Source organism: Aggregatibacter actinomycetemcomitans (genome assembly GCF_023518055.1).
GTDB classification, from domain to species: domain Bacteria; phylum Pseudomonadota; class Gammaproteobacteria; order Enterobacterales; family Pasteurellaceae; genus Aggregatibacter; species Aggregatibacter actinomycetemcomitans.
This window is the reverse complement of the sequence record NZ_CP085096.1, coordinates 461,373-1,384,118: the sequence shown is the minus strand read 5'-3', so window position 1 is coordinate 1,384,118 and position 922,746 is coordinate 461,373. Positions and strand designations below refer to the sequence as shown.

Annotated in this window: 835 protein-coding genes, 22 tRNA genes, 10 rRNA genes, 2 other RNA genes, 56 pseudogenes and 2 riboswitches (2 of these 927 running past the window's edge); of the genes and pseudogenes, 460 read left to right on the top strand and 465 right to left on the bottom strand. The window is 44.4% G+C overall.

The genetic code is table 11. The features are described from left to right. Window positions 1-461, top strand: partial view of a polynucleotide adenylyltransferase PcnB gene (pcnB, locus tag LIN98_RS06950; RefSeq protein ID WP_005567184.1) — the final stretch only. It extends 838 nt beyond the left edge of the window; the window shows 461 of its 1,299 coding nt (coding positions 839-1,299); its start codon lies beyond the left edge, outside the window; its stop codon occupies window positions 459-461. Next, entirely contained in the window at window positions 454-954 is a 501-nt protein-coding gene (gene folK / locus LIN98_RS06945; protein ID WP_005570294.1) for a 2-amino-4-hydroxy-6-hydroxymethyldihydropteridine diphosphokinase, read from the top strand. The genes pcnB and folK overlap by 8 nt, the downstream gene beginning before the upstream one ends. Window positions 955-1,024: 70 nt before the next feature. On the opposite strand, the gene LIN98_RS06940 is transcribed toward folK, so the two are convergent. From LIN98_RS06940 to LIN98_RS06930, 4 genes are all read right to left on the bottom strand, one after another. After that, window positions 1,025-1,171, bottom strand: a complete 147-nt coding sequence (locus tag LIN98_RS06940; protein ID WP_005567188.1) for a hypothetical protein — start codon at window positions 1,169-1,171, stop codon at window positions 1,025-1,027. A gap of 80 nt (window positions 1,172-1,251) precedes the next feature. Further along, entirely contained in the window at window positions 1,252-1,386 is a 135-nt protein-coding gene (locus LIN98_RS10390; RefSeq protein WP_005567190.1) for a hypothetical protein, read from the bottom strand. Between the two features lie 346 nt (window positions 1,387-1,732). Further along, window positions 1,733-3,868, bottom strand: a complete 2,136-nt coding sequence (pta, locus tag LIN98_RS06935; RefSeq protein WP_005589933.1) for a phosphate acetyltransferase — start codon at window positions 3,866-3,868, stop codon at window positions 1,733-1,735. A gap of 69 nt (window positions 3,869-3,937) precedes the next feature. After that, complete coding sequence (locus LIN98_RS06930) at window positions 3,938-5,140, bottom strand: acetate kinase (RefSeq protein ID WP_005542371.1); 1,203 nt, start codon at window positions 5,138-5,140, stop codon at window positions 3,938-3,940. Between the two features lie 267 nt (window positions 5,141-5,407). Between LIN98_RS06930 and yfbV the strand changes: the two genes are divergently transcribed. Both yfbV and LIN98_RS06920 read left to right on the top strand, forming a co-directional pair. Beyond that, window positions 5,408-5,851 carry a terminus macrodomain insulation protein YfbV gene (yfbV, locus tag LIN98_RS06925; RefSeq protein WP_005567195.1) on the top strand — a complete coding sequence of 148 codons (444 nt, stop codon included), beginning with the start codon at window positions 5,408-5,410 and terminating at the stop codon, window positions 5,849-5,851. A 178-nt stretch (window positions 5,852-6,029) separates the two neighbouring features. After that, the gene (locus LIN98_RS06920; protein ID WP_005542375.1) at window positions 6,030-6,572 is read left to right on the top strand and encodes a CvpA family protein; all 543 of its coding nucleotides are present in this window, start codon (window positions 6,030-6,032) and stop codon (window positions 6,570-6,572) included. A gap of 143 nt (window positions 6,573-6,715) precedes the next feature. Here the strand turns inward: LIN98_RS06920 and malQ are convergent, their stop codons facing one another. Beyond that, a complete protein-coding gene (gene malQ, locus LIN98_RS06915; RefSeq protein ID WP_148322030.1) occupies window positions 6,716-8,791 on the bottom strand; it encodes a 4-alpha-glucanotransferase in 2,076 nt (691 codons plus the stop codon). Window positions 8,792-8,900: 109 nt separating this feature from the next. Continuing rightward, on the bottom strand, window positions 8,901-11,291 hold the full coding sequence (malP, locus tag LIN98_RS06910; protein ID WP_014167757.1) for a maltodextrin phosphorylase: 2,391 nt from the start codon (window positions 11,289-11,291) through the stop codon (window positions 8,901-8,903). A 172-nt stretch (window positions 11,292-11,463) separates the two neighbouring features. Between malP and malT the strand changes: the two genes are divergently transcribed. After that, on the top strand, window positions 11,464-14,178 hold the full coding sequence (gene malT / locus LIN98_RS06905; RefSeq protein ID WP_014167758.1) for an HTH-type transcriptional regulator MalT: 2,715 nt from the start codon (window positions 11,464-11,466) through the stop codon (window positions 14,176-14,178). Between the two features lie 152 nt (window positions 14,179-14,330). Here malT and tehB read toward each other — a convergent pair whose 3' ends face one another. Beyond that, on the bottom strand, window positions 14,331-15,191 hold the full coding sequence (tehB, locus tag LIN98_RS06900; RefSeq protein ID WP_025298364.1) for an SAM-dependent methyltransferase TehB: 861 nt from the start codon (window positions 15,189-15,191) through the stop codon (window positions 14,331-14,333). 392 nt (window positions 15,192-15,583) lie between these two features. Between tehB and aceE the strand changes: the two genes are divergently transcribed. The 3 genes from aceE (at window position 15,584) to lpdA (ending at window position 21,458) form a co-directional block, all read left to right on the top strand. Continuing rightward, on the top strand, window positions 15,584-18,241 hold the full coding sequence (gene aceE, locus LIN98_RS06895; RefSeq protein ID WP_005567205.1) for a pyruvate dehydrogenase (acetyl-transferring), homodimeric type: 2,658 nt from the start codon (window positions 15,584-15,586) through the stop codon (window positions 18,239-18,241). 85 nt (window positions 18,242-18,326) lie between these two features. Further along, window positions 18,327-19,940, top strand: coding sequence for a pyruvate dehydrogenase complex dihydrolipoyllysine-residue acetyltransferase (gene aceF / locus LIN98_RS06890; protein WP_005589918.1), 1,614 nt, complete (start codon window positions 18,327-18,329; stop codon window positions 19,938-19,940). A gap of 93 nt (window positions 19,941-20,033) precedes the next feature. Beyond that, complete coding sequence (gene lpdA / locus LIN98_RS06885; RefSeq protein WP_033000536.1) at window positions 20,034-21,458, top strand: dihydrolipoyl dehydrogenase; 1,425 nt, start codon at window positions 20,034-20,036, stop codon at window positions 21,456-21,458. A gap of 427 nt (window positions 21,459-21,885) precedes the next feature. On the opposite strand, the gene LIN98_RS06880 is transcribed toward lpdA, so the two are convergent. Next, window positions 21,886-22,440 (bottom strand): NAD(P)H nitroreductase, encoded by a 555-nt coding sequence (locus tag LIN98_RS06880; protein ID WP_005567208.1) that lies wholly within the window; start codon window positions 22,438-22,440, stop codon window positions 21,886-21,888. Window positions 22,441-22,563: 123 nt separating this feature from the next. Between LIN98_RS06880 and sppA the strand changes: the two genes are divergently transcribed. The 7 genes and pseudogenes from sppA to dapD all read left to right on the top strand — a co-directional run bounded on the left by sppA (window position 22,564) and on the right by dapD (window position 29,241). Further along, window positions 22,564-24,444, top strand: coding sequence for a signal peptide peptidase SppA (gene sppA, locus LIN98_RS06875; RefSeq protein WP_005590045.1), 1,881 nt, complete (start codon window positions 22,564-22,566; stop codon window positions 24,442-24,444). Between the two features lie 31 nt (window positions 24,445-24,475). After that, window positions 24,476-24,834 (top strand): annotated as a pseudogene (tyrA, locus tag LIN98_RS10510) (chorismate mutase). Next, window positions 24,789-25,607, top strand: coding sequence for a bifunctional chorismate mutase/prephenate dehydrogenase (gene tyrA, locus LIN98_RS06870; protein ID WP_005567216.1), 819 nt, complete (start codon window positions 24,789-24,791; stop codon window positions 25,605-25,607). The pseudogene tyrA (LIN98_RS10510) and the gene tyrA (LIN98_RS06870) overlap by 46 nt, the downstream one beginning before the upstream one ends. A 73-nt stretch (window positions 25,608-25,680) precedes the next feature. After that, window positions 25,681-26,304: an L-threonylcarbamoyladenylate synthase gene (locus LIN98_RS06865; RefSeq protein ID WP_005569592.1), complete on the top strand. Its 624-nt coding sequence runs from the start codon at window positions 25,681-25,683 to the stop codon at window positions 26,302-26,304. 54 nt (window positions 26,305-26,358) lie between these two features. Further along, entirely contained in the window at window positions 26,359-27,327 is a 969-nt protein-coding gene (gene rluB / locus LIN98_RS06860) for a 23S rRNA pseudouridine(2605) synthase RluB (RefSeq protein WP_005567219.1), read from the top strand. A gap of 30 nt (window positions 27,328-27,357) precedes the next feature. Continuing rightward, a complete protein-coding gene (gene cysB, locus LIN98_RS06855; protein ID WP_014167762.1) occupies window positions 27,358-28,320 on the top strand; it encodes an HTH-type transcriptional regulator CysB in 963 nt (320 codons plus the stop codon). A 93-nt stretch (window positions 28,321-28,413) separates the two neighbouring features. Continuing rightward, window positions 28,414-29,241, top strand: a complete 828-nt coding sequence (dapD, locus tag LIN98_RS06850) for a 2,3,4,5-tetrahydropyridine-2,6-dicarboxylate N-succinyltransferase (RefSeq protein WP_005546477.1) — start codon at window positions 28,414-28,416, stop codon at window positions 29,239-29,241. 114 nt (window positions 29,242-29,355) lie between these two features. Here the strand turns inward: dapD and LIN98_RS06845 are convergent, their stop codons facing one another. The 3 genes from LIN98_RS06845 to metX all read right to left on the bottom strand — a co-directional run bounded on the left by LIN98_RS06845 (window position 29,356) and on the right by metX (window position 32,554). Beyond that, the gene (locus tag LIN98_RS06845) at window positions 29,356-29,676 is read right to left on the bottom strand and encodes an HI1450 family dsDNA-mimic protein (RefSeq protein ID WP_005567220.1); all 321 of its coding nucleotides are present in this window, start codon (window positions 29,674-29,676) and stop codon (window positions 29,356-29,358) included. 470 nt (window positions 29,677-30,146) lie between these two features. Next, on the bottom strand, window positions 30,147-31,145 hold the full coding sequence (purR, locus tag LIN98_RS06840) for an HTH-type transcriptional repressor PurR (protein ID WP_005567221.1): 999 nt from the start codon (window positions 31,143-31,145) through the stop codon (window positions 30,147-30,149). Between the two features lie 305 nt (window positions 31,146-31,450). Further along, window positions 31,451-32,554, bottom strand: coding sequence for a homoserine O-acetyltransferase MetX (metX, locus tag LIN98_RS06835; protein ID WP_005567222.1), 1,104 nt, complete (start codon window positions 32,552-32,554; stop codon window positions 31,451-31,453). Window positions 32,555-32,746: 192 nt separating this feature from the next. Here metX and LIN98_RS06830 point away from each other — a divergent pair, with 192 nt between their 5' ends. Continuing rightward, on the top strand, window positions 32,747-33,460 hold the full coding sequence (locus LIN98_RS06830) for a SanA/YdcF family protein (protein WP_005542400.1): 714 nt from the start codon (window positions 32,747-32,749) through the stop codon (window positions 33,458-33,460). Here LIN98_RS06830 and cra read toward each other — a convergent pair. Continuing rightward, entirely contained in the window at window positions 33,444-34,430 is a 987-nt protein-coding gene (cra, locus tag LIN98_RS06825; RefSeq protein WP_005546465.1) for a catabolite repressor/activator, read from the bottom strand. The genes LIN98_RS06830 and cra overlap by 17 nt on opposite strands. Before the next feature lie 834 nt (window positions 34,431-35,264). Here cra and LIN98_RS06820 point away from each other — a divergent pair. Next, a complete protein-coding gene (locus tag LIN98_RS06820) occupies window positions 35,265-35,522 on the top strand; it encodes a hypothetical protein (RefSeq protein ID WP_005575249.1) in 258 nt (85 codons plus the stop codon). Window positions 35,523-35,557: 35 nt separating this feature from the next. Here the strand turns inward: LIN98_RS06820 and LIN98_RS06815 are convergent. The 4 genes and pseudogenes from LIN98_RS06815 to msrB all read right to left on the bottom strand — a co-directional run. Then, window positions 35,558-36,067 (bottom strand): annotated as a pseudogene (locus tag LIN98_RS06815) (hypothetical protein); the annotation flags it as partial. A gap of 626 nt (window positions 36,068-36,693) precedes the next feature. Beyond that, a complete protein-coding gene (locus LIN98_RS06810; protein WP_005546459.1) occupies window positions 36,694-37,176 on the bottom strand; it encodes a redoxin family protein in 483 nt (160 codons plus the stop codon). 14 nt (window positions 37,177-37,190) lie between these two features. Beyond that, window positions 37,191-37,832 carry a cytochrome c biogenesis protein CcdA gene (locus LIN98_RS06805; protein WP_005546457.1) on the bottom strand — a complete coding sequence of 214 codons (642 nt, stop codon included), beginning with the start codon at window positions 37,830-37,832 and terminating at the stop codon, window positions 37,191-37,193. Between the two features lie 3 nt (window positions 37,833-37,835). Beyond that, entirely contained in the window at window positions 37,836-38,906 is a 1,071-nt protein-coding gene (gene msrB / locus LIN98_RS06800) for a peptide-methionine (R)-S-oxide reductase MsrB (protein ID WP_005546455.1), read from the bottom strand. A 215-nt stretch (window positions 38,907-39,121) separates the two neighbouring features. Here msrB and can point away from each other — a divergent pair, with 215 nt between their 5' ends. Next, window positions 39,122-39,814 (top strand): carbonate dehydratase, encoded by a 693-nt coding sequence (gene can / locus LIN98_RS06795; protein WP_005567500.1) that lies wholly within the window; start codon window positions 39,122-39,124, stop codon window positions 39,812-39,814. A gap of 105 nt (window positions 39,815-39,919) precedes the next feature. Here the strand turns inward: can and dolP are convergent, their stop codons facing one another. The 4 genes and pseudogenes from dolP to LIN98_RS06775 form a co-directional block, all read right to left on the bottom strand. After that, a complete protein-coding gene (gene dolP, locus LIN98_RS06790) occupies window positions 39,920-40,507 on the bottom strand; it encodes a division/outer membrane stress-associated lipid-binding lipoprotein (protein WP_014167765.1) in 588 nt (195 codons plus the stop codon). Between the two features lie 64 nt (window positions 40,508-40,571). Continuing rightward, complete coding sequence (locus LIN98_RS06785) at window positions 40,572-41,156, bottom strand: D-sedoheptulose-7-phosphate isomerase (protein WP_005546449.1); 585 nt, start codon at window positions 41,154-41,156, stop codon at window positions 40,572-40,574. Window positions 41,157-41,168: 12 nt separating this feature from the next. Next, window positions 41,169-41,528, bottom strand: a pseudogene (locus tag LIN98_RS06780) (YraN family protein). A 9-nt stretch (window positions 41,529-41,537) separates the two neighbouring features. After that, window positions 41,538-43,256, bottom strand: coding sequence for a penicillin-binding protein activator (locus LIN98_RS06775; protein ID WP_014167766.1), 1,719 nt, complete (start codon window positions 43,254-43,256; stop codon window positions 41,538-41,540). A gap of 76 nt (window positions 43,257-43,332) precedes the next feature. On the opposite strand from LIN98_RS06775, the gene rsmI reads away from it, so the two are divergent. From rsmI to LIN98_RS06760, 3 genes are all read left to right on the top strand, one after another. Next, complete coding sequence (gene rsmI, locus LIN98_RS06770; RefSeq protein ID WP_005546443.1) at window positions 43,333-44,181, top strand: 16S rRNA (cytidine(1402)-2'-O)-methyltransferase; 849 nt, start codon at window positions 43,333-43,335, stop codon at window positions 44,179-44,181. 269 nt (window positions 44,182-44,450) lie between these two features. Next, a complete protein-coding gene (locus tag LIN98_RS06765; RefSeq protein WP_005589337.1) occupies window positions 44,451-46,040 on the top strand; it encodes a glycerol-3-phosphate dehydrogenase/oxidase in 1,590 nt (529 codons plus the stop codon). Window positions 46,041-46,216: 176 nt separating this feature from the next. Next, window positions 46,217-47,554: an NAD(P)/FAD-dependent oxidoreductase gene (locus LIN98_RS06760; RefSeq protein ID WP_005546438.1), complete on the top strand. Its 1,338-nt coding sequence runs from the start codon at window positions 46,217-46,219 to the stop codon at window positions 47,552-47,554. 102 nt (window positions 47,555-47,656) lie between these two features. On the opposite strand, the gene LIN98_RS06755 is transcribed toward LIN98_RS06760, so the two are convergent. Continuing rightward, window positions 47,657-48,247 carry an NAD(P)H-dependent oxidoreductase gene (locus LIN98_RS06755; protein ID WP_005546436.1) on the bottom strand — a complete coding sequence of 197 codons (591 nt, stop codon included), beginning with the start codon at window positions 48,245-48,247 and terminating at the stop codon, window positions 47,657-47,659. 192 nt (window positions 48,248-48,439) lie between these two features. On the opposite strand from LIN98_RS06755, the gene sohB reads away from it, so the two are divergent. Next, on the top strand, window positions 48,440-49,498 hold the full coding sequence (gene sohB / locus LIN98_RS06750; RefSeq protein ID WP_005546434.1) for a protease SohB: 1,059 nt from the start codon (window positions 48,440-48,442) through the stop codon (window positions 49,496-49,498). Between the two features lie 189 nt (window positions 49,499-49,687). Beyond that, window positions 49,688-50,512 (top strand): OmpA family protein, encoded by an 825-nt coding sequence (locus LIN98_RS06745; protein ID WP_249856096.1) that lies wholly within the window; start codon window positions 49,688-49,690, stop codon window positions 50,510-50,512. A 58-nt stretch (window positions 50,513-50,570) separates the two neighbouring features. Here the strand turns inward: LIN98_RS06745 and LIN98_RS06740 are convergent, their stop codons facing one another. After that, window positions 50,571-51,446, bottom strand: coding sequence for a fructosamine kinase family protein (locus tag LIN98_RS06740; RefSeq protein WP_249856095.1), 876 nt, complete (start codon window positions 51,444-51,446; stop codon window positions 50,571-50,573). A 240-nt stretch (window positions 51,447-51,686) separates the two neighbouring features. On the opposite strand from LIN98_RS06740, the gene thrS reads away from it, so the two are divergent. The 3 genes from thrS (at window position 51,687) to LIN98_RS06725 (ending at window position 55,445) form a co-directional block, all read left to right on the top strand. Beyond that, window positions 51,687-53,618 (top strand): threonine--tRNA ligase, encoded by a 1,932-nt coding sequence (gene thrS / locus LIN98_RS06735; RefSeq protein ID WP_005546427.1) that lies wholly within the window; start codon window positions 51,687-51,689, stop codon window positions 53,616-53,618. Between the two features lie 260 nt (window positions 53,619-53,878). Then, window positions 53,879-54,232 (top strand): hypothetical protein, encoded by a 354-nt coding sequence (locus LIN98_RS06730; RefSeq protein ID WP_005593394.1) that lies wholly within the window; start codon window positions 53,879-53,881, stop codon window positions 54,230-54,232. Beyond that, window positions 54,210-55,445 carry a restriction endonuclease gene (locus tag LIN98_RS06725; RefSeq protein WP_187370359.1) on the top strand — a complete coding sequence of 412 codons (1,236 nt, stop codon included), beginning with the start codon at window positions 54,210-54,212 and terminating at the stop codon, window positions 55,443-55,445. Before LIN98_RS06730 ends, LIN98_RS06725 begins: the two co-directional genes overlap by 23 nt. 116 nt (window positions 55,446-55,561) lie before the next feature. Here LIN98_RS06725 and LIN98_RS06720 read toward each other — a convergent pair whose 3' ends face one another. Continuing rightward, window positions 55,562-56,341 carry a ferredoxin--NADP reductase gene (locus LIN98_RS06720; protein ID WP_005546417.1) on the bottom strand — a complete coding sequence of 260 codons (780 nt, stop codon included), beginning with the start codon at window positions 56,339-56,341 and terminating at the stop codon, window positions 55,562-55,564. A 374-nt stretch (window positions 56,342-56,715) separates the two neighbouring features. Here LIN98_RS06720 and infC point away from each other — a divergent pair, with 374 nt between their 5' ends. The 3 genes from infC to rplT all read left to right on the top strand — a co-directional run bounded on the left by infC (window position 56,716) and on the right by rplT (window position 58,023). After that, the gene (gene infC, locus LIN98_RS06715) at window positions 56,716-57,195 is read left to right on the top strand and encodes a translation initiation factor IF-3 (RefSeq protein ID WP_005546414.1); all 480 of its coding nucleotides are present in this window, start codon (window positions 56,716-56,718) and stop codon (window positions 57,193-57,195) included. A 223-nt stretch (window positions 57,196-57,418) separates the two neighbouring features. Further along, on the top strand, window positions 57,419-57,616 hold the full coding sequence (gene rpmI / locus LIN98_RS06710; RefSeq protein ID WP_249856094.1) for a 50S ribosomal protein L35: 198 nt from the start codon (window positions 57,419-57,421) through the stop codon (window positions 57,614-57,616). A gap of 53 nt (window positions 57,617-57,669) precedes the next feature. Further along, on the top strand, window positions 57,670-58,023 hold the full coding sequence (gene rplT / locus LIN98_RS06705; RefSeq protein ID WP_005546410.1) for a 50S ribosomal protein L20: 354 nt from the start codon (window positions 57,670-57,672) through the stop codon (window positions 58,021-58,023). A gap of 48 nt (window positions 58,024-58,071) precedes the next feature. Here the strand turns inward: rplT and LIN98_RS06700 are convergent, their stop codons facing one another. Continuing rightward, complete coding sequence (locus LIN98_RS06700) at window positions 58,072-58,332, bottom strand: hypothetical protein (protein ID WP_080996231.1); 261 nt, start codon at window positions 58,330-58,332, stop codon at window positions 58,072-58,074. Between the two features lie 67 nt (window positions 58,333-58,399). On the opposite strand from LIN98_RS06700, the pseudogene LIN98_RS06695 reads away from it, so the two are divergent. The 6 genes and pseudogenes from LIN98_RS06695 to LIN98_RS06670 all read left to right on the top strand — a co-directional run. Then, window positions 58,400-58,480, top strand: a pseudogene (locus LIN98_RS06695) (IS200/IS605 family transposase); the annotation flags it as partial. An 844-nt stretch (window positions 58,481-59,324) separates the two neighbouring features. Beyond that, complete coding sequence (locus LIN98_RS06690; RefSeq protein ID WP_014167770.1) at window positions 59,325-60,275, top strand: tagatose 1,6-diphosphate aldolase; 951 nt, start codon at window positions 59,325-59,327, stop codon at window positions 60,273-60,275. A 17-nt stretch (window positions 60,276-60,292) separates the two neighbouring features. Continuing rightward, a pseudogene (locus LIN98_RS06685) lies at window positions 60,293-60,433 on the top strand (class II D-tagatose-bisphosphate aldolase non-catalytic subunit); the annotation flags it as partial. Between the two features lie 17 nt (window positions 60,434-60,450). Then, window positions 60,451-61,077, top strand: a complete 627-nt coding sequence (locus tag LIN98_RS06680) for a PTS transporter subunit IIC (RefSeq protein ID WP_233443970.1) — start codon at window positions 60,451-60,453, stop codon at window positions 61,075-61,077. Between the two features lie 22 nt (window positions 61,078-61,099). Then, a complete protein-coding gene (gatD, locus tag LIN98_RS06675; RefSeq protein ID WP_014167772.1) occupies window positions 61,100-62,143 on the top strand; it encodes a galactitol-1-phosphate 5-dehydrogenase in 1,044 nt (347 codons plus the stop codon). Window positions 62,144-62,210: 67 nt separating this feature from the next. Next, window positions 62,211-62,969 carry a DeoR/GlpR family DNA-binding transcription regulator gene (locus LIN98_RS06670; protein WP_005546397.1) on the top strand — a complete coding sequence of 253 codons (759 nt, stop codon included), beginning with the start codon at window positions 62,211-62,213 and terminating at the stop codon, window positions 62,967-62,969. A gap of 119 nt (window positions 62,970-63,088) precedes the next feature. On the opposite strand, the gene dxs is transcribed toward LIN98_RS06670, so the two are convergent. The 3 genes from dxs to xseB form a co-directional block, all read right to left on the bottom strand. Beyond that, a complete protein-coding gene (gene dxs / locus LIN98_RS06665; protein WP_005546395.1) occupies window positions 63,089-64,939 on the bottom strand; it encodes a 1-deoxy-D-xylulose-5-phosphate synthase in 1,851 nt (616 codons plus the stop codon). 84 nt (window positions 64,940-65,023) lie between these two features. After that, window positions 65,024-65,914 carry a (2E,6E)-farnesyl diphosphate synthase gene (gene ispA, locus LIN98_RS06660; protein ID WP_005568332.1) on the bottom strand — a complete coding sequence of 297 codons (891 nt, stop codon included), beginning with the start codon at window positions 65,912-65,914 and terminating at the stop codon, window positions 65,024-65,026. A gap of 10 nt (window positions 65,915-65,924) precedes the next feature. Beyond that, a complete protein-coding gene (xseB, locus tag LIN98_RS06655) occupies window positions 65,925-66,170 on the bottom strand; it encodes an exodeoxyribonuclease VII small subunit (RefSeq protein ID WP_005546390.1) in 246 nt (81 codons plus the stop codon). Window positions 66,171-66,394: 224 nt separating this feature from the next. Between xseB and accD the strand changes: the two genes are divergently transcribed. Continuing rightward, on the top strand, window positions 66,395-67,291 hold the full coding sequence (accD, locus tag LIN98_RS06650; RefSeq protein ID WP_005588913.1) for an acetyl-CoA carboxylase, carboxyltransferase subunit beta: 897 nt from the start codon (window positions 66,395-66,397) through the stop codon (window positions 67,289-67,291). A gap of 22 nt (window positions 67,292-67,313) precedes the next feature. Next, window positions 67,314-68,660: a bifunctional tetrahydrofolate synthase/dihydrofolate synthase gene (folC, locus tag LIN98_RS06645; RefSeq protein ID WP_005568334.1), complete on the top strand. Its 1,347-nt coding sequence runs from the start codon at window positions 67,314-67,316 to the stop codon at window positions 68,658-68,660. 56 nt (window positions 68,661-68,716) lie between these two features. Here folC and LIN98_RS06640 read toward each other — a convergent pair whose 3' ends face one another. The 3 genes from LIN98_RS06640 to LIN98_RS06630 form a co-directional block, all read right to left on the bottom strand. Next, a complete protein-coding gene (locus tag LIN98_RS06640; RefSeq protein ID WP_005546384.1) occupies window positions 68,717-69,358 on the bottom strand; it encodes a histidine phosphatase family protein in 642 nt (213 codons plus the stop codon). 61 nt (window positions 69,359-69,419) lie between these two features. Continuing rightward, window positions 69,420-70,877, bottom strand: coding sequence for a cardiolipin synthase (cls, locus tag LIN98_RS06635; RefSeq protein WP_148326253.1), 1,458 nt, complete (start codon window positions 70,875-70,877; stop codon window positions 69,420-69,422). Window positions 70,878-70,890: 13 nt separating this feature from the next. Next, window positions 70,891-71,799: a LysO family transporter gene (locus tag LIN98_RS06630; RefSeq protein WP_014167775.1), complete on the bottom strand. Its 909-nt coding sequence runs from the start codon at window positions 71,797-71,799 to the stop codon at window positions 70,891-70,893. A 130-nt stretch (window positions 71,800-71,929) separates the two neighbouring features. Here LIN98_RS06630 and LIN98_RS06625 point away from each other — a divergent pair, with 130 nt between their 5' ends. The 3 genes from LIN98_RS06625 to LIN98_RS06615 all read left to right on the top strand — a co-directional run bounded on the left by LIN98_RS06625 (window position 71,930) and on the right by LIN98_RS06615 (window position 73,921). Next, window positions 71,930-72,607, top strand: coding sequence for a TIGR01621 family pseudouridine synthase (locus LIN98_RS06625; RefSeq protein ID WP_050846374.1), 678 nt, complete (start codon window positions 71,930-71,932; stop codon window positions 72,605-72,607). 44 nt (window positions 72,608-72,651) lie between these two features. Continuing rightward, complete coding sequence (locus tag LIN98_RS06620) at window positions 72,652-73,515, top strand: DMT family transporter (RefSeq protein WP_005559623.1); 864 nt, start codon at window positions 72,652-72,654, stop codon at window positions 73,513-73,515. 82 nt (window positions 73,516-73,597) lie between these two features. After that, entirely contained in the window at window positions 73,598-73,921 is a 324-nt protein-coding gene (locus LIN98_RS06615) for a zinc ribbon domain-containing protein YjdM (protein ID WP_005568342.1), read from the top strand. A gap of 50 nt (window positions 73,922-73,971) precedes the next feature. Here the strand turns inward: LIN98_RS06615 and LIN98_RS06610 are convergent, their stop codons facing one another. Both LIN98_RS06610 and LIN98_RS06605 read right to left on the bottom strand, forming a co-directional pair. Continuing rightward, window positions 73,972-75,669, bottom strand: coding sequence for a P-loop NTPase fold protein (locus LIN98_RS06610; protein ID WP_231098022.1), 1,698 nt, complete (start codon window positions 75,667-75,669; stop codon window positions 73,972-73,974). A gap of 11 nt (window positions 75,670-75,680) precedes the next feature. Beyond that, window positions 75,681-75,836, bottom strand: coding sequence for a helix-turn-helix domain-containing protein (locus LIN98_RS06605; RefSeq protein ID WP_080630345.1), 156 nt, complete (start codon window positions 75,834-75,836; stop codon window positions 75,681-75,683). A gap of 243 nt (window positions 75,837-76,079) precedes the next feature. On the opposite strand from LIN98_RS06605, the gene LIN98_RS06600 reads away from it, so the two are divergent. Then, entirely contained in the window at window positions 76,080-76,505 is a 426-nt protein-coding gene (locus LIN98_RS06600; RefSeq protein ID WP_005590791.1) for a DNA-binding protein, read from the top strand. 629 nt (window positions 76,506-77,134) lie between these two features. Further along, window positions 77,135-78,513, top strand: a pseudogene (locus LIN98_RS06595) (subtype B tannase). A 272-nt stretch (window positions 78,514-78,785) separates the two neighbouring features. Here the strand turns inward: LIN98_RS06595 and tdeA are convergent. The 3 genes from tdeA to LIN98_RS06580 form a co-directional block, all read right to left on the bottom strand. Next, a complete protein-coding gene (tdeA, locus tag LIN98_RS06590) occupies window positions 78,786-80,159 on the bottom strand; it encodes a toxin/drug exporter TdeA (protein ID WP_005545419.1) in 1,374 nt (457 codons plus the stop codon). 76 nt (window positions 80,160-80,235) lie between these two features. Next, window positions 80,236-82,170 (bottom strand): MacB family efflux pump subunit, encoded by a 1,935-nt coding sequence (locus LIN98_RS06585; RefSeq protein WP_005545422.1) that lies wholly within the window; start codon window positions 82,168-82,170, stop codon window positions 80,236-80,238. Between the two features lie 19 nt (window positions 82,171-82,189). Continuing rightward, complete coding sequence (locus tag LIN98_RS06580) at window positions 82,190-83,374, bottom strand: efflux RND transporter periplasmic adaptor subunit (RefSeq protein WP_005545424.1); 1,185 nt, start codon at window positions 83,372-83,374, stop codon at window positions 82,190-82,192. Between the two features lie 200 nt (window positions 83,375-83,574). Here LIN98_RS06580 and glnS point away from each other — a divergent pair, with 200 nt between their 5' ends. From glnS to LIN98_RS06540, 8 genes are all read left to right on the top strand, one after another. Continuing rightward, the gene (glnS, locus tag LIN98_RS06575; protein ID WP_014167782.1) at window positions 83,575-85,266 is read left to right on the top strand and encodes a glutamine--tRNA ligase; all 1,692 of its coding nucleotides are present in this window, start codon (window positions 83,575-83,577) and stop codon (window positions 85,264-85,266) included. A gap of 71 nt (window positions 85,267-85,337) precedes the next feature. Further along, window positions 85,338-85,772: a YcgN family cysteine cluster protein gene (locus LIN98_RS06570; RefSeq protein WP_005545427.1), complete on the top strand. Its 435-nt coding sequence runs from the start codon at window positions 85,338-85,340 to the stop codon at window positions 85,770-85,772. A 99-nt stretch (window positions 85,773-85,871) separates the two neighbouring features. Beyond that, the gene (locus tag LIN98_RS06565) at window positions 85,872-86,432 is read left to right on the top strand and encodes a hypothetical protein (RefSeq protein ID WP_005545429.1); all 561 of its coding nucleotides are present in this window, start codon (window positions 85,872-85,874) and stop codon (window positions 86,430-86,432) included. After that, on the top strand, window positions 86,429-88,624 hold the full coding sequence (gene glgB / locus LIN98_RS06560) for a 1,4-alpha-glucan branching protein GlgB (RefSeq protein WP_005569481.1): 2,196 nt from the start codon (window positions 86,429-86,431) through the stop codon (window positions 88,622-88,624). The genes LIN98_RS06565 and glgB overlap by 4 nt, the downstream gene beginning before the upstream one ends. After that, the gene (glgX, locus tag LIN98_RS06555; RefSeq protein ID WP_014167783.1) at window positions 88,621-90,630 is read left to right on the top strand and encodes a glycogen debranching protein GlgX; all 2,010 of its coding nucleotides are present in this window, start codon (window positions 88,621-88,623) and stop codon (window positions 90,628-90,630) included. Before glgB ends, glgX begins: the two co-directional genes overlap by 4 nt. 26 nt (window positions 90,631-90,656) lie before the next feature. Then, on the top strand, window positions 90,657-91,967 hold the full coding sequence (gene glgC, locus LIN98_RS06550; RefSeq protein WP_005568925.1) for a glucose-1-phosphate adenylyltransferase: 1,311 nt from the start codon (window positions 90,657-90,659) through the stop codon (window positions 91,965-91,967). A gap of 201 nt (window positions 91,968-92,168) precedes the next feature. Beyond that, window positions 92,169-93,608: a glycogen synthase GlgA gene (gene glgA, locus LIN98_RS06545; RefSeq protein WP_053330323.1), complete on the top strand. Its 1,440-nt coding sequence runs from the start codon at window positions 92,169-92,171 to the stop codon at window positions 93,606-93,608. Between the two features lie 123 nt (window positions 93,609-93,731). Next, window positions 93,732-96,197 carry a glycogen/starch/alpha-glucan phosphorylase gene (locus tag LIN98_RS06540; protein WP_014167785.1) on the top strand — a complete coding sequence of 822 codons (2,466 nt, stop codon included), beginning with the start codon at window positions 93,732-93,734 and terminating at the stop codon, window positions 96,195-96,197. 118 nt (window positions 96,198-96,315) lie between these two features. Here LIN98_RS06540 and LIN98_RS06535 read toward each other — a convergent pair whose 3' ends face one another. Further along, window positions 96,316-96,921 (bottom strand): DedA family protein, encoded by a 606-nt coding sequence (locus tag LIN98_RS06535; protein ID WP_005538859.1) that lies wholly within the window; start codon window positions 96,919-96,921, stop codon window positions 96,316-96,318. 213 nt (window positions 96,922-97,134) lie between these two features. Between LIN98_RS06535 and rplY the strand changes: the two genes are divergently transcribed. The 16 genes and pseudogenes from rplY (at window position 97,135) to ftnA (LIN98_RS06460) (ending at window position 116,389) form a co-directional block, all read left to right on the top strand. After that, window positions 97,135-97,422, top strand: a complete 288-nt coding sequence (gene rplY, locus LIN98_RS06530) for a 50S ribosomal protein L25 (RefSeq protein ID WP_005538860.1) — start codon at window positions 97,135-97,137, stop codon at window positions 97,420-97,422. A gap of 147 nt (window positions 97,423-97,569) precedes the next feature. Continuing rightward, on the top strand, window positions 97,570-98,178 hold the full coding sequence (locus LIN98_RS06525) for a hypothetical protein (RefSeq protein ID WP_005538861.1): 609 nt from the start codon (window positions 97,570-97,572) through the stop codon (window positions 98,176-98,178). Window positions 98,179-98,325: 147 nt separating this feature from the next. After that, window positions 98,326-99,168, top strand: coding sequence for a D-alanyl-D-alanine carboxypeptidase family protein (locus LIN98_RS06520; protein WP_249856093.1), 843 nt, complete (start codon window positions 98,326-98,328; stop codon window positions 99,166-99,168). A 216-nt stretch (window positions 99,169-99,384) separates the two neighbouring features. Continuing rightward, window positions 99,385-100,713, top strand: a complete 1,329-nt coding sequence (gene mukF, locus LIN98_RS06515; RefSeq protein WP_005566302.1) for a chromosome partition protein MukF — start codon at window positions 99,385-99,387, stop codon at window positions 100,711-100,713. 27 nt (window positions 100,714-100,740) lie between these two features. Continuing rightward, complete coding sequence (locus tag LIN98_RS06510; protein ID WP_005538864.1) at window positions 100,741-100,878, top strand: hypothetical protein; 138 nt, start codon at window positions 100,741-100,743, stop codon at window positions 100,876-100,878. Window positions 100,879-100,892: 14 nt separating this feature from the next. After that, window positions 100,893-104,354 carry an acyl-[ACP]--phospholipid O-acyltransferase gene (locus tag LIN98_RS06505; protein WP_053330322.1) on the top strand — a complete coding sequence of 1,154 codons (3,462 nt, stop codon included), beginning with the start codon at window positions 100,893-100,895 and terminating at the stop codon, window positions 104,352-104,354. 20 nt (window positions 104,355-104,374) lie between these two features. Then, entirely contained in the window at window positions 104,375-105,115 is a 741-nt protein-coding gene (gene mukE / locus LIN98_RS06500) for a chromosome partition protein MukE (RefSeq protein WP_005538866.1), read from the top strand. Continuing rightward, window positions 105,115-109,605, top strand: coding sequence for a chromosome partition protein MukB (gene mukB / locus LIN98_RS06495; RefSeq protein WP_148326019.1), 4,491 nt, complete (start codon window positions 105,115-105,117; stop codon window positions 109,603-109,605). The genes mukE and mukB overlap by 1 nt, the downstream gene beginning before the upstream one ends. Window positions 109,606-109,680: 75 nt before the next feature. Then, window positions 109,681-110,552 (top strand): annotated as a pseudogene (locus LIN98_RS06490) (EamA family transporter). A gap of 14 nt (window positions 110,553-110,566) precedes the next feature. Continuing rightward, window positions 110,567-111,991: an exodeoxyribonuclease I gene (gene sbcB, locus LIN98_RS06485; RefSeq protein ID WP_187370360.1), complete on the top strand. Its 1,425-nt coding sequence runs from the start codon at window positions 110,567-110,569 to the stop codon at window positions 111,989-111,991. A gap of 81 nt (window positions 111,992-112,072) precedes the next feature. Beyond that, window positions 112,073-112,412 (top strand): annotated as a pseudogene (locus LIN98_RS06480) (transposase). After that, window positions 112,409-113,215, top strand: a complete 807-nt coding sequence (locus LIN98_RS06475) for an IS3 family transposase (protein WP_249847582.1) — start codon at window positions 112,409-112,411, stop codon at window positions 113,213-113,215. Before LIN98_RS06480 ends, LIN98_RS06475 begins: the two are co-directional and overlap by 4 nt. 622 nt (window positions 113,216-113,837) lie before the next feature. Then, window positions 113,838-114,152: a phage/plasmid replication domain-containing protein gene (locus LIN98_RS10505; protein ID WP_411675045.1), complete on the top strand. Its 315-nt coding sequence runs from the start codon at window positions 113,838-113,840 to the stop codon at window positions 114,150-114,152. Then, a pseudogene (locus tag LIN98_RS06470) lies at window positions 114,115-114,570 on the top strand (type II secretion system protein GspD); the annotation flags it as partial. The gene LIN98_RS10505 and the pseudogene LIN98_RS06470, both read left to right, overlap by 38 nt. An 820-nt stretch (window positions 114,571-115,390) precedes the next feature. Beyond that, complete coding sequence (gene ftnA, locus LIN98_RS06465; RefSeq protein WP_005544704.1) at window positions 115,391-115,876, top strand: non-heme ferritin; 486 nt, start codon at window positions 115,391-115,393, stop codon at window positions 115,874-115,876. A 15-nt stretch (window positions 115,877-115,891) separates the two neighbouring features. Continuing rightward, on the top strand, window positions 115,892-116,389 hold the full coding sequence (gene ftnA / locus LIN98_RS06460; protein ID WP_005544705.1) for a non-heme ferritin: 498 nt from the start codon (window positions 115,892-115,894) through the stop codon (window positions 116,387-116,389). Window positions 116,390-116,450: 61 nt separating this feature from the next. On the opposite strand, the gene LIN98_RS06455 is transcribed toward ftnA (LIN98_RS06460), so the two are convergent. Further along, entirely contained in the window at window positions 116,451-116,621 is a 171-nt protein-coding gene (locus LIN98_RS06455; protein ID WP_005544707.1) for a hypothetical protein, read from the bottom strand. A gap of 108 nt (window positions 116,622-116,729) precedes the next feature. On the opposite strand from LIN98_RS06455, the gene LIN98_RS06450 reads away from it, so the two are divergent. The 3 genes from LIN98_RS06450 (at window position 116,730) to LIN98_RS06440 (ending at window position 119,517) form a co-directional block, all read left to right on the top strand. After that, window positions 116,730-117,503 carry a fumarate/nitrate reduction transcriptional regulator Fnr gene (locus LIN98_RS06450; RefSeq protein WP_005544709.1) on the top strand — a complete coding sequence of 258 codons (774 nt, stop codon included), beginning with the start codon at window positions 116,730-116,732 and terminating at the stop codon, window positions 117,501-117,503. Window positions 117,504-117,621: 118 nt separating this feature from the next. Beyond that, window positions 117,622-118,554 carry a universal stress protein UspE gene (gene uspE, locus LIN98_RS06445; RefSeq protein ID WP_005568754.1) on the top strand — a complete coding sequence of 311 codons (933 nt, stop codon included), beginning with the start codon at window positions 117,622-117,624 and terminating at the stop codon, window positions 118,552-118,554. 126 nt (window positions 118,555-118,680) lie between these two features. Then, window positions 118,681-119,517, top strand: a complete 837-nt coding sequence (locus tag LIN98_RS06440; RefSeq protein ID WP_005568752.1) for a DUF4198 domain-containing protein — start codon at window positions 118,681-118,683, stop codon at window positions 119,515-119,517. A gap of 84 nt (window positions 119,518-119,601) precedes the next feature. On the opposite strand, the gene topA is transcribed toward LIN98_RS06440, so the two are convergent. The 4 genes from topA to pepN all read right to left on the bottom strand — a co-directional run bounded on the left by topA (window position 119,602) and on the right by pepN (window position 126,997). Then, the gene (gene topA, locus LIN98_RS06435) at window positions 119,602-122,208 is read right to left on the bottom strand and encodes a type I DNA topoisomerase (RefSeq protein WP_005544715.1); all 2,607 of its coding nucleotides are present in this window, start codon (window positions 122,206-122,208) and stop codon (window positions 119,602-119,604) included. 237 nt (window positions 122,209-122,445) lie between these two features. Then, on the bottom strand, window positions 122,446-123,282 hold the full coding sequence (locus tag LIN98_RS06430; protein WP_005570367.1) for a PHP domain-containing protein: 837 nt from the start codon (window positions 123,280-123,282) through the stop codon (window positions 122,446-122,448). A 13-nt stretch (window positions 123,283-123,295) separates the two neighbouring features. Further along, window positions 123,296-124,315, bottom strand: a complete 1,020-nt coding sequence (gene pyrD, locus LIN98_RS06425) for a quinone-dependent dihydroorotate dehydrogenase (RefSeq protein WP_005574487.1) — start codon at window positions 124,313-124,315, stop codon at window positions 123,296-123,298. Window positions 124,316-124,387: 72 nt separating this feature from the next. Then, window positions 124,388-126,997 carry an aminopeptidase N gene (gene pepN, locus LIN98_RS06420; protein ID WP_249856092.1) on the bottom strand — a complete coding sequence of 870 codons (2,610 nt, stop codon included), beginning with the start codon at window positions 126,995-126,997 and terminating at the stop codon, window positions 124,388-124,390. Window positions 126,998-127,418: 421 nt separating this feature from the next. On the opposite strand from pepN, the gene LIN98_RS06415 reads away from it, so the two are divergent. Next, window positions 127,419-128,609, top strand: a complete 1,191-nt coding sequence (locus tag LIN98_RS06415; RefSeq protein WP_014167794.1) for an amino acid aminotransferase — start codon at window positions 127,419-127,421, stop codon at window positions 128,607-128,609. A 50-nt stretch (window positions 128,610-128,659) separates the two neighbouring features. Here the strand turns inward: LIN98_RS06415 and LIN98_RS06410 are convergent, their stop codons facing one another. Beyond that, the gene (locus LIN98_RS06410) at window positions 128,660-129,223 is read right to left on the bottom strand and encodes a TetR/AcrR family transcriptional regulator (protein ID WP_005568741.1); all 564 of its coding nucleotides are present in this window, start codon (window positions 129,221-129,223) and stop codon (window positions 128,660-128,662) included. Between the two features lie 147 nt (window positions 129,224-129,370). On the opposite strand from LIN98_RS06410, the gene LIN98_RS06405 reads away from it, so the two are divergent. From LIN98_RS06405 to LIN98_RS06370, 8 genes are all read left to right on the top strand, one after another. Further along, the gene (locus LIN98_RS06405; RefSeq protein ID WP_005590683.1) at window positions 129,371-130,351 is read left to right on the top strand and encodes an HlyD family secretion protein; all 981 of its coding nucleotides are present in this window, start codon (window positions 129,371-129,373) and stop codon (window positions 130,349-130,351) included. 2 nt (window positions 130,352-130,353) lie between these two features. Next, window positions 130,354-133,098 (top strand): ribosome-associated ATPase/putative transporter RbbA, encoded by a 2,745-nt coding sequence (gene rbbA, locus LIN98_RS06400; protein ID WP_005544729.1) that lies wholly within the window; start codon window positions 130,354-130,356, stop codon window positions 133,096-133,098. A gap of 1 nt (window position 133,099) precedes the next feature. Continuing rightward, window positions 133,100-134,227 carry an ABC transporter permease gene (locus LIN98_RS06395; protein ID WP_249856091.1) on the top strand — a complete coding sequence of 376 codons (1,128 nt, stop codon included), beginning with the start codon at window positions 133,100-133,102 and terminating at the stop codon, window positions 134,225-134,227. Window positions 134,228-134,246: 19 nt separating this feature from the next. Next, window positions 134,247-135,665, top strand: coding sequence for an efflux transporter outer membrane subunit (locus tag LIN98_RS06390; protein WP_148326203.1), 1,419 nt, complete (start codon window positions 134,247-134,249; stop codon window positions 135,663-135,665). 127 nt (window positions 135,666-135,792) lie between these two features. Next, window positions 135,793-136,812: a FecCD family ABC transporter permease gene (locus LIN98_RS06385; RefSeq protein ID WP_033000355.1), complete on the top strand. Its 1,020-nt coding sequence runs from the start codon at window positions 135,793-135,795 to the stop codon at window positions 136,810-136,812. A gap of 5 nt (window positions 136,813-136,817) precedes the next feature. Beyond that, window positions 136,818-137,606: an ABC transporter ATP-binding protein gene (locus LIN98_RS06380; RefSeq protein WP_005544738.1), complete on the top strand. Its 789-nt coding sequence runs from the start codon at window positions 136,818-136,820 to the stop codon at window positions 137,604-137,606. Between the two features lie 12 nt (window positions 137,607-137,618). Continuing rightward, window positions 137,619-138,653, top strand: coding sequence for an ABC transporter substrate-binding protein (locus LIN98_RS06375; RefSeq protein WP_005568729.1), 1,035 nt, complete (start codon window positions 137,619-137,621; stop codon window positions 138,651-138,653). Between the two features lie 81 nt (window positions 138,654-138,734). Further along, window positions 138,735-138,944 carry a TOBE domain-containing protein gene (locus LIN98_RS06370; protein ID WP_005543485.1) on the top strand — a complete coding sequence of 70 codons (210 nt, stop codon included), beginning with the start codon at window positions 138,735-138,737 and terminating at the stop codon, window positions 138,942-138,944. A gap of 118 nt (window positions 138,945-139,062) precedes the next feature. Here the strand turns inward: LIN98_RS06370 and LIN98_RS10445 are convergent. The 4 genes and pseudogenes from LIN98_RS10445 to LIN98_RS06345 form a co-directional block, all read right to left on the bottom strand. Then, window positions 139,063-141,459 (bottom strand): annotated as a pseudogene (locus LIN98_RS10445) (FepA family TonB-dependent siderophore receptor). Between the two features lie 94 nt (window positions 141,460-141,553). Further along, entirely contained in the window at window positions 141,554-142,303 is a 750-nt protein-coding gene (locus LIN98_RS06355; RefSeq protein WP_005544746.1) for an ABC transporter ATP-binding protein, read from the bottom strand. Further along, window positions 142,300-143,313 carry a FecCD family ABC transporter permease gene (locus LIN98_RS06350; RefSeq protein WP_005544748.1) on the bottom strand — a complete coding sequence of 338 codons (1,014 nt, stop codon included), beginning with the start codon at window positions 143,311-143,313 and terminating at the stop codon, window positions 142,300-142,302. Before LIN98_RS06350 ends, LIN98_RS06355 begins: the two co-directional genes overlap by 4 nt. After that, window positions 143,313-144,314, bottom strand: a complete 1,002-nt coding sequence (locus LIN98_RS06345) for an iron ABC transporter substrate-binding protein (RefSeq protein WP_005544749.1) — start codon at window positions 144,312-144,314, stop codon at window positions 143,313-143,315. Before LIN98_RS06345 ends, LIN98_RS06350 begins: the two co-directional genes overlap by 1 nt. A 210-nt stretch (window positions 144,315-144,524) precedes the next feature. On the opposite strand from LIN98_RS06345, the gene LIN98_RS06340 reads away from it, so the two are divergent. Together LIN98_RS06340 and LIN98_RS06335 are read left to right on the top strand one after the other, a co-directional pair. After that, on the top strand, window positions 144,525-145,022 hold the full coding sequence (locus LIN98_RS06340; RefSeq protein ID WP_025298397.1) for a hypothetical protein: 498 nt from the start codon (window positions 144,525-144,527) through the stop codon (window positions 145,020-145,022). Window position 145,023: 1 nt separating this feature from the next. Further along, window positions 145,024-146,286, top strand: coding sequence for a TonB-dependent receptor plug domain-containing protein (locus tag LIN98_RS06335; RefSeq protein ID WP_148326205.1), 1,263 nt, complete (start codon window positions 145,024-145,026; stop codon window positions 146,284-146,286). An 89-nt stretch (window positions 146,287-146,375) separates the two neighbouring features. Here the strand turns inward: LIN98_RS06335 and LIN98_RS06330 are convergent, their stop codons facing one another. After that, the gene (locus tag LIN98_RS06330) at window positions 146,376-146,792 is read right to left on the bottom strand and encodes a DoxX family protein (protein WP_005544757.1); all 417 of its coding nucleotides are present in this window, start codon (window positions 146,790-146,792) and stop codon (window positions 146,376-146,378) included. A 140-nt stretch (window positions 146,793-146,932) separates the two neighbouring features. Between LIN98_RS06330 and ttcA the strand changes: the two genes are divergently transcribed. After that, entirely contained in the window at window positions 146,933-147,898 is a 966-nt protein-coding gene (gene ttcA, locus LIN98_RS06325; RefSeq protein WP_005568715.1) for a tRNA 2-thiocytidine(32) synthetase TtcA, read from the top strand. Between the two features lie 94 nt (window positions 147,899-147,992). Here ttcA and LIN98_RS06320 read toward each other — a convergent pair whose 3' ends face one another. From LIN98_RS06320 to pheS, 4 genes are read right to left on the bottom strand one after another with little or no spacing between them, the layout of a single operon-like run. Further along, on the bottom strand, window positions 147,993-148,481 hold the full coding sequence (locus LIN98_RS06320; protein WP_005572361.1) for an NlpC/P60 family protein: 489 nt from the start codon (window positions 148,479-148,481) through the stop codon (window positions 147,993-147,995). A gap of 51 nt (window positions 148,482-148,532) precedes the next feature. Next, on the bottom strand, window positions 148,533-148,829 hold the full coding sequence (locus LIN98_RS06315) for an integration host factor subunit alpha (protein ID WP_005543400.1): 297 nt from the start codon (window positions 148,827-148,829) through the stop codon (window positions 148,533-148,535). Window positions 148,830-148,832: 3 nt separating this feature from the next. Then, window positions 148,833-151,223 carry a phenylalanine--tRNA ligase subunit beta gene (gene pheT / locus LIN98_RS06310; RefSeq protein ID WP_005589978.1) on the bottom strand — a complete coding sequence of 797 codons (2,391 nt, stop codon included), beginning with the start codon at window positions 151,221-151,223 and terminating at the stop codon, window positions 148,833-148,835. Between the two features lie 19 nt (window positions 151,224-151,242). Beyond that, complete coding sequence (gene pheS, locus LIN98_RS06305) at window positions 151,243-152,232, bottom strand: phenylalanine--tRNA ligase subunit alpha (RefSeq protein ID WP_005543396.1); 990 nt, start codon at window positions 152,230-152,232, stop codon at window positions 151,243-151,245. A 140-nt stretch (window positions 152,233-152,372) separates the two neighbouring features. On the opposite strand from pheS, the pseudogene LIN98_RS10500 reads away from it, so the two are divergent. Then, window positions 152,373-152,494: pseudogene (locus tag LIN98_RS10500) on the top strand (autoinducer 2 ABC transporter substrate-binding protein LsrB); the annotation flags it as partial. Between the two features lie 77 nt (window positions 152,495-152,571). Here LIN98_RS10500 and htpX read toward each other — a convergent pair. Together htpX and rnpB are read right to left on the bottom strand one after the other, a co-directional pair. After that, entirely contained in the window at window positions 152,572-153,447 is an 876-nt protein-coding gene (htpX, locus tag LIN98_RS06300; RefSeq protein ID WP_005548951.1) for a protease HtpX, read from the bottom strand. A 167-nt stretch (window positions 153,448-153,614) separates the two neighbouring features. Further along, window positions 153,615-154,003, bottom strand: an RNA gene (gene rnpB / locus LIN98_RS06295) — RNase P RNA component class A. Window positions 154,004-154,129: 126 nt separating this feature from the next. Between rnpB and LIN98_RS06290 the strand changes: the two genes are divergently transcribed. From LIN98_RS06290 to hybG, 11 genes and pseudogenes are all read left to right on the top strand, one after another. Next, a complete protein-coding gene (locus tag LIN98_RS06290) occupies window positions 154,130-155,065 on the top strand; it encodes a KpsF/GutQ family sugar isomerase (RefSeq protein ID WP_005543430.1) in 936 nt (311 codons plus the stop codon). Next, window positions 155,065-155,619 carry a KdsC family phosphatase gene (locus LIN98_RS06285; protein ID WP_005543432.1) on the top strand — a complete coding sequence of 185 codons (555 nt, stop codon included), beginning with the start codon at window positions 155,065-155,067 and terminating at the stop codon, window positions 155,617-155,619. The genes LIN98_RS06290 and LIN98_RS06285 overlap by 1 nt, the downstream gene beginning before the upstream one ends. Window positions 155,620-155,786: 167 nt before the next feature. Continuing rightward, complete coding sequence (locus LIN98_RS06280; protein WP_005572118.1) at window positions 155,787-157,334, top strand: anthranilate synthase component 1; 1,548 nt, start codon at window positions 155,787-155,789, stop codon at window positions 157,332-157,334. Window positions 157,335-157,344: 10 nt separating this feature from the next. Continuing rightward, window positions 157,345-157,935, top strand: a complete 591-nt coding sequence (locus tag LIN98_RS06275; protein ID WP_005572120.1) for an aminodeoxychorismate/anthranilate synthase component II — start codon at window positions 157,345-157,347, stop codon at window positions 157,933-157,935. 73 nt (window positions 157,936-158,008) lie between these two features. Further along, window positions 158,009-158,401, top strand: a complete 393-nt coding sequence (locus LIN98_RS06270) for a tautomerase family protein (protein ID WP_005543439.1) — start codon at window positions 158,009-158,011, stop codon at window positions 158,399-158,401. Window positions 158,402-158,412: 11 nt separating this feature from the next. Continuing rightward, window positions 158,413-159,414: an anthranilate phosphoribosyltransferase gene (trpD, locus tag LIN98_RS06265; RefSeq protein ID WP_014167798.1), complete on the top strand. Its 1,002-nt coding sequence runs from the start codon at window positions 158,413-158,415 to the stop codon at window positions 159,412-159,414. A 94-nt stretch (window positions 159,415-159,508) separates the two neighbouring features. Next, window positions 159,509-159,787, top strand: coding sequence for a type II toxin-antitoxin system RelE/ParE family toxin (locus LIN98_RS06260; RefSeq protein ID WP_005543444.1), 279 nt, complete (start codon window positions 159,509-159,511; stop codon window positions 159,785-159,787). Between the two features lie 15 nt (window positions 159,788-159,802). Next, window positions 159,803-160,075 (top strand): HigA family addiction module antitoxin, encoded by a 273-nt coding sequence (locus LIN98_RS06255; protein ID WP_005543446.1) that lies wholly within the window; start codon window positions 159,803-159,805, stop codon window positions 160,073-160,075. A gap of 8 nt (window positions 160,076-160,083) precedes the next feature. Continuing rightward, window positions 160,084-161,514: a bifunctional indole-3-glycerol-phosphate synthase TrpC/phosphoribosylanthranilate isomerase TrpF gene (gene trpCF / locus LIN98_RS06250; RefSeq protein ID WP_005566276.1), complete on the top strand. Its 1,431-nt coding sequence runs from the start codon at window positions 160,084-160,086 to the stop codon at window positions 161,512-161,514. 278 nt (window positions 161,515-161,792) lie between these two features. Beyond that, window positions 161,793-161,939, top strand: a pseudogene (gene hybE, locus LIN98_RS10440) ([NiFe]-hydrogenase assembly chaperone HybE); the annotation flags it as partial. 29 nt (window positions 161,940-161,968) lie between these two features. After that, window positions 161,969-162,244 (top strand): hydrogenase maturation factor HybG, encoded by a 276-nt coding sequence (gene hybG / locus LIN98_RS06245; protein ID WP_005561117.1) that lies wholly within the window; start codon window positions 161,969-161,971, stop codon window positions 162,242-162,244. A 120-nt stretch (window positions 162,245-162,364) separates the two neighbouring features. Here the strand turns inward: hybG and LIN98_RS06240 are convergent, their stop codons facing one another. Then, a complete protein-coding gene (locus LIN98_RS06240; RefSeq protein ID WP_005543455.1) occupies window positions 162,365-162,742 on the bottom strand; it encodes a hypothetical protein in 378 nt (125 codons plus the stop codon). Then, window positions 162,717-162,908 (bottom strand): hypothetical protein, encoded by a 192-nt coding sequence (locus tag LIN98_RS06235; protein ID WP_005553960.1) that lies wholly within the window; start codon window positions 162,906-162,908, stop codon window positions 162,717-162,719. The genes LIN98_RS06240 and LIN98_RS06235 overlap by 26 nt, the downstream gene beginning before the upstream one ends. A gap of 361 nt (window positions 162,909-163,269) precedes the next feature. Here LIN98_RS06235 and LIN98_RS06230 point away from each other — a divergent pair, with 361 nt between their 5' ends. From LIN98_RS06230 to LIN98_RS06220, 3 genes are read left to right on the top strand one after another with little or no spacing between them, the layout of a single operon-like run. Further along, window positions 163,270-163,536, top strand: a complete 267-nt coding sequence (locus LIN98_RS06230; protein ID WP_005543457.1) for an oxaloacetate decarboxylase subunit gamma — start codon at window positions 163,270-163,272, stop codon at window positions 163,534-163,536. A gap of 15 nt (window positions 163,537-163,551) precedes the next feature. Continuing rightward, complete coding sequence (gene oadA / locus LIN98_RS06225; RefSeq protein ID WP_005567376.1) at window positions 163,552-165,348, top strand: sodium-extruding oxaloacetate decarboxylase subunit alpha; 1,797 nt, start codon at window positions 163,552-163,554, stop codon at window positions 165,346-165,348. A 10-nt stretch (window positions 165,349-165,358) separates the two neighbouring features. Continuing rightward, the gene (locus LIN98_RS06220; protein ID WP_005567375.1) at window positions 165,359-166,663 is read left to right on the top strand and encodes a sodium ion-translocating decarboxylase subunit beta; all 1,305 of its coding nucleotides are present in this window, start codon (window positions 165,359-165,361) and stop codon (window positions 166,661-166,663) included. 403 nt (window positions 166,664-167,066) lie between these two features. On the opposite strand, the gene LIN98_RS06215 is transcribed toward LIN98_RS06220, so the two are convergent. Beyond that, entirely contained in the window at window positions 167,067-169,511 is a 2,445-nt protein-coding gene (locus LIN98_RS06215) for a lactoferrin/transferrin family TonB-dependent receptor (protein ID WP_347814260.1), read from the bottom strand. 666 nt (window positions 169,512-170,177) lie between these two features. On the opposite strand from LIN98_RS06215, the gene LIN98_RS06210 reads away from it, so the two are divergent. The 6 genes from LIN98_RS06210 to pyk all read left to right on the top strand — a co-directional run bounded on the left by LIN98_RS06210 (window position 170,178) and on the right by pyk (window position 177,728). Then, window positions 170,178-170,942, top strand: a complete 765-nt coding sequence (locus tag LIN98_RS06210) for an SDR family oxidoreductase (RefSeq protein WP_005592955.1) — start codon at window positions 170,178-170,180, stop codon at window positions 170,940-170,942. 9 nt (window positions 170,943-170,951) lie between these two features. After that, window positions 170,952-172,145: a tryptophan synthase subunit beta gene (gene trpB, locus LIN98_RS06205; RefSeq protein WP_005567646.1), complete on the top strand. Its 1,194-nt coding sequence runs from the start codon at window positions 170,952-170,954 to the stop codon at window positions 172,143-172,145. A gap of 2 nt (window positions 172,146-172,147) precedes the next feature. Beyond that, window positions 172,148-172,954, top strand: coding sequence for a tryptophan synthase subunit alpha (gene trpA, locus LIN98_RS06200; protein ID WP_014167805.1), 807 nt, complete (start codon window positions 172,148-172,150; stop codon window positions 172,952-172,954). Window positions 172,955-173,228: 274 nt separating this feature from the next. Next, window positions 173,229-174,914, top strand: coding sequence for a ribonucleoside-diphosphate reductase subunit alpha (locus LIN98_RS06195; protein ID WP_005567649.1), 1,686 nt, complete (start codon window positions 173,229-173,231; stop codon window positions 174,912-174,914). A gap of 132 nt (window positions 174,915-175,046) precedes the next feature. Beyond that, window positions 175,047-176,036, top strand: coding sequence for a ribonucleotide-diphosphate reductase subunit beta (locus LIN98_RS06190; RefSeq protein WP_014167806.1), 990 nt, complete (start codon window positions 175,047-175,049; stop codon window positions 176,034-176,036). Between the two features lie 246 nt (window positions 176,037-176,282). Continuing rightward, entirely contained in the window at window positions 176,283-177,728 is a 1,446-nt protein-coding gene (gene pyk, locus LIN98_RS06185) for a pyruvate kinase (protein WP_249856090.1), read from the top strand. 103 nt (window positions 177,729-177,831) lie between these two features. Here pyk and lsrG read toward each other — a convergent pair whose 3' ends face one another. From lsrG to LIN98_RS06125, 12 genes and pseudogenes are all read right to left on the bottom strand, one after another. Then, the gene (gene lsrG, locus LIN98_RS06180; protein ID WP_005567651.1) at window positions 177,832-178,134 is read right to left on the bottom strand and encodes a (4S)-4-hydroxy-5-phosphonooxypentane-2,3-dione isomerase; all 303 of its coding nucleotides are present in this window, start codon (window positions 178,132-178,134) and stop codon (window positions 177,832-177,834) included. Between the two features lie 32 nt (window positions 178,135-178,166). Beyond that, window positions 178,167-178,544 (bottom strand): annotated as a pseudogene (locus LIN98_RS06175) (3-hydroxy-5-phosphonooxypentane-2,4-dione thiolase LsrF); the annotation flags it as partial. After that, window positions 178,513-180,162, bottom strand: coding sequence for a type IV secretory system conjugative DNA transfer family protein (locus LIN98_RS06170; RefSeq protein WP_249856089.1), 1,650 nt, complete (start codon window positions 180,160-180,162; stop codon window positions 178,513-178,515). The pseudogene LIN98_RS06175 and the gene LIN98_RS06170, both read right to left, overlap by 32 nt. Continuing rightward, complete coding sequence (gene virB11, locus LIN98_RS06165; protein WP_249856088.1) at window positions 180,162-181,193, bottom strand: P-type DNA transfer ATPase VirB11; 1,032 nt, start codon at window positions 181,191-181,193, stop codon at window positions 180,162-180,164. Before virB11 ends, LIN98_RS06170 begins: the two co-directional genes overlap by 1 nt. Before the next feature lie 12 nt (window positions 181,194-181,205). After that, complete coding sequence (gene virB10, locus LIN98_RS06160) at window positions 181,206-182,315, bottom strand: type IV secretion system protein VirB10 (RefSeq protein WP_249856087.1); 1,110 nt, start codon at window positions 182,313-182,315, stop codon at window positions 181,206-181,208. Between the two features lie 9 nt (window positions 182,316-182,324). Next, window positions 182,325-183,182: a P-type conjugative transfer protein VirB9 gene (virB9, locus tag LIN98_RS06155; protein WP_249856086.1), complete on the bottom strand. Its 858-nt coding sequence runs from the start codon at window positions 183,180-183,182 to the stop codon at window positions 182,325-182,327. A gap of 1 nt (window position 183,183) precedes the next feature. After that, on the bottom strand, window positions 183,184-183,870 hold the full coding sequence (locus tag LIN98_RS06150; protein WP_249856085.1) for a VirB8 family type IV secretion system protein: 687 nt from the start codon (window positions 183,868-183,870) through the stop codon (window positions 183,184-183,186). Window positions 183,871-184,121: 251 nt separating this feature from the next. Continuing rightward, on the bottom strand, window positions 184,122-185,123 hold the full coding sequence (locus LIN98_RS06145; protein ID WP_148345092.1) for a TrbL/VirB6 family protein: 1,002 nt from the start codon (window positions 185,121-185,123) through the stop codon (window positions 184,122-184,124). A 9-nt stretch (window positions 185,124-185,132) separates the two neighbouring features. Beyond that, window positions 185,133-185,360 (bottom strand): EexN family lipoprotein, encoded by a 228-nt coding sequence (locus LIN98_RS06140; RefSeq protein WP_061870015.1) that lies wholly within the window; start codon window positions 185,358-185,360, stop codon window positions 185,133-185,135. A 13-nt stretch (window positions 185,361-185,373) separates the two neighbouring features. Continuing rightward, window positions 185,374-186,105: a type IV secretion system protein gene (locus tag LIN98_RS06135; protein ID WP_249856084.1), complete on the bottom strand. Its 732-nt coding sequence runs from the start codon at window positions 186,103-186,105 to the stop codon at window positions 185,374-185,376. A gap of 10 nt (window positions 186,106-186,115) precedes the next feature. Further along, complete coding sequence (locus LIN98_RS06130) at window positions 186,116-186,478, bottom strand: ATPase (RefSeq protein ID WP_249856083.1); 363 nt, start codon at window positions 186,476-186,478, stop codon at window positions 186,116-186,118. Window positions 186,479-187,033: 555 nt separating this feature from the next. Then, window positions 187,034-187,288 carry a ProQ/FINO family protein gene (locus LIN98_RS06125; protein WP_148322206.1) on the bottom strand — a complete coding sequence of 85 codons (255 nt, stop codon included), beginning with the start codon at window positions 187,286-187,288 and terminating at the stop codon, window positions 187,034-187,036. Between the two features lie 148 nt (window positions 187,289-187,436). Between LIN98_RS06125 and LIN98_RS06120 the strand changes: the two genes are divergently transcribed. Beyond that, window positions 187,437-187,610 carry a type II toxin-antitoxin system RelB/DinJ family antitoxin gene (locus tag LIN98_RS06120; RefSeq protein WP_081107556.1) on the top strand — a complete coding sequence of 58 codons (174 nt, stop codon included), beginning with the start codon at window positions 187,437-187,439 and terminating at the stop codon, window positions 187,608-187,610. 398 nt (window positions 187,611-188,008) lie between these two features. Here the strand turns inward: LIN98_RS06120 and LIN98_RS06115 are convergent, their stop codons facing one another. The 5 genes and pseudogenes from LIN98_RS06115 to lsrA form a co-directional block, all read right to left on the bottom strand. Continuing rightward, window positions 188,009-188,611: a beta/alpha barrel domain-containing protein gene (locus tag LIN98_RS06115; RefSeq protein WP_233443960.1), complete on the bottom strand. Its 603-nt coding sequence runs from the start codon at window positions 188,609-188,611 to the stop codon at window positions 188,009-188,011. 23 nt (window positions 188,612-188,634) lie between these two features. Further along, a complete protein-coding gene (lsrB, locus tag LIN98_RS06110) occupies window positions 188,635-189,732 on the bottom strand; it encodes an autoinducer 2 ABC transporter substrate-binding protein LsrB (protein WP_005567654.1) in 1,098 nt (365 codons plus the stop codon). Window positions 189,733-189,756: 24 nt separating this feature from the next. Further along, window positions 189,757-190,761 (bottom strand): annotated as a pseudogene (lsrD, locus tag LIN98_RS06105) (autoinducer 2 ABC transporter permease LsrD). A 13-nt stretch (window positions 190,762-190,774) separates the two neighbouring features. Beyond that, window positions 190,775-191,791 (bottom strand): autoinducer 2 ABC transporter permease LsrC, encoded by a 1,017-nt coding sequence (gene lsrC / locus LIN98_RS06100; RefSeq protein ID WP_041915518.1) that lies wholly within the window; start codon window positions 191,789-191,791, stop codon window positions 190,775-190,777. Between the two features lie 24 nt (window positions 191,792-191,815). Next, window positions 191,816-193,331 (bottom strand): annotated as a pseudogene (gene lsrA / locus LIN98_RS06095) (autoinducer 2 ABC transporter ATP-binding protein LsrA). Between the two features lie 243 nt (window positions 193,332-193,574). Between lsrA and lsrR the strand changes: the two are divergent. Both lsrR and lsrK read left to right on the top strand, forming a co-directional pair. After that, on the top strand, window positions 193,575-194,540 hold the full coding sequence (gene lsrR / locus LIN98_RS06090) for a transcriptional regulator LsrR (RefSeq protein ID WP_005570782.1): 966 nt from the start codon (window positions 193,575-193,577) through the stop codon (window positions 194,538-194,540). A gap of 49 nt (window positions 194,541-194,589) precedes the next feature. Further along, window positions 194,590-196,164: an autoinducer-2 kinase gene (lsrK, locus tag LIN98_RS06085; RefSeq protein ID WP_148322208.1), complete on the top strand. Its 1,575-nt coding sequence runs from the start codon at window positions 194,590-194,592 to the stop codon at window positions 196,162-196,164. A gap of 88 nt (window positions 196,165-196,252) precedes the next feature. Here lsrK and bioD read toward each other — a convergent pair whose 3' ends face one another. Both bioD and LIN98_RS06075 read right to left on the bottom strand, forming a co-directional pair. Continuing rightward, complete coding sequence (gene bioD, locus LIN98_RS06080) at window positions 196,253-196,981, bottom strand: dethiobiotin synthase (RefSeq protein ID WP_005567663.1); 729 nt, start codon at window positions 196,979-196,981, stop codon at window positions 196,253-196,255. A gap of 76 nt (window positions 196,982-197,057) precedes the next feature. Then, window positions 197,058-198,287 (bottom strand): ROK family protein, encoded by a 1,230-nt coding sequence (locus LIN98_RS06075; RefSeq protein WP_014167808.1) that lies wholly within the window; start codon window positions 198,285-198,287, stop codon window positions 197,058-197,060. Between the two features lie 195 nt (window positions 198,288-198,482). Between LIN98_RS06075 and asnS the strand changes: the two genes are divergently transcribed. Next, window positions 198,483-199,886, top strand: coding sequence for an asparagine--tRNA ligase (gene asnS, locus LIN98_RS06070; protein ID WP_005546085.1), 1,404 nt, complete (start codon window positions 198,483-198,485; stop codon window positions 199,884-199,886). Window positions 199,887-200,048: 162 nt separating this feature from the next. Here the strand turns inward: asnS and LIN98_RS06065 are convergent, their stop codons facing one another. The 6 genes from LIN98_RS06065 to moaA all read right to left on the bottom strand — a co-directional run bounded on the left by LIN98_RS06065 (window position 200,049) and on the right by moaA (window position 203,614). After that, window positions 200,049-200,510, bottom strand: a complete 462-nt coding sequence (locus tag LIN98_RS06065) for a ClpXP protease specificity-enhancing factor (RefSeq protein WP_005546088.1) — start codon at window positions 200,508-200,510, stop codon at window positions 200,049-200,051. A gap of 11 nt (window positions 200,511-200,521) precedes the next feature. After that, entirely contained in the window at window positions 200,522-201,163 is a 642-nt protein-coding gene (gene sspA / locus LIN98_RS06060) for a stringent starvation protein SspA (protein ID WP_005546091.1), read from the bottom strand. A gap of 199 nt (window positions 201,164-201,362) precedes the next feature. After that, entirely contained in the window at window positions 201,363-201,818 is a 456-nt protein-coding gene (gene moaE, locus LIN98_RS06055) for a molybdopterin synthase catalytic subunit MoaE (RefSeq protein WP_005546093.1), read from the bottom strand. Continuing rightward, window positions 201,819-202,067, bottom strand: coding sequence for a molybdopterin synthase sulfur carrier subunit (moaD, locus tag LIN98_RS06050; RefSeq protein WP_005546096.1), 249 nt, complete (start codon window positions 202,065-202,067; stop codon window positions 201,819-201,821). Further along, window positions 202,067-202,549, bottom strand: coding sequence for a cyclic pyranopterin monophosphate synthase MoaC (moaC, locus tag LIN98_RS06045; protein ID WP_033000664.1), 483 nt, complete (start codon window positions 202,547-202,549; stop codon window positions 202,067-202,069). Before moaC ends, moaD begins: the two co-directional genes overlap by 1 nt. A gap of 51 nt (window positions 202,550-202,600) precedes the next feature. Further along, window positions 202,601-203,614, bottom strand: a complete 1,014-nt coding sequence (gene moaA, locus LIN98_RS06040) for a GTP 3',8-cyclase MoaA (RefSeq protein WP_005546100.1) — start codon at window positions 203,612-203,614, stop codon at window positions 202,601-202,603. Next, a riboswitch (molybdenum cofactor riboswitch) is annotated at window positions 203,603-203,751 on the bottom strand. Its footprint overlaps the gene before it by 12 nt. A gap of 220 nt (window positions 203,752-203,971) precedes the next feature. Here moaA and LIN98_RS06035 point away from each other — a divergent pair. Continuing rightward, entirely contained in the window at window positions 203,972-204,940 is a 969-nt protein-coding gene (locus LIN98_RS06035; protein WP_005568127.1) for a gluconeogenesis factor YvcK family protein, read from the top strand. Window positions 204,941-205,004: 64 nt separating this feature from the next. Here the strand turns inward: LIN98_RS06035 and rhuM are convergent. Continuing rightward, window positions 205,005-205,996 (bottom strand): annotated as a pseudogene (gene rhuM / locus LIN98_RS06030) (RhuM family protein). 182 nt (window positions 205,997-206,178) lie between these two features. Here rhuM and pepE point away from each other — a divergent pair. After that, complete coding sequence (gene pepE, locus LIN98_RS06025) at window positions 206,179-206,883, top strand: dipeptidase PepE (protein WP_005542137.1); 705 nt, start codon at window positions 206,179-206,181, stop codon at window positions 206,881-206,883. Window positions 206,884-206,966: 83 nt separating this feature from the next. Here the strand turns inward: pepE and thiI are convergent, their stop codons facing one another. Further along, a complete protein-coding gene (gene thiI / locus LIN98_RS06020; protein ID WP_005568119.1) occupies window positions 206,967-208,424 on the bottom strand; it encodes a tRNA uracil 4-sulfurtransferase ThiI in 1,458 nt (485 codons plus the stop codon). A gap of 305 nt (window positions 208,425-208,729) precedes the next feature. Here thiI and LIN98_RS06015 point away from each other — a divergent pair, with 305 nt between their 5' ends. After that, window positions 208,730-209,830 (top strand): NapC/NirT family cytochrome c, encoded by a 1,101-nt coding sequence (locus tag LIN98_RS06015; RefSeq protein WP_025298411.1) that lies wholly within the window; start codon window positions 208,730-208,732, stop codon window positions 209,828-209,830. A 60-nt stretch (window positions 209,831-209,890) separates the two neighbouring features. Next, entirely contained in the window at window positions 209,891-212,371 is a 2,481-nt protein-coding gene (torA, locus tag LIN98_RS06010) for a trimethylamine-N-oxide reductase TorA (protein ID WP_005568115.1), read from the top strand. A 70-nt stretch (window positions 212,372-212,441) separates the two neighbouring features. Here the strand turns inward: torA and LIN98_RS06005 are convergent, their stop codons facing one another. Next, on the bottom strand, window positions 212,442-213,221 hold the full coding sequence (locus tag LIN98_RS06005) for an MmcQ/YjbR family DNA-binding protein (RefSeq protein ID WP_005565228.1): 780 nt from the start codon (window positions 213,219-213,221) through the stop codon (window positions 212,442-212,444). 229 nt (window positions 213,222-213,450) lie between these two features. On the opposite strand from LIN98_RS06005, the gene LIN98_RS06000 reads away from it, so the two are divergent. The 3 genes from LIN98_RS06000 to LIN98_RS05990 all read left to right on the top strand — a co-directional run bounded on the left by LIN98_RS06000 (window position 213,451) and on the right by LIN98_RS05990 (window position 215,656). Then, the gene (locus LIN98_RS06000; protein ID WP_005570474.1) at window positions 213,451-214,908 is read left to right on the top strand and encodes a DASS family sodium-coupled anion symporter; all 1,458 of its coding nucleotides are present in this window, start codon (window positions 213,451-213,453) and stop codon (window positions 214,906-214,908) included. A gap of 214 nt (window positions 214,909-215,122) precedes the next feature. Beyond that, window positions 215,123-215,377: a type II toxin-antitoxin system Phd/YefM family antitoxin gene (locus LIN98_RS05995; RefSeq protein ID WP_005542149.1), complete on the top strand. Its 255-nt coding sequence runs from the start codon at window positions 215,123-215,125 to the stop codon at window positions 215,375-215,377. A 93-nt stretch (window positions 215,378-215,470) separates the two neighbouring features. Then, window positions 215,471-215,656, top strand: coding sequence for a type II toxin-antitoxin system RelE family toxin (locus tag LIN98_RS05990; RefSeq protein ID WP_431831734.1), 186 nt, complete (start codon window positions 215,471-215,473; stop codon window positions 215,654-215,656). Between the two features lie 12 nt (window positions 215,657-215,668). Here LIN98_RS05990 and truA read toward each other — a convergent pair whose 3' ends face one another. From truA to LIN98_RS05940, 10 genes are all read right to left on the bottom strand, one after another. Next, a complete protein-coding gene (gene truA, locus LIN98_RS05985; RefSeq protein WP_005565224.1) occupies window positions 215,669-216,454 on the bottom strand; it encodes a tRNA pseudouridine(38-40) synthase TruA in 786 nt (261 codons plus the stop codon). A gap of 160 nt (window positions 216,455-216,614) precedes the next feature. Beyond that, window positions 216,615-217,007, bottom strand: a complete 393-nt coding sequence (gene rpsI / locus LIN98_RS05980; protein ID WP_005542159.1) for a 30S ribosomal protein S9 — start codon at window positions 217,005-217,007, stop codon at window positions 216,615-216,617. 16 nt (window positions 217,008-217,023) lie between these two features. After that, window positions 217,024-217,452 carry a 50S ribosomal protein L13 gene (gene rplM, locus LIN98_RS05975; protein WP_005542161.1) on the bottom strand — a complete coding sequence of 143 codons (429 nt, stop codon included), beginning with the start codon at window positions 217,450-217,452 and terminating at the stop codon, window positions 217,024-217,026. 241 nt (window positions 217,453-217,693) lie between these two features. Next, window positions 217,694-218,290 (bottom strand): class I SAM-dependent methyltransferase, encoded by a 597-nt coding sequence (locus tag LIN98_RS05970; protein ID WP_005551622.1) that lies wholly within the window; start codon window positions 218,288-218,290, stop codon window positions 217,694-217,696. 12 nt (window positions 218,291-218,302) lie between these two features. After that, window positions 218,303-220,282 (bottom strand): exodeoxyribonuclease V subunit alpha, encoded by a 1,980-nt coding sequence (recD, locus tag LIN98_RS05965; RefSeq protein WP_014167814.1) that lies wholly within the window; start codon window positions 220,280-220,282, stop codon window positions 218,303-218,305. After that, entirely contained in the window at window positions 220,282-223,947 is a 3,666-nt protein-coding gene (gene recB, locus LIN98_RS05960) for an exodeoxyribonuclease V subunit beta (RefSeq protein WP_148322212.1), read from the bottom strand. The genes recD and recB overlap by 1 nt, the downstream gene beginning before the upstream one ends. Before the next feature lie 70 nt (window positions 223,948-224,017). After that, window positions 224,018-224,374: a DsrE/DsrF/TusD sulfur relay family protein gene (locus LIN98_RS05955; RefSeq protein WP_005568104.1), complete on the bottom strand. Its 357-nt coding sequence runs from the start codon at window positions 224,372-224,374 to the stop codon at window positions 224,018-224,020. A 164-nt stretch (window positions 224,375-224,538) separates the two neighbouring features. Beyond that, a tRNA-Val gene (locus LIN98_RS05950) sits at window positions 224,539-224,615 on the bottom strand. Between the two features lie 183 nt (window positions 224,616-224,798). Continuing rightward, window positions 224,799-225,329, bottom strand: a complete 531-nt coding sequence (fabA, locus tag LIN98_RS05945) for a bifunctional 3-hydroxydecanoyl-ACP dehydratase/trans-2-decenoyl-ACP isomerase (RefSeq protein WP_005548745.1) — start codon at window positions 225,327-225,329, stop codon at window positions 224,799-224,801. A gap of 142 nt (window positions 225,330-225,471) precedes the next feature. Beyond that, window positions 225,472-227,256, bottom strand: a complete 1,785-nt coding sequence (locus tag LIN98_RS05940; RefSeq protein ID WP_148322214.1) for an AAA family ATPase — start codon at window positions 227,254-227,256, stop codon at window positions 225,472-225,474. A gap of 146 nt (window positions 227,257-227,402) precedes the next feature. Here LIN98_RS05940 and matP point away from each other — a divergent pair, with 146 nt between their 5' ends. Further along, the gene (gene matP / locus LIN98_RS05935; protein WP_005548741.1) at window positions 227,403-227,849 is read left to right on the top strand and encodes a macrodomain Ter protein MatP; all 447 of its coding nucleotides are present in this window, start codon (window positions 227,403-227,405) and stop codon (window positions 227,847-227,849) included. 65 nt (window positions 227,850-227,914) lie between these two features. Here matP and cspD read toward each other — a convergent pair whose 3' ends face one another. The 4 genes from cspD to LIN98_RS05915 form a co-directional block, all read right to left on the bottom strand. Beyond that, window positions 227,915-228,124, bottom strand: coding sequence for a cold shock domain-containing protein CspD (gene cspD, locus LIN98_RS05930; RefSeq protein ID WP_005551608.1), 210 nt, complete (start codon window positions 228,122-228,124; stop codon window positions 227,915-227,917). Window positions 228,125-228,314: 190 nt separating this feature from the next. Next, the gene (locus tag LIN98_RS05925; RefSeq protein WP_005548737.1) at window positions 228,315-228,479 is read right to left on the bottom strand and encodes a YoaH family protein; all 165 of its coding nucleotides are present in this window, start codon (window positions 228,477-228,479) and stop codon (window positions 228,315-228,317) included. Between the two features lie 53 nt (window positions 228,480-228,532). Continuing rightward, window positions 228,533-229,246: a tRNA pseudouridine(65) synthase TruC gene (gene truC / locus LIN98_RS05920; RefSeq protein ID WP_005568099.1), complete on the bottom strand. Its 714-nt coding sequence runs from the start codon at window positions 229,244-229,246 to the stop codon at window positions 228,533-228,535. Further along, window positions 229,243-229,557, bottom strand: coding sequence for a YqcC family protein (locus LIN98_RS05915; protein ID WP_005585732.1), 315 nt, complete (start codon window positions 229,555-229,557; stop codon window positions 229,243-229,245). The genes truC and LIN98_RS05915 overlap by 4 nt, the downstream gene beginning before the upstream one ends. Before the next feature lie 106 nt (window positions 229,558-229,663). On the opposite strand from LIN98_RS05915, the gene LIN98_RS05910 reads away from it, so the two are divergent. Then, complete coding sequence (locus LIN98_RS05910; RefSeq protein ID WP_005568095.1) at window positions 229,664-230,446, top strand: Zn-ribbon-containing protein; 783 nt, start codon at window positions 229,664-229,666, stop codon at window positions 230,444-230,446. Window positions 230,447-230,454: 8 nt separating this feature from the next. Beyond that, window positions 230,455-231,294 (top strand): NADPH-dependent 7-cyano-7-deazaguanine reductase QueF, encoded by an 840-nt coding sequence (queF, locus tag LIN98_RS05905; protein WP_005548728.1) that lies wholly within the window; start codon window positions 230,455-230,457, stop codon window positions 231,292-231,294. Window positions 231,295-231,341: 47 nt separating this feature from the next. On the opposite strand, the pseudogene LIN98_RS10370 reads toward queF, so the two are convergent. The 3 genes and pseudogenes from LIN98_RS10370 to LIN98_RS05885 all read right to left on the bottom strand — a co-directional run bounded on the left by LIN98_RS10370 (window position 231,342) and on the right by LIN98_RS05885 (window position 235,813). Further along, window positions 231,342-232,591 (bottom strand): annotated as a pseudogene (locus LIN98_RS10370) (sigma-54-dependent transcriptional regulator). After that, entirely contained in the window at window positions 232,584-234,566 is a 1,983-nt protein-coding gene (locus LIN98_RS05890; protein WP_026161180.1) for an ATP-binding protein, read from the bottom strand. Before LIN98_RS05890 ends, LIN98_RS10370 begins: the two are co-directional and overlap by 8 nt. Continuing rightward, window positions 234,563-235,813, bottom strand: coding sequence for an ABC transporter substrate-binding protein (locus LIN98_RS05885; protein WP_005548722.1), 1,251 nt, complete (start codon window positions 235,811-235,813; stop codon window positions 234,563-234,565). Before LIN98_RS05885 ends, LIN98_RS05890 begins: the two co-directional genes overlap by 4 nt. A 373-nt stretch (window positions 235,814-236,186) precedes the next feature. On the opposite strand from LIN98_RS05885, the gene LIN98_RS05880 reads away from it, so the two are divergent. The 4 genes and pseudogenes from LIN98_RS05880 to LIN98_RS05865 form a co-directional block, all read left to right on the top strand. Continuing rightward, complete coding sequence (locus LIN98_RS05880) at window positions 236,187-237,185, top strand: ABC transporter substrate-binding protein (protein ID WP_014167821.1); 999 nt, start codon at window positions 236,187-236,189, stop codon at window positions 237,183-237,185. A gap of 21 nt (window positions 237,186-237,206) precedes the next feature. Further along, window positions 237,207-237,969: pseudogene (locus LIN98_RS05875) on the top strand (ABC transporter ATP-binding protein); the annotation flags it as partial. 2 nt (window positions 237,970-237,971) lie between these two features. Beyond that, window positions 237,972-239,180: pseudogene (locus LIN98_RS05870) on the top strand (ABC transporter permease); the annotation flags it as partial. A 21-nt stretch (window positions 239,181-239,201) separates the two neighbouring features. Continuing rightward, a pseudogene (locus LIN98_RS05865) lies at window positions 239,202-239,831 on the top strand (ABC transporter ATP-binding protein); the annotation flags it as partial. On the opposite strand, the pseudogene LIN98_RS05860 reads toward LIN98_RS05865, so the two are convergent. The 5 genes and pseudogenes from LIN98_RS05860 to LIN98_RS05840 form a co-directional block, all read right to left on the bottom strand. Next, window positions 239,832-240,263: pseudogene (locus LIN98_RS05860) on the bottom strand (elongation factor P hydroxylase); the annotation flags it as partial. A gap of 96 nt (window positions 240,264-240,359) precedes the next feature. Further along, on the bottom strand, window positions 240,360-242,303 hold the full coding sequence (gene ftsH, locus LIN98_RS05855) for an ATP-dependent zinc metalloprotease FtsH (RefSeq protein ID WP_025298421.1): 1,944 nt from the start codon (window positions 242,301-242,303) through the stop codon (window positions 240,360-240,362). Window positions 242,304-242,418: 115 nt separating this feature from the next. Next, window positions 242,419-243,048 carry a 23S rRNA (uridine(2552)-2'-O)-methyltransferase RlmE gene (rlmE, locus tag LIN98_RS05850; RefSeq protein WP_005568080.1) on the bottom strand — a complete coding sequence of 210 codons (630 nt, stop codon included), beginning with the start codon at window positions 243,046-243,048 and terminating at the stop codon, window positions 242,419-242,421. 134 nt (window positions 243,049-243,182) lie between these two features. After that, on the bottom strand, window positions 243,183-244,019 hold the full coding sequence (purU, locus tag LIN98_RS05845; protein ID WP_026161179.1) for a formyltetrahydrofolate deformylase: 837 nt from the start codon (window positions 244,017-244,019) through the stop codon (window positions 243,183-243,185). Between the two features lie 84 nt (window positions 244,020-244,103). Next, window positions 244,104-244,502 carry an H-NS family histone-like protein gene (locus LIN98_RS05840; RefSeq protein ID WP_041915497.1) on the bottom strand — a complete coding sequence of 133 codons (399 nt, stop codon included), beginning with the start codon at window positions 244,500-244,502 and terminating at the stop codon, window positions 244,104-244,106. Between the two features lie 172 nt (window positions 244,503-244,674). Continuing rightward, window positions 244,675-244,849: riboswitch (Lysine riboswitch) on the top strand. A gap of 93 nt (window positions 244,850-244,942) precedes the next feature. On the opposite strand from LIN98_RS05840, the gene LIN98_RS05835 reads away from it, so the two are divergent. Beyond that, window positions 244,943-246,475, top strand: coding sequence for a Na+/H+ antiporter NhaC family protein (locus LIN98_RS05835; RefSeq protein ID WP_148326209.1), 1,533 nt, complete (start codon window positions 244,943-244,945; stop codon window positions 246,473-246,475). Between the two features lie 197 nt (window positions 246,476-246,672). Here the strand turns inward: LIN98_RS05835 and rrf (LIN98_RS05830) are convergent. From rrf (LIN98_RS05830) to gmk, 10 genes are all read right to left on the bottom strand, one after another. Continuing rightward, window positions 246,673-246,788, bottom strand: a 5S ribosomal RNA gene (gene rrf / locus LIN98_RS05830). Between the two features lie 281 nt (window positions 246,789-247,069). Further along, window positions 247,070-250,092, bottom strand: a 23S ribosomal RNA gene (locus LIN98_RS05825). A 206-nt stretch (window positions 250,093-250,298) separates the two neighbouring features. Continuing rightward, window positions 250,299-250,374: transfer RNA gene (locus LIN98_RS05820), tRNA-Glu, on the bottom strand. A 99-nt stretch (window positions 250,375-250,473) separates the two neighbouring features. Then, window positions 250,474-252,013, bottom strand: a 16S ribosomal RNA gene (locus LIN98_RS05815). Together the 16S, 23S and 5S rRNA genes with 1 tRNA gene alongside form the textbook arrangement of a ribosomal RNA operon. A gap of 285 nt (window positions 252,014-252,298) precedes the next feature. Continuing rightward, entirely contained in the window at window positions 252,299-253,126 is an 828-nt protein-coding gene (gene murI, locus LIN98_RS05810) for a glutamate racemase (RefSeq protein ID WP_005548345.1), read from the bottom strand. A gap of 30 nt (window positions 253,127-253,156) precedes the next feature. Further along, entirely contained in the window at window positions 253,157-253,654 is a 498-nt protein-coding gene (locus tag LIN98_RS05805) for a chorismate--pyruvate lyase family protein (RefSeq protein WP_249856082.1), read from the bottom strand. Then, window positions 253,647-255,728: an ATP-dependent DNA helicase RecG gene (gene recG / locus LIN98_RS05800; RefSeq protein WP_249856081.1), complete on the bottom strand. Its 2,082-nt coding sequence runs from the start codon at window positions 255,726-255,728 to the stop codon at window positions 253,647-253,649. Before recG ends, LIN98_RS05805 begins: the two co-directional genes overlap by 8 nt. Next, window positions 255,729-257,852: a bifunctional GTP diphosphokinase/guanosine-3',5'-bis pyrophosphate 3'-pyrophosphohydrolase gene (gene spoT / locus LIN98_RS05795; protein ID WP_005590232.1), complete on the bottom strand. Its 2,124-nt coding sequence runs from the start codon at window positions 257,850-257,852 to the stop codon at window positions 255,729-255,731. A 45-nt stretch (window positions 257,853-257,897) separates the two neighbouring features. Continuing rightward, window positions 257,898-258,164 carry a DNA-directed RNA polymerase subunit omega gene (gene rpoZ, locus LIN98_RS05790; protein ID WP_005538631.1) on the bottom strand — a complete coding sequence of 89 codons (267 nt, stop codon included), beginning with the start codon at window positions 258,162-258,164 and terminating at the stop codon, window positions 257,898-257,900. A gap of 57 nt (window positions 258,165-258,221) precedes the next feature. Further along, window positions 258,222-258,860 (bottom strand): guanylate kinase, encoded by a 639-nt coding sequence (gene gmk / locus LIN98_RS05785; protein WP_005548354.1) that lies wholly within the window; start codon window positions 258,858-258,860, stop codon window positions 258,222-258,224. A 241-nt stretch (window positions 258,861-259,101) separates the two neighbouring features. On the opposite strand from gmk, the gene gap reads away from it, so the two are divergent. Next, entirely contained in the window at window positions 259,102-260,106 is a 1,005-nt protein-coding gene (gene gap / locus LIN98_RS05780) for a type I glyceraldehyde-3-phosphate dehydrogenase (protein ID WP_014167827.1), read from the top strand. Between the two features lie 93 nt (window positions 260,107-260,199). On the opposite strand, the gene LIN98_RS05775 is transcribed toward gap, so the two are convergent. After that, window positions 260,200-260,616, bottom strand: a complete 417-nt coding sequence (locus tag LIN98_RS05775) for an EamA family transporter (protein WP_005541059.1) — start codon at window positions 260,614-260,616, stop codon at window positions 260,200-260,202. Between the two features lie 72 nt (window positions 260,617-260,688). On the opposite strand from LIN98_RS05775, the gene LIN98_RS05770 reads away from it, so the two are divergent. From LIN98_RS05770 to xseA, 4 genes are read left to right on the top strand one after another with little or no spacing between them, the layout of a single operon-like run. Next, window positions 260,689-261,117, top strand: a complete 429-nt coding sequence (locus tag LIN98_RS05770) for a type II toxin-antitoxin system RatA family toxin (protein WP_005548358.1) — start codon at window positions 260,689-260,691, stop codon at window positions 261,115-261,117. Next, window positions 261,110-261,403 carry an RnfH family protein gene (locus LIN98_RS05765; RefSeq protein ID WP_005568472.1) on the top strand — a complete coding sequence of 98 codons (294 nt, stop codon included), beginning with the start codon at window positions 261,110-261,112 and terminating at the stop codon, window positions 261,401-261,403. The genes LIN98_RS05770 and LIN98_RS05765 overlap by 8 nt, the downstream gene beginning before the upstream one ends. A 32-nt stretch (window positions 261,404-261,435) precedes the next feature. Continuing rightward, the gene (locus LIN98_RS05760; protein WP_050846412.1) at window positions 261,436-262,629 is read left to right on the top strand and encodes a ribosomal protein uL16 3-hydroxylase; all 1,194 of its coding nucleotides are present in this window, start codon (window positions 261,436-261,438) and stop codon (window positions 262,627-262,629) included. A 6-nt stretch (window positions 262,630-262,635) separates the two neighbouring features. Further along, the gene (gene xseA, locus LIN98_RS05755; RefSeq protein ID WP_014167831.1) at window positions 262,636-263,970 is read left to right on the top strand and encodes an exodeoxyribonuclease VII large subunit; all 1,335 of its coding nucleotides are present in this window, start codon (window positions 262,636-262,638) and stop codon (window positions 263,968-263,970) included. Between the two features lie 5 nt (window positions 263,971-263,975). On the opposite strand, the gene rapZ is transcribed toward xseA, so the two are convergent. Genes rapZ through lptC form a run of 5 tightly spaced genes read right to left on the bottom strand, consistent with a single transcriptional unit; the run spans window position 263,976 to window position 267,188 of the window. Further along, window positions 263,976-264,830, bottom strand: coding sequence for an RNase adapter RapZ (gene rapZ, locus LIN98_RS05750; RefSeq protein WP_005548367.1), 855 nt, complete (start codon window positions 264,828-264,830; stop codon window positions 263,976-263,978). 27 nt (window positions 264,831-264,857) lie between these two features. Further along, window positions 264,858-265,379, bottom strand: coding sequence for a PTS IIA-like nitrogen regulatory protein PtsN (gene ptsN, locus LIN98_RS05745; RefSeq protein WP_005548368.1), 522 nt, complete (start codon window positions 265,377-265,379; stop codon window positions 264,858-264,860). 3 nt (window positions 265,380-265,382) lie between these two features. Then, entirely contained in the window at window positions 265,383-266,108 is a 726-nt protein-coding gene (lptB, locus tag LIN98_RS05740) for an LPS export ABC transporter ATP-binding protein (RefSeq protein ID WP_005568465.1), read from the bottom strand. Window positions 266,109-266,113: 5 nt separating this feature from the next. Further along, window positions 266,114-266,632, bottom strand: a complete 519-nt coding sequence (gene lptA / locus LIN98_RS05735) for a lipopolysaccharide transport periplasmic protein LptA (RefSeq protein WP_005568463.1) — start codon at window positions 266,630-266,632, stop codon at window positions 266,114-266,116. Next, complete coding sequence (lptC, locus tag LIN98_RS05730) at window positions 266,613-267,188, bottom strand: LPS export ABC transporter periplasmic protein LptC (protein ID WP_005548373.1); 576 nt, start codon at window positions 267,186-267,188, stop codon at window positions 266,613-266,615. Before lptC ends, lptA begins: the two co-directional genes overlap by 20 nt. A gap of 283 nt (window positions 267,189-267,471) precedes the next feature. On the opposite strand from lptC, the gene mlaF reads away from it, so the two are divergent. The 9 genes from mlaF to LIN98_RS05685 all read left to right on the top strand — a co-directional run bounded on the left by mlaF (window position 267,472) and on the right by LIN98_RS05685 (window position 273,856). Further along, window positions 267,472-268,269 carry a phospholipid ABC transporter ATP-binding protein MlaF gene (mlaF, locus tag LIN98_RS05725; RefSeq protein WP_005568461.1) on the top strand — a complete coding sequence of 266 codons (798 nt, stop codon included), beginning with the start codon at window positions 267,472-267,474 and terminating at the stop codon, window positions 268,267-268,269. Next, complete coding sequence (gene mlaE, locus LIN98_RS05720) at window positions 268,263-269,048, top strand: lipid asymmetry maintenance ABC transporter permease subunit MlaE (protein ID WP_005548377.1); 786 nt, start codon at window positions 268,263-268,265, stop codon at window positions 269,046-269,048. The genes mlaF and mlaE overlap by 7 nt, the downstream gene beginning before the upstream one ends. 22 nt (window positions 269,049-269,070) lie before the next feature. After that, window positions 269,071-269,580 carry an outer membrane lipid asymmetry maintenance protein MlaD gene (gene mlaD / locus LIN98_RS05715; RefSeq protein WP_005548379.1) on the top strand — a complete coding sequence of 170 codons (510 nt, stop codon included), beginning with the start codon at window positions 269,071-269,073 and terminating at the stop codon, window positions 269,578-269,580. 28 nt (window positions 269,581-269,608) lie between these two features. After that, the gene (gene mlaC, locus LIN98_RS05710) at window positions 269,609-270,250 is read left to right on the top strand and encodes a phospholipid-binding protein MlaC (RefSeq protein WP_005541032.1); all 642 of its coding nucleotides are present in this window, start codon (window positions 269,609-269,611) and stop codon (window positions 270,248-270,250) included. 3 nt (window positions 270,251-270,253) lie between these two features. Then, on the top strand, window positions 270,254-270,613 hold the full coding sequence (locus LIN98_RS05705; protein WP_061869891.1) for an STAS domain-containing protein: 360 nt from the start codon (window positions 270,254-270,256) through the stop codon (window positions 270,611-270,613). Next, the gene (locus LIN98_RS05700) at window positions 270,613-270,870 is read left to right on the top strand and encodes a BolA family protein (RefSeq protein ID WP_005569303.1); all 258 of its coding nucleotides are present in this window, start codon (window positions 270,613-270,615) and stop codon (window positions 270,868-270,870) included. The genes LIN98_RS05705 and LIN98_RS05700 overlap by 1 nt, the downstream gene beginning before the upstream one ends. Window positions 270,871-270,886: 16 nt before the next feature. After that, on the top strand, window positions 270,887-272,158 hold the full coding sequence (gene murA / locus LIN98_RS05695; protein WP_025298431.1) for a UDP-N-acetylglucosamine 1-carboxyvinyltransferase: 1,272 nt from the start codon (window positions 270,887-270,889) through the stop codon (window positions 272,156-272,158). A gap of 229 nt (window positions 272,159-272,387) precedes the next feature. Then, window positions 272,388-272,624, top strand: a complete 237-nt coding sequence (locus tag LIN98_RS05690; RefSeq protein WP_313777718.1) for a cysteine peptidase family C39 domain-containing protein — start codon at window positions 272,388-272,390, stop codon at window positions 272,622-272,624. A 284-nt stretch (window positions 272,625-272,908) separates the two neighbouring features. Then, on the top strand, window positions 272,909-273,856 hold the full coding sequence (locus LIN98_RS05685) for a peptidase domain-containing ABC transporter (RefSeq protein ID WP_005568456.1): 948 nt from the start codon (window positions 272,909-272,911) through the stop codon (window positions 273,854-273,856). Window positions 273,857-274,201: 345 nt separating this feature from the next. Here the strand turns inward: LIN98_RS05685 and LIN98_RS05680 are convergent, their stop codons facing one another. The 3 genes from LIN98_RS05680 to LIN98_RS05670 form a co-directional block, all read right to left on the bottom strand. Continuing rightward, window positions 274,202-275,266, bottom strand: coding sequence for a glycosyltransferase family 2 protein (locus tag LIN98_RS05680; protein WP_148326268.1), 1,065 nt, complete (start codon window positions 275,264-275,266; stop codon window positions 274,202-274,204). Window positions 275,267-275,273: 7 nt separating this feature from the next. Then, window positions 275,274-275,534 carry a hypothetical protein gene (locus LIN98_RS05675; protein WP_142952078.1) on the bottom strand — a complete coding sequence of 87 codons (261 nt, stop codon included), beginning with the start codon at window positions 275,532-275,534 and terminating at the stop codon, window positions 275,274-275,276. Window positions 275,535-275,767: 233 nt separating this feature from the next. Continuing rightward, on the bottom strand, window positions 275,768-276,058 hold the full coding sequence (locus tag LIN98_RS05670) for a YfcZ/YiiS family protein (RefSeq protein WP_005572021.1): 291 nt from the start codon (window positions 276,056-276,058) through the stop codon (window positions 275,768-275,770). Between the two features lie 202 nt (window positions 276,059-276,260). Here LIN98_RS05670 and LIN98_RS05665 point away from each other — a divergent pair, with 202 nt between their 5' ends. The 6 genes and pseudogenes from LIN98_RS05665 to LIN98_RS05640 all read left to right on the top strand — a co-directional run bounded on the left by LIN98_RS05665 (window position 276,261) and on the right by LIN98_RS05640 (window position 281,030). After that, on the top strand, window positions 276,261-277,691 hold the full coding sequence (locus LIN98_RS05665) for an outer membrane protein transport protein (RefSeq protein WP_005572017.1): 1,431 nt from the start codon (window positions 276,261-276,263) through the stop codon (window positions 277,689-277,691). A 76-nt stretch (window positions 277,692-277,767) separates the two neighbouring features. Continuing rightward, the gene (locus LIN98_RS05660) at window positions 277,768-278,307 is read left to right on the top strand and encodes a methylated-DNA--[protein]-cysteine S-methyltransferase (protein WP_005568806.1); all 540 of its coding nucleotides are present in this window, start codon (window positions 277,768-277,770) and stop codon (window positions 278,305-278,307) included. Beyond that, on the top strand, window positions 278,304-278,972 hold the full coding sequence (gene mutH, locus LIN98_RS05655; protein WP_005568804.1) for a DNA mismatch repair endonuclease MutH: 669 nt from the start codon (window positions 278,304-278,306) through the stop codon (window positions 278,970-278,972). Before LIN98_RS05660 ends, mutH begins: the two co-directional genes overlap by 4 nt. 64 nt (window positions 278,973-279,036) lie before the next feature. Further along, window positions 279,037-279,762, top strand: coding sequence for a TerC family protein (locus LIN98_RS05650; RefSeq protein ID WP_148326269.1), 726 nt, complete (start codon window positions 279,037-279,039; stop codon window positions 279,760-279,762). Window positions 279,763-279,887: 125 nt separating this feature from the next. Next, a pseudogene (locus LIN98_RS05645) lies at window positions 279,888-280,227 on the top strand (transposase). Continuing rightward, window positions 280,224-281,030, top strand: a complete 807-nt coding sequence (locus LIN98_RS05640) for an IS3 family transposase (RefSeq protein WP_249847582.1) — start codon at window positions 280,224-280,226, stop codon at window positions 281,028-281,030. Before LIN98_RS05645 ends, LIN98_RS05640 begins: the two are co-directional and overlap by 4 nt. A gap of 95 nt (window positions 281,031-281,125) precedes the next feature. Here the strand turns inward: LIN98_RS05640 and glnA are convergent, their stop codons facing one another. After that, window positions 281,126-282,535: a type I glutamate--ammonia ligase gene (gene glnA / locus LIN98_RS05635; protein ID WP_249856080.1), complete on the bottom strand. Its 1,410-nt coding sequence runs from the start codon at window positions 282,533-282,535 to the stop codon at window positions 281,126-281,128. A 386-nt stretch (window positions 282,536-282,921) separates the two neighbouring features. On the opposite strand from glnA, the gene typA reads away from it, so the two are divergent. Further along, the gene (gene typA / locus LIN98_RS05630; protein WP_014167841.1) at window positions 282,922-284,775 is read left to right on the top strand and encodes a translational GTPase TypA; all 1,854 of its coding nucleotides are present in this window, start codon (window positions 282,922-282,924) and stop codon (window positions 284,773-284,775) included. Window positions 284,776-285,000: 225 nt separating this feature from the next. Next, complete coding sequence (locus LIN98_RS05625) at window positions 285,001-287,796, top strand: autotransporter outer membrane beta-barrel domain-containing protein (protein WP_249856079.1); 2,796 nt, start codon at window positions 285,001-285,003, stop codon at window positions 287,794-287,796. A 63-nt stretch (window positions 287,797-287,859) separates the two neighbouring features. Here LIN98_RS05625 and bcp read toward each other — a convergent pair whose 3' ends face one another. Next, entirely contained in the window at window positions 287,860-288,324 is a 465-nt protein-coding gene (gene bcp, locus LIN98_RS05620) for a thioredoxin-dependent thiol peroxidase (protein ID WP_005568446.1), read from the bottom strand. Window positions 288,325-288,481: 157 nt separating this feature from the next. Between bcp and dapA the strand changes: the two genes are divergently transcribed. The 4 genes and pseudogenes from dapA (at window position 288,482) to LIN98_RS05600 (ending at window position 293,279) form a co-directional block, all read left to right on the top strand. Next, complete coding sequence (dapA, locus tag LIN98_RS05615) at window positions 288,482-289,375, top strand: 4-hydroxy-tetrahydrodipicolinate synthase (protein WP_005568444.1); 894 nt, start codon at window positions 288,482-288,484, stop codon at window positions 289,373-289,375. Between the two features lie 113 nt (window positions 289,376-289,488). Further along, a pseudogene (bamC, locus tag LIN98_RS05610) lies at window positions 289,489-290,482 on the top strand (outer membrane protein assembly factor BamC). Between the two features lie 134 nt (window positions 290,483-290,616). After that, window positions 290,617-292,128: an ABC transporter permease/substrate-binding protein gene (locus tag LIN98_RS05605; protein WP_014167845.1), complete on the top strand. Its 1,512-nt coding sequence runs from the start codon at window positions 290,617-290,619 to the stop codon at window positions 292,126-292,128. A 314-nt stretch (window positions 292,129-292,442) separates the two neighbouring features. Continuing rightward, complete coding sequence (locus LIN98_RS05600) at window positions 292,443-293,279, top strand: ABC transporter ATP-binding protein (protein ID WP_005568437.1); 837 nt, start codon at window positions 292,443-292,445, stop codon at window positions 293,277-293,279. A gap of 52 nt (window positions 293,280-293,331) precedes the next feature. Here the strand turns inward: LIN98_RS05600 and LIN98_RS05595 are convergent, their stop codons facing one another. Further along, window positions 293,332-294,027 carry a YggS family pyridoxal phosphate-dependent enzyme gene (locus tag LIN98_RS05595; protein WP_005568436.1) on the bottom strand — a complete coding sequence of 232 codons (696 nt, stop codon included), beginning with the start codon at window positions 294,025-294,027 and terminating at the stop codon, window positions 293,332-293,334. Next, entirely contained in the window at window positions 294,020-295,408 is a 1,389-nt protein-coding gene (locus tag LIN98_RS05590) for a nicotinate phosphoribosyltransferase (protein ID WP_005568434.1), read from the bottom strand. The genes LIN98_RS05595 and LIN98_RS05590 overlap by 8 nt, the downstream gene beginning before the upstream one ends. Window positions 295,409-295,766: 358 nt before the next feature. Between LIN98_RS05590 and thrA the strand changes: the two genes are divergently transcribed. The 14 genes from thrA (at window position 295,767) to LIN98_RS05520 (ending at window position 310,201) form a co-directional block, all read left to right on the top strand. Next, entirely contained in the window at window positions 295,767-298,214 is a 2,448-nt protein-coding gene (gene thrA, locus LIN98_RS05585) for a bifunctional aspartate kinase/homoserine dehydrogenase I (protein WP_005568432.1), read from the top strand. A gap of 12 nt (window positions 298,215-298,226) precedes the next feature. Continuing rightward, entirely contained in the window at window positions 298,227-299,171 is a 945-nt protein-coding gene (gene thrB, locus LIN98_RS05580) for a homoserine kinase (RefSeq protein WP_005568430.1), read from the top strand. Between the two features lie 27 nt (window positions 299,172-299,198). Then, on the top strand, window positions 299,199-299,639 hold the full coding sequence (locus LIN98_RS05575; RefSeq protein WP_005568428.1) for a hypothetical protein: 441 nt from the start codon (window positions 299,199-299,201) through the stop codon (window positions 299,637-299,639). Window positions 299,640-299,694: 55 nt separating this feature from the next. Next, entirely contained in the window at window positions 299,695-300,969 is a 1,275-nt protein-coding gene (gene thrC / locus LIN98_RS05570; RefSeq protein ID WP_005568426.1) for a threonine synthase, read from the top strand. 58 nt (window positions 300,970-301,027) lie between these two features. Then, window positions 301,028-301,747 carry a 4'-phosphopantetheinyl transferase family protein gene (locus LIN98_RS05565; protein WP_025298444.1) on the top strand — a complete coding sequence of 240 codons (720 nt, stop codon included), beginning with the start codon at window positions 301,028-301,030 and terminating at the stop codon, window positions 301,745-301,747. Between the two features lie 95 nt (window positions 301,748-301,842). Beyond that, a complete protein-coding gene (hflK, locus tag LIN98_RS05560) occupies window positions 301,843-303,096 on the top strand; it encodes an FtsH protease activity modulator HflK (RefSeq protein WP_005589874.1) in 1,254 nt (417 codons plus the stop codon). After that, the gene (hflC, locus tag LIN98_RS05555) at window positions 303,096-303,983 is read left to right on the top strand and encodes a protease modulator HflC (protein ID WP_005548417.1); all 888 of its coding nucleotides are present in this window, start codon (window positions 303,096-303,098) and stop codon (window positions 303,981-303,983) included. The genes hflK and hflC overlap by 1 nt, the downstream gene beginning before the upstream one ends. Before the next feature lie 289 nt (window positions 303,984-304,272). Continuing rightward, the gene (locus tag LIN98_RS05550; RefSeq protein WP_005548420.1) at window positions 304,273-304,602 is read left to right on the top strand and encodes a ComEA family DNA-binding protein; all 330 of its coding nucleotides are present in this window, start codon (window positions 304,273-304,275) and stop codon (window positions 304,600-304,602) included. 112 nt (window positions 304,603-304,714) lie between these two features. Continuing rightward, window positions 304,715-305,308 carry an XTP/dITP diphosphatase gene (locus LIN98_RS05545; RefSeq protein WP_005571888.1) on the top strand — a complete coding sequence of 198 codons (594 nt, stop codon included), beginning with the start codon at window positions 304,715-304,717 and terminating at the stop codon, window positions 305,306-305,308. 38 nt (window positions 305,309-305,346) lie between these two features. Beyond that, on the top strand, window positions 305,347-305,670 hold the full coding sequence (locus tag LIN98_RS05540; protein ID WP_005589878.1) for a YbjQ family protein: 324 nt from the start codon (window positions 305,347-305,349) through the stop codon (window positions 305,668-305,670). Further along, window positions 305,670-306,839: a radical SAM family heme chaperone HemW gene (hemW, locus tag LIN98_RS05535; RefSeq protein ID WP_014167851.1), complete on the top strand. Its 1,170-nt coding sequence runs from the start codon at window positions 305,670-305,672 to the stop codon at window positions 306,837-306,839. Before LIN98_RS05540 ends, hemW begins: the two co-directional genes overlap by 1 nt. A 98-nt stretch (window positions 306,840-306,937) precedes the next feature. Further along, a complete protein-coding gene (gene rpiA, locus LIN98_RS05530; RefSeq protein ID WP_005539288.1) occupies window positions 306,938-307,594 on the top strand; it encodes a ribose-5-phosphate isomerase RpiA in 657 nt (218 codons plus the stop codon). A gap of 18 nt (window positions 307,595-307,612) precedes the next feature. Then, window positions 307,613-308,845 (top strand): phosphoglycerate dehydrogenase, encoded by a 1,233-nt coding sequence (gene serA, locus LIN98_RS05525; protein WP_249856078.1) that lies wholly within the window; start codon window positions 307,613-307,615, stop codon window positions 308,843-308,845. Window positions 308,846-309,154: 309 nt separating this feature from the next. After that, window positions 309,155-310,201 (top strand): ABC transporter substrate-binding protein, encoded by a 1,047-nt coding sequence (locus LIN98_RS05520; protein WP_005568412.1) that lies wholly within the window; start codon window positions 309,155-309,157, stop codon window positions 310,199-310,201. An 85-nt stretch (window positions 310,202-310,286) separates the two neighbouring features. Here LIN98_RS05520 and LIN98_RS05515 read toward each other — a convergent pair whose 3' ends face one another. From LIN98_RS05515 to LIN98_RS05495, 5 genes are read right to left on the bottom strand one after another with little or no spacing between them, the layout of a single operon-like run. Further along, window positions 310,287-310,928: a bifunctional 4-hydroxy-2-oxoglutarate aldolase/2-dehydro-3-deoxy-phosphogluconate aldolase gene (locus LIN98_RS05515; protein ID WP_005568411.1), complete on the bottom strand. Its 642-nt coding sequence runs from the start codon at window positions 310,926-310,928 to the stop codon at window positions 310,287-310,289. A gap of 8 nt (window positions 310,929-310,936) precedes the next feature. Next, a complete protein-coding gene (gene uxaC, locus LIN98_RS05510; protein WP_005568410.1) occupies window positions 310,937-312,340 on the bottom strand; it encodes a glucuronate isomerase in 1,404 nt (467 codons plus the stop codon). Window positions 312,341-312,349: 9 nt separating this feature from the next. Continuing rightward, complete coding sequence (locus LIN98_RS05505; protein ID WP_005568408.1) at window positions 312,350-313,195, bottom strand: SDR family oxidoreductase; 846 nt, start codon at window positions 313,193-313,195, stop codon at window positions 312,350-312,352. Between the two features lie 11 nt (window positions 313,196-313,206). Further along, a complete protein-coding gene (locus tag LIN98_RS05500) occupies window positions 313,207-314,151 on the bottom strand; it encodes a sugar kinase (RefSeq protein ID WP_005589886.1) in 945 nt (314 codons plus the stop codon). A gap of 54 nt (window positions 314,152-314,205) precedes the next feature. Beyond that, complete coding sequence (locus tag LIN98_RS05495; RefSeq protein ID WP_005568404.1) at window positions 314,206-315,198, bottom strand: TRAP transporter substrate-binding protein; 993 nt, start codon at window positions 315,196-315,198, stop codon at window positions 314,206-314,208. A gap of 210 nt (window positions 315,199-315,408) precedes the next feature. On the opposite strand from LIN98_RS05495, the gene LIN98_RS05490 reads away from it, so the two are divergent. The 7 genes and pseudogenes from LIN98_RS05490 (at window position 315,409) to LIN98_RS05460 (ending at window position 322,631) form a co-directional block, all read left to right on the top strand. Continuing rightward, window positions 315,409-315,909, top strand: a complete 501-nt coding sequence (locus tag LIN98_RS05490; protein ID WP_005572192.1) for a TRAP transporter small permease — start codon at window positions 315,409-315,411, stop codon at window positions 315,907-315,909. A 119-nt stretch (window positions 315,910-316,028) separates the two neighbouring features. Then, a pseudogene (locus LIN98_RS05485) lies at window positions 316,029-316,343 on the top strand (TRAP transporter large permease subunit); the annotation flags it as partial. 23 nt (window positions 316,344-316,366) lie between these two features. After that, window positions 316,367-318,742 carry a glycoside hydrolase family 31 protein gene (locus LIN98_RS05480; RefSeq protein ID WP_053330331.1) on the top strand — a complete coding sequence of 792 codons (2,376 nt, stop codon included), beginning with the start codon at window positions 316,367-316,369 and terminating at the stop codon, window positions 318,740-318,742. Window positions 318,743-318,756: 14 nt separating this feature from the next. Continuing rightward, a complete protein-coding gene (locus LIN98_RS05475; RefSeq protein WP_005539311.1) occupies window positions 318,757-319,512 on the top strand; it encodes an FCD domain-containing protein in 756 nt (251 codons plus the stop codon). Between the two features lie 19 nt (window positions 319,513-319,531). Beyond that, window positions 319,532-320,716 (top strand): mannonate dehydratase, encoded by a 1,185-nt coding sequence (gene uxuA / locus LIN98_RS05470; RefSeq protein WP_249856077.1) that lies wholly within the window; start codon window positions 319,532-319,534, stop codon window positions 320,714-320,716. 37 nt (window positions 320,717-320,753) lie between these two features. Continuing rightward, complete coding sequence (locus LIN98_RS05465; RefSeq protein ID WP_005568396.1) at window positions 320,754-321,311, top strand: hypothetical protein; 558 nt, start codon at window positions 320,754-320,756, stop codon at window positions 321,309-321,311. Window positions 321,312-321,740: 429 nt separating this feature from the next. Next, the gene (locus LIN98_RS05460) at window positions 321,741-322,631 is read left to right on the top strand and encodes a DMT family transporter (RefSeq protein ID WP_005568395.1); all 891 of its coding nucleotides are present in this window, start codon (window positions 321,741-321,743) and stop codon (window positions 322,629-322,631) included. Window positions 322,632-322,656: 25 nt separating this feature from the next. Here LIN98_RS05460 and dauA read toward each other — a convergent pair whose 3' ends face one another. Continuing rightward, window positions 322,657-324,411, bottom strand: a complete 1,755-nt coding sequence (gene dauA, locus LIN98_RS05455; RefSeq protein WP_005548445.1) for a C4-dicarboxylic acid transporter DauA — start codon at window positions 324,409-324,411, stop codon at window positions 322,657-322,659. A 154-nt stretch (window positions 324,412-324,565) separates the two neighbouring features. On the opposite strand from dauA, the gene LIN98_RS05450 reads away from it, so the two are divergent. Then, window positions 324,566-324,655 (top strand) — tRNA-Ser (locus tag LIN98_RS05450). A 189-nt stretch (window positions 324,656-324,844) separates the two neighbouring features. Further along, the gene (gene lon, locus LIN98_RS05445) at window positions 324,845-327,259 is read left to right on the top strand and encodes an endopeptidase La (RefSeq protein ID WP_041915520.1); all 2,415 of its coding nucleotides are present in this window, start codon (window positions 324,845-324,847) and stop codon (window positions 327,257-327,259) included. A 61-nt stretch (window positions 327,260-327,320) separates the two neighbouring features. Here lon and rpoD read toward each other — a convergent pair whose 3' ends face one another. The 3 genes from rpoD to rpsU form a co-directional block, all read right to left on the bottom strand. Further along, entirely contained in the window at window positions 327,321-329,171 is a 1,851-nt protein-coding gene (rpoD, locus tag LIN98_RS05440) for an RNA polymerase sigma factor RpoD (RefSeq protein WP_005569269.1), read from the bottom strand. Window positions 329,172-329,246: 75 nt separating this feature from the next. After that, a complete protein-coding gene (gene dnaG, locus LIN98_RS05435; protein ID WP_005588315.1) occupies window positions 329,247-331,004 on the bottom strand; it encodes a DNA primase in 1,758 nt (585 codons plus the stop codon). A gap of 121 nt (window positions 331,005-331,125) precedes the next feature. Next, window positions 331,126-331,341, bottom strand: a complete 216-nt coding sequence (gene rpsU, locus LIN98_RS05430) for a 30S ribosomal protein S21 (protein WP_005537983.1) — start codon at window positions 331,339-331,341, stop codon at window positions 331,126-331,128. Window positions 331,342-331,565: 224 nt separating this feature from the next. Between rpsU and tsaD the strand changes: the two genes are divergently transcribed. The 3 genes from tsaD (at window position 331,566) to LIN98_RS05415 (ending at window position 333,473) form a co-directional block, all read left to right on the top strand. Then, a complete protein-coding gene (gene tsaD, locus LIN98_RS05425) occupies window positions 331,566-332,594 on the top strand; it encodes a tRNA (adenosine(37)-N6)-threonylcarbamoyltransferase complex transferase subunit TsaD (RefSeq protein WP_005568391.1) in 1,029 nt (342 codons plus the stop codon). 64 nt (window positions 332,595-332,658) lie between these two features. Next, the gene (locus LIN98_RS05420; protein ID WP_005548460.1) at window positions 332,659-332,892 is read left to right on the top strand and encodes a hypothetical protein; all 234 of its coding nucleotides are present in this window, start codon (window positions 332,659-332,661) and stop codon (window positions 332,890-332,892) included. A gap of 2 nt (window positions 332,893-332,894) precedes the next feature. Beyond that, window positions 332,895-333,473, top strand: coding sequence for a thymidine kinase (locus LIN98_RS05415; protein ID WP_005548462.1), 579 nt, complete (start codon window positions 332,895-332,897; stop codon window positions 333,471-333,473). 67 nt (window positions 333,474-333,540) lie between these two features. On the opposite strand, the gene ligA is transcribed toward LIN98_RS05415, so the two are convergent. Together ligA and zipA are read right to left on the bottom strand one after the other, a co-directional pair. Continuing rightward, entirely contained in the window at window positions 333,541-335,553 is a 2,013-nt protein-coding gene (gene ligA, locus LIN98_RS05410) for an NAD-dependent DNA ligase LigA (protein ID WP_005548464.1), read from the bottom strand. A 101-nt stretch (window positions 335,554-335,654) separates the two neighbouring features. Further along, window positions 335,655-336,692, bottom strand: coding sequence for a cell division protein ZipA (gene zipA / locus LIN98_RS05405; RefSeq protein ID WP_005568387.1), 1,038 nt, complete (start codon window positions 336,690-336,692; stop codon window positions 335,655-335,657). A gap of 139 nt (window positions 336,693-336,831) precedes the next feature. Here zipA and cysZ point away from each other — a divergent pair, with 139 nt between their 5' ends. Both cysZ and cysK read left to right on the top strand, forming a co-directional pair. Next, window positions 336,832-337,656: a sulfate transporter CysZ gene (gene cysZ / locus LIN98_RS05400; RefSeq protein ID WP_005548469.1), complete on the top strand. Its 825-nt coding sequence runs from the start codon at window positions 336,832-336,834 to the stop codon at window positions 337,654-337,656. 100 nt (window positions 337,657-337,756) lie between these two features. Further along, entirely contained in the window at window positions 337,757-338,704 is a 948-nt protein-coding gene (cysK, locus tag LIN98_RS05395) for a cysteine synthase A (protein WP_005538010.1), read from the top strand. A gap of 441 nt (window positions 338,705-339,145) precedes the next feature. Here the strand turns inward: cysK and LIN98_RS05390 are convergent, their stop codons facing one another. From LIN98_RS05390 to pth, 3 genes are all read right to left on the bottom strand, one after another. Then, entirely contained in the window at window positions 339,146-339,727 is a 582-nt protein-coding gene (locus LIN98_RS05390) for a uracil-DNA glycosylase family protein (protein WP_005548476.1), read from the bottom strand. A gap of 308 nt (window positions 339,728-340,035) precedes the next feature. After that, window positions 340,036-341,127 (bottom strand): redox-regulated ATPase YchF, encoded by a 1,092-nt coding sequence (gene ychF, locus LIN98_RS05385; protein WP_005548478.1) that lies wholly within the window; start codon window positions 341,125-341,127, stop codon window positions 340,036-340,038. Between the two features lie 188 nt (window positions 341,128-341,315). Continuing rightward, entirely contained in the window at window positions 341,316-341,900 is a 585-nt protein-coding gene (gene pth / locus LIN98_RS05380; protein ID WP_005548480.1) for an aminoacyl-tRNA hydrolase, read from the bottom strand. A 392-nt stretch (window positions 341,901-342,292) separates the two neighbouring features. Here pth and LIN98_RS05375 point away from each other — a divergent pair, with 392 nt between their 5' ends. Next, window positions 342,293-342,907, top strand: coding sequence for a DDE-type integrase/transposase/recombinase (locus LIN98_RS05375; RefSeq protein ID WP_005592914.1), 615 nt, complete (start codon window positions 342,293-342,295; stop codon window positions 342,905-342,907). Between the two features lie 288 nt (window positions 342,908-343,195). Here LIN98_RS05375 and LIN98_RS05370 read toward each other — a convergent pair. The 9 genes from LIN98_RS05370 to birA form a co-directional block, all read right to left on the bottom strand. Continuing rightward, window positions 343,196-343,271, bottom strand: a tRNA-Trp gene (locus LIN98_RS05370). Between the two features lie 34 nt (window positions 343,272-343,305). Further along, window positions 343,306-343,382, bottom strand: a tRNA-Asp gene (locus LIN98_RS05365). Between the two features lie 8 nt (window positions 343,383-343,390). Then, a 5S ribosomal RNA gene (rrf, locus tag LIN98_RS05360) occupies window positions 343,391-343,506 on the bottom strand. Between the two features lie 50 nt (window positions 343,507-343,556). Next, window positions 343,557-343,672: ribosomal RNA gene (rrf, locus tag LIN98_RS05355) — 5S ribosomal RNA — on the bottom strand. A gap of 281 nt (window positions 343,673-343,953) precedes the next feature. Further along, window positions 343,954-346,976, bottom strand: a 23S ribosomal RNA gene (locus LIN98_RS05350). Window positions 346,977-347,182: 206 nt separating this feature from the next. Then, window positions 347,183-347,258 (bottom strand) — tRNA-Glu (locus LIN98_RS05345). A gap of 99 nt (window positions 347,259-347,357) precedes the next feature. Continuing rightward, window positions 347,358-348,897: ribosomal RNA gene (locus tag LIN98_RS05340) — 16S ribosomal RNA — on the bottom strand. Between the two features lie 398 nt (window positions 348,898-349,295). Next, entirely contained in the window at window positions 349,296-349,499 is a 204-nt protein-coding gene (locus LIN98_RS05335; RefSeq protein ID WP_005548595.1) for a YMGG-like glycine zipper-containing protein, read from the bottom strand. An 86-nt stretch (window positions 349,500-349,585) separates the two neighbouring features. Continuing rightward, window positions 349,586-350,518 carry a bifunctional biotin--[acetyl-CoA-carboxylase] ligase/biotin operon repressor BirA gene (gene birA, locus LIN98_RS05330; protein ID WP_005567768.1) on the bottom strand — a complete coding sequence of 311 codons (933 nt, stop codon included), beginning with the start codon at window positions 350,516-350,518 and terminating at the stop codon, window positions 349,586-349,588. A 141-nt stretch (window positions 350,519-350,659) separates the two neighbouring features. On the opposite strand from birA, the gene guaB reads away from it, so the two are divergent. Then, window positions 350,660-352,126: an IMP dehydrogenase gene (guaB, locus tag LIN98_RS05325; protein WP_005548590.1), complete on the top strand. Its 1,467-nt coding sequence runs from the start codon at window positions 350,660-350,662 to the stop codon at window positions 352,124-352,126. A gap of 220 nt (window positions 352,127-352,346) precedes the next feature. On the opposite strand, the pseudogene LIN98_RS05320 reads toward guaB, so the two are convergent. The 6 genes and pseudogenes from LIN98_RS05320 to LIN98_RS05300 all read right to left on the bottom strand — a co-directional run. Next, a pseudogene (locus LIN98_RS05320) lies at window positions 352,347-352,586 on the bottom strand (helix-turn-helix domain-containing protein); the annotation flags it as partial. A 93-nt stretch (window positions 352,587-352,679) separates the two neighbouring features. Continuing rightward, window positions 352,680-352,865 (bottom strand): resolvase/integrase-like protein, encoded by a 186-nt coding sequence (locus tag LIN98_RS05315; protein ID WP_014167683.1) that lies wholly within the window; start codon window positions 352,863-352,865, stop codon window positions 352,680-352,682. 3 nt (window positions 352,866-352,868) lie between these two features. After that, on the bottom strand, window positions 352,869-353,084 hold the full coding sequence (locus tag LIN98_RS05310; RefSeq protein WP_231098033.1) for a recombinase family protein: 216 nt from the start codon (window positions 353,082-353,084) through the stop codon (window positions 352,869-352,871). Continuing rightward, a complete protein-coding gene (locus LIN98_RS10430) occupies window positions 353,081-353,191 on the bottom strand; it encodes a hypothetical protein (protein WP_325058662.1) in 111 nt (36 codons plus the stop codon). Before LIN98_RS10430 ends, LIN98_RS05310 begins: the two co-directional genes overlap by 4 nt. A gap of 169 nt (window positions 353,192-353,360) precedes the next feature. Then, entirely contained in the window at window positions 353,361-354,098 is a 738-nt protein-coding gene (locus LIN98_RS05305) for a zeta toxin family protein (protein WP_014167682.1), read from the bottom strand. Between the two features lies 1 nt (window position 354,099). Continuing rightward, window positions 354,100-354,393: a hypothetical protein gene (locus LIN98_RS05300; protein ID WP_041915480.1), complete on the bottom strand. Its 294-nt coding sequence runs from the start codon at window positions 354,391-354,393 to the stop codon at window positions 354,100-354,102. Between the two features lie 208 nt (window positions 354,394-354,601). On the opposite strand from LIN98_RS05300, the pseudogene LIN98_RS05295 reads away from it, so the two are divergent. From LIN98_RS05295 to LIN98_RS05270, 6 genes and pseudogenes are all read left to right on the top strand, one after another. Continuing rightward, a pseudogene (locus LIN98_RS05295) lies at window positions 354,602-355,144 on the top strand (IS3 family transposase); the annotation flags it as partial. Window positions 355,145-355,176: 32 nt separating this feature from the next. Beyond that, window positions 355,177-356,211: a DNA polymerase IV gene (gene dinB / locus LIN98_RS05290; protein WP_012820934.1), complete on the top strand. Its 1,035-nt coding sequence runs from the start codon at window positions 355,177-355,179 to the stop codon at window positions 356,209-356,211. A 169-nt stretch (window positions 356,212-356,380) separates the two neighbouring features. After that, a complete protein-coding gene (gene folP, locus LIN98_RS05285; protein ID WP_005567771.1) occupies window positions 356,381-357,208 on the top strand; it encodes a dihydropteroate synthase in 828 nt (275 codons plus the stop codon). A 28-nt stretch (window positions 357,209-357,236) separates the two neighbouring features. Further along, on the top strand, window positions 357,237-358,574 hold the full coding sequence (gene glmM / locus LIN98_RS05280) for a phosphoglucosamine mutase (protein ID WP_005544668.1): 1,338 nt from the start codon (window positions 357,237-357,239) through the stop codon (window positions 358,572-358,574). A 12-nt stretch (window positions 358,575-358,586) separates the two neighbouring features. Continuing rightward, window positions 358,587-359,054 (top strand): phosphohistidine phosphatase SixA, encoded by a 468-nt coding sequence (sixA, locus tag LIN98_RS05275; RefSeq protein WP_005544669.1) that lies wholly within the window; start codon window positions 358,587-358,589, stop codon window positions 359,052-359,054. 223 nt (window positions 359,055-359,277) lie between these two features. After that, window positions 359,278-359,823 (top strand): hypothetical protein, encoded by a 546-nt coding sequence (locus LIN98_RS05270; RefSeq protein WP_005544672.1) that lies wholly within the window; start codon window positions 359,278-359,280, stop codon window positions 359,821-359,823. 21 nt (window positions 359,824-359,844) lie between these two features. Here LIN98_RS05270 and minC read toward each other — a convergent pair whose 3' ends face one another. Further along, window positions 359,845-360,507: a septum site-determining protein MinC gene (minC, locus tag LIN98_RS05265; RefSeq protein ID WP_005567773.1), complete on the bottom strand. Its 663-nt coding sequence runs from the start codon at window positions 360,505-360,507 to the stop codon at window positions 359,845-359,847. 83 nt (window positions 360,508-360,590) lie between these two features. Between minC and LIN98_RS05260 the strand changes: the two genes are divergently transcribed. Beyond that, window positions 360,591-360,842 (top strand): YcgL domain-containing protein, encoded by a 252-nt coding sequence (locus LIN98_RS05260; RefSeq protein ID WP_005544676.1) that lies wholly within the window; start codon window positions 360,591-360,593, stop codon window positions 360,840-360,842. A gap of 396 nt (window positions 360,843-361,238) precedes the next feature. Here the strand turns inward: LIN98_RS05260 and LIN98_RS05255 are convergent, their stop codons facing one another. The 6 genes from LIN98_RS05255 to LIN98_RS05230 all read right to left on the bottom strand — a co-directional run bounded on the left by LIN98_RS05255 (window position 361,239) and on the right by LIN98_RS05230 (window position 366,037). Further along, window positions 361,239-361,748: an NlpC/P60 family protein gene (locus LIN98_RS05255; protein WP_005567774.1), complete on the bottom strand. Its 510-nt coding sequence runs from the start codon at window positions 361,746-361,748 to the stop codon at window positions 361,239-361,241. 179 nt (window positions 361,749-361,927) lie between these two features. Then, a complete protein-coding gene (gene kdsA / locus LIN98_RS05250) occupies window positions 361,928-362,782 on the bottom strand; it encodes a 3-deoxy-8-phosphooctulonate synthase (protein WP_005544680.1) in 855 nt (284 codons plus the stop codon). A 9-nt stretch (window positions 362,783-362,791) separates the two neighbouring features. Further along, on the bottom strand, window positions 362,792-363,691 hold the full coding sequence (gene prmC / locus LIN98_RS05245) for a peptide chain release factor N(5)-glutamine methyltransferase (RefSeq protein ID WP_005544681.1): 900 nt from the start codon (window positions 363,689-363,691) through the stop codon (window positions 362,792-362,794). 39 nt (window positions 363,692-363,730) lie between these two features. After that, the gene (prfA, locus tag LIN98_RS05240) at window positions 363,731-364,813 is read right to left on the bottom strand and encodes a peptide chain release factor 1 (RefSeq protein WP_005544683.1); all 1,083 of its coding nucleotides are present in this window, start codon (window positions 364,811-364,813) and stop codon (window positions 363,731-363,733) included. A 139-nt stretch (window positions 364,814-364,952) separates the two neighbouring features. Then, a complete protein-coding gene (locus tag LIN98_RS05235; protein ID WP_005542443.1) occupies window positions 364,953-365,408 on the bottom strand; it encodes an outer membrane lipoprotein in 456 nt (151 codons plus the stop codon). Between the two features lie 41 nt (window positions 365,409-365,449). Continuing rightward, window positions 365,450-366,037 (bottom strand): VOC family protein, encoded by a 588-nt coding sequence (locus LIN98_RS05230; protein ID WP_005567779.1) that lies wholly within the window; start codon window positions 366,035-366,037, stop codon window positions 365,450-365,452. Window positions 366,038-366,133: 96 nt separating this feature from the next. Here LIN98_RS05230 and argS point away from each other — a divergent pair, with 96 nt between their 5' ends. Beyond that, entirely contained in the window at window positions 366,134-367,867 is a 1,734-nt protein-coding gene (argS, locus tag LIN98_RS05225; RefSeq protein WP_005567781.1) for an arginine--tRNA ligase, read from the top strand. Window positions 367,868-368,226: 359 nt separating this feature from the next. Here the strand turns inward: argS and LIN98_RS05220 are convergent, their stop codons facing one another. Continuing rightward, the gene (locus LIN98_RS05220; protein WP_014167677.1) at window positions 368,227-369,660 is read right to left on the bottom strand and encodes a YdgA family protein; all 1,434 of its coding nucleotides are present in this window, start codon (window positions 369,658-369,660) and stop codon (window positions 368,227-368,229) included. 285 nt (window positions 369,661-369,945) lie between these two features. Between LIN98_RS05220 and dnaK the strand changes: the two genes are divergently transcribed. Together dnaK and dnaJ are read left to right on the top strand one after the other, a co-directional pair. Then, window positions 369,946-371,847 carry a molecular chaperone DnaK gene (gene dnaK, locus LIN98_RS05215; protein ID WP_025298155.1) on the top strand — a complete coding sequence of 634 codons (1,902 nt, stop codon included), beginning with the start codon at window positions 369,946-369,948 and terminating at the stop codon, window positions 371,845-371,847. Window positions 371,848-372,280: 433 nt separating this feature from the next. Continuing rightward, a complete protein-coding gene (gene dnaJ / locus LIN98_RS05210; protein WP_005546699.1) occupies window positions 372,281-373,408 on the top strand; it encodes a molecular chaperone DnaJ in 1,128 nt (375 codons plus the stop codon). Between the two features lie 77 nt (window positions 373,409-373,485). Here the strand turns inward: dnaJ and LIN98_RS05205 are convergent, their stop codons facing one another. The 4 genes from LIN98_RS05205 to metC all read right to left on the bottom strand — a co-directional run bounded on the left by LIN98_RS05205 (window position 373,486) and on the right by metC (window position 376,690). Further along, window positions 373,486-373,833 carry a type II toxin-antitoxin system PemK/MazF family toxin gene (locus tag LIN98_RS05205; protein WP_005546697.1) on the bottom strand — a complete coding sequence of 116 codons (348 nt, stop codon included), beginning with the start codon at window positions 373,831-373,833 and terminating at the stop codon, window positions 373,486-373,488. Next, window positions 373,833-374,090, bottom strand: a complete 258-nt coding sequence (locus LIN98_RS05200) for an AbrB/MazE/SpoVT family DNA-binding domain-containing protein (RefSeq protein WP_005541121.1) — start codon at window positions 374,088-374,090, stop codon at window positions 373,833-373,835. Before LIN98_RS05200 ends, LIN98_RS05205 begins: the two co-directional genes overlap by 1 nt. A 143-nt stretch (window positions 374,091-374,233) precedes the next feature. Then, window positions 374,234-375,286, bottom strand: coding sequence for a porin (locus LIN98_RS05195; RefSeq protein WP_005541120.1), 1,053 nt, complete (start codon window positions 375,284-375,286; stop codon window positions 374,234-374,236). Window positions 375,287-375,499: 213 nt separating this feature from the next. Then, on the bottom strand, window positions 375,500-376,690 hold the full coding sequence (metC, locus tag LIN98_RS05190; RefSeq protein ID WP_005546694.1) for a cystathionine beta-lyase: 1,191 nt from the start codon (window positions 376,688-376,690) through the stop codon (window positions 375,500-375,502). 254 nt (window positions 376,691-376,944) lie between these two features. Between metC and pgsA the strand changes: the two genes are divergently transcribed. The 5 genes and pseudogenes from pgsA to LIN98_RS05165 all read left to right on the top strand — a co-directional run. Then, entirely contained in the window at window positions 376,945-377,502 is a 558-nt protein-coding gene (gene pgsA / locus LIN98_RS05185; protein WP_005541115.1) for a CDP-diacylglycerol--glycerol-3-phosphate 3-phosphatidyltransferase, read from the top strand. Between the two features lie 160 nt (window positions 377,503-377,662). Then, window positions 377,663-377,738, top strand: a tRNA-Gly gene (locus LIN98_RS05180). A gap of 1 nt (window position 377,739) precedes the next feature. Continuing rightward, window positions 377,740-377,826, top strand: a tRNA-Leu gene (locus LIN98_RS05175). A 52-nt stretch (window positions 377,827-377,878) separates the two neighbouring features. After that, window positions 377,879-377,954, top strand: a tRNA-Lys gene (locus LIN98_RS05170). 74 nt (window positions 377,955-378,028) lie between these two features. Next, window positions 378,029-378,175 (top strand): annotated as a pseudogene (locus LIN98_RS05165) (ParA family protein); the annotation flags it as partial. Between the two features lie 1,146 nt (window positions 378,176-379,321). Here LIN98_RS05165 and cdtC read toward each other — a convergent pair. The 9 genes from cdtC to LIN98_RS05115 form a co-directional block, all read right to left on the bottom strand. Then, entirely contained in the window at window positions 379,322-379,882 is a 561-nt protein-coding gene (gene cdtC, locus LIN98_RS05155; RefSeq protein ID WP_005540933.1) for a cytolethal distending toxin subunit Aa-CdtC, read from the bottom strand. Between the two features lie 10 nt (window positions 379,883-379,892). Next, on the bottom strand, window positions 379,893-380,744 hold the full coding sequence (gene cdtB, locus LIN98_RS05150; RefSeq protein ID WP_005589325.1) for a cytolethal distending toxin nuclease subunit Aa-CdtB: 852 nt from the start codon (window positions 380,742-380,744) through the stop codon (window positions 379,893-379,895). A 14-nt stretch (window positions 380,745-380,758) separates the two neighbouring features. Then, the gene (gene cdtA / locus LIN98_RS05145; RefSeq protein ID WP_005540930.1) at window positions 380,759-381,427 is read right to left on the bottom strand and encodes a cytolethal distending toxin subunit Aa-CdtA; all 669 of its coding nucleotides are present in this window, start codon (window positions 381,425-381,427) and stop codon (window positions 380,759-380,761) included. A gap of 218 nt (window positions 381,428-381,645) precedes the next feature. Beyond that, window positions 381,646-381,912 (bottom strand): antitoxin, encoded by a 267-nt coding sequence (locus tag LIN98_RS05140; protein ID WP_005540929.1) that lies wholly within the window; start codon window positions 381,910-381,912, stop codon window positions 381,646-381,648. An 83-nt stretch (window positions 381,913-381,995) separates the two neighbouring features. Continuing rightward, entirely contained in the window at window positions 381,996-382,340 is a 345-nt protein-coding gene (locus LIN98_RS05135) for a type II toxin-antitoxin system PemK/MazF family toxin (RefSeq protein WP_005546678.1), read from the bottom strand. Between the two features lie 2 nt (window positions 382,341-382,342). Further along, a complete protein-coding gene (locus LIN98_RS05130) occupies window positions 382,343-382,597 on the bottom strand; it encodes an AbrB/MazE/SpoVT family DNA-binding domain-containing protein (RefSeq protein WP_005540922.1) in 255 nt (84 codons plus the stop codon). 570 nt (window positions 382,598-383,167) lie between these two features. Continuing rightward, window positions 383,168-383,347: a hypothetical protein gene (locus LIN98_RS05125; protein WP_005540917.1), complete on the bottom strand. Its 180-nt coding sequence runs from the start codon at window positions 383,345-383,347 to the stop codon at window positions 383,168-383,170. Between the two features lie 38 nt (window positions 383,348-383,385). Next, entirely contained in the window at window positions 383,386-383,664 is a 279-nt protein-coding gene (locus LIN98_RS05120; protein ID WP_005540916.1) for a hypothetical protein, read from the bottom strand. After that, entirely contained in the window at window positions 383,661-383,840 is a 180-nt protein-coding gene (locus LIN98_RS05115; RefSeq protein WP_005540915.1) for a hypothetical protein, read from the bottom strand. Before LIN98_RS05115 ends, LIN98_RS05120 begins: the two co-directional genes overlap by 4 nt. Before the next feature lie 293 nt (window positions 383,841-384,133). Between LIN98_RS05115 and LIN98_RS05110 the strand changes: the two are divergent. After that, window positions 384,134-384,430, top strand: a pseudogene (locus LIN98_RS05110) (TraI domain-containing protein); the annotation flags it as partial. Window positions 384,431-384,958: 528 nt separating this feature from the next. Here LIN98_RS05110 and LIN98_RS05105 read toward each other — a convergent pair. The 4 genes from LIN98_RS05105 to rng form a co-directional block, all read right to left on the bottom strand. Next, window positions 384,959-385,333, bottom strand: coding sequence for a helix-turn-helix domain-containing protein (locus LIN98_RS05105; RefSeq protein WP_014167668.1), 375 nt, complete (start codon window positions 385,331-385,333; stop codon window positions 384,959-384,961). A gap of 72 nt (window positions 385,334-385,405) precedes the next feature. After that, window positions 385,406-386,104 (bottom strand): SIR2 family NAD-dependent protein deacylase, encoded by a 699-nt coding sequence (locus LIN98_RS05100; protein WP_005569681.1) that lies wholly within the window; start codon window positions 386,102-386,104, stop codon window positions 385,406-385,408. 15 nt (window positions 386,105-386,119) lie between these two features. After that, window positions 386,120-386,767 (bottom strand): glutaredoxin 2, encoded by a 648-nt coding sequence (gene grxB, locus LIN98_RS05095; RefSeq protein ID WP_249856180.1) that lies wholly within the window; start codon window positions 386,765-386,767, stop codon window positions 386,120-386,122. A gap of 116 nt (window positions 386,768-386,883) precedes the next feature. After that, window positions 386,884-388,359 carry a ribonuclease G gene (gene rng / locus LIN98_RS05090; RefSeq protein ID WP_005541111.1) on the bottom strand — a complete coding sequence of 492 codons (1,476 nt, stop codon included), beginning with the start codon at window positions 388,357-388,359 and terminating at the stop codon, window positions 386,884-386,886. Between the two features lie 138 nt (window positions 388,360-388,497). Here rng and putP point away from each other — a divergent pair, with 138 nt between their 5' ends. The 3 genes from putP to purA all read left to right on the top strand — a co-directional run bounded on the left by putP (window position 388,498) and on the right by purA (window position 392,383). After that, window positions 388,498-390,018, top strand: a complete 1,521-nt coding sequence (putP, locus tag LIN98_RS05085; RefSeq protein ID WP_014167666.1) for a sodium/proline symporter PutP — start codon at window positions 388,498-388,500, stop codon at window positions 390,016-390,018. 13 nt (window positions 390,019-390,031) lie between these two features. Further along, window positions 390,032-390,997 (top strand): tRNA 5-methoxyuridine(34)/uridine 5-oxyacetic acid(34) synthase CmoB, encoded by a 966-nt coding sequence (gene cmoB / locus LIN98_RS05080; RefSeq protein WP_005567800.1) that lies wholly within the window; start codon window positions 390,032-390,034, stop codon window positions 390,995-390,997. Window positions 390,998-391,084: 87 nt separating this feature from the next. Beyond that, window positions 391,085-392,383: an adenylosuccinate synthase gene (gene purA / locus LIN98_RS05075; RefSeq protein ID WP_014167665.1), complete on the top strand. Its 1,299-nt coding sequence runs from the start codon at window positions 391,085-391,087 to the stop codon at window positions 392,381-392,383. A gap of 64 nt (window positions 392,384-392,447) precedes the next feature. Here purA and LIN98_RS05070 read toward each other — a convergent pair whose 3' ends face one another. Both LIN98_RS05070 and LIN98_RS05065 read right to left on the bottom strand, forming a co-directional pair. Next, entirely contained in the window at window positions 392,448-392,738 is a 291-nt protein-coding gene (locus tag LIN98_RS05070) for a chaperone modulator CbpM (RefSeq protein WP_005546655.1), read from the bottom strand. Between the two features lie 22 nt (window positions 392,739-392,760). Next, window positions 392,761-393,744, bottom strand: a complete 984-nt coding sequence (locus tag LIN98_RS05065) for a DnaJ C-terminal domain-containing protein (RefSeq protein WP_005546653.1) — start codon at window positions 393,742-393,744, stop codon at window positions 392,761-392,763. Between the two features lie 287 nt (window positions 393,745-394,031). On the opposite strand from LIN98_RS05065, the gene der reads away from it, so the two are divergent. Continuing rightward, window positions 394,032-395,564 (top strand): ribosome biogenesis GTPase Der, encoded by a 1,533-nt coding sequence (gene der / locus LIN98_RS05060; protein WP_005546651.1) that lies wholly within the window; start codon window positions 394,032-394,034, stop codon window positions 395,562-395,564. A 69-nt stretch (window positions 395,565-395,633) separates the two neighbouring features. Here der and LIN98_RS05055 read toward each other — a convergent pair whose 3' ends face one another. Genes LIN98_RS05055 through udk form a run of 4 tightly spaced genes read right to left on the bottom strand, consistent with a single transcriptional unit; the run spans window position 395,634 to window position 399,279 of the window. Next, window positions 395,634-396,830, bottom strand: coding sequence for a sugar transporter (locus tag LIN98_RS05055; RefSeq protein ID WP_148326140.1), 1,197 nt, complete (start codon window positions 396,828-396,830; stop codon window positions 395,634-395,636). A 1-nt stretch (window position 396,831) separates the two neighbouring features. Then, complete coding sequence (locus tag LIN98_RS05050; RefSeq protein WP_005589822.1) at window positions 396,832-398,034, bottom strand: AsmA family protein; 1,203 nt, start codon at window positions 398,032-398,034, stop codon at window positions 396,832-396,834. Further along, window positions 398,035-398,619, bottom strand: a complete 585-nt coding sequence (dcd, locus tag LIN98_RS05045; protein ID WP_005546646.1) for a dCTP deaminase — start codon at window positions 398,617-398,619, stop codon at window positions 398,035-398,037. It lies immediately after the preceding gene. Between the two features lie 9 nt (window positions 398,620-398,628). Then, window positions 398,629-399,279, bottom strand: a complete 651-nt coding sequence (udk, locus tag LIN98_RS05040; protein ID WP_005546644.1) for a uridine kinase — start codon at window positions 399,277-399,279, stop codon at window positions 398,629-398,631. A 308-nt stretch (window positions 399,280-399,587) separates the two neighbouring features. On the opposite strand from udk, the gene LIN98_RS05035 reads away from it, so the two are divergent. The 5 genes from LIN98_RS05035 to LIN98_RS05015 all read left to right on the top strand — a co-directional run bounded on the left by LIN98_RS05035 (window position 399,588) and on the right by LIN98_RS05015 (window position 407,370). After that, window positions 399,588-400,628 carry an ABC transporter substrate-binding protein gene (locus LIN98_RS05035; protein ID WP_005546642.1) on the top strand — a complete coding sequence of 347 codons (1,041 nt, stop codon included), beginning with the start codon at window positions 399,588-399,590 and terminating at the stop codon, window positions 400,626-400,628. Window positions 400,629-400,789: 161 nt separating this feature from the next. Next, window positions 400,790-401,833 (top strand): ABC transporter substrate-binding protein, encoded by a 1,044-nt coding sequence (locus LIN98_RS05030; protein ID WP_005567805.1) that lies wholly within the window; start codon window positions 400,790-400,792, stop codon window positions 401,831-401,833. Window positions 401,834-401,860: 27 nt separating this feature from the next. Then, window positions 401,861-403,918: an ABC transporter permease gene (locus LIN98_RS05025; RefSeq protein ID WP_249856179.1), complete on the top strand. Its 2,058-nt coding sequence runs from the start codon at window positions 401,861-401,863 to the stop codon at window positions 403,916-403,918. Window positions 403,919-403,933: 15 nt separating this feature from the next. After that, window positions 403,934-404,980 (top strand): ferric ABC transporter ATP-binding protein, encoded by a 1,047-nt coding sequence (gene fbpC, locus LIN98_RS05020; protein WP_005567806.1) that lies wholly within the window; start codon window positions 403,934-403,936, stop codon window positions 404,978-404,980. A 278-nt stretch (window positions 404,981-405,258) separates the two neighbouring features. Then, window positions 405,259-407,370, top strand: a complete 2,112-nt coding sequence (locus tag LIN98_RS05015) for a hypothetical protein (RefSeq protein ID WP_005567808.1) — start codon at window positions 405,259-405,261, stop codon at window positions 407,368-407,370. Window positions 407,371-407,422: 52 nt separating this feature from the next. Here LIN98_RS05015 and suhB read toward each other — a convergent pair whose 3' ends face one another. Further along, window positions 407,423-408,223 carry an inositol-1-monophosphatase gene (gene suhB, locus LIN98_RS05010; protein ID WP_005546635.1) on the bottom strand — a complete coding sequence of 267 codons (801 nt, stop codon included), beginning with the start codon at window positions 408,221-408,223 and terminating at the stop codon, window positions 407,423-407,425. Between the two features lie 150 nt (window positions 408,224-408,373). Between suhB and trmJ the strand changes: the two genes are divergently transcribed. From trmJ to iscX, 9 genes are all read left to right on the top strand, one after another. Then, entirely contained in the window at window positions 408,374-409,114 is a 741-nt protein-coding gene (gene trmJ / locus LIN98_RS05005; protein WP_014167662.1) for a tRNA (cytosine(32)/uridine(32)-2'-O)-methyltransferase TrmJ, read from the top strand. A gap of 61 nt (window positions 409,115-409,175) precedes the next feature. Next, on the top strand, window positions 409,176-409,649 hold the full coding sequence (gene iscR, locus LIN98_RS05000) for a Fe-S cluster assembly transcriptional regulator IscR (RefSeq protein ID WP_005542255.1): 474 nt from the start codon (window positions 409,176-409,178) through the stop codon (window positions 409,647-409,649). A gap of 53 nt (window positions 409,650-409,702) precedes the next feature. Further along, window positions 409,703-410,917 carry an IscS subfamily cysteine desulfurase gene (locus LIN98_RS04995; RefSeq protein WP_005546631.1) on the top strand — a complete coding sequence of 405 codons (1,215 nt, stop codon included), beginning with the start codon at window positions 409,703-409,705 and terminating at the stop codon, window positions 410,915-410,917. Between the two features lie 59 nt (window positions 410,918-410,976). Continuing rightward, window positions 410,977-411,360 (top strand): Fe-S cluster assembly scaffold IscU, encoded by a 384-nt coding sequence (gene iscU, locus LIN98_RS04990; protein ID WP_005542252.1) that lies wholly within the window; start codon window positions 410,977-410,979, stop codon window positions 411,358-411,360. A gap of 131 nt (window positions 411,361-411,491) precedes the next feature. Continuing rightward, a complete protein-coding gene (gene iscA, locus LIN98_RS04985; RefSeq protein WP_005546629.1) occupies window positions 411,492-411,815 on the top strand; it encodes an iron-sulfur cluster assembly protein IscA in 324 nt (107 codons plus the stop codon). An 11-nt stretch (window positions 411,816-411,826) separates the two neighbouring features. After that, window positions 411,827-412,348, top strand: coding sequence for a Fe-S protein assembly co-chaperone HscB (gene hscB / locus LIN98_RS04980; protein ID WP_005567814.1), 522 nt, complete (start codon window positions 411,827-411,829; stop codon window positions 412,346-412,348). 20 nt (window positions 412,349-412,368) lie between these two features. Then, on the top strand, window positions 412,369-414,219 hold the full coding sequence (gene hscA, locus LIN98_RS04975) for a Fe-S protein assembly chaperone HscA (RefSeq protein ID WP_025298163.1): 1,851 nt from the start codon (window positions 412,369-412,371) through the stop codon (window positions 414,217-414,219). Between the two features lie 11 nt (window positions 414,220-414,230). Continuing rightward, window positions 414,231-414,572: an ISC system 2Fe-2S type ferredoxin gene (gene fdx, locus LIN98_RS04970; RefSeq protein WP_005542241.1), complete on the top strand. Its 342-nt coding sequence runs from the start codon at window positions 414,231-414,233 to the stop codon at window positions 414,570-414,572. Further along, window positions 414,572-414,766 carry a Fe-S cluster assembly protein IscX gene (gene iscX, locus LIN98_RS04965; protein ID WP_005546623.1) on the top strand — a complete coding sequence of 65 codons (195 nt, stop codon included), beginning with the start codon at window positions 414,572-414,574 and terminating at the stop codon, window positions 414,764-414,766. Before fdx ends, iscX begins: the two co-directional genes overlap by 1 nt. A gap of 133 nt (window positions 414,767-414,899) precedes the next feature. Here iscX and metG read toward each other — a convergent pair whose 3' ends face one another. Further along, window positions 414,900-416,960 (bottom strand): methionine--tRNA ligase, encoded by a 2,061-nt coding sequence (metG, locus tag LIN98_RS04960; RefSeq protein ID WP_249856178.1) that lies wholly within the window; start codon window positions 416,958-416,960, stop codon window positions 414,900-414,902. Window positions 416,961-417,132: 172 nt separating this feature from the next. Here metG and apbC point away from each other — a divergent pair, with 172 nt between their 5' ends. Further along, window positions 417,133-418,245 (top strand): iron-sulfur cluster carrier protein ApbC, encoded by a 1,113-nt coding sequence (gene apbC / locus LIN98_RS04955; protein ID WP_005574220.1) that lies wholly within the window; start codon window positions 417,133-417,135, stop codon window positions 418,243-418,245. Window positions 418,246-418,334: 89 nt separating this feature from the next. Here apbC and dspB read toward each other — a convergent pair whose 3' ends face one another. The 3 genes from dspB to pepB form a co-directional block, all read right to left on the bottom strand. Beyond that, entirely contained in the window at window positions 418,335-419,480 is a 1,146-nt protein-coding gene (dspB, locus tag LIN98_RS04950; RefSeq protein ID WP_041915477.1) for a glycoside hydrolase dispersin B, read from the bottom strand. Window positions 419,481-419,615: 135 nt separating this feature from the next. After that, window positions 419,616-420,041: a nucleoside-diphosphate kinase gene (gene ndk / locus LIN98_RS04945; protein ID WP_005567819.1), complete on the bottom strand. Its 426-nt coding sequence runs from the start codon at window positions 420,039-420,041 to the stop codon at window positions 419,616-419,618. 11 nt (window positions 420,042-420,052) lie between these two features. Further along, complete coding sequence (gene pepB / locus LIN98_RS04940; RefSeq protein WP_005567820.1) at window positions 420,053-421,360, bottom strand: aminopeptidase PepB; 1,308 nt, start codon at window positions 421,358-421,360, stop codon at window positions 420,053-420,055. Window positions 421,361-421,579: 219 nt separating this feature from the next. On the opposite strand from pepB, the gene infA reads away from it, so the two are divergent. Further along, on the top strand, window positions 421,580-421,798 hold the full coding sequence (gene infA / locus LIN98_RS04935; RefSeq protein WP_005541870.1) for a translation initiation factor IF-1: 219 nt from the start codon (window positions 421,580-421,582) through the stop codon (window positions 421,796-421,798). 62 nt (window positions 421,799-421,860) lie between these two features. Here infA and lnt read toward each other — a convergent pair whose 3' ends face one another. Together lnt and corC are read right to left on the bottom strand one after the other, a co-directional pair. Continuing rightward, window positions 421,861-423,405, bottom strand: coding sequence for an apolipoprotein N-acyltransferase (gene lnt / locus LIN98_RS04930; protein ID WP_005567823.1), 1,545 nt, complete (start codon window positions 423,403-423,405; stop codon window positions 421,861-421,863). 391 nt (window positions 423,406-423,796) lie between these two features. Beyond that, complete coding sequence (corC, locus tag LIN98_RS04925; RefSeq protein WP_249856177.1) at window positions 423,797-424,693, bottom strand: CNNM family magnesium/cobalt transport protein CorC; 897 nt, start codon at window positions 424,691-424,693, stop codon at window positions 423,797-423,799. A 245-nt stretch (window positions 424,694-424,938) separates the two neighbouring features. Between corC and citC the strand changes: the two genes are divergently transcribed. The 8 genes from citC to LIN98_RS04885 all read left to right on the top strand — a co-directional run bounded on the left by citC (window position 424,939) and on the right by LIN98_RS04885 (window position 433,466). Continuing rightward, window positions 424,939-425,946: a [citrate (pro-3S)-lyase] ligase gene (gene citC, locus LIN98_RS04920; RefSeq protein ID WP_005572311.1), complete on the top strand. Its 1,008-nt coding sequence runs from the start codon at window positions 424,939-424,941 to the stop codon at window positions 425,944-425,946. A 39-nt stretch (window positions 425,947-425,985) separates the two neighbouring features. Continuing rightward, window positions 425,986-426,273: a citrate lyase acyl carrier protein gene (gene citD / locus LIN98_RS04915; protein ID WP_005541883.1), complete on the top strand. Its 288-nt coding sequence runs from the start codon at window positions 425,986-425,988 to the stop codon at window positions 426,271-426,273. After that, entirely contained in the window at window positions 426,270-427,145 is an 876-nt protein-coding gene (gene citE, locus LIN98_RS04910; RefSeq protein ID WP_005567832.1) for a citrate (pro-3S)-lyase subunit beta, read from the top strand. The genes citD and citE overlap by 4 nt, the downstream gene beginning before the upstream one ends. A 14-nt stretch (window positions 427,146-427,159) precedes the next feature. Beyond that, window positions 427,160-428,662: a citrate lyase subunit alpha gene (citF, locus tag LIN98_RS04905; RefSeq protein ID WP_005567834.1), complete on the top strand. Its 1,503-nt coding sequence runs from the start codon at window positions 427,160-427,162 to the stop codon at window positions 428,660-428,662. Window positions 428,663-428,855: 193 nt separating this feature from the next. Then, complete coding sequence (citG, locus tag LIN98_RS04900; protein ID WP_249856176.1) at window positions 428,856-430,268, top strand: triphosphoribosyl-dephospho-CoA synthase CitG; 1,413 nt, start codon at window positions 428,856-428,858, stop codon at window positions 430,266-430,268. Further along, entirely contained in the window at window positions 430,255-431,688 is a 1,434-nt protein-coding gene (locus LIN98_RS04895) for an anion permease (RefSeq protein WP_005567839.1), read from the top strand. The genes citG and LIN98_RS04895 overlap by 14 nt, the downstream gene beginning before the upstream one ends. A 92-nt stretch (window positions 431,689-431,780) precedes the next feature. After that, window positions 431,781-431,948 carry a hypothetical protein gene (locus tag LIN98_RS04890; protein WP_187372717.1) on the top strand — a complete coding sequence of 56 codons (168 nt, stop codon included), beginning with the start codon at window positions 431,781-431,783 and terminating at the stop codon, window positions 431,946-431,948. Window positions 431,949-431,966: 18 nt separating this feature from the next. Then, the gene (locus LIN98_RS04885; RefSeq protein WP_005542626.1) at window positions 431,967-433,466 is read left to right on the top strand and encodes a disulfide bond formation protein B; all 1,500 of its coding nucleotides are present in this window, start codon (window positions 431,967-431,969) and stop codon (window positions 433,464-433,466) included. Window positions 433,467-433,544: 78 nt separating this feature from the next. Here LIN98_RS04885 and LIN98_RS04880 read toward each other — a convergent pair. From LIN98_RS04880 to galT, 4 genes are all read right to left on the bottom strand, one after another. Then, window positions 433,545-433,631, bottom strand: a tRNA-Leu gene (locus LIN98_RS04880). A 99-nt stretch (window positions 433,632-433,730) separates the two neighbouring features. Next, window positions 433,731-434,762: a galactose-1-epimerase gene (gene galM, locus LIN98_RS04875; protein ID WP_005567842.1), complete on the bottom strand. Its 1,032-nt coding sequence runs from the start codon at window positions 434,760-434,762 to the stop codon at window positions 433,731-433,733. Continuing rightward, window positions 434,756-435,910 (bottom strand): galactokinase, encoded by a 1,155-nt coding sequence (galK, locus tag LIN98_RS04870; RefSeq protein ID WP_014167654.1) that lies wholly within the window; start codon window positions 435,908-435,910, stop codon window positions 434,756-434,758. Before galK ends, galM begins: the two co-directional genes overlap by 7 nt. 66 nt (window positions 435,911-435,976) lie before the next feature. After that, a complete protein-coding gene (gene galT / locus LIN98_RS04865; protein WP_005591999.1) occupies window positions 435,977-437,020 on the bottom strand; it encodes a galactose-1-phosphate uridylyltransferase in 1,044 nt (347 codons plus the stop codon). A gap of 251 nt (window positions 437,021-437,271) precedes the next feature. Between galT and LIN98_RS04860 the strand changes: the two genes are divergently transcribed. The 4 genes and pseudogenes from LIN98_RS04860 (at window position 437,272) to mglC (ending at window position 442,134) form a co-directional block, all read left to right on the top strand. Beyond that, entirely contained in the window at window positions 437,272-438,285 is a 1,014-nt protein-coding gene (locus LIN98_RS04860; RefSeq protein WP_005567849.1) for a substrate-binding domain-containing protein, read from the top strand. A 214-nt stretch (window positions 438,286-438,499) separates the two neighbouring features. Beyond that, window positions 438,500-439,492 carry a galactose/glucose ABC transporter substrate-binding protein MglB gene (gene mglB / locus LIN98_RS04855; protein ID WP_005587985.1) on the top strand — a complete coding sequence of 331 codons (993 nt, stop codon included), beginning with the start codon at window positions 438,500-438,502 and terminating at the stop codon, window positions 439,490-439,492. Between the two features lie 74 nt (window positions 439,493-439,566). Beyond that, window positions 439,567-441,105 (top strand): annotated as a pseudogene (gene mglA / locus LIN98_RS04850) (galactose/methyl galactoside ABC transporter ATP-binding protein MglA). Window positions 441,106-441,123: 18 nt separating this feature from the next. Continuing rightward, window positions 441,124-442,134: a galactose/methyl galactoside ABC transporter permease MglC gene (mglC, locus tag LIN98_RS04845; RefSeq protein WP_050846211.1), complete on the top strand. Its 1,011-nt coding sequence runs from the start codon at window positions 441,124-441,126 to the stop codon at window positions 442,132-442,134. A 73-nt stretch (window positions 442,135-442,207) separates the two neighbouring features. Here mglC and LIN98_RS04840 read toward each other — a convergent pair whose 3' ends face one another. Together LIN98_RS04840 and fabB are read right to left on the bottom strand one after the other, a co-directional pair. Continuing rightward, window positions 442,208-444,055, bottom strand: coding sequence for an ATP-binding protein (locus LIN98_RS04840; protein WP_014167652.1), 1,848 nt, complete (start codon window positions 444,053-444,055; stop codon window positions 442,208-442,210). A 140-nt stretch (window positions 444,056-444,195) separates the two neighbouring features. Further along, window positions 444,196-445,416 carry a beta-ketoacyl-ACP synthase I gene (gene fabB, locus LIN98_RS04835; protein ID WP_005551205.1) on the bottom strand — a complete coding sequence of 407 codons (1,221 nt, stop codon included), beginning with the start codon at window positions 445,414-445,416 and terminating at the stop codon, window positions 444,196-444,198. 169 nt (window positions 445,417-445,585) lie between these two features. Between fabB and mnmC the strand changes: the two genes are divergently transcribed. Together mnmC and LIN98_RS04825 are read left to right on the top strand one after the other, a co-directional pair. Continuing rightward, window positions 445,586-447,604, top strand: a complete 2,019-nt coding sequence (mnmC, locus tag LIN98_RS04830) for a bifunctional tRNA (5-methylaminomethyl-2-thiouridine)(34)-methyltransferase MnmC2/FAD-dependent 5-carboxymethylaminomethyl-2-thiouridine(34) oxidoreductase MnmC1 (RefSeq protein WP_014167651.1) — start codon at window positions 445,586-445,588, stop codon at window positions 447,602-447,604. A gap of 189 nt (window positions 447,605-447,793) precedes the next feature. Next, entirely contained in the window at window positions 447,794-450,865 is a 3,072-nt protein-coding gene (locus LIN98_RS04825; RefSeq protein WP_050846213.1) for a TonB-dependent hemoglobin/transferrin/lactoferrin family receptor, read from the top strand. Between the two features lie 110 nt (window positions 450,866-450,975). Here the strand turns inward: LIN98_RS04825 and grpE are convergent, their stop codons facing one another. Next, entirely contained in the window at window positions 450,976-451,554 is a 579-nt protein-coding gene (grpE, locus tag LIN98_RS04820; protein WP_014167649.1) for a nucleotide exchange factor GrpE, read from the bottom strand. A 140-nt stretch (window positions 451,555-451,694) separates the two neighbouring features. Here grpE and LIN98_RS04815 point away from each other — a divergent pair, with 140 nt between their 5' ends. Further along, entirely contained in the window at window positions 451,695-452,612 is a 918-nt protein-coding gene (locus LIN98_RS04815) for an NAD(+) kinase (RefSeq protein ID WP_005567872.1), read from the top strand. Window positions 452,613-452,685: 73 nt separating this feature from the next. After that, on the top strand, window positions 452,686-454,362 hold the full coding sequence (gene recN, locus LIN98_RS04810) for a DNA repair protein RecN (protein ID WP_014167648.1): 1,677 nt from the start codon (window positions 452,686-452,688) through the stop codon (window positions 454,360-454,362). Between the two features lie 17 nt (window positions 454,363-454,379). On the opposite strand, the gene LIN98_RS04805 is transcribed toward recN, so the two are convergent. Beyond that, window positions 454,380-455,027, bottom strand: a complete 648-nt coding sequence (locus tag LIN98_RS04805; RefSeq protein WP_005564066.1) for an OmpW/AlkL family protein — start codon at window positions 455,025-455,027, stop codon at window positions 454,380-454,382. 271 nt (window positions 455,028-455,298) lie between these two features. Here LIN98_RS04805 and LIN98_RS04800 point away from each other — a divergent pair, with 271 nt between their 5' ends. The 7 genes from LIN98_RS04800 to mtgA all read left to right on the top strand — a co-directional run bounded on the left by LIN98_RS04800 (window position 455,299) and on the right by mtgA (window position 461,222). Continuing rightward, entirely contained in the window at window positions 455,299-456,057 is a 759-nt protein-coding gene (locus LIN98_RS04800) for a hypothetical protein (RefSeq protein WP_005542670.1), read from the top strand. Window positions 456,058-456,062: 5 nt separating this feature from the next. After that, window positions 456,063-456,614 (top strand): septation protein A, encoded by a 552-nt coding sequence (locus LIN98_RS04795; RefSeq protein ID WP_005564069.1) that lies wholly within the window; start codon window positions 456,063-456,065, stop codon window positions 456,612-456,614. Between the two features lie 3 nt (window positions 456,615-456,617). Beyond that, the gene (yciA, locus tag LIN98_RS04790; protein WP_005564070.1) at window positions 456,618-457,088 is read left to right on the top strand and encodes an acyl-CoA thioester hydrolase YciA; all 471 of its coding nucleotides are present in this window, start codon (window positions 456,618-456,620) and stop codon (window positions 457,086-457,088) included. Between the two features lie 2 nt (window positions 457,089-457,090). Beyond that, a complete protein-coding gene (locus LIN98_RS04785; protein WP_005542676.1) occupies window positions 457,091-457,387 on the top strand; it encodes a YciI family protein in 297 nt (98 codons plus the stop codon). 526 nt (window positions 457,388-457,913) lie between these two features. After that, on the top strand, window positions 457,914-460,130 hold the full coding sequence (locus LIN98_RS04780; protein WP_148322058.1) for a transglycosylase SLT domain-containing protein: 2,217 nt from the start codon (window positions 457,914-457,916) through the stop codon (window positions 460,128-460,130). Window positions 460,131-460,162: 32 nt separating this feature from the next. Continuing rightward, window positions 460,163-460,471, top strand: a complete 309-nt coding sequence (gene trpR, locus LIN98_RS04775; protein WP_005546559.1) for a trp operon repressor — start codon at window positions 460,163-460,165, stop codon at window positions 460,469-460,471. Then, a complete protein-coding gene (mtgA, locus tag LIN98_RS04770; protein WP_014167644.1) occupies window positions 460,449-461,222 on the top strand; it encodes a monofunctional biosynthetic peptidoglycan transglycosylase in 774 nt (257 codons plus the stop codon). Before trpR ends, mtgA begins: the two co-directional genes overlap by 23 nt. A 256-nt stretch (window positions 461,223-461,478) precedes the next feature. Here mtgA and LIN98_RS04765 read toward each other — a convergent pair whose 3' ends face one another. The 6 genes from LIN98_RS04765 to LIN98_RS04740 all read right to left on the bottom strand — a co-directional run bounded on the left by LIN98_RS04765 (window position 461,479) and on the right by LIN98_RS04740 (window position 465,413). Beyond that, window positions 461,479-461,733 carry an EexN family lipoprotein gene (locus LIN98_RS04765; protein ID WP_005567878.1) on the bottom strand — a complete coding sequence of 85 codons (255 nt, stop codon included), beginning with the start codon at window positions 461,731-461,733 and terminating at the stop codon, window positions 461,479-461,481. Between the two features lie 82 nt (window positions 461,734-461,815). Next, window positions 461,816-461,901 (bottom strand) — tRNA-Leu (locus tag LIN98_RS04760). A gap of 15 nt (window positions 461,902-461,916) precedes the next feature. Continuing rightward, window positions 461,917-462,267, bottom strand: a complete 351-nt coding sequence (gene secG / locus LIN98_RS04755) for a preprotein translocase subunit SecG (RefSeq protein ID WP_005567879.1) — start codon at window positions 462,265-462,267, stop codon at window positions 461,917-461,919. Window positions 462,268-462,427: 160 nt separating this feature from the next. Next, on the bottom strand, window positions 462,428-464,365 hold the full coding sequence (locus LIN98_RS04750) for a DNA topoisomerase III (protein ID WP_014167642.1): 1,938 nt from the start codon (window positions 464,363-464,365) through the stop codon (window positions 462,428-462,430). A 31-nt stretch (window positions 464,366-464,396) separates the two neighbouring features. Then, entirely contained in the window at window positions 464,397-464,999 is a 603-nt protein-coding gene (gene recR / locus LIN98_RS04745; RefSeq protein WP_005567882.1) for a recombination mediator RecR, read from the bottom strand. Window positions 465,000-465,083: 84 nt separating this feature from the next. Further along, on the bottom strand, window positions 465,084-465,413 hold the full coding sequence (locus LIN98_RS04740) for a YbaB/EbfC family nucleoid-associated protein (RefSeq protein WP_005546714.1): 330 nt from the start codon (window positions 465,411-465,413) through the stop codon (window positions 465,084-465,086). 184 nt (window positions 465,414-465,597) lie between these two features. Here LIN98_RS04740 and LIN98_RS04735 point away from each other — a divergent pair, with 184 nt between their 5' ends. The 5 genes from LIN98_RS04735 to fecE all read left to right on the top strand — a co-directional run bounded on the left by LIN98_RS04735 (window position 465,598) and on the right by fecE (window position 470,371). Further along, complete coding sequence (locus LIN98_RS04735; RefSeq protein ID WP_014167641.1) at window positions 465,598-466,668, top strand: metallophosphoesterase; 1,071 nt, start codon at window positions 465,598-465,600, stop codon at window positions 466,666-466,668. Between the two features lie 70 nt (window positions 466,669-466,738). After that, the gene (locus LIN98_RS04730) at window positions 466,739-467,632 is read left to right on the top strand and encodes a Fe(3+) dicitrate ABC transporter substrate-binding protein FecB (protein WP_249856175.1); all 894 of its coding nucleotides are present in this window, start codon (window positions 466,739-466,741) and stop codon (window positions 467,630-467,632) included. After that, a complete protein-coding gene (fecC, locus tag LIN98_RS04725; protein WP_005571284.1) occupies window positions 467,632-468,621 on the top strand; it encodes an iron-dicitrate ABC transporter permease FecC in 990 nt (329 codons plus the stop codon). Before LIN98_RS04730 ends, fecC begins: the two co-directional genes overlap by 1 nt. Further along, the gene (gene fecD / locus LIN98_RS04720; RefSeq protein WP_005590448.1) at window positions 468,621-469,604 is read left to right on the top strand and encodes a Fe(3+) dicitrate ABC transporter permease subunit FecD; all 984 of its coding nucleotides are present in this window, start codon (window positions 468,621-468,623) and stop codon (window positions 469,602-469,604) included. The genes fecC and fecD overlap by 1 nt, the downstream gene beginning before the upstream one ends. Beyond that, a complete protein-coding gene (gene fecE, locus LIN98_RS04715) occupies window positions 469,604-470,371 on the top strand; it encodes a Fe(3+) dicitrate ABC transporter ATP-binding protein FecE (protein WP_005546725.1) in 768 nt (255 codons plus the stop codon). The genes fecD and fecE overlap by 1 nt, the downstream gene beginning before the upstream one ends. 65 nt (window positions 470,372-470,436) lie before the next feature. On the opposite strand, the gene epmA is transcribed toward fecE, so the two are convergent. Then, a complete protein-coding gene (gene epmA / locus LIN98_RS04710; RefSeq protein ID WP_005546728.1) occupies window positions 470,437-471,408 on the bottom strand; it encodes an elongation factor P--(R)-beta-lysine ligase in 972 nt (323 codons plus the stop codon). 307 nt (window positions 471,409-471,715) lie between these two features. Here epmA and frdA point away from each other — a divergent pair, with 307 nt between their 5' ends. The 4 genes from frdA to frdD are packed head-to-tail and all read left to right on the top strand — an operon-like array spanning window position 471,716 to window position 475,057. Continuing rightward, a complete protein-coding gene (gene frdA / locus LIN98_RS04705) occupies window positions 471,716-473,524 on the top strand; it encodes a fumarate reductase (quinol) flavoprotein subunit (RefSeq protein ID WP_005570863.1) in 1,809 nt (602 codons plus the stop codon). A gap of 4 nt (window positions 473,525-473,528) precedes the next feature. After that, a complete protein-coding gene (locus tag LIN98_RS04700; protein WP_005546732.1) occupies window positions 473,529-474,299 on the top strand; it encodes a succinate dehydrogenase/fumarate reductase iron-sulfur subunit in 771 nt (256 codons plus the stop codon). Window positions 474,300-474,310: 11 nt separating this feature from the next. Further along, window positions 474,311-474,703: a fumarate reductase subunit FrdC gene (gene frdC / locus LIN98_RS04695; protein ID WP_005570869.1), complete on the top strand. Its 393-nt coding sequence runs from the start codon at window positions 474,311-474,313 to the stop codon at window positions 474,701-474,703. 9 nt (window positions 474,704-474,712) lie between these two features. Beyond that, window positions 474,713-475,057, top strand: coding sequence for a fumarate reductase subunit FrdD (frdD, locus tag LIN98_RS04690; protein ID WP_005542720.1), 345 nt, complete (start codon window positions 474,713-474,715; stop codon window positions 475,055-475,057). A gap of 96 nt (window positions 475,058-475,153) precedes the next feature. On the opposite strand, the gene rlmKL is transcribed toward frdD, so the two are convergent. Next, window positions 475,154-477,301 carry a bifunctional 23S rRNA (guanine(2069)-N(7))-methyltransferase RlmK/23S rRNA (guanine(2445)-N(2))-methyltransferase RlmL gene (gene rlmKL, locus LIN98_RS04685; protein ID WP_005546739.1) on the bottom strand — a complete coding sequence of 716 codons (2,148 nt, stop codon included), beginning with the start codon at window positions 477,299-477,301 and terminating at the stop codon, window positions 475,154-475,156. Window positions 477,302-477,571: 270 nt separating this feature from the next. On the opposite strand from rlmKL, the gene LIN98_RS04680 reads away from it, so the two are divergent. Then, entirely contained in the window at window positions 477,572-478,600 is a 1,029-nt protein-coding gene (locus tag LIN98_RS04680) for an alcohol dehydrogenase (RefSeq protein WP_005546742.1), read from the top strand. Window positions 478,601-478,678: 78 nt separating this feature from the next. On the opposite strand, the gene LIN98_RS04675 is transcribed toward LIN98_RS04680, so the two are convergent. After that, window positions 478,679-479,893 carry an ATP-binding protein gene (locus LIN98_RS04675; protein ID WP_005546745.1) on the bottom strand — a complete coding sequence of 405 codons (1,215 nt, stop codon included), beginning with the start codon at window positions 479,891-479,893 and terminating at the stop codon, window positions 478,679-478,681. Between the two features lie 124 nt (window positions 479,894-480,017). Further along, entirely contained in the window at window positions 480,018-480,716 is a 699-nt protein-coding gene (queC, locus tag LIN98_RS04670) for a 7-cyano-7-deazaguanine synthase QueC (RefSeq protein ID WP_014167637.1), read from the bottom strand. A gap of 145 nt (window positions 480,717-480,861) precedes the next feature. On the opposite strand from queC, the pseudogene LIN98_RS04665 reads away from it, so the two are divergent. The 3 genes and pseudogenes from LIN98_RS04665 to LIN98_RS04655 all read left to right on the top strand — a co-directional run. Beyond that, a pseudogene (locus LIN98_RS04665) lies at window positions 480,862-481,039 on the top strand (DNA repair protein); the annotation flags it as partial. 31 nt (window positions 481,040-481,070) lie between these two features. Next, the gene (locus tag LIN98_RS04660) at window positions 481,071-481,535 is read left to right on the top strand and encodes a hypothetical protein (protein WP_005546748.1); all 465 of its coding nucleotides are present in this window, start codon (window positions 481,071-481,073) and stop codon (window positions 481,533-481,535) included. Beyond that, complete coding sequence (locus tag LIN98_RS04655; protein ID WP_005571304.1) at window positions 481,508-482,332, top strand: nucleotidyl transferase AbiEii/AbiGii toxin family protein; 825 nt, start codon at window positions 481,508-481,510, stop codon at window positions 482,330-482,332. The genes LIN98_RS04660 and LIN98_RS04655 overlap by 28 nt, the downstream gene beginning before the upstream one ends. Before the next feature lie 231 nt (window positions 482,333-482,563). Here LIN98_RS04655 and LIN98_RS04650 read toward each other — a convergent pair whose 3' ends face one another. The 35 genes from LIN98_RS04650 to ybeY form a co-directional block, all read right to left on the bottom strand. Beyond that, on the bottom strand, window positions 482,564-482,743 hold the full coding sequence (locus tag LIN98_RS04650; RefSeq protein ID WP_005571306.1) for a hypothetical protein: 180 nt from the start codon (window positions 482,741-482,743) through the stop codon (window positions 482,564-482,566). 99 nt (window positions 482,744-482,842) lie between these two features. Beyond that, complete coding sequence (gene cpdA / locus LIN98_RS04645; protein WP_005567898.1) at window positions 482,843-483,667, bottom strand: 3',5'-cyclic-AMP phosphodiesterase; 825 nt, start codon at window positions 483,665-483,667, stop codon at window positions 482,843-482,845. Between the two features lie 50 nt (window positions 483,668-483,717). Next, entirely contained in the window at window positions 483,718-484,341 is a 624-nt protein-coding gene (nudF, locus tag LIN98_RS04640) for an ADP-ribose diphosphatase (protein WP_005592875.1), read from the bottom strand. 245 nt (window positions 484,342-484,586) lie between these two features. Continuing rightward, complete coding sequence (locus LIN98_RS04635) at window positions 484,587-485,267, bottom strand: M15 family metallopeptidase (RefSeq protein ID WP_005568841.1); 681 nt, start codon at window positions 485,265-485,267, stop codon at window positions 484,587-484,589. 1 nt (window position 485,268) lies between these two features. After that, window positions 485,269-486,402, bottom strand: a complete 1,134-nt coding sequence (dapE, locus tag LIN98_RS04630; protein WP_249856174.1) for a succinyl-diaminopimelate desuccinylase — start codon at window positions 486,400-486,402, stop codon at window positions 485,269-485,271. 136 nt (window positions 486,403-486,538) lie between these two features. Continuing rightward, window positions 486,539-486,883, bottom strand: coding sequence for an ArsC family reductase (locus LIN98_RS04625; RefSeq protein ID WP_033000918.1), 345 nt, complete (start codon window positions 486,881-486,883; stop codon window positions 486,539-486,541). A gap of 65 nt (window positions 486,884-486,948) precedes the next feature. After that, complete coding sequence (gene htpG, locus LIN98_RS04620; protein ID WP_014167635.1) at window positions 486,949-488,829, bottom strand: molecular chaperone HtpG; 1,881 nt, start codon at window positions 488,827-488,829, stop codon at window positions 486,949-486,951. A gap of 133 nt (window positions 488,830-488,962) precedes the next feature. Continuing rightward, the gene (locus LIN98_RS04615; protein ID WP_005566028.1) at window positions 488,963-490,123 is read right to left on the bottom strand and encodes a chorismate mutase; all 1,161 of its coding nucleotides are present in this window, start codon (window positions 490,121-490,123) and stop codon (window positions 488,963-488,965) included. Window positions 490,124-490,320: 197 nt separating this feature from the next. Next, complete coding sequence (lpxC, locus tag LIN98_RS04610) at window positions 490,321-491,238, bottom strand: UDP-3-O-acyl-N-acetylglucosamine deacetylase (RefSeq protein ID WP_005539072.1); 918 nt, start codon at window positions 491,236-491,238, stop codon at window positions 490,321-490,323. A gap of 37 nt (window positions 491,239-491,275) precedes the next feature. Further along, the gene (gene ftsZ / locus LIN98_RS04605; protein ID WP_005570039.1) at window positions 491,276-492,559 is read right to left on the bottom strand and encodes a cell division protein FtsZ; all 1,284 of its coding nucleotides are present in this window, start codon (window positions 492,557-492,559) and stop codon (window positions 491,276-491,278) included. An 83-nt stretch (window positions 492,560-492,642) separates the two neighbouring features. After that, on the bottom strand, window positions 492,643-493,923 hold the full coding sequence (gene ftsA / locus LIN98_RS04600; RefSeq protein WP_005546770.1) for a cell division protein FtsA: 1,281 nt from the start codon (window positions 493,921-493,923) through the stop codon (window positions 492,643-492,645). A gap of 24 nt (window positions 493,924-493,947) precedes the next feature. Continuing rightward, the gene (locus tag LIN98_RS04595; RefSeq protein WP_005546773.1) at window positions 493,948-494,715 is read right to left on the bottom strand and encodes a cell division protein FtsQ/DivIB; all 768 of its coding nucleotides are present in this window, start codon (window positions 494,713-494,715) and stop codon (window positions 493,948-493,950) included. Further along, window positions 494,712-495,641 (bottom strand): D-alanine--D-alanine ligase, encoded by a 930-nt coding sequence (locus LIN98_RS04590; RefSeq protein ID WP_005588014.1) that lies wholly within the window; start codon window positions 495,639-495,641, stop codon window positions 494,712-494,714. Before LIN98_RS04590 ends, LIN98_RS04595 begins: the two co-directional genes overlap by 4 nt. 12 nt (window positions 495,642-495,653) lie before the next feature. After that, window positions 495,654-497,084 (bottom strand): UDP-N-acetylmuramate--L-alanine ligase, encoded by a 1,431-nt coding sequence (gene murC / locus LIN98_RS04585; RefSeq protein WP_005546777.1) that lies wholly within the window; start codon window positions 497,082-497,084, stop codon window positions 495,654-495,656. A gap of 70 nt (window positions 497,085-497,154) precedes the next feature. Then, on the bottom strand, window positions 497,155-498,219 hold the full coding sequence (gene murG / locus LIN98_RS04580; RefSeq protein WP_005566714.1) for an undecaprenyldiphospho-muramoylpentapeptide beta-N-acetylglucosaminyltransferase: 1,065 nt from the start codon (window positions 498,217-498,219) through the stop codon (window positions 497,155-497,157). Window positions 498,220-498,259: 40 nt separating this feature from the next. Further along, window positions 498,260-499,450, bottom strand: a complete 1,191-nt coding sequence (ftsW, locus tag LIN98_RS04575) for a putative lipid II flippase FtsW (RefSeq protein ID WP_005570029.1) — start codon at window positions 499,448-499,450, stop codon at window positions 498,260-498,262. A gap of 14 nt (window positions 499,451-499,464) precedes the next feature. Beyond that, entirely contained in the window at window positions 499,465-500,769 is a 1,305-nt protein-coding gene (gene murD / locus LIN98_RS04570; RefSeq protein ID WP_005546781.1) for a UDP-N-acetylmuramoyl-L-alanine--D-glutamate ligase, read from the bottom strand. Between the two features lie 26 nt (window positions 500,770-500,795). Continuing rightward, complete coding sequence (gene mraY, locus LIN98_RS04565) at window positions 500,796-501,881, bottom strand: phospho-N-acetylmuramoyl-pentapeptide-transferase (protein WP_005539053.1); 1,086 nt, start codon at window positions 501,879-501,881, stop codon at window positions 500,796-500,798. Beyond that, complete coding sequence (gene murF, locus LIN98_RS04560; RefSeq protein WP_005566710.1) at window positions 501,875-503,254, bottom strand: UDP-N-acetylmuramoyl-tripeptide--D-alanyl-D-alanine ligase; 1,380 nt, start codon at window positions 503,252-503,254, stop codon at window positions 501,875-501,877. Before murF ends, mraY begins: the two co-directional genes overlap by 7 nt. Window positions 503,255-503,260: 6 nt before the next feature. Next, a complete protein-coding gene (gene murE / locus LIN98_RS04555; RefSeq protein ID WP_005546788.1) occupies window positions 503,261-504,727 on the bottom strand; it encodes a UDP-N-acetylmuramoyl-L-alanyl-D-glutamate--2,6-diaminopimelate ligase in 1,467 nt (488 codons plus the stop codon). A 17-nt stretch (window positions 504,728-504,744) separates the two neighbouring features. Next, complete coding sequence (ftsI, locus tag LIN98_RS04550; protein WP_005566708.1) at window positions 504,745-506,568, bottom strand: peptidoglycan glycosyltransferase FtsI; 1,824 nt, start codon at window positions 506,566-506,568, stop codon at window positions 504,745-504,747. Window positions 506,569-506,585: 17 nt separating this feature from the next. After that, window positions 506,586-506,903, bottom strand: a complete 318-nt coding sequence (gene ftsL / locus LIN98_RS04545; protein ID WP_005546793.1) for a cell division protein FtsL — start codon at window positions 506,901-506,903, stop codon at window positions 506,586-506,588. After that, window positions 506,903-507,871: a 16S rRNA (cytosine(1402)-N(4))-methyltransferase RsmH gene (gene rsmH / locus LIN98_RS04540; RefSeq protein ID WP_005546795.1), complete on the bottom strand. Its 969-nt coding sequence runs from the start codon at window positions 507,869-507,871 to the stop codon at window positions 506,903-506,905. Before rsmH ends, ftsL begins: the two co-directional genes overlap by 1 nt. 109 nt (window positions 507,872-507,980) lie before the next feature. After that, entirely contained in the window at window positions 507,981-508,439 is a 459-nt protein-coding gene (gene mraZ / locus LIN98_RS04535; RefSeq protein WP_005589475.1) for a division/cell wall cluster transcriptional repressor MraZ, read from the bottom strand. Between the two features lie 262 nt (window positions 508,440-508,701). Continuing rightward, window positions 508,702-510,300, bottom strand: coding sequence for a carbon starvation CstA family protein (locus LIN98_RS04530; RefSeq protein ID WP_005566702.1), 1,599 nt, complete (start codon window positions 510,298-510,300; stop codon window positions 508,702-508,704). A gap of 539 nt (window positions 510,301-510,839) precedes the next feature. Beyond that, window positions 510,840-511,523 (bottom strand): arginine ABC transporter permease ArtM, encoded by a 684-nt coding sequence (artM, locus tag LIN98_RS04525; RefSeq protein ID WP_005571490.1) that lies wholly within the window; start codon window positions 511,521-511,523, stop codon window positions 510,840-510,842. Between the two features lie 2 nt (window positions 511,524-511,525). Further along, complete coding sequence (artQ, locus tag LIN98_RS04520) at window positions 511,526-512,188, bottom strand: arginine ABC transporter permease ArtQ (protein WP_249856173.1); 663 nt, start codon at window positions 512,186-512,188, stop codon at window positions 511,526-511,528. Window positions 512,189-512,192: 4 nt separating this feature from the next. Beyond that, entirely contained in the window at window positions 512,193-512,912 is a 720-nt protein-coding gene (locus LIN98_RS04515; protein WP_005571494.1) for a lysine/arginine/ornithine ABC transporter substrate-binding protein, read from the bottom strand. A gap of 20 nt (window positions 512,913-512,932) precedes the next feature. Beyond that, entirely contained in the window at window positions 512,933-513,667 is a 735-nt protein-coding gene (artP, locus tag LIN98_RS04510) for an arginine ABC transporter ATP-binding protein ArtP (protein ID WP_005566692.1), read from the bottom strand. Between the two features lie 140 nt (window positions 513,668-513,807). Then, on the bottom strand, window positions 513,808-514,392 hold the full coding sequence (gene lpcA / locus LIN98_RS04505; protein ID WP_005538945.1) for a D-sedoheptulose 7-phosphate isomerase: 585 nt from the start codon (window positions 514,390-514,392) through the stop codon (window positions 513,808-513,810). Window positions 514,393-514,493: 101 nt separating this feature from the next. Further along, complete coding sequence (gene mfd, locus LIN98_RS04500; protein WP_014167632.1) at window positions 514,494-517,952, bottom strand: transcription-repair coupling factor; 3,459 nt, start codon at window positions 517,950-517,952, stop codon at window positions 514,494-514,496. Between the two features lie 454 nt (window positions 517,953-518,406). Beyond that, the gene (locus LIN98_RS04495) at window positions 518,407-518,580 is read right to left on the bottom strand and encodes a DUF5363 domain-containing protein (RefSeq protein ID WP_005538949.1); all 174 of its coding nucleotides are present in this window, start codon (window positions 518,578-518,580) and stop codon (window positions 518,407-518,409) included. 40 nt (window positions 518,581-518,620) lie between these two features. Next, on the bottom strand, window positions 518,621-520,543 hold the full coding sequence (locus LIN98_RS04490) for a tRNA(Met) cytidine acetyltransferase TmcA (protein ID WP_148326131.1): 1,923 nt from the start codon (window positions 520,541-520,543) through the stop codon (window positions 518,621-518,623). A gap of 3 nt (window positions 520,544-520,546) precedes the next feature. Beyond that, window positions 520,547-521,248: a DUF5358 family protein gene (locus LIN98_RS04485; protein ID WP_005589953.1), complete on the bottom strand. Its 702-nt coding sequence runs from the start codon at window positions 521,246-521,248 to the stop codon at window positions 520,547-520,549. Between the two features lie 169 nt (window positions 521,249-521,417). Beyond that, entirely contained in the window at window positions 521,418-521,882 is a 465-nt protein-coding gene (ybeY, locus tag LIN98_RS04480; RefSeq protein WP_005571506.1) for an rRNA maturation RNase YbeY, read from the bottom strand. Window positions 521,883-522,629: 747 nt separating this feature from the next. On the opposite strand from ybeY, the gene LIN98_RS04475 reads away from it, so the two are divergent. The 15 genes from LIN98_RS04475 (at window position 522,630) to LIN98_RS04405 (ending at window position 534,538) form a co-directional block, all read left to right on the top strand. Continuing rightward, the gene (locus LIN98_RS04475) at window positions 522,630-522,857 is read left to right on the top strand and encodes a Flp family type IVb pilin (RefSeq protein WP_053330353.1); all 228 of its coding nucleotides are present in this window, start codon (window positions 522,630-522,632) and stop codon (window positions 522,855-522,857) included. Between the two features lie 70 nt (window positions 522,858-522,927). Then, window positions 522,928-523,158 (top strand): Flp family type IVb pilin, encoded by a 231-nt coding sequence (locus LIN98_RS04470; RefSeq protein WP_041915475.1) that lies wholly within the window; start codon window positions 522,928-522,930, stop codon window positions 523,156-523,158. A gap of 16 nt (window positions 523,159-523,174) precedes the next feature. Further along, window positions 523,175-523,603, top strand: coding sequence for an A24 family peptidase (locus LIN98_RS04465; RefSeq protein WP_041915474.1), 429 nt, complete (start codon window positions 523,175-523,177; stop codon window positions 523,601-523,603). A gap of 51 nt (window positions 523,604-523,654) precedes the next feature. Continuing rightward, window positions 523,655-524,479, top strand: coding sequence for a flp operon protein C (locus LIN98_RS04460; RefSeq protein ID WP_148322048.1), 825 nt, complete (start codon window positions 523,655-523,657; stop codon window positions 524,477-524,479). 1 nt (window position 524,480) lies between these two features. Continuing rightward, complete coding sequence (locus LIN98_RS04455; protein ID WP_014167629.1) at window positions 524,481-525,863, top strand: type II and III secretion system protein family protein; 1,383 nt, start codon at window positions 524,481-524,483, stop codon at window positions 525,861-525,863. Next, the gene (locus LIN98_RS04450) at window positions 525,860-526,363 is read left to right on the top strand and encodes an RcpB protein (protein ID WP_005572885.1); all 504 of its coding nucleotides are present in this window, start codon (window positions 525,860-525,862) and stop codon (window positions 526,361-526,363) included. Before LIN98_RS04455 ends, LIN98_RS04450 begins: the two co-directional genes overlap by 4 nt. A 15-nt stretch (window positions 526,364-526,378) precedes the next feature. After that, window positions 526,379-527,503: a CpaE/TadZ family protein gene (locus tag LIN98_RS04445; RefSeq protein ID WP_014167628.1), complete on the top strand. Its 1,125-nt coding sequence runs from the start codon at window positions 526,379-526,381 to the stop codon at window positions 527,501-527,503. 13 nt (window positions 527,504-527,516) lie between these two features. Continuing rightward, window positions 527,517-528,797 carry a TadA family conjugal transfer-associated ATPase gene (locus LIN98_RS04440; protein WP_014167627.1) on the top strand — a complete coding sequence of 427 codons (1,281 nt, stop codon included), beginning with the start codon at window positions 527,517-527,519 and terminating at the stop codon, window positions 528,795-528,797. Further along, window positions 528,797-529,684 carry a type II secretion system F family protein gene (locus LIN98_RS04435; protein ID WP_005566009.1) on the top strand — a complete coding sequence of 296 codons (888 nt, stop codon included), beginning with the start codon at window positions 528,797-528,799 and terminating at the stop codon, window positions 529,682-529,684. The genes LIN98_RS04440 and LIN98_RS04435 overlap by 1 nt, the downstream gene beginning before the upstream one ends. Next, entirely contained in the window at window positions 529,681-530,547 is an 867-nt protein-coding gene (locus LIN98_RS04430; RefSeq protein ID WP_005566008.1) for a type II secretion system F family protein, read from the top strand. Before LIN98_RS04435 ends, LIN98_RS04430 begins: the two co-directional genes overlap by 4 nt. Then, window positions 530,537-531,298: a tetratricopeptide repeat protein gene (locus tag LIN98_RS04425; RefSeq protein WP_005566006.1), complete on the top strand. Its 762-nt coding sequence runs from the start codon at window positions 530,537-530,539 to the stop codon at window positions 531,296-531,298. Before LIN98_RS04430 ends, LIN98_RS04425 begins: the two co-directional genes overlap by 11 nt. A 14-nt stretch (window positions 531,299-531,312) precedes the next feature. After that, window positions 531,313-531,888 (top strand): TadE/TadG family type IV pilus assembly protein, encoded by a 576-nt coding sequence (locus tag LIN98_RS04420; protein ID WP_249856172.1) that lies wholly within the window; start codon window positions 531,313-531,315, stop codon window positions 531,886-531,888. A 69-nt stretch (window positions 531,889-531,957) separates the two neighbouring features. Beyond that, the gene (gene tadF, locus LIN98_RS04415) at window positions 531,958-532,536 is read left to right on the top strand and encodes a tight adherence pilus pseudopilin TadF (protein ID WP_033002214.1); all 579 of its coding nucleotides are present in this window, start codon (window positions 531,958-531,960) and stop codon (window positions 532,534-532,536) included. Between the two features lie 15 nt (window positions 532,537-532,551). Then, complete coding sequence (locus LIN98_RS04410; RefSeq protein WP_014167624.1) at window positions 532,552-534,192, top strand: pilus assembly protein TadG-related protein; 1,641 nt, start codon at window positions 532,552-532,554, stop codon at window positions 534,190-534,192. 269 nt (window positions 534,193-534,461) lie between these two features. Next, a tRNA-Ile gene (locus LIN98_RS04405) sits at window positions 534,462-534,538 on the top strand. A 629-nt stretch (window positions 534,539-535,167) separates the two neighbouring features. Here the strand turns inward: LIN98_RS04405 and LIN98_RS04400 are convergent. From LIN98_RS04400 to LIN98_RS04390, 3 genes are all read right to left on the bottom strand, one after another. Further along, window positions 535,168-535,404, bottom strand: a complete 237-nt coding sequence (locus LIN98_RS04400; RefSeq protein ID WP_249856171.1) for a transposase — start codon at window positions 535,402-535,404, stop codon at window positions 535,168-535,170. Between the two features lie 889 nt (window positions 535,405-536,293). After that, entirely contained in the window at window positions 536,294-536,386 is a 93-nt protein-coding gene (locus tag LIN98_RS04395; protein ID WP_005577959.1) for a methionine/alanine import family NSS transporter small subunit, read from the bottom strand. Window position 536,387: 1 nt separating this feature from the next. Beyond that, window positions 536,388-537,890 carry a sodium-dependent transporter gene (locus LIN98_RS04390; protein ID WP_249856170.1) on the bottom strand — a complete coding sequence of 501 codons (1,503 nt, stop codon included), beginning with the start codon at window positions 537,888-537,890 and terminating at the stop codon, window positions 536,388-536,390. A 409-nt stretch (window positions 537,891-538,299) separates the two neighbouring features. On the opposite strand from LIN98_RS04390, the pseudogene LIN98_RS04385 reads away from it, so the two are divergent. Both LIN98_RS04385 and LIN98_RS04380 read left to right on the top strand, forming a co-directional pair. Continuing rightward, window positions 538,300-538,581, top strand: a pseudogene (locus tag LIN98_RS04385) (pseudouridine synthase); the annotation flags it as partial. A 140-nt stretch (window positions 538,582-538,721) separates the two neighbouring features. Next, window positions 538,722-539,033, top strand: a complete 312-nt coding sequence (locus tag LIN98_RS04380) for a hypothetical protein (RefSeq protein ID WP_005546842.1) — start codon at window positions 538,722-538,724, stop codon at window positions 539,031-539,033. A gap of 38 nt (window positions 539,034-539,071) precedes the next feature. Here the strand turns inward: LIN98_RS04380 and LIN98_RS04375 are convergent, their stop codons facing one another. The 3 genes from LIN98_RS04375 to selA are packed head-to-tail and all read right to left on the bottom strand — an operon-like array spanning window position 539,072 to window position 543,270. Next, window positions 539,072-539,974: a DUF3298 and DUF4163 domain-containing protein gene (locus tag LIN98_RS04375; protein ID WP_014167622.1), complete on the bottom strand. Its 903-nt coding sequence runs from the start codon at window positions 539,972-539,974 to the stop codon at window positions 539,072-539,074. 45 nt (window positions 539,975-540,019) lie between these two features. After that, window positions 540,020-541,879: a selenocysteine-specific translation elongation factor gene (selB, locus tag LIN98_RS04370; protein WP_005543542.1), complete on the bottom strand. Its 1,860-nt coding sequence runs from the start codon at window positions 541,877-541,879 to the stop codon at window positions 540,020-540,022. Then, entirely contained in the window at window positions 541,876-543,270 is a 1,395-nt protein-coding gene (gene selA, locus LIN98_RS04365; protein ID WP_005546847.1) for an L-seryl-tRNA(Sec) selenium transferase, read from the bottom strand. Before selA ends, selB begins: the two co-directional genes overlap by 4 nt. A gap of 143 nt (window positions 543,271-543,413) precedes the next feature. On the opposite strand from selA, the gene proS reads away from it, so the two are divergent. The 9 genes and pseudogenes from proS (at window position 543,414) to LIN98_RS04320 (ending at window position 549,955) form a co-directional block, all read left to right on the top strand. Then, entirely contained in the window at window positions 543,414-545,129 is a 1,716-nt protein-coding gene (gene proS, locus LIN98_RS04360; RefSeq protein ID WP_005566900.1) for a proline--tRNA ligase, read from the top strand. A 78-nt stretch (window positions 545,130-545,207) separates the two neighbouring features. Next, window positions 545,208-545,387 (top strand): annotated as a pseudogene (locus LIN98_RS04355) (DMT family transporter); the annotation flags it as partial. 54 nt (window positions 545,388-545,441) lie between these two features. Next, window positions 545,442-545,696, top strand: coding sequence for an FAD assembly factor SdhE (locus LIN98_RS04350; RefSeq protein WP_005546853.1), 255 nt, complete (start codon window positions 545,442-545,444; stop codon window positions 545,694-545,696). A gap of 132 nt (window positions 545,697-545,828) precedes the next feature. Next, complete coding sequence (gene rpoE, locus LIN98_RS04345) at window positions 545,829-546,404, top strand: RNA polymerase sigma factor RpoE (protein ID WP_005543553.1); 576 nt, start codon at window positions 545,829-545,831, stop codon at window positions 546,402-546,404. A 38-nt stretch (window positions 546,405-546,442) separates the two neighbouring features. After that, window positions 546,443-547,027 carry a sigma-E factor negative regulatory protein gene (locus tag LIN98_RS04340; RefSeq protein ID WP_005546855.1) on the top strand — a complete coding sequence of 195 codons (585 nt, stop codon included), beginning with the start codon at window positions 546,443-546,445 and terminating at the stop codon, window positions 547,025-547,027. A gap of 82 nt (window positions 547,028-547,109) precedes the next feature. After that, complete coding sequence (rseB, locus tag LIN98_RS04335; RefSeq protein ID WP_005546857.1) at window positions 547,110-548,066, top strand: sigma-E factor regulatory protein RseB; 957 nt, start codon at window positions 547,110-547,112, stop codon at window positions 548,064-548,066. Between the two features lie 9 nt (window positions 548,067-548,075). Beyond that, on the top strand, window positions 548,076-548,513 hold the full coding sequence (locus tag LIN98_RS04330; protein ID WP_005546859.1) for a SoxR reducing system RseC family protein: 438 nt from the start codon (window positions 548,076-548,078) through the stop codon (window positions 548,511-548,513). 80 nt (window positions 548,514-548,593) lie between these two features. Continuing rightward, the gene (gene mobB, locus LIN98_RS04325) at window positions 548,594-549,106 is read left to right on the top strand and encodes a molybdopterin-guanine dinucleotide biosynthesis protein MobB (protein WP_005546861.1); all 513 of its coding nucleotides are present in this window, start codon (window positions 548,594-548,596) and stop codon (window positions 549,104-549,106) included. Between the two features lie 93 nt (window positions 549,107-549,199). Then, window positions 549,200-549,955 (top strand): SDR family NAD(P)-dependent oxidoreductase, encoded by a 756-nt coding sequence (locus LIN98_RS04320; RefSeq protein ID WP_005546863.1) that lies wholly within the window; start codon window positions 549,200-549,202, stop codon window positions 549,953-549,955. A 79-nt stretch (window positions 549,956-550,034) separates the two neighbouring features. Here the strand turns inward: LIN98_RS04320 and LIN98_RS04315 are convergent, their stop codons facing one another. Then, window positions 550,035-551,495: an aminoacyl-histidine dipeptidase gene (locus LIN98_RS04315; RefSeq protein ID WP_005572179.1), complete on the bottom strand. Its 1,461-nt coding sequence runs from the start codon at window positions 551,493-551,495 to the stop codon at window positions 550,035-550,037. Window positions 551,496-551,609: 114 nt separating this feature from the next. Here LIN98_RS04315 and gpt point away from each other — a divergent pair, with 114 nt between their 5' ends. After that, window positions 551,610-552,074: a xanthine phosphoribosyltransferase gene (gene gpt, locus LIN98_RS04310; protein ID WP_005546869.1), complete on the top strand. Its 465-nt coding sequence runs from the start codon at window positions 551,610-551,612 to the stop codon at window positions 552,072-552,074. Between the two features lie 90 nt (window positions 552,075-552,164). Here gpt and lptD read toward each other — a convergent pair whose 3' ends face one another. Further along, the gene (lptD, locus tag LIN98_RS04305; RefSeq protein ID WP_222859855.1) at window positions 552,165-554,507 is read right to left on the bottom strand and encodes an LPS assembly protein LptD; all 2,343 of its coding nucleotides are present in this window, start codon (window positions 554,505-554,507) and stop codon (window positions 552,165-552,167) included. A 65-nt stretch (window positions 554,508-554,572) separates the two neighbouring features. After that, complete coding sequence (locus tag LIN98_RS04300; RefSeq protein ID WP_005546873.1) at window positions 554,573-555,133, bottom strand: DNA-3-methyladenine glycosylase I; 561 nt, start codon at window positions 555,131-555,133, stop codon at window positions 554,573-554,575. Between the two features lie 198 nt (window positions 555,134-555,331). Here LIN98_RS04300 and LIN98_RS04295 point away from each other — a divergent pair, with 198 nt between their 5' ends. Continuing rightward, entirely contained in the window at window positions 555,332-555,937 is a 606-nt protein-coding gene (locus LIN98_RS04295; protein WP_005540687.1) for a YagU family protein, read from the top strand. A gap of 52 nt (window positions 555,938-555,989) precedes the next feature. On the opposite strand, the gene lysA is transcribed toward LIN98_RS04295, so the two are convergent. Then, window positions 555,990-557,240 carry a diaminopimelate decarboxylase gene (gene lysA / locus LIN98_RS04290; RefSeq protein ID WP_005546877.1) on the bottom strand — a complete coding sequence of 417 codons (1,251 nt, stop codon included), beginning with the start codon at window positions 557,238-557,240 and terminating at the stop codon, window positions 555,990-555,992. 17 nt (window positions 557,241-557,257) lie between these two features. After that, window positions 557,258-557,377, bottom strand: coding sequence for an LPS translocon maturation chaperone LptM (lptM, locus tag LIN98_RS04285; protein WP_148322040.1), 120 nt, complete (start codon window positions 557,375-557,377; stop codon window positions 557,258-557,260). A gap of 122 nt (window positions 557,378-557,499) precedes the next feature. On the opposite strand from lptM, the gene cyaY reads away from it, so the two are divergent. The 3 genes from cyaY (at window position 557,500) to gyrB (ending at window position 562,217) form a co-directional block, all read left to right on the top strand. Next, on the top strand, window positions 557,500-557,814 hold the full coding sequence (gene cyaY / locus LIN98_RS04280; protein WP_005540693.1) for an iron donor protein CyaY: 315 nt from the start codon (window positions 557,500-557,502) through the stop codon (window positions 557,812-557,814). After that, a complete protein-coding gene (gene recQ, locus LIN98_RS04275; protein ID WP_005566895.1) occupies window positions 557,811-559,700 on the top strand; it encodes a DNA helicase RecQ in 1,890 nt (629 codons plus the stop codon). The genes cyaY and recQ overlap by 4 nt, the downstream gene beginning before the upstream one ends. A 96-nt stretch (window positions 559,701-559,796) precedes the next feature. Continuing rightward, window positions 559,797-562,217 (top strand): DNA topoisomerase (ATP-hydrolyzing) subunit B, encoded by a 2,421-nt coding sequence (gene gyrB, locus LIN98_RS04270; RefSeq protein WP_033000526.1) that lies wholly within the window; start codon window positions 559,797-559,799, stop codon window positions 562,215-562,217. 54 nt (window positions 562,218-562,271) lie between these two features. On the opposite strand, the gene coaA is transcribed toward gyrB, so the two are convergent. Continuing rightward, on the bottom strand, window positions 562,272-563,186 hold the full coding sequence (gene coaA / locus LIN98_RS04265; RefSeq protein ID WP_005546885.1) for a type I pantothenate kinase: 915 nt from the start codon (window positions 563,184-563,186) through the stop codon (window positions 562,272-562,274). Window positions 563,187-563,441: 255 nt separating this feature from the next. Between coaA and LIN98_RS04260 the strand changes: the two genes are divergently transcribed. The 5 genes from LIN98_RS04260 to tuf all read left to right on the top strand — a co-directional run bounded on the left by LIN98_RS04260 (window position 563,442) and on the right by tuf (window position 565,104). Continuing rightward, window positions 563,442-563,517: transfer RNA gene (locus tag LIN98_RS04260), tRNA-Thr, on the top strand. Between the two features lie 30 nt (window positions 563,518-563,547). Continuing rightward, window positions 563,548-563,632 (top strand) — tRNA-Tyr (locus LIN98_RS04255). A gap of 40 nt (window positions 563,633-563,672) precedes the next feature. Further along, a tRNA-Gly gene (locus LIN98_RS04250) sits at window positions 563,673-563,747 on the top strand. A 3-nt stretch (window positions 563,748-563,750) separates the two neighbouring features. Next, window positions 563,751-563,826 (top strand) — tRNA-Thr (locus LIN98_RS04245). Between the two features lie 93 nt (window positions 563,827-563,919). Then, window positions 563,920-565,104, top strand: a complete 1,185-nt coding sequence (tuf, locus tag LIN98_RS04240; RefSeq protein WP_014167500.1) for an elongation factor Tu — start codon at window positions 563,920-563,922, stop codon at window positions 565,102-565,104. Between the two features lie 69 nt (window positions 565,105-565,173). Here the strand turns inward: tuf and LIN98_RS04235 are convergent, their stop codons facing one another. After that, a complete protein-coding gene (locus tag LIN98_RS04235; RefSeq protein ID WP_005594082.1) occupies window positions 565,174-566,115 on the bottom strand; it encodes a sugar ABC transporter substrate-binding protein in 942 nt (313 codons plus the stop codon). Between the two features lie 162 nt (window positions 566,116-566,277). Here LIN98_RS04235 and LIN98_RS04230 point away from each other — a divergent pair, with 162 nt between their 5' ends. From LIN98_RS04230 to LIN98_RS04220, 3 genes are read left to right on the top strand one after another with little or no spacing between them, the layout of a single operon-like run. Continuing rightward, window positions 566,278-567,765: a sugar ABC transporter ATP-binding protein gene (locus LIN98_RS04230; protein ID WP_014167617.1), complete on the top strand. Its 1,488-nt coding sequence runs from the start codon at window positions 566,278-566,280 to the stop codon at window positions 567,763-567,765. 15 nt (window positions 567,766-567,780) lie between these two features. Beyond that, window positions 567,781-568,809 (top strand): ABC transporter permease, encoded by a 1,029-nt coding sequence (locus LIN98_RS04225; protein ID WP_005566936.1) that lies wholly within the window; start codon window positions 567,781-567,783, stop codon window positions 568,807-568,809. A gap of 5 nt (window positions 568,810-568,814) precedes the next feature. Then, window positions 568,815-570,272, top strand: coding sequence for an FGGY-family carbohydrate kinase (locus tag LIN98_RS04220; protein WP_005546994.1), 1,458 nt, complete (start codon window positions 568,815-568,817; stop codon window positions 570,270-570,272). Window positions 570,273-570,319: 47 nt separating this feature from the next. Here the strand turns inward: LIN98_RS04220 and LIN98_RS04215 are convergent, their stop codons facing one another. Beyond that, the gene (locus LIN98_RS04215) at window positions 570,320-572,635 is read right to left on the bottom strand and encodes a Tex family protein (protein WP_005566933.1); all 2,316 of its coding nucleotides are present in this window, start codon (window positions 572,633-572,635) and stop codon (window positions 570,320-570,322) included. A 216-nt stretch (window positions 572,636-572,851) separates the two neighbouring features. After that, entirely contained in the window at window positions 572,852-573,739 is an 888-nt protein-coding gene (locus LIN98_RS04210) for a LysR family transcriptional regulator (RefSeq protein ID WP_005546989.1), read from the bottom strand. Window positions 573,740-573,848: 109 nt separating this feature from the next. Here LIN98_RS04210 and LIN98_RS04205 point away from each other — a divergent pair. Further along, a pseudogene (locus tag LIN98_RS04205) lies at window positions 573,849-575,317 on the top strand (SLC13 family permease). A gap of 11 nt (window positions 575,318-575,328) precedes the next feature. Continuing rightward, window positions 575,329-575,928, top strand: a complete 600-nt coding sequence (locus tag LIN98_RS04200) for a histidine phosphatase family protein (protein WP_005546983.1) — start codon at window positions 575,329-575,331, stop codon at window positions 575,926-575,928. 333 nt (window positions 575,929-576,261) lie between these two features. Here the strand turns inward: LIN98_RS04200 and LIN98_RS04195 are convergent. Continuing rightward, a pseudogene (locus LIN98_RS04195) lies at window positions 576,262-576,545 on the bottom strand (S1 RNA-binding domain-containing protein); the annotation flags it as partial. A gap of 117 nt (window positions 576,546-576,662) precedes the next feature. On the opposite strand from LIN98_RS04195, the gene greB reads away from it, so the two are divergent. Continuing rightward, window positions 576,663-577,145, top strand: a complete 483-nt coding sequence (greB, locus tag LIN98_RS04190) for a transcription elongation factor GreB (RefSeq protein WP_148326221.1) — start codon at window positions 576,663-576,665, stop codon at window positions 577,143-577,145. An 82-nt stretch (window positions 577,146-577,227) separates the two neighbouring features. Here the strand turns inward: greB and LIN98_RS04185 are convergent, their stop codons facing one another. The 3 genes from LIN98_RS04185 to LIN98_RS04175 all read right to left on the bottom strand — a co-directional run bounded on the left by LIN98_RS04185 (window position 577,228) and on the right by LIN98_RS04175 (window position 578,488). Then, window positions 577,228-577,419, bottom strand: a complete 192-nt coding sequence (locus LIN98_RS04185) for a zf-HC2 domain-containing protein (RefSeq protein WP_005546977.1) — start codon at window positions 577,417-577,419, stop codon at window positions 577,228-577,230. A 14-nt stretch (window positions 577,420-577,433) separates the two neighbouring features. After that, window positions 577,434-578,021, bottom strand: a complete 588-nt coding sequence (locus LIN98_RS04180; protein WP_005540532.1) for a sigma-70 family RNA polymerase sigma factor — start codon at window positions 578,019-578,021, stop codon at window positions 577,434-577,436. A 185-nt stretch (window positions 578,022-578,206) separates the two neighbouring features. Then, window positions 578,207-578,488: a hypothetical protein gene (locus LIN98_RS04175; RefSeq protein WP_005540529.1), complete on the bottom strand. Its 282-nt coding sequence runs from the start codon at window positions 578,486-578,488 to the stop codon at window positions 578,207-578,209. A 261-nt stretch (window positions 578,489-578,749) separates the two neighbouring features. Between LIN98_RS04175 and LIN98_RS04170 the strand changes: the two genes are divergently transcribed. Next, a complete protein-coding gene (locus tag LIN98_RS04170; protein ID WP_005566927.1) occupies window positions 578,750-579,487 on the top strand; it encodes a 7-cyano-7-deazaguanine/7-aminomethyl-7-deazaguanine transporter in 738 nt (245 codons plus the stop codon). 40 nt (window positions 579,488-579,527) lie between these two features. Here LIN98_RS04170 and LIN98_RS04165 read toward each other — a convergent pair whose 3' ends face one another. From LIN98_RS04165 to hemC, 4 genes are read right to left on the bottom strand one after another with little or no spacing between them, the layout of a single operon-like run. After that, window positions 579,528-580,805 carry a heme biosynthesis protein HemY gene (locus LIN98_RS04165; protein ID WP_005566925.1) on the bottom strand — a complete coding sequence of 426 codons (1,278 nt, stop codon included), beginning with the start codon at window positions 580,803-580,805 and terminating at the stop codon, window positions 579,528-579,530. A gap of 12 nt (window positions 580,806-580,817) precedes the next feature. Beyond that, window positions 580,818-582,203 carry a uroporphyrinogen-III C-methyltransferase gene (locus LIN98_RS04160; RefSeq protein WP_014167612.1) on the bottom strand — a complete coding sequence of 462 codons (1,386 nt, stop codon included), beginning with the start codon at window positions 582,201-582,203 and terminating at the stop codon, window positions 580,818-580,820. Between the two features lie 30 nt (window positions 582,204-582,233). Continuing rightward, window positions 582,234-582,980, bottom strand: coding sequence for a uroporphyrinogen-III synthase (locus LIN98_RS04155; protein WP_005566921.1), 747 nt, complete (start codon window positions 582,978-582,980; stop codon window positions 582,234-582,236). 12 nt (window positions 582,981-582,992) lie between these two features. After that, entirely contained in the window at window positions 582,993-583,919 is a 927-nt protein-coding gene (hemC, locus tag LIN98_RS04150) for a hydroxymethylbilane synthase (protein ID WP_005589373.1), read from the bottom strand. Between the two features lie 155 nt (window positions 583,920-584,074). Here hemC and LIN98_RS04145 point away from each other — a divergent pair, with 155 nt between their 5' ends. The 5 genes from LIN98_RS04145 to ppx all read left to right on the top strand — a co-directional run bounded on the left by LIN98_RS04145 (window position 584,075) and on the right by ppx (window position 594,597). Then, entirely contained in the window at window positions 584,075-586,576 is a 2,502-nt protein-coding gene (locus LIN98_RS04145) for a class I adenylate cyclase (protein ID WP_005572438.1), read from the top strand. A gap of 9 nt (window positions 586,577-586,585) precedes the next feature. Beyond that, window positions 586,586-587,215: a two-component system response regulator NarL gene (gene narL, locus LIN98_RS04140; protein ID WP_005549976.1), complete on the top strand. Its 630-nt coding sequence runs from the start codon at window positions 586,586-586,588 to the stop codon at window positions 587,213-587,215. 66 nt (window positions 587,216-587,281) lie between these two features. Next, on the top strand, window positions 587,282-589,141 hold the full coding sequence (tamA, locus tag LIN98_RS04135) for an autotransporter assembly complex protein TamA (RefSeq protein WP_014167611.1): 1,860 nt from the start codon (window positions 587,282-587,284) through the stop codon (window positions 589,139-589,141). A 27-nt stretch (window positions 589,142-589,168) separates the two neighbouring features. Continuing rightward, a complete protein-coding gene (gene tamB / locus LIN98_RS04130; protein WP_249856169.1) occupies window positions 589,169-593,047 on the top strand; it encodes an autotransporter assembly complex protein TamB in 3,879 nt (1,292 codons plus the stop codon). Between the two features lie 2 nt (window positions 593,048-593,049). After that, window positions 593,050-594,597 carry an exopolyphosphatase gene (gene ppx, locus LIN98_RS04125; RefSeq protein ID WP_005589368.1) on the top strand — a complete coding sequence of 516 codons (1,548 nt, stop codon included), beginning with the start codon at window positions 593,050-593,052 and terminating at the stop codon, window positions 594,595-594,597. Between the two features lie 64 nt (window positions 594,598-594,661). Here ppx and pckA read toward each other — a convergent pair whose 3' ends face one another. Next, window positions 594,662-596,278 carry a phosphoenolpyruvate carboxykinase (ATP) gene (gene pckA, locus LIN98_RS04120; protein WP_249856168.1) on the bottom strand — a complete coding sequence of 539 codons (1,617 nt, stop codon included), beginning with the start codon at window positions 596,276-596,278 and terminating at the stop codon, window positions 594,662-594,664. Window positions 596,279-596,535: 257 nt separating this feature from the next. Between pckA and LIN98_RS04115 the strand changes: the two genes are divergently transcribed. The 7 genes from LIN98_RS04115 (at window position 596,536) to glmS (ending at window position 603,040) form a co-directional block, all read left to right on the top strand. After that, window positions 596,536-597,180 carry a hypothetical protein gene (locus LIN98_RS04115; protein WP_005566909.1) on the top strand — a complete coding sequence of 215 codons (645 nt, stop codon included), beginning with the start codon at window positions 596,536-596,538 and terminating at the stop codon, window positions 597,178-597,180. Between the two features lie 138 nt (window positions 597,181-597,318). Next, entirely contained in the window at window positions 597,319-598,119 is an 801-nt protein-coding gene (gene nudC / locus LIN98_RS04110) for an NAD(+) diphosphatase (protein WP_014167609.1), read from the top strand. Further along, window positions 598,116-599,180, top strand: coding sequence for a uroporphyrinogen decarboxylase (hemE, locus tag LIN98_RS04105; protein ID WP_005566644.1), 1,065 nt, complete (start codon window positions 598,116-598,118; stop codon window positions 599,178-599,180). Before nudC ends, hemE begins: the two co-directional genes overlap by 4 nt. 17 nt (window positions 599,181-599,197) lie before the next feature. Continuing rightward, a complete protein-coding gene (locus LIN98_RS04100) occupies window positions 599,198-599,788 on the top strand; it encodes a YjaG family protein (RefSeq protein ID WP_032999899.1) in 591 nt (196 codons plus the stop codon). Window positions 599,789-599,954: 166 nt separating this feature from the next. Next, the gene (locus LIN98_RS04095; RefSeq protein ID WP_005541993.1) at window positions 599,955-600,227 is read left to right on the top strand and encodes an HU family DNA-binding protein; all 273 of its coding nucleotides are present in this window, start codon (window positions 599,955-599,957) and stop codon (window positions 600,225-600,227) included. Between the two features lie 146 nt (window positions 600,228-600,373). Continuing rightward, a complete protein-coding gene (locus tag LIN98_RS04090) occupies window positions 600,374-601,150 on the top strand; it encodes a DeoR/GlpR family DNA-binding transcription regulator (protein ID WP_005562331.1) in 777 nt (258 codons plus the stop codon). A 54-nt stretch (window positions 601,151-601,204) separates the two neighbouring features. After that, on the top strand, window positions 601,205-603,040 hold the full coding sequence (gene glmS, locus LIN98_RS04085) for a glutamine--fructose-6-phosphate transaminase (isomerizing) (RefSeq protein ID WP_005586860.1): 1,836 nt from the start codon (window positions 601,205-601,207) through the stop codon (window positions 603,038-603,040). Window positions 603,041-603,192: 152 nt separating this feature from the next. Here the strand turns inward: glmS and LIN98_RS04080 are convergent, their stop codons facing one another. Beyond that, the gene (locus LIN98_RS04080) at window positions 603,193-604,257 is read right to left on the bottom strand and encodes an alpha/beta hydrolase (RefSeq protein ID WP_014167606.1); all 1,065 of its coding nucleotides are present in this window, start codon (window positions 604,255-604,257) and stop codon (window positions 603,193-603,195) included. A gap of 99 nt (window positions 604,258-604,356) precedes the next feature. Here LIN98_RS04080 and LIN98_RS04075 point away from each other — a divergent pair, with 99 nt between their 5' ends. Next, window positions 604,357-605,247, top strand: a complete 891-nt coding sequence (locus LIN98_RS04075) for a LysR family transcriptional regulator (protein WP_014167605.1) — start codon at window positions 604,357-604,359, stop codon at window positions 605,245-605,247. A gap of 138 nt (window positions 605,248-605,385) precedes the next feature. Here the strand turns inward: LIN98_RS04075 and LIN98_RS04070 are convergent. The 4 genes and pseudogenes from LIN98_RS04070 to LIN98_RS04045 form a co-directional block, all read right to left on the bottom strand. After that, window positions 605,386-606,495: pseudogene (locus LIN98_RS04070) on the bottom strand (alpha/beta hydrolase). A 135-nt stretch (window positions 606,496-606,630) separates the two neighbouring features. Continuing rightward, window positions 606,631-608,286, bottom strand: a pseudogene (locus LIN98_RS10385) (carboxylesterase/lipase family protein). Window positions 608,287-608,511: 225 nt separating this feature from the next. Then, window positions 608,512-609,492: an aldo/keto reductase gene (locus LIN98_RS04050; RefSeq protein WP_148326219.1), complete on the bottom strand. Its 981-nt coding sequence runs from the start codon at window positions 609,490-609,492 to the stop codon at window positions 608,512-608,514. 63 nt (window positions 609,493-609,555) lie between these two features. Then, window positions 609,556-610,401, bottom strand: a complete 846-nt coding sequence (locus LIN98_RS04045; protein WP_005546924.1) for an aldo/keto reductase — start codon at window positions 610,399-610,401, stop codon at window positions 609,556-609,558. 358 nt (window positions 610,402-610,759) lie between these two features. On the opposite strand from LIN98_RS04045, the gene LIN98_RS04040 reads away from it, so the two are divergent. Continuing rightward, complete coding sequence (locus tag LIN98_RS04040; RefSeq protein ID WP_005546922.1) at window positions 610,760-611,653, top strand: LysR family transcriptional regulator; 894 nt, start codon at window positions 610,760-610,762, stop codon at window positions 611,651-611,653. 77 nt (window positions 611,654-611,730) lie between these two features. Here the strand turns inward: LIN98_RS04040 and LIN98_RS04035 are convergent, their stop codons facing one another. Further along, entirely contained in the window at window positions 611,731-612,495 is a 765-nt protein-coding gene (locus tag LIN98_RS04035; RefSeq protein WP_005570752.1) for a class I SAM-dependent methyltransferase, read from the bottom strand. A 388-nt stretch (window positions 612,496-612,883) separates the two neighbouring features. Beyond that, entirely contained in the window at window positions 612,884-614,383 is a 1,500-nt protein-coding gene (locus tag LIN98_RS04030) for a helicase HerA-like C-terminal domain-containing protein (RefSeq protein ID WP_249856167.1), read from the bottom strand. A gap of 125 nt (window positions 614,384-614,508) precedes the next feature. On the opposite strand from LIN98_RS04030, the gene LIN98_RS04025 reads away from it, so the two are divergent. The 5 genes and pseudogenes from LIN98_RS04025 (at window position 614,509) to gltS (ending at window position 618,284) form a co-directional block, all read left to right on the top strand. Next, entirely contained in the window at window positions 614,509-615,177 is a 669-nt protein-coding gene (locus LIN98_RS04025) for an MOSC domain-containing protein (RefSeq protein ID WP_005546916.1), read from the top strand. 2 nt (window positions 615,178-615,179) lie between these two features. Further along, window positions 615,180-615,652: pseudogene (locus LIN98_RS04020) on the top strand (YchJ family protein). Then, window positions 615,649-616,479, top strand: a complete 831-nt coding sequence (locus LIN98_RS04015) for a virulence factor BrkB family protein (protein WP_005566601.1) — start codon at window positions 615,649-615,651, stop codon at window positions 616,477-616,479. Before LIN98_RS04020 ends, LIN98_RS04015 begins: the two are co-directional and overlap by 4 nt. After that, window positions 616,476-616,910, top strand: a complete 435-nt coding sequence (gene dtd / locus LIN98_RS04010) for a D-aminoacyl-tRNA deacylase (protein WP_005566600.1) — start codon at window positions 616,476-616,478, stop codon at window positions 616,908-616,910. The genes LIN98_RS04015 and dtd overlap by 4 nt, the downstream gene beginning before the upstream one ends. 165 nt (window positions 616,911-617,075) lie before the next feature. Next, window positions 617,076-618,284, top strand: a complete 1,209-nt coding sequence (gltS, locus tag LIN98_RS04005; protein ID WP_005564776.1) for a sodium/glutamate symporter — start codon at window positions 617,076-617,078, stop codon at window positions 618,282-618,284. Window positions 618,285-618,339: 55 nt separating this feature from the next. On the opposite strand, the gene cpxA is transcribed toward gltS, so the two are convergent. From cpxA to yejK, 4 genes are all read right to left on the bottom strand, one after another. Further along, window positions 618,340-619,728 carry an envelope stress sensor histidine kinase CpxA gene (cpxA, locus tag LIN98_RS04000; RefSeq protein WP_005567558.1) on the bottom strand — a complete coding sequence of 463 codons (1,389 nt, stop codon included), beginning with the start codon at window positions 619,726-619,728 and terminating at the stop codon, window positions 618,340-618,342. 44 nt (window positions 619,729-619,772) lie between these two features. Next, window positions 619,773-620,468 (bottom strand): response regulator, encoded by a 696-nt coding sequence (locus tag LIN98_RS03995; RefSeq protein ID WP_005542017.1) that lies wholly within the window; start codon window positions 620,466-620,468, stop codon window positions 619,773-619,775. Window positions 620,469-620,509: 41 nt separating this feature from the next. Next, window positions 620,510-620,923 carry an outer membrane protein assembly factor BamE gene (gene bamE / locus LIN98_RS03990; RefSeq protein WP_005567556.1) on the bottom strand — a complete coding sequence of 138 codons (414 nt, stop codon included), beginning with the start codon at window positions 620,921-620,923 and terminating at the stop codon, window positions 620,510-620,512. Between the two features lie 65 nt (window positions 620,924-620,988). Further along, window positions 620,989-622,014, bottom strand: coding sequence for a nucleoid-associated protein YejK (gene yejK, locus LIN98_RS03985; RefSeq protein ID WP_014167601.1), 1,026 nt, complete (start codon window positions 622,012-622,014; stop codon window positions 620,989-620,991). Window positions 622,015-622,140: 126 nt separating this feature from the next. Here yejK and LIN98_RS03980 point away from each other — a divergent pair, with 126 nt between their 5' ends. The 3 genes from LIN98_RS03980 (at window position 622,141) to LIN98_RS03970 (ending at window position 625,357) form a co-directional block, all read left to right on the top strand. Further along, on the top strand, window positions 622,141-622,365 hold the full coding sequence (locus LIN98_RS03980; RefSeq protein WP_005546151.1) for a YejL family protein: 225 nt from the start codon (window positions 622,141-622,143) through the stop codon (window positions 622,363-622,365). Between the two features lie 4 nt (window positions 622,366-622,369). Beyond that, entirely contained in the window at window positions 622,370-624,109 is a 1,740-nt protein-coding gene (locus LIN98_RS03975) for a DUF3413 domain-containing protein (protein WP_005567552.1), read from the top strand. Between the two features lie 258 nt (window positions 624,110-624,367). Further along, window positions 624,368-625,357, top strand: coding sequence for an amidohydrolase family protein (locus LIN98_RS03970; RefSeq protein WP_005546155.1), 990 nt, complete (start codon window positions 624,368-624,370; stop codon window positions 625,355-625,357). A 97-nt stretch (window positions 625,358-625,454) separates the two neighbouring features. On the opposite strand, the gene mazG is transcribed toward LIN98_RS03970, so the two are convergent. After that, entirely contained in the window at window positions 625,455-626,249 is a 795-nt protein-coding gene (mazG, locus tag LIN98_RS03965) for a nucleoside triphosphate pyrophosphohydrolase (protein WP_005567549.1), read from the bottom strand. Between the two features lie 181 nt (window positions 626,250-626,430). On the opposite strand from mazG, the gene uspA reads away from it, so the two are divergent. The 9 genes from uspA (at window position 626,431) to ruvX (ending at window position 634,630) form a co-directional block, all read left to right on the top strand. Then, complete coding sequence (uspA, locus tag LIN98_RS03960) at window positions 626,431-626,856, top strand: universal stress protein UspA (RefSeq protein WP_005542026.1); 426 nt, start codon at window positions 626,431-626,433, stop codon at window positions 626,854-626,856. A gap of 199 nt (window positions 626,857-627,055) precedes the next feature. After that, window positions 627,056-629,680, top strand: a complete 2,625-nt coding sequence (gene alaS, locus LIN98_RS03955; RefSeq protein ID WP_249856166.1) for an alanine--tRNA ligase — start codon at window positions 627,056-627,058, stop codon at window positions 629,678-629,680. Window positions 629,681-629,802: 122 nt separating this feature from the next. After that, complete coding sequence (gene csrA / locus LIN98_RS03950) at window positions 629,803-629,985, top strand: carbon storage regulator CsrA (RefSeq protein WP_005542029.1); 183 nt, start codon at window positions 629,803-629,805, stop codon at window positions 629,983-629,985. A 31-nt stretch (window positions 629,986-630,016) separates the two neighbouring features. Further along, window positions 630,017-631,381, top strand: coding sequence for a phosphohexomutase domain-containing protein (locus LIN98_RS03945; RefSeq protein WP_249856165.1), 1,365 nt, complete (start codon window positions 630,017-630,019; stop codon window positions 631,379-631,381). Between the two features lie 75 nt (window positions 631,382-631,456). Then, window positions 631,457-632,344, top strand: a complete 888-nt coding sequence (gene galU, locus LIN98_RS03940) for a UTP--glucose-1-phosphate uridylyltransferase GalU (protein WP_005546163.1) — start codon at window positions 631,457-631,459, stop codon at window positions 632,342-632,344. A 154-nt stretch (window positions 632,345-632,498) separates the two neighbouring features. After that, window positions 632,499-632,816 carry a met regulon transcriptional regulator MetJ gene (gene metJ / locus LIN98_RS03935; RefSeq protein ID WP_005546165.1) on the top strand — a complete coding sequence of 106 codons (318 nt, stop codon included), beginning with the start codon at window positions 632,499-632,501 and terminating at the stop codon, window positions 632,814-632,816. Between the two features lie 86 nt (window positions 632,817-632,902). After that, on the top strand, window positions 632,903-633,637 hold the full coding sequence (gene rsmE, locus LIN98_RS03930; RefSeq protein ID WP_005546167.1) for a 16S rRNA (uracil(1498)-N(3))-methyltransferase: 735 nt from the start codon (window positions 632,903-632,905) through the stop codon (window positions 633,635-633,637). A gap of 16 nt (window positions 633,638-633,653) precedes the next feature. Continuing rightward, window positions 633,654-634,211, top strand: a complete 558-nt coding sequence (locus LIN98_RS03925) for a YqgE/AlgH family protein (protein WP_005571957.1) — start codon at window positions 633,654-633,656, stop codon at window positions 634,209-634,211. Continuing rightward, window positions 634,211-634,630, top strand: coding sequence for a Holliday junction resolvase RuvX (ruvX, locus tag LIN98_RS03920; RefSeq protein WP_005568231.1), 420 nt, complete (start codon window positions 634,211-634,213; stop codon window positions 634,628-634,630). Before LIN98_RS03925 ends, ruvX begins: the two co-directional genes overlap by 1 nt. A 95-nt stretch (window positions 634,631-634,725) precedes the next feature. Here ruvX and eno read toward each other — a convergent pair whose 3' ends face one another. The 11 genes from eno to LIN98_RS03865 all read right to left on the bottom strand — a co-directional run bounded on the left by eno (window position 634,726) and on the right by LIN98_RS03865 (window position 646,160). Beyond that, entirely contained in the window at window positions 634,726-636,036 is a 1,311-nt protein-coding gene (gene eno, locus LIN98_RS03915; RefSeq protein WP_005546172.1) for a phosphopyruvate hydratase, read from the bottom strand. 637 nt (window positions 636,037-636,673) lie between these two features. Beyond that, window positions 636,674-637,825: a tRNA 2-thiouridine(34) synthase MnmA gene (gene mnmA / locus LIN98_RS03910; RefSeq protein WP_005546178.1), complete on the bottom strand. Its 1,152-nt coding sequence runs from the start codon at window positions 637,823-637,825 to the stop codon at window positions 636,674-636,676. Between the two features lie 260 nt (window positions 637,826-638,085). Next, window positions 638,086-638,343 carry a (Na+)-NQR maturation NqrM gene (gene nqrM / locus LIN98_RS03905; protein WP_005542966.1) on the bottom strand — a complete coding sequence of 86 codons (258 nt, stop codon included), beginning with the start codon at window positions 638,341-638,343 and terminating at the stop codon, window positions 638,086-638,088. A gap of 78 nt (window positions 638,344-638,421) precedes the next feature. Then, the gene (locus LIN98_RS03900; RefSeq protein ID WP_249856164.1) at window positions 638,422-639,510 is read right to left on the bottom strand and encodes an FAD:protein FMN transferase; all 1,089 of its coding nucleotides are present in this window, start codon (window positions 639,508-639,510) and stop codon (window positions 638,422-638,424) included. A gap of 150 nt (window positions 639,511-639,660) precedes the next feature. Then, window positions 639,661-640,896 carry an NADH:ubiquinone reductase (Na(+)-transporting) subunit F gene (gene nqrF / locus LIN98_RS03895; RefSeq protein ID WP_005546182.1) on the bottom strand — a complete coding sequence of 412 codons (1,236 nt, stop codon included), beginning with the start codon at window positions 640,894-640,896 and terminating at the stop codon, window positions 639,661-639,663. 11 nt (window positions 640,897-640,907) lie between these two features. Next, window positions 640,908-641,504 (bottom strand): NADH:ubiquinone reductase (Na(+)-transporting) subunit E, encoded by a 597-nt coding sequence (nqrE, locus tag LIN98_RS03890; protein WP_005542957.1) that lies wholly within the window; start codon window positions 641,502-641,504, stop codon window positions 640,908-640,910. A gap of 3 nt (window positions 641,505-641,507) precedes the next feature. Continuing rightward, window positions 641,508-642,137, bottom strand: coding sequence for an NADH:ubiquinone reductase (Na(+)-transporting) subunit D (locus LIN98_RS03885; RefSeq protein ID WP_005542950.1), 630 nt, complete (start codon window positions 642,135-642,137; stop codon window positions 641,508-641,510). Then, window positions 642,137-642,922, bottom strand: a complete 786-nt coding sequence (locus LIN98_RS03880) for a Na(+)-translocating NADH-quinone reductase subunit C (RefSeq protein ID WP_005542948.1) — start codon at window positions 642,920-642,922, stop codon at window positions 642,137-642,139. The genes LIN98_RS03885 and LIN98_RS03880 overlap by 1 nt, the downstream gene beginning before the upstream one ends. Beyond that, a complete protein-coding gene (locus LIN98_RS03875) occupies window positions 642,915-644,150 on the bottom strand; it encodes an NADH:ubiquinone reductase (Na(+)-transporting) subunit B (protein WP_005568237.1) in 1,236 nt (411 codons plus the stop codon). The genes LIN98_RS03880 and LIN98_RS03875 overlap by 8 nt, the downstream gene beginning before the upstream one ends. Before the next feature lie 2 nt (window positions 644,151-644,152). Next, on the bottom strand, window positions 644,153-645,493 hold the full coding sequence (locus LIN98_RS03870; protein ID WP_005546187.1) for a Na(+)-translocating NADH-quinone reductase subunit A: 1,341 nt from the start codon (window positions 645,491-645,493) through the stop codon (window positions 644,153-644,155). A gap of 355 nt (window positions 645,494-645,848) precedes the next feature. After that, window positions 645,849-646,160, bottom strand: a complete 312-nt coding sequence (locus LIN98_RS03865; protein WP_005546193.1) for a BolA family protein — start codon at window positions 646,158-646,160, stop codon at window positions 645,849-645,851. A 103-nt stretch (window positions 646,161-646,263) separates the two neighbouring features. Here LIN98_RS03865 and LIN98_RS03860 point away from each other — a divergent pair, with 103 nt between their 5' ends. Beyond that, window positions 646,264-646,857, top strand: coding sequence for a YajG family lipoprotein (locus tag LIN98_RS03860; protein WP_005590416.1), 594 nt, complete (start codon window positions 646,264-646,266; stop codon window positions 646,855-646,857). A 139-nt stretch (window positions 646,858-646,996) separates the two neighbouring features. Here the strand turns inward: LIN98_RS03860 and LIN98_RS03855 are convergent. The 5 genes from LIN98_RS03855 to mutY all read right to left on the bottom strand — a co-directional run bounded on the left by LIN98_RS03855 (window position 646,997) and on the right by mutY (window position 649,835). Next, window positions 646,997-647,072, bottom strand: a tRNA-Asn gene (locus LIN98_RS03855). A gap of 4 nt (window positions 647,073-647,076) precedes the next feature. Further along, window positions 647,077-647,152, bottom strand: a tRNA-Phe gene (locus tag LIN98_RS03850). A 205-nt stretch (window positions 647,153-647,357) separates the two neighbouring features. Continuing rightward, the gene (mltC, locus tag LIN98_RS03845) at window positions 647,358-648,437 is read right to left on the bottom strand and encodes a membrane-bound lytic murein transglycosylase MltC (protein ID WP_005546197.1); all 1,080 of its coding nucleotides are present in this window, start codon (window positions 648,435-648,437) and stop codon (window positions 647,358-647,360) included. A gap of 2 nt (window positions 648,438-648,439) precedes the next feature. After that, window positions 648,440-648,718: an oxidative damage protection protein gene (locus LIN98_RS03840; protein ID WP_005542927.1), complete on the bottom strand. Its 279-nt coding sequence runs from the start codon at window positions 648,716-648,718 to the stop codon at window positions 648,440-648,442. After that, entirely contained in the window at window positions 648,696-649,835 is a 1,140-nt protein-coding gene (gene mutY, locus LIN98_RS03835; protein ID WP_005546199.1) for an A/G-specific adenine glycosylase, read from the bottom strand. The genes LIN98_RS03840 and mutY overlap by 23 nt, the downstream gene beginning before the upstream one ends. Window positions 649,836-650,051: 216 nt before the next feature. Here mutY and trmB point away from each other — a divergent pair, with 216 nt between their 5' ends. From trmB to LIN98_RS03810, 5 genes are all read left to right on the top strand, one after another. Further along, the gene (trmB, locus tag LIN98_RS03830) at window positions 650,052-650,819 is read left to right on the top strand and encodes a tRNA (guanosine(46)-N7)-methyltransferase TrmB (RefSeq protein WP_005546201.1); all 768 of its coding nucleotides are present in this window, start codon (window positions 650,052-650,054) and stop codon (window positions 650,817-650,819) included. A gap of 30 nt (window positions 650,820-650,849) precedes the next feature. Further along, window positions 650,850-651,191, top strand: a complete 342-nt coding sequence (locus LIN98_RS03825) for a YggL family protein (protein WP_005546203.1) — start codon at window positions 650,850-650,852, stop codon at window positions 651,189-651,191. Window positions 651,192-651,409: 218 nt separating this feature from the next. Further along, window positions 651,410-652,408, top strand: a complete 999-nt coding sequence (locus LIN98_RS03820; protein WP_249856163.1) for an iron ABC transporter substrate-binding protein — start codon at window positions 651,410-651,412, stop codon at window positions 652,406-652,408. An 80-nt stretch (window positions 652,409-652,488) separates the two neighbouring features. Next, window positions 652,489-654,009: an ABC transporter permease gene (locus LIN98_RS03815; protein WP_005546207.1), complete on the top strand. Its 1,521-nt coding sequence runs from the start codon at window positions 652,489-652,491 to the stop codon at window positions 654,007-654,009. A 15-nt stretch (window positions 654,010-654,024) separates the two neighbouring features. Further along, on the top strand, window positions 654,025-655,083 hold the full coding sequence (locus tag LIN98_RS03810) for an ABC transporter ATP-binding protein (protein ID WP_005569034.1): 1,059 nt from the start codon (window positions 654,025-654,027) through the stop codon (window positions 655,081-655,083). Window positions 655,084-655,103: 20 nt separating this feature from the next. Here the strand turns inward: LIN98_RS03810 and dusC are convergent. The 4 genes and pseudogenes from dusC to rph all read right to left on the bottom strand — a co-directional run bounded on the left by dusC (window position 655,104) and on the right by rph (window position 658,402). Next, window positions 655,104-656,071: pseudogene (dusC, locus tag LIN98_RS03805) on the bottom strand (tRNA dihydrouridine(16) synthase DusC). Window positions 656,072-656,074: 3 nt separating this feature from the next. Beyond that, a complete protein-coding gene (gene djlA / locus LIN98_RS03800; protein WP_005542908.1) occupies window positions 656,075-656,950 on the bottom strand; it encodes a co-chaperone DjlA in 876 nt (291 codons plus the stop codon). Between the two features lie 81 nt (window positions 656,951-657,031). Continuing rightward, window positions 657,032-657,676 carry an orotate phosphoribosyltransferase gene (gene pyrE / locus LIN98_RS03795; RefSeq protein WP_005542906.1) on the bottom strand — a complete coding sequence of 215 codons (645 nt, stop codon included), beginning with the start codon at window positions 657,674-657,676 and terminating at the stop codon, window positions 657,032-657,034. A gap of 9 nt (window positions 657,677-657,685) precedes the next feature. Continuing rightward, window positions 657,686-658,402 carry a ribonuclease PH gene (gene rph / locus LIN98_RS03790; protein WP_005568249.1) on the bottom strand — a complete coding sequence of 239 codons (717 nt, stop codon included), beginning with the start codon at window positions 658,400-658,402 and terminating at the stop codon, window positions 657,686-657,688. A gap of 117 nt (window positions 658,403-658,519) precedes the next feature. Between rph and LIN98_RS03785 the strand changes: the two genes are divergently transcribed. From LIN98_RS03785 to LIN98_RS03735, 11 genes and pseudogenes are all read left to right on the top strand, one after another. After that, window positions 658,520-659,383 (top strand): YicC/YloC family endoribonuclease, encoded by an 864-nt coding sequence (locus LIN98_RS03785; protein WP_005546220.1) that lies wholly within the window; start codon window positions 658,520-658,522, stop codon window positions 659,381-659,383. A 27-nt stretch (window positions 659,384-659,410) separates the two neighbouring features. After that, window positions 659,411-660,298: a CAF17-like 4Fe-4S cluster assembly/insertion protein YgfZ gene (locus LIN98_RS03780; protein ID WP_005546222.1), complete on the top strand. Its 888-nt coding sequence runs from the start codon at window positions 659,411-659,413 to the stop codon at window positions 660,296-660,298. Next, a pseudogene (locus tag LIN98_RS10425) lies at window positions 660,299-660,617 on the top strand (patatin family protein); the annotation flags it as partial. A 263-nt stretch (window positions 660,618-660,880) separates the two neighbouring features. Continuing rightward, a complete protein-coding gene (rpsB, locus tag LIN98_RS03770) occupies window positions 660,881-661,603 on the top strand; it encodes a 30S ribosomal protein S2 (RefSeq protein ID WP_005542886.1) in 723 nt (240 codons plus the stop codon). A gap of 154 nt (window positions 661,604-661,757) precedes the next feature. Beyond that, a complete protein-coding gene (gene tsf, locus LIN98_RS03765) occupies window positions 661,758-662,606 on the top strand; it encodes a translation elongation factor Ts (RefSeq protein WP_005568255.1) in 849 nt (282 codons plus the stop codon). 296 nt (window positions 662,607-662,902) lie between these two features. After that, window positions 662,903-663,589 (top strand): DNA repair protein RecO, encoded by a 687-nt coding sequence (gene recO, locus LIN98_RS03760; protein ID WP_005589897.1) that lies wholly within the window; start codon window positions 662,903-662,905, stop codon window positions 663,587-663,589. Between the two features lies 1 nt (window position 663,590). After that, on the top strand, window positions 663,591-664,907 hold the full coding sequence (gene rlmD, locus LIN98_RS03755) for a 23S rRNA (uracil(1939)-C(5))-methyltransferase RlmD (RefSeq protein ID WP_005568259.1): 1,317 nt from the start codon (window positions 663,591-663,593) through the stop codon (window positions 664,905-664,907). 9 nt (window positions 664,908-664,916) lie between these two features. Further along, on the top strand, window positions 664,917-667,148 hold the full coding sequence (gene relA, locus LIN98_RS03750; RefSeq protein WP_005546233.1) for a GTP diphosphokinase: 2,232 nt from the start codon (window positions 664,917-664,919) through the stop codon (window positions 667,146-667,148). A gap of 24 nt (window positions 667,149-667,172) precedes the next feature. After that, window positions 667,173-667,529, top strand: coding sequence for a diacylglycerol kinase (locus LIN98_RS03745; RefSeq protein WP_005542871.1), 357 nt, complete (start codon window positions 667,173-667,175; stop codon window positions 667,527-667,529). Window positions 667,530-667,634: 105 nt separating this feature from the next. After that, a pseudogene (locus LIN98_RS03740) lies at window positions 667,635-667,974 on the top strand (transposase). Beyond that, window positions 667,971-668,777 (top strand): IS3 family transposase, encoded by an 807-nt coding sequence (locus LIN98_RS03735; protein ID WP_249847582.1) that lies wholly within the window; start codon window positions 667,971-667,973, stop codon window positions 668,775-668,777. The pseudogene LIN98_RS03740 and the gene LIN98_RS03735 overlap by 4 nt, the downstream one beginning before the upstream one ends. Window positions 668,778-668,850: 73 nt before the next feature. On the opposite strand, the gene LIN98_RS03730 is transcribed toward LIN98_RS03735, so the two are convergent. Together LIN98_RS03730 and LIN98_RS03725 are read right to left on the bottom strand one after the other, a co-directional pair. Beyond that, window positions 668,851-668,927: transfer RNA gene (locus tag LIN98_RS03730), tRNA-Arg, on the bottom strand. Window positions 668,928-668,960: 33 nt separating this feature from the next. Further along, window positions 668,961-669,037, bottom strand: a tRNA-Pro gene (locus LIN98_RS03725). 156 nt (window positions 669,038-669,193) lie between these two features. On the opposite strand from LIN98_RS03725, the gene folD reads away from it, so the two are divergent. After that, window positions 669,194-670,051 carry a bifunctional methylenetetrahydrofolate dehydrogenase/methenyltetrahydrofolate cyclohydrolase FolD gene (folD, locus tag LIN98_RS03720; RefSeq protein ID WP_005547874.1) on the top strand — a complete coding sequence of 286 codons (858 nt, stop codon included), beginning with the start codon at window positions 669,194-669,196 and terminating at the stop codon, window positions 670,049-670,051. An 88-nt stretch (window positions 670,052-670,139) separates the two neighbouring features. Here folD and groL read toward each other — a convergent pair whose 3' ends face one another. The 3 genes from groL to LIN98_RS03705 all read right to left on the bottom strand — a co-directional run bounded on the left by groL (window position 670,140) and on the right by LIN98_RS03705 (window position 672,763). Beyond that, on the bottom strand, window positions 670,140-671,783 hold the full coding sequence (groL, locus tag LIN98_RS03715; RefSeq protein ID WP_249856162.1) for a chaperonin GroEL: 1,644 nt from the start codon (window positions 671,781-671,783) through the stop codon (window positions 670,140-670,142). 120 nt (window positions 671,784-671,903) lie between these two features. Further along, window positions 671,904-672,194, bottom strand: coding sequence for a co-chaperone GroES (locus LIN98_RS03710; protein WP_005544374.1), 291 nt, complete (start codon window positions 672,192-672,194; stop codon window positions 671,904-671,906). 86 nt (window positions 672,195-672,280) lie between these two features. Then, on the bottom strand, window positions 672,281-672,763 hold the full coding sequence (locus tag LIN98_RS03705) for an FxsA family protein (protein ID WP_005547879.1): 483 nt from the start codon (window positions 672,761-672,763) through the stop codon (window positions 672,281-672,283). A 229-nt stretch (window positions 672,764-672,992) separates the two neighbouring features. On the opposite strand from LIN98_RS03705, the gene aspA reads away from it, so the two are divergent. Both aspA and LIN98_RS03695 read left to right on the top strand, forming a co-directional pair. Beyond that, complete coding sequence (aspA, locus tag LIN98_RS03700; protein ID WP_005547881.1) at window positions 672,993-674,411, top strand: aspartate ammonia-lyase; 1,419 nt, start codon at window positions 672,993-672,995, stop codon at window positions 674,409-674,411. A gap of 181 nt (window positions 674,412-674,592) precedes the next feature. After that, a complete protein-coding gene (locus LIN98_RS03695) occupies window positions 674,593-675,630 on the top strand; it encodes a glycosyltransferase family 9 protein (protein ID WP_005547882.1) in 1,038 nt (345 codons plus the stop codon). On the opposite strand, the gene LIN98_RS10495 is transcribed toward LIN98_RS03695, so the two are convergent. The 5 genes and pseudogenes from LIN98_RS10495 to LIN98_RS03670 form a co-directional block, all read right to left on the bottom strand. Next, window positions 675,602-675,799, bottom strand: a complete 198-nt coding sequence (locus LIN98_RS10495) for a hypothetical protein (protein WP_012820883.1) — start codon at window positions 675,797-675,799, stop codon at window positions 675,602-675,604. The two genes, LIN98_RS03695 and LIN98_RS10495, sit on opposite strands and share 29 nt — an antisense overlap. A gap of 46 nt (window positions 675,800-675,845) precedes the next feature. Beyond that, complete coding sequence (locus LIN98_RS10490; protein ID WP_012820882.1) at window positions 675,846-675,995, bottom strand: hypothetical protein; 150 nt, start codon at window positions 675,993-675,995, stop codon at window positions 675,846-675,848. A gap of 541 nt (window positions 675,996-676,536) precedes the next feature. Then, complete coding sequence (locus LIN98_RS03680; protein ID WP_233443972.1) at window positions 676,537-677,112, bottom strand: HAD family hydrolase; 576 nt, start codon at window positions 677,110-677,112, stop codon at window positions 676,537-676,539. Window positions 677,113-677,216: 104 nt separating this feature from the next. Next, window positions 677,217-677,834, bottom strand: coding sequence for an IS3 family transposase (locus tag LIN98_RS03675; protein WP_196242653.1), 618 nt, complete (start codon window positions 677,832-677,834; stop codon window positions 677,217-677,219). A 19-nt stretch (window positions 677,835-677,853) separates the two neighbouring features. Further along, a pseudogene (locus tag LIN98_RS03670) lies at window positions 677,854-678,090 on the bottom strand (transposase); the annotation flags it as partial. A 150-nt stretch (window positions 678,091-678,240) separates the two neighbouring features. Here LIN98_RS03670 and LIN98_RS10485 point away from each other — a divergent pair. Both LIN98_RS10485 and LIN98_RS03660 read left to right on the top strand, forming a co-directional pair. After that, a pseudogene (locus tag LIN98_RS10485) lies at window positions 678,241-678,497 on the top strand (YtfJ family protein). Between the two features lie 98 nt (window positions 678,498-678,595). Next, window positions 678,596-678,667, top strand: coding sequence for a hypothetical protein (locus tag LIN98_RS03660; protein WP_230583192.1), 72 nt, complete (start codon window positions 678,596-678,598; stop codon window positions 678,665-678,667). A gap of 765 nt (window positions 678,668-679,432) precedes the next feature. Here the strand turns inward: LIN98_RS03660 and rrf (LIN98_RS03655) are convergent. The 7 genes and pseudogenes from rrf (LIN98_RS03655) to LIN98_RS03625 form a co-directional block, all read right to left on the bottom strand. Then, window positions 679,433-679,548: ribosomal RNA gene (rrf, locus tag LIN98_RS03655) — 5S ribosomal RNA — on the bottom strand. A 281-nt stretch (window positions 679,549-679,829) separates the two neighbouring features. Further along, a 23S ribosomal RNA gene (locus tag LIN98_RS03650) occupies window positions 679,830-682,852 on the bottom strand. A gap of 206 nt (window positions 682,853-683,058) precedes the next feature. After that, window positions 683,059-683,134, bottom strand: a tRNA-Glu gene (locus LIN98_RS03645). 99 nt (window positions 683,135-683,233) lie between these two features. Continuing rightward, a 16S ribosomal RNA gene (locus LIN98_RS03640) occupies window positions 683,234-684,773 on the bottom strand. A gap of 335 nt (window positions 684,774-685,108) precedes the next feature. Next, window positions 685,109-685,621, bottom strand: coding sequence for a menaquinone-dependent protoporphyrinogen IX dehydrogenase (gene hemG, locus LIN98_RS03635; RefSeq protein ID WP_148326270.1), 513 nt, complete (start codon window positions 685,619-685,621; stop codon window positions 685,109-685,111). Beyond that, window positions 685,621-687,084 carry a TrkH family potassium uptake protein gene (locus LIN98_RS03630; protein WP_005586977.1) on the bottom strand — a complete coding sequence of 488 codons (1,464 nt, stop codon included), beginning with the start codon at window positions 687,082-687,084 and terminating at the stop codon, window positions 685,621-685,623. The genes hemG and LIN98_RS03630 overlap by 1 nt, the downstream gene beginning before the upstream one ends. Window positions 687,085-687,102: 18 nt before the next feature. Next, window positions 687,103-687,622 (bottom strand): annotated as a pseudogene (locus LIN98_RS03625) (YigZ family protein). Window positions 687,623-687,709: 87 nt separating this feature from the next. Between LIN98_RS03625 and tusA the strand changes: the two are divergent. The 5 genes and pseudogenes from tusA to LIN98_RS03600 all read left to right on the top strand — a co-directional run bounded on the left by tusA (window position 687,710) and on the right by LIN98_RS03600 (window position 691,604). Next, window positions 687,710-687,955, top strand: coding sequence for a sulfurtransferase TusA (tusA, locus tag LIN98_RS03620; RefSeq protein ID WP_005575711.1), 246 nt, complete (start codon window positions 687,710-687,712; stop codon window positions 687,953-687,955). A gap of 18 nt (window positions 687,956-687,973) precedes the next feature. Continuing rightward, a pseudogene (locus LIN98_RS03615) lies at window positions 687,974-688,224 on the top strand (accessory factor UbiK family protein). Window positions 688,225-688,274: 50 nt separating this feature from the next. Beyond that, window positions 688,275-689,546: a multifunctional transcriptional regulator/nicotinamide-nucleotide adenylyltransferase/ribosylnicotinamide kinase NadR gene (gene nadR / locus LIN98_RS03610; protein ID WP_005545495.1), complete on the top strand. Its 1,272-nt coding sequence runs from the start codon at window positions 688,275-688,277 to the stop codon at window positions 689,544-689,546. 15 nt (window positions 689,547-689,561) lie between these two features. Further along, window positions 689,562-690,245 (top strand): metallophosphoesterase family protein, encoded by a 684-nt coding sequence (locus LIN98_RS03605; protein WP_005545496.1) that lies wholly within the window; start codon window positions 689,562-689,564, stop codon window positions 690,243-690,245. Between the two features lie 129 nt (window positions 690,246-690,374). Then, entirely contained in the window at window positions 690,375-691,604 is a 1,230-nt protein-coding gene (locus tag LIN98_RS03600) for an aromatic amino acid transport family protein (RefSeq protein WP_005545497.1), read from the top strand. A gap of 299 nt (window positions 691,605-691,903) precedes the next feature. On the opposite strand, the pseudogene tnpA (LIN98_RS03595) reads toward LIN98_RS03600, so the two are convergent. The 20 genes and pseudogenes from tnpA (LIN98_RS03595) to pyrG all read right to left on the bottom strand — a co-directional run bounded on the left by tnpA (LIN98_RS03595) (window position 691,904) and on the right by pyrG (window position 703,798). Continuing rightward, a pseudogene (tnpA, locus tag LIN98_RS03595) lies at window positions 691,904-692,425 on the bottom strand (IS200/IS605 family transposase). A gap of 200 nt (window positions 692,426-692,625) precedes the next feature. Beyond that, window positions 692,626-693,015 (bottom strand): 50S ribosomal protein L17, encoded by a 390-nt coding sequence (rplQ, locus tag LIN98_RS03590; RefSeq protein ID WP_005548750.1) that lies wholly within the window; start codon window positions 693,013-693,015, stop codon window positions 692,626-692,628. Between the two features lie 41 nt (window positions 693,016-693,056). Next, window positions 693,057-694,046 (bottom strand): DNA-directed RNA polymerase subunit alpha, encoded by a 990-nt coding sequence (locus tag LIN98_RS03585; RefSeq protein ID WP_005568953.1) that lies wholly within the window; start codon window positions 694,044-694,046, stop codon window positions 693,057-693,059. 28 nt (window positions 694,047-694,074) lie between these two features. Beyond that, entirely contained in the window at window positions 694,075-694,695 is a 621-nt protein-coding gene (gene rpsD, locus LIN98_RS03580) for a 30S ribosomal protein S4 (RefSeq protein ID WP_005548754.1), read from the bottom strand. Between the two features lie 29 nt (window positions 694,696-694,724). Next, window positions 694,725-695,114 carry a 30S ribosomal protein S11 gene (rpsK, locus tag LIN98_RS03575; RefSeq protein WP_005543603.1) on the bottom strand — a complete coding sequence of 130 codons (390 nt, stop codon included), beginning with the start codon at window positions 695,112-695,114 and terminating at the stop codon, window positions 694,725-694,727. Window positions 695,115-695,129: 15 nt separating this feature from the next. Further along, window positions 695,130-695,486 carry a 30S ribosomal protein S13 gene (gene rpsM, locus LIN98_RS03570; protein ID WP_005548758.1) on the bottom strand — a complete coding sequence of 119 codons (357 nt, stop codon included), beginning with the start codon at window positions 695,484-695,486 and terminating at the stop codon, window positions 695,130-695,132. 141 nt (window positions 695,487-695,627) lie between these two features. Then, the gene (rpmJ, locus tag LIN98_RS03565; protein WP_005548767.1) at window positions 695,628-695,741 is read right to left on the bottom strand and encodes a 50S ribosomal protein L36; all 114 of its coding nucleotides are present in this window, start codon (window positions 695,739-695,741) and stop codon (window positions 695,628-695,630) included. Window positions 695,742-695,766: 25 nt separating this feature from the next. Further along, window positions 695,767-697,092, bottom strand: coding sequence for a preprotein translocase subunit SecY (secY, locus tag LIN98_RS03560; protein ID WP_014167558.1), 1,326 nt, complete (start codon window positions 697,090-697,092; stop codon window positions 695,767-695,769). 3 nt (window positions 697,093-697,095) lie between these two features. Beyond that, complete coding sequence (gene rplO / locus LIN98_RS03555) at window positions 697,096-697,530, bottom strand: 50S ribosomal protein L15 (protein ID WP_005548772.1); 435 nt, start codon at window positions 697,528-697,530, stop codon at window positions 697,096-697,098. A gap of 3 nt (window positions 697,531-697,533) precedes the next feature. Continuing rightward, a complete protein-coding gene (gene rpmD / locus LIN98_RS03550) occupies window positions 697,534-697,713 on the bottom strand; it encodes a 50S ribosomal protein L30 (RefSeq protein ID WP_005548774.1) in 180 nt (59 codons plus the stop codon). Between the two features lie 6 nt (window positions 697,714-697,719). Then, window positions 697,720-698,220, bottom strand: a complete 501-nt coding sequence (gene rpsE, locus LIN98_RS03545; protein ID WP_005548776.1) for a 30S ribosomal protein S5 — start codon at window positions 698,218-698,220, stop codon at window positions 697,720-697,722. A 15-nt stretch (window positions 698,221-698,235) separates the two neighbouring features. Continuing rightward, window positions 698,236-698,589 (bottom strand): 50S ribosomal protein L18, encoded by a 354-nt coding sequence (rplR, locus tag LIN98_RS03540; protein WP_005548777.1) that lies wholly within the window; start codon window positions 698,587-698,589, stop codon window positions 698,236-698,238. A 13-nt stretch (window positions 698,590-698,602) separates the two neighbouring features. Continuing rightward, window positions 698,603-699,136: a 50S ribosomal protein L6 gene (rplF, locus tag LIN98_RS03535; protein WP_005548778.1), complete on the bottom strand. Its 534-nt coding sequence runs from the start codon at window positions 699,134-699,136 to the stop codon at window positions 698,603-698,605. A gap of 15 nt (window positions 699,137-699,151) precedes the next feature. Then, window positions 699,152-699,544, bottom strand: a complete 393-nt coding sequence (gene rpsH, locus LIN98_RS03530) for a 30S ribosomal protein S8 (RefSeq protein ID WP_005568950.1) — start codon at window positions 699,542-699,544, stop codon at window positions 699,152-699,154. Window positions 699,545-699,580: 36 nt separating this feature from the next. After that, window positions 699,581-699,886: a 30S ribosomal protein S14 gene (gene rpsN, locus LIN98_RS03525; protein ID WP_005548782.1), complete on the bottom strand. Its 306-nt coding sequence runs from the start codon at window positions 699,884-699,886 to the stop codon at window positions 699,581-699,583. Between the two features lie 12 nt (window positions 699,887-699,898). After that, complete coding sequence (gene rplE, locus LIN98_RS03520) at window positions 699,899-700,438, bottom strand: 50S ribosomal protein L5 (protein ID WP_005548784.1); 540 nt, start codon at window positions 700,436-700,438, stop codon at window positions 699,899-699,901. A 17-nt stretch (window positions 700,439-700,455) separates the two neighbouring features. Further along, window positions 700,456-700,767, bottom strand: a complete 312-nt coding sequence (gene rplX / locus LIN98_RS03515; RefSeq protein ID WP_005569565.1) for a 50S ribosomal protein L24 — start codon at window positions 700,765-700,767, stop codon at window positions 700,456-700,458. 10 nt (window positions 700,768-700,777) lie between these two features. Beyond that, a complete protein-coding gene (gene rplN / locus LIN98_RS03510) occupies window positions 700,778-701,149 on the bottom strand; it encodes a 50S ribosomal protein L14 (protein WP_005548786.1) in 372 nt (123 codons plus the stop codon). A gap of 321 nt (window positions 701,150-701,470) precedes the next feature. Further along, a pseudogene (gene tnpA / locus LIN98_RS03505) lies at window positions 701,471-701,923 on the bottom strand (IS200/IS605-like element ISAac1 family transposase). A 240-nt stretch (window positions 701,924-702,163) separates the two neighbouring features. Further along, entirely contained in the window at window positions 702,164-703,798 is a 1,635-nt protein-coding gene (gene pyrG / locus LIN98_RS03500; protein ID WP_005568681.1) for a glutamine hydrolyzing CTP synthase, read from the bottom strand. Window positions 703,799-703,824: 26 nt separating this feature from the next. On the opposite strand from pyrG, the gene brnQ reads away from it, so the two are divergent. Together brnQ and LIN98_RS03490 are read left to right on the top strand one after the other, a co-directional pair. After that, a complete protein-coding gene (gene brnQ / locus LIN98_RS03495; RefSeq protein WP_390884528.1) occupies window positions 703,825-705,327 on the top strand; it encodes a branched-chain amino acid transport system II carrier protein in 1,503 nt (500 codons plus the stop codon). 16 nt (window positions 705,328-705,343) lie between these two features. Then, window positions 705,344-705,778 (top strand): annotated as a pseudogene (locus LIN98_RS03490) (phosphoribosyl-AMP cyclohydrolase). 45 nt (window positions 705,779-705,823) lie between these two features. Here LIN98_RS03490 and nfuA read toward each other — a convergent pair. Continuing rightward, entirely contained in the window at window positions 705,824-706,408 is a 585-nt protein-coding gene (gene nfuA, locus LIN98_RS03485; protein ID WP_005589244.1) for a Fe-S biogenesis protein NfuA, read from the bottom strand. Window positions 706,409-706,524: 116 nt separating this feature from the next. Then, on the bottom strand, window positions 706,525-707,211 hold the full coding sequence (locus LIN98_RS03480; RefSeq protein WP_005568674.1) for a DNA utilization protein GntX: 687 nt from the start codon (window positions 707,209-707,211) through the stop codon (window positions 706,525-706,527). A 145-nt stretch (window positions 707,212-707,356) separates the two neighbouring features. On the opposite strand from LIN98_RS03480, the gene LIN98_RS03475 reads away from it, so the two are divergent. Together LIN98_RS03475 and asd are read left to right on the top strand one after the other, a co-directional pair. After that, complete coding sequence (locus LIN98_RS03475; protein WP_005568673.1) at window positions 707,357-708,169, top strand: Cof-type HAD-IIB family hydrolase; 813 nt, start codon at window positions 707,357-707,359, stop codon at window positions 708,167-708,169. A gap of 183 nt (window positions 708,170-708,352) precedes the next feature. Further along, window positions 708,353-709,465, top strand: a complete 1,113-nt coding sequence (asd, locus tag LIN98_RS03470; protein WP_005569603.1) for an aspartate-semialdehyde dehydrogenase — start codon at window positions 708,353-708,355, stop codon at window positions 709,463-709,465. Window positions 709,466-709,537: 72 nt separating this feature from the next. On the opposite strand, the gene LIN98_RS03465 is transcribed toward asd, so the two are convergent. Continuing rightward, a complete protein-coding gene (locus tag LIN98_RS03465) occupies window positions 709,538-710,119 on the bottom strand; it encodes a ComEA family DNA-binding protein (RefSeq protein WP_041915469.1) in 582 nt (193 codons plus the stop codon). Between the two features lie 264 nt (window positions 710,120-710,383). Between LIN98_RS03465 and clpB the strand changes: the two genes are divergently transcribed. After that, window positions 710,384-712,954 carry an ATP-dependent chaperone ClpB gene (gene clpB, locus LIN98_RS03460; RefSeq protein WP_014167565.1) on the top strand — a complete coding sequence of 857 codons (2,571 nt, stop codon included), beginning with the start codon at window positions 710,384-710,386 and terminating at the stop codon, window positions 712,952-712,954. Window positions 712,955-713,055: 101 nt separating this feature from the next. On the opposite strand, the gene LIN98_RS03455 is transcribed toward clpB, so the two are convergent. Continuing rightward, on the bottom strand, window positions 713,056-713,556 hold the full coding sequence (locus LIN98_RS03455) for a surface-adhesin E family protein (protein WP_005545169.1): 501 nt from the start codon (window positions 713,554-713,556) through the stop codon (window positions 713,056-713,058). 182 nt (window positions 713,557-713,738) lie between these two features. On the opposite strand from LIN98_RS03455, the gene purM reads away from it, so the two are divergent. The 5 genes from purM to LIN98_RS03430 all read left to right on the top strand — a co-directional run bounded on the left by purM (window position 713,739) and on the right by LIN98_RS03430 (window position 717,476). Further along, window positions 713,739-714,767, top strand: coding sequence for a phosphoribosylformylglycinamidine cyclo-ligase (purM, locus tag LIN98_RS03450; RefSeq protein WP_012820874.1), 1,029 nt, complete (start codon window positions 713,739-713,741; stop codon window positions 714,765-714,767). Next, complete coding sequence (locus tag LIN98_RS03445) at window positions 714,767-714,946, top strand: formyl transferase (RefSeq protein WP_005544245.1); 180 nt, start codon at window positions 714,767-714,769, stop codon at window positions 714,944-714,946. Before purM ends, LIN98_RS03445 begins: the two co-directional genes overlap by 1 nt. A 78-nt stretch (window positions 714,947-715,024) precedes the next feature. Next, window positions 715,025-715,849 (top strand): diaminopimelate epimerase, encoded by an 825-nt coding sequence (dapF, locus tag LIN98_RS03440; protein WP_005545164.1) that lies wholly within the window; start codon window positions 715,025-715,027, stop codon window positions 715,847-715,849. 9 nt (window positions 715,850-715,858) lie between these two features. Beyond that, window positions 715,859-716,749 (top strand): tyrosine recombinase XerC, encoded by an 891-nt coding sequence (xerC, locus tag LIN98_RS03435; RefSeq protein ID WP_005544248.1) that lies wholly within the window; start codon window positions 715,859-715,861, stop codon window positions 716,747-716,749. A gap of 13 nt (window positions 716,750-716,762) precedes the next feature. Further along, complete coding sequence (locus LIN98_RS03430) at window positions 716,763-717,476, top strand: HAD-IA family hydrolase (RefSeq protein ID WP_005545162.1); 714 nt, start codon at window positions 716,763-716,765, stop codon at window positions 717,474-717,476. A 100-nt stretch (window positions 717,477-717,576) separates the two neighbouring features. Here the strand turns inward: LIN98_RS03430 and LIN98_RS03425 are convergent, their stop codons facing one another. Next, on the bottom strand, window positions 717,577-718,002 hold the full coding sequence (locus LIN98_RS03425; RefSeq protein ID WP_005544252.1) for a hypothetical protein: 426 nt from the start codon (window positions 718,000-718,002) through the stop codon (window positions 717,577-717,579). A 27-nt stretch (window positions 718,003-718,029) separates the two neighbouring features. Here LIN98_RS03425 and LIN98_RS03420 point away from each other — a divergent pair, with 27 nt between their 5' ends. The 18 genes from LIN98_RS03420 to LIN98_RS03335 all read left to right on the top strand — a co-directional run bounded on the left by LIN98_RS03420 (window position 718,030) and on the right by LIN98_RS03335 (window position 733,257). Continuing rightward, window positions 718,030-718,353: a hypothetical protein gene (locus LIN98_RS03420; RefSeq protein ID WP_005568661.1), complete on the top strand. Its 324-nt coding sequence runs from the start codon at window positions 718,030-718,032 to the stop codon at window positions 718,351-718,353. Between the two features lie 29 nt (window positions 718,354-718,382). Then, entirely contained in the window at window positions 718,383-719,126 is a 744-nt protein-coding gene (locus LIN98_RS03415; protein ID WP_005545155.1) for a beta-ketoacyl synthase chain length factor, read from the top strand. Next, a complete protein-coding gene (locus LIN98_RS03410; RefSeq protein WP_005545153.1) occupies window positions 719,111-719,899 on the top strand; it encodes a lysophospholipid acyltransferase family protein in 789 nt (262 codons plus the stop codon). The genes LIN98_RS03415 and LIN98_RS03410 overlap by 16 nt, the downstream gene beginning before the upstream one ends. Next, the gene (locus LIN98_RS03405; protein ID WP_005568660.1) at window positions 719,877-720,140 is read left to right on the top strand and encodes a phosphopantetheine-binding protein; all 264 of its coding nucleotides are present in this window, start codon (window positions 719,877-719,879) and stop codon (window positions 720,138-720,140) included. The genes LIN98_RS03410 and LIN98_RS03405 overlap by 23 nt, the downstream gene beginning before the upstream one ends. Window positions 720,141-720,142: 2 nt before the next feature. Then, window positions 720,143-720,394 carry an acyl carrier protein gene (locus LIN98_RS03400; RefSeq protein WP_005545149.1) on the top strand — a complete coding sequence of 84 codons (252 nt, stop codon included), beginning with the start codon at window positions 720,143-720,145 and terminating at the stop codon, window positions 720,392-720,394. Beyond that, window positions 720,394-722,061 (top strand): ApeI family dehydratase, encoded by a 1,668-nt coding sequence (locus LIN98_RS03395; RefSeq protein ID WP_005568659.1) that lies wholly within the window; start codon window positions 720,394-720,396, stop codon window positions 722,059-722,061. The genes LIN98_RS03400 and LIN98_RS03395 overlap by 1 nt, the downstream gene beginning before the upstream one ends. A 24-nt stretch (window positions 722,062-722,085) precedes the next feature. Further along, a complete protein-coding gene (locus LIN98_RS03390) occupies window positions 722,086-722,631 on the top strand; it encodes a COG4648 family protein (RefSeq protein ID WP_005585796.1) in 546 nt (181 codons plus the stop codon). Continuing rightward, window positions 722,628-723,989: an AMP-binding protein gene (locus LIN98_RS03385; protein ID WP_005589397.1), complete on the top strand. Its 1,362-nt coding sequence runs from the start codon at window positions 722,628-722,630 to the stop codon at window positions 723,987-723,989. The genes LIN98_RS03390 and LIN98_RS03385 overlap by 4 nt, the downstream gene beginning before the upstream one ends. Beyond that, window positions 723,989-724,711 (top strand): glycosyltransferase family 2 protein, encoded by a 723-nt coding sequence (locus LIN98_RS03380; RefSeq protein WP_005568655.1) that lies wholly within the window; start codon window positions 723,989-723,991, stop codon window positions 724,709-724,711. The genes LIN98_RS03385 and LIN98_RS03380 overlap by 1 nt, the downstream gene beginning before the upstream one ends. After that, the gene (locus LIN98_RS03375) at window positions 724,708-725,634 is read left to right on the top strand and encodes a lysophospholipid acyltransferase family protein (RefSeq protein ID WP_005568653.1); all 927 of its coding nucleotides are present in this window, start codon (window positions 724,708-724,710) and stop codon (window positions 725,632-725,634) included. The genes LIN98_RS03380 and LIN98_RS03375 overlap by 4 nt, the downstream gene beginning before the upstream one ends. Further along, window positions 725,631-726,077: an acyl-CoA thioesterase gene (locus LIN98_RS03370; protein ID WP_005568651.1), complete on the top strand. Its 447-nt coding sequence runs from the start codon at window positions 725,631-725,633 to the stop codon at window positions 726,075-726,077. Before LIN98_RS03375 ends, LIN98_RS03370 begins: the two co-directional genes overlap by 4 nt. Continuing rightward, window positions 726,074-726,658: a LolA family protein gene (locus LIN98_RS03365; RefSeq protein WP_148326232.1), complete on the top strand. Its 585-nt coding sequence runs from the start codon at window positions 726,074-726,076 to the stop codon at window positions 726,656-726,658. Before LIN98_RS03370 ends, LIN98_RS03365 begins: the two co-directional genes overlap by 4 nt. Before the next feature lie 6 nt (window positions 726,659-726,664). Beyond that, window positions 726,665-728,938, top strand: coding sequence for an MMPL family transporter (locus tag LIN98_RS03360; RefSeq protein ID WP_233113360.1), 2,274 nt, complete (start codon window positions 726,665-726,667; stop codon window positions 728,936-728,938). A 129-nt stretch (window positions 728,939-729,067) separates the two neighbouring features. After that, window positions 729,068-729,547, top strand: coding sequence for a hypothetical protein (locus LIN98_RS03355; RefSeq protein WP_249856161.1), 480 nt, complete (start codon window positions 729,068-729,070; stop codon window positions 729,545-729,547). An 8-nt stretch (window positions 729,548-729,555) separates the two neighbouring features. Beyond that, entirely contained in the window at window positions 729,556-730,779 is a 1,224-nt protein-coding gene (locus LIN98_RS03350; RefSeq protein ID WP_005568642.1) for a beta-ketoacyl-ACP synthase, read from the top strand. Next, window positions 730,772-731,215 carry a hotdog family protein gene (locus tag LIN98_RS03345; protein WP_005545126.1) on the top strand — a complete coding sequence of 148 codons (444 nt, stop codon included), beginning with the start codon at window positions 730,772-730,774 and terminating at the stop codon, window positions 731,213-731,215. Before LIN98_RS03350 ends, LIN98_RS03345 begins: the two co-directional genes overlap by 8 nt. 49 nt (window positions 731,216-731,264) lie before the next feature. Next, window positions 731,265-731,993 carry a 3-oxoacyl-ACP reductase FabG gene (gene fabG / locus LIN98_RS03340; RefSeq protein WP_005545124.1) on the top strand — a complete coding sequence of 243 codons (729 nt, stop codon included), beginning with the start codon at window positions 731,265-731,267 and terminating at the stop codon, window positions 731,991-731,993. 19 nt (window positions 731,994-732,012) lie between these two features. After that, entirely contained in the window at window positions 732,013-733,257 is a 1,245-nt protein-coding gene (locus LIN98_RS03335; protein ID WP_249856160.1) for a beta-ketoacyl-ACP synthase, read from the top strand. A 410-nt stretch (window positions 733,258-733,667) separates the two neighbouring features. Here the strand turns inward: LIN98_RS03335 and gnd are convergent, their stop codons facing one another. The 10 genes from gnd to LIN98_RS03285 form a co-directional block, all read right to left on the bottom strand. Further along, window positions 733,668-735,122, bottom strand: a complete 1,455-nt coding sequence (gnd, locus tag LIN98_RS03330) for a decarboxylating NADP(+)-dependent phosphogluconate dehydrogenase (RefSeq protein ID WP_005569647.1) — start codon at window positions 735,120-735,122, stop codon at window positions 733,668-733,670. A 555-nt stretch (window positions 735,123-735,677) separates the two neighbouring features. Then, window positions 735,678-736,136 carry a virulence factor gene (locus LIN98_RS03325; protein WP_005541228.1) on the bottom strand — a complete coding sequence of 153 codons (459 nt, stop codon included), beginning with the start codon at window positions 736,134-736,136 and terminating at the stop codon, window positions 735,678-735,680. 79 nt (window positions 736,137-736,215) lie between these two features. Then, complete coding sequence (locus LIN98_RS03320) at window positions 736,216-736,470, bottom strand: hypothetical protein (RefSeq protein ID WP_005545114.1); 255 nt, start codon at window positions 736,468-736,470, stop codon at window positions 736,216-736,218. A 12-nt stretch (window positions 736,471-736,482) separates the two neighbouring features. Beyond that, window positions 736,483-737,175 carry an aspartate/glutamate racemase family protein gene (locus LIN98_RS03315; RefSeq protein ID WP_014167573.1) on the bottom strand — a complete coding sequence of 231 codons (693 nt, stop codon included), beginning with the start codon at window positions 737,173-737,175 and terminating at the stop codon, window positions 736,483-736,485. 114 nt (window positions 737,176-737,289) lie between these two features. Next, a complete protein-coding gene (locus tag LIN98_RS03310) occupies window positions 737,290-737,718 on the bottom strand; it encodes a hypothetical protein (RefSeq protein ID WP_014167574.1) in 429 nt (142 codons plus the stop codon). A gap of 326 nt (window positions 737,719-738,044) precedes the next feature. Further along, a complete protein-coding gene (gene pgl, locus LIN98_RS03305; protein ID WP_005545111.1) occupies window positions 738,045-738,743 on the bottom strand; it encodes a 6-phosphogluconolactonase in 699 nt (232 codons plus the stop codon). Between the two features lie 252 nt (window positions 738,744-738,995). After that, on the bottom strand, window positions 738,996-740,480 hold the full coding sequence (gene zwf / locus LIN98_RS03300) for a glucose-6-phosphate dehydrogenase (protein ID WP_005569968.1): 1,485 nt from the start codon (window positions 740,478-740,480) through the stop codon (window positions 738,996-738,998). Between the two features lie 81 nt (window positions 740,481-740,561). After that, complete coding sequence (cysQ, locus tag LIN98_RS03295) at window positions 740,562-741,371, bottom strand: 3'(2'),5'-bisphosphate nucleotidase CysQ (RefSeq protein WP_005569970.1); 810 nt, start codon at window positions 741,369-741,371, stop codon at window positions 740,562-740,564. A 37-nt stretch (window positions 741,372-741,408) separates the two neighbouring features. Continuing rightward, complete coding sequence (locus LIN98_RS03290; protein WP_005569972.1) at window positions 741,409-741,837, bottom strand: hypothetical protein; 429 nt, start codon at window positions 741,835-741,837, stop codon at window positions 741,409-741,411. 61 nt (window positions 741,838-741,898) lie between these two features. After that, the gene (locus LIN98_RS03285; RefSeq protein ID WP_005553334.1) at window positions 741,899-743,905 is read right to left on the bottom strand and encodes an OPT family oligopeptide transporter; all 2,007 of its coding nucleotides are present in this window, start codon (window positions 743,903-743,905) and stop codon (window positions 741,899-741,901) included. 368 nt (window positions 743,906-744,273) lie between these two features. On the opposite strand from LIN98_RS03285, the gene LIN98_RS03280 reads away from it, so the two are divergent. Both LIN98_RS03280 and LIN98_RS10410 read left to right on the top strand, forming a co-directional pair. Continuing rightward, window positions 744,274-744,900, top strand: coding sequence for a YkgB family protein (locus tag LIN98_RS03280; protein ID WP_014167575.1), 627 nt, complete (start codon window positions 744,274-744,276; stop codon window positions 744,898-744,900). A gap of 69 nt (window positions 744,901-744,969) precedes the next feature. After that, window positions 744,970-745,851, top strand: coding sequence for a cupin domain-containing protein (locus tag LIN98_RS10410; protein WP_005590616.1), 882 nt, complete (start codon window positions 744,970-744,972; stop codon window positions 745,849-745,851). Window positions 745,852-745,855: 4 nt separating this feature from the next. Here LIN98_RS10410 and nudE read toward each other — a convergent pair whose 3' ends face one another. Continuing rightward, complete coding sequence (nudE, locus tag LIN98_RS03260) at window positions 745,856-746,404, bottom strand: ADP compounds hydrolase NudE (RefSeq protein WP_005569988.1); 549 nt, start codon at window positions 746,402-746,404, stop codon at window positions 745,856-745,858. 80 nt (window positions 746,405-746,484) lie between these two features. Here nudE and yrfG point away from each other — a divergent pair, with 80 nt between their 5' ends. The 7 genes from yrfG to hemB all read left to right on the top strand — a co-directional run bounded on the left by yrfG (window position 746,485) and on the right by hemB (window position 751,649). Beyond that, complete coding sequence (yrfG, locus tag LIN98_RS03255) at window positions 746,485-747,144, top strand: GMP/IMP nucleotidase (RefSeq protein WP_005569990.1); 660 nt, start codon at window positions 746,485-746,487, stop codon at window positions 747,142-747,144. A 12-nt stretch (window positions 747,145-747,156) separates the two neighbouring features. Further along, window positions 747,157-747,573 (top strand): ribosome-associated heat shock protein Hsp15, encoded by a 417-nt coding sequence (hslR, locus tag LIN98_RS03250; protein ID WP_005569991.1) that lies wholly within the window; start codon window positions 747,157-747,159, stop codon window positions 747,571-747,573. Window positions 747,574-747,640: 67 nt separating this feature from the next. After that, a complete protein-coding gene (gene hslO / locus LIN98_RS03245) occupies window positions 747,641-748,513 on the top strand; it encodes an Hsp33 family molecular chaperone HslO (protein ID WP_005569993.1) in 873 nt (290 codons plus the stop codon). Between the two features lie 402 nt (window positions 748,514-748,915). Further along, window positions 748,916-749,140: a Sec-independent protein translocase subunit TatA gene (tatA, locus tag LIN98_RS03240; RefSeq protein ID WP_005545087.1), complete on the top strand. Its 225-nt coding sequence runs from the start codon at window positions 748,916-748,918 to the stop codon at window positions 749,138-749,140. 3 nt (window positions 749,141-749,143) lie between these two features. After that, window positions 749,144-749,806, top strand: a complete 663-nt coding sequence (tatB, locus tag LIN98_RS03235; protein WP_005590620.1) for a Sec-independent protein translocase protein TatB — start codon at window positions 749,144-749,146, stop codon at window positions 749,804-749,806. A 37-nt stretch (window positions 749,807-749,843) separates the two neighbouring features. Further along, entirely contained in the window at window positions 749,844-750,608 is a 765-nt protein-coding gene (gene tatC, locus LIN98_RS03230; RefSeq protein WP_005545082.1) for a twin-arginine translocase subunit TatC, read from the top strand. Between the two features lie 18 nt (window positions 750,609-750,626). Beyond that, on the top strand, window positions 750,627-751,649 hold the full coding sequence (hemB, locus tag LIN98_RS03225) for a porphobilinogen synthase (protein WP_005545080.1): 1,023 nt from the start codon (window positions 750,627-750,629) through the stop codon (window positions 751,647-751,649). 211 nt (window positions 751,650-751,860) lie between these two features. On the opposite strand, the gene glyS is transcribed toward hemB, so the two are convergent. The 10 genes from glyS to LIN98_RS03175 form a co-directional block, all read right to left on the bottom strand. Beyond that, window positions 751,861-753,942: a glycine--tRNA ligase subunit beta gene (glyS, locus tag LIN98_RS03220; RefSeq protein ID WP_249856159.1), complete on the bottom strand. Its 2,082-nt coding sequence runs from the start codon at window positions 753,940-753,942 to the stop codon at window positions 751,861-751,863. A gap of 81 nt (window positions 753,943-754,023) precedes the next feature. Further along, complete coding sequence (locus tag LIN98_RS03215) at window positions 754,024-754,728, bottom strand: hypothetical protein (protein WP_005545076.1); 705 nt, start codon at window positions 754,726-754,728, stop codon at window positions 754,024-754,026. 90 nt (window positions 754,729-754,818) lie between these two features. Continuing rightward, window positions 754,819-755,109 carry a nucleotidyltransferase family protein gene (locus LIN98_RS03210; protein WP_005568623.1) on the bottom strand — a complete coding sequence of 97 codons (291 nt, stop codon included), beginning with the start codon at window positions 755,107-755,109 and terminating at the stop codon, window positions 754,819-754,821. A gap of 167 nt (window positions 755,110-755,276) precedes the next feature. After that, entirely contained in the window at window positions 755,277-755,537 is a 261-nt protein-coding gene (locus LIN98_RS03205; protein ID WP_014167580.1) for a hypothetical protein, read from the bottom strand. A gap of 49 nt (window positions 755,538-755,586) precedes the next feature. Then, window positions 755,587-756,492: a glycine--tRNA ligase subunit alpha gene (gene glyQ, locus LIN98_RS03200; RefSeq protein WP_005569909.1), complete on the bottom strand. Its 906-nt coding sequence runs from the start codon at window positions 756,490-756,492 to the stop codon at window positions 755,587-755,589. A 191-nt stretch (window positions 756,493-756,683) separates the two neighbouring features. Next, complete coding sequence (locus tag LIN98_RS03195) at window positions 756,684-756,845, bottom strand: ferredoxin (RefSeq protein WP_005545066.1); 162 nt, start codon at window positions 756,843-756,845, stop codon at window positions 756,684-756,686. 13 nt (window positions 756,846-756,858) lie between these two features. Beyond that, window positions 756,859-757,473 (bottom strand): Tat proofreading chaperone DmsD, encoded by a 615-nt coding sequence (gene dmsD / locus LIN98_RS03190; RefSeq protein WP_148326235.1) that lies wholly within the window; start codon window positions 757,471-757,473, stop codon window positions 756,859-756,861. Between the two features lie 47 nt (window positions 757,474-757,520). After that, on the bottom strand, window positions 757,521-758,360 hold the full coding sequence (locus LIN98_RS03185) for a DmsC/YnfH family molybdoenzyme membrane anchor subunit (RefSeq protein WP_005589356.1): 840 nt from the start codon (window positions 758,358-758,360) through the stop codon (window positions 757,521-757,523). Between the two features lies 1 nt (window position 758,361). Continuing rightward, window positions 758,362-758,979 carry a DMSO/selenate family reductase complex B subunit gene (locus LIN98_RS03180; RefSeq protein ID WP_249856158.1) on the bottom strand — a complete coding sequence of 206 codons (618 nt, stop codon included), beginning with the start codon at window positions 758,977-758,979 and terminating at the stop codon, window positions 758,362-758,364. A gap of 10 nt (window positions 758,980-758,989) precedes the next feature. Then, window positions 758,990-761,410: a DMSO/selenate family reductase complex A subunit gene (locus LIN98_RS03175; RefSeq protein ID WP_249856157.1), complete on the bottom strand. Its 2,421-nt coding sequence runs from the start codon at window positions 761,408-761,410 to the stop codon at window positions 758,990-758,992. Between the two features lie 611 nt (window positions 761,411-762,021). Between LIN98_RS03175 and LIN98_RS03170 the strand changes: the two genes are divergently transcribed. Then, complete coding sequence (locus LIN98_RS03170; protein WP_148326237.1) at window positions 762,022-762,252, top strand: recombinase family protein; 231 nt, start codon at window positions 762,022-762,024, stop codon at window positions 762,250-762,252. A gap of 544 nt (window positions 762,253-762,796) precedes the next feature. On the opposite strand, the gene LIN98_RS03165 is transcribed toward LIN98_RS03170, so the two are convergent. From LIN98_RS03165 to LIN98_RS03145, 5 genes are all read right to left on the bottom strand, one after another. After that, entirely contained in the window at window positions 762,797-763,555 is a 759-nt protein-coding gene (locus tag LIN98_RS03165) for an energy transducer TonB (RefSeq protein ID WP_005566966.1), read from the bottom strand. Between the two features lie 9 nt (window positions 763,556-763,564). After that, window positions 763,565-764,011, bottom strand: a complete 447-nt coding sequence (exbD, locus tag LIN98_RS03160; protein ID WP_005550148.1) for a TonB system transport protein ExbD — start codon at window positions 764,009-764,011, stop codon at window positions 763,565-763,567. 3 nt (window positions 764,012-764,014) lie between these two features. Further along, window positions 764,015-764,485, bottom strand: a complete 471-nt coding sequence (gene exbB / locus LIN98_RS03155) for a TonB-system energizer ExbB (protein ID WP_005538526.1) — start codon at window positions 764,483-764,485, stop codon at window positions 764,015-764,017. Window positions 764,486-764,659: 174 nt separating this feature from the next. Next, complete coding sequence (locus LIN98_RS03150; protein WP_014167584.1) at window positions 764,660-765,922, bottom strand: HlyC/CorC family transporter; 1,263 nt, start codon at window positions 765,920-765,922, stop codon at window positions 764,660-764,662. A 74-nt stretch (window positions 765,923-765,996) separates the two neighbouring features. Beyond that, on the bottom strand, window positions 765,997-766,794 hold the full coding sequence (locus LIN98_RS03145) for a cytochrome C assembly family protein (RefSeq protein WP_249856156.1): 798 nt from the start codon (window positions 766,792-766,794) through the stop codon (window positions 765,997-765,999). Window positions 766,795-766,947: 153 nt separating this feature from the next. Here LIN98_RS03145 and ffh point away from each other — a divergent pair, with 153 nt between their 5' ends. Beyond that, window positions 766,948-768,327, top strand: a complete 1,380-nt coding sequence (gene ffh, locus LIN98_RS03140; RefSeq protein ID WP_005539967.1) for a signal recognition particle protein — start codon at window positions 766,948-766,950, stop codon at window positions 768,325-768,327. Window positions 768,328-768,479: 152 nt separating this feature from the next. On the opposite strand, the gene LIN98_RS10380 is transcribed toward ffh, so the two are convergent. The 3 genes from LIN98_RS10380 to LIN98_RS03130 form a co-directional block, all read right to left on the bottom strand. Beyond that, window positions 768,480-768,614, bottom strand: a complete 135-nt coding sequence (locus tag LIN98_RS10380) for a hypothetical protein (protein WP_005565105.1) — start codon at window positions 768,612-768,614, stop codon at window positions 768,480-768,482. Window positions 768,615-768,966: 352 nt separating this feature from the next. Next, window positions 768,967-769,797 carry an S-formylglutathione hydrolase gene (fghA, locus tag LIN98_RS03135; protein WP_005555172.1) on the bottom strand — a complete coding sequence of 277 codons (831 nt, stop codon included), beginning with the start codon at window positions 769,795-769,797 and terminating at the stop codon, window positions 768,967-768,969. 14 nt (window positions 769,798-769,811) lie between these two features. Next, window positions 769,812-770,936, bottom strand: a complete 1,125-nt coding sequence (locus LIN98_RS03130) for an S-(hydroxymethyl)glutathione dehydrogenase/class III alcohol dehydrogenase (protein WP_005561289.1) — start codon at window positions 770,934-770,936, stop codon at window positions 769,812-769,814. 137 nt (window positions 770,937-771,073) lie between these two features. Here LIN98_RS03130 and LIN98_RS03125 point away from each other — a divergent pair. Continuing rightward, window positions 771,074-771,481 (top strand): annotated as a pseudogene (locus LIN98_RS03125) (MerR family transcriptional regulator). Window positions 771,482-771,594: 113 nt separating this feature from the next. Here LIN98_RS03125 and LIN98_RS03120 read toward each other — a convergent pair. Genes LIN98_RS03120 through hflD form a run of 4 tightly spaced genes read right to left on the bottom strand, consistent with a single transcriptional unit; the run spans window position 771,595 to window position 774,568 of the window. After that, complete coding sequence (locus tag LIN98_RS03120) at window positions 771,595-772,344, bottom strand: SDR family oxidoreductase (protein ID WP_249856155.1); 750 nt, start codon at window positions 772,342-772,344, stop codon at window positions 771,595-771,597. Continuing rightward, window positions 772,337-772,597 carry a hypothetical protein gene (locus LIN98_RS03115; RefSeq protein WP_005572367.1) on the bottom strand — a complete coding sequence of 87 codons (261 nt, stop codon included), beginning with the start codon at window positions 772,595-772,597 and terminating at the stop codon, window positions 772,337-772,339. Before LIN98_RS03115 ends, LIN98_RS03120 begins: the two co-directional genes overlap by 8 nt. Beyond that, a complete protein-coding gene (gene purB / locus LIN98_RS03110; RefSeq protein WP_014167588.1) occupies window positions 772,566-773,933 on the bottom strand; it encodes an adenylosuccinate lyase in 1,368 nt (455 codons plus the stop codon). The genes LIN98_RS03115 and purB overlap by 32 nt, the downstream gene beginning before the upstream one ends. A gap of 23 nt (window positions 773,934-773,956) precedes the next feature. Next, a complete protein-coding gene (gene hflD / locus LIN98_RS03105; RefSeq protein ID WP_005539980.1) occupies window positions 773,957-774,568 on the bottom strand; it encodes a high frequency lysogenization protein HflD in 612 nt (203 codons plus the stop codon). Window positions 774,569-774,680: 112 nt separating this feature from the next. On the opposite strand from hflD, the gene LIN98_RS03100 reads away from it, so the two are divergent. The 11 genes and pseudogenes from LIN98_RS03100 (at window position 774,681) to holA (ending at window position 784,377) form a co-directional block, all read left to right on the top strand. Further along, window positions 774,681-775,091, top strand: coding sequence for a copper chaperone PCu(A)C (locus LIN98_RS03100; protein ID WP_005539982.1), 411 nt, complete (start codon window positions 774,681-774,683; stop codon window positions 775,089-775,091). A 138-nt stretch (window positions 775,092-775,229) separates the two neighbouring features. Next, window positions 775,230-775,766, top strand: coding sequence for a bifunctional pyr operon transcriptional regulator/uracil phosphoribosyltransferase PyrR (pyrR, locus tag LIN98_RS03095; protein WP_005565099.1), 537 nt, complete (start codon window positions 775,230-775,232; stop codon window positions 775,764-775,766). A 70-nt stretch (window positions 775,767-775,836) separates the two neighbouring features. Then, window positions 775,837-776,763 carry a peptidylprolyl isomerase gene (locus LIN98_RS03090; RefSeq protein ID WP_005561276.1) on the top strand — a complete coding sequence of 309 codons (927 nt, stop codon included), beginning with the start codon at window positions 775,837-775,839 and terminating at the stop codon, window positions 776,761-776,763. A 77-nt stretch (window positions 776,764-776,840) separates the two neighbouring features. Beyond that, the gene (gene rsmA, locus LIN98_RS03085) at window positions 776,841-777,704 is read left to right on the top strand and encodes a 16S rRNA (adenine(1518)-N(6)/adenine(1519)-N(6))-dimethyltransferase RsmA (protein WP_005539993.1); all 864 of its coding nucleotides are present in this window, start codon (window positions 776,841-776,843) and stop codon (window positions 777,702-777,704) included. A 15-nt stretch (window positions 777,705-777,719) separates the two neighbouring features. Next, complete coding sequence (apaH, locus tag LIN98_RS03080; protein ID WP_005545015.1) at window positions 777,720-778,547, top strand: bis(5'-nucleosyl)-tetraphosphatase (symmetrical) ApaH; 828 nt, start codon at window positions 777,720-777,722, stop codon at window positions 778,545-778,547. Between the two features lie 90 nt (window positions 778,548-778,637). Beyond that, window positions 778,638-779,057, top strand: a complete 420-nt coding sequence (locus tag LIN98_RS03075) for a nucleotidyltransferase substrate binding protein (RefSeq protein WP_005555177.1) — start codon at window positions 778,638-778,640, stop codon at window positions 779,055-779,057. Continuing rightward, on the top strand, window positions 779,041-779,334 hold the full coding sequence (locus tag LIN98_RS03070; protein ID WP_005539999.1) for a nucleotidyltransferase family protein: 294 nt from the start codon (window positions 779,041-779,043) through the stop codon (window positions 779,332-779,334). Before LIN98_RS03075 ends, LIN98_RS03070 begins: the two co-directional genes overlap by 17 nt. 18 nt (window positions 779,335-779,352) lie before the next feature. Next, a pseudogene (locus LIN98_RS03065) lies at window positions 779,353-779,990 on the top strand (HI_0552 family protein). A 119-nt stretch (window positions 779,991-780,109) separates the two neighbouring features. Then, the gene (gene leuS, locus LIN98_RS03060; RefSeq protein ID WP_005566944.1) at window positions 780,110-782,698 is read left to right on the top strand and encodes a leucine--tRNA ligase; all 2,589 of its coding nucleotides are present in this window, start codon (window positions 780,110-780,112) and stop codon (window positions 782,696-782,698) included. Between the two features lie 141 nt (window positions 782,699-782,839). Next, window positions 782,840-783,343 (top strand): LPS assembly lipoprotein LptE, encoded by a 504-nt coding sequence (gene lptE / locus LIN98_RS03055; RefSeq protein ID WP_005565096.1) that lies wholly within the window; start codon window positions 782,840-782,842, stop codon window positions 783,341-783,343. Then, the gene (gene holA, locus LIN98_RS03050) at window positions 783,343-784,377 is read left to right on the top strand and encodes a DNA polymerase III subunit delta (protein ID WP_005544582.1); all 1,035 of its coding nucleotides are present in this window, start codon (window positions 783,343-783,345) and stop codon (window positions 784,375-784,377) included. Before lptE ends, holA begins: the two co-directional genes overlap by 1 nt. A 491-nt stretch (window positions 784,378-784,868) precedes the next feature. Here the strand turns inward: holA and mutT are convergent, their stop codons facing one another. From mutT to secM, 3 genes are all read right to left on the bottom strand, one after another. Further along, a complete protein-coding gene (gene mutT / locus LIN98_RS03045) occupies window positions 784,869-785,273 on the bottom strand; it encodes an 8-oxo-dGTP diphosphatase MutT (RefSeq protein ID WP_005544584.1) in 405 nt (134 codons plus the stop codon). 76 nt (window positions 785,274-785,349) lie between these two features. Next, entirely contained in the window at window positions 785,350-788,049 is a 2,700-nt protein-coding gene (gene secA, locus LIN98_RS03040) for a preprotein translocase subunit SecA (protein ID WP_014167592.1), read from the bottom strand. Between the two features lie 72 nt (window positions 788,050-788,121). Beyond that, window positions 788,122-788,439 (bottom strand): secA translation cis-regulator SecM, encoded by a 318-nt coding sequence (secM, locus tag LIN98_RS03035; protein ID WP_005544588.1) that lies wholly within the window; start codon window positions 788,437-788,439, stop codon window positions 788,122-788,124. Window positions 788,440-788,530: 91 nt separating this feature from the next. Between secM and LIN98_RS03030 the strand changes: the two genes are divergently transcribed. Then, window positions 788,531-788,842, top strand: a complete 312-nt coding sequence (locus LIN98_RS03030) for a DciA family protein (RefSeq protein ID WP_005544590.1) — start codon at window positions 788,531-788,533, stop codon at window positions 788,840-788,842. A 120-nt stretch (window positions 788,843-788,962) separates the two neighbouring features. Further along, a complete protein-coding gene (locus tag LIN98_RS03025; RefSeq protein ID WP_005589530.1) occupies window positions 788,963-789,373 on the top strand; it encodes a MerR family transcriptional regulator in 411 nt (136 codons plus the stop codon). Between the two features lie 76 nt (window positions 789,374-789,449). Here LIN98_RS03025 and LIN98_RS03020 read toward each other — a convergent pair whose 3' ends face one another. The 3 genes and pseudogenes from LIN98_RS03020 to uvrA all read right to left on the bottom strand — a co-directional run bounded on the left by LIN98_RS03020 (window position 789,450) and on the right by uvrA (window position 793,528). Next, complete coding sequence (locus LIN98_RS03020) at window positions 789,450-790,256, bottom strand: IS3 family transposase (RefSeq protein WP_249847582.1); 807 nt, start codon at window positions 790,254-790,256, stop codon at window positions 789,450-789,452. Beyond that, a pseudogene (locus tag LIN98_RS03015) lies at window positions 790,253-790,625 on the bottom strand (transposase). Before LIN98_RS03015 ends, LIN98_RS03020 begins: the two are co-directional and overlap by 4 nt. A 71-nt stretch (window positions 790,626-790,696) precedes the next feature. After that, window positions 790,697-793,528, bottom strand: coding sequence for an excinuclease ABC subunit UvrA (gene uvrA / locus LIN98_RS03010; protein WP_005543937.1), 2,832 nt, complete (start codon window positions 793,526-793,528; stop codon window positions 790,697-790,699). Between the two features lie 169 nt (window positions 793,529-793,697). On the opposite strand from uvrA, the gene LIN98_RS03005 reads away from it, so the two are divergent. Continuing rightward, window positions 793,698-794,177, top strand: coding sequence for a single-stranded DNA-binding protein (locus tag LIN98_RS03005; RefSeq protein ID WP_014167545.1), 480 nt, complete (start codon window positions 793,698-793,700; stop codon window positions 794,175-794,177). A gap of 105 nt (window positions 794,178-794,282) precedes the next feature. Here the strand turns inward: LIN98_RS03005 and LIN98_RS03000 are convergent, their stop codons facing one another. From LIN98_RS03000 to LIN98_RS02965, 8 genes are all read right to left on the bottom strand, one after another. Further along, entirely contained in the window at window positions 794,283-795,137 is an 855-nt protein-coding gene (locus LIN98_RS03000; protein ID WP_005544984.1) for a Dam family site-specific DNA-(adenine-N6)-methyltransferase, read from the bottom strand. 2 nt (window positions 795,138-795,139) lie between these two features. Continuing rightward, on the bottom strand, window positions 795,140-796,228 hold the full coding sequence (gene aroB / locus LIN98_RS02995) for a 3-dehydroquinate synthase (protein ID WP_005569125.1): 1,089 nt from the start codon (window positions 796,226-796,228) through the stop codon (window positions 795,140-795,142). A 23-nt stretch (window positions 796,229-796,251) separates the two neighbouring features. Beyond that, window positions 796,252-796,779, bottom strand: a complete 528-nt coding sequence (gene aroK / locus LIN98_RS02990; protein ID WP_005555432.1) for a shikimate kinase AroK — start codon at window positions 796,777-796,779, stop codon at window positions 796,252-796,254. A 213-nt stretch (window positions 796,780-796,992) separates the two neighbouring features. Next, window positions 796,993-798,402, bottom strand: a complete 1,410-nt coding sequence (locus LIN98_RS02985) for a type IV pilus secretin PilQ (RefSeq protein ID WP_050846294.1) — start codon at window positions 798,400-798,402, stop codon at window positions 796,993-796,995. A 19-nt stretch (window positions 798,403-798,421) separates the two neighbouring features. Then, window positions 798,422-798,814, bottom strand: a complete 393-nt coding sequence (locus LIN98_RS02980; RefSeq protein WP_005544975.1) for a hypothetical protein — start codon at window positions 798,812-798,814, stop codon at window positions 798,422-798,424. Next, window positions 798,814-799,338 (bottom strand): type II secretion system protein M, encoded by a 525-nt coding sequence (locus tag LIN98_RS02975; protein WP_005543969.1) that lies wholly within the window; start codon window positions 799,336-799,338, stop codon window positions 798,814-798,816. The genes LIN98_RS02980 and LIN98_RS02975 overlap by 1 nt, the downstream gene beginning before the upstream one ends. Then, on the bottom strand, window positions 799,335-799,853 hold the full coding sequence (locus LIN98_RS02970; RefSeq protein ID WP_005544973.1) for a PilN domain-containing protein: 519 nt from the start codon (window positions 799,851-799,853) through the stop codon (window positions 799,335-799,337). Before LIN98_RS02970 ends, LIN98_RS02975 begins: the two co-directional genes overlap by 4 nt. Window positions 799,854-799,863: 10 nt before the next feature. Further along, window positions 799,864-800,673 (bottom strand): type IV pilus biogenesis protein PilM, encoded by an 810-nt coding sequence (locus tag LIN98_RS02965; RefSeq protein ID WP_005544971.1) that lies wholly within the window; start codon window positions 800,671-800,673, stop codon window positions 799,864-799,866. A gap of 133 nt (window positions 800,674-800,806) precedes the next feature. Between LIN98_RS02965 and LIN98_RS02960 the strand changes: the two genes are divergently transcribed. The 3 genes from LIN98_RS02960 (at window position 800,807) to gorA (ending at window position 805,779) form a co-directional block, all read left to right on the top strand. Next, window positions 800,807-803,374, top strand: coding sequence for a penicillin-binding protein 1A (locus tag LIN98_RS02960; protein WP_005566815.1), 2,568 nt, complete (start codon window positions 800,807-800,809; stop codon window positions 803,372-803,374). Between the two features lie 94 nt (window positions 803,375-803,468). Next, window positions 803,469-804,314, top strand: coding sequence for a 23S rRNA (adenine(2030)-N(6))-methyltransferase RlmJ (locus LIN98_RS02955; protein WP_005544967.1), 846 nt, complete (start codon window positions 803,469-803,471; stop codon window positions 804,312-804,314). A 94-nt stretch (window positions 804,315-804,408) separates the two neighbouring features. Further along, the gene (gorA, locus tag LIN98_RS02950) at window positions 804,409-805,779 is read left to right on the top strand and encodes a glutathione-disulfide reductase (RefSeq protein ID WP_148326223.1); all 1,371 of its coding nucleotides are present in this window, start codon (window positions 804,409-804,411) and stop codon (window positions 805,777-805,779) included. A 132-nt stretch (window positions 805,780-805,911) separates the two neighbouring features. Here gorA and crp read toward each other — a convergent pair whose 3' ends face one another. The 5 genes from crp to coaBC all read right to left on the bottom strand — a co-directional run bounded on the left by crp (window position 805,912) and on the right by coaBC (window position 809,158). Further along, the gene (crp, locus tag LIN98_RS02945) at window positions 805,912-806,523 is read right to left on the bottom strand and encodes a cAMP-activated global transcriptional regulator CRP (RefSeq protein WP_230583193.1); all 612 of its coding nucleotides are present in this window, start codon (window positions 806,521-806,523) and stop codon (window positions 805,912-805,914) included. A gap of 70 nt (window positions 806,524-806,593) precedes the next feature. Then, entirely contained in the window at window positions 806,594-806,812 is a 219-nt protein-coding gene (locus LIN98_RS02940; RefSeq protein ID WP_005540236.1) for a YheU family protein, read from the bottom strand. Between the two features lie 23 nt (window positions 806,813-806,835). Continuing rightward, entirely contained in the window at window positions 806,836-807,435 is a 600-nt protein-coding gene (gene slmA, locus LIN98_RS02935) for a nucleoid occlusion factor SlmA (RefSeq protein ID WP_005540234.1), read from the bottom strand. Then, window positions 807,435-807,890, bottom strand: coding sequence for a dUTP diphosphatase (gene dut, locus LIN98_RS02930; RefSeq protein WP_005569502.1), 456 nt, complete (start codon window positions 807,888-807,890; stop codon window positions 807,435-807,437). Before dut ends, slmA begins: the two co-directional genes overlap by 1 nt. A gap of 68 nt (window positions 807,891-807,958) precedes the next feature. After that, on the bottom strand, window positions 807,959-809,158 hold the full coding sequence (gene coaBC / locus LIN98_RS02925) for a bifunctional phosphopantothenoylcysteine decarboxylase/phosphopantothenate--cysteine ligase CoaBC (RefSeq protein WP_148326224.1): 1,200 nt from the start codon (window positions 809,156-809,158) through the stop codon (window positions 807,959-807,961). A 177-nt stretch (window positions 809,159-809,335) separates the two neighbouring features. Here coaBC and radC point away from each other — a divergent pair, with 177 nt between their 5' ends. From radC to mutM, 4 genes are all read left to right on the top strand, one after another. Continuing rightward, window positions 809,336-809,995 carry a RadC family protein gene (gene radC, locus LIN98_RS02920; protein ID WP_005544952.1) on the top strand — a complete coding sequence of 220 codons (660 nt, stop codon included), beginning with the start codon at window positions 809,336-809,338 and terminating at the stop codon, window positions 809,993-809,995. A 208-nt stretch (window positions 809,996-810,203) separates the two neighbouring features. Then, window positions 810,204-810,440, top strand: coding sequence for a 50S ribosomal protein L28 (rpmB, locus tag LIN98_RS02915; RefSeq protein ID WP_005542826.1), 237 nt, complete (start codon window positions 810,204-810,206; stop codon window positions 810,438-810,440). An 11-nt stretch (window positions 810,441-810,451) separates the two neighbouring features. Further along, window positions 810,452-810,622: a 50S ribosomal protein L33 gene (gene rpmG, locus LIN98_RS02910; protein ID WP_005544948.1), complete on the top strand. Its 171-nt coding sequence runs from the start codon at window positions 810,452-810,454 to the stop codon at window positions 810,620-810,622. A gap of 81 nt (window positions 810,623-810,703) precedes the next feature. Continuing rightward, window positions 810,704-811,519 carry a bifunctional DNA-formamidopyrimidine glycosylase/DNA-(apurinic or apyrimidinic site) lyase gene (mutM, locus tag LIN98_RS02905; RefSeq protein ID WP_005544946.1) on the top strand — a complete coding sequence of 272 codons (816 nt, stop codon included), beginning with the start codon at window positions 810,704-810,706 and terminating at the stop codon, window positions 811,517-811,519. A gap of 2 nt (window positions 811,520-811,521) precedes the next feature. Here mutM and LIN98_RS02900 read toward each other — a convergent pair whose 3' ends face one another. The 4 genes from LIN98_RS02900 to rpmE all read right to left on the bottom strand — a co-directional run bounded on the left by LIN98_RS02900 (window position 811,522) and on the right by rpmE (window position 814,574). Further along, on the bottom strand, window positions 811,522-812,574 hold the full coding sequence (locus LIN98_RS02900; protein WP_050846296.1) for a glycosyltransferase family 9 protein: 1,053 nt from the start codon (window positions 812,572-812,574) through the stop codon (window positions 811,522-811,524). Window positions 812,575-812,583: 9 nt separating this feature from the next. Further along, on the bottom strand, window positions 812,584-813,606 hold the full coding sequence (locus tag LIN98_RS02895; protein ID WP_005566800.1) for a glycosyltransferase family 9 protein: 1,023 nt from the start codon (window positions 813,604-813,606) through the stop codon (window positions 812,584-812,586). Next, complete coding sequence (locus tag LIN98_RS02890; RefSeq protein WP_005542843.1) at window positions 813,607-814,299, bottom strand: glycosyltransferase family 25 protein; 693 nt, start codon at window positions 814,297-814,299, stop codon at window positions 813,607-813,609. Window positions 814,300-814,361: 62 nt separating this feature from the next. After that, entirely contained in the window at window positions 814,362-814,574 is a 213-nt protein-coding gene (gene rpmE, locus LIN98_RS02885; protein ID WP_005542845.1) for a 50S ribosomal protein L31, read from the bottom strand. 257 nt (window positions 814,575-814,831) lie between these two features. Here rpmE and LIN98_RS02880 point away from each other — a divergent pair, with 257 nt between their 5' ends. Continuing rightward, window positions 814,832-815,680, top strand: a complete 849-nt coding sequence (locus LIN98_RS02880; protein WP_005566799.1) for a glycosyltransferase family 25 protein — start codon at window positions 814,832-814,834, stop codon at window positions 815,678-815,680. A gap of 8 nt (window positions 815,681-815,688) precedes the next feature. Further along, complete coding sequence (locus LIN98_RS02875; protein WP_025298246.1) at window positions 815,689-816,693, top strand: capsular polysaccharide synthesis protein; 1,005 nt, start codon at window positions 815,689-815,691, stop codon at window positions 816,691-816,693. A gap of 6 nt (window positions 816,694-816,699) precedes the next feature. Here the strand turns inward: LIN98_RS02875 and yibB are convergent, their stop codons facing one another. After that, window positions 816,700-817,563 carry a protein YibB gene (gene yibB / locus LIN98_RS02870; protein ID WP_025298247.1) on the bottom strand — a complete coding sequence of 288 codons (864 nt, stop codon included), beginning with the start codon at window positions 817,561-817,563 and terminating at the stop codon, window positions 816,700-816,702. Window positions 817,564-817,790: 227 nt separating this feature from the next. On the opposite strand from yibB, the gene priA reads away from it, so the two are divergent. The 11 genes and pseudogenes from priA (at window position 817,791) to LIN98_RS02815 (ending at window position 832,273) form a co-directional block, all read left to right on the top strand. After that, the gene (gene priA / locus LIN98_RS02865; RefSeq protein WP_148322111.1) at window positions 817,791-819,989 is read left to right on the top strand and encodes a primosomal protein N'; all 2,199 of its coding nucleotides are present in this window, start codon (window positions 817,791-817,793) and stop codon (window positions 819,987-819,989) included. Between the two features lie 109 nt (window positions 819,990-820,098). Continuing rightward, a complete protein-coding gene (gene ftsN / locus LIN98_RS02860) occupies window positions 820,099-820,911 on the top strand; it encodes a cell division protein FtsN (protein ID WP_005544930.1) in 813 nt (270 codons plus the stop codon). Window positions 820,912-821,110: 199 nt separating this feature from the next. Continuing rightward, window positions 821,111-821,677: a TetR/AcrR family transcriptional regulator gene (locus LIN98_RS02855; RefSeq protein ID WP_005544928.1), complete on the top strand. Its 567-nt coding sequence runs from the start codon at window positions 821,111-821,113 to the stop codon at window positions 821,675-821,677. Window positions 821,678-821,702: 25 nt separating this feature from the next. Beyond that, window positions 821,703-822,899 (top strand): multidrug efflux RND transporter periplasmic adaptor subunit AcrA, encoded by a 1,197-nt coding sequence (gene acrA, locus LIN98_RS02850; RefSeq protein WP_025298248.1) that lies wholly within the window; start codon window positions 821,703-821,705, stop codon window positions 822,897-822,899. A 13-nt stretch (window positions 822,900-822,912) separates the two neighbouring features. After that, on the top strand, window positions 822,913-826,011 hold the full coding sequence (gene acrB, locus LIN98_RS02845) for a multidrug efflux RND transporter permease subunit AcrB (protein WP_005571608.1): 3,099 nt from the start codon (window positions 822,913-822,915) through the stop codon (window positions 826,009-826,011). 152 nt (window positions 826,012-826,163) lie between these two features. After that, the gene (locus LIN98_RS02840; RefSeq protein WP_005544922.1) at window positions 826,164-826,964 is read left to right on the top strand and encodes a class I SAM-dependent methyltransferase; all 801 of its coding nucleotides are present in this window, start codon (window positions 826,164-826,166) and stop codon (window positions 826,962-826,964) included. Between the two features lie 652 nt (window positions 826,965-827,616). Then, a complete protein-coding gene (gene corA, locus LIN98_RS02835) occupies window positions 827,617-828,564 on the top strand; it encodes a magnesium/cobalt transporter CorA (protein WP_005567086.1) in 948 nt (315 codons plus the stop codon). A gap of 15 nt (window positions 828,565-828,579) precedes the next feature. Then, entirely contained in the window at window positions 828,580-829,140 is a 561-nt protein-coding gene (locus tag LIN98_RS02830) for a YggT family protein (RefSeq protein ID WP_005567087.1), read from the top strand. A 24-nt stretch (window positions 829,141-829,164) separates the two neighbouring features. Beyond that, window positions 829,165-829,458 (top strand): DUF167 family protein YggU, encoded by a 294-nt coding sequence (yggU, locus tag LIN98_RS02825; RefSeq protein WP_005567089.1) that lies wholly within the window; start codon window positions 829,165-829,167, stop codon window positions 829,456-829,458. A gap of 116 nt (window positions 829,459-829,574) precedes the next feature. Beyond that, a complete protein-coding gene (locus tag LIN98_RS02820) occupies window positions 829,575-830,234 on the top strand; it encodes an NAD(P)H-dependent oxidoreductase (protein WP_005567091.1) in 660 nt (219 codons plus the stop codon). A gap of 64 nt (window positions 830,235-830,298) precedes the next feature. Further along, window positions 830,299-832,273 (top strand): annotated as a pseudogene (locus tag LIN98_RS02815) (LTA synthase family protein). A gap of 169 nt (window positions 832,274-832,442) precedes the next feature. Here LIN98_RS02815 and pgeF read toward each other — a convergent pair. Then, on the bottom strand, window positions 832,443-833,180 hold the full coding sequence (gene pgeF, locus LIN98_RS02810; protein WP_005544912.1) for a peptidoglycan editing factor PgeF: 738 nt from the start codon (window positions 833,178-833,180) through the stop codon (window positions 832,443-832,445). 1 nt (window position 833,181) lies between these two features. After that, entirely contained in the window at window positions 833,182-834,156 is a 975-nt protein-coding gene (gene rluD, locus LIN98_RS02805) for a 23S rRNA pseudouridine(1911/1915/1917) synthase RluD (protein ID WP_005544910.1), read from the bottom strand. A 106-nt stretch (window positions 834,157-834,262) separates the two neighbouring features. Here rluD and LIN98_RS02800 point away from each other — a divergent pair, with 106 nt between their 5' ends. Then, window positions 834,263-835,051: an outer membrane protein assembly factor BamD gene (locus LIN98_RS02800; RefSeq protein WP_005544908.1), complete on the top strand. Its 789-nt coding sequence runs from the start codon at window positions 834,263-834,265 to the stop codon at window positions 835,049-835,051. A gap of 35 nt (window positions 835,052-835,086) precedes the next feature. Here LIN98_RS02800 and LIN98_RS02795 read toward each other — a convergent pair whose 3' ends face one another. The 3 genes from LIN98_RS02795 to LIN98_RS02785 all read right to left on the bottom strand — a co-directional run bounded on the left by LIN98_RS02795 (window position 835,087) and on the right by LIN98_RS02785 (window position 836,264). After that, window positions 835,087-835,662: a 5-formyltetrahydrofolate cyclo-ligase gene (locus LIN98_RS02795; RefSeq protein ID WP_005544906.1), complete on the bottom strand. Its 576-nt coding sequence runs from the start codon at window positions 835,660-835,662 to the stop codon at window positions 835,087-835,089. 15 nt (window positions 835,663-835,677) lie between these two features. Beyond that, window positions 835,678-835,861: non-coding RNA, 6S RNA (ssrS, locus tag LIN98_RS02790), on the bottom strand. A 94-nt stretch (window positions 835,862-835,955) separates the two neighbouring features. After that, entirely contained in the window at window positions 835,956-836,264 is a 309-nt protein-coding gene (locus LIN98_RS02785) for a cell division protein ZapA (protein WP_005589964.1), read from the bottom strand. A gap of 176 nt (window positions 836,265-836,440) precedes the next feature. On the opposite strand from LIN98_RS02785, the gene LIN98_RS02780 reads away from it, so the two are divergent. From LIN98_RS02780 to rplS, 6 genes are all read left to right on the top strand, one after another. Then, on the top strand, window positions 836,441-836,989 hold the full coding sequence (locus tag LIN98_RS02780; protein ID WP_249856154.1) for a YecA/YgfB family protein: 549 nt from the start codon (window positions 836,441-836,443) through the stop codon (window positions 836,987-836,989). Between the two features lie 14 nt (window positions 836,990-837,003). Next, a complete protein-coding gene (pepP, locus tag LIN98_RS02775; protein WP_005570227.1) occupies window positions 837,004-838,305 on the top strand; it encodes a Xaa-Pro aminopeptidase in 1,302 nt (433 codons plus the stop codon). A 495-nt stretch (window positions 838,306-838,800) separates the two neighbouring features. Further along, entirely contained in the window at window positions 838,801-839,049 is a 249-nt protein-coding gene (rpsP, locus tag LIN98_RS02770) for a 30S ribosomal protein S16 (RefSeq protein ID WP_005540791.1), read from the top strand. 25 nt (window positions 839,050-839,074) lie between these two features. Then, a complete protein-coding gene (gene rimM / locus LIN98_RS02765) occupies window positions 839,075-839,602 on the top strand; it encodes a ribosome maturation factor RimM (RefSeq protein ID WP_005544897.1) in 528 nt (175 codons plus the stop codon). Window positions 839,603-839,667: 65 nt separating this feature from the next. Continuing rightward, window positions 839,668-840,417, top strand: coding sequence for a tRNA (guanosine(37)-N1)-methyltransferase TrmD (gene trmD, locus LIN98_RS02760; protein WP_005544895.1), 750 nt, complete (start codon window positions 839,668-839,670; stop codon window positions 840,415-840,417). 25 nt (window positions 840,418-840,442) lie between these two features. Then, entirely contained in the window at window positions 840,443-840,793 is a 351-nt protein-coding gene (gene rplS, locus LIN98_RS02755; protein ID WP_005540794.1) for a 50S ribosomal protein L19, read from the top strand. Window positions 840,794-840,902: 109 nt separating this feature from the next. Here rplS and mreD read toward each other — a convergent pair whose 3' ends face one another. From mreD to LIN98_RS02740, 3 genes are all read right to left on the bottom strand, one after another. Beyond that, on the bottom strand, window positions 840,903-841,391 hold the full coding sequence (mreD, locus tag LIN98_RS02750; RefSeq protein ID WP_005544893.1) for a rod shape-determining protein MreD: 489 nt from the start codon (window positions 841,389-841,391) through the stop codon (window positions 840,903-840,905). After that, window positions 841,391-842,464, bottom strand: a complete 1,074-nt coding sequence (gene mreC / locus LIN98_RS02745) for a rod shape-determining protein MreC (RefSeq protein WP_005540796.1) — start codon at window positions 842,462-842,464, stop codon at window positions 841,391-841,393. The genes mreD and mreC overlap by 1 nt, the downstream gene beginning before the upstream one ends. 69 nt (window positions 842,465-842,533) lie before the next feature. After that, window positions 842,534-843,589 carry a rod shape-determining protein gene (locus LIN98_RS02740; RefSeq protein ID WP_005540797.1) on the bottom strand — a complete coding sequence of 352 codons (1,056 nt, stop codon included), beginning with the start codon at window positions 843,587-843,589 and terminating at the stop codon, window positions 842,534-842,536. Between the two features lie 249 nt (window positions 843,590-843,838). On the opposite strand from LIN98_RS02740, the gene rnr reads away from it, so the two are divergent. From rnr to glpQ, 4 genes are all read left to right on the top strand, one after another. Further along, the gene (gene rnr, locus LIN98_RS02735) at window positions 843,839-846,244 is read left to right on the top strand and encodes a ribonuclease R (RefSeq protein WP_050846304.1); all 2,406 of its coding nucleotides are present in this window, start codon (window positions 843,839-843,841) and stop codon (window positions 846,242-846,244) included. Further along, window positions 846,241-846,978 (top strand): 23S rRNA (guanosine(2251)-2'-O)-methyltransferase RlmB, encoded by a 738-nt coding sequence (gene rlmB / locus LIN98_RS02730; protein ID WP_005570218.1) that lies wholly within the window; start codon window positions 846,241-846,243, stop codon window positions 846,976-846,978. Before rnr ends, rlmB begins: the two co-directional genes overlap by 4 nt. A 332-nt stretch (window positions 846,979-847,310) precedes the next feature. Continuing rightward, window positions 847,311-848,753 (top strand): glycerol-3-phosphate transporter, encoded by a 1,443-nt coding sequence (gene glpT / locus LIN98_RS02725; protein ID WP_005570215.1) that lies wholly within the window; start codon window positions 847,311-847,313, stop codon window positions 848,751-848,753. A 233-nt stretch (window positions 848,754-848,986) separates the two neighbouring features. Next, window positions 848,987-850,084, top strand: a complete 1,098-nt coding sequence (gene glpQ / locus LIN98_RS02720; RefSeq protein WP_148326225.1) for a glycerophosphodiester phosphodiesterase — start codon at window positions 848,987-848,989, stop codon at window positions 850,082-850,084. A 40-nt stretch (window positions 850,085-850,124) separates the two neighbouring features. Here glpQ and dprA read toward each other — a convergent pair whose 3' ends face one another. The 6 genes from dprA to lexA all read right to left on the bottom strand — a co-directional run bounded on the left by dprA (window position 850,125) and on the right by lexA (window position 853,636). Next, window positions 850,125-851,243: a DNA-processing protein DprA gene (gene dprA, locus LIN98_RS02715; protein WP_005567106.1), complete on the bottom strand. Its 1,119-nt coding sequence runs from the start codon at window positions 851,241-851,243 to the stop codon at window positions 850,125-850,127. Between the two features lie 219 nt (window positions 851,244-851,462). Then, window positions 851,463-851,912 (bottom strand): 50S ribosomal protein L9, encoded by a 450-nt coding sequence (gene rplI, locus LIN98_RS02710; RefSeq protein WP_005544876.1) that lies wholly within the window; start codon window positions 851,910-851,912, stop codon window positions 851,463-851,465. A 15-nt stretch (window positions 851,913-851,927) separates the two neighbouring features. Next, window positions 851,928-852,158 (bottom strand): 30S ribosomal protein S18, encoded by a 231-nt coding sequence (rpsR, locus tag LIN98_RS02705; protein WP_005541294.1) that lies wholly within the window; start codon window positions 852,156-852,158, stop codon window positions 851,928-851,930. A 12-nt stretch (window positions 852,159-852,170) separates the two neighbouring features. After that, entirely contained in the window at window positions 852,171-852,497 is a 327-nt protein-coding gene (gene priB, locus LIN98_RS02700) for a primosomal replication protein N (protein WP_005567107.1), read from the bottom strand. After that, window positions 852,484-852,861, bottom strand: a complete 378-nt coding sequence (gene rpsF / locus LIN98_RS02695; protein ID WP_005541284.1) for a 30S ribosomal protein S6 — start codon at window positions 852,859-852,861, stop codon at window positions 852,484-852,486. Before rpsF ends, priB begins: the two co-directional genes overlap by 14 nt. Window positions 852,862-853,012: 151 nt before the next feature. After that, entirely contained in the window at window positions 853,013-853,636 is a 624-nt protein-coding gene (gene lexA, locus LIN98_RS02690; protein WP_005544873.1) for a transcriptional repressor LexA, read from the bottom strand. A gap of 207 nt (window positions 853,637-853,843) precedes the next feature. On the opposite strand from lexA, the gene plsB reads away from it, so the two are divergent. Continuing rightward, the gene (plsB, locus tag LIN98_RS02685; RefSeq protein ID WP_005567108.1) at window positions 853,844-856,282 is read left to right on the top strand and encodes a glycerol-3-phosphate 1-O-acyltransferase PlsB; all 2,439 of its coding nucleotides are present in this window, start codon (window positions 853,844-853,846) and stop codon (window positions 856,280-856,282) included. 40 nt (window positions 856,283-856,322) lie between these two features. Here the strand turns inward: plsB and LIN98_RS02680 are convergent, their stop codons facing one another. Both LIN98_RS02680 and LIN98_RS02675 read right to left on the bottom strand, forming a co-directional pair. After that, the gene (locus LIN98_RS02680; RefSeq protein WP_005592166.1) at window positions 856,323-858,167 is read right to left on the bottom strand and encodes an ABC transporter ATP-binding protein; all 1,845 of its coding nucleotides are present in this window, start codon (window positions 858,165-858,167) and stop codon (window positions 856,323-856,325) included. A gap of 87 nt (window positions 858,168-858,254) precedes the next feature. After that, window positions 858,255-859,172, bottom strand: a complete 918-nt coding sequence (locus LIN98_RS02675) for a cupin domain-containing protein (RefSeq protein ID WP_005541277.1) — start codon at window positions 859,170-859,172, stop codon at window positions 858,255-858,257. A 103-nt stretch (window positions 859,173-859,275) separates the two neighbouring features. Between LIN98_RS02675 and LIN98_RS02670 the strand changes: the two genes are divergently transcribed. Continuing rightward, window positions 859,276-859,617 carry a carboxymuconolactone decarboxylase family protein gene (locus LIN98_RS02670; RefSeq protein ID WP_005567111.1) on the top strand — a complete coding sequence of 114 codons (342 nt, stop codon included), beginning with the start codon at window positions 859,276-859,278 and terminating at the stop codon, window positions 859,615-859,617. A gap of 96 nt (window positions 859,618-859,713) precedes the next feature. Here the strand turns inward: LIN98_RS02670 and LIN98_RS02665 are convergent, their stop codons facing one another. Further along, window positions 859,714-860,757 (bottom strand): glycosyltransferase family 9 protein, encoded by a 1,044-nt coding sequence (locus LIN98_RS02665; RefSeq protein ID WP_005567113.1) that lies wholly within the window; start codon window positions 860,755-860,757, stop codon window positions 859,714-859,716. A gap of 88 nt (window positions 860,758-860,845) precedes the next feature. Here LIN98_RS02665 and LIN98_RS02660 point away from each other — a divergent pair, with 88 nt between their 5' ends. Further along, on the top strand, window positions 860,846-861,571 hold the full coding sequence (locus LIN98_RS02660) for a 3-deoxy-D-manno-octulosonic acid kinase (RefSeq protein WP_005567115.1): 726 nt from the start codon (window positions 860,846-860,848) through the stop codon (window positions 861,569-861,571). A 61-nt stretch (window positions 861,572-861,632) separates the two neighbouring features. On the opposite strand, the gene coaD is transcribed toward LIN98_RS02660, so the two are convergent. Both coaD and waaA read right to left on the bottom strand, forming a co-directional pair. Beyond that, window positions 861,633-862,118 (bottom strand): pantetheine-phosphate adenylyltransferase, encoded by a 486-nt coding sequence (coaD, locus tag LIN98_RS02655; RefSeq protein ID WP_005567117.1) that lies wholly within the window; start codon window positions 862,116-862,118, stop codon window positions 861,633-861,635. Next, the gene (waaA, locus tag LIN98_RS02650; protein WP_005567118.1) at window positions 862,119-863,402 is read right to left on the bottom strand and encodes a lipid IV(A) 3-deoxy-D-manno-octulosonic acid transferase; all 1,284 of its coding nucleotides are present in this window, start codon (window positions 863,400-863,402) and stop codon (window positions 862,119-862,121) included. Window positions 863,403-863,500: 98 nt separating this feature from the next. Here waaA and LIN98_RS02645 point away from each other — a divergent pair, with 98 nt between their 5' ends. Then, window positions 863,501-864,262, top strand: a complete 762-nt coding sequence (locus tag LIN98_RS02645) for a glycosyltransferase family 2 protein (RefSeq protein ID WP_005567120.1) — start codon at window positions 863,501-863,503, stop codon at window positions 864,260-864,262. A 55-nt stretch (window positions 864,263-864,317) separates the two neighbouring features. Next, window positions 864,318-864,714 (top strand): annotated as a pseudogene (locus LIN98_RS02640) (transposase). Between the two features lie 244 nt (window positions 864,715-864,958). On the opposite strand, the gene nlpD reads toward LIN98_RS02640, so the two are convergent. The 8 genes from nlpD to ftsB are packed head-to-tail and all read right to left on the bottom strand — an operon-like array spanning window position 864,959 to window position 870,183. Continuing rightward, complete coding sequence (gene nlpD, locus LIN98_RS02635; RefSeq protein ID WP_005544855.1) at window positions 864,959-866,128, bottom strand: murein hydrolase activator NlpD; 1,170 nt, start codon at window positions 866,126-866,128, stop codon at window positions 864,959-864,961. Window positions 866,129-866,144: 16 nt separating this feature from the next. Beyond that, a complete protein-coding gene (locus LIN98_RS02630) occupies window positions 866,145-866,336 on the bottom strand; it encodes a membrane protein (protein ID WP_005544854.1) in 192 nt (63 codons plus the stop codon). A 14-nt stretch (window positions 866,337-866,350) separates the two neighbouring features. Further along, window positions 866,351-866,926, bottom strand: coding sequence for a YqaA family protein (locus LIN98_RS02625; protein WP_005570139.1), 576 nt, complete (start codon window positions 866,924-866,926; stop codon window positions 866,351-866,353). 27 nt (window positions 866,927-866,953) lie between these two features. Then, a complete protein-coding gene (gene surE, locus LIN98_RS02620; protein ID WP_005570137.1) occupies window positions 866,954-867,694 on the bottom strand; it encodes a 5'/3'-nucleotidase SurE in 741 nt (246 codons plus the stop codon). Window positions 867,695-867,726: 32 nt separating this feature from the next. Continuing rightward, window positions 867,727-868,737 (bottom strand): tRNA pseudouridine(13) synthase TruD, encoded by a 1,011-nt coding sequence (gene truD, locus LIN98_RS02615; RefSeq protein ID WP_249856153.1) that lies wholly within the window; start codon window positions 868,735-868,737, stop codon window positions 867,727-867,729. Beyond that, entirely contained in the window at window positions 868,734-869,213 is a 480-nt protein-coding gene (gene ispF, locus LIN98_RS02610; protein WP_005570135.1) for a 2-C-methyl-D-erythritol 2,4-cyclodiphosphate synthase, read from the bottom strand. The genes truD and ispF overlap by 4 nt, the downstream gene beginning before the upstream one ends. Continuing rightward, entirely contained in the window at window positions 869,210-869,905 is a 696-nt protein-coding gene (ispD, locus tag LIN98_RS02605; RefSeq protein ID WP_005544843.1) for a 2-C-methyl-D-erythritol 4-phosphate cytidylyltransferase, read from the bottom strand. The genes ispF and ispD overlap by 4 nt, the downstream gene beginning before the upstream one ends. Beyond that, window positions 869,905-870,183 (bottom strand): cell division protein FtsB, encoded by a 279-nt coding sequence (gene ftsB, locus LIN98_RS02600; protein ID WP_005550726.1) that lies wholly within the window; start codon window positions 870,181-870,183, stop codon window positions 869,905-869,907. Before ftsB ends, ispD begins: the two co-directional genes overlap by 1 nt. 151 nt (window positions 870,184-870,334) lie before the next feature. Between ftsB and rpe the strand changes: the two genes are divergently transcribed. From rpe to ftsX, 4 genes are all read left to right on the top strand, one after another. Beyond that, entirely contained in the window at window positions 870,335-871,009 is a 675-nt protein-coding gene (gene rpe, locus LIN98_RS02595; RefSeq protein WP_005544839.1) for a ribulose-phosphate 3-epimerase, read from the top strand. A gap of 2 nt (window positions 871,010-871,011) precedes the next feature. Beyond that, the gene (locus LIN98_RS02590) at window positions 871,012-871,686 is read left to right on the top strand and encodes a phosphoglycolate phosphatase (RefSeq protein ID WP_005544838.1); all 675 of its coding nucleotides are present in this window, start codon (window positions 871,012-871,014) and stop codon (window positions 871,684-871,686) included. A 279-nt stretch (window positions 871,687-871,965) separates the two neighbouring features. Then, window positions 871,966-872,616 (top strand): cell division ATP-binding protein FtsE, encoded by a 651-nt coding sequence (gene ftsE / locus LIN98_RS02585; RefSeq protein ID WP_005544836.1) that lies wholly within the window; start codon window positions 871,966-871,968, stop codon window positions 872,614-872,616. An 8-nt stretch (window positions 872,617-872,624) separates the two neighbouring features. Continuing rightward, complete coding sequence (ftsX, locus tag LIN98_RS02580; protein WP_005567124.1) at window positions 872,625-873,560, top strand: permease-like cell division protein FtsX; 936 nt, start codon at window positions 872,625-872,627, stop codon at window positions 873,558-873,560. A gap of 34 nt (window positions 873,561-873,594) precedes the next feature. On the opposite strand, the pseudogene LIN98_RS02575 reads toward ftsX, so the two are convergent. The 3 pseudogenes from LIN98_RS02575 to LIN98_RS10475 form a co-directional block, all read right to left on the bottom strand. Continuing rightward, window positions 873,595-874,782, bottom strand: a pseudogene (locus LIN98_RS02575) (pyridoxal-phosphate dependent enzyme); the annotation flags it as partial. A 45-nt stretch (window positions 874,783-874,827) separates the two neighbouring features. Beyond that, window positions 874,828-875,055: pseudogene (locus LIN98_RS10480) on the bottom strand (thiamine pyrophosphate-binding protein); the annotation flags it as partial. Window positions 875,056-875,162: 107 nt separating this feature from the next. After that, window positions 875,163-875,669, bottom strand: a pseudogene (locus LIN98_RS10475) (thiamine pyrophosphate-binding protein); the annotation flags it as partial. A gap of 143 nt (window positions 875,670-875,812) precedes the next feature. Here LIN98_RS10475 and LIN98_RS02565 point away from each other — a divergent pair. Then, window positions 875,813-876,631, top strand: a complete 819-nt coding sequence (locus LIN98_RS02565) for a Cof-type HAD-IIB family hydrolase (protein ID WP_005544828.1) — start codon at window positions 875,813-875,815, stop codon at window positions 876,629-876,631. 37 nt (window positions 876,632-876,668) lie between these two features. Here the strand turns inward: LIN98_RS02565 and LIN98_RS02560 are convergent, their stop codons facing one another. The 5 genes from LIN98_RS02560 to LIN98_RS02540 all read right to left on the bottom strand — a co-directional run bounded on the left by LIN98_RS02560 (window position 876,669) and on the right by LIN98_RS02540 (window position 882,050). Next, window positions 876,669-877,592 (bottom strand): alpha/beta fold hydrolase, encoded by a 924-nt coding sequence (locus tag LIN98_RS02560; protein ID WP_005570122.1) that lies wholly within the window; start codon window positions 877,590-877,592, stop codon window positions 876,669-876,671. Next, window positions 877,585-878,727, bottom strand: coding sequence for an O-antigen ligase family protein (locus LIN98_RS02555; RefSeq protein ID WP_005567133.1), 1,143 nt, complete (start codon window positions 878,725-878,727; stop codon window positions 877,585-877,587). Before LIN98_RS02555 ends, LIN98_RS02560 begins: the two co-directional genes overlap by 8 nt. A gap of 207 nt (window positions 878,728-878,934) precedes the next feature. Beyond that, window positions 878,935-880,014 (bottom strand): class II fructose-bisphosphate aldolase, encoded by a 1,080-nt coding sequence (gene fbaA / locus LIN98_RS02550; RefSeq protein ID WP_148322121.1) that lies wholly within the window; start codon window positions 880,012-880,014, stop codon window positions 878,935-878,937. Window positions 880,015-880,078: 64 nt separating this feature from the next. Further along, complete coding sequence (gene pgk, locus LIN98_RS02545) at window positions 880,079-881,242, bottom strand: phosphoglycerate kinase (protein WP_005589266.1); 1,164 nt, start codon at window positions 881,240-881,242, stop codon at window positions 880,079-880,081. A 112-nt stretch (window positions 881,243-881,354) separates the two neighbouring features. After that, on the bottom strand, window positions 881,355-882,050 hold the full coding sequence (locus LIN98_RS02540) for a ribonuclease T2 family protein (RefSeq protein ID WP_005589265.1): 696 nt from the start codon (window positions 882,048-882,050) through the stop codon (window positions 881,355-881,357). A gap of 67 nt (window positions 882,051-882,117) precedes the next feature. On the opposite strand from LIN98_RS02540, the gene LIN98_RS02535 reads away from it, so the two are divergent. Then, window positions 882,118-882,378, top strand: a complete 261-nt coding sequence (locus LIN98_RS02535) for a YfhL family 4Fe-4S dicluster ferredoxin (RefSeq protein ID WP_026161206.1) — start codon at window positions 882,118-882,120, stop codon at window positions 882,376-882,378. 65 nt (window positions 882,379-882,443) lie between these two features. On the opposite strand, the gene LIN98_RS02530 is transcribed toward LIN98_RS02535, so the two are convergent. Beyond that, window positions 882,444-883,520, bottom strand: coding sequence for a tRNA/rRNA methyltransferase (locus LIN98_RS02530; protein ID WP_005589264.1), 1,077 nt, complete (start codon window positions 883,518-883,520; stop codon window positions 882,444-882,446). Between the two features lie 185 nt (window positions 883,521-883,705). Here LIN98_RS02530 and pssA point away from each other — a divergent pair, with 185 nt between their 5' ends. Beyond that, window positions 883,706-885,073 carry a CDP-diacylglycerol--serine O-phosphatidyltransferase gene (gene pssA / locus LIN98_RS02525; RefSeq protein WP_148326228.1) on the top strand — a complete coding sequence of 456 codons (1,368 nt, stop codon included), beginning with the start codon at window positions 883,706-883,708 and terminating at the stop codon, window positions 885,071-885,073. A gap of 39 nt (window positions 885,074-885,112) precedes the next feature. Here the strand turns inward: pssA and LIN98_RS02520 are convergent, their stop codons facing one another. From LIN98_RS02520 to xylA, 5 genes and pseudogenes are all read right to left on the bottom strand, one after another. Further along, complete coding sequence (locus LIN98_RS02520; protein WP_249847582.1) at window positions 885,113-885,919, bottom strand: IS3 family transposase; 807 nt, start codon at window positions 885,917-885,919, stop codon at window positions 885,113-885,115. Next, a pseudogene (locus LIN98_RS02515) lies at window positions 885,916-886,288 on the bottom strand (transposase). Before LIN98_RS02515 ends, LIN98_RS02520 begins: the two are co-directional and overlap by 4 nt. Window positions 886,289-886,561: 273 nt before the next feature. Next, window positions 886,562-886,656, bottom strand: a tRNA-Sec gene (locus LIN98_RS02505). Window positions 886,657-886,730: 74 nt separating this feature from the next. After that, window positions 886,731-888,203, bottom strand: a complete 1,473-nt coding sequence (gene xylB, locus LIN98_RS02500) for a xylulokinase (RefSeq protein ID WP_005568573.1) — start codon at window positions 888,201-888,203, stop codon at window positions 886,731-886,733. Between the two features lie 49 nt (window positions 888,204-888,252). Further along, complete coding sequence (xylA, locus tag LIN98_RS02495; RefSeq protein ID WP_005568571.1) at window positions 888,253-889,572, bottom strand: xylose isomerase; 1,320 nt, start codon at window positions 889,570-889,572, stop codon at window positions 888,253-888,255. A 257-nt stretch (window positions 889,573-889,829) separates the two neighbouring features. Here xylA and xylF point away from each other — a divergent pair, with 257 nt between their 5' ends. The 6 genes from xylF to LIN98_RS02465 all read left to right on the top strand — a co-directional run bounded on the left by xylF (window position 889,830) and on the right by LIN98_RS02465 (window position 897,501). Beyond that, window positions 889,830-890,828 (top strand): D-xylose ABC transporter substrate-binding protein, encoded by a 999-nt coding sequence (gene xylF / locus LIN98_RS02490; protein ID WP_025298261.1) that lies wholly within the window; start codon window positions 889,830-889,832, stop codon window positions 890,826-890,828. Between the two features lie 56 nt (window positions 890,829-890,884). Continuing rightward, window positions 890,885-892,399 carry a D-xylose ABC transporter ATP-binding protein gene (gene xylG, locus LIN98_RS02485; RefSeq protein ID WP_187370358.1) on the top strand — a complete coding sequence of 505 codons (1,515 nt, stop codon included), beginning with the start codon at window positions 890,885-890,887 and terminating at the stop codon, window positions 892,397-892,399. Between the two features lie 3 nt (window positions 892,400-892,402). Next, window positions 892,403-893,530, top strand: coding sequence for a sugar ABC transporter permease (locus LIN98_RS02480; protein ID WP_014167524.1), 1,128 nt, complete (start codon window positions 892,403-892,405; stop codon window positions 893,528-893,530). An 88-nt stretch (window positions 893,531-893,618) separates the two neighbouring features. After that, entirely contained in the window at window positions 893,619-894,815 is a 1,197-nt protein-coding gene (locus tag LIN98_RS02475) for a MalY/PatB family protein (protein ID WP_005546250.1), read from the top strand. Further along, window positions 894,802-896,214, top strand: a complete 1,413-nt coding sequence (gene nhaC, locus LIN98_RS02470) for a Na+/H+ antiporter NhaC (protein ID WP_005568563.1) — start codon at window positions 894,802-894,804, stop codon at window positions 896,212-896,214. Before LIN98_RS02475 ends, nhaC begins: the two co-directional genes overlap by 14 nt. Before the next feature lie 114 nt (window positions 896,215-896,328). Beyond that, complete coding sequence (locus LIN98_RS02465; protein ID WP_005568562.1) at window positions 896,329-897,501, top strand: XylR family transcriptional regulator; 1,173 nt, start codon at window positions 896,329-896,331, stop codon at window positions 897,499-897,501. A gap of 26 nt (window positions 897,502-897,527) precedes the next feature. On the opposite strand, the gene LIN98_RS02460 is transcribed toward LIN98_RS02465, so the two are convergent. Next, on the bottom strand, window positions 897,528-898,919 hold the full coding sequence (locus tag LIN98_RS02460) for a DHA2 family efflux MFS transporter permease subunit (protein WP_025298264.1): 1,392 nt from the start codon (window positions 898,917-898,919) through the stop codon (window positions 897,528-897,530). Window positions 898,920-899,270: 351 nt separating this feature from the next. Here LIN98_RS02460 and manX point away from each other — a divergent pair, with 351 nt between their 5' ends. The 3 genes from manX to LIN98_RS02445 are packed head-to-tail and all read left to right on the top strand — an operon-like array spanning window position 899,271 to window position 901,936. After that, on the top strand, window positions 899,271-900,269 hold the full coding sequence (manX, locus tag LIN98_RS02455) for a PTS mannose transporter subunit IIAB (RefSeq protein ID WP_005573041.1): 999 nt from the start codon (window positions 899,271-899,273) through the stop codon (window positions 900,267-900,269). A gap of 11 nt (window positions 900,270-900,280) precedes the next feature. After that, entirely contained in the window at window positions 900,281-901,084 is an 804-nt protein-coding gene (locus tag LIN98_RS02450) for a PTS mannose/fructose/sorbose transporter subunit IIC (RefSeq protein ID WP_005573042.1), read from the top strand. 15 nt (window positions 901,085-901,099) lie between these two features. Next, the gene (locus LIN98_RS02445) at window positions 901,100-901,936 is read left to right on the top strand and encodes a PTS mannose transporter subunit IID (RefSeq protein ID WP_005546267.1); all 837 of its coding nucleotides are present in this window, start codon (window positions 901,100-901,102) and stop codon (window positions 901,934-901,936) included. 180 nt (window positions 901,937-902,116) lie between these two features. Here the strand turns inward: LIN98_RS02445 and LIN98_RS02440 are convergent, their stop codons facing one another. Continuing rightward, a complete protein-coding gene (locus LIN98_RS02440) occupies window positions 902,117-902,629 on the bottom strand; it encodes an N-6 DNA methylase (RefSeq protein WP_233443969.1) in 513 nt (170 codons plus the stop codon). Between the two features lie 305 nt (window positions 902,630-902,934). Between LIN98_RS02440 and LIN98_RS02435 the strand changes: the two genes are divergently transcribed. After that, on the top strand, window positions 902,935-903,981 hold the full coding sequence (locus tag LIN98_RS02435) for an extracellular solute-binding protein (protein WP_005546279.1): 1,047 nt from the start codon (window positions 902,935-902,937) through the stop codon (window positions 903,979-903,981). 60 nt (window positions 903,982-904,041) lie between these two features. On the opposite strand, the gene LIN98_RS02430 is transcribed toward LIN98_RS02435, so the two are convergent. The 11 genes from LIN98_RS02430 to LIN98_RS02380 all read right to left on the bottom strand — a co-directional run bounded on the left by LIN98_RS02430 (window position 904,042) and on the right by LIN98_RS02380 (window position 912,071). Beyond that, window positions 904,042-904,470 carry a F0F1 ATP synthase subunit epsilon gene (locus tag LIN98_RS02430; RefSeq protein WP_005539557.1) on the bottom strand — a complete coding sequence of 143 codons (429 nt, stop codon included), beginning with the start codon at window positions 904,468-904,470 and terminating at the stop codon, window positions 904,042-904,044. A gap of 41 nt (window positions 904,471-904,511) precedes the next feature. Further along, on the bottom strand, window positions 904,512-905,885 hold the full coding sequence (atpD, locus tag LIN98_RS02425; protein WP_249856152.1) for a F0F1 ATP synthase subunit beta: 1,374 nt from the start codon (window positions 905,883-905,885) through the stop codon (window positions 904,512-904,514). A gap of 16 nt (window positions 905,886-905,901) precedes the next feature. Further along, window positions 905,902-906,771, bottom strand: coding sequence for a F0F1 ATP synthase subunit gamma (atpG, locus tag LIN98_RS02420; protein WP_148322144.1), 870 nt, complete (start codon window positions 906,769-906,771; stop codon window positions 905,902-905,904). A 15-nt stretch (window positions 906,772-906,786) separates the two neighbouring features. Continuing rightward, window positions 906,787-908,328 (bottom strand): F0F1 ATP synthase subunit alpha, encoded by a 1,542-nt coding sequence (atpA, locus tag LIN98_RS02415; RefSeq protein ID WP_249856151.1) that lies wholly within the window; start codon window positions 908,326-908,328, stop codon window positions 906,787-906,789. 12 nt (window positions 908,329-908,340) lie between these two features. After that, window positions 908,341-908,889: a F0F1 ATP synthase subunit delta gene (atpH, locus tag LIN98_RS02410; protein ID WP_005546289.1), complete on the bottom strand. Its 549-nt coding sequence runs from the start codon at window positions 908,887-908,889 to the stop codon at window positions 908,341-908,343. A gap of 13 nt (window positions 908,890-908,902) precedes the next feature. After that, entirely contained in the window at window positions 908,903-909,373 is a 471-nt protein-coding gene (gene atpF, locus LIN98_RS02405) for a F0F1 ATP synthase subunit B (protein WP_005555006.1), read from the bottom strand. A 49-nt stretch (window positions 909,374-909,422) separates the two neighbouring features. After that, a complete protein-coding gene (gene atpE, locus LIN98_RS02400; protein WP_005539567.1) occupies window positions 909,423-909,677 on the bottom strand; it encodes a F0F1 ATP synthase subunit C in 255 nt (84 codons plus the stop codon). Between the two features lie 53 nt (window positions 909,678-909,730). Then, window positions 909,731-910,519 carry a F0F1 ATP synthase subunit A gene (gene atpB / locus LIN98_RS02395; RefSeq protein WP_005546295.1) on the bottom strand — a complete coding sequence of 263 codons (789 nt, stop codon included), beginning with the start codon at window positions 910,517-910,519 and terminating at the stop codon, window positions 909,731-909,733. Window positions 910,520-910,543: 24 nt separating this feature from the next. Further along, window positions 910,544-910,921 (bottom strand): ATP synthase subunit I, encoded by a 378-nt coding sequence (locus tag LIN98_RS02390; RefSeq protein WP_005590293.1) that lies wholly within the window; start codon window positions 910,919-910,921, stop codon window positions 910,544-910,546. A 111-nt stretch (window positions 910,922-911,032) separates the two neighbouring features. Beyond that, entirely contained in the window at window positions 911,033-911,650 is a 618-nt protein-coding gene (rsmG, locus tag LIN98_RS02385) for a 16S rRNA (guanine(527)-N(7))-methyltransferase RsmG (protein ID WP_005546299.1), read from the bottom strand. A gap of 58 nt (window positions 911,651-911,708) precedes the next feature. Continuing rightward, the gene (locus LIN98_RS02380; protein ID WP_005546302.1) at window positions 911,709-912,071 is read right to left on the bottom strand and encodes a winged helix-turn-helix transcriptional regulator; all 363 of its coding nucleotides are present in this window, start codon (window positions 912,069-912,071) and stop codon (window positions 911,709-911,711) included. A 307-nt stretch (window positions 912,072-912,378) separates the two neighbouring features. Here LIN98_RS02380 and LIN98_RS02375 point away from each other — a divergent pair, with 307 nt between their 5' ends. Beyond that, window positions 912,379-913,080, top strand: a complete 702-nt coding sequence (locus LIN98_RS02375; protein WP_249856150.1) for an NAD(P)H-binding protein — start codon at window positions 912,379-912,381, stop codon at window positions 913,078-913,080. A 271-nt stretch (window positions 913,081-913,351) separates the two neighbouring features. On the opposite strand, the gene mnmG is transcribed toward LIN98_RS02375, so the two are convergent. The 3 genes from mnmG to zapB form a co-directional block, all read right to left on the bottom strand. Further along, the gene (gene mnmG / locus LIN98_RS02370) at window positions 913,352-915,241 is read right to left on the bottom strand and encodes a tRNA uridine-5-carboxymethylaminomethyl(34) synthesis enzyme MnmG (RefSeq protein ID WP_005546306.1); all 1,890 of its coding nucleotides are present in this window, start codon (window positions 915,239-915,241) and stop codon (window positions 913,352-913,354) included. A 442-nt stretch (window positions 915,242-915,683) separates the two neighbouring features. Next, entirely contained in the window at window positions 915,684-916,127 is a 444-nt protein-coding gene (gene mioC, locus LIN98_RS02365) for an FMN-binding protein MioC (RefSeq protein ID WP_005568538.1), read from the bottom strand. Between the two features lie 56 nt (window positions 916,128-916,183). Beyond that, on the bottom strand, window positions 916,184-916,402 hold the full coding sequence (gene zapB / locus LIN98_RS02360; RefSeq protein ID WP_005539576.1) for a cell division protein ZapB: 219 nt from the start codon (window positions 916,400-916,402) through the stop codon (window positions 916,184-916,186). A gap of 195 nt (window positions 916,403-916,597) precedes the next feature. Here zapB and glpX point away from each other — a divergent pair, with 195 nt between their 5' ends. Continuing rightward, the gene (glpX, locus tag LIN98_RS02355; protein ID WP_005568536.1) at window positions 916,598-917,611 is read left to right on the top strand and encodes a class II fructose-bisphosphatase; all 1,014 of its coding nucleotides are present in this window, start codon (window positions 916,598-916,600) and stop codon (window positions 917,609-917,611) included. Between the two features lie 640 nt (window positions 917,612-918,251). On the opposite strand, the gene cysE is transcribed toward glpX, so the two are convergent. From cysE to LIN98_RS02335, 4 genes are all read right to left on the bottom strand, one after another. Beyond that, window positions 918,252-919,049: a serine O-acetyltransferase gene (gene cysE, locus LIN98_RS02350; protein ID WP_005546312.1), complete on the bottom strand. Its 798-nt coding sequence runs from the start codon at window positions 919,047-919,049 to the stop codon at window positions 918,252-918,254. A 2-nt stretch (window positions 919,050-919,051) separates the two neighbouring features. Continuing rightward, on the bottom strand, window positions 919,052-920,065 hold the full coding sequence (gene gpsA, locus LIN98_RS02345) for an NAD(P)H-dependent glycerol-3-phosphate dehydrogenase (RefSeq protein WP_005568533.1): 1,014 nt from the start codon (window positions 920,063-920,065) through the stop codon (window positions 919,052-919,054). A 77-nt stretch (window positions 920,066-920,142) separates the two neighbouring features. After that, on the bottom strand, window positions 920,143-920,655 hold the full coding sequence (secB, locus tag LIN98_RS02340) for a protein-export chaperone SecB (protein ID WP_061869997.1): 513 nt from the start codon (window positions 920,653-920,655) through the stop codon (window positions 920,143-920,145). Between the two features lie 15 nt (window positions 920,656-920,670). Further along, entirely contained in the window at window positions 920,671-921,111 is a 441-nt protein-coding gene (locus LIN98_RS02335; RefSeq protein WP_005539582.1) for a rhodanese-like domain-containing protein, read from the bottom strand. Window positions 921,112-921,438: 327 nt separating this feature from the next. Here LIN98_RS02335 and LIN98_RS02330 point away from each other — a divergent pair, with 327 nt between their 5' ends. Beyond that, window positions 921,439-922,746, top strand: partial view of an anaerobic C4-dicarboxylate transporter gene (locus LIN98_RS02330; protein WP_249856149.1) — the 5' portion only. The gene runs 15 nt beyond the window's last position; 1,308 of the gene's 1,323 nt are visible here — the first part of the coding sequence; its start codon is at window positions 921,439-921,441; the stop codon falls past the right edge of the window.

Below are 922,746 nucleotides of genomic sequence, written 5' to 3'. Positions count from 1 at the left end.
CGTTTTTATTTGCTGCATTTTTTTGGTATCCGTTACGTGAACGGGTGGAAATGCTAAAAAATGAAGGCGGTTTGAATAATTACGATGCCTATGCGTTGGCGTCTAATGATTTGTTGGATGTGTTGTGCAATGCCTTAGCCATTCCGCGCCGTCATACCGCAGTGATTCGCGACATTTGGTCGTTGCAGCTGCAATTTTTAAAACGTACCCCAAAATCCGTGCAACGTGTTATGGAGCAATCGAAATTCCGCGCAGGGTTTGATTTATTGGTGATGCGTGCGGAAATTGAGGGCGGGGAAGCTGTGGAATTATCCGCGTGGTGGCACGAATACCAATTCAGCAACGATAGCCAACGGCAGGATCTGGTTAAAGAATTACCAAGCCAGCCGAAAAAACGCAAATATCATTGTCGTAAACGTAGCTCCGCTACGAAAAACACGAATAAGGCTGCCCATGAATAAGGTGTATGTCGCTTTAGGCAGTAATTTAGCGGATCCGCAAGCACAACTGGTCGCCGCATTACGGGCGATGAATCAATTGCCTGGCAGCCGTCTGATTAGCGTCAGTTCTTTTTATCAAAGCAAACCTCTCGGTCCGCAAGATCAGCCTGATTATGTCAACGCCGTCGCTTGCCTGGAAACGGCGCTTTCTCCCCTCGCATTGCTTGATGAATTACAACGTATTGAACAGGAACAAGGGCGTGTCCGTCTTCGTCGTTGGGGTGAGCGCACATTAGATCTGGATATTTTGCTTTACGCCGATCAAACCATTCAGTCGGAACGTCTGACTGTTCCCCATTATGATATGCACAATCGTGAATTTGTAATTATCCCGTTGGCGGAAATCGCACCTTCGTTTTCCTTGCCGAACGGGCAATCCATCAGGGAGTTAATGCAAAATTTTACCCATCATAAAATGGTGATTGTGAAAGAGAAGGGCGAGGTTGTGTTTTAAAAAAGTGCGGTCAGCTTAAAAAACGTTTTTTAAATCCACCGCACTTTACTCTTTGCATGGATTGGGTTTCTTACTTGTGCTTATGTTCGTGATGTTCGCCGACTAAGGTGACTAAAATCACCGTATCTTCCATCGCTTCCCCTTGAATAAAATGCTTGCCGCCAAAATTCAACACTTGACCCACGCTGATGTCATGTTTTTCCGTGTCGTCAAGCAATACGCTAATTTTTCCGTTAAGAACGGTAAAAATGACGCTTTCGCCCTCATGGTTATGGCGTTTTAATTGATCACCTTTTTTTAATACTTTTTTACCACGGTAAACTGATCGCCTTGCAAAATTTTGCCGGAGCCTTCTTTTACCGTACCGATGTCCGCATTGGCGTTAAGTGTGATACCGAGACCTAATGCCATGCCCAGCATGAATTTTTTCATAAGCCATCCTTTTGCTAATTGATAAATTGCCTATTCTTTGCTCAAAGCTTGTTTATTCTGAAAGGTTAATAGTAGGTTTGTCAATGAGAATAGTTATCATATTTTAATATAAAGTGCGGTCGTTTTTTTCCGCGTTTTACATTTATTGACAGGTCGGGTGCAGCAACTCCGGGCGATCTTTAAAATATACGGAATCGTAATGGTACTATTTTCCACTCCAAATAAAGCCGATAATTAAAAATTGTTTTTTCATATTGTGAGTTCAATAAAATAAAGGCTTCCAAATGAAAGCCTTTATTTTTGCACTTAAAGTGCGGTCATTTTTTCAAACGTTTTTAATGACGTTTTATTGTGTCGCTTGGATTGCGGTTAAGGCAATGGTGTACACAATGTCGTCAACTAGCGCGCCACGGGATAAATCGTTCACCGGTTTGCGCATACCCTGTAGCATCGGACCGATGGAAACGAGGTCGGCGGAACGTTGAACCGCTTTGTAGGTGGTGTTACCGGTATTCAAATCCGGGAAGATGAAGACGGTGGCTTGACCGGCAACCGGTGAGTTAGGCGCTTTAGAGCGAGCCACGTCTTCCATCACCGCAGCGTCATATTGTAACGGACCGTCGATGAGTAAATCAGGGCGTTTTTCCTTCGCAATGCGGGTGGCTTCTTTCACTTTTTCTACGTCAGCACCGCTGCCTGATGTACCGGTGGAGTAGGAAATCATTGCCACTTTCGGATCGATACCGAAGGATTTTGCCGATTCGGCAGATTGAATGGCGATTTCCGCCAATTGTTCTGCCGTCGGATCCGGGTTCACTGCGCAATCGCCATAGACCAATACTTGATCCGGTAGCAACATGAAGAAGATGGAAGAAATAATGGAGCTGCCCGGTGCGGTTTTGATGATTTGCATTGGCGGGCGAATGGTGTTGGCGGTGGTGTGTACGGCGCCGGATACCAAACCGTCTACTTGGTTGGCTTCCAACATCATGGTACCGAGCACAACATTGTCTTCCAATTGTTCACGCGCCATGGTTTCGGTCATGCCTTTGGCTTTGCGTAGCTCAACCAAACGTGCCACATAGTTTTCACGCACGCTCGCCGGGTCGATAACGGTAATGCCGTTTACCAACTTAACGCCTTGGGATTCCGCCACGCGTTGTACGTCTTCCGGTTTGGCTAACAGCACACATTCTGCGATACCGCGTTCGGCACATAAAATCGCCGCTTTAATGGTGCGCGGTTCGTCGCCTTCCGGTAAGACGATGCGTTTTTGGGCGGCGCGGGCTAATTCGGTTAATTGGAAACGGAATGCCGGCGGGGATAAGCGACGTAAACGGCTCGAGGCTTCCACTAATCCGTTGACAAACGCCGTATCTAATTTTTCACCGGTGTAACGTTTGATGTTTTCGATACGTTCTTTATCATCAACCGGCACTTCAAGGTTGAAACTTTGCAGGCTTAATGCGGTTTGCCAGGTGTTACCCTCAATGCGGAATACCGGCAATTTTTTGCTTTCAAACACGTGTTGGCAAAGCTTTTTGATTTGCGGATCTAATTTGTAACCGCCGGTTAATAGTAAACCGCCGATTTCAATGTCATTAGACACGGCAAGCGCCGCCGCAACGATGACATCAGGCCGGTCTGCGGAAACCACTAATAAGCTGCCTGCGCGGAAATGTTCCACCATGTTCGGCAGACTTCTGGCGCAGAAGGTAATGCCGCGAATCCGACGATTAACATCGCCTTCATTCATAATCGCTGCGCCTAAATGCTTGATTAAATCAATAGCGCGGGTGGCGATCAGATCGGCGGACCAAGGAATGCAGGCTAATAGTTTAATCGTGCTTTGGGCGAAAAGTCTGATAAGTTCGGACTCGCTGTTGTGACTGTGTTGGAAGGAATCGAAAATTTCGCTTAAATCAGGGCGTGTTCTGCCGGATTCGTCAACCGGTGCGTTGAATTTGTTGGCGATCACACCAAGGAGATTCTTATTGCTTTTACCGCCGAATAATGAAGCAGCCGCTTCGACGCGCTCTTTTAATTGTGTCGGAGTTTCCGTTGATGGGGCGGCGACCAATACGATTTCTGCATCAAGAGCTTGGGCTATTTCGTAGTTAATGCTGTTGGCAAAGGTATGTTTACGGGTTGGAATCAAGCCTTCCACGATCACGATTTCGTTGTTTTTCGCCAGCTTTTGGTGATTCTCAACAATTTTTTCTAATAACACATCGGATTGATTTTGACCGATTAAGGATTCCGCCACGCTTAACATAAACGGTTCGGCAGTTTCTAAAGCGGTGCTGGTACGCACGATGGAGGTGGTGCGGTCGATAACATCCTCACCGGTGTTCGGTTGGGAAATTGGTTTCATAAAGCCGACTTTGGCGCCTTTTTGTTCAAGGGCATTGATTAAACCGAGGCTTACACTGGTTAAACCTACGCCGGTGCTAATCGGAATGAGAATAATAGTACGGGACATAATTTACCTTTATTTTGTGTGAGTAAAAAAGAAACTGCCGATTTAATCGGCAGTTTGTTTGATTAATGTTCAAATACAAAGACGTGCAGTATCTTGTGCGATAACGAGCTCTTCGTTGGTTGGAATTACTATAGCGATAGGAGTGTTATCGGCCGTGATGATACCTTCTTTACCGAAACGGGCGGCAAGATTTTTCTCTTGATCCAGTTTGTAACCGAATAATTTTAAGTGATCCAAGGTGATTTCACGCACATGGGCGGAGTTTTCACCGATACCGCCGGTAAACACGATAGCATCCAGACGTTCACCGATTACCGCCATATAAGAACCGATGTATTTGGCTAAACGATAGCAATAGACACCTAATGCGCGTTTTGCCGGGATTTCTTTCTCATAATTATCTTCTGCATAACGACAGTCACTGGTCACTTCCGTTAAGCCTAATAAACCGGATTTCTTAGTTAACGTATCGTTAATTTCTTTCACGGACATACCCAAAGTATCGTGCATATAGAAAATAATAGCAGGGTCGATGTCGCCGGAACGGGTACCCATCACTAAACCTTCCAATGGCGTTAAACCCATTGAGGTGTCGATACATTTGCCGTGACGGATTGCCGATACGGAACCGCCGTTACCTAAATGACAAGTGATCACGTTGATTTTATCTTCCGGCACACCTAACCGTTTTGCTGCTTCACGGCTGACATAATAGTGGCTGGTACCATGCGCGCCATAGCGACGAACGCCATGTTCACGGTATAAAGAGTATGGTAATGCGTATAGGAATGCTTCTTCCGGCATGGTTTGATGGAAGGCGGTATCGAACACCACGACATTTTTATCTTTCAGGTGCGGGAATAATTTGAAAGCCTCTCTGATCCCGATTAAATGTGCCGGGTTGTGCAGCGGTGCGAATTGAATTGCTTCTTCAATGCCTTTGACCACTTCATCGGTCACAATAACGGAAGAAGTGAATTTTTCGCCGCCGTGTACGATACGATGACCGATGGCTACAACGCCTTTTTGTAATTCAGGATCAAGAGAGAAAATGTTATTAACAATGAAATTTAATGCTTCGGCGTGAGCGGCACCGGCACCTAAATCTGCCTGCCCTTTTTCACCGTGCAATTTCCATTTAATACGGGCTTCAGGTAAATAAAACGCTTCGGCTAAGCCGGATAATTTTTCTTCGCCTGTTGCAGGATTAAGAATTGAGAATTTTAATGAGGAACTACCACAATTGAGAATTAGGACTAATTTTTCAGACATAAACGACCTATACTGGTTTGAGTTAAACAAAATCCGTTCAAATAACGAACGGGTAATAGAAGGTTAAACCGCCATAGGATACACCTTTCACCATACAAAATAAATTCTCAACAGCAAAAAACACGACATTAATCGAAAAATTTGGTGATTTTGGTGAACGTTAAATTTCGTGATTCACGTTCTGAGCTAAGATACCGGGGGGATTATAAAAAATAGCGGCTTTATGTTATGGTGAGCGTCAAGTTAAAAAGAAGGATAAGGTAGTACATGAGCTTTTTCAGCACTCTAAAAAGCGGTCAGCAATATTTGAAAACCTGGCCGTTAGAACCTAAACTCGGTGCGATTTTTCCGGAAAATCGTGTCATCAAAACCACATTATTTGCCCAAAAATTCATGCCGTTCTTGGCAGTGTTTTCTATTGTATGGCAACAATTTTATGCGCAAAGTGACGGGATTGCATTGGCGGTAGCGGTTCTGACAGCGTTATTTACGTTATTTTTACCTATGCAAGGCATTTACTGGTTGGGTAAGCGCGCCAAAACACCGTTACCACCAAAAAGTGCGGTCGGTTTTCAGCGCGTTTATGAGGCACTGAAAGAAAAACAGATGGCGTTGCCGATATGTCCCGAAAAGCCGACTTACTTTGATTTAGCGGTGTTGTTAAGACAGGCGCAACAAAAATTAGGACGGGATTTCTGGCAGGATCTTTAAGCCTCGAATTTTCCATATTTATAAATATAACAATGGGATAGTAACGTCCTTTGGATCATTTGATCAAAAGGGCGCTTTTTTGAGCGCATAATTTTTTTGCGCAAATGTTTTCGTTTTTTGCTAGAATAGCGCCCATTGCAAATGAAAATATCTTTTTTCAACGCACAGAGATGATTTAATGATTGATTACATTATTATCGGCATTATTGTTTTTTCCATTATTGTCAGTTTATTACGCGGTTTTGTCCGCGAAGTCATGTCACTAGCCAGCTGGATCGTGGCATTTTTAATTGCAAGCAATTTTTATATGTATCTTGCCGGACTCTTAACATCAATTGAGTCCGTTTATATTCGTAACGGCACGGCTATCGGTATTTTATTTATCGCTTCACTCATTGTCGGCGCCATTGTCAATTATGTCTTAGGGCAACTGGTAGATCGTACCGGGTTAAGCGGCACGGATCGTGTGCTCGGCGCCTGTTTCGGCTTATTACGCGGGGTTTTGATTGTTGCCGCTATGTTGTTTTTCTTAGATACATTTACCAGTTCAAATCAAACCGATTGGTGGAAAGAATCCAAATTAATACCGCACTTTCGTTTCGTGGTGGATTGGTTCTTCCAACAATTACAAGCCAATTCCGGTTTTTTAAATTCAACCCTGAACTTGGAGCAGATTGCCAATCCGGCAACAAATGCGGTTCCGGTTTCAACTACAAACTAGTCTATTTGGTTGGGATCAGATGAATACCCCTTGGAACGGGATTTATTTGAACGTTGGCGGGGGTAGGTGTTTAAAGTGCGGTGGGTTTTAAAAACGTTTTTAAAACCCACCGCACTTTTCATTTATATTGGTTACATCGGGGCTTACCCTTTACGTTTAGCGTTCACTTCTTTCAGCAATTTCTGAATGTCTTGATCGGCAAAAATTGCGTCGGTGTTTTGCGTTAAACGGCGGCGCCAGTTGGCGTATTGCATACTGGTGCCCGGGATGTTGACCGGTTCGGTCATACCCAGCCAGTCTTCCGGTTGGAAGCCGAACAGGGCGCTGTTGACCTCGGCGACGTAAGATTGTAGCTGATGGACGAATTTTTTGTTCACATCGGAAGACAAGGTTTCGTCGATGCCGGCGTCCACGTCAATATCATGCTCTTTTAAGCGTTGCAGAATGCCCGCTTTTGCTTTTACGCGATCTTTTTTCAGGATTTCCAGAATTTGCGGGTTCGGATACACACCGTATTTTTGCCCCAATTCAAAATCATAACCGCGCCAATAACCGTTAATGGTCGGCAGATCGTGGGTGCTTAGGGTGGTCATCGCTTGGTACGGATAGTCCCGCAGGTCACGACTTTGTCCTTGTTTATCAAATTCAAAATAGAAGATTTTGTAAGACAAAATGCCGGCATTTTTGAGTTTGCTGACGATTTCTTTCGGCACGGTGCCTAAATCTTCGCCGATAATCACGCAGCGACGACGTTGGCTTTCAAGGGCGAGAATGGCGATTAAATCATCGACCGGATAACGCACATAGGCGCCGTTGACCGAGCTGTCGCCTTTCGGGATCCACCATAAACGCAATAACGACATAATGTGATCGATACGCAATGCACCGCAATGATTCATATTGGCGCGCACCAAGTCGATAAACGGCTGATAAGCGCGTTGTTTCAGAATGTGCGGGTTCATCGGCGTTAAGCCCCAGTTTTGTCCTTGCGGACCTAACACATCCGGCGGCGCACCCACGGACGCCCGCAGACAGTACAATTCCTTATCGCTCCAGGTTTCCGAACCGCTGCCGGTGACGCCTACCGCCAAGTCGCGGTACATGCCGATGGTCATTTGTTGCGCTTTACATAAGGCATCGCATTCGGCAAGTTGTTGGTCGGCGCAGAATTGCAACCAGGCATAAAATTCGATTTCCTCACCATATTGACGGCGGAATTGCGCGACGACCTCGGAATGATAATCTTGGAATTCCGGCGCCCAGAAATCCCAACCCCATTGCTCGCGATATCGGGCGCTTAAATGGGCATGCAGCGCATCAAAAGTGGCTTGCACCTGTAAACTTTCGCCACCGTTGCGCACGAAATCGGCAAAAGCTTGTTGGGAAAGTGCGGTCGGATTTTCTTTAAATTCGGCAAAGGCAAAATGCAGCCCCTTCAATTTCAACGCCATCACCTCGGCGTAATCAATCCATTCGGCGGCGCGTAAGGCGTTCAATTTTTCCTGTACTTCCGCCGAATTAAACCAGCGTTGCGCCTCTGCGCTTTGTTGAAATTCCGGCAGTTGATCTATGTTGATGTAAATGATGTTCAGCCATTTGCGCGATGACGGGCTATACGGGCTGGCACCATCGGGATTGCCCGGAAAGAGGGCATGAATCGGGTTTAAGCCTAAAAAATCTGCCTGATACGGCGCAAGCCCGCGAATAAATTCTTGCAAATCACCGAAATCGCCCACGCCCCAGTTGCGCTCGGATTTCAGGGTATAAAGCTGAATAAAACTGCCCCAGAGTTTTTTCTGTTCGGCGAATGCTTCCGGTTCATAACAACGCTGCGGCGCAACGATAAGGCGGCAATGTACTTCTTCTTTTCCACCGTGCAACACCAGATCGTGATAACCCAACGGTAAATCGCGTGGCAGGGTTATGCTATTTTTTTTCACTTTGCCTTCAAGGATGCCGGCATTGTCTTCCAGGTGAAGCTGCCATTTGCCTTGCCATGAACGGCTGGCATCGGAAACATTTAACGATAAAAAGTGCGGTTGATTTTGGCGGAGAATTTTCACCGGCGGTAGCGGGTGAGTACGGCTGTTTATATGACCTTCAAAAGTGGAAAGCAAGGCTTTTTTGATGGCGAGCGGCGCACGAATTTTCTGCCCGCGTTCGTCAAAAAAGTAGGGCATGATACCCGCTTGGTCGAAGCGTTTTTCTTTAATAGACATAGCGATTCCTTAAAGGATTGTCTGATTTCGGTTGTGTGTTGGTTAGTTGATGGCACGCGTTAGGAAACGTGCGCCATCAGAGTTTTTTATCGTTCGCTAAAAAGTGCGGTCATTTTTTCAGCCAGATTCGTTGTTGATAATCGCGGATGGAACGATCGGAGCTGAACATGCCTAAACGTGCGGTATTTAAAATGGCGCTGCGTAACCAGGTATCCTGATCCAAATAGGCTTCGCCGATTTTTTGTTGCGCGTTGACATAGCTGTCGAAATCCGCAAGTACAAGGAACGGGTCATGCTTCAACAGGCTGTCCAGCATCAGTTTAAACATCTGTTTGTCGCCATGGCAGACTTTGCCTTTGGTTAAGAAATCCATAGCGCTTTTTAACACCGGATTGCGTTTGTAGTAATCGCGCGGTTTGTAGCCTTTCGCTAATAACTCGCGCACGCTTTCTACGGTGTGGCCGAAAATAAACACGTTTTCTTCACCCACCATTTTGGCGATTTCCACATTCGCGCCGTCCAATGTGCCTAAGGTCAATGCGCCGTTGAGCGCCAGCTTCATGTTGCCGGTGCCGGAGGCTTCTTTACCCGCCATGGAAATCTGCTCGGACACGTCCGCCGCCGGAATGATTTTTTCCGCCAGGCTGACGCGATAATCCGGCAGGAACGCCACTTGCAGGCGATCTTTCATGGCTTTGTCGTTATTGATGACCTCCGCCACATTGTTAATGGCGTGAATAATATTTTTCGCCAGATAATAGCCCGGCGCCGCTTTACCGGCAAACACGAACACGCGCGGGGTGTAATCCTGATTCGGATTGGCTTTCAGCGATTGGTATGTAGCGATAATGTTTAACAGATTCAGATGCTGGCGTTTATATTCGTGGAAACGCTTAATTTGAATATCGAAAATCGCATCGGTATTCACGGTGAAGCCTAAAGTGCGTTGAATTTCATCGGCTAACACCACTTTATTGTGATGTTTAATGGCGCGATATTCTTCACGGAACGCCGCATCGTCCACAAATTTTTCCACGCCTTTGAGCAACTCCAGATCTTTCGCCCAGTCTTTTTTCAGGGTTTTATCCAACAGCGCGCTTAATTTCGGGTTGGCTTGTTGGATCCAGCGACGCGGTGTAATGCCGTTGGTGACGTTGCAGAATTTGGTCGGGAACAGTTTGTGGTATTCCGGGAACAAATCACTGACCACCAAATCCGAGTGAATTTGCGCTACGCCGTTGACTTTGAAACAGGTCACTACGCACAGATTCGCCATACGCACGCGGTAGTCGAACAGAATCGCCAATTTTTCCCACACTTTCGGATCCGCACCGAATTTCGACCGCACTTTTTCGTGGAAGAGGTTATTGATTTTTTCCACAATTTGGAAATGGCGCGGCAGTAATTGTTTGAATAAACGTTGATCCCATTGTTCCAGGGCCTCCGGCAATAAGGTGTGGTTGGTGTAAGCAAAGGTGTGGGAACAGATTTTCCAGGCGTCGTCCCAGCTGAGATCATGCTCATCCAACAACACGCGCATTAATTCCGGAATGGCAAGGGTCGGGTGGGTGTCGTTCAGTTGAATCACTTGATATTTGGCGAAGTCTTTCAACGCATGACCTTCGGCAAAATGGCGCGCCAGAATATCGGCGACGGAACAGGCGCAGTGGAAATATTGCTGCATTAAGCGCAATTTTTGTCCCGCTTTGTGGTTGTCGTTCGGGTAGAGCACTTGAGTAAGTGCGGTGGCATTGACGATCGTTTTATCCGCGTTAAGGAATTTACCGTCGTTGAACAACGCCAAATCGAATGATTGTTCGCTGTCCGCCTGCCATAAACGCAGCGGTTGGAGGACATCATTCTTATAGCCGACAATCGGCAAATCAAAGGCTTTGCCTTGAATGATGAGTTTCGGCTCCCAAGCGTATTTGTCGCCTTTAATCGGCGTGATTTTACCGCCGAAGCCGATATTTTGCGTTTTGGACGGGTTATAACGGTGCCATGGGTAGCTGTTGCGCGACCACAGATCAGCGTTTTCTTTTTGCATACCGTCTTCAAAAGATTGTTTAAATAAACCGTATTGGTAATGCAAGCCGTAGCCGGTGGCGTTTTGTCCGAGCGCCGCCATGGAATCCAAAAAGCACGCCGCCAAACGACCTAAACCGCCGTTACCTAATGCGGGATCCCGCTCCTGTTCCAACACATCTACCAGTTCCACATCGTATTTTGCCAAATAGGCTTTAATGTCGTCGTAGTAACCGAGATTCATCAAATTATTGCCGGTGATTCGACCGATTAAAAATTCCATGGAAAGATAATTCACATGGCGACCGCTTTTTTTCGCTGCAGGTTTGCCATAAGCCAGTTCGAGAGTGCCTTCGGCAATCACGCGATACCATTGGTCGAGGGCGAATTGTTTGGCTGATTGCACATCAAAATAACGGCAATATTTTTTGACAATCGCATCAAATGCGTTGTCATAGGTTCGTTGTTTAGGCATAAAAGGGGCTCCTGATTAATCAATTTATTTCGTGGTTTTATTATGTTTAATCAAAGTAAAACGAAATCCTCCCTGCTATAATCTTGCCGGTATGACAACAAGGAAGTAATTCGTTAGACTAGGTAGGAGAAATCCTCCTTCTTTCGTTATAGTTCAATTCACGATTAAAATTATGTTAATTCCATCAAAGTTAATTTGTTCTTATCGCCTGCAAAACAGTATTCAACGGGATCGTTTAACCCGCTTGCTGGACAAGGCGCATCTTTATCCGCTGGTGCTGATTCATGCGCCGGCAGGCTATGGCAAAACCACCTTAATTTCCCAATGGGTCGCCGGGCAGAAAAATGTCGGTTGGTATTCTTTAGATGAAAGCGATAATGAGGCGGAACGTTTCGCCACCTATTTCAGCGCGGCGTTGTATCGTGCTATCGGCGCGAAATCACCGATGGTTGAAGAAGGGTTTAATCAGGCGAATTTACTTTCTTCGTTAAATCAGTTGCTGATGAAGGTCTTGGATTTCAAGGAACATTTCTATTTGATTATCGATGACTACCACTTGATCGATAATGACGAAATTCATGACGCATTAAAGTATTGGATTCGCCATCAGCCGGAAAACATGACGCTGATTCTCATTTCCCGCGCCGTACCGCCGTTTGGCATTGCCGGCTTGCGGGTGCAGGAACAATTGCTGGAAATTGATATGCATCAGCTTTCTTTTAATCATCAGGAATCCCTCGCCTTTTTCCAATCCCGTTTAGGAAATGGACTGCCGGAACAGGAAATCATTGCGTTATGTAACGAAGTGGAAGGCTGGCCGACCGCACTTCAGCTGATTAGCTTATCCGCCAAACAGGCAATGGATAAATCCGGTGGCGTGTTGCCGTTGCAGGAAATGGAAAAACGGCTGGCAAAATTAAATAATTTCCACATTAACGAATATCTAAGCGATGAAGTGCTGAATCATGTGGATAACGAGACCCGCACCTTCGTGTTGCAATGTTCCATTTTGCGTTCCATGAATGAGAATCTGGTAAAAGAAGTCACAGGTTTGACCAATAGCCGCCGCAAACTGGAAGAATTGGAAAAGCAGGGTCTGTTTATTCAGCAAATGGATTCTGACGACAACTGGTGGCGTTTCCACCCGCTGTTTGCCTCTTTCTTGGCGCATTGTTGCGAACTGGAATTAACGGAACAACTGGAAGAATTGCACCGCCGCGCCGCCCAAGCCTGGTTAAAACTGGGCTATTTTACCGAAGCGCTTTATCACGCCATGCAGTTAAGCGATGTGTCCACATTATTGGTGATTTTACAACAGCACGCCTGGTATTTGTTTCATCAAGGTGAATTGAAGTTACTGGAAGAAAGTTTGAATCGCGTTGATTATGCAGTATTGATTCAACACCCGAATTTGGTATTACTGAAGGCGTGGTTGGTACAAAGTCAACACCGTCATGTAGAAGTGTCCGGTATTTTTGCTCATTTTCAGGATGCCTTGGCTGAACATAACGTACAAATGAGCAAAGAAAATCAGGCAGAATTTGACGTGCTGAAAGCACAGGTGGCGATTAACAGCGGAGATGAGAATACTGCCTTCTCTTTGGCTTCTAAAGCGCTAGCCGATTTATCAGAGAATTATTATTATGCACGTATTGTGGCAACTTCCATTATCGGCGAAGCTTACCATTGTTACGGCAACCTTAACGAAGCGTTAATTATGTTGCAAGGTGCGGAAAAAATGGCACGTCAACATCACGCTTATCACAATATTTTGTGGTCGCTGTTGCAACAATCGGAAATTCTCATGGCGCAAGGTTTCCTGCAAGCTGCTTACGATATGCTGGACAAAGCCGGTTTATTCGTGAAAGAAAATCATCTGCAAAAAGTGCCGATGTACGAGTTTTTACTCCGACTGAAAGGGCGTATTCTGTGGGAGTGGTACAATCTGGATAAAGCGGAAGCCATGGCAAATGCGGGTATCGCCGTGCTGAATGAACCGAAAGATAAATTACAGTGCATTGCTTTGTTGAGCAAAATTTCCCTAGTGCGCGGCGACTTGGACAATGCCACCCGTTTATTGCGGGAAGCGGAGCAGTTGCAAAATGCCTATAACCATCATCATGACTGGCTGGCAAATGTGGATCAGGTGAAATTATTTTTATGGCAAATGACTAATGACGAAGAAGCAGCACACAATTGGCTGATTCAAAATCAGCCGCCGGCAACTGATCGTAATCATTTTACTCAGGTTCAATGGCGCAATATCGTGCGTGCGCAAATGTTGGTGGGGCAGTTTGAAGAAGCCAAACAGATTCTGGATAAACTCATCGCCACGGCGGAAGAATATCATCTCACCAGCGATTTAAACCGTGCCTTGATATTGCGTAACCGTTGGTATTTCCTGCAGAACGAAAAACATTTAGCGCAAAAGGATTTAATCGAGGCGTTGCGTTTGGCGCGTCAAACCAATTTCATCAGCGCCTTTGTGATTGAAGGGGAGATGATGGCGCAACAAATTCGCCATTTGCTGCAATTAAACGTATTGGACGAACTTGCTTTGCATAAAGCGCAATTTATTTTGCGAAACATTAATCAATATTACCGTCATAAATTCGCTCATTTCGATGAACAGTTCGTCGCCAAGCTGCTTGCCAATCCGCAAGTGCCCGAGTTGCTCAAAATCAGCCCGCTCACGCAACGGGAGTGGCAGGTACTGGGGCTGATTTATTCCGGTTACAGCAATGAACAAATCTCCGATGAACTGCAAGTGGCAACCACCACTATCAAAACCCACATCCGTAATCTCTACCAAAAAATCGGCGTGGCAAACCGTAGTGAAGCCATTTCTTATACGAAAGATTTGTTGAAGCTGATGGGGTATATATAGTTAGAAGGAAAGTGCGGTGGCTTTAGAAAACTTAATGACATAGCAGACAAACAAGGCTGTTTTTATCAATTTTTGCTCATAAATTCAAAGAAGTGGGTGAACCCCATACCAGTATTATCAGGTTTTAACTCACTTTTTCTAACCTATTGAGCTTATTTCTTTCTTGCCAACATTGTCACAAATTTCATTTTAATTCGATTGCCGTTTTCATCGGTTTTGTGCAATTCGCCCATGTCTTCGTTGTACTCAAGAAATTCCCAGTCTTTGTAGTATTGTTTTAATTCTTCTTCGGCGAAGGTGAAAGAAAACGGCAGTGGACAAGGGACTTCCGCTGTAGACATGGCGGCAACGATTAAATTATAACCATTCGGGTTGGTGCGGTCTTGTATATTTTCGATAATTACCGGCATGCGGTCGCGATCCAGGAACATGAAGACCACCGTGGAAACGATGAAATCATAGTTTTCTTGAATATTGGCATCGTTGATGTTGTAAAGTGCGGTCTGAATATTCAGATTTTCTTTTTCTTTGATCTCATTTAAAAACATGAGACTGCTTTCATTGTGATCCCAAGAGGTCACATCATAACCGAGCAAACTTAAATAAAGGGAATTACGTCCTTGTCCGCAGCCTAAATCCAACACCTTGCACGGTTTGATGATTTTGGCAGCATCCACCACATCGCCGTGGGTGGCAGTCATGTTGTATTTTTTGCTGAAATAGTCTTCTTTTGTACAATAGAATTCAAGGAAACATTCTAAATCGTCTGATAGTGCTTCTACACGGTGCCAAAGTTGCGGTTCCACAAAAGGCGTTTCATCTTGTGGGGTGAAAATATGCTCGCTGAGCAAATCGCCGTCTTCGGTCAGTACATAAAATTTTAATTTTCCTTTTAAGACAGTGATTTTTCCCCAAGTGCCGGTTTTGGTGTTGTGTTTTTCCCGAAACATTTTGGGCAATGTGTGTTTAGTCCAAACAGGCATTTTTTTATAAGAAATCAGCTCGCTTTGCATTTTCTTTTCCAACATAAAATAGTTGAGTGTAATAGTAGGTTAATTTGCTTTGCTATGCAATATTTTATGCGCATTATGTGACGGGTAAATAAAATCGATAAAGTGCGGTCATTTTTTTGATTACTTTGGCAAATTATACCAATTTGTGATTATTTAAAAATGAACGGCAAATAGGATATTTTCTGGCTTAGCGTGAAAAACCGCTATCATTTTTTCAAAAAATCTAATAAGATTCGTATTATTTGTTAAAAATTTGTAATGTCTGTTTTTTGTACAGAAATTGTATAAGAATTTTTGACAGATTAAACATATTTTAGTTATCAATTCGTTGTTTAATTTCTACAAAAGTAGGTTAAACGTACTTCTAACTTAACAAAGATAAGGAAAAAGCTATGTCAGAATTGTTAAAAAATGACGTAGATCCGATCGAAACTAACGATTGGTTGGCAGCAATTGATTCGTTAATTCGTGAAGAAGGTGTTGAGCGTGCGCAGTTCATTATTGATCAAGTGATGCAGCAAGCTCGTATTGGTGGCGTTTCTTTGCCGACAGGGATTACTACAGATTACGTGAATACGATCCCGGTTTCTGAACAGCCCGAGTATCCGGGAAATTTAGACATTGAGCGTCGTATTCGTTCTTATGTCCGCTGGAATGCTGTGATGATGGTGTTGCGCGGTCAGAAAAAAGACCTTGATTTAGGCGGTCACTTATCTACTTTCCAATCTGCTGCAACGGTTTATGAAGTTTGTTTTAATCATTTCTTCAAAGCCGCAACCGAGAAAAATGGCGGCGATTTGGTCTTCTTCCAAGGTCACGCTGCACCAGGTATGTATGCGCGCGCATTCCTAGAAGGTCGTTTGACCGAAGACCAATTAGACAATTTCCGTCAAGAAGTGCACGGCAAAGGTTTGTCTTCTTATCCGCATCCGAAATTAATGCCTGATTTTTGGCAATTCTCAACAGTATCTATGGGTTTAGGTCCGGTCAATGCGATTTATCAAGCCCGTTTCTTAAAATACTTGGAAAATCGCGGTTTGAAAGATACGGCTGATCAAAAAGTGTATGCTTTCCTGGGCGATGGCGAAATGGATGAAATTGAATCTAAAGGTGCATTGACATTTGCCGCCCGTGAACATTTGGATAACTTAATTTTTGTGATTTCCTGTAACTTACAACGCTTAGACGGACCGGTAAACGGTAACGGTAAAATCGTTCAAGAATTAGAAGGTTTATTCGTCGGCGCAGGTTGGGAAGTGATTAAAGTCATGTGGGGTAGCGGTTGGGATAAATTATTCGCCAAAGACACCACAGGCAAATTAACCCAATTAATGATGGAAGTGGTTGACGGGGACTACCTGACTTTCAAATCAAAAGATGGTGCCTATGTGCGCGAGCATTTCTTCGGTCGTTACCCTGAAACTGCCGCTTTAGTTGCCGACATGACAGATGATGAAATCTGGGCGTTAAGACGCGGTGGTCATGATTCGAAGAAAGTTTTTGCCGCATTCAAGAAAGCGCAAACAGCGGGCAAACCGGTGGTGATTTTAGTGCATTCCGTGAAAGGGTATAAAATTTCCGAAGCAGAAAGTAAAAACACTGCGCACCAATCCAAAAAAATGTCTATGGATAGCCTTAAAGCCTACCGTGATTACTTCCATATTCCGGTGAAAGACGAAGATTTGGAAAAACTGCCTTACATGACCTTCCCTGAAGGTTCGGACGAGTACAATTACTTGCACCAACATCGTAAAGCATTACAAGGATATTTACCGGCGCGTCAACCGAAATTTGACGTTGAATTTAAGGTGCCTGAGCTTAGCGAATTCGCACCGTTGTTAGGCGCACAACCACGTCCGATTTCAACTACAATGGCATTCGTCCGTTTCCTAAATACCTTATTGAAAGACAAAAATATCGGTAAAAACATTGTTCCGATCGTTGCGGATGAAGCCCGTACTTTTGGTATGGAAGGCTTGTTCCGTCAAGTGGGTATTTATAACCCGCACGGTCAAAACTATGTTCCTTCAGACCGCGACCTCGTGGCGTACTATCGTGAAGCGAAAGACGGTCAGGTATTGCAAGAAGGTATCAACGAATTAGGCGCGACATCTTCCTGGTTGGCTGCGGCAACCTCTTATTCCATCAGTAATGTGCCGATGATTCCGTTCTTTATTTATTACTCTATGTTCGGCTTCCAACGTGTGGGCGACTTATTGTGGGCAGCGGGCGACCAATTGGCGCGCGGCTTCATGATCGGCGGTACATCAGGTCGTACGACATTAAACGGTGAAGGTTTACAACACGAAGATGGTCACAGCCATATTCAATCCTTAATCATTCCGAACTGCGTGTCTTATGATCCGGCATTCGCTTATGAAGTGGCGGTAATAATGCAGGATGGTATCCACCGTATGTACGGCGAAAAACAAGAAGATGTGTTCTATTACATCACCACCTTAAACGAAATTTATGACCAACCGGCAATGCCTGCCGGTGCGGAAGACGGTATCCGTAAAGGTCTATATAAATTTGAAAGCGTTGAGGGCAAAGGTAAAGGCGCCGTACAATTATTAGGTTCCGGCGCGATTTTACGTCATGTTCGCGAAGCGGCTCAAATCTTAGCGAAAGATTACGGCGTCAGTTCTGATGTTTATAGCGCGCCGTCTTTCACTGAAGCGGCTCGCGAAGGTGCCGACGCGGTACGTTGGAATATGTTACACCCAACCGAAACGCCACGTGTGCCATACGTTGCGCAAGTGATGAACGACAAACCGGCAGTGGCGGCAACGGATTACATGAAGCTGTTTGCCGAGCAAATTCGTGCCTATGTGCCGTCTAAACACTACCATGTGTTAGGTACCGACGGTTTCGGTCGTTCCGATAGCCGTGAAAACTTACGCGATCACTTTGAAGTCGATGCGCACCACGTCGTTGTTGCGGCATTAAACGTGTTGGTGCAAGAAGGCTCGGTTGATAAGAAAGTTGTTGCCGAAGCAATCGCTAAATACGGTATCGATCCTGAAAGATTGAACCCGCTATACGCATAAAAATACACGAAAAGACCACCGCACTTTAGTGCTCGGCATGAAAAGTGCGGTCGGTTTTAAAAACATTTTTAAAGGTAAAAAAGAAATGGCTAAACAAATTCAAATCCCGGATATCGGTAGTGATGAAGTTACCGTAACCGAAGTGATGGTAAACGTTGGAGATAGCATCACTGCGGATCAATCCATTATTAATGTTGAAGGTGACAAGGCTTCTATGGAAGTGCCGGCACCGGAAGCGGGCGTGGTAAAAGAAATTTTAGTAAAAGTGGGCGACAAAGTGACTACCGGCACGCCGATGTTGGTGTTAGATAGTGCCGATGCCGCACCGGCTCAAGCGCCTCAAGCTGAGGCACCTGCACCGCAAGCCGCGCCTGCCGCCGCACAAGTGGTGGATGTTAATGTACCTGACATCGGCGGTGACGAAGTGAACGTGACCGATGTGATGGTGAACGTGGGTGATCGTGTTGAAGTGGATCAATCCATTATTAATGTTGAAGGTGATAAGGCTTCTATGGAAGTACCGGCACCGGTGGCGGGTATCGTTAAAGAAATTATTATCAAAGCCGGCGATAAAGTGTCCACAGGTACGTTAATCATGCGTTTTGAAACGGCGGGCAGTGCGCCTGCAGCTGCTCCGGTAGCTTCTTCGCCTGCTGCAGCGCCGGCACCGACTGAGCAAGCAGTACCACAAGCTGTACCTGCACCGACAGCACAGGCTTCCGCGCCGGCAGCCGCATCTTCTTCCCAAGCGGATGTTGAAAGTGCGAAAAGCTATGCGCACGCCACACCGGTGATTCGTCGTTTAGCGCGCGAATTCGGTGTGAACCTGGATAAAGTAAAAGGCACAGGTCGTAAGGGTCGTATTTTAAAAGAAGATATTCAAGCCTATGTGAAAGCCGCCGTGAAAGCTTTGGAAAGCGGTGCTGCGGCAACAGGCGCGGCGAATGGTGCCGGTTTAGGCTTGTTACCGTGGCCGAAAGTGGATTTCAGAAAATTCGGCGAAATCGAAGAAGTGGAATTAAGTCGTATCAACAAGATTTCGGGTGCGAATTTACATCGTAACTGGGTCATGATTCCGCATGTTACCCATTTCGATAAAGCGGACATCACCGAGTTGGAAGCATTCCGTAAAGAGCAAAACGCCTTGTCTGAAAAACAAAAACTGGGCGTGAAAATCACCCCTGTGGTCTTCATTATGAAAGCCGTTGCCAAAGCGTTGGAAGCCTTCCCGCGTTTCAACAGCTCCATTACCGAAGATGCCCAACGTTTGATCCTGAAAAAATACATCAATGTGGGCGTGGCGGTAGATACGCCGAACGGTTTAGTTGTACCGGTCTTTAAAGATGTCAACAAAAAAGGCATTATCGAGCTTTCCCGTGAATTGATGGAAGTGTCCAAAAAAGCCCGTGACGGTAAATTAACCGCAGCGGATATGCAAGGCGGTTGTTTCACCATTTCCAGCCTTGGCGGCATTGGTACAACACATTTTGCACCAATCGTGAATGCACCTGAAGTGGCGATTTTGGGTGTCTCCAAATCCGCTATGGAACCGGTTTGGAACGGTAAAGAATTTGTGCCGCACTTGATCCTGCCGATTTCCTTATCCTTCGACCACCGTGTTATTGACGGTGCGGACGGTGCACGCTTCATCAGCTACATCGGTTCCGTATTAGCCGACTTACGTCGTTTAATTATGTAATTTGCTACGCCTCTCGCATTGAGGGGCGTTGTTACATTGACACTGATCGCCGAAAAGTGCGGTCAGAAATTTCAACGTTTTTACGAGGTAAAAATGAGTAAAGAAATTAAAACCCAAGTGGTTGTACTTGGTGCAGGCCCTGCCGGTTATTCCGCCGCCTTCCGTTGTGCCGACTTAGGCTTAGAAACCGTCATTGTAGAACGTTATTCCACCCTTGGCGGTGTGTGCTTAAACGTCGGTTGTATTCCGTCTAAAGCCTTATTGCACGTTGCGAAAATTATTGAAGAAGCGAGACACGTTGAACATCACGGTGTGGTATTTGCCGAGCCAACAATCGATTTAGACAAAATCCGTGCCGGTAAAGAAGGCGTGGTTTCCCGCTTAACCGGCGGTTTGGCGAACATGGCGAAAATGCGTAAAGTGCAAGTGGTGCAAGGCGAAGCCAAATTTGCCGATTTCCACACTTTAGCGGTGACCGACAAAGACGGTAACGTCACCAGCGTGAAATTCGACAACGCCATTATTGCGGCGGGTTCACGTCCGATTGAACTTCCATTCATCCCTCATCACGATCCGCGTGTTTGGGATTCCACCGATGCCCTTGCTTTGCGTGAAGTGCCGAATGATTTGTTAATCATGGGTGGCGGTATCATCGGTTTGGAAATGGGTACTGTATATGAAGCCTTGGGTTCAAAAGTTGACGTGGTAGAAATGTTCGACCAGGTAATTCCGGCGGCGGACAAAGACATCGTCAAAATCTTCACCAAACGTATCGAGAAAAAATTCAACTTAATGCTTGAAACCAAAGTGACTGCAGTAGAAGCCAAACAAGACGGTATTTACGTTTCTATGGAAGGCAAAGCGGGCAACATCACTAACCGTTATGATGCAGTGTTGGTGGCGATTGGTCGTACCCCGAACGGCAAATTAATCGATGCGGAAAAAGCCGGCGTAAACGTTGATGAACGCGGTTTTATCCGTACTGACAAACAAATGCGTACCAACGTTTCCCACATTTTTGCTATCGGTGACATCGTAGGTCAACCGATGTTGGCACATAAAGGGGTACACGAAGGTCACGTTGCCGCCGAAGTGATTGCGGGCAAAAAACACTATTTCGACCCGAAAGTGATCCCGTCAATCGCTTACACCGAGCCGGAAGTAGCGTGGGTAGGTAAAACCGAGAAAGAATGTAAAGCCGAAGGCGTAAACTACGAAATCGCAAACTTCCCATGGGCAGCTTCCGGTCGTGCAATCGCTTCCGACTGCGCCGACGGTATGACCAAACTGATTTTCGATAAAGACACGCATCGCGTACTTGGCGGCGCCATCGTCGGCACCAATGCCGGTGAATTGTTAGGCGAAATTGGTATTGCCATCGAAATGGGTTGTGACGCGGAAGACATCGCATTGACTATCCACGCCCACCCGACTTTACACGAATCTGTCGGTCTTGCGGCCGAAGTGTTTGAGGGGTCGGTCACCGACTTACCTAATCCAAAAGCGAAGAAAAAATAATTTGCTTCATTAAAAATAAAAGCCTTTCCGTTGGGAAGGCTTTTATTGTAAGTATAATTCAGTTAACCGATGAAAATCACTTTATCAAACAAATAAAGTGCGGTCGGAATTGAGTGAAAAATCTGCAGTTTGTTTGCTGCGATTGGCAATGGTCAGCTGTGATGGGTTAATGGGTGATTTATCTCAATACTTGGGTTTACCACGTGGGGCAACGTTTGATTAAATCGTCATGCTAGGTAACGACCTGTTGTGTATAGTTCTCAATACGTTGAGAGTCACTAATTATGGGGTATTTCTATATGATAAGAATAAATCCCTTATGAAAATAAGGGGATATAAAACGCCAATAAAAATGACCGCACTTTTGGAACAGGGGCGAAAAAGAAAACAGCCCGGAAGGGCTGTATTGTGCGTGAATAAAAACGATTTAGAAATAACTGACCAACTCACTGCAATTAACGGCTTTTTTCTCCCGTTCCGTTTTTTCTTCGGCGGAACCGATCATGACGAAACCGATAATTTTGTCCTGTGCCGAACAGTGGAAAGCTTCACGCAATGCGGCACCGTCCAGCCACGGACCGCTGATCCAAACATTTTTAAAGCCTAAGGCGTTGGAGGCCAGTTGAATGGCGTAAGTGGCGCAACCTGCGCAGAGTAACTGCTCCCATTTCGGCACTTTTTTAATGCTCGGATCCAATTTCGCCACCACGCCGATAATCATTGGTGCTCGGGTAGCCAGATTTTCCGCTTTTTTCAAGCGTTCTTCGCCAAGGTCGAATTCCTGCACGGCATCTTTTAGTAACTCGCTGAAGTTATTCATTTTGGCTTGTTCAATGACGATAAAACGATAAGGTTGCAGTTTGCCGTGATCCGGCGCGCGTAATGCTGCCTGAAAGATCAGATCCAATTGTTGAGGCGTCGGGGCGGGGGCGTTGAGTTTTTTTTCCGAACTGCGTTCGGTGAGTAATTGTAATGCGTCCATTTGCTTTATCCTTTTAATGTGAAAAGTGCGGTGGATTATAACATAGTTTCTTGAATTCAGCGGTTTATTGTACCGGCGGATTGTGGTATTTTAGACGCCATTTTATTGATTTCCCGAGGTTATATGAAAGTTATTTTTTCGATTATTAAATTTGCCTGGCGCACATTAAATTTTATTCGTGATTTGGTCATGAATATTGTGTTTCTGGTTTTCGTTTTATTATTGCTGACTGCGCTGCCTTTCGTGGTTGGGCTGGATAAACAAACTGTGGCGTTAAAAGGCGATCAGGGGGCGTTGTATTTAAACCTGGATGGCTATTTGGCGGACAATCGCGATAATCAAGGTGGCGTAAAAACGCTTTTAAAAGAACTGGATAATCAACATATTCCACAACAATATTCCACTTTTGATGTAGTTTACGCTATTGATTCGGCCGCACTGGACGACAAGGTTCGCGGTTTGGTGCTGGATTTGAATTATTTTCAAGGTGGCGATTTACCTTCATTGGAATTTGTGGGTGCTTCCATTGAAAACTTCAAGAAAAACGGCAAGCAGGTTATTGCGTATTCCGATAATTACAATCGGGCGCAATATTTTTTGGCCAGCTATGCCGATGAAGTTTATATGAATCCGGTAGGAACGGTATCTATTGATGGCTTGGTGCAGGAAAATCTGTATTACAAAGATCTGCTGGATAGCTTGGAGGTGAACCCGCACGTTTTCCGCGTAGGCACTTACAAATCCGCCGTCGAACCGTTTTTGCGCAACGATATGTCCGACGAAGCCAAAACCAATTTGCGTCGTTGGTTGGGTATCATGTGGAACAATTATAAACAGCGTGTGGCGGAGAATCGTAACATCAAAGAAGAGTCTGTTGCACCGAATGCGCACACCTATTTAACCGAATTAAAAGCCTTGCAAGGCGACATGACGGCTTATGTGAAACAACGTAAGTTGATTAACGGCGTATTGGACCGCTTTAATTTAGATAAAAAACTGACCGCACTTTTCGGTGATAATGAAGATAAGCAACCGAAAATGGTAGATTACGACACTTACCTGGCTTCTTTGCCGGATCGTATGTCGGGCGACACCAAGAATAAAATTGCTGTAGTGAACGTGGAAGGGGCGATCATTGATGGCGAAACCGATGAAGAAAACGTTGGTGGCGACACTATCGCAAACTTGTTACGCAAGGCTTATGATGATAAGGACGTGAAAGCTGTCGTTCTGCGCGTTAACAGCCCGGGCGGTAGTGCTTTTGCATCGGAAATCATTCGTCAGGAGCTCAGTCACTTACAACAAGCAGGCAAACCGGTGGTGGTTTCCATGGGTGGCATGGCGGCTTCCGGCGGGTATTGGATTTCTTCCACCGCTGATTATATTGTGGCGGATAAAAACACCATCACCGGTTCTATCGGGATTTTTGCCGTATTACCGACATTCGAGAAAACCATCAAGAAAATCGGTGTGTCCGCCGACGGGGTGAAAACCTCCGATTTAGCACTGGGATCCGCGTTCTCGCCGTTATCTTCCGAATTAAATGATGTATTACAGCTAGAAATTGAACATGGCTACGACGAATTCCTGACTAAAGTCAGTCAAGGTCGTCACTTAAGCAAAGCGCAAGTGGATAAAATCGCCCAAGGTCAGGTTTGGCTGGGTTCCGAAGCGATTGAACATAAATTGGTGGATGAGCTGGGCGATTTGAATACTGCTTTAGGCAAAGCCATGGAATTGGTGAACGAAAAACTGGACGAAAATAGCAAAATTCAGGAAGAAGGTTTTTCCGTAGAATGGCTGGATGACGACAGCGGTTCGTTCTTCAAAAAATTCATGCGTGATTTCAAAGGCGATAGTAAAGCATGGGTAACGGGGTTGGTGACTGAAGCCGTCGGTTTACCGAAAGAATTTACGCAGGTGAAACAACTTGGTTTGTTGAACACCTTTAACGATCCGAAAGGGCAGTATTTATATTGCTTAACCTGCGGCAAAGTGCAATAAAAGTGCGGTTGTTTTTTTAAACGTTTTTTAGATGGGATACATGGAACGCTTGGCGGAATTAAGAGAGCAGATTGATTCATTGGATCATGAACTGTTGCAACTGCTGGCGAAACGGCAACAGGTGGTGCACAAAGTGGGGGAAGTGAAACAGCAACACGGGTTGCCCATTATGCACCACAGCGTGAGGCGGAAATGTTGCAACGCAAGCGTGAGGCCGCCGAGCAAATGGGGTTATCTCCTAATCTGATTGAAGATGTGCTACGCCGCATTATGCGTGAATCCTATGTCAGCGAAAATCAATTCGGCTTTAAAACCGTAATCCGCAAATTCGGAAAATCGTTATCGTGGGCGGACGAGGCAAACTCGGCAGCTTATTTTGTCGTTATTTGAAGGGTTCCGGCTATCAGGTGAAATGTCTGGAGCGGGACGATTGGGCGCGCGCCGACCAAATTTTGCAGCATGCCGATGTGGTAATTGTGTCTGTGCCCATTGCCAACACGTTGGCGGTGATCGAACGGCTCAAACCTTATTTGACGGAAAATATGCTGCTGGCGGATTTCACTTCCGTGAAACGCACGCCTTTAGAGAAAATGCTGGAAGTGCACAAAGGTGCGGTGGTCGGTTTACACCCCATGTTCGGACCTGATGTGGCAAGTATGGCGAAGCAGGTCGTGGTGTGCTGCGACGGACGTTTTAGCGAGCGTTACCAATGGTTGTTGCAACAAATCCAAATCTGGGGCGCGAAAATTTATCAGGTTGATGCCACCGAACATGATCATCACATGACTTATATTCAGGCGTTGCGCCATTTTTCCACCTTTGTTTATGGCTTGTATTTGTCACAACAGCCGGTGGATTTGGAAAAATTACTGGCGCTTTCTTCGCCGATTTATCGTCTGGAACTTGCCATGGTCGGGCGTTTATTTGCGCAAGATGCGGCATTGTATGCGGACATTATCGCCCACAAGCCGGAAAACCTGGCGGTTATCGAGCATTTCAAAGACAGCTACGAAACGGGTCTCGCCTTTTTCAAACACCATGATCGGCAAGGCTTTATTGAACAATTTAATCAGATTCGTGACTGGTTCGGTGGTTATTCCGAGCAATTTTTACAGGAAAGCCGCCAGTTACTTCAGCAAGCCAATGACTCTCGAAATGTTTAGGAAACCTGAAAAAGTTATCTGAGGCGAAATGAAGTGTGTATAATAACGCGTCTATTTACTCGAGAGTAAGCCAATGAGTCAATTTTTTTATATTCATCCGGAAAACCCGCAAGTTCGCCTGATTAATCAAGCGGTCGAAATTTTGCGCAACGGCGGGGTGGTTGTGTATCCTACCGATTCCGGCTACGCCTTGGGGTGCATGATTGGCGATAAGCACGCAATGGACAGAATCGTGCACATTCGTCAATTACCCGAGGGACACAATTTTACGTTGGTGTGCAGCGATTTGTCGGAATTATCCACCTATTCTTTGGTAACTAATTCCGCTTACCGTTTGATTAAAAATAACACGCCGGGGCGTTACACATTTATTTTAACGGCAACCAAAGAATTGCCGCGTCGCTTAATGACGTCCAAGCGCAAAACCATCGGCATTCGCGTGCCGGATAACCAAATTGCGTTGGATTTACTAAAAGCCCTTGGTGAACCGATTTTATCCTGCTCGTTGATGCTACCGAATGAAGAACATTTGACGCAATCGGGTCCGGAAGAGATCCGTGATCGTTTGGAACATCAGGTGGATTTAATTATTCACGGCGGTTATTTGGGACAAGAACCGACAACGGTGGTGGATTTAACCGGAGACACGCCGGTAATCTTGCGTGAAGGCAGCGGCGCGGTTACGCCATTTATTTAGATTAGATACTTAGTTAAATTAACACAGACGCTTGGGAAAGCGACACGAGGATTTATGAAACCCACAACAAAACGCACTCAAAATCGACCGCACTTTTCGTCGAACAAAGATAAAAATGCGACGGCGAAGCCGCGTCCGATCAGCAGCGCAAGCAAAACCTCCGCGGCAGAAGGCGAAAAATTACAAAAAGTGTTAGCCCGTGCAGGACAAGGTTCGCGCCGTGAAATCGAAGCTATTATTGCGGAAAACCGGGTCAGTGTGGATGGTAAAATTGCCACTTTAGGCGATCGGATTAATGTGTATGCCGGCGTGAAAGTGCGTATCGACGGACATCTGATTAATTTAACCCAAGCGCAGAAGGAAGTGTGCCGTGTGTTGATGTATTACAAAGCGGAGGGTGAGCTATGCACCCGCCACGATCCGGAAGGGCGCGCCACCGTCTTTGATCGTCTGCCGCGTTTAACCGGCGCCCGCTGGATTGCCGTAGGGCGTTTGGATATTAATACCTCAGGTTTATTGTTATTTACGACAGATGGCGAATTAGCCAACCGCTTAATGCACCCGAGCCGTGAAGTGGAGCGCGAATATTCCGTGCGTGTGTTCGGGCAAGTGGATGATGCCATGTTGAACCGTTTGAAAAAAGGCGTGCAACTGGAAGACGGTCCGGCAAATTTCAAAGAAATTAAAGTCGTTGGCGGCGTAGGCATGAACCAATGGTTTGACGTGACCTTAATGGAAGGGCGCAACCGTGAAGTGCGTCGTTTATGGGAATCGCAAGGTATTCAGGTCAGTCGTTTGATTCGCATTCGTTACGGCAACATTAAACTGATGAAAACTTTGCCGCGCGGTGGCTGGCAGGAAATGGAACTGGCGGATGTGAATTATTTGCGTGAACTTGTCGGTTTGCCGCCGGAAACGGAAACCAAATTGGGTGCCAATAAAACCCGTCATAAACCGAAATTCAGTCAAATCCGTAAAGCAGTAAAACGTTACTCAGAATTAAATAAACGTTATAAAAAATAGCAAGAATAGCTATAGATAAAAGAGGAAGTTATGAAATTTCAGCAACTTCGTTACGTGGTTGAGATTGTGAACCAAAATTATAATGTCACGGAAGCTGCACATGCGTTATACACCTCCCAACCGGGAATTAGTAAACAGGTTCGTTTATTGGAAAATGAGCTTGGTTTGGAAATTTTTGATCGTCACGGTAAACATATTAAAGGGCTTACGCCCGCCGGTAAAAAAATCGTGGGTATTTCCCGGGAATTAATGGTGAAAATGCAAGCGATTCGTTCCGTGTCCGACGAATATACTAAACCGGATCACGGTGTGTTGCGCATTGCCACCACAAACACCCAGGCACGTTATATGTTGCCTCATGTGGTAGAACGTTTTGCCAAACGTTATCCTGATGTGAGTTTACACATTCATCAGGGTTCTCCAATGCAGATTTATGATGTGCTATTGTCCGGTGAAGTGGACTTGGCAATTACCACGGAAGCTCAATATTTATTTGATGGCGTGGTGTTGCTGCCATGTTATATGTGGAATCGCTCGGTCATTGTGAAGTCAGATCATCCGTTAGCCAAATGTGAGCTACTGACTATCGAAGAATTAGGCAAATATCCTTTAATTACTTATACTTTCGGCTTTACCGGCGTTTCCGATTTGGATTATGCCTTTAATGGTGCCGGTATCCTGCCGAATATTGTATTTACCGCTACCGATGCGGATGTTATCAAAACCTATGTCCGTTTAGGCTTAGGTGTGGGCATTATGGCGTCCATGGCGCATACGCCGGCGGATGTTGATTTGGTGGCACTTAAAGCGGATCATTTATTCCGCGCCAGCATGACGCAAATCGCCTTTAAACACGGCGCTTTCCTGCGTAATTATATGTATGATTTTATCAACTATTTTTCACCGCACTTAACCCGTGAAAACGTGGAACGGGCAGAGCGTATGCACGACAATAATGTGGTGAAAAGATTATTTGATGACGTCAGATTGTAAACTTTGTAATTGAAAAGTTGGCTTTTCGCACATTGAATTTGCAACGACGAACACCCGCCCCCCCTTTTTACTAACATTGATATAGGAAGCAAAATGTCAAATTTACAACAACTTATTGAAAACGCTTTTGAAAAACGCACTGAAATTACACCAAAAACCATTGACGTACAAACCCGTGCGGCGGTTGAAGAGGTGATTGAAGGCTTGGACAGCGGCAAGTATCGTGTTGCCGAAAAAATCGACGGCGAATGGGTGACTCACCAATGGTTGAAAAAAGCGGTCTTGTTATCTTTCCGTATTAACGACAATCAACTTGTTGACGGTGCAGAAACCAAATACTACGACAAAGTCCCATTGAAATTTGCCGATTACACCGAAGAACGTTTCCAACAAGAAGGCTTCCGTGTAGTGCCGTCTGCTACCGTACGTAAAGGCGCATATATTGCTAAAAACTGCGTGTTAATGCCGTCTTATGTGAATATCGGCGCTCACGTGGGCGAAGGCACCATGGTAGATACTTGGGCAACCGTAGGTTCCTGTGCGCAAATCGGTAAAAACGTGCACTTATCCGGCGGCGTGGGTATCGGCGGTGTGTTAGAACCGTTACAAGCCAACCCGACTATTATCGGCGATAACTGTTTCATTGGTGCCCGTTCCGAAGTGGTAGAAGGCGTTATCGTGGAAGACGGCTGCGTGATTTCCATGGGCGTATTCATTGGCCAATCCACCAAAATCTACGATCGTGAAACCGGCGAAGTGTATTATGGCCGCGTACCGGCAGGTTCCGTGGTGGTTTCCGGCAGCCTTCCGAGCAAAGATGGCAGATACAGCCTCTACTGCGCGGTTATCGTGAAAAAAGTAGATGCGAAAACCTTAGGCAAAGTGGGTATCAACGAGTTATTACGTTCTATTGAAGAATAACAATTAAGACCGACCGCACTTGAAAAACATTTTCCTGTTCAAGTGCGGTTTTATTTTATCTCTACTTTTTTAAATTCAATTTTTCGGCATAGTAGATAAAATATCTCATTTCACTTACGCCTTCCAAATAATATGATATTGCCGATCGTCTTCGCGGTGGGAAATGAGGAATTTAGCGAAGATGTTGTCCATTTCATCTTGTTTGTTTACCAGCCCGATCCAGACTTCTGCGTATTCTTGCGGGTCGATAAGTATGCCGATTTGTTCTTCCCAGTTGTCAGCGGTTTCCACAAATTCTACTGCGCCGTGTTCTTCAAACTGGAGGTTGAACAGCATAATATCTGCCGGGTCTAAGTTTTCCGGTGCCATTTCAAGAAAAATATCGTAGGCAATGTCGATGGCTTTATCAGGATCAAGCCGGGTTAATTCTGTCATTTTAGGTTTCCGGTAAGTTAAATTCGGCGCACATCATAACATAAGCCAGTAAGAAGTGCGGTCGAAAAAAATGATGTTTTTTCCAACCGCACTTTTGGGGCCTTCGTTCCGATAACCTTCTATCGCTTTACTAAAAATCATTGCCGGCAATGGACCGATTGGTGACAATGTGTATACCGTACACTATTAAGGGTTAATAGCAATCGTATAATGGTTCGCAACGTTTGTTGTTGCAGGCGATGATGTCTTTTTTGTCCGCATGCGGAGTTGTCAGTGAATCGTAATAGTAGAAGGGACGGAGAGTTTACTGTGAAGTTATTTTTCTACTATGCAAAGGATAATAGCCATATTTAGTGCGGTCATTTTTATATGTGTTTTTAAATAATTATAAAATGTTTAATAACTATTAAAAATGATGATGTGTGAATATAGAAAAAAGGCATGTGAATGACGCCCTCATGCGGTTTGTCTTAAAGTTTTTTTACCGATTTACGCATTACTAATTCAGGGTGAATTTCAATAGTTTTTCGTTGATCGGATTTGTGATTAATGCGTTCAAACAACAAATTTACCGCCTGTACCCCCAAACGGGATTTGGATTGGTGAATGGTGGTCAACGGCGGCGAATAAAAACGGGAGGCGTGAATATTGTCGTAGCCGATAATGGAAATGTCGTCCGGCACACATAAGCCTTTTTCGCCGATAGCAGAAATTGCCCCTAACGCCATAACGTCGTTGCAACAGAATACGGCGGTGGGTAGGGTTTCTTGACGCAGAATTTTGTTCATACATTCATAGCCGTCTTCCGGTTCAAAAAAACCTTCCATGACCCAGTTCGGGTTAATTGCCAGCCCGGCTTCCTGCATGGCGTGTACGAAGCCTTCATAGCGGGTTTTCGCTGTGGTTTTGTTCAGTTCACCGGCGATAATACCGATATTTTTATGTCCGTTTTCAATCAGATGTTTAGTCGCCAGATAGCCGCCGTCGAAACTGTTATCCTGAATAATATTCGTATGGGCATTCGGGCCCCAATCCATCACCACCATTGGAATAGAAGAAAATACCGTAAGTAAATCCTGCGGATCCTGCAAATATTCGGAACACATCACCAAAATTCCATCAACACGTTTTTTTGCCAGCATTTCCAAGTGATTTTTGATCTTTTCCGCATTATTTTGCGTATTACATAAAAACAGAGAATAGCCTTGGCGATAGCAATGTTCTTCCACCGCATGAATGATTTCGGCGAAATAAGGGGCTTCGCTGGTGGTGACGATCATGCCGATGGATTTGGTAGTGTTGACTTTTAAACTGCGCGCCACCGCACTGGGTGAATAATTCAGATCTTTTATTGCTTGCAAAACCTGTTGTTTGGTTTCAGCGGCAACAAAACGGGTTTTATTGATAACGTGGGATACTGTGGTGGTCGATACGCCTGCCATTTTTGCGACATCTTTGATGGTAGCCATAATTTTCTCCGTAAATATTTTGGCTATTATAAAGATTGAATAGGTTTTGGTTAAGGAGAATCGCGGGAAATCCGATGAAAAATTACACTTTTTTACATTTGGCTGGTTTTTTCTGTGAATTTTTTGTTAGAATGCACCGCGGGTTACTATAAACAGGAAAAATGAGGTAAAAAAATGGGTACGTTTGGTTATGCAATGATGATGGTTGTGCTTTCTCTCGGCTTAATCCTGGTGTTGGCGTTTGCGATTTTCTAATTGAAAAATAACTTGAAATCGAACCGCACTTTAATCACCTAAAGTGCGGTTTACTTTTTTGTTAAATCTTGATTGCCTCCCGCCAGTCCGTTACGGATTTTATTTTCAAAAAACGCATAGTCCACTAAAAACGCATCATGTCCGTAATCGGAGTTGAATTCGTAATAATTCAAATTGACGCCGTATTGCTCCAGTAATTGTTTACTTTTGCGTAATTCCGGCAGTTTGAACAGCTGATCGTTATCCACCGAGACCAGTGTATAACGGGCTTTGATTCGAGAAAGAGCGGTTTTTAAATCGGCATAGCCGATGCTCGAATCGTATAAATCCAACGCGCGTAATAAATGCAAATAACTGTTGGCATCGAAGCGCGCCAGAAATTTTTGTCCTTGATAGCTTAAATAGGATTCCACTTGAAAATAGTCGCCCTGCAAATGACCTTCCGCTTTGGTGGCGCGTCCGAAGGCTTTGCTGAGTTGGACATCGGTGCGATACGTGAGCATACCGAGCATACGGGCGATGGCTAAACCTTTGTCCGGGCGCTCGCCGTCATAATAATCGCCGTTATTGAAATTTGGATCGTTCATCACCGCTTGGCGCATGACGTGATTAAAACCGATGGCTTCCGCGCTCAAGGAAAGGGAAGAGCATAGATTAACCACATTGGAGACGAAATCGGGATAATCAATCGCCCATTGGGTTGCCTGCATACCGCCAAAGGAACCGCCGATAATGGCGTGTAAATGCGGAATTTCAAGAAAATCCAGCAGCGCTTTTTGCACTTTGATGATGTCTTGCACGATAACCGCGGGAAATTGGCTGCCGTAAGGGCGATTGGTTTGCGGATTAATTGAGGACGGACCGGTCGTGCCTTTGCAGCCGCCAAGTACGTTGGAACAAATAAAAAAATAGCGGGAAGTGTCCAATGCTAAGCCATCGCCCATAAAATTTTGCCACCAGCCTTCTTGGTTTGTGCTTTTATCAAAATAAGGTTCGGCGTCGCCGGTAAGCGCGTGGCAGATTAACACCGCATTGCTTTTATCCGCATTCAATTCACCATAGGTTTGATAAGCCACGTCAATTTGTTGAAGTTGACCGCCTAAAACGAGGTGTAAAGGTTGATGGGTAAAAATAGTGGTTTTTTTTATTGTCATTGCCGAGTCCGACGCAATTCTTATTGTTATGGCTAGTGGGGCATAACGTTACATCTTGCCTTATACCTTGTCAAGAAATTTTAGCCGTCTAAACATCTGGAAGTTTTGAAGTCTATAAATAAAGAGATTGGACTTGAATTCTGTGTTTTTTTTCTTTATGTTGAGCACCAGTATTTTTTGACAATAATGCTAATGAAATTGAATTTAAAAGAAAAGTTACAAGCTTATTTAACTGCGACGCAAATTAAACGGATTGGCCGTTATTTTGCCTTGTTTTTTGCGGGTTTTGCTTTGTTATTGATCGTTGTGGATCAAATTATTGGTTATTATGTGCGCAAAGATATTTATTATGACATCGACAAAGTGCCGAACCGCCCGTATGGTTTAGTGCTTGGTACCTCAAAATATTTCTCCAATAACACACTAAATCTGTTCTATTATAATCGTTTACTTGCTGCGCAACGTTTATTTGAAGCAAGAAAAGTGGACTATCTGTTGTTAAGCGGTGATAACCGCACATTGCAATACAACGAACCGCGTACCATGTTGCAGGATTTGAAGAAAATGGGTGTGCCGCAAGAGTTTATTTATCTGGATTTTGCGGGCTTTCGCACATTGGATTCGGTGATTCGTGCCGATCAGGTATTTAAAGCCCATTCCCTGACGATTATTTCGCAGAAATTTCATTGTGAACGCGCTTTATTCATCGCTAAATTCCACAATATTGACGCCATTTGTTTTGCGGCGGATTATCCGCAGGTGTATTCTTTCGTGCGTGTACGGGAATTTTTTGCCCGTTTGCAGGCTGTGTGGGATTTATTGGTAGAAAGGGAACCGCACTTTTTGGGGGCGCCGGAACCTTTGCCCCCGCCGGTGACGATTCCCGATGTTAACAGTGATATTTAATAATACTGCGGGTTAACGGCGTTGTATTGACGCTGTTTTTGTGTTTCTTCGACATGGCATCAAAGGTCAATGTCAGCAAAGATTGCGACACTTTGTCATAATCCTGCACGCTGCACAGTACTCTGTTTTCCAGTAGCTCTAACATCTCAACATGCCCGAAGGTGGCAATCACTAAGTCTTTCGGCACCTGTCCCAGTTTTTGCAACAAGACCAATAACACTCCTTCCAACAAGGTAAAAGACGTGGTGAAAATTGCCGTTGGTAACGGATTATTTTCTAACCATTGGGCAAAACATTGCGCCGCTTCGTTTTTACGGAACATATCGCCGTAAAGATATTTGGCGGAAGCCTTCCGATACCTTAATGCCGAGCGAAATCCTTCTTCCCGTTCCCGGCTTGTCGGCAAATCCGGTAATGCACCGAAGAACAAAATTCTTTTTTGATGAGGGATTTTCAACAATTCCTTCGTTAAACGATATGCATCGCCTTCGTCGTCGGTCAGGGCATTCACCACTTTCGGGGAGCTAATACGGCGATCAAAACCGATAATCGGCACGCTGGCGTTTTGGTAAAAATCTGTGTTCGGTGGCAGTGCTGAGGAAACCAACAATGCATCAACCTGACGTTGTAATAAATGTTTCACGCAATCTTGCTCATTTTCCACTTTGTCGTTAGAACAGGCGATGAGTAGTTGATAGCCTTTTTCCCGTAAACGATTTTCCAGATTATTGGCGATTTTCGCATAACTGATATTTTCAAAATCGGGAATCACTAAACCGATGGTTTTACTTTTCCCCACGCGCAGGCTTGCCGCCATGGCGTTAGGTTTAAAGTCATACTGTTTAATCAAGGCTTGGACTTTTTCGATAGTGCTATCGCTTACACGATACTGTTTGGCTTTTCCGTTCACAACGTAGCTCACCGTGGTGCAGGAAACGCCCGCAAGCTTGGCTATTTCATCTAATTTCACATTAACTCCTTAAAATGTCAGAAATAGATAGTTGATTGATTCCGAATTAACTAAATATTGGTTGTTAAAATGAGAGTATAAATCCATGCGGATTATAACACTTTAGTGTGATAAAAATTGAATAAATGTCCACAAAATTATTAAATAATAGAAGAAATTGCATAATTTGATTTATGTACAATGTATATTCATAAATAATCATTGATCACAATGAATCTTTACTAGTCGGAAAGAAAATGGGCTTTTAGAATAGACATGCTTGTTACAATAGTAAAAGGCAGAAAATTTACAGAGGTAAATAGCTAGCAGTACAAGCTGGGATGCATGTACCATAAAAGTGAACTAAAGAGAATTCTATAAAAAAAGAATAGAAAGTTTTTCACCTGAAATGTGTAAAGAATTAGAGTTTTATGTTTATCGTTTAATTGATCCAAGAAATGGTTAAACTTTTATACTGGTAAATGAAAGGATCACCGTGTTTTTTAACATGTAAACACCTCTGTTTAGTATGATAAAAAAATTGATGATTACTAGGGGAAAGATGAAATTTCCCTCAACTATTTGAGAATTAGAGAAATTCATAATGCAGGTTTAAAGGTTATTCATATTATTGACCGTTATAAAATGACACATAAGATTGCTCATGAAGTTGAGGGTGCATTAATTTAGGCTTATCCAGGATTTTCAAATATTCAAAGTGGGGCGGGAATAATGAATATAGTGTAATAAATGCTTCTCATCTTGAAATAAAGTATTATAATGATGCCGCGCGCGATAAATTAACCACTTTCAGCGCGATAAATCAAATTTAATTTTATTTCACATAGTAAAATATTGTTACAAAAAGAAGTTTGTTTATTACAGAGAAATTCCTTTTTAGTCGGTTTAACTTCGGGTATTTTAAGAAAAAATCTCTGTAATTTTTACAGAATCAAAATTGATAACGCTACGCCAATTTTGCACACCGAATTTTTAAATATTAGATTTGTTGAAGACGGACGCAAAGATAGCGTAGTAAAATTTGTCTCTACCCTTGCACCATCCACTCCGCCGTTTTATTGCTTATTATCTGAATTGAATGAAGAAGAATGATTAGTAAGGCTTAGCGAAAAAACTAAACCTTTATTCTATATAAAATTATACACTAAATTATCTTCATATTGCCCTTGATAGTTGAGGTTTGTCTTAATCGTAATTCTTTGGGCGCCATCAAATGCCTGCCAGTTATTGACTTTATCTTCACACATATACTCAATAAACCGCACGAACTCGCTTTTTGTCGATGAGAAGAAGATATACGGTGGTCGTGTAATGTTAATTAAGCGTAGGAAGTCGATAAGATCGAAATAATGCGCTTGCTTATAGCTCTCTTGTTTCGTACACAAATATGGCGGGTCTAACATAAATACCGCCCTTTCGTCATTGATAAAACGCGGAAGTAACGTGTGGAATGATTCATTGGTAATCTCTATACCATCCAAATAACCATGGGCATTTGGATAATCTGATTTTCTAATACAATTCCAAAAATCTTTATGATAAAGATCACTAAGTGTTGCGACTTGCTGACCGCTAAATAATAGCCAACTGGCTAAGCAGTTTAAATCCTTATAACTATCAAATAGTTCGATTTCTTTGGATGGTTTTCAAGGCACTATAACCATATGTACAATTACTGTCAAAAATGATTTTAAGGTTATCGGCACAAGTGCACTGGTAAGTAAGTAAAACTACAATACAGAGATCTGTAAACAGATCGCTTATCAAAATTTGATAAATTGTGATAGCTAGAGGAGCATTTATTAAAACAGCGTATTTATGAACAATGTGACTAAAAAGTTATTCTACGCAAGGTTGGTTTATTTACTTAAGCCGATTTTGCAAAATATTAACTGTTGAAGATAATATGATAATGAGTTATCTAACTATATGATGATATACCAAAATGGTTTATTTTATTTTGATGTAGAAATTGAATTTGATATAGTGCGTAGATAACAAATAAAAGTTCTTTATCAAATAAAAAATTAGTATAACTATACCTTATTTCAAAATGAAGGAGGTATAGTACCATCTCAATATTTGCATGAATCTAAAGACGAAAATTATGTAAATAAAACCACGACTTTACAATATTGTGGATTACTTATCATGTTGCCTGCTTAGATATATTAACACTCTAAAAAATGTTATTTTGGGGTGCAGATCAAAGTGCGGTCAAAAAGCACAATGGATTTTGACCGCACTTTTTCGTATTAAGGAATTAATTTCCTGCCAGCTGTTTAATTTGCGCCGTGCCTAAATGTCCCGGTACGGTTTTTTGGATATTCAAATCCGTATCAAGCAATACGCTGGAAGGGTAGCCACGCACTTTGGCACGTTTGAGGGTTTCGCCATTTTCATCTAATAATACAATGATATTTTTATAATCTAATCCTTTGTACCAGTCGATGAAATCTTGCGTTTCTTTTTCCCCTTTTTTGCCCGGTGAAACTATGGTAATTACATCGAAGTTTTTGTTCGGCTCTCCACTTAATTCGTTGATTTCCGCTAATCCGGCCAAGCAGATCGGACACCAAGATGCCCACATTTTGACATAAACCGGTTTGCCTTTGCTGGTTACCTGATCCAGTGTAACCGTGGCGTTGTTAAGATCTTTAAACTGCACATCTTTCAATGAATTTTCTCCTTCTGCGAAGCTGTTCAAGCTAACTGCCATCAGAATTAATGCGATAAATTTTTTCATAATCATGTATCCTTTTATTGTAATTTATTAGTGATGAGTAGAATCCCCATGACGATAATGAGTAAACCACCGATAATTTTAAATTTGTCTAAGTGTTTGTTTAGTGCTTTGGTGCGTTTTAGTAACTCTTGTGAGAATAAAGAGAAGAGTACAAACGGCGTTGCCAAACCTAATACATAAACCAACATCATAGAAGCACCGTATAGAGCGGAACCTTCATCGCCGGACAACGCCAGAACAGATGCTAAAATCGGTCCAATACAAGGTGTCCAGCCAAGGCTGAAGGTAAGCCCTAGGAAAAAGGCTTCAAAAGAGGCACTTTTGCCTTCAGTTTTTACTTCAACTACTTTGGTTCTTTCTAGGAAATTCAATTTGATAATACCTAATTGATGGATTCCCAGAATAATCACGATAATGCCGGCAATAATGCGCACGTTATCGTTAAAGAATAAATTGCCTAAAAATCCGAAGCTGAAGCCTAGGCTGACGAAGGTTAAAGATAAACCTGCAATGAACAAAAAGGTGTTCATAATTTTTCTACCGCCTTTCGCCAAGATGCCGAAATAAATCGGGATAATGGGGAAAATGCAAGGCGACAAAAAGGAGGCTAAACCCGCTAAGAATACGGTGCCGATTAATAATTGTTGATCAAACATTCTTTACTCCTTTACAGCATTGGTTAGATAACCATAGTTTTCTTTTACCATGTCTTCTAACGGAATAAATTTAACTGCGGCACTATTAATGCAATAGCGCAAACCGCCTTTGTCTTTTGGACCGTCATCAAAAACATGTCCTAAATGAGCTTTACCACTGCGGCTTATTACTTCCGTTCTGAGCATGTTGAAACTGTGATCGTCCTGATAGGTGACGACCTCTTTTGTAATCGGTTTGGTGAAACTTGGCCAGCCACAACCGGATTCAAATTTATCTTTAGAAGAGAAAAGTGGTTCACCGGTGGTGACATCCACATAAATACCCGGTTTAAAGTTATCCCAGTATTCGTTGCTGAAAGAATGCTCGGTATTTTTGTTTTGCGTGACGCTATATTGCAGCGGGGTCAATTTAGCTTTCAGTTCCGCATCGCTCGGTTTCGGATAATCTTTTTCGTCAATAATAACATAATTGGCCTGTTCCAAATCAATATGGCAATAGCCGTTTGGGTTTTTCTTCAAATAATCCTGATGGTATTCTTCTGCTACGATATAGTTATGTAGCGGTTCCACTTCAATCTGAATTTTATTTTTATACTTTCCTTGCAAAGCAGTAATTTCTTTTTCAATTATAGACTTATCAGCAGTATCTTGATAATAAATACCGGTACGATATTGTCTACCGCGATCATTACCTTGTTTGTTCACGCTGGTCGGATCAATAACTTGGAAATAGTATTTTAACAATTTATCCAAGGAAACTTTATTGCGGTCATAAGTTACTTTGACCGTTTCTGCATGATCGGTAATGCCGATCTTTTGGTAATTGGTTTTGTCACTTTTACCATTAGCGTATCCTGAAATCGCATCTTCCACGCCGTAAATGCGCTCCATATAAGCCTCTATGCCCCAGAAGCAGCCACCAGCCAAATAAATTTCGTGAAGATCTTTTTTAGCTTCGGACATATTGCTTTTCTCCATAGTTTGTTGAACGTTACTTTCTGCCATAACGGTTGTCGGGATTGCTGCACAAGATAAAATTGCGGCTAACGCCACAACTAATTTTGATTTTTTCATAATAACTCCTTCATAATTTAGCATAATGAAAATGGTACCTTTTCATATACGTTAGACGGAGTAGGGCGCAAATGCTTACAGATTATTTTTATTATTTTTCGGTTAACCTAAAAATTATTATTGTAAATAATAGGTTATGCTAAAAATAAATTTTATCAAGTTACGTTCCAAGCTATACTATGTTCCTTTTTGATTTATTGCGGGAATAGGACCGTATGAAAAAAATAGAACAACTTTTTGCCAATAATTACCGCTGGGCAACTCGTATGAAAGAGGAAAATTCCACCTATTTTCAGGAATTGGCGGAGCACCAGCAGCCCCATTATTTGTGGATCGGTTGTTCGGACAGTCGTGTGCCTGCGGAGAAATTAACCAACCTGGAACCGGGAGAATTATTTGTGCATCGTAATGTTGCAAATCAGGTGATTCACACCGATTTAAACTGCCTTTCCGTAGTGCAATATGCGGTGGATGTGTTGAATATTGAGCATATTATCATCTGCGGACATACGAATTGCGGCGGTATTCATGCGGCAACGAACGATCAGGATTTAGGGTTGATAAATAACTGGTTGTTACATATTCGCGATATTTGGTTTAAGCACAGTCACTTGCTTGGTAATCTTTCCCCGGAGCGCCGTGCCGATATGCTGACAAAATTAAACGTTGCGGAACAGGTATATAACCTGGGACGTTCGTCTATTGTGAAAAATGCCTGGAAGAATGGGAAAAAATTGTCGTTGCACGGTTGGGTATATGATGTAAAAGACGGCTTTTTAATCGACCAGGGCGTGATGGCGACCAGTCGTGAAAGCCTGGAAATTTCTTATCGCAATGCTATTTCCCGTTTGTTGAAATTAAATGAAGAAGAAATGTTGAAAAAGGCGCACGAGCTGGATGCGGAATAATCGCTGTTTAGCGTAATCTTATACAGAAAAGGGCGGGTATAGCCCGCCTTTATGATAAAAAAACATCTTTAAAAGCAACCGCACTTTTGGTGGGTTATCTTAGGATTAGTTTAAATAATTGAACACCTTAATCACTTTCGCTACCCCCGCCACGTTACGCGCGATTTTTGCGGCGGCGTTGGCTTGATCCTGAGTAACGTTACCCATCAGGAATACTTCGTTATTTTCGGTGACGACTTTGATGTCGCTGGTTTTTACTTTGGAATCAATCAACATCTTGGATTTGATTTGGCTGGTGATCCAACTGTCTTTGCTGATTTGAGCGAAATTCACTTTGGGGCCGACGCGCACTTCGTTGTACACATCATTGACGTTTGGTACGCCTTTCGCCAAACTGGTGGCGACTTCGCGCAAACTTTCGTTTGGAACCTGACCGGTCAATAACACACGACCGCTGTAAGAGGTGACGCTGATACGCGCTTCGGATTTAAGTTGTTGGTCTTTTCTGATTGCCGAATCCACGCGGGTTTCAAGGGTTTCGTCATCAATTTGTGTACCGAAGGTTCTTGGGTCGGTTGCCACTTTGGTTGCTCCGGCAACTGCGGCGCCTCCGATGGCGGCAGCAACGCAACCTTGTAATAACATTGCGCTACCGAAAATTAATACCAGTTTTTTTAATGGACTTGTTAACATGGTCATCTCCTTTATGTGTAACAACCGGGCGCTAGTGTGGCGTGAAACGTCCGATTTTGTCAAGTTACGAATGTGAAAATAATTGAAAATCAATGAGTTCACACATACTGTTAATAATGAATAAATGGTTCTCCAGTATGCGACTTTCCTTACTGCTCGGCACGGCGATTTGTAAATCTTTGTCTGTCAAAATTCCCTGAATATGATCGTTACTGTTACCCGTTAAGACAATCACATTAATCTCTTTGTTCACGGCATGTGTAATTGTATTGAGCACATTTTTTTCATTTCCTAAAGGTGCGAATGCCACCAAAATATCGCCGGACCGCGCGATGGCGCTGAATTGGTGTTGATACAGTTTTTCCAGCGTATTGTCGGAAACGAAAGTGGAACCGACCGCACTATCCAGGCTCAATAACACGGAAGGAAAACTCGGACGTTTTAGATCATAACGGTTAAGCAAATTCGCCACCAGACATTGCGCATTAATGTAAGAACGACCGTCACCGCAGACAATGACTTTATTACCACGCAACAGGCAGGCAATCAGGTGTTGCGTCGCTTCGACGATTTGTGCGCTGAGCAGGCTTTTTGAATAAATATGAGTTTTAATATTTTCCTCATATAAATCATTGAGTTTGTTTTGCATAGTGAAAGAATATTAATCAAGAAAGTTGGAGATCCATTGAATGTCTTGATCGGTTTTACCAAACGCGACCAAATCGAAACGGCAATCGGTGTCTTCTAAACTTTGTTCCCGTTATGCCAGCCAAAGTGCTGCCGCATTCAGCCAGCGTTGTTGCTTTTGCCAATCTACGCTTTCCACGGCAGAGCCAAAATGATCATTTTTACGTTGGCGCACTTCCACAAATACGATGGTATTTTGTTCCAACATAATTAAATCCAGTTCGCCGCACTTGAAATTTTGGTTGGCGGCGAGAAATTTCATGCCTTTAGATTCTAAAAAGAGGCGAGCTTTTTGTTCAAATCTCGCCCCTTGTTGACGTTTTGGTGATAACATCGGTTCCACTTAATTCAATACCTGAATACCGCCGTTTTGGTATTGGAACCAGGTCATATCACGTTCGATATTGCAATTCGGACCGGCGCTTAATTTACCGGTTAAACCGTCAATGTTATAGCCCGGCACTTGGCGAAGTTCATTGAAGTGGTTGATTAATAACCAGGAATCAGCACCCATCGCATATAAACGCATTAAGGAATAATCGTTATTGGTTTCGGTCGCCACTTTTTGATATTGCGCGGAATCCGTATCTTTAAAGAATGGAATATCGCTGAATTGCAGTCCGTTCATCAATAAACGGTATTCCGGACCGTTATTGGAAGAGTTGCTGCGTGAGCTGGCGTACAATTTAATGTTGTTGCCGCTGTTATCAATCACGCCTTTCAAGTCGGATAATTCTTCACTTTTCGCAACGATATAAAGCCCTTGTACGCTTTGTCCTTGGAGCGCAACGCCGACATCACCGGCTTGGTTGTAATATTTGATATTTGCATCGGTGCCGGCTAATTGTTGCCAACGCACATTAAATGCGGTTGCGGTGCGTTGTCCTAAATCATTTTGCGGCACCGCGACCATCGGTTCGCGAATGCCGTCACGCCACATTTTGTTGGCGGCGGATTCCGCTTCGTCTTCAGGCGATAAACCATAGTAACAAACCTGACCGATAGCGCGGGCATTCGGGGTAGAATTCAATGCAAGCACATCTAAACCCTGAATAGCGGACGGATTGTTCAAAATAACATCTACGTTTTGTTTCAATAACGGACCGATAAGGGCGCGTACGCCTGCTTGTCTGGCTTGTTCGATGATTTCGTTCATCGGGGTGGCTACGGTGTCGTACACCTGCACCTGAATGGTGGTATCTTCGCCTTTTGCCGCATCAAAACCGGATTTGATGGTATTGCCCAAAACCTGACCGTTACCGCTTAACGGTAAAAGCAAACCGATTTGTGAAAGGGCAGTTTGTTGGAAGTTAAATAAACCTTGTAACTCGGTTGGGAATAAATAGGCGGCGGAGTGGTTCGGATAGGATGACTTCCAGCTTTGTAATGCCTGACTTAATTGAGTCGCTTGATTTAAGTTATCGTTATAGGCGCGGGCTAGTGCCAACCAACCGGCTAACGCCAAATTGCCTTCATCGGACGTATTGTGGATTAAACCACGATTAGTACGACGTAATAACGCCCAAGTGCGGTCATTATTTTCCTGTTTTCTTTGTATGTCGCTCAACACATGATCCATTTCAATGCGCGCTTTCACCGCATCAATAATGGCATTTTGGTTTTCTGCAACACGGGCTTTCACTGCGTAATAACGCCCGACCTGAGAGGAGCTTAATTGGGTTAAATCAATGCCTTTGAGTAAGTTTTCCGCTTCGTTATTTTGACCTTTCACTGCCGCAATATCGGCATCAATCAACGTTTTATCCAATAATTGTTCCGGATTTAACTCGGTCAATTCATTTAATAAAGATTGCGCTTGCGCCACTTTATTTTCGGTAACTAAAACGCGTGCAGCTAAAAGTTTATAGGTTTGCTGATCTTCAATATCTTGTGTTTGTCCGATTTTGTTCATGTAAAATTCGGAGCTCGCATTCGCATCTTTTTTTAGCTCGCCGGTGAAGCTGCTGCCGAAGAAATTCGTCGTACAACCGGCTAAAAAGAGCGTAAATAAAAAGGGCATTAATCGATTTTTTAAATTAATGCGTTGTAATAGAATAGGCATAATTACTCCATTGGTTTAAATAATCGGAGCGATCTTACTTATCTCACCAACTAAAAGCAAATAAAAGAAGCACGAAATGAGCAATTCAAAAGGAATTTTATACATCGTCGCCACCCCTATCGGCAATTTGCAGGACATCACCCAACGGGCGTTAGACACCTTCCAAAAGGTGGATTTAATTGCGGCGGAAGACACCCGTCACAGCGGATTATTATTAAGCCATTATGGCATTAAAAGGCCATTTTTTGCCTTACATGATCATAACGAACAACAAAAAGCGGGTGCCCTGGTGGAAAAGTTGTCACAAGGCATCAACATCGCGTTAATTTCCGACGCGGGGACACCGCTTATCAGCGATCCTGGATTTCACTTAGTGCGTCAATGTCGTCAGGCGGACATTCAGGTTGTGCCGCTGCCCGGCGCTTGCGCGGCAATTACCGCTTTATGCGCTTCCGGCATTGCTTCCGATCGTTTTTGCTTTGAAGGTTTTTTACCGGCGAAAAGTAAAGCCCGTTTGGACAAACTGAAAAACGTCGCCGAAGAAGACCGCACTTTAATCTTCTACGAATCCACCCACCGCATTTTAGACAGCCTTACGGATATGCAAACGGTGTTCGGTGGCGAGCGTTATGTGGTTTTAGCGCGCGAAATTACCAAAACCTGGGAAACCATTCATGGCGATCATTTGGCGGATTTGCTGGCTTGGCTGCAAGAAGAACCCAATCGTACCAAAGGCGAAATGGTGGTAATTGTCGAAGGCAAAACTAAAGAAGAAAACGCCGAAGAAATCTCACCGCAAGCCATCAAAGCCCTTGAACTCATCAGTCGCGAATTGCCGTTAAAAAAAGCCGCCGCCATTGTGGCGGAGCTTTACGGCTATAAGAAAAATCAGTTGTATCAGTTCGGATTGGAGTTTTTGAGTTAAAAGTGCGGTGGTTTTCCTCAGTGTTTCTTATTCTCCCTAGGCGTGTTTAGTCAATACGTTGGCATGCTATTCTCTCCCAAATTTTTCATTAAACTGAAAACTAAATCCACTATCTGAATTGTGCATAGTGTTAAGCGTGATCATGATCACAATATTCGAAAATTGTCCGCGTCTTTGTTTCCTTTGATTTCGTTTGCTATGATAAAATGAGCATAAACGAACATTTAGATTTAAAAATGAACAGATTTATATCAAATTCGAGGTGGAAAATGCAAAGAAATATTGAACTTGAGAAAGTAACGAGTACGGATAAATGGGATTTTATTGTCATCGGTGGTGGCGCCAGCGGTTTAGGGATTGCTTTAGATGCCGCATCTCGTGGCTATAAAACCTTGTTGTTGGAAGGTTATGACTTTGCAAAAGGGACTTCAAGCCGTAGTACCAAATTAGTTCACGGCGGCGTGCGTTATTTGGCGGCCGGCGATGTGGCGTTAGTGAAAGAGGCGTTGCGTGAACGTGGTCGTTTAGCAAAAAACGCGTCCCACCTGTTCAAAAATCAGAATTTTATTATTCCTAACTATAATTTTATCGACAGCGTGAAATACCGTGTCGGGTTGGGGTTGTATGATTATTTGTCCGGCGATTTAAGTTTGGGTAAAACCATCGCGATTAATAAAGACACCACGATGCAGCGTTTATCAACCTTAAACGGAACGGACTTGAAAAACGGCGTGGTATATAAAGACGGTCAGTTTGACGATTCCCGCTTGGCGATAAATATCGCGCAAACCGTGGTTGAACAAGGCGGTACCGTGCTTAATTATGCGAAAGTGACTGAGTTGTTAAAGGACGGGCAAGGTAAAATCAACGGCGTTAAATTTACCGATGAATTAAACGGCGAACAATATAGCGTGCATGGTACGGCAGTGATTAACGCCACCGGTGTATTCATGAATGAGGTGTTATCCATGGATCACGGTACCGATAAAAAATTCGTGGTGCCAAGCCAAGGGGTGCATTTGGTGTTGGATAAATCCTTCTTACCGAGCGATGACGCGTTAATGATTCCGAAAACTTCCGACGGTCGTGTTTTATTCGCGGTGCCATGGCATGAAAGATTGGTAGTAGGAACAACGGATACGCTGGTGAAAGAACCGTCTTACGAACCTGTTGCGTTGGAACAGGAAATTCAATTTATTTTGGATACGGCAGGTCAATACCTCACCAAGAAACCGACCCGTGATGATGTGTTGAGTATTTTTGCCGGTTTACGTCCGTTAGCGGCGCCGGAAAAAGCCGGTCAAAGCACGAAAGAAGTGTCCCGTAGCCACAAAGTTGTGGTCAGCGATAGCGGTTTGGTTACTATTACCGGCGGTAAATGGACGACCTATCGTCAAATGTCGGAAGATACGGTGGATGAAGCTTTGAAAGTGCATCCGCAATTAGCGAAAAAAGCCTGTGTCACCACGAAGTTAGCGATTCACGGTAAAATTCCGGCGGAACAGGTAGATTTGAAAAATCACTTATACATTTACGGTGCCGACATCCCGGCAATTAAAGCCTTGGAAGCGGAAAATCCGGCAATGACAGAAAAAATTCATCCGCGTCATCCGAATACCATTGCCGAAGTGGTTTGGGCGGCACGTCAGGAAATGGCGCAATCTGTGGAAGATGTCCTTGCCCGCCGTGTGCGTTTGTTGTTCCTTGATGCCCGTGCGGCGATGGACAGTGCTGCGAAAGTGGCAAATATTCTGGCGAAAGAATTAGGCAAAGATGCGCAATGGGAAAAAGAACAAACAGAAAAATTCTTAAACATTGCGAAACACTGTTTGCTTGTGGATTATATGCCGCAAGTCTAGTCAAGAATATTCAATGAGCTCTTAAAGGCAATTTTATGTTGCCTTTTTTTGTATTTACATAACGGTAACGAAGTATTTTCCTTTTTTACAAATCAACCCTAAGCAAAAATAATAAATTGGTGTTAAAATATTGTTAATTAAATTTTGCAATTTTTTTATTTAGTTTAGAGGTAGTTATGAAAAACATCGTTATTGTCGGTGGTGGCGCCGGCGGGTTAGAACTTGCCACCCACTTAGGCAACAAACTTGGACGCAAAAAACGCGCCAATGTCACTTTAATTGATCGCAACCAAACCCATTTATGGAAACCGTTATTGCATGAATTGGCAACAGGCGCATTAGATGACGGCGTAGAAGCTTTGAGTTATCGTGCCCATGCCTGCAATCATCATTTCAATTTTGAGCAAGGCTCCATGGTTGGCTTAAATCGTCAGCATAAATATGTAGAACTTGCCCCGGTTTACGGTGAAGACGGCGATATGATCGTGGTTTCCCGTCGCATTCCTTATGATTATTTAGTCATTGCCATCGGCAGTAAATCCAACGATTTCAATACTAAAGGTGTGGCAGAAAACTGTATTTTCTTAGATAACCCGTCACAAGCCATGCGCTTCCAACACAAAATGTTGGAGCTGTTCCTTAAATTCCGTGAAAATCAAGCCCTGGACGATATTGGTGAGGAAGAGAGTAAACAACAATTAGTAGAAGACGGGCATATTAATATTGCCATTGTTGGCGCGGGTGCAACGGGCGTGGAGCTTTCCGCCGAACTTTATAATGCGGCAGAGCATTTGTCTTCTTATGGATACGGTCAAATTGACAGTAGCCGTTTAAAAGTCACCTTGGTAGAAGCCGGTCCGCGTATTCTGCCAGCCTTGCCGGAGCGTATTTCTAATGATGCCACGGAAGAATTACGTAAACTCGGCGTGGATGTAAAGACTAATACGATGATTGTTGAAGCTAAGAAAAAACAATTGGTGACAAAAGATGGTCAGTTAATTCCTGCAGATTTAATCGTGTGGTCGGCAGGCATTCGCACGTCAGCTATTACAAAAAATTTCGATGGTTTGGAAATTAACCGCATCAATCAACTCGTTGTGAAGAAGACATTACAAACTACAAACGATAGTACGATTTTTGCTATGGGGGACTGTTGTTTCTTGATGCAAGACGATGGAAAACCGGTTCCGCCTAAGGCGCAGGCAGCCCATCAAATGGCAAGTTTATGTGCGAAAAATATGGTTGCTTTATTTGATAATAAGCCGTTAAAAGACTTTGAATATAATGATAAAGGATCGTTGGTTTCCTTATCGGAATTCACCGCTTTTGGTGCCTTAAGCGGTAAAATCACGGGTGGTTCTTCGATGACCATTGAAGGGAAAATCGCGCAATGGGTATATGTTTCGCTTTATCGTATGCACCAGGCGGCGCTACACGGTTGTTTTAAAACCGGTTTGATTATTGTGGTAGGGCATTTGAATCGTTTCCTACGCCCATCATTAAAGTTGCATTAATAAAAAATGTTGTTTTTTATGACCGCACTTTATTTGTAACTGCACTTTAAATGAAAAAAGCACCTTAGAGGTGCTTTTTTGTTTCTTATGAGATTTATGAGATTAAAGTGCGGCCACAATTTTATCTATTTCTGCTTTCGCTTGCGCTTGTGCTTTTTCAACCGCTTCAGGACCAAAACCAATGCCTTCTGCATACACGAATTGCACATCGGTAATACCTACGAAACCTAAAATCATTTTTAAGTATGCCGTGACGATATCGGAAGATTGATTTTGGTGGAACCCGCCGAATACAGCTAATACCACGGCTTTTTTGCCTGTTAATAATCCTTCAGGGCCTTCCTCCGTATATTGAAATGTTACGCGAGGGCGTGCAATGAAATCAAAATAGCTTTTTAATTGGGTAGGGATATTAAAATTATACATCGGTGCATTGATGATAATGGTGTTTGCGTTTTTAATTTCGGCGACTAATTCATCAGATAACGCCAATAATGCGTTTTCTTCCGCTGTCGTCGGTTGACCGCGTAGGGCGGTTGTGGCAGTGGCACCAAAGTGGGGAAGTTGATTTACTGCAAGATCGCGCACGGCGATATTTTTGCCTGTAAGCTTGCTTTCCAAATAATCAGATAATTGATTGGTTTGTGAACTGTCTGCCAGAATACTGGATTTTAATACAAGAACGTTGTTCATTTTGTTCCTTCCTAAATGAATGAGTGAAAAGTGCGGTCATTTTAACGAATGTTTTTTTTAAATAAAGGCTTTTCTTTTGAAAAGCACTATTAACGATGGGTTAATAATCCGATTTATTTGAGAGATAAAGTAGCTTTAAGGAAAGGCTTCTCCTATAATCTGGTCTCTTGTTAATAATATGAAGGAAAAATTATGTGGTCGGAAATTTTTATTGGTTATGGTGTATTTCTTTTGGAAGTTATCACGCTATTACTTGTGATCGCCGCCGTGGTCGCGATGATTATTGCAATTAAACAGAAAAAAGCGCATTTGCACGGTGAATTGGTGATTACCGATTTATCCAAGGAATTTGAGGAAAATGGTAAAAAATTAAGCGATTTTCATCTCACCGAAGACGAATTAAAAGCGGCGGAAAAAGCCGAGAAAAAAGCGGAAAAAGCGAAAGCAAAAGCATTAAAAGCGCAACGTAAAAAAGGCGAAAATCCGGCAGAAGAACGTAAGCCAACTCTTTATGTTTTACATTTTAAAGGGGATATTTCTGCTTCGGAAACAGCAGCGTTAAGAGAGGAAATCAGCGCTATTATTCAAGTTGCCAAACCCACTGATGAAGTTTTGGTATGTTTGGAAAGCCCGGGCGGTGTTGTACATGGCTATGGGCTCGCTGCCTCTCAATTAATGCGTTTGAAACAACGCAACATTAGATTAACCGTTGCCGTGGATAAAGTAGCAGCAAGCGGCGGTTATATGATGGCCTGTGTTGCCGATAAAATTGTATCCGCACCGTTTGCTATTATCGGTTCTATCGGTGTGGTAGCGCAGATTCCAAATGTTCATCGCCTACTAAAAAAACATGATGTGGATGTGGACGTGATGACGGCAGGCGAATATAAACGCACTATGACGATTTTTGGTGAAAATACCGAAAAAGGAAAGCAAAAATTCCAACAGGAATTAGAAGAAACTCATCAGTTATTCAAGCAATTTGTCGCACAGAATCGACCGCACTTGGATCTGGATAAAGTAGCAACAGGGGAACATTGGTTCGGTCAGCAGGCATTAAATTTAAATTTAGTGGATGAGATTATGACCAGCGATGATTTGCTATTACAGGCGATGAAAGAGAAATCGGTTATCGGCGTAAAATATGCGGTGAAGAAATCGTTATTACAAAAAGTCGGTAAACAGGCGGAAGAAAGTGCCGATAATATTGCTTTACGTTGGCTTAAGAAAAATGAAAGAACATTGATATAACATCCTATTTTTTTCGATTCTATTTATACAGATTGATTAAAAATAGAAAATTCGGATTTACTTTAATCCGTTTTGTAATTACCATACGGAGCTGAAATTGAAGTTGCACTATTGCTTTTTGAGCCTTCTTTTTATTATATCTATGGTTCCTTTGGATTGTTCTACTCACCTAAAAATAAGGTAAAACAGATGAAATTATCACATTTCTTATTATCTGCAATCGCAGCGGTAACTCTTGTTGCTTGTGGTAACTTAAGTAAAGTATCTAAAGAAGGTACTCCTGCCGAAGGTTCTGAATTAGTATGGCCTCAAATTGAAAAATCTACATTTAATCATAACGGTAGCCAATTCGGTTCCTGGCCGAACTGGGACAATGTTCGTATGATTGAAAAAGGCATGAATAAAGATCAGCTTTATAACTTGATTGGTCGTCCGCACTTCGCTGAAGGTTTATTCGGTATTCGCGAATGGGACTATGTGTTTAACTATCGTGAAAACGGCGAGCACAAAGTGTGCCAATATAAAATCTTATTCAATTCCAACATGAACGCACAAAACTTTTATTGGTATCCGAATGGCTGTAACGGTAACTCTTCTTATTCTTTAACCGCCGATTTCTTATTTGATTTCGATAAAGATACGTTAACGGTGAAAGGCAGAGAAGTGGTTGATAAAGTGGCGGCACAATTAAAAGAATCCAAAGCGCAGGAAGTGAAAGTTGCCGGTTATACCGACCGTTTAGGTTCCAAAGTGTATAACATGGATCTTTCCCAGCGTCGTGCAGATCGTGTTAAAAACCGTTTAATTGAACAAGGTATTGATGTTCAAATTAATGCAGTTGGTTACGGTGAAGCTCACCAAGTTCAAGCCTGTAACAATGTTAAATCCAGCCAATTAATCAGCTGCTTGCGTCCAAACCGTCGTGTTGAAATTTCCTCTTCCGGTATCACACCAAAAGATGAAAGTAAACAAGTTGGCGGCGAAATAGGACCAACTCCGTTATATCAAAAATAATGGTTAAATCAGAGATATAAAGAAAGGGCTAAATGCCCTTTCTTTTTTTGTGTTGTGCTTATAGATTTTCATAGCGTTGCAACACATCATGCACCCATTTATTGGCAAGTGCCACATAATTGCCGTGGAAGCGGCTGCTGAAGTTAAGCAAATGATAAAGCTGATACACGATTTTTCGATCCTGATAGCCTTCTTCTAACGGAAAAGTGCGGTCATAATTTTCATAGAATTCACGCGGGAACGGTTCAAATAATTCGGTAAACGCCAAATCGCATTCCCGATCCCCCCAATAACACGCCGGATCATAAGTAACCGTATGTCCGTCAATATTGGCACAATTTTCAATCCACAAATTACCATGTAGCAAAGACGGCTGCGGCTGATGTTTTGCCAACAGCGTTGCCACGGCTTTGATGATGGTTTCCGTATCACCGAAATGCAGTTGTTTTTCCGCGCAAAGCTGTAATTGCCAGCCAATCCGCTGTTCGCTGAAAAACTTCGCCCAGTGGTTGCTCCATTCGTTCGGTTGATATTGCGGACCAAGCCAAGTATCAAAAGACAAACCGTAGTTTTCTGAGCCGTGATATTGGTGCAAACGGGCGAGTTGCTCACCGAATTCCGCCATATTTTGCGGCGTATTCGGTTGCATATTTAAGCCTTCCAATAACAAAAAACTATGATTTTGCGAGCATCCCACACCATACACTTCAGGCACGCGTACGGTGTTGGTTTTGCTTAAAAGGATCAATTGATCCGCTTCGGCGCGGAACATGGAACGGTAGGACTTTTCATTCAGTTTTACGAAGACGGGTTGAATGCCGTCATTAATGAGCCAAGATTCATGCATTTCGCCCGTATGAATTTTGGTTTTATTTTTGATGGAATAATACGCCCCGAATTGATCAGCTAAAACTTGAGAAATCGATTTCCACATACCATGTTCCTTTTTTTCAGTTAATCATGTTTATAGTGTAAAAGATTGAGAAAAAATTACTGTGACTCAAGTCAAAATTTAGACATTTGGTTGTCATTGTAAAATATGCTAAAATTGCGCGCCGCACTTGGTTTGTCCGCTTGTAAGGATGATAAAAGTGCGGTGGTTTTTTTAAGCGTTTTTTAAATGAAATGAAACAAGTCACCTTGCGTATGGGTGACCACTGTAGAAGGATTTATTATGCCGATTATTACTTTACCTGACGGTTCACAACGTCAATTTGATAAACCCGTTACCGTATTAGAAGTTGCTCAAGATATTGGCGTAGGACTTGCAAAAGCGACCATTGCCGGTCGTGTCAACGGCGAACGCAAAGATGCCTGCGACCTGATTACCGAAGACAGCCGTGTTGCAATTATTACTGCCAAAGAGGAAGACGGTCTGGAAATTATCCGTCACTCTACCGCACACTTGCTTGGTCACGCCATTAAACAATTATTTCCAAACGTCAAAATGGCCATCGGGCCTACCATCGACAACGGTTTCTATTATGACGTGGACTTAGACCGCTCTTTAACCCAAGAGGATTTAGACGCCCTTGAAAAACGGATGTTGGAGTTGGCAAAAACCAATTATGACGTCATCAAAACGCCGGTGAGTTGGCAAGAAGCAAGGGATACTTTTGGGAAACGCGGCGAACCTTACAAAATGGCGATCTTAGATGAAAACATTGAACGCACCGCAACGCCTGCACTTTATCATCACCAAGAATATATCGATATGTGCCGTGGTCCTCATGTGCCGAATATGCGTTTCTGTCATCATTTCAAATTGCAAAAAATTGCCGGCGCATACTGGCGTGGGGACAGCAAAAATAAAATGCTGCAACGGATTTACGGTACCGCCTGGGCGGATAAAAAACAACTTGAAGCCTATTTGCATCGTCTGGAAGAAGCGGCAAAACGGGATCATCGTAAAATCGGTAAAGCATTGGATTTATATCACATGCAGGAAGAAGCGCCGGGTATGGTGTTCTGGCACAATGACGGCTGGACGATTTTCCGTGAACTGGAAACTTTCGTGCGCACTAAATTGAAACAATATGACTATCAGGAAGTGAAAGGTCCGTTCATGATGGATCGCGTGTTGTGGGAAAAAACCGGTCACTGGCAAAACTACGGCGATTTGATGTTCACCACCTCTTCTGAAAACCGCGAATATGCCATCAAACCGATGAACTGCCCGGGACACGTTCAGATCTTCAATCAAGGTTTAAAATCTTATCGCGATTTACCGCTACGTATGGCGGAATTCGGTTCCTGCCACCGTAACGAACCGTCCGGTTCATTGCACGGTTTAATGCGCGTGCGCGGTTTTACTCAAGATGACGCTCACATTTTCTGTATGCCGGATCAAGTGGAAAGCGAAGTGACTTCCTGCATTAAAATGGTGTATGACATTTACAGCACCTTCGGTTTCGAAAACATCAAAGTGAAACTTTCCACCCGCCCGGAAAAACGCATCGGGTCCGATGAGATGTGGGATAAAGCGGAGGCGGACTTAGCGAAAGCGTTGGAACATAACGGCTTGTCTTACGAAATTCAGGAAGGCGAGGGCGCATTCTACGGTCCTAAACTGGAATTTGCTTTAACCGATAGCTTAGATCGCGAATGGCAGTGCGGCACGATTCAGTTAGACTTCTTCCTGCCGGAACGTTTAAATGCCTCTTATGTGGGAGAAGATAACGAACGTAAAGTGCCTGTTATGATTCACCGTGCAATTTTGGGCTCCATTGAACGTTTCATCGGCATTATCACCGAAGAATACGCTGGTTTCTTCCCGGCTTGGTTGGCGCCGACCCAAGTGGTCGTGATGAACATTACCGACTCTCAATCGGAATATGTGCAAAAAGTCGCGAAACAGCTTTCCGATGCGGGCTTGCGCGTGAAAACCGATTTGCGTAACGAAAAAGTCGGTTTCAAAATCCGCGAACACACCTTGCGTCGCGTGCCTTACATGCTGGTCTGCGGCGACAAAGAAATCGAAGCCGGCAAAGTGGCAGTACGCACCCGTAAAGGTCAAGATCTCGGCACCTTCACCGTGGAAGAATTTTTAGACATTCTGAAAAAACAAGTGAGAAATCGCGAATTGAAATTATTGGGTGAGGCGTAGTTCTGACAATTAAATGAGCTGAAATTACGCTAGCAGGAATCATCATTCAATAGATTTATTGATTTTTCCGACCGGCGTAGTTTCAGCTTTTTAACACTCGATATTGTATAAAACAAAGTACACTTTGTACTTGACAACCAGTAATAGGAGTAAAAAATATGCTTGCCTTGCCTTGCCTTGCCTTGCCTTGCCTTGCCTAAACTAAACGTTAATTGCAAGCAAAATCTATCACTTTTCTTAAAAATTTATTCGGAGGATAAATGATCTCCGAAGAACTTTTCTCTCGTGACGGCGTTTCCGCTAACTCTGCACAACTTACCCAACTTAAAGCTCTTTTCCCGAATTGTTTCGATGTAAGCGGTCAATTTTTATTAGAAAAATTCCAATCTGAAATTGCAGAACAAGCCGACATCAGCCGTGAATTTTACGAAATGAACTGGTTGGGTAAATCCTATGCCAAATTGCTGCGTAATCTTCCGCCTGAAACTTTACTTTGCGAAGACAAAAACCACAACGCTAAACCTGAAAATGCCAACAGCCAAAATCTGTTAATCCAAGGGGATAATTTGGACGTGTTAAAGCACCTAAAAAATGCTTATCCAAAAATTGGATAGCGACACGGATTTTAATCCAAACCGCGTGATTGTGTTTGGTGAAAATATGCCAAGCCATCTGCAACAAGAGTTAAATCAAGCGATTGAGACTTATAGCAATAAGAAAAATATCGCATTGCGTTTGATTAATCAGCTGATTGATGATAACGATCATTTCGTCAGCAGTGCCGCTTATCAACAGGTGAAACAGCTGTTCCCGAATGCCTTTGCCGCAGTCTTGCATAAAGGCAAAATCACTGATGCGAAAACCAAAGGCGATGTTATTCCTATGCGTGAAGGCAAATATGAAGAGTTAAAAGCCTTGTGGGAGCTGATTCATCACAAAGCGATTTTGCAGTATAAAATTGATTCCGAAGCCGACTTTTTAGCCTTATTTGTCGTTTATTTGCAGGAAAATGCAGATAAATTCAAACAAGCAGGCATTCGCACAAAAGTGTCGGAAACCTACATAAAAAATAACGTGATGCTGACCCGAGACAAGGAAAATCTAGACGATACGCCGATTCGTTTTAACACTATGACATATCGTGAGTTTTTGGAAAACTTGTCAGCAGCGGCAAAAATCAAAATGACCACGCTGCATCAAGCCTTTTATCAAATGCGAGAAACGTTGGATATTAGCCAATTTTTGAATATGCAGACCATTTCGCAAATCAAAAGCGGGTTTAATCAATTTTTGCTAAATCATTCGTTTAGTAAGTTTGAACTGGGGTATCAGCTGGTGAATAATGCCATTCACCCGACGCAATTTACCGATAAAAACGGCAAAGCAAAAGCGGTGCGCGTGGCTGATTTGGGACGAATGGCAGATGAAATCCATGAACCAGCGGCAAGTTATTTGTTTGGCGAAATTTTTTATGATTCAGAAATTGAACATCAAAACATCGCCAGCGAAGAAATTGAAGGTGTAACCGTGTTTACTAAAATCCCGAAAAATTCTATCAAAATCCCCGTGGCAGGAGGCGGGACTTATTCCCCTGATTTTGCCTATATCGTCAAAACCAAAACAGGCGAGATTTTGAATTTTGTGATTGAAGCAAAAGGCGTGGATGGTTCGGATAACTTACGAAAAGGCGAAGAACGCAAAATCAAACACGCCGAACGTTTATTTACCCAAATCTCAAAAGAGGTGAAAGTCGTGTTTAAAACTCAGTTTGAGGGGGACAGGGTGGCTGAGTTGATTATGAAAACGATAACCTCTTTATCCGGGTAGTTTGGAGGGATTTACCACTATTTTTTCCATCAAACCGCCGCCGACATGCAACAAATGTGCCGACAAATTCGCGGCGGCAGAACCGTTTAAAAAACGCATCAAAAATCAACCGCACTTTAAAACGCGTTTTCCATCATAATCTCGCCGTTTTTATGTACGCGATGAAGGGCGTATCCTTTGGCTTTTAAATGCTCATAGCTTGCTTTTACCATATTCGGATTGCCGCAAATCAGAAAACGCGTATCGGTTTTGCTAAAACGGATATTTAAGGCGTGTTCTAATTCGCCGTTTTCCAGCAATTGGGGAATGCGTTGATGTAATGTGCTGTTGACTTTTTCTCGGGTAATGACCGGTTGATAAATTAGTTTATCGGCATATTGGCCGATAAGGGAATGACCTTTTAAATCAGCCAAGTATTGCTCAAAAACTAAATCGTCGGCATAAGACACGGAATGCACCAGCACAATTTTGTCCGTTTTTTGCCAGAATTCTTCGCTTTGCAGCATGGATAAAAAAGGTGCAATGCCTGAACCGGTGGCAAGCAAAATTAATTCCTTACCCTGTGGAATTCGGTTGACGGTAAAAAAGCCGACGGGCTTTTTCTCAAGTAGTAACGTATCGCCCGCCTGCATTTGCTTAAAGTAGGCGGACATGATGCCGCCTTCGATTAAAATGGCGTAAAAATCCAAATATTCCGCCGTTTCGGAAGAGATCATGGAATAGGCGCGGGAAACGTAATTATCTCCATTCATAAAACCTAATTTGGCAAATTGACCGGCAATAAAATCAAAATCGGCAGGTCGGGTGATGCTGAAAGAGAGGAGTTTCGGCGTATGTTTTTTCACCCAACGGACTTTTTGTTCGGTGAAAGTATATTCTTTTACGGATGTGTTCATAAATAGCTCCTGATTTTCCTAAATAATAAATAATTAAAAGTAAAAAGCGGCTAAACCGCCAATCGTTAGTGTGGTGATATTTTATACTACTTCGCATTGAATTACCGATTTTCTTTCTATAATTATTTTATTGCTATAAAAGGTTTTAAAATCAATTTTTATGGACGGTTTCGCTATTGCTTAACGGTGCAAAATTCTGTAAAATGCACCCCGTTTTTTGCTCATTATCAGAGCACGCAAAATGAATTTAACTTCTGTTCTTAATAGATAAAACAGCAGTTTTGTGACTTAATTAATAGAGGAATGTCATTATTAAAACCGTAAAAAAAGCACCCGCAGTAAATCGCCCTAATCGTATTAACGATGAAATTAGAGTGAAAGAAGTCCGCTTGATTGACCAGGACGGTGAGCAAGTTGGGATTGTTCCGATTCAACAGGCATTGGAGATGGCGGAAAACGCCGCTTTAGATCTTGTGGAAATTAGCCCGAATGCGGAACCTCCGGTATGTCGCATTATGAACTACGGTAAATTCCTTTACGAGAAAAGCAAAACGGCCAAAGAGCAGAAGAAAAAGCAGAAAGTTGTGCAGGTGAAAGAAATTAAATTCCGTCCCGGCACAGACGAAGGCGACTACCAGGTAAAACTACGCAGCCTGGTTCGCTTTTTGGAAGATGGGGATAAAGCCAAAGTCACCGTTCGTTTCCGCGGACGTGAAATGGCTCACCAAGATATCGGTTTGGACGTGTTAGAGCGTGTTAAAAATGATTTAGCCGAAATTGCCGTGGTGGAATCTGCACCGGGTAAATTGGAAGGTCGCCAAGCCATTATGGTGCTTGCTCCGAAAAAGAAATAATCAGTGCATTTCAAGTAACAAAAGTGCGGTGAAAATTCCAAGTGTTTTTTCAACCGCACTTTTATTCGCCTGATTATTTGTGATAGAGCCTTTTAGATTTAAAGTGAGTACAAGGCAGACCGCTGAAGACAGTGCAATTTGCACGGTGAAGCGGTTTAACGTAGTAATCGCTTTAAAGATAAAGGCGTGATTAGTGTTAAAAACAATGCGGAGTTATTAGACAATGCCTAAAATTAAAACAGCACGCGGTGCTGCTAAGCGTTTCAAAAAAACTGCTTCCGGTGGTTTCAAGCGTAAACAATCTCACTTACGTCATATTTTGACTAAGAAAGCAACAAAACGTAAACGTCACCTACGCCATAAATCTATGGTTGCTAAGTCCGACTTAGTATTAGTAGTCGCGTGCTTGCCATACGCATAAGCACAACGTACGTCAGTTCATTTTAGTTAAAATATTACATAGGAGATTAAATAATGGCTCGTGTAAAACGTGGTGTTATTGCAAGAGCACGCCATAAGAAAATTCTTAAGGCTGCTAAAGGTTATTATGGTGCACGTTCACGCGTGTATCGCGTTGCTTTCCAAGCGGTGATCAAAGCCGGTCAATATGCATATCGTGACCGTCGTCAACGTAAACGTCAATTCCGTCAATTATGGATTGCGCGTATTAACGCAGCGGCTCGTCAAAACGGTTTGTCTTACAGCAAATTCATCAATGGCTTGAAAAAAGCCTCTGTTGAAATCGACCGTAAGATCCTTGCTGATATCGCCGTATTCGACAAAGTGGCTTTCGCTGCATTAGTTGAAAAAGCAAAATCTGCACTTTAATTTTAAAGTTTAGATAAAAAATAAGGGCGCTCATGAGCGTCCTTTTTATTATTGTTGATTTTCTGATTGATTGGCTATTTTTTCTTGTTTTGAATAATAGAAATAGAGCCAAATGAGTCCGATTGGTGAGATAAATAAAGCAAAAAAGTAACAGATAGCCATTGTTATCAGTTTTACTGTCATCATAAATAATGCATCTGTGATGAATATATTATCTCCCACAATGCATTCAACAATACCTTCATAAGTAAAGCGTGAATAAGGGTATAAAATTAAAGAAACTAAACCATAAACAATATTTGTTGCCAAAATATAATAGTTTCCACTTCTGTTGTAAGGTTGACAACCAAAATTCAAGATACAGGAGGATAAGTCAATGGTAAGTAAATCCAATGACGGTTCAAGCCTATCACACACCAAATGGAGCTGTAAGTATCACATCGTCTTCACACCGAAATAGAGAGGAAAAACCATTTACGGAAAGTTTAGAACGGATAAGAGAATTATTACTTAATCGTCGAAATAAATTAGGTCTACAGTGCGCATTTTATGAAAAATTGGGTGTTGTGTATTCTTTTATTGATAAAGTCGAGACCATAGATCGTCGTTTGGATATTTTTGAATTTATTGAATACTATAAGGGGGTGGGAGCTAGGTCCTGTTAGGGTTTTACAGGAAAATTGAAAAGCGTTTTGGTACGAAATCTACTTTCTAAAATAGACTACATTTTTCTCTGTTCTCGAAAAAGAAAAAACCGCTACCCAATTCTGGATAGCGGGGAGGTCTTAAATATAAGAAAACTTTAAAGACAACTGCATTTGCAGTGCACTAGCAATTATTAAGACTAGAAACAGAAAAAATAGTTCGTAAAAATGAAAAAAAAACTTGTAATTTACAAAAGCTTACATTCTATTTTTTCGAAGACCTGTAACTCATTAATAAATAGTAAGAAAACTTTTTAAATAAGATTAAATAACTTGTTTTGTAAATTTTTGTATGAGGTTTTTTTGTTCTTAACCATCTCTTTTCAGCTATTGTCGGTTGTAACCGACAGATTTCTATGGTGCCTGTCCTAGCCTACCACTTCTACTTTAAAAAATACTAAAATTTTTGACCGCACTTTTTTCTCTCTCGAATCCCGGCAAAGCATCGCCTATTAATTTTAGAAAATACGATTTGTAATGTTTTGTGATATTGATCACAACTTTCATAAGTTTTCATATTCAAAATTATTTTATTATGTATTATTAATTCAAAACATATCGAAAGTTTTAAGTGAATATCGAAAGTAGGAGAAAAAGATGACAATATTAAAACAAAAACGGTTGGAAAAATTATACGGTAAAGAGCGAATTTTTCGCGCTTTAGCAATTGATCAGCGCGGCGCGTTAAAGCGGATGCTGGGTGAAGAGGTAACGGATGAGCAGCTTCAGATTTTTAAAAGGTTAGTGTCCGAGAACTTGACGACACGGGCTTCAGCCATTTTGTTGGATCCGGAATTTGGCTGGCAGGCAGCGGGATTAAAAGAGCAGCATTGCGGTTTAATTATGGCTTACGAAAAAACCGGCTATGACAAAACCAAAATCGGACGTTTTCCCGATTTGATTGACGGCGTATCGGTTAAGGGGTTGAAAGAGAAAGGCGCAGATGCGGTGAAATTGCTGTTGTACTTTGATGTAGATGAGGGTGACGCGATTAATCGGGTGAAAACCGCTTTTGTAGAACGCGTCGGTTCCGAATGTATCGCAGAGGAAATGCCGTTCTTTTTGGAGATTTTGACGTATGACTCTAATGTTTCGTATAAGAAAGAATTCGCAAAAATGAAACCTGGAAAAGTGATTGAAGCGATGAAAGTGTTTTCGAATAAACGTTTTGCGGTGGATGTCTTAAAAGTGGAAGTTCCGGTAGATATGAATTATGTGCAAGGATTTACAAATGGTGAGGACTATGTCTATACGCAAAAAAGCGCACAGGCATTTTTTAAAGAGCAAAGCGATTGCAGTGATATTCCGTTTATCTTCCTAAGCGCAGGTGTTTCGCCGAAATTGTTTCAAGACACGCTTGAATTTGCCAAATCGGCTGGTTCTACCTTTAATGGCGTATTGTGCGGACGCGCTACCTGGGCGGGCAGTGCCGAGGCATTTAAAACTCAAGGCGTGGCACAAGCGGCTGAATGGTTACGTACACAAGGTGTAAAAAATATCAATGAACTCAATGAGGTATTAATGAAATCCGCAACACCGGTTAAGTAATAAAGGAGAATGCAACAATGCAAGAATTAGTGAAAAAACATAAAGCAGGGCAACAAGTGGGAATTTGCTCGGTTTGTTCGGCGCATCCGCCGGTGGTTGAAGCAGCGTTGCGGTTTGATTTGGAGACGGATAATGATGTATTAATTGAAGCGACGTCTATCCGTTAAAAGACATTTTGCAGTTAGCGGTAAAAACCGCTGCAGTGATGTTGTTAATGCCACGCGTCATTAAACCAATCATGGACGGTTTAACACCCATTGCCAAGCAAGCACGTAAAAAATTACAGGCGCGTTTCGGCGGCGAAGAATTTCTTATCGGCTTGGATCCGGCGCTCTTGCTTGGACACACCTCAGTGGTGTCCGCCAGTTTGATTTTTATTCCGCTGACTATTTTGGTTGCCGTTATCTTACCGGGAAATCAGGTGCTGCCTTTCGGCGATTTGGCCACTATCGGTTTCTTTGTCGCCATGGCGGTAGCGGTGCATCAGGGCAATTTATTCAGAACGCTGATTTCGGGTGTGATCATCATGTCCATCACTCTTCGGATTGCGACCCAAACCATTGCATTGAATACCCAATTAGCCGCCAATGCAGGCACATTGAAAGCGGGTGAACAGGTGGCGTCGATGGATCAGGGCGGTTCGCCGATCACCTATTTACTTGTACAACTCTGTACTGTTGAAAATCTTATCGGATTGTTGGTTATCGGCTGTATCTATGCGCTGGGCGTGTTTTTAACTTGGCGTCGCGCAAAAGGGTTTGAAAAGGCGGAGCGAGTAGTTGAAAGTGCGGTTAAAAATTAAGGTGTTTTTGGGGAGTTAAAAAATGAAAGCGGTTGTTGTTGAAGAAAACAGAAAATTGGTGCTGGCGGACATTGCGATGCCGAAAATCGAAGATGGGGAAGACGTGCTGGTAAAAGTACTGTATTCGGGGGTATGCGGTTCCGATATTCCGCGCATATTTCACCATGGCACGCATTTTTACCCCATCGTACTAGGGCACGAATTTTGTGGTACGGTAGTGGAAATAGGGAAAAGCGCGACGGAATTCCGCAAAGGGGATTTGGTAGTTTGCGCACCATTACAGCCTTGTTTTGATTGCGAAGAATGTCACAAAGGATATTATTCATTATGTAAAAACTACAATTTCATCGGTTCCCGTCGCTTCGGCGCCAATGCGGAATATATTTGCGTCAACAAGAAAAATTTGGTGAAAGTATCACCAGATTCCAACCCTTTGCATGATGCTTTTATCGAACCTATTACGGTGGGTCTGCACGCCATTAATCTGGCGCAGGGGTGTAGCGATAAAAATGTGATTGTGGTAGGAGCCGGTACTATTGGCTTGCTTGCCGCCCAGTGTGCCGAAGCGCTGGGTGCCAAAAGTGTAACCGTCATCGATATTAACGATGAAAAATTGATGTTGGCGAAAGCGTTGGGTGCTACGCAAACCTTCAATTCCCGTGAATTAGCCGCAGAAGAAATTGAAAAAAGATTACTTGACAGCCGTTTTGACCAACTCGTATTGGAAACCGCCGGCGTTCCGCAATCAGTTGAATTAGCAATAAAAATTGCAGGTCCGCGTGCGCAAGTGGCATTGATCGGCACCCTACATAATGATTTAACCCTGAATCAGAAAGTGTTCGGTTTGATTTTGCGCAAAGAATTGAGCATTCTCGGTTCTTGGATGAATTATTCCGCGCCGTGGCCGGGTGGTGAATGGACGAAGGCAATCGAATTGGTTAAACAAGGTAAAATTCAATTCGACAAGCTGATTGCGTCGGTAAATTTCATTGAAGATTATATTACCGAAGTTAAAAAGCTTGACGGCACACCGATGAATGGAAAAATAGTCTTAAAATTTCAGTAAAACGTAATATAATAAAAGCGTATGAAACTTTCGTACGCTTTTATTTTTGCTGTAATAAGGAATATTTATGAATGCTTTTGATCGACGAAATCTGATTATCGACTTATTAAAAGAAAACGGTAGCGTATTAGTCAGCGATCTTGCCAAACGCTTTAATGTATCGGAAGTTTCCATTCGTACCGATTTGCGTTTGTTGGAAGCGCAAAATTTACTGACCCGTTTTCACGGCGGTGCGGGATTACTGCAATCACAGGATAACGAAACCTTTCTGGATGACCGCTATTTATTATCGCCTGATCCGAAAATCCGTATCGCCAAAGCAGCGGCCGGACTCATTAAAGAAGGGGATACAATTATTCTGGACAGTGGTAGCACGACGATGATGATTGCCAATGAGTTATTGAAAATTAAGAATATCACCGTTATCACCAACAACCTTCCCGCCGCTTTTGTGTTGTCCGATTCCGTAGATATTACATTGGTGATTTGCGGCGGTTATGTGCGTCACAAAACCCGCTCCATGCACGGCACTATTGCGGAACACACACTTAACGGCATTCGTGCGGATATTATGTTCGTCGGGGCGGATGGCATTGATCCGATTAATGGACTTACCACTTTTAACGAAGGCTATCACATCAGCTCCATCATGGCGAAAGCATCGTCAAAAGTGGTATGTGTTGCCGATTCGACGAAATTCAATCGTAACGGTTTTAATCAGGTGTTACCAATGAGTGTAGTAAATTTAATTATTACCGACAGCAATATTACGGAAAAAAATAAAGCGGAATTGGCGGGGTTAAATATGCCGTTGCAGGTGGTTTAGCCTGCCTACAGAGCGAGCAGGCATTGAAGAGGATTTATAAAAACATCGTTTTTTGTGACCGCACTTTTGAGAACAAGAAACCGTTCCAACATCGGAACGGTTTTTTATGCGGCTAATTTTTACTTCTCACCTAAATAATTCAAAATCTGCCATTCAATCCCTGCAGCATCCAACTTAAGTTCGGTGAGCATTTCCGATTGGGTGCCTTGCGGGATAAAGAAATCCGGTAAGCCTAATTGCAGCAATTTTACCTGATGTTGTTGATGATTCAACACTTCGGCTACCGCGCTGCCTGCGCCCCCTTGAAGAGCATTTTCTTCCAATGTAACGATAAGTTCATGTTTAGCGACCGCATTAATACGAGCAGCATCCAGCGGTTTAACGAAACGCATATCGATAACTGTGGCATTGAGTTTTTCCGCCACTTGCAGAGCGTTTGGTAATAGCGTACCGAAATTTAAAATGGCGATTTTTTTGCCTTCGCGAATCAGTTTGGATTTTCCCAATTCCAATGGTTGCAACGGTTCCAATTCAACACCAACCGCATTGCCGCGAGGATAACGCACGGCGGCGGGCTTGCCGCAATGATAGCCGGTGTAAAGCATTTGACGGCATTCATTTTCATCGCTTGGTGTCATGATCACGAGATTCGGAATGCAGCGCATGAAACTGATATCGAAAGCCCCTTGGTGGGTTTGTCCGTCGGCACCGACAATGCCGGCGCGGTCAATGGCAAATAAGACGGGGAGATTCTGAATCGCCACATCATGAATTAACTGGTCGTAAGCCCGTTGCAGGAATGTGGAATAGATGGCGACCACCGGTTTATACCCGCCGATTGCCAAACCGGCGGCAAAAGTCACGGCGTGTTGTTCGGCGATGGCAACATCAAAATATTGTTGCGGAAAGCGTTGAGAAAATTCCACCATGCCGGAACCTTCGCGCATTGCCGGGGTAATGCCAATGAGTTTCGGATCCTGTTCCGCTATTTCACATAGCCAATCACCGAAAATTTTAGAATAGGTCGGGGTGGCGTTGGATTTCGGCAATTCACCACTTAAATGGTTAAATTTCGGTACCCCGTGGAAGCCGATAGGGTCTTTTTCCGCCGGTGTGTAGCCTTTGCCTTTTTTAGTGACGATATGTAAAAATTGCGGACCTTTGAGTGAGCTCATATTTTGCAAGGTGCTAATCAGTTCTTCCACGTTGTGTCCATCAATTGGTCCGATGTAGTTAAACCCGAGTTCTTCAAACATAGTACTGCCTGGTGAGACAAAACCTTTGACGTGTTCTTCGGTTTTTTTCACAAATTCTTTAATGGGCGGCACACCGGAAAGGATTTTTTTGCCGCCTTCGCGAAGGCTGGAATAGAAGGAACCGGACAGCAAACGCGCTAAATGGTTATTCAGCGCACCTACATTTTCAGAAATGGACATTTCGTTGTCATTGAGAATCACCAGCATATCCGTATGCAATGAACCGGCATGGTTCAGCGCTTCAAATGCCATGCCTGCGGTAATCGCACCGTCGCCGATGACACAAACAGTTTTGCGTCCTGCATTTTCACGCTCGGCGGCAATGGCAATTCCTAATCCGGCACTGATAGAAGTAGAGGAGTGTCCCACACTTAATACATCGAATTCACTTTCACCGCGCCACGGGAAAGGATGTAGTCCGCCTTTTTGGCGGATGGTCGGCATTTGGTCGCGGCGACCGGTCAGAATTTTATGGGGATATGCCTGATGTCCTACATCCCAAATTAGCTGATCGAAAGGGGTTTTAAATACATAATGCAAGGCAACGGTAAGTTCCACCGTGCCTAAGCCTGAGGCTAAATGCCCGCTGCTTTGACTAACCGATTCCAACAGATATTCACGCAATTCCTGACACACTTGAGGAAGTTGCTCTTTGTTCAACAAACGCAAATCTTCAGGCGAATTAATTAATGATAAAAGGGGATAATTTTGCATAATGGTTAGTCAATTCCGACGTTAAAATTTATATATCGACACATTAAAAACACGATTAATTTTTACCGCACTTTGGGAGAAAAATTAGCTTTTTCGTTTAACGATAAATTCCGCCAACGCATAAAGTGCGGTGGTATTAAAAGGTAAATTTTTTAGCTCGGTTAATGCTCTTTCGTATAGTTCCAGTGCTTTTTGTTTGGCGCCTTCAAGCCCCAATAATTTCGGGTAAGTGCTTTTGTCCGCGGTTAAATCGGAACCGGTGGTTTTGCCGAGGGTCGCACTGTCGCCCTCGATGTCTAAAATATCATCCTGCACTTGGAAGGCTAAACCGATGGCCGTAGCATAGCGTTCCAATTGTTGCGCTAACGCTGCATCGGCAAAGTGCGGTGAGCAAATAAAGCCCATTTTTAAGGCAGCGGTCAGTAATGCGCCGGTTTTGTTTAAATGAATCTGTTCCAGTTTTTGTAAGCTGATGATTTTTTGTTCTGAAATTAAATCCAGACTTTGCCCCAAACACATCCCTTTTACGCCTGCTGCCGCACTTAACGTTTTAATTAACATCAGTTTTTGTTCTGCCGATAAATGAGGAATATCCGTTAAGATCTCAAAAGCCAATGTCTGCAGCGCATCGCCAGCTAAAATAGCGGTGGCTTCATCAAATGCAATGTGGCAGGTTTGGTGTCCGCGACGCAATTCATCGTCGTCCATAGCGGGCAAATCATCGTGAATTAACGAGTAAGCGTGAATGGCTTCAATAGCGGCGGCGGCGTAATCCAGGTGCGCCATGTCAGCGCCTAGCATTTTGCCGGTGGCGTACACCAAAAAAGGACGAATGCGTTTGCCACCCAATAGCAATCCGTATTTCATGGCTTCAGCCAGTGGCGCGGGGGCGCTGTCAATGTGCGCAAATTGCTTGGCTAAAAATTGATTAATCCGTTGCTGAACGTGCTGTAAATCTTGCGAAAAATGATACATTGCCGACCCGTTATTCTTCCGGTTGATAATCGCTGAGTTTTGCGCTTTCGCTTTTTTGCAACAAAATTTGGATGCGTTGTTCCGCTTGTTGTAAACGTTCCTGACCCAATTGAGCCAATTTGATCCCTTGTTCAAAATCTTTTAAAGCGTCTTCAAGGGAAAGTTCGTTATTTTCCAAACGGGAAACGATTTCCTCCAACTGTTTTAGCGTATTTTCAAAATCAGGTTCGTTTTTTTCAGCCGGCTTACGTGCCATGATATTGTCCTTTGCGCAAAATAGAATTGGCGTATTGTACTTGATTTTTAGTGATTTTGTTAGGGCGAATTTGAGGTATTTCCGCTGAAAAATGCCGGTGAAAAACGCCGCAAAAAAGTACCGCACTTGATGGCTAATCAGAGCTATATAAATTGCTATAAAAATTTTAAAAATTATGGTCTAATAGCCCACAATTTTTTGTTAATCAAGAGAAAAGGTTAAATATGAGCTGGATTGATAGAATTTTTAGTAAAAATACATCTTCTTCCTCACGCAAAGCCAATGTGCCGGAAGGCGTTTGGACAAAATGTACCTCATGCGAACAAGTATTATATCGCGAGGAATTAAAACGCCATTTGGAAGTGTGTCCGAAGTGTGGTCACCACATGCGTATTGATGCCCGTGTTCGTTTATTGACCTTATTGGATCAAGACAGTGCGCAAGAATTGGCGGCGGATTTAGAACCGAAAGACATTTTAAAATTCAAAGATTTGAAAAAATATAAAGATCGTATTACCGCCGCACAAAAAGACACCAGTGAAAAAGACGCGTTAATTGCCTTTTACGGCACCTTATACAATATGCCGCTTGTGGCTGCTGCATCTAACTTTAGCTTTATGGGCGGTTCTATGGGTTCCGTGGTGGGGGCGAAATTCGTGAAAGCAGCGGAAAAAGCCATGGAAGAAAATTGCCCGTTCGTGTGTTTTTCCGCCAGTGGTGGCGCACGTATGCAGGAAGCTTTATTCTCCTTAATGCAAATGGCGAAAACCAGTGCGGTATTGGCGCAAATGCGTGAAAAAGGCGTGCCGTTCATTTCCGTGTTGACCGATCCGACGTTAGGCGGTGTGTCCGCCAGTTTCGCTATGTTGGGCGACATTAATATTGCCGAACCGAAAGCGTTAATCGGCTTCGCCGGGCCGCGCGTCATTGAACAAACCGTGCGTGAAAAACTGCCGGAAGGATTCCAACGCAGTGAATTTTTATTGGAAAAGGGCGCCATCGACATGATCGTAAAACGTGCCGATATGCGTAATACTTTGGCGAGTTTATTGAGCAAACTCATGAACAAACCTTCACCTTTCGTAGAAAGCGAATTGGTTATTGAAGAAACCGCCGCATAAAATCTCATTTAAGGCATTTATAATGCAAACAGAATTAAAAGCCACTTCGCCACTCAACGAGTGGCTTTCTTATTTGGAAAACAGTCATTTTAAAGCTATCGATTTAGGGCTGGAACGGGTGAAATCCGTCGCTCAGGCACTGGATTTATTAACGCCGGCACCTTTTGTGATTACGGTGGGCGGCACCAACGGCAAAGGCACCACCTGTCGTTTACTGGAAACGATTTTACTGAGCGCCGGTTACCGCGTGGGCGTGTATTCTTCACCGCATTTGTTACGTTATAACGAACGCGTGCGTATTCAGAATCAGGAGCTGGAAGATATGCTGCATACGGCTTCCTTCGCTTATATTGAGCAGCACAAAACCCAATCCTTAACGTATTTTGAATTCAGCACCTTGTCGGCGTTGCATTTATTTAAACAGGCAAATTTGGATGTGGTGATTTTGGAAGTAGGGCTGGGCGGTCGGCTGGATGCCACCAATATTGTGGATAACCACATGGCGGTGATTACCAGCATCGATATTGATCACACGGATTTTCTCGGTTCCACCCGTGAACAAATCGGCTTTGAAAAAGCGGGGATTTTCCGCGCTCATAAACCGGTGATTATCGGCGAGCCGAACATTCCGCAAACCATGCTGAATCACGCGAATACGCTTGGTAGCCAATTGTTTTGTCGCCATCTTGATTGGACGTTTAACCAACAAGAACAACATTGGACATGGCAAACCGTGCAACCGGAACAAAAAGTGCGGTGGGATTTTTTAGCGGATTTACCGCTTTGCCAAATTCCGTTAGCCAATGCGGCAACGGCGATCGCGGCGGTGCAAAAACTGCCTTTTGACATTTCTCTTGAAACCGTTAAAAAATCCTTAGCTGAGGTGGAACTCACCGGGCGTTTTCAAACCATCAAACCGGCACAGTTAACCCATTTGGCGCAGAAATTGCAGCGTGAAGTGACAACGTTACCGCGTATCATTATTGACGTGGGGCATAACCCGCACGCGGCGCGTTATTTAGCGGAAAAACTGACCGCACTTAAGGCACAATCTCATGGCAAACTTATTGCCGTTTGCGGCATTTTGAAAGATAAAGACGCGGTGGGGGTGTTGACGCCGTTGCTGTCCTTAATAGATGAATGGCGTTGCGTGACATTGGATGGTTATCGCGGTCAACGCGGGGCGGATTTATTTGTGACGTTGCAACAGGTTGCCGCTCAACATCGCTTAAATGTTAAAGGCGGTTATGCCGATTCTGTTGCAGAAGGCGTAAAAAGTGCGGTAGAAATTTCCGATGAAAATGATACCATACTGGTGTTTGGTTCATTTCATACGGTGGGTGAGTTTTTAACCTTTAGCCAAGCCTAACATTCAATAAGCATCATAAAAAAGCGCCGCAGGCTAATCACCTTGGCGCTTTTTCTTTAACTTAAATGTCCCGTTTCATTGATCACTTCAAGGGTAAACTTACCGTCGTCGGCGTTGGTTTGTCGGTAACGCACGATATTAATCGAGGTATTCAGCAAGGTCTGGCTTTTTCCCTCGTTACGGTGTTCCTGCCAGGTTACCCCGTTGAAAAGAGATAAAAGCAAGCGGAGCGTGTGCCCGTGGGAAATAATCAGAATATTTCCCTGATCATGCACCTGAATAATATCCTGTATGGCTTTCATTGCCCGTTCGGCTAATTGCTCAAAGGTCTCGCCGTTATTGCTTTGCGCTTTGTAATTTGCCGCGTCGCTGCGCATTTGTTGGAATTCTTCCAAATGGCGTAGTTCGTCAACGGGCAAGCCTTCCCAGGTGCCGAAATATTGTTCATTTAAACCATAATGTTGAAATAGCGGCACATTTCGCTCGCCCAAGATATGTTGCGCCGTGTCGATAGTGCGTTGTAGGCAGCTGGTATAAGCCGCTACGAAAGGTGTGTCTTTTAATGCCATGCCGGTAAGCTGTGCGCCTTTGACGCCGCTTTCCGTTAATGCGGAATTGCCGAAGCCTTGCAATAAACCCTGTTCGTTCCAAAGGGTACGACCGTGGCGGATTAAATAAAAAGTCAGATTTTTGTTCATTATTATCCTTGATTAAATGTTATCGAGATAAAAACACCGAGAAAATCAACCGCACTTTTTACTACAACAGCGGGCTGAAGAGGAAAAACAATTTTTCGATAATGCGTTGATAAACGGAACGATTTGCCCACTTGGCATGATCAGGTAATTCTGAATTGTTGATGTAACCTTCGTGGAGCAAGGAAATTTCATTGGCGAACGCCGTATCTTCCACCACCATAGTCACTTCAAAATTCAATAAAAAGCTGCGCATATCCATGTTAACGGTGCCGACCAAAGCGAGCTTGTTATCAATGAGCATACTTTTAGTGTGCAATAACCCTTTCTTGAAATTATAAATTTTTACGCCGGCGGCAAGTAAATCATCAAAAAAGGTACGACTTGCCCAGCGTACCATCATGGAATCGTTTTCTTTCGGCAGAATAATGGACACCTCCACGCCACGCAGAGCCGCAATGCGTAAGGCTTCGGCAATGTTGTGGCTCGGCACGAAATAAGGCGAGGTGATCACAATGCTTTTACGCGCGGAGAAAATCGCAATGGCAAGAGATTGCGCCATTAAATCATCGGGGAAACTCGGACCGGTGGCGAGAATTTGCACGGCGTGCGAGTTATTTTGTTCCAGCGGTAACAACGGGCTGTCAGGAATATGCAGCGGGACGGATTGCCCGGTTTCAATCTCCCAATCCCAAGCATGTAGGCCGTTAAGCACTGCCGACACAGGGCCGTTAATACGCACCATAATGTCAATCCATTCGCCCACATTGCTGTCTTTTTTGAAGAACTTCGGATCCACCATGTTCATGCTGCCGGTGTAGGCAATTTGGTTATCGATCACGATAATTTTACGGTGTTGGCGCAAGTCTATGCGGCTGAAGAACATACGGAACAAATTCACATGCAGGGTTTCGGTGATTTCAATGCCTTGTTCCTGCATGAGACGGCAATCTTGGCTTTTTAAGAACGGACGGCTGCCCACGGAATCCAGCAAAATACGAATTTCCACACCGCGTTGACGGGCGGCGATAAGGGCTTCCATCACCTCATCAACCAAGCCTTTCGCAGACCAAATATAGAACACCATATTGATGGATTTTTCAGCGCCTTTGATGTCCTCGATAATGCTGCGCATGATACTTTCCGGCGTATCCAAAATATGCAGTTCGTTGCCCAGCACGCAAGGAATGCCGAGGCGTTGTTTGGCTAAATCGAAAATCGGACGATAGAGTAGATTGGTTTGGGTATTCACCAAATTATCGCACTGCGACAGCTTCTCAAACCATGCCATAAACTTCGGTTTCTGTTGATTAAACAGTGCGGCCCGGCGCTTCCCGAGATTGATTTCACCGAAAATCAAATACGCCACAATGCCTACGATGGGAAACACATAAATCACCATCAACCAAGACAGCATAGCAGACACCGATTGCTTTTTGATCACCAGACGAATGGTAATGGCAATGGTCAGAATCCAGATCAATACCGGGATAATATAGGCGGTAATTTGTTCAATATTCATAAAAAATGACTGTTTATAAAGGGGCCGAGGTAAATAACATCAATAAAATCGGGGGCGTAATGTTGGCAATAAAGCCAAAACTAAACGCCAGCGGTAACACTTCCATGCCGCCCGCTTTTTGGATAATCGGCAGGGTGACATCCAGTGCCGTGGCGCCGGCAAAGCCTACCGCCGTAGAACGATAGTTTTGCATAAATAATGGGATAATAAATAAGCTAATCAGTTCACGGGATAAATCATTAAAAAACGCAATACTGCCCCAAACCGGTCCCCAGGCATTGCTTAGGGTCACGCTGGATAAAGAATACCAGCCGAAGCCGGAAGACACCGCTAAACCTTGTACCATCGGCATGGACAATACCTGCGCACCGACAATGCCACCCAGCAAAGAGGTCAGGATAAAAATGCCGCCCATTGCCAAGCCCCGTTTGTTGAAAAACACCGCCCGCATGGAAATCCCGTTATTGCGCAGTTGTACGCCCACACAGAAAATCATCACAACCAGCACATAAGTCGTCGTGTTGTGGGAGAGGGCAAAATGTCCTTTCGCCAACCAACCGGCGACAAAACCGATTGCCACAACGGCACATAATTTCAAGGAATCCGGCAAAATATGCCAGCGGGAAGGCATTTTTTCCGCATTGTGTTTTAGGGGTTGCGGGTGAAGTTTGTCGTAAACCAACAAGCCGATAAAATTAAACCCTTGCGTCAATAAAATAAAGGTTAGGGCATAAACGCCGATTTGCGGTAATTGTTGTGCCAAATCATTCAGTTGACCGAGAGAAAAGCCCATGGAGAACAAGATCATGTAAAGCAGAACCATGGTTAATCGCCTCAATGCGTGCAAAATCGTCTGATTTTTCGTTTTAACCATGTAGCCGACAAACATCGGCACTAAAATAATGAGCAAACCTTCGTACACCGTGAAAATACCTTAGAGTTATTGTTAAGCGCGAAGTATAGCACTTTTCTGTCACCCCGCCTAATCGCGCGCCGATAAAGCGATTGTTGTATGTTATAATGCCACCCGTTTTTTCTTATTGATTTTCTCCATGACGTTTCAAATTGTATTTCAACATCCTGATTTTATCGTGATTAACAAACCGAACGGTATCAGCGTACACAAAGACGATGCCGACATCGGCTTAACCCGACTGGTGGCGCAACAGCTTGGCGTGCCGCAGGTTTGGCTGGTTCATCGGCTGGATAAAGTGACCTCGGGGTTATTAATGTTAGCATTAAATGAACAGGCTTCCATGACGTTGTCACAAAAGTTTGCATATCATCAAATTCAGAAAACTTACCTCGCACTGGCAGCTCACAAACCAAAGAAAAAGCAGGGGAAAATCAGCGGTGATATGCAAAAAGCGCGCCGAGGTGCTTGGAAACTGACCCAAAGCAAAGAAAATCCTGCCGTGACAGATTTTGTGTCCCATAGTCTCGCACCAAATTTGCGCTTATTTATTCTGCAACCGAAAACCGACAAAACCCATCAGCTCCGTGTCGCTATGAAAAGTTTAGGCAGTCCGATTTTAGGCGATGCTTTGTATGGCGGCGATAGCGCCGATCGCACCTATCTGCACGCTTATCAATTATCGTTTGACTATTTCGGACAGGCGGTTCAAATTAAAGGGGAACCGCTCAAAGACGAAAAGTGCGGTGATTTTTTTCAGCGTTTTTGGGCAGACATCGAAAAACACGTCAATGCCGACGCCGAAAAAACACCTTAAAATCTGACCGCACTTTTCGGCGATAAAACCCAAGGAAGCCCGTTATGCAGACGAAAATCAAAACAACGTCATACCAAAAAGCCATTATTTGCATGATCTTTGCCTACATTAGCATTGCCTTGATGGGCGTGTTCGTCAAATACGCTTCCGACGAATTGCCTTCCAGTGAAATCCTATTTTCTCGCTTTCTTATCGGCTTCATTTTTTTATTGCCCTTTATGATTCGCGACGGCGATTTCAAAGTGGAACTGAGTCAATGGCCGTTTCTCGTCATGCGTAATCTTGCCGGCATCGCCAGTATGTTGCTGACTTTTTACGCCATCAAATATTTGCCGATTTCCATCGCCGTTTTATTGATGAACACCTCGGCGTTATTCGTGCCGTTATTATTGTTTGTGTTACGCACCCGAACTCCGCTGAAAGTATTGGCGTGCAGTTTCCTTGGTTTTGCGGGCGTTTCCATTATCATGTTGACGGATTCCTCCAAACATTTTGAACTCTTACATATCGGCTATGCACTGGGCGCGGCATTCTTAGCCGCCATGGCGTTTATCAGCTTGCAGGAGCTCAACAAACACAACTCACCGAAAAACATCGTGTTCTACTTCCATTTATTAGGCTCCCTGTTGCTGCCGTTATTTTTCGCCGCACAATGGGAAATTCCTACGGCTCACGGCTTTCTTTTATTGCTCTTAGTGGGCGGTTTCGGCTTAATCTTCCAATTATTGCTCACCCGCGCCTTTAAATACGCCCCGGCGAACGTCATCACCCCGTTTGCTTTCACCGGCGTGATTTTTTCCAGCATTTGCGACTGGCTGTTCTGGCACAACGTGCCGACGCTCAATTTCTGGATCGGCTCATTCGTTATTATCCTGTCCGTCAGTTTATTGGCGAAAATGCGCCGTTAAATGTATAAATTATTTCCCCGAAACCCACGGCTTTTCGTTACAATAGCGCGCTTTTAACATTTCATACCCAGGGAGAAAACACATGGAATACCCAAGTTGCCTATCTTGCAAAGGCGAAAACACCTACCACGATTCAATCCAATTCGTCTGCCCCGATTGCGGATACGAATGGACTGGCAACGAAACCGAAGAACAGGATGATGATCAGCTTATCGTTAAGGACAGCAACGGCAACTTACTCGCCGACGGTGACGACGTGCTGCTCATCAAAGACTTAAAACTCAAAGGCTCTTCCGAGGTGTTAAAGAAAGGCACCAAATTCAAAAACATCCGCCTCACCCACGGCGACCACAATGTCGATTGTGGCAAAATTATGTTGAAATCGGAGTTTTTGAAGAAGGCGTAGATGGATGAGAAAGCCATCTGTTAGTCGGATGGCTTTTGTAATTTGATTTATTACAGATATTTTTTTAAATCTTTTAGTTCATTAGTGTCATTTAACCACATTTCAATAACTGCTTTACTATCAGGATTATCAGTAGCTTCTTCTCGGAGAATATCTACGGTCCATTGACGAATTTCTTCTCGCTTATTTTCAGAAAATGCAGGATGGTGTACTACGGAAGCTATAAACTGTCTTCGATATTGTTTGTCATTAATATCTATCCAAATTATCTCTTTTAATTGTTCCTTTGAAATAGAATCTAAGTTTAGGTTTTCATACAGATAACTCCTATCTTCAAAATATCTAAGAAATGGGGTTAAGATATCTTGAGACTTGGGCGTTTTTTTGTATTCTTCAATTTTCTCTTCAAGAAATTTTGCAAAAATATCATCACTTTCTCCAAAAGGGAAAAAATTACGTAACTTTAAATCATAAGTAAAATTATTTTTTAAGAAAGAATCAATTATCTCTTTGACTTCTTTCTCTAAATTATTAGCTAATTCAGCGTCTTCATAGTTAATTATTTTGTAAGAAAAGTATATATTTCCTAACCTCATTCTTTTGGCTTGCTTTATAGTTATATCATATAGTCTATTAATGAAATCAGGTTTTGTTTTTAAGCTGTGAAACTCAGTTAATATATCATCGAATTCTTTTTCTTCTTTAAGTTTTTCATCTGATATTAAATCTTTTTTTATTAGCCCTTCTAATGTGTCATTATTTATCTTATATTCAGTGAAATGCTGTAAAATTACTTTACCCCATTCATTTAAACCATAAAAAAAAGTAAAGTTATTTAAGTAGCTGTTAAATGCTCTCGCCTTATAATAATCATCTTCAGAATCAAAATTTAAAAGAAAGTTTACGTCAACAGAAAAAGTTTCACCTTTCTCTGTAGTTAATTCAAACACTCCTTTTTCAAAAATCATTCTAATAACAAAAATATTTTCTAGTATATATCTTTTGCTTGTTAGGCTTAAATTTTTATTTAAAGAAGTTATGTTTCTGTAATCCTTATCTACTTTTATATAAAATCTTAAATTTTTATATTTTAAAATATTGTAGAAATTTTCATATATATCAAAATTTTCGTTGTTATTAATTAGTTTTCTGATGATTGATATGTTTTCATCTAATATTAAGACATCATCAAATACTTTTTCTTTATATTCCCTGAATACTTCTAGATCCTTAGATTTATCTTCATGTAAAATCATTATAATTTTACATTTCTTTTCCTCTTTTAGAAAATTAATGAGACCCATGATTTCTCTTGTGTCTAATTTATCTGATTTTCTCTCAAAATCATCAATACAAATGACAGTATCTTCAATAAAGTTTGATATTATGCTGTTTATCATACTTTGAGTAACTGAAAGACTAAAACCTTTGGCTTCTAGTTTTGGGAAGTCAATGTTACTTATAATAGATGAAAATGCTTTCTTTATATGTAATAAATAATCTTTTTTCTGCTTTGTATCATGAGTGTTTATAGCAATTTGATATTTAAATGATTCTAAGGAATCAATACCAAATAACGAAACATAAGAATACTTATTCATTTTGAAATTATTATGATTTTTTTCATAGAAATTCTTCCAGAAATGCGTTTTACCAATTCCCCATTCACCTGTAAGTGCAATAGCAAAAGAGTCTGCTTGATTGATAAGGTTTAATAATTTTTCTTCAATTTTTTCAGTAGTTGCCATAATTGGTTACTCTAAATGATCCATTCTCCCTTCGGATAACTAACTCGCAATGCATTTTTTAATGTGGAGGGAGCCAATCCAGACTTAACTGAAAGCGAATGCAATGTAATGTTTCGCTCATGTAACTCGTAAACAATCCGCTTTCTACTCCAATCCTTTTTTTTCATAGTTCCTCGCTTTTGCATTTGAATAATTTAAAGATTAGGTTAAACTTGGGTGTAAATCTTTAGTCTTACCCCTTAGCGTTAAACTTAGTTTAAACTAAGTTTAAAACCAAAGTCAACAATAGTTTAAATAAAAATTTTGTAAAACTTATGTAAAGAAATTTATTTTTGTTTAAATCAATACGTTAAGAGGTATTGTAAATTAAACTTAGTTTTAATCCTTGGTTTAAAACTAGGAGGTTAGATATGATCCGAGAGTGGCTAGAACTGAAAGACCTTTTGGGAGTAGCTGGACTACCAGAAACTGTTCAAGGGGTAACTAAAAAAGCCAAATTAGAAAACTGGGAAAGACGACTTATAAAAGGAAGAAAAGGGAAAACATACGAATACCATTATTTATCCATGCCTTACGAGGTGCAGCGCGCCCTAGGCTTTAAACGCAATATAATAGAAGAGCCTACCGCACAATATAACGCATCAAAAGAAGACTTAACGGAAGTAAGCAAGGCGCGCTTTTTAACGGCGATCAGCACACTTGAAGAAATCTTAGCAATGACACGCAAAACCATGGAGCCCGAAGCCAAGGCGCAAATGGTATGGATGATTTATGAATTACTAAGCGAAGAAAGCGCTAACGAGAAGATTATTAATTTAGTTAAATTGGTTGCATAAACTAAGGAGAGTTATGGACAAGCAGTCAATTCTTAAATTCTTTAATGATAATACTAAGGACGCGCCACAAGGCAGCATATACATTCAATATGGCAACAACTATACAACAAATGACATCTGTATAGCAGACAACATAAACATCACTTGCGCGGAAAAGTGTCAGATTTACGCACTGATAAAACAATTAGAAAATAAGAACAAAAAACCGCTTTAAATGACATTTAAACGATTTTTAAACGCTTTTTTATTTTCGCATTTTGTTTCGTTTTTTTTTTTGCGATTTTTAAAACTTTTCGCATTTTTTATTCTTGTCTATTCTTCAATAAAAAAGGACGCCGTTTTTTCTTGCGCCCTTGTTTTCATTGGTTTTGTTCCACTTATTCCCGCTTGATTCAACATTCTCCCTAGTTTATTCCTTTTTCTCATTTTGTTCGGTGTTTTACATCCATAAAATGAAAATAATACGTAAATTTTAGTAAAACGAGTTACATTTTCAAGTGATATTGACTTGATGTTTATATGATTTTTAAGTGCGGTGAAAATCAACCGCACTTTTTTGTTACACCTACCGAACTCATAGACGATACGCTCATCTAATCAACAGTATATCTTTTAAACAGGAAAATCTTATGCACACAAAAACATGGTTGGCTTCTTTGGTGGGGTTGGTGATTTCAGGAACGGTGTGGGCGAATCCGCCGCAGGCGCAGGATCCGTTGGCGGAGGCACCTTATTTTAATAAAACGGGTAACGGCTATGATTTGCAATTCTCGCCGAAAACCTACCGCACTTTGGAGGCGAAGGTGAACGGGGAAACCGTGAAATTCCGTGCTTTTGAGAAGATTGTGTATGTGCAGCAGCCGCTTGAACCGGATTATCAAACGCTGATTTGACCGCACTTTCTAAAGGCTATGTGGTGGCGAGTGTGGGCGCACGCGGGCGGACGCTGGAGAAAGACGGAAAATATACCGGCAAGGCGCCAGCGGCGATTATCGATTTGAAATCGGCGGTGCGTTATTTGCATTTTAATGATGAGGTGATGCCGGGCGATGCCAATAAAATTATTTCTAATGGCACCAGTGCCGGCGGGGCGTTGTCCGCCTTGTTAGGGGCGAGCGGCGATAATCCGGATTATGCCCATTATTTAAAACACGCGGGCGCGGCAGAAGCGAGTGATGCAATTTTTGCGGTTTCTGCCTATTGTCCGATTACCAATTTGGAGCACGCCGATAGCGCTTATGAATGGGAGTTTAACGGTTTAAACGAATATCGCCGTATGGATATGAGTCGTTTAAATGCGGACAGTTATAACGATCGTTCTCAAGCAGCGGCAAAAGCGACCATTGACGGCACGTTGACGGCGCAGGAAATTACGCTGTCCGATCAGCTAAAAGCCGAATTTCCCGCCTATTTAAATAGTTTGAAATTGAAAGACGAAAAAGGCAATGGGTTAACGTTAGACGCGCAAGGCAACGGTTCTTTTAAGGATTATGTGAAATCGGTGATTATACGGGCAGCGGATAAGGCGCATAAAAACGGCACCTCTTTTGCCGATCAGCCTTGGGTGAACGTCAGCAAAGAAGGTGTTACCGACATTGATTGGGACGGTTATATTCACGCGGAAAAACGAATGAAATCGCCACCGGCATTTGATGCGCTGAATTTGAGTTCGGGCGAAAATAATTTATTTGGTACGGAAACCGTGAATAATCAGCATTTCACCGTTTTTTCTTGGCAACACAGCACGGAAAAGGGAAAGATGGCGGATAAAAATGTGGTGTGCTTAATGAACGCCATGAATTATGTGGATCAAAGTAAAACGCAGCATTGGCGCATTCGGGTCGGCACCTCCGACCGTGATACTTCGCACGCTATCGGTGCTATGTTAGCTATAAAATTGCGTATGGCGGGTAAGCAGGTGGATTATGAAACGCCATGGGGCGTGCCGCATGCGGGGGATTATGATTTGGATGAGTTGTTTCAGTGGGTGGATAGTATTAGCAAATAGTTTACGGGAATGGTAAAAGTGCGGTGGTGTTTTACATAAAGCATCGGCACTCACTACTGTAGAGGACGATCGTTGAGCTTGAGTCAGAGCTTGTCGAGCTTCTGGCTATCAAAACATTGGGCCTGTTCCACTGGGACATGAAATAGCAATGTAATACCTAAGGGTGGTTGAAAAATAATCACCCTATAACTTAGGGGGACATATAAAAGCAAAAACGGCACTTTTCATAAAGCACCGTTGTATGCTAAACACATAAGCGCGGTTGTTTCACATTATTTTTTTACGGAATAATAACCCGCCATAGAACTGTAAACCGCATTTTCGGCCTGAATTACGTTATATTTGGCTTGTAAAATAGAGAGTTGGGAATTTTTTTCGGTATTTGCAGCGGTTAACCATTCACGTAATTCGGATACACCTGCATTATACCGGTTGCGGTAGTACTGCGTAATACGCTGATTGTAAATGTAGGTTTTTTGGGCATTAGTAAAGCGTTTTTTGGCTTGTGTAAATGAGAAATAATTAGTATCCACATCATTTAATGCGACAGTGATACTTTTTTCATAATTCAAACGCGCTGTTTCATAATCTGCTTCGGAAATTTTTACATTCCATTTAACCGTATTCCAGTTTAAGAACGGCAGACTAATACCTAATGCACCTCCACCGATAAGTGTATTTGTTGCGCTATTCAATTTTTTACCGCTCGAATTTAAGCTACCGCCTAAGGTAATTTCCGGGAACCAGCTTTTTTCAGTCGCTTTGACATTTTTAAATGCACTACTTAAGCGTGCTTGATAGCCTTTTATATCAGGACGATTGGCGATGACGGAAACCGGTACGTTCAAATTTACACCTACGGATTTAACTTTCAAAATATGCGGGAAGGTAATTTTTAATGTTTCGTCCGGTTTTAAGTTAAGTAAATTGCGGAGTGTTTGTTCTGCAGTTTTACGATTGAGTTGATAAGTGATTAAATTATTACGTGCCGTTAACACTGCCTGTTGTGCTTGATCTACACTGATGCTATCTGCTACACCCTGTGCCAGGCGGTTGCGCATGATATTACTAATATCGGTGTAATATTTAATACTTTCCTTTGTCGTGCTAATGGCATCGTTTAAATAGGCGATTTGGTAATAGGTGGTAACCACAGAATTAATTAAGGAAAGCTTAGTGGATTCCATATCCTGGACCGTAGCTTTATGTGCCCATTCTGCCGCGTCTGCGGTATCTGCTAAGCGGAACCATAAATCTAAGGTATAGCTGACATTTAAAGAACCTGTATGGCTGATCGTTGAGTTGCCGCCGGTTTTTATATTCTTTTGTGCTGTGGAGCGGGTGGAACCGCTGAATGCAGGAACTAAATTCGCACCGGCAAGGTTCGCACTATAAAGGGCGCGATTAACGGAAATTGTGGCTTTAGCTAAATCTTTATTATTCAATAGGGCTTTTTCGACCACACGATTTAACTGGGCATCTTTATAAAGCTTCCACCAATCATTCTTAATATTGTATTGTTTGGTGATTTCTTCATATTGTTTGTAGTTCTTAAGGCTGGCCCGATAAGAATCGCCAATATTGGCACAGCCCGTGAGGGTTGTTGCCACCACTATAGTTAAGGTTAATTTTTTTATTGTGAACATTGTTTTTTCCCTTTTTTATAAAAGTGCGGTCAAAAATTATAGAGAATTCTAACCCCTCTTTTGTATTTTACAAAATTTATTCTTGCGCCAACGCTGTAATCGGATTTAATTCTGCTGCTTTCTTTGCCGGCATATAGCCGAATAACACGCCGATTAGGGTGGAGAATAATACGGCGGTAACAATGGATGCAGTGGAAAAATCCATGCTGAAATCCGTTATAAAGCTATTAAACAACACGCCGATGAGGACAGATAACAAAATTCCGGCCACGCCACCGATTAAACAAATTAACACCGCTTCAATTAAAAACTGCTGCAAAATATTAATCTGACGGGCGCCGATTGCCATGCGTACACCAATTTCTTTTGTGCGTTCCGTCACTGACACTAACATAATGTTCATCACGCCGATACCGCCTACAATTAAGGAAATAAAAGCAATAGAAGAGATGAGTAATTTCATCGTGCCGGTAGTATTTTCAATGGTCTGCTTAATAGTGTCACTGTTCATGATAAAAAAGTCTTTTTTGCCATGCAGAGATTTCAATAATTCCGTTAGGCTTTTCTCCGCCACGGTAGAATTTACGTCATCACTAATTTTTACTGTGATGGAACCAATTCGACTGCCACCGGTAATTTTATTTAATACAGTACTATAAGGAGAATATAGATTTAACGAATTACCGGGAAATCCGCCCAGCTGTTGATCTGACACCACGCCAATGACACGAAATGGTCGCTTATTAAAAATCACCGTTTTGCCAAGGGGATTTTCGTTGGCAAAAATGGCTTTTTTTGCACTTTCGTCCAGCACGACCACCTGGTTGCTTTGATCCACATCGTCCTCGGTTAATAAACGGCCCTGTTTTAACTTCAAGCCTTCTACATCAAAATATTGTTCACCGATACCATATAAATTGGCGGATGTGAAGGATTTGTTACCGACCACTAAAATGCCGCTGGAAGAGGTATTTGGAGTAACGCTTTGAATATAACTTTGTTTCGATAACGTATTGGCATCGCTGATTTTTAGGTTTTGAATGTGCCGTGAACGACGGTCACCGAAACCATTACCGTTAAAAATCGTCATTGTGTTTGTGCCGATACCGCGAATATTTTCCAAAATCTTTTGTTGTGAACCATTTCCTAACGCCACCACGGAAACGACGGAAGTGATCCCGATGATAATTCCCAGCATGGTCAGCAATGAGCGCATTTTGTGCGCTACAATGGCACTGACGGACATACGGAAGGCTTCCATAAGTTGATCTTTGCTGAAACCGAAACGACCTTTAAAAACACTTGGATTTTTAACCGCACTTTTTACCTGACGTTTTTGCGTATCACTGATAATTTCACCATCTTTGATTTCAATGATCCGATTGGCACTGGCAGCAATGTGCTTGTCGTGGGTCACCATAATAATGGTGTGGCCTTCCTCGTGCAGTTGACGGAGGATTTCCATCACATTTTCACCGCTGTGCGAATCCAGCGCACCTGTGGGTTCGTCGGCAAGGATAATTTCTCCGCCGTTCATCAATGCACGGGCAATACTCACTCTCTGTTGTTGACCGCCTGAAAGCTGGTTCGGCTTGTTTTGCCATTTATCGCCCAATCCCAGTTTTTCCAATAATTGTTTGGCACGTTCCAAGCGTTGGCTTTGTGGCATTCCCGCATAAATTGCAGGTAAGGCGACGTTTTCTGCGGCGGTTAAGCTGCTTAATAGGTTATAGCGTTGGAAAATAAAACCGAATTTTTGGCTGCGTAAATCGGAAAGCTGATCGTTGGTTAATTCAATGGTTTCTTTTCCATCAATTTTGTATGAACCACCGGTTGCCGTGTCCAAACAACCAATGATATTCATCAGTGTGGATTTGCCTGAACCAGATTGTCCCATAATGGCGACAAAATCACCTCTTTCGATGGAAAGGGAAATGTCTTTTAAAACATGAACGCGGTTTTCACCTTCGCCAAAATAACGGTTGAGCTGCTTGATTTCAATTATATTCATCGTCGAAACCCACCGCACTTTAGAAGATAATCGGGGCATCAGGATCGCCGAAGGTTTCACCGGCAGCAACTTGTGAAATCACTACTTTTTCGCCTTCCGTTAAACCGGATTTGACTTCCGTTTGGAAATCATTTTGCACGCCGATTTCGATTTCCCGTTCTTGTGTTGTATTGCCGTTTAGTACATTGACTACATATTTGTCTTGCTGCTTTTGCACTGCCAAATTCGGAATAAACAACACATTTTGCACATCGGCAATTTTAATGTTATTTTCCGTGGTCATACCAATACGCAAAACATGTTCGGGATTTTCAACGATAATGTTGGCGTAATAATATACTGCGCTGCTGCTTGAACCGGAGGAGGAACTGGAACCTGAGCTTGAACTGTTTGAGCTTGAATTGTCGCTGATGGTGGTTGTTGCCGGGTCTACGGAATCAATTTTGGCGTGATAAACGGTTTTATTGTCGGATAAAATAGTGAAGGTCACATCTTGCCCCGCTTTGACTTTGGTAATGTCGCCTTCGGAAATTTCCGGCTTAATGCGCATTTTGCTTAAATCCGCCACTTTAATGATAGTCGGCGTGGTCTGATTGGAGTTTACCGTTTGCCCTTCGGATACCGGTGTGGAAATGACCGTGCCGTCAATCGGGGAGGTGATTTTGGTGTAGCCCACGTTGGTTTCGGCGGTGTTCACTTCAATTTCCGCCTGTTTAATATTTTCCTGTACCACGTCCATTTCCGCTTTGGCATTATTCAAGGTGGCTTTAGCAGTATTTAATGTGTCCAATGAAGTGGCTTTTTGCCCGTATAATTTGGACAAGCGATTGTAATTGGAAAGTGCCACATCGTAAGCGGTTTTGCGTGCAACTAATTGGGCTTGATAACTCGCCAAGGCGGCTTTGCGGGTGTTTAACGTATTAATTTGGGTGGTGGAATCAATCTCGGCAATTAAATCGCCTTTTTTCACCTGTTGTCCCAGTTTGACATAAAGTTTGGTGACTTTCCCTGACACCTGCGCGCCCACATCAACAGTATTGATACTTTCGATGGAACCGGTAGCAACCACGTTCTTTTCAATATTGCCGCGTTTGACCTCTTCCGTTAAGTAAGTGGTTTGTGCGCCGGAATCGCGTACAAAAAAATAACCGCCGGTAATCACAGCAGCTGCAATAGCAGTAATAATAAGAGGTTTTTTCTTCATCTTTTTCTCTCATAAGTCCACAATGAATCGCCACACTATACAACAAAACTTAAGAAATTATTAAAATTTTTAGCGTGTTGCCATTATTCTCCCAATGATACTCAATTAAAAATAAGGGTAGTTTGCACATTTATTTCAACAATAAGCCGCATTCCTCGCTTTTTATGCTGAAGCGTGTAGAATAGTGCGGTTATTTTTTTATGCGTTTTAATGAGAAAACTATGAGCACAGAAACTGTATTAGAAACGGCGGAAAATAGCCGTCCGCACAATTTTATTACTCAAATTATTAATGAAGATTTAAAAAGCGGTAAACACAATAACGTTTATACGCGTTTCCCGCCTGAACCAAACGGTTATTTACACATCGGTCATGCTAAATCCATTTGCTTGAATTTTGGTATTGCAAAAGATTACCAAGGGCTATGTAATTTGCGTTTTGACGACACCAACCCGGTGAAAGAAGATGTGGAATATGTGGATTCTATTAAAGCTGATGTAGAATGGTTAGGTTTCCATTGGGCGGGCGAAGTGCATTATGCGTCCGATTATTTTGACGCGCTTTATGGTTATGCCATTGAGCTTATCAAAAAAGGTTTGGCGTATGTGGATGAACTTTCGCCGGAAGAAATGCGCGAATATCGCGGCACCTTAACCGAACCGGGTAAAAACAGCCCATATCGTGATCGCAGCGTGGAAGAAAACCTGGCTTTATTTGAAAAAATGAAAAACGGCGAATTTGCCGAAGGTAAAGCGAGCTTGCGGGCAAAAATTGATATGGCGTCGCCGTTTATGGTGATGCGCGATCCGGTGCTTTATCGCATAAAATTCGCCAGCCATCACCAAACAGGCGACAAATGGTGCATTTATCCGATGTACGATTTCACTCATTGTATTTCCGATGCTATTGAGCGTATCACGCACTCCTTATGTACCCTTGAATTCCAAGATAACCGTCGTTTGTATGATTGGGTGTTGGAAAATATCAGCATTGAACGCCCGCTGCCGCACCAATATGAATTTTCCCGTTTAAATTTAGAAGGCACCTTAACCTCTAAACGCAAACTCTTAAAATTGGTGAATGATGAAATCGTGGACGGCTGGAACGATCCGCGTATGCCAACCATTTCAGGCTTGCGCCGTCGTGGTTATACACCGGCGTCCATTCGTGAATTTTGCCGTCGTATTGGCGTGACTAAACAAGATAACGTGGTGGAATACAGTGCATTAGAAGCCTGCATTCGTGATGATTTAAACCAAAATGCACCACGCGCCATGGCGGTGATCGATCCGGTGAAAGTGGTGATTGAAAACTTTGACGGTGAAGAAATATTGACTGCGCCAAATCACCCGAATCGTCCAGAACTAGGAGAACGCCAATTACCGTTCACAAAAGAAATCTATATTGATTGTGCCGATTTCCGCGAAGAAGCGAATAAACAATATAAACGCTTAGTGCTGGGCAAGGAAGTGCGTTTGCGCAATGCTTATGTGATCAAAGCGAAACGCGTAGAAAAAGATGTGAACGGTGAAATTACCACGATTTACTGCACTTATGATCCGGAAACCTTGGGTAAAAATCCGGCAGATGGTCGCAAAGTAAAAGGCGTGATTCACTGGGTGTCTGCGGTGCATAATCACCCGGCAGAGTTCCGTTTATACGATCGTTTATTCACCGTGCCGAATCCGGGCGCGGAAGAAGATATCGAAAGCGTATTAAACCCAACTTCTTTAGTGGTGAAACAGGGTTTTGTGGAGCAAAGCCTTGGCAACGCGGAAGCGGAGAAGGGCTATCAATTCGAACGTGAAGGTTATTTCTGTGCCGACAGCAAAGACAGCCGCTCCGAACATTTGGTATTCAACCTGACAGTGAGTTTGAAAGAAGGATTTTAAACTCAATCGCATAAAGTGCGGTCGTTTTTCACGATGAATTTTGACCGCACTTTTCTTTATCATTTTTCGCTATGCAATTAGAACCCGATTTTTGGCTACACAAAACCTTACTTGACATGAACGATGCCGAGTGGGAGGCGTTATGTGACGGGTGTGGGAAATGTTGCTATCGTAAATATATTGACGGCTATGGCAAATATGAACATTTGTATTACACGCGCATTGCCTGCAATCTGTTGGAGTTGGAAACGGGAAAGTGCGGTCAATATTCACGGCGTTTTGAATTGGAAGAAGACTGCACCAAGCTCACCAAAGAAAACTTGTCGGATTTCGATTGGTTACCCGCCACCTGTGCTTATCGTTTATTACATGAAGGAAAACCGTTGCCCTCATGGCATCCGCTTATCAGCGGCGATCCCGATAGCGTGAAAAAAGCCGATATTTTGATTAAATACGGCATTCATGAACGGGATGTTATTGATTGGTTCGATTTTATTCTTGATTGAGATCACTAATTTGCACTAAAAGTGTTGTTTTTGTGTTAACCTCTACTACAATACTTAATAATTGTTATTTTTCTTGTCGTATGTTGTTGTAGGTTTTATATGCAAATTCCAGACTCCATCAAGCAATCCACAGAAAAATTAGAACTTGCTTTAGCTCATTATGATAGTGGCAGGCATTTAATTTATGCCAGTACGCAAACGTTATCGTATTTTATCAAATTACCACAGCCGCCTAATAAATCAGAGTGTTCTAAAGGGGAATTTGATGATGTGATTACGATGTTTAATAATGACATGATCTATTATGATTTGACCCGTTTATCTCTTCCTTCTTGTTCATTACATTACCAACTCTTTGATGAACAGGGCAATAAGTGTGCAGAACACTCCCTTTTCGATTTTCCATCTATTCAACTTTCTCAGCAGCCTTTCAGATACTACCAATTAAGGCATTTGATGCATTTAAAAAAGCATAGGGCGGGGCATTGTTGTATTAATGTCTTGGACATCTTCGAATACCAAGATCAGCAGGCGGAAGAAAATACTGTCGGTTGGCGTAAGAAATTAAGCAAATCATTCGATCTTATTTTCAATGATGAATACATTGCTTCGTTTTTCTGTTTAATCAAGCACGCAACGCTTAGCGAGGATTCATTATGACTCAATTAGTAGCGCAATCAGTTATCAATCAATTTTTTGACGGCACACATGGTGATCCGTTTTCCGTATTGGGTATGCACGAAACCGAAAAGGGTATTGAAATTCGTGCGTTGTTGCCGGATGCAAGTCGTGTTTTGGTCATTGAAAAAGAAAATCAGGAAACGTTGTGTGAATTAACCCATTTAGATGACAGAGGCTTTTTTGCCGGCGTGGTGCCGGATACGCGGAATTTCTTTGCTTATCAACTACAGGTGTATTGGGGTAAAGAGTCACAAATTATTGAAGACCCGTACCGTTATCACCCGATGATTAATGATTTGGATGAATGGTTGTTGGCGGAAGGTTCGTTTTTACGTCCGTATGAAGTATTAGGCGCGCATTTCATTGAATGTGACGGTGTCTCAGGCGTGAATTTCCGTTTGTGGGCGCCAAATGCCAAACGGGTTTCTGTGGTAGGCGATTTTAACTATTGGGACGGTCGTCGCCATCCAATGCGCTTACACCCGGCAAGCGGCGTGTGGGAATTGTTCCTGCCGAAAGTCTCTTTGGGGCAACTGTATAAATTTGAATTAATCGATTGCCATGGCAACCTCCGCTTAAAAGCCGACCCTTATGCCTTCAGTTCTCAGTTACGTCCCGATACCGCGTCACAAATCAGTCCGTTGCCGAGTGTCGTGCCGATGACGGAAGCCCGTCGTAAAGCTAACCAATGGGATCAGCCGATTTCCATTTATGAGGTGCATTTAGGCTCTTGGCGACGTAACTTGGAAAACAATTTCTGGCTGGATTACGATCAAATCGCCGACGAATTGATTCCTTACGTGCAGGAAATGGGCTTCACCCATATTGAATTTTTACCGTTGTCCGAGTTTCCGTTTGACGGTTCTTGGGGTTATCAACCGCTTGGCTTGTATTCGCCGACCAGCCGTTTTGGTACGCCGGAAGGCTTTAAACGCTTGGTAGAGCGGGCGCATGATGCCGGTATTAATGTGATTCTCGACTGGGTGCCGGGGCATTTCCCGAGCGATACCCACGGTTTGGTGGCATTTGGCGGTACGGCATTGTATGAGCACGCCGATCCGCGCGAAGGCTATCACCAAGATTGGAATACGCTGATTTACAACTACGGACGCAACGAAGTTAAGAATTTCTTATCCAGTAATGCGTTGTATTGGCTTGAACGCTTCGGTATCGACGGCATTCGGGTCGATGCGGTGGCGTCTATGATTTATCGTGATTACAGTCGCGCCGAAGGGCAGTGGATTCCGAATCAATACGGCGGGCGGGAAAACTTAGAAGCCATTGAATTTTTGAAACATACCAACTGGAAAATCCATAGCGAAGTACCGGGTTCTATCGCCATTGCGGAAGAATCCACCGCCTTTACCGGCGTGACCCATCCGAGCGAACAGGGCGGTTTAGGTTTTAATTTCAAGTGGAACATGGGTTGGATGAACGACACCTTATCCTACATGGAAAAAGACCCCGTTTATCGCCAATATCACCACAACCAAATGACTTTCGGCATGATGTATCAATACAGCGAAAACTTCGTGTTGCCGCTTTCTCATGACGAAGTGGTGCATGGCAAATGTTCTCTTATCGGCAAAATGCCGGGCGATGCGTGGCAAAAATTTGCCAATTTGCGTGCCTATTATGGCTATATGTGGGGTTATCCGGGCAAAAAATTGCTATTTATGGGCAATGAATTCGCCCAAGGTCGCGAATGGAATTACCGTGAAAGTCTGGATTGGTTCCTGCTAGATGAAGGCATCGGCGGTCAATGGCATATCGGCGTACAACAGCTGGTGAAAGATCTCAATAAAATTTACCGCGAAAACGCACCGCTCTTTGAGCTGGATTCCGATCCGCAGGGCTTTGATTGGTTGGTGGCAGATGACGCACAAAATTCCGTTTTCGCTTTTGAACGCCGCAGCCGTGATGGCGGACGTATTCTTGTAATCAGCAACTTCACGCCGGTGCCGCGTCATGATTATCGTCTCGGTGTGAATGTTGCCGGCGAATATCACGAAATTTTAAATACCGACTCCGCCTATTACGCCGGTTCAAATGTGGGTAATTTAGGCGCTGTACACAGCGAAGACATCGCCAGCCATAATCGGGCGAACTCCATTTCCGTCTCTATTCCGCCATTGGCAACCATTTATTTGAAATATCAGGGTAAAGCATGATTGCAGTAAAAAATAACGGTAAACCTTATCCTTTCGGCTACAGCCGATACGAAGAAAGCGACGAACAGATCACGAACTTCGCCCTGTATTCTTCGGCGGCGCAACAGGTGGAACTTTGTCTGTTTGAAGAGGAGCGGGAATCCCGTTTCAACATGGTTAATTCCGACAACGTGTGGCATTTGGCGTTAAGCGGGGTGGCAAACGGAACCCAATATGGCTTCAGAATCACATCAAAAAATGACCGCACTTTGACGGCAAATCCGCAGAAATTGATGCTGGACCCTTATGCCAAGGCCGTGGTGGGCAAACCGGGTTTAAGCTCGCCTGAAACGCAAGCGTGGTTTTTGTTGAGCGACGAGCGGGATAACGCCCGCTATGCACCGAAAGCGGTGGTGGTTGATCGTGCATTTGACTGGCAGAGTGACAAAGCGCCGAATACGCCCTGGACCGAAACCATTGTGTATGAGTTGAGTGTGAAAGGTTTTACCAAATTACAAACGGAATTACCAGAGACAATACGCGGCACCTATGCCGGTTTGGCACATGCGCAAACGATTGCGTATTTGAAAAAGTTAGGTATAACGGCAGTCGAGTTGTTGCCCGTAAATTACGCGATAAGCGAACCGCACTTACAACAAAGAGGGTTATCCAATTATTGGGGTTACAACCCGTTAGCCATGTTTGCCGTGGAACCGAAATATTGCTCGCAAGCCAATATGGCGAACCCGTTAAATGAATTTAAACACATGGTGAAAGCCTTGCATGAGGCAGGCATTGAAGTGATTTTAGACGTGGTGTTCAACCATACGGCGGAATCGGAAAAATACTTCCCAACCTTTAGTCAACGTGGCATTGATGACGAAACCTATTATTGGCAAACCCCGCAAGACGAATATTTAAACTGGACCGGTTGCGGCAATATGCTGAATTTGTCCAATCACATTACCCGTCGCTGGGTAGTGGATTGCCTGCGTTATTGGGTGGAAGAATGCCATGTAGACGGTTTCCGTTTCGATTTGGCGACTGCGTTAGGGCGCGAAACACCGGATTTTAATCACCATGCGGCGTTGTTTAACGACATTGCGCAAACGTCGAGTTTGCAGCGGGTGAAATTAATCAGTGAACCTTGGGACATCGGACATTATGGCTATCAATTAGGCAATTTTCCCCATTATTTCGCTGAATGGAACGACCGTTTTCGTGATGATATGTGCCGTTTCTGGTTGTGGAAAAGTGGGGAAGTGGGCGCCTTTGCCGAACGTCTGGCGGGCTCCGGCGACATTTTTAAACAGGAACGGCGCCTGCCGCATACGTCGCTGAATTTTATTACCGCTCATGATGGCTTCACCTTGCGCGATTTAACCAGTTATAACCAAAAACACAATGAAGCCAATGGCGAAGAAAACCGTGACGGGCGCAATGAAAATTACAGTTATAACCATGGCTTTGAAGGCAGCGAATTGGATTTAACCGATCCGCACCAAAGTGCGGTAGAAAATCAGCGAGTTTTAACGGCAGGCAGTTTGCTCATGAGCTTATTGCTTTCCAACGGCACGCCGATGCTGTTGGCGGGCGACGAGTTCGGCAACAGTCAATTCGGCAATAACAATGCCTATTGTCAGGATAACGAAATCACCTGGTTAAAATGGCAGTCATTTAATCAGGATTTATTTAACCTAACCAGCCAAACGATCGCGTTACGAAAAAAAATTGCAAGTTTACTGAGTGATCATTGGTGGTCACAAGAAAATGTGTCTTGGCTTAATGCTCATGGGGAACTGATGAGCCTTGATGATTGGCACAATCGAGAAAATAAAACGCTACAAGTAGTATTAGATGAGCAATGGATTTTCTTAATCAATGCCAAAGCGGAAAAACAACATTTTACATTGCCTATGCAAGCGGTAAGTCAATGGAAACATGTATGCGGGACAACACACTTAACGTTGCACGAAAATCAGGTGGAAGTCGATGGGGTGGCATTTTGTGTGTTGCGGAAATATTAACCACATAACAAAGAATGGAGTTCGCTATGAAAAGTAGTCTTTCCCAATTACCCAACAAATACGATCTTGTTAAAGATACGCTTGTTCTTATTTTAGCCGGCGGTCGCGGTTCACGTCTTCATGAGCTGACAGATAAACGTGCGAAACCGGCACTTTACTTCGGGGGGAATCGTCGTATCATTGACTTCGCACTTTCCAACTGTATTAATTCCGGCTTAAACCGTATCGGTGTGGTTACGCAATATGCCGCCCATTCTTTGTTGCGCCATTTGCAAAAAGGCTGGTCGTTCTTACCGCAGGAACGCGGCGAATTTATCGATATGTTGCCGGCGCGTCAGCAAATTGACGATTCCACCTGGTATCGCGGCACGGCGGACGCGGTGTATCAAAATATGGCGATTATCCGCAATCACTATAAACCGAAATACATCCTGATCTTAGCCGGTGACCATATTTACAAACAGGATTACAGCCAAATGCTGTTAGACCATGTGACCAGCGGGGCGAAATGTACCGTCGGCTGTATTGAAGTGCCGCGTTCCGAAGCCAGTGAATTCGGCGTTATGGCGGTAAATGAAAATCTGAAAGTCAAAGCCTTCGTGGAAAAACCGAAAGATCCGCCGGCAATGGCAGGCAGACCGGATACCTCATTGGCATCCATGGGGATTTATGTGTTTAACGCCGATTATCTCTATGAAATGCTGAATCGGGAAGTCAACACGCCTTGCACCTCTCACGACTTTGGTAAAGACGTATTGCCGAAATGTCTGGAAGAAGGCGCGTTATACGCTCACCCGTTCAGCCGCTCCTGCATGGGACGTAATACCGAAGGCGATATTTACTGGCGTGACGTAGGTACATTGGACAGCTTCTGGCAATCCAATATCGATTTGGTTTCCGAAAGTCCGCAATTGGATATTTACGACCAAACCTGGCCGATTCGTGGTAATCCGGTGCAAGCCTATCCATCTAAATTCTTTTATAAAAACACCAATATCAAACCGGTGGATAACTCTCTTATCGGTGGCGGCTGCGTGATTACCGATGCATCAATCAGTTATTCCGTGTTGTTTGACCGCATCAAAATTAACGAAGGCTCGCAAATAGATCATTCCGTGGTGTTACCGCAAGTGGAAATCGGGAAAAACTGCGTGTTAACACATTGTATTATCGATCGCCACTGTATTATCCCGGACGGTATGCATATCGATGTGGATAAAGAATTAGATCGCCAACGTTTCCGTGTCAGTTCCAGCGGTAAAGTGGTGTTGGTTACCCCTTCTATGTTGAAAAAATTAGAAGGGCGTGAAGTTGTCGATGAAGAGCACCTGGATTAAAGTGCGGTCGTTTTTCACGATGATTTTTATTATGATGGTGTATGTTTTATTGTATGTGTCTAAAATAAAAGCGTTTATTATAGGCACACATCGAAAGACGCACCACTATCATTATTAATAAAAAACACTTGAATTTTTAACCGCACTTTTTAGAGTAGAGCGTATAAATGCGCCATCAATCAAGCATCATTAGGAAATTAAATGAAAGTATTACACGTTTGCTCGGAGTTATATCCTTTACTGAAAACCGGCGGGTTAGCCGATGTGATGGGCGCCTTGCCTTTTGCGCAGAAAGAAATCGGCATTGATACGCGAATTGTATTACCGGCATATCCTGCTATTGCAGCCGGTATTCCGCATACTTCCGTCGTGGCAGAATTTGATAATTTCGCCGGACACATTATTTTACGTTATGGTGAATACAACGGCATCGGCGTTTATTTGATTGACGCGCCGTATTTGTACGCACGCGAAGGTAATCCTTATCACGATGCCAATTACAACGATTACGGCGACAATTATAAACGCTTCGCCCTGTTGGGTTGGGTCGGTGCAGAACTGGCGATCGGTTTGGACAGCTGGTGGCGCGCAGAAGTGGTGCATGCCCACGACTGGCACGCCGGATTGACCGCCGCGTATTTATATCATAAAGGTCGCCCTGCCAAGTCGGTGTTCACCATTCATAATCTGGCGTATCAAGGTCTGTTTGATTATCGCCATTTATTTGAAATCGGTTTGCCGGCAGAAATGTTCCATGTGAACGGTTTGGAATTCTTCGGACAAATTTCTTATTTGAAAGCCGGTTTATATTATTCCGATGTGGTCACGGCGGTGAGCCCGACCTATGCGAAAGAAATTACCACGCCGGAATTTGCGTACGGTTTACAAGGTTTATTGTCCACTCTCGATCAAGAGGGTCGCTTGGTGGGTATCTTAAACGGGGTCGATGAAAAAATCTGGCACCCGAATTGCGATCAATACATTCAGCACGCGTATAAATTGAAATACATGGGCGGAAAAGGGAAAAATAAAGCGGATCTACAGGCTTATTTCAACTTACCGCAGCAATCTGATGCGCTGTTGTTTGTGATGGTCACCCGCTTAACGGAACAAAAAGGCGTGGATTTACTGTTGGAAAGCGCCGATGAAATCGTTAAACAAGGCGGGCAACTTGTGATTCTTGGCTCAGGCGCACCGCACTTGGAAGTGGGAATTCGCAAATTAGCGAAAGATTATCCGCAGAACGTTGCCGTGAAAATCGGCTACGATGAAGCGTTATCCCATTTAATGCTTGCCGGCGGGGATGTGATTTTAGTCCCAAGTCGTTTTGAGCCTTGCGGTTTAACCCAATTATACGGACTGAAATACGGCACATTACCATTAGTCCGCGCAACCGGTGGTTTGGCGGATACAGTGGTTAACGCTTCCGTCGAAAATATTCAAACGCGAACAGCAACAGGTTTTGTCTTTACACACGCAACAGCTGATGACTTACGTCATGCGTTGCAAGCGGCATTTGCTTTATGGAAAAAACAACGCTTATGGGCAAGTGTTCGCGTTATTGCAATGGAACAAGATTTCAGTTGGCAAATCTCTGCAACCCACTACCAATATTTATATCAACGAATTTTATCTAAGTAATGAAATAGTTAATCTTTCGTTCAAGTAAAAATACGGCTTGAACGGAAGATTATTATTGTTTTTTTATCTCGAATGATTAAAATTTCACCTGTTTTTTTGATTGTTAACTGAGGACTATTTTATATGATAATGGATAACTTCGATTCTCCATTCTTGTACGATCATCCTGAAATCAATGTGGCATCATTGAAGAAGGCGATCGTCTATAAACTGATTTTTCTTATCGGGCGCTCGCCTAAAGAGGCAAGTCAGCGCGATTGGTTAAACGCGACCTTATATGCAGTGCGTGATTTTGTGACGGAAGGTTGGATCACCACAGCCCGCCGAGCCAGAACGGAAGGTTCACGTCGCGTTTATTATTTATCCATGGAGTTTTTGATCGGTCGCACTTTGTCTAACGCCATGATTGCCGAAGGGCTTTATGAAGTCACCCGCGATGCGCTTTCCGAGCTTAATGTTGATTTGGAAGAAATTATTCAAAAGGAAGTGGACCCGGGTTTGGGGAACGGCGGTTTAGGTCGTTTGGCGGCTTGTTTTATGGATTCTATTGCAACGTTGGGCTTACCGGGCATGGGGTATGGTATTCGTTACGAATATGGAATGTTCCGGCAAAAAATTGAAGACGGTCAACAGGTAGAACGCCCGGATGCGTGGTTGGAAAAAGGTGCACCGTGGGAGTTTATTCGCCCGTCTAAACGTTTCACTATTCCTTTCGGCGGCAGCATTCACTTTGAAGACAAAAAATGTATTTGGGACATCGGTGAGCGCGTCGTAGCGTTGGCCTATGACCAAGTTATCCCGGGCTATCAAAATGATTCTGCAGCAACCTTACGTTTATGGGCGGCACACGCCGGTGAAATGTTCAATTTAGAAGATTTCAACCGTGGTCAACATATTGTGGCGATGGAAAGCCGTGCATCAATTAAAAACCTTTCCCGTGTGTTATATCCGGACGATTCCACCTGGAACGGTCGTGAATTGCGTTTACGTCAGGAATATTTCCTGGTTTCCGCGTCATTGCAAGACATTATTCGTCGTCATAAACGTACCCATAACACCATTGAAAATCTGGCGGAAAAAGTGGCGATTCACTTAAATGACACCCACCCGGCATTGGCGATTCCTGAATTAATGCGCATCTTAATCGATGAAGAAGGTTTCGCATGGCAAAAAGCCTGGGATATGACCCGTCGTATTTTCTCTTACACCTGCCACACCTTAATGTCCGAAGCATTGGAAACCTGGCCGGTAGAAATGATGGCGAAAATCCTGCCACGTCATTTACAAATGATTTTTGAAATTAACGATCACTTCCTCGAATATGTGAAAACCTACATCACTACCGATATGGATTTCATCCGTCGCGTATCTTTGGTGGAAGAAGGTGACCAACGTAAAGTGCGCATGGGCTGGTTGTCCGTAGTCGGTTCTCACAAAGTCAACGGTGTGGCGGCAATTCACTCCGATTTAATGGTAACCTCAACCTTTGCCGATTTTGCCCGTATTTATCCGGAACGATTCACTAACGTCACCAACGGTATTACTCCACGTCGTTGGTTAGCCGTAGCGAACCCGAAATTGGCATCGCTTTTTGATCAATATATCGGCAGCGATTGGCGTTGCGATTTAAGCCAAATTGCATTGCTGAAAGAACACGCCAATGAAGCCGAATTTAAACGTGCGATTGCCGACATTAAATTCGATAACAAAGTGCGTCTTGCCAATTACGTCAAAAAAGAATTGGGTATTGAACTTGACCCGCACGCCTTGTTTGATGTTCAGGTGAAACGTATTCACGAATATAAACGCCAAATTCTCAACGTGTTGCACATCATCGCACGTTACAACGAGATGTTGACGCACCCGGAAAAAGACTGGCAGCCGCGCGTCTTTATCTTAGCCGGTAAAGCCGCTTCCGCTTACTACGCGGCAAAACAAACTATTCATTTGATTAATGACGTTGCCAACGTGATTAATAACGATGTGCGTTTGCGCGGTCGCTTAAAAGTGGTATTCATTCCGAACTACAGCGTCAGTCTGGCGCAGTTAATCATTCCGGCGGCGGATATTTCCGAGCAAATTTCTCTGGCGGGTACGGAAGCCTCCGGTACCGGTAACATGAAGTTTGCCCTTAACGGCGCCTTAATATTAGGTACGTTGGACGGCGCAAACGTGGAAATTCTGGAAAATGTCGGTAAAGACAACATCTTCATTTTCGGTAACACCGTTGAGCAAGTAGCGCAGTTACGCCGTGACGGTTATCGTCCGTTTGATTATTATCAAAATGACGCGGAATTAAGAACGGTGGTTGATCAAATCATCAACGGCGCGTTCTCACCGAATGACCCGAATCGCTATCTGCAATTGTTACAGGGTCTCCAATATCACGACTATTATCAGGCATTCGCCGATTTCCGCAGTTATGTGGATATGCAAAAAGTGGTGGACGAGAAGTATAAAAATCGAGATGCGTGGATTGAAAGCACCATTCAAAACATCGTCAACATGGGCTATTTCTCCTCGGACCGGACGATTAAGGAATATGCGGAAAATATCTGGAATATTGAACCGCTAAAACCGGCAAAATAATCGGTCATCAAAAATCAACCCCGTTCATATTTGAGCGGGGTTTTGTTTATTTATGAAAAGTGCGGTTGAAATTTTCAGTGTTTTTGAAGTGAAAAGTGCATCAAAGACGACCGCACTTTTAGTTGGCGGGTTTTGTTTTGCGTGCTTTATACCATTTCCAGGCAACGAATATGACTAAAACGGCAACCAGAATATAAATCACCGACTGTCCTTTTTTTATTTGTTCGTGCAACCAATCCAGATTACTGGCACCGAAATCGCCTAAATATACCCAAATCGGAACGGAAATAATGGAAGCGAATAAATCCAACAAAAGAAAGCGGATAAAACTGACACGACGGGTAATGCCTGCAACCATGTAAATCGGTGCGCGTAATCCCGGCAGAAAGCGGGCGATAAATAATACACGGTTGCCGTACTGATCAAATTTATTGCGAACCAAACGTAAGCGTTCTACTGTTAGGAAGCGGCGAATCGGGCGAAAGCGTAAGATTTTCACGCCATAAATACGCCCCAACCAATACATGGTGCTGTCGCCCAACAACACGCCGAAGAAGCTGACCAGCAACATAACGTGCACATTGGCGTAGCCCAAACCTGAAATGACACCGCCGGAAACTAAAGTAATATCTTCCGGAATCGGCACGCCAAAGCCACAAATAATCAACACGAATAAAACGGCGAAATAACCGTAATCGGTAAAAAAGCTAATTAAAAATTCCATTACATACTCTTAAAATCGATAAAAAAGAACGTGTTATTTTAGCCTGTTTTTTGTTGTAATATCTAGGGAAATTATGGGATTTTAATTTGCTTTACATTTGCGAATTCATTATAATGCACCACCTCAAAGTTCAGGCTTTGAGCAAATTTTGTGAACTCGCTGGGTCGCCTGCGATTTTTTATTTAAATCTTTTTACATTAAGAGAATATTAAAATGGCATTTAAATTTAACGCTGAAGTTCGTACGGCGCAAGGTAAGGGTGCGAGCCGCCGCCTGCGTCATAACGGTCAAATTCCTGCTATCGTTTACGGTGGTAGTGAAGCGCCGGTTTCCATCATTTTAAATCATGATGATGTAAACAATGCACAAGTGCACGATACTTTCTATTCCGACGTGATTACGCTAGTGATTGATGAAAAAGAAGTGGCCGTAAAAGTGCAGGCAATGCAACGTCACCCGTTCAAACCAAAATTGGTTCACATTGACTTCAAACGTGTTTAATGATTGATAAAACTCCGGTTATTGCCGGAGTTTTTTCTTTAGGCGGAAATAAGGTTAGGAACAAATAATTTAATTTTCTGTCTAAGACCCATGTTTTGTCCGTTTATCGGATCAATACTTATCCATAAACTCATAAAGGATTTTAATATGAACAAATTTACTAAAATCAGTGCAACTGCTTTATTTGCTCTTTTCTTGACTGCTTGTGATAAACCGGCAGACAAAGCGCCGGATGCAAAACCGGAAGCGGCAGCCCAAACACAATCAGCACCGGCGACTGCCGAAGCGGCAAAAGCCGATGAGACGGCTGATTATAAAAAATTAGTAGATTGGAACAAATCTCAAGAACAAACCCAGCTTCAAGCACAACAAAAATTCCAGCAGGATTTAGTTGCTGCAGTGCAAGCGAAAGATGATAAGAAAGTTCAAGAAGCTATTGATGTTTTCAATAAATCCGTACAAGACACCATCGCCAGTTTAGATGCGTTGAATATCAGTTCCGATTCTGTGAAGGCGGTGAAAGAACAAACCAAAAACGTACTTGGTTTAGCCAGCAACTTATTGGTTGAACAAGCAAATGTAAGTTTAGCGAACCCGACACCGGAACAACAGAAAACTTACATGGAAAAAGCAGAAAAATTAAGAGATGCGATGTTAGAGCTACAAAAACAAAGCGTCGCTTTAGAACAAAAATTTAATCCTGCTCCGGCTGCACCTACAGCAGAACCTGCAGCGCCGGCTCAAGAATCTAAATAATTCCGACTGAAATAAAATCGCCTTATTGTTGAGCAGTAAGGCGATTTTTTTATCCCTCCAAAGTGCGGTTGTAAAAGATAATGTTTTTTAACCCTGTCGAAAGAAACCTGCTAAAATAGCAACAGTTTTAGTTTCCCTGAATGCCCTATGTTAAAAAATGTTTTTCCTTTGTTGATTCTGTTGCCTGCTGTTGCCATAGCGCAGTCTTATGTGGTGTATGATTTTACCCATAATAAAGTATTGGAAAGCGGTGCACCGAATACCGTGCGTCCTATCGCTTCCGTCACCAAACTGATGACAGCAAACGTATTTCTGGAACACAACAAAAACCCCCGCTATACTGCTTCCATTACTGATGATGATTTTGACTACATTAAAGGCACGCACACCAAATTGCCTAAATATACGCCGATTTCTTGCCGTGAATTGCTGAAAATGATGTTGGTGCATTCCGATAATTATGCCGCTCACGCCTTGTCCCGCTCCGCCGGTATGACACGCTTACAATTTATCGGCAAAATGAATGAAAAAGCCAGACAATTGGGGATGAAATCCACCCGTTTTAGCGACAGTTCGGGTTTGTCTAACCATAACGTATCCAGCGTGATGGACTTGGTGAAACTTACCAAATATTCCATGAAAAAAACGGAAATCAAGGCATTTTCCAACATTTCCTCCACGTATGTGAAAGCCGGGAAACGCAATGTGTTTGTGAAAAATACCAACAAATTGGTGCGTGATGAAATGTTCAGTGCGGCAATCAATAAAACCGGCTACATTCGCGAATCGGGCTACAATCTGGTGTTCGTCAATAAAGTGCCTTGCAATAATCGTGCCACCATCGGCGTGATTAGCCTGAATAACAGTTCTTCGGCATATCGCTCCAGTTTCACCAAAAATAAATTGGAAAAATATGGTTGTACCGCGTTAAACAGCAAGGTGCTGCGAGACTTTGTGGATGATATGCAGTATGAAGAGGGCTATGATTAAGCCGGAATGGACGAATTAATCCGAAAAGTGGCGGGCTAGAAGGGATCTTGTGCCCCTTTTTTCGCCGATTTTTATAGAATCGTTATCTTGAAAAGAAAACCGTTATAAATTCTTCAAATTTTCACCACACTTGCTATTTTCAAGCTGTTAGAACGATCAAAATCCTGTATAATCTAGGCAATTTTTTGTTTAAATAATGCATTGTGAGATCCCTTAATGCTTGAAACATCACAAACAATCCCCGAACTGGTTTCATGGGCGAAAGAACGCGAATTTTCGCTGAATTTACCCACCGATCGTCTGGCGTTTTTATTGGCAATTGCCATTTATAATAACGAACGTTTTGACGGTGAAATGATCGAATCGGATCTGGTGGACATTTTTCGCCACGTTTCCGGCGCCTTTGACCAATCCCAGGAAACCATTGCTACCCGCGCCAATAACGCCATTAACGAATTGGTAAAACAACGCTTTCTTAACCGCTTCAGCAGTGAATTTACCGAAGGTTTGGCGATTTATCGCTTAACCCCGCTGGGTGTCGGCGTCTCCGATTACTACATTCGTCAACGCGAATTTTCCGCCTTGCGCCTTTCCGTTCAGCTTTCCATTGTCGCCGATGAAATTCAACGTGCCTCTGACGCCGCCGAAGAAGATGGCGACGAACATTATTGGCGTCGTAACGTCTTTGCGCCGTTAAAATATTCCGTGGCAGAAATTTTCGACAGCATCGACTTATCGCAACGTATTATGGACGAAAACCAGCAGAGCATTAAGGACGAAATTGCCGGTTTATTAACCAAAGATTGGCAGGCGGCGATTTCCAGTTGTGAACAATTATTAGACGAAACCTCAGGCAATTTACGGGAACTACAAGATACCCTTAACGCCGCCGGCGACAAATTGCAGGCGCAATTATTGCGGATTCAGGACTGCGTTATCGGGCGCGGTGAACTGTATTTTATTGATGAGCTGATCACCAATTTACAAACAAAACTAGACCGCATTATCAGTTGGGGACAACAAGCCATTGATTTGTGGATCGGCTATGACCGCCATGTGCACAAGTTTATCCGTACCGCCATTGATATGGATAAAAATCGGGTTTTCTCCCAGCGTTTACGCAATTCCATTCACAATTATTTCGATCACCCATGGTTCTTATGGGCGGCTCAGGCAGAGCGTTTGGTCGATTTACGCGACGAGGAATTAACCCTACGTGAAGAAGATGCGCTGGGTGAATTACCGAAAGAGTTGCAATACGAATCTTTGGCAGATATTCGCGAGCAAATTGTGGAACATATGCAAACCTTGCTCATTGACTATCGTGAACATCAACGTCCGATTAATTTGAGTATGGTATTAAAACAACAACTGGAAAGCTATCCGCTGTCACAACATTTTGATGTGGCGCGAATTATCGTGGATCAGGCGGTACGTCTGGGTATGGCAAGCGATGATTTAAGCGGTATTTATCCGATTTGGGAAAGCATTAACAAACGCGGCGCAGAAGTCCAGGCGAACGTCATTGATGAATATAAAAGCTAAAGTGCGGTCGTTTTTTCAGGTGTTTTTATGAACGACAAAACACTTAAAATTTTATTCACAATCTCACTTGTTCGCTTGTGCACCCCTTACGGGGCCGTCGGCAAAGCCGACGTTCAAAATCCGCTGGATTTTGTCACCACACTTTTGGCAGCAAGAACAAATTAATATAAAGGAGAAATATGAAAGAATTACTTAAAATCCGCGGCTTTTTACCTTATCTCGCCATCGCGTTTTTAAATGCGGGCGTGGATTTGGCGCATAAAATTAATATTCAAAACGTGCTGTTAAAAAGTTTCGACGGCGATACGCTAGTAGTGCTGACGGCTTTAGTCAACGCCATGATTTTGTTGCCTTTCGTGTTTTTATTTTCGCCCGCCGGTTTTATTAACGATAAATATTCCCAAACAAAAGTCATTCGCTATGCCGCTACTGCCAGCGTGTTAATTTCCTTTGCGATTTTCCTCAGCTACTTTTTCGGTGCATTTGAGCTTGCTTTCCTGTTGACCTTGATTCTGGCGGCGCAAAGTGCGGTCTATTCTCCCGCCAAATATGGGATTATCAAATCTATTGTGGGTACGGAAAATCTGGGCGCCGCCAACGGTATTATCCAAGCCTTAACCATCGTGGCGATTTTATTCAGTTCCTTTGTCTTCTCTTATCTTTTTGAAGCCATTTATGTGGCAAGCAACAACCCGGCGGATATACTTTCCAGTATTTATGTGATCGGTTTCTTAATGTTGATTTTCAGCGCATTTGAAGTCATTTTCGCCTTTAGATTGCCTTATTTTCCACCGGCAGAAAGTGAAGAAAAAACACATTTCAGCAGCAAAAAATATTTTTCTTTAAGCTACTTAAGAGAAAACATGAAATTAGTTCGCGCCGATAAGAATATTTTGCTCAGCATTGTCGGATTAAGCATTTTCTGGGGCGTATCACAGGTGATTGTGGCGGCATTTCCGGCACATTACAAAATGCTGTTTAACGATGATAACGCGTTAATCATTCAGATGATTTTAGCCGTCAGCGGCATCGGTTTAATTGTCGGCTCCTACATTGCGGGCGCCATGTCCAAACACCACATTGAATTAGGCATTGTTCCCCTCGGTGCGCTAGGTTTGTTTGTTTCCTTATTTTTCTTAGCGTCATCTACGAATGTAACATTGATTAGCTTCTGTTCTTTCTGTTTCGGTTTATTCGGCGGATTATTTATCGTGCCGTTAAACGCTACCATTCAGTTCTTCGCACCGGAAGCCAAAATGGGGAAAATTATCGCCGGCAATAACTTCATCCAAAACATCGCCATGATCGGCTTTTTGTTGTTAAGTATCGCCTTTGTTTACGCGGATATTTCCACCACAGGCTTATTTATTTTTGTTTCTGTGGTCTGTTTTGTCGGTTCCTTATATGCCATTTTGCAATTGCCGCATTTATTCACCCGCTTATTTTTATTACTTTTCCTAAAAACCGGCTACCGCTTCCATGTGGAAGGCTTAAAAAATTTACCGCAACGTGGCGGTGTATTGTTATTAGGCAATCATATCAGCTGGATCGACTGGTTAGTACTACAAGCCGCCAGCCCGCGCGCCATTAAATTCGTGATGTATCGCGGTATTTACAACAAATGGTATCTCACCTGGATTTTCAAATTCTTCAAGGTAATTCCTATCGGTGTAGGTTCCAGCAAAGAAAGTATCGAAGCCATTCGTCAATATTTGGAAAATGGCGAAGTGGTGGCGCTTTTCCCGGAAGGGCATATCAGCTATAACGGACAAATTAACGAATTTCAACGTGGCTACGAATTAAGTATTAAAGAGTGGCAAGACGTGTGCGTTGTGCCGTTTTATTTGCGTGGTTTATGGGGTTCCAGCTTCTCCCGTGCGGACGAGCATTATAAAGAACTCACCAAGCAACGCGGTAAACGTGACATTATCGTGGCATTCGGCAAACTGATTCGTGAGTTTATCGATCATGTTGCCATGAAACAAAAAGTGGTGGAGTTATCTTTCTCTTCTTGGGAAAGCTTTATTTCCCGTCAACAGCCGTTGACCTATTCTTGGCTGGAAATGGCAAAAAGCAATTTATTCCGCGAATGTGTTGCCGACAGCATGGGGACGGAATTAACCAATGCAAAATTTATCAGTGCTGTGTTGGTTTTCAGCAAACTGTTTAAACAAACCCTGAACAACGAGAAAAATATCGGTGTGTTACTGCCAAGCTCCGCCATGGGTGCCATTGTCAATATGGCGTTATTTGTGAACGGTAAAGTGCCGGTGAATCTGAATTACACCTTAAGCGAACAAAGTATGGCGTTGGCGCTGAAAAAAGCCAATATTCAACAGGTGATTACGTCCGAAAAATTCCTCGCGAAATTAAGCGGTAAAGGTTTTGATTATCAGGCGTTGTTAGCCGACAAAGCCGTGATGATGGAAACATTGGGTAAGTCTGTGAGCAAAACACAAAAAACGCTGGCATTTTTGACCGCACTTTTTGTCCCGGCAGGCTGGATTAAATTACTGAATTTTGCCGATGTAAGTTTAGACGACACCGCAACCATCTTATTCAGTAGCGGCAGTGAAGGGGAGCCGAAAGGTATTGAATTAACCAATAAAAATCTATTAACCAACATTCGCCAAATCAGCGATTTGTTGAATTTCAGAAAAGACGATGTGATTTTAAACTCGTTACCGATTTTCCATTCTTTCGGTTTAACCGTGACAACGTTACTTCCGTTATGTGAAGGGGTAAAAATGGTGAGCGTACCGGACCCGACAGACGGTGCTGCAGTAGGGAAAATGGCAGCGCGCCATAATGCCAGCATTTTGTTCGGCACTTCAACCTTCTTCCGTCTATACAATCGAAATAAAAAATTGCATCCGTTAATGTTCCAGAATATCCGCATGGTGGTTGCCGGCGCGGAAAAACTGAAAGCCGATGTGAAAGAAGCGTTCCGCTTGAAATTCGGTTTAGACATTTACGAAGGCTACGGCACTACGGAAACCGCGCCGGTTGCAGCGGTGAATATGCCGAATATTTTGGAAAAAGAAACGTTAAAAGAGCTGACGTTTAACAAACAGGGCTCTGTCGGGATGCCGTTGCCGGGGACGATTATTAAAATTGTGGATCCGGAAACCTTGCAGGAATTAGCAACGGGAGAAGACGGGCTAATTTTAATCGGCGGCGGACAAGTGATGAAAGGCTACTTAAACGATGCCGAAAAAACCGCTGACGTCATTGCCGAAATTGACGACGTGCGTTATTACAAAACGGGTGATAAAGGGCATATTGATGAGAACGGTTTTATTACTATCGTTGACCGTTATTCCCGCTTTGCGAAAGTCGGTGGCGAAATGATTAGTTTAGGCAGTGTAGAAGAACAAATTGCACAGGTTTTGAATGACGATGTGCAATTTACCGCTGCAAATGTGCCGGATGATAAAAAAGGTGAAGCGGTGGTGCTTTTAGTGAAAACCGAATCGGATATTAATGAGGTCGTCAATATGTTGAAAAATTCAGCCATACCACCGTTAATGCAGCCGTCTTTTGTCTTTAAAGTAGATGAAATTCCGACCTTGGCAAGTGGTAAAGTCGATTTCAAAGGGGCGAAAAAACTCGCCGTCGCATTAGTGCAAAATAACGAATAAACACAAAACAGAGAAACAACATGACAGAAAATAACCTAGATGTAATTTCCCCGAAATTGGCAGCCGCCATTGCCAATCCGTTATTTCCGGCGGTGGATAGCCAATTGCGTTCCGGTAAACATATCGGCACGGAGCATTTAGATAACCACGCCTTTTTACTTGATTTTCAATCGGAGCTGGATTTGTTTTATCGTCGTTATAACGTGGAACTTATCCGTGCGCCGGAAGGTTTTTTCTATTTACGCCCGAAAGCGACGACGTTAATCGCGCGTTCCGTGTTAACGGAATTGGAAATGTTAGTGGGCAAAGTGTTGTGTTATTTGTATTTAAGCCCGGAACGCCTGGCACAGCAGGGGATTTTCAGCACCCAGGAAGTGTATGACGAACTGTTGAATTTAGCCGATGAAAGTAAATTGCTGAAGGCGGTGAATCAGCGTTCCAGCGGTTCCGATTTGGATAAACAAAAATTGGCGGAAAAAGTGCGTGCGGCGATCGGTCGTTTGCGTCGTTTAGGCATGATTTATACGGTGGGTGAACCGAACAGTGGTAAATTTACCATTTCCGAATCCGTGTTCCGCTTTGGTGCCGAAGTGCGCGCCGGCGATGATCCGATTGAAGCGCAATTACGTTTAATTCGTGATGGTGAAGCGGCAACCCCGCAATCCTTACAGGCAGAAAAACTGGCGTTACAAAATGATGCCGAAAACAGCGAAAACGATGCGGAAGTGGAAGAAGAAGTCGTAGAAGAGGAACAAGAATAATGACTGAAGAATTATCCCTGGAAAATGACGTAATGTATACGACGGCTGAAGCCGCACCTGTTATCTTTAGCCAAAACAGTGGGGTAGAACGCGGTAAATTTCGTTCTTTAACGCTTATCAACTGGAACGGATTTTTCGCTCGTACCTTTGATTTGGACGAATTGGTCACCACCTTATCGGGCGGTAACGGTGCCGGTAAATCCACCACTATGGCGGGATTTGTGACGGCGCTTATTCCCGATTTAACCTTATTGCATTTCCGTAACACCACGGAAGCCGGTGCAACAAGCGGCTCGCGCGACAAAGGTTTGCACGGAAAATTGCGTCCGGGAGTTTGTTACGCGGCGCTGGATACCATTAATTCTCGCCATCAACGGATTATTGTCGGCGTGCGTCTACAACAGGTGGCAGGACGCGATAAAAAAGTAGATTTAAAAACCTTTTCTATTCAAGGCGTAGAATTATCCGTAAATCCGACCGCACTTTTCACCGAAACCCTCAATGAACGCCAAGCCCGCGTGCTTACGTTGAACGAATTAAAAGACAAAGTGGAGCAAAGCGGCGCGCAATTTAAGCAATACCATTCCATCACCGACTATCACGGCATGATGTTCGATTTGGGAATTATCCCGAAACGTTTACGTTCTTCTTCCGACCGCAGTAAATTCTACAAACTCATCGAAGCCTCTTTATACGGTGGTATTTCCAGCGCCATTACCCGTTCTTTACGTGATTATTTATTGCCGGAAAATCTTGGGGTGAAAAAAGCATTCCAAGATATGGAAAGTGCTTTGCGCGAAAACCGCATGACTTTGGAAGCGATTAAAGTGACTCAAGCGGATCGCGATTTATTCAAGCATTTAATCACCGAATCCACTAATTATGTGGCGGCGGATTATATGCGCAATGCCAATGAACGCCGTGGCAATATCGAAAGCGCGTTAAATTTCCGTCAGGAATGGTATAAAGCCAAATCCGAACAGGATTTATCTCAACATCGCTTAGTGGATTTAAGCCGCGAAGCTGCCGAATTGGCAGAAAATGAAAAAACGTTGGAAGTAGATCACCAAAGCGCGTTAGATCATTTGAATTTAGTGCTGAATGCGTTACGTCATCAGGAAAAAATTTCCCGCTATCAAGAAAATGTCGGCGAGCTGACAGAGCGGTTAGAAGAACAAAAAATGGTGGTAGAAACCGCCAACGAGCAGTTAGAAGAAAGCCAAGCGCAATTTGAACAAACGGAACAGGAAGTTGACAACCTACGTTCGCAATTGGCGGATTATCAACAGGCGTTGGATGCGCAACAAACCCGCGCATTGCAATATCAACAAGCCATTCAAGCCTTAGAAAAAGCCAAAACGTTGTGCGGTTTGGCGGATTTAGCCGTGAAAAATGTGGATGTTTACCACGAAGAATTTGAAGCGCAAGCGGAAGTGCTAACGGATAAAGTGCTTGAACTTGAACAAAAAATGTCTATTTCCGAAGCGGCAAAAACGCAATTCGACAAAGCCTATCAGTTGGTTTGCAAAATTGCCGGCGATGTACCTCGTTCTGCTGCGTGGGAAAGTGCGAAAGAATTGTTGCGTGAATATCCGACACAAAAACTGCAAGCACAGCAAACACCGCAACTACGCGCCAAGTTACATGAATTGGAACAACGTCTGAATCAACAACAAAGTGCGGTCAGATTATTAAACGATTTTAATCAACGCGCCAATTTGTCTTTAGAAACCGCAGATGAATTAGAAGAATTTTATGGTGAACAGGAAGCTTTAATTGAGGATTTGTCGGCTGAACTTTCGGACTTGGTAGTGCAGCGTTCAACCCTTCGCCAAAAACGTGAAAATTTGACCGCACTTTATGAGGAAAACGCCCGTAAAGCACCGGCATGGCTCACGGCACAAGCGGCGTTGGAACGATTGCAGGATCAAAGCGGTGAGCAATTTGCCGACAGCCAAGGCGTGATGAATTTCATGCAGGCACAGTTGGTTAAAGAGCGTGAATTCACCATGGAGCGCGATCAGCTTGAGTTACAACGTCAGCAATTAGATGAGCAAATCAGCCGATTAAGTCAGCCCGACGGATCCGAAGATGCCCGTTTGAACGTACTTGCGGAACGTTTCGGCGGCGTGTTGCTTTCCGAGTTGTATGATGATGTGCCGATTGAAGACGCGCCTTATTTCTCCGCGCTATACGGTCCGGCGCGTCATGCTATTGTCGTGCGTGATCTGAATGCGGTAAAAGAACAACTTGCCAATCTGGAAGATTGCCCGGAGGATTTATATTTAATTGAAGGCGATCCGGCGGCGTTTGATGATAGCGTACTTTCCGCACAGGAATTGGAACTGGGCGTTGTGGTGCAAGTGTCCGATCGTGAATTGCGTTATTCTAAATTCCCGGAAATTCCGTTGTTTGGTCGTGCCGCTCGTGAAAAACATTTGGAAGAATTACAGGCAAAACGTGAGGAAGTGGCGGAACATTACGCTCAACGCGCTTTTGACGTGCAAAAATGCCAGCGTTTACACGAACATTTCAGCCAATTTGTCGGTTTATATTTAGCATTAGCGTTCCAAGATAATCCAGAACAGGTCATGGCTCGGACCAATCAGCAGCGCAATGAAATTGAACGCGAACTAAACCAATTCCTGACCGGCGAACAACAAATTCGCATTCGTTTGGATGATGCGAAAGAACGTATGCAGTTGTTGAATAAATTAATTCCGCAATTGCCATTATTGGCGGATGACAGTTTAACCGATCGCATTGAAGAATGCCGCGAACAGCTGGATTTAGCCGAACAGGATGAGTTATTTATTCGTCAATACGGCGTCACGTTGTCACAATTAGAGCCGATTGCCAATACTTTGCAAAGCGATCCGGAAAATTATGAACACTTAAAAGCCGACTATGAGCAAGCCATTCAGTTGCAAAAACAGGTGCAACAAAAAGTGTTTGCTTTGGCGGATGTGGTGCAACGTAAAGCCCATTTCAACTACGCAGAAAGCGTGCAAACGGAAACCTCCGAATTAAACGAACAATTGCGCGCCCGTTTGGAGCAAATGCAACAACAACGCGAAACACAGCGCGAGCAATTGCGTCAGGTTCAAGCGCAATATGCACAATACAATCAAGTGTTGATTCAATTGCAAAGTTCTTTCAACAGTAAAAACCAAATGTTGCAGGAATTAATGCAGGAAATCGGCGAATTGGGTGTACGTGCCGACGAAGGCGCGGAAGAACGTGCAAAAATCCGTCGGGATGAGTTGTATCAACAACTTTCCACTAATCGTCAGTGCCGTTCTTACATTGAAAAACAACTCACCCTCATTGAAAGCGAAGCGGAAAATCTTACCCGCCGCATTCGTAAAGCGGAACGGGACTACAAAACCCAGCGCGAATTGGTAACGGCGGCTAAAATGAGCTGGTGCGTGGTGCTGCGTTTATCTCGCAATTCTGATGTGGAAAAACGCTTAAATCGTCGTGAATTGGCATATTTATCCGCCGATGAGCTACGTTCCATGTCGGACAAAGCCCTTGGTGCGTTGCGTACGGCGGTTGCCGATAACGAATATCTGCGCGATGCCTTACGTTTATCGGAAGACAGTCGCAAACCGGAAAATAAAGTGCGGTTCTTTATTGCGGTATACCAACATCTACGCGAACGTATCCGTCAGGATATTCTGAAAACCGACGACCCGATTGATGCCATCGAGCAAATGGAAATCGAGCTTTCCCGCTTAACGGAAGAGTTAACCGGTCGTGAACAGAAACTGGCGATCAGCTCTGAAAGCGTGGTAAACATTATGCGTAAAACCATTCAACGTGAACAAAATCGTATTCGTATGCTGAATCAAGGCTTGCAAAATATCGCCTTCGGTCAGGTGAAATCAGTGCGTTTGGTGGTGAATATTCGTGATACGCACGCCATGTTGTTGGATGCGCTTTCCGGCAACCAATCGGATTATCAGGATTTATTTACCGACAATCGTATGACTTTTTCCGAGGCTATTGCGAAATTATATCAACGCCTGAATCCGCATATTGATGTAGGACAACGCACGGCACAAACCATCGGTGAAGAATTACTGGATTACCGTAATTACCTTGATTTGGAAGTAGAGGTGTACCGTGGCGCAGACGGTTGGTTACGCGCGGAAAGCGGTGCATTATCCACCGGTGAAGCCATCGGTACCGGTATGTCCATCCTCTTAATGGTGGTGCAAAGCTGGGAAGAAGAAAGCCGCCGTATTCGTGGCAAAGATATTGTGCCGTGCCGCTTATTGTTCTTGGACGAAGCGGCGCGTTTGGATGCCAAATCTATTTCCACTTTATTCGAGCTGTGCGAACGGCTAGATATGCAATTGCTCATCGCCGCCCCGGAAAATATCAGCCCGGAAAAAGGCACAACCTACAAACTGGTGCGGAAAATTTCCGGTAATCACGAACACGTTCATGTAGTCGGCTTACGCGGATTCGGCGCAACAGAGTAGTTTGTAAAAGAAAAAGTGCGGTTAAAAAATAAAGTGTTTTTTGACCGCACTTTATTTCATTAAAAGGAATAAAAAATGCACAATCTCATTATCGCCGTCCTCTGTAGCGTAGCGGTTTCCGTACTATTGAAAGTTGCCCGCAAGCGTAATATCGTTATTCAACAAGCTATTGCATTTAACTATACTGTTGCGTTGTCACTTTCTTGGTTTTTGTTAAAACCGGATTTCAAAGGGCTTGAATTTACGGATTTCATCGCACAAAGTGAAAATATGCCGATTTTCTTGGCATTAGGTATTTTGTTACCAAGCGTATTTATTATTATGTCCAAAGCGGTGGAATTCGCCGGTATTGTACGTTCCGATGCGGCACAGCGTTTATCCTTATTCTTACCGATTCTCGCCGCATTTTTAATCTTTCATGAAACCTTAAGCCAACCAAAGCTTGTCGGAATTGTGTTGGCGTTTATCGGGTTATTTTGTCTATTAAGCAAACCGAATCCACAAAGTGCGGTCGATCTTCGTGGTATTTTGGGATTGGTTGGCGTATGGTTCGGCTACGGTATTATTGATATTTTATTCAAACAAGTAGCGAAAAGCGGCGGCGCATTCCCAACAACCTTGTTTATCGCGTTCTCATTGGCAGCCTGCATTATGTTCATTTATTTGCTGTTTAAACAAACCAAATGGAATATAGAGAGCTTTGTAGGCGGCATTATTTTAGGTGTGCTGAATTTCTTTAATATTTTGTTTTACATTAAAGCGCATCAAAGTTTTGGCTCTAATCCAACGTTGGTTTTTGCCGGTATGAATATCGGTGTAATTTGTTTAGGCACCTTCACCGGCGCATTAATTTTTAAAGAGAAAATAACCAAAATTAATTGGTTAGGTATTGTATTTAGCTTAACGGCAATCTTTTGTTTGTATTATTAGATAAAATTTTGGCTTAGATTTGAGAAAAATGATGGCAAAAAACGACTTTAGTTTTTTTATTTATGATTATGAAAGTTTTGGGGTCAATCCCGCAACGGATCGCCCGGCACAATTCGGTGGCATTCGCACTGACGAGGATTTTAATATTATCGGTGAGCCGATTGTTCTTTATTGCAAGCAAACTAACGATTATTTGCCTGCACCAGAAGCGGTTTTAGTCACCGGAATTACACCACAGGAATGCAACGAAAAAGGGCTGTCGGAACCCGAATTTGCCGCCAAAATTTTACAGGAATTCAGCCGTCCGAATACTTGCGTGATGGGCTTTAATAACATTCGTTATGACGATGAAATGACCCGTTATACGTTTTACCGTAATTTTATCGATCCTTATGAATACAGCTGGAAAAACGGCAATTCCCGTTGGGATTTACTGGATTTGGTGCGTGCTTGCTATGCGTTGCGCCCGGACGGTATTGAATGGCCTTTAGATGATGAAGGTATGCCGAGTTTCCGCCTGGAAAAACTGACAGAGGCCAATGGAATAGCGCACGATAGTGCGCATGATGCCATGTCAGATGTGTATGCCACTATTGAAATGGCAAAGCTCATCAAGCGGAAACAGCCTAAATTATTCCAATATTTCTTTGAAAATCGGGGTAAAAAGGAGGTTGAAAAGCTCATCGATACCGCAGAAATGATGCCATTGGTACATGTGTCGGGAATGTTGGGGAATTATCGCGGAAATACCACGTTAATTGCACCTTTAGCCTGGCATCCGACGAATAAAAATGCCGTTATTGTCTGTGATTTAACTGCCGATATTGATGATTTATTAACAAAATCGGTAGGGGAGTTGCGTGAAAATCTTTACACCAAAAAAGAGACCTTATTGGCTGCCGGTGCATTGCCTGTGCCATTGAAGCTCATTCATATCAATAAATGTCCGATTGTTGCGCCGGCTAAAACTTTGTTGCCACAAAACTCCGAACGTTTAGGTATTGATCAGGAGTTATGTGCGCAAAACCGACAACGTTTGCAGGAAGCAAAAGATATTCGCCAAAAAGTAATGGATATTTTTCATCAGGAACGTGAATTTGACGCTTCCGATAATGTTGAAACCGAACTGTATAACGGCTTTTTTAGTGACGCCGATAAAAACAATATGGCGATTTTACGCAGTTTGGAACCCGAAAAATTGGCTAAACATAATCTTAGTTTTCAAGATCCACGAATTCCTGAATTGCTGTTCCATTATCGTGCCAGACATTTCTATCGTACATTGAACCGTGCGGAACAAATTAAATGGCAAAAATACTGCCGTAAAAAATTAGATGCCGAGGCTTTGCAATTTGAACAACGTCTTCAAGAATTAGCCGAACAATATTCCAACAATGAAGAAAATCTTATGTTATTGCAAAAGGTCTATGAATATGGAACGAAAATAATCGGTTAAAAGTGCTCTGCACCCCAAAACCTGGACACCTAATTTGAGGTGCAGATTATGTCTTACTCTTATCAATTTCGTTAAAAAACTATCAAACAGGTCACCGAGCAGAATTTTGGTATCCGTGAGGTGGCTAAATTTCATCAGATTTCTCGTTCTCAAGTCATTTATTGGAAAAGCCTTTCGTGAAAGAGGGCTTAATGGCGTAAAATCCCCTTATATAAACCCTCAACGCCCTAAAATAGTGAAGCCAAAGATGAAAAAGAAAGCGATTGAAATCCCGGAACAAACAGACTTTTCCCCAAAAGCGTTTAAAAAGCTGCAACGAGAGCTGGCATTAGCACGTGCACAGATTGCTTACCTAAAGGAGTTGGAGGCACTCGACCGTCAAAAACAGCGACAGAAAAAAGAAAAATCATTGAAAGATTGAAGCCAAATCACGCGTTAAATGACTTACTTCGTGTGGCTAAAATGCCTCGTTCTACCTTTTATTATCAGCAAGTTAAACACGATTATCGTGAGATAAAAGAAACTATCTTGTTGCGGTATAAAAAGAACAGAAAACGAGATGGCTATCGCCCAATGACACTCAAATTACGTCAAATGGGTTTCCATTTGAATCATAAAACGGTGTTAAAACTGATGAATGCGTTAGGTATTCATTCTATTTTACGCAAGAAAAGACATGGAAAACGAGGCAAAACATCGCATATTGCCCCGAATGTGCTAAATCGTGATTTTACAGCGACGGCGCTCAATCAAAAATGGGTAACCGATGTCACTGAGTTTCGAGTTGGGGAAGAAAAGCTCTATTTTTCACCGTTGATGGATTTAGCGAACCGGGAAATTATTGCCTATAATTTTGCGAAACGCCCTAAGTTCTCATTGGTAAAAAGAATGCCGGAAGAAGGACTTGGCAAACTAAAACCGAGCGAATGCCCGATTATTCACAGCGACCAAGGGGTATTGTACGGCTCAGCAGAATGGGTAAAGATGTTGGAAGGCAAGGCGATACAAAGTATGAGTCGCCGAGGGAATTGCTATGATAATGCGGTGATTGAAAGCTTTTTTGCGATATTAAAATCTGAGTGTTTTTACTCACGCACTTATACTTCGATTGCCGAATTACAGGCGGAAATTGAAGAATATTTGGTGTATTACAACCAAGAACGAATTAAACTTGATTTAAAAGGATTAAGCCCGGTGCAATACCGAGCTCAATATTTAAGTTAACTAACCTGTCCAACTTTTGGGGGGCAGATCAAAGTGCGGTCAAAATTTTTAGTGATTTTACATCACGAGACACTGTCACGAATATAGCTTAAAACACGCTGAAGAAATTTAGCGTGTTTTTTATAATTATGTATTTTAAAAATTCAGCATATGAACCTGATAATTATCTCAGAATTCACGTAGCGCAATTTATTCTAAAGATAAGGAAAATTTTGTAGTAAAAATATAGCGTTAAAATAAGGTTATAACTTCCTTATAAGGCTTATTTCTATTGTCTTAGTATTGTTGAATACACACAAACGGAGAAACGGTTGATTGGTTGAGTAAGCAAGGTAATGCAAATTTAATTTATCCTAGTGTTTACAATAAAGCATACGAATTAGAGTTACATAGCTTGGTAAAAATTAAAAATAAATTTGGTGAACAATCTCAAGAATATAAAAACCTTTTAAAAGTAATTGATTTTTGCAAAGAACAAGGTGTAGCAAGATTCGAACAGAAGTTAAAATCAAGATATTTACAGAAAGAAAATTTAAATTTTTATGGTTTAAGTGATTATTCAAAGTTAAAGAAATTAAGTGATGAATTTATAAATATTGATGAAAAATTAAAGGTAACAGCTATGGATTTTGAAACTATCTCGGAAACACTTTTAAATTCAGGCGTAGTTGACACGGTAAGAAGCGCTAATACTACAGCAATGTATGCGCTTCAGTGGTCGCATGGTCAGGTTTTTGACCTATCTAAGTCTCAGGTAAAAGTTATGCGTGGTCGTCTTCGTAAAATTGGCATTGATATAGCCCGCAAGTGTGATTTATCAAAATTTAGCCCTGTTAAGGTGGTTTCAACCCGTGAAATTACAGTATCGAATTTAATTGTTCCGGATTGGTATAAATTACCGAATTCACGTTGTAAGCTCTCCGACAATTCGCGTTAAATCAGGCTCAAAGGGCAATTTTAGCGTTGGCTCTGATGTACCTATTCTTGGCTCGGTTACTTATGATAGAAATGGTCGTCCGGTGCAGTCCATTGAATACCGCTCAAGCGGTGTAATTTTTGACATATTGCCGACGATTAAAGCCGATAATATTGATATAAAAATTCAGCAACAACTATCTAATTTTGTTAAGACGGATACAGGTGTTAATCAATCTCCGACACTTATAAAACGCGACATTGTCACAGATGTAAGTGTAAAAAATGGCGATGTGATTGTTCTTGGTGGTCTGGCTGAAAATAAAATAACGGAAGGTGAAACAGGTTTTTCATTTCTTCCTAAAGGTTTTTTAACGGGAAAATCCAAAAATGATACTAAGACAGATATAGTGATTTTACTCCAAGTGAAACTTGTCTAACTATTTTCCGCTTGCGGAAAATGCAGGGCGAAGGCTTGCAGCCCGGTAAATAATGCTCGATGTTATTCGGGCATTTTTATTTGTTGCGCGCTGATGATTTTAATCGAGAAATGAAAATTTCCCGCCCCTGCAAATACCCCTAAAGGCACGTAATAACTGCTGATTAGATAATGCGATACGTGCTTGAATTTATGCTTACACTTCTAAATAAGTCTTGATAAATCAATATTTATTGATGTTACAAGGCTTTATTTCTTCAGTTTTCATAACGTTTAACTAGTAAGAGTGACCTGTGAATAACTCTGTGTTTTCATTAAATCGTAGTGTTCATTTACTTTGTCACTAATTTCGCATAACTTATATTATGTTAAATAAAATAAATGGTAAGTCACTTCTGGGAATTTGAGGTTTGCTCTCTTTAAAAATGACTGGGTAAAAAAATTTATTTCTTGAAGATTTGATTTTTTGAGCGTTTATGATGATGAGATATTCGTGAGTTTTTAGAGGTAGGTGAAAATACTTCTCTAGCTGAATCTAGGTTTATAAAAATCGACTGATATTCATAGAGGGTTTTTATCGTTATGTACATCCTTCCGTTTCCATTAAATAATCTCTTAACAATTTAGTTACAATTGAGAATTTATTTCAGTAACACTACTTAAATGAGAATTGTTGTTATTATAAAATTCATTTTAAATTAAACACTTACTAAGATATTTTATGAGAATTTGATTGACTATTCTCAATAAGGTGAATAAAATGCGCACAACAAATTAAGTTGTATTGCGATCTATTAACAAATTAAGGAAAGGAGTTGGTTATGCTTAGTAAAGTGATTACAGCAAAATTAAATGAGCAAATTAATCTGGAGTTTTACTCATCAAATGTTTATTTGCAAATGAGTGCGTGGTGTTATAAGCAAGGTTATGAAGGTGCTGCGGCATTTTTACTTCGCCATGCAGATGAAGAGTTGGAGCATATGCAAAAGTTATTCACTTATGTGAGCGAAACCAGCGGTATGCCATTATTAGGTAAAATTAAAGCCCCTAAACATGACTATGCGTCATTAAAAGAAGTTTTCGAGATTACCCTTGAGCATGAAAAGTTAGTTACGTCTAAAATTAATGAATTAGTGGAATGTACCTTTGCCGAAAAAGATTACTCTAGTTTTAACTTTTTACAATGGTATGTTGCGGAACAACATGAAGAAGAAAAATTGTTCAATAGCATTGTGGACAAATTTAAACTTCTTGGCGAAAGCGGCACTGCCCTTTACTACATTGATCGTGATTTAAAAACGTTATAAAAGAGGAGAAATAAAATGTTATCAAATGATGTGGTTAAACTATTAAACGACCAAATGAATTTAGAGTTTTATTCTTCTAATTTATATTTACAAATGAGCGCCTGGTGTGAACAACAAGGCTTAGAAGGCGCGGCAAAATTCTTATCTGCACACGCAGCTGAAGAAATGCAACATATGCGTAAACTGTTCACTTATTTAAATGAAACCGGCGCATTGGCTGTCATTACTGCAATTGATGAACCGCCACACCAATTCGCTTCGTTAAAACAAGTACTTGAATTAACATACGAACATGAAAAATTGATTACTGCCAAAATCAATGAATTGGTTGGTAGAACATTTGAAGAGAAGGACTACTCTGCTTTTAACTTCTTACAATGGTACGTTGAAGAACAGCACGAAGAAGAAAAATTATTCAGCGGAATTTTGGATAAACTGAATCTTCTTGGCGAAGATGGAAAAGGTTTATTCCTTGTTGATAAAGATTTAGGCGCTTTAGCAGAAAGCAACTAGTCCGGTTTAAATAAAAGGCTAAGTCACATTGATTTAGCCTTTCTTTTTCTCATTCCAAAACTTAATTTTTATTCTCAGAAAGTGCGGTGTTTTTTTCAAGTGTTTTTGCCGGTGGTTGACCTGTTCCACTGGCTTCATAATAAAACGTGCGATAAAAAAATGCGGTAAGCAGGACTATCAGCATAATGAGAATTTGAATTAAGCGTTTCTTAGTCAGTTTTTCAGCAGCCATATATCCTCACTTATGTTTATACTTCTTAAATTAATGAATTAGTGGTACTATTGAGCTAGATCAATTTTACACGATTTTTTTTCAATTTTTCTGTAATTTGGGGCATAAATGAAAATTTTAGCGACAGAAACAAAATTAGGACGTCGAGTTCAATCCGGGGGGTGTGCCATTCATTGCCAAAATTGTAGCATTAGCCAGCTATGTATTCCTTTTACTTTGAATGAACACGAATTAGATCAGTTAGATAATATTATTGAACGTAAAAAACCTATACAGAAATCCCAAGTACTTTTTAAAGCGGGCGATGAGCTGACCTCACTCTACGCTATCCGTTCCGGCACAATCAAATCTTATACCATTAGCGAAACAGGCGAAGAACAAATTACCTCTTTTCATTTACCGGGCGATTTGGTGGGGTTCGATGCCATTATGAATATGCAACATCCGAGTTTTGCTCAAGCGTTAGAAACGGCAATGGTATGTGAAATTCCGTTCGATATTTTGGATGATTTATCCGGCAAAATGCCTAAACTGCGCCAGCAAATTATGCGTTTAATGAGTAATGAAATTAAAAGTGATCAGGAAATGATTTTATTACTCTCTAAAATGAATGCAGAAGAACGTCTTGCCGCATTTATTTATAACTTATCTCAACGCTACTCCGCCCGAGGTTTTTCTGCCAGGGAATTCCGCTTAACCATGACTCGTGGTGATATCGGCAATTATCTCGGTTTAACCGTTGAAACTATCAGTCGTTTACTCGGTCGCTTCCAAAAACTTGGTGTATTATCGGTTCAAGGAAAATACATTACGATTAATAATATGGCGGAATTAATCGAACTATCCGGTACCAACAAAAACAAAATTCAACTGATTATTTAGTCCGTTCATTCTTCCGGTGTAATATAAAATATTGCATCGGATCACCTTTTTAAACTGCCTGCCTTGTTATTTATTCAATAATGTTCTACCCTATTATACCAATAAATGGAGGTTGTATATGAAATTCAATAAGATACTGGTGGTTTTAAACCCCGAAAATGACAAACAATATGCCCTTGCCAGAGCAGTTCGTCTGGCGCAAGAACAAAAAAGCCCATCTCCTGTCAAAATTACCCTTTTCCTCGCAATTTACGATTTATCTTATGAAATGTCGGCGTTACTTTCTTCGGAAGAACGCTCCGAAATGCATAACAACGTTATTGAACAGCGTAAATTAGCTATCCGGCCTTATATTGAAAAATATGCTTCTGATGGCATTGAATTTGCTACTACCGTTGTTTGGAAAAGCAATGAAGCGGAAGCCATCACAACGGAAGTTGAAACGCAAGGCTATGATTTGGTCGTGAAATATACGAAAGCTGAAGAAAGCTTGAAATCGCTTATTGTTACACCTGTAGATTGGCAATTATTACGCAAATGCCCGGTACCGATTTTAGTAGTAAAAGACGGTGACTGGAAACATCAGCGTCGGATTTTAGTTGCCGTGAACGTATCTGATGATGAAAATGAAGCCCATAGTTCTTTTAATGATGAACTGGTTTCATTAAGTATGGATTTAGCTGATTCTTTAGATCGTGGCAATATTCATCTTGTCACAGCCTATCCACCGACACCGATTAATATGGTAATTGATTTGCCGGAATTCAGTTCAGGTGAATATAGCACCGGTTTGCGTGGACAATATTTAATCAATATGAAGGCGCTGCGTCAGAAATATGGCATCAGTGAGGATCACACTCATGTACTTGAAGGCTTCCCGGAAGATGTCATCCCTCAGGTCGCAGAGAGAATTGAAGCCGAATTAGTGATTTTGGGTACTATTGGTAGAACCGGGCTTTCAGCTGCCTTTTTAGGCAATACGGCAGAACATGTAATTAGTAAGCTTAACTCCAATTTGCTGGCGATTAAGCCGTCAAAGAACAATGATTAATTTAAAAATTTAGGCGTAGCGGGCATTTTTGTATTGACTATGCCCTCTTTTTGCTTTACTTTTTTTCCTTCAAAAAATTACTTTCTATTAATTCAACATAACTTATTTAACTCAGAAGGAAAAACAATGAAAAAATCATTACTAATTACACTATTAGGATTAAGTAGTTTAACACAAGCGCATGATCTATGGGTGACCGCACCGTCCCATATTAGTGCGGAAGATATATTAAAAGCAGATTTAGGATACGGACATCATTTCCCATATGCAGAAAAAATTGCTGATGATCGACTGCATTTTTTTGCACCACTTGAATTAACCGATAAAAACGGAAATACCACCGAATTGAAGCAACAAGGTGAAAATTATCAATACACCGCTGAAAAACCGTTGGCAGAGGGTTCTTATTGGGTCTCAGCTACCTATAAACCGATTTTCTGGTCACAAAATGCTAAAGGCTGGAAACAAGAAAATATGCAACAAATGAAAGATGCTACCTACTGTGAGCAAACTCAAATGTTTGGTAAAAGTTTGGTTACTGTCGGTGGCAAAATAGATTCGACAATTTATAAAGAAAAATTAGGGCAAGAGTTAGAAATTGTACCACTAAAAAGTCCCGCAGAACTCAAAGCTGGTGAAGTTTTCCCGTTACAAATTTTTTATAAAGGTAAGCCATTAGCCGGCGAGGTTGTTATCGCAACAGCTGACACCGTGCTAGTTAAAGATATTGAATCAGCGGAAGACCACCGTGAAGTACAAGGTTTTTCGAGTAAAACGGACAAAGATGGCAAAGTTAATTTCTTACCGTTAGTTGAAGGTTTATGGAAAGTAAAAGTTATACACAAGATTCCGTTTGGTGACCCTAAAGTGTGTCAACATTCGGCAAATTACGCGACGCTGGTATTGCCGGTGGGAGAAAAACGCGCGGAATATAAACCTCACGAACATCACCACCATCACTAATTTCTTTTATCAATAAAAAGTGCGGTTAAAAATTTAATTGTTTTTTTAATCGCACTTTTTAAGAAGCATGAACGAAAATCTGTTTTATTTCTTTCGCTCTACCCACTTCCCATCAACAAAATCCACTATCCATTTTGTCGCCTTGCCATTCTTTTCGGAGGTGACATATTGACGTTTTTCTTTACGACTAAAGCGAATGATGGCTTCACTGCCTTCCGGATCCGTTTGTGGTGCGTCAGCCAGATAGCTTAATTTTTCCGGCAGCCGCTCACGATATAACGCCAATTCCGCCACTTTAGGTGCACGGGTTTCACGGGATTTCGGGAAATTATGCGCGGACATAAACACCCCGCCCGCACCATCTCGCAAGACGAAATAAGCATCGGATTTTTCGCATTTTAATTCCGGGAAATGAATCGGTTCTTCTTTCGGTGGCGCCACTTCGCCGTTTTTCAGAATTTTGCGCGTATTATCGCATTGTGTACACGCCATATACTTACCGAAGCGCCCCAGTTTAAGGTGCATATCACCGCCGCATTTATCGCATTCAACGATTGGGCCGTCATAACCTTTAATCTTAAACTTACCTTCTTCGACTAAATAGCCGTCACAATTCGGGTTATTGCCGCAAATATGTAGTTTTCGATGAGGATCGATAATATAACTGTCCATCGCCGTACCGCATTTCGGGCAGCGTTTACGTTCCATTAGCGCTTTGGTTTCCGACGCGTCGTCCAACACATTTAATAGTTCCGCTTCAGGAACCAGGTTAATGGTGGTTTTGCAACGTGCTTTCGGTGGTAAGGCATAGCCGGTGCAGCCTAAGAATACGCCTGTACTGGCGGTTCTGATCGCCATATTGCGACCGCAAGTCGGGCAACAAATATCCGTCTCAACCAAATTATTCGGGCGCATACCGCCCTCCAATTCATCTAATTCCGCTTTGGTCAATTGGGTCGAGAAGTCTTTGAAGAATTGGTTTAATTCGGTTTTCCAGTTTTTATCCCCGGAAGCAATTTGGTCCAGCACGTCTTCCATATTAGCGGTGAAATCGTAGTTCATTAAATCGGCGAAAGACTGATTCAACCGATCCGTTACGATTTCCCCCATTTTTTCCGCATAGAAACGACGATTTTCGGTGCGTACATAACCGCGTTCCTGAATTGTAGAGATAATCGCTGCATAAGTGGAAGGACGGCCGATACCACGTTTTTCCAATTCTTTTACCAACGCTGCTTCAGAGAAACGTGCCGGCGGTTTGGTGAAATATTGCTGCGGTTGCACTTCCGACAAGTTAAGTTTATCGTTAACGGAAACCGCCGGTAACGCCTGATCTTCTGCAGATTTACTTTGTTGCAGTAACACTTTGGTCCAACCGTCAAAACGTAAAATGCGCCCTTTCGCGGTTAAACTGTAATCCCCCGCTGTTACGGTTAATGTTGTGCTGTCATATTGTGCCGCAGGCATTTGACATGCCACAAATTGACGCCAGATTAAATCATATAAACGCACCGCGTCTTTTTCCATGCCCGCTAAGTCATCCAAGCCCACATTGATATCGGACGGACGAATAGCTTCATGGGCTTCCTGCGCATTTTCTTTGCTGGAATAAAAATTCGGTTTTGCCGGCAAATAGGTTTGACCGTACTGTTTTTCAATGTAGCCGCGTACCATATTCAGCGCATCCTGGCTTAAATTGGTGGAGTCGGTACGCATATAAGTGATGTAACCGGCTTCATACAAACGTTGCGCCAACATCATGGTTTTTTTCACACCGAAGCCTAAACGGGTGCTAGCGGTTTGTTGTAAGGTTGAGGTAATAAACGGCGCTCTTGGGCGGGAACTGGTCGGCTTGGTTTCCAAATCGGAAATCACATAGTCGGATTTACTTAAAAAATCCACCGCACTTTGCGCCTGCTCGGCATTTTTCGGCTCGAATTTCTTACCTTTAAATTGAACCACATCCAAGCGAATTTCATCGCCTTTCGGTGTATTGGTGAGCACGGAGACTTCCCAATATTCCTGTGGCACGAAAGCCTTAATTTCACGTTCACGCTCAACGATTAACTTCACCGCCACCGATTGCACACGACCGGCAGATAAACCGCGCGCCACTTTTTTCCAAAGTAACGGTGAGACCATAAAGCCTACCACGCGGTCCAAAAAGCGGCGGGTTTGCTGTGCGTTAACGCGATCCATATTCAAATGTTCGGGGTGTTCAAAGGCTTGTTTAATGGCGTTTTTGGTAATTTCATTAAACACCACGCGGCTATAACGTTCATCATCGCCGCCGATGACTTCACGCAAATGCCAGGCAATCGCCTCTCCTTCTCTATCCAAATCGGTGGCGAGGTAAATATGATCAACTTTTTTTGCGAGAGATTTCAGTTCGGCAACCACTTTTTCTTTGCCGGGGAGAATCTGATAGTTGGCTTTCCAACTGTGATAAGGGTCAATGCCCATGCGTTTGACTAAAGCTTCCTGTTCTTTTTTGTGTTTTATCGCCTGTTTTTCTTCCGCACTGAGCCCTTTGGTGGAAATGGCTTTGGCTTTTTCTCCAGTGGAGGAACCCACGGTTGGCAAATCGCGAATATGCCCCACGCTGGATTTCACTACATAATTGTTTCCTAAATATTTATTAATGGTTTTCGCCTTTGCCGGCGACTCCACAATAACTAAGGATTTACTCATTATTATTACCTAATTTCAATTAATCTGTGTAAAATTGCCCGCTATATTGCTGACTATCTTTAAGCAGGTCAACTACTTTTTTCCAAACGGCGCAATAAATGGACAAACTCAACGCAATTTAGATAAAATTTGGTGGCGAAGGTCAAAGCCTTTATTGACTCATCAGCCAGCTGGATTTGTGCAGGGTAACACCTTAAAGTGCGGTCGTTTTACAAGGTATTTTTAATGGACTGCTGTTCAGGCAAGGTCATTTTTTATATTTAAGACAAAAGGAATGTGTTCCGGCAGCGGTTTTAGTTTTCCTAGTTCCACCCACGCGCAAGGAAAGTGAAAATCCGATCCCATCGAACCCGCCAATTGGTGTTCCTCAGCCAGTTTTACCAGCAATTGAAATTGATCGGGACGTTGCCCGCAACCGGAAATTTCCATGGCATCACCGCCCCAACTTTTAAAATTCTCCGCTAGTTTTCGCACCCATTTCATAGTCATGGTGTAACGCAACGGATGCGCCAACACGGCAGCGCCACCGGCTTGGTGAATAATGTCAATGGTGGTTGGAATGTCCGCCCATTGCGGCTTCACATAAGCAGACTTGCCCTGTCCCAAATAACGTTTAAAGGCTTGCCCGTCGTTAGAGACTTTGCCGATTTGCACTAAATGACGCGCATAATGCGCTCTGGTGACTTCGCCTTCACCGGCTAGTTTTCTGGCTTCTGCGTAAGCATTTTCCACACCGATTTTTTCCAGTTTTGCCCCGATTTCCTGCGCCCGAATATCACGCAAACGCGCTTGCTCCGCTAAAAGTGCGGTCAATTTTTCATGTGAAATATCAAACCCTAAGCCCACAATATGAATGGAGCGGTTTTCCCATAAGGTTGAAATCTCCACGCCGTTAATAAGCCGAATACCCGATTTTTCCGCTTGTTGACGCGCTTCCGACACGCCGGCAACGGTATCATGATCGGTCAACGCCAGCACATTTACGCCCTTTTCATGTGCCCGCAACACCACCTCCGTTGGTGACAACACCCCATCGGACGCCGTACTGTGGCAGTGTAAATCGTATTTTGTCATGTTGATATGCCCCCTATTTAATCGCCTCAACTAATGTTTTCACCAATTTCGGTCCGTGGTAAATCAATCCTGAATACACTTGCAAAAGCTCGGCGCCCGCCCGGATTTTTTCTTGTGCGTTTTGTACACCGTCAATGCCGCCACTGCCGATAATTGGGATTTGTCCTTTTAGTTCCTGATGTAATCGGGCGATAATTACCGTGCTTTTATGTTGTAGCGGTTTTCCGCTTAATCCGCCCTGCTGTTCGGCATTTTTTAAATTTGTGACGTTGTCGCGAGAAATTGTCGTATTGGTGGCAATCACGCCGTCCATTTTATGACGTAATAACGTATCGGCAATTTGAACCAGCTCCGCTTCCGTTAAATCCGGGGCGATTTTCACCGCAATAGGTACATATTTTTGATATTGTTCCGCCAGCGCTTGTTGGCGTCTTTTAATGCTTTGCAGCAAATCATCAAAATAATCGCCGTATTGTAATTGACGTAAATCCGGCGTATTCGGCGAAGAAATATTTACGGTGATGTAGCCCGCATAGTTATAGGCTTTATTGAGGCAAATGATGTAATCATCCTTGCCTTGTTCTAATGGCGTTAGCTTATTTTTACCGATATTAATGCCAAGCACACCGTCGTATTTGGCTTTTTTCACGTTTTCAATGAGATGATCGATACCATAATTATTGAAACCGTTGCGATTAATAATACCCTCCGCTTCAATTAAACGGAATTGACGCGGCTTTGCATTGCCCTCTTGCGCTAAAGGCGTGACGGTGCCCACTTCAATAAAACCGAATCCCATGGCGCCGAAACCATCAATGGCTTCGCCGTTTTTATCTGCGCCCGCCGCCAAGCCGATAGGGTTTTTAAACGTAATACCCATGACGGTTTTCGGCGTACCCGACGGGCAATTTAAAAGCTGTTTTAACAGAAAATGTAACGGCGGATAGGCTGCCAAAGCAAGGGTTTTTATGGCTAGGTTATGGGCATTTTCGGCATCAAGGGCGAAAATCCCTTTACGAATCAAAGAATACATACTCGTTTATCTCTCCGGATAGTTAACTGTGGAATGAAAAAGTGCGGTCAAAATTAACCGCACTTTTTGATATTACTGTAATGCTTTTTCGATTTTCTCGTACAAATCGCGGGATAAATCTTCCGTTTCGCTGATACGTTCTAAGGCGCGTTTCATCAACGTTTGGCGTTGCGCATCATAACGGACAAAACGAATTAACGGTTCAATTAAGCGAGAAGCTACTTGCGGGTTGCTTTTATTCAGTTTAATCAAAATATCCGTTAAGAAACGATAGCCGGAACCGTCAATGACATGGAAGGCTTTTAAATTTTGCCCTGCGAATGTGCCGACTAACGAACGTACACGATTCGGATTATTGAAATTGAAGCTCGGGTGCTCCATTAACTGCATCACATTGTTCAACACATTTTCTTCCGGGCGGCTGGCTTGCAAAGCAAACCATTTGTCCATCACCAAGCCGTCTTGTTGCCATTTTTGTTCAAAATCCGCCAACAGATTATCGCGGCAAGGCAATTTGGCTTGCGTTGCAGCGGTTAACGCCGCAAGCGTGTCGGTCATATTGTTGGAATAGGAATAATGTTTATTCACCAGGTTATTGCCCATATTGGTGTAAGCCAGATAGCTCAAACAAACGTTGCGCAGTTTGCGTAAAGCAATGTCCTGACGCTCAATTTTATATTCATCCAAGCGAATTTGATTGTAGGTTTTAAACAATAATTCCTGCAGATTTTCGGCAATGGCACGCGCCATGAATTCACGCACGGCGCTGATGGTATCCGGGTCAATGGTTTTAAATAATTCGGCGAACTCGGTTGCTTTCGGCAAGGTTAAAATCAAACTGGTTAACTCAATATCTTTTTGATAATTCGTCAGAATTTGCTGTAGCACCGCAATCGTTTCGGCAGATAAATCTAACTCAATGCCCTGCTGATAGTTACTTACGTTACGTCGTAACTCTGCGTTAAGTAACATTTGCACCGCATCCCAGCGAATAAACCCGTTTTCAGCAAATTTTACCAAAGTAATCAGCTGGCTGGTTTTGTAATCATAATCCAATTTCACCGGTGCGGAGAAATCAGACAACAAGGCAGGCACCGGTTTGGTGTAAATATTGTGGAATTCAAACGTTTGGTCTTTTTGGGTAATGTTCAACACATTATCCACCACACCTTCGGAATCATATAAGGTTTGCGCGACGCCGTTTTCGTCATACAACGCAATTTTCAACGGAATATGTAAATTCACTTTTTCCATTTGGTCGGCGGTCGGTGGAGTTAATTGAGAAACCTGCAATTGATACACATGATTTTTCTCGTCATAACGATCGCTGATGGTCAATTCAGGCGTACCGGATTGGCTGTACCAACGGCGAAATTGGGTTAAATCCAACTCATTGGCACGTTCCATCGCAGAAACAAAATCTTCACAGGTCGCCGCTTTGCCGTCATTTTCCGCGATGTATAACTTCATGCCTTTTTGAAAGCCTTTTTCGCCCAATAAGGTGTGCAACATACGAATGACTTCTGCGCCTTTTTCATACACGGTCACCGTATAGAAATTATTCATTTCAATCACTTTTTCCGGACGAATCGGATGTGCCATCGGGCCGGCATCCTCGGCGAATTGCACGGTGCGTAAGAATTTCACGTTATTAATGCGATTTACCGGGCGTGAGCCGGTGTCGGAGGAAAATTCCTGATCGCGAAAAACCGTCAAGCCTTCTTTTAAACTTAATTGGAACCAGTCACGACAAGTCACGCGGTTGCCCGTCCAGTTATGGAAATATTCGTGTGCGATGACGCTTTCAATGGCTAAATAATCATCATCTGTTGCGGTTTGCGGATTGGCAAGCACATATTTGTCATTAAAGATATTTAACCCTTTATTTTCCATTGCGCCCATGTTGAAGAAATCCACGGCGACAATCATGTAAATATCCAGGTCGTATTCCAAACCAAAACGGTCTTCATCCCATTTCATGGCGCGTTTCAGGCTTTGCATCGCCCAATCGGCACGGTCTAAATTGCCGCGATTGACATACAATTCCAATGCCACTTCCCGCCCACTTTTGGTCACGAATTTGTCTTGCAGAACATCAAAACCCCCTGCCACTAAGGCAAATAAATAACTCGGTTTCGGGAAGGGATCATTCCACTCCACCCAATGACGTCCATCATCCAAGTCACCACCGGCAATGCGATTGCCGTTAGAAAGCAAATACGGATATTTGGCTTTGTCCGCCGTGATTTTAGTGGTGTAACGCGCCAACACATCGGGGCGGTCTAACATATAAGTAATCTGACGAAATCCTTCCGCTTCGCATTGGGTACAAAATGCGTCGCCGGATTGATACAAGCCCTGTAAAGACGTATTGGCGGCAGGATTTAAAACGGTGGTAATTTCCAGTTCAAATTGCTCTGCAGCCACTTGAACCAAGTCCAAAGTTAAACTTTCGTGATCCTGCTGATATTGTGAAAACGGTTTGCCGTTTAATTTGATGGAGGAAAATTGAAAATCATGTCCGTCTAAACGCAATGTGGTGCTTTTTTCGTTAAGACGTTGATATTTACTTGTGGCAACAACGATGGTTTTTTCCGGTTCTAATTGAAAATCAAGATAAATATCGGTGACGGTGAAATCGGGGGTTTGGTAATCTTTTCTGTATTTGGCTTTAGCGTACATAAAACGACCTAATTCTAAGGGCTAAAAATTGCCGTTAAGGATATGATTTTTAGCGCTAAGTTGCAAATAGATTTTCTTCCGCAACCTTATCCAAACGTTTGTGTAAATATTATTTCCTAAAACCGGCAAAGCCTCTGAAATCCCTGTGTTTAAATAACCTAAATACGCTGTGTAAAACACCGAAAAGACTGACCGCACTTTAGCTGATGCGATCAAAGTGCGGTTTATTTCTAAGGTATTTTATAACCTCGCTACCTTCTTCAACTATCAGATAAATTATTCCTTGAATTGCCCAAAATTATCAACCCGGTTTGCAATGGGCAAAAATAAATTGAGTTAAATGGCTGACGACAGCTTGTCAAAACCCTGCCGTGGCAGTATAAATAAGCAGATTTTTACACAACATCTCGAGGATTATTCTATGTTTGAAAATATTGTTGCCGCTCCGGCAGATCCGATTTTAGGTTTAGGCGAAGCATTCAAAGCGGAGACCCGCGCTAACAAAATCAATTTAGGCATTGGCGTATATAAAGACGCAAAAGGCAATACGCCTATCGTAAAAGCGGTAAAAGAAGCGGAAAAACGCTTGTTAGAACAAGAAAATACCAAAAACTACCTGCCGATTGACGGCGTTGCCGATTTCAACGCACGCACCAAAGAACTCTTATTCGGCGCCGATTCCGACATCGTGAAAAATAACCGTGCCAGAACCGTGCAAAGTTTAGGCGGAACCGGCGCATTACGCATTGCAGCGGAATTTATTAAACGTCAAACTAAAGCACAAAATGTTTGGATCAGCACGCCGACCTGGCCGAATCACAACGCCATTTTTAATGCCGTGGGCATGACCATTCGCGAATACCGTTATTACAACCCGCAAACCAAAGCCTTGGATTGGGATAATTTAATCGCCGATTTAAGCCAGGCCGGTGAAGGCGATGTGGTGTTATTCCACGGTTGCTGCCACAACCCGACCGGTATCGACCCGACCCCCGAACAATGGAATAAATTGGCGGAAATGTCGGAGAAAAAAGGCTGGCTACCTTTATTCGATTTTGCTTATCAAGGTTTCGCTAACGGCTTGCAGGAAGATGCTTACGGCCTACGCGCCTTTGCAAAAAATCACAAAGAACTCTTGGTAGCAAGCTCTTTCTCGAAAAACTTCGGGTTATATAATGAGCGTGTAGGGGCTTTCACCGTCGTAGCGGAAAACGCCGACATCGCCGCAACGGCATTGACCCAAGTGAAAATCATCGTCCGCACCCTCTACTCCAACCCGTCGGCACACGGTGCCACCGCCGTCGCCTTGGTGTTAAACGACGCGCAATTACGCCGCGATTGGGAAAATGAATTAACCGAAATGCGCAATCGCATTAAACAAATGCGTCACCTTTTCGTGCAGTTATTGAAAGAATACGGCGCGCAACAAGATTTTGGTTTTATCATCAATCAAAACGGTATGTTCTCTTTCAGCGGCTTAACCGCTGAACAGGTTGACCGTCTGAAAAACGAATTCGCCATTTACGCCGTGCGTTCCGGACGCATTAACGTTGCCGGCATTACCGAAGGTAACATTCGTTACCTCTGCGAAAGCATTGTAAAAGTGTTGTAATTTTTAACCGCACTTTTATGAGAGAAGTGCGGTCGTCTTTTAAAGTGTTTTTACACCTCTTGAACCATAAACATATCAAACACCGAATTCACATTTTCTATCAGTGCCTCCACCTGTGGCATTTCGCCCTTTTCAATAATATATTTCATTATGCCTAGCGTCATGGTAGCGAACAGGTGACCTTGAAAATCCAAATCTGCATTTTGGGAGATTTGTGCCTTTTCAGTTTTCAAATGTTCAACATATTTTTCTTTAACCATTTTATGAATGTCGTTATATAAATGAATTTTCGGTGTTTCGATTTGACCGATCAGGTAAATCAGTTGGTGATGTTGTTCAAAAAGCGGTTGGACGCTATGAATAAATTCCTTTGTCGGCACGGAAAAACGCTGTTTTAATCGTTCCGCCACCAAGGCTTTGAGCTCTTCCACCAGCATTTTCGCCACGGCGTTTTTATTGGCGAAATGCTTATAAAAGGTAGAACGGTTAATTTTCGTCAGATCCAAAATATCCTGTACCGTCATGGCTTCAAAGCCTTTTTCTGCCAACAATGTCAAAAACGCATCACGAATAAGTCTATCGGTTCGAAGCACCCGAACATCCTGATTATTCATCATCTCTCCTTAAATTTACCGAATTAAGCAACAAATTACGCCTTTTTGTAGGGTTAAGCAACAAAACGTTGCCTCTTGGTGGTTGAGTGGTTTTTACCCGATCTCTATAATCATTCGCATAAACCGCGTTAAAGTAAGGATACAGAGATGAAAGCAAAATATTTCGTGTTCGGTTTCATTATTATCGGTGCCGTCGGTTTCGCCATTTGGAAAAACAGGCAATTACAGGCCAGTGAACTGAACGGCATTGCGGCAGTTAACGGACGTTTGGAATTAAAACGGCTGGACATTGCCACCCTTTATCCCGGCCGTGTAGAAGAAATTTTGGTGCAGGAAGGTAATGAAGTAAAACGCAATCAACCACTGGCACGGCTTTCTTCCAGCATTTCGCAAGCGCAGGTTTCCGCCGCACAGGCACAAAAGAAACGGGCGGAAGAATCCGTTGCCCGCGCCCTATCAGAAATTGATGCCCGCCAACAACAAGTCAACGTAACGAAATTGGAATTGAATAACGCACAAAAATTGCGCCTCGATAATCTGATTTCAAGCAGCGAATTAGAACACCGTCAAGCCGCTTATAAGGCGTCACTCGCTGCCGTGAACACCACGCAAGCCGCCAAAGCCGAAGCACAAGCCGCCGTCGCACAGGCGCAAGCGCAGTTAGAACAAGCGCAATCGCAAAATACCGATATGCTGATTAAAGCGCCGAAAGACGGACGGGTGGAATATCAAATTGCGGAAGTAGGCAATGTTCTCGGTGCCGGTGGCAAAGTGGTCAGTTTGCTCGATCCGACGGATACCTATATCAATGTTTTCCTCACTGCGCCACAAATGAATCAACTAAAATTGGGGGATGAGGCCCGCATCGTGATTGATGGCATGGATGCCGTTTTCCCCGCCAACATTACGTTCATCGCCAATAACGCGCAATTCACCCCCAAATCCGTGGAAACCACGGAAGAACGCGCCAAATTGATGTTTAAGGTGAAATTGCAGCTTCCCGTGGATATTGCACTGAAATATAAGCTTTTATTAAAAGGCGGCATGACGGGGCTGGGCTATGTGAAATACGATCAGCAGGCGCAATGGCCGGCACAGTTAAACGTGAGACTTCCGCAGGGTGAATAGCCATGACAGCCATTCGACCTGCCGTTGCGGTGGAACATCTCTCACATTCATACGGAAAAACCACCGCACTTTATGATGTCAGCCTGCGCATTCCCCGTGGCGCGACCGTCGGGCTAATCGGACCGGACGGCGTGGGCAAATCCACGCTGCTTTCCCTCATCGCGGGTGTCAAAATAATTCAGACCGGCAGCGTGCAGGTGTTTGATTTAAATGTCGCGGAGAAAAAAGCGCGGGATGCCCTTTCTCATAAAATCGCCTTTATGCCGCAAGGGCTGGGCAAAAATCTGTATCTCACCCTGTCCATTTATGAAAATATTGATTTTCACGCCCGCCTGTTCGGATTAAACAAACCACAACGGCAAGCCCGCATTCAGCGCTTATTGAATGCCACGGGGTTAGCTCCTTTTGCCGATCGGGCGGCAGGCAAATTATCGGGCGGGATGAAGCAAAAACTCAGCCTTTGTTGCGCCTTGGTGCACAGCCCCGATTTATTAATTTTAGATGAACCCACTACCGGCGTGGATCCGCTCTCCCGCCGTCAATTCTGGCAATTGGTGGAGGATTTACGCCGTGAAGAAAACGGCATGACGGTGATTGTGGCGACGGCATACATTGACGAAGCGGAACGTTTTGAACATATTCTTGCCATGGATGACGGCAAGCTCATCGCCAATGCGCCCACTAAGCAGGTGATTGCCGACACGCAAAGTCACAATCTGGAAGAAGCCTATGTCAAATTGCTGCCGGCAGAAAAACGCGGTGCGGAAAACGGCTTGCATATTCAGCCCTTTAAACCCAATGCCGAGAAACCGCCGGTTATCGTTGCCAAAGGTTTAACCAAGAAATTCGGTGATTTCGTTTCGGTGGATAACGTCAGTTTTACCATTCCGAAAGGAGAAATTTTCGGCTTTTTAGGCTCCAACGGTTGCGGCAAATCCACCACCATGAAAATGCTTACCGGCTTGCTGGATCCGACGGAAGGCTCTGCCACGCTGCTCGGTCAGCCTATTGATGCGGGCAATATCGACACGCGAAAACGGGTGGGTTATATGTCCCAAGCGTTTTCCTTATATGAAGAACTCAGCGTTTATCAAAATCTGGAATTGCACGCCAAGCTCTATCAAACTCCCCGCGCGCAATGGGCACACTATGTGCAATCCGTCATGCAGCAATTCGATTTAATTCAACTTGCCGATGAATACCCTTCCGCGCTGCCTCTTGGCATTCGGCAACGTTTGCAGCTTGCCGCCGCCTGTTTGCATAAACCCGAAGTGCTGATTCTGGACGAACCTACTTCAGGGGTTGACCCCGCCGCGCGGGATATGTTCTGGGAATATCTGATTAAACTGTCGCGCGAAGATAAAATCACCATTTTCGTCACCACCCATTTTATGAACGAAGCGGCGCGTTGTGATCGCATTTCCTTTATGCACCGTGGGCGTGTGTTGGCGGTAGGCACGCCGGAATCGCTACGTCTTGAGAAAAAAGCCCCGACGCTGGAAGAAGCCTTTATCGCTTATCTGGAAGAACAGGCGGATGACATTACCGCGCCTAAAATGGATAAACGCGATCAAAGTGCGGTCAATATTTCAGGTGTTTCTGCCGATTCGCCGGAAAAAGGCATACTGGCGTGGTGGTCGTTGGTGTGGACGTTTGCGGTACGGGAAGGAAAAGAATTATTACGGGATCGCATTCGTTTATTTTTCGCCTTGCTCGGTCCGGTGATTATGTTGTTCGCCATGGCATCCAGTATTTCTTTTGACGTACATCCGTCGAATTTTACCGTGCTGGATTATGACAACAGCTCGGAAAGCCGCCGTTTTATCGAATATTTCGACGGATCCCGCTATTTCGTGCGCCAACCGGATATTCATTCTCCGCAGGAAATTAATCAGGTGTTGCAATCTTCAAAAGTGAAACTGGTGATTGAAATCCCCCCTGATTTCGGCAAAAAAGTGTTGCAACGACAAATGCCGGAAGTGGGCTTTTTTATCGACGGCGCCTTTCCTTCCACCGCTGAAAATCTGCGCGGCTCCGTGGTGGGTGCAATCAACCAATATGTGCAGGAAACCTTAACGCAACAAGGCGTTAACGTGCCGAACAATACCGTGCTGGAACCCCGCTTTGTGTACAACCCGGATTTTAAAAGCATTTTCGCCATGACACCAGGCGTGATCATGCTTGCCATGATGTTGATTCCGTCCATGATGACGGCGTTAGGCGTGGTGCGTGAAAAAGAAATCGGCTCCATTATGAATCTGTACGGCTCCCCTGCCGGTGCGGTGCAATTTTTGCTCGGTAAACAACTGCCTTACATTTTGCTGGCGTTTATCAGTTATCTGATTATGGTGTGGATGTCGGTGATGGTCTTTAACGTGCCGGTCAAAGGCTCTATGTGGGCAATGACCTTGGGGGCACTTTTTATTATCACCGCCTCAACGGCGTTCGGGCTGTTCGTTTCCAGCTTTGTAAAATCGCAAATTGCGGCGATTTTCGCCACGGCAATTATCGTGATTATCCCGACCATGAACTTCTCCGGCATGCTTTATCCGACATCCACCCTGCCGCCTCATGTTTATATGGTCGCACAACTCTTCCCCGGTTATTGGTTTCTGATTATCAGCTTAGGCGGTTTCACGAAAGGATTGGGTTTTATGGATTTTCTCAGTAGCTACGGCGCGTTGTTGGCGATTTACGCCGTGTATTTCTGCGGGGCGGTCGCCCTGTTGAAGAAACAGGAGAAATAATATGTTCAGATGGATAAAAAATGTGTTTTATTTATCGGGCAAAGAACTGCGCAGTTTATTTTCCGATCCGGTTCTGGTGGTGTTAATTATTTATATGTTCACCGTCGCTATTTACACCGTTGCCAATTCGATTACCTTGGAAGTGAAAAATGCCTCCGTTGCCATTGTGGATAACGATCACTCGGCGTTGTCTTATCGCCTGCAACAAAGCCTGATTCCGCCGAACTTCCGTAAAGTGCATACAATTCATGCACAACAGGCGGATCGCCTGATGGACACAGGAGAATATACGTTCATTTTAGATATTCCGCCGAATTATGAACGTGATGTACTTGCGGGGCGTAACCCGCTGATTCAGTTATTATCCGACGCCACGGCAATGACGCAAGCCGCCATCGGTTCCGCTTATATTTCACAAATTTTTCACGGTGAAATTAACGATTTTCCGCACCTTCAAAGCAATAACGGCATACTCATTCAACCCACCATTAATGTGCTTTATAACCCGAATTTTTCCGGTAACTGGTTTATGGGCGGCATGAACATTGTGGGCTATTTGAATTTATTAACCATGTTGCTGGTGGGCGCCGCTGTCATTCGGGAACGGGAGCGCGGCACGCTGGAACATATTTTGGTGATGCCCGTACGCTCCAGCGAAATTGCTATGGCGAAAATCGTGGCGAACGAACTGGTGTTGCTCACCGTCGTGATGTTTTCACTCTATTTTGTGGTGCATAAAATCATCGGCACGCCCCTGCCGCAAGGTGCCTTTTCGCTTTATATTTTAGGCGCGGCAGTGTTTATTTTTTCTATTGCCTCCCTTGGCATTATGCTGGCGATTTTTGCCCCGACCATGCCTCAATTCGGTTTGTTGGTTCTGCCGGTGTATATCACGATGTATCTGCTTTCCGGCACCATGTCGCCGTTGGAAAATATGCCGGAATTCGTACAAAAACTGATCCAATTCTCCCCCACCGCCATTTTCGGGGCTTATGCGCAAGATGTGCTGTTCCGTGGCACAGGGCTTGATGTGGTGTGGGATAAACTGCTCCAAATTGCGGCGTTGGGCGCATTATTCTTAGGTATCGCACTTGCCCAGTTTAAATCCATGTTGTCGCGCCAAGGCTAAGATTCAGAAGGAAAACGTTATGGCAAATAAATTCGCTTTTAAATTCACATTCATCGCGGCGTTTATCACCCTCAGCGCTTGCACGACCAATGTCGATTTATCTTCTCAAGTGGAAATGCCTGCACAATTTGAGCAAACACAAAATGCGGCGACCTCTAAAAACATACAGGAAATCGCCCGTTGGTGGCAAAACTGGCGGGATCCGCAATTGACCCGATTAATCGAACTGGGACTACAAAATAACCTTGATATTGAAATCGCCAAAGCCCGTTTGCAGGAAGCGCAGGCGAACAGTCAATATACGCAGGCGGATCTGGGCCCTAAAGTCGGCGCGCAAGGTTCGGCGGGCATGATTCATTCTCATGGGGAAAATCCGTTGACACAGCGTACTTATGATCGGTCAGGAAATGTGCAACATGCGGGAATCACGGCAAGCTGGGAGTTGGATTTCTTCGGTAAAAAACGTAGCGATCGCGATGCGGCACAAGCTGCCTTCCTAGCCGCACAACAACAGGTTTATGCCGCCCAAATGTTGGTTGCCGGGCAAATCGCCGAAAGTTATGCCAATATTGCCGCCTTACATCAGCAAAATGCGCTGTTACAACAAAACGAAACATACTTACGCCGATTGAAAGGTTATGCGGAAGGTCGCTTCCGCGCCGGACAAGCGAACGCCAACGATGTGTTGCAGGTGGAAAGCCGAATCAGCGCCGTGCAGGCGCAACAAGCCACGCTGAACGCACAAATCGCCGGTAACGAACGCACCATTGCTATTCTTATCGGCAAACCGCCGCAAGACTTCCGTCTTAACAAAAGTGCGGTGGATTTTCTCGGTGTTTTACCAGCCGCCCCGCATGGTGTAATGCCCGGCAATGTATTGGAACGCCGCCCCGATTTACGCACTTATCGCGCCCAAGTACAAGCGCTGGCGGCAAAACTGGCTTCTGCCAAAGCGGATTTATACCCGCGCTTTGAGATTCAATTTTTAGGACAAATAGGGCGCATTGACATCAACACGGACATTCCCGATTTAAAAGGTTGGGGCAATTTGTTGAGCCTCGACATTAGCCTGCCGATTTTCACTAACGGACGCATTCAAGCCAACATTGACGCCGCCGACGCCCGCCTGAAAGCTGCCTTACTTCAATACGACAAAGGCTTGCTGCAAGCCCTTGCCGATGTAGATAACAGCTATCAGGCACAAGCCGCATTAAATCGCCAAACCCAATTGCTACAAACCGCCTGCCAACAGGCGCAAAAGCAGGCAGGCAATACGGAGAAATTATTTAACTACGGCGAAAAAACCTTAGACAACGCCCTCACCGCCCGCCTCACCGCACTGGATTACCAAAACCAACTCATCCAAAGCCGTTTAGCGGGGGCGAAGAATTTGATTAGTTTGTATAAAGCACTAGGTGGCGGTTGGTCCGAGCGATGAAAAAAACGTTTGCGAAATCGACCGCACTTTTGCGTTTTGTAAAAGTGCGGTGGTTTTCCCGATGTTTTTCACTGCGCCCGCCTTACCCCAAACTCGCTATATAAAATAAAGCATAAAGATGTGTATAATGGGCACTTTTAAAACTCACCGCACTTTTCTGATGAATAAAAACAGATTTATTTTTATATTACTTGCCTTATTACTTGTCGGGCTGGCGTTGTTTTCGTTGTCTTGGGGGCGATTTGCCATTCCTGTTGAGAATGTGGTGCAAACGCTGACGGGGAATAACCCGAACGAGGTGCAGAACAACATTATTTTTAACCTGCGTTTACCGCGCATTCTTGCGTCGCTCTTGGTCGGGGCGGCGCTGGCGCTTGCCGGGGCGACTTTTCAGGGGATTTTCCGTAATCCGTTAGTTTCGCCCGATTTGCTCGGTGTGTCCGGCGGCGCCTGTATCGGCGCGGCGGTGGCGATTTTGCTGGGACTTGGCTTGTTTGCCATTCAGGGTTTTGCATTCGTGGGCGGTTTGCTGGCAGTGCTAATGACCATGAGCCTGCCGAAACTGGTGCGACGGGATTCGACGATTATTTTGGTGCTGTCGGGTATTATCATATCCGGTTTTATGATGGCGTGTTTGGGGTTGGTGAAATATCTTGCCGACCCGGAAACCCAGCTCGCAGACATTGTTTATTGGCAAATGGGCAGCCTGACTAAAGCGGATTATCAAAATTTGCGTCTGCTTGCACCGATGATTCTGTTCACCACCGCGGCGTTATTGATGATGCGTTGGCGCATTAATGTGCTGTCTTTGGGTGATCGGGAAGCAAAACTCATCGGCGCCAATATTCGTTTTGAACGCAATCTGATGGTGATGTTCGCCACGTTGCTCACCGCCTCCGCCGTGTGCTTAAGCGGCACCATCGGTTGGATCGGCTTGATTATTCCCCATTTGGCGCGTATGTTTATCGGCGACAACAATTTACGCACCCTTCCCCTTTCAGCCCTTATCGGCGCGATTTTCCTGTTGATTATCGACACTTTGGCACGCAATTTATACACGCAGGAAATTCCTCTCGGTATTCTCACGGGCTTTATAAGCGCGCCGTTCTTTGCTTGGGTGTTAGTGAAACAAAAGGTGGCGGACTGATGACAATGTTAAAAATTAATCAACTTTACTTTCAGCATCAACGTAATATTCCGTTGCTTAATGGCATTGATTTGGAACTGAAGGCGGGCGAGCTGCTCACTATTCTCGGCGCCAACGGCACGGGGAAATCCACCCTGTTAAATTGCATTGCCGGCTTACTGAAACCAAAGTGCGGTGAAATTTTTCTGCAAAATAAGGAAATCAAACAACTTTCCGCCAAACAAATTGCCCGCCAAGTGGCTTATGTTTCGCAGCATTCGCCGCAGACGTATCAATACAAGGTGCTGGATTACGTGGTACTGGGGCGAGCCGCCCATCTAGGCTTGTTCGGCAAACCGCGCGAAGAAGATTATCATTTGGCGGAACGGGCGCTGGCACAACTGAGCATTCGCCATTTTGCAGACAAAATCTATATGCAAATGAGCGGCGGCGAAAAGCAGCTGGTGAATTTAGCCAAAATTCTGGTGCAACAGCCGCAACTGATTTTGTTTGATGAACCCACCTCCGCGTTAGATTACGGCAATGTATTTAAGACATTAAGCCTGATTAAAGGGTTATCACATCAGCAATTTTCTATTATTATGACAACACATAACCCCGATCATCCGATGTTGCTTAATGAAGTCATTCCGAACAGCAAAGTAGCGATTTTAACGAAATCGGGAAAATTGCATTGCGGTTTCACCGAGGCTATTCTCACGGAAGACAATCTGCGAGAACTTTACCAAACGGATTTGCGGTTAATTGATGTACCTGAATTACAACGTAAAATCTGTGCCATTACGCATATTTAAGAGGACGTACTTATGACCATGAAAAAAACATTGTTAAAACACACCGCACTTTTTGCGGCTACCCTGCTGGCATTTTCCGTGCAGGCGAAAATCATCACCGATGTGGATGGCAATCAAGTGGATATTCCTGATCGCGTAGAACGTGTGGCAGATTTGTGGCACGCCAATAATCAAATCGTGTTGTTATTGGGCGGCGCAGACAAACTGGTGGCAACCACGACTTCGATCAGCGCGAATCCTTGGTATAAGGAAGTGTATCCGAGAATTAAAGAAGTACCTGTCTTGACCAACGGCGAAACGATTCAAATTGAAGAATTATTGGCGCAAAAACCCGATGCCGTATTGCTTTCTAAAAAATCCATGTTGAAGGAAGTGAACCAAGCAGGCTTAAAAGGCGTACACGTGAGTTTTCAGGATTTTGACGGATTAAAGAAAACCGTGCGCATTACCGCAGACGTGTTGGGTGGCGACGCGCCTAAAGTGGCGAAAAAATACATTAAAGAATTGAACGACAACATCAATTTTGTCCATTCACGCGTTAAAGATGTCAAAGACAGCCAAAAACCACGGGTGTTACACATCACTAGTGGCTCGGATTTGCTCAAAATTGACGGCGGAAAATCCATGATCGGGGATTGGATTCGCATGGCGGGCGGCAGAAATGTGCTACCGGATGAAGCCAATATGGTGAATGTCACCATGGAAGCCATTGTGCAAGCCAACCCGGATGTGATTATCATCGGCAGCAGCGGCAACAAAGCCCAAGCGGCAATTGAGAAAATCAAAGCGGATCCGACCTGGCAATCCATAAGTGCGGTCAAAAATAATCGGATTTATGCCAACCCGACAGGCACCTTCCCTTGGGATCGTTACAGCGCGGAAGAAGCCTTACAAATTCTCTGGGCGGCACAATTATTCCATCCTGAACGTTTCGGCGATTTGGATATAGTGCTGAAAACGCAGGATTTTTATCAAAGATACTACAATTACAGTTTGAGCAAAGAAAATGCACAACAAATCTTAAAAGGGCTACCCCCGCTTAAGTAGTGTTGGCATTCGATTGAATTTCTTGTAGAATGCGCGCTGTTTTTTACCTGCCTAGTTAGGCTTTATCATAAGGAAATATCTATGAAAATCAGTGCGAGAAACCAATTAAAAGGCAAAGTCGTTTCAATCGAAACCGGTTCCGTAAACGCTATCGTTCAAATTGACATCGGCGGCGGAAACGTGATTTCTTCCACCATCTCCATTGAAGCGGTAAAAGAGTTAGGCTTAGCTGTCGGCAAAGACGCTTATGCGATTATCAAAGCCACCTCCGTGATGGTCGGTGTAGAATAATTTCTACCGATTTTTAGACGATAAAACAACTGCATTTGAAAAGTGCGGTTGTTTTTTTATGTGTTTTTCTTCCATAAAAAATGCGGTGAAAAATCACCGCACTTTCTTATATCATTCATTAGAAACTGTATTTCAGATTAGCAAAGTAAGAGCGACCACGTTCATTATAAGTGCGTGCCGTCCCTGCATTACGATAAATACGTTTATCTAAAATATTATTCACACCCATGCGTAGGCTTAAATTGTCGTTAAATTTATACCCGACATTAGCGCCCCAACTACCATAACTACCAAGATGATATTGGTTAACAAGGCTTTCACCGGTGGTATAAATCACCTGCATAAAGTTTTCAGCATTTTCAACGGTTTTTTGTCTGCCATAACGGGTGTAAGACGTATTAATGTCCCAATGATCATTAATTTTCCAATTAAGATTACTGTTCACCGTATATTTCGGTACAAGGGAAATCGGATTGCCGGTTTGCTTGTTTTCATTTTTGAGCATATAAGTGAAATTGGTGCTAAATAAAATGGCATCATCCAAGAATGGCAAGGTAATATTGCCTTCCAGCCCTTCGATAATCGCGCGTGGCGTATTGCCCCAACGATAAACGTTGGTTGCCGTGTAGTTACGATAAATCGCGCTTCCGTTCGGGGTGTTGCTTGCACGAATTTCGCGATCGTAACCACCTGCAGGCGCGTCAATGGTGGTTAAGAATTCCCCGTTAGAGACGATCTTGTTACGGTAATCATTATGGAAATACGCCAAGGAGAACAACTTGCCTTCGTTTTCATATTCAAAGCCAATTTCTTTATTCCAGCTGGTTTCCGGTTTGATGTTTTCATTGCCCAGGAAATAGCAGGCACGACCCCAGTCAAACCCTTTGGCATTGCTGTTTGTATAAGGGTTATTTCGAGTGCCGTTACCACCGGTCGGATTTAACGCATTCGGATTATTCCAGTTATTTGCGCTATCAATCGGGCAACCGTTACTTGCATTCACCAATAAATAATTTGGCGAAGATTGATAAAGATTCGGTGCTTTATAGGCTCTTGCCACGCCACCTTTAATTTTCCAGTTTTCGCTGACTTGGTGGGAGAAGTTGAATGATGGGCTCCAGTTGGATTTAGAATTCGTGCTGGAATCAAAACGAATGCCCGGCGTTAAAATGGTTTTGTTATTTGGCAACATAATGTTGTCTTCCAAGAATGCCGCCCATTCATTTTGTGCCACTTTACCACTACGCCCTTTATCCGCTAACCAAGGCACAATCGCGTAAACCTGCATAGTTTGTGTCATAGACGCGGCATCGTTTAATTCTGAACGGGAAGCTTCCGCACCAATGGTAACCATATGGCCGGTACTGCCCAAGGTAAACGGAATATAAAGTTCGTTACTGAAACGGTAATTTCTGAGAAAGCCAACAGATTTATTTAACCCGTTGTAAGCCCCTTCCGTACTGCCCAACAAACCTTCCGGATAATGGTAGTTACGGGTTTGATCGAAAGTGAAATAAGTGCGGTTGTCAAATGAACCCCATTTACCTTCGTGCGTTAAGCTATAACTTTGACGATAAAGCGTTGAGGTTTCCGCTTTTTGTAACGCCAGTTGACGGCTTGTTTGCATGGCTTGGCTGACTAAAACGGAGCTATTTTACGTATCGCCGTTATAAATATTACCTTGACGGCTGTATGTGGCATCAAGGGTTAATTTTTGATCCGGCGTGATGTTCCAAACTAACTGGGCTGCCACATCACGATTACGCACGCCTTCACGACCGGCATAGCGGGTGTTGTCTTGTGTCGCCGCATTATTATTGGTCCCGGCATCTTCAGCGGAATTAATATCCAATGCATCGGCTTTTGTTTTAGCAATGTTGCCGTATAAACGGAAGCCTAAAACATCTTTAATCAACGGACCGCTGAAATTAAAACCCAGACGGTTGGTATGGCCTTCTTTGCTGTCTTCCGGTTGCTCGGTAAATAGATTTAAACTGCCGTGATATTCTGCGGTTGGTGCTTTGGTTTTAATGTTCACCACCCCGCCCATGGCGCCTGAACCATAACGTGCTGCTGCCGGACCTCGCAAGACTTCAATGGACTCAATAGCATCTGCCGGCACCCAGTTGGTGTCGCCGCGGGTATTCCGCATGCCGTTTCTGCCATAGCGTTCGGAATTACGGGATTTTACCGGTTTGCCGTTCACCAGAATCAAGGTGTTTTCCGGCCCCATAGCACGAATATCCACTTGGCGTTTATTGCCGCGTGCGCCGCCCGGTGCATTGGTACTTAAAGTGACACCCGGTTGTTTGGCGATGATTTCAGACGCATCATTTTCAATGGGATTTCGTTCCAGATCTTTTTCCGTGATGACGGACACGCCCAGTGACTGTTTCACTTGCTGTTCGGCGGTCACTTGAATTTCATCTAAATTTTGCGTGTCTTCTGCGTGTGCGTGGGTAAAGGTTGAAATGACAGCCAAACTAATCAGACTGAACGGCAGGAGTTTTTTCATGGTACGTCCTTGGGGTTGAGTAAAAACCGAGCAATAATACGATCGCTATATAAAATAATAAATAATCATAAATGGGTAGGTGCAAATAAATCTTCTAAAAACACAAATGCCGGCGTAATTGCTGTTCTGAAGTGCGGTAGATTTTTGCCAAGTTTTCCAAGGTCAACAGCGCTTCTCTTGAGCCTTGCTGAAAACCGTATTCTTGATCGAGCAACAGAATGTTTTCCGCCAAATACATCGCTTGCTGCGGGTTATGTGTGGTGATCAATAAGGCGATATTTTGCGTTTGCAGGTGTTTTATTTTTTCCAACACACGAATTTGATTGCCGAAATCCAGGCTCGCGGTGGGTTCGTCCATGATCAATAATGTTGCCTGTTGCGCAATGGCGCGGGCAATCAGCACCAACTGTTTCTCTCCCCCACTCAGTTGGTGATAATAACGCTTGGCGAGATGTTCGATTTGTAAACCGGCAAGGGCGGAAAGCGCCAAATCACGATCTTCGGCTTTCGGTGATTGATACCATTTGAGATACGCCGAACGTCCCATCAGCACCATATCCTGCACCAAAAAAGGGAATAAATGCTGATGAGCTTGCGGCACATAAGCAATGTTGCACGCCAATTCCCCTTGGCTGTAATCCGATAAAGGACGTTGCCGCCAATACACTTCCCCCTGTAGCGGAGCTTGTAGCCCTAACAAGGTTTTCAGAAAGGTGCTTTTGCCCGCGCCGTTTGCCCCCAATAAACAACAAATTTGCTTTTCCTGTAAACGGAAATTGATGTTGTTCACCAGTATTTTATCGCCGTAGCCAATGGCTAAATCACGGGTTTCCACTAAATTCATCGTCTGCCCCGCAATAATAAATAAAGGAAAAACGGTGCGCCGCAGGCAGATGTCAAAATGCCAAGAGGCAGCTCAATGTCGGCAACGGTGCGCGCTAAAGTGTCCGTTAATAACAGAAAAGCGGCGCCGAGAAGCAAAGATGTCGGAAGCAACAGGATAAAATTGGCGCCCACCAATAAACGGGCAATATGCGGCACCAATAAGCCGACCCAACCGATAATGCCTGTAATAGACACCGCACTTGCCGTGCAAAGGGTGGTAAAAATAATCAAAATGTAGCGGGTCATTTTTATCGGTACGCCAAGGCTGCGCGCTTCTTCTTCCTCTAAAGAAAGCAAATTTAAACGCCAACGAAGTAAAAATAGCGGCGCCATACCGAGCAATAAAATCGGCGCCAGTTGCAACACATCTTGCGGACTAATGGCGGTTAAGCTTCCTAGTAGCCAAAAAGTAATGGAAGGCAGTTGGGTAAAAGGATCGGCGAGAATTTTCAACAACGAAATCCCCGCGCCAAGCAACGAACCGATGGCAATTCCCGATAATACGAGAACGAGAATCGGGTCTTGGTCTTTGCTACGGGTTGCGATAAGGGAAACGCAAAATACCGTGGCAATGCCGCCAAGAAAGGCAAAAAGCTGAATATAAAACATCGGTAAATTGTAGAAAATTGCCAGTGACGCCCCAAACCCGGCGCCGGCGGATACGCCCAAAATATCCGGCGAAACCAATGGATTTTTAAACATCCCCTGATAGGTCGCCCCCGCGCAGGCTAAAGCGGCACCGACCAAACAAGCCACCGCAATGCGAGGCAAGCGAATTTGCCATAACACGGTGTGAATCGGTGAGTTTGTGTCACATTGTGAATTCACGGAACAAACGAGCGTTTGCCATAATTGACTTGGTGAAACGGGAAATTTCCCCACGTTCAGGGCAAGTAAAATACTGCCGACTAAAATTCCCGTCAGCAATAAAAAGAACAGGCGTGGCGCACGTTGGATAAGATTTTGCATTATTGTCCCTGTAGCAACTGCTCAGCTTGCGCTTTTGATAAATCAATGTGGTAGAACAATTTATAAAACCGTTGCACTTCGGGTGCAAAATCGTCCATCGGTTTATTGCTTAATAAATGTTGTAACCACCGCACACCGAGCAAGCGATTCAATCCCGGCGGGGAATCCAGCCAACCGAAAGGCTGATTGGGAATGAAAAAAACGCGCTGATTTTTGACCGCACTTAATTGCTGCCATTGGGGATTGTCTTTGATGGTTTGAAAAAATTCGGCGTATTGGGTCAAAATAATGTCGGGATTCCACAGCAGAAGCTGCTCCATAGAAACCTGTGTTAACCCTTTATGCTCGCCTTCCACCACATTGCGCAAGCCGACCAACTCCATAGCCTCCGTATGAATGGATCCCTTTTGCCCTGTTTGTAAACCGTCGGCACTGCGCGCCAAATAGGCGGTTTGTTGTAAAACGCCGGCAAAATCCCCCGCACTTTTAAGAGTTTCTTCCGCGTATTGCGCCTGTGGCTCCGTGAAGGTTTCCGCACCTAGCAATTTGCCCAACTCACGCAAGGTTTTCGGCGTTTCGGCGAGTCTGCCGTCCAGCAATAAATAAGGCACACCGGTTTGCGCAAAGGTGCGTTTTGCCTGATCGATGTAATTCGGCGCCACATTGCCCACATCAATAATCAAATTCGGTTGAAGCGCCACGATTTTTTCGGCGGAAAACGTACTGCCCTTTCCGGCAATTTTGCCGATGGTCGGCAACGCTTGTTGTTGCACAGGAAATAATTTGCCGCCTTTGGATGCCATCTTAAAGCCCGCCAGTCCGACCATTTTTTGCGGCGCGGCGGCCAGCAATAACGCATCACTCGGATTACCGGCGCTTAAGACTTTTTCGATTTTTTGCGCTGCCGGTAATTCCCCGGCAAGAAAGGGGGAAGGCGCTTCCTGCGCCCAAAGGCTGCCGATAAATGTCAGCGGAAGTAACAGCATAAACCATTTTTTCATGGGAATTTCCTTAAAGTGCGGTCATAAAATCCAACGAATTTGAAATTTTCTTTGCCACGTTCAACTTGTGTAAACGGCATGAATTTTACTAAAACGCTATATATTTTTAAATATACTGGCGAACTTTTCGCGATTTTTATTTATAATGAAGACGCTATGTTTTTAAATATACATCGTTATATTTTTCTCACATTCTGTTGGGGTAACATCATGAAATTTGAAGTCATTTACAAATTCCTGTTGTTGTGTGTGCTGATTATCAGTTTGTTGTGTGTTGTGATAAGCGGCGCCGGATTATTCTACGGTTGGCAATTGAGCATGCTGTTCAATATTCATGTGAGCTTTGCCGTTTTGCTGGTCGCCGCGTTGTTACTGCATATTCTGAACCGCAAAAATAAATTGGCGAAAATCAATACCCAATTTGCCGATTTGGTCTTACACAATAAATACCCGAGTTATTGCAATTTAGACCGCTTGATCATGACGTTCGAGCATTTTTCCGTTGTGCAAATTGCCGAACAGTTAAACCTGGATTTGGATGCGCTGCTAAAAGAACTCGCCGAAGGAAAAATAAACGTCAAAAATTCCCACAGCACTTTACGGGAGAATTTTCCCCATAATGATGAAAAGATTTTTGCTGCGATCACCATCGTGCTGCAACTTCGTTTAATTAATCCTATCCCTGCTTTTAACTTAAAAGGACATTAAAATGAAAAAGACACTGCTTTATACCGCCATCGCTATGGCTTGCTTACCGGCGTATGCCGAAGAAGTTTTTACCCTTGGGCAAATTGAGGTGATTGCCGATAGATCAACGGATTTAAGCACCACACGCATTGAACAGGCTGACTTACAGAAAAACAATCAAACCAATGTCGCCGAGGTGGCGAAAACCACACCGGGCGTATTTTTGGATCGTAGCGGCGCACGCAATGAACATAATTTGTTGGTACGCGGATTTAAAGCCAATCGCGTGCCAGTGTTTATTGACGGCATTCCGGTGTATGTGCCCTATGACGGCAATATGGACATTGGTCGCTTCACCACCTTCGATTTATCCCGCATTGATATTTCCAAGGGCGCAAGTTCCGTGCTTTATGGCGCCAACACGCTGGGCGGTGCGGTAAATCTCATTACGCAAAAACCGACCAAACCGTTTGAAGGCACTATCGGCTACGGATTTGCTCACGGTAGAAGCGGCAGCACGGGCACCAATCAAACCTACTTTAATTTAGGTTCAAAACAAGACTATTTTTATGCCCAATTAAGCGGTTCATTTTTAGAAAAACAAGGGCTTCAACTGTCGCGTCATTATCATCGGGTTTTACCAAGCGGTGATGATGGCGCACGGGCGGAAAATTCCGTACAACGGGATAAAAAACTCAGTTTGAAAGTGGCGTTTACCCCAAACGCAACGGATGAATATACGCGCACCTTCGGCAATTGGTTAAGACTGGACGGCGCGTTGTTCTATTCCGAAGTGCGTGATGCCATTGAACTTGTGGCGCATCCGACAATTTCCAATAAAGAACAAAATCAAAACTACGGCAAAGAAGTGTTTAAGGGTGTGGAACTTGCCGCCGCAATTTTTGCGACGGATAACCTGACATTGGGTGCCAACTACACTTATACCCGCGCAAAAAATAAAACCTACACGAACTTTATTGTGCGCGATATTCCGCAACATAAATTCTTCGCTTATGTGGATTGGAAAATTGTGCCTAACCTTTCCCTTTATGTCAGTCAAGAAGCGGAACACGGTCGTTATAGCAGAGATGGTTTCGGCAGCCGGGCGCCGACGGTTAGACTTTCCGGCTTCGGCAATACCAATGCCAAACTCACTTACAACGTTACCGAACAATTCATCGTGGAAGCCGGCGTATTCAACCTGTTTGATAAAAACTACTATTATGAAGCCGGTTATCCGGAAGCGGGACGAGTGTATTTTTCTAACTTGAAATATCGTTTTTAATATTCTGCTTAGCGATAAAAATTGAGCCTTGCAATGACAAAGCTCAATTTATTTTAAGGAATAAAGTGCGGTTGCTTTTCTCAGCGTTTTTAATCTGCTTTTAACGCATATTTGCCGGAACCTAAAAGCATAACGGCAACAAACGCAAACAAGAAAGTCGCAATGCCTTCTGCAGTCCATGAACCAACTTTAGTTAACGTGAAGAGATCGGCGGAATACATTAAAATCATGATGACCACCGAACCACTCGCAGCAATAAACGCGGCGATACGGGTATAAACCCCTAAAATCATTAGAACCGGTGCAACGACTTCCGCCAAATAAGCAAGATATGCAAATGATGCCGGTAAACCGAATTCCATAAACTTCATAGCGACGAAATCTACACCGGTTTTTAATTTATGCACGCCGTGTAGTAAAAATAACACTGAAAAACCAACACGTAAAATAAGCTTAGCCAGTTCAGGTAAATCAACAAGTTGATTAAATTTTTTCACAATAGACATTTAAATCTCCTCAAAAATATAAAAAATGCTGTTTTATTGTAACAAAATTGCTACATATTTATCAATATAGCTTGGAAAAAAGCTGTCTTTCCGAATCTTCAATAATTGGATTACACAACCCCCGTCGGTTCATATATAATATGCCGCCTTTTACGCAATCCGATACAGACAACCCTATGACAATAACGCAAACCGAGAAGAAAAAAAGCTATAATTTCAATAAATTGCAAAAACGTCTACGCCGAAATGTGGGAAACGCCATTGCAGATTTTAATATGATCGAAGAAGGCGACAAGGTGATGGTGTGTTTATCCGGCGGGAAGGACAGCTATACGCTGTTAGATATTTTGTTGAATTTACAGCAAAATGCGCCGATAAAATTCCGGATTGTGGCGGTTAATTTAGACCAAAAACAACCGGGCTTTCCGGAACATATTTTGCCTGGGTATCTGCAAGGTATCGGGGTGGGTTACAAAATCGTGGAAGAAAACACCTATGGCATCGTGAAAGAAAAAATTCCCGAAGGCAAAACCACTTGCTCCCTCTGCTCCCGTTTACGCCGCGGGATTTTATATCGTACCGCAACGGAACTCGGTGCCACCAAAATTGCCTTAGGACACCACCGCGACGATATGTTGGCGACCCTCTTTTTAAATATGTTTTACGGCGGAAAATTAAAATCCATGCCGCCGAAGCTGATTTCCGACGACGGCAAACAAATCGTGATTCGCCCGTTGGCGTACTGCAAAGAAAAAGACATTGAAAAATATGCCGTCGCGAAGGCTTTTCCGATTATTCCTTGCAATCTGTGCGGTTCGCAACCGAATCTGCAACGTCAAGTGGTAAAAGAAATGCTGAATACCTGGGATCGCCAATATCCGGGACGCTTGGAAACCATGTTCAGCGCCATGCAAAACATTACGTTGTCTCACCTGTGTGATCCAAAACTTTTTGATTTCAAAGGCATTAAACACGGTCAATTGATTGAAGGAGTGGAAGGCGATACGGCATTTGATGAAGAAAACATCACGCCGATGCAATTTGATGATGAAGATCAGGCGGATTTCAGCGAGCATGAAATGATCGCCTTTAAGGAAGTGCGGTAGGAAAACATCGGAAAAAATGACCGCACTTTTACGGCGATATGCAAACAAAAAATCGCGGTTTTTACGCAACGATTTTTCTAGAAATTGTATGTGATTAAATTCGTCTTGCCTGCCAATATGCCTTACGCCAATAATCGCTGTTCAACGAGGAATAAATCACGCCACCCTTAGTAGACGCGTGCAGAAATTTGTCTTCCTTCACATAAATGCCCACATGATAGCCATGAGGACCGCGACCGGTTTTAAAGAACACCAAATCACCGGTTTGAATATCGCCTTTTTCAATATACTGACCGTAATTTGCCTGATCTTTGGTTTGTCGCGGCAATTTTATGCCGAAGCGATCGAAAAAGGTGGTTTGCACGAAACCGGAGCAATCCACGCCACTGCGACTTTGTCCGCCGATACGATAAGGCGTTCCCGCCCATTCGTATTGCTGTTCGCTTAAAAGCGCAATCGCTATAATAGGATCGTTTATCTGCCCTTTGTAATTAATCCGCGAGGATTTTGACGGTCCTCCGGAACAGGCGGCTAACGCCAGGACAGAACAACAAATAAGTAGAGATTTAAAAGAAATACGCATAAATCATCCATAACAAAAAGCTACCGACAATCGCTTGCGGTAGCCAATTTATTAAGCTTTCGGTTTGACCTTTTCAACCCGGTTGCGCAATTTTTGTCCCGGTTTGAACACCACCACACGACGGGCAGAAACCGGTACGCTTTCACCGGTTTTCGGGTTTCTACCCGGACGGGAAGCTTTATCACGTAATTCAAAATTACCAAAACCAGATAATTTCACGTCATTTCCTGTTTCCAAAGCCACACGGATTTCTTCAAAAAAGCTTTCGACCAAATCCTTTGCCTCACGTTTACTGAGATGGAATTTCTCAATAAGATTTTCGGCGAGTTCTACTTTAGTTAATGTCATAGTTTAATCTCTCAAATAAGCATTAAAACATTGTTTTAACTCAGATAATACCGTTGAAATTACCGCGTTAATTTCATCTTCTTCAAGGGTTTTTTCATTATCTTGAATTACTAAGCTGATAGCTAAGCTCTTATGCCCTGCAGCAACACCGGTTCCGTGGTAAACATCAAATAAATTGATTTGGGTTAATTTATCTCCGCCTGCTGTACGACACACTTCCAGCACGTCATTTGCAGGGATATTATCCGCAACCACAACCGCCAAATCACGACGATTAGCAGGGAAACGGGAAATTTCTTTGGCACGGGCGACTTCTCGTCGAGAAATGTGTGCGACCGAAATTTCACAAACAAATGCTTTTCCGGTAAGACCAATTTTTTGCGCGATAGTCGGGTGAAGTTGACCAATAAATCCGATTTCTTCACCATCCAGCATAATGGCCGCAGATTGACCCGGATGCAATGCTGTGTATGATTTTGCTACAAATTTTGCCCGATTTCCAGCAGAACTTAACGAAAGTAAGTTTTCAATGTAGCCTTTTAAGTCGTAAAAATCTGCCGGTACGGCTTTTTCGCTCCACTGTTCGTTTGATTTTAACCCTGTCATCACCGCGGCAAAAACCGGCTCTTGGTGCACGCCGAATTCGGCCTTTTCGTCCGGAATAAAACGTAAACCGTGCTCAAACAAACGCACGCGACTTTGTTGGCGGTTTTGATTATAAATCACTGCGCCCAATAAACCGGTCAATAATGAAACACGCATGGCGGACATTTCAACGGAAATCGGGTTCGGTAAAACCATCGGTTTAACATCAGGATGCAGCAAACTTTGGATTTTCGGATCAACGAAGCTATAAGTAATGGCTTCATAAAAATCACAACTGGTTAGAGCGGCTTTAATGCGAGATAGTTCAATATCCGCTTCTTTATGTTCACGCATACACAAATGTGCTAACGGCGCATTATTCGGAATGCTGTTATAACCGTAAATGCGGGCGATTTCTTCAATTAAATCCTCGGCAATTTCAATATCAAAACGCCAAGATGGTGCAATTGCCGTCCAAGTGTCAGCGGCATAAGAAACCTGTAAACCAAGGCGTTGAAGAATCTCCGTAATGGTTTCGGTAGCAATATGGTGTCCAAGTAACGCATCTAATTTGTGACGTTGTAATGTGACTTGTTGGCGTTTCGGTAAATATTGCGCATTAACCACCTCGCAAATTTCACCGGCTTCACCACCGCAGATGTCAAGTAAAAGTGCGGTCGCTCTTTCCATCGCTTTGCGTGGCAATTCAAAATCTACGCCACGTTCAAAACGGTGGGAAGAATCGGTATGCAAGCCATACTGACGGGCGCGACCGGTAATTGCTAACGGTGCAAAGAATGCCGCTTCTAAAATCACATCTTTTGTGCTTTCCGCATTCACCCCACTGGCTTCACCGCCGAAAATCCCCGCCATTGCCAAAGCGCCATTTTGGTCGGCGATAACCAGCGTATTCGGTTGTAACTTCGCGGTCGTGCCGTCCAGTAACACCAACTCTTCGTTTTCTTTCGCCATGCGTACCTGAACCGGTTGCGCCACTTTTGCCATATCAAAAGCGTGCATCGGTTGACCTAATTCCAGTAAAACATAATTAGTGATGTCCACAATCGGATCAATAGAACGAATGCCGCAACGACGTAATTTTTCCTGCATCCACATCGGTGATTGGGCTTTTACGTTAACATTTCGCACCACACGCAATAAATAACGCGGACAGGCTTCCGGCGCCAGCACATCAATTTGTACTTTATCGTCGATAGTAGGCTGAACCGCTTTAAAGTGCGGTGGATTTTCGTGGAGTTTATTAACCACCGCCAATTCACGCGCAACCCCGGCAATGCTTAAACAGTCGGCACGGTTTGGCGTTAAACTGATTTCAATGGCGTTATCATCTAATTTCAAATAATCACGTAAATTCGTGCCAATCGGCGCGTCTTGCAGCAATTCGATAATGCCGTTAGCGTCGGATTCAATACCGAGTTCGCTGAATGAACAGAGCATACCTTCGGAAGGTTGACCGCGTAATTTGGTTTTCTTGATTTTGAAATTGCCCGGCAATTTTGCGCCTTCTACCGCACAAGCCACTTTCAACCCTTGACGGCAATTCGGTGCGCCGCACACAATATCCAATAAACGTTCGCCGCTCACATTTACTTTGGTCACGCGTAATTTATCCGCATCCGGGTGTTGCGCGCATTCCACCACTTCGCCTACAACAACGCCAGTGAAATCGCCGGCAACCTTTTCCACACCGTCAACTTCCAAACCCAACATGGTAATTTGATCGCAAAGTTGCTCCGTGGAAATTACCGGATTAACCCATTCACGTACCCATTGTTCACTAAATTTCATACTTATCTCTCACTCAAAATTATTTAAACTGTTTCAAAAAGCGTAAGTCATTCTCAAAGAATGAACGTAAATCCGTGACGTTGTAGCGTAACATGGTCAAACGTTCTACACCCATGCCCACCGCAAAACCGGAATATTCGTTCGGGTCAATGCCGACATTGCGCAATACGTTCGGATGCACCATGCCGCAACCCAACACTTCCAGCCATTTACCGTTTTTCCCCATCACATCCACTTCAGCGGAAGGTTCGGTGAACGGGAAATAAGACGGACGGAAACGCACCTGCAAATCTTCCTCAAAAAAGGCGCGTAAGAAATCATGTAACAAGCCTTTTAATTCGGTGAAATTGGCGTGTTTGTCCACATACAATAATTCGATTTGATGGAACATCGGTGTGTGGGTTTGGTCGTAATCGTTACGATACACACGCCCTGGCGCCATAATGCGAATCGGCGGCTGTTGTTTTTGCATGGTACGAATTTGTACACCGGAGGTTTGGGTTCTTAACAATAATTCAGGATTAAACCAGAAGGTATCGTGATCAGCGCGTGCCGGGTGATGTTTCGGGATATTTAAGGCATCAAAGTTATAGTAATCGCTTTCGATTTCAGGGCCGGATTCCACGGAGAAACCCAATTCGGAGAAAAATTTGGTGACGCGTTCAATAGTGATGGAAACCGGATGTAAACCGCCCATTTCCACTTTACGCCCCGGCAGGCTCACATCAATGCGTTCATTTTCCAGTTTGGCGTCTAATAAGGCTTGTTCCCACTCTGCTTTTTTCGCGTTTAAAAAATCCAACGCCGCTTGTTTGGCTTCGTTAATTTTTGCACCCACCGCCGGACGCTCTTCCGCCGCCACATTGCGTAGTTCTTGCATTAATTGGGTAAAATGCCCTTTTTTACCAAAATATTCCACCCGAATTTCATCAAGTGCCGCCAGGCTTTTATTTTCAATACTGTCTATAGCATTTCTTGCTTTCTCCACAAGATCTTTAAGATGCTGCATATATATCCTCTGTCATGTTCGATTTATCTAAAAAAATGCCTGCAATGATAATATTAACTGCTTAGAAAATCACGCAATTTATCACGTTTTACGCAAATTATTCGTGAGTAGAAAAGGATACCGATAAAAAACGCCCGAAAAAATTATTTACAAACTCGCTCTCTCGTTTCTTCACCCCTAACGGGCGGTTGGAAAAGCCAACGTTCAAAAAACGTTGTTTTTTGTGACCGCACTTTTTGTCCTGCAGGAAATTTTAGTGCTGAATCTATTAAGCTATTTTTCATAGACAAAAAAATAGAGGCTTCAAAAGCCTCTATTCCGTATCGGTAAAATGAAATTTTATAACTGACGCAACTGTTGCAACGCTTCAATACGTTTTTCCAACGGCGGGTGGCTTAAAAGTAACTCTTTCAAACCGCCACCACGTTTACCGTTAATGGCAAATGCCGCTAAGGCGGAGCCTTCTAATTCTTGCGGTTCATGCAAACTTTGCAGACGTTTTAACGCATCAATCATTTTTTGTTTGCCCACCAAATCCGCCGAACCGGCATCCGCTCTGAATTCACGTTGACGGGAGAACCACATGGCGATCATGCTTGCCAAGAAACCGAACACCACTTCCAGCACCATGGACACCAAGAAATAAATACCGGAATTGCTTGAACTTTCACTGCCCTGATTACGAGAATTGGCGACCACATTCGCGATTAAGCGCGATAAGAAAATGACGAAGGTATTCAGCACGCCTTGCAGTAATGCCATCGTGACCATGTCACCGTTTTTAATATGGCTCACTTCATGCGCCAATACCGCTTCCGCTTCACCGCGCGTCATTTTGTTTAACAGCCCCGTACTTACGGCAACCAGCGAATTATTTTTGCTCGCACCGGTGGCAAAGGCGTTGACATCAGCGGAATGATAAATAGCCACTTCAGGGCGCGGTAAACCGGCACGTTCTGCTTGCGAATACACGGTATCCACCAACCAACGTTCCGTTTCATTACGCGGTTGTTGAATCACTTCCGCACCGACGGCGCGAATCGCCATAGTTTTAGACATAAATAAGGAAATGATGGAACCGGCAAAACCGAACAGTGCCGCGAAAATCATTAACCCGGACGCGTCACGGGCTTGAATGCCGGTTAAAGATAAAATGATGTTGAAAACCAGTAAAACCGCCATGTTCGTGGCTAAGAAAAGTAAAATGCGCATCATAGATAAAAACTCCCTAAATAAAATAATAATGAAAATATGCTTGGCTATAATGGCGATAAAAACAGGAAAATCAAGTGTACCGATGAATTTTCTACGGAAGAGTGGCAATTTAATGGGAAAACATACAAAAAAGTGCAGTCGGTTTTAAGGACGTTTTTTGAAAAGAAAAATGGAGTTGGTCGATAAGCCGGGTTCTGTCGTGGGCAATCATTCATCTAGGCGCACATTTACACATACGCTCAAGCAACCTACCCGAATCCTGAACGGGCCATTCATTGGATTCCTATTTGGTCTTGCTACGAGTGGAGTTTACCCTGCTGCCAACCGTTACCGGCGGCACGGTGCGCTCTTACCGCACCCTTTCACCCTTACCTGATCTCTTGCGAGCCATCGGCGGTTTGCTCTCTGCTGCACTTGTCGTAGGCTCTCGCCCCCCGGACGTTATCCGGCACTCTGCCCTGTGTAGCCCGGACTTTCCTCCCGCCTACTTGTCCCCCGGTTTACGCTTGCGCGACGTTAGGGGCTTCAATAGACCGGCGATTGCCTGACCAACTCAGGCGCGCAGTATAGCCTAAATTCTTGGCGAAATATAGTGTTAAGTAAAAAGTTAGGCTAGAATGAGCGCCACAAAAAACGTTCCGAAAACAAACCGCACTTTCCCCGCGCTAATAAGGAAACCGCAATGGACTATTTACACATCGCTCAGGAAACCCTGGGTGTGGAAGAAAACGCCCTCGGGCAACTTAAACAAAGATTAGACGGCACTTTCGCCGACGTCGTAAATTTGATTCTGAACTGCAAAGGTCGTTTGGTTATCGGCGGCATCGGCAAGTCCGGATTGGTAGGCAAAAAAATGGTTGCCACTTTCGCTTCCACCGGCACGCCAAGTTTCTTCTTACACCCGACGGAAGCTTTCCACGGTGATTTAGGGATGCTTAAACCCATTGATGTGGTTATGCTCATATCTTATAGCGGCGAAACCGACGATGTGAACAAACTCATTCCAAGCCTGAAAAACTTCGGTAATAAAATCATCGCTTTAACCTCGAATAAAAATTCTACGCTGGCGCGCCATGCGGATTATGTGTTGGACATCACCGTAGAACGCGAAGTCTGCCCGAATAATCTGGCACCGACCACCTCCGTTATTGTCACCATGGCATTGGGCGACGCATTAGCCGTCTGTTTAATGCGCGCCCGCGATTTCCAACCAGAAGATTTCGCCAAATTCCACCCTGGCGGCAGTTTGGGACGCCGTTTGTTATGCCGCGTGAAAGATCAAATGCAAACCCACTTGCCGATCGCCGCATTAACCACTACCTTCACCGATTGTTTAAGCATCATGAACGAAGGCAGAATGGGCGTGGCGTTGGTGATGGAACAACAGCAACTGCGCGGCATTATTACCGATGGCGATATTCGACGCGCGCTCACCGCAAACGGTGCAGAAACCTTGAATAAAACTGCGCAGGAGCTCATGACGTCTCATCCGAAGACCATTCACCAAGACACCTATATTTCGGAAGCGGAAAATTACATGAAAGCGCATAAAATTCATTCTTTGGTTGTAGTGGATGATGCGCAACACGTGGTCGGTTTAGTGGAGTTTTCAAGTTAATGACAGCAGAATTACAGGAAAAATTGAAACGGGTGAAGTTCGTCATCACCGATGTGGACGGCGTATTAACGGACGGTTTATTGCACTACGATGCCAACGGCGAAGCGATCAAAAGTTTTCATGTACGCGACGGTTTAGGCATCCGAATGTTGATGGAAGCCGGCGTGCAGATCGCCGTCTTATCCGGGCGTGATTCGGCGATTTTACGCAAACGCATTGCCGATTTAGGCATTAAACGCTTCTTTTTGGGTAAATTGGAAAAAGAAAGCGCCTGTTTGGAATTATGCCGCCAAGCCGGCGTTGTGCCCGAACAAACCGCCTACATCGGCGACGACAGTGTTGACCTCCCCGCCTTTGCCGTTTGTGGCATATCTTTTGCCGTTGCCGACGCCCCCGAATATGTCAAAGATTGTGCCGATTACGTCTTGGGTTTAGGCGGTGGCAAAGGGGCGTTTCGTGAAATGTCCGACATGATCTTAAACGCCCAAGGCAAAAGCGACATTTACAGCTCCGCACAAGGATTTTTGAAAACAGCGAAGAAGATGGCACAGTAAAAACGCTTGAAAAAAGAACCGCACTTTACGGGCGCAGATAACGCGCCCTACTTTTCCCCTCAACTATTTCCATAAACCTTAAACAAAATTTTTATTTCCCTTGACTTTTACCCCTTGTACTAGTTTAATAGTGCAAAATTTATTTCATGCTTTATAAGGAAATGAGAATGTCCTCCGCTTTTATTCAAACGTTTACGCAAAATGTCCCTTATCACAGCGATCCTACCGCAATTTTCGCCACATTATGTGAAAACAAACCGAACACCCTGCTTTTAGAATCCGCCGAAATTTCCAGCAAAAACAGTTTAAAAAGTTTATTACTCGTCAATGCCGCCATCAAAATTTCCTGTTTGGGGCAACGGGTGAGGTTTCACGCATTAACCCAGAACGGCGCGGCGGTATTGCCGTTAATCGAGCAAAAATTAGCGGCGCACGTCAGTGTAAAATCCCGCACAAGCGAGCAATTGGACGTGGAGTTTTCCCCGGCCGATAACAATGCCGATGAAGACAGCAAATTGCTGGCGGCAAGCATTTTCGACGGCTTACGCTGCTTCACCGAACTCTACAAGGCAAGCCCGTTACCGGTATTTTTAGGCGGTTTGTTCGCTTACGATTTGGTGGCGAATTTTATTCCGATGAAAAACATTCAGTTGCAAGATGATGGCATTACCTGTCCGGATTATTGCTTTTATTTAGCTGAACAATTACTGGTGATCGACCGTCAATTACAACAGGCGGAATTACAAACTTTCTGCTTTGCACAACATCAAGAAAATGCGTTGCAACAGGGAGCGCAGGACATTGCCAAAAAACTCTTGGAAATTCGACCGCACTTACCACTCAAACCTGCCTCAACGGAGGTTTCCGTTAATCTGAACGATGATAAATTCAAGAAAATTATTGAGCGTTTGAAACAGCATATTTATTGCGGCGATGTGTTCCAAATCGTGCCTTCCCGCCGTTTTTCTCTAGAATGCCCGAACACCCTGGCAACATATCGTCAACTCAAACAAAACAACCCGAGCCCTTATATGTTCTTCATTCAGGATGCGGATTTCACCCTGTTCGGCGCCTCGCCGGAAAGTGCCTTGAAATATTCGCAAGCCACCCGCCAACTGGAAATTTACCCGATTGCCGGTTCCCGTCCGCGCGGTTTTGATGCTGATGGCAATATCGATCCGGAATTGGATTCCCGCCTGGAATTGGAATTACGTTTAGATCACAAAGAACAGGCGGAACATTTGATGTTGGTGGATTTGGCGCGTAACGACATCGCCCGCGTATGTGAAAGCAAAACCCGTCATGTGAAGGATTTGATGCAGGTAGATCGCTATTCGCACATTATGCATTTGGTTTCCCGCGTAGTGGGTAAACTCCGTCCTGAACTGGATGCGTTGCACGCTTATCAAGCCTGTATGAACATGGGCACACTAACCGGCTCGCCGAAAATTAAAGCCATGCAGCTGATTTATCAATTTGAACAGGAAAAACGCCACAGTTACGGCGGTGCGGTGGGGTATCTGCAATCCGACGGCAATTTTGACACCTGTATCGTGATTCGTTCCGCTTTCGTGCAAAACGGCATTGCCCACGTACAAGCCGGCTGTGGCACGGTGTTGGATTCCGACCTGCAAATGGAAGCCGACGAAACCCGCCACAAAGCCCGCGCGGTAATTAACGCCATCGTACAAACCAACAACAAAGCGAATCAATAGGAGTTAACTCATGGCAACCATTTTATTTTTAGATAACTTTGATTCCTTTACTTACAATTTGGTGGATCAGTTTCGCGGTTTAGGGCATCAGGTGAACATTTACCGCAATGATTGCGACTTAGATCTGTTGGAAAAAACCGCATTGGCGCAACCCGATACCATTCTCGCCCTTTCCCCGGGGCCGGGCGCACCCGACGAAGCAGGAAACATGATTCCGTTGATTAAACGCTTAATCGGCAAAGTCCCGATGTTGGGCATTTGTTTGGGACATCAGGCGTTAATTGAAGCGTTCGGTGGCAAAGTAGTTCATGCAGGTGAAATTCTGCACGGAAAAGTATCCGGAATCGAACACGATAACGAAGCCATGTTCAAAGGCTTAAGCAACCCTATGCCGGTGGCGCGCTACCATTCGTTAATGGGCATCAATCTCCCCGACGACCTGATTCCGAACGCCGCCTACAACGGCATAAACATGGCAATTCGCCACCGCACGTTGCCAATTTGCAGCTTCCAGTTCCATCCCGAATCCATTTTAACGGTACAAGGCGCGCAATTATTGGCACAATCGGTGAACTGGTTGTTGGCGCGAAAAACGCCGTAAATTCTGACCGCACTTTAGTATTCAACAGCTATAGTTAGAAAACGCTCCATTAACAAAGAACAAAGGAAATACAATGATCACAGTATATGGCTTAAAACGCACCCTTTCCCCGCGCAAATCCGCCGTGGCGGAAGTGATTTATAACTGCCTGGAACTCGGTTTAGATGTGGCAAAAGGCAAGCACGCACTCCGTTTTATTTGCTTGGAAGATGATGATTTTTACTATCCGCACACCGCCAACCGTAGCGATAACTACATGGTGATTGAAATCAATTTAATGCAAGGACGCCTGGAGCAAACCAAAAAGCGCCTGATAAAAATGCTGTTCAGCGAATTTGAATATAAATTAGGTATCAGCCCGTTTGACGTGGAAATCACTATCAAGGAGCAACCCGCACATTGCTGGGGCTTCCGTGGCATGACCGGCGATGAAGCGCGTGATTTGGATTACGATATTAATAAATAAGGGTAACGACGATGGAAAGCCAAGCCCTGTTAGAAAAACTGTATGGCGGACACGCCTTAACCGCAGCGGAAAGTGAAATTCTATTTAACGCCATTATGTCGGGCGCGTTAAGCAACGAACAAATCGCCGCCATGTTAATTGCCTTAAAAGTACGCGGCGAAACCATTGATGAGGTGAACGGCGCCGTGTTAGCCGCGGTAAAAAACGCCAAGCTGTTCCCTACACCCGCCTACCCTTTTGCCGACATCGTAGGTACGGGCGGTGACGGAACCAACACCATTAACATTTCCACCGCATCCGCCATTGTCGCGGCAAGTTGCGGCGCGAAAGTGGCAAAACACGGCAACCGCAGCGTTTCCGGCAAAACCGGTTCAAGCGATTTATTAACCGCACTTGGTGTCAACATCGCCATGTCACCGGAACAAGCCCGCAAAGCATTGGACGACATCGGCATCTGTTTTTTATTCGCCCAACAATATCACCCGGGCTTCAAATACGTAGTTCCCGTGCGCCAAGCCTTAAAAACCCGTACGCTATTTAATATCCTCGGTCCGCTGATTAATCCCGCCCGCCCGAAACGCCAGCTACTCGGCGTGTATTCCCCCGAACTCATTGACGTTTATGCCAAAACCGTCGCCCAATTAGGACATGAACACACCATTATCGTACATGGCAGCGGTTTGGACGAAGTGGCAATCCACGGCATCACACAAGTGGCAGAAGTGCGCAACGGCAATATCGAACGTTACACCCTAACGCCGCAGGATTTCGGCTTCCAAGCAAAACCTTTAGAGACTTTGCGCGGTGGCGAACCGGCTGAAAATGCACAAATGATCACCGCACTGTTACAAGGCAACGGCAAAGCGGAACACAACCAAGCCGTCGCCATGAACACCGCCTTATTGCTAAAACTGTTCGGACAAGATGACCTTAAACACAATGCACAACAGGTGTTAGATGTCATTGCTCAAGGTAAACCGTTTGAAACGTTGCAGAAATTGACGGCGTATTGATCAAAAGGAGGGATTGCCTCCTTTTTCCGTAAAGAGGAACTTTACACTGTAAAATATTAATTGTATAGTTTAGCGATACAAATAGGCGCAAATAATGATTTTATCTTTCAAACATAAGGGACTTGAACAATTTTTTAAAACCGGTTCGACCGCAGGAATTCAAGCCAAACACGCCAAGAAATTAAATCTGCAATTGGCCACATTAAATAATGCGGAAACGCCTCTTGCTATGAGTGTTCCCAGCTGGAATTTGCACAAACTTAAAGGTGATTTGCAAGAGCATTGGGCAGTTACCGTAAACGGAAATTGGCGCTTAACATTTAAATTTGAAAATGGTCATGCTGAAGTTGTTGATTATCAGGATTATCATTAAGGAGAAAAAATGAGAATGCACAATCCTCCACACCCGGGAGAACTGTTAAAAGAATATATTGATGGCGTGAGTGTCACGAAGGTTGCCCAAAAATTAGGTGTTTCGCGTGTTACGCTTTCCCGCATTCTTAATGGGAAAGCAAGTATAACGCCTGAAATGGCTGTGCGATTAAGCGAATTATTGAATACCACAACACCGAAATTATGGCTGGGTATGCAAGCAGACTACGATTTATGGCAAATTGAACAACAACACGCCGTATTCAACATCCAACCATTATTTAATTAACTGATAATATGATCACACAAGACTTCTCCAAACCACTCGAAGCTGCGACGGTGCTACAAAAAATCGTTCTCGACAAAGCTCAATGGGTGAAAGCCAAAGCGGCAGAATTTCCGTTGAGTGCCTTTGAAAAAAACATCGAAAAATCCGACCGCACTTTTTATGGTGCGTTGGCGCAAGGTTCGCATGAAAAGCCGGCATATATTCTGGAATGTAAAAAAGCCTCGCCTTCCAAAGGATTGATTCGCAGTGAATTTAAACCGACAGAGATTGCACAGGTGTATAAAAATTACGCGAGCGTGATTTCCGTGCTAACCGATGAAAAATATTTCCAAGGGGATTTTGCCTATATTCAGCAAGTTCGCGACGTTGTCACGCAACCGGTGTTGTGCAAAGACTTTATAATCAACGAATATCAGGTTTATTTGGCACGTTTTCATCAAGCCGACGCCATTTTACTGATGCTTTCCGTGGTGAACGACGAAACCTATCGCATTTTGGCGGATTTGGCCCATTCCCTCGGCATGGGCGTGCTGACCGAAACCAGCAACGAGGAAGAATTTGAACGCGCCTTGGCGTTAGGCGCAAAAATTATCGGCGTGAACAATCGTAACCTGCATGATTTAACGGTAGATTTAAATCGCGTGGTGGAACTCACCGCCAAATATGCGGATAAAATCCCTGAGGATGTGCGAATCATCAGCGAATCGGGCATCTATAATCATCAACAAGTGCGTGAATTACAACACGTTGCCCATGGCTTTTTAATCGGCAGCAGCTTAATGGGCAGCGCGGATTTAAATAACACCGTGCGCGAAGTGATTTTCGGTGAAAACAAAGTGTGTGGCTTAACCCGTGCGCAGGATGTGAAAACTGCTTACGACAACGGCGCTTTATACGGTGGGCTAATTTTCGCCGAACAGTCTAAACGCTGCGTCAGTTTACGTCAGGCGCAGGAATTGGTGACCGCCGCCCCACTGCGTTTTGTGGGCGTGTTCCAAAATCAGAACATTGATTTTATTGTGAAAATCGCCCAACAGCTACAACTCCACGCCGTTCAGCTACACGGTGACGAAACGCCGGCATTTATCACCGCACTTCGTGCTCAATTGCCGCAACATATTCGTATTTGGAAAGCCATTTCTGTAGATGTGAAGCATAAAAGTGCGGTTAATTTTGACGACGTTTCTGAGGTGGATCGTTTTGTTTTCGACAGCAAATCAGGTACACAACAAGGCGGCACGGGGGCGACTTTTGATTGGTCACTGATTCCGCAGGAATTGAAATATAAAATTATTCTGGCGGGCGGCATTAGCCCGAGTAATATTGAAGACGCATTGGCACAACATTGTGTGGGTGTTGATCTCAATTCCGGCGTAGAAAGCGCCCCGGGCGTGAAAAATGCCGAAAAAGTGCGGTCGGTTTTTGCGAAGATTTTGTAAAATCGTCAAACCATAATACGCACGATGGCACGCATCAGGAGACCACTGCTGGTAGAAGCATTGTAATATATTGATATTTCAAAAGTATTGTACAACCCAACGAAATGTAAACGATGTCCTTAGGGAAAAATGTAGACGATGTTTTGGTTGTACATCTTTAAGGTTCTGCTATTCTTTAATTTTATTAATATTGATAAACAACCATATACCGACACGAAAAAACACCACAAAAAAACCACCGCACTTTTTACCCCGCTTACCAGTGTTGAAGCCCCCCCCTGCATTCTCCTATCGACCCGAATTTAACTCAAGCTCAAGCGGTGCAGCTCACGCAGGATTGCCTGCGCATGATTTTATCTATGCCAACAAAACAACCGAAATTTGATCCGGATCGCCGAAACCTGTTTAACGCCATGATAAAATAAACGCAATTTGCAAATGGAGTGAATGAATTATGTGTTTAGGTGTGCCGGGACAAATCGTTAAAATCGGCGATAGCGCGTTACAACTCGCCACCGTGGACGTGTGTGGCGTTCAACGCGACATCAATATTTCATTAATCTGCAACGACGACCCCAAACTGCTCCTTGGCAAATGGGTCCTCGTCCACGTTGGCTTCGCCATGAGCATCATCGACGAAGAAGAAGCCAAACAAACCCAAGAAGCTTTGATCGCCATGAGTCAGTTGGAACATGAAGTGGGCGATTTTTTGGGGTTGAATCAGGGGTAGGTTGAGGAAAAGTGCGGTTGGTTTTTACGAATAAATTATAATTTCAAATAATAAATGGAAGACAAATTTATACACTTACATCTTCCATTACTTCAGAAATAAAAATTACGTATCATATTTTTATCTATTTCTTTTTAGAAAAGCGATCGCCAATGAACCAATACACGTACTCGCAATGATCCAAGAAAGCTTTTCATATCCATTTGCAGCAGCATAAATGGAACCGAATATACCACCTGTTGCTATACCTGCTGCAAGAAGCAACGCCCCCATTCTTTCAATAAAAGTAAACCAATCAATTTTAACTTCACGTCTACGGCGATTTTTAGCTTCTTCTCCAGTTTCTTTAATAACAAAATCAACCAAATCAGGTCGAAATGTATTTAAGCGTTCAAGAGAATTTACATCAAGAATAGGACTATCTGTTTGGCTATGAGATAAGCTAATTTCATTCCCTACAGAATTTTTTGCTTTAACCTGTGTATTTTTCGTTGCCATATTTTCTAGTGTTACGATTTAAATTTGATACTGTGGTATTAAAATCCCCACGTAATTTAGCCCGATCTTTAACAAATCCATTATGTATATCGGAATACTCTGTTGGATTTTGCAATACACGAGAGACAATACTTAAATCAACTAAACGTTTCAGTGTAGCCATCATATATAACCTCCAAGTCTTTAGTACAACCGTTGAGATACATCATATTACATTGAACAAAAAGTACAGTCAAAATTATAGAACAGTTTTTTATTAATATATTTTTATGTAATTAGGAAATTTCCCATAGCCCCCCCCTGCTGACGCAAGCGTTTTTCACTTGTACTTTTTTATTTCTACAAATATATATTTTCAGCACAAGTGTGGACGCTTGTGCGCTATCGTTTAAAATTCATCGTAAAAAAACACCGCACTTTCCACGCCCAGCCGTACCATCGGCGTAAATTATGATCTCAATCACGGTTTTGATGGAGTGAATCCGCTAGAATGAAACTCCCATTTCAAAAATATGAGGAAACGACTGATGACTTCGGCAGAACTTTTCGGTGAAGGAATTAATCTGATGTTTTCAGGGATGGGTTTTGTGTTGGTCTTTTTGCTCATTTTGATTTGGGCAATCGGGCTGATGTCGAAACTTATCAATAAATATTTTCCCGAGCCTCAACCCTCGCCAAAAACTCCGCTAAATCCCACCGCACTTTCTGCGGCTTCCAGTGACGATTTTGAGCGTTTGCGCCCTGTGATTACAGCGGCTATCGCGCACCATCGCCGTACCCAACAGTTCAAATAAAACAAGGATTTTGCTATGACTAAAAAAATTAAAGTGACCGAACTGGTGCTTCGTGATGCCCACCAATCGCTTTTTGCAACCCGTTTGCGTCTTGATGACATGTTGCCGATTGCCCATGAACTGGACGACATCGGTTATTGGTCGCTGGAAGCTTGGGGCGGTGCGACATTTGACAGCTGTATTCGTTTTTTGGGTGAAGATCCGTGGGTGCGTTTGCGTGAGTTGAAAAAAGCCTGCCCGAAAACCCCGCTACAAATGCTGTTGCGCGGTCAAAATCTGCTGGGTTATCGCCACTATGCCGATGACGTGGTGGAGCGTTTTGTGGAACGCTGCGTGGCGAACGGTATGGATGTGTTCCGTGTGTTCGATGCCCTTAATGACCCGCGTAATATGAAAGCGGCGTTGCAAGCGGTGCGTAAATTCGGCGGCCATGCGCAAGGGACGTTAAGTTACACCACCAGCCCCGTTCACACCATGCAAACCTGGCTCGACACCACCGAACAATTGCTTGAAATCGGGATCGACAGCCTCGTGATTAAAGATATGTCGGGCATTTTGAATCCGATGGCGGCGGCAGAACTAGTACGCGAAATCAAAAAACGTTTCGACGTGGAATTGCATTTACACTGCCACTCCACCACCGGCATGGCGGAAATGGCCCTGTTAAAAGCCATTGAAGCGGGTGTGGACGGTGTGGATACAGCGATTTCCTCCATGTCCGCCACCTACGGTCACCCTGCTACAGAATCCATCGTGGCGACCTTGCAAGGCACTGAATACGACACCGGCTTGGATATTCCACGCCTGGAAAAAATCGCAGCGTATTTTCGCAATGTACGTAAAAAATATGCAAAATTTGAAGGTCAGCTTCGCGGCGTGGACAGCCGAATTTTGGTGGCGCAAGTGCCGGGCGGTATGCTCACCAACCTGGAAAACCAATTAAAACAACAAAACGCCTCCGATAAATTGGATCTGGTGTTGGAAGAAATTCCGCGTGTACGCAAAGATTTGGGTTACATTCCGTTGGTGACTCCGACATCACAAATCGTCGGTACCCAATCCGTAATTAATGTGCTCACAGGCGAACGCTACAAAACCATCGCCAAAGAAACCGCCGGTATCTTAAAAGGCGAATACGGCAAAACACCGGCGCCGGTGGATAGCGCGCTACAAGCCCGCGTATTGGAAGGCGCTGCGCCGATGACCGACCGCCCTGCCGATCACATTGCCCCTGAAATGGCAAAAATTGAAGCGGAAGTCGCCGAACAAGCCAAAGCGAAAGGGGTGAAATTGTCCGAAAATGCCGTAGATGATGCCTTAATCGTCGCCCTTTTCCCGCAAATCGCGTGGAAATTCCTGGAAAATCGCAACAATCCTGCCGCCTTTGAACCGGCACCGACGAGTAATGAAAGTGCGGTCGAAAATAAACCTGTTTCGAAAGCCGCACCGGCGGCATCAGGATCTGCCGTTTACACCGTGGAATTGGAAGGCAAAGCCTTTGTGGTGAAAGTGAGCGAAGGCGGTGACATTTCTCATATGGCAACTACCACACCACAAGCAGCGCCGCAAGCCGCACCGGCACCTGCGCCAACCAGCGGCGGCACACCGGTCACTGCGCCGATGGCGGGTAACATCTGGAAAGTGGTGGCAACAGAAGGACAAACCGTTGTCGCAGGTGATGTGTTATTCATTCTTGAAGCCATGAAAATGGAAACCGAAATAAAGGCGGCGAAAGGCGGCACAGTGCGTGGCATTGTGGTGAAAGCCGGCGACGCCGTGGCGGTGGGTGATACCGTAATGACCCTCGTGTAAGGAGTTCCCTATGGATAGCATTATTGCATTAATTCAAGGCATGGGGATATTTCACCTGCAATGGGGGCAGGCGGTAATGATTGGTATCAGCCTGCTCCTGCTGTGGCTTGCCATTGCCCGCAAGTTTGAGCCGTTGCTGCTTTTGCCTATCGGTTTCGGCGGTTTGCTGTCAAACATTCCGGAAGCCGGGCTTGCCATGAGCGCATTGGAAAACCTGCTCCATCTGGGATCGCCGGAACAAATCGCCGTGATCGCCGCACAATTAGGCGTTGCGCCTGATCCGGCGATCATCAAAACAGCCATTGCTTCTGCGCCGACTTCCATGATTAACCAGCTGGAAACCTTGGCAGTGGATATGGGTTACAGCGCAGGCATTCTGGCGTTGTTCTATAAAGTTGCTATCGGCTACGGCATTGCGCCGCTGGTGATTTTCATGGGCGTGGGCGCCATGACGGATTTTGGTCCGTTACTGGCAAATCCGAAAACCCTACTCCTCGGTGCGGCGGCACAGTTCGGTATTTTCGCCACCGTGCTTGGCGCGTTAGGATTAAATTATTTCGGCATTATTGAATTTACGCTGCCGCAAGCCGCTTCCATCGGCATTATCGGCGGAGCGGACGGTCCGACGGCGATTTATCTCACCAGTAAACTCGCGCCGGAATTGCTCGGCGCCATTGCCGTCGCGGCGTATTCTTACATGGCGTTAGTGCCGTTGATCCAACCGCCGATCATGAAAGCCCTCACCACAGAAGAAGAACGCAAAATTCGCATGACGCAATTACGCCATGTGAGCAATCGGGAAAAAATCCTGTTTCCGGTGATTTTGCTGTTGCTTGTTGGCTTATTATTGCCGGATGCCGCGCCATTGCTCGGTATGTTCTGTTTCGGCAATCTGATGCGCGTGAGCGGCGTGGTAGAACGTTTAAGCGACACCACCCAAAACGCGTTAATTAACATCGTCACCATCGTGCTTGGCTTGTCCGTGGGTTCCAAACTCATTGCCGATAAATTCCTGCAACCGCAAACCCTGGGCATTTTAATTCTCGGCGTGGTTGCTTTCTGCATTGGTACAGGCAGCGGCGTGTTAATGGCGAAAACAATGAACAAATTCAGCAAAACCAAAATTAATCCGCTTATCGGCTCCGCCGGAGTGTCCGCCGTGCCAATGGCAGCGCGCGTCTCCAACAAGGTGGGATTGGAAGCGGATAACCAAAACTTCCTGCTCATGCACGCCATGGGTCCGAATGTTGCCGGTGTTATCGGCTCCGCCATTGCCGCCGGGGTGATGCTGAAATATGTGGGCGCAATGTTGTAACGGTAAAAACGTTGCGAAAACCGACCGCACTTTTTAATGAATATAAGATGGTGCACGTTTCACCGGCGTGTACCTTTTCTTTCGCGAGAATCTATTTAAAAACCCACCGCACTTTTACTTCCCACCGGTATGCTTTAATTCTTCTTTTACCCGACATACAAACCAAAAGTTGGCACTCATGCCGCAAGCGAAGGATTGATGTTGGTTAGCAATAAGTTAAGAGAATTTGAACGAATTGAAGGGTCGCGTTTAGAAAATTGAATTGGTTAAGAAAAATGCACAATCACTAAAAATTAAAAAGTGCGGTAGCGTTTTTCAATGCCTAAAAACACCTAGAACACCCACCGCACTTTTTTGTATGCTAAAACACACTTACGCGTGTGCAACAATCAAAACAAAATTTTTAAAACTTCATTTCTATTGTTATTGCATAATTTCGCCCCGGTGCAACATAGCGGTTATAGTTACCTACCCTGGTGTGCTGGTTTATTGCACCTGTAGCGCTTTGTCGGACAGACTCCCATGTTGAATAACGGGAATTGAACAAATTATATACACCAAAACGTGCCGTCATAAAGTCGGCCAATGTGACATAACCCGATAAATCCACCGTATGCCAAGATGAGGTTGTTACTTTTGCCGCTTTAACTTTCCGTGATTGTTGAATATGTTTACGAGTACCTGTCAGTTCATCTTCGGACTTAGCCTGAGAATGTGTATAAATAGCATTCATGCCCCATTTACCGGTCGGCGCATCATAGCCCAAGCCTATAACGTAACGTGCCGGTTGAATGGCATCAAATAAATGGTTAGTAACAGTAACTAAATTCGGTCTGACTCGATTATCTTTTACTTTAATACGATTGTAGGCAAAAGTAGAGTATAAGCCATAAGGCAAGGCTTTCCATACACTATGCCATTCCAATTGTGCAAGAATATTAATACCCACTAATTTTGCATCTTGTGCATTGCGGAAACCATAATCGCCTCTACCGATTAGTCCTAATCTTCCGCCTTTTCGCACACTTTCGCCAAATGCTATCAACCCTTTGTAGGAATTACGGAAATGACTTATTTCAAAGCTACCCAAATCGCCTTTTAAGACAATACCGAACTCTTGGTTAAGGGATTTTTCAGGTTCAAATTTGGCCACATAAACTTTTTTGCTTCCCGATCTCCAGCCATACAGTTCGTCGAAACTCGGCACACGGAAACCGGTTGAAATACGGTAAGAAAAATCCAGCCATTCGGTTGGTTTTAGTACGACACCCGCATTCCATGAGAAATTACGATAATCAGCCCGGCTGATTAATGGATCGTCGCTATGGGCACGATAAATGTCATACCGTCCTCCTATACCGAAATCAACATATTTACCCAGCGACATGTTGTCACGTATGGCGACATAGTAATTCTTACCTCTAATTTTGCGTGTAATACAAGATAGTTCGGTTAAAGTACTTTTATAATCACAAAAATCCGTGGTTTTCAGAACCGGAGGATGAATTTTATAAAAGTGCGGTGATTCTTTCGTTCCCCTCCCTTTTAAATGTTCTTGTTTCTGATCCACTCGCTGTTCCACAAAATCACCGTGCTGTAGTTTAGAAGTAAAATAATCTAAACCCAGATTAGCCGAAACCTGATGATCGCCCCATTTGGTTTCAAGTTTTTTATCCGCATCCAGTCGAAGTAAATTATGTTCTTCGGTATAAATATTGCGCTCTGTTTGGTGATATGAAAACGGCTTGGATAAATCTGCACGACAAGACTTACTGACTGACGGATATTTTGCGCAATGCGTGAACGGAATAAAGCTATCAAGTTCAATCTTTTGCTGATCAAAACTTAAACGCAACTGATCAATCCAGCTTTTTTGCGCATTTTTATAAATATACTCAATACCTATACGTTTTTTTCTGTGGTGTTCATCATAGAACCTACCCCGCCCATAACTGAAGCCCAGCTGGTTATGTCTCGTACGTTGGAATTGCCCGTAATTTTGTCCTTGATAGATCCCTTGGGAACCACCAATATGAGGCTTTTCACGAGAATAAGGCAAGATATATGCAGGTAATGTCATATCGCGAATATCAAAGCGCTGTTTAGTATATTCCATAACCGCCCCGAGATAATGTTGCTCGGAAAAGTGATAACCCGGGCGGAAAAACCAAGATTGACTACGAGATTTCATCGGGTTCGGCGCAACACGATTCTCACCGGTATACTCTCCCTGACTAGCCGTCTCTTCTTGCTCAGGAATAACTCTTGCCAGTGGCTTTATGTAACCTTTGCATAAATCAACATTACCGGACGGACAATCCTCTTGCAAAAGAAAATAGTTATATGTACCGCCCGTACCCGGTACGGCAACCTGGCGGGAATAACGCTGTCTTCCCCTGCGTGCATCACGATGAATTTGTGCTTCTTTGCCTCGACGATCCGTGTAGATGAATAGACCCTCAAACCCATCGTTTTTTCCCGCTATTGCAATGGAATGTGTGGAAGCACGATTTTTACTGGCATAGGCGTTCTTAGTCTGTAACCCCCAGTTTTTACCGGGCTGGATAATGTCATCCGCTGTTTTAGTACGAAACGCTACAGCACCGGCCAATGCACCATTACCATATTCTGAAGAACTGGAACCTTTACTGATTTCAATGGATTTTATGTTTTCATATTCAACTTCGTTAATTGCACCTGTACCGGCATAACCGTTGCCGGCCGCCGGTGGACCTTGAACCACATAAGACTGACTTTGAGGTAGACCATCTACACTTAATGAAATTCTATTACGATCCATTCCGCGAATGGAATAACCGGAAGAGGTGCCCCGACCTTGCTCGACCACCGAAATTCCCGGATCATACGGGTTAAATCCCGAATATTTAAAACTTGCTCACGATTTATCGTTTCAGTTGTTTTTACAACTTTTCCTAATCCGGTCACTTCATTGTCTTTCCGGTCTTTGATTTTTTCTGTAACGACATCGATGGTTTCAAGTTCTTCTTTTTTTGTATCGGCTGTAGCGGCATAGCCGACGTAGCTATAACAAGAAACGAAAAGGTAGGTTATGAGGTTAACACAAAATTTTGTGTTGCTTTTTCATCAATTTTCCCTTTAGTAATGAGCAATAAAAACGGCGCTGTACTGTTTATCAAAAAACGAAATCAACGACGATTTTCATACTCAGCATCTTAAGCAGTATTTGTGTTGTTGATTTGATACCAACAACGAAGAAGCTCAACGCATTTTTAATCTATAAGTATTAATCAGCGAAAGCTATTATCAATAACACCGAATGATAATAGTTATCATTATATATCATTAAAGATACTTATCAAGTAACGTTATGCTTCACCGCACTTTTCCTTCCCCGCCTTCAAGTTTCTTAATAAAAGTTCTATATTTTTCTGTACTAGTGGAGTAGTATGTTTCGCATTCAAGCAAAAGTGCGGTGATTTTTCCACATGAATTTTCATCACGTACAAATTCCACAAGATAAGGAGAAATAATGATGACAAGAATCGCATTGGTTACCGGCGCCACCGCCGGATTTGGTAACGCCATTTGCCGAACCTTATTGAATGCCGGTTATTCGGTGATCGGCACCGGCAGAAGAAGCGAACGTTTAGCGCAGCTTCAACAAGAATACGGCAAACATTTCTTCCCTCTCACCTTTGATATTTCTGACCGTCACGCCGCTGAAAATGCGTTGAAAACCCTACCGCCGCAATGGCAGGCAATCGATTTGTTAGTCAACAATGCAGGGCTGGCATTAGGCTTGGAATCCGCCGATAAGGTGAATTTAGACGATTGGAACAAAATGATTGATACCAATGTGAAAGGCTTAGTCACTATGACCCGCTTAGTGTTGCCGCAAATGGTGGCGCGTAATCAGGGGCACATTATCAACTTCGGTTCTATCACCGGCACCTATCCTTACCCTGGCGGCAATGTTTATGGCGGTACCAAAGCCTTTGTAAAACAATTTAGCTTAAACCTACGTGCCGATCTTGCCGGAACCAATATTCGCGTTTCCAATGTGGAACCGGGACTGTGCGGCGGCACGGAATTTTCTAACGTACGTTTTAAAGGCGATAACGCCCGCGCGGAAAAACTCTACGAAAACGTACAATATGTTACGCCACAAGATATTGCCAATATCGTGTTGTGGCTCAATCAACAACCGGAACACGTCAACATTAACCGCATTGAAGTGATGCCGACGGCGCAAACCTTCGCCCCGCTTAATGTAGCAAGGAATTTAAATTTAGATTAAGGAAGCAAGATGGCGGAAACGATTTTAAACCCGTATTTCGGGGAATTCGGCGGAATGTATGTGCCGGAAATTCTAGTGCCGGTGTTGCAACAGTTGGAAAAAGCGTTTGTAGAAGCCAAGGCGGATCCTGCATTTCAGCGCGAATTTCAGGATTTATTGAAAAATTATGCCGGCAGACCCACCGCACTTACCCTTTGTCGCAATCTCACCAAAGGCACCAACGCCAAAATCTATTTAAAACGGGAAGATTTATTACACGGCGGCGCACATAAAACCAACCAGGTATTAGGTCAGATTTTGCTTGCCAAACGCATGGGCAAAACCCGCATTATTGCCGAAACCGGCGCGGGACAGCACGGTGTCGCCACTGCTCTCGCCTGCGCCATGTTGGATATGCCGTGCCGTGTTTATATGGGCGCGAAAGATGTGGAACGCCAATCGCCGAATGTGTTTCGTATGCGTTTAATGGGCACGGAAGTGGTACCGGTGCAAAAAGGTTCCTGTTCTTTGAAAGACGCTTGCTGCGAAGCCATGCGTGACTGGTCGGCAAATTATGAAAATACGCACTATTTGCTCGGCACAGCGGCAGGTCCGCACCCTTTTCCGACTATCGTGCGTGAATTCCAGAAAATGATCGGGGAAGAAACCAAACGCCAAATGCTGGAAAAAGAAGGTCGTTTACCGGACGCGGTAATTGCGGCAGTCGGCGGTGGCTCAAATGCGATCGGAATGTTTACCGATTTTATTGACGAAAAAGAGGTGCGTTTAATCGGCGTGGAACCTGCCGGCAAAGGCATTGAAACGGGCAAACACGGCGCGCCGTTAGGTCATGCCAAAGTGGGAATTTATTTCGGTATGAAATCACCGTTGATGCAAACGGAAGACGGTCAAGTGGAAGAATCCTATTCCATTTCGGCGGGCTTGGATTTCCCTTCCGTGGGGCCGCAACACGCCTATTTACAAAGCATCGGTCGTGCGGAATACCCAAGTATTACCGATAATGAAGCCCTTGACGCGTTCCAAGCATTGGCAAAACACGAAGGCATTATTCCTGCGTTAGAAAGCTCCCACGCCCTCGCCCAAGCCTTAAAAATGATCCGTCAGGAACCAAATAAAGCGCAAATTTTGGTGGTGAATTTGTCCGGTCGCGGCGATAAAGATATTTTCACCGTAGATAAAATTTTAAATGAAAAAGGAATGTAATCATGAGCCGTTTTGAAACCACATTTGCCCAATTACACGCGCAAAATGAAGGCGCATTCGTTCCTTTCGTGACCTTATGCGACCCGACTTTCGACCGTTCTTTTGACATTATTTGCACCCTGGTGGATAACGAGGCGGACGCATTGGAACTGGGTTTTCCGTTCTCCGATCCCTTATTGGACGGACCGGTGATTCAAGCCGCCAACAATCGTGCGTTAAACGCCGGTCACAGCACGGAAAACAGCTTTAAATTGCTGGAAAAAGTGCGGTCAAAATATCCGGAGATTCCGATGAGTTTGCTGCTTTGCGCCAATTTAATTTTTGCCAAAGGCTTGGATAATTTTTATCAGCGTTGCGCCGACGTGGGCGTGGACGCCGTGTTGGTTGCCGATATTCCGTTGTTGGCGAAAGACGATTATGTCGCCGCCGCGAAAAGACACGGTATTCAACCCGTTTTTATTTGCCCGCCGAATGCAGACGAAAAAACCATTCAAGATGTGGCGCAAAATAGTGAAGGTTACACGTATTTGGTTTCCCGCGCGGGCGTGACCGGTGCAGAAAATCAAAGCCATACGGCGAATCTGGACAGCTTAGTAGAACGACTCAAAGCCCACCACGCCGCGCCAATTCTGCAAGGCTTCGGCATCGCCCAACCGGCGCAGGTAAAAGAAGCACTGCAACTGGGCGCGGCAGGGGCGATTTCCGGTTCCGCTACGGTGAAAATCATTGCGCGAAATTTGGATAACCACGCCCAATGTTTAACTGAACTCGGCGAATTCGTACGCAATATGAAAGCGGCGACGAAATAACCAAAAAAACAACCGCACTTTTGAAATGTCACGAAAGTGCGGTTAAAATCCTTTCCGTTTTTCTGAATTTTCCGCCTTTTTACAAACCCTGTCACTGGTCTACTCTCTTTTCTATAGTTTTCGCTATTTAGGGTTAATGAATTCAATAACCACTAGATGTTGTGGTTATTTTTATTTTTCACCACTATTCAAAGAGAATAAAAATCCTGATTTTCATCACAATTAAATCCTGTTAGCATAAACGGGATTATTCTTACTAATTTACAAGGTTATTATGTCTCACACCCAATTTCTTCCAATTACCGATCCGAATCGACCGGATTTTGCCTGGCTTAATGAAGACAGCAAATTGTTTTTACAACGTGGTTATCTGTTAGAAGGCACCTCCGCCTTAGAGCGCATTCGTTTCATCGCCGATTACGCCGAACAAAAACTCGGCATTGAAGGCTATGCGGATAAATTTTATCACTACATGGCGCGCGGCTATTATTCCCTTTCCTCACCGATTTGGTCGAACTTCGGCTTAAGCCGCGGTTTAAGCATCAGCTGCTTCGGTTCCTATATCGGTGATTCCATCAACAGCATTATGTCCACCGTGGCGGAAATCGGCGTGATGAGCAAACTCGGCGGCGGCACCTCAGGCTATTTCGGCGATATTCGCCCGCGCGGTTCCAACATCACCAATAACGGTAAATCCAACGGTTCTTTCGCCTTCACTAAACTGTTTGAAGCTACTATTGACACCATCAGCCAAGGCACCAGCCGTAAAGGGATGTTCGCCGGTTATATCGACATCGACCACGGCGACATTGAAGAATGGCTGGATATTCACACCGAAGGCAACCCGATTCAGTTAATGTATTACGGCGTGTGCGTCAGCCACGAATGGTTAGAAGCAATGAAAGCCGGCGATCCGTACAAGCGCCAAATCTGGGCAAAATTGTTACAACGTAAGACGGAAACGGGCATTCCCTATTTGTTCTTCAAGGATAACGCCAATGCCGGTCGCCCGGACGTGTATAAAGATCGCAACATGATGATTCACGCCTCCAATTTATGTAGTGAAATCGCCTTGCCGTCCAGCGAAGACGAAAGTTTCGTGTGTTGTTTATCTTCTATGAATTTGCTCTATTTTGATGAATGGAAAGACACCGACGCACCGGAAGTGCTGACCTATTTCCTGGATACGGTGATGAGCGAGTTCATTGCACAAAGCGCCAATATTCAATACATGGAAAAAGCCAATAAATTCGCCCGTCGTCATCGTGCGCTGGGCTTAGGTGTGCTGGGCTGGCACAGCTATTTGCAATCGAAAAATATCGCTTTCGACAGCTTTGAAGCCATGCAATATAACAATATGATTTTCAAATTGTTACAGGAAAAAACCTTAAAAGCCTCGAAAGAGCTGGCCCATCGTTTCGGTGAACCGGAAATTCTGAAAGGTTATGGTCGCCGTAATACCACCTTAATGAGCGTGGCGCCGACCAAATCCAGCAGCTTTATTTTAGGCAGCGTATCGCCATCTATCGAACCGTTTAAATCCAATTACTACGTGAAAGATTTGTCCAAAATTAAAGTGGTCTATAAAAACCCGTTTTTGGAAGCGTTGCTCAAACAAAAAGGCCTGGATCGCGAAGATATTTGGGAAAGCATTCTGTTCAATGACGGTTCCGTACAGCATTTAAACGAGCTGACCGAACAGGAAAAAGAGGTGTTTAAAACCTTCTCGGAAATCAGTCAACTTTCCGTGATTCAACAGGCGGCACAACGTCAAAAATACATCGACCAAGGGCAAAGCGTTAATATCATGGTGCATCCGGCAACCCCGGCACGTGATTTAAACCAGCTTTACCTCACCGCCGAAGAACTGGGTTTGAAATCCATTTATTACCAATACAGCATGAGTGCGGCGCAAGTGTTTAACCGTAACCTGCTTAATTGCAGCAGTTGTGAAGGTTAAAAAAACACGAGAAAAAACCACCGCACTTTTTACAACAAAACAGATGATAGCGCGCGTTTTTTAACGCGTGCCAAATTTTACGGCACACACCGGCAAATCAAGCCTTATTCCATGAATCACGAGGATCGCACAATGAACGCCACCGCAAAACGCAGCTTATTTACCCCACGCTTTGAAATTAAACCTTACGAATATCCCGAACTGCTTGAATTTAAAGACGCTATCCGCCATTCTTACTGGCTTCACACGGAATTTAATTTCACCGGCGACATTCAGGATTTTCGCACCCATATCAGCGATGTTGAACGTGCCGTTATCACCAAAACCATGCTTGCCATTTCGCAAATTGAAGTAAGCGTCAAACGCTTCTGGGGCAATCTCTATAATTATTTCCCGAAACCGGAAATTGAAGATGTGGGCGGCAGTTTTCTGGAATCGGAAATTCGCCACAAAGATGCCTATTCTTTCCTGCTGGAAAAACTCGGGTTGAATGAAATGTTCCGCAACGTGCGTCAATACAAAGCCATCATGGCGCGCATTGAGTACATGGAAGCCTTCATGCGTAAAAAAGACGTGAGCCAACAGGATTTTGTGCTTTCACTGGTGATGTTTTCACTGTTCGTGGAACACATTTCGCTGTTCAGCCAGTTTGTTATCATGATGAGCTTCAACAAACATAAAAACCTGTTCAAAGGCATTTCTAATGCGGTAGAAGCCACATCCAAAGAAGAAGAAATTCACGGGCGTTTTGGTATTAGCCTTTATCATCTTTTACGCGAAGAACAGCCGGAATTATTTACCGACGAGTTCTATGCGGAATTAAAAGAACTCTCCGAGCAAGCTTTCAACGCAGAAAAAGCGATTTTGGACTGGATTTTCGAAGACGGCGAATTGAGTTTCTTAAGCAAAGCCACCGTCGAAAATTACATTGCCAACCGTTACAACAACTCTCTTGTGACGTTAGGTTTGGAACCGATTTACAACATCAATCCGGCGCAATTGAAGGAAACGGAATGGTTTGACATTGAAATTCTCTCCACCAAGGAAACGGATTTCTTCAACAAGCGCTCCACCGATTACAGTAAAAAAATGAAACAAATCACGGCAGACGATTTATTTTAGCTTCAAAAAGTGCGGTAGAAAATTAATGTGTTTTTTCACCGCACTTTTTTCATGGGGAAACCGTAACCGATTATGTCTAAACACCTTTATAAAATCGGCTAAAATTGCAACGGTTTTTCCTGAAATGTGATCTCGATCTAACTTTATTTTCGGCGTATAATACCGCCCGGTTCTTGTGGGTAATTGTTGAAACCTGCGCCCGCAATAAAAAGTTTTTACAATACAACCAATTACGGAGAAATCTTAATGTCCAGAAGACTAAGAAGAACGAAAATTGTATGTACTATGGGACCTTCAACAGACCGTGGTAACAATTTAGAAAAAATCATTGCTGCCGGTGCCAACGTAGTACGTATGAATTTCTCACATGGCTCACCAGAAGATCATATCGCCCGCGCAGAATATGTACGTGAAATTGCCAAAAAATTAGGTAAAACCGTGGCGATTTTAGGTGACTTACAAGGCCCTAAAATTCGCGTATCCACCTTTAAAGACGGCAAAATCTTCTTAAACGTCGGCGATAAATTCGTATTAGACGCAGAATTACCGAAAGGTGAAGGTACACAAGAAGTTGTCGGCTTAGACTACAAAACCCTTCCACAAGACGTTGTACCGGGCGATATTCTGTTATTAGACGATGGTCGCGTACAATTAAAAGTATTATCCACCGAAGGCGCGAAAGTCTTCACCGAAGTGACTGTAGGCGGCCCGTTATCCAACAACAAAGGGATTAACAAATTAGGCGGCGGCTTATCTGCCAATGCCTTAACCGAAAAAGACAAAGCGGACATCATTACCGCCGCGCGTATCGGCGTTGACTACCTTGCCGTCTCCTTCCCGCGCTCCAGCGCAGATTTAAACTACGCCCGTCAATTAGCCCAAGAAGCCGGCTTAAATGCCAAAATCGTTGCCAAAGTTGAACGTGCCGAAACCGTTGTTGACGATGCTTCGATGGACGACATCATTCTGGCTTCCGACATCATAATGGTTGCCCGTGGTGACTTAGGGGTGGAAATCGGTGATCCGGAATTGGTCGGCGTACAGAAAAAATTAATCCGCCGCTCCCGTAAATTAAATCGCGTGGTAATCACCGCGACACAAATGATGGAATCTATGATCAGCAACCCAATGCCAACCCGTGCGGAAGTCATGGACGTGGCGAACGCGGTATTGGACGGCACCGACGCAGTAATGCTTTCTGCCGAAACCGCCGCCGGTCAATACCCCGCCGAAACCGTTGCCGCCATGGCGAAAGTATGTTTAGGTGCGGAAAAAATGCCTAGCGTAAATACTTCTCATCATCGTATGGATATGGAATTCGACAATCCTGAAGAAACCATTGCCATGTCCGCCATGTTCGCTGCCAATCACATGAAAGGCGTGACTGCAATTATCGCTATGACCAGTTCCGGTCGCACCCCGCTGTTAATGTCTCGCATTAGCTCCGGTCTGCCAATTTTTGCCTTATCCCGTAATCAAAATACCTTAAACCTGTGTGCGTTGTATCGCGGTGTAACTCCGATTTATTACGATGATGTCAGCCGCACCATCGAAGGCGCGCAAAAAGCCATTAATCTGTTAAAAGAAAAAGGCTTCTTAATGTCCGGCGACACCGTGTTATTAACCCAAGGTGCAGAATTCGCCAACAGCGGTTCCAACACCAACACCTGTCGTATCCTTACCGTTGAATAATTAACGTAACGATAAACAGATAAAAAAGGCTTAGAGAATTCTAAGCCTTTTTTGTGTGAAGAAAAAACACCGAAAATTTCAACCGCACTTCATGCGTTGCTTATCAATTAACGGTTTCAGGAAACACCCATTCAAAGATTTTTTTACTTCGACTGCCGGTCATTATGGGTTCCAACTCGGCAACACAGCGATGATAATGCGTCGTTTTGCGATGCTCTTCCAAAGCAGCTTCGTTCACATAAACTTCATAAGCGTAAAAACGGGTACGAATTTCCGGATCACGTAACACATCAAAACGCAAATTGCCCGGCTCCTGTCGGGTACCGATATGATTACGCTCAAAGACGTCGAGAAATTCCAGCTCTTTACCTTCCTTGATATTAATTTCTACCAACATTGCAAACATAACAGACTCCTTATTGCAAAAAATGAGAAATACTACGCATTTTTTTCATGCAGATATAATTGATAGGCTTTTTCTGCATTTTCACCGCCGTGAACGATGGCATGTACCGCTTTTAACATGGCAATCGGCGCGTCGGATTGGAAGATATTACGCCCCATATCCACACCGGAAGCCCCTTGAACAATGGCTTTGTAGCACATATCCAGCGCCTCTTGTTCCGGGAGTTTTTTACCGCCGGCAATGACAATCGGTACCGGGCAACCGGCAGTTACACGTTCAAAGCCTTTATCCACATAATAGGTTTTGATGATATGCGCACCCATTTCCGCCGCGATACGGGTTGCCAAGGAAAAATAGCGCTGATCCCGCGCCATATCTTTACCTACGCCCGTTACCGCCATGGTCGGCATAAGGATCGTTGTAGTACACCGCCTTATTACACAGTATCGGTTTACTGTTGTTTAACATCACCACTTCTTTAAATTCTCCGATTAGTCTAAATTCCTGTGGTAAAAGCAACGGTCGCCCATGGTCGGTAATACTGTGACTGGACGTTTTTCCGCGACTATGGCTTAATTTATCTACAGTACGATTGCCCAGCACTTTTGAATATTCTTCCGCGTCCTCCTGATTGTCGGGGGCATATAGAATTTTACAGGCGATATTATCCAGGATAGCTTTAGCACCATCTTTACCGTAACCATTAGGCTTATCGGCACGAAGTTGCCCTTGTGATTGATAAATAATCAATAGGCGTAAACCATAACCGGCGATAAACCCTACCGATTTATTGATAATGCTCAACATACCGACGGCAGTAAACTCATCCATGAGTAGTAATAACTGATATTTTAATGTTGGGTTGGTTTCCGGTAGTTCGTCAATATTGTTGGCAATAACCATGCTCATAAACAGATTAGCGACTTGCGGAGCCAGGATTAAATCATTTGCCGAAATGTGGAAATAAATCGTGATTTTTTCCCGGCGCAAGGCGCGTAAATCAAAATCACTGGCAGAGGTAGCGTGTTCAACAATTTCATTTTGAAAAATGGTTAACGGACTGATAAAGGTTGAATCGATACTGCTTTTTGTTTTACCGGATTCACACGCCATTAAATAAATATTGAGTTTATCGGCAGTAGTCTGGTGAGCAATGCCGGATTGAACGCATAAGCGCGCATGTTGTGCAAAATCGATATGTTCTATCGAACCGTCTTCTTGAGTTTCATCAAAACCGGCATGTAAGCGTAATAGATTGGCATAGGTCAGTATCATATCGGTAAGGCTTTTTTGGCGCATATCCCACAGTAAAAAAGTGGTTGCTACAAAAAGATTCTGTGCCTGGTGCTGCCAAAAGTCTTTATCCGGGTCGCCGGTGAGCGGATATAAGCCCATAGCCTGATTTTTTAAATCGAGTTCGGCGCGTGCTCGGTCGCGCATATCAATACAATCCAATGGATTAAATCGGTGCGTGTTACGGTCAAACGGGGCAAAGCGATAGACTTTTTGCCCCAATATTTTTTGACGGTATTTACTGGTGATACGATAGCATTCGTTTTTAATGTCCTTCACAACCACAGATTGTTCCCATGCCAGCAAATTTGGAATAACAATCCCTACGCTTTTACCTCCCCGTGTCGGCGCTGCCAGTGAAACGAATTGCGCACCGATAAAGCGTAAAAGTTTTTTGCCGAGCTTGCCGACGATAATGCCGTTTTCTTCTTCCATCAAGCCCATTTCCCGCGCTTCCGAGGCAGTCGCAAATTCGGCGTTACCATAAAGATTCTTTTTAGGCTGATAGAAGAGTTTCAGCATAATCAGTAGGCAGACGACAAAACTAATCAATAAGGATTGCCAGATTTTCGGATAATTTCCCAGGATGGCATCCAGCGTAAGAGTAGGGTAGTAACGCTTGAACGCTTCAATCAGACGAATTTTATTTGCCAGTAGAAGTAAAAGCCCACTTAGAAAATACGTCGGAAGCAAAGTGACAAACAGAAATAATGCAATATTGGCTTTTTTCATCATTAACCTACCTTGAGCGAATTCAGTTTAGCTTGCGGATCAAAATAGATTTCCGTCATGTGTCTGCCGTGTTCATGACTGTTGGTAACATGAACAATAATATCTATCGTTTGTTGTAATAAACGGCGAATTACATCATAGGAAAGCGTGCGCCCTTGGTCGTTTTGCAACGTCATTAAAATAAGCCGTTCCCAGGTTTCAGCAACCGAACCGGCATGACAAGAGGTAATCGACCCGTTATGCCCGGAAGAAACCACATTGATAAAGTCATAAGTTTCCCCACCGCGTAATTCCGCCAGTAAAATACGATCCGGTTTCATTCGTAGGCAAGATTTCAGCAAAGAGGCAGCCGTGATTAAATCACCATTTTTTGCTTCGCTTGGATAGAATAAGTGGAAATAATTCTTATGTTGGCGTAAGAATAATTCCGGAGTATCTTCGATGGTGCCTAGGCGTTCATGCAACGGAATATAATCGACCAGGGCTTTCATTAAAGTGGTTTTCCCGGAGCCGGTTTCCCCGGCAATCACAATATTCTTCCCGCAGATAACCGCTTGTTTAAGAAATTCCGCATAATCGCCCTTATGATAAATTTCCAGTAGTGTCCGGTCATCATCTGACAAACGATTTTCCGTCTTGATAACACGACTAAAAAAGCCGTTGTTGATGTAATAATCCAGGTCAAAAAAAGACTTATTCGGTTTTCGCACCGTAATACTGATGGTTTCCCGTTCACTGGCGGGCGGAAGAATAATCTGTGTCCGCTCGCCGTTCGGTAATACCGCAGATAAAATTGGTTTGGTATCACTGATATAATCCCCGCGATACTTGGCTAACGCCCGAGCAAAAGAATCACATAAATCATAAGTAATATGCGGAGCGTCTTGATAATGCCATACGCCTTTTTTTTCAAAGAAAATTTCACCGGGGCGATTAATCGCAATTTTTGTAATGGCTTCGTCTTCGAGCAATTCTCCGAATAATTTATTGGCATGAAGTAAAATTGATACATCGCCGGAAGAGTTTATGACCATTATTTATACCTCCTATTTCTGTTTCAATTCGTACACATCGCCAAAATCAATATCCCGCGCAACAAAAATCCCCACTAAATCCCCTTGGTTCTTATAAAGCGTAGGGGGAATATTAATGGTTTTCTCTAAGATACTTTGTGCAATTTCCGAGCCGGCTTGTACCGTATCCGTTGGTTGGAAAGTTCCGCGTTTTGCTAATTGGGTAGATAGTGCACTGGTTGAATCGGTGATCATGCTTAACATGATGGCATTACCGAAACGTTCCCAGAAATGATTATCTACATAGCCCGGAATACCGGTTCCGCCTAATTCATCGGTTGCGCCGGAATTAATGTTGATGATGATATTTTTCGGTGTACGGATTTCACTCCAGACTACAAATAAACGTTCTTCGCCTTGCTGAATCTGACCGCTACGGAACTCACCGAACACGGTAGAGCCTTTTTCAATCAGTAGTACCGTGCCGTTTGCACTATATACATCGTTTGCCACAACGCAGCCGAGATTGCCGGCCACGGTGGAAACAAGTTTTGTGCGTAAGGAACACTGAATAAAAGTGCCTTTTGCCAACAGTAAATTGGCATTGACCGGGAGTTTATGCGCTTTACCCGCTTTAAACGTACTGACGTTATCTTCAAACATATCGCCTTTTGCCGGTTCCGGTGGTTGATTAGTTACCGTGTCAGTTGTATCTGTATTCTGAACATTTGAAACGGCTTGTAACGTTTCGCCATCGATAGTACCCGGAGACAATCCTTTGATTAAACGGGGGGCGGATGGAATATCTAACGCCTCTGTCGTACTATGATTTTCTACTGGAGCGGTTGCGGTAGGAATTGGTTGTGGCTCCGGATTTAAAATCGCCGGGATTTCTGCCGGTGGTGCCGTAAATGTTTTTGAACGCACCGTCGTACCGAATTCTTCTTTTTCCTTAACCTGTGCCGGTTGCGTATCCTTTTTATTCAAAAAGGAATAACCCAAAAACGCCACGGCAAGCAGTGCAATAATCAGAAAAATAAATAGATTTTGGTTTTTACCGCGTTTGGCAATTTTGCTGACTTCCGGTTGATAATCGGTTTCCGTTTTGTCATCCGTCGGCTGAATGGTTTTGTTATCGTTCATCTCTGCCTCCTATCGTTCGTCTCTTGCCACATTTGGTGAAATGGTCGTGTTATAAGTTACCGGTGTTTTTCCGTAACTTTGATTGTAAATGCCGACCACTTTTTCACCGCTACGTAATACCAATTTTTCTGCTGTTTTTTGGATGACTAATACCTGATAATTACCGTCTTGTTTAACATTAGTATTTAACAGACTTTCCGTGGAGCCTTCTAACAAGAAGGCTGCAGGAAAGGTTTTATTTGGGGCAAATCCAAGATAAGTAAAAATACCGTCATCATAAGCATAGTTTGGTGTGATGGTTTCACTGCCGGCCTTAACTTTCATTACGTAATCCCAATTTTTCGGTGTTTTGGTACTTTGCAAAGATTTTTCAATCGCTTGTTGTTCACGTTCGCGTTTATTCTTTTGACGTTGTGCGGCTAACTGTTTTTGTTTCTCCGTCGGATAGGAAAAATTTACCTGATATGATGACGTTGAGTTTTCCGGTACGAGTATTAAATCAAAGGAGTACGTGCGTTTATTAGTATTAATAAACAAGTTCGTATTCCATTGCCCCGGAGTCGGTTCAAAGTAGTTTTCGCCCTCACTGCTTTGTTGTTTTACCGCCATTGGTTTAATCAATACAAAATTATCATTATCGGTAATATCCCAGCCGTCTTTAAAACCGGTGTGTTTGTATAGAATACGCTCATCATCGGCAAAAATGATTACGGTAGAAAATCCATCTTTTGCATAAACCTTTGTGACATCTAAAGCGTTATAAACTTGTGACTGAATACGGTCATCATATTTTGATTTTATAGGTGTGCTGGCTGCATAAGTTTCTGTACCAAACACGATAAGTAATAAACAGATTAAAATTCGCATATTAAGCCTCATTATCTACCCGGTAATGTGTCACGATAAATCCTAATGGATTATCCATACGGAACCCTTCAATCATATTTTTTACCGGTAAATATTCGTATGTTAAAGAAACTACGATATTTTTTGCCGTTTCTTCGCCACTTGAAAGGTTGCGTTGAATTAAGCGAACGCGGGCAGTGGCAATATTATTAGCCTGACCATCCGTACCGACATCCGTTTTAGATAGCACGATGGAAATGACTTCAGGTTTAACTGTATTGCTGTTACCTAAAAGCTGATCACGCGCATTTTTACCTTCGTAAATATTGCGGTAGTCTTTGGCAACGTCGTCACTACTCATCATTTGCGTAAGTTCATATTCCTGTTGTAAGGTATTGAAATAATAACCTTCACGTGCCTTGATATACTGGCTGATAAAATGTTTATCCATCGCGTCATCTGTGGTTAGTGTTTCCACATCTAAGCGGGTTATCACATCCGGAATCCCCGTACCGTTATCACGGATCAGGAACGGTATAACTTCACGCAACGGTAAAATACTGACAATGACCGCACCGAGAACGAAGCTAATCAGCCAGGATACTCTGGCCACTTTCCAGGCGCGGGCTTCCGATTTTTCGATGTTCTCCTGGTTTTTGGCTTCCAAATCCCGATTTTGGTCAAGAATTTCTTGTTCGATATTGGTCATTTTTTATGTTCTCCTTGCGGTTGCATTGTTTTATTAACAGGTTCAAAGGATGTGCCTTTTAAATCATCCGGCCAACTTGACGAACAACCGACCAGATTAAAAAGTACAAAAAATAAGCATAATTTGTATATTTTTTGCATAAAAACCTCTCTTTTAAGTGTAAAAACCTCTCTTTTAAGTGTAAAAACCTCTCTTTTAAGTGTAAAAACCTCTACAAAGTAAATTGCATAATAAAAAATTAATGGAAAAAATTAAGACTTGTTGGCGCGATTCCTTACTGAATTGGCGACTGCCCGCGCCGTTCGATGTATTGCACTACCGACCTTGTAAGCGGTCGGTGCGCGACTGTATCCGGCACCGCTTGCGCCCATGCCAAAACGGGCGGCATTTTGTACGGAATTTTTAGCCCCGCTAAAGATTCCGCCTATTCCGCGTAATCCGGCGGAATAAGCGACACCCTCGACCGAGACAGAGGCTAATTGAGACGCATAATTTAATGAAAGATAAGCTAGATACCCCATGAAAAGACCAAATAGTAAGACGTAAAAACCTATCAATATTAAATTAAATTCTTTAGCTTGAGTTATAAGTCCACTTATATTTTTGCCAAAAAATGACATCCCCATGCGAAGTGAAATACCAATAAATACAACAGTAAGTATATTTGCCAAAATAAGCTGTAACCACTGATTAAAGGTATTGCGTAAGAAATTGTATAATAGACAAAAGATGAAAATAGGGGCAGTTACAGTCAATAGTTTTAATGTGATAGTTGTAGTAATAAAAATAATAAATGGCACAAATAAAGATACTGCTACACCAATCCAGGCAAGAAATGAAGCAATTCCACCTTCTAAGGGGACATATTTAGATTTATCTAGATCAAAGAGTTGACCAGCAATATCCGATCCTAATTCCAATTGGTCATCCATTAAACCGGCTATACCGTTTCCGGTAAAGCCGGTTAAGCTAGTTTTGAGATCATCAATTATCGCTAAAGAGTTATCCAGATACCCTCCATAATTCATCATAAATGCTACAATGATCATTTTTGTGGCAAAATCATAAATTAATGCTGTTGCTGGAGCTTCAATCTTGCCAGATATTACGGCAAATCCTTTTCCTAAAAAGTAAATTGTCAGTGTTACGCCAATAATTGTAAAAAGTGAGTTAGCAAAATTGCTACTCATAGATTGACTAACTGAATCCAATAACTGAATAACGAAAGAATCGATACTCTCAAAGAATCTCATAATGATAACCTAATTAGAAAAATTAACACCTCGAGTATTCATACGTCGAATACTTGCTTGTGCTTTATTTGCGTTTCGACAATTAGAATTTGCCATCAGCGGTTCGGCTTTTTTCTCACATTCTTCTAACATTTTTTGACGTTCAGTCGTATGTTCTTTGTAATACTCCACACTTTTAACTTCTTCTGAACAAGCACTTAAAGTTAATATAAATAATGCGATAAAAAGTTTTTTCATCTTTTACTCCGTATTAATTGAATATAACGCCCTTAACGTTTGAGCGACGTTGAGACGCTAACTGTTTTTGTTGCTCATTCATTAAGCGTCGGTATTCCGTTTGCCGTGCGTTGAATAAATCCAACTGGACTTTTTGTGATTGCAATGCGGCCAACTGCACGTCCATTGCATTTTTTAAGTCCTGGCTTTCTTTTACATCGTTTGATTTCGCCATACGATTAGCTAACTTATCAATTGCTTTAAGTTTGCTATTGACATTACTTTCAAACGAATCTAAGAAGCTCATACTTTCCACGGTGGAAACAATATTTGCTTCACAGGAAGTAATTTCACCTTGACGTAAATTCTTACAACGGTCAAAAAGGTTGTATTTTTCAAACAGGCTTTTAGCATTCGCGCTTAATGCGTTTTTCCCACCGGAAACTAAATCGATTACCGGGGTAAACTCCGATTTTAAGCCATTTATTTCACCATACAAACTATGCGCTTCACCAATAAAGGCTTGTACATCACGAATTCCTGTCTGTGAGGCTAATTGGTCGGCATACGCTTTCAGCTCATTTTTATAATGCGAAACTGTATCCGTCCACTGTTTAGCCTCTTTTGCCCATTGTTGCACCGTTTGAAGCATGCTCATTTGACGTTGACCGGCAGCTGCGGCATCAACAACCGGAATACCGCTGGCTTGTACCAATACCGGCATAGATAAAACAGCAATTAAAGTGAGTTTTTTAAACATTTTCATCACGTTCTCCTTATACACAACGTTGTTTATAAATCGGAATCCAGTCATTAGCGGCTTCGCCGACTTCTTCGATAATTTGATGTAGGATTTCTGCGTTATCCTTACTGGTTGACAGAATTTTTAAGTTTTCACGCCCTAAACCGCTTAAATCTAACTTAGCTAAGGCGGTTTCGAGCCCTTTACGCACTAAGAAAGTACGGGAATCCGGTTGTAATTCACGGATAATTTCAAATTGTTTTTCGCTGATTCCGAAACCATCCACATAATCTACTTTGCGTGCAATCGGGTTAGGTAAACAAATGGTTGTTTCACATTCCTCAACTACCGCGCGAGAAATTGGGCTTTTCAACACTTCATCCATACTTTGGGTCATCGGTATTTGGTTGTTTCTCAAAATTTGCTATTAAAATAAGGATTTTTTTGATTGCGCCCTGTCCTCATTTTGATTACGTCGCTACACCAGGCTAAATAGGAAACTTTCTTTTAATATGAATTAAAAAGAGTATGCCAAAGAAGAACTGATTGCTGAAATTTCATCAATGCTACTTTTCAGGAAGTATCAAATTGCCGTGCAAAATCCTAAACGAGATTTTTCTGATGAAAAAAATTCATTGGCATATTTGCGCGGGTGGATTATGGCGGACAAACTGACAAATGATGATTTTAAAGACGCCATAAAAACAGCTGTAAAAGTATCAAATTACATTACATGACAAGAATTAACCTTGGATAAATCTTTTGATGAATCCATGAAGTTAAATCCAGTGGAAGCATATCATAAATTGAAGGCGCAGCTCGCCTTTTAAAAAGAACCTATCAAAGAACAAGAGAAGGAAAGATAATATTTATGTAAAAACATAAATATTACTAAACATATAAGAGTAAAAGTGCGGTAGAAATTTACCGCACTTTTTGTTTATATCGTGCTTTAGCACAAATGAGGGGGTAACAGTATGCTAATACGCATTGTATATTCTTTGATAGATTTCCTAAAAAATGTTTTAGTAAATGGCAAATTAAGTCTTTTAGCCTCATTTGCTATATCATCAAGGAAACCTATCTTTAGTGGTTTAGGGTTTTCATAATCAATAACCTTACCAAAAAAACCTTCTAATAACGCCCTGTTTTCTTTTCTTGCTTGAGCTAACGCTTCTGCATTTTTGTATTGACTAAACTTTTTCATTATTTCCTAATCCTAACTTAATTCATCATTAACTATACTTTAGTCTCAAAAGTATTCAAGAATTCCATGACAAATAAAAATATTTCTGTGGTAACATTTCTATTGACTTTAAATTTTATGTGTGTACAATGAGAGAACAAGAGGGGTTATGAAAAACAATAAAGATGTTTCAATTAAAATCCGACTCAATAATGAGTTAAAGGAACAGGCAGCTAAAGAGTTAAATTCCATGGGAGTAACTATGTCAGACGCTGTCCGCCTTTATCTAAGTTATATAATTAAGAAGAAAAGGATTCCGCCAGAATTTACCGACAATTCATAATTTTTCTAAAAAAGTTCATTAAGAAGTTTTTTAGAGGAGTTTTTGAAAAGGTGATTATCTAGTTATAAAAACGGATCCGTTTTTGGAATTTTAGAGTTCAAATTTAGGTGAGAGTTTAGTTGTTACATCCTCTTAATCATGTGTTATCTCTTCCGCGTTGCCTAATAGTTTAGATGAATATCGTTTTTCTATAATGTATCCATAGCCATAAAAACCAAAATCAAGCACTCGAAGCACAACAGGAAATAATCCAAGCCATACTAACCAGAAGTATGCCGTGTTTAGCATTGAACTAAAGATTTCTTTGTCTACAAAAAGATTAGGCGTTAATAAAAACGCTAACCGACCTGAAATAAGTAACTATACAATAACCTGAAATGTAAGTAATAGAAGTTTCATCAGTTTTCTCTCTCCTGTTCTCTATTTAAGTTAATATCAAACTTTTTTTCAGCAATCTCCTTTTGTTTTATGACTTCATAGGCAAGTTTAGGATGTTCTTTTTGCCACTGCGGATAAATTACCTGCAATTCACGTTGTATTGAGCGTTGTACGGAATCTTTGAGTAACCGGGTATACACCTGTGCCGCCATGGCGGATACATTCAGGCGCAAAGCATCTTCCACACACACCGCCACCGCTTCGTTGGATAATTCAGTCAAAATCGAATTGGCACCGGATGAACGCAACACAACAGGTTTGCGGGTGGAGGGCGGCACGACGCTACGCAAAATACCGCGGGTGCACATTAATACGTCGGTATATTCAAATAACGGGGCGATGTGCAGATCAATACGTTCCAGCCCCGTAGTCGGCCCTTGGAAGTAACCATGGTCGAACGCCAGCATAATAGTTCTGCCGGTTTTCGGATTAAAAATATTCGCCAAACGGGATTGCATTCCCCAATCCAACGCGCCGGCACCTTTTAAATAAAACGCCTGATTGGTTTGCGGTCGATCCAAACCGAAATCTTTACCGTCTCTGATGTCATCTAAATCTGCCATTGAAATACTCCTCTCTTCGCTAATCAGAAATTGTAGTTGTCGATATTGTCTTTGGTGAATACCACGCGTTCAGGCAATAAAATAATGCCGTTGCCGTCCGCTTCATATTCGTAGCCTTGTACTTTGTTCGGCGAGACTTCAATCGTGCCGATACCTTGCACGTTCAATTTATCGCCCACATTTAATTTTTCACCTTTCAATAAGGCATTGGCGGCAGCCACAGAAATTTTGCCTTGTTGCACTACATCCCATAAACCGAATTGTTTCACCGTGCCGCGTTTCACATAAGGGCGCATCACATTCGGGGTACTAAACCCAACAATAACCACGGAATTGACTTTCAGATTTTCCGCCGCCTGTGCAGCCGCCGGTAATGCGTTGGCATCCGGTGCGATAATGGCATCTAAATCAGGGTAGGCTTTCAAAATGCTTTCGGCGGTTTGCAGGGATTTAATAGCGTCGTTATAACCAAATTGAGTGATTACAATTTCCCATTCCGGATGATCTTTGGCAATTTTCGCTTTAGCTTCTTTCACCCATTGATTTTGGTCGGTGACCGTCGGGCTGGAATAGAAAAACGCCACTTTGGCTTTCGGTTTGCTGATTTGGTTTGCCGCCATATCTACCAACATAGAACCTAACTGTTCCGGTGTGCCTTGGTTGATATAGTGACTACGGCATTCCGGTTTGGTGTCGGAGTCCCAAGTCAATACTTTTACACCGCGTTTCATGGCGCGTTGCAAAGTAGAACATAAACCGTCCGGGGAAACCGCCGACACTACAATCGCGTTGTAGCCTTGGTTCACGAAGTTATTGATCAGTTGCACCTGATTGGGCACGCTCGGTTCTGTCGGACCATCATAAGTGACATCTACGCTCAAGGTTTTTCCCATTTCGGTAGCACCTTGCCCGCCACTGGTAAAGAAGCCGACGCCTACCAGTTTAGGAATAAAGGCGATACGGTCAGCTGACTGTGCCGTCGCCACAACGGATAAACCGAGTAACACGGAAAGTGCGGTCACAAAAAACGGCGTTTTTTGAACGTTGGCTTTGCCAACGGCCCCGTTAGGGGTGAACAAACGAGAGATCGAGTTTGTGAATAATTTTACACGCGTTTTCATATTCATTCTCCTCTTGAGTTGAATTTAATCTACTGCTGCCTGACGTTCGGTTCGCCGACGAACCCATTGCACAATAGCACCATAATGCAAACTGACGGACTTGCCGCTTTACACGATAATAAGTAAGGCGCCGGATAAAGCACCGGAAATTTCATTGGGAATACCGATCATTTGCAATCCTTGTTGCAAATAACCGATGAGCATGGCGGCAATCGCCGTGCCGATAATGGAACCGGCTCCGCCATAGATATTGGCACCGCCCAACACCACGGCGGTCAATACCGGCATCAGCAGGGAACTGCCTAAGTCGGAGCGGGCGGAACCGAAATAAGACACCAGCAACACCGCCACAAACGCAGCAATAACGCCAATAAAGGAATAAATCAATAATAATGTGCGACGAATCGGCACGGCGCTGTAACGGGAAGTGCGTTCACTTTGCCCGATTAAAAACGTGCTTCTGCCGATGGTGGTTTTGTGTATTAATAACCAAAAGATCAGCGTCATTAACAGAAAATACAGGATCGGCGTCGGAATGCCGAATAAGGTTTGATTGGCGAAGTCCAGCAACGCATCAGGAAAGCCACCGATGCCTTCATAACCTGTCGCGCCGGCAAAACCGGACAGCAACAACGCACCACCGCCGAATAGGTACATAGTGCCTAAGGTGATCACCAATGGATTCACTTTGGTGTAGAGAATCAATCCGGCATTAATCAAACCGCATAATATGCCAGCAACAAAAGTTAACGGAATCGCCAATATCAACGGCACATCGGCTTTAAACAACACACCCAAGGTAATAGCACATAAGCCGACGGTGGAGCCGAAGGAAATATCCATGCCGCCGCTGACGATAATCATGGTCAACGGCAAGGCAAGCATACCGATATAAATAAAATCGCTGGTGCTGTAAAGCAGCACGTTTAAATCCAGCATACGCGGATTGAAAGCGCCGAAACCGAGAATTTCAATGATGACCAAACAGAATAACGTCAATTCCCAGCCGTATCTTTTCAACGTCAACATAATTATTCCCTCCTTATTTCGACCGCACTTTTATATCAACGCCCGTGCTATTTTCATCTTTCAGAAAACGGGCATAACGTTGTAATTTCAAATTATTGGCGATCATCACGCGAATCCGTCCGTCAAACACCAATACGGCGAGCAGTACGATACCGGCAACAAAATTGTTCCAATAGGCAGGCACTTTAAGCAGCACCAAAATCGTATCGATTTGAATCAGGAAATAGGCGCCCAACACCGCGCCGATTAAATTCCCCGTGCCGCCGAGCAAGCTGATCCCGCCCAGTACGCAGGCAGCGATCGCCTTCATTTCCAAGCCGTTGCCGGTAGAATTCGGCACAAAACCGATTTGCGAGGCAAAAACAATCCCGGCAATTGCCGCCATCATGCCGTTTATGGCGAAAGCCACGATTCTCACCTGATCAATACGCACGCCTAGTTGCAGCGCCCCTTGCAGATTATCCCCCACGGCATAAAAATTACGTCCGGCGGGGAGTTTCGTTAAGAAATAATACGTAGCGAGAATCAGGATAAGCAAGATCCAACCGATAGGCGAAATATGTAAAAAAACCGGTTCGGAGAGCATTTTCAATTCTTGCGGCAAGCCTTCAATCCATTTCCCACCGGTAATCAACAACATAATGCCTTTATATAACCCCAGCGTTCCCAAGGTGGTGACAATGGCGGGAATGCGTAACGTGGTTACCAATACGCCGTTTAATAATCCCGCCGCCAAGCCACAGCATAAAGTAATAAGAAAAGCGGAGACTAAACCATAACCGGCGTTTAACAAGCTGCCGACAATGACCGCACAAAGCCCCATGGTAGAACCGACGGACACGTCGATGTTGCGGGTTAAAATGACGAAAGTGGCGCCAATCGCCAGCAAAATCACGATTTGCGCGGAATTAAACACCATGCTTAACGTTTGCAGATGAAAGCCGTTTCCGACAAAACCTAACAGTAAAAATAACAAGCCAATGGCAATAAGAATGGTCAGTTCACGATTATCCTGAATCAGTTTCAGCATCAATTTTCCCATCATCGTCTCTCCTTACCCGTGCGTACTGCCGAACGCCATTTGCATGATATTGTTGGTATTAATCGCCTCACCGACCAAAGAATGGCTAATTTGCCCGTCATGCATGACCAATACTCTATCGGACATATGTTCAATTTCTTCTAAATCGGAAGAAATAAACAGCACCGCCACATTTTGCTTGGAGATATTTTTGATGAGCTGATAAATATCCGCACGCGCCCCCACATCCACACCGCGTGTCGGCTCGTCCACAATCAATAACGCCGGATCCGCTTCCAGACACTTGGCAATCAACACTTTTTGCTGATTCCCGCCGGACAGCGTTCTGACCGCCTATCGCTCGTCACTGAACTTAGTGCCGATAGCGCGATAATAGCGCTCCAGAATAGCGCTTTCCTTCGTCGTGTCCAGCCAGAATCCCATATCGTTATAGGTCAACCCGCAGACATTCCAGGTTAACGGCGAATCCAGATATAATCCGGAAGCCTGACGATCTTCCGGTAAGTAAACAATGCCTTGGTGTAGGCGATCTTTAATATCGTACCCGCTGATTTCCTGATTATCGAAGAAAATCTGACCGCACTTTTGTTTACGTGAGCCATATAAGGTTTCCGCCAATTCGGTTCGCCCTGCGCCAACCACGCCCGCCAAGCCTAAAATTTCACCGGGATAAATATCAAAAGTGACATTTTTAAATCCTTCGCCCGTCAAATCCTGCACCTGCAAAATCGGCTTATCGGTAGCTTTCACACGGTTATGTCCCGGCAACGCCAGCCATAATTTTTGGCTTTCCGTTAATTGGGCATTTTTCGCCTTCGGCGTGATGGCGGTAATCACATCGTCTTTATTCAACTCGGCAGTACTGCCGGTTAGTGCAATATAGCCGTCGCGCATGACGCTAATACGATGAGAAATCTGCCACACTTCGGGCAGTTTGTGAGAAATGAAGACAATGCCCACACCCTTTTCCAATAACGAACGAATTTTATTAAACAGGTTCTCCGTTTCAATTGGCGTTAAAGAGGCGGTGGGTTCGTCCAGAATCAGAATAGACGCATTACGCATAAGGCCACGCATGATTTCCACCAGCTGTTGATCGGCAACTTCCAACGAACCCGCGGGCATATCCAGCTTTAAATGGGAGTTCAGTTCAGCTAAAAGTGCGGTCAGTTTTTCCGATGTTTTTTCATGACGGGCTAAGCCGAATAAAATATTTTCCTTCACCGTTAAGTTCGGAAATAACAGCGGTTCCTGCGGCACCAAATAAATACCTAGCTGATGGGCTTTATTCGGAGAAAGCTTATTTTGTCGCACCCCGAACCTCCAGTTCTCCGCTATCTTGCGGCTGAATGCCGGCGATAATTTTCATCAGCGTGGATTTCCCCGCCCCGTTACCGCCGAGCAGTGCGTGCACTTCACCGGCATATAAGGAAAAATCAATGGCTTTCAGCACTTCCACGCCGGAAAACGACTTACCGATGTTTCGGGCGGATATTAAGCATTTTGGCTCTGAAATGTGAGTTTGCATCTTTTACCTGCCGCATAGAATGAACAAATGTATTTAAAAAAAACATTTTTTCAAAATACTAGTCAGGAATGCACAAAATTTCTGAGAACTAGATCACAAATCTGGATAAGATTATCTAAAAATCGCCTTTAATTTTTAAAAAAGTGATCTCCATCATGCTTTTACAAAAAAACGGTAAGAACAATTGATAATAATAAAAAACAAATGAATAATACCCAAAATCAATAAAAACAAATAAATCATATGAACGAATTAATGACGGATAATCAAGAAACGATCCAAAGTTTCGGCGAAGAAGAATTGTTGGCACGAATTGCCTGGTTTTATTATCACGATAACCTGACACAAAGCGAAATCGGCGACAGACTAAAACTGCCGCGTTTAAAAGTATCCAGGCTACTGGAAAAAGGGCGTCAGTCCGGCATTATTAAAGTGCAAATCAACTCCCGCTTTACCGGTTGTCTGGAACTGGAAGAAGTGCTACAACAACACTTCCGATTAAAGCATATACGTATTCTGCCAACGCTGGAACAACATGAAATCAATGAGCGATTAGGCGTCGGCGCGGCACAAATGCTGATGTCGTTGCTTAAACCGAATCAGATGCTGGCAATCGGTTTCGGCGACACCATTATGAAAACGCTGAAATACGCCAATGAATTCATCACACACAATGCAATTAAATTAATCACCTTATCGGGCGGTGTCGGAACTTATATGAAAGGTATCGGACAATTAGACGGTTCCTGCTCGGTAAGTATCATTCCCGCACCTTTGCGGGCGTCTTCAATTGAAGCGGCAAAACTATTCAAACGGGAAGCCTGTGTGCGCGATATTATGCTGGCGGCTTGTAGTGCCAATGCGGCAATCGTCGGTATCGGCGCCACCCGCCAAAAAGGACAGGCGACACTGCTCCGCTCCGGTTATATCACCGAAGAAAAACAACAAATTATTCGGAATCAGGGCGCAGTGGGCGATATTCTCGGTTATTTCATGCGTAAAGACGGCAGTTTACAACCGGATATGCCGTTACATGAGGAATTAATCAGCGTTTCGTTAGAAAATTTGAAAAAAATTCCGCATGTTATCGGTGTCGCCGGTGGTGAAGACAAAGTCGAAGCGATTTTAAGCGCATTACAGGGTAATCATATTAATTCATTGGTTACGGAAGAAAACACGGCTCGAATGATGTTGGCGCAGTTGGTTTAGTAAGCGGTGTAGCGGGCTTATTTTCTTCCCAAACAAAGAGGAGAAAATAATGAACAATCAAGCTGTTTACCTGATGGCATTAGATGCCGGCACAGGAAGTGTTCGGGCGGTTATTTTTGATTTAGACGGTAATCAAATCGCCGCCGCTCAACGGGAATGGACGCACTTATCCGATCCCGATATTCCCGGTTCAATGGAATTTGATTTAGCCAATAATTGGCAGTTAACCTGCGATTGTATTCGTCAAGTATTGAATAAATCTCAAGTTCAGCCACAGCAAATTGCCGCCATTTCCACCTGTTCCATGAGTGAAGGAATCGTACTTTACGATGAGCATAAAACACCGATTTGGGCGTGTGGTAACGTAGATGCCCGTGCGGTGGAAGAAGTCAAAGAGCTAAAAACGCTACATAACTATACGTTTGAACAACAGCTGTATTCCGTCTCCGGTCAAACGTTGGCACTGAGCGCCGTTCCCCGCCTACTATGGCTGGCACATCATCGCCCCGATATTTATCGCCACACTAAAGCCATTTCCATGATCAGCGATTGGCTGGCATTTATGTTAAGCGGCGAACTGGCGGTGGAACCTTCCAATGCGGGCACGACCGGCATGTTGAACCTGACAACACGTCAATGGTCGCCGGAATTACTGGATATGGCGGGGTTAAATTCAAATATTCTGACGCCGATAAAAGAAACCGGTACGCGTTTAGGTGAAGTGACTTCAGAAGTTGCACAACAAACCGGTTTAATACAGGGCACACCGGTTGTGGTCGGCGGCGGGGACGTGCAGTTAGGTTGTATTGGTTTAGGCGTCACCGAGCCCGCTCAAGCGGCAGTTATCGGCGGTACGTTCTGGCAACAAGTGGTGAATTTACCGCAGGCGGTGACCGACCCGGAAATGAATGTACGTATTAACCCGCACGTTATCCCGCCGTTAGTACAGGCGGAATCCATTAGCTTTTTCACCGGATTAACCATGCGCTGGTTCCGTGATGCATTTTGCGAAGAAGAAAAGAGACTGGCGGAAAAACTGGGTACCGATGCTTATGCGTTGCTGGAACAAATGGCGGAACGCGTGCCCGTCGGCGCCAATGACGTGATCCCGATTTTCTCCGATGCCATGCATTTTAAAGCCTGGTATCACGCCGCACCGTCTTTTATTAATCTCTCTATCGATCCCGACAAATGCAACAAAGCCGTATTATTCCGCGCCTTGGAAGAAAATGCTGCTATCGTTTCTTCCTGCAATTTGGATCAGGTGCAAAAATTCTCAGGAGTTAAATTAACCTCCATTGTCTTTGCCGGCGGCGGGTCTAAAGGCAAATTATGGAGCCAGATCTTAGCCGATGTCACCGGATTAACGGTAAACATTCCGATTGTCAAAGAAGCTACAGCGCTGGGTTGTGCCATTGCCGCAGGCGTCGGAGTCGGCATTTATTCGACCTTAGCCGAGGTGGGGGAAAAACTGGTTAAATTTGAACGGCAACATCAACCGAATCCCGATAACTATGCTTTATACCAAGCTCACAAAGCACAATGGGCAGATACTTATAAAAAACAATTACAACTGGTTGATAGCGGATTAACTACTTCTTTGTGGAAGGCACCAGGGTTGTAGCGAACGATAAAAAAATCGTAGGGGGGACAACTCTCTACGATTTTTTGTTGATATACCGTAAAAAACATCGGTAAAACCCACCGCACTTTTATGCCACCGGTTCCGTTTGCATATACGTCAAGCGGTCGATGTCGGTGATGAAACGGCTGAGATCTTGTTCTTCCGGTTTGTGAATATAAGAAACCTCACCCAGCAGTGGCGCATCGACTTTTTGTTTTAGGGTTTCGATCACTTCGGCATAATGTCCTAAACCCGGGTTTATTCGGTTTGCGACCCAGCCGAGCAGCGGTAAACCACGTTCAAGAATCGATTGCACGGTTAATAATGTGTGATTAATGCACCCCTCTTTAAAACCCACTACTAAAACAACAGGCATTTTTTGCTCACCGGCCCAATCGGCAAAACTGTAATCCTTATTGATCGGTGTTAGCCAACCGAAGGCGCCTTCTACTAAAACAGATTGGTAACGGGAACACAAACGTGCTAAATCCACATTTAGCTTATTAATTTGAACACGTTTGCAACTTTCATTCAAAATGGGCATGGAATGCCGGAAGGTATAGCTGTTGACGTCTTCGTAATGCACTTTTTCTTTAGTACTGTTTATTAACGTTAATACGTCGGGATTGTCTTTCCTGTCATAATCGCCGGCAGTTTGCTTTTGGCTGTCGGGATAAATCACGTCTTCTTGACCGAATGCAATTGGCTTATAACCGACGACCTGTATGCCGATTTTCTGTAAAGCCTGCATAATCGCGCGACTAACAACAGTTTTACCTACATCGGTGTCCGTACCGGTAACAAAAAAACTACTCATTGTATCCCCCTTCTCATACTAGTAAGATAGATTCTAAAGGAAATTACAATGCGTAATATTGAGCTAAAACAAAGTTTTAGAAATTTATGATGTTTTCTTCTTGTTTTACCAACGAAGTCAGCAAACTTCCGTCATATATGCCCTGCTTAATCGCAGAAGCAGCGACGATCGGGCTATTCCATTCATATTTGCCGGCAATCACCGAAACTGTGCTGATGTTATCGACTAAATAGGATTTTAATTTACGATTAAGCTGTTCGAGCAGGAAATCTTTCAGTTGCAGCAAGCTGGAGTTCAGCATCACCCGCCGCGCGGAAAAAATATGAACCAGATTCATTAAGATATAAGCCAGGCAATCGGTAATATGTTCAATAATCCGCAACGCGTTTTTATCTTTTAATTGAATCTGTTCACACAGGAAATTCATTTTCTCGGAATTGTTGCTGAAAACACGATTCGGATAAAGGGCATCAATAAACTGTGCAATCGCCCGATGGGTGACTTGATGTTGTACCTGGTAACGCTCAACTTCCGGTAAATCGTGATTAATGAGCGCTTGAAGCTCGTTTAAGCGCGGCACAATCAAATGATTAATATTGATTTTGTCCTGTTCCCTGCTAAATAACAGCTCCCCTTCTGATAACACGCTGAGGTTAATTTCATCGTCCAACTGTAAAAACAGTACATCATCACAGTTGATCACATTACCCAAGGTGGATTCCGCCAATAACCAGGTTTTGAAATATTCGGCAATTAAAATCGGAATATTGAAATACGGTGTAAACAAGGATTTCAGATCCAAATGGGCGAATTTCGTACATCCCAGTTTAATTAAATAACCATTTTTATCCAATTCACCGCCCACGGTAACGGAAAAGGTTATCGGGCGGGCAAGTGAGTGGGTTTCAGCCAGAAATTGTTTGACGCTTTTTACCAGAAATTTATCCAGACATTCTAAATCATCTTTTTGCAAGGGGAAAATGCTTTGTTCAATAATTACGCCGTCCAATTCACTCAAAATAATTTCAAACCGATCCTCCATTAACGTGGCACATAAAGCTTGCCAATAAAACGGCGAAACACACAGGGCAATGGCAGGACGTCCGCGGTTGTCGGTATTTCTTGAGGTTTTTTCCATAATCAATCGTTTTTCAATGAGGGAACGGCTCAACGATGTAATGGATGCCGGCGCTAAACCGGAAAGTTTTGATAATTCAATACGTGAGATTTCTTCAAACTGCTCTATTAAACGGTAAATTTTACCAAGCTGAATTAAACGAGATGGGGTTTTGTCTTCCTTTTTCATTAAATAATTCCGTATTTTTTATAATAATTTATTTAGTGAAATTATTTATACCAGTTCATTGCTTTTATTCAAGAAATTTAAGTCAAATCTGTGTTCCCTGTCACAAAAATAAAAAATTCCGATAGATTTTGGTAATTTTTCCAACTTGAGGTAAACTAACCCGGTTTTCAAAAATGTATTAATTTTGAGGTATATATGACAAAAATTGCATCAATTGTAAATGTGCTGCAAGGCAAAATTGCAATTGGCGAAAAAGTGACTGTGCGCGGCTGGGTGCGCACCCGTCGCGACTCCAAAGCAGGCCTATCCTTTCTTGCCGTTTATGACGGTTCTTGCTTCGCACCCATTCAAGCTATTGTAAATAATGACATTGCCAATTATGAATCTGAAGTTTTACGCTTAACGGCGGGTTGTTCCGTGGTTGTCACCGGCACCGTAGTCGAATCGCCGGCAGAAGGTCAGGCAGTAGAATTACAAGCGGAAAAAGTGGAAGTCACCGGTTGGGTAGAAGATCCGGAAACTTACCCGATGGCGGCAAAACGTCACTCTATCGAATATTTACGCGAAGTGGCGCACCTACGCCCGCGCACCAATATTATCGGTGCAGTTGCCCGTGTTCGTCATTGCTTGGCACAAGCCATTCATCGTTTCTTTCATGAACAAGGTTTCTACTGGGTTGCCACCCCACTAATCACCGCTTCCGATACCGAAGGTGCGGGTGAAATGTTCCGCGTTTCCACCTTAGATTTAGAAAATTTGCCACGTACCGACAAAGGTGCGGTGGATTTTAGCCAGGATTTCTTCGGTAAAGAATCTTTCCTCACAGTGTCCGGTCAGTTAAACGGTGAAACCTATGCTTGCGCATTAAGTAAAATTTACACCTTCGGGCCAACCTTCCGCGCTGAAAACTCCAACACAACCCGTCACTTAGCGGAATTCTGGATGATTGAACCGGAAGTGGCATTCGCCACGCTTGCCGATAATGCCAAACTTGCCGAAGATATGTTGAAATACGTCTTCCGTGCCGTATTGGCAGAACGTCGCGATGATTTGGAATTCTTTGCCAAACACGTTGACGGCGATGTGATTAATCGTTTGGAACGTTTCATTAACTCCGATTTCGCACAAGTGGATTACACCGACGCCATTGAGATTTTACTGAAATCCGGTAAAACCTTTGAATTCCCGGTTTCTTGGGGCATTGACCTTTCCTCCGAACATGAGCGCTATTTGGCAGAAGATTATTTCAAATCCCCTGTTGTGGTGAAAAACTATCCGAAAGAAATTAAAGCCTTCTATATGCGCTTAAATGACGATGGACAAACCGTTGCGGCAATGGATGTTTTAGCGCCGGGCATTGGTGAAATTATCGGCGGCTCGCAACGTGAAGAACGTTTAGACGTATTAGACAAACGCATGGCGGAAATGGGGCTAAATCCGGAAGATTATTGGTGGTATCGTGATTTGCGTCGTTACGGCACGGTTCCGCATTCCGGCTTTGGCTTGGGCTTTGAACGTTTAATTGTTTATGTGACAGGGTTGCAAAATATTCGTGATGTGATCCCGTTCCCACGTGCTCCGCGTAACGCAAATTTCTAATTCATCATAAACGTAAAAATCGCCTTGTTTATATAGCAAGGCGATTTTTTTATACTTTCAAAACTGCCGGAAAAAACGACCACACTTTTGTTTCCCCGATAACAAAAAAGATACCAAAGTGCGGTATCTTTTTTCAGTGTTTTTTATTTGATGATCGAACAACTATTTTACAATGCGTAAATGGGAGGTGGATTTTTTCTCGCCTGATTTTGGTTTATCCGATTTATCCTTTTGATCCGCTTTATCTACGGCATTTTCAAAACCTGTCGGTTGTTCTTCTGCCTGCTCAGGGTGTTCATAAGCGGCTTCAGGTTCAAACATCACACCGTCACCATTTTCACGGGCATAAATCGCTAATGCAGCGCCAAGCGGAATATAAATATCCTGAGACACACCACGAAAACGCGCGTTAAATTGAATAAAATCATTAGTCAATTGTAAATTACCGGTGGCATTGGCAGACAAATTCAAAACGATTTGTCCGTCTTTGACATACTCCACCGGCACTTTTACGCCCCAATACGTGGCATCTACCACTAAATACGGCGTGAAGTCGTTATCAATTAACCAATCGTAATAAGCCCTTAATAAATAGGGGCGTTTCGGTGAGGATTTATATTCCATGAGATGACCTATTATTTTTCATCCATCAGATTTTTCGGCGCTAATTCGCCCACGGATTGCAGGAAAGAATCCCGTTCAAACACGCGGGTCATATAGGCTTTAATCGCTTTGCTGCCGGCACCGCTGAATTCTACGCCTAATTCCTGCATACGCCATAACAACGGTGCCATATAGCAGTCGATTAAGCTAAATTCGTCACTCATAAAATAGGTGTTCTGATTAAAAATCGGCGCAACAGCCAGAATTTCTTCTTTCAATTGCTTCAATGCAGCGGCGCGCTCTGTGTCGGATAAGTCGCATTGTGCTTTTTCTAAGGTTGGATACCAATCCTGTTCAATGCGTAACATTAATAAACGACTTTTGCCGCGCGCAACAGGATAAACCGGCATTAACGGCGGATGTGGAAAACGTTCATCCAGGTATTCCATAATAATACGGGAATTAAATAAGACGAGATCACGATCAACTAAAGTCGGCAAGGTACCATACGGATTAAGTTCCATTAAATCTTCTGATAATGCTTGCTGATCTACAATTTCCGTTTCATAAGCTACGCCTTTCTCTGCTAACACGATGCGCACTTGGTGGCAATAAACATCGGTTTTGTTTGAAAATAGCGTCATTACAGAACGTTTATTTGCAGAGCTTGTCATCTATTCCTCCGACGACTCAAAATAATTTTAAAATATTCAATTGGTATCACCCGATACCAAGAAAAACGGTCGCTTATTCTAGCATAAAGCGACCGTTCTTTTCCAAGAAAACCACGAGATTTTACGCTCAGCCCGAAAAAAATCCCTGTTTCATGAAGAAATCAAGGATTTTTCCGTTAGGGATAAAATAGGTTCAGCCTTATTTCCATTTATCGGCAGCGACATAATCACTATCTCGCTCTTCAATCCAACGCTCGCCTTTTTCTATTTGTTCCTTTTTCCAAAAAGGCGCTTTGGTTTTTAAATAATCCATAATGAATTCATTGGCGTGATAAGCATCGCCACGGTGTGCCGAAGCCGTTCCCACCAGCACGATTTCATCGCCCGTATGCAATAATCCGACCCTATGGATAATGGAAATCTTCTGTAAATTCCACCGCACTTTCGCCTGTTGCGCAATATCCAGCAAGGCTTTATGGGTCATGGCGGGGTAATGCTCCAAATATAAACTGCTGACTTCCTCGCCCAAATTCATATCACGCACTTTACCTACAAAAATCACCACAGCGCCCACGGAATGTTGCCCGCTTAACCAATGGTAAACCGCATTTTGATCAAAAGGCTGCTCCTGTACGGAAATTTGAATATCGTCCATTTAGCCCCCGGTGACCGGCGGGAAAAACGCAATTTCATCGCCATTTTTGACCGCACTTTCCAGCGGCATCAGAGTTTGATTTATAGCAACCAATAATTTATCCGATTGCAATGCCAGCGCCCATTTATCGCCTTTCTCAGCTACTAAGTATTGGCGCACATCTTCTGCCGTTGTGAAATCGCTTTCCACTTCAATAAAATCCAAGCCGATTAATTCTCGGGTTTGCGCAAAAAATAAAACGCGTAACATTATTTTTCCTCCGCGATAAAATGCCCGGATTTTCCACCGCACTTTTCCAGCAAGCGTACGGATTCAATCACCATATCTTTTTGCACCGCTTTGCACATATCATAAATCGTCAAGGCGGCAACACTCGCCGCAGTTAAGGCTTCCATTTCCACGCCTGTTTTACCGGTTAATTTACACAGGCTTTCAATACGCACCTGATTGGTTTCAGGAAGTGCCGTTAAGCTCACTTCAACTTTCGAAAGCAATAACGGATGGCACAAGGGAATCAATTCCCACGTGCGTTTTGCCGCCTGAATGCCGGCAATGCGGGCGGTGGCGAACACATCGCCTTTGTGATGCTGACCGGACAGGATCATTTGTAAGGTTTCGGGCGCCATACAAACATAAGCCTCAGCGCGGGCTTCACGGACGGTTTCGGCTTTGGCGGAAACGTCCACCATATTGGCTTCCCCATGGGAATTAATGTGAGTAAATGTGGCCATGATAATTAAAGTGCGGTTGATTTTCTTGCTGTTTTTCAAAATCGGCGTGCATTAACCGCCGATACTTGCCAAATGACTACGTACGCCACTATCGCCGATGTGCAGATAATGATGTTCACGCTTACCTTGTAACGCAGAAAAAATTCTTGATTGCAAAATGAGTTGCTGCTTATCGTATTGTAACAAATCGCGTAATTCAATGCCTTCCTCGCCGAATAAACAAAGGTGCAATTTCCCTTTGGCGGAAACCCGTAAACGGTTACAGCTGGCGCAGAAATTTTTCTCATAAGGCATGATTAAGCCAATTTCGCCTACGTAATCCGGATGGCGAAACACTTTTGCTGGACCATCAGAGCGATTTTTCATCTGCAGCTGCCAACCTGAACGCAGTAATTTTTGTTCCAGTACCTGCCCGGATAAATGATGTCTTTGGAAGAAAGCATTCATCTCGCCGGTTTGCATTAATTCGATAAAACGCATCTGAATGGGCTTATCTTTAATCCACGCCAGAAAACCAGAAAAATCCTTGTCATTTAAGTCTTTCATCAGCACGGAATTTACTTTGATTTTTTGATAGCCGCATTCAAAAGCGCGATCAATGCCACGCATAATGTCATCAAATTTATCTACGCCGGTAATCCGTTGGAACATTCTGACATCCAAGCTGTCAACACTTACGTTAATGGATGTAATGCCGGCATTTTTCCAGTGCTCAACGTCTTTTAATAAACGAAATCCATTGGTGGTTAAGGCAATTTGTTTAATACCTTCAATTTGGCTGATCGTTTCAGCAATAGCGAGAAAATCCTTGCGGAGCGTAGGTTCGCCGCCGGTGAGGCGTACTTTTTCCGTTCCCATAATGCTGAAACTATTCACCAAACGACGAATTTCATCTAAGGTCAAAAAGCTCGGCTTATTGGGTTCCGGTTGATAACCGTCAGGCAGACAATAATTGCAACGGAAATTACACACATCGGTAATTGACAGTCGCAAATAGTAATACGCACGTTGGAACGAATCAACTAGTTGAGTCGCCCCAACATTTTTGATTGGAATGGTTTGCATTTGACACCTTTCTAAAAACGGAGAGGATAAATCGTTTCCAACGTATCCCTGAATAATACGAACTGCGTATTATTGGCATTACCACCCTATTTTGAGACCAAAACGTAGGTTAAGTAAGCTCGGAGTTATATGCGTTAAATTAAGTTTTTCGTATTGTAAAAGATTAAATTCGGCAATTGCAATCAATTAATTTGATCTAGATTATAAAATAACAAAATTCTTTAAAATCAATTATATAATAAATTACATAACGATAAAAAATAACAATAAAAGGTATTTATCTACCTCATAATAATTATAAACTTACGATTTAAAATCATCGTTACTATTGCCGAAAACAAAATAAAGGAAAATAAAATGGCGGACTTTAACGGCTATCAACAACACGAAAATCTGAGCAAAATAAAAAAAATCGTGGCGATTGGCGGAGGACACGGATTAGGTCGGGTCATGTCAGCCTTAAGTTTTATGAACGAACGCCTCACCGCCATTGTCACCACCACCGATAACGGCGGTTCCACCGGACGCATTCGTAGCGCTCAAGGCGGCATAGCCTGGGGCGATTTACGCAATTGTTTAAATCAAATCATTACGCAGCCGAGCACTGCCTCCGCCTTATTTGAATATCGCTTCAGCGGCAACGGCGAACTGGCGGGACACAATCTCGGCAATCTGATGCTAAAAGCATTGGAAGATTTACATATTCGCCCGATGGAAGCGGTTAATCTGATTCGTGATTTGCTTGATGTCAAATCCTTCATCATCCCAATGTCGGAGCAGCCCGTGCATCTCGCCGCTATTTCAGGCAGCGGCGCCAGCGTGGTAGGCGAAGTGAGCGTGGACAGCTTAACCGAACTACCAAAATCCATTTTTCTTGTTCCCTATGTGCAAGCCACGCCGGAAGCCATTAGCGCATTAAAAGAAGCTGAAGTGATTTTATTCGGTCCCGGCAGTTTTTTAACCAGCATTCTACCGCCGATTCTCTTGTCTGAAGTCATTGAACAACTGCAACAAAGCCAAGCCAAGAAAATTTTTATTGATAATCTCGGTATCGAACGCAGCCCCGCAGCAAGGCTTTCCCTTGCTGATCGCATCCGTTGGATTAACGACACCATCGGCAAACCGATCATTGATGCCGCCATTGTTCCTTTTGACAACGCACCGGAAAATCTGCACGACATCAAAATCCTCGCCGGTCGCCTCAACGCCGACGACATCACCTACCGCCACGACCGCGCCCTCCTCTGCTCCGCCATTGACGAGCTATTGGGCGAACTGCTGGAATCGCACGACGACGAAGAACATTTGGAAGCCATTAATATCTAAAAAAGTGCGGTGAAAAAACACAAAGAATTTTCACCGCACTTTTATTTATTCTAAAGTTTGAATGCTAGTTTTTTAGCAAAATAAAATGCTCAATCAACTTAATCATGAGTTCTTTCTGTTCAGGCAAACTTTCCGCCACAAGCAATGCTAATGCCACTAAAGTATTGTCATTAATCAATTGTTCTACCGGCCTTGCCAATAAGTGTTGATTCAACCGCAAATACCATAAAAACAGGAAAGATCCCGTGCGTTTATTGCCATCGGTCAACGGATGATTTTTGATAATAAAATACAATAAATTCGCCGCTCGGCTGGCAACATTCGGATAAAAAAGCGTGTCACCGAATCCTTGTTCAATCGTGGTAATGGCAGAGGCTAAACCGGAATTTCGTTGTTGTCCAAACAACGCCGTCGCTTCCCCTTTTTCCACTAACGCCTGTTTTAATTGAGAAATTGCCTGTAATACGTCATCTAACACCAACAGAACCATATTATTTTGCTTATGCTGATTAGCCGTTAGACTTTGCTCATCGTAAGCCTGTAACAAACTCCAACTCCTAGCATAATCCTGCACAACAGACAATACGGCTTTGCCTTCGTCAGATAACAAAGATTGATTACTCAAGGTCTGCCCAAGCAAACCTATCACTTGTTCAAATTCAATCCCTCGTTCTTGTAAGCGTCGATCATTTAATGCGTAACCCTGTACAAATATTGCTTCAAGGTTTGTGTAGCCCATTGACGGAATTGCGTTGCCCGCTTAGAACTAATTCGATATCCGACGGAAATGATAGCATCGAGATTGTAATATTTAATTGTACGCTTAACCTTACGTTTACCTTCTTGTCGAACTACCGAGAAATCCTCGGTAGTTAAAATTTCATCAAGCTCATGCTCCAAATATATATTTTTAAGGTGCAGGCTAATATTATCTATACTTGTACTAAATAATTTCGCCATTTCAGACTGGCTAAGCCAAACCGTCTCCTTCTCAAAAGACACGGTTAACGAAACCTTCCCGTCCTGACTAGTGTAAATTTGTATTTGGTTATTCATTGAATTAATCCTTATGCCATAAACCGACTCAATATAATCAGCAATAGATTATCAGAAAAGCAAAACACCGAAAAAGATGACCGCACTTAAATCGCTACGCAGATCACAAAATTCACATTTTTTGCTTAATAAAAATAACCAAGTCAGCATAATGGTAAGGTTATTTCACCGGAGGATTCATTATGCAAAAAATGTTACTGCTTAGCGGTTCACGATATGGCAATACGGGGTATTTGGAACACACGATTCCGTGGCTACAAGATTTTTTAGCAGCGTATCAAGGCAAGAAAATCGCCTTTGTACCTTACGCGGGTGTGCGCCAAAACAACGATCAATATGAGCAAAAAGTACAACAAATTCTGGCGCCGTTGAACATGGAAATTCAGTCGGTACACCACGGCAAGCCACATCGTGCCATTATTGAACAGGCGGATGTGATCGCTATCGGCGGCGGCAATACGTTCTGTTTGTTAAAGCAAATGTATGAGCATGATTTATTGAGCATTATTCGTGAAAAAGTCAAAAGCGGCACGCCTTATTTCGGTTGGAGTGCCGGCGCCAATGTAGCGAGCAAATCCATTATGACTACAAACGATATGCCCATTACGTACCCGCCGTCATTTGATGCGCTTAATCTGTTCCCTTATCAAATTAATCCGCATTTCATTTCCGGCAAAGTCCCGGGACATAACGGCGAAAGCCGAGAAGAACGATTTGAGGAATTTTTACTGGTCAATCCGACAGCGCAGATTTACGCCCTTCCGGAAGGCACGGCGTTGTTAATTAACGGCAACCAGGTGAAAACCCTCGGCGATCATAACATTTTGCGTTTTAGTGAAAATATGCAACGACATGAAATCCCTGCCGGTTCCGTGTTTGAAATGTAATGATTGAAATAAAAAAGTGCGGTCGGTTTTCCCAACGTTTTTTCATCGTGAAAACCCACCGCACTTTTGATTCGAGGAAGGCATTAGGAAAGTATCTTTTTGAACACCTTCACATTATTAAATCCACTCTCTTTCAAATACAGCGCCTGCAATTTGCTCATCACGCCGCGTTCGCAATACAGCACATAGTTTTTGCTTTGATCCAGTTCGGCAAATTGATTGGACAGTTTGTAAAACGGCAACAAAATCATCGTTTGCTTTTCAATATGTAGCGGTTTTTCGTCGATTTCCTCCGGGCTGCGGATGTCGATGATCACGTCATTGGTGCCCAGCACGGAAATGGTATCGACGGAAACCACCTCTTTCTCCGTCTGCTCGGCGATTTGACGAATATCCAAATATTGCGCATTTTCCACCGCACTTTCCAACACGGCAAAATTGAAATTGCCTTCTTCCTGCTCGATTTTCGCTTTGATGGCTTTTACCGTCGGATTTTTGGAAATCACGCCGCAAAATTCCGGCATAGATTTGGCAATATCATCAGTGCCAATGTGTTTCGCCATGGCGATGATTTGTTCTTTGTCGTGCGTGATTAACGGGCGTAGAACCAATCCCTCGGCGGCTTCATCTATTAAACGTAAATTGGTTAAGGTTTGGCTGGAAACCTGTCCTAACGCCTCACCGGTGACGATCGCCTGAATGTCGAAACGTTGGGCAATTTTAGACGCGGCACGTACCATCATGCGTTTAAGCACCACGCCCATTTGTCCGTTATCCACGTTTTCCAGAATCTCGCCCACCACGCCTTCAAAATTAATCGCCACAAAACGCACTTTGTGCGAGCTGCCGTAACGTTGCCAAATGTGATACGCCATTTGTTTCACGCCGATTTCATGCGCCGCGCCGCCTAAATTAAAGAAGCAATAATGTACGCGCGAACCGCGACGCAACAGCATATAGCTGGACACACCTGAATCAAACCCGCCGGAAATCAACGACAGCACGTCTTCCTGCGTGCCAATTGGGTAGCCGCCGATGCCTTCATAACGGGCGCGTACCAGCATCATTTTGTCGTCTTCAATTTCAATGCGTACCGTCACGTCAGGATTTTTCAGCTGCACTTTGGCACTGGCGATATGTTGATTCAGCCCGCCGCCGATATAGCGTTCCGCATCCAGCGAATTAAATTCATGTTTGCCTTTACGTTTCACCCGCACGCAAAAACTCTTGTTTTCCAGTTGCGGAGCCACATCAGACAGGGTTTGTTCAAAAATATCATGGAGGCTGCTAAAGGGTTTTTCTTCCACTTGTAGAAAATGATGAATCCCCGGGATGCGTTGCAACTGCTCAATGAGCATCGGTAAATTCTCTTCGATTTTTGACCGCACTTCGATGTAATCCCAATGTTTCACCACGGCGATGGTGTCATCGTGCTTTGCCAATACGTTACGAATATTGCCGGTCAGAATTTTCACGAACCGTTTCCGCACGGATTCGCTTTTAATCATAATTTCAGGAAATAATTTGACGATAAATTTCATGTTAATTCACTTTTTAACCCATAGAAAAATGGGGCGTATTTTAGCAGATAGCACAAAAATTACCATTGGCTCAAACTCCTTTTAAACCCTCTTAATATAAAAATATATATAACTATTGATTATATCGTAATTGTTATCACAGAAATGAAATTAATTTACTGATTTATAAGGAAATAAAGGAATTAATTTATTTTACTTGACTGAAATCAAAGTATTTATATTTAGATACACTAGAATCAACACTAACTCGTTGTAGTTATAAATTCCTTTTAGTTATTAAAACGCTCAAACATCGGAGTGATTCCATGTCAAAAACAAAAAAAATTATAACCGCACTTTGCCTGATGGGGCTGGGTGCCGGTGCGTTGTGGGGAACGCAGGTTGTCATGCACGAAACCGGCACGCCGGAATTTTGTGTCAGCTGCCATTCCATGAGCCATCCGCAGCAGGAATGGGAAGGTTCCAGCCATTTTGCCAACGCCAAAGGCATCCGCGCCGAATGTGCGGATTGTCACGTACCGCAAGAAGGCTGGCATTATGTCAAAGCCAAATTCATTGCGTTGAAAGATATTTGGTACGAAATGCAGGGCAAATTGGACAGCAAAGAAAAATACGAAGAACACCGTGCGGAAATGGCGCAGCGCGTGTGGAACGATATGAAAGCCACCGATTCGGAAACCTGTCGCAGCTGTCACAGCTTCGATGCTATGGAGCTTTCCGCCCAAACAAAATTAGCCAAACAAACCCATATTGACGCCAAAGCCAACGGACAAACCTGTATCGATTGCCACAAAGGCATCGTGCATTTTTTGCCTGAAGTTCACGCCGATCAAACGACGGCAAAATCCGGCGCACCGAAGGGCAGAATGATAACCGAAAACACCACTTTATACGCCACCGAAATGGTGAAAGCCCAAGGGGCGAAAGGCGGTGAAGTTCGCTTAATGCCCTTTGCCGAAGTGACGGAATGGCAGGCGCAGGGAGATCAAATCCACGGCACGTTACACGGCTGGCAACAAGTGGGCGCGGAATCCGTGGTGTATTTGGATTTAGGCAAACGGATTACAGTGGCGTTGGTGGATGAAGACGCTCGCAGTAACGCACAAGTGTTGCAAACCAAACATGACGATGTGACCGATTCCGAATGGAAAGAAGTGACTTTTGCCGTAAATGTGGCGAAAGAAAAAATGTCTTCAGATTTGACCGCACTTAATCAATACGGCAACCATTTGAATCAAACCAACTGTAGCGGTTGCCATGCTGCAATCGGTGCCGATCACTATACGGCGAACCAATGGATCGGCGTGGTGAATTCCATGAAAGATCGCACGTCCATGACCAAAGACGAAGTACGCGCCGTGACGATTTATTTACAACGCAACGCCAAAGATATGAAAGCAAAATAATAGGGATCGATTAAATCCCAAATCTTGGCATGAGTTTAATGACGACAAAACGAGGCTTAAATGAAAAACAGCAACATTAATCATACCCGCCGTGAGTTTTTGAAAAAAACCTCTCTCGGTGTAGCAGGGGCATCGCTTTCCGGCGGTGTGGTCGGTTCCGTTGTATCACCGAAGGCGGCGGCTGCCGAAAAAAGCATGCAAACCGTGGTCACCGCGGCCCACTGGGGGCCTATCGGCGTGGTGGTACAAGACGGCAAAGCGGTGAAATCCGGCCCGGCAATTGAGCCTGCTGCACCGAACGAATTGCAATCGGTCGTGCCGGATCAGCTTTACAGCGAAACCCGCGTGAAATACCCGATGGTGCGTAAAGGCTTCTTAGACAAGCCGGGCAAAAGCGACACCACCATGCGCGGACGTGACGAATGGGTGCGCGTGTCTTGGGATGAAGCGCTGGATTTGGTGCACGAACAATTAAAACGCGTGCGTGATGAACACGGCCCGACAGGCATTTTCGCCGGTTCTTACGGCTGGTTTAGCTGTGGCGCATTACACGCTTCCCGCACCTTATTACAACGTTATATGAACGCCACTGGCGGTTTTGTCGGACATAAAGGCGACTACTCCACCGGCGCGGCGCAAGTGATTATGCCGCACGTGCTTGGCACCATCGAAGTGTATGAGCAACAAACCAGTTGGGAATCCGTGCTGGAACACAGCGATATTATCGTACTTTGGTCGGCAAACCCGCTCACCACCATGCGTATTGCGTGGATGTCCACCGATCAACACGGCATTGACTATTTCAAAAAATTCCAAGCCACCGGCAAACGCATTATTTGTATCGATCCGCAAAAAAGTGAAACCTGCCAGATGCTGAACGCAGAATGGTTGCCGATCAATACCGCAACAGACGTGCCGTTAATGCTCGGCATTGCGCATACCTTAGTCAGCGAAAATAAACACGATAAAGACTTCCTGAAAAAATACACCGCCGGTTATGGCAAATTTGAAGATTACCTGTTGGGCAAAACCGACCAGCAACCGAAAGATGCGGAGTGGGCGAGCAAAATCTGCGGTATTCCGGCAGACACCATAAAACAATTGGCGAAAGATTTCTCAAGCAACCGCACCATGTTAATGGGCGGTTGGGGCATGCAACGCCAACGCCACGGCGAACAAAGCCACTGGATGCTCGTCACCCTCGCTGCCATGCTCGGACAAATCGGCTTGCCGGGTGGCGGATTCGGTTTGAGCTACCATTATTCCAACGGCGGCGTGCCAAGCGCAACCGGCGGGATTATCGGTTCCATCACCGCCAGCCCATCCGCCAAGGCCGGCGCGAAAACCTGGTTGGACGACACCTCTAAGTCTGCATTCCCGTTGGCACGGATTGCCGATGTGTTGCTCAATCCGGGCAAAACCATTCACTATAATGGCACGGAAATCACCTATCCGGACATCAAAGCCGTCTATTGGGCGGGTGGCAATCCGTTTGTACACCATCAAGACACCAACACCTTGGTGAAAGCCTTCCAACGACCCGATGTGGTCATTGTGAACGAAGTGAACTGGACGCCGACTGCACGCATGGCGGACATTGTGTTGCCGGCAACCACCAGTTACGAACGTAACGACCTCACCATGGCGGGCGATTATTCCATGATGAGCGTTTACCCAATGAAACAGGTGGTGCCGCCACAATTTGAAGCGAAAAATGACTACGACATTTTCGTCGAACTGGCAAAACGTGCGGGCGTGGAAGAACAATACACTGAAGGCAAAACGGAAATGGAATGGCTGGAAGAATTCTATAAAGCCGCCTTCACCGCAGCGCGGGCTAACCGCGTTGCCATGCCGCGCTTTGAAAAATTCTGGGTGGAAAATAAACCGTTACGTTTTGAAGCCAATGACGCGGCGAAAAAATGGGTACGCTACGGCGAATTCCGTGAAGATCCGTTGTTAAATCCGCTCGGCACGCCGTCCGGTAAAATTGAAATTTATTCCGACGTGGTCGCCAAAATGAATTACGACGATTGCAAAGGTCACCCAAGTTGGATGGAACCGGAAGAATTTGCCGGCAATGTGACGGAAGAATATCCGCTTGCCTTAGTGACACCGCACCCGTATTACCGACTGCACAGCCAATTGGCGCACACTTCATTGCGTCAAAAATATGCGGTGAATGATCGTGAACCGGTGATGATCCACCCGGAAGATGCCGCCCCGCGTGGTATCAAAGACGGTGACATCGTGCGCATTCACAGCAAACGCGGACAAGTGCTTGCCGGCGCCGTGGTCACCGAAAACATCATCAAGGGCACCATTGCCTTGCATGAAGGCGCGTGGTACGACCCGATGGATTTAGGCGAAAGCGAAAAACCATTGTGTAAAAACGGCTGCCCGAACGTGCTCACCCGCGACGAAGGCACTTCCAAACTGGCACAAGGTAACTCACCGAATACCTGTATCGTGCAGGTAGAAAAATTTGTCGGTCAAGCCCCTGAAGTCACTGTGTTTAAACAACCGAAACACGCCGCGTAAAAACGCGATAAAAAAACAACCGCACTTTGATTAATGAGATCAAAGTGCGGTTTGTTTTTGGGGTGTTTTTTTAACGCTCCCCTTCCCCACTCAATAACGCAATTTCCTGCTTTAACGCATAGGGCATGTGCCGAGGTCCGCGCACGGCGGTCACGCCGAATTGTGCCATTTTAGCGCGGGGAATGAGGGTTTTGTCGTATTCTTTCAGACAGCGGATTTTCATCACCCGTTTCACCTGCAAATTGTCCGTTCGTTTTTTACGATAAGGAATGTTCACTTCCAGCACCAAACATTTATAGCGAATCGCACCGGTGGGTTCGGTGACATACATATAAACAATGTCATCCACCGCAATGTTATTACTCTGTTTCCAATGAAGCTCGCCACCTTCGCGCAAGTCTTTTTCCACATCGTAATATTTCGGATTAGCGGGCACGATCCATTCCGTATAACGGGCGATACCCAGTTGCTTTTTCGCCTGTCGGCTAGCGGTGAGATCAAAACTGGCATTCAACAAAAACAGAATTGTCTCCTTGTCCACCGAACCGTCCAGCAACACCGTCAACCAGTGATTTTTATTCATGTGATACGCCGGCAAAAATCCCGCTTGCGGCAAAAATAAACTGAGCATCTCCGGGGAACATTTCACATTCATGATCGGCATCTTCCCCGCACCGCTTAACCCCAATGCGTTTTTTTCCACGTTCATCACTATGGCATACCATTTGCGATTATCTCCATGGCGCAACACCGCATAATCAGGATGGCTTTTCCACAAGTATTCCGGCTGCGTACCGTATTGTTTTAAAACGTAATCCAGGAGTTGTTGGGTTAAAGGTTGTTTTGCCATATTTGGACCTCGCTTCAGATTGTTTATCGTTCTATTCTACGCCAAAACGGCTGGATTGTGGCGGTCTTGATCGCCCTTAAAAAACACCGCTGAAAACGACCGCACTTTATTTGGCTTTTCATCTTAACATCTTGCGAAGATAGACATATGATGGACAAAAGGATTACAAAGCGTAAGGGATTATTCGCACGCACTTAACATTCCGTCTATCAACCCGGGAGGTTTCAAAATGGAAGGTAAAACAATAACGCCGGTAGAAGTAAAACTCGGCTTCAAATGGCAAGGATTATTGCTTTCGGTTTTGGTCAGTTTGGCGATTTGGTTTATACCGATACCGGAAGGGCTATCAACCAAAGCCTGGGGCATGCTTGCCTTATTCGTCGCCACCATTGTCGCCATTATCGCCAAAGCCATGCCGATGGGTGCAGCGACCTTAGTGGCATTAGTTATCAGTGGGCTGACAGGTCTCACACCGCTTTCGCCAAAACAAGGCGAAGTCGGTATGTTATCGGGCTTTGCTAACGGAACAATTTGGCTAATCGCCATTGCCATGTTTTTATCCCGCGCAGTGATCAAAACAGGGCTTGGGAAACGCATCGCCCTCTACTTCGTCGCGCGCCTTGGTAAAAAAATGATGGGCGTGGCTTACGGCATGGCGTTAGCCGATGTGGTTATCGGTCCGGGCATTCCCTCCGCCTCGGCGCGTGGTGGCGGTATTATGTACCCGATTATGCAATCTATCGCCGATGCTTATGATTCCAAACCAGGTCCGACCGCAAGACGTGCCGGCGCATTTTTGGCGATCGCCGTCTCACAAATCGACACCATCGTGTGTACCATGTTTCTCACCGCCATGGCAGGTAACCCGTTAATCACCGAATTGGCGAAAGGTCAAGGTGTTGAAATCACTTGGATGACCTGGTTTTTGGGCGCCATCGTACCGGGTGTGATTAGCCTCATTGTGTTGCCGTATTTCGTCTATTTAATCTATCCGCCGGAACTCAAAGATACGCCGAAAATGGCAGAAATGGCGCGGGAAGAATTGCGTAACACGGGACCAATGAACAAAGCGGAATGGATCTTAGCGCTGGATTTCATCTTATTGTTGTTCTTATGGACAGTGGGCGATTTGATTTTCCATATTCCCGCAACCGTTTCCGCCTTTATCGGCTTAGTGATATTGCTGCTCACCAATATCATGAGTTGGAAAAACATCGTTGCAGAAACCACCGCGTGGGACACTATGTTTTGGTTTGCGGTTTTAGTGATGATGGCGAATGCACTCAATAAATACGGCGCTATTGCGTGGATTTCCAGCCACATTTCCTCTTCCGTTGGCGCGTTCAGTTGGCCGGTTGCCTTTACGATTTTAGTCTTGGTGTATTTTTACACCCGCTATTTCTTCGCTTCCGCCGTGGCGCATATTTCTGCTATGTATTTGGCTTTCGTCGCTGCCGCCATCTCTGTCGGCACACCGCCGATTATCGCCGCACTCGGCTTAGGTTACACCTCCACATTATCCATGAGCTTAACCCAATATGCCGGCGGCCCCGGTCCGGCACTTTACGGATCCGGCTATAACTCAACCAGTCAATGGTGGGGCGTGAGTTTCGTCACCTCCATCATTTCCCTCATTATCTGGTTCGGTGCAGGCGGGTTATGGATGAAATTATTGGGTTGGTGGTAAAAGAAGCGCAGCTTTACTCATAGCATAAAATTCGCACAATAAAACGACCGCACATTATTCTTTCAAATTAAAGTGCGGTCATTTCTTCCGGTGTTTTTCAATCAATCCGCCAGAAATACCCGTAAAACCTACCGCACTTTTTCTCTAACATTTGAGAAAACCCATAGAAAAGCGCTATTATCAGCGCCAAGAAGCAGTCTTTCAAAGGAGTTTTATGACAAGCCTTGTTTTAACCGATGTTGTCGCCAGCATCACCGAATTAAAAACCAATCCCATGGCGGTACTTCGTGAAGCCGGTGGAAAACCGCTGGCAATTTTAAACCGTAATGAACCCGCATTTTATTGCGTCCCACCGGCAATTTATGAATATCTGATGGAATTAGTCGATGATGCCGAATTAGCAAAAATTGTGGAAGAACGTCAACATGAAAAAAGTTATCCTGTTGATTTAGAGGATTTACTACAATGAGTTACATCATTGAGTTTATCCCATCATCTGAAAAAGAATTCCGCAAACTCGATATTAATCTGCGTAAACAATTCATTGAAAAATTAAAAGAACGTGCCGAAAATCCGAGTGCCATCCGCCAAATTACACGGCATGAAAGATTGCTATAAAATCAAATTACGCAATGTAGGGTATCATTTGGTGTATCAGGTTATTGATGAACGCATTGTGGTCAAAATCATCGCCGTAGGAAAACGCGATCGAAATTTTGTTTATACCAAAGCCAAAAGCAGGCTTTAATCTATTCAATCATCAATCCGCCAGAAACAACGGTCCCATTGGCATTTTCGGCAGATTAAAGTTGTCGGGGTAAATGACATTCACCAGATACAACCCTTCCGGTTTCGCGGTGGGCGCGGCGAGGGCGCGGTCTTTTTGCTCCAACAACCATTTCATCCACTCAACGGGTTGATTGCAACAGCCCACTTCAATAAGGCTGCCGACGATATTACGCACCATGTGATGCACAAAAGCGTTAGCTTGAATATCCACGATAATGTACTGCCCCTGACGAGTGACGTTTAAATGATGGACGTTGCGCCATGGGGTGTTGGATTGGCATTGAGCGGCGCGGAAGGAGCTGAAATCATTTTCGCCGAGCAGCGCCTGTCCCGCGTCGTGCATTAATTGATGATCGAGTTCTAAATGGCAATGGGTTACGCCTTGCGGCAAAATCGCCGAGCGCAGTTTATTACAATATAAAATGTAACGATAACGCCGCGCAGTAGCGCTAAAGCGGGCATGAAAATCGTCCTCCACGACTTTCGCCCAACGCACGGCGATATCATCGGGCAAATTGGCGTTCACACCGAAACTCCAGGCTTTTTCAGGGCGTTGTGCCGTGGTTTCAAAATGGATCACTTGCCCTGTGGCGTGCACGCCGGAATCGGTGCGACCGGCGCAGAAAATGCCGATGTCCTCATTGGCAATTACGGAAATCGCCCGTTCTAATTCCGCCTGTATGCTGGCAACTTTTTCTTGTCGTTGCCAGCCAAAGTAATGTTTTCCGTCGTATTCCACACCTAATGCGATTTTCATGTTTTGCCTTAATCTTGTTGAAATGGCGTGCATTATAGCAAGGCTTGGCGAATCGCAGAAACGTTCTCAAAAACATTCTGAAAACCGACCGCACTTTTTGCCGAATGTTGCGGATAAAAAAAGCAGAGATCGCTCTCTGCTTTTTGAAAAACGTATAAAATTAACGTTTGGAGTATTGTGGACGACGACGTGCTTTGTGCAAACCCACTTTTTTACGTTCAACGCGACGTGCGTCACGAGTAACGAAGCCTGCTGCACGAAGTACAGGGCGTAGGGTTTCATCGTATTCCATCAATGCACGGGTAATACCATGACGAATTGCACCCGCTTGACCGGAAATACCACCACCTTTAACAGTGATGTATAGGTCTAATTTATCAGTTAATTCAACCAATTCTAACGGTTGACGAACTACCATGCGTGCAGTTTCGCGACCGAAGTAAACGTCTAATTCACGTTGGTTGATAGTGATCTTACCATTGCCCGGTTTGATAAATACACGAGCTGAAGAGCTTTTGCGGCGACCTGTGCCGTAGTTTTGATTCTCTGCCATATCCTAAACCTCGTGATTAAATGTCTAATACTTGTGGTTGTTGTGCAGCGTGTTGGTGTTCAGCACCTGCGTACACTTTTAATTTGCGGAACATTGCGCGGCCCAATGGACCTTTTGGCAACATACCTTTAACCGCAATTTCAATCACTGCTTCAGGACGGCGCGCGATCATTTCTTTGAAAGTCGCTTGTTTGATACCACCTACATAGCCTGTGTGCCAGTAGTAAATTTTATCGCTTTCTTTGTTACCGGTTACAGCAACTTTGTCCGCGTTAATCACGATGATGTAATCACCTGTATCAACGTGCGGCGTATATTCAGCTTTATGTTTACCACGAAGACGACGTGCCAATTCAGTCGCCAAACGACCTAAAGTTTTACCTGTCGCATCAACTACATACCAGTCGTGTTTAACCGTTTCCGGTTTTGCTACAAAAGTTTTCATTAATTAATTACCAATATAATAATATTAATACCCAGTGCTTAAAAAAGCACAACCAGTTATCTTAATCTTCACCCCTTCGAGTGCGATCTCGACAAAATAATACGCGGTGGGAATCCGCAGCATTCACAGGGTCGCGCGATTATACAAAAAGTTTCAATGAAAAGCTAACGGTTTATCCGGAAAACATGATAAATTTTAGCCGCACTTTTTCTCTTTTCATTCACCATAATGCCAAAAATACTTAAGGCTTACGTCCCAACAGACAAATTACCGAACTGGTGCCGATATGGCGATTTCCTTCATTCATCTCGCGCACGCTATGCTCTGCAATAAGCCATTCCAAGCCTGCTAACGCCTGCTGCATCTGTGCCAATGTACCCAACATTTCAACCTGACCGGGTCCACCGGTGCCATAATGAATTTGGTCCGGATGATAAAACACGCCGGCAAATAACCCACCCGGTTGCAATGCATTCACAATACGTTGCATCACTTGCGTTCTTTGCGGTTCCATAAAATGACAAAAAACGGAAGTAATTACGGCATAATATGCTGTCGGCATATCCATCTCTGCAATATTGGCCAATCTTGTAGTAAACGAAACATTTTGCTTACGCGCCAACGCTTGCGCTTTGAGCAAACCCACTTTAGACATATCAACCCCTTCCGTTTCCAATCCATGCAAAGCTAAAAAGACACCATTACGCCCTTCTCCGGTAGCCAGATCCAATGCTCGCCCGGAAGTGGGCAGATAAGATTGAATTCTGGCGATAAATTCATTGGGTTCCGTACCAAAAATATAGTCTTCCGTTTGATAACGCTCATCCCATTTTGTCATAGTTTCTCCTTTTTAGATTTCCAGTAATTGACCCAATCCGCTTTGCCGTTGCACCGGATTTTTCACCGCACTTTCCCATACGCTTTGTAGCGCGAACACCGTTAAAAAATCCTTGGTGCGGGTGATGCCGGTGTAAACCAGTTCTTTGGATAACACGGGGCTGTTTTCCAATGGCAAAATCAGGAAAGTATGCGGAAATTCCGAACCTTGGGATTTGTGTACCGTCATGACGAAGGCGGTTTCATGATTCGGCACGCGGCTTGCCAGCACAGTTTTATAACTGTTTTGTCCCTGCTCGAACCATACCCGTCCGTTTCCCAAATACATGCCGATGTCACCGTTATACAAGCCCACATTGCCATCATTTTGCGTCACCATAATCGGTTTGCCGATGTACCATTCCCGTTCCTGATGAAATTGCAACAGGCGTTTTTGGCGTAATTTTTCTGCGATGGCGAGATTTAATTGCTCCACGCCGAATTCGCCCACACGCAACGCCGCTAAAAAACGAATGCCGTTAAACGCCGCGAAAATCGACCGCACTTTTTCTTCATCCATCTGCCCTTCTTGTAAAATCAACTGCAAATAACGGCGATATTCCTCTGCCGCACGTTCCACGATGAGCTTCACGCAGGTTTTACGTTGCTGAATATCTTCTTTGTTATTTAAATAATGAGCAAAATCCGTTAAATATACGCCGCATTTTTTTGCTTGATATTGCTGATATTGCTGCAATAACTGCCAGCTTTTCACCGCGTCGCCTGAATTCACCGCAGCCGCCAACGCACCCACTTCCGGATTTGCCCCGAAACGGCGGCTGACCTGCAAATAACAAATGCTATCACCGATAGGATTGACGCTATCCGACGCAGCAAGAGAACTGCCCGTGGTCGCCTGTAAATATCGTGTCATTACGAGGCTATACGTCGGCGCCGACGCATTCACGAAACGCCCTAATTCACCCAAAATCCCCCCGGCTTCTACAGAAGCCAGCTGATCTTTATCACCCAATAAAATCAATTTGGTTTCCGGTTTAAGGGCATTGAGCAGCTTCGCCATCAAGGTTAAATCGATCATGGATGCTTCGTCCACCACCAACACATCCACGGGCAAAGGATTGTCGACATGATAGCGGGTTTCCTCACTGAAAAAACGCACGCCGAGCAAGCGATGAATGGTTTCCGCATTCATGGGAATGCGCAGATTTTCGATGATTTCTCGCTCGTGTTTTTCCGTGGAAAAAGTCTGTTTCAGGCGATCTACCGCGTCCACAATGGATTCCGTAAGCCGCGCCGCCGCTTTCCCTGTCGGGGCGACAAGTTTAATGCGCAAGCCGTTTTGATGAAGCTCCTGCAAGGTCAATAGGAGTTTGGTGACGGTAGTGGTTTTGCCCGTGCCCGGCCCGCCGGTAATGAGGCAAAATCGTTGACGCAATGCCATCGCCACCGCGATTTTTTGCCAGTCGATGCCCTGTTCTTCATAAAAATAGCGGTTCAAAATCGGGGCGATTTGCGCCGTCTGTTCGGCTGAAAAAACGTGTTGAAAACGGACCGCACTTTTAAAGTAATCGGCGATACGAAACTCATCCTGCCAGATGCGATAAAAATACAAGCGCTCAAACTGCAACACCAGGGGCGCGATCTGTTGCAAAGGCGCGGCGGTGAAAGCGATATGTTGCGCCGCCAGCAAGGCTGCCTGCCAGCGTTCAATGGGCAAATAATCAATTTTTTGCTGAATATCCGTTAAATAAACGCGTTCGTTAAAATAATCCTGTAAACCGAACAAATCCTGCTCCGTGGCGTGATTCAGTAAAATACAGGTGTTGCCCTGCCGATAACTGAAGTTGCACAACGCCGCCATAAGCACCGCCAGGTTCTGGATAGACGATGCATAGTGAAAAGGCTGTTGTTTGCGGTGAATAAACTCGGCGAAATAATAGTCAGCGGCGTTGATGATGCCCTTTTCTTTGAGTTGGGATAATAAAGCTAACATTAGAACAAATTCTCCAAAGCCTGAATTAACACGTAATCCGGTTTATCAAAAAACACGCCGTTTTGATTTTCGCCGTTCATGCCACGTAAGAAACAATAAAACACACCGCCGAAATGGGTGTCATAGTCATAGTTTGCGTCACGTTGTTGTAAATAACGGTGCAATGCCAGCGTGTAAAATAAATATTGCCAGTCGTAATGATTAGTTAGCATGGCTTGCTGAAGGCTTGTGCCGACGTAGTTTTGCGCTTCCACGCCAAGAAAATTGGATTTGTAATCCGCCAAATAATATTTTCCGTTATGATAAAACACCAAATCCATGAAACCGCGTAACATTCCTTTAATCGCTTCAAATTGCAGGGGTTCTGAGGGTAAGTGGTGATGCTGTTGTAACGCTTGATTAAACACCGCCACGTCAAATGTTTGATTTAACTTCAAATAAAACTGCATTTCTTTCACGCAATATTGGCGGGTTAAATTCACCAGTTGCAAAGTAGAATCCTGCGTGCTTAACGGCGTATGCAAAATGGCGTTTATCCATTGCTGTAAAGACGGTAGCCAGGTTTCCTCTAACTGTAACCATTGGCAGAGTTTTTGGATTTTGTCTTCGTTTAACGGGCGATCAAAATCCGTTTTTTCCAGAAAACGGTGTAATGCCGTGCCGATGTTAATACCGTGCGGGAAATCAAAAGGCGAATAGCCGAAAGGATAGGCGGATTCGTCGGCAACCGTTTCCTGAATACTCTCGGTTGATTTCCCTTGTTCGTTAAAATCATAGTCTTTCCCTAAGTCAAAAACACTTGGAAAATCGACCGCACTTTCCGCCATCTGTTGCGCTTTGAAATAGGCTTTATTCTGATGAATGGCTTCTATGGCGCTGAAACTGGTGACCGTCCAGTTTTGTTCGATGTTACCGGTGAATTTTGCCGCATGTAACGGTATCTGTGCTTCGGCGTGGGCTTGCAATGCCAGCGGTGTCAGATCTGCCGTGTTGGCAATTTGTACACTGCCCTGCGGCGCACGCGCCACAAGTTTTTCCAATAAAGAGAGGCTGTCGTAAGCATTCGGTTTTTCGCGCGTTTGGATCGCTCCGTGGGTCAGCACATATAACAAACTGCTCCATTTCGTCTCAAAGGTTTGCGGCACGCCGATCACCAACTGGTATTTGGCGCGGGTCAACGCTACATAAAGCAGGCGTAGCTGTTCGGCAAAATCTTCCTGTTGCACCAACGCTTCATGGGATTTATCGTAATCCCACAGCACCGCGCCTTGTGTTTCGTCATAATAAGTAGTGATGCGATCGCCTCGGAAGGTGGAAGCATAGCCGATAAACGGCAACCAAACCAGATCGTATTCCAACCCCTTGGATTTATGAATAGTGACGATTTTCACCAACTGCAATTCGCTCTCCAACCTAACCTGTTGCTCTTTTTGGCGATTTTCCCCTTGAATTTGTTTCTCAAACCAACGTAACAATGCCGCTTCGCTTTCGTTCAGGGTAGCCGCTTCCTGCAGCAATTCCGCCAAATGCAGCAAGTCCGTCACCAAGCGTTTGCCGTCCACCGTGGGGTAAAGTTTTTCCGTGATTTTTTCCTGCTGGAACAACTGATGTAACATCACCAACACGCCTTGTTTTTGCCAGGTTCTTTGGTAATGAATAAACTTCTCCACCCAATGCTCCCAGCGGGTTTCATCCATACGAATGCGCTGAATGTCGGCGCTGGTTTGGGCAAAAATTGCTGTGGCAATGGCGTTTAAAATATGGCGTTCGGAAAACGGATTGAGGCACGCCGTGAGAATCATTAACAAATCTTTTGCCGCGCTGCTGTCGAACACATTGCTGTCTTCAGACAAATACACGGAGGCAATGCCCAAGTGACGCAATTCATTTTTCACCAACTCGGCTTCTTTACGGCTACGCACCAACACGGCGATACTTTCCGGTTTCAGCGTTTTTTTGTCACCATCATCAAGGCGAAAAACGGCAGAGTTTTCCACCGCACTTTGTAGCCAATATTGGATAGAAACGGCGCAAGCTTTTGCCATGTTTTCTTTAACGGAGGCTTCATCCACATAAAAACGCACCGCAGGTTCCGGCTGCCCGCTTAACCAAAATTGCGGGTGATCCGTTCTTGCGCCGACCGGCATAAATTGAATGTCTTTATAGAGAAACGGCGGTTGTTCGCTAAAATCAAACAACCGATTCACACAGTCCACCACGTGTTGATGGGAGCGGTAATTTTTCGTTAAATTAAAACGATGTTGCGCTTGGCGGGTGGCTTGGAAATAAGTAAAAATGTCGGCGCCACGGAATTTATAAATCGCCTGTTTCGGGTCGCCAATCATAATAAAGCCGCTATCAGATTGAGCGTCTGTCTGAGGTTGTTCCACATAAATTTTAGAAAAAATCTGATACTGCACCGCATCCGTGTCCTGAAATTCATCAATCATGGCAAAAGGAAATTGATAACGAATCAGGCGGGCAAATTCCGTGTTATCCGGGTGATACAAGGCTTCTTTCAGCAAGCGTAGCAAATCGTTAAAACTTTTTTCGCTGTGGTTAAGTTTATATTCCACCAGCTGCGCATTCAGCATTTGTAAATAATGGAACCACAAGGCTTGGGATAATAACGCCTTTTGCTCGGACAGTGCCAACAAGGCATTAATTTGCACAAAAAGCGAATGGGTTAAGGCGTCTTTCGCCTCCTCGCCCTTTTGAGCATTTATCGCCGTTTGCCCGAAACGGGAAAAACAATCCGGAAAATCCGCTTTATCGCTTTCAGCCCAAGCTTTCATCATGGCAAGCCATTTCGGGCGGGTTGCGGAGGTAAAACTGCGTCGGTTTAATTTTTGTTCTTTTGCGCTTTTATACTTGGTATTCACTTCCGTTTCGATTAACTGCGTAATCTCCTCTTCATTTTTTAGCCAATTCTCTTTCACTTCCGCAATTTGTGCGGAAAGTTGTTGCGAATAATCGGCAAGTTTAGCGAGAAAATCCGGCAATGCGCCGTCAAAAAAGTGCGGTCGATTTTGCGGGAGTTTTAATTCCGTGCCGGCAAACTTTTTAATATTATGAATGACGTTTGCCGGTGAAATCAGGTGTTTTTGAATAAACTCGGCAACGGCATAAGGCTGCGAATAGAAATGTGCCCGCCACAGTTTTTGCGCCAAATGTAGCAACAATTCGTCTTCTTCACCGCTTAATTCCAAGTTGAAATGAATGCCCGAATTAAACGCATATTGCATGAGCATTCGACGGCAAAATCCATGAATGGTATAAATCGCCGCCAAATCCATGTTTTGTTCCGCCAAAGTCAGGCGCTGAATGGCAAGAGGGAAATCCGTGATGGTATCGGCTAATTGGCGTAAAAAGTCATCTTGTTCAAACACCGTCGGATCCTGCGTTTGTTGATACGCCGTCAATTTTTGTTTGGCGTCATAAATCCGCTCGCGAATTTTACGTTTCAGTTCCTCCGTTGCCATTTCGGTAAAGGTCACCGCTAAAATTTGCTCCACATTTAACACATGAGGAAAGGCATTTTCCCCCGCCTGCAACAACAGACGCAAATAAAGAGAACCCATGGTGTAGGTTTTGCCCGTCCCTGCAGAGGCTTCAATAAGACTGATGGCGTTTAACGGAATGGAAATCGGATTGAGTGCTTGCATGGTTACCGGTGAATAAAAATAAAATATTGAATAAAACAAGGGCGGAAACCCGCTCCGCCCAATATCCTCATTAGAGACTGATGACTTTATCAGCCCATAAGGTCCAGTCTGATACATCAGCCAAGGTGCCGAGGGTGACGCCGTCAATTAATTTGGCATCCAATAACCCGCGTGCTTTTACGCAACTGGTGCAAAGTTTCACTTCTGCGCCCTGTGCAATCAAAATATCCATTAATTGTTGCACATTGGATCCCTCGTTCGGATTTTGACCGGCAAGACCGCTTAAAATCGAATCGGAGAAACAGAACACTTTAATGTCCACTTCTTTGCCGTGATCTTCCTGCAAGTTAATGGCAAAACGTAATCCATTAAAAGTTTTTTCACCGCCGTATGGCGAGTCATTTAAGATAAAAAGAATTTTTTGCATAATGATTAACCTATTTAATTTAATCAAAAACAGTAGAAAATATTAATTTTCCATTGTGATTTCCAACCTGAAAAAATAAAGACGATAAAAAGTTAAGAAAGGCATTTTCGGCTGATTTTAGCAAAAAACTGGTGGCGTTGCGACGGATTTGGGGAAATAAACAATGGTGCGACCGGCTGGACTCGAACCAGTGACCCCCACCATGTCAAGGTGGTGCTCTAACCAACTGAGCTACGGTCGCAGTGAAAAGTGCGCTAATGATAGCTAGCTTTTCGGGCTAAAACAAGTTTTTTATTTGATTGGGCTGATGATTGCAAAAAAATTAACCAGTTCATTATGAAGATAAAAACACCGAAAAAACAAACCGCACTTTCTTTCAGAAAAAAGTACGGTGAAAAATTTCAGTGTTTTTTAAGACTGCGAATTAGAAACTTGAGGTATCTTGAAACAAGCCGACTTTCAAGTCCGTTGCGGTGTAAATAACACGACCGTCCACTTCCACTTCGCCGTCTGCCATGCCCATGACTAATTTGCGGTTAATCACGCGTTTCATGTTAATGCGATAAACGACTTTTTTTGCCGTCGGGAGAATTTGTCCGGTAAATTTCACTTCGCCAACACCTAAGGCTCTGCCTTTGCCCTTGCCGCCGACCCAGCCTAAGAAGAAGCCGACTAATTGCCACATGGCATCTAAACCCAAACACCCCGGCATGACAGGGTCGCCGATAAAGTGGCAGGCAAAGAACGGTAGATCAGGATGAATATCCAACTCGGCTTCAATGTAGCCTTTGCCAAATGTACCGCCGTCTTCAGTCATTTTTACGATACGATCCATCATAAGCATGGTCGGTGCCGGCAATTGCGGGCCTTCTTTGCCAAACAATTCACCACGTCCTGAAGCCAATAAATCTTCGTAAGTGTAACTGTCTTTGATATTTGGAGTACAAGTGTTCATTATTAATCATCCTATAAAATTTGTTTAAGCGATTCAAAATTGAATGCGGGTGGGATTCTAACAGAGCATTCCGGCATTTAGAATAGCTAACACTTGTACGCCTAACTTGTCCGATCAGTTATTTTTTCATGGAAATAGCGATTTAACGATTTTTTCTGCCGAAGAATAAATCCCAAAGACCGTGCTTGTGAGATTGTTGCTCGGAATATTGCTCAATACGCTGATTGATCAAACGGGACAATGGCAGTGTGCTGAAATCGTACTTTTTATTCTCCTGCTCCACCAAATCCCGTTGTAATAAAATCTCACAAGCTTGATCCACGGTTTCCACCGGATAAATAAAAAATTCCTGATTTTTAACCGCACTTACCACCGCTTCGGACAAGCTTAGCTGATTAAGCACCGCACTCGGAATCATCACGCCTTGTTTGCCCGTTAAGCCACGACGTTGGCAAAGGGTGAAAAACCCTTCGATTTTGTCATTCACGCCCCCCACGGAATGCACCAAGCCGAATTGGTCAATAGCGCCCGTAATGGCGATAGATTGCGGCAGAGGCAAAGCGGACAATGCGCTCAATAATACACAAAAACCGGCGAGTGAGGCACTGTCACCGTCAATTTCACCGTAAGATTGCTCAAACACCAAAGAAGCGGAAAACGGTAGTTGTGACGGAAATTCGAGAATATTCGCCAAACAGGCTTCGGCAATCATAATGCCTTTGCTGTGAATGTTGCCCGCCAGTTCATTTTTGCTTTCCACATCGACGATTTCGCCGTCGCCGAATTGCACAATACAACTGATTCGAGAGGGTTCTCCGAAAGATAAAGGCGTGCCCGGATATTCAATCACCGATAAGCCGTTAATTTGCCCAACCATTTCACCTTCGGTCGCTACATAAATTTGTTCCTGCAAAATAGCGTCATAGGTTTGTTCACGCAAAAAGCCATATTGTGCCGTTTTATGTAAAAAATACCGTTCAAAATCCACCGCACTTAGTGAATCGGATTCGCTTAAAAGTGCGGTCTCTGTGAGCAACGTTTTTAATTTCAACGGCGACACATTAATCAAATGATGATTTTCACTGTCACGCACCAACAATTGATACAGTTTATTAAAACCGCTTAAATCTAACGGCGGTAAGTGATTTTGCTGTGCAACGGTTTGCACATAATTCATCCATTGTTGCTGCTGTTCCGCCGTTTCCACACTGCAATAACTTTCAATTTCCGCGTAATCCGCCAGATGATAAAGCCCTTCTTCCAATTCTTCCAACATGCCTAATTCCGTGCGATTGCCCAGCACGATGACTTTCAATTGCAACGGATAGCTTGGAACTTCACAAGGCAGGGGCTTAAACGGATGGGCGGAATACCAATCAAACATCCCTGTCGTTAAAATCTGTTTCAGGCGTTGCCATAAATTAAATTGCGCCAATAACGCGCCGGCGCTGATAATCAACACGCCGTGATTCAGCTGATGAACCAAGCCGGTATGAAGCTGAATATCATTTGAAGACGCATGAATTTTAACGGAACCGAATAACTGAAATTGATCGAAATACAATGCCGTTGCGACGGTTTTCTGTGCGGCAAAATTGTCCTCTACCGATTGCGCCGGTTCCGTATAAACACGCGGGAAAGAAAAAGAGTCGCCCTGTTCCACAATGTATTGCACGCCGTTCACCGCAAGCTCCGGTTGTTGTTTTGCAATAAAACTTTCTAATAAAGTGGCGTACTCCGCTTGGTCATCGGCTTTCAGCACCAATAAAGTGCGGTGGGAATTTCGGATGAAATTGCGGATGGCTTTGCCCGCACGGGGTTGTAGAGAGAAAAAGTCCTGAGGTTGTGAGGGAATTTCAGTCACGGCTAATTCCGGACGTAACGCCTGCCAAGGCAATGTGTTATTAGATAAAGAAGATAAAATCACGTTAATCTCTGGGTTATATTTAATTTGCGCGCATTATCGCATATTTCTTCGCGTCTTTATTAATCTCGCGTAAAAATTTGCTAGAAAATCCATGATAAAAAGCGTATAGTGACACAGTTACCACGTCACTAAAACGGTTTGGCAAAATGAAATATCAAAAGTTAGAAAATCAAGAAGCCCATTGGAAATGGGCTTATTTAACGAAAAAAGCCCGTGAAGGCGAAAACGTTACCCGTTATGAAGAAAAAAGTTTGCAGGAAGACATCGTTAAGCAACTCATCGGCTGTCAAAATTACCCGCAAAAAATTGAAGAATGGATAAAAACCCATTTGGCGCCGAAATTGGTGATCAAGCTAGACCAAGCCATTCGTGCCAGAAGAAAACGTTTTTTCAACGGTGAAAAACAATATACCAAGAAAAAATCCATTGATTTGGAATATGCCGTTTGGCTGCGTTTGTCCAAATATTCCCGCAAAATGAAAATGACGCTGTCGGAAACCATTTCCTACATGATTGACGAGCGCGAGAAAAAAGCCTTGTACGAAAATCAAATGTCCGCCATGAAAGCGGGCTTGAAAGATCTACTGAAATAAAAAAAGACAAGTCCATCAAGGGCTTGTCTTTGTACTTCTAATGACTACTAATAAGGAATCTTTAATTATTCTACAACGGGAATGATTTTTGTCGCGTGAGAACCTTTGTCGCCGTGAATCACTTCAAACCGGACTTTTTGACCTGCTTTTAATGAACGATACCCTTCCATTTCAATCACTGAATAATGTGCAAAGATATCGGTATCACTGCCTTCAACGGAAATAAAGCCAAATCCTTTTGCATTATTAAACCATTTAACAACACCAACTTCCATAATTCAAACCTCTTATGGTTTTTTAGTCCTTATAGAACTACATTTACTTCAATAAGACAAAATGCCCTATCACCTTGATTTGCTGGCAGTTATATTAAGTAAATTTGTTGGTTGCGCAATAAAAAAAGTCTCAAAATCAAACATAGATCACAAAAATTATTAAAATTTTGCTGCAAAAACACTTCAGCAATTACTTCTCTTTTGCTTTATCTGCCCGATTTTGTTCCCGTAACTTTTTTGCCACTAAAGCGATAGCCTCGCCGCTGCCCACGCCTTGCGCCATTAATTCCTGAATTTTTTCCACGGCAAGTTGCTGCTGTTCATGGGTTAAATGTAATAAATCGTTATCTAACATTGCATTTCCTTTATTATTTATACAAAAAGTGCGGTCGTTTTTTTAACTGTTTTTTACCACTGAAATGTCCGCATTAAATGTTTCCATTGTTCATCCAATCCCGCTTCAATGGTTATCGGTTGTCCTGTCAGCGGGTGAACAAAGGTTAATTTTTCGGCGTGTAACATTAAACGGGAACAACCGATGTGTTCCGTTAAAGCGCGATTTTGATGCAAATCGCCGTATTGCGTATCACCTAAAATCGGATGAAAAATATGTTTCATGTGACGACGAAGCTGGTGCTTGCGCCCAGTTTTCGGCGTTAAGCGAACCAACGAATAGCGAGAAGCGGCATAACGCCCCACGCCATAAGGCATTTCAACGGTTTTCAATCCGTCGTAAAAAGTAACCGCACTTTGCGGTGCTTTATCCTGCTGTGCGAACTTATCGGCGATTTTATCCAACTGCACTTTCAACGGATAATCAATTTCACCCTGCCCTGTCACATAGCCACGAACCACTGCTAGATACTGTTTTTCCGTTTGTTTTTGCTCAAATTGGTGACATACCAAATTTGCCGTTTCGCTGTTCAACGCAAACAACAATACGCCTGATGTAGGGCGATCCAAACGATGAATGGGATACACCAACTGCCCGATTTGATCGCGCAAGATTTGCATCACAAATTGTGTTTCATGGCGATCAAGCCAACTGCGATGCACCAACATCCCCGCCGGCTTATTCACCGCAACCAGTACATCATCCTGATACAAAATCGCTAAATTCATTGTTGTTGCAGCAACTTTTCGATTTCAATGATCGGGAGCAATAACTCCGCCAAATAACCATCTTCCTTTAACGCTTCCTCTAAATACGGACTGATGGCAATTTGGCTCGGCAACGGCGCTTGGCTTTCCAACAATGCGTACATACGCGGAATAAAAATCCATTGCAGCCATTCCGTCGGACTCATGGTATCCAACGCAAAAGGTTGTTCACTCAAAAAAGCGTCTTCCTGCGGCGGCATGGTTTGCCACAGTGCCAAACGCTCCATGGTTTTCTGCAAATTTTGTAAATGTAACCGGGTTTGTTGATACATAAAAATACCTCGTAAAAAACGGCTCATTGTAGAAGATTTGCCGTTTTTACGCCAGCGCGACGAATTTAGTGTAGAATTCGCTTTTTAAAATTTAATGTTATCCGCTATGTATTTAATCGACGCTTTTTTCTCTCGCCAAAACAATCAATTTCACTTGGAACAACAAAGCCATTGCGTTAACCAAATTATCGAGCAATGGCGTTATAACGGGCAAATTATCGGGCGTGAAATTCCGCAATTTGTCGCCGAACAGAAAAACCAACAAGGCTTGGCAGTGCGTGTCACCTGCCCCGAGCAAACCTCTCTTTTAGCGGAATTTAACAATCAACCGGTGAACGATGCCCTTCAAACGGCAGAAAAGTGCGGTGTATCTTTTGAGAGTTTTCATATTGTGGCGGAAGATCTCAATTCTGAAATCACCGCCACGGAAACACCCGCTTGGCAACTGCTCTACACCACCTATTTGCAGTCTTGTTCTCCCCTGCAAAGCGGTGAATCCCTGCAACCGATTCCGCTGTATAAACAACTGAAAAACATACCGCACTTAGCAATGGATTTGGTTAAATGGCAGGAAAATTGGCAGGCGTGCGATCAATTGCAAATGAACGGTTCCGTGTTGGAACAACAGGCTTTGGTGCAAATTTCAGACACCCAAAGCACGCTGTTTAAGCATGGTTACCATCTAACGCAGGAAATTGAGCGACACAGCGGCATTCCTACTTACTATTATTTATACCGCATCGGTGGAAAAAGCTGTGAAGCGGAGCTGCAATCACGCTGTCCGTTATGTAAAAGAAAATGGACGTTAAGCCACCCGCTTTTTGACTTCTTATATTTTAAATGTGATCATTGTCGCCTCGTTTCAAACCTCTCATGGCATTGGCAATAAGAAAAATTATGCACTACCAAGACCCCAGCCTGAACGCCTTAAAACTCGGTCAGCAAACAAAATATGCGGAAAAATATGACCGCACTTTATTACAACCCGTGCCACGCCACCTCAATCGTGACTCGTTGGGCATTACGCAAATCCAGCCGTTTTCCACCGGCGCCGACATTTGGACCGCGTATGAAATTTCATGGCTGAACCCGAAAGGCGTGCCGCAGGTGGCGATCGCCGATGTGCAAATTGATTTTCGCAGTGAAAATTTGATCGAATCGAAAAGTTTTAAACTGTATTTAAACAGCTTCAACCAAACAAAATTTGCCGATTTAGCTGATGTTCAGCACATTTTGCAACAGGATTTACAAGATTGCGCCAAGGGTGAAGTCAAAGTGCGGTTAAATTCACTGGCGAATTATACGGATCAACCCATTGCGATGTTACATGGCGACTGTATTGACGGGCTGGATATTGATATTGAGGATTATGCGTTTAATGCGGAATGGCTGAAAGATTGCACGAGCAGCGATGTTGTGGAAGAAACGCTGGTCAGCCATTTGCTCAAATCCAACTGCCTTATTACCCAACAACCGGACTGGGGCAGCCTGCAAATTCATTATGTGGGCAAGCAAATCAATCGCGAACAACTGCTACGCTACATCATCTCATTTCGTCAACACAACGAATTCCACGAACAATGCGTCGAACGCATTTTCTGCGATCTCATGCACTACGCCAAACCGGAAAAACTCACCGTTTACGCGCGCTACACCCGCCGCGGCGGGTTGGACATCAACCCATACCGCTCCAACTTTGAACCTTTACCACCGAATTTACGACTGGCACGGCAGTAAAAAAGTGCGGTTAGAAAACGCCATGGATTTTGACCGCACTTTTCGATTTATAATTTATAACTTTTCTTATCCAACCCATATTTTTTCATGCGTAAGTAAAGTTTCTTTCTGGGAATATTGAGGTGTTTAACTACGTCATTAATTTTCCCCTGATAAAAAACCAGAGCATCTTCAATAAGTTGTTTTTCATATTGATTCAATTGTTCATCTAAAGAACTCATCTGCGAATCATTAAATACAGGAGGAACCACCAAAGTAATATGAGAAAGTAAGCCGATTGCATAAAGTTCCGCGACGTTAATCAATTCTTTCACATTTCCATGCCATTCTTTATTGCGTAAATTTTGCAACATTTTTTTATCCGGGATTACGATGGGTTTATTTAATCTGACACAAATATTTTTCACATAATGAGTAAAAATATCTGCCACATCAGTGATATGTTTACGTAACGGCAGCATTTCAATTTGAGTATAAATAAAAAAATAATAAAACTCGGCACTTATCTGCCGACAGCGAATTAATTCGTTAAGTTCTATATCACTAAGCAAAATTAAACGGAATTGACTCTCGTCATGATGTAAAATCTGAATTAAATATTGTTGTTCTTCAACAGGAAGATAATGCACATTCTTAATAATTAAAGTCCCTGATTTTTTTTCTTTAATTAGCTCAATAATATTAATATTATCATTTTGTGTACATTCATGAAAAACCATCGGTAGTGTTTTTCGATCGCTTAATTTATGCAGATAAGTAGCCGCTAAATGACGACCGGTGCCAATCTCTCCCCAAATAAAAACCGGTAGATTCGAATTGGCCAGCTTCTGTAATTGTTTTTTTAACTCGTTAATCCAAACACTGCTGCCAATAAAAACGTCATTAATTTTTTCCATTTGCCATTGGCGCTTTTCAATCACCTTTTTCCGTTTTTTTAAAGCGTTATCGACTTGAATAAGTAATTTTTCAGGGGAAACCGGTTTTTCAAAGAAATTTGTCGCCCCTTTCTTGACAGCTTCTACCGCCATGGGAACATCACCATGCCCGGTAATCATAATCACCGGAATTTGGCTATCCATTTCAATCATTCGATCTAATCATCTAATCCTGAAATGCCCAGCAATAATACGTCGCAAATCACAACGCCATACCAATTTTCCGGAATTTGATTAATAATCTCTTTAGGTTCGGCAGTTGCAAATACAGAATAGCCTTCTTGTTGTAATAAATCGGCATACGATTCCAAAATATCAAAATCATCATCAATTAATAAAACATTATTCTGATAATTAAACATTATCTACCACCTTAAATTCCAAAATAACCAGCGCATTTTTTGTCAATGTAGAAGCAATTAATAAGTTTCCTTGACATTGTTGCATAATGGATAGACTTATTGATAATCCTAAGCCTAAATTAATGGATTTACTACTGGAGAAAGGTTGTAGTAATTTATCTGACAACGGCCAACCGGAACCATTATCAGAAACCCATAATTCTACTCTCTGATCCGATATATTTTGTATTTTTATCTCAATCTCCGGTTTTTCATGCTGCATAGCTTCCAGTGAGTTCAGGAAAATATTCACAAATACTTGCTCTAATAAAATTTCATCACCTAATACATCAGGTAAATCTGTAGGAAGAGATAACCGAGCATTCAGATATTTATGTTTTGGCTCAAGTAAATCCCACGCATTATTTATACACATCAATAAATTAATTTTCTGTAATGTATTTGTGGTTTGGCGGGAAAAATGGCGCAGTCTTTTCACCACCAGCGCCGTACGCTCCACTAAATTTTCTATTTTCTCTAAATAGTTATTCGCAGAAAAAACATCATTATTTTTTACCGCTCTTTTTGTACTGAAAATATACGCATTCATTGCATTTAGCGGTTGTGTGATTTCATGGCTAATAGATGTCAAAGTTTGTCCTACTACCGCTAATTTTGCCGCTTGAATTAGTTCTTGTTGTGTATTGATAAGTTTTTCCTGGATTGCAATACGTTCACTAATTTCATTTAATAAAATTTGATTTCTTCTTTCTAATTCTTCATTTTTTGTGTTAACTTCAAATAAAAATAATCGCAATAATTTTGCGATACGCCCTAATTCATCATTACCATAAACTGAAATTTTAACGGAAGATTCGCCGTTAATAAGCCGTTCAACAGATTGATTAAGAGATTGAAAACGCCCTATTAATCTCCGTCGAATATAATAAAAATTAATTGCTGCAACAAAAAGAAAAACAAATAAGACGGCAGACAGAATAATCAAGCCATTTATTCTGGTGCTTTTATTTATTAAATAATGAAACAATTCTAATTGTTTTTGATTATCACCAATCTGACTGTTAATTTTCCTTCTTAATTTAGAAATGACCAATTCACTTTCATTCATTAATTGCCGTTGGGAAATATCCAGTTGTTTTCTTTCAACTAATAAATGAGGTAACGATTGTTCATTTTCTCCGATAGCCAGCAAGGACTCAATAATTTGTTTAATCGTATAACTTGAAGTATGTTTATCTAAAGACTTAACTTTTTGATCAATTAAATTCTTTAAATAATTAAGGGAATTTGTGAGTGCAACTAATGAATAATCAGAGCGGCTGACGATATGTTGTTTTAGTTCCGTGACAATTTGTTCTTCATAAGTAAGGAAATCATAAAGTAACAATAATTCATGCTGGAATTCTCTAAGTTGTTCGATTTGTTTAGATCTAGTTAAATTATCAGTAAGATGATTGGCTAATGTTGTTTGTTGCCAAACAATTTCCTGCAACAACGCCGTAAATTCATCTCGAAAATCATTATGCAACCAATTTATTTCCGATAACGTTTTATTAAATTTCGTATTTAAGATTAATTGATTATCAATATTTAATGATAACTCTTGTAGAAGATTGGCTTGTTCAATTACGATAGTGGAAATTTCATCATTCAAATCTTCATTTAATGATTGGGTCATGTCTTTTAGCGTTTTAATTTGTTTCTGTAACGCATTAAACCATTTAATTTTTTCTTCTGTATTTCGAATATTATTTGCATTTAATAATGTATTTTCCAATAAATTAATTTGTTCCTCCATGCGGAAAGCGGCTTGAATCTTTGGAAAATTCTGATCAATAGCAAGATCAATTTCTATCCGTTGCTGATGCCATGTATATAAACCGACGGCACCGATAAACAGGCAAAACAACGCGCTGATAATAAGTGATAGTTGTAAACTTGTGCTAATATCCAAGCGTTTAAGCCATTTTTTCATAATTTTTCCACTGTATCGACAAATCGCATTTGCTGTAACATGAAAAAGTGTTGCCAATGCAGTAACGCCTCATTTGCCTTAAACGTTTCCAAATAATTTTCGTCAGTAGCCTGCTTTTCCGTTATAGGAAGTGCGGTCAAAATTTCCCGCAATTCCGGCAATGGATGTCCTGCTTGTTGTTCCTTTTGATAAAGAATTTTCCAGTTTTCTTGAATTTGAGCTAACCGATGAATGATCTGATGCTCAAACATCAGTTTAACCACCTCCTGACGTTTTAACAGCAGCTGATAATCAATCGTCGGTTGGGAAAATAAAAATTGTTGAGTTGCATATAGCGGATGGGATTTGGCTAACGGAATAATCGGATATTTTCCCATTTTGCTGTGATATAACGTACTTTGCCCAGGATCACTTAAAAGAAAATGGATAAACGCCGATGCTTGCCGGCTATTGGTACTATTTGTTGTTATTGCGATAAACGTCGGAGAAACGGGGAAATTCGGAAAATATTTAAAAATCAAAGCTGAATGCGGATCTACATTGTAATGTGTGAGCAAATTTGCGTAATTATCAATGGTAATCCCTGCGGCACCTAACCCTGCCTGAACTTTATCAACGACACCAAAACTACGGGAGGAAATGGTTCCGACATTCGCCATAACTTGATGAATTAATGCCCAACCTTGCTGCCAGCCCTGTTTCTGTAATAATGCCTCAATCATAATGTGCGTCGTATCGGAACGGCTCGGACTACTCATAATAACCAATCCCTGCAAATTGGGAGAAATAAGCCCGGACCAGTCAGTAGGAACATCCACTTCTGCATTTTCCAGTAGTGCTACATTGGAAAAAATACCACATCCCGATAGTGAAAATGCTACGGTTGTTTTTTGTAAAATCTCCGGTACGAATTTTTTTCCTTGGCTGAATTTATCCGGCAAAGCAGCCAATCGTTGTTTTTCCTGCAAGTGATAAAACAGCATAGGAGAGGAACTTAAAACAAGATCAATATTATCGTTTTTTTCGTCATCAAATAGTTTGTTTAATGAGTTGCTTGTTCTGTTTAGCATTCTTATCGACGTGGCATTCGGTTGCTTTTCCCACTCGGTAATTAAATAAGAAAGGGACTCCGGTGAAAATGTCGTACCAATGACCAATTCATTGCTATACGCCCTTCCTAAACAGAATAAAGCGATGACCGGCACGACAAGCAGAGAATGAAAATAACCTCGTTTTATCCCTGACATATAAATCACCTATACGAAATATGTTGAATAAAATGATTCTAACCTTGAATTCCACTCAAATTCTATAAAATACCAATCCATTCATATTTTTTGTGATCCATTTCAAATAATTAAAATTTAGCTATTCTCGATATTTTGAGTTACGCATGGCAATTTTCTTAGGTCATATTTCCGATAATAACCATAAATGAGTCAAAAAAGCTTAAGCAAAAGGCTATATTTGAGTCAAAAATGCCTCATTTCTATTCTTTGACTCCGCTTTTCTTATTTTGTATTAGTGCTATTGTACGTTTGAATTTCACTTTCTGTTCAGTGAATAACTCATCAAGCAGTACCTCTCATACACTCACATCGATAAATTAAGGAATTGATTATGAATAAGAAATTCACCTCAGGCTTAATTGCACTCAGTTTAGGACTTTCCATCAGCGGTATGGCTGTCGCCCAAGACAAACTCATCGTTTACACCTCCATGAAAGAATCCCTCATCGGGGCGTTAAAAGCCAAATTTAATGAAAAATACCCGGACATTGCGATGGACTATCAATCTGCCGGTGCGGGCAAACTCATGGCAAAAATTGCCACGGAAAAAGAATCCGGTCAGATTATGGCAGATGTTATTTGGACCAGTGAAGTCCCTGACTTCTTCAATATGAAAGAAACCGGCATGCTAGAAACTTATATTTCGCCCGAAGTAGAAAATATCATTAATCCGATTCCCGATTTCGACGGTTCTTTTACGCCGATACGCTTAGGCACATTAGGTATCGCCTACAACACCCGCTTTGTGAAAAAAGAACCGCCGGCACAATGGGCGGATATTCTTACTCCGCAATTTAAAGGCGCATTCGGTATTGCCAACCCTGCCCTATCCGGTACTTCATATATGAGTGTGTCATTATTGAAATCGACTTTCGGTTGGGAATTCTTTGAAAAGTTAAAAGAAAATAAAACCAAAATCGGTAAAGGCGCCGGTCAGGTCGTGGATGATACCGCTTCCGGTGACTTACTGGCATCATCGGCCGTTGACTACATTACCAATGATAAAATCAGAAAAGGCGCGTCCTTAAAACTCGCTTATCCGAAAGAAATGTTAGTCATTCCAAGCCCTGCAGCCATTATTAAAGGGACAAAAAATCTCTCCGGCGCCCAAAAATTCATTGATTTCTTACTTTCAGAAGATGCACAAAAAATTGTTGCCCACGAAGGTACTTTACCGGTACGAAAAGACATTGCCCCGAATCCTGAATTCGGTCTGCCATCTGCCGAAGAAGCCATGAGTCGCGCAATTCCGATTGATTATAAGAGCGTCATCGCCAACAAAGAAGAAACCGTGAAAAAATTCACTCAAATTCTACAAGGTCGCAATTAATCTGCTTGAAGGATGTGCTTTATGGCAACAATTACATTTGAAAACATTTCTAAAGCGTTTGGCTCCCATCAAGTGCTAAAGAATTTATCGTTAACCGTAAAAGACGGTGAATGCTTTACCTTGCTTGGTCCCTCCGGCTGTGGGAAAACGGTATTGCTACGTTTGCTTGCCGGCTTTGACGTGCCTGATTCAGGGCGGATTTTAATTGATGAGACGGTCGTAAGTGATCCTGCCGAACATATTGATATTCAGCCGGATCAACGCGGTTTAGGCGTCGTTTTTCAGGACTACGCCGTGTGGCCGCATATGACAGTATTTGACAATATCGCTTATCCGTTGAAATTTAAAAACCTGGACAAAGAAACACTTAAAGCGCAAGTCATGGAGGTGGTGGGGCTGGTTAATCTCACCGGATTGGAACAACGCCTTCCGTCACAATTATCCGGAGGTCAACAACAACGTGTAGCGTTGGCAAGAGCATTGGTTGCCAAGCCATCACTCATGTTATTGGATGAACCGCTGAATAATCTGGATGCCAATCTGCGTGAGGAAATGCGTTTTGAGATTAAAGAGTTACAGAAAAAACTCGGTATTACAATCATGTACGTTACCCACGATCAGGAAATTGCCTTGGCAATTTCCTGATCGACTGGCAATTATGGCAACGGACGGTTCCATTGAGCAGATCGGTACACCTTGGGAAATTTATGAAAAATCCGCCAATGAAACCGTGTTTAAGTTTATGGGCTTGGCGAATTTCATCCCTGTACGCTATGAACAGGGTCCCCGTTCGTCTTCATTCAGGTATGCGGAGCGTTAGAACGCATGGATCCGACCTTGGAAGAATCCGCCCGAATTTCCGGTGCCGGCTTATTTACTATAACCCGCAAAATCACCATTCCGTTGGTGATGCCGAGCATCGTTTCCGGCGCGTTACTGATTATGCTCTATTCTATGGCGCATTTCGGTACGGTGGCGGTATTAGGGATTGAAAACGGTATCTTCAATATTCCGACCTTAATTTACGAACGCATTCACCAAAGTGCGGGTAGTTTTGACGCCATTCGGACAGGGACGGTGTTAGCCACCGTGCTGGTATTCACCGCCGCCTTTATCATCTGGCTGCAAAATAAAGTATTGAACCGCGGACGTTTCCAAATCATCGCCGGTAAAAGTTTCCGCCCGGTGGAAGTGAAGCTCAGAGGCTTGCGTATGCCGTTATTAATTATCTGCCTGCTTTATATCGCTTTCACAATTGTGCTACCGACAGCAACCATTTTCTTAGTGGGTGGTTTAAAAACTTACGGTTTACCGATCACCTGGGAAAATCTTACCATGGAAAATTACAAATTCATCCTGTCTGAATGGCAATTAACCAAAGACGCTATCCGCAATAGCGTATCCTTAGGTTTAGCCGCCGCCGTTATTACCATGTTTGCCGGTGTGATGATTTCTTATGTAATCGTTAAAATGCGGGTCAGAGGCAAAGCTATTCTGGAGTTCTTGGGGATGCTGCCATTCTCCGTACCGGGCTCCGTCATCGCTTTAGGGGTCATTTTGGCATGGAGTGGAAAATTCGGTATCAACCTTTACAACACGGTCTGGATTATCCTTATCGCCTACATCGCCCGTTACATGGCATTCTCTTTGAAAGCAAATTCCGCCGCCTTGGAACAAGTACATGATTCCTTGGTAGAAGCTGCACGCGCTTGCGGAGCCAGTATGTGGCAATCGCTGAAAGACATCGTCATTCCGTTGGTCAGACCGGGGATGATCGCCGCCTTCTTCTTAATTTTCTTACCTGCGCTGCGCGAATTAACGGTTTCCGTGATGTTGTATGGCCCTTCCACCCGCACTATCGGGGTTGCCATTTATACCCTGAATGAAGACGGAGAAACCGTTTATTCCGCCGCACTTGCAGGCATTGCGTTAATCATCATCGTGGTTGGTCAAACCGTCATTAAACGCTATGCCGAAAAGAAAACGCAGAAATAGCCGAATATTAAGGAGAATAAAATGAGTTATATTCAACTAAATAACGTAATGAAAAAATTCAGCGATGTCATAGCCATTCCCGATCTCAATCTTTCTATTGAAAAAGGCGAATGTTTTTCCATGTTGGGGCCCTCCGGTTGCGGTAAAACCACAACATTACGTATGATTGCCGGCTTTGAAGATTTGGACTCCGGCGAAATTAAAGTGGGTGACAAAGTGCTGTCTTCAAAAGCCACCAACTTTTATTTACCGCCGGAAAAACGCCATTTCGGCATGGTGTTCCAAGCCTTTGCCGTCTGGCCACACATGACGGTGTATGACAATGTAGCGTTTCCGCTGACCCTAAAAAAATTATCCAAACAGGAAATTGAAAAACGCACTAACGATGCCTTACGTCACACCAATTTGTTGAATGTGGCGAAAAAAAGCCCTGATGACCTATCAGGCGGCGGTAAACAGCGAGTTGCGCTGGCGCGCGCTTTGGCCCTGAATCCTGATGTGATGTTGCTGGATGAACCTTTATCCAGTCTGGATCCGCATTTAAGGGAAGAAATGCGCTTTGAAATCAAAGCATTGCAACGTAAATTCGGTTTTAGCATTATTTACGTTACACACGATCAATCGGAAGCCATGGCGTTATCCGATCGGATTTTCGGCATAGGTTTTCACTTGTTCATATACTGCCTGTTTGAACGGTCGGGTGTCTCCCGGCTGTCCGTTGAGGTTGTCGGCGCTGGCGTAATAACGAAAACCGGCGGCAGTGGCTAGAATCCATTCCAACGCTTGCGGTTTCACTTCCACTTTTTCAAATAAGCGTTGTTGCTCTTCCGATCGCCCGTCGGGTTCATACCAATAACCAAAATCTTCCAGTTTGCGACGCTCTTTGCCTGCAACCAGCCAATGGGCGATTTCATGTAATCCACTGCTGTAGAATCCGCGGGCAAAATAGATAGCGTTGTAAGGACAATCTTCATTTGCCGGCACGTACAAAGGCTCATCGCCACCCTTGACTAATTTGGTGTTGTATTCCTGTTCAAAACATTGATTAAAAATATGGATTAAATCTTCGATTTTATGTTCCATATCGACTCCCGAAAAACTGACGCCTAAAAATAAACCCGCTTAACAAAGCGGGTTGTAATCATAAAGTCTTTGCAACTAGCTCAAAAAGCCTCTTTTTTAGCTATTAAAAGATTTGGAATCATCATTTTTTTCCACCGCACTTTGTGTTTCCACGCCCTGCGCATCATCTGCCATTTTTGGCTCTTCAGCTTTCGGCTGCTGAGGTTCGGCTTTATCTGTATTCTTTGGTTCTTCCCAACCTGGAGGCGGTGTCACTGGTTGACGATTCATTAACTGCTTGATTTGTTCTTCTTCAATAGTTTCGTATTTCACCAGCGCATCTTTCATCGCGTGTAGAATATCCATATTATCGATTAAAATCTGTCTCGCGCGACCATAATTTCGGTTCACAATAGCACGAACTTCCTCATCGATCACATGTGCGGTTTCATCGGACATGTGTTTGGCTTTCGCCATGGAACGCCCTAAGAATACTTCCCCGTCGTCTTCGGCATAAAGAATTGGACCAAGTTTATCGGAGAAACCCCACTGAGTCACCATATTACGGGCGATGTTGGTTGCCACTTTAATATCATTGGACGCCCCGGTAGAAATATTTTCTTCACCGTAAATCAAATCTTCTGCCAAACGACCTGCGTATAACGTGGAAAGTTTACTTTCCAACTGTTTTTGGCTGATACTGATTTGGTCTCCCTCAGGTAAGAAGAAGGTAACACCTAAAGCGCGTCCGCGCGGAATAATCGTAACTTTATGTACCGGATCATGTTCCGGCACTAAATAACCAACAATAGCATGACCGGCTTCGTGATAAGCGGTGGATTCTTTTTGCTTATCGGTCATGATCATAGTACGACGTTCAGGTCCCATGTTGATTTTATCTTTTGCTTTTTCAAACTCTACCATGGTTACCGTGCGCTTATTAGTGCGTGCAGCAAACAACGCAGCTTCATTAACCAGGTTCGCCAAATCCGCACCGGAATAACCCGGAGTTCCGCGCGCCAAAGTCATGGCATCCACATCCGGCGCAACCGGCACCTTACGCATATGCACTTTGAGGATTTGTTCACGACCTTTTACATCCGGCAAACCGACAACAACCTGACGATCAAAACGTCCGGGACGGGTTAAAGCCGGGTCCAGAACATCCGGGCGGTTCGTTGCGGCAATAACAATAACACCTTCGTTGCCTTCGAAACCGTCCATTTCCACCAACATTTGGTTTAAGGTCTGCTCACGTTCATCGTGACCGCCACCAAGACCTGCACCACGTTGGCGACCAACAGCATCAATTTCATCAATAAAAATTAAGCATGGTGCATTTTTCTTCGCTTTTTCAAACATATCACGAACACGGGAAGCACCAACACCAACGAACATTTCTACAAAGTCTGAACCTGAAATGGTGAAAAACGGCACTTTCGCTTCGCCGGCAATAGCTTTTGCTAATAAGGTTTTACCGGTACCTGGAGGTCCGACCATTAAAATCCCTTTTGGAATTTTACCACCTAAATTTTGGAATTTTTTCGGTTCACGCAAGAAGTCAACGATCTCACCCACTTCTTCTTTTGCTTCATCACAACCCGCCACATCGGCAAATGTTGTTTTGATTTGCTCTTGTGTCATCATGCGTGCACGGCTTTTACCAAAGCTCATCGCTTTGCCGCCACCGCCTTGCATTTGTCGCATGAAGAAAACCCAAACGCCGATTAATAACAGCATCGGGAACCAAGAAATCAGGATTTGGGATAACAAACTTCTTCTTTCCGGCGGCGTGCCTTCAACTTTCACTTTTTTCTTCAACAAATCATTCAAAAGATCTTTGTCTTCCAATGGAATAACTGTTGTATATTTAGTGCCGTCGGTTTTAGTGACTAAAATTTCATTATCTTCAAATTTAGCCTGACGTACCTGATTATTTTCAACATCCGAAATGAATGTCGTATAATCCGTTATCCCTCCGCCGGAAGTGGTATTAAAACTTTGATATGCAGTCATCATGACAATGGCCACAACCACCCAAAGAATTAAATTTTTTACCATATCGTTCAAGGCATTACCTCTTATTTATAAGTTAACAACGTGTTGTAAGGTTACTATATTTATCTCAAAAATTAAAGTTATCAAATCAATTGAGCTTATTGGTAACTTAATTTGATTAGTGTTTATAACCGCTTGCAACAATATAAACTTCCCGAGATCGGTCTCGGGAGGCTTCAGGTTTACGAACTTTGACTACACTAAACAGAGAACGGATCTCTTTTAAGTATTCATCAAAACCTTCACCCTGAAAAACTTTTACTACAAAACTTCCTTTATTAGCGAGAATCTGCTTGCACATATCAAGCGCAAGTTCTACCAAATACATCGCACGCGGAATATCCACTGATGGCATCCCACTGAAATTCGGTGCCATATCTGACATCACCACATCTACTTTGCCTTCACCGACCCGCTCCAATAAAATGTTTAACACATTTTCATCACGGAAATCGCCTTGTAGAAAATCCACGCCTACAATAGGATCCATTTCCAGAAGATCACAGGCAATAATCCGTCCATTGCGCCCAATTTGGCTTACCACATACTGCGACCATCCGCCCGGCGCTGCACCTAAATCAACCACCGTCATACCTGGCTTGAATAAGCGGTCGGTTTGTTGAATTTCATCCAGTTTGAAATAGGCTCGGGAACGCAATTTTTGCTTGTGCGCCTTTTGTACGAAAGGATCTTTAAAATGCTCGTTTAACCAACGGGTTGAACTCGCCGAACGTTTTTTCTTGCCCATAATTTATCTTCATTTTGCAATGTTATTGTATATTAAGGCTGGCATTTCGCTTTTCAAGCCCGAATATCATAAATAAAAAACCCGTCTTCATACATACTGAAGATGGTTTGAAAGAATCACAACCAAAGTGCGGTCTATAAAACAATCGTTTTGTTCTTATACACAAAAATACGATCATGTAACGCAAGATCCAGTGCACGGCTTAATACTGTTTTTTCCACGTCTCGTCCGGCTTTCATCATGGCTTCCACACTATAGGTGTGATCAATATTAATCACATTCTGCATAATAATCGGACCTTGATCTAATTCGTTATTAATAAAATGCGCCGTCGCACCGATAATTTTTACACCGCGCTCATAAGCCTGCTGATAAGGTTTTGCGCCGATAAATGCAGGCAAAAACGAATGGTGAATGTTAATCACCCGATTAGGATAACGCGCTACAAATTTCGGATTTAAGACCCGCATATATTTTGCCAACACAATATAATCCGGTGCCAATTCGTCAATTTTTTCGGCTAACAAATAATCATGTTCTTCACGGGTTAAATTTTGATGGCTGATCCAGAAAAATGGAATATCAAACCGCTCCGCCAAACTGCGTAATGTTTCATGATTACCAATCACCCCTGCAATTTCTACATTCAAACCACCATAATAGTTTTTCATTAAAATATCACCGAGGCAATGGGCTTCTTTAGTAACTAAAATGACAATTCGCTTATATTTTGTGCTAATTAAACGACAATTCGTTCCCGGCGGTAAACTCAGTTCCAAATCGGCTAACAGGGTTTCTTCATTAAAAATACCCTGCAATTCCGTTCTCATAAAAAAATGTTTGGTTTCAAAATCAACAAACTCATTATTGTGCACAATATTCAACTGATGTTTATAGCAAATATTGGTAATTTTAGAAATGAGCCCTTTATCGTCAGGGCAATCGGTCAGTAAGATTTTATTTTGAATCATAATGCGTAACATTAAGATAAAAAGAAAACCCATAAAAATGGGTTTTCTTTTATTGGGTTTTCTTTTATTAAGATAGAAATTGAATTAAATTTTAAAAGAAGATAAAGACTTACCTTTATCTAATTGTGCTTGGATTGCTTTCGGTGTTCTGCCTTGACCTGTCCAAGTTTTCGTTACGCCCTTTTCATCAACATATTGATATTTTGCAGGACGAGTATCTCTTTTCTTACGAACCGCATTAGAACCTAAAATCTCTGCTAATTCGTCTGCAGTGATACCTTCTTGCTTTAATAATTCTTTATATTTGGCAATACGTTCTTGTCGCTCGTTTTCTTCTTGCTGAGCCTTTAAAATATCTTCTTTCTTTTCCGTAACGACTAATTGCAATTTTTCCAAAATACTTTCAAGCTGTTCTAATGCTAAATCACGCGCGACCATACGCAAGCTACGAATATTCGTTAATATTTTTAATACATCGGACATTAAATTTTCTCCTCTAGACACAATTAAATTAATATACACGAAGCTAGGCTATCATAAACAAATTACCCACATAGGTAAATACCATTTTTAATTAAATTAGTTCAACCATTTTATCTAAATTTTATTTAATGATTGGTTTTTCTCATTTTTTATTGTAATCTTTAGCTCATCCTACTTGTGTAGAGGTGCAAACGTTATAAGTATATTTTCCGAGTGGATAACGGTGAAGAAAATGGAAAGGAACGTTTGCCGAAATCAGTTAAAAGTCATTTTAATTGGTTGGTGACGTCTTCGAAAGAACCGTCACTGTCATAGTCTGTAAACAACTATGGAGCGCTACTGTTAGGTTAGGTCCTATTTTGCCTATCCTTTTTTAAATCATTTCTACCCCGATTAAATATTTAAAGTCAGTGGTTCTCCCTTAATATTAGGAAGAACAAATGGAACTCATTGATTATTCGTCATCAGTCTGGTCGGTATTACCACCGTTATTTGCGTTGTTACTCGCCATCATTACCCGCCGCGTATTGCTCTCTTTGAGCGTAGGTATTTTTGTCGGTGCTATTATGCTGACAGATGTGAATCTAACAAGTACCTTAGTTTATTTAAAAAATAACGTATCCTCCCTCTTCGTCAAGGAAGATGGTTTAAATACCAACAATATCAACATTATTCTTTTCTTATTATTACTCGGAATTTTGACCGCCCTTTTAAGTATGTCCGGCAGTAACCGCGCCTTTGCAGAATGGTCACAAAAACAGATTAAAGATCGCCGTGGGGCAAAATTGGTTGCCGCTTCGTTAGTCTTCGTCACCTTCATCGATGACTATTTCCACAGTTTAGCCGTAGGTGCTATTGCCCGCCCGATTACCGATAAATTCAAAGTCTCCCGCGCCAAATTAGCTTATATTCTTGACTCCACCGCTGCACCGATGTGCGTACTCATGCCGGTATCTAGTTGGGGCGCATATATCATTACCTTAGTCGCTGGCTTATTAGCCACTTATTCCATCACAAGCTACTCACCAATCGGTGCATTTATGGCAATGAGTGCTATGAACTATTACGCTATTTTCTCTATTTTAATGGTGTTCTTCGTAGCCTATTTCAGCTTTGACATCGGTCCCATGGCAAGACATGAAAGGCTGGCATTGGAAACAGAAAATACGCAAGGAGAAGCGCTTTCAGGCATAAACGGTCATGTACGCAATTTAGTATTACCAATTATCACCCTTATTATCATAACAATTTCTGCCATGCTATACACTGGTAACCTAGCCTTAACAGCTAGCGGAAAGCCGTTCAGTATACTTGATGCCTTTGAAAATACCACCGTAGGTGTATCTTTAGTCACCGGTGGTGTAAGTGCGGTGATTATTGCGTCCATTTGTATTTTATCCGATCGTCTGGTAAGCCTGCATGAATATGTCAAAGCCTGGGTACTGGGCGTGAAATCCATGCTTGGCGCCATTTTAATTCTGTTTTTTGCCTGGACAATCAATAACGTGGTCAGCGATATAAAAACCGGCACTTATTTAGCCTCCTTGGTATCCTACGCCTTACCGCTTGCGTTCTTACCGGCACTGCTCTTTGTTTTAGCCGCCATTATGGCATTTTCCACCGGCACCAGTTGGGGAACCTTCGGAATTATGCTGCCCATCGCCGCGGCCATCGCTTCCCACGCGATGCATGGTTCCGTGGAATTTATGTTACCATGCTTATCGGCGGTCATGGCAGGCGCCGTATGTGGTGACCACTGTTCACCAGTGTCGGACACTACTATTCTGTCTTCCACCGGTGCAAAATGCGACCACATGGATCATGTCACTTCCCAATTGCCTTATGCTATCACCATCGCCACCGCGAGCATTGCAGGCTATATTGTAGTTGGTTTCACTTATTCCGGTTTACTTGGATTCATCACCACGGGTATTGTCCTCGCCTTGTTGGTGCTTATCTTTAAGAAACGTTAAATCGTGATCCAGCACACAAAATTCAAAAACCAATCCGCACGTAAAACGTGCGGTTTTTAGGCTACTCTATAAGGACCTAGTACTTCACATGCCCTTCAAAGGGCATATGAAAACCAATAGCGTACGGTTTTTATAGCTAGACAACGTCTAGCTATAACAAAAAGCCCCGATGCTCTCACATCAGGGCTCCCTATCAGGCTTGGCGGTGACCTACTCTCACATGGGGATGCCCCACACTACCATCGGCATTACGGCCTTTCACTTCTGAGTTCGGTATGGTTTCAGGTGGTACCACCGCACTATCGCCGCCAATATTCTTTGATGACTATCCTCTCTCCTTTCCGCGCTTTCGCTTTCTTATTCCGCTCTTCGCTTCTCTCGTTCTTTCCCTTCTTACTTCCTTTCCTGCACGCTATACGCGTCCTCTCCAAAAACAAGCCTCAAACCAACTTCCTTCCCTCAACTCCCTCTCCTGAGCTACAATCCTTTTTCTTCTCTTTCTCTTTATCTTTCTCTTTAATTTAATCTAATACCGTTATTCTTATCAATACATCCCCTGCGCTCCTGCCCCCCGCAAAAACACTTGAGCGTTGTATGGCTAAGCCCCTCGGGCAATTAGTACGTGTTAGCTCAACATATCACTACGCTTACACACCACGCCTATCTACGTCATAGTCTTTAACAACCCTTACAGACCTAAAGTCTGGGAGAACTCATCTCTTGGCAAGTTTCGTGCTTAGATGCTTTCAGCACTTATCTCTCCCGCACTTAGCTACCCGGCTATGCGTCTGGCGACACAACCGGAACACCAGCGGTGCGTCCACTCCGGTCCTCTCGTACTAGGAGCAGCCCCAACCAATTCTCCTACGCCCACGGCAGATAGGGACCGAACTGTCTCACGACGTTCTAAACCCAGCTCGCGTACCACTTTAAATGGCGAACAGCCATACCCTTGGGACCTACTTCAGCCCCAGGATGTGATGAGCCGACATCGAGGTGCCAAACACCGCCGTCGATATGAACTCTTGGGCGGTATCAGCCTGTTATCCCCGGAGTACCTTTTATCCGTTGAGCGATGGCCCTTCCATGCAGAACCACCGGATCACTATGACCTACTTTCGTACCTGCCCGACCTGTCCGTCTCGCAGTTAAGCTTGCTTATACCATTGCACTAACCTCACGATGTCCGACCGTGATTAGCAAACCTTCGTGCTCCTCCGTTACGCTTTGGGAGGAGACCGCCCCAGTCAAACTACCCACCAGACACTGTCCGAACACCTGTAATCGATGTCTCGTTAGAACATCAAACGTTAAAGGGTGGTATTTCAACGTCGACTCCATAATGACTGGCGTCACTACTTCATAGTCTCCCACCTATCCTACACATCAAAATTCAATGTTCAGTGTCAAGCTATAGTAAAGGTTCACGGGGTCTTTCCGTCTAGCCGCGGGTACACCGCATCTTCACGGCGATTTCAATTTCACTGAGTCTCGGGTGGAGACAGCCTGGCCATCATTATGCCATTCGTGCAGGTCGGAACTTACCCGACAAGGAATTTCGCTACCTTAGGACCGTTATAGTTACGGCCGCCGTTTACTGGGGCTTCGATCAGGAGCTTCTCTTTCGATTACACCATCAATTAACCTTCCAGCACCGGGCAGGCATCACACCCTATACCTCCACTTTCGTGTTTGCAGAGTGCTGTGTTTTTAGTAAACAGTTGCAGCCAGCTGGTATCTTCGACCGGTTCAACCTTCAGGGGCAAGCCCTTACAATCTACGCCGGCGCACCTTCTCCCGAAGTTACGGTGCTATTTTGCCTAGTTCCTTCACCCGAGTTCTCTCAAGCGCCTGAGTATTCTCTACCTGACCACCTGTGTCGGTTTTCAGTACGGTTTAGTAAAGCCTTTCGCTTAGTGGCTTTTCCTGGAAGTGTGGTATCGGTTACTTCAACTCCGTAGAGTCTCGTCATCATCTCTCAGTGTTAACAGGAGCCCGGATTTGCCTAAGCTCCCCACCTACCAACTTAAACGTACATATCCAACAGTACGCTAACCTAACCTGCTCCGTCCCCACATCGCAGCTTTACCAAGTACGGGAATATTAACCCGTTTCCCATCGACTACGCTTTTCAGCCTCGCCTTAGGGGCCGACTCACCCTGCCCCGATTAACGTTGGACAGGAACCCTTGGTCTTCCGGCGAACGGGTTTTTCACCCGTTTTATCGTTACTTATGTCAGCATTCGCACTTGTGATACGTCCAGCATACTTCTCAATACACCTTCTTCCGCTTACACAACGCTCCCCTACCCAACAGGCGTATCACTAATATTCCTCAATTCCCAACCGCACTTCCCGTCATGACTTCCGTCTCAACGTGTTTGGCGCTTGACCAACTTGCTTCTCTTCGTTTCGCAAGTTGTTAATCGTAAGGCGTATTAGTGATACGCCTGATGCCGCAGCTTCGGTGACTAATTTTAGCCCCGTTATATCTTCCGCGCAGGCCGACTCGACTAGTGAGCTATTACGCTTTCTTTAAATGATGGCTGCTTCTAAGCCAACATCCTAGCTGTCTAAGCCTTCCCACTTCGTTTCCCACTTAATTAGTACTTTGGGACCTTAGCTGGCGGTCTGGGTTGTTTCCCTCTCCACGACGGACGTTAGCACCCGCCGTGTGTCTCCTGAGTATCACTCTTCGGTATTCGTAGTTTGCATCGGGTTGGTAAGCCGGGATGGCCCCCTAGCCGAAACAGTGCTCTACCCCCAAAGGTGTCCGCTCAAGGCTCTACCTAAATAGATTTCGGGGAGAACCAGCTATCTCCCGGTTTGATTGGCCTTTCACCCCCAGCCACAAGTCATCCGCTAATTTTTCAACATTAGTCGGTTCGGTCCTCCAGTTAGTGTTACCCAACCTTCAACCTGCCCATGGCTAGATCACCGGGTTTCGGGTCTATACCTTGCAACTAAGCGCCCAGTTAAGACTCGGTTTCCCTTCGGCTCCCCTATCCGGTTAACCTCGCTACAAAATATAACTCGCTGACCCATTATACAAAAGGTACGCAGTCACCCTTTCGGGCTCCCACTGCTTGTACGTACAAGGTTTCAGGTTCTATTTCACTCCGGTCACCCCGGTTCTTTTCGCCTTTCCTTCACAGTACTGCTTCACTATCGGTCAATCAGGAGTATTTAGCCTTGGAGGATGGGCCCCCCTTCTTCAAACAGGATATCACGTGTCCCGCCCTACTTCTCGTTAGCTTAGTACCACGACCCAGACTTCGAGTACGGGGCTATCACCCTGTCTCGCTGTGCTTCCCAGCACATTCCTCTGTCTCTGTCGCTATCACTAACAGGCTCTTTCGCTTTCGCTCGCCGCTACTCACAAAATCTCGGTTGATTTCTTTTCCTCGGGGTACTTAGATGTTTCAGTTCTCCCGGTTCGCCTCATTACCCTATGGATTCAGGTAATGATAGTGGGTTCTTCACCCACTGGGTTTCCCCATTCGGATATCTCGGATTAAACGCCTCTTATCGACTCATCCGAGCTTTTCGCAGATTAGCACGTCCTTCTTCGCCTCTGATTGCCAAGGCATCCACCTTGTACGCTTTGTCTCTTAACCATACAACCTCAAGTATTCTTGCCCTCTCATAGGATATTAGTATATTCACCATAAGTGGCATACCCGCGCTGCGATTAATAACAGTTTTAAATTAAAGTCGAGTAATCGCCTTTTCTCAATCACTCGCTCAGACTTCCTTGAAAGTCTCGTTTTCAGCTTGTTTCCGGATTTTTAAAGAACAGATAAGACGGATAATCATCTTTAAATGGCGTCCCCACGGGGATTCGAACCCCGGTTACCGCCGTGAAAGAGCGATGTCCTAGGCCTCTAGACGATGGGGACAACATGTAAAGATACTATCTTTCCTTCACTTTTTCCTTTGTTCTTCCATTGCCTACAATCATCAAACAAACTGTGTGAACACTTAAAGTCGTTCGTATGTAAGGAGGTGATCCAACCGCAGGTTCCCCTACGGTTACCTTGTTACGACTTCACCCCAGTCATGAATCATACCGTGGTAAACGCCACCCTCTCGGTTCAGCTATCCACTTCTGGTACAACCCACTCCCATGGTGTGACGGGCGGTGTGTACAAGGCCCGGGAACGTATTCACCGCAACATTCTGATTCGCGATTACTAGCGATTCCGACTTCATGGAGTCGAGTTGCAGACTCCAATCCGAACTTAGACGCACTTTCTGAGATTCACTCCCCATCGCTGGTTGGTTACCCTCTGTATACGCCATTGTAGCACGTGTGTAGCCCTACTCGTAAGGGCCATGATGACTTGACGTCATCCCCACCTTCCTCCGGTTTATCACCGGCAGTCTCCTTTGAGTTCCCGACCACGTCGCTGGCAACAAAGGATAAGGGTTGCGCTCGTTGCGGGACTTAACCCAACATTTCACAACACGAGCTGACGACAGCCATGCAGCACCTGTCTCAAAGCTCCCTAAGGCACAAACCCATCTCTGAGTTCTTCTTCGGATGTCAAGAGTAGGTAAGGTTCTTCGCGTTGCATCGAATTAAACCACATGCTCCACCGCTTGTGCGGGCCCCCGTCAATTCATTTGAGTTTTAACCTTGCGGCCGTACTCCCCAGGCGGTCGATTTATCACGTTAGCTTCGGGCACCAGGGCTAAACCCCAATCCCCAAATCGACACCGTTTACAGCGTGGACTACCAGGGTATCTAATCCTGTTTGCTCCCCACGCTTTCGCACATCAGCGTCAGTACATCCCCAAGGGGCTGCCTTCGCCTTCGGTATTCCTCCACATCTCTACGCATTTCACCGCTACACGTGGAATTCTACCCCTCCCTAAAGTACTCCAGACCCCCAGTATGAAATGCAATTCCCAGGTTAAGCCCGGGGATTTCACACCTCACTTAAAGGTCCGCCTACGTGCCCTTTACGCCCAGTTATTCCGATTAACGCTCGCACCCCCCGTATTACCGCGGCTGCTGGCACGGAGTTAGCCGGTGCTTCTTCTGTATTTAACGTCAATTTGGCATGCTATTAACACACCAACCTTCCTCAATACCGAAAGAACTTTACAACCCGAAGGCCTTCTTCATTCACGCGGCATGGCTGCGTCAGGGTTGCCCCCATTGCGCAATATTCCCCACTGCTGCCTCCCGTAGGAGTCCGGGCCGTGTCTCAGTCCCGGTGTGGCTGGCCATCCTCTCAGACCAGCTAGCGATCGTCGGCTTGGTAGGCCTTTACCCCACCAACTACCTAATCACACTTGGGCTCATCTCATGGCATGCGGCCATAAAGTCCCGCACTTTCGTCTCCCGACTCTACGCGGTATTAGCGACAGTTTCCCGTCGTTATCCCCCTCCATAAGACAGATTCCCAAGCATTACTCACCCGTCCGCCACTCGTCAGCAAGAAAGCAAGCTTTCTCCTGCTACCGTCCGACTTGCATGTGTTAAGCCTGCCGCCAGCGTTCAATCTGAGCCATGATCAAACTCTTCAATTCAAAAAGCTTAATCCCTCAATAGCTGACTTAATTAATCTATTATAAATAATATAAATAAACGAATCTTCCGGCACCTATTAAGTTCAATCTTAAAATCATTTAAAACGAATCTATAAGTGCCCACACAGTTTGTATGATTGATTGTTAAAGAACAAAAAACGACGCGCTGTCTATAAAACCCTACAACGGCGCGTCGTTGTGCCCGCGTATTATAGGCTTTTATCCTTACCTTGCAAGTACTTTTTTACAAAAAATTTAAAAATCTTTTTGATTGCTTATTTTTTGTCAAATTTCTCTCAAAACCTCACTATCGACATCTAATAAACGCAGCGTTTCAAATCCTAAAGACTGAATTAAATTTGGTAAACCGTCTTCCGGTGAGATCATTTTTGTGCAAAACACTTGATTATTTGTTTGATTTTTTGACCGCACTTTTACGTCACTAAGCAAGGATTCCACCCGTTTCGCAACGGCAGCACCCGAATCAATAAAATAGATGACTTGCGGCAAACATTGTTGAATCTCTGATTTTATCAGAGGGAAGTGCGTACATCCCAGCACCACACAATCTAAATCACTCATTGTAACCCACGTTAGCACTTCAGATTTAATTTCATTTAAATCAATAGGATAACCATGAAATTTACGTTCAGCCAATTCTACCAACTTCGTACTGCCAATTTTTTCCACACGGCAATCAGCGGCATATTTATCAATCAAATCAGATAAATATTTTCGGTTTACCGTTCCCTTGGTGGCTAGTAACCCGATATGTTTCGTGGTTGTTTGCGCTGCTGCCGGTTTAATCGCGGGCACGGTGCCTACAATCGGAATTGAAAAATGTTCGCGCAATGAGGGCAACACAACGGTGCTTGCCGTATTACAGGCGATGACAATAAGATCCAACGGATACATTTGATCTATGCGTTGGCAGATTTTTAACGTACGTTCGATGATCTTTTCTTCAGGCTTCTCGGAATAAGGAAAGTAAGCGTTATCAAAGCAATACAAATAGTGATAGTCAGGCAAAAGTTGCTTAACCTCATGATAAACACTAAAGCCGCCGACGCCGGAATCAAAAAAAAGAATTGTGGGTTTTGTTTGAATGTCCATAATCAGTTTGATGGAAAAATTTGCGTCATTTTATTCGCTTATAAAGCGGTTCTCAAGGAAAAGCTCGCTGATTAACATCGGTATGTTTTGGACCCAAAACAAGGAACGACGGGCATATAATCCGCTTTGAGGATCTTGCGCCCATTGGATTAACCGCCTTTGTGGTGTTTGCTGAAATAGCCATTCGCCGATAGGTTTTTTGCCTAACATTGACAGTTCTTGGTGATAGACAAATAGCGTCTGGGGAATGAGCGTTCGAGCCTCGATCCAAGGTTTGCCGTCACCAAGCAATAAAACTTCACGGCACCAATAGGCTCCCGCCGGCAAAAGTGCAGTCTCATTTTCAAATGTTTTTTCTATCCATTTTTCTGACCGCACTTTCACGTCAAATCGTGCACAAGTCTGTTTTAATTTAACGGTCAGCGATTGTTTATCAAACAACCAGCAGTGAACTGAACGCGGCAGTTGCTTCGCCTGTGGCGCATCTTCCGCCAACCAATGCAGCTGGGCAAAAATAGAATCAGGCATTGCTATAAATCTCACGATTATTTAGCCAGCGGCGAATCAACAAGTCCGCCGTTTGCGGATATTTCTGTACTAGTTGTTTTGCATAAAACTGCACTGTCGGCAGCATTTTGCGATCGCGCATGAGGTTCGCCACTTTAAATTCGGTAATTCCTGTTTGTTTCGTGCCAAGCACTTCCCCCGGACCACGAATTTCCAGATCTTTTTCCGAAATCACGAAACCATCCTGCGTGTCGCGCATGACTTGTAAGCGTTTTTGCGAAATTTTACCGAGCGGCGGTTTGTAAATTAACACACAAAACGAAGCTGTACTGCCACGCCCGACCCGCCCACGTAACTGGTGAAGCTGGGACAAGCCAAGGCGCTCAGCGTTTTCAATAATCATCAAACTGGCATTCGGCACATCCACGCCCACTTCAATCACGGTCGTAGCGACCAGTAAATCTAATTCGGCAAGCTTAAACTGCGCCATTACCGCTTGTTTTTCATTCGGTTTCATTCGCCCGTGTACCAAGCCGATGCGTAAGTGCGGTAGAATTTTACGGAGATCTTCCGCCACCGCTTCCGCCGCCTGCGCCTCCAACATTTCCGATTCATCAATCAGAGTGCAAACCCAATAAGCCTGCCGTTTTTCCTGCGTACACGCCACATTCACCCGTTCGATAATCTCTGCACGACGATCTTCGGAAATTGCAATGGTGGTAATCGGCGTGCGCCCCGGTGGCAATTCGTCGATAATCGAAGTATCCAAATCCGCATACACCGTCATGGCAAGCGTACGTGGAATCGGTGTGGCGGTCATGATTAACTGATGAGGATACACGCCTGCCTGATTACCTTTTTCCCGCAGCATGAGTCGTTGGTGCACGCCGAAACGGTGCTGTTCGTCAACAATCACCAAGCTCAAACGATGAAATTCCACCTCTTCCTGGAATAACGCGTGCGTTCCCACCACCATTTGTACCGCACCGCTTTTTATTTTCTCTAGCTCGGCAACCCGTTGTTTGTCTTTGACTTTTCCTGCCAGCCAGCCCACTTGAATGCCAAGCGGTTCAAACCAACGGCGGAAGTTCACGGCGTGCTGTTCCGCTAAGATTTCCGTCGGCGCCATCAATGCCACCTGTTTACCGTTATCAATGGCGAGCAGTGCCGCTAACGCCGCCACTAAGGTTTTACCGGAGCCGACATCCCCCTGCACCAGACGCATCATCGGGTAAGGTTGCGCCACATCCCGTTCAATATCTTCCGTCACACGCAACTGTGCATTTGTCGGCTGAAACGGCAACTGCGCTAAAAAACGTGCTTTTAAATCTGATTGATACGACAAAGGCTCGGCAAAATTCGCTTGAATTCCTGACCGCACTTTTTGCATCGCCAGGTTATATGCCAGCAACTCTTCAAAAATCAGTCGTTGCTGGGCGGGATGTCTACCTTCTTCCAAGGTCGTTAATGACACATCGGGTGGCGGGTTATGTAAGAACTGAATGGCGAATTTTAAATCAAAAGGATGCGGATTACATTCCGCCGGTAACAATTCGGCTATGGGCGTTTTATCCAACACCAACAAGGCTTGCGCAATTAATTTTCGCAAAGCGGTTTGTTTCAACCCTTCCGTAGCAGGGTAAATGGGCGTGAGGGTTTCTGCCAGAACCAGCGGTTTATTGTCATGAATAATCTGATATTCAGGATGATGAATTTCCGCCATGAAACGCCCGCGACGCACCTCACCAAAGGCTTTCACCCGAGCACCTGGCTGCAAGCTGTTTTTCATACCGGCGTTAAAATTAAAAAAGCGCAACGCCAATTTGGCGGTACCGTCGGAAAGATAGACCATCAACATCGGACGACGCCCGAATTGCACTTCGCTACTTTGCACGACGCCTTCAATAGTGGCGTACTGCTCTGCCTGCAAATCGGCAATGGGTGTGATGCGGGTGCGATCTTCATAACGGAGGGGAAGGTGAAATAACAGATCTTGCAGATTGAAGATCCCCAATTTACCTAACTTTTCCGCCACAGCGGCACCAACACCGGAAATTGCCGTTAACGGAATCGCATCTAATAATTGGGTGCTCATCTATTGATTAATATTGCGTTCAATGCTGATTAGTTCAGGCATTGATTTGATTTTGCGAATGATGTGGGCAAGGTGTTTTTTGTCTTTGACCGTTAACAGCACGATGATTTGATACAAACGCCCTTCCTGTTCTTCCGTCCAAATGCTTTGAATGTTGCTGTCCATGGCGGAAATGGTTGACATCAAGTGCGGTAACGTGCCTTGCTGATTAATCATTTCGATACGCAATTCCGCTTCAAATTCAATTTGCGTATCGCTTTTTTCCCAATCAACGGACATATAATTTTTCGTATTATCTTCGCGATCTTTCAAGTTTGAGCAGGATTCATGGTGGATCACCAATCCTTTACCCGGGCTGGCATAAGCGATAATCGGATCGCCCGGTACAGGATGGCAACATTGCGCAAAGGTAGTCAACAAACCGCCGTTACCGCTGATTTCCAACGGACCGGTGTGGTTGTCAGGGTTGCCGTCCGTATCAATTTCAATGGATTCGCCCAGCAAACGATGCGCAATGACGGTGCTCATTTGGTTGCCTAAACCGATTTCCATAAATAAATCATTTAAACTTGCTAATTTCAGATCCGCTAAGACATTTTGGGTATATTCAATATTGAGTTCTTCTAATTTTAACGGACTCAAAGCGTGCGCTAATTGGCGCTTACCGGATTCAATGGCTTCATCACGACGCAAATCTTTTAAAGCGTGACGAATACTGGAACGAGCTTTGGCGGTCACCACAAAATTAAGCCAAGCCACATTAGGTTTGGCATTCGGCGAGGTTAAAATATCAATGGTCTGCCCGGATTCCAAGGCTTGCGATAACGGATAAGGTTTACGATCCACATTGGCGGCGACACAATTTCTGCCCACATCTGTGTGCACGGCATAGGCAAAATCCACCGGCGTTGCGCCTTTCGGTAGCTCTACAATGCGCCCTTTCGGTGTAAACACATAAATTTCTTTCGGGAAAAATTCCGATTTTACGCTTTCGATAAATTCAAAAGAATTACCCGCACTTTGTTGTAATTCAATTAAACTTTGTAGCCAACGTTGCGCTTTAATTTGTGCCGGCGTGCTGTCGTTACGACCGCCCTGTTTATACGCCCAATGCGCCGCGACCCCCATTTCCGCCATTTGATCCATTTCTTCGGTACGAATTTGCACTTCCACCGGCACGCCGTGCGGACCAATCATCGACGTATGTAAGGACTGATAGCCATTGGCTTTCGGCACGGCAATATAATCTTTTACCCGACCCGGGCGCGGTTTATAAAGGCTGTGCATTTGTCCAAGCACACGATAGCAGGTATCCACGTTGTTCACCACGGTGCGGAACGCGTAAATATCCATAATGGAATGAAACTGCTGATCTTTTAAGCGCATTTTTTGGTAGATGGCATACAAATGCTTTTCACGCCCGAATACCCGCGCTTGAATACCCACATCCTGCAAACGCCCTTTGATTTCGTCGGAAATTCGTTCAATCATGTCTTTGCGATTACCGCGCGCAATCTGTACGACTTTTTGCAAAACCGCATAACGTTGCGGATACATGGCTTCAAAACCAAGATTTTCCAGTTCGTTTTTGATGTGCTCAATCCCCAAGCGATGCGCCAACGGTGCATAAATTTCCAGGGTTTCTTTGGCGATACGACGGCGTTTATCGGGACGTAATGCGCTGAGGGTGCGCATGTTGTGGGTTCGGTCGGCAAGTTTGATGAGAACCACACGAATATCCCTGGTCATGGCAAGGATCATTTTACGGAAATTTGCCACTTCCGCTTCTTGACGGGTTCTGAATTTGAGTTTGTCGAGTTTTGAAACGCCTTCTACGATTTCCGCGACACTGGCGCCGAATTCGGCTTTCAGTTGTTCTTCCGTGTAAGGCGTGTCTTCAATGACATCATGTAATAAGGCGGCCATGACCGCTTCGTGATCCAGTCGCATTTCGGCGATGATCGAAGCGACGGCAACCGGATGGGTGATGTAAGGTTCGCCGCTGGAGCGTGATTGTCCTTCGTGTGCATCGCGGGCAATCACAAATGCACGTTTGACTAATTCAATTTGTTCAGGCGGCAAATATGCCTGAATAATGTGATGTAAACCTTCGAATAAATACAAAGCACACCCAACCGACTAAAAAACGTTGTAAATTCCAACCGCACTTTATTCGGATAACAAAGAAACGGCGTTCACTTCCACTCTTTCCTGCACCAAATGTTCATGACGATCTTGCGCATCCAAAATTTCGTTATTAATTAAACCTTTTTCAATTTCACGCAGTGCGATAACGGTCGGTTTATCATTATCTTCCGGCACCAAAGGTTCACGCGTATGCAACTGTAATTGTCTTGCGCGACGGGCAGCGGTTAAAATTAAATCGAAACGGTTACCAATTTTTTCTACTGCGTCTTGTACGGTTACGCGAGCCATAAATTACTCCAATTTGCTAAATCTGTTTTTTGAATTCAATAAAGGGTCAGTATGGTACTAGAATGCAGCTGATTTTTCCAGTAGTTGTTCAATCAGGCCTTGATTTTCTTGCTGCTGATGCGCCAATGTCAATCGCTCAGCACGCAGAATTGCCTGCAAATCCACAAGCGCCTGTTCAAAATTATCGTTGACGATCACATAATCATATTCATTGTAATGAGAAATTTCGCTCATCGCTTTCGCCATTCTGTCGGCAATCACGTCCGCACTGTCCTGACCGCGTCCGATTAAGCGTCTTTCCAATTCATCCAACGACGGCGGTAAAACAAAAATACTCTTAACATTCGGCACTTTTTTGCGAATTTGTTGTGCGCCCTGCCAATCAATATCCAAAAAAACATCAATGCCTTTAGCTAAATTTTCTTCAATAGCGAATAAAGACGTGCCGTAATAATTGCCGCCAAAGACTTTCGCGTATTCCAAAAAGGCATTTTGTTCGATTAAGGTTTCAAATTCCCCTTGAGAAACAAAATAATAATGCACGCCTTCTTGTTCGCCCGGGCGCGACTGTCTGGTGGTGTGGGAAACGGATACCATCATTTTATGGTTATTATTTTGTTTTAACAATGCGGCGATTAATGAAGATTTACCTGCACCGCTGGGTGCCGAAATGATATACAAATTGCCTTGTAACATAATGCTTCTCTTGTGATTAATTTTGCCTATTATGCCCCTAAACCGATAAAAAATCAGCAAAAGTGCGGTCATTTTTTACAGAGTTTTTTCTTCTCCTGCCAAGGAAATTTTCTCTTCATCCGATCAGAGACGCATTCTCAAATTAAAGAAAGCGTGTTATAATCTCCCGCAAAATTGGTAGGCAGGGTCATAGCCAACCTAAACCTTTTCGTTTAACTTAAAAATAATAAGGTGAAATCTTATGGCAATTAAAATTGGTATCAATGGTTTCGGTCGTATCGGCCGTATCGTATTCCGTGCAGCTCAACTTCGTGATGACATTGAAGTAGTAGGTATCAACGACTTAATCGACGTTGAATACATGGCGTATATGTTGAAATACGATTCAACTCACGGTCGGTTCGACGGCACAGTTGAAGTGAAAGACGGCAACTTAGTCGTAAACGGTAAAGCGATTCGCGTAACGGCTGAACGTGATCCGGAAAACTTAAACTGGGGTGCAATCGGTGTTGATGTTGCAGTTGAAGCAACCGGTTTATTCTTAACTGACGAAACTGCCCGTAAACACATCACTGCCGGCGCGAAAAAAGTGGTTTTAACCGGTCCTTCCAAAGACAGCACACCAATGTTCGTACGCGGTGTAAACTTTGATGCTTATAAAGGTCAAGACATTGTTTCCAATGCTTCTTGCACAACTAACTGCTTAGCGCCATTAGCAAAAGTTATCAACGACAAATTCGGTATCAAAGACGGTTTAATGACAACCGTTCACGCTACAACCGCAACACAAAAAACCGTTGACGGTCCATCTGCAAAAGACTGGCGTGGTGGTCGTGGCGCTTCCCAAAACATCATCCCATCTTCAACCGGTGCGGCTAAAGCCGTAGGTAAAGTTATTCCTGCATTAAACGGTAAATTAACCGGTATGGCGTTCCGTGTTCCCACTACAAACGTGTCCGTTGTTGACTTAACCGTTAACCTTGAAAAACCTGCAACTTACGCAGAAATCTGTGCGGAATTAAAACGCGCTTCCGAAAATGAAATGAAAGGTGTTTTAGGCTACACTGAAGATGCCGTAGTTTCTACCGACTTCAACGGTTGTTCCTTAACTTCCGTATTTGACGCGGCAGCAGGTATTGCATTAACCGATACTTTCGTAAAACTGGTATCTTGGTATGACAACGAAGCCGGTTATTCTCACAAAGTATTAGACTTAGTTGCACACGTTTACAACTACAAGGGCTAATTCTGAGAAATCCGAACATGAAAATAGCTCCCGTTTGGGAGCTATTTTTTATCCGTAAAACCTAAAAAGTGCGGTGCTTTTTCAATGTGTTTTTTAAAACGCCAAGACCAACACGCCCGAAAGAATCAATCCTGCCCCAATCAATAATTTCATACTCACCGGCTCGCCCAAGATAGTCACACCTAACACAATGGCAATAACCACGCTGAGTTTATCAATAGGTGCGACCCAAGATGCCGGCGCAAGTTGTAAAGCGCGATAGTAACAAAGCCAGGAAAATCCCGTCGCCACCCCGGATAACACAAGGAAAATAACCGGCTTGGTCGCAATATGTTGAGGCAATTGCCATTCATTACGCATCGAAATAATCGCCACAATCACAAATAAAATCACTACTGTACGAATAAATGTCGCTAAATTACTATTCAAGCCTTCCACACCTAATTTGCCTAAAATTGCCGTTAATCCGGCAAAAAATGCGGAACCGATCGCAAACCAGACCCAATTCATTTTAATCTCCTCATGTTTCTGCAATATTTCCTTTATAATATACCAACTTTTTCATCCACAACCTTAATCTGTATGGCTATTGTTAATCAATCGACGCTCGTTGCATACAACGCGCAACAAATGTATCGGCTTTTAAATGATTATGAGCGTTATCCCGAGTTTTTGCCAGGCTGTGTCGGCAACCGCACGTTAAATAAAAGTGCGGTGCAATTAACCGGTGAATCGGAAATCAGCAAGGCGGGCATTCGACAAAAGTTTACCACCTGTAATACAATGAAAGAAAATCAATCAATTAGAATGCAATTCGTTGACGGTCCGTTTAAATTTCTGCAAGGTGAAAAGTTTACCGATCCGGATAAAAAAAGCTGTCAGACTCGACTTTATTTAGCATCTGAATTTTCAAATCCACCGGTTGGATTTGCCTTCGGTCAGATCTTTACCCATTTAACCAATAAAATGATTGATGCATTGAAACAGCGAGCAAAACAAATTTATGGTTAATAAAATCAATATTCAAATTGCCTATGCGTTTCCTGATCATCATTATCTGAAATCGTTTAGTGTAGGTGAAGGCACTATGGTGCAAACCGCCATTTTACAGTCCGGCATTTTACAACAATTTACCGACATTGATTTACGCGAAAATAAAATCGGCATTTTCAGCCGTCCCGTGAAATTAACGGATCAGCTGAAAGACGGCGATCGCATTGAAATTTATCGCCCGCTGTTGGCGGATCCGAAAGAAATTCGACGCAAACGTGCGGAAGAACAAGCAAAGAAAAAATAATAACACTTATTCAACACATTGAAGGAATGTATATGAACAAATTTTGTTTACCTCAAAATATTACACCGGAAATCTTTTTACGCGATTACTGGCAGAAAAAACCGTTATTAATTCGACGCGGTTTACCAGAAATTATCGGTATGCTTGAACCACGCGACATCACCGAATTAGCCAAAACGGAAGAAGTGGTCGCGCGCTTGATCAAGCAACATTCCGATGACAATTGGGAATTGCGCACCAGTCCGTTATCCAAAGAAGATTTTGATAACCTGCCTGAAAAATGGTCGGTTTTAGTGCAAGATATGGAGCAATGGTCGCCGTTATTAGGCAATTTATGGCGAAAATTCGACTTTATTCCGCAATGGCAACGTGATGACATCATGGTATCTTTCGCGCCACAAGGCGGTTCTGTCGGCAAACATTATGATGAATACGATGTCTTCCTGGTGCAGGCTTACGGTCATCGCCGTTGGCAGCTTGGCAAATGGTGCGAACCGACCACAGAATTCAAACCGAACCAACCGATTCGTATTTTTGACGACATGGGCGAACTGATTTTAGACGAAGTGATGGCGCCGGGCGATGTGCTGTACGTGCCTTCCCGTCTGGTTCACTACGGCGTAGCGCAAGATGACTGCTTAACCGTATCCTTCGGGTTGCGCTACCCAAATACATCGGAACTACTGGAAAGTATTAGAAATCACCTTTACCATCCAAGTTTGGAAGTGAATGAACTGGCTATCCCGTTCCGTTTAAGTCCTTCAGAACAAAAAACCGGCGAATTGACACCGCAAGACGTACAACAAATGAAAGCGTTATTTTTACAACAGCTGGCAAATTCTGCACAGTTCGACACCTTATTCCAACAAGCGCTTGCAACAACCGTCAGCCGTCGGCGCTATGAATTACTGGAAGTCGCCGGTTTTTCCGATCCGGAAGACGTGTTGGAAAGCTTTGAACATGGCGGCAGATTACGTCAAGACAACAATTGCAAATTGGTTTATACCCAAGATCCGTTCCGAATTTATGCCAACGGCGAATGGCTGGATGAATTGACCTACGCCGAAGCGGAAATTTTGAAACAACTTGCCGATGGTCAAACCGTTGATTTTGCTTTTTTAACCCGCTTAATCGGCAGCCTGCAGGATCAACAGATTTCCATGGAAGTGTTGGTCGATAGCATTTGCAATTGGCTGGACGACGGCTGGGCGTTGTTAACCGAGTAATCTTCCATGAGCGATAACATTTACTCGGTCAGCCAATTAAACCAATCCGTTCGCCTGATGTTAGAAAATCAGCTCGGACAAGTTTGGCTCACCGGGGAAATATCTAACTTTACCCAACCAGTTTCGGGGCATTGGTATTTAAGTTTAAAAGACGAAAACGCCCAAGTGCGCTGCGCCATGTTCCGCATGAAAAATCTGCGCGTGGGTTTTCGTCCGTCTAATGGCATGCAGGTATTGGTGCGTGCTAGTGTCAGTTTGTATGAGCCGCGCGGTGATTATCAACTGATTATCGAAAGTATGCACCTTGCCGGCGAAGGGTTACTGATGCAGCAATTTGAAGCGCTGAAACTCAAATTAGCGGCAGAAGAATTGTTCGCTCAAAATCACAAGAAAAACCTACCGCACTTTAGTCAAGCGGTAGGCATTATTACCTCTAAAACCGGGGCGGCATTGCAGGATATTTTGCATATTCTACAACGTCGTGATCCGAGTCTGAAAGTCATTATTTATCCCACAGCCGTGCAAGGTAAAGATGCGGCGGCTGAAATCGCACAAATGATTGAAATCGCCAACCGGCGACAAGAGGCGGATGTATTAATCGTGGGGCGCGGCGGTGGTTCGCTGGAAGATTTGTGGTGCTTTAATGAAGAAATTGTGGCGCGCGCGATGTTTCATTCCGTCATTCCAATCATTAGCGCTGTCGGTCATGAAACCGATATTACCATTGCCGATTTTGTCGCCGATTTACGCGCACCGACCCCTTCTGCCGCGGCAGAGCTGGTGAGCCGCGATCAAACGGAATTATTACAGCAGTTACAATATCGTCAACAACGCATTGAAATCGCTTTGGATCGCATTTTTATCGAGAAGAAACGGCAATTACAGCATCTTTTCTTACGTCTGCAAAACCAACACCCACAAGCGCAACTACGTATTCAACAGCAACTTATCGCCCAATTACGTCATCGCTTGCAGCAAAGTCTGTGTCATCACCGGCAAAAAACAGCGGAAAATCTGACCGCACTTTCGGCGCGGTTATATAAAAATCCGCTGCCGTTAAAGTTACAACAACAGAAACAACTGCTGGCGCAACTTAAAGTGCGGTTAAATTCCGAGATGAATTTGAAGGTGGGGCTTCAACAAAAACAACTGGCGCATTTATGTGGCAAATTAGACAGTTTAAGCCCGTTGAAGGTATTAGCGCGGGGATATTCCATCACCCAAAATCAACATAACCAAGCCATTACATCAATTCATGCGGTGAACATCGGCGAGCAAATCCAAACACGCGTTGCCGACGGGATTATCATCAGCCAGATTAATCGGTTAGAGAAGAAATAAGCGAACTATTTTTTATGCTTTGCCAGTGAGCAATGCAAAATTTTGACATTTTTACCTTTATCCTGAAAATATTTCCCCAGTTGTTCGGCAATGTAAACAGAACGGTGTTTGCCGCCCGTACAACCGATAGCAATGGTCAAATAGCTGCGGTTATTCTGTTCCAGCGACGGCAGCCAGGTTTCGATATAAGAACGGGTGAGGTAGATAAATTGATGCACTTCATTGTGCTTATTTAAGAATTCCGCCACTTCTTCATCCAAACCGGTCAGCGGGCGTAACCCCTGATTCCAATGCGGATTCGGCAGGAAACGCACATCAAACACGTAATCCGCATCTAACGGAATGCCATATTTAAAACCGAAAGATTCCACCACTATTTTCAATTCTTTATCGGAATGCCCGCTCAAAAACTCACGCAATCGCTCCGCTAATTCGTGGGTAGATAAAGCGGCAGTGTCAATCAGCAAATTGGCTTGTTGCACGAGAGGATCAAGACGGTTACGTTCTTCTTCAATGGCGGCTTCTAAGGAAAGGTCCTGTGTGGATAACGGGTGCAGACGGCGGGAATCGCTATAGCGGCGAATTAATGTGCCGGTATCGGCATCCAAGAAAATAATTTTAACATTATGTTTCTGCTGCAAATCATTAATCGTATTTTCCAGGATTTGCGGGGAAGTCGGCAGGTTGCGAATGTCTAAACTAATGGCAACGGCAGGTTGCCCGGCGGACAAAATCTGAATCAGCTGGGGCAATAAATCCAGAGGGAGATTATCCACACAATAATAGCCCATATCTTCCAAGGCTCTTAATGCAACGGATTTTCCCGCCCCGGAACGACCGCTAATGATAATAATTTCCACAGCACCCCCACTAATTTGGCTTTTTCGTTAAGTAAAATTACGCTGCGATTCCGTTACATCCTGTTCCGTAGGAACCGCTTCATTCACATCGGTTTGATCATAATGAAAAAAAATTTGCAAAATTTCATCCGCACTTTTCGCCGCCCGCAACTGCTTGCACAAAGATTTATCCGTTAAATTTTCCGCTAATTTAGGCAAATACTGAACATACGCGGCACACATATTTTCCGGAATCAACACCGCAAAGATTAAATCCACTTCACGGTGATCCGCTGCCTCATAGTCAATAGGCGAGTCTAATTGAATGAATACGGCGATAGGTTGGGCTTCTGCCGGCAAACGTCCTTTTGGCATTGCCACGCCGCCGCCGAGACCGGAGTTGCCCAGTTTTTCACGGCTGAACAAACACTCAAAACAGCATTGTTCACCGTTTTCCAGCTGCAATTTTTCAGCCACAATGTGTGCGATTAACTCAAACACACGCTTTTTGCTGGACAAAATCATGCCCTGACGGATACTTTCCGGTGTTAATAATTCAGTAAATTTCATAAGCTAAAGTTGGAAATCGGCGCCTAAATAAACGTCTTTTACCAATTTGTTGTTCATAATCTCTTGCGGTGTGCCGGTGGCAATCATTTTACCGGCGCTCACAATATAAGCGCGCTCACACACATCCAGTGTTTCGCGCACATTGTGGTCGGTAATTAATACGCCCAAGCCGCGATCACGCAAGTCTTTAATGATTTTCTTAATATCAATCACCGAAATCGGGTCAACCCCGGCGAAAGGCTCATCTAACAAAATAAATTTCGGATTTGCCGCCAACGCACGGGCGATTTCCACACGACGGCGCTCCCCGCCCGACAAAGATTGCCCTAAATTATCACGGATATGACTGATATTAAATTCTTCAATTAACTCGTCAGCTCTCTCGCGGCGTTGAAGTGCGGTCAAATCTTTGCGTATTTCCAACACCGCCATTAAATTATCGTACACGCTTAAACGGCGGAAGATGGAGGCTTCCTGCGGCAAATAACCGATGCCTTTTTGCGCTCGATTGTGTATCGGTAACAGACTGATGTCTTCCTCGTCAATGCGGATTTTTCCTTGATCATGATTTACCAAGCCCACCACCATGTAGAAGGTGGTAGTTTTACCGGCACCGTTAGGCCCCAACAAACCGACGATTTCGCCGGAATTCACCGTTAAACTCACATCGGAAACCACTTGGCGGTTTTTATAACTTTTCGCTAAATTTTCAGCATACAGAATCGCCATGAATTCTATTTCCCTTTTGCATTATTGAGTTGAACCGGAATTAACACGGTGGTGACGCGTGAACCGGAAGAACCGTTGGCTTTGAGTTGTTGTTTTTTCACATCATAAGTGATCACATTACCGTTGATTTTGCTATCCAGCTGTTTTAATTCGGCATTACCGGTTAAGGTTAAAAACTCCGTGCCTAAATCATAAAACACTTTATTGGCTTTGCCGTCCACGGGCTTGCCGTCGTCCATTACCTGATGGAATGTCACCGGATTGCCAAACGCCTCAACAGTGTCTTTTTTCTTGGAATTTTCTTCCGGACGGGTGATGATCACTTTATTCGCTTTCACCACGATAGAACCTTGAGTAATGACAACGTTGTCTGTAAAGATCACTACCCGACTGGTCATGTCTAAGGATTGGTTATCGGAAACGATATTAATGGGCTGATTGGTATCGTCTTTCAATGCAAAAGTAGACAAAGACACCAGCATTAACATGGAAGCAAAAAAAATGTTATTGCTTACTGATTTCATAATATGTTTTCACCTGTTCTTTTAATGTAGCCACTTGTTGCTGCAAGTTGCCGGTTAATTTTAAGCCTGTGGAATTAAAATTCTGCCCGTTAAGTTTTACCATTTGATCCGAGCTGATGTCCTGTGTTGTCAAATTAACCACCGCGCGTTGGGTTTCAATGCGTTGCAAACGAGATTGCGCGGAAAGGCTTTGTGCGATGACATTGCCATCCAGATACAGCATATTGTCTTTGGTCAATCGTGCTTTGTCAGCGCTGAGTTTCCAGCTTTCTTTATCCGTATTTTGAATTTCAATATCTAACAACAACACGACCGGTTGTTGAAAATCCGTATGTCCATCCGAGGTATAATGTTCCACTTTTGCGGAGGTCGCCAAATATTGTTTTTTGCCGGTGGGCGAATACACGGTAGTGCTCATTTTCTGCCCGACATATTCCGGACTATCTGCCGTTTTAATCAGATCTTTCAAACTTCCGTCCTCTTTATTCAGGCTATAAAACCAGGCCAATAAACCCAGCGCAATCACGGCTAAGATAATATTCAAACGAATATTCATACAATACAAATTCCGTTATAACGGTTAATAATAAGACACAATGATAGCATAATTTTGCTGAAAACGATAAAAAAGCAATATAAAGTACGGTCGCCCTCGCCGACGTTTTTTATAAGAAGATTTCCTTGCCCGGGTCAGGAACATTTCACAAAAAAACAGTCCAAGGACGGGTATTTGAGAGATTAAAAAATGTAATTCTATTTGACATTCATTCGGATTTCGTAGAGTATCACAACCTATTTTTATTCATTAAAGGCAATTCAAGCCGTAACCTAGCAGTTTTATGAACGAAACGTTAATTGAAGTAAAACACCTTACGTTTAAACGCGGTGAACGGATTATTTACCACGATCTGAATTTGCGCGTTCCCCGCGACAAAATTACCGCCATTATGGGACCGTCAGGGATTGGTAAAACCACCCTTTTGAAACTCATCGGCGGTCAGCTGATGCCTTCCGAAGGTGAAATTCTGTTCGACGGGCAAGATATTTGCAAACTATCCAACAGTGAACTTTATGATGTGCGCAAACGCATGGGTATGCTGTTTCAATCCGGCGCATTATTCACCGATATTTCCACCTTTGATAATGTGGCATTTCCTATTCGAGAGCACACCAATCTGCCTCCGTCGTTGATTAGAAAAATAGTATTAATGAAACTCGAAGCGGTGGGCTTGCGCGGTGCCGCCGATTTAATGCCTTCCGAACTTTCCGGCGGGATGGCGCGTCGTGCCGCGCTCGCCCGTGCCATTGCGTTAGATCCGGATTTAATCATGTTCGACGAACCCTTTACGGGACAAGATCCCATCAGCATGGGCGTGATTATCAGCTTAATCAAACGGCTAAATGAAGCGTTGAATTTAACGTCTATTGTGGTCTCCCATGATGTGCAGGAAGTATTGAGCATCGCCGATTATGCCTATATTATCGCCGATCAGCATGTGATTGCCGAAGGCTCATCGGAGCAGCTATTGGCGAGCCAAGATCCCCAAGTGAAACAGTTTTTACAAGGTCAGGCGGACGGTCCGGTACGTTTTCACTACCCTGCGCCAAATTACATTGAGGAGTTGTTTGAATGCTAACCAATTTAATTTCAGCCCTCGGACGTAACGCTATTAACTTTGCCCGCGCAATGGGTCGTGCAGGCTTTTTGCTATTCGGCGCGCTTATCGGCAAACCGCAAATTAACAAGCATTTCCCGTTATTAATCAAACAACTCCATGTCCTCGGCGTGCAGTCTTTATTGATTATCATGCTATCCGGTTTGTTTATCGGCATGGTGTTAGGTTTGCAAGGCTATGTGGTATTGGTGGATTTCTCGGCAGAAACCAGCTTAGGGCAACTCGTAGCATTATCGCTGCTGCGCGAATTAGGTCCGGTAGTGACCGCACTTTTATTCGCCGGACGCGCCGGTTCCGCATTAACTGCCGAAATCGGCTTAATGAAAGCCACGGAACAATTATCCAGTTTGGAAATGATGGCGGTGGATCCGCTACGTCGGGTTATCGCCCCGCGTTTTTGGGCGGGAGTGATTGCCATGCCGATTCTTTCCATTATTTTTATCGCCATCGGCATTTGGGGCGGTTCCTTAGTGGGCGTGGATTGGAAAGGCGTGGATTCGGGCAGTTTCTGGTCGGTCATGCAAAGCTCTGTTACCTGGAGCCACGATATTCTTAACGGTTTTATTAAAAGCCTGTTCTTCGCCATTGCGGTGGTTTGGATTGCATTGTTTAACGGCTACGACTGTATTCCGACTTCGGAAGGCATCAGCAAAGCCACCACCAGAACCGTTGTACACGCGTCATTAGTAGTATTAGGTTTAGACTTCGTACTGACCGCCATCATGTTCGGTGCGAATTAATCTCTGTTTGTAAGGAAACGTTATGCGACAAACAATTAAATATGAATTTTGGGTCGGTTTATTTTTACTCCTTGGTATCGGTTCGCTTATCTTCTTAGGCTTAAAAGTGGCGAACGTGCAAGGTTTCAGTGAAGCAAAATCTTATCACGTTTATGCAACTTTCGATAATATCGGTGGACTAAAAGTACGCGCCCCGCTTAAAGTGGGCGGCGTTGTGATTGGGCGGGTATCCGAAATCACATTGGATCCGCAAACGTATTTACCGAAAGTCACCATCGCCATTAATCAGGAATACAATGAAATTCCGGAAACCAGTTCGTTATCCATCAAAACCTCCGGTTTATTGGGCGAACAATACATTGCGCTAAGCATCGGTTTTAATGACGGCGAAATTGCGATGTTGAAAGATGGCGACAAAATTGTCGATACCAAATCCGCCATAGTGCTGGAAGATCTGATCGGACAATTTTTATACGGTGACAAAGACAAAAAGGCGGCAGAGGAAACAAACGATGCCACAGAAAGTAATTAGTTCACTCAACCTAAAAGGAGCAAGAGGGATGTTAAAAATCAAGTTTAAAAACTGGTTAACAAAAACGCTGGTAATTTTCACCGCACTTTTTGCGATGCAACAGGTCATGGCGGAAGATAACCCGCAAACCTTAACACAACAGGTTTCCGATAAATTATTCAGCGACATTAAAGCGAATCAAAGCCGAATCAAACAGGATCCGAACTATTTAAAAACCATCGTACGTCAGGATTTAATGCCGTATGTGCATGTTAAATATGCCGGTTCAAAAATTTTAGGACAAAACTACAAAACTGTCACTCAGGAAGAACGCGAACGTTATTTCGCTGTATTGGATAAGTACATTGAGCAAGTGTATGCGCAAGTATTAACGCTCTATACCGACCAAAACATTCAAGTCGGCAAAATGAAAGAAGAATCCGGCAGCCTTGCCATCGTGAACGTAAAAGTGGCACAACCAAATAATCAACCGCCGTTAAATGTGGATTTTTACTGGTATAAAAACAGCAAAACCGGGCAATGGCAAGTGTATGACATGACCGCCGGCGGCGCCAGCATGGTCAATACCAAACAGCAGGAATGGAGCCCGATTATCCGTAAACAAGGCTTGGATGCGTTGACCGCAAAATTACAAAAATCTGCCGACACTCCAATTACGTTGAGTAAATAATCAATGCAAGCAACACAAAGTTTACATTGGGAATCAAACCAACATGATGATAAGATAACGCTTCGCCTGAAAGGGGAGCTATCTCGAAACACGTTGTTGCCGCTTTGGCAGCAACGTGCTTCTTTTTTATTGGCACGGAAAACGGAAACGCTTGATGTTCATTGGGATTTGTCCCAAGTCAATCGCATTGATTCCGCAGGGTTTGCGTTGTTATGCGATTTTCTGCAACATAATCAAACCTTATTAACAAACGAACGGAAACAACTTTTGCAAAATCCGCCGTCCCAATTATTGACACTCGCAGATCTGTTTGGTTTATCGGACTGGATTGCGCAATTTAGCAAAACCGATGGAAATAGTTAATGGAAACTCAAGAAATCGAAAAAATCTTAAAAGAAGCACTGAATCTTGATGAGGTGTATGTACAGGGTGAAGACGCACATTACGGTGTAATCGCTGTGAGCGATCAATTTGAAGGGCTTTCTAAAGTCAAGCAGCAACAAATGATTTATGCTCCGCTCTTAAACCACATTTCCAGCAATGAAATTCATGCGCTTTCCATCCGTACTTATACCGTCGAAAAATGGAAACGTGAACGTTTACTTAATCAACCCGCCTAATTCATAGGAAATTATTATGCAAAAATTTCGAGTTTACGGACAATCTTGTTTAAAAGGAACCGTGGAGATTTCCGGTGCGAAAAATGCGGCATTGCCGATTTTATTTGCCGCAATTTTAGCAACGGAACCGGTCACCTTAACTAATGTGCCGGATCTAAAAGATATCGAAACCACGCTGAAAATTTTACGTCAGTTAGGTGTAGTCGTAGAACAAAATGAACCCGGTACGGTTCGTTTAGATGCCTCTAAAATCGATCATTTCATCGCGCCGTACGAGTTGGTGAAAACCATGCGCGCTTCCATTTGGGCATTGGCACCACTAGTTGCACGTTTCAATCAAGGTCAGGTTTCCTTACCGGGAGGTTGCTCTATCGGCGCCCGACCGGTAGATTTGCACATTAGCGGCTTAGAACGCCTTGGCGCAAAAATCGCCCTTGAAGACGGTTATGTAAAAGCCTATGTGGATGGACGCCTAAACGGCACCCGTATCGTGATGGAAAAAGTGAGCGTGGGCGCCACCCTCTCCATTATGATTGCGGCGACTTTGGCAAAAGGCACCACCGTTATCGAAAACGCCGCCCGTGAACCGGAAATTGCCGACACGGCGGAATTCTTAAATAAAATGGGCGCCAAAATCAGCGGTGCAGGTTCTGATGCCATCACGATCGAAGGCGTAAATCGCTTAACCGGTTGTGAGCATAGCATCGTGCCGGATCGCATTGAAACCGGGACATTCTTAGTGGCAGCCGCCATTTCCGGCGGTCGCATTGTATGTAAAAACACCAAAGCCAACACCTTAGACGCGGTGATCGATAAATTACGCGAAGCTGGCGCGCAGGTGGATGTCACCGAAGATACCATCACGTTAGATATGTGGGGCAATCGTCCGAAAGCGGTGAATATTCGTACCGCACCTTACCCGGGCTTCCCGACCGATATGCAGGCGCAATTCACCTTATTAAACATGGTTGCCAACGGCACCAGCATCATCACCGAAACCATTTTTGAAAATCGCTTCATGCACATTCCAGAGCTGATTCGTATGGGCGGTAAAGCAGAAATTGAAGGCAACACCGCCATTTGCCATGGGGTTTCCCATTTATCCGGTGCAGAAGTCATGGCAACGGATCTGCGCGCTTCTATCAGCTTAGTGCTGGCAGGCTGTATCGCCACCGGTGAAACCATTGTGGATCGTATCTACCATATCGACCGCGGCTATGAACATATTGAAGAAAAGCTCCGCGGCTTAGGCGCTCGTATTGAACGTTTTTCGGAAGAAATAGAATAAATTAAAATTACCCAAGAAATCTGTTTATAATTGTTTTTATCTTTCGAATTATTATTAATTGTAGTCGGGGCTACAATATTCATTTAGTAGATATAACTTTGGAAAGATTGAAAGCTCCCTGTTTATTTTTGTGTTGGGGGATAAATGAAAACACTTAAGCAAATTTACAGTGGGTGGGAATCGTAGCTGTAAGAAATGGGATTATTACTGGTACAGTTAGTTAGAGGAGATTTGCCAATTAAAGCTTCTTTGTATCTCACATTGGAATTTTAATCATTTTGTTGTTCTAACCAAAATTACTAAAAATTATGCAACTATTCATGATCCCACGATAGGTAAAAGAAAATTTTCTATAAAACAATTATCCAATTCATTTACAGGTGTTACTTTAGAGATATGGTCTAAGGTTAAATTTAAGAAAGGAAAGTCAGAAAGTCAGAACAAATCAGCTTATATGAAATCTTAAAACATATGTCGGAAGTTAAAATTAAGGTATTTTCACTCTCTACACTAATTGAGTTAGTTGGACTATTAATGCTGGTAGGAACAAAACTCGTAATGGATCATGTAATGAGCTCGAAAAATAAATCATTACTCTTTATAATTTGCTTGGGGCTTCGCTTATTCACATTTTTTCACTTCATCAGTCAGTATGCTAAAGGCATGGATTTCTTTGAAAGTGGATTATTTAATTAATTTTCAATAGACTGCAAGTTTCTTTTTCCACCTATTAAAGTTACAAAATTAAACATGCTATTTTCTGGAATTCATGCCTCTATTGCGGCTTTAGAACAAATACTAATTTTATGGGTTGGTGAAACCCTAGTAATTGAAAATACAATGACATTGGGTATGTATGTTGCTTTTAATTCTTACCGAGGTTTATTTTCTTCACGTATGACAAACCTAATTAATATTTTCTTCAATATAAGAATTTTAGCTCTGTATAGAGAACGAATTGCAGATATAGCACTAAATGAAGCAGAAGAAGATACTTATCAGAATTTGACGAATATACCTAAAAAAGTAGCAACACTCGAACTAAAGAATCTTACATTCTCTTATAATCAATTTGATAAACCGATAATAAAAGATATTAGTTTAATCATTCCTGCAGGTAAAAGTGTAGCTATTAAAGCGCCATCAGGCTTTGGAAAAACAACATTACTTAAGTTGATGTCAGGTTTATTAAAGTCTACATCAGGAGAAGTTTATTTTGATGGTATAAATATTAATCAGATTGGATTACCAAATTATCGTTCAAAAATTGCTATGGTTTTACAAGAGGATAAATTCTTTTCAGGCTCAATAATTGAGAATATTGTCAGCTTTGAAGATCAATATGATCTGGAATTTGCTATTAAGTGTGCAAAATTAGCTAAGATTCATAATGAAATTATGAAAATGCCAATGAATTACGAAACTCGTTTAGGAGAACTAGGAAATAACCTTTCCGGGGGCCAACGCCAAAGGTTATTTATCGCTCGTGCTCTATACAAAAGACCATATATTTTATTTATGGATGAAGCGACTAGCTACTTAGATGAGAAAAATGAAAAAGCAATTAACATCTCAATTTCCCAGTTAAATATTACTCGGGTTATAGTAGCTCACAGGCAATCTACTATTGACTCAGCAGACTATTGTGTTGAGCTAGATAAACTAAATAAAAATTCAAAATACACTATAAATCTATAATTAATTTGAATATCTTATTTCAAGCATTTTATTTTTATTACTTATATAAATGGACAGTTCACTTTTAATAAAGATATTCCTAAAAAAAACCGAAAAGAACCCAATAAAGTTAAATAAAATAGCTAGTCCGGGATGTAATGCATTTGCTAGTCCTGTATTATAGAACATTGATGAATAATCATCGGTATAAAGTTTATATTTTATCCCATTACTATAAAAATAATGGCTTAATTCATCATAAAGTAAAGAGATATTTTCAACATCGTTAAAAGACACATTATTTCCATTCCTAATTTCATTTAACAAATCTGAATTAATATATTGGCACATATAATACCCTCTTAATTAAAAACCAAACTTAAATTTAAAAAAGTCTCTTAATTCGTTAGCAAACATGATAATTTCATCTAAATGCCTCCCTTCAGATTTTATTGATGAAAACCTATATAATTCATTATCCAAAAATGAATTTTTAACCTTATTTGACTCGTTAATAACATTATCCAACAATGAAACGGTCCCTAAAGATAACTTAATTAGAGATATTTTTTTAACAAAATAAAAATTTATACTTTTATCATCTATAAAATGATCATATCTTTCTATAAGCCCAATAGCTTTATCTACACGCCCGTCTTCTAAAAAATTAAAAATAAGCATAATATATGCCCGTTTAAAATACCCTGTATCAGGGAAATTAAATGAATAAAAAAAATCCAAAAAATCAATCAAAAAAGAAACATCTTTTTTATAATTAAAATTATCCCTAGCGAGAAAAAACTTCCATCTTATATTATAAGGATCCTCTATTTGATTTATCTCTAATAGCCTTATATTTCTATCAATTTTTATAGGTATATTAACTATGTTATTTTTAGAATATGGGTATTCATGCGCTCTTCCATTGTATTTAATGAGTCCATTATTTTTGAATATTCTCCCAACACCATAATTTTTATTATTTTTAGAATCCAAAAACCTAGGGCAAAAAACTGTTGCGTCGTTGCATCTACCATACATAATAAGAAAGTCTCGAAGGTCTCTGTACGCTCTGCCATCAACCCACTCATCAGCATCTATAAAAAATACCCACGAATAGCCAGAACATTCCAGAGCAAAATTTCTTAATTCAGAAAAATTAGAATTCCAACCTTTGTACTTAAGCACTATGTTACCGGATTTTATTTCCCTGACTATATCTACAGTGTTGTCAGTAGATCCTGAGTCTACAACAACAATCTCATCAGAAATATCAACAACACTTTGTATACACCTTAAGATACATTTTTCCTCATTCCTTACTATAATACATACTGAAAGCCCTTCTTTTTTGGTAGAGACCGAAGATAGCCCTCCTTCCATACTAGATATAAGAGGACTATATAAATAACGTTCAATAAGACTACGCATAGGAAAATTAACAATGCAAATCCGTTCCAGTGTTTCTAGCTCCGCCCCCTTTTAAAAAGTAAGAAGCCCCACCACAATCAAGATTAAAACCTGCAGCCATAATATATGATAATTCAGCCCATGCTTTAGCATAATTAGGTTCCGATTTAGAATCCGGAGGATCACATAATCCTGCTTTAAGACATTCTTCACAACAGTAATTATGTGGATTGAAACTATCTGCTCCACCAAAAATCCCATGCAAACATTGATTTTTTAACTCTTTCATAAACACCTCTACAGTAAAAATCTACTCTAAACTAGATGCACAAAACACCTGCAGGGAAAGATAATAATACATATAATTATTCAAAAGACTTACTTTAGCACTGCTTTAGAATGAAATAACCCGATAGTAAAAATCCTCAATAAAAGTTAATTTCATCGTAAATAGAATACATCGAGTTATAATAAAAAAGGCTTAAGTTTTCGACTTAAGCCTTTTTTATTTATATCAATCAATTAACGGGTAGAAAGTTGGAAAATCATGGATTCCGCCTGGCAGCTAAATTCAAATTTGGCAGTTAATTTGAAGCCATTTTCCACCACACTTATTTCACTACTGATTTTGCATGGATCACTTTCCGCCGCTTTGGCTTTTTCGGTTAAATAGCTTAATGCTTCTTTTGCTGCTTCTTCCGTTGCATAAACCTGTTCAAAATCCACCGTGCAGTCAGAACCGTCAATCACCGTACCCACCTCGACACAACAGCAAACTTTTGCTTCTTCCGCCTGACATTTCAATGTGCTCATAATATCTCCTTGTAAAAAGAATTGAAATTTTCAACTATTTTAGCATTATTCAAATTTAATACAAAATCCGACCGCACTTTTCTTTGTCCACTGGTCTGAACACTACGCAAAATATGAAAAGAGGATTGCTCCACATTCCCCTGTTTTTTAGAACGATACGTTTTCCTAAGAAACGATAACCAATTCAATAAAAGGTACAAAAATGACAACCCGCAAATTTACTCAAACCCTTCTATCCACGCTGTTATTAACTGCTGCCGGAGGTGCGTCCGCCGCGGCATTCCAATTAGCAGAAATTTCCACCTCCGGTTTAGGTCGTGCCTATGCCGGTGAAGCCGCCATCGCAGACAATGCTGCTGTGGTCGCCACCAACCCGGCATTAATGAGCCTGTTCAAACAAAACGAATTTTCTGCCGGTGGCGTTTATGTGGATTCGCGAATTCATATAAATGGTCCTGTAACTGCTTATATCAGAGGACAAAAAGTTGCTTCCGGAAGCGCTAATGCCCATAGCGTTGTTCCAGGTGCATTCATTCCAAATATGTATTTTATCTCACCTATCAATGATAAGTTTACTTTAGGTGCGGGAATGAATGTTAACTTTGGTTTAAAGAGTGAATATTCCCGCGATTATGATGCCGGTATTTTTGGCGGTATAACGGATTTAACCGCCATTAGTCTGAATCTTAGTGGGTCATACCGTATTACTAATAATTTAACTGCCGGTTTCGGTTTAAATGGTGTCTATGCGAAAGCAGAACTTGATCGCACTGCCGGTATCGCCATTACCGGCGTCAAAAATGCACTGAATTCTATGGGTGAGGACAATGTAAAAAGATTATTAAGCGCGAGAATAAGAGCCAAAAATCCGACAATTCCGCAGGCTATTGCTGACGGTTTAGCACAAATAACTATCAATAATTTAAAAAATCTGGATAAAGCAGATTCGCTTGTACACCTAAGAGACAATGCTTGGGGATTCGGTTGGAATACAGGTTTGGTTTACGAGTTTGATCAAGATAATCGTCTTGGTCTCGCCTACCATTCCAAAGTCGATATTGATTTTAAAGATCGCAATGCACTCAGTTTACAACAACATAATGGTGTACTAGGTCCTTATATCGGTAAAGGCAGTTTAACCTTAAAATTACCGGCTTACTGGGAACTATCAGGATTCCATCAATTAACCGATCAATGGGCTATCCACTATAGCTATAAATATACAGAATGGAGTCGTTTTAAAGAATTACGCGGCAAATATCAAGATGGTTCCGGCTATGAGGCCTTTACCAAGAAAGAGGAATACAAAGACAACTCCCGTTTTGCTATTGGTACAACATATAGCCTAAATGATGCTTTAACATTACGTGCAGGTTTGGCTTACGATAAAGCCGCGAGTAAAACGCATTTATCTGCGTCCATTCCTGATACCGACCGTATGTGGTATAGTATAGGAACCACCTATAAATTCACCCCGAATTTATCTGTTGATGTCGGCTTCGCTCATTTACGTGGTAAGAAGAAACATTTTGTTGAGACCCAAAATATCAAGGGGTTATTGCTTGTTGAGGCGGATTACACCACTAAAGCCACCGCTAACCTCTACGGTTTGAATCTAAATTACCGTTTCTAATCGAGGCAAAATTTCGAAGAATACATAATAAAAGCGTGCTCCGGTACGCTTTTGTTTTTCCTAAACAGGAGAAAATATGACCGCACTTTTTTATCGTTACTACCCTTCACCTCTGGGTAATTTATTAATGCTATCTGATGGCAAAAATCTCACTCATCTGGATTTTGAACTGGAGCAATTAGCACCGAATCCCAAATGGCAGGAAAAGAATGAATTACCTGTTTTTACGCAAGTATGCGCGGCACTTGACCACTACTTTAATGGAGAACCGGAAACCTTCGCGGATATTCCGCTGGCACCACGAGGCACCGAGTTTCAACAACAAATTTGGCAGGCATTGCGTCAAATCGGCTATGGACAAACTGCCAGTTACGGTGAGTTGGCAAAACGCATCAATAATCCGAAAGCGGTGCGTGCGGTAGGTGGTGCGGTGGGTAGCAACCCTATCAGCATTATCATTCCCTGCCATCGCATTTTGGGCAAAGACGGAACGCTTACCGGCTTCGGTGGCGGTTTGGTTGCCAAGCGCTTTTTGTTGCAACTGGAAAATATTTCTTATATCGACAAAGGCAAAGAGATCGTTAAACCGCGTTTTTTCAAGAAGTATCGCCAATGATCCCGCAAACCACCGAGGCATTACTCTCCCGCGCACAGTCTATTGCCGGTCTCACCTTCGGTGAACTGGCGGCGCAATGGCATATTTCTGTGCCACCGAATTTAAAACGTGATAAAGGCTGGGTCGGTATGCTGCTTGAAACGGCGTTAGGCGCCACCGCAGGTAGTAAAGCGGAACAGGATTTCACCCATTTAGGCATTGAGCTGAAAACCCTGCCCATCAATGAACAAGGTTATCCACTGGAAACTACTTTTGTGAGTCTCGCGCCACTTATTCAAAACAGTGGCGTGAACTGGCAAAATTCCCATGTCCGCCATAAATTATCCCGCGTTCTTTGGATTCCCATTGAAGGCAGCCGCCATATTCCGCTCGCGGAGCGACATATCGGAACACCGATTTTGTGGCAACCCAACGAGCGGCAAGAAGCTCTGTTAAAACAGGATTGGGAAGAGCTGATGGATTATATCGTGCTGGGTCAATTGGATAAAATTAATGCTCGTTTAGGCGAGGTGTTACAGCTTCGCCCGAAAGCCGCCAATAGTAAGGCGCTCACCAAAGGTATTGGTAAAAATGGCGAAATTATTGACACTCTCCCCCTCGGTTTTTATTTGCGCAAAGAGTTTACCTACCAAATTTTACAACAATTTGTGCAACAAGCTATTTAACCCTTTTCATTTATCTCTCAAAACTATATGATCGCGCACCTGTTTGTATTTTAAGGAAGCAATTATGTTTGAATGGCTATTGAGTCCCGAGGCGCTAATCGCCTTATTCACCCTGACAGCACTGGAAATCGTACTGGGTATTGACAACATTGTTTTAATCAGCATTTTGGTCTCCAAACTCCCACCAAAACAACGTCAACCGGGACGTATTATCGGTTTAACCTTGGCTATGGGAACCCGCATTTTACTGCTATTGACTCTTTCTTGGATGATACACCTTACCGAACCGCTCTTTGAGTTATTCGGCAAAGGCTTTTCCGGTCGGGATTTAATTTTATTTTTTGGTGGATTATTCTTAATTATAAAAAGTACTAACGAGATTCGTGAAGCCATGACACCACACACAGAAGAAGAACATCACCAAATCAGCAAAAAAGCTAGTTTCCTCGGAGTATTAATTGAAATTGCCTTATTAGATATTGTTTTCTCGTTAGATTCTGTCATCACTGCCGTCGGCATAGTAAATCAAATCGAAATCATGGTGACCGCAATTGTCATTGCCGTTGGTATGATGATGTTCGCAGCCAAACCTATCGGCGATTTTGTTGAAAATCATCCGACATTTAAAATTTTAGCACTCGCCTTCCTGATCCTGATCGGTGTCACCTTAATTATCGAGAGCTTCAGCATCCATGTGCCGAAAGCGTATATTTACTCCGCTATGGGCTTTTCCGTATTTGTGGAAATTCTCAATACCCAAATGCGTAAACGCTTGGGCGCTAAAATTTAGAGAAACAAAAGTGCGGTCGAAAAACACATTAAATTTCAACCGCACTTTGCTCTGCACCCCAAAACCTGGACACCTAATTTGAGGTGCAGATTATGTCTTACTCTTATCAATTTCGTTAAAAAACTATCAAACAGGTCACCGAGCAGAATTTTGGTATCCGTGAGGTGGCTAAATTTCATCAGATTTCTCGTTCTCAAGTCATTTATTGGAAAAGCCTTTCGTGAAAGAGGGCTTAATGGCGTAAAATCCCCTTATATAAACCCTCAACGCCCTAAAATAGTGAAGCCAAAGATGAAAAAGAAAGCGATTGAAATCCCGGAACAAACAGACTTTTCCCCAAAAGCGTTTAAAAAGCTGCAACGAGAGCTGGCATTAGCACGTGCACAGATTGCTTACCTAAAGGAGTTGGAGGCACTCGACCGTCAAAAACAGCGACAGAAAAAAGAAAAATCATTGAAAGATTGAAGCCAAATCACGCGTTAAATGACTTACTTCGTGTGGCTAAAATGCCTCGTTCTACCTTTTATTATCAGCAAGTTAAACACGATTATCGTGAGATAAAAGAAACTATCTTGTTGCGGTATAAAAAGAACAGAAAACGAGATGGCTATCGCCCAATGACACTCAAATTACGTCAAATGGGTTTCCATTTGAATCATAAAACGGTGTTAAAACTGATGAATGCGTTAGGTATTCATTCTATTTTACGCAAGAAAAGACATGGAAAACGAGGCAAAACATCGCATATTGCCCCGAATGTGCTAAATCGTGATTTTACAGCGACGGCGCTCAATCAAAAATGGGTAACCGATGTCACTGAGTTTCGAGTTGGGGAAGAAAAGCTCTATTTTTCACCGTTGATGGATTTAGCGAACCGGGAAATTATTGCCTATAATTTTGCGAAACGCCCTAAGTTCTCATTGGTAAAAAGAATGCCGGAAGAAGGACTTGGCAAACTAAAACCGAGCGAATGCCCGATTATTCACAGCGACCAAGGGGTATTGTACGGCTCAGCAGAATGGGTAAAGATGTTGGAAGGCAAGGCGATACAAAGTATGAGTCGCCGAGGGAATTGCTATGATAATGCGGTGATTGAAAGCTTTTTTGCGATATTAAAATCTGAGTGTTTTTACTCACGCACTTATACTTCGATTGCCGAATTACAGGCGGAAATTGAAGAATATTTGGTGTATTACAACCAAGAACGAATTAAACTTGATTTAAAAGGATTAAGCCCGGTGCAATACCGAGCTCAATATTTAAGTTAACTAACCTGTCCAACTTTTGGGGGGCAGATCACTTTTCTATGATAAAACAGCGATAAAAAAGGCGGTCTAAAACCGCCTTTTCTGTTTGACGCAACTTAATAATACATTTCAAATTCTACCGGGTGTGGTGTCATATTTAAACGTTCCACTTCTTTGCGTTTAATACCGATAAAGGCATAAATAAAGTCTTTGGTGAACACATTGCTTTGTGTTAAGAATTCAAAATCATTCTCCAGCGCATTCAACGCTTCTTCCAAAGAACCTGCAACAGCCGGAATATCTTTTAATTCTTCCGGCGGTAAATCGTACAGATTTTTATCCATGGCATCACCCGGATGAATTTTATTTATGACACCATCCAAACCTGCCATTAATAATGCGGCAAATGCCAAATACGGGTTAGCAAGCGGATCAGGAAAGCGGGCTTCAATACGAATGGCTTTAGGGCTAGTCACCGCCGGAATACGAATGGAAGCGGAACGGTTACTAGCGGAATAGGCCAACAATACCGGTGCTTCAAAGCCCGGTACCAAACGCTTATAAGAGTTGGTACTTGGGTTGGTAAAGGCGTTTAAGGCTTTGGCGTGTTTAATAATACCGCCGATGTAATAAAGTGCCGTTTCGGAAAGACCGGCATATTTATCCCCTTGGAAAATATTTTTGCCGTTTTTGCTTAAAGACATATTGCAGTGCATACCTGAACCGTTATCACCAGTAATCGGTTTCGGCATAAAACAAGCGGTTTTGCCGTGTTCATATGCCACATTACGTACGATATATTTATAAATCTGGGTTTCGTCTGCTTTTAAAGTGAGGCTGTTGAATTTGGTTGCAATTTCATTTTGTCCTGCAGTTGCCACTTCATGGTGGTGCGCTTCGATGACCAAACCCATTTCTTCCATTAATAAGCACATTTCAGAACGAATATCATGCGCCGTATCATTCGGCGCCACGGCGCAGTAACCGCTTTTTTTCAACGGACGATAAGCGTTATTACCGTCCTCATAACGTTTGTTACTGTTCCATGCGGCTTCAATATCATCTACTTGGTAAGAATTGCCGTTCATAGATACATCAAAACGAACGTCATCAAATAAGAAGAATTCCGGCTCCGGCCCGAAGAACACTTGATCCGCCACGCCGGTAGAACGCATATAGTTTTCCGCACGAATAGCGATAGAACGCGGGTCGCGGTCATAGCTTTGCATAGTGGTCGGTTCAAAAATACTACAACGAAGTGAAAGTGTCGGGATTTGTGCAAAAGGGTCAACTATGGCGGTTTCGGCAATCGGCATTAATAACATATCCGCTTTATTAATCGCCTTCCAGCCTTCTACAGAAGAACCGTCAAACATTTTGCCGTCTTCAAATAAATCTTCATCAATCAAATTCACCGGCAGAGATACGCCATGTTCTTTGCCTTGAATATCGGTAAAACGCAGTAATACAAATTTAATGTCATTTTCTTCAATGAGTTTAAATACATTCTCAATCGCGCTGGGCATAAGTAAATCCTCTATAATAGACATGAGTAAAATGAAAAAGAAACGCTACAAAAATAGCATACTATTCATAAAATTCAAGTTATTTTTAAACAAAAATTAATGATAAAAATAAATACTTAGATAAAATACAATAAAATTGTAATTTAACAATATAAAAAATCAAAAACAACCTTATTCTTTATATACGCGTTATTTAATTTCATGAATCTTTAATGTGATCACGATCACCATTTTTGTCTCTTTTCTTCTGATTTCGTTCAAATTTTCCACCATTATTTAATAGCTGATCATGTTAAAACGTTGTATAATCTGCGCCCTTCCGCCTTCCACAGGACAAAAGTGCGGTGGAAAAACACAGAATTTTTAACTCACTCCAAGAATTTTCAATGACAGATCAAATCGATATTAACAAATTACGCAACATCGCAATTATCGCGCATGTTGACCATGGCAAAACCACCTTAGTGGATAAATTATTACAACAATCCGGCACACTAGAAGCCTCCCGCAGTGGCGATGCCGATGAGCGTGTCATGGATTCCAACGATTTAGAAAAAGAGCGCGGCATCACTATTTTAGCGAAAAATACTGCCATTAACTGGAATAGCTACCGTATTAACATTGTAGACACCCCGGGGCACGCGGACTTCGGTGGCGAAGTGGAACGCGTACTTTCCATGGTGGATTCCGTATTATTGATGGTGGATGCCTTCGACGGCCCGATGCCGCAAACCCGTTTTGTTACGCAAAAAGCCTTCTCCCACGGTTTAAAACCTATCGTAGTCATCAATAAAGTTGACCGCCCGGGCGCCCGCCCTGACTGGGTAGTGGATCAAGTCTTCGATTTATTCGTGAACCTTGGCGCCACCGACGAACAACTAGACTTTCCGATTATTTATACTTCCGCGTTAAACGGCGTAGCCGGCTTGGATCACGAAGATCTGGCAGCCGACATGACGCCGTTATTTGAAGCCATCGTAGAACACGTTGAACCGCCAAAAGTCGAACTCAACGCGCCGTTCCAAATGCAAATTTCACAGTTGGATTACAACAGCTACGTGGGTGTTATCGGCATCGGTCGCATTAAGCGCGGTACGGTGAAACCGAACCAAAGCGTCACCATCATCGACAGTTTCGGTAAAACCCGCAACGGTAAAATCGGGCAAGTGTTAGGGCATTTAGGCTTACAACGTTACGAAGAAGACATCGCCAGCGCCGGCGACATCGTAGCGATTACCGGTTTAGGCGAGCTAAATATTTCCGATACCATCTGCGACATCAATAATGTAGAAGCCTTGCCGGCATTAAGTGTTGATGAACCGACCGTCACCATGTTCTTCTGCGTCAACACCTCGCCGTTTTGTGGCAAAGAAGGCAAATATGTGACTTCCCGCCAAATTTTAGAGCGTTTGAACAAAGAGCTTGTACACAACGTGGCATTGCGCGTAGAAGAAACCCCTAACCCGGATGAATTCCGCGTTTCCGGTCGCGGCGAATTGCATTTATCCGTGTTAATCGAGAACATGCGGCGCGAAGGCTACGAATTAGCCGTGTCCCGCCCGAAAGTTATCTTCAAACAAGTTGATGGTCATAAACAAGAACCCTTTGAACAAGTGACGATTGACATTGAAGAACAACATCAGGGCGCGGTCATGGAAGCCCTAGGTATCCGTAAGGGCGAAGTGAAAGACATGGTTCCGGACGGCAAAGGTCGCACTCGTTTGGAATACGTGATCCCAAGCCGTGGCTTAATCGGTTTCCGTAACGAATTTATGACCATGACTTCCGGCACCGGACTGCTCTACTCCAGTTTCAGTCATTACGATGATGTAAAACCGGGCGAAATCGGGCAGCGTAAAAACGGCGTATTAATTTCCAACGCTACCGGCAAAGCCTTGGCTTATGCCTTATGGGGCTTACAAGAACGCGGCAAATTGATGATCGATCATGGTACCGAAGTCTATGAAGGGCAAATTATCGGTATTCACAGCCGCTCCAACGACTTAACCGTAAACTGCCTGCAAGGGAAAAAACTCACCAATATGCGCGCCTCCGGTAAAGATGATGCTATTGCATTAACCACACCGATTAAATTCAGTCTTGAACAAGCTATTGAATTTATTGATGACGACGAATTGGTTGAGATTACCCCGCAATCTATCCGCATTCGTAAAAAATTATTAACGGAAACGGATCGCAAACGTGCGAACAGAACCACAACCAGTACCAGCACACATTAATTAATTTTGATAGAGAAAAAGTGCGGTGTGTTTTGTAAAAGTTTTGTAAAACATACCGCACTTTTATATCTATAATTTACATTTCTATTTCCTATTAAAAATATATTCAAAAAAAAGAATATTGAGGATATAATGAAGAAAGTTTAGTTGTGTTCTTTTTCAAAAAAGTACTGCATTGTAATATATTTAACATCTTATTTTTATATAACTATAAATCCTAACTCTATGAAAATTTTACTGAAACCTTTCCGCTATTCTGTTATAGCAACAACCATCGCATTGGTATTTAATCAACCGGCATTTGCGTCAGAGTTTAATGCTCAAATAAATAATCAACCGTCTTCTCAGGCTAAAACAAAAAGTAAAACCAATATTAAAAAAAATATGCAGAACAACATATCTAATTCTGCAAAAGAATCCGTTAATACTTATCAAACGGAAATTCAGCGTATCACTGCCGCACAAAAACTTGCCCGTCAAAAAGCTGAAATGGCACAAAAAGAAGCGGAAGCCCGTGCAATAGCACAAGTAAAAGAGAAACGTCAACAAAGCCAAATTAAAGCACAAGAATTAGAACAGAAAAAGGCGGAACTTGTTCAACGTGAGTATTTAGAAGCTAAGCGTCAAGTCCGTGAACAAGAAATGGCACGCCAGAAGGCAGAAGAAGATCGTAAAGTAGCAGAGGCACTTGCGGCCGTCAAACTAAAGAATTCCACCCAACAACGTTTAACTAAAGAGCAGCTGGCAGCACAGAAAGAAGCGGAACGTTTGGCTAATGAACAAGAAATCGCCCGCAAAAAAATTAAAGCAAATGAGCTTCAACGTGCCATTAACGAACAAAGTAAATTAGCCGAAGTTGCCCGAGTAAAGCGCACTCTTATTGAGCAAAAACAAGTAATTTCACCTCAAAAAGAAGATGAAATACTTCGCCAACAAGCGATTGAAGAACAGCGCAAAAAAGAAGCATTGGCGAATGCAGAACGCAAGCGTTTAGAAGCGGAACGTCTTGCCCGCGAGGAAGAAATTGCAAATCAAAAGGCAGAAGAAGCCCGCAAAAAATCTGAAGAACTTGCCCGCCGTGAGCGTGATCGTTTGGCACGCGAACAGGAAATTGCCCGTCAAAAAGCAGCGGAAGAAGAACGTCAACGCGCTATTGAAGCCCAACGTCAGCAGGAAGAAAATGCCCGTATTGAACGCGAACGTGCAAAACGTGAAGAAGCCGACCGTCTAGCCCGCGAACAGGAAATTGCCCGTCAAAAAGCAGTGGAAGAAGAACGTCAACGCGCTATTGAAGCGCAACGTCAGCAGGAAGAAAATGCCCGTATTGAACGCGAACGTGCAAAACGTGAAGAAGCCGACCGTCTAGCCCGTGAGCAGGAAATTGCCCGTCAAAAAGCAGTGGAAGAAGAACGTCAACGCGCTATTGAGGCGCAACGTCAGCAGGAAGAAAATGCCCGTATTGAACGCGAACGTGTCCAACGTGAAGAAGCCGACCGTCTAGCCCGTGAGCAGGAAATTGCCCGTCAAAAAGCGGTGGAAGAAGAACACCAACGCGCTATTGAAACGCAACGTCAGCAGGAAGAAAATGCCCGTATTGAACGCGAACGTGCCGAACGTGAAGAATCCGACCGTCTAGCCCGTGAGCAAGAAATTGCAGCTCAACAAGTTGAAGAAAAACCGGAAGAAAGCCCTGTTATTCTTGTTCGCTCTACTGCCCCTACGGATTTACCTAGTGATATGGCACCATTAGATCTTGAGGACATTCAAGGAGAAAACAGTGGTGTCGAAAAAACCGTTACTGTAGCGCCTAAAGAACACATTGAGATGATTCATGATGAAACAAACTCGGAAACTAAAACTGAAGACGTTGCGCTAAAAGTAGATAGCACACTAGAATCGCAGGAGAGCAGTAACAGTCAGCCTGAAGTAGCTGAACAAGCTTCGGTAGAACAAGTTGTCGCTTCTCACGAAGAAACAGCCCATCAACTGAATGCTGAAGAAACCATTTCTGTGGTTAAACGTTTAACTACAGAAATCGCATCGGCAATACATGCCAATCTTGAACCTAGTGTGGCTGACGCTGAGGTTATCGCTAATTCGGAAGTTAGGGAATCTGAGGAAACAGAAGTAGCACCACAAGCCCCAACGATATATAACCCAAATGAAATTCTCGTTGCCAATGCGATCGCTTCCAATGTAGCAATCTTGAATACATTAAATTTAGATCTTTCCGGGCGCTTAGACAGAAAATTAGACAGAACAAGTTTCTACCGCACTCTTGGTGGTGTTTGGGTTGAATACGTTAATAGCGATATGCACGGTCACGGTGGTGATACCAATAATTACCGCGCTAAAAGTAACCAAATTACGTTAGGTAATGATGAAGCCCAATTGGATAACGGCGTGGTTTTAGGCGGCACATTTACTCATGCCAAAACCGATAACCAATACGGTCCATTGAGTGGAAAAGATACCCTCACTAAAATCACAGCCTACGCTAAACAAAACTTTGATCAATACAGTAAAGCACTTGATATTGGTTATGGTTGGTCAAGCAGTAAAATTGGCAATAGCAAATTGAAACGTAAAATCATTAGTGTCGGTATGAATTTTGCCTACGACTTCGAACTTAAAGATTTCAAAGTGACGCCAATTTGGGGACTTCGTTATCACCATCTAAGCTCTACCGGTGGTGAAATCAACGGGTTAAACGTGAGAAGTCCCGGCTTTAGTCTGGTCGCTTACCATACAGGCTTAAAATTCAGTAATACCTACAATGTTGATGGTATTGAAGTGACGCCGGCATTCTCAACCTATTATGTAACAACATTAGGAAAATCTTATAGCCAAAATATTAATGGTAAAGAGTTTGGTGTCGCTATTGGTCCTTATTGGCATAATAACGCAAGTTTAAGCATTGGTTTGCGAGATTGGAAAATATCTGCCTACGCAGCTGTGAACCAGGGTAAACATGGGGAACGCCAAAACCAACTTGGTGTAAAACTGAATTACTACTGGTAGTAAAAACACCGAAAAAAACGACCGCACTTTTGTGCGGTCTTTCGTTTTAGTTCGATGAATAACTCACTTCTGCAAATAATCCAGCACCACTTGATGGTGATCCATCGCTTTAAATTTATCAAATACCTGTTCGACTTTTCCCTGTTCATCAATTAAAAAGCTGATCCGGTGAATGCCGTCATATGTGCGTCCCATAAATTTTTTCTCGCCCCACACACCGAATTGTTCCGCGACCTGATGGTTTTCGTCGGATAATAAAATGAAGTTCAATACTTTCTTTTCTGCAAATTGGGCTAATTTTTTCGGGCTGTCCGGGCTAATGCCGAGAACAACCACACCTAATCTGTCCAATTCCGCTTTGCTATCGCGTAAACCGCAGGCTTGTGTGGTACAGCCAGGTGTTAAGGCTTTCGGGTAAAAATAAACCAATACTTTTTTACCTTGAAATTGGGTTAAAGAAACCGATTGGTTATGTTGATCCAACAAGGTAAAGTGCGGTGCATTTTCACCGGCTTTTAATGTTTCCATTTAAAATCCTTCTTAAAATACAAAAAAATAAAAAAATCTCTTGCAAATTAAGGCTATTTTAGCGATCTTAAATAGCTATTAGCAAGCAAACACAACGGTTTTCGATCCTTTTTATTCGAATCGTTATGACAAAATAACAAATAAAACGGAGGCTTTTATGTCAAATCATCCTTTATTTCAAGGCAGTATTGTTGCATTAGTGACACCAATGGACAGCCATGGTGAAGTCGATTTTAAAACCTTAAAAAAATTAGTGGAATTTCACATCAAGAGCGGCACCGATGCTATCGTTTCCGTCGGAACCACCGGTGAGTCTGCCACCTTGAGCATTGATGAAAATGTAAAAGCTATTTTAAAAACCGTTGAATTTGCCGATGGACGTATTCCGGTTATTGCCGGCACCGGTGCTAATGCCACCAGCGAGGCCATCACCATGACCAAATTACTCAACAACAGTGGCATTGCCGGTTGTTTATCCGTTGTGCCTTACTACAACAAGCCGACTCAAGAAGGCATGTATCAACACTTCAAAGCCATCGCCGAATGCACCAATATTCCACAAATTCTTTATAATGTACCGGGACGCACCGGCAGTGACTTATTGCCTGAAACCATCGGTCGTTTGGCAAAAATCAGCAACATTGTGGGGATTAAAGAAGCTACCGGCGATGTCAGTCGTGTACAAAAGATCAAACAACTTGCCGGCGAAGATTTCATCATTTTAAGCGGCGACGATGCTACCGGTTTGGAAGCCATGAAACTGGGCGCGCAAGGCGTGATTTCCGTCACGAACAACGTGGCTGCCGCCGATATGGCAAAAATGTGCCATCTCGCCCGCGCGGGTAAATTTGATGAGGCAGAACAAATCAACCAACGCTTAATGCCGCTACACAAAAATCTGTTCGTCGAATCAAATCCAATTCCGGTGAAATGGGCGTGTTACAAATTAGGCTTGATTCAGGAGCCGGTATTACGTCTGCCGCTCACCACATTAAGCGAACAGGCACAGCCGAAAGTCTTAGATGCATTAAAAGCCGCCGGCTTGCTTTAAACGCAGTATTCATCAGGACCTATTCATATAGGCCCCGAACTGTTCACACATTATTCTGTCGAAAAAAAACAATTTTTACGCAACATCCTAATCATGAAGCAAAAGGGTAATTTATGAAAAAATGGCTATTAACCGTAGCAATCGTCACCGCACTCAGCGCCTGCTCCACCGGTAACGAAAGTAAACAACAAGCAGGTGATACCTATCAAAAATCCAACAGCGAATTACCATATTTTACTCCGTTAGCCAGTGGCGGCGTGAATCTGCCGGCACAAAGCGCGGAATATCAATTACCACCAGTTAAAATCAGCAGAACCGACGGTGTAGATATTCGTCCGCCATCCTTGCCATTGGCAATCATCAGTAATTCCGTCACACAATTTGACGGCGAACGTGCACTGATCGCTTATACGCCGGACAAACAAAGAGTTTACAATCTAACCCAAGTGGAACGCCTGCTCAAAGAACAAGACATCAGCTACACCGTCGAAGGCAATAAATTATTAACCGACTGGGCGAATACCGGTCGTGCCGACGATTTGGAAAACACCAAAATCCGCTACCAAATTGAAGAAATCAATGCCCCGCACGCCAGTGCATTGGTTGTTTCCGTGTTGCAAATGAAACGTGATGACACCATTTTCACGCCGGATTTTACGGACAGGCAACGCTACGCCTCCGATCGCTTAAATCAATTGGTGGGGGAATTGAATTCCGCTTACCAAAAACAACAGCAGGATCTTAACGGCGCAGCCTCCTCACCAATTCAGTCCGCCATCGCCACCGACGCCAACGGCAGAACCGCAGACATCATTTGATAACGCCTGGCAGCGTTTAGGTTCCGCTCTGCCGAAACTGGGCTTTGAAATTCAGGAAGAAACCGGCAGCCGAGGCATTCGCGAGTTAGAGTACAAACCTTTATCACAAGAAGAATGGCGCCGTGTAGGAATGCAGCTGCCGGACTTGGAAAAAGGCACTTACCAAATGCAGCTTGCCGCTGTAGGTAAACAAAGTGCGGTGGTTATTTCCGACGAAAATAAAACCGCCCTCTCCGGCGAACAGGCACAGCTTATTTATCAAGCGTTGCAGAATGTATTGGCAAAATAATTTGATTTAAACTCCAAACGCCATTTTCAAAGGAAAGTGGCGTTTTGCTTTGTTATATCTTATTGCGAAGCCTATTTTCCTTATTGGTTAACACCCGATATAATAGTTCCATTATCGATTCAAAGGACTAACTGATGCTTGAAATGCTTCCTTTCACCTTGCCTGAAGTAGGAGCAATGTTACTTACCCACCTATGGCTCTCTTTATCGGCATTGCTAATTGCAGTAGTAATTGCTGTACCTATTGCAGTATTATTGTCACGCAAACGCCACATGGCGGAAATAGTGTTACAATTTACTAATGTGCTGCAAACCATTCCATCTCTCGCTCTGCTTGGCTTATTGATTCCCTTTGTTGGCATTGGTTCACCACCGGTACTAATTGCCCTAACACTCTATGCTCTGTTACCGATCTTCCAAAATGCCTATTTGGGATTAAGCCAAATCGATCAATCTATTCAAGATGCTTACACCGCTTTCGGCTTATCTCGGTGGCAATCGTTATGGCGAATTGAACTGCCGATGGCCTTGCCGGCAATGATGTCGGGCATCCGTACGGCGGCAGTATTAATTATCGGGACTGCAACCCTGGCGGCATTAATCGGGGCGGGCGGGTTAGGCAGTCTTATTTTACTCGGTATCGATCGCAATAATATGGTGATGATTTTTACCGGTGCCTTACTTTCTGCATTATTGGCAGTCGGAGTAAGCGGTTTGATTGCTATTTTACAAAAAGTACGATGCAAACGTCCCCTTGCTATCGTTTTGATTTTAGGGCTAAGTGCGGTTGGTTTTTCGCAAATTTCTCTCACATCCCAAACTCAAAAAGTAGTGATTGCGGGTAAACTTGGCAGTGAACCTGATATTCTTATCAATATGTACAAACTGTTGATTGAGCAGGAAAACAAAACTATTCAAGTAGAGCTTAAACCGAATTTCGGCAAAACCTCTTTTTTATTCAATGCTCTCAACAGCGGTGAAATTGATATTTATCCTGAATTTACCGGCACAGTGCTGGAAGCCTTAGTGCAAGTGTTACCCGAACAAAAAAATCATCACCGCTCTCCTGAAACCACTTATCAGCTGAGTAAACAATTACTGGCGGAACAGTTCCGGCTTGAATTTTTACCGCCGATGGCATATCAAAATACCTATGCATTAGCAGTGAAAGAAGCCTATGGAGCAACACATGGGCTTGCAACAATCAGCGATTTACATCATGTGGCAGGTGACATTCGCGCCGGCTTCACACTGGAATTTCTCGATCGAGTCGATGGCTATAAAGGAATAAAATCACAAGGCATTACTTTAGTTCATATTGTCACCCTTGAACCTGCTTTGCGTTATACGGCGTTACTCAACAATAAAATTGATTTAATCGAAGCATTTTCTACTGACGCAGAACTCAAACAACATCAGCTCCACTTACTGAAAGACGACATTAATTTATTCCCTGCCTATCAAGGTGCGCCACTAATGAAAGCCGATTTTGCAGCAAAAAATCCGCAGGTTCTGACCGCACTTAACCGCCTCGCCAATCGTATTTCCGAACAAGAAATGAGTGAAATGAATTATCAAGTTAAAGTACTGGGCGAAAGCCCGGAGAAAGTGGCGAGGGAGTATTTGAAGAAAATGAAATTGCTATAGCCTTAGACAAACGGTACCGGGCCGGATTATCTAAGCCATACTACAACTTATAATGAACTTAAAAAGGCTGAGGAATATATAACCCTGTATGACTGATACGGGAGAATACAGAGAGATCAAATAAATGAACATAACAGAAAAAATCACGGAACGTGGTATTACAAACTCAATCGGCAATATGGCCACACGCTGTTTAATCGAACGAAAAGGGATACCGGTTTTATCAGTACACGGTTCTATAATGCTCTCCCCCGATTCAGCACAATTACTTGGAAGCGCGCTATGTACCTTTAAAGCGGTTATGAAGGTAGAATATGAAAAGTAATCGCACACCTTTTATCGAATTTCGCGGCGTAAGCAAATATTATGACGGACAACATGCAGTGCAAACGCTAAATCTGACCATCTATCAAGGCGAATTCTTCGTATTGGTCGGAGGTTCAGGTAGCGGTAAATCCACAACATTGCGCATGATCAACGCCCTCACCGAACCTACAGATGGAGATGTATATTTTCAAGGTAAACGGATCAAAGATTACAACATCCATACCTTACGTCATCGCATCGGTTATGTATTACAACAAATCGCCCTATTCCCCACCATGACAGTAGCGCAAAACATTGCCTTAATGCCCGATATTCTTGGGTGGCACAAAAATGAGCGAAAATCCCGTGTGAATACATTACTTGAATTAGTGAATTTGCCACCTGCGCAATATCAGGATCGCTATCCGCGCGAACTTTCCGGTGGAGAACAACAACGGATAGGCATTTTACGGGCTATTGCTGCTAATCCCCATTTATTGCTCATGGATGAACCATTTTCTGCACTTGATCCACTGGTGCGGGCTGCCTTACAAGATCAAATTTCGTTGATCCATAAAAAATTCGGCACAACTATCGTGTTCGTTACTCATGACATGCAAGAAGCCTTAAAACTTGCTTGTCGCATTGGCGTCATGCAGAATGGGAAGCTGGTACAAGTAGGTACACCAAACGAAATCCAGCAACAGCCTGCCAATAGTTACGTAAAATCGCTATTCGCTTCGTCTGAACAGGCGTTAACGGTAGAGAAAGTGATTATGCAATATGAGCAATTAAGTAAGACTGAACAAGCAAGTGTACGGAAATGGCTAGCACGTAATGGTTAACAATACAGTTATATTTTTATATTTTTACTGCCTGATCATACTGTTATATAAGTTAAACCCGTTTTCCAAAAATTGCTGTACCTACACGAACCATGGTGGAACCACATTTGATTGCCATCTGCATATCATCGGTCATGCCCATGGATAAGGTGTCGATTTGGGCGTTCGGCAAGGCTTGTTGTAATTGTTCAAACAACACACGCATTTGATAAAACACTTGCTCCTGCCGAGCCACATCATCGGTAGGTTCGGGAATCGCCATTAAGCCACGCAGGCATAAGTGCGGTAAGTTTTCCAGGTGTTTTGCAAGGTCTAAAATTTCACCGGGCTGGACGCCGGATTTACTGGCTTCATTGCTGATATTCACCTGAATTAAGACATTGAGCGGCGCTTTATGCGGAGAACGTTGTTCATTTAAACGATCGGCGATTTTGGCGCGATCAAGGGTTTGCATCCAGTCAAAATATTCCGCCACCAAACGGGTTTTATTGGATTGCAACGGGCCGATAAAATGCCATTCCAAGTTAATATTGTGCTGTTGGCAGAATTGAATTTTTTCCACTCCCTCCTGTACATAATTTTCTCCGAATGCCTCCTGTCCCGCTTCATACGCTGTTAAAATATCTTCAACGGGCTTGGTTTTAGAAACAGCCAGTAAAGTAACCGCACTTGGTGAGGACCCAATCATATGGCAGATTTGGGTTATTTTTTGCTGAACCAGCTGTAAATTACGTCGAATATTATCCATTGGTACGCCGCCTGATTTGTTCAAGTGTTTCAATATGTAATAGTTTTCCATTTAAATACACTGTACGCAATAGATTTTCTTGCTTATCCACTTCTTCTTCGCGCAAAGTTAGATATTCGCCATTTCTTCTGACTAAGGCAAGCCGTCCTTTTTTCGAACGTTTTTCCGCACCGGTAACGGGATCTTTATATACATCACGCCATTTGCCTGCAACACTCACCGCACTTGCCTTCATCGCCCAGCCCATCATGTCACGGTTAACCTGTTGCAACAAGCCGCCTCCCATACCGAAATTCACATTATCCACGCTGAATCCATGTGCCATGACAGCATCCAGTATGTGTGTCAATGAAGTATAATTAATTCCATCCCCCTGAATGACACGAATGCAATCCGGCAATACTTTATAACCCTTACTATTTATTCTTGTTCCGAACTTTTCAGCCAAAATATCCAGTACGCGACAAATTACCGTGCCCGGTTCACCGCTGTCAGGACGAATTATCAAAGTTCCCGACATTTGTGAAATCTGCTGCTTAAATCGTTCCCCCCAAACTTCATTAACCACCTGCCATAAATCATAGCTGTCAGACACAATGGCGAATGCAGGATATTTACCGGCAAATTGCTGAAATATATTTTCATAGGCTGCGATCTCATGTTCTTTTCCCCAACTGGTAACTGTACTGTGTTCTGCCGCAGGAATTGAAAATGCCGGCATATTTTCGACCTCATACCAACGGGCTGCACCAATAATACCGCTGAGACTATCTGTTCCACAAAAATTTACCAAATGCGCCAAGCTGCCAAGAGCCACCGACTCCAAACTACTGGCTCCGCGTGCACCGAAATCATGTAATTTAAACGGCAAACCACTCAGATCATCAGCAGATCTTTCCAATGCGCGTTTAAGTATTTGTTTACAATAATAAGATAGACTTGCTACCGTAGCAGGGTAATAAATACCACGCAGAAGTGCCGTTTCCAAATAACTTGATAACCAGAAAAATTCCGGATCTGTATTAACAACCTGGCACACCACATTACCGGCAGGCAATACTAACCCCTCTGCCACAGCCTGAATTCGAAGCGGAAGATAACCTTTATATTTTTCCAAAATAGCAAGCCACCCTTGTCGATTGAAAGGTAAGCCATGTGCAATCAATAAATTTTCAGCTTCATTTATATCTTGTAGAGTAACCGGTTTAGTTAGGTATTCCTTGAGAAAGGCCTGCAATCCGAAGAAAACAACATCAAACTCACTTTTACGGGCTTCGATATAAAAAGAGACATATTCGCTATCAGGCGGATATTGCAGCCAATGAGATGCTTTATAACTATCTGTATTTAGAATTAAATTCGTTAGATTTGAAGTATACATTTTACACCTATAAAAATAATACATACATAACCACTCGAATTGTAGCATATACTTTTCAGTATTAACGCCATCTTTCAAAATTTAATACGCTAATCTCTCCCAATAACATTCAATTCATTAATTTTATTTAGAAACATATTGACAATAAAAGTAAATTTCGGTATTTCTAAGCACATTCTTTTTTCACACAAAAACACCATGAAAAACAACCGCACTTTTATTATGATGCCAACCACCATGACCATGATTATGATCAATGGGGCGGGCTAGTGCGTTGAAGAATAGAATTCATGAACCCGCATTTCCCGAGAGCGGGTTTTTTTATGCAAATTCAAACATCATTTATCAGGAGAATATCATGCGCGTACTTAAATTTGGGGGCACTTCCTTAGCCAATCCGGAACGGTTTTTGCAGGCGGCGGAGCTTATCGAAAAGGCCCATTTGGAAGAACAGGCTGCAGGCGTTTTATCGGCACCTGCAAAAATCACCAATCACCTTGTCGCCCTTTCCGAAAAAGCCAGTTTAAATCAACCTACCGATTCTCATTTCAACGAAGCATTAGATATTTTCTACACCATCATTAACGGTTTACACGCCAAAAATAACCATTTTGATCTTGCCGGCACCAAACAAATCATCGATCAAGAATTCCAACAAATTGCGTCATTATTAGAAAAAATCCGTCAGGAAGGCAAAGTAGACGATGCGCTCAAAGCGACCATCGATTGCCGCGGTGAAAAACTTTCCATCGCCATGATGAAAGCCTGGTTTGAAGCCAACGATTATGAAGTGCATGTGGTTGATCCGGTGAAACAATTATTAGCCCAAGGCAGCTATTTGGAATCTTCCGTGGATATTGAAGAATCCACCAAACGGGTGGATGCCAAATCCATCGGCAAAAATAAAGTGGTGTTAATGGCGGGCTTTACCGCTTGTAACGATCAAGACGAACTCGTGTTATTGGGACGTAATGGTTCCGACTACTCCGCCGCTTGTTTAGCCGCCTGTTTGGGCGCCAGCGTATGCGAAATCTGGACCGACGTTGACGGCGTTTACACCTGTGACCCGCGTTTAGTGCCGGATGCGCGTCTATTACCGAGCCTGTCTTATCGTGAAGCTATGGAGCTTTCCTACTTCGGCGCCAAGGTCATTCATCCGCGCACCATCGGTCCGTTAGTACGCCCGAACATTCCGTGTTTAATTAAAAACACCGGCAACCCGAGTGCACCGGGTTCGGTTATCGCCGGCGACATCAAATCCGAAGACTTACAGGTAAAAGGCATTACCAATTTAGATAATGTGGCGATGTTCAATGTTTCCGGCCCGGGTATGCAAGGCATGGTAGGCATGGCTTCCCGCGTATTTTCCGCTATGTCTAATGCGAAAGTTTCGGTGATTTTAATCACCCAATCCTCCTCCGAATACAGCATCAGCTTCTGCGTGCCGGTAAAATCCGTTGATGTGGCGTTAAAAGCCTTAGAAGCGGAATTTGCGCAGGAATTAAAAGCCCATCAATTGGATCCGATTGAAGTGATTAAAGATTTATCCATTATTTCCGTAGTAGGCGATGGTATGCGCCAAGCTAAAGGCATTGCCGCGCGCTTCTTCTCTGCGCTGGCACAGGCAAACATCAGCATTAACGCCATTGCCCAAGGTTCTTCCGAACGTTCAATTTCCGCCGTGGTGGCGCAAAATAAAGCCATTGAGGCCGTAAAAGCAACGCACCAAGCGTTATTTAATAACAAAAAGATCGTTGAAGTGTTTCTTGTGGGTGTCGGCGGTGTCGGTGGCGAATTAATTGAGCAAATCAAACACCAAAAAGAGTATTTAGCAAAGAAAGACATTGAAATTCGCGTTTGCGCCCTCGCGAATTCCAACAAAATGTTGCTCAATGAAAACGGCTTAAATTTAGATCATTGGCAAACGGACTTAGAAAACGCCACCCAACCATCGGATTTCGACGTACTGCTCTCTTTCATTAAATTGCATCATGTGGTGAACCCGGTTTTCGTGGATTGCACGTCGGCGGAATCCTTGGCCGGTTTATACGAACGCGCCTTAGCGGAAGGGTTCCATGTGGTGACTCCGAATAAAAAAGCCAATACCCGCGCGTTGGATTATTATCACAAATTACGTGAACTGGCACATAAAAACCAACGTAAATTCCTGTATGAAACCAATGTCGGCGCAGGCTTGCCGGTCATTGAAAACTTACAGAATCTATTGGCGGCAGGCGATGAAGTAGAACGCTTTGACGGGATTTTATCCGGTTCCCTTTCCTTTATTTTCGGTAAACTGGAAGAAGGCTTAACCCTTTCCCAAGCCACCGCACTTGCCCGCGAAAAAGGCTTCACCGAACCGGATCCACGCGACGATCTTTCCGGTCAGGATGTTGCACGTAAATTACTGATTTTAGCCCGTGAAAGCGGATTAGAATTGGAGCTGGAAGATGTAGACGTAGAAGGCGTGTTACCAAAAGGCTTTGCCGAAGGGAAATCCGCCGAAGAATTCATGGCATTATTGCCGCAGTTGGATGACGAATTCAATGCTCGCATCGAAAAAGCGCAGGCAGAAGAAAAAGTATTACGTTATGTGGGGCAAATCGAAAACGGCAAATGCAAAGTTTCTATTGTTGAAGTAGGCAAAGAAGATCCGCTATACAAAGTGAAAAACGGTGAAAACGCCCTTGCATTTTATACTCGTTATTACCAGCCAATTCCGTTATTATTACGCGGTTACGGCGCCGGTAATGCAGTGACTGCCGCCGGTATTTTCGCCGACATTTTAAGAACCTTGAAACACTAAACGGGTGTCCCCATGTTACGAATCTATGCGCCCGCTTCCAGTGCCAATATCAGTGTCGGTTTCGACACGCTGGGCGTGGCAATTTCGCCGATTGACGGTTCACTGTTGGGCGATGTGGTACAAATTGAACCTATCGCCGACGGTTTTGAACTGGAAAGTGCGGGCTATTTTGTGCGTAAATTACCGAAAGAACCGCAAAAAAACATCGTTTATCAGGCATATGTGCTATTCACCGAACGGCTCAAATTACGCAATGTGAAGGTGAAGTCCTTACGCCTAACCTTAGAAAAGAATATGCCGATCAGTTCCGGTTTAGGCTCCAGCGCCTGCTCTATCGTTGCGGCTCTGGTGGCGCTGAACAAATACCATAATGAGCCTTTTTCCAAAATGGAATTATTAGAAATGATGGGCGAATTGGAAGGTCGGATTTCCGGTTCCATTCATTATGATAATGTTGCACCTTGCTATTTAGGCGGTGTACAGTTTATGGTGCAATCCCTCGGCAATATTTGCCAGAAATTGCCATTTTTTGACCACTGGTATTGGGTGTTGGCATACCCCGGCATTGAAGTTTCCACGGCAGAAGCCCGTGCCATTTTGCCCAAAAGCTACACCCGTCAGGATGTGATTGCACACGGTCGCCACCTTGGCGGATTTGTGCACGCTTGCCATACGCAGCAGGAAAATCTGGCGGCAATGATGATGAAAGATGTCATCGCGGAACCTTATCGTGAAGCTTTGCTGCCGAACTACCCGGAAGTCAAACAGGCAACCCGTGATTTAGGCGCACTAGCCACCGGGATTTCCGGTTCCGGACCGACGATTTTCGCTATCGCACCGGATTTAATTTATGCTACCAAACTGGCAACTTATTTAGAGAACCACTATTTACAAAACAATGAAGGCTTTGTACATATCTGCAAAGTCGATAATGCCGGTACCAGAGAACTGGGCTAACCGGCAAATATAACCAAGGATAAAAAAATGAAAAAAATTCTTACCGCACTTTTTTGCAGTTGTCTCATTTCCCCTCTCACAAACGCTGAAACCTTGTCTGATGGTTTACCACCACAGGCAGCTGGTGATTATGTGTTCTTGGACCCGCATCAAAACAATACGGATATACAATTTCGTTTAAAACTTAAAGGCAAACAATGGCTGGCAGACGGTTCCCAAAATGCCGGCAAAAGCTGGTCGCCTGTGTGCGAAGTCAGTGGCGAATGCAAACTGGAGACATCCTCCAAAGCGGAAATCGAACGCTTCTTTGAGCAATATCCGCAAGTACTAAACCGAACAGATGTCAGCTGCATTCACAATATGGCGTTCGCTTTCTGCGGGTTAACTTTAGATAAAAAAACCGATTATGTGATGGTCGCATTAGTGACCAATCCGCCACAAGTCACATCGTATAACCGAATTAAGTAATTTTCCTGCAACGGCAGTACAGGCTGCCGTTCATTTTCATAGCACGGAATTAACCATGAATTTATACAACATCAAACACCCCGAAGAACAAGTCAATTTCGCTCAAGCAGTGCGCCAAGGGTTAGGCAAAGATCAAGGCTTATTTTTCCCGCAAAACATACCGCACTTAACGAATATCGACGAACTGTTGGCATTGCCGTTGATTGAACGCAGCCAAAAAATTCTCGGTGCGTTAATCGGTGAAGAAATCCCGCCGGCACAGCTTGAACAAGTGGTGCGCAACGCCTTCACCTTCCCCGCGCCGGTGGTGAAAGTGGAAGACAATATTTATGCGCTAGAATTATTCCACGGACCGACACTCGCCTTTAAAGATTTCGGCGGACGCTTCATGGCGCAAGCTTTAGCCACCGTACGCGGTGATGGCAAAATCACCATTTTAACCGCCACTTCCGGCGACACCGGCGCGGCGGTAGCGCATGCCTTCTACGGTTTAGACAATATTGAAGTGGTGATTTTATATCCGAAAGGCAAAATCAGCCCGTTACAGGAAAAACTCTTCTGCACCCTCGGCGGCAATATTCGCACCGTCGCTATCAACGCCGATTTCGATGCTTGCCAAGCGTTAGTGAAACAAGCTTTTGATGACGCCGAATTACGTCAAGCCATCGGCTTAAACTCTGCCAATTCCATCAATATCAGCCGCTTATTGGCGCAAGTGTGCTATTACTTTGAAGCGGCGGCGCAATTACCGAAAAAACAGCGTGAAAATCTCGTAGTCTCCGTGCCAAGCGGCAACTTCGGCAACCTCACCGCCGGCTTAATCGCCAAAACCCTTGGCTTGCCGATCAAACGCTTTATCGCCGCCACCAATGCAAACGACACCGTGCCGCGCTATTTACACAGTGGCAACTGGTCACCGAACGCCACCGTTGCCACCCTTTCCAACGCCATGGACGTTTCCCGCCCGAATAACTGGCCGCGTGTGGAAGAATTGTTCAAACGTAACGGCTGGACATTAACCGAATTACATTCCGCCGCCATTTCCGATGGGCAAACGGAAGAAACATTACGCGCAATGCACAAACTCGGTTATTTATGCGAGCCGCACGGCGCGGTGGCGTATGAGGTGCTTAAACAGGATTTACAAACGGGTGAAACCGGTTTATTCCTTTGCACCGCCCACCCGGCGAAATTCAAGGAATCTGTTGAGCGCATTCTGGATTTAACCCTGCCATTGCCGGAAGCCTTGGATAAACATAACAAACTGCCGTTGTTATCCGATGAAATGGAAAACGATTTTGCGCAGTTAAGAGCTTATTTGTTGAAATAATACGAAAAAGTGCGGTGACAAAATTCAACGGATTTTGACCGCACTTTTCTTACTGCCTATGACTACCCTCATCGCTTGGGGAAACATTCAAACGCCCTTCCCTTTTCAAGATATACCGTCGGCGCTCGTTCCGCCAAATTTACTCGCCTTAAACAGTGATAACCCGCGCGTGCAACAACGTTGGCAATGTCGCCGGCTGGCGCATTTTCTGTTGTGGCAGTTATTAAAAACGTCGGGAAAAACAACCGCAATTTTAGGACAAATTGCCCGCACAGCAAGCGGTCGTCCCTACTTTCCCGTTCCCGACATTGATTTCAATATCAGCCATTCCGGCGATTGGGTCGCGGTGATTTTTCATATTAACGACAACGGCGAAAAAAGTGCGGTCGGAATTGACATCGAATCGCCACGTAAAGAACGCCCTTACTTAGCCCTTTTGGCACATTTTGCGCCGGCTGAAGAAATCCGCTGGTTTCAACAACAACTCAATGAAAAATCGGCGTTTTATCGCATTTGGTGTTTGCGTGAAGCGGTGCTGAAATCCCAAGGCGCAGGCATTGTAAAATTATCGGAAGTCACCCATTTGCCAGACACGCAAGAGATTTATTCCCGTTACTGCCCGCGCGGGCAATTGATTTTTACTGCGGAACTGCCTTTTTATTTAGCGTTTTTCGTCAATCAAAATCCGCCGCATTCATTGCATTACTTTCTCTGGAATGGAAAACAATTTGAGGCGCAAACACCTTTGCAAAAAATTCGCTACGATGTGAACATTTAGCCCTTTAAAATCCGCGCATTACCCCCATTAATGATTAGACTTAACACTCGATTTTGTTTAGACTTGTAACAATTTTTTGACAAACGGAGAAAGCAATGTCGTTAAACGGTTCAGATCAAGATCCTTGGGGCAAACCAACGCAAAACGGACAATCGTCAGGAAACTCCTCTTCCGATAAAAACGAAGGTCAGTCCAATTGGGATCGTTCTTCCAATTCACAAAAAAAGAACGAGCAATCACCGCCCGATTTAGAAGAAGTTTTCAATAATTTATTGAAAAAAATGGGCGGGAAAGGCGCCAAAAATAACAATTCCAATCATGCTAATTTGCCTTCCGGCTTAGGTAAATTATTGCCGATTGCCATTGCGGCAGGCGTGATTTTATGGGGCGCCAGCGGTTTTTATACCATCAAAGAAGCGGAGCGCGGCGTGGTGTTGCGTTTGGGGCAGTTCCATTCCATCGAACAACCGGGTTTAAACTGGAAACCGACCTTCATTGATCGCGTCATTCCGGTCAATGTGGAACGCGTACAGGAATTAAAAACTCAAGGCTCCATGCTGACACAAGATGAAAACATGGTGAAAGTGGAAATGACCGTGCAATATCGCGTGCAAAATCCTGAAAAATATTTATTCAGTGCCGTAAATGCCAACGACAGTTTAAACCAAGCCACCGACAGTGCATTGCGTTATGTTATTGGTCACATGACTATGAACGATATTTTGACTACCGGTCGTTCCGTGGTGCGTGAAAATACCTGGAAGGCACTGAATCAAATTATCGAGCCGTATGATATGGGCTTGGAAGTGATTGATGTGAACTTCCAATCCGCCCGTCCGCCGGAAGAAGTAAAAGACGCCTTCGACGACGCCATTAAAGCACAGGAAGACGAACAACGTTATATTCGTGAAGCGGAAGCCTATGCCCGTGAGAAAGAACCGATTGCACGCGGTAACGCCCAACGCATTTTGGAAGAAGCGACGGCCTATAAAGATCGTGTCGTGCTGGATGCCAAAGGGGAAGTGGAACGTTTCCAACCGCTGTTACCTGAATTTAAAGCCGCACCGGATGTTTTCCGTGAGCGTTTGTATATTCAATCGATGGAAAAAGTTATGGCGAATACACCGAAAGTGATGCTGGATGCCGCTAACGGCAATAACCTCACCGTACTACCGTTGGAACAGTTACTCAAAGGCAAAAAAACCTATTCCGCCAACGCCAATGGTGAAGAAATCCAACAAAGTGCGGTCAATTCTGCGCCTGTTTCCCGCAGCGAAAATCGGGCAAACACCCCGAACCGTCCATCAGAAATCGGAAATGAAAGTAGTCGTCAAGGGAGATTTAACTAATGCGTAAACTGTTATTACCTGTCATTTTAGTTATCATCGCTATCATCTACTCCAGTATCGTGGTGGTCACCGAAGGCACACGCGGTATTATGTTGCGTTTCGGCAAAGTACAACGCGATGCCGACAATAAAATTGCCATTTACACGCCGGGACTGCATTTTAAAATCCCGTTTATTGATAACCTGAAAGTGCTTGATGCACGTATTCAAACCTTAGACGGGCAAGCGGATCGTTTCGTTACTGTTGAGAAAAAAGACCTCTTGGTGGATTCCTACGTGAAATGGCGTATCAATGATTTAGGTCGTTTCTTCACCACGACCGGTGGTGGCGATTATGCACAAGCAGCCAACTTATTACGTCGTAAAGTCAATGACCGTTTGCGTTCCGAAATCGGTTCCCGCACCATTAAAGACATCGTTTCCGGTACACGAGGCGAACTCATGGTAGGCACGAAAAAAGCGCTCAACAGTGGGCAAGACAGCACCGCCGAACTGGGGATTGAAGTGCTCGACGTACGGATTAAACAAATTAACTTGCCGGATGAAGTGTCTTCCTCCATTTACCAGCGTATGCGCGCCGAACGGGATGCAGTAGCCCGTGAACACCGCTCTCAAGGTAAAGAAAAAGCGGCATTTATTCAGGCGGATGTAGATCGTAAAGTCACCTTAATTATCGCCAATGCGGAAAAAACCGCACAGGAATTACGCGGTGACGGCGACGCGACCGCAGCCAAAATCTTTGCCGATGCCTTTGGTAAAGAGCCTGAATTTTACAGCTTCATTCGTAGCCTGAAAGCCTATGAAAGCAGCTTCGCCAACTCGGACAATTTGTTGATTTTAAAACCGGACAGTGACTTCTTCCGTTTTATGCAATCACCAAGTAAATAATTGATTAAACATGAAAAGGGTATCTTCAGATGCCTTTTTTATTGCCGCCAAAATTACTTGGTATACCAGAAAATTAATTGGTAAAAAGTGGGTTAAGACCTTATAGTACGAGGCATTAACCCACTTTATGCCTCAAAACACCCCCAAATTCCCACCGCACTTTTCTTGATTTTGCGACCGGGATCCCAAAAGTGCGGTCACTTTCTCGCGCGTTTTTTCGCTTTTCGGCAAAGTATGCCCGTTGATTGATTCAACGTTTGTTTTAACTTTAGTCAGAAAAGGAATCACTATGAAAGCAATGAAACATCTTTTGGCTTCGCTGTTCGTGTTAGGTTCGGTGTTTGCGGGTTCTGCCGTGGCGGCGGAAAAAGCGGCTGAACCGGCGGTACAAACGGAGCAGCCGGCGGCAACGGCAGCGGTCGGTGAGAAAGTGAATATTAACACCGCCAGTGCTGCGGAAATTCAAAAAGCCCTTGTAGGCATCGGTGCGAAAAAAGCGGAAGCGGTGGTGCAGTATCGTGAAAAACACGGTAATTTCAGCGCCGTGGAGCAGTTGCTGGAAGTGCAGGGCATCGGCAAAGCGACCTTAGAAAAAAATCGCGACCGTATCGCCTTATAATCTTTTCCCTTTAGTTGTTGTTTTAATGCAAGACGAGGCAATGTTCCTCGTCTTTTTTATTGGGCGCAGTTATAATACGGGGCATTTTTCAACCGCACTTGAGAGAACAAACATGAAGCAAAAAATTGTATTGGCGACCGGCAACCAAGGCAAGGTCAGAGAAATGGCGGATGTGTTGGCGGATTTCGGTTTTGACGTGATTGCGCAGACGGATTTGGGTATCGACAGCCCGGAAGAAACGGGGCTGACGTTCGTTGAAAATGCCATTTTAAAAGCGCGTTATGCCGCCGAAAAATCCGGTTTACCTGCCATTGCCGACGATTCCGGGTTGGTGGTTGACGCGTTGAACGGCGCGCCGGGGTTATATTCCGCACGCTATGCCGGCGAAGAGAGCAATGACGCGAAAAATCGCGCCAAATTATTGGCGGAATTAGCCCATGTGCCGGCTGAACAGCGCAAAGCCAAATTCGTCAGCACCATCGTGTTGTTGCAGCATCCAACGGATCCGTCACCGATTATCGCGCAAGGCGAATGCCATGGCGTCATTGCTTTTGAAGAAAAAGGCGAAAACGGGTTCGGTTACGACGCATTATTTTTCAGCCCGCAGCAGGGTTGTACCTTCGCCGAACTGGATACCGTCGAGAAAAAGAAAATTTCCCACCGCGCCCGCGCGTTAGCGGTGCTTAAAACGAAGTTGAGCGCATAAAGTGCGGTCGTTTTTCGCAATGAATTTAAGGAAGCAACATGATTATCACCACTACACCTCACATTGAAGGCAAGCAAATCGTGGAATACAAACAACTGGTTTTCGGCGAAGTGGTCGCCGGATCGAATTTTATCCGTGATTTTTTTGCCGGCATCACCGACATTATCGGCGGACGTTCCGGTATGTATGAATCGCGTATCACCAAATCGCGCAAAGACGCTTTGGATGAAATGGAGAAAAATGCCAAAGCCTTGGGCACCAATGCGGTTGTGGGGGTAGAAGTGAATTACACCACCATCACCTCCGATTCCAAAAGTATGTTCATGATCGTGGCAAGCGGCACCGCCGTGGTTGTGCGTTAATGTCGGCGATGACTTTAAATCCCTTGGTGTTGCCTCCGCTGAGTTTATACGTTCATATTCCGTGGTGCGTGCAGAAATGCCCGTACTGCGATTTCAATTCGCACGCGCAAAAAGGCGTGATTCCCGAACAGGATTATGTGCAGCATTTGCTGGCGGATTTAACGGCGGATTTGGCGCGTTATCAGGAAAGCGTGCAACAACGTCCGCTTCATTCCATTTTCATCGGCGGCGGCACGCCGAGCCTGTTTTCCCCGGATACCATCGCGTATTTGTTAGCGCGGATAGAACAACACATTCCTTTTGCGCCGAATATCGAAATCACCTTGGAAGCCAATCCCGGCACGGCGGAAGCGGCGCGTTTTCGCGGTTATGCGCAGGCGGGCGTGAATCGAATTTCCATGGGCATTCAAAGTTTTTCCGATGAAAAATTGCAAAAGCTGGGGCGCATTCATAACGCCGAAGAAGCCAAAAGTGCGGTGGGTTTTGCCGGCGTTTCGCATCTACGCAGTTTCAATCTGGATTTAATGCACGGTTTGCCGAATCAAACCTTAAACGAGGCGCTGGACGATTTACGCCAAGCCATTGCACTGGCGCCGCCGCATTTGTCTTGGTATCAGCTCACCATCGAACCGAACACCATGTTTGCTTATCGCCCGCCGACGCTGCCCGACGATGACGAACTGTGGGATATTTTCGAGCAAGGGCATCAATTACTCACTGCCGCCGGTTATCAACAATACGAAACCTCTGCCTACGCCAAAGCGGGTTTTCAGTGCCAACATAATTTAAATTATTGGCGATTCGGCGATTATCTTGCCATCGGTTGCGGCGCACACGGCAAGCTCAATTTTCCTAATGACAATATTCTGCGTTACAGCAAAACCAAGCACCCGAAAGGCTATATGCGCGGAGAGTATTTGTATGAGGAACGACTGGTGAGCGCGGAAGATCGTCCGTTCGAGTTCTTTATGAATCGCTTCCGCTTGTTGGAACCCGTCCCGAAAAGCGACTTTGAGCAGCTTACCGGCTTGCCTTTAAGTGCGGTAGAAAATGCCATCGTGTGGGCGCAGGAGCAAAAATTCATCACGGAAACCGACCGCACTTGGCAGATCACCGAGCACGGCAAATTATTTTTAAATGAACTGTTGGAACGCTTTTTGCCGGAATAAATTTGCCTGCCACTTGTTTATCCCCGGAAAACTGATTAAAGTAAATGCAAACGTTTACGCGAGATAACATCGCGTAATTTTGTTATTAAGGAGCAAAAATGGATCAACTTGAAATGAAAAAAATCGCCGCGCAAGCGGCTTTACAATTTGTGAAGCCGGAAATGATCGTGGGCGTAGGCAGCGGTTCTACCGTCAATTGTTTTATTGAAGCCTTGGGCGCGTTAAAAAATCAAATTAAAGGTGCGGTTGCGGCATCCAAAAAATCGGAAGAATTGTTGCGCCAACAAGGCATTGAGGTGTTCAGCACCAATGATGTTTCAGGTTTGGATATTTATGTGGACGGTGCCGATGAAATCAATCCGCAAAAAATGATGATTAAAGGCGGTGGTGCGGCGCTGACACGTGAAAAAATTGTGGCTGCACTAGCAAAAAATTTCATCTGCATTGTGGATAGTAGCAAGCAGGTTGATGTGTTAGGCTCTACTTTCCCGCTGCCAATCGAAGTGATTCCTATGGCGCGTTCGCAGGTGGCGCGTAAATTAGTGGCGTTAGGCGGCGCACCGGAATATCGCGAAGGCGTGGTGACCGATAACGGCAACATTATTTTGGATGTGCATAATTTTGAGATTATGAATCCAGTGGCGATGGAAAAAGAATTAAACGACATTGCGGGTGTGGTGACCAACGGCATCTTCGCGTTACGGTCGGCGGATACGGTAATTGTCGGCACCCCGAATGGCGCAAAAATCATTTAAAAATAACCGGAGATAGACATGACAGTCAAAGTTTCATTAGATAAATCTAAAATCAAATTCGTGTTATTGGAAGGCGTTCACCAAAGCGCCTTAGACACCTTGCACGACGCAGGTTACACCAATATCGATTACCATAAAAAAGCCTTGGACGGCGATGAGTTGAAAGAGGAGATCAAAGATGCACATTTCATCGGTTTGCGTTCGCGCACCAATCTTACCGCCGACATGATTGCCGCCGCGCCGAAACTTATTGCAGTGGGCTGTTTCTGTATCGGCACCAACCAAGTGGATTTAAACGCCGCCAAAGCGCGCGGCATTCCGGTGTTTAATGCACCGTTCTCCAACACCCGTTCCGTGGCGGAGTTAGTGCTGGGCGAAATTTTGTTATTAATGCGCAACATCCCGCAAGCCAATGCCGAAGTGCATCGTGGGTTATGGAATAAATCCGCCGTAGGTTCACACGAAGTGCGCGGCAAAAAACTGGGTATCGTAGGTTATGGTCATATCGGCTCCCAGCTGAGCATCATTGCCGAATCTTTGGGGATGGATGTGCATTTCTATGACATTGAAAACAAGCTCCCGCTCGGTAACGCCAAACAAGTACGTAGCCTGGAGGAATTGCTCGGATCCTGTGATGTGATTTCCCTGCACGTGCCGGATTTGCCTTCCACCCGTAATTTAATCAGCTCGGAGCGCATCGCGCAGTTAAAGCAGGATTCCATTTTAATTAACGCGGCACGCGGCACGGTGGTGGATATTGACGCATTAGCAAAAGCTTTGGAAGAAGGCAAAGTGCGTGGTGCGGCAATTGACGTGTTCCCGAAAGAACCGGCTTCCATTAATGAAGAATTCGTTTCACCGTTACGCAAATTCGACAACGTGCTATTAACCCCGCATATCGGCGGTTCAACTGCCGAAGCGCAGGAAAATATCGGTTTTGAAGTGGCAGGTAAATTCGTGAAATATTCCGACAACGGTTCAACCCTGTCCTCCGTCAACTTCCCGGAAGTTTCCCTGCCGGAACACGCAGGCTCCAAACGCTTGTTGCACATTCACGAAAACCGTCCGGGCGTGCTCAATCGCATCAACCAGATTTTCGTGGAAGCCAACGTGAATATCGCCGCACAATACTTACAAACCGACCCGAAAATCGGTTACGTCGTCATTGACGTGGAAACGGAAGATACCGCACCGTTATTGGCGAAATTACGCGAAATCGACGGCACCATTCGTGCACGGGTGTTGTTTTAATATTAGTCATGATAAAAAGTGCGGTGGAAATTCATTGTGTTTTTCCACCGCACTTTTTTAGTGCGCCTAATCAAAAACGACATATTCGATTCGCAAAATATTTCTTCTTTCTCAACATCACGTCCTGATGGCAATCGCGTTACCCATTCTATAACAAGATTGCTCCTATGAAATCCTGCTAATTATATTCAAAAATATATAGCGTTTTGATAGAATTCAGGGCGTTTAAAAAACATGATTTTTTATCACCGCACTTTCCCTTTGTTTTAGGTAATAAAGGTCTCTTTCACTTCGATTAAAGGATATTCTATGAAGTTTAAAACGCTACTTGGCGCGCTCTTATTGAGCGTGTTTTCCACTTCCGTTTGGGCTGATCGCGTGATTACCGATCAACTTGATCGACAAGTGACCATCCCCGACCATATTCATCGCGCTGTGATATTACAGCACCAGACCTTAAATCTCGCGGTGCAACTGGATGCCACCAAACAAATTGCGGGCGTGCTTTCCAACTGGCAAAAACAGCTGGGCAAAGACTTCGTGCGCCTTGCGCCGGAATTGGCAAATTTACCGATGCCCGGTGATTTGAATACGGTCAATATTGAAAGCCTAATGGAAATCAAACCGGATGTTGTTTTCGTGACCAATTACGCGCCGAAAGAAATGATTGAAAAAATCAGCCAAATGAACGTGCCGGTGATTGCCATTTCGTTACGCAGCGGCGATAAAACCGAACAAAGCAAACTCAACCCGACCCTTGCCGATGAAAACAATGCCTACAACGAAGGGTTAAAACGCGGGATTGAAATTATTGCCGATGTTTTTGATAAAAAAGCGCAAGGTGAGGAATTGATTAAAGCCACATTCGCCAATCGCGAAATGCTGGCGGCACGCTTGGGCAATATTCCGGCGGAAAAACGCGTACGCACTTATATTGCCAACCCGAATCTCGGGACTTACGGCTCGGGCAAATATACCGGTTTAATGCTGGAGCATGCGGGGGCATATAATGTGGCGGCGGAAAGCGTAAAAGGCTTTCAAACGGTTTCTATGGAAGAAGTTTTAAAATGGAATCCTGCCGTTATTTTGGTGCAGGATCGTTATCCGAAAGTGGTGGATGACATTGTAAACGACAACGTGTGGGAGACCATTGAGGCAGTAAAAAATCATCGCGTATTGTTAATGCCCGAATATGCCAAAGCCTGGGGCTATCCGATGCCTGAAGCGATTGCGTTGGGCGAAGTATGGCTTGCCAAAGAACTTTACCCGGCGCTTTTTCGCGATGTGGATTTAGATAAAATGGTTAACGACTATTATTTGAAATTCTATCGCCAGCCTTATAAAGCAGCAAAATAATAGCGCGTTATAAAAACGCAACGAAAAACCACCGCACTTTAACATTGATGTTGAAGTGCGGTTGAGTTTATTGATTAATTCATGATTAAGTGTTGATCCATTCCGCCACCTCTTTGGTTAACCGACCGATTTCCTGCCAGCTTTTTTCATTGATAAGTTTCTTTTCTACAAACCAAGAACCGCCACATGCCACCACATTGGGAATTGCCAGATAGTCTTTAATATTCTGCATACCGATACCGCCGGTCGGCATAATTTGCAACTGTGCGTAAGGGCCTAACAAGGCTTTAATCATTTTCACGCCACCAGAGGCTTCCGCCGGGAAGAATTTCACGGTTTCAATACCGACGTCCAACGCGGCTTCAATTGCCATCGGATTGTTTACCCCCGGTGTGATGGGCAACGCTAAATCCTGACATAATTGCACGATTTTAGGATTAAATCCCGGTGTGACGACCACATCTGCACCGCTGTTTTTAGCGGCGACGACCTGTTCGGCGGTCAATACGGTTCCCGCCGCAATCAGAAATTCCGGGCGCTGTTGACGTAATAAACGAATGGCTTCTGCGGCGGCAGGGGAGCGAAAGGTGATTTCCGCCACCGGCAAACCATTTTGCGCCAAGGTGTCTGCCAGAGGTAAAATATCTTCCGCGTTGTCTAAAGCAATCACCGGCACGACTTTTAATTGACGAAATTTTTCAATGAGTTGGTTAGTTGTGTATGACATAAATCTTCCTATTTAAAGTAACGTTTTGCATTGTTAAAACAAATATCTTCAATCATTTTACTTAATAAAGGGATATCGTTTGGCACTTCACCATTTTCAACCCAATTTCCGACCATTTCACATAAAATACGACGGAAATATTCGTGGCGAGTATAGGATAAGAAACTACGTGAATCAGTGAGCATACCTACAAATTGGCTTAATAAACCCAATTGAGAAAGTTGCTGTAGTTGACGTTCCATACCATCTTTTTGGTCATTAAACCACCAACCTGAACCAAATTGAATTTTGCCAGCTACCCCACCGGTTTGGAAATTACCAATCATACTGCCAATCACCTCGTTATCACGCGGATTCAAACAATACAAAATCGTTTTTGGTAACTGATCTTGGCAATCCATTGCATCCAATAAATGAGAAAGTGGCTCGGCATAAGTACGATCACCAATAGAATCAAATCCACTATCCGCACCAAGCAACGCAAACATTCTACTATTGTTGTTACGGATTGCCCCAATATGCATTTGCATCACCCATTGGCGTTTACAATATTCAGAAGCTAGCCATACCAAAATTGCTGTACTAAATTGCGCAATTTCTTCTTCTAAGAGCGGTTGATTTTGCAAACGTTTTTGAAGAATAGCATCGAGTATAGATTCGTCCGGAATTGGGGCAAAACGAACAATCTCCATACCATGATCAGCCGATTTGCAACCTTGTTCATCAAAATGGTTTAAGCGTTTTACTAATGCTTTTTGTAAATCAGAAAATGAGCGAATATCAACATCGGTGACTTGGTCAAGCTGAGCGATATAATCATTGAATTGTGGCAATTCAATTTTAAAGACTTTATCCGGACGCCAACTTGGCACGACATCAATATCAAAGCTGTCATCATTTTTTATCGCTTGATGATATTCCAATGAATCGATTGGATCATCTGTTGTTCCAACCAATTTCACATTCATTTGCTGCATAATACTACGCGCTGAAAATTCAGGCTGTTGCAACATTTCATTGCACTGATGCCAAATTTTATCTGCGTTTTGCGGATTAAATAATGTGTTGGTAATACCAAAAGGGCGACGTAGTTCTAAATGGGTCCAGTGATAAATTGGATTGCCAATACAAAGCGGAACAGTCCTTGCCCAAGCCAAATATTTTTGGTAATTATTCGCTTTACCTGTAATTAATTCTTCCGGCACACCCGCTGTGCGTAAAGCACGCCATTTATAGTGATCACCTTCTAACCAAATTTCAGCTAAATCTTTAAATTGGCGATTTTCAGCCACTTCTTTTGGACTTAAATGACAATGGTAATCAAAAATAGGCTGATGTTTTGCATAGTCGTGATAAAGCGTTTTAGCTGTATTTGTTGAAAGAAGGAAATCTTCATCCATAAATTGTTTCATATTATCCCCTTACACACCGCTATAAGCAGAGAACCCACCATCAACCGGCATGATCACACCATTGACAAAACTTGAATAATTTTCATCAATCAAGAATAACAATGCACCAAGTAATTCTTCCGGTTCACCAAAACGCCCCATTGGCGTATTGGTTAAAATTTTATTCGCGCGAGCGGTTGGTTTACCTTCTGCATCAAACAACAATGCACGATTTTGGTTACTGACTAAAAAGCCAGGTGCAATGGCATTACAACGAAGACCTACTTTAGAAAAGTAAACGGCAAGCCATTGCGTGAAGTTACTAATTGCAGCTTTAGCACCGGAATAAGCTGCAATTTTTGTTAGTGGTGTAAAGGCATTCATACTTGAAATATTGATGATATTTGCACCTTTTTTACCAATCATATCTTTCGCAAAAACCTGTGTAGGTAATAATGTACCTAAATAGTTGAGATTAAATACAAATTCAATGCCTGACTTATCTAAATCAAAGAACGTTTTTGTTGTTTCATTCAAGTCAAATTGATGAAATTCATTATCGGTAGTCGCTTTTGGATTATTACCACCGGCACCATTAATTAAAATGTCACAAGTGCCGAAATCGGCTTCAATTTGATTTCTGACTTCTTTAATATTTTCAAGTTCTAACACATTTGTTTTATAGGCTTTTGCACGACCGCCCGCTTGATTAATCTCTTGTGCGACTTTGTCGGCCGCTTCAAAATTAATATCCAATAAAGCAAGATTTGCTTTAGTGTGTGCGAGTTGTTTAGCTAAGAATGCGCACAACACACCGCCAGCACCGGTAATGACGATCAATTTATTTTCTAAATTATGGTTAGCTGCAATATTCATACTGTACTCCGTTAATTAAATTCAGATTGAAGATGAGAAGTGGCGTGTTTATCAATAATCGCGCCTTTATGTTGAATCACAATGCCCGCGACATAATTGCCTTGTCGGCAGCAAATGTCTAAAGGTTTATTTCGTAAATAACCATTCAAAAAGCCGGCATTAAAAGAATCTCCTGCTGATGTGGTGTCAACAACATTTGAAATAGGTTTCGGCACAACTTGTCCATATTGAGAAGTTTGAGAATCTGAAAAAATCGCACCATTTCGACCGCACTTTACAACTACTTTTGGTATGCCAATTTGATGTAAGCGCGTTAGCGTGGCCGGTTCATTTGTATCGTTCCACAATAATTGCTCATCATCAAAGGTAACAAGCGCGAGACTCACACAAGGTAATAATTGCAAATAACAATCTTGAGCCTCTTGGAATGAATCCCAGAGTTTAGGTCTAAAATTACTATCAAAAGAGATTTGCACGCCTTTTTTAGCTAATTTTATAAGCTGTTCAAGCAAAAAAGTGCGGTCATTTTTAGGTAAGATCGCAAGTGAAATGCCACTCAAGTAAATCATATCCACTTGTTCTAGTGCTGATAAAACCTGTGAAAAATCATGATGTTGTACCATATAATGAGCAGCAGATTGGTTACGCCAATAGAGAAAAGTGCGCTCGCCTTGTTCATCAAGCTGGATAAGATATAAACCTGGTTGGTGGTTTTCATCTTTTAACACCCAATCCGTATTCACCCCATCCGCTTGCCAATGCATTCGCATTTGCTCGCTTAAATTATCCGAGCCTAACGCAGAAACATAGTAAACTTGAATGTCATTTGGCGAACTCATTCGGCTAAGATAAGTGGCCGAATTTAATGTATCTCCACCATAGCTTTGCCACATTTCGCCAAATGGCTTTCCATTCAGTTCAATCATGCACTCGCCGATAAATGCTATTTTTTTCATATTTGCCCCAACAAAAATGAAAGGATACGCGAAAGCGCACCCTTCTGACATAAACTACTTGGTTGCCAAACTATCAATACGTTCAATGTATTCTTTAAGCAAAGGATTGGCTTTTGCCGCATCATGCATGCTTTTTGTTGCATCAATGAAAGGTTGTTTATCTACTTTCACAAATTCTACACCCAATTTATCTTTAGCTTCTTGAGTGGTTTCAGCAATCATTTTTTGCCATAAATCTTTGTGATACATCATTGAATCATCAGCGGCTTTTTTAAGTGCATTTTGTTGTTCTGGAGTTAATTTATCCCAAGATTTTTGACCAATTACGAGCACATCAGGAATCATAGTATGTTCATCTTCACTAAAGAATTTAGCCACTTCACCATGACGAGCTAAGGTTAATGCTGTTTGGTTATTTTCCGCGCCATCAACCACTTTTTGTTGGAGTGCGGTATAGAGTTCACCATAAGCTAAAGGTGTTGGAGAAGCACCCATTAATTTGATCATTTCTACTGCGGTTGGGCTTGGTTGAACGCGAATTTTCATACCTTTGAGGTCCGCAGGCGATTTAATTGCCTTACCCGCATAGAAACTACGCGCACCACCATCATAATAAGTCAACCCAATGAAACCTTTGCCCTTTGATGAATCAAGAATTTTTTGCCCAACTTCAGGATCAAGTAGAGCACGATAATAATGATCAACATTATGGAAAAGATACGGAATATTGTATGCACCATAAGATGGCTCAAATGCTTCTAATTCACTTGCGTTTGATTTTGCCATATCTAGTGACCCGGATTGCAATAATTCCATTGATTCACGCTGGCTACCAAGCTGGCTATTTGGGTAAATTCGGATCACCACTTCACCATTTGTTAATTTTTTAACTTCATCTGCCATATATTGCATCGAAATATGCACAGGGTGAGTTTTGTCATTATTATGACTTAATTTTAGTACGGTTTTAGCAGAAGCTGAGAACGCCATCCCAGCTGATAACGCCAAGACCAATGCATAAGAAAAAACATTTTTTTTGATTTGCATAACGCATCTCCCATAGTAAGTAAATTAAAGAACAACCCTCTAACAACTAGGAGGTTGTGAAGATAATAGACCCAAAAAAATCAAGTGGTCAATCCAATTATTTGTAATTGGTGAGCCAGATCACACTTTTAAACAAAAAAACTTGCAGAAAAGAAATTTTAAAGCATAATTGGTTTACCAATTTAAATTTAACGGCAAAAAGGAGTCGTAATGAACAAGTTCATATCTGTCATAAATTGGGCCTTATCAACACTCTGTGTTGCATTAAGTTCATTTTTAGTTATCTGTGTAGTTTGGCAAGTCTTGTCTCGCTATATTCTTAACACACCAAGTACTTACACTGATGAGATCGCGCGCTTTCTCTTTATTTGGGTAGGATTAATGGGGGCCGCCTATGCATTAGGTCGGAAGAAACACCTTGCCATTGATCTTTTAGTCAACAAATTTGAAAATTCTCCAATTAATCAAAATCGCTTACAACTTATCATTAACCTTATCAGTGTCTCATTTGCAGCCGTTATTATGTGCTATGGTGGATTTAAACTCGTTATAGATACGGTAAATAACGGACAGATATCACCAGTGATAGGCATTCAAATGGGGCTTGTTTATCTGGCAATTCCACTAAGCGGAGGCTTTATGCTCCTTTACCTTCTCAGAGATATCATTAATAACATCCACAACATGAATGCAGCTCACCAAGGAGAATAAAATGGAATGGTCAAATATCATTATACTTTGCTCTAGTTTCTTCATGCTGCTATTTATTGGTGTACCAATTTCATTTTCTATCGGTATCGCATCACTTCTTACCATTATGCTATCAATTCCTTTTGATGCGGCTATTCATGGATATGACACCTGCATTACTTATTTTCACTCCAATTTTCTTACCTATCGTCACTGAATTAGGTATGGATCCGGTTCACTTTGGTGTATTAATGGCATTCAACCTTTCTATCGGTATCTGTACTCCACCGGTTGGTAGTGCATTATTCATCGGTTGTTCTGTTGGCGGCATAAAAATTAATCAGGTTATTAATCCATTGTTACCATTTTATTTTGCCCTCATTATGACGTTATTACTGGTGACTTATGTTCCATCATTAAGTTTAGCATTACCACGAATGTTATTAGGTTATTAATTTATTGACAGGGGAAAATAGAGATGAAAACGATTAAAAATTGGCTTTTTGTAGAAAATCATAATCATCGCATTTATATTTCTTGTGATCATGGCTACCAACTTCATATTTTCGTATTAGAAAATGACATGTTGCGAGTTGCTTTCACGAAAAATAATGAATTTAAAGTGCCACATACTTGGGCAATTACACCAAATCAAACCGATGTTGATTGGCAAGGTCGTGATAAATGGTCATTAGTTGGTTTCTCATGTCCTGATTATGAAATCAAACAAACAGAAAAAACACTTGAAATTTCAACCGCACTTTTAAGGGTAACTATTCATCAACCACTCTATTTAGAATGGGAATATAAACAAGATGGGGAGTGGAAAACACTCTTTGCTGATAGAAAAACCGGTGCTTATTTAATGGGTATTTCAAGTACAGAAGTCTCTCATTATTTACAAAGAAGTGTCCAAGATCACTATTATGGTCTTGGCGAAAAAGCCGGTAATCTCAACCGTCACGGTCGTCGATTTGAAATGCGTAACCTTGATGCGATGGGCTATAACGCAGAATATACCGATCCACTTTATAAACATATTCCGTTTTATATTACTCACACAGAAGATGTTAGTTATGGTCTATATTACGATAATCTTGCGCCATGTTGGTTTATTTTAGGTAGTGAAATTGATAACTACCACGCTTATTACCGCACTTACAAAGCAGAAGACGGAAATCTTGATTACTACGTCATTTTAGGTCCTAAAATTTTAGATGTGACGAAAAAATATTGCCAATTAACCGGTGGCACTATCTTCGGCCCCAAATGGAGCTTGGGTTATAGCGGTTCTACAATGTATTACACCGATGCACCTGATGCACAAGAGCAACTTAAAAAATTCGTAGATTTATGCGATGAACATAACATTCCCTGTGATTCATTCCAGCTCTCATCAGGTTATACATCTATTAATGGGAAACGTTATGTCTTTAACTGGAATTATGACAAAGTTCCACAACCAAAAGAAATAACAAAACATTTCCACCATGCTGGAATGAAATTAGCTGCAAATATTAAACCTTGTTTATTACAAGACCATCCACGCTATCAAGAAGTGGAAAAATTAGGACTATTTATTAAAGATTCTGAATCTGATAGCCCTGAAAGATCCATGTTTTGGGATGATGAAGGTTCACATTTAGATTTTACTAATATGGATACTGTCAATTGGTGGAAAACAAATGTAAAACAGCAATTACTGGATTATGGTATTGATTCTACATGGAATGACAATAATGAATTTGAAGTGTGGGATAACCAAGCCAAATGCCATTATTTTGGAAAAGGTATGCCAATTAACTTATTACGCCCATTACAACCACTATTGATGATGAAATCATCTTATGAAGCGCAATTAGAGTATGCACCAAATAAACGCCCATATTTAATTTCTCGTTCAGGTTCTCCAGGCATGAATCGCTATGTTCAAACTTGGTCTGGTGATAACCGTACAAGCTGGAATACATTACGCTATAACATCAAAATGGGATTAGGGATGAGTCTCTCAGCCCTTTATAACGTCGGTCATGATGTTGGTGGTTTTTCAGGCGAGAAGCCAGATCCGGAGTTATTTGTCCGCTGGGTTCAAAATGGCGTGATGCACCCACGTTTTACCATTCACTCTTGGAATGATGACAAAACCGTCAACGAACCTTGGATGTATCCACAAGTGACAAATATTATTCGTGATGCAATTGAACTACGTTATGTATTAATGCCTTATTTATACAATACACTTTGGAAAGCACATCAAGATAACGAACCTATATTGCGTCCAACTTTCCTTGATCATGAACATGATAAAAACACATTTGCAGAAAATGATGATTATCTTCTTGGTGAAGATTTATTAGTCGCATCTGTGGTAGAACCAAATCAAAGAGTACGGGATGTTTATCTTCCACAAAATTTTGCAGGCTGGTATGACTTTTACACTCATAAATGGTTTAATGGCGGCGAAAAAATCACGGTAGATACACCATTAGAAAGGATCCCTTTATTTTTAAGAGCTGGAAGTGTCATTCCAATGGCGAGAAAAGGTCATAAAAATACATTATCTGATGATTATCGAGAATTATTAATTATGCCTTTTATTAATCAAGGAGAAAGAAATATCACAGTGTTTGATGATGATGGCGAAAGTTTTGATTATCTCAAAGGTAAATATTTAGAGCTTCACATTCATCTAAAATGCACGAACCAAACAATAGAACTCAATTTAGAAAAATCAGGTGATTATTTACCTAAATACACAGAAATTAATTTCCGTCTTCCTGAAAATGAAAGAAGAAAATTAATCATTAATGGTAAATTAGCTAATCAAAACTATAAATTGAGTTTATCAAACTAAATTTAGGAAAAATTATGAACTTAGATGACTTACGATCCTATAAAAAAATAGGAAATGAATTAAAAGAACAACTTGCCAATCATCAATATCAAATAGGTGGTAAATTACCTGCTGAGCGAGATCTAGCTGAATATTTTAATGTTAGTCGTACAGTCATCAGAGAAGCACTCATCATGCTTGAAATTGAAAATCTCATCGAAGTACGAAAAGGTTCTGGTGTATATGTCATCGCCTTACCTCAGCGTGCTGCAAGCAATGATGATTTTTTGGATAAAGTGGATGTAGGCCCTTTTGAATTATTACAAGCCCGTCAGTTATTAGAAAGCAGTATGGCTGAATTTGCTGCATTACAAGCAACAAGAGCAGATATTACAAAATTGAAAGATATTCTAGCAACAGAACGAGCAACACTTGAGCAGGGTAATGAAGACTATGTTGCCGATGAAGATTTTCATCGCACCATTGCTGAAATTACTCAAAATGAAGTGATTGTACAAATGCAAAAAGCGCTCTGGGATCTCCGTGTTAATAGCCAAATGTGGAAAGGGCTTCATCTCCATATTCCAAATCAAAGTTATCGACATCTCTGGTTGCAAGATCATGAGAATATTATTACAGCATTGCAAAGAAAAGATCCTGCAATGGCTAAAAAAGCAATGTGGCAACATTTAGAAAATGTTAAACAAAAGCTCTTTGAATTATCAGATGTAGATGATCCTAATTTTGATGGCTATTTGTTTAACATGAGTCCAATTGTTGTTGAACGTTAGAAATAAATAGGAGTTAAATATGGAACAAGCATGGCGTTGGTATGGCCCTAAAGATCCCGTTTCTTTATCAGATATTCGACAAGCCGGAGCAACCGGTATTGTCACCGCACTTCATCATATCCCTAACGGTGAAATTTGGAGCATTGAAGAAATCGAAAAACGTAAAAAAGAGGTTGAAAATGCCGGCTTAACATGGTCGGTGGTCGAAAGCGTGCCAGTTCACGAAGAAATCAAAACCCAAACCGGCAATTATCAAAAATGGATTGATAACTACAAACAAACCTTACGCAATTTAGCAAAATGCGGCATTGATACAGTTTGTTATAACTTTATGCCGGTTTTGGACTGGACAAGAACCGACTTAGCTTATGAGCTCCCTGACGGCTCAAAAGCGTTACGTTTTGATCAAATCGCCTTTGCAGCCTTTGAGCTTCATATTTTAAAACGCCCAGGTGCAGAACAAACCTATAACAAAGACGAAATAGCCGCAGCAAAAGCCTATTACGAAAAAATGAGTGATCAAGATATTCAACAGCTTACTCGTAATATTATTGCAGGCTTACCGGGGGCAGAAGAAGGCTATACCTTAGATGAATTTCAAGGTCAGTTAGATCGCTATAAAGATATTTCACCTGAAGTGTTCCACACTCACTTAGCTTATTTTTTAAATGAAATTGTACCGGTCGCTCAAGAAGTCTATATTAAAATGGCGATTCACCCTGATGATCCACCACGTCCAATTTTAGGTTTACCACGTATTGTATCCACCATTGAAGATATGCAATGGTTTGTCGAAACTCAACCATTACCGGCTAATGGCTTTACAATGTGTACCGGTTCTTATGGGGTGCGTTCTGATAATGATTTAGTGAAAATGACGGAACAATTTTCCGACCGAATTTATTTCGCACACTTACGTTCGACTCAACGTGAAGATAACCCATTAAGTTTCCATGAAGCCGCCCATTTAGAAGGTGATGTGGATATGTTCAACGTGGTAAAAGCCTTATTAACTGAAGAATATCGCCGATTAGATAACGGCGAAACTCGTTTAATCCCAATGCGTCCTGACCATGGTCATCAAATGTTGGATGATTTACATAAAAAAAACAATCCTGGCTATTCTGCTATCGGTCGATTAAAAGGTTTAGCTGAATTTCGTGGTTTAGAAATGGCATTAAAAAAAGTGTATTTCAATAAATAACATTGTTTCTATCAAGGAGGAAACTATAAAAAAAGCGTTGTTTATTCTCCCACTTCTGCCGTTAGCCGCTTTAGCACAGGATAATCTGACTTATGATAAACCTGTCCAAAGCATAATTAAAAGTGGCTCTATTGATTATTTTATCCAAGGGAAAGGTGGTCCTGGAGAGAAAAATAATCAAATTTGTGAAGATGGGTTGTTTTTTAACGATCATTATCTTGCCGTTTTTGATGGTGCTACTGATAAATCAGGCAAAAAATATGATAGTAAAAAAAGTGGACGCGTTAGTCGTGATATTATTCAAGATGTTTTTCAATCGTTACCTCCTAATACTGATAAAAAAGTAGTATTGCAAAAAATCAATGAGAAATTCAGAGAGTTTTATAACAAAAACTCCGATATGGATTTTGAGAAAAATCCTTTATTTAGACCAACGGCAACATTAATTTGGTACAACCTAGATTCAAATGAATTGGTTGCAATTGGTGATTCAAAAGCCAGAATTGATGGCGTGAATTACAATGATGAGGCTAAATATGTAGATGTTTTAAATAGTGCATTAAGAGTAAAAATTCTGAAATCTGAAAGATCTTAAATTTACACCTGAACAAATAGAAGAAAATGACCTCGGTCGTTTCTATATTATTCCATTATTACAAAGACAATCAGAATTTCAAAACAACCCAAATGCGCCAAAAGCATTTCAATATTGGGCTATCGATGGTTTTAACATCTCTGAAAATGAACTAAAAACTTGGAAGTTTGATAAAAAACCAAAAGTAATTGAATTATCTTCAGATGGATATGAAACCTATGCTAAAGAAGCAACGATTGAAAGCTATGAAAATCAACTAAAATCTGAATTACAGTCAGATCCATTGCGTATTGAAAACCCATCGACGAAAGGTGTTATGAAAGGGAACTACACCTTTGATGATCGTGCAATTTTAATTTATAGATCAAAATAATAAGATGGAGAGGAAATCAGCACTTTGAGGAGTGCTGATTTTATTTGGTGGACACAATGAAAAAATACACCGGCGAGCTTCTCCTTTTTATCGTCACATTCATTGCTGCATCAGGCTGGTTCTTTTCTAAATATTCTTTAGAAGGCATGCCTACAATGGGATTTATTGGCCTGCGTTTCACGTTGGCATGTCTAATTTTTCTGCCATTATCTTTTAAAGCAATAATTAAACTCACTACTTCTCAAAAATTAAAAGCGGCATCTGTAGGTTTGGCTTATATTGTCAATATGGTTCTATGGATTACCGGATTAATTTATAGTGAAGATTTGGGAGAAGGTGCTTTTTTATATAGTTTGGCAATGCTGATTGCGCCAGTGATATCTTGGATATTGTTTCAATATCAGCCTAAATATGTTTTTTGGTTTTGTTTACCACTTGCAATTTCTGGTTTATATTTGCTTTCAAATGAAGACGGAAAGGGATTACATCTCTCGTATGGTAATATACTCTTTTTACTAGCTTCATGTTCTGCAGCCTTATATTTTGTTTTAAATAATCAATTTTCTAAAAATATCCCAACCTTATCTTTAACTACGATTCAATTAGGTGTTATTGGTTTCTTAGCTGGAAGTTACTCGTTAATTTTTGAAAAATGGTATTTTCCTATTCCTGAAAATACTTGGTTTTGGTTTGTTGGCAGTACTCTTATAGCTACCAATCTGCGAGTGTTTTTACAAACAGTCGCGCAAAAGCATTGTGATATTAATAATGCAGCTATTATCATGTTATTAGAACTTATTTGGACAATGGTTTTTAGTACGATTATATTGAATGAGTCTATGAGCAGGCAAAAAATGTTAGGTTGTATTCTGATTTTAAGTGCACTTATTGTTTATTGTTTTCCTGGGATGTTAAAACGAAGAACAAATAAAGGTATGTTTTATTAAAAGCACTCTCGTTTTAACCAATCATTTAACTCTCACTCTTCACCTCGATTCCCTCAAACTCCCGAATCTTATTCAATGCTTCCGGCAAATCCGTGGCGAAGTTGATTTTTTTGATTTCCGGCAGGCTACCGGATTTGACAATCGTCCGCAGCGGTTGGAATTGCATATTGCACATATAAAGTTGTTGATGCGGAAGCATATGCTGCACAAAGCGGGTGAGGGCATGGATGCCCCCGGTATCTAACACGGTCACGGCATCGCATTGTAAAACGATATGTTTGATTTCGTGATCCGTGTGCACGGTTTTATCGTGCAAATCGGCGAAGAGATTATCTGCCGCCGCGAAAAAGAGCGGTCCGCTGATACGATAAATTAACACGTCGTCTAAATCCTCTGGCACGGCAATGCTGATGGATTTGGTCATTTCGGCAATGGTGCGGATAAATAATAAACTCGCCAGTAAGACGCCTACCGAGATGGCGATAACCATGTCGAAAAGCACCGTGAGCACCAAGCAAACCAATAACACGGTGATTTCATTGCGTCCGGAGCGGCGGATGAGCTGAATGATTTGCGGTAAATCCGCCATGTGCCAGGCGACGACTAATAATAACGCCGCCATGGAGGATAACGGTAAATAGGAAAGTGCCGGTGCGAAGAATAACAGGGCGAAAAGCACCAATAACGCATGCACTACACCGGAAAGCGGCGAGACCGCACCGGATTTGACGTTCACCACCGAACGGGCGATGGCGGCAGTGGCGGTGATCCCGCCGAAGAACGGGGAGGCGATATTGCCCAAACCTTGCGCCAACAGTTCGTTATTGGAATGGTGTTTGGTGTCGGTCATATTGTCTAATACGACCGCACATAATAAGGATTCGATAGCACCCAATACCGCCATGGAAAATGCGGCAGGAAGCAAACTTTGAATGGTGTCGAAGTTCCAGTTAATCAGATTACCTTGTGCATCGGGAATGTTCCACGGCAAGACAAATTCCGGCAGAACGCTTGGAATGCCAAAACCGGTGCTACCATCGGATAGGGTGTATTGAAATTGAGATCCGATGGTTACGACGGAAAAGCCGAAATGGGTTAGCCCTAGCGATAACAAGGTGGCGATAATGACCGCAGGCAAATGCCCCGGAATCGGCAGGCGTAGTTTGTGCCATTGGGTTAAGACAAACAGCGTGACGACGCCGACGGCGGTATCCGCCCAGTTGATGCTTGGAAGTGCGGTCAAAATTACTTGTATTTTTTCAAGGTAATGAGAGGGCATTTGGACAATGTCTAAACCGAGAAAATCCTTGATTTGCAAGGTGGCGATAACAATGCCGATACCCGATGTGAAGCCGAGCGTGACCGGCAACGGAATATATTCGATTAATCGCCCTAAACGGAACAGCGCCATGAGTACCAGAATAATGCCCGACAGCAGGGTTGCCATCAATAAGCCGCTTAGCCCGAATTGTTGGGTGACGGGATATAAAATCACCACAAAGGCGGCGGTCGGTCCGGAAATATTAAAGCGGGAACCGCCGGCTAGGGCGATAATAATCCCCGCCACAATGGCCGTATATAACCCATGCTGTGGCGGCACACCGCTGGCGATTGCCAATGCCATGGAAAGCGGAATGGCGATAATCCCGACGGTGAGACCGGCGATAATGTCTTTGACCAAATGACGGGAGCTGTAGCCCGCACGAAAACTGTCTTTTAGCGCGCTGAAAGGTTTAACCGCCAAGAACACATTTTTAGAAAGAAACCATTTTTTTAACATAATGAAAATCAGATGTGAGAGTGAATGGAATAGCCCTTTAAATCGCGCTTATTTTACCCGATTGTTGGTGAAATTTTTATCTTCTAATCATACAAATTACAAAAATACTTGACGAGGCTCAATGAAATCCTTATAGTGCGCAAGTCCTAATCACGGTGAGATGTCCGAGTGGTTGAAGGAGCACGCCTGGAAAGCGTGTATGCGGGAAACTGCATCGGGGGTTCGAATCCCCCTCTCACCGCCATTCTTAATGAATTTTATTTTGCCTTACACCAATCAATTTCGGTTATACTGACAGCCGTTTCAATAATAAAAAACACTGAAAAAAACGACCGCACTTTTCTGTGCCGGCATATCTGTTTTAGGTCTTGAATTAACATAATCCATCCCAATATAGAGCCAAGCCAGCGGAATTTAGATAAGAGAGTACATGATGAGAGCAAAAAAATCAGAATTACAAACCATACCGGTATTGCCATTACGCGATGTTGTCGTGTTTCCTTACATGGTGATGCCGTTATTTGTCGGCAGACCGCGATCCATTAGCAGTCTTGACGAAGCCATGAATAATGAAAAACAGCTGTTGTTGGTTTCGCAAAAACAGGCGGAATTGGAAGAGCCGGGCATTGAAGATTTATATGATGTGGGCACTATTGCCAACATTATTCAGCTGCTAAAGTTGCCGGACGGCACAGTAAAAGTGTTGGTAGAAGGGCAACAACGCGCCAAAATTCATCATATTGAAGATTCCGGAGTGCATTTTCAGGCACAGATTGAGCCGTTGAACAGTACGCTTGGCAATAAGAAAGAATTGCAGGTCGTCCACAAAGCAGCGTTGGATGAATTTCAAAACTATTTGAATTTAAACAAAAAAGTTCAGCCTGATATTCTTTCCGCATTACAGCAAATTGAAAATCTTGAACAATTAAGTGATACCTTGGCGTCTCATTTGCCGGTTTCCGTCGCACAAAAACAGACCGTGCTGGAAATGAACAACGTAGTGGAACGTTTTGAATATTTGCTTGGTTTGATGCAATCGGAAGCGGATTTATTGCAGGTCGAAAAACGCATTCGCGGTCGCGTTAAGAAACAAATGGAAAAAAGCCAGCGCGATTATTATTTGAATGAGCAAATTAAAGCAATTCAAAAAGAGCTCGGTGAAGTAGAAAATACCGTGAGTGAAATTGAGCACCTGCGCCAAAAAATTGAACAGGCGAAAATGCCGTTGGAAGCGCACGAGAAAACCGAAGCCGAATTACAAAAATTAAAAATGATGTCGCCGATGTCGGCGGAAGCAACGGTGGTGCGCAGTTATATTGATTGGATGTTACAAGTGCCTTGGCACAAACGTAGTAAAGTGAAAAAAGATCTTGCCAAAGCGCAGGAAATTTTAGATGTCGATCATTACGGTTTGGAGCGGGTGAAAGAACGTATTCTGGAGTACCTTGCGGTGCAAACCCGTTTAAATCAGTTGAAAGGCCCGATTCTTTGTTTGGTGGGACCACCGGGGGTAGGTAAAACTTCTTTAGGACAGTCTATCGCCAATGCAACAGGGCGTAAATATGTGCGTATGGCGCTGGGGGGCGTGCGTGACGAAGCGGAAATTCGCGGTCACCGTAAAACTTACATTGGATCACTGCCGGGCAAACTTATTCAGAAAATGGCGAAAGTCGGTGTGAAAAACCCGCTCTTCCTGTTAGATGAAATTGATAAAATGTCTTCCGATATGCGCGGTGATCCGGCGTCTGCTTTGTTGGAAGTATTGGATCCGGAACAAAATGCCCACTTTAACGATCATTATCTGGAAGTGGATTATGATTTATCCGACGTAATGTTTGTGGCGACGTCCAACTCCATGCATATTCCGACCCCATTGTTGGATCGTATGGAAGTGATTCGTTTATCCGGTTATACGGAAGATGAAAAATTAAATATCGCCACCCGTCATTTAATCGCCAAACAAATGGAGCGTAATGGCTTAAAAACGGGTGAATTAACCATTGATGAAAGTGCGATTGTGGATATTATCCGCTACTATACCCGTGAAGCCGGAGTGCGTAATCTGGAACGTGAGATTTCGAAAATCTGTCGTAAGGCAGTAAAAACCTTACTGTTAGATAAGAAATTAAAATCCATCAAAGTGAATGCGAAGAACCTGCATGATTACCTTGGGGTAAAACGCTTTGAATTCGGTCGTGCCGATACGCAAAATCGCGTCGGTGAAGTCACCGGCTTGGCATGGACGGAAGTAGGTGGTGATTTACTCACCATTGAAACCGCGTCGGTGCCGGGCAAAGGCAAACTCAGCTATACCGGTTCTCTTGGTGATGTGATGAAAGAATCCATTCAAGCGGCGATGACCGTAGTGCGCTCCCGTGCGGATAAACTGGGCATTAACCCTGAATTCCACGAAAAACGTGATATTCACATCCATGTGCCGGACGGCGCCACACCGAAAGATGGCCCGAGCGCAGGGATTGCAATGTGCACCGCATTGGTTTCCTGTTTAACCGGCAATCCGGTGAAATCAGAGGTGGCGATGACCGGTGAAATCAGTCTGCGCGGCAAAGTGTTGCCGATTGGCGGTTTAAAAGAGAAGTTGCTGGCGGCACACCGTGGCGGAATTAAAACCGTGATTATTCCGAAAGATAACGTGAAGGATTTGGAAGATATTCCGGAAAATGCAAAACGTGATCTGAAGATTCATGCGGTGGAGACCATCGACGAAGTGCTAGGCCTTGCACTGGAAAATCCGCCGTTAGGCGTTGAGTTTGTCAAGCTGGATCCAATTTCGGCAGTGAAAAGCGGTCGTCGTAAGAAAACCGTTTCCAGAAGTGCGGTCAATTAATTCAGTGTTTTTCAAAAGCCAATTATCATCGAATAATTTGGCTTTTTTATTGTATTATGAATTACTCATCCAGAAAGCTGCGTAAAGTTTCGGAACGGCTTGGATGGCGCAGTTTACGTAACGCTTTGGCTTCGATTTGGCGAATACGTTCACGGGTTACGTCAAATTGTTTACCCACCTCTTCTAAAGTATGATCGGTATTCATGTCGATACCAAAGCGCATACGCAAGACTTTAGCCTCCCGTGGGGTTAAACCTTCCAGTACTTCATGCGTTGCTGCTTTCAGGCTTTGCACGGTCGCGGAATCTAACGGAAGCTCTAAAGTGGAATCCTCGATAAAATCGCCTAAATGGGAATCATCGTCATCGCCAATTGGGGTTTCCATCGAAATCGGCTCTTTCGCAATCTTCAGCACTTTACGGATTTTATCTTCCGGCATGCCCATGCGTTCTGCCAGTTCTTCCGGCGAGGCTTCGCGTCCCATTTCCTGCAGCATTTGACGGGAAATACGATTGAGTTTATTAATAGTTTCAATCATATGTACCGGAATACGAATGGTGCGGGCTTGATCGGCAATAGAACGGGTAATTGCCTGACGAATCCACCAAGTGGCATAAGTAGAGAATTTATAGCCGCGCCGGTATTCAAATTTATCCACTGCTTTCATTAAGCCGATATTACCCTCTTGAATAAGATCAAGAAATTGTAATCCGCGATTGGTGTATTTTTTAGCAATAGAAATTACTAAGCGCAGATTTGCTTCTACCATTTCTTTTTTTGCACGACGGGCTTTTAATTCACCTTGTGTGATGCGCTCACCGATTTCTCGGATTTGTGGAATCGTCAGATGGGTATCTTGTTCGATTTGCACCAAATTGGTGATGGCTTGGCGTAATTGGTTTTCATATTGTACCAATTTTTCCGACCAGGATTTACCGGCAGACAAGGCTTTCACTAACCACGTATCAGTTGTTTCATGTCCTATAAAGCTTTTTTGGAAACCGGATTTTGGCATTTTGGCATTGTCCACCACAATCCGCTGAATGAAACGTTCCTGACCGCGAACACGTTTCATAATACCACGTATAGATAGCACTAGCATATCGAATTGTTTTGGTACTAAGCGGAATTGAGTGAAGATGTCTGATAACACTTGAATTTCATCTTTTGCTTTTTTCGCCGTACGACCATGTTTTGCAATGCTCTCTAAGGTCTTTTGATGTTGCTGCTTAAGTGCGGTAAATTTTTCCCGTGCAATTTCAGGATCAACATTGTTATCACTATCACTGTCATCGCTACTTCCCCCTTCGTTATCTTCTTCCTCCTCGCTTTCACTATCAATATCGCCACCTTCTTCGGAATTAAAATCTTCTGCCAATTCTTCAGTCTCGGATTCGGTTAGCACATTAGGATCAACGAAACCGGTAATTAAGTCGGCTAAGCGTACACCGCCATTTTCTACCAAATCATATTGCTCAATTAAGTAAGTGATGGCTTCAGGGTAAGCGGCAATGGCGCTTTGTACTTCGTTAATACCTTCTTCAATGCGTTTGGCAATATCAATTTCGCCTTCACGGGTAAGCAATTCTACGCTACCCATTTCACGCATATACATACGTACAGGGTCGGTAGTCCGCCCTAATTCTGCTTCCACGCTGGATAATACTTGGGTTGCTTCTTCAACGACATCTTCATCGGTGATATTTTCATTGAGCATCAGATCATCGGCATCCGGTGCGGTCTCCAACACCTGAATCCCCATATCATTAATCATCTGAATAATATCTTCAATTTGATCTGCATCGACTAATTCTTCGGGGAGGCTGTCATTGACCTCGGCGTAGGTTAAATAACCTTGCTCTTTCCCTTGTGCGATGAGTAGTTTCAATTGAGACTGTGGATTTTGATCCATATTTAATATCCGCCTTGCTTGCTTATTTGGAAAAGATAAAATGCTGGGGATTTTATCATCGTTAACATGGTTTAACTATCTCTTTTCTTGTTTTTTTACTAACAAATGTGAAAGTTCTTTTTTCTCGTTCAGATCCAAGCCTTCCGCGCGATCTTTAGCGATGAGCCAGTTTATTCGTTTATCAACGAGTTGCAGGTAGAAATAACGTAATGTTTCGCGGAACGTGTCTTCAATCTTATCGTCTTCAATCAAATGGTTCCACGCGAGCAATTTTTCAAGCGTACTTTGCTGTGTTGTATCGCGCCAATATTCCAATAATTGCCCCGAGCTAATCCCCACTTTTTCACGACAAAGTGCGGTCAATTCCGCGAGCAAATCGTAACCCGGTTCATTAAGATTTCTTAAAGGTTCCAAATCCGGCACAAACTTCACCAATTCCGGATTTTGTAACAATAATGCAATCAGAATACGCATTGGAGTGCGTTTGAATTGCATGGTTGGCGCGACGGGCCCTTCCGCTTTTACCTGATTCGGGAGCATGCTTTCCAATTGCGCGGGATCCAAAATCCCCAATTTTTTAGCGAGCGTATTGCGTAAATCCAAACGCAACACATCGCCGGGAATTTGTTTAATTAACGGAATTGCTAACGCAGCGAGTTTGGCTTTGCCTTCTTTTGAGGAAAAATCCACTTGCGGCGTTAAATGGGCAAATAAAAATTCGCTTAAAGACTGCGCGTTGTCGAGATATTCCTCAAACCCTTGTTTGCCATATTGGCGAATAAACGTATCAGGATCTTCGCCGTCGGGTAAAAAGATAAATTTCAGCTGACGACCGTCTTCCAAATACGGCAGCGCATTTTCTAAGGCACGCCAAGCCGCATCGCGTCCCGCTCGGTCGCCGTCATAACAGCACACCACCTGTTCTGTGGAACGGAAAAGCAGCTGAATTTGCTCCGAAGTTGTGGACGTGCCGAGAGACGCCACCGCATAATTTACGCCGAACTGCGCCAACGCCACCACATCCATATAGCCTTCGACGACCAGCAATTTTTGCGGTGAATCGTCCGCTTGAAGCGCTTCATATAAACCGTAAAGTTCGCTCCCTTTGTGATAGGTCACGGTTTCCGGAGAGTTCAGGTATTTTGGTTTTTCATCGGTTAAAACCCGTCCGCCAAAAGCAACGGTGCGACCGCGCCGATCGCGAATGGGAAACATAATTCGATTGCGGAATTTATCGTACACATTGCCGCGATCGTTACGCGACAGCATCCCCAAATCGAACAGTTTTTGTTGCTCCTCGCGGTTTTTACCGAATTGGCGATAAACGGAATCCATGGCGTTCGGCACATAGCCGATTTGAAAGCGTTCAATCACCTCCGCCGACAGTCCGCGTTGTTGCAGATAACTTTGCGCGGGAATATTTAACGGCAGCTGCTGTTGGTAGAATTTGGCGATTTCCTGCATTAATTCATACAGATTTCGCTTGGTTTGGAAATTAACCTGCTTGCCGCCATCATTAAAGTGCGGTCGTTTCTCGTAGGGAATTTCCAAACCGAGAAAGCCCGCCAGTTCCTCCACCGCTTCCACAAATTCCAGCTTGTCATATTCCATCAAAAAGGAAATGGCGTTACCGTGCGCGCCGCAACCGAAACAATGATAAAACTGCTTTTTGTCGCTCACCGTAAAAGACGGTGTTTTCTCGTGATGAAACGGGCAACAGGCTTGATAATCGCGACCGGCTTTTTTCAGTTTTACGCGGGAATTGATTAAATCGACGATGTTAATTTTGGTTAAAATATCGTCTATGAAGGTGCGTGGAATGGAGCCTTTCATCGAGTATTCTGCCTCTTATTGTGAACGAAATATGAGTCTAACTGATAAGATTGAGAGAAAATAAAACCGTGAGCCTGGGAAGATTCACGGTTTTTATAACTCGAGTTAAAAATGCTGTTAATTAGTATAAACGTGTGTTGCGTGCGTTTTCACGAGCTAAGCGTTTTGCGTGACGTTTTGCACGAGTTGCATTTTCACGTTTACGAATAGTTGTTGGTTTTTCGTAGAATTCACGCGCACGAACTTCTGCTAAAATACCAGCTTTTTCGCAAGAGCGTTTGAAACGACGTAATGCTACGTCAAAGGATTCATTTTCACGAACTTTAATTACAGGCATAAGCCAATCACCTCAATGAGTTTAATTAATTTAATTGCAATTTAAATTTTTATTTGTTGCCGCGCCTGCGGCAGATTCAATAAAGGACGCAATTTTAATCCAAATCACGCATGAAAGTAAAGGGCAGATTGACGTTTTCCTGAAATCCGCATCGGAAAACTGGTTAAAATCGTGTAAAGCGGGTAAAATTCAGCGCCAATAAAACCCATAAAAAGAGAACTCAAATGCGAATTTTAGGCATTGAAACGTCCTGCGATGAAACGGGCGTTGCCATTTATGACGAAGAAAAAGGCTTAGTCGCCAATCAACTCCACACCCAAATTGCGCTGCACGCAGATTACGGCGGTGTAGTGCCGGAACTGGCGTCGCGCGATCATATCCGCAAACTGGCGCCACTATTACAAGCCGCATTAAAAGAAGCGAATTTAACTCCCGAAGACATCAACGGCGTGGCTTATACCAGCGGTCCGGGCTTGGTCGGCGCGTTGTTGGTGGGCGCCACCGTTGCGCGCGCCTTGGCTTATGCGTGGAATGTACCGGCAATCGGCATACATCATATGGAAGGGCATTTGTTGGCGCCCATGCTTGAGGAAAATCCACCGCACTTTCCTTTCGTGGCTTTGCTGGTATCCGGCGGGCATACCCAATTGGTGCGGGTGGACGGCGTAGGGCGTTATGAATTGCTGGGTGAATCCATTGATGACGCGGCGGGTGAAGCTTTTGATAAAACCGCCAAATTGCTCGGTTTGGATTACCCGGGCGGTGCGGCACTAGCGCGTTTAGCGCTTAACGGCACGCCGAATCTTTTTGCTTTTCCGCGCCCGATGACCGATCGTCCCGGTTTGGATTTCAGTTTTTCCGGTTTAAAAACTTTCGCCGCCAACACCCTTCATCAGGTATTACAAGAAGAGGGCAATCTGAGCGAACAAAGCAAGGCGGATATTGCCCATGCTTTCCAGGAAGCGGTGGTGGACACACTGGCAATAAAATGTAAGCGTGCGTTAAAACAAACCGGTTTGAAACGCTTGGTGATTGCGGGCGGCGTGAGCGCCAACACACAGTTGCGCCAAACCTTGGCGGAGCTTATGCAACAACTGGGCGGCGAGGTATTTTACCCGCAGCCGCAATTTTGCACGGACAACGGCGCCATGATCGCCTATACCGGTTTCTTACGTTTAAAACAGGGGCAACAACAGGGGTTGGCAATTGAAGTCCGTCCGCGTTGGGCGATGACCGAATTAACCACGATTTAACCCAAAAGTGCGGTGGAAAAAACACATAAATTTTTCACCGCACTTTCAATAAAAAGGAAAACACATGGACAAAATCAAATTCAGAGCAATGCGTGCCGCCGGCATCGGCTGTTTCGTTATGTTAGCGATTATCGCCTTTTTCGTGTTTACCACGCCCACGGACGTGCTGATCGATTTCTTAACGGAAGTCGGCAAAATGGCAGGCGGGCGCACCACCATCGGCGTGCTTATTTTAGCCGCGCTGCCACCGGTGACCGGCTTCATTTGCTACCATTTCTGGCGCTGGGTGCTTAAATAAACATGGCTAAATTGTATTTTTACTATTCCACCATGAATGCAGGAAAATCCACCACCTTGTTGCAATCTTCCTATAATTACCGCGAACGTAACATGAACACGCTGGTTTATACAGCGGCGATAGACGATCGTTTCGGCGTAGGGCAGGTGACTTCCCGCATCGGGATTAGCGAACGGGCGAATACCTTTACCCGCAATACGAATTTGTTCGCTGAAATTGAACAACATCTGGCGCAGGAGCCGCTTCATTGTATTTTGGTGGATGAGGCACAGTTTTTAACCAAAGAACAGGTTTATCAACTGAGCGATGTGGTGGATAAACTACATATTCCCGTGTTGTGCTACGGTTTGCGCACCGATTTCCAAGCGGAATTATTTGAAGGCAGTCGCTATTTACTGGCGTGGGCGGATCAGCTGGAAGAACTCAAAACCATTTGTTACTGCGGTCGCAAAGCCAATTTTGTGTTACGTCTTAACGAACAGGGCGAAGTGGTTAAACAAGGCGATCAAATCCAAATCGGCGGCAACGACAGCTATCTCTCTGTATGCCGTTTGCATTATAAGGAGAGAATGGCGGAGTAGCGGCGGAAAAGTACGGTCGTTTTTTCAAATGTTTTTTATAAGGACAGACATCAAGTCTGTCCTGTTATTATCCGTTGATCCAGCCCAAAAATTCTTCCTCACTCAACACCTGCACCCCTAACTCCGCCGCTTTGCTTAGTTTTGAGCCGGCGGCTTCACCGGCGATAACATAGTCGGTTTTGGCGGAAACACTGCCGCTGACTTTGGCGCCGAGTTGTTGTAACAAGGCTTTGGCGTCGTTGCGTCCCATTTGCGAGAGGGTGCCGGTGAGCACCACAGTTTTGCCTTTGAACGGATTTTCCTTCACTTCCTGCACGTCAACGGTTTCCCAATGCACGCCTTGGGCGATGAGATCTTCCACCACGGCGACATTATGCGCTTCACGCCAGAACACAAAAATCCGATTTGCTACCACTTCGCCTACGTCGGGCACCTGTTGTAACTGTTCCAAATCGGCATTTTGCAACGCTTCCAAGGTCTTGAAATGATTTGCCAGATTTAACGCGGTGGCTTCGCCCACGTCACGAATGCCCAAGGCGAAAATGAAACGGGCAAGGGTGGTATTTTTCGCTTTTTCTAAGCTGGCTAAGGCATTTTCGGCGGATTTCGGTCCCATTCGTTCAAGGCGGGTGAGGGTGGTTAAATCCAACTTGAACAAATCTGCCGGGGTATGAATCAATTCGCGATCCACCAGCTGTTCAATGAGCTTGCCGCCCACACTGTCGATGTCCATGGCTTTGCGTGACACAAAGTGTTTTAACGCTTCTTTGCGTTGCGCCGCGCAGAATAATCCGCCGGTGCAGCGTGCGACGGCTTCACCTTCGATACGGATAATCAAAGAATCACAAACGGGGCAGTGTGTCGGAAACACAATTGGTTTATTCCCTTTTTTGGCTTTATGTACGAGTTTAATAACTTGAGGAATAACGTCTCCAGCGCGTCTTATTAAGACAATATCACCAATGGATATTCCTAATCTTTTTATTTCATCATTATTGTGTAAAGTTGCGTTACTTACGGTAACCCCTCCAACAGAAACAGGTTCTAGTTTAGCAACGGGAGTAACAGCTCCTGTTCTACCAATTTGGAATTCAACATCCAATAATCTTGTTCTAACTTCTTCTGCGGGGAATTTATAAGCAATCGCCCAACGTGGTGCTTTGGAAATAAAACCAAGGCGTTGTTGCAGCGCAATATCGTTGATTTTCAGCACCGCGCCGTCGATGTCATAACCGAGGGAACTGCGTTTCGCCATAATAGTGCGGTAGAAATTCAACACGTTTTCAATGCCGTCGCACAACTGAATTTCATTGTTTACCGGAATACCCACGGATTTCAGCCATTGCAGGCGTTCAAAATGGGTCGGCGGCAGTTCCACGCCTTCGGCAATGCCGATACTATACGCATTGAGCATTAACGGGCGTTGGCTGGTGATTTTCGGATCCAATTGACGTAGTGAGCCCGCCGCCGCATTGCGCGGATTGGCAAAGGTTTTCTCGCCGTGTTCCAATGCGCGTTCATTTAATCGCTCAAAGCCCGCGTGCGGCATGAACACCTCGCCGCGCACTTCCAAACGCGCCGGCGGATTATCCGTCAGCAGTTGCAACGGAATGTTGCGAATGGTGCGGATATTTTGCGTAATGTCTTCACCGGTGGTGCCGTCACCACGGGTTGCCGCTTGGGACAATACGCCGTTCACGTACAAAATGCTGACCGCCAAACCGTCCAGTTTCGGTTCGCAGCAAAAGGTCAGCGGTTCCGGCACGAGTGCCAGGCGATCTTGAATGCGTTTGACGAAGGAGAAAAATTCCTCATTGGAAAAGGCGTTATCCAAGGACAGCATGGGAATTTCATGGCGAATTTGTGCAAATTCGGACAACGGACGCGCACCCACGCGTTGGGTCGGCGAATCGGCGGTAACCAGTTCGGGATGTTGTTGTTCCAACGCTTTAAGCTGATGAAACAGGCGATCATACTCGCTGTCGGGAATCTGCGGATCGTCTAAAACGTGGTATTGATATTCGTGGTGGCGTAAGGTTTTTCTAAGGTCGTCGATTTGTTGTTGAATTGAAGTTGTCATTGTTATTCCGTAAAAATACCGAAAAAAATGACCGCACTTTGAGGTGCTCGGTGAGCGAAAAGTGCGGTCGTTTTTGAAAACGTTTTAAGCCGCCGTTATCATTAAGCCACTTTGGCTAAATATTCCTGTTCGGCATGGTCGTTGAAAATTTCCTGTTTGTCGGTCAACACAAAACCGCCTAATTCGTCCGCCAAATTGCGTGCAGCGCGAATCATAGTTTTTAAGTTGACGGTGTCGTTGCCCGGGGAAGGTAATTGCATAAACAGCGCAATGCCCACGGTGAACAGATTGTCCATGTCGTAAGGATCAAAGGTGCCGGGCTGTTGTAAATTGGCGATGCTGAATAACACCGGACTGGCGGAGGTTAAATCCAAATGGCGGTGATAAATGTGCTGATCGCCGAAAATAAAACCTAAATCGTCCAAGGCTTGTGCTAAGCGCCCACCGTTGAATTCACGGTTTTCCGGTGCTACCACATACAACATAATGAAAGACGGTTTCGCCGGATTTTCCCCCTTGCTTTCCGTCGGTTGCGGCGTTGCCTGCATTTCGGTGGTTGGTTCGTGGCTTTCCTGTTCCAACGGCGTCAAAGAAACCGTCGGTGTGGTGTATTCTTCTTCCATTTGCGTGATGGAAACGCGGTTCGGATCGGCGTAAGGCGAAGGCTCGCCGTAAGGTTGAAACGGCGTGTCGTTGGGTCTGCTTTGGGGCGCTTGCGGATATTGTGGTCGCTGTAGCCCTTGCTCATTCTGCGCGTATTGCGGTGCAGGTTCAGCCTGATGAAATGCGTTTGACACCCCACTCGGCAGCGTGATTTTAATTTCATCTACGGCGCGTTCGATAGATTGGTTTTCGGCCGCGCTTGGTGCCGCCGCTTCTTCAAAATCCAGTGCTTGTTGTTGCGGTGGCGGGGTTTCTTCGACAAAGGCGTGTTTTGGTTTTTCGGCGATAGGTGCGTCGGTGACGGGGCGCGCCGTTGGGTTCGGCGCATTAAAACGGTTTGGCTGCTGATTTTGTGCAAAGGTATTGGCGTTTTTGAAATATTGGGATTTTTCGCGACGGTTTGACCAAATTCCGTGCGCAACCAATGCCAATAATGCAATAACGCCCAAGATAATCAAAATTGTATTTAAATCCATTGCCGACTCTCCAATCATACAAAATTCACGCAAGCTGGGCGTAAGCTTATCATATTTTTGCAAAATTGATGATAGACAAAGTTTGATTTTTTTCACCGCACTTTGTATCCTGAACCTCTTTTTTCTTAGGGATAACGCTATGTTGAAACACGCGGAAATGAAATCCGGTTTTGAATATTTTGTGATGGGTTGGCATTTGATTTTACAGAAAGGGCTGCGCCGTTTTGTGATCATGCCGATCCTGTTAAATATGCTGTTATTAGGCGGTCTGTTTTGGCTTTTTGTGAACCAAATCGGCGGTTATATTGACGGCATTATTTCCTACATTCCCGATTGGCTGAGTTGGTTGAGCGGCGTTTTGCTGCTGCTTTCCATTCTTATGATTCTCGTTCTGTTTTACTTCGTCTTTACCACGCTGTCGGGCTTTATCGCCGCGCCTTTTAATGGCTTGCTGGCGGAAAAAGTGGAAAAAATGCTGACCGGAGAAAATTTGCAGGATATGTCCCTGTGGGATTTTATGAAAGATGTGCCGCGGATGCTGGTACGGGAATGGCAAAAGCTGGTTTACAGCTTGCCAAAAATCATCGCGTTGTTTTTATTGGGATTTGTGCCTTTGCTGGGGCAAACCATGATTCCCGTAGCGACCTTTTTATTCACCGCATGGATGATGGCGATTCAATATTGCGACTATCCTTTTGATAACCACAAAATCCCTTTCGGCATAATGAAAAACGAACTGGCGATTAAGCGCAATGTGACGATGACCTTCGGCAGTTTGGTGACGCTTTGTACTTTTGTGCCGGTGGTGAATCTGGTGATTATTCCCGTGGCAGTGTGTGGCGCAACGGCAATGTGGGTAACGGAATACCGTGCTTTATTTAAGCGCTCGCAACAAGGGCAAACCGGCACTGAAGTGAATGTGAATCGTCGCTCTTCCGGCGACGGTGTTATCGTCAGAAAATAGCTTTTGGTTATATGATTTATAAAAAATAGCTATTGTTTTATCGGCGGTTCTCATGCTAAAACTAACGCCACTTCATTATTTATCCTCAGGAGAACATATTATGACTATTTACAGTGACAATTCTTATTCTATCGGCAATACCCCGTTAGTACGTTTAAAACATTTCGGCAACGGCAATATTGTCGTGAAAATTGAAGGGCGCAACCCGAGTTTCAGCGTAAAATGTCGCATCGGTTCTAACATGATATGGCAGGCGGAAAAAGACGGCAGGCTGACGAAAGGCAAAGAAATCGTTGATGCTACCAGCGGTAATACCGGGATTGCATTGGCGTATGTCGCGGCAGCGCGTGGTTATAAAATCACCCTTACCATGCCGGAGACCATGAGTACCGAGCGTAAACGTTTGTTGCGTGGTCTCGGTGTAAATTTAGTGCTGACTGAAGGTGCCAAAGGAATGAAAGGTTCCATTGCTAAAGCAGAAGAAATCATGGCGTCCGATCCGAATCGTTATGTGATGTTAAAACAATTTGAAAACCCGGCGAACCCGGATATCCACCGCAAAACCACCGGTGAAGAAATCTGGAAAGGCACCGAGGGCAAAATTGACATATTGGTTGCCGGTGTAGGCACAGGCGGTACGATTACCGGCATTTCCCGCGCAATCAAATTAGATCACGGTAAACAAATCACTTCCGTTGCCGTAGAACCGGCAGAATCTCCGGTTATCACTCAAACGCTCGCGGGCGAAGAAGTGAAACCGGGACCACACAAAATTCAAGGTATCGGCGCAGGCTTTATTCCGAAAAACTTAGATCTTTCCTTAGTGGATCGTGTGGAAACTGTAGATAGCGACACCGCCATTGCCACCGCCCGCCGTTTGATGGCGGAAGAAGGGATTCTTGCCGGGATTTCTTCCGGCGCTGCTGTAGCGGCTGCTGACCGCTTGGCGAACCTGCCCGAATTTAAAGACAAACTGATCGTCGTTATCCTACCGTCTGCTGCCGAACGCTATTTAAGTACCGCACTTTTTAATGGAATTGAGGTTTAATACATTGTTAATTAACGACTTTGCCTGTTGAAAAACGTTCATGAAAATGACCGCACTTTTACTAGTGTAAAATAGCAAACCAATGCCATGTAATCTAGGGTAAAAATTACCCTGGATTACGAATAAGCCGGCTTCTTTGGGGAGAGGAAATGTTCCCTGATTCACATTCACTGCTGTTTATGGCTTCCCCCAAGCCCACCATGGACATATCGGAAATTTTTACGATCGCATACCGAGGAATAACATGGTAATGGCGGCATATAAATTTAATGCAATGGTGCTGCCCGGCACAGTTACCAAACCCACATCGCGTTTTTTTGGCGTGTGCAGATAACACAGGGCGGTCTCGCACCGGTGAACACCCATAACGTGATGAGCATAATGTTTTTTACTTGTTTGCTGACACGGTTAACGAAAGTACGCCATATTGCTTGCTTTAAATTAACGGAAGAGAATTTGTTTGACCAGTTGTTGCAGGGTTGGCACCACATCCTGCATAAACCACGGATTTTTAGCCAGCCAGAGCTGATTACGCGGTGAAGGGTGTACCAACGGCAAAAAGTGCGGTAGAAATTCACGGTAATTTTTCACCGTTTCGGTGACGTTGCGTTTATTCTGCGGCAGGTAATATTGTTGCGCATATTGTCCGATCACAATGGTCAGTTCGATATTGGGCAAACCTGTTAAAATCGATGGATGCCATTTTTCCGCAAAACCTTTCCGCGGCGGCAAATCCCCCGATTTACCTTTACCCGGATAATAAAAATCCATGGGGAGCACGGCAAATAGCCCGGAATGATAAAAGGTCTCACGATCTACGTCCAACCATTCACGCAATCGATCGCCGCTTTTATCGTTCCAGTACAAACGGGTTTGCTCCGCTTTCACTCCGGGCGCTTGTCCGACAACATTAATGCGCGCCCCTGTCGGTGCCGCAAACAGCGGTTCAATACCGCGCTCGGTAAAGGATTGATTTTGCAGATCAGACATGATGGCATGTTTAATTTGGGTGAAGGTAGCCATGGATTTCTCCTAAACAGTAGTTTTATCTCGGTACATAAATATCTGAAAAACATTCCCCTCTTTTGTAAAGAGGAGTTAGGGGGGGATTTGGTTCAATCATTCAAACGCTTCCGCCAACGCCGCAACCGTCGACAATGGTCGCGCCGTTGTCCATCTATTTTTACCCAGGCGGGATATTGCTACGGGTTGAGATCGTCCGGATGTTGTCTAAGCACCGTCGAGAATCGTAATATTTGACATATTTTGCTTTCCTCAAATGAAATAAAAAGATACCGCACTTAAAAAGTGCGATCGATTTTTGAAATGTTTTATACGTTGAAGCGGAAGTGCATCACATCGCCGTCCTGCACGATGTAATCTTTCCCTTCCAAACGCCATTTGCCTGCTTCTTTCGCGCCGTTTTCGCCTTTGTATTGAATAAAGTCTTCATAGGCGATCACTTCCGCACGGATAAAGCCTTTTTCGAAATCCGTGTGGATGACGGCGGCGGCTTTCGGTGCGGTGGCGCCGACGGAAACCGTCCACGCGCGTACTTCTTTCACGCCGGCGGTGAAGTAGGTTTGTAAATTCAATAAGGCGTAACCTGCGCGAATCACGCGGTTTAAGCCCGGTTCTTCAATGCCGAGGTCCTGTAAGAATTCCAGTTTCTCGTCATCGTCCAGTTCGGCGATTTCCGCCTCGATTGCGGCACATACCGGTACCACCACGGAACCTTCTTTTTCGGCGAATTCCCGTACTTTGTCGAGATACGGATTGTTTTCAAAACCGTCTTCGTTCACGTTGGCGATGTACATGGTCGGTTTTAAGGTTAAGAAATTGTAGCTTTTAATCGCCAATAATTCGTCTTTGTCTAACGGCACGGAACGAATCATGCCCGCTTCGGAAAGCACCGGCAGGATTTTTTCCATCACGGAAAGTTCAAATTTCGCGTCTTTGTCGCCGCCTTTGGCACGTTTTTGCAAACGTTGAATAGCGCGTTCGCAGCTGTCTAAATCGGCGAGCGCCAGTTCGGTGTTGATGGTGTCGATGTCATTTAACGGATCGATTTTGCCCGCAACGTGCACGATGTCGTCGTTTTCAAAGCAACGCACTACGTGACCGATCGCGTCGGTTTCGCGAATGTTCGCCAAGAATTTGTTCCCCAAGCCTTCTCCTTTGCTTGCGCCGGCAACCAAGCCCGCGATGTCCACAAATTCCATGGTGGTCGGCAACACGCGTTCCGGCTTGACAATTTCTGCCAACGCGTCCAAACGCGGATCAGGCATCGGCACGACGCCGGTATTCGGTTCGATAGTACAAAACGGATAGTTCGCCGCTTCAATTCCGGCTTTGGTTAAAGCGTTGAAAAGCGTCGATTTGCCCACATTCGGCAAGCCCACGATGCCACATTTGAATCCCATAATTTTTCCTTATGTTTGGGGACTGTGGACGTTTCATTTTGCATTTGAGCTAGCATTTATTTTTATGATAACAAGGCAAAATAAACCTAGCCCTTTGGGTTGTGCCTTTAGGCGACAATTCAAATGCAAAATGAAACGTCCACAGCCCCGAGTAAAACGATCGTAAAAACGACCGCACTTTTTGTTCATTAAATTTTAAAACTGTTTAGCCGATGGGTGGCTTTCACCATGCCGTCTTTAAAAAGCAACTCTACGCAATCCGTCGCTTCGTCCAGGGCTTTGTCTAACGCGTCGCGTTCGCTTGGCGCGGGCTTATTTAACACATAACCCGCCACCAAATCGCGATGCCCGGGGTGACCAATGCCGATGCGTAAACGGTGAAAATTATTGCTATTGCCCAGCTGCGCCACGATGTCTTTCAGCCCGTTATGCCCGCCGTGTCCGCCACCCAATTTGAGTTTCGCCGTGCCGGGCGGTAAATCCAACTCATCGTGCAGAACCAAAATTTCTTCCGGCTTAATACGGTAAAAATTCGCCAGTGTGCCCACTGCTTTGCCGCTTAAATTCATAAATGTCGTCGGCACCAAAAAACGCACTTCTTTGCCGTTCACCACGGCACGCGCGGTGTAGCCGAAAAATTTGTTTTCCGGATTTAAGATAACGTTAAAACGGCGCGCTAAACGCTCCATTAACCACACACCTGCATTGTGACGGGTGTCCGCATATTTGTCACCGGGATTGCCAATCCCGACGATAAGTTTGATTTCTGACATAGTGCTTTGCTTGCTAAAAAGAATGGCGCGTATTGTAGCGGAAAGTCGGCTTTTTCTCAATGAAAGGGAAGACCAAACCGCACTTTGATCTGCCCCCAAAAGCTAGGCACCACAGCTCACCAATTAAGGTGCAGATTATTATGGGTAAACATTATTCAATCGAATTCAAAAATCACATCGTCAACCTAGCACAGCGAGAAAAATGAAAATACCAAGTGAACAGAAACGTCACCTTGCAATAATCCTCAAGATATTAAGGCATTACTTAAGGAACTGGAGTATTTAAGAGCGGAGAATACCACCTTGAAAAAGTTCAAGGAGCTGGACGAGCAAAAAGCCTGATAGAAAAAAGGAACATCGTTAACGCGTTAAAGGGTCAGCATTCAACACTGTTGTTATTGAAGATTATCGAGCTCTCCCGTTCGACCTTCTATTACACGCCGAAACCCAAAGACCACGGCGACATGCGCCAACGTATTTTAGCCCCTTATCAGCAAAACGAAGGGCGCAATGGGTATCGAATGATTCGAATAAAACTACGTAAAGAAGGGATATTCATCAGTGGTAAAACAGTGTTGGCATTGGGAATTCGTTCTTGTGTGAGAGTGAAAAAACGTAAGGAAGTGGGGAAAACGAGCCATATGGCGCTGAATTTGCTGCAATGCAACTTTACCGCTGCGAAGTTGAAGGAGAAATGGGTAATGCCCGGAGCTAAAACGGATGTGACCGAACTTCGGGTGGGGCGTGAGAAACTGTATCTTTCCCCCATGATGGACTTAGCCAATCAGGAGATTATCGCCTTTAGAACGGGACGACGCCCGATATTCGGTTTGGTCTCATCAATGTTGAAAAAGACATTAAGGCAATTAAAGGAAACGGATTTACCGATTATACACACCGACCGGGGCTACCTTTACGGACGTGCCCGTTGGCGTAAGATGTTGATACGGGATAACGGTTCGCCTTATGCCATCCAGAACATGGGCCGACGGAGGAGACGGTTATGATAATGCGGTGATAAAGAGTTTTTTCAGCACGTTGATTACCGTCAGTTTAAGGACATTGATGAATCAGAATGGATGATACATGATATATTCGTTATTATACCTAGGAGCAAATTAAGCTCGGGTTAGACGATTTAAACCCTGTGCAATATAGAGCTCAATATTTAGTTATCTGTCCAACTTTTGGGGCTCAAATCACTTTTTTAATCTGATTTTAAAGTACAGTTTTCTTTTTTAAAGAAATTAGATTTAAAACGGATAGAGACAATTTTCAGTTTAGGATGAAGTAAATGGCAGGGGCGGAGAGTCTCGAACTCCCAACACCCGGTTTTGGAGACCGGTGCTCTACCAATTGAACTACGCCCCTATTGGTATGTATAACCTGAAAAGGTTACAAAAGTTGGCGGAATGGACGGGACTCGAACCCGCGACCCCCTGCGTGACAGGCAGGTATTCTAACCAGCTGAACTACCACTCCAGAATGAGAATTAGCAGTGACCTACTCTCACATAGGGATGCCCCACACTACCATTGGCGTAACAGCATTTCACTTCTGAGTTCGGTATGGATTCAGGTGGCTCTACTGCACTATAACTGCTAAAATTTTTATTACTTTAGCTTACTAACAAGACTGAATAAACTAAAGTAATAAATTTGGCGGTGACCTACTCTCACATGGGGATGCCCCACACTACCATCGGCATTACGGCCTTTCACTTCTGAGTTCGGTATGGTTTCAGGTGGTACCACCGCACTATCGCCGCCAATATTCTTTGATGACTATCCTCTCTCCTTTCCGCGCTTTCGCTTTCTTATTCCGCTCTTCGCTTCTCTCGTTCTTTCCCTTCTTACTTCCTTTCCTGCACGCTATACGCGTCCTCTCCAAAAACAAGCCTCAAACCAACTTCCTTCCCTCAACTCCCTCTCCTGAGCTACAATCCTTTTTCTTCTCTTTCTCTTTATCTTTCTCTTTAATTTAATCTAATACCGTTATTCTTATCAATACATCCCCTGCGCTCCTGCCCCCCGCAAAAACACTTGAGCGTTGTATGGCTAAGCCCCTCGGGCAATTAGTACGTGTTAGCTCAACATATCACTACGCTTACACACCACGCCTATCTACGTCATAGTCTTTAACAACCCTTACAGACCTAAAGTCTGGGAGAACTCATCTCTTGGCAAGTTTCGTGCTTAGATGCTTTCAGCACTTATCTCTCCCGCACTTAGCTACCCGGCTATGCGTCTGGCGACACAACCGGAACACCAGCGGTGCGTCCACTCCGGTCCTCTCGTACTAGGAGCAGCCCCAACCAATTCTCCTACGCCCACGGCAGATAGGGACCGAACTGTCTCACGACGTTCTAAACCCAGCTCGCGTACCACTTTAAATGGCGAACAGCCATACCCTTGGGACCTACTTCAGCCCCAGGATGTGATGAGCCGACATCGAGGTGCCAAACACCGCCGTCGATATGAACTCTTGGGCGGTATCAGCCTGTTATCCCCGGAGTACCTTTTATCCGTTGAGCGATGGCCCTTCCATGCAGAACCACCGGATCACTATGACCTACTTTCGTACCTGCCCGACCTGTCCGTCTCGCAGTTAAGCTTGCTTATACCATTGCACTAACCTCACGATGTCCGACCGTGATTAGCAAACCTTCGTGCTCCTCCGTTACGCTTTGGGAGGAGACCGCCCCAGTCAAACTACCCACCAGACACTGTCCGAACACCTGTAATCGATGTCTCGTTAGAACATCAAACGTTAAAGGGTGGTATTTCAACGTCGACTCCATAATGACTGGCGTCACTACTTCATAGTCTCCCACCTATCCTACACATCAAAATTCAATGTTCAGTGTCAAGCTATAGTAAAGGTTCACGGGGTCTTTCCGTCTAGCCGCGGGTACACCGCATCTTCACGGCGATTTCAATTTCACTGAGTCTCGGGTGGAGACAGCCTGGCCATCATTATGCCATTCGTGCAGGTCGGAACTTACCCGACAAGGAATTTCGCTACCTTAGGACCGTTATAGTTACGGCCGCCGTTTACTGGGGCTTCGATCAGGAGCTTCTCTTTCGATTACACCATCAATTAACCTTCCAGCACCGGGCAGGCATCACACCCTATACCTCCACTTTCGTGTTTGCAGAGTGCTGTGTTTTTAGTAAACAGTTGCAGCCAGCTGGTATCTTCGACCGGTTCAACCTTCAGGGGCAAGCCCTTACAATCTACGCCGGCGCACCTTCTCCCGAAGTTACGGTGCTATTTTGCCTAGTTCCTTCACCCGAGTTCTCTCAAGCGCCTGAGTATTCTCTACCTGACCACCTGTGTCGGTTTTCAGTACGGTTTAGTAAAGCCTTTCGCTTAGTGGCTTTTCCTGGAAGTGTGGTATCGGTTACTTCAACTCCGTAGAGTCTCGTCATCATCTCTCAGTGTTAACAGGAGCCCGGATTTGCCTAAGCTCCCCACCTACCAACTTAAACGTACATATCCAACAGTACGCTAACCTAACCTGCTCCGTCCCCACATCGCAGCTTTACCAAGTACGGGAATATTAACCCGTTTCCCATCGACTACGCTTTTCAGCCTCGCCTTAGGGGCCGACTCACCCTGCCCCGATTAACGTTGGACAGGAACCCTTGGTCTTCCGGCGAACGGGTTTTTCACCCGTTTTATCGTTACTTATGTCAGCATTCGCACTTGTGATACGTCCAGCATACTTCTCAATACACCTTCTTCCGCTTACACAACGCTCCCCTACCCAACAGGCGTATCACTAATATTCCTCAATTCCCAACCGCACTTCCCGTCATGACTTCCGTCTCAACGTGTTTGGCGCTTGACCAACTTGCTTCTCTTCGTTTCGCAAGTTGTTAATCGTAAGGCGTATTAGTGATACGCCTGATGCCGCAGCTTCGGTGACTAATTTTAGCCCCGTTATATCTTCCGCGCAGGCCGACTCGACTAGTGAGCTATTACGCTTTCTTTAAATGATGGCTGCTTCTAAGCCAACATCCTAGCTGTCTAAGCCTTCCCACTTCGTTTCCCACTTAATTAGTACTTTGGGACCTTAGCTGGCGGTCTGGGTTGTTTCCCTCTCCACGACGGACGTTAGCACCCGCCGTGTGTCTCCTGAGTATCACTCTTCGGTATTCGTAGTTTGCATCGGGTTGGTAAGCCGGGATGGCCCCCTAGCCGAAACAGTGCTCTACCCCCAAAGGTGTCCGCTCAAGGCTCTACCTAAATAGATTTCGGGGAGAACCAGCTATCTCCCGGTTTGATTGGCCTTTCACCCCCAGCCACAAGTCATCCGCTAATTTTTCAACATTAGTCGGTTCGGTCCTCCAGTTAGTGTTACCCAACCTTCAACCTGCCCATGGCTAGATCACCGGGTTTCGGGTCTATACCTTGCAACTAAGCGCCCAGTTAAGACTCGGTTTCCCTTCGGCTCCCCTATCCGGTTAACCTCGCTACAAAATATAACTCGCTGACCCATTATACAAAAGGTACGCAGTCACCCTTTCGGGCTCCCACTGCTTGTACGTACAAGGTTTCAGGTTCTATTTCACTCCGGTCACCCCGGTTCTTTTCGCCTTTCCTTCACAGTACTGCTTCACTATCGGTCAATCAGGAGTATTTAGCCTTGGAGGATGGGCCCCCCTTCTTCAAACAGGATATCACGTGTCCCGCCCTACTTCTCGTTAGCTTAGTACCACGACCCAGACTTCGAGTACGGGGCTATCACCCTGTCTCGCTGTGCTTCCCAGCACATTCCTCTGTCTCTGTCGCTATCACTAACAGGCTCTTTCGCTTTCGCTCGCCGCTACTCACAAAATCTCGGTTGATTTCTTTTCCTCGGGGTACTTAGATGTTTCAGTTCTCCCGGTTCGCCTCATTACCCTATGGATTCAGGTAATGATAGTGGGTTCTTCACCCACTGGGTTTCCCCATTCGGATATCTCGGATTAAACGCCTCTTATCGACTCATCCGAGCTTTTCGCAGATTAGCACGTCCTTCTTCGCCTCTGATTGCCAAGGCATCCACCTTGTACGCTTTGTCTCTTAACCATACAACCTCAAGTATTCTTGCCCTCTCATAGGATATTAGTATATTCACCATAAGTGGCATACCCGCGCTGCGATTAATAACAGTTTTAAATTAAAGTCGAGTAATCGCCTTTTCTCAATCACTCGCTCAGACTTCCTTGAAAGTCTCGTTTTCAGCTTGTTTCCGGATTTTTAAAGAACAGATAAGACGGATAATCATCTTTAAATGGCGTCCCCACGGGGATTCGAACCCCGGTTACCGCCGTGAAAGAGCGATGTCCTAGGCCTCTAGACGATGGGGACAACATGTAAAGATACTATCTTTCCTTCACTTTTTCCTTTGTTCTTCCATTGCCTACAATCATCAAACAAACTGTGTGAACACTTAAAGTCGTTCGTATGTAAGGAGGTGATCCAACCGCAGGTTCCCCTACGGTTACCTTGTTACGACTTCACCCCAGTCATGAATCATACCGTGGTAAACGCCACCCTCTCGGTTCAGCTATCCACTTCTGGTACAACCCACTCCCATGGTGTGACGGGCGGTGTGTACAAGGCCCGGGAACGTATTCACCGCAACATTCTGATTCGCGATTACTAGCGATTCCGACTTCATGGAGTCGAGTTGCAGACTCCAATCCGAACTTAGACGCACTTTCTGAGATTCACTCCCCATCGCTGGTTGGTTACCCTCTGTATACGCCATTGTAGCACGTGTGTAGCCCTACTCGTAAGGGCCATGATGACTTGACGTCATCCCCACCTTCCTCCGGTTTATCACCGGCAGTCTCCTTTGAGTTCCCGACCACGTCGCTGGCAACAAAGGATAAGGGTTGCGCTCGTTGCGGGACTTAACCCAACATTTCACAACACGAGCTGACGACAGCCATGCAGCACCTGTCTCAAAGCTCCCTAAGGCACAAACCCATCTCTGAGTTCTTCTTCGGATGTCAAGAGTAGGTAAGGTTCTTCGCGTTGCATCGAATTAAACCACATGCTCCACCGCTTGTGCGGGCCCCCGTCAATTCATTTGAGTTTTAACCTTGCGGCCGTACTCCCCAGGCGGTCGATTTATCACGTTAGCTTCGGGCACCAGGGCTAAACCCCAATCCCCAAATCGACACCGTTTACAGCGTGGACTACCAGGGTATCTAATCCTGTTTGCTCCCCACGCTTTCGCACATCAGCGTCAGTACATCCCCAAGGGGCTGCCTTCGCCTTCGGTATTCCTCCACATCTCTACGCATTTCACCGCTACACGTGGAATTCTACCCCTCCCTAAAGTACTCCAGACCCCCAGTATGAAATGCAATTCCCAGGTTAAGCCCGGGGATTTCACACCTCACTTAAAGGTCCGCCTACGTGCCCTTTACGCCCAGTTATTCCGATTAACGCTCGCACCCCCCGTATTACCGCGGCTGCTGGCACGGAGTTAGCCGGTGCTTCTTCTGTATTTAACGTCAATTTGGCATGCTATTAACACACCAACCTTCCTCAATACCGAAAGAACTTTACAACCCGAAGGCCTTCTTCATTCACGCGGCATGGCTGCGTCAGGGTTGCCCCCATTGCGCAATATTCCCCACTGCTGCCTCCCGTAGGAGTCCGGGCCGTGTCTCAGTCCCGGTGTGGCTGGCCATCCTCTCAGACCAGCTAGCGATCGTCGGCTTGGTAGGCCTTTACCCCACCAACTACCTAATCACACTTGGGCTCATCTCATGGCATGCGGCCATAAAGTCCCGCACTTTCGTCTCCCGACTCTACGCGGTATTAGCGACAGTTTCCCGTCGTTATCCCCCTCCATAAGACAGATTCCCAAGCATTACTCACCCGTCCGCCACTCGTCAGCAAGAAAGCAAGCTTTCTCCTGCTACCGTCCGACTTGCATGTGTTAAGCCTGCCGCCAGCGTTCAATCTGAGCCATGATCAAACTCTTCAATTCAAAAAGCTTAATCCCTCAATAGCTGACTTAATTAATCTATTATAAATAATATAAATAAACGAATCTTCCGGCACCTATTAAGTTCAATCTTAAAATTATTTAAAACGAATCTATAAGTGCCCACACAGTTTGTATGATTGATTGTTAAAGAACAAAAAACGACGCGCTGTCTATAAAACCCTACAACGGCGCGTCGTTGTGCCCGCGTATTATAGGTATTTACTAATTCTTTGCAAGAGTTTTTTTACAAAAAATTGAACTTTTTTATTATTTGCTCATAAACTCGCCAAATTGTGTTTTCCTTTGAGATAAAAAATTATGGAGATCAAAAAAATGCGGTCAGAAAAACGCTTGAATTTCTGACCGCACTTTTGGCTTTCCGAGTTAAGTAAAATAAATTATTTGCCCACTTGGCTTCCAATCAAACCGCCAAGTGCCGCACCACCTAAAGTGGCACCGGTTGAACCGCCGATAACGTTACCGGCAACACCACCGATTGCAGCGCCGACAGCGGTATTCTTTTGTGTTCTGCTTAAATTATGGCAGCCGGTTAAAGCCACGGCTAACGTCACGATGCCAAGAATTTGAACCCGTTTTTTCATTTTAAAACCTCATTAAATTACTAAAATAAGATGAGTAATGTTCTCGTTGTTACCCACCGCTTTAGACTTGGCTTTTATGAAAAAGTTTATTTTTTGCGTAAGGACACTTCTCCGGCGTTGAAATATTGTCTGCCGTTTTCCGTAATGACGCATAAATGTCCTGCAGCATCAATGCCTTGTTCAGTACCGGAAATCGCACTTTTTTCCGTAATAACATTGACCTCCGCGCCGAAATACGCATCGTGATTAAGCCACTGTTGTTGCAGTTCGGCATCAATGCCGTGTTGTTCAAAACGTTCGAGGTAACGGTAAATGGTTTTCGTCATTTTGATGATAATTTGTTCACGATCAACCTGCGGGAAAAATTCGCTTAATTCTGCCCACGGTTGATCGATTTTTTTATTCTGTCCGAGGGAAATATTCATGCCGATGCCTACAATCAGATTCAACATGCCGTTTTTGCGATTAACGATCTCCACCAGAATACCCGCCAGTTTTCGATCATTAACTAAAATATCGTTCGGCCATTTCACTTGGAATCCGTACATATCCAACTCCGCCAATGCTTGAACAATGGCAAGACCAATCACCGAGCTCAATCCATCCAGAGATTTTGTTGGATTCAGCTGCCAATAAAAACTCATGATTATTTGCCCTGCAAAGGGTGAAATCCATTGTCTGCCACGGCGTCCACGCCCTGTGGTTTGATATTCCGCCAAGCATAAATCCCCCTTTTGTAACTGTTCCAAGTGATCCAACAAATATTGGTTAGTCGAGGAAATCACCGGTTTAAGCGTTACGCCATAAGGCGCTAAAGCTTGTGTCAAACGTGCTTCATCTAATAGCGGCATTTCGGGGATCAAATAAAGATGACCGTTTTCCACCTCAAAACATATCCCCTGCTGCTCCAATTGGAGGATTTCCTGTTGCAATTGCTGCGCGTCACAGCCTAAAAGTGCGGTCAGATTTTCCAATGAATTTTCAACGCCGCTCACCAATAACTCTAATAATTTCGCCATACTGTTTCCTTGTTGAAAGAATTGCCTCTATCATACGCCAAATGGCATTTTTTATAAATTTTTGTTCCCAATTTAACGTAAAATCTGTATAATTCTCCCGCAATATTTTTCCCTAAACACTCAACTAAGAGAGATATTGCAATGGCATTACGCATACAAAAAGAGGCATTGACGTTTGACGACGTTCTTCTCCTGCCCGCTCATTCTACCGTGTTACCGAACACTGCTAATCTTTCCACCCAACTCACTTCCACCATCCGCCTGAACATTCCAATGTTATCCGCCGCCATGGATACTGTGACTGAAGCCAAATTAGCAATTTCATTAGCGCAAGAAGGCGGTATTGGCTTTATTCATAAAAACATGACGATCGAACGCCAGGTGGACCGCGTGCGTAAAGTGAAAAAATTTGAAAGCGGCGTGGTGTCGGATCCGATTACCGTTCCGCCTAATTTAACCATCAGCGAATTAAAAGCCATTGCGCAAAAAAACGGCTTCGCGGGTTATCCCGTGGTAGATGCCGACAACAATTTAGTGGGCATTATTACCGGTCGTGACATTCGTTTCGTATCCAATGTCAATAAAACCGTTGCCGATTTTATGACGCCGAAAGATCGTTTGGTAACCGTTAAAGAAGACGCGCAACGTGAAGAAATTTTCCAACTCATGCACAAACACCGCGTAGAAAAAGTCTTGGTTGTGGATGATAACTTTAAATTGAAAGGCATGATTACCTTAAAAGACTATCAAAAAGCCGAACAAAAACCGAACGCCTGTAAAGACGAATTCGGTCGTTTGCGCGTAGGTGCGGCGGTTGGCGCGGGCGCCAGCAATGAAGAACGTATTGATGCCTTAGTAAAAGCCGGTGTTGACGTACTATTGATCGACTCCTCTCACGGGCATTCCGAAGGCGTATTGCAACGCGTGCGTGAAACCCGCGCGAAATACCCTAACTTACCGATTATTGCGGGCAATATCGCGACAGCCGAAGGTGCCATTGCCTTAGCGGATGCGGGTGCAAGCGCAGTGAAAGTGGGCATCGGCCCGGGGTCAATTTGTACCACCCGTATCGTAACAGGCGTGGGCGTGCCGCAAATTACCGCCATTTCCGACGCCGCAGAAGCATTAAAAGATCGTGGCATTCCAGTCATTGCCGACGGCGGGATTCGTTATTCCGGCGACATCGCCAAAGCCATTGCCGCCGGCGCCAGCTGCGTGATGGTAGGTTCGATGTTTGCCGGCACGGAAGAAGCACCGGGTGAAATTGAATTGTACCAAGGACGTGCGTTCAAATCTTATCGCGGCATGGGCTCCCTCGGCGCCATGGCGAAAGGCTCCAGCGATCGTTATTTCCAATCGGACAACGCGGCGGATAAGCTGGTGCCGGAAGGTATCGAAGGACGCATTCCTTATAAAGGCTTATTGAAAGAAATTATCCATCAACAAATGGGCGGTTTACGCTCCTGCATGGGCTTAACCGGTTGCGCCACCATTGATGAATTACGCACCAAAGCCCAATTTGTGCGCATCAGTGGCGCCGGCATTAAAGAAAGCCATGTACATGATGTGACGATCACTAAAGAAGCACCGAATTACCGCATGAGCTAATTCAACGCCTAAAAAGTGCGGTTGGTTTAAAAAACTTTTTTCAAACTGACCGCACTTTAATCTGCCCCCAAACCCGGGCATCTAATTTGAAGTGCAGATTATGCCCTACTCTTATCAATTTCATCTAAAAGTTATCAAACAGGTCACCGAACAGGATTTGGTATCCGTGAGGTGGCTAAACTTCATCAGATTCCTCATTCTCAAGTCATTTATTGATTAGTCCTTTTAATTTTACTTGAATACATTCATGGTTGACGGTTAATTTAAATTCGGTGGAATAGATTTGTTTGCGACCTAATACGGCTAAACCATTGATTCCGCTATGGTTAAATTGGGCAATCCAACGGCGTAATGTGCTGTCTTTGAGATGAAATTGTTTGAGTGTCAGCGACTGATTTTTATTATGTTGGAGATAAAAATCAATGATTTGTTGTTTGAAGAGTCGGTTATATTTAGTCATAAAAAATCTGCCCTTAGTGGGTTGGAAGTTAGTCCAACTTTTGGGGGCAGATCATTTTTCATTCATTTTATAAAGTCTAGTCATGATATCCTCTCAAGATGCTTTGTGTGCTTTTCTTAAACGATATGCTGTAACTCTTGAAATACCGTACTTTTGAGATAATTGTGCTAACGAAAAATGCTTTTTTACATCAAGCAAGAAGGACTGTTCTTGCTCTTCGATACGTGCTTTCGGTCTTCTCCCTTTTCCTTCTATACCTTTTGCTAAACGCCCCTCCACAGTTCATTCTCGAATTAAATTACGTTCCATTTCTGCTAATGCAGCCATAAACATAAACTTCACTTTATCAAATAGATCTGTACGCTTTTCAGTATCGATTATCCCATCAAGACTTTTTAGTCCAATACCACGGCTTTCGAGTTCTTCATAAAGATTTAGAACTTGACTAGTACTACGACCAAGGCGATCTAATTTTTTACTACAACGGTACTCCCTTATCGCACGAAATTTAATAATTCATCAAGTCTTGCACGGTTTTTAGCTTTTGAACCAGAATTCTTGCCTGTAAAAATTTTAAAACAACCTCCATTTTTAAGTTGTTTAATCTGCTCTTCATAATTTTGCCAAACGGTACTGGCACGGGTGGATCCAACAAGCCCGATCTATACCTCTTAAAATCCACTAGCTCTTAAAAACTTTGAAGTTTATGTAAATGGGAATTTGATATTTCCATCTAATATCTCAATTTAAAAATATCCTACCCTATTTTATCTCTTATAGCTTGAATTTTATTGAGTGATTTTCAGTAGAGATTGATTGACTTTTCTCACTTAAATTTTGCTTTACAGCTTCAACATTCTTTTTAAAGTCTCTTGAAGACTCAAGTTTATTCAAATTTGCCACTAAGTCATTCAATTCAGATTTATCTACAATCTTAATACCTTGTTTACTTACTTCAATTAATGTATCACCATAACCACCCGCCATTTTTTCAATATCTTCACGGCTTGTTATTCTTGGTATGGTATGTTCTTGAGCCTTTTTTTCTTCATATCTAGTAATATTGCGTTGAAAGCTTAACTCAATATCGATAGGCAATTTCACTACAAAAACCTTATAACCATTTTCAATGAAAGGCTTTATAAGTGATTGAGCTGTTTCTATTTTTGAAAAGGTCGCTTCAAATATTACATTTAACTTTTTTTCTATTGATTTATCTCTTAATTTCTTAGCAAACTCAAAAGAATAATTACCTGTTTTCTTATAGGCTTCATTTCTCCCAATCTTTTCTTTGACTTCATTTATTTTGGGATACAATTTTCTATAATTATCAGCCTGTATTTTAATGAAATTACCATTTAATTCCTTTATAAGAGTTGATTTACCACTCCCACTAACACCTGTAATAAAAATCACATAAGGATTATCATTACCTTTTAGATTTCTTTTAAGAATTTCTTTTGTGTAAATGCTTTCTACATCATCCAAATTTACTTTAATATCTTTTGCCATCTTAAAGCTCCGCTGAGGTTCTTAATTTGTCATATTTTTCGCTTAATTCATAAATTTGTTCAATGACATCAACCGCCTTTTCGGGGGCTTCTCTGACATAAATATCATATATACGATCAAGTTTATGCAATAACATTTCGTCTTTTTTTAGCTCTTCGGTTTCGACTTTTTCTCGACTAAGAACGATCATATCAGCTTCAATATCCGCAACCACCTCACAGACAATGTCCGTTAAAACCACATAATCTTTTTTCAAACTTTCAACCATTTGGGCTTTTCTTTCTGTTGTTAGCATAATTTACACTCCTATTCAAAATTTACAAACTCGAGCAAGGTAACACAACTATAATCAAAACACAACAACAATATATTTTGACTATAATCAAAATAAACACAAGAGTTTTGACATTTACGAGCCACACATACCAACTGGTAGATACTAAAAAAGAGAGGATTCTGATCTGCCCACCAAAAAGTTGGACTAATCCTCAATCTACTAAGGTTTGAAGGGAAAATGCAAACGGCGAAAATATCGTTCTTATCAAGGCGAAGTCGGTAAGATTGCAGACAATCTGTTACAGCGGGATTTTAGTGCGACGAAACCTAATGAAAAATGGGTCACCGATGTGATTGAATTTAAATGCGATGAAGGCAAGCTCTATTTATCACCAATTAAAGATCTCTTCAATGGCGAAATTATCGCCTATGACTTGTCGCCAAGTCCGAATTTTGAACAGATAACAAGAATGATGGAACAGACGATGTTAAAGTTGGACGGCACTACGCCAATTCTTCATTCAGACCAAGGATGGCAATATCAAATGCAAGGTTATCAGCGTTTATTGAAGGAAAAGGCCATTAGGCAAAGTATGTCGGGAAAAGGTAACTGCCTTGATAATCGTGCAATGGAGCGCTTTTTCGGTCGATTAAAGACCGAATGTTATTATGGCAAGCGGTTTGAAACCTTCGCGCAACTTGAGAAAACGCTCCACGAATACGTTCATTACTACAACCATGAATGTATTCAAGTAAAATTAAAAGGACTACGCGCAAACCCAGAAAAATTATTCACATTGATATGGACTGCTTTTATGCCTCCACTGAAATTCGTGAAAATCCTTCCCTCGCCGATAAACCTGTTGCGGTAGGCGGCAGAGCGGAGCAACGCGGCGTGCTGACCACTTGCAATTATGCAGCGCGCGAGTTTGGCTTGCATAGCGCCATGCCTACCGCGCAAGCCCTGCAATTATGCCCGAATCTGGTTCTGTTACCCGTCAATATGCCGCTGTATCGCGAAGTGTCGCAGCAAATTCATCAAATATTTCAACGTTATACTTCTATTATTGAACCGCTTTCTCTGGACGAAGCCTATTTGGATGTCACGGATTGCGATAAATGTGCCGGTTCCGCCACTTGGATTGCACAAGATATTCGGTCGGCGATTTTTAATGAATTACATTTAACCGCGTCGGCGGGCGTGGCACCGTTGAAATTTTTGGCGAAAATCGCCTCTGATCAAAACAAGCCGAACGGGCAGTTTGTGATCGAACCGAAAGAGGTGGCGGATTTTGTCGCCGCATTACCGTTGAAAAAGATTCCCGGCGTGGGCAAAGTGACCTCGGAAAAATTACTGCAAATGGGTCTGGCGACCTGTGCCGATGTGCAAAAATACGATCGCAATGCGCTGTTTAATTTGTTCGGCAAAGTGGGACAGCACATTTGGGCATATAGCCATGGCATTGATGAACGCCCGGTGCAACCTCATCGGGAGCGTAAATCGGTGGGCGTGGAAACCACGTTATTAGAAAATATTGAGCAGCTTGCCCAAGGAGATGATGTTTTGAAAAAACTGTATTCTCAATTAGTGGCGCGGGTGCAGCGTGCCTGTCCGAATATTCCGCTGGCGCAATTTCGCAAAATCGGGGTGAAGCTAAAATTTGAAGATTTTCAGGTCACTACCTTGGAAAAAAGTGCGGTGGATTTTTCCGAAGAAAATTTTCGCCTGCTGTTGGCACAAATTTGGCAACGCAAGCAAGGGCGCAGTGTGCGTTTAATCGGCTTGCACGTCACTTTGCCGGAAGAAAAACAATCGGAACAAATGAGCCTGTGGTAAGGGTTTTGTGATGAGTGTATGATTTAGCGCTTACTGTTGACACTTGAATCATAACGCACATCATGCTTCGGATTATTTTGGCAAGGTTAAGAAACTCCGCTATAATGCACCGCACTTTTACGCATAGGTTTGCGTATCATTTTTGCATAGACAAGCAAGTGAATTCCTCATGAAGTTAACCGCCAACAATAAAGTTTTAGACCTTTCTACTCCCCAAATTATGGGGATTCTCAATTTCACCCCCGATTCGTTTTCCGATAGCGGCAAGTTTTTTCAGTTAGACAAAGCGTTAGCACAAGTGGAAAAGATGCTAAGGCTGGGCGCATCGATTATTGACATCGGCGGCGAATCCACCCGACCGATGGCGGATGAAGTCACTTTGGAAGAGGAATTGCAACGTGTTGTGCCTTTAGTCGAGGCAGTGCGTCAACGATTCGATTGCTGGATTTCGGTAGACACATCAAAACCGCAGGTCATGCGTGAAACGGCAAATGCCGGCATGGATTTGATTAACGATATTCGTGCATTGCAGGAACCGCAAGCGTTGGAGACTGCCGCACAGCTGGCGTTGCCGGTGTGCATTATGCATATGCAGGGGCAGCCCCGCACTATGCAGTTAAATCCTCACTATGAGGACGTGGTCGCCGACGTTTTAAAATTTATGCAGCAACGTACGGAACAATGTCTGGCGGCAGGAATCAAACAAGATAACATCATTTGGGATCCGGGCTTCGGGTTTGGCAAAAGCGTGCAACATAATTATCGCTTATTGCAACAACTCTGGGTTTTCTGCCAGCAGGGGTATCCTGTACTGGCGGGCATATCCCGTAAATCAATGATTGGCGCGGTGCTGGATAAACCAGTGGAACAACGAACCGTCGGTAGTGTCAGCGCTGCTTTAATTGCCGCGATGAATGGCGCCCGTATTTTGCGCGTACATGATGTCGGCGAAACTGCCGATGCGTTAAAAATCTGGCAGGCAACCCTAAACAGTTAAATAACGTATTTAAAAAAAGGAATTAAACATGGCTGAACGTAAATATTTCGGCACCGACGGGGTGCGTGGGAAAGTGGGATCTCATCCGATTACCCCTGATTTTGTGTTAAAACTCGGTTGGGCTGCGGGCAAAGTGCTGGCAAATCATGGCTCCCGCGTGGTGTTAATCGGTAAAGATACGCGTATTTCCGGTTATATGCTGGAATCCGCGCTTGAAGCGGGTTTGGCGGCTGCCGGTTTGTCTGCCGCTTTTACCGGACCAATGCCGACCCCGGCAGTGGCTTATTTAACCCGCACTTTCCGCGCTGAAGCCGGCATTGTAATTTCTGCCTCACATAACCCGTATTACGATAACGGAATCAAGTTTTTCTCTACGCAAGGCACGAAATTGCCGGATGAAGTGGAAGAAGAAATCGAAGCCATGTTAGAACAACCGATGGATTGCGTGGAATCTGCCGAATTAGGGCGTGCCAGCCGAATTAAAGATGCGGCGGGTCGTTATATCGAATTTTGTAAAAGTACATTCCCGGCGCATTTGAGTCTGGAAGGCTACAAGATCGTGGTGGACTGTGCCAACGGTGCGACTTACCACATTGCGCCGAATGTCATGCGCGAGCTGGGCGCGGAAGTCATTGAAATCGGGACGCATCCGAACGGTATGAACATCAATGAAAAATGTGGTGCAACCGACATCGCGGCGTTACAAGCCAAAGTGGTAGAAACCAATGCGGATGTCGGCTTGGCGTATGATGGCGACGGCGACCGCTTAATTATGGTGGATCACCTTGGTAATAAAGTCGATGGAGACCAAGCCTTATTTATTATTGCCCGCGAAGCGTTGCGTGAAGGTCGTTTGCAAGGTGGTGTGGTCGGCACATTAATGAGCAACATGAGCCTTGAATTGGCGTTAAAACAATTAGCGATTCCATTTGTGCGTGCCAATGTGGGCGATCGTTATGTATTGGAAAAAATGCAGGAACGCGGTTGGGGCTTAGGCGGAGAAAACTCCGGTCATATTATCATTGCCGATCGCAACACTACCGGGGATGGCATTATTGCTTCTCTTGCCGTATTGGCTGCGATGGCAAAACATCGTTTGTCCCTTAATGAATTGGCGGGTGCGGTCAAATTATTCCCGCAAGTGCTAATCAATGTACGTTTTGCCGGTGGTGAAAATCCGTTGGAAAGTGGTGCGGTGAAAATGGTTGCTGCCGAGATGGAAAAACGGTTGGCGGGCAAAGGGCGAATTTTGTTGCGTAAATCAGGTACCGAACCGCTTATCCGCATCATGGTGGAATGTGAAGATGGCACTTTGGCACAGCAATGTGCAGAAGAAATTGCAGCAGCAGTAAAAGAAGCCAACTAGGATTTAATGGTCATGCGTTTATTTGTTATGCGTCACGGCGAAGCGGAATTAATGGTGAATTCTGATAAGGAACGCCGTCTTAATGCGCGCGGTAAGGAACAATCCACTTTGCAAGGAACTTGGTTAAAATCCACCGCACTTGACTTGGATAAAGTGTTGGTCAGCCCTTATACCCGCGCGTTGGAGACCTTTAATCAAATTAATGAAGTTTATGAACAAAAGCTAACCGACAAACTGAAAATTTGGGATGGTATCACGCCTTACGGCGATTCCGGCATTGTGAGCGATTATCTCTCCGTGTTAGCTGAAGAAGGTGTGGAAAATGTGTTAATCATTTCTCATTTGCCTTTAGTTGGCGACATTGTGAAAGAAATGTGCGGTCGAAATCCCGCGAGTTTTTACCCGGCAACCATTGCGGAAATTTATCTCGGTGATGAGTGCGCTGAGGTCATCGGAATTAAATATTTGGATAAATTTTGACCTATATTAAATTTTTTGTAAATTTTATTTTGCTTCAAAATTAAAATCTAAAAAACGATATATTTCATCTTATTGTGACTTTTTATTAATTGTACTTTGCTATTTTTAAGCAAGTTTTAACAAAAAAATACTTGCCTTTGTAAATTTTTGTTACACACTATAGGTGTCTTACAGAACAATATTGTAAGGCGTTTATCTTTCAATTGTTAATTTAGGAGTAACGATGAAAAAATCAGTATTAGCCGCATTAGTGTTAGGCGTAACTTTAAGTGTAACCGGTTGTGATGACAGCAAAACTTCACCACAAGCCGAGCAGGCGAAAACAAGTGTCTCCGAGGCTAAAGATGCTGTAGTAAACGCCGCAAATGATGTTAAGGATGCTACAGTTGAAGCTGCCAAAGATGCACAAAACATGGCAGCCGATAAAATGGCCGAAGTGAAAGATGTCGTATCTGAAAAAATGGATGCCATGGCAACGCAGGCCAGTGAAATGAAAGATGCTGCAGTTGAAGCGGCCAAAGATGCAAAAGATGCAGCGGCAGATAAAATGGCAGAAGTGAAAGATGCCATATCTGAAAAAATGGATGCCATGGCAACACAAGTCAATGAAATGAAAGATACAGCAGCTGAAGCAGTCAAAGATGCAAAAGACGCAGCGGCAGATAAAATGGCCGAAGTGAAAGATGCCGTATCTGAAAAAATGGGTGCCACCGCAACGCAAACTGATGAAATGAAAGACGCGGTAAAAAGCGAAACTGAAAGCAAATAAAAAAGCAGTCTAAACTGCTTTTTAAAACGGGGCAAAAACTAATTTATCCTTTTCCGCAAAAATCCTGACTGAACGATATAAAAATTCAGTTGGGATTTTTTCTTTGTACAGAAAACGGCTATTTACCGCCACGAATTCGGCATCTAAATATTGTGCATAAATAGATCCTGAACTGCTGTTGACGCCCGCCATGGCGCGCCCTAATAATTCGCCGTAAATGTGAATATTGCCGTCTGCCGCCACTTCGGCGCCATGCTCCACATCACCGTGAATGATTAAATCGCTGTTTTTGGCGTAGATCACCTGTTTACCAATCACGTTGTGGGCGATAACTTTAGTCGGTTGATAGCGCGGTTCGGGAAGAATTTCAGACAGGTTATCAATGTTGCCGAGAATCGGTAAATCGGCGCTGAGGATTAATTCTCTTTGCAGATGGTTTTGCCAGTCAGCTACACCGATGACATGAATGTTGTATTCGGCAAGTAAGGCTTTCAACACGGTTAAATTGACTTTTTCCAACACCGGATTGAACTGTAAAATCACTTCAATATTCTGAAACAAAGACGGTGCGTTTTTAGCTTTTTTTGCCAGCGCACGTTTGATCGCCGTTAAGCTTGAACTGTTGATACTGATAAATACGGCGGAAAATTGACCTGTTCGTAGTTCGATAATATCTTGAGCCATCACGAAATTCCAAGAAAAAGAGTTTCTAATAATAAAGAATTATTGCAAAATCAGCAACTCGAACCTCATTTTGGAGCAAAATTATGTTATGTGCCATTTATAAAAGCCCGAAGGAAGCGGGCATGTATCTTTATATTGAAAAGCGCAGTCATTTTGATGGTGTACCTGAGGCGCTGCTAAAGATATTTGGAAAACCAATTTTTGTCATGTTGTTTAACCTGACTGGCGAAAAGCCGCTGGTGAATGCAGACAAAACGGAGGTTTTGCAAAATATCAGGGAAAAAGGCTTTTATTTGCAAACACCGAAGAAAGATGATTGGCTGTTTAGTCTTTAAAAGTGCTCTGCACCCAAAAACTTGGATAGATAAATAAACCTAATTAAATATCGCTTTCCAGCATTGGCGAGACTAAGCCGAAAGTCAGGCACCATACAGTTGTAAAGGAGTCAATCTCCCGATTGGCTAAGCTCACATTGAGGAAAGGATACAGTTTCTCACTCTCTGCCAAAAACTCAGCTGAGTCTGTGGCTAACTTCTCTTTGAGTTTCTGGTAATCAGATTGCACGTGAGTAAGTTTGACGCAATATGACCGTTTTTTTCCGCTTGCTTACGTCGGCGGATGATATGATGTTTGAATTCGATTGAATAATGTTTGACCATAAAAATCCATAGTTTAGTTGGTTGTGGTATCTGATTGGGATGCAGAATACTTTTTATTCAATCTAATCAAACTTAAAGAACCCGACGGGATTGGGTATACGTTCTCGCCCAGTAATTGTCGCTTAAAGACTCAATAATCACGCCTCGGCTTGTACTGGAATGCATAAACTGATCGTTGCCGACGTATACGCCTACATGATTATTTCTACGGAAAAAAACCAAATCGCCCACTTTCAGTTCTTTCTTTTGAATCGCTTTACCGACATAACGCTGTTCGGAAGTCGAACGCGGCAATGTCACACCAAACGCATCTAAAAAGGTGGTTTGCATAAAGCCGGAACAATCAATGCCATTTTTTGTGGTGCCGCCAAAACGATAACGGGTCCCTGCCCATTCCTGATAAATTTTGGAAAGGCGTTTGTCCATAATGCCGGAGTATTGACGGGGTTTGTTGGTTTTTAATTGGGAGGCAATTAATTGATTAAGCTGTTCTTCATCTTGATCCGGTTGGTATGAGGCTGTGCCGGTTGAACAAGCGGTTAAGACGAGTAAAGGGATAATAATCAATAATTTTTTGAACATAAATTTAAGTAGTTATTTTAAATAGGTTTTTTACGTTTATAGAACTGAGCGGGATAATATCGTAAATTTAAGTAAAAATCCACTTTAATTTAATAAAAATATCGTACTTTTTAGCATATATAGTGCATAAATGGAATTTTATGCACTATATGTTGAATGTATATCGAATGCTGAAAGGATTAATTCGCCGTATCCAATTCGGGGAAAGATTTCACCAAATTATCTATCGCTTTCATTTGATTCACGAAAGCCTCCAGCTTATCTAGCGGTAACGCCGATGGTCCGTCACATTTTGCGTTGCTTGGATCCGGATGGGCTTCTAAGAACAGCCCCGCCAATCCTACCGCCAGACCGGAACGGGCAAGTTCGGTAACTTGTGCACGGCGTCCGCCGGAAGCCGCACCGAACGGATCGCGACATTGCAATGAATGGGTCACGTCAAAAATTACCGGACAGCCTTTCGACACGTTTTTCATGACGCTGAAACCCAACATATCTACGACTAAATTATCGTAACCAAAATTCGTGCCGCGATCGCACAGAATCACTTTATCATTGCCGCACTCGGCGATTTTTTCCACGATATTGCCCATTTGTCCCGGGCTTAAAAATTGCGGTTTTTTCACATTAATCACCGCGCCGGTGCGCGCCATGGCTTCCACCAAATCCGTTTGACGGGCAAGAAATGCCGGCAACTGAATAATATCCACTACCTCGGCAACAGGCTGACATTGATAAATTTCATGTACATCGGTAATGATTTTTACACCGAAAGTTTGTTTGAGCTCGGCAAAAATTTTCAGCCCCTGCTCCATGCCCGGACCGCGATAAGAATGAATAGAAGAACGGTTCGCCTTATCAAAAGAGGCTTTGAACACATAAGGTACGCCCAGTTTTTGCGTCACTTCCACATATTTTTCGCACACGCGCATCGCCATGTCACGACTTTCCAGCACGTTCATGCCGCCGAATAAAACAAAGGGTTTATCGTTGGCAATTTGAATATCGCCTAATTGAATGAGTTTATTTTGCATACGCCTTCCTTATTTATTTTCAGTTTGCGCCCAACAACCTAATGTGACGCGCTCATTATTTCCGTAATCCCGCAAAGTTTCAACCGCAGACCAAAAATTCTCTTGGAAAATCGACCGCACTTTTTCCCCTTGCTGCCAACCATGTTCCACCAACAAATAGCCGTTTTCCCGCATAAATTTCGGCGCATTGGCGATAATATGGCGTAAATCCGCGTAACCTTCTTCCGCTGCAACCAATGCGGACAAGGGTTCAAAACGCACATCACCCTGCGTTAAATGTTCGTCATGGGCATCAATATACGGCGGGTTACTCAGGATTAAATCAAATGTCCCCGTAACATTTTCAAACCAACAACTTTGCACAAAAGCCACATTCAATTGATTTTTTTCCCCGTTAGATTTCGCCAATGCCACCACCTCAGGCGTGAGGTCAACGCCAATAATATCCAACTGAACCGTGTGTTTTTGTGCAATAGGTTTTAACGCCGAAGCCAATGCCAAAGCAATCGCGCCGGTGCCGGTGCCAAGATCGAGAATGCGAAAACGCTGCGAATTTTGACCGCACTTTTGTAGCTTTTCAATGGCAATCGCCACTGCCTTCTCCACCAATATTTCCGTGTCGGGGCGTGGAATCAGCGTGCCTGCCGAAACATTTAACGGCAACGACCAAAACTCTTTTTCACCGAGAATATAAGCGATGGGTTCGCCCTGCAAACGGCGGGCTAAAAGTGCGGTCAGTTTTTCCAGCGTTTTTTCATCCAATGCCGTTTCACCGAAAGCCAGAATAAAAGCGCGAGACTTTTGCGTCACAAATTGCAATAACACCTGTGCATCGGTTTTGCCATTTTCCGAGGGATTCGCCTGATTTAACGCTTGTATGGCCTGTTGCAGCCATTGTTGGTAGTTCATCGTTAAAAAATGAACGAGCCGTTAAGCTCGTTCTCATGGTTAATTCTGCTCCGACAACGCCGCCAACTGATCCGCTTGATATTCGGTGATAATCGGTTGAATCAAGTCATCAATTTTGCCGTTCATCACTTCGTCTAAGCGGTAAATCGTCAGGTTAATACGGTGATCGGTAACGCGCCCTTGCGGGTAATTGTAAGTGCGGATTTTATCGGAACGATCGCCGGAACCCAATAAATTACGACGGGTGTCAGCTTGCTCCTGCGCCAGTTTTTCCTGTTCCTGTTGCACCAGACGGGAGGCCAGCACCGATAAAGCTTTGGCTTTGTTTTTATGTTGTGAACGTTCGTCCTGACATTCCACCACCATGCCCGTCGGAATATGCGTAATACGCACCGCGGAATCGGTTTTATTGATGTGCTGACCGCCCGCACCCGACGCGCGGTAGGTGTCAATGCGTAAATCCGCCGGGTTAATTTCCGGCATTTCCGATTCCAGCAATTCCGGCATCACGGCAACAGTACAGGCAGAGGTGTGAATACGCCCTTGTGATTCAGTTTTCGGCACTCGCTGCACGCGGTGGCCGCCCGATTCAAATTTTAACTGACCATACACGCCGTCACCGCTGACCAACGCGATAATTTCTTTAAATCCGCCCTGCTCGCTTTCATTTTCACTGAGCACTTCAACACGCCAACGTTTGGTTTCCGCATAACGGCTGTACATACGGAATAAATCACCGGCGAAAATGCCCGCCTCATCGCCACCGGTACCGGCGCGGATTTCAAGATAACAGTTATATTCGTCGTTCGGATCTTTCGGCAATAAGAGAATTTGTAAATGCTGTTCAACCTGTTCAAGTTCCGCTTTGGACTCTTCGATCTCCATTTGCGCCATTTCTTTCATTTCGGGATCGTCCAGCAAAAGCTGCGCTTCTTCCAGATTGGAATTGAGCTGATTCCAGCGGTTAAAACTTTTCACAACATCCTCAAGTTGTGCATATTCTTTGGAATAGGCTCTGAATTTGTCCTGATCGCTAATCACGGAAGCATCGCCTAACAAGGCTTCCAGCTCTTCATAACGTTCTTTTAAGCTATCTAATTTATTGATAATAGAGGGTTTCATTATTTGACCTTCAGAAGGAAAATAGAAAAGGAAATAAAAAAATCGGAGCATTCTAGCACAGAATGAAAATGTTGTTGAAGTTTAGGCTGTAAAAAAGGCTTTCGGATTTCGCCAAAAGCCTTTTAGGAATAGGTAGCACCTAAAGTGCAGAAACGTTCAAACGTGAACCGCCGACGATACGTACCCGCGCACCCGGCACTAAGTTAGGTTCGGCTTTTTGCACTACAACAATTTCTTTTCCGTCATCTTTTTTGATTACCATTTCCAAGGCGCTAACTTGGCTGACTTTTTCTTCAACCTTACTGCCGGTAACTGCACCGGCAATTGCTCCAACAGCCGTTGCAAGCGCTCTACCTGTACCACCACCGATTGCAGATCCGGCAATACCACCAATTGCACCACCGCCAATAGTACCAATCACGCCCTGGTTATCTGCCTGAATTTTCACCGGGCGGGTTGAAACGATGGTACCATAACTAATAGAACGCGCTTCTTTTGCTTGTCCCGAAGAATACACACTGCCACTATAAACATCTTGATTAGCACAACCGGCAACAGTTAAGCCCACTAAAACAGCTAATACGATTTTTTTCATAAAATGCTCCTTAAAATTATGAAGTTATTAAACCAGACCTATCATACCGCATTAATGATTTTTTTGATACTATATGGATGAAACTTAATGCAAGTATGGTTGTGTGTTTTATCAAAAAAACTCACCGCCACGGATAAATTATCCAGTATTTCACCGCTTGCTTTTGGTTTGCTCGCTTTGACTGTCAGATCTGAAAATTGGTTCCGCAAAAACGATTTTTTTATGCGTGCTACCCATTCATCTGCTGTTTCGTTCGCCCAAAACGGCACAACCACCTCAATATGCTCCCAGGTTTCTTGCGGGTAATGCTTATCTTTCGGCAGCGGCAACTCCACCACATCCACCCATTGCCCGACAAAGCATATAGGCTCATTAAGCTGAATAAGATAGATCACACGCCCGTTCACTACATTATCACGTAACACCGAACCTTGCTTTAACAATAACGCCAACCATGCTTGCGCCGCTTGCTCGGTATTGACACGTAAAGAAAGATGGTCAATTTCATATTCCGACAAATTTAAATCAAGCCGTTGCGCCAAAGTATGAATTTTTTGTTCAAAATCTTCAAAATCAGTGAAAAGTGCGGTCTGTTTTTCAAACATTTTATGAGGGAAACGAAACGACATAATTTTCCTTTTTGGCTTTTCTGAAACGTTAAAGAGCGGTATTATACCCAGCTATTTTTATCAGCCCAACTTATTTAAAAAGTTTAAGGTTTAACCGTGAATATTCAATCTATTTTATCCGAAAAAATCAAACAGGCGATGCTTGCTGCCGGCGCCGATGCACAATGTAATGCGTTGGTTCGCCAATCGGGCAAGGTGCAATTCGGCGATTATCAAGCCAACGGCATCATGCCTGCTGCCAAAAAATTAGGCATAAACCCGCGTGAATTTGCGCAACTGGTGTTAGCGAAGGCCGAATTGCAAGATATTGCGGAAAAAACCGAAATTGCCGGCCCGGGGTTTATTAATATTTTTCTGAAAGACGGCTGGTTAGCGGAGAATATCGGCAACGCTGTGAAAGATTCGAAATTAGGCATTCACCATCAGGATAAACAAACAGTGGTGGTAGACTATTCTTCCCCGAACGTTGCCAAAGAAATGCACGTGGGGCATTTACGTTCCACCATCATCGGCGACGCTGTAGTGCGTACGTTGGAATTTTTAGGCAATCATGTTATCCGTGCTAACCATGTAGGCGATTGGGGTACACAATTCGGCATGCTAATTGCCTATTTGGAAAAAATGGAAAACGAACACGCCTCTGAAATGGAACTCAGCGATTTGGAAGCCTTTTATCGTGCAGCGAAGAAACATTATGACGAAGATCCGGTATTTGCCGAGAAAGCCCGCAATTATGTAGTGAAACTGCAAAGCGGCGATGAATATTGCCGTACCATGTGGCAAAAGCTGGTAAAAATCACTATGCAACAAAATCAACACAATTACGATCGTTTAAATGTGACCTTAACCGAAAAAGATGTCATGGGTGAAAGCCTGTATAACCCAATGCTGCCGGGCATTGTAGAAGGTCTTAAAAAACAAGGTCTCGCCGTAGAAGACGACGGTGCATGGGTGGTTTATTTAGATGAATTTAAAAATAAAGACGGTGGCCCGATGGGCGTTATCGTGCAGAAAAAAGACGGCGGTTTTCTTTATACCACCACCGATATTGCCGCCGCCAAATATCGCTATGAAACCTTAAAAGCCAACCGTGCATTGGTGTTCTCCGACACCCGCCAAAGCCAACATATGCAACAAGCCTGGCTGATTACCCGCAAGGCCGGTTATGTGCCGGACAGTTTCCAATTAGAACACAAAAATTTTGGCATGATGCTCGGCAAAGACGGCAAGCCATTCAAAACCCGCAGTGGCGACACCGTAAAACTGGCGGATTTATTGGACGAAGCCATTGAACGTGCCGGCGTATTAATATCGCAAAAATCCACCGCACTTTCCGAGCAGGAAAAAGCCGATGTGATCGAGGCGGTAGGTATCGGTTCGGTAAAATACGCAGATTTATCCAAAAACCGTATCACCGATTATGTGTTTGATTGGGACAATATGCTAAGCTTTGAAGGCAACACTGCGCCTTATATGCAATACGCTTACACTCGCATTCGTTCTATCTTTAACCGCAGCCAAATCAGCCCCGGAAAGGTAAAACAGGCGCCATTAACCTTAACGAATGAAAAAGAACGCGCGTTGGCAATCAAATTACTGCAATTTGAAGAAGCCATTCAACTCGTGGCAAAAGACGGTACGCCACACATTCTTTGTGCCTATTTATATGAATTGGCAGGCGTGTTCTCTTCTTTCTACGAGCACTGCCCGATTCTCAATAACGAAGACCAACAGGTAAAACTCAGCCGTTTAAAACTGGCGTTATTAACAGAAAGAACCTTAAAACAAGGATTAGATTTACTGGGCATTAAAACCGTCGAGAGAATGTAGTTTCATCCAATTCCAAAAGATCCCGTTCGTTCAGCGCGGGATTTTTTATTTTGGAACTTGCTAGGTTATTGAGAAAAAATCGGATAAAAAAAGTGCCTCACAGGAGGCACTACTCGGAAAGCAAAATATGTTTGGCTATTTATATAGCACTTGTTTTTGTTGCGGCTAAGGATACTCAATTAATGACTGGAAGGCAAACCATTATTGCGAATAAATGTGACATAACCTACTGTTTTACAAAAAATTTACCTTAACTAAAGTTCGCTTTACAAATGAAAAGTGCGGTCATAAAAAATAATATTTTTTATGACCGCACTTTAATTAAATTAACGAATTTTCGGTTCTTGCCAGACGAGAAATTAATGTCCCATTGACATCGCGGCTAAGAATAACATAGAAGCCACTTGTTCTTCCGAAATCACCTGACCATTTAATTTCAGCTGGCCTTTTTCCAATACGAGATCCAATTTTACTTGTTTACCGTCTTCGACCAATACACCTTGCAGAACACCGCTTTTCACACCTTCATTCACTTGTGTGGCTGCCATTTTCATTGCTTGCTCTCTATCCGGGCTTTTCAATTGCAGTGCGTTCGCCATTTCTTCGATTAAAGCATCTTTGTTCGCATCCACTTTGAAAATAAAGTGATTAAATAGATTGAAGATTTTTCCTTTGCTAATAGAATTTTCAAAATCAGAGCTTGCAATAGAAATATCTAAATTTGAGGCAATTTTACCGACTTGATTAGTTAATGTCGGACTAAACACAAATTGCGGTTGAGTATCAAGGAATTTCTTCGCTGCCTGTAATTTGGCTTCGGCAAATTCTTCTTGCTGCTTTTTCGCCGCCTCGGTATAAACCTGAATTAATTGATTAAAAGTTTCACCGTCAACGTGATTAAAAGCAGAATCAATAGTCAAATCACCAAAGCCCATACCACGAATAGTCATGCCGTTAAATGCAATTTTCGCACCGAAATCCAGAAATTGGTCTTTTCTGGCCGTATCGAAATCAATTTTCCAGTTTTTAAATTCAACATTATTGGTTTTACCTTCGGCATCTGTGTCGTTAATTTTAATTACGCCACCGGACAAAAATTTTTTACCGATAGGAAGATATTCCCACTCCGGAATACGCCGGTAATCCACGTCGATTTTTACATCATTCAACTCAATGGAATCTTTACTATCCGACTTGCTATACACTAGTTTGGTGAGGTCTAAATCCAGTTTATTAATGCCTTCGCGTACAAAGCCGAATTTCACATCAAAACCGTTAGCTGCTAATGTACCGTCTTTCATTAGTGCCTCAAAAGGTACCAGCTCCACCTTGGATGAACCACTTTGGTTATAGCCGACGGAGGTCGTCAACATAACCGGCGTTTTACCTTTCGTGGCGTCAAACCAAGGCGTTGTGGTTTCGTTTTTGGTTATGAAATCTACACTCGAGAACATACTTGGCATGAAGTTAAAGTGGGAAAGTTGATTTAACGGCAACGGACCATGGTATAAAGTGCCTTCAAACGGCAATGTCCAGGTTTTACCGGGATTATCAAGCTCAGAAACCAGAATTTTATATTTGGTTTTAGAGCTGAATAAGCCGCGTTCAAAAGAAACATTATCAAATCGAATATCTAAGCCTAAAGAATAGGCGGATTTGTTAAGATCTTTATTGGCAATATCCACTTGACGGGCAAATTCCGTTTCTGCCACCTTGCCAGTGTACCAAGCACCACCGGTCCAAGTCGCTCCTAACGCCACAACCACCCCTAAAGCTAACGCTGATTTTTTCATACAATATGTCCTTTATATAATAGATGATACGCAATAATAATGATTTCGGCTAATCTAACATAAATAAAAAAGGGATCAATTCATTCACAAAACAAAAATGAAAAAAATTTCATTTTCCCTTGAAGTTCATATTTTTAACCTTATTCTACGAAAACGAACAGGAAATCGACCGCACTTTTCCTCTGTCAAAAATTTTTAAAAATATGACTTGAAATGCGGAAAAGCATCCACATCTTACAATTTGTAAATCATTACACAGAATTAAATTTCACTAGGAGAAAACAAATGGGAAAAATTGTTGGTATTGACTTAGGTACAACCAACTCTTGCGTTGCCGTCATGGAAGGTGAAAAACCTCGTGTTATCGAAAACGCAGAAGGCGATCGTACTACTCCGTCAATCATTGCTTATACAAATGACAATGAAACTTTAGTCGGTCAACCGGCAAAACGCCAAGCGGTAACCAACCCGAAAAATACCTTATTCGCCATCAAACGTTTAATCGGCCGTCGTTTTGAAGATGAGGAAGTAAAACGCGATATCGACATTATGCCGTTCGCCATTACCAAAGCAGACAACGGCGATGCGTGGGTTGAAGTGAAAGGAGAAAAATTAGCGCCTCCGCAAATTTCTGCTGAAGTATTGAAAAAAATGAAAAAAGCTGCCGAAGATTATTTGGGCGAACCGGTTACCGAGGCGGTTATTACTGTGCCGGCATACTTTAACGACGCACAACGTCAGGCAACAAAAGATGCAGGTCGTATCGCAGGTTTAGACGTTAAACGTATCATCAACGAACCGACCGCCGCGGCATTAGCTTATGGCTTAGACAAAGGCACCGGCAACAAAACCATCGCGGTATACGACTTAGGTGGCGGTACATTCGACTTATCTATCATCGAAATCGATGAAGTAGGCGGCGAAAAAACCTTTGAAGTATTAGCAACCAACGGTGATACACACTTAGGTGGTGAAGACTTTGATAACCGTATCATCAACTACTTAGTGGATGAGTTCAAAAAAGAACAGGGCATCGACCTACGCAACGACCCGCTTGCAATGCAACGTTTAAAAGAAGCGGCAGAAAAAGCCAAAATCGAGCTTTCTTCCGCCCAACAAACCGATGTAAATCTTCCTTACATCACAGCGGATGCAACCGGTCCTAAACACTTAAACATCAAATTGACTCGTGCAAAATTAGAGTCTTTGGTTGAGGATTTAGTGGCGAAATCCCTTGAGCCTGTACGTATTGCATTAAAAGATGCAGGCAAATCCCCGTCTGAAATCGACGATGTGATTTTAGTCGGCGGTCAAACCCGTATGCCGCTTGTTCAACAAGAAGTTGAAAAATTCTTCGGCAAAGCACCACGTAAAGACGTGAATCCGGATGAAGCGGTCGCTATCGGTGCTGCGGTACAAGGCGGTGTGTTAGCCGGTGATGTGAAAGATGTATTATTGTTAGACGTCACCCCATTATCATTGGGTATCGAAACTATGGGCGGCGTAATGACCACCTTAATTGAGAAAAACACCACGATTCCTACCAAGAAATCACAAGTGTTCTCAACAGCGGAAGATAACCAAAGTGCGGTAACCATTCATGTGTTACAAGGTGAGCGTAAACAAGCGTCAGCCAATAAATCGTTAGGTCAATTCAATCTTGAAGGCATCAATCCGGTTCCACGCGGTATGCCGCAAATTGAAGTGACCTTCGACATCGACGCAGACGGTATTATCCACGTTTCTGCGAAGGATAAAGGCACAGGTAAAGAACAACAAATCACCATTAAAGCCTCTTCCGGTTTAAGCGATGAAGAAATTCAACAAATGGTACGCGACGCTGAAGCAAATGCCGAATCCGACCGTAAATTTGAAGAATTGGTACAAGCCCGCAACCAAGCGGATCACTTAATCCACAGCACACGCAAACAATTGGACGAAGCCGGTGACAAAGTACCTGCAGCAGATCGCGGCACCATCGAAAGCGCATTAAGTGACTTGGAAAAAGCGGCGAAGGGCGAAGATAAAGCAGTTATCGAAGCAAAAATCAAAGCATTAGCCGAAGTTGCACAAAAACTTGCACAAACCGCTCAACCACACGGCGATCCACAACAAGCTCAAAGCAACAGCAAACCAAATGATGATGTTGTTGATGCAGAGTTTGAAGAAGTGAAAGATAACAAGTAATTGATTTGTTAGATAATAACAAAGGGCGTATTATTACGCCCTTTTCGTGTATTTACTCATAACTAACCGATAAACAAAAGTGCGGTCAAATTTTAAATGATTTTTAACCGCACTTTTAATCTCCCCCCCCTCTTTACAAAAGAGGGGAAAATTCGGAGAAAGAATAAAACGGGGTCCCCGTATAAGACGCCCGAATGGAGATAGGATTTTTAGGAAATTTTCGCTTGTTTGAGCGTAGCGAGTTCGAAAATTTCCGTAAGGAAAATCCTATTGGAAAGAGGAAAAGCGGCTTATCCGGGGTGTGTTTCTTTTGCCTACTTTGCTTTGCACAAGCAAAGAAAAGTAGGTCGCCATCGGCGAAACCCGATACTAATTAACGAAGAAAAATTCCTCAAACAGAGAACAAAACCAAGACCAAAACGGAAACCACCTAATGGCAAAACAAGACTACTACGAACTCCTCGGCATCTCCCGATCCGCCGATGAAAAAGAAATCAAACGTGCTTATAAAAAGCTCGCGATGCAGTATCACCCTGACAGAACCAAGGGCGATAAAGAGAAAGAAGAAAAATTCAAAGAAATTCAAGAAGCCTATGAAGTGCTAAACGATAAAGAAAAACGCGCTGCCTATGATCAATATGGGCACGCGGCGTTTGAACAAGGAACTGGCTTTGGTGGCGGCAGTTTTGGCGGTGCGGATTTCGGGGATATTTTCGGCGATATGTTCGGAGATATTTTCGGTGGTGGCGGACGTGGGCGCCAACGCGTCGTGCGTGGTGACGATTTGCGGTACGACATTGAAATTACGCTGGAAGAAGCTGTAAAAGGCACTACAAAAGACATAAAAATTCATACCTTAGCCCCATGTGATACTTGTCACGGCACAGGCGCTGAAGCGGGTTCGAAAGTCGAAACCTGTCCGCATTGCCATGGTGCCGGTCGTTTACGTCGTCAACAGGGCTTCTTTGTAACAGAACAACCTTGTCATTTCTGTCATGGCACCGGTAAGAAAATTGAGAAACCATGTAAAACCTGCCATGGTGACGGCAGAGTCAATAAAGCGAAAAATCTTTCCGTTAAAATCCCGGCGGGCGTGGACACAGGCAATCAACTACGTCTTTCAGGTGAAGGCGCTGCAGGTGAAAACGGCGCCCCGGCAGGCGATTTATATGTGGTGATTCATGTTAAAGAACACCATATTTTTGAACGTGACGGCAGCAACCTCTATTGTGAAGTACCGATCAGTTTTACCATGGCTGCCCTTGGTGGAGAAATTGAAGTGCCGACACTGGATGGTCGTGTGAAGTTAAAAATCCCGGAAGAAACCCAAACCGGAAAATTATTCCGTATGCGCGGGAAAGGTGTCACGTCAACCCGAAGCGGCTACGCAGGGGATTTAACTTGCCGAATTATTGTAGAAACCCCGGTTAAATTAAACGAGGAGCAAAAAGAATTATTACGCAAACTGGAGGAAAGCCTGGAAGGACAAACCAAGCAACGTCCGAAATCCTCCAGCTTCTTAGATGGCGTAAAACGTTTCTTTGATGATCTGACGAAGTAAACCAGTTTAAAAACAGAAAAGTGCGGTAGAAATTTTTGGTGTTTCTACCGTACTTTTTATTCGCATTATCTTCGCCCTCAATCATTAACGATTGCCGTGATAATATCTTGGACTTCCTGCACTAACTCAATGGGTGCAGTTTCCACTTTCTTAATCGCTCGATTACGCCAATCTAATGTTCTGGATTGATTGGCTACAACGCCACCTAATGTATCCAAACCATATCCCATTAAACTCACATAAAAGCCACCTTTTCTAGAAATTGAGGCTTCACCTTGCGTGATCGGGCAGACTAAAATTAATCCATATTGATTAAAACGTTTGGGGCTAATGACTAAAACCAGTCGTTGTTCCCCCTGAATTTCATTACCAACAACCGGATTTAAACAAATTCTTACAATATCGCCACGTTCAGGAATATACATTAAATTAACTCCTCACCGGCAATAGGAAAATTGTCCCAATCATTTAAAATCTGATAGTTTTCATTTTGCAAACGTTCATCTAAGGTTAATCGTTTCTTTGGGCTGTTTTTAGGAATAACCGTTAAAATAAATTTATTATCCACTTGGTTTAATTCTAAAAAATCACCCGTATCAAGATTTAGTGTATGAATAAAATCTTTCGGTAAGCGAATTGCCTTGCTATTTCCCCATTGTTTAATTTCTAGTCTTGTATTCATTACCTCACCTCAACGTATCATTTTGTGATACATTTTAGCCTAATAAGAACAAAAATCAAGTACAGCCCAAAAACACTTCTTTTTCCTAATAAGCAAAAAAAGACCGACTTAAAGTCGGTCTTTTCAATGAGATTTAACTCAAATTAGAAAAATACACGCAAACCTGCACCATAAATATTTTCGTTTTTACGGATTTTATCATCTTTATCAGTTGCACGAATATATGACACATAAGGAATTACATGTTTATTAAATTCATAATCAACATTCACAATATAGTGATTTTCAATATGGCTTGGCGCTGCTGAAGTTTGTTTTGCACTCTTTCTTTCCCATTGTAAACCAAAGGTTGTTGGAATACCTGTAAGTTCATTCAAGTCATACTTACCTTCTAAGAAAATATAACGAGTTTTAACAGCTTCTACACCTTTAGTTTTAGAATGATATTGTCCATATGCTACGCCTAACTTCAATGCATCAAGCTGATAGTGAGTTGCAAGCAACCACTTGTGTTCTTTACGGTTGGTTGATGAACTTGTCAACGTATCATATTGGTCAACCGCATAAGTAGCACCAAAGTCAATTTTATGATTTTCTGCAAAATCATAATTGTAAAAAGCCGCTACACCATAACCATTCTTATAGCGATTCGCATTAGCTGTTCCTTTATACTTCTCTGCATTACCAAATAAGTAATCCACACCAAAACTAAACCCATTAAAATCTGCAGACCGGAATTTAACAGATTTGTCAGAACGAGTGGTCAAGTCACTTAAATCGCCTGAACCATAATATAGGCTGTCACCCAAAACATCATCTGCATTAGTAGACTGGCGACCAAAACTTAACTCACCCACATCTTTGAAGCCTAAACCAACAAATAATTTACGAGTTGTCGGATCACCAAAATTATTACTTGCCTTTTGCTTGTTTTTAAGAGCTTCTCTTTCGAAACGAAGCTCATAACTAACAAATGCAGATAAGCCGTTATCTAATTCTTGAGACGCTTTAATTTTAATACGGGAACCATCATTTACAAGGTCACCACGTTGATTTTTACCTAACTTGCCTAAGAAGATACGCATTGAACCACCAAGCTCAACTTTCGTACCATCCTGATTATAAACTTTTACAGCACTTGCCGTGCCGGTTGCTGCTAATGCAGCGATTGCTAATGCGATTACTGTCTTTTTCATAATCTTCATTCCTTTTCAGAAATCACTTGTTATAGGATAAAAATTGAACTCTTCACTTGATGATGAAGAGTTCAAGCTACTTCCTTTTTGAAGCCTCGCAATCTTGGCAAAGAAAAATAATAGTGTCAATCAGAAGTTCACTTTTTTGTTCCAATTTTCTGATACAGATCACATTTTACACATAAAAATGAAGAAAAAATAATCATAAATTGATTATTTTAAACGCATAAATCCGGCGCTTAAATCTGCAATTAAATCATCAACATTTTCTAATCCGATATGCAGCCGAATTAATGTGCCTTCTAATTTTCTCTGAATATTCGAACGAATTTTTGCAATCTCTTCCGGTTGGTTATAAAGAATGAGCGATTCAAAACCGCCCCAAGAATATGCCATGGTAAATAATTGGAAATGATTCATAAAAATCTCCAATTGTTGTTGCGTAAGTCTTTGTTTTAATTCAAAAGAAAATAAACCACTGGCGCCGAGAAAGTCCCGTTTAAAAAATTCATGCCCGGGACAGCTCGGTAGTGCCGGATGATAAACTGCCTTAACTTCCGGTTGTTGCGTCAACCATTGCGCTATTTTTATGCTGCTTTCTTCGTGTTGCTTCAAGCGAATGCCCAATGTGCGTAACCCACGCGCTGTAATATAGGCACTATCAGCATCCGCCATTTGCCCCATTAAATAGGAATGTTCCCGTAGCTGATCCCAGCAGCGCGCATTGGATACCGCCGTGCCAATCATGATGTCGGAATGCCCTACCAAATACTTTGTGCCCGCTTGAATGGAAATATCAATATCATGTTCTAAGGCTTTAAATAGCACACCGCCCGCCCAAGTATTATCAATCATAATGACAATTTCCGGATTGACTTCCCGCACAGCCTTCACCATCGCGGGAATATTCGCCACTTCCATGGTGAGCGAACTTGGTGCTTCAAGGAACAATACTTTTGTATTCGGTCGAATCAATTGCGCAATTTGACCTCCCATCAGCGGATCATAAAAGGTGGTCGTTACCCCTAATTTTCTAAGCACGATATTACAAAAATCCTGCGTCGGTTCATATGCCGCACCGGTCATCAAGATATGGTCACCGGTTTGTACAAAAGAAAGAATACTGTTAGTCACGGCAGCCGCACCGCACGGATACAAATAGCAACCTGCCCCGCCCTCCAATTCACACATCGCATCTTGCAAGGCAAAATGGGTTAAGGTTCCCCGTCTGCCATAAAATAATTCACCTTTGGCACGATTAATGGTGGCGTGTTTCTTATCCGCTAAAGAATCAAATACCAACGATGAAGCGCGTTGTACTACCGGATTGACGGAACCGTGGGTATAACGTTTTTTTCTGCCGGCATGAACGAATGTGGTGGCTAAAGAGAATTTTTTTGACATGGAGAGTCCTATAAAATCAAAGAAAAAGTGCGGTCACCAAAATTTACATTTTTTAAACGTTGGCATAGCTAACAACTCTGGCGGAGCAAATAAATTACTTTGATGATTTATACATAAGTTGACAAGCATATTAACGCTAATCCGGTCTGATAACAAAACCCTTTTTGCGACAAAATTTTACGAAATTACCATTTAAAAAAGGCATAATCTGATTTACAATAACTCTCCAATCAATGGCAACCTAAAGCAATCCTATGAAATTTAACATCCCCATTTTTCTGACGCTATTTCGGATTATTTTAATTCCTTTCTTTATCATCGCTTTCTACCTCCCCTTTGATTGGGCGCCATTTTTAACTACTCTAATTTTTTTCATCGCCGGAGTGACCGATTGGTTGGACGGCTATCTAGCACGCAAATGGAAACAAACCACCAGCTTCGGCGCATTTTTGGATCCCGTTGCGGATAAAGTCATGGTGGTTGCCGGGCTTGTATTGGTTGTGGAATACAATCACACTTTTTGGATCACATTGCCGGCCATTGTGGTTATTTCCCGCGAAATTATTATCTCCGCGTTGCGTGAATGGATGGCAGAATTAGGCAGTCGTAGCAAAGTTGCGGTATCTTGGTTGGGAAAAGTCAAAACCACATCACAAATGTTGGCGTTAGGCGGGTTGTTATGGCGTTATAACTTTGCCATGGAAGTAATTGCCATTGTCCTGCTTTATATTGCTGCGATTTTAACCATTTGGTCAATGTTGCAATATCTCACTGCAGCAAAAGACAGCTTGTTGGAAGACTTCCACAAATAAAGTGCGGTCCTTTTTCAAGGTGTTTTAACGAACTGCCACTGATCATAACTTAAATTTGATTTATTTTTAATCAGTTAAATAAATTTTTAAAATTTCCGTTTGACTAACAGAAAGAAATCCGTAAAATGCACCCCGTTATTTGGTGCTACCAAATAGTGATGCGGGAATAGCTCAGTTGGTAGAGCACGACCTTGCCAAGGTCGGGGTCGCGAGTTCGAGCCTCGTTTCCCGCTCCAAGCCCGAGTGGTGGAATCGGTAGACACAAGGGATTTAAAATCCCTCGCCTTTCGAGGCGTGCCAGTTCAAGTCTGGCCTCGGGCACCATTTAATAATACCTTTCTTATTAAATAGTTACCCTCCAAAGAAAAATGCACACGGGTCGTTAGCTCAGTCGGTAGAGCAGCGGACTTTTAATCCGTTGGTCGAAGGTTCGAATCCTTCACGACCCACCAAAAAGTTAAAGCTCCGGACCGGTTGCCCAAAGTCGATACTCCTTAACGTTAATCTTCTGTTAAGTGAGTAAAATATGTGCATTAACCACACTTCTAAAAAACCTTACATTATTACAATCGCCTGTACCAAAGGTGGTTCTGCCAAAAGCACTAATGCTGCTAATATCGGTGCATTTTGTGCAGACCATGGTTTAAGAACCTTACTGATTGATACAGATACACATTGATGACCATTATTAGATAAGCCAACATGGAACCCTCCTAGACCAGAAAATAAATCAATAAATTTCATCCTATCCTCTAATTATCTAATTTGTTGATGACTTAATATTTATTCCATATCTCACCAAGCTATATGCTTCATGCAAGAATTGAGCTATTCTTTTTTCTAACTCGGGATGTTCGCATATCAGTTTTTCAATATTTCTCAATTCTGAAATTGCTATTTTTGATGAAGTCGTCTCGTATGGATTGATATGTAAAAATTTACAAAGCTGTATTATTCTGTTAGTAGAGGATTTACTAACATCCCCTCTACACAACACGATTCAATAATCACAGATATTCATTCAATTACAGAAGATATTCGGTTATTAAGAAATAGAATTTGTCATCATGAACCAATTTTTGATGGTAGAAAGATTAATCTAGCACATCAGTATTCCCAATTAAAAAAGATTTTAGATTATATTTCACCTGAATTGCTAGAAGTTGTTGATGACTTCAGTAGAATAAATGAGCTACTTAGTAATAAACCATAAATTTAGATTGCAAGACAATCCACATTAATGCAAAAACAACTTATCTCATTTTCATCTCGGCGGGAACAGTTTCCCGCTGGGGCTGTTCCCTTATTTTTCATAGGAGAACAGTCATGAAAAACCAAACTCCCCCAAAGATTTATATCAACAAATTACTGATCAAATTATTACTGCACTGGAAGAAGGCACCAATGCTCTGGATTCGTACTTGGGGTATCACTTGAAATGATCCCTCGACTAGATTTAGATGTACTGCCCGCCAAAATGGGAATGCACATTTATAATAAAGCGCAATCTCTCGCTTGTTATATGCCTAAATGCATTGTCATGTCGGATTTTGCGAAATTTAACTCGGCAGATGACTACTATGCGACTTTGCTGCATGAATGCATGCCACCGGACATAAAGATCGGCTAAATCGTGATGGTGTGGCTAGATTTGATAAGTTTGGTTCTGAACAGTATGCATTTGAAGAATTAAGACTTGATTAACTGTGTCATTTACTTCCTGTCTCAAAGCAAAAATGAAATAAGCATAATAATAAAATTACATTCCCTCGCCCCACTAAGCATCTTGATTTGAAGAAATAAAATTATATGTAAAATATTAGCTACCCTGATTTCTCCCCACCGGTGGTCTTAAAATTTTACTTGGCCCAAAAGGAGGTAATATTCCCCATTGATACGCCAACGAAAAGGTTCGACCACTCACTGAAATTCCACAAGGTTCAAGCCTCAAATCATCAAAGTCATGGCTTGTCATACAAAATCCTAATAGGGCATCTTTGATTAAAAACGCACCTGTATTAGTTGGAATAAGGTTAAACACAGTATGATCAATATCTTTACAATCAGTTGTGCCTTCGCCTGGGAAAGCAAAACATTTTGCTGCACCGACCACTTTAAATTGAACCAACGTACCACCGTCACGTAATTTTTCATATTCTTTTCCCTTGTAATCAATTAATTCCCAATGTGTACTTAAATAATTATGTGAATCATAATGGTCATTTTTAATTGGTTGAGCCGTAAGCAAACTACGCAAGCTAATACGTGGAGGAGGCGATAACTCTACATCAGGATAAGTAGTCGGATCAGGATTTGATTCTGCATGACTCGTCAAAGTCAATATCATGCTTAATAAGAAGCTCAATAAATATTTTTTCATAGTATTCTCCTTAGCGATCACGAACAAAACTAACAGGAAAATGATCGGATGTAATTTGTGAGCGTAACTGATTTAACATTAAACTTGCGCCGATACGTTCACGTGCTTGCTCTCGACGTGGTAAATGTGCGTCATGTAAAATCGCATAATCTAAAATATTACCGGACCGATGAGTCGGTTCTGTTGGCGCAATAATAATTGTATTTTCACTCACGGCGGGTTCCTGTCTTAATGCAGCTTCCAGATTAACCGGCGCACGATTGAAATCACCAACAACCATCCAGCTATATCCTCGTCTTTCCGGTGATGATGGTGATGAGGTAAAAGTAGTGAAGATATTACGAATTAAACTTACCGCATCAGAACCACCTGTGGCCAAAGCATGCACTGTAAAAAATACATCAGTACCAATGCGGATACCTACTGCCGGGCGAGATTGAAGCACAGAAGAATCAGAATGTATGATAAAAGCTTCATCGGCTTGACGACGTGACACGATAGCTAAGTTCACTCGGTTTGCCCCAACATCTAAACGGGAATAATAAATATAGACCATATTTGGACGGGAGCGAGTACCTAAATTCCAGGTATATTCCTCAATTGGCGTTCCCCCATGTTGAATTACTCGTGAGGTTCTTACTGCCGAACTTGGTAATGAACCCGCTTCTTGTACCATCAAAATATCTGCACCTTGTTCTCCCGATAATAATTGGCGCACATTAATATTCCATTTACTTTCATTTACAGCTGAAGAACCTTGCAGATTCCAAGTTGCTACTTTGAAATCACTCAAATTAGCATAACTTGAAAAGCTAAATAACATCGTACAGAAAACCACATTTAATTGCTTTACCCATTGCATATAAACTCCTTAGCTTAATTAACCGCTGTTGCTTCTAATACAGGAGGAGCGAGATACCATGTTTGATCACGTAATGGTTCTGTTGCGCCATCACAAGTTGATAATGTAACTGTTGAATAATATGTTGGACTTACAGGATTATAAGTGACACAACGTCCTTGTGACACACTTTTAATGACAACCGCACCACTATCAGTAGGTAATAACTCAAACTCTTGTGCTAATTTGTCCAGACTACAAGTATCATGAATTAAACCATTACCGTAAGCTTCAATACATGTACCTAAAGATTGATTAACAAAACGAAAATATTCACGGTGTTTACCAGGTTCTATCTTCCAATTACGAATATTTCCAAAGTCCTGCGAATATATATTGGGATAAGCCCATAACCAATTGCGTTTTGCTAGCGCCCAGACAGTCAACAGTGCCCCATTTTGTCCCATCAAAGTCATAAAGTTTGATGGTTCAGACGGCGATACCTGTCCATTCTTGGATGAAGAGAGCAAATTCAATGGCATTGAAGATGCTTTTGATAATAGGGGTTGGGGTTGGAATTGTGTTGTTGAAGATTTAGGTGCTAAATCAGATTGAGATTCAGGCTGAGAATAGTCACTCATTCGTTGATTTGACGAACAAGCCACTAAACCCATCAATAAAAGACCAGGTAAAAACTTTTTCATTGTACCTCTCCTTAGATCCATCCTTAAATTTAAAAGGGCAAATTTTTCTTATTTTATCCTTTTTTTGATAAAATAAAACTAGATAAAATATATAAAAAAGGAAGAGGAATTGTTTTTTGATTCAATATAGTTTTTGAAATCTGTTGAAATAAAAATATGAATAAATCTGTTAAGTAGGAAATATAACTTACCGTGTTAGTATCAAGCATATACATCTATTATTCACCTATCCCGGGAAACGGGTAACGGGTCGTAATCGTTTGATTCCGCTCTTCTTTGCTGAGAAAATCATCACAATTTTTTATTTTGGGAAGTAACTTAAACAACCGCTGCCAAGAAGCTTCTCTTGAAGAAGTCAATGAAAGTACAATATCTCCATTTTGTTCTTTACGAATGTATACTTGTTCAGCATCAAATTCGAACTCCACCGGTAACCGTACGGCTTGATTGCGTCCGTTTCTGAATAATTTCGCAGTTCTTTCCATGTCTCCTCCTGTATTTTAAGTCCAAGATTGATATATATGCCACAACGTATGCTATAACCATAAAAGAGTCAAAACTTATCTGTTTATCGCAAAAGACGTTCACCACCCAGTAACAGGATTACCCGTTTGAGGACCTCATCATAAATGTGTGGTTCAGCCTGTTTAATAAATTTAATATGTCTTTCACGCCAATCTAATGTTTGGACTAATGTAGTTGCAACCACACTCGGACTATCTAATCCTTCGATAGGCACTTCCGTTACCGCACCACGAATACTCGTGCTGATTGGACAGCAAATAATCAACCCGGTTGATTTATTATAAATTTCGTGGCTTAAAACGAATGCCGGGCGATATTTCCCGATTTCTTTTCCTTTCTTCGGCTCAAAATCCAACCAAACAATGTCGTTACGTTTTGGTACATACATACTTAATAGTCCAATTCCTGCGGTAAAGCAGCGACGTTAAACTCATCTGCATGAGCGTTATAAGTCGTTATTCCTTTTAATAAATCAGCTTCAGTCAGTTTTTTTTGGCTTTTTGAAATGTACAAACCATTTTCAGAAATCTCGATATCCACAATATCACCCGCTGAAAACTGAGGGACTGTACGTAAATTGCCTGTTAATCGTAAACCGATACACTTTCCCCACAGACCTAACGTTGCTTGTTGTCTCAATTGCATAAAAAACCTCCTCTATCATTTTTAATGATGATACTACTTTAATATCACCATTTCAATCTTTTTTTATCGAATTTAAAAAATAATTTTCTATGGCTGCCAGCGCTTCTCCACAATGCGCAGATTACAAAATTGGGGAATGTGTTACTGGCTGTTTCGTACAAACTTTGGTTGCAAAATACACACTTTTACCGGAACAGGTTGTATCCAAGTATAATCACAGAGGACAAAATCCCTGAGCTGAAGTCGGAAGCCTAGGCAACGGTATTTAAAGGGGGAGGGGCAGGGAGCATACCAGAATAAACCGGTAACCAAACAATATTCGCAAATGGTCTTCAAGAATGTGGATGTTATTGAACATCCGCAGGGGGCCATATCTCAATTTTTAGACAATACCGTTTATCCAGAGTTATGACTTACACCGAGAATGCGAGAAATGGGTAAGATGGAGATACGTGAGGCAATATTTACCCGCGTGCCCCTACACCAATAGCAGTATGAGTCGTATACTCAATAGCGTTATCTAAAATCTCAGCAATATCACGCTTAGCATTATCAGAAATAACCCTCGGCTTAGCCATATGTGATATTACCTTCTAATTGCTGTAAATCACGTTCCTTACGAACTAATAATTGTTCCATTTCTTGCTTAAATTGTTCAGCAGTTGAGTAACGCCCCTCAGCAAGGTCTGCTAACCCCGTTTGAATTTTTTGAACCAAAAACTCTTCATATTCGGGTTCTTTAAATAACATTCTAAATGCTCCGCTCCCAATGATACACACTTTCTCCTTTAATGATTCACACCTTTTGGCAAAAAAGCGTAAATCATAATATAGGTTCCAACAACAAGAAACTTTACTGAATGCCCATTTTTAAGAGGGAAAATATGAAACTTCCCGTCGGTATAGGCATCAGCAATATAACTAAGTTTTTCTGATAGACACTCTATTTCCTCAATGAATTTGTCAGCTACTTCCTTATTTTGGCTTTGTGTGTAAATATATTCTGCTTTATCTAAAAGCTGAAATCTAGCCATTTCAGACCATTGAACAATGTAGTCTTGTTTCATCGCTTCAATGCCTTGCGCAAATCTTTCATTACATCTTCATGTGAGTAAGTCTTAATTTTTCCATTTAAGACACCTTGTAAAAAGCGCTGCTCTTCTGTTAAGGATTGCTCAAACATTGATAAAACTCTTTCTTGAAGATGAGTTTGCCCATTTTTTGATTTAGCTTGATTTAACATATTTTCTCCAACGCGCGCGGATTGTAATAATGATCTATCTTGGAATCATACAACAAAATTGCCAAAAGGTAAAAGGCCCAAGGGAGCCCTATCGGGCTAAGGGTAAAATTTAAGGATAACCTTCCCAAGGGAAAGGTCTTACCTAAAAAGGTCAAAAGGCCTTTTCAAAAGGCTGGAACTACACTCACTATATTTGTTCGTTTTTAATGATCACTTATTTGTTGTTTTGATGTCCATCACTTGTATTCTGCAACATTAAACAGTTCCCCTTACTAAAACATGAAGCAACTATAATGTTTTCTATTTTTCATAAAATGCTAAGTAAAAAAAGTAATACCGAATCCCTTGGTATTTCTACCCAGCCAACACTGTCGGTGATTGATAATGATGGTTGGATCAGCCCATTATCTGCGGTGGAATTATTAAAAAGTGAATTACGCCAAAAATACTTAAATCTAATTTGGCAACAAGTATCCATGACTCAAGATATGTTTGAGTCGCTATACCAAAAACCAATTGAACGCTATGCTGAGATTGTTCAATTGTTACCTGCCTCAGAAACCCATCACCACTCCCATTTAGGAGGAATAACCGTATTCAGTCACAAGTTTATAACGCTTTAGATGTCACAAAGGTTTAACTGAATCAGCGTCTTTTTCAACATTGACGAAACCAAGCAAAATGTCGGGCGACGTCCCGTTGTAAACACGTTAAAAGCACAGCATAACCCTCGCTTGTTACTAAAAATTATAGGGCTGGCGCGCTCAACGTTCTATTACAGCCGGCAGGCAAAAGAAGACCATCACGCCATTCGACAGCGTATCCTCGACCTTTATCAGGCAAATCAGGGGCGGGATGGTTACCACATGATTCGGTTCAAGTTACAGCGGGAAGGGATTTTTCTCAGTGGCAAAACGGTGTTGTCGCACATGCGGGCGCTGGAGATTCGTTCTTGTGTGAAAGTGAAACGACGTAAGAACGCGGGGAAAACGAGCCATATTGCACCGAATTTACTGCAACGTAATTTTACGGCGACGAAGTTGAAGGAGAAATGGGTGACGGATGTAACCGAACTTCGGGTGGGACGTGAGAAACTGTATCTTTCTCCTATGATGGACTTAGCCAATCAGGAAATTATCGCCTTGACGATGTCCCTTTTTTCTGTCGGGCTTTTTGTTGGTCCAGCTCTTTGAACTTTTTAAGATGGCGTTCTCCGCTCTTAAATACTCAAGTTCCTTTAATAATGCTTTGATATCCTGAGGATTCTCACAGGAGAGGATTTTCTTGGCTTTTGGCATTTGGTTTTTTCTCGCTTTGTTACATTGACGGTGAAGTCCATTGATACCGTATTTTTCAAAGCGTTGCAACCAGACGACAACGGAAGAATGGGTGGCAATATGGAAGTGCTGTGCGGCTTCACGAACGCCCCAATGTTCTTCTAAGACAAGCTTGACAATGTGATATTTGAATTTGAGTGAATAATGTTTGCCCATAAAAATCTGCACCTTAATTGGTTGGGTGTGATGTCCAACTTTTGGGGTGCAGATCAAAGTGCGGTCATTTTTCTAACCGTTTTTTGCCTTCTCCAATAATTCCGCCACCACTTTAGGCACGCCTTCGCCTGCTTTCATTTTTACTACGTTGACGTTATGGCGAATAAACCCTGTGTTCGGGTTTGGGTCGATGAGGTAAATTTGAGCGTTCTTGGGAGCTTCGTTGACCAAACCGTTTGCCGGGTAAACTTGCAGGGATGTACCGATGACCAGCACAATGTCTGCTTGCGAAACCAAATCAATGGACGGTTCCAACACGGGCACACTTTCACCGAAAAAGACGATGTGCGGGCGCATTGGATGTCCGTTCGGATCTTTGTCGTTCACCGATTGATCACCCATGCAAGGCACAATGTAATCAGGGTCAAAACTGCTACGGGCTTTGGTTAATTCGCCGTGCAGATGCAGCACGTTGGTGCTGCCCGCGCGTTCGTGTAAATCTTCCACGTTTTGCGTGATGATCTGTACATTATAGGAGCGTTCCAATTCCACCAACACCTTGTGCGCCGCATTAGGTTTGGCTTCGGCGCAATTTCGGCGGCGTTCGTTATAAAAAGCCAACACCTGTTTACGGTTCCGTTGCAGGGCTTCCGGCGTGCACACATCTTCAATTTTATGCCCTGCCCATAAACCGTCTTCCGCGCGATAAGTGGGAATACCACTTTCAGCGCTGATGCCCGCGCCGCTTAGGACGACACAAATGGGTTTCATATTTTTCCTCCTCGTTTAAATCGCTTTATCCCAATACAACGGCACTTGGCTCAAACGGGACATGGTTTCCACATAGGCGTTGACTTTCGGCGGGAAAACGATGCCTTTTACGCAGGTGAGGTTGCGCAGGATTGGGAAAACAAGAATGTCTTCCAGAGAAAGGCTGCCGTTTAGTGCAGTGTCCGACTGGATTAAATGTGCAAGTTGCACTAAGTCAGGGGCGAGGCGGGCGAAATAGGTGTCGGTATTCGCAAGATTTTCGGCAAAATCACCGATGGATTTTTCTTTATTTTCGGTGAAATAATCTACCGCACTTTGGGTGGCATATTCAGGCAGCCCTAGGCGGGTAAAGCGTGGGATGACCAGATGATTTTGATAGCTGCCGACCTGCTTTAACCAGGCTTCTACTTCCGGGCGCACCGTTTCCGATAACATTTTCTCGCCATAGCGTTCATCAATATAGCGCACAATGTCCAAACTTTCCGGCATGGCTTCGCCGTTTTCTTTCACTAAAATCGGCACCACTTTTTTGCCGACCAGTCGGATTGACGTTTCCGCGTCATCATTTAAGATGGTCACGAGTTCAACGGGAACATTTTTCAAGCCGAAAATCATGCGGGCGCGCACGCAAAACGGGCAATGGTCGTAAACATAAAGCTTCATAAGATCTCCTTTGTTGGTTTTCACGGAAAGTGCGGTGGATTTTGGCAGTGTTTTTTAATGCCTCTCCACGACCTAAAAACGCCGGCAAAATCCACCGCACTTTTACATCGTCAAGGCTACATAACCACCACATCAAACTGTTCCTGAGTATAAAACACTTCAGTTTTTACTTGGATTTGTTTGCCGATGAACACTTCCAGTTCAGCCAGTAAGCCGTGGGATTCTTCGTTAATCAGATAATCGGCGACGGCGTGAGAGGCATAAACCACGAATTGTTCGCTGGCAAATACATGGTGTACGCGAATGATTTCGCGCATGATTTCATAGCACACGGTTTCCACGGTTTTCACCCGTCCACGCCCTTGGCAGGCGGGGCAATCGCCGCATAGCACGCGCTCCAAACTTTCGCGGGTGCGTTTGCGGGTCATTTCCACCAGCCCCAACTGAGTGAAACCATTGACATTGGTTTTCACCGGGTCGCCGGCAAGGGCTTCCTGCAAGGATTCCAACACGCGGGTGCGGTGTTCTTCTTTTTGCATATCGATAAAATCGATAATGATGATGCCACCGAGATTGCGCAGTTGGAGCTGTTGGGCGATGGCTTTGGTAGCTTCGATGTTGGTATTGAAAATGGTTTCTTCCAGATTGCGATGCCCCACGAAAGCGCCGGTGTTAATGTCGATGGTGGTCATGGCTTCTGTCTGTTCAATAATCAAATAGCCACCGGATTTGAGATTCACCCGTTTATCCAACGCGTTATGAATGCCCGTTTCCACGCTATAGACATCAAAGAGCGGTTGATTTCCCGCGTATAAAATCAGTTTGTCGGTGAGGTTCGGGATGAATTCTTCGGTGAATTGTTTGACTTCATTGAAACAGAGACGGGAGTCAATGTGAATGCGATCTAATTTGGCGCCGATGAAATCGCGCAAAATGCGCTGGGTAAGCGCCAGTTCGCCGTATAACATGGAGCGGGTCGGGTATTTAGCGCGGCGTTCCAGCACTTTGCGCCATAAACGTTTCAGGAATTCCGCGTCTTGTTGTAAATCCAGCTCACTTGCGCCTTCGGCAGCGGTGCGAATAATAAAGCCGCCTAACTCGTCGCATAACGGCAGCGCCAGTTCTTTCAAGCGGGCGCGTTCCTCCTCGCTTTCAATGCGTTGCGATACGCCCACATGGCTGTTTTCCGGCATGAACACCAAATAGCGGGAAGGCAGCGTAATGTCCGTAGTAAGGCGCGCGCCTTTGGTGCCGAGAGGATCTTTCACCACCTGCACGACAATATCCTGCCCCTCGTGCACCAGCTGGGAAATGTCTTTTACCACAAATTGCTTTTGTTCGTTTTCATCCACGCATTCAGTGTGTGAGACGATGTCTGAGGCGTGCAAAAAGGCGGCTTTTTCCAAGCCGATGTCCACAAACGCCGACTGCATTCCCGGCAGCACGCGGGTCACGCGCCCTTTATAAATGTTTCCCACAATACCGCGTTTGCCTTGGCGTTCAATATGTACTTCTTTTAATATACCTGTTTCTACAAGGGCAATGCGAGTTTCGTTGGGTGTCACATTGACCAATAATTCGACCGAATCCATAATGTCCCTGCTCTTAAGTTTGCTAATTTTTTTCGTCTAATAAGTCTAACGAAAAGGAAAATAGAATAATAGGGGCAAATGCGGTAAAATGCGCCTCTTTTCACATTTTTCAGCAGTCTATGTACTAAGGTTGGTACGATGTTTGGATTAGATCCAACAATTATCACATTTGTTATTTATATCGTCGGCATGCTCGGTATCGGGATTGCCGCTTACTATTACACCCAAAATTTCTCCGACTACATTCTCGGCGGTCGCCGTTTGGGTAGTTTCGTCACCGCCATGTCTGCCGGCGCTTCCGATATGTCCGGCTGGCTGTTAATGGGCTTGCCCGGCGCAGTTTATTTATCCGGTTTGGTTGAAGGGTGGATCGCCATCGGTTTAACCCTCGGTGCGTACCTGAACTGGCTGTTTATCGCCGGTCGTCTGCGCGTTTACACAGAATTCAATAATAACGCTTTAACCCTGCCCGAATATTTTCATCACCGTTTCGGCACGTCCCATAACTTATTGAAGATCGTCTCTGCCACCATTATTCTGGTGTTTTTCACTATTTATTGCGCCTCGGGCGTGGTTGCCAGTGCGAAATTATTCCGCAATCTGTTTTTAATTGACTACTCCACCGCACTTTGGTACGGCGCGCTCGCCACCATCATTTACACCTTCATCGGCGGTTTCCTTGCCGTCAGCTGGACGGACACCATTCAAGCCACGTTAATGATTTTCGCGTTATTGCTCACGCCGGTTTTCGTGGTGATTTCCATTGGCGGCATTGACGAGTTGCAAAACGTCTTACAACAAGCGGAAATTAGCGCGCAAAAAGACTTTACGGATTTATTCCGCGGCACCTCCACCGTCGGCTTGCTAAGTCTTGCCGCTTGGGGCTTGGGCTATTTCGGACAACCGCATATTCTCGCCCGTTTCATGGCGGCAGATTCCGTCCATTCTCTCAACAACGCACGCAAAATCAGCATGACCTGGATGATGCTTTGTTTGGTGGGCGCTATCGCTATCGGCTTCTTCGGCATAATTTATTTTTACGCCGACGCCGGCACTGAATCGGCTGCCCTGGTCAATAAAGAACCGGAGCAGGTTTTCATTGAATTATCCCGCATTCTGTTTAACCCGTGGATTGCCGGCGTGTTGCTATCCGCTATTCTTGCAGCGGTAATGAGTACCTTAAGTGCGCAATTACTCATTTCCTCCACGGCGATTACAGAAGATTTCTACAAAGGCTTCATTCGCCCGAAAGCGTCGGAAAAAGAACTTATCTGGCTTGGTCGCGCCATGGTGTTGGTGATTGCCGGCATTGCTATTTGGATTGCACAAGATGAAAAAAGCCTGGTGTTAAAACTGGTGGAATTCGCTTGGGCGGGCTTCGGCAGTGCTTTTGGACCCGTCGTGTTATTTTCCTTATTCTGGAAACGCATGACATCCTCGGGCGCCATGGCAGGCATGTTGACCGGTGCCATCACCGTGATTGCATGGAAAAAATGGTTGCCGCAAGACACGGAATTGGCTCAGGTTTATGAAATGATTCCGGGCTTTTTACTGGCAACCGTTGCTATTTTCGTGGTTTCGTTGCTGTCGGCAAAACCGGATGCGGAAATTACCGACACCTTTGACAAAGCCCAAAAGGCGTACAAAGAAGCTTTATAAGCGAGATAGCAAAATGATCGATTTTCGTCCTTTTTATCAACAAATCGCCACCACCAACCTTTCGCCATGGCTTGAAACGCTGCCCCTGCAACTCAAACAATGGCAGCAACAAACCCATGGCGACTATGCCAAATGGGCAAAAGTCTTGGAATTTCTACCGCACTTAGCAGCATCCCGCATTGACTTGAAAAGTGCGGTCAAATCTGAAAGCGTTTCTCCTCTTTCCGAAGGCGAACGGCAACGTATTGTGCACCACCTCAAACAGCTCATGCCGTGGCGTAAAGGCCCCTATGATTTGCTTGGCATTCATGTGGATTGCGAATGGCGCTCCGATTTCAAATGGGATCGCGTGCTGCCCCATCTTGCACCGTTGCAGGATCGCATTATTTTAGATGTCGGCTGCGGCAGCGGTTATCACATGTGGCGCATGGTGGGTGAAGGGGCGAAAATGGTGGTCGGCATTGATCCGACGGAACTGTTTTTATGCCAATTTGAAGCAGTGCGTAAATTGCTAAACGACGATCGCCGCGCCAATCTGATTCCTCTCGGCATTGAACAAATGCAGCCCCTAGCGGCGTTTGATACGGTGTTTTCCATGGGCGTGCTGTATCACCGCAAATCGCCGTTGGATCATCTTTCCCAACTGCGCGCCCAACTGGTTAAAGGCGGCGAATTAGTGCTGGAAACCTTAGTGGTGGATGGCGACAAAAACACTGTGTTAGTGCCGATGGATCGCTATGCCAAAATGAAAAATGTGTATTTCATTCCTTCCGTTGCCGCGTTAATTCATTGGTTACAAAAAACTGGTTTTAATCATGTGCGTTGTGTGGATGTGGCGGTAACCTCATTGGAAGAACAGCGCAAAACCGACTGGCTGGAAAATGAATCACTGGCGGATTTTCTCGATCCCAATGATTATTGCAGAACCATCGAAGGCTATCCCGCGCCTAAAAGGGCGGTCCTTTTGGCGAATAAATAAAGGAGTTGCATTGAGATTCCAAGCCGAAAAGAGTAAAGTAGGCAACCGTTGATTTTTATAACCTCAAGCTAAAAAAGGCAGAAAATTATGGGTAAAAGTGTTGTCGTTCTCGGCGCTCAGTGGGGCGATGAAGGCAAAGGGAAAATCGTTGACCTGCTCACCGATCGCGTGAAATATGTGGTGCGCTACCAAGGTGGTCATAATGCCGGTCATACCTTAATCATCAACGGTGAAAAAACCGTTCTACGTTTAATTCCATCAGGCATCCTGCGCGATAATGTCACCTGTTTAATCGGTAACGGCGTGGTGCTTTCCCCTGCGGCACTCATGCAGGAAATGAGCGAACTGGAAAGTCGTGGCGTGAATGTGCGCGACCGTTTATTAATCTCCGAAGCCTGTCCGTTAATTCTGCCCTATCACGTTGCCATGGATCACGCCCGTGAAGCGGCGTTGGGCAAAAAGGCCATCGGCACCACCGGACGCGGTATCGGCCCTGCCTATGAAGACAAAGTGGCACGTCGCGGTTTACGCGTAGGAGATTTATTCGATCGCGCCGCCTTCGCCGAAAAACTCAAAAATATCCTCGATTACTACAACTTCCAACTGGTCAATTACTACAAAGTCGAACCCGTTGATTATCAAAAAACCTTAGATGACGTGTTCGCCGTTGCCGATATTATCACCGGCATGGTCGCCGACATCACCACCATCTTAGATACCGCACGCAAAAACGGCGACAACATCTTATTTGAAGGCGCGCAAGGCACCATGTTGGACATCGACCACGGCACCTATCCGTATGTAACCAGCTCCAACACCACCGCCGGCGGCGTAGCGACAGGCTCCGGTTTCGGTCCGCGCAATCTGGATTATGTGTTGGGAATCATCAAAGCCTACTGCACCCGCGTGGGCGGCGGTCCGTTCACTACGGAATTATTTGATGAAACAGGTGCTGAAATCGCCCGTAAAGGTAACGAATTCGGCGCGGTTACCGGTCGTCCGCGTCGTTGCGGTTGGTTTGACGCGGTGGCAATTCGTCGCGCTATTCAACTGAACTCCATTTCCGGTTTCTGCATGACCAAATTAGACGTGCTGGACGGTTTCGATGAAGTGAAAATCTGCGTCGGCTACAAAATGCCGAACGGTGACATCGTGGAATACGCCCCGCTCGCCGCGAAAGATTGGGAAGGCGTTGAACCGATTTACGAAACCTTGCCGGGCTGGAAAGAAAACACCTTCGGCATCACCGATGTTAACCAATTGCCGCAAACCTGCCGCGACTACATCAAACGCATCGAAGAAGTCACCGGCGTACCGGTAGCCATTCTTTCCACCGGACCGGATCGCGTACAAACCATGATTCTGCAAGACCCATTTGCCGTGTAAAAACGCATAGAAAAACGACCGCACTTTCAGACTTTCAAAGTGCGGTGTGTTTTTCAAATGTTTTTTAATGATCGCTTAACAACGAAATGGAGCGCGTTTGCTTACGCAATTCCTCCACCTCATCAAGTAGTTGCATAATCAAACTCAAAGCAGGCACGCTGGCTTCAAAATCATGGCTTAAACGATGAGCGCGACGAACGCGCGCCATTTGAAAGCCACTAAATACTGCCTGTTCCGGCTGCCCTTCCACGGAAATAATTCCTTCGTCAATCAATGCCAGCAACCACTGCCGCTCACCGGCGCACACATTCAACATTTCACTAAAACTCAGTTTAATATCAATATTTTGTTTCATAACGTAAATTCCTTACTTGATGTTACGCCTTCGCGGCAAAATGCGCGCTTAATTGTTCCCATGCGGCACGATCCGCGTCATTTTCCACTGTCGGTACCACAATGCGAATATTCAAATACAAATCGCCCGCTTCTTTTGCCGGAATACCTTTGCCTTTCAAACGAATGCTTTTACCGCTTTGGCTGTTCGTCGGCAGATTGATTTGCATTTTTCCGGCAATAGTGGATACCACGGTTTTACCGCCCAACGCTGCCTGCCATGGGAAAATATCAATAGTCTGACAAACGTCTTTTTTGTTTTTCACATAGAGATCCGGCTGTTCATGGAAACGGATTTTCAAATACAAATCACCGTTTGTACCGCCGTTGATGCCCGGTAAGCCCTGACCTGACAAGCGGATTTGTTGCCCTTCGGCAATCCCTTTCGGAATTTTCACATTCAGGGTTTTGGTTTGCTGAATAATTCTCCCGTGCTCGTCAATGGTCGGCATATTCAGACTTAAAGAACGCTCCGCACCGTGATACGCCGCCGAAATATCAATGCTGAGTTCGGCGTGTTGATCCTCGCCTTTTATCGGACCGGTTTGGCGCGTTTGTGATTGTTGCTGACCGCGACGACCGAAAGCGGAGAATAAATCCTCAAAGTGGAAATCCCCCTGACCGAACGGCTCACCGCCCGCACCACTATGGAATTCATAACGGCGGAAGCCACTGCCATCGTCATACGCGCCTTCAAACGGATTGCCCTGATAAGCACCGCCGAGCGGATTACCTTGCCCTGCGCGCCCAAACGGGTTTGCCAGCATTTCATCGTATTCCGCCCGTTTCTGCGTATCCTTCAAGGTTTCATAAGCCTCATTCACCTCGGCGGTTTTTTGCACCGCGTCAGGATCTTTGCTGACATCGGGATGATATTTGCGCACCAATTTGCGATACGCTTTTTTAATTGCATCGAGATCGGCATTTTTATCCACGCCTAATATCTCGTAATAATTTTGTTTTGCCATAGTTATCCTTAATTGCTTAATGTTTATAAATTATATTATTCGGTTTGATTCGCCGCTAAGTACAAGAACGACTCAGAGCATTTAATGAATTGATGAGATGACCAGTATAAAATTTCACCTGGTTAATATAATGCCGACAGAAAATTTTTAAAGTGATTTTTAGAAATAAATTATCACGCCAAAGCCTTGTCATTTCTCATCATGGCTAAAATCCGCTATAATGCCTGCCGTTTTTCAAGTGCCGATATCAATCTTCCCGTGGCACATTTCATTTATGAGAGGTTTTTATGACAACTCCCGTAGTTGCCTTGGTGGGTCGCCCGAATGTCGGCAAATCCACGCTATTCAATCGTCTGACCCGTACCCGCGACGCCCTCGTCGCCGATTTTCCCGGTTTAACCCGCGATCGCAAATATGGTCATGCCCACCTTGCCGGCCATGATTTTATCGTCATTGATACGGGCGGTATCGACGGCACGGAAGAAGGTGTAGAAGAAAAAATGGCGGAGCAATCGCTGCTCGCCATTGAAGAGGCGGATATTGTTCTCTTTTTGGTGGATGCCCGCGCAGGATTAACGTCGGCGGACATTGGCATCGCCAATTATTTACGCCAACGCCAAAACAAAACCACCGTGGTGGTCGCCAATAAAGTGGACGGCATTGATGCGGATTCCCACTGCGCCGAATTTTACCAATTAGGCTTGGGCGACGTTGCCCAAATCGCCGCTTCTCAAGGGCGCGGCGTTGTGAGTTTAATGGAACAGGTACTCAGCCCGCTGGCAGAGCAAATGACGGAAGAAAGTGCAGTGGAAAATCCCGACGTTTCTTCCAATGATGCCGACACTGCCGAATTCGACGAATGGGACGAGGATTTTGATTTTTCAAATGAAGAAGACACCGCACTTTTAGACGAAGAGCTGGCGCAGGAACAGACGCCCGACAAGAAAAATATCAAAATCGCCATTGTAGGGCGCCCGAACGTCGGTAAATCCACGCTGACCAACCGCATTTTAGGCGAAGATCGCGTGGTAGTTTACGACTTGCCTGGCACCACCCGCGACAGCATTTATATTCCCATGGAACGCGACAATCAGGATTACACCCTAATCGACACCGCCGGCGTGCGTAAACGGGGCAAAGTACATTTAGCGGTGGAAAAATTCTCCGTTATCAAAACCCTGCAAGCCATTCAGGATGCCAATGTGGTGCTGCTGGTCATCGACGCGCGCGAAAACATCTCTGATCAGGATTTATCCCTGCTCGGCTTTATTTTAAACGCCGGGCGCTCGCTGGTTATCGTGGTAAATAAATGGGACGGTTTGGATACAGAAGTAAAAAATCGGGTGAAATCGGAACTGGATCGCCGTTTGGATTTCATTGATTTCGCCCGCGTGCATTTTATTTCCGCCTTACACGGCAGCGGCGTCGGCAATTTGTTTGATTCCATCAAAGAAGCCTACGAATGCGCCACGCAAAAGATGACTACCTCCATGCTGACGCGCATTCTGCAAATCGCCACGGAGGAACATCAACCGCCGATGATTAGCGGTCGTCGGGTAAAACTCAAATACGCCCACCCCGGCGGTTACAACCCGCCGATTATTGTAATTCACGGCAACCAAGTGGATAAATTACCGGATTCTTATAAGCGTTATTTGTCCAACCATTTCCGTCGTAGCCTGAAAATCATTGGCTCGCCGATTCGCCTGCAATTCCAGGAAGGCAACAACCCGTTTGCCGGCAGACGCAATAAACTCACACCGAACCAATTACGTAAGCGTAAACGTTTGATGAAGTTTATTAAGAAAGCGAAAAGATAAAGCAAAAAGTGCGGTGGAAAATCACCGCACTTTTATATTCTCTAATCTATTAATGAATAATTCGGTTCATTATAAATGCGTTAAATTTTCGCTACTAGCTTTTCCATAACGAAAATGGATAGACACAAACAACATCAACCCAAGCGCTGCAAACAAGGCGCCTGAGAAGCCGATGTTGGCAAGTCCGAGATGTTGCATGACTTGGTTGCCTAATAATGCGCCGCCGCCAATACCGATATTATAAAGCCCCGAATAAATCGCCATTGCCACATCGGTGGCATCAGGTGCCAGTTGCAACACCCGCACCTGCAAACTTAAACCGATACCGGAAATGCCTACGCCCCAAATAAACGCCAACAGGAACATGGCGATTTGATTTTGACTGAACGGCAATAACAGCAGCAGAGAAAGGACTAAAATAGCCATGGTGCTCAACAAAAATTTTGCCGGTGCGAAACGGTGAAAGCGGTTAAACAACAAACTGGCGGTAATGCCCGATAAGCCAAAAATCAATAAGATCGCCGTGGCGGTGCTATCGCTCATTGCGCCGATACGCACAATAAACGGTTCAATATAACTGTAAGCGGTGAAATGCGCCGAAATAATCAGAATGGTCAGCACATATAATCCTACCAGCAGCGGACGTTTAAACAGCAAAGGAACGGATTTCAACGAACCGGCATTGAGGCTCGCCAAGTGCGGCAGGAAGCGATAAAGCAATACTAACACGGCAAACGCCAGGAACGCGATAATGCCGAATGCCTCACGCCAACCAAAATACTGTCCGATAACCCGTCCAAGGGGCAAGCCTAGCACCATCGCCAACGCGCTACCCATTGCCAGCAACCCGATCGCCTGTGCTTTTTTATCTTTCGGTGCCACCCGCACCGCAAGGGATGTGGTAATGGACCAGAAAATTGCGTGGGTAAACACCACGCCGATACGGGATAACAGCAGAATCCAAAAATCCCACGCCACAACGGAAAGGATATGGCTGGCGACAAACACAATAAAGAGTTTAATCAGCAGGCTGCGCCGTTCCAGTTTTGCTGTCATTAACATAAACGGCAGCGACATCAGGGAAACAATCCAGGCATAAACGGTGATCATCAGCCCTGCTTGCTGCACCGGGGTTTCAAAACTTTGCGCAATGTCGGATAACAAGGCGACGGGTAAGAATTCGGTGGTGTTGAAAATAAACGCGGCAAATGCCAATAACACAACGCGAAAAAATTTCAGGCGTCGCACAATTTTTAAAGAGACCATATTATGGTTTTAATTTACGTCGAAGAAGTTCTTTGATTTTATTGCGAAATGCTTTGTCGATATTCACTTCATATTGCGGCGAATAGCAACTATTAAAGAAATGAATCGGTAGCACAATGTCCGTATATTTTTCATCGGTTGGACGAAGGTTCAGGTCAACATAGCATTGCATGGATTGCAAATTCACCCGACCACGCCCCTCACCTAAAAGTGCGGTGGTTTTCAAGATCATTTTTTCAATATCAAGTTGATGCCCCTGTAAACGGAAGCTACTGGTCATCCGGTCGTATTTGGTATTAGTATTATATCTGTCTTTTGACGCTGAAACATCCCAGTTAATCGGCAAATGTCGTCCTGCCAGTTCCAGCAAATTTAGCCCCAATAATTCGCCGTTTCTCGCATCAAAATAGAATTTACCGTCGATAATTTGGGAATGGGCGAATTGCACGGCGATGTCCACATCGGCATTGCCGGTAATGGTTTTCGGGAAGGTGAGCCAGGTTAGCAGGCGTTCCAGCGGATAATTTTTAGCGGAAAAACCGACCGCACTTTTTTCCGGCTCACTGACATAATCCAAGCGTGCGGTACAAGGCGAATCAGGCAGGCAGTAAGAATTAATGTCTGCGGTCAGGTGCTTGGTGTATTGGGATAAATCCAAATCCGCCTGAATAAAGCCTAAAGTTTCTTCATTTAAAACGGCATGATCGAACTGCGCCGTAAATTCTCGCTCGTCGCTACGCTGAAGCACGCCATTAATAAAACGAAAATTAAACATTTTATTGTTGCCGTACAAGGGTTTTGCCAATTCCACCGTAACTGAATTATCGCCGCTAAAGACAATGCCATCGGAAGAAATATTATCAAGGGAGAAATCGGAAAAACGCATTTGAATATCGGCGCTATTCTGCGCGTTTTTAGACCATTTGGCGTTTTGGATTTCCAGCGCCTGTAATTTGACATTCCCAGAAAACAACGCGGATAACGGAAATTTACCGGTCAGTTTTTCAATGCTGATTTGGTTATGTTTAACGTTTTCAAAAGCAAGGTAAGGTTGTGGGAAAAACCCTAGACTAAATACTTGAAATTGGGTTTCATGTTGCGCCAGTTTCGCGGAAACCACCGTTTCCAGTTTCTGAATTTGGACATCAAAAAATGCAAAGATCGCAAGTATGACGACCACAGTAATAATTGCGATCTTTTTCATTTATTTGTCCTCATCAATGCGGCTGGCAACGGCATTTTGTTGGTTCTTGTATTTTGCGTCTTTGCGGCTGCTGTACGGACGCGCCGCCGGTCCGCTTAACACTTCGAAACTCAAGGCGCCGATAATCATATTCGGGCGTAACGCTAACGGTAATTTGCCGGAATTGTAAAATTCCAACACGATTTTGCCTTCCCAGCCTGGGTCGATACGATGGGCGGTGACGTGTACCATCAACCCCAAACGCGCCAAAGAAGAACGCCCGTCCAGCCAACCGATAATATTCGCCGGCAGTTTTACTGATTCCAAAGTCGTGGCAAGCGCCAGCACGCCGGGATGTAAAAAGAAGGCTTCGTCATCACCGATAATCATTTCATCGCTCATGACCGATTCCAACTGCGCCGACACTTCTTCTTTCGGACCGCTCAAATCAATGTAAGGGGCGGAATGTTCACGAAATACGCGGAAGGAATTGCCCAAACGCACATCAATTGTGGCGCCATTAATTTTATCGTTCGACGGGCGCGGATTGAGGGAGATTAGCCCTTCATCCAGATAACGTTCAATGTCGGTATCACATAATCTCATGGGCGCCTCCTATTTTCGGCTTAATAACTGCATAATTTGCGCTTTTAACATATTGATGGCAATGCGGTTTTTGCCGCCGCGTGGGATTACAATATCGGCATATTGTTTGGACGGTTCGATAAATTGCAGGAACATCGGGCGCACGGTGGCGCGATATTGGTCGATCACCGATTGCAGAGAACGCCCTCGCTCTTCCATGTCACGCTGCAAACGACGAATAAAGCAAATATCCAGCGGCGTATCTACGAACACGGAAATATCCGCCAACTGACGCACACGTTCATCGGTTAATAACAAAATGCCTTCTAAAATCACGATTCTTTTCGGGGTGAAATGGGTGACGTCGTCGGTACGAGTATGTTCAACATAGCTATAAACAGGAATATCGACGGCATTGCCGACCTTGAGGGATTTCAAATGTTGAATGAGCAAATCGCGATCCATAGAATTGGGGTGGTCATAATTGGTTTTCACCCGCTCTGCCATTTCCAGATGGCTTTGATCTTTGTAATAACTGTCTTCCGCAATAATGCCGATTTCTTCGCAGCCTAATTCATTGCACAGTTCTCTATGAACAGTGGACGCAATAGAGCTTTTTCCGGAGGCGGACGCCCCCGCGATGGCGATAATAATACAAGATGAATTTTGAGTATCTGACATACCGATTTCCTTCCCTTTTGGCGTGTAATAGGCACGTAAATAAATTCGGGGAATTATAAAGAAAAAAATCCGATTTTTATAGAGCTACTGTCTAGAATTCAGCTGCCTTACAGCAACATAGATAAACAAAATTTCTACAATCAGAAGCTGAAACGATAAATTCACTCCATAAAATTATTGTTTTTGTGAGAATTATCACATTAATTCTGAAAAAATTTCGTTAATATTCTTCATAACCTAAAACAAAATGCCAACGCAGGTTGGCATTAAATTTTTATATCTCATGGACAATTAAAGAGGTTATTCGTATGAAATTAAAATCACTTTCTCTCGCCATTTCCACCGCACTTTTAGCCGGCGGATTACTCGCCTCACAAGCGGCAACCGCCAAAGGGCGCTTGGTGGTGTACTGTAGTGCAACGAACATTTTATGTGAAACCACTACCAAAGCCTTTAGCGAAAAATATGATGTAAAAACCTCCTTCATCCGCAACGGTTCCGGCAGCACCTTCGCCAAAGTGGAAGCAGAAAAAAATAACCCGCAAGCAGATGTTTGGTTCGGCGGTACTTTCGATCCGCAAGCACAAGCTGCCGAACTCGGTTTGATTGAGCCTTATCAATCCAAACACATTGACGAAATCATAGAACGCTTCCGCGATCCGGCAAAAACCAAAGGTCACTACGTCTCCGCCATTTACATGGGGATTTTGGGCTTCGGTGTGAACACCGAACGTCTTGCAAAGTTAGGTATTAAAGACATACCGAAATGCTGGAAAGACCTAACGGATCCACGTTTTAAAGGTGAAGTACAAATTGCCGATCCGCAAAGCGCAGGTACTGCTTACACTGCGTTAGCTACTTTCGTACAATTGTGGGGCACAGAACAAGCCTTTGATTTTTTAAAAGCCTTACATCCGAACGTTTCCCAATACACCAAATCCGGCGTCACCCCATCCCGTAACGCCGCCCGTGGCGAAACCGCAGTAGGAATCGGTTTCTTACACGATTATGCTCTGGAAAAGCGCCAAGGTGCACCGTTGGAATTGGTGGTTCCGTGTGAAGGCACCGGTTATGAATTAGGCGGCGTGAGCATCTTGAAAGGCGCGCGCAACCTCGACAATGCCAAATTGTTCGTGGATTGGGCGTTATCCAAAGAAGGGCAGGAATTGGCATGGAAACAAGGGGATTCCTTACAAATTCTAACTAACACCACCGCAGAACAATCTCCAACAGCGTTTGACCCGAACAAACTCAACCTTATTAATTACGACTTTGAAAAATACGGCGCCAGCGAACAACGAAAAGCCCTGATTGAAAAATGGGTACAAGAGGTAAAATTAGCGAAATAGCGCTGAAAAGTGCGGTTAAAAATCCATGTGTTTTTTTAACCGCACTTTTATTCGTAGGGGCAGTTTGATAGTGCGTCTCCTGACACACGCTTATCACTATCCCGAGGACACGCGTCAGGAGACGCACGCCATCATAAAATAAAAAACACAGGAGTGTTCAAATGAAACTCTCGAAAATCGCATTAACAGTATCCGCATCTGCAACCGTACTTAGTGGCATTTTTTTCTCAACTAATGCCCTCGCTGAAGGGCGATTAGTCGTCTATTGCAGTGCGCAGAATTCAGTGTGTGAAACTCAGGTCCAAGCTTTTGCTAAAAAATACGATGTAAATGCCACTTTTATCCGTAATAGTTCAGGAAGCACCCTAGCCAAAATAAAAGCAGAAACCAATAATCCACAAGCCGATGTATGGTATGGCGGAACGTTTGATCCCCACTCACAGGCAGCTGAAATGGATTTATTAACAGCATATCAATCTCCTTTATTGAAGGAAGTTATGCCGGAATTCAAAGACCCGGGGCGCCGTAAAGGCAACTATAGCTCTGTTGTTTATATGGGAGTTCTGGGTTTTGGTGTTAATACAGAGAAATTAAAGAAACTTGGTATTACTGATGTTCCAAAATGTTGGAAAGATTTATTAGATCCAAGATTCAAAAATGAAATTCAAATTTCAGATCCTCAAAGCGCAGGAACCGCATATACTGCTATTGCCACTTTTGTTCAACTTTGGGGCGAAGATGCTGCATTTAACTATTTAAAAGATCTTGATAAAAATATTTCTCAGTATCCAAAAGCAGGGACGGTTCCCGCACATAATTTAGCCCGTGGGGAAACCACAGTAGGAATTGGATTCTTACAAAATTATTCTTTTGAAAAACAAAATGGCGCGCCAATTGAAGTCATCGTACCTTGCGAAAGTACCGGTTACGAGCTAGGCGGTGTAAGCATTATTAAAAACGCCCGTAATTTAAAAAATGCTCAATTATTTGTTGACTGGGCTATGTCTAAAGAGTCTCAAGAACTCTCTTGGAAAACAGGACAATCTCACCATATTTTAACCAATATAAATGCCGAGGGTTCTCCTTACGCATTAAAATCAAATGAATTGAATTTAATTAAATATGATTTTGATAAATTTGGTTCTTCCGATGTACGGAGTCGTTTGATTGATCGTTGGGTACATGAAGTCAAATTAAATAAATAAAATTGTAAACCTGGAAACGGAGGCTTTATGAGAAAGCAGTATAATTTTCTCAATTCCAATCTCTTTTGGGTAATGTTAGCAATGGCAGGCTTTATTTTCCTGCCATCATTGGCATTATATTACGGAATATCGGATTCCACTTCGGATGAAATACTTGCCGCAATGGGGTGGAGTCAACCTAATTTAAGTTGGCTATGGTTTGGTTCATTATTCCTTATTCCTATATTTTCTCGTCTATGTAAACAGAAAGGAGCTGTGTATCAGGGAAAAATAGAGTTCATTTTATCCTGTATAATTTTTGGATTTGTGATGGTCTCAGCCACAATTGCAAAAATCAGTTTGGGCTATTCTATTTTTGTTCTCACCATAGCACTAATCGGAGTTTCTACGAATGCACTTGCCAAAATGAAAGTCATGCAAAGTGATAAATTCATCATTGGCTCTTTAATTAGCATTGTCCTATTAATATTCTTTTTTATCGTTTATCCAACATTGGCGATCTTTATATCAATGTTCTATAAAGGGACAGATTTTGTTCCCGGGCAAGTCATAGATATTATAAAGCAGCCTTATGTTGTCAGAATCATCCTAAACTCACTGTCTGTTGCCGGCACAATAGGCGTACTCGCTACAGCATTTGGTTTGATATTCGCGTTATACACAACAAGAATTGCCAAACGTAGTGCCGTAATAGGTAAAATATTCTCTATATTACCTATTGTCACCCCACCATTTGTAGTTGGATTAGGGGTAACTCTAATGTTAGGACGCTCCGGTTACATTACCCGGTATCTAGTCGAATACTTGGGATTTGATAGTAATTGGTTATATGGGTTCACAGGTATTGTTATTGCCCATACTCTTGCATTAACACCAATGTCTTTTATGATCTTAGAAGGGGCATTAAAGTCTATTCATCCATCTATTGAGGAAGCTTCCTATACGTTAAGAGCTAATCGCTATCAAACTTTCTTTAATATTATTTTCCCATTATTGAAACCGGCATTAGCTAATTCATTCTTAGTCGTTGCGATCCAGTCTATCGCTGACTTTAGTACACCATTAGTTTTAGGTGGTAGTTTTGATGTTATATCATCACAAATTTATTTCTATATAGCCGGTTCCCAACTGGACTACGCCTCTGCAAGTACCTTGGGTACAATATTGTTAGTCTTTTCTTTAGGTATCTTTATCATCCAATATTGGTGGATAGGCAATCGTTCCTATACAACTGTATCAGGTAAATCTTATCGAGGTGATGTACAAGAATTACCAACCACAATGAAATACGCCATTACCTTTATTTTAGGGGGTTGGGTAGTATTTAACATATTATTGTACGGTAGTATTTTCTACGGTAGTTTCACCGTAAACTGGGGTGTAAACTACACTCTAACACTGAAAAATTACATTACCTTATTTGGACAAGGCTTCAGCGATGGAGCATGGCCATCATTGATTCAAACCGTTATCTTCGCAGCTACAGCTGCACCGATCACTGCATTGTTTGGTTTATTAATTGCATACATTACTGTACGAAGAGAATTTAAAGGTAAGAAAACATTAGAGTTTCTCACTTTGCTTTGCTTTGCCGTACCGGGCACGGTAGCCGGTGTATCTTATATTCTTGCCTTTAATGACGCGCCTATTTACATTACAGGTACCAGCCTCATTGTTATTCTATCAATGATCATGCGTAATATGCCTGTAGGTATGCGTGCTGCAATTGCAGGTTTAGGGCAATTAGACAAATCATTAGATGAAGCCTCTTTATCTCTTAAAGGCAGCTCATTCAAAACAATTTGTTTTATTGTTTTCCCGCTATTAAAACCGGCGCTGCTATCTGCGTTAGTAACAAGCTTTGTTCGTGCAATGACAACTGTTAGTGCGATTGTCTTCTTAGTTACTGCAGATACCAGGGTAGCTACCTCATATATCTTAAACCGCGTAGAAGACGGCGAGTATGGTATCGCGATAGCATATGGTTCCCTCTTAATCGTGGTAATGATGGCGATTATTTTATTCTTCGACTGGATTGTCGGTGACACCCGCATTTCCCGTTCCAAAGCGAAAAAAATGAATTAAGTTGTAGGTAAAAATATGAACAATGATTTCTTAGTATTAAAAAATATCACCAAATCTTTCGGCAAATCCGTCGTCATTGATAATTTGGATTTAACCATTAAACGTGGCACCATGGTCACCCTGCTCGGTCCGTCCGGTTGCGGTAAAACTACAGTTTTACGCTTGGTTGCAGGCTTGGAAAACCCGACATCCGGTCAAATTTTTATTGACGGCGAAGACGTCACCAAATCCTCCATTCAAAACCGCGATATTTGTATTGTGTTCCAGTCCTACGCCTTATTCCCGCACATGAGCATCGGCGATAACGTGGGCTACGGCTTGCGTATGCAAAACGTGAGCAAAGAAGAACGTAAACAGCGGGTGAAAGAAGCCTTGGAATTGGTGGATCTAGCCGGGTTTGAAGAGCGCTATGTGGATCAGATCTCAGGCGGTCAACAGCAACGTGTGGCACTTGCCCGTGCGCTTGTGCTCAAACCAAAAGTGTTATTGTTCGATGAGCCGCTAAGTAACCTGGATGCCAACTTACGTCGCGCTATGCGTGAAAAAATCCGTGAATTACAACAAAGTCTCGGCATCACTTCGCTTTATGTGACCCACGACCAAACGGAGGCCTTCGCGGTGTCTGATGAAGTTATCGTAATGAACAAAGGCAAAATTATGCAAAAAGCGTCTGCGAAAGATCTTTATCAACGCCCGAACTCGCTATTTCTTGCCAACTTCATGGGTGAATCCAGCATTTTCCCGGCAAAATTGCAAGGTAACACCGTCAATATTGACGGCTATGGGTTAACCCTGAAAGACGCTGCACAATTTCATTTGGCAGATAGTGATTGCCTGGTGGGGATTCGTCCGGAAGCGGTTTATCTTTCCGAAACCGGCAGCGAAGCCCAACGTTGCACCATTAAAAGTGCGGTGTACATGGGTAACCATTGGGAAGTGGTGGCGCAATGGCACGGCAAAGATTTGTTGATTAACAGCCGCCCGGAACACTTCAACCCGACATTGCAGGAAGCTTATATTCAACTTTCCGAACAAGGGGTTTTCCTGTTAAAAAATGAATAAAATTAAAAAATAATTGAAATTTTAACCGCACTTTGTATTCAAAAGATTAGGGCTTGTGTGTTTTAATGAGCACACAAGCCTTAAGTGCGGGCACAAAAAACAACGTTTTTTGAACGTTGGCTCTGCCAGCGGCCCCATAGGGGCGAATAAATCACTTTTTGTGATTTATGAGTAATCATTTACGACGTTTTAGAAACTGTCATAGGTAATAAATTACCTATGGTTGGGTATAGGTGTTCCCCTTTGGGGAACCGATAAAATTCAAACTTGAGGACAACATGAGCAAAAAAAGAAAAGTCACGTTAACACTTGCCGCTATCATCGTTGCTATCGGTAGCGGTGCACAAATTTACACCAATCAACAAGTGGAGCAGGTGCTACAAAAATTCCCTTATTCCTTGGATAATCAACTTCGCCTCAATGTAACCGAAACGAATAACAATTTTTTCAGCCGCCATTTAACCTTTAGCCTTGAAAATCCTGATGGCAAAACCACCGATGTGATTTCTGCCAAGCTTACTGCTCTCCCGTTTTTTATCACAGCGGAATCCAAACTGTCCGATCAACTGGTGCACCAATTAAACAAAAATCTCAACATCACTATTGATAAAAATACCATTAACAGTAAATTCTCGCCGATGGGAGATTACCTGCAATCGTATGTGTTAACCGGATTCCGTGACTTCACCAATAAATCACAAAACCTTGCCGTTACCCTAAATTTCAACGCAGAAAACAAAGATGTCAACATTAAAACCGATTTAAGCGGCTTCAATTACGATAAAAACAGCAAACTGGAACAAATTAACGGGCAGTTTCATTTCGTACCTGTGGGTGATAATCAATATGATATTTCCTCCATTGAACTTAACATAAAAAATGCCGAATTAAATTTAATGAACGGTGAAAATACTAAAATTCAGCTTAAAAGTGCGAAATATCAGTTTGATATTAAGAAAAACGAAGAAGCACAACAGCGCGATTTAACCACCAAATTCAGCAGTGATATTCTCCGCGTTGCCAACAAAGAACGCCCCACAGAAGAAAGCCAGACCACCATTAACGGATTATCCCTCAATCTCACCCAACAAGGCGTGAAAAGTGCGGTCGATTTTGCCGATGAATTTAAAAAACTCACCAATGATAACCAAGGCATAAAAAATGCCGTCAATTTTTTGGTTGCCGTGTTGACCCAAAATGAAGAGCTCAAAGGTTCGCTTACCGTAAAATCCGTTGAAGCCCCGAAAAATCAAAAACCTTATTTCAATTTGAATGACACGACCTTCAGCCTCAAAATGGACAATCGTCATCTCGACAATGCAGATATTAATCTGCAACTTAATGTCGGTAACGTCAAACAAACACCGGAAGATCAAAACAAGCAATGGCAGGCGAAAGGCGCCAAAATTATCTATCACTTGGAAAATTACAACTTGGAAAATGAGTTAGCATTCATTCCTTTTTATCTGGATTCCTTCACGGTAAAAACCCCACCGAAAGAAGACAACAAAGTCTTGTTAAAATTGAAAGAGAAATGGGCAAAAGAATCCGGTGGCAATAGCAACGCGGAAATTGCATTGCAATCATTCAATTATGGCAATGTTGTGTCTGGGAACTTATCCGTAAAAAGCCAATCAATGGAAGAAAACCATCAATATCGCGGCGCATCCACACTTTCCATGCAAAAACTGGCACTACCTGAAGCACAAATACAAATTGAAGATCTTGCCGTCAGTCTTCCACTTACCGTCAACAATTACCCGAAACTGGCAGAAGCGCAATTTTGTTCCGGTCTGGCAGCGCCACTGTGTTCTGCCTATTTCACCTCAGAAACCATAGAAAAATATATTGAAAACCAATGGAAAGGATTAGATTTAAGCATAGACAACTCAACAATTACGCTGAATTTGAACACCTATCCTGGTACCAAAGCCTATCCGCTTAAACTGGATATCAACGGCGCGATTAAATCACAACAAGATAACCAAACACCATTGGATACACTCGACCAAAACCTCAGAGGCTCACTCAGTATCACCCTTAATAAGGGCTTAATCGACGATACCAATGAGCAAAGCCTAAAAATCAAAAATGACTCGCCATTCTGGCAACAACTTCAAATGGAAATAAAACCGGAAGACACACTTTCGCCGTTGTTCCTGGAAGACAAGGATAATTACGTAATTAAACTGGAAAAAACCGACAAAGGCACGTTTATTAACGGCAAAACCGAGGAAGAAATCCGGCAGGAAATATTAAAACAAACGGAAGAAGTTGAACCGCAAGAGGAAGCGGAGGAAGTAAAACCGCAAGTGGAAATACCGCCTCAATCAGAGGGTGAAAAACAAGAAGCAGTTCAACCAAATCAAATCGAAAAACCGAACAACTAAAAACACCAAAGAAAACGACCGCACTTTATTTGAAGTGCGGTCGTTTTAAATCTTATTTTAAGTCGTCGGCAACAGCAGGTTGGATTTTGCCGAGGATTTCTTTTAAAACCCGCGGAGCGGCTGCCACGATATGGCCGCATTTCAAATAGGCATGACCGGCGTTGTAGTCGGTGACGATGCCGCCCGCTTCACGCACGATTAAATCGCCTGCCGCCACATCCCAAGCTTTGATACCGTACTCAAAATAGCCATCGACGCGACCTGCCGCAACATAGCAAAGATCCAACGCAGCGGAGCCTGCACGACGGAAATCCGCCACGTCGGCAATCAGGCTTTGCATCATGTTGAATTGCATCGACATATATTTGGTTTGTTTGAACGGAAAACCGGTGGCTAAAATAGCGCCGTTTAAATCGCGTTTGTTTTCAACGCGTAAACGTAATTCGTTTAATTTTGCGCCTTCGCCACGCACGGCAGTGAAAAGTTCGTTAAGGATTGGATCATAAACCACGCCCACTTCGGTGCGGCCTTTAACACGAATGGCAATAGAAACGGCAAAATGCGGTAAGCCTTTCACGAAATTGGTGGTGCCATCCAGCGGATCAATCACCCATTGCACGTCATTATCGCTCCCTTCCAGTGCACCACTTTCCTCGGTAATGATGGTATGTTCCGGATAGGATTTTTTGATGACTTCGATAATCGCTGCTTCAGACGCTTTATCAACATTCGTCACATAATCATTTTTACTTTTTTCCATCGTTTCGATATCGTCACGACGCTCATAGTTTTTCGCAATAATATTGCCCGCTTTTCGTGCTGCACGAATCGCGATATTTAACATTGGATTCATAAATTCCACCAGATTTTAAAGAACAATCGGATCTCAAATTATAAGCAGTTTATAAGGAAATAGCTATCAGAAAAATCTCTAGAATTGTTGACTAAAAATAAAGGGTATTATGTTAGAATAGCTAATATATTAAATCATGTAGTAAAAATAATGTTAAAAAATATTCGGATTGTTTTAATTGAAACCTCACACAGCGGCAACATCGGTTCTGCTGCACGGGCAATGAAGACAATGGGATTAACGGATTTAGTGTTGGTCGCGCCGAAACAAAGCGAGGATGATCAGGCTATCGCCCTTGCCGCCGGTGCGGAAGATGTGGTGAAAAGTGCGGTCACAGCGGAAAGCTTTTCACAAGCGGTCGCCGATTGCTCTTTAGTCATCGGTACCAGCGCAAGATTGCGCCATTTGCAGAATTCGCTTATTGAACCGCGTGAGTGCGGCAAAAAAGCCGTTGCTTACGCAACAAACGGGAAAGTCGCCATTGTGTTCGGGCGCGAACGCGTCGGCTTAACTAATGAAGAATTACTCAAATGCCACTATCATGTGACTATTCCCGCTAATCCCGATTATACCTCACTTAATCTTGCCATGGCGGTGCAATTAATCGCTTATGAAATCAGAATGGCATATTTGACTCAAACGATTGCATCACCTTCCCAAAATATCCGCAATAACGCGAATATTTACCCGCAGATGGAGGAATTAGAATATTTTTTTAGCCATACGGAGCAGCTTTATCGTTCTGTTGGGTTCATTCAGAATCAGGGCGTTATGCAAAGGCTAAGACGTTTATACAACCGTGCAGGGATAGAAAAAACAGAATTAAACATTCTGCTTGGTATGTTAAGTGCGGTAGAAAAAAACTTAAATCTTGACAGGGATAATAGTTGACTAAATAAGTCAACAATGTAAAGATTTTTCGCATTCATAATTTTATTAGGAACACAAAAACATGAAATTAACTTCCAAAGGTCGTTATGCGGTAACCGCAATTTTAGACATTGCTCTTTATGCCAATGATGGTCCTGTGAGCTTGTCTGATATTTCCGAACGACAACATATTTCTTTATCTTACTTAGAACAATTGTTTGCCAAACTGCGTCGGCACAATGTGGTGAAAAGCGTGCGCGGACCGGGCGGCGGTTACAAATTGGGCTTTGCACCAAGTGAGATTTCCATTGCGATGATTATTACTGCCGTCAACGAAAATATTGAAACGACAGCTTGCCTTGGACATGGCAACTGTAGCAACGGTTCCGAATGCCTAACCCATTCCTTATGGGAAAAATTGAGTCAACGCATTGAAGATTTCTTAAGTGAAATTACCTTGGAAGAATTAGTACTCCAACAAAAAGGCAGACAACAGGGCGTTGCCTCCCCTAATAAAAATCAGAATTTTGAAAATTTAGTCGTGGTAAACGGCTAATGACCCACCAAATAGCTAGGTACGGTCAAATTATAACTATTTAGGAGTGAATAATGAAACTACCCATTTATTTAGATTATGCGGCAACCTGTCCGGTAGATGAACGTGTAGCAAAAAAAATGATGGAATATTTAACCATCAACGGTGTTTTCGGTAACCCTGCTTCCCGTTCGCACAAATTCGGCTGGCAAGCGGAAGAAGCGGTCGACGTTGCCCGTAATCAAATTGCCGATTTAATCGGTGCCGATTCCCGTGAAATCGTGTTTACCTCCGGAGCAACGGAATCCGACAACCTCGCCATTAAAGGCGCTGCGCATTTTTATCAAACCAAAGGTAAGCACATTATCACTTGCAAAACCGAGCATAAAGCAGTGCTCGATACCTGCCGTCAATTGGAGCGCGAAGGCTTTGAAGTCACTTACTTGGAACCGGAATCCGACGGTTTAATCGATTTGGAAAAATTCAAAGCGGCATTACGCCCGGACACCATTTTAGCTTCAATCATGCACGTCAATAACGAAATCGGCGTGATTCAAGACATCAAGGCTATCGGTGAACTGTGCCGCGCCAACAAAACTATTTTCCATGTAGATGCAACCCAAAGCGTTGGCAAAGTGGAAATTAATCTTGCCGAATTGCCGGTGGATTTAATGTCCATGTCCGGCCACAAATTATACGGACCAAAAGGCATCGGCGCCTTATATGTGCGTCGGAAACCACGCATTCGTTTAGAAGCCATTATTCACGGCGGCGGACACGAACGCGGTATGCGTTCCGGTACCTTACCAGTACACCAAATCGTCGGCATGGGCGAAGCTTATCGGATTGCTAAAGAAGAAATGGCAACGGAAATTCCTCGCATTAAAGCCCTTCGCGATCGCCTGTACAACGGCTTAAAAAACATCGAAGAAACCTATGTGAACGGTTCTATGGAACACCGCGTCGCCAATAACCTGAACATCAGTTTCAACTATGTAGAAGGTGAATCATTAATAATGGCGTTGCGTGACATCGCGGTTTCCTCCGGTTCCGCTTGTACTTCCGCCAGCCTGGAGCCGTCTTATATCCTACGTGCATTAGGTCGTAACGACGAATTAGCACACAGTTCTATTCGTTTCACCTTAGGTCGTTTCACCACGGAAGAAGAAATCGACTATACCGTAAGCCTGATGAAAGGTGCGGTAGAAAAATTGCGTGAATTATCCCCGCTTTGGGATATGTTCAAAGAAGGCATTGATTTAAACACCATTGAGTGGTCAGCCCACTAATTCGACGGGCGATGGAAGCCGCCTGATTAGCCACATTATTTTAGGAAAGGAACAGAAAAATGACATACAGTAACAAAGTTATCGATCATTACGAAAACCCACGCAACGTCGGTTCAATGGATAGAAAAGACAGCGCCGTCGGCACCGGCATGGTCGGTGCACCGGCCTGTGGTGACGTTATGCAGTTACAAATCCGCGTCAACGACGACGGCATTATTGAAGATGCGAAATTCAAAACCTACGGCTGTGGTTCCGCCATCGCATCCAGCTCCTTAATCACCGAATGGGTGAAAGGCAAATCCCTGGAAGAAGCGGGTGCGATCAAAAACAGCCAAATTGCCGAAGAACTTGAATTACCGCCGGTAAAAGTTCACTGCTCTATTTTGGCAGAAGACGCCATTAAAGCGGCGATTGCCGATTACAAAGCGAAAAAAGGTTCTTAATAACATAAAAGTGCGGTCGCTTTTCTGTATGTTTTTCAAAACACCGAAAAATTCCACCGCACTTTTGTCTTTTTCTAAATTAAGAAAGATCGCGGTTATCGTCCGATTTGTTAGTTTTGGAGAAATAAAATATGTCTATCACTCTCACCGAAAGCGCGGCAGATCGCGTGAAAACATTTTTAGCAAAACGCGGAAAAGGTATCGGCTTGCGCTTAGGCGTCAAAACCTCAGGTTGTTCCGGTTTGTCTTATATGCTGGAATTTGTGGATGCGTTAAACGAAGACGATCAGGTGTTTGAGCAACACGGCGTGAAAGTCATCGTCGATACCAAAAGTTTAGTGTATTTAGACGGCACCCAATTGGATTTCACCAAAGAAGGCTTAAACGAAGGTTTTAAATTCGCTAATCCGAACGTGAAAGACGAATGCGGTTGCGGTGAAAGCTTTAACGTATAATTGAGACAGTTATGAACAATCCCTTTGCTTTATTTGATTTGCCCGTTGCGTTTCAAGTGGATGCGGCGTTATTAAACGAACGTTATCTGGCGCTGCAAAAATCCCTACATCCGGATAATTTCTCCGCGGCTTCCGCACAGGAACAGCGCCTCGCTATTCAAAAATCGGCGGAAATTAATGATGCCCTGCGCATTTTAAAAGATCCCATCGCACGCGCCGACAGCATTATCGACATCAACACCGGCGAAACGGAAAACGTAGAAGAAAAAAGCACCAATGATATTGCCTTTTTGATGCAGCAAATGGAATGGCGGGAAACCCTGGAAAATATCGAACAGCAAAAAAATGCCAACGAATTAACCGCTTTCAGCCAAGAAATTCAGCAAACCCGCAGCGCCATTTTAACGGAATTATCCACCGCACTTAACGAACAACAATGGCAAACGGCGCGGGCGATTACGGATAAATTACGTTTTATCAAAAAACTCCAAGCCGAAATTGAACGGGTTGAAGAAAATCTATTTGATTTATAATAAAAACATCGAGATATAACATGGCATTACTTCAAATTGCAGAGCCCGGTCAAAGCGCCGCACCGCATCAACATAAACTGGCGGTAGGCATTGATCTCGGCACCACCAATTCCCTCATTGCCTCCGTGCGCAATGGCCACAGCGAAATTTTACTCGACGGGCAAGATCGCCCGTTGTTGCCGTCCGTGGTGCATTTTGGCGGCGATGACAAGATTATCGTGGGCTATGAAGCTGCTGAACTTGCGGTGCATGATCCGCAAAATACCGTAATTTCCGTCAAACGTTTAATTGGTCGCAGCCTGGCAGATATTCAACAACGCTACCCTAATTTACCTTATCAATTTGTTGCCAGCGAAAACGGCTTGCCTTTACTGCAAACCACACAAGGCGCCCGCAGCCCCATTGAAATTTCTGCAGAAATACTGAAAAAACTGACCGCACTTGGTGAGCAGCGCTTGGGCGGAAGCCTCGTGGGCGCGGTGATTACCGTCCCCGCCTATTTTGACGACGCACAACGCCAAAGCACCAAAGACGCGGCAAAACTCGCCGGATTAAATGTACTACGTTTACTCAACGAACCCACCGCTGCCGCCATCGCTTACGGTTTGGATAGCGGACAAGAAGGCGTCATTGCGGTGTATGATTTGGGTGGCGGCACATTTGATATTTCAATTTTACGCCTTTCCCGTGGCGTGTTTGAAGTGTTAGCAACCGGCGGCGACACGGCGCTGGGCGGCGACGATTTCGATTTATTATTGGCGAATTGGATTATCGAACAATCCGCGATGAAACCGGAAAACGACAGCCAATACCGCGAACTCATTGAATTAGCCAATCAACTTAAATTAACCCTCAGCCACGAAACGGAAACACAGATCCATTACCGCAATTGGTTGGGCAACATCACCCGCGAACAATTTAACGAACTGATTCAGCCTTTAGTCAAACGTTCGCTGTTAGCTTGCCGTCGCGCCTTAAAAGACGCCGGCGTAGAAGCGGACGAAGTAGTCATGGTGGGTGGCTCCACCCGCGTGCCTTACGTGCGTGAACAAGTGGGTAAGTTTTTCCAAAAACAACCGCTAACTTCCATTGACCCCGACAAAGTAGTGGCATTAGGCGCGGCGATTCAAGCGGATATTCTTGCCGGTAACAAACCGGATTCTGATTTGTTGTTATTGGATGTGATTCCGCTGTCCCTCGGCATTGAGACCATGGGCGGCTTGGTGGAAAAAATCATTCCGCGCAACACCACCATTCCGGTGGCGCGAGCGCAGGAATTTACCACCTTTAAAGACGGGCAAACCGCCATGTCCGTGCATATCGTACAAGGGGAACGGGAAATGGTTACCGACTGTCGCTCCCTTGCCCGTTTCACCCTGCGCGGCATTCCACCAATGGCAGCCGGCGCAGCGCATATTCGCGTGACTTATCAGGTAGATGCGGACGGTTTATTAAGCGTCACTGCCATGGAAAAAACCACCGGCGTGCAATCGTCCATTCAGGTAAAACCGTCTTACGGTTTAACGGACGATGAAATCGCCAATATGTTGAAGGCCTCCATGGAAAATGCCAAAGAGGACATTCAAGCGCGCTTATTGGCGGAACAACGGGTGGAAGCAGAGCGCGTACTGGAAAGCGTGCGTTCGGCACTGGCGCAAGATTATGATTTATTAGATGACGACGAATTAAGTGCGGTCAAAAATACGATTATTTCGTTGGAACAGTTAAAACAACAAGAAGATTACATTGCTATCAAGCAAGGAATCAAAGCATTAGATCTGGCAACGCAGGACTTTGCCGCACGCCGTATGGATAAATCTATTCGCGCCGCGCTGGCAGGTCAATCCGTTGAAGATATTGTAGGAAAATGAGGACGTTTAGCATGCCAAAAGTGATTTTTTTACCCAATGAAGAGTTTTGCCCGGAAGGCATGGTGGTTGATGCCGCCGCCGGTGACAATTTATTAGAGGTCGCCCATAACGCCGGCGTGGAAATTCACCACGCCTGTGACGGTTCCTGCGCCTGCACCACCTGCCACGTGGTGGTGCGCGAAGGCGGCGATTCATTAAATGAACCATGCGACCAGGAAGAAGATATGTTAGACAAAGCCTGGGGCTTGGAAATAGACAGCCGCTTGTCTTGCCAATGTATCATCGGTGATGAAGATTTAGTGGTGGAAATTCCGAAATATAACATCAACCACGCAAATGAGGCAGCGCATTAATGAAATGGACTGACACGCAGCAAATTGCCGAAACCTTGTATGACAATAACCCGGACTTGGATCCAAAAACCGTGCGTTTTACCGATCTGCACCGCTGGATTTGTGAGCTGGACAATTTTGATGACGATCCGCAAAAATCTAACGAATCCATTTTAGAAGCCATTTTGCTGAAGTGGTTGGAAGAGTACGAGTAAAAATTCTCTCGGAAAAGCAACCGCACTTTAATCGCAGACTTTAACTATAAGGACAGGCTTTATGCCTGTCCTTTTCATATCATCGGGTTATCGGACAGACATAAAGTCTGTCCGATAAATTTGTCATTATTGACTACTTCACCTGCATTCCCGCCGTCACGCCTTCGTCGGCAGACAACAAGAATAAATCGGCACCGCCCGTTCCCGCACTTAAAATCATGCCTTCGGATACACCAAATTTCATTTTGCGCGGTGCCAGGTTTGCCACCATAATCACAAAACGCCCTTCTAATTCTTCCGGTTTGTCGTAAGCCGCTTTAATACCGGAGAACACTTGGAGTTTGTGATCGCCTAAATCCAATTCAAAACGCAATAATTTATTGGATTCCGGCACGGCTTCGCATTTCAACACTTTCGCCACACGTAAATCCAATTTGGCAAAATCGTCAATGGTGATAGTTTCCGCAATCGGCTCAATGCCGCCCGCAGATTCACCGGTATTTTTGACCGCACTTTTCGCCGTGGCAGGTGCATTGACCTGTGCATTTTCCGCTTTGGACGCTTCGATCATGGCTTCAATTTGTTTGCCGTCCAAACGGGAGAACAAGGCTTTGAACGGGGCGATTGGGTGATTTAGCAATGGTTGCGCCAAATTCACCCAAGTTAATTTAGATTGCAGGAAGGCTTCCGCCCGTTCGGCAAGTTTCGGCAACACCGGTTTTAAATAGCCCATAAGCACGCGGAATAACTGAATGCCCATAGAGCAAACCGCTTGTAATTCCGCGTCTTTGCCTGCTTCTTTGGCAATCACCCAAGGGACTTTGTCATCAATGTATTTATTGGCTTTGTCCGTTAACGCCATGATTTCACGAATGGCTTTGCCGAATTCGCGGTTTTCATAATAAGCGGCGATCTGTTCCGATTGAGCAATAAATTCATCAAATAAGGCTTGATCGTCCAAACTCGCTGCCAATTTTCCATCGAAACGTTTTTGAATAAAGCCGGCATTACGGGAAGCCAAATTAACAAGTTTATTCACCAAATCCGTATTCACGCGCTGTACGAAATCCTCTAAGTTCAAATCCAAATCATCAATGCGATTGCTCAGTTTCGCCGCGTAGTAATAGCGCAAACATTCCGGATCCAAGTACTTCAAATAAGTTGCCGCTTGAATGAAAGTGCCACGGGATTTCGACATTTTCTCACCGTTCACCGTCACATAGCCGTGCACGAAAATATTGCTCGGTTTACGGAAATCGGCACCTTCCAGCATTGCCGGCCAGAACAGGCTGTGGAAATACATAATGTCTTTGCCGATGAAATGATACAGTTCCGCGTCGCTGTCTTTGCGCCAGAAACCGTCAAAATCAATGTGGCTTTCGCGTTTACACAGATTTTTGAAGGACGCCATATAGCCAATCGGCGCATCCAGCCACACATAGAAATATTTGCCTTCCTCATTCGGAATTTGGAAGCCGAAATACGGCGCGTCACGGGAAATGTCCCACTGTTGCAGACCCGCTTCAAACCATTCCTGCATTTTATTCACCACTTCCGATTGCAAGGAACCGGAACCCAGCCAGTTTTTCAACATGGCTTCAAAACTCGGCAAATCAAAGAAGAAATGTTCGGAGTCTTTCATCACCGGCGTCGCACCGGAAACCACAGAACGCGGACTAATCAATTCCGTCGGGCTGTAAGTTGCCGCGCACACTTCACAGTTATCGCCGTATTGATCAGGCGATTTACATTTCGGGCAAGTGCCTTTTACGAAACGATCGGGCAAAAACATCCCTTTTTCCGGATCATATAATTGAGAAATGGTACGGCTTTTAATAAAACCGTTTTCTTTCAAGCGGTTGTAAATTAATTCGGAAAGTTCGCGATTTTCTTCGCTATGGGTGGAGTGGTAGTTATCAAAACTGATGTTAAAGCCGGCAAAATCCGCCATGTGTTTTTGGCGCACATCATCAATCAATTGTTCCGGCGTGATGCCCATTTGATCGGCTTTTAACATAATCGGCGTGCCATGCGCGTCATCGGCACAAACAAAGTGAATTTCATTGCCGCGCATTCGTTGAAAACGCACCCAAATATCCGCTTGAATATGTTCCAGCATATGCCCTAAATGGATCGGACCATTGGCATAAGGCAAGGCACAAGTCACGAGGATTTTACGTTTATTATTCGACATAATATTAACCTTAAGAATTCGTGAAAAACAGGGAAAAAATTGGCGCTTATGTTACCTTATTGAGGGTATTTTTTCTAGTTTAATCATGGTTTAGACATTTTTAACTTAACAGATAAAGGCGGGAGTGATTAAATATAGCGAACTAATTTGCTACATTAGAAAGGACGACATTATGGCGACGTTATTTTCAGAAAATTTAACGGAACAACAAAAGAAACGGATTGTTCGGTTATTCAAAGACTTTCAACACCCTACCCTGCAAAAAGATCTCATTTCCCTCAATACCTTAAAGAAAGTTGAAAAAGGCGGCGACACCTTACGCATTGAAATCACCATGCCTTTTGCATGGAACACCGCCTTTGCGGACTTAAAAAATGCTTTGACCGCACCGTTAAAACAGATAGCGGACGCAAAAAACGCGAAATGGCAGCTTAACTACCAAATCGCCACCTTAAAACGCGCCAACAATCACCCGGCGGTAAAAGGCGTGAAGAACATTATTGCCGTGAGCTCCGGCAAAGGCGGCGTGGGCAAATCCACCATTTCCGTGAACCTCGCCATCGCCTTGCACCTACAAGGTGCACGCGTGGGCATCTTAGACGCGGATATTTACGGACCGTCCATTCCGCATATGCTCGGCGCACCGCACCAACGCCCGACATCGCCGGACAACAAACACATCACCCCTATTCAAGCACACGGTTTATACGCCAACTCCATCGGCTTTCTCATGGACGAAGATAACGCCACCATTTGGCGCGGCCCGATGGCAAGCAGTGCCTTAAGCCAATTATTACAAGAAACTTTATGGCCGGACTTGGATTACCTCGTCATCGATATGCCTCCGGGCACCGGCGATATTCAGCTCACCTTGTCCCAACAAATTCCGGTCACCGGCGCGGTGGTCGTCACCACACCGCAAGACATTGCGTTATTGGATGCGGTAAAAGGTATCGCCATGTTTGAACGGGTTTCCGTGCCTGTATTGGGCATTGTAGAGAATATGTCCATGCATATTTGTAGCAACTGCGGTCACCAAGAAGCCATCTTCGGCACCGGCGGCGCGGAATGCATCGCGGATAAATACAACATCAAAGTATTGGGTCAGCAACCGTTGCACATCCGCCTCCGTCAAGATCTGGATCGCGGCGAACCGACCGTCATCGCCGCCCCGGACAGCGAAATCGCCCACAGCTTCCTACAATTAGCAGAAAAAGTCGCAAGCGAACTCTACTGGCAAGGCTCCGTAATCCCGAGTGAAATTATGTTCCGAGAAGTGAATTAGGAAGGGATAGATAAAAAGTGCGGTCGATTTGAAAAATGTTTTTTAAATTGACCGCACTTTTATTTTGAACACGCGTTAGCAATCTATTTTCACTCATCCCCATTCGTCTTATGAATCACCGCTTCCAATAAACTTTTCGTGTTTTTCTGAATTGTTTCGTCTTTCAGCGCTTTTGCATCTTCTCCCCAGATCGATAATGCTGCGCCGGCTATTTCATGAGTATTTTGTACGCGGTTTTTGGTGTTTCGTCCATCCCAAACACCAAGATCCCAATTTTTTATAACATCTTTGGCGGCAAAGGCGGCATCTTGCGAGAAGGTTGGTGAAGCTTTCGGAACAATGTAAAGATAATAGGAATTATAGTTCAGGACAGTAAAGCCTTTCGCCAGCAACTCCGGCAAACTGACCCGCATATCACGACGCTCGGCAGCTTCATTTTTGTCCTGCGTATCGCCATCATAGCTCCAATAAGTAATTTCAATATTCGGGTTGATTTGCTCAAAAGTACTTTTAATTAATCCGTCATTCCACATTTGGGTTTTCAACCCCTTTTTCTCTAAAAAGTAGGATAGTTTATTGGCATACGTAATAAACTCATGATTACTTTCCACAGAATAACCAAATTCATCGCCACCAATATGAAAATGCTGACTCGTGTCGCCAAAAATATCAATAACCTCATTCATTAAAGATTGCATAAAGGCAATACTGTCAGCATTAGTAATATCAATTTCATCATCTACCTGGCGTGATTTTAATCCTTGAAGATACTTGACCCCTCTGTCTTTTTGCACCAGTTTAAAGATCGCCGTCATGTGATTCGGACTGTCAAGCTCGGGAATCAACTCAATGCCTTTTGCCTTAGCATAGGCTTTGATATCGTCAAGTTGCCGATAACTCAAGAATGGCTTTCCGGTATAAGGATTAATATAAATACCGTCTTTGCCCTGCACGGCATTTTCCGCACGTTGATTAAGTAAATGGCTTTCTATCGCATAGTTTTCATGGTCGGAAAAATGCAGGTGCAGAAAATTACCGCCGGAAAGGCTGATGGTATCAATAAAGGATTTAATCACCTCGGGTGAATAAAAATGTCGGGCGATGTCCAGCATTAATCCGGTCTGCTTGGTACTTATTTTTTGCGGATATATGGAATTGCCTTTTACGCAACAATTCAACACGCTAAATAGTCCCAGTAGGAAAAGAGATAAAATAATTTTCTTAATATAATTCATAAAAATTCCTTGTAGAAGTTTTGTAACCTTTTGCTAACTTACTCTCATTAAATAATTAAATTAATATAAAAAAACAGAGCACACTTCTCTGTTAAAAAGCCATTCTGTTTTCACGAAAGGGCTTATTGTTCGATCCTAATAATGACTAATCTCATCGCTCACGAAAAAATAGGCGATTTCACGGGCAGCACTTTCCGGACTGTCGGAACCATGTACGGAGTTTTCCTGTTGGCTTAAGGCAAAATCACGGCGAATCGTGCCTTTGGCAGCGTTCTCAGGGTTAGTACTGCCAATTAAAGTGCGGTAATCCTGCACGGCGTTTTCTTTTTCCAATACGCTAACCAACACAGGGGCGGATGTCATGTATTCCACCAACGACACAAAAAAAGGTTTGCCTTGGTGTTCGACATAAAAACCTTCCGCCTGCTCCTGCGTTAAATGCAACATTTTTGCTGCCACAATTTTAAAACCCTGTTGCTCAAAGCGCGCCAAAATTGCGCCGACTAAGTGGCGTTTCACCGCATCCGGTTTAATAATGGATAATGTTCGTTGTAAGCTCATGTAACCTCCTCTTACTGTTGATTTGCTTTAGTAATTAATAGATTGGCTAAAGTTTGCACACCAATACCGGTGGCACCGGTCGCCCATAAATCGCTTGGCGTTTTGCGATAGGTGGCGGAGCAATCAATGTGCAGCCAATGCTGTTGATAATTTTTCACGAAATAGGATAAAAAAGCGGTGGCAGTGCTGGCACCTGCGCCGATGGGAACCGTGCCGGTGTTGGCAATATCGGCGAAGGCGGTTTTAATCTGTCCGCGATGTAGCTCCGCAAACGGCAAACGCCAAAACGCTTCCTGTTCCTGCTCGGCAGAACGGAATAATTCGCCGACCAAGTTATCATCCATAGACAACACACTGTGATAATCGTTGCCGACGGCGACTTTTGCGGCACCCGTTAAAGTGGCGCAATCCACGATAAATTGCGGTTGTTGCGCATCGGCGTCAATTAAACCGTCCGCCAACACTAAGCGTCCTTCCGCGTCGGTGTTCAGAATTTCCACGGTCACGCCGTTGCGATACTGGATAATGTCGCCCAATTTAAAGGCACGACTGCTGACCAAATTTTCTGCGCAGCAAAGGAATAATTTCACCCGCTGATTTAAGCCGCGTAAAATTGCCAACCCCAACGCACCCGTTAATAACGCCGCGCCACCCATGTCGGTGCGCATGGTGCTCATGCCGTCGCTCGGTTTAATGCTGTAACCGCCGCTGTCAAAGGTAATGCCTTTGCCTACCAAACACGCCAGCACGGGCGCATCAGGGCTGCCCGTCGGGTTGAAATCCAACTGCAACATTGCCGGCAGATTTTGCGAGCCTTTTCCCACCTGCCATAAGCCGTGGTAACCGCGCTCAAGCAACTCCTCACGAGAAACGATGGAAAAACCAACCGCACTTTTTTTGCCCTGTTGCTCTGCCGTTTGAACGATAAACTTCGCCGCGCGCTGGGCAAGTTCTTCCGGGGTTAAAATAGCGGCAGGTAAATTAATGATTTCACGAACGAAATCGCCGCATTGAATGCGATGATTCAGTTCCTGCTGTTGTGCGGCAGATAAGGTCGGGAATTGAACCTTGAAGTGTTTCTTAGCATTATAAAAGCCTTGATAAAACGCCCAGCAATTTTCCAGCTGCCAATGTTCGCCACTTAATGTGACATTGGAAATGCCTTGATTTTGTAATTTGCGTGCGGCTTTTTGTACGGAAGTGCGGTCGGAAAAATCGGTTAAATGAATGGTGGCTTTATCTTCGTTGAAACTGATTAACGCTTTTTCGCCCCACGCGGCAGATGCCGGTTGGTTCGAAAGCAAAACTTGCATGGACATAATTTCTCCCATTGGAAACAAATGATAATCGTTTTTAATATATCAGCTTTTACGGATTTTCTCACCATGAATCGAAGAAAAAACCGATTCCGGCAGGCTTCTTGATTTAAAAAACTTTCTTGCCATCAACAAAAACGGTATAATCCGCACCGAATTTTTGTACAAGATTCCGCCAACGGAAACCGGCGGTAGCACTGATTAATTATTTTAGAGGATTAAATGTCAAAAGAAGATTCCATTGAAATGCAAGGCACGATTTTAGAAACCTTGCCAAATACCATGTTTCGCGTTGAGTTGGAAAACGGTCACGTGGTAACTGCTCACATTTCCGGCAAAATGCGTAAAAACTACATCCGTATCTTAACCGGCGATAAAGTCACCGTAGAAATGACGCCATACGATTTAAGTAAAGGCCGCATCATTTTCCGCAGCCGTTAATTGTCGGCTTAATCACCCAAAACAAAAACACCGGCATTTATCCGGTGTTTTTACTTTTTTCTTTAGTCTTTTTGCGCCTTTCTCAGCATGATACGCTGTAGCCACATTCCCAGTAAATGCAACAAGAAAAACACCGCACTTAAGGTATACAACGGCATATTGCCAAACACGGCATACGGCGTTTTGCCTTCGGTCGGTGCAATTTTACGGGTTAACACCGTTTCCACGAATTGCGGTGCCTGCGCCACGATTTTACCCTGAGCATCAATAAAGGCAGTAACGCCCGTATTAGTGGCGCGAATCACCGGCTTGCCGAACTCTAGCGCACGCATTTGCGCCATTTGCAAATGCTGCCATGGACCGATGGAGTTGCCGAACCAGGCATCGTTAGAAATGGTGACGATAAAATCGCTGCTTGCCGTAAGATTTTGTTGTAATTGCGCGCCTAAAATAATCTCGTAACAAATCGCCGCCGTGAAGTTCAGGTTCTTCGCCTGTAACGGTTTCTGCACCGCATCGCCGCTTTGGAAAGCGGACATCGGCAAATTGAACACCGAACCGAGGGGGCGCAGAATGCTTTCCAGCGGCACATATTCGCCGAACGGCACTAAGTGATGTTTGTTGTAACGGTTCTCGGTTTGCATACTATAAGGGGCGGATTTGTTGCCCACCACCACAATGGAATTAAGCGATTTACCCACGCTTTCATCCTGATAAAGCGTGCCCGCCATCACTTCCGTATCCGCTTTTTCCGCCAATGATTGCAAGGCTTGGAAAAAAGGCTGAATGTCATTTTCGTAGGTCGGAAACGCCACTTCCGGCAGAATAATCAAATCCGTTTTGCCCAGATTATCGCCAATCAAACGCCCGTAATTTTCCATGGTTTGATACAAATAATTGGGATCCCATTTCAGATTTTGCTCAATATTGCCCTGCACCAAAGTAATATTAAGGGCTTTTTCGGCGTTCTCTTTTACATAGTTGAGTTGCGACGTGTAAGCGGCAACGCCACCGATAACCATCAAAATCAACGCATTCGCCACCGCCACATTGGCTTTTTTCGGCGGGGTTGTCAGTGCAGAAACGATGTTAAAAATGACCGCACTTATAAACATCACGAAGAAGGTTAAACCCGTCACGCCGAAAATCGGCACTACTCTGGCAAAGGGGCTGTCAATTTGGGTATAACCGAATTGCAGCCAAGGGAAACCGGTAAACACCCAACCGCGTAGGAATTCGGTAAACGTCCACAGCACGGGGTAAAGTACCGCCCGTTGTACCTGCAAACGACGTACTAAATAGGCGAACAGGAGCGGATACAACGACAAATACGCTGCCAGCAATACCACCAAGAAATAACTCAACGCCAACGGCGCGCCGCCAAATTGATGAATGCTGACGTGCAGCCAGTTCACGCCGAAGGTAAAAAAGCTCAAGCCCCATAAAAAGGCAGACAAAAGTGCGGTGGATTTTTGCGGTGTTTTTATCACCCAAATCAAACCGAACAGGGAGATGTAAGACAAGCCCCAATAATAAAAGGGTGCAAAGGCAAACACGCCGGCAGCGCCGAAAATGAGTGCGATAAGATAAGTGAAATATTTGTTCATAAGCGGGATAGCGCGCGTTTTCTCACGCAATTCCTAAATTTTCGTTATTTAATGAAATAAACGGCACGCGTCGGGAAACCACAGCTGTTCGAAACATTGTAACTACTTATATAAAAAGAAAAAAAACTTGGCTCCCCTCGTTCACAGGGGGAGCTGGGCGAAGCCCTGAGGGGGGGGAAAATCTCAATTTTTAAGCATGATCTTGTGAAAAAATCAAGATAAATCCCCCCTTCCGCCCTTCGGGCACCTTGCCCGTAAACGGAGGAAGGCAAGATATTTAAAAATATCAATGAATTATAATGTTTCGAACGGCTGTGGTCGGGAGACGCGCGCCACCGTTATCGTTCAACTCTCCCCCCGCCCCTCTTTTCTAAAGAGGGGAAAGAAGAAACTACGCCACAACCTCTTCCTCTTTTTCCATCTCCGGCAAATGCTCGTCCGGCACGGTGACACGGAGTTGGATGATGCGGCGGCTGTCGGCGGAGGTAACTTTAAAATGCAGGTTATCCAGCGTAATTTCTTCGCCGCGTTTCGGCAAATAGCCGAATGCCTGCATCACCAAACCGCCGATGGTGTCCACTTCTTCATCGGCGTATTGGGTATTGAATTGTTGATTGAAATCTGCAATGTCCGTCAATGCCCGCACGGCATAGGTGTGGCGGGAAAGCTGGCGAATATCCGCCACTTCTTCTTCATCGAATTCGTCTTCAATATCCCCGACGATTTGTTCCAACACATCTTCAATGGTCACCAAACCCGACACCGCGCCGAATTCATCCACCACAATCGCCATGTGGAAGCGCTCGGAACGGAAATCCTTCAGCATTCTGTCTACTCGTTTGCTTTCCGGCACGATCATGGTCGGGCGAATCATGGTCAGCAAATTAAATTCTTCCGCATTGGCGCGCAGGAATTTCAATAAATCTTTGGCGTGCAAAATACCGACAATATTGTCGCGGTCGTCCGCATCGGCAATTACCGGGAAGCGCGAGTGGACGGATTCGATGATGGTGTCCAAACAGGAATCCAAATCTTGATCGGTTTCGATAAACACGATTTGAGAGCGCGGAATCATAATATCGCGCACGCGCAACTCGGCGATTTCCATTACGCCTTCAATCATTTCGCGGGTATTTTGGTCGATTAAATCGTTTTGTTCGGAATCTCGGATTACTTCCACTAAATCATCGCGATTTTTAAGCTCGCCTTGAAAGAAACGTCCGAAAAGGGATTGGAAAAAAGATTTTTTAGTAACTTCAGATTGGTTGGTCGAGTGTTCTTCGTTCATAAAAATTAAAAATATTACCGTCGGATTGACAGGCGAAAAGTATCATATTTGCCCCGAAAGCGCAAAAGGAAGAACAAAAGTGCGGTCGTTTTTTTCTGCGAATTTTGTGCTATGTCACAAAATCATGGCAAAAAAGAAAATCTGCAGAAAACTGAATAAAATCAACAATACACCTTTTGTGTTAGCAAAAACGATGAAACTCAAGTAGAATACGCCCACTTTTTTCGTTTTTTCTCGGAGGGCAAATGCAGTTTGAGCGACTATCTACGGCGCATAAAGATCTCAGTGCCATCCGCGAATTTTTAGCCAAAAACGAACTGGATTTAGATGCGCAAATCGAGTATTTCATCGTGGGCTACGACGAGGCGCAACAGATTGCGGTTTGTGGCGGTTTGGCGGGCAACATCATCAAATGCGTCGTCATTGATGAATCCCAGCGCGGCAACGGTGTTGCCTTGCAGCTCGGCACCGAATTAGTCAATCTCGCCTACGAACTCCATCGCCCCCACCTCTTCATTTATACCAAACCCGAATACGAAAAACTCTTTAACGCCTGTGGTTTTTACACCATCTCCGATGCTTATCCTTACGTCGTGCTGCTGGAAAACAGCGCCACCCGCTTGCAAAAACAATGCGAAAAATGGCGCGCCATGCGGGTGCCCGGGCAGCACATCGGCGCTATCGTGATGAATGCCAATCCGTTCACGCTGGGGCATCGGTATTTAATCGAACGGGCGCTGCAACAATGCGATCACTTGCATTTATTCGTGGTGGGTGAAGATGCCTCGCAATTTTCTTACGAGGAACGTTTTACATTAATCCAACAAGGCATTGCCGATTTAACCAATATCACCCTTCATTCTGGCTCCGACTACATTATTTCCCGAGCCACCTTTCCCGATTATTTCCTAAAAGACCAAAAAATTACCGACGACAGCTATTTTGCCGTAGATTTGAAATTATTCCGCCGTTATATCGCGCCCGCATTGGGCATTAACCGCCGCTTTGTGGGGACGGAACCGACTTGCGCGGTCACCGCGGAATACAACCGCCAAATGTTCTACTGGCTGATGGAAGCCGAAATGGACGCGCCGAAAATCGACGTCATCGAAATCCCGCGTAAAACCATCAACGGGCAAGCCATTTCCGCCTCCGTCGTCAGAAAATTATTAGCCGAAAAGCATTGGACGGCATTGGCGGAATTTGTACCAAGCAGCACGTTAAATTATTTGCAAAAGTGCGGTCGTTTTTAAAAACGTTTTTTAATTATCACCCAATAGAAGGAAAAACCTATGAAGATAACGAAAGCAGCCGTTGCCGGCACGCTGGAATCCAGTGACGCACAAGTACGGATTCAGCCTTTTGATTCATTAGATATTGAAATCAACAGCTCGGTCGCCAAGCAATTCGGTGAGCAAATTGACGCGACCGTGCGTGCGGTGCTAAACAAATTGAATGTCACCGCGGCGCAAGTGATCATTGAAGACAAGGGCGCCCTTGATTGCGTGTTACAGGCACGAGTGAAAGCGGCGGTGTTACGCGCCACAGACGAAAACATTAACTGGGAGGCGGTGCTATGAAATTAAGAAGAAGTATGCTGTTCGTGCCGGGTTCAAATGCGGCAATGTTAAGTAACAGTTTTATTTATAAACCGGATTCCATCATGTTCGACCTGGAAGATGCGGTGGCGTTGAAAGAAAAAGATACCGCCCGTTTGTTGGTGGCACACGCCCTGCAACATCCGCTGTACAAAGACATTGAAACCGTAGTGCGTGTGAATCCATTAGATTCTGAATTTGGTTTAGCAGACTTAAACGCCGTAGTGCGTACCGGTGTGGATGTGGTACGGATGCCGAAAACCGAAACGGCGCAAGATGTGATCGATATGGATCGCGAAATCACCGAAATCGAAAAAGCCTGCGGACGTGAAGTGGGTTCCACCAAAATGCTCGCTGCCATCGAATCGCCGTTGGGCATCACCCAAGCTAATCAAATCGCCACTGCTTCCAAGCGTTTAATCGGCATTGCCTTGGGCGCAGAAGACTATGTACGCAACCTGAAAACCGAACGCTCGCCGGAAGGTATCGAGCTTTTATTCGCCCGTTGTTCCATTTTACAAGCGGCGCGTGCAGCCGGCATTCAAGCCTTTGATACGGTGTATTCCAACGCCAACAATGAAGAAGGTTTCTTGAAAGAAGCGGCGTTAATTAAACAGCTCGGCTTCGATGGCAAATCCTTGATCAATCCGCGTCAAATTGAATTGTTACACAACTTGTTCGCGCCGACACAAAAAGACGTGGATCAGGCAAAACGCATTATTGAAGCGGCGGAAGAAGCGGAACGCCAAGGGTCCGGCGTGGTTTCATTAAACGGCAAAATGATTGATGCGCCGATTATTGATCGTGCGAAACTCGTGTTAGAACGTGCCAAATCAGGCATTCGTGAAGAGTAAGGGAGATAAGAAAGATGACAACAAGAGAACAACGCATTGCAAAATTCAATGCCAATCGTCCGGTGTATCAGGCAGTACCGAAAGCGGAATCCCTTGCCCGCACGGCGAAAGATCGCAAAATCTGCGATTCGTTGGAAGACGCGATTAAACGCTCCGGCTTAAAAGACGGCATGACCGTGTCCTTCCACCACGCCTTCCGCGCCGGTGACTTCGTGGTCAACATGGTGATGGATAAAATCACCGAAATGGGTTTCAAAAATTTAACCCTCGCTTCCAGTTCATTAATCGATAGTCACTCACCGCTCATCGAACACATCAAAAACGGCGTAGTGACTAAAATCTACTCTTCCGGTCTTCGTGGTGAATTAGCAGAACAAATCTCTCGCGGTTTATTAGACGAACCGGTTAACATTCACTCCCACGGCGGTCGCGTGCATTTGGTGAAATCCGGCGAACTGAAAATCGACGTTGCCTTTTTAGGTGTGCCTTGCTGCGATAAATTCGGTAATGCCAACGGCTTCAGCGGCAAAAGCAAATGTGGCTCACTCGGTTATGCCCGTGTGGATGCGGAATTTGCCGACAAAGTGGTGTTATTAACGGAAGAATTCGCCGACTATCCGCACCACCCGATTAGCATCGGTCAAGACCAAGTGGATCTTATCGTGCAAGTGGATGCCGTGGGCGATCCGAAAAAAATCGGCGGCGGTGCCACCCGCATGACCACCAACCCTCGCGAATTACTTATCGCCCGCAAATGTGCTGAAGTGATTTTTGCCTGCGGTTATTTCAAAGACGGTTTTTCCTTACAAACCGGTACCGGCGGCGCGTCCCTTGCGGTCACCCGCTTCCTTGAAGAAAAAATGGTGCGCGACAACATTAAAGCCGACTTTGCCCTCGGCGGGATCACCGCCAGCATGGTGGATCTGCACGAGAAAGGCTTAATCAAAAAACTGATCGATGTACAAAGCTTCGATGCCATTGCCGCCGAATCCCTGGCGCGCAACCCGAACCACATTGAAGTGTCCGCCAACCAATACGCCAACTACAGCTCCAAAGGGGCTTCCGTAGAACGTTTGGACGTGGTCATTCTTTCCGCCTTGGAAATTGACACTAAATTTAACGTGAACGTACTCACCGGCTCCGACGGCGTGATTCGCGGCGCGTCAGGCGGTCACTGCGACACCGCCTCTTCCGCGCCGGTGGCGATTATCGTTGCGCCATTAGTACGCGGACGTATCCCGACCGTAGTGGAAAACGTGATCACCTGCGTGACCCCGGGCGAAAATATCGACATTTTAGTCACCGACCACGGCGTCGCCGTGAATCCGAAACGTCCGGATCTCATCGAGGCATTAACCGCCGCCGGCATTCCGTTATTCACCATTGAGCAACTGTGTGAACGCGCTTACAGCCTCACCGGCAAACCGAAAGAAATCGAGTTTACCGATAAACCGGTAGCGGTCGTGCGGTATCGCGACGGAACGGTGATTGATACGGTTTATCAGGTGAAAGAATAAAGAGCGACTTTCTTCGCTCAACCGATAGCACGCGCCTTCTGACGCGCGCTGATAAAAAATAAGAAAATGAAGGCACGCGTCGGGAAACGCGCTCCATCGTAATAAGTCACGGTTACTAAAATAAGTAACAGTAACTAAATAAGTAGCGATTACTAAACATTCATAAAGTGCGGTCATTTTTACAGTTATTTTTATGACAATATCCCTAAAACATTTTTCCACCACTGGAACTGAAATCTCCCTTGAACAGCTTTTATCTGCGCGGGAAGCGCGTACGTTGCTGCAACAAAAGCTATTGGCGCAGTACGGTCAAACGTTGCTTTGCGTCACGTTGACCGCGGTGGGCGGGGTGAAAAAAAATGCCCTGCTGGATTATGTCTTTGCAAAAACGCTGGAAAAACTCACCGCACTTTTTACGCAGTTAGCCATCACCCCAAGCGCAGAACGGATTCGTCCGTTGGAAACGGGGCATGAAGCGTTTTTTGTGTTGCCGATGGACGCCAAAGCACTGAAAGCGGCAATGATCGAACTGGAAGAAAGCCTTCCTCTCGCCCGTCTTTGGGACTTGGATGTGTTTGATCATGAGGGCAATCTGCTTAGCCGAAGCGATTTCGGTATGCCGCCGCGAACCTGTTTGGTGTGCGGTGCGGATGCCAAAGTCTGTGCCAGATCGCGCGCCCATGGTATTGCGGATATTCTGGCGGAAACGCACAAGCGGGCGCAACAACATGATTTGGCGGAACAAATCGGCAACGCAGTTTGTTCTGCATTAATTCAGGAAGCCCGACTGTCGCCGAAACCCGGCTTGGTGGATGCCATCAATAACGGGGCGCACAAGGACATGAACCTGCAAACCTTCGAGCAAAGTGCGGTCAGTTTGGCACCTTTTTTTACGGCGTTCGTATTAAAAGGGATGCAAACGGCGTCTCTGCCACCATCGCAAATCTTAGCGCAGGTTCGTCCGTTGGGTGTTCTTGCCGAAAAGGCGATGTTTAAAGCAACCCATGGCGTGAATACGCACAAAGGCGCGATTTTTTCCTTTGGTTTGGTATGCGCCGCCATCGGGCGCTTGTTGCAACAGCAGGATTTATCGCAAAGTGCGGTGGTTTTTGAGGTTAAATCCATTTGTGATTTGGTGGCGCAATTTGCGCAAGGCTTAACTGCCGAGCTACAACATTATCCCGACCATTTGCCGATCACCGCCGGCGTGCGATTATTCCGTCAATTCGGTTTAACCGGCGCGCGCGGCGAAGCGGAAAGTGGTTTTCAACAAATTCAAACGTTGTTGCCCCTGTTGGATGAGGATCATCAACAAGATTGGGAACATCGTTTACTCATTCTGTTATTGCATTTAATGGCGACCAATGCCGACACGAACGTAGTACATCGCGGCGGTATGGAAGGATTGCATTTTGTGCAGCAAACAGCGAAAGATCTGCTTGCAGATCAAACCGTTGTGTCGGATAAAGTGAAACTGACACAAGCCTTAATGAAATTTGATGCTGCCTGCATTGCGCGAAATTTAAGCGCAGGCGGTAGCGCCGATTTGTTGGCGCTGATGATTTTCTTTCAAACTTTAAGAGGTAATTCACATGGCATTATCTAAAAATGCAAAACTGGCGATCTTGGTAGCCATACCGTTGGTCACCTTTATTTTGCCGGCGCCGGAGGGACTTTCTCTGATCGCCTGGCGTTTACTTGGGGTTTATATCGCCACCATAGTCGGCTTGGTGTTAAAACCGTACGGCGAACCGGTAATCTTGCTGGCGGCGGTTGCGGTGTCCGGCGCGATTATCGGTAATACTAGCGGTGCAGCAGAATTTCTGAAAGCCGGCGACATTCTCAACGGTTATAAATCAGGCACCACGTGGTTGATTTTTACCGCCTTCACATTAAGCTCCGCGTTCGTTATCACCGGTCTCGGTAAACGTATTGCTTATCACATGATCGGCGCCATGGGTAGCACCACATTACGTTTGGGTTATGTGACCATGTTCCTGGATTTACTGCTCTCCCCTGCAACGCCGTCCAACACCGCGCGTTCGGGCGGGATTATCTTCCCTATCATCAACAGTGTGGCCGTGGCATTAGGTTCCGACCCGGAAAAAAGCCCGAAAAAAGCCGGTCGCTATTTGATGATGAACGTGTACATGGTGGTAAAAACTACATCTTATATTTTCTTAACCGCCATGGCGCCGAACGCACTCGCTCTTTCCTTAATGGCGCCGATTCTCGGTTTCAAAATTGACTGGTTACATTGGTTCTTAGCCGCGTCCGTGCCTGGTTTACTGTGCTTGTTCGTGATTCCGTTAATCTGCTACTGGGTTTCCTCGCCGGAAATGAAAGAGGTGGATAACAAAGCCATCTCGAAAAAAGGCTTGGAAGAACTCGGCCCAATGTCATTCCGCGAAAAAGCGTTAATCGTGTTATTCGTCATTGCCCTCTTCGGCTGGATTTTCTCCTCTGCGTTAAACGTCAACGCGACCATCGTAGCATTAATTGTTATGGTGTGTTGTATCGTGCTGAACATCGTGTCTTGGGATGACATTCTAAAAAGCAAAGGCGGCTGGAACACCTTAATTTGGTATGGCGGTATTATCGGGATGTCCGGCTTGCTTGAAAAAGCCCAATTCTTCGGCTGGTTAGCCGAATCCTTAAAATCCGTTCTACAATTTGAAGGACAAGGCACTTTAGCCCTTATTGTGATCTTAACCCTCAGCGTTGCCGTGCGTTATCTGTTCGCCTCCGGCGGTGCCTATGTCGCCGCCATGGTACCGGTATTCGCTACCGTCGGTCACGTTGCCGGTGCACCTACAGAATTATTGGCATTAGGCTTGTTATTTGCCAATTCCTACGGTGGTTCCGTCACGCACTACGGCGGCGGTCCGGGTCCGATTGCATTTGGAGCCGGCTATAACGACATCAAATCCTGGTGGACCGCCGGCGCCATCATTGCCTTCGGCAGCTTAATCGTCCACTTAACTATCGGTATGGCGTGGTGGGAATTCCTGTTCAATTTAGCTTAGTTGTAAGAAAAATATAGAATAACTAAAATGATTCTATCTTCACTTACTAACCGCTAAATATCGTTTAATACAGATAAATTTAAGGAGTATATATGGAAATGTTACAGCTTTTTTTATATTTGACTGCGGCTTATTTAATTTTTTCTAAGCCCAAAGGAGAAAAAATAGCCTATAGGATTACATGCGTAGTCGTATTAAGTGCATTTTTTGTATTCTTTATGGCGACGAAAACAATGATTCTTCCGGGTGTTACCTATTGATTGAGTAAGGAGCAAAACATGAATGAAAAAATATTCAATGGAATACTAAGCTTATCTGCGCTTTCTATTGCAACGGTCTTGGGTGTTGCCTCTTTTTATCTGGGCTTTATTGATAAAGAGTCCCCCTGTATTCTTTGCTGGGCTCACCGTATGCTAATGTTCGCTGAAGTAATGTTTACTTTCCTAATAATACGATATGGACCAAAACCTAAATATATCGGCTGGGTAATATTTATCGCGGTATTTGGTATATTTGCCGGCTTTAGACATTCCTCCGGCAGCTTTGCATGGGATATTCATCAAGGTTGGTGGGCTGAAATTTTAGGTGCTCATACTTATAGCTGGCCAATGGTAATCCATGCTGTAGTTCTCATTTTTGTCGCCTTAATTTTTTGTTTTACTAAAGATATTTACAACTTTGTTAGTCAATCTCATAAACAATTGAACATATTAAGTAAAACATGTATGGCTATATTCATGATTGTCATCTGTGGCAATATGGTTCAGGCATTCATAAGTACAGGACTTCCTCCGAATATGGGAGTTAGTAATCCTGCAAGATTATCGTTTAATTCCGATTATTGGTACTGGACTACTGAAAGCTGGAAACGTCTTAGCAGACCGACATCATTACGCAATACTTGGCATGTAGAAGCACCGGATTTGCCAAGTCAACCAACAACCGCTATGCAATTTACGACTGATGCAAGACAAGCTCCATTGTCTTCTACCGGAAAATTAGTGATTCAAAAACAAGAAGCCATAACCATACCACTAAACGCCCCTGCAACAGATATTGCTTATAACGGAAAGGATAAATACTTTATTTCCACCGAAAAATGGGGATTATACTTACTTAATGATACATTAAGTGAAATTCAACGCTTTTCCGTGTTAGATCATTTAAACGGAGCTAATGGACGTATTCCGGTAGGCAGTGCATTCTTCAATGAAAATGAGTTTGGCGTACTAGGGTGGAACAAAATTTTTGTATTCTTTAAAGAAGATGCAAATCGTACTGCAAAAGAAAACTACCCGAGTTTTATAGAAGGCCTAAATAATTATGTTGTAACTGCCCGTGGTGCTTATAACACTGTACGCTCGCGCCTATTTCACGTTCTATCAATGGCTTACTTACCGGAAAACAATAGCATCTATACAGCTACTGTACCGAATTCCAAAAATCAGAAGCTCATAATTTCCCGCTTCGATAAAAGTGACAATATTCTTTCTGAGGAATTCACCCCGAAAGTAAAAAAGGGAATAGCGCTAACAGAAGGAAAAAGTATAGGTGATTATTACATCACAGGATTAACTGCCTATAATGGAAATCTATACGCAGTAAGCAAGCAATTTTCTCAAGTGTTAGAAATAAATCCAATCACAAGAGAAATCACTCATGTTTATGAATTTAATGGTATTGAAAACCCTCAGGGGATTACTTTCAAGCATGGTGTAATGCAAATTCTTAGCTATGAAAAAGGCAAAAATTTACTTTATTCTCTAACTGAAGAATAAATAGCAACTCACATTATAAAATCGCTGAACAAGGATAAAAAACGGTGCAGACCTTGATGATCTGCACCGTTTTTGATTTGGTGTCCGCGACAGGACTTGAACCTGCACACCGATTAAGGCATTAGGACCTGAACCTAACGTGTCTACCAATTCCACCACACGGACATAAGATTCTGCGATAACGCATTAAAACGTCGCCGATTATACAAAAATAAAAACCGTTAATCAAAAAACACATGAAATTTTTACCGCACTTTTTGTTTTTTAATTTCCCTTAAATCGATATTCCGTCCATTGGTAATATTCTTCGCCTGCTTTTACAATGCCGCCGTAATTTTGCCATTCGGGGTGATTTGGGGTATCGGGAAGGCATTGGGTTTCCAGGGCGATGCCGTGGTAGTCGGCATATTGAGCACCCTCACGGGTCGGCGTGCCGGCGAGGAAGTTGCCGGTGTAAACCTGTAAGGCGGCTTGTGAAGTCAGCACTTCCAGGCTTAAATCGCCGTTTGGAGAGGTGAGCAGAACACAAGGTTTTTGCCAGGCTTTATTCACAATAAAAGAATGGTCGTAGCCTTTGGCAGCAAGCTGTTCTCCTTGCAAAAAATCCTGTTTAATTGGCTTGGCTATGCGGAAATCAAAGCCGGTGCCGACAACATGTTTGAGCGGCGAGTTAGGAATGCCTTCGCTATCCACCGGTAAATAAAAATCGGCGTTGAGGCGCAAGCTATGGTTGCGCACATCTGCGCCCTGCATCGCATTTTCTAAATTGAAATAGGCGTGATTGGTTAAATTCAGTGCGGTATCCTGATCGCTTTGGGCGGCATATTCGATTTTAACCGCATTATCTTCCGTCAAGGTGTAAGTTACCGTCGCCTTCACATTGCCGGGGAAACCTTGATCGCCGTCGGCGGAATACAATGAAAAACACACAAAATTTTCACCGCACTTTTCCAACGTCCAACGGCGTTTATCGAAACCGTTTCCGCCGTGCAGTTGGTGTTTGCCTTGGTTGGCGGTTAAGCGCACAACTTTGCCATTCAACGGAAATTGCGCGTTGGCGATACGATTGGCATAGCGTCCTACGCTCACGCCTAAGTAGGCTTGTTGAACGGGATAATCTTCCAATTTGCAGCCCAACAGCACTTCACGCAATTCGCCGTTGACCGGCAGACAACAAGAGATCCAAGTCGCACCCCAGTCGGTAAATTGCACGCGCATACCTTGTGCGTTTTGCAAGATAAACAGGTTAAACGGCAAGCCGTCCGGTGCAGTGCTTTGTGCACGTTGTTCTAGCATACGCATACTCCTTGTGAAGCGGTGCAAACGTAGAAATCTTCTTTCAAGCCCGTTTGTTTTTCATAATTCTCCGCAATGATTTTGCGCACCGCGTCCACTTTGTCATGGGGCGCAAGGGCGACAATACAACCGCCGAAACCGCCGCCGGTCATGCGTGCGCCGCCATTTTTGCCGATGACCAATTGTGCCAATTCCACCAGATAATCAATTTGCGGCACGGTGATTTCGAAATCGTCGCGCATGGAATCATGTGACTGCCCCATTAACTCGCCGAGACGGGTTAAATCATTACGCTTCAAGGCTTCCACCGCATCCAGCACCCGCTGATTTTCCGTCACAACGTGTCTGGCGCGTTTGGCTGCCAGCGGATAAAGTGCGGTCAATTCTGCCTCTCTTTCCTTAAATTGAGCGACGGAAACATCACGCAGGGCTTTCACGCCGAAAAACGCCGCCGCGCATTCACATTGCTGACGACGAGTATTGTATTCGCCCGTCACCAAATCGTGCGGCACATTGGAGTTCACGATAATCACTGCCACATCGTGCGGCACGGGTGTCGGCAGGGTTTCCAGACTACGGCAGTCAATCATCAACAGATGATCCTGTTGCCCGAGGGCGGAAATCAGCTGATCCATATTGCCGCAGTTGGCACCGACAAATTTGTTTTCCGCTTGTTGGCCGATGAGCGCAAGCTCCGTATGGCTTAAAGGCAAATCGCCCAGTTGCTGACAGAACTTTCCTGTTGCCACCTCAAGCGCTGCCGATGAGCTCAAGCCCGAAGAATACGGCACGTTGCCGGAAATCACCAAATCCGCGCCCTGTTTGAAATTCGGGCAACGCTCCTGAATAAATTTCACTACTCCACGCACATAATTCGCCCATTTTTGTTCACTTTGAGGGAGCTGGCCATCAAGGGAAAATTCATCGGATAAATCCAAATCCGCGGCATAGACGTTCCAAATATGGTCGCTGCGTTTCGCCCCGGCAATCGCCGTGCCGTAGTTAATGGCGCAAGGCATCACGAAACCGTCGTTGTAGTCGGTATGTTCACCGATGATATTGACACGCCCGGGCGCATAAACGGTGAGTTCAGACTGCTTATGGTGTTTTTGGGTGAAAATGTATTGAGATTTTTCAATTGGGAGCATAAATATATCCTTTTGAATTTTCGTGAATTTGGCTTTAAGCCTGTCCCTACAAAACGATGTGAAATTTCACCGCACTTTATAATGTACTTCACTCAACGCACGCAATCTTTCTGCCGCCTGTTCCGCCGTTAAATCGCGTTGGCTTTCGCCGAGCATTTCGTAGCCCACCATAAACTTGCGTACGGTGGCGGAACGTAAAAGCGGCGGGTAAAAGTGGGCGTGCAGTTGCCAATGTGCGTTTTCTTCGCCATTAAACGGGGCGGCGTGGAAGCCCATGGAATACGGGAAAGAGGTTTCAAACAGGTTGTCATATTTAGTGGTGAGCTTTTTAAGAATCACCGCCAAATCTTTCGCCTGCGCATCGCTTAATTCCGTTAAGCGTTTAACGTGGGCTTTCGGTAGCAATAGGATTTCAAAAGGCCAGACCGCCCAATAAGGCACGACGGCAAGCCAGTGCGCGGTTTCTACCACGATGCGCTCTTTTCTTTCCAATTCCTGTTGAACATAGTCCACCAACAGCACGGCACCATGTTTTTCATAATATTGACATTGTGCTTTATCTTCCCTAGCCACCTCGTTCGGCAGGAAGCTGTTCGCCCAGATTTGACCATGCGGGTGTGGGTTGGAGCAGCCCATTGCGGCACCTTTGTTTTCAAAAATCTGTACCCATTGGTATTTTTGCCCCAGTTCACGGAGTTGTTCCTGCCACACTTTAATGACTTCCTCGATCTCAAGTGCGGTCAATAATGGCAACGTTTTGCTGTGGTCGGGCGAGAAGCAAATAACACGACTTTCTCCACGGGCTTGCGAACTTTGGAACAGTGGATTGTCGTTCTGCTGCGGTGCCGGCGTATCTTCCAACAGTGCGGAAAAATCGTTTTTGAATACATAAGGCTTGTGATAATCCGGATTCGGTTCGCCGGTGATGCGTTTATTACACGGGCAAAGATAGCAGCTCGGGTCATGACTCGGCTTTTGTTCTTCACTCACTTTTTCCCGTTGTCCTTGCCAAGGGCGTTTGGCACGGTGGGGGGAAACCAAAACCCATTGGTCAATCAACGGGTTATATCGGCGATGGGGGTGTTCTGTCGGGTCAAAAACGGTTGACATAATGTGCCTCGATAAATTGATTTTTAGCTTATGAAAACGATTACAAAAAATATGTCATACCATACCATATTTAACGAAATAAACTGTTAGCGGGATCACAAAAATACATTTCGCCCATGCTTTATCGTAAAAACACGTCAGAAAACGGAAAATTTTGTGACGAACCCGGCAATTTTTAAAGTAAGCGTTTTCAAAAAGAAAAATTTAGGATTATGATTTGCCTAATTTTAACGACATAATAAAGGTATTCCATGGTCACAATTCGAGATGTCGCCAACCAAGCCGGCGTATCTGTCGCAACGGTTTCCAGAGTATTAAACAATCATCCTTCAACGAAGGACAAGACCCGCCATTTAGTGTTAAATGCCATTGAGCAATTAGGCTATCGCCCTAACGCCAACGCGCAGGCATTGGCTTCGCAAAGTTCTGATACTCTTGGCGTGGTGGTCACCGATGTCACGGATTCGTTTTTCGCCATTTTGGTTAAAGCGGTAGATCATGTGGCAATGGAGCACGGCAAAAATATTTTGATCGGCATGGGATACCATCAGGCGGAAAAAGAACGTGATGCAATCGATACCCTGTTACGAAAACGTTGCAATTGTTTGGTGGTGCATTCTAAAGCTTTGGATGATCAAACCCTGGCGGAATACTTGGATTCAGTTCCCGGCATGGTGATTATCAATCGCTGCATTAAAGGTTATGAATCCCGCTGCGTCAGCCTGGACAATCGAAAAGGCACTTTTATCGCCACCAACACCCTGATTCAAGCCGGTCATCGACATATCGGTTACATCGGCTCCAATCATAAAATTAACGATGAAACAGAACGTAAACAAGGTTATTTGAATGCGCTGACCGAACACCATATTCCTATAGTAGAAAACGCCATTGTGCATAATTCACCGGATTTTGAAGGCGGGGAAGAAGCCATGATTAACCTCTTGAGTTATAACGACAATCTCACGGCAGTGGTGGCGTATAACGATTCCATGGCGGCGGGCGCGTTATCCGTCTTAAATGAAAACAATATCAAAGTGCCGAAGCAATTTTCCATTATCGGCTTTGACGATATGCCTATCGCCCGCTATTTGGTACCGAAATTAACTACTATTCGCTATCCCATTGATCTCATGGCGAATTATGCAGCAAAACTGGCACTAGGTCTGGTAGATATGGACATTTGCCTGCCCATTAACCCCCAATTCAATCCGACCTTGGTTCAACGTTTTTCCGTCGAAAATATACATCACACGGGAGAATAACGCTAAATTTTAACTATTTTTTACATTAAAGATGTAATCGTTTTCATAAATGTGAATATGATCACAGTCTTGAAACATAAAAACCTGTATGCTACGTCCAATTACCTGAGTACCGATTGCAGTGTAAAAAGGTAAGAATTGATAATAATTCCTTAAAAATTATCATGTTAAATACCTCTTCCAATTTTAAAACAGTCAATGGAGAACATCTAGTATGAAAAAAACAGTATTAAGTGCGGTGGTTTTCTCGATAGTTTTTGGTATCGGCATCAGTACAACACAAGCAGAAACCCGTATCGGTGTAACCATTTACAAATATGATGACAATTTCATGTCTTTAATGCGTAAAGAAATTCAAAAAAATGCAGAACAATTACAAAACGTAAAACTGCTGATGAATGATTCTCAAAACGCACAATCTATCCAAAACGACCAGGTGGACGTATTACTTTCCAAAGGTGTGAAAGCGCTTGCCATTAACTTGGTTGACCCTTCCGCCGCACCGACAATTATCGGCAAAGCCAAACCGGATAATATCCCGGTGGTGTTCTTCAACAAAGATCCGGGTGCAAAAGTCATTGGCAGCTATGAAAACGCTTATTATGTAGGTACGGATCCGAAAGAATCCGGTTTAATCCAAGGGGATTTAATCGCTAAACAATGGAAAGCCATGCCGGCATTAGACTTAAATAAAGACGGCAAAATCCAATATGTGTTATTAAAAGGCGAACCGGGCCACCCTGATGCGGAAGCACGTACCAAGTATGTGATTGAGCAACTAAACGCGCAAGGCATTCCAACGGAACAACTCTTTATCGACACCGGGATGTGGGATGCGGCACTGGCAAAAGACAAAATGGATGCGTGGTTATCCAGCTCTAAAGCCAATGACATTGAAGTCATTATTTCCAACAACGACGGCATGGCGATGGGCGCATTGGAAGCAACCAAAGCACACGGCAAAAAATTACCGATTTTCGGGGTAGATGCGTTGCCTGAAGTATTACAACTCATCAAGAAAGGCGACATTGCAGGTACCGTATTGAATGACGGCGCGACTCAAGGTAAAGCGATTGTGGATTTATCCAACAACCTGGCAAACGGCAAACCGGCTACCGAAGGCACCAAATGGGAGCTTAAAGATCGCGTTGTGCGCATTCCTTATGTTGGCGTAGATAAAGACAACTTGTCTCAATTCTTAAAATAAATCATTTGTTTTAAATTCAGAGGGGAAGGCATAGACACTGATGAAGTCTCTTCCCCTTTTTTGTGAGGTTGGATATGACAGAACAAAATCAAAGTCCAAGCGGAAACCAAAGTCAAAGCGGTGAAGTGCTGCTTACGATGAAGGATGTCAGTAAATCCTTTCCGGGCGTAAAAGCCTTAGATCAGGCGAATCTGACCGTCCGTTCACATTCTGTACACGCATTGATGGGGGAAAACGGTGCGGGTAAATCCACACTGCTAAAATGTTTATTTGGTATTTATGCTAAAGATGAAGGCGATATTTTATTTTTAGGCAAGCCCGTTAACTTTAAAACCTCAAAAGAAGCCCTGGAAAACGGCATTTCCATGGTGCACCAGGAATTGAATCTGGTGCGTCAGACCAGCGTAATGGATAACCTGTGACTCGGACGTTATCCGCTGAAAGGACCGTTTGTGGATCACGCCAAAATCTATCGTGATACCAAAGCCATTTTTGACGAGTTGGATATTGATATTGATCCGAAAGAAAAAGTGGCGAAACTTTCCGTTTCTCAAATGCAGATGATCGAAATTGCGAAAGCGTTTTCTTATAACGCCAAAATCGTGATTATGGATGAACCGACATCCTCCCTTTCCGAAAAAGAAGTGGAACATCTGTTTAAAATCATTCAAAAACTCAAAGATCGCGGTTGCGGCATTATTTATATTTCCCACAAAATGGATGAAATCTTCAAAATTTGCGACGAAATCACCATTTTACGCGATGGCAAATGGATTAACACCGTGCCGGTGAAAGGTTCCACCATGGAACAAATTGTTTCCATGATGGTGGGTCGTGAGCTGACCCAACGCTTCCCGGAAAAAACCAATACGCCGAAAGAAGTGATTTTAACGGTAGAAAATCTGACCGCACTTAATCAACCGTCCATTCAGGACGTGTCATTCGATTTGCGCAAAGGTGAAATTTTAGGTATCGCCGGCTTGGTCGGAGCAAAACGTACGGATGTGGTGGAAGCCATTTTCGGCGTGCGTGAACTGAAAAGCGGCACCATTACCTTGCACGGAAAAACAGTGAAAAATCACACCGCACTTGAAGCCATCAATAACGGCTTTGCGCTGGTGACCGAAGAACGCCGCTCCACCGGGATTTATTCCAATTTAAGCATTGAATTCAATTCTTTGATTTCCAATATGAAATCCTATCTCACCTCCTGGAAATTACTGAGCAACAAAAAAATGCGCAGCGACACCCAATGGGTGATTGATTCCATGAACGTGAAAACACCGTCCCACAAAACCACGATCGGTTCCCTTTCCGGCGGTAACCAACAAAAAGTGATTATCGGACGCTGGTTACTTACCCAACCGGAAATTCTCATGCTGGACGAACCGACCCGTGGTATCGACATCGGTGCGAAATTTGAAATTTACCAACTCATTCAGGAACTCGCCAAAAAAGACAAAGGCATCATTATGATTTCTTCCGAAATGCCTGAATTGCTTGGGGTCACCGACCGAATTTTGGTGATGAGTAACGGTAAAGTCGCCGGTATTGTGGAAACCGCGAACACCTCACAAGAAGAAATTTTGCAACTTGCGGCAAAATATTTATAAATAGGAAAGGAATACATTATGAGTGCTTTAGAAAAAAATAAATCCTTTGATTTTCTGAAACAGAATGCGATTTATTTTGTGTTATTGATTTTACTTGGCATCATCATCGCACAGGATCCGTCATTTCTTAACTTAATGAACTTCAGTAACATTCTTACCCAATCTTCCGTGCGTTTAATCATCGCCCTTGGGGTTGCCGGCTTACTGGTGACACAAGGCACCGACTTATCCGCTGGTCGTCAGGTTGGTTTGGCGGCGGTGATTTCCGCCACTATGTTGCAATCCATGGAAAACATAAACCGCGTGTTCCCGGATTTGGGCGAAATTCCGATTCCGGTAGTCATTCTTGCGGTCTGTGCCGTGGGTGCGGTTATCGGTTTGGTCAACGGCTTAGTTATCGCTTATCTGAACGTGACACCATTTATCGCCACCATGGGCACCATGATCATCGTGTACGGTTTCAACTCCCTCTATTACGATACCGTGGGCGGTTCCCCGATTGCCGGTTTCAGCGAAAACTTCTCCACCTTCGCTCAAGGTTTCTTCCGCATCGGCTCATTTAAACTTTCCTACATCACCATTTACGCCGCCATTTGTGCCTTCCTGGTGTGGGTCATGTGGAATAAAACCCGCTTCGGAAAAAACATCTTCGCCATTGGTGGCAACCCGGAAGCGGCAAAAGTGTCCGGTGTTAATGTAGCGCGTAACCTCGTGGTAATCTACATCATCGCCGGGATGTTCTACGCCTTCGGCGGTATGTTGGAGGCCGGTCGTATCGGCAGTGCGACCAATAACCTCGGCTTCATGTACGAATTAGACGCCATCGCAGCCTGCGTAGTGGGCGGCGTCTCCTTCGCCAGCGGTGTGGGTACGGTTATCGGCGTTATCACCGGGGTGATTATCTTCACCGTCATCAACTACGGCTTAACCTACATCGGCGTCAACCCTTACTGGCAATACATCATCAAAGGTAGCATCATCATCCTTGCCGTTGCCATCGACTCCTTGAAATACGCGAAGAAAAAATAATTTTCTACAGAAAAACGCCATAAACAACGACCGTACTTTTTGAAGTGCGGTCGTTGTTCCAACCGTTTTTCGATCAATAACCTGCCAACCACTCCCGTAATTTCGCTACATCGGTTTGCCATTCTTTTGCCAGCAAATTCACCCAATGAGCGATATTGCCCTGCCAGTCTGCCGTGTCGGCATTCTGTGCCTGCGCGGCAATCCATTGTAAGCGTTTTAACCCCACGGAAGCCAGTGCGCCTTTGATTTTATGCACGATGGATAGCACCTCCGGTTGAGTGTGCGGATCGTTCAAATACGCCTGATAAGCCTGTTGTAGCTCGGCGACATAATCCTGCATGGTTTGCTCGAATAAAATGAGATTGTTTTTCACGAAATCCGCCCCCAGCATTTCCACCAACTCCGTGAGCATTTTCGTATCCAACTCCACAGATTCCGCTTGCGGTTTATTGCTCGGCAGGTTGAATTGAGTCAGTTCTTCGCCGAAATAATCATGCAGGCAATGTCTCAGTTCCTCTAAAGAGAGCGGCTTATGAATCACATCGTCCATGCCTTGCGCCAGATATTCCTGTTTTTTCTGCACCACATTTGCCGTCAGCGCAATAAGCGGCGGGAGAAAATCATAAACGCCGTTTTCGTAGTTTTGGCGGAAGTGGGCGGCAATATCAAAGCCTGACATATCGGGCAGCTGAATATCCAGAAACACCAGATCGTAGTAATTTTGTTCAAATTTGCGAATGGCTTCGGCGCCGGTCATGGCGATATCAATTTGATAACCCAATTTCTCCAACATAGATTTCGCCACCACCACATTCACTTCAATATCTTCTACCAAAAGAATGTTTAGTTTTAGCGGCAAATGTTCATCTTCTTCTACCGGCTTGATAGCTTGTCGGGCTTTGAACGTAAATAAGAAGGTCGAACCCTTGCCCACTTCGCTACTGACGGTTAAATCGCCACCCATCAGTTGTGCAATGGTTTTTGACACGGACAACCCGATGCCGCTGCCTAAGGATTTATTAGCATCAGAACCCGCTTGATAATATAGTTCAAAAATCTTCTGCAAATCCTGCTCGACAATACCGATACCGGTATCTGTTACGCGCAACGCAAATTCTTCCTCTGCTGTCTGCTCCACAGATAAGGTAACGCTGCCCTGTTGAGTGAATTTCACCGCGTTATTGATCAAATTCCACAGCACTTGGTTTAACCGCACGCCGTCCAACATCAGCCAATTAGGTAGCGTCGGCGGGCAAACCAATTGAAATTGCAAATGCTTTTCTTCCGTCATTAATAACGCGAAATTGGCAATGTCATTGAGCAACGCGTATAAATCCGTGGCTTTACGATTGAGTTCAATACGTTTCGCATCAATTTTTTCTAAATCAATGATGTCACTAAAAATATGGGCGAGAGAAAGGGCACTGCTGTTGATAGTTTTAAGATAATTTTGTTGTCGTTCGGAGGGATTTTCTTCCAACAAAATACGGCTCAAGCCGATAATGCCGTTTAACGGCGTGCGTAACTCGTGACTGATGGTGGTCATCAAGGTGGTTTTATCGCGGTTGATTTTTTCCAGGTTATCCAAAGCTTCCGACAATTTCTTCTCCGCCGATACCCGCTCTTGAACTTCTCTGCGCAGCTCTTCTACGGAACACGAAAGCGCCTGACGGGAGTGTTCCAGTTTTTCCACCAATACCGTGAAAAAATAAATCACAAAAGGCGCAGAAATCAAACCGAACACAATGGAGCGTGCCACATCTGCCCAAAGAATTTTCCCCATTACCAACAAACTAAGCAGAATTTGCGTACAAAGTGCCAGCACCGCCAGCACCATTACGCCAAGCAAAGAAAAGCGAATGCGCCCGAGACGGATCACCCAATCCACATAGCGTCGAACAAAGTCTTTAAGATTTTTCATAGCATTTCGTGACAAGAGAAAAAGGATGAGTATTGTACCCTACAGAAAATACGCGGAGAAGTTTTGCCCAGACAAAAAAGTGCGGTCGAAAAACACAATGAATTTCGACCGCACTTTAAGAGAAAAATTACCCCGAGAGATTAACCGTTGTAACGTTTGAACACGAGGCTGGCGTTAGTACCACCGAAGCCGAAGCTGTTAGACATCACAGTCTGCAAACCGGCGTTTTCAACGGTTTCAGTGACGATGTTACAACCTTGCGCCTGTTCGTCCAGAGTCTCAATGTTAATGCTTGGGGCGATGAAATCATTGTGTAACATTAACAAAGTATAAATGGCTTCATGCGCGCCAGCTGCGCCTAAAGAGTGACCGGTCATGGATTTGGTGGAAGAAATTGCCGGGATTTTATCGCCGAACACATTTTTAATCGCGCCCAATTCTTTCACATCACCCACCGGGGTGGAGGTACCATGTACGTTGATGTAATCAATAGGCGCATCCAAACCTGCCATCGCTTGCTTCATACAGCGCTCTGCGCCTTCACCGCTCGGTGCCACCATGTCATAGCCATCGGAAGTGGCGCCATAGCCCACGATTTCCGCATAAATTTTCGCACCGCGCGCTAACGCGTGTTCCAATTCTTCCACCACCACGACTGCACCGCCGCCGGCAATCACGAAGCCGTCACGGTTGGCATCGTAGGCACGGGACGCTTTGGTCGGGGTGTCGTTGTATTTGGTGGAAACAGCGCCCATGGCGTCGAATTCAGTGGCACATTCCCAAGACAGCTCCTCCGCTCCACCGGCGAAAACGATGTCTTGCTTGCCTAATTGAATTAATTCGTAAGCGTTACCGATACAGTGTGCGGAAGTGGCGCACGCGGAGCTGATACTGTAACTCACACCTTTGATTTTGTACGGGGTTGCCAAACAGGCGGACACGCTGGACGCCATGGTTTTGGTTACTGCATAAGGACCGATAGCTTTCACGCCGCGCGGACCGCGTACGGCGTCACAAGCAATTAATTGGTTATGGGCGGAACCCGTGCCTGCGCCGATCACCAAACCGGAGCGCTCGTTGGAGACTTGATCTTCCGTTAAGCCGGCATCTTCGATGGCTTCTTTCATAGAAAGATACGCATAGGCGGCAGCATCGCCCATGAAACGATAAATTTTACGATCAATTAATTCGCTCGGATTAAGTTTAACGGTGCCCGCCACATGGCTGCGCATTTTCATTTCGATAAATTCGGGAACCACTTCAATACCGGATTTACCGGCTTTTAACGAAGCCAATACTTCTTCTTTATTGTTACCAATACTCGAAATGATACCAAATCCGGTAATTACGACTCTTTTCATTCTCTGTTCCTTAATCTGTTAGAGGGAAATTCGACTTACATATGTTAGCTGAAAGGCAATTTACTATGAAATCAGAATATTGCAAGCATTAATTATAACGTTAGACCAGTTAGGCAAAATCGGCGTATCATATAGCCATCTTGAAAATTAACAGAGGAAAGCAAGACCAATGCGCGTTATTACTCACGCCGACATCACATTCAACCAAGAAAACACGCCCGTTTCCAATCAATTTGATGACGTCTATTTTTCCAATCAGGACGGTTTAGAAGAAAGTCGCCATGTTTTTCAACAGGGCAACCAATTATGGCAGCGCTGGCAAAGTCATGAGCCGGCGCATTTCGTCATTGCGGAAACCGGCTTCGGCACAGGGCTGAATTTCTTTGCCGTCACAATGCTTTTCCGGGAATTTCGTCAGCAATTTCCGCAAGCAAAATTACGACGCTTATTTTTCCTTTCCTTTGAAAAATACCCGCTGACCTCGGAAGCCCTGAAACGCGCCCATCAGCATTACCCACAATTTTTCGCCCTCGCCGAACAATTACAGGCGTATTGGTTGGAACCCATTGAAGGCTGCTATCGTTTTCATTTTGAAGAAACTACCCTTGATTTATGGTTCGGTGATATTCACACCAATTTGCCGCAACTCGGCGATTATATGCGGGAGAAAATCGACGCTTGGTTTTTAGACGGTTTCGCGCCGAGCAAAAATCCCGAAATGTGGAACGACGGACTGTACGCGCAAATGTATCGCTACACCAAATCGCACGGCACCTTCGCCACCTTCACCGCAGCAAGCGCGGTGCGCAAAGGCCTGGAAAATGCGGGATTCAGCGTGCAAAAACGCAAAGGCTTCGGCAAAAAACGGGAATGTTTGGCGGGTGAAAAAACGTTTATAAAACCCACCGCACTTTTCACCCCCTGGTATCTTCCGCAAGCGGCACAATTTCAAGAAAAAGCCGATGTCGCCATTATCGGCGGAGGCGTGGCGTCGGTGTTTACCGCTCTTTCCCTCATTCAACGAGGCACCAAGGTCACCTTGTATTGCGAAGATCCGCAACCGGCGATGAACGCTTCCGGCAACAAACAAGGCGCTTTTTATCCGCAACTCAGCGACGATGACGAACGCAACATTCGCTTTTACATTCACGCCTTTGCTTACGGCTTACAACTGTTACACGAAGCGGAAAAACACATCGACTTTGAACATGAATTTTGCGGCGTGGCATTGTGCGGCTATAACGAAAAAAGTGCGGTCAAATTACATCACATTTCGCAATATCACTTGCCCACCGATCTTTATCAAGCCTTAACGCAGGCGGAATTAAGCGAAAAAGTCGGTTTGCCGTTGCCTTGTGGCGGCGGATTTATCCCCCAAGGGGCATGGCTTGCGCCACAGCAACTGGTGCAAAATCTTTTTGCGCACTTACAACAACAGGGCTTGATCTTAAAAACGCAGGAAAAAATGACCGCACTTTCATGGCTGGGCGACCACTGGCAGCTCACCAATGAACAAGGCGAACGCTTTCAACATCAAATTGTGGTGCTGGCGAACGGACATCAGCTCCCTCAGTTCCCGCAAACGCAGCATTTGCCGCTCTATGCCGTGCGCGGTCAGGTCAGCAAAATTCCTACCTCAGAAAATTTGTTGAAACTGAAATCCGTGCTCTGCTACGACGGCTATCTCACGCCTGCGGATCAAGCAAAAACCAGCCATTGCATCGGTGCCAGCCATGTGCGCGATTGCGCCGATCGTCGCTTTAGCGAACGGGAACAACAGGAAAATCAGGCAAAAATCCAAAGAAACTTAGCCGAAATGCCTTGGGTAAACGATGTGGACACTTCCGCCAATCTGGCGCGAATCGGCGTGCGCTGTGCCGTACGGGATCGTATTCCGATGATGGGAAATGTGCCTGACTTTGATCGCCAATGTGCGGATTACAAAAATCTGTTTAACCTCCGCCGCCGCAAACAATCCATTCCGCCTGCCGCCCACTATCCGAATCTCTATTTAATCGGCGCCCTCGGCTCACGTGGCTTAACCTCCGCTCCGATATTGGGCGAAACCTTAGCGTCATTGATTCACAACGAACCACTCCCGCTGAGTGAAGACTTAATTCACCACCTATCAGCAAGTCGCAGCTGGATACGTAAGCTGCTGAAGGGAACGTCCATTGAAAATCTCTAATAACTTTATGATAAGACCTATTCCACCGATGAAGTTTATTTCCTTCAAAAGCTGAACAATCATGACATATATCAAATAAGCTCAATGTAACTTATCTTTATTTCTTGCAAAAGAAATGAATTTCATTATCATTGCGCGAATTATTTTCATTTATCCACAGAAGTAAAATTCGCATACCGAAGGTCACATATGAGCAAATTAAAATTAGGCTACCTCTCCTCTCATATTATTTTCCTTGCTTTAAGCGTTTCCACTGCCTACGCCGAAAACGACACACAGGAAAAATTAAATGAAATTGTGGTTTCAGGCAGCAGTGAAGGCAATGGAAATTCTGATGATAGAACCCCGCCCAAAATCGGTGAAACGGTTAAAAGTGCGAAAAAATTAGAGAAGCAACAAGCTCAAGATGTAAAAGATTTAGTTCGTTATGACACCGGTGTAACGGTAGTCGAAGCGGGGCGTTTCGGTAATAGCGGCTTTGCTGTGCGTGGTGTGGAGGAAAATCGGGTTGCGATTCAAATTGACGGACTGGCACAAGCAGAAACCATCTCATCACAAGGTTTTAAAGAATTATTTGAAGGTTACGGTAATTTTAATAATACACGTAATAGTGCAGAAATTGAGACACTAAAACAAGTTACGATCCGAAAAGGTGCTGATTCTTTAAAATCAGGTAGTGGCGCATTAGGTGGTTCGGTCAGTTTTGAAACCAAGGATGCACGCGACTATTTGACCGATAAAAACTATTATGCTTCCTACAAGCGGGGCTACAACACAGCAGATAACCAAAATCTCAATACACTAACGCTTGCCGGTCGCTATAAATATTTTGACGCAATTGCTGTTCTTACATCACGCAAAGGACATGAATTAGAGAATTTTGGTTACAAAAACTACAACGAGAGAGTTCAGGGAAAAACCAGAGAGAAGGCCGATCCCTATCGCCGCACTTTAGACAGTAAATTGTTGAAATTTGCATTTCAACCAACAGATAACCACCGCTTCTCCGTTATGGCAGATTTATATAAGCAAACCTCTAAAGGACATGATTTTTCTTACACATTAAAGCCAAATACTCAATTTAGAACCTATGACGAGGAAGAGTTACGTCACACCAATGATAAAGTAGAACGTAAAAATTTCGCCTTTACCTATGAAAACTTCACAACAACACCGCTTTGGGATACATTGAAAATCACCTATTCCCAACAAAAAATTACAACCCGAGCAAGAACAGATGATTATTGTGATGGAAATGATAAGTGCCCTACCTCACAAAATAAGTTAGGTATGAAATATAATGAGGATAATAAACTTGTCGGTAATGATAATAAATTAGCCAAATATACAAATACTCCGGCACAAACAAAAACAATAAAAGAGCAAGTCCCTTTAGATCCAAGTAGCACTGCAAAATACCGGTGGCAAAAAGCACAATGGCATGTGCTGGAACAAAAATATCCGGGGGTAAAATATTCTAAATACTGTGAAGAAGATGAAACAGATCCGAGTAATTTCTGTACTGTTGAACTAAAAATCCCCGGAGCCCCGGCTAAAAAATCCTTTGAAATAAATGGAAAAGAATACGATTTAAAATCGGAAGAGGTTATTGGTGATGAACAAACTCTGACAACAAATACTTCACATATATTAAGCTGTGATGCTATAAACTGTAATAAAAAAACGATTGGGGGTTTTCAACGTGATGGAACACCGGTTGATATTCCATTCGAAGTTTTTGAACGTGATGGTAAAAAATATGCCAAAACTAAAGTAATGAGTAAGGATCAATTAAGCGGTCCGGTATTTTTCATGCCAAATAAATCCGGCTATCAAGAAAACTTATGGACTCAGCGTGATCTTACAACCAAAACAAAGCAGATCAATATTGATTTAACAAAGCATATTGAAATCTCCGGTACAGAACATGATCTGTCCTATGGTGGGCTATGGGCAGAATCTAAAAAAGAAATGATAAATATTTCAGGCATCAGTGCTAGAAATATAAAGTGGTGGGCTCAGTATCCTAAAGATTGTTCACCTTCAATAAATAATCCGGATCGCTACAACGCACTTTGCAATAGAAAGAATGTTTATTCTTTCCTAATTCCTGTGAAAACTAAAACAGGCGCACTATACTTTATTGACGATTTCAAATTAAATGATTACTTCAGTTTCGGTATCGGTTACCGTTATGACCGTGTGAAATATAATCCGGAATATATCCCCGGCGTCACCCCCAAAATTCCTGATGATCTGGTAACTAATCTGTATATAACAGATCCAAAGTTTGATCCATCCGATTTAATATCTCCTGAAAATCAGGCAAGACGGGAAGCTAACGCAAACGCGAATATTAAAAAAATTGCGCAGCCGAAAAAGTTCTCTGCCAGCTCATATTCATTGAATACGACGGTAGATCCACTAGATTGGTTACGTTTGCAGGCGAAATATAGCAAAGCATTCCGGGCACCAACCGGTGATGAGATTTATTTTACCTTTAAACACCCTGATTTCTCTGTATTACCCAATAAGGATCTTGAGCAAGAAACAGCAAAAACGAAAGAATTGTCTGTAACCTTACATAATGATATGGGTTATATTTCTACGTCTGTATTTGAGACCCGGTATAATAACTTCATTGATTTGGTATACAAAGGCAACAAACAACTACAAGGGCATTCCAAGTTACGCCCGTTTAATGTATATCAAAATATAAACAGACCCAATGCAAAAGTAACGGGTTTTGAAATCGTATCTCAAATTTCGCTTAATGATTTAGCAAAAATCCTTAATGGATTTAATTTAAGTTATAAATACACTTACCAAAAAGGAAGAATGGATGGCGATATTCCGATGAACGCAATTCAGCCCAGAACTGCTGTTTATGGTATAGGTTATGTTCATTCTGATGATAAATTCGGTTTAGATCTGTATATAACTCATGCCGGTGCAAAACAAGCTAAAGATACTTACAATATGTACCACAAAGAGGAAGGAAAAAAAGACAGCTCCATCAAATGGCGTAGTAATTCTTATACAACGATTGATTTACTTGGTTACATTAAGCCAATCAAAAATTTAACTTTAAGAGCCGGAGTATATAATCTCACAAACAGAAAATATATTACTTGGGATTCTGCGAGATCAATCCGCCCATTTGGTACAAGTAATCTGATTGACCAAAAGAGTGGATTGGGTATCAACCGCTTCAACGCACCGGGTCGTAATTATAGACTTTCAATGCAACTTGAATTCTAACCAAACAAAAAGGAGAAGCCCTCGCTTCTCCTTTTCTTTCGCTTTAAAGTGCGGTCGTTTTAAAAAACGTTTTTCAAAACGACCGCACTTTTATACGATTTGGCATTCACTTACGCCGCCACCATCACCATTGCCGGGCGGATGACGCGTCCGTTTAACAGGTAGCCTTTTTGTAATACGGCGGTGATTTGGTTGCTTTGAAAACCTTCCGCCGGCTGCATGGAAATGGCTTGGTGTAATTCCGGGTCGAAAACTTCACCGACCGCGCCGACAGGTTCAATACCGAAGCGGGCAACCGTTGCCAATAATTCTTTTAAAGTCAGTTCAACGCCATCAAACAGCGCTTTTACGCTTTCATCTTCGGTATTTGCCGGGGTGGCCAGTGCGCGCTCTAAATTATCGATCGTATTTAAAATGTCTTTGGCAAATTTTTCCAAAGCAAATTTATGCGCTTTTTCAATATCTTGTTCGGTGCGACGACGAATATTATCGATTTCGGCGCGGGTACGTAGCAATAAATCCTGTTCTTTTTTTGAGGTTTCGGCAAGTTGAGCTTCTAACTCCTGAACACGCGCAATGGCTTCTTCCAACGGGTCTTCACCCTGTTCTTTTAGTTCATCAACAACGTCTTCCGGTTGAATCTCTTGTTCCAATTCGTGCTGATTATCTGCGCTTTGGTGGTTTGTCATTCTTATTTCTCCTTGAGTCAAATTTGGGCGATTATAGCAAAAAATCTTAAACTTACCATGTGCGCCGACTGGCAAGCAAAAGGCGTTCTATTGTAATATAATGCCCAATTTTCCGAATTCAAGTTAATCACAAGATAAATATGGATACCTTAAATGCGGTGAAACCGCACAGCTTACACACGTCATTTCAGACCATTGGTTTGGTGGGGAAACCGAGAAATGACTTAAACCTGCAAATGCATAAAAACCTGTTTTTTTGGCTGTTGGAGCACGGTTATCATGTTCTGGTTGAACGGGAAATCGGGGAAAAAATCGAACTTCCGCCGAAACATTTGGCGTCCGTTGATGAAATCGGCAGCGAAGCGCAGCTTGCTATCGTTATCGGCGGTGACGGCAATATGCTGGGGCGTGCGCGAATCCTTGCCAAATACGACATTCCGCTCATAGGCATTAACCGCGGAAACTTAGGTTTTTTAACGGACATTGACCCGAAAAACGCCTATGCACAGTTGCAAGCCTGTTTGGAACACGGCGAGTTTTTTGTGGAAGAGCGCTTTTTATTAAAAGCCTCTATTGAGCGGGATAATGAAATTGTCGCAAGCGGTATCGCCGTTAATGAAGTGGTGATTCACCCGGCAAAAATCGCCCACATGATTGATTTTCATGTACACATTAACGATCAATTTGCCTTTTCCCAACGTTCTGACGGTTTAATTATTTCCACGCCCACCGGTTCCACCGCTTATTCGCTGTCCGCCGGCGGTCCGATTTTAACGCCGAAACTGGATGCCATCGCTTTGGTGCCGATGTTTCCACACACCCTGACTTCACGCCCTTTGGTGATTGACGGCAACAGCAAAATTTCAATGCGTTTCGCCGAATACAATACTTCACAACTGGAAGTGGGCTGCGACAGCCAAATCACCATGCCGTTCTCCCCTTATGATGTGGTGCACATCCAAAAAAGCGAACATAAGCTACGTTTGCTGCACCTAAAAAACTACAATTATTACAAAGTATTAAGTTCTAAATTAGGTTGGTTACGCAATAAATCCTAACGCAATAAAAATTCGCTTTACTGTATATTAGAACAGTATTATACTGACAAACATACAGTAAAGAGGATTGTTTATGTTAACCCAACTCACTATCAATAATTTTGCTATCGTACGCCACTTAAACATTGAATTAATGCAAGGCATGTCCGTGATTACGGGCGAAACCGGCGCAGGAAAATCCATTGCCATTGATGCTTTAGGCGTTTGTTTGGGGCAACGTATAGAAGCTTCCATGCTACGCGAAGGGCAGGAACGCGCCGACATTTGCGCTACCTTTCAAATCAGCCGAAACAATCCCGCCTACCAATTTCTGTTGGAGCACGACTTACAGGATCAAGACAATCCCGAAGAGTGTATTTTACGCCGCATGATTAATCATGATGGACGCTCCAAAAGTTTTATTAACGGCATTCCCGTCGCCGCCGTGCAGCTCAAAGAAATCGGGCAACACCTGATTCAAATCAGCGGACAACACGCTTCACAACTGTTATTAAAAAACGAATATCAGCTACAACTGGTGGACAGTTTTTGTCATCACCCCGCCCTTTTACAACAAATGCAAACAGATTACCAACGCTGGCGCGATCTGCAACAGCAAATGAAAACCTTTCAGCAAAAATGTGCGGGAAATGAAGCCCGAAAGCAACTCTTGCAATATCAAGTCAGCGAACTGGATGAATTCAATTTGAAAGCCAATGAATATGCAGAATTGGAGGCGGATCATAACCGTTTGTCCAATAGCGAAGAATTGACCCAGCTTTCCCAATCCGTATTACAACTGTTAAGCGAAAATGAAACAGTGAGCGTAGACTCCCTGCTCTATCGTGCCACAAAACATTTAGACGAGCTTTGCAAACTGGATAGCCGTTACGCAGAAGTACAAAATTTACTCAATGAGGCGATGATTCAGGTGCAGGAAGCCACAGGTGAAATACAATCATTAAGCAGCAATATTGAGCAAGATCCCTCACTGTTGGCGAATATTGAACAACGCATCGGACAGGCGGTTCAACTGGCACGCAAACATAATGTAAAACCACAGGAATTGGTGGAATTGCACCACCAATTAAAAGCGGAATTGAATGCGTTAGAAGCATTTTCCGACAGCGAAGAAGAGCTCATTAAGCAAGCGGAGGCAGCGCATGAAAAAATGCTCGCCAGCGCCACCGCACTTCATCAAAGTCGCCAAAGCGGAGCACAAAAATTGGCGCAACAAGTAACCAAATCCATTAAACAGCTCGCCATGGAACACGCGGAATTTTTCATTACACTGGACACAGATTACGACAAAATCGGGGCAAACGGCGCAGATTTCGCCACATTCACGCTGCAAAGCAACCTGGGACAAACCGCCCAGCCGCTCGCAAAAATTGCTTCCGGCGGTGAACTTTCCCGCATTGCACTGGCGATTCAGGTGCAAGCTTCTAACCAAACGGCGATCCCAACCTTAATTTTCGATGAAATTGATGTGGGAATAAGCGGCGCCACTGCTAATGTAGTCGGAAAACTATTACGAAAACTCAGTGAAAAATGCCAGGTCATTTGCGTCACCCATTTGCCGCAGGTCGCCTGCCACGGCACACATCATTTTTCTGTAGAAAAATCCGCCGTTGATCAAAAAACGGAGACAAGAATGACCGCACTTTCCGCTCAACAACGGGTGAAAGCGCTGGCGAAGTTATTGGGCGGAAGCAAAATCACCGATGCCGTTTTAGCCAACGCACAGGAAATGTTAGATACTTCGATATGATAAAAAAAGAAGAAAAATCAGAAGCGGTATGCTAAACCGGTGAAGAACACAAGAGGATCCAATTTAATTTTTACTTCATGAGCCGCTCCTAACGCTTTAAATTTAGCGGTTGTTTTAATTTTGGTGTACCACATCGCGGTATTTAAATACACGTTATCGGTTAATTTAATATCGATACCGGCATTTAATATAGGGCTAAAAGAGTGTTTTTTCACATCAAGATCAGTAACAGCATTTACCATCGGTTTTGCACTAAAGAAGCGGGTATAGTTAATACCTGCCCCGACATAAGGGCGGGAACCGGAATCTTGATCTAAGAAATAATATTGAGCATACAGGCTGGGCGGCAATTGTTTAAGTTTAACCACATCACCTAAGCCTAACTTAAGCGCCGGTACAGTCGCACTAATTTTATGGGAAAAAGGCGTTGCACCCAATAACTCAATTCCAAAATTGTCAGTGAACATATAAGTGCCGGTTAAACCTAACTGTGCGTTATCTCCAACATCTAAATTCACATTAATCGGGGTTTTAGTGGCTGAGCTGGAATTGGCAGAAACAAAAATACCACCACCGCGAACAATAAAGCTGCCTGCTTCATGGGCATTTACCGCTCCCATTGCTAAAACAGACGCCAAACCTAAGATAATTTTGTGCTTTTGCATAATGAACTCCTAAAAATTATTATAACGTTTATCCCTAATAAAAATGTGTTTATTAAGCGCGGTGAAATATACCACTTTATGAGTAATGCAATATGTGATCTCAATCAAATTTTTGGAAATTAGAGAAAATAATTTAGAGAATCTACATCATTTTTACATCATCCTGCGTGAGGAAAACATTGTGTTAAATCAAAATGGAGTTTTTTATGTTTTTATCCCAAAAGGACAGTATAATTAAGCACTTTATTTCACATCAAATTGAGTAGATGAAATGCCAATTAACTTTACCCAAATCATTAAAGATAGCTTCCATTTCATACAAAATGAAAAACAAAGTGTCATTATATTGTCGGCACTCTATTTCTTTGCCAACATCGCCATAGCATTGTTGCAATCGTCAATGTTGCCAAATGAAGTCATTATTTCCTTAACCGAAAAACAAATCTCTCCTGCGATGTCAGAGGGACAAGCTATAGATTTAGTAATCTTCTTTTTTCTGAAACAATTTATCTATATTTTTATCAGTGCATGGTGCTTGGTGAGTATTCACCAAATCAGTCTGCGTCACTTTAATACCTTCCAACACAGCTTCTCCATAACCTTAAAACGTATTTGGGGAGCAATTTTAATTAGCTTTGTGATATGTATTCCAATCTTCATCGGACTGGCCGAAGCGATAATTGCAATTCAACAGAAAATACAACCATCAATCATCTCACTACTTGCTATCATTATCGGTATTGGATTATACATTCGCCTCTGTTTAGCGCCGGTGCATTACTTGCTGACAGATGACACCGTGAGCACTTGCGGAAAAACGATATGGCACGCTGCTATCGGGCGCGTTTCTATGTTAGTTATTTTCTGTTTACTCATCTATTTTCTTATACCGATAGCAGAAAATTTTCTTGTCAGTTTTTCAACTAATTCAATCATGGCGTTGATTACAGGTATCATGGTGGCATTCTTGAATATCTTTGCATTAATTGTGACCTACCGTTTTTACACACGCTTTCTTCCAAAGGTATAATATAAATGAAACAACTCCTTGAATTTATTCCGCTTATTTTATTCTTCGCCGTGTACAAACTAATGGGTATTCGCGCAGCGGCAGTCACCTTGGTGATTGCCACCATCGTGCAATTTATCATTTTGCAAGTGAAATACGGCAAAATTGAAGCTCAGCAAAAATTCGTTGCCGGCGCGGTGATTTTCTTCGGTACACTTACCGCTTATTTCAACGATCTTGAATTTTTAAAATGGAAAGTCACGATTATCTATGCTCTTTTCGCGTTGGTGTTATTAATCGCTCAATTCGGTTTCAAAAAACTGCTCATCAAACAATTGCTCGGTAAAGAAATCGAATTGCCCGAAGCCGTGTGGAAAAATGTAAATCTCGGCTGGAGCGGGTTCTTCATTTTGTGTATGCTGGTGAACATTTATATCAGCCAATATCTCTCCAACGATATTTGGGTGGACTTTAAATCCTTCGGTATTATCGGCATGACGTTTGTTGCCACTCTCATTACCGGTCTTTATATTTACCGTTATTTACCTAAAAACGAACAGGAACAAACAAAGGAATAAATTATGGTACATCAACCAGTTGATCCAAGAAACGCCCAACCGCACGGCACGTTATTGTTAAGAACTTTGGCGATGCCTTCCGACACCAACGCCAACGGCGATATTTTCGGCGGCTGGATTATGTCGCAAATGGATATGGGCGGCGCCATTCTCGCCAAAGAAATTGCCCACGGGCGTGTGGTGACCGTGGCGGTAGAAAGTATGAACTTCATCCGTCCGGTGACGGTCGGAGATGTGGTCTGCTGTTACGGACGCTGTTTATATGTAGGTCGCAGTTCGCTCAAAATCAAAGTGGAAGTGTGGGTGAAAAAAGTGGCAAGTGAACCCATCGGTGAACGTTATTGCGTCACCGAAGCGGTATTTACCTTCGTCGCCGTAAACAACGAGGGCAAATCCAGAGCGATTCCCCGTGAAAACAACCATGAATTGGATAACGCCTTAGCACAAATTCAAGCCCATCAAACGGAGAAATAATCATGTACTACGTTATTTTTGCGCAAGACAAACCGAATACCTTGGCACAACGTTTGAGCGTGCGTGAGCAACATCTCGCGCGCTTAACCCAATTACAGGCAGAAAATCGTTTACTCACCGCCGGTCCGAATCCGGCAATTGATGATGAAAACCCGGGCGACGCGGGTTTTTCAGGCTCCACCGTCATCGCACAATTTGATAGCCTGCAAGCCGCAAAAGACTGGGCAGCACAGGATCCTTATGTAGAAGCCGGCGTATATGGCGAAGTGATTGTTAAACCGTTTAAGAAAGTGTTTTAATCAATAGCGTTTGAGATAGCGCTTAATAGATGGCATTTAACAGATAGCCCGCGTCTCCCGACCACAGCTGTTCGAAACATTGCAACTATTTATATAAAAAGAAAAAAAACTTGGCTTCCCTCGTTCACGAGGGGAGCCGGGCGAAGCCCTGAGGGGGCAAAATCTCAATTTTTAAGCATGATCTTGTGGAAACATCAAGATAAATCCCCCCTTCCGCCCTTCGGGCACGTTATTCGCAAGTTCGAAAACTTACTTGCTCACCCCTTTGGGGTCGTTGGCAGAGCCAACGCTCAAAACGCAATGCGTTTTGTCCCCCGTAAACGGAGGAAGGCAAGATATTTAAAAATATCAATGAATTATAATGTTTCGAACAGTTATGGTCTCCCGACGCATGCTTATATCACGTAATAATATTAATAAATTAAAATACAGCCGTCGGCTTTAACAACGATATTTCAGCTTTCAGCCCATTTTCAAAGGCAGACTTACTATTCGCCTTTCCCATATTCACCACAGGAAAATAACTATGCGATATTTGAAACAAACAACAATTTCACTGTTAATTTTGACCGCACTTTCCTCCTCCTTTGCCAATCAGCACAAGGCGACAACGCATAAAGCGAATGTTGCCCATACGCACGCCAAACCGGAGCAACACCACGCAGAATTAAAACGGCTAAAACAGCGTGCAACTTTTCTGCAGTTAGAAAGCCTGCTGAAAAGTGCGGTCAAAAATAACGGCGTTTTTATCAACCAAACTGTATTCCTGAAACTGATTGAGGATTTGAAAGGCTATCCGTTGCAAACAGATGCCATAGCGGCTTATTTCGACGCCTGCATTAAAAGCGTAAATCACGACACATCGAAGGGAGAAGTTAAGGCGCTAAAACAGGACATTGAGCAATTTATCGAAAAGCATCCGACTCATTTTCTACGGGAAAAATTGGAACAAAGACTTTTTACCTTATTTATCAACACGGAAGATCTTGAAGGCTTAGTTGGTTACGCGCAACGGGTTAAACCGAAAGGGTTGGAAGCCCAACTTGCAGTGTTGAATGCCGAATATCAACTGGGGCGCAAACGTGCCGAATCTGATAAAAATCCGAATGCGAATGTGTCGAAAATCATCGCCCGTTATGAGCAACTTTGGTTAAACAATAGTGAACTGCCAAACGATGCGCAGCTACGGGCAAAATGGTATTCCGACGGCGGCAGAATGGCAGAAAAAGTGTATCAAAAAGCTGAGAATCTCTTTATCAAAAACAATGTAAAAGGCTTGGAATTGTTAGCAACAGAGTTAAAGAAGGCGGGTAATGTCAAAGAAAACGAAATAGTTGCCTCACGTTTACAACGTTTGCAGAAATTATTAAAAACACCGGCAAGTTTACCGGAATTAGCCAAATTACCGCCGGTCGAAGCCAATAATAAAATCATGCTGAAATTTGCCGTGCTGCAAAGTTTCACCCGTTATTTGCGTACGCTGCCGGAAAATATGAAAGAACCTAACTTTGCCGCTTATGCACAATGGGCGAAAGATTGGCAACTGAGCGAAGCCGAAATTCGTGAGTGGAAAATCGCCTTTCTCGGGCGTTTCTTTGATAACGAAAGCCCAAGCTTTCAATTATGGCGTGATGTGGAAGTCGCCAAGCTCAATGCCGACAATCTCACCGAGCGCCGCTTGCGCATGGCAATTAGGCAAAAAACCGATTTAACCCCATGGCTCAACGCCCTATCGGCAGAAGGCAAACAGAAACAGGAATGGCGTTATTGGCAGGCAAAAAATATGGCGAAAACCAACAGCAAAAAAACGCAGGAAATATTGACCGCACTTTCGCACGAACGGGGCTTTTATCCGATGCTGGCGGCGGCAAAACTGGATCCGAAAACTCGTGGCAGCGGTTATGATTTCGGTCAGCCAAAACTGCTCATAGCACCGAGTATCACCGATGCTACCTGGGCGGATACCTGCAAAGCCGTTAACCCGACATTAGACGAAATCGCCGAATTACGTCAATTAGATCGCCTCGGCGCGGCAAAACAGCGTTGGCGTTTCCTGCTGGAAAATCTTTCCGATGAAAATAAAAAAGAAAAACAAATCGCGCTCAGTCAATACGCCAATCAGCAAAATTGGTTTGATTTAGGTGTGGACGGTTCCATTATGGCAAAAGCCTTTAATTACATTCAGTTACGCTTGCCAAATGCCTACAGCGATTATTTTGATATTGCGCTCAGCCCGAAATTTATCAACAACAATAAACCGCAGGCAGTGGTGAATAATAATGTGACGAAAACCTTCGCCATGGCAATCGCCCGCCAGGAAAGCGCATGGAACCCGCAGGCGCAATCTTCCGCCAATGCACGGGGTTTAATGCAACTGCTGCCAAGCACCGCAAAAGCCACGGCAAACAACGCAAAATTGCCTTATACGGGCGAAGGGGATTTATTCAAGCCGCTCAATAATATTTTGCTCGGCACGGCACATCTGGCGGAACTGAATGCCAAATATCCGAACAACCGCATTTTGATCGCTTCCGCTTATAACGCAGGCGCCCATCGCGTAGAAAAATGGCTGGCGCGCGCCAACGGCAAGCTGGCAATGGATGAATTTGTGGCATCCATTCCGTTTTATGAAACCCGAGGCTATGTGCAAAATGTGTTAACTTACGATTTTTACTATCAAATTCTGCAGAAAAAAGAAGATCCACAAACCTTTAGCAATGAGGAATACGATCGGCTATACTAGGCGAACTAGTTTAATAGTATAGGATTGTTAATATGTACATTAGTCGCAACTTAGAACAATGGAACGCCTTTCTTAATATACTGCAAACCGCATTTGAACAAGGCAAAGCACAGGATGTATTAACCTTATTACTAACGCCGGATGAGCGCGACGCGCTGGGGCTTCGGCTCCAAATTGTCGCCCGGTTACTCAATAAAAATTTGCCGCAACGGGAAATTCAGCAAAATCTGAACACCAGCGCGGCAACCATCACACGGGGATCCAATATGCTAAAAACCATGGATCCCGCTTTCGTTGACTGGATAAAAACACAACTCAATGAGCAAGAAAAAAATCACTAAATCCCCTTTGGAATGGCTAAATCTACGTAACCTGAAGTTGCGCAGATTTACTTTTTTCAAGAAGTTCTCCACCAAAAGTGCGGTGTGTTTTTTATGTCGTTTTTTGCTGGCGATGACGGTGATTACCTTCGCCTTTCGCTTCATTCCCATCCCCTATTCCACCTATATGCTGCAACAGAAAGCGGCGCATTTATTCTCCGGCGATTTTGGCTATGAAACGCGCTACGATTGGGTCAGCTTAGATGAAATCTCCTGGCAAATGCAGCTTGCCGTCATTGCTGCCGAGGATCAGAATTTTCCCGAACATTACGGCTTTGATTTCAGCGCCATAAAAAGCGCATTTTCACATAATCAAAAAAGCACACGAATTCGCGGAGCCTCCACCATTTCCCAACAAACCGCCAAAAACCTTTATTTATGGCACGGGCAAAGCTGGTTACGTAAAGCCATTGAAGTGCCGACGACCTTGATGCTGGAAACCTTGTGGTCAAAAAAACGCATTTTAGAAGTGTATTTAAATATTGCCGAATTCGGGAATGGCATTTATGGTGTGGAAGCAGCAAGCCGTTTTTATTTCAAAAAGTCGGCAAAAAATTTATCGCAAAATGAAGCCGCACTTTTAGCCGCCGCGTTACCCAATCCGATTATTTACAAAGTCAATGCCCCCGGGATCTACACCAAACGCAGACAGATTTGGATTCAACGCCAAATGAATCAACTGGGAAAATCCTATTTAGAAAATATCAATTAATTCTCATTTATTTTAAAATCTAAAATAAATGACTTAAAATTGGAATCACCATTAATTTAAAACCAATACAACTTAGTGTTGCTATAGGCAATTCTACTTTCCAACTCTTCCAACAACATCTGAAAAGTCAGAAGTGGTTTCAAGTAAACTATCGAATAATCCCACCCCAACGATAACAATTTCTGAATATGCCCTGTAATACCCGTTAAAAATTCATTCAGAAAGCTATCAATTCGAGTAAAAACATTATTTGGCATTATTTTTTACCAAGCATTTTTAGATGTTCTTCACTTAATGAGCCATTTTTAAAACTATCTATATTAGCATAAGCACCCTTTACCGTCTGACATTTGTGTTCATCATTTAAAGCTCCACTAATACATTCATTTAATGTTTTATTTAACAGTTCTTCGTTCTGAAGATAATCATAAATTGTCATATTCTTTTCTTCACAACCAGCCAAAGCAAGCAAAGAACCGGCAATAAGAAGGGAAACAGATAATTTTTTCATAGAAAACTCCTTAATTTAAGATAGTGAGATAACATGTAGAAAACCAATAAAAAAGACCGCAAAACCGCGATCTTTTAGAAATTGGTGCTCTGGGCGAGACTTGAACTCGCATGACCTACGGTCACTACCCCCTCAAGATAGCGTGTCTACCAATTCCACCACCAGAGCTTAATTTGATAAATTTTATTGAGGAATATCGTTGTTTTTTGTGTCTAATACAGCTGGTGCTTGTTGTTGCTGTTGCTGCTGAATTTGTTCCGCTGTGCCGGATAAATCGTCAAATGCGCCTTGTTTTACGTTGTTTCTGTGCGAATTGATGTTGCCGATAACGATACTGATAATAAAGAAGAGAGTTGCTAAAATCGCTGTGGTTCGGGACAGGAAGTTACCTGCACCGGCGGAACCGAAAACCGTACCGGACGCGCCACCACCGAAAGATGCGCCTGCATCTGCGCCTTTACCTTGTTGTAACAGGATAAACGCGATAAGGGCAATGGAAACGACCAAATAAATGATTAACAAAGCTGAGTACATTTTATCTTCTCTGATTTAGCAAATTTTAATGAAAAATAACGGCGCAGATACTAACGGATATCTTGTCGTTTCGCAAGTCATTTTGTGCATTTTTAGGCGGTTTAGCGCAAATTCGATCAGAAAAAACACCGCTAAAAACCACCGCACTTTTCCGTTCCCGTTAACTTTTCGTGATTCTCGATGTTTTCTTTTTAATGCCCTGCTTTTTGACACCCGAATTATGCCGACTTAACTCACGCAAGGCGGAAAAATTAATGTAATGTAACAATTCCGGCAAAAGTTGCGTCAGGTTTTCCATAAATAGCTGATAACTCGCCTGTTTGCGGCTAATACCGTCCAACTGGGATTCCCAATGTGCGGTCATATCGGGCTGAGTTGCCACATCAGGCAAGGCGTTAATCAGAATCCTCCCTGCTTCAGTGCTGTGAATATTGCGCCCTTTTTTATACAGAAAACCGCGTTTAAACAACAACTCGATGATGCCCGCACGGGTGGCTTCGGTACCAAGCCCATCGGTTTCACGCAAGATTTTTTTCAATTCTTTATCCTGCACGAAGCGGGCAATGCCTGTCATGGCGGAAAGCAAAGTCGCGTCGGTGAAGTGTTTCGGCGGCTGCGTTTTTTTACTGACAATCTCGCCCTTTTCGCAATGCAGTATTTGCCCTTTTTTTACCACGGGCAGCAGCGCGTCCTGCTGTTCATCGTCATTGTCTTCTTTGCCCCAAAGTTGCTTCCAGCCGGCAATTTGCAAATTGCGCGCCTGTGCCACAAAGGTTCCGCCGGCGATATTTAAGGTGATTTTACATTTGCGGTATTCCGCATCAGGACAAAATTGCATGAGGTATTGGCGGGCAATCAGAAAATACACATTTTGTTCTGCCGAAGTCAAACCTACCGGGCGATTTTTTGCCGTGGGAATAATGGCGTGGTGCGCCTCCACTTTTTTATCGTTCCAGCAACGATTTTTCTGCTCGGGATCGATGATTTCCGGCAACGGCTGAAATTGGGATAAATGACTGGAAATCGCATTCATCACCGCCATTCGGTCGGCAAAATGCTCTTGTGGTAAATAGCGACAATCGGAACGGGGATAAGTAATCAATTTGTAGGTTTCATACAAGCGCTGACACGTGTCGAGCACCTCCTGCGCCGACATCCCAAAACGCTTGGCGGCATCAATTTGCAGGGCGGATAACGAATAAGGCAAAGGCGCCGTTTCTTTCTCTCGTTTGTCCGTGTAATCGGTGACTTCCGCCGGTTGGTCGGCAATGCGTTTTACCACATTTTCCGCCAGCGCGCGGGATAACACGCGTCCGTCATCGTCCTGATAATCTTCGCAGGCTTTGCTCGGTTGCCATAACGCGGAAAAAAGTGCGGTCGGTTTTTCAGGTGTTTTTTCACCTTTCGGATCCCGCACCCAAGCCAGCACTTCAAAAAAATCTTTCGGCTGAAAATGTTCGATTTCCAAATCACGGCGCACGATTAAACCAAGCACCGGTGTTTGTACGCGCCCGACGGAAAGCACGCCGTCGTAGCCCGCCTGCCGACCGTGAATAGTATAGGCGCGGGTCATGTTAATGCCGTATAACCAATCGGCACGGGCGCGGGCTAAGGCAGAAGTAGCAAGCGGGACAAAATCACGATTCGGCTGCAATTTTTTGATGGCTTTTTCTACCGCACTTGGGTTCAAATCGCTGATTAAACAGCGTTGAATGGCATTGCGTTTTTCCGCCGGCAGGTTGAGATAACTGAACACTTCGTCCACCAACAACTGTCCTTCGCGATCGGGGTCGCCGGCGTTGACCAAGACATCCGCTTGCTGCACTAATTTTTCAACGGTTTTCAGCTGTTTGTGGGTTTCTTTTTTCGGAATGAGTTGCCATTTTTGCGGCACGATGGGCAAATCTTCCAGCCGCCATTGTTTGAAACGCGCGTCGTACGCATCAGGCTCCGCCTGTTCCAGCAAATGCCCCACGCACCAAGTGACGCAGTCGTTCTCGCCGCATTTAATAAAACCGTCACCGCGCTGGTGCGGTTTCGGCAACACATCGGCGATGGCGCGTCCGAGGCTGGGTTTTTCCGCTATAAAAAGTCGCATAACAAGAAACGGGAGGACACGAAAAGAGGAGTTAGCCGATTTCACGGCGACCTAAGAAGGAATGGGTCAGCGTGGTGCCGTCCACCATTTCCAATTCGCCCCCCACCGGAATGCCGTGGGCAATACGGCTGACTTTGACGTTTTGTTGCAGGCAAAGCTCCGCAATGTAGTTTGCTGTGGCGTCGCCTTCTACCGTCGGGTTAGTGGCTAAAATCACTTCATTGAAAGATTCCGTTTGCAGGCGTTTTTGCAACAAATCCAAGCCAATTTCGCACGGGCCGATACCGTCCAGCGGCGACAAATGCCCCATCAGCACGAAATAACGCCCGGAAAACTGCCCTGTTTGCTCGATAGCAAGAATATCCGCCGGCGTTTCCACCACGCAAAGCAAGCCCGAATTTTGGCGGCGTGGATTACTGCAAATGTTGCACACGTCTTCTTCCGTAAAAGTGCGGCAATGTTCGCAATGCCCGATTTTCGACATCGCTTCCGTCAGCCCTTGCGCCAAGCGCATTCCGCCGCTGCGATTGCGTTGCAATAAATGATACGCCATACGTTGCGCGGATTTCGGACCGACGCCCGGCAATACGCGTAAACTTTCGATCAGATTTTCTAACAAGGGGCTGGTTTGCATAAGGTTCCCGATGGATTTGCTGAAAAAATAAACCGCACTTTGCCGTTAATAAAGAAAAAGTGCGGTCGTTTTTTAGGACGTTTTTTAAAACGGCATTTTGAAGCCCGGCGGTAAAGACATACCGGCGGTGACTGACGCCATTTTTTCTTTTTGTAACTCTTCGGCACGACGCACTGCATCGTTAAATGCCGCGGCGATTAAGTCTTCCAACATCTCTTTATCGTCTTCCATTAAAGAAGGATCGATTTCTACACGACGGCAGTTGTGGGCGCCGTTGATGGTGATTTTCACTAAGCCCGCGCCTGATTCGCCGGTCACTTCCAGTTGCGCAATTTCTTCCTGCATTTTTTGCATACGATCTTGCATTTGTTGGGCTTGTTTCATTAAATTGCCCAATCCGCCTTTTCCGAACATAAATTTTCTTCCGTTATTAAAAAGTTGAGTAAAAAAGTGCATGCATTTTAGCGAAAAATTTGCCGCTTGGAAACGATCAATTTTACCGTTACATTGCCTCATGCCACCATTCATATTATTATCCGCCCTTAAATTTACTGAAAAAAACCACCGCACTTTTTAGCCACTGTAAACAGGAAAAATCATGGAAACCCGATATTACATCACCATGCTAGCCGCTATGCTGGCACTGCAATTTATGCTATTTGGTTTTAGCCGAACACTTAACTGGATATTTAACCTTAACGGCAAAACACGCCGCACACTGACTATTGTGCTATTTCTTGGACTAAATGCGCTCGTATTAAGTGCGCCATTACGTCTTTACACGGAAAGTTTTCGTGTCAGCGCCTTGATTTTAACCCTTTTGCTCTTTTCAACGTTCAGCAGTTTGATCGTCGGTTTTCTCTATTTATTGCGCAAAAAATGGCGTCATTCCTTAAAATGGCTTTATCCAATCCTTTTTTTGAGTTTTATTACTGTCGGTTTATATAATGCTTACGCGCCGGTGGTGCGCCACTATCAGGTGCATTTGGACAAGCCGATGAAGCCGTTGCGGATCGGCATGGCAAGCGACACCCATTTAGGCAAGTTTTTTGGTGGAAAACAACTGGATAAACTTGCAGACATTATGCAACGGGAAAAAGTGGATATTATTTTGCTGCCGGGCGACATTATGGACGATAACGTCAATGCTTATTTAGCGGAGAAAATGCAACCGCACTTAGCCAAACTGAAAGCCCCGCTCGGCGTCTATGCCACCCTTGGCAATCATGATTTTTTCGGCGATCAGGCGCGCATTGAGCGGGAAATTCGGAATGCCGGTATTATTCCGCTGATGGATGAAAGCCTGGTGGTGGATAATCGCTTTGTGTTAATCGGGCGCAACGATGATTTAGTGACCAACCGCCCCTCTACGGAACAATTATTGAAAGGCGTAGATACTAATCTGCCGATTATCCTGTTGGATCATTGCCCGTCGGAAATTGAACAGCACGCCAAGCTGCCTATTGATATTCAACTCTCCGGGCACGCCCATAACGGACAAATTTTCCCGGCGAATCTGATCGTGAAATTCATTTACCGTTTAAGTTACGGTTACGAACAAATTAACGGCGTACACTTCTTCGTCACCTCCGGTTATGGCTTTTGGGGCGTTCCGATGCGTTTAGGCTCACAATCGGAAGTGATGATTATCGACGTGGTTGGAAGTTAAAAAGAACTATTCTCAATTCCAAGTTTCTGTGTATAATCTGAGCGGTTTTTTTTAACATTAGGACTCGGAAATGAAAAACTTTTTAAAAGCGACTTTCGCTTCACTTCTCTTTATTGGTTCAACTCACGCCGGCGCAGTAACGGTTACCGATACAAAAGGCGAATTTACTATTGATCAAACACCAACCCGTATTGTGGCGTTGGAATATTCCTTTGTGGATGCATTGGCGCAAGTAGGCGTTAGTCCTGTCGGGGTTGCCGATGACAACAATAAAGAACGGATTTTGAAAGAAGTACGCGACAAAATTGAATCTTGGCAATCCGTCGGTACCCGCTCGCAACCGAGCCTTGAAGCCATCGCGGCATTAAAACCCGATTTAATCATCGCCGATCCTTCCCGTCATACCGCCGTGTATGAAGAATTGAAAAAAATCGCACCGACCATGATGTTTGATTCCCGCCATGAAAGCTATCAGGAAAACCTGGAAACCGCGCAGAAAATCGGTGATGTCGTGGGTAAAGGCGGCGAAATGAAACTGCAAATCAACAAACATAACGAATACATCGAAAACATTGCCAAATCCATTAATGTGAAAGGACAAAAAGGCGTATTCGGCACATCCCGCGAAGATAAATTCAACCTACAAAACGACAACGGCTATGTCGCCAGCTTCTTAGGCGTACTCGGTTTTGAAACGCCGAAATTACCAAACAGCACTCAAGCCTTCGTGGAAATCAACCTGGAACAATTGGTCATGGAAAAACCGGATTATTTGTTCATTGCACACTATCGTCAGGAAAGTATCGCCCGCAAATGGGAAAACGAGCCTTTGTGGCAGGCGATTCCGGCGGTAAAAGCCAAACAGGTGTTCAGCGTTGATGCCGATATGTGGGCGCGCGGACGCGGTATGGCGGCCAGTGAAATTATGGCGAAGCAAGTTGAGCAATTTGTGCAGCAAAAATAATGTTAAGCACCACCGTTCGTTGGGGCTTGCCCATTATCTTACTGGCTTTCCTGTTATGGGGAAGCCTGTTTTTGTATTACCCCATCGCCATTGCCCCGTTAGATGCCTTAAACGCCTTTTTACCCGACGGGGATGATCTGGCGAAAATTACCGTGGTGGGTTTACGCTTTCCGCGTGCTTTGGTGGCAATCGCCCTTGGCGCAAATTTAGCGGTCGCCGGTGCCTTATTGCAAACCGTCACCCGCAACCCATTAGCCTCCCCTTCCCTGTTAAGCGTCAACTCAGGCGCTGGATTGGCAGTGGTCATCACCAGCGTCCTCAGCCCTTCACTGTTATCCGGTTACAGCATTGCTTTAATCGCAAGCATCGGGGGCGGCATCAGCTGGCTTACCGTGATGCTTATCAGCAATGCCTGGCACGACAATAGCGGCGATCGCAGTCGCGTCATTCTTGCCGGTATCGCCGTTTCCTTACTCTGCGCCGCCGCCACGAAATTACTCTTAATCGTCGCCGATGATAACGCCTTCGGCGTCATGAGTTGGCTTGCCGGCGGAATTTCTCACGCACGCTGGAAAGAATGGCATATCATTTGGCCTTTCTTACTATCAAGTGCGTTATTTTGTCTCTTCTTCGCCAGCAAGTTAAACCTGCTCAATCTCAGCGATGAATCCGCCCGTTCTTTGGGAATCAACCTTTTCCGCTTACGTTGGTATGCCAATATTATGGCATTACTCATCGTCGGTTCCGCCGTCAGCGTTGCCGGTCCGGTGGCGTTTATCGGACTGCTGATTCCCCATTTGGCGCGTTATTGGATCGGTTACGATTTACGCAAATCCCTCCCCATGTCCATGTTGCTTGGCGCCATGTTAATGCTCATCGCAGACACCATGGCAAGAGCGGTCAATTTTCCAAACGAAGTGCCTGCCGGCGCGGTATTGGCACTCATCGGCGCACCGGTATTCGTGTTATTTGCCAGAGGAAGACGCTGATGAAAAATGCCTATCATAAATTGCTTTCTCTCGGTTTTTACCCGTTTGCCGTGGTCGCCGTTATTGCCTTATTTATTTTAAGTCTTCGCTTAGGCACTTATACCCTCTCCTTTTCGGAAATTGTCGCGGCGTTTAATTCCGACGATAAAAACCATTTCACGCTGATTGAATACCGCCTGCCCCGTGCGTTGCTGGCAATTTTTATCGGCGGTACATTAGCCATTTCCGGGGTGTTGGTGCAAAGTGTGGTGCGTAATCCGTTAGCGTCACCGGATATTCTGGGCATTAATAACGCGGCGGGGCTGGTTGCCATCGCCATATTAATCTTTTTGCCGAACCTCGCCTTTTACTGGATTCCATTCTTTGCGTTTATCGGCGGCATATTGTCTTTCATCTTGTTATGGGTGATTTGCGGCTTTAATTTCCGTCCGATCAGAATGGCGATCATCGGAGTGGCGATTTCCGCCTTGTGGGCGGCGATCAACCATTATGTGATGCTCACCAATCCTGTAGAAATCAACACGGCAATGCTCTGGCTGACAGGCAGTTTATGGGGAAGAAGCTGGACCTACGCGAATGTGGTGTTGCCTTGGCTATTCCTTCTGCTGCCCCTACCGTTCATTTTTTGCCGCGATCTCGACACCTTGGGCTTGGGCGAAAATAAAGCCGCCACCTTGGGCGTTCACGTCAACAAAACTCAGATTTTCGTCTTAGTGCTGGCAGTAGCGCTCTCCACCACCGCTGTCGCCATTTGCGGCCCTATCGCCTTTTTAGGTTTGGTCGCACCGCATTTGGCACGCAAATTGGTGGGCGGACGACACCGCACTTTACTGCCTGCGGCATTGTTAATCGGAGCGTTATTGCTACAAATTTCCGATATTTTAGCGCGCGTCATCGATCCGCCGACCGAGTTGCCGGCAGGCATTCTGACCGCCATTATCGGCGCCCCTTACTTCTTCTATTTATTGATGAGAACCAAATAATGAGTATTGTTATCAACAACTTACAATTGGGTTATCAAAATAAAATCATCGTGCAGGATTTGTCGTTGGACTTTCCGCATAACCAAGTGATTGCCTTAATCGGACCGAACGGTTGCGGCAAATCCACCACCCTGAAAGCCATTGCCCGCCTGCTCAAACCGCGTACCGGCAAGATTACACATCATGGCAAAGATATTTGGCAAAGCACCCCGAAAGAATACGCCAAAGCCCTGTCTTTCCTGCCGCAACAACATTTAGTGCCGGAGGGCATTAAAGTGCGCGAGCTGATCGCCTACGGTCGTTCGCCTTATTTAAATTTATGGGGCAAATTGAACGATAAAGATGAAGCGTTGGTAACCTGGTCAATGGAACAAACCCACACCACAGAGTTGGCGAACAGATTAGTCTCCGATTTATCCGGCGGTCAGCAACAACGGGTATTCTTAGCCATGACATTGGCGCAGGATGCGGAATTGGTTTTGTTAGATGAACCCACCACTTATCTCGATTTAAACCGCCAAGCGGAACTCATGGGCATGATGCGCCAAATGCAACAAAACGGCAAAACCGTGATCACCGTACTGCATGATTTAAACCAAGCCTGTCGTTACTGCGATTATTTGGTCGTGCTAAAAGACGGCAACCTGATGGCGAAAGGCACGCCGGATGAAGTGATGTCGGAAGAACTTTTGAAAACCGTGTTTGACCTGGATGTGGAGATTCATCGCGATCCGGTCAGCCAAACACCGATGTTTATTTTGAAATAAGTGAGCCAAAAGTGCGGTCGAAAAACACATTATTTTTTCACCGTACTTTTATCGCCTGCGTATTACTAGGCATTATCAATGGCGAAAGAAATCACTTCTTTAATGCTTTCCGCACCCATGGCAATCATCAACAGACGATCCACGCCAAGCGCCACACCGGAACAGTTCGGAATGCCCGCTTGCAAAGCGGATAACAAACGGGTATCAATCGTTTGTGGCGGCAAGCCCATTTTTTCCCGCTGGTGATTATCCTGTTCAAAACGTCTTAATTGTTCGCGCGCGTCGGACAGTTCATGAAAACCATTGGCAAGCTCCAAGCCTTTATAGTAAAACTCGAAACGTTCCGCCACCCGTAAATCTTCCGAACTGATTTGTGCCAACGCCGCCTGACTTGCCGGGAAATGATACACCACCACGGGGCTTTCCTGCCCGATTTGCGCTTCCACCACGGCGCTGAAAAGGAATTGTAACAAAGTGTCGCGATTTTCTTCTTCGGCGTTCATCAGTTGATATTTTTTGGCTTTTTCCACCAATTCTTCATGTTCCGCCGATAAAGGATCCAAGCCCACATATTGCTGAAAAGCGAACTGATAACTCATGCTCTCCGCCGGTGGGCATTCCAGAATCTGCTGCAACAAATCATCCACTTCATTGATTAAACGGTACATATCGAAATGCGGGCGATACCATTCCAGCATGGTAAATTCCGGATTGTGACGATTGCCTGCTTCTTCGTTACGAAACACTTTGCCGATTTGAAAAATCGGACCGCTGCCCGCCGCCAACAAACGTTTCATGTGATATTCCGGGCTGGTGGAAAGCCACAATTTTTTAGATTGCTCGCCGAAAGGGGAAATGAATTCCGTGCTAAAGGTAGCAAGGTGAACATCTGTCACACCAAATTCGCTTAACACCGGTGTTTCCACTTCCAATAAACCACGATCGGTGAAAAATCGACGAATTTCCGCCATGAATTTGGCGCGGGCAAGTAAATTTTTAATGGATGCCGTGGGCTGCCATTGTTCCTGTTCCAACATAAAAATGGCCTTTCATTTTGGTGGGGGGAAATTATCGGTTCATTCTAAAGCAAGTCGGCACAAATGCAAAAACACCTTGAGAATCGACCGCACTTTTTACTCTCACCGTGTATTTTTGCACAATATTTAAGAATAAAAAACGAACAACTCACTCTTCTTTCTAACTTTTTTGAGTTAGATCACGAAAGTATAACAAAAGTGAGAAAAAAGATTTTAATCCCCCCAAATAGTGGCAAAATGACGCTACCCTAACAGTCCAAAGTTATTTGGTATTTTTTATTACTATCCCTTTACTTGGAGGAATATCGTGCAAACTGTTAACGTCGATATCGCCATTGTTGGCGCAGGTGGTGGTGGTTTACGTGCGGCGATTGCTGCAGCTCAAGCTAATCCAAATCTTAAAATTGCTTTAATATCAAAAGTTTATCCAATGCGCAGTCATACTGTTGCGGCTGAAGGTGGTGCTGCGGCAGTCATTAAAGAAGAAGATTCCTACGACAAACACTTCCATGATACCGTTGCCGGTGGTGACTGGTTATGTGAACAAGATGTGGTGGAATATTTCGTTGAACATTCCCCGGTGGAAATGACTCAGCTTGAACGTTGGGGCTGCCCTTGGAGTCGTAAAACCGATGGTGATGTGAACGTGCGTCGTTTCGGTGGAATGAAAATCGAACGTACTTGGTTCGCCGCCGATAAAACCGGTTTCCATTTGCTTCACACCTTATTCCAAACCTCCATTCAATTCCCGCAAATCATCCGTTTCGATGAACACTTCGTGTTGGATATTTTAGTAGATGACGTTCATGCCCGCGGTATGGTTGCCATGAACATGATGGAAGGCACCTTGGTACAAATCAATGCCAATGCGGTGGTTATCGCAACCGGCGGTGGTTGCCGTGCATTCCGTTTCAATACCAACGGCGGTATCGTGACCGGTGACGGCTTATCCATGGCATATCGTCACGGCGTTCCTCTGCGCGACATGGAATTCGTCCAATATCACCCGACCGGCTTACCGAACACCGGCATCTTAATGACCGAAGGTTGTCGTGGTGAAGGCGGTATTTTGGTCAATAAAGACGGCTACCGCTACTTACAAGATTACGGTTTGGGACCGGAAACCCCAATCGGCAAACCGGAAAACAAATACATGGAATTAGGTCCGCGCGATAAAGTTTCCCAAGCTTTCTGGCAAGAATGGCGTAAAGGCAACACGTTAAAAACCGCGAAAGGCGTTGATGTGGTGCATTTGGATTTACGCCATCTCGGTGAAAAATACTTACACGAGCGTTTACCGTTCATTTGCGAATTGGCGAAAGCTTATGAAGGTGTGGATCCGGCACAAGCGCCGATTCCGGTACGTCCTGTTGTACACTACACTATGGGCGGTATCGAAGTTGACTTCAACAGCGAAACCCGCATTAAAGGCTTATTTGCTGTGGGCGAATGTGCCTCTTCCGGCTTACACGGTGCCAACCGTTTAGGCTCCAACTCCTTGGCTGAATTAGTGGTATTAGGTCGCGTCGCCGGTAAATACGCCGCACAACGCGCCGTTGAAGCTACTCCTGCCAACCAAGCGGCAGTAGATGCGCAAGCACAAGACATTGTTAATCGTTTGAACGCATTATACGATCAAGAAGGTACCGAATCCTGGTCCGATATTCGTGATGAAATGGGTCAAGCCATGGAAGAAGGTTGCGGTATTTATCGTACCCAAGAAAGTATGCAACAAGCGGTGGATAAAATCGCCGAACTCAAAGAACGTTACAAACATATTCGTATTACCGATCGTTCCAGCGTGTTCAACACAAACGTGCTCTACACCGTGGAATTAGGTTATATCCTGGATGTGGCACAATCTATCGCCAATTCCGCTATTGAACGTAAAGAATCCCGTGGCGCGCACCAACGCTTGGATTACACCGAACGTGATGATGTGAACTACTTAAAACATACCTTAGCGTTTTATAACGAAAACGGCGCACCGCGTATCGAATACAGCCCGGTGAAAATCACCAAATCACAACCGGCAAAACGTGTTTACGGCGCGGAAGCAGAAGCTGCAGAAGCGGCAGCGAAGGCGAAAGAACAAGCTCAAGCGGGTAAGGAGTAATAACATGGCCGAACAACCAATCATGAACGTTGAGATTCTACGTTACAATTCTGAAGTCGATAAAGAGCCGCACTTAAAAACTTACCAAGTACCTTTCGACAGCCAAACCTCGTTGCTTGATGCCTTAGGTTACATTAAAGATAAATTGGAACCAGAACTTTCCTATCGCTGGTCTTGCCGTATGGCGATTTGCGGTTCTTGCGGGATGATGGTCAACAACATTCCGAAACTGGCGTGTAAAACCTTCCTGCGCGACTACAGCGGTCATATGCGTATCGAGCCGCTCGCCAACTTCCCGATTGAACGTGACTTAGTGGTTGACCTAAGCCATTTCATCGAAAGTCTGGAAGCCATCAAGCCTTACATTATCGGCAACAAAATGCCGGAATTAGACGGCAAACCGCATCCGTCAAAAGAATTGGCAAAAAGCCGTACCAAACAAACACCGGCACAATTGGAAAAATACCGTCAATTCTCCATGTGTATCAACTGTGGCTTATGCTATGCCGCTTGCCCGCAATTCGGTTTAAATCCTGAATTCGTCGGTCCTGCCGCGTTAACCTTGGCACACCGTTATAACTTAGATAACCGTGACCACGGTCAAGCGGAACGGATGAAAATCATGAACGGCGAAAACGGCGTTTGGTCCTGTACCTTCGTCGGTGCCTGTTCCGAAGTTTGTCCGAAACACGTAGGCCCGGCAACCGCCATTAACCAAGGTAAATTAGAAAGTGCGAAAGACTATCTGATTTCCATGCTTAAACCGAAAGCATAAGGGGAGAGATTATGACAACAACCGTAACTAAACGTAAAAAATACGTCCGTGAAATCACCCCGACTTGGTGGAAAAGTTGGGATTTCTACAAATTCTATATGGTGCGTGAAGCCACCGCACTACCGACCGTCTGGTTCAGCCTGGTGTTGCTTTACGGTGTGATTTGTTTGGGTAAAGCGGACGGTTTTATCGCAAGCTTCATTCCATTCCTGCAAAATCCGATTGTAGTGATTCTCAACATTATTTCACTTGCTGCATTATTGTTGCACGCCGTGACATTATTTGACATGACCGGTGAAGTGATATCCGGCAGCACCGGATTACCGCCGACATTAATCAAAAACGCGTTACGCGGATTATTCGTCGCCGTCACCGTATTGGCTTTAGTACTTGTATTTATCTAGGGAGGAGACATGGTTAATCAAAATCCAAAACGTTCAAACGAACCGCCTGTATGGTTAATGTTCAGTGCGGGTGGCATGGTTAGCGGTCTAGCTTTCCCGGTACTCATTCTGATCATCGGTTTATTATTGCCTTTCGGCTTAGTCAGCCCGGATAACATCATTGCCTTCGCGCACCATTGGTTCGGCAAATTAGTTATCCTCGTGCTCACCATCTTCCCGATGTGGGCTGGCTTACACCGCGTCCACCACGGAATGCACGACATTAAAGTTCACGTCCCAGCCGGCGGATTCATCTTCTACGGTTTGGCAACACTTTATAGCATTATCGTGTTATTCGCTGTGTGCAATATCTAACCCAAATAGCAACAAAAAACGCTCTCAATGCGGGGCGTTTTTTATGTCTGTCATCATTGTTTTACCAAAAAGTGCGGTCTCTTTTTTGCGCGTTTTCTATTTCGCCTGCACCACCCAACAATTATGAATCTGCTTATTGCGCTCAAAATCCAACGGCAATGTTTTGCGGGAAATTTCCACCGCACTTAATCCCAACGCTTCCAAACCGACAAAATCCATTTTGAACCCGCGTTTATTGTTGGAAAACACGATGGTGCCGTTCGGGCGCAGAATGCGTTTTAAATTCGTCATTAACTTAATGTGATCCCGTTGCACATCCCAGCTGTCTTCCATACGTTTGGAATTAGAAAATGTCGGTGGATCAACAAAAATCAAATCAAATTGACGATCGCATTTTTCCAGCCATTGCAGACAATCCGCTTGAATGAGTTTGTGCTGCTTGCCTTCAATGTCATTGAGCAATAAATTTTGTTCCGCCCAGTTAAGATAGGTATTTGACATATCTACCGTAGTGGTGGATTTCGCCCCGCCAAGTGCTGCGTGAACGGTGGCGGAACCGGTGTAAGCAAACAGATTCAGAAAATCCTTGCCCTGCGCCATTTCACCCAACATTTTTCGGGTCAGGCGGTGATCCAAAAACAAGCCCGTATCCAAATAATCCGTCAGGTTCACCCACAATTTTGCGCCATATTCATTCACATAAAAATACTCGCCTTTATTCGCCAATTTTTCATATTGATTGGTGCCTTTTTGTTTCTGGCGCACTTTCAAAATCAATTTATTGGTCTCCACGCCCGTGACGTTTAACGTGGCATTCACGGCATCCAACAAACGCTGGCGGGCTTTGTTTTCATCAATATTTTTCGGTGCGGCATATTCCTGCACCACAATATGATCGGCATAACGATCCACCGCCAAATTATATTCCGGCAAATCCGCGTCATATAAACGATAGGCATCCAACCCCTGCTGTTTCGCCCATTTTTCGATTTTCTTGATATTTTTCTGCAGTCGATTGGCAAAACCCGGTGCGACATGAGCAGAAGCGGCAGAAGTGCGGTCAAATTCGGCAGCGTTTTCCACCGCACTTTGCGCTGCCCGTTCAGCGAGTTGGTAGTTTTTCTGCACACAATCCAAAGGTCCGTTTTTCGCTTTGAACTGACGATGGGAACGCAAACGTAAACAATCCAACAGGCTCGGTTCGCCACTGAAAACGGACGCGTTCCAACCGGCGAATTGTTGTTTTAATCGTTGCCCGAACACGGAATACAAGGCAATCAATGCAGGCGTTGTGCCCAATCGTTCGCCGTACGGCGGGTTACAAATCACTGTGCCCGTGGTGTTTGGGCTTGGATTTTTAAGCGCCGCCACATCGCCCTGTTGCCATTGCATTAAATGTGCCACACCGGCACTTTTGGCATTTTGTTTGGCTTTTTGCAGCACTCGATGATCCAAATCGAAGCCATAAAAGTGCAGTGGATTTTCCCGTTGTTTTTCCGCGTCCACCAAGGCTAAAGCCTCTTCTTTCACCTTTTCCCACACCGCCTGATTATGCCCCCGCCAGAAATCAAAGCCCCAATGTAAGCGATATAACTGCGGTGCAATTTTCGCTTCCATTTGCGCCGCTTCAATCAGCAAGGTGCCGGAACCGCACATGGGGTCCACCAACGGCGTGCCTTGCTGCCAGCCGGAACGCATCACAATCGCCGCCGCCAAAGTTTCACGCAACGGCGCTTTGCCGGTGTCCTCACGATAACCGCGCATATGTAGTGCATCGCCGCTTAAATCCAGAGAAAGCACCACCTCATCACGGTTCAGATAAGCATGAATACGAATGTCTGGCTGTTCTTTATCGACGTTCGGGCGCGCACGTCCATGACGTTCAAAATAATCCACAATGCCGTCTTTCACACGCATAGCGCCGAATTGGGTGTGGCGAATTTCTTGGTTCGTGCCGTTAAAATCCACGAAAAAATGGACTTTTTCATCGAAATAATCCAGCCAGTTCACGCCCACCACCGCAGAATATAAATCCAAATCACTGAACACTTTGGCTTGCACGATAGGCAATAAAATGCGCGAACTCAAACGGCTCCAAAGCAAGGTGCGATACAGGGTTTCATCATCCGCCCAATAATGCACGCCGCCCTGCGTCACTTTCGCATCGCGCGCGCCTAGGTCGGTTAATTCAGATTTCAAAAGTTCTTCAAATCCACGGGCTGTGGTGGCAAAAAGTTGTTTCATACCGGTCTCAAATATGTAGAAAAAATTGGCGGAATTATAGCAGTTTTAGCCGTTAAATAGGTTGAAGTGCGGTGGATTTTGCGGATATTTTAAATTCATCGTGAAAACTGACCGCACTTTTAAGAAAATCCGGATTTGTACATATTAAATAAAGCGAAATAGGTAAGGGGAATTTTTACATTAATTTTAAACCTATTGAAAATATCAACTTTTTATCCTTAAAATAAACTTAATCATTAAAAAACTTACTCACTTTTACGAGGAAAAGCTATGATTCCCAAAACTTATTTAGCTATGCAAACCACGCCACAAGGAGATTTAGTACTAACCGAAAAGCAAACCGTATTGCCCACCGCTCATCAAGTATTGATTCAAGTAGAAGCCTGTGGCGTGTGCGGGGCAGATTTGGGCGATATCAAACATAACTTACAAACCCCACGCGTTATCGGGCATGAAGTGGTCGGGTGGCTCCTGGCTAAAGGTGAAGCTGTTTCAAAGCGCTGGCAGGTAGGACAACGGGTTGGTGTAGGTCGGCTTGGCGGACATTGTCATGAGTGCGATGCATGCCGTGCGGGACAATTTGTGCATTGTGCGCACCAAAGCTACATAGGCGCAAGCCGTGATGGCGGTTATGCCGAGCTGATGATCGTGAACCAAACAGGTTTGGTTGCCATACCCGAAAGCCTGAATAGCACTGACGCGGCTCCATTACTTTGTGCCGGCTTAGCAACTTTTAATGCACTACGTAACAGCGATACCAAAGCCGGCGACACAGTGGCAGTGCTTGGCACAGGAGGCTTAGGCCATTTGGCGGTCCAATACGCGCAAAAAATGGGCTTTGAAGTGGTATCTATCGGGCGGCAAGACTTATCCGAAAAAATGACCTCGCTTGGTGCACATCATTACGTTAATTTAGCAAAACAAAGTGCGGTGGATTTTTTACGTGAATTGGGCGGTGCAGATTTAATCCTTAGCACTATAACCGACGCCGAAACCATCGGCGATGTGGCAAAAAGCTTAAAAGCAAGAGGAAAATTGTTGCTGTTGGGCGCAAGCGGTGAGCCTTTAGCACTGCCGCTCAACCGTATAGTAGGCAAAGAACAAAGGATCCAAGGTTCGTTAACAGGTACGCCATTTGACGCAGAATGCACGCTCAAATTTAGTGTACTTTCAGGCGTAAAACCGCAGGTAGAAATCTTTCCGCTCACAAAAGCAAATGAAGCTATTGCGCGATTGAAATCAGGCAAAGCACGGTTTCGAATTGTGTTAAACGTCAATCAAAATAAGACTACACCATAAAACACCTTATTATCGGTGCCTGATCGGCAATGGACTAAAAACGAAGCAAACCTGACGAAAGTCAGTTTTTTAGGATGATTATAAATACCTAACAGGTAACGCCACCAGATTCTCTGCCAAATAATGCTTATTCGGATACTGATTAATAATCACCCCCAGCCCGATAGTAGATTCTTTCCCAAGCGAATTTAACAACGCAAAACTTTTTGCCATTTTTTTATTCGGGTTAGCAGTCGTTTTGATTTCAATGGGATAAATCGTGCGATCGTATTCAATAATCAAATCAATTTCCTTCTGATTGGTATTACGATAAAAATAAAGTGGTGGTTCAATGCCGTTATTCGTGAAAGATTTTATAATTTCACTCACCACAAAACTCTCAAAAAATTGACCGCTCTTTGCACCTTTAGAAATGGTCTCCGGTGTAAGCCATTTGGTTAAATATGCCATGAGACCGGTGTTCAGAAAATAAATCTTCGGGGTTTTAATGGTGCGTTTCAGATGATTATTACTATAAGGCTGTAACAAATAAATAATGCCTGAGGTCTGTAAAATCGCCGTCCAGCGTTTAATCGTTTCGTTAGAGACGCCAACTTCCTGTGCCACATTACTGTAGTTCAATAACTCTCCACTGCGGGACGCCAACGCCACCATAAAGCGGGTAAAATCCGTTGTATTGGTAATATTGGTGAGCTGGCGCACATCCCTTTCAATGTAAGTGGAAACGTAGGAAGAATAGTAAATTTCCCAATCTGTTTCCTGCTGATATAAACGCGGCATATCGCCTTTATGAATAATTTGCCAGATATTTTCAGGCGATTTCAGCATTTTCTCTCTGCTCGCTAAATAATCCCTACTGGGAATAAAAGGCAGGTAAAACTCAACGTTTAATATTTCACGTAGCGATAATCCTTGTAGTTTGAGAATAGCGATTCTGCCCGCCAGTGTTTCACTGACATTTTGCATAAGCTCAAAGGCCTGTGAACCGGAAAGCAAAAACATCCCATTTTTTTGCTGTTTATCGATTTCAAGCTTTAATAAAGAAAACAATTCTTGTGCATACTGCACTTCGTCTAAAATCACATTACCTGCGTGATTTAAAAAGAATAAACGCGGTTCTTGTTTGGCTTGTTCCAGCAGCAGAGGATCGTCGAAGGTCAAATAAGCGTAATCTTTTGCGATATGCTTTAACAACGTCGATTTACCGACCTGTCTCGCACCGGTGACAAGAACTGCCGGAAATTGCTTAAGTAGACGACTTACTAAAGGTTGGATTTGGCGGGAAAGGTACATATTCACTCTCAAAATTAGTTTAACTCAATACAGCATATTAAATTAAACTAATTTAAACAAGGGAAACTGTGAATTTTTAAGTTTAATTTCACATGACATATTGAATTGAACTAATTTTTAAATGTTACTCCCTCGAAAGTGCGGTTGTTTTCTCAGGCATTTTTTCCTCACGTTCCGGCAAATACGCCTTCAATCCACGTTCGCGCAAAACGCAACTCGGGCATTCGCCGCAACCGCCTTCGACACCGTTGTAGCAAGTGTGGGTGTGCCGGCGGATATAATCAAACGCGCCAAGTTGATCCGCCAGCGCCCAGGTTTCTTTTTTATCCAGCCACATTAACGGTGTGCGGATTTCAAAAGGGTAAGCCATGGCAAGGTTTAAGGTAACATTCATAGATTTGACGAAAACATCGCGGCAATCGGGATAGCCGCTAAAATCCGTTTCGCACACGCCGGTATAAATAACGCGAATGCCTTGGCTTTTGGCGTAAATGGCGGCGTAAAGTAAAAATAAGGCGTTGCGTCCGTCAACGAAAGTATTCGGCAATTCATTGTCTTTTTGACTGATTGGCGCGTTCGGATCCATTAAGGCGTTGTGGGTAATGGCTTTAATGACGCTGGTATCGAGCACCGTTTGCTTTACCTTTAAATCCTGTGCAATCCATCGGGCTTTTTCCAGTTCAATGGCATGACGTTGACCGTATTGGAATGTGATGACTTCGACATTTTCTGCGCCGAATTCTTGCATGGCGAGAAACAGGCAGGTGGTGGAATCTTGCCCACCGGAAAAAATCACGAGGGCTTTGTTAGGCTGATTTGACATAATAAATCCTGAGTTTTTTATGTGGGAAGGTCGCTAACCACAGCGAACACAAAGAAAAGTGCGGTGAATTTTAGCAAAGAAATAAAGGGATGGAAAATCCCCTTTAAAAAAACGTCGTTGAAACCAACCGCACTTTAATGCCCGATATTTTACCGTGAATGAACTGATCAAACGCGTGTTAATAAAATGCGGTCAAGAACCTATCATTCACCCTCAACATACGGTTCCCATGCGTGGGGTATTAACATTGGCTGGATAAGGGTGTTGTAGAACAGTTAGAAATTAATGTGGTGGACGTGAAATGGAAATTCAAAGATAATTAGCTTAAAACATAATCAAGTTTAAGGAAAGTTTATGCTGTATATCCCTCAAACAAACCCTGGGCGCTATGTAAGTAGCATCGTGGCATTAAACGTACATAGCCCAAACGGTACTGGCGATTGGCATAGTGCAGCGGCATTGAATGACGATGCTTATCCGCAAGATTTTTACATTTATGGTGAAAGCCAAAAAAGGAACACCAATCATCTATTGGGTAATCTAGGCGTAATTGATGGCACCCAACGATTAAATGAAATGGGATATTACCCTGAAAATTATCCTGTTTGGCTTGCCGACCACCCTCGTGCTTGCGTTGATTACCTCTACACCGCCGTACTTCAAACTGGTTCACTTGGAGAAGTTATGCTTGATGAATGGTTTCCTAGCGATGAAGATAAACAATCGGTTTACGATTTATTGAACCAGCTCGAACCCAATTTAACCGAACAAGAAAGGGAAAACTTACAATTATGGAAACGCAAAAACCCGATAATCTAATCACCGAACGCGATAAACATCACGAAAAATTGATGGTGAGTATCCTGAAAAATCTTACCGATACGCCTTTAGTACTGAAAGGTGGCACAGCACTTTATCTCGGCTACGGCTTAAACCGCTTTTCCGAAGATTTGGATTTTGACTCGTCCAAAAAACTGAATTTACTCAACAAAATCAAAGCGTCCGCCCCACACGGTATTGTGATTGATGATATTAATGTGAAAAAAGATACAGACACAGTGAGTCGTTATATTGTGAATTATCATATCCGTGATACAGGTGTTAAAGATGCACTAAAAATGGAAATTTCTTATCGAACGCCAGCATCAGATGATCAAATTACGGTTAAAGATGGCATTCGTTTTTCATCAGTGGAACGCATTATTGATAACAAACTGCACGCAGCTTATGATAGCGATAACACGCGAACTAAAGGACGTGATTTATTTGACCTACATTTTCTCGCCAAACAATACCCCGAAGCCTTTACGCCTAAACTTGCCGAACGATTAAAAGGTTTCGCTCAAGATCCTGATAAATTAGTCAGCCTATATAGTCAAAATATCCAAGCGGATCCGCTACTTAATAAGATTATGGACGTTGAACAAATTGCACTTGAGCTAAATAAGATGGCAGAAACTATCTATTTCACTCAACAAATGCAAAATCACCCTGCAATGCAAGCATCAATGCCTAATGCTAAAAAACAATTTAAGGCGTTGTTAGATGAAGCTAAAAATAAGAAAGAAGAAACAACACAAAATGTTGTGCCGTCCTCTCTTAAAATGAAATTATAAGCGACAATAACGGTATTTCTACCGCTATTTTCTACCCTACTTGAACGGTTTTAACCGCCAAAATCTTGCCGTACATTCGACAATTCCTTGCTTATGCAATCTAAGTAAAATCCAATTAACCGCTTTATAGTGTTTATTTCCAATATCAACAAATTGTGGGTTTCCTGTTAAAGCTAAAGCCTTTTCGGCTATCTCACCGCAAAACGGCCCCTGCCGATTTTCTTGTAATACTTAGGTAACCCATCGTGCTGTAATTAAAGATGGTGGTTTAGGCTCTTTTGGCATATACGGCTGAATTAAAGCATTCATTTCTTGTGTTAAAAGTTGTATTTGAATAGTCAATTCATCTTGCTTTTCTTTTAGTGATAGCAAGCAAGAGATTAATTCCTGCTTGGATAATTTTTGTGACATAATAGAAAAATCCCTATTGAGTAAAATTCCAATAGGGATTTTAGTATTTTCAATCGGTTAAATCTTTGTGCAACTGCTACATAATGCCGTTAATGCCAATCAATACCCTTCTTCCTGTAAATTCGGCAGGAAAGTTTTGTGTTGAATGCGTTTAACGCGGGTTTCGATGCGTCCGTCGGCGTACAATTCAATTTCACGCCAGCCCGGTTGAGCGGTGTCTAGAGCGAAGGTATTGCTATCCGGTTTGAATTGAATGCCCGTCGAAGGCGTTGCCATAATTTTGTAACCGTTCCATTCGCCGTCCACTTGCTGATGAATATGTCCGTATAAAATGCCTTTCACGTTATTAAACGGCGCCAGCGTGTAAGCCAATTCGTGTGCGTTACGCAGATTATGTTGATCCAGCCAGGCGGAATGGGTGGATAAAATATGATGATGCAACACCACTAATGAATAACGCTGCGGATGTTCTTTCAGCTTCGCCATCAGCCAATCCAGCTGATATTGCCCGAGCTGACCGTGGGGTACGCCGGCGATTTGGCTGTCCAGTAACAGAATTTGCCAATTTTCACCCAACAGAATGTGCTTTTTATCGCAAATATTGTCACGTTTGAGAATATCAAACATTTTCGGTTGGAAATCGTGGTTGCCGGGGATCCAAAATACGGTTTTCTCAAGGGGCTTAACGCTTTCGCAAAAACGCAGATAGCCTTCTTCGCTGCTGTCTTGAACCAAATCGCCGGTGGCTAACACCAGATCATAATCATAGGGTTGTTGCCGAATTTCACTTAACACCTGTGAAAAGCTTTCTTGAGTATTGACCCCCAATAACTCGCCGGTTGCGTCTTTAAATAAATGGGGATCCGTGATTTGAATGACACGAAACACCTCTTGCCGGGTATCATATTTATAGGTATTTAACAAATAAACTCCTATTTCCGTATTAAACTTAGTCTAAATTACCTATGGCATGTTTACAGCCACTGCGCCTGCAATTTTCGGTAATTTAACTCCAGCCACTGTAATCCCATTACTGCAATGCCGTTATCAATTTTACCCTCACAAACCCATTGATACGCGGTTTTCCTACTGACGACATGAACTCGAATATCTTCGTTTTCTTCCGCTAAACCGTAAATGCCACCAATGTTTGTGCTGTCAACGTTGCCTACGAACAAATGGATCCGCTCCAGCGCGCCGCCCGGGCTGTCCCATACACTCAAGCAATGTTGCAAATGGCTAATTTGCGCGCCCGCTTCTTCTTCACTTTCCCGCAGCGCTACATTTTCCGGGGTTTCGCCTTCTTCTACCATGCCGGCGATGAGTTCCAGCAACCACGGCGATTGTTGCAGTTTCGGATCATAAGCGCCGATACGCACCTGCTCCACCAAAACCACCTTGTCTAACACGGGGTCATAAGCCACTACCGCCGACGCGGCGCCTTTAAGCAACAGCTCGCGGGTGACGATCCCGCTCCAGCCGCCGTTAAAAAGTTTATGTCGAAACTGAACCTTATTCAGCTTAAAAAAACCTTGATAAACTGTTTCATCCTTTACAATTTCAATATCATTTTGAGTAAATTGCTGAAACTGATACATCTTTCGCTCCTTAAATCACTACCGGCAATTAGGATACTTTCATTTGTAACAAAAAAAAACTTCATTCTTCGCAAAATGTTTAGATTTTTGAACTCGGTCACAAAAGTTTGTGACATTACGTAAACCGGTCATAGACCATAGAAATATAACGAAGTATAAACAAAAAAAGTGCGGTCGGTTTTCAGATTGTTTTTCGGGTATGAAAAACGTCTGGAAAACCGACCGCACTTTTACCTTTACTAAAATTACACGAAATATTGCTCGAAAATCTGTGGCAGGTGCTGCTGTAAAACTGCCTTGCCGGCAATGTCCTCATTTTCCCATGCCTGCAATAACACCGCCGCTGAAAATTGCTGTTTCGCCTTTTCCGCCAGGGGAACATAGCTAATATGCCAAGGCTCACGCCCGATTTTTTTCCCTTCCGGCATTTTCATAAACGGCAGGACGAAATCAAAGTGCGGTAGATTTTCCGCGAGAAATTCGCTCAATCCAAAGAAATAACCGCCTTGTTCATATTCCCAAGGTTCAAGCTGTAATGCCTGACCCGGCGGTAATAAATCAGGATCAAAAATATCAATTTCCGTGCCCCAATGATGGCGGCTCGCCCCCGGCAACGCCGACCAACGCAAAATCACCTGACATTTTTGCCAGTCGTTCAATTTGGTTAAATCTAACGCCTTACCTGCGTCATCATGCACTTTACGTTCAGCGTTAAATTTGCCATTCCAAATCAGCTGCTGACGTGCAAAATCACGAAAACTGCTCGCCGGCTGTAAATTAAAGCCATTTTTTACCGCACTTTTTTGTAAGCCTTGAAAGGCTTTCGCTGCCTGCGCCTGTAAGAAATGATTGGGTGAATGGGGTATCGGCAGGTTTACTAAATGTTCACGCGATTTGCCACAAAGCATTTCAGGGGTTAAGCTCATTCTAATGTTCCAATAAATTCACTAACATTTGATGGTAAATCTGACCGCATTTGCCAAGATCTTCCACGCTCACGCACTCGTTTACTTTATGAATGGTGGCGTTAAGCGGTCCGAATTCCACCACTTCCGCGCCCATGAGGGCAATAAAACGTCCGTCTGAGGTGCCACCACCGGTTTCCAATTTCGGCGTAATGCCTGCGATTTGTTGCAGGCTGTCCACCAACGCACTCACCAGTTTTCCCGGTTTGGTTAAAAACGGCTTGCCGGAAAGATTCCATTCAATACGATACTTCAGCCCGTGTTTTTCCAGCATCTCGGCGACTTTATGCTTAATCATCCCGTCCGTCACTTCCGTGCAATAACGCAAATTAAATTGCACATAAAGCTCGCCCGGAATCACATTATTGCTGCCGGTGCCGGCATGAATATTAGCGATTTGCAGACTGGTTGGAGGAAAAAAGTCATTGCCGTTGTCCCATTGGTATGTGGTGAGCTCCTGCAAGAACGGCGCGGCTTTGTGAATAGGATTCTCCGCCAGATGGGGATAGGCAACGTGCCCTTGAATGCCCTGAATATACAGATTGCCTGTGATGGAACCACGGCGACCGTTTTTCACTACATCGCCCAAGGTTTGCGTACTGGAAGGCTCGCCCACCATGCAATAAGTGATCTTTTCGCCGCGCGCCATTAAGGTTTCCACCACACGCACCGTGCCGTCTTTCGCAGCAGCTTCTTCATCGGAAGTAATTAACAACGCGATGGTGCCTTGATGATTCGGATGGGCTTTTACATATTCTTCCGTTGCCACTACCATTGCTGCCAGTGATCCTTTCATATCCGCCGCACCGCGTCCATAAAGCATATCGTCCACAATTTTTGCGTCGAAAGGCGGATAAGTCCATTGGCTTTCATCGCCCGTCGGCACCACATCCGTATGCCCGGCAAAGGCAATGACAGGATCGCCACTGCCATGTTTCGCCCATAAATTTAGCGTGTCGTTAAAAGGCAGCCATTCAATTTGAAAACCGAGTTTTTCTAACCGTTCTGCAATCAGCTGCTGGCAGCCTTCGTCATTCGGGCTGATGGAAGGACGACGGATTAATGCTTGCGCCAAAGAGACAACTTTTTCTTTCATTAACTATTCCCTATCCCCATACGAGCCGTCTGGGGTTAATTAAACCAAGCCGTTCTACGGCTTTTATATCGCCTCCGGAGGAGGCGAGGATTATCGAACCTAGCACGCCTCGTGCTAGGTGTGTATGAACAATACGTTAATTAAACGCTGCCTGATATTCTTTTTCGCTAAACCCAATCAACGCCTTTCCCTCTTGCAAAATAATCGGGCGTTTGATTAAGGTTGGATTATCGGCAAGCACAGAAAGTGCGGTGGATTTTGAAAGTGTTTTTTTGATTTGCTCGTCAAGATTACGCCAGGTGGTGCTGCGTTTATTCACCAAGTTTTCCCAACCAAATTGTGCTTCCGCCTGTTGTAAAGAAGCCTTATCCAACCCATCCACGTGGTAATCATGCAGTTTGTGTTCAATCTGATGATCCGCAAGCCATTTCAATGCTTTCTTCACCGTGTCGCAGTTTTTAATGCCGTAAACAATAATCATAGTTTCTCCTAAATAAAAAATCCCCATTCAATTCAGAATAGGGATTTTAACCGAAATTCAGCCGATTAGCCTAATAACTTATTGATGCGTTTAATAAACGCTGCCGGGTTTTCTAAGGAACCGCGTTCGGCAAGCATGGCTTGTTCCAGTAACAATTCCACCCAATCGGCGAATTGTGCTTCATCGGCAATTTCAGCGACTTTTTTCACCAAGTGATGTTCCGGATTTAGCTCGAAGGTGTATTTTACTTCCGGCACCGGTTGACCTGTGGCGGCAAAAAGTTTTGCCATTTGCGTGGTCATTTGATCGTTATCGGTGGAAACCACTGCCGGGGTGTCGGTTAAACGGTGGGTTAAACGCACTTCTTTCACACGCCCGCCCAACAAGGTTTTGACGCGCTCAACAAAACTGCCGAAAGATTCGTCTTGTGCTTTTTGTTCTTCCGCCTCTTTGTCCGCCAAATCGCCCAAATCCAGATCTGCTTTGGTGATGCTTTGTAACGGTTTGCCGTCGAATTCCGTTAAGTAACTCAGCATCCATTCGTCAATGCGATCGGATAACAGCAACACTTCAATGCCTTTTTTATTGAACAACTCCAAGTGCGGGCTGTTTCTCGCCGCCACGTAGCTGTCCGCCGTGATGTAATAAATGGCTTTTTGCCCTTCTTTCATGCGGGAAACATAGTCTTCCAAAGACACATTTTGCTCGCTGCTGTCATTGTGGGTGGAGGCAAAACGTAACAATTTGGCGATGGCTTCTTTGTTGGCAAAATCTTCCGCTGGCCCTTCTTTTAACACCAAGCCGAATTCTTTCCAGAACTGTTGGTATTTTTCCGCATCGTCTTTCGCCAATTTTTCCAGCATTTGTAAGGAACGTTTGGTTAAGGCTTTGCGTAACGCCGCCGTGACTTTGTTGTCTTGCAAGATTTCACGGGACACGTTTAACGGCAAATCGTTACTATCAATTAAGCCGCGCATAAAACGCAGATAATTCGGCATGAATTGTTCCGCGTCATCCATGATAAACACGCGTTGCACATAGAGCTTCAAACCGTGCTTATGCTCACGATTAAACAAATCCCAAGGCGCTTTGGACGGCACATAAAGCAGGCTGGTATATTCCTGATTGCCTTCTACTTTGTTATGCGCCCACAATAGCGGGTCGGCGAAATCATGGCTTAAATGCTTGTAGAATTCTTTGTATTCTTCATCGGAAATCTCATTTTTACTACGCGTCCAAAGAGCATCGGATTTGTTGATTTTTTCCCATTTTTCGCCGATTTCTTTGCCTTCGTCCTCATATTCTTTGGTCAGCATTTCCACCGGCAGACCGATATGATCGGAATATTTACCGATAATGCCGCGTAAACGCCATTCATTTAAGAATTCTTTTTCATCGTCGCGTAAGTGCAAAATCACATCGGTGCCACGAGATTTTTTCTCAATGTCCGCTACCGTATAATCGCCTTCGCCTGCCGATTCCCAAAGCACGCCTTTGTCTGCCGGCTCGCCAGCCGCACGGGTTTTCACGGTGACTTTATCAGCGACGATAAAGGCGGAATAAAATCCCACACCGAATTGACCGATAAGCTGGCTATCTTTCGCCTGGTCGCTGCCGAGAGCCGCTAAAAATTCTTTCGTGCCGGATTTGGCGATCGTACCCAAATGATCGATAACCTGCTCGCGGGTCATACCGATACCATTATCGCTTACGGTTAAGGTGCCTTTCTCGCTGTCAAAGCTGATACACACGCGCAATTCGCCGTCGCCTGCATATAAATCCGGGTTGGAAAGAGCTTTAAAACGCAATTTATCCGCCGCATCGGAGGCGTTGGAAATCAGCTCGCGCAAGAAAATTTCTTTATTGGAATATAAAGAATGGATCATTAATTGTAACAGTTGTTTGACTTCCGACTGGAAGCCGCGGGTTTCTTGATTTGTACTCATCTTCTTCCTACTTATGTTGATAAATTAAAAACGTTATGGATATAAGTGCGGAAGGCAAAATTTCAAGAGCTGTAGTAAAAAAAGTGCGGTTGAAAATTTAAGTATTTTTTCAACCGCACTTTGATGTTGGAAGTTATTCGGGGAGCACTGTCGGTTTGACAATTTCGCTTGGATAACACCCCAGAATTTTCAGATAATTACTGAATTTTTTTAATTCTTCCAACGCAGCTTGCGTATCAGGGTGGTGAATGTTGGCTTCAATTTCCAAATAAAACATTTCCTCCCAAGGCTTACCGTAAATCGGGCGGGACTCCAGCTTTGTCATATTAATATGGTGCTTTTTAAACACCAATAAGGCGTCAACCAAAGATCCCGCTTGTTGCCCTGTGCTCATTAACAATAGCGTTTTGGTGTGAATTTGCGGGGAGACGCTGTGTGCTTTCTTCGCGATCACGATAAAACGGGTAATATTGTTTTCTTGGTTGGCGATATTGCGTCGCAACACTTTCAAGCCATACAACTTGCCGCCGTCCTCATTACCTAATGCCGCAATATTCGGCTTATTTAAACCGGCAACCAACTGCATGGCATGGGAGCTACTTTCACAATATTCAATATGCACCCGTAAACCTTGGATAAATTGACTGCATTGTTGAATCACTTGTGGGTGGCTGTACAAGGTATCAATTTTGCTCAAATCATCCTGTTCATTCACTAACACGCAATGTTGAATCGGATAGGCAAGTTCGCCCACCAAAAATAAATCGGTGTGCTGTAACAAATCATACACTTCGTTAATGGCGCCGGAAGTGGTGTTCTCCAACGGCAGAACGCCGTAATCCGCTTCGCCATTACGCACTTTCTCAAACACCTGTTCAAAACTCGCACAACTGATTTCAACCAGTTGCTCCTGATAACGGGTGGCATAATTACGCGCCGCCAGATGAGAATACGAACCGCGTTTGCCGAGAAACGCAATATGAATATCCTGTTCACGCTGTTCATTAAGTTTCTTCTGCAAATAGACCTGCTGCGTTAGCACCGAATCTTCAATGATTTTCTGAAAAATCGAAGTGATATATTGCGGTTCAAGCTGATAGTTTTCGTTTTCCGCGAACTGTATCAGTTCCTGCAATAACTGTTCTTCACGGGCGGCATCACGCAACGGCTTTTGCGTCACTTCTTTGCTCCGCACCACATCAAACGCCAAACGATGGCGCTCGGACAGCAGTTTCAATAAACTACGGTCAATTTGCGTAATTTGCCGACGAATTTCACTTAAATCCAATGACATAATATTTCCTTTGTATTCACATTTGTTACACCTCAAAGGCAATAAATAAAATAAGTATTGAAAATATATTACTTTTTTAACCGCACTTTTATGGAAAAGAAAGACAAAAAAATCCACTATTTTAAGGTGGCTTTATGAAAAGGTAGCGAAAAAAAGAGCTATATTTCCGAAGAAATATAGCTCTTAGAATCATTTTATTAAATCAATATTTGTGCGGGAGAAATATAACCTTGTGGGACTTGTTCTTTGTCTTCGAAGGTTACGAGTTCCCACGCTTCTTGATTATCCAATACCGCTCTTAATAATTTATTGTTTAAACCATGACCTGATTTATAGGCTTTGAAATCACCGATAATGTTATAACCACACATATATAAATCACCAATAGCATCCAGCATTTTGTGACGGACCAGTTCATCTTTGAAACGCAAACCGTCCTCATTCAGAATGCGATAATCATCCAGTACGATAGCATTATCTAAACTGCCGCCTAACGCTAAACCTTGAGATTGAAGATACTCAATATCTTTCATAAAACCAAAAGTTCTCGCGCGGCTGATTTGCTGAACAAATGCTTGCGCGGAGAAATCCATCACATAATTACGTACATCTTCGCTAATTACCGGATGATTAAAATCAATAGTGAAATTCAAACGGAAACCATTATAAGGAGAAAATTCCGCCCATTTATCACCATCTTCCACGCGAACTTTTTGTTTGACACGAATGAATTTTTTCGGTGCATTTTGTTCTTCAATACCTGCATCTAATAATAAATAAATAAACGGGCTTGCACTACCATCCATAATTGGAATTTCAGGCGCATCCACTTCAACAATAATGTTATCGATACCAAGTCCTGCTAAAGCCGCATTTAGATGTTCAACCGTTGAAATTCGCACACCCTGCTCATTCACTAAACAAGTACAAAGCATAGTATCGTGCACTGCATTAGCATTCGCCGGAAAGGTAACCGGCGGATTCAAATCGGTGCGGCAATAAACAACACCGGTATTCGGCATTGCAGGACGTAAAACCAAAGTAACCTTATCACCACTGTGTAATCCCACACCGGTAACTTTTATACTTTGTTTTAATGTTCTTTGTTTAATCATAACCTTTCTCTTAACTTGCTGTTACCACAAGATAATATTATTTATCGCCATTACGCATAAAACCTTGAACATTGAACAAATTAGTATCTTTCAAGCGTTCGGTAATCGGCGTATCTAAATCGTCTCTACTACGTTGTACGTTTTGCTGGTTATTGGACAAATTATTCGCATCCTGTGCACTATGTCCATAAGTTGGCGCATTTGTTCTCGGCGCGCCGGACTGAGTATTTATCGGTTGATTATTCGGGGCTGCTTGTGGACGTGGAGAAATTTGAATCTCCGGCGCTTCGGGTTCACCAATACCTGTTGCAACAATGGTTACGCGGATTTCATCCACCATATCAGGCACCAATGTTGTACCGACTACAACCGTAGCCTCATCAGAAGCAAATGCTTTAATTGTATCGCCTACTGCTTGGAACTCGGTTAAGCCTAAGTCCATACCGGCAGTAATATTAACCAATACCCCTCTGGCACCGGATAAATCCACACGCTCTAACAAGTCACTTTTCACTGCAATTTTAGCTGCATCTTCCGCACGACCTTCACCCGGTGAACCCAATGCAGAACCAAAACCAATCATTGCCTGCCCCATCTCCGACATTACGGTACGAACATCAGCAAAGTCCACGTTAATTAAACCCGGAGAGGTAATCATATCCGAAATACCGGTAACAGAATTACGCAACACATCATTAGCGGCGGAGAAAGCTTGCATTAATGTTGCATTTTTCGGCATAACCTTGGCTAATTGTTCATTTGGGATGATGATTAGGGAATCTACATGTTTGGATAATTCTTTAATCCCCATTTCGGCGAACATCATTCGTTTCTTACCTTCAAAAGCAAATGGCTTGGTAACCACAGCAACGGTAAGAATACCCAATTCTTTTGCGATTTGAGCGACTATCGGTGCAGCACCTGTGCCTGTACCACCACCCATGCCGGCAGCGATAAACACCATATCAGCGCCTTCTAACATTTGACGAATGGCATCCTGATCGTCTTCTGCGGCTTTACGTCCGACATTCGGGTTGGCACCCGCGCCCAAACCCTTGGTGGTATTCGCACCAATTTGAACCGTTTGCTGCACTTGGCTTTTACGCAATGCCTGTGCATCGGTATTAATGGCATAGAACATGATTTTTCCATGTTCATCAGTGTTCAACATTGTTTCATCAACAAGGGCACCGCCAATATCATCTTTAACCATCGTGGCAACCATGTGGTTAACGGCATTACCGCCACCGCCACCGACACCGACCACTTTAATCAGTGCTCCATTCATTTCACCGAGATCATAATCTACTGGCTCAAACATACTTATTCTCCGTCACTGCCGACACACTATCAGCATATATTAAAACCCAAACTGTTCATATTGTAGATGAAAAATCAAAATTCTCAAAATTCCGACCGCACTTTATTAAAAATTTTTTTCACTACCTTACCGCATGCGCTAAAAAATCCGCTATCCGAATTCTCATCATTAAGCGGCCCTTCATCCTCATTGCTATGTTCATATTGCAACAAACCAATGACAGTCGCGTATTGCGGTTTGTTCACATAATCGGTCAAACCGGTAATATTTAGCGGGCTACCAATTCTCACCTGCGCATTTTGCCCAAACACTTCCGCCGCACTATCTTTCAAGTCTTCAATTTGTGCACCACCACCGGTAATCACAACGCCGGCAATGAGATCAAACTTAATATGTTTAGCTTCCAAATCCGTTTTCAAATAAATTAATTCATTTTTCACCAAACTCAATAGTTCTTTATAACGGGCCGAAGTTACTAAAGAAAGCTGTTCTTTTGTTAATGTGCGAGGGCCTCGCCCGCCGATACTGGAAACTTCAATTTTCTTGTCGGCATGATATTTCGGCGGCGTTAATGCACTACCATGATTCACTTTGATGCTTTCCGCCTCCATTCTAGAAGTGGCACAAGCATACGCAATATCATCGGTGACACGATTACCGGCATAAGGAATCACTTTACTGAAACGCAATGCACCGTTGATATACACCATAATGTCCATGGTACCGGCACCGAAATCAATCAAACAAACCCCTAAATCTTTTTCATCTTCGGTTAAAACGGAATAGCTGGAAGCCAAGCCTGAGAACACAATCTTATCGACTTTTAATTTACAACGTTCTACCGCCTTCTTCAGGTTATTTAACCAGTCCTGATGACAAGCGATTAAGTGAGTCTGCGCTTTTAAACGAACACCTTGTAAGCCCAACGGATTTTTAATGTTCATTTGCTTATCGACAGCAAATTCTTGCGGAATAATGTGAAGTAACGACAATCCTTCCGGCATTTTAACCGAGCTTGCCGTGTGAATAGCAGAATCAATTTCATCTTGGGTCACCTCGCCTTCGGCAATAGGTACAAAGCCATTCTCATTCAGGCTTTGAATATGCTCACCGGTAATCGCCAAAGTCACGCTCATAATCCGGCAATCGGCAACGGATTCGGCCGCTTCAATAGCCCGTTGAATAGATATAACCACCGCATTGAGGTCAGTAATGCTTCCTTTATCGATCCCTTTAGACGGACAACTGCCCACGCCAAGCACATTTACGACACCGTCCGGTAAAACTTCACCGACTACGGCAACGACTTTAGAAGTACCCACTTCCAAACCAACAATCGTCTTTGATTCCACAATTTTAGACATTTTCTAACTTCACACTGTTAATCATTAATTTAAATCAACCATACCCACCGAAGCACCGGAAGCGTAACGCAAATCCACATAGGAGAGTTTTTTATTTTCAGGCACCTCAATTTGCGGATAAATGGTCACAAAACGATCCAGTTTTGTTTTCCACTCACCACGCCCAAGTTTCAGCACCACATCATTATCCAATACCACCTGCCAAGCGCCGCGTGCGTCAATAGCAACCGCTTTAAGGGTTAACCCTTTTTGTTTTAAATCGGCATAAATTCTATTCCAGGCATCCAGCACTTTTTCACTTTGGAAATCGGGTCCGGACAAACGAGGCAGATGCTGCTCTTTCAATTTATTCATCGGCAGCTGAAAAACCACGCCGTCTTTTGAGAGGAATTCGGTTTCGTTCCAAATAGCGACCGGTTGATACTCCGTAACCCAAATGCTTAACCTGTTCGGCCACATTTTGCGAACAACCGCGCCTTTAATCCAAGGCATTGTCTCAATTTGTTCACGAATTAAATCGGCATCCTGACCGAAAAACCCTTTAAGTTCTCCCATTTTCAGCAGGGCTTCGCGCACATCCGCATCATCGGTAAAATTCGGCGTGCCGACCAAAGCAAATGCGCTGATTGGCTTACTATCTAATTTTTCTAAAAAATTTTGCCAATTTGAACAAGAATAGAACAAAATGCCAACGCATAATAGCACAAGTAATAATTTAATTTGCACAAAAACTTTTGATTTAGGTTCACCATATCTTATATTTTGTGGGGTTTTGCGTTTTAGTAAATTCATTCCGCGCTCAACTCTAAAATTTTCTCAACCAACTGCGCAAAAGAATAGCCGACCGTTGCCGCCGATTTCGGGAATAAACTGTGGCTGGTCATGCCAGGGTTGGTATTAACTTCCACCAAACGGAACTTTCCTTCCGCATCCGCCATCACATCAATACGGCTCCAACCACGACAGCCCACCACATCATAGGCCTGTTTTACCAAACGGCGGAGCTCCTGTTCACGCTCCTCGCTTAATCCCGCCGGGCAAAAATATTGCGTATTGTCAGAGATGTATTTCGCGTCGTAATCATAAAACTCACCTTCCGGCACAATTTTAATGGAAGGCAAAACTTCATTATCCAGCACCGGCACGGTAAATTCATCGCCGGCAAGCCATTCTTCAATTAACACCGTGTTATCGAATTTAAGCGCGAAATCCACCGCACTTTCCAGTTCATCCACAGCTTTGACTTTGGTTAACCCCACGCTGGAACCTTCCAGAGAAGGCTTAACCATCAGCGGTAATCCTAGCTTTTTGACCACAGACTCCGGGTTTAAGTTTACTCTATTTTCCGTCGTCACGATTTCCATCTCGGCGACCGGCAAACCAAATGCCTTCCACAACATTTTAGTACGCATTTTATCCATAGTTAACGCAGAAGTCATCACGCCGCAACCGGTATAAGGAATGCCGATTTGCTCTAATAAGCCCTGCATCGTGCCGTCTTCGCCGCCGCGACCGTGCAAAATATTAAACACGCGATCAAATCCCTGTTCTTTTAAGGTCGCTACCGGAAAGGTTTTCGGATCAATCGGATGGGCGTCATACCCTTGTTTACGCAACGCATTTAATACTGCTTCGCCCGAATTTAAAGACACCTCGCGTTCTGCGGAGGTTCCGCCTAATAAAACGGCGATTTTTTCCTGTTTTAATGTTTTACTCATCTTATTATCCACTTATTCTTTCGTCCAACATTCCACCAACTGACGTGAAAGTTTACTCACGCTACCGGCGCCCTGCGCCAAAATTAAATCGCCATCCTGAATAATCTGATCGAGCACCTCACCCAACTGTTCCGTATCGGAAACCAAAATCGGATCCACTTTTCCCAGATTACGAATAGAACGGCACAATGCCTTACTATCCGCGCCTACTATCGGCGCTTCGCCTGCCGGATACACATCCAACATAATCAACGCATCCACTTGAGATAACACCTGCACGAAATCATCAAATAAATCGCGGGTGCGGGAATAACGGTGCGGCTGGAAAATCATCACAATACGTTTATTTTCCCAGCCTTGACGCGCCGCTTGAATGGTAACGCCCACTTCCGTCGGATGATGACCGTAATCGTCCACCAACATCACTTTACCGTTCGGGCGGATAAATTGTCCCAATTGATCGAAACGACGTCCTGCGCCTTGGAAATCCGCCAACGCGGCTAAAATAGCGTCATTTTTAATGCCTTCTTCTTTGGCGACCACCAAGGCGGCGGTAGCATTCAGTGCATTATGGCGTCCCGGCACATTCAGCAACACATCAATACGCTCACCGTTCGGGCAAATCACCGTGTAATGCCCCTGAAAACCGGTTTGTTGATAATCTTCAATGCGATAATCGGCATTTTCACTAAAGCCGTAAGTGATCACCTGACGCCCGACCAGCGGAACCAACTCCATCAGCACCTCATCATCGGCACATAACACCGCCAAACCATAAAACGGCAAATTATGCAGAAAATTCACATAGGTTTGTTTCATTTCATCAAAATCGCCGTGATAGGTATCCATGTGATCCGGTTCAATATTCGTCACGATGGAAATCATCGGTTGCAAATGCAGAAAAGACGCGTCACTTTCGTCGGCTTCGGCGATCAAATAACGGCTACAGCCTAAATGAGCATTGGTGCCTGCGGATTTCACCAAGCCACCGTTAACGAACGTCGGGTCCAATCCCGCTTCGGCGTAAATCATGGAAACCATCGCGGTAGTGGTGGTTTTACCGTGCGTACCGGCAACGGCAATACCGTGGCGGAAACGCATTAACTCCGCCAGCATTTGTGCACGTTGAATCACCGGAATACGGGCTTCTTTCGCCGCCATCACTTCCGGGTTATCGCCATGAATGGCAGAGGAAATCACCACCACGCTGGCGCCTACAATATTCTCCGCTTGATGTCCGATAAACACTTTCGCCCCGGCTTTGGTTAAGCACTGAGTAACTGCACTTTCGGCAATATCCGAACCGGAGATCGAATAGCCTTCGTTCAATAAAATTTCCGCAATACCACACATCCCCGCGCCGCCGATGCCGATAAAATGAATTTGTTTTACTCGGCGCATTTCCGGAATGATGTTTCTAATCTGTTGATGATAATTTTCCATGATTATTTCCTTCTCTCCCGTGCGAATCATCAGAGGCAAAAACACCGCGAAAAACGACCGCACTTTTCGCTTAGCTCACGACGTCTTCAATCACCTCGGCAACCCGTTTTGCCGCTCTTGGTGTCGCCATTTTTTTTGCATTTAACGCCATGGCTAATAATTTTTCACGGTCTGCCAATAATGGAGTTAATTCGTGCAATAAGCGTTCTTCGGTAAATTCCGGCTGCTCAATAATGACTGCCGCGCCTGCATCCGCTAAATATTTCGCATTCAAAAACTGCTGACGATCTTTATGCTGAAACGGCACGAAAATCGCCGGTGTACCCACCGCCGCCAATTCGCATACGGTCAACGCGCCGGAGCGGCAAATGACAATGTCCGCCCACGCGTAGGCTTCCGCCATGTCGTCAATAAATTCGGTGGCAACACCGTTGTGATTTGCCTGATAAACGTCTTCAATGCCCGCCAAATTGCCTTTGCCGACCTGATGGCGCACATAAATATCCAATCCCTGCGCGGTAAGTTTCGCCGCCACCTGCGGCACGGTTTGATTCAGCACGCGTGCCCCTTGGCTACCGCCGACCACTAAAATGCGCAACGTTTTATCACGCGCGGCAAAACGCTGTTGCGGCACTTCCGTTTGGAATAAATCGCGACGCACGGGATTGCCCACTACTTCCGCCTCAGGAAACGCATTCGGGAACGCTTGCAACACGCGGGTGGCAATTTTTGACAACCAACTGTTGGTCAACCCGGCAATGGCATTTTGTTCATGCAACACCACCGGCACGCCGCAGAGTTTCGCCGCAAGCCCGCCCGGACCGGACACATAACCGCCCATGCCTAATACGGCGTTAGGCTGATATTGCTTGATGATATTACGCGCCTGACATACTGCGCGCAAAATGGCAAAAGGCGCCAATAATAAACTCTTGATGCCTTTGCCGCGTAAACCTGAAATTTGGATAAATTCGATGGGAATGCCGTGTTTTGGAACCAATTGAGCTTCCATTCTGTCTTTGGTGCCCAGCCAGCGGATTTCCCAGCCTTGCTGTTGTAATTCTTGTGCAACGGCAATGGCAGGAAAAACATGTCCGCCCGTTCCGCCTGCCATCACTAATAATTTTTTACCCATATTTCTTCTCTAAAAAAACACTGAAAAAAACGACCGCACTTTAGTCATCCCGTAATCGCGCCTGACCGCCACGCATTAAGCGATTTTCATGGTCAATACGCAATAACATACCGATGGTGACGGACATAATGATGATACTGGAACCGCCATAGCTGATGAGCGGGAACGTTAAGCCTTTGGTCGGCAACATACCAAGCGCCATACCGAGGTTGACGAAGCCCTGGAAGAAAATCCAGAAACTGATACCAAACGCTAAAAAACCTTTAAAGCGCTGTTCTAACATTAAGGATTCGCGCCCGATTTTCATGGCACGAAAAACCAACAACCCAAGCAAAATAATAATAACGAAAATGCCGAAGAAACCAAATTCTTCACCCACAATCGCCATCACAAAGTCCGTATGCGCTTCGGGCAAATATTCCAGTTTTAAGATGGAATTGCCTAACCCCTCGCCGAAAAAGCCGCCGCGCCCGAACGCCATTAAGGAGTTGGATAATTGGAAACCGGTATCATAAGGGTCTTTGAAAGGATCCATAAAACCTATGATACGTTTCAGTCGATAAGCGGAAGAAAGCACCAACCACACGAACATGAACACGCCCATACTGATTAAACCGATGAACTGCCAGAAGTTGGCACCGACGATAAATAATAAGCCGAAAGTGATAATAAATAATACGACAGTACTTCCCAAATCAGGTTGTACAATCAGAAAACAACCCATGACACCCATCACCACAAAGGGCTTAAACGCGCTCAGTTTGCGACTACGCACTTCGTCATAACGGCGGGTGAAATAACTGGCGAGGAAACAGGTTAAGGCTAATTTGGCGAATTCCGCCGGCTGGAAATTAAATAACCCCATAGGAATCCAACGGCGTGCGCCGTTAACTTCACGCCCGATGCCCGGAATCATCACAAGAACAAGCAGAATAATCGCAACCCAAAATAATCTGGCATGCCATTTTTGCCATTTTTCCATGGAAATTTGTAAGGTGATGTAACAGGTGAAACAGGACAAAATGATGTAAATAATATCGCGTTTGACAAAATAAAAAGCATCATTATACAAGCGGGTCCCCACCGGAATGGAAGCGGAGGACACCGCTAATAAACCGATGAGCAACAACACCAAATACAACCACAATAACGCGCGGTCGTATAGCAAACTGGTCGGCGCCACTGTGGTGGCGTTTTGACTGCTTTCTTTGAACCTATCCCCAAATCCCATGTGCCAACCCGTCTTTAACTTAAGCGTGACAAACGCGTAAATTCATCACCGCGAGCTTCAAAACAGCTGAATTGATCCAAACTGGCGCAAGCCGGTGATAACAGCACCATGTCGCCTGCCTGTAGCTGCGGACGAATCGCCGCAATGGCGTGTTCCATGGTGTCAAATAATTGGCTTTGGGAAGAGAGTGCGGCTAACTGTTTGCCGTCGCGACCGAAACAATAGCAGTAAATGTGCGGTTGATTAATTAAGCGTGCCAATTCGGAGAAATCCGCGCCTTTGCCGTCACCGCCGAGCAATAAATGGAGCTTGCCCGCTACCTGCAAACCGGTTAAGGCGGCAACGGTGCTACCCACATTAGTGGCTTTGGAATCGTTAATCCAGCGCACGCCGTCAGCGATATGCGCCACTTGGAAGCGGTGCTCCAAACCACCGAACGCACAAAGAGCGGTTCGAATTCCGGTTAAATTTATGCCTGCTGCCTGTGCCAACGCAATGGCAGCCAAGGCATTCATGTAATTATGGCGACCGGTCAATTTCATTTCATCACAGGCTAACACCGCTTCATCGTACGCCATTAAATAGGTTTTGTTATTTTCGGTTTTTAACCAATAATCCGCGTGGTTTTCACCAAAAGAAACCTGCTTTTGCGGTCGCTGGGTCGTTGGCAACGTCAATGCATCTTCCGCATTAATCACCGCCGTTTGGCAATGATTGTAAATGTTTAATTTCGCGTGGCGATAATCCTGCAGATCCACATAGCGATTCATGTGATCTTCGGTCACGTTTAATACTGTTGCCGCCACAGCCTTGAGGGAATAGGTGGTTTCCAATTGGAAGCTGGACAGTTCCAACACATACAAATCATGTTGTTGATTTAACAGGGAAAGTGCCGGAATACCAATATTGCCGCCCATACCCACTCTTAAACCGGCGGCCTTCGCCATTTCCGCCACCAATGTGGTGACAGTGCTTTTACCGTTGGAACCGGTAATTGCCACAATCGGTTTATCCGCCTCGCGACAGAATAATTCGATGTCGCCCACCACCTCGACACCTGCTTGAAGTGCGGTCTGAATTTCAGGTGTTTTTACCGCCAGCCCCGGGCTGATAACAATCAGATCGCTTTCCAGCAGCCATTGCTGGTTTAAACCGCCCGTATGCAGAGGAATCGCTTTATCAAGCTGCTCAGCGCCCGCAGGATGTTGACGCGTATCTATGACACGCACATCCGCCTGTTTGGCACGCAGAAAATCCACACAGGATAAGCCTGTTTTGCCTAACCCGATTACCGTGACTTTTTTATCTTGATATTGCATTGAAATTCTCTCTCAAAAATGACCGCTTAACGCAGTTTTAACGTCACCAAACCGATTAACACGAGCATCAGGGAAATGATCCAGAAACGCACAATCACGCGCGGCTCCGGCCAGCCTTTTTTCTCGAAATGGTGATGAATCGGCGCCATCAGGAAAATACGTTGTTTATTACGCAGTTTGTAGGAGCCCACTTGTAAAATGACGGACAGGGTTTCCATGACAAACACGCCGCCCATAATTAATAATAAAAATTCCTGACGCACTAACACGGCAATCACGCCCAGCGCACCGCCTAATGCTAATGAGCCTACATCGCCCATAAACACCTGCGCAGGATAAGTATTGAACCAAAGAAAACCCAAACCTGCACCCACAATGGCGGTACAGAACACCACTAATTCCGCACTGAATTTAATATACGGAATGTGTAAATATTCGGCGAAATTAATGTTCCCCGTCGCCCATGCCACCAAGGCAAATGCACCGGCAACAAGCACCGTCGGCATAATTGCCAAGCCGTCCAAGCCGTCGGTGAAATTCACCGCGTTACTGGAGCCGACGATAACGAAATAAGACAGCACGATATAAAAGACACCGAGTTGTGGCATAAATTCTTTAAAAAACGGCACCACCAAACGGGTAGCATCGGTATCTTTACCCATGGCGTACATACCGAAAATTGCCACTAGAGCGACCACGGACAGCCAAAAATATTTCCAGCGGGCAATTAAGCCATCGGTACTTTTGCGGGTAATTTTGCGGTAATCGTCCACAAAACCGACCGTGCCATAACCGAATAACACGAATAAACTGAACCAAACGTACGGATTACGCAAATCCGCCCAAAGTAAGGTACTCACGCCGATGGCAAATAAAATCATCACGCCTCCCATGGTCGGTGTGCCTTTTTTGGCAAAATGACTTTCCGGTCCGTCGTTACGCACGACCTGACCGAATTTTAACATTTGTAAGCGACGAATAACTTTCGGACCAATCCATAAAGACACTAAAAGCGCGGTCAATAAGGCTAAAATAGCGCGCACGGTAATATAGGAAATAACGTGGAAACTCGAATAATATTTGGTTAAAAACTCAGCAATCCAAACTAACATAAAAAATTACCTTTTAATAAATCGATCACTTCTTCCATTTTCATGCTGCGTGATCCTTTCACCAAAACAACGACTTTTTGTTGTGCTAATTGTTGTTGAATAATCGGTGTTAAATAAGTTACAAGTTCCGTTTTATCGGTAAAATGGCGTCCCGAATTAACCGCACTTATAACGCCACTGGAACACCCGAAAGAAAGCACTAAGTCTAACTTGGCGGCATGAGCGAACTCCCCCACCTCTTGATGGCAAAGTTGCGCATTATCGCCTAATTCGCCCATATCACCAACAACAAAGACGCGAAAAGCAGGATATTTTTGTAACACGGAAATCGCCGATTTCATAGATCCCACATTGGCGTTGTAAGTATCGTCCAGCAATAACAGATTTTCACAAGGCTGAATCGGGAACAAACGCCCTTTCACCAAAGAGGGCGTTTCCAACCCTTTTTTCACCTGCGCCGTGGTGGCACCCACGTTCATCGCCAAGGCAGTTGCCGCCAACGCATTAGAGATATTATGCTCACCCAAATACGGTGAATTGATTTGCACGCGGCCTTGCGGCGTGTGGAGTAAGAAATAGGCGCCTTGTTCGGAGAAATGAATTTGTTCGGCGTAAAAATCCGCCCGCGGGTTATCGTAAGCAAAATACTGCACGGCGTGCCGACCGATGTCCGCCTGCCATTTTTGCTGATAATTATGTGCCAAATTGATAATGGCAACGCCGTTTTCCGTCAAGCCGCGAAAGATTTCGCCTTTTGCCGTCGCCACGCCGTCAAGGGAACCAAAACCTTCCAAATGCGCCGCCATGACATTATTGACCAGCGCCACATCAGGTTGCGCCAAGGAAGTCGTGTACGCGATTTCGCCGATATGATTGGCGCCGAGTTCGATCACCGCGAATTTATGCTGTTCTGTTAAACGTAACAAAGTGAGCGGCACGCCGATGTCGTTGTTAAAATTGCCTTGAGTAAATAAAACGTCGTCAGAATCCACCGCACTTTGTTGCAAAATGGAGGCAACCATCTCTTTCACCGTGGTTTTACCGGAAGATCCCGTCATCGCCACCACTTTCGGGTTAATTTTTTCACGCAGCCATTTGGCAAGCCGCCCCAAAGCAAGACGACTGTCTTTAACGATAAGCCGGGCGATATTGCCTTCTGTCGGATGTTCAACCACCGCCGCCACACAACCTTGTTCGGCAGCTTTGGCAACATAATGGTGCGCATCAAAATTTTCGCCTTTAAGGGCAAAAAATAACCCTTTATTGACCGCCTGACGGCTATCCGTACTCACGTTTTCGACGATAACCGTACCATCGCCTATGAGTTCTGCTCCTAAAATGGCGGCAATTTGTGAAAGAGATAATGTAATCATTTGTTTTTATTGAGATAAATAGTTACGAACCACTTCCTGATCGGAAAAATGATATTTGGTTTTGCCGATAATTTGATAGTCTTCGTGCCCTTTACCGGCAATTAAAATAACGTCATTTTCCACCGCACTTTTAATCGCGGTAGCAATGGCTTGTGCACGCTGATGAATAACTTGCACGCTTTGCGGATGAACAAAACCGTTTAAAATATCCGCCATGATTTTCTTCGGTTCTTCCGTGCGTGGATTGTCGTCGGTGGCAATAACATGATCCGCCAACTGCTCGGCAATTTTTGCCATTAGTGGGCGTTTACCGCTGTCACGATCGCCGCCACAGCCAAAAATGCACCAAAGTTTACCACGGCAATGTAGTCGTGCCGCCTGTAAGGCTTTTTCCAATGCGTCGGGTGTATGTGCATAATCCACAATCACCGTCGGTTTCTGTGGTGTGTGTAGCATTTCCATACGACCGCATACGCCGGTTAATTTATGTACGCTGTTAATGAGGCCGGATAAGGGATAATCAAGCGTTAGCAAGGTTGCGGTCACCAACAATAAATTGCTCACGTTAAACGCACCGATAAGCGGGCTTTGTAATTCGCCGTTGCCCCAGGAGGATTCAAACTGAATCGTTGCACCTTTGTGATTAAAACGCACATCGACAGCTTTCAGCCAGTTGGCTTGTTGCGGGAGAAAATCCGCCTTAGCGCTGACCGCCACAGCATGAGGCATTTCCGCCAACCACACCGCACCGACGGGATCATCCGCGTCAATAATCTGATAACGACTATCCAGCTCGGTAAACAGGCGTTTTTTTGCCGCTGCGTAATTTTCCATGGTGTGATGGTAATCCAAATGATCGCGGCTTAAATTGGTAAACACCGCCGCGCTGAAATGCACGGATTCTACCCGATGCTGTACCAAACCATGGGAAGACACTTCAATCGCCGCAAAGTCTGCCCCTTTTGCGACGAAATCCGCCAGCGAAGATTGAATCTCGACGGCGGAACCGGTGGTATTAGCGGCTTCTTTTACCTGACCGAATAAACCGTTACCGATGGTGCCCATCACAGCACCGGTGTGTCCTAACAGTTGCGTCCATTGTGCCAATAATTGGGCAGTTGTAGTTTTGCCGTTGGTACCTGTCACGCCCACCAAAGTTAAGTGTTTGGAGGGATATTGATAAAACACATCGGCGAGACGGGATAAATTTTCGCTTAGCCGATAAAAGGCAATGAGAGGAATCCCCTGTTCGTAATGAACCTGAAGATGTTGCTGTGCAGAATCGGCTTCAAAAATGACCGCACTTGCGCCGTTGCGTAAGGCTTGCGGAATGTATTGGCGACCGTCGGTTTGGTGCCCTTTAATGGCAATAAAAAGACAGCCGGCCTTTGCAGTACGGCTGTCTAATGTCATTTCGGTAAGGTTGATGTCTCCGGCAATATCAATCCCTAAAAGTGCGGTTAATCGGTGCATTGTTTTTTCTCATCAATTTAGTTTACGCCACTCGCTTTTTTATCACTCAAACGCACAGTGCGTTTTACCGTTTTTTCCTGCCCCAAACCATCCGGCGCAATATTGTTGGCGCGTAATGCGTAACCCATAATGCTGGAGAACAACGGTGCAGATACTGCACCACCGTAGTATTGACCTGCTTTCGGATCGTTAATCAGAACCACCAAAGCATAACGTGGGTCGGAAATCGGTGCGATACCTGCGGTGTACGCCACATATTTATCTACATAACGACCGTTTTCCAATTTTTTCGCCGTACCGGTTTTCACACCGACACGATAACCATCCACCATGGCACGACCGTTTTTAATCGCCACTTTTTCCATCATGTTAACCACTTCACGGGTGATTTTTTCAGAGAACACACGATTCCCCACTACCGGCGGATCTACTTTAGTAATGGATAACGGGCGATAAATCCCAAAACTGCCTAACGTCATATAAGCACGTGCAATTTGTAAAGGCGTAGCATTGATTCCGTAACCATAAGCCACATTGGCGCGCTCAATATCCGACCAACGGGCACGATGTGCATTCAATAAACCGGATTGCTCACCGATTAAACCTAAATCCGTTGCTTTACCTAATCCCGCATTTTGATAGGTTTCCATCAACGCATTCGGCGGCATACGCAACGCCAAACGGCTCACACCACGGTTACTGGAGTTTTCCAAAATACCGTCTAAAGTTAATTTATCACGAGGTGCCACGTCTTTGACTGCATGACCGTTTAAGACTAACGGACCGGTATTAATCACTTCGTCACGACGCACTGCACCACGTTGAAGTGCGGTCAAAACAACGAACGGTTTTACAGTGGAACCCGGTTCAAAGGTATCGGTAATCGCACGATTTCGCGTCAATTCGGATTTCAGACCGGTACGGTTATTCGGGTTATAAGACGGCGCATTCGCCATCGCCAGCACCTCACCGGTCCGTACATCCACCAACACGGCGGTGCCTGATTCCGCTTTATTTTCCGCCACCGCTTTCTTAATTTCACGGTACACCATGGATTGTAATTTTTCGTCGATACTTAAGGTCACGTCTTGCGCATCATATTTCTTCACATCCGCAATATTTTCCACGATGTTGCCAAGTTTATCTTTACGATAAGTACGCAAACCGGACTTGCCGATCAACATGGAATCAAAACTTTTCTCGATACCTTCAATACCCGCCCCATCAATGTTGGTATAACCAATTAAATGTGCGGTTTCTTCCACACGAGGATAAAAACGGCGAGACTCTGATTTCAACACAATGCCGGTAATTTTTAAATCTTTAACATAGCTTGCCAGTGTCGGGGAAATCTGACGGGATAAATACACGAAGCGGGATTTCGGATCTTTTTCCACCCGTTTAAGTAAATTGCTGTATGAAATACCCAAGGCTTCCGCCAGTTTTTGCCAACGTTCTTTATCCTTCAGCGAGTTTTCATCAAAAATGAATTTTGGATCGGCAACCACGGAATACATCGGCACGCTAACGGAAAGCAACTGACCATTACGATCTAAAATCGAACCGCGTACGAACTGTACTTCCTGTTTGCGCAAGGAGCGCTTATCCGCCTCGTTAACCAACGGATCGGCATTCACAATTTGAATGTAAGCCGCTTGAGCGATAAGTGCGGTTAACCCCACCACAATAAAACTTAGTGCGGAGAAATAACGGCCTTTCAGGAAACTTCTTTCATAGACTTGTTTCGGTTTGTTCGGTTTTACCGCAGAACCGCTTTTAGAAGAAGTTTTTGTCGTTTTCTTTGGTTTTAAAGGTTTTACCGATTTATTAAATTTCACCATTTTCATCACCTTCAGCTTTACTCAAGAATAACAACTTCTTGTTCGGGGGTTGCACGCTGCATGCCTAATTGTTTGGCAATTGCTTCAATTCGAGTGTTATCGCTTTGTGTCGCCTCTTCCAATTTTAAATTTAAAAATTCGTTTTCTAATGCTTGGTGCTGAAGAACCAAATCGCCTTTTTCCGCCACCAGACTCCGCGTTTTATGGGTAATCCACACTGTGCCGAGCGCAGTAATGACAATCAAAAATAACAAGATAAAGACAAACTTATTCGACGTAAATAAGTCTTCCATAATAATGTCTTGTAACGGGTATCTATCGTTATTTTCCAACATCAGTTTATTCTCTCCGCAATGCGCAACACGGCACTTCTGGCTCTTGGGTTTTGTACAATCTCGGCTTCACTCGGCATAATCGCTTTACCGATCACTTTTAACCTCCGATTGCGCTGAATTTGATCTTCGCGTAACGGAAGCCCTTTCGGAATGACTTCGCCTTGGCTTTGTTTGCGCATAAATTGCTTGACCATACGATCTTCCAGCGAATGGAAACTGATCACGGATAAACGCCCCTTAGGGGCTAACACGCTTAATGCGGACTGCAATACATTTTCCAATTCATCCAACTCGGCATTAATATAAATCCGAATTGCCTGAAAGCTGCGGGTTGCCGGATGTTTGTATTTATCTTTAAACGGCACTGCCTGTGTAATGAGTTCTGCGAGTTGCAAAGTGCGCGCTAAAAATTCACCGCCATTTTGCACCGCACTTTTGTTGTAGTCGACGATGACTTTGGCGATGCGCTTGGCAAAACGTTCCTCACCGAAGGTTTTTAACACCCATGCCAAATCCTGCTCGGAAACCTGTGCAAGCCATTCGGCAGCAGATATGCCTTTTGAACTGTCCATCCGCATATCTAACGGACCATCTTTCATAAAACTGAAACCGCGTTCTGCATCGTCCAATTGCGGCGAAGACACGCCAAGATCAAGCAAAATGCCATCAACCTTGCCGACTAAACCGAATTTTTCACAAATCGGCAGGATTTCCGAGAAAGTATTGTGTTCAATATGAAAACGCGGATCTTGAATTTTTTGTGCTTCAGCTACCGCCTGCGGATCGCGATCGATGGCAATCAACTTGCCGTTCACCGATAATTGGGAAAGGATTAAACGGGAGTGTCCACCACGCCCAAACGTACCATCAATATAAATGCCGTTTTCTTTCAACGCCAAGCCGTCCACGGTTTCATGTAATAAAACCGTCAAATGCTCAGTTGAAGAAAAGGTATTTAAATGCGTCATAATCCATTACCAATGGTAAATAAAAATTACAATGTAAAATAAAGAGAAGATAGAGCGGCGTAACTGCCGCTTATCTTTTGCTAGTGCCGCTGTTCTGTGAGTTTGCCTCTTATAATGACAGCGTTTTTAATTTTTCCGATAATGCAAAAGTATCCGTTGCACCTAATGCCATGTCTTGTTCCACCTGGGCTTTCCATTCCGCATCACTCCAGATTTCAAATTTATTTAATTGCCCGACCAGCATAATGGATTTTTCTAATTTGGCGTGTTGGCGCAGTGGACCGCTAATTAAAATCCGCCCTGCACTATCCAACTCACACTCGGTGGCATAACCCAACATCACCCGTTGCAAACTGCGTTGTACAGGATCAAAGTTGGAAAGTTCGAGTAGCTTTTGTTCAATAACTTCCCATTCCTGCAACGGATAAAGCAATAAACAAGGTTGACGAATATCCACGGTGCAAACCATTTGCCCTTGATTTTGTTCCAAAAGTTCGGCGCGATGGCGGGTCGGGATAGAAATTCTACCCTTCGCATCTAAATTAACCGCCGAAGCTCCACGAAACATGAATTTATTCCTTTTTTCCGTTTGGATGGTCAGAATTTGGGATTTATTTCCAAAATTCTCCACAAAAAACCACTTTCCACCACTTTTCGCTAAGTTTATTATTTGTTTGCTCAAGTTGCAAGCTGTTTCAGGATCTTCTACGTAAAGTTTTTTAAGCCAGGATCTTTTTAAGCCGAAATCACAGATATAAAAAACACCCTGCCAATTTTCATTAGCAGGGTGTGTGCTTTAAATGCTTACCACAAAAGTGCGGTAGAAATTTTTATTGTTTTGCGAAGTTATCCTCTAACGCATCAGGATCCGGTTCACCCGAACGTTTAACCAATATGAAGAACAATACAACGCATACGATGGTGGTTGCGAAACCTAAATAAACAGACAACTGATAATCTAAGCTAAAACCGATCTTGTTGTAGTACAGGTAGGTCGCACAAACGGTGGTGATAAACCATGCCGGGATTGAAGCTACCCAGTGGAATTTATGGTAGCGATACAAATAAGCTGCCGCTGTCCATAACATCACCATAGCGGTCATTTGGTTTGCCCAAGTGAAATAGCGCCATAACACGCTGAAGTCAATGGTAGAGACAAAATAACCTAGCGCAAACAATGGAAGTGCAATCAATAAACGTTTGGAAAGTACACGTTGATCAATATGGAAGATTTCCGCCAATTGTAAACGTGCTGCACGGAAGGCTGTATCGCCGGATGTAATTGGTAATACCACTACACCTAGCACGGCAAAAATCCCCCCTACAAAACCTAGGAAATGTAATGAACTGTCATATACAACCTTAGACGGTGAACCCGCAGTGATCGCGTCTTGTAACGCTTGTGGATTCTCATAGAATGCAAGACCGACCGTACACCAGACTAAAGCAATAATACCTTCCGTAATCATTGCACCATAGAAAATAAAGCGACCCTCTTTTTCATTTTCTGCACAACGTGCCATTAATGGAGTTTGAGTGGCATGGAAGCCGGACAGTGCACCACAGGAAATGGTTAAGAACAGGAGCGGCCAAATCGGAACATCACCTTTTACTTGGAAGTTTTGTGTAAATTTATCCCAAGTTAAACCTTGACCGTCTGCATCCACCGTGCGGAAAAATTCAATTGGATCCGCAGCACTGAAATGTGCAGAGACTAAACCATACACCATACCCACAGACATGAAGAGTAATAACGCACCAAAGAGCGGATAAATTCGACCGATAATTTTATCAATTGGCAATAAGGTAGCAAGGATATAGTAAGCAAAAATAGCGAGTGTCCAAACAGAAACTACTGTTGCTTTATCCATGCCCCATACTTGAATACCACCGGCTTCAACGGAATGATGTAGCGCTTCAGCATCACCTAGTTGCAAAGCACCTTGTGATACGCCGAAAATATCCATCGTGATGGTACCCATTAACTGTGCAGGGCTTGCCACAAATACCACCCCGACTAATAAAAGAAGAATCAGCGCTAAAAGATTAATGAAAACTTTAACGGGACGACCTAAAAATTTGCCTGCCAAATAAGGCATGGTTGCGCCACCGTGACGAATACTTAACATACCGCAGAAATAATCGTGCACCGCGCCGGCAAAAATACAACCGAGCACAATCCACAACATTGCCACCGGTCCGTATAACGCTCCCAGAATCGGACCAAAAATCGGACCGGTACCGGCAATATTTAGTAATTGGATTAACCAAATTTTGGTTTTGGACATTGGCATGTAATCCACGCCATCAGTGAGTTCGTAAGCAGGCGTTTGACGTTTGGGATTAATAGCAAAAATCTTTTCGACGACTTTGCCATAAATAAAATACCCTAAAATCAACATTAAAACACAGAAGAAAAACCACAACATATAAGCATCCTACAGAGAGAGAAAAGTGAATTTAATGAATCAGAGAAATCATCGGTTCGGGTTGATTTAAACTCGAAACCGAGCAAGCGAAGCTATTTTAGGGTGCGGTTACTATTAAGTAAATAAACTATGATCCTTCGCTTCAAAATATCTTTACAAAATGTGATATTAATCACATTTTCATGCTGAACGAAAAGTGCGGTATAAATTTCTTATGTTTTAAACAAAAAATCGCCGGGTTATACGCTTTATCAAAACTGATTCCGTCACAGAAATCATGTTATATCACTACCCTGAAAACATGAAATTCCACTTAATTTTAGGACAATTTTAATTGGTGCTGATTGTGGCCTGCCGGATGACCAATAGTAAATAACAAGGGGCGACATTCCGCCCACTTTTCGATACCTACTTCACTACCCATTTAGCATAAATTCTCGGACATTCATTATTATTCTTAATCTTCGCAATCCCCTTATTCAGGTTCTCTTGTAGGGTTTAGCCTACTTTAAAAACGCTTGGAAAAATCACCGCACTTTTTAGACGCTTTTCATAGCCAAGCGCTCAAAGGCAAGTACTTTGTTTTCCAGTCTGCGCAACAAGAGTGTTGCGATACCGGTGATAATCAGATAAATACCACCGGCAATACCATAAATCGTAAGCGCATCGTATTCCGTGCCATAAAGTTGGCGGGCGTAGCCCATAATGTCCATGATGGTAATAGTGGACGCCAACGCTGTGCCTTTAAACACCAAAATAATTTCGTTGGAATAAGAAGGCAATGCACGTTTTAACGCATACGGAATCAGGATTTTCAAGGTTTGCAAACGGCTTAACCCAAGCGCTTCGCAACTTTCCCACTGTCCTTTCGGAATGGCTTTTACCGCGCCGTGGAATAATTGGGTGGAGTACGCCGCACTGTTTAACGCCAATGTCAACGCCGCGCAAAACCACGCATTAGATAACACTGACCACAAGGGGCTGTTGACGATCCATTGAAATTGTCCAGGACCGGCATAAATAAGGAAAAATTGCACCAATAACGGCGTGCCGGTAAATAAAGTAAGGTATAAATTGACCGCACTTTTAACCGCTTTATTGCCCATAGCAAGCAAAACGGTCAGCACCAGCGCCAAGAAAAACGCAATCGCCAGTGAAATAACGGTTAATAACAAACTGGTGGGAATGCCTTGTGCAATAACGCTTAAATACTCTTGAAACATCATTACACTCCTCTTTCAAAGCGGGTAAAACGCAGTTGTAATTTACGGATACCCACCTGGCTCACTAAAGTAACCAGTAAGTAAATCAAGGCAGCAATGCCATACCACGTGAAAGGCTGATGGGTATTGGTGTTAATCAGCTGTGCCTGACGCATTAAATCATCCACCCCGATTAAAGAAATGAGTGCAGTATCTTTCAACAACACCAACCATTGATTGCTCAAGCCCGGCAGCGCGTGGCGCCATACTTGCGGCATCACGATATGAATGAAAGTATAGCCTTTACTCAAGCCTAATGCCGCGCCGGATTCCCATTGTCCTTTAGCAATCGCCTGAATGGCACCGCGCAACGTTTGTGAAGCATAAGCCGCAAAAATAAGGGAAAGGGCGAACACACCGCAACCGAACGCACCGAATTCAATGTAATCGCCGGTGATCATTTCCACCACTTCGCTGGAACCGAAATACACCAATAACACCACCAGAATTTCAGGCAAGCCACGCAATAAGGCGACAAACACCACCATCGGTTTGCCCACAAAGCGGTTTGCTTCCAGCACGGCGAACAGCATGCCCAAAATCAGCCCAAACACCAACGAACAAACCGCAAGCCCCAAGGTCATTAGGGCTGCGGTAAACATTAAAGAAAAATAATCGGAAAACATAAGATTATTTGGTCATCCATTTATCATAGATTTTTTGATACTCACCGTTGGCTTTGATCGCCGCCAAACCTTTATTCAGGCTTTCCGCCAAGGCTTTGTTGGATTTGTTCATGGCGATGCCTAAACCGTTACCGAAATATTTTTTATTGGTCACTTTGTCACCGACAAATTGAATTTCCGGTTCTTTGGAAATCATGTCCGCAAGCACGGCGGTATCACCGAAAATAATATCGATACGCCCGTTTTTTAAGTCCAGAATCGCATCTTGCAGGCTGGCGTAAGATTTCGATGCATATTGTTTGGTTTCGGCAACGGTATATTGCTGGAAGGTGGTGCCGTTTTGCACGCCGACATTTTTCGCGCTGTCCAATGTGGCTTTGCCTTTCAGCGCCACATAGCTTGCGGTGCTGTCATAATAAGGATCGGAGAATAACACTTGTTTCGCGCGCGCCTCGGTAATATCCATGGCGGAAATTGCCGCATCAAAACGCTTTGATCTTAAATTGGTAATTAACGAATCAAAGGCTTCACCTTTAAAATGGCAGGTAGCTTGAATTTCTTTACAAATGGCATTCGCAATGTCCACATCAAAACCGATAATTTCGCCCTTTTCGTTAGTGAATTCAAACGGCGGATAGCTCGGTTCCATGGCGAAAGTTAAATCCTGTGCGTTAGCCACAACGGCGGAACCCAATAAAATGGCGCTTAGCAGTAATTTTTTCATGTTATTTCTCCTACTCAATGTTAAATATTATGTGATAAATATTGTTTGAATTGTCCCGTATGCGACTGTTCAAAGCAGGTCTTATCGCCGATTTCAATAATATGCCCCTGCTCCATATATACTACTTTGGTCGCCACTTTTTTCGCCACATTCACTTCGTGGGTGACGATAACCTGCGTAATACCGGTTTGTTGCAATTCTTCAATAATGGAGACGATCTGCGCGGTAATTTCCGGATCCAGTGCCGCCGTCGGTTCATCGAACAACAACACTTGCGGTTTCATCATTAACGCACGGGCAATCGCCACACGCTGTTGCTGACCGCCGGACAAATGCAACGGGAAACGATCGGCGAATTCATCCAAACGCAAACGCTGTAATAATTCAAGCGCTTGTTGCTTGGCTTCCGTTTCGCTAACGCCCAGAATGTTCATCGGTGCTTCAATTAAATTTTGTATCACCGTCATGTGCGGCCACAAATTATATTGCTGGAACACCATGCCGACATCGCGACGCAATTGGCGAAGCTGTTTCGGGTCGTTACCGGAAGATAAATTAAACTGATTATTGGCAATGCTCAATTTACCGGATTGCGGCACTTCCAACAGGTTCAGGGTACGGATTAAGGTGCTTTTCCCCGCCCCACTTGGTCCCAGCAACACTAGTACATCGCCATCATCGGCGGTTAAGTTAATATCAAACAAGGCTTGGTTCGCGCCATAAAAAAAATTCAAATTCTCAACACTAATTGTCATTGTTTGTTACTTCTCTACATTTAGTCATCGTTAAAATTGAAAACATATTAGTATTTAGTGAATAATTATGCAAATGAAACTTATAAAAAATCCCAACTCATTTTGGGATTTTAAAAACGTTTGTCAAAATGACCGCACTTTTATTCTGCTTTCGCCATTTCGAATTCAATTAACATCATCAAAATGTGAATCACTTTAATGTGGATTTCCTGAATACGATCTGCGTAACGGAAATGCGGCACGCGAATTTCCACATCAGCAAGCCCCGCCATTTTGCCACCGTCTTTGCCGGTCATCGCAATCACCTTCATACCTTTGGCTTTTGCCGCTTCAATAGCGTTAAGCACGTTTTTAGAATTGCCGGAGGTGGATAAACCGAACAGCACGTCGCCTTTTTGCCCCACGGCTTCTACATAACGGGAAAACACATAATCGTAGCCGAAATCGTTACTTACGCAGCTCAAATGGCTGACATCGGAAATGGCGATTGCCGGATAACCGGGACGGTTTTCACGGTAGCGGCCGGTTAATTCTTCCGCAAAGTGCATGGCGTCACAATGTGAACCGCCGTTCCCGCAAGACAGCACTTTACCGCCTTGTTTAAAACTATCAGAGATTAATAATGCCGCCTGTTGAATCAATTTAATGTTGTTGTCATCAGATAAAAATTTGTTTAATACGTCCGCCGCTTCGGTAAGCTCGGCTTTGATTTGATCGAAATACATCTGGTTCTCCTTTTGAGTTTTTCTTTAACGTGAAAAGTCGGTAGATTGTATGCAAAAACAGCGTATCGCTCAATACCCGAGAAATTCATTAGCCGCAGAAATTATCGGGGGATAATCAATTCCCGCACTAAATCCACCACAAATTCTAACCGCACTTTATTGTCCGTTAAATCTTTGCTAAAGCGGAATTTGTGCGGGCCGTCGAAGCGATAGACGGAGGGATTGCGTTGGATCAGCTGCAAAAAGATCGTCGGGTCCAAATCGGCGTTCGGCGCAAACTCAATAAAGCCGCCCTGCGCATTGGCATCCAATCGAATAACGTTGAGCGGTTTTAAATCCAGACGCAATTGGGCGATTTGCAATAAATTGCGAGTGGCTTGTGGAAGCGCACCGAAGCGGTCAATAAGCTCCACTTTTAACTCGTCCAAGGCTTCCGTATTTTCTGCGCCGGCAATGCGTTTATAGAAAGACAGGCGCATATTCACATCGCCCAAATAATCTTCCCGCAACAGGGACGGCACGCGCAAATCGATTTCCGTTTGTTGCTGGGTCAGTTCGTCCAACGACGGTTCACGCCCTTCTTTTAGGGCCTTCACGGCGCGTTCCAGCAATTCCATATAAAGAGAAAAACCGATGCTTTCAATTTGCCCGCTTTGTTCGTTGCCCAGCAATTCGCCGGCACCACGGATTTCCAAATCGTGGGTTGCCAAGATGAAGCCCGCCCCGAGGTTATCCAGACTTTCCAAGGCTTCTAAACGTTTTTGCGCGTCTTTGGTCATCAGTTTTGGCGGCGGAGTGAGCAAATAGGCATAGGCTTGATGATGGGAACGCCCTACTCGCCCACGAAGCTGGTGTAACTGCGCCAAGCCGAAATTATCGGCGCGTTCAATAATAATGGTATTAGCGGTCGGCACATCGATGCCCGTTTCAATAATGGTAGAACACACCAACACGTTATAACGTTGATGATAAAAATCCGACATCACGCGCTCCAGCTCCCGCTCGCGCATTTGCCCGTGCCCCACGGTGACGCGCGCTTCCGGCACAAGTGCGGTCAGTTTTTCCGCCGTATTTTCAATGCTCGCCACATCGTTATGCAAATAATACACCTGCCCGCCACGCAGAATTTCACGCAAAATCGCCTCGCGAATGACCAAATCGTCCGTTTGACGCACGAACGTTTTAATGGTTAAACGACGCGCCGGCGGTGTAGAAATAATGGAAAGATCGCGAATGCCGTTCATCGCCATATTTAAGGTGCGCGGAATCGGCGTTGCGGTGAGGGTGAGAATATCAATGTTGGCACGCAATTGTTTCATTTTTTCTTTCTGACGCACACCGAAGCGATGTTCTTCGTCAATAATCAATAAGCCCAGATCGTGAAATTGCACATCACCCTGAATGATTTTATGAGTGCCGATCAGAATATCCACTTTGCCGTCGGCTAAATCCTGAATCACCTGTTTTTGTTCTTTGGCGGTTTTAAAGCGGGACAGCATTTCCACGTTTACCGGCAGGTTGGCGAAACGGTCTTTGAAATTATCAAAATGTTGTTGCGCCAACAACGTGGTCGGCACCAAAACGGCGACCTGTTTGTGATTCATCACCGCCAAAAACGCCGCGCGCATTGCCACTTCCGTTTTGCCGAATCCCACATCGCCGCACACCAAGCGGTCCATGGCTTTCGGTTGGGTCATGTCGGAAATCACCGCGTTAATAGCCATCAGCTGATCATGAGTTTCTTCAAAAGGAAACGTCGCGGTGAATTGTTGAAATTCTTCACGATCATATTGAAACGCAAAGCCTTTTTGCGCTTCACGCTGGGCATACACGTCTAATAATTCCGCCGCCACATCGCGGATTTTCTCGGCGGCTTTGCTACGTGCTTTGCCCCAAGCTTCAGAACCTAATTTGTGCAACGGCGCCGTTTCATCGGAACCGCCCACATAGCGGCTGATCAAATGTAAAGATGCCACCGGCACATACAATTTGGAATCGTTAGCATAGTTAAGCAGCAAATATTCCGCTTTCACGCCGCCGTTTTCCAGCGTTACCAAACCGCCATAGCGCCCTACGCCATGATCCAAATGCACCACAGGCTGACCGATTTGCAGTTCCGCCAGGTTACGAATTAAGGTGTCGGGATTCACCGTGCGGGATTTGTCCCGTTGCCGTTGTTGCACGCGTTCGCCCAACAATTCAGTTTCACAAATAATCGCAAGCGGCGTACCTTGTTCAATGATAAAGCCATGCTCCAATGGGCTGACCATTAACGAAAATTTTTGTTCTTCCGCCCGTGCTAAGGTATGAATTTGTTTCGGTTTAAGTTTTAACGGCGCAAGCAGACTCAGCAAGGTTTCACGACGGCCTTCCGTTTCCACGATAAATAAAATATTGCCTTTAAATTGCTCAATAAATTGACGCAGTTGATGCAAAGGTTCTTTTTGTTGAGATTGAATGGTCAACGGTGGCAGCGACGCAATCACTAAATTTTTCTGCCGCGCAGACGACCGCACTTTTTCCGCTTTTAGCGCAATAGCGGGATACTGTTTCAAGTGACGATTCACTTCATCAATGCGCAACCAAAGTTTATCGGGCGGTAACAACGGGCGCATAGGATCCACGCGACGACTTTCAAAACGCTGTTGTGCATCGGTGTAAAAACGCTCGCCTTGGTCTTGATTTTGCTCGGCGGTAGTAAACAGCGTATTTACCGGAAAATAATTGAACAAGGTTGCCATTTGCTCAAAAAACAGCGGCTGCCAATATTCAATGCCCGCAGCCAGCGTGCCTTTGCTGACCTGTTGATAAATGTGTTCCGGATCCCGTCGAATTTCCCCGAATTCCGCCCGAAATTGGCTACGGAAAAATTCAATACCCGTGCTATCCGTCGGAAATTCATGTGCCGGCAATAAATTAATTTGGTCGATTTCCTGCAACGTACGCTGGGTGTCCACATCAAAAGTGCGAATGGAATCAATTTCATCATCAAAAAAATCTAAGCGAAAAGGCACCGCACTTCCCATCGGGAACAAATCCAACAACGCACCGCGCACCGCATATTCGCCATGTTCCAATACCTGCTCCACCGCACGATAACCCGCTTTTTCCAATTGTAGGCGAAGAGATTCGATGACAAAACGATCGCCTTTATTAATCAACAATACGTTATGCTGCAAATAAGACGGCGGGCAAACCCGTTGCATTAAGGTGGCGACAGGTAAAATGAAAATGCCTTGTTTGCGCTGTTGCAAATGAAACAAAGCGCTCAAGCGCGCGGAAATAATATCTTGATGAGGCGAAAAACTATCATAAGGCAGGGTTTCCCAATCGGGGAAAAAAGTCACGTTTTGCAATAATTCGGAAGGCGTCAGTTGCGTTAATTCTTTCGCCAAACGCACCGCACTTCGGGTGTCATTGGTCACCACCACGGTTAGACCGTCAAACTGCGCGGCAATTTCGCTAATGGCGAGGCTATCCGCACCGGGCAGGATATTGGCTAAAATTTTATGATCATTCGCTTGGGTAGGAATTTCGAGATGAAAAAATTGAGTTTGCATAAAACGACAAAAGAGTAAGAAAAAAATTGCCGTTAGTTTAGCGCAAACGAGGGGGATTTCCAATAAAGATCTGTATAAAAAGACAGTAATTCTACCTAGGGCAAGGCATTGCCTCGGGTATTACAGTTGTTCGAAACATTATAATTCATTGATATTTTTTTAAATATCTTGCCTTCCTCCGTTTACGGGGGGACAAAACGCATTGCGTTTTGAGCGTTGGCTCTGCCAACGCCCCCAAAGGGGTGAGCAAGTAAGTTTACGAACTTGCGAATAACGTGCCCGAAGGGCGGAAGGGGGGATTTATCTTGATGTTTTCACAAGATCATGCTTAAAAATTGAGATTTCCCCCCCTCAGGGCTTCGCCCAGCTCCCCCGTGAACGAGGGGAACCAAGTTTTTTCTTTTTATATAAATAGTTACAATGTTTCGAACAGTTGTGCCCCGGGTATCCCCGCTTAGTGCGTTTCTTTCTCCTCCGCCGTTTTTTCCTTCGGTTCGGGATCTTCATCAAACTTCACCACCGGTACGCAGCCTCGGCAAGTGCCTTGATCCACGCCTGCTTCTTTGCAGAAATCGGAATACGCATCCCAAGCGCGTTTTAACCAACCTTTTTTGGCTTCTTCAGCCATAGTTGCCTCCTTAGTCGTGCCGTTTTATTCTGGGTTGTTATCATAAGAAGGCGAAATTTTTTTGCAACCCTTTCTTCACTTCCAACCGACAATTTTTCAGCCACGTTTTTTTATGTTGAATGTCATCAGGGCGTTTGCAATAGGCTGTCAATAAAGGAAAATCCCGCTCCCCGCTTAATTTCATCAAGCGCCGAATAGCGGGCAAGGCAAACGCCAACGGCAGGAAGAAATCGGCAAAATCCGCCAAGCATTGCCAATCGGTTTCATTGAGCGACCAATCCGTTTCGGTTCCGACAAATTGCGTCGCCAGCGGGTGCAACGAAAGGGGCAGATTACGTTTAAATTGTTGCTCCGCCTGTTGCACCAACGCCCGTCCGCGCTCCGTCAGCGGGCACAATGCCACTACGGAATAACAGCCGCTGCCTGCATCTTTGCCTTCGCTGAAATGCACCAAAATAAAACCGCACTTTTGCCAAAACGCCAGCAGCTCGGGGGTGTAACCGAAACTGACGGAAAGGAAATCCACCGCACGTTGTTGTTTAACTCGTTCGATTAAACGTTGCCCCAGTCCCCGCTGCTGCCAGTTGGGTTGCACGGCGATACGGGAAATGCGCAGTGAACGCAATTTACACGCCTGTTCCAATCCCGCCTGAAAACACAACATTTGCGCCACCAAATTACCACGTGGACGACGTTGTCCGCGCCGAATTTTACGAATTAATGCGTCGTCACCAAATTTGCCCTCAGGCACCGCCCACACACAACCCAACAAGGCCTCCTGCGTCTGCGCAAGATAAAATTGTTGTCGCGGCGCATCCAATAATCGACGTAAATCCAACGGCGAGGTTCGGTAATGCGCCAAGGTCAGCAAGCCATAAACCGATTCGATTTGATAAGGCGGAATCTGTTCTTCGTAAGAAATCTGAATCTGTTTGGCAAGGTTGGCATCGTAACGCGGTTGCGTCAGACGATCTTCGCAATCACACAACAACAATTCATCAATAAAGCGCTCCAGTTTGTCATCCGCCTGCCAACGTAACGGGCTGAACAATTCAAAATGCCGCAAAGTGCGGTCGGTTTTCGTCATGAATTTTAACAAGAAGCCCCTGCCCGTGCCTTCGTAGCTGTGAATGGTGGTCGTCAGCACAATACGTTTAAAGGCAGTCGTTAAATCAAACAGCGTATCCAACGGAATCATCGCCGCTTCGTCCACAAATAACCACGAATCCGCAAATTGCTGTGGATTTTCACCAACCTTTTGGCGCAGTTCATCAGGTGGCATAAAGGGGATTTCGACACCGGAAAATTCATTGAAAATCTTGACCGCACTTTTGTTCGGCGCCGTCAATAGAACGGGCTTATTTGCCGCTAATTGCTGTTTGGCGAACAAGCCCGCCAAAGCGGATTTTCCCCGCCCGCGCTTTGCCGTAACGATTAACATCTCCGCGTCAGATGTCGCCATTTGCCGCAATAAATGGGCTTGTTCCAAGGTCGGTTGGTGTTGTTCTGAAAGCGACTTTTCAATCTTAGGGAAAACGAGCGCAGACGGCAAATGTTGATAAATGGGGAAGCTGTATTTCCGGATTTTTTCTTGCAGAAAGGCAATAAAGTGCGGTGTGTTTATCGGGTGTTTTTCACTGCTCCAACGCAGGCTGTCGCCGTCGGGTTGTGCCGCCAAATCCTGCCACTCATTGAATAACAGCAACAATGTGCCGCCTTCCGACAACGCACCGGCGGCAATAGCGAGGGCATCTAAATGAATGCCTTGGCGCCCATCATAAATGAGCGCGGGGAATTCGCTGCCGAGCAGATTTTTACTTTTGCTAAAAGGGAAATGAAGTTGAGCGGAAAAGTGCGGCAAAACACCGCCAATCCACACCGCACTTTTCAGGGCAGGAAAGTATTCCCATTGGCGCGCTAACGTGGCATCGTCGCCAACAAGGAGAATTAGCTGCCGCGCCATGCTTTACCAACCCCGCGAATACGGATCCATCCAGTCTACATTGATATTTTTATTGCTTTTATAGAGCGGTTCGCTTTCGCCGCGAATTTGGCGTTCAATAGATTCTCGTTGCGTGTGAAAACGGCGAAACGCGTCGTCTATCGTTTGTCGTTGCTTTTGCACTTGGTTTTCAACAGAACGACTGTCGCCCGCCAAGCCTTGCCGGCGTTTGCGTTCGTTGAGACGATCGCGAAAGTGCCGTTTCAAATCGCGGCATTCAAATTCACGAATGTTATTCACACCGTGATTGAGTTGTTGATACTTAAATTGAAAATAATCGTAAGAAGACTGATCGTCAAAAATCGTACGCGCCGACGCTTTGCCCACAATCTTCGACAACTCGTCATTGATCATATCTTTTAATAGCCGTTTTTCAAGGGCGGTAACACGTTTATCCGATTGCTTGCCCAATTCCGGTAACAAACAATATTCCAGGTTATTTTTGGCTAAAATGAATTTTTCCATGTCTTCCGTGGAAATTTTGTATCTTGGATCCTGATATTTCGGTTCATGCGTGCGGCGGATGCTGAAAACGGCATGTTCTTCATCGTCATTATGCTGCACGGAAAAGGACGGATAACTGGGCTCAAATTGCGGATAAGGATAATAACCCGCGCAGGCGGTTAAAATAGAAATCGGTAAAACAAGTAAGTATTTTTTTAACATGATATTCCTTAGGTTGAAAATAGATGAATCATTGCCTCGCTGCAGCAACCTTAAAAGTCCGAATTACGTGTAACTATATATGATATGGCTTTAATATAAATGGCGACTGAAGCAAGAATGCCCGTTTGACCCTGATTTTCCGAAATAGTTTACGCATTCCGAATTTTTCTTACTTCTCGCTCAGATACGGATCGACAAAGCCAAGCCCTATCATAATTTGCGTTTCCAGGCTTTCCATTTCCTCCGCTTCGTCATCTTCAATATGATCATAACCAAGTAAATGCAAACTGCCGTGCACCACCATGTGTGCCCAATGCGCCATGAGCGGTTTCTCTTGCTCTTGGGCTTCGCGCTCCACCACTTGACGGCAAATCACCAAATCGCCCAATAGCAGCAGCTCCACTTCATCAGGGCATTCAAAAGGGAAAGACAGCACATTAGTGGGGCGATCTTTGCCACGATAATTAAGATTTAATGCGTGGCTTTCCGTCTCATCCACAATGCGTACAGTCATCTCAACTTCCCCGCTTTGCGGTTGCACTGCCGCCGTTGCCCATTGTTCAATTTGCGCTGCCGTCGGCAAGCCATTTTCATCTGCGCAGGCGATTTGTAAATCAATAATCATCTTACCCATGTTGCTCCCCTAAATTCATCGCCATTTCCGACCGCATTTTGCACGAGTTTACAGCAGTATACAGGATGATTTTCACCCTGCAATTGCACAGTAAAGATAAAACCACGACGGGTAACAGAAAAACTAAAATGTTTTTTAATTAAAGAAAAGGTGTTTATCCCCCGCTCCGCATAAAAAACGTAAACGCTTGCTATCTTGCGATTCAAGAGTGAAAGTTCGGTTAAATTGTTTGTTCAAAACCCTGCCTCAAAAGTGAACAAAAAAGTAGCAGACAATATAGCACAATTTGCATCGAAAGAGACTAGACGCAATAAAATTGCTCTTCCATAAAATATACTTTTTAGAAAAACAACAAAATTTGATTTAGTTAAGTTAAAAAAGCGTAAAAAATACAACTTTCCTACAAGGAAAAAGAAATAAATCGCGACATCTCTAAATCCACACATATTTAAGTATTTTTTGTAATTAAAGTTAAAAGTTGTAAATTTACTGTAAAATCAATAGGGAAAGTAGAAATAGCTCATTTACAATAACCCTTAACATACTGTTAATTAAAAATTTTCGCAATCACAATACATACATATACGTAGTGAATTTATTATTCTAAAAAACTTGCATTTTAATTTTTCAGGACTATATGCCACTCGTTTATTTAATTCCACAAGATTATTAAATAAATGACATTAAGTTCAAACTCAAGGATTCTTGAATTTTATTTTCTATAAACAACAAAGGAGCATTAAGACAATGTTAAATACCTTAATTACGAAAGCATACATCAAAGCAACCGAAGCAATCCGTTCTTTCAAAAAAAATCAAGCAGGTGTGACTGCAATTGAATACGGTTTGATCGCCATTGCTGTTGCCGTGTTAATCGTTGCTGTATTCTACAGCGACAATGGTTTTATTAAGGGCTTACAAAACAAGTTCAATGATTTGACTAAGACAGTATCAAGTGCGAGCGTTAGTAAATAAAACGTAAAACTAGCAAAATAGAATAGCTCTGACTAATAGAGCTATTCTACACTCTATATTAGAATTAATTATGATGGATTTACTGGATTACTTTTATCGTCAAGTAGTCTTTTTTTCGTGTAAGTTTTACAGAAATCGACAAGGGATTACTTCTGTTGAGTATGGGCTAATTGCTGTGGCTATTGCTGTTTTTGTAGTCGCCGTTTTAGTCGAGGATAACAGCTTTATTAAGGCGTTGTCAGGTAAGTTCTCGGATTTAACGACCACTGTCTCTGACGCCATAGTTAGCAAAAGTAGCTAAGAAAAATGATAAAAAAATGAACTGGCTTATTAATACTTTAGTAGTCATAACGATCTTACTGCTGACTACTTTATCTGTAACTGACATTCGTTCTCGGATTATTAGTAACCGAGTCGTTTTGTTTCTGTTATTCGTCATTATTCCGTTCAGTTTATTAAAATATCAGACTATCTTTGTTATTCCCGCCTTATGTACACTTATTATCGGATTTTTACTGTTTTCTTTGCACTTCATAGGTGCAGGAGATATTAAGCTTGCTTCGGTGCTAATGCTAGCCGTTCCAAGTGACGAAATTTTTTCTTTTTTCTTCTTTACAACATTTGCCGGATTGGGACTAATTATTATCGGTTGGTTATTTTTCCGTGAATCAATTAAAGAAAACGGATTGCCTTATGGCGTAGCAATAAGCCTTGGCTTTATGATAAACATGGCTCTATCAAATTAATTTTGATTGAGCGGAGACTTTACTTTGTTAAAATTTAATTAAGGGTAAAAAATGAATTACAGAACGCTCTTGATCATTTCAGTGCTTACGCTAGCGGTTGGCATTGGTGGCATTATGTTTATGCCAACATTTGACAATACTGAAAATCAACAAACAATAATAAATAATCAGCAGGTTCCGGAAGCTGAGAAAAAACCGGAAAAGCTAATTTTAACTGCCGAGTTAAAGAATGACGTAAGCAAAGGTCATTTATTACAGGCAGATGATTATATTTTAAATGAGATTTCTGTCCCTGAAGACAGTGCACTAGTCGACAATGACCTAAGAGAGGCTACGACTAAAAATGGTATTCAGGGATTACAAGGCTATTTAATGGCAGAAAATGTCAGAGCTGGTTCTTTTCTATCCAACAAATCTATTATCTCTCCGAACGATCCTAGATTCTTTACATCCAGCCTAGATCCGAATCAAGAAGTTGCATATCGCATCTATGTTAAATCTGGTGATGATTACATTCTAAATACTATTTTAAGTGGAGACTATGTTGCTATCTATAGCCAACAAATTGCTTCAGATTCGCGCAACACTTATGATCGTAAAGATTTAGTTAAAATTTTAGGTAAAGTATTGGTTTTACAAGCAAGAAACTTTACTCAATCAACAGAACAAGGTGCTCCTGAAGCTGAAAAGGCAGCAGACGGGATTCCAAACAATCAAGAATATGCTGGTTATGTAGCACTAAAAATAACTGCTGAACAAGCAAAAAAATTCTATTCACTGGATAGAGAATCAAAGTTAGTTATATTACCTGCCGAAAATAATACTCAAGAAGTTGATTCACGCGGTGTATTCATCAGAAAATTAAGAGGTCAATAAGATGCAAAATTGGAATCATACTTTTGGCAAAAAACAATTAATATGCTGTGCAGTTCTCGGGGCAATGTTCTCATTAAATGCGTACGCACAAAATTTCTCTCTGGATAAAGGTGCAACCCAGTTGGTTCAAACAAAAGAAAAGATCGACACTATTTTCGTCTCTTCACCAAATATTGCCGACTATGAAATTTTAGACGACAACACCTTTATTATCTACGCAAAGGAGGAAGGTAGAACAGAAGTTACTGCTTTCGGAGCAGATGGTCGTCCCTTAACATCCGATACTGTTAATGTTGATTCTGTTGTGACCAGTATTGCAGACACGAATAAACAACTTAAAAGCCGTTTCCCAAATACTAATCTATCTGTAAAAAAAGTAGGCAAGGCTTATGTAATTGAGGGAAAAGCCCGTTCTCAAGAAGAAAGCGATGAGGTTCGCAGAATTGTAGGAGAAGCTTTAGGAAGTGGTAGAAAGGTTACTGAAACAAAATTAGGAGAAGACTCTTTACCATTCTTAGACAAATATCATTACGATGGTGTCGTTGATAACGCAAATATTGCCGATACAACCCAAATTAATGTGAAGCTTTCTGTTGTAGAGGTAAATAAAAAACTTTCTGAGGCAATGGGCATTAACTGGAGCCACGTTGCCGGTAGTGGTCCATTAGTCGGAGGTAACTTCGGTTTCGGAGGTGGATTCAATGGAAATCAAGGTGTATTACGTTTAGATGCGAAAGGTATTTCTGCCTTTATTAATGCTTTAGATAACCAAAGTAATGGTAAAGTTCTGGCCGAACCGAACATTTCTATGTTATCCGGTGAAACTGCCGATATCTTAGTGGGGGGAGAAATCCCATTTGCACAGCGGGATAGAGATGGTTCACCAACAATTATCTATAAGGAGTTTGGGATAAAACTCGCTGTTGCGGCTAAATTGCAAAAAAATAATCGTATTCGTTTAGCCTTAGATCAAACAGTAAGCACTATTGCAGGTAACTATAACTTTGATGGAATCGGGAATATTCCGTTCTTTAATACCCGTAAAGCAAAATCTTTATTTGAGGTAGCTAACGGAGAAAGTTTTATTATCGGTGGCTTATTCAGCTCAAATGACCTTGAAGGTATAAACAAAGTTCCTCTTTTAGGAGACATCCCAATTTTAGGTTCTTTCTTCCGTAGTGCAACAACTGAGCGCGATAAAAAAGAGTTAGTTATCGTGGCAACAGTAAATGTAGTAAAACCGGTAAATGAAAAAGATGTTATTTACCCTGATTTTGAAAAAACCGGAACAATGGAAAGATTCTTCCATACGACTCCGTTAAAGAATGTTTATTACAAAACATTAACATCTAACTTCTTAAAAAATAGTGGGTTCATACAATGAGAAAATTAGTTATCACGGCCTCCATTGCATTGGCCTCAATTACCGCCCCGGTAACAACATTTGCAATCAGTGAATTTGTTAACGATACGACTGTTGCACAACCGGTACAAAATAGTGAATTTAATCGTACACAGTTAGTCGATCGTTATGTATTACCGGATTACTCTAATGTCAGTTATAGTAATTTATTTAATTCCGTTATTCGTGATATAGGTAGTAACAACCAAAAGCAAATCAATATAATTTGGCGTGATGCTACGGCAAAGAAAGCCGCAATGAAAATTCGTACAAAATTGATTAAAAATGGTATTACCTCTAAATCTATTTACTTAGAGAAAAAAGCACATAAAGCAAAAACATATCCAATCTATATTGAAGTAGCTCAAATTGCGCCCAAACCGGCACCTTGTGCATATCGTACCGGAGAAGTAGTTTTTTGGAATTCTAATGAGACTTCTTGTGCACTTAAAAGTAATCAGCGTGTTCAATTGAAGTATTAATAGAAGGTATTTTTTATGTTATTACTAGATCAAGAAACAATCACGGCAGACAGTGCTCGCACTATTACTATAGTGTCAAGCCGTGATGATATCCAAGGTGAAGTTGCACAAATTCTACGTACTCGCGGTCTTGAAAATATTGAGATTGTTAAAAAGGATTTTTTCACCTCATCTGATGAAATTTCATTTTCAGCAGAAGACACTGTAGGGGTTATTATTGATATCACACATGAGACTAACATAAAGACTATTGTCGAACGAGTTTTTAGTATAGTACCACAAAATGTATGGTGTTGTGTTATCGGTGATAGTGACTCCATCTCTTTATCACAAAAACTACTAGATGAGGGCATCCTTTACTTTAATTCGCATACTCAGTTAAGTCAGATGGTTGAGAAAATCATTTTAGGTGCTGATATCCCTCGCTTAAGAGATACTGTTAAAATTGCTGTATTAAGTTGTAAAGGTGGTATTGGCGCAAGTTTAATTAGTTCACATATTGCTAATGAGATTGTGTCAAGTAAAAAAATTCCAGTGCTATTAGCCCAAGGCCCTAATGGTTCTCAAGATTTAGATTTATTATTTGATAAAAAGCTATCAGGTAATGTTATTGAATATACTCCGAATTTAGACATATTTAACGGGAGTCTATTTGAGCTAACACCTGCGGCGACTGAAAAATACAATTTTATTATCTACGATCAACCTATCTATAATGTTAAGAAGGATAATTTCATTGGTTTTTTAGAAAACTATAATAGTTTCGTATTAGTTGTAGAAAGAAGAATTGGTTCGCTACGTTTAGCTAAGCAGTTCCTAGATGAATGCGAGCGCATCCGTGGCACTTCGAGAAAACCAATTCGTACTTTTGTCTGTATTTCTGATAATCGAATGGAATCAGCTAAGTTAATGGCCAAAAATGATATAGAAACTTTAATTGGTTCTTCAATAGATGCCGTAATCCCGTATATTAAAAACACTAATACAAAAACCATATTAGGTATTAACTTAGGTCGTGATGGTAAAAAGGAAATTAATTCATTAATGTTAAAGGTTATTGGTGCAATATCTCGCAGTAGTAAGCCGAAAGAAAAACAGAGTTTATTTTCTTCATTTTTTTCAAAACTCATTAAACAGTAAATAGTGGCTAAACATGCTGACCAAACAACAAAAAATCTTACTTAGAAGTGAAGTACTAAGTAATCTTGATATTGAAAAGATTGATGAACTTCAAAGTGAAAGAAGCTCACTGGTAAACGAACTGGTTCAGATTGTTAACCGTGTTGCCAATAAAAGCGGTGCTTATTTGACCTCAGCCGATACTCTAGTTATGGCTGAAATTGTTGCTGATGAGATTGAGGGTTATGGACCATTACGAGATCTCATGGCTGACGATACTATAAATGATATTTTAGTTAATGGCCCTAATGACATCTGGGTTGAACGTGCTGGTATTCTGGAAAAAACTGATAAAGAATTTGTTAGTAATGAACAATTAACTGATATTGCAAAAAGGTTAGTTGCTCGGGTTGGTCGCCGTATTGATGATGGTAGTCCACTAGTGGACTCCCGACTACCTGATGGCAGCCGTTTAAATGTTGTTATTGCACCGATTGCATTAGATGGCACATCCATTTCTATTCGTAAATTCAGTAAGAATAAAAAAACATTGCAAGAGCTTGTAAATTTTGGTTCTATGACTCGCGAAATGGCGAATTTCTTAATTATTGCTGCCAGATCCCGGGTAAATATAATTGTGTCAGGTGGTACAGGATCTGGTAAAACAACCTTACTTAATGCGCTATCTAACTATATTTCCCATACCGAACGTGTCATCACACTAGAAGATACTGCCGAGCTGCGTTTGGAACAGCCTCATGTTGTACGCCTGGAAACGCGTTTAGCCGGCGTTGAGCATACAGGCGAAGTTACTATGCAAGACTTAGTAATAAATGCATTGCGTATGCGTCCTGAGCGTATTATTGTGGGCGAATGCCGTGGTGGAGAAGCATTCCAAATGTTACAAGCAATGAATACCGGTCACGATGGTTCTATGTCAACGTTGCACGCAAATAGCCCTCGCGATGCAACATCTCGCTTGGAAAGTATGGTTATGATGTCGAATGCATCCCTACCGTTAGAGGCAATTCGCCGTAATATCTCTTCAGCAGTAAACATAATAGTGCAGGCGTCCCGTTTAAATGATGGTTCAAGAAAAATTATGAATATCACTGAGGTTATGGGAATGGAAAACGGTCAAATCGTTTTACAGGATATATTTTCCTATAAGGCAAGTAAATATCGTGATAAAGAGGGTAAAATTCTTGGTGAGTTTATTAATCACGGACTACTAACTCGTTCTGTTGTATTCCAAAATGCTCAAGTATTCAATCTGAGTGCTGAACTACAAAGTATCTTCGGAGAAGCTGAGTAATGAATTATTATTTGTATTATGCCGTCCTAACAATAGGTGGGCTGTTATTTATATATACCTTAAGTAGTTGGTTTTCCACTAAAAGAAAAATTAATGAGTATGATACCTCTGTAAGTAGAACAACAAGTTTTTTTAAGAGCCTCAAATCAAAAATTAGTTTATGGTATTATCACTTTACTAAAGGTGATAAAAGAAACTTGATTCGCAATATTGTTATAAGTTGTTTTATTTTCTTTGCTTTTTTTGTAATTAATGTTGCTTATATTCATATTGATCGATTAGTGTTTTGCTTAATTTTTCTTGTTGGATTTGTTTTGTTTATTTGGAAACTTGGTCAGTACCGTAATAAAAAAACATTCAACGCAATGTTTCCGGAGGTAATTCAGATTCTCAATGCAGCGGCAACTTCAGGTGCTGGCTTATTACAAGCATTAGAACGCTGCGGTAAGGATCTTACCGGTCAATTAGGTGAGGAGTTTAAGAGTATCCATAAGCGTATTGCAATAGGCGAGGATCCTGTTTCAGTTTTTGAAGACAGCTATGATCGTTACCCATATAAGGAATTCTATTTCTTCATAACTATTGTACGCACCAACTTAAGTAAAGGCGGACAGATACGCGAGGTTATTTCCCGTTTAGGTCGTGTAATTGCCGATAGCAATAAAATGGAGAAGAAAAAGAAAGCAATGACATCAGAGGCTAGAATGTCAGCTATAATTGTAGCGTGTTTTCCTGTCGGTTTCTTTTTCTTTATGCAATTTGCTATGCCGGAAAACTTTGATTTCTTAATTAATGACCCTACCGGTAGATACGTGCTTTATTATGTTTTTGGCAGTGAACTTTTCGGTATGGGAATCATTTGGTGGTTGATGAGGAAGTCAACATGATGATTAAACTATTATTATCTTATGCGCTATTAACGATTTTTGGTATTATTGTATTGTTTGCCGCACTTTCAGCCAGAAAAAAATTCCAATATAGAAAGGAAGTTATTACTGGAGAAAGACCTAAGGATCAAGATAGTGACGAAGTAGCTAAAAATAAGAGCAAACAGCAAATTGAACTTGAACTATTACTAATTAATAATAATCCTATCTTAAAAGTACTCGGAATTATTGATAAAAATATAAAAGTAAAATTGTTGATCATGCTTTTGCTTTTTGGAGTTTACTATCTTTATTCATTTACTGATGAAACTACCGACAGTTCATCTCTGTTACTTGGCTTTCTAACTATATTAATAATAACTATTGTCATTCCTGGGGTTTTAATTGGTTCTATTTTGAAAGCTAAAATTAAAAAAATCATGAATGATTTAGCCGGATTCATTGATTTAGTAGCTGTTAATGTACAAACAGGGATAAGTATTGAGGCCGCACTAAAACAGGTTGCAACTGACTTTAAAACATTAAATCCTGATCTAACTTATGTTATGTTACGTATTATTCGTAAATCTGAAATTACTGGTATGTCACAAGCATTACAGGATCTCTCTGTGTCTTTACCAACAACGGAAATCAGGATGTTTTGCACTGTAATGCAGCAAAGTCTGAATTTTGGTTCCTCTATTTATCATCAATTAATTCAACTATCGACTGATATTAGAGAAATTCAATTATTAGCTATAGAAGAAAAGCTTGGTACGCTGTCAGCAAAAATGAGTATCCCTTTGATTCTATTTATTATGTTTCCAATTATTATTTTAATTCTAGCTCCAGGCGTAATGAGGGTATTTCCACATGTATTCTAAATCTCTTAAAAATGTTCTATTGTGCGGCATGATCTTATCTGTTACTGCATGTTCTGCTGTACTCAATAAAAAACCATTAAGTGCTGATAAATTAGCTGCTAAAGAAGCACTTTATCAGAGTACTAACAACAACGATGCGTTAATCACTATGTATCGTGATGGACTTAAAAATAAAGAAGATCCTCTCACACGTTATAAATTATCTGAAATTTATTACAAGAAAGGGGACAGTAATTCATCTCTACTCTATTTACAGCCGTTGCTAACAAACAGTGGGCAGTTAAGTGAAAAGGCCAAAGTTCTACAAGCAAGAAATTTAAATCAACTCAAGCGCTATCAAGAAGCGTTGGAAGTCGAAAACAGCTTATTAACAACATCTCCCAAAAACGGGGAAGTTTATAATCTTCGTGGTGTGACTTATGCCTTAATGGGAAATCCTAATAAAGCCAACGAAGATATAAATAAAGCCCGCGAGTATTTTTTAAACGATGCTGTAGCGGTAAACAATCTTGCTATGCTAAGTATCGTCAACGGAGATTATCGTAATGCCGTTTCATTGTTATTACCTCAGTATTTAAATGGGGTTAGGGAACAGCGTTTAGTACACAATCTAATCTTTGCTTTAATCAAAAATAATGACATTGATTACGCAAAAGATATTATTGTGAAGGAAAACATTAATACATCTCCTGATGATTTAATTAATGCTCTCAAAAAAACTGAACGCGTATCTAATAATATCGCCAGATAAAAAAAGGTTCTATAATGAAAAAATTCCTATCGAATAAGAAGGGAGCATCAACCGTTGAGTTTGCCTTGACGGTTGTATTTTATTTCTTTGTCGTATTCCTAATTCTAGAATTCTGTCGTATATCTATTACAACTGCGTACTGGGACTTGGCTATCACTGAAAGTGCAAGAATTGCTAAAAATAGAACTGCAGAGGGTAATGATTATGCGGTAGAATTTGAGAAAGCTCTAAAACAACAGCTTGTTTATCAAGAATCTTCAACTTTAGGTTATCTCGCCCGTTTGGATAAAAATGGCGGTTACAAGATTGATGTTAAATATGTTGATTGTGGTAGTGAGAGTTCTTGTGTTAAGTCTTTATTGGATGGTAGGTTTAGACGGCCTACTAAAGATAGAGACGGTAAGATTATACCCCCCAATGGTCGGTTAGCAACATTGGCTGTATATTCATTGACCTACAATTATGAGTTTCTGGTTTCACTGCCATTTTTACCTAAGGATAGTGTTGGCGGTTTATTGTCACGTAAGTTTGTAGCCGTACAGGAATTTAATAGATCTAAATTCCAATATCCCGGCAGGTCAAATAAATAATCAGGCAATTTACAATTATTTAAAGCATAAATAATATAATCACAGATGGCTAATCACTGGTATAAAAACATGAAAAAAAACATTCTCACTAATACTAAAAAATTTTTTCATAATAAAAGGGGCGCAGTTAGTCTTGAGTTCCTTTTTATGCTTATACTTTTAGTATTTATTTTCGCTTTTTTAACAGACTTAGTTATTGTTCGTACGACCCAAGGGAAACTGGACAATGCCTCATACTCACTGGTCAATGTTCTTCGTGAACGTAATCAACTATACAATGATAATGGGAGCAAACCACTAAAAAGTACTGATTTAACTGAATATGAAAAAATGGCAAAACTTATTTTGTTTGGAGATAAAGACAGCCCAAATAAAGTCGGTGTCACTATTGAGCACTGGGAAGAGAAAAAAAGTCCTGAATCATTAACGACTCTAAGTACCTGCCAGCCTTATCGTAAGTTGGATAATAATCTCTCTTATTTGTCACCACGCTCAGAAGCAGCAAACCCTGACAACCAAAGAAAAATTCCACTGTATCAGGTAACACTTTGTGTTGAAGCAGGTAGCTTTTTTAAAAATTTAATAACACGCAAAGAAAACCAGTCATTTGGTATGCTAAGTTCCTCTTCACTGGCAGTTGCTCGATAATCTAAGGAGAGCTTTATGAAAAGAAATTTTAATCTAACTGCTAAATTGTTTAGCACTGTTAAACAATTTTTGCAAAATGAACATGGTGTATACACCATAATAACAGCCCTGCTTGCTTTCCCATTGCTACTGTTCGTTGCTTTTACCGTTGATGGCACGGGGATATTGTTAGATAAGGCCCGCTTGGCACAAGCAACGGATCAAGCGGCGTTACTTTTAATTGCTGAAGACAATCAGTACCGGAAAAATAAAGACCATTCTGATGTAAAAAGACAAAATGTCTCTCAACAAGAAATTGAACGTGAAGGTAGAGATTTTTCAAGCGCAAAAGTCCAGGCTCAATGGAAAAAGCGCAACCAAGAATTAGTACAAGGATTAGTTAAACTTTATTTACGTTCCGATGATAGCAAGGGTCAAAAAAATAATTCTCCGGTAACAATTAAAGACCCATTCCTAGCAGAGTGCTTAGAAGAAAAAACTCAGCCGAAAAATAAAAATGGCACAGCAAAATCCATTGCTTGTGCGGTGCAGGGTTCTGTGCAACGAAAATTCTGGCTACCTTGGAGTCAAACCTTGGTGAGTAGTAGTCAGCTACATGACGGAAGAGTAGGCATTAATTCAGGTAAAACTTACGCCGTTAAAGAGAAACAAATAACGATCCCAATTGATTTAATGCTGGTTACCGATTTTTCCCGTTCAATGAAATGGGCTATTAAGGTCGATAATAGTAAGCAAAACCATCCAGATGCCCCCTTTCCAAATAGAAGGATTGATGCATTAAGGGAAGCTGTTGCTGAAGTTGAGAAAATTTTATTACCAGAACAAAATAAAGGCGATGTAAGCCCTTATAATCGAATGGGTTTTGTTTCTTTTGCTGCCGGTGCCCGCCAGATGGGTGAAACTCGCAATTGTTCTCTCCCGTACTATGTCATATCCCAAAAAGAGGAGATATCTGCTAAATTTAAGAGGGGTTATCGTCGTGGAGAAGATAGTATTCGTGACGGATTTAAACTACTTGATAAAAATCTAGATATTCCAAAAACTATTGCTCAGATTGATAGATTTAACGGGCAAAAACAATCTTATGATTTTACTCTAGACAGCGATACAAGTAATTATTATTGTTTGGAAGATAATCGTGGTAAACAAACAACACAAGCTTGGTTTGATAAAAGTAACCGAAAAATATCAGAGGCATTAAAGAAAATCGAACCAATAGGAGGAACCGCAGTCACATCAGGTGTTTTCGTTGGTACAAATCTTATAATAGATAAAAACAGTGATCCTGAGGCCGCACCAAATAAAGTTGGTACAAATACCCGGCGTATACTTATGGTACTATCTGATGGGGAAGATAATATACCGTCTACAAGTACATTAGTTAATTTAATGAAGGCAGGATTATGTGGTAAAATCAAAGCAAAAATTGACAGCTTACAAGACGCTAATTATCCTAAGGTAGAAACTCGAATTGCTTTTATAGCATTTGGTTTCAATCCTCCTAAAGAGCAGCGTGAAGTATGGAAACAATGTGTTGGTGATCAATATTACTCAGTCAATAATAAGCAAGCACTGTTTGAGGCCTTTAAACAAGTCATCAGCTTTGAAGAAGAAGTAGGTCGTTCATCTTCACAAAAACCGAAATTGTTTCAATAAAGTATGTAAATAATAAAATTAAAACCGTCTTTTACTCAAAAAGACGGTTTTCTTTTACCCTACATACGATCAAAAAAATGACCTCATCACAAAAGCTAATCAGCTAAAATCACAAGGAACAACCTGACTTTTCAAAGGGCAAATAATTTTTCCACGTTTTTGAACATTAAAAACGCCGGTAAAAGCAACCGCACTTTAAATAACACATAATATTCTGGACTTTACCCCGATATTTCCCTATAATCGCGCCTTAATTCTACGCTCACACCGCCCCCATAGCTCAGTCGGTCAGAGCAGTCGACTCATAATCGATTGGTCACAGGTTCAAGTCCTGTTGGGGGCACCAACATATTAATCCATACTACTTCACTCTGATTCAAGTCAAACCAAAACCACTTATAAATTAACATATTTAATCATTTCCATAGTGTATTATGCTTTTTTTGATTCATTTTAGTTTTACCTTTAGTACCTGATATAGTACCCTATCAGGGGAATTTAGTGATTTTCTAGGTACTAAAAATAGGCATAGTAGACAAAAGAGTTGGTTTTACCAACTCTTTCTATTTAGAAAATCCTTAATAAACACTATTTTACGCCTCCTTGTTAAACCATTATGCACAGTTAATTTTTGTTTTAATTCTTTAAATAATCCCTCAAGCCGATTAGTGGTTTTTTCAATGTTTAAATCAGCATATTGTTCAAACGTAAATAAGTAATTCATATATCGCTTTTGAGCTCCTATACGCACTTCTGACATTATGGTGTTTATAAGGGAAATAACCCTTTTCATTCGGCTTGTCCGAGCGTTCCGTCAAAAACGTTTGATGATTCCGATACCACAAATAGAGCCGGACATAAAAGTCATTTTTATGGCTATTTTTTAAGTGTCCTGACGAGTACCTTTAAGGCTTTCCCCGCCTCAGATTGATGCTTATTACGCAATGCCCTCATGGCGATTGCTACCATATGAAATTAGCACATTTGTATCGGTATGTTGAACAAATCCTTTAATACTCCCCGTCTACCGTCGCAGGTAATCAATTGAATAACATAACCTTTTTCTCTTAGCCGATTAAATGCCATTTTATAATAAATGTCTTTTTCGGTTTTCACGATTTGGTGATAAATCACTTTTCCCGACAACGAATCTAACAGCACAAGCACACCGAAATCCCGACCAAAGAAGGTGACGTCGGCAAGGATATTCAATTGACGTTGTTGAGGAGGATTTAGCGTGGTTTTAAGCGCTTTATCAAGATAACGTTGGATGGCAGTGATATTTTTCGGCTAATTTTTTGTAGGTTTGTTTTCCCTTCTCATAATCTTCCCAAATTTGGATTGGATTAAGTTTACTTTTGAAAGAAAACACTTTATTGCAGTGCGGGCATTTATAGCGCTAAAGATGATTTTGTGTGCCATACTTTTGAAGCGGGCTATGTTGGCAAAAAATGCATTTTTTTGTTCATAAATTCAAAAAAGTGGGTTAAAGCCTCGTGCTATAAAGTCTTAACCCACTTTTTACCAACTATTTTGTCTACTATGCCAATAAAACTTCTGACGCGTATAATGGGACCTCAATCGTAAATCCATCATCAGTTTACGGGTTTTATCACGCCCTATTTTCTACCCCATTTGCCATAATGTCCAAGTTAACCGACGTGAACCGTAAATTTCCCTATTCTCTGGAAGCAGACAGATAATTTTCGTTTGAATGTCCTGATACGCTCTAATTCGATTTGGCTTTCTTACAACTAAACAGAGTGGAACGATGAATCTCAAAATAACATCCAATTTGTCTGACGTTATACCTTGTCGCTTTATTATTCAGCGTTACAATGCCGACGTGCTGACTAATTCATTTTGCTGACCTGGAATATGATATGATTTTGTTTAAGCATTAAATCAACACATTGTTGTTTGAATGTTGGGTGATCATGAGGTTTTCCTTCCGCAAGTTTTAATTGGTTTATCAGACTGTTTTTTTGAGGTGTTTCTGAAAGTTAGACTGTTATATGAACATAAACAAAACACGCTCACACTATTAATAGGACAAATGTTGCGGATACGTTGCCAAAGACACCGGAATGGATTCGTACAGTTATTCTTTCGGTAATCTGATAACAGACACTAATAACCCGCCCCAAATGATGATAAGTGCAACAGCCATCATGATAATTGCGTTGGTTGACATCTTATTTTTCTCCTTGTGTTTGCGTTAAGTGTTTCCACGGCAGGCGGGAAAGCAGGAATGCGATGATCACCAAAGCGATTGCCATGCCCCAGCCGAAGGTGTTGACGAACTGGTCCGGATAGCCTTCGTAGCCTTTGGTGAGCACTTTGCCGGCTTCTTTGTATAGCATGAAAGCCAGTACACTGGTGGTGATGACGATAAAAGCTTTCCAAATCATGCCCACTTTGAAAGAGCCGGTTTCGTTTAAGTGTTCGCCCAATTCTTTTAATCTGCCGCTCATGATAATGGAAAATAAGGAGAAGAATGCTACAGCGACGATACCAAACATGTTCACAAAGTTATCCATGGTATCGAGCATCGGTAAACCGGCGGTGGTGCTAAATAAGAGCGTAGAAGCCACCATCATTGGTAAACCCACTAAAAACGTGGCATGGACGCGGCGTAGACGTAATTTGTCCTGGACGGCGGAAATAATCACTTCCAATACGGAAATAAAGGAGGTTAAGCCTGCGAAAACCAAAGAACCGAAGAATAGCACGCCTAATAATTGCCCTAATGGCGCTTGGTTAATGATGGTTGGGAAGGCAAAGAAGGCGAGGCCTATACCGCCTTTTGCTACTTCGCTCACATCGTGTCCGTTGGCAGCGGCAATGAAACCTAAGGCGGAGAATACGCCGATACCGGCCAACACTTCAAAACTGCTGTTGGCAAAGCCTACCACCAAACCGGCGCCGGTTAAGTCCGATTGTTTTTTCAAATAGGAAGCATAGGTCACCATAATACCGAAACAAATGGAAAGGGAGAAGAATATTTGTCCGTAAGCGACAATCCAGACGCTCGGGTCTTTTAATTTATCCCAATCCGGCGAGAACAGGGCATCCAACCCTTTTTCTGCGCCCGGTAAAAATAAGGAATAAACCATTAAAGTGACAAACATGATGACTAAAATTGGCATAAAAATCACAGAAGTGCGCGCAACACCTTTTTGTACACCGAGGGATAAAATCAATAAAGTAATTAGCCAAACGGCAAGTAACGGACCAACAACCGTGCCGACGAAATCCAGATTTAACGCCACTTCATCTGCCATTTTAATGTGTTCGTGCAGGAAGAAATCGACAGGGTTGCTGCCCCAGGCGGAAGTAACGGAATAATAGGTATAACTTGCCGCCCAGCCGAGGATGACGGCGTAATAAAGCCCGATGATCACGTTAATCATCACTTGCCACCAACCGAATGTTTCAAAACCGGTTTTGAGTTTGCGGTATGCCAATGGTGGAGAGGCACGGAATTTATGCCCGATGGCATAATCTAAAAACAATAACGGGATCCCTGCGGTTAATAATGCCACGATGTAAGGAATGATAAAGGCACCGCCGCCGTTTTCGTAGGTTACATAGGGAAAACGCCAGATATTGCCCAGACCGACTGCCGAACCGATAGCGGCAAAAATAAATGCCCGTCGTCCGGAGAAGGTTTCGCGTTTTTGTGTTGTGTGTGTCATACGAACACCTATGAAAGTTATAAATGAAGTTAAAAATGGAAAGGTTAAAAAAGGTTAGGCGCTCAATATAGACTAATAAAAACAGGAGTCAATAGAGATAAATCACTAATTTTATAAAATTTACGTTATTTTTTGATGAATAATTTTTATTTTTTAGATTTTTATTCTGTTTGATTTATTTGCTTTTAGAATAAAAAAATAAATTTTAATAAAAAGCGATTTAAACCAGCGGAAAAGTCCATACAATACCGAATAAAACGCTAAAAAGAAAAATTTGCAATCAGTTCAATTAAAATGAGGGAAATTTAAACTTTCTGTGAATTTGGTGTAGAGTATGTTTAAGCTTTAACTTACTTAAATCTTATGCAACCGACATCTCTTCAGCGACAAAAAAACGAGGCGAAAATCTGCAAAAGTGCGGTTGATTTCCGAACCGGATTTTTTATGGCAACGCATTTCGCCTATTCGCGAACGCAAACATATTCCCACCGCGTGGCTGGAAGTGAAGATTGATGAAGGGCGCAATCGGCAGGTGCGCAGAATGACGGCGCATATCGGGTTTCCGACGTTACGTCTGATTCGTTATCAATTAGCGGGATTCAACCTGCAAAATTTGATGCCGAAAACCTACCGCACTTTAACTCAAAACGAACTAAGAGAACTGTATCAATTACTTAAATTAACGATTTAACATGAATAATTTATTAAATTTTATTGAAGCGTCGGCGCGCGACAGCCACTTTTTTATTTTCGCCAAAATGGCGTTTGCGATGATTCTGGGCGGCGGCAGGTATCGGCATTGCTTCCGGCGCGGGGTTTTATTTCGACGCCATGGTCGCCACCATCATGATTTTAATCGCCATTCGTTTAAGCCCGTATGTGCATAATTGGGTGCGCCATCGCGATAAAAAGAAAAAAACACGAATCAACGCCACATTGCTTTCACCCAATGCCATTGCGCAATTCGTGCAGTTGTTGCATAACAACAATCATTCCATCGAAAACATCAACGTGAAAGATCAGCCCAACGGCGAAACCAAACTGACCATTCGCTGTTCTATCAACGATAAAGCCACCATTCAGGAGTTGTATTTATTGCTGAAAAACGACCCGAACGTGGTGAGTTTGGAACTGGAAAATTAAAAAAATCCCCAAGTTCGCGCTTGGGGATTTTTGTTAGGTTATTCGATAACCGATTTTGCTAAAGCGCTAAATTGCGGGTTGATCAAGTCGTTTTCTTTCAACTGCCACCAATAAATCGTCAGCTCTTTTTCCCCTTCCGAAAAACTGCCGATGGCATAAGGCGGGTAAACGAAAGTAACGCCATTGCGGGAGAAGTAAAAATCTTTTGGCACGTAAAATCCCCCGTCTTTCTGGGTAAAAGGTTCCGCTTCATTATTACTGTCGCGGTAAGCATCCCATAAGAGGTCTTTTAGTTTTTGATGCTGTTCCGGATTGATGACATCATCAATATCCAGCAAGGCTTTTTTCGCCAAATCAATGTTAAGGAATTGGGTGGAATACATACCGTGCGCACCGCCGGAATAGCCGGAATAACTGATGGTGAAGGTGGCGATGTTTTCCCGTTGTCCGAGATATTTCACACTGAATTCGGTGCTGCTGCCAATCATTTCGTTATCTTTAACTTCTTTAACGCTGTCCGTGTAAAGCGCTTGTAGCCATTCCACAAGTTGTTGTTTATTCTCGATTTTGACTTGACCGCTTGCGGTGAATTGTCGGATTAATTCATTTAATAATAAATCCGTTAACCAATCTTCGCCGGTTTTTAAAGTTTTTACGTTGACTTTCACTTCGCCGCTTTCCGGCGTATAACTGTCGGCGGATTTTTTATCAAATTTGATGGTTTCCGATTTTTCAAACAGCACTTCCGGCTCCACCCGAATCGTTTGATTTTCGGCTAAATCCAGCACTTGTTTCTCTAATGTCTTCACCTGCTCATTGAGTTGTTCAATGGTTTGTGCCTGTTTTTGCATTTGCTCGCTGAGCGCAGTTTTTTCTTTATCGTCGCAGGCGGTCAGCATCAGGCTACCGGCGATGAGCGTGGCAATGAGTAATTTTTTCATAGAAACTCCTGTTGTTGAAAAACGTTAAAAATAATGACCGCACTTTTATAAATCAAACACGTCCACATCGCGTAAAACGTGAATGTTGACTTTACGGCGCAGGAAGCCGCAACGGTCGAAATATTCCACCAGTTGCACAGTCATTTTGCGTCCGAATTGTAAGGCGTCGCGCAGTTCGTTCACCGAAAAGCCTTCTTTTCCGGCGGTCAGTTGTTTAATTAAACGGGCGAAGGTGTAAATGTTCTCCGTGAGGAAGAAACGGTCTTTCACCACGGCGGTTAAATAGCCCAGTTTGCCGGCTTTATAGAGAAAATTGCGCATGGCGCTTTCTTCCTGTCCTAACGCATTGGCAAGATCGCGCACCCACAGGGCTTGTCCGTTATGTTGCTCGAATTGGGCGAGAACTTGTTGCCATAATGCACGTTCTTGTTCGCTAAATTGGATTTTATGATCGGCGGTGTGTAGCCAGCCACGGGTGTGTTGTAATTGATTTTCTGCCAATAATTCGTCGATAAAATGGTAAATCAATTTTTCCGGCTGATTCAGCGCTGCAATGCGATACAAACGGGCTTTGCCCAAGCCGAGTTGATCAGGATGTTGTTCATGATATTGGGCAAGTGCGGTCAATAATTTTGCCGTTTGTTGGGCGCGATAATCGGCGTTAAAACACCAGCTTTGGAAGCGAATATCGCCGTTTTGTTGCAGAATGGCGTCCAGTTGCACGCCCGTCAGCTGCTCAATCCACATGAGCTTTTGCACTTCCACCGCGTGATTTTGCAAATAAAGTGCGGTGCGTTTTTGCGCCGTTTCCGCCTGAATCAAGCGGCGTAAATAATCGAAACGCGCTTCCGTGCGTTTGTGCCGTTTCGGCGAATCGATTTCAATCACTTTGGCACCGCCAAGCACGGCGGTGGAATTGCTGTTGCGCAGAATGATTTTGTCGCCGTACGCCAAAAACAGCGGTTGTTCCAAAATCAGTTCCGCCAATGCCAACTGTTGCGGGGCGAGCTTTTGTTGTTGTAACAAGGTGAGTTTGCCCGTGGTGTGCGATGCGGCGTGATAAATATGCACCGGCTGGCTTTCGTTTAATGCCATTTGGCTTTCCAGCCAAACGGTGATGCGATCCGTCGGTTCGCCGGGTGTTTGGGAGAACAGCCAATCGCCGCGTTCAATGGAAGTGCGGTCGAAATCCAGGTTAATATTTAACGCCAAGCGTTGTCCTGCCAAGCCTACACAGTTTTGTTCGTTTTGTGCGTGGATATTTTTCACTCGCACTTTTTGCCCGTTGCTCAAATACAGTTCGTCATCCAGGCTGACTTTGCCCGCGAATGCCGTGCCGGTGACGACCGTGCCGGCGCCTTTAATGGTGAAAATACGGTCGATGGCGTAACGGAAAGGTTTATCCACTTCCGACAATTCCGCCAACTGCGCCAAATAATCGCGCAAGGCGTCAATGCCCTGACCGGTGATGGCAGAGGTAACGAAGAATTTGCTGTTCGCCAATACGGCATATTGTTGGCGCAGTTGATTTTCCAACGCGTCGATTTGTACCGCGTCGGCGCGGTCGGCTTTGGTGATTACCACCATGATTTCCTGTAACTGTAACAGGCTTAAAATGCTTAAATGCTCGATGGTTTGCGCCTGCACGCCTTCGTCGGCGGCAACGATAAGCATGGCGTAGTGAATGCCGCCCAGCCCCGCCAGCATATTGGCGAGGAAATGCTCGTGTCCCGGTACATCAATAAAGCCGAGAATCTGATCGTTGAACGGCAAATACGCGTAGCCCAAATCAATGGTCATGCCGCGTTTCTTTTCTTCCGGCAAGTGCGCCGTATGGGTGCCGGTGAGGGCTTGCAAAAGGGCGGTTTTGCCGTGGTCAACGTGTCCGGAGGTAACGATAATCATAATGTCTCCAAGCTGTTTAGAAGGCGATCAAGGCTCGCCAAACTGTGTAAATCCAACCAAATTTTATCCCGCTCAATGCGCCCGATAACCGGCTGCGGCAAGGCTAATAAACGGGCGAAAAGTGCGGTGGTTTTTGCCGGCGTTTTTTCGCTTGCCGGCGCAATAGTCACCGCCACCGACGGAATTCGCGCCAACGGTTGCGAACCGCTGCCGATTTGTGCCTCGCTCGGTTCAATGGCAATCACATAATTGGTATTTAAGCGATTTTCCAACCGCACTTTGAGTTGCTCCGCCTGCGCCTGTAAGCGTTCCATGGGTTGCGTAAGCAACAAAAGTGCGGTCAGTTTTTCGGTGATTTTTTCCGGCTGTAAATAGAGGCGCAAGGTAGCTTCCAGCCCGGCAAGAGTGACTTTATCGCAACGCAGCACGCGTTTGAGCGGGTGGGCCTGCAGCTGTTGAATGAGTGCTTTTTTGCCCACAATAATGCCCGCTTGCGGGCCGCCCAGCAATTTGTCGCCGGAGAAGGAAATCAAATCCACGCCGTGCTGCAATTTTTCCTGCACGGTGGGCTCTTCCGGCAAGCCGAATTGTTTTAAATCCATGAGCGCGCCGCTGCCTAAATCGGTGATGACCGGAATGCCGAATTCTTTGCCCAAATCCGCCAATTCCTGCTCGTCAACGCTGTGGGTAAAACCGCAAATTTGATAGTTACTGCTGTGAACTTTCATTAAAAAGGCAGTATTTTCGTTAATTGCGTTACGATAATCTTTTAAATGGGTGCGGTTGGTCGTGCCCACTTCCACCAGCTTGCAGCCCGCCTGCGCCATGATGTCGGGAATGCGGAACGCGCCGCCGATTTCAATCAGCTCGCCACGGGAAATAATCACTTCTTTGCCCTGGGCGAAGGTCGCCAGCATCAGCAAGACCGCTGCCGCATTGTTATTCACCACGCAGGCGGCTTCCGCGCCCGTCAGTTGCTGCATTAAAGCACTGATGTAATTATCCCGATGGCTGCGCTCGCCCGCGCTTAAATCATATTCCAACGCCACATTGCCCTGCATGGCGTCCAGCGCCGCCTGTTGCGCCGCCGGCGACCACAAAGCGCGTCCGAGATTGGTGTGCAGCACCGTGCCGGTTAAATTGTGGACGGTTTTGATGTTCACCTGTTGTTGTAACAGAAGTTGTTCCTTGAGGTGCTGAAAAGTGGCGTCGGTATTCTGCAAAAAGTGCGGTAGGTTTTCGTGGCGTTTTATGTGTTCGCGTGCCTGCTGTAACAGGTCTCGGCACATATTAACGGTGGCGCTGTGACCGAATTCTGCCACCAGCTGCTCACCCTGCGGGGTTTTGAGTAATTTATCGACGGCGGGAAGGGCCTGGTAAAGGGCTGACATGATTATTCCTTTTATGCGCTGAAATTGGCGGATGAAATCGCGGCGAAAAGGCGCGAAACCTGATTTCCTGCTTGCTTTTGCTTACGCATTAGATACACTATCGCCAATTTTTTTCTCATTTTCTCAGAATTATAGGTAATTCAATGCGTACAAGTAAATATTTATTATCCACCTTAAAAGAAACCCCGGCAGAAGCGGCGGTGGTGAGCCACCAATTAATGTTGCGTGCGGGCATGATTCGTCCTCTCGCGTCCGGTTTATATAATTGGTTGCCGACCGGGCTTCGCGTATTAAAGAAAGTTGAAAATATTATTCGTGACGAAATGAATAAAAGCGGCGCCATTGAAGTGGAAATGCCGGTGGTGCAACCGGCGGAGTTGTGGCAGGAATCCGGTCGCTGGGAGCAATACGGTCCGGAATTGCTGCGTTTTGAGGATCGTGGCAACCGTAATTTTGTGTTAGGTCCGACTCACGAAGAAGTGATCACCGATTTAGTGCGTCGTGAAGTGAGTTCTTATCGTCAACTTCCCCTCAATTTGTATCAAATTCAAACCAAATTCCGCGATGAAGTGCGTCCGCGTTTCGGCGTGATGCGCGGGCGTGAATTTTTAATGAAAGATGCCTATTCCTTCCACACGTCAAAAGAAAGTTTGCAGGAAACCTACGATGTGATGTACCAAACCTACAGCAACATTTTCACCCGCTTAGGCTTGGATTTCCGCGCCGTGCAGGCGGACACCGGTTCCATCGGCGGCAGTGCGTCCCATGAGTTCCAAGTGCTTGCCAACAGCGGCGAAGATGATGTGATTTTCTCCACCGAATCCGATTACGCGGCAAATATTGAACTTGCCGAAGCCGTTGCCGTCGGCGAACGTGCGCAACCGACCAAAGCCATGGAATTAGTGGATACGCCGAAGGCAAAAACCATTGCGGAATTGGTGGAACAGTTCAATCTGCCGATTGAAAAAACCGTGAAAACTTTGATTGTGAAAGGCGCAAACGAAGAACAGCCGTTGGTGGCGTTAATCCTTCGTGGCGACCATGAATTAAATGAAGTGAAAGCGGAAAAACTGGCGGAAGTGGCTTCTCCCCTTGAATTTGCCGATGAAGCCGCCATTAAAGCGAAAATCGGCGCCGGCGTGGGTTCACTCGGTCCGGTCAACTTAAACATTCCGGTGATTATTGACCGCAGCGTGGCGTTAATGAGTGATTTCGGCGCCGGCGCCAATATTGACGGCAAGCATTATTTCAACATTAACTGGGAACGTGATGTGGCGTTGCCGAAAATCGCCGACATTCGTAATGTGGTGGAAGGCGATCCGAGCCCGGACGGCAAGGGCACGCTGTTGATTAAACGCGGCATTGAAGTGGGCCATATTTTCCAATTAGGCGACAAATATTCCCAAGCCATGAACGCTACCGTGCAAGGCGAAGACGGTCGCCCAATGGTGGTTACCATGGGCTGTTACGGTATCGGTGTGACCCGCGTGGTTGCCGCTGCCATCGAACAACATCACGATGAACGTGGCATTATTTGGCCGTCCGACGCCATTGCGCCGTTCAGCGTGGCGATTGTGCCGATGAATATGTACAAATCGGAAAGCGTGCAACAATTTGCCGAAGATTTATACCGCACTTTACAGGCGCAGGGCGTGGAAGTGATTTTCGATGACCGCAAAGAACGCCCGGGCGTGATGTTCGCCGACATGGAACTGATCGGCGTGCCGCATATGGTCGTCATCGGCGAGAAGAATCTGGCAAACGGTGAAATCGAATATAAAAATCGTCGCACCGGAGAGAAGCAGATGATCGCCAAAGCGCAGTTGTTGGATTTCCTGAAAAGCCAAATTAACGTATAGCAAACGGAAAAAAGTGCGGTCGAATTTTTAATTGAATTTCTGACCGCACTTTTGTGTGAGGAAGACATCAATCCTTAGATTTTATTGGCGATTTCCATTTGTTTGGAAATTGTCGCGACCAACCTGCTGAAAGTGAGCGATGGTTTCACCAAATTGGTACCGACCCTTGGTGCGCTGGCTTTTTATGGTTGTTCATTTTATTTTGTTTCCATTATTTTTCGTACGCTGTCGGTGGGCCTGGTGATTAATTTATTTTCGCAAACCTCGCACTGATTATATAATTCGCCCGTTGTGGTGAGTGAGGAGAGCAAAATGAAAGATTATGATCCGTTTCGCATTGAGTGGGATTGCCGACGCGGTATGTTGGAGTTGGATAAAGTGATTATGCCTTTTTATCAGCAACATTTTGCCCAATTAAGCGAACACCAAAAGGCTGTTTTTGTGCGCTTGCTGGCGTGTTCCGACTTGCAATTGTTTTCGTGGTTTTTTAATAACGGCACGATCGACGACCCGGAATTGTGCAAAATGGTGGCGGAAATTCAACAAAAATTAAATTTAACAAATTGATTTATAATGAATTAGTTCTCAATTTTGTTTTTTATAAAGAGACTGAACTTTTTTTCTTTCACTTCGTCTAACGCATTACAAGGGCTTGCTGGCTTTGAAATTAAAGCTTGTTAGACGTGATTATGAGGTTATATGGCTGAACAGCTAACAGATCAAGCTTTGGTAGAGAGGGTGCAGCAGGGCGATAAGAAAGCTTTCAACTTATTGGTATCGCGTTATCAAAATAAAGTGGCTGGATTACTGACTCGGTATATTTCACCGAATGATATTCCTGATGTTGTACAAGAATCATTTATAAAAGCGTATCGTTCCATTGATTCTTTTCGTGGTGATAGCGCCTTCTACACTTGGCTATATAGAATTGCAGTAAATACGGCAAAAAATTACTTAACTGCCCAGGGTCGTCGTCCGCCAAATGAAGATATTTTGGCTGAAGATGCGGAATCCTACGATGTGGGGACAAATTTACGGGATGTGGATACGCCCGAAAATGAGATGTTATCCAATGAATTGAAAAAGATTGTGTTTGATACGATCAAAAGCTTGCAGGAAGATTTACGCACGGCAATTACTTTACGCGAAATCGAAGGATTGAGTTATGAAGAAATTGCGGAAATCATGGATTGCCCTGTGGGAACCGTCAGATCGCGGATTTTCAGAGCGCGTGAAATCATTGAAAGCAAGGTCAAACCGCTTTTACAACGTTAATAAACAGCAACACAACCACGGTTGGTCGGAGTACGAAAATGCAAAAAGAATTACTTTCAGCATACATTGACGGTGAGCAAGTCAGCAGTGAACTCACCGAACAATTATGCCAAGATGCGGAATTGCAAGAAAGCTGGGCGAATTTTCATACAATTCGCGCGGTGATGCGTCAGGAGACAAATGTTTTCTTAAGTGCTGATTTCACTGCGAAAATGGAAAGTCTGATTGCGGAAGAAGAAATTGTTGTCGCACAACCGACCGTTTCTCAACCGTTACCGCAAGAAGTCGAATCTTCTCCGTTCATGCAAAAACTCAAATCATGGTTTGTGCCGATGACACAGGTTGCGGTGGCGGCGGGCGTCTGCTTAGTGGCTGTGTTAGGCGTGCAATCTTTGAACAGCAAGTCTGCGGTGCAAAATGCGCCGGATACCCCGGTGTTGCAAACATTACCGTTTAATAACGGGGTGCAGGAAGTGAGTTATAATGCGCCAAGTAAAGATGTGATTACCACCGAGCAGTTGGAACAAAAAAATAAACGTATCGGTGCGATGTTACAAAGTTACGAGTTACAACGTCGGGTTTACGGCGATTCCTTGAGTTTGGAACAAACCAGCGCCAAGTAAAATAATATGTTTTCCGGTATAACTGTTTGCTGAACATTCACCACCAATTTTGGTGGTGAATTTGTTTATTAGGAATTTGAAAATGTTAAAAACGCTTCTGAAAACCACCGCACTTTTCTTATTGTTGAGCTGTTCGCTTTCCTCCGTGGCGCAAGAGAATCTTTCGCCGAAGCAACTTTTAGGCGAAATGAAAAAAGCCGCGCAGCAGTTAAATTACGAATTTTCTTTCGTGCAAACCACACCGTCAAATATGGATTCTCTGCGCTATCGCCATTTTGTCGCCGACGGCAAAACTTATGCTCAGCTGGTTACGCTAGACGGTCCGCAACAAGAAATTGTGCAACGGGAGAATTTAATCAGTTATTTCCAGCCGAACTATCAGGCGTTTACCATTAACGGCTCCGGCATTATTGATAATTTACCGCCGTTGTCGCGTGCTAATTTTGATGCTTTGGAAAAATATTATGATTTCGTGAATATCGGGCGCAACCGTGTGGCGGATCATGTGGTGCAAACCATCCGAATTCTGCCGAAAGACGATTTCCGCTATCAGTATCTGGCGTTTATTGACGAAGAAAATCACCTGTTATTACGCACCGATATGCTTGATCGCGAAGGCAATTTATTAGATCAGTTCCGTGTGGTGAATTTATATATCGGCAATGAATTATCCGGCTTGCCGGCGTATTTGAACCGCGTCGTTTTCCCGCCGTTGTTAATGGATCAAAAAGCCAATAATCCCCCCGCGTTTAAATGGCAGCCCGGCTGGCTTCCACAAGGGTTTAAATTAGTGAATCATAGCATTGAATTGGACGGTGAAGAGAAAATTGAATCGCAACTTTACAGCGACGGTTTATTTTCTTTCACATTATATGTTTCCGATAAAATCGCCGAATCCACGCAGCAGGATAACACGTGGCGGCAGGGCGCTTACACGATTTATACCGAAAGCATGGAAAACAAAGAGATGACCATTATCGGGCAACTGCCGATTTCCACGGCAAAACGCATTGTGCAAGACATTGAATTCAGAAAATAGCAGGCGATTATGTTAACGGAAAGTGCGGTCGTTATTGAGTACGAATCCGGCAGAGCCAAAGTAAAATGCCAATCACAAAGCGCATGCGGCGCTTGCGCGGCAAAACCGGCGTGCGGTAATTCTGCCTTGTCGGAATTAGCCGGCAGCGGCGCGCGCGGCGAACATATTTTCACCATCGAGACCATTACGCCACTGAAAATCGGGCAACGGGTGGAAATCGGTTTGTCCGAACGTTCCTTAATCAAATCCGCCTTGCTCATGTATTGCGTGCCGCTATTTACTTTATTATTCAGCACGTTATTATTTGATTCGCTGTTTGCCCATGAGCTCGTCAGCGTCTTTTTTATCTTCATTTCCACTGCACTTTCTTTCCTTGGTGTGCGTTGGTATGCGCAAAAACTCAATCGCCAATCCGCCTACCAACCGGTGTTATTGCGCGTGTTATAAATCCCCACACACCGTTCGTTTTCTTTTCCGGGCTGTTATATAATTCAGCCCGTTCGTTCAATTTTCTTCAAGGAAACATTATGCTCCCTATGCTCGGCATTACCGGTTACAGCGGCAGCGGCAAAACCACGTTATTGGAAAAATTGCTTCCGCAATTAAAACAGTGCGGTTTACGTCCCGCCGTGATTAAACACAGCCATCACGATGTACAAATTGACAAGCCGGGCAAAGACAGCTGGCGCATGAAAGATGCCGGTGCCAGTCAAGTAATTATGGCGTGTGACCAACGCTGGGCGCTGATGACCGAAACCCCGCAACAACATATTTCCCTGCCGTATTTGTGCACGCAATTTGACGAGGCGTTAGCGGATTTAATTTTAGTAGAGGGCTTCAAACAAGAACCCATCGAAAAGATACTGTTACATCGCAAAGACATGACCAGACCGCTTCCGGAAATGGATGAATATGTTCTGGCTGTCGCCACGGATTACCCCTTAACCGCCCACAAGCCTCACTTGGATATTAACGATATTAAACAAATCGCCCAGTTTATTGTGATGTGGTACGAACAAAAGTGTGGCGGAAAAAAATAATGTTTTTTCTTACCGCACTTCAAGTGCTTGCTCTTGCTAACGTGCGGTTATTTTTGGAGTTTATAAACTTGGAATAGGAACGAGGACATTTTTATGAGAAACATCATTATCACCGGTGCCGGTGGGGATTTGGCGCAGGCAATCGTAAAACAACTGCCTGATGCCCGTTTGATTTTAATTGGCAGAGAAGCGGCGTTGTTGGAAAACCTGTATGCGTTTCATCCGCATAAAGCCTGTTTTCAGCTGGATATTTGCGATGAGCACGCTGTCGCTGCCTGCTTGCATGAGGTTGAGCAGCGTTATGGCGCGATAGATGTGTTGATCAATAACGCAGGCTATGCGGTGTATGATGATTTTGATTGCCTGACGACGGAAGAGGCGCGTAAGATGTTTGAAGTGAACGTGTTTGCCGGCATGACCTTTTGCCAACTTGTCGGACACAACATGAAAGCGCTTGGGCGTGGGCATATCGTCAATATCGTTTCTATGTCGGGATTTTTGGCATCTGCCAAATCCAGTCTGTACTCCGCCAGTAAATTTGCCATGATCGGCTACTCCGACGCCATCCGTTTGGAACTGGCGGATAAAGGTGTATTCGTCACCACCGTCAACCCCGGTCCGATCGCCACTAAGTTCTTCAAACAGGCGGATCCCGAGGGGACTTATCTAAAATCTATCAAGCCCTTTTTAATTCCGGTGGATTTGGTAGCACAAAAAATCGTCATGGCGTTGGGAAAAAATGTACGTGAAATCAATTTACCCCGCACCCTTGCCTTTGCCCGTAAATTTTATGTGTTATTCCCCAAAACCGCCGATTTCCTGGCAAGAACGCTGTTTAATTATAAATGATGGGAAATGACCGCACTTTTGGAGCAACATAGTAAAAAACCACTCAATTGAGTGGTTTTTTATTTTACTTAACATCAATTTATTTAACCGGAATTTCGGCTAATAATTTGGTGATTAACGACCAGAAAATTTGCACTGCCGGGATGTGGACTTTTTCGTCCGGGGAGTGGGCATTTTTGATGGTCGGGCCGATGGAAACCATGTCCATATTTGGGTAAATTTTCTTCAGCAAACCACATTCCAAGCCGGCGTGAATCACTTTAATAGCCGGTTCGTAGCCCAGCACTTGCGCATAAATTTTGTAGGTTAAGTCCACAATCGGTGAATGCGCTTGCGGTTCCCAGCCAGGATAAGAGCCGGAGAATTCGGCTTTTGCATCGCTCAATTGTGCCAAGGATTTCAACATTTCGGCAACATATTCTTTGCCGCTGTCAATCAGCGAGCGCACTAAAATGGTGGCTTTAATCCAATTTTCTTCGGTTTCTAACACGCCGACGCTAAGCGAAGTTTCCACAATATTTTCCAACACATCGCTGTTGCGAATTACGCCATTCGGCAATACATTTAATAAATGGATAATGTGTTCTGTGGTTAATGGTGTGAAAATCTTTGTCGGTTTATCAATCGGTTGTAATTCGAAAGAAAGATTCGGTTCAATTAATGCCAATTCGGTCTTCAATAAAACGCCGAAATTTTCCACCGCACTTTTCAGCCTGTCAACATCACCGTTGAAGTTTAAGGTGGCAAAGGCTTCGCGCGGAATGGCGTTGCGGATGGAACCACCGCGAATATCGCTTAACGCGAAATCAAAGTGCGGTTGATTTTGAGCGAGTTTTGCCAGGAAGCGAGCCAGCAATTTGATGGCATTGGCGCGTCCGGTGTGGATATCACAGCCGGAATGCCCGCCGCGTAAGCCTTTTAACACGATTTGCGTACTATGCGCGAAACGGTTGTTTTCATATTCAACGGGCAACGAAATGTTGGCGTTTTCACCGCCGGCACAGCCCACATAAATTTCCGCGTTTTCTTCCGTGTCGGTGTTGATCATGATGTCGCTTTGCAACCAGTTTGGGCATAACCCAATGGCGCCTTCCATGCCGCGTTCTTCTGTCATAGTGAGTAACACTTCGAGATCAGGATGCGGTAAGTCGTCGCTGTCCAGCACCGCTAAGGTCGCCGCCATACCGATGCCGTTATCGGCGCCTAATGTGGTGTTGGTGGCACGCACCCATTCGCCGTCGATATAAGGTTGAATCGGATCGGTGGCAAAATTATGCAAGCTGCCTTCGTTGGCTTGCGGCACCATATCCAAATGCGCCTGAAGGGCGACTTTTCGGCGATTTTCCATGCCTTTTGTTGCCGGTTTGCGAATTAACACGTTGCCCGCTTCATCGCGTTCGGCGTAAAAAGCTTTGCCTTTTGCCCAATTAACGATGAATTCCGCCAGGGCATTTTCTTGATAAGACGGATGGGGAATGACACAAATTTGATCGAACCATTTCCAGAGTAAATTCGGGGTTAATTTTTGTATTTCTGACATATTTCCTCCTTAAAAAATTAAGGAAAATAATAGCATAAAATGCCATTTCGGGTTATCCTAACGCCATTTTTATTTCCCGGGCAGCGCCCGCAAAGTTTCAGACAAGGTGTGTTTATGAGTGAAAAATATGTTGTGACGTGGGATATGTTCCATATGCACGCACGCAAATTATCCGAACGTTTGCTTCCGGCTTCACAGTGGAAAGGCATTGTTGCCGTGAGCCGTGGCGGTTTATTTCCGGCGGCGGTACTTGCCCGCGAATTAAGCATTCGTCATGTGGAAACTATTTGTATCGCCAGTTATAACCACGACACACAAGGCGAATTGCAGGTGTTACACGCCGCACAACTGGCGAACGGTGGTGAAGGATTTATCATCATTGACGATTTGGTGGATACCGGCAACACCGCGCGCGCTATTCGTGAAATGTACCCGAACGCCCGCCTTGTGACGGTTTTCGCGAAACCGGCCGGCGCGGAATTGGTAGATAATTATGTGGTAGATATTCCGCAAAATACCTGGATTGAACAACCTTGGGATATGGGCATTTGTTTCGTTCCTCCGCTTGCCAGAAAATAAAAAACAATCAGAAAATCTACCGCACTTTTTTTGCACCTAATAAAAACCATGAGCAGAATAACTCACGGTTTTTTTTTATTTTTTCCCTTTCTAGTAAAGACTGAAGGCTTGTAAATACGGCAATTTTCCGCGTTTTAATAACTCTTCGATACCATTTTTGTGATCGTTACCAAATCCCCGCAACTGGAAGGTGACGCCAATACTGTTATCATAGAAAATTTCATCATATTTTTGATTTTGGCGGCTGGTGACATAACGTCTGGCGCCTACACCGATGCTCCAACAGCAGGAGTTGTATTGTACGCCAAGGTATTGTTCCACCGGTTTCTTCAGCGCCAAATCCTGATAATAACGCCCGACCACCGCCCAATTGTCGGTGATTTCCCACGCTGCCTGCACGCCCAATTGTTTAATATCCTGATTATAACGATTAGCGCCGACATCCAGGTTTTGATCGATATATCTTTGGCTTGCGTAACGGTAAGTTAACTGAATTAAATTCTCTTTTTGCGGATTCCATTCTAATCCGGTATTTGCCAATGAAACCTGTTTTAACTGCGGATCATATTGATAACTTGCGCGCCAACGCCATTGGTCGCTTATTTTCCAGTTGGATTCCAATGCCCATGACGAAGATGCGCCGGAGGTTTTATTATTCGGGTTATCATCAATGCGGGACGGCTTTAAATAAAAGGTTTGCCCGATGGAAAAATTGAAGCGTTCTTCTTTTTCCACATCAAAGAAACGTGTAGTCCCTCCCAATGTTACCTGATTGGCAGAGGCTATTCGGTCCAAACCGCTGTAACGACGGTCACGGAATAAGGAGAAATAATCCTGTTGCAATAAAGTAGAATCGTAACCGAAACCAAGATATTGCGGATTTTTAGGTCCGATATTGCCTTGATTCTTATAAGGGCGATATAAATATTGAACGCGCGGTTCGAGGGTTTGGGTATAACCGTTGAACAAGGTTTTATTGGATGCCAATACCGTTTGCAATTCTACTTTAAACTGCGGTAATACACGGGTTACGCTGCGTTCCACCTTTTCATCTTCAGAAACAATCCTTCCGTTCTTTTGCTGATAATGGGTTGCGTAAAGTTTGGTTTCAAAGTTAATGCTGCCATAACGATTGGATAAGGTTTTGTTTAAGCCGGGTTCCAAATGGAAACGCCAGGCTTTTGGCATCTGAATGCTGTCGTTATCAAAGCGTGCCGCTTGCGAAAAAAGTTTGAAATCCAGGTTATTCCATAAATTATTTTTGTAATAATTGAAATCAATTTGCGGCAAAGTACGATATGGACCAATGGCCACTTCATCGAAAATCTGGAATTGTTTTGCCGAAATGGCAAGGTTGTAATTCGGTTGATAGTAGGCAATACGCGCTTTTTGATCGGCATAACCATCCGTACTGCTGCCGTATTCGGAATCAAAATCGGTGAAATAACGCTTGTCGCTGACCCGTGTATAATCCACATTCAAGCGCCAATTTTCCAAAAAGCTGGAACTGTGTAACCAGTGCAATAAATGGCGTTTGCGATTTTCTGCCGTGTAATCCGTTAATCGATCATTGCCTAAATATTCACCGGCAATTTTCCCTTCACCGAGTGGTGTTAAATAACGAAATTCGCCGTTGAACTGCCAACCCCGTTTTGACATATATTTCGGCGCAATGGTAGCGTCGTAATTCGGCGCGATGTTCCAATACACCGGTTGTGCATAGAAATAACCGTCGCGGCTGGAATGTCCGGCGGTAGGTACCAACAAACCGGAACGACGGCGATCGCCGATAGGCAGTTGGAAATACGGTGTGTAGAACACCGGTACACCATGCACGCGAAAACGGGCGTGCCACATTTCCGCATATTCTTCTTTCACATGTTGGCGCATTTCGCTGGCGTAAATAGACCAGGCATTATCATTCGGCAAACAGGAGGTAAAAGTGGCGTTTTTCATTAAGCGGTAATCTTCGCGCAATTCCACGCTTTTCGCCGAACCGCGCCCTTGGCGATCAACAAATTGATAATCGGCGTGTTGAATGTCGGTATCTTTGCTGTTGAGATGGATTTTGGCATCGCTGCCGAGTAAGTTGATTTGGTTGTCGCGATAATCAAATCCGCCGCGCGCAAAGGCATAACGCTGCACATTGCCGCCTTCGCCCGATTGTTGCATTTCCACCGCCGCGGATTTCAAATGGCGGTTACCTTGTTTGATGTCCACATTGCCTTGATAAAGGGCGCTGCTCGGCTGATTGATTTCTACTTTATCCGCTTCAATGTACACCGGCTGATCATTCGGATCGCCGGTCACCACTTCTCCGGTAAAATGCGGTACGCCTAATAAACATTGCTGATTCAAGTCTGCTGAGCTGTCGGCAGTATAAAGTGCGGTCAAAATTGACAGTGAAATTAACGTGTAATAATTTTTCTTCATCGGACAACCATTATTTGAGCCAAATTTAATGGGATTATACTGTAAAACGTAGGGGATCGCATTGTTTAATGTGGCGTTTTGTACGCGCACGCATTCCAGTGATCATCCACCAACCCCATGGATTGCATAAACGCATAACAGGTTGTCGGACCGACAAACACGAAGCCGCGTTTTTTCAGGGCTTTGGATAACGCGATTGAGGTTGCCGTTTGCGCCGGCACATGGCTTAACTCGGGCACGTCATGAATTTGCGGCTGATGATTCACGAAAGACCAAATAAAATGACTGAAATTTTCACCGCACTTTTGCATGGCAAGAAACGCCCGCGCATTGGTGACGATTGCCTGTAATTTAGCGCGATGGCGAATTAAGCCTGTATTTTGCATACAGTGATCGATATCGGCATCAGTCATTGCTGCGACTTTGTGCGGATCAAAATGGAAAAACGCCTGCCGATAAGCTTCCCGTTTTTTTAATACCGTAATCCACGACAGGCCCGCTTGCTGCCCTTCCAGACACAGTTTTTCAAATAATTTGCGATCATCAAATTGTGGTTTACCCCATTCGTTGTCGTGGTAATCCTGATAAATTTGTGAGTTTTCCGCCCATGTGCAACGTTTTTTCATAGGACTTCCTTTATATGAATATTTTTTGGTTTGACAGAAAAATAATGACTTTATTATAAAAATATTTCTTCGGCTAATAGTTAATTAAAATGAATAAAACTTGACTAAAATAAAAAAATACTGAGAATATTAGCCGCACTTTTATTTCATCTAAAGATAAAAGTGAATAGCGTTTAATTAAATTTAGAGGGATATATTATGTCTGGATTATTTGTTCAAACTGATCCGTCCCGTCGTCGTTATGGTGTCGCGGCGTTCGTGGCGATTATCGCCGGTGTGGTTTCTTCATTCGTAAAATGGGGCGCCGAGCACCCATTCCCACCACGTAGTCCGTTGGATTTATTCACCGCTGCCTGTAAAGATCCCAGCCAAGCCCTTGAGGTTTGTTCCCGTGCATTTTTAAACCCGCCGCATGTTTTCTTACGTGATTATATCGGTATTAATCCGACGGAAGCGGTGTTTACTTTCGCCGATTACGGATTTAACTGGATTGGCGTGACCCACATTACTTTCTCGGTTGTATTCGCACTGTTCTATTGTATCGTCGCAGAACGTTTCCCGAAAATTAAATTATGGCAAGGTATTCTGTTCAGTATTATTTGTAATATTGGTGTTCACTATATCGCTTTTCCATTACTTAATTTAACACCACAAATATCTGAGTTACCTTGGTATGAACATGTTTCCGAATTTGTCGGCCATGTTTTTTGGTTCTGGAGCATTGAGTTAATTCGTCGTGATTTACGTAACCGCATTACGCACGAGCCGGATCCGGAAGTGCCGTTAAATCAGCCATATCGTTAATCGAAACAAAAATCCTGCAAATGTATTTGTGGGATTTTTTATATCAGTTTGACTATGGCAACAAACTTTCCAGTCGCCACAATTCATTTAACGCTTCACGGCGGCGGATTAAATAGGCGTTGTCGCCGTCCACCATAACCTCCGCCGTTCTCGGGCGGGAATTGTAGTTGGAAGACATACTGGCGCCATAAGCTCCCGCAGAGCGTTGGGCTAAATAATCCCCTTCCGCAATGGCAAGTTTACGTTGTTTGCCGAGGAAATCCGAGGTTTCGCAAATCGGCCCCACCACGTCATAAATTTTCTCTTCGCGCGCTAAAGTGCGGTCGATTTCCAGAATGTTCATATAAGCCTGATATAACGCCGGGCGAATCATGTCGTTCATGCCCGCATCTACAATGGCGAAATTACGGCTTTCGTTGGATTTTAAATATTCCACTTTGGTCACCAAAATCCCCGCATTGGCGGTGATGGCGCGACCGGGCTCAACGATAATTTCCAACTCGTTGAACGCACTTAATTTTTCCCACAGGGCTTTGGCGTATTCCGTCGGGTGTGGTGGCGTTTCGTCGGTGTAAGTGACGCCTAAACCGCCGCCCAAATCCAAATGTTTCAACTGAATGCTGTCCTGTTTTAACTGTTCCATGAGCATGATTAACCGATCGGCGGCATCTAAAAATGGTTGTAATTCCGTGAGTTGCGAACCGATGTGACAATCCATACCGACAATTTCAATATTCGGCAGCGTTGTGGCTAATTTATACACCTCACGTGCCTGTTCCACACTCACACCGAACTTATTTTCTTTTAAACCGGTGGAAATGTAAGGGTGGGTGTGGGCGTCCACATCAGGATTGACGCGTAAAGATATGGGTGCGATTTTGCCTATGTCGCCAGCGACTTGATTAATGCGTAACAATTCTGCTTCCGATTCTATGTTAAAGCAACGAATGCCCACTTCCAGCGCGCGGGCGATTTCCCGGCGGGATTTCGCCACGCCGGAAAACACCACTTTATGCGCCTCACCGCCGGCGGCAAGCACCCGTTCCAATTCTCCTTGGGACACAATGTCAAAGCCGGAACCCAGTCTTGCCATGATGTTCAAAATAGCAATATTCGGATTGGATTTCACGGCGAAACACACTAAGTGCGGATGGTTTCCAAAGGCGTTCTCAAAAGCATACCAGTGGTGCTCAAGAGCGGCTTTGGAATAAACATATAAGGGCGTGCCGAACTCCTCGGCAAGTTGTTTGACCGGCAGATTTTCCACCATAAGTCGATCATATTGATATTGGAAAAAGTCCATAACATCGCCTGTAAAAATTATTTGGTCGCCTGATCGGCTGAATCTTGTGCAGGAAAATACAACGGACCTTTCACGCCACAGCCACTGCTTAAGGCACATAAGGTGACGAGTAAAAATAAGGAAATGAGTTTTTTCATCGGTTGCTCCTTGTTCTCAAATTTGACTGCTCTTTTTACCATTAAATCGGGCTTTGTGCTATCACAACGCGCAGAAAATCTTTATAATTCCCTCTTTACCAACATTTAGGGGAGTGGTTTTTATGAATATCATCGAGTTTCATCAGAAAATCGAGCAAGTTTGGGATGAAATTGAAGAACAACTGGAAGCGCAGGATTGCGATGTGGATTGCGAACGTCAGGGTTCCGTGTTCACCATCACCCTTGGCGATCGCAGCCAAATCGTGATCAACAAACAGGAATCGTTATTGGAATTATGGCTGGCGAGCCACAACGGCGGCTTTCATTTTGCCTATAAAGAAGACGGACGTTGGGTCAGTAACGACGGTTTGGATTTCTGGCAGGCGCTCACCGAAGCCCTTGCTAAACACGGCGAACAGGTTCAATTTAATCAATGAGCGACCTTAACCCGTCCAAACCAACAAAAAGTGCGGTAGATTTTGCCGATGAATCGTCGGTAAATTCCACCGCACTTCATGCTTCCGCATTGCACGTTTTGCATTCGGTTTTCGGCTATCAATCCTTCCGCAAAGGGCAGCAGGAAATCATCAATGCGGTACTTAACGGGCAGGATTGTTTGGTGATTATGGCGACGGGCACGGGCAAATCGTTGTGTTATCAAATTCCCGCCCTTTGTTTTGACGGCACGACGCTGGTGGTTTCACCGTTGATTTCCCTGATGAAAGACCAAGTGGATCAGCTGCGCGCCAACGGCGTGGAAGCGGATTATTTAAATTCCACACAAACCTTCGAAGAACAGCAACAGGTGCAGAATCGGGCAATTTCCGGGCAATTAAAATTATTGTATTTATCGCCGGAAAAAGTCATGACCAGCAGCTTTTTCCAATTTATTTCTTTATGCCAAGTGAGTTTTATCGCCATTGATGAAGCGCACTGCATTTCCCAATGGGGACACGATTTCCGTCCCGAATATACCCAACTCGGCGGCTTAAAAGGCAGCTTTCCGAACGTGCCGATCATGGCGCTCACTGCTACAGCGGATCAGACTACACAACAAGACATCCTGCAAAATCTCCGACTAAATCGACCGCACTTTTATGTGGGCAGCTTCGATCGCCCGAACATTCGTTACACCTTGGTGGAAAAATTCAAACCCATGGAACAGCTTTGCCGTTTCGTGCTGGCGCAAAAGGGCAAGAGCGGCATTGTGTATTGCAACAGCCGCAATAAAGTGGAACGTATCGCGGAAACCCTGTACAACAAAGGCGTGCGGGCGGCGGCGTATCATGCCGGCATGGAAAACGGCTTGCGCGAAAAAGTACAACGGGATTTTCAGCGTGACAACATTCAAGTGGTGGTGGCGACCATTGCGTTCGGCATGGGCATTAATAAATCCAACGTGCGCTTTGTGGCACATTTTGACCTGCCGCGCAGCATCGAATCCTACTATCAGGAAACCGGTCGTGCGGGGCGCGATGATTTGCCGGCGGAAGCGGTATTGTTTTACGACCCGGCAGATTATGTGTGGCTCAACAAAATGCTGATGGAAAAGCCGGAAACGCCGCAACGGCAGATTGAACAGCACAAATTGCAAGCCATCGGTGAATTTGCCGAAAGCCAAACCTGCCGTCGTTTGGTTTTATTGAATTATTTCGGCGAACATCGCCAAACGCCCTGTCAAAATTGCGATATTTGTCTCGATCCGCCGAAAAAATATAACGGCTTGTTGGATGCGCAAAAAATCATGTCGGCGATTTATCGCACCGGTCAATGTTATGGCGCGCATTATGTCATCGCCGTATTGCGTGGCATGAACAATCAGAAAATTCGTGACCAACACCATGATCAATTAAGCGTGTACGGCATTGGCAAAGAACATGGCACGGAATATTGGCAGTCGGTATTGCGCCAGTTGGTTCACTTGGGGTTGGTACGCCAAATCATCGGCGAATACGGCAACACCTTACAATTAACGGAAAACGCCAAACCGATTCTACGCGGAGAAGAACCGCTGGAATTGGCAACTCCTCGCCTGTCTTCCATTGTCACTACCGCCATGACGCCCAAAAGTGCGGTGGGTTCTTACGACAAAGATCTGTTTGCCCGCTTGCGCTTTCTGCGTAAACAAATTGCCGATAAGGAAAATATTCCGCCGTATATTGTGTTTAACGACGCAACGCTACAAGAAATGGCGCAATATCAACCTGTCAGTAACATTGAAATGCTGCAAATCAACGGCGTTGGCGCCATTAAACTGGAGCGTTTCGGGCAGGCATTTCTCACCTTGATCCGCGAACATAAAAGTGCCCGCGCCGGCGAATAATCCCCGCCACCGCTTCGGCGCACTTATTTTTAGCTAATTGCACAAAATTTTGCTATAATCCCGCCCGATTTTTTACGAATTACACAGAGAAGAATTATGTCAACAAATACTCCTGAAACTTATGGTGCAAACAGTATTAAAGTGCTGAAAGGGCTTGATGCGGTGCGTAAACGTCCCGGAATGTATATCGGTGACACAGACGATGGAACGGGTTTACACCATATGGTTTTTGAAGTGGTGGATAACGCCATTGACGAAGCCTTGGCAGGGTATTGCGACGACATCGTAGTCACTATTCATTCCGACAATTCCGTTTCCGTACAAGACGATGGGCGCGGTATTCCGGTGGATATTCACCCGGAAGAAGGCGTTTCCGCTGCCGAAGTGATCATGACCGTGTTACACGCCGGCGGTAAATTTGACGATAACTCCTATAAAGTATCCGGCGGTTTGCACGGCGTGGGGGTATCCGTGGTAAACGCGCTGTCCGACAAGTTACAGCTCACCATTCGCCGTCAAGGCAAGGTGCACGAGCAATTTTACAGCCTCGGCGATCCGCAAGCGCCGTTAGCCGTCATCGGCGAAACCACGCAAACCGGTACCACCGTGCGTTTCTGGCCAAGCCCGACTATCTTCACTAATATTGAATTTGAATACGATATTTTAGCCAAGCGTTTAAGAGAGTTGTCTTTCTTAAACTCTGGCGTGTCCATTCGTTTAATTGACGAACGTACCGACAAACAAGACCACTTCCATTACAAAGGTGGCATTCAGGCGTTCGTTGAATATATCAACCGCGGTAAAACCCCGATTCATCCGAAACCTTTCTATTTTTCCGCTGAAAAAGATGGCATTGGTGTAGAAATTGCGTTGCAATGGAACGACGGTTACGCGGAAAACATTTATTGTTTCACCAACAACATTCCGCAACGGGACGGCGGTACGCACTTAGCCGGTTTCCGTGGCGCAATGACCCGCACCTTGAACAACTACATGGAAAACGAAGGCTACACCAAGAAATCCAAAGTGGCGACTTCCGGTGATGATGCCCGTGAAGGCTTGGTGGCGGTGATTTCCGTGAAAGTACCGGATCCGAAATTCTCTTCTCAAACAAAAGACAAACTGGTTTCCTCCGAAGTGAAAAGTGCGGTGGAATCCCTGATGAACGAATATTTACAAACCTATTTGTTGGAAAACCCGAACGATGTAAAAATCATCGTGACCAAAATTATTGATGCCGCGCGTGCCCGTGAAGCCGCCCGCAAAGCCCGCGAAATGACCCGTCGTAAAGGCGCGTTGGATTTAGGCGGCTTGCCGGGCAAATTGGCGGATTGTCAGGAACGCGATCCGGCGTTATCCGAGCTTTACATCGTGGAGGGGGACTCTGCGGGCGGTTCCGCAAAACAAGGGCGTAACCGTAAAAACCAAGCGATTTTGCCGTTAAAAGGGAAAATCCTGAACGTGGAAAAAGCCCGTTTCGACAAAATGTTGTCTTCTGCGGAAGTGGGCACATTAATTACCGCATTGGGCTGCGGTATCGGCCGTGACGAATATAATCCCGACAAATTGCGCTATCACAGCATCATCATCATGACCGATGCGGACGTGGACGGTTCCCACATTCGTACTTTATTGTTAACGTTCTTCTATCGCCAAATGCCGGAACTGATTGAGCGCGGTTACGTTTATATTGCCCAGCCGCCGCTCTATAAAGTGAAAAAAGGTAAGCAGGAACAATACATTAAAGATGACGAAGCGATGGCGGAATTTGAACTGGCGATTGCGTTGGAAAATGCCGCGCTTTATGTGAATGAAAGTGCACCGGGTATGCAAGGCGTGGCGTTGCAAAACTTGGCGTCCGAATATCTTGCCGTACAAAAAATGATTGCCCGCTTAACCCGCTATTATCCGGAAAGCGTGTTAAAAGAATTGATTTATCAACCGGCGTTGACCACTGCACTGATGCAGCAGGAAAGTGCGGTCAATTCCTGGGCCGATTCTCTGGTTGCCACCTTAAATATGAAAGAAACCGACGGCAGACATTATAGCTATCGTCTGCAATTTAACGCCGAACGGAATTTGTACGAAGTGGTATTAACGGTGAGAACACACGGTATTGATACGGATTATTTCCTCAATTTCCAATTCGCCACCGGTAGCGAATATACCCGCCTAATCGCCCTAGGCGAAAAATTAGTTGACTTGTTGGAAGGCAGCGCCTATGTGATGCGTGGTGAGCGCAAAGTGGCGGTGGGTTCTTTTGAACAGGCAATTGAGTGGCTGATGAGAGAATCCCGTCGCGGCTTAATGATCCAACGTTATAAAGGCTTGGGCGAGATGAATCCTGAGCAACTTTGGGAAACCACCATGGATCCGAATATCCGCCGTATGTTGAAAGTATCGATTAAAGATGCCGTGGCGGCAGATCAACTTTTCACCACCTTAATGGGTGAAGAAGTGGAGCCGCGTCGCGATTTCATCGAAAGCAATGCGTTAAGAGCAAATCTGGATATTTAAAATCCACTTTAAAAAAACACCGCACTTTCGGTTTAAAGTGCGGTGTTTTTTTCGTTATTTTCTTAGCTTCACCAATTCCACTTCATGGTTCGCCCCTTTTTTCAAAATAAGGTTCGCACGCTCACGAGTCGGTAAAATATTTTCTTTCAGATTCAATCCGTTAATTTCATCCCAGATTTTTCCTGCCGTTTCGGTGGCTTCCTGTTCGGACAGGTTGGCATAATGTTTGAAATAAGAACTCGGATTGGAAAACGCACTTTGGCGGAATTTCAGGAAACGACGGATATACCATTCTTTCAGTAATGTTTCTTCCGCATCCACATAAATGGAAAAATCCACAAAATCCGAAACGAACAGCTCATTGGCCTGATTTTTGTTCGGTTGTAACACATTCAATCCTTCCAGAATCAGAATGTCGGGCTGATCGATAACATTAAATTGATCGGGAACAATGTCATAGGTTAAATGTGAATAAATAGGCGCGCTGACATTGGGTTTGCCGGATTTTATGTCGGCTAAAAAATGAATCAGTTTCGGCGTGTTATAAGAAATCGGAAAACCTTTTTTATGCAGCAAATTATGTTGTTGCAAATAGGATAAAGGATGCAGGAAACCATCGGTCGTGATCAAATCAACTTTTCGCTCCTGCGGCCAATGGCTTAATAAGGATTGCAAAATCCGCGCCGAAGTACTTTTTCCTACCGCCACGCTACCTGCAATACTAATAATGTAAGGCACTTTCGGGCTTTGACCGCCAAGAAAACGGTGCAACACGTCCTGACGACGAATGTTTTCATCTATATAGTAGTTAATCAAACGGGTTAACGGTAAATAGATAGTACGGACTTCATCAAGGGAAAGTGCTTCGTTAATACCAAGCAACGGTTTGAGATCTTGCTCGGTTAATTTTAACGGTACGGATTTGCGCAATTCCGCCCAACGTTGTCGATTAAACGACAAAAACGGCATAAGCTGCTCCGAAATAGAATGAGAAACCGGAAATTCCACGTGTTGAATTACTCTTTTTAGCCAAATATAGGTTGCAAAATATACCTTATAAATAAGAGATTGAGCAGTAAAAATTTAGCATAATCAGGTAAATTAGACGAAGATAAATTGTTTTTGTTTGATAATTAAACGAATAATTGAAAAAAACTTTATTTACTAAAAAAAAACTTGTCAGGCATGAAAAAAGCCCTATAATACGCGTCACTTGTTTTCGACGCCGACTTAGCTCAGTAGGTAGAGCAACTGACTTGTAATCAGTAGGTCATCAGTTCGATTCCGATAGTCGGCACCATTTCTCGCAATACAAGTTCAAACTTAGAGTGGAGGGATTCCCGAGCGGCCAAAGGGAGCAGACTGTAAATCTGCCGGCTCAGCCTTCGAAGGTTCGAATCCTTCTCCCTCCACCATTATCTAAGAGTAACCGATGGGACAGATGAATTAAGAACGGCGGGCATCGTATAATGGCTATTACCTTAGCCTTCCAAGCTAATGACGCGGGTTCGATTCCCGCTGCCCGCTCCAAGCGCTGATATAGCTCAGTTGGTAGAGCGCACCCTTGGTAAGGGTGAGGTCGGCAGTTCGAATCTGCCTATCAGCACCACTTCTTAATAATCTCTCCATTACAAATTTTAATACTTTGGTTAATCTGGTAAGTTGAACCATCGATAACCGTGTTTGTTTAGAGGGACTCTCAATGTCTAAAGAAAAATTTGAACGTACAAAACCGCACGTTAACGTGGGTACAATCGGCCACGTTGACCATGGTAAAACCACTTTAACAGCAGCTATCACTACCGTATTGGCAAAACACTACGGCGGTGCAGCACGTGCATTTGACCAAATCGATAATGCACCTGAAGAAAAAGCGCGTGGTATCACCATCAACACTTCACACGTTGAATATGACACCCCAACCCGTCACTATGCACACGTTGACTGCCCGGGACACGCCGACTATGTGAAAAACATGATTACCGGTGCGGCGCAAATGGACGGTGCTATCTTAGTAGTAGCAGCAACCGACGGTCCTATGCCACAAACTCGTGAGCACATCTTATTAGGTCGCCAAGTAGGTGTTCCTTACATCATCGTATTCTTAAACAAATGCGACATGGTAGATGACGAAGAGTTATTAGAATTAGTTGAAATGGAAGTTCGTGAACTTCTTTCTCAATATGACTTCCCGGGCGATGACACCCCAATCGTACGCGGTTCTGCATTAAAAGCGCTTGAAGGCGATGCCGCATGGGAAGAAAAAATCCTTGAATTAGCAAACCATTTAGATACTTACATCCCGGAACCTGAGCGTGCTATCGACCAACCGTTCCTTCTTCCAATTGAAGATGTGTTCTCTATCTCCGGTCGTGGTACCGTAGTAACGGGTCGTGTTGAGCGCGGTATCATCCGTACCGGTGATGAAGTTGAAATCGTGGGTATCAAACCGACTGCAAAAACCACCGTAACCGGTGTTGAAATGTTCCGTAAATTACTTGACGAAGGTCGTGCGGGTGAAAACATCGGTGCATTATTGCGTGGTACTAAACGTGAAGAAATCGAACGTGGTCAGGTATTGGCGAAACCGGGTTCAATCACCCCGCACACTGACTTCGAATCTGAAGTGTACGTATTGTCCAAAGAAGAAGGTGGTCGTCATACTCCATTCTTCAAAGGTTACCGTCCACAATTCTATTTCCGTACAACTGACGTAACCGGTACTATCGAGTTACCTGAAGGCGTGGAAATGGTTATGCCCGGTGATAACATCAAAATGACCGTATCCTTAATTCACCCAATTGCGATGGACCAAGGTTTACGTTTCGCTATCCGTGAAGGTGGCCGTACAGTGGGTGCCGGCGTGGTAGCTAAAATTATCAAATAATTGATAAGACAAACCAAAGTAAAACTGAAAAGGCGTATCGAAAGGTACGCCTTTTTGTTTGGTATCAAATCAGTAATTTTTAGATTGTTCTTTATCCACGACGACCGGATCTACATAATAAACAGCCGGAATTTCCTGTTTATTGATTTGTTTTAACGCATGCTCAATAGCAATAGCCACTTGTTTTTTCGGCAGCTGATCAATAGTATTTTGCATTTTGCCTTGTTTTACATATTCAATGGCAAGCGGAATACCATCATAGCCGGTAACCAATACTTTGCCTGCCAGACCGGCGTTTTCCACAGCCGTAACCGCACCGATTGCCATATTATCGTTAGCGGCAAAAATACCATTAACATTTGGATTAGCGGTTAAAATATTAGTAGTTACATTAAGTGCTTGTTCGGTTTCCCAGTTTGCTGATTGTGATGCCACGATTTTTATGTCCGGATATTCGGCAAAGGCTTTTAATGCACCACCTTTGCGTTGTTCGCCATTATCAACGCCCGGGATGCCCTCCAAAACCGCGACATTACCTTTCCCACCCAACGCTTCGGCAAGATTTTTCGCTTCCAGATAACCACCATTAAAATTATCTACGCCCACGTAATTAAATTTCAGTCCCGCGGCTTCAGCAGCTTTTGCGTCAAGACGAACATCAAGATCAATAATAGGAATCCCTGCTTTTTGCGCTTTTTGGAAAGCCGGAATGAAAGCGATAGAATCATTCGGCGTCACAATAATGGCGTCGACTTTTTTGGCTATCATATTTTCAACCAAGCCCACTAATTGTTCCGTAGAATCTTCTTTCTCGGCCACCTGAATAATTAAATCAACATTTTTTTGTTTGGCGGCTTCCTCTGCTCCCTGTTGCATTGAAATAAAATATTCATTGCTTAGTGTTTTCATTAATAATGCAATCTGCGGTTTATCCGCTGCCACCGCAAGCGTTGGTAACGCAGCAAGCAATGCACTTATTTTAAATATATTTTTTAATAACTTTAATTTCATATAAAACACTCCCTGATTTAAGACTGAATAATTTGTTTCTTGACTTGAAACCGCTTTAGTTTACTGAGATTCAATGTTGAAAACTGTGAACTTTCTCCCATTTTTTGCATAAAAAATAATCTATCCTATGAGCTACTATTTAGCTGAAACGGTGGAGGTTAAATGAGTGAAAATATCATTTTAGAATTAAAAAATATATCCAAGCGTTTTTTCGGTGTGACCGTACTAGACGACATTCACTTGGATATTCGTCAAGGGGAGGTACTTTGCCTGATAGGTGAAAACGGTGCCGGAAAATCGACTTTGTGTAAGATTATTGCCGGTATTTATCATTGTGATGAGGGCGAAATGTTTTATTCCGACCGAAAATATTCTCCGGACACCGTTAAACAGGCGCAGGAGGCAGGAATCGGGTTTATTCATCAGGAATTGATGCTAGTCCCCAAATTAACTGTACTGGAAAATATCTTTCTGGGTTCAGAGAAAACCTCCTCTTTAGGGTGCATGAACTGGACGGTCATGCGGGAAAAAACGCAACATATCATTAACGAACTGGAACTGGATATAAAGCCGGACGATTTAATTTCCGACTTATCCATCGCTCAGCAACAAATAGTAGAAATCGCTAAAGCGGTATTCAGCGAATATAAGATCATTATTTTTGACGAACCGACATCGTCCATTTCTCGCAAAAATACCGAGGTATTGTTTAACATTATTCATCAACTAAAGGCGAAAGGCGTGGCAATGATTTATATTTCGCATCGTCTGGAGGAATTCAAATATATTGCCGATCGCGTTACCGTTTTAAGAGACGGACGAATTACGGGAACGATGCGCTATCAGGATACATCGCCGGAAGAAATCGTACGTTTGATGGTCGGACGTAAAATTGATTTCACTAGATACCTGCGTACAGGTTCCTTTAACCAGGAAAAATTACGGGTGGAAAATTTACACAACAAATATATTAAACCGATTTCTTTCAGTGTAAACAAAGGAGAAATCCTAGGCTTTGCCGGACTTGTCGGTGCGGGACGAACCGAAGTACTGAGAGCGATTTATGGTGCGGACCAGACCAGTGGAAAAATTTATATCGACGGGAAAGAGATAAAAATCAATTCTCCGGAAGATGCGGTAAAGCATAAAATCGGGTTAATTACTGAAGACCGAAAATCCCAAGGTTTGGTACTTGGTATGAGTATTCGGGAAAATATCACACTACCGATTTTAAAACGCTTTTGGCGTAAATTTTATCTGGATAAAAAACAAGAACGGAGAGTCGCTGAAAAAAACAGAACCAAACTACATATCGTTTCTCACGATCAGGAACAGCAAACCAAAACCTTATCGGGCGGAAATCAGCAGAAAGTGATTTTGGCTCGCTGGTTAGAAAGCGGGGTGGATATTTTGTTTTTTGATGAACCGACTCGCGGCATTGATATCGGGGCAAAGTCGGAAATTTATGATTTAATGCGCCAATTTACCGAAAGCGGCGGCACTATCGTGATGGTATCGTCGGATTTACCGGAATTAATCACCATTTCCGATCGCATCGTAGTAATGCGTAACGGTGAAAAGATAAAAGAAATCACCGATCGCACCGAAATTACGGAAGAAAATTTAATGCACCTGATGATAGGTGTTTAGAATAAGGATGACACTATGTTTTCATTGAAAAAAATAATCTCAAAATTAGGCATCGGGTTAGTTTTATTTTTCATGATTTTAGGAATGTCTTTCACATCAGAAGCCTTTTTATCGACTAACAATATTTTTAATATCCTATTACAAGTATCCGTCATTTGCGTGATCTCCGTCGGCATGACTTACGTCATTCTAACCGGAGGTATTGACTTATCGGTCGGCTCTATCGTCGCATTGAGCGCTGTTTGTTTGGGGTTATTCACCCATAGGGGAGTGGCTATTCTAGGTAAAAATCCGACGGAACCGATGCTTTCGATCGTTGTGATGGTATCCGTGCTTGGTTCCATCGGAGTTGGAGCTTTATGCGGGTATGTCAACGGTGTGATTATCGTTTACGGCAAGGTTACTTCGTTTATTACTACCTTAGGCATGATGGGGATTGCGCGAGGGCTGGCACTCACGCTGTCTAACGGTAAAACTATCTATAATTTTCCCGAAGCATTACGTTTTTTTGGTAACGGGCGATTGAATATAACGGATGGCTTTGGTATTCCGATACCGGTAATCATTGCTTTAATCGTCGTATTAATCAGCTTTTACATCTTAACCCAAACCGTTTTTGGACGGCAGGTTTACGCGCTTGGCGGTAATCGTGAGGCGGTGAGATTATCCGGCATTAATGTAAATAAACTGGAAATTAAAACCTATGTGATTAACGGTGCGCTGGCGGCGATCGGAGCGGTGATTCTGGTAGGACGGTTAAACGCTGCACAACCTATTGCCGGAACAGGCTATGAACTGGATGCCATTGCCGCAACGGTGATCGGCGGAACCAGTTTGATGGGCGGCGTCGGTTCGGTGATCAGCACCTCCATTGGCGCGCTGATTATGGGCGTGCTGCAAAACGGACTAACGCTTCTGAACGTCACCTCGTATCTGCAACGTTTGATTATCGGCTTGGTTATTATTCTTGCCGTATTTCTTGATCAATTGCGTCGCGGAGAAGTTTCCACCGGTCGTTTAAGACGTATTTTCTTCAGAGAGTAACGGATATGCATTATTATTTAGGTATTGACTGCGGAGGTACTTTTATCAAAGCCGCGCTTTTTGATAAAACGGGAAAAATCCACGCCTGCGAAAGAGAAAGTCTCAGTGTAATAAGCGAGCAAGCGAGCTATGCCGAACGGGATATGGACGAGCTTTGGCGGGCATGTGCCAATGTTATTCGCACTACCATAAAACACAGTAAAATTGAACCGCACTTTATTAAAAGTGTCGGCATTTCCGCCCAAGGTAAAGGCGCTTTTTTGCTGGACAAAGAAAATAAACCGTTAGGGCGGGCAATTCTGTCTTCCGATCAACGCTCGCAACCCATTGTTAAACGCTGGCAGCAAGAGGGGCTGGAAAAGAAAGTTTATCCGCTTTCCTATCAAGGGTTATGGACCGGTCATCCTGTTTCTATTTTACGCTGGTTGAAAGAAAACCAACCGCAACGTTATTATGCGATCAATAAGTTACTCATGGCGCACGATTACCTGCGCTTTTGTTTAACCGGAGAGTTGTATTGTGAAGAGAGTAATATTTCGGAAAGTAATTTATACAATATGGCAATAGGAAATTATGAACCCGAATTGGCTCGATTGCTAGGCATTGAAGAAATCATAGGTAAACTGCCCCCCATTGTAAAACCAAATCAAATTGCAGGCTATATTACACAACAAGCGGCTCACCAATGCGGTTTGGCAGTTGGAACGGCAGTAGTCGGCGGTGTATTTGATGTCACAGCAATGACCTTGTGTTTGACCGATGATAATGACGAAACCAAATTAAATGTGCTGTTAGGCACCTGGTCAATTGTGACAGGAATTTCCCATACGATTGATGAAAACCAAACTCTACCATTCGCCCACGGACGTTATGTCGAACAAAATACCTTCTTGATTCAGGAAGCAAGTCCGACTTCTGCCGGCAATTTAGAATGGTTCATCAAGCAATGGAATTTAACTTATCATCAGACAAATCAAATGGTAGAAGCATTACCGCCGGCACAAAGTGCGGTCATTTTCATCCCATTTTTATACGGAACTAACGCCAAATTAGGCATGACTGCCGGATTCTATGGCATGCAAGCCCACCACACTTTGGCACATTTACTGCAAGCGGTCTATGAAGGTGTATTATTCAGCCTCATGATACACTTAGAGCGGATGTATCAACGTTTTCCTCACGTACAACGTTTGCGTGTAACAGGCGGCCCGGTAAAATCACAAGTTTGGTTGCAAATGCTGGCAGATTTTAGTGGAAAAACCTTGGAAGTTCTGCAAACTGAAGAAGTCGGCTGCCTCGGCGCGGCTTTAATGGCCGCGGAAGGAGCCAATCACGAAGCAGCCACTTTAAAACGTAATCAGAAATTAAAAATTATTCATCCTAATTCCTTTCATTTCGACGCATATCAACAGAAATATCAGAAATATCGTAAGCTAGTTAATCTACTGAGCGAAATGGCATAAAGTGCGGTTAACAACATTTCAGATATTTTTAATGCGCTGAAGTTGCCTTACCTCTTCCAATTCTTCAACGCGTCGGCAAATGCGTTGCCCATAGCGTTATTGGTTCTTGGCGCATTACGTTCTTGACGAGAAGCATTGGTGCGTGGTTTTGCCGATAAAGTGCGGTCGGATTTGCCATCGTTTTTCACCGCACTTTCATCTAAACGCATCGTCAGCGCAATACGGCGACGCGCGACATCCACTTCCAGTACTTTCACTTTGACTATATCACCGGTTTTCACTACTTGATGCGGATCTTCCACGAATTTATCGCTTAAAGAAGAAATATGCACCAAACCGTCTTGGTGAACGCCGATGTCCACAAAGGCGCCAAAATTAGTGACGTTAGTTACCGTTCCTTCTAAAATCATGCCCGCTTTTAAGTCGGTAATCTCCTCCACACCATCCGCGAAGGTCGCGGTTTTAAATTCGCCGCGCGGGTCGCGTCCCGGTTTTTCCAATTCTTTGAAAATATCCTGCACCGTCGGCAAGCCGAATTGTTCATCAGTAAACTGTTTTGCATCAAGCTGACGCACCAAACCGGCATTGCCCATTAAATCCTGAATGGACTGTTCCGTTGCCTGCAGGATTTTTTCCACAACAGGATAAGCCTCCGGGTGTACGCCGGAAGCGTCTAATGGATTGTTGCCCGCCGCAATACGCATAAAACCGGCACATTGTTCAAAGGATTTCGGTCCCAAACGCGGCACTTTTTTCAGTTGCTCACGGCTGTCGAAACGCCCATTTTCATCACGATATGCCACAATATTCTGCGCAATGGTTTTGGTCATTCCCGCCACGCGTGCCAATAACGGTACGGAAGCGGTATTCAAATCCACGCCCACGGCGTTCACGCAGTCTTCCACTACGGCGTCCAGTTTGCGCGCCAGCTGGCTTTGATTCACATCATGTTGATATTGCCCTACACCAATGGCTTTCGGTTCGATTTTTACCAACTCCGCCAACGGATCCTGCAAACGACGAGCGATAGATACCGCACCGCGCAACGACACGTCCAATTCAGGGAATTCCTGCGCCGCCAATTCGGAAGCGGAATACACGGAAGCGCCTGCCTCACTCACCACTACCGTTTGCGGTTTATTCTCTTTGATTTCTTTAATCACATCTTTGGCAAAACGCTCCGTCTCACGGGAAGCGGTGCCGTTACCGATGGCGATTAATTCCACATTATGTTGCTTAATTAATTGGAAAATGGACAACATGGCGCGATCCATTTGTCCCGTATGTGGATAAATGGTGTCCGTTGCCAATAATTTACCGGTGCTATCCACTACCGCCACTTTCACGCCGGTACGCAAACCCGGGTCTAGACCCATGGTATTTTTCGCGCCTGCCGGTGCCGCCATTAAAAGTGCGGTCAGATTTCGAGCAAAAACATCAATGGCTTCTTCTTCCGCTTTCTCACGCAACGTTGCCATCAATTCCGTTTCTAAATGCAGCGCCACCTTGATTTTCCATGTCCAGGCGATAACCTGCTCACGCCATTTATCCGCAGGTTGTCCGGTGAAACGAACGCCCAAATAGTCGCGGATAATCTCTTCGCAATAACTTTGGCGGCTTCCTTCTTCCGCGTCGGGATCGGCATTTAAACTTAGCTGCAAAATGCCTTCGTTACGCCCACGAAACATTGCCAACGCACGGTGCGAAGGTACATTTTTGAATAACTCCTGATGGTCAAAATAATCTTGGAATTTTGCACCTTCCGTTTCTTTGCCCTCAAGCACTTTGGAAACCAATAAGGCATTTTTGCTTAAATAATCGCGCACTTTCGCCAGTAAGCCAGCGTCCTCGGCGAAACGTTCCATTAAAATATAACGGGCGCCGTCCAGTACCGCTTTGCTATCGGCAACGCCTTTTTCCACATTAATGAATTCATTTGCCGCCGTTTCCGGATCGGTTTTCGGTTCGTTCCAAAGTAAATCCGCCAACGGCTCAAGCCCGGCTTCAATGGCAATTTGTCCTTTGGTGCGGCGTTTCGGTTTGAACGGTAAATATAAATCTTCCAATTCAGTTTTGCTCTGCGTAGCTTGGATTTTGCCACGCAATTCATCCGTTAATTTGCCTTGCTCTTCAATGGATTTCAGAATGGTTTGACGACGTTCTTCCAGTTCACGCAAATAAATTAAACGGGTCTCAAAATGGCGTAATTGGGTGTCGTCCAGCCCGCCGGTGGCTTCTTTACGATAACGGGCGATAAAGGGAATGGTGTTGCCATCGTCTAACAGTTGAATGGCGGCGAGAATTTGGTTATCACACACATTCAATTCCTGCGCGATAAGTTGGCTGATTTGTTGGTTTAACATGATATGTACTTCTTAGTAATGAAAAAAACGGGCATAGCATACTGTTTTTGGACAAGAGGCTCAAATGTTTGTTTTACACCTCCGCATTGCTAATTCAGTGTGACAATAGAATAATGATTTCGTTCTAAAACCACTCAATTCAGAAAGTGAGGTCGTTACGATTTTCATACTTAACAAAATTAATCGCAAATTAACCGCACTTTTTCATATCATGGATTATTTAAGTATGTTCAACAGCCCAATAAATCGCCCAATTGCTGATGAAAGGCGTTTTTCTTTATGGTAAATATAATTTATCCCACGTTTAAATTGAAAACTGTCTAATTCTACAGCCTTCAACATACCCATTTTCAGTTCGTTTTCAACGGAAAATCGAGAAATAATGGAAACCCCTAATCCATTCATTACACAACGTTTAATACCTTCTAAACTATTGATTTCCATAAACTTAAGCAGAGAAATCTGATCTTTTGAAAATTGCTGTAAAAGAAATTTTCGGGTTTGAGAATTCTTCGGTTTAATGATAAATAATTCGTCACAAAGTTGCTCAAAATGACAAGATTCATATGTGGCTAACACATGATCAGGAGGAACAATCAAAATCAGTTCATCAGACAAAAAACGATTAACATCATATTTTTGCGGATCAAAATAAATTTGGTCAGACATAATAATAAAGTCAATGGAATGATTCTCCAGCCCCTGAATCAGCTGTTGGGAAGAAAGAATCTCAAGACGAAGTTCTACATTCGGTGATAATTTTCGATACTCTGCAATAACCTGCGGTAACAAATAAACACCGACAAAATGGCTTGCGCCGATAATAATCTTGCCATAATTAGGATCATCATATTGATGTAGGTGCTCCACTGACATTTCTAAGGTACTAATTATCTGTTCCGCATAACTATAAAAAATTTTACCTTGTTCTGTTAAATACAAGCGGTTGTTGATTCGCTCAAAAAGTACAGTATTTAAGGTCTCTTCCAATTTGCGGATTTTTATACTCACCGCAGGCTGTGTACAAAACAAACGCTTCGATGTTTCAGTCACACTCAAACAATCGGCAAGCACAATAAATGTCTTTAATTGGTTTATATTCATATAATTCCATTAAATTATTTTATGATCCTTATAGGATAATACAATTATTCGTCATGAAATGAAATCACTATAATCGGCATTGACAGATCACTATAAGGAGTTATAGGTTATGAACAAAGCTATTCAGACTACCCCAATAGAGAATAAAGAAAGGAATAAACTTCTCAAACAATTAGGTATTCCTCTGGCGCTTGTCATCTTACTACTTTTAATGTGGATGCCTACCCCGGAGGGGCTAACCATTCAGGGACAAAAATCCATTGCAATTTTTGTTGGCGCCTTGATTTTGTGGGTGTGTGGTTCTATTCCTATTTATTTGACATCAATGATTGTCATCATCTTATTATCACTCACCCAGACTGTGGAAAAAGATAAACTTGTTTTTGCCACATTAGGGTATGATGTGATTTGGTTAATGGTATCGGCATTTGTTCTCACCTCGGCTATGATCAAATCGAATATCGCCCGCCGTTTTGCGCTTTGGATGATTACTCATTTTGGACAAACACCGAAGAAAGCCTTATTTGTGCTTGTATTAATTAATTTTATACTTGTTTTCTTTGTTCCTTCAACAACAGCACGAGCCTCATTAATGGTTCCTATTTGCTTAATTCTTTTAGAAATTTATAAAGCCATGCCAGGTGAAAGCAATTTGGACGATTGATGATGTTACAAGGTGTACAGGCCGATGCGATTGCCACATCGGGTGTGATGACAGGTACTGCTGCCAACATTATTTCCGTTGGTTTTATCAATAGCCAAGAAAACGGCGATATCGGTTATATTGACTGGGTAATAGCCTCCTTCCCTATTGCCTTTATATCCATGATGATTTCTTTTATGGTGGGCTTTAAATTATTTTCTATTAAAAAAGAAACACAATTTATTGAGGCATTGGGGCTCTTACAGGCGGAATTCAAAAAACTTGGTAAATTTACCTTAGATGAGAAGAAAGCCATGGTAATCTTCTTGCTCACCGTGGTGTTATGGGCAACAGAAGATTATCAAAAAATCTTATTTGGTTTCAAAATCAGTGTATATATGACTGCCGTTATTGCAGCCGTACTGTGCTTAATGCCTAAAATTGGATTACTAACCTGGAATGAAGCAAAAATCAAATGGGATTTAATGCTATTTGCTGCCGGTGCTTACGCCGCAGGAAATACGCTTGAGTCAACCAAAGGTGCTCAATGGATTATGGATAAAATTGTTCATGGATTGGGTTTAGAGAGCATGAATCATACCTTCGTCTATATCGCCGTCATTTTTATTTGCATGTATAGTCACCTGATCTTCACCAGTAAAACCGTACGAACTACGATTCTAATTCCATCTATTATCGCATTAGCCCAATCTTTAGGGATAAATCCGGTGACACTCGCACTCTCAGCATCATTTACTCTTACCTACACTATAACCTTACCGCCACATTCTAAGGTAAATACCATTTATTTTGCGACCGGCTATTTCAGTGTATTAGATCAGATGAAGTATGGATTAATCACCTGTTTCATTAGTGCCTGCATGATCTGCCTTGCAACCTTTACATGGTTCCAATTACTCGGATACGGTTTATAAGGAAAAATAAAATGCGTTTAATTTTATTAAGACATGGTGAAACTTTATGGAATAAAGAACACCGTCTACAAGGACACCTAAATTCTCCACTTTCGGAAAAAGGTATTGCTCAAGCAAAAGCGATTAAACCTTTAATCGAAAAATTTTCCTTAAAAAAAGTTATTTGCTCCGATTTGGAACGCGCCAAGCAAACCGCTGAACTTATCGGTTTTCCCAATGCCACACCGGATAGCCATTTGCGCGAACTTGCCATGGGGGAATGGGAAGGGCGAAAAAAAGACGAGATTATGCAAGAAAACCCCATCCTTTACCAAGACTGGAGAAACGGTAACTACACACCTAGAGGTGGTGAGAGTTGGCAAGATTTTTGTCATCGAATTTCAACCGCACTTTTTCAGTGGACAAATAAATCTGATGGAGACATCTTAGCCATCGTACATAGTGGTGTAGTTCGCGCTGCCTGTGAAAGATTAATTTCTTTATCAACCAAGCATCTATTACCGGTAACCCAGGGAACACTTACTATTTTTGACATAACGCCAAATCATCCCATCAAGTTAGAAGCCTATAATCTAGGAAGTTTTGTGCCGGAAATCAATGTGGCAGATTAATAAGCTAAAGCAATTTAAAAGTAAAATACTTTTTACAGACAGACATTGATCATTTATAACGTTGAATGCGATTTTATGTGCTGCACTTTTAAATTCAGCTCTATTGATAAGATAATTGTATTTTTCATTTGTAAATTCAAAAAGATAGACTAAAGCCTTTACCAAAGACACCTTCCCTGTTCTTGCTAACTTTTTTATGTTTCAACCCTTCGAAAAAAACATTAGCAGCGATTTGCCAAAAAAATGGCAGAATAAATATTAAATTATTTAACGGAACTTTTACTATTCTTTGCTGAAATATCGTACAAAGCATAAATATTGCAATTATCGGTACCGGCAGCGAATGACATTCACTTCCGGCACTTCTACTTTGACCACATCACTGGTTTTCACCACTTGGCGCGGATCTTCCTATCACTTAAGCAAGGAATATGCACCAAACCGTCTTGGCGAACACCGATGTCCACAACGGCGCCTAAATTGGTAGCGTTAGTTACCGCTCTTAAGTCGGCAATCTCTTCCACGCGATCAGCGAGAGCCGCAGTTTTAAATTCACCGCGTGGGTCACACCCCGGTTTTTCCAGTTCTTTAAAAATGCCCTGTTCTGTTGGTAACCCGGAATGATATATACTTCTTAGTAATGAAAAAACAGGTATAAAATCCTATTTTGAGACAATAGGTTCAAATGTTTGAGCCTTTTTCGATATAATTTTGCAGCAGTTGAGGACATTATTATGGCAAAGTCAAATTACATCACCCGACAAGGCTGGAATATGCTGGATCGGGAATTGAAATTTTTATGGAAAGAAGAGCGTCCGCAGGTGACGCAAGCCGTCTCCGACGCGGCGGCATTAGGCGATCGCAGCGAAAATGCGGAATATATTTACGGTAAACGACGCTTACGGGAAATCGATCGCCGTGTACGCTTTCTGACCAAGCGTCTGGAAGTATTGCAAATTGTGGATTATTCCCCCAAACAGGAAAGCAAAGTGTTTTTCGGCGCATGGGTGGAACTGGAAAATGAAGACGGCGAAGTGAAACAATATCGCATTGTCGGCTGTGATGAATTTGATCCGGCAAATAACTGGATTTCCATTGATTCACCGGTGGCACGCGTACTAATCGGCAAGCAGGAAGATGACGAAATTACGGTGGACACGCCTGCCGGTAAAATTTGGCTATGTGTGAATCGAATTTGGTATGAAAAAAACGCATAGCGCCAGAATTGCTTTTCAATAGATGAAAAGTGCGATCGAAAAAACATATAAATTTCTCACCGCACTTTTAGGATACTTAATATTACCGAGCCTTCTCATTATCCGGTTGTTCAGCGAATTCGTGCATCATATCGTGCATTTTTGCGCAATTTCGAGCAAAAGCACGACAGTACGGACAAATAGCCAAATGCATATAAACCTGACTGTGTTGCAACAAGGAAAGCGGTTTTTCCTGACCATCGGAAATTAACTTGGTAACCTGTTTACACTTCATGATGTTTTCCCACTTTATTTCTTTTCATCAAACCAATTATTAGACAGGCAGGCTTGCAACTGTAAGCGTGCGCGATAAAGTAAAACATGCAGATTGGAGACGGATAAATCACATTCCTCACAAATCTGTTCACTTTTCATTTCAAAATACTCGCGCATCATAAATACGCGGGCTTGTTGTGCCGGCAAATGCTCCAAACAAGCTTCAAAAACAACCCAAAATTCCCGTTTATGTACCTGATTATCAGGTTCGTGCCAGGTTTGTGGGGAAAAATGGCTGCGATCCCAGTGACCGCTCTGATCAAAAAAGGCATTGGGCTCATCTGCCTCATCCTCGTCATCATAAATTTCTGACACATTCACCGTACGTTTACGATAATTAATCAAATCAATGATTTGATTCTTCAAAATGGCAAAAAACCAGGTTTTCAGCGCAGAAGCCCCTTTAAATGAGGTCGCATGTTGATACGCTTTCACTAAGGTTTCCTGCACGACATCTTCCGCTAAATCTTCGTCCCTTAACTGTAAAGTGGCAAATTTCAGCATCTGCCGGCGAATATCCTCAATTTCTTGAGATGAAATGTGTTGAAAAGAAAATTGCATTGTTGAGTCCATTTTATTTTAATGAGTAGAAAAGAGAGTATTCTACCATCATATAATACAATGCACCTATAATATCTTAAAAATAAATAATTAAATTCAGCAGCAGGCTAAGATTTTTGCAAAAAAAGGACTTGTTCACCACAAGTCCAAAATAAGTGATTATTTATAATGACTTGGAGTGAAAATTACATTTTGTGATCTTTCATTTCCTTGTCCATTTTATGGTCCATGGACTTACCGTCTTTCATCATTTTGTCTTTTTTATGATCCATCATTTTGCCATCCTTCATGGTTTTATCCATTTTATGGTCCATCATGGCTTTATCATCTTTCATGGTATGCTCCATTTTATGTTCCATACCTTGTTCCATTTTATGGTCCATTGCTTTCATTTCAGCTGAAGCTTGAGTCGCCATTGCCATAGTGAATACACCTGCTAATGTAGCGAATAATGCTGTTTTTTTCATAATAAACTCCTTTAGAGATTGTGAGATTTGTTATTTATAGAAAAGTGCTTTGTACGTGAAAACCTTACGATTTTCACGTATGTGCATTAGACGGAGTTACCTCTGATTTTCTTACAAAAAATTTTAAATTTTTTAAGTTTTTTTATTGAAAGGGAGAAAATAATTTTACCTGATTATGTTACAATGCCTCTAAGATGCATTTTTTGCGAAATCACGAACTGGGTTCCCTAACCCCAATTTAAACTAAAAAGGTAATTTCAAATGACATATTCATTTTCGATCTTTAACGATCAGCAAAAACGTCGGGCATTAGTGCTGCTCAGTTTCTTCCACATTTTTATCATCGCCGCCAGTAACTATCTCGTGCAGATTCCCTTTGAAGTGCATGTGCCGTTGACGTTCTTTGGCGCACAGGAAGACTTCATGTTTCACAGCACGTGGGGCACACTGACCTTCCCGTTTATTTTCCTGGCGACAGATTTAACCGTTCGCGTGTTCGGTGCCAAAGAAGCGCGCTGGATTATTTTCGTGGTAATGATTCCGGCGTTAATCATCAGTTATGCGGTGTCAACCCTGTTTTCAGACAGCCAATATAAGGGTTTGCAGGCATTAGCGACATTCAATCTATTTGTATTCCGTATTGCGGTGGCAAGTTTCTGCGCCTATGTATTCGGACAATTATTAGACGTATTGGTGTTTAATCGCTTACGCCAACTAAAAACCTGGTGGATTGCACCGACCAGTTCTATGGTGTTCGGTTCCATGGCGGATACTTATTTATTCTTCGCTATCGCGTTTTACGCCAGCAACGATCCGTTTATGGCGGAACATTGGATGGAAATCGGTTTCGTGGATTATTTGTTTAAATTGTTCATCGGATTATTATTGTTCGTGCCCGCTTACGGCGTCGTGTTAAATATGATTTTACGCAAAATTCAAACCTTAACGGCGACCATGCAACGGGACTTTGATGGCAAAATCGAAGAAGCGAACGGATAAAAAAATGCCCTGATGATTCAGGGCATTTTTCATTTGGGAATTAGTCTTTTTGGGCAATAAGTGCGGTCTCTTTTTCAGGTGTTTTTTCTGCCGCCTGCGGTTTTCGGATTGCCATCATGGATTGCAGACCATCTTTGCGTAATTGTGCAGCAGCAGCCGTGTCGCCCACCTGTTCAAACACATAAGACGCCATGGTGATGTCAGCCGGCTCCAATTTATCTTTATTCGCGATTAACGCCTTAAACACCTCATTGGCTTTGGCAAAATCATTGTTGCGCATATACAGATAACCTAAAGCGCGGTTGGCGCCGCATTGCACCGACGGATTAGCGCCTTTTAACCACTTGCTGATAAATTTAATCAATTTCGTATTATCTTCCGGCTGCAAACGGCTAATTTGCTTGAAGAGTTCCTGATTTAGCGGGCTGTTTTCATCGTCCAGTTTCTTCACCAATTCCAACATGAGTTCATAAGCAGATTCATGGTCGTTGGCATCAATTAAACGGCTGATAAGCGCCAGTTTGACATAGGCATCGTTACGACGTTTACGTGGTTGTTCATCCCACCAATCCAACAAACCGTCCACGCCTTCTTCGTTCATTTTTTCATCCAGCAAACCGTCTTCTACCTGATGCTGTAACTGAACAAAGCCTTCTGCCGAGTACAAACCGGATTTTTCCACTTGTTCCAAAATATTATCTAACGCCTGATAGGCTTTGGATTTAGAATAAATATCCACCGCCAGCTTTAACACTTCTTTATTGCGACCTTCCATCAACAACAAACTGTCCACAGAACTGCGTGCCGCCGGTAATTTATGCTGTTGTAACAAAATGCGGGTGCGCGCAATTTCCAGAATCAAACTGTCGGAACCAGCAATTTCCGTGGCTTCGATTAAATAACGATTCGCGCTGAATTCATCGCCCCGTTGCTGTGCCGCTTCCGCCGCTTTAATGAAATTCAACACCGGCTCATCGGAATGTTTGGCATTTTTGCCGATAAGTTTTTCCGCCTTGGAATAATCGCCTTCATCCATGCGCATTAAGCCTTCCAGCGTTTGTTTTTGCGCTTTTGCCCGTTTACGGCGGGAAAACCAGCTGTAAGTGTTATTGCTCAAACGGAAAAAGCGACTAATCGCCACTTCAATGCTGTACACCAACGCCAGCGCAATCACAAAGAAAATCACCAATGTGGTAATGGACATTTCGATGATGTTGCTTGCGGTTTCAATGCGCACATAACCCTGTTTGCCCGACAAATATGGGCCGGCAATTAAGCCTGCCAGCAGCAACAACATTAAAAATAGCACTCTGACCATAATCTATTTCTCCTATTGTTGCCCTTGATTGGTATCTTGGTTTGCTTCATTTGCCGGCACAGAACCCGCTTCATTTTCATTTACTGGCTTGTCGGTTACCGGTTTATCCACGGCATCGGTTAAATCTTTGTCCACGGAAAGGGTGATTTTTTGGACTTCCTGCGGTTGTTTATCCAACAATTTATCCAACGCATTCAAACTATTTAACTGAGTCGGGACATCCACATAAATGGACTGTTCCGCCAGTTCATCAAGGGTTTTCAGGAAAATTTGCGCCACTTCGGTGTTGGTATCAAAATAGCTTCTGATCCAGGATGCCACGGTTTCCAGGGATTGTTTATACAAATCGTCCTGCTGACGCGGTACGGCGAGAATGGCAATTTGCAAACGTAAGCGAATGTTTTCACGTAAATAAATATCCTGATTCGGCGCTAACAACGCTTTGCTGTCCGCTTTCTTCGGCGTGACACGAATAAAATGATTTAAAAAACTGACCGCACTTTTCTCTGCGTTTTCCTTCCAATCGTCTAAGGAATCCGTCAACTTGTCGCTACTCGAATCTTCATCAAAATTCACATCCAGCACCGTCAATTCATCTACGTTATTCGCCAGCTGGGATAAATTCTGCATGATGGCATTTTGGTCCACATTGTTCAGGGACAACAACTGTTTTAAATCGGCGTTAATGGCGCTACGCACCTGCGCCACTTGTGGCATGGCGACTTTGGAAAGGGTTTCATCGGCAACTTTCAACAAGGACACACTGGTATCCACGTCGTTATCCAACACCAGTTTGCGCAAAGCGTTATTTAACAGAAAATCCGCTTCGGTCAGTAACCAGTCATTCGGCTGCTCCGCTTTGGCTTGATTGGACAAACGTTGCACCTGTTGTTGCAATGCCGACAGGCTTTGTTCTTTGGCGGACAAATTCTGATTCAAGGCGCTGATTTGATCACTTGCCACTTGGGAAAATTCCGTTAATTTCGCCAGCTGATTTTTCTCTGCACTAAAATCCGGCATGCCGGCAACATCGGCGGAAGTGCCTTTTTGTTGCAATTGGTTTTCAAGTGCGGTCAGTTTTTGCTGTATTTCGTCAACCTGTAGCTGACCGAAATAATAGCCCGCGCCGCCTAAACCCAACGCAATTAAAAGTGCCAGCAAACCTAACGCGGAACCGGTTTTCTTCACCACAACGGTTTCATGCACGATCGGTTTTTGCTCTGACGGCGTGATTTTTTCTTCATTTTGTTGCATCGTTTCTGTCTTATCCTCTGCATTTGTTTCAACGTGTTCATTAGGCGTGGTATCTTGTGTCGCTAAATCAAGATCATCGCTGACATCAATTTTATGTTCAATTTCCGCATTGTTTTTCGGATGATTGGATTTCTTGTTAGCCATATTCGTTACCTATAAAAAAGAAAGTGTTGTTTAACGACATTGTAATAAGGTTTGTAATAAAGTTTGATTGTCCGCACGCGGAGAAATCACCACATTTTGCCAGCCTAACGCTTCCGCCAAATGGGCGATTCGTTCGCTTACTGTAATAAGTTGACAACTTTTTAACCAATTATGTTCATTTTGCGGCACAAAATCCACTAATTGGGTGAGAATTTCGGCACTGGTCGCCACAATGGTTTGAATGCCGGCACGCTTACAAATGCTGGTTTGCTCGGCGTTATTATAAACAATGGGCTCACGTCGATAACATTCGACAATTTCCACATTCGCCCCACGCTGTTGCGCCTGTTCGGCAAATAATTCACGTCCGCCGTTGCCACGCAAAATTAACACGGTTTTATCGGACAGATCCTGCATGGCGTTTAATTGTAACAACCCTTCGCTGTTTTCCTGCGCGGTGGGATAATGCACCGGCATTTCCGTCGTGGCGGTAAAATACTGTGCCGTGCCTTGTCCGACGGTGAAATAATGCAAATCATGACGCCACACAAACCCTGTTGCCGTTAAGGTTTTGAAGGCAAAATCCACCGCACTTTTTGACACAGCAAAAACATAATCGCCGTTTTTCAGCTTTGCAAATTTATTCGGCAATTCGTTCAGTTCCGCGCCGCTTTCAATACGAAATAACGGCAAATGAATGGCGACAACGCCGGCTTTCGCCAACATATCCACCAACTGCTGACCGCGTTCATCGGGGCGGGTGACCAAAACTGCCATACGTTTTCTTCCTTACGCGTAAATATCCTGCAAAATTTTATCCGCCCCCTGCGCCAATAGCTGTTCGGCAATTTGCACGCCTAAAACGTCGGCGTTTTCCACCGCGCTTTTGCCTTCCGCGCGAATAATCGTCGAACCGTCCACGCTGCCCACTAAGGCGCGTAAATACAATTCGCCATCGCGCAACACCGCATAACCGCCAATAGGCACTTGGCAGCCGCCTTGTAAGCGATTGTTCATGGCGCGTTCCGCCAGCACGCAAGAGGTAGTTTCCGCATCCGCCAGTGGCGCCAGTAATTGTTGAACCGCAACATCGTCTGTCCGACATTCGATGCCCACCGCGCCTTGTCCGGCAGCAGGCAAGGATTGCTCCACATCAATAAAAGAAGCGATACGCTCTGCTAAACCTAACCGAATCAAACCGGCGGAAGCCAAAATAATGGCATCATAATCACCGTTATCTAATTTACTCAAACGCGTACCCACATTGCCGCGCAAAGAACGAATTTCCAAATCGGGACGTAATGTTTTTAACTGACATTGACGGCGTAAACTGGAAGTGCCGACCACGGCACCTTGCGGTAATTCCGCTAAAGTGCGGTAAGAATTTGAGACGAATGCATCACGCGGATCTTCACGTTTGCAAATCACCGCCAACCCAAGCCCTTCGGGAAATTGCATGGGCACATCTTTCATGGAATGCACGGCAATATCCGCCTCTTTATTCAGCAGCGCATTTTCCAGTTCTTTGACAAACAAACCTTTGCCGCCGATTTTCGCCAACGGCGAATCCAAAATCACATCGCCTTTGGTGACCATTGGGACGAGTTCCACATTCAGATCAGGATATAACTGCTGCAAGAGGTCTTTCACATAATTCGCCTGCCATAATGCCAAGGGACTTTGGCGGGTGGCTATTTTTAAGCTTTTTTGCGTCATGCTGATGAAATATTTCTTAATGATATAATAAGCACTTATCCTATCATTGTTAACCAAGAATGTCAGTTTCCATTTAATTTTTTTGCTTTCGCGACATTACGATGGTAGAGTAAGCGCCAACTCAGTATTGCCGTTGTCACAGGTTAGGATATTACTTGAAGCTTGATCTCAATAAAGCCAGAAAACGCGTGGATTATTTAGATAAACTTCGCATTCAGCGCGCTCTATCCGATACGCCTGAATCCTTTCAACAAGTATTCCGCCTGATTCCGCTGTTGCTCCATTTTAACCACCCCGATTTGCCCGGCTACATTGCTGATGCGCCGTGCGGTATTGTGCATTTCGTCGCTAATAAATTTCAGCAGAATTATCTCAAACACAATTATGCCCCTGACAGCGTAAAAAACATTTTAAAATCCCACCGCACTTTTCACGAACGGGCGATTCTCGGCGTGTATGTGATGGGCAGTATCGCCTCCATTGCGCAAACGCCTTCTTCTGATTTGGACATTTGGCTTTGTCATCGGGAAGATTTAAGTGCGCAATCCCGCCAATTATTACAACAAAAAATCGAATTGATTCAACAATGGGCAAAACGGTTTCATGTGGAAATCAATTTCTATCTAATGGATCAAAAACGCTTCCGTTGCTTTCATGACACCGAACCCGTCGGCATTGAAAACTGTGGTTCAGCGCAATATATGTTGTTGCTTGATGAATTTTATCGCTCCGCCATTCGCCTCGCGGGTAAACCCTTGTTATGGCTACATTTAGCCGTTGAAAACGAAGCGGATTACGAAGCGGAAATCGAGCGTCTGGCACAAAATGGCGAGCTGGATTTAAATGATTGGGTGGATTTCGGCGGATTGGGCACCTTGTCGGCAAACGAATATTTCGGTGCCAGCCTCTGGCAGCTATATAAAGGGATTGATTATCCGTATAAATCCCTGCTCAAAATTTTATTGTTGGAGGCTTATTCGCATGATTATCCGAACACCTTTTTAATTTCCCGCGAATTTAAACAGGCATTGTTAAACAATCAGCGCAAAGTTGAACATAAATTTGACGCTTATCTTGCCATGTTGCAACGGGTAACCGCCTATTTAACCCAGCAAAAAGAATTCAAACGGTTGGATTTCGTGCGCTGTTGTTTTTACATTAAAGTCCACGAAAACGAAGTGGAGCCGGAACAAAGCAACTGGCGTCTGGATGAATTACTCAAACTCACCCAGCAATGGGGTTGGAAGTGCGGTCAGTTGGAGCACTTAAATCACCGTGCCCAGTGGAAAATCAAGCAAACCACCAAAGTACACAACGATTTGATTAAATTCCTGATGTTAAGTTATCGCAATTTGGTGAACTTTGCCCGCAAACATCAGGTCAATGCCAGCATTATCCCACAAGATATGAGCATATTAACCCGCAAACTTTATACCGCATTTGAAGAATTGCCGGGCAAAGTGACCTTGCTCAATCCGCAACTCGCGGTGGATTTATCGGAAAAATACCTGACCTTCATTGAAGTGAAAAACAATCGTCGCTTTAAAGACGGCTGGTATCTCGTCAACCAAACGCCGACGGTGCAAGGTTTTAGCCGACCACGTTATACGGAATATAATGAAAGCCTGAATAAATTGGTGGCATGGGCGTATTTCAACCGATTGCTAACCGCCAACACCGAATTGTTCATTACCAGCGAAAACGTGGATCTGAAAACCTTACGCCAATATGTCACCGATTTACGTTTAGCCTTCCCGCTGGAAAGCCGATTCGCCAATAATTCCGAGCTGAGCCATCCTTGCGAAATTCGCAATCTGGCGGTCATCGTGAATTTAACGCAGGATCCGACCCGTCATTTAACGGAAGTCAAATCCAGCATTCAATCCAGTGATTTATTCAGTTTCGGACCGAATGAAGAAAGTTTGGTAGGCAGCATTGATCTCACTTATCGCAACGTGTGGAATGAAATCCGCACGTTACACTTTGAAGGGGCAAATGCGATTTTGTTGGCGTTAAAAGTGCTTTCCAACAAAATCTATCGTGGCGCGCCGCTGCCGCAACAGGTTCAGGTGTTCTGTTACAGCCGTTATTATCACCACGCTTTGCGTCGCATCGTGACCACCCTGATTAACAAATGTATCAGCATCCAAGTGGGTACCGCCGAACCACCGAAAAATAACCTGTTACGCGTTGCCGGCAAAAACTGGCAATTCTTCTTTGAAGAACGCGGTATCAGTCTGCAGGAAATTCATCATGCGGACATCGGCAAAACGCACCAATTAGACACCGCACTTAATGCCAAAGTCAAAGCGACAGAGCCGAAAATCGTCAAACTGCAGAAATACCCGCACGAGATTGACATGTTCGCCAGCGAGGGCTTCCTGCAATTTTTCTTTGAAGATAACGCGAACGGCAGCTTTAACGTGTATATTCTCGACGAACTGAATCGAATTGAAATTTATCGCAACTGCGACGGCACGAAAGAGAAAAAAATTCATGAGATAAATCGAATTTATCAGTTATCCGGCTTGGATGAAAACGACAATCCGTATAAAATCGTGCAACGTGATTTTAACTACCCGCAATTTTATCAATTCGTCACGACCAAAGAAGGCACGACCATCGTTCCGTTCCATAGTCGCTTGGCTTTATCCTAAAGGTTTTATATGACTGATAAATTAAAAGTATTAATTATTGATGACCATCCGTTAATGCGTCGCGGAATCAAACAACTCGTTGAGCTGGAAGAGGGTTTTGAAGTTGTCGGCGGTGCAGGGAACGGTACTGAAGGCATTAATCTGGCATTACAAACCTCGCCCGATTTGATTATTTTAGATCTGAACATGAAAGGGCTTTCCGGGTTGGATACACTTAAAGCATTGAGAGCAGAAGGCGTGGATGCGCGCATCGTGATTTTAACCGTTTCCGATGCCAAAAATGACATTTTCACGTTGATTGATGCCGGCGCGGACGGTTATTTATTGAAAGACACCGAGCCCGATACTTTGCTTTCTCAGCTAAAACGAATCGCCCGGGGGGAAGTGATTTTAAGCGATTCCATCAAAAATTTATTGCTGGAACGTCAATCTGCTCAAGAACCCATTTATTCCCTCACCGATCGCGAAATGGGCGTACTACGTTTAATCGCCACCGGTCTTTCCAACAAGCAAATTGCAGGACAATTATTCATTTCGGAAGAAACGGTAAAAGTGCATATTCGCAATTTGTTACGCAAATTGAACGTCCATTCCCGTGTTGCGGCAACCGTATTATATTTTGAACATAAAAACGGTTAAGCCCGTTTATTGAATCTACCTTCCAAATAGCCGGCATGATTGTCGGCTATTTTTTATGGAAAACCCTTGACCGACCTCAGAAAATATTTTGAAAATCCACCGCACTTTGCATTGCAGGGCTTTAGCCTAACGGGTACACTACTGGCATTTGATTTTGAGGTAAATATGAAGCAATCGGGCAATCGGATAACACATTGGGCAGCCAAAACAATTTTCGTTTTTTGTTTTCTTTGGCATCCGTCAGTATGGGCGGAACATCTCGTTGATTTGCAGGTCAGCGGCATCAAAAACGAAAAATTAAATGAAAACGTGCAGATTTATACCAATGCCATAGAAAAAGAAGACATGGACGGTTCCGATCGTTATCAGGAATCCGTTCGTCAGGCGGTGGATAAAGGCTTGCGTGCTTTCGGTTATTATGAAAGTGCGGTCAGTTTTGAACTCAAAAATCGCGCCAAGCCCAATAAACCCTTATTAATCGCTCACGTCACCGTCGGCAATCCGGTGAAAATCGCCGCCACTGACGTGGTTATCAGCGGACAGGCGGATGAAGATCCCGAATTTGCCAAGCTGGAAAGAAAAGTGCCGAAACCAGGCACAGTGCTGAATCACGAAACCTACGACGATTACAAAAGTTCGTTGCAACAACTCGCCTTAACACGCGGCTATTTCGATGCGGGGTTTGAAACCTCACGATTGGAAGTCATGCCTTCCACTTATCAGGCCTGGTGGAAACTTCACTTTAATTCAAAAGCACGTTACCACTACGGCAAAATCAATTTCCAACACGCGCAAATTCGCGAAGATTATTTACGCAATATGCTGAATATTCAGCCCGGTGAAGACTACTTACTCAGCGATCTTTCCACTCTGACCAATAATTATTCTTCCACCAACTGGTTTAACTCGGTGCTGTTACAGCCGCATTTGGACGATGAAAATAAATTGGTCGATCTGGACGTATTGCTTTATCCGCGCAAGAAAAACATCATGAGCGTGGGTGTCGGTTATTCCACCGATGTAGGTCCGCGCCTGCAATGGAGCTGGACCAAGCCCTGGATTAACGCTCGTGGGCATAGCGTAAGAAGCAATATGTATATTTCTTCGCCAAAACAGACATTGGAGCTCACGTACAAACACCCTTTATTGAAAAATCCGCTGAATTATTACTACGAATATTCCGCCGGTTTCGAAAACGAAAATACAAACGACACCAAAACCACCGCCTCTACCCTTGCCGCCCTGCGCTACTGGAATCATCCGACGGGCTGGCAATACTCGCTGGGGTTACGGGTGCGCCATGATTCTTTTACCCAAGCGGAAATCAGCGATAAAACCTTACTCATCTACCCGACAACCTCCCTCACCCGCACCCGGTTACGAGGCGGCGCATTTCCCGATTGGGGCGATTCACAACGTATCACCTTTGATTTCGGGCGCAAGTTTTGGCTATCCGACGTAGATTTCTGGAAAATTCAGGCATCCACCGCATGGATTCGAACCTACGCGCAAAATCACCGCTTCCTCACGCGATTAGAAGCCGGCGTGTTAAATACCGCCAGCATTCACCGCATTCCGCCTTCTTTACGTTTCTTCGCCGGTGGTGATCGTAGCGTACGTGGCTATGGCTATAAAAAAATCTCACCGAAAGATCGTAACGGCAAACTCATCGGCGGTTCGCGCTTACTTACCGGTTCCATCGAATATCAATATCAGGTTTATCCGGATTGGTGGCTTGCCACCTTCGTGGACAGCGGGCTGGCGGCAAATTCCTTTGATATGAGCGAATTGCGTTACGGCACCGGCGTAGGTGTGCGTTGGGCATCGCCAGTAGGCGCGATTAAATTTGATATTGCCACACCGGTGCGCGATAAAGACAACAGCAAAAATATTCAATTTTATATCGGGTTGGGTTCCGAGCTATAACACCCATCAACAAGAACGGATAATAAGATGACAGAACACACGGAACAAGCACCGCAAACCCCTGCACCAAAAACGAAAAAAAGCAAATGGCGTCGCCGTCTCTGCGCCGTAAGTGCGGTCGTTTTTTTTGCTGTTTTTGCCCTGTTGGGTATGCTTGCCACAGAAAACGGGCAGCATAAACTGATTCAGTGGGCGGATGATTTCACAGATGCCCTTTCCATTAAACGGATAGAAGGCAATTTAAGTGAAGGTTTGGTGCTAACCGATGTGCGTTTCCAAACGCAAGGCATCGGCGTCCAGGTAAACCAAGCCCGCCTGCAAATGCAATTAAGCTGCTTATGGAAATTAAAGGTTTGCGTTAACGACATCAGCCTGCAACAACCCGGTATTCAAATTGATACCGCCCTATTGCCGCCGTCGGGGCAAAAGCCCAAAGAAAGCGCACCGATGAAGCGTATTTCCCTACCGATCTCCGTGCAGGTCAATCAGCTTGCCGTGAAAGATTTGAGCTTGCTGATTGACAAAAACCAAATGCACTTGGCGACATTTCACACCGCCGCCGGTTTAAATAATGAAACGGGGATCACCTTATCGCCAACTCAAATCGACGATTTTCGTTTTGTTCAACAGCTGACTGAAAAAACACCGCGGGAAACCGAGGTTAAATCGGCAGAGACCACCCCCACGCCGATTAACTGGGAACAGATGGAACAGGATCTTAGCCGTCCGTTACTTGCCGATTTACCAAAAATAGACTTGCCCTTTGATATACACGTTCAAGGCATTAGCGGGAAAAACTGGCAATATCAACTGATTAACGATAAACAGGAAACCCTGCAAGACATTCTGGTTTCTTCTGTCGAACTGCAAGCCGACGCAACGGATTATACGGTGCAGTTACAAAAATTTGACGTAAAAAGCTCTCTCGGTGGTTTAACGGCAAGCGGGCAAATGCAGCTCAGCGAAGATTTCCCATTGCAATTTAAATTATTAGGCGATTTCAACACCTTCAAACACAATAATAACGTGTTGCTTCCTGCAAGCAAAATCGATCTAACGCTTTCAGGATCGCTGAAAAAACAGACCGCACTTTCCCTGCAAACCCAGGGTGCCTTAGAAACGACACTGGAAGCGCAGGCACAACCTGCTGCGCCGAAATTGCCATTAACGCTACATTTCACCGCCGATAAGGCACAATACCCGTTTAACAATAAAGATCCGCTGCAAATTAACGATCTGGTGTTGGATATTGAAGGAGATTTACTGACGGCACAAGTGAACTTAAAAAGTGCGGTCAGTGGCATGGGAATTCCAACCAACACTCTTAAATTACAGGCAGTTAGCCATTTATCCAATGTGGAAATTCAGCGTCTCTTGCTTAACGCGTTAAGTGGTTCGGCAGAATTACAAGGCAATTTGAACTGGCGTGACGGCATTGCCTGGGACAGCCATTTGCAGTTGGCAAAAATCAATGTGGGCAAATACTTATCCGTCTTCCCGGCCCAGTTATCAGGCAAATTAAGCTCACAAGGCAAAGCCAATCAAAGCGGTTGGCAGGTTGCCGTGCCGGAATTGGATATTCAAGGCACACTGTCCCAACGCCCGCTGAACCTGAAAGGCAATTTCACTGCGGGCAATCAGCAGTTGCTCAATATCCCGCAGTTATTGCTCACTTATGGCGACAATAAAATTGAGGTGCAGGGCCATCTCGGTGATACATCGGATTTTAACCTGGACATTAATGCGCCGAATTTACAGGGCTTGTGGGCGGATTTATCGGCGGGTTTGAAAGGCAACGTAAAATTAAACGGCAGCATCGCCCGACCAAGCATTCATGCGGATTTAACCGCAAGCCGCTTTGCATTCCAACACATGCGCCTGAACCAAGCCCTGATTAAAGGCGAAATCAACAGCGCGGAACAAATTAGCGGTCAGCTTGAAGTGAATTTAAACGGCTTTAATTACGATGAAATCAAAGTAAATCAGCTCAAATTGACGGCAAACGGCGACGAACAAAAACACAGTTTGCAGCTACAATCGGACGGCACCCCTGTGGCGACCAACTTAAATTTCATCGGAAATTTCAACCGCACTTTACAGCAATGGAAAGGCACGTTGAGCCAAATGATGATTAAATCGGAATTCGGTAACCTGCAAACCAACAAAAATGTTGCCATAACTTACAACAATAAAACCACCGAAGCCACTATTTCCGCGCACTGCTGGATACACAGCCACGCGGATTTATGTTTCCCGCAAAGCTTTAACGTGGGCGCAAACGGTGAAGTGCCGTTTGATATTAAGCGCTTTAATCTGGCTTTCATCAATAAACTGCTGGAACAGGAACTACTCAGCGGTCAGCTAAACAGTCAGGGCAAAGTGGCTTGGTTTACCGATAAACCGTTACAGGCTGAGTTACAACTTAACGGCAATCATGTGTCGCTAACGCAAAAGGTGGATCGTAAAACCTTCCGCCTGGTAATTCCGCAAATTGGTTTAAATGCCAATTTAGCCAACAATAACCTGGCGCTGAAATCCGATATTCATCTTCAGGATCAAGGGCGAATCGGCGCCGATCTGAAACTATCGGATATTGCCAATGCCCGTAAGTTGGGCGGTACATTCAGCATTCAAAACCTGAATTTGAATCTGGCGAATCAACTGCTTAACCGTGATGAACAGGTTAATGGCGCGCTGAGAGCCAATCTCACCCTCGGCGGCAGTTTAACCGCGCCGACCCTCAACGGCGATGTTAATCTAAACAAACTTACTGCCAAAATACGCGCATTGCCTTTTGACATTACCGAAAGTGAGCTGACGCTGCGTTTTACCGGCACCAACTCCACCCTGCAAGGGTATGTACAAACTGCCGACAGCCGTTTACACCTGAGCGGTGAGGCAAATTGGAAAAATGTGAATGACTGGCGCACCCGTTTACACGCCGAGGCGGATAAATTTAAAGTGGATATTCCGTCTATGGCAAGACTGAGAATCAGCCCGAATATCGACATCAGTGCGACACCGAAGCTGTTGGAACTTTCCGGCAATATTGATATTCCCTGGGCGCGCATTGCCATTGAAAACCTGCCGGACAGTGCAGTGGCGGTCAGCTCCGATGAAGTGATTTTAAATGGCAATAAGAAGAGTACTCTGCCGAAAACATTGCCGAGCGAAACCCAAAGCGGCATGGCAATTCGTTCTGATTTAAGAATCAATATCGGCGATGATGTCAGTTTAAATGCCTATGGCTTGAAAACCCATCTCCACGGGTTGCTCTCGGTGAAACAGGAAAAGGGCAATTTGGGGCTTTACGGCGAGGTCAACCTGAAGAACGGTCGTTACGCCTCTTTCGGGCAGGATTTAATTATTCGTAAAGGGCTCATCAGTTTTGTCGGTCAACCGTCGCAACCGATGCTGAATATTGAAGCAATTCGTAATCCGGAAGCCATGGAAGACGCAGGCGTTACAGCCGGTGTGAAAGTGAATGGTATAGCGACCGCACCCAGTGTAACCATTTTCTCCGAACCGGGAATGCCGCAGGATCAGGCACTATCTTATATTTTAACCGGCCGCTCCTTAGAAAACAGCGGCGATACCGCTTCCAGCGGTTCTGTGGGCGCCGCTTTGCTCGGCATGGGGCTCGCTAAAAGCGGTAATGTGGTCGGGGGAATCGGAAAAGCCTTTGGTATCAAAGATCTGAACCTGAGTACCGCCGGGGTGGGCGACAGATCTAAAGTAGTGGTCAGCGGCACCATTACACCGCGCTTACAGGTAAAATACGGCGTTGGGTTATTTGACGGTTTAGCCGAAGTGACTCTGCGTTACCGATTATTGCCACAACTGTATGTTCAATCCGTTTCGGGTGTTAATCAAGCCTTTGATCTACTCTATCAATTTGAATTTTAATTATGAATAACGAAAATTTACTAAAGAAAGCTAACAAACTCTACGCCCGACGTGGCGAGGTGCGTGAAATCGCCGCGATCGACTTAGGTTCCAACAGCTTTCACATGATCATCGCCCGCATCGTCAACGGCACGTTACAGGTATTATCGCGGTTGAAGCAGAAAGTCCAGCTTGCGGAAGGCTTGGATGAAAACCAAGTGTTAAGCCAGGCAGCAATTGAACGCGGGGTAAATTGTCTGGCGTTATTTGCCGAACGCTTGCAGGGATTTTCTGCCGAAAACGTGAGCGTCGTCGGCACTTACACCTTACGACGCGCGGTAAATAACGACGTGTTTTTACGCCAAGCCGCCAACGTATTTCCTTATCAAATTAATATTATTAGCGGCAAAACCGAAGCCAAAACCATCTACGCGGGCGTTTGCCACACCCAACCGGAAACCGGACGTAAATTCGTTATTGATATTGGCGGCGGTTCAACAGAGATGATTATCGGCGATAATTTCACGCCGTTAATTTACGAAAGCCGTCATGTGGGCTGCGTCAGTTTTGCGAAAAAATTCTTTCCGAACGGCGAAATCAGCGCGGAAAATTTCCGGCAAGCAAAACAAAGTGCATTGAATAAAATTGAAGATCTCGCCTGGGAATACCGTAACCTGGGTTGGCAATCGGTGCTGGGTTCATCAGGAACAATCAAAACCGTGCATCAAGTAATTTACGAAAATATCGATCCCAACGGCACCATCACGGCGCCCCGCTTAGACCAATTGATTGAACAAACTTTACAACATTCCCATTTTAACCAACTGAAATTCAACGGTTTAAACCCTGACCGTGCCGATGTTTTTGTGCCGGGATTAGCGATTTTAAGCGCGGTTTTTGAAAATTTTCACATTGAAAAAATGCGCTATTCCGACGGCGCATTGCGCGAAGGCGTAATGTACAGTCTGGAGCAAAATTTTCAGGTCAACAATATTCGGGAGCGCACCGCACTAGGTTTGGCGGAGCAATTTAATATCGATCAGGCACAGGCAGAGCGGGTGTATCAAAGCGCGGTTTTATTGTTTAATCAATATAATGCCTGGCAAAACACCGAGCTAATTCCGGAAATGCAGGATGTGCTTTTTTGGGCAGCGCGTTTGCATGAAGTGGGCATTGTGATTAACCATAAAGCTATGCAGAAACATTCCGCATACATTTTATACAACACGGAACTGCCCGGTTTTGACAACGAACAGCATCGTCTGCTTTCTACGCTGGTGCGCTATCATATCGGCAACTTTAAACTGCCGGATATGTTCAAGTTTTCCCGCTATAACGAAAAAGACGTTTTAGCCCTCATCCGTATTTTACGTTTGGCGGCGATTATTAACCGCTCCCGTCAAGCCACCGAGAAAACCGAAAAAATCATCTTGAAAAACGACCGCACTTTTAGCGACTGGCAGTTGGAATTTGAAACAGATTATTTAACCCATAACCCGTTACTGAAAAATGATTTGGCATTGGAAAATCGTTTTTTACAAACCTTGGAATTAAGCCTGTCGGCACGTTGATTTTCGTGATCAATAAAAAATCCCCGTGACATCGTATAACGGGGATTTTTGTTATATAAGCCGATTACGCTTTGGGCCCGGCAGAAATTAAGGCTTTACCTTCTGCATTGGTAGCGTATTTTTCGAAATTCTTCACAAAACGACCAGCAAGATCTTTCGCTTTGGCTTCCCATTGCGCTTTATCGGCATAAGTATCACGCGGATCTAAAATAGCCGGATCAACGCCGGGTAATGCCTTAGGAATTGCCAAATTGAAGATTGGTAATTCGCTCATTTGCACTTTTTCGATAGAACCGTCTAAGATGGCGTCGATAATACCGCGCGTATCTTTAATGGAGATACGTTTGCCCGTGCCGTTCCAACCGGTGTTCACCAAATAGGCTTCCGCACCTGCCGCTTGCATACGTTTTACCAACACTTCCGCATATTGGGTTGGGTGTAAGGTTAAGAATGCCGCACCGAAACAAGCGGAGAATGTTGGGGTCGGTTCGGTAATACCACGTTCGGTACCGGCTAATTTCGCAGTGAAACCGGATAAGAAGTAGTATTTGGTTTGTTCCGGTGTCAATTTAGATACCGGCGGCAACACGCCGAAAGCGTCAGCGGTTAAGAAAATCACTTTAGTAGCGTGACCTGCGCGGGAAACCGGTTTAACGATGTTATCGATGTGATAAATCGGATAGGAAACGCGGGTGTTTTCGGTTTTGGAACCGTCATCGAAATCCACTGAACCGTCTGCACGCACCACTACGTTTTCTAATAAGGCATCACGACGGATTGCGCGATAAATATCCGGTTCGTTTTCTTCGGAAAGGTGAATGGTTTTCGCGTAACAACCACCTTCAAAGTTGAAGATACCCACATCATCCCAACCGTGTTCATCATCACCAATTAGCTCACGTTTCGGATCGGTAGAAAGGGTGGTTTTACCGGTGCCGGACAAGCCGAAGAACACAGCAACATCACCGTCTTTGCCTACGTTAGCGGAACAGTGCATTGCGCCCACGCCTTTTAGCGGCAGGAAATAGTTCATCATAGAGAACATACCTTTCTTCATTTCGCCGCCGTACCAGGTGCCGCCGATTAATTGAATGCGTTCGGTTAAGTTAAACGCTACGAAGTTTTCGGAATTCAAGCCTTGTTCTTTCCAGTTCGGGTTAGTGCATTTAGAACCGTTCATCACCACGAAACTTGGTTTGAAATCTTTTAATTCGGCGTCGGTCGGACGAATAAACATATTTTTCACGAAATGCGCCTGCCATGCCACTTCAGTCACGATACGCACCGCAATACGGTCTTTTTCGCTGGCGCCGCAGAAACCGTCAATCACGAATAAGCGTTTGCCGGAAAGCTCTTTGGTGACGATGTCTTTTAAGCTTGCCCAGGTTTCTTGGGTCATCGGTTTATTGTCGTTTTTCGCCGCGTCGGAAGTCCACCATACGGTGTCTTTGGTGGTGTCATCTAAAACAATATATTTATCCTTAGGAGAACGTCCGGTAAAAATGCCGGTATCCACAGCGACCGCGCCGGTGGTGGTGACGGTGCCTTTTTCGAAACCTTCCAAGCCCGGTTTGGTTTCTTCTTCAAAAAGTTGTTCATAACTTGGGTTATAAACCACTTCTTTTACATTATGAATACCAATTGCCTCAAGTTCTTTAACTACGTCGTTTACATCTGTCATATACTTCACCTCATTGTGTTAAAAGTTAAAAATTGGACAACATTCTATGAAAATTTCTCCCTAAAAACTGTTAGCTTGATCAAATATTTGAACATTGCTTTATTTTTTATTGCATTTTAGGTAAATTTACCCGCCGATTTGAGAAGCATTTTCGCTCTATTAAAAGTAACGCAAAAAACCACCGCACTTTCAATGGGAACTTATGATTTAGCGCTCGTTCTAAGTAACACAATGATCAACCACCCGGAAGGAATAGCATGAAATTACGCAAAACCTTTTTACTTGTCGCTTTACTTTACTTTCCCGCCGCGTGGGCTGCAGACCTTGCCGGTTTAAACATCAAATACAGTTCCAATTATTTAATGCCGGCTTATGTACATTTCAAATCGGACGGCTTTGAATATACAATTAAAGCTAACATTAACGTGCCTTTATACAACATTCAGTTCACCTCCAAAGGTACGCAAAGTAGTAATTTTTTCAATATGTTAAGTTATCAAGACACGCGTAATAACAAACCTTATGCAAAAGCCAAAATCGCCAATCATAAAATCGAATACGGCAAAGTAAAAAACGGCTTAAAAACCGAAGAGTTAACCCTGCCGACCTATGATTTATTCACTGTGGCATTCCAGCTCAGTTATTATGATAAACTGCCGAACAGCTTCCAAATCACCAACGGCAAAAAACTCTACCCAATGGAAAATGTAGTGCTGAACACCAGCAAGAAACAGGTTAAATATAACAAACAAGAGGTGACCGAAATCACCTACAAATTCAAAACCGGCGATAAAGACATTATGGTGAAAAAACACGAGGGAGAAAAATTCCCTCGCTTTATTTCCTACAATCGCGACGGCGATAAGTACAAACTCACCTTCAGCGAGTTTGTGAAAGACTAAAATTTTATCGAAAAACAAGGCCGCCTGAATAAAAAAATTGACTTTTTATTGAAAAGTGCGATCACAAAAAACAACGTTTTTTTAAATCGGGTGAATAAAAATTTATGTATTTCTCACGCAGTTAAACAGGTGCTAAAAATGAACGCTATTCAGCCTGAAGATAAGAGCTTTTGGCTTTTCACTCAGGGATCAACAATACATTTAATTGACGGCAAGCTTCCTTTCGGCAATGCCACCGAACTGGGTTTCGTCGGGCTTCATGCTATGCGCATCGGCGAATGGCTGGAGCAACCGTTATATTTGGTGGAAACCCAACCGAACGACAACCGCACCTATTTTTCTTTACGCGATCAACTGCCGCTGCCGCAAGCGCAATTTAATCTGTTGAGCTGCGGCGTGGAGTTAAATCATTTCTATCAGACCCATCAATTCTGCGGAAAGTGCGGTGGAAAAACCGAGCAAATGCAGGAGGAATGGGCGGTAAAATGCCGTGCCTGCGGTTTTCATACCTATCCCGTCATTTGCCCTTCCATTATCGTTGCAGTACGACACGATTCACAAATCCTGCTGGCAAATCATATGCGCCACAAAGGCGGCATTTACACCACGTTGGCGGGTTTTGTGGAAGTAGGCGAAACCTTTGAGGATGCGGTACATCGCGAAATTTGGGAGGAAACCCAAATCAAAGTAAAAAATTTGCGTTATTTCGACAGCCAGCCTTGGGCGTTTCCTAATTCGCAAATGGTGGGTTTTTTAGCCGATTATGAAGGAGGCGAGATTACTATTCAGCGTGAAGAACTTTATGACGCACAATGGTTTGATTGCGACCAACCGTTGCCCGAACTGCCACCGCACGGCACCATCGCACGCAAATTAATTGAAACCACACTTGAATTGTGTAAACAGCATAAAATAAACCATAATAAGGAACGGGCATGACTACATTGAAAAATGATCGTTATTTGAGAGCGTTGCTACGCCAACCGGTGGATATGACGCCGATTTGGATGATGCGTCAGGCGGGACGCTATTTGCCGGAATATAAGGCGACCCGTGCACAGGCAGGCGATTTTATGTCCCTGTGCCGCAATGCGGAATTGGCGTGTGAGGTGACGTTACAGCCATTGCGTCGCTATGATTTGGACGCGGCGATTTTATTTTCCGATATTTTAACGATTCCTGACGCCATGGGGCTGGGATTAAGCTTTGGTGCAGGGGAAGGACCGAAATTTGAACGGGTTATCGACAGCAAAAGTGCGGTGGAAAATTTACCCGTTCCTGACCCGGAACAGGAGCTGCAATATGTAATGAACGCCGTGCGCACTATTCGCCGTGAACTGAAAGGTGAGGTGCCACTCATCGGTTTCTCCGGCAGCCCGTGGACCTTGGCGACCTATATGGTGGAGGGCAGTTCTTCCAAAGCCTTCACAAAAATAAAAAAAATGTTGTATGCCGAACCGCACTTATTGCACGCGTTGTTGGATAAACTCGCCGACAGCGTTATTTTGTATTTGAATGCACAAATTAAAGCGGGTGCGCAAGCGGTGATGGTGTTTGACACCTGGGGCGGCGTGTTGGCGCACCGCGATTATCCGGCATTTTCGCTGCACTATATGCACAAAATCGTGGACGGCTTAATTCGCGAACATGAAGAGCGTCGCGTGCCGGTCACGTTATTTACCAAAGGCGGCGGACTCTGGCTGGAAGCCATTGCCGACACCGGCTGTGATGCGGTGGGGCTGGACTGGACGGTGGACATCGCCGAAGCCCGTCGTCGTGTGGGGCATAAAATAGCGCTGCAAGGCAATTTGGATCCGAGCGTGTTGTACGCACCGGCAAACCGAATTGAAGATGAAGTGCGGTCAATTTTGGCGGCGTTTGGTGCGGGCAACGGCCATGTGTTTAACCTCGGTCACGGCATTCATCAGGATGTGCCGGTAGAAAGTCCGAAACGGTTGGTAGACGCAGTACATCAGCTGTCTCAGCCTTATCATCTCTAAAGTGCGGTGGAAATATGATGCGAAATCCTATTCATAAACGTTTAGAAAATTTAGCCACCTGGCAACACCTGACTTTCATAGCGTGCCTGTGCGAGCGGATGTACCCTAATTATCAGCTGTTTTGCCAAATTACCGAACAACCGCAACATGCCAAGGTGTATCACAATATTCTGAATTTGGCGTGGGAATATTTAACCGTTAAAGACGCGAAGATTAATTTTGAAAATCAGCTGGAAAAACTGGAAAACATCATTCCCGATGTGAATGACTATGATTTTTACGGTGTGGTGCCTGCGTTGGATGCCTGTGAAGCATTATCGGAAATGTTACATACCATCATTGCCGGCGATTCCCTAACCCAAGCGGTGAAATTAAGCCAATTATCTTTACAAACCGTGGCGGATTTGCTGGCGGAACAAAATGAACGCGAATTATCCGAGACAGAATTAAAGGAAAGCGAGGAAATTCAGCAAGAATTGGACGTGCAATGGCAAATTTATCGCGTACTGAAAGACGCGGAAAAGCACAATGTTGAGCTGATTCTGGGTTTAAAAAATGAGTTACGCGAGGTAGGAATTTCGAATATTTGTGTAAAAATTGACCAATAGTGCGATATTTTCTGCAAAAATAACATTTCCTGCTTTGCTTTAAGTGCAACTTAGATTAAGCTTTGCACTGCACTGATTCCAGTGATTATGGTCATTGAATAGATAATCTTAAACGTTGTTTATTCCACCAATGTCAAATTTATTTAAAAATAGAAGGTACTAGTCTATGAACAAAACAGATTTAATTGATGCTATCGCAAGCTCAGCTGAATTGAACAAAAAACAAGCTAAAGCAGCTTTAGAAGCAACTTTAGACGCTATCACCGGCAGCTTGAAAAAAGGTGAGGCGGTGCAATTAATCGGTTTCGGTACATTTAAAGTGAACGCACGCAAAGCGCGTACCGGTCGTAATCCGCAAACCGGCGCAGAAATCAAAATTGCCGCATCTAAAGTTCCGGCATTCGTTTCCGGTAAAGCATTAAAAGATGCTGTTAAATAATTAGCCCCTATCTTTAATGAACTTAACCCTGTTTATCAAAACAGGGTTTTTTATTTGCTATTTCCGAAAATTCTTCCGTTTACACCCCGCCTAAATACCGCTAAACTTTCGAACCGAAATTTAATTTGAACTATTTTGACCCAAAAATGACTAAGCGAAACATTCAGACCCGTAATACGCAACAGCGTCGCCACGGCATCATGCAATTATTGCAGGAACGGGGCGAAATCAGCGTCGAGCAATTGGTGCAATTATTCGATACCTCGGAAGTGACTATTCGTAAAGATTTATCGGTGCTGCAAAGTAATGGTTTTCTGCTGCGTCGTTACGGCGGTGCGATTTTAATGCCGCAGGAATTGCTGGAAGATGCGCAAGAAGATTTTCTTTCGGAACGAAAGTTGGCAATTGCGAAAGTCGCGGCGGAACGCATTCGTGATCATAATCGTATTATTATCGACAGTGGTACCACCACGGCAGCATTGATTAAACAGCTAAATCACAAGCAAGGTCTGGTGGTAATGACCAATTCCATGTATGTAGCGAATGAGTTGCGTTCTTTAGAAAATGAACCGACCCTGTTAATGACCGGCGGCACTTGGGATAACCGCTCCGAATCCTTTCAAGGCAATGTGGCGGAACAGGTGTTGCGTTCTTATAACTTTGATCAGTTATTTATCGGCGCGGATGGCATTGATTTTGAACGCGGCACGACCACCTTTAACGAATTGGTTGGTTTAAGCCGTGTTATGGCGGAAGTGGCACGTGAAGTGATTGTGATGGTGGAATCACAAAAAATCGGGCGCAAAATGCCCAATGTAGAATTAACCTGGCAGCAAATTGATGTATTAATTACCGATAGTTTGTTGTCGGAAGAAAGCAAAAACCGTATTGCAGCCCATGGCGTAGAGGTGATCTGTGCTTAAAGTGCGGTGGTTTTCGCAAACGTTTTTTTATTTAATTCAGGAGAGCTAAAGCTTATGTGTGGAATCGTCGGTGCAGTGGCACAACGTGATATCGCGGAAATTTTAATTAACGGATTACATCGTCTTGAGTATCGTGGTTACGACTCGGCAGGTTTGGCGGTGGTCAATTCGCAACATGAATTGCAACGTGTGCGCTGCTTAGGCAAAGTGAAAGCGTTAGATGATGCAGTGGAAAAAACGCCATTAATCGGCGGCACCGGGATTGCGCATACCCGTTGGGCAACCCATGGTGAACCTTCCGAAGAAAATGCCCATCCGCACGTTTCCGGCAATTTCGCTGTAGTGCATAACGGTATTATTGAAAACTACGAAGAATTGCGCACCTTGTTAAAAGAACGCGGCTATGTCTTTACCTCCCAAACCGACACGGAAGTGATTGCGCACTTAGTGGAATGGGAAATGCGCACGGCGGGTAGCTTATTGGAAGCGGTGCAAAAAGTGGTGAAACAATTAACCGGTGCTTACGGCATGGTGGTGATGGATCGTATGCAACCGGAACATTTGGTTGCCGCCCGTTCCGGTAGCCCGTTGGTGATCGGTTTAGGGATTGGTGAAAACTTCCTTGCTTCCGACCAGCTTGCGTTGTTAAGCGTGACACGTCGCTTTATTTTCCTGGAAGAAGGCGACATTGCCGAAATTACCCGTCGTTCCGTGGATATTTACGATCATCGCGACGGCAACAAAGTCGAACGTGAAGCGCACGATTCCAATTTAGAAAACGATGCGGCGGAAAAAGGCAAATATCGCCACTTCATGCAAAAAGAAATTTACGAACAGCCGACCGCACTGATTAACACCATGGAAGGTCGTGTGACCCACAATAACGTGATAGTTGAAGCTATCGGTAACAGTGCCAAAGAAATTCTGGAAAAAGTCGAACATGTTCAAATCGTTGCCTGCGGTACTTCGTACAACTCCGGTATGGTGGCGCGTTATTGGTTTGAAAGCATAGCAGGCGTCAGTTGCGATATTGAAATCGCTTCCGAATTCCGTTACCGCAAATTTGTGGTGCGCCCGAACAGCCTGTTGATTACTCTTTCCCAATCCGGTGAAACGGCGGACACTTTAGCCGCCTTGCGTTTGGCGAAAGAAAAAGGCTACATGGCGGCAATGACCATTTGTAACGTGGCGGGTTCCTCTCTGGTGCGTGAATCCGATTTAGCCTTCATGACCCGCGCCGGCGTGGAAATCGGCGTGGCTTCGACCAAAGCTTTCACTACACAATTAGCGTCATTGTTAATGTTGGTGGTGGCGATCGGTAAGGCGAAACACACGCTTTCCGCCGAAAAAGAACAGGAAATGGTCAAAGCATTACAAGCCTTGCCGGCAGAAATTGAGAAAGCCTTGGCGTTCGATAAACAAATTGAAACGCTGGCGGAAGATTTCGCCGAAAAACACCATGCCTTATTCTTAGGTCGCGGCGAATATTATCCGATTGCCATGGAAGCGTCCTTGAAGCTGAAAGAAATTTCTTACATTCACGCCGAAGCCTATGCCGCCGGTGAATTGAAACACGGCCCGTTGGCGTTAATTGACGCGGATATGCCGGTTATTGTGGTGGCGCCGAACAATGAACTATTGGAAAAAATCAAATCCAATATCGAAGAGGTGCGCGCTCGCGGCGGTCAGTTATATGTTTTCGCCGACAAAGAAGCAGGCTTCACCGAAGCGGAAGGGATGAAAATCATCACCATGCCGACGGTCAACGAAATCACCGCGCCGATTTATTATACCGTGCCAATGCAGTTGTTGGCGTATCACATCGCGCTGATTAAAGGTACCGACGTGGATCAGCCGCGTAATCTGGCGAAAGCGGTCACCGTAGAGTAATCGCAAAAAAACGCTTTAAAATTCGACCGCACTTTGGTTTCAGCAATCAAAGTGCGGTTTGTTTTTTGGGAGATTTTGCAATTTATGATCGAGAAAATAATCGCTCTTTACATATCCTCCCGCTTGCTTGCGGGAGAAGGGAGATGAAAGAATTACAATTTCTTCCCAAAGAAATCCGTCAATTTCTCGCTGATTTGTTTCACATATTCAGGCTTCCAGTAGGTTTCGATATGGCTCGCTCCTGGGATTTTCACCAATTCTTTGTCTTGCGAACCTGCTTTTTCAAAGGCTTTGTCGCTCATATAAAGGGTGTCGGCTTTGTCGCCTGCCACGATCAATAATGGCGTGTTGATGAGTTCCGCGTGGTCGGTGGCGTCCCATGTCATTAAGTCTAACAAGCTACCCATGGTGTAACGTGGCGTGCTGTTTGGGTGGCGGTGGGTGATGCCGTAGTATTCAAAACCGTCTTTGTATAAGCCAGCAGGCATTTTCGCCACGTCCGCTTCGGTGATTTTGCTCATATCCGCATTCGCTGCGTATTCCACGTTGCCTTTGGCTTCTTCGGTACGCGCTGCCGCCGCTTGTGCAAGGCGTTCTTGAATAGTAGAAACTTGGCTTCCGCCTAAGCCGTTACGACGCACATCACCTGTGTTGAACAAGCTCACGGTTGCCACGGCGTGCAAGCGTTTGTCGCTTTGTGCTGCCGCGAAGGTGTAACCGCCACCGCCACAAATGCCTAATGCCCCGATACGGTTGGTATCTACGCCTTGATATTTTTCAAGGAAGTCCACCATTGCGTGAACATCGTTGATACGGTTTGCCGGTTTGTCGGTTTGACGTGGTTCGCCACCGCTTGCACCTTGGTATGCCGCATCAGCCGCGATGGTGATATAGCCTTGTTCGGCTAATTTTTGGGCGTATAAGCCTGCCACTTGCTCTTTCACGCCGCCGTTCGGGTGCGCTACGGTAATTGCCGGGTATTTTTTGTTTGGGTCAAAGTTGGCTGGTGTGTAAACGTTGGCGGAAATTTTAATGCCGTCGTTATTAACGTAAGTCACCGGGTGAATATTCACTTTGCCTTTCACGTTTTCGGTGATTGCCCCGTCATAAGCCAAGGTGAACGGATTTTGTTTGTAATCTGCTGCCATTGCATTTGCTCCTAAAAATGATGTACCAATTAATGTGGCTAAAAGGGTGGTTTTTAAAAGTTTCTTCATAAGATGTCCTGTTTGAGGTTGTTTCGTCATTTGATGTATGCATTATAGCGAAGCCCTATGATAAGATAAACCACCTTTTCCTTAATATATTAGAAAGCAATGCTTAACAATCTTCCCAACCTCAACGAGCTTTATTATTTTATCCAAGTGGTTCAGGCAGGCTCTTTTGCCAAAGCGGCGAACAAGCTGGGCGTAACGTCATCGGCACTCAGCCAGAATGTGAAAAGCTTAGAAAAATCGCTGGACTTACGGCTGCTCAACCGCACCACACGCAGCATTTCCCCCACCAACGCAGGGGAAAAATTACTCGCCCAAATCACACCGCACTTTCACGCCATCGTAGGCGGACTCAATCAGTTAGACGACTGGCGAAATTCCCCCCTTGGCACCATCCGCATCAACACCAGCGAAGTGGCGGCGAATTTGTTGCTTTACCCGAAATTAAAAACGCTCATGCAACGCTACCCCGAACTGAAAATCGAAATGGTGGTGGAAAACCGTTGGGTGGACATTGTGGAACAGGGCTTTGATATGGGCGTGCGGCTGGGATATGCCTTGTATAAGGATATGATTGCAGTAAAAATTTCTGACCCCGTCCGAATGGCGGTGGTGGCAAGCCCCGATTATTTGCGTGGCAAACCGTCCGTGCAAGCCATCGCTGACTTGCCCGCCCATCTCCTGATTGGTCTGCGACTTTCCAACCAACACGGCGAAGCCCACTGGGAATTTCAACACAAGGGCGAACGCATCACCTTCCAACCCGAACCACATTTTTCCGTGAATAACGGCTTACGCCACCAAGCCGCCCTAGACGGCTTAGGCATTGCGTGGCTGCCAAAAATCGTGGTGGAAAAGGATTTGGAAGCGGGGCGGTTAGTGGAATTGCTCGACGAATACGCAATGGAATACGAACCGCTGTATCTCTACTACCCAAACCGACAAGGGCATTCACGAGCGTTTGAGTTGGTGGTGGAGGCGTTGCGGGTGTAGCCGTCCGTGGGTATAAATACCCACGGTTAAGCATAGCTATACCCCATTGGGGTATTAAAAGAATCAGCCCAGAGGGGCTGAACTATACCTAACCGAGGGTAACTTGTTACCCTCGGCTTTATAATTATTACGAAGTGATTACTTATCCAACCCCTTTGCCTTCAACCAGCGCGCCATTTCTTCCGCCACTTTATCATTGTTCAAATCGCTAAACATAAAGTGCGTGTTGCCTTTGATGCCGATTTTCGGCAGATGAATTAGCTCCGCTTTGCCGCCGTGTTTGTTGATGGTATCCACAAATTGTTGTGCCATTTTCATTCGGATAAACCATTGCTCGCCGCCTTGCGTGCCGTCTAAATGGTCGGGAATGAAGTCGCCAAAGTAGATGACAATTGGCATTTTAGTGAGTTTTTCAAATTGCGCTTTCGGCACAGTCAGCGGAGCAACATCACCAAATTTGCTCTCTAATTTCGCAGGCGTTTCGCCTTCGGGGAAGAAAAACGCACCGGGTTCATAAGCAACCACGCCTTTGACTTTATCGCTTGCCATCGCTGTTGTCCAACCGATAACCCCGCCTGCGGAGTGGGTCACAAATACGCCACCGCCTGTTTTATCAAAGAGTTTCACCATACTATCGGTGATAACCGGCACATCAAATGCCCCCGTGTCTGGCGTCATCATTCGGAAGAATTGTGCTTGGCTTTCCGCATCTTTCGGGAATGCCACGCCTTCGTTCATCTTCGGATAAACACCGATACGGAATTGGGCATACCAAAATTGGTCGTCAGGTGTGGCTGGCACATTGGCATCAACAGTACTGCGTCCTGCTTGTCCGCGACGAGGTTGATCCACCAAATAAACTGGGTAGTTGCGTTGCAAGAAAAGCTCGTTAAAGCCTTCGTGTCCGTCTGGTGTGGTCATCCAACCGCGTGCAGATTGCCCGTAGCCTTGCAAGAACACCAACGAATTTTATTTCGCATTGGTTGGAATTTGGTAAAACACGCTGGCATGATCACCGTGTAGCGTCATTCCTCCTGCTTTCACCGCCTCGCCGTACACATCAAAAAATGCCGAGCTTTGGCGGTTTTTAATCGCATCAGGGATTGGCGTATAAGTGCCTTCCGAGGTTTTCACCGTGCCGCCCACGGCAAAGGAGCCTTGCTTCTCAATGGAAAGTGGGGCAGCGTAGGCTTGTACGGCTAAGGCACAAGCGGTTAAAAGTGTAGAAATTTTTGCGAATTTTTTCATGGGGTTTCCTTTTGAAAGTGGGGGGACTCTCGCCCACTTGCGGGTTATGGTAGGGTGGGATTTATCCCACCATTAAACAATCAATCTTATTATCGGTGGGATAAATCCCACCCTACGCTTCCTTTGTGAAAAAGCCTAAAACTTCATACTCGGCGCCAACAAACGCTGCAACTTCGCATCGTGATGTTGTTTCACTTCCACTTGGTTATCAAAAATCATCACATTGCCGTTTTCGCGGGTGTAAGCGTCCCATTGCGGTAAGCCTTCACCGTTCGGGTTGCCTGCTTTAGCGAAGTTCGTCCACGCACGGGCCATTTTATCCGCCAACGCTTGAGCTTCATCACCACCGCCTGTGGCTTGTGCCATACGTTGAATATTGTTGAACACAAAGGCAATTTCTGCGGTGTGGTAGCTCATTGGCGTGCCATTAAACACAGGCGTATCCCAGGTAAACAAATAGTTATACACAGGTGCACCTTTTTGATCTTGATTTCAAGCCCGCGGTTTTTAACGCAGGGGCACGCAAGAAGCTATCTACATATAACGCATCGGCAAGCATACGATCTGGGTACGCTTCACGGAATGCAGCCACGATTTCATCAGTTTTCTCGCCATATTTCGCTTTTAATTTTTCTTGAACTTGTGCTTCCGTCCAAATGAAACGGTTGTCTTTTTGAGTGTTGACAAGATCAAGCTGTGCCCCAAAACTTTCCCATTCCGTTAAGTTTGAACCAATCAGAAGTGGAATATCTTTCGCGATTTCTGGGTATTTTTGCCCACAGGCTCCTGCGGGATATAATCGCCGTCCATTGTTGGTGCCCACGCTAAGCCATAGCCCGTTCCGCGTAATGGTGTGATTTTTTGTTCTTCTGCGGTTTGTTTTAAGGCTTTATTGGCGGCAGCATTAATTTGATCCGGTGTAAAGCTATTAAGTCGATTAAGTGCGGTCGGTTTTACGCCTAAATTTGCAAGGGTCAGCTCCGCCACGCGTTGCCCTGTTTTCGGTGACGTAAGCGTCATACCCATTTTTTCTACCGCACCACTTTGCACAATCGCTTTGTTGAACAAGCCTTTTGCTGCTGGTGTCGCCATTAAGGTTAACACTTTCGCACCACCGCCACTTTCACCGAAGATGGTCACATTATTCGGATCACCGCCAAATTGTTCAGCATTCGCTTTCACCCATTCCAATGCAGCCACTAAATCTTGAATACCCGCATTTGCTGAATTTTTATACTGTTTTCCGTAAGCAGAAAGATCTAAATATCCCATGGCATTTAAACGGTGATTAACCGACACAACGACTACATCACCTTTGCGGGCTAAGTTTTCGCCATCATAACTGTCTAAATCATTTGATGCGCCCGATTGAAAACCGCCGCCGTGAATCCACACCATCACCGCCCGTTTTTTACCGTCATTTTTCGGCGCCCAAACGTTTAAATTTAAACATTGCTCACTTTCCGTCATTTCAGGTCCGGTAAAGAAGAAACTACGACCGCCCATCGGCACTTGCGGGCAGACATCGCCATAAGTCAACGCCATTTTTGTCCCTTGCCAATTCTCCACCGGTTTTGGTGGCATAAAACGTTCTGCTGTGGCATACGGAATGCCTTTATAGGTCAAAATATCGTTATGAATATAACCTTGGATTTCACCCGATTGGGTTTGTACCACGGCAATGCCGTTGCCCGCTTGAATAGTATCGTTAGTGGCATAGCTTAAATTTGTTACACTTAAGCCACTTGCAATAGCAAGAGCTAACGTCAATTTGGAAGGGAAAAGTTTCATCGGATTCTCCTAAAAGTGTCATCATCAAGAAAGTGCGGTTATTTTAGCGAGCGTTTTTATTTTGATAAATGGGGTTTTATTGGAAAGGCTATTGAGTGAAATTCAATAATTAAAATGCCAAGTTTTATTCCTAGGGTAACAAGTTACCCTAGGTGACGCATAGTTCAGCCCCTTTGGGGTTGAATTTTATCCTCTCGCCCGCTTGCGGAAGAGAGGATTTATCTATTAACGATTAATCAATGCCTGCCCTGCCGCACTATAACGCTCGCCCACAATCTGAATTTGCGAAAGTGCGGTTTGAATTCGAGTTAAATCTTCTACGCTTAAATGCACGTCCGCACCACCTAAATTTTCCACTAAACGATGAGGTTTCGTGGTGCCGAAAATCGGGGCAATCCATGGTTTTTGCGCCAACACCCAAGCCAAGGCAACTTGTGCTAGAGTTACGCCTTTTTGAGCGGCGATGTTTTTCACCAATTCGGCTAGCCCAAGGTTGCTTTTCAGCGCATCGCCTTGCAAACGGGGAACGCTGTTGCGGAAATCGTTGGCGGCAAATTGGGTATCGGCGGTGATCGTTCCGGTAAGCAAGGATTTTGCCAATGGACTAAATGGCACGAAGCCAATGTTTAATTCTTCTAGCAGTGGGAAAATTTCCGCTTCAGGTTCACGCCACATCAACGAATATTCGCTTTGCAATGCCGACACAGGTTGAACGGCGTGAGCGCGACGGATAATCTCCGCACCCACTTCAGACAAGCCGAAATACTTCACTTTGCCCTCTGCAATCAAGTCTTTCACCGCGCCCACCACCTCTTCAATCGGCACATTCGGATCGACGCGGTGCTGATACAACAAATCAATATAATCGGTGTTCATGCGTTTGAGTGATTGCTCCACCACTTGGCGAATGCGTTCAGGACGGCTGTCCAGCCCCTCCGCCACATTACCATTTTTGAAACTGAACTTGGTCGCAACCACTACCTGATCACGAAATGGCGCAACAGCTTTCCCCACTAACACTTCATTCGCTTCACCATAGGCTTCGGCGGTATCAAAAAACGTGACGCCTAAATCAAAGGCTTGCCGAATGAGTTTTACCCCCTCTGCTTGAGGAATTTCCGTGCTATAGCCGAAAGTTATGCCCATGCAGCCCAAACCAAGCTCAGAAACCGTTAAACCTTGTGAGCCAAGTTGTCGAGTTTGCATATTGTTCTCCTTGTTTTTCGTAAGATAGGGTGGTTTGTCACCCTATCAAGCAAAAGGTTAATTTTACCCTCTTGCCTGCGCCAACCACACAATCATTTTGGGATCGCGGTGATTGAAGATGATTTCATTGCGGTTGAGGGTTGCGATGTCGGCTAAATCTTGTTCATCTAAGGTGAAGCCGAAAATATCGCGGTTTTCAAGCATACGTTCCACTTTCACCGATTTCGGGATAATCGCCACGCCACGTTGGTTTAACCAGCGCAACACCACTTGCGCCACCGATTTACCGTGTTTTTCGGCAATTTTGGTTAATACAGGGTTGGTAAAAATGTCAAATTTCCCTTCTGCCAACGGGCCCCAAGATTGTTGCAAAATGCCGTGTTCTTTGTGGAACGCAATTTCTTCATCACGTTGATAGAACGGGTGGGTTTCAATTTGATTCACCGCCGGCACGATGTCGTGGCAGGTGATTAAATCCATTAAACGGTCAGTGTGGAAGTTACTCACGCCGATGGCACGAGCTTTGCCGGCCTTGTATAACTCTTCCATCGCACGCCATTCTTCGTGTACATCGCCCAACGGTTGGTGCATTAAATATAAATCCACATAATCCAACCCTAAACGTTCAAGGGAATCTTCCAAGGCTTTTTTGGTGTTTTCATAACCGTTTTTACGTTGAATCCACAGTTTGGTAGTGACGAAAATGTCTTCACGCGGAATGCCACTGGTTTTAATGGCACGCCCTACGCCCGCTTCGTTGGCGTACACTGCGGCGGTGTCTAATAAACGGTAGCCTGCTTTGAGTGCTTCCAATACCGCTTTTTCGGTTTCTTCATCGCTCACTTGATATACGCCGAAACCTACCATTGGCATTTCTACACCGTTGTTTAATTTGAATACTTTTTCCATTTTGTTTTTCCTTGTTTTATTGAATTTTGGGGCTACCTTATCCCCTCTCTCGCTTGCAGGACAAATGCTTGCATTTGAGCGTTGGCTCTGCCAACGACCCCGAAGGGGCGAGCGAAGCGAGTATTGGGTGGAGAAAATTCGCAGAATTCTCGGAGGGAGAGGGGAAAATCAATATCGTTCCCCCTCTCTCTGACGAAAATTGCCTGACGCAATTTCCGTCTCTCTCTCCCTCAAGCGGGCGAGAGGATTATTCCGCGTTTCGTTTTGATTTGTGCATTATAAAAAACTTTGATTCATTTGATTAGTAGGAAAAAATCGGATAGCCTTGTGAATAATATTCAACAATAGAACACCGCCTATGATCGACAACATCAACGAACTTCGCACCTTTATCACCGCGGCGCAAGAAGGCAGTTTCACCAAAGCCGCCGCAAAATTAAACGTTTCCACCTCCGCATTAAGCCATTCCATTCGCAAGCTGGAAGAACAGCTCAACATCAAACTGTTCAACCGCACCACACGCAGCATTGCCACCACGGAGGCGGGCGAGCAGTTGTTTCAAAATCTCTTGCCGTTGTTTGAAAGTATTGAAGATAATCTCAACGCATTAAGCACCTTTCGCAACACGTTGAAAGGGAAATTACGCATTAACGGTAACGATCATGTTTTTTTATCCATTTTGTGGGATAAATTGATGGCGTTCGCGGAACAATACCCCGAAATGGAATTGGAATTGACCAGTGACACCAAATTTGTGGATATCGTGGCGGGGCGGTTTGATGCGGGTATTCGCTTAGGATCGGACGTGGCACAAGATATGATCGCCGTGAGATTAAGCGACAAAATGCAAATGGCGGTGGTCGGCACGCCAGAGTATTTCGCCAAAAAAGCCACACCGAAGAAAGTAGAAGACTTGGGCGAACACGAGTGCTTGCTGGTGCGTTTGCCAACTTCAGACAGCATTATGACGTGGGAATTTCAGCCTGCAAAAAAATCCGCGCCTGTGGTGAAATTCCACCCGAAAGGACAACTTTGTTTTAACAACAGCCATTTAATCAGCCGTGCCGTGTTGGTGGGCAAAGGCTTGGCATGGTTGCCCATCGACACCATGCAGCCTTATTTAGACAGCGGCGAATTAGTAGAAGTGTTGAGCAATGTCGCTATCAGCTACGACGGCTATCATCTCTACTACCCAAATCGCCGCCAAAATTCACCGCTCTTTAAAGCCTTGGTGGCGGCATTGAAAATCTAACCGCAGGAAAAACACGTTGAAAACAAACCGCACTTTGGTTTCAGCAATCAAAGTGCGGTTTGTTTTTAGGGTGAATTTTAACTTATCCGATAATACAGGAAACGATAAGATTTGCGCACGAAGGGCACAATCCACATGATGGCGGCTTGCAACAAGCCGATACGTTTCCAGGCGGGAAAATCAAACATATACTTCGCCGAAATCAGGTGGAGATTATCCGCCCAACGTTCCATTTCATGATCATCATCGCAGCCGTAATCAAACTGTGCCCGCATATGTTTCATCACGTCATGGTGTTTTTGCGAATTGCGACTCATCCAAGTGCTGCCGATGTCAAAGGCGATTTCGCCACCACTAAAACGGACGGCAAGATCTTCAAACAGCTTTTTCACCTGCGCTTCATTGAAATACATCAATACGCCTTCAATAACAAATAAAAACTGTGCCTGCGGATAGGTGGAGCGTAATTCGTCCATCCAATCCGTATCAAACGCCGACGCGGCAAGCAAAATTTCATTTTCCGCCGGCGGCATCAGTTGCTTGCGCAATGCGATCACATCGGGCAAATCCAGCTCATAGAACGGCACATTTTTGCCGATGTCACCCACGCGCTCATGACGCGCATCCAGCCCGCAACCGATCATCACGATAATCGGTTGTTGGTGCTGTTGAATAAAGGCTTTGGTGAGGCTATCCAAATAGGTAGCGCGAATAGCCGACCCTACTGAACTGTGGATAGCAGTGTCAAACTTACTGAAATCATAATCAATTTGCGGCACCAGGCGTAGCGCCGATGCGTCGTGAATAATCGGATCGGGTTTGAGGGACTCGTGATAGCGCATATAGAGCGGAATAAGCAGGGTCTCGCTGACCGCATCCTGAATTTAAACATCATTACCTCCTTGTGGAAACGCGCGGTTAAACCGCGTAGAGAGTCATGTGTGGCGGACAGTACGGCGCAAGCTGCCGTCGGGAAAAGACGAATGTTGTCTTCTTGAGAACAGGATGATTATAGATGAGAATTATTCTTAATTAAAGGCTGGGATTAAGGGGGTGAAAAACGTTTGGAAAAATATTCATAAATCACTGAAGTGATTTATTCACCCCTTCGGGGCCCTTGGCATAACCAACGTTCAAAAAACGGAATTTTTTGTGACCGCACTTTTGGGTATGAGATGCTTATGTTGCAAGCCCAATAGCGAAAAGTGCGGTCATTTTTACGGGTGAATTTTACTTCTTAAACGCGCCCAGAATACCGCGCATAATTTGTTTTGTCACTTGGTTGCGAATATTGCGACCGACGGATTTTGCCACACTGCTGACGACTTGTTCGGTAACCGAGAGTTGTTCGCCGCGTTTTTTGGTGCCGAAAATCATGCGGCTGAGACTGCCCATGATGCCGTTTTCTTCTTCCTGTTTGGCTTGTTCCGCCTGTTTTTGCGCTACGGCGGCGAGATCTGCCTGCGCATTTAACACTTCAAATGCCGATTCGTTATCCACATAATCTTTATAGAACGCGTACAAATCGTCGTCTTTCACCCATGCGGCGCGTTGTTCGGCGCTAATCGGTGCCAATTGGCTTTTCGGCGGGAAAATGTAGGCGATTTCCACCGGTGTCGGCATACCTTTTTCATCCAGGAAAGAGACCAGCGCTTGCCCCACGCCAAGGGTGGAGATAGTTTCCACCACGTTGACTTTTAGGTTGGTGCGGAAAGTTTCCGCCGCCGATTTCACTGCTTTTTGATCACGCGGCGTAAAGGCACGCAGGGCGTGTTGTACGCGGTTACCTAATTGCCCAAGCACGGTGTCCGGCAAATCCAGCGGGTTTTGGGTCACGAAATAAATGCCCACGCCTTTGGAGCGAATCAGGCGCACAACCTGTTCCACTTTATCCACCAATACACTTGGCGCGCCGTCGAACAGCAAGTGAGCTTCGTCAAAGAACATGACGAATTTCGGTTTGTCGGGGTCGCCCACTTCCGGCAATTGCTCAAATAATTCCGCCATTAACCAAAGCAGGAAGGCGCTGTACATGCGCGGAGAATTGATCAGTTTTTCCGAATTTAACACATTGATGACACCACGACCGTCACAGGTTTGCAACCAGTCTTCCAGATTCAGCGCCGGTTCGCCGAATAAATTTGCCGCGCCTTCATTTTCCAGCGTTAATAATGCCCGTTGGATGGCTCCCACGCTGGCAGCGGATACATTACCGTATTCCACTTGGAAGGTTTTGGCATTTTCCGCCACATATTTCAACATGGCGCGCAGATCTTTTAAGTCGATAAGCAATAAGCCTTTGTCGTCGGCTACGCGGAACACCAGATTGAGCAAGCCTTCTTGGGTGGCGTTCAAATTCAATAAACGGGAGAGCAACAACGGCCCCATTTCGGAAATGGTGGTGCGCAGCGGAATGCCGGTTTCGCCGAAGACATCCCAAAAGGACACGGGATAGCCGCTTAAATAGCTTTCGCCGCCTAAATTGAACTGTTCGATACGCTCGGCGACTTTGCCTTGCATCGCGCCTGCTTGCACCAAGCCCGATAAGTCGCCTTTTACATCCACTAAAAATACCGGCACGCCGTCATCACTGAAGGTTTCCGCCATTTTGCGTAAGGTGACGGTTTTACCGGTTCCAGTGGCGCCGGCGATTAAGCCGTGGCGGTTTGCCATTTTGGCGGAAATGCCGAATTGTTGATTTTGTTCGGTTTGGGCGAGTAAATATTGCATGTTGAGTGTTCCTGATTGATGACGGATAAATTTCCCGCATGATATTTAAAAATAGAAGTGCGGTCAAAAAATAAGTTGTTTTTACGGTATAATTCCGCAGATTTTAGAAAATAACAGGGAAAGTGATGGCAACGGCAGAAATTTTGATCATTAAAATCGGCAAGGTGCAACAGCTTACCTTTGCCGACGGTTCGCTGTATGAAAGCGCCATTCGCAAAGTGCCGGTGGAGGCGGTGAAAATTCACTCACTTGGTGCGGAAGGCAATGATGTGGGATTGAAAGCCCATCATGGCGGTGTGGATAAAGCGTTATTTTTTATGTCGGCAGATGCCTTTCCTGCGTTAAATGCGTTATTAGACGAAAATTTTTCGTATCAGGACACAGCAGTTTACGGCGAGAATTTTGTGGTTTCCGCGCTGAATGAAGATTCCGTGTGTGTGGGCGATATTTATCAAATCGGCTCCTGCGTGGTGGAGGTGTCGCAGCCGCGTAAACCTTGTGAGCGCTTATCGAAAAATACCAATAATCCGAACACGCAACAAACCGTGTATCGCTCCGGCTGGTCGGGCTGGTATGTGCGGGTGGTACGCGAGGGGGAAATTCAGCGGGGCGACAAATTAATTTTGCAGGCGCGTCCGCATCCCGACTTTACCATTCGCCATTTGAACCGCTTGCTTTCGGCGCCCGACACGATTAACGAATTGGAACAGGCGTTGGCACTTGAGGTGTTGGCGCCGGCGTTTAAACGCTCGTTGCATTCTCAGCTTACCAAGTTACAACAAAAACAGAGTTAAAAATGACCGAACTTTTAGATTCCTATTGCCCTTGTCACTCCCATAACACCTATGGGGAATGCTGCGGGCGTTTTCATGCTTACGTGCAGTTTCCCGAAACTACCGAGCAGCTCATGCGCTCGCGCTATGCCGCGTATGTGTTAAAAAATGTGCCTTATATTGTGGAAACCACCGTGCCGAACCAACAAAAGCTGCTGAACGTGCAGGCAATTCAAACCTGGGCGGAAAATACGCAATGGCTTGGCTTACAGATTCTGAATACGGAAACCCTGACGAAGGTGCAAAGTGCGGTGGAATTTAACGCCATTTTTCAGGGCGAAGAAGGTGAGCAGGCGCATCTGAACGTTCGATTTTTGTGAAAATTGACAGGCGTTGGTATTTTGTGGATCCGACGGTGCCGCTACCGACCATGAAACAGCCTTGCATATGCGATTCCGGCAAAAAATTTAAGCATTGTTGCGGAGGATTTTTATGATTGATCTAAAAACCTTTTGTGCGTTGTTTTGGCAACGTTTTAATCAAAATAAACTCACGCAAGCCGCCGGTTATCTGACGTACAGCACCATGCTCGCCATTGTGCCGCTGATTATGGTGGTGTTTTCCATCTTCTCCGCTTTTCCGGTTTTTAACGAAGTTACCGGTGCGTTGAAAGAGTTTATTTTTACTAATTTCGCTCCCTCCGCCGGTGACGTGGTGGGGCAATATATTGATGAATTTGTGAATAATTCCAAACAGATGAGTGCGGTGGGTATCATCAGTTTAATTGTGGTGGCATTGATGTTGATTAATTCCATCGACCGCACCCTGAACGGCATTTGGCATGACACCAGTACCCGCCCGATTTTTACCTCTTTTGCGATTTATTGGCTGATTTTGACGTTAGGTCCGCTGTTAGTAGGCACCAGTATTGCCGCCAGTTCTTATGTGAAAACCATGTTTGAGTATTCTGCAGCTTCTTCTTTCGGTTTGAAATTACTCAGTTTTGTGCCGTTTCTTTCCACCTGGTTTATTTTCACCGTGATTTATATGGTGGTGCCGAATAAAAAAGTCAGTATTAAACATTCTGCTGCCGGTGCGCTGATTGCCGCGGTGTTTTTTACGCTGGGTAAGCAGGCATTTGCTTGGTACATTGTGACTTTTCCCTCTTATCAATTAATTTACGGCGCCATGGCGACCTTGCCGATTATGCTGCTATGGATTCAGTTAAGCTGGACTTTCGTGTTGCTCGGCGCACAACTGGCGGCGGTGCTGGCGGAAGTGCGGTCGAAAAAACAAGTAAATCATCAGGAGGTAAAACAGTGATTGCGTTAATTCAACGGGTAACACAGGCGAAAGTGGAAGTCGGTGGCGAAGTGGTCGGGCAAATCGGCAAGGGATTGTTGGTGCTGCTGGGCGTGGAAAAGGATGATGACCGACAAAAAGCGGATAAACTGGCGGAGAAGGTGTTGAATTATCGCGTGTTTAGCGACGCAGATGACAAAATGAATCTGAATGTACAGCAAATCGGCGGCGAATTATTGGTGGTGTCGCAATTTACCTTGGCGGCAGATACGCAAAAAGGGCTACGCCCGAGTTTCTCTAAAGGGGCACCACCGCCGTTGGCAAATGAGCTTTATACGTATTTCGTGCGAAAGTGCGGTGACAAATTAAAGGTAGAATGTGGACGTTTTGCGGCGGATATGCAGGTGAGTTTGGTTAACGACGGTCCCGTCACATTTTGGTTAAGTTGTTAGACCGGATGAAATTTTTATGCGTTTCCCTAGCAGTCGCCCGATTTTTCTGCTAAATTGAAATTCCTTCCGTGATCGATAAAAATTTTTTATTCTTCGCATAAAAATTCCTGGTGTTTAGAATGATTAGCAATAACCGGGACTTCATCATTAAAAAGAGGATGTTCTATGACTTTCAATACTTTTGAAACCCTCGCATTAGCGGGCTTTGTGCTGTTGCTTGGGTATTTTCTGGTAAAACGTATTTCCTTATTGAAAAGCTATAATATTCCTGAGCCGGTTGTGGGTGGTTTCTTAGTCGCGATTATTCTCACCGTTTTATATCAAGGCTGGGGATTGTCTTTTATGTTTGATACGAATTTGCAGTTCACCATGATGTTGGTATTTTTTTCTTCCATCGGTTTAAGTGCTAACTTTGCGCGCTTGGTAAAAGGTGGTAAACCGTTAATTATTTTTGTGATTGCAGCGACATTATTGATTACTGTACAAAATATCGTGGGTGTAACAGGTTCGGTCTTACTCGGCATCGACCCTGCTTACGGTCTAATTGCCGGTTCGGTCACCTTAACCGGCGGACATGGTACCGGTGCGGCGTGGGCCGGTAAATTAACAGAGTTATTCCACCTTGAAGGCGCCTTGGAATTAGCCATGGCTTGTGCCACCTTTGGTTTGGTCTCCGGTGGTATTATCGGCGGTCCGGTGGCACGCCATTTATTAGGGAAAATGAAACATGGCGAGAATCCGGAAAGCGATGATGTCGATGATGTACAAGAAGCTTTTGAGCACCCTACTTACCAACGTAAAATTACAACCCGCTCACTGATTGAAACGATTACCATGATGACGTGCTGTTTACTTATCGGTCAGTTCTTGGATGCACACACAAAAGGTAGCGTCATTGAATTGCCAACATTCGTATGGTGTCTGTTTACCGGGGTAATCATTCGTAATTCTTTGACCCATATTTTCAAATTTAATGTTGCTGATTCTGCCGTAGATGTTTTGGGTAACGTGGGTCTGTCCTTATTCTTAGCTATTGCATTAATGTCCTTAAAACTATGGCAATTGGCAGGGTTGGCGTTACCGGTCATGGTCATTTTGGCAATTCAGGTTGTTCTTATGGCAGTCTTTGCGGTTTATGTGACTTACCGCATAATGGGTAAAGATTACGACGCAGTAGTATTAAGTGCCGGTCACTGTGGTTTCGGCCTTGGTGCAACACCGACGGCAGTAGCGAACATGCAGGCGGTGACAAGCCGTTTTGGACCGTCACACAAAGCTTTCTTAATTGTACCGATGGTTGGCGCGTTCTTCATTGACTTGGTAAATGCTTCCGTGCTCAAAGTCTTTTTATTTGTGGTATCCGCATTGCACTAATTGAATTTATAGAAACAAAAAACCCATTGAGTTGTTCAATGGGTTTTTTGTTAAATTATTTTGCCACCCAAAGTGGTAAGCGTAAGATAACGGCTAAGCCACCCAGATCAGCTTTCCCTGCCCAGACTGCGCCGTGATGGTCCTTCGCTGTATTGGCAACAATGGATAAGCCTAAGCCGGTGCCACCGGTTTCGCGGGTACGCGTTTCATCAACGCGATAAAACGGCTTAAAGATTTTTTCATATTCATCTTCCGGTAAGCCTGCACCGTTATCTTCAATGCGAATAAATAAGTCATTTTCATGAGTATAGATGTGAACGGAAATTGCTGATTTTGTATATTTCAACGCATTTCTGACAATATTTTCCACCGCACTTGCAAGAAGTCCGTGGTTACCATTGAGGTAATACTGTTCAGGATGGGCGATGCCTTGCTCCACGTGAAAACGAATATTTCGTTGAGCTGCTTCAAATTTTGCATCTTCTAAAATTTCTTTCCAAAGTAAAGGTATCGGGAAGATGTCTTTTTCCAGATGACTATTCAGCTGTTGACGGGAAAGCTGTAGCAAGTCACTGACCATTTTATCTAAACGTTGTGCTTCCGTATCAATACGCTGAATTTCGTTACTATCGCCTAAGCGACGACGCAATAACGCCGTTGCCAGTTGTAGACGGGTCAGAGGGGTTCTTAATTCGTGAGAAATAGAAGATAATAACGATTGCTGATTTGACAATACCTCTTCAAGAGAAAGCATCATGCGGTTAAAACTTTGTCCTACTTGACGTAACTCGATCAACCCTTTGGTTTCAAGATTTTTATTAATTTTTAAATTTCCTATGGCAACGGCATTTGCTGCAAGTTGTAGGTTACGAATAGGCTGACCTATACTGCGTGATAGCCACCACAATAACGGTGTGGAAATTAAAATGACCAAGATGATCAGGAAAAACGGGCGATCAAAAATGTAGTTTAGGATCTCTTTCTGTGCATTGATCTGATTGACAAAATATAAGCTATAAGATTGATTATGCTCAGGATTTAGGTACAGAGAAAACGGACCGACAATTTGAATATTGGAATAGATTTTTTTTAACGGTTGATCCAATGAAGCGTTGTTAAAAATAAATTGACGTACTGATTTTTCTTCTTCAGTGAGTGCGCCGAGAATTTGTCCACTCGGCGAGATTAGTACAGGATGGGGGGTAAATCGATCATTAGGGAAACTTGGAATTCCTGCTAAAATACGGGAAATTTGGTTGTTACGCATCGAAGTTGTAATTTCTTTTTGATACTTTATCATTTCATGCTCTTTTAAATCCGAGTAAATATGCGCATCAAAATAAGGTAATAAAAAAATAAAGATTAGTAAAATGGAAAATGTGAGCCAGAAGAAAGTGAAAATTCGTATGGTGAGTGAGTTAAAAATAAATTCTTTTCTGAACATGATAATTCGGTGTGAAAAAGGCTATATAAAAATAGCCTTTATTGTTATTTTTCCGCTATTAATAAATAACCGCGACCACGAAGTGTTTTAAACCATGGTAGATCATCGGAGCGAGCCGGTAATTTTTTTCGTAAATTCGACATATGCATATCAATGGCACGATCGAAAGGCGTAAGTGGCTTGCCCAAAACTTCAAGACTTAACTCTTCACGAGTCAGAATTAACCCGGGATGAGTAATAAGTTTTAGTAATAAAGCAAACTCGGTGCCGGTGAGTTCAAGATCTTTTGAACCCAGCATTGCCTGTTGGCGTCCCGGATAAAATACGATGCCGCCGAACTCGATTTTATCCACATCTGTCGGATCTTTCGCGTTATTTGCCTGTGCTGTACGTCTTAAAATCGCTTTAATTCGCGCAACCAATTCACGATCGTTAAACGGCTTCGGTAGGTAGTCGTCCGCACCTAATTCAAGACCTAAAATACGATCAATATCATCACCGCGGGCAGTCAGCATCATGACCGGCGTGGAATAGTTTTTTCTGATTTGTTTTAATGTTTCGATACCGTTTAAGACCGGCATCATAATATCTAATAAGATGAGATCATAACTATGGTCAAGCAATTCCAATGCTTCTTTACCATTGTTTGCGACATTCACCTGAAAGCCTTCTAAATCGAGTAATTGTGCTAACAGTTCGGTGAGCTCCGCATCATCATCAACAAGTAAAATTTTAGCCATAGGTTAAACCTTATTTGGGTTACAAATAAAAAGAGTGAAGATTATTTCCAGAATTGCCACCAACGCTTAGCTTGAGCGTCAGGTGCTGTGATAATGGTATTATTCACTTCGACTTTATCGTCATTCGGTAACGGTTTGTCCAAGTCAAAGTTGCTTACGGTACCATTTTGGTCAAAATTTACGACCAGAGTGTGCTGTTCCGGCGTTTCATAGGCTTTTTGTTGTAAGTAAACATAATACCAGGTGTGGTTACTGTAAGGATCGATGAGAACCGGCGTACCGAGTAAATACTGAACCTGTTGGGCTGTCATGCCGGTTTTTAATTGTGTAACTTTTGAGGCTTCCAAATAGTTACCTTGTGGCACATCAATACGATAAACGACTTTATTGACGGTGGAACAGGCGGTAACACTGAGCGTGAAAATAAGTGCGGTTACGACAGATCTGAATTGCATTTCTTTGCCTTTTTATTCTCTGGATAATGTGAATGATGATACCGAAAGTTTAATTAATTGCCAAACTAATTCTGTTCTTTTAACTGGCGCTGCAACTGATCGCGTAAATTTGGCGGAAGCCCTTTGATTGTAAGCGTATCTGCGGCTTCATCCCAAATGATACGTTGATTAATTAACTCCGCATCAAAACTGATGGTCACTCCTTTGCCGGAACCGGAGAATTTCGTGAGCGACTTAAGTGCGGTGCGAACCGGCGGTATATTTTCTTCCAAGCCGTAATTTTGCGCTTGAGTAAACTCGGCAAAAGGTTGTTGGTTTAGAGTCGGCAGCTCGCCGGAAAGTTCCGTAAGTTCAATGTCTTCGCCGTTATTTATCTGTCCTTTGCAGTATTCAGACACCTGTTTTTTTACCGCTTGGGTTTGTTCACGATTTAACTCGCCTTGTGCGCAGTAATCACTCACCGCCTGTAATAAACATTGATTTTGTACTTGCGGGTTAAGCCCTTCTTCCGCACCCAGAAAATCCATAAAGAAGTCCGCGATTTTGCGCCCGACGCGCCCTTTGATGAAGGTTAAGTAACGATTGGAATTGGCATTAAGTTGCAGGTCGGTTAAATTAATACGTGCTGCCACATCAAATTGGGTGATGTCTAAATATTCGGTACGCTGAATTTCCAATTTGTCATCCACCAACATACTGACACGACTGTCCAATAACGCGATAAACAGGTAATCGGTGGCGAGAAAATTATATTGGCATAAAACCAAAGTGCCGCTATCGGCAAAATTATATTTACTCAGTTCGTTAATCAATAAATTCGTTGCTTCATAGCTGAACGGCAGGAATTCCAGTTCATTTTCCAACAAGCGATTCAGACTTTGGGCAAACACCGAGGAGTCCAGGAAAATACCATAACCTTTCGCTTTGTTTTGATAGCCTTGGTGTAGCTGCAACATCATTTGTTCTACTTCCGGCGTGATTGTCAGTACTTGTTTACGTAGCACGCTATTCAGTTGCAGCACGCTTTTCGGTTCGGTTTGATTGGATTTGATAATTTGGTGGAGAATAATTTGTTTAACTGTAATGCTCATGAAATTGTCCTTAAAAAACTCTGTCTATTATAACCGCACTTTTTACCGGAACTAACAAAATATGTTAGGATTAGCGCAATTATCGGTTAATATATACGGCATTTTAAATCGGCAGACCAACCAAACATGGCAATTCAATCAAAATATCAAGATAAACAAATAGATGAAATTCTCAACGACATGATTGCAGTGCTGGAAAAACACCAAGCGCCGCTGGATTTATCCTTAATCGTGTTAGGCAATATGACCACCAATTTACTGCTCGGCAGTGTCGGAAAACAGCAACGACAAGTGCTGGCAAAAGCCTTCTCCGACGCTTTGCTGAACTCTCTTAATACGACGAACCAATAGCATTATGTGGAAATTTAACAGCAAACAATATCGAGAAGAAACCTCGCAAAAAATTTCGTGGGGGCACTGGTTTGCTTTTTTTAATATTCTGTGGGCGATTTTTATCGGCGCCCGTTATGCTTTTATTATCGACTGGCCCGACACCTTATTCGGTAAAGTGTATTTTTTCATCAGTTTATTAGGGCATTTCAGTTTTATTGTTTTCGCCTTTTATCTGCTGGTGATTTTCCCCCTCAGTTTTATCGTCAAAAACCACCGCACTTTTCGCGGTCTGACCGTTATTCTTGCGACCATTAGCAACACCTTATTATTAGTGGATACGGAAGTTTTTGTTCGCTTTAATCTTCACCTTTCCTCCTTAGTCTGGAATTTACTGGTGAATCCGGAAAACGGTGAACTCTCCCGCAACTGGCAACTTTTTTTCGTACCTATGCCGTTGATTTTATTAATACAAATGCTATTTTCACGTTGGTCTTGGCAAAAATTACGCAGTTTAGAACGGCAAAAATGGCTGAAAGGCATAGGCATCTTTTTTGTTTGCACATTTAGTGCCACCCACCTGATTTATGCGTGGGCGGATGCTTATTTGTATCGTCCGATTACGATGCAGCGTTCCAATTTTCCGTTGTCCTATCCGATGACTGCCCGCTCATTATTAGAAAAGCGTGGTTTTATCAACAAGCGGGAATACGCCGAACGGTTGGCACAGGAAGGCCGCTTGGATGCGTTGGCGATTGAATATCCTAAAAAGCCACTGACGTTTGATGAGCCGACGGAGAAGCAAAATATCATTCTGATTACCATTTCCGGGCTGCGTTATGATGCCATTAATGAAAAGAGCATGCCGAATTTAGCACGGTTCACCACCGATTCCACGCAATTTACCAATCATTACAGTAGCGGAAATAACAATAACGCCGGGTTAACAGGCCTATTTTATGGTTTGAATGCAAATTATACCGACAGCTTATTGAGCAGCAAAATCCCTTCCGCACTGGTTGAACACATAACGCAACAGAAATACGTGCAAGGGCTGTTTTCCGGCAGGAAGTTTAATTCCAGCATTTTACGGCGTGCGATTTATCAGCAAACCAAACTGATCGGTGACACTTCCAACCAAGGGGCAGTAAATGCTTTTCAACATTGGCTGGAGACGGCAAAAACGCAGGAAAAACCGTTCTGGGGCTATTTGAGCTTGGATATTAAACCGAATTTATCACCGGAAAATTATGCGCAGGAACGTACCAAAATTGATGAATTATTAGGGCAGATTTTGCCGCAATTGGATTTACCTAATACCCTGGTGATTATTACTGCTGAGCATGGCTATACCTTCCGGCAGCTCACGGAGAAAGAGGAAAATCGCTATTTCGCCCAAGATAAAGTGCGGGTGCCGATGATCGTACATTGGCAAGGTTTGGCGAAAGGTAAAGTGACAAAATTAACCTCTCATGTGGATGTGCTGCCGGCGTTAATGAAACACGTTTTCAAGGTGAGAAATCCGATTGGCGATTACGCGCAGGGACGTGATTTGTTTGACTTGAATCAGACCCCGGATTGGGTTTTGGTGTCTAATTATCGCTGGAATGTGATTATTCAGCCGGATGGCACGCAATATCATATTGATACGCGCGGAAACTATCAAAAATATGACCGCACTTATCAGAAAATTTCCTCTAAAAGACCGCCATTAGGGCTGTTTTTGGAAGTGTTTAATCAAGAGCGTTCATTTTTAGAAAAATGATTAAAAATACGCCTGACCAATAGTCAAAATCGATTATGTTTTTGAGGTTGCTCGCTTTATACTAGCGGGCAATTTATATCGGGACAAATACGATGTTATTAATTAAAAATCTGCGAATTTTTTATAACATTATCCGTTATTGCAATGAATCCGTTTCATTGTTCGCCCTTCTTTTTTCAATTAATAAACGATCCTCTTTTGAGGATTTTTTCTATTTGCGCCCATCACATTTTCCAATTTGCCTACCACGGAGTAATCATGACGAAGAATCATGTTCGGAGTTTCAAAACCTATATTCGAGATGAAATTATTAAAAAAGGTGGCTGGGTTAATGCACATGCGCATGCCGATCGCGCTTTTACCATGACCCCGGAAAAAATCGGGATTTATCACAGCAGTAATTTGCAGCAAAAATGGGACTTGGTGGACGAGGTAAAACGCACCTCCTCCGTGGATGATTATTACGCCCGTTTTTGTCAATCTATCGAATTGATGATTTCCCAAGGGGTTACGGCGTTCGGTACCTTTGTGGATATTGACCCGGTGTGTGAAGATCGCGCCATTATTGCCGCCCACAAAGCGCGCGAAGTGTATAAAAATGACATTATCCTGAAATTCGCCAACCAAACGTTGAAAGGCGTGATTGAACCGACGGCACGCAAATGGTTCGACATCGGTTCGGAAATGGTGGATATGATCGGTGGCTTGCCTTATCGTGATGAATTAGATTACGGACGCGGTTTGGACGCCATGGATATTTTGTTGGATAAAGCCAAGTCTCTCGGCATTATGTGCCATGTGCATGTGGATCAGTTCAATTCGCCGCAGGAAAAAGAAACGGAGCAGTTATGCGATAAAGCCATTGAACATGGTATGCAAGGTCGGGTGGTGGCGATTCACGGTATTTCTATCGGTTCGCATTCCAAAGAATATCGCTATCGTTTATATGAAAAAATGCGTCAGGCGCAAATGATGATGATTGCCTGTCCGATGGCATGGATTGATAGTAACCGAAAAGAGGAACTGATGCCGTTCCATAATGCACTCACGCCGGCGGATGAAATGATTCCGGAAGGCATTACGGTAGCGATTGGTACGGATAATATTTGCGATTACATGGTGCCTTTATGTGAAGGCGATATGTGGCAGGAGCTGAGCTTGCTGGCGGCAGGTTGCCGCTTCCCGGATTTGGATGCCATGGTGAATATTGCCAGCATCAACGGGCGTAAAGTGTTGGGCATTGATTAGAAAGAAAAATACCGAGTTTAGCGCTCGGTATCTTTGATTGGGCAACAAAGTGCGGTCAATTTTTTTCGTGTTTTTTAAAGGAAAAGTGCGGTGGGTTTTAGCGGTGTTTTTCTTCCTGCTTCACTTCATCCCATAACAGATCCATTTCGACCAGAGACGCGTCTTCCAAAGAACGATGTTGTTGCTTTAATTTTTCTTCTACGCGACGGAAGCGTTGTTCAAATTTTTGGTTCGCTTTGCTTAGGCTTTCTTCCGCCTGACATTTCAAATGACGGCTTAAATTGACGGTAGCAAATAACAAATCGCCCATTTCTTCTTCGATTTTCTGTTGATCTTGCGGAGAGCGTTCCATTTCCTGTTTCACTTCCTGTAATTCCTCTTCCACTTTGGCAAAAACCGGTGCAATGTCTTTCCAGTCAAAGCCGACTTTGGCACAGCGTTTTTGCAATTTTTCTGCTCGCATTAAGGCGGGAAAGGCATGCGGAATGTTATCTAAAATGGAGGTGTAACCTTGATTTTGATGCTCCTGCGCTTTCATGGCATTCCAATTCTGTAAGGCTTCCTGTTCATTATTGGCATGCTTGTCACCGAACACGTGGGGATGGCGACGCACGATTTTTTCCGCAACGTCTTGTACGACTTGATCAAAGGTAAACTTTTTCTCCTCCGCTGCTAATTGACTGAGAAAGACCACTTGTAAAAGTAAATCGCCCAATTCTTCCTTAAGATTTTCCACATTGTTTTGTTCAATGGCTTCAATAATTTCGTAGGCTTCTTCTTTCAGGCATGGAATCATGGATTGGTAGGTCTGTTTAATATCCCACGGACAACCGTGTTCGGGATCACGCAGTTGGGCAATGAGTTGGGTAAAATCATGAATAGAATAGGTCATTTTATGTTCAAAATTAGTTAAAAAAGGGTTTCGGATCCTAACACAAAAGGCATTTGGGATCATTTTTTTCATTGTAAATGAAAGTTTTTCTCAAAATGTGATCCAGCACATATTTTTTTTTATATCCCGGTGCTACTATACAACTAAAGTAAATTAATCCTGATCGGGTAAGGAGTTGATTATGTACAAACATGTGTTAGTTGCGGTTGATCTTTCAGAAGAAAGTGCGTTCTTGTTGAAAAAAGCGGTCGGCGTGGCAAAGCGTTATGATGCGAAGTTATCCATTATTCATGTGGATGTTAACTTCTCGGATCTTTACACAGGGCTTATTGACGTAAATATGGTATCAATGCAGGATCGCATTTCCAGCGAAACCCAACAGGCGTTGATCAAACTCGCCGAACAAGCGGGTTACCCGATCACCGAAAAACTCAGTGGTAGTGGGGATTTAGGGCAAGTGTTAGCCGATGCCATCGACAAATATGATGTGGACTTACTTGTCACCGGCCACCACCAAGACTTTTGGAGTAAATTGATGTCATCCACCCGTCAGGTGATGAATTCAATTACTGTTGATATGCTTGTTGTTCCTCTTCGTGACGAATAAAGCAAGTAGTAAATAAGTTGTCCAAAAACTAACCGCACTTTTATGATTTCTGAATGTGAGTGCGGTTTTTTCGTCTTGTCGGAAAAATAAAGCATTATAGCTAAAAAGGTTTTTTATAAATGGGAAAAGTGTGTAACAATACGCGGCTACCCAATTACCTTTTAATTCTAAAGATATTTTAAGAAAGCAAGGCTTGTAAATGAAGACAACAGCACAAATCCGACAATCATATCTTGATTTTTTCCATAGCAAGGGGCATCAAGTTGTAGCAAGTAGCTCTTTGGTTCCGGAAAATGACCCGACATTACTGTTTACCAATGCGGGAATGAACCAATTTAAAAATGTTTTTTTAGGTTTGGAAAAACGCCCTTATAGCCGTGCCACTACCGCTCAACGCTGTGTGCGTGCCGGAGGAAAACATAATGATTTAGAAAATGTGGGTTACACAGCCAGACATCATACATTCTTTGAAATGCTCGGAAACTTCAGTTTTGGGGATTATTTTAAACAGGACGCGATCCACTTCGGTTGGGAATTTTTAACTTCCCCGCAATGGTTGGGATTACCGAAAGAAAGATTATGGGTCACCGTGTACGAAACCGATGAAGAAGCCTATAAAATTTGGCATGATGAAATCGGCATTGTGGCAGAACGCATTATTCGTATTGGCGATAACAAAGGCGCGCCTTATGCTTCCGATAATTTCTGGCAAATGGGCGATACCGGTCCTTGCGGTCCTTGTACCGAAATTTTCTACGATCATGGCGATCACATTTGGGGCGGACCGCCGGGATCGCCGGAAGAAGATGGCGATCGTTACATTGAAATCTGGAATATCGTGTTCATGCAATTTAATCGCCATGCCGATGGCACCATGGAAAAATTGCCGAAGCCTTCTGTGGATACCGGTATGGGCTTGGAGCGAATCAGTGCGGTGTTGCAACATGTGAATTCCAACTACGATATTGATATTTTCCAAAAATTAATTGCTAAAACGGCGGAATTAACCGGTGAAAAAGATTTAACCAATAAGTCTTTACGTGTGATTGCCGACCACATTCGTTCTTGCGCCTATTTAATCGTAGACGGTGTGGTACCTTCCAACGAAGGACGTGGCTATGTGCTGCGCCGTATTATTCGCCGCGCTGTGCGTCACGGGCATTTATTGGGTGCCGCCGAAGCGTTTTTCTATAAGCTCGTGCCAACCTTAATTGAAGTGATGGCGCAGGCGGGCGAAGAAGTGAAAAAACACCAAGCCACTGTGGAGAAATTGCTGCGTTTGGAAGAAGAACAATTTGCGCGTACGCTGGAACGTGGTTTAACCTTATTAGATGAGGCTTTAGCCGAGGTGAAAGGCAAGGTATTATCCGGCGAAGTGGCGTTCAAGTTATATGATACTTATGGTTTCCCGCTGGATTTAACTGCCGATGTTTGTCGTGAACGCGGCATTACCATCGATGAGGCGGGATTTGAACGCGAGATGGAAAATCAACGTTTGCGCGCGCAGTCCGCCAGCCAATTCGGTATGGATTATAACAATGTTATTCGTGTTGATGGCATAACCCGTTTTGAAGGCTATACTGAATCGGAAACGCTGGCAAAAGTGACCGCACTTTTCCATGACGGCAAACCAGTAGATACCATCAGTTCCGGTCAAAGTGCGGTGGTGATTTTAGATAATACGCCATTCTATGCGGAATCCGGTGGTCAAATCGGAGACATCGGGCGCTTAGAAGGCAACGGTTTTAATTTTGACGTAAAAGACACCCAAAAATATGGTCAGGTATTCGGTCATATCGGTGAACTTACCCAAGGTAGTTTATCCGTCGGGCAGTCCGTGAATGCAGTGGTTGACGAGGTTCACCGTCAACGTATTTCATTAAATCACTCTGCAACCCATTTGTTGCACGCCGCGTTACGTCAGGTCTTAGGCGAACACGTCGCTCAGAAAGGATCGCTTGTTTCTGATGCATTATTGCGTTTTGACTTTGCTCAACATGAACCTATCAGTAAAGCGCAATTAGCCGAAGTAGAACGCATAGTTAATCAGCAAGTTAGAGCGAATAACCCGATTAAAACGGATATTATGGAGCTGGAAGCCGCCAAAGCGAAAGGTGCGATGGCGTTGTTCGGCGAGAAATATTCCGATCAAGTACGCGTACTAACTATGGGAGATTTTTCCATTGAATTATGTGGTGGGATCCATGCGAAACGTACCGGCGACATCGGGCTGTTTAAAATAGTAACGGAAACGGCAGTGGCGGCAGGCATTCGTCGTATTGAGGCGATTACCGGTGAAACTGCAATCGAATGGTTACAAAACCAACAATCTTTATTAAATCAAAGCGCCGAATTACTGAAATCGGATGTTAATTCCATTACGGATAAGATTTCTCTGTTGCAAGATAAATTTAAGAAAGTTGAAAAAGAGCTACAAACATTAAAAGAAAAAGCTGCGCTGCAAGCCGGTAATGACCTGGCACAAAGTGCGGTGAAAATTAATGGTGTTTCTGTCATTGCGCAACAACTTGATGGTATTGAAGCGAAGTCTTTACGTTCAATGGTCGATAGCCTGAAAAATCAATTAGGTTCGGCAGTGATTGTATTTGCTTCCGTAGTAGATGAAAAAGTTAATCTTATTGTAGGGGTAACTCAGGATCTGACAGGGAAAGTAAAAGCCGGCGAATTAGTGAATTTGATGGCTCAACAAGTTGGCGGTAAAGGCGGTGGTCGTCCTGATATGGCCATGGCCGGCGGTACTCAGCCGGAAAATGTAAACAAAGCGTTATCGGTTTGCTCCGATTGGTTGAAAGCGAATTTATAAGCTTTTTATATCTTAGAGTTCGGTTTTTGTGTTGGTTGTAAAGAGAATACCGAATCGAATAAAAGTAATGTTTAACGCTTTGTGAGGAAATTATAAACAAACTATAAAGGTGAGGAGTTTATATGCTGATCTTAACCCGGAAAGTTGGTGAAAGCTTGCTCATCGGCGATGATGTTTCTATCACGATTCTGAATATACGAGGTAACCAAGTCAAAATCGGTGTGCAGGCGCCGAAGGATGTTTCTATTCATAGAGAAGAAATTTACCAACGTATTCATCAAGCAAGGGATGAACAGAAAGCGTAGCAAATTTTATGATCAATGAAGATGGTGAATTATGACTAAACTGACTTGCTTTAAAGCTTATGATATCCGTGGTCGCTTGGGTGATGAATTAAACACAGATATTGTTTATCGCATAGGTCATGCATTCGGGCAGTTTTTAACGCCCAAAACGATTATCGTTGGTGGCGATGTTCGCTTAACGAGTAAAGAGTTAAAAAGTGCGGTAACAAATGGATTATTGGATTCAGGTGTTAATGTAATTGATTTAGGTGAAACGGGGACAGAGGAAGTCTATTTTGCTACATCATTTTTGAAAACTGACGGTGGTATTGAAGTGACCGCAAGCCACAACCCGATGGACTACAACGGCTTAAAATTAGTGCCTGAAGGGTCCCGTCCGATTAGCGCGGATACCGGGTTGGCGGATATTCAACGTCTGGCGGAGGAAAATAATTTCCCGCCGGTGACCAAACGCGGCGAGTATAAACAACTTTCCGTACTTGATGATTATGTTGAGCACCTCTTATCTTATATTAATCTCGATTCGCTAAAACCGTTGAAGTTAGTGATTAACTCAGGTAATGGCGCCGCAGGGCACGTGATTGATGCGATTGAAGCGCAATTTAAAACAAAACACATACCTGTCGAGTTCATCAAAGTACATAATAATCCGGACGGCACCTTCCCGCACGGTATTCCTAATCCGTTGTTGCATGAAAACCGCCAGGATACCATTGATGCGGTGCTAAAACACAAGGCGGATATGGGCATTGCGTTTGATGGCGATTTCGACCGTTGCTTCCTGTTTGATGAGCACGCAAATTTCATTGAAGGTTATTACATTGTTGGCTTGTTAGGTCAGGCATTCCTGCAAAAAAACCAAGGTGCGAAAATTATTTATGACCCGCGCTTAATCTGGAATACGGTGAAATTAGTGGAAGAAAACGGTGGTGAAGCCGTGATGTCGAAATCCGGACATTCTTTCATTAAAGAAAAAATGCGCGCTGTCGATGCCATTTATGGCGGTGAAATGAGTGCACACCATTATTTCCGTGACTTCTTCTATTGCGACAGCGGCATGATTCCATGGTTGTTGGTGATGGAATTGGTTTCCGTTACCGGTAAATCCCTGAGTGAACTGGTGAATAATAGCGTGAATACATTCCCGTCTCCCGGGGAAATTAATAGCAAATTAGTCGATGCAAAAAGCGCCATTGCCCGCGTGCTCGCCGCTTATGAAAAAGACGCTATTCGCGTAGATGAAATTGACGGCATTAGCATTGAATATCCGAACTGGCGTTTCAACCTGCGTTCATCAAATACCGAGCCGGTCGTTCGTTTGAACCTGGAAACCCGTGGCGATAAGCAATTAATGGCGGAAAAAACAGAAGAAATTCTGGCGTTATTACGTCAATAAAATGCGTTGAAAACTAACCGCACTTTTCTTTATCAGAAAAGTGCGGTCATTTTTATCTAACAGAAGGAAAACTAAATGAAAGCGATTATTCCTGTTGCAGGCTTAGGTACACGTATGTTACCTGCTACTAAAGCCATTCCGAAAGAAATGTTAACTTTAGTGGATAAACCGCTAATCCAATATGTGGTAAATGAATGTGTCGCCGCCGGTATTAAAGAAATCGTCCTGGTGACTCATTCCTCAAAAAATGCCATAGAAAACCATTTTGATACTTCCTTCGAATTGGAAACGATGCTGGAAAAACGCGTAAAACGCCAATTATTGGAAGAAGTGCGTTCCATCGTGCCCAAAAATGTCACAATCATGCACGTTCGCCAAGGTAATGCGAAAGGGTTGGGGCATGCCGTATTGTGCGGTCGTCCGCTGGTGGGTAACGAGCCTTTTGCCGTGGTGTTGCCGGATGTGTTGCTGGCCGAGTTTTCCGCTAATCAGAAAAAAGAAAATCTGGCGTTAATGTTAAAACGCTTTAAACAAACCCAAGCCAGCCAAATCATGGTGAACCCGGTTAAACCTGAAGAAGTCAGCAGTTACGGTATCGCCGACTGTGGTGGTGTGGAAATTCCTCCGGGTGAAAGTGCCAAAATTGATAGTATCGTAGAGAAACCAAGTGTGGATGAAGCACCGTCTAATTTGGCTGTTGTAGGGCGTTATGTGTTCTCGGCAACCATTTGGGATTTATTGGAAAAGACCCCGGTGGGCGTGGGCGATGAAATCCAGTTAACCGATGCCATTGATATGCTGATTGATAAGGAAACCGTCGAAGCCTTCCACATGACAGGCATTTCTTACGACTGCGGCGATAAAATCGGTTATATGAAAGCCTTTGTGGAGTACGGGCTGCACCACAATAAACTTGCCAGTGAATTTAAAGCTTACCTCAAAGATTTGGTGAAAACATTTTAATTCAACTCGGGCGAATAAAAGGCATCTGAAAGGTGCCTTTCTTTTTGTCTGTTTGTGATATGGAAATCTAGCAGTCTTCACGGCTAGATTGTTATTATCCTTATTTTTTATTAGAATATTGCCCCAAACAATGAGGTTATTTCAGGAATCAACTATGGCGGATTGGAACGGACAATATATTAGTCCTTATGCGGAACACGGAAAAAAAAGCGAACAAGTTAAAAAAATCACGGTATCCATTCCGATTAAAGTGCTTGAAATTCTGACCAACGAGCGTACCCGCCGTCAAATTCGTAATTTACGCCATGCCACCAACAGCGAACTGCTGTGTGAAGCCTTCTTGCACGCCTTTACCGGTCAACCTTTGCCAACGGATGAGGATCTGTTAAAAGAACGCAGTGACGAAATCCCGGAAGAAGCAAAAGTTATTATGCGCACACTGGGAATTGACCCGGATAATTGGGAATATTAATTTCGCATTTTTCCTTTTGTATTTTCATTTTGTCGCCGGCTTTTCTGTTATGATAGAACAAATTATTTTTAGCCAATTGTTCTATCATGCGAGTGCCTCGAATTTACCATCCAATCCCGCTTAATCAGCACACAACCTGCGCGCTTTCAGAAGACGGCGCCAATCATGTCGGTCGTGTCTTGCGTATGCGGGCAGGCGATCAACTTGAACTTTTCGATGGTAGCAACCATATATATCAAGCCGTCATTACCGCCGTCGCGAAAAAATCCGTTGAAGTGGATATTTTAAGTCGCCAATTTGACGATCGCGAAAGCCCGTTAGCCATCCATTTAGGACAAGTCATTTCCCGTGGCGAACGCATGGAATTTACCATTCAGAAGTCCGTTGAATTAGGGGTGAATGTGATTACGCCATTATGGTCGGAACGTTGCGGTGTGAAATTAGACGGCGAGCGGATGGATAAAAAAATTCAGCAATGGCAGAAAATCGCCATTGCCGCCTGTGAACAATGCGGGCGCAATAAAATCCCGGAAATTCGTCCGTTAATGAAATTACAACAATGGTGTGCGGAGCCTAATGACGCGCTCAAATTGAATTTACATCCGAGAGCACGCTATTCCATTCGCACCTTGCCTGAAATCCCGGCAGCGGGTGTGCGTTTATTAATTGGTTCGGAAGGCGGTTTATCACCACAGGAAATCGCACAAACCGAGCAACAGGGATTTGTGGACGTGTTATTGGGAAAACGAGTATTACGCACCGAAACCGCCGCTATGGCGGCAATTACCGCCTTGCAGGTGTGTTTCGGTGATTTAGGATAGAGAAGAAAGAAATATGATGGATTTACAAGATCACTTGCTGATTGCCATGCCCAATTTAGATGACAGCTATTTTTATCGCACGGTCATTTATATTTGCGAGCATAATGAAAAAGGTTCCATGGGGTTGGTGTTAAACCAGCCGACGGATTTAAGCATTGCGGAGCTGGGCGCCAAAATGAATTTCATGATGGTTACCCACCGCACTTATAACGATAAACTGGTGCTTGCCGGTGGACCGGTGAATATCGATCGCGGCTTTATTTTGCATACCAACACCAAAGTGCCTTTTGATCACAGTTATCGGGTCAGCGACAACCTCATGCTCACCACCTCCGCAGATGTGGTGGACACCTTTGGGACGATGTTAGAACCGGAAAAATACCTGGTGACGCTAGGCTGTGCCAGTTGGGAAGCCAATCAGCTTGAACAGGAAATCATGAATAATTCCTGGTTAGTTGTGCCGGCAACGGAACAAATCCTATTTGATTTGCCTTATGAACAACGTTGGTGGGCGGCGAATCAATTATTAGGCATTGATTCCCATAATTTCGCCGGTCAGGTGGGGCACAGTTAATGGGTATCACGGTGCTTGCTTTCGACTTCGGGACGAAAAGTATCGGCTGTGCCGTCGGGCAAAGCATCACCGGCACGGCACAATCCTTGCCGGCGTTTAAAGCGCAGGACGGTATTCCCAATTGGGATGCCATTGAGAAATGTATTCAGGAATGGCAACCGGCGCGTATTGTGGTCGGTTTGCCACTGAATATGGATGGTACGGAACAGCCCTTAACGTTGCGTGCCAAAAAGTTTGCTAAGCGTTTGCACGGACGTTTTAACGTACCGGTGGATTTACAGGACGAACGTCTTACCACCACCGAAGCGCGTAGCGAAATTTTCAGTCGTGGTGGTTATCGCGCCTTAAATAAAAGCAAAGTGGACGGCATTTCCGCCTGTTTGATTTTGGAAAGTTGGTTTGAGAATTACGCAGGTTAAACGGCGTTAAAAAACACATAAAAAACCCACCGCACTTTTGTTGAAAGATAAAAAGTGCGGTGGGTTTTTACTACGTTTTAATCAGCGCTTACAAATTAAGCCTGACCTTTAACCGCTTTTAAACCTGGGAACGGCGCCGGTGTACCTGCACGTTCTAAAGCTTCTTCAATACGGATTAATTGGTTGTATTTCGCGATACGGTCGGAACGACTCATAGAACCGGTTTTGATTTGACCTGCTGCGGTACCTACTGCCAAATCGGCGATGGTGGCATCTTCGGTTTCACCGGAACGGTGAGAGATAACCGCAGTGTAGCCGGCATCTTTCGCCATTTTGATCGCAGCTAAGGTTTCTGTTAAAGAACCGATTTGGTTGAACTTGATTAAGATAGAGTTTGCGATACCTTTCTCAATACCTTCTTTCAGGATTTTGGTGTTGGTGACGAATAAGTCGTCGCCCACTAATTGAACGCGGTCGCCTAATACTTTAGTTTGATATGCAAAGCCTTCCCAGTCGGATTCGTCTTGACCGTCTTCGATAGACACGATTGGGTATTGTTTGGTTAATTCTTCAAGATAGTGTGTGAATTCTTGAGAAGTGAATGAACGACCTTCGCCTTTCATTTCATATTTGCCGGTTTCTTTGTTGTAGAATTCGGAAGAAGCGCAGTCCATGGCTAATGTCACGTCTTTGCCTAATACATAACCCGCTTTTTCAACAGCTTCTTTAATGCAAGCCAATGCTTCCGCGTTAGAAGCAAGGTTTGGTGCGAAACCGCCTTCGTCACCTACTGCAGTATTTAAGCCTTTGGCTTTTAATACTTTCGCTAAATTATGGAACACTTCCGCACCGATACGAAGGGCTTCACGCAAGGTTTTCGCGCCCACCGGTTGAATCATAAATTCTTGAATATCCACGTTGTTGTCTGCGTGTTCACCGCCGTTGATGATGTTCATCATTGGTAATGGCATAGAGTACACGCCTGGTGTGCCGTTGAGTTCTGCGATGTAAGCGTAAAGTGGAAGACCTTTAGATGCCGCAGCCGCTTTGGCGTTAGCAAGAGAAACGGCAAGAATGGCGTTTGCGCCGAATTTGGATTTGTTATCTGTGCCGTCTAAATCGATCATGATTTGATCGATTTCAGCTTGGTTTAAACCATCTTTGCCGATGATCGCGTCTGCAATCGGGCCGTTTACTGCCGCAACTGCTTTTAATACACCTTTACCTAAGAAACGGGATTTGTCGCCATCGCGTAATTCCAATGCTTCACGTGAACCGGTGGAAGCACCTGATGGCGCTGCCGCAAGACCGACGAAACCGCCTTCTAAATGCACTTCTGCTTCAACAGTTGGATTACCACGAGAGTCGATAATTTCACGACCAATGACTTTAACGATTTTTGCCATTTTATTTTCCTCATATAAGTTAATTAAAACCAGTTAGAGCAAGCCCTAAAATGCTCGGTATGATAAAGCTATTTTGCCATTTTGTCTTGTAAAAAATGCGCCGAACTTGATTTGGATCCAATTTCCGGAACGAAAGTGCGGTCAACATATTTGGCGTTTTTTACCCGCCCGGAAAGAATTGTCAAACGTTATCGGACTAATGTCCGAACACTTGGCATTATTGCCGAGCAGTTTCACCTAACAGGGAAAATTCTCAATATCTTGCGGTCTAGGCGGTCTCTCTGGCTTGCGTTGGAAAAATATGCCCGTAGGCAACGGAAGAAGAGCGTAATGACAGCACGGACAATTTCTTCTGCGTTGTGGGTGGAAACACTAAGATACAACTCCGCATGTTGGATCGCAATCAAATCTATCTGTGCGGAGGAATGGTTTTTAATACGACTTTACAAGACTTTCACCGACATGGATCAGCTATTTAATCACTGAACTGCAAAGCATACTTCGTATATTACAACCAAAAACGGTTTAAACCGGATTCAAAAAGATTGAGATCTACACAATATAGAATAGGACTCAGTATCTAGTTTACCGGCCTATCCAACTTTTAGGGGCAAGCCACTTTTAATTCAAATTGTATTTATTTTAATTGCTTTTCAATGATGCCGCCGCCAAGGCAAATTTCGTCTAAATAAAACACCGCCGATTGTCCCGGAGTGACCGCAATTTGTGGTTCGTCAAATATAACTTTAATGGTTTCATCATCTATAGGTTCAATAATGCAAGGTACATCCGTTTGACGATAACGGGTTTTCACCGTGCAACGCAATGGCGCGCGAATCGGCAGGCAATCAACCCAATGTAATTGCTGTGCGATTAAACCGGTGGAAAGTAAAGCGGAATGGTCATGCCCCTGCGCCACAATCAGCTCATTATTAATGAGATCTTTTTCCACTACATACCAAGCGTCTTCACCGGCGCCTTTCACGCCACCGATGCCTAAGCCTTTACGTTGTCCTAACGTGTGATACATCAAACCGTCATGGCGACCGATAATTTCGCCGTCCACCGTGCGAATATTGCCCGGTTGCGCCGGCAAATAACGCGCCAAGAAATCCTTAAATTTCCGCTCCCCGATAAAACAAATGCCGGTGGAGTCTTTTTTCTTCGCCGTCACCAAACCTAACTCTTCCGCAATTGCACGCACGATAGGCTTTTCAATATTGCCCACCGGAAACAGACTCTGTCCCACTTGGGTTTTGCTTAGGGTGTATAAGAAATAGCTTTGGTCTTTATTGTTGTCCAAGCCACGTAATAACTGCGCGTTGTCATCAGCACCGCGACGACGCACATAATGCCCGGTGGCAATATAATTGGCGCCTAAATCTTCCGCCGCGTATTCCAAAAAAGCTTTGAACTTAATTTCTTTATTACACAGAATATCCGGATTCGGCGTGCGCCCTGCTTTGTATTCGCTAAGGAAATGTTCAAACACATTGTCCCAATATTCCGCCGCAAAATTGATTTTATGTAGTTTAATACCGAGCTTGTCACACACTGCCTGCGCATCCGCCAAATCTGCCGCCGCCGTGCAGTAATCGGTGTCATCATCCTCCTCCCAATTTTTCATGAACAAGCCTTCCACTTGGTAGCCTTGCTGTTGCAGAATAAACGCAGACACGGAAGAATCCACCCCGCCGGACATCCCGCAAATGATTTTTTTCGTCGCATTTTCGGCAAGTTGTTGCGCCGTGAGTTTCGGGAAATGATTTTCGTAAGTTTGTGATTTCATAGTTTGATAATAAGAACTTGGCTAAAATAGGTACTCGGGCATTTGTAAGATTATATTCATGATTATTGCATCGTCTATCGGGCAGTCACCATTTTTCCATTGAGCCCTAATTATCTATATAATAGCAATCGTTTCAGGATCTTTATGCAACAGTTTTTATAATAAGTGTATCACGTATTGAACTAATTCTGCCTTTACTACTCCGTCGATACTTTTTCCACCGATCACTTTAATCTCAACATAAAGCATATTAATTTAGCTTATTTCACTTCATAAAACTGCGTTTGCACGTTATTGGTGAATTTTTGTTCATATTCTACTTTGGCTTGCTCATCTCCCGCGTCTAATTTAGATTGCAGCGTGTCGCACGGTTTGTCGCAGTCGCAGGCTTTAGCAATACCTAAGGAAGATAAGCCGCCGCAGCTACCTTTGAGAGCTTGGCGTTTCACGATGTAACCCAATGCCATGGCAAGAATAATAAGCAGGAAAATGCCTAAGGTGAGCAAAAATAGTTTCATAATTGATCCATAAATTAACTTATCTGAATTTTAACCGCACGTTACAGCTTTAAAGTGCGGTTGTATTTTTCGGTGTTTTTACTGTGCTAAAAATTGTTTGAATGTGGTAGACATTTCTGTGCGGTAGCCCTTGCTGTCTTTAATAATCATAAAAATCGGTAATTTTTCCTGTTCCGCCACGTCCAACGCTTTCTGTTCCCCTAACACAAATAACCCGGTGGAAAGCCCGTCAGCAGTCATGGAAGTCGGCGCTAACACCGTGATCGATGCCAATGCATGCTGAATCGGGTAACCGGTGTGCGGATCGATTTCATGGGAAAAACGCACGCCGTCTTGTTCAAAATAATTACGATAATCGCCTGATGTCGCCATCGCCATATTATTCAAACCGATGACTTGTTGTGCCACCTGCTTGCCATCCAGGGTTGGACGTTCGATAGCAATTTGCCACGCTTTTCCTTCGGCATTCTTCCCTTTGGCGCGAATTTCACCGCCGATTTCCACCATGTAATTTTGTACGCGAATGCTTTCCAGATAATCCGCCACTTGCTCCACCCCAAAACCTTTGGCGATAGAAGAAAGATCCACATAAAGTTGCGGTACGGCTTTTGCCAGGAAAAACTTACCGCCCTCTTCAGTGAGTGACAACTTATCAATGCCCACCCATGCCTGACGTTCGGCAATTTGTGCTGATGTCGGCCGTTTATCCACCCGCTTTTCCGGACCGAACCCCCAAAGATTCACTACCGGCCCGACTGTAATATCCAAGGCACCCTGCGTCACCTGATTTAACCGAATGGCTTCTTTAACCACTTTGGCAAGATCCGCCGAGATTTCAATGGGCGTGTTAATTTGCGTATTTTGATTAAAACGGCTGAGCTCGGAATCTTTGATGTAAGTGGACATTTTCGCATTCACATCCTTCAAAATTAGTTCGATTTGTTCATGTGCCTGTTGCGACGCCGTTGAGACTTCGCCGTTGTTTGAATATTTGATGTGGTAGGTTGTCCCCATGGTTTTACCGGTGAGGGAAACAATTTCATTTTTTGCTGCCATGGCTTGTTGTGTGTCCGCTTGTTGTGACGGATTCGGTTTATCGCAGGCCATCAGTGCCAATGCCATGGCAGCAAGTTCGAATCCGCGAACGAGAGGTTGTTTTATGTTCATAATACTTTCCTGATATTAGATGGATCACACGCAAACCAACGGTTTAAATTGGTTTGCGTGTGATGAATCAATATGAAAAACGCTGTAAATTTCGACCGCACTTCATGCAAAGTGCGGTCATTTTTTACGGTGTTTTTAAACTGCAAGGCGTTAGCCGCCGAAATCATCTAACAAGATATTTTCATCTTCAACACCAAGGTCTTTCAACATTTTGATTACCGCAGCGTTCATCACCGGAGGTCCGCACATGTAGTATTCACAATCTTCCGGCGCTTCGTGATTTTTCAGATAGTTTTCATAAAGCACATTGTGAATAAAGCCGGTGTAGCCTGTCCAGTTGTCTTCCGGCAATGGATCGGATAATGCCACATGCCATTGGAAATTCGGATTTTCCGCTTGCAATGTATCAAAATCTTCTACATAGAACATTTCACGTTTAGAACGGGCACCGTACCAGAAGGACATTTTACGTTTAGAGTGTAAACGTTTTAATTGGTCGAAGATGTGTGAACGCATTGGTGCCATACCTGCACCACCACCGATAAAGACCATTTCAGCATCGGTTTCTTTCGCGAAGAATTCACCGAACGGACCGGAAATAATCACTTTATCACCCGGTTTTAAAGACCAAATATAAGAAGACATTTGTCCCGGAGGCGCATCAGGTTGACGTGGAGGAGGCGTTGCAATACGCACATTCAGCATGATAATGCCTTTTTCTTCCGGATAGGATGCCATGGAATAAGCGCGGATAATATGCTTATCCACTTTTGATACATAGCGCCACAGATCATATTTATTCCAGTCTTCGTGATACTCTTGCGGAATATCGAAGTCTTTATAGTAAACCGTGTGTGGTTCTGCTTCAATTTGGATATAACCACCGGCACGGAACGGCACTTCTTCTCCTTCCGGAATCGCCAATTTAAGCTCTTTAATGAAAGTCGCTTTGTTATCATTGGAAATGACGGTGCACTCCCATTTTTTCACACCAAAGATCTCTTCCGGCAATTCAATATCCATATTACCTTTCACGTTCACTTGGCAAGAAAGACGATAGCCTTCTTTGGCTTCACGTTTGGTGATGTGGGAAAGCTCGGTCGGTAAAATTTCGCCGCCACCGCTTTTTACCCGTACTACACATTGACCGCAGGAACCACCGCCGCCACAAGCGGAAGATACGAAGATGCCCTTGCCGGCAAGTGCGCTGAGTAACTTACCGCCGGCCGGCAAAGTGATGGCTTTGCTCGGGTCATCATTAATCTTAATGGTAATGTCGCCGGAGTCCACCAATTTGGATTTCGCAAACAAGATGATTGCAACAAGCACTAAAACAATGGCTGTAAAGGCTGCAACACCAAGTAAAAGAATTGTAGTTTCGCTCATTTATGCACTCCTTATAGCTGAATACCGGAGAATGACATAAAGCCGAGCGCCATTAAGCCTGCGGAGATGAATGTAATCCCTAAACCGCGTAAACCTGCCGGTACATCAGAATATTTCATTTTCTCAGTTAAGCCCGCTAATGCAACAATCGCCAACATCCAACCTAATCCTGCACCGATACCATATACGGCAGATTCGGCGAAAGTATATTCACGCTGGATGGCAAAGGATACGCCACCGAAGATCGCACAGTTTACGGCGATAAGCGGTAAGAAGATCCCCAGTGCGTTATATAATGCCGGAAAGAATTTATCTAAAGTCATTTCAAGTAATTGAACCAGACCGGCGATAATCCCGATAAACGTGATGAAGTTTAAGAAGGATAAATCCACCCCTTCAACTAAAGCACTTTCTTTTAGGACATGCTCGTATACGAATTGGTTTGCAGGAACCGCAATGCCAAGCACAACAACGACAGCAATGCCCAAGCCAAACGCTGTTGACACCTTCTTAGATACAGCAAGGAAAGTGCACATTCCCAAAAAGAAGGAAAGTGCCATGTTTTCAATGAAGATCGCCTTCACAAATAGGCTAATATAATGTTCCACTGATTATTTCTCCTGTTGCTCAGGTTTCCACGTTCTTACGCCCCAGATCACGAAGCCAATGATAAAGAACGCACTCGGTGCAAGAAGGAATAAACCGTTCGGTTGATACCAACCACCATCCTGAATCGTTTGTAATATCGGGAAACCGAACAAACGACCTGAGCCGATTAACTCACGCAAAGTCGCCACAATTAAGAGAATAGCGCCGTAACCTAAACCGTTACCGATACCGTCAACAAAACTCTCTAATGGACGGGATTTCATAGCGAAAGCTTCTGCACGCCCCATGACGATACAGTTGGTGATAATCAAACCGACGAATACCGATAATTGTTTGGATAAACCGTAAGCAAAGGCTTTTAACACTTGGTCAACCAAAATTACCAACGACGCGATAATCGCCAATTGCACAATGATACGAATACTATTCGGAATATAGTTACGAATCATTGCAATGAACATGCTGGAAAAACCGGTTACCAAACATACCGCAATTGCCATGACTAACGCCGTTTGTAATTGGGTGGTCACCGCTAATGCGGAACAAATTCCTAAGATTTGTAGTGCAATCGGGTTGTTTTTCGCGATTGGATCAAGCAAAAGTGCTCTTAAATTGCTTTTTGCATCAGCCATTATCTTGCCCCCGCTTTAAATTTTGCTAAGAATGGACCAAAACCGTTTTGACTAAACCAATAATCAAATGAGCCTTGTACGCCGTTTGAAGTCAAGGTTGCACCGGATAACGCGTCAATGCCGTGTTCTTTGTCGGAAGAGGCGTTTTTGGCAATACGAATCGCCACATTTTGGTTATCATCAAACAGTTTTTTATCAACGAAAAATGCCTGCCAGCGCGGATTGGCAATTTCACCGCCAAGACCGGCGGTTTCACCTTGGTCATAATAGGTAATACCTTTAATGGTATTGGCATCCGGCGCGACGGAAACAAAACCATACATAGTGGACCATAAGCCGCGACCATACATCGGCAATACTACTTGGTTTACCGTACCTTGCTCATCTTTTACCAAATAAACCACGGCCTGTTTCGCCCGCACTTTTAAGCCCGCCTTATCCTGGTCAGCAGGAATCGGCTGACTAAGTGCGGTGTCTTTTATCGCCGCTTTCGGATCAAACTTTTCGGCTTCTTCTTTTGTTGCCTGAACGAAATCACCGCTTTGTAAATCCACCAAACGAGGCTCGATAAATTTGTTGTAAGTCTCTTTGATAACGGAAGCGTTATCTTCTTTCATTAAACCGGCAACAGTTAAAATATTGCGTTGAACGTCAAGGGCTTTTTGTTCATCCTGTTTTGATTTAAGGGCAACGGCGGCACCTGAAACCACAATAGAACAAACCAGACTCAATAACACAACAACGGTTACGGTGCCACTTACGCTATCTTTATTAAATTTAGCCATTTGTTCTTGCTCTCCGACGTTTGATATTTGCCTGAACCACGATGTAATCGAAAATCGGTGCAAATAAGTTTGCAAATAAAATCGCTAACATCATCCCTTCAGGATAAGCCGGGTTGATGGTACGAATTAACACCGCCATGACACCGATCAATGCACCATACCACCATTTACCGGTGTTAGTGAATGAGGCTGAAACAGGGTCCGTCGCCATAAACACCATACCTAATGCAAAACCACCTAATACAAGGTGCCAATACCAAGGCATTGAAAACATATGGTTAGTTTCTGAACCGATTAAATTAAACAATGTTGAAGTTGCAATCATACCGATCATCACACCCGCGATAATGCGCCATGCCGCAATACGGGTGAACACAATAATCGCACCACCAATTAAAATTGCTAAGGTTGACACTTCCCCCATTGAACCCGGAATATTACCAATGAAGGCATCCATCCAAGAAATTGATTGACCGGTTACAGTATGCTGCAATGCGTCTTGACCGCCTTGTGACCATTGTGAAAGTGCAGTCGCACCGGAGAAACCATCTGCCGCAGCCCATACTAAGTCACCGGAAATTTGTGCCGGATAAGCAAAGAATAAAAAAGCACGACCTGCCAATGCCGGATTCATAAAGTTACGACCGACACCACCAAAAATTTCTTTTGCCACCACGATACCAAAGCTGATACCAAGTGCAGCCTGCCATAATGGCAATGTTGGCGGAACAATTAAGGCAAACAGAATGGTTGAAACAAACATCCCTTCATTCACTTCATGACCGCGCACCACAGAGAATAATAATTCCCAAATCGTACAAACAGTGAAGACGACTAAATAAATTGGTAGGAAAAAAATTGCACCAAGTGCCATTTTACTACCCCAGCCTGCATTTAAAGTTAAATCTAACCCTAAACCATTTGCCAACGCATAATGCCAATTGCTTGAAATCAGCTGCTCTAAATTACCTAATTGATTTAACGCAGGAATTGCTTGGTTACCCACATTGTACATGCCATAAAAAATTGCAGGGAACAATGCAAGGAAAACAGTGATCATCATACGTTTTGAGTCTAACGCATCACGAACATGCGTGTTTTTGTGGGTTACCGTACCCGGTGTATAAAGCAAGGTATAAATCGATTCAAAGATCGGATAAAGCTTGCTGTATTTACCGCCCGGTAAAAACGCGGGTTCCATTTTTTCTAAAAGATTTTTCAAACCCATTTTTAACCTTCCTTCTCAATCTTATCTAACGCTTGACGCAAGATTGAACCATATTCATATTTGCCCGGGCAAACAAATGAACAAAGCGCTAAATCTTCTTCATCCAACTCCAAACAACCTAATGCTTGTGCACCATCAGTGTCGCCTGCAATCAAATCACGTAACAATAAAGTTGGTAAAATATCCAGCGGCATCACGCGCTCATAACTACCGATCGGCACCATTGCGCGTTCACCACCATTTTCGGCAGTTGTAAAGTTAAATAACTTTTTACTAAAATGACCCAATACGGTCCGGGTAATGGAATATTTATTTGGTTGAGGTGTAATCCAGCCAAACAACTCTTTTTCATTACCTTCTGCAATTACAGACACCTGCAAGGCATAACGACCTAAATAATCATGTGCACCTTTCGCGGTATTACCACAAAGTACAGAGCCTGAAATCACACGATTTTCACCCGCACTTATCTCATCTTTGGTTAATTGAGAAAGATTTGCACCGATCACGGTACGGACCAAACGTGGTTTTTTCACTTGCGGGCCGGCAAGAGAAATCACACGTTCAGTGTAAAGTTCACCGGTGGTGAATAATCTACCGATAGCAATTACATCTTGATAGTTGATATACCAAACGGTTTTCTGAATGCCGACAGGATCGATAAAGTGAATATGGGTACCGCTCAAACCGGCAGGGTGAGGGCCTGAAAATTCGTTCACAATCACATTACTTGCATGTGATCCTGGAATTTTATTGTCAGGCGCTTTACATAAATGAATGTTACCTTCATGTAAACGGCTTAACACCGTTAAACCATTTACAAAATCATTTTCCGCTTCGGCAATCACCACTGAAGGATCCGCCGCTAACGGATTCGTATCCATGGCATTGACGAAAATAGATGAAGGTATGCTATCTACTGCAGGCACTTTACTGAACGGACGGGTACGAAACGCTGTCCACAAACCCGATTCCTGTAAGTTTTTACGTACTTGCTCAGCGGTTAACGCGCTTAGCTCAGCCGCCGGGTATTTATCGAAAGAAAGCGCAGCATCGCCTTCAATTTTAATCACTACAGACTGTAACACGCGCTTCTCGCCGCGGTGAATCGCAGTGATCATGCCGCCGGCAGGTGCGGTAAAAACAACGCCCGGATTCTTTTTGTCTTCAAAAATCACCTGACCTTTTTTCACCACATCACCTTCGCGAACCTTCATAGAAGGGCGCATTCCCACATATTCTTCACCAAGCAAAGCAACTTCGCTGACCGCATTACCGTCACGGATTACCTGCTCCGGTTTTCCTGCAATAGGAAGATCCAAGCCTTTTTTAATCGTAATCATATTGTTTGCACTATTTTTGCCAGATTAAAATACAGCAATAACCGAAAGGTTATTACCTCGTCTTGAGTGATGGTTGTTGAAATGATTAAAGAAGAAAGCGACGAAATACCACATTACGCCCGAATAACCACTCTCCAACCGATAAAAATAAAACTCAAATTCTGTATTGATTTTACGGACTTCCGCGCCCATAAAAACGTTAAATTTTTGCTAAAATAAACGCTTTATTTTAACTAAATAATAACGTCCACGCCACTTTGAAAGCCGTCTGTTTGCGCATTTTTCGTGAAAATATGCACTTTTCTTGCACAAAATCAATTTTTGCATTTTTCGCGCATAATACCAAAGAGGTAGATTATTGCCCCACGCCGGTACAATTTGGTGATTTCGGGAATTGTTGCCCTAAGGCCTTCCACTCGGATAACGTATAAAGATGGAGCGCCAAGGCATGAATGCCTTGCTGCAAATCCTGTACTAAGAATTGGTAAATTTTGCGATGACGGGCGACTTTACCGATCCCCTCAAATACATCGCTCACTAACACCACTTTGAAATGCGAATCGGCACCCCGCCCGGAACTGTGCATATAACTTTCGTTTTCAACCGCAATAAAGTGCGGTCGAAATTCCTGCCGTAAGCGCTGTTCCAATTCTTGTTGTTTTGTCATAATCATCTGTCCTCAAAAAACAATAATTAAGCCCCCGGTACTATACTTTACGCCGTAAGTTTGTAAGAATAGCCTCGTTTTATTTAATATTATCGAGGATATTATGAAATTTAAGATGAAGTCTCTTACCCTGGGTGCGGTTTTACTTTCCGGCGTATTATTAACCGGCTGCCAAAGCGAACCGAACACACTCACCTTCACCCTGGCGCCACCGAAAGCCTCAATGAATGTCAACCAATCCGCCGTGGTTTATGTCACCACCCGCGATTTGCGTAACACCCCGGAAATCAGCAGTTATGTAAAAGACGGACAATTACTCAAATTATCCGCCTCACCGGAACTGACCCAATTGTTCCAACAAATTGAACAACAGGATTTGGTCAGCAAAGGCTTCCGTATCGGCATGGCGAACAATTCCAATGCTGCCGTCACCGTAGATATTCAGCAATTTTATGCCAAAGTGAATCAAGGCAATTTACGCTACGACATTGACAGCAAAATTCAGCTTGCCATTCATGTTCAAGGTCGCAGAGGTCAATTCACGAAAAATATAAATGCCGGGCGCACGCACTCCGGTGCATTTTTCGCGCGAAATTCGGAAATTCAAAAAGTGTTAGGCGAAACCTTTAATGAAGTGGTGGAATCAATTTATAAAGACCAGGAAGTTGCTAACGCCATTAATCAATACGCCAACTAAAAAACTTTTCTAAAATCCACCGCACTTTACGCTTAAAAGTGCGGTAGATTTTTCCGGTGTTTTTTAATTTGCCCCCACACAAAAGCGTAAAACCGGAAAAAAACAAAAGCCGCTAATTTCTTAGCGGCTTTCTCGAATTTGGCTCCTCCTGCTGGACTTGAACCAGCGACATATGGATTAACAGTCCACCGTTCTACCGACTGAACTAAGGAGGAATAGTGGTGCCTCGAGGCGGAATCGAACCACCGACACGGGGATTTTCAATCCCCTGCTCTACCGACTGAGCTATCGAGGCAACTCGTCAGTGGTGCGTATTAAACGTTTTTTTCTATTTCAAGTCAATATCTATTTTTGAAAATAGTGAAAATTATTAACTTAGTTGCGCATTTAACAAGCGAAACGTATATAAACGCTACATTTTCAACAAATTTATTGACTTCTCATATAAAATCATGCTCATTTAAAAAGACCTAAGGTGGGCATAATAAAATGGCGATCAATTAACGACGCACACGATAACTCTTCTGTGCTTTATCCACTTTAACCAGGTAATTTCTCGCCTGTGCAGACGGATGGTTGGTAGTTAAAATTCGATATATCTGTTCCGGATAAAGCCGGTTGATTTGCATTATCGCCACATCTTTATCATCATTGAACACACGCAACACCGCACCGGCACCGCTGTTATAGGCGGAGATCATCGCAAAGCGTTTCGAGGTCGGATTGGTAATGCCGTCCAAATATTTATTTTGCAGCAACCATAAATAAGAGGCGCCAGTATCAATATTTTTCTCCGGATCGAACAAGTAAGCCTTGCTTGGCTGACCGCTCATGCCTTTCATTTGGAACACATCACGCCCTGCGGTATGCGGCACTACCTGCATCAGTCCCATCGCGTTCGCATAACTGATGGCATACGGGTTGAAACTGGATTCCGTTTGCATAATACCGAGAATCAGGCTTTCATCCAGCCCGTAATGACGCGCCACTTTACGCACGATCGGCAGGTATTTTTGCGCCCGCACTTCAACGTGGTTGGCAATCATCGGAATCACCACGAACTGTACCTGATGGCCATTCGCCAAACGGCGGGTTTGCAATTTATTCCGAATTAAATAAGTAGCGAAATTGCCTGCAGTAAATTGATCTATAATTGACTCGCCTTGATTATCAATCACCTGCCCCACTAAAAACGGGCGGGAACTAATCGGCACATCGCCGGAAGTAAATAAATCAATACCGTTGGCATCGGAACCCATCAACAACGTATGCACAATGGCATTATGCAAACGGTTTAAATCCGCTTGCGTTTCAATGGTAATCAACCCTTCGTCGAAACTGACGTGGCTACGGGTGTAGTAACGATCCGTATATTTCACATAGTCTTTGCGGCTCGCCACCAATAACTCATTAACCCCCCAAATGCGGTCGATATTATTGGCGAATTGTCCGGTTAAAATATCCAATCCGCGCGTATCTTTCGCAAAGGCCTCATCATAATCCAATCCCTTTTTATATGACATACCGCCACCACACGCATACAAAAAAGGAATCAAGGCTAAAATCAAATATTTCTTCATCTTTATTCTTTCGCTTCCGGCGGTGTATAACCTTCAATATGCACATCTTTGCCTTCAAACAAAAAATTCACCATTTCCTGCTCCAGCAGTTTGCGGTGCTCCGCATTCATCATATTTAACTTTTTCTCATTCACCAGCATGGTTTGTTTTTTCATCCACTCGCCCCACGCCTGTTTACTAATAGAATCAAAAATGCGTTTGCCCAATTCGCCCGGATACAATTGAAAATCCAGCCCTTCGGCTTCCTGTTTTAAACGCTCACAAAACACCATTCTTGCCATAATGATTCCTTACATATTGAGTTAATAAATTCTTCACGGGCGCTGCTAACCCGATAGGTTCAGGATTTTGTGGATCATACCAATATTTAACCGCACTTAATAGGTCTGATTGATATTCCCCCGCCGTTTCAGCCACTTTTTGCCGGTGGGAACGGTTCTCTTCCGCCAACGCTTTCGGCGTGTCCACTTGCGCATAAATCGGATAAATATCCAGATGGAAATGGCTGAAGGTATGGCGAAATGCCGTCCACTCCTGATATTGCCGAATTCCGTTTGCCGCTAAATACGCCAGCAATTCCTGCTTCTCGGAAAATTGCGGAAAACAGTACAACCCGCCCCATAAACCGGCATTGTCCCGTTGTTCCAACGCAATTTTGCCATCTTTTTCCAACAGCAAAAAATAACTTTCCCGCTCCGGCAAGACTTTCTTCGGTTTTCTGCCGGGATACGCCTGCCAGTTTTGTTCGGCGTTCGCCTTGCAATCGCTTTTCAGCGGGCAAAGTTCGCATTTCGGCTTGGAACGGGTACACACCATGGCGCCGATGTCCATCATCGCCTGATTAAAATCTGCCACCTGTTCTGTCGGCGTCACCTGCGCCGTTAAGTGCCACAAATGATCTTCCGTTTTCTTTTCGCCCGGCCAGCCGCTCACCGCAAAATAACGGGACAGTACCCGCTTCACATTGCCGTCCAAAATCGGATAAGGCGCATTTAAACAAGAAGACAACACCGCCCCCGCCGTGCTGCGCCCCACGCCGGGCAACGCCCATACCTGTTCAAATTCCGTCGGGAATTCGCCGCCGTGTTGATCACGCATGATCTGCGCCGCTTTATGCAAATTGCGCGCCCGCGCGTAATAGCCCAAGCCCGTCCACAAATGCAACACTTCGTCCAAAGGCGCATTGGCAAGTGCGGTCAAATTCGGGAACGTTTTTACAAAGCGCTCGAAATAAGGTATCACCGTCGTCACTTGCGTTTGCTGCAACATTACTTCAGACAACCAAACGCCGTATAAAGTTTTATTTTGCTGCCACGGCAAATTTTTCCGCCCGAACTTGGCGTACCACGTCAGCACGGCGTGGGCAAAAGGCGCATTGGAAGATGATTGAGCCGGCATAAATCCTGATAATTCAATAAAAGTGCGGTTATTTTTAACTGTGTTTTTCACCCCGTGGGCGACATCAAACCGGCAGAGTTTAACACAAAGCGCAAACCTTCTTCACTAAAGATTAACAAATGCGTTTTTTGTTTCATCGGCTAAATTGCTAATCATAAGGAAACCGCCTATAATCAGCCGCTAAAATTTTCCGCACACAACAATTTCAAAGAACGCATGTTAGAAACCCAATCATCAGATTCCATACAACCGACCTTTGCCGACCAAAAACGCAAAACCGTTGAATCCGCCGAATTTACCGCCGATGGGCGCTACAAGCGCAAAGTCCGCAGCTTCGTGTTACGCACCGGACGTTTAAGCGATTACCAAAAAAACGCCATGAACCAAAACTGGGCGACATTCGGCTTGGACTACCAACCACAACCTTTTGATTTCCAAGCGATTTATGGCAACGACAATCCCGTGATTTTAGAAATCGGCTTCGGCATGGGCAGTTCGCTGGTGGAAATGGCGGCGCAAAATCCCGATAAAAACTATTTGGGCATTGAAGTGCACACCCCGGGCGTGGGTGCTTGTATTGCATACGCCGTGGAAAAAGGCGTGACCAATTTGCGTGTGATTTGTCACGATGCCACCGAAATTCTGCGCGACAGCATTGGCAATCACAGCCTCGGCGGGTTACAACTGTTCTTCCCCGATCCGTGGCACAAAGCCAGACATCACAAACGCCGCATTGTGCAACCACATTTTATTGACGGTTTATTGAACAAATTACACGAAGGCGCCTTTATTCACATGGCGACCGACTGGCAAGACTATGCCGAACACATGCTGGAGGTGCTAAGCCAATACCCGCAGCTGCGCAATACCTCCGTCGCTAACGACTATATCCCGCGTCCCGATTTTCGCCCGCTGACTAAATTTGAACAACGCGGTCACCGTCTCGGGCATGGCGTGTGGGATTTGTATTTCGTCAAATCATAATTTCACCAACCCCAACAGAAGGAAATCATCATGGCTATTAAACGTAATCAAAGACAACGCAAAAAAATGCACCTCGCCGAATTCCAGGAATTAGGCTTTTTAGTGCAATGGCAATTCGCCGAGGGCACTTCCGTAGAACAAATCGACAACACCGTCGACCGCTTCATCAGCGAAGTGATCCAACCAAACGGCTTGGCATACGAAGGCAGCGGTTACTTACATTGGGAAGGCTTGGTTTGCCTGGAGAAAATCGGCAAATGCGACGCGTCTCACCAAGAATTAGTGAAAAACTGGCTAACCCAAAACGGCTTACAACAAGTGGAAGTGAGCGAGTTGTTTGATATTTGGTGGGATTATCCTGCGAAAGACTAATTTGCTTTATTAAAGTGCGGTTATTTTTCAAGTGTTTTTATTAAACAAATTTAAAACACATTAAAAATTCACCGCACTTTTATTCACTCCTACGACCAATTTAAACTGATAATTATTTGCATTTCGGAAATTAGACTTTTAGAATAAAAATATTCATGCAATTTTAATATGTTGCAGAATAAACCATCGTATAAAGAACATTTAAAAGGAGTTTTCAAATGAAGATTAATCAATTCAAACTTGCAGCTCTTGCTACTGCGTTAGCTTTCTCTACTGCCGCTTTCGCCGACATCACTGTATATAGCGGTCAGCATAAAGAAGGAGCAAAAGCTGTCGCCGATGCTTTTACCAAAGAAACCGGGATTAAAGTAACACTTAACAGTGCGAAAAGCGAGCAACTTGCCGGTCAGTTAAAAGAAGAAGGCGATAAAACCCCTGCCGATGTCTTCTATTCGGAGCAAACTGCACCATTTGCTGCGTTATCCGAAGCGGGATTGTTAGAACCGCTTTCTGCCGAAACCATTAAACAAATAGAGTACAAAGGCGTGCCTGTAGCGCCAAAAAAAGACTGGATTGCGTTAAGTGGTCGCTCTCGTGTAGTGGTTTATGATAAAAATAAACTCTCTGAGAAAGACATGGAAAAATCTGTATTGGATTACGCCACGCCGAAATGGAAAGATAAAATCGGTTATGTGCCGACTTCCGGGGCATTTTTGGAACAAGTTATTGCTATCACTAAATTAAAAGGTGAAAAAGCCGCGTTGGATTGGCTGAAGGGCTTAAAAGAAAATGGCAAACTTTATGCAAAAAACAGCGTAGCACTCCAAGCGGTAGAAAACGGCGAAGTTCCGGCAGCACTAATTAATAATTATTATTGGTATGCTTTAGCAAAAGAAAAAGGCGAAGATAAACTAAACTCCCGTTTATATTTCATTCGCCATCAAGACCCGGGTGCGTTGGTGACCTATTCCGGCGCTGCAGTGTTAAAAGGATCGAAAAATAAAGAAGAAGCGAAAAAATTTGTGGATTTCTTAGCCGGTAAAAAAGGTCAGGAAGCCTTTACTGCTGTGCGTGCAGAATACCCACTACGTCCTGACGTACACTCTCCATTCAACATGGAACCTTACGCAAAATTAGAAGCTCCTGAGGTCAGCGCAACCACTGCAAAAGATAGGGAAAATGCCAATAAATTGATTGAACAGGCAGGATTGAAATAACACACCCAAAGAAGAAAGGTACGCTTTCCACGCGTGCCTTTCTTTTCTGCTAAATAACAATATAAAACAAAGGACTTTCCTTGAACCGTCGCCTCCCATTCTGGCTCACCATTTTGATTCTACTTATCAGCCTGCCGTTACTGTTGCCGTTTTTGTATGTTGTCGTACGGGCAATTGAGGTAGGTTGGGATCGTAGTATTGAACTGTTATGGCGTCCCCGCATGTGGGAATTATTAAGCAATACCCTGCTTCTGATGGTTTGCGTGACCTCCGGTGCCATTACCCTTGGCACTTTTTGTGCATTCTTGCTGGAGCGCTATCGTTTTTGGGGAAAATCCTTTTTTCAGGTGTCAATGACATTACCCTTGTGTATCCCTGCCTTTGTCAGTTGTTTTACTTGGATTAGTCTTACTTTCCGCGTTGAAGGCTTTTGGGGCACTATCGGAATTATGACCTTAAGCTCGTTTCCTCTTGCTTATTTACCTGTCGCTGCCACTTTAAAACGATTGGATCGTTCACTGGAAGAAGTCAGTTTTTCCCTTGGCAAGAACCTAAGCTACACCTTTTGGCACGCTATTTTCCCGCAGCTAAAACCGGCCATCGGCAGCAGTTTTTTACTCATTGCGTTACATATGCTGGTGGAATTCGGTGCGGTATCCATTCTCAATTACCAAACCTTCACTACGGCTATTTTTCAAGAATACGAAATGTCCTTTAACAACAGCACGGCGGCATTACTTTCAGCAGTATTGATGGTGATTTGTGCCTTTATTGTCTTTGGTGAAATTTTCTTTCGTGGACAACAAACCCTTTATAACAGTGGCAAAGGTGTCGTCCGTCCTTATCCTGTAAAAAACTTAAGTGGTGGCAAACAAGCACTGATTATCGTCTTTTTCATGACGATCCTTATCCTCAGTATAGGCATACCTTTTACCATGCTGATTTACTGGCTGATAGTGGGGCATTCTATTGAAAGTGCGGTCGATTTCCATGCTTTTTTTGAAGCCTTCAGTAACTCATTGGTCATTTCGGCTTTAGGTACAATACTGACCGTCGTCTGCGCCCTGCCTTTGGTGTGGAGTGCCGTGCGCTATCGTAGCCGTCTCACCATCTGGATTGATCGCCTGCCTTATTTATTGCATGCCGTACCGGGCTTGGTTATCGCATTGGCATTAGTATATTTCACTATCAACTACGCCTATTCCTTCTACCAAACCTTTCTCATGGTGGTCATCGCCTATTTAATGCTCTATCTGCCTATGGCACAAACCACCTTGCGTAGCTCTTTGGAACAAATCTCCGACAAGATGGAAAAAGTGGGACAAAGTCTCGGCAGAAGTCATTTTTATATTTTCCGTACACTCACCTTTCCCGCAATTTTACCTGGCATCGCCGCAGCGTTTGCATTGGTGTTTCTAAATCTGATGAAAGAACTTACTGCTACTTTATTGCTCACCCCAAATGACATCAAAACCCTCTCTATTGCTGTCTGGGAATACACCAGCGACGCCCAATATGCCGCCGCCACGCCTTATGCCGTAATGCTTGTACTCTTTTCCGGTATTCCGGTGTTTTTGTTGAAGAAATATGCGTTTAAATAGGAACGACTCACACTTATGCAAATGAACTTACCATTGCTTCAAATCGACCATCTCAACAAATATTTCGGGCAAACACATGTTCTGCACGATATTTCGTTGCAACTTAACAGTGGAGAAATCTTGTTTTTATTAGGTCCCTCCGGCTGTGGCAAAACCACATTGTTACGTGCCATTGCCGGCTTTGAACAGCCTGATAGCGGCGAAATTCGCCTAAAAGAGCGGTTGATTTTCGGTGCAAATTGTAATGTGCCGACCCAACAGCGCCATTTAGGTTATGTCGTGCAAGAAGGCGTGCTATTTCCTCATTTGAACGTATATCGCAATATTGCTTATGGCTTGGGTAACGGCAAAGGTAACAGCCCGAAAGAACGCGCACGGGTTGAACAGGTAATGTTGCTTACCGGTATTGTTGAACTTGCCGAACGTTTTCCTCATCAGCTTTCCGGTGGACAGCAACAACGCGTAGCGCTCGCTCGGGCTATCGCCCCCAATCCTGAATTAATTTTGCTGGATGAACCCTTTAGTGCCCTGGATGAACACCTGCGCCAGAAAATTCGTCACGATATGCTGCAAGCCCTACGCCAAAGCGGCACCTCGGCGATTTTCGTCACCCATGATCGCGATGAGGCCCTACGTTATGCCGATAAAATCGCGGTGATCCAAGACGGGCGAATTTTACAAATCGCTGATCCGCACACCCTTTATCACGCTCCGCAACACCTCGCTGCCGCTACCTTTATCGGCGATGCCATCACATTACCCGCAACCTTAAATAACGCTTCAAATGCACATTGCCAACTCGGTGATATTCCCATTATCGACAAAAGCGGCGGACATGCTACCGGTACGCTGCTCCTGCGCCCGGAACAATTCAGTCTGCTAAAAACACCGAAAAAACCCACCGCACTTTTTAACGCGATTATTAAACAGGCAGAGTTTAGAGGCAAAACAACCATTGCTCAGATTAAGGTAAATGGAGTGGAAGTGAATTTAGAAGAGCGTTATAGCGAGGGATTACGTGTTGGTGAAGAAGTTGAGATTTATTTATATGGCGAAGGGTTATTTTATGAATAATCGGCGGATTCCCGGCTTACTTAAATCCGGATTGTTATTGAGATGTTTTTATCCACATAATAGGAATCCAAAATCCCTTTTAACTTACGCCCATCATCACAGCACTTCACCATCTCAAACAGGTCAGCGGCTTCTGCGTATTCATATTTTAAATACTGCAACCACTGCTTAATGCGCGCCACATGATAAAACCCGCTGTCATGGCAGTTTTCCAGTGCGGCGTATTTACGCAGAATCGGCATGATTTCAGCCCAGCTTAAGGGCGCGGCATTACGTTTCAACACCCGACTTAAATTCGGGATATTTAACGCACCACGCCCCACCATCAGATCCTCGCAGCCGGTGACGTCGCGGCATTGTTGCCCGTCCGCCCAACGCCAATTTCGCCGTTGGCGATAACGGGAATCTTCAATTTTTGACGGATTTCGCCGATTTTTTGCCAATTGATGCGATCGGCGCGGTAGCCATCGGTTTTGGTGCGTCCGTGAATGGCGATTTCCGTGGCGCCGCCTTGTTGTACCGCGTCGGCAATGTCGTAAGCGAATTCCGTAGAATCCCAACCTAAGCGCACCTTCACGCTAACGGTGTGATGTTGCGGGACCGCCTGACGAATGGCTTTGGTGGCTTGGTAAATGAGTTCGGGTTGTTTTAACAAGGAAGCGCCGCCGTTACTGCCGTTCACCGTTTTCGACGGGCAGCCGCAGTTTAAATCCACGCCGTGGGAACCTAATTGAACGGCAAGTTCGGCATTTTCCGCCAACCATTAGGGATGTTGTCCAAGAAGTTGCACGCGCACCGGCGTGCCGCTTGGGGTGAAGCCCCGTTGGTGTAACTCGGGGCAAAGGCGATAAAACACTTTCGGCGGAAGCCGTTGATCCACCACGCGCACGAATTCGGAAATGCACAAATCGTAATCGTTCACTTCCGTTAATAATTGACGCACGAGCGGATCAAGCACGCCCTGCATGGGGGCTAAAATAACGCGCAAAGGTTATTTCCAACCTTTGGCTTTGCAGATCAAATCGTATGCCGCTTGAATTTGTTGTGCTTTTTCTTTCGCCATTTCCATCATTTCCGGCGGCAAACCTTTCGCCACCAGTTTGTCCGGGTGATGTTCGTTCATTAAACGGCGATACGCCCGTTTCACCGTATTTTGATCATCATTGGCGCCGACGCCCAGCACTTTATAAGCATCGTCTAACGTCGGACCGGAAGACTGACCATAAGAATGTTGTTGGTAATCGTTGTATTGATAACCACTTTGTTGATAAGAGCCTTGCTGATAGCCGCCCTGTTGGTAATAACCGCCGCGGCTGAATTGACGCGCCGCCATTTCCATCGCCAGCATTTGTTCAAACTGAAAGCGGGATAGACCCAGTTCTTCCGCCACCACAAACAACAGTTCTTTTTCATTTTCATGCAAATGATCATCGGCAAATGCCGCCTGAACCTGCACATGCAGGAACATGCGCAACAAATCGGCGCGCTGTCCGCAGCCGATACGAAATTCGCGAATCACCTGACGAATAGGGAAATCCGCCTGTTTGCCACGATTAAACGCGTCCTGTGCCAGACGGCGACCGGCATCGTCCAGCTGCAATTGATTCATCAAATGATTGGCAAGCTGAATGTCGTTTTCCGTCACGCGTCCTTTGGCTTTGCTGATATGTCCGAGCACCGCAAAGGTGGTTTGCATAAACAGCAATTGGCGGGTGGTTTTATTTTTGAAGAAAGAAGAATTTACCGTGCCCAGTTCATACAGTTTTTTGTCGGCGAGATGACCGAGGAAAATCCCTGTTAACATGCCGAAAAAACCGCCTAATCGAAAACCGATCAAGGCACCTAAAAATTTTCCGATAAAATTCATTGTTGCTCCGTTGGGTTAAAAAGTGCGGTGGATTTTCAGCGTAAATTTAAAAACGCCGCCAAAAATGACCGCACTTTCGTGTTATTTAATGCCGTATTGTGCGCGGTAAGCGCGCATTGCCGGCAAATATTGTTGATATTCCGGTTGGGTTTCAATAAACGCCATTAAATCGGCAAAATCAACGATGGATAGCACGTTGCATTGGTAGTCGCGCTCCACTTCCTGAATGGCGGAAAGCTCGCCATTACCGCGTTCCTGACGATTTAACGCAATCAGCACGGCGCTTAATTGTGCGCCATTCGCCTGAATAATTTGCATGGATTCGCGAATTGCCGTGCCGGCGGTGATCACGTCGTCCACCAACAACACTTTGCCTTGTAGCGGACTACCGATTAAGTTGCCGCCCTCGCCGTGATCTTTGGCTTCTTTGCGGTTAAAACACACCGGTTTATTGACGTTAAAACAGTTAAATAAGGCAATCGACACCGTGGTGGCGATGGGAATGCCTTTGTATGCCGGGCCGAAAATCACATCATATTGCAAACCGCCGGCTTGCAAGGCGGCGGCATAAAATTCGCCCAAGCGGGCAAGATCCGCGCCTTGGTTAAACAACCCGGCGTTAAAGAAATAAGGGCTGACGCGCCCTGATTTCAAGGTGAACTCGCCGAATTTTAACACCTGACGCGCCAATGCGAATTCAATAAACTGTTGTTTGTAATTTTCCATTGTGCGTCCTTATTCCGCCAGCGTGGCGCGTTGGGTTTGGAAAATCATGTCGCAACCTTGTTTGGCAAGATCGAGCAAGGTTAAGAGTTCTTCGTGGCTGAAAGGCTTGCCTTCCGCCGTGCCCTGCACTTCAATCATACGACCGTCTTCCATCATCACCACGTTCATGTCCGTTTCGGCGGCGGAATCTTCCACATATTCCAAATCGCACACCGCTTCGCCGTTCACAATGCCCACAGAAATGGCGGCAACCAAACCTTTCAGCGGGTTTTTCGCCAGCGTGCCGTTTGTCACCAAGCTGTTCAGCGCATCGCATAACGCCACGCAAGCACCGGTAATGGATGCCGTGCGCGTGCCGCCGTCCGCTTGGATCACATCGCAATCCAAGGTAATACAACGCTCGCCGAGGGCTTCCAAATCCACCATGGCACGCAAGGAACGGGCGATTAAACGCTGAATTTCCAAGGTGCGTCCGCCTTGTTTGCCTTTCGCCGCTTCACGTTGCATACGGCTGTGGGTGGAACGCGGCAACATGCCGTATTCCGCCGTCACCCAACCTTGTCCTTGCCCTTTTAGAAAGCGCGGCACACTCTCTTCGACCGAGGCGGTACACAACACTTTGGTATCGCCGAATTCCACCAACACGGAACCTTCCGCGTGTTTGGTGTAATGACGGGTGATCTGAATCGGGCGGGGTTGGTGATTGGCACGTTGATTCGGGCGCATGAAAAATTCCTCGTTAAGCAATAAAAAATCGCGCCATTTTAGCACGCAAACTGACAGAAACGAAATTTGGCAGTACAATAGAACGCAATTTTACGGGATAAAAATGAAGGAATTATTATGATTTATAGCATGACGGCATTTGCTGCGTTAGAGATAAAAAAAGACTGGGGCAACGCAGTTTGGGAAATTCGCTCGGTGAATCAACGTTATCTGGAAACCTTTTTCCGCCTGCCGGAACAGTTCCGCAGCTTAGAAAACACCTTGCGCGAAAGCCTGCGTCAAAAGCTCACCCGTGGCAAAATCGAATGCACATTGCGCATCGATAATAAAAAACAAACCGCCGCCGAATTGCACATTAACCAAGAACTCGCCGGTCAAGTGCTGCAATCCTTACAATGGCTGAAACAACAAGCGGGCGAAGGCGAATTCAATTTAACCGATGTATTGCGCTATCCGGGCGTGGTGGAAGTGCCGGAACAAGATGTGGATTTAATCAGTCAGGATTTATTGGCGGCATTTGAACAAGTGGTCGGCGAATTTATCGCCATGCGTCAGCGCGAAGGGGAAAAAATCCATACCTTACTGGAACAGCGCCTTGACGCCATCAACGTCGAACAGCAAAAAGTGCGGTCAAAAATGCCGGAGATTTTACAATGGCAGCGTGAGCGGATGCTGCAACGCTTCGAGGAAATTCAACTGCAACCCGATCCACAACGTTTAGAGCAGGAGCTGATTATGCTGGCGCAACGCATTGATGTGGCGGAAGAACTGGATCGGTTACAGTTACACGTGAAAGAAACCCAAAATATTCTGCGCAAAGGCGGCGCGGTGGGACGTAAGCTGGATTTTATGATGCAGGAACTAAACCGCGAATCCAACACGCTGGCGTCCAAATCTATTAATGTGGACGTCACCAATTCCGCCATTGAGCTTAAAGTGTTAATCGAGCAAATGCGTGAGCAAATTCAAAATCTTGAGTAATTTATTGATATTTTTAAGGAAAGTACGATGGCATATGCACTTTTAACGGCACAACAGGACGACATCATCTGCCCGCTCAGCCATTACACCCTCATTGAAATGGCGGGTGTGGATGCGGAAAAATATTTGCAGGGGCAACTCACCTGCGATGTGACAAAACTGGCGGCAGGCGAATCCACCCTCACCGCCCATTGCGATCCGAAAGGCAAAATGAGCGCGCTATTCCGCCTGATTCGACAAGACGAACAGACCTTTTATATGTTGCTGAAAAGTGAATTATTGCCGTCGGCATTGGATCAACTGAAGAAATATGCGGTGTTTTCCAAAGTCACCTTCACCCCGTTAGATTGGCAAATTATCGGCGCGGCAGGTGCGAAAGGCATCGAAAAGTACGGTCAGATTTCCGCGCAAATTCGTGTTGCAGTTAACGATCGACAACCACGTGTCATTTTGTTAAATCCGACCCGCTTATCCATCGAACCGACTGCCGAAGCAAACGTGTGGGATTTGTTGGATATTCAGGACGGCGTGCCCGGTTTAGCGGTGGCAACCCAACTACAATTCATTCCGCAGGCGTTAAATCTGCAAAGCATCGAACAAGCGATTTCCTTCCACAAAGGCTGTTACATCGGGCAAGAAACGGTGGCGCGCGCCAAATATCGCGGCGCCAACAAACGCGCCTTGTTTATCTTTGCGGCACAAACGGAAAGCCTACCTGACATCGGTTCGCCGTTGGAAATGGCGCTCGGCGACAACTGGCGCTGCACCGGCACGATCATAAGTGCGGTCAATTTTCACGACGTTTTATGGTTGCAGGCGGTGCTTAATACGCCGTTGGAAGACGGGCAGGCATTCCGTTTACCAGACAGCCAAACGACGTTGACATTACAACCTTTACCTTACGAGTTAAGCTAAATGCAAGTCGGACTGGTATTAGAAGGCAACGCCATGCGCGGGATATTCACCGCCGGTGTGCTGGATGTGTTCCCGGATGAGCGGATTCCTATCGACGATCGTCAGCGTCCGCCGGGCCTTGTTCGGCGTGAATTTGCCGTCGAAACAAAAAGGGCGCGTTGCGTTACAACAAAAATACCTGAACGACAAACGCTATATGGGCTTCCACAGCCTGTTCACCACGGGCAACATCGTCAACAAAGATTTCACTCTTTATCAACTGCCTTTTGAACTAGATATATTCGATCAGGACGAATTCGCCCGCGCCGGCATCGACTTTAGTTGCTTTAGGAGTGTTGATATTTATCATCGGCGGGGTACTTCGGACAAATCATTATCTATTTATCCTCGTCAAAAAATCCGCTGGAAACCGACCGCACTTTATGGTATAAAGCACGCCGTTATTTTGCTGTTTAAAAATAACGTTCAATTTTTAATCAAACTTACTAAAACACACACATATCAGTAAGGCTAAATCGGGGTGCCAAACGGTCGATTGGCTGGGTATGTGGAGGCTAAACCCCAAACAAAAGGAAAATTATTATGGCACAAGTTTCTATGCGCGATATGCTTCAGGCAGGTGTTCACTTCGGTCACCAAACCCGTTACTGGAACCCAAAAATGAAACCGTTCATTTTCGGACCACGCAACGGCGTTCACATCATCAATCTTGAAAAAACCGTTCCAATGTTCAACGCGGCATTAGCCGAGTTAACCCGCATTGCAAGCAACAACGGCAAAGTGTTATTCGTTGGTACCAAACGCGCAGCGACCGATGCAGTTCAAGCAGCGGCATTAGAATGTCAACAATACTATGTAAATCACCGTTGGTTAGGCGGTATGTTGACCAACTGGAAAACAGTTCGTCAATCCATCAAACGCTTAAAAGATTTAGAAACCCAATCTCAAGACGGCACCTTCGACAAATTAACCAAAAAAGAAGCGTTAATGCGTAGCCGTGAGATGGAAAAACTTGAATTAAGCCTTGGCGGTATCAAAGATATGGGCGGTTTGCCGGATGCGTTATTCGTTATCGGTGCGGATCACGAACATATCGCGGTTAAAGAAGCAAACAACTTGGGCATTCCTGTATTTGCTATCGTTGATACCAACTCCGATCCGGACGGCGTAGATTTCGTTATTCCGGGTAACGACGACGCAGCGCGCGCCATTCAACTTTACTTGGCTTCGGCGGTTGCAGCGATCAAAGAAGGTCGTGGTAACGAAGAAGCGGTTGCTGAAGAATTAGCGCAAGCCGCAGAATAATTCAAGCGATTGCAATAAGGCGTAAGCCCTTATTAATCAGACGATTAATTGGTTAGCAGGGGGCTGAAACAGCTCCCTGTATTTTTTGAGCTAAAAGTGCGGTTAAAAAACAAGTTATTTTTCAACCGCACTTTAACCGACAGAGGATTTTAAAATGGCTGAAATCACAGCATCATTAGTAAAAGAACTGCGTGAACGTACCGGCGCAGGCATGATGGAATGTAAAAAAGCATTAGTTGAAGCAAACGGCGACATCGAATTAGCCATCGACAACATGCGTAAATCCGGTCAAGCCAAAGCGGCGAAAAAAGCCGGTCGTGTTGCCGCTGAAGGTGTGATCATCGCGCGCGTACAAAACGGTTTCGGTGTGGTGGTTGAATTAAACTGCGAAACCGACTTCGTGGCAAAAGATGCCGGCTTCTTAGGTTTAGCCAATGAAGTGGCTGACTACGCAGTCGCACACAAAGGCACCTCCATCGAACAATTACAAGCGGAATTTGAAGAAAAACGTGCGGCATTGGTAGCCAAAATCGGTGAAAACATGACTATTCGTCGTGTAGCTTACATCGAAGGCGACGTGGTAGGTTCTTACTTACACGGCGCGAAAATCGGCGTATTGGTTGCAGGTAAAGGCGCAGACGACGAGTTATTAAAACACATCGCTATGCACATCGCGGCAAGCCGTCCTGACTACGTTAACCCAAGCGACGTGCCTGCCGACGTGGTTGAACACGAGCGCAACATCCAAGTGGATATCGCTATGCAATCCGGCAAACCACGCGAAATCGCAGAAAAAATGGTTGAAGGCCGCATGAAGAAATTCACCGGCGAAGTGTCCTTAACCGGCCAACCGTTCGTCATGGATCCATCTAAATCCGTTGGCGATTTATTAAAAGAAAAAGGTGCCGAAGTCTCTAACTTCATCCGTTTAGAAGTGGGCGAAGGTATCGAGAAAGTGGAAACCGACTTTGCCGCAGAAGTGGCTGCAATGTCTAAAGCTTAATTGATGATTTAAGCAAAAAAGCAGGTGTCAAAACCTGCTTTTTTATTCTCCGGCATTTCTCGATTCTCACGCTTGCCCGATAGTTCAAGCGTCCACGCTTAGACCGATAAAATAGCACAGACCTGAACATTTACACTACCGTCAATCAGTGCCGACATTTCCGTTATAACCCATTCCCTTTTATTCTAAAATCCCACGCAAAAATCCCACAAAGTGCGGTGTGAAATCTGCTAGAATAAGCGCAATTTTTTATCGGCGAAAAGGGCGACATCATCGAAAATTGGCAACGCGGTTTCGTGCTACATCGCAAATCTTACAGCGAAACCAGCTTACTGATCGATTTACTCACGGAAGACTTCGGGCGGATCAGCGTCTTGGCAAAAGGCGCACGGGCGAAGCGTTCCATGTTAAAAGGCGTGTTGCAGCCTTTCACGCCGTTGTTGTTACGCTGGAGCGGACGCGGTGAGCTGAAAATCCTGACCAAAGCGGAACCCGCCGCCATTGCGCTTCCGTTGCAAAATATCGCTTTATACAGCGGGTTTTATTTAAACGAACTCCTCTGCCGCGTGCTGGAACCGGAAACCGCCTATCCGCAACTGTTCCAACAATATTTGCAATGTTTAACCCAACTGGCGATGAATCAACAGCAAGTGGAACCCGCTCTGCGCACCTTTGAATTTCAGCTGTTGCGCACCCTTGGATACGGCATTGATTTCACCCATTGCGCCAGTTCGGGCAACACGGTAGAAGCGGACATGACCTATCGTTACCGCGAAGAAAAAGGCTTTATCGCCTCCTTAATTAAAGACAATTTAACTTTTTACGGGCGCGAATTGCTGGCATTTGAGCAAACCCGATTTGACGACCCGAGCATATTAGTGGCGGCAAAACGTTTTACACGCATCGCCTTAAAGCCTTATTTAGGTGACAAGCCATTGAAAAGCCGAGAGTTATTTACACAACATAGCTTATATTCCAAATAACATGGCATTACTTTACAGCGGAACCAAACCGAAAAAAAATACCGCCAATTTCACCGCCCACATCCTTGATTTGGATTATCAGGGGCTGGGCGTAGCGAAAATGAACGGCAAAACCTGGTTTATCGAAAATGCGCTACCGCAGGAAAGCGTGGAAGTGCGTGTGCTGGAAGAAAAACGCCAATACGGACACGGCATAGCACAGCGCATTTTGCACCCAAGCCCGCAACGCCAAACGCCACCGTGTACCTATTTTACGCAATGCGGTGGCTGCCAAAATCAACATATTCCCATCGAATTACAACGTTCCGCCAAACAAAAGGCGCTGATTCAACGCCTCAGTCGTTTGCAACCCGAGCCGATTCAGTTTATGCCGTTATTACAGGGCGAACCTTGGCATTATCGCCGTCGGGTGAGATTAAGTGTGGGCTTTGATAGTAAAACGCGCAAGCTGAGTATCGGCTTACGGCGTAAAAATGCACAACAAATTATCCCGATTGAACATTGCCCTGTGCTGGAACAACCGCTCAACGATTTACTGCCGAAACTGACCGCACTTTTCGCGCAGTGGTCCGCCCCGCAACAACTGGGTCACATTGAGCTAGTGGCGGCGGACAACGGTGTCGCCATGCTGTTGCGGCACATCAAAAACGTCGCCGAAAACGACCGCACTTTATTGCTGAAATTCGCCGAGCAGCACAACCTCATGTTATTCGTGCAAGAACTGGATGCCATTGAACATTGGCACGGCGAACAACCTTTTTATCGTTTGGATAACGACCTGACCTTGCAATTTGATATTCGTGATTTCATACAAATTAACGCCGAATTAAACCGCCAAATGATCAACACCGCGCTGGATTGGTTAGCGTTAAACGAACGGGAGCATGTGCTGGATTTATTCTGCGGTATGGGCAATTTCACCTTGCCGATCGCCCGTCGGGTAAAAAGTGCGGTGGGAATTGAAGGCGTTTCCGCGATGGTGGAAAAAGCCCGTAGAAATGCCGAACGAAACCGCTGTCACAATGTCCAATTCTATCAAGCAGATTTGGATAAATCGTTTGTCAATCAAGGCTGGGCGCAGCAACCTTTCAATAAGATTCTGCTCGACCCGCCACGCACAGGAGCGGCATTTGCGTTAAATGCGCTCTGTCAATTACAGGCTGAAAATATCCTGTATGTTTCTTGCAATCCTGCAACGCTCGTGCGAGATACGGAAATCTTGCGTAATGCAGGCTACCAACTGGATAAAGTCGCCATGATCGATATGTTCCCGCATACCGGTCATTTGGAATCGATAAGTTTATTTCGGAAAAAATAAGGATTCGTTATGGTCGCTGTGAGAGGATCTCATTTATTAAATCCTAAAGATTTTGAGATTGAACAATGGTGCGCTAATTTAAATGTGGCAGACAATATCAAAACCGGTCTCACCGCCTGTTGGCACTATTCGCAGCAAAAAATCGCACTGCGTGCCGAGCATCATACGGAAGAGGCGCATTTGTTGTCCTTCGGTGTGGAAATGGTGGAAATTCTGCACAGTTTAAACATGGATTGCGACAGCCTGCTCACGGCGATGTTATTTCCAATTGTGAACGATCAGCTGGTGGATTTTGCACAAATTGAAGCAGATTTCGGCGCCAATATCAGCAAATTGGCAAAAGGCGTCATCGAGATGGACAACATTCGTCAGTTAAACGTCACCCACTCCGCCAGCGGCCTGCAAGTGGATAATGTGCGTCGTATGTTGCTTGCCATGGTGGACGACTTCCGCTGCGTCATTATCAAACTCGCCGAAAGAATCGCCTTCCTGCGCGACGCGGTGAATAACAATTACACCGAAGAACAACGGGTACTCGCCGCCAAGGAATGCGCCAATATTTACGCCCCACTCGCCAACCGCCTCGGTATCGGACAACTCAAATGGGAGCTGGAAGACTATTGCTTCCGCTATCTGCACCCGGAACAATACCGCGCCATCGCCAAACTGTTGCAAGAACGCCGCATTGACCGCGAACAATATATCGCCGATTTTATCACCGAACTCACCGGCTATTTGCAGGAAAACATCCAACAGGTGGAAGTGTACGGACGTCCGAAACACATTTACAGCATTTGGCGCAAAATGCAGAAAAAAAATCTGGAATTCAGCGAGTTATACGACGTTCGCGCGGTGCGTATTATCGTGCAAAAATTGCAGGATTGTTACACCGCACTTGGCATCGTACACACCCATTTCAAACATTTACCGAAAGAATTCGACGATTATGTCGCCAACCCAAAACCGAATGGCTATCAATCCATTCATACCGTGGTGCTAGGCAAAGGCGGCAAGCCCATTGAAGTGCAAATCCGCACCCAGCAAATGCACGATGATGCCGAGCTGGGTGTAGCGGCGCACTGGAAATATAAAGAAGGCGCCACCGCAGGGCGTTCCGGCTACGCAGAAAAAATCGCCTGGTTACGCAAACTGCTGGCATGGCAGGACGATATTACCGACTCCGGCGAAGTCATGGCAGAATTGCGTAGCCAAGTATTCGACGACCGCGTATATGTGTTTACGCCGAAAGGCGAAGTGGTGGATCTGCCCACCGGCTCCACCCCGCTGGATTTCGCTTATGCCATTCACAGCGAAATCGGGCACCGTTGTATCGGCGCCAAAGTGGGCGGACGCATTGTGCCCTTCACGTATCAGCTGCAAATGGGCGATCAGGTGGACATCATCACCCAGAAAAACCCGAACCCAAGCCGCGACTGGCTGAACCCGAATCTTGGCTTTACCCACACGGCGAAATCCCGCGCGAAAATTCACGCGTGGTTCAAAAAACAGGATCGCGATAAAAACATTCCGGCAGGCAAAGAATTGCTGGAAAGCGAGATTAACCGCTTAGGCATCAGTTTAAAACAGGTAGAACAGCAGGCGCTGCCCCGTTACAACCTGAAAAATCTGGACGATTTATATGCCGGCATCGGCGGCGGTGATATTCGCATCAGCCCGCTGATTAACTTCCTACAAAACAAATTTATCAAAACCTCCGCCCAGGAAGTGGACGAAGAAATTTTGCGCCATGTGAGCAACAAAAGTGCGGTCAATTCTCAGCAAAAATCCGAGCGCAAAGACTGTGTGATCGTGGAAGGCGTGGGCAACCTCATGCACCATATCGCCCGCTGCTGCCAACCTATTCCGGGCGACAGCATCGTGGGCTACATCACCATGGGACGCGGTATTTCCATTCACTGCTGCGACTGCGACCAATTCCTCGAATTGCAAGCCGCACACCCGGAACGCGTGGTGGAATCCCGCTGGGGCGACAATTATTCCAGCGGCTTCTATCTCAACATCCGCATCGTGGCGTCGGATCGCAACGGCTTATTGCGCGACATCACCACCGTGCTGGCAAATGAAAAAATCAGCGTACTCGGCGTTTCCACTCACACGGACAGCAAGCGCCAAGTGGCGAATATTGATATGCAAATTGAACTGAATAACGTGGAAATGTTAAGTAAAATTCTGTCCCGTTTGGAAAAACTGGATGATGTCATTGAAGCCAAACGCCTCTAATAAAAAGAAAAAAAGGAAAATCAAATGGATAAAACCACGGGACTGACCCACTTAATTAAATCTACCCAATATTCGATGAAAGGCTTAAAAAGTGCGGTCAAATATGAAACCGCTTTTCGCCACGAGCTTTTTTGCTGCATTTTCATGATCCCGCTGGCGTTATGGCTCGGCGAAAATGCCATTGAACGCGCCCTGATGATTGGTTCCGTGTTGTTGGTGTTGGTGGTAGAACTGCTCAACAGCGCCATTGAAGCCGTGGTCGATCGCATCGGCACCGAACGCCACGAACTCTCCGGGCGTGCCAAAGATCAAGGCTCCGCTGCCGTGTTTGTCGCCTTAGTTATCGTAGTGGTCACTTGGGGATTAATGTTGTTTAACTAAAAAACGTCGGCAAAAATGACCGCACTTTGCTCTGCACCCCAAAACCTGGACACCTAATTTGAGGTGCAGATTATGTCTTACTCTTATCAATTTCGTTAAAAAACTATCAAACAGGTCACCGAGCAGAATTTTGGTATCCGTGAGGTGGCTAAATTTCATCAGATTTCTCGTTCTCAAGTCATTTATTGGAAAAGCCTTTCGTGAAAGAGGGCTTAATGGCGTAAAATCCCCTTATATAAACCCTCAACGCCCTAAAATAGTGAAGCCAAAGATGAAAAAGAAAGCGATTGAAATCCCGGAACAAACAGACTTTTCCCCAAAAGCGTTTAAAAAGCTGCAACGAGAGCTGGCATTAGCACGTGCACAGATTGCTTACCTAAAGGAGTTGGAGGCACTCGACCGTCAAAAACAGCGACAGAAAAAAGAAAAATCATTGAAAGATTGAAGCCAAATCACGCGTTAAATGACTTACTTCGTGTGGCTAAAATGCCTCGTTCTACCTTTTATTATCAGCAAGTTAAACACGATTATCGTGAGATAAAAGAAACTATCTTGTTGCGGTATAAAAAGAACAGAAAACGAGATGGCTATCGCCCAATGACACTCAAATTACGTCAAATGGGTTTCCATTTGAATCATAAAACGGTGTTAAAACTGATGAATGCGTTAGGTATTCATTCTATTTTACGCAAGAAAAGACATGGAAAACGAGGCAAAACATCGCATATTGCCCCGAATGTGCTAAATCGTGATTTTACAGCGACGGCGCTCAATCAAAAATGGGTAACCGATGTCACTGAGTTTCGAGTTGGGGAAGAAAAGCTCTATTTTTCACCGTTGATGGATTTAGCGAACCGGGAAATTATTGCCTATAATTTTGCGAAACGCCCTAAGTTCTCATTGGTAAAAAGAATGCCGGAAGAAGGACTTGGCAAACTAAAACCGAGCGAATGCCCGATTATTCACAGCGACCAAGGGGTATTGTACGGCTCAGCAGAATGGGTAAAGATGTTGGAAGGCAAGGCGATACAAAGTATGAGTCGCCGAGGGAATTGCTATGATAATGCGGTGATTGAAAGCTTTTTTGCGATATTAAAATCTGAGTGTTTTTACTCACGCACTTATACTTCGATTGCCGAATTACAGGCGGAAATTGAAGAATATTTGGTGTATTACAACCAAGAACGAATTAAACTTGATTTAAAAGGATTAAGCCCGGTGCAATACCGAGCTCAATATTTAAGTTAACTAACCTGTCCAACTTTTGGGGGGCAGATCACTTTTCGGTGATTTAAAGTGAGATATCGATAAAATTATTAAATGGCACGCCCTAAAGGATTCGAACCTTTGACCCACGCCTTAGAAGGGCGTTGCTCTATCCAGCTGAGCTAAGGGCGCGTTGTAAATGGAATAGTGAAAAATAGAGAAAAGTGGTCGGCGAGATAGGATTTGAACCTACGACCCACTGGTCCCAAACCAGTTGCGCTACCAAGCTGCGCTACTCGCCGACTGAAAGACGTGTAGCATTATAGTTTTCTTTCATTTTCAGTCAATAAGTTTTTACTGTTTTATTATTAATCGTTTAAATTTATGGCAATGCCTTACATCTGCCATAGTTTTCTGCCAAAATAGTCAATGTTTCTGTTTATTCACTGGAGAATGTAATGACTGCTCAAATTATTTCCGGCACCGAATTATCACACCAAATTAAAACCCATATTGCCCGCCAAATTGCACATTATGTGGAAAGGGGTAAACGTTCTCCCGGGCTTGCAGTGATTTTGGTCGGTGCCGATCCTGCTTCACAGGTTTATGTGGGAAGTAAGCGCAGAAGCTGTACCGAAGTGGGAATTGTTTCCAAATCCTACGATTTACCGGAAAATACGTCAGAGCAGGAGTTGCTAGGAATCATTGAACAGCTCAATCAGGATAAGGATGTTGATGGCATTCTGGTTCAGCTGCCATTACCAAAACATATTGATAGTACCAAAGTCATTGAAAAAATCTCGTCCGAAAAAGATGTGGACGGCTTCCATCCTTACAATGTCGGGCGTTTATGTCAGCGTATTCCGACGCTACGCGCTTGTACGCCTTATGGCGTGATGAAGCTGTTGGAAACCACCGGTATTGCGTTTCGTGGCAAACATGCGGTGATTGTGGGCGCGTCAAATATCGTTGGTCGTCCGATGGCGTTAGAATTGTTACTTGCAGGTTGTACTGTCACGGTTACCCATCGTTTTACCGAAGATCTGGCACATCATGTGCGTCAGGCGGATATTGTTGTAGTTGCCGTGGGAAAACCGAGATTTATTAAAGGGGAATGGATTAAAGAGGGTGCTGTTGTGGTTGACGTGGGGATTAATCGTATTGATGGCAAACTGGTGGGTGATGTGGAATTCGACGTGGCAGCGGAACGTGCGGCGTATATTACGCCGGTGCCGGGCGGTGTCGGTCCGATGACGGTGGCAATGCTGATGCAAAACACCCTTTCCGCTTATGAAAAACATGAAAATTTAGGCTAAAGTGCGGTCGTTTTTCCAAACGTTTTTAGTCCCTATAAAAAAGCCCTTGATTTGATCAAGGGCTTTTGCATTTCTGAGCAGGGAGGAATTACATCATCCCGCCCATGCCTCCCATACCGCCCATTCCGGCAGCGCCGAGGTCAGCTTTGTCGTCTTTCGGTAACTCGGTGACCATACATTCGGTAGTGATCATTAAACCGGCAACAGACGCCGCAAATTGTAATGCGGAACGGGTGACTTTCGTCGGATCCAAAATACCCATAGCGATCATGTCGCCGTACTGTTCAGTGCCTGCGTTATAACCGAAATTGCCTTCACCGTTCTTCACTGCGCTGGCGATCACGGAAGCTTCTTCACCGGCATTTGCCACGATTTGACGCAACGGTGCTTCCATAGCACGAAGGGCAAGCTTGATACCCACATTTTGCTCTTCGTTCTCGCCTTGTAAGCCGACTACTCTGCCGGCTGCACGAATTAACGCCACGCCACCACCGGCAACGATGCCTTCTTCTACCGCCGCTCGGGTCGCGTGTAAGGCGTCTTCAACGCGCGCTTTTTTCTCTTTCATTTCCACTTCGGTTGCCGCGCCCACTTTAATCACCGCAACACCGCCGGCCAATTTCGCCACGCGTTCTTGTAATTTCTCTTTGTCGTAGTCGGAAGTGGACTCTTCAATTTGTTGACGAATTTGCGCTACACGACCTTGGATTTGTGCTTCATCGCCGATACCGTCGATGATGGTGGTGTTATCTTTGTTGATAACAATACGTTTTGCCTGACCTAAATCTTCAAGTGTGGCTTTTTCCAATTCCATACCGATTTCTTCGGAAATGACCGTACCGGCGGTTAAAATCGCAATATCTTGTAACATCGCTTTACGGCGGTCACCAAAGCCCGGCGCTTTCACTGCGGCCACTTTCACGATACCGCGCATGGTGTTTACAACCAAGGTTGCCAAAGCTTCGCCTTCCACATCTTCGGCGATGATTAACAATGGTTTACCGGCTTTCGCCACGCCTTCTAATACCGGCAATAATTCGCGGATGTTGGAGATTTTTTTATCTACTAACAGGATAAACGGATTGTCCAGTTCCACAGTGGCGGTTTCAGGCTTGTTGATGAAGTATGGGGAAAGGTAACCGCGGTCGAATTGCATACCTTCAACCACATCCAATTCGTCTTCCAAACCGGTGCCGTCTTCCACGGTAATTACGCCTTCTTTACCCACTTTTTCCATGGCTTGAGCGATTAATTGACCCACAATGCTGTCGGAATTTGCAGAGATCGTGCCAACTTGTTCGATTTCTTTTGAGGTTTCGCATGGTTTGGAGAGATTTTTAAGCTCGGCAACCACTGAGTTGACAGCTTTGTCGATACCGCGTTTTAAATCCATCGGGTTCATACCGGCGGCAACGGCTTTTAAGCCTTCGTTCACGATGGCTTGAGCCAATACGGTGGCGGTTGTGGTACCGTCCCCTGCCGCGTCGTTCGCTTTGGACGCCACTTCTTTCACCATTTGGACGCCCATGTTTTCAAATTTATCTTCTAATTCGATTTCACGCGCCACGGAAACCCCGTCTTTGGTGATGGTCGGTGCACCGAAAGATTTGTCTAACACTACGTTACGACCTTTTGGACCGAGAGTAACTTTTACTGCATCGGCTAAAATATTTACGCCGTTTAACATTTTTACGCGTGCGTCGTTGCCGAATTTTACGTCTTTTGCTGCCATTTTTAATTTCCTTTTATTTTATGGTGGGTTTTAGCCTACCATTTCATTCAACACTGTTTCAGTGGGTTGAGCCCCACCTTGCGATTGCGAAAAGTGCGGTCGTTTTTTCGAGCGTTTTACTTACTCAACGATCGCCAAAATATCACTTTCAGAGATGATGAGCACTTCCTCACCGTCAATTTTCTCCGCTTTCACGCCATAACCGTCGCTGAAGATCACGGTGTCGCCAACTTTAACGTGCATTGGGTGTACACTACCATTTTCCAGCAAGCGTCCCGGACCTACTGCCAATACTTTGGCGCGAGTGGATTTGGTGGCAGCGGAACCGGTTAAAACGATGCCACCGGCGGACTTAGTTTCCACGTCTTCACGTTTTAAAATGACTTTGTCGTGTAATGGACGAATATTCATTTGAAATTTCCTCTATTTCTTAAGTTAATAAAAAAGCCCTTTGTATATGGGAGTTATTTTTCTGCTTTCAAGGGGAGGAGCTAAAATTATTTGAGCCGTTTATGTTCATCCACTTCCTTTTCAAATTCTGCCTCAAAAACCTCGCCATCTTCCGCCTTGTGGTGGCGTGACGAATAAAAAGTGTGATCGTTTTTAAAGATGTTTTGACGGAAGAACATGAAACGGCTGCCCAACAGCATTTTCGCGATGTGGCTACCGAGCGGGCTGAGTAGAATGCAGGCAAGTATATCGGTGACGAAGCCCGGAATTACGAAAAGCACGCCGGCAATAAGCCAACGGGCAGAATTGAAAATTGTTTCGGTCGGCAATTCGCCCTGTTTCAATTGTTGTCGGACACGCGTTAAGGCATACCAACTGCGGGCGCGAATAATCAAAATACCCAACAACGATGAACCGATCAGCAAGAGAATCAACATAAAAATACCGAAATGGCTCCCCACCCAAACCAATAAGCTCAGTTCGGCATAAATAAACAGGAAAACGGCGAAAAGAAAGGCAATAAAAGGCATGGGCGCTCCTTAATAATAAATCGGCTATGAATATTACCCTGTTTATTTTGCAGTGCAATATGTCGGCGCTTCAAATCTCGCATTCAGGTTAAAAAAACTAATGTGAAAAATAAAAATAAATCCTAAATGCGTATAAAAATCTGTGAGTTAGATCAATTTAATTTTCTTTGAAGTTTCTATAATGCTCTCAATAAAACAACTCGTAATAAGGCAAATGAGGAGAGCTAAAATGACACAATTCAGAAAAGAAGTGGATTTATTAGGTGAACGCGACGTTCCTGCGGACGCGTATTGGGGGATTCATACATTAAGAGCGATAGAAAATTTCAACATTTCTAACACCACCATTTCTGACGTGCCGGAATTCGTACGTGGCATGGTGATGGTGAAAAAAGCTACTGCACTCACCAACGGCGAATTAGGCACGATTTCGAAAAAAATTGCCGATGCTATTGTAAAAGCCTGTGATGAAGTGTTGGTCAACGGCAAATGTTTGGATCAATTCCCGTCCGACGTTTATCAAGGCGGCGCGGGCACTTCCGTCAACATGAATACGAACGAAGTGGTTGCGAATCTGGCATTGGAAATTTTAGGACACAAAAAAGGCGAATATAATTATTTGGATCCGATGGATCATGTGAATGCCAGCCAATCCACCAACGATGCTTACCCGACCGGTTTCCGTATTGCGGTGTATAACAGCATTATGAAATTAGTCAGCAAAGTGTTGTATTTACAACAAGGCTTTGAGAATAAATCAAAAGAATTCGCCAAAGTGTTAAAAATGGGGCGCACCCAATTGCAAGATGCGGTGCCGATGACCGTGGGACAAGAATTCAAAGCCTTTTCCGTATTGTTGGATGAAGAAGTGCGGAACTTAAAACGCACGGCGGAATTGCTGCTTGAAGTGAACTTAGGTGCGACCGCGATCGGTACCGGGTTGAACACCCCGCAAGGCTATGTACCGTTGGTGGTGAAACATTTGTCGGAAGTCAGCGGTTTGCCTTGCGTGGTTGCCGAAAACCTGATTGAAGCCACATCCGACTGCGGCGCTTATGTGATGGTACATGGCGCGTTAAAACGTACGGCGGTAAAATTATCCAAAGTATGTAATGATTTGCGTTTATTGTCTTCCGGTCCGCGTGCAGGCTTGAAAGAAATCAACCTGCCTGAATTACAAGCGGGCTCTTCCATCATGCCGGCGAAAGTCAACCCGGTGGTGCCGGAAGTGGTGAACCAAGTGTGCTTCAAGGTGATCGGTAACGACACCACCGTGACCTTCGCTGCTGAAGCCGGTCAATTGCAATTAAACGTGATGGAACCGGTAATCGGTCAGGCTATGTTCGAATCTATCGACATCTTAACCAACGCGTGCGTGAACTTGCGCGATAAATGTATCGACGGCATCACCGTGAACAAAGAAATTTGCGAAAATTATGTGTTCAATTCTATCGGTATCGTCACCTACTTAAACCCATTCATCGGTCACCATAATGGCGACTTAGTGGGTAAAATATGCGCCCAAACCGGCAAAGGCGTGCGTGAAGTGGTGTTGGAAAAAGGCTTGTTAACCAAAGAAGAATTGGATGATATTCTGTCCGTGGAAAACTTGATGAACCCGACTTACAAAGCGAAATTAAATAAGTGAACAAAGCGACCAATAAAGTGTCAAAAAACTAACTTGTTTATTTTAGTCAAAATCAGCGTCTTAACGGATTAGGGCGCTGATTTTTTATTTGTCGCTTTTTAATGGACGATGGTCGGGCTAGAATAAGCAAAATTTTTTCCGGCGGACCTTAAGCCGAAACCTTGGATAGGAACAACAGACGATGAAAAAAGTATTGGTTATTCGTAACGATAAACTGGGTGATTTTATGTTGGCATGGCCGGCGTTTGCCATGTTGAAAGCATCGGATCCGTCGCTAAAACTTACCGCACTTGTGCCGACGTATACGGCGGAAATCGCCCGCGCCTGCCCTTATTTAGATGAGGTCATCATTGACGTGCCGAAGGGGGATAAAGCGGCGTTTCAACGTCTCGTGAATGACATCAAGGCGCAGCGATTTGATGCTATGATTAGTTTTTTTTCCAATACGCACAATGCCAAACTGGCTTGGAAATGCCGTATTCCTTATCGCTTGGCGCCTGCAACTAAATGGGTGCAGTTTTTTTATAATCATCGTCTGGTGCAACGTCGTTCTCAATCTGCCAAACCAGAGTTTGCCTATAATCTGGATTTAGCCCGTCGTTTTTTACAGGATCAGAGCATTGCGGTGGTGGAACCGCGTCCGCCGTATCTCAGCTTCCCGAAAAGTGCGGTGGATTTTCAGCGTGAATTTTTATGTCTGCAGTTAAACGTGGATTCATCGAAAAAATGGATTTTCGTGCACAGCGGTTCGGGCGGCTCCGCTAATAATTTATCTTTGGCGCAATACGCCGCATTGATTCGGGGGCTGTTGGCGCAGTTTGATGCGTATGTGATTCTCACCGCCGGCCCCAATGAAAGTGAAAAAGCCCATGAATTGGCGGGGCTGGTGCAAGATGCCCGCGTGGTGGTTTATGATAAAAATAAGGGGCTGGTGGATTTTGCACAATCCTTGGCGTGCGCCGATCTGTTTATTGCCGGTTCGACAGGTCCGCTTCATTTGAGCGGCGCGTTAAACGTGCCGACCATCGGCTTTTACCCGAGCCGCCGTTCCGCCACACCGTTGCGCTGGCAACCGATTAATGATGAGGCGAAACATCTGGCATTTTGCCCATCTAACGACAAAGCCAGCCAGACGGATTTAAGCAAAATCTCAATCGAGGAAAAGCTAGCGAAGATGATTCGGTTTATTACTAAAGTATGGCACGCGGCTGATAAATAACAGCGTGTATTGCACCACCCGACCGATACCGAATGCAAACATCAGCGTACCAATGCCGAGACAGCAAAATGCCGATAACGGCGTAGGCAAAACGTACATAAAGTGCGGTGGGTTTTTCCGGTAAATAGGTGGTTAAGCCGAGGACAAGGGCGATAACGAAAATATTCATTACCGTGGGAGCCCCGGCCTGAGCTTTAGCGGAAACCACGTCGGCATCACGTCAGGCTGATAATGCACGATGCCCAACCGACGCTGAATTGCCCTTGTAACGCAACGCCTTGCGACAATACTGTCCAAGGTGCGGAACTCGAATCGGAAAGCAACAGCAAACCTTCGCCGATGATGATTAAATAAAGAAGCAACACGCCGAACGAAACGGGTTCAAACGACCCAAAGAGATTTGGCAGACTAATTCGTATGAGGCAGAACCTGTAGCTTTTTCATCAATACATAATCCGTGATTTGTTAAGTAAGATGGGCGCACTATCCCAATCTTTACCGGTTCTGCCTAAACAAATCTCCGCTAAGGAGCTAATTCAACACATCAACCACTTCATAAGGTAACCTGTTGTCCATCATGAAAAAATCGACGTAATTGTTGATTAACACATTGCCTGCGAATGGTAATGAAACGGTTCGTTCCTGCGCACTTATTGAGCCGCATTTATACGGGCAGAATAGAGTAGTATGATTATGGGAATATGGAGCTTCGGAAGATAAAGGGTAATGGTAAAATAAAATGACTGGGGAACGTATTACCTCCTTTCTATCCTTTGTATACCTTCTCCTGTAAGCTCAGGTGGGCAGGATAATTTTAAAATATCAATGTATTACAATGTTTCGAGCAACTGTGATTCAAACATGCGTACCATCAACGGTGTAGTGCGAAAAAGTGCGGTCATTTTTCTAATCAAATTTCACGCCCAAGGTGATTAAATCCTGTTTTAGTTTTTGGGCATGGGTGAATTGTAAGGTGTGTAAGCCGACGTTGCGGGCGCCTTCTACATTGCGCAGGTTGTCGTCGATGAAGACGGTGTGTTGCGGGTTTAGGTGGTAGCGTTCGATTAACAGATTGAAAATGCGTGGGTCGGGTTTTGCCAGGCGTTCGTAGCCGGAGACTAAAATGCCCTCGAATTCGGTTAAGAAAGGGAAGCGTTCTTCGGCGAAATGGAAGGTTTCGTTGGACCAGTTGGTCAGCGCCAACAAGCGGACGCCACTGCGTTTGAGGGGCTCCAGCAGGGCGACGGTGTCGTCAATGGCACCGTTTAGGGTTTCCGTCCAGCGTTCATGATAGGCGCGGATTTCCGCTTCATACTGTGGATGTTGTTTGACGGCTTCGGCAACGCCTTCCGACCAGGAGCGCCCGGCATCTTGTCGCGCATTCCATTCGCTGTTGCACACTTCTGCCAAAAAGCGTTCCATTTCCGCGTCGTTGCTGAAAATCTTGCGGTATAAATGGCGCGGGTTCCAATCTATCAGCACGCCGCCCAAATCAAAAACGACGGTCGATATGTTGGGTTTTGGTCATGTTTTCCTCCAATGGATGATGGAAAAGTGATCTGCCCCCCAAAAGTTGGACAGGTTAGTTAACTTAAATATTGAGCTCGGTATTGCACCGGGCTTAATCCTTTTAAATCAAGTTTAATTCGTTCTTGGTTGTAATACACCAAATATTCTTCAATTTCCGCCTGTAATTCGGCAATCGAAGTATAAGTGCGTGAGTAAAAACACTCAGATTTTAATATCGCAAAAAAGCTTTCAATCACCGCATTATCATAGCAATTCCCTCGGCGACTCATACTTTGTATCGCCTTGCCTTCCAACATCTTTACCCATTCTGCTGAGCCGTACAATACCCCTTGGTCGCTGTGAATAATCGGGCATTCGCTCGGTTTTAGTTTGCCAAGTCCTTCTTCCGGCATTCTTTTTACCAATGAGAACTTAGGGCGTTTCGCAAAATTATAGGCAATAATTTCCCGGTTCGCTAAATCCATCAACGGTGAAAAATAGAGCTTTTCTTCCCCAACTCGAAACTCAGTGACATCGGTTACCCATTTTTGATTGAGCGCCGTCGCTGTAAAATCACGATTTAGCACATTCGGGGCAATATGCGATGTTTTGCCTCGTTTTCCATGTCTTTTCTTGCGTAAAATAGAATGAATACCTAACGCATTCATCAGTTTTAACACCGTTTTATGATTCAAATGGAAACCCATTTGACGTAGTTTGTTCCGGGATTTCAATCGCTTTCTTTTTCATCTTTGGCTTCACTATTTTAGGGCGTTGAGGGTTTATATAAGGGGATTTTACGCCATTAAGCCCTCTTTCACGAAAGGCTTTTAGCCAATAAATGACGAGCGAATGGGAGATTTTATGAAGTTTCGCCACCTCACGGATACCAAAATCCTGCTCGGTGACCTGTTTGATAGTTTTTAAACGAAATTGGTAAGAGTAAGACATAATCTGCACCTCAAATTAGGTGTCCAGGTTTTGGGGTGCAGAGCAAAGTGCGGTCAAAAAATCCGGTAAAATTTGCATAATTTAAGGACATTAAAATGAAAAAAATAGCATTAGCTCTAGGATTAACCTTTCTAAGCATTCTCCGTTACCGTGCAAAAAGATGGCGAATTAATTTTGAACGGGAACGAAATTAGCTATAAAAGCTGGCAATCGCCTGATCTGACAGGAAAAGTCCGAGTGATCCAACATTTAGCCAGCAGAAGTAGTGTTAAAGAAAAAATGAAGCGTTAATGGATACCATCAAAGCACAACATTTTTCACCCGCAGTATATCAAACGACCACAATTATTAACGCCGATGATGCGATCTTCGTTCGGCACGTCTTCTTTTGTAAAAAGCAGTGCTAAAAAAGCAAAAAACAATTTCTACATAGCCAAATCATTCTTGATCAAACGGGGCAAGTAAAAACACCTGGCAATTACAATCTAAAGAAAGTTTAATCGTCGTGCTGGACAAAAACGGAAAAGTACAATTTGCCAACGAAGGAAAGCTACTCCACAGCAAATTGAAAAGGTGATGAATCGATTTATGATTGATTTTGGTGATCTCCTAGACGACCACCGTTAAGTTGAAATAGGTGTTTACACAGAATTTGGGATAGGGTCCAACTCTTTTGTCTACTATAGCCGGAAAATGCTTAAAAAGGACAAAATTACCAACCATTTTTCTACTATACCTTAGAAAATATTAGGAAAACCTGGTATTTGACATTTAATAAGATAGTAATATGCAGGGTTTTACTTATAGATAAATTTTTCTCCTTTATGTTAGTTCTCTCCTTTATCGCCATACTGAGTGAAAACATACAATGCAATTACTATGATTGTGACAATGATTGTTTTGCTAAGTACCATTTCTTCACCTAATGTTATGATTACGTTACATATCCTAATAATGGCATTAAATTTAATGTCATTGTTGAATTTTCTACACCTATATGATGTTTGAAAGAGTAAAGCTGGATTAAATAACTACCGCCGGAAATACCCATTCCAAGAAAGATCAATAAAGCAATTAAAAGCGGGCTACTGAAAATAATTTTGATCTGGGATAAGTCTAACCCCAGAGTAAATACCATTCCTAAATGCAATTTTTAAATATCCTTTTGGTCGATCGCTAGTGATGACCCTAATTCGGAATTTAATGTCTTACTTTTATGGGCTTGAATTTACAATCCAAGTTCATAATAAAGTACCTGTGTCTGAATTTATTATCTCTGAGCTATACGTTGTCTAGCTATAACAAAAAGCCCCGATGCTCTCACATCAGGGCTCCCTATCAGGCTTGGCGGTGACCTACTCTCACATGGGGATGCCCCACACTACCATCGGCATTACGGCCTTTCACTTCTGAGTTCGGTATGGTTTCAGGTGGTACCACCGCACTATCGCCGCCAATATTCTTTGATGACTATCCTCTCTCCTTTCCGCGCTTTCGCTTTCTTATTCCGCTCTTCGCTTCTCTCGTTCTTTCCCTTCTTACTTCCTTTCCTGCACGCTATACGCGTCCTCTCCAAAAACAAGCCTCAAACCAACTTCCTTCCCTCAACTCCCTCTCCTGAGCTACAATCCTTTTTCTTCTCTTTCTCTTTATCTTTCTCTTTAATTTAATCTAATACCGTTATTCTTATCAATACATCCCCTGCGCTCCTGCCCCCCGCAAAAACACTTGAGCGTTGTATGGCTAAGCCCCTCGGGCAATTAGTACGTGTTAGCTCAACATATCACTACGCTTACACACCACGCCTATCTACGTCATAGTCTTTAACAACCCTTACAGACCTAAAGTCTGGGAGAACTCATCTCTTGGCAAGTTTCGTGCTTAGATGCTTTCAGCACTTATCTCTCCCGCACTTAGCTACCCGGCTATGCGTCTGGCGACACAACCGGAACACCAGCGGTGCGTCCACTCCGGTCCTCTCGTACTAGGAGCAGCCCCAACCAATTCTCCTACGCCCACGGCAGATAGGGACCGAACTGTCTCACGACGTTCTAAACCCAGCTCGCGTACCACTTTAAATGGCGAACAGCCATACCCTTGGGACCTACTTCAGCCCCAGGATGTGATGAGCCGACATCGAGGTGCCAAACACCGCCGTCGATATGAACTCTTGGGCGGTATCAGCCTGTTATCCCCGGAGTACCTTTTATCCGTTGAGCGATGGCCCTTCCATGCAGAACCACCGGATCACTATGACCTACTTTCGTACCTGCCCGACCTGTCCGTCTCGCAGTTAAGCTTGCTTATACCATTGCACTAACCTCACGATGTCCGACCGTGATTAGCAAACCTTCGTGCTCCTCCGTTACGCTTTGGGAGGAGACCGCCCCAGTCAAACTACCCACCAGACACTGTCCGAACACCTGTAATCGATGTCTCGTTAGAACATCAAACGTTAAAGGGTGGTATTTCAACGTCGACTCCATAATGACTGGCGTCACTACTTCATAGTCTCCCACCTATCCTACACATCAAAATTCAATGTTCAGTGTCAAGCTATAGTAAAGGTTCACGGGGTCTTTCCGTCTAGCCGCGGGTACACCGCATCTTCACGGCGATTTCAATTTCACTGAGTCTCGGGTGGAGACAGCCTGGCCATCATTATGCCATTCGTGCAGGTCGGAACTTACCCGACAAGGAATTTCGCTACCTTAGGACCGTTATAGTTACGGCCGCCGTTTACTGGGGCTTCGATCAGGAGCTTCTCTTTCGATTACACCATCAATTAACCTTCCAGCACCGGGCAGGCATCACACCCTATACCTCCACTTTCGTGTTTGCAGAGTGCTGTGTTTTTAGTAAACAGTTGCAGCCAGCTGGTATCTTCGACCGGTTCAACCTTCAGGGGCAAGCCCTTACAATCTACGCCGGCGCACCTTCTCCCGAAGTTACGGTGCTATTTTGCCTAGTTCCTTCACCCGAGTTCTCTCAAGCGCCTGAGTATTCTCTACCTGACCACCTGTGTCGGTTTTCAGTACGGTTTAGTAAAGCCTTTCGCTTAGTGGCTTTTCCTGGAAGTGTGGTATCGGTTACTTCAACTCCGTAGAGTCTCGTCATCATCTCTCAGTGTTAACAGGAGCCCGGATTTGCCTAAGCTCCCCACCTACCAACTTAAACGTACATATCCAACAGTACGCTAACCTAACCTGCTCCGTCCCCACATCGCAGCTTTACCAAGTACGGGAATATTAACCCGTTTCCCATCGACTACGCTTTTCAGCCTCGCCTTAGGGGCCGACTCACCCTGCCCCGATTAACGTTGGACAGGAACCCTTGGTCTTCCGGCGAACGGGTTTTTCACCCGTTTTATCGTTACTTATGTCAGCATTCGCACTTGTGATACGTCCAGCATACTTCTCAATACACCTTCTTCCGCTTACACAACGCTCCCCTACCCAACAGGCGTATCACTAATATTCCTCAATTCCCAACCGCACTTCCCGTCATGACTTCCGTCTCAACGTGTTTGGCGCTTGACCAACTTGCTTCTCTTCGTTTCGCAAGTTGTTAATCGTAAGGCGTATTAGTGATACGCCTGATGCCGCAGCTTCGGTGACTAATTTTAGCCCCGTTATATCTTCCGCGCAGGCCGACTCGACTAGTGAGCTATTACGCTTTCTTTAAATGATGGCTGCTTCTAAGCCAACATCCTAGCTGTCTAAGCCTTCCCACTTCGTTTCCCACTTAATTAGTACTTTGGGACCTTAGCTGGCGGTCTGGGTTGTTTCCCTCTCCACGACGGACGTTAGCACCCGCCGTGTGTCTCCTGAGTATCACTCTTCGGTATTCGTAGTTTGCATCGGGTTGGTAAGCCGGGATGGCCCCCTAGCCGAAACAGTGCTCTACCCCCAAAGGTGTCCGCTCAAGGCTCTACCTAAATAGATTTCGGGGAGAACCAGCTATCTCCCGGTTTGATTGGCCTTTCACCCCCAGCCACAAGTCATCCGCTAATTTTTCAACATTAGTCGGTTCGGTCCTCCAGTTAGTGTTACCCAACCTTCAACCTGCCCATGGCTAGATCACCGGGTTTCGGGTCTATACCTTGCAACTAAGCGCCCAGTTAAGACTCGGTTTCCCTTCGGCTCCCCTATCCGGTTAACCTCGCTACAAAATATAACTCGCTGACCCATTATACAAAAGGTACGCAGTCACCCTTTCGGGCTCCCACTGCTTGTACGTACAAGGTTTCAGGTTCTATTTCACTCCGGTCACCCCGGTTCTTTTCGCCTTTCCTTCACAGTACTGCTTCACTATCGGTCAATCAGGAGTATTTAGCCTTGGAGGATGGGCCCCCCTTCTTCAAACAGGATATCACGTGTCCCGCCCTACTTCTCGTTAGCTTAGTACCACGACCCAGACTTCGAGTACGGGGCTATCACCCTGTCTCGCTGTGCTTCCCAGCACATTCCTCTGTCTCTGTCGCTATCACTAACAGGCTCTTTCGCTTTCGCTCGCCGCTACTCACAAAATCTCGGTTGATTTCTTTTCCTCGGGGTACTTAGATGTTTCAGTTCTCCCGGTTCGCCTCATTACCCTATGGATTCAGGTAATGATAGTGGGTTCTTCACCCACTGGGTTTCCCCATTCGGATATCTCGGATTAAACGCCTCTTATCGACTCATCCGAGCTTTTCGCAGATTAGCACGTCCTTCTTCGCCTCTGATTGCCAAGGCATCCACCTTGTACGCTTTGTCTCTTAACCATACAACCTCAAGTATTCTTGCCCTCTCATAGGATATTAGTATATTCACCATAAGTGGCATACCCGCGCTGCGATTAATAACAGTTTTAAATTAAAGTCGAGTAATCGCCTTTTCTCAATCACTCGCTCAGACTTCCTTGAAAGTCTCGTTTTCAGCTTGTTTCCGGATTTTTAAAGAACAGATAAGACGGATAATCATCTTTAAATGGCGTCCCCACGGGGATTCGAACCCCGGTTACCGCCGTGAAAGAGCGATGTCCTAGGCCTCTAGACGATGGGGACAACATGTAAAGATACTATCTTTCCTTCACTTTTTCCTTTGTTCTTCCATTGCCTACAATCATCAAACAAACTGTGTGAACACTTAAAGTCGTTCGTATGTAAGGAGGTGATCCAACCGCAGGTTCCCCTACGGTTACCTTGTTACGACTTCACCCCAGTCATGAATCATACCGTGGTAAACGCCACCCTCTCGGTTCAGCTATCCACTTCTGGTACAACCCACTCCCATGGTGTGACGGGCGGTGTGTACAAGGCCCGGGAACGTATTCACCGCAACATTCTGATTCGCGATTACTAGCGATTCCGACTTCATGGAGTCGAGTTGCAGACTCCAATCCGAACTTAGACGCACTTTCTGAGATTCACTCCCCATCGCTGGTTGGTTACCCTCTGTATACGCCATTGTAGCACGTGTGTAGCCCTACTCGTAAGGGCCATGATGACTTGACGTCATCCCCACCTTCCTCCGGTTTATCACCGGCAGTCTCCTTTGAGTTCCCGACCACGTCGCTGGCAACAAAGGATAAGGGTTGCGCTCGTTGCGGGACTTAACCCAACATTTCACAACACGAGCTGACGACAGCCATGCAGCACCTGTCTCAAAGCTCCCTAAGGCACAAACCCATCTCTGAGTTCTTCTTCGGATGTCAAGAGTAGGTAAGGTTCTTCGCGTTGCATCGAATTAAACCACATGCTCCACCGCTTGTGCGGGCCCCCGTCAATTCATTTGAGTTTTAACCTTGCGGCCGTACTCCCCAGGCGGTCGATTTATCACGTTAGCTTCGGGCACCAGGGCTAAACCCCAATCCCCAAATCGACACCGTTTACAGCGTGGACTACCAGGGTATCTAATCCTGTTTGCTCCCCACGCTTTCGCACATCAGCGTCAGTACATCCCCAAGGGGCTGCCTTCGCCTTCGGTATTCCTCCACATCTCTACGCATTTCACCGCTACACGTGGAATTCTACCCCTCCCTAAAGTACTCCAGACCCCCAGTATGAAATGCAATTCCCAGGTTAAGCCCGGGGATTTCACACCTCACTTAAAGGTCCGCCTACGTGCCCTTTACGCCCAGTTATTCCGATTAACGCTCGCACCCCCCGTATTACCGCGGCTGCTGGCACGGAGTTAGCCGGTGCTTCTTCTGTATTTAACGTCAATTTGGCATGCTATTAACACACCAACCTTCCTCAATACCGAAAGAACTTTACAACCCGAAGGCCTTCTTCATTCACGCGGCATGGCTGCGTCAGGGTTGCCCCCATTGCGCAATATTCCCCACTGCTGCCTCCCGTAGGAGTCCGGGCCGTGTCTCAGTCCCGGTGTGGCTGGCCATCCTCTCAGACCAGCTAGCGATCGTCGGCTTGGTAGGCCTTTACCCCACCAACTACCTAATCACACTTGGGCTCATCTCATGGCATGCGGCCATAAAGTCCCGCACTTTCGTCTCCCGACTCTACGCGGTATTAGCGACAGTTTCCCGTCGTTATCCCCCTCCATAAGACAGATTCCCAAGCATTACTCACCCGTCCGCCACTCGTCAGCAAGAAAGCAAGCTTTCTCCTGCTACCGTCCGACTTGCATGTGTTAAGCCTGCCGCCAGCGTTCAATCTGAGCCATGATCAAACTCTTCAATTCAAAAAGCTTAATCCCTCAATAGCTGACTTAATTAATCTATTATAAATAATATAAATAAACGAATCTTCCGGCACCTATTAAGTTCAATCTTAAAATCATTTAAAACGAATCTATAAGTGCCCACACAGTTTGTATGATTGATTGTTAAAGAACATTTGCATTAAGCAAGGCCGCAAATTATAGATGAAGATCTTATTTGCCGTCAAGAAAATATTTTGTTTATTTTCCTTTAGTTACTGCCCTTGCAGTGCGGATGCGTATTATAGGGATCTCTATGATAGGATCAAGCGGATTTTTACATTTTTTGTCGATAGCTTAGAAAAAATACAACTTACTTATTTCAACTGCAAAAACGCTTCTGAAAACGACCGCACTTTTTGCCAATCCGTATATTCGATTTCTTTTGTAAGATCCGTTTCTCCGCCTGTGATACGCATAATAAGTTGGATCATCATGCGATCGAAGAAACCATAGCGCGGATAAAGCAATGCACCGGCAAACACCGCGGAGATCGTCGGTTGCCAAGTGATACGTTGCAAAAATTTACGCACATAAACATTCGTTTCAGGCGTTGCCTTGTCGGCTTTTCGCGCTGTCAGGTTCACGCCAAAAAAGGCGGTGGTCTTTTGATTCAAAAGTGCGGTGTGTTTTTCCAGCGTTTTATAAAGCTGTTTATTGAAATGTCCGTAGCGGATCGAAGCTCCGATAATAATGTGCTCGTAATCGGCAAAATTCACTTCTGCGTTAATCGATTTCACCTCCACATTGGTGGTGATTAGTTCGGCAATATAGTCGGCTATTTTCTTGGTCTGTCCATCATGAGTTGAATATAAAATAAGTGTTTTCATTAGGATTTCCAAAATGCAGGAGTGAATAATACCAATAAGGAGAAAATTTCCAAACGACCGCAAACCATGGCTAAGGTCAGGATCCATTTTGCGCTATCAGGGATGCCAACAAAATTGCTGCTAACCGTCCCCAGTGCCGGTCCGACATTATTTAAGCAGGCAATAACGGCATTAAAGGCATCAAAAGTTTCTACGCCACAACTAATGACCCCCAGCAGACAAATTACAAAAACCAGTAAATAGGCGGAAAAAAAAGCCCAAATACTTTGTATAACCCGTTCGTCCAACACCCTTTTGCCTAATTTAATCGGGTACACTAAATTGGGATGGATTAGCCGTTTGAGTTCACGTTTAGCCTGTAAATAAAGCACCAAAACACGCACCACTTTGAGACCGCCACCAGTGGATCCTGCACAGCCGCCTATACAAGAAGCAAATAACAGGAGGATCGGCAAGAATAGTGGCCATTGTTCAAAACTGGAGGTAGTGTAGCCCGCCGTAGTTGAAATGGAAACTGATTGAAATAGCGCTTGTTCAAGGTTTTGGAAGGTTTCATCAAAATGATGATTTGCCAATAACATGGCAAAGCAAATCAATACTAAAGAAAACTGAATCAGCATAAAGAAGCGAAATTCCGGATCGCGAAAATAGCTAAGGAAAATATTTCGTTTACCTAATTGCGAAAAAGCATTGAAATGCAACACGTAGTTACAGGCGGAAATCAATAAAAAGACAATAGTGATGATATTAACCGTCGAACTGGCAAAATACGCCATACTTCTATCGTGAGTGGAAAAACCGCCGATAGACACGGTGGAAAAACTATGGCTAATGGCATCAAAAGGCGACATTCCCGCAAGCCAATAAGAAAAAGCGCAAAGCAGGGTTAATGAAGCATAAATGATCCATAATGTCTTAGCGGTTTCGGTGATACGCGGGCGCATTTTATTCTCTTTTAACGGACCGGAAATTTCCGCTCGGTAAAGCGACATTCCACCGATCCCAAACAATGGGATGATCGCCACTGCTAACACGATGATCCCCATGCCGCCGAGCCATTGCAATAACTGGCGATAAAATAAAATCGCTTTTGGCAAGTTGTCTAAACCGACAATAGTGGTCGCGCCTGTCGTAGTTAAACCGGAGAAGGATTCAAAAAATGCGGAAGAAACGGTTAAATAGGGGTCCTCAAATAACATAAAAGGAATTGCCCCAAGGCTCCCCATAACCACCCAAAAGGCAACAACAATCAGAAATCCTTCTCGCGAGCGCAATTCTTCCTTATGGTGATGACAAGCCCACCATAGGATTACGCCGGCAATGGCGCTCATTACAAAGGATTGGCTGAAAGCTTTACCACCACCGTCGCCATATAATAATGCAACAAATGCCGGCAGCAGCATGGTACAGGAAAAGCACATCACTAAAATGCCGACGATGCGTAAGATGGATAAAAAATGCACTAAAAAATCTCTCTATAATTAATTTTTAATTTCGTTTAAAACCAGTTGCCCGGCAGAGCGTTCCGTCAATGCTTGTTGGAAACGCGCTAATTTATCAGGTCGAATTGCCAAACGCAAAGTAATATCCACCCTGAAAGCCCTGTGCTTGGATCAAAATAGCACATTGTTCGCACAGCGTTTGTAACTCATTAATTTGGGTGTAATCACAGCACACGGCGTAATGTAAATACGCCACTTTGCTTTTGGTTTCCAGTAATTTTAACGCCTATTGAACGCCACCGCTATAAGCGCGTACCGATCCGCCTGTACCCAACAAAACACCGCCATAATAGCGCACCACCACGGCACTGATTTCGCCCACACCACTGCCTTGCAGCGCGGCTAACATCGGCTTACCCGCCGTGCCGCTCGGTTTGCCGTCATCAGAAAAACCGAATTGATGCGAATCGTTGAGTTGACCGGCGACCGTAGCAAAATAGTTCTTTTTAATTCCTTCGCTAAAATCCACCGCACTTTTAGGAATTTGATATTCAATCATACGTTTAACGCATTTAAGGAATTTTGCTGATTTTGTATCATATTTTATTGTATTATACCCCGTAATTTTTCGTAATAAATAACAAAAATGGATAATATAAAAATCACCCAAACACTTGATACCGTTGGTCTGCGTTGTCCCGAACCGGTCATGTTAATACGCAAACAAATTCGCCATTTACAAGAAGGCGATGTACTTTTGATGCTGGCGGATGATCCCGCAACTACCCGTGATATTCCGAGTTTCTGCCAATTTATGGATCATACTTTGCTACATAGCGAAACAACTCAGATCCCCTATCGTTACTGGGTTAAAAAAGGGAAATCAGTTTAAACAGACAAAAATTGAAGCATCTATGCTAAATCCAAAAAAATAGAGCATGTTATACAACAAATTCAAGACAGCCTTCCTAAAGACATTAAAGACTTAGGGCTGGATGTGGAAGCCAAAATTAAACAGGTTTTACAAACCAATTATCCAAACCGGACATTGCATCCCGCGAAGAATTTGATTTACAAACACAAGTGTTAATACGTATCCGTGAAAAATTAAGTGAACTTGAAAAACGCGTGGAAGAGCTCTCTGCGGCAAAAACAAAATAAATTTCGACCGCACTTTTGCTTAACGCGTCGATTAAAATGAGGAAATAGGTATGTCAGCATTCCAATATTTACAAGAAAAACGTAAAAAATTGAATCTCAAAGTAAATGATGTTTGCCAAAGAGCGAATATTACCCGTGCTTATTTCAATCAATTAGTCAGCGGAAAAATTAAAAGCCCGAGTGCGACAAAACTGACTGCGCTACATCGTGTGCTACAAATTGATGCGCCGAATAATAAAAAAGTCGGTGTGATTTTCGGTAAATTTTATCCGGTTCACACCGGGCATATTAATATGATCTATGAAGCCTTCAGTAAAGTGGATGAAGTGCATGTGATTGTTTGTAGCGATACGGAACGGGATTTAAAACTGTTTTACGACAGTAAAATGAAGCGTATGCCCACCGTACAAGATCGTTTGCGTTGGATGCAACAGATCTTTAAATATCAGAAAAATCAAATTTTTATCCACCACTTAATCGAGGACGGCTTACCAAATTACCCGAACGGCTGGCAAGCGTGGGCTGAACGGGTTAAAGACTTATTTAAAGAAAAAGGATTTACGCCAAGTATCGTCTTCAGTAGCGAAATTCAAGACAAAGCTCCTTATGAAAAATATCTCAATTTGGACGTATCTTTAGTCGATCCCGAACGCGTATTTTTTAATGTGTCCGCTACAAAAATTCGTAACGAACCATTCCATTATTGGAAGTTTATCCCAAAAGAAGTACGTCCGTTTTTCGCAAAAACCATTGCCATCTTAGGTGGTGAGAGCAGCGGTAAAACCGTATTGGTGAACAAATTGGCAACGGTCTTCAACACCACTTCCGCTTGGGAATACGGGCGCGAATTCGTATTTGAAAAACTGGGCGGTGACGAACAGGCCATGCAATATTCCGATTATCCTCAAATGGCGTTAGGACATCAACGTTACATCGATTATGCTGTGCGACACGCCCACAAAGTCGCCATTATTGATACGGATTTCATCACCACACAGGCATTTTGTATTCAATACGAAGGCAAAGCACACCCGTTTTTGGATTCCATGATTAAAGAATATCCTTTTGATGTCACCATTTTGTTAAACAATAACACGCAATGGGTTGATGACGGTTTGCGTAGCCTGGGCAATCAAAAACAGCGACAACGTTTCCAACAGTTACTCAAAAAATTGTTAGATAAATACAATGTCCCATACATTGAAATTGAATCGCCAAGTTATTTGGAGCGCTATAATCGGGTAAAAGAAATTGTGGAAAAAATCCTCAATGAAGAAGAACTGCCTGAATTAAGCAGCGATCACGGCAATTCTATTTTTTAATTTCAGGCGGTAACTATGCTTTTATTTGCAGGCGACCCGCACGGGAGTTTTGATCATCTTTACCCTTTTCTGAAAGAACGCCGGGATGTGGCGCTCATCATCCTGGGCGATTTACAACTCACCAATCCCGAACCTTTAGAAAAATTGGCGCAATACGCGGATATTTGGTTTATTCACGGCAATCACGACAGCAAAACCGTGGCAGCATTTGAGTCCATTTGGGGGACAGAATGGAAAACGCGCAATTTACATGGACGCGTGCAACAAATTCAGAATAAAAGAATTGCCGGTTTGGGCGGGGTATTTCGCGGACAAATCTGGATGCCGCCAAATAAGCCGTTATTTTTTGATCCGATCCACTATTGCCAATATTGCCCACAGGAAAAAATCTGGCGTGGCGGAGTGCCTTTGCGTCACCGCACGTCGATCTTTCCTTCCGATATTGAAATTTTCGAGCAACAACAAGCCGATATTTTAATTTGCCATGAAGCGCCGAAACCACACCCTTCCGGCTTTGATGTGATCAATCAACTGGCAAAAAAATTAGGTGTAACACAAATCTATCATGGACATCACCACGAAAATTTTGATTACCGCACCTTACCTCAACAGAATTACCAAATTATCAACGTGGGATTTCGTAGCTTATGTGATGAAGCGGGAAATTATCTTTATATCGGCGTTGATAACAGAGAATAATAAAATTCACTTTCCATTTAAAAAACGCTCTCAAAAAAGACCGCACTTTATAACAAAATCGGCGCATTAGCACTTAATCTCCGACGACTTTATGCGATAATACCAGCCTACTTTATTTAGGATTAATGTATGTTATTAAAAAATAAAACCTTCGGCAGCGCCTTAATTATCGCCGGAACCGCCATTGGTGCCGGAATGCTCGCCATGCCGTTAACCTCCGCCGGCATGGGATTCGCCTTTACCGCGGCACTTCTCATCGGACTTTGGTTACTCCTTGCTTACAGTGGACTACTTTTCGTTGAAGTTTATCAAACTGCCAAACGCAAAGATGATGGCGTAGCAACCTTGGCGGAAAAATATTTCGGTATTCCCGGACGTATTATTTCAACACTCTCACTTTTCATTTTGTTATATGCATTATCAGCCGCCTACATGGCCGGTGGTGGTACTTTACTTGCAAACGCCCTGCCGAAAGATTTCTTAGGTTCCGCCGATATTACATTAAAAATTTCTATTTTAATTTTCACCTTTATTTTAGGTGCTTTCGTAGTTATCGGTACCAAGGGCGTAGACAATATCACACGTGTATTATTTTCAGGTAAAATCATCGCCTTTATTCTCGTACTTGCCATAATGTTACCGAAGGTCATCGGCGAGAATTTAACGGCGATGCCTTTGGAATATACCCTCATTCTCTCCGCAGGCCCGATTTTCTTTACCTCATTTGGCTTTCATGTAGTGATGGGCAGCATCAATAATTACCTGGAAGGCGATGTGAAACGTTTCCGTTCCGCCATTATTATCGGCACCGCTATTCCACTCATGGCCTATTTATTGTGGCAACTCGCCACGCACGGCATATTAAGCCAAAATGAATTTGTCGCCGTACTCAAAGATGATCCGACATTAAGCGGCTTGATTAACGCCACTAAAACTCTACGAGACACTACCTTGCTAAGCCAAGTTTTACCGATATTCTACTCATTTGCGCTCATCACCTCATTTTTAGGGGTCGCACTCGGTTTATTTGAAGGGCTAAACGATTTATTCAAACGCACTAAAATGCCGGCAAACCGTGTAAGTTTGACCATCGCGACATTCACTCCGCCGTTAATTTTCGCTTTGTTCTACCCAAACGGGTTCCTCTCTGCACTCAGCTACGCCGGACTATTATGTGCTTTTTATTGCTTAATCCTACCTATTGGTCTGGCATGGCGCACAAGAAAGCAATACCAAGATCTCCCTTACCGCGTTGCCGGCGGAAACCTCATGTTAGTCGTCACATTAATTATCGGCATCATCATTATCATCATCCCATTCCTCACCGAAGCCGGCATCTTGCCGAGGGTTGTTAGCTAGAAGCGGAAAAGCTGATTGTAGTTTAATCTGAACCTAAGTTGAACATAGAAAAACTAATCAAGGTGTAGATTTTTTTATAATTAAATAGGTGAAAAATATCGTATATCAATCTTATCATAAGGAAAGTAAACAAATACAAACAGTTAAATCTCATAAACAAACTATAATAATCTTTGTTTACTTACTGCCGAACTAACAGTTAGTTCAGGTAAAATTACACCCTGTACAAAAAAATCATAAAATAACAATCCGCACGTAAAACGTGCAGTTTTTAGGCTACTCTATAAAGACCTAGTACTTCACATGCCCTTCAAAGGGCATATGAAAACCAACAACCGTGAAATAACTCTATGACCTACCCCTTGAAAGGGGTCCACATATCCTTTCTTCGATAAATTATCCTGAATCATGTCTTCCTTTTCCTGATTCCTTATATACTCCTCCACTGTCTTTGTATTTAGCCCTACCGTGCTTACATAATAGCCTTTCGACCAAAAATGTCGGTTACCATAGTTGTATTTTAGGTTTGCGTGCCTTTCAAAAATCATTAACGATGATTTTCCCTTTAAATACCCCATAAAACTTGATACCGATAATTTCGGCGGAATTTTTAGAAGCATATGAATATGCTCTTTCATTGCGTGTGCTTCTATTATTTCCACATTTTTATAGTCACATAATTGCCTTAATATGCTACCTATATCCGCTCTAAGCTTTCCATAAATAGCTTTTCTTCTCTATTTTAGGGTGAAAACAATGTGGTACTTACAGTTCCATTTGGTGTGTGATAGACTTGAATCGTCATTGGCTTTACTTACCATTGACTTATCCTCCTATATCTTGAATTTTGGTTGTCAACCTTATTCATTATATAGTGAGGATTTTTTATGTTGACCGCTTAAGTTCTTTGATTCCATACGCATAGCGTACGGTTTTGTTTATAGCTAGACGTTGTCTAGCTATAATAAAAAGGCTGAATAAATGTTATTCAGCCTTTTTAACTCTAACAGTTAACTAGTTTTTATTCCGCTGTAGCTTCTTTACTTGAAACTTCTGGACGATCTACTAACTCAATGTAAGCCATTGGAGCATTATCGCCAGCACGGAAACCACATTTAAGGATGCGGGTGTAGCCACCAGCACGTTGTGCAAAACGTGGACCTAATTCATTAAATAATTTAGCAACAGTTTCTGTGTTGCGTGTACGAGCAAAAGCTAGGCGGCGATTTGCCACACTATCTACTTTTGCTAAAGTAATTAACGGCTCAACTACTCGACGTAATTCTTTTGCTTTAGGCAAAGTTGTTTTAATAATCTCGTGACCAATTAAAGAACTTGCCATATTACGGAACATCGCTTGGCGATGACTACTATTACGGTTTAGTTGACGACCACTCTTACGATGGCGCATAACCTTATCCTTCTCAGAAAAATCTTTAACCTACGACTAAACTAGTCTTCAGCAATACTTGCTGGTGGCCAATTCTCAAGGCGCATACCTAGTGATAAGCCTCTTGAAGCGAGTACATCCTTAATCTCAGTAAGCGATTTCTTACCTAAATTAGGAGTTTTAAGTAACTCAACTTCTGTACGTTGAACTAAATCACCGATATAGTGAATTGTTTCTGCTTTCAAACAGTTAGCAGAACGAACTGTCAACTCTAAATCATCTACAGGGCGAAGAAGGATTGGATCAAATTCCGGCTTCTCCTCCTTAACTTCAGGTTGACGAACATCACGTAAATCAACGAATGCATCGAGTTGCTCTGCTAAAATTGTTGCTGCCCGACGAATAGCTTCTTCCGGATCAATAGTACCATTTGTCTCCAGCTCAATAACCAATTTGTCTAAATCGGTACGTTGTTCAACACGTGCCGCTTCAACATTGTAAGCAATACGCTCAATCGGGCTATAACAGGCATCTACTAATAAACGACCAATAGGGCGCTCTTCATCCTGAATTTGAGCACGAACTGATGCCGGCACATATCCTCTACCACGCCGAACACGAATTCGCATACTAATAGAGGCGTTTTCATCGGTTAGATGACAGATTACATGCTCCGGATTAATAACTTCAACATCACCATCATGGGTAATATCTGCAGCAACAACAGGGCCAATTCCAGACTTGCTAAGTGTAAGAAGAACATCATCCTTATTCTGTACTTTTACAGCTAAACCTTTTAGATTTAAAAGTACTTCCAGAATATCTTCTTGTACACCCTCTTTACTACTATATTCATGCAATACACCATCAATCTCTACTTCAGTAACAGCACAACCTGGCATTGAAGATAAAAGAATTCGACGCAATGCATTTCCTAGAGTATGACCGAAACCACGCTCTAATGGCTCCAAGATAACCTTAGCTTGAGTGGAGCTAATTTGTTCAATATCAACTAAGCGCGGCTTTAAAAATTCTGTAACAGCACCCTGCATTTTATCCTCTCTTTGCTTCTAAGCTCTATTATTTAGAATAAAGCTCAACGATCAGATGTTCGTTAATGTCTGCTGATAAATCAGAACGTTCAGGAACACGTTTTAATACACCTTCCATTTTAGCAGCATCAACTTCTAACCATGTCGGTTTTTCTTTCTGTTCTGCCAATTCCAATGATGCTTTAATACGTGCTTGTTTCTTAGATTTTTCACGAACAGCAACTACATCATCAACTGAAACCTGGAAAGATGGAATGTTTACCACACGACCATTAACAACAATCGCTTTATGACTTACCAATTGGCGAGCCTCTGCGCGAGTGGCTGCGAACCCCATACGATAAACTATATTATCCAATCGACCTTCAAGCAACACTAATAGATTTTCACCTGTGTTACCCTTTAAGCGGTTTGCTTCTTTGTAGTAATTACGGAATTGGCGTTCCAAAATACCGTACATACGGCGAACTTTTTGTTTCTCACGCAACTGACTACCATAGTCAGACAGACGCGGTTTACGAGCACCATGTTGACCAGGCGCGATATCAATTTTACATTTTGAATCAATCGCACGAACACCTGATTTAAGAAATAAATCAGTGCCTTCACGGCGGCTTAGCTTGAGTTTAGGACCCAAATATCTTGCCATTTTCTTTCTCCAACTATCCTATAACGCCATTAAACACGACGTTTTTTCGGTGGACGACAACCGTTATGAGGAATCGGAGTCACATCAGTAATATTCGTAATGCGGAAACCTGCCGCATTTAATGCACGAATAGTTGACTCTCGACCAGGACCTGGTCCTTTTACCATAACTTCCAAGTTCTTTAAGCCGAATTCTTTTACAATTTCAGCACAACGTTCTGCCGCAACCTGTGCAGCGAACGGGGTAGATTTACGAGAACCACGGAAACCTGAACCACCAGCAGTAGCCCAAGCTAATGCATTACCTTGGCGGTCAGTTATAGTAACGATTGTATTATTGAAAGATGCGTGAATGTGTGCAACGCCATCTACAACTTGTTTTTTTACACGTTTACGTGCACGAACTGGTGTTTTTGCCATCTTAATTTACCCCGACTATTTTTTGATCGGCTTACGAGGACCCTTACGGGTACGCGCATTAGTTTTAGTACGTTGACCACGTACCGGTAAACTACGACGATGACGTAAACCACGATAACAACCTAAATCTAATAGGCGTTTAATGTTAAGTGTTACTTCACGACGTAAATCCCCTTCAACGGTAAATTTACCAACTTCGTCACGCAGTTTGTCAATCTGCTCTTCAGACAATTCGCTGATCTTAACATCTTCAGCAATACCCGCTGCAGCACAAATGCTTTTTGAGCGGGTCTTACCAATACCGTAAATTGCAGTTAAAGCGATTACAGCGTGCTTATGATCAGGAATGTTAATGCCTGCAATACGGGCCACTATGCACTCCTATTGTTTATTGATTAGTTGACACTCTGATCTTGAAAAGCCCGTTTTCAGGATACTCAAACAGAGTGTCAAGGAAATAAATGAGCTAGGCAGTATATCTACCCAACCTGTTCTTTGCAAGAAAAATATCAATTAACCTTGACGTTGTTTATGCTTAGGATCGCTACAAAGTACACGAACAACACCTTCGCGTTTAACAATCTTACAGTTACGACATAATTTCTTAACGGAAGCACGAACTTTCATTGCTTATCCCTTTTATATAATCGGACTATTGTCCAAAACCTTTAAGGTTTGCTTTTTTCAGCGCAGACTCATATCTTGTAGACATCAAATGACTCTGAATCTGAACGATGAAATCCATAATTACCACCACAACAATTAGCAAAGATGTACCACCGAAATAAAACTGTACATTCCAAGCAGATGTCATGATATACGGAACTAAACAAACAAATGTAACATAAAGACCACCAATAAGGGTAAGTCTGGTCATAATCTTATCAATGTACCGAGATGTTTGTTCCCCTGGTCTAATTCCAGGTATAAATGCACCTGATTTTTTCAAATTATCTGCTGTATCTCTAGGATTATATTGCATAGCAGTATAGAAAAAACTAAAGAAGATGATGGCACTAGCATAAACGACTAAGTATAAAGGCTGTCCAGGATGTAATAACATTGATAAATCAGTTAACCATTCTAGACTAGAACCCTGACCTACCCATTGGGTTAATGTCGCAGGGAAAAGAATTATACTTGATGCAAAAATCGCTGGAATAACCCCCGCCATATTCACTTTCAGTGGAAGGTGAGTAGAGTGGCCACCCAAGATTTGTCTGCCTTGTTGACGTTTAGCATACTCAACCTTTATTCTTCTCTGCCCTCTTTCTACAAAGACCACAAAGTAAGTAACTGCTAAAACAATTACAGCAATTAATAGAAGAACAAGGAAATGCATTTGACCAAGACGAGCTTGCTCAATCGTTTGACCTACAGCTGCAGGCAAGCCGGCCACAATCCCCGCAAAAATAATCAAAGAAATACCATTACCAATACCACGCTCTGTAATTTGTTCACCTAACCACATCAAGAACATAGTTCCTGTAACTAAACTAATTACGGCAGTAAAGTAAAAGCCGAATCCCAAATTAGGAACCAAGCCAGGTAACATATTAGGCAAGCCAGTTGAAATACCTACCGCCTGTAGAGTAGCAAGCACAACCGTTGAATAACGGGTATATTTACTAATCTTACGACGACCTGACTCACCTTCTTTTCTTAATTCCGCAAGTGCCGGATGAACCGAAGCTAACAATTGGATAATAATTGATGCCGAAATATAAGGCATAATACCAAGCGCAAAAATTGAAGCCCGGCTCAACGCACCACCAGAGAACATATTAAACATATCAATGATGGTGCCTTTTTGTTGTTCAATCAACTGAGCTAATACAGCCGCGTCTATACCAGGAACCGGAATGAATGAACCAATTCGGAAAACAATAAGTGCACCTAAAACAAATAACAATCTGCTCTTTAGCTCACTTGTACCACCTTGAGTACTTCTTGTTTGATAGCCTGGTTGTTTAGCCATTAATTATTCCTCGATTGAACCACCAGCAGCTTCAATAGCTGCTTTGGCGCCTTTAGTCACACGCAACCCACGAATAACTAATTTATTTTTAACTTCACCCGCTAAAATTACTTTAGCAAACTGAATATCCTTAGTTAAAATATTGGCAGCTTTTAATGTTTCTAAAGTCACAATACCATTTTCAATTTTATTCAGGTCGTCTAGACGGACTTCTGCTGTTACTGCAGATTTCATAGAAGTAAAACCAAATTTAGGTAAACGACGATATAAAGGCATTTGACCACCTTCGAACCCACGACGAACACCGCCACCAGTACGAGATTTTTGACCTTTATGACCACGTCCACCAGTTTTACCTAAACCTGAACCAATACCACGACCAAGAAGTTTAGCACTATGCTTAGCACCTTCAGCCGGAGATAGAGTATTTAAGCGCATCTATTACTCCTCCACTTTAACCATATATGAAACCTGGTTAATCATTCCTCGTACTACCAGAGTATCAATTAACTCAACAGTATGATGCATATGGCGAAGACCAAGACCACGTAGTGTAGCTTTATGCTTCGGCAAACGAGCAATAGAACTACGAACTTGCGTTACTTTAATAGTTTTAGCCATTATTAATTACCCCAAAATTTCATCAACTGATTTACCACGTTTAGCAGCAACCATTTCTGGTGATTTCATATTTGCTAAAGCATCAATAGTTGCACGAACAACATTGATTGGATTAGTTGAACCATAAGCTTTTGACAATACGTTACGTACGCCAGCTACTTCCAATACAGCACGCATCGCACCACCTGCAATGATACCGGTACCCTCACTTGCCGGTTGCATAAATACACGAGAACCGGTGTGGGTACCTTTAATAGGATGCTGCAATGTACCTTCACTTAAAGCAACATTGATCATATTACGACGCGCTTTCTCCATTGCTTTTTGAATAGCTGCAGGAACTTCGCGCGCTTTGCCATATCCAAAACCAACGCGACCATTACCATCACCTACTACGGTTAACGCAGTAAAGCTCATGATACGACCACCTTTTACAGTTTTAGATACGCGGTTTACCGCAATTAGCTTCTCTTGCAGTTCACCAGCTTGTTTTTCGATGTTTGACATCTCAAATTACCTCAATTAGAACTGTAGACCAGCTTCACGAGCAGCATCCGCTAAAGATTGGATACGGCCATGATATTTAAAACCAGAACGGTCAAAAGCAATATCTTTGACCCCTTTTGCTAATGCTCTTTCTGCAACAATTTTGCCTACAACTGCTGCTGCATCTTTATTTCCGGTATATTTTACTTGCTCAATAATTGCCTTCTCAACAGTAGAAGCAGCGGCAAGCACTTCTGAACCGTTTGGTGCGATAACTTGAGCGTAAATATGACGCGGAGTACGGTGAACAACTAAACGCGTTACACCTTGCTCTCTCATCATATGACGCGCACGAGCCGCACGACGGATACGAGCTGATTTCTTATCCATAGTGTTACCTTAATTATTTCTTCTTAGCTTCTTTAATACGCACCACTTCATCAGCGTAACGTACCCCTTTACCTTTATACGGTTCAGGACGACGATAAGCACGAATATCTGCGGCAACTTGACCGATTAACTGTTTATCTGAACCTTTCAAAACAATTTCAGTTTGAGAAGGACATTCAGCAGTAATCCCCGCAGGTAAAACATGCTCAACAGGGTGAGAAAATCCAAGACTTAAAGCAACAGCATTTCCTTTAATTTGAGCTCTATAACCTACACCTACTAATTGTAGTTTTCTTGTAAATCCTTCAGTAACACCAATAACCATGGAATTAACTAATGCTCTGGCAGTACCGGATTGAGCGTTACCACCTTCAACACCTTCACGTGGCGAGAATGTTAATTCATTATTTTCATGCTTAACTTCTACTGAATGATGAATAGAGCGTGACAACTCACCATTTTTACCTTTAATTGTTAGTAACTGTCCGTTAAGTTTTACCTCAACGCCGGCAGGAATACTAACAGGTGCTTTTGCAACACGAGACATTTTCCTACCTCTCTATTAAGCTACATAACAAATGATCTCACCGCCTAAACCAGCTTGACGAGCTGCACGGTCAGTCATTACACCTTTAGATGTAGATACCACAGCGATACCTAAGCCACCCATTACTTTTGGTAATTCGTCTTTACGTTTATAAATACGAAGACCTGGGCGACTTACACGCTGGATACTTTCTACAACCGGTTTACCTTGGAAATATTTTAACGTAATTTCCAATTCAGGTTTTACACCTTCAACTACTTTAACGCTTTCGATATAACCTTCGCTAGCTAATACATTGGCAATTGCAACTTTTAGCCTGGATGAAGGCATACTGATCGCAACTTTATTCGCAGCTTGACCGTTACGAATGCGGGTCAACATATCTGCGATAGGATCTTGCATACTCATTGTGCTTTTACTCCGATTCCAAATTAAAGTGGCATATTACCAACTAGCTTTCTTAAGACCTGGGATCTCTCCCCGCATAGCAGCTTCACGAACCTTAATACGGCTTAAACCAAACTTACGAAGAACGCCATGTGGACGTCCGGTTTGACGACAACGGTTACGTTGACGACTAGGGCTAGAATCACGAGGTAAAGTTTGTAACTTCAACACGGCATTCCAACGATCTTCGTCAGAGGCATTAATGTCAGAAATAATTTTTTTCAACTCTACACGTTTAGCATAGAATTTTTCAGCCAATTTCACGCGTTTTACGTCGCGTGCTTTCATTGATTGTTTAGCCATTTGTAACCTGCCTTACTTACGGAATGGGAAATTAAAGGCAGCCAATAGTGCTCGACCTTCTTCATCATTCTTAGCTGTGGTGGTAATAGTAATATCTAAACCACGTACACGATCTACTTTATCGTAGTCGATTTCAGGGAAGATGATTTGCTCACGCACACCCATACTGTAATTTCCACGACCATCAAATGATTTCGCGCTTAAACCGCGGAAGTCACGAATACGTGGAACAGCAATTGTAATTAAACGTTCTAAGAACTCCCACATACGTTCACCACGTAGTGTTACTTTACAACCGATTGGATATCCCTGACGGATTTTAAAGCCTGCAACAGATTTACGGGCTTTAGTAATCAAAGGTTTTTGACCGCTAATTGCTGCCAGATCTGCCACCGCATTATCTAGCAATTTTTTATCGGTCAATGCTTCACCCACACCCATATTTAGGGTTATCTTTTCGATTCGTGGGACTTGCATGACAGATGAGTAGTTGAATTTCGTTTTCAATTCATTTACTACTTGATCTCTGTAGTAATCATGCAGTTTCGCCATCGCATTACTCCAGTTTATTAAATAATTTCATTATTAGATTTGAAGAAACGTACTTTTTTGCCGTCTTCAAATCTAAAGCCTACTCGGTCAGCTTTATTTGTTGTTGGATTGAAAATAGCAACATTTGATACATCAATCGCAGCTTCTTTCTTCACTAAACCACCCTCTTTACCTAATGCAGGTACCGATTTCTCATGTTTAGTAATAATGTTTACGCCTTCAACAATCACTTTACCGTTAGATAACACTTTGGTTACCTTACCGCGCTTACCTTTGCTTTTGCCGGTAAGCACAATTACTTCATCATTTTGACGGATTTTTGCAGCCATTACATTCTCCTTACAGTACTTCTGGAGCTAAGGAAATGATCTTCATGAATTTCTCAGAACGAAGTTCACGAGTCACCGGTCCAAAAATACGAGTACCGATTGGTTGCTCGGTGTTATTATTTAAAATCACACAGGCATTACCATCGAAACGAATAACTGACCCATCTGGGCGACGAACACCCTTCTTGGTGCGCACAACAACTGCTTTTAACACATCACCTTTTTTTACTTTACCGCGTGGAATTGCTTCTTTCACAGTAATTTTGATAATGTCACCAATAGCAGCATAACGACGGTGCGATCCACCTAGAACCTTGATACACATTACGCTACGAGCCCCTGAGTTATCAGCAACATCCAGCATAGTCTGTTCTTGGATCATATTAGTGCTCCGTTAAATTAAAAAACCACCCTTGCGGGACGAACCTACCCATAATGGATAGAGTGCGGATTCTAGCACAAAAAACATAACGAAAGCAATAAGCTTTTAAATAACTTATACGCTTTCATGAAAAGAATGAATTTGAGACGTAAACAACAAAAAGTGCGGTCGAATTTCCAGATGTTTTTTAGCTGTGAATCAAGAAAAATAACAATCCGCACGTAAAACGTGCGGTTTTTAGGCTACTCTATAAGGACCTAGTACTTCACATGCCCTTCAAAGGGCATATGAAAACCAACAACCGTGAAATAACTCTATGACCTACCCCTTAAAGGGGTCCACATATTCTTTCTTCGATAAATTATCCTGAATCATGTCTTCCTTTTCCTGATTCCTTATATACTCCTACACTACCTTTGTATTTAGCCCTACCGTGCTTACATAATAGCCTTTCGACCAAAAATGTCGGTTACCATAGTTGTATTTTAGGTTTGCGTGCCTTTCAAATGATTTTCCCTTTAAATACCCCATAAAACTTGATACCGATAATTTCGGCGGAATTTTTAGAAGCATATGAATATGCTCTTTCATTGCGTGCGCTTCTATTATTTCCACATTTTTATAGTCGCATAACTGCCTTAATATGCTACCTATATCCGTTCTAAGCCTTCCGTAAATGGCTTTTCTTCTATATTTCGGGGTGAAGACGATGTGATACTTACAGTTCCATTTGGTATGTGATAGACTTGAATCGTCATTGGCTTTACTTACCATTGACTTATCCTCCTATATCTTGAATTTGGGTTGTCAGCCTTATTCTTATATAGTGAGGATTTTTTATGTTGACCGCTTAAGCTCTTTGATTCCATATGCATAGCGTACGGTTTTTATAGCTAGACGTTGTCTAGCTATAAACAAAAACCCGAGCCAGTCTCGGGTTTTTATTGGCATGATTCGCTAAATGGAAAAATACCCTCTATAATGACCGCACTTTTGTTTCGTTTTCAGCATCCGTTAGTCGGATCTTTTCTGATTGTCTTTTGCCGCTTTTACAAAGCCTTCAAATAACGGGTGGCCGTCGCGCGGGGTGGAGGTAAACTCCGGATGGAATTGGCAGGCGACAAACCAAGGGTGGTTCGGCACTTCAATGATTTCTACCAATTTTTTATCGGCGGATAATCCGGTGACTTTCAAACCCGCTTTTTCAATTTGCGGAAGCAGGACGTTGTTTACTTCGTAACGGTGGCGGTGGCGTTCTTCGATGGTTTCGGTGCCATATAATTTGCGTGCCAGGCTGCCTTCCGCCAAGTGGCATTTTTGTGCGCCAAGACGCATAGTGCCGCCTAAGTCGGATTCGTCGCTGCGCACTTCGGTGTTGCCGTCGGCGTCTTGCCATTCGGTGATTAAACCTACCACTGGCTGTTCACAAGTGCGGTCGAATTCTGAGGAGTTTGCGTGGCTCATGCCGGCAACGTTGCGGGCGAATTCGATTAACGCTACTTGCATTCCCAAACAAATGCCTAAATATGGAATGCTGTTTTCGCGTGCATATTTGGCGGTGAGGATTTTGCCTTCCACGCCACGATAGCCGAAACCGCCCGGTACTAAAATGCCGTCCAAGCCTTTTAAGATTTCAACGCCTTTGGTTTCCACGTCCTGCGAGTCGATATATTTAATGTTTACGGTTAAGCGATTTTTTAAACCTGCGTGTTTTAGGGCTTCGTTCACGGATTTGTAAGCGTCCGGTAATTCGGTGTATTTTCCCACCATGCCGATGATCACTTCGCCCGTCGGGTTAGCTTGTTGATACAACACTTGCTCCCATTCGGACAAATCCGCTTCCGGGCAGGTTAAATGGAAACGATCGCAAATGAAATCGTCCAGCCCTTGAGATTTCAGCAATGCTGGAATTTGATAAATGGATGACACATCTTTCAGAGAAATCACCGCGCGTTCCGGCACATTACAGAATAAAGCGATTTTGGCGCGTTCGTTTGGCGGGATCATGCGGTCAGACCGGCAAATGAGTACGTCCGGCTGAATGCCGATGGACAATAATTCTTTCGCAGAATGTTGGGTCGGTTTGGTTTTTAGTTCGCCGGCAGTCGGAATGTACGGCACTAAGGTTAAATGCATGAAAATAGTGCGTTCGCGACCAACCTGCACCGCAAGCTGACGCAAGGCTTCAAGGAACGGAAGCGATTCGATGTCGCCTACGGTACCACCCACTTCTACAATTACCACGTCATGCCCTGCCGCGCCGTCAATAACACGTGCTTTGATTTCGTTGGTAATGTGTGGAATCACTTGAATGGTGGCGCCCAAATAGTCACCGCGACGTTCTTTGCGTAATACTTCGGAATAGATTTTGCCGGTGGTGAAGTTATTGCGTTTGGTCATTTTGGTGCGAATAAAACGCTCGTAGTGACCTAAGTCTAAGTCCGTTTCTGCGCCGTCTTGGGTAACGAACACTTCACCGTGCTGAGTCGGGCTCATGGTACCCGGATCAACGTTGATATAAGGGTCGAGTTTCATGATCGTGACGTTCAAACCACGCGCTTCTAAGATTGCCGCAAGCGATGCCGCCGCGATGCCTTTACCAAGCGAAGAAACCACGCCGCCTGTGACGAAAATATAATTGGTAGCCATAAGAAACCTATATTGTTGCTATTGGGATGGATGGAAAAATTAGGATAAATATAATCTATCAAGACGGGAGCATAGTTTACAACAAAGGCAGGATTAACTCAATCTTCGCATGGGTGAATTATGGAAAAAGTGCGGTCATGACTCTCTGCGTTTTGTATGATTTTATTACGAATCGTAAGGCTTTTGTAGTAGAATATCGTGGCTTTTTATCACAAGAGAAATTTATTATGTTTTCACGTAAAGATATTGTTGTTTTAGGAATGATGATTTTCGCGCTGTTTTTAGGCGCAGGAAACATTATTTTTCCACCTATGGAAGGCTACACCGCAGGGCAGCATTGGGCGATCGCTGCTTTAGGATTCGTGCTCACCGGCGTATTAATGCCGTTTATTACACTGGTGGTTGTGTCGGTTTTAGGGCGCGGCGAAGAGCTCACCCGCGATTTACCGAAATGGGCAGAAGTACTGTTTTTAGCCACCTTATATTTGGTGATTGGTTCCACTTTCGCCATGCCACGCATTACCAATGTCGCCTATGAAATGGCGTTGGTACCGTTGGAGATTGTGGCGGACACCTCCGCGAACCACCTGATTTTCGCCGTGGCATTTAACATTATCGCCATGTTATTCATGTTAAAACCGAACACCATTATTTCCAGCGTAGGCAAATTTATGACGCCGGCGTTATTGGTGTTATTGGTGGTGGTTACCGCTGCCGTATTTATTTCCCCATTATCTGAGATCTCTGCGCCAAGCAAAGCCTATGCCGAGGGTTCTGTACTAACTACAGGCTTAATCAGTGGATATCAAACCATGGATGTGTTGGCAGCGATCGCCTTCGGCGGTATCGTTGCCCGAGCATTAAGCAGTAAAAATGTCACCGAGCCGCATAAAATCATGCGTTACACCATTTTCGCCGGCTGTATTTCAGTGGTATTACTCGCTGCACTGTATTTTTCCTTATTCTATCTTGGTGCCACCAGTGACGCAGTAGCGCAAGGGGCAAACAACGGCGGACAAATTTTCTCCCGCTATGTAGGCGTGTTGTTCGGCAAAGAAGGCTCCTTGATTATGTCAGGCATCATTTTCTTAGCGAGTTTAACTACTCTTGTAGGTGTTACCAGCGCCTGCGCTTACTACTTTGCCAAATTTTCTAACCGCTTGCCATATTCCTTCTGGGTAGTATTTTTTACCATCATGACTACAATCATTTCCGAAAACGGCTTAACCAAACTATTACAAGTGACCATTCCCGCCTTGTTATTAATTTACCCGGTGGCAATTATGCTGGTGGTGTTACAAATGGTACGCACCAAACTACCATGGGTGAAATTGACCTATAACGCCACTATCATCATCACCGTTTGTTTTAGTTTGTGCGACAGCTTGAATAACGTGGAATTATTGCCTGCCGGCGTAAAACGGCTTCTTGAAAATTTCCCTTTATATGACAATGGTTTGGCGTGGTTAATTCCGGCATTAGGTATGATGGTGTTGACTATTTTGATAGGGAAAATGGCGAAAAAATAATGAACGGATTTTTTCTTTGAAAAAATTCATACAAAAAAGCAATAATCTCCTCCCTGTTCTCAGACAAAATTTCATAATCTGTGAAATATTAATTTCCCGGAGAGAAACTTTGAAAAACCTTAGTGAGGAAGAGAGTGACATTCTTTTCATGGGCGCAAAGCAAACCTCGGGAAATTTCTTGAACGTGGTGGATATGAGTCCGGACTGCGATGATCAGGATACGTTGTTGATTTTGGCGAGTCCTGTCGTACCGACTTGCCATACCGGTACGGAAAGCTGTTTTAGACACCTACCGCATGAACCGAATTAGATTTTTTCAGTAAACTGGAAAAAATTTTAAATTGGAGCTAAAGTGCAGATTTTGCATTATCGCCTCACGGTGTTATTGCAGAACGCGGATTTAAACTGGGCGGATATGATTGAGAAATTGAAAGAACGTCATACAAAATAGTTGTTACGGACAAAAAACCACCTCATCGGGTGGTTTTCTTTTGGCTTAATAATAGGAATGTTCGCCGCGTCGGTGTTCGGTGACGTCCCTGGCGCCGTTTAATTCGCCCGGAAAGATATTGACCAATTGTTTTTCCACGCCGTCTTTCAGGGTAACATCCACCATGGAACAGCCGTTGCAACCGCCACCGAATTGCAAAATGGCATAGCCGTCATCGGTGATTTCCAATAAGGTGATTTTGCCGCCGTGGCTTGCCAATTGCGGGTTGATCTGGGTTTGAATGACATATTCCACCCGTTCGATTAGCGGCGCATCGTCCGCGACTTTTCTCATTTTGGCATTCGGCGCTTTTAAGGTGAGCTGCGCGCCCAGTTCTTCGGTGACGTAATCAATTTCCGCATCTTCCAGAAACGGCAGGCTGATTTCGTCTACAAAGGCGGAGAAACTGTCGTATTTGATTTCCATGTCGTCGGCTTCAACGGAATTCGGTGGGCAGTAAGAAACGCCACATTCGGCATTCGGCGTGCCGGGATTGACTACGAAAATACGAATATGAGTGCCTTCTTCCTGTTGATCCAATAAACGGCGAAAATGCGCTTGCGCCGCTTCTGAAATAGTAATTTGTTGCATAACTCTCCCACAATAAAATCAGATTAAATTTGTCGGATATGATACGCCTCACGCCGTTTTTTTTCTACCTTTTACTATAATAAAAAAGCGGATTAGCCTTTTCTTTTAAGGGAGCGTTATGTACGGGCAAGCCCCCACACCTGAATATGTACCACGTTGGCTTGGCGTAACCGCTTGGCGATTTCGTTTAAGGTGGAGCCGGTGGTGATCACATCGTCCACTAACGCCACGCTACGATAAGGAAAATGTCTGTCGTTGGTTGAAATTCGAAAAGCATTTTTCAGGTTGTGGCGCCGATCTTTTGCCGTTAAGCCACGCTGTGTCGGTGTTCGTTTGGTGCGGAGAAGCAAACCGTTATCAACGGGAATTTTGAACCATTTAGCTAATTGCTGCGCCAGTAAATCCGCCTGATTATAACCGCGTCGCCATTGACGAAAATGATGTAACGGCACGGGAAGAATCACCTCGGGCAAAGGTAGCCGATGAGTGCGACGCGCATCGCGAATCGCCAGATACAGCAGGCGGGCTAAGGTGCGGTCAAGCCAAAATTGATTTTGGAATTTAAAGCGATGAATTAAGGTGGAAAGCGGTTCGTTATAACGCCCGATAATCACCATGCGATCCCACGCCGGTTCCTGCCGCAAACAGTTTCCGCAATGTAATGCGTTTTCCGCCAATTCCGCGCCGCAGCAACCGCAATAGGCAAAACGCCGAATGGTGCGGTTACAACGGCTGCATAAGCCATGTTTGGCAAGTTTAAGCGGCGTGTGGCAATGCACGCAGCAGGATTGAAAAACGTTCATGAAATTGACCGCACTTTTAGGGATGGAAATGTCGCATCATAAAAGTGCGGTAGTTTTTTCCGATGTTTTTTCATCGAGTTTAGGATCCGCCTCGCAAAAATGATAAAATCCGGCGACATTTTTGCTTTAAATAAAGAGAGACAGTATGACGATCCCGAATTATCGTGACCAAATTAAAGTGATCTTTTTTGACATCGACGAAACCCTGTTTATGAAAGAACAGGATCATTTACCCGCAAGCGTGCCGTTGTTTATTCGCAAACTCAAACAAAACGGCATTATTCCCGCCATTGCCAGCGGGCGTTCGCGCACCATGTTCCCGTGGCAGGTGAAACAGCTGGTTGAGCAGGAAGGCATGGCGTTGTTCGTGACCATGAACGGACAATCCGTGACCCACAAAAATCAAGTGATTGCCAAGCATACCATTCCAACCGAGCAAATTCGTCGCTTAACCTATTTCTTCGACCAACATCATATTGCCTATGCGTTTATTACCGATGACGCGGTGAACGTGTCGGAGAAAAATGCACGGGTGACCAGCTCCTTTGATGTGATTACCACGGATTATGCCGTGGATAAAGCATTTTTTGAACGCCATGCGATTAGTCAGATTCTGCCTTTTTACCGTGAAGAACAAGACCAATTAGTGCAAAATTGCGGTTTATTGGATGGCTTGCGCATGGTGCGCTGGCATGAGGAATCCGTGGATTTGTTCGACGCGGAAGGTTCCAAAGCGCGCGGCATTGAAACGGCGGTGAAGCATTTAGGGCTATCAATGGAAAATGTGATGGCGTTCGGTGACGGTTTAAATGACCTGGAAATGTTAAGCCGCGTGGGTGTCGGCGTCGCCATGGGCAACGGGCATGAGAAATTAAAAGCCATCGCCGATCATGTGGCGGATCCTATCGACCAAGACGGCATTTATCGGTTTCTGGTGAAGGCAGGGTTGATTGATTAAGCCTTTACGATCGTGGCACCGACATTGATGAAAATGCGAGCATTTAAAAAAGTGTGGTCGTTTTTTCGATTATTTTTTAAAAGCAAAAAAATATCGAAAAATACTTGCTTTTGTGCATGATCTCTTGCTATTAATTAAGCCTTTACACAACATCTTTTCAATCTCATCTAGAAGGACAAACTTATGAAAAACGTTGGTTTTATCGGTTGGCGCGGAATGGTGGGTTCCGTTTTAATGGATCGTATGCAGCAGGAAAATGATTTTACGAATATCAATCCGATCTTCTTTACCACTTCTCAAGCAGGACAAGCTGCACCGACATTCGGCGGTAAAGACGCCGGCACCTTGAAAAATGCGTTCGACATTGAAGAACTGAAAAAACTGGACATTATCGTCACCTGCCAAGGCGGCGATTACACCAACGAAGTTTATCCGAAATTAAAAGCCACCGGCTGGAGCGGTTACTGGGTGGATGCGGCGTCCGCATTGCGTATGGAAGAAGACGCGATTATCGTGTTGGACCCGGTGAATCAACACGTGATCAGCGAAGGCTTGAAAAACGGCGTGAAAACCTATGTAGGCGGTAACTGTACTGTCAGCTTGATGCTCATAGCGTTAGGCGGTTTATTTGAAAAAGATTTAGTGGAATGGATCTCCGTTGCCACTTACCAAGCCGCCAGTGGTGCCGGTGCGAAAAATATGCGCGAATTATTGGTGCAAATGGGTGAGTTAAACGGCGAAGTGAAAGGCTTACTTGCGGATCCGAATTCTTCCATTTTAGACATTGAACGTGCCGTGACCGCCAAAATGCGCGACAAAGACTTCCCGATTGATAACTTCGGCGCACCGTTGGCGGGCAGCCTGATTCCTTGGATCGACAAATTATTGGAAAGCGGTCAAACCAAAGAAGAATGGAAAGGTTACGCAGAAACCAAGAAAATTCTGGGCTTGAGCGATAACCCGATTCCGGTGGATGGCTTATGCGTGCGTATCGGCGCGTTGCGTTGCCACAGCCAAGCCTTCACCATCAAATTGAAACGCGACATTCCGCTTGCCGAAATCGAACAAATTTTGGCTTCGCACAACGAGTGGGTGAAAGTGATCCCGAACGACAAAGAAACCACATTACGCGAATTAACACCGACCAAAGTCACCGGCACATTGAGCGTTCCGGTCGGGCGTTTACGCAAACTCAATCTTGGACCGGAATATTTGGCGGCGTTCACCGTGGGCGACCAATTATTGTGGGGCGCGGCAGAACCGATTCGCCGTATTTTGGTGCAATTGGTCAAATAATTACCGAATTTCAAAAAATACTTTCAAAAACAAAGGGCTGTGTTGAACAGCCCTTATTTTTACCCGTCAAGATTAGTTAAAACGCACATGGGATTTGACTTTTTCTAAGGTCACGTCACCGATACCCGGCACGTTGGATAAGTCATTCAGGTTCTTAAATTTCCCGTTTTTCTCACGGTATTCCACAATTGCTTTAGCTTTTGCTTCACCGATACCGGATAGGTTTTCTAAAGTCGCTGCGTCGGCAGTGTTAATATCCACTTTTTTGCTGCGTGTGATTTTGGCTTTATTTTCCACCGCACTTTTCTCTTTGGCGGTGGATTTATCTTCTACCGGCTCCGGTTTTTCATTTTGAAAGGTGTCTTTTACCGCCTTTTTCCCTTCGGCAAATTTTTCCTTGGTAGCATCTTTGGCTTTGGTAAAGGTCTCTTTAGTCGCCTCTTTCGCTTCAACGAATTTCTCTTTGGTCGCGTCTTTGACTTTCACCGCGCCCTCTTTCACTTTACCGCCCACGGTTTTGGCATCGGATTTAACGGTTTGCCAGGCGGATTTCGCCCCGTCTTTGACTTCCGTGAACACGCTTTCTTCGGCGAATACGGTGGTGGAAACGGTCATCACGACGGCTACAGCAAACAGCGATTTTAATGATTTCATTTTTTCTTCCTTTTCTGATGAATGAAAAAACACGGTGAAAAAGCACCGCACTTTTAGGTAACAAAATATACAATAAATGTTCTCGTTAGAACAAAATTTCATGTGAAAAGTTCAAATGAGGCGAAACCTATCAAGCCCGAAAAGTCAATAGGCAAAATGAAAATTTTTGCATTTTTCCCTTGAAATCTTTTAAAACGATCTTATTTAATTTTGGCGAATAAATGTTCAACAGAATATCCATTGGAACACTCAAGGGAAAACATTATGAATATTGAAAAATTTACCACAAAATTCCAACAAGCCTTGGCGGAAGCACAATCTTTGGCGGTCGGCAAGGATAATCAATTTATTGAACCGGTACATTTATTGAGCGCCTTGTTAAATCAACAAGACGGTTCCATAGCACCGATTCTCACCACCGGCGGCGTAAACGTCGCTTTATTGCGTAACGAAATCAACAACGAGCTTGCCAAGCTCCCGCAAGTGTCCGGCAACGGCGGCGATGTGCAAATTTCCCGTCAGTTGCTTAACATCTTGAATTTATGTGACAAATTGGCACAACAACGGCAGGATAAATTTATTTCGTCCGAAATCTTTTTGCTTGCCGCTTTAGAAGAAAAAGGCACCCTGAGCGAGATTTTGAAAAAGTGCGGTGCGAAAAAAGAACAGATTTTACAAGCCATCGAGCAGATTCGCGGAGGACAAAAAGTGAATGATCAAAATGCGGAAGAAAGCCGCCAAGCACTCGAAAAATATACTATCGACTTAACCGCCCGCGCAGAAAGCGGCAAATTGGATCCGGTGATTGGACGTGACGAGGAAATCCGCCGCACCATTCAAGTGTTGCAGCGCCGTACCAAAAACAATCCGGTGCTTATCGGTGAACCGGGTGTGGGTAAAACCGCCATTGTGGAAGGTTTGGCACAGCGTATCGTGAACGGCGAAGTGCCGGAAGGGTTGAAAAACAAACGTGTGCTGTCGCTTGATATGGGCGCGTTAATCGCCGGGGCGAAATATCGCGGCGAATTTGAAGAACGTTTGAAAGCGGTGTTAAACGAACTCGCCAAAGAAGAAGGCAGAGTGATTTTGTTCATCGATGAAATTCACACTATGGTGGGCGCGGGTAAAACCGACGGCGCCATGGACGCAGGCAACCTGCTCAAACCAAGTTTGGCGCGCGGTGAATTGCATTGCGTGGGCGCCACTACCTTGGATGAATATCGTCAATACATTGAAAAAGACGCGGCGCTTGAACGTCGTTTCCAAAAAGTGTTTGTGGGCGAACCGAGCGTGGAAGACACCATCGCCATTTTGCGCGGTTTGAAAGAGCGTTATGAAATCCACCACCATGTACAAATTACCGACCCGGCAATCGTGGCGGCGGCAACGCTTTCTCATCGTTATATTTCCGATCGTCAGTTGCCGGATAAAGCCATCGACTTAATCGACGAAGCGGCATCCAGCATTCGGATGGAAATTGACTCCAAACCGCAACCGTTAGATCGTTTGGATCGCCGTATTATCCAGCTCAAACTGGAACAACAGGCGTTGCAAAAAGAAGATGACGATGCCAGCCGTAAACGTTTGGAAATGCTGGAAAAAGAATTGGCGGAAAAAGAACGTGAATATGCCGAATTAGAAGAAGTGTGGAAATCGGAAAAAGCCGCGCTGTCCGGCACGCAACACATTAAAGCGGAATTGGAAAATGCCCGCACGCAAATGGAACAAGCACGCCGCGCTGGTGATTTAAGCAAAATGTCCGAATTGCAATACGGCAAAATTCCGGATTTGGAAAAACAATTAGCCCAAGCGGAAGGTGCCGAGGGCAAAGAAATGAGTCTGTTACGCTATCGCGTGACCGACGAAGAAATCGCCGAAGTGCTTTCCCGCGCTACCGGTATTCCGGTCGCTAAAATGATGGAAGGCGAAAAAGAAAAATTATTGCACATGGAAGAATTTCTGCACAAACGGGTTATCGGTCAAAACGAAGCGGTGGATGCCGTGGCGAACGCTATTCGTCGTAGCCGCGCCGGTCTTTCCGATCCGAACCGTCCGATTGGTTCCTTCTTATTCTTAGGTCCGACCGGTGTGGGTAAAACCGAGTTGTGCAAAGCCTTGGCGTCCTTCTTATTCGACAGCGAAGATGCCATGGTGCGTATCGATATGTCCGAGTTCATGGAAAAACACAGCGTGTCCCGTTTGGTGGGCGCACCTCCGGGCTATGTGGGCTATGAAGAAGGCGGTTACTTAACCGAAGCGGTGCGTCGCCGTCCGTATTCCGTGATTTTGCTCGACGAAGTGGAAAAAGCGCATCACGATGTGTTTAACATTCTGTTGCAAGTGTTGGACGACGGTCGTCTCACCGACGGACAGGGCAGAACCGTGGATTTCCGCAATACGGTGGTGATTATGACCTCCAACCTCGGTTCCGACTTGATTCAGGATCACGCACAGGAAGGGTACGACACCGTGAAAAGCATGGTGATGGAAGTGGTCGGTCATTATTTCCGTCCGGAATTTATCAACCGTATCGACGAAACCGTCATGTTCCACCCGTTGAACAAAGAAAATATTCGTCAAATTGCCGATATTCAATTAAGACGCTTAACCCGTCGCATGGAAACTCATGGCTATGTGTTGAACTTTACCGATGCTACCCTTGATTTCATCAGCGACATCGGTTACGACCCGATTTTCGGTGCACGTCCGCTCAAACGGGCAATTCAGCAAGAAATCGAAAATCCGTTGGCACAACAAATTTTATCCGGCGCCTTGCTGCCTGATAAAGTGATTGATGTGGACTACGTGGACGGTCAAATCGTGGCAAAACAATAAGCCATTAACTCAATGATTAAAAAGCCATTTAGTGAATGCTAAATGGCTTTTTTGTGGGACTGTATTGAAAGTGCGGTGAAAATTCACCGCACTTTTTTGTCCTACTTCCGTCGATACATATTGGCGCACATCACTTGCCCCAGAATATACAGGGAAGATTGCGGTTGCAGCGTGATGGTGTGTTGGGACTGGCGTTTTGGTGCGGTGCGGATGCCGTCGCCCCAGAAATCGGCATAGAAATCGCTGCGTACGTGGGTGAAATAGAAGTTTTCGCAGTTCAGGATTTTATACTGGCGCATGGATTTGGCGAAAAGCGCCGGATATTCTTTAAACACATACAGCCCTTTATCTAAATTAATCACCGCATCAAAATGAATCAGGCGTTTGTCTTGGTTATCCACCCAAATGGAATCCATATCCACATAATAAAAAATGCCCGGCATGAGTTGTAGAAAGCCGTTTTTGGTGTCTTTCGGCGGGGTAATCGGCACCTCTTGTTGTGGCGGAATGTCGGCATTTTTGGCGGAGGCGGTTTGGGTTGCAGGGGGATTTGTACAGGCAGCCAATAAAAGTGCGGTGAGAATTACGATCGTTTTTTTCATATCAGACTCCTTTTGCATTCCGACCTCTTATTTTCCTATGACTTCATTTTGGCACAATTCCCGTAGAATAGCTAACTGAAAGCACCACCGAACAGAAAAATCCCATGCCCATATCGCAAACGATTTTGTAAGCGTGGTACAATATGTATCATTTTCGTTCAAGCAATTAACAGGAAACCATCGTGAGCAAACAATCCTTAAGTTACAAAGATGCCGGCGTGGACATTAGCGCCGGTAACGACTTAGTCGAACGTATTAAATCCGACGTCAAACGTACAACACGTCCGGAAGTAATGAGCGGTTTCAATGCATTGTGCGCTATTCCGGCAAAATATAAAGAGCCGATTTTAGTTTCCGGCACGGGCGGCGTGGGCACAAAGTTGCGTTTGGCGATCGATTTAAAGCGTCACGACACCATCGGGGTTGATTTGGTTGCTATGTGCGTAAACGATTTAGTGGTGCAAGGTGCGGAACCGTTGTTTTTCCTTGATTATTACGCCACCGGCAAATTAGAAGTGGATGTTGCCGCGAGCGTAATTAAAGGCATTGCTAACGGTTGTGAACAATCCGGTTGCGCATTGGTCGGCGGGGAAACGGCGGAGATGCCGGGAATGTACCATCAAGGGGATTACAATCTTGCCGGTTTCTGCGTCGGCGTGGTGGAAAAATCCGAAATTATCGACGGCTCCGAAGTGAAAGTGGGCGACGCATTAATCGCCTTGGGTTCCAGCGGGCCGCATTCCAACGGGTATTCTTTAATTCGTAAAGTTGTGGACCTGTCCGGCGTGAACCCTGCCGAAGCGCAGGTGGGCGATCGTCCGTTAGCCGATCATTTATTGGCACCGACGAAAATCTATGTGAAATCCATTTTACAGCTCATCAAACACGTTGATGTGCACGCCATCGCCCACTTAACCGGCGGCGGTTTTTGGGAAAATATCCCGCGCGTCTTGCCGCCGAGCGTGAAAGCCGTTATCAATGAAAACAGCTGGCAATGGCCTGCGGTGTTTAGTTGGCTGCAACAACAAGGCAATATTACCGACCATGAAATGTACCGCACCTTTAACTGTGGCGTAGGCATGATTGTGGCGTTGCCGCAGGAAGATGTGGAAACCGCACTCGGTTTATTGCATCAGGCAGGGGAAAATGCCTGGGTGATTGGTGAAGTGCAACATTTAGGCAACGACGAAGCACAAGTGATTATTCGCTAATGAAAAAAATCGTTGTACTCCTTCCGAAGAGGGAACCAATTTGCAAGCGAATTGATGCCTGCAAATCTTCCTTTATAAATGCCGAAATCGTCGGTGTGTTTAGCAATAACGCGGATGCTTTCGGCTTACAACAGGCAAAAAGTGCGGTGAAAAACGACCGCACTTTTTCTTCATATTAAGTATAGAAGCAATCGATTTACTCAACCGACGGGGCTGATTATAATGCTTGCCATCGTTTGAATAATTTAAGGATACACATGCAATTTTCCAAAATGCACGGTTTGGGTAATGATTTTATGGTGGTGGATGCGGTGACACAGAACATTTACTTCCCGACGGAAACCATCAAACGCCTGGCGGATCGCCATCGCGGCGTTGGTTTTGATCAACTATTGGTGGTGGAGCCACCTTATGATCCCGAACTGGATTTTCATTATCGCATTTTTAACGCGGACGGCAGCGAAGTGGCGCAATGTGGCAACGGCGCACGCTGTTTTGCCCGTTTCGTGACGCTCAAAGGCTTAACCAATAAAAAAGACATCGCCGTAAGCACGCAAAACGGCAAAATGCTGCTGACCGTGAAAGAAGATGGTAACGTGCGGGTGAACATGGGCGAACCGATTTGGGAGCCGAATAAAATTCCGTTTACCGCCAATAAATTTGAGAAAAATTATATTCTGCGCACGGAAATCCAAACGGTGCTGTGCAGCGCGGTATCTATGGGCAATCCGCATTGCGTGGTGCAGGTGGAGGATATTCAAACCGCCAATGTGGAACAACTCGGTCCGCTATTGGAAAATCATGAACGTTTTCCGGAACGGGTGAATGCGGGCTTTATGCAGGTGGTGAATCGTCATCACATCAAACTACGCGTATACGAACGCGGTACCGGCGAAACCCAGGCTTGCGGTAGCGGCGCTTGTGCGGCGGTGGCGGTGGGTATTATGCAAGGCGTGTTGGATAACGAAGTGCAGGTGGATTTGCCCGGCGGCAGTTTGACCATCGAATGGCAGGGCGAAGGGCATCCGTTATACATGACCGGCAGCGCCACCCACGTGTATGACGGCGTGGTTTGTTTGTAAGAGTGGCTTATGCAAAATGCCTTGCAACATTATTTCACCTATCTGCGCGTTGAACGTCAGGTCAGCCCGCATACTTTGAGCAATTATCAGCGCCAGCTTGCGCGGGTCACAGCGATTCTACAGGGCGCGGGTATTACGCAATGGCAACAGGTGACGGCGAGCGTGGTGCGTTATGTGGTGGCGCAAAGCAGTAAGCAGGACGGTTTAAAAGAAAAAAGTCTGGCGTTGCGCCTTTCTGCGTTGCGCCGTTTTTTGACTTATTTGGTGCAACAGGGCGAACTGAAAGTGAATCCGGCGACGGGCATTTCCGCGCCGAAACAGGCGAAACATCTACCGAAAAATATTGACACCGATCAGGTGCAGCTGTTACTTGCCAATGACAGCAAAGAACCCATTGATATTCGTGATCGGGCGATCATCGAATTGTTATATAGTTCCGGTTTGCGCTTGTCCGAATTACAGGGCTTGAATCTCAATAGCATTCACCTCCGCTCGCGTGAAGTGCGGGTTATCGGGAAAGGTAACAAGGAACGGGTGGTGCCATTCGGGCGTTATGCCTCCCACGCCATTCAGCAATGGCTGAAAGTGCGGTTGTTATTTAACCCGAAAGACAATGCGTTATTTGTCAGCCAATTGGGTAACCGAATGTCACACCGCGCAATCCAAATGCGTTTGGAAACCTGGGGCATTCGGCAAGGTTTGAACAGCCATTTAAATCCGCATAAATTGCGCCATTCATTTGCCACCCACATGCTGGAAGCCAGTTCCGATTTACGCGCGGTGCAAGAACTGCTCGGACACAGCAATTTATCCACCACACAAATTTATACCCACCTTAATTTCCAACATTTGGCGGCGGTGTATGATGCCGCGCACCCGCGCGCGAAACGTAAAAAATAAGGGAAAAAACGCCATGAAATTCTACCGCACTTTAATGCCTTTTCAGGTGATTAGTTTTGATTTAGACGACACCCTTTACGACAATTCGCACGTCATCACCACGGCGGAACAGAAATTCGTCACCTTCGTGCAACAACATTGCCACATGGCGGATTTTAGTTTGGAAATGTGGGCGGCGTATAAAAGAGCCACCGCACAACATAATCCGCTGATGGCAGAAGATGTGACCTTATGGCGCTTGCGCAGTTTGCAGGTATTGCTGGCAGAACGGGGCAAAAGTGCGGTGGAAATTGCCGGTGTTTCGCAAACCGCGATGGATTACTTCTTACATTGGCGCCATCAAATTGACGTGCCGCCACAAAGTTTTGCCGTTCTGCAACAGCTAAAACCGCGATATAAATTGGTGGCAATTACCAACGGCAATGTGGATCCCGTGCGTATCGGTTTTGATCAGTTTGATTTGGTGTTACGCGGCGGTAAGCATGGGCGGGCAAAGCCCCATAAAGATTTATTTCTGCAAACTGCTCACTATTTTAATATTCTACCGGAACAGATTTTACATGTCGGCGATAATTTAGGCACGGATGTGCAGGGCGCCATACAGGCAGGTTGTCAGTCTGTATGGTTAAATTTGAGCGGAAAAGACATCACTGAATTTAGCGAAGTGCATATTTTGCCGACGGTGGAGATGAATGAGTTGACGGATTTGTTGCAGTTATACGGATAAAGTGCGGTTGGTTTTCAGAGCGTTTTTAGCAACTTGTATTAAATCACTTCTGGATAATGGGAGGACGCGAAACCCTCCCGTTATCTCTGTTTACCAGTACTTATTTCACAATATCGCCTTTTAAGGCTACACCAGCGATAAGATGACCGGCGTGGCATTCATATTGAGTGGTACTTTTATAAACGTTTTTCTTGTAGTAACTGACGATATTGCCCACTTTGGTGGCGCCGGAAGATTGTGCTTTATCCTGTAATTGCTTAACGGCAGACAAGAAAGCGCGTTTGCAGGCTTTTTCGTCAGATTTGTTGGCAGCATTGGTTTTCTTGTTGGTGACAGCATTGTCGACCACCACTTTACCCGGTGCCGGTTTACCGAAGTAAAGTTTTACATTCGGGTTGAGGAAACGCTGTGCTTCAGGGGAATTCAATACACTTTGAATATCATAGTGATGAGTGGTATCACGCGGGGCACAGGCGGCGATAAATACAGTCGCAACGGCAAGGGTTAATTTAGTCATCAGTTTCATGAAAATCTCCTTTTGATAGTAAAAAAGATGAAAACCGTACGTAAGTATAGCATTTTTATTGATAACGAATACATGGTTCTTGCGGTGCGCCAATTGCTTTCGAACCGGAGCCTAGGTAAAATTGACCCGGTTTTTATCTTTACTATTTTAGCCGAACCGGTGAAAGAAAAAGGCAATTGTGATCGTATTTTATTTTTCACTGTCAAAGGAAATAGCCGTATTATCGCCGGAGCTAAACCGGATTTGCGCGACGTCGCCGTCAAGCAACTTAGGTTTTTTTATCTTATAAACGTCGTGGCGATGAAGACGATCGTGTTGATCAGGTCGGCTTACAAGGTTAAACAGACTTAATGATTAATCAATTATTTCAATAAGCTAGCATGACGCAAACGATTTGTCAGTTTTCATTCAATATAGCCGATTGGAAAATCGTGTGTAATAAGCAATTAAGCACCGAGGATTGGAAATCGGGTTATGCCCATTGGCAGCAAAATCAGGCAAATTTCGCCGATTTTTCGCCTAAACTTGCTTTTCTTCCGCCGCTGAAACGTCGTCGTTTAAGCGATTCCGCCCGTTTGTTTTTTGAAGCCGCCTGGGATTTGGTAGAGGAACAATCCAATTTGCCTGTAGTGTACGCTTCCGCAAATAGTGAAATTAACCGGAATTTCACGTTATGGTATTCATTATTGACGGAAGGTGACGTGTCACCGACTTCCTTTAGTTTGTCGGTGCATAACGCCCTTATCGGCCAATGGTCGGAGTTCCGTCAGGTGAAAGCGGAAACCACCGCTTTAACGGCAAATAAAGACAACTTGGAAGTGGCATTATTGGAAGCCTATTTATTACTCAAAGAAGGCGCAAAAAAAGTGTTGGTGGTGATTGCCGAATCGCCGTTGGAGCTGCGTTATAACGTGCAGCCTGTGGTGCGCCGGCCGTTTATTTATGCTTTGGCATTGGTGGTTGAAGCGGGCGGGCAATATCAGTTAAGCCTGACTAATCAAGCACCGAAAGCGGACGATGTTCCTGATACGGCGTTGGAATGGGTGAAAAATCAACATCTGGATTGTACGCAATGGCGTACGCCGAGTAGCGCCGGGGGAGCTTGGTTATGGCAGAAAAGCTAGACTGGCTACGCCGCTTTGTGTTCACCACCATCGGGTTTCTGTTTTGGGGCGTGGCAGGCACATTGTTACAACTAGTACTTTATCCTTATGCACGTAAACATAAACACGGCGATTTGCAAACCCAACTGAAAGTGCGCCGTTTTGTTGGGGGTAGCTGGTATTATTTCATCCGCTATTTATCCTGTGCCGGCGTGTTGGAGGTGAGTTATAAAGGCTTTGAAAAACTTGGGCGTACCGGGCAGCTAATTTTGCCGAATCACCCGTCCTTATTGGATGTGGTGCTCATTTTGGGGAAAACACCAACTCTGAATTGCATTGTGAAAAAGGAGCTGTTGGATAACCCCACCATGCGCAATCAAATTTTAGCCTGCGGTTTTTTGCCTAATACGGAATCCGTAGAACTGTTGGAACAAAGCCATGAAGTGTTGCAACAACAGGCGTTACTGCTGTTTGCCGAAGGCACGCGCACAGGCTGGAACGGCGAAGTGAAACTGAATCGCGGCGCGGTATCCATCGGGTTACGCAGCGCCAAAGTGATTACGCCGGTGGTGATTCGGATGAATCCGCTCAGCTTAAAAAAAGGGCATCCGTGGTATAAAATCCCGCGCAAACGTATTCATTATGAATTGATTGTTGGTGACGATATTGACCCGCAAGATTGGCTGAAAGAACAGTCAATTCCTATGGCATCACGCCGCTTAACCAAATATCTGGAAAATTATTTCAACACACATATAAAGGACAACGAAAATGGAACTGGAACAACAGCTTAAACAACTTATTATTGATAGCCTCGCGTTAGAAGATATTGGTATTGAAGACATTGATAACGATACTGTCTTGTTCAGCGACAGCGGTTTGGGATTGGATTCCGTTGATGCCCTTGAACTTGGTCTGGCGGTGCAAAAAACCTTCGGTTTACAGTTGGATAGCGAACAAACCCAACTTCGTGATCATTTTGCAAGCGTCGCCACGCTGGCGCAATTCATCCGCAGCCAAAAAGGTGAGGTATAACCATGACCGAACAGGAAATCCGCGACTTACTCAGTGAAGCGCTGGAATATTTATTTGAGATCGAACCGGAGAGAATCAAACCGGACACCAATCTGTACGAAGATTTGGAAATCGATAGCATTGATGCCATTGATTTAATCGACCACATTAAACGAAAAACCGGACATAAATTACAAGCGGAAGATTTTCGTAATGTCCGCACCGTGGATGATGTGGTTAAAGCCGTTCTGAAACTGAGCCAAAACGCACAATAATGTTTGCCAAATATACCGACAATAGTCTTATTGCAAACCATCCCGAGTGGTGTTATGCGGATTTCACACAAAAAGCTCTGCAAATTTCCGCCGAATTACAACAGCGTCAAATTAAAGCCATTGCCGTTTGGCTGGAAGACGGTGCCAAACTGGCGTGCACCTTATTAGCTGCGTGGCACGCCAATGTGCGGGTGTTATTTCCACCGAATTTCACCCCGGAAAGCATTCAATGGGTGAATGAAAATGCCGATCTCTGGCTCACCGACAGCGACATAGACCAACCGACAGCGGAATGGTTTGATCGCTTTGGTGAATCCCGCCACATTGAAAAACACCCGCAAAATCCACCGCTCTTTGACTACACCAATCAGACCGAAATCTGGCTGAAAACCTCCGGCAGCACCGGAGAAGCGAAAACCATCGTGAAAACCGCCGAACAAATGTGGCTTGGTGCGGAAGCCCTTGCCACGGCATTGCCGTTTAACGCGGATAACACCGTTACCGCCTTGAGCACCGTCAGTATTCAGCATATTTACGGCTTAACCGTGCATATCATGATGTCTTTGGTGAATGGTTGGCAAATCGGGCGCAAACAACAGTTTTATCCGGAATGTATCATCAGCGAAGCGCAAAAAAGCACGCAAACCGTGGTAGTCAGCAGCCCCACTATGTTGTCGCGAATTGACTGGCAGAATACCAAAATGCCGCAAACCATTGCGGGGGTGATTTCTTCCGGCGGCGCATTGGCGGAAGACATTTCCGAGCAAATGCGCCAGGTGTTGCAACAACCGGTGATTGAGATCTATGGCAGCACGGAAACCGGCCCGATCGCCATTCGTGACGACATTCATTTGTGGCAAACGTTACCGAACAGTCGATTAGGCAGTGATGAACAGGGTGCCCTGTGGATTGAAGGTTGCTGGTTGTCCGCCCGCGAACAAACCGCCGATATGGTGGAATTTTTAGCGGACGGCTTCCGCCTGCTCGGGCGTAGCGATCGCATTGTGAAAATCGGCGATAAACGCACCTCCCTTGCCGGCATTGAAGGCAAATTGCTGCAACATGACTGGGTGGACGATTGTTATATCGCACAACATCCCGAGGTCCCCCGCTTGGCGGCGTGGGTCGGTTTACATGCGCAGGGTGTGGAAATTTTGCGTGAAAAGGGGCGTCGTTATCTCATCGAACAGTTCAAAGATTATTTGGCGGAAACCCAGGACAAAACCGCCATTCCGCGTTTCTGGCGTTTTACCGATAAACTTCCGCGCAACAGTCAATCGAAAATAAATAAGCCGGAATTTAACCGCACTTGTGTGGAAGCACAGCGTGATCCGATTTGGTTTACGCAGGAAAAAGATGAGCGACATTATCAGGCGACGGGCAAAGTGCCTTTGGATTTGCTGTATTTGAAAGATCATTTCGCCAATTTTCCGCTTGTGCCGGGCGTCATTGAGCTGCAATGGATTAGCGAAAAAGTGAACGCGTTCTTGGGGCGTGAAGTGACATTTAGTCGCGTCGATAAACTCAAGTTCCAGAAATTCCTTCGTCCGAACGACACCTTCATATTGCAACTGAACGCCAACGAATCGCTGGACAAAATCACCTTTCAGTTAAAGGTGGACAATGAAATCTGTTGTAGCGGCGTGGCGATTTTGGCACGAACATAGTCGCACAGCCGTCCTCGGAACACGATGATGAAAGTACTTATTAATGTGTTACTCAGCCTCACCGGCGTGGCTTATCCCATCATTTGGTTGTTTGCCGAAGATCAAACGCCGTTGTTTTATTTGCCTTGGATAATGGCATTGCTGTGGGCGGCGAAAGGCTTCTTTCAGCAGCAAGGGCAGCGCTATTTCGCTTGGGCGATGGCATTGATTCTGGCGGTGGTGGGCATCACCCGTTCCGTTGAAACCATGTTTTGGTATCCCATTATTATTAACGGCTTAATGTTGTCCCTGTTCGGTGGCAGCTTATGGAGCGAACAAACCGTGGTAGAGCGTCTCGCCCGTTTGCAGACACCCGATTTAAGCGAAGCCGGTGTGCGTTATACGCGTAAAGTAACCCAACTGTGGTGCGGTGTCTTCGTGATTAATATCGTCATTATCGCCTCGGCAATTTGGTTGAAATATTACGATTTCTGGGCGTTATACACCGGCGTGCTTTCTTATTGCTTCATCGGCATGGTGATGGCGGGGGAATGGCTGGTTCGACAAAAAGTCAAAAAACAACAAACATGATAAATAACCTACATTTTTTCAATATCCCCGATTTATGGCATGACCAAGGCGATGAGACCGCGCTGATTGCGCGCAATCCCGATTGGCAATGGGCGGATTTTCGTACACGCGCACGGCAAATTGCTGAGCAGTTGACACAGGATAACGTGAAATCCGTGGCGTTCTGGTTTGACGATGCCGCCTTGTTTGCCTGCGCCATGTTGGCGTGCTTTCATGCCGGTGTGCGGATTTTACTGCCACCCAATTTACTGGCGGAAAATCAGCAATGGATCAAAGAAAACGCCGATTTTTTGTTGGATGATGCGTTGTTCGCCGAGTATGGCATCACGCAACACGCCTCGCAAAAACACCCGGCAAAACGACCGCACTTTAATGTCTGTAACCAAACGGAAATCTGGCTGAAAACCTCCGGCAGCAGCGGTCAGCCGAAGATTCTGGTGAAGACCGCCGCACAGATGTGGCTGGAATCGGCGGCGATTCGTCAATCCTTGCCTTTCTCCACCGGCAATGACATTCATTTGGTCTCCAGCGTTTCCGCTCAACACCATTACGGCTTGTCCTATCGCATTATTCTACCCCTCACCATGGGCTGGAGCATTGCCCGAAAGCAGTTGCCTTATCCGGAATATTTAATTGAAGAAAGTCTGCTCGCGCCGAAAACGGTGTGGATTAGTAGCCCGGCATTGTTGACCCGTTTAAATTTAGCCGACACGAAATTAAAACAATGCGCTTTTGCAGGCGTCATTTCCTCCGGCGGCGTATTGCCTGCCGACGTGGGCAACGCCATCCGCGAGAGATTAGGCGTTAAGCTGATTGAATGCTACGGCAGTACGGAAACCGGCGCCATCGCTTTTCGTGCTGATGACGGCTTGTGGCAACCGACCCCGCTCACAACCGTTGGATTAAACGAAGAAGGCGCTCTATGGGTGGAATCTGAGTGGCTCAACCAACGTGAGCAAACCGCCGATGCCGCCGAATTGATTGACGGCAAATTCAATTTATTGGGACGCCTTGATCGCATTGTGAAATTCGGTGATAAACGTATTTCTCTGGTGAAAATCGAACAGGATTTATTGCGCCATCCCTGGGTGACGGATTGTTATGTGGCGCAACATCCGCAGCATTTACGTCCGGCAGCTTGGGTCGCTTTGAATGAGGCGGGCATTGCGGCGTACCGGCAACAAGGGCGTCATGAATTTGTCAATGAATTACGCGCGTTTTTAATGCAAACCCAAGAGCGCGCCGGCTTGCCACGTTTTTGGCGATTCACCACGGAGTTGCCGCGCAACAGCCAGTCAAAACTCAGCAAAGAGGCTTTTTATCAGGTATTTTTAACGGAAAAAGAGGAACATTTTTAATGCAAAAGGTCATTGTGATTATTCCTCATTACAACCATTCCGCCACTGTAGGCGAGGTGGTAAGGCAGTTGCGCGCCTTGGATTTACCCGTTTTGGTCGTGGATGACGGTTCCGCCGAAAATCACCTTAGCGTCCTTCGGACGTTACAACAACAGCCTGAGGTTTTTATACATTATTGCCCGACCAACGGCGGCAAAGGTGCGGCAATGAAAACGGGTTTTCGCCTTGCGGCGGATATGGGATTTAGTCACGCCGTGCAAGTGGATGCGGACGGGCAACATCACTTGCCCGATGTGTTAAAAATGATCGCAGAAATGCAGAAAAATCCCACCGCACTTATTTGCGGTCGCCCGCTTTATAGCGACGACGCACCGAAAGCGCGCCTGTACGGACGCAAAATCACCGATTTCTGGAACGCCATTCATACCCTTTCCCTGGACATTAAAGACGGTATGTGCGGTTTTCGGTTGTATCCTTTAGCTTCCATTTTATCGCTCATGCAACAGGAATCCCTTGGCAATCGCATGGATTTTGATATTGATATTTTGGTGAAAGCCCATTGGTACCAAATCCCGTTGGTGTGGGTGGATACGCCGGTGCGTTACGAACCGGGCGGCATTTCGCATTTTCGCGGGTTTGCCGATAACTGGGAGATCAGCAAACTGCACACCCGATTATTTTTTGGTATGCTGTGGCGCATTTGCACGGGGCGGAAAGTATGACTTCACAACATTGGGCGCAACAACATGAACGGGGCAGCAAGTTTTTCTTAAACTTAACCCGTTTGATCGTGCAATATTGCCCACTTTGGGTGATTCGAATCGTGACCTTTGTCGTAGTGAGTTATTTTTTCCTCACCTCCGCAAAAGCACGTCGCCACATTCGCCGTTATCATCAGCGTTTACAGCGCACGTTCCCGCAGTTGACCCTGCCCCGCTATGCCTTATTCCGTCATTTTTTAGCCTTCGGCGAAGCCATCGCCGATCGTTTTGCCGTGTGGCAGAAAAAAATCCGTTATCCCGATTTGATTTTGGACGATAGTGATAACGTGTATCGTGACATTCGTTCCGAAGGGCGCGGGCAGATTCTGATTTGCTCCCATTTCGCCAATATTGAAATTTGTCGTGCGCTGGTGGACAGCAGACATCACGGCAATTTCCGCCTGAATATTTTGGTGCATAATCGCCATGCGCAGGCATTTAACAAGGCCTTGGAAAAGGCGGGCGCCACCTCGTTGCCGTTAATTCAGGTGGAAGATTTGGATACGCAAAAAATGCTGGAATTGAATGAACGTATTGAACGGGGCGAGTGGATCTCTATTGCCGCCGATCGCATTCCGGTGCGTGGCAATAAAACCGAACAGGTGGATTTTCTGGGTTCACCGGCAACCTTCCCGCAGGGCCCGTGGTTGTTGGCGAGCTTGTTGAAAACGCCGATTAATACTGTGTTCTGCGTGAAAAAACGCGGCGAATACCATTTAAAATTGCGTCATTTTTCCCCGCCCATTGAAGGCAGAGGCAAACAGCGCAACGAGAATATCAAACGCGCCATGCAACAATATGCCGATATTCTTGCCAAAGAATGTGAAGAAAATCCGCTCTATTGGTTTAATTTTTACGATTTCTGGGACGATTATTCAAAATGAAAAAACACATTTACTGCCATCATGCCTCCGAATATGAAATTCAGTTTTTTGACGTGGATTCCATGAATATCATGTGGCACGGGCATTATGTGAAATATCTGGAAATGGCGCGCTGTGCCTTTCTGGAAGAAATTCACTACACTTATGATGTGATGAAAGAAAAAGGGTACGGCTGGCCGGTGGTAAAATTAAATTTGAAATATGTGCAACCGACCGTTTTTCGCCAGAAAATTCTGGTGGAACTGGCGTTGGTGGAATACGAAAGCTGCATTCGCATCGATTATGTCATTCGTGATGCGGTGACCAATCAAAAACTCACCAGCGGCAGTACCACGCAAGTGGCGGTGGAAATCAAAAGCGGCGAAATGCAGTTGCAAACCCCGCCGTGTTGGCGAAGTGCGGTGGAAAATCACCGCACTTTTCAGGCGGAGAACGCATCATGAAGACATTTTTTGTCCTTTGCTGCCTGCTTTTCAGCCCGCTGACCTTTGCCTTTTCCGAAGCGGAACTCATTACATTGCTACAAACCCCGCAAAACGTGCAGGGCAATTTCACCCAGCAACGTTGTCTCAAATCCCTTGCTAAGCCCATTACCACACAAGGCAAGTTCACCTTGTTGGCGAAAAAAGGCTTGTTATGGCAAATGGAAAAACCCTTCACCAACCAACTGCGGGTGAAAACCGACGGCATTATGCAATGGGACGGCAAGCAATGGGTGGCAAACGGCAACATGGGGCAGGCGCAGCAAATTAGCCTGTTTTTGGGCTTATTGTCGGGCGATATTTCCGGTTTGAAAGCGCAGTTTGAGGTGGCGTTGTCGGGCGAGGCGAAAAACTGGCAATTGACTTTAACGCCAAGTTCCTTGCTGATGAAACAGATTTTTACCGATATTCAGATTCAAGGTGATGAGGTGGTGAAAGCCATTGTGTTAAACGAAAAACAGGGCGATAAAACCCACATTCAATTTGACCATATTCAACAAAATCAGCCTTTGGCGGCGTTCGCACAATCCGCGTTAGAATAAAAAACGATGAAAAAATCCACCGCACTTTCCGTTCTGTATGCCCTGTTCCTGACGGCGACATTGTTGCTCTTTGGTTATGCGGTGAAAAAAGGCGCTTGGTTAGAAACGGATTTGCGTGTCCTGCTGCCGCAAGAACAAGGCTGGACTACCGTGCAAGTACGGGCGGATGAACAACAGGAAGCGCGCCTCAACCAGCAACTTATTTCCCTTATCGGGCATTCATCGCCGCAAAAGGCATTTCAGCTGGCAGAACAGGTTGCGCAGCAATGGCAAAAGAGCGGGTTGTTTGCCCGGATGGATGCCAAAACGCAACCGGATCTTGAAGCATTGCGTGCCGAAATCGCCCGATTACGCCTCGCCACTTTGCCGCCCTCCGTTCGCCATCAGTTGCTTCATACGCCACAGGATTATTTCCAACATTACGCCGAGCAGATCATGAATCCTTTCGCGCAAACCAATTTGCTTCCGCTGGATCAGGATTGGCTCGGTTTCGGCAGGTTCGTTTTGCCGCAGGCGCAATTGCAGGGGCAGATTCAATGGTATGCCGAAAATGGCATGTTGTATGTCACGGACAAGGATAAAACCTGGGTGCTGTTGCGCGGGGTGTTGCAACAAGGGGACCTGATGGATCCGTCGTTAAATCTGACCGCACTTTTAACGCAGAACCGCCAAGCCGTTGAAGCGGCACAGGGCGATATGTTGGCGACCGGCGCCGCCTTGTTCGCCATTGACGCCAAAGTCAAAGCGGAGCGGGAAAGCACCTTAATGAGCGCGTTGGGCGTAAGCCTGACGTTGTTGTTGCTGTTGCTCGTGTTCAGAACGGCGCGCGTGTTGTGGCTGTTTTTGCCGATTCTAACGGGCATGCTATGCGGCGTCACCGCCACAATTTTCGTTTTCGGACACATTCATATTCTCACCATTGTCATCGGCACCAGTTTAATCGGCGTGTTGATTGATTTTCCGCTGCATTGGCTGGCATCTTCCTTATTTCATCAACCATGGCACGCCGCGCAGGCGATGCAAAAACTACGGTTTACTTTTCTGATTAGCCTGCTTGTGACGCTGTTGGGCTACGGCTTGCTCGGTTTTACTGCCCTTCCGGTGTTAAAACAGACCACACTTTTCTCCGCTATCGCGTTAATCTCGGCAATGTTCGCCACCTTGCTTTTTTTGCCTGCATTATTTCGCCGTTATCAAAACAAACCGCGCACCCCGAACCCAAAAGTGCGGTGGATTTTGGATGCGTTTTTTACCCGTCGCATGGGCGTGGTTTCAATCCTGTTAGGGGGGATTTTTATCGTCGGCGGTTTGTATCGTTCCGAATGGCGTGATGATATTCGTCAATGGGTTTCTATGCCGCAGGTGATGTTAGACGAGGCGAAGCAAATCGCTGACTTGACCGGCGTGGATTTGGGCAACCGTTATTTCCTGGTGCTTGCCGACAACGACGATGCCTTACTGGAAAAAGAACGGGCGCTGACAACAAAACTGGATGAACAGCACATCCCTTATCGCGCCCTTTCCCAATGGATGATGTCGGAAGCGCAACAGCGGCAATTTATAGTGGAATTGCAGGCAAAACTCAAACCGCAGGATTATGCCGTATTGGATGAGATTGGCGTGCCGTCGGAAAGATTACAACAGGCACTGCGGGAATTGAACACGCAGCCGCCGTTATCCTTGCAGCAGGCGTTGCAATCTACCGTCGGGCAAGCATGGCTGCCGCTCTATTTAGGCAAATTAGCGGAAAATCAGGTGGCAGGCATCGTGCAGGTAAGCGGACACAGTGCCGTTTCCCTTGCGCATTTGGCAAATCAACAGGATATTTTCTGGCAGGATAAACGGGCGCACTTGAATCAAGCGTTTCAGCAAACCCGCGATCAGGCGGCGTGGCTGAAAATGCTTTCTTTTGTATTTGCCGGCGTGTTGTTGTGGCGTTTGTTCGGGGTTAAACGCACTTTCACCATGTTGCTTCCGCCCTTGTGCGCTATTGTGATCACCGTGGCAATTTTCGGCTGGGTCGGTTTGCCCATCAGTTTATTTACTATGTTCGGGCTATTGCTGGTATCGGCGATCGGCATTGATTACACCGCGTATATGCAAACTGCAAATGAGCCTTTATACGGCAAATACATTGCGGTATTATTGGCGGCAATGACAACCCTCATTTCCTTCGTCTTATTGGGGCTGAGCTCCACACCGGCGGTGGCTTCCTTCGGTTTAAGCGTGAGCCTCGGTGTGTTATTGAGCGTCATCCTGACTTTTAAACTATTACGTTAATTCGGAGAACCCAAATGGCACAATGTGATGTGGTGATTTATGGCTATAGTTGATTTCCTTTGCCGGCAATCGTTGTTCCATTGTAGCGGGCGATACGCGGAATACGGAAAATCCGTTTGTGGCGAAATAATGAAATACTTTGCTCTGTTGTTCTGCTTTTGGCTGACCGCGTGCAGCTCGTTGCCGCAGGTGGAACGGTTGCCGCCGCAACAACAGGCGGTGCGCGTGTTTAAAGTGGAACAGTTAAATGCGCAACATCAGTTACAACAAGCCAGCCTGCTGACATTGCAAACCGAACCACAACAATGGCGCTGGGTGCAAACGGATCCCCTGGGTGCGCCTCTGGCGCGCGTGATTTTAACGCCACAAGGCTGGCAAAATGACGGCTTTATCATGCCGAATCAACAAGTGCGCCGTTTGTTTTCCGCCTTGGCGACAGCATTGAATCCGCAGCACCCGTTATTTACCTTCAGCCGCATTGAACCCGTGGCGCAGGGTAATGATTATTTTATTCAGCATAACAAAGTCTGGCGCATTGCATTGCGTCCGCCACAGATTGAAATCCACCTGGCGGATGACAGCCGTTGGCGTATTGAAGAATTAAATTAAAGGAAAAAATGACCGCACTTTATCTAAGTAAACCAGCTATTTTGAGCAGCCTTGGCGATGGCATCGAAACACACATTGCGCGTTTGCTGGCTGCCGAGGATTCCCCTTTGGCATTTTCCGATTCGGCGTTTAAGTTGTATCACACCGAAGGAAAAGCGCGCGTGTTCGGTGAAGTAAACGTGCCGCTACGCCCGTTTGCCGAAAGTTTGCCTGCGATACATCAAAGTCGTAACAATCAGTTATTGTGGCATTGTCTGGCGCAAATTGAACCGCAAATCGAACAGGCAATTGCCCGTTTCGGACGCCAACGCATTGCCGTGATTATCGGCACTTCCACCACCGGTGTAGATGAAAACGTACCGGTATTTAAATATGCCGTTAGCCATAACGATTGGTCCGGTGCCGAGTTTAAACAACAGCAACAATATTTTTCCGCGCCTTCCGATTTCGTTGCTTATCAGTATGGCTTGCAGGGGTTGAGTTACGGCATTTCCACCGCCTGTACCTCCGGTGCCAAAGCGTTGATTAGCGCCGCGCGTTTGTTGAACGCCGGTTTATGCGATGCGGTGATTTGCGGCGGTGTGGATGAGCTTTCGCCTCTCACCATCAGCGGTTTCGGCTCTTTATCCGTTTTATCCGATAAGCGTTCCAATCCGCTTTCCGTGAATCGCGACGGGATTAATCTCGGCGAAGGCGCCGCGGTTTTCGTGATGAGCCAGGAAAAATTAGACGATACGGCGATTCAATTACTCGGCTACGGCGCCAGTAGCGACGCTTATCATATGTCTTCCCCGCACCCGGAAGGCGAGGGCGCGATCAGCGCGTTTCGAGCCGCGTTGGCGTCTTCCGAATTAAGCGCCGATGCGATTGGCTGGATCAATTTGCACGGTACGGGAACGGTACATAATGATCAAATGGAAAGTTTGGCGGTACACCGGGTTTTTGGCGACGACACGCCTTGCACCACTACTAAGCCTTACACCGGGCACACCCTCGGCGCCGCCGGTGCCGTGGAAGCCGCGATTTTATGGGGCATCATCGACCGCAAACTGAACCCGCAGGGCAAGTTGCCGGCACAATTGTGGGACAAACAGGCGGATCCCGCGTTGCCGAAAATTGCCATTACCGACGAACACAGCCACTGGCGCAGCGAACCCCGTATCGGCGCAAGCAGTTCTTTTGCTTTCGGCGGCAATAATACGGTGCTGATTTTAGGAGAACGGGATGCTTGATTTAACTTGCCCTATTACCGACATCGCGCCTTTGGTGCCACATAGCGGTAAAATGATTTTATTGGATCGGGTCACTGATTTCGGCGATGACTTTTTGATCGCGGAAGCGGAAGTGCGCCCCGATAATCTGTTGGTGAAAGACAATAAACTGCCCGGTTTTCTTGGCGCGGAAATCATGGCGCAAGGAGTTGCCGCCTGGGCTGGGTGCAAATGCGTACGTGCCGGCAAACCCATCACCTTGGGCTATTGGATCGGCTCCCGCAAACTCTGCATTCACCAACCGGACATTGCCATCGGCAGCAAATTACGCATTCAAATTAAGCTTTCTATTGAAGATGCCACCGGCTTCGGCGTGTTTGATTGCCAATTAATTGATTCAGCAAACCAACGGGTGATTGTGGAAGGTGCGCTGAACGTATTCCGACCGCAGGTGTAAATTCATCGCAAAAAACCACCGCACTTTTAACGCAATCTAAGGAAATCATATGAGCGAAACAATTTTAATTACAGGTTCCAGCCGCGGCATCGGCAAAGCCATTGCTTTACGTTTGGCGCAGGCGGGATTTGATATTGTGGTGCATTGCCGTAGCCGCATAGAAGAAGCGGAAGCGGTGGCGCAGGCGGTGCGTGAACTGGGGCAAAATGCCCGCGTGTTGCAGTTTGATGTTAGCTGTCGCAGTGAAGCAGCAGACAAACTTACCGCCGATGTAGAAGCCCATGGTGCTTATTACGGCGTGGTGCTGAATGCCGGCTTAACCCGTGATAACGCCTTCCCGGCGTTAACCGATGAAGATTGGGACCGTGTTTTACGCACGAATCTGGACGGTTTCTATAATGTGTTACACCCGATTATGATGCCGATGATTCGCCGTCGCAAAGCAGGGCGCATTGTGTGTATTACCTCCGTATCGGGCTTAATCGGCAATCGTGGTCAGGTCAATTACAGCGCCTCCAAAGCCGGCATTATCGGCGCGGCGAAAGCGCTGGCGGTGGAATTGGCGAAACGTAAAATTACCGTGAATTGCGTGGCGCCGGGCTTAATTGATACGGATATTCTGGATGAAAATGTGCCAATTGACGAGATCCTGAAAATGATTCCCGCAGGACGTATGGGCGATCCTGAAGAAGTGGCACACGCCGTAAATTTCCTGATGGGCGAAAAAGCCGCGTATGTTACCCGCCAAGTGATCGCCGTAAATGGCGGTTTGTGCTAAATAAAAAGAGATGAATAACATGAAACGAGTTGTGATCACAGGCATCGGCGCGGTTACCGCCTTCGGTAAAACATGGCAGGAGATTAAAACGGCATTCCAACGCAAACAAAACGCCGTACAAGCCAAAGCGGATTGGGCGGAACGCTACCCTGAACTGGAAGCCCGTTTAGGCGCGGAAATTCATGGTTATCAGCCGCCGTCACATTGGAACCGCAAACAATTACGCAGCCTCGGGCGGGTGTCGCAATTCGCCGTCGAGGCTGCCGAGCGTGCGTTGGCGAATGCCGATTTACTAGAAGAAAACGGCGACATTCTTGCGTACCTCAAAGACGGCAGAATGGGCGTGGCGTGCGGTTCTTCCACCGGTTCCACGAATGATATTAAAGATGCCGCCGAGCTTCTCATGACCGGTAAATCCGACGGCTTCAACGCCAACACCTATGTGCGCATGATGCCCCATACTACCACCGCCAATATCGGTATTTTCTTCGGCTTAACGGGGCGTATTATTCCCACCTCCAGTGCCTGTTCTTCCGGCAGTCAGGGCATTGGCTATGCCTATGAATCCATCAAATACGGTTTGATTCCCATGATGCTCGCCGGCGGCGCCGAGGAATTTTGCCCGTCGGAAGTTTATGTGTTTGATTCCCTCTATGCGGCAAGTCGCAATGTGAATAATCCAAGTAAAACACCGCGCCCTTATGATAACGATCGCGACGGCTTGGTGATCGGCGAAGGGGCGGGGATTTTCGTGCTGGAAGAACTGGAGCACGCCCTGGCACGCGGAGCGAATATTATTGCGGAAGTGGTGGGCTACGGCGCAAACAGCGACGGCGCACACGTCACCCGCCCGCAAAAAGACACCATGCAACGTTGCATGGAATTGGCATTAAAAGACGCCCATTTATCCGCGCAAAAAATCGGCTATGTCAACGGACACGGCACGGCGACGGAGCAAGGGGATATTGCCGAAACCTTGGCAACGGAAGCGGTGTTTGGCAAGGTACCGTTAAGCTCGCAAAAAAGCTATTTAGGGCATACCCTTGGTGCGTGCGGCGCGTTGGAATCCTGGTTTTCCATTGAAATGATGCGCGACGGCTGGTTTGCGCCGACCATTAATCTGGATAATATTGACGAACGCTGCGGCAAATTGGATTACATTCAAGGCGACGGGCGCCATATTGAAACGGATTATGTGATGAATAATAACTTTGCCTTTGGCGGCGTGAATACCTCATTGATTTTTAAACGTTGGCAGGCGTGATTTAAACAACTATTAAAAATCTGTGTGGATATTGTCATTTATCAAACTTCTTGACAGCCTGCTAGTTACGCACAGAACATATATTTCAGCAAGGTGTATCACTTTTAGGCTCGTATCGCTATCCTGCCTTTAGCTTTTTACATTAACTTTTTAAAATGTGAAAACACCACCCTATTTTCCGACATGTATACTTTTTAAACTCACAAAAAGCTATTAAATACTCAATAATAGTTTGATGTTCTGAAGATTATTGCAAGATGACCTTTCTTTTCGTTTTAACATGTTAACAATGTGATATTTAATTTAATAATTTTTACTATAAAAGAGCTGCACCTTAATTGGTTGGTTGTAGTGTCCAACTTTTGGGGCGCAGATCAAAGTGCGGTCGATTTACAGGATGTTTTTACCCACTACACATCATAAGTAGTGGAAGCGGTGTTGCCGCCACGTCCCGTCCAGTTGGTGTGGAAGAATTCACCGCGTGGTTTGTCGGTACGCTCATAGGTGTGGGCGCCGAAGTAGTCGCGTTGTGCTTGCAATAAGTTTGCAGGCAAACGAGCTGACGTGTAGCCATCTAAGAAGGTAATCGCAGATGCCATACAAGGCATTGGGATACCCACTTCGATGGATTTCGCCACCACTTTGCGCCAGTCGCTCATGGCGTTTTCTAAAATGCCTTTGAAGTAGCTGTCGGAGCCTAAGAAAATTAGATCCGGATTGGCTTCGTACGCATCACGAATGTTGCCCAAGAAACGGCTACGGATAATACAACCTTCACGCCATAACAATGCCGTGTTGCCGTAGTTGATGTTCCAGTTGAAGTGTTCGGACGCTTCACGAATCAACATAAAGCCTTGTGCGTAAGAAATGATTTTAGACGCCAACAATGCTTTGCGCACCGCTTCAATCCACACTTTTTTATCGCCTTCCACTTTACCGATGGTTTTGTGGAACAATTTGCTTGCGGCGACGCGTTGATCTTTAAAGGCAGACACGCAACGGGCGAACACGGATTCGGTGATTAAGGTCAACGGAATGCCGAAATCCAATGCGTTGATCCCTGTCCATTTGCCGGTTCCTTTTTGCCCTGCGGTATCTAAGACTTTATCCACCAAACGGCTGCCGTCTGCGTCTTTATAGCCCAAAATGTCAGCGGTGATGTCAATTAAGTAGCTGTCTAATTCGGTATTGCGCCATTCGTTGAAGGTGGCTTGCAATTCTTCGTCGGACAAGCCCACGCCTTCTTTTAGGAATTGGTACGCTTCACAAATCAGTTGCATATCGCCGTATTCGATGCCGTTATGCACCATTTTCACGAAATGACCTGCGCCGTCTTTACCCACCCAGTCGCAACAAGGTTCGCCTTGTTCGGTTTTGGCGGAAATGGCTTGCAATACCGGTTTCACAAATCGCCATGCTTCTTCGTTACCGCCCGGCATGATGGAAGGTCCGTGACGCGCACCTTCTTCACCGCCGGAAACGCCAGTGCCGATGAAACGAATGCCTTTTTCACGTAATGCCGCCACGCGACGGTTGGTGTCTGGATAATTGGAGTTACCGCCGTCGATAATGATGTCGCCGGCTTCTAAATGCGGAAGCAATGCATCAATAAAGTGATCCACCACTTCACCCGCACGCACCATTAACATCACTTTACGCGGTTTTTCCAATTTGTTCGCCAAATCTTCCAAAGAATACGCGCCGATAATGTTCGTGCCTTTCGCCGCGCCTTCTAAAAACTCATCCACTTTTGAAGTAGTACGGTTATACGCCACCACTTTAAACCCGTGGTCATTCATATTTAAAATGAGGTTCTGCCCCATCACGGCTAAGCCGATAACACCGATGTCGCCTTTTACTGACATTTTTTTCTCCTGTTGGTAGGGTGCAACTTGTTGCACCGATTTTAAATATTTTGGTGCAACAAGTTGCACCCTACATAACGACGCGCCAAAAGTGCGGTCGTTTTTTCAATTGTTTTTTAATTCACTTGATTCATACCGCCGCGAGTCTGCCGACGTGTGCCTTATAAATTTAGTGAGCCATTAGCACGAGTCGGGAAACCACAGCTGTTCGAAACATTATAATTTATTGATATCTTAAAATATCTTGCCTTCCTCTGTTTACGGGGGACAAAACGCAATGCGTTTTGAGCGTTGGTTCTGCCAACGACCCCAAAGGGGTAAGCAAGTGAGTTTCCGAGCTTGCGAATAACGTACCCGAAGGGCGGAAGGGGGAATTTATCTCGATGTATTCACAAGATCATGCTTAAAAATTGAGATTTTGCCCCCCTCAGGGCTTCGCCCAGCTCCCCCCGCGAACGAGGGGAGCCAAGTTTTTTTATATAAACAGTTACAATGTTTCGAACAGCTGTGGTCAGGAAACGCGCGCTAGTAACGGGCTATCAAAAAAGAATAAATTTAATTTTCTTGATTATTTTGTAATAACTCCTTCTCCGGAATTTGCTGTAAGGAAAATTGACGTTTTCTCACAATTTCTTCCACTTTATCAGCAGATAAACCTGCTTGTAATAATTCTTGGCGTAAGCTATTAAGCGAGCGATTAAAGGCCTCACGGGCACGCTGTACGCCTTCTACAATAAATTGTGCATTAAAATCATCTTTTAATTCATAAAATTGAATATTGGATGCGCAGTGATAAAACCATTCAAATCGCGCCGCAACCTCTTGTAATGCCAATGTGCCATGCGCTTGTTTAATGCCAATATCGCTCAAATAAACTGTGCCTTGAATATTAGTGAAGCCGTGTTTTTTTAAAATGCGCTGAATATCTGCATAAGCATTACGCCAACTAGGATTATGGTAATTTTCCTCCAAGCAATGCGTATCCATATCAAAAACAATTAATGTGCGATCCATTTTTTCTCCTACAATGGCACGCGTCAGAAAACACGCGTCGGCAAAGGGGCTACCTAAACCTAAAAGTGCGGTCGTTTTTCTAAACGTTTTTCAACGCCTCTTTATCTAAAATCACTTCACCATTTTCCAACACCAGCGCGGGAATGCCGATGTAGCCGTTGGCTTTGGCGTCATCAAAGGCGGAATGGGTGTCGCGTAATTTTAAGAAGGCTTTAAAATTTAAACGGTCGCCAGCAATATCTTTTGCTTCATAAGCGATATTTAGTCGCTGTAATTCCGCCACAAAAGATTCGGTATCCGGACACCAAAGGGCAAAGTACAAAATCGGTTTCATTTATCTCTCCCGTTATTTCTCCAAAATAAAATCAATCGCCATTTGGCTGTGTAAAAGTGCGGTGTCGAAAAACGGCAAATCGCTGTCTATTTGATTAATCAATAAACCGATTTCCGTACAGCCCAAAATGACGCCTTCGGCACCAAGTGCGGTCAATTTTTCGATCGTTTTTAGATAAAAGGCTTTAGACTCAGGTTTTATTTTTCCCGTGCAAAGCTCTTCAAAAATAATACGATGAATTTCCAATTTATCTTTATCATTTGGCACAATTGGCTCAACACCACGCTCACGTAAGCCATCGACATAAAAATTATCCGCCATCACATAATGCGTGCCAAGCAATGCTACTTTGCATAAACCTTGTACTTTAATGCTATCCGCCACCACATCTAAAATATGTAACAACGGCACAGAAATGACATTTTGGACGGCATCCGCGACTTTGTGCATGGTATTGGCACCAATTAAAATACCTTCCGCCCCAATACTTTCCAGCAAACGCGCCTGCTCTGCCAAAATTTCACCTGCTTTAGCCCAATTTCCTGATTTTTGGCATTGCACGATCTCTTCAAAATTGACGCTCGACATCAATAACGGCGCACTTGCATTGCCACCCAACGCCTGATTCACCGCACGGTTAATGATTAAATAATAGGAAACCGTGCTTTCGGGACTCATCCCACCTAAAATACCTAATGTTTTCATGTTATTTTCTCTGATTTACCATTTGCATATCGAATAAAAGTGCGGTCATTTTTTTAAACGTTTTTATTCATACCGGCGCGCGTCAGCAAGGGAGGATAAGTTCCATCTACACGATTATTTAATTAAAAGCTTTTTCAAAGTAGAAAATAACTCCTTAGCCATTTTGTTATTATCCCTGTCTGTTGCACTCTCTTTCTCATGCCATTTAATAGAATCATCACCAGAATAAAAAAGATCAGCATAATTATTTACTGCTTGGCAACTTCCGCCTCGAGTTCTTGATGTACCAAAAATAAAATTACAGTTTTGGTGGTGAAGAGCATACAGGTTATGGCTAACACATTCATTATCGCCTGAAGAATATAGGCCTACTTTCACATTTTTATTTTGAAAGACAGCTAAAAAGTCAGCACAATTTTCACTCCGTTCAAAATACACCAATTTATCTAAGAATTGATCACAAGCATTTTTTAGTAACTCATTAAAAGTTGTGGTTTTACCTGTATTAGCCGCACCATATAAAATAAATAAGTTATGTTTCATGTAATTCCTCCAATAGTTTCCTACGATGGCGCATGTTTCCCAACGTGTGCCTTTATCTACAAGCACACGCTATGAAGCGTGCGCTATCAGTGAATATTCCTTATATTGATTCCAACTAATGACAACCCGTACCTGATGAACAAAAACCTTGAAGCATCATATGGAAAAACCAAATGCCGATACCCAGAAGGGCAAGTGTAATCGCCATAACTATACAAAAAATAATCTGTTTCATGTTTCTCCCTACGATGGTTTCCCAACGCGTGCCTTTATCTACAAGCACACGCTATGAAGCGTGCACTATCCAATTAAATAGAACGAAATATTTACAACAACTTCGCCGCATCTTTATCCAAATACCACTCCGTTACGCCATTCTTCGCGTGGATTTTGGCGGCGGGGTAAGGTAGATTTTCAGCCGGCGTGCTTTGGATTTCTTTTAAAATTTCGGCTTTGCCTTCGCCGGTGACGAGGTAAGTAATGCGTTTTGCCTGCTCAATGAGTTTAGCGGTTTTGGAAATGCGAATTTGTCCGCTTTCCGGGTGCTTAGCGATGACGGCAAGGTTTTCATCATCAAAGTTGGTTTGATGTGGGAAAAGGGACGAGGTGTGACCGTCGGCGCCCATGCCGAGAATGATCCAATCAAAAACGCCGTCAGAAATGACCGCACTTAATTCTGCTTGGAAGCGTTTGAGTTCAAAGTGCGGTTCATTTTCGCCACGGATTCGATGAATGTTTTCAGCGGGAATTTGAATATGATCGAACAACAATTTTTGCACTTCACCGTAATTGCTTTCCGGATCACTTGGGCTAACCATACGATCATCGCCCCACCAGAAATGCAGGTTTCTCCAGTTGATTTGTTCGGCGTAAGGAGATTGTGCAAGGGTTTTAAATAACAGTTTCGGTGTGGAACCGCCGGAAAGGGAAATGTGCGCAGGATGATTTAATTGGCTGTAAATCACAAATTCCTGCGCGATTTTTTCTACCGCATGTTGGGCGGTGGGGAAGGTGATGTAGTTCATGTTGTCTCTTCCTAAAATGGTGGCATGCGTTTTTTAATGTGTTTTTATTGAAATTCGTTTCCCTTGGATCCACCCGTTTACGGGGAAGTTGCTGTAGGCTGAGGGGGATCTTGCCTCCTTCCGCCCTTCGGGCACGTTATTCGCAAGCTCGGAAACTCACTTACTCACCCCTTTGGGGTCGTTGGCAGAGCCAACGCTCAAAACGCATTGCGTTTTGTCCCCCGCAGGCAGGGGAAGGCAAGAAATGGTTTATTACACTTTTTTCTTCATCAACCCGCTTGGGCGGCGCCATACACGACCGCTTTTGGCGATGAGTTTATCGGCTGCCGTCGGTCCCCAGGTGCCGGCCTCGTAATCATAAAGTCTGCCGCCTTGGGCTTTATAGTTCAAAATCGGTTGAACGAATTTCCAGGCGGCGTGTACGGCATCGGTACGCGCAAATAGGGTCGCGTCGCCTTTCATGGCATCAAGCAATAAACGCTCATAAGCGGTCATGACGGTGGCACCCGCAAGATCGGCATAGCGGAAATCCATCGACACTTCTTTGGCTTCAAAGCCTGCACCCGGTTTTTTCAAGCCGAAACGCATAGAAATGCCTTCGTCCGGTTGAATACGGATAATCAATTTATTTTCCGGCGCATTTTGGCTGAATACCGGGTGCGGGGTGGTTTTGAAATGAATCATGATTTCCGTGACGCGCGCCGGCAGGCGTTTACCGGTACGCACATAGAAAGGCACACCCGCCCAACGCCAGTTTTCGATTTCACAACGCAACGCCATGTAGGTTTCAGTGGTGGAATACGGCGGCACGCCTTTTTCCTCTAAATAGCCTTTCACCCATTCGCCGTCCACTTCGCCTGCGACATATTGTCCCAACACCAGATTATGCTCCACGTCTTCCTGGGTCAGCGGGCGCAAACAATGTAGCACTTTCGCCACTTCGTCACGCATGGAATTGGCGTTGATAATCGCCGGCGGCTCCATCGCCACCATGGCAAGCACTTGCAATAAGTGGTTTTGGAACATATCGCGCATGGCACCGGAACCGTCATAATAGCCGCCGCGCTCTTCCACGCCAATGGATTCCGCGCCGGTGATTTCAATGTAATCAATGAAATTACGGTTCCAAAGCGGTTCAAACCAGCCGTTGGAGAAGCGCAATACGAGCAGGTTTTGGACGGTTTCTTTACCAAGATAATGGTCGATACGGTAAATTTGATGTTCTTCAAAGAAGCGGTGAATTTGAATATCCAGCGCTTCGGCGGTTTTGCGGTCATAACCGAACGGTTTTTCCACGATAATACGCTTCCAGCCATGATCTTCTTTATTTAAGCCATGTTCGCCCAAACATTCCGGAATCACGCCATATAGGCTCGGCGGCGTGGAAAGATAATACAAGGTGTTGCCTTCGGTGCGATAGGTGTCGTGCAGTTCGTCAAGACGCGGAACCAGTTTGGCGTAATCCGCTTTGTCCGCCGTATTGACCGCCTGATAATACAGGTGGCTGCAAAATTGCTCCAAGCACTCGCCTTTCGCGCCTTCATTTTTGATCAGCGTTTGGCGCATTTTCTCACGGAATGATTTGTCATTCAGTTCGGTACGTGCCACGCCGAGAACGGAGAAATCTTCACCCAGTCGATCAATTTTATAGAGGTTATATAGCGCCGGAATAAGTTTACGATAAGTGAGATCGCCGGAGGCGCCGAAAATTACAATACAACAGTTTTCTGCTTTCATTTTGTTACCATGTTGATGTCATTGTTTAAATAACTGCTTCGTATAATAGGTAAAATCATTCCGGATTTCCAATTACTCTAATTAATTGGAGTGAAAGATTTTATCCCACGGAAAATCCTGCGTGATGCCCATGACAAAATTCGGATTGACGAAAGATTCCCGTTTATTATAAGTCAGCGGTTGATAATTCAAGTCAAAAATAATGCCACCCATTTCCGCCAGTAAAATCTCGGAAGCGGCAGTATCCCATTCACCGGTGCAACCCAAGCGAATGTAGCAATCGCATACGCCGTCTGCCACCAGTGTGCTTTTTAACCCGCTGGATCCGCAAATATGAAATTCGTAAGCCAAATTCTTATTTAAAATCGACCGCACTTTTTCGGCTGCGGCGGCGGAACCCACAGCAATACGCAAGGCATTGTCCGCTTGAATATCATGGAAGGTTAATTTAAGATGCTGCCCGTCATGGTGTTTATACGCACCGAAACCTTGCATGGCGTAATAGGTGGAACCCAACATCGGCGCATAAATCACGCCCAACACCGGTTGATGATCTTTCACCAAACTGATGAGCACGGAGAATTGACCTGTGCGATTGATAAATTGTTGCGTGCCGTCCAGGGGATCGATTAACCAGTAAGAACGCCAGGTTTGCCGCTCGGTCAGCGGAATATGGCAATTTTCTTCAGAAAGAATCGGAATCTGCGGAGTAAGTGCGGTCAGTTTTTCCGTTAAAAATTGGCTGACGAATAAATCCGCTTCGGTCACCGGTGTGTTGTCTTCTTTCATTCGAACTGTCACCGAACGTTGATAAAAGCAACGTAAATGCTCACCCGCCTGTTGGGCGATCTCTATTACATCCTGCAATAAATGGGTCGTGAGGATTGGCATAGTTTTCCCTCCTATGTTCACAATCTTAGTTCGCCGTTTATCTGGTTTGCGGTAACAACAAAGGCAAGACAAGAACTGAATACAACGCCATGCCGAAACTCAGTAAAAACGCCATATCAATACCGCCGCTACGCAACCAAATACCAAACGTCATGTTTGGCTGAGAGAGCGTCATGTAGATAAAGCTCGCTACGTTGCCATAACAAAAAGCGATAATCAGCGAGATTAACACAATCGCCACCATATTATAGCGCGTATAGCGATAAATTTTTGTCCACAGTGCAATCAAAAAAGCGGGCACGGTTGCCACGATAAAAGTCGATAACAGACTAAAAAGGATCACGTCGGCAGTGCCGAGCAAACCATCAGTATTGTCATCCACACAAATGCTGACGATGGTGCCGATAAGTTGAGCAAGCAGAGGAAATATAACCAATGTTTTAATATAAGGATAATTAGGCGACATAGGGTTCCCGAGTAAAAAAATAGGCTACCGGAGGTAGCCCATTGTAGAGGAATTTTTCAGCTTATGCAGATTTTTTTGCACGTAATACGCGAGAGGTGAAAATCACGATGCCGAGAACAAAGACGATTAAACCCAGCACCTCGGCGATGGTGTCCCAATTTTCCAGATTCAACGCCAATGGCGCTTCAGAACCGCCGGAGGTCACGGATGCCGCAATAATGAAGGCTAATACCACGCCCATCAAGCTTTCGCCTACGATTAAACCGGCAGAGAACAAGGTGCCGAAACGTTCTGCCCGCTTGCCCGGCTCCTTATCGCCGGTACGGGCCGCATAGCGATTAATGTGACGGTTGATCAACCACGCCAACACCGCACCGCATACCACCGGCATATTAATAGAAGGCGGTAAGTAAATACCAATCCCCACAGCAAGCACCGGCAACGCGAAGGTTTTGTTACTCACTTTTTTCAGGAAACTGTCGATAATAATCAACACGGCACCTAAGCCCACACCGGTTAAGATGTAAGTCCATTCCAATTTGTTGGAGAAAATCCCTTGTGAAATGGTGGTCATCAGGGTGGCTTGCGGTGCGGATAAGGCTTGTGACGGATCCATATCCGGGCGCGGTAAGGCTCCGGTAAAGCCATAAGCGTGGTATAGAATTTCCAATACCGGTGCAATCACTAACGCACCCACGAAACAACCGATAATCAATGCCACCTGTTGACGCCAAGGGGTGGCTTCCACCAACAAGCCGGTTTTCAAATCCTGCAGGTTGTCGTTGGAAATGGTTGCTGTGGTGAGCACGATGGAAGCGGTGAACAAGGTCAGTGCGGTCAAAAATTTCTGTCCATCGGTGGTTTCAAATAAACCGGATGCATTACCGATAGAAACCAACACCAAAGAAATCGCGATGACGGAAATAATCCCGATACCGGAAATCGGGCTGGAAGACGCCCCTACAAGCCCGGCCATGTAACCGGATGCTGCCGCTATGAAAAAACCGATAAAAACTGCAAGGAATGTACAAACCACCACCAATAAGAGTGTTAATTCAGGTGAAATCGGTGCGGCAGCGATAAAGTGATGTAAAGAAATCACAATCAAGATAACAGTCGCGATCAAAATATAAATCATGGTTTTCGGCGATAGGTCAATATCAATACGATGTTCGTATTCTGCCTGATGTCCCTTCAACATACGGAAAGAATGCGCCATACCTTGTACCATCGGTTTTAGTAGAATCAATAAGGTCCAGATAGCCGCAATACCGATAGTCCCTACGCCGATAAAGCGTACTTTGGTTTTCCATGCGTCCATCGCGTAGCCCGCAATAGTGGCATCAGCCGGCATATCACCGGACATAGTAAAGAACGGTACGGCAAAACCCCAAGCGAACAACGTACCCAGTAAGATCGCAATCCCACCCACGATACCGATTAAGTAACCCGCGCCCAATAAGGCTAAAGAAAATCCCATCGGTACCTGAAAGACGGCTTTGCCACCAAATCCGGTGAACCAGCCGCTGGCGCTATCTGCCATCACGCGCAGACCATTGGTTAAAAACGCCACTATACTCGCCAGCACGCCGCCGTAAACAATGTCTTTCACACCGCTGTCACCATCAGTGTGATTACCGGCTTTTAAAATTTCTGCCGCTGCCACACCCTCAGGATAAGGCAAATCACTGTTCACTACCATGGCACGACGTAACGGAATAGTAAATAATACCCCCAAAGTACCGCCCGCCGCACAAATCAACATGGTTTGCCAAAACGGAAAATCCTGCCAATAGCCCATCATTAACAAACCCGGCAATACGAAAATCACGGAAGAAAGTGTCCCCGCAGAAGAGGCTTGGGTTTGCACCATATTATTTTCTAAAATACTGGAATCCTTGTAGAATTTCAGTACCGCCATGGAAATCACGGCTGCCGGAATAGAGGAAGCAAAAGTTACTCCCACTTTTAAACCTAAATAAACATTAGATGCAGTGAACAGCACTGTAATCAGCGCCCCAAGCAATATCCCCCGAAAGGTCAGTTCTTTTAAATTTGTCGATTGCATAACATACCTATTCATTAATTTTTTATAAAAAACGACGATACCTTGGCAAAAAATTATAAAACAATCAAGATTCATTCAGTTTATTTTACTTAAATTGAATTTTATTTAAATTTATATCGTATTTTTTAATATATTTCTAATTACGAGTCTTTCATTGGCGTCTACTCGGTAGCAAAATAAATAGCCGCAGGACATCGTTATAATCTTAAGTTCATCTGTTTTAGTATCAATAGTAAGGAATCTTGGAGCATATCAATTTATTTATCTTAAATATCCGATATACTTCACCAAACCTAATTCTACTTAGGTAAATAACCGCTAAAGGTTTCGTATCATCCACTTAATTATGAATTTCCGTGAGGCTAAAAATGAATGCATTCATTGAATTACTTGCTAAAATTGTTGCACCGATGCAACGCCAATTTATTAATTTTGTACGCATTGCCATTTGTATCGTAATGGTCTGGATTGGTGGCTTAAAAGTCTGTCAATATGAAGCTGACGGCATTGCGCATTTTGTATCTAATAGTCCGTTTTTAGGTTTCTTGTACAAAAACGGATCGAATTTAGTACAAAATGACAAAGGCGAGCTGGTGAAAGAATATACCCTTTATAAAAATCCGGAGGGTAAAATGGTGGTGAAAAATATTGAATGGCATAAAGCGAACGGCACTTACACCGCCTCTTATATTATCGGTGCAATGATTGTAACCATTGGTTTATTAACCTTAGCCGGTATCTGGTCGCCGACATTGGGCTTATTTGGCGGGTTGCTCACGTTCGGGATGTCCATCGTTACCTTGTCGTTCCTTATTTTCACACCGGAAACCTGGGTGCCTAATTTGGGTGGTGATTTACCAACGCCGAATTATGGTTTCCCTTATTTATCTGCGGCAGGGCGGCTGGTTATTAAAGATATTATCATGATGGCAGGAGGATTGGTTGCTGCCGCCGAATGCGCTAATCGATGGCTAAAGGCGAAACAATCCGTCTAATTGTAAATCTGGCTGAAGCTTATCACCTTGTGATAGGCTTCTTCGTTTAATCAGGGCAAACATTGAAATATGGACTATTTAGATCAGCTTATCCGATTATCGGGCATTGAGGGAGAAATCAATATCCTCTGCCGTTTCCGGGGAGACTGGCTGATTCATCACAAGCAGGAACCCAATTTAATCGGCAAATTTCACATTGTGTCACGCGGCGAATGTCAGATTCGGCTGAAAAATCAAACCTGCCATCTAAAACCGGGCGATGTAATCTTCCTGCCTTATGGTGAGGAACATAGCCTTTATCACGGCGCGGGAACAGAAAGCCCGATTACCGAAACCACGCAGGGCGCATTCACATTGCATCGTAACAGCACAAGCGAATCCGATGATTTTGAAATGCTCTGCGGTTATTTCCGTTATCTCAATCTTGCCCAAAACCTGCTTTTTAACTTGCCCCATTGGTATCTTTCAAGCAATAACTCCGCCATCATGGCGTTGCTGGAGCTCCTTCGCAAAGAAACTGAGGAAAATTTAGGCAACAAAGTGGTGGTCAACGCGCTATGCAATATTCTCTTTACTTACCTGATCAGAGATTATCTGCAACATCATCAAGTCAACCAAGGCATTCTCGGCGCTTTGCAGGATAAACGTTTAAAAAATGCGGTAAATGCTATGGTGGAAACGCCTAAAAAAAGTTGGAGCATGGAAGCCTTAGCGGAAAGTTGTGCTATGTCGCGTGCCAACTTCATCCGCGCATTCAAACAAAAAACCGGGATTCCGCCCGGTAAATTTCTGACCATCATAAGAATGAACATTGCCGGCGTATTACTGAAAAACACCCAAAAACCCATTTTCGTGATTGCTTCGGAAGTGGGTTATCAATCGGACACGCATTTTACGAAAGTCTTTAAATCCTATTACGGCATTTCCCCGGGGAAATATCGTGCAATGTGAGATGTTATTTCCGTTGTAAATAATCCCTCACCAGATAAAGTGCGGTCAGATTTTTCTCTTCATTAAATTCCGGATCCGCTAACAAATCGTCGATTTTAGCCAATGGTATGCGTACCATTTCCAACGGCTCCGGCTCGTCGCCTTCCAGTTTGCTCGGATAAAAATCCTGCGCCAGTAAAATGTGCATCGGGTTATTCATGAACCCCACGGACATATTAATGGTGCGCAAATGCACCCAGGATTTCGCCGCCAAGCCGATTTCTTCCTGCAATTCCCGATTGGCACTCTGTTCCGGCGTTTCGCCCGCGTCCATTCTGCCTTTCACAAACCCCAGTTCATAACGTTCCGTCCCCACGGCATATTCACGCACCAACAATAAATCCTCGCCGTCAATAGCCACCACCATCACCGCCGCATACTTTCCGGGACGAAAACGTTCATAAGTGCGGTGCTCCCCGTTGGCGAATTTCAAATCTACCGACTGAATTTCAAAACTTGTTGATTTTGCTACGGTTTTTATATTTAGAATTTGTGGTTTTTGTAACGTTGTCATCGCCTTCCCTTGTTTTACAAACAGCTGAAATAGCGATACCATACCCCACTATTTTCACAAAGAAAAGGGACCGCAACGGAATGAATCAACAAAAATTTAACTGGCAGGCAATTGATACCGTAATTCTGGATTTGGACGGAACGCTGATTGATCTTTATTTCGATCACCGCTTCTGGAAAAATATCGTTCCGCAGGCGTATGCCGATAAATTTAAGGTCTCCGTGGAACAAAGCCGCGAGCTGATTCATCGCCGTTATCAACAGCTAAAATTCAGTATGCAATGGTATTGCATTGATTTTTGGGCGGAAAATCTGGATTTGCCGTTGCGCGAACTATTACAACAACAGCGCGACTACATCAAAGTGCGGTCGGATGTTTACCCGTTTTTACAAGCCGCCCGCGAACGGCGCAAAAAGCTGATTTTGCTCACCGACAGCCACCCGTTCAGTTTGCAGGAAAAGCTAAAACACTGCGATTTAGCACCGCACTTTGATCTGCTTTTATCCAGCCATCAGTTTAACGCGCCGAAAGTGGAACAATCCCTGTGGCATCGCCTGCAACAGTTCACGCCTTTTGATCCCGGCAGAACCCTATTTATTGACGACACGGAGCCGGTATTAGACAGCGCCAAACAGTTCGGCATCGCTTATACCATCGGCGTGGAAAATCCCGACAGCACTCTAGCGGATAAATCCTTCGCGCGGCATTTCTCCATCAAAAACTACCGCACTTTACTGTAACGGAGCAGCGACATGGCAAAACATCAGCAAACAACCGATGAAAAAGACGCAGTTCGCTTAGACAAATGGCTGTGGGCAGCGCGTTTTTATAAAACCCGTACCCTCGCCAAAGAGATGATTGACGGCGGCAAAGTGCATTACAACGGTCAACGCAGCAAACCGAATAAAATCGTGGAAGTGGGCGCAACCTTAAAATTACGTCAAGGCAGCGAAGAAAAAGAAATCACCGTGCTGGCGTTATCCACCCAACGACGCGGTGCAGCGGAAGCGCAACTGCTCTATCGTGAAACAGAACAAAGTGTTGCCAACCGCGAAAAACTCGCCATGGCGCGTAAAATGAACTCCCTTTCCATGCCCCACCCCGATCGCCGTCCCGATAAAAAAGAACGCCGCGATCTGCTTAAATTCAAACACCGCAACCAAGAATAAGCGCGCCTTGTAATCGGCGCAAACGCCCTCACATTTGGCGAACATGATTCATTTAGGAACAATAAAGATGACAAATTATACTCAAGACAATGACCAACTTTATCGCTACCTGTTCAAAGATCGCGCCGTGCGTGGCGAATGGGTGCGTTTAAATCAAACTTTCAACGACACCTTAAACACCCATCATTATCCCCAAGCGGTACGAAACTTACTGGGCGAAATGATGGTCGCCACCGCCTTACTCACCGCCATCTTAAAATTTAACGGCGACATCACCGTGCAAATTCAGGGCGACGGTCCGTTAAAATTGGCGCTTGTAAATGGCAATAACCAACAACAAATCCGCGCCCTTGCCCGCTTACAAAGCGACATTGACAACAGCATGAGCCTGCATCAAATGATCGGCAAAGGCGTATTGGTGATTACTATTGCACCAAAAGAAGGCGAACGTTATCAAGGCATTGTACCGTTGGACAAACCGACTATCAGCGAATGTTTGGAAGATTATTTCATGCGCTCCGAACAGCTACAAACCCAGCTCATCATTCGCACCGGCGAATATGACGGCAGACCGGTCAGCGCGGGCGTGTTGTTGCAAATCGTGCCGGACGGTTCCGGTTCACCGGAAGATTTCGAACATTTGGCAACGCTAACGGCAACCATTAAAGAAGAAGAAATTTTCGGTTTAACGGCGGAAGAATTGTTATACCGTTTATATCACGAAGAAAGCGTCGAACTCTTCCTGCCGCAAACAGTAAGCTTCCACTGTGGTTGCTCGCAAGAACGTTCCGGCGCCGCGCTGTTATTGATTTCCGAAGGAGAAATCGAACAAATTCTGGCAGAACACCAAGGCACCATCGATATGCAATGCGAATGCTGCGGCACTCATTATTTGTTCAATAAAGAGGCGATTGAGAAGTTGAAGCAATCGGCTTCTTAAGGTTAACGCCGAATTCTAATCCGGTTAAGCAAAGTACGGTCAATTTTTATGCAATATCGTTGCTGTAGACAAACAAAAACTGCCTTACTGGCGTGAGCATTTTGCCGAGCTGCCGGAAAACGTCATGGATGTGTTACAACAGCGTGTCATCGGTGCCGTAGCATCTTTTTCTATCTTGCGGCAGCCGGACTGGGTAAGTGCGGTGCTTTTTTCACTTGCTTTTGTGATTTAGCTGCTCGGTTTATTGTTACGTTAGCCCTTGCCCACTATGGCGTAAGGGTGATATGAACTAAATCAAGAAATGTAAAAATAATCAACCCTGGCTATTGTTCAAACCGTGCAAAACGGGTATAGTCAGGCACGTTTTTACTTATCAATTTTAGACAGAATAACGAGGTTTTTATGGGCGGCATTAGCATTTGGCAATTAGCGATTTTGGTCTTAATTATCGTGTTGCTGTTCGGTACGAAAAAATTGCGCACCTTGGGCACAGACTTAGGTGAGTCTGTGAAAGGCTTCAAAAAAGCCATGAACGAAGAAAATAAACCGGAAGATGCGACGTTTAGTAAAGTAGAACAAAACGCACAACCGGAACAAGAAAAAAATAAAGAGAAAGAACAGGCTTAATCCATGTTTGATATTGGCTTTTCCGAAATCGTATTGGTGTGCATTGTGGGCTTAGTGGTGCTAGGCCCACAACGTTTACCGGTGGCGATTCGCACCGTGATGAGCTGGGTGCGTACCATTCGTGGCTTGGCGGCGAACGTGCAAAACGAGCTGAAACAGGAACTCAAATTGCAGGAATTGCAAGAAAGTATCAAAAAAGCGGAAAGCCTGAACCTGAAAGCCTTGTCACCGGAATTGGGTAACACCGTTGAAGAACTGAAAGCCTCCGCCGATAAATTGCGTGCCGAGTTGGAGCAAAAAGACAACGACACCAACACCACTTTTCAGGATCAGGTGGTTCAACTGAAACAGGCGCAGGCAACGAAAAGTGCGGTGGAAAACGGCGGTGAAAATGACAACCTTCATCCTGGCACAGACCAATACAACCCAATGGCTAATTACGATATTCTTGATGTGGAAGATTATGCCGAGCCACAAAAGGAAGCCCTCGCTGCCACAAAAACAACGGAAAAAACGACCGCACTTTCCCCGGCGGAGCTGGCGGAACAGGAAGAAATCGAACTGGACGAAAAACTCGCCCATTACATCAATCAATACGATCCGGACAATCCGCTGCCGGCTAATACGGCATCGGCACATTTGGCCAAAGTCTCAGAGAAAAGTTAACCGTGCTTTGCGGGATAGCCTCACATCAGGATAACTTATGACCAGCGTTGACGATACTCAACCCCTCATCACTCACTTGGTAGAACTACGCACTCGCTTATTACGCAGCATTATTTTCGTCGCCGTGGTGTTTGTTGCACTAGTTTACTTTTCTAACGAAATTTATAATTTTGTGGCGGCACCGCTGACAGCGAACCTGCCGAACGGTTCCAGCATGATTGCCACCAACATCGCCACGCCGTTTTTTACCCCGATTAAACTCACCGGTGTGGTTGCCGTTTTTATTTCCGTGCCTTATTTGCTTTATCAAATCTGGGCGTTTGTAGCGCCGGCATTATATCAACACGAAAAACGCCTGATTTATCCGCTGCTCTTTTCCAGCACCGTGCTTTTTTATTTAGGCGTGGCATTTGCTTATTATGTGGTGTTCCCGCTGGTGTTCAGTTTCCTAACCAAGACCGCGCCGGAAGGCGTCGCTATTGCCACGGACATCAGCAGTTATCTGGATTTCGTGCTCACCCTGTTCCTCGCTTTCGGCGTTTGTTTTGAAGTGCCGGTGGCGATTATTTTACTGTGCTGGACGGGTGTGACTACACCGGAAGATTTAAGATCCAAACGTCCGTATATTATCGTAGCCGCTTTCTTTATCGGTATGCTTCTGACTCCGCCGGACGTATTTTCACAAACCTTACTCGCTGCCCCGATGTGCTTGTTATTTGAAGTGGGTGTGCTATGCGCCCGTTTCTACCGTCCACGCGAAGATGACGAGACGCAAAATGAAAGCGACAGCGCAAAGCAATAATAAGATTCAGGAGAGAATATGACGCAACAAATTTTCACCGGTTTTCCCACCCGCCGTTTACGCCGCATGCGTAAACAGGACTTTAGTCGCCGCTTGATGGCGGAACACAAACTGACCGTTGACGATCTGATTTATCCCGTGTTTATTATTGAAGGCGAAAATCACCGCGAAGCCGTGCCTTCCATGCCGAATGTAGAACGTTTAACCCTTGATCAGTTGTTAATTGAAGCGGGATTATTGGTGAAATACGGTGTGCCGGTCATCGCCCTGTTCCCTGTGGTGGAGCAAACCAAAAAATCCCTCATGGCGGAAGAAGCCTATAATCCGAACGGCTTGGTGCAACGCGCGGTAAGAGCCTTAAAAGCCGCTTATCCCGAACTGGGCGTATTAACCGATGTGGCACTTGACCCTTACACCGTGCACGGGCAAGACGGCATTATCGACGAGGACAGCTATGTACTGAACGACATCACCACCGAAGTGTTAATCAAACAAGCCCTTTCCCACGCGGAAGCCGGCGCCGATGTGGTAGCGCCAAGCGACATGATGGACGGTCGAATCGGCAGAATCCGCCACGCGCTGGAAGAAAACGGCTTTATCAATACCCTCATCATGGCATACTCCGCCAAATATGCCTCCAACTATTACGGCCCGTTCCGCGACGCGGTGGGTTCTTCCGGTAATTTAAAAGGTGGCGATAAAAAAACCTATCAACTTGATCCCGCCAATAGCGACGAAGGCTTGCAGGAAGTGGCGTTAGACTTGGAAGAAGGCGCCGATATGGTGATGGTCAAACCGGGCATGCCGTATTTGGATTTGGTCTATCGCGTGAAACAACAATTCGGCGTGCCGACCTTCGCCTACCAAGTCTCCGGCGAATACGCCATGCACATGGCAGCCATTCAAAACGGTTGGCTGAAAGAAAAAGAGTGCATCATGGAATCGCTACTTTGCTTCAAACGCGCCGGCGCCGACGGCATTCTGACTTACTTCGCCAAACAAGTGGCGGAATGGTTGTACTTGGAAGGGAAAAATAAATAGTTCCGATAACATAAAAACGAAAAGCCGAATATGTTATTCGGCTTTTTATTTATGTGAAAAGTGCGGTCAGAATTGACGGCGTTTTTTAGTCCCTCAACCTGAAATCACGATCGGTGAACTTGTCGAACCATAAGTGATTTTAACTAAGAACGACGCAAGATTCATGCTTCGACAAGCTCAGCAACCGTCTTGCATTGTCACACTTTTGGCTTTATTGCAACAACGAAATATCCGCCACCTGTAAGAATAAACCTTGTAGCGTATTCAAAATCGCCAAGCGGTTTTGGCGGAGTGTTGGATCTTCTGCGTTCACCATCACGTTGTCGAAGAAGTTATCCACCGGAGTACGTAAGTTCGAGAGTTTATCCAACACGGCGGTGTATTCGCCTTTCGCGATAAGTGGTTGCACTTCCGTTTGTAACACAAGCACGGCTTCGGCGAGGTTTTTTTCTGCCGACTCAACGCAGGCGATCAAATTAATCTCACCGATTGCAACATCTGCTTTGGCAAGAATGTTCGCCACGCGTTTGTTTGCTGCGGCTAAGGCTTCTGCAGAATCTAAGGTGCGGAAATGCGATACGGCACGCACGCGGGCGTCAAAATCCGCAGGGCGGGTTGGGCGACGGGCAAGCACGGCTTGGATGACGTCCACCGCAATGCCTTCGTCTTGATACCACGCACGGAAACGACCGAGCATAAAGTCCACCACGTCGGCAACCACATTTTTGTTGGTGAGTTTATCGCCGAAAAGTGCGGCTGATTTTTGCACTAAATCTTCCAAATCAAGCGGTAGGTTTTTCTCAACAATAATGCGTAACGCGCCCAATGCGGCACGGCGTAAAGCGAATGGGTCGGCACTGCCTTTCGGCGCTTGTCCGATCCCAAAAATTCCTGTGAGGGTGTCGAATTTATCGGCTAATGCCACCGCACTTGCCACCAACGATTTCGGCAATTCATCCCCTGCGAAACGCGGCATATATTGTTCATTCAACGCCACTGCCACTTCTTCATCTTCGCCGTCGTGACGGGCATAGTGCATACCCATTACGCCTTGGGTGTCGGTGAATTCAAACACCATATTGGTCATCAAATCGCATTTTGACAGCAAGCCCGCACGTTTTGCTTTCGCTTCGTCGGCACCGATTTGTTTGGCGATTGCACCCGCAAGTTGTTCGATGCGGTCGGTTTTATCACGCAATGTGCCAAGTTGTTGTTGGAACAACACAGTTTCCAAGCGCGGTAAGCGATCCACTAATTTTTGTTTTAAGTCGGTTTTGAAGAAGAATTCCGCGTCGGTTAAACGAGGGCGAACCACTTTTTCGTTGCCTTCGATAATCGCACTTGGATCATCAGGGTTGATGTTCGATACGAAGATAAAGTGCGGTAATAATTTGCCGTCTTTGTCGCCTTCTGTTTTTTTGTATAGCGGGAAGTATTTTTGGTCGCCTTTCATGGTGTAAACCAAGGCTTCCGCAGGCACGGCAAGGAAACGTTCTTCAAATTTCGCCGCCAACACATTCGGGTATTCCACCAATGAAGTCACTTCTTCCAACAGGCTTTCTTCAATGTCTGCCACACCGCCAAGTGCGGTCGCTTTTGCTTGAGATTTTGCCAAAATTTCCGCTTTACGCTCGTTGAAATCAGCTACCACAGATCCTTTTTCACGCAACAGTTGTGGGTATTGATCCGCGTGTTGAATTTCAAATTCACGCTCGCCTAAGAAACGGTGACCACGAATCGTGCGACCGCTTGCCACGCCTAAAATTTCGCCTTCGATTAATTCATCGCCAAGCAACATCGTCACCGTGTGAACAGGACGAATGAATTGCACGGTTTTGTCCGCCCAACGCATTGGTTTCGGAATTGGCAATTTCGCCAAAGCGTTCGCCACGATATCCGCCAGCAAGTTTTTGGTCGGCTGACCCTCGATTTTCGCACGGTGAACCAGCCATTCGCCTTTGTCGGTGGCAAGGCGTTCCGCTTGATCCACGGTAATCCCGCAACCACGCGCCCAGCCTTCTGCCGCTTTGGTCGGATTGCCTTCCGCATCAAACGCCGCTGACACCGCAGGCCCACGCTTTTCAATTTCTTTGCCCGGCTGCTGTGTGGCAAGCGCTAACACCTTCACCGCCAAACGACGCGGTGCCGCAAACCATTCGATTTTGTCGAACGCCAGCCCCGCTTGGTTCAATTCCGCCTGTACGTTATCCGCAAAGGCCGTGGCTAATGTTTTCAGAGCTTTTGGCGGCAGCTCTTCCGTACCGATTTCTACTAGGAAGTTTTGGGTTGTCATTTTGTTTTCTCTTGTAAGGTGTGCATGATTCCACCATTTTAATTTTAAATTTTGTAATGCGTTTACACGCACAACTACGAACTATGGTACTTCAGAAAAACCAATCTCTTTAAGCAACATTTTTCCTAAATGAGTTATATATCTAGAACCTTTAGGTTTTCCTGATGATTTATCATAAATAGGCATATTCGTATTTCTATCTATATTAAATTTAGTTTTTATTAAACCTAATCTTTCTAAATGCTCTTTATAGCTCTCTTGAATAGCAGATTTATTAGCCTCTTCTTCTGAAGCTCCAATATAATTTCTAGCTAGAGTTAAGGTACTCTTATGTTTATCTCTAAATTCCTCATCACCACCCAGTGTTGGGTGTAAATAAAATCTTAACCAAATAATCTCTTCATCATTTAAGTCTGATAGTAAATTGAGTAAATGGATAGATTGAGATATTTGTACTTGTTCTTTATTTAATCCATTCGCCACTATAGAGGCAATATGCTCAAGACGCTTTTCACTAGCAGCTCGAAAAGCGTAGAATAAACCATCTTCAAACAATGCTATATATTTAGATAATTTTTCAGCTTCTGAACCTATCAAACATTCTAAATTAGATATTCTTTTTTCTAGTTCTCTAATATATTTAGTTATTCTGTCTTGACGTTGATTTGATACTAACTTGTTAATAATTCCACTTACAATAGAACCACCAGGAAATTCTCCTAAAATAGAATTTGTAAGTGAAATTAGTTTATCTGTATTATTTTCGTCTAAATCATCATTCTGCATATATTTTTTCTCAACGAAGTTTTTGAGCGTTTTCTTTTAAGTATTTTTCGTAGGGTTACATAAAAATTGTTTCTCACTTTGTTCCTTCGTTCATATCGATTGTGCCGTTTGCAAAATATGATCTCTAAATTTTTCAGGTAAACTGCGTGGTGTTAACAAATCCACTTTGACGCCAAGCAAGGTTTCTAATTCTTCTTTTAAACCGCAATAATCAAATAAGGTGGTTTTCACGGAGGGTTCAACCAGTAAATCTAAATCACTTTGCTCCGTGTCTTGCTGCGTTAATACCGAACCGAATACTCTCGAATTTGAAAAATGAAACCGAACAGAAAGCGCTTTCACTTTCTCTCGGTTAAGTCGCAGTTTTTGTGATGGTTTCATTTTTCTCTTCTTATTTTAAAAATCATTCTCTCTTCTTTTTCACCGCTACAGCCATGCGCTGTTTCGTATTGTGAACAAGCTCGATGATTTCTGTTGTAAAGGTATTTTCTGTGGTCATCAGCGACATAACTTTCCTTGTAAAGTACGGTCAGTTTTCCAGGTATTTTTTAAGCGAAAATGTCGCGCAGTTCGCTTTCTGTCAGAATGACCCGCCCGTCTTCCAATAACAGCGCGGGAAAGCCCGCATTGCCTTTCGCTTTGACGGTATCAAACGCGGCGTTGTTATCACGCAAACGCAGCCACTGTTTTAAATTCGGGATGGAAGACATCACTTCCACTTCGTCATATTCTACGCCCAAGCGTTTCAGTTCTGCCACAAAAGGCGCGGTGTCAGGGCATTTTTCGGCATAATAAAGAATCGGTTTCATCATGAACTCCATTAAAAAGTGCGGTAGATTTTCACCGCACTTTTGCCAACTACTTCTTACACCCCGGGAACCCCAAGGCTTCGCGGCTGGCGTAATAGGCTTCCGCCACGCCTTTGGTGAGCGCACGAATGCGTAAAATGTAACGTTGACGTTCGGTTACGGAAATGGCTTTGCGTGCGTCCAATAAGTTAAAGCTGTGCGCCGCTTTCAAAATGCGCTCATACGCCGGCAACGGCAGCGGTTTTTCCAATGCTAACAGGCTTTGCGCTTCTTTTTCGTATTGATCGAAACAGTAGAACAAGAAATCGGTGTCGGCATATTCAAAGTTGTAGGTGGATTGTTCCACTTCGTTTTGATGGAACACGTCGCCGTAAGTGGTTTTGCCGAGCGGACCGTCTGACCACACCAAATCATACACGCTGTCTACGCCCTGAATGTACATCGCCAAACGTTCCAAGCCGTAAGTGATTTCGCCGGTCACCGGTTTACATTCCAAGCCGCCCACCTGTTGGAAATAGGTGAATTGGGTCACTTCCATACCGTTCAGCCACACTTCCCAGCCCAAGCCCCACGCACCCAGCGTCGGGTTTTCCCAGTTGTCTTCCACAAAACGAATGTCGTTCTGGGTCGGGTCGAAACCGAGCATTTTTAAGGAATCCAAATACAGTTCCTGAATGTTGTCCGGTGAAGGTTTGATCACCACCTGGAATTGATAATAATGTTGCAAACGGTTCGGATTTTCGCCATAACGACCGTCTGTCGGACGGCGTGAAGGCTGCACATAGGCAAACGCCATCGGTTCCGGCCCTAACGCGCGAAGTGCCGTCATCGGGTGCGAAGTGCCCGCGCCCAATTCCATATCAAACGGCTGCACCACCGTACAACCTTGGTTCGCCCAGTATTCCTGTAAGGCAAGAATCATGCCTTGAAAAGTTTTTACATTAAATGTTGTCATAATCAGTTCTACGAATTGAAGGGTGGAAAATGCGTGCCATTATACTGAAAACACAAGGCGGGATAAAGGAAAGGCGGAAAAAAGTGCGGTGGGGAAAACACTTGGATTTCCAACCGCACTTTATGTGAGCGCCAGCCGAATCACCTATACAGAACAAGCGATTTTGCATTCGTCGCAGCCGTTACATACGGTCAAAATAAATCTTCCCGCGCAGCAAACGGCGGGTGATTTGCCGCACGTTGGTTTTCCACGGGCGGATGTTCCACTGCACCGAAAATACCGCGGAATAAGCCCCGTCGGGAAATGGCGTTGTGGCTTAAATATGCCTGATAATAGGTTTCTTTTTTTGGCATATGGCGCTTTCCGTTAACGATAAAAACGAACGGTTGGTACCTCTAAATTTAGGGCTTGTTGCCATTGTTTCAGCGTGGCTAACGTCAATAACGCCAAGCCTCGATAAAACAGGAAATCCTCCAAAGCAGCAAGCAGTTGTAAGCAATGCGGCGCCCAAGTGAGGAAATGGCGGTTGAGAAACTCCCTCATTAAGTGCGGTTGATTTTCCGCCAAATATGCCGCCAGCATTAACATCAGGCCGAGATGATCTTCCGGTTCATTTTGATGAGATTGAAAGGCAATTTGATGACGTTGCAGGAAGGCACGCAGCTCTAACAACGAACTGCCGAAAATCACCGACTCCGGATCCAAATAGACGGAACCCCAAGGCGGCGCAGGCAGCGCATTCGGGCCGATAAACAACGCCTGATATTGTTCAGCAAGCGGTTGCTGTAAACCTTCGGCAAACAGTGCGGTGGTTTTTTCCAACGTTTTTTCATCCACAAAGGGCGCCCATTCCTGCTGCCAATTTTCCCGTTCAAAAAAACACAACACAGAAGCAACCCGCGCGTCATCGGGCGCATAATAAAACGCCGCGCTCAATAACCGCCCTGTGGTGGAAATCCATTGCATTAATCCGTTATCCATAAAAACTCCTGATAAAATGACCGCACTTTTTTAGTTATTGACGACAATTAACCACCTACCGCCATGCCAAGGGTCATGTGCGCAGCATAAAACAAATTGCGTCCCAACATTTCGGCAAACAGCGTCAAAATGGCAGCCAATGCGAGTACACCGATGTTTTTACTGCGGAAAATAAAGAGTGCAGCGAGGGCTAAGCAACAAAAGCGTAGTGCGCTGAAGGCGGCGTAATCCGGCACGAGGGCGGCGGCATTTTGTATAGCGCTGTGAATTTGTGGTAAGGAGAAACCTTGGTAAACTGCGACAATGGCGGCGAATAACACCGCCAGAGCAAATAACCAAGGCAGGGCGCTAAGTTGATAAGTCCGTTGCGGGTTTGCCATAATCAACGCGGAACTTAACGCGATGCCACCCAATGCTACCGTGCCAAAGAACAAGCAGGAGGTCATCGGCGTGTTCCAGGTCGGCACGCTTGGAATGTGGTAAACCTGATCCATGATCACCATAAAAACCAAACCGATAAGGGAGCTTATCACCAGCCACAGTTTGTCGAGTGCAAGAGGCATTTTGCGCATGATGGCAAGCAACCAATACATACCCGCCATAGCAAAGAACAACGCCCCCGACGCGATTTCATTACTCATCATAGATTCGCCCACGCGGTTCAGCGAATTAAACGCGCGGATCGGTGTACCTAAGTGCAACATGGAGGCAGTAAAGCCGATGCCGAGTAAAGCGAGAATCACAAACATGACTTTATGCACATAACGACGGCTCTGCGCATTTAAATTGGTGCAAAGCACGAAGCTAAAAACAAGCCAGGAACCGACCGCACTTTGTGCCAACACGGTGAATACCACCAACGGTAATTCATGTATCACTATGTTCATTTTACACCTCTCCCGGGTTACCTAAGAACCCGTTGGTATCGCCGCTTAGACGGGCGTTTTTGTTTGGTTTCACGACCAAATTCGGATGGGTCACTTCTGCCGGAGGCAAGGGTGCAATAGAGACCTGTTCACCATACCTAGCGCGCAATTCTTTAATGGGTGCAAAATCAAGAGCGCGCAATGGACAGGCATCCACGCAAATCGGTTTTTGCCCTGCTTTAATACGCGAATAGCAACCGTCACATTTGGTCATGTGACCTTTTTCCGCGTCGAATTGCGGCACGTCATACGGACACGCCATGTGGCAATAGCGACAGCCAATGCAGATTTCTTCATTCACAATCACAAAACCGTCTGCATTTTTTTGCATGGCGCCTGTCGGGCAAACCTTGGTACAAGCCGGATCGGCGCAATGATTGCATGAAATGGACATATAATAAGCAAACACGTTTTGGAGCCAACAACCGTCCGGCTGTTGGCTCCAGTTGCCACCGGTGTATTCATAAATACGACGGAAATTTACCTCCGTGCCTAAATCTTTGTAATCTTTACAGGCTAATTCGCAAGTTTTACAGCCTGTACAGCGATCCGAATCAAAATAAAAACCATATTGTTCCATAATTCACCCCCTACAAGCGTTCCACTTGAACCAAATTAGAATGTTGCGGATTGCCTTTCGCCAGTGGTGACGGGCGTTGGGTGGTCAGCACATTAATACAACCGGAATGGTCGATGCGATCCTTATCCGGTGCATACCACGCTCCTTCGCTTAATGCGACGACCCCCGGAATAATACGCGGAGTCACCTTGACGTTAATACGCACTTCACCACGATCATTAAAAATACGAATCAGATCGCCGTTTTGAATACCACGCGGTTGCGCATCAATGGGGTTCATCCACACTTCCTGCGGATTGGCGGCTTTTAACACATCCACATTACCATAGGTGGAGTGCGTGCGGGCTTTGTAATGGAAACCGCTGAGTTGTAGCGGGTATTTTTCCATGAGCGGATCGCCATAATGCTCGAAGCTTTGCGCATGAACCGGTAACGGATGAATCACTTCATCTTCTGCCAGCTTCCAGGTTTTGGCGATTTCCGCTAGACGGGAGGAATAAATTTCAATTTTGCCGGATGGTGTTTTCAGCGGGTGAGCTTCCGGGTCGTCGCGGAAATCTTTATATGCCACTTTGAAACCGTTCGGATCCACCTTTTTGAAAATCCCTTGTTGTCTGAATTCCTCAAAGGTCGGTAATTCAGGCAGTTTTTCGCGGGATTGTGCATAAATATAGCGTAGCCATTCTTCCTGTGTGCGACCTTCGGTGAATTTGTCTTTTACCCCCATTTTGTCCGCCAAGTCGCTCAACATATCGTAAATCGTGCGACATTCAAAAGACGGTTTAACCACTTGGTCGGCAAAAATCACATACGCCATATTGGAGACGAAAGCGTCCAGTGCAAAATCCATTTGTTCCGAAGTGGTGCAATCCGGCAACAAAATATCGCTGTATTTCGCGGTGGAAGTCATGTGATTATCAATGGTGATGACCATTTCGCATTGGCTGTCGTCCTGCAAAATGTCATGAGTGCGGTTAATTTGCGCGTGCTGATTGATAAGGCAGTTACTTGAATAGTTCCAGATTACTTTAATCGGCGCGGACAGTTTATCTACGCCGCGAATGCCGTCGGTAAGTGCGGTCATTTCCGGTCCCCGAATAATGGCGTCAGTCCACATGAACATCGGAATACTGGCTTTCACCGGATTTTTTAACGTTGGCATTCGCACAAACGGAATGCTGTACGCACTTTCCCGTGCGCCGGTGTTGCCGCCATGAATGCCGACATTACCGGTTAAAATCGGCAGCATGGCAATGGCGCGGGAAATGAGTTCACCGTTACTGCGTCGTTGTGGTCCCCAACCTTGGGAAATAAATGCCGGTTTGGTGCTACCGATTTCACGGGCTAATTTAATAATACGATCCACCGGAATACCGGTGATTTTCGATGCCCACTCCGGAGTTTTGGCTATACCATCATCGCCCTGCCCCAAAATATAGGCTTTGTAATGTCCGTTTTGCGGTGCGCCCTCCGGTAAGGTTTTTTCATCGTAGCCGACACAGTATTTATCAAGGAAGGGCTGATCCACCAAATCTTCGGTAATCATCACATACGCCAGCGCAGAAACCAGTGCCGCATCAGTGCCGGGACGAATCGGAATCCATTCGTCTTCACGCCCGACGCCTGTGTCGGTATAGCGTGGGTCAATTAAAATCATTTTGGCGTTGGAGCGTTGCTTTGCCTGTTCGATACAGTAGGTCAAGCCACCGCCGCTCATGCGTGTCTCGGCGGGATTGTTACCAAACAGTACGATAAGCTTGGTGTTTTCGATGTCCGCCATCCCGTTTCCGAGCGCCCATCCGCCTCCGTAGGTATAATCTAACCCCACAGCAATTTGCGCGGTGCTGTAATCGCCGTAGTGGTTTAAATACCCACCGATACAGTTCATAAAACGCGCCACCATAGTAGAAGCCGGTGGCCAGTATTTGGTCATGGTACCGCCCAGTGTACCGGTGCCGTAGTTCAAATAAATAGATTCATTGCCGTATTTTGCAATATTACGTTTCAAGGCATCGGCAATTTCTGTTAAAGCTTCATCCCAACTGATGCGTTTGAACTTGCCTTCACCACGTTTTCCTACGCGTTTCATCGGATATTTCAAACGATCGGGATTATAAACACGACGACGCATAGAACGCCCACGTAAACAGGCGCGCACCTGGTGATCCACATTATAAGTTTCCGTGCCTGTATTATCGGTTTCCACATAGGTAATGCGATTATCCTTAACATGCATACGTAACGGGCAACGACTTCCGCAATTGACAGTACAGGCGCTCCATACCACCTTTTCCACACTTTCTTGTTCTTTTTTTAATGTGTTCGTCGCCATCACATTAAACGGCAGGACAATATCCGCCGCTATAATGGCAGCACCTGCCAATGATGACTTAATAAAATCTCGGCGACTAAGTTGGTTAAAATTATTCATAACTATCCCCCTCATACACATTACTAGTAATATCAAGGAGTGATCATTTAACCATTTATGGTGAGTCAAAGAATTTGAAATCGATCACAAAAGATAACCGAGCATCCCAAAAACTGACAAAAACATGATCAAAATCAATAGTTAAAATAAACTACAATGCCTCTTACTTTTCCCTCAAAATGTAAAAGGAATTGATCGTTTTCAGTTTCGTGAAGTTTAATATCTAAAATAGTAATTACTTGTTGAGAGATATTTGAAATTTTTTCGTTGTTCACAATTAAATCCCCTATGGGCTTTGGTTGAAAATTTGCTTTTCACCGTTTGTTTCTTGAGCACTTTAAAAGGGTGAATTATTAAGGCTATAAGCCTTAATGCAGCGAAGCGGTAAACCTGCGGATCTTGCTTGTTGTTGGAAACGTACTGGGCGTGCCGACCTTTCTAGCAGATAACATGCCAATTTCCCCTCCTGCTGAAATCTTACAACATATATCCCATTAAATAACGCTAAAGAGGTCCACAGCAAGCGGCAATGCAAAAATTCGGTCATATAAAACTTTTTTCAGGCAAAGCCGAAAAAAAACGAAGAGCAGCTCAATGAGCTACTTAATTATATTCGAGAGGACGATGCACTTGTCGTTACAAAATTCGATAGACTAGGGAGTAGCCTAAGCCAATGCTTAAAAATGGCAGATTTTTTATTAGAAAACAAAATCGGTTTCATTACATTAAATCAAGCGATAGGCACTACAAAACGCAAGGATCCTATGGCTAACCAAGACATCACAGTCACCAAAGAGCATAAAGATTCCGTGCGCGGAGCATTAATCTTTTTTTCTACATAAAACACCATGAAATTAGCCCGAAAGATGTCAAATGGAAACTCATTACTAATTAAAGTAGCAACCTCAAGCCGATAAAACCCTTCACGTTCAACTAGTCCTTTTTCTCTAATCGCAATAAAATTCGCTTGATTGCCCGGTAATAGTTATCATGAACCTCAACAAGTTGTGGATGACTACGTAAGGCTAATCAGGCTCTGCAATTTCAAAATAAGGCAACTAGTAGTCATTATGCTCTTGTAAAACCTTTGCAATGCAAGGGCAGTTATCAACGATGGAGGTTGAGGGACTTCAGGCATGAATGATATGAGTTCATTGATTTCCTGTGTTAACATATTGACCTATCTTGCAAGTATTTCTTGCTTTGCCTTTAACAGCAGTAATTGCTCAATCGGTTCGTACTTCAAGAACTTTTGTATCACAATAAAAAACCCCTATCAAATGTAATTTTAATAGGGATTTTAGAATTTTTAATAAATCTTTGTGCAACTGCTACATAATACCGAATTCACCTGAAAAAGTAACCGCACTTTTTATTAGCCGATGCTTAGTTAATTTTGAAACTGATCGGCACGCTGATTGAAGATGAAATCCCCGCCGGGCGCGGACCAATAGAGCGGGCGCTATTGACCGCACTTAACGCCGCATTATCCAAATCTTCCGCGCCTGAACTTTTTACGATGCTCGCCCCACTAATGGAACCATCTGCACCGATGGAGAAAGAAACGGTCACAATGCCTTGCTTACGCATCATTTTGGCACGTGTTGGGTAGCGTTTATGTTTCTCAATTTCACGTCGAATTGCCGATAAATAGGCATTTCTTTCATCGCTGCTGGCGCCACTGCCTGCCAAATTCGGATTATTGGTTGTCACCGGACCGGTTGATGTGGCTTTAGAATTCACCGAAGCATTGGAATCTACCGTTTTGTCACCCACAGGCACATCAGTTCTCGGTTTTTGCTTCGGCTTCTCTTTCGGTTTTTCCTTTGGCTTTTCTTTCGGCTTCTCTTTTGGTTTTTCCGGTTCTTTCGGTTTTTCAACTTTCGGCGGTTCCGGTTTTACCGTCGGATCATCCACCGCTTCCTGCTTTTCAGGTTCCGGCGCTTTTTCTTCTACCGGTGGCGGTTCAGCTTCCACTTGCGCCATCAGCATTTCCATAGAGATGCTGGTGGACAATTCCCCGACAACGCTATTGGCGCTGAAATCTGATTTCTTTACGTGACTCCAAAACAACAAATAAACAATCACAGCATGAATCAGCAGAGACAAAAGCAAACTTAAGAGTGAACGCTTTGCTGTTTGCATAACATTCTCCTAGTTGCTGACCGGCTGCTCTGCAGGTTTGGCGGATTTTTCATCGGCAGGTCTCGGTTTGTCCGCACTGTTGTCTTTGGTTGCCACAATCGCTACATCTTTAATTTCATTTTTTGCCAGTAAATCGGTGACGGAAACGAAATCTTGGAAAGAAGCCTCGGAATCAATTTTTAGCGTCACTTTTTGCTTTTTATCCCAACCGGCGATTTCACTCTCCAAGCTTTCAAGATTGGTAGGTTTATCGTTGAAATATAATTCACCTTTTGCCGTTACCGTTAACAATTTTGCCAACTCATTGGATTTGAATGCGACGGAAGAACTGGCTTTCGGTACATTCACTTGGATTTTCCCCTGGGAAATGAAAGATGCCGTAATCAGCACAATCGCAAGTAGCACCAACATAATATCAATGAACGGGATAATGTTGATTTCATCAAACTTTTTCACGGGTTATTCCTTATCCTGTTCTTCTTTTTTATGTTGTTGAGAATTTAGTACTTTCCACTTCAGACGGTTCACTTCGACTTTACGTCCCAAGGCGTTATAGAAAATCATGGAAGGAATCGCCACCAGAATACCCAGTGCGGTGGCTTTTAGGGCCAAAGATAAGTGCAGCATGATTTCACCGGCATCTACTTCACCACCGGATTGGCCGATTTGGTAGAAGGTCAACAAAATCCCGATAACCGTGCCTAAGAGACCCACATAGGGCGCGTTTGCTCCCACAGTAGAAACTATGGTGAGGTTACGGTTTAAATCAATTTCAAGTGCATAAATGGTGGAATATTGACTCACTTTAACACGGGATAAAAAGAAGAAACGTTCGATGACCATGGTGAGCATTAATACGCTCATAAACAGTAATAAACCGATAATAATGTAGTCACTATAATTTTGTAAGAATTCAAAAATTTGTGGCATTTGCTTTTCCTTTTTAAATGTGATCTGTTTAAATAAATAGTAGAAAGAGGGGGCAGATCATACCCCTTCCATAACTGATAATCAATCTCATTTATTGTAAAAAAATCTGCGCTTCTTTTTTTAAAAAAAGCGATAAAAACACTTGATCGTTTCTGATTACGTAAACACAAATTCTTATAATTTAATAACCTTCGCCCGCTTAATCATATTCTCACTCACTTCCAACACGGTAACCTGCAAGCCATTAAGTTCACAGACTGTGCCTTCGTGTGGGATTTCTTCCAAATGCTCTAAAATCAAACCGTTAAATGTACGAGCCTCATCCGTATCCAAATTCCAGTGAAACATTTTATTTAAGTCGCGTAAATTAGCAGAGCCATCAATAATAATGGAACCGTCCGATTGTTGAGTAACTTCTTCATCAATAGTCGGGGCGTTGGAGGTGGTAAATTCGCCCACGATTTCTTCCAAAATGTCTTCCAGTGTCACCAAACCTTTAATATCACCATATTCGTCTACCACTAAACCGATACGTTCTTTCCGTTGGCGGAAATTCGCCAACTGCGCTTTTAATGGCGTCCCTTCCGGAATAAAATACACTTTGTCGGCGGCACGAATCAGCGTTTCTTTGGTGAACTCATTTTTTTCCAATAACAAACGGAAGGCTTCGCGCACCCGCAATATACCGAGCACATTTTCATCCATGCTGCCTTTGTATAACACCACGCGGTTATGCGCCGCATGGTTGAGCTGGCGCATAATCGCCTTCCAATCATCATCAATATCAATACTGCCGATTTCATTGCGCGGTACCATAATGTCGTCCACGGTGACGGTATCCATATCTAAAATAGACAACAACATTTGCGGATGTTGCTCATCCGGCGTGGCTTCGCCCGCTTCGCTGACGATACTGCGTAATTCTTCACGGCTGATAACCTGTTTTTTCAGCGCCGGTTTTAAGCCTACCAAACGCATTAAGGTTTTAGTGAACAGGTTCATGACCCAAGCTAACGGAGAAAAGATTTTGATCAGCGGGATTAATAAATGGCTGGTGGTCAAGCCCACTTTTTCCGGGTGCATCGCCGCCACAGTTTTTGGAAAAATTTCGGAGAAAATCAGCATAACGAAGGTCAGTAGCCCGGTGGCAATCGCCACACCTGCATCGCCGTATAAACGCATTCCGATCACGGTAGCAATGGCGGAAGCACTGACATTAACAAGATTATTGAAAATAAGGATAAAACTTAATAGGTTATCCGGTTTGGCCAACAGTTTTTCCGCTTTTTGCGCGCCTTTATTCCCTTGCTCGGATAAGAAGCGCAGGCGGTATTTATTTAAGGAAAGTAGCCCGGTTTCGGAACCGGAAAAATAGGCGGAAAGCACCAAACACACAATTAAAATGATAAATAACGTACTAAGGGGAATACTGTCCAATGGGAAATCCTTGCATTAATTGAAAATAAAAAATGCGGGAAAAACTCACCGCACTTTTCTCTCATCCTTTGATTTTACACAATCAATCGACTACCAAAGTAAGCAATCGTGAGCAAAATCATACCCGAAATCGCATAAATAATCATCTTTTTTCCACGCCAGCGGTATTTCTTATGCCCCAGAATCGCAATGCCGAATACAATCCAACCGAGCAATGAAAATCCTCCTTTATGAAGATTGTCGGGCGTCATAGCGTGCATCAAATGGTAGGAGCCGGAAATCAAGGTCAGCGTCAGCAATATTTCACCGCTTACCAATAAACGGAAAAAATGGCGTTCCACCGTCATCAATGGCGGCACCATCGGCGAAAAGTGCATTTTTTTAGCTTTTAAGCGACGGTCAATCCAGCCCAGTTGAATGGCGTATAGCGTGGCGATGCAGTATACCGCGTAGGCAAAAATGGACAAGCCGATATGAAATAACATGGAACCGTTTTGATTCAACAGCTGAATAATATGGCTTGGAATAAAAGTGGCACAAACCAGATTATTAACCATGGAAAAGCAATACACAATTGGCAACACAAACCACATGCTGTTCACCCGCAACATGGCAAGTGTGGCTAATGAGGCGATAATCACGCTCATCAATGACGCCACTTCCATCAGGGTAAAGGCTTGTCCGTTTGCCAGATCATTGAGCAACGGCAACGTGGTGAAAACATGGCAAATAATGGCGAAAAGTGCGGTCAGAAAAAATGGCGTTTTTTTAGGTTGGGTTTGCCCGCCATTGACCTGCGACGTTAATAACATCGGCGTGATAAATAACACGCTGATTAAATAAAAAATAATTGATAAAACAGCAATCCACATAAATATTATCCCATGTTTCGTTGGCGTTTTATTCTAGCGATATCGGGTTAAAATCGCCATCACTTTATTTCAAGGGTGAAAACGCGCCGAATTTCAGTATAATGAACGGCATTTTACCGATAACCTCTTTCCGATTTAACCACAGGCAATATTATGTTTGAAAATTTATCCGATCGTCTTTCCAAAACCCTGCGCAACATCAGCGGACGCGGGCGTTTAACCGAAGATAACATTAAAGACACGCTGCGCGAAGTGCGCATGGCGTTACTGGAAGCCGATGTGGCGCTTCCGGTGGTACGTGATTTTATTAATAAAGTGAAAGAACGCGCCATCGGTGTCGAAGTGAACAAAAGCCTCACGCCGGGGCAGGAGTTCGTCAAAATCGTCCAAGCCGAACTGGAAACGGCGATGGGCGAAGCCAACGAAAGCCTGAATTTAGCCGCGCAACCGCCGGCAGTGATTTTAATGGCGGGCTTACAAGGGGCGGGGAAAACCACCAGCGTAGGGAAACTGGCAAAATTTTTGCGTGAACGCCACAAGAAAAAAGTGTTGGTCGTCTCTGCCGACGTGTATCGCCCTGCGGCGATCAAGCAATTGGAAACCCTTGCCCAAGCGGTAAATGCCGATTTCTTCCCGTCTGACGTGAAACAAAATCCGGTGGAGATTGCCAAAGCGGCATTGGCGGAAGCCAAACTGAAATTCTACGATGTGCTGATCGTGGATACGGCAGGTCGCTTGCACGTTGACGGCGAAATGATGGACGAAATCAAACAGGTTCACGCGGCGTTAAACCCTGTCGAAACCCTGTTCACCGTGGACGCCATGACCGGTCAGGACGCGGCGAATACGGCAAAAGCCTTTAATGAAGCCCTCCCGCTCACCGGTGTAATCCTTACCAAAGTGGACGGTGACGCCCGCGGCGGTGCGGCGTTATCCATTCGTCAAATTACCGGCAAACCGATTAAATTCCTTGGGGTGGGCGAAAAAACCGATGCGTTGGAGCCTTTCCATCCCGATCGCGTGGCATCACGCATTCTCGGCATGGGTGATGTGCTTTCCCTAATTGAAGATTTGGAACGTTCCGTTGACCGCGAAAAAGCGGAAAAAATGGCACAAAAATTTAAGAAAGGCGATGATTTCACTTTGGAAGATTTCCGCGAACAGTTACGCGAAATGAAAAAAATGGGCGGTATGATGTCCATGCTGGAAAAATTACCGGGCGCGAAAAACCTGCCGGATCATGTGAAAAATCAAGTGGATGACAAAATGTTCAACAAATTGGAAGCCATCATCAATTCCATGACCTTAAAAGAACGCGCCAATCCCGACATTATCAAAGGCTCCCGCCGCCGCCGTATTGCCCTCGGCTCCGGCACGCAGGTGCAAGATGTCAACAAATTGCTCAAACAATTCGACGAAATGCAACGCATGATGAAGAAAATGCGCAAAGGCGGCATGGCGAAAATGATGCGCGGCATGCAAGGCTTAATGGGCGGCGGACTTGGCGGGTTAGGCGGAATGTTCAGACGTTAGCCATCACCCTCAACCATCATGAAAACAAAAAAAAGTGCGGTCATTTTAAAAAACGTTTTTTAGAATGACCGCACTTTTGTTATAGCCAGACAACGTCTGGCTATAAAAAGAACCTCATACACCGCGTATGGGGTTTTGTTTTCAGAAAGGGATTATTTCACGCTTTCCCACCAAGCTTCTTTTCGCAGCTCGGCGTTGATTTGGAAAATCTGCCCGATGCGTGGGGTAGCAATATTAAAGCCTGCTTGGTTAGCGGATTTGGTGAATCGAACAATCGGGTTTTTCACGAGTGATTGTCTAGGTCGAATTTACCCGCGGGAAAGGTTGATCATTTTCCATGTCCAACCGAGCAATGAGGTTTGCTCTTCTTTTGTGGCAGTACGCACAGGGAGTACTTCCGGATTGTTAAATTTCGTGCCGTCAACATGTTTTGAAACCTACATTTTAGCAAGACTTGCAGCATCAGGTGTGCTGCCCCAAACAGGGTGATAGTTTAAAAACACCTAGCCCGCTGCGCCAAAATCATGAGTCATTTGATGATTTTCATGAATAGACTCATTAAAATTCCTTAAATAATAGGGGCTATGGACGCTTCATTTCACTGCACTTTGATGGAAAATTTAGCCTCGCTAGAACCGATTAATTAGCTAAACACTGCGCGTGATATGCAATATGTTCCCCAATAAAACTGGCGATGAAATAATAGCTATGGTCGTAGCCTTTGTGGAAACGTACGTCCACAGGTTGATTGGCTTTACGGCAGGTTTCGATAAACTCTTCGGTGCGTAATTGTGTCGCTAAAAACTCGTCGTCTAGCCCCTGATCAATCCGCATCTTTTTGAGTTTAGAACCTTGTTTGATGAGCGAGTTGGCATCATATTGCTGCCATTTTTTACGATCTTCGCCTAAATATGCCGAAAACGCTTTTTCTCCCCAAGGCACGAGGCTCGGCGCAAGAATCGGGGAAAACGCCGATACGCTTTGATAATGCTCAGGGTTGCGTAATGCCAACACCAATGCCCCATGTCCCCCCATGGAATGCCCCATAATGGCACGTTTGCCATTGGTTGGGAAATGTTGCTCAATCAGGCTTGGCAGTTCGTTTAAAACGTAATCATACATATGATAGTGCGTATTCCAAGGCGATTCGGTTGCGTTCAAATAGAACCCAGCACCTTGCCCTAAATCATACGCTGCATCGTTCGGCACTTCTTCACCACGCGGGCTGGTATCTGGCGCGACCACAATCACTTGATGTTCTGCGGCATAACGCTGAAAACCTGATTTGGTGATGAAATTTTGCTCGGTGCAGGTTAAGCCAGAAAGCCAATAAATCACACCAAGCGGTCGATTTTCCGGATTAGGTGGCAAATAAACCGCCACCTTCATCTCGCATTGTAAAGTTTGGGCAAAATGCGTCCAAACTTGTTGCTCGCCACCAAAACTTTGGTGTTGTTCAATTTTTTCCATAATCAAGCCGTTTTTTAATAGTGAATCACGGTACGAATGGATTTACCTTCGTGCATCAAATCAAAGGCTTTGTTGATTTGATCTAATGTCATGGTGTGAGTCACGAACGGTTTCAAATCAATTTCGCCTTTCATCGAATCATCCACCATTTTTGGCAATTGGGTGCGACCTTTCACGCCACCAAATGCCGAACCTTTCCATACACGCCCAGTCACTAATTGGAATGGACGGGTTGAAATTTCCTGTCCCGCACCGGCCACACCAATAATGATCGATTGCCCCCAACCGCGGTGTGCGCTTTCAAGCGCTTGGCGCATCACGTTTACGTTGCCGATACATTCAAAGGTATGGTCGATGCCCCATTTGTTGATGTCTAACAACACATCTTTAATCGGTTTATCGTAATCGTTCGGGTTTAAACAATCGGTCGCGCCGAATTGTTTTGCCAATTCAAATTTAGCGGGATTAGTATCAATGGCAATAATACGACCCGCTTTCGCTTGACGGGCGCCTTGCACCACCGCCAAACCAATCGCGCCCAAACCAAACACCGCTACAGAATCGCCTTCCTGCACTTTTGCGGTGTTGTGTACTGCACCGATCCCCGTGGTCACGCCACAGCCGAGCAAACAAACGTGTTCGTGGTTGGCTTCAGGATTGATTTTTGCTAAAGACACTTCGGCCACCACCGAATATTCACTGAAAGTTGAGCAGCCCATGTAGTGATAAATTGGCTGACCTTGGTAAGAAAAACGCGTGGTACCATCAGGCATGAAGCCTCTGCCTTGGGTATCGCGAACCGCCACGCATAAATTAGTTTTTCCTGAACGGCAAAATTCGCATTCGCCACATTCTGCGGTGTAAAGTGGAATCACGTGATCGCCTTCTTTCACGCTGGTTACGCCTTCGCCCACAGCCACCACCACGCCCGCACCTTCGTGACCGAGCACCACAGGGAATACGCCTTCAGGATCTTGCCCTGAAAGGGTGAACGCGTCGGTATGGCAAACGCCCGTGTGGGTATTGCGAATTAACACTTCGCCTTTGCGCGGCATTTCTACGTCAATTTCAACAATTTGTAACGGTTGATTCGGCGCAAATGCCACCGCAGCGCGAGATTTAATGCTTTTAATTTCCATCGCTATTCCTTCATAACTAATTGATAAAATGAACTTGACGCAATCGGCTTGATTCATCAAGATGACAGGCAGTTTACACCTTAGAGTTTACTCTAACGCAAGCATTTTTTCACATTTTTAGTCTTAAAGGAGAAAAAATGAGCTACACCACCGCACAAGCCGCCCAAAAAATGGGCATTTCCGCCCATACATTACGCTTTTACGATAAAGAAGGCTTACTGCCGAATGTGGGGCGTGATGAACACGGCAATCGCCGCTTCACCGACAAAGATTTACAATGGCTTAGCCTGCTGCAATGTTTAAAAAACACAGGTATGAGTTTAAAAGACATTAAACGCTTTGCCAAATGCACAACTATCGGCGATAGCACTATTGAAGAACGCCTTGCCCTTTTTGAAAATCAAACCTAAAACGTGAAGCAACAAATTTCAGAATTGAAACGTTATTTGAGCTTATTGGAATATAAAGTTGCCTTTTACCAACAAGCAAAAGCCTTAGGTTCTGTACAGGCTGTGGCAGAAATGATGCCGGAGATTCCAAAATAACAGTGCGGCGGGAGTTAAAGCGATGTTAAAAACTCTCCAAAAACAAACCGCACTTTGAGTTTTCATTATGAAAGTTACTAAAGTGCGGTTAATTTTTTCGATATTTTAAGCGATTACCAAGGCTGCGTGGTCGGCCCTAAGGTAAATTCACTAATATTGGTATCTGCCGGTTGTGAAAGTGCAAATGCCACTACATTTGCCACGCGTTCGGCAGGAATTTCAAAGGTGTCGTAAAGCTCTCGGTAACCCTTTGAAGTATCTTCGTTGGTGATGTGATCCACCAATTCGGATTGCACTGCCGCAGGATAAATAGTTGCCGTGCGAACGTTGTTGCCTGCTTGCGCCGATTCCATACGCAAACCTTCCATAATCGCTTTCACCGCCCATTTGGTGCCGCAGTAAACCGTGGCGCCCGGGTACACTTTCAAGCCGGCCACGGAAGACACCGCCAAGATATGCCCTGATTTTTGTGCTTCAAAGGTTGGTAATACCGCCGCGATGCCGTTTAACACGCCTTTGATGTTTACGTCCACCATGGCATTCCAATTGTTGGTTTCCAGTGCAGAAAGCGGTGAGTTCGGCATTAAGCCCGCGTTCAAGAAAATCGCGTCCACTTTGCCGAAGGTTGCTTTTGCGAGTTCAACCAGTGCGGCGTTATCTTCCGCTTTCACCACGTCGGTGACACGATAAATCGCTTCGCTGCCTTTTGTCTTGATGTTGTCCACAATGGCTTGCAACTTCGCTTCACGACGCGCGCCTAACACCAATTTCGCGCCGTTTTCAGCTAATTTGTATGCGGTGGCTTCACCAATGCCTGAAGAGGCGCCGGTGATAATCACGACTTTACCTTTGATATTATTCATATTGTTTCTCCTCTCTTGTAAAAGCCACAAAGTGGCTTGGATTAAATAACCTCATATCACATGGATAAATCATTGCAAAAACGCCGGAAAAAACAACCGCACTCATTTTAATTTCACGTACTTTTCTTCTAAAACCATCTATTATCCGTTCTTCATGCCATAAAGTGCGGTTATTTTCTGCGGTGTTTTTAAGAGCGCATTGAATACGTCCTTTTTGTTGTTTAAAGTTTTTCCACCAGCTCCACAGCGGCACCGATGTAGCCGGCAGGGGTGAGTTGTTGCAGGCGGGCTTTTTCTTCCGCCGGGATGGCTAATTTCTCAATGAAATCAAACATGGCTTGGGCATCCACGCGTTTGCCACGAGTCAATTCTTTCAGTTTTTCGTATGGTTTTTCAATGCTATAACGACGCATCACGGTTTGAATCGGTTCGGCAAGCACTTCCCAGTTTTGATCCAATTCTTCGCGTAAATGGGCTTCATTCACTTCCAGTTTGCTGATGCCTTTCTGTGTCGCCGCATAGGCGATTAAGCAATAGCCCAAGCCCACGCCGAGGTTACGTAACACGGTGGAATCTGTAAGATCGCGCTGCCAGCGGGAAATCGGCAGTTTGCTGCCTAAGTGCGCCATCACGGCATTTGCCAAGCCAAGGTTGCCTTCGGAGTTTTCAAAGTCAATCGGGTTGACTTTGTGCGGCATGGTGGAGGAACCGATTTCGCCCGCGAGGGTGCGTTGTTTAAAGTGATTTAAGGCGATGTAGCCCCACAGGTCGCGGTCGAAATCAATAATGATGGTGTTGAAGCGTGCCACGCAATCAAACAGCTCGGCAATGTAATCATGGGGTTCGATTTGGGTGGTGTACGGGTTCCAGGTCACCCCCAAAGAGGTAACGAATTCTTCGCTTAATTTATGCCAGTCAATGTTTGGATAGGCGGATAAATGGGCGTTATAGTTGCCTACCGCGCCGTTAATTTTGCCCAAAATTTCAAGCGTTTGTAATTGTTTATATTGGCGTCTTAAACGATATACCACATTTGCCATTTCTTTGCCCACAGTGGTCGGTGAGGCAGGTTGTCCGTGCGTGCGGGAAAGCAGTGGAATGCGTTTATATTGCTCGGCAAGTGCGGTGATTTTTTCGATTAAATTTAACCATGCCGGTAACAGCACATTATCCCGCGCGGTGCTTAACATCAGGGCGTGGGACAGGTTATTAATGTCTTCGGATGTGCAGGCAAAATGGATAAATTCACTGATTGCCGCCAATTCCAGCAACGCTGCGCTTTTTTCTTTGAGGAAATATTCCACCGCTTTTACGTCGTGATTGGTGGTTTTTTCGATGTCTTTAATGCGTTGTGCATCAATTATGCTGAAATTTTCTACAATACCGTCAAGGTAATCGTTTGCTTCCTGCGACAAAGAAGGCACTTCCGTGATTTGTGCGGTCGCCGCCAGTTTTTGCAGCCAACGAACTTCTACCGTTACACGGAATTTTAATAAACCGAATTCGCTGAAAATGCTGCGTAATTCGGCGGTTTTATCCTGATAACGTCCGTCAATGGGGGAGAGTGCGGTTAATGCGCTGAGTTGCATAGCGTGAAGCTCCATGAGTTAAATTAAAGAGAAGAGAGAATTTGTTGTGCGGTGGCGGCGATTTTGCCTCGAAAGAACAACAACTGCCATTTGGTGCCGCCCACCTGTTGCCATAAAATCGCCGCGCGAATACCGGCTAACAAGGCGGCACGAATGCGATTTTGCGTGCCCACTTGTTGCAAATATTGAGTGACGCCGGTGACTTGAATACGACGACCCAGCGGGCTGATCACATCCACATAAATGCCGGCGAAGTTGGATAACATTTGTTCATCCAGCAAATGATAGTGTTCCAGTTGTGTCGGTAAATATTGCACGCGACGCGCCAGTTCCTGCTTGGCCTCCGGGGTTTTATTCAATTTTCCTGCCAATGCCAACAAACTCAACCAATAACGCCCAAGTTCCGGTTCGCTGCCGTTGAGTTGCTCACACAGGGTGGTTAAGCCCGGTTTCAGATGGTTCTCAGCGCCACCGAATACATCTAACGTGGTTTGCGGTGCGGTTTGCAATAAGCTGTTCAGGGAAATTTCCAGCGCCTGTTGATCGGCTTCGCCGTTTAACGCCAGTTGTTGAGCTAATTTTGCCGCCTGGCATACGCCGGCAAGGGCGAGGGTAATGTCGTAATAATTTGCCATTGGGGTTTTAAATTGAATTGAGTCATCGGGAAATCGGGCGCTAATATAGCATTTTTCTGTTATAGTTTAAAGGTAATCGGCACCGCCGACCAACATGAAAAAGGAGAAAACCATGCAAGCTATTTTAAAAACGCTGTTAATTTTAACCGCACTTTTGCCCTTCTGTGTGAGCGCAAAAATCAGCGTAGAAAACGCCACTGTCTTCGCCACCCAAAGCCCTGATGAACCTTCGGCAATTTTCATGAATTTACACAATGACGGCAAGGAACCCGTTAATCTTGCTTTTGCACAAAGCCCCTGGGCGGCGCGCCTTGAATTGCACGGTACGCAACATGGCAAAATGCTCACCTTGTCCGGCATTGAAATCCCCGCCAACGGCAATGTTCAGTTAAAACGCGGCGGCTTGCATATTATGGTGTTTGAAGCCGCGAAAACGTTACAGGCGGGAGAAAAGTTTCCATTGGAACTGATGTTTGATAACGGCGAGCGGGTTGTGGTTGAGGCGAATGTGGTGGGACACTGATTTTTTCTTTGGAAAAGTGCGGTCGGTTTTTATTGCGTTTCTTTTGGTGGTTTTCTTGATACAGGTAAAGAAAACTCACCGTATTTGTGATATTGTAGCCCGCATCTTAGTCTTCAACACAACACATTCGCAAACCTTATGGAAAAAATCATTATTGACGAAAATCAGTTCCTTCGAACCATTTCCCGTATTTCTCATGAAATCATTGAAAAACACCAACGTTTAGATAATCTGGTTATTGTCGGGATTAAACGGCGGGGAGCGGAAATTGCGGAACTGATTAAGAATAAAATTAAATTGTTAACGCAAACCGACATTCCCGCTTTTGATTTGGATATTACCTTTTATCGCGATGATCTTGAACACGTACAGGAAGATCAAGTGCCGGTTTACAGTGGCGCGTCGGATTTTATTAATATTCAACACAAAGAAGTGATTTTAGTGGATGATGTACTGTTTACCGGTCGCACGATTCGCGCGGCATTGGATGCCTTGGTGGATTTCGGGCGGGCGGCGAAAGTGGAATTGGTGATCTTTGTGGACCGCGGACATCGTGAATTGCCGATTCGCGCCGACTATGTGGGAAAAAACGTGCCGACTAGTCGAAGCGAAAATATTCAGGTGCGCACCATGAAGTTTGACCAATGCTATGAAGTAGCGCTGCTGTCCAAATAAAGTTTGAACCTTTAGCTAAATTAATAATCTAACCAATAATTTTAAACCTTATAACGGAATATTAATGAAGATGAATTTAAAATCTGTTTTGTTTGCCGCAATCGGCTTTTTTGTGTTAGCTGCCCATGTTCACGCCGAGGAAAAAGTGGTCGCTACCGTTAATGGCATTCCCATATTGGAAAGTCAGGTGCAGAGTGCGATCAATAAGAAAACCAATGATCGTCAGGCGGCACTAAATAAAGTCATCGATGATATTCTGGTGGACCAGGCGGTGAAAGAATCCGACGTGAAAGTAAATAACGCGCAAATCGATCAAATTATTGAAGGCATTGCAGCGCAAAACGGCTTAACTTTCGGTCAATTATTGGATGCATTGGATTATCAGGGCATTAGCTATCGCGCCTATCGTCAGCAAATCGCACAGCAGGTGATGATGTCCGAAGTGCGTAACCACGCTATCAGCCAAAGTGTGGATGTGTCCCGCGAACAGGTTGAAGCGCTTGCCAAGAAAATGTTGGATGAAGCGAAAGCCAAGGGCAGCGTAGCTCAGATCTCCGACACGCAATATGAAGTACGTCATATCTTACTGAAACTGAACCCGTTATTAAATGATGCACAAGCCAAGGCGCAACTTGAACAAATCCGCGCGGACATCATTGCCGGTAAAACCACCTTTGCCGATGCCGCGTTGAAATATTCCAAAGATTATTTGTCCGGCGCCAACGGCGGTAGCTTGGGTTATGCCTTTCCGGAAATGTACGTCGGTCCGTTTAACCAAGCGGTACGCACCACCAAACCGGGCGTCATCAGCGCGCCGTTTAAAACCGAATTCGGCTGGCACATTCTGGAAGTGACCAACACCCGTCAAGCAGATCGTACGGAAGATGCCTACCGCCAAAAAGCCTACGAGCAAATCGTCAATCAGCAATTGCAGGATTCCGCACGCGACTGGGTACAGGCACTGCGTAAACGAGTGGATATTAAATACATAAATTAACCGAAATCCCGACCCTAGGTCGGGATTTTGCTTTATAATATACCGCACTTTTCGTTATTTTTATAAGATCCTATTCGATGAATTCAAAAAAGCATTTAGGCCATACGGCGCGTAAGCGGTTCGGGCAGAATTTCCTGCATGACAACAACGTTATTCAGAATATCGTGGCGGCAATTTATCCGCAGCCGAATCAGTTTTTAGTGGAAATCGGCCCCGGTTTGGGCGCCTTGACGGAGCCTGTGGCAGAACAGGTGGAACATCTGACCGTGCTAGAGCTTGACCGTGATTTGGCAGAACGTTTGCGTCATCACCCGTTTTTACATCAAAAACTTACGGTTATCGAAACCGACGCCATGCAGTTCGATTTTTCCTCTCTCTATGAACAAGAACGGCTGGCGGAGAAGGGACAAAAACTGCGCGTGTTCGGTAACCTGCCTTACAACATTTCCACGCCGTTAATGTTCCATTTGTTTCACTATCACCACATTATTCAGGATATGCATTTCATGTTGCAGAAAGAAGTGGTGAAACGCCTGTGTGCCGCGCCGAATAGCAAGGCTTACGGGCGACTGACTATTATGGCGCAATATTTCTGTCAGGTTATGCCGGTGCTGGAAGTGCCGCCGAGCGCGTTTAAACCGGCGCCGAAAGTGGATTCGGCAGTGGTGCGTTTGATTCCGCACGCCACATTGCCGCACCCGGTGAAAGACTTATATTGGCTCAATCGTGTGTGTTCACAAGCGTTCAATCAGCGCCGTAAAACCTTACGCAATGCTTTTTCGGGGTTATTTTCAGCGGGAAATCTGACCGCACTTGGGATCAATTTGAATGCCCGCGCAGAAAATCTCAGCATCGCCGATTATGCGCGGTTGGCGAACTGGTTGGCGGACAATCCGCCGGCGGATGTGAATAAAGATGATGTGACGGATTCGGACGAGTAAAAAGAGCGGTCAAAAATGGCGACATATTTAATCGGCGACCTGCACGGTTGCTATGATGAATTTCAAATGCTGTTGGAAAGGGTACGCTTTGATCCCGCGCAGGATACGCTGTATTTAACGGGCGATTTGCTAGCGCGCGGGGATAACTCTTTGGCGTGCCTGCGTCTGGTGAAATCCTTGGGAAATGCGGCGCGTACCGTGTTAGGCAACCACGATTTACATTTTATTTCCACCGCACTTGGGGTGAAAAAAATTAAACCGCGCGATCGCGTAGATGCCATTTTTGCAGCCGAAGATTTCTTTGAACTGGTGAACTGGCTGCGTTGCCAGCCTTTGTTGATTCACAACCCCGCGCAGAATTTCGTGCTTGTGCATGCAGGGATTTCGCCCGATTGGGATTTGACCGCCGCCAAAGTCTGCGCCAATGAAGTGGAAAATGTGTTACGCCACGGCAATTATCGCTATCTGGTGGAAAATATGTATGCCGAACAGCCCGATCGTTGGTCGCCACATTTACAGGGGCTGGACCGCCTGCGTTACAGCATCAACGTGCTCACCCGTATGCGTTTTTGCTATCTCGATCATCGGTTGGATTTCGCCTGCAAGCTGTCAATTAAGGACGCGCCGAAAGCGCTTGCACCTTGGTTTGCCTTGGATAATCCGCTGTATCAAACGGGAAATATTGTTTTTGGTCATTGGGCAAGTTTAGTGGATGAAACCACTCCGCCGAACATTTACGCCCTCGATACCGGCTGCGTCTGGGGCAACCGCTTAACCATGCTACGTTGGGAAGACAAGCAATATTTCACTCAAAGTGCGGTGAAAAAAAGCAATGCTTTTTAAACGTTGGCTCAGCCAACGGCCCCTTCAGGGGTGAATAAGCGAACAGGTGAGCTTATGAATAAAAATTATCGTGTTTTTTAGGAAAGTATGATGACGGAACTGGACTTGACACCATTGACTAATGCGATTAACCGTTTAGCTGAAGGATTAGCGCGTTATCAATCGGATATTACAGATATACAAATTCGCGACGGTTTGATTCAACGTTTTGAATTTACCTATGAAATCAGTCATAAAATGCTTAAGCGCTTTCTGGAATACACCGAAGCGAATCCCGAGCAAATTGACGCTATGACGTTTCAAGATCTGATTCGTACGAGTAATGAAAGAGGTTTATTGCTGGGAAATTGGCAAAACTGGAAGCAATATCGTGAAATGCGTAGCCGTACCAGTCATACTTATGATGAAGAAACGGCAATTCTCGTGGTATCCGGCATTCCGGATTTTTTGCGGGAAGCACGATTTTTACAGCAATCTTTACAAGAACGCTTACATGCTCACCATCACTGAACAAGAACTGCAAATCGTTAAAGCGATTTTACAACAACATGTCCCGAATCATTCGGTTTGGGCGTTCGGTTCGCGCGTGAAAGGATACGCCAAAACGTATTCCGATTTGGATTTGGCAATTATTGGCGAATCGCCACTTTCGATGAAAACCTTGGCAAATTTAACGGAGGCTTTCTCCGAATCGGATTTGCCGTGGAAAGTGGATATTGTGGATTGGGCAGTGACGAATGATGCCTTTAAACAGATTATTTTGCAGTGTTTTGAGGTTATTCAGTAAGCAATTACATAAAAAAGGATGCTCTTAGTGAATCTAATTAACGTCAACGCCTGCGATCTTTTCAACATTCCCTTCTTCCAATTCGCCCAAATGAAAAAATTTTGTCCGGAAGAGATTCCGCGCATTAAGGCGGATTACAAAGCCCATTGGGACAACTGGAAAGCGACGATTTTGCAGGTTTCCGCGGCGCTTGGTTCGCACTTTGCCAAACCGCATATTGAAAGCTGGACGAACGGCTGGCAGGTGCGCGGGCATTTTTTCGCCTATTTTAAATATGAATATAACCTCAATTCCGCGGCGATTTTGTCGGTGTTGCTAAACAGACGTCGTTTATCGGTCAGTCTGGACTGGCATTGTTATTGCGCCGATCGTTCGCAAATTAATGTGCAGCAATATAATCAATGGCTGGAAAATTTTGATTTTGCCCGTTTTGCCGATTTCGATATTTGGCGTGGCGATGAAAGCGAATACGATGATGTTCGCCAAGTGAATCAATTCACGCAGCAGGATTTCACCTTGCGTTCCGACAAGGATTTTTGGTGTATCGGACGCAATGCGGAGCCGAGCTGGATAAATTGGACGTGACGCAATTTATCGTTGAAAGCATTCGTGATTTATTGCCGTTGTATGAGGCTTGTCATCAGTTTAAGCCGTAAAAATATCCAAAATTCCCACCGCACTTTCTGTTATTTTTCCCCGTTTTACGCTATTCTATGCCGTATTTTCCAAGTTAAAACCCGCCGAAAAGTGCGGTCTATTTTTAAGGTGATTTTCTATGCAAGAGCAATATCGTCCTGATTTGCTTGAACCGGAAGTGCAAAAATTCTGGCAGGACAATAAAACTTTCAAAGCAGTACAAGATAACAACAAAGAAAAATATTACTGTCTTTCCATGCTGCCGTATCCCTCCGGTCGTTTGCACATGGGGCATGTGCGGAACTATACCATCGGCGATGTGGTGTCCCGCTATCAACGTATGATTGGTAAAAACGTGTTACAGCCGATGGGCTGGGATGCCTTCGGTTTGCCGGCGGAAGGCGCGGCGGTGAAGAATAATACCGCCCCGGCGAAATGGACTTACGAAAATATTGCCTACATGAAAAACCAGTTGCAACTGTTGGGTTTCAGTTACGATTGGGATCGCGAAGTGACCACTTGCCGTCCGGAATATTACAAATGGGAGCAATGGTTCTTTACCGAGTTATACAAAAAAGGCTTAGTGTATAAAAAAACCTCTACCGTGAACTGGTGCCCGAACGATAAAACCGTGTTGGCGAACGAGCAGGTGCATGAAGGTTGTTGCTGGCGTTGTGATACGCCGGTGGAGCAAAAAGAGATTCCACAATGGTTTATCAAAATCACCGATTACGCCGAGCAGTTGCTTAATTGCTTAGATGAGTTGCCACAATGGCCGGAAACGGTGAAAACCATGCAACGCAACTGGATCGGGCGTTCCGAAGGGGTGGAAATCACCTTTGATATTAAAGATACCAACGAGAAGCTCGCGGTTTATACCACCCGCCCTGACACTTTCTATGGCGTCAGCTATGTGGCGGTGGCAGCGGCCCATCCGTTAGCCACGTTGGCGGCGCAAAATAATCCGGCGTTGGCGCAATTCATTCAGGAAGCGAAAAATACCAAAGTTGCCGAGGCAGACATTGCCACTATGGAGAAAAAAGGCATGGCGACCGGTTTGTATGCAGTGCACCCGCTAACCGGTGAATTGTTGCCGGTGTGGGTGGCGAATTTTGTCTTAATGCACTATGGTACCGGCGCGGTCATGGCGGTGCCGGCGCACGATCAGCGCGACTATGAATTCGCACAAAAATACGGTTTACCGATTAAACAGGTTATTGAGCCGATTCATGGCGAAGAAATCGATTTAACCAAACAAGCCTTTACCGAACACGGCAAACTCATTTATTCTGCCGAATTTGACGGTTTGGAATTTGACGCGGCGTTCAGCGGCATTGCCGATAAATTGGAACAGTTAGGCATGGGTAAACGCCAAGTGAATTACCGCCTGCGTGACTGGGGCGTGTCCCGTCAGCGTTATTGGGGCGCACTGATTCCGATGTTGACCTTGGAAAATGGCGATGTGGTGCCGGCACCAATGGAAGATTTGCCGATTATCCTGCCGGAAGATGTGGTGATGAACGGCGTGAACAGCCCGATTAAAGCGGATCCCGAATGGGCGAAAACCACCTATCAGGGCAAGCCGGCGTTGAGAGAAACGGACACCTTTGACACTTTCATGGAATCTTCCTGGTATTACGCCCGTTACACCTGCCCTGAATACCAACAAGGTATGCTGAACAGCGAAGAAGCTAATTACTGGTTGCCGGTAGATCAATATATCGGCGGTATCGAACACGCCACCATGCACTTGTTGTATTTCCGTTTCTTCCATAAATTATTGCGCGATGCCGGCTTTGTCACCAGCGACGAACCGGCGAACAAGTTGTTGTGTCAAGGCATGGTGTTGGCGGACGCGTTCTATTACACCAGCCCGACCAATGAGCGTATTTGGGTTTCGCCGACCAAAGTTACATTAGAACGTGACGACAAAGGACGTATTGTCAAAGCGACGGATGACGAAGGACATGAACTGGTACACGCCGGTATGACCAAAATGTCGAAATCCAAAAACAACGGTATCGACCCGCAGGAAATGGTGGAAAAATACGGCGCGGACACCGTGCGTTTGTTCATGATGTTCGCTTCCCCGGCGGAAATGACCTTGGAATGGCAGGAATCCGGCGTGGAAGGCGCGAAACGCTTCTTAGCGCGCGTGTGGAATTTGGTGTTTGAATACAACAAAAATCCGGCAAAAACGCCGTTAAATCCGACCGCACTTTCCGCCGCCCAAAAAGCCTTGCGTCGTGACGTGCACAAAACCATCGCGAAAGTGAGCGATGATATCGGTCGCCGTCAAACCTTCAATACCGCCATTGCGGCGATTATGGAGTTGATGAACAAACTCACCCGCGCGCCGTTGGACGACGAACAAGATCGCGCCATGATGGCGGAGGCCTTGAGCGCGGTGGTTCGTATGCTTTACCCGATTACCCCGCACATTTGCTTCCGTTTATGGCAAGAACTCGGCAATCAGGACATCATTGATTTCGCCCCTTGGGTGGAAGCCGATGCCGAGGCGATGATTGAAGATGAAAAACTCATCGTAGTGCAAGTGAACGGTAAAGTGCGCGGCAAAGTAACCGTGGCGGCGGATGCCGATGAAGACACGGTGAAAGCGGTTGCCTTTGCCGATGAAAATGTCAAACGCTTTACCGACGGAATGCAAATTGTGAAAGTAATTTATGTTGCCGGTAAATTGCTCAACGTGGTGGTGAAACCACAATAATCTAATCGAAAAAATGACCGCACTTTACATCAAAGTGCGGTTGGCAAAAACAACGTTTTTTTGAACATCGGTTCTATCAACCGCCCCGAAGGGGTGAATGAGCGAACTAATGCGCTTATGAATAATCTTTAAGGTGATTTTATGCTTAAACACGTCAAAACCTTATTTCTGACCGTTGCCGTTTTAGGGCTTTTCGCCTGCGGATTTCATTTCCAAAACGGCGAATTAATTCCGAAAGAATTACAAACCCTACGTCTAGAAAGCAGCGATCCTTACAGTGATATGGCACGCGTCATGCGCCGTCAGTTGCAGCTAAATAACGTGACGCTGGTGGAAGATCAGACAAACGTGCCGGTGTTGCGCTTAAACGGCATTTCCACTAAAGACCAAGTGGTGTCCATTTTCAAACAGGGTCGAGAAGCGGAAAAACAACTGATTCTGGAAGTAGACGCCAGTGTAAAACTGCCGAATCAGGACAGTTTCCCGATTTCCACCCGTGTGAATCGTACGTTCTTTGATAACTCCCGTGCGGCGTTGGCGAAATCGGCGGAAAAAGACGTGATTTGGCAGGATATGCGCGAGCAGGCGGCACGCCAGTTAATTAACAAAATGGTTGCCTTACAGCATCAAATTCAAGAGAAATAATGAATCGGCTATTTCCTGAACAGCTTGCTTCGTCACTGGAACGGCATTTAGCCCATGTGTATTTTCTGGTGGGCGAGGATCCGTTGTTGCTCAATGAAAGCGCCAATGGTATTTACCAAACGGCGCTTCAGCGGGGATTCGATGAAAAAGTTGAACTGGACATTAATGCCTCCACCGACTGGAATGATTTATTCGAGCGGGTGCAATCCATGGGCTTATTTTTCAATAAACAGCTCATTATTTTAGATTTACCTGAAAATGCGACCGCACTTTTACAGAAAAACTTATCCGAATTCATTTCGTTGCTTCAGCCCGATGTGCTACCGATTTTCCGTTTAGCCAAACTCACTAAAGCCGCTGAAAAGCAGGCGTGGTTTATGGCGGCGAATCAGTATGAACCGCAGGCGGTATTGGTAAACTGTCAAACCCCCAATGCCGAACAATTGCCCCGCTGGGTGGCGAATCGGGCGAAGATGTTGGGGTTAAGCATTGAACAAGAAGCGGTGCAGTTGTTGTGTTACAGCTACGAAAACAACCTGTTGGCACTCAAGCAAACACTGCAATTACTGGATTTGCTTTATCCTGATCGTAAACTCACTTTTGCCCGCGTGAATAGCGTGGTGGAACAGTCCTCGGTGTTTACGCCGTTCCAATGGGTTGATGCGATTTTAGGCGGAAAAGGGAATCGCGCCCGCCGAATTCTCACCGGTTTAAAAGATGAAGATGTTCAGCCGATTATTCTCCTGCGCACGTTGCAGCGCGATTTAATGACTTTACTGGAGATCAGTAAACCGGAACAACCCCAATCCCTTGACTCGCCTTTACCCACCGATCAACTGCGTGAACAGTTTGATCGCCTGAAAGTATGGCAAAACCGCCGTTCATTGTTTACTCAAGCGGTGCAACGTTTAACCTACCGTAAACTCTATCTTTTTTTTCAGCAACTCGCCGATGTGGAGCGCTGTGCGAAACAGGAATTTAGCGATGATATTTGGCAACAACTGGAAGATTTATCGGTAAGATTTGCCGGTTAGCCATAATTGATAGGGGTTTCATTGTGTTATTAGCTACTTTATTATCCGCATTTGCGATGTTTGCTTTTGTGGTTTCAGCCAACAGTCGTCGAATTAATTTGGCATCAATAAAGCTCAGATGGAATATCTTGAATTAGAATATAGACGATTATTAAATACAATATTACTTATATTGAGGAAAACAAGTGAAAAATTTCATACAATTTACTCTTTTTTGCCTGTTAATATATTTTATAGCAAGAATTCTATCAGATATATTTGACTTGCAAATATTTTATATCTATTTGGGAATACTGGTTTTATATTCATTTAAAGAAAGAATAAATAGTTTATTTAGTAAAATACGAGGAAAAAATGAGAGAGAGCGAAATTGATAATTTATCTTTAGTTTTTGGTAGTTCTCCAGTAAAAATAGTTGCGGCTGTTTCTAAACGGGAAATTCTCACTTTTTATTGTGGTTTGTCAGATTTGGCCTGATCTTCTACGGATAGTTAATCTCCACTTTCCGCCAACAGTCGTTGAATTAATTTGGCATTTGCCGGCGGAAATTGTCCGGCATCCAGTTCGTTTTGTGCTAACCAGAAACCGTCTTGTCCTTCCCGCCCGAACGGTTCACCGACCCATTCTTCCACCAGATAAAAAAAGAATGTAATGACTTTAGTGGGATACTCAAATTCAAAGCGTTCGAACAATTGAGCATTTAGCACCACGATGCCGATTTCTTCTTCCAGCTCGCGTTTAAGCGCTTGTTCCGGCGTTTCCCCTTTATCCACTTTCCCGCCGGGGAATTCCAGGGCTTGCGCGAAATCCTGTCCTTCCAGACGTTGAGTTAAATAAATTTGTCCGAATTCGTTACGAATAATCCCGGCTGCAACCTGTACAAGCGGTTTGCTCATGTGATTTCCTTTAAATTGAAAGCGAAAAGTGCGGTCAACAATGCCAGCGTTTTTTACCGCACTTTATCTCACGCCATTAATGTCTGGCCCGGCTGCCGTGGCAATGTTTGTATTTCTTGCCGGAGCCGCACGGGCAAGGCTCGTTACGACCAATTTTATGGTGTTCTTCCGTACCCTGTTGCGCCCCTTGCGATTCGTCGTTGTTATACTGCATGGCGGCGGCTTCACGTTGTGCCAGTTCCTGACGCAAACGTTCCGCTTCTTCCATTTCTTCCGAGGTCCGAACCTGAACGCGACTTAAGGTGGTGACCACGCTTAATTTCAGGGCATCCAACATTTCCGTAAACATTTGAAAGGACTCTTTTTTGTATTCCTGTTTCGGATCTTTTTGCGCATAACCGCGTAAATGAATACCGCGACGCAAATGATCCATGGCGGATAAATGTTCTTTCCAAAGCTCATCTAAGGTTTGCAACATCACGCCTTTTTCAAAGTTGCGCATAGTTTGTTCGCCCGCCAATTCTTCTTTGCGTTTGTATTCATCCACGGCAGATTGAATAATGCGCTCACGCAGGGTTTCTTCGTGCAGATGATTGTCTTCATCCAGCCATTTTCTGATTGGCAAATCCAAGGCAAAATCTTGTTTCAAGCGCTGTTCCAAGGCAGGAATATCCCATTGCTCTTCCAAAGATTGCGGCGGGATATATTGATCGATCACGCTGTTGAACACATCCCGGCGAATCACATCAATAGTTTCTGAAATATCGTCATTTTCCAGTAATTCGTTACGCTGCTCGTAAATGGCGTGGCGTTGATCGTTTGCCACATCGTCAAATTCAAGCAGGTTTTTACGTCCGTCGAAGTTATGCGCTTCCACTTTCGCTTGTGCGGAAGCAATTACTTTCGCCAGCAGCTTGGATTCCATGGCTTCAGCTGTATTACTGAAGGCTTTACGCATCATGTTGAGTTTGCCTTCATTGAGGTAAATGCGCATTAACGCATCTTCCAAGGACAGGTAGAAACGGGAGGAACCCGGGTCGCCCTGACGGCCGGAACGACCGCGTAGCTGGTTGTCGATACGACGGGATTCGTGGCGTTCGGTGCCGATAATGTGTAACCCGCCGGCATTTTTCACGATGTCATGGCGTTCCTGCCATGCTGCTTTAATGGCTTCGATTTGTTCCGCTGTCGGATTCTCCAGTTTATCCACTTCTGCTTTCCAGTTACCACCTAACACGATGTCGGTACCACGCCCCGCCATATTGGTGGCAATGGTCACAGCACCCGGATAGCCGGCGTTCGCTACGATTTCTGCTTCCTGCGCGTGGAATTTGGCGTTCAGTACATTGTGTTTGATGCCCGCTTTATCCAATGCGTTGGAAAGCAATTCGGATTTTTCGATGGAAATTGTTCCCACCAATACCGGTTGTTGACGCGCTACGCAATCTTTGATGTCGTCAATAATGGCGTTGAATTTATATTCTTCCGTTTCAAACATGACGTCGGTACGGTCATCACGAATCATCGGACGGTTGGTTGGAATGACCACTGTTTCTAAACCATAAATTTTTTGGAATTCAAAGGCTTCCGTATCCGCCGTACCGGTCATACCCGCCAATTTTTCATATAAACGGAAATAGTTTTGGTAAGTGATGGAGGCGACGGTTTGGTTTTCGCTTTGAATGCGCACGCCCTCTTTGGCCTCAATGGCTTGGTGTAAGCCATCGGACCAGCGACGACCCGCCATGGTACGACCGGTGTGTTCGTCCACGATAACGATCTCTCCGTCTTTGACGATGTAATCCACATCGCGCTCAAACAGCGTGTGAGCGCGCAATGCCGCCATGACATGATGGAGTAAAGTGATTTTTGACGGTGAATAAAGAGATTCGGTGTCTTTCATGAAGCCTTGTTGAATCAACCATTGTTCACATTTTTCCTGACCGCGCTCGGTTAAGTGTGCCTGTTTGGTTTTTAAATCTAAGGTGTAGTCGCCGGTGCCTTGATATTCTTCCGTGTCTTCTTTGTCTTGTTTAATCAGGTTTGGGATCAATTTATCAATGGCGATGTAAAGCTCGGAGCTGTCTTCTGCCTGACCGGAAATAATCAATGGGGTCCGTGCTTCATCAATTAAGATGGAGTCCACTTCATCCACCAGCGCATAATATAAATCTTTTTGGAAGCGTTCCTGCGGCGAGTGCGCCAGGTTGTCACGTAAATAGTCGAAACCTAATTCACTGTTGGTGGCGTAGGTAATGTCCGCTGCGTATGCTGCGCGTTTTTCTTCCGGTGACAAGCCCGGAATGTTTACGCCTACGGTAATGCCCAAAAATTCAAATAACGGACGATTGGTTTCCGCATCGCGGCGCGCCAAGTAGTCATTCACGGTCACCACGTGTACCGCTTTGCCCGGTAAGGCGTTAAGGTAGCAAGATAATGTGGCGGTTAAGGTTTTCCCTTCACCGGTACGCATTTCCGCGATACAACGATCGTTAAGCACCATGCCGCCGATAAGTTGCACGTCGAAGTGACGCATGCCCAGCACACGTTTACTGGCTTCACGCACGGTAGCAAAGGCTTCCGGCATCAGGCTTTCCAAGGTTTCACCTTTGCCTAAACGCTCACGGAATTCGGCGGTTTTGGCTTTCAGCTGTTCATCGCTTAAGGCTTCAAATTCCGGTTCTAATTTATTAATTTTAACGACGATTTTATTGAGGCGGCGTAAGATACGATCGTTACGGCTGCCGAAGATTTTAGTTGCAATAGTTCTAAGCATAATTTTTTCTTTTAAAAATAGATAAATGAGATCGTTTAACGAATTAAACGACGGAATATACAAAGATCGAAGTTAAATAAATTGAGGTCCGGCACGAATCGGTGCATTGGGAACGAAAGGCGAACGCGCAAAGTGCGGTTCATTTTGCGGAAGATTTTCAGCTTCCAACGGCGCATGTTGCGGTTGGTGTTGCTGCTGACTGGTTTGTTGCAGCAACGCAACGGTGGTTAAAATCTGCGGCGCGTTTTGTTGCTGGGCGTTTTGATAATTTTCTCTGCCGACGGAAGAGGAATAATTCAGTTCCTGACCGACAGGCAAAACAAAAATCGCAAGCATGCCAAGCAGCAGTTGCGACCAAAAATGATGTTTGCTTTTGTGAGAAATTATCATAAGGATCTCAATATCAAAAAATTGTCGGTATTGTAGCGGAAATTCGCTACAATGTCATAAATATTAGGGCGAAAAGGCGGAAAACAAGGCAATGCGTTATCAAAAACCGGTAAATATTCAAACATTATTACAGGATTCTCCGTTGGCAAAAATCGTGCAAAAAGGCATTCGCTTAAATGAACTAAACCAACAGGTTAACGGATTTTTCCCGCCCGAGTTCAAGGATTTGTATCGCATTGCCAATATAGAACAAAACAGTTTGCGCATTGAAGTGGCGAATGCCATGGTGCGGCAAAGTTTTTTGTTTCGTCAGCGGGAATTATTACGTTTAATTCAGCAACATTTGCCGGAAATCACGCAATTAACCTTTTACATCAACCCCGAATTTCGCCGCGGTGCCTAAAAGTATTCACAATCAAGGCTGGCTTGATTGTTCACCCTTTCGGGGCCGTCGGTAGAACCGACGTTCAAAAAGCGTTGCTTTTTGTGCGGTCGTTTTCACGGACGTTTTTACGGAGATAACATGAAAATAGGGAAATTAGCCAAAGCCGTAGGGTGCAGCGTGGAAGCCATCCGATTTTACGAACAAAAAGGCTTAATGCCATGCCCGCCCCGTTCCGCCGGCGGTTTTCGTTTATACACGGACGAGCACCTGCAACGCCTGTCGTTTATTTGTTATTGCCGCTCCTTGGATATGTCTCTTAAAGAAATCAAATTGCTGTTGAGCCTGGAAAGTGCTTCCGAACAACAAAAAGCGGAAATCAATCAATTGCTCGATCGACATATTCAAGACATTGCCAAACACATCCACCGCCTGCAACATTTACGCATGAATCTCATCCAACTGAAACAACAATGCGGAGAAGTGAATCAGCAACAAAACTTGCTGCGAATCCTGCAATACAGTCAGGTAAAGTTTAGACCGTTGAAGTAAAAAACACGGTAAGAACCTACCGCACTTTTGTCTTGCTGCAAAAAGTGATCTGCCCCCAAAAAGCTGGACAGGTTAGTTAACTTAAATATTGAGCTCGGTATTGCACCGGGCTTAATCCTTTTAAATCAAGTTTAATTCGTTCTTGGTTGTAATACACCAAATATTCTTCAATTTCCGCCTGTAATTCGGCAATCGAAGTATAAGTGCGTGAGTAAAAACACTCAGATTTTAATATCGCAAAAAAGCTTTCAATCACCGCATTATCATAGCAATTCCCTCGGCGACTCATACTTTGTATCGCCTTGCCTTCCAACATCTTTACCCATTCTGCTGAGCCGTACAATACCCCTTGGTCGCTGTGAATAATCGGGCATTCGCTCGGTTTTAGTTTGCCAAGTCCTTCTTCCGGCATTCTTTTTACCAATGAGAACTTAGGGCGTTTCGCAAAATTATAGGCAATAATTTCCCGGTTCGCTAAATCCATCAACGGTGAAAAATAGAGCTTTTCTTCCCCAACTCGAAACTCAGTGACATCGGTTACCCATTTTTGATTGAGCGCCGTCGCTGTAAAATCACGATTTAGCACATTCGGGGCAATATGCGATGTTTTGCCTCGTTTTCCATGTCTTTTCTTGCGTAAAATAGAATGAATACCTAACGCATTCATCAGTTTTAACACCGTTTTATGATTCAAATGGAAACCCATTTGACGTAATTTGAGTGTCATTGGGCGATAGCCATCTCGTTTTCTGTTCTTTTTATACCGCAACAAGATAGTTTCTTTTATCTCACGATAATCGTGTTTAACTTGCTGATAATAAAAGGTAGAACGAGGCATTTTAGCCACACGAAGTAAGTCATTTAACGCGTGATTTGGCTTCAATCTTTCAATGATTTTTCTTTTTTCTGTCGCTGTTTTTGACGGTCGAGTGCCTCCAACTCCTTTAGGTAAGCAATCTGTGCACGTGCTAATGCCAGCTCTCGTTGCAGCTTTTTAAACGCTTTTGGGGAAAAGTCTGTTTGTTCCGGGATTTCAATCGCTTTCTTTTTCATCTTTGGCTTCACTATTTTAGGGCGTTGAGGGTTTATATAAGGGGATTTTACGCCATTAAGCCCTCTTTCACGAAAGGCTTTTCCAATAAATGACTTGAGAACGAGAAATCTGATGAAGTTTCGCCACCTCACGGATACCAAAATCCTGCTCGGTGACCTGTTTGATAGTTTTTAAACGAAATTGATAAGAGTAAGACATAATCTGCACCTCAAATTAGGTGTCCAGGTTTTGGGGTGCAGAGCAAAGTGCGGTCGGAAAATGCAGCGTTTTTAGCCTTTTGCCAAAATCTCTTTGAGGAAGCGGGCGGTGTGCGAGCCCTCCATTTTGGCAACCTGTTCCGGTGTGCCGGTCGCGATAATTTGTCCGCCGCCGCTGCCGCCTTCAGGGCCGAGATCTACAATCCAGTCGGCGGTTTTAATCACGTCTAAATTATGCTCAATGACCACGATGGTGTTGCCTTGATCGCGTAAACGGTGTAACACGGAAAGCAATTGTTTAATGTCGGCAAAATGCAGCCCTGTGGTCGGTTCGTCCAGAATATACAGGGTTTTGCCCGTATCCCGTTTGGAGAGTTCCGTCGCCAGTTTCACCCGTTGCGCTTCCCCGCCGGACAGGGTGGTAGAGGATTGCCCCAAGCGAATATAAGACAAGCCCACGTCAATCAGGGTTTGCAATTTACGCGCAATCATTGGAATGGCATCGAAAAACTCGCGCGCATCTTCCACCGTCATGTCCAGCACCTGATGAATGGTTTTACCTTTGTAGCGGATTTCCAGGGTTTCGCGATTGTAACGCTTGCCTTTACATTGGTCGCAAGGCACGTACACATCGGGCAGGAAGTGCATTTCCACTTTGATTACGCCGTCGCCCTGGCAGGCTTCACAGCGCCCGCCGCGCACGTTAAAACTGAAACGCCCCGGGTTATAACCGCGCGCACGGGCTTCCGGTACGCCGGCAAACAGTTCGCGAATCGGCGTGAATACGCCCGTGTAAGTTGCCGGGTTGGAGCGTGGCGTGCGTCCAATCGGGCTTTGGTTAATATCAATAACTTTATCGAAAAATTCCAAACCTTTAATGGACTTGTACGGCGATACCTCGGCATTTTCTGCACGATTCAAGGCGTTTTGTGCAATAGGGAACAGAGTGTCGTTAATCAGTGTAGATTTACCTGAACCGGACACGCCGGTGATGCAGGTAAATAAGCCCACGGGAATGTCTAAATTGACGTTTTTCAGGTTGTTACCGGAAGCGCCGAACAATTTGAGCATTTTTTTCTTATCAAGTGCGGTACGTTTTTTCGGTATTTCGATCTTTTCCGTGCCCGATAAAAATTTACCCGTGAGGGAATTCGGATTTTGCATGATTTGTTGTGCGGTGCCTTCGGCGATGACGCTACCTCCGTGCACGCCGGCGCCCGGTCCGATGTCGATAATGTGGTCGGCGCTCAAAATGGCGTCTTCGTCATGTTCCACCACGATTACTGTATTGCCTAAATTACGCAAATGAATCAGCGTGTTAAGCAGGCGTTCATTGTCCCGTTGGTGCAAGCCGATGGAGGGTTCATCCAACACGTACATCACACCCACTAATCCTGCGCCGATTTGGCTGGCGAGGCGAATCCGTTGTGCTTCACCGCCAGAAAGGGTTTCGGCAGAGCGGGAAAGGGAAAGATAATTCAAGCCTACATTCACTAAAAATTGTAACCGCTCTTTTATCTCTTTCAGGATTTTTTCGGCGATTTGGGCTTTTTGCCCGCTGAGCTGTAAATCGCCGAAGAAATCTAACGCTTCACCGATGCTTTTTTCCGACACCTCCGGCAGGTTGGTTTGTTCAATATATACATTGCGCGCTTCCGGGCGTAAGCGGGAACCGCCGCAATCGGCGCACGGGCGGTTGCTGATGTGTTTGGCGAGTTCTTCGCGCACCGACATGGATTCCGTTTCTTTATAACGGCGCGCCATGTTGTTCAAAATCCCTTCAAAGGCGTGGCGACGCAGCACCACATCGCCGCGATCGTTCATGTATTGAAACTCGATTTCTTCCTTGCCGGAACCATTCAAAATAATCTGTTGGATTTTTTTCGGTAATGCTTCAAACGGGGTTTCTATGTCGAAATGGTAGTGTTTCGAGAGGGAAGTGAGCATTTGATAATAATAAAAATTACGGCGATCCCAGCCTTTAATGGCGCCGTTGGCAAGGGAAATGTTCGGATTTTGCACCACGCGTTTTTCATCAAAATATTGCTGCACGCCTAAACCGTCGCAGGTCGGACACGCCCCTGCCGGGTTATTGAAGGAAAACAGACGCGGTTCCAGTTCCGGCACGGAGTAGCCGCAATGGGGGCAGGCAAAGTTGGCGGAGAACACCAACTCTTCCGCTTTCGGATCGTCCATGTAGGCAACCACTGCCGTGCCGCCCGATAATTCCAACGTGGTTTCAAAGGATTCCGCCAATCTTGTGGCTAAATCCGACCGCACTTTAAAGCGATCCACCACCACTTCAATAGTGTGTTTTTTATGTAATTCCAGTTTCGGTGGATCGGATAAATCACAAATTTCGCCATCGATACGGGCGCGAATGTAACCTTGTGCGGCAATTTGTTGCAACAGCTTAACGTGTTCGCCTTTGCGTTCTTTCACCACCGGTGCCAACAGCATCATTTTGCTGTCTTCCGGCAGGGAAAGTACTTTATCCACCATTTGGCTGATGGTTTGCGCGGTGAGTGGAACATGATGATGCGGACAGCGCGGTTCGCCCACGCGGGCAAACAATAAACGCAGGTAATCATGAATTTCGGTAATCGTCCCCACCGTTGAACGCGGGTTATGGGAGGTGGATTTTTGCTCAATGGAAATCGCCGGTGAAAGCCCTTCAATGTGGTCCACATCAGGCTTTTCCATTAATGACAGAAACTGGCGCGCATAGGCAGAAAGGGATTCCACATAACGGCGTTGTCCTTCCGCATACAGGGTATCAAACGCCAGCGAAGACTTGCCCGAACCGGATAAACCGGTGATAACGATAAGTTTGTCGCGTGGAATGGTTAAGTTAATATTTTTCAGATTGTGGGTTCGTGCCCCACGAATGTCGATGGTATCCATAATAGATTTTATAAATGAAAGAAGTGTAAATTTGCGATAATTATCGCATATTCTTAAATAACTGTGCAAATATCCAGTTAATTTTGTTGAAAGCGTGGATTTCTTTCTGATTTTCAGGCAGAATAAGGCAAATTTTTTACAGCAAAATCGAATAAAAGAAGAGGATATTATGGCTGGAGTAAATAAAGTGATTATTGTCGGTAATTTAGGTAACGATCCTGAAGTCCGCACCATGCCGAACGGCGAAGCCGTCGCCAATATCACCGTTGCCACCAGTGAAAGCTGGAATGACAAAAACACCGGTGAACGCCGCGAAGTCACCGAATGGCACCGCATCGTATTTTATCGCCGCCAGGCGGAAGTGGCGGGGGAATACCTGCGTAAAGGGTCTAAAGTCTATGTCGAAGGACGCTTAAGAACCCGTAAATGGCAGGATCAAAACGGTCAAGATCGCTACACCACCGAAATCCAGGGCGACGTTTTACAAATGTTAGACAGCCGCGCCGCTCGCCAATCCGGCGGAAACTACACACCGACATCCCAACCAAGTTATCCAAACCAACAACAAAGCGCCCCACGCAGTGCGCCGGCAAGTAAACCTGCCGCCGAAGCGCCGATGGATAATTTTGATGATGATATTCCTTTTTAATGAACGCAGCATAAATGATGAAAAGGTCTGATGTAATGTCAGGCCTTTTTTCTATGAAAAATTAACAGTGTTTTAGTGGCACTAAAAGTGCGGTCATTTTCTAAGTCATTTTCCCTGCTTAAACATCGCAATCAATTCCCTCACCTTAATGCGTTTATGCGGTGCTTGGCTGATGGAACGTTGTACTTTTAGGCGACGGATTTTGGCGCCTTGGTAGATTTCGCGGGTGAAAGGGGTGTCGTGGTTGGAGATCAGCACTTGAATGTTGCGTTGTTCCATGGTGTGTTTGGCGAGGTTGGCGAGATCACGCTGGTGGGCGATGGAGAACTCATTGCCGGCGTAATTGGTGAAGTTGCTGTCTTGTGAAAGCGGGGCGTAGGGCGGGTCGCAGTAAATTACGGAGTTTTCGTCCGCCATTTCAAAGGTTTGTTGAAAATCGGCGCAAATAAAGACCGCACTTTGTGCTTTGGCGGCGAAAAAACGCAGTTCTTCTTCCGGGAAATAGTGGGTTTTGTAATCGCCGAAAGGAACGTTGAATTCGTTTTTGGAGTTGTAACGGCATAATCCGTTGAAACCGAAGCGGTTTAAATAGAGAAATAACACGGCGCGCTGGAAAACGTCAGTGCTTTGGTTAAATTCCTTGCGTTTGCCGTAGTAGTAAATTTCAGTATTCGCTTCCGGGTGGAAAAAAATCGGTTTACACGCCTGAATATAGCGTTCTACATCCAATTTGACGATATTAAAGAGGTTGATTAAATCGGGGTTGATGTCCGCCAGAATGTAGCGTTTGAAATTGCTGTTAAGAAACACCGCGCCGGCGCCCACAAAGGGTTCGACCAAGCATTGCTTACGTTTTGGTAGTAGGCGATTGATTTCGTCCATAAGGCGATATTTACCGCCCGCCCATTTGAGAAACGGGCGGCTTTTGGCTGGCGTAGCGGGTTTAGCGGGTTCAGGCATAATTAATCGAATTGAGAGCAACGATGGATGGTATCAATCACTAAATCTTGATTAATATCTGTTGCTACATAAGCCCGACCGAGAGATTTGAGCAGTACTAAACGCAATTTACCGTTCAGCACTTTTTTATCGCGCATCATCAACGGTAAGTAATCCTGCGCCGTCATGCCGTCCGGTGAAACAGTTGGTAAATTGGCGCTTGCCAGGAGTTTCTCCAAGCGCGCCACATCGGCTTTGGTTAAATCGCCTAATCGCTCCGATAACACCGCCGCCATCATGCAACCTGCCGCTATCGACTCGCCGTGTAGCCAGTTGCCGTAACCCAAATGGGCTTCAATGGCATGACCAAAAGTATGACCGAGATTTAACAGCGCACGATCGCCTTTTTCCGTTTCGTCCCGTGCCACAATGTCCGCTTTTAATTGGCAGCAGCGGGCGATACATTGCCGGAGCGCGGATTGATCTAGGGCGACCACTTCGTCAATATGCTGCTCCAGCCATTCAAAGAAAGGGAAATCTAAAATCACACCGTATTTAATGACTTCCGCCAAGCCGGCATTCACTTCGCGTTTCGGCAAAGTGTTTAGGGTCAAGGTGTCCACGATGACGGCATTCGGCTGATAAAAAGCGCCGATCATGTTTTTCCCTAATGGGTGGTTCACGGCAGTTTTGCCGCCAACGGAAGAATCCACTTGCGCCAATAAGGTGGTCGGAATTTGAATAAAGCGCACACCTCGTTGATAGCTCGCCGCCGCATAGCCGGCAACATCGCCGATTACTCCGCCGCCCAATGCCACGATGGTAGTGTCACGACCGTGATTGGCTTGTAAAAGTGCGGTGAAAATCAGGTTTAAAGAGTCAAGGGTTTTGTATTGTTCGCCGTCCGGCAATAATACGCGCTCAACGAGACAACCGATTTTTTCCAGCATGTCGGTGACGATGGCAAGGTAATATTGTGCAACGGTCGGATTGGTCACGATCATGACTTTGTTGCCCGGTTTCAGCGGATAACAATGGGGATCCGTCAATAATCCGGCGCCGATATGAATCGGGTAGCTTCTTTCTTTCAATTCAACACTTACACACAACATTTATTTTGCTTTTTGGTCATTATTTAACCGTTATAGTTATCAATCAAGTCGATAATCTGCGTTGCCATTACCTTGGCACTTTGGTCATCAGTAGGGAGGGTAATGTCTGCTACGTCTTCATACAGCGGATTGCGGATTTTCGCCAAATCTTCCAACACCTGACGCGGATCGGCAACATCTTGCAAAAGCGGGCGCTTTTTATCCCGCTGGGTGCGTTGATATTGCTTTTCAACAGTGGTTTCCAGATAAATCACAATACCGCGCGCGGCAAGCTGGTTTCGATTGTCCTTAGATAACACTGCACCGCCGCCGGTAGATAACACGATGCCTTGGCGTTGCGTTAATTCGTTAATAATACGTTCTTCTCTTTTACGGAAACCGGCTTCGCCCTCAACATCAAAAATCCAGCCAATATCTGCGCCGGCGCGTTCTTCAATTTCTGCGTCGGTATCTACAAAATCCATGTTGAGCAACTGAGCAAGTTGGCGACCAATGGTGCTTTTGCCTGCCCCCATTGGCCCCACTAAAAAAATATTACGTTTTTCTGCCATTGTTATAATCTTAAATTTATGTCGTCGAAAAGAATGTGATCTTTTAGAAAATAAGAAACGACCGTAACATACTCATATGTGGTCGTGTGAAAGCTTTTTGAATATAGAGTTGAAAAGATCACCCCCAAAATTAGGGGGAATTATCGCAATAAACCGCTACCGTTTTCAACCTAAACAGGACAATTATTTTATCTATTGTGAGGAAAAGCAAAATTATTTCCTATTTAGGTCCTTTTTATTCTCCCCTTTTGCCATGATTTGCTCATTTACCCCGATTCGCTTTTGTTTGAAAGCGTCCGGGGTTTCGCCTTTACGCAAAATATGTGGTGTGACAAAAATCACCAGCTCGCGTTTTTGATGGCGTTCACTTTCCTTGCTGAATAAATGTTTAATACCCGGAATGTCACCCAGCACCGGCACTTTATCGGTGCCTTTGGTGATGGTATCGCTAAATACACCGCCCAGCACAATGGTTTCGCCGTCCTTGGCGAAGACTTGTGTATTAATCTCCTGTTTATCAATAGAAACCACTTCGCCCAAACCGTACGCCACACGGCTGCCCGGCGAGTTTTGGCTGACGATAAGATCTAACAGAATTTGTTTATCCTGCGAAATGTGCGGCGTGACTTCCAAACCTAGTACCGCCTCACGAAATTCCACGCTTTGCGAACCGCTTTTTTCGTTCACCAGAATATAGGGCAATTCCGTCCCCTGTTTGATGCTGGCGCTTTTTTTGTTTGTCGTTAGCAGGCGTGGGCTTGCGATGATTTCCACATTATTTTCCCGTTCAAGTGCGGTCAATTCTAAGTCTAAAAGTCGCCCGTTGATTTTCGCAACCTGTAACGCCACAGAGCCTGCCGGTGTCGTGGTCGTGGGAAAATTTACGTTTAACTGATTGACAAGGTTATCAAAGCCGTTGCCCGCCAAACTGCCACCGATACGATGGGCGTTGTCCGTCGGGCTGAAAATGCCCCAGCGCACGCCCAGTTCTTTCAGGCTTTCATCGTTAATGGTGACAATGCGCGCTTCAATGGCGATTTGCTCAATGGGTTTATCCAGTTCATTAATCAGCTTTTTTATGTTGCGGACGGAGCGCGGTTCATCCTGAATCAGCAACAAATTGCTACGATCGTCGAAAGTGATACTGCCGTTAGGCGACAACAGGGAACCACTCCCCCCGGTGAGGGATTTCATCACTTCCGACGCTTTGGCAAAGTGTAATTTAATGGTCGCCGTGTTCAGCTGTGCCGGTTCTTCCGCCATGGGCAGAGAAAGAGGGAAAGGCTCTTCCATTTTGCCGGCAAATTTCGTGTTGGTGTCGCCTTTAGTGAAATAATAAATGCCGTTTTCCTGCCATAAATCCAGTTGTTTAATTTTTGCCACAGAACGAAACAGCTGATCCAAATCCACGTTTTCCAACTGTAACGACACCGTGCCTTGCAGTTCATCGTCAATAATCAAATTGGTATTGTGGGCTAATGCCAACTGCTGCAAAGTCGGAACCAGTGGTGCCTGTTTCAGCCGAATGGAAAACACCGGATTTTGTTCCGCCTGCACCGCAAGACTTAAAAAACACCCGAAAAACAGACCGCACTTTAGTCGTCGGGAAAGGATCGATTTCATGTTATTTCCTTCAAAATGCCTAAAATTTTATGTTCAATGTAGTGGAAAGCTCGCAATTTTGCGGGTTATCCCAACGTAAAAAACGAATTTCCTGTTTACCGATGTGTTCAATTTTCAGATTTTCCGCCGCAACAAAATCTCCTTGTTGGGCGAGGTTCACTTGGTTGTCGGCAAGCAAGAGTAATTGCCAATCTTTTTGGTGCTGCAGCACGCCCACTATGCGGATTTGATTAAATGCGGTGGACGGAAAAATCGCCTCCGTCCCTTTATAGCACTGGATTACGCTTGTGGTGTCTTTGAGTGATGCGTTCGAGGCGGTGGTTCCGCGTTGGGTTTTGTCAAAAGGATCATTAGCGGTGACAGACAAGCTGAACAACACGCCGATAAAGAAAACGAAAAGAGGGTGTAACATTATTTTTCCTTGGTATGTAATTGAAATAAAAGTTCGCTGTGAATAGAATGCCCGTCATTGGTATCGGCGTTTTTAATAATGTGCCATTCCAGTAATTCCAGCTCGTCATTAGCACTGAAAAGTGCGGTCAAAAATTCCCGTAAATCGGTAAACTGTCCGTGCAGTTGCAATTTGAGCAACGGTTTTTGATGAAAATCCCATTGGCTGTGCGCAATGTGCAATTTCGATGCAAATTGTTGAATCTGCTGATTTATCGGCGGGAGTTTGCCCGCTAATTCCGGTGTGAGTAATTGCTTCGCCGCTTTTTCTTTCAGCGCGGCTAAGATTTTTTGCTGATGAGCAAGCTTTTCCTGTTGGATTTGCAATTGTTGTGAAATCGCTTCCGCCTGGGAACGCTGTTGCCAATAATCCCATGTGGGAAAATAGAGCGCCAATAAACATACAAAAATCAGCAATGCCCTTTGTTGCCAACTCGTCAAGCGGTGCCAATGTTGCAGAAAACCATTTATGCCGTTGAATTTCATGGCGTGTCCCGCAAGGTTAAGTTAAATTGAAACTGCAGTTCGTCGGCATTCGGTTTGAACTCCGCTAGTGTGACTTCGGCGAAAAGTGGTTGTTGCGTGAGAAATTGATTCAACCGGCTGAATTCTTCTTGACTGTGGCTGTAGCCGGTTAAGGTTAGTTGCGCTGTTTTAAGAGACAATTCCGTTAATTCACCTTGTGTGAGCGGTAACTCTGTTAATTGATTTAACAGCGAAAAAACAGTTTCTTTTGAAACGGGGTGTAATTCCTCCGAATCTGTCTGTGTACTTCGGAGTTGTTGAATGTGTCGTTGTGTAAGCTGTTGCTCAGGTTGGATTTTGGTCAGTTCGGTTTGTATTGTTTCTGCGGTTTCCGCGTGGCTTTCCGCCAAAGACCCCAGAATTAACCAGCCGCTTGTGCATATCAACGCGCAAAGGATAAGTTGATGAAGTAACGCTTTATTCTGTTGACGTTGCAATTGAATGCGCCACGGCAGGAGATTGATGTCTTTTTTCATGGTAATCGTCTCAAATGTTGTGGTCGGCGTCAAAAAGTGCGGTGGATTTCAACGGCGTTTCCCGTTGCCACAAGGCGTTACCTAACGCGATGAACGGTAGCTCGGTTTCAATGGCGTGCCAGCTTTGCGGTATCGCCTGTGCGTCTTTTTCGGTTTGATAATAGAACACCTGCATCGGTTCTTCTGCATAACGTTGGCAATATTGCGCCAAAAGTGCGGTCAGGTTTCCCTGCGTTTGGAACAGCGTTTGGGTTTGCTGTAATTTGTGTTGTACCGCCAGCAAGCCCGTTTCGTCCTGATATAAAAACACGGCGTTATTTGGCAAGGCGTGCCCCAAAAAATATTCCGCCGCGCGTAACATCGCTTTTGCCGCGTTGTCTAACACGTCAATTTGTAAAGGCATAAGTTGTTGCAAATATTCTGTGGCGATTTGTTGTCTAATGGCAAAAATATCTAACCGAAAGCCCTGTTTTAACGGTGTGGCTGCGTAGTCATACCACACCTCTTCGGTGGGAATCGGCAGCTCGTTGGTTAAGCTGAAATGGCACTGTTGCTCACATTCCTGAAGGTTCAGGTTATGGGGCAAAATCAAGGTTTTCTGCCAGATTTGATGGGGCATGATGGCGGTAATAAATTTGTAGGCTAATTTTTTGCGCGGATGGTTAAAACGACGGTTTAAATGGCTTGTCAGTTCCATTAATTCCAGTTCGCCGAGGCGCAAAAAGTGCGGTTGATTTTGCGGGTCGATCCACGCTGCGTCGATGGTTTCTCCACGGCACCAAAGACCGACTTGCAGTGTGGGAATGTGTCTAATAAACATTGGATTCATCCTTATTTACACGATTTAAGTGAGTTTTCGCTTTTGCTTTTGTGGCGTAATCTTTATACTTAGCAATCAACTATATTTTTAATCCTTTTAACTTAACGACAATGAAATAAGTGAGAAATTTTCGATGCGGATCGCAAAATTAATATTAAGTTCCTTATTAACTTTATTTATTCTTGGCGGCATTGTGGCGGGTATGTTCTATATCCAGCTCAAATCCGATTTACCGGATGTGGAAACGCTGAAAACCGTTGAGCTGCAACAGCCGATGCAAATTTACACTTCCGACGGCAAACTTATCGGGGAAGTAGGGGAGCAACGCCGAATTCCGGTGAAACTGGCGGATATTCCGGAAAAACTCATTCAAGCCGTGTTGGCAACGGAAGACAGCCGTTTCTATGAACACCACGGGCTGGATCCGATCGGCATCGGGCGTGCGTTAATGGTTGCCGTGACCAAAGGCGGCGCGTCTCAAGGGGCAAGTACCATCACCCAACAGTTGGCGCGTAACTTCTTCTTAACGCCGGAAAAAAGCCTGATCCGTAAAGCCAAAGAAGCGATTTTGGCAATTGATATTGAAAATGCGTTGGATAAAAACGAAATTCTCGAACTGTATTTAAATAAAATTTACTTGGGCTACCGTTCTTATGGTGTCGCGGCGGCGGCAAAAACCTATTTTGGTAAAGAATTGAATCAATTAACCCTATCCGAAATGGCGGTGATTGCGGGCTTGCCGAAAGCGCCTTCCACAATGAATCCGCTGTTTTCGCCGAAACGTGCGCTGGAGCGCCGTAATGTGGTGTTGGGGCGTATGTTGGACCAAAAATACATTTCCAAAGAAGAATATGATGCGGCATTAAAAGCGCCGATTGTCGCCAGTTATCACGGGGCGCAAATGGATTTCCGTGCGGATTATGTGACGGAAATGGTGCGTCAGGAAATGGTGAGACGCTTTGGTGAGGAAAATGCCTATACCAAAGGTTACAAAGTTTACACCACTGTGCTTTCCAAAGATCAGGAAACCGCACAAAAAGCGGTACGTGATAACTTAATCGCTTACGATATGCGCCATGGTTATCGTGGCGGCGCGCCTTTATGGAAAAAAGACGAAGCGCCTTGGGACAACGACACCATTATCGGTTTCCTGAAAAAATTACCGAATTCCGAACCCTTCATTCCGGCGGCGGCAGTCGGCGTTGCCAAATCCGGCGCGGAGCTCCTACTGGCTTCCGGTGATAAAATTACGCTGCCGAGCAGCGCAATGCGTTGGACAGGGCAAGCTAATCCGGTGAAAGTGGGTGATCAAATCTGGATTCGTAAAAATGACAAAGGTGGCTGGATGCTGGGGCAAATCCCGCAGGCCAACTCCGCTTTGGTTTCCTTAAACAGCGACAACGGCGCTATTGAAGCCATTGTGGGCGGTTTCAGTTTTGAACAAAGCAAATTTAACCGCGCCACTCAATCTTTGGTGCAAGTGGGTTCTTCCATTAAACCGTTTATTTATGCGGCAGCATTGGAAAAAGGGTTAACCTTATCCAGCGTGTTGCAGGATATGCCGATTGTGCTGAAAAAACCGGGACAGAAAGAATGGCGTCCGAAAAACTCGCCGGATCGTTATGACGGTCCGTTGCGTTTGCGCGTGGGATTAGGTCAGTCTAAAAATATGATTGCCATTCGCTCCATGCAAATGGCGGGCATTGATTTCGTGGCAGATTTCTTACAACGTTTCGGTTTCAAACGGGATCAATATTTTGCCAGCGAAGCCCTTGCTTTGGGCGCGGCATCCTTCACGCCGTTAGAAATGGCACGCGGTTATGCGGTGTTTGATAACGGCGGTTATTTGGTCGATCCTTATATTATCAATAAAATTTTAGATAATAGCGGTAAAGAAATTTTCGTGGCGAACCCGAAAGTAGCGTGCCCGACCTGCGACAATATTCCGGTGATTTACGGCGAAACGGAAAAATTGGACGGCTTTAAAAATACCGACTTAACGCCGGCTGACGAATTTGCCCGCACCGATGAATCTACTAACGGCGAAGAAGTAGACCAAGGCGAAAGCGTGCCGGATATTCCGGAATTGCAACCGCGTGTCGATGTGGTGAAAGAGGAAAATCTGAACCTCATGGCGGATGCAAAAACCAATGGTTCCGAAGTGCAATATGCACCACGTGTGATTAGCGGTGAATTAGCGTTCTTAATTCGTAGTGCGTTAAGTACCGCAATTTACGGCGAACAGGGGCTTGGCTGGAAAGGTACCAGCTGGCGCATGGCAAATGACATTAAACGTAAAGACATCGGCGGCAAAACCGGTACGACGAATAACTCCAAAGTGGCGTGGTATGCCGGCTTCGGGGCAAATCTGACTACGGCGGTGTATATCGGTTTTGACGATAATCGCTTTAATTTAGGTCGCGGTGAAGCCGGTGCGAAAAGTGCGATGCCGGCGTGGATTGCTTATATGAAGCCGATCTTGCAGGATATTCCGGAACGTGCATTGCCGATGCCTGCCAATATCGTAGAAAAACACATTGATTTACGCTCCGGCTTACTGGCTAACGATGGGCGCGTGGAATATTTCATTAAAGGAACGGAACCAACCCGTGCTTATGTGGAAGAACGCGGCTACTATGTACCAAGCGAACTTCTCGATGGCGACAGTTCACCGGGCGGTCAACCGGAAGAATTGTTCTAAACCGCCATTCGCTCAAATGAAGCCCGGCAATTGTCGGGCTTTGTCTTTCGGGAAAAGTGCGGTCAGCTTTTCAAATGTTTTTTAAGTAGGGATTATGCTCAGTTATCGTCATAGTTTTCATGCGGGCAATCATGCGGATGTGTTGAAGCACATTGTGTTAATGCTGATTATCGAAAGCCTGCAACAAAAAGAAAAAGGGTTTTATTATTTAGATACGCATTCCGGTGCGGGGCGTTATCGCTTGCTTAGTGCGGAAGCGGAGAAAACGGCGGAATATGTGGACGGCATTGGTCGTTTGTGGGCGCGTGAGGACTTGCCCGCAGAAGTGGCACGTTATGTGGCGTTAATTAAAAAGCTCAATTATGGCGGCAAGGAATTGCGCTATTATGCGGGTTCGCCGTTGTTGGCGGCGAATTTATTGCGTCCGCAGGATCGTGCGTTGCTGGTGGAACTTCATCCGAGCGAGTTTCCGCTGTTACGCAATAATTTTAAAGAATTTGATAATGTGACGGTAAAAATCGGTGACGGTTTTCAACAGGTCAAAGTCACCCTGCCGCCAAAAGAGCGGCGAGGGCTGGTGTTGATTGATCCGCCATATGAGTTAAAAGAAGATTACGATTTGGTGGTGAAAGCCGTTGAAGAGGGCTATAAGCGCTTTGCTACGGGCATTTATGTTATTTGGTATCCGGTGGTGCTGCGTCAGCAAACCAAGCGGATAGTGAAAGGTTTGGAAGCCACGGGGATTCGTAAAATCCTGCAAATCGAACTGGCAGTGCGCCCGGATTCCGATCAACGCGGGATGACGGCGAGCGGGATGATTGTGGTGAATCCGCCTTGGACGCTGGAGCAACAAATGAAATCCATTTTACCTTATTTAACCACCGCACTTATACCGCAAGGTACCGGTAGTTGGTCGGTAAATTGGATTACGCCGGAATAAGAAAATACCGATTGGACCGATTTATCCTATTTGTTTGATTTGTGAACACCCTTTGGGCAGAATAGCGCCCAATTGATTCATTAAGGAAAAGACTATGAGCAGACATTATGATTACCTTGCTATCGGCGGTGGTAGCGGCGGTATTGCCTCCATTAACCGCGCGGCGAGTTATGGCAAAAAATGTGCCATTATTGAGGCGAAACATTTGGGCGGAACCTGTGTAAATGTGGGTTGTGTACCGAAAAAAGTGATGTTTTACGGCGCACAAATTGCGGAAGCGATTAATCATTATGCACTAGATTACGGTTTTGATGTGGAGGTAAAAAAATTTGATTTCGCCAAGTTGGTGGAAAGCCGTCAAGCCTACATTGATCGTATTCATACTTCTTATAACAATGTATTGGCGAAAAATAACGTCGATGTGATTCACGGCTTCGCTAAATTTGTGAATAAAAACACCGTTGAAGTGACCCTTGCAGACGGTTCCACCGAACAAGTGACCGCTGACCATATTTTAATCGCGACCGGTGGTCGTCCGAGCCATCCGCCGGTAAAAGGCGTGGAATACGGCATTGATTCTGATAGGGTATTTGCTTTGAATGCGCTACCAAAACGCGTTGCCATTATCGGGGCGGGTTATATCGCGGTGGAACTTGCCGGCGTATTCAATAGTTTAGGTTCCGACACTCACTTGGTAGCGCGTCGTCACGCGCCGATGCGTAATCAGGATCCGTTGATCGTTGAAACGCTGGTGGAAGTGTTGGAGCAAGACGGCATTCATTTGCATAAACACACCACGGTGCAAGAAGTCATCAAAAATGCAGATGGATCTTTAACCGTGAAATTCGATCACGATAGAGAAATTATCGTAGATTGTTTGGTTTGGACAATCGGGCGTGATCCGGCAACGGATAAAATCGGTTTGGAAAACATCGGCGTGGAAACCAACGATCGCGGTTTCATTAAAGTGGATAAATATCAAAATACCAATGTACCCGGCATTTACGCAGTGGGCGATATTATTGACGGCGGTATCGAATTAACACCGGTTGCCGTTGCCGCCGGGCGTCGTTTATCCGAGCGTTTGTTCAATAATAAACCAAACGAGTATTTGGATTACAACCTTGTGCCGACAGTGGTATTCAGCCACCCGCCAATCGGCACCGTAGGTTTAACGGAACCGCAAGCTATTGAACAATACGGCGCGGAAAACGTGAAAGTGTATAAATCCAGCTTCACCCCGATGTACAGCGCAGTGACCCAACGCCGCCAACCTTGTCGCATGAAATTGGTTTGCGCGGGTAAAGAAGAGAAAATCGTCGGCTTGCACGGCATCGGCTTCGGTGTGGACGAAATGATCCAAGGCTTTGCTGTCGCCATCAAAATGGGTGCCACCAAAGCCGATTTCGACAACACCGTGGCAATCCACCCGACAGGTTCGGAAGAGTTTGTAACGATGCGTTAAACGATGGCTTGATTAAACAAAAGGTCTGAAAGTGTTCAGACCTTTTGTTTAGCCATTAGGCAGAAAAACGCCTAAGAAAAAAACCGCACTTGAGTCGATCAACATAAAGTGCGGTTTCTTTTAAAGATGTTTTTAGCGAGTGCCGTAAACTACGATGGTTTTGCCGTGTGCCGAGATGAGGTGTTGATCTTCCAGCATTTTCAGAATACGCCCGACGGTTTCCCGCGAACAACCGACCATTTGTCCGATTTCCTGGCGGGTGATTTTAATTTGCATACCGTCCGGGTGAGTCATCGCTTCCGGCATTTTTGCCAGATTGAGCAAGGTTTGCGCAATGCGACCGGTGACATCTAAAAAGGCTAAATTACTTACTTGGCGCGAAGTGTTTTGTAACCGATACGCTAATTGGGCAGTAAGATACATCAGGATTTCAGGGTTGACTTGAATCAGCTGGCGAAATTTACGATAAGAAATTTCCGCCACTTCGCAGGAGGATTTTGCTTTAATCCACGCAGAACGGCGTTGTCCTTCTTCAAATAAGCCCGCTTCGCCGAAAAAATCCCCTTGGCTTAAATAGGTGAGGATCATTTCTTTGCCGTCTTCATCTTTGACCAAAACGGACACGGAGCCTTGAATTAAATAATAAAGTGTCTCGGCTTTTTCGCCGGCGTTGATTAATGTGCTTTTAGACGGATATTTATGGATGTGGCAGTGGGATAAAAACCACTCAAGTGTCGGATCCATTGATTGCGTAGCTTGTGCGTTTTGTTCCTGCACGTTAAACCTCCATCTAAATTATGAAAAACTAAGCAGTTTATCTAAAAAATTCCGTTTTATCTTTTATGTCGATAGATTCATGTAATTCAGACCAAACAATCACCGCGCTTCCCTGGCGGATCCTGTTCAGCAATGCTTTCTTTTTTTGTTCGAAAGTCTGTTCATGTGAACCATAATCGGTCCCTTCGCGCAAAATAACGCTTTCCACGATATTGACCAATGTTTCTTCGGCTAACTCTTGCCAAGGAATAATCACGACATATTACCTAAATAAATAAATTATGCAAATAAGCTTTCCATCAGTTGCCATTGCTGGTTAAAACCCTGATTCGGCATATGGCGAAAGTTGGAACGCACATAACGCATAAACTGCCCTTCGCAGAGGGTCACCAAGTGGGCGGCGATAATCCGTTCATCCACGTTAAAGCCACGTCCTTCACGCAATTTTCGCATTTGCAGAATGTTCACAAATTGCAATTCCAAGCGGTCAAAAAAGGTGGCGACGCGGGCTTGTAATTTGGCGTCTTCAAACATCAACGCGTGACCGGTTAACACGCGGGTTAAACCGGGGTTTTTGCGGGCAAAATCCAAGATCATCTGCATAATGTCTTTTACCCGTTGCATGGTGTTGGTTTCGTGTTTGATGGACTGCGAAATCCGATTAAGCAACGTGCTTTCGATGTTCTCAATAAGGGCTTCAAAAATCTTGGTTTTACTCGGGTAATAACGGTATAACGCCGCTTCCGACACGCCCACTTCCGCCGCCAAACGGGCGGTGGTCATGCGTTCCATACCACGTTCGGAATGGAGCATATGGGTAAGCACCGTTAGCACTTGCTGGCGGCGTTCTTTGATACTACGTTTATTCGCCTGTTCCATCAGTGTTTACCCGAATGCCCAAAGCCGCCCTCACCACGCTCCGTGGCATTAAATTCGCTGACGATATTAAATTCCGCTTGCACCACCGGCACGAAAACCAATTGGGCAATGCGATCGCCTACTTCAATTTTGAACGGTTCGTCGCCACGATTCCACACGGAAACCATTAACGGGCCTTGATAATCGGAGTCGATTAACCCCACCAAATTGCCCAACACAATGCCATGTTTATGCCCCAAACCGGAACGCGGCAAAATTACCGCCGCCAAATTAGGATCGGCAATATAAATAGATAATCCCGTCGGGATAAGTGTGGTTTCGCCCGGTTGAATCGCAATAGATTCGTCAATTAAGGCACGTAAATCCAAACCGGCGGAACCTTCCGTAGCGTAAGCCGGCAGAGGAAATTCTTTACCAATGCGTTGATCTAAAATTTTTACGTCAATTTTTTTCATTGTGATGTTTACCTTTAAAGAAATCGGTGATTTTTATCATAAAGTGCGGTCATTTTTTACGGCGTTTTTCATTTCCCATAATGCGTTACAATTTCATTGACCAACATTTCCGCTAATGTATTTTTATCCGCCAACGGCAAGGCTTTTTCGCCGCCCTTCCAGAACAGTTGCAACGCATTTTGATCCGCGCCGAAAACCTGCCCGCCGGACACGTCATTGGCGCAAATCATATCGAGATTTTTGCGTTGTAATTTATCTTTGGCGTAATCGGCGAAATGTTGCGTTTCGGCAGCGAAGCCCACCACAAACGGACGATTTTCGGCAAGATAGGCAACGTCGGTAATAATGTCGGGGTTTTTAATGAGTTTTAATGTCATTTCCTCACCGGATTTTTTGATTTTCTGCTCGGCAATGTCGGCAACGCGATAATCCGCAACGGCGGCGCAGCCAATAAAGACGTGGCTTTTCACAGCGCACTCAAGGGAGGTTTGCCACATTTGCTGCGCGGACGTCACATCAATGCGGGAAGTGTTTTTCGGCGTAGCAAGATTAACAGGACCTGCGATTAAGGTGACATTCGCCCCACGTTTGGCGAAGGCTTCGGCAATGGCAAAGCCCATTTTGCCGGAGCTGTGATTGGAAATATAACGCACGGGATCGATGGCTTCGCGGGTCGGACCGGCGGTAATGGCAACATTTATGCCCGCCAAATCCTGTTGTATGGCAAAATGGTCACAAAGTGCGGTGAAAATTTCCGACGGTTCGGACATTCGCCCGGCACCGACATCACCGCAGGCTTGTTCGCCGCTATTCGGTCCGATAAGTTGCACGCCTCGGCTTAAAAGTGCGGTCAGATTTTGCTGCGTTATTGCCTGGCGGTACATTTGCTGATTCATTGCCGGTGCCAGCAAAATCGGTGTGTTGGTGGCAAGACAAAGGGTGGATAATAAATCGTTCGCCATGCCCACGGTGAGACGGGCAATAAAATCTGCACTGGCAGGGGCGATCAGCACCGCGTCCGCCCATTTTGCCAATTCAATGTGACCCATTGCCAGCTCCGCTTGCGGATCCAATAAGGATTGTGCCACAGCGTTGCCGGAAATTGCCTGCAAGGTGAGCGGTGTGACAAACTCTGCCGCGGCGGGGGTTAATACTACTCGAACCTGCGCATTGGCTTTGCGTAATAAACGAATTAATTCAATGGTTTTGTAAGCGGCAATTCCGCCCGTAATGCCCACGACAATGCGTTTATTTTCTATATTTATCATGCTTAAACCCCATGGTTTGCCCGGCTGGAAAATGAGTTTGCCTATTCTACTTGAATTATTATTCAATCAAAAATCTTATTTTTGCGATCCCGGTTCCATCTTTTGCACGGGCTTTTCCAATTTTTGATAACATTATGAATTAATTGCGAATCTTTTGTTTTTAGAGAGGTTCGGCAAATGAATGAAGCATTAATGCCAAGGGAAAAGCTATTAAAATACGGTGCTGCCGCTTTGACGGACGATGAACTATTGGCGATCTTTTTGCGTACGGGAATTAAGGACTGCCCGGTGATGCAGTTATCGAAAAATGTATTGCAACATTTTGGTTCTTTACGCGAGTTAATTCGTGCCGACCAAAAGCAGTTTTGCGCTGTGAAAGGCATTGGTGTTACGCAGTTTATTCAGCTGCAAGCCTGTACTGAAATGACCCGCCGTTATTTGTTTGCAGAATTAAAAGAGACCCACTGTTTTACTTCAACCGACATTGTGAAAATGTACTTACAGACGGAGCTGGCAAATATCGAGCGGGAAATTTTTATGGTGCTTTTTCTGGATAACCAACATCGCCTGATTAAGCAGGAACGCCTGTTTCTCGGCACCATTAATAAAGCGATGGTGTACCCGCGTGAAATCATTAAAGAAGCCTTGGCTTGTAATGCGGCGGCGATTATTTTGGCGCATAATCACCCTTCCGGCGTGGCGGAACCGAGCATTTCCGATAAACAAATTACCGACACCATCAGACAGGCGGCGGATTTGGTGGATATTCGCGTGCTGGATCATTTCGTGATCGGCAATGGACGTTATTTTTCCTTTGCGGAACAAAATCTTCTTTAAAATCCACCGCACTTTTAGATAAATTTTAGCTTTAATGTAAGCAAATTCAGGATTTAGGCTTGAGAATACAAGATAAAGTGAGTATAATGCACGACCTTTAATATAGTACGCGGGTCGGGTTGCGACCTGACGAGGTCACTCTCAAAAGTTATTTTTGAAGTATTCCGAACCGTAAGCTCGAGCTTATATTTCATTATTGGAGATTAATATGTCTAGAGTCTGTCAAGTAACAGGCAAGCGTCCGGCAGTGGGGAACAACCGCTCACATGCAATGAATGCGACTCGTCGTCGTTTTCTTCCTAACCTTCACACACACCGTTTCTGGGTTGAAAGTGAAAACCGTTTCGTAACATTACGCTTAACTGCAAAAGGTATGCGTATTATTGATAAAAAAGGCATTGATGCAGTTTTAGCTGAAATCCGTGCTCGTGGCGAGAAAATCTAAGGAGCTAACAAATGGCAGCAAAAGGTGCTCGTGAGAAAATCCGTTTAGTTTCTACTGCTGAAACAGGTCATTTCTACACAACAACAAAAAACAAACGTAATATGCCTGAGAAAATGGAAATCAAAAAATTTGATCCTGTAGTGCGTAAACACGTTGTTTATAAAGAAGCAAAAATCAAATAATTTGTACGAATTGAAAAACCCGATCTTGTTCGGGTTTTTTTGTATCAATATTTTCCCGCCCCACGGATTTTGGAGAAAGAAATGCCCGAACTGCCTGAAGTGGAAACCGCCGTACGCGGTGTGAGTCCTTATCTGAAAGATTATGTTATTGAAAAAATCGTAGTCCGCCAGCCGAAACTGCGCTGGGCTGTATCGCCTGAATTGGCAGAGTTGCATCATGTAAAAATTTTGGATTTAACCCGTCGCGCCAAATATCTGGTTATTCACACCGAACAGGGTTACATCATCGGACATTTGGGGATGTCGGGAACGGTGCGTATTGTGTTTCATGGCAGCCCGATTGATAAACACGATCATCTTGATATTGTGGTGAATAACGGCAAATTACTGCGTTATAACGATCCCCGCCGTTTCGGTGCCTGGCTCTGGACGGAAAAATTGGATGAATTCCATTTATTCTTAAAACTGGGACCTGAGCCGCTATCAGAGGAATTCAATGCAGAGTACTTGTTTAAAAAATTACACAAAAAAACAACCGCACTTAAAACCGTATTAATGGATAACACCGTGGTGGTTGGTATTGGCAACATTTATGCCAATGAAAGTCTATTTCTGTGCGGGTTACATCCTTTGAAGCTCGCCGCTAATCTAACTCGAAAACAATGCGAACGCTTGGTGGATACCATTAAATCGGTGCTTGCCAAAGCCATTGAACAAGGCGGCACCACGCTAAAAGATTTTCTCCAGCCCGACGGCAGACCGGGGTATTTTGCACAAGAATTGCTGGTTTACGGCAACAAAGGCAAACCATGTCCGAAGTGCGGTACAAAAATCGAGAGTTTAGTCATCGGGCAACGGAATAGTTTTTATTGCCCGACGTGCCAGAAGAAGGGATAACCTTAGTGTTTCGGCAGTGTTTGAAATAAGTGATTTACCCAATCTGCCGCTTCGTCCATGGGGAAATCGCAGGTGTGATTGTTGGAATCGCTTTCGGTTTTGCTCATAATCGCTTTATAAGGCACTTCTGCTTTGCCTTTAGGTTGCCAGCGGCAAAAATTGGCGATATTCCGCGCATAAAATGCCAAGACTTTTTTCTGCAGGGCTGTAGCAAGATGAACCGTTCCGCTATCAACACTAATAATTAAATCCGCAGAAGAAACAAGCTGGATATATTCCTGAATTGTGGTTTTAGGTGATAATTTTATCTGAATTTTGTTATCACATAATGAAATTAATTCTTCGAAATAAGTGGCACTTTCTTTCGTATTTGTTAGCACAAAAAGTACATTTTCTACAATCGTTGGGGAAAGTGAATTTAATAATTCGGCAAATTCGCTTGCCGGAATTTTTCTGGTACTGCCTTCAGGTGCCAATAAAATTCTCACTTTATCGCCCCAAAGCACTTCAAATCTAATGGTTTCCTGATTTATTAAAGCATATTCCACAGCCTTTGGATCTAAATAAGCAGAAATGGCAGAATCATTCAAATATTCAGAAATATGTGTTGTGTCATTTTGTGGACAAGCGAAATTATAATTTTTGATTGTATCTAAATTATAATTTTCCTTATGTTTTTTATTAAACACAATAATGTACTTCGGTGATAACAGCTTCTCTAAAATAATAGACTTAGTGGTGTAAGTTGGCTGAAAATCCAAATAGAGATCCCATTTGCGAAATTGAGAAATATAGGTTAAAGGTTTGTCCTCCAGGAGAACATCAACTAAATCGGAACAAGCAAAAATGTCCCGATTCCTTTCTGTGACGATCACGCCAATCACCAGTTCCGGGTTGGCAAGTTTTAATTGTTTTAAATGCGCGGTATGGGCAACGGCATCGCCAATAGCATCGCCAATGGGTTTTAACAACACCGATTTAATCATTATTAAATCTATGTTTTCTGCTTTTCGTTTTCCGGCTAATTTAGCAACGAGTTTTTTTGTTATTGACATAAAATTAATTTATTTTAACCATTCTGATTTAATTTCATCGGGAGAGATTTCATTGACATTTTCAATAAAATTAAGGATATATGTTTTATTTTTACAGTTTGGATTCCAATGCGTAAAGTTTTCTTTATCAGCGAGCTTATAAAATCCAATAATTTTTTTATTTAATCCTGCTGCAATATGAATAATAGACGTATCAGGAGAAATAACGAGGCTAGTATAATGAAGTAATGTTATCGTATCAAAGATATTTTCAGTATTTTCATAGATAAAAGCATTGGTATATTTTTCTGCTATCGTTTTTAACAAAGGGGTTACTTCGGGGTAGGTTAGTAACAGCGCTTTTTTATTTTCGGCTTTAAATTTTTCGATAAACCGATAAATGTTTTGTTCCGTAAATTTTCTGGTGCCGGCTGCACCAAAAAAGTTTATAGCGATGCAATCGACAAGATGATTTTTTTGTATGAAATTTGCAATATCTTCTTTTTTATCACTGTGATTTGGAATGTCATATTCAAGATTAATATCTTTTACACCACATAATTTAATGGCTTCTGCATAAACTTGGGAAAAATGTAATTGGTCTTGAGTGACATTCAAATTAAATAGTTTGTAGTTTTGTTTTTTATAGCCGATATTATTTTTTGCATGAATTAATCGGGTTAGCCACAAATCACGACTCCGTAATAATACCGGTAAATTAATTAATACATCATAATGTTCATGTGAAAGCTGTTTTCCCATTCTGCTGTAAGCGCAATGTTCTTTTCTATTTAAAATAAAACAATGATCAATAGATGGATTTTGTTCAAATAAATTGGCATTTTTAGGTGAACATACAACATCAATCTGTATTTTGGGGTTATGTCGTTTTAATTCTCTGAAGATAAATGAACTGACAATATAATCTCCGATTTTTCCGTCTTGTTGTAACACAATAATTTTCGGATTTGTCGGCAAAGGCTGCCCCTGAACATTTTTGTCTAGCAACATTTTGCCTAAGGCTAAACGGATTTTTCGGAGTAATGCTTTCATTTATGCTTTCTTGTATCGATCTTCAATAGAATTAATTTCGCTTTCAACCGCTAAGCCCTCAAAGACACAGGAGGGCTCAACGCCATACGCGTGAATACGTGTTTTTTGAATAAAACCCGTAACGAAGTCCGCCGGCATACGCAAAGGATAGGCGTATTTTAAGAGTTTTTCTACGCCAGCCTGATTGACCATATAAGCGGTTGCTTTCATGATCGAGCGACGGGAATTTTTTGAAGGGTAGCGATAACGAACCAGTTTATAACCTTCAGGCAGGCACTTTTTAATTAACGGGTAAGATTTGGCTTTGCCATGATCGAAAAAGAGAATTTCGTAACGCGAAGGCAGTTTCTCAATAGCCGCCTGCAAAATCGCTTTAAAGTGGGTCGAAACAATTGCATCGTCTTCTAAAATGATGGCTTCAGCAATATTATTTTTTTTGATGTGTTCATATACTTGAATATGACTTAAGGCACATCCGATTTCACCCAGCGTTAGACGTTTATTATCGAAATCCTGATAATACTGATAATCCACCTTGGCAAGCTCTTCTTCGCTCAACGCTTTTCCATAAACCGCATCAAAAAATTCAAATTGCAAGCCAAGCCCATTTAAACGCTTTGCTATAAATTCACGACGGGGAGAGTTTTTTAAGCTGATAACGAAGATTGGGGGAAGATTGTATGCGCTATCCATAAACACATTACCTTAAGGTCGAATGGAAATAACCCCCGCAATCGCGAGGGCTAAAATTCAGATTATTTTGTACCTGGAATTTTAAAACGGCTGTTAAAGCGTTCAACGCGGCCACCGGTGTCAACAACACGTTGTTTTCCTGTGTAGAATGGGTGACATTTACCGCACACATCAAGGTTGATGTCTTTGCCTAAGGTTGAACGGGTTTTGATCACGTTACCGCAAGAACAGGTCGCAGTAACCTCTTTATATTCAGGATGAATACCTTGTTTCATAGAAAACCTCAAATTTGAAGCCATGCCGCTATCAAGCCAATCGCAGAAGCAATCCCTGACACCGCATGAGATTAATATTACGCCATTCTAAAATGGCACGTTTGTGTGTAAGGCTGCGAATTTTACAGAAAAAAAAAGTGCAATTCAAGCAGCACCATGTGGCTGCGAGGTTATCTTTTTATGAGCAGAGATATTCATTTCATTGTCTTAAGATAGTAAGATAGCGCCTAGCCTAAGGCACAATTTCATGTATCTCTATGAATTCCACGGAAAATAAAAATTTTGTTATCAGCATTTCGACGGCTGAACAACGCAGAAACCACATTATTGAACAATTTACTCATCAAAATATTCCCTTTGAATTTTTTGATGCTTTTACGCCATCCGATAAATTGACCGATCATTTGCAGCGCTATCTTCCGAATGTTGCGAACGCCGCTCAGCTCACCATGGGAGAAAAAGGCTGTTTAATGAGCCACTTCATGCTGTGGAAGAAATGTATTTATGAAAACTTAGACTACGTTACGCTTTTTGAAGATGATATTTTGCTTGGCGAGAATGCTAATAAATTTCTTGCCGAAGACGAATGGCTAAAAGTGCGGTTCAATTTTCAAGAGATTTTTGTCCTGCGTTTAGAAACTTTTCTCATGCCCGTTCAGCTTGAAAAACAAGTGCAGATTCCTCCTTTTCAGCAACGTGATATTGATATTTTAACGTCCAAGCATTTTGGCACGGCAGGATATGTAATATCTCAAGGCGCGGCTAAATATCTCATTGCGTTGTTTGAAAAGCTTACCACAGAAGAAATTAAACCGATTGATGAAATAATGTTTAATCAACAGATTAACGCTACCGGCTATCGGATATATCAACTGAATCCGGCGATTTGTGTTCAGGAATTACAATTAAATCAAGAGGCAAGCTTATTAGTGAGCAATTTGGAACAAGAAAGAAAAAATAAACCTAAAATACGAAAAAAGAAAACATTAAAACAACGCCTATCCCGAATAAAAGAGAATATTATACGGGCAATAAATAAAGAAAAATGGAAAGAACAACAACGCATTAGGGAAATACTAGGTAAAGAAATAGTTCGTTTTATGTAGATGATATTATGAAAAAAGAATATTCCTCACTCTCAACTTTGTTTTCATCTAATGCAACATTTTTTAATGTTATTCATAGAATAAGCAATAAACCTTATAAAATATTCTATACCGGTTTGATTCCAAAACCGATTCGTAGATGGCTCGCCAAAAAAGCTAATTTATCTCAACAAAATCATGTTGCAAATTGTTGGAAAGAGGTCATTTCCCTTTATCTTAATGGTGAATTAGATGAAATTATGGTTAAGCCTAAAAAGGATTTAGGGAATAAGAAAATCATTTGGCAATATTGGGGACAGGGTTGGGAAAGTGAAGAATTGCCTGATATTGTTAAAATCTGTCGTCGTTCAGTTCAAGAAAATAAAGGTGATTATGAGGTCATCTATCTGGATGATAAAAATTTGATTGAATATATTGAATTTTCTGATTTCGTTTCTGAAAAAAGAAAGAATCCTAATTTTCGTCATGCATTTTTCTCAGACCTGCTTAGGTTAGCTTTGTTGGAATGCTATGGTGGAATATGGGTTGATGCAACAATTTTATTTACAGCACCTATTACAAAACAATTAGGCAGTTCAGATTTTTTCATGTTTTCTCGAAGCCCTAAAGCAACTAATAAGGCAATGTGGAAGAATCTAAATAGAGAGTATTTTTTATGGGATAAAGAAAGTCGGGTAAATATTTTAAATAGCTTTATTATCTCTAAAAAAGGAAATGTAACAATACATATCTTACTTCAGTTGCTATTATTTTTTTGGAAAACACAGGAGAATATTCCTCACTACTTCTTTTTTCAAATCCTCTTCGATGAGCTAAAAAAAGAAAATTTGATTGAAGAGTTTGAATTGGTTGATGATACTTTGCCACATTTATTATTTTCTGAGTTGAATAATCCTTTTGATAAAAATAAGTTAGATAAGATTACAGCAAAATGTAATCAGCATAAAATAACTTATGTGGCAAAGTGTGAGACAGGTAGTTTTTATGCGTATTTAAAAAATAAATACCAGTAGATTAAGTTAGATAAATATATCTTTTATTTTTTCTTTTAATGATATTTTACTGGTTTTATCATATTTTCTAAATATATGAAACCAATTGTCTTTTCCTAAGTAATTTAGTTTATAATTATCCTTTTTATTAAAAATGCACATTAGATAAACACCTTGGTCATCATCTACTATTTGTGTTCTAAGTAACCTCTTTTGTGTGGATAAAATATCTTTAAAGAAAATTTTCCATTGTTCTCTTGAACTGACTATTACGCTACCAATAACATATATAATATTATTAAACATTGCATGATAAACATCTTCTTTTGATTTTAGTTTATAATTTTTTCTTATTGTAAAAAAGTTTACTTTATTTAGTTCAAAATTATACCGCCATTCTTTGATATTATTCAGCGTTTCATCGTTTCTTACATATCCAAAATCTACCCATGCTACAAGTTCGGTTTTAACTAGTTTTGACTTTATTGCCTTATATAAAAAGTATGGTTTTAAGTTATTTATTAAGACATATTCTGGAAGCCAATACTCAAGGTTCTTGATCACTTCTGGATTGATTTTAGAAGTAAAGCTTTCACTTTTTTGAATATTTTTAATTGAATCTAAGGTTTTACGAAATTTATTAATATCAAATGGGATAATTGTTGTAGGTTTGGTTCCTCTAATATTCTTTACTCTCTCAATATGCTCGTAACTTGTAAAAACTACCATTGGATTATCTAAAGTTGCCAGTTTGGTAAAATATTCAAAATAGGTATCATTTGTTCTGGTGAGGTAACTAGGAAATTCTTCTTTTGATTGGAGGTCACCCCTACCAATATCAAAGAATGCCGTTACTATTGTAATTGATTGATTTTCATTGTGATTTTTCATGGATTGATACTCAAAAGAGGGAAATATAAATTTTCATATTTGCTTCTTAGCTAAGATGCTTTTTCATTCATCCTGTACGCATTTCTTGCTTCTTAAATTTGACAGTATTTTATCCCTTATCCAAGTGAAATTAAACCCCAAACAACAGAGCTATTCTCCCCCAAATAGACAACAATCCCCCAAAATGCTATATTCCGAGCCCATTTTATTTCACTGAATTTCCGTTCATGTCATTTGCCCGAATTGCGCTTCCTGTGCCGTTACATCACTATTTTGATTATATCTTGCCGGCGTCGCTGAATGCTGTCGTGGGGGCGAGGGTGTGGGTGCCGTTTGGGGCGCAGAAGCGTGTTGGCATGGTGGTTGAGGTGGCGGAGCAGTCGGATGTGCCTGCGGAGCAGTTGAAGACAGTGCTGGCTTGCATTGATGAGGTTTCCTTATTTTCTCCGCAAAGCTGGCAGTTTTTGCAGTGGGCGGCGGGGTATTATCACGCGCCCTTGGGGGAAGTGTTGTCGCAGGCGTTGCCGGTGAAATTGCGGCAGGGCGAAAGTGCGGTGGAAAACCCAAGTGTTTTTTGGAAACCGACCGCACTTGGTGAGCAGGCATTGGCGCAGGGCTTATTGAAACGCGCGAAGAAGCAGCTTGAAGCGTTGCAGGCGGCGAATGATTTGCCGGAGAAAGGCAACAACCCTTTTAGTGCGGCGATTTGGTCGGTGCTGAAAGCCAAAGATTACGTCACGGAAGTTGCTCTGGAAACGGAAATCCAAACCTGGCAGCAACAATTAGGCGATAAGCCGCTTGTGAATAAGGCGGATCGTTTAACCTTAAACAAGTCGCAGGCGTTAGTGTTCAGTCAGTTGAAATTTACTCAGGGTTTTGTCCCGTGGTTGTTGAACGGCGTGACGGGTTCCGGCAAAACGGAAATCTATTTGCAATTTATCGAAGAGATTTTGCAGCAAGGCAAGCAAGTGCTGGTGTTGGTGCCGGAAATCAGTTTAACGCCACAAACGGTGCGGCGTTTTCAGGCGCGTTTTAATGTGGTCATTGACGTGCTGCATTCCAATCTGAACGACACGCAGCGTTTGCAGGTGTGGCAGCGGGCGCGCAACGGGCAAAGTGCGGTCGTTATCGGCACCCGATCTGCGTTGTTCACGCAATTTTCCGAGTTGGGCGTGATTATTATTGATGAAGAACATGATGCCTCTTTCAAACAGCAGGACGGCTGGCGTTATCACGCGCGTGATTTGGCGATTGTGTATGCGAAACAGCTGAATATCCCGATTTTAATGGGGTCGGCAACGCCAAGTTTGGAAAGCCTGAATAATGTGCAAAGCGGTAAATATCGCCATTTGTCGTTGTCGGAAAAAGCCAATAATTCCACCGCACTTAAACAGCAGATTATCGATTTAAAACGTCAACCTATGCACAACGGGCTGTCTGATGTGTTGTTAAAACGTATGCAGGCGCATTTGGAAAAAGGCAATCAGGTGTTGTTGTTTTTGAATCGGCGCGGTTTTGCGCCGGTGCTGTTGTGCCACGAATGCGGCTGGATGGCGGAATGTCGCCATTGCGATAAGCCTTACACCTATCATCAGCAACATCATGTGTTGCGCTGCCATCATTGCGCTTCGCAGAAGCCGATTCCACGCCAATGCGGCAATTGCGGTTCCACACAATTAATCACCACGGGCTTGGGTACGGAACAGCTGGAAGCCACCTTAAAAGACGTTTTTCCTCACTACGGCATTGCCCGCATCGACCGCGACACAACGGCACGTAAAGGCAAGCTGGAAGGCTATTTGGAAGATATTAACCAAGGCAAAAGTCAAATTCTTATCGGCACTCAAATGCTGGCGAAAGGGCATCATTTCCCGAATGTCACGCTGGTGGCATTGGTGAATGTGGATAGCGCCTTATTTTCATTGGATTTTCGTGCGGAAGAACGATTGGCGCAGCTTTATATGCAGGTGGCGGGGCGTGCAGGGCGTGGTGTACAGCAAGGCGAAGTGTTACTGCAAACCCATTACCCCGAGCACCCGTTACTGCAAAGTCTGTTACAAAAAGGTTATAACCAATTTGCGCAAAATGCCTTGGCGTTGCGTAAAAGTATGGGTTTGCCGCCTTTCGGTTCGCAGGCATTATTCAAGGCGCAAAGCCGTTATAGCGAAGAAGCTGAACAATTGCTGGCGCAGTTTGTCGAATATTTACAACAGATTAAGCGAAACACGGCGCCCGAGTTGCAAATTCTCGGTCCGATGCCGGCGCCGTTCAGTAAAAAAGCGGGGCAATATCGTTGGCAGCTATTACTGCAGCATCCTTCCAGAGCGGCGTTGCAGCAGGTGTTGATGGAATTTTGGTGTTATCAGGGCGATCAACCCACAAAAGTGCGGTGGATTTTAGACGTGGATCCGTTGGATCTGAGTTAGTTTATTCGCGATTGCGGTAGTCAATGGCACAATTTTTGCGTAGAATTATCGGCATTTTTTATCATTGTGATTTCATTGTTCATTTGGTTTTATTGAGACAGGTTTTATTGTGGCACAACGTGATTACGCCGCCCGCAATGGCGCGAAGAAAAAGAAGAAACAGAAAAAAAGTAATAAACCCCTATTATTTGTCATTGCCGGCGTGATTGTGGCGGCGTTTGCATTCGGTCTTTATTTATTAAAAGAAAAAGCGCCGGAACCGGTGGTGCAACCGGTAGAAACCACAGAAAAAACGCAACCGAAAAGCGTGTTACCGAATCGTCCGGAAGAAGTGTGGAGCTATATTAAAGCCTTGGAAACCCGCACTGTGCCTATTGATGACAACCCGAAATCGTTAGATAAAAATATGCGTTTAACGGAAGAACAACGCAAGATTTTACAGGCAATGGAAAAAGAACAGAAACAGGCAGAGCTGGCGAAAACCAAAGCGGCAGAAGCTCAACAACAAGCGGCACAACAGTCTGGTCAATTTACAGCGCAGCAACCGCCGCAACAACAACCAAAACCGCAGCCTCAAGTGGTAGAAGCGAAGAAAGCTACACCACCGAGAGAAGAGAAAAAAGCGGAGCAAACGGTGAAAGCCGAATCAACAAAGAAACCTGAACCGCAACCTGCGCCACCGCAAACCCCGGCATCCAATGGCGGCGAGCGAAAATACGGTTTACAATGCGGTGCTTTCAAAAACAAAGGGCAAGCAGAAAATTTACAGGCGCGTCTGGCGATACTCGGCTTGCCGGCGAGGGTGAATGAAAGTGCCGATTGGAACCGCGTGGTGGTTGGTCCGGCAGGTGATCGTAATGCCGCGGTGAAGATGCAGGAAAAAGCCAAAAGCGTGATTAGTTGCGTAGTTATCGGGATGTAATCGTCAAGATGAATGAGAAAGTGCGGTAAAAAATCACCGCACTTTTTTTATTTTCAGCTTGCCAAACAAGAAAAAATCAATAAAATGAATGAACGTTCATTCAGCGCAATGTATTGACTGTTTGTAACCTACCTAAATGTGCGATTTGAAAAAAATTTTCACCGCACTTCTAACGATTAACTCAATTTATTAATTTACTATGAATCAATCTGAAACGGATATGATCGAGCGGATTTTTACTGCCACCGATGCATTAATGGCAACGGTGGGGCTGCCAAACTTGTCTATGCACAAGATTGCCAGAGAAGCAAAAATCTCGCCGGGGACGATTTATATTTATTTTAAAAATAAAGAGGAATTGCTGACCCAGTTTGCCCGATATATTTTTCAAAATTTCCAGGATGTGTTGAAGGAAGGCTATGATGAGAGGCAGCCGTTTTTTCAGCAATATCGAAAAATGTGGTGGAATATTTGGCATTTCTTAGAAGCGGAACCTACTATCATGGCGAATATGGGGCAATACGAGTCTTTGCCGGGCTTTTCCGATATTTGTCAAAAATGGGAAAGTGACAGCATCTGGTATCATTTTTGCGTCAAAGCAAAGGCGGCGGGAGAACTGGCTGATGTGCCTCCTCCTATTTTATTTGCGATTTCATTGGAAAGTGCTTTCAATATCGCCTTTAAATGCCGACATTTTTGCGCGCAGGTTTCAATGGAAATGCTGGAGGCCGTCATTGAACGGACTTGGCTTGCTATTAAAAATTAATTCAAGAAATAGTTACGGAGTTTTTATGAGTTCAGCTCAAATCAACAGACCAAAGCGTTCCCATGTGTTCTTTTTGAAACTGGCTTTGGGTGTATTCGTATTACTTTTTGCCGCAATGATTGTGATGAATTATATGAAATCAAAAGGCATTGCGGATTTCCTTGCCAATCAAGGCGAATCCCCGTCACCGGTGACAGCAATGACTGTTACTTCGCAACAGTGGACACCGGTTATTGAAACCACCGGTCTGGTGCGTCCGAACCAAGGGGCTATATTAAGTGCACAAAGTGCGGGTACGATTTCAAAAGTTTTAGTGGAGAACGGACAAAACGTCAAGAAAGGTGATGTGTTGGTGGAATTAGATAGTTCCGTTGAACGCGCCGGTTTACGGGCTGCCGAAGCGCAAGTGATTTCGTTGCGTCAAACCTATCAACGTTATGCGAATCTGGCAAAAAGCGGTGGCGTTTCCCGCCAGGAATTGGATAACGCCAAAGCAGCGTATGATGCGCAGGTTGCCAATGTGGAATCTTTAAAAGCCACCGTTGAGCGTCGCCAAATCCTTGCACCGTTTGACGGCAAGGCGGGTATTGTGAAAGTGAATGTGGGGCAATATGTATCAAACGGCACCGAAATCGTGCGTGTGGAAGACCGCAGTTCCATGAAAGTGGATTTTTCCATTGCACAAAATTTGTTGGATGAATTACGTCTTGGTCAAAAAGTGACTGCCACTGCCGATGCCCGCTTAGGGGAAACCTTTGCTGCGAAAGTGACTGCTATCGAACCGGCAATCAGTTCTTCTACCGGTTTAGTTGATGTGCAAGCCACATTCGAGCCGGAGGATGGAGTGAAATTATTATCCGGTATGTTTACCCGTTTAAACGTGGCATTGCAGACGGAATACGATCAAATCGTGGTGCCGCAAGTGGCGGTGAGCTACAACATGTATGGCGAATCACTTTATATTTTGACCGCACTTTCTGATGAAGAAAAAGAAAAATTCGCCTCAAAAGGCGATGTAAACAAAATGTACCGCGCCCATCAAATCACCGTATTTACCAAAGATCGCCAAGGCATCTATTCTCAATTAAAAGGCGATGAAGTGAAAATCGGCGATAAAATCATTACCGGCGGTCAGCAAAGTTTAAGCAACGGCTCGTTAGTGATTGTTGTGGATAAACAAGGCGTGGGTACCACTCAACCGGCAAGTAAAACTAACCTCTAATTAGGACCAGCGAATGAAATTTACCGATATATTTATTCGACGCCCGGTACTTGCGGTTTCAATCAGCCTGTTAATTATCATTCTTGGGTTGCAGGCGATTTCCAAATTGACGGTGCGTGAATACCCTAAAATGACCACAACCGTAATTCAGGTTTCCACAGTGTATCCTGGTGCAGATGCCAACTTGATCCAGGCATTTGTAACTTCGAAGCTGGAGGAAGCGGTGGCGCAGGCAGATAACGTGGATTATATGTCTTCCTCTAGTAGCCCGAGCAGCTCTACCATTACGGTAAAAATGAAATTAAATACTGACCCGAACGCAGCACTTGCCGATGTGTTGGCGAAGGTGAACTCGGTACGTTCCGAGTTGCCAAAGGGGATAGAAGACCCGACAGTGAGCTCATCAACCGGTGGTTCGGGGATTATGTATATTAGCTTCCGCTCCGGTAAATTAGATGCCAGCCAGGTGACCGACTACATTGAACGTGTGGTAAAACCGCAGTTCTTCACCGTTGAAGGGGTGGCGAGCGTGCAAATTTTCGGGGCCTCCGAATATGCGCTGCGTATTTGGTTGGATCCGCAAAAAATGGCGGCGCAAAATCTTTCCGCGACACAAGTGATGTCCGCCTTGTCGGCAAATAACGTGCAAACGGCGGCAGGTAACGATAACGGTTTTTATGTGGTATATAAAAACAAAGTGGATACCACCACGAAATCCGTGTATGAATTAAGCAAACTTATTGTGTATTCCAGTGGCGATAAATTGGTTCGCTTACGTGATATTGCGGATATTGAATTGAATAAATCCAGCGATACCGCCCGTGCGGTGGCGAATGGTGCCGATTCGGTGGTGTTGGCGATTAATCCGACCTCTTCCGCAAACCCGTTAACCGTAGCGGAAAAAATTCTGCCGTTGTATGAAAACATTAAAAATAACCTGCCGGATGCCATTCAAACCGACATTTTGTATGACCGCACTATTGCTATCAATAACTCCATTGATGAAGTGGTGAAAACCATCATTGAAGCGACCATTATCGTATTGGTGGTGATTACCATGTTTATCGGTTCCTTCCGTGCGATTTTAATTCCGGTAATTACCATTCCGATTTCCCTTATCGGGGTAATCATGATGCTGCAAACCTTGGATTTCTCCATTAACCTGATGACTTTGCTTGCCTTGATTTTGGCGATTGGGTTGGTGGTGGATGATGCTATTGTGGTATTGGAAAACGTTGACCGTCACATTAAACTGGGCGAAACTCCATTCCGCGCAGCGATTATCGGGACCCGTGAAATTGCCGTGCCGGTGATTTCTATGACTATCGCTTTGATTGCGGTGTATTCTCCGATGGCATTGATGGGCGGGATTACCGGTACGTTATTTAAAGAGTTTGCTTTAACCCTTGCCGGAGCGGTGTTCATTTCCGGTATCGTGGCATTAACTCTGTCGCCGATGATGACCAGTAAATTACTGAAAGCACACGATCAACCAAGTAAATTGGAAGAACGTGTGAACCGCACTTTAACGAGGGTTAACAATATTTACGCATCCATTTTGGATTTAGTGATGCAAAACCGTAAATGTATGTTGGTGTTCGCTGCTATTATTTTTGCGACCCTGCCGGTGTTGTTTAAATCGCTATCCAGCGAGTTGACGCCGGCGGAAGATAAGGGCGCATTCTTGGCAATCGGTTCTGCACCTTCTAACGTGAACGTGGATTATGTGCAAGCTGCCATGGCACCGTACCAGGAAATTCTGACCAACACGCCTGAAGTGCAGTTCGCCATGACCATTTCCGGTGTGCCGAGTTCCAACCAATCTCTTAACGTAGTGACCTTAAAAGACTGGAGCGAACGTTCCAAGAGTCAGGCGCAAGTATTGGAAGAATTGAACAACAAAGCGAAATCCATTCCGGAAGTGTCCGTCAGTGGCTTCGCTTTCCCGGAAATTAACACCGGAGAACAAGGACCACCAATTGGTTTTATCATTAGTACATCACAAGGTTATAATGATTTGGCAAGTGTTGCCGGTAAATTTTTGGAAGCGATGCAAAAATCAGGTAAATTCGTTTACACGAACTTGGATTTGAAATTTGATACGGCACAAATGCACATTAAAATAGACCGTGAAAAAGCCGGTACTTACGGCATCACCATGCAACAAATCAGTGCCACATTGGGTAGTTTTCTTTCTGCAGCAACGGTTGAGCGGGTAGATATTGACGGTCGCGCCTATAAAATTATTTCACAGGTAAAACGTGAAAATCGTTTATCGCCGGAAAGCTGGAAAAATTATTATGTCAGCGCAGCCAACGGCAAATCTGTACCGTTAAGTAGCCTGGTTACTATGTCATTAGAACCGCAGCCAAGCTCATTACCACGTTTCAGCCAGTTGAACTCTGCTGTAATCAGTGCTGTGCCAATGCCGGGTTCTTCCATCGGGGATGCCATCCAATGGTTGCAAGACAACGCCCAAGAGTTATTACCACAAGGCTATAACTACGATTTTAAAGGCGAAGCGCGTCAGTTGGTACAAGAGGGCAATGCCTTAGCGGTGACCTTCGTGTTGGCGGTGGTTATCATCTTCTTGGTGCTGGCGATTCAGTTTGAATCCATTCGTGACCCATTGGTGATCATGATTTCCGTACCGCTGGCAATTAGTGGTGCGTTGTTGGCACTCAACTTCTTCGGCTTTATTGGCGTGGCGGGCAGTACCCTGAACATTTATTCGCAGGTGGGCTTGATTACGCTGGTGGGCTTGATCACCAAACACGGTATTTTGATGTGTGAAGTGGCGAAAGAAGAACAGTTAAACCACGGTAAAACCCGTATTGAAGCCATTACCGAGGCGGCGAAAGTGCGGTTGCGTCCGATTCTGATGACTACCGCTGCGATGATTGCCGGTCTTATTCCGTTGCTTTACGCAACCGGTGCCGGCGCGGTGTCCCGTTTCAGTATCGGTATCGTCATCGTTGCCGGTTTGGCAATCGGTACGCTGTTCACCTTGTTCGTGTTGCCGGTGATTTATTCTTACATCGCAAGCGAACACAAACCGGTACCGGAATTTGATGAAAACATCAAACCGATTGAAGGTGAGATAAATCATTAACCAGAATTGTTTGTAGAACCGACCGCACTTTTGAGCAATCAAAGTGCGGTTTTTTATAGCGTAAATCCTGCTCACGTTATATTTAAAAGCATATAGCATTGCAGTAAAATTCATTCTCGAAGACGACCGCACTTTTAGGAGTAGGAAAAAACATGACTATTGACGACATTGATTTTAACGAACTCTATAAACAACATCTTATCGCCTGCCATCATTACAATTTGCCATCGGAAAAATGGGATAAAAAGGCGACGAAAATGGCGGAAAATCCGGTAGGCAAAACCAGTCGTTACAATCAGCAATTGCTGCAAACCATACAGGTGCAGTCGCATGAAACCGTGCTCGACATCGGTTGCGGACCGGGCACCTTTGCCCTTCCTTTGGCGCAACAATGCCGACAGGTTTACGCGTTGGATTACAGCGTGGGGATGCTTGATGTGCTGGCGGATTATAAGCAAAAGCTGCAACTGGAAAATGTCACCTTAATTCACCGTTCCTGGGTGGAGGATTGGGCAGATGTGCCGCAGGCGGATGTGGTTTTAGCGTCGCGTTCCACTTTGGTGGATGATTTGGACGATATGATCGACAAACTTCGCACCAAAGCGAAAAAACGCGTTTATCTTACGTCTATCACACAACGGCATTTTTTAGATGAAGGGGTTTTCAGCGCCATCGGGCGCGAAGACATCGGCTTTCCGAGTTACATTTATTTGCTTAATCGGCTTTACCAAAAAGGCATTCAAGCCAATCTGAATTTCATCGAAACGGAATCCGGTCGTTTTATGGGCGAGACCTACGAGGATTTACTCAACTCCGTCGAATTTTCGTTAGGACAGTTGAGTGAAAAAGAAAAACAGGGGCTGGCGGCGTTTTATCGTCAAAAACAACAGAACAACGAACCCATTGCGCACGGACAACACAAATGGGCACTGATTTGGTGGAAGGTGGAATAAAAAAGTGCTCATAATCAAGGCCGGCTTGGTTGTTCCCCTTTTGGACCGTCGGCATAGCCGACGTTTAAAAGCGTTGCTTGTTGTGCAGTCGGTTTTTCCGGTGTTTTTTAGAGGATTATCAAACCCACCTTATGCTTATTTCGAAAATTCAATTCAACCTGTCTAAAGTCCGTACAAAAAATAGCGTGCCGGCTTTGGTGGTTGTGCATTAAATTCCATAGTATTGTCCTATGTCTGAAAGGTTTCGTTAGGAGGGCTTGTTGTAGAGAAGCCAATTTGATTTTTCAAAGCATAACGCCTTGACGAATCAGGCGTTCAGGCGTAACATTGCGCGCGATTTAGTAACAAGAGGACACACACTTTGGACAGTCACAGTCGATACCGAACGGAGTTTTCACTGTAACTATCGCCCGTCTCACTTATCGGCGATAGTTTCGCGGGTAAGTATCTTTTACCTTTCTCTTTTTCGGCATCTTTTTCGCCAAACGAAAATTTGCAAAAGATTCATCTATTACAGCTCACTTTTTTGTCGTTAGCTTTTTGTCGTTAAAAAACACGCGTAAAAACGACCGCCCTTTCGTTGTTGTCTGTAATTTATTCGTTTGATCGTTGTTCATCGCGTTGTGCATTATCCAATCGGGAGTATGACAAAATGATAAATGCCTTTGCCCTTGAAGATGCTCGTCTGGTTCGCATTGATGAAACCACCGAGCCGTTAAATACCGCCATTTGGATCGATTTACTGGAACCGACCGTGGAAGAGCGTGAAATGTTGCAGGAAAGTTTGGGTCAGAGTTTGGCATCCTTTCTGGAATTGGAAGACATCGAGGCATCTGCACGTTTTTTTGAAGACGAAGACGGTTTGCACCTGCACTCGTTCTTTTATTGTGAAGATGAAAACGATTATGCGGATTTAGCCAGCGTGGCGTTCACCATTCGCGACGGGCGTTTGTTTACCCTGCGTGATCGCGAATTACCGGCGTTCCGTTTATATCGTATGCGTTCCCGTAATCAGCGTTTAATTGAATGTAATTCCTATGAATTATTGCTGGATTTGTTTGAAACTAAAATCGAGCAGCTGGCGGATGTGATTGAAAACGTGTACGCGGATTTGGAAAAATTAAGCCGTGTGGTGTTGGACGGCACCCAAGGGGAAGCCTTCGACGAAGCCCTGGCAACCTTAACGGAACAAGAAGACACCAGTTCCAAAGTGCGTTTGTGTTTGATGGATACGCAACGTGCGTTAAGTTTTTTGGTGCGCAAAACCCGCTTACCGGCGAACCAGTTGGAGCAGGCGCGTGAAATTTTACGAGACATTGAGTCCTTACAACCGCATAATGAATCCCTGTTCCAAAAAGTGAACTTCCTACTGCAAGCCGCGATGGGTTTCATTAATATTGAGCAGAACCGCATTATTAAAATCTTCTCCGTTGTGTCGGTAATTTTTCTACCGCCGACATTGGTGGCATCCAACTACGGCATGAACTTCAGCGATATGCCGGAGCTGGGACTGAAATTTGGTTATCCGATGGCATTGGGTTTAATGGCACTGGCGGCGTTTGCGCCGTATTGGTATTTCAAACGTAAAGGCTGGTTATAATTTTAAGGAAACAGCATGAATTCAATTCAATTTCTTATTGCGACGGCAATTAGCGTATATAGCTTCATTTTAATTTTACGCACTTGGTTTCAACTGGCGGGCGTGGATTTTTATAATCCGTTATCGCAAGCCTTAGTCAAAGCCACTCAGCCGGTGGTGGTGCCGTTAAGCAAATTGGCGCCGACGGTCAAGGGAGTGAACACCGCCACTTTATTAGCGTGTTTTATTTTGGGATTGGTGAAATTCCCGTTGTTGAATCTGTTCAGCACCATCGGAGCCGCGTCCCTGTTTGAATATGCCATTATCGGCGTGTTAAGCGTGGTGCATAGTATCGGCGAAGCGATTTTTTATGTGTTGTTGGTGGGCGCTATTCTAAGCTGGTTTAATCGTGGCGCCGGTCAAACCCAATATCTTTTGTATCAATTAAGCGAACCGGTGTTACGCCTGGTTCGTAAAATCCTGCCGAATACCGGCATGATCGACTTTTCGCCGATGGTAGTGGTTTTTGTGTTGTATCTGCTTAACCGCGTGTTATACGACGTATTCGGCGGACTTTGGGTCGCCGCAGCGTTTTAAGGCAATTACTTCAAGGTCAACAACATGGCGGCAGTAGAACGAAAGGGCGCGAATTTGCGCCTGAGAATTTTCTTACAACCGAAAGCCGCCAAAAATCAGATTGTCGGATTGCATGATGACGAATTGAAAATCAGCATTACCGCCCCACCTGTAGATGGGCAGGCAAACGCCCATCTTCTCAAGTTCCTCAGTAAACTTTTCAAAGTACCGAAAAGCAGCATTGTATTGGAAAAAGGCGAACTTAATCGCCATAAACAGGTTCTAATTCCTAGTCCCAAAGTCATTCCGCCGCAAATTGAACCTTACTTAACGCCGTAAAAGTGCGGTCAAAAATGACAACGTTTTTACTGGACAGAAAACGAAATAAGCGGAAAATGAGCAGCCGAATGACAATTTATTCTTATTTCTCATTATGTTATTGAAAGGAGACTGCAATGAGCGTGACCAAACAGCAAGTATTAGACGCGTTCCATTTTCGTTGCGCCACGCGCTATTACGATCCCGCCCGCAAAATCAGCAAAGAAGATTTCGACTATATTTTAGAACTCGGACGCTTGTCGCCAAGCTCAGTAGGCTCCGAACCTTGGCAGTTTTTGGTGATCCAAAATCCTGAATTACGTCAAGCTTTAAAACCGGTGAGCTGGGGCATGGCAACCCAACTGGACGACGCCAGCCATGTGGTAGTGATTTTAGCCAATAAAAATATGCGTTATGATTCCGAAGATTTCCGTGCAAATCTTGAGCGTCGCGGCTTAACGGAGGAGCAAATTCAAACTAACATGGTAACCTACCAGCGTTTCCAAACCCAACATATAAACGTCTTAGAAAACGACCGCACTTTATTCGACTGGGCAAGCAAACAGACCTATATTGCCCTTGCCAACATGATGACCGGCGCTGCACTTATCGGCATCGACAGCTGCCCGATTGAAGGCTTTAACTATGCGGAAGTGAACCGTATTCTGGCGCAAACCGGCGCTTATAATGCGGACAAATATGCGGTTTCCGTGGCGGTAACCTTCGGCTATCGTGCCAAAGACATACGCCCGAAAGCACGCAAACCGCTTAATGAAATTGTTCATTGGATCGAATAAATTATGATGAACCCGTTCCTGCGCCAAAGCGCATGGGCGGATTTTTTGCATTTGGAGAATTGACATGTCACGTCAACTGTTTAAAACGGAAAAAATGCATTCTTTGCTGTATCCGATTTTTTTCTTTTGTCTTCTTAACCTGATTGTTTTCACCTTATCCCGTCTTGGGCTGTCTTTGTGGCAAATAGAGCGCGTCAACGCCGTCCACGGCTGGGGCGAACTGTTTTTACAAGGCTTACGTATGGACATTGTGTCCTTGTGCTACCTGTTCGGTGTGCCGGCACTATTCAGCGTATTGTTCTATCATGACAACACTTTAGGGCGTATCTGGAAAGGCATTTTACGCGTCTGGTTAACTGTCGGCAGCGTGTTCATTTTATTTATGGAACTCTCCACGCCCGCCTTCATCAATACCTACGATTACCGCCCGAACCGCCTGTTCATCGAATATTTGATTTACCCGAAAGAAGTGTTCACCATGCTGATGGAAGGGCATTTAAGTGCGGTCATTTTGAGCCTCGTTTTCACGGTAATTGCTGCGGTGGTTTATTGGAAGCTTGCCGGTCGCGCGGTGCGAGATATGCAGCAGATGAGTTGGAAATGGCGCCCGTTGGTGGCGTTATTGGTGATTGCCGTTAGTTTTCTCGGCGCCCGTTCCAGCCTGCAACATCGCGGCATTAACCCGGCGATGGTGGCATTTTCTTCCGACGCCATGGTCAATTCCTTGGTGCTGAATTCGGGCTATTCCGTGATTTATGCGGCACAGCAATTTAAAGACGAAGGCACGTCTTCCGAATCTTACGGCAAAATGGAAACGGCGGAAATGCTGGACATTATCAAGAAAAGCGGCAGCCGCCCGGTGGAGGCTTATATTTCCGATGAATTTCCGACGCTGACCCGTAATCAAGCCACTTATCAGGGCAAACCGAAAATTATCGTGATTATTCTGGAAGAAAGTTTCGGCGCGCAATTTATCGGCACCTTAGGCGGTTTGCCGCTTTCGCCGGCATTTGACAAACTGGCGCAGCAAGGCTGGCTTTTTGATAATTTATACGCCACCGGCACCCGCTCCGTACGCGGCATTGAAGCGGTGACCGCAGGCTTCACGCCAACACCGGCGCGCGCCGTGGTGAAACTGAATAACAGCCAAAACGGCTTTTTCACCTTAGCGCAATTATTAAGCCAACGGGGCTATGACACTTCCTTTATTTACGGCGGAGAAAAACACTTCGACAACATGGCGGGCTTTTTCTACGGCAACGGCTTCAAACGCATTATCGACCAAATGGATTATCAAAATCCGACCTTTACCGGCACCTGGGGCGTGAGCGACGAAGACCTGTTCACCAAAGCCAACGAGACCTTCACCCAATTACAAAAAGAAGGCAAGCCGTTCTTCAGTCTGGTGTTCAGTTCCAGCAACCATGACCCGTTTGAATTTCCAGACGGCAAAATTGAGCTTTACGAACAGCCAAAAGCCACCCGCAACAATGCGGCAAAATACGCCGATTACGCCATCGGGCATTTCTTCAAATTGGCGAAGGAATCTAATTACTGGAAAGACACCATTTTCTTGGTGATTGCCGACCACGACTCCCGCGTTGCCGGCGCCAGCCTGATGCCGATTAAACATTTCCACATCCCGGCGTTAATTCTGGGCGACGGCATTGCACCGCACCGCGATGACCGTTTGGTCAGCCAATTCGATATGCCGACCACTTTACTTTCCTTGGCGGACATCAGCGGCGATTACCCGATGATCGGCTACGACCTCACCAAACCGAACGGACCCGAACCGCGCCATCATGCAGTATGACCAAGTGCAGGCGCTCATGCGCGGCAACGACGTGGTGCTTCAGTTCCCGAAAGTGGGCGCCAAAACCTACCGCTATGACAAAACCACTGAAACCTTAACGGAAGAGGAAGTCCCGCCAGCCATGGTGAAAGAAGCCTTGGCGCACGCGCTGTTAGGCAGTTATTTGTACAAACATCGCTTATACACCACCCCGGAAATCAAACAGACGGAAGGAAAGCGTTAATGTGGAGATAAAAAGTGCGGTCGAAATTCGCGATGGATTTTGAAATTGCCGTGGGTAAATTTACCCACGGTTACGCTTGGTTCAGCCCCTTTGGGGCTGTTTTCAATTTTCTAAGGGAGAATGATTACTTAATCCAGACTAACTCATCACTTGGATCAAAATGAGGATTTTATTCCCCAATCCAAATCACCGACGCCATTCTACCTGTGGCGTTATCCCGTCGATACGAAAAGAATTTATCCGCTTCAAGGTAAGTGCAATGTTCTCCACCACTGATTTGGGTGATGCCGAGGGCGTTGAGACGTTGGGTGGCGATTTGGTATAAGTTGCCGAGGAATTTGCCGTTTTCTTTCGGATCGGCGATGAATGCCTGTTTGGCGTTGGGATCCTGCGCCACGAATTGATCGATCACCTCCTGCCCCACTTGGAACGCAGTCGGTCCGATTGCCGGTCCTAACCAGGCTAAGATTTCATCGGTCGGGCATCGGAATCGGGCGACGGTTTGTTCTAATATGCCATCACATAATCCGCGCCAACCGGCATGGGCGGCGGCGACTTCCGTGCCGTTTTGATTGGTAAATAATACGGGTAGGCAATCGGCGGTCATGACTAAACAGACTTGGTTCTGCTGGTCGGTGTAAACCGCGTCGGCATTAAGATCTTCACCCTGATAAGGCAGATTTAATACCTTGGTGCTGTGAATTTGGTTTAAGAAAACGGGCATTTGCGGCAGGTGAAACTTTTCCACCAATAAAGTGCGGTTGGTTTTCACGGCGTTTTTATCATCGCCCACATGATCGCCCAAATTGAAGCTATCATAAGGCGCAAGGCTCACACCGCTGTGGCGTAGGGTGGTGAACGCCCGAATCTGCTGCGGTGCGTTCCAGTTGGGGTTGATTGCGTGCATATTAATAATCCAGTTCGTCTTTGTGTAACACATAGTCTGCTTTCAGGGCGGTGATTAATTCCACAAAATCCTCCGGCAGCGGCGCATACCATTCCATCATTTCACCACTAATCGGGTGTTGTAGGCGTAACATTACGGCGTGCAGCGCTTGGCGTTTGAAGTTGCGTAATACGCTCATCAGCTCCTCACTTGCATTTTTCGGTGGACGAGGACGACCGCCGTAAGTTTGATCGCCGAGTAACGGGTGGGCGATATGTGCCATGTGTACGCGAATTTGGTGGGTGCGTCCGGTTTCCAAACGCAGGCGCAGACGGGTGTAATCGCGGAAGCGCTCCATAATGCGATAGTGGGTCACTGCCGGTTTGCCCATCGGGTGTACCGCCATGTGCGTGCGTTTGGTGGGGTGGCGCGCCATGGGTTCGTCCACCGTGCCGCCTTTGGTCATGATACCGCAGGCAACCGCTTCATATTCGCGGATGATTTTGCGTTTTTGCAGGTCGCGCACCAACTGGGTTTGCGCGGGAATGGTTTTCGCCACCACCATTAAGCCGGTGGTGTCTTTGTCTAAACGGTGAACGATGCCGGCGCGCGGCACTTCGGCGATGGGCGGGTAATGGTATAACAACGCATTCAGCACCGTGCCGCTCGGATTGCCGGCGCCCGGGTGAACCACCAAATCTTTCGGCTTGTTGATAACCAAAATATCGTCGTCTTCATACACGATATTTAACGGAATATTTTCCGGCTCGAAGCGGGTTTCGTCTTCAATTTCTACGGTAATTTCAATTTGCTCGTCACCGTAAACTTTACTGCGCGGCACATTTTGCACAACACCGTTAACCAACACCAGATCTTCCTCGATCCAAGTCTTTAAGCGGGAGCGGGAGTAGTCGGGGAACAATTCCGCCAGGGTTTGGTCTAAACGTTGTCCCATTTGATGCGATTGCACGGTCGCCGATAGAGTAATTTGTGCCATAAATAAAAAATCCGTTAATCAAGTTTGCTTATTTAGCAATGTCCTATACAATGTCGGGCAATTGTAACCCATTTATCATTTTTCGTAAAAATAAGGATTCTATCCAATGCGTAAACTTAAATCCTTTGCATTGCTTACTGCCATGGCGTTGGCGGTAACAGCATGTTCAAGTTCAAAACAAGATGTGGAACAAGCCCCTGAGCAAACCTTATATACTACCGGTCAAACCTATTTGCAGGATGGCGATTATTCCCAAGCCATTCGTTATTTTAATGCGGTAAGCAACCGCTTCCCGGGCAGTTCCTACGGCGAACAGGTGCAACTGAATTTAATTTACGCGTACTACAAATCTCAAGATTATAGCGAAACCTTGCTAACCATTGACCGCTTCATTCAACGTTATCCGAACAGCAGTCACTTGGATTACGCCCTTTACATGGCAGGTTTAACGAATTCCGCCTTGGGCGATAATTTCTTCCAGGATTTCTTCGGCGTGGATCGCGCTACCCGTGAAAATACCTCAATCAAAACCGCCTTTGCCAACTTTCAGAATTTAGTTAATCATTTCCCGAACAGCCCTTATACGCCGGACGCGTTGGCGCGTATGACTTACATTAAAGCCAGTCTTGCCCGTCATGAATTGGAAATTGCCAAGTTCTATTTTAAACGGGATGCCTATGTGGCGACGGCAAATCGCGTGGTGTCGATGTTAAAACTGTATCCGGACACACAAGCTACGTTGGACGCATTGCCGCTTATGAAGGAATCTTATGAAAAGATGAACTTGAAGCATTTGGCGGATCAAACGGCGAAGGTGATTGCCGCGAACGAAGGCAAGAAGTTTGACGAGCCGGAAAAACCGAAAGAGCCGGAACTTCAAGCGCCACAACAATAACAAAAAACCTCCGAATTTTCGGAGGTTTTGCTTTTTTATCCCGCCAGAATGTGTTCTAACGGCACATCCCAGCTTTCTACCGGCAACGTTTCTACCTGCTGACATTGATGCGCCAAACCCACGGCGATGAAACGATGTTGTCGGTGTTGTAACGTGCGATCATAAAACCCGCCGCCCATGCCGAGGCGATTGCCCTGTTTGTCAAACGCCACCAGCGGGGTGAAAATCATGTCTAATTGCGCCAACGGCAGCACATTTTGCACATTCAAATGCGGTTCTAAAATGCCGAATTTATTTTGTTTCATTGGGGTGTCCGGCAAATAGCGCAGAAACAATAAATGCCCGCGACAGAACGGATGTAACACCGGTAAATAAACATTTTTGCCTTGCTGCCATAATCGTTCAATGAGCGGTTGGGTGGAAATTTCGCCGTCAAAGGCAAGATAAAGTCCGATATGTTGCGCATGATGCTGTTCAATGAGCGCTAACGCCTGTTCGGTGATGTTTTTAGCGACTTGTTGCTGTTGAAGTGCGGTCAGTTTTCTGCGCGTTTTTCGCATTTGCTGACGAAGTTGTTGACGAACTGTGGCGGTTGAAGGATGTGCTTGCATAGGTATTATTTGGTAGGAGACCCCGAGGTGCCGTTGCGGGTGGTCGGTCCTTGAACCCTACGGTTCAAGGGAATTAGTTGAAATCATTTTTAGGCTTCTTAGTCGAGCTAAGCCTGCACACCAATGACAGGAAACCAATTCATAAGATTAAAAGTATCGGCTCAGGGACGTAACCCACTGGCGAACACCTCAGGAAATTCTTTTATTTAATACTACTCGAAATTACGTTTAATGACTAGCACAAATTCTTTTTCTCAGAATACTTTTAGTTATCTGAAATCACGGTGAAATTCTCAGGAATTGAACTTCGGCGCACCGATATTTTCGAGAGAATGATCCAGCGGACGCAGGATTTTATTTTTCAATACATCCTCAATTAAATGCGTTTTTTTCTGTTCCTGCATGAGTTCAAAACTTAAATTCAGGGCAACGATGGAGAGCACTTTATCCACTTGCAGAATGCCGGTGCGTTCTTTCATTTCCGACACGCGCTGATCCAATTCCCGGGCGGCGCTGCGTAATGCGTCATGTTGTTCTTCCGGGCAATTTAAACGTAACAGCTGCCCTAATACGGAGATTTCAATACTTTTCGTCGATGACATTTTTTGCCCCAAATCCATTAATCAAAATTGCGCGTATTATGCCACAGGCGGAAAAGCTTGCCAATTTCTAAACCGGTTGTGAGCGTTCGCAAATTCTCTTGAAAATCCCTGCGGAGTATTGGTCGCCTTGTGTGAAGAGTGATAAACTAAGGGCAATTTCAACAAGGATAATTTCAATGACAACAATTTCTTATCAACATCTGAATCAACAACTCCGTCAAGCTTCCATTCCGCTTTCCGCCGCCGAATTACACGGCTTTTTGAGCGGTTTAATTTGTGACGGTGTTCAGGATCAAAGCTGGCAACCGTTGCTTTACCAATTCACCAATGATAATCACGCCTATCCCATCGCACTTTTGCAGCAAATTAACGACATTTATCAGCAAATTCGTCGCCAATTAGCCGACAATGAAAGTTTTGATTTTGAGCTTTGCCTGCCGGAAACGGAAAACGTGTTCGAACAGGCAGACGGTTTAGCGGAATGGTCGAACCACTTTTTGCTCGGTTTAGGCTTGGCGCAACCGCATTTGGACAAAGAAAAAGGCGACATCGGCGAAGCGGTGGAAGATTTACGCGACATTTGCCAATTAGGCTATGATGATGAAGATGACCCGGAAGAACTGGCGCAGGCGGTGGAAGAAATCGTGGAGTATGTGCGCACCATCGCCACCTTATTTTTCACCCATTTTAATCAAACTGAAGAAAAACAACCGACTTTACATTAATATAAGGACAAACTATGGATCTCGCGTATATGGCTGCGTTACCGCCGGAAGAATTCGCGCAACGCCGGGCTAAAGTATTTGAGCAAATGCAGGACAATTCCCTGTTTTTGGTGTTTTCCAATATTGAGCGTCGTCGCAACGATGGCTGCGATTACCCGTTCCGTCAGGATAGCTATTTCTGGTATTTAACCGGCTTTAATGAGCCGAATGCCGCTTTATTATTGCGTAAACACCAAGGTGAACAACAAGCGATTATATTTTTACGCCCGTCCGATAAATTGCTGGAAATTTGGAACGGTCGCCGCCTTGGCATGGAAAATGCGCCGCAGACGCTACTAGTGGATAGTGCTTATGCTATTGAAGACTTTATTTCGCAGTTTAAAAATTTAGCGCAAAAACAGACCGCACTCTACTACGCACCGAAGCAACAACCTTGGGGCGATGCGTTGCTGGAGCAAAGTGCAGTGGAATTTTCCGGTGTTTTTAACTGGAAGTACATGCTGGGCGAAATGCGCCTGTTCAAATCGGAAAATGAAATTGCGCTGATGCAACAAGCGGGGCAAATCAGCGCGTTGGCGCACATTAAAGCCATGCAACAAACCCGTCCGAACCGTTTGGAATACGAAGTGGAAAGTGACATTTTACACGAATTTAACCGCTTCGGCGCGCGTTATCCGGCTTACAACAGCATTGTTGCGGGCGGCAAAAATGCCTGCATTTTGCACTATTCGGAAAACAATATGCCGTTGCGCGACGGCGATTTGGTGCTGATTGACGCAGGCTGTGAATTCGCCATGTACGCGGGGGATATTACCCGCACTTTCCCCGTGAACGGTAAATTCAGCGAGGCGCAAAAAGCCATTTATGACATCGTACTGCAAGCGCAAAAACGCGCCATTGAATTGTTGGTGCCCGGCAGCTCCATTGCGAAAGTGAACGAGGAAGTAATTCGCATTAAAACCGAAGGTTTGGTGCGTTTAGGTATTCTGAAAGGCGATGTGGATGAATTGATCGAACAAAAAGCCTATCGTGAATTTTATATGCACGGCTTAGGGCATTGGCTCGGCTTGGATGTGCATGATGTGGGCGAATACGGCGAAAACCGCAGTCGCACGTTGGAACCGGGCATGGTGATTACGGTGGAACCGGGTTTGTATTTATCCAAAGACGCTGATATTCCGGAGCAATACAAAGGCATCGGCATTCGCATTGAAGACGACTTACTGATTACCAACTACGGCAACAAAAACCTCACTTCCGCTGCGCCGAAAGAAATTGCCGATATTGAAAAACTGATGGCGGACACGTGCGCTTAATTGAACCAAAATTCAAGTTTTCAGCCCGAATGCGTATTGGTGTTTTTACCTTTAGAACAGGAAATTTCACAATATTAACATATCCGGCTTTGGTTTCGGTGAATATCGTTATTTGCGTTATTACGAAGGCAAAGTGGGAGTGGCTAAAATGTTGTTACTGATGCAGGTATTCAGTGGCGATCATCGGGCTTGGCTTGTCGGCAACGAATAAAATGGGGCTGCGAAAAGAGCAACTGATTAAACAGGTGTTAGGGCTGTAGAAATGACGCCTTAAAAAACACTCGGAAAAACAACCGCACTTTTTCCGCATTCATTGCAAAAAATCCTCTTCTCACCGAACCTGAACATGGATTTCAGCTTGCTTTTTATGCGAAAAAGAGTAAAATCCACAGGCTTTTTGTCTATATATACAGAGAAAAAAGTAAGTTTAACTCTCATTTAACTTTCGATATTTGAGGGTTTTCTTTTTTGTAATCAAATTATTAGAGGAAGGTTATGGTAACCATTCGTTTATCTCGTGGCGGAGCTAAAAAACGCCCATTTTACCAAATCGTTGTTGCTGACAGCCGTTCACCGCGTGACGGTCGTTTCATTGAGCGCGTTGGTTTCTTCAATCCAATCGCACAAGGTAAAGCAGAACGTGTTCGTATTGATTTAGACCGTGTTAACCACTGGGTTGGACAAGGTGCTTCATTATCCGATCGCGTCGCGAGTTTAGTAAAAGAAGTGCAAAAAGCCGCTTAATTTTACTTTTTAAGAGGTGATGAAGATGCAACAACAAAGAATCGAAACTGTCGGCAAATTAGGTTCGACTTATGGTATTCGCGGTTGGTTACGCATTTATTCATCCACAGAACAAGCTGAAAGCATTTTTGACTATCAACCTTGGTTTTTAAAAATCAAGGGACAATGGCAACCGACAGAACCGGAAAACTGGCGTCATCATAATCACGAACTGATCGTTAAATTAAAAGGCGTGGATGATCGTGAAGCGGCACAAATTCTGGCAAATGTGGAAATCGGTGTGGATTTATCGGTATTTCCGCAGTTGAAAGAAGGCGACTACTATTGGCATGATTTAATCGGTTGTACGGTGGTGAATCTGGCGGGTTATGCCATGGGAACGGTGACCGAGATGATGGAAACCGGATCCAATGATGTGTTGGTGGTCAAAGCCAACGTAAAAGATGCTTTCGGAAAACAAGAACGGTTAATTCCGTTTTTGTATGAACAAGTAGTTAAAAGAGTCGATCTCGCCACTAAGACGATTACAGTGGATTGGGACGCTGGTTTCTAATCTCAGGTATGCCGTAGCGCTTTGCGGTAACATTAACATAAGGCTCAATGAATTAAGGCTAAATTATGTGGATTGGGGTAATAAGTCTGTTCCCTGAAATGTTTAAAGCAATTACGGAATATGGGGTAACCGGCAGGGCTGTTAAGCAAGATCTGTTACAAGTGCGGTGCTGGAATCCGAGGGATTTTACGCACGATAAGCACAAAACCGTAGATGACCGCCCTTACGGCGGAGGTCCCGGAATGCTGATGGTGGTGCAACCGTTAAAGGATGCCATCGACGCAGCAAAAAAGGTAGCAGGCGAAGGCGCAAAAGTGATTTATCTCTCACCGCAAGGTCGCAAACTTGACCAGCCGGGTGTAGAGGGATTAGCCCAAAATCAGAAATTGATTTTGTTATGCGGCCGCTATGAAGGCATTGACGAACGGTTGATTGAAACCGTGGTTGATGAAGAATGGTCGGTAGGTGATTATGTATTAACCGGTGGTGAATTGCCGGCAATGACGTTAATTGATGCCGTTGCCCGTTTTATTCCTGGTGTACTCGGTAAACAGGCTTCCGCGGAGGAAGATTCCTTTGCCGAGGGATTGCTTGATTGTCCGCATTATACGCGCCCTGAAGTGCTTGACGGATTGGCCGTGCCTCCCGTGCTGATGTCAGGACACCATGAAGAAATTCGCAAATGGCGGTTGAAACAATCGTTATTGAGAACATGGTTACGACGCCCTGAGCTACTGGAAGGCCTAGCTCTGACTGACGAACAACGTAAGCTGTTAAAACAGGCGCAAGCCGAATATAACGGTAAACTCAGTTAAATCTAGGATCAAAAAGGATCAAAAAATGTCTAACATCATTAAACAACTTGAACAAGAACAGTTAAAACAAAACGTGCCTAGCTTTCGTCCGGGTGACACATTAGAAGTTAAAGTATGGGTTGTTGAAGGTAGCAAACGTCGTTTGCAAGCGTTCGAAGGCGTGGTTATTGCAGTTCGTAACCGTGGCTTGCATTCCGCATTTACCTTACGCAAAATTTCCAACGGGGTTGGTGTTGAACGGGTATTCCAAACTCACTCTCCGGCTGTTGACAGCATCGTTGTGAAACGTAAAGGTGCTGTGCGTAAAGCGAAACTTTACTACCTGCGTGAACGTTCAGGCAAATCTGCCCGTATCAAAGAACGTTTGGGTGAATAATTTACAAACTAAAAAAGGCTTGGGAATTCCAAGCCTTTTTCGTTACATAGCTACATAAAATGCGGCCATAAAAAAATGCGTTTTAACGCCGAATTGTTATTTCAATTCGTTAATCAATTCCCAACCGGTAGCGGACCTTTCTTAATAATAAAAACATCCACGGCCAGAGCATGCCACTGATTAAGGCACCGAAAATTTCCTGCCAATTAAAGCTGGCGTCGTGCAGGAGTGATTCGATAAAGAAAATACTTAAACGAACGGCAAACACTAATGCCACAACTAACAAACTTTGCATCCATAAGGAAAGGTTACGCAGAATCAGGTGGTAGGTAGTGATTAAATAAGCAGAAACGGAAAGAACCAATGCGTGAATGCCAAGGGTTGAACCAAGTACCATGTCCCAAATGATACCGATAATGAATGCCTGACCGATGTTGACTCTATGTGGAATAGATAATGTCCAGTAAGTGAAAACCAACACGATCCATGTCGGTTTAAAACTTTGAAAACCCACAGGCCAAGGCGCAATTTCCATCACCAAGGCGATGATAAAAATCGTGCTTAATACGAAACATTGAAAAATAAAACGACCTTCCATTAATTTTCTTCTCTCTGTGGTTGTTCGCTCGGAATAACCGGTGCAGGTGCATTATTTTCTCCCGAAGTATCGGGCGCTGTTTCCGGTTGGGGATCTTCCGGCGTATCAGTAGGCGTATTTAGCGTCTCATTATTCTCAGTCGGTACCACAGCTTTTTTCACTTTATTGGCTTCGCTACCTTGATTTTCTAAACGTTGCTGCACTGCTTTGCGGACCTCTTCCGGCGTGATGGATTTCGCTTTACGCATATCTTCATTCGTTGGCCAGAGTAAAAGTACATAGCGTAATTTATCAATGGATGCCAAAGGCTTTGCCGTGACGGTGGCGAAGTAATTTTGTCCGTCGCGGGAGATTGACTCTACAACGGCAACAGGGTAGCCCTCTAAAAAGCGTCCACCTAGCCCTGACGTTACCAATAAATCACCTTTTTCAATATCTACCGAACGGGGCACGTTATCCAGCGTCAGTTCGTCGCTATGCCCGGTTCCACTGGCGATCAGGCGCACATCGTTACGCAATACCTGTACCGGAATGGCATGGGTTACATCGGTAACCAACAGCACGCGGCTGGTATTTTCACCGACAGAAATAATTTGTCCTACCACGCCTTTTTCATCAATGATAGGTTGTCCTACATAAGCACCGTCTTTCTGCCCTTGATTAATCACCACCTGCTGGCGGTAAACGTCCATTTCAGCGGTAAGCACTTCGGCAATTTTTTTATATTCGTCAATGCGTAGGGGCGAATTGAGTAGCAAACGTAAACGTTGGTTTTCCACTTTAAGCTGATCAAGCAATAACAAATCGGCATTTTTTTCGCGTAGCTGCGTTTTTAAGACTTTATTTTCGATTTGCAGCTTGTTGGTATCCACCAAATTGTCGGACACACCGTCCAGTACGGTACGCGGCGTATTGGCTAAATAATAAAGCCCGCCCACCGCCGTTTCAAGAAAACCACGGGTTTGAATCATGGCTGCGGTTTGACCGTCGGAGAGGATTAAACCGATAGAGGCGGTGACCGCAAAAAAAAGTTTTAATCCTAAGGGAGGGGTTTTACCGAATATGGGTTTCATTCTGTTTAATCCGGGCTAAATAAAAGTGCGGTTAAAATTCACCGCACTTTTCGTTGAGTTTAGCTTAAATTAAATTTCATCACTGAAAATATCGCCGCCGTGCATATCGATCATATCCAGTGCTTCGCCACCACCACGTGCCACACAGGTTAACGGTTCTTCTGCAACGATAGTCGGTACGCCGGACTCTTTGGCTAATAACACATCGATGTTACGTAACAACGCACCGCCGCCGGTTAGCACCATGCCGCGTTCAAAAATATCGGCGGCGTGTTCCGGTTGGCATTCTTCAAGCGCCGTGCGTACGGCGGCAACGATGCCGCTAAGCGGTTGACGAATCGCTTCTAACACATCACGGGAACTTAGCGTAATGGAACGTGGCGCCCCTTCGGCAATGTTAGAACCGTGAATTTCCATTTCTTTGATTTCATCGTCTTCCTGAATGTAGGCGATACCGATTTCTTTTTTGATTCGTTCGGCGGTTTGTTCGCCGATAATGGAACCGAAGGTTTTGCGGATATAAGACACAATGGCTTCATCAAAACGGTCACCACCGATGCGTACGGAAGAAGAATAGACGATACCGTTTAAGGAAATAATCGCCACTTCGGTGGTACCGCCGCCGATATCGATCACCATGGAACCGGTTGCAGTGGAAACCGGCAATTTCGCACCGATTGCCGCCGCCATCGGTTCTTCGATTAAATATACTTCGCGGGCGCCGGCACCGATTGCGGATTCTTTAATGGCGCGACGTTCTACTTGGGTGGCGCCTGCCGGTACGCAAATTAATACGCGTGGGCTCGGACGCATGAAATTGCCGCTGTGCACTTGTTTAATGAAATACTGCAACATTTTTTCGGTGACGAAGAAGTCGGCGATAACCCCGTCTTTCATCGGGCGGATGGCTTCAATGCTTTTTGGCGTACGGCCCAACATTTGTTTCGCTTCTTTACCGACGGCGGCAATACTTTTTAGGGAACCGCTGCGATCGCGGCGAATGGCTACTACGGAAGGTTCGTCAAGGACAATGCCCTGACCTTTTACATAAATAAGTGTGTTTGCCGTACCCAGGTCGATGGAAAGATCGTTAGAAAACAGACCGCGAATTTTTTTAAATAGCATAGGAATTCCGTTTAGCTGAATTGAATAAAGAATGCTCACATTTGAGCGTCAAAAAAATTGTACTAAATGTACCAAAAAATGCAGGGTTATAACAGAAAATTTTGTATAAATAAGGTAAAAAAATCTGTGCAAAACCTTTACGTTCAAGGTTTCTTAAAGGTCAGCGGCACGCGTTTGTCATATCATTTCCCTTGCTTTAGTCAAAACAGGGTGTAAACTGACCGCACTTTATTTGATTGATGAAAAATTATGGCGAAAAAACACAATAAATCCCCTTTGCAGGATCCGAATTACGCAAAGGAATTGGCGAAATATGACAACCCGATTCCGAGCCGCGAATTTATCCTGCAAATTATCCGCAAGCAAAACTCCCCCATGAGCAAAGAAGAGATTTTTGCAGCCCTGGCGATTTCCAACGATGAACAACAGGAAGCCATGCGCCGCCGTTTACGCGCCATGGAAAACGACGGGCAACTGGTGTTTACCAAGCGTAAACGCTATGCTTTGCCGGAAAAACTGGATTTGCTCAAAGGCATGGTTATCGGGCATCGGGAGGGTTTCGGCTTTTTGCAGGTGGAAGGGAAAAAAGAGGATTTTTTCATTCCGAATGTGCAAATGCAAAAAGTTATGCACGGTGATTACGTACTGGCCCAAGCCAACGGATTTGACCGTAAAGGTCGCCCTGAGGTGCGCATCGTGCGTTTATTGGAGGCGAACAAAAAGCAAATTGTCGGTCGCTTTTTCTTAGAACAGGGCATCGGTTATGTGGTGCCTGATGACAGCCGTATTACACGCGATATTTTAATCCCCGACGAAGCCCGCCTTGGCGCGCGCATGGGGCAGGTTGTGGTGGTGGAACTGAACCCGCGCACCGCCCCGTTCTTCCAGCCGATCGGTAAAATTACCGAAATCCTCGGCGATAACATGGCAAAAGGGATGGAAGTGGAAATTGCCATTCGCAAGCATGACATTCCTCACGCGTTCCCAAGTGCGGTGGAAAAACAACTTAAAAAATGGCAGGAAGAGGTGCCGGAAGAGGCAAAACGCGGGCGCGTGGATTTGCGCGATTTGCCGCTGGTGACCATTGATGGCGAAGATGCCCGCGATTTTGACGACGCCGTATTCTGCCAAAAACAAGGCAAAGGCTGGAAACTGTGGGTGGCGATTGCCGATGTGAGCTATTACGTTCGACCGAAAAGCGCCTTGGATCAGGAAGCGTATAATCGAGGCAACTCTGTGTATTTCCCGAATCGGGTGGTGCCGATGTTGCCGGAAAAGCTCTCCAACGGGCTATGTTCCTTAAATCCGCAGGTGGATCGGCTGTGCATGGTGTGTGAAATGACGCTTTCCGCTAAAGGCAAAATGACGGACTACCGATTTTACGAAGCGGTGATGAACTCACACGCCCGTTTAACCTACAACAAAGTCGCAAAAATACTAGAAAAAGACACCGCACTTTACGAGCGTTACGCGCCTTTAGTACCGCATTTACAAGAACTTCACGATATGTATCGGGCGCTGGTGAAAGCCCGTCAGCAGCGGGGCGCCATCGAATTTGAAACCATCGAAAGTAAATTTATTTTTAATGCGTTGGGGCGTATTGAACGTATCGAGCCGGTAGTGCGCAACGATGCCCATAAAATCATTGAAGAATGTATGATTCTGGCGAATATTGCCGCCGCCAATTTTATGGAGAAAAATCAGGAACCGGCGCTGTATCGCATTCATGCGTTGCCGGGGGAAGAAAAACTTACGGCGTTTCGCAGTTTCTTGGCGGAATGTGGCTTAACGCTGGGCGGTGGCAATAAACCGACGCCGATGGATTATGCCGCGTTGCTGGAACAAATCCAAACGCGCCCCGATCGCGAATTAATTCAAACCATGTTATTGCGCTCCATGAGCCAGGCGGTGTATAGCGCCGATAATATCGGACATTTCGGCTTGGCATTGAGCGAATACGCACATTTTACGTCGCCGATCCGCCGTTATCCCGATTTAACTTTACACCGCAGTATCAAATACTTATTGGCGAAAAAGAAAGGTTCCAAACGTAAAACCACCGACACCGGCGGTTATCATTATCAGCTTGACGAAATGGATGTCTGCGGCGTCCATTGTTCCACCACGGAACGTCGTGCCGATGACGCCACCCGGGAAGTGGCGGATTGGCTGAAATGCGAATATATGCAGGATCATGTGGGTGAAGAATTTGACGGCGTGATTTCCTCCGTCACCGGTTTTGGCTTTTTCGTCCGCTTAAACGACTTATTTATTGACGGCTTGGTACATATTTCCGGGCTGGCGAACGATTATTATTTGTTCGATATGCCGAAACAGCGTCTTATCGGTGAAAATAGCGGCATGATTTTCCGTATCGGCGATGTGGTGAAAGTGCGGGTGGACGCGGTGAATCTGGAACAAAAACAAATTGATTTTGCCCTGATTGACAGTGAACGTAAACCAAGACGCAGTGGCAAAACGGCGAGAACCAAAGCGAAGAAAGCCGAAACCGAAGCCTCTAAAAAGTCAGCGAAAAAGCAACCCGTTGAAAAGAAAAAAACGAAACCACAGAAAAGTGCGGTCAAAAATAATGGCGTTTCTAAAACGAACCCGCAAGCCGCAGCTAAGAATAAGAAGGCGAAGAACAAAGCATGAGTGAAACCATTTATGGCATCCACGCCGTTAAGGCGTTTGTGACCCATTATCCGGAGCGTTTAATTGAAGTCTGGGCGCTAAAAGGACGCGATGATCAACGTTTGCAACCGTTAATTAATGAAATTCAGCGTTTGGGGATTTCTGTTCAATTTTTAAACCGCCAAACGCTGGATAAAAAAGCCGAAGGCGAAGTGCATCAAGGTATTATTGCGCGCGTGCATTCCTTACCGGAATTAAACGAGCATGATTTGGATCGTTTGCTGGAACAGCAAAATACGCCTTTATTGTTGGTATTGGACGGCGTGACGGATCCGCATAACTTGGGTGCCTGTCTGCGTACTGCCGATGCAGCGGGCGTGAATGCGGTGATTGTGCCGAAAGATAAATCGGCGCAATTGAATTCCACCGCGCGTAAAGTGGCGTGCGGTGCGGCGGAAAATGTGCCGCTTATTCGTGTGACCAACCTTGCCCGCACCTTGCGTGAATTGCAGAAACGGCATAATGTGTGGGTTGTCGGCACCGCGGGCGAAACTACGGAAACGCTGTATCAAACCAAACTGACCGGCGCATTAGCCCTGGTGATGGGCGCGGAAGGCGAGGGAATGCGTCGTTTAACCCGCGAACACTGCGACCAATTAATCAGCATTCCAATGATGGGTTCCGTTTCTTCTCTCAATGTTTCCGTTGCCACCGGCGTGTGTTTATTTGAAATCGTGCGGCAGAGCTTAAAATAATGCCATCCAGCGTGAATAAGACGGAAACCTTTTCGTCTTATCGTTTCATATTCTCCTCAAAAAACACCTTGAAAAACAACCGCACTTTTTCTTTGCCAAAAAACTAAAACTAATTATTTATTCCCATATTCCCCTACATTTTATGCGCAAAAAGGAATATTTCTTTTGGGTTTTTGCGCTTTATCATTTCGCATACAATCAAATGACAGGTATTTTTGTGATACTTCTCACAAAATCCCATAAATATTCTTTTCTGTTTTTGGATTTCTTTTATTATTCCACCGTGCTCTTCATAAAAGACAATTTGACTTAATGAACATTTGGAGAATTTTATGTTTGGTCCATTTAAACCGGCTCTACACATTGCAGAGTTGCCGGCAGACAAAATTGATTCCACCTATAAACGTCTTCGTTGGCAGGTATTTGCCGGGATCTTTTTTGGCTACGCTGCTTATTATTTTGTGCGTGCAAACTTTGACTTGGCGCAACCGGGCTTAATTCAAGCTGGTTTATACACAAAAGCTGAGTTGGGGGTTATCGGTTCTGCGGCAGGTTTAGCCTATGGTTTATCAAAATTCGTGATGGCGGGGATGTCAGACCGTTCTAACCCGCGTGTATTCTTACCGTTCGGTTTATTACTCTCCGGTTTATGTATGACCTTAATGGGCGTGTTCCCATGGGCAACTTCCGGCATCGCCATTATGTGGGTGATGATCTTCTTAAACGGTTGGTTCCAAGGAATGGGCTGGCCTCCATGTGGTCGTACCATGGTGCACTGGTGGTCTAAATCCGAACGAGGGACTATCGTGTCCATTTGGAATACTGCGCACAACATCGGCGGTATGATGCCGGGTGCGATGGTGTTATTGGCAAGTGCGATTTTCTTCAGCACTCACGGTGTGGAAGCGCAAGCAAAAGACGTATGGCAACAATCCTTATACTATCCTGGTATTGCTGCCATGATCTGTGCAATTCCGGTATATTTCGTGATGCGTGATACCCCACAATCTTGTGGTTTACCCTCCATCGAAAAATGGCGTAACGACTACCCGGATGACTATAACGAAAAAACTTACGAAAATGACTTAACCGCAAAAGAAATCTTCGTAACTTATGTATTGAAAAACAAATTGTTATGGTACATCGCCATTGCTAACGTGTTCGTTTACTTAATCCGCTACGGCGTATTGAAATGGTCTCCGGTTTACTTGAGTGAAGTGAAACACTTCAACATCAAAGGTACCGCATGGGCATACACCATTTATGAATTGGCGGCCGTTCCGGGTACATTACTTTGCGGTTGGGTATCTGACCATGTATTCAAAGGTAAACGTGGCTTAACCGGTTTCATCTTTATGATTTTAACCACCGCAGCGGTAGCCACATACTGGATGAACCCTGCAACACCGGAAGCTGAGCTTGCAAACTACAGCGCATGGTATGAAAACCCATACCAATTAACCGACTTTATTTTGATGACCTTAATCGGTTTCTTAATCTACGGCCCTGTGATGCTAATCGGCTTGCACGCCCTTGAACTTGCACCGAAAAAAGCGGCAGGTACCGCAGCAGGTTTCACCGGTTTATTCGGTTACTTAGGCGGTACCGTGTCTGCATCAGCAGTTATCGGTTGGGCAGCCCAACACTACGGCTGGGACGGCGGTTTTTACGTGATGATCGGCGGTGGTATCTTAGCGGTCATCTTGCTCTTCATCGTGATGATTGAAGAAGGCAAACACAAAGCGAAATTAGGAGATACTTACGGTACCAAATAATTAGCGTAAAAAAGGCGGCAGGCAGATCATGCTTGGTCGCCTTTTTTGTAACTAAAATTCAACTACAGGAGTCTTAAACCTACCAAATTAACTTGCCTTCCCCTGCTTGCGGGGGAAGGTGGTGCGAAGCGACGTAAGGGGGCCACATCCCCTTCGGCACTTCCCTCCGTAAACGGAGGGAGGGATATAAAAAACAAGCCTAAAATCAACCGCACTTTCAAGGAGAAATGCTTATGAAACTTAAAACGTTAGCCCTTAGCTTAATTGCAGCAACCGTTTTAGCCGGTTGTAGCGCAAATTATCACAAAGGTTATGATATGGATAAAATTATTATTGCCCATCGTGGCGCCAGCGGCTATTTACCGGAGCATACACTGGAAGCAAAAGCCCTTGCCTTTGCCCAACACGCGGATTATTTGGAGCAAGATTTAGCGATGACAAAAGACGGTCGTTTAGTGGTAATTCATGATCACTTCTTAGACGGATTAACCGATGTGGCGAAAAAATTCCCGAATCGTCACCGCAAAGATGGTCGTTATTATGTGATCGATTTTACGCTGAAAGAAATTCAAAGTTTGAATATGACAGAAAACTTTGAAACTAAAGATGGCAAACAAGTTGCCGTTTATCCGGGACGTTTCCCGCTTTGGAAATCCCACTTCAAGATTCATACCTTTGAAGATGAGCTTGAATTTATTCAAGGGTTAGAAAAATCGACAGGCAAAAAAGTGGGGATTTATCCTGAAATCAAAGCACCTTGGTTCCACCACAAAAACGGTAAAGACATTGCCGCAGCAACCCTTAAAGTGTTGAAAAAATACGGTTATGACAAAAAAACCGACAGGGTTTACTTGCAAACTTTCGACTTTAATGAGTTAAAACGCATTAAAACCGAATTGTTACCGAAAATGGGCATGGATTTGAAATTGGTTCAATTAGTTGCCTACACCGATTGGCATGAAACCGAAGAAAAAGATGCCAAAGGCAAATGGGTGAACTACGATTACGATTGGATGTTCAAACCGGGCGCCATGGCGGAAGTGGTGAAATATGCCGATGGTGTGGGGCCGGGTTGGTATATGTTGATCGACAAAGAAAAATCCAAACCGGGCAAAATCGAATATACGCCTTTAGTCAAAGAATTAGCGCAGTACAAGATTGAATTACACCCATACACCGTGCGTAAAGATGCCTTACCGGACTTCTTCACCGATGTGAACCAAATGTATGATGCGTTGTTGAATAAATCCGGCGCCACCGGTGTGTTTACCGACTTTCCGGATACCGGCGTGCAATTTTTGAAAAACAAAAATAAATTGTTTTCAAAATAGTTATATGCAGAACGGAGCGTTATGATCCGTTCTTTTTTTGTCAAACCCGCCGATATAACCCGTTCTCACTGATAATTAAATCCTGTAATTCCAGTTCCAACAGTTGAATGAGAATTTGATCAATAGACAAATTAAGGGTGGTTGATAAGTTATCCGCGCTTATCGGATTATAACCGATCAAATTATATAACTCAGGATGAGACGGTGTGACCGGGGGTGGTAATGAGGCGGACGTCGTTTTCGTTATAGCGGGAAAGTGCGGTCGATTTTGCGGGCGTTTTTTCCATGTCATTTGTGGCGCAAGATTTTCTAAAATATCTTCCACGTTTTCGACCAGCATTGCGCCCTGTTTAATAAGCTTATGGCAACCTTGGCTGAACTGACTTTGAATATTGCCCGGTAGTGCAAAAATTTCTCTCTTTTGTTCTAATGCATAGCGTGCTGTAATTAATGATCCGCTACGTTCGGTGGCTTCAATAATTAAGGTTGCTAATGATAACCCACTGATAATGCGATTGCGGCGGGGAAAATTTTCTGCAATAGGCGGTTGTAGCGGAAAAAATTCAGAAACCAACGCACCGCCATGTTCAATAATATTCTGCGCTAATTTGAGATGTTTGGCGGGATACACTTCTTCCAATCCGCTACCTAAAACCGCGATGGTCGGTTGTTTTAAATCGACCACAGCCTGATGACAGAAACCATCAATGCCTAATGCTAACCCGCTGGTAATGATGAAACCATTGGTAGTTAATTCCGTGGCAAAATATTTCGCCCAATATTCACCGTAACTTGAACATTGGCGGCTGCCGACAATAGCGATTTGTTGCTGTGATAGCGCACTTGTCGCGCCTTTGACGAACAATACCGGCGGCGCGCTTTCGATTTGTTTTAATAATTCGGGATAATCAGGGTGAAAATAATCAAGAATATGATTCCCTTCTTTTTCTCCCCACAAGAGTGCCGGTTCAATGTAGCGCTGTTCCGGATGAAACCATGCTTGAATTTGCTGTGCGTTCCAGCCCATTTGCGTAAATGCAGCCGCGTCGTAATATTGCAATTCGAATAAATTGATTTGCGCAAGGATTTTATGAATTGTGGTAGGACCCAGTTTGGGAATTTGTAATAGGCGCAGTAAAAGTGCTAAATGTTTGTTCATATTTTTCCTTGCTCTTTTTTAAAGGGCCAATTATAGGCAGAGAAAAAAGAAACTGAAGAAATAAAGGTGGAATTTGTGATCCGGATCGTAATTTAGTAAAAAAATAGAAAGAAATATCGGTGGTGATATGAGGATTAAAAACGCGCTATAAAACGACCGCACTTTCCTCGGCAAATAAAAAACCCGGTGCGATGACCGGGCTTTTCGTCGAGAATGGAATTATTCGGCAACGATAATCACGTTTAAGTGAGAGAGAACTTCGCCATGGAATTGGAAAGTTACTTCATGTTCGCCTAAAGTACGGATTAAACCGTTTGGTAAACGAACTTCACTTTTCGCCACTTCAACGCCTTTTGCAGTGATTGCATCAGCGATGTCGCGGGTACCGATAGAACCGAATAAACGACCTTCATCACCGGCTTTAGAGGCGATGGTTACGGAACCTAAGGCTTCTAAACGTTCTGCGCGGTCAACAGCGGCGGCTAATACTTTGGCTGCTTTTTCTTCTAATTCGGCACGACGTGCTTCGAAGTGTTCAATGTTAGCTTTGGTTGCCATAACCGCTTTTCCTTGTGGGATTAAGTAGTTACGGGCATAACCGGATTTAACATTTACTTGATCGCCCACTTTACCTAAGTGTGCAATTTTATCTAAAAGAATTACTTGCATTTGACCTTCCCCTTCTTAGTGATGATGCGTGTCAGAGTAAGGTAATAACGCTAAATAACGTGCGCGTTTGATTGCGCGGGCTAATTGGCGTTGGTACTTCGCACGAGTACCGGTAATGCGGCTTGGTACAATTTTGCCGCTTTCTGAAATGTAGTTCTTTAATGTAGCGATATCTTTGTAATCGATTTCAACAACATTTTCCGCTGTAAAACGGCAGAACTTACGACGACGGAAATAACGTGCCATTTGGCTGGTCTCCTAATCTATAAATTCGATTTGCTCGGCGTGTAAAACTAATTGTACTGACCCATTATTTAACTGATGGGTGGTTAAAAAACCTTGAATTAATACTTTACTGCCGACCGTAATGCCTTGAGTTTTTTCTACTAATTGATTGCCGCTCACCTGAACCGGAATTTTGCACCAGGCTTGCCGCGTTAAATTCGCTTCTACCCGGTTTGAACGATGTTCCAATAAAAATTGGCAATGTTCGATTCCGCTCGGACTTTTGCGTCGTTTAAGATTACCGGCAACGATACCGATAATGGATAAACGGTTATCAATGTTTAAATTACTCTTCAGCATCCTCAAAATCGTTGGATTCAACTTCAGTTAAAGCTTTACGATCGTCTTTTGCTTTAACCATTGGGGACGCTTCGGTTACGGCGTGCTTAGTGTGAATAACAAGGCTGCGCAACACAGCATCGTTATAACGGAAAGTCTTTTCTAGCTCGTCGATTACTTGTTGAGGCGCTTCTACATTCATAAGCACATAGTGTGCTTTATGTAATTTGTTAATTGGGTATGCTAATTGACGGCGACCCCAATCTTCTAGGCGATGAACTTGACCGCCGGCTTCTTTTACAGAACCGGTGTAACGTTCAATCATGCCCGGTACTTGCTCGCTTTGGTCCGGATGAACCATAAACACGATTTCGTAGTGACGCATTACTGCTCCTTACGGGTTAATCAGCCTCCAACGTAAGACCAGTCACCAATCTTGTGGAAGCAAGGAACTAATTCGGATGTGACTGAGGGCGCAAATTATACACTGAATCAGGGCGTTTGCAATAAAAGTGCGGTGGATTTTTCCGATGTTTTTACATCCACGCGTTATTGCGAATAATCCCCACGGCAATGCCCTCAATTTCAAAATGCGTCGGTTGGGTGAGATCCACGACAATCGGGGAAAATTCTTCGTTTTCTGCGTGCAAATAAACCACGGAACCCTTACGTTCCAAACGTTTTACCGTCACTTCATCTTCAATGCGCGCTACCACAATTTGCCCGTTACGCACGTCTTTGGTGCTGTGCACCGCCAACAAGTCACCGTCCAGAATGCCGACATCTTTCATGGATTGACCATACACTTTCAGCAGGAAATCTGCTTGCGGTTTAAACATATTGGGATCCACATGATAAGTGCCCTCAATATGCTGTTCGGCTAAAATCGGTTCACCCGCTGCAACGCGTCCGATTAATGGCAAACCGGCTTCTTCTTGTGAATGATCTTCCAGCAATAAACGAATGCCGCGCGAGGTGCCGGAAACGATTTCAATGACGCCTTTTTTTGCCAGGGCTTTTAGGTGTTCTTCTGCCGCATTAGGAGAGCGGAATCCCAGCTCTTTGGAAATTTCCGCACGGGTTGGCGGCATACCGGTGGTTTCAAGATGGTGTTTAAGAAAATCATAGACTTCTTGTTGTCGTGCTGTAAGTGGTTTCATAAAATTAACCTGTTATTTTATACATAAATAACTGGTATTATATACAGAAACCAATAGGGTGCAACTTTTCTTTTGTTAAAATATAACACGAACTTTCCTTTCTCTCAGAATTGTGCGGCTTATCACTAATTGGGCTGGATTTTTATGCTAAAATAGCGCAAAATTTACCCGTAGTCAGCGAAATAACGATATAAAAGGAAATTTATTATGGCTGCTTTTCTGAATGCTTATCGAAAATTGCTTGAGTTGCCGTTATCGATCTTAGTAAAGAACAATCCGATTCCCCATAATCCCATTGAAGAATTGGAACTGAATACCTCCCAACCTATCGTTTATGTCTTGCCTTACACCTCTGAAACCGACTTTTTGATTTTCCGAAAAAATTGTTTAAGTATAGGATTGCCGGATCCGTTAGAGCAAAATGAAATCAACGGCAATTTCTTACCGCGCTTTGTGTTTCTGGATGAAGGTCGACGCTTTTTTAAATCCAAAGGCGCGAAAAAAGAAACTACGGCGATTTTCAATAAATACCTGGAATTGCACCGCACTTCTCCTCAGTTAGATGTGCAACTGATCCCTGTTTCCGTGTTGTGGGGGCGTGCACCGGGGCGTGAAGATAAATCGGGCCTGCCGAATTTACGTTTGTTAAACGGGCTGCAAAAAACCATTGCCGCCTTATGGTTCGGGCGGGACACCTTCGTGCGTTTTTCACAGGCGGTATCGTTACGTTATATGGCGCGTGAACATGGTTTTGACCAGAAAATCGCACAAAAATTAGCCCGCGTAGCAAAAATGCACTTTGCCAAACAGCGTATCTCCGCCACGGGCCCGCGCCTGCCGAATCGTCAGGCAATGTTTAATAAATTATTACAACAGCCGGTGATTCTAGCCGCTATTGAAGACGAGGCGAAAAGCAAAAGTATCAGCGTGGAGAAAGCGCGCAAAGAAGCGGAAAAAATTCTTGATGAAATTGCCGCAAACGTCAGTTACGAAGGTTTGCGCGTGGCAGATCGTTTCCTACGTTGGTTGTGGAATAAATTGTATCAGGGCATCGAAGTGGAAAATGCCGATCGTGTGCGTAAACTGGCGTTGGAAGGACATGAAATCGTCTATGTGCCTTGCCATCGCAGCCATATCGACTATTTATTGCTTTCCTATGTTTTGTACCATCAAGGCTTAGTGCCACCTCATATCGCCGCAGGGATTAACCTGAATTTCTGGCCGGTGGGCGGTATGTTCCGCCGTGGCGGGGCGTTTTTTATCCGTCGCACGTTTAAAGGCAATCGTCTGTATTCCACCATTTTCCGCGAATATCTGGCGGAATTGTTCTATCGCGGTTATTCCGTGGAATATTTTATTGAGGGCGGACGTTCCCGTACCGGTAGATTGCTTGCACCGAAAACCGGCATGATGTCCATGACCTTACAGGCGTTACAACAGCAACAAAGCCGTTCGATTACCGTTGTGCCGGTGTATGTGGGTTATGAACACGTGTTGGAAGTAGATACTTACGCGAAAGAATTGCGTGGTGCAGCAAAAGAAAAAGAGAATGCCGGCTTGGTACTGCGCGTGATTAAAAAATTGCGCAACTTAGGCAAAGGCTATGTGAACTTCGGCGAGCCGATTACTTTGAGCAACTATTTAAATCAGCATTTCCCGGAATGGAAAGAGCCTTTGGAAGACCGTCCGCAATGGTTTAACAAAGCGGTAGATGCCGTTTCCAATCAGGTGATGGTGAATATTAACAAAGCCGCCGCCGTGAACGCCATGAACTTAACCGGCACGGCGTTATTGTCCTCCCGCCAACGTGCCTTATCCCGCGAGCAACTGTTGGAGCAACTTTCCAGTTATCAACAATTCCTGCAAAACGTGCCTTATTCCAATGATGTGGTGGTGCCGACGGAAAAAGCGGAAATCATGCTCGACCATGTGTTAAGCTTGGATCGCGTGGGCATTTTGCCGGAAAAAGACAATTTCGGCGAAATCGTTCGTTTAGAGCGTTCTTCTGCGGTGTTGATGACCTATTACCGCAACAATATTCAGCATTTATTTGTACTGCCGTCGCTTGTGGCTAATATCGTGCTGCATTATGAAGCCATTCAGAAAAATTTGGTGTTAGTAGCAATGCTGAAAATTTATCCATTCCTGCGTAGCGAACTGTTCCTGCATTTTACCCAAGAACAGCTGGCGGAACGGGTAGAGCACATTATTGCCGAATTACAACGTCAAAATATCATCAAGTGCAGTGAAAATATGTTGGCGATTAATAAACCAAACATTCGGATGTTGCAACTTTGGTCGGCAGGTGTACGTGAAATCCTACAGCGTTATTACATCACCGTGAATTTACTGCAAAATAACCCATTGATTTCCCGTGTGAATCTGGAAAAAGAAAGTCAATCTGTGGCACAACGCCTTTCCGTCCTACACGGCATTAATGCGCCGGAATTTTTTGATAAAGCCGTTTTCTCTGCGTTTACCAACAGCTTGAAAGAACAGGGTTATTTCAACGAAAGCGGCACCGCCAACACGGAAAAATTACAGGAATTGGCGGACATTCTCACTCATCTCATTTCCACCGAAATTTGCTTAACCATCAACGGCGCCGTGACCAAAGCGGAAGAAAAGGAGCACGAGGAAAATTAGTTAAATCCGATAAAAGTGCGGTCATTTTAAAAAACGTTTTTTAATCCACGTGCTCACTCAGGAAGCCGCCGCTTTGGTGTTGCCATAATTTGGCGTATAAGCCATTTTGTGCCAGCAGTTCGGCGTGGGTGCCCTGTTCCACGATTTGTCCGTGATCCAGCACAATCAGACGATCCATGGCGGCGATGGTGGACAAACGGTGAGCGATGGCAATCACGGTTTTATTTTCCATCATTTTATCCAGACTTTCCTGAATTGCCGCCTCCACTTCGGAATCCAGCGCGCTGGTGGCTTCGTCCAACAACAAAATCGGTGCGTCTTTGAGCATCACGCGGGCGATGGCGATACGTTGACGTTGTCCGCCGGACAATTTCACCCCACGCTCGCCCACATGAGCATCATAGCCGTGACGTCCCTGTGCGTCGCTTAGATACGGGATAAAATCCGCCGCTTCAGCGCGTTCCGCGGCATCCAACATTTCCTGCTCGGTGGCGGTTGGTCTGCCGTACACAATATTATCGCGCACGGAACGGTGCAACAATGACGTATCCTGCGTCACCAAGCCAATTTGACTGCGCAAACTTTCCTGTTGCACGTCGATGATATTTTGCCCATCAATGGTAATAGCACCCTGCTGCGCTTCATAGAAACGCAACAATAGATTGACGATGGTGGATTTACCGGCGCCGGAACGTCCGATTAAGCCCACTTTTTCGCCCGGTTTAATGGTTAAATTAAAGTGCGTCAACAACGGTTTAACCGGATCATAGGCAAAGCTCACGTCGTCGAATTTAATTTCACCATGGGTAACCTTTAACGACGGACAATTCGGTTTATCCAAAATGGTTTGCTGTTTGGTTAATGTATTCATACCGTCATTCACCGTACCGATATTTTCAAACAGGCGTGCAGACTCCCACATAATCCAGCGTGATAGTCCATGTACGCGCAACGCCATGGCAGTAGCGGTGGCAATGGCACCGACACCCACCAGCCCTTGTTGCCATAACAATACGCCGATGACGGCGGTACTTAAAATAAGCATCACATTGGTAATATAGGTCAAGGTATCCAGCGAGGTCGCCAAACGCATCTGGTCGTGTACCGTTACCATAAATTCTTCCATAGAACGCTTGGCATAACCTGCTTCACGGGAACCGTGGGAGAACAGTTTCACCGTGGCAATGTTAGAATACGCGTCGGTGATGCGTCCGGTCATAAGCGAGCGCGCATCTGCCTGCCGTTCTGCTGTTTTGGCAAGGCGCGGGATCAATAAACGCAAAATCGTGACAAACAACACAATCCAGACGATAAAAGGCAGGAGGAACCAACTATCTAATGAAACAAGAACCAGACCTGATGTGACGAAATACACTACTACATACACTAAAACATCAGCGATGGTCAGCACAGTATCGCGTACGGCAAGGGCAGTTTGCATCACTTTGGCAGACACCCGTCCGGCAAATTCATCCTGATAGAAACTCAGACTCTGTCCCAACATTAAGCGGTGGAAATTCCAACGCAAGCGCATCGGAAATACTCCCTGTAGGGTTTGCAGGCGCACGGCAGTGGCTAAAAACAGCGAGAGAATGCTGAGGATCAGCAAGCCCGCCATTCCCATGAGCAAATCTCCTTTTTCCTGCCATAAAGTTGCCGGCGTGTAAGCCGTTAGCCAATCAACCAGCAAGCCCATGAATTGGAATAGCAATGCTTCCATAATGCCGCCGCCGATGGTGAGTATCGCCAAAAGTAAAATCCATCGTTTCATGCCGTCGATACCGGACCAAATAAAGTGGAACAAGCCTTTCTCCGGCGTTTTCGGTGCTTGGTCGGGATACGGATTCAGTCGATTTTCAAACCAACTAAAAATTTTTTCAAACATCTCTTTCTTTCCCTAAACACAAAAGACAACCAATTTGTTGCCTTGCAGATTGCAACGCATTATAACGTAATTTCCCCCTAACAGATACTAAAGGGCTTCTCGCTTTCGATATTGACTTGGCGTCATACCGTAAGCAATTTTAAAAGCCTTACTGAAATGCGCCTCCGATTGATAGCCCACCTCCAGCGCAATCGCCAATATGCTTTTCTGCGTTTTATTTAATAATAACGCTGCCTGCTGCAAACGCAGTTGAGTCAGAAACTTGCCCGGTGCCATGCCGATAGTGTGTTGAAATACGCGCATAAAATTCGCTCGTGACATTGCCGCCAGTGCCGCCAAGGTGTCCATATTCCACGCCTGTTGCGGTGCGTTTAACAATTGTGTCAACACCGGGTTCAAACGCTTATCCTGAAAACCGGCGAGTACGCCTTGATTTAGTTGTTCGTTTTGCAATCCATGACGCAGAATATAAATAAATAACACAGTGACCAGCGAATCAATCAAGGATTTCGCGCCACTACGCGTTTTATCCGCTTCCTGTTGTAACACCTGAATAAGCGGCAACAACGGCGTATCGCGCAAAGATAAATGCAAATACGACGGCAATGCATCAATTAACAGTGATGGTTTGTTGTAGTACAGCATCCCACAGAACATTTTTAAATCCGGCGAATTCTGACCGATATGGTAAACCTTAAATAAATCCTGCTGATCTTCCTGTGCATCAGACGGCGTAATTCGGGTTTGAATAACATTGTCCTGCGCCTTACTGGCAATAAAGTGCGGTCGATTTTGCGGGAGAAAAAAGAGCTCGCCGGCTTGTAAATGAATCTGTTGATTTTCTAAGGTCAGCCAGCAATCACCTTGTTCAATTAAGTGAAAAGCGCCCACATATTGGTTTTCGTCGGCATCATGTCGCACCTGCCACTCGCCTTGAAACAAACAGCGAATATTCACTTCACCGCTCACCTGCGCTAATTGAATAAGTTTATCTAAGCAATCCATAATGAGATTTTAAATATAAAAGTTAAGACGAATTGGCAAGTATGATACAAGAATTTTCCTATAATTTATCTCGAAATTTAAACACATATTCAAGGAGAAAATTATGTTTGCAGATTGGAAAAATGATGTTGCCCATGTGAAAAAATCATTCGGCGAATTAGGTAAAAATTATCCGAAAATGTTACAAGCCTACGGTGCATTAGACGCAGCTGCCTGTGAAGGCAATGTGTTAGATGCTAAAACCCGTGAATTAATTGCCCTCGCCGTGGCGGTTACCACCCGCTGTGAAAGCTGTATCGGCGTACACGCCGCCGAAGCGGTCAAAGCCGGCGCAACGGAGGAAGAGGTCGCCGCCGCACTTGCTATGTCTATCGCGTTAAACGCAGGCGCCGCTTACACTTATTCATTACGCGCATTAGAAGCTTACAATACACAAAAAGACTAATTGATTTAGTTAAGATCAAATACAGTCGGCACCTTTTCGGTGCCGATTTTTTATGGAAAATGTCGTCAGGATCCACCAGATTTTTTAACCGCACTTCTACAGTAAATTCAATGCCTTCATCTGCGCAATCACATCCTGCACGTCAATTTGCGCCATCAGATTCTTCCCTTTTAGCTTCGTTGCCCATGGCAGTTGGGAGGAAGGCTTACCATATTCTTGTTGCACATTTTGTTCATACACGGAAACCACATTGGTGAGGTTACAGTAGGGGCCGGTGCGTAGTGGGTTGTGGTAGGCGTATAAACCAATAACCGGCGTGCCTTGTGTGGTAGCGATGTGCGCGGGACCGGAATCCGGCGAAATCACCAAATCCACTTCGCGAATTAAAGCGGTAAGTTCGGTCAAGGTTAGCTTGCCCGATGCATCCGTCGGTTCAAAATTACATAGTGCTTTGATTTCCTCAATCATCGCCAATTCGCGTGGTGCGGGCGAGCTGCATAAAATCACATTCACGCCATGCTGATGAGCAATATTTGCAACTGCAGCATAACGTTCCGCCAGCCAATCTTTTTCTTTTTTGCTGGAACACGGAGAAATCAGCAGATTTTTGCGATTCGGATCAAGGTAGCGCCGCACTGTCGCCAGATCCGCTTCCGTCACCGATAAATCCCATTGCGCCGGCGCAGGCGGCACGCCGAGCTCATCGGCAAATGCCATAAAACCGTCCAGCACATGCGGATTAGCGGGATCCTGAATTCGCCGATTCGTAAACAGCCACTGTCCTTCCCGCGCCCGCTGTTTGCCAAAACCGATACGATAGTCGGCATGAATCCCGAGGGATAAAATCAATGCGCGAAACGCCGTTTGCATATTGAGCAGCGCGTCAAATCGGCGATGTTTCAGCTGCCGCCATAAATTCCACACGCCACGCCAACCGCACTTTTTGTCATACACGATAAACTCAATGCCCGGCACGTTGCGCAACAATTGCGCTTCGGTTTTGCCGATAATCCAAGTGATTTTGGTGTCCTTCCAATAGTGTTGAATATGTTGCACCGCTGCCAACGCATGGCAAACATCGCCGATGGCGGACAAACGCAGAATACAAAGGGATTTGGGAGCTTTAGTGAAAAGAGCCATGGGTTTCCGTTGATCTCGGTTAAATTTGGGAATTGGCGTATTTTAAAGTAGAATGCGCCTATTCGCTATCTCATTTTCATCATTCAAAATGCTTGAATTTCAACTCAAAAACGATTTTTTTCTGTTTAATTTCGACCAACCTTTGACAAACCAAACGCAATTTTTCGAGGCGGCTTTCTGGCAACAACAAAACCGCGTTATCGGTTCGGCAAAAGGTCGTGGCACCACGTGGTTTCTGCAAACGGCGGATTTATTCGGCGTGAACACGGCGCTACGTCACTATTATCGTGGCGGCTTGTGGGGCAAAATCAACAAAGATCGTTATCCTTTCAGCAAACTGAAAAACACCCGTAGTGTTGCCGAATTTAATCTGTTAAATCAATTACATCAGGCAGGCTTACCGGTTCCTAAACCTATCGGGGCGCGGGTACGCAAAGGCAACTTAGGCATTTGTTATCAGGCGGATTTATTAAGCGAAAAAGTCGAAAATGCCCGCGATCTGACCGCACTTTTACAGACACAAAACCTTGAATCAACCCAATGGCGACAAATCGGTGCGCTCATCCGTCACTTGCACGATTTGCAAATCTGCCACACGGATCTTAACGCTCACAATATTCTGTGCCAACAAACGGACAACGGCAATCCATTCTGGCTTATCGACTTCGATAAGTGCGGTGAAAAATCCGGGCATTTTTGGAAAGAAGCCAACCTGCAACGGCTACATCGCTCATTCACCAAAGAGGTAGAATGTATGCATATTCATTTTACCAAGCAGAATTGGCGGGAAGTGTTGGAGGGGTATTCGGGGTAATTAATGGCGCCAAATGGTGCGTTTACACTCACCCTACCCATCTCATTAGAATTTACGTCCCCTACCCACGCAACTCACGCTTTGCCTGTAACGCCTTTAATACCGCTGGTGGAACCAGTTGACTCATATCGCCGTTGTGTAGGTAAATTTCGCGAATCATGGTGGAGGAGACGTACGACCATTGTTCCACCGGCGGGAAAAACAGGCTTTCGACGCCGTGGGTAAGCAGGCGGTTAAGATGGGCTAACTGAACTTCGTATTCAAAATCCGTGGTGCTGCGCACGCCGCGAATAATGGCTTTAACGTCATATTGGGCGATGGTGTGCGCCAGTAAATTATCGAAACCGATGACTTCCACGTTCGGCAAATGGGCAGCGGCTTGGCGCACCAGTTCCACCCGTTCCGTCAAGCTGAATAACGGCTTTTTGCTCGGGCTTTCCGCCACCGCCACTAAAACGCGCGGAAAAAGCACCGCACTTCGTTCGATAATGTTCAAATGCCCGTTGGTTAACGGGTCAAAGGTGCCGGGATAAATTACCGTGGTCATCTAATTCACCTCGTCTAAATAAGGTTTTAATAAATCCATGACGCGTTGCAATGCGCCGCGATTCTCATTTAATACCGCATAACCGGCATTGCCGTAGCATTCGCCCAATGTCGGCGATGATAAAAACTGCGCCACCGCCTCCACCACTGCCTGCGGGCTATCTTCCGTTATCACGACGCCTTGGCGTTCAATTAATTTACTGAAGACTTCAGGGAAATTAAACGTGTGCTTGCCGCTGATCACCGGCAATTTAAATGCCAGAGGTTCTAACGGATTATGTCCGCCGTGCGCTACCAAACTGCCGCCCACCAATGCCACGTTCGCCATGCCATACAGCAACATCAACTCGCCCATAGTATCGCCGAGCAGCACTTGTATTTCCGCCTGTGGCGCAGTATGGCTGCTACGTCGGATATAATGAAAGCCCTGCTGTTCAATGAGCTGCGCCACCGAATTAAAACGCTCGGGGTGGCGCGGCACCAGAATCAACAATAAATCGGGATAATGCGCCAATAAAGTGCGGTGGCTTTTTAAGATGATTTCATCTTCGCTTTCATGAGTGCTGGCGGCAATCCAAATAGGGCGTCGGGTATTCCATTGCGCTTTTAACGCAGTGATGTTATTCAGCAAATCGTCCGTTAAATTTAAATCGTATTTAATATTGCCCATCAGCGTTAAACGTTCGGGTGCAATGCCTAATTGGGCATAACGCGCCAGACTCACGTCATCCTGCGGTGCAATCAAGCTGATGTTATCCAACAATGGTTTTAACTGATTTTTAAACCAGCCGTAACGCTTGGCAGAACGTGCCGATAAGCGAGCATTCACGATAATAAACGGAATTTTTCGTTGCGATAAGTGATGAATCAGGTTAAACCACAGTTCCGTTTCAATGACGAGCACCGGGCGCGGTTGCACAAAGCGAATAAAACGGGCGACCGCATCGGGTAAATCATAAGGCAAATAAACGTGGGTGACGCTCTCACCGAAAACCGCCTTGACACGATCGGAGCCGGTGGGCGTCATGGTCGTCACGGTGATCGCCAAATGCGGGTAATCTTGCTGAATACGTTTAATTAACGGCACGGCGGCGATCACTTCGCCCACCGACGCGGCATGAATAAGCACGCCGTTGGGTTTCGGTGCGGGCAATTCGCCGTAAAACGCGTAACGTTCGCCTAAACGTTTGCGGTAATTAGGCGCTTTGAAGCCTCGAAACAGCGCCGAAAGCCACAAAAAAGGCTGCACAAGATACATTAAACAGGTATAAAAAAAACGTAACATAGAAAATACGCCGGCTTATGTTAGAATTGCGAACATTTCATAATGATAAACAAGCGCTTAGTATAAGCGTTTGCAGCAGATTCACAAAGGATAAAAATATGCCTACCATCAGCGTTGCAATGATTGTCAAAAACGAAGCGCACCACCTCGCATCGTGCCTGGATACGGTGAAAGATTGGGTGGATGAAATCGTCATTTTAGATTCCGGCAGCACGGACGACACGCAACGCATCGCCGAGCAATATCACGCCAAGTTTTATCAAAACACCAACTGGCCGGGCTTCGGCAAACAACGGCAATTAGCCCAGAACTATGTCACCGGCGATTATGTATTGTGGCTGGACGCGGACGAACGGGTCACGCCGGCATTACGTCAATCCATTCAAAATGCCATCGCACAAGACGCGCCGAATACGGCATACAAAATCCCGCGCTTAAGTGAAGTGTTCGGCAGCAAAATTCGCCATTCCGGCTGGTATCCCGATTATGTCATTCGCCTGTATCGCACGGATTTCGCGCGTTACGGCGATCAATTGGTCCATGAAAAAGTAGAATTGCCCGCCAATGCCGACATTCAAAAATTAAACGGAGATCTGTTGCACTACACTTATCAAGATATTCATCATTATTTAGTGAAATCCGCCGGCTACGCCAAAGCCTGGGCGGAACAACGGGAAAAATCCGGTAAAAAAGCCACCTTATGGCAAGGTGTCAGTCACGCCATCGGTTGTTTTGTGAAAATGTATTTTATCCGATTGGGATTTTTAGACGGCAAAGCAGGGTTACTGCTGGCAATTCTCTCGGCGCATTCAACGTTTATAAAATATGCGGATTTGTGGGTGCGGACGAGAGGGAAATAGAGTGAAAAAGTGATCTGCACCCCAAAACCTGGACACCTAATTTGAGGTGCAGATTATGTCTTACTCTTATCAATTTCGTTTAGAAATTATCAAACAGGTCACCTAGCAGGATTTTGGTATCCGTGAGGTGGCTGAACTTCATCAGATTCCTCATTCTCAAGTCATTTATTGTGGTTAAAGCCTTTCGTGAAAGAAGGCTTGATGGCGTAAAATCACCTTACACAAACCTAAAACCTCCAAAATTCTGAAACCCAAAATGAAAAAAACGCAGATTGAAGTGGCTTGAAACAAGCGACTTTTCACCACAAGCCTTTAAAAAACTGAAACGGGAACCTGCCCTTGCAAAAGAGGAGATTGATTATCTAAAAAAGTTAGTGGAATTAGACAATCAAAAACGACGGCAGAAAAAGAAAAGTCATCGAAAAGTTAAAGGAAAAACATGCCTTAAATGACCTGCTGCAAGTGTCCGAAATACCTAGTTCAACCTTTTATTATCAACAGGGCAGGATTACAGCCGGGTAAATTTGGTGTATTACAACCAAAACGAATTAAACCCGATTTAAAAGTATTGAGCCCGGTACAGTACCGAGCTCAATACTTAAGTTAACTAACCTGTCCAACTTTTGGGAGGCAGATCAAAGTGCGGTCCGAAAAACACCTAAATTTCTGACCGCACTTTTTGTTGTGTTTTGTCGATTAACGACGTGGGAGATAACGCAACGGATCCACGGATTTGCCTTTGTAACGAATTTCAAAGTGCAGTTTCACGCCGTTGGTGCCGGTGCTGCCCATTTTTGCGATTTGCTGACCGGCTTTGATTTCCTGCTGGTCTTTTACCAAAATACTGTCGTTGTGGGCGTAGGCGCTGAGGAAATCATCATTGTGTTTGATGATGATCAGGTTGCCGTAACCGCGTAAGGCGTTACCCGCGTAAACCACTCGACCTGCGGCGGCGGCATTGACTGCTTGTCTGCGAGAACCACTGATGTCGATGCCTTTGTTACCGCCGTCGGCGTTAGAGAAACCTTGAATCACATTGCCGTTGGTCGGCCAGCGCCATGCCACGTTGGATACTGCCGGTGCGGTGCCCGCTTGGGTTATCGGCTGATTGGTTGCCGGTGCAGCAGTACCTACGCCGGCTTTAATCGGGCCGGTAATCGTGCCGTCGGAACCATATTGTGTGCCGTTTGCGCCCGGGGTGTAAGTTACGGTCGGTTCACCACCTTGCGTAGCCGGTTGGGTGACCGTCGGTTGCATTTGCGGTGCAGCTTTCGTTTGCACCGTAGCCGTTGTGCCGCGGCTCACCTTTAAGGTTTGTCCGACGCTTAAGCTGTAAGGTTCGGACATATTATTCAACGCCGCCAATTCTTTCACATCCAAACCAGAAATGTAGGCGATAAGGAACATGGTGTCACCTTTGCGTACGGTATAGGTTTCACCTTTGTAGAAACCTTTGTTGATTTGGCTGTAATCCGGTGCGTTAGTGGTCGGGTTACGTGGAATGGTGAAATCCTGGGATGCCTGTTGCGGTTGATTTTGCGCGGCAGGTTGGGTTTGCTGAACCGGCTGTGCTTGCAGTGCAGACTGTTGATACATAGGTTGAAAATTCGGCTGCGGAGTAGATTGTGCGCCGGTCGCCTGTAGATTGTTCGACTGGGCAATCGGACCGTTCATCGAAGCGGGTACATTGCCTTGTTGGATTTGCGGTTCCCATGTGCTATTGCCGCCATCGGTTGAACCGTCCACCGGTTGCATGAGTCCCGGGGATAAGGTACCGTCGGCGTTTTCCACCGGTGCCGGTGTATTCGAAGTACAGGCCGCTAACACGGCAATGCTGATCGGTAACAGTAAAAAAGAGCTTTTCATTTGTCGGATTCCTTAATTATTGCATATTGATTGGCATACTTTGTTGTTGAATTTCAGGCACCCAGCTGCCGCCTGCGATGGCGCCGGTGCCTTCCACCGGTTGCATAATGCCCGGCGGCAGATCGTTTTCGTCTTTCGGTATCTCATCATGTGAAGAACAAGCCGCTAACGTTAACGACATAGATAGTAACAGAATCAGTTTCTTCATTTTCGTGACCTTATTTAACGTAAAATTAAATACGCGACGACGGCTAATGCCACCACCGACCAACCGATGAATTCGATAGATTTACGTAATTTGGCAGCAAATTTTTCACCACCCCAGGCGGCTAATTTGGCGACCAGTAAGAACCGCGCCGTACGGGAAATAAACGCAGTAATTACGAATGGTATAAACGCCATTTGCATCACGCCGGCGCAAATGGTAAACACTTTGTACGGAATCGGCGAAAAGCCTGCCACGAACACCAACAACATGCCCCAGCGTTCAAACCAGTGAATGGTGGTTTGCCATGATGCCTGATAGCCCCATTGGGTAATGTAATGTTCGACCAAATTAAAAGCATAATAGCCTAACGCGTAACCTATCATCCCGCCGAGTACGGAGGCTGTGGCGGTAAACATGGCAAATTTCACCGCACTTTGCGGTTTTGACATGGACATCGGAATTAACATCACATCCGGCGGAATTGGGAAGAAAATCGCCTCAATAAAACTCACGAAAGACAACCAGAAAGGCGCGAAACGGTGTTTCGACCATTGCATGGTTTTGTCGTACATGGCGCCAAATAGCTTCATCTTGCATTCCTGTCCTAAAAGATTGCATTATTCACTTTCTAACCAACGTTGTAAAGCGTTGATTGAGTGGTGCGCGGTCATGTCCACCTGAATCGGCGTAATGGAAACATAGCCGTTTTTCACCGCGTGGAAATCGGTGCCTTCGCTTTCATATTCCGGCAAGCCGCTGAGCCCGATCCAATACATGTCTTCGCCACGCGGGCTTTGCTGTTTAATCACTTCAGAAGCGGAAGAACGGTAGCCCAAATGGCACACTTTAATGCCTTTCAGTTCTTCGTAAGGCACATCGGGCACGTTAATATTCAGAATTTCGTGTTTGCCTAATAATTGGGCGTGTAATTTCGGCACCAAATCGCATACCACGCGCGCCGCCGTTTCAAAATGTTGACGACCATCGAGCGATACCGCAATAGACGGCAAGCCCAGATGACGCCCTTCAAATGCTGCCGCGACCGTGCCGGAATATAGCACATCATCGCCCAGGTTCGCCCTGGCGTTGATGCCGGAAATCACCAAATCGATGCGCCCGGAAAGAAAACCGTTCAGCGCAATATGCACGCAATCCGCCGGCGTGCCGTTGACGCAATAATCACCGCTTTCCAAATGTAACGGATACAACGGCTTCACCAAGGTTAAGGAACTGGAGGCGGCGCTGCGGTTGCTGTCCGGCGCGACGATGGTCACATTGGCAATCTTACGCAATGCTTCTGCCATCACACGAATGCCCGGCGCGTGAATGCCGTCATCGTTACTTAATAAAATATTCATGTTCTTGTTATTCCTGTTTTTCTTCTCGTTTTTCAGTTTTCAACATTCACCAGCTCGCGTACCAACGCCGTGGCGTAACTGCCTGCCGGCAAATAAAATTTAAGGCGCAAACCGTTCGGTTCAAATTGCCATTGAAACTGTTGCGCCTGCATTAAAATCGGACGGCGGGCGGCTTTCACGCGTTCTTGCCGCATCAAATGGAACAAGGCTTGGTGCGCGACAAAAATTTCATTCTCAAAATCCACCGCACTTTTGTCCTCTTCGCCGATAAGCGGTGCGGTAAGCAAAATATCCCGTTGTGCCAAGCGTTGTTGCAGTTGCGTCAAATCTTCCGATGCGTCCGCCACAAACCAACTGTGCGAACCGTTCAGTTGCAAAACGTCTCCATTTAAGACCTGCTGCGCCAGACTGAGTTCAATACGTTTGGCAACGATTAAATTGAAAATCTCACTGCGGGCGGCGGAAATATAGAAACTGCGCTTGTTGCGATCTTTCACTTTGATTTCGCCCGCCGCCCAGCGTAGGGCTTGGGTGAGATTGTTGCCGTCGCGCCCGAAACGCTGTTCGGTGAAATAATTGGGGAAGCCGTTTTTTGCCAGAAAATCCAACCGCACTTTGAGCTCGTCGGTTTCTTCCACGTGGCGCAGCAAAATCTCAAAATGATTGCCTTGCAGGCTGCCGATACGGATTTTGCGTTGGTGGCGGGTCACTTCAAGAATATCCACGCCGTCAAGGTGAAATTGGCTGAAATCCGGCGTCGGTTGCCCGGGCATTTGCAGGCTGAACCATTGTTCGGTGACAGCTTTGCGATCTTTCAAACCGGCATAACTCATGTTGCGTGCCGAAATGCCGGCGAATTTCGCCAGTTGCTCGCCTACAAACAAGGTGTTGCAATCGGTTTTGCGTATTTTCACCGCCACGAATTCGCCGTCGCCGCTCATGTCGTAGCCCAGTTGCTCTTTGACGACAAAATCCGCGCATTCCGCTTTTAAAAGTGCGGTCTGTTTTGGCGGCGTTTTTTGCAAATAGGCGAGTTCCATCATGGTTTACGCACCAGCAACGCCACCGCTTCGCAGGCAATGCCTTCACCGCGACCGGTAAACCCGAGTTTTTCAGTGGTGGTGGCTTTGACATTCACCTGTTCTATATCGCACGCCAAATCCTGCGCAATCAGCGCGCGCATGGCGTCAATATGTGGGCGCATTTTCGGCGCTTGGGCGATGATGGTGACATCTACGTTGCCTACGCAATAGCCCTTTTCCTGAACCTGACGGTAGGCTTCGCGCAACAATACGCGACTGTCCGCGCCTTTGTATTGCATATCCGTGTCGGGGAACAGTTTGCCGATGTCGCCCAATGCCGCCGCGCCGAGCAACGCATCGGTTAGCGCGTGCAATGCCACATCGCCGTCGGAATGGGCGATAAAGCCTTTATCAAAGGGAATGGTGACACCGCCGATAATGAGCGGGTTGTTGGTGCCGAAAGCGTGCACGTCAAAACCATGGCCGATTCGTATCATATTGTCTTCCTCGTTAAGTAAAATTCCGCCAGCGCCAAATCTTCCGGGCGGGTGACTTTAATGTTATCACTACGCCCCGCCACCAAGTGCGGTCGAAATCCCGCGAGTTCCATGGCGGAAGCTTCGTCGGTGACGGCAAACTGCTGCTGTTTGGCGCGGGTTAAAGCGTCGCGTAATAAATCTGCACGGAAAAACTGCGGGGTTTGTGCCAACCATAATTGGCTACGATCTTCCGTGTGGGCAATTTGTTGCGAAGGCAGGGCGCGCTTAATGGTGTCCGTTGCCGGAATGGCGAGAATAGCGCCGTTATCATCTTGAATTTCAAGTAATTTTTCTAAATCGCCGTGAGTTAAACAAGGGCGCGCCGCGTCGTGCACCATCACCCAAACGTCGGCGCCCGCGTCCTGCACGGCATTTAAACCGTTGAGTACGGAATCGGCACGGGTTTCACCGCCTTCCACCAACTGAATTTTCGGGTTTTGGCTGAGCTTAAGTTGGTCAATATAAGGATCATCGGCGGCGACCGCCAGCACGATTCGGCTGATGTGCGGATAAGCCAACAGTACGTTTAAGGTGTGCTGTAAAATCGGCTGTCCGTGAATGTGAAGATATTGTTTCGGTTTGTCCGCCTGCATTCGACTGCCGATGCCGGCGGCGGGAACGACGGCGATAATCTTGCGGGTTGAGGTCATTATTTGTGTTCTTTGACGATGTGATAAAAGGTTTCGTTCGGTTTTACCATTTCATGCTGCAGACGGGCGCGCTCTTCGATGGCATCCACACCTTCTTTTAAATCTTTGATTTCCGCTGCAATAATTTGATTGCGCTGGGAAAGTTTTTCATTTTCCTGCTGGTGTACGGCGATTTCTTTGGTGGTGTTTTTGTAGTCCGTATACCCATTCTTACCGAACCAAAAATCGTACTGAAACAGCAATAAAACCGCTATTAAAAGAGAAATAAATAAACGCATAAAAAACCGCTAAATCGAAAAAAAATTACGCCTAGTTTACCTTGAATCGTATCAAAATGCGACATTGCCCGCCCGGTGCGGAATAATTTCTTAAAAATTGGGTTATATCGTAGTAAGATAAGGCAATTTTGACAGCCTGAGAGGTGAGACCATGAAACCCTATTTAATTGCGCCGTCCATTCTTTCCGCCGACCTTGCCCGCTTGGGTGAAGACGTGGAAAAGGTATTAAAGTGCGGTGGCGATGTGATTCATTTTGATGTGATGGATAACCATTATGTGCCGAATTTAACCTTCGGTCCCGCCGTGTGCAAAGCCTTACGCGATTACGGCATCACAGCACCCATTGATGTGCATTTGATGGTGAAACCGGTGGATCGCATTATTCCCGATTTCGCCAAAGCCGGCGCCAGCTACATTACTTTCCACCCCGAAGCATCCGAACATATCGACCGCACTTTACAGCTCATTCGCGACTGCGGTTGCAAATCCGGTTTGGTTTTCAACCCCGCCACGCCGTTAAGCTATTTGGATTATGTGATGGATAAAGTGGATATTATTCTGCTGATGTCGGTGAACCCGGGTTTTGGCGGACAATCTTTCATTCCGGCGACATTGGATAAACTCAAACAGGCGAGAAAACGCATTGATGACAGCGGCTTTGATATTCGTTTGGAAGTGGATGGCGGCGTGAAAGTCTCCAACATCGCCGAGGTGGCACGCGCCGGGGCGGATATGTTTGTTGCCGGTTCGGCGATTTTCGACCAGCCGGATTATCAAAAAGTCATTGATGAAATGCGTCAACAATTAGCCACAGTAGGGAAATAAGCATGACAGGACAATTTAAATTAATCGGTTTTGATTTGGACGGCACGCTGGTGGACAGCCTGCCGGATTTGACGTTATCGGTGAATTCGGCGTTGGCGGAATTCGATTTGCCGCAAGCGCCGGAAGCGTTGGTGCTGACCTGGATTGGCAATGGCGCGCAGATTTTAATCGCCCGCGCCTTGGAATGGGCGACGGCGCAATCGGGTAAAACTTTGACGGAAGCGCAGATTGCCACGCTAAAAGAACGTTTTAATGTGTTTTACGGCGAAAATATTTGTAACCGTAGCCGTTTATTTCCTAACGTCAAAGACACCCTGCAAAAACTCAAAGCCAAAGGCTACCGCTTGGCGGTGGTCACCAATAAACCGACCCAACACACCCGTCCCGTGTTAAAGGCGTTCGGCATTGAAGACTTGTTCGATGAAGTGCTGGGCGGTCAATCCTTACCGGCAATCAAACCGCATCCCGGTCCGTTGTTCTATTTATGTGGCAAATTCGGTTTGTATCCGAAACAAGTGTTGTTCGTGGGCGATTCCCGCAATGACATTATTGCCGCGCACAATGCCGGCTGCCCGGTGGTGGGATTAACCTACGGTTATAACTACAACATCCCGATTGCCGAATCCCACCCGGATTGGGTGTTTGAAGATTTTGCGGAATTGTTGACGATGGTTTAATGGATAGTCTGTTTTGACTGTAATTATCATTTTATCAACGTTATGATTCTCGCCTTCCCCTGTTTGCGGGGAGGGGGACGTATCACGTTTTGAGCGCCTGCTCTGCCGGCGACCCCGAAGAGGATAGCAAGTAAAGAATGAACTTGCGAATAACTTGTCCCGAAGAGACTGAAAGGAAAATACCTAAATTTTCGACCGCACTTTCCCCCCCTCAGCCTTCGGCAGCTCACCCCGTAAACGGGAGGGAGCCAAGATTGACACAACATATTAGAGAAAAAAATGATTCGATTTGCAAATGTGAGTAAAGCTTATTTGGGCGGGAAGCCTGCCCTGCAAGGGTTAAGCTTTCATTTACCGGCGGGCAGTATGACCTATCTGGTGGGGCATTCCGGCGCGGGGAAAAGTACCCTGTTAAAATTAATTATGGGCATGGAGCGCGCTAATGGCGGACAAATTTGGTTTAACGGGCACGACATCACCCGTTTATCTCGTCACGAAGTGCCGTTTTTGCGCCGTCAAATCGGCATGGTGCACCAGGATTACCGCTTATTGCCCGATCGTTCGGTATTGGATAACGTCGCTTTACCGTTGATTATTGCCGGGCAACATCCGAAAGATGCGAACAGTCGCGCCTTGGCGGCGTTAGATCGTGTGGGGTTGCGCGATCGAGCCAATCATTTGCCGGCGCATTTGTCCGGTGGGGAACAGCAACGCATTGATATTGCCCGCGCGGTGGTGCATAAGCCACAATTATTGTTGGCGGATGAACCGACCGGCAACTTGGATGGCGCCTTATCCTTAGAAATTTTCAATTTATTTGAAGAATTTAACCGCCTCGGCATGACGGTGTTAATCGCCACCCATGACATCGGCATCGTGCAACAAAAACCGAAACCTTGCTTAGTGCTTGAGCAAGGCTATTTACGCTAGGAGGTATCATGAATTCCCGTCGTATGCGTTTTCCTTCTGGCGTGCAAAGTGCGTATGTGTTGCGCGCCGTGCTGGCGGATTTGTTGAAACGCAAGTTCGCCACATTGTTGACGGTGTTGGTGATTGCCGTATCGTTCACGATTCCTACCGTCAGTTATCTGCTTTGGAAAAACATTCACCACGCCACCACGCAGTTTTATCCGGAAAGCGAATTGACCGTGTATTTGCATAAAAATCTGTCGGAAGACGATGCCAATTTGGTGGTGGAGAAAATCCGTCAGCAAGAAGGCGTGGAGTCTCTTAATTACATTTCCCGTCAGGAAAGCCTGAATGAATTTCGCCATTGGTCGGGTTTTAGCGAAGAACTGGACGTATTGGACGACAACCCGCTGCCTGCCGTGGTGATGATTAAGCCGACGAAGGCATTTAACGAATCGCAAAAACGTAACGAATTGCGCGCAACGTTAGATAAAATCAAAGGCGTGCAGGAAGTGCGGTTGGATAACGACTGGCTGGAAAAACTGACTGCGCTGACTTGGCTGGTGGCGCATGTGGCGATTTTCTGTACCGTACTCATGGCGCTCGCCGTTTTCTTAGTCATCGGCAACAGCATCCGCGCCGATGTGTACAGCAACCAAGCCAACATTGAAGTGATGAAACTGCTCGGCGCCACCGATCAATTCATCCTCCGCCCGTTCCTCTACACCGGCATGATTTACGCCGTGTTCGGCGGTCTGTTTGCCTGCATTTTCAGCAGCCTGACCATCGGCTACTTCACCGGCGCCGTGAAATACGTCACCGACATTTTCGCCGTCAGCTTCAATTTAAACGGCTTAGGCTTAGTAGAATTTTTATTCCTGCTGATCGTCTGCACCATCATGGGCTACATCGGCGCCTGGTTATCGGCAACGCGCTATATTCAGTTGTTGGATAAGAAAGGTTAAGGGATAAAAGTGCGGTCGTTTCTACAGGCGTTTTTTAACACAAAAAATAGCGATAGGATTTGCTGTCGGTGACGTCCTGATAAACGTAGCCCAGTTGTTCTAACGCCTGTTCAAGTTCGGCACCGTTGCCTTGTTATAACTGGAAGCCGGCAAGAATGTTGCCGCAATCCGCCCCGTGGGCGCGGTCGTGGAACAGGGAAATTTTCCAGCGGGTGCCGAGGGTTTCGAGGAATTTCAGCAATGCACCTTTTTGTTCCGGGAATTCAAAGGTGTAAAGGCGTTCGCCATGGTCGGCGACCCATCCGCCCATTAAATAGCGTACATGGGTTTTGGCGATGTCATCGTCGGAAATATCTTCCACATCGAAGCTGTTTTGTGTGAGATCGACGATGATGTTCGCTTTTTCCGCTTCATCTAAGGTACGAACCCCGATGAACACGCAAGCCCGTTTGTCATCGGCATAGCGGTAGCTGAATTCGGTCACTGCACGCACGTTTTCAAACAGATCTTTCATCGCGGCGCACACTTCATTGCTGTCCACCAGCACCATATTATCAAGGTATTGCCGGAATAAGCGGAAGATTTCGCTGCCAATGCGTTTTACGCCACGCCGTCGGCAAATAAGCCCACGTACGCCAAATCTGTCGGTTCACCTTTTTCCAACGCGGCATTGAGACAGGCTGAATCTTTCGATTCCACGCCGATGACTTTAATGTCCGGCATAAACTGCTTCAATAAAATCGCTACACCCGCCGCCAAACCGCCGTCGCACACTTGCACGAACATATAATCTAAGTCTGCCACTTGCTGTAACATTTCCATAGCGAGCGTGCCTTGCCCGGCAATCACCAGCGGGTGATCAAAAGGCGTGATAAAGGTCATGTGTTTTTTTTCGGCAAGCTCAACGGCTTTTGCTTTGGCTTCATCGAAATTGGCGTCATGTAGCAACACTTCGCCACCGAACCCACGCACCGCATCCACTTTAATGGTCGGTGTATTTTGCAGCATGACGATTAAAGTAAGCCCAATTGCTTCGCCGATAACGCGACGACCTGCGCATGGTTTCCAGCCGAGGCCGCAATTACGCCCGCCGCTTTTTGCTCCGCAAAAGGCTGGAAATCATGGCGTATGCACCGCGCAGTTTAAAGCTGTTTACCGGCTGGCGATCTTCCCGTTTAATCCAGATATTGTTGTGCAGACGTTCGGACAATTTGCCTAATTCGGCACCGTCAATATCCACATGAATCACTTTGACGTGCGGGGCGAAGGTGTCGAGTTTGCCGGTGACGCGATCATCAAAGCGGGTGCCGAATACCAGTAATAAATCCGCTTCTTGGGTGATGTAGTTGGCGGCTTTGGTGCGTGCATTCCGAGCATGCCCAAATAATAAGAATCGTCGGCGGAGACGGCACCCAAGCCTTTTAAGGTCACTACGGCTTGGCATTTGGGTGCTGTGCAGAAAATAGCGTAACGCAGGCACAGTTCCTGCCATACTAACGCCGCCGATATAGATGACCGGGCGTTGTGCTTCGCGTAATAACGTTAAAATTTGGGTTAAATGTTCCTCATGAAGTGCGGTGGCTTTTGGCGGCGGATTTATTCTTGGCTTCGCCGTGGTCGGTGCAATTTGTACGTCTTTCGGTACGTCCACCAGCACCGGACCCGGTCTGCCGCTTTGTGCGATCCCAAAAGCGTTGGCGGGAATTTCCGACAACTCATCAATATGTTGCACGATGAAACTGTGTTTGGTGCAGGCAAGGGATAAACCGAGTACATCCGCTTCCTGAAAGGCATCGGTGCCGATGAGCAGGGAAGCGACCTGTCCGGTAATGGCGACGATAGGAATGGAATCCATTAAAGCATCGCCGAGCCTGGTGATGAGGTTGGTGGCGCCCGTCCCTGAGGTAGCGATACACACCGATTTTCCCCGACGCGCGGACATATCCGATAGCCGCCATGGCGGCACCTTGTTCGTTACGAAAAAGCAGATGATCTAACCGGAATCATAAATGGCATCGTAGGTTGGCATGATGGCGCAGCCGGGAAGCCGAAAATGGTGTCCACATTATGTGCTTTTAAGCACTCGATTATTAAATTTGCACCGTTCATACTTACGATAACTTCTATTTTGAGGAAGGAATTTTTTTACTACGTGAAAGATTTAATCTTTTATTAAAATTCAAGGAAACAACGAATATTTTTGTGCAAAATTTGTTACCATTAGCCATCTATTTTATTTGAGGTAACAAATCATGCAAAAACTGCCTTATCGCGCCATCGTTTCTGACATGGACGGCACGTTGCTCAACGGACATCATGTGGTGGGCGATTTTACCGCACAAACCCTGGAATGCTTATATGACAACAAGGTGGACATTATTCTTGCTACGGGGCGTAACTATTTTGACGTGTCGAGTATTTTGAAGAAAACCAAGGTGAAAGAGGCGGTGCTGATTACCTCAAACGGCGCGCAGGCGCATAATTTGCAAGGCGAGTTGCTGCTCAATAATTTCCTGCCTGAAAGCATTGCCTATGAAATCATGAACCTTCCCTTTGACGATACGCGGGTTTGCGTGAACAGTTATCAGGCGGAAGGCTGGTTTATCAATAAAGATATTCCCGAGCTTTATAAATATCATAAAGATTCCGGTTTTGTTTACGACGTGGTTGATTTTAAACAACATCACGGCAGAGATACGGAAAAAGTCTTTTTTATCGGACGCACACCGGCGGATTTGGTGGCACTGGAAGAACAGTTACGCACACGTTTTGGCACGCTTGCCAACATTACTTATTCTACACCGATTTGCTTGGAAGTCATGGGGGAAGGCGTATCGAAGGCTTCCACGCTTGCTCAAGTCGTGCAACAAAAAGATTATGATTTGCAGGATTGCATCGCTTTCGGTGATGGTATGAATGATGTGGAAATGTTAACGGAAGTGGGCAAAGGCTGCGTTATGGGGAACGCCGATCCTCGTCTGAAACAAGCCGCGCCGCAACTGGAAGTTATCGGTCGCCACGGACATGAAGCAGTGGCATCGTATTTGCGTGCCATTTACGGCATTTACTGATTGTGTTATCCGTGCTTTTGCTGGTTCGGCGTGCTGCTTATGCGTGCTTGTTTGGATTAAAAAACGCATAAATGCGTTGTAGTACCGGGGTACGAATTTCATCGCTTTCAAACAGAATTTCGTGTTTGGCGCCGTGAATTTTTCGCCGCTCTCCGTGGGGCAAAAGTGCGGTCAGTTTTTTCAGCGTTTTATTGTTCACGATCTTTTCCTGTTCGGACTCCAACACTAACACCGGCGTTTCGATACGAGGCAGAATTTTCGGCAGACGCTTAATGGCGGCGAGACACAAATGTACCCAACGGAAGGTCGGTCCGCCCAGCCGAATTGACGGGTTGTCCCGATTCACGTCATTCATCCATTGCATCCGCGCCACACTGTGACTTAACTCGTTCTGTGCCGTATCCACTGGCTTGTAGGCGCTTTTGCCGAACACATAACGTTCACCTTGTCCCCATAACATCATCAAATTCAGCAATAATTCGTCGCGCGTCGGCTTTTTGAGTGGCCCCCCGAAAAAGGGCGCGGAGAAGACTGCCCGTTCAATACGATGATCAAAATTCGCCAAATAATAGGCGGAAATCAGCGCGCCGAGGGAATGGGCGATCAGGTATTGCTGCGGATAAGGATAAAGTGCGGTCAGATTTTCAATGATTTTTGCCATGTCCTGCGGGTAAAACCGAAATTCGTCTAAATGCCCTTTCTCGCCATCTTTCAATAAACGTTGCGAATAACCCTGCCCGCGATGATCAAACAGTAACACATCGTAGCCTTGATGATAAAAATCCTGCGCAATTTCCGTCCATTTCAGCAGGTTTTCCGCCCTGCCGTTCACCATAATCACTAATTTACGGGCGGCGGGGTGGTGCATAAAATGCCGATAAGCCAAGCGGCATTGGCGTTCGCCCTGAAGATATTGCAACGGAAATTGCGCGGCAAATTGCAACAGTTCGGTGTTATTCATGGCGGTTCTCTGCAGCGGCACTAAGCTGTTTAACCAAGGCGTAAAACACAATCACCGGGAAAAAATAGAAAATATTGCCCGAGTTATGGCTGAAAAAGCCTTGGCTGAAACAGTAGAACATCACGGAGACAATATGAACCGCACCTAACAACGAAACGAGTTTCAGTTCTAAATCGACGCTTTTGAGATGCCGTATAAAGAAACGCAACGGCACTAAAAATACGCCGAGTAAGGCGAGTAAACCTAATGCGCCGCGTTTGGATAAATCATCAAAATATTGGTTGTGCGCGTGGTTAAAGGCGGCGGCATATTGGCTTATCAAACCTTGCTCATATTGCAGTTTGCGTTTTTCGCTGACCCCTTGTACGCCCCAACCGAAAATCGGTTTTTCCTGCGTCATTAACATCACGCTTTTCCACATATCAAAACGGGCGCCGACGGAGGTAGAACCGTTATTTTGTTGAAAATAGGCGATGATGTCGTATTCTGCGGCGGCAATGCGTTCTTTAATTTTGGTATTTGGCAACATCGCAACGGTTGTTACAATCAGGGCAAGCACAATAAAAAAGCCGGCGACGAATTTTTTCGATAAATAACGACGATAAGCAAAGAGGATTAACAGGAGAACAAAAGGGATACCAATCCAGCCGCCGCGCGCGGTGGATAACAAACTGGCGAACACGCCCATCAGACTGAATACAAAATATAAGGCACCGAAGTGATATTGCCTTTTGATGAAAAAGTAAAAGCTAATCGCCAGGGAAAACATGCCCAACGACATGGCAATATCGCCGGACTGAATGTGCATTTGATACTCAAATGCCATGTAATAATTCAAGATAAAACGATGAATAATAGCGGTGATGCCCGCAATCAGGCTGCCCCATGGAATGGCGTGTAAAAGCCAATTAAAACGTATCGGATAATGCGCCAGTAACGGCAACAAGGTCAGAAAAAAGAGAATGCGGCTCGGGTTATCAAATTCCCGAATTTTGCCCTGATGGTACAGAATCGAAAGGGCAAAGAGCAGCACGTAAAAGAGCAGGGTGGCAACAAACCATTTCTCATTGCCATCATAGGTGAGATTGCCCTTCGGTTTGCATAATTGGCGGTAAATGAAAAAAATTACGCCCATCAGCGACAAGATTGCCGGGGTATAGTTATAGCCGTGTTTCAACACAAGCAGGCAGGTAAAAAAGAACACCAGCGTTGCGTTAATAAACCCTGCCAGGGGGAGTTTGTATGTTGTCATCTTCATCGTCGGCAAAAAACGCTTAAAAAAATGACCGCACTTTATCATCGGCATGTCAAAAGTGCGGTCGGTTTTTAATGTGTTTTTAAATTATAAAACATCTACGCAGTTTAAGTCTTCGAAAGATTGCTCTAAACGTTTAGACATGGATTCTTCCATTTTGCGTAACCAAACGCGCGGATCGTAGTATTTTTTGTTCGGTGCATCAGGACCTGACGGGTTGCCTAGTTGACCTTGCAAATACGCTTCATTGGCTTTGTAGAAATTTAAAATACCATTCCAGGATGCCCATTGAGTGTCGGTGTCGATATTCATTTTAATTGCACCGTAACCGATGGCTTCACGGATTTCTTCGCGGCTGGAACCGGAACCGCCGTGGAAGACGAAGTTAATCGGTTTTGCCGGAAGGTTACGTTCTTTCGCCACGAATTCTTGGCTTGCCCCCAGAATAGACGGTTTTAATTTCACATTACCCGGCTTGTACACACCGTGTACGTTACCAAATGCCGCCGCTACGGTGAAGTTCTGGCTTACCGGGTGTAATTGGTCGTAAACATAAAGCACGTCGGACGGTTGGGTGTAAAGACGGGATTCATCCACATCGGAGTTATCCACGCCGTCTTCTTCACCGCCGGTGATACCGATTTCGATTTCAAGGGTCATGCCCATTTTGCTCATGCGAGCAAGGTATTCACGGCAGATTGCCATGTTTTCTTCCATCGGTTCTTCGGAAAGGTCAATCATGTGGGAGGAGAACAGCGGGCGTCCGGTTTCGGCGAAGTGTTTTTCACCGGCATCAAGTAAGCCGTCTATCCAAGGCAGTAATTTTTTCGCTGCGTGGTCGGTGTGTAAAATCACCGGCACGCCGTATTCTTTAGCTAAAGCATGAACATGTTTCGCACCGGCAATGGCGCCTAATACGTCAGGACGGGCGCCGCCGGCGGGTTTAATGCCTTTACCTGCGTAGAATGCCGCACCGCCGTTAGAGAACTGAATGATGACCGGCGCTTTTACACGGGCGGCGGTTTCCAATACGGCATTCACAGAATCGGAACCGACGCAGTTCACGGCGGGAATGGCAAAGCCGTGTTCCTTTGCGTATGCGAATACTTTTTGTACATCTTCACCGGTAAGTACGCCCGGTTTTACGATATCTAATAATTTAGCCATAGTTATGTTTCCTTTTTTATGTATGCTGCAACCTGTTGCCCTATACGTTTAATTAAAAGTGCGGTTAGTTTTTCGCGCGTTTTTCAAGAATTTCTACCGCTGGTAAGACTTTACCTTCGACGAATTCTAAGAACGCACCACCACCGGTTGAGATGTAAGAGATTTTATCTGCAATACCGAAAAGATCGATAGCCGCTAACGTATCACCGCCGCCCGCAATAGAGAACGCGTCACTGTTGGCGATAGCACGAGAAATGATTTCAGTTCCTTTGCGGAAGTTCGGGAATTCAAACACGCCCACCGGGCCGTTCCATAATACGGTTTTGGCGTTTTTGATGATGTCTGCCAGTTGCTCTGCGGATTTGTCGCCGATGTCGAAAATGGATTCATCATCTTTTACTTCGGTCACGGATTTTTCTGTTGCCGATGCGGTTTCGGAGAATTCGGTGCCGACGCGAACATCAACCGGCACAGGAATATCGGTGCTTGCCGCGAGTTCTTTAGCAACCGGGATTAAATCCGCCTCGTATAAGGATTTACCTACATTATGACCGGCTGCGGCGATGAAGGTGTTGGCGATACCGCCGCCTACGATAATTTGGTCGGCAATTTTAGACAGGGAGTTCAATACTTCCAATTTGGTGGAGACTTTAGAACCGCCTACAATCGCCACCATCGGACGTGCAGGTTCTTTTAACGCTTTACCGAGGGCATCCAATTCAGCCGCAAGTAATGGGCCGGCACAGGCAATCGGGGCGAATTCGGCAACGCCGTAAGTGGACGCTTGGGCGCGGTGAGCCGTACCGAACGCATCCATCACGAATACATCACAAAGTGCGGCGTATTTTTTGCCTAATTCAGGATCGTTTTTCTTTTCGCCTTTGTTCATGCGAACGTTTTCCAATACAACGATTTCGCCGGGTTTAACATCTACGCCGTCGAGGTAATCACGTACTAAACGTACCGGCACATCAAGATGTTCGTTTAAATAATCAACAACGGGTTGGAGGGAATCTTCAGGTTTGAATTCACCTTCGGTCGGACGACCTAAGTGGGAGGTAACCATCACTTTGGCGCCTTTTTCCAAGGCTAATTTTAAGGTTGGGATGGTGGCACGAATACGCGCATCGGAAGTGATTTTACCGTCTTTTACCGGCACATTCAGGTCGGCTCGGATAAATACGCGTTTACCGTTCAAATCTAAATCGGTCATTTTAATTACTGACATAATTTACCTCTTTGCTTGTGAAAAACTAAAAATAAAAACTGCCCGCATTATACCCTGATCTAAGTAGCTTGTAACCTCAATTCCTTTGATCCTACGCAAACGATTATCAAAATTAATAACCGGTGCGATTGCGCGGACAATCAATCGGTTGCCAATCTAAGCCGTAACAAATGAATAATTCGTTACGCGCCGCGCCAAGATAGCGACCTTTGAGTTGCGGATTATTTTTCTTTATCCAGGTAAACAACTCGTTACGGCTTAATTCGTAGTTCGGCAGCTTTAAAGTGCGGTATAAATTTTTGATCTTTTCCAAATAATCCTGCGCATTGTTGAACATACACGAACCGTGTTTTTCCCATTCGCCCTGAATTAAATTGGCGCCGGGCATCTCTGGCAGATATTGTTCGATGAGCTCCTGCGGCAATTTCGGCAAATCGCCCTGACAGAAACGCGGATGATCGGAAACCCGTCGTGCCTGTTCGTTTTGTGACCATAATCCGTGTACAATCCAACCGAATTGTTGAGTCAAACCGCATTGATATTGCAAGGAATTCGGTAAGTCATCGCCGTATTGCTTACGTTGACGCTCACAAAACGCCGGTGACCAGGACAACACCAGCGTGTAATAATCGGTGCGGACCTTTTTATTTTGCCCGATGGGATCGTTTTTCATGATGTAATCGTAATCCCGATCGATTAACACGCCAACCGCTTGTTTCTGCTTGGAAAAATAATACCAGCCGGCAAGTAAAAACATTAAAAACGCCACCACAAAAAATGACAGCAGCAACATACGTTTTTCGTTCATAAAATTCCTTTAATTTTATTAATGTATTGATTATAATCCGACCCTTTCAATTTTCCCCGAGGACGCCGTGGCACTATTCATCACTGACAAATGCACAAACTGCGATATGTGCCTGCCGGAATGCCCGAATGAAGCCATTTCAATCGGCGATGAGATCTATGTCATCGATCCTAATTTATGCACCGAATGTGTCGGTCACTACGACACCCCAACCTGCCAAAAAGTTTGCCCCATCAGCAAATGTATCATCACCGATCCCGACCATATCGAAACCGAAGAGCAGCTTTGGGAACGCTTTGTGCTGATTCATCACGCGGATAAGTTGTAATTTTTCTGTGCCAGCTTGCTAAAAGTGCGGTGAAAAATCAGGGTGTTTTTCACACGTACGATGTGCTATCTAAAATACCATTTCGCCAATAAAATCCCCGCGTTCACCGAGACATTTAATCCGTTTTTCAGCGGGTTGCCGAAAGACAGGCGGACTTGTTCGTCGGATTTCTCTGCCAAGGTTTCCGTTGAACCTTCGCTTAGCACGAAAACCGTTTTATTTTTTAACCGCACTTTATCCAATGCGGTGGAGTTTTTGTCATTGCTTACATGGATAATTTGATAACCGGCGTGGCGTAATTGGGCGAGGGCGTTGCGGCTGTCGTCGGTTTCCAGCACGCGGACGTATTCCGCACCGCCTTCCGCCACGCGCAGGGTGACGGCGGAATTGAGGCTTTCCGCTTCTTCCAATACCATATTTTTCACACCGAAGAACGCGCAGGTGCGCAAAATACCGCCGATGTTTTGCGCGTTATTGACGCCGTCTAACAGCACCAGACAATCTTCTTGGTGAGGGACGTCCAAATACCCTTGCAAAGTGAACGGATAGGATTTTTTCACCAACATACAAATACCGCCGTGATGTTCGGTGCCGCTGACTTTGGTGAGCTCGTCACTCTCCACGATGTGATAAACCTTTTTGTTGGCAGCTAAATAGCTGCAAATATCGCCGATTTTGTGCGCCATTTGCACCTTCGCCCACAAGCGAACTATACTGGCGGGACGTTGTTCAAAAAGGGCTAAACAGGCATTTTCACCATAAACCTTCATTTCTTCGGCACGATTTTTCTTGATTTTTTCCGGTGCGCGCGGCGACAACGGACCGGTTTTTTTCTCTCTCGGTTTGTCGTCGAATTGGCTGCTTTTCACCATCACTTTCACGCCGCCTTCCGCACCGCCGGCTTTTTTCATAGTGCTTTCGGAAATGCGCAAGGTTTTTTCTTGGCTGTCGGCACGCTTGAAGGGTGGATTCTTGCCTTGGCTTTTTTTGAATTCGGGGCGTGCGGCATTCGGTGCGTTAAAGTGCAGTCGGTTTTTATCGCGTTTTTTGCGGTCTGCACCGACGCTGCGTTCATTGAAAGATGTTTCTTGGAAAGTCTTATTTGTGGATTTGAAGGTTGGTTTATTTGAATGTTGATTCATAGTGGGTGCCGATATGGATAGCGATAAAATGAACGGATTTTGCTCATTTTTAGTGTAAAAGTGTGAGCATTATAACGAAAAAAAACCTTTTTTCTACCAAGGTGGGCGATAAATATTGTAAACTACGGCGCTAATTAAAATTCATTTACATTCTTACTCACAGCGTTTTTATAGAGAACTAATTTATGTTTACAGATAAAATCGAACGTGCGCGCAAACGTCTTGAAAGCCTGCCATGTTTGCCATTACAGCCGGAGCAAGTGGAATTTATTTATAGCCCGGCTGCCTTTAAAAGCGAAATTATTCAGCTGACTCGACAAGCAAAAACGCGGATTATTGTGACCGCACTTTATTGGCAAAATGACGAGGCAGGACAAGAAATTCTGGATGAAATTTATCGTGCGAAGCAGGATAAACCGGAACTGGAAGTGAAAATTTTAATTGATTGGCATCGGGCGCAACGCAATTTGTTGGGTGCGGAGAAAAGCGCCACCAATGCTGATTGGTACTACGAAACCCGCCAGAAATATCAACTCGCGGAAGATCCGCATATGTTCTTCGGCGTACCGATTAACACCCGCGAAGTGTTCGGCGTGCTGCACATTAAAGGTTTTGTGTTCGACGATACCGTGTTATACAGCGGCGCCAGCATTAATAACGTGTATTTGCAAAAAAATGAGAAATACCGTTACGACCGCTATCAAAAAATCACCCATCCCGTATTAGCCAACACCATGGTGAATTTCGTGCGCCAAAATCTGTTAGATGCCGATGTGGTGTTGCCGTTGGATGCCGCCAATCCGCCGAAAACCAAAGAAATTCGCGGCAATATTCGTGCGTTCCGTAAAAATCTTGCTGCGTACGGGCAATATCAACTGCCAAGTGCGGTGTCTTTTGGCGATGAATTAACGATCACACCGTTATTCGGTTTAGGCGGCGCAGTCAATATTCTTAATTCGACCATAGAAGATTTGTTCCAGCTGGTGGAAGAAAAACTGACCATTTGTACGCCATATTTCAACTTTCCGAACACGTTGCAACAAAAAATTCGCTATTTGCTCGGCAAAGGCAAGCAAATTGAAATTATCGTCGGCAATAAAGTAGCGAACGATTTTTATATTCCGCCGGATCAACCGTTTAAAATGGCGGGTGCGTTGCCGTATTTGTACGAAAGCAATTTGCGCCGTTTCAGCAAAAAATTTGAACGGGAAATTACCCAAGGGCAGCTTACCGTACGCACCTGGAAAGACGGCGATAATACTTATCACCTGAAAGGCGTTTGGGTGGACAAGAGTTATATTTTGCTCACCGGCAATAACCTCAACCCGCGCGCTTGGCGTTTGGATGCGGAAAACGGTTTGTTCATTCACGATCCGAAACAGCAACTGCGTCCTCAAGTATTAAACGAACTGGAACACATCCGCCGCCACACCACCGTGCTGAGACATTACACCGAGCTGGAAGAATTAAACCAATACCCGGCACCGGTACAAAAACTCCTGAAAAAATTCGCCCATATTAAAGCGGATAAACTGGTGAAAATGATTTTGTAGCGGAAAAGTGATCTGCCCCCCAAAAGTTGGACAGGTTAGTTAACTTAAATATTGAGCTCGGTATTGCACCGGGCTTAATCCTTTTAAATCAAGTTTAATTCGTTCTTGGTTGTAATACACCAAATATTCTTCAATTTCCGCCTGTAATTCGGCAATCGAAGTATAAGTGCGTGAGTAAAAACACTCAGATTTTAATATCGCAAAAAAGCTTTCAATCACCGCATTATCATAGCAATTCCCTCGGCGACTCATACTTTGTATCGCCTTGCCTTCCAACATCTTTACCCATTCTGCTGAGCCGTACAATACCCCTTGGTCGCTGTGAATAATCGGGCATTCGCTCGGTTTTAGTTTGCCAAGTCCTTCTTCCGGCATTCTTTTTACCAATGAGAACTTAGGGCGTTTCGCAAAATTATAGGCAATAATTTCCCGGTTCGCTAAATCCATCAACGGTGAAAAATAGAGCTTTTCTTCCCCAACTCGAAACTCAGTGACATCGGTTACCCATTTTTGATTGAGCGCCGTCGCTGTAAAATCACGATTTAGCACATTCGGGGCAATATGCGATGTTTTGCCTCGTTTTCCATGTCTTTTCTTGCGTAAAATAGAATGAATACCTAACGCATTCATCAGTTTTAACACCGTTTTATGATTCAAATGGAAACCCATTTGACGTAATTTGAGTGTCATTGGGCGATAGCCATCTCGTTTTCTGTTCTTTTTATACCGCAACAAGATAGTTTCTTTTATCTCACGATAATCGTGTTTAACTTGCTGATAATAAAAGGTAGAACGAGGCATTTTAGCCACACGAAGTAAGTCATTTAACGCGTGATTTGGCTTCAATCTTTCAATGATTTTTCTTTTTTCTGTCGCTGTTTTTGACGGTCGAGTGCCTCCAACTCCTTTAGGTAAGCAATCTGTGCACGTGCTAATGCCAGCTCTCGTTGCAGCTTTTTAAACGCTTTTGGGGAAAAGTCTGTTTGTTCCGGGATTTCAATCGCTTTCTTTTTCATCTTTGGCTTCACTATTTTAGGGCGTTGAGGGTTTATATAAGGGGATTTTACGCCATTAAGCCCTCTTTCACGAAAGGCTTTTCCAATAAATGACTTGAGAACGAGAAATCTGATGAAGTTTCGCCACCTCACGGATACCAAAATCCTGCTCGGTGACCTGTTTGATAGTTTTTAAACGAAATTGATAAGAGTAAGACATAATCTGCACCTCAAATTAGGTGTCCGGGTTTTGGGGGGCAGATCATAGGTGTTTATAAGGAAAATAACCGTTTTTCATTAATTCAAAGTTTAGCAATAGCCTACCTGTCGCCCGTTGCCATCAACAAAATGGGTGAATGGATTCAAATGCCAAATGTAACCATGCGATGGCTTCTATCGGGTGGCAACGCTGCAACCGAAGCTGATAGTCGGCAATCAATTTCGGTCAAAAGTGCGGTCATTTTATGAAGTGTTTTTTAAAAATAAAATTGAGTGGCGGAAGATCGTAGGAGTTGAACCTACCCGAGACTGCTGGCAGCCTCAACAGGATTTGAAGTCCTGCCGCCTCACCGGAAACGACGATCTTCCTCTTGGAAATTGATGCGAACTTTAGCGCAAAAGCCCGTGCGATTCAAGTGAAGCGGAAAAATAATCCATTAATTTTATACGGAATATTGGGCGTTTAAATGTTGGCGATAGCGTTGGTAAACGGATTGATATTGTTCCGCATTTTCCGCTATCGGCGCTGTGCGCGTCGCTTCATTTAACTGTACGAAAGCTCGGCATAATTCCGCCAGCGAACCCTGTTTATTTGCCCACATGGCTTGAATTGCGGCGCCCAATGCGGCAGCTTCTTCCTCCATCAGGCACACTACGTTGACGTTCATAATGTCGGCAATCATTTGCCGCCATACGGCACTTTTCGCCCCGCCGCCAATCAGGCGGATTTCGGTGGCGGCCAGCCCCGCCTGTTCAAATAAATCCAAGCCGTAGCGCAAGGTAAAACTGGCGCTTTCCATCACGGCGCGGGATAAATTGGCGCGGGTGAAATTGCCCGCATCCAAGCCCAAAATCGCCGCTTTGCTATTCGGCAATGCCGGCACCCGTTCGCCGTTAAAGAAGGGCAGAATGGTCACGCCGTCGGCGCCGATATTGGCTTGTTGTACCAATTCATTGAATTCGCTCACGTTAATTTCCAGCAGTTGCATGAGATTTTTGTTAGCGGACGTCACGTTCATGGTGCAAACCAACGGCAACCAGCCGCCGGAAGAGGAACAAAAATCGGCAATCATCGGCGGCAAATCGGGGAGCGGTTTATCGCTGTAGGCATAGAGCGTGCCCGACGTGCCTAAGCTCATGGTGACGATGCCTTGTTGAATATTGCCGGTACCGATGGCGCCCATCATGTTGTCGCCGCCGCCGGCGGAAACAATGACGTCATTCTCCAGTCCTAATTGGCGCGCGACATCTGCTTTCACCGTGCCGAGAATTTGGTCAGCGTCGATTAAGTGCGGTAGATTTTCCAGGCATTTTTCCGGGGCAATAAGGCGCAACACCTCCTCGTCCCAACAACGTCGCACCACATCAAAATAGCCGGTGCCGGACGCATCACCGTATTCGGTACAGAATTTGCCCGTGAGCCAATAATTGAGATAATCATGAGGTAGCATGATTTTGTCGATTTGTTGATAAATATCCGGTTGATATTTACGCAGCCAACGGATTTTGGATGCCGTATAACCGCTTTGGCAAACAATGCCGAGGCGTTCAAAACAGGCTTGTTCGCCACCGAGCAACGCTAAAATCTCCGCATTTTCCGCGGCGGTTTCCGTGTCGCACCAGAGTTTGGCATGGTACAACGGATGATCGTTTTTATCCAGCACCACCAAGCCGTGTTGCTGCCCGGAAATACCGATGCCACGAATCAAGTGCGGTTGAATTTCGGCGTGTTTTATGGCGTCGGCAAAAGCATTTTTAAACGCCGTAATCCACCAATCCGGCGCTTGCTCGCGCCGTCCGTCGGAGTTTTCAATGAGTTGATGGGCGGCATAACCGCTACCCAATACCTTATGCTGTTGACTATCTACAACAATCACTTTCGTGCCTTGCGTGCCGCAATCGACGCCAAGATACATAAAACACCTCCGTAAAAAATACCGAAAAAAACCACCGCACTTTTACCGATTAACGGTAAATGTAACCGTTCACCAAGTTTTCCAGATACTCCTGTTTACCGGACACCGGTTGCGGATCCAAGCCTTGTTGCTCAACCGCCTGCGCGAGCTGTGCCAAAGAAGCGTTACCCAGCAAAATTTGCTGACCGAGGGATTGCCGCCAACCGGCATAACGTTCGTCCACAAGCTGTTGCAGCCGTTGTTCTTCCAGCATTTGTGCCGCCCGTTTGAGGGATAACGCCAATACGTCGATAGCGCCGATATGGGCATAGAACAAATCATAAGGATCGGTACTTTGACGGCGGATTTTCGCATCAAAATTGAAACCGCCGGTGGTAAAACCGCCGTTTTTCAGGATTTCGTACATCACCAACGTGTTTTCTTCCACGCTGTTCGGGAATTGGTCGGTGTCCCAGCCTGATTGCGGGTCGCCGCGGTTGGCGTCGATAGAGCCGAAAATATCCAGCGCGAACGCCGTCGCCACTTCATGCTGGAAGGTGTGCCCCGCCAAGGTGGCGTGGTTGGCTTCAATGTTCACTTTAATTTCATTTTCCAAGCCGAATTGTTTTAAGAAACCGTAAACCGTCGCCACGTCATAATCGTATTGATGTTTGGTCGGTTCCTGTGGTTTCGGTTCGATAAGCAATGTGCCGTTAAAGCCGATGTTATGTTTATGTTCCACCACCATTTGCATGAAGCGTCCGATTTGCTCGCGTTCACGTTTTAAGTCCGTATTGAGCAGGGTTTCATAACCTTCGCGACCGCCCCAGAGCACATAGTTTTCGCCGCCCAAACGCTTGGTAGCATTCATGGCGTGATATACCTGCGTTGCCGCCCAGGCGAACACTTCCGGATTCGGGTTGGTGGAGGCGCCGGACATATAACGCGGATTGCTGAAACAGTTTGCCGTGCCCCACAGCAACTTCACGCCGGTTTCCGCCTGTTTACGCTCAAGAATGTCCGTTATTGTGTTGAAATTATGAATGTAATCCTTAATGGAATTGCCTTCCGGCGCCACATCCACATCGTGGAAACAATAATAAGGCACGCCTAATTTGGTGAAAAACTCAAAAGCAATATCCGCTTTTTGTTTTGCCGCCTCTAACGTGCCGGCATTTTTCTGCCAGCTTCGATCCAGCGAACCCAAGCCGAACATATCGGTACCGTTCCAGCAAAACGTATGCCAATAACATACCGCCAAACGCAAATGCTCCGCCATGGTTTTGCCAAGAATGACCTGATTGGCGTCGTAGTATTTATACGCGAAGGGATTGGTTGAGTCAGGACCTTCGTAGCGAACTTTGTCAATGTTGTTGAAGTAGTTTGTCATTGTAGCCTCCGGGACAGGGTTAATTTGGCACTATTCTTGATAAAAGCCCTTTGACGATCAATTACGTTATTTCGCATTGGATTTAAGATTATTGTTTATTGTGGACTGGGTCACAAAAGAGAAAAAACGTAATAGGCTCGGAAGATCTGATAATTGCGTTTCTTTGAAACGGAGTGATAAAACTACGTTCAGAGTAATATAAGTCGCTTCTCTAACACCCTTTCAATTCATTCACTATCACTATTTGAGGTGTCATTATGAAAATCAAATTTGCTTTATTATCTCTTGCTACCGCACTTGCCTTATGCAGCACCACCGGCTTCGCCAAAGACTTAAAAATCGGTATGTCCATTGACGATTTACGTTTAGAAAGATGGCAAAAAGACAGCAGTATTTTCGTTAAAAAAGCGGAAGCGTTAGGCGCCAAAGTTTATGTTCAATCCGCCAACGGCGATGATTCGGCACAAATTTCACAAATCGAAAACATGATTAATAAAAATATTGATGTGCTGGTGATTATTCCACATAACGGTGAAGTATTAAGCAATGTCATTGCAGAGGCGAAAAAAGAAGGCATCAAAGTTTTAGCCTATGACCGTTTAATTAATAACGCGGATCTGGACTTTTACGTTTCCTTTGATAATGAAAAAGTCGGTGAATTACAAGCGCAAAGTGTTATTGAGAAAAAACCGGAAGGTAACTATTTCTTAATGGGTGGTTCGCCGGTAGATAACAACGCGAAACTTTTCCGCAAAGGTCAAATGAAAGTATTACAACCGTTAATTGATAGCGGAAAAATTAAAGTGGTGGGCGATCAATGGGTCGATTCTTGGTTACCGGAAAAAGCCTTACAAATTATGGAAAATGCACTAACCGCCAACAAAAATAATATTGATGCCGTTGTTGCTTCGAACGATGCCACCGCCGGCGGGGCAATTCAGGCGCTTTCCGCGCAGGGTTTATCCGGCAAAGTAGCGATTTCCGGTCAGGATGCCGACTTGGCGGCAATTAAACGCATTGTGGAAGGCACACAAACCATGACCGTGTATAAACCGATAGCCTTATTGGCGGATAAAGCGGCTGAAATTTCCGTTGCCTTGGCTAAGGATGAAAAACCGCAATCCAATGCGGAATTAAATAACGGCTTGAAAAACGTGCCATCCTACCTACTTGAACCTATCGTCGTTGATAAAAATAATATTGAAACCACGATTATTAAGGACGGGTTCCATTCTAAAGATAGCATTTATAAATAACGCAACAGGGAGGCTTATGCCTCCCGAATTCTAATAGCAAATCACAAAAGGTTTCCATTATGGCTCTATTAGAAATGAAAAATATCACCAAGAAATTCGGCGATGTTGTAGCATTAAACAACATTTCCATTTCCTTGGAAAAAGCGGAGATTCTGTCTTTATGTGGTGAAAACGGCTCCGGTAAATCCACCTTAATGAAGGTATTATGCGGCATTTATCCTTTCGGCGATTATGAAGGCGATATTTATTTCAGTGATGAAAAAATCGTTGCCAAAAACATTAAAGATACGGAAGAAAAAGGCATTTCCATTATTCACCAGGAATTAACCTTGGTAAAAAATATGTCCATTTTGGAAAATATGTTTTTGGGCAACGAAATCACCAAAGGCGGCATTACCGACGACAACGAAATGTATTTACGCTGTAAAAAACTGTTGGAACAAGTCCAACTGGATATTGACCCGCACACCAAAGTCGGTGAATTAGGTTTGGGGCAGCAACAACTTGTTGAAATTGCCAAAGCCTTAAATAAACAGGTTCGTTTGCTGATTTTAGACGAACCGACAGCATCATTAACCGAAAAAGAAACGGCGATTTTATTAAATCTGGTAAAAGATTTACGCGCCCATAATATCGCCTGCATTTACATTTCCCACAAACTCAATGAAGTTAAAGAAATCTCCGACAAAATCTGTGTGATTCGCGACGGTGAGCATATCGGTACCCGTGATGCGAAAACCATGACGGAAGATGACATCATCACCATGATGGTAGGCCGTGAAATCACGTCTTTATATCCCCATGAAGCACATGAAATCGGTGAGGAAATCCTGCGGGTGGAACATATTACCGCTTGGCATCCCATTAATACCCATATTAAACGGGTAAGTAACGCGTCGTTTACGCTCCATAAAGGTGAGATTTTAGGGGTTGCCGGTTTAGTCGGCTCCGGACGAACAGAAATGGTGCAATGTATTTTTGGTTCCTACCCGGGTAAACATGAAGGTGAGATTTTTATTCATAACCATAAAGTAAAAATTCGTAATTGCAGCGAAGCCATTAAACACAATATCGTAATGGTGCCGGAAGATCGCAAAAAACACGGTATCGTTGCCATTATGGGCGTGGGAAAAAATATTACGCTACCTTCATTACGCAATTATTGTTTCGGTAAACGGGTCATCAATGAAGCCTTGGAAGAAACGGTAATTAACCAAGCTATCGCCCAGTTAAAAGTCAAAACGTCTTCACCGCACTTAGCCATCGGGCGTTTAAGCGGCGGCAATCAGCAAAAAGCGATTCTTGCCAAATCCTTATTACTTAAACCTCAAATTCTGATTTTGGATGAACCTACATGCGGGATCGATGTGGGCGCCAAATATGAAATTTATAAACTTATCAACCAACTGGCACAAGAAGGCATCGCGATTATTGTCATTTCCTCCGAATTGCCGGAAGTGCTTGGCATTAGCGATCGGGTTTTAGTGATGCACCAAGGTCAGATTAAAGCGGATTTAATCAATAATCATCTGACACAGGAACAGGTCATGGAAGCGGCGCTAAAGGAGTAATTTATGTCTAAATTGAAATCAATAAATTTACAGGTTTATATTATGCTTATTGCCATTGTGGTGATTATGGCATTCTTCTTTGTCGCCACCGACGGCGCTTACCTGAGTGCGCGTAATATTTCCAATCTATTACGCCAAACCTCCATTACGGGCATTCTCGCCATCGGCATGATTTTCGTGATTATCTCTGCCGAGATTGACTTATCCGTCGGTTCATTAATGGGATTACTCGGCGGTTTTGCCGCCATCGCCGATGTTTGGTGGGGCTGGCCGTTACCGTTAACCATTATAACAACGTTGCTTATCGGCATTGTGCTCGGCGCTTGCACCGGCTGGTGGGTTGCCTATCGAAAAGTACCCTCTTTTATTGTCACATTGGCGGGAATGCTGATTTTCCGCGGGATGTTGGTCGGCGCAACCAACGGCACCACGGTTTCACCGATTAGCAAAGACATGACAATCATCGGTCAAGGCTACCTTCCCGATACCACCGGCATTATTTTAGGTTGTGTTACCGTTATTTGTTTCTTCCTATGGGGTTCTTATCAACGTAAAACCCGCAAAAATCTTAACTTAAGCGTTACCGGCACAGGTAAAGAAACCATGAAATACGGTTTATTCGCCATTGGTGTACTGGGTGCGATCTATCTCTTAAATGATTATCGGGGCATTCCGTTCCCGGTGTTGCTTCTGGCGATTTTAGCGGTTATCGGTATGTTCATTGCACAAAAAACCGCATTCGGACGACACATTTATGCCATTGGCGGTAATATTGAGGCTGCCAGATTATCAGGCATCAATGTTGAAAAAATCAAACTCATGATTTTCTCCATTAACGGCTTAATGGTCGCCATCGCCGGGTTAATTCTCAGTGCCCGTTTAGGTGCCGGCGCGCCGTCCGCCGGTCAAAATGCCGAACTGGACGCCATCGCCGCCTGTGTTATCGGCGGTGCAAGCCTCGCCGGCGGTGTCGGTAGCGTTTACGGCGTGGTTATCGGTGCATTGATTATCGCCTTATTGGACAACGGTATGAGTATGTTAGACGTGCCGACCTTCTGGCAATACATTGTGAAAGGTACCATTTTATTACTCGCCGTATGGATGGATACGATGAGTAAGAAAAAAATGTAATGATCTTGGCAAAAGTGCGGTCGGTTTTCCATGTGTTTTTAATCTGCCACACGTGCCGATAATAATGTTATCTCCTTAAGGAAAAATAATGGAAATCAAATTTGATCAATGGGTTAATCGAATCGGAACGGATAGTGCCAAATGGGATGTCCCTTATTCAAAATATGGTTCCGATATTATTCCTCTGTCGGTAGCGGATATGGATCTTCCTGCGCCGCAGGAAATTATTGAATTATTGAACGAACGTAATCGGTTGGGCATATACGGATATACAATAATATCGGATGATTATTATCCGCTCATAACCGATTATTTCAAAAGACATTACGCTTACTATGCAAGCCCTGAAGATATTGTATTTTGCCCGCGAATAATTCAAGCGGTATCAATTTATATCAGAGAATTTACAACCGAGAACGATACTATTTGCTTATTTACGCCTTCTTATTCGCCTATGCTTAATGCCGTATTACTAAATAACCGAAAGCTGTCGCAATGTCCTTTAGTTTACTACAATCAAAAATATCATATTGATTTTAAAAAACTGGAAATATGTTTTAGTCATTCCGACGTATTTATTCTGATTTCTCCACATAATCCCACCGGTTTGGTGTTTAGCATTCAGGATCTCAATCGAATTGCATTACTGGCGGAAAAGTATCATGTCTTTATTATTTCGGATGATATTCATGCAGATTTTGATTTTTCAGGCGAGAAACATCATATTATTTCTTCGATTAATCATTATGTAAAAGAACATTCGATTATTTGCACTTCCCCGTCAAAAACCTTTAATTTAGCCGGTTTAGAAATTTCAAATCTGATTATTCATAATCACGTCATACGAAATAAATTTAATCGATTACTGCAACAATTAGGCATCCATAATCCTAATTACTTCTCCATTCCCGCCATAAAAGCAGCTTACCGAAACGGTGATGTCTGGCTGAGAGAATTACAACAATATATCCTTGAGAATAAGCAGTTTGTTAAACGTTTCTTTACAGCGCATATTCCTGAACTGGACGTCGCTGATACAACCGGTACCTATCTGGTATGGGTTAATTATTCCCGCTTAAAAATAGACGAACAGCTATTGAAACATTGGCTATTGCATTTAGCCCGCGTTGAAATGTCTTGGGGAAGTGACTTCGGGGAAGATGGGAATAGATTCTTTCGTATGAATATTGCAGTACCACGCTCCTGTTTGATTAGTTGTTTAAACAGAATTAAGCAGGCTTTTCTTTTATTAAAAAAAGAGGGATATTGCTATGCAGCACAGTAACACACAAATAAAAATACCGACTTTAGCACAAGCACTATCACCAATAATCGTTATGTTACTATTATTGGGCTTAGGTTATGCGCTGTTTGATCTGCCGCCGGAACCACTCATGGTAGTTTCTTGTGTGTTTGCCGGCTTTTTAGTGAAATATTTAGGCTTTCGCTATAATGATATGCTGAACGCTATTGCAGGGAAAATTGCTAAAACTATGCCGGCATTATTGATTTTAATCACCGTCGGTTTACTCATCGGGACTTGGATTGCAGGTGGTACGATTCCGATGATGATTTATTATGGGTTGAAGGTAATTGATCCTAAATTTTTATACATTACCGCCTTGTTTTTGACTTCTGTGGTTTCTATTTGTACCGGCACATCTTGGGGTTCGGCCGGAACCGTAGGCGTGGCTTTTATGGGGGTCGCGACCGGATTAAACGCCAACCTTGCCGCCACCGCAGGTGCTGTCGTAGCAGGAGCCTATTTCGGGGATAAGCTTTCACCGTTATCCGACACCACAAATATCGCATCGGCAGCAACCGGTGTGGATTTATATGAGCATATTACCCATCTGTTATATACCACACTCCCGTCTTTTATACTGGCAGCGATAGTTTATATCATATATGGAATGAATGCGGATTTTCAGAACGTAGCAACGCCGGAAAAAGTTGCACTCATGCTATCCGGTTTGGAGTCAATTTATCATTTCAACTTGTTATTATTAATTCCTGTCATCATTATTTTATGGGGCTCCATTACCAAAAAACCGACCATTCCGGTCATGTTATTATCGGCATTCGTTGCAATGTCAAATGCATTTTTTATCCAACACGTTGCGTTGCATGACATTGTAAACAGTGCGGTTAATGGTTTTAATGTATCAATGGTCCATAGTGATGTTCAAATTAGTTCGGATTTAAACCGTCTGTTAAATCGTGGCGGGATGAATTCAATGATGGGAACTTTACTGATCTGCTTTTGCGCATTATCGTTCGCCGGTGTTTTATCATTAAGCGGCGCATTGGATGTCATTATTAACAATCTATTGAAATTGGTAAAATCCACTGCGTCACTCATTGTCGCGACGATTATCTGCGGCTTAACCATGATAGGTGTAACCAGCAACGGGCAGGTTTCCATCCTGATTCCGGGTGAAATGCTACGGGATGCCTATATCGAACGTGATCTGCACCCCAAAAATCTCAGCCGGACGATAGAAGACTCGGCGACTATCATTGAACCGATCCTACCTTGGACAGCTGCCGGCGCTTATATGGCCGGCACTTTAGGCGTAGCGACATTGTCTTATTTACCTTGGGCCGTGCTATGCTGGAGCGGTATCGTCTTTGCGACAATTTGGGGAATTACCAGTTTCGGTATAGCTAAATTAAATCAATAGCCGTTAAAAAGTGCGGTCGGTTTTTTGAGTGAAATCACAGAGATGAAATAAAGCAGTTTTCTTCGCGGCGAATTTGTGTATGCTAATATCAGTTGCCGCAAAGGGAATGATGTGATGAATAATCAAAAATATTACCGCATTGCGTTGTTATTCAACGCGAACAAAGTCTATGACCGGGAAGTGGTTGAGGGTGTGGGGCAGTATTTGCAGGCATCGCAATGTATGTGGGATATTTTTGTGGAAGATGAGTTTATTTATCATAAAGATACCATCAACAACCTGTCTATTGACGGCATCATCGCCGATTTCGATGATGCCGAAACCGTCGAGTTACTTAAAAATATATCGATTCCGCTCATTGCCGTGGGCGGCTCTTATCAAAATCCCGCGTTTTATCCCAATCTGCCTTACGTCGCCACCGATAATTATGCCTTGGTGGAAACCGCTTTTTTACATTTGAAACAAAAAGGCATTACCAGCTTTGCGTTTTATGGTTTGGAGACGGAAGAAACCAAGCATTGGGCAAATGAAAGAAAAGACGCGTTTCTTGCATTAATGCAGAAATATGAATTCCAAAGTGCGGTCTATTTAGGCGACAAAACTGACTCACAGAACTGGGCGCAGGAACAGGCGAAAGTCACCGACTGGCTTAAAACTTTGCCACCCCACACCGGCATTATCGCCGTCACCGACGCCCGCGCACGGCATATTCTGCAAGCCTGCGAAACCGCCGGCATTGCCGTGCCGGAGCAACTCTGCGTGATCGGCATTGATAACGAAGAACTGATTCAATATTTATCCCGTGTCTCCCTTTCTTCTGTGGCACAAGGCACGCGGGAAATCGGTTACCAGGCAGCGAAACTGCTGCACCGTTTATTAACTGGGCAAAAAGTCGCCGCCACACCGCTTCTGATCCCGCCGGTAAAAGTTATCGAACGCAGCTCCACCGATTACCGCTCCCTGCGCGACCCGCTGGTGATGCAAGCCATGCACTACATCCGCCACCGCGCCTGCCAAGGCATTAAAGCGGAACAGGTGCTGGATTACCTGCGCACCTCCCGTTCCAATTTAGAAGCCCGTTTTAAAGCGGAAATGAACAAAACCATTCATCAGGTCATCCACGAAGAAAAAATCACCCGCGCCAAACAGCTACTGCGTCGCAGCGATATTCCCATTCAGGAAATCTCCGACATTTGCGGCTACCCGTCACTACAATACTTTTACTCGGTATTCAAAAAAGAATTTAATCAAACCCCGAAAGAGTTTCGAAATCGTGAAGGGAAGTAAAAACGCAGGGAAAAATCACCGCACTTTCACCCCTTCCGAAAATTCCCCTCACCATCCTCGCTTTTAAGATAACTCAAGACCCACAACAGGGCGATGCCGAAGAGGGCGGAGGTGAGGAAAGTGGCGCTGAAGGCGTGTTGCAGTTGTGTGCCGTTTTCGCCGATGAAGTGGCGGTAGAGGTCTAAGATGACGGAAGAGACGGCGATGCTGATACCAATCCCCACTTGTTGGATGACGCTGAGATAAGTGGAACCGGTGCTGGCATTGTGGTCGTTTAAGTCGCTAATGGTGAGGGTGTTGACGGCGGTGAAAATAATCGACATGGAACAACCGTACCACGCCAGAATCAGCACCAACAGCCAAATCGGGCTTTGCTGATCTAAGAGGCTCATGGTGGCGATGGCGAAGGTCATGGAAAGTGCGGTCAAAATTAACGTCGTTTTGTAGCCGAAGCGCGACAGAACTTTCCCTGCGAAGGATTTGGTCAACACCGAACTCACGGCGATCGGCGCGAGTAACCAACCGGCAGCATCGGCGCCATAATTAAACACCACCTGCAACATAAGCGGCATTAAAAATGGAATGCCGGAACCACTCAAGCGAATGAAGAGGTTGGCGACGATGCCTACCCGAAAGGTGCGAACCGCAAATATATTGAGCGACAATAAGGGATATTGTGCCCGTCGGGCATAAAAATAATAAATGGAAAAACAACCGATTCCGGCAGCCAGAATCAAGGCGGTCATCCATTGGCTGACACGATCTTCGGACAACAAATCCAAACCGAGGGTCAAGCCTGCCAAGCCGCCGGCAAACAGTACGAAGCCCCGCCAATCCAGTTTACCGATATTGCCCGTACTGTTCGGCATATGTCGTCCGGCAAACCAAACGCCGAGCAAACCGATAGGAATGTTAATCAAGAAAATCCAATGCCATGTGGCGTGCGTCACCAGCCAACCGCCCACAATCGGTCCCAGCACCGGACCGATAAGCCCTGCCATCGCCATGGCATTCCACGCAGCAACCAGCTGGGTTTTCGGCACGTTGCGAATAATTGCCAAACGCGCCACCGGCATCATCAGCGCGCCGCCCAGCCCCTGCAACACACGCGACCAAATCAGCGCATTCAATGAATTGGATACCGCACAGGCGACGGAACCGAGTACAAAAATCGTCACTGCCACCCGAAACACATTGAGCGTGCCGTATTTATCGGCGATCCATCCGGTGAGCGGAATAAACAGGGCAACGGTGAGGGAATAACTGATGATCGTCATTTGCATTTCCAGCGGCGATTCATGCAAATCGGCGGAAATGGCGGGTAGCGCGGTGTTCAAAATGGTAGCGTCAAGGGATTGCATAAACAATGCCATGGCGGCAATTAGGGCTAAATTACGGTAATGTTGACGCTCACTCATCTGATTTTCTCGTTCTGCGGAGGCAAAAAACACCGTTATTTTCCGCCGCACTTTTGCGCCCTCCATGATAAGGAAAGCATCGTTGATTAATTTTGCCCGTATTCTACATGATTCGCGCCTATTGCATGCAATTTTAATCCGATTTTATTGTACCAACGACAAATCGGACGATTGTTTTTTTCACACAACGGCATTGCGGACACACTAAAGTGCGGTGCTTTTTCTTTATGTTTTTTATAAAAATGTGATCCTGATCACATAAAATCTACTAAAAAGCACCGAGCTTAAACGAATGAGTTGTCGGTTTTTAGGTAGAATGGTAAACGATGCAACTATCTTTAAGGAGACCAAATGACCATTGCTATTATTATCGCAACACATGGGGTCGCGGCGGAGCAGCTGTTAAAAACCACAGAAATGCTCATCGGCGAACAGGAAAATGTGGCGACCATTGATTTTGTGCCCGGTGAAAACGCCGAGACCATCATGGAAAAATATCAGGCGAAACTCAGCGGCGATCTTGCCCATTGCGACAAAGTGCTGTTTTTGGTGGATACCTGGGGCGGCAGTCCGTTTAATGCGGCAAACCGCGTGTCGGAAGGCAAGGACAACATGGATATCGTCACCGGTGTGAACGTGCCAATGTTGGTGGAAACCTTCATGGCGCGAGATGACGGTCCAAGTTTGGATGAATTGGTGGCAATCGCCTTAGAAACCGGCCGTACCGGCGTACGTGCGCTGCGTTATCAGGAGCCGGAAACCGAACCGACCGCGCCAACATCCGAGGTTCCAGCACAACCCGCCGCATCACAAGCTGAACCGCAACCGGCGATGGTCACACCGAATCAGGAAGGGCATTTGGAAATCGGTTTGGCGCGTATTGACGACCGATTGATTCACGGGCAAGTGGCAACCCGTTGGACGAAAGAAAGCCGTGTATCGCGCATTGTGGTGGTGAGCGACGAAGTGGCGAAAGACACCGTGCGCGCGACCATGCTAAAAAGCGTTGCACCGCCCGGGGTCACCGCCCACGTGGTAAACGTGGATAAAATGGTGCGGGTTTACAACAACCCTGAATATGCCGGCGAACGCATGATGTTGCTGTTTACCAATCCGACGGACGTATTGCGTCTTTCCGATGCGGGCGTTGATTTTAAATCCATCAATGTGGGTGGCATGGCGTATCGCGATGGTAAAAAAATGATTACCAATGCGGTATCCGTGGACGACAAAGATATTGCCGCCTTCAAAGCCCTTGATGCCAAAGGCATTGAGCTGGACGTGCGTAAAGTTTCAAATGACAACCGCCAGTACATGATGAATTTATTGAAGAAAAATAACTTACTTTAAAGGAAATGATTATGGAAATTACCACTTTACAAATTATTCTGGTGTTTCTGGTCGCCTGTATTTGCGGCGCAGGATCGATTCTTGACGAATGGCAAACCCAACGCCCGTTAATTGCCTGTACCTTAATCGGCTTAGTGTTGGGCGATATTCAAACCGGTATCATTATCGGCGGGACCTTGGAATTATTGGCGTTAGGCTGGATGAATATCGGCGCGGCCGTGGCACCTGATGCGGCACTGGCCTCCGTGATTTCAACCATTTTGGTTATCGTCGGTAAACAAGAAATCTCTACCGGAATTGCGGTGGCGATTCCGCTTGCCGCCGCCGGTCAGGTGTTGACCTATATCGTGCGCGCCATCACCGTGGGTTTCCAACATGCCGCGGATAAATCAGTGGAAGACGGCAACCTAACGCGTTTAGACTGGTTACATTGCAGTGCGCTAATGTTACAAGCCATGCGGATCGCCATTCCGGCGCTGATCGTCGCCTTAACCGCCGGTACTGATGAGGTACAAAGCATGCTGAACGCCATTCCTGACGTAGTGACAACCGGGCTTAAAATCGCCGGTGGCTTCATCGCTGTGGTCGGTTATGCCATGGTAATCAACATGATGCGTGCAGGGCATTTAATACCATTCTTCTATGCGGGCTTTGTCATCGCCGCTTATACCGAATTCAATCTGGTTGCCCTCGGTGTGTTAGGCATCGTGATGGCGGTGTTATATATTCAAATGCACCCGAAATATAACCAAAGCAAGCAAGTGGTGCAGGTAACAACTGCCGCCGGCAATGACTTGGACAATAGACTGGATTAATGAAGGAGCGATAACATGACAACCGAAGTCAGAAAAGTAACAAAAAGTGATTTGAACGCCGTCGTAATGCGCTCCAACCTGTTCCAAGGGTCATGGAACTTCGAACGTATGCAGGCGTTGGGCTTTGCCTATTCCATGGTACCGGTAATCAAACGGTTATACCCAGTACAGGATTCCCAAGAGCGCAAAGACGCCATTAAACGCCACCTGGAATTTTTCAACACCCAGCCTTTCGTCGGCGCACCCGTATTAGGCGTGGCAATTGCCATGGAAGAACAACGTGCCAACGGCAAACCGGTGGAAGATGCCGCCATCAACGGGATTAAAGTGGGTCTCATGGGACCGCTTGCCGGCGTGGGCGACCCGATTTATTGGGGGACCGCGCGTCCGGTCTTCGCTGCACTCGGCGCAGGCTTAGCGTTAAACGGCAGCATTTTAGGTCCGATTCTGTTCTTCGTTTTATTTAACCTCGTGCGTCTCGCCACCCGTTACTACGGCGTAATTTACGGCTACCGCAAAGGGCTGGACGTGGTCAGCGACATGAGTGGCGGCTTATTGCAAAAACTTACCGAAGGCGCATCAATCCTCGGTTTGTTCATCATGGGCGCCCTAGTGCAAAAATGGACCAGCATTAATGTACCGTTAGTAGTTTCCACCATCAAAAAACAAAACGGCACCGTTGAAGTCACCACCGTACAAAGCATCTTGGACAGTCTCATGCCAGGCTTACTGGCGCTACTGCTCACCTTCGCCTGTATGTGGCTGCTGCGCAATCGGGTAAACGCCCTGTGGATCATCGTTGGCTTCTTCGTCATCGGCATCTTCGGCGCCTGGACGGGCACCCTCGCGTAATTGACCACCACATCAAGAAAAGCACAGAATCCGCGCCGAATCTGTTGGATAACGCGTGGATTTTTATTCGATACAAGAAAAGTGCGGTGGTTTTTTCCGGTGTTTTTCACATTGAAAAACGTTCTGAAAATTGACCGCACTTTATCATCATTTCCTTCAACTCGAACGAGGGTTTTATTGCTATTTCCCCCCAAGCCTCAACACCCGCAACCGCTCCCCAATCTCCCGTCCTAATTCGGCAGACTCCGCAAAAAGCCGGTCTAAATCCGCTGAAAACCCCGCCATTTTCTGCTCGAATTCATCGGCGGAAATATCCACATAATCAATCTTCACCTCGAAATACTGCCCTGCCGAGAGGCTGTAGTTTTTCGCTTGGATTTCATCGTAGCCGACCACCACGCTGAAATTTTCCACCACCTGTTTGTCCGTAAACGTTTGGCAGATTTTTTGCTCTTCCTCGCGGGAAAGTACGGTTTTTTGGTTTTTGCCGTCTTTGATTTTTTCGCCCAAGCCAGACGCGTCGATTAGTCCCGCATTGATGCGGCACAGGCTTTCGGTGAAGATGTCGGGAAAGATGTTGGTCTGCCTATCCCATGTTGCGGTTTTTAGCGAAAGATAGCGGTAGCCCAGTCGCATCAGGTGCAATACGGCGGGAATTTTGACACGGGAGTTTTCGTTGTGGGTTTGGAACATGGTTTTTCCTGACTGATTACCTTTTTGTTGGCTATTATATAATATTTTTACACAGGCGAAATCATCTATACCTTATCGATCTTCCAGACAACTTTGTTTTAAGAAAAGTACAGAGGGAAATTTTAACCATTTCGAAAATCAGAAATAATCAAAAAACCCACCGCACTTTATGAGCAAAACGGCGCAGTGCTTTCACAAAACTAAGGGACAAGCGCTTAAAATCTGCTATACTGCCCGCCGAGTTTTTACTCAGTTTGCTGATAAAATTTAACCGCTCGCTATTTTTAGCTCCGGAGGACAATAAATTGAAAAACTTGTTTGCAAAAACATTAAAATCCCTTTGTTTCGCCTTGACTTTCCTTTCCATCACTGCCTTTGCGCAAGAAAAACTTTACGTTTATAACTGGACCGATTACGTGCCTTCCAATCTCATTGCCGAATTTACCAAAGAGACCGGCATTGAAGTGATTTATTCCACCTTTGAAAGCAACGAAGAAATGTATGCCAAACTTAAGCTTATTTCCGACAATGCCGGTTATGACTTGGTTTTCCCGTCCAGCTATTATGTGAACAAAATGGTGCAAGACGGTATGTTGCAAAAATTGGATCATGGCAAGTTAAGCAATTTCAAACAAATTCCGGACAATTTATTGCACAAAGATTTCGACCCGAATAACGACTATTCCCTGCCTTATGTGTATGGTTTAACCGGTATCGCCGTGAACTCGGAAGATGTTGACGTCAGCAAAATCACTAGCTGGTCAGATTTGTGGAACCCGGAATACAAAGGCAAAGTGTTGCTCACTAGTGATGCGCGCGAAGTGTTTCATGTGGCGTTATTGTTGGACGGAAAATCACCGAACACCACCAACGAAGACGAAATCAAAGCTGCTTACGAACGGTTGGAAAAATTATTGCCGAACGTCGCCGTTTTTAACTCCGACTCGCCGGAAGTGCCTTATGTGCAGGGCGAAGTAGCACTAGGCATGATTTGGAACGGTTCCGCCTACATGGCACACCGTGAAAACGAAAACATTCAGTTCGTCTATCCGAAAGAAGGCGCTATTTTCTGGATGGATAACTACGCTATTCCGAAAAGCGCGAAAAACGTCGAAAACGCCTATAAATTTATCAATTTCCTGCTACGTCCGGAAAACGCCAAAGTGGTTTTGGAACGCTTGGGCTATTCCATGCCAAACAACGGCGTAAAAGCCTTAATCTCACCGGAAATGGCAAACAACCCGACCTTATTCCCGCCGGAGGAACAAGTGAAAAAAGGCATTATTCAAGGTGACGTAGGTAACGCCATTGATATTTATGAAAAATATTGGAATAAGTTGAAAACTAATTAATTAGGGATAATAAAAAAGTGCGGTGGTTTTTTACCGCACTTTTCATGATTACCGATAAAATCAGCGCTTAGATTTGACTAATTGTTCTGTCAGTTCATAAGCACGAAGTTTTGCCAATTCTTTAGAAAGTTTGGACATTAATACTTCGTAATCTGCATCGTGGTGATGCTGACGAATGTTTTCTTCAGCACGTTTCTTCGCAGCAAGAATGCGTTCGCTGTCAAGTTCTTGGCCTCGAATAGCGATATCCGCAAGGACAATAACCGCTGTCGGTTGTACTTCTAAGAAACCACCGGAAACGTAGATAACTTCCTCGCTATCATTTTCCAACGTCAGCTTAACAATACCCGGCTTGATTGCCGTTAGTAACGGGGCATGACCCGGTAAAACACCGAGCTCGCCTTCAATACCAGTTGCTTGAACGCTTTTCACATTGCCGGAAAAGATTTGTTGTTCTGCACTTACCACTGTTAAATTAAATGTTGCCATGTTTTTCTCCTTCAAGTTTGATATGCATCAGCTTGAAGTGATTACATATTTTTGGCTTTTTCTAGCGCTTCGTCGATAGAACCGACCATATAGAACGCCTGTTCCGGAATATGGTCGTACTCACCGCTTAAAATATCTTTAAAGCCGCGAATAGTTTCTTTTAACGGAACATACTTACCCGGTGAACCTGTAAAGACTTCAGCAACAAAGAATGGTTGTGATAAGAAACGTTCGATTTTACGCGCGCGCGCTACCACTAATTTATCTTCTTCGGATAATTCATCCATACCAAGAATTGCGATGATGTCTTTCAATTCTTTGTAACGTTGCAAGATACCTTGGACGCCACGAGCGACATTATAGTGTTCTTGACCGACAACCAACGGATCCAATTGACGGGATGTAGAATCTAACGGGTCAACCGCCGGATAAATCCCCAAAGACGCAATTTGACGACTCAATACGACGGTGGAATCTAAGTGCGCAAAGGTAGTTGCCGGAGACGGGTCGGTTAAGTCATCCGCAGGAACATAAACCGCTTGTACGGAGGTGATAGAACCGGTTTTGGTTGAGGTGATACGTTCTTGTAACACACCCATTTCTTCCGCAAGTGTCGGTTGATAACCTACCGCTGACGGCATACGACCTAAAAGGGCGGATACTTCGGTACCGGCAAGGGTATAACGATAGATATTATCCACGAAGAATAATACGTCACGACCTTCATCACGGAATTTTTCCGCCATAGTCAAACCGGTTAAGGCAACACGTAAACGGTTACCCGGTGGTTCATTCATTTGACCATAAACCAGAGATACTTTATCCAATACATTGGAATCTTTCATTTCGTGGTAGAAGTCGTTACCTTCACGGGTACGTTCACCTACACCGGCGAATACGGAATAACCTGAGTGCTCAATAGCAATATTACGGATTAATTCCATCATATTTACGGTTTTACCTACACCCGCACCACCGAATAAACCGACTTTACCCCCTTTCGCGAATGGGCAAATTAAGTCGATAACTTTAATACCGGTTTCTAATAATTCGGTACTGTTGGATTGTTCTTCATAGCTTGGTGCCGAACGGTGGATTGACCAACGTTCTTCTTCACCGATTGGACCTTGTTCATCGATTGGTTCGCCCAATACGTTCATAATACGACCAAGGGTTTTTGTGCCTACCGGTACTTGAATCGGGTCATTGGTATTTTCTACTTTCAAACCGCGTTTTAAACCGTCGGAGGCACCCAGTGCGATACAACGTACCACACCACCGCCTAATTGTTGTTGAACTTCAAGGGTTAAACCTGTTTCAACTTTTAATGCATCATAAACTTTTGGTACTGCATCTTGTGGAAATTCGACGTCAATCACCGCACCGATGATTTGTACAATTTTACCTGTCGCCATTACCGTTCCTCTTCTACTAAATCGCTGCCGCGCCGGCAACAATTTCATTTAATTCATTTGTGATACTTGCTTGACGAGCTTTGTTATACACCAACCGCAAATCATTAATTAAATTACCTGCGTTATCCGTTGCTGCTTTCATCGCTACCATTCGAGCCGCTTGTTCTGAAGCTAAATTATCTACAACCGCTTGATAAACCTGAGATTCTAAATAACGAACTAAAAGACTGTCTAATAATACTTTTGGATCAGGTTCATAAATATAATCCCATGCCTGTTGTCTTTCGCTTAGGTGATCGTTTTCCATTTCCGGTAAAGGAACTAATTGTTGTATAACCGGTTTTTGCGACATCGTATTAATGAATTTATTGTACGCAATATAAATCGCATCAATTTCACCATTACGATAAGCATCAAACATGGCATTCGCCACACCAATTAATTCTTCCAAAGCCGGGTTATCGCCCAAACCGGAAAGTTGTCCTTTGACATTAAAGCCAAGAGAACGGAAAAAACTAATCCCTTTAGAACCGATTAAACCAAGTATGGTAGCGGCATTCTGCGCTTTCCAGTCCTTAATTTGGTTAAGCGTGGCTTTAAACAAATTAACGTTTAAACCACCGCACATTCCACGATCGGTAGAAATAACTAAAATGCCGACATTTTTCACTTCACGTTCCACTAAGAACGGGTGTTTGTAACCGATACTGGCTTTAGACACATGACTGATAACATTACGGATAGTTTCAGAATACGGACGAGATGCCGCCATACGATCCTGCGTTTTACGCATTTTCGAGGTTGCAACCATTTCCATTGCCTTGGTGATTTTCTGCGTACTCTGCACGCTGGCAATTTTGGTTTTTATCTCTTTTGCACCTGCCATCTTGTTTCTCCGTTACTACCAAGCACTGTTAGCTTTAAAACTATCTAAAATACCTTTTAACGTATCTTTGATTTCGTCATTATAGTTACCGGTTTTGGTTAGTTCTTGCATAAACTCGGCATAATTACGATTTGCATAATCTAAAAGTGCGGTCTCAAAACTTGCTATTTTTGATAACTCCACATCTTCCAAATAACCGAACTCAACAGCAAATAACACAACAGCCTGTTCCGCAACCGAAAGCGGCGCAAATTGTTTTTGTTTTAGCAATTCAGTTACTTTTTCACCGTGAGAAAGTTGTTTACGGGTTGCATCATCAAGATCGGATGCAAACTGTGCAAACGCCGCTAATTCACGATATTGGGCAAGTGCGGTACGAATACCACCGGCTAATTTTTTGATGACTTTAGTTTGTGCCGAACCACCTACACGGGAAACGGAAATACCCGGGTTTACCGCAGGACGAATGCCGGAGTTAAATAGGTTGGATTCCAAGAAAATCTGACCGTCAGTAATCGAAATTACGTTGGTTGGAACGAAGGCGGAAACGTCACCCGCTTGTGTTTCGATAATCGGAAGTGCGGTTAAAGAACCGGTTTTACCTTTAACTTCACCGTTAGTGAATTTTTCTACATATTCTTCATTTACACGAGAGGCACGTTCAAGTAAACGTGAGTGTAGGTAGAATACGTCACCCGGATAAGCTTCACGACCCGGCGGACGACGTAATAACAAGGAAATTTGACGATAAGCCACCGCTTGTTTGGAAAGGTCATCGTAAACGATTAATGCATCTTCACCACGATCGCGGAAATATTCACCCATTGCACAACCGGCATAAGGCGCTAAATATTGTAATGCGGCAGATTCGGAAGCAGAAGCAGCAACCACGATAGTGTTGGCTAATGCGCCGTGTTCTTCTAATTTACGTACCACATTGGCAATGGTTGATGCTTTTTGACCGATTGCAACATAGATACATTTAATACCGGAATTACGTTGGTTGATGATAGTATCGATAGCCAATGCGGTTTTACCGGTTTGACGGTCACCGATAATTAACTCACGTTGTCCACGACCGATTGGTACCATGGAGTCAACGGCTTTATAACCGGTTTGAACAGGTTGATCAACGGACTTACGTTCAATTACACCCGGTGCAATGACTTCAATTGGAGAAAAACCGTCATTTTCAATTTCACCTTTGCCGTCAATCGATTGACCAAGGGTATTTACCACACGACCTAATAAACCGCGACCTATAGGCACTTCAAGAATACGGCCGGTACATTGGACTTCCATGCCTTCTGCAAGATCGGCATAAGGCCCCATTACCACTGCACCAACAGAATATCTTTCTAAGTTTAATGCCATTGCGTAGCTATTTCCCGGTAATGCAATCATCTCACCTTGCATCACTTCACTTAAACCGTGAATACGAATGATACCATCGCTGACTGAAACGATTGTTCCCGTATTACGCGCTTCGCTTTCTACATTAAACTGGGCAATGCGTTTTTTTATTAATTCACTAATTTCAGTTGAATTTAGTTGCATCTTCTAATCCTCTTATAATTGCAACTCATTTGCCAGACGGGTAAGTTGCCCACGGCTACTTCCGTCAATCACAAAATCATCTGTACGAATGATAACTCCGGCAATCAGTGAGTTATCAATGTTGCAATTTAACTTAATTTTACGGGCTAATTTCTTTTCCATTGCGGCAGCAATTTTTTCTTGTTGCGCGACACTTAATGGTTGAGCTGAGGTGACCTGAACTTCCGTAATTGCGTTATATTCCTCAACATAATGCCGGAATTCTTTGAATACTGCCGGAAGGACAGTTAAACGCTTATTTTCAGCCATTAACCGAATCAAATTTTGCCCATATTGATTTATTTGTTCACCACAAATTGCGATCACCGTATCCGCCAGTTTTTGTGCCGAAAAAGAGCTTGTTAAGAAATCTTTCATGGTGTCATTTTCAACGACTTCAGCAAGAAAACCTAACATTTCTCCCCATTTTCCCACCGCACTTTTGTCAACCGAACGCTGTTCTACGGCAAAATCAAATGCTGCTTTTGCATAAGGGCGAGCTATGGTAGTTAATTCTGACATAAGCTCAACCTTCTTATAGTTCTGCAACTAATTTATCAATAATGTCATTGTTTGCCGCTTCATCAATAGAACGACCCACAATTTTTTCTGCACCGGCAACAGCCAAAGACGCCACTTTAACACGCAATTCTTCCTGAACACGCTTACGCTCGGCTTCCACTTCCGCATAGCCTTGTTCAATAATTTTCGCTTTAAGTTCTTCAGCTTCGTTTTTAACTTCGTCCAATACTTCGTTACGACGTTTATTGGCATCATCCAAAATTTCTTGTGCCTGAATTTTGGCTTTAGAAATTTCTTGTTCAACAAGGGCTTTGGTATCCGCCTGTTCTTTTTTTGCCACTTCCGCCGAAGCTAAAGCATTTGCAATTTGGCTTTGACGCGTTTCAATTGCCTTAATAATTGGCGGCCAAACAAATTTCATACAGAACCACACAAAAAGTGCGAATGAAATGAGTTGACCAATTAATGTTGCATTTAAATTCACAACGTCCTCCTTAATCTGCCTGCTTCACGTTGATAAGCAAATAAGGTGATTATTGTAATAAACCGATGAATGGGTTTGCAAAAATGAAAAGTAAAGAAATACCAACTGCAATCATCGCAATCGCATCTAAAAGACCTGCCACGATAAACATTTTAGTTTGTAGGCTTGAAGCTAGTTCCGGCTGACGGGCGGATGATTCTAAGAATTTACCGCCTAAGATAGCAAAGCCTATTGCCGTGCCCAATGCAGCGAATGCAAGAAGGATAGATGCACCGATAATTGTAGCTGTAATTACAGTTTCCATAATGTTCTCCAATAGAAGTTAAGTTTTTAGCCCTAGAGCCGGTTAATAAAAAATTAATGTTCTGCTTTGTTATAAGCAATACTCAAATAAACCACCGTCAACATCATAAAAATGAATGCTTGTAACGTGATAACCAAAATATGGAAAATCGCCCAAGCAAGGTGTAATGGAATTCCCAGTGCCGCAATCGCCATATTGGCGGAATACATAACGGCAATAAGAATAAAGATTAATTCGCCCGCATACATGTTACCGAACAAACGGAAGCCGAGAGAAATCGGTTTAGCCAGTAAAGTAACAGTTTCGAGAATAAAGTTAACAGGGATAAATGCCCAGTAATTAAACGGATGTAAGGTATATTCCTTAACTAAACCGCTAACCCCTTTGGATTTAACCGTATAGAAAAGAATCAGGAAGAAGACGCAAATCGACATCCCCAAAGTAGCGCTAATATCTGCCGTAGGGACGGCTCTTAAATAGTGAATACCGAATAATCCGGCAAGTTGCGGAAGGAAATCAACAGGGATTAAGTCGATGGCATTCATAATGAATACCCAACAGAAAATGGTCAGGGCAATCGGTGCCACCACCTCGCGCGGACCATGGAAATTTTCTTTAACGATGCCGTTAACCCAACCTACCAGGATTTCCACCAGACATTGTAATTTTCCCGGTACACCCGGCGTTGCCTTTTTAGCAACCCGTCTGAAAATGAAAAGGAAAATAACGGCGGACAGAATAGAGAAAAATAAGGTATCAACGTGAATATTCCAGAAACCGTCCCCCGTTTTAAGGAAAGATAAGTGGTGACCGATATATTCTGAAGTTGTTTGTTCAGACATAGTTAACCCTTTGTAAAATAAAACTTAAGACCTATTCAGCAGAAATGGGATAATATTATTTAGCATTAATGCTGTAAAAAAACCTGTAAAGAAAACAATAAAATATGTTACCGAAAGCCATTTGAACGAAAAAATAATCAGTAGAATCGTCAATACGAATTTAATGGCTTCACCACGATAAAGTGCGGTTAATTTTTTTGATAAATCCTGATTGCGATAAAAAACAACATACACAAAGATAAAAAAAGGTATGAACGCGGCAAAAAATCCTAAGCAGAAATCAACCGCACTTTCGGTATTGGCTAACAACGCAATAATAGAGCTCAAAACAAGACCGACGAAAAATTCAATGTAAATGGATTTTTTATATTTGGCTCGGGCTTGTGCTAAAACTCTGGACATAACTTTTAAACCTTAAAACGGAGCAATTATACCCTTGAAAAAATGAGATTCAACTCAAAAGCACTCAAAAAGTGGTAAATGAACTACAATAAAAGATAGTTAACAGAAATTTTACTTTTTAGTCAAAAGTATTAAATGGCGTTCACCGATAAGTGTTGGAACCTCAATAGAAATCACATTTTCAATCTGAAATTGATCACTTAAATTTTGTGCTTCTTCCTGCTGATAAATACCTTTTAACGCATAAAACATACCATCAGGTTTGGGTAAATGCCAGCACCATTCTGTCATGTCTTTTAAGGAAGCAAAAGCGCGGCTTAATACGCCGTCGAATTTTTCTTCTGGTTGATATTCTTCCACACGGCTTAGAACAGGCTTAACGTTTGTTAGTCCCAACTCACGAACCGCATTACGAATAAAGCTGATACGCTTGCCCAGGCTATCCAACAGTACAAACTGCTTATCAGGGTTAATGATCGCCAACGGCAAGCCGGGCAAGCCAGGACCGGTACCTACATCAATAAAACGATCACCTTGTAAATGAGGGCTAACCACGAGGCTATCCAAAATATGTTTCACCAACATGTCTTGCGGATCGCGCACGGAGGTTAAATTATAGGCTTTATTCCATTTGTTTAATAAATTGACGAAGTCGATCAATTGCTGTTTTTGTTGATCGTTTGGTTGAATCTTCGCTTGTGCAAGGAGGCTATCTAATTTAGCTTTCATTGATGAGATACTCTCTTTAGGAACACCGCACATTCTACTTGAAAGTGCGGTCAGTATTCTATGCATTTTTCGCCTGTTGCTGCAAAATCCCGGTTAAATTCGTTTCCAGCCAATCCACCAATTCAAACATTTTACTTGACGCCTCCGAACCAAATTCCGTCAGCGTGTAATCCACTTGCGGCGGCACTGTGTTATAGGATTTGCGAACTAACATACCGTCCGCTTCCAATTCTTGTAAGGTCTTCGTCAGCATTCGCTCACTCACACCGTCAATGGCGCGACGCAATTCGCTAAAACGTTTGGTACCGGAATACAGACTCACCAACACCAAAACGCCCCAACGGTTGGTTAAATGCTGTAAAATTTGGCGTGAAGGACAATCTGAAGCCAAAACATTGCCACGTTCAAAAATATTTTCCATTTTTATTTCCTTAAAAATCAATTTATTAAAAATAAATTTAAATTTATTCCAAAACTTACGTTTATGTAAGTACTTCTCAAAAGTAAGTAATGTAATTATAGTTGCTATTGAATAATACGGTCAACCATCCCAATACCAGGAGGAAAACAACATAATAAACAAAACTATCGCCATTACAGGTGCAACAGGTCAATTCGGTGCTATCGCATTAGATTTATTAAAAGCAAAAAGCGTCAACGTTATCGCCCTTGTGCGTTCTCCGGAAAAAATTTCAGGTGCGTAAGCCCGCAAATTTGACTATTTAAAAGTGGAAGGTCAAGTAGAAGCACTACGAGGCATAGACACTTTAATTCTAGTATCAAGCAATGAAATCGGGCAACGTTTCGTACAACACAATAATGTCATTGAATCAGCCAAAAAAGCAGGCGTGAAGCGTATCATCTATATTAGTTTTATCAATGTTAACAAAGAAAACAATGTACGTTTATTATCAGATGAATATGTACAAACCGAAGCTGCATTAAAAGCATCAGGTATTACTTACACCATTCTACGCAACGGCTGGTACACCGAAAACCATACCGCCTCTATTCCTGCAGCATTGGAAAATAACGCTTTCTACGGTTCTGCAAAAGAAGGACGTATTTCATCCGCCCTTCGTGCAGAACTTGCTGAAGCCGCGGTAAATGTGACATTAGGCGAAGGTCACGACAACCAAACTTACGAACTTGCCGGCTCAACCAGTTGGACATTAGCGGATTTAGCCGCAGAAATCAGTAAACAAACAGGCAAAGACATTCCCTATGTCGATCTTCCTGCCGCAGATTATTCAGCAGCACTTATAAAAGCAGGCTTGCCTGAAGATTTTGCAAGGTTAACTGCAGAATGTGATGTAGACGCATCAAACGGTGCATTATTTTCAGAGGATAAAACCCTTGAAAAATTAATCGGTCGCCCAACCACAAGATTAGATGTGGCAGTGCAACAGGCATTGCAACTTTTACCATAACAAGGTTTGATGCTTAACCGAGGATATTCGCTATCCTCGGTTTTTAACCTTAGGCTGGCAAAAATGCGTGATAGGCTTAGCCGATCTCACCTCATCGCCCCGCACATTTACTTCTTATAAGGCGAGATAACCCGGAAATGTATATGGTGCTTAATGTATTTAAAGACATGGATTTGAGGATTTATCAGGAATTATTGGGTTAGTGATAAAAAAGTGCGGTCAAAATCGACCGCACTTTTTTGTTTTTTAGCGAGAGGGAAAGATTACTAGATTACTCCCCACGCTTTAACATCCCTTGTTTTTTCAAGTTCACTAAAATGATGGAAATAGCTGCTGGCGTGATGCCGGAAATACGGCTTGCTTGCCCGATAGACACCGGACGATGTTGTTCTAACTTAGCACGTACTTCGTTTGATAAACCGGAGACTTTAGCATAATCAAACTGTGCAGGAATCGCTGTGTTTTCGTGGCGTTTTTGTTTTTCGATTTCTTCTTCTTGATGTTCAATATAACCTTGATATTTAATAGCAATTTCCACTTGTTCCACTGCTTCTTTATCTTCCATTGCTGGTTGATAAGGCGTCAAAGAAGTTAAAATCTCATAGTTCATTTCCGGGCGACGCAATAAATCTTCACCGTTGGCTTCGCGCACCAATGGACTACCCAACACTTTATTCGCTTCTTCCAAATATTCTGAACGTGGGTGCAACCAAATGCTGCGTAAACGTTGGCGTTCAAGCTCAATATTTTCCATTTTTTGATTAAAACGCGCCCAACGCGCTTCATCAATTAAACCTAATTCGTGCGCAATCGGCGTTAAACGAATATCGGCGTTATCTTCACGTAACAACAAGCGATATTCCGCACGGGAAGTAAACACGCGATATGGTTCTTTAGTACCAAGGGTGCAAAGATCATCCACCAACACACCAATATAAGCCTGATCACGACGTGGGAACCAGGCATCTTTTTCCTGCACATAAAGCCCGGCGTTTATCCCGGCAAGTAAACCTTGTGCCGCTGCTTCTTCATAACCGGTTGTGCCGTTAATTTGACCGGCAAAGAATAAACCGGAGATCGCTTTGGTTTCTAAGGTCGGTTTGAGATCACGCGGATCAAAATAATCGTATTCAATGGCGTAACCCGGTTTGACGATTCGTGCCTTTTCCAAACCTTTCATGGAATTCACGATCCCCATTTGCACATCAAACGGCAAACTGGTGGAGATTCCGTTCGGATAAATTTCATTACTGGTTAAGCCTTCCGGTTCAAGGTAAATCTGATGAGAATTGCGATCCGCAAAACGCATCACTTTATCTTCAATAGACGGACAGTAACGTGGACCGATGCCTTCAATCACACCGGTGTACATTGGGCTGCGATCCAAATTATTGCGGATCACGTCATGAGTTTGCTCGTTAGTATGGGTGATATAACAAGGAATTTGTTGTGGGTGATCGGAAACAGATCCCATAAACGAGAACACTGGCAATACGGCATCGCCATGTTGTTTAGCAAGCACATCAAAATTGATCGTACGCGCATCAATACGCGGTGGTGTACCGGTTTTTAAGCGATCCACCCGTAAATTGAGATCGCGCAAACGCTGGGCTAATGTGACGGAAGCAGGATCACCTGCACGCCCGCCGGTATAATTTTCCAAACCAATATGGATCTTGCCGGCGAGGAAAGTGCCGGCAGTGAGAATCACCGCTTTGGCGTGAAATTTTAGCCCCATTTTGGTGACCACACCCGTGGCGCGATCCTGTTCGATTAAAATATCTGTGGCTTCTTGTTGGAAAATATCCAAATTCGGTTGATTTTCCAATGCGATTCTGACCGCTTGGCGATATAACACGCGATCCGTTTGTGCGCGAGTAGCGCGTACGGCAGGACCTTTGCTGCTATTTAAGGTGCGGAATTGAATACCCGCCTTATCTGCTGCGGTTGCCATTAAACCGCCCATGGCATCAATTTCTTTGACCAAATGCCCTTTTCCGATCCCACCAATCGCCGGGTTACAAGAAATTTGCCCTAAAGTATCGATATTATGGGTAAGCAACAGGGTTTTTAACCCCATGCGCGCAGGTGCCAAGGCGGCTTCGGTTCCTGCATGACCGCCACCGATTACGATGACATCATAGGTTTCTGTATAAAACATGATTATTTTTTATCTCTTTTTTGCATTCTGTAACGGATCATCTGATCCTTTAAAAAAATTGGCTGCTATTCTACTGAAAATCCCGTGTGGATAAAAGGTCAGTTTGAGAGGAATAGAAGACGGGATCTGAAGAAAGGATCCGACGTTAATAAGTAATAAGATCTTTATCTATATATAAAGTTTATTATTACTATAATTAAGATCGACGAAAACCTTGGATAAGATCTTTTTTATGTTGTAAATGAAGGAGATGGATCATGCTACAAGTTGTTAAGATCTTACCGATCCTCCTCAAATTTCTTGTGTATAACTCTGTTATTTATCCACAGTTGGATCTTTTGTAAAATTTATTCGTGTTATAAAAACAGATTTTTCACAATTTTATGTGAAGTTATCCACAAGAGGTTTTAGAAAATGACTGATTTTATTTTGAACAAAAGGATTAAAGATGGTGCAGAAAGTTAGGCAGCCAGTCTTCCGCACATTGTTCCTGATCGGTTTCCGTTAAGACATCAATACGCAAAGCGTCGATAATTTTGACCGCACTTTTTGCCTGCAAGGTCTGTTCTACCGTATCCACCGCAAAACAGAAGGTATCATAGTCGGAATTGCCCAAGCCGATGACGGCAAATCGTAACTCTGAAAGATCCGCATCACCGGTTTTGAGTTCATCAAATAGCGGTTTTAGGTTATCCGGTAATTCGCCGGCGCCGTGGGTGGAGGTGACCACTAACCATAGTTTTTCGTTAATAACTTCGTCTAAAGAGGGTCCGTGCAGAAGTGCGGTGCTGAAACCCTGCTGTTGTAATACGCCTTCCAAGTGTTCGGCAACATATTCGGCGCCACCTAATGTGCTGCCGGTAATTAAGCAAATTTTAGGCTGCATTTTCTCTCCTAAAAAGAAGGCTTAGATAAACTAAGCCTTTGTTTAAAAATAAATAGTTAGATGCTGTCGGTGATACCTAAAAGTGAACGTAAACGTTCTTGAATATTTTGGTGTTCGCCTCTTAATTGTTCGTTTTCACCACGTAGTGCATCATTTTCTTGTTGTGCTCTGCTGCTTTTTTCTCTTAATTCATCCACTTCCAATTGAAGCAACTGAATGGTTTCGACAGCTTGTTTAATCTTGTTTTCTAACTGGTCTAGAATTTCTAGTGACATAAGTAATTTCCTCTAAAACAAATGGATGTAAAGTAGCCATATTTTACCTTACTTAATCGTCTTTTTTAAAGCAAAGAATCGCATTATCTGCTAATTAATTCTTTTAATTAAAATTTTCTCTTAAATTTTAGTATGCAATCGTTTGCTTAGTGCTAAAATGGACCTATTTCACATTTTTATTTTAAGGGATACATTATGAACAGAGCATTAGCCATTGAATTTTCAAGAGTTACGGAAGTTGCCGCGTTAGCCGGTTTTGCCTGGTTGGGGCGCGGGGATAAAAATGCAGCGGATGATGCGGCGGTGAAAGCCATGCGTTATATGCTGAACTTAATTCATATGGATGCGGAAATAGTGATTGGTGAAGGGGAAATTGATCAGGCACCTATGTTGTATATCGGTGAAAAAGTCGGTTCGGGCATGGGTGAGCTGGTGTCCATTGCCGTTGATCCTATTGACGGTACGCGAATGACGGCAATGGGACAGTCTAATGCCATTTCTGTGTTGGCGGCGGGCGGTAAAAATACCTTTTTAAAAGCGCCGGATATGTACATGGAAAAACTGGTGGTCGGCCCGGAAGTGAAAGGCTTGATTGATTTAAATTTACCTATTGAACAAAATTTACGCCGTGTTGCTTCTAAATTAGGCAAATTACTCTCCGATTTAAGTGTCATGGTCTTGGATAAACCCCGTCATAGCGCGGTGATTGAAAAAATGCACGAGTTGGGTGTACGCGTATTTACCGTTCCTGACGGCGATGTTACCGCTTCCGTTTTATGTTGTTTGCCGGAAGCGGAAGTAGACATGGTTTATGGTATTGGTGGTACGCCGGAAGGTGTTGTGGCGGCAGCTGCCATTCGCGCACTGGGCGGTGATATGCAGGTTCGTTTGTTGCCACGTGATCAGGTGAAAGGCGACACGCCGGAAAATAACGCTTTGGCGGCGGAGGAAATTCGCCGTTGTCAGGAAATGGGCGTGGAAGTGAACGCCGTATTGCAATTGGAACAATTGGTGCGTGATGATAATTTGGTGTTTGCCGCAACGGGCATTACTAACGGCGATTTATTAAAAGGTATCCACCGCAAAGGTAATTTGGCGACAACGGAAACTTTATTAATTCGTGGTAAATCCAGAACCATTCGTCGTATTCAATCCACCCATTATTTAGACCGAAAAGACACCGCACTTTATCGTTTAATTAATGCTTAATTATAAAAATAAAGCCGGCAATTAAACCGGCTTTTATTTATTTTACTTTGAGTGAATATCGTTTTTTAAATAATTTCGGCGAATAACTCATATTTCCATAGATTCCCCATTGAAGGTCTATATAAATGTCACCCTGAAGTTGCGGTTTTCCTTCAATTATCACAAGGTTTTGCGTTAAATTAGCCTGTTCATTGAACAGGTATATTCCTGTTACCCCTGAATTTTCCGGTGAAATCGCTATTTTTACCGAAGTTTCAATAGCCTTTCCGTTGGCTAATTTATCAATATCGATGACATAGCGGTATTCACTATTCGTTTGTATTTCGCCAAGATATTCATCTTCTAATTTATCCGTATTATTTCTGCAGGAAAAACAAAAAATAAACTGATAAAAAGGGCAAATAGAAATTTTCTATTTGAAAATAGAGATTGATTTTGCATTATAAGTCATCCGGTTAAAATTGGTTTTTAAGTTTAAAAATAACAAAAAAACTAACCGCACCTTAATACGCCTAAAGTGCGGTTATAAAATCCAACGGATTTTGAAAGTTGGCTTTGTCAACGGCCCCATTGGGACGAACAATCGAACTTGATTCGATTGTGAGTAATTTTTATGGTGTTTTTGATTTAATAATGGAAATCAGATATTCAGTTCCATACCAAGATCAATAAAGTTTTGGTTCATATCGAACGCCGGTTTGGCATCTTTATCTTTACCAATGATTCGTGCAGGTACGCCCGCTGCGGTGGCATATTCCGGCACTGGTTGCAACACTACGGAATTGGAACCAATTTTAGCATATTTTCCGATTTCAATGTTGCCTAAAATTTTTGCACCAGCGCCGATCATCACGCCTTCGCGCACTTTTGGATGCCGATCACCGGATTCTTTTCCCGTTCCGCCTAAGGTAACCCCTTGTAAAATGGATACATTATTTTCAATGACCGAGGTTTCACCCACTACAATGCCGGTGGCATGGTCAAACATAATACCATGTCCGATTTTTGCCGCGGGGTGAATATCCACGTCAAACGCGACAGAAATTTGGTTTTGCAGATAAATCGCCAGGGCTTTGCGATTTTGTTGCCATAAATAATGGGTGATGCGATAACTTTGTAAAGCGTGAAAGCCTTTTAAATAAAGCAACGGCGTGGATAATAATTCAACCGCCGGGTCACGCTGACGCACAGCCATGATGTCGCAGGCGGCACATTCGATAATGCCGGGTTTTGCCTGATAGGTTTCTTCGATGATTTCACGTAACGCGATGGCGGGCATGATGGTATTGGCTAATTTATTGGCTAAAATGTAGCTTAATGCACTGCCTAAATTGTGATGTTTTAAAATCGTCGAATGAAAAAAACTGGCAAGCATAGGCTCGTTATCGACGAGCTGTTTCGCTTCCTGACGAATATTTTGCCAAACTTCTAACGACATGATTATTCCCCTTTACGTTCTCTGCCGAGTAAATTAACGGCGGCATCTTTTGCTGCTTTGCCGCAGAACAGCACTTGATAAATTTGTTCGGTAATTGGCATTTCTATGTCATGCCGTTGCGCCAATAAATGGGCTTCTTTGGTGTTATAAAAGCCTTCCACCACCTGTCCGATATTTTCCATCGCCGCTTGTGCCGAAACGCCTTGCCCAAGCATTATACCGAAACGGCGGTTGCGTGATTGGTTATCGGTGCAGGTCAATACCAAATCACCTAAACCGGACATTCCCATGAAAGTATTCGGATTAGCGCCAAGTGCGGCACCTAAACGGGATATTTCCGCAATGCCACGGGTAATTAAGGCGGTTCTGGCATTGGCACCGAAACCCATACCGTCGGAAATACCCGCACCGATGGCAATCACGTTTTTAATCGCCCCGCCCAGTTGTACGCCGAGCATATCATTATTGATATAAACCCGAAAATGTTTACTGCAATGAATGCGCGCCTGAAATTGCCGGGCAAAGTCGTCGTTATCGGACGCCAGCGTAATGGCGGTAGGTAAACCGGAAGCCAGTTCTTTGGCAAATGTCGGGCCGGAAAGTACCGCCAGTGGGTACTGTTCGCCAAGTTTTTCTTTAATTACCTCTTCCAGTAAACGACCCGTATCCCGCTCCAAGCCTTTGGTTGCCCATATAATACGATGATCGGGGCGTAAGTGCGGTCGAATTTCATCGAGAATTTCACCGAAGCAATGGCTCGGCACGGCAAGTAATAAATCCTTTGAGGCTTGAATCACTTTGCCTAAATTGGCTTCAATAACCAAAGATGAAGGAAAAACAATCTCGGGTAAAAATACTTTATTTTGACGATCTGCCTGAAGTTGTTGCATTTTTGCCGGGTTGTGTCCCCACAGATAGGTGGAATGCCCGTTGCGCGAAAAAGCGATAGCCAATGCCGTACCAAAAGAACCGGCACCCAGCACGGTGATAGGGAAATCGGCTATGGTCGTATTCATCATTTACTCCTTATGGCAAAAAAATGCTACCGAAAAAAATAAACCCACTTTTCAAGACTAAAAAGTGGGTTTTTTAATTAATTTACTGTTGGTTCGCTTTGCTCGCCGGCCTCTTGCGCTTGTTGTTCCTGACGTTGTAAATATTCAACAAATAGCGCGTCAAAATTTACCGGAGAAAGATTTAATGCCGAGAAAGTACCGCGGTTTACTAAGTTGGAAACCAATTCGCGCGCATACGGGAATAACATATTCGGGCATTGTGAAGTTAAGCAATGCGCCATTTGCATTTCTTCCAAGCCACTGATGGTAAACACGCCTGCTTGTTTCACTTCACAGATGAATGCCACATCACCGGAATCTTCCAATGTAGTTTCCACTGAAATATTTAAGCAGACTTCATATAAATCATCGTCTAATTTAGCGGTTTCGGTAGATAAATCAAAACTTAAACGCGGTTTCCATTCTTGGTTGAAAATATGCGGTAGGTTTGGTGCTTCAAAAGAAACGTCTTTCACATAAATGCGTTGAATTTGCAACACCGCTTGAACTTCCTGTTCTTGGTTTGTCACTTCTTTGTTTTCTTCGGTCATTTTCGAGTCCTTATTTTATTTTTTAACTAAAGGTAAATTTGCTGCACGCCAGCCGCCGATGCCTTCTCTTAGCACATAAACATGATTGAAACCTTGTTTTGCCAGAATTTCACCGGAAGAACGGGAAGAAACGAAATCGGCACAGGCTAAAATTACCGGAATGTCTTTGTGCTGTTCAATTTTTCCGATATTGTTGTTTTTAATTTCGGAAGGCAGGATGTTTAAACTGTTTATGATATGGCCTTTGTTAAACTCATCAATGGAGCGTAAGTCGATAACCACGGCATTTTGGTTGTTCATTAAAGAAATCGCTTCCGCATTATCAATAAGTTTGGTTTTACTGGTGGCAGATTTTACGAAATTATAGATCACCATCAAAAAGACAGCTACCCAAGCGACGACGATCAAGGTATGATTTTTGGCAAAAGCGGTTGCCATGGGTATAAATTCTTGCATTTTTTTCTCAATAATTAGGTTTAAAAAATAAGGGCTCAAGTATAACTTTACTTGAGTCATTTATCAAAAATTATTGTCTCTGCAGATTCTATTAATTTTGTTGAAATAACAATCAATTATTTATTTAAAGTGTGATATAGATCATAATTTAATCAGAACGTCCAAAATCCGCCATACTCACCATTACAACATTCTTATATAATTAAGGTGAATTTTGAAGTTAACTAAATCCCGATTGCCTTTGTATAAGGCATTTCTCTCAAAATCTCATTGAGTATAATCTCTTATACATTAAACAATTTTTTATTTTTATTCTAAGGAGGCAGTATGTCTGCTATGTTTTTATTTCAGTTCGCCATTGTGTTGCTCTGCATTTTAATCGGTGCGCGTGTTGGCGGAATCGGTTTAGGTGTATTTGGTGGCTTGGGGCTTACAATTTTGTCCTTTGGGTTCGGTTTAAAACCTGCCGGCTTGCCAATTGATGTGATGTTTATGATTATGGCGGTAGTTGCAGCGGCAGCGGCAATGCAGGCTGCCGGTGGGTTAGATTACATGATCAAAATTGCCACTAATATTTTACGTCGTAATCCGAAATACATTACTTTTATGGCACCTGCGGTAACTTGGACATTTACGCTGTTAGCAGGAACCGGTCACGTGGCTTACTCCGTATTACCGGTTATCGCTGAAGTGAGCCGTCAAAATGGTATTCGCCCGGAGCGTCCGTTATCCATGGCGGTTATCGCATCACAATTTGCTATTGTTGCAAGCCCGATTGCGGCGGCGGTGGTAGCCGTGGTTGCCTACCTTGAACCGCAGGGTATTCACCTGGGGGATGTCCTGATTGTTACCATTCCTTCTACTATAATCGGTCTTTTCCTTGCTTGTATCTTTGTGAACAAAATGGGCAAAGAATTAAAAGATGATCCGGAATATCAACGTCGTTTAAACGATCCTAAATATGCGGAAGCTTTCAATTCAACCACTAGCAGTAAAGAACTTGAAATCAGCAAAACCGCAAAAATTTCCGTCTCACTATTCTTATTCGGTGCATTACTTGTGGTTTTAATGGGGGCAATGCCTTCATTACGTCCGGTATTCGACGGCAAACCGATGGGTATGGCACACACCATTGAAATTATTATGTTAACCATCGGTGCATTAATTATCTTAACCTGTAAACCGGACGGTACGGAAATTACCAAGGGTTCGGTATTTCATGCCGGTATACGTGCAGTTATCGCCATTTTCGGTATCGCATGGTTAGGTGATACGTTAATGCAGGCGCATCTTGAAGAAGTGAAAGGTATGGTGAGGGGTTTGGTAGAAACTGCGCCTTGGACATTTGCAATCGCCTTATTTATCCTGTCCGTATTGGTAAACAGCCAAGGGGCAACGGTGGCAACATTATTCCCGCTTGGTATTGCCCTTGGCATTCCGCCGGCAGTATTAGTTGGTGTGTTTGTGGCGGTAAACGGTTATTTCTTCATTCCGAACTACGGTCCGATCATTGCCTCTATCGACTTTGACACTACGGGCACCACACGCATCGGTAAATACATTTTCAATCACAGCTTCATGTTGCCGGGCTTATTGAGTATGGCATTCAGCTTAGCCTTAGGCTTATTATTTGCA

Excerpts from the sequence above, each read along its gene's own strand:
- mnmC (WP_014167651.1), top strand. The coding sequence starts at position 445,586 with ATGCGCGTTATTACTCACGCCGACATCACATTCAACCAAGAAAACACG.
- lptD (WP_222859855.1), bottom strand. The coding sequence starts at position 554,507 with ATGAAGAAAAATTATTACACGTTAATTTCACTGTCAATTTTGACCGCA.
- rlmKL (WP_005546739.1), bottom strand. The coding sequence starts at position 477,301 with ATGAAACAACTTTTTGCCACCACAGCCCGTGGATTTGAAGAACTTTTG.
- LIN98_RS04155 (WP_005566921.1), bottom strand. The coding sequence starts at position 582,980 with ATGGCAGTTTTGGTCACCCGCCCCGATGAACGCGGTCAGCAGTTGGTG.
- LIN98_RS05130 (WP_005540922.1), bottom strand. The coding sequence starts at position 382,597 with ATGCAATTGAGACAACAAGCAACGTTAGGTCTGTGGGGAAAGTGTATC.
- rsmH (WP_005546795.1), bottom strand. The coding sequence starts at position 507,871 with ATGACGCATTTAAATACCTTTTCTTCAACTGAGCATTTGACGGTTTTA.
- ftsW (WP_005570029.1), bottom strand. The coding sequence starts at position 499,450 with ATGGGATTTGGGGATAGGTTCAAAGAAAGCAGTCAAAACGCCACCACA.
- LIN98_RS05885 (WP_005548722.1), bottom strand. The coding sequence starts at position 235,813 with ATGTCAGGGATAAAACGAGGTTATTTTCATTCTCTGCTTGTCGTGCCG.
- LIN98_RS06730 (WP_005593394.1), top strand. The coding sequence starts at position 53,879 with ATGATCTCCGAAGAACTTTTCTCTCGTGACGGCGTTTCCGCTAACTCT.
- rsmG (WP_005546299.1), bottom strand. The coding sequence starts at position 911,650 with ATGAAAGCTAAATTAGATAGCCTCCTTGCACAAGCGAAGATTCAACCA.
- LIN98_RS05840 (WP_041915497.1), bottom strand. The coding sequence starts at position 244,502 with ATGTCCGATGTATTAAAAATATTAACGAATATTCGTAGCTTGCGTATG.
- fecC (WP_005571284.1), top strand. The coding sequence starts at position 467,632 with ATGTTAAGCACCACCGTTCGTTGGGGCTTGCCCATTATCTTACTGGCT.
- LIN98_RS02380 (WP_005546302.1), bottom strand. The coding sequence starts at position 912,071 with ATGGAAAATATTTTTGAACGTGGCAATGTTTTGGCTTCAGATTGTCCT.
- rpsN (WP_005548782.1), bottom strand. The coding sequence starts at position 699,886 with ATGGCTAAACAATCAATGAAAGCACGCGACGTAAAACGCGTGAAATTG.
- serA (WP_249856078.1), top strand. The coding sequence starts at position 307,613 with ATGACAGTCAAAGTTTCATTAGATAAATCTAAAATCAAATTCGTGTTA.
- LIN98_RS06565 (WP_005545429.1), top strand. The coding sequence starts at position 85,872 with ATGCAAATTCCAGACTCCATCAAGCAATCCACAGAAAAATTAGAACTT.
- LIN98_RS06125 (WP_148322206.1), bottom strand. The coding sequence starts at position 187,288 with ATGAAAAAGTTTAGTCAATACAAAAATGCAGAAGCGTTAGCTCAAGCA.
- LIN98_RS06355 (WP_005544746.1), bottom strand. The coding sequence starts at position 142,303 with ATGAATTTAGTGGAAACCCGTGATTTAGCCATTGGCTACGGCGATAAA.
- LIN98_RS05765 (WP_005568472.1), top strand. The coding sequence starts at position 261,110 with ATGGTTAATAAAATCAATATTCAAATTGCCTATGCGTTTCCTGATCAT.
- atpD (WP_249856152.1), bottom strand. The coding sequence starts at position 905,885 with ATGGCGACAGGTAAAATTGTACAAATCATCGGTGCGGTGATTGACGTC.
- murA (WP_025298431.1), top strand. The coding sequence starts at position 270,887 with ATGCAAAAATTTCGAGTTTACGGACAATCTTGTTTAAAAGGAACCGTG.
- recN (WP_014167648.1), top strand. The coding sequence starts at position 452,686 with ATGTTAACCCAACTCACTATCAATAATTTTGCTATCGTACGCCACTTA.
- LIN98_RS05050 (WP_005589822.1), bottom strand. The coding sequence starts at position 398,034 with ATGAAAAAGATCGCAATTATTACTGTGGTCGTCATACTTGCGATCTTT.
- LIN98_RS05305 (WP_014167682.1), bottom strand. The coding sequence starts at position 354,098 with ATGGCAAAAGATATTAAAGTAAATTTGGATGATGTAGAAAGCATTTAC.
- trpR (WP_005546559.1), top strand. The coding sequence starts at position 460,163 with ATGTACATTAGTCGCAACTTAGAACAATGGAACGCCTTTCTTAATATA.
- dapE (WP_249856174.1), bottom strand. The coding sequence starts at position 486,402 with ATGAAAGAAAAAGTTGTCTCTTTGGCGCAAGCATTAATCCGTCGTCCT.
- LIN98_RS06720 (WP_005546417.1), bottom strand. The coding sequence starts at position 56,341 with ATGAACACATCCGTAAAAGAATATACTTTCACCGAACAAAAAGTCCGT.
- LIN98_RS04170 (WP_005566927.1), top strand. The coding sequence starts at position 578,750 with ATGACATATTCATTTTCGATCTTTAACGATCAGCAAAAACGTCGGGCA.
- tatB (WP_005590620.1), top strand. The coding sequence starts at position 749,144 with ATGTTTGATATTGGCTTTTCCGAAATCGTATTGGTGTGCATTGTGGGC.
- LIN98_RS03970 (WP_005546155.1), top strand. The coding sequence starts at position 624,368 with ATGACGAAGAATCATGTTCGGAGTTTCAAAACCTATATTCGAGATGAA.
- hemG (WP_148326270.1), bottom strand. The coding sequence starts at position 685,621 with ATGAAAACACTTATTTTATATTCAACTCATGATGGACAGACCAAGAAA.
- glgB (WP_005569481.1), top strand. The coding sequence starts at position 86,429 with ATGACTCAATTAGTAGCGCAATCAGTTATCAATCAATTTTTTGACGGC.
- LIN98_RS06535 (WP_005538859.1), bottom strand. The coding sequence starts at position 96,921 with ATGGAATTTTTAATTAGCTTTTTTACCGATTACGGTTATTTCGCCGTT.
- moaE (WP_005546093.1), bottom strand. The coding sequence starts at position 201,818 with ATGGACGATATTCAAATTTCCGTACAGGAGCAGCCTTTTGATCAAAAT.
- LIN98_RS06335 (WP_148326205.1), top strand. The coding sequence starts at position 145,024 with ATGAAAAAGACACTGCTTTATACCGCCATCGCTATGGCTTGCTTACCG.
- yfbV (WP_005567195.1), top strand. The coding sequence starts at position 5,408 with ATGAGCTTTTTCAGCACTCTAAAAAGCGGTCAGCAATATTTGAAAACC.
- LIN98_RS02465 (WP_005568562.1), top strand. The coding sequence starts at position 896,329 with ATGAATAATCAAAAATATTACCGCATTGCGTTGTTATTCAACGCGAAC.
- kdsA (WP_005544680.1), bottom strand. The coding sequence starts at position 362,782 with ATGCAAAATAAACTCATTCAATTAGGCGATATTCAAATTGCCAACGAT.
- fghA (WP_005555172.1), bottom strand. The coding sequence starts at position 769,797 with ATGGAAAAAATTGAACAACACCAAAGTTTTGGTGGCGAGCAACAAGTT.
- LIN98_RS03400 (WP_005545149.1), top strand. The coding sequence starts at position 720,143 with ATGACCGAACAGGAAATCCGCGACTTACTCAGTGAAGCGCTGGAATAT.
- LIN98_RS02645 (WP_005567120.1), top strand. The coding sequence starts at position 863,501 with ATGCCTACCATCAGCGTTGCAATGATTGTCAAAAACGAAGCGCACCAC.
- uvrA (WP_005543937.1), bottom strand. The coding sequence starts at position 793,528 with ATGGATACCATCGACATTCGTGGGGCACGAACCCACAATCTGAAAAAT.
- lpcA (WP_005538945.1), bottom strand. The coding sequence starts at position 514,392 with ATGTATTTCGATCAAATCAAAGCCGAGCTTACCGAAGCGGCGGACGTA.
- pgk (WP_005589266.1), bottom strand. The coding sequence starts at position 881,242 with ATGTCAGTAATTAAAATGACCGATTTAGATTTGAACGGTAAACGCGTA.
- LIN98_RS03825 (WP_005546203.1), top strand. The coding sequence starts at position 650,850 with ATGGCTATTAAACGTAATCAAAGACAACGCAAAAAAATGCACCTCGCC.
- LIN98_RS03865 (WP_005546193.1), bottom strand. The coding sequence starts at position 646,160 with ATGACAAAACAACAAGAATTGGAACAGCGCTTACGGCAGGAATTTCGA.
- guaB (WP_005548590.1), top strand. The coding sequence starts at position 350,660 with ATGGCATTACGCATACAAAAAGAGGCATTGACGTTTGACGACGTTCTT.
- grxB (WP_249856180.1), bottom strand. The coding sequence starts at position 386,767 with ATGAAGCTTTATGTTTACGACCATTGCCCGTTTTGCGTGCGCGCCCGC.
- prfA (WP_005544683.1), bottom strand. The coding sequence starts at position 364,813 with ATGAAACCCTCTATTATCAATAAATTAGATAGCTTAAAAGAACGTTAT.
- LIN98_RS02785 (WP_005589964.1), bottom strand. The coding sequence starts at position 836,264 with ATGTCATCGACGAAAAGTATTGAAATCTCCGTATTAGGGCAGCTGTTA.
- rpmI (WP_249856094.1), top strand. The coding sequence starts at position 57,419 with ATGCCTAAAATTAAAACAGCACGCGGTGCTGCTAAGCGTTTCAAAAAA.
- LIN98_RS06140 (WP_061870015.1), bottom strand. The coding sequence starts at position 185,360 with ATGAAAAAACTTTTTATCGCATTATTTATATTAACTTTAAGTGCTTGT.
- LIN98_RS05625 (WP_249856079.1), top strand. The coding sequence starts at position 285,001 with ATGAAAATTTTACTGAAACCTTTCCGCTATTCTGTTATAGCAACAACC.
- LIN98_RS05550 (WP_005548420.1), top strand. The coding sequence starts at position 304,273 with ATGAAAGCAATGAAACATCTTTTGGCTTCGCTGTTCGTGTTAGGTTCG.
- selA (WP_005546847.1), bottom strand. The coding sequence starts at position 543,270 with ATGTCAGCCCTTTACCAGGCCCTTCCCGCCGTCGATAAATTACTCAAA.
- atpA (WP_249856151.1), bottom strand. The coding sequence starts at position 908,328 with ATGCAACTAAATTCAACTGAAATTAGTGAATTAATAAAAAAACGCATT.
- yciA (WP_005564070.1), top strand. The coding sequence starts at position 456,618 with ATGGTACATCAACCAGTTGATCCAAGAAACGCCCAACCGCACGGCACG.
- crp (WP_230583193.1), bottom strand. The coding sequence starts at position 806,523 with ATGGATCCGACACTTGAGTGGTTTTTATCCCACTGCCACATCCATAAA.
- LIN98_RS06340 (WP_025298397.1), top strand. The coding sequence starts at position 144,525 with ATGAAATTTGAAGTCATTTACAAATTCCTGTTGTTGTGTGTGCTGATT.
- LIN98_RS03705 (WP_005547879.1), bottom strand. The coding sequence starts at position 672,763 with ATGCCTTTTATTGCCTTTCTTTTCGCCGTTTTCCTGTTTATTTATGCC.
- LIN98_RS04175 (WP_005540529.1), bottom strand. The coding sequence starts at position 578,488 with ATGAAAAAAACAGCATTATTCGCTACATTAGCAGGTGTATTCACTATG.
- LIN98_RS05055 (WP_148326140.1), bottom strand. The coding sequence starts at position 396,830 with ATGGTCTCTTTAAAAATTGTGCGACGCCTGAAATTTTTTCGCGTTGTG.
- LIN98_RS03875 (WP_005568237.1), bottom strand. The coding sequence starts at position 644,150 with ATGGGTTTGAAAAATCTTTTAGAAAAAATGGAACCCGCGTTTTTACCG.
- LIN98_RS04185 (WP_005546977.1), bottom strand. The coding sequence starts at position 577,419 with ATGAAGTGTAAACAGGTTACCAAGTTAATTTCCGATGGTCAGGAAAAA.
- thrC (WP_005568426.1), top strand. The coding sequence starts at position 299,695 with ATGAATTTATACAACATCAAACACCCCGAAGAACAAGTCAATTTCGCT.
- LIN98_RS03195 (WP_005545066.1), bottom strand. The coding sequence starts at position 756,845 with ATGCCAAAAAAAGAAACCTATTATCAGGCATATTTAAGCCACAACGCC.
- LIN98_RS03285 (WP_005553334.1), bottom strand. The coding sequence starts at position 743,905 with ATGCAATCGACAAATTTAAAAGAACTGACCTTTCGGGGGATATTGCTT.
- LIN98_RS03475 (WP_005568673.1), top strand. The coding sequence starts at position 707,357 with ATGACGATCCCGAATTATCGTGACCAAATTAAAGTGATCTTTTTTGAC.
- LIN98_RS06240 (WP_005543455.1), bottom strand. The coding sequence starts at position 162,742 with ATGGCAACGAAAAATACACAGGTTAAAGCAAAAAATTCTGTAGGGAAT.
- LIN98_RS06670 (WP_005546397.1), top strand. The coding sequence starts at position 62,211 with ATGAATGCTTTTGATCGACGAAATCTGATTATCGACTTATTAAAAGAA.
- LIN98_RS05915 (WP_005585732.1), bottom strand. The coding sequence starts at position 229,557 with ATGTATCAACAAACCCGGTTACATTTACAAAATTTGCAGAAAACCATG.
- LIN98_RS06235 (WP_005553960.1), bottom strand. The coding sequence starts at position 162,908 with ATGATGGCTACACTGAAACGTTTAGTTGATTTAAGTATTGTCTCTCGT.
- dauA (WP_005548445.1), bottom strand. The coding sequence starts at position 324,411 with ATGTTAAAAAAATGGTTTCTTTCTAAAAATGTGTTCTTGGCGGTTAAA.
- LIN98_RS03090 (WP_005561276.1), top strand. The coding sequence starts at position 775,837 with ATGAATTTAAAATCTGTTTTGTTTGCCGCAATCGGCTTTTTTGTGTTA.
- rng (WP_005541111.1), bottom strand. The coding sequence starts at position 388,359 with ATGGATTCGGTCGAATTATTGGTCAATGTGACACCCAACGAAACTCGC.
- LIN98_RS04700 (WP_005546732.1), top strand. The coding sequence starts at position 473,529 with ATGGCCGAACAACCAATCATGAACGTTGAGATTCTACGTTACAATTCT.
- LIN98_RS02540 (WP_005589265.1), bottom strand. The coding sequence starts at position 882,050 with ATGAACGAAAAACGTATGTTGCTGCTGTCATTTTTTGTGGTGGCGTTT.
- rplI (WP_005544876.1), bottom strand. The coding sequence starts at position 851,912 with ATGCAAGTAATTCTTTTAGATAAAATTGCACACTTAGGTAAAGTGGGC.
- uxaC (WP_005568410.1), bottom strand. The coding sequence starts at position 312,340 with ATGAAACAATTTATGGATGAAGATTTCCTTCTTTCAACAAATACAGCT.
- ftsE (WP_005544836.1), top strand. The coding sequence starts at position 871,966 with ATGATTCGATTTGCAAATGTGAGTAAAGCTTATTTGGGCGGGAAGCCT.
- LIN98_RS04080 (WP_014167606.1), bottom strand. The coding sequence starts at position 604,257 with ATGAAGAAACTTTTAAAAACCACCCTTTTAGCCACATTAATTGGTACA.
- LIN98_RS05070 (WP_005546655.1), bottom strand. The coding sequence starts at position 392,738 with ATGAAACAAAATATTGATATTAAACTGAGTTTTAGTGAAATGTTGAAT.
- LIN98_RS06035 (WP_005568127.1), top strand. The coding sequence starts at position 203,972 with ATGGCGGACTTTAACGGCTATCAACAACACGAAAATCTGAGCAAAATA.
- LIN98_RS05460 (WP_005568395.1), top strand. The coding sequence starts at position 321,741 with ATGAAAAAATACACCGGCGAGCTTCTCCTTTTTATCGTCACATTCATT.
- folD (WP_005547874.1), top strand. The coding sequence starts at position 669,194 with ATGACTGCTCAAATTATTTCCGGCACCGAATTATCACACCAAATTAAA.
- rpsI (WP_005542159.1), bottom strand. The coding sequence starts at position 217,007 with ATGGCAGAGAATCAAAACTACGGCACAGGTCGCCGCAAAAGCTCTTCA.
- nqrF (WP_005546182.1), bottom strand. The coding sequence starts at position 640,896 with ATGAGCGAAACTACAATTCTTTTACTTGGTGTTGCAGCCTTTACAGCC.
- LIN98_RS06115 (WP_233443960.1), bottom strand. The coding sequence starts at position 188,611 with ATGGCAGATTTAGATGACATCAGAGACGGTAAAGATTTCGGTTTGGAT.
- cspD (WP_005551608.1), bottom strand. The coding sequence starts at position 228,124 with ATGGAAGTTGGTGTTGTTAAATGGTTTAATAATGCAAAAGGATTTGGC.
- lsrG (WP_005567651.1), bottom strand. The coding sequence starts at position 178,134 with ATGTTTGCAATGTTGGTAGAAATTAATATCAAGGAAGGTAAAGAGCTG.
- acrA (WP_025298248.1), top strand. The coding sequence starts at position 821,703 with ATGAGTTCAGCTCAAATCAACAGACCAAAGCGTTCCCATGTGTTCTTT.
- LIN98_RS06580 (WP_005545424.1), bottom strand. The coding sequence starts at position 83,374 with ATGAAGAAAAAACCTCTTATTATTACTGCTATTGCAGCTGCTGTGATT.
- LIN98_RS04025 (WP_005546916.1), top strand. The coding sequence starts at position 614,509 with ATGGCAACGGCAGAAATTTTGATCATTAAAATCGGCAAGGTGCAACAG.
- zapB (WP_005539576.1), bottom strand. The coding sequence starts at position 916,402 with ATGTCACTAGAAATTCTAGACCAGTTAGAAAACAAGATTAAACAAGCT.
- LIN98_RS04765 (WP_005567878.1), bottom strand. The coding sequence starts at position 461,733 with ATGAAAAAATTATCTGTTTCCCTTCTTATTGCCGGTTCTTTGCTTGCT.
- leuS (WP_005566944.1), top strand. The coding sequence starts at position 780,110 with ATGCAAGAGCAATATCGTCCTGATTTGCTTGAACCGGAAGTGCAAAAA.
- mioC (WP_005568538.1), bottom strand. The coding sequence starts at position 916,127 with ATGCAGCCTAAAATTTGCTTAATTACCGGCAGCACATTAGGTGGCGCC.
- LIN98_RS03130 (WP_005561289.1), bottom strand. The coding sequence starts at position 770,936 with ATGGAAATTAAAAGCATTAAATCTCGCGCTGCGGTGGCATTTGCGCCG.
- secY (WP_014167558.1), bottom strand. The coding sequence starts at position 697,092 with ATGGCTAAACAACCAGGCTATCAAACAAGAAGTACTCAAGGTGGTACA.
- LIN98_RS05805 (WP_249856082.1), bottom strand. The coding sequence starts at position 253,654 with ATGCCTGATTCTATTTTTGCCCAGCTGCATTGGTTGGCGGAAGATGCG.
- LIN98_RS04495 (WP_005538949.1), bottom strand. The coding sequence starts at position 518,580 with ATGGCTGAAGAAGCCAAAAAAGGTTGGTTAAAACGCGCTTGGGATGCG.
- LIN98_RS06415 (WP_014167794.1), top strand. The coding sequence starts at position 127,419 with ATGTTTGAAAATATTGTTGCCGCTCCGGCAGATCCGATTTTAGGTTTA.
- ftsH (WP_025298421.1), bottom strand. The coding sequence starts at position 242,303 with ATGGTAAAAAATTTAATTCTTTGGGTGGTTGTGGCCATTGTCATGATG.
- LIN98_RS03980 (WP_005546151.1), top strand. The coding sequence starts at position 622,141 with ATGGCAATTCAATCAAAATATCAAGATAAACAAATAGATGAAATTCTC.
- LIN98_RS05230 (WP_005567779.1), bottom strand. The coding sequence starts at position 366,037 with ATGTCGTTTCGTTTCCCTCATAAAATGTTTGAAAAACAGACCGCACTT.
- pepB (WP_005567820.1), bottom strand. The coding sequence starts at position 421,360 with ATGTCCATGCAAGTTTTGCTTTCGAACCAACCGGCATCTGCCGCGTGG.
- moaC (WP_033000664.1), bottom strand. The coding sequence starts at position 202,549 with ATGGCCACATTTACTCACATTAATTCCCATGGGGAAGCCAATATGGTG.
- LIN98_RS03600 (WP_005545497.1), top strand. The coding sequence starts at position 690,375 with ATGTTATTAAAAAATAAAACCTTCGGCAGCGCCTTAATTATCGCCGGA.
- LIN98_RS04235 (WP_005594082.1), bottom strand. The coding sequence starts at position 566,115 with ATGAAATTAAAGTTATTAAAAAATATATTTAAAATAAGTGCATTGCTT.
- mglC (WP_050846211.1), top strand. The coding sequence starts at position 441,124 with ATGAGTGCTTTAGAAAAAAATAAATCCTTTGATTTTCTGAAACAGAAT.
- LIN98_RS03420 (WP_005568661.1), top strand. The coding sequence starts at position 718,030 with ATGAAAACCGTACGTAAGTATAGCATTTTTATTGATAACGAATACATG.
- LIN98_RS05505 (WP_005568408.1), bottom strand. The coding sequence starts at position 313,195 with ATGAATATTGCAGCTAACCATAATTTAGAAAATAAATTGATCGTCATT.
- aceF (WP_005589918.1), top strand. The coding sequence starts at position 18,327 with ATGGCTAAACAAATTCAAATCCCGGATATCGGTAGTGATGAAGTTACC.
- LIN98_RS02900 (WP_050846296.1), bottom strand. The coding sequence starts at position 812,574 with ATGTCAATAACAAAAAAACTCGTTGCTAAATTAGCCGGAAAACGAAAA.
- LIN98_RS02880 (WP_005566799.1), top strand. The coding sequence starts at position 814,832 with ATGAATTCCACGGAAAATAAAAATTTTGTTATCAGCATTTCGACGGCT.
- dolP (WP_014167765.1), bottom strand. The coding sequence starts at position 40,507 with ATGTTAACAAGTCCATTAAAAAAACTGGTATTAATTTTCGGTAGCGCA.
- LIN98_RS03365 (WP_148326232.1), top strand. The coding sequence starts at position 726,074 with ATGAAGACATTTTTTGTCCTTTGCTGCCTGCTTTTCAGCCCGCTGACC.
- LIN98_RS04680 (WP_005546742.1), top strand. The coding sequence starts at position 477,572 with ATGATTCCCAAAACTTATTTAGCTATGCAAACCACGCCACAAGGAGAT.
- cdtB (WP_005589325.1), bottom strand. The coding sequence starts at position 380,744 with ATGCAATGGGTAAAGCAATTAAATGTGGTTTTCTGTACGATGTTATTT.
- LIN98_RS05575 (WP_005568428.1), top strand. The coding sequence starts at position 299,199 with ATGAAAAAAATTCTTACCGCACTTTTTTGCAGTTGTCTCATTTCCCCT.
- cysE (WP_005546312.1), bottom strand. The coding sequence starts at position 919,049 with ATGTCGTTAGAAGTTTGGCAAAATATTCGTCAGGAAGCGAAACAGCTC.
- LIN98_RS04485 (WP_005589953.1), bottom strand. The coding sequence starts at position 521,248 with ATGTTAAAAAAATACTTACTTGTTTTACCGATTTCTATTTTAACCGCC.
- fdx (WP_005542241.1), top strand. The coding sequence starts at position 414,231 with ATGCCAAAAGTGATTTTTTTACCCAATGAAGAGTTTTGCCCGGAAGGC.
- LIN98_RS03355 (WP_249856161.1), top strand. The coding sequence starts at position 729,068 with ATGAAATACTTTGCTCTGTTGTTCTGCTTTTGGCTGACCGCGTGCAGC.
- LIN98_RS03325 (WP_005541228.1), bottom strand. The coding sequence starts at position 736,136 with ATGGATCGCACATTAATTGTTTTTGATATGGATACGCATTGCTTGGAG.
- LIN98_RS04340 (WP_005546855.1), top strand. The coding sequence starts at position 546,443 with ATGCAAAAAGAATTACTTTCAGCATACATTGACGGTGAGCAAGTCAGC.
- LIN98_RS04075 (WP_014167605.1), top strand. The coding sequence starts at position 604,357 with ATGCTTAACAATCTTCCCAACCTCAACGAGCTTTATTATTTTATCCAA.
- mlaE (WP_005548377.1), top strand. The coding sequence starts at position 268,263 with ATGCTAACCAATTTAATTTCAGCCCTCGGACGTAACGCTATTAACTTT.
- dmsD (WP_148326235.1), bottom strand. The coding sequence starts at position 757,473 with ATGGATAACGGATTAATGCAATGGATTTCCACCACAGGGCGGTTATTG.
- zwf (WP_005569968.1), bottom strand. The coding sequence starts at position 740,480 with ATGAAAGCAGAAAACTGTTGTATTGTAATTTTCGGCGCCTCCGGCGAT.
- cysZ (WP_005548469.1), top strand. The coding sequence starts at position 336,832 with ATGTTGAAACACGCGGAAATGAAATCCGGTTTTGAATATTTTGTGATG.
- LIN98_RS03430 (WP_005545162.1), top strand. The coding sequence starts at position 716,763 with ATGAAATTCTACCGCACTTTAATGCCTTTTCAGGTGATTAGTTTTGAT.
- ispA (WP_005568332.1), bottom strand. The coding sequence starts at position 65,914 with ATGTATCATTTTTCGCAAGATTTACAGCACGTTCAGCAACGGATTAAT.
- LIN98_RS05600 (WP_005568437.1), top strand. The coding sequence starts at position 292,443 with ATGAAAAGTAATCGCACACCTTTTATCGAATTTCGCGGCGTAAGCAAA.
- LIN98_RS06145 (WP_148345092.1), bottom strand. The coding sequence starts at position 185,123 with ATGAGATTCTTTGAGAGTATCGATTCTTTCGTTATTCAGTTATTGGAT.
- LIN98_RS04220 (WP_005546994.1), top strand. The coding sequence starts at position 568,815 with ATGCATTATTATTTAGGTATTGACTGCGGAGGTACTTTTATCAAAGCC.
- lpdA (WP_033000536.1), top strand. The coding sequence starts at position 20,034 with ATGAGTAAAGAAATTAAAACCCAAGTGGTTGTACTTGGTGCAGGCCCT.
- bcp (WP_005568446.1), bottom strand. The coding sequence starts at position 288,324 with ATGGAAACATTAAAAGCCGGTGAAAATGCACCGCACTTTACCTTGTTG.
- LIN98_RS04650 (WP_005571306.1), bottom strand. The coding sequence starts at position 482,743 with ATGTCACAAAAATTATCCAAGCAGGAATTAATCTCTTGCTTGCTATCA.
- relA (WP_005546233.1), top strand. The coding sequence starts at position 664,917 with ATGGTCGCTGTGAGAGGATCTCATTTATTAAATCCTAAAGATTTTGAG.
- LIN98_RS03185 (WP_005589356.1), bottom strand. The coding sequence starts at position 758,360 with ATGAACATAGTGATACATGAATTACCGTTGGTGGTATTCACCGTGTTG.
- LIN98_RS06270 (WP_005543439.1), top strand. The coding sequence starts at position 158,009 with ATGATCACAGTATATGGCTTAAAACGCACCCTTTCCCCGCGCAAATCC.
- trpA (WP_014167805.1), top strand. The coding sequence starts at position 172,148 with ATGAGCCGTTTTGAAACCACATTTGCCCAATTACACGCGCAAAATGAA.
- LIN98_RS06260 (WP_005543444.1), top strand. The coding sequence starts at position 159,509 with ATGATTTTATCTTTCAAACATAAGGGACTTGAACAATTTTTTAAAACC.
- suhB (WP_005546635.1), bottom strand. The coding sequence starts at position 408,223 with ATGAATCCAATGTTAAATATCGCGATTCGTGCAGCACGAAAAGCGGGC.
- purB (WP_014167588.1), bottom strand. The coding sequence starts at position 773,933 with ATGCAACTCAGCGCATTAACCGCACTCTCCCCCATTGACGGACGTTAT.
- LIN98_RS03360 (WP_233113360.1), top strand. The coding sequence starts at position 726,665 with ATGAAAAAATCCACCGCACTTTCCGTTCTGTATGCCCTGTTCCTGACG.
- virB10 (WP_249856087.1), bottom strand. The coding sequence starts at position 182,315 with ATGAACGATAACAAAACCATTCAGCCGACGGATGACAAAACGGAAACC.
- LIN98_RS02555 (WP_005567133.1), bottom strand. The coding sequence starts at position 878,727 with ATGGGCGTAATTTTTTTCATTTACCGCCAATTATGCAAACCGAAGGGC.
- LIN98_RS05125 (WP_005540917.1), bottom strand. The coding sequence starts at position 383,347 with ATGTTATTTAAAGAACCCGAATATGAAGAGTTTTTGGTTCAAAAAATT.
- recG (WP_249856081.1), bottom strand. The coding sequence starts at position 255,728 with ATGAGCACCCAATTATTAGATGCGATTCCGTTAACGGCAATTTCCGGT.
- LIN98_RS04800 (WP_005542670.1), top strand. The coding sequence starts at position 455,299 with ATGCCAATTAACTTTACCCAAATCATTAAAGATAGCTTCCATTTCATA.
- LIN98_RS03975 (WP_005567552.1), top strand. The coding sequence starts at position 622,370 with ATGTGGAAATTTAACAGCAAACAATATCGAGAAGAAACCTCGCAAAAA.
- rlmE (WP_005568080.1), bottom strand. The coding sequence starts at position 243,048 with ATGGGCAAGAAAAAACGTTCGGCGAGTTCAACCCGTTGGTTAAACGAG.
- LIN98_RS06320 (WP_005572361.1), bottom strand. The coding sequence starts at position 148,481 with ATGCGTATTTCTTTTAAATCTCTACTTATTTGTTGTTCTGTCCTGGCG.
- LIN98_RS06345 (WP_005544749.1), bottom strand. The coding sequence starts at position 144,314 with ATGAAAAAATGGTTTATGCTGTTACTTCCGCTGACATTTATCGGCAGC.
- nfuA (WP_005589244.1), bottom strand. The coding sequence starts at position 706,408 with ATGCAACAAATTACTATTTCAGAAGCGGCGCAAGCGCATTTTCGCCGT.
- LIN98_RS06620 (WP_005559623.1), top strand. The coding sequence starts at position 72,652 with ATGCAGACGAAAATCAAAACAACGTCATACCAAAAAGCCATTATTTGC.
- pepE (WP_005542137.1), top strand. The coding sequence starts at position 206,179 with ATGCAAAAAATGTTACTGCTTAGCGGTTCACGATATGGCAATACGGGG.
- matP (WP_005548741.1), top strand. The coding sequence starts at position 227,403 with ATGAAATATCAAAAGTTAGAAAATCAAGAAGCCCATTGGAAATGGGCT.
- LIN98_RS06385 (WP_033000355.1), top strand. The coding sequence starts at position 135,793 with ATGGGCACTTTTAAAACTCACCGCACTTTTCTGATGAATAAAAACAGA.
- LIN98_RS03695 (WP_005547882.1), top strand. The coding sequence starts at position 674,593 with ATGAAAAAAGTATTGGTTATTCGTAACGATAAACTGGGTGATTTTATG.
- murI (WP_005548345.1), bottom strand. The coding sequence starts at position 253,126 with ATGGACATTCAAACAAAACCCACAATTCTTTTTTTTGATTCCGGCGTC.
- mreC (WP_005540796.1), bottom strand. The coding sequence starts at position 842,464 with ATGAAACCCATATTCGGTAAAACCCCTCCCTTAGGATTAAAACTTTTT.
- pepP (WP_005570227.1), top strand. The coding sequence starts at position 837,004 with ATGGATCTCGCGTATATGGCTGCGTTACCGCCGGAAGAATTCGCGCAA.
- lsrR (WP_005570782.1), top strand. The coding sequence starts at position 193,575 with ATGAACGAATTAATGACGGATAATCAAGAAACGATCCAAAGTTTCGGC.
- LIN98_RS05680 (WP_148326268.1), bottom strand. The coding sequence starts at position 275,266 with ATGCGTAGTCTTATTGAACGTTATTTATATAGTCCTCTTATATCTAGT.
- LIN98_RS06005 (WP_005565228.1), bottom strand. The coding sequence starts at position 213,221 with ATGGCAAAACAACCTTTAACCCAACAACTCCTGGATTACGTTTTAAAA.
- LIN98_RS02630 (WP_005544854.1), bottom strand. The coding sequence starts at position 866,336 with ATGAAGAAACTGATTCTGTTACTATCTATGTCGTTAACGTTAGCGGCT.
- LIN98_RS06220 (WP_005567375.1), top strand. The coding sequence starts at position 165,359 with ATGGATAGCATTATTGCATTAATTCAAGGCATGGGGATATTTCACCTG.
- folK (WP_005570294.1), top strand. The coding sequence starts at position 454 with ATGAATAAGGTGTATGTCGCTTTAGGCAGTAATTTAGCGGATCCGCAA.
- citE (WP_005567832.1), top strand. The coding sequence starts at position 426,270 with ATGAAATTAAGAAGAAGTATGCTGTTCGTGCCGGGTTCAAATGCGGCA.
- fbaA (WP_148322121.1), bottom strand. The coding sequence starts at position 880,014 with ATGGCTAAATTATTAGATATCGTAAAACCGGGCGTACTTACCGGTGAA.
- nlpD (WP_005544855.1), bottom strand. The coding sequence starts at position 866,128 with ATGAAAAGCTCTTTTTTACTGTTACCGATCAGCATTGCCGTGTTAGCG.
- LIN98_RS04100 (WP_032999899.1), top strand. The coding sequence starts at position 599,198 with ATGCGAAATCCTATTCATAAACGTTTAGAAAATTTAGCCACCTGGCAA.
- LIN98_RS02800 (WP_005544908.1), top strand. The coding sequence starts at position 834,263 with ATGCGTAAACTTAAATCCTTTGCATTGCTTACTGCCATGGCGTTGGCG.
- narL (WP_005549976.1), top strand. The coding sequence starts at position 586,586 with ATGACTGATAAATTAAAAGTATTAATTATTGATGACCATCCGTTAATG.
- LIN98_RS04885 (WP_005542626.1), top strand. The coding sequence starts at position 431,967 with ATGAATGAAAAAATATTCAATGGAATACTAAGCTTATCTGCGCTTTCT.
- glmS (WP_005586860.1), top strand. The coding sequence starts at position 601,205 with ATGTGTGGAATCGTCGGTGCAGTGGCACAACGTGATATCGCGGAAATT.
- LIN98_RS04425 (WP_005566006.1), top strand. The coding sequence starts at position 530,537 with ATGTATTCTAAATCTCTTAAAAATGTTCTATTGTGCGGCATGATCTTA.
- nhaC (WP_005568563.1), top strand. The coding sequence starts at position 894,802 with ATGCAGCACAGTAACACACAAATAAAAATACCGACTTTAGCACAAGCA.
- LIN98_RS04215 (WP_005566933.1), bottom strand. The coding sequence starts at position 572,635 with ATGTTAAACCAACAAATCAGCCAACTTATCGCGCAGGAATTGAATGTG.
- LIN98_RS03395 (WP_005568659.1), top strand. The coding sequence starts at position 720,394 with ATGTTTGCCAAATATACCGACAATAGTCTTATTGCAAACCATCCCGAG.
- clpB (WP_014167565.1), top strand. The coding sequence starts at position 710,384 with ATGAATATTGAAAAATTTACCACAAAATTCCAACAAGCCTTGGCGGAA.
- LIN98_RS04635 (WP_005568841.1), bottom strand. The coding sequence starts at position 485,267 with ATGAGCTTAACCCCTGAAATGCTTTGTGGCAAATCGCGTGAACATTTA.
- pssA (WP_148326228.1), top strand. The coding sequence starts at position 883,706 with ATGTTTACAGATAAAATCGAACGTGCGCGCAAACGTCTTGAAAGCCTG.
- asd (WP_005569603.1), top strand. The coding sequence starts at position 708,353 with ATGAAAAACGTTGGTTTTATCGGTTGGCGCGGAATGGTGGGTTCCGTT.
- ptsN (WP_005548368.1), bottom strand. The coding sequence starts at position 265,379 with ATGAAATTTACTGAATTATTAACACCGGAAAGTATCCGTCAGGGCATG.
- pyrD (WP_005574487.1), bottom strand. The coding sequence starts at position 124,315 with ATGTATTCTTTGATTCGTAAAGGGATTTTCGCCCTTGATGCCGAAAAT.
- LIN98_RS02830 (WP_005567087.1), top strand. The coding sequence starts at position 828,580 with ATGAATTCAATTCAATTTCTTATTGCGACGGCAATTAGCGTATATAGC.
- pyrE (WP_005542906.1), bottom strand. The coding sequence starts at position 657,676 with ATGGAAAATTACAAACAACAGTTTATTGAATTCGCATTGGCGCGTCAG.
- fabA (WP_005548745.1), bottom strand. The coding sequence starts at position 225,329 with ATGAACACTTGTACTCCAAATATCAAAGACAGTTACACTTACGAAGAT.
- groL (WP_249856162.1), bottom strand. The coding sequence starts at position 671,783 with ATGGCAGCAAAAGACGTAAAATTCGGCAACGACGCACGCGTAAAAATG.
- rpmJ (WP_005548767.1), bottom strand. The coding sequence starts at position 695,741 with ATGAAAGTTCGTGCTTCCGTTAAGAAATTATGTCGTAACTGTAAGATT.
- LIN98_RS02795 (WP_005544906.1), bottom strand. The coding sequence starts at position 835,662 with ATGCAAGCACATCCTTCAACCGCCACAGTTCGTCAACAACTTCGTCAG.
- LIN98_RS02440 (WP_233443969.1), bottom strand. The coding sequence starts at position 902,629 with ATGTTCCAAACCCACAACGAAAACTCCCGTGTCAAAATTCCCGCCGTA.
- murG (WP_005566714.1), bottom strand. The coding sequence starts at position 498,219 with ATGGGTAAAAAATTATTAGTGATGGCAGGCGGAACGGGCGGACATGTT.
- cls (WP_148326253.1), bottom strand. The coding sequence starts at position 70,877 with ATGAATATTGAACAAATTACCGCCTATATTATCCCGGTATTGATCTGG.
- proS (WP_005566900.1), top strand. The coding sequence starts at position 543,414 with ATGCGTACAAGTAAATATTTATTATCCACCTTAAAAGAAACCCCGGCA.
- LIN98_RS02840 (WP_005544922.1), top strand. The coding sequence starts at position 826,164 with ATGACTATTGACGACATTGATTTTAACGAACTCTATAAACAACATCTT.
- malT (WP_014167758.1), top strand. The coding sequence starts at position 11,464 with ATGTTAATTCCATCAAAGTTAATTTGTTCTTATCGCCTGCAAAACAGT.
- nudE (WP_005569988.1), bottom strand. The coding sequence starts at position 746,404 with ATGACAACGTTACAAAAACCACAAATTCTAAATATAAAAACCGTAGCA.
- tadF (WP_033002214.1), top strand. The coding sequence starts at position 531,958 with ATGAAAAAAAACATTCTCACTAATACTAAAAAATTTTTTCATAATAAA.
- fecE (WP_005546725.1), top strand. The coding sequence starts at position 469,604 with ATGAGTATTGTTATCAACAACTTACAATTGGGTTATCAAAATAAAATC.
- acrB (WP_005571608.1), top strand. The coding sequence starts at position 822,913 with ATGAAATTTACCGATATATTTATTCGACGCCCGGTACTTGCGGTTTCA.
- LIN98_RS04785 (WP_005542676.1), top strand. The coding sequence starts at position 457,091 with ATGTACTACGTTATTTTTGCGCAAGACAAACCGAATACCTTGGCACAA.
- LIN98_RS04030 (WP_249856167.1), bottom strand. The coding sequence starts at position 614,383 with ATGCAATATTTACTCGCCCAAACCGAACAAAATCAACAATTCGGCATT.
- LIN98_RS04860 (WP_005567849.1), top strand. The coding sequence starts at position 437,272 with ATGGTCACAATTCGAGATGTCGCCAACCAAGCCGGCGTATCTGTCGCA.
- secG (WP_005567879.1), bottom strand. The coding sequence starts at position 462,267 with ATGTACTCAGCTTTGTTAATCATTTATTTGGTCGTTTCCATTGCCCTT.
- LIN98_RS06000 (WP_005570474.1), top strand. The coding sequence starts at position 213,451 with ATGGAAGGTAAAACAATAACGCCGGTAGAAGTAAAACTCGGCTTCAAA.
- LIN98_RS02680 (WP_005592166.1), bottom strand. The coding sequence starts at position 858,167 with ATGTTTGAAAAAATTTTTAGTTGGTTTGAAAATCGACTGAATCCGTAT.
- LIN98_RS02475 (WP_005546250.1), top strand. The coding sequence starts at position 893,619 with ATGGAAATCAAATTTGATCAATGGGTTAATCGAATCGGAACGGATAGT.
- rpiA (WP_005539288.1), top strand. The coding sequence starts at position 306,938 with ATGGATCAACTTGAAATGAAAAAAATCGCCGCGCAAGCGGCTTTACAA.
- virB11 (WP_249856088.1), bottom strand. The coding sequence starts at position 181,193 with ATGGTCATAAACTCTTCCGGCGATGTATCAATTTTACTTCATGCCAAT.
- waaA (WP_005567118.1), bottom strand. The coding sequence starts at position 863,402 with ATGTTACGTTTTTTTTATACCTGTTTAATGTATCTTGTGCAGCCTTTT.
- corC (WP_249856177.1), bottom strand. The coding sequence starts at position 424,693 with ATGAACGAAGAACACTCGACCAACCAATCTGAAGTTACTAAAAAATCT.
- folC (WP_005568334.1), top strand. The coding sequence starts at position 67,314 with ATGCAAACAGAATTAAAAGCCACTTCGCCACTCAACGAGTGGCTTTCT.
- cysQ (WP_005569970.1), bottom strand. The coding sequence starts at position 741,371 with ATGCCAATCCTCACGACCCATTTATTGCAGGATGTAATAGAGATCGCC.
- secA (WP_014167592.1), bottom strand. The coding sequence starts at position 788,049 with ATGCTTAGAACTATTGCAACTAAAATCTTCGGCAGCCGTAACGATCGT.
- ispD (WP_005544843.1), bottom strand. The coding sequence starts at position 869,905 with ATGACCTCAACCCGCAAGATTATCGCCGTCGTTCCCGCCGCCGGCATC.
- LIN98_RS06930 (WP_005542371.1), bottom strand. The coding sequence starts at position 5,140 with ATGTCTGAAAAATTAGTCCTAATTCTCAATTGTGGTAGTTCCTCATTA.
- LIN98_RS04890 (WP_187372717.1), top strand. The coding sequence starts at position 431,781 with ATGGAAATGTTACAGCTTTTTTTATATTTGACTGCGGCTTATTTAATT.
- LIN98_RS03820 (WP_249856163.1), top strand. The coding sequence starts at position 651,410 with ATGAAGATTAATCAATTCAAACTTGCAGCTCTTGCTACTGCGTTAGCT.
- glpT (WP_005570215.1), top strand. The coding sequence starts at position 847,311 with ATGTTTGGTCCATTTAAACCGGCTCTACACATTGCAGAGTTGCCGGCA.
- LIN98_RS02660 (WP_005567115.1), top strand. The coding sequence starts at position 860,846 with ATGCTTGAATTTCAACTCAAAAACGATTTTTTTCTGTTTAATTTCGAC.
- rplO (WP_005548772.1), bottom strand. The coding sequence starts at position 697,530 with ATGCGCTTAAATACTCTATCTCCGGCTGAAGGTGCTAAGCATAGTGCT.
- LIN98_RS06395 (WP_249856091.1), top strand. The coding sequence starts at position 133,100 with ATGTTCAGATGGATAAAAAATGTGTTTTATTTATCGGGCAAAGAACTG.
- slmA (WP_005540234.1), bottom strand. The coding sequence starts at position 807,435 with ATGGAACAGGCGAATAAACGTAGTATCAAAGAACGCCGCCAGCAAGTG.
- dapD (WP_005546477.1), top strand. The coding sequence starts at position 28,414 with ATGTCAAATTTACAACAACTTATTGAAAACGCTTTTGAAAAACGCACT.
- glpX (WP_005568536.1), top strand. The coding sequence starts at position 916,598 with ATGAACAGAGCATTAGCCATTGAATTTTCAAGAGTTACGGAAGTTGCC.
- LIN98_RS03745 (WP_005542871.1), top strand. The coding sequence starts at position 667,173 with ATGGATAAAACCACGGGACTGACCCACTTAATTAAATCTACCCAATAT.
- LIN98_RS02895 (WP_005566800.1), bottom strand. The coding sequence starts at position 813,606 with ATGAAAGCATTACTCCGAAAAATCCGTTTAGCCTTAGGCAAAATGTTG.
- truD (WP_249856153.1), bottom strand. The coding sequence starts at position 868,737 with ATGATGGAACTCGCCTATTTGCAAAAAACGCCGCCAAAACAGACCGCA.
- secB (WP_061869997.1), bottom strand. The coding sequence starts at position 920,655 with ATGACCGAAGAAAACAAAGAAGTGACAAACCAAGAACAGGAAGTTCAA.
- LIN98_RS03425 (WP_005544252.1), bottom strand. The coding sequence starts at position 718,002 with ATGAAACTGATGACTAAATTAACCCTTGCCGTTGCGACTGTATTTATC.
- galM (WP_005567842.1), bottom strand. The coding sequence starts at position 434,762 with ATGCTAGAACAACGTGCACAAAGCACTGCACCGGACGGCTTGCCGTTT.
- LIN98_RS03310 (WP_014167574.1), bottom strand. The coding sequence starts at position 737,718 with ATGAAACATAACTTATTTATTTTATATGGTGCGGCTAATACAGGTAAA.
- atpE (WP_005539567.1), bottom strand. The coding sequence starts at position 909,677 with ATGGAAACTGTAATTACAGCTACAATTATCGGTGCATCTATCCTTCTT.
- mutT (WP_005544584.1), bottom strand. The coding sequence starts at position 785,273 with ATGAGCAAACCGCTTGTACAGGTTGCAGCCGGGATTATTCGTAACGAA.
- rplX (WP_005569565.1), bottom strand. The coding sequence starts at position 700,767 with ATGGCTGCAAAAATCCGTCAAAATGATGAAGTAATTGTGCTTACCGGC.
- LIN98_RS05685 (WP_005568456.1), top strand. The coding sequence starts at position 272,909 with ATGCTATTTTCTGGAATTCATGCCTCTATTGCGGCTTTAGAACAAATA.
- LIN98_RS03945 (WP_249856165.1), top strand. The coding sequence starts at position 630,017 with ATGACTAAACTGACTTGCTTTAAAGCTTATGATATCCGTGGTCGCTTG.
- gpsA (WP_005568533.1), bottom strand. The coding sequence starts at position 920,065 with ATGAATACGACCATAGCCGATTTCCCTATCACCGTGCTGGGTGCCGGT.
- galK (WP_014167654.1), bottom strand. The coding sequence starts at position 435,910 with ATGCTCCCAATTGAAAAATCTCAATACATTTTCACCCAAAAACACCAT.
- sixA (WP_005544669.1), top strand. The coding sequence starts at position 358,587 with ATGCGTTTATTTGTTATGCGTCACGGCGAAGCGGAATTAATGGTGAAT.
- LIN98_RS04795 (WP_005564069.1), top strand. The coding sequence starts at position 456,063 with ATGAAACAACTCCTTGAATTTATTCCGCTTATTTTATTCTTCGCCGTG.
- lptA (WP_005568463.1), bottom strand. The coding sequence starts at position 266,632 with ATGAAATCAGTAAGCAATAACATTTTTTTTGCTTCCATGTTAATGCTG.
- LIN98_RS06510 (WP_005538864.1), top strand. The coding sequence starts at position 100,741 with ATGAACGACAAAACACTTAAAATTTTATTCACAATCTCACTTGTTCGC.
- LIN98_RS06525 (WP_005538861.1), top strand. The coding sequence starts at position 97,570 with ATGAACAAATTTACTAAAATCAGTGCAACTGCTTTATTTGCTCTTTTC.
- mfd (WP_014167632.1), bottom strand. The coding sequence starts at position 517,952 with ATGCAAACTCAATTTTTTCATCTCGAAATTCCTACCCAAGCGAATGAT.
- gap (WP_014167827.1), top strand. The coding sequence starts at position 259,102 with ATGGCAATTAAAATTGGTATCAATGGTTTCGGTCGTATCGGCCGTATC.
- LIN98_RS03925 (WP_005571957.1), top strand. The coding sequence starts at position 633,654 with ATGGATTTACAAGATCACTTGCTGATTGCCATGCCCAATTTAGATGAC.
- LIN98_RS03145 (WP_249856156.1), bottom strand. The coding sequence starts at position 766,794 with ATGTGGATTGCTGTTTTATCAATTATTTTTTATTTAATCAGCGTGTTA.
- tusA (WP_005575711.1), top strand. The coding sequence starts at position 687,710 with ATGGATAATATAAAAATCACCCAAACACTTGATACCGTTGGTCTGCGT.
- LIN98_RS03120 (WP_249856155.1), bottom strand. The coding sequence starts at position 772,344 with ATGAATAATATCAAAGGTAAAGTCGTGATTATCACCGGCGCCTCTTCA.
- glpQ (WP_148326225.1), top strand. The coding sequence starts at position 848,987 with ATGAAACTTAAAACGTTAGCCCTTAGCTTAATTGCAGCAACCGTTTTA.
- LIN98_RS05890 (WP_026161180.1), bottom strand. The coding sequence starts at position 234,566 with ATGAAAAAATGGCTTAAACGCTTGGATATTAGCACAAGTTTACAACTA.
- murF (WP_005566710.1), bottom strand. The coding sequence starts at position 503,254 with ATGATTACATTATCTCTTTCACAAATTGCCGCCATTTTAGGAGCAGAA.
- ftsB (WP_005550726.1), bottom strand. The coding sequence starts at position 870,183 with ATGCGTTTATTTATTTCTCTTTTAATAGCGGTTTTATTGCTGTTTCAG.
- LIN98_RS06805 (WP_005546457.1), bottom strand. The coding sequence starts at position 37,832 with ATGTTTGATCAACAATTATTAATCGGCACCGTATTCTTAGCGGGTTTA.
- LIN98_RS02970 (WP_005544973.1), bottom strand. The coding sequence starts at position 799,853 with ATGAAAAAAGACATCAATCTCCTGCCGTGGCGCATTCAATTGCAACGT.
- LIN98_RS05880 (WP_014167821.1), top strand. The coding sequence starts at position 236,187 with ATGAATAAGAAATTCACCTCAGGCTTAATTGCACTCAGTTTAGGACTT.
- hslR (WP_005569991.1), top strand. The coding sequence starts at position 747,157 with ATGGCAAAACATCAGCAAACAACCGATGAAAAAGACGCAGTTCGCTTA.
- LIN98_RS05115 (WP_005540915.1), bottom strand. The coding sequence starts at position 383,840 with ATGTTAAATCAAGCTAAATCAAAAAATGGGCAAACTCATCTTCAAGAA.
- ffh (WP_005539967.1), top strand. The coding sequence starts at position 766,948 with ATGTTTGAAAATTTATCCGATCGTCTTTCCAAAACCCTGCGCAACATC.
- malQ (WP_148322030.1), bottom strand. The coding sequence starts at position 8,791 with ATGTCTATTAAAGAAAAACGCTTCGACCAAGCGGGTATCATGCCCTAC.
- LIN98_RS02560 (WP_005570122.1), bottom strand. The coding sequence starts at position 877,592 with ATGAATAACACCGAACTGTTGCAATTTGCCGCGCAATTTCCGTTGCAA.
- LIN98_RS02665 (WP_005567113.1), bottom strand. The coding sequence starts at position 860,757 with ATGGCTCTTTTCACTAAAGCTCCCAAATCCCTTTGTATTCTGCGTTTG.
- LIN98_RS04380 (WP_005546842.1), top strand. The coding sequence starts at position 538,722 with ATGGTCGCCACCATCATGATTTTAATCGCCATTCGTTTAAGCCCGTAT.
- LIN98_RS04160 (WP_014167612.1), bottom strand. The coding sequence starts at position 582,203 with ATGGCTAACAAGAAATCCAATCATCCGAAAAACAATGCGGAAATTGAA.
- LIN98_RS04300 (WP_005546873.1), bottom strand. The coding sequence starts at position 555,133 with ATGAAAAAACGTTGCACATGGGCGGAAAACTCACAAATTTATCAGGAT.
- mobB (WP_005546861.1), top strand. The coding sequence starts at position 548,594 with ATGCTCCCTATGCTCGGCATTACCGGTTACAGCGGCAGCGGCAAAACC.
- rpmB (WP_005542826.1), top strand. The coding sequence starts at position 810,204 with ATGTCTAGAGTCTGTCAAGTAACAGGCAAGCGTCCGGCAGTGGGGAAC.
- LIN98_RS03350 (WP_005568642.1), top strand. The coding sequence starts at position 729,556 with ATGACCGCACTTTATCTAAGTAAACCAGCTATTTTGAGCAGCCTTGGC.
- LIN98_RS06430 (WP_005570367.1), bottom strand. The coding sequence starts at position 123,282 with ATGACAAAATACGATTTACACTGCCACAGTACGGCGTCCGATGGGGTG.
- lptC (WP_005548373.1), bottom strand. The coding sequence starts at position 267,188 with ATGAATATTCGTTTGAATATTATCTTAGCCGTGATTGCGCTGGGTTTA.
- LIN98_RS10410 (WP_005590616.1), top strand. The coding sequence starts at position 744,970 with ATGGACTATTTAGATCAGCTTATCCGATTATCGGGCATTGAGGGAGAA.
- LIN98_RS10505 (WP_411675045.1), top strand. The coding sequence starts at position 113,838 with ATGGATTTTGAAACTATCTCGGAAACACTTTTAAATTCAGGCGTAGTT.
- LIN98_RS06150 (WP_249856085.1), bottom strand. The coding sequence starts at position 183,870 with ATGACCAATATCGAACAAGAAATTCTTGACCAAAATCGGGATTTGGAA.
- LIN98_RS05480 (WP_053330331.1), top strand. The coding sequence starts at position 316,367 with ATGAAAACGATTAAAAATTGGCTTTTTGTAGAAAATCATAATCATCGC.
- putP (WP_014167666.1), top strand. The coding sequence starts at position 388,498 with ATGTTTGGATTAGATCCAACAATTATCACATTTGTTATTTATATCGTC.
- LIN98_RS05515 (WP_005568411.1), bottom strand. The coding sequence starts at position 310,928 with ATGTCATACACAACTAACCAACTCATTGAAAAATTTCGTCAATTAAAA.
- LIN98_RS06880 (WP_005567208.1), bottom strand. The coding sequence starts at position 22,440 with ATGGACGCATTACAATTACTCACCGAACGCAGTTCGGAAAAAAAACTC.
- accD (WP_005588913.1), top strand. The coding sequence starts at position 66,395 with ATGAGCTGGATTGATAGAATTTTTAGTAAAAATACATCTTCTTCCTCA.
- pgl (WP_005545111.1), bottom strand. The coding sequence starts at position 738,743 with ATGAACTACATCACCTTCCCCACCGCCCAACATGCGGTAGAAAAAATC.
- LIN98_RS02430 (WP_005539557.1), bottom strand. The coding sequence starts at position 904,470 with ATGGCAACATTTAATTTAACAGTGGTAAGTGCAGAACAACAAATCTTT.
- LIN98_RS06135 (WP_249856084.1), bottom strand. The coding sequence starts at position 186,105 with ATGAAAATGTTTAAAAAACTCACTTTAATTGCTGTTTTATCTATGCCG.
- LIN98_RS05035 (WP_005546642.1), top strand. The coding sequence starts at position 399,588 with ATGAAATTAAAATCACTTTCTCTCGCCATTTCCACCGCACTTTTAGCC.
- LIN98_RS02965 (WP_005544971.1), bottom strand. The coding sequence starts at position 800,673 with ATGTTTATTAGACACATTCCCACACTGCAAGTCGGTCTTTGGTGCCGT.
- LIN98_RS03030 (WP_005544590.1), top strand. The coding sequence starts at position 788,531 with ATGCGTTATCAAAAACCGGTAAATATTCAAACATTATTACAGGATTCT.
- LIN98_RS06570 (WP_005545427.1), top strand. The coding sequence starts at position 85,338 with ATGCAATTAGAACCCGATTTTTGGCTACACAAAACCTTACTTGACATG.
- xylF (WP_025298261.1), top strand. The coding sequence starts at position 889,830 with ATGAAAATCAAATTTGCTTTATTATCTCTTGCTACCGCACTTGCCTTA.
- torA (WP_005568115.1), top strand. The coding sequence starts at position 209,891 with ATGAAAAACAGCAACATTAATCATACCCGCCGTGAGTTTTTGAAAAAA.
- yrfG (WP_005569990.1), top strand. The coding sequence starts at position 746,485 with ATGAATCAACAAAAATTTAACTGGCAGGCAATTGATACCGTAATTCTG.
- LIN98_RS04095 (WP_005541993.1), top strand. The coding sequence starts at position 599,955 with ATGAACAAAACAGATTTAATTGATGCTATCGCAAGCTCAGCTGAATTG.
- apbC (WP_005574220.1), top strand. The coding sequence starts at position 417,133 with ATGGCGACGTTATTTTCAGAAAATTTAACGGAACAACAAAAGAAACGG.
- coaD (WP_005567117.1), bottom strand. The coding sequence starts at position 862,118 with ATGACCACGGTAATTTATCCCGGCACCTTTGACCCGTTAACCAACGGG.
- greB (WP_148326221.1), top strand. The coding sequence starts at position 576,663 with ATGGCAAAGTCAAATTACATCACCCGACAAGGCTGGAATATGCTGGAT.
- hemE (WP_005566644.1), top strand. The coding sequence starts at position 598,116 with ATGACTACATTGAAAAATGATCGTTATTTGAGAGCGTTGCTACGCCAA.
- LIN98_RS04475 (WP_053330353.1), top strand. The coding sequence starts at position 522,630 with ATGTTAAATACCTTAATTACGAAAGCATACATCAAAGCAACCGAAGCA.
- LIN98_RS04805 (WP_005564066.1), bottom strand. The coding sequence starts at position 455,027 with ATGCAAAAGCACAAAATTATCTTAGGTTTGGCGTCTGTTTTAGCAATG.
- LIN98_RS06625 (WP_050846374.1), top strand. The coding sequence starts at position 71,930 with ATGACGTTTCAAATTGTATTTCAACATCCTGATTTTATCGTGATTAAC.
- LIN98_RS03175 (WP_249856157.1), bottom strand. The coding sequence starts at position 761,410 with ATGAATAATTTTAACCAACTTAGTCGCCGAGATTTTATTAAGTCATCA.
- asnS (WP_005546085.1), top strand. The coding sequence starts at position 198,483 with ATGACAAAAATTGCATCAATTGTAAATGTGCTGCAAGGCAAAATTGCA.
- grpE (WP_014167649.1), bottom strand. The coding sequence starts at position 451,554 with ATGACAAACCACCAAAGCGCAGATAATCAGCACGAATTGGAACAAGAG.
- LIN98_RS06190 (WP_014167806.1), top strand. The coding sequence starts at position 175,047 with ATGAACGCCACCGCAAAACGCAGCTTATTTACCCCACGCTTTGAAATT.
- LIN98_RS05970 (WP_005551622.1), bottom strand. The coding sequence starts at position 218,290 with ATGACAAAATGGGATGAGCGTTATCAAACGGAAGACTATATTTTTGGT.
- artP (WP_005566692.1), bottom strand. The coding sequence starts at position 513,667 with ATGACAATTAGTGTTGAGAATTTGAATTTTTTTTATGGCGCGAACCAA.
- nqrM (WP_005542966.1), bottom strand. The coding sequence starts at position 638,343 with ATGAAACTATTTTTGCTCACCTTAGGCATTTTCCTGCTTATTATTCTT.
- recQ (WP_005566895.1), top strand. The coding sequence starts at position 557,811 with ATGAGCGACCTTAACCCGTCCAAACCAACAAAAAGTGCGGTAGATTTT.
- citF (WP_005567834.1), top strand. The coding sequence starts at position 427,160 with ATGACAACAAGAGAACAACGCATTGCAAAATTCAATGCCAATCGTCCG.
- LIN98_RS04460 (WP_148322048.1), top strand. The coding sequence starts at position 523,655 with ATGAATTACAGAACGCTCTTGATCATTTCAGTGCTTACGCTAGCGGTT.
- cdtC (WP_005540933.1), bottom strand. The coding sequence starts at position 379,882 with ATGAAAAAATATTTATTGAGCTTCTTATTAAGCATGATATTGACTTTG.
- LIN98_RS04225 (WP_005566936.1), top strand. The coding sequence starts at position 567,781 with ATGTTTTCATTGAAAAAAATAATCTCAAAATTAGGCATCGGGTTAGTT.
- LIN98_RS03860 (WP_005590416.1), top strand. The coding sequence starts at position 646,264 with ATGAAATTTAAGATGAAGTCTCTTACCCTGGGTGCGGTTTTACTTTCC.
- murD (WP_005546781.1), bottom strand. The coding sequence starts at position 500,769 with ATGCAATATCAAGATAAAAAAGTCACGGTAATCGGGTTAGGCAAAACA.
- rsmE (WP_005546167.1), top strand. The coding sequence starts at position 632,903 with ATGCGAGTGCCTCGAATTTACCATCCAATCCCGCTTAATCAGCACACA.
- aspA (WP_005547881.1), top strand. The coding sequence starts at position 672,993 with ATGACACAATTCAGAAAAGAAGTGGATTTATTAGGTGAACGCGACGTT.
- ftsI (WP_005566708.1), bottom strand. The coding sequence starts at position 506,568 with ATGGTGAAATTTAATAAATCGGTAAAACCTTTAAAACCAAAGAAAACG.
- lnt (WP_005567823.1), bottom strand. The coding sequence starts at position 423,405 with ATGAACAAATATTTCACTTATCTTATCGCACTCATTTTCGGCGCTGCC.
- LIN98_RS04590 (WP_005588014.1), bottom strand. The coding sequence starts at position 495,641 with ATGAGTAAAACATTAAAACAGGAAAAAATCGCCGTTTTATTAGGCGGA.
- LIN98_RS04455 (WP_014167629.1), top strand. The coding sequence starts at position 524,481 with ATGCAAAATTGGAATCATACTTTTGGCAAAAAACAATTAATATGCTGT.
- LIN98_RS06255 (WP_005543446.1), top strand. The coding sequence starts at position 159,803 with ATGCACAATCCTCCACACCCGGGAGAACTGTTAAAAGAATATATTGAT.
- galU (WP_005546163.1), top strand. The coding sequence starts at position 631,457 with ATGAAAGCGATTATTCCTGTTGCAGGCTTAGGTACACGTATGTTACCT.
- LIN98_RS05105 (WP_014167668.1), bottom strand. The coding sequence starts at position 385,333 with ATGGGCAAACATTATTCACTCAAATTCAAATATCACATTGTCAAGCTT.
- LIN98_RS04410 (WP_014167624.1), top strand. The coding sequence starts at position 532,552 with ATGAAAAGAAATTTTAATCTAACTGCTAAATTGTTTAGCACTGTTAAA.
- LIN98_RS04315 (WP_005572179.1), bottom strand. The coding sequence starts at position 551,495 with ATGTCAGAAATACAAAAATTAACCCCGAATTTACTCTGGAAATGGTTC.
- pyrG (WP_005568681.1), bottom strand. The coding sequence starts at position 703,798 with ATGGCTACCAATTATATTTTCGTCACAGGCGGCGTGGTTTCTTCGCTT.
- selB (WP_005543542.1), bottom strand. The coding sequence starts at position 541,879 with ATGATTATCGTTACCTCCGGACACGTTGACCACGGCAAAACCGCCCTT.
- LIN98_RS03995 (WP_005542017.1), bottom strand. The coding sequence starts at position 620,468 with ATGGCTAAAATTTTACTTGTTGATGATGATGCGGAGCTCACCGAACTG.
- truA (WP_005565224.1), bottom strand. The coding sequence starts at position 216,454 with ATGAAAATCGCATTAGGTGTGGAATACGACGGAAAACATTACTTTGGC.
- LIN98_RS06315 (WP_005543400.1), bottom strand. The coding sequence starts at position 148,829 with ATGACATTAACTAAAGTAGAACTCGCCGAAAATCTTATTGAGAAATTC.
- LIN98_RS03280 (WP_014167575.1), top strand. The coding sequence starts at position 744,274 with ATGAATGCATTCATTGAATTACTTGCTAAAATTGTTGCACCGATGCAA.
- gmk (WP_005548354.1), bottom strand. The coding sequence starts at position 258,860 with ATGTTACAAGGCAATTTGTATATCATTTCGGCACCCAGCGGTGCAGGT.
- LIN98_RS04430 (WP_005566008.1), top strand. The coding sequence starts at position 529,681 with ATGATGATTAAACTATTATTATCTTATGCGCTATTAACGATTTTTGGT.
- uspE (WP_005568754.1), top strand. The coding sequence starts at position 117,622 with ATGAAATTCAATAAGATACTGGTGGTTTTAAACCCCGAAAATGACAAA.
- fabB (WP_005551205.1), bottom strand. The coding sequence starts at position 445,416 with ATGAAAAGAGTCGTAATTACCGGATTTGGTATCATTTCGAGTATTGGT.
- LIN98_RS04200 (WP_005546983.1), top strand. The coding sequence starts at position 575,329 with ATGCGTTTAATTTTATTAAGACATGGTGAAACTTTATGGAATAAAGAA.
- cyaY (WP_005540693.1), top strand. The coding sequence starts at position 557,500 with ATGAATATCATCGAGTTTCATCAGAAAATCGAGCAAGTTTGGGATGAA.
- LIN98_RS06830 (WP_005542400.1), top strand. The coding sequence starts at position 32,747 with ATGAAATTGAATTTAAAAGAAAAGTTACAAGCTTATTTAACTGCGACG.
- ybeY (WP_005571506.1), bottom strand. The coding sequence starts at position 521,882 with ATGGGTAAGATGATTATTGATTTACAAATCGCCTGCGCAGATGAAAAT.
- epmA (WP_005546728.1), bottom strand. The coding sequence starts at position 471,408 with ATGTTGGAACAGGAACAATGGCAGCCCACGGCATCCATTAAAAATTTA.
- LIN98_RS06390 (WP_148326203.1), top strand. The coding sequence starts at position 134,247 with ATGGCAAATAAATTCGCTTTTAAATTCACATTCATCGCGGCGTTTATC.
- radC (WP_005544952.1), top strand. The coding sequence starts at position 809,336 with ATGAATGAAGCATTAATGCCAAGGGAAAAGCTATTAAAATACGGTGCT.
- LIN98_RS04390 (WP_249856170.1), bottom strand. The coding sequence starts at position 537,890 with ATGACACACACAACACAAAAACGCGAAACCTTCTCCGGACGACGGGCA.
- LIN98_RS03100 (WP_005539982.1), top strand. The coding sequence starts at position 774,681 with ATGCAAGCTATTTTAAAAACGCTGTTAATTTTAACCGCACTTTTGCCC.
- thiI (WP_005568119.1), bottom strand. The coding sequence starts at position 208,424 with ATGAAATTTATCGTCAAATTATTTCCTGAAATTATGATTAAAAGCGAA.
- metX (WP_005567222.1), bottom strand. The coding sequence starts at position 32,554 with ATGACAATAAAAAAAACCACTATTTTTACCCATCAACCTTTACACCTC.
- xseB (WP_005546390.1), bottom strand. The coding sequence starts at position 66,170 with ATGGCACGTAAGCCGGCTGAAAAAAACGAACCTGATTTTGAAAATACG.
- LIN98_RS04895 (WP_005567839.1), top strand. The coding sequence starts at position 430,255 with ATGGCATTATCTAAAAATGCAAAACTGGCGATCTTGGTAGCCATACCG.
- LIN98_RS04740 (WP_005546714.1), bottom strand. The coding sequence starts at position 465,413 with ATGTTCGGAAAAGGCGGATTGGGCAATTTAATGAAACAAGCCCAACAA.
- rplE (WP_005548784.1), bottom strand. The coding sequence starts at position 700,438 with ATGGCGAAACTGCATGATTACTACAGAGATCAAGTAGTAAATGAATTG.
- rpsE (WP_005548776.1), bottom strand. The coding sequence starts at position 698,220 with ATGTCAAACATCGAAAAACAAGCTGGTGAACTGCAAGAGAAGCTAATT.
- rpmE (WP_005542845.1), bottom strand. The coding sequence starts at position 814,574 with ATGAAACAAGGTATTCATCCTGAATATAAAGAGGTTACTGCGACCTGT.
- thrB (WP_005568430.1), top strand. The coding sequence starts at position 298,227 with ATGTTACGAATCTATGCGCCCGCTTCCAGTGCCAATATCAGTGTCGGT.
- dut (WP_005569502.1), bottom strand. The coding sequence starts at position 807,890 with ATGAAAAAAATTGACGTAAAAATTTTAGATCAACGCATTGGTAAAGAA.
- LIN98_RS05120 (WP_005540916.1), bottom strand. The coding sequence starts at position 383,664 with ATGAAACAAGACTACATTGTTCAATGGTCTGAAATGGCTAGATTTCAG.
- xylA (WP_005568571.1), bottom strand. The coding sequence starts at position 889,572 with ATGACAAACTACTTCAACAACATTGACAAAGTTCGCTACGAAGGTCCT.
- glyQ (WP_005569909.1), bottom strand. The coding sequence starts at position 756,492 with ATGACAACATTTAATGTAAAAACTTTTCAAGGCATGATTCTTGCCTTA.
- LIN98_RS06285 (WP_005543432.1), top strand. The coding sequence starts at position 155,065 with ATGACAGCAGAATTACAGGAAAAATTGAAACGGGTGAAGTTCGTCATC.
- LIN98_RS02335 (WP_005539582.1), bottom strand. The coding sequence starts at position 921,111 with ATGCAAGAATTTATACCCATGGCAACCGCTTTTGCCAAAAATCATACC.
- rsmI (WP_005546443.1), top strand. The coding sequence starts at position 43,333 with ATGAGCAATTCAAAAGGAATTTTATACATCGTCGCCACCCCTATCGGC.
- trmB (WP_005546201.1), top strand. The coding sequence starts at position 650,052 with ATGTTAGAAACCCAATCATCAGATTCCATACAACCGACCTTTGCCGAC.
- glgX (WP_014167783.1), top strand. The coding sequence starts at position 88,621 with ATGATTGCAGTAAAAAATAACGGTAAACCTTATCCTTTCGGCTACAGC.
- mlaC (WP_005541032.1), top strand. The coding sequence starts at position 269,609 with ATGTTAAAAATCAAGTTTAAAAACTGGTTAACAAAAACGCTGGTAATT.
- djlA (WP_005542908.1), bottom strand. The coding sequence starts at position 656,950 with ATGAATTTTATCGGAAAATTTTTAGGTGCCTTGATCGGTTTTCGATTA.
- fbpC (WP_005567806.1), top strand. The coding sequence starts at position 403,934 with ATGAACAATGATTTCTTAGTATTAAAAAATATCACCAAATCTTTCGGC.
- hflD (WP_005539980.1), bottom strand. The coding sequence starts at position 774,568 with ATGGCAAATTATTACGACATTACCCTCGCCCTTGCCGGCGTATGCCAG.
- cysK (WP_005538010.1), top strand. The coding sequence starts at position 337,757 with ATGACTATTTACAGTGACAATTCTTATTCTATCGGCAATACCCCGTTA.
- mukB (WP_148326019.1), top strand. The coding sequence starts at position 105,115 with ATGACTGAAGAATTATCCCTGGAAAATGACGTAATGTATACGACGGCT.
- LIN98_RS03005 (WP_014167545.1), top strand. The coding sequence starts at position 793,698 with ATGGCTGGAGTAAATAAAGTGATTATTGTCGGTAATTTAGGTAACGAT.
- fecD (WP_005590448.1), top strand. The coding sequence starts at position 468,621 with ATGAAAAATGCCTATCATAAATTGCTTTCTCTCGGTTTTTACCCGTTT.
- brnQ (WP_390884528.1), top strand. The coding sequence starts at position 703,825 with ATGGATGGAAAAATTAGGATAAATATAATCTATCAAGACGGGAGCATA.
- LIN98_RS05205 (WP_005546697.1), bottom strand. The coding sequence starts at position 373,833 with ATGTATATTCCTGAACGTGGCGATATTGTAAGAATTTGTTTAAATCCG.
- LIN98_RS05650 (WP_148326269.1), top strand. The coding sequence starts at position 279,037 with ATGTTTGAATGGCTATTGAGTCCCGAGGCGCTAATCGCCTTATTCACC.
- tehB (WP_025298364.1), bottom strand. The coding sequence starts at position 15,191 with ATGCAAAGCGAGCTGATTTCTTATAAAAAAATGCCTGTTTGGACTAAA.
- LIN98_RS04750 (WP_014167642.1), bottom strand. The coding sequence starts at position 464,365 with ATGCGACTTTTTATAGCGGAAAAACCCAGCCTCGGACGCGCCATCGCC.
- yggU (WP_005567089.1), top strand. The coding sequence starts at position 829,165 with ATGGCGGCAGTAGAACGAAAGGGCGCGAATTTGCGCCTGAGAATTTTC.
- pheT (WP_005589978.1), bottom strand. The coding sequence starts at position 151,223 with ATGAAATTTAGTGAACAATGGGTACGTGAATGGGTTAATCCGGTAATT.
- csrA (WP_005542029.1), top strand. The coding sequence starts at position 629,803 with ATGCTGATCTTAACCCGGAAAGTTGGTGAAAGCTTGCTCATCGGCGAT.
- rplN (WP_005548786.1), bottom strand. The coding sequence starts at position 701,149 with ATGATCCAAGAACAGACTATGCTGGATGTTGCTGATAACTCAGGGGCT.
- rlmD (WP_005568259.1), top strand. The coding sequence starts at position 663,591 with ATGGCATTACTTTACAGCGGAACCAAACCGAAAAAAAATACCGCCAAT.
- LIN98_RS05675 (WP_142952078.1), bottom strand. The coding sequence starts at position 275,534 with ATGAAAGAGTTAAAAAATCAATGTTTGCATGGGATTTTTGGTGGAGCA.
- LIN98_RS06170 (WP_249856089.1), bottom strand. The coding sequence starts at position 180,162 with ATGATGAAAAAAGCCAATATTGCATTATTTCTGTTTGTCACTTTGCTT.
- LIN98_RS04780 (WP_148322058.1), top strand. The coding sequence starts at position 457,914 with ATGCGATATTTGAAACAAACAACAATTTCACTGTTAATTTTGACCGCA.
- LIN98_RS02590 (WP_005544838.1), top strand. The coding sequence starts at position 871,012 with ATGACAGGACAATTTAAATTAATCGGTTTTGATTTGGACGGCACGCTG.
- purU (WP_026161179.1), bottom strand. The coding sequence starts at position 244,019 with ATGATTCAAAATAAAATCTTACTGACCGATTGCCCTGACGATAAAGGG.
- LIN98_RS04735 (WP_014167641.1), top strand. The coding sequence starts at position 465,598 with ATGGAAACCCGATATTACATCACCATGCTAGCCGCTATGCTGGCACTG.
- LIN98_RS06810 (WP_005546459.1), bottom strand. The coding sequence starts at position 37,176 with ATGAAAAAATTTATCGCATTAATTCTGATGGCAGTTAGCTTGAACAGC.
- prmC (WP_005544681.1), bottom strand. The coding sequence starts at position 363,691 with ATGAACTACCAACAATGGCTGCAACAGGCCATACAAGCGTTAAATCAG.
- pepN (WP_249856092.1), bottom strand. The coding sequence starts at position 126,997 with ATGTACGCTAAAGCCAAATACAGAAAAGATTACCAAACCCCCGATTTC.
- recB (WP_148322212.1), bottom strand. The coding sequence starts at position 223,947 with ATGCAAGCACTCAATCCGATTTCCATTCCGTTAAACGCCATCAGTCTT.
- LIN98_RS04595 (WP_005546773.1), bottom strand. The coding sequence starts at position 494,715 with ATGAATTTACTAAAACGCAAAACCCCACAAAATATAAGATATGGTGAA.
- dapA (WP_005568444.1), top strand. The coding sequence starts at position 288,482 with ATGTCAAATCATCCTTTATTTCAAGGCAGTATTGTTGCATTAGTGACA.
- LIN98_RS02960 (WP_005566815.1), top strand. The coding sequence starts at position 800,807 with ATGCGGATCGCAAAATTAATATTAAGTTCCTTATTAACTTTATTTATT.
- LIN98_RS06015 (WP_025298411.1), top strand. The coding sequence starts at position 208,730 with ATGTCAAAAACAAAAAAAATTATAACCGCACTTTGCCTGATGGGGCTG.
- LIN98_RS03205 (WP_014167580.1), bottom strand. The coding sequence starts at position 755,537 with ATGAAACCGATTCTTTATTATGCCGAAAAATGCCCTGACACCGCGCCT.
- LIN98_RS04445 (WP_014167628.1), top strand. The coding sequence starts at position 526,379 with ATGTTATTACTAGATCAAGAAACAATCACGGCAGACAGTGCTCGCACT.
- LIN98_RS03345 (WP_005545126.1), top strand. The coding sequence starts at position 730,772 with ATGCTTGATTTAACTTGCCCTATTACCGACATCGCGCCTTTGGTGCCA.
- LIN98_RS06845 (WP_005567220.1), bottom strand. The coding sequence starts at position 29,676 with ATGACAGAATTAACCCGGCTTGATCCTGATAAAGCCATCGACATTGCC.
- ftnA (WP_005544704.1), top strand. The coding sequence starts at position 115,391 with ATGCTTAGTAAAGTGATTACAGCAAAATTAAATGAGCAAATTAATCTG.
- tatA (WP_005545087.1), top strand. The coding sequence starts at position 748,916 with ATGGGCGGCATTAGCATTTGGCAATTAGCGATTTTGGTCTTAATTATC.
- LIN98_RS04465 (WP_041915474.1), top strand. The coding sequence starts at position 523,175 with ATGAACTGGCTTATTAATACTTTAGTAGTCATAACGATCTTACTGCTG.
- LIN98_RS03710 (WP_005544374.1), bottom strand. The coding sequence starts at position 672,194 with ATGAATATTCGTCCATTACACGACAAAGTCATTTTAAAACGTGAAGAC.
- eno (WP_005546172.1), bottom strand. The coding sequence starts at position 636,036 with ATGGCAAAAATCGTTAAAGTCATTGGTCGTGAAATTATCGACTCTCGT.
- typA (WP_014167841.1), top strand. The coding sequence starts at position 282,922 with ATGACAGATCAAATCGATATTAACAAATTACGCAACATCGCAATTATC.
- LIN98_RS04995 (WP_005546631.1), top strand. The coding sequence starts at position 409,703 with ATGAAACTACCCATTTATTTAGATTATGCGGCAACCTGTCCGGTAGAT.
- LIN98_RS04210 (WP_005546989.1), bottom strand. The coding sequence starts at position 573,739 with ATGAATATAAACCAATTAAAGACATTTATTGTGCTTGCCGATTGTTTG.
- LIN98_RS04825 (WP_050846213.1), top strand. The coding sequence starts at position 447,794 with ATGAGCAAATTAAAATTAGGCTACCTCTCCTCTCATATTATTTTCCTT.
- rnr (WP_050846304.1), top strand. The coding sequence starts at position 843,839 with ATGGCGAAAAAACACAATAAATCCCCTTTGCAGGATCCGAATTACGCA.
- rplF (WP_005548778.1), bottom strand. The coding sequence starts at position 699,136 with ATGTCTCGTGTTGCAAAAGCACCTGTTAGTATTCCTGCCGGCGTTGAG.
- zipA (WP_005568387.1), bottom strand. The coding sequence starts at position 336,692 with ATGGATTTAAATACAATTTTGATTATCTTGGGCGTTATTGCATTATTG.
- LIN98_RS03335 (WP_249856160.1), top strand. The coding sequence starts at position 732,013 with ATGAAACGAGTTGTGATCACAGGCATCGGCGCGGTTACCGCCTTCGGT.
- LIN98_RS02450 (WP_005573042.1), top strand. The coding sequence starts at position 900,281 with ATGGAAATTACCACTTTACAAATTATTCTGGTGTTTCTGGTCGCCTGT.
- LIN98_RS02445 (WP_005546267.1), top strand. The coding sequence starts at position 901,100 with ATGACAACCGAAGTCAGAAAAGTAACAAAAAGTGATTTGAACGCCGTC.
- trpCF (WP_005566276.1), top strand. The coding sequence starts at position 160,084 with ATGATCACACAAGACTTCTCCAAACCACTCGAAGCTGCGACGGTGCTA.
- recR (WP_005567882.1), bottom strand. The coding sequence starts at position 464,999 with ATGCAAACCAGCCCCTTGTTAGAAAATCTGATCGAAAGTTTACGCGTA.
- LIN98_RS06605 (WP_080630345.1), bottom strand. The coding sequence starts at position 75,836 with ATGAAAAAAAAGGATTGGAGTAGAAAGCGGATTGTTTACGAGTTACAT.
- lsrC (WP_041915518.1), bottom strand. The coding sequence starts at position 191,791 with ATGCTGAAACTGATTCAGGATAATCGTGAACTGACCATTCTTATTGCC.
- lptB (WP_005568465.1), bottom strand. The coding sequence starts at position 266,108 with ATGGCGATTCTGTATGCTGAAAATTTAGCGAAAAGTTATAAAAACCGC.
- glyS (WP_249856159.1), bottom strand. The coding sequence starts at position 753,942 with ATGACAACCCAAAACTTCCTAGTAGAAATCGGTACGGAAGAGCTGCCG.
- LIN98_RS02675 (WP_005541277.1), bottom strand. The coding sequence starts at position 859,172 with ATGGATTGCTTAGATAAACTTATTCAATTAGCGCAGGTGAGCGGTGAA.
- LIN98_RS02390 (WP_005590293.1), bottom strand. The coding sequence starts at position 910,921 with ATGTCCAGAGTTTTAGCACAAGCCCGAGCCAAATATAAAAAATCCATT.
- LIN98_RS06375 (WP_005568729.1), top strand. The coding sequence starts at position 137,619 with ATGACCATGAAAAAAACATTGTTAAAACACACCGCACTTTTTGCGGCT.
- artM (WP_005571490.1), bottom strand. The coding sequence starts at position 511,523 with ATGTTTCAAGAGTATTTAAGCGTTATTGCACAAGGCATTCCCACCAGT.
- hflK (WP_005589874.1), top strand. The coding sequence starts at position 301,843 with ATGTCGTTAAACGGTTCAGATCAAGATCCTTGGGGCAAACCAACGCAA.
- sspA (WP_005546091.1), bottom strand. The coding sequence starts at position 201,163 with ATGACAAGCTCTGCAAATAAACGTTCTGTAATGACGCTATTTTCAAAC.
- LIN98_RS05705 (WP_061869891.1), top strand. The coding sequence starts at position 270,254 with ATGCAAGCAACACAAAGTTTACATTGGGAATCAAACCAACATGATGAT.
- rplR (WP_005548777.1), bottom strand. The coding sequence starts at position 698,589 with ATGGATAAGAAATCAGCTCGTATCCGTCGTGCGGCTCGTGCGCGTCAT.
- fabG (WP_005545124.1), top strand. The coding sequence starts at position 731,265 with ATGAGCGAAACAATTTTAATTACAGGTTCCAGCCGCGGCATCGGCAAA.
- LIN98_RS03885 (WP_005542950.1), bottom strand. The coding sequence starts at position 642,137 with ATGGCTGATGCAAAAAGCAATTTAAGAGCACTTTTGCTTGATCCAATC.
- LIN98_RS04295 (WP_005540687.1), top strand. The coding sequence starts at position 555,332 with ATGTCTGGATTATTTGTTCAAACTGATCCGTCCCGTCGTCGTTATGGT.
- atpH (WP_005546289.1), bottom strand. The coding sequence starts at position 908,889 with ATGTCAGAATTAACTACCATAGCTCGCCCTTATGCAAAAGCAGCATTT.
- frdD (WP_005542720.1), top strand. The coding sequence starts at position 474,713 with ATGGTTAATCAAAATCCAAAACGTTCAAACGAACCGCCTGTATGGTTA.
- holA (WP_005544582.1), top strand. The coding sequence starts at position 783,343 with ATGAATCGGCTATTTCCTGAACAGCTTGCTTCGTCACTGGAACGGCAT.
- LIN98_RS03025 (WP_005589530.1), top strand. The coding sequence starts at position 788,963 with ATGAAAATAGGGAAATTAGCCAAAGCCGTAGGGTGCAGCGTGGAAGCC.
- lon (WP_041915520.1), top strand. The coding sequence starts at position 324,845 with ATGAGAGCAAAAAAATCAGAATTACAAACCATACCGGTATTGCCATTA.
- dcd (WP_005546646.1), bottom strand. The coding sequence starts at position 398,619 with ATGAGATTATGTGATACCGACATTGAACGTTATCTGGATGAAGGGCTA.
- LIN98_RS03785 (WP_005546220.1), top strand. The coding sequence starts at position 658,520 with ATGATTTATAGCATGACGGCATTTGCTGCGTTAGAGATAAAAAAAGAC.
- LIN98_RS03480 (WP_005568674.1), bottom strand. The coding sequence starts at position 707,211 with ATGAACGTTTTTCAATCCTGCTGCGTGCATTGCCACACGCCGCTTAAA.
- LIN98_RS04375 (WP_014167622.1), bottom strand. The coding sequence starts at position 539,974 with ATGAAAAAATTACTCATTGCCACGCTCATCGCCGGTAGCCTGATGCTG.
- LIN98_RS02740 (WP_005540797.1), bottom strand. The coding sequence starts at position 843,589 with ATGCTATTTAAAAAAATTCGCGGTCTGTTTTCTAACGATCTTTCCATC.
- gltS (WP_005564776.1), top strand. The coding sequence starts at position 617,076 with ATGACTTTCAATACTTTTGAAACCCTCGCATTAGCGGGCTTTGTGCTG.
- murE (WP_005546788.1), bottom strand. The coding sequence starts at position 504,727 with ATGCACCGATTAACCGCACTTTTAGGGATTGATATTGCCGGAGACATC.
- tatC (WP_005545082.1), top strand. The coding sequence starts at position 749,844 with ATGACCAGCGTTGACGATACTCAACCCCTCATCACTCACTTGGTAGAA.
- LIN98_RS04090 (WP_005562331.1), top strand. The coding sequence starts at position 600,374 with ATGACTAAGCGAAACATTCAGACCCGTAATACGCAACAGCGTCGCCAC.
- LIN98_RS05025 (WP_249856179.1), top strand. The coding sequence starts at position 401,861 with ATGAGAAAGCAGTATAATTTTCTCAATTCCAATCTCTTTTGGGTAATG.
- LIN98_RS06405 (WP_005590683.1), top strand. The coding sequence starts at position 129,371 with ATGAAAGCAAAATATTTCGTGTTCGGTTTCATTATTATCGGTGCCGTC.
- LIN98_RS06785 (WP_005546449.1), bottom strand. The coding sequence starts at position 41,156 with ATGCAAAACAAACTCAATGATTTATATGAGGAAAATATTAAAACTCAT.
- metC (WP_005546694.1), bottom strand. The coding sequence starts at position 376,690 with ATGTCAAAAAAATTCTCTTTAGCCACCACATTCGTTCATGCCGGCAGA.
- LIN98_RS04655 (WP_005571304.1), top strand. The coding sequence starts at position 481,508 with ATGGAAACGCAAAAACCCGATAATCTAATCACCGAACGCGATAAACAT.
- LIN98_RS06275 (WP_005572120.1), top strand. The coding sequence starts at position 157,345 with ATGGCAACCATTTTATTTTTAGATAACTTTGATTCCTTTACTTACAAT.
- LIN98_RS04395 (WP_005577959.1), bottom strand. The coding sequence starts at position 536,386 with ATGTCAACCAACGCAATTATCATGATGGCTGTTGCACTTATCATCATT.
- LIN98_RS04440 (WP_014167627.1), top strand. The coding sequence starts at position 527,517 with ATGCTGACCAAACAACAAAAAATCTTACTTAGAAGTGAAGTACTAAGT.
- LIN98_RS05475 (WP_005539311.1), top strand. The coding sequence starts at position 318,757 with ATGAACTTAGATGACTTACGATCCTATAAAAAAATAGGAAATGAATTA.
- LIN98_RS02955 (WP_005544967.1), top strand. The coding sequence starts at position 803,469 with ATGCTCAGTTATCGTCATAGTTTTCATGCGGGCAATCATGCGGATGTG.
- mazG (WP_005567549.1), bottom strand. The coding sequence starts at position 626,249 with ATGACCTATTCTATTCATGATTTTACCCAACTCATTGCCCAACTGCGT.
- LIN98_RS04420 (WP_249856172.1), top strand. The coding sequence starts at position 531,313 with ATGAAAAAATTCCTATCGAATAAGAAGGGAGCATCAACCGTTGAGTTT.
- LIN98_RS04035 (WP_005570752.1), bottom strand. The coding sequence starts at position 612,495 with ATGCGCTATCACGAGTCCCTCAAACCCGATCCGATTATTCACGACGCA.
- LIN98_RS02980 (WP_005544975.1), bottom strand. The coding sequence starts at position 798,814 with ATGTTACACCCTCTTTTCGTTTTCTTTATCGGCGTGTTGTTCAGCTTG.
- htpX (WP_005548951.1), bottom strand. The coding sequence starts at position 153,447 with ATGATGCGCATTTTACTTTTCTTAGCCACGAACATGGCGGTTTTACTG.
- pckA (WP_249856168.1), bottom strand. The coding sequence starts at position 596,278 with ATGACAGATGTAAACGACGTAGTTAAAGAACTTGAGGCAATTGGTATT.
- LIN98_RS04840 (WP_014167652.1), bottom strand. The coding sequence starts at position 444,055 with ATGAAAAATCTTAAAGACTTTGTTCGACGCTATGTGGATTGGGTGATC.
- LIN98_RS02670 (WP_005567111.1), top strand. The coding sequence starts at position 859,276 with ATGTTTGCAGATTGGAAAAATGATGTTGCCCATGTGAAAAAATCATTC.
- LIN98_RS06195 (WP_005567649.1), top strand. The coding sequence starts at position 173,229 with ATGTCTCACACCCAATTTCTTCCAATTACCGATCCGAATCGACCGGAT.
- LIN98_RS03900 (WP_249856164.1), bottom strand. The coding sequence starts at position 639,510 with ATGAACATAAAACAACCTCTCGTTCGCGGATTCGAACTTGCTGCCATG.
- coaA (WP_005546885.1), bottom strand. The coding sequence starts at position 563,186 with ATGCCGTTTTTGTCGTTTAATCGACAACGTTGGGCGGAATTGCGCAAA.
- rluB (WP_005567219.1), top strand. The coding sequence starts at position 26,359 with ATGAAACCCACAACAAAACGCACTCAAAATCGACCGCACTTTTCGTCG.
- xseA (WP_014167831.1), top strand. The coding sequence starts at position 262,636 with ATGAGCGATAACATTTACTCGGTCAGCCAATTAAACCAATCCGTTCGC.
- mltC (WP_005546197.1), bottom strand. The coding sequence starts at position 648,437 with ATGAAGAAATATTTGATTTTAGCCTTGATTCCTTTTTTGTATGCGTGT.
- der (WP_005546651.1), top strand. The coding sequence starts at position 394,032 with ATGACAACTCCCGTAGTTGCCTTGGTGGGTCGCCCGAATGTCGGCAAA.
- LIN98_RS02565 (WP_005544828.1), top strand. The coding sequence starts at position 875,813 with ATGCAAAAACTGCCTTATCGCGCCATCGTTTCTGACATGGACGGCACG.
- citG (WP_249856176.1), top strand. The coding sequence starts at position 428,856 with ATGACAATATCCCTAAAACATTTTTCCACCACTGGAACTGAAATCTCC.
- LIN98_RS02875 (WP_025298246.1), top strand. The coding sequence starts at position 815,689 with ATGAAAAAAGAATATTCCTCACTCTCAACTTTGTTTTCATCTAATGCA.
- LIN98_RS03320 (WP_005545114.1), bottom strand. The coding sequence starts at position 736,470 with ATGAAACCGATTTTGTACTTTGCCCTTTGGTGTCCGGATACCGAATCT.
- LIN98_RS10390 (WP_005567190.1), bottom strand. The coding sequence starts at position 1,386 with ATGAAAAAATTCATGCTGGGCATGGCATTAGGTCTCGGTATCACACTT.
- aroB (WP_005569125.1), bottom strand. The coding sequence starts at position 796,228 with ATGTTGTGTGTAAGTGTTGAATTGAAAGAAAGAAGCTACCCGATTCAT.
- LIN98_RS04330 (WP_005546859.1), top strand. The coding sequence starts at position 548,076 with ATGTTAACGGAAAGTGCGGTCGTTATTGAGTACGAATCCGGCAGAGCC.
- LIN98_RS03415 (WP_005545155.1), top strand. The coding sequence starts at position 718,383 with ATGACGCAAACGATTTGTCAGTTTTCATTCAATATAGCCGATTGGAAA.
- rpmG (WP_005544948.1), top strand. The coding sequence starts at position 810,452 with ATGGCAGCAAAAGGTGCTCGTGAGAAAATCCGTTTAGTTTCTACTGCT.
- LIN98_RS06690 (WP_014167770.1), top strand. The coding sequence starts at position 59,325 with ATGACAATATTAAAACAAAAACGGTTGGAAAAATTATACGGTAAAGAG.
- rsmA (WP_005539993.1), top strand. The coding sequence starts at position 776,841 with ATGAATTCAAAAAAGCATTTAGGCCATACGGCGCGTAAGCGGTTCGGG.
- topA (WP_005544715.1), bottom strand. The coding sequence starts at position 122,208 with ATGAGTAAATCCTTAGTTATTGTGGAGTCGCCGGCAAAGGCGAAAACC.
- uxuA (WP_249856077.1), top strand. The coding sequence starts at position 319,532 with ATGGAACAAGCATGGCGTTGGTATGGCCCTAAAGATCCCGTTTCTTTA.
- LIN98_RS06505 (WP_053330322.1), top strand. The coding sequence starts at position 100,893 with ATGAAAGAATTACTTAAAATCCGCGGCTTTTTACCTTATCTCGCCATC.
- LIN98_RS06290 (WP_005543430.1), top strand. The coding sequence starts at position 154,130 with ATGGACTATTTACACATCGCTCAGGAAACCCTGGGTGTGGAAGAAAAC.
- LIN98_RS06775 (WP_014167766.1), bottom strand. The coding sequence starts at position 43,256 with ATGCCTATTCTATTACAACGCATTAATTTAAAAAATCGATTAATGCCC.
- exbB (WP_005538526.1), bottom strand. The coding sequence starts at position 764,485 with ATGCCACAAATTTTTGAATTCTTACAAAATTATAGTGACTACATTATT.
- priA (WP_148322111.1), top strand. The coding sequence starts at position 817,791 with ATGTCATTTGCCCGAATTGCGCTTCCTGTGCCGTTACATCACTATTTT.
- LIN98_RS05260 (WP_005544676.1), top strand. The coding sequence starts at position 360,591 with ATGTTATGTGCCATTTATAAAAGCCCGAAGGAAGCGGGCATGTATCTT.
- LIN98_RS03410 (WP_005545153.1), top strand. The coding sequence starts at position 719,111 with ATGGCAGAAAAGCTAGACTGGCTACGCCGCTTTGTGTTCACCACCATC.
- rpe (WP_005544839.1), top strand. The coding sequence starts at position 870,335 with ATGAAACCCTATTTAATTGCGCCGTCCATTCTTTCCGCCGACCTTGCC.
- LIN98_RS03585 (WP_005568953.1), bottom strand. The coding sequence starts at position 694,046 with ATGCAGGGTGCTGTTACAGAATTTTTAAAGCCGCGCTTAGTTGATATT.
- thrS (WP_005546427.1), top strand. The coding sequence starts at position 51,687 with ATGCCGATTATTACTTTACCTGACGGTTCACAACGTCAATTTGATAAA.
- LIN98_RS06920 (WP_005542375.1), top strand. The coding sequence starts at position 6,030 with ATGATTGATTACATTATTATCGGCATTATTGTTTTTTCCATTATTGTC.
- iscR (WP_005542255.1), top strand. The coding sequence starts at position 409,176 with ATGAAATTAACTTCCAAAGGTCGTTATGCGGTAACCGCAATTTTAGAC.
- gpt (WP_005546869.1), top strand. The coding sequence starts at position 551,610 with ATGAGTGAAAAATATGTTGTGACGTGGGATATGTTCCATATGCACGCA.
- rplM (WP_005542161.1), bottom strand. The coding sequence starts at position 217,452 with ATGAAAACTTTTGTAGCAAAACCGGAAACGGTTAAACACGACTGGTAT.
- LIN98_RS04180 (WP_005540532.1), bottom strand. The coding sequence starts at position 578,021 with ATGCAATTTTCTTTTCAACACATTTCATCTCAAGAAATTGAGGATATT.
- LIN98_RS04115 (WP_005566909.1), top strand. The coding sequence starts at position 596,536 with ATGAAATTACGCAAAACCTTTTTACTTGTCGCTTTACTTTACTTTCCC.
- LIN98_RS05760 (WP_050846412.1), top strand. The coding sequence starts at position 261,436 with ATGAACAAATTTTGTTTACCTCAAAATATTACACCGGAAATCTTTTTA.
- ychF (WP_005548478.1), bottom strand. The coding sequence starts at position 341,127 with ATGGGATTCAAATGTGGCATCGTGGGCTTGCCGAATGTGGGCAAATCG.
- folP (WP_005567771.1), top strand. The coding sequence starts at position 356,381 with ATGAAGTTAACCGCCAACAATAAAGTTTTAGACCTTTCTACTCCCCAA.
- ttcA (WP_005568715.1), top strand. The coding sequence starts at position 146,933 with ATGCCGCCTTTTACGCAATCCGATACAGACAACCCTATGACAATAACG.
- LIN98_RS05520 (WP_005568412.1), top strand. The coding sequence starts at position 309,155 with ATGAAGTTTAAAACGCTACTTGGCGCGCTCTTATTGAGCGTGTTTTCC.
- LIN98_RS05500 (WP_005589886.1), bottom strand. The coding sequence starts at position 314,151 with ATGAAAAAAATAGCATTTATCGGCGAGTGCATGATTGAACTGAATGGA.
- frdC (WP_005570869.1), top strand. The coding sequence starts at position 474,311 with ATGACAACAACCGTAACTAAACGTAAAAAATACGTCCGTGAAATCACC.
- LIN98_RS03215 (WP_005545076.1), bottom strand. The coding sequence starts at position 754,728 with ATGCAGAATGATGATTTAGACGAAAATAATACAGATAAACTAATTTCA.
- LIN98_RS03455 (WP_005545169.1), bottom strand. The coding sequence starts at position 713,556 with ATGAAAAAAACGATCGTAATTCTCACCGCACTTTTATTGGCTGCCTGT.
- LIN98_RS03810 (WP_005569034.1), top strand. The coding sequence starts at position 654,025 with ATGCAAATGAACTTACCATTGCTTCAAATCGACCATCTCAACAAATAT.
- LIN98_RS03370 (WP_005568651.1), top strand. The coding sequence starts at position 725,631 with ATGAAAAAACACATTTACTGCCATCATGCCTCCGAATATGAAATTCAG.
- LIN98_RS06640 (WP_005546384.1), bottom strand. The coding sequence starts at position 69,358 with ATGAACAAAAATCTGACTTTTTATTTAATCCGCCACGGTCGTACCCTT.
- lptM (WP_148322040.1), bottom strand. The coding sequence starts at position 557,377 with ATGAAAAAACTCATTTCCTTATTTTTACTCGTCACCTTATGTGCCTTA.
- LIN98_RS06865 (WP_005569592.1), top strand. The coding sequence starts at position 25,681 with ATGAGTCAATTTTTTTATATTCATCCGGAAAACCCGCAAGTTCGCCTG.
- LIN98_RS03165 (WP_005566966.1), bottom strand. The coding sequence starts at position 763,555 with ATGCAAACAGCAAAGCGTTCACTCTTAAGTTTGCTTTTGTCTCTGCTG.
- LIN98_RS04515 (WP_005571494.1), bottom strand. The coding sequence starts at position 512,912 with ATGAAAAAATTACTGCTAAGCGCCATTTTATTGGGTTCCGCCGTTGTG.
- LIN98_RS04050 (WP_148326219.1), bottom strand. The coding sequence starts at position 609,492 with ATGCAAACTCGACAACTTGGCTCACAAGGTTTAACGGTTTCTGAGCTT.
- LIN98_RS05235 (WP_005542443.1), bottom strand. The coding sequence starts at position 365,408 with ATGAAAAAAATCGTATTAGCTGTTTTAGTGGGCTTAACTGTTGCCGGT.
- LIN98_RS05565 (WP_025298444.1), top strand. The coding sequence starts at position 301,028 with ATGACTACCCTCATCGCTTGGGGAAACATTCAAACGCCCTTCCCTTTT.
- priB (WP_005567107.1), bottom strand. The coding sequence starts at position 852,497 with ATGCTGAAGAGTAATTTAAACATTGATAACCGTTTATCCATTATCGGT.
- trmD (WP_005544895.1), top strand. The coding sequence starts at position 839,668 with ATGTGGATTGGGGTAATAAGTCTGTTCCCTGAAATGTTTAAAGCAATT.
- birA (WP_005567768.1), bottom strand. The coding sequence starts at position 350,518 with ATGGCGAAATTATTAGAGTTATTGGTGAGCGGCGTTGAAAATTCATTG.
- purA (WP_014167665.1), top strand. The coding sequence starts at position 391,085 with ATGGGTAAAAGTGTTGTCGTTCTCGGCGCTCAGTGGGGCGATGAAGGC.
- dxs (WP_005546395.1), bottom strand. The coding sequence starts at position 64,939 with ATGCAAAATTATCCCCTTTTATCATTAATTAATTCGCCTGAAGATTTG.
- LIN98_RS06450 (WP_005544709.1), top strand. The coding sequence starts at position 116,730 with ATGAAAATTTTAGCGACAGAAACAAAATTAGGACGTCGAGTTCAATCC.
- LIN98_RS06745 (WP_249856096.1), top strand. The coding sequence starts at position 49,688 with ATGAAATTATCACATTTCTTATTATCTGCAATCGCAGCGGTAACTCTT.
- minC (WP_005567773.1), bottom strand. The coding sequence starts at position 360,507 with ATGGCTCAAGATATTATCGAACTACGAACAGGTCAATTTTCCGCCGTA.
- can (WP_005567500.1), top strand. The coding sequence starts at position 39,122 with ATGAAAAAAATAGAACAACTTTTTGCCAATAATTACCGCTGGGCAACT.
- rpsK (WP_005543603.1), bottom strand. The coding sequence starts at position 695,114 with ATGGCAAAAACACCAGTTCGTGCACGTAAACGTGTAAAAAAACAAGTT.
- LIN98_RS03405 (WP_005568660.1), top strand. The coding sequence starts at position 719,877 with ATGGAACTGGAACAACAGCTTAAACAACTTATTATTGATAGCCTCGCG.
- glgA (WP_053330323.1), top strand. The coding sequence starts at position 92,169 with ATGAAAGTATTACACGTTTGCTCGGAGTTATATCCTTTACTGAAAACC.
- trmJ (WP_014167662.1), top strand. The coding sequence starts at position 408,374 with ATGTTAAAAAATATTCGGATTGTTTTAATTGAAACCTCACACAGCGGC.
- galT (WP_005591999.1), bottom strand. The coding sequence starts at position 437,020 with ATGTCAACCGTTTTTGACCCGACAGAACACCCCCATCGCCGATATAAC.
- mutH (WP_005568804.1), top strand. The coding sequence starts at position 278,304 with ATGATCCCGCAAACCACCGAGGCATTACTCTCCCGCGCACAGTCTATT.
- LIN98_RS04015 (WP_005566601.1), top strand. The coding sequence starts at position 615,649 with ATGATTGATCTAAAAACCTTTTGTGCGTTGTTTTGGCAACGTTTTAAT.
- LIN98_RS03390 (WP_005585796.1), top strand. The coding sequence starts at position 722,086 with ATGATGAAAGTACTTATTAATGTGTTACTCAGCCTCACCGGCGTGGCT.
- LIN98_RS05670 (WP_005572021.1), bottom strand. The coding sequence starts at position 276,058 with ATGAGCACATTGAAATGTCAGGCGGAAGAAGCAAAAGTTTGCTGTTGT.
- mreD (WP_005544893.1), bottom strand. The coding sequence starts at position 841,391 with ATGGAAGGTCGTTTTATTTTTCAATGTTTCGTATTAAGCACGATTTTT.
- mukF (WP_005566302.1), top strand. The coding sequence starts at position 99,385 with ATGCTTGAAACATCACAAACAATCCCCGAACTGGTTTCATGGGCGAAA.
- virB9 (WP_249856086.1), bottom strand. The coding sequence starts at position 183,182 with ATGCGAATTTTAATCTGTTTATTACTTATCGTGTTTGGTACAGAAACT.
- moaD (WP_005546096.1), bottom strand. The coding sequence starts at position 202,067 with ATGTTACGCGTTTTATTTTTTGCGCAAACCCGAGAATTAATCGGCTTG.
- rph (WP_005568249.1), bottom strand. The coding sequence starts at position 658,402 with ATGCGCCCGAATCAACGTGCCAATCACCAACCCCGCCCGATTCAGATC.
- LIN98_RS02985 (WP_050846294.1), bottom strand. The coding sequence starts at position 798,402 with ATGAAATCGATCCTTTCCCGACGACTAAAGTGCGGTCTGTTTTTCGGG.
- LIN98_RS04450 (WP_005572885.1), top strand. The coding sequence starts at position 525,860 with ATGAGAAAATTAGTTATCACGGCCTCCATTGCATTGGCCTCAATTACC.
- LIN98_RS06380 (WP_005544738.1), top strand. The coding sequence starts at position 136,818 with ATGTTAAAAATTAATCAACTTTACTTTCAGCATCAACGTAATATTCCG.
- LIN98_RS05420 (WP_005548460.1), top strand. The coding sequence starts at position 332,659 with ATGGACAAAATCAAATTCAGAGCAATGCGTGCCGCCGGCATCGGCTGT.
- LIN98_RS05925 (WP_005548737.1), bottom strand. The coding sequence starts at position 228,479 with ATGTTAGATAACGATTTATTACATTTAACCCATGAACAGCAGCAACTT.
- udk (WP_005546644.1), bottom strand. The coding sequence starts at position 399,279 with ATGTCAGATACTCAAAATTCATCTTGTATTATTATCGCCATCGCGGGG.
- LIN98_RS06610 (WP_231098022.1), bottom strand. The coding sequence starts at position 75,669 with ATGGCAACTACTGAAAAAATTGAAGAAAAATTATTAAACCTTATCAAT.
- LIN98_RS05300 (WP_041915480.1), bottom strand. The coding sequence starts at position 354,393 with ATGCTAACAACAGAAAGAAAAGCCCAAATGGTTGAAAGTTTGAAAAAA.
- bioD (WP_005567663.1), bottom strand. The coding sequence starts at position 196,981 with ATGAGTAGTTTTTTTGTTACCGGTACGGACACCGATGTAGGTAAAACT.
- rpsD (WP_005548754.1), bottom strand. The coding sequence starts at position 694,695 with ATGGCAAGATATTTGGGTCCTAAACTCAAGCTAAGCCGCCGTGAAGGC.
- lexA (WP_005544873.1), bottom strand. The coding sequence starts at position 853,636 with ATGAAACCACTTACAGCACGACAACAAGAAGTCTATGATTTTCTTAAA.
- glnA (WP_249856080.1), bottom strand. The coding sequence starts at position 282,535 with ATGCCCAGCGCGATTGAGAATGTATTTAAACTCATTGAAGAAAATGAC.
- nudF (WP_005592875.1), bottom strand. The coding sequence starts at position 484,341 with ATGTATCAGTTTCAGCAATTTACTCAAAATGATATTGAAATTGTAAAG.
- yejK (WP_014167601.1), bottom strand. The coding sequence starts at position 622,014 with ATGAGCATTACAGTTAAACAAATTATTCTCCACCAAATTATCAAATCC.
- alaS (WP_249856166.1), top strand. The coding sequence starts at position 627,056 with ATGAAGACAACAGCACAAATCCGACAATCATATCTTGATTTTTTCCAT.
- aroK (WP_005555432.1), bottom strand. The coding sequence starts at position 796,779 with ATGGCAGAAAAACGTAATATTTTTTTAGTGGGGCCAATGGGGGCAGGC.
- LIN98_RS03780 (WP_005546222.1), top strand. The coding sequence starts at position 659,411 with ATGGCATATGCACTTTTAACGGCACAACAGGACGACATCATCTGCCCG.
- LIN98_RS05605 (WP_014167845.1), top strand. The coding sequence starts at position 290,617 with ATGCTTGAAATGCTTCCTTTCACCTTGCCTGAAGTAGGAGCAATGTTA.
- LIN98_RS05490 (WP_005572192.1), top strand. The coding sequence starts at position 315,409 with ATGAACAAGTTCATATCTGTCATAAATTGGGCCTTATCAACACTCTGT.
- LIN98_RS05775 (WP_005541059.1), bottom strand. The coding sequence starts at position 260,616 with ATGAATTGGGTCTGGTTTGCGATCGGTTCCGCATTTTTTGCCGGATTA.
- uspA (WP_005542026.1), top strand. The coding sequence starts at position 626,431 with ATGTACAAACATGTGTTAGTTGCGGTTGATCTTTCAGAAGAAAGTGCG.
- LIN98_RS05135 (WP_005546678.1), bottom strand. The coding sequence starts at position 382,340 with ATGTATGTACCAAAACGTAACGACATTGTTTGGTTGGATTTTGAGCCG.
- LIN98_RS03880 (WP_005542948.1), bottom strand. The coding sequence starts at position 642,922 with ATGGCTAAATTTAATAAAGATAGCGTAAGTGGCACCGTAACCGTTGTT.
- rpsF (WP_005541284.1), bottom strand. The coding sequence starts at position 852,861 with ATGCGTCACTACGAAATCGTGTTTATGGTTCATCCGGACCAAAGCGAG.
- LIN98_RS04435 (WP_005566009.1), top strand. The coding sequence starts at position 528,797 with ATGAATTATTATTTGTATTATGCCGTCCTAACAATAGGTGGGCTGTTA.
- pyrR (WP_005565099.1), top strand. The coding sequence starts at position 775,230 with ATGGAAAAAATCATTATTGACGAAAATCAGTTCCTTCGAACCATTTCC.
- surE (WP_005570137.1), bottom strand. The coding sequence starts at position 867,694 with ATGAATATTTTATTAAGTAACGATGACGGCATTCACGCGCCGGGCATT.
- glgC (WP_005568925.1), top strand. The coding sequence starts at position 90,657 with ATGAAAAGTAGTCTTTCCCAATTACCCAACAAATACGATCTTGTTAAA.
- moaA (WP_005546100.1), bottom strand. The coding sequence starts at position 203,614 with ATGCAAACCATTCCAATCAAAAATGTTGGGGCGACTCAACTAGTTGAT.
- LIN98_RS10495 (WP_012820883.1), bottom strand. The coding sequence starts at position 675,799 with ATGAATATTTTCGTTATCGCCCTTGTCCTCGGCTTAACCACCTATTTA.
- ispF (WP_005570135.1), bottom strand. The coding sequence starts at position 869,213 with ATGATACGAATCGGCCATGGTTTTGACGTGCACGCTTTCGGCACCAAC.
- LIN98_RS04730 (WP_249856175.1), top strand. The coding sequence starts at position 466,739 with ATGAAAAACTTTTTAAAAGCGACTTTCGCTTCACTTCTCTTTATTGGT.
- hslO (WP_005569993.1), top strand. The coding sequence starts at position 747,641 with ATGACAAATTATACTCAAGACAATGACCAACTTTATCGCTACCTGTTC.
- LIN98_RS04470 (WP_041915475.1), top strand. The coding sequence starts at position 522,928 with ATGATGGATTTACTGGATTACTTTTATCGTCAAGTAGTCTTTTTTTCG.
- LIN98_RS04040 (WP_005546922.1), top strand. The coding sequence starts at position 610,760 with ATGATCGACAACATCAACGAACTTCGCACCTTTATCACCGCGGCGCAA.
- ftnA (WP_005544705.1), top strand. The coding sequence starts at position 115,892 with ATGTTATCAAATGATGTGGTTAAACTATTAAACGACCAAATGAATTTA.
- LIN98_RS03385 (WP_005589397.1), top strand. The coding sequence starts at position 722,628 with ATGATAAATAACCTACATTTTTTCAATATCCCCGATTTATGGCATGAC.
- purR (WP_005567221.1), bottom strand. The coding sequence starts at position 31,145 with ATGGCTACCATCAAAGATGTCGCAAAAATGGCAGGCGTATCGACCACC.
- rpsB (WP_005542886.1), top strand. The coding sequence starts at position 660,881 with ATGGCACAAGTTTCTATGCGCGATATGCTTCAGGCAGGTGTTCACTTC.
- aceE (WP_005567205.1), top strand. The coding sequence starts at position 15,584 with ATGTCAGAATTGTTAAAAAATGACGTAGATCCGATCGAAACTAACGAT.
- LIN98_RS02480 (WP_014167524.1), top strand. The coding sequence starts at position 892,403 with ATGTCTAAATTGAAATCAATAAATTTACAGGTTTATATTATGCTTATT.
- lsrB (WP_005567654.1), bottom strand. The coding sequence starts at position 189,732 with ATGAAAACGCGTGTAAAATTATTCACAAACTCGATCTCTCGTTTGTTC.
- iscU (WP_005542252.1), top strand. The coding sequence starts at position 410,977 with ATGACATACAGTAACAAAGTTATCGATCATTACGAAAACCCACGCAAC.
- rpmD (WP_005548774.1), bottom strand. The coding sequence starts at position 697,713 with ATGGCTAAAACTATTAAAGTAACGCAAGTTCGTAGTTCTATTGCTCGT.
- artQ (WP_249856173.1), bottom strand. The coding sequence starts at position 512,188 with ATGTTTTCCGATTATTTTTCTTTAATGTTTACCGCAGCCCTAATGACC.
- mglB (WP_005587985.1), top strand. The coding sequence starts at position 438,500 with ATGAAAAAAACAGTATTAAGTGCGGTGGTTTTCTCGATAGTTTTTGGT.
- metJ (WP_005546165.1), top strand. The coding sequence starts at position 632,499 with ATGGCGGATTGGAACGGACAATATATTAGTCCTTATGCGGAACACGGA.
- mnmA (WP_005546178.1), bottom strand. The coding sequence starts at position 637,825 with ATGAAATCACAAACTTACGAAAATCATTTCCCGAAACTCACGGCGCAA.
- nadR (WP_005545495.1), top strand. The coding sequence starts at position 688,275 with ATGTCAGCATTCCAATATTTACAAGAAAAACGTAAAAAATTGAATCTC.
- LIN98_RS02820 (WP_005567091.1), top strand. The coding sequence starts at position 829,575 with ATGAGCGTGACCAAACAGCAAGTATTAGACGCGTTCCATTTTCGTTGC.
- coaBC (WP_148326224.1), bottom strand. The coding sequence starts at position 809,158 with ATGATAAATATAGAAAATAAACGCATTGTCGTGGGCATTACGGGCGGA.
- LIN98_RS05220 (WP_014167677.1), bottom strand. The coding sequence starts at position 369,660 with ATGAAAAAATCAGCGTTAGCTTTAGGGGTGGTTGTGGCGTTAGGAGCG.
- rplS (WP_005540794.1), top strand. The coding sequence starts at position 840,443 with ATGTCTAACATCATTAAACAACTTGAACAAGAACAGTTAAAACAAAAC.
- LIN98_RS05545 (WP_005571888.1), top strand. The coding sequence starts at position 304,715 with ATGAAGCAAAAAATTGTATTGGCGACCGGCAACCAAGGCAAGGTCAGA.
- LIN98_RS04320 (WP_005546863.1), top strand. The coding sequence starts at position 549,200 with ATGAGAAACATCATTATCACCGGTGCCGGTGGGGATTTGGCGCAGGCA.
- LIN98_RS05540 (WP_005589878.1), top strand. The coding sequence starts at position 305,347 with ATGATTATCACCACTACACCTCACATTGAAGGCAAGCAAATCGTGGAA.
- rpoZ (WP_005538631.1), bottom strand. The coding sequence starts at position 258,164 with ATGGCTCGCGTAACCGTACAAGACGCAGTAGAAAAAATTGGTAACCGT.
- LIN98_RS06455 (WP_005544707.1), bottom strand. The coding sequence starts at position 116,621 with ATGGCTGCTGAAAAACTGACTAAGAAACGCTTAATTCAAATTCTCATT.
- trpD (WP_014167798.1), top strand. The coding sequence starts at position 158,413 with ATGGAAAGCCAAGCCCTGTTAGAAAAACTGTATGGCGGACACGCCTTA.
- LIN98_RS06585 (WP_005545422.1), bottom strand. The coding sequence starts at position 82,170 with ATGAATATAATTGAAATCAAGCAGCTCAACCGTTATTTTGGCGAAGGT.
- ftsL (WP_005546793.1), bottom strand. The coding sequence starts at position 506,903 with ATGTTGGAAAATAACGATAGATACCCGTTACAAGACATTATTATGGAA.
- dnaJ (WP_005546699.1), top strand. The coding sequence starts at position 372,281 with ATGGCAAAACAAGACTACTACGAACTCCTCGGCATCTCCCGATCCGCC.
- cysB (WP_014167762.1), top strand. The coding sequence starts at position 27,358 with ATGAAATTTCAGCAACTTCGTTACGTGGTTGAGATTGTGAACCAAAAT.
- rpsR (WP_005541294.1), bottom strand. The coding sequence starts at position 852,158 with ATGGCACGTTATTTCCGTCGTCGTAAGTTCTGCCGTTTTACAGCGGAA.
- LIN98_RS05770 (WP_005548358.1), top strand. The coding sequence starts at position 260,689 with ATGGCTATTGTTAATCAATCGACGCTCGTTGCATACAACGCGCAACAA.
- lptE (WP_005565096.1), top strand. The coding sequence starts at position 782,840 with ATGCTTAAACACGTCAAAACCTTATTTCTGACCGTTGCCGTTTTAGGG.
- rplY (WP_005538860.1), top strand. The coding sequence starts at position 97,135 with ATGGCATTTAAATTTAACGCTGAAGTTCGTACGGCGCAAGGTAAGGGT.
- tamB (WP_249856169.1), top strand. The coding sequence starts at position 589,169 with ATGACAGAACACACGGAACAAGCACCGCAAACCCCTGCACCAAAAACG.
- dspB (WP_041915477.1), bottom strand. The coding sequence starts at position 419,480 with ATGAATTATATTAAGAAAATTATTTTATCTCTTTTCCTACTGGGACTA.
- LIN98_RS05590 (WP_005568434.1), bottom strand. The coding sequence starts at position 295,408 with ATGTATACTTCAAATCTAACGAATTTAATTCTAAATACAGATAGTTAT.
- LIN98_RS04815 (WP_005567872.1), top strand. The coding sequence starts at position 451,695 with ATGGATACCTTAAATGCGGTGAAACCGCACAGCTTACACACGTCATTT.
- LIN98_RS06410 (WP_005568741.1), bottom strand. The coding sequence starts at position 129,223 with ATGAATAATCAGGATGTTCGGGTGCTTCGAACCGATAGACTTATTCGT.
- LIN98_RS06120 (WP_081107556.1), top strand. The coding sequence starts at position 187,437 with ATGAAAAACAATAAAGATGTTTCAATTAAAATCCGACTCAATAATGAG.
- LIN98_RS05255 (WP_005567774.1), bottom strand. The coding sequence starts at position 361,748 with ATGTTCAAAAAATTATTGATTATTATCCCTTTACTCGTCTTAACCGCT.
- glnS (WP_014167782.1), top strand. The coding sequence starts at position 83,575 with ATGCGTTTTAATGAGAAAACTATGAGCACAGAAACTGTATTAGAAACG.
- htpG (WP_014167635.1), bottom strand. The coding sequence starts at position 488,829 with ATGAGTACAAATCAAGAAACCCGCGGCTTCCAGTCGGAAGTCAAACAA.
- LIN98_RS05065 (WP_005546653.1), bottom strand. The coding sequence starts at position 393,744 with ATGGCAAAACAAAATTATTACGAGATATTAGGCGTGGATAAAAATGCC.
- thrA (WP_005568432.1), top strand. The coding sequence starts at position 295,767 with ATGCGCGTACTTAAATTTGGGGGCACTTCCTTAGCCAATCCGGAACGG.
- rpoE (WP_005543553.1), top strand. The coding sequence starts at position 545,829 with ATGGCTGAACAGCTAACAGATCAAGCTTTGGTAGAGAGGGTGCAGCAG.
- ndk (WP_005567819.1), bottom strand. The coding sequence starts at position 420,041 with ATGAGCTTACAACGAACATTATCCATTATTAAACCGGATGCGGTGAAA.
- LIN98_RS05030 (WP_005567805.1), top strand. The coding sequence starts at position 400,790 with ATGAAACTCTCGAAAATCGCATTAACAGTATCCGCATCTGCAACCGTA.
- gyrB (WP_033000526.1), top strand. The coding sequence starts at position 559,797 with ATGTCAACAAATACTCCTGAAACTTATGGTGCAAACAGTATTAAAGTG.
- LIN98_RS03380 (WP_005568655.1), top strand. The coding sequence starts at position 723,989 with ATGCAAAAGGTCATTGTGATTATTCCTCATTACAACCATTCCGCCACT.
- rplT (WP_005546410.1), top strand. The coding sequence starts at position 57,670 with ATGGCTCGTGTAAAACGTGGTGTTATTGCAAGAGCACGCCATAAGAAA.
- oadA (WP_005567376.1), top strand. The coding sequence starts at position 163,552 with ATGACTAAAAAAATTAAAGTGACCGAACTGGTGCTTCGTGATGCCCAC.
- LIN98_RS03605 (WP_005545496.1), top strand. The coding sequence starts at position 689,562 with ATGCTTTTATTTGCAGGCGACCCGCACGGGAGTTTTGATCATCTTTAC.
- rpsH (WP_005568950.1), bottom strand. The coding sequence starts at position 699,544 with ATGAGTATGCAAGATCCTATCGCAGATATGTTGACCCGCATTCGTAAC.
- mlaD (WP_005548379.1), top strand. The coding sequence starts at position 269,071 with ATGCGACAAACAATTAAATATGAATTTTGGGTCGGTTTATTTTTACTC.
- mraZ (WP_005589475.1), bottom strand. The coding sequence starts at position 508,439 with ATGTTTCGTGGAGCTTCGGCGGTTAATTTAGATGCGAAGGGTAGAATT.
- hemB (WP_005545080.1), top strand. The coding sequence starts at position 750,627 with ATGACGCAACAAATTTTCACCGGTTTTCCCACCCGCCGTTTACGCCGC.
- rluD (WP_005544910.1), bottom strand. The coding sequence starts at position 834,156 with ATGGCACAAATTACTCTATCGGCGACCGTGCAATCGCATCAAATGGGA.
- rpsU (WP_005537983.1), bottom strand. The coding sequence starts at position 331,341 with ATGCCTGTAATTAAAGTTCGTGAAAATGAATCCTTTGACGTAGCATTA.
- LIN98_RS05015 (WP_005567808.1), top strand. The coding sequence starts at position 405,259 with ATGAGCAAAAAAAGAAAAGTCACGTTAACACTTGCCGCTATCATCGTT.
- LIN98_RS04530 (WP_005566702.1), bottom strand. The coding sequence starts at position 510,300 with ATGTTGTGGTTTTTCTTCTGTGTTTTAATGTTGATTTTAGGGTATTTT.
- lsrK (WP_148322208.1), top strand. The coding sequence starts at position 194,590 with ATGAACAATCAAGCTGTTTACCTGATGGCATTAGATGCCGGCACAGGA.
- cpxA (WP_005567558.1), bottom strand. The coding sequence starts at position 619,728 with ATGTTCAGAAAAGAATTTATTTTTAACTCACTCACCATACGAATTTTC.
- ftsA (WP_005546770.1), bottom strand. The coding sequence starts at position 493,923 with ATGTCTAAAATTGTGGAATCAAAGACGATTGTTGGTTTGGAAGTGGGT.
- rbbA (WP_005544729.1), top strand. The coding sequence starts at position 130,354 with ATGACAGCCATTCGACCTGCCGTTGCGGTGGAACATCTCTCACATTCA.
- LIN98_RS04615 (WP_005566028.1), bottom strand. The coding sequence starts at position 490,123 with ATGTCATTGGATTTAAGTGAAATTCGTCGGCAAATTACGCAAATTGAC.
- LIN98_RS05835 (WP_148326209.1), top strand. The coding sequence starts at position 244,943 with ATGGAACTCATTGATTATTCGTCATCAGTCTGGTCGGTATTACCACCG.
- LIN98_RS02890 (WP_005542843.1), bottom strand. The coding sequence starts at position 814,299 with ATGGATAGCGCATACAATCTTCCCCCAATCTTCGTTATCAGCTTAAAA.
- LIN98_RS03070 (WP_005539999.1), top strand. The coding sequence starts at position 779,041 with ATGCTCACCATCACTGAACAAGAACTGCAAATCGTTAAAGCGATTTTA.
- ruvX (WP_005568231.1), top strand. The coding sequence starts at position 634,211 with ATGGGTATCACGGTGCTTGCTTTCGACTTCGGGACGAAAAGTATCGGC.
- LIN98_RS03315 (WP_014167573.1), bottom strand. The coding sequence starts at position 737,175 with ATGAAAACATTAGGTATTTTAGGTGGGATGAGTCCCGAAAGCACGGTT.
- manX (WP_005573041.1), top strand. The coding sequence starts at position 899,271 with ATGACCATTGCTATTATTATCGCAACACATGGGGTCGCGGCGGAGCAG.
- dapF (WP_005545164.1), top strand. The coding sequence starts at position 715,025 with ATGCAATTTTCCAAAATGCACGGTTTGGGTAATGATTTTATGGTGGTG.
- cdtA (WP_005540930.1), bottom strand. The coding sequence starts at position 381,427 with ATGAAAAAGTTTTTACCTGGTCTTTTATTGATGGGTTTAGTGGCTTGT.
- pyk (WP_249856090.1), top strand. The coding sequence starts at position 176,283 with ATGTCCAGAAGACTAAGAAGAACGAAAATTGTATGTACTATGGGACCT.
- LIN98_RS06075 (WP_014167808.1), bottom strand. The coding sequence starts at position 198,287 with ATGAAAAAGGAAGACAAAACCCCATCTCGTTTAATTCAGCTTGGTAAA.
- LIN98_RS03000 (WP_005544984.1), bottom strand. The coding sequence starts at position 795,137 with ATGCCTGAACCCGCTAAACCCGCTACGCCAGCCAAAAGCCGCCCGTTT.
- LIN98_RS02460 (WP_025298264.1), bottom strand. The coding sequence starts at position 898,919 with ATGAGTGAGCGTCAACATTACCGTAATTTAGCCCTAATTGCCGCCATG.
- yibB (WP_025298247.1), bottom strand. The coding sequence starts at position 817,563 with ATGAAAAATCACAATGAAAATCAATCAATTACAATAGTAACGGCATTC.
- rplQ (WP_005548750.1), bottom strand. The coding sequence starts at position 693,015 with ATGCGCCATCGTAAGAGTGGTCGTCAACTAAACCGTAATAGTAGTCAT.
- LIN98_RS04350 (WP_005546853.1), top strand. The coding sequence starts at position 545,442 with ATGAAAGATTATGATCCGTTTCGCATTGAGTGGGATTGCCGACGCGGT.
- bamE (WP_005567556.1), bottom strand. The coding sequence starts at position 620,923 with ATGCAATTCAGATCTGTCGTAACCGCACTTATTTTCACGCTCAGTGTT.
- LIN98_RS02855 (WP_005544928.1), top strand. The coding sequence starts at position 821,111 with ATGAATCAATCTGAAACGGATATGATCGAGCGGATTTTTACTGCCACC.
- nudC (WP_014167609.1), top strand. The coding sequence starts at position 597,319 with ATGAACGCTATTCAGCCTGAAGATAAGAGCTTTTGGCTTTTCACTCAG.
- mnmG (WP_005546306.1), bottom strand. The coding sequence starts at position 915,241 with ATGTTTTATACAGAAACCTATGATGTCATCGTAATCGGTGGCGGTCAT.
- infA (WP_005541870.1), top strand. The coding sequence starts at position 421,580 with ATGTCAAAAGAAGATTCCATTGAAATGCAAGGCACGATTTTAGAAACC.
- pheS (WP_005543396.1), bottom strand. The coding sequence starts at position 152,232 with ATGCAGCATCTTAAAGATCTTGTGGAGAAAGCAAGAAATGCTATAGAC.
- LIN98_RS06130 (WP_249856083.1), bottom strand. The coding sequence starts at position 186,478 with ATGACCCAAAGTATGGATGAAGTGTTGAAAAGCCCAATTTCTCGCGCG.
- lpxC (WP_005539072.1), bottom strand. The coding sequence starts at position 491,238 with ATGATTAAACAAAGAACATTAAAACAAAGTATAAAAGTTACCGGTGTG.
- mlaF (WP_005568461.1), top strand. The coding sequence starts at position 267,472 with ATGAACGAAACGTTAATTGAAGTAAAACACCTTACGTTTAAACGCGGT.
- LIN98_RS05195 (WP_005541120.1), bottom strand. The coding sequence starts at position 375,286 with ATGAAAAAGACAGTAATCGCATTAGCAATCGCTGCATTAGCAGCAACC.
- iscA (WP_005546629.1), top strand. The coding sequence starts at position 411,492 with ATGTCTATCACTCTCACCGAAAGCGCGGCAGATCGCGTGAAAACATTT.
- pgsA (WP_005541115.1), top strand. The coding sequence starts at position 376,945 with ATGAAATTTAACATCCCCATTTTTCTGACGCTATTTCGGATTATTTTA.
- LIN98_RS06615 (WP_005568342.1), top strand. The coding sequence starts at position 73,598 with ATGGAATACCCAAGTTGCCTATCTTGCAAAGGCGAAAACACCTACCAC.
- cmoB (WP_005567800.1), top strand. The coding sequence starts at position 390,032 with ATGATCGATTTTCGTCCTTTTTATCAACAAATCGCCACCACCAACCTT.
- LIN98_RS06230 (WP_005543457.1), top strand. The coding sequence starts at position 163,270 with ATGACTTCGGCAGAACTTTTCGGTGAAGGAATTAATCTGATGTTTTCA.
- queC (WP_014167637.1), bottom strand. The coding sequence starts at position 480,716 with ATGTCAAATCAGCCTAACAAAGCCCTCGTGATTTTTTCCGGTGGGCAA.
- rpsP (WP_005540791.1), top strand. The coding sequence starts at position 838,801 with ATGGTAACCATTCGTTTATCTCGTGGCGGAGCTAAAAAACGCCCATTT.
- LIN98_RS06755 (WP_005546436.1), bottom strand. The coding sequence starts at position 48,247 with ATGAACAACGTTCTTGTATTAAAATCCAGTATTCTGGCAGACAGTTCA.
- pta (WP_005589933.1), bottom strand. The coding sequence starts at position 3,868 with ATGTCCCGTACTATTATTCTCATTCCGATTAGCACCGGCGTAGGTTTA.
- hemC (WP_005589373.1), bottom strand. The coding sequence starts at position 583,919 with ATGACGCAAAAAAGCTTAAAAATAGCCACCCGCCAAAGTCCCTTGGCA.
- LIN98_RS05140 (WP_005540929.1), bottom strand. The coding sequence starts at position 381,912 with ATGGAAAGAACTGCGAAATTATTCAGAAACGGACGCAATCAAGCCGTA.
- LIN98_RS06210 (WP_005592955.1), top strand. The coding sequence starts at position 170,178 with ATGACAAGAATCGCATTGGTTACCGGCGCCACCGCCGGATTTGGTAAC.
- LIN98_RS04230 (WP_014167617.1), top strand. The coding sequence starts at position 566,278 with ATGAGTGAAAATATCATTTTAGAATTAAAAAATATATCCAAGCGTTTT.
- LIN98_RS06065 (WP_005546088.1), bottom strand. The coding sequence starts at position 200,510 with ATGGAATATAAATCCTCACCGAAACGCCCCTATTTATTAAGGGCTTAT.
- tuf (WP_014167500.1), top strand. The coding sequence starts at position 563,920 with ATGTCTAAAGAAAAATTTGAACGTACAAAACCGCACGTTAACGTGGGT.
- LIN98_RS05335 (WP_005548595.1), bottom strand. The coding sequence starts at position 349,499 with ATGAAAAAACGGGTTCAAATTCTTGGCATCGTGACGTTAGCCGTGGCT.
- LIN98_RS02780 (WP_249856154.1), top strand. The coding sequence starts at position 836,441 with ATGACAACAATTTCTTATCAACATCTGAATCAACAACTCCGTCAAGCT.
- truC (WP_005568099.1), bottom strand. The coding sequence starts at position 229,246 with ATGAATTTAGCGATTTTGTATCAGGATGATGTACTGGTTGCGGTGAAT.
- plsB (WP_005567108.1), top strand. The coding sequence starts at position 853,844 with ATGGCTGCTTTTCTGAATGCTTATCGAAAATTGCTTGAGTTGCCGTTA.
- dnaG (WP_005588315.1), bottom strand. The coding sequence starts at position 331,004 with ATGAAAGGCTCCATTCCACGCACCTTCATAGACGATATTTTAACCAAA.
- atpG (WP_148322144.1), bottom strand. The coding sequence starts at position 906,771 with ATGGCAGGTGCAAAAGAGATAAAAACCAAAATTGCCAGCGTGCAGAGT.
- LIN98_RS05595 (WP_005568436.1), bottom strand. The coding sequence starts at position 294,027 with ATGGATAATATTCGACGTAATTTACAGCTGGTTCAGCAAAAAATAACC.
- LIN98_RS03290 (WP_005569972.1), bottom strand. The coding sequence starts at position 741,837 with ATGTCGCCTAATTATCCTTATATTAAAACATTGGTTATATTTCCTCTG.
- LIN98_RS04490 (WP_148326131.1), bottom strand. The coding sequence starts at position 520,543 with ATGGCGCGGCAGCTAATTCTCCTTGTTGGCGACGATGCCACGTTAGCG.
- citD (WP_005541883.1), top strand. The coding sequence starts at position 425,986 with ATGAAGATAACGAAAGCAGCCGTTGCCGGCACGCTGGAATCCAGTGAC.
- sbcB (WP_187370360.1), top strand. The coding sequence starts at position 110,567 with ATGGCAAAAAACGACTTTAGTTTTTTTATTTATGATTATGAAAGTTTT.
- LIN98_RS05415 (WP_005548462.1), top strand. The coding sequence starts at position 332,895 with ATGGCTAAATTGTATTTTTACTATTCCACCATGAATGCAGGAAAATCC.
- murC (WP_005546777.1), bottom strand. The coding sequence starts at position 497,084 with ATGGAAAATTATCATCAACAGATTAGAAACATCATTCCGGAAATGCGC.
- LIN98_RS05955 (WP_005568104.1), bottom strand. The coding sequence starts at position 224,374 with ATGCAAAAAATTCTTTTTATCTTAAATGACTCGCCATACGGCGGTGAA.
- LIN98_RS06370 (WP_005543485.1), top strand. The coding sequence starts at position 138,735 with ATGAAAATCAGTGCGAGAAACCAATTAAAAGGCAAAGTCGTTTCAATC.
- mraY (WP_005539053.1), bottom strand. The coding sequence starts at position 501,881 with ATGTTAGTTTGGATTGCTGAGTTTTTAACCAAATATTATTCGAGTTTC.
- hflC (WP_005548417.1), top strand. The coding sequence starts at position 303,096 with ATGCGTAAACTGTTATTACCTGTCATTTTAGTTATCATCGCTATCATC.
- hemW (WP_014167851.1), top strand. The coding sequence starts at position 305,670 with ATGTCGGCGATGACTTTAAATCCCTTGGTGTTGCCTCCGCTGAGTTTA.
- LIN98_RS06760 (WP_005546438.1), top strand. The coding sequence starts at position 46,217 with ATGAAAAACATCGTTATTGTCGGTGGTGGCGCCGGCGGGTTAGAACTT.
- LIN98_RS06280 (WP_005572118.1), top strand. The coding sequence starts at position 155,787 with ATGTCCTCCGCTTTTATTCAAACGTTTACGCAAAATGTCCCTTATCAC.
- LIN98_RS05665 (WP_005572017.1), top strand. The coding sequence starts at position 276,261 with ATGACAACCCGCAAATTTACTCAAACCCTTCTATCCACGCTGTTATTA.
- recD (WP_014167814.1), bottom strand. The coding sequence starts at position 220,282 with ATGTTAGCTTTATTATCCCAACTCAAAGAAAAGGGCATCATCAACGCC.
- LIN98_RS04625 (WP_033000918.1), bottom strand. The coding sequence starts at position 486,883 with ATGATTATTGTTTACGGCATTAAAAACTGCGACACGGTGAAGAAAGCA.
- LIN98_RS06765 (WP_005589337.1), top strand. The coding sequence starts at position 44,451 with ATGCAAAGAAATATTGAACTTGAGAAAGTAACGAGTACGGATAAATGG.
- dinB (WP_012820934.1), top strand. The coding sequence starts at position 355,177 with ATGGACTGCTTTTATGCCTCCACTGAAATTCGTGAAAATCCTTCCCTC.
- LIN98_RS05270 (WP_005544672.1), top strand. The coding sequence starts at position 359,278 with ATGAAAAAATCAGTATTAGCCGCATTAGTGTTAGGCGTAACTTTAAGT.
- tdeA (WP_005545419.1), bottom strand. The coding sequence starts at position 80,159 with ATGTTCACAATAAAAAAATTAACCTTAACTATAGTGGTGGCAACAACC.
- rimM (WP_005544897.1), top strand. The coding sequence starts at position 839,075 with ATGCAACAACAAAGAATCGAAACTGTCGGCAAATTAGGTTCGACTTAT.
- LIN98_RS03075 (WP_005555177.1), top strand. The coding sequence starts at position 778,638 with ATGACGGAACTGGACTTGACACCATTGACTAATGCGATTAACCGTTTA.
- hybG (WP_005561117.1), top strand. The coding sequence starts at position 161,969 with ATGTGTTTAGGTGTGCCGGGACAAATCGTTAAAATCGGCGATAGCGCG.
- ftsZ (WP_005570039.1), bottom strand. The coding sequence starts at position 492,559 with ATGTTTGAGCCAGTAGATTATGATCTCGGTGAAATGAATGGAGCACTG.
- queF (WP_005548728.1), top strand. The coding sequence starts at position 230,455 with ATGCACTACCAAGACCCCAGCCTGAACGCCTTAAAACTCGGTCAGCAA.
- lysA (WP_005546877.1), bottom strand. The coding sequence starts at position 557,240 with ATGGACTTTTTCCAATATCAATATGATCGACTTATGGTGGAAAATCTG.
- atpB (WP_005546295.1), bottom strand. The coding sequence starts at position 910,519 with ATGTCTGAACAAACAACTTCAGAATATATCGGTCACCACTTATCTTTC.
- LIN98_RS05700 (WP_005569303.1), top strand. The coding sequence starts at position 270,613 with ATGGAAACTCAAGAAATCGAAAAAATCTTAAAAGAAGCACTGAATCTT.
- LIN98_RS04675 (WP_005546745.1), bottom strand. The coding sequence starts at position 479,893 with ATGTACCTTTCCCGCCAAATCCAACCTTTAGTAAGTCGTCTACTTAAG.
- glmM (WP_005544668.1), top strand. The coding sequence starts at position 357,237 with ATGGCTGAACGTAAATATTTCGGCACCGACGGGGTGCGTGGGAAAGTG.
- LIN98_RS06350 (WP_005544748.1), bottom strand. The coding sequence starts at position 143,313 with ATGCAAAATCTTATCCAACGTGCGCCACGCCTGTTCTTTTTATTGCTG.
- LIN98_RS05100 (WP_005569681.1), bottom strand. The coding sequence starts at position 386,104 with ATGAAACCCATTTGTGTCGTCCTAAGCGGCGCGGGCATCAGCGCTGAA.
- tsf (WP_005568255.1), top strand. The coding sequence starts at position 661,758 with ATGGCTGAAATCACAGCATCATTAGTAAAAGAACTGCGTGAACGTACC.
- pgeF (WP_005544912.1), bottom strand. The coding sequence starts at position 833,180 with ATGCACGCAATCAACCCCAACTGGAACGCACCGCAGCAGATTCGGGCG.
- secM (WP_005544588.1), bottom strand. The coding sequence starts at position 788,439 with ATGATAATTTCTCACAAAAGCAAACATCATTTTTGGTCGCAACTGCTG.
- gnd (WP_005569647.1), bottom strand. The coding sequence starts at position 735,122 with ATGTCAGTAAAAGGCGACATCGGTGTTATCGGCTTAGCCGTGATGGGG.
- gatD (WP_014167772.1), top strand. The coding sequence starts at position 61,100 with ATGAAAGCGGTTGTTGTTGAAGAAAACAGAAAATTGGTGCTGGCGGAC.
- LIN98_RS06520 (WP_249856093.1), top strand. The coding sequence starts at position 98,326 with ATGTTAAAAAATGTTTTTCCTTTGTTGATTCTGTTGCCTGCTGTTGCC.
- mukE (WP_005538866.1), top strand. The coding sequence starts at position 104,375 with ATGACAGAAAATAACCTAGATGTAATTTCCCCGAAATTGGCAGCCGCC.
- LIN98_RS05910 (WP_005568095.1), top strand. The coding sequence starts at position 229,664 with ATGTATTTAATCGACGCTTTTTTCTCTCGCCAAAACAATCAATTTCAC.
- ftsX (WP_005567124.1), top strand. The coding sequence starts at position 872,625 with ATGAATTCCCGTCGTATGCGTTTTCCTTCTGGCGTGCAAAGTGCGTAT.
- ligA (WP_005548464.1), bottom strand. The coding sequence starts at position 335,553 with ATGACAACTTCAATTCAACAACAAATCGACGACCTTAGAAAAACCTTA.
- xerC (WP_005544248.1), top strand. The coding sequence starts at position 715,859 with ATGCAAAATGCCTTGCAACATTATTTCACCTATCTGCGCGTTGAACGT.
- rseB (WP_005546857.1), top strand. The coding sequence starts at position 547,110 with ATGTTAAAAACGCTTCTGAAAACCACCGCACTTTTCTTATTGTTGAGC.
- sppA (WP_005590045.1), top strand. The coding sequence starts at position 22,564 with ATGAAAGTTATTTTTTCGATTATTAAATTTGCCTGGCGCACATTAAAT.
- LIN98_RS03375 (WP_005568653.1), top strand. The coding sequence starts at position 724,708 with ATGACTTCACAACATTGGGCGCAACAACATGAACGGGGCAGCAAGTTT.
- LIN98_RS02625 (WP_005570139.1), bottom strand. The coding sequence starts at position 866,926 with ATGAAGCTATTTGGCGCCATGTACGACAAAACCATGCAATGGTCGAAA.
- mtgA (WP_014167644.1), top strand. The coding sequence starts at position 460,449 with ATGAGCAAGAAAAAAATCACTAAATCCCCTTTGGAATGGCTAAATCTA.
- rlmB (WP_005570218.1), top strand. The coding sequence starts at position 846,241 with ATGAGTGAAACCATTTATGGCATCCACGCCGTTAAGGCGTTTGTGACC.
- gorA (WP_148326223.1), top strand. The coding sequence starts at position 804,409 with ATGAGCAGACATTATGATTACCTTGCTATCGGCGGTGGTAGCGGCGGT.
- LIN98_RS04165 (WP_005566925.1), bottom strand. The coding sequence starts at position 580,805 with ATGGTCAGAGTGCTATTTTTAATGTTGTTGCTGCTGGCAGGCTTAATT.
- LIN98_RS04660 (WP_005546748.1), top strand. The coding sequence starts at position 481,071 with ATGCTGTATATCCCTCAAACAAACCCTGGGCGCTATGTAAGTAGCATC.
- LIN98_RS03180 (WP_249856158.1), bottom strand. The coding sequence starts at position 758,979 with ATGGAACAATATGGTTTTTATTTTGATTCGGATCGCTGTACAGGCTGT.
- iscX (WP_005546623.1), top strand. The coding sequence starts at position 414,572 with ATGAAATGGACTGACACGCAGCAAATTGCCGAAACCTTGTATGACAAT.
- dnaK (WP_025298155.1), top strand. The coding sequence starts at position 369,946 with ATGGGAAAAATTGTTGGTATTGACTTAGGTACAACCAACTCTTGCGTT.
- ppx (WP_005589368.1), top strand. The coding sequence starts at position 593,050 with ATGAATAACGAAAATTTACTAAAGAAAGCTAACAAACTCTACGCCCGA.
- LIN98_RS05995 (WP_005542149.1), top strand. The coding sequence starts at position 215,123 with ATGACAAGCCTTGTTTTAACCGATGTTGTCGCCAGCATCACCGAATTA.
- apaH (WP_005545015.1), top strand. The coding sequence starts at position 777,720 with ATGGCGACATATTTAATCGGCGACCTGCACGGTTGCTATGATGAATTT.
- rpoD (WP_005569269.1), bottom strand. The coding sequence starts at position 329,171 with ATGGATCAAAATCCACAGTCTCAATTGAAACTACTCATCGCACAAGGG.
- LIN98_RS03465 (WP_041915469.1), bottom strand. The coding sequence starts at position 710,119 with ATGAAATCATTAAAATCGCTGTTTGCTGTAGCCGTCGTGATGACCGTT.
- LIN98_RS06330 (WP_005544757.1), bottom strand. The coding sequence starts at position 146,792 with ATGTCTATTGTGAAAAAATTTAATCAACTTGTTGATTTACCTGAACTG.
- pth (WP_005548480.1), bottom strand. The coding sequence starts at position 341,900 with ATGTCAGAAATCAAACTTATCGTCGGGATTGGCAATCCCGGTGACAAA.
- metG (WP_249856178.1), bottom strand. The coding sequence starts at position 416,960 with ATGTCGAATAATAAACGTAAAATCCTCGTGACTTGTGCCTTGCCTTAT.
- LIN98_RS06600 (WP_005590791.1), top strand. The coding sequence starts at position 76,080 with ATGATCCGAGAGTGGCTAGAACTGAAAGACCTTTTGGGAGTAGCTGGA.
- hscB (WP_005567814.1), top strand. The coding sequence starts at position 411,827 with ATGAACAATCCCTTTGCTTTATTTGATTTGCCCGTTGCGTTTCAAGTG.
- LIN98_RS05390 (WP_005548476.1), bottom strand. The coding sequence starts at position 339,727 with ATGGCTACCTTCACCCAAATTAAACATGCCATCATGTCTGATCTGCAA.
- LIN98_RS06740 (WP_249856095.1), bottom strand. The coding sequence starts at position 51,446 with ATGTGGAAATCGATTTCTCAAGTTTTAGCTGATCAATTCGGGGCGTAT.
- LIN98_RS04045 (WP_005546924.1), bottom strand. The coding sequence starts at position 610,401 with ATGGAAAAAGTATTCAAATTAAACAACGGTGTAGAAATGCCAATGGTA.
- citC (WP_005572311.1), top strand. The coding sequence starts at position 424,939 with ATGCAGTTTGAGCGACTATCTACGGCGCATAAAGATCTCAGTGCCATC.
- LIN98_RS05660 (WP_005568806.1), top strand. The coding sequence starts at position 277,768 with ATGACCGCACTTTTTTATCGTTACTACCCTTCACCTCTGGGTAATTTA.
- LIN98_RS06725 (WP_187370359.1), top strand. The coding sequence starts at position 54,210 with ATGCTTATCCAAAAATTGGATAGCGACACGGATTTTAATCCAAACCGC.
- LIN98_RS03210 (WP_005568623.1), bottom strand. The coding sequence starts at position 755,109 with ATGAAACCATCACAAAAACTGCGACTTAACCGAGAGAAAGTGAAAGCG.
- LIN98_RS06540 (WP_014167785.1), top strand. The coding sequence starts at position 93,732 with ATGATAATGGATAACTTCGATTCTCCATTCTTGTACGATCATCCTGAA.
- LIN98_RS06440 (WP_005568752.1), top strand. The coding sequence starts at position 118,681 with ATGAAAAAATCATTACTAATTACACTATTAGGATTAAGTAGTTTAACA.
- sohB (WP_005546434.1), top strand. The coding sequence starts at position 48,440 with ATGTGGTCGGAAATTTTTATTGGTTATGGTGTATTTCTTTTGGAAGTT.
- corA (WP_005567086.1), top strand. The coding sequence starts at position 827,617 with ATGATAAATGCCTTTGCCCTTGAAGATGCTCGTCTGGTTCGCATTGAT.
- LIN98_RS03870 (WP_005546187.1), bottom strand. The coding sequence starts at position 645,493 with ATGATTACGATTAAAAAAGGCTTGGATCTTCCTATTGCAGGAAAACCG.
- malP (WP_014167757.1), bottom strand. The coding sequence starts at position 11,291 with ATGCCTAAACAACGAACCTATGACAACGCATTTGATGCGATTGTCAAA.
- LIN98_RS02530 (WP_005589264.1), bottom strand. The coding sequence starts at position 883,520 with ATGAATCAACATTCAAATAAACCAACCTTCAAATCCACAAATAAGACT.
- xylB (WP_005568573.1), bottom strand. The coding sequence starts at position 888,203 with ATGTATCTTGGCGTCGATTGCGGCACGCAAGGCACGAAAGTGATTGTT.
- trpB (WP_005567646.1), top strand. The coding sequence starts at position 170,952 with ATGGCGGAAACGATTTTAAACCCGTATTTCGGGGAATTCGGCGGAATG.
- mutY (WP_005546199.1), bottom strand. The coding sequence starts at position 649,835 with ATGCCGGCTCAATCATCTTCCAATGCGCCTTTTGCCCACGCCGTGCTG.
- LIN98_RS05495 (WP_005568404.1), bottom strand. The coding sequence starts at position 315,198 with ATGCAAATCAAAAAAAATGTTTTTTCTTATGCATTGGTCTTGGCGTTA.
- dprA (WP_005567106.1), bottom strand. The coding sequence starts at position 851,243 with ATGAACAAACATTTAGCACTTTTACTGCGCCTATTACAAATTCCCAAA.
- LIN98_RS05200 (WP_005541121.1), bottom strand. The coding sequence starts at position 374,090 with ATGAATACAAGACTAGAAATTAAACAATGGGGAAATAGCAAGGCAATT.
- mutM (WP_005544946.1), top strand. The coding sequence starts at position 810,704 with ATGCCCGAACTGCCTGAAGTGGAAACCGCCGTACGCGGTGTGAGTCCT.
- LIN98_RS03445 (WP_005544245.1), top strand. The coding sequence starts at position 714,767 with ATGAAAAAAATCGTTGTACTCCTTCCGAAGAGGGAACCAATTTGCAAG.
- LIN98_RS03840 (WP_005542927.1), bottom strand. The coding sequence starts at position 648,718 with ATGGCAAGAATGGTGTTTTGTGAGCGTTTAAAACAGGAAGCCGAAGGG.
- LIN98_RS02975 (WP_005543969.1), bottom strand. The coding sequence starts at position 799,338 with ATGAAATTCAACGGCATAAATGGTTTTCTGCAACATTGGCACCGCTTG.
- hscA (WP_025298163.1), top strand. The coding sequence starts at position 412,369 with ATGGCATTACTTCAAATTGCAGAGCCCGGTCAAAGCGCCGCACCGCAT.
- msrB (WP_005546455.1), bottom strand. The coding sequence starts at position 38,906 with ATGAAAAAATCAAAATTAGTTGTGGCGTTAGCCGCAATTTTATCTTGT.
- tsaD (WP_005568391.1), top strand. The coding sequence starts at position 331,566 with ATGCGAATTTTAGGCATTGAAACGTCCTGCGATGAAACGGGCGTTGCC.